This window comes from Actinoallomurus sp. CA-150999, from assembly GCF_050942425.1.
Classification (GTDB): domain Bacteria; phylum Actinomycetota; class Actinomycetes; order Streptosporangiales; family Streptosporangiaceae; genus Actinoallomurus.
On record NZ_CP192063.1, the window covers coordinates 7193863 to 8102276 of the forward strand.

Annotated in this window: 831 protein-coding genes, 7 pseudogenes and 3 riboswitches; of the genes and pseudogenes, 428 read left to right on the forward strand and 410 right to left on the reverse strand. The window is 70.5% G+C overall.

Going from position 1 to position 908414, the window contains the following annotated elements:
- Positions 1 to 135 precede the first annotated feature (135 nt).
- From ACQP2O_RS33280 to ACQP2O_RS33295, 4 genes are all read left to right on the forward strand, one after another.
- Positions 136 to 417 (forward strand): hypothetical protein, encoded by a 282-nt coding sequence (locus ACQP2O_RS33280; protein ID WP_433172014.1) that lies wholly within the window; start codon positions 136 to 138, stop codon positions 415 to 417.
- 62 nt (positions 418 to 479) lie between these two features.
- The gene (locus ACQP2O_RS33285) at positions 480 to 1598 is read left to right on the forward strand and encodes a flavin monoamine oxidase family protein (protein ID WP_433172016.1); all 1119 of its coding nucleotides are present in this window, start codon (positions 480 to 482) and stop codon (positions 1596 to 1598) included.
- Positions 1599 to 1602: 4 nt separating this feature from the next.
- Positions 1603 to 2133 (forward strand): DinB family protein, encoded by a 531-nt coding sequence (locus ACQP2O_RS33290; protein WP_433172018.1) that lies wholly within the window; start codon positions 1603 to 1605, stop codon positions 2131 to 2133.
- Positions 2134 to 2209: 76 nt separating this feature from the next.
- Complete coding sequence (locus ACQP2O_RS33295; protein WP_433172020.1) at positions 2210 to 3478, forward strand: MFS transporter; 1269 nt, start codon at positions 2210 to 2212, stop codon at positions 3476 to 3478.
- Positions 3479 to 3632: 154 nt separating this feature from the next.
- Here the strand turns inward: ACQP2O_RS33295 and ACQP2O_RS33300 are convergent, their stop codons facing one another.
- On the reverse strand, positions 3633 to 4301 hold the full coding sequence (locus tag ACQP2O_RS33300; RefSeq protein ID WP_433172022.1) for a hypothetical protein: 669 nt from the start codon (positions 4299 to 4301) through the stop codon (positions 3633 to 3635).
- 759 nt (positions 4302 to 5060) lie between these two features.
- Here ACQP2O_RS33300 and ACQP2O_RS33305 point away from each other — a divergent pair.
- Positions 5061 to 5213: a hypothetical protein gene (locus tag ACQP2O_RS33305; RefSeq protein WP_433172024.1), complete on the forward strand. Its 153-nt coding sequence runs from the start codon at positions 5061 to 5063 to the stop codon at positions 5211 to 5213.
- A 160-nt stretch (positions 5214 to 5373) separates the two neighbouring features.
- On the opposite strand, the gene ACQP2O_RS33310 is transcribed toward ACQP2O_RS33305, so the two are convergent.
- Positions 5374 to 10851 (reverse strand): biotin carboxylase N-terminal domain-containing protein, encoded by a 5478-nt coding sequence (locus ACQP2O_RS33310; protein ID WP_433172026.1) that lies wholly within the window; start codon positions 10849 to 10851, stop codon positions 5374 to 5376.
- Between the two features lie 374 nt (positions 10852 to 11225).
- Here ACQP2O_RS33310 and ACQP2O_RS33315 point away from each other — a divergent pair, with 374 nt between their 5' ends.
- Positions 11226 to 11795, forward strand: a complete 570-nt coding sequence (locus tag ACQP2O_RS33315; RefSeq protein WP_433172028.1) for a hypothetical protein — start codon at positions 11226 to 11228, stop codon at positions 11793 to 11795.
- Between the two features lies 1 nt (position 11796).
- Here ACQP2O_RS33315 and ACQP2O_RS33320 read toward each other — a convergent pair whose 3' ends face one another.
- Entirely contained in the window at positions 11797 to 12555 is a 759-nt protein-coding gene (locus tag ACQP2O_RS33320) for an SDR family oxidoreductase (protein WP_433172030.1), read from the reverse strand.
- A gap of 86 nt (positions 12556 to 12641) precedes the next feature.
- On the opposite strand from ACQP2O_RS33320, the gene ACQP2O_RS33325 reads away from it, so the two are divergent.
- A complete protein-coding gene (locus ACQP2O_RS33325; RefSeq protein ID WP_433191243.1) occupies positions 12642 to 13505 on the forward strand; it encodes a helix-turn-helix transcriptional regulator in 864 nt (287 codons plus the stop codon).
- A gap of 21 nt (positions 13506 to 13526) precedes the next feature.
- On the opposite strand, the gene ACQP2O_RS33330 is transcribed toward ACQP2O_RS33325, so the two are convergent.
- From ACQP2O_RS33330 to ACQP2O_RS33350, 5 genes are read right to left on the reverse strand one after another with little or no spacing between them, the layout of a single operon-like run.
- Positions 13527 to 14267, reverse strand: a complete 741-nt coding sequence (locus ACQP2O_RS33330) for a GntR family transcriptional regulator (RefSeq protein WP_433172032.1) — start codon at positions 14265 to 14267, stop codon at positions 13527 to 13529.
- On the reverse strand, positions 14264 to 15787 hold the full coding sequence (locus ACQP2O_RS33335; RefSeq protein ID WP_433172034.1) for a beta-N-acetylhexosaminidase: 1524 nt from the start codon (positions 15785 to 15787) through the stop codon (positions 14264 to 14266). Before ACQP2O_RS33335 ends, ACQP2O_RS33330 begins: the two co-directional genes overlap by 4 nt.
- A gap of 21 nt (positions 15788 to 15808) precedes the next feature.
- Positions 15809 to 16654, reverse strand: a complete 846-nt coding sequence (locus ACQP2O_RS33340; protein WP_433172036.1) for a carbohydrate ABC transporter permease — start codon at positions 16652 to 16654, stop codon at positions 15809 to 15811.
- Positions 16651 to 17580, reverse strand: a complete 930-nt coding sequence (locus ACQP2O_RS33345) for a carbohydrate ABC transporter permease (protein WP_433172038.1) — start codon at positions 17578 to 17580, stop codon at positions 16651 to 16653. The genes ACQP2O_RS33340 and ACQP2O_RS33345 overlap by 4 nt, the downstream gene beginning before the upstream one ends.
- Positions 17581 to 17585: 5 nt before the next feature.
- On the reverse strand, positions 17586 to 18902 hold the full coding sequence (locus tag ACQP2O_RS33350) for an extracellular solute-binding protein (RefSeq protein WP_433172040.1): 1317 nt from the start codon (positions 18900 to 18902) through the stop codon (positions 17586 to 17588).
- Positions 18903 to 19294: 392 nt separating this feature from the next.
- Between ACQP2O_RS33350 and ACQP2O_RS33355 the strand changes: the two genes are divergently transcribed.
- Both ACQP2O_RS33355 and ACQP2O_RS33360 read left to right on the forward strand, forming a co-directional pair.
- Positions 19295 to 20695, forward strand: a complete 1401-nt coding sequence (locus ACQP2O_RS33355) for a cellulose binding domain-containing protein (protein ID WP_433172042.1) — start codon at positions 19295 to 19297, stop codon at positions 20693 to 20695.
- 73 nt (positions 20696 to 20768) lie between these two features.
- Positions 20769 to 21515 carry a GntR family transcriptional regulator gene (locus tag ACQP2O_RS33360; RefSeq protein ID WP_433172044.1) on the forward strand — a complete coding sequence of 249 codons (747 nt, stop codon included), beginning with the start codon at positions 20769 to 20771 and terminating at the stop codon, positions 21513 to 21515.
- A gap of 10 nt (positions 21516 to 21525) precedes the next feature.
- Here the strand turns inward: ACQP2O_RS33360 and ACQP2O_RS33365 are convergent, their stop codons facing one another.
- Positions 21526 to 22173 carry a TetR/AcrR family transcriptional regulator gene (locus ACQP2O_RS33365; protein WP_433172046.1) on the reverse strand — a complete coding sequence of 216 codons (648 nt, stop codon included), beginning with the start codon at positions 22171 to 22173 and terminating at the stop codon, positions 21526 to 21528.
- Between the two features lie 103 nt (positions 22174 to 22276).
- Between ACQP2O_RS33365 and ACQP2O_RS33370 the strand changes: the two genes are divergently transcribed.
- The gene (locus ACQP2O_RS33370) at positions 22277 to 24148 is read left to right on the forward strand and encodes a CocE/NonD family hydrolase (protein ID WP_433172048.1); all 1872 of its coding nucleotides are present in this window, start codon (positions 22277 to 22279) and stop codon (positions 24146 to 24148) included.
- Positions 24149 to 24195: 47 nt separating this feature from the next.
- Positions 24196 to 24260: riboswitch (guanidine-III (ykkC-III) riboswitch) on the forward strand.
- A gap of 13 nt (positions 24261 to 24273) precedes the next feature.
- Positions 24274 to 24531: a CBU_0592 family membrane protein gene (locus ACQP2O_RS33375; protein WP_433172050.1), complete on the forward strand. Its 258-nt coding sequence runs from the start codon at positions 24274 to 24276 to the stop codon at positions 24529 to 24531.
- 22 nt (positions 24532 to 24553) lie between these two features.
- On the opposite strand, the gene ACQP2O_RS33380 is transcribed toward ACQP2O_RS33375, so the two are convergent.
- A complete protein-coding gene (locus ACQP2O_RS33380) occupies positions 24554 to 25237 on the reverse strand; it encodes a LysR family substrate-binding domain-containing protein (protein ID WP_433172052.1) in 684 nt (227 codons plus the stop codon).
- Between the two features lie 55 nt (positions 25238 to 25292).
- Here ACQP2O_RS33380 and ACQP2O_RS33385 point away from each other — a divergent pair, with 55 nt between their 5' ends.
- Both ACQP2O_RS33385 and ACQP2O_RS33390 read left to right on the forward strand, forming a co-directional pair.
- A complete protein-coding gene (locus tag ACQP2O_RS33385) occupies positions 25293 to 25676 on the forward strand; it encodes a DUF5997 family protein (protein WP_433172054.1) in 384 nt (127 codons plus the stop codon).
- Positions 25677 to 25848: 172 nt separating this feature from the next.
- Positions 25849 to 26253 (forward strand): PH domain-containing protein, encoded by a 405-nt coding sequence (locus ACQP2O_RS33390; protein ID WP_433172056.1) that lies wholly within the window; start codon positions 25849 to 25851, stop codon positions 26251 to 26253.
- A gap of 79 nt (positions 26254 to 26332) precedes the next feature.
- Here the strand turns inward: ACQP2O_RS33390 and ACQP2O_RS33395 are convergent, their stop codons facing one another.
- Entirely contained in the window at positions 26333 to 27040 is a 708-nt protein-coding gene (locus ACQP2O_RS33395; protein WP_433172058.1) for an alpha/beta fold hydrolase, read from the reverse strand.
- 125 nt (positions 27041 to 27165) lie between these two features.
- Here ACQP2O_RS33395 and ACQP2O_RS33400 point away from each other — a divergent pair, with 125 nt between their 5' ends.
- The 3 genes from ACQP2O_RS33400 (at position 27166) to ACQP2O_RS33410 (ending at position 29108) form a co-directional block, all read left to right on the forward strand.
- Complete coding sequence (locus ACQP2O_RS33400) at positions 27166 to 27735, forward strand: TetR/AcrR family transcriptional regulator (protein WP_433172060.1); 570 nt, start codon at positions 27166 to 27168, stop codon at positions 27733 to 27735.
- A 228-nt stretch (positions 27736 to 27963) separates the two neighbouring features.
- On the forward strand, positions 27964 to 28197 hold the full coding sequence (locus ACQP2O_RS33405; RefSeq protein ID WP_433172062.1) for a hypothetical protein: 234 nt from the start codon (positions 27964 to 27966) through the stop codon (positions 28195 to 28197).
- A 338-nt stretch (positions 28198 to 28535) separates the two neighbouring features.
- On the forward strand, positions 28536 to 29108 hold the full coding sequence (locus tag ACQP2O_RS33410) for a hypothetical protein (RefSeq protein ID WP_433172064.1): 573 nt from the start codon (positions 28536 to 28538) through the stop codon (positions 29106 to 29108).
- 420 nt (positions 29109 to 29528) lie between these two features.
- On the opposite strand, the gene ACQP2O_RS33415 is transcribed toward ACQP2O_RS33410, so the two are convergent.
- The 5 genes from ACQP2O_RS33415 to ACQP2O_RS33435 all read right to left on the reverse strand — a co-directional run bounded on the left by ACQP2O_RS33415 (position 29529) and on the right by ACQP2O_RS33435 (position 33790).
- Entirely contained in the window at positions 29529 to 29768 is a 240-nt protein-coding gene (locus ACQP2O_RS33415) for a hypothetical protein (RefSeq protein ID WP_433172066.1), read from the reverse strand.
- A 65-nt stretch (positions 29769 to 29833) separates the two neighbouring features.
- Positions 29834 to 30313: a hypothetical protein gene (locus ACQP2O_RS33420; RefSeq protein WP_433172068.1), complete on the reverse strand. Its 480-nt coding sequence runs from the start codon at positions 30311 to 30313 to the stop codon at positions 29834 to 29836.
- A gap of 21 nt (positions 30314 to 30334) precedes the next feature.
- A complete protein-coding gene (locus ACQP2O_RS33425; RefSeq protein ID WP_433172069.1) occupies positions 30335 to 30499 on the reverse strand; it encodes a hypothetical protein in 165 nt (54 codons plus the stop codon).
- Positions 30500 to 30563: 64 nt separating this feature from the next.
- Positions 30564 to 30980 (reverse strand): hypothetical protein, encoded by a 417-nt coding sequence (locus ACQP2O_RS33430; RefSeq protein WP_433172071.1) that lies wholly within the window; start codon positions 30978 to 30980, stop codon positions 30564 to 30566.
- Positions 30981 to 32560: 1580 nt separating this feature from the next.
- Positions 32561 to 33790, reverse strand: coding sequence for an acyl-CoA dehydrogenase family protein (locus ACQP2O_RS33435; RefSeq protein WP_433172073.1), 1230 nt, complete (start codon positions 33788 to 33790; stop codon positions 32561 to 32563).
- Positions 33791 to 34039: 249 nt separating this feature from the next.
- Between ACQP2O_RS33435 and ACQP2O_RS33440 the strand changes: the two genes are divergently transcribed.
- Positions 34040 to 35326 (forward strand): MCE family protein, encoded by a 1287-nt coding sequence (locus ACQP2O_RS33440; protein WP_433172075.1) that lies wholly within the window; start codon positions 34040 to 34042, stop codon positions 35324 to 35326.
- 192 nt (positions 35327 to 35518) lie between these two features.
- A complete protein-coding gene (gene lanKC / locus ACQP2O_RS33445) occupies positions 35519 to 38182 on the forward strand; it encodes a class III lanthionine synthetase LanKC (protein WP_433172077.1) in 2664 nt (887 codons plus the stop codon).
- Positions 38183 to 38316: 134 nt separating this feature from the next.
- On the opposite strand, the gene ACQP2O_RS33450 is transcribed toward lanKC, so the two are convergent.
- Both ACQP2O_RS33450 and ACQP2O_RS33455 read right to left on the reverse strand, forming a co-directional pair.
- A complete protein-coding gene (locus ACQP2O_RS33450; protein WP_433172079.1) occupies positions 38317 to 39282 on the reverse strand; it encodes a glucosyl-3-phosphoglycerate synthase in 966 nt (321 codons plus the stop codon).
- A gap of 145 nt (positions 39283 to 39427) precedes the next feature.
- A complete protein-coding gene (locus tag ACQP2O_RS33455) occupies positions 39428 to 40864 on the reverse strand; it encodes a helix-turn-helix domain-containing protein (RefSeq protein WP_433172081.1) in 1437 nt (478 codons plus the stop codon).
- A gap of 151 nt (positions 40865 to 41015) precedes the next feature.
- Between ACQP2O_RS33455 and aceA the strand changes: the two genes are divergently transcribed.
- The 8 genes from aceA to ACQP2O_RS33495 all read left to right on the forward strand — a co-directional run bounded on the left by aceA (position 41016) and on the right by ACQP2O_RS33495 (position 50275).
- Positions 41016 to 42311 carry an isocitrate lyase gene (gene aceA / locus ACQP2O_RS33460; protein ID WP_433172083.1) on the forward strand — a complete coding sequence of 432 codons (1296 nt, stop codon included), beginning with the start codon at positions 41016 to 41018 and terminating at the stop codon, positions 42309 to 42311.
- Positions 42312 to 42506: 195 nt separating this feature from the next.
- A complete protein-coding gene (locus ACQP2O_RS33465) occupies positions 42507 to 43952 on the forward strand; it encodes a M1 family metallopeptidase (protein WP_433172085.1) in 1446 nt (481 codons plus the stop codon).
- Positions 43953 to 44085: 133 nt separating this feature from the next.
- Positions 44086 to 45036, forward strand: a complete 951-nt coding sequence (locus ACQP2O_RS33470; RefSeq protein ID WP_433172087.1) for an alpha/beta hydrolase — start codon at positions 44086 to 44088, stop codon at positions 45034 to 45036.
- Positions 45037 to 45191: 155 nt separating this feature from the next.
- Entirely contained in the window at positions 45192 to 46028 is an 837-nt protein-coding gene (locus ACQP2O_RS33475; protein ID WP_433172091.1) for an ABC transporter permease, read from the forward strand.
- The gene (locus tag ACQP2O_RS33480) at positions 46021 to 46824 is read left to right on the forward strand and encodes an ABC transporter permease (RefSeq protein ID WP_433172093.1); all 804 of its coding nucleotides are present in this window, start codon (positions 46021 to 46023) and stop codon (positions 46822 to 46824) included. The genes ACQP2O_RS33475 and ACQP2O_RS33480 overlap by 8 nt, the downstream gene beginning before the upstream one ends.
- A 4-nt stretch (positions 46825 to 46828) precedes the next feature.
- Positions 46829 to 47809 carry an ABC transporter ATP-binding protein gene (locus tag ACQP2O_RS33485; RefSeq protein WP_433172095.1) on the forward strand — a complete coding sequence of 327 codons (981 nt, stop codon included), beginning with the start codon at positions 46829 to 46831 and terminating at the stop codon, positions 47807 to 47809.
- Between the two features lie 492 nt (positions 47810 to 48301).
- Positions 48302 to 49096: a hypothetical protein gene (locus ACQP2O_RS33490; RefSeq protein ID WP_433172097.1), complete on the forward strand. Its 795-nt coding sequence runs from the start codon at positions 48302 to 48304 to the stop codon at positions 49094 to 49096.
- A 147-nt stretch (positions 49097 to 49243) separates the two neighbouring features.
- Positions 49244 to 50275: an NAD-dependent epimerase/dehydratase family protein gene (locus ACQP2O_RS33495; protein WP_433172099.1), complete on the forward strand. Its 1032-nt coding sequence runs from the start codon at positions 49244 to 49246 to the stop codon at positions 50273 to 50275.
- Here ACQP2O_RS33495 and ACQP2O_RS33500 read toward each other — a convergent pair.
- Positions 50256 to 51530 carry a lipopolysaccharide biosynthesis protein gene (locus tag ACQP2O_RS33500; protein WP_433172101.1) on the reverse strand — a complete coding sequence of 425 codons (1275 nt, stop codon included), beginning with the start codon at positions 51528 to 51530 and terminating at the stop codon, positions 50256 to 50258. The two genes, ACQP2O_RS33495 and ACQP2O_RS33500, sit on opposite strands and share 20 nt — an antisense overlap.
- A 34-nt stretch (positions 51531 to 51564) precedes the next feature.
- Complete coding sequence (gene asnB, locus ACQP2O_RS33505) at positions 51565 to 53559, reverse strand: asparagine synthase (glutamine-hydrolyzing) (RefSeq protein WP_433172103.1); 1995 nt, start codon at positions 53557 to 53559, stop codon at positions 51565 to 51567.
- A 347-nt stretch (positions 53560 to 53906) separates the two neighbouring features.
- On the opposite strand from asnB, the gene ACQP2O_RS33510 reads away from it, so the two are divergent.
- The 7 genes from ACQP2O_RS33510 (at position 53907) to ACQP2O_RS33540 (ending at position 61995) form a co-directional block, all read left to right on the forward strand.
- Complete coding sequence (locus ACQP2O_RS33510) at positions 53907 to 54644, forward strand: sugar transferase (RefSeq protein ID WP_433172105.1); 738 nt, start codon at positions 53907 to 53909, stop codon at positions 54642 to 54644.
- Between the two features lie 43 nt (positions 54645 to 54687).
- Positions 54688 to 55737: a glycosyltransferase family 4 protein gene (locus tag ACQP2O_RS33515; RefSeq protein ID WP_433172107.1), complete on the forward strand. Its 1050-nt coding sequence runs from the start codon at positions 54688 to 54690 to the stop codon at positions 55735 to 55737.
- Positions 55734 to 56870: a glycosyltransferase family 4 protein gene (locus ACQP2O_RS33520; protein WP_433172109.1), complete on the forward strand. Its 1137-nt coding sequence runs from the start codon at positions 55734 to 55736 to the stop codon at positions 56868 to 56870. The genes ACQP2O_RS33515 and ACQP2O_RS33520 overlap by 4 nt, the downstream gene beginning before the upstream one ends.
- Positions 56871 to 56933: 63 nt before the next feature.
- Positions 56934 to 58379 carry a polysaccharide biosynthesis tyrosine autokinase gene (locus tag ACQP2O_RS33525; RefSeq protein ID WP_433172111.1) on the forward strand — a complete coding sequence of 482 codons (1446 nt, stop codon included), beginning with the start codon at positions 56934 to 56936 and terminating at the stop codon, positions 58377 to 58379.
- 166 nt (positions 58380 to 58545) lie between these two features.
- A complete protein-coding gene (locus ACQP2O_RS33530) occupies positions 58546 to 59775 on the forward strand; it encodes an O-antigen polymerase (RefSeq protein WP_433172113.1) in 1230 nt (409 codons plus the stop codon).
- Between the two features lie 2 nt (positions 59776 to 59777).
- Complete coding sequence (locus tag ACQP2O_RS33535; protein WP_433172115.1) at positions 59778 to 61163, forward strand: hypothetical protein; 1386 nt, start codon at positions 59778 to 59780, stop codon at positions 61161 to 61163.
- 13 nt (positions 61164 to 61176) lie between these two features.
- Positions 61177 to 61995, forward strand: a complete 819-nt coding sequence (locus ACQP2O_RS33540; RefSeq protein ID WP_433172117.1) for an FkbM family methyltransferase — start codon at positions 61177 to 61179, stop codon at positions 61993 to 61995.
- Positions 61996 to 62007: 12 nt separating this feature from the next.
- Here the strand turns inward: ACQP2O_RS33540 and ACQP2O_RS33545 are convergent, their stop codons facing one another.
- Positions 62008 to 64149: a hypothetical protein gene (locus tag ACQP2O_RS33545; protein ID WP_433172119.1), complete on the reverse strand. Its 2142-nt coding sequence runs from the start codon at positions 64147 to 64149 to the stop codon at positions 62008 to 62010.
- Positions 64150 to 64592: 443 nt separating this feature from the next.
- Between ACQP2O_RS33545 and ACQP2O_RS33550 the strand changes: the two genes are divergently transcribed.
- Positions 64593 to 65474 (forward strand): glycosyltransferase family 2 protein, encoded by an 882-nt coding sequence (locus ACQP2O_RS33550; RefSeq protein ID WP_433172120.1) that lies wholly within the window; start codon positions 64593 to 64595, stop codon positions 65472 to 65474.
- A gap of 9 nt (positions 65475 to 65483) precedes the next feature.
- Here the strand turns inward: ACQP2O_RS33550 and ACQP2O_RS33555 are convergent, their stop codons facing one another.
- From ACQP2O_RS33555 to ACQP2O_RS33570, 4 genes are read right to left on the reverse strand one after another with little or no spacing between them, the layout of a single operon-like run.
- Complete coding sequence (locus tag ACQP2O_RS33555) at positions 65484 to 66407, reverse strand: sulfotransferase (RefSeq protein ID WP_433172122.1); 924 nt, start codon at positions 66405 to 66407, stop codon at positions 65484 to 65486.
- 38 nt (positions 66408 to 66445) lie between these two features.
- Positions 66446 to 67435, reverse strand: a complete 990-nt coding sequence (gene rfbB, locus ACQP2O_RS33560; protein ID WP_433172124.1) for a dTDP-glucose 4,6-dehydratase — start codon at positions 67433 to 67435, stop codon at positions 66446 to 66448.
- Complete coding sequence (locus ACQP2O_RS33565) at positions 67432 to 68499, reverse strand: glucose-1-phosphate thymidylyltransferase (RefSeq protein WP_433172126.1); 1068 nt, start codon at positions 68497 to 68499, stop codon at positions 67432 to 67434. The genes rfbB and ACQP2O_RS33565 overlap by 4 nt, the downstream gene beginning before the upstream one ends.
- A 52-nt stretch (positions 68500 to 68551) precedes the next feature.
- Positions 68552 to 69019, reverse strand: coding sequence for a GtrA family protein (locus tag ACQP2O_RS33570; protein WP_433172128.1), 468 nt, complete (start codon positions 69017 to 69019; stop codon positions 68552 to 68554).
- Positions 69020 to 69219: 200 nt separating this feature from the next.
- On the opposite strand from ACQP2O_RS33570, the gene ACQP2O_RS33575 reads away from it, so the two are divergent.
- Positions 69220 to 70188, forward strand: a complete 969-nt coding sequence (locus ACQP2O_RS33575) for a glycosyltransferase family 2 protein (RefSeq protein WP_433172130.1) — start codon at positions 69220 to 69222, stop codon at positions 70186 to 70188.
- Here the strand turns inward: ACQP2O_RS33575 and rffA are convergent.
- Complete coding sequence (rffA, locus tag ACQP2O_RS33580) at positions 70182 to 71321, reverse strand: dTDP-4-amino-4,6-dideoxygalactose transaminase (protein WP_433172132.1); 1140 nt, start codon at positions 71319 to 71321, stop codon at positions 70182 to 70184. The two genes, ACQP2O_RS33575 and rffA, sit on opposite strands and share 7 nt — an antisense overlap.
- Positions 71303 to 72235 (reverse strand): hypothetical protein, encoded by a 933-nt coding sequence (locus tag ACQP2O_RS33585; protein WP_433172134.1) that lies wholly within the window; start codon positions 72233 to 72235, stop codon positions 71303 to 71305. Before ACQP2O_RS33585 ends, rffA begins: the two co-directional genes overlap by 19 nt.
- A 135-nt stretch (positions 72236 to 72370) precedes the next feature.
- Here ACQP2O_RS33585 and ACQP2O_RS33590 point away from each other — a divergent pair, with 135 nt between their 5' ends.
- Positions 72371 to 73528, forward strand: coding sequence for a glycosyltransferase (locus ACQP2O_RS33590; RefSeq protein WP_433172136.1), 1158 nt, complete (start codon positions 72371 to 72373; stop codon positions 73526 to 73528).
- On the opposite strand, the gene ACQP2O_RS33595 is transcribed toward ACQP2O_RS33590, so the two are convergent.
- Positions 73516 to 74352 carry a class I SAM-dependent methyltransferase gene (locus ACQP2O_RS33595; RefSeq protein WP_433172138.1) on the reverse strand — a complete coding sequence of 279 codons (837 nt, stop codon included), beginning with the start codon at positions 74350 to 74352 and terminating at the stop codon, positions 73516 to 73518. The genes ACQP2O_RS33590 and ACQP2O_RS33595 overlap by 13 nt on opposite strands.
- Positions 74345 to 75682: an O-antigen ligase family protein gene (locus ACQP2O_RS33600; protein WP_433172140.1), complete on the reverse strand. Its 1338-nt coding sequence runs from the start codon at positions 75680 to 75682 to the stop codon at positions 74345 to 74347. The genes ACQP2O_RS33595 and ACQP2O_RS33600 overlap by 8 nt, the downstream gene beginning before the upstream one ends.
- Positions 75683 to 75818: 136 nt before the next feature.
- On the opposite strand from ACQP2O_RS33600, the gene ACQP2O_RS33605 reads away from it, so the two are divergent.
- From ACQP2O_RS33605 to ACQP2O_RS33625, 5 genes are all read left to right on the forward strand, one after another.
- The gene (locus ACQP2O_RS33605) at positions 75819 to 76781 is read left to right on the forward strand and encodes an LCP family protein (RefSeq protein WP_433172142.1); all 963 of its coding nucleotides are present in this window, start codon (positions 75819 to 75821) and stop codon (positions 76779 to 76781) included.
- Between the two features lie 152 nt (positions 76782 to 76933).
- Positions 76934 to 77887: an endonuclease/exonuclease/phosphatase family protein gene (locus ACQP2O_RS33610; protein WP_433172146.1), complete on the forward strand. Its 954-nt coding sequence runs from the start codon at positions 76934 to 76936 to the stop codon at positions 77885 to 77887.
- 16 nt (positions 77888 to 77903) lie between these two features.
- On the forward strand, positions 77904 to 78488 hold the full coding sequence (locus tag ACQP2O_RS33615; protein ID WP_433172148.1) for a hypothetical protein: 585 nt from the start codon (positions 77904 to 77906) through the stop codon (positions 78486 to 78488).
- Positions 78489 to 78575: 87 nt separating this feature from the next.
- A complete protein-coding gene (locus tag ACQP2O_RS33620; RefSeq protein ID WP_433172150.1) occupies positions 78576 to 79757 on the forward strand; it encodes a glycosyltransferase in 1182 nt (393 codons plus the stop codon).
- A complete protein-coding gene (locus ACQP2O_RS33625; RefSeq protein WP_433172152.1) occupies positions 79754 to 80698 on the forward strand; it encodes an NAD-dependent epimerase/dehydratase family protein in 945 nt (314 codons plus the stop codon). Before ACQP2O_RS33620 ends, ACQP2O_RS33625 begins: the two co-directional genes overlap by 4 nt.
- A 24-nt stretch (positions 80699 to 80722) precedes the next feature.
- Here ACQP2O_RS33625 and ACQP2O_RS33630 read toward each other — a convergent pair whose 3' ends face one another.
- Positions 80723 to 81691: a ribonuclease Z gene (locus ACQP2O_RS33630; protein WP_433172154.1), complete on the reverse strand. Its 969-nt coding sequence runs from the start codon at positions 81689 to 81691 to the stop codon at positions 80723 to 80725.
- Between the two features lie 151 nt (positions 81692 to 81842).
- Here ACQP2O_RS33630 and ACQP2O_RS33635 point away from each other — a divergent pair, with 151 nt between their 5' ends.
- A complete protein-coding gene (locus ACQP2O_RS33635; RefSeq protein WP_433172156.1) occupies positions 81843 to 83129 on the forward strand; it encodes a nucleotide sugar dehydrogenase in 1287 nt (428 codons plus the stop codon).
- A gap of 35 nt (positions 83130 to 83164) precedes the next feature.
- Here the strand turns inward: ACQP2O_RS33635 and ACQP2O_RS33640 are convergent, their stop codons facing one another.
- Positions 83165 to 83824, reverse strand: a complete 660-nt coding sequence (locus ACQP2O_RS33640) for a response regulator (RefSeq protein WP_433172158.1) — start codon at positions 83822 to 83824, stop codon at positions 83165 to 83167.
- Complete coding sequence (locus ACQP2O_RS33645; protein ID WP_433172160.1) at positions 83821 to 85413, reverse strand: sensor histidine kinase; 1593 nt, start codon at positions 85411 to 85413, stop codon at positions 83821 to 83823. The genes ACQP2O_RS33640 and ACQP2O_RS33645 overlap by 4 nt, the downstream gene beginning before the upstream one ends.
- A gap of 156 nt (positions 85414 to 85569) precedes the next feature.
- Here ACQP2O_RS33645 and ACQP2O_RS33650 point away from each other — a divergent pair, with 156 nt between their 5' ends.
- From ACQP2O_RS33650 to ACQP2O_RS33660, 3 genes are all read left to right on the forward strand, one after another.
- A complete protein-coding gene (locus tag ACQP2O_RS33650) occupies positions 85570 to 86415 on the forward strand; it encodes an ABC transporter ATP-binding protein (protein WP_433172162.1) in 846 nt (281 codons plus the stop codon).
- Positions 86405 to 87253, forward strand: a complete 849-nt coding sequence (locus ACQP2O_RS33655) for an ABC transporter permease (protein ID WP_433172164.1) — start codon at positions 86405 to 86407, stop codon at positions 87251 to 87253. Before ACQP2O_RS33650 ends, ACQP2O_RS33655 begins: the two co-directional genes overlap by 11 nt.
- A 62-nt stretch (positions 87254 to 87315) precedes the next feature.
- Positions 87316 to 88371 (forward strand): ABC transporter substrate-binding protein, encoded by a 1056-nt coding sequence (locus tag ACQP2O_RS33660; protein WP_433172166.1) that lies wholly within the window; start codon positions 87316 to 87318, stop codon positions 88369 to 88371.
- 52 nt (positions 88372 to 88423) lie between these two features.
- On the opposite strand, the gene ACQP2O_RS33665 is transcribed toward ACQP2O_RS33660, so the two are convergent.
- Complete coding sequence (locus ACQP2O_RS33665) at positions 88424 to 89845, reverse strand: NAD-dependent succinate-semialdehyde dehydrogenase (RefSeq protein WP_433172168.1); 1422 nt, start codon at positions 89843 to 89845, stop codon at positions 88424 to 88426.
- 229 nt (positions 89846 to 90074) lie between these two features.
- Between ACQP2O_RS33665 and ACQP2O_RS33670 the strand changes: the two genes are divergently transcribed.
- The 3 genes from ACQP2O_RS33670 (at position 90075) to ACQP2O_RS33680 (ending at position 92648) form a co-directional block, all read left to right on the forward strand.
- On the forward strand, positions 90075 to 90974 hold the full coding sequence (locus tag ACQP2O_RS33670; RefSeq protein WP_433172170.1) for a CDP-alcohol phosphatidyltransferase family protein: 900 nt from the start codon (positions 90075 to 90077) through the stop codon (positions 90972 to 90974).
- A gap of 178 nt (positions 90975 to 91152) precedes the next feature.
- A complete protein-coding gene (locus tag ACQP2O_RS33675; RefSeq protein WP_433172172.1) occupies positions 91153 to 91881 on the forward strand; it encodes a hypothetical protein in 729 nt (242 codons plus the stop codon).
- A complete protein-coding gene (locus ACQP2O_RS33680) occupies positions 91878 to 92648 on the forward strand; it encodes a hypothetical protein (protein ID WP_433172174.1) in 771 nt (256 codons plus the stop codon). The genes ACQP2O_RS33675 and ACQP2O_RS33680 overlap by 4 nt, the downstream gene beginning before the upstream one ends.
- Positions 92649 to 92730: 82 nt before the next feature.
- Here the strand turns inward: ACQP2O_RS33680 and ACQP2O_RS33685 are convergent, their stop codons facing one another.
- Positions 92731 to 93801: an alpha/beta hydrolase gene (locus ACQP2O_RS33685; protein ID WP_433172176.1), complete on the reverse strand. Its 1071-nt coding sequence runs from the start codon at positions 93799 to 93801 to the stop codon at positions 92731 to 92733.
- Positions 93802 to 94108: 307 nt separating this feature from the next.
- Complete coding sequence (locus ACQP2O_RS33690; RefSeq protein ID WP_433172178.1) at positions 94109 to 95575, reverse strand: alpha/beta hydrolase; 1467 nt, start codon at positions 95573 to 95575, stop codon at positions 94109 to 94111.
- A 250-nt stretch (positions 95576 to 95825) separates the two neighbouring features.
- Between ACQP2O_RS33690 and ACQP2O_RS33695 the strand changes: the two genes are divergently transcribed.
- From ACQP2O_RS33695 to ACQP2O_RS33705, 3 genes are all read left to right on the forward strand, one after another.
- A complete protein-coding gene (locus ACQP2O_RS33695) occupies positions 95826 to 96629 on the forward strand; it encodes a hypothetical protein (RefSeq protein ID WP_433172180.1) in 804 nt (267 codons plus the stop codon).
- A gap of 69 nt (positions 96630 to 96698) precedes the next feature.
- A complete protein-coding gene (locus ACQP2O_RS33700; RefSeq protein WP_433172182.1) occupies positions 96699 to 98108 on the forward strand; it encodes an aldehyde dehydrogenase family protein in 1410 nt (469 codons plus the stop codon).
- A gap of 98 nt (positions 98109 to 98206) precedes the next feature.
- The gene (locus ACQP2O_RS33705) at positions 98207 to 98929 is read left to right on the forward strand and encodes a LysE family translocator (RefSeq protein ID WP_433172184.1); all 723 of its coding nucleotides are present in this window, start codon (positions 98207 to 98209) and stop codon (positions 98927 to 98929) included.
- Positions 98930 to 98978: 49 nt separating this feature from the next.
- Here the strand turns inward: ACQP2O_RS33705 and ACQP2O_RS33710 are convergent, their stop codons facing one another.
- Positions 98979 to 99722: an SDR family NAD(P)-dependent oxidoreductase gene (locus tag ACQP2O_RS33710; protein WP_433172185.1), complete on the reverse strand. Its 744-nt coding sequence runs from the start codon at positions 99720 to 99722 to the stop codon at positions 98979 to 98981.
- Between the two features lie 415 nt (positions 99723 to 100137).
- On the opposite strand from ACQP2O_RS33710, the gene ACQP2O_RS33715 reads away from it, so the two are divergent.
- Entirely contained in the window at positions 100138 to 100539 is a 402-nt protein-coding gene (locus ACQP2O_RS33715; RefSeq protein ID WP_433172187.1) for a nitroreductase family deazaflavin-dependent oxidoreductase, read from the forward strand.
- Positions 100540 to 100541: 2 nt separating this feature from the next.
- Here the strand turns inward: ACQP2O_RS33715 and ACQP2O_RS33720 are convergent, their stop codons facing one another.
- The 4 genes from ACQP2O_RS33720 to ACQP2O_RS33735 form a co-directional block, all read right to left on the reverse strand.
- On the reverse strand, positions 100542 to 100979 hold the full coding sequence (locus ACQP2O_RS33720) for an HNH endonuclease (protein WP_433172189.1): 438 nt from the start codon (positions 100977 to 100979) through the stop codon (positions 100542 to 100544).
- Positions 100980 to 101046: 67 nt separating this feature from the next.
- Complete coding sequence (locus tag ACQP2O_RS33725) at positions 101047 to 101232, reverse strand: hypothetical protein (protein WP_433172191.1); 186 nt, start codon at positions 101230 to 101232, stop codon at positions 101047 to 101049.
- Between the two features lie 342 nt (positions 101233 to 101574).
- Positions 101575 to 102543, reverse strand: a complete 969-nt coding sequence (locus tag ACQP2O_RS33730; protein ID WP_433172193.1) for an LLM class F420-dependent oxidoreductase — start codon at positions 102541 to 102543, stop codon at positions 101575 to 101577.
- Positions 102544 to 102576: 33 nt separating this feature from the next.
- Positions 102577 to 106659: a S8 family serine peptidase gene (locus ACQP2O_RS33735; protein ID WP_433172195.1), complete on the reverse strand. Its 4083-nt coding sequence runs from the start codon at positions 106657 to 106659 to the stop codon at positions 102577 to 102579.
- Positions 106660 to 106748: 89 nt separating this feature from the next.
- On the opposite strand from ACQP2O_RS33735, the gene ACQP2O_RS33740 reads away from it, so the two are divergent.
- Entirely contained in the window at positions 106749 to 107708 is a 960-nt protein-coding gene (locus ACQP2O_RS33740) for a helix-turn-helix domain-containing protein (protein ID WP_433172197.1), read from the forward strand.
- Between the two features lie 114 nt (positions 107709 to 107822).
- Positions 107823 to 109130 carry a UDP-N-acetylglucosamine 1-carboxyvinyltransferase gene (gene murA / locus ACQP2O_RS33745; RefSeq protein WP_360886142.1) on the forward strand — a complete coding sequence of 436 codons (1308 nt, stop codon included), beginning with the start codon at positions 107823 to 107825 and terminating at the stop codon, positions 109128 to 109130.
- A 54-nt stretch (positions 109131 to 109184) separates the two neighbouring features.
- Here murA and ACQP2O_RS33750 read toward each other — a convergent pair whose 3' ends face one another.
- The 5 genes from ACQP2O_RS33750 to ACQP2O_RS33770 all read right to left on the reverse strand — a co-directional run bounded on the left by ACQP2O_RS33750 (position 109185) and on the right by ACQP2O_RS33770 (position 113705).
- Positions 109185 to 109631: a hypothetical protein gene (locus ACQP2O_RS33750; RefSeq protein WP_433172198.1), complete on the reverse strand. Its 447-nt coding sequence runs from the start codon at positions 109629 to 109631 to the stop codon at positions 109185 to 109187.
- 72 nt (positions 109632 to 109703) lie between these two features.
- Positions 109704 to 111215, reverse strand: a complete 1512-nt coding sequence (locus ACQP2O_RS33755; RefSeq protein WP_433172199.1) for a glycosyltransferase family 2 protein — start codon at positions 111213 to 111215, stop codon at positions 109704 to 109706.
- Positions 111212 to 111586 (reverse strand): NUDIX hydrolase, encoded by a 375-nt coding sequence (locus ACQP2O_RS33760; protein ID WP_433172200.1) that lies wholly within the window; start codon positions 111584 to 111586, stop codon positions 111212 to 111214. The genes ACQP2O_RS33755 and ACQP2O_RS33760 overlap by 4 nt, the downstream gene beginning before the upstream one ends.
- 111 nt (positions 111587 to 111697) lie before the next feature.
- The gene (locus ACQP2O_RS33765; RefSeq protein ID WP_433172201.1) at positions 111698 to 112846 is read right to left on the reverse strand and encodes an Ig-like domain-containing protein; all 1149 of its coding nucleotides are present in this window, start codon (positions 112844 to 112846) and stop codon (positions 111698 to 111700) included.
- A 118-nt stretch (positions 112847 to 112964) separates the two neighbouring features.
- Positions 112965 to 113705, reverse strand: a complete 741-nt coding sequence (locus tag ACQP2O_RS33770) for a VC0807 family protein (RefSeq protein WP_433172203.1) — start codon at positions 113703 to 113705, stop codon at positions 112965 to 112967.
- A 199-nt stretch (positions 113706 to 113904) separates the two neighbouring features.
- On the opposite strand from ACQP2O_RS33770, the gene ACQP2O_RS33775 reads away from it, so the two are divergent.
- The 4 genes from ACQP2O_RS33775 (at position 113905) to ACQP2O_RS33790 (ending at position 119318) form a co-directional block, all read left to right on the forward strand.
- Complete coding sequence (locus ACQP2O_RS33775) at positions 113905 to 114174, forward strand: DUF1876 domain-containing protein (RefSeq protein ID WP_433172205.1); 270 nt, start codon at positions 113905 to 113907, stop codon at positions 114172 to 114174.
- A 143-nt stretch (positions 114175 to 114317) separates the two neighbouring features.
- On the forward strand, positions 114318 to 115694 hold the full coding sequence (locus ACQP2O_RS33780; protein WP_433172207.1) for a tryptophanase: 1377 nt from the start codon (positions 114318 to 114320) through the stop codon (positions 115692 to 115694).
- Between the two features lie 62 nt (positions 115695 to 115756).
- Positions 115757 to 117250: a M1 family metallopeptidase gene (locus ACQP2O_RS33785; protein WP_433172209.1), complete on the forward strand. Its 1494-nt coding sequence runs from the start codon at positions 115757 to 115759 to the stop codon at positions 117248 to 117250.
- Positions 117251 to 117584: 334 nt separating this feature from the next.
- A complete protein-coding gene (locus ACQP2O_RS33790) occupies positions 117585 to 119318 on the forward strand; it encodes a S53 family peptidase (protein ID WP_433172211.1) in 1734 nt (577 codons plus the stop codon).
- A gap of 52 nt (positions 119319 to 119370) precedes the next feature.
- Here ACQP2O_RS33790 and ACQP2O_RS33795 read toward each other — a convergent pair whose 3' ends face one another.
- The gene (locus ACQP2O_RS33795; RefSeq protein ID WP_433172213.1) at positions 119371 to 119994 is read right to left on the reverse strand and encodes a PaaI family thioesterase; all 624 of its coding nucleotides are present in this window, start codon (positions 119992 to 119994) and stop codon (positions 119371 to 119373) included.
- Positions 119995 to 120410: 416 nt separating this feature from the next.
- On the opposite strand from ACQP2O_RS33795, the gene ACQP2O_RS33800 reads away from it, so the two are divergent.
- Positions 120411 to 120965: a hypothetical protein gene (locus ACQP2O_RS33800; protein WP_433172215.1), complete on the forward strand. Its 555-nt coding sequence runs from the start codon at positions 120411 to 120413 to the stop codon at positions 120963 to 120965.
- Positions 120966 to 121161: 196 nt separating this feature from the next.
- Positions 121162 to 121725, forward strand: coding sequence for a CGNR zinc finger domain-containing protein (locus tag ACQP2O_RS33805; protein WP_433172217.1), 564 nt, complete (start codon positions 121162 to 121164; stop codon positions 121723 to 121725).
- 74 nt (positions 121726 to 121799) lie between these two features.
- On the opposite strand, the gene folP is transcribed toward ACQP2O_RS33805, so the two are convergent.
- On the reverse strand, positions 121800 to 122618 hold the full coding sequence (gene folP, locus ACQP2O_RS33810; RefSeq protein ID WP_433191245.1) for a dihydropteroate synthase: 819 nt from the start codon (positions 122616 to 122618) through the stop codon (positions 121800 to 121802).
- Between the two features lie 256 nt (positions 122619 to 122874).
- Between folP and ACQP2O_RS33815 the strand changes: the two genes are divergently transcribed.
- From ACQP2O_RS33815 to ACQP2O_RS33825, 3 genes are read left to right on the forward strand one after another with little or no spacing between them, the layout of a single operon-like run.
- A complete protein-coding gene (locus tag ACQP2O_RS33815) occupies positions 122875 to 123909 on the forward strand; it encodes a GDP-mannose 4,6-dehydratase (RefSeq protein WP_433191247.1) in 1035 nt (344 codons plus the stop codon).
- A 36-nt stretch (positions 123910 to 123945) separates the two neighbouring features.
- A complete protein-coding gene (locus ACQP2O_RS33820) occupies positions 123946 to 124215 on the forward strand; it encodes a ubiquitin carboxyl-terminal hydrolase 14 (RefSeq protein ID WP_433172218.1) in 270 nt (89 codons plus the stop codon).
- A complete protein-coding gene (locus ACQP2O_RS33825; protein WP_433172220.1) occupies positions 124212 to 125708 on the forward strand; it encodes an MFS transporter in 1497 nt (498 codons plus the stop codon). The genes ACQP2O_RS33820 and ACQP2O_RS33825 overlap by 4 nt, the downstream gene beginning before the upstream one ends.
- A 58-nt stretch (positions 125709 to 125766) precedes the next feature.
- Here ACQP2O_RS33825 and ACQP2O_RS33830 read toward each other — a convergent pair whose 3' ends face one another.
- The 4 genes from ACQP2O_RS33830 to ACQP2O_RS33845 form a co-directional block, all read right to left on the reverse strand.
- On the reverse strand, positions 125767 to 129039 hold the full coding sequence (locus ACQP2O_RS33830; RefSeq protein WP_433172222.1) for an RICIN domain-containing protein: 3273 nt from the start codon (positions 129037 to 129039) through the stop codon (positions 125767 to 125769).
- 5 nt (positions 129040 to 129044) lie between these two features.
- Complete coding sequence (locus ACQP2O_RS33835) at positions 129045 to 131585, reverse strand: hypothetical protein (RefSeq protein ID WP_433172224.1); 2541 nt, start codon at positions 131583 to 131585, stop codon at positions 129045 to 129047.
- Between the two features lie 129 nt (positions 131586 to 131714).
- On the reverse strand, positions 131715 to 132584 hold the full coding sequence (locus ACQP2O_RS33840; RefSeq protein ID WP_433172226.1) for a LysR family transcriptional regulator: 870 nt from the start codon (positions 132582 to 132584) through the stop codon (positions 131715 to 131717).
- 171 nt (positions 132585 to 132755) lie between these two features.
- Positions 132756 to 133646 (reverse strand): Lrp/AsnC family transcriptional regulator, encoded by an 891-nt coding sequence (locus ACQP2O_RS33845; RefSeq protein WP_345443377.1) that lies wholly within the window; start codon positions 133644 to 133646, stop codon positions 132756 to 132758.
- An 870-nt stretch (positions 133647 to 134516) separates the two neighbouring features.
- Between ACQP2O_RS33845 and ACQP2O_RS33850 the strand changes: the two genes are divergently transcribed.
- Positions 134517 to 135953 (forward strand): GuaB1 family IMP dehydrogenase-related protein, encoded by a 1437-nt coding sequence (locus tag ACQP2O_RS33850; protein ID WP_433172228.1) that lies wholly within the window; start codon positions 134517 to 134519, stop codon positions 135951 to 135953.
- A 120-nt stretch (positions 135954 to 136073) separates the two neighbouring features.
- Positions 136074 to 137117 carry an enolase C-terminal domain-like protein gene (locus ACQP2O_RS33855; protein ID WP_433172230.1) on the forward strand — a complete coding sequence of 348 codons (1044 nt, stop codon included), beginning with the start codon at positions 136074 to 136076 and terminating at the stop codon, positions 137115 to 137117.
- Positions 137118 to 137424: 307 nt separating this feature from the next.
- Here the strand turns inward: ACQP2O_RS33855 and ACQP2O_RS33860 are convergent, their stop codons facing one another.
- Positions 137425 to 138627, reverse strand: coding sequence for a helix-turn-helix domain-containing protein (locus tag ACQP2O_RS33860; protein ID WP_433172232.1), 1203 nt, complete (start codon positions 138625 to 138627; stop codon positions 137425 to 137427).
- A complete protein-coding gene (locus ACQP2O_RS33865; protein ID WP_433172234.1) occupies positions 138624 to 138932 on the reverse strand; it encodes a putative quinol monooxygenase in 309 nt (102 codons plus the stop codon). Before ACQP2O_RS33865 ends, ACQP2O_RS33860 begins: the two co-directional genes overlap by 4 nt.
- Positions 138933 to 139087: 155 nt before the next feature.
- On the opposite strand from ACQP2O_RS33865, the gene ACQP2O_RS33870 reads away from it, so the two are divergent.
- The 5 genes from ACQP2O_RS33870 to ACQP2O_RS33890 all read left to right on the forward strand — a co-directional run bounded on the left by ACQP2O_RS33870 (position 139088) and on the right by ACQP2O_RS33890 (position 143651).
- Entirely contained in the window at positions 139088 to 139495 is a 408-nt protein-coding gene (locus tag ACQP2O_RS33870; RefSeq protein ID WP_433172236.1) for an ATP-binding protein, read from the forward strand.
- Between the two features lie 26 nt (positions 139496 to 139521).
- Positions 139522 to 139680 (forward strand): hypothetical protein, encoded by a 159-nt coding sequence (locus tag ACQP2O_RS33875; protein ID WP_433172238.1) that lies wholly within the window; start codon positions 139522 to 139524, stop codon positions 139678 to 139680.
- Positions 139681 to 139762: 82 nt separating this feature from the next.
- Positions 139763 to 140497 carry an NUDIX hydrolase gene (locus ACQP2O_RS33880; protein WP_433172240.1) on the forward strand — a complete coding sequence of 245 codons (735 nt, stop codon included), beginning with the start codon at positions 139763 to 139765 and terminating at the stop codon, positions 140495 to 140497.
- Positions 140494 to 141648: a 5'-methylthioadenosine/S-adenosylhomocysteine nucleosidase gene (locus ACQP2O_RS33885; RefSeq protein WP_433172242.1), complete on the forward strand. Its 1155-nt coding sequence runs from the start codon at positions 140494 to 140496 to the stop codon at positions 141646 to 141648. Before ACQP2O_RS33880 ends, ACQP2O_RS33885 begins: the two co-directional genes overlap by 4 nt.
- A complete protein-coding gene (locus ACQP2O_RS33890) occupies positions 141648 to 143651 on the forward strand; it encodes a hypothetical protein (protein ID WP_433172244.1) in 2004 nt (667 codons plus the stop codon). The genes ACQP2O_RS33885 and ACQP2O_RS33890 overlap by 1 nt, the downstream gene beginning before the upstream one ends.
- A 77-nt stretch (positions 143652 to 143728) precedes the next feature.
- Here ACQP2O_RS33890 and ACQP2O_RS33895 read toward each other — a convergent pair whose 3' ends face one another.
- From ACQP2O_RS33895 to ACQP2O_RS33905, 3 genes are read right to left on the reverse strand one after another with little or no spacing between them, the layout of a single operon-like run.
- Positions 143729 to 144496: an amino acid ABC transporter ATP-binding protein gene (locus tag ACQP2O_RS33895; protein ID WP_433172245.1), complete on the reverse strand. Its 768-nt coding sequence runs from the start codon at positions 144494 to 144496 to the stop codon at positions 143729 to 143731.
- Positions 144493 to 145275, reverse strand: coding sequence for an amino acid ABC transporter permease (locus tag ACQP2O_RS33900; RefSeq protein WP_433172247.1), 783 nt, complete (start codon positions 145273 to 145275; stop codon positions 144493 to 144495). Before ACQP2O_RS33900 ends, ACQP2O_RS33895 begins: the two co-directional genes overlap by 4 nt.
- A 45-nt stretch (positions 145276 to 145320) precedes the next feature.
- Positions 145321 to 146190: an ABC transporter substrate-binding protein gene (locus tag ACQP2O_RS33905; RefSeq protein WP_433172249.1), complete on the reverse strand. Its 870-nt coding sequence runs from the start codon at positions 146188 to 146190 to the stop codon at positions 145321 to 145323.
- A gap of 385 nt (positions 146191 to 146575) precedes the next feature.
- Here ACQP2O_RS33905 and ACQP2O_RS33910 point away from each other — a divergent pair, with 385 nt between their 5' ends.
- The 3 genes from ACQP2O_RS33910 to ACQP2O_RS33920 all read left to right on the forward strand — a co-directional run bounded on the left by ACQP2O_RS33910 (position 146576) and on the right by ACQP2O_RS33920 (position 150370).
- Positions 146576 to 148249 carry an AMP-binding protein gene (locus tag ACQP2O_RS33910; RefSeq protein WP_433172251.1) on the forward strand — a complete coding sequence of 558 codons (1674 nt, stop codon included), beginning with the start codon at positions 146576 to 146578 and terminating at the stop codon, positions 148247 to 148249.
- A gap of 67 nt (positions 148250 to 148316) precedes the next feature.
- The gene (locus tag ACQP2O_RS33915; protein WP_433172253.1) at positions 148317 to 148970 is read left to right on the forward strand and encodes a response regulator; all 654 of its coding nucleotides are present in this window, start codon (positions 148317 to 148319) and stop codon (positions 148968 to 148970) included.
- Between the two features lie 131 nt (positions 148971 to 149101).
- Positions 149102 to 150370, forward strand: a complete 1269-nt coding sequence (locus ACQP2O_RS33920) for a sensor histidine kinase (RefSeq protein WP_433172255.1) — start codon at positions 149102 to 149104, stop codon at positions 150368 to 150370.
- Here ACQP2O_RS33920 and ACQP2O_RS33925 read toward each other — a convergent pair.
- The 5 genes from ACQP2O_RS33925 to nac form a co-directional block, all read right to left on the reverse strand.
- Complete coding sequence (locus ACQP2O_RS33925; protein ID WP_433172257.1) at positions 150361 to 150858, reverse strand: hypothetical protein; 498 nt, start codon at positions 150856 to 150858, stop codon at positions 150361 to 150363. The two genes, ACQP2O_RS33920 and ACQP2O_RS33925, sit on opposite strands and share 10 nt — an antisense overlap.
- A gap of 246 nt (positions 150859 to 151104) precedes the next feature.
- Positions 151105 to 152130, reverse strand: coding sequence for an L-idonate 5-dehydrogenase (locus ACQP2O_RS33930; protein ID WP_433172259.1), 1026 nt, complete (start codon positions 152128 to 152130; stop codon positions 151105 to 151107).
- A 20-nt stretch (positions 152131 to 152150) separates the two neighbouring features.
- Positions 152151 to 152918 (reverse strand): glucose 1-dehydrogenase, encoded by a 768-nt coding sequence (locus ACQP2O_RS33935; protein WP_433172261.1) that lies wholly within the window; start codon positions 152916 to 152918, stop codon positions 152151 to 152153.
- Positions 152915 to 153901, reverse strand: a complete 987-nt coding sequence (locus ACQP2O_RS33940) for a 2-hydroxyacid dehydrogenase (protein ID WP_433172263.1) — start codon at positions 153899 to 153901, stop codon at positions 152915 to 152917. Before ACQP2O_RS33940 ends, ACQP2O_RS33935 begins: the two co-directional genes overlap by 4 nt.
- An 89-nt stretch (positions 153902 to 153990) precedes the next feature.
- Positions 153991 to 154908 (reverse strand): nitrogen assimilation transcriptional regulator NAC, encoded by a 918-nt coding sequence (gene nac, locus ACQP2O_RS33945; protein ID WP_433172265.1) that lies wholly within the window; start codon positions 154906 to 154908, stop codon positions 153991 to 153993.
- A 271-nt stretch (positions 154909 to 155179) separates the two neighbouring features.
- Between nac and ACQP2O_RS33950 the strand changes: the two genes are divergently transcribed.
- From ACQP2O_RS33950 to ACQP2O_RS33980, 7 genes are read left to right on the forward strand one after another with little or no spacing between them, the layout of a single operon-like run.
- Complete coding sequence (locus ACQP2O_RS33950; RefSeq protein WP_433172267.1) at positions 155180 to 155965, forward strand: LamB/YcsF family protein; 786 nt, start codon at positions 155180 to 155182, stop codon at positions 155963 to 155965.
- Positions 155958 to 156680 carry a 5-oxoprolinase subunit B family protein gene (locus ACQP2O_RS33955; protein ID WP_433172268.1) on the forward strand — a complete coding sequence of 241 codons (723 nt, stop codon included), beginning with the start codon at positions 155958 to 155960 and terminating at the stop codon, positions 156678 to 156680. Before ACQP2O_RS33950 ends, ACQP2O_RS33955 begins: the two co-directional genes overlap by 8 nt.
- Positions 156673 to 157659, forward strand: a complete 987-nt coding sequence (locus ACQP2O_RS33960; RefSeq protein ID WP_433172270.1) for a biotin-dependent carboxyltransferase family protein — start codon at positions 156673 to 156675, stop codon at positions 157657 to 157659. Before ACQP2O_RS33955 ends, ACQP2O_RS33960 begins: the two co-directional genes overlap by 8 nt.
- Positions 157660 to 157672: 13 nt before the next feature.
- Positions 157673 to 158986 carry an MFS transporter gene (locus ACQP2O_RS33965; RefSeq protein ID WP_433172272.1) on the forward strand — a complete coding sequence of 438 codons (1314 nt, stop codon included), beginning with the start codon at positions 157673 to 157675 and terminating at the stop codon, positions 158984 to 158986.
- Between the two features lie 47 nt (positions 158987 to 159033).
- Positions 159034 to 159777, forward strand: a complete 744-nt coding sequence (locus ACQP2O_RS33970; RefSeq protein ID WP_433172274.1) for an SDR family oxidoreductase — start codon at positions 159034 to 159036, stop codon at positions 159775 to 159777.
- Position 159778: 1 nt separating this feature from the next.
- A complete protein-coding gene (locus ACQP2O_RS33975; RefSeq protein WP_433172276.1) occupies positions 159779 to 160978 on the forward strand; it encodes an aspartate transaminase in 1200 nt (399 codons plus the stop codon).
- A gap of 17 nt (positions 160979 to 160995) precedes the next feature.
- On the forward strand, positions 160996 to 161670 hold the full coding sequence (locus tag ACQP2O_RS33980) for a 4-carboxy-4-hydroxy-2-oxoadipate aldolase/oxaloacetate decarboxylase (RefSeq protein WP_433172278.1): 675 nt from the start codon (positions 160996 to 160998) through the stop codon (positions 161668 to 161670).
- A gap of 45 nt (positions 161671 to 161715) precedes the next feature.
- Here the strand turns inward: ACQP2O_RS33980 and ACQP2O_RS33985 are convergent, their stop codons facing one another.
- Complete coding sequence (locus tag ACQP2O_RS33985) at positions 161716 to 162279, reverse strand: LGFP repeat-containing protein (protein WP_433172280.1); 564 nt, start codon at positions 162277 to 162279, stop codon at positions 161716 to 161718.
- 211 nt (positions 162280 to 162490) lie between these two features.
- On the opposite strand from ACQP2O_RS33985, the gene ACQP2O_RS33990 reads away from it, so the two are divergent.
- The gene (locus tag ACQP2O_RS33990) at positions 162491 to 163312 is read left to right on the forward strand and encodes a helix-turn-helix domain-containing protein (protein WP_433172282.1); all 822 of its coding nucleotides are present in this window, start codon (positions 162491 to 162493) and stop codon (positions 163310 to 163312) included.
- A complete protein-coding gene (locus ACQP2O_RS33995; RefSeq protein WP_433172284.1) occupies positions 163309 to 163416 on the forward strand; it encodes a DUF397 domain-containing protein in 108 nt (35 codons plus the stop codon). Before ACQP2O_RS33990 ends, ACQP2O_RS33995 begins: the two co-directional genes overlap by 4 nt.
- A 129-nt stretch (positions 163417 to 163545) precedes the next feature.
- Here the strand turns inward: ACQP2O_RS33995 and ACQP2O_RS34000 are convergent, their stop codons facing one another.
- A complete protein-coding gene (locus tag ACQP2O_RS34000; protein ID WP_433172286.1) occupies positions 163546 to 164394 on the reverse strand; it encodes an enoyl-CoA hydratase/isomerase family protein in 849 nt (282 codons plus the stop codon).
- Between the two features lie 25 nt (positions 164395 to 164419).
- Here ACQP2O_RS34000 and ACQP2O_RS34005 point away from each other — a divergent pair, with 25 nt between their 5' ends.
- Together ACQP2O_RS34005 and ACQP2O_RS34010 are read left to right on the forward strand one after the other, a co-directional pair.
- Complete coding sequence (locus ACQP2O_RS34005) at positions 164420 to 164653, forward strand: hypothetical protein (protein ID WP_433172288.1); 234 nt, start codon at positions 164420 to 164422, stop codon at positions 164651 to 164653.
- On the forward strand, positions 164641 to 165237 hold the full coding sequence (locus ACQP2O_RS34010; RefSeq protein ID WP_433172290.1) for an AAA family ATPase: 597 nt from the start codon (positions 164641 to 164643) through the stop codon (positions 165235 to 165237). The genes ACQP2O_RS34005 and ACQP2O_RS34010 overlap by 13 nt, the downstream gene beginning before the upstream one ends.
- Here the strand turns inward: ACQP2O_RS34010 and ACQP2O_RS34015 are convergent.
- Complete coding sequence (locus tag ACQP2O_RS34015; protein ID WP_433172292.1) at positions 165209 to 167008, reverse strand: hypothetical protein; 1800 nt, start codon at positions 167006 to 167008, stop codon at positions 165209 to 165211. The two genes, ACQP2O_RS34010 and ACQP2O_RS34015, sit on opposite strands and share 29 nt — an antisense overlap.
- Positions 167009 to 167152: 144 nt before the next feature.
- On the opposite strand from ACQP2O_RS34015, the gene ACQP2O_RS34020 reads away from it, so the two are divergent.
- The gene (locus ACQP2O_RS34020) at positions 167153 to 167887 is read left to right on the forward strand and encodes a hypothetical protein (protein WP_433172294.1); all 735 of its coding nucleotides are present in this window, start codon (positions 167153 to 167155) and stop codon (positions 167885 to 167887) included.
- Positions 167888 to 167933: 46 nt separating this feature from the next.
- On the opposite strand, the gene ACQP2O_RS34025 is transcribed toward ACQP2O_RS34020, so the two are convergent.
- Both ACQP2O_RS34025 and ACQP2O_RS34030 read right to left on the reverse strand, forming a co-directional pair.
- A complete protein-coding gene (locus ACQP2O_RS34025; RefSeq protein ID WP_433172296.1) occupies positions 167934 to 168908 on the reverse strand; it encodes a helix-turn-helix transcriptional regulator in 975 nt (324 codons plus the stop codon).
- Positions 168909 to 169041: 133 nt separating this feature from the next.
- Entirely contained in the window at positions 169042 to 169935 is an 894-nt protein-coding gene (locus ACQP2O_RS34030; protein WP_433172298.1) for an NADP-dependent oxidoreductase, read from the reverse strand.
- A gap of 193 nt (positions 169936 to 170128) precedes the next feature.
- Between ACQP2O_RS34030 and ACQP2O_RS34035 the strand changes: the two genes are divergently transcribed.
- Positions 170129 to 171334: a serine hydrolase domain-containing protein gene (locus ACQP2O_RS34035; protein ID WP_433172300.1), complete on the forward strand. Its 1206-nt coding sequence runs from the start codon at positions 170129 to 170131 to the stop codon at positions 171332 to 171334.
- A 20-nt stretch (positions 171335 to 171354) separates the two neighbouring features.
- Here the strand turns inward: ACQP2O_RS34035 and ACQP2O_RS34040 are convergent, their stop codons facing one another.
- Positions 171355 to 171963 (reverse strand): TetR/AcrR family transcriptional regulator, encoded by a 609-nt coding sequence (locus tag ACQP2O_RS34040; RefSeq protein WP_433172302.1) that lies wholly within the window; start codon positions 171961 to 171963, stop codon positions 171355 to 171357.
- Between the two features lie 99 nt (positions 171964 to 172062).
- On the opposite strand from ACQP2O_RS34040, the gene ACQP2O_RS34045 reads away from it, so the two are divergent.
- The 3 genes from ACQP2O_RS34045 to ACQP2O_RS34055 all read left to right on the forward strand — a co-directional run bounded on the left by ACQP2O_RS34045 (position 172063) and on the right by ACQP2O_RS34055 (position 173844).
- Positions 172063 to 172521, forward strand: a complete 459-nt coding sequence (locus ACQP2O_RS34045; protein ID WP_433172304.1) for a nuclear transport factor 2 family protein — start codon at positions 172063 to 172065, stop codon at positions 172519 to 172521.
- Positions 172518 to 172940 carry a nuclear transport factor 2 family protein gene (locus ACQP2O_RS34050; RefSeq protein ID WP_433172306.1) on the forward strand — a complete coding sequence of 141 codons (423 nt, stop codon included), beginning with the start codon at positions 172518 to 172520 and terminating at the stop codon, positions 172938 to 172940. The genes ACQP2O_RS34045 and ACQP2O_RS34050 overlap by 4 nt, the downstream gene beginning before the upstream one ends.
- A 109-nt stretch (positions 172941 to 173049) precedes the next feature.
- Positions 173050 to 173844 carry an SAM-dependent methyltransferase gene (locus tag ACQP2O_RS34055; RefSeq protein WP_433172308.1) on the forward strand — a complete coding sequence of 265 codons (795 nt, stop codon included), beginning with the start codon at positions 173050 to 173052 and terminating at the stop codon, positions 173842 to 173844.
- A gap of 174 nt (positions 173845 to 174018) precedes the next feature.
- Here the strand turns inward: ACQP2O_RS34055 and ACQP2O_RS34060 are convergent, their stop codons facing one another.
- Together ACQP2O_RS34060 and ACQP2O_RS34065 are read right to left on the reverse strand one after the other, a co-directional pair.
- Positions 174019 to 175170: a glycerate kinase gene (locus ACQP2O_RS34060; RefSeq protein WP_433172310.1), complete on the reverse strand. Its 1152-nt coding sequence runs from the start codon at positions 175168 to 175170 to the stop codon at positions 174019 to 174021.
- Between the two features lie 107 nt (positions 175171 to 175277).
- Entirely contained in the window at positions 175278 to 175775 is a 498-nt protein-coding gene (locus ACQP2O_RS34065; protein WP_433172311.1) for a MarR family winged helix-turn-helix transcriptional regulator, read from the reverse strand.
- A 60-nt stretch (positions 175776 to 175835) separates the two neighbouring features.
- Here ACQP2O_RS34065 and ACQP2O_RS34070 point away from each other — a divergent pair, with 60 nt between their 5' ends.
- The 5 genes from ACQP2O_RS34070 to ACQP2O_RS34090 all read left to right on the forward strand — a co-directional run bounded on the left by ACQP2O_RS34070 (position 175836) and on the right by ACQP2O_RS34090 (position 179644).
- Complete coding sequence (locus tag ACQP2O_RS34070; protein WP_433172313.1) at positions 175836 to 176048, forward strand: hypothetical protein; 213 nt, start codon at positions 175836 to 175838, stop codon at positions 176046 to 176048.
- Positions 176049 to 176133: 85 nt separating this feature from the next.
- Positions 176134 to 176886: an SDR family NAD(P)-dependent oxidoreductase gene (locus tag ACQP2O_RS34075; protein WP_433172315.1), complete on the forward strand. Its 753-nt coding sequence runs from the start codon at positions 176134 to 176136 to the stop codon at positions 176884 to 176886.
- Between the two features lie 122 nt (positions 176887 to 177008).
- Positions 177009 to 177467 (forward strand): MerR family transcriptional regulator, encoded by a 459-nt coding sequence (locus ACQP2O_RS34080; protein ID WP_433172317.1) that lies wholly within the window; start codon positions 177009 to 177011, stop codon positions 177465 to 177467.
- Positions 177468 to 177627: 160 nt separating this feature from the next.
- Positions 177628 to 178974, forward strand: coding sequence for a hypothetical protein (locus ACQP2O_RS34085; RefSeq protein WP_433172319.1), 1347 nt, complete (start codon positions 177628 to 177630; stop codon positions 178972 to 178974).
- Between the two features lie 16 nt (positions 178975 to 178990).
- The gene (locus tag ACQP2O_RS34090; RefSeq protein ID WP_433172321.1) at positions 178991 to 179644 is read left to right on the forward strand and encodes a class I SAM-dependent methyltransferase; all 654 of its coding nucleotides are present in this window, start codon (positions 178991 to 178993) and stop codon (positions 179642 to 179644) included.
- Positions 179645 to 179706: 62 nt separating this feature from the next.
- Here ACQP2O_RS34090 and ACQP2O_RS34095 read toward each other — a convergent pair whose 3' ends face one another.
- Together ACQP2O_RS34095 and ACQP2O_RS34100 are read right to left on the reverse strand one after the other, a co-directional pair.
- Positions 179707 to 179883, reverse strand: coding sequence for a hypothetical protein (locus tag ACQP2O_RS34095; protein ID WP_433172323.1), 177 nt, complete (start codon positions 179881 to 179883; stop codon positions 179707 to 179709).
- A gap of 126 nt (positions 179884 to 180009) precedes the next feature.
- A complete protein-coding gene (locus ACQP2O_RS34100; RefSeq protein ID WP_433172325.1) occupies positions 180010 to 180606 on the reverse strand; it encodes a TIGR03086 family metal-binding protein in 597 nt (198 codons plus the stop codon).
- A gap of 70 nt (positions 180607 to 180676) precedes the next feature.
- On the opposite strand from ACQP2O_RS34100, the gene ACQP2O_RS34105 reads away from it, so the two are divergent.
- Positions 180677 to 182086, forward strand: coding sequence for a PLP-dependent aminotransferase family protein (locus tag ACQP2O_RS34105; RefSeq protein ID WP_433172327.1), 1410 nt, complete (start codon positions 180677 to 180679; stop codon positions 182084 to 182086).
- A 169-nt stretch (positions 182087 to 182255) separates the two neighbouring features.
- On the opposite strand, the gene ACQP2O_RS34110 is transcribed toward ACQP2O_RS34105, so the two are convergent.
- The 6 genes from ACQP2O_RS34110 to ACQP2O_RS34135 all read right to left on the reverse strand — a co-directional run bounded on the left by ACQP2O_RS34110 (position 182256) and on the right by ACQP2O_RS34135 (position 190902).
- Entirely contained in the window at positions 182256 to 183614 is a 1359-nt protein-coding gene (locus ACQP2O_RS34110) for a PQQ-binding-like beta-propeller repeat protein (RefSeq protein WP_433172329.1), read from the reverse strand.
- A 144-nt stretch (positions 183615 to 183758) separates the two neighbouring features.
- The gene (locus ACQP2O_RS34115) at positions 183759 to 184361 is read right to left on the reverse strand and encodes a hypothetical protein (RefSeq protein WP_433172331.1); all 603 of its coding nucleotides are present in this window, start codon (positions 184359 to 184361) and stop codon (positions 183759 to 183761) included.
- Between the two features lie 274 nt (positions 184362 to 184635).
- A complete protein-coding gene (gene sthA / locus ACQP2O_RS34120; RefSeq protein WP_433172333.1) occupies positions 184636 to 186042 on the reverse strand; it encodes a Si-specific NAD(P)(+) transhydrogenase in 1407 nt (468 codons plus the stop codon).
- Between the two features lie 32 nt (positions 186043 to 186074).
- A complete protein-coding gene (locus ACQP2O_RS34125; RefSeq protein ID WP_433172335.1) occupies positions 186075 to 188483 on the reverse strand; it encodes a nitrate- and nitrite sensing domain-containing protein in 2409 nt (802 codons plus the stop codon).
- A 240-nt stretch (positions 188484 to 188723) separates the two neighbouring features.
- Positions 188724 to 189608 carry a terpene synthase family protein gene (locus ACQP2O_RS34130; protein ID WP_433172337.1) on the reverse strand — a complete coding sequence of 295 codons (885 nt, stop codon included), beginning with the start codon at positions 189606 to 189608 and terminating at the stop codon, positions 188724 to 188726.
- Positions 189609 to 189618: 10 nt separating this feature from the next.
- The gene (locus ACQP2O_RS34135) at positions 189619 to 190902 is read right to left on the reverse strand and encodes a cytochrome P450 (protein ID WP_433172339.1); all 1284 of its coding nucleotides are present in this window, start codon (positions 190900 to 190902) and stop codon (positions 189619 to 189621) included.
- Positions 190903 to 191409: 507 nt separating this feature from the next.
- Here ACQP2O_RS34135 and ACQP2O_RS34140 point away from each other — a divergent pair.
- From ACQP2O_RS34140 to ACQP2O_RS34155, 4 genes are all read left to right on the forward strand, one after another.
- On the forward strand, positions 191410 to 193071 hold the full coding sequence (locus tag ACQP2O_RS34140; RefSeq protein ID WP_433172341.1) for a prenyltransferase/squalene oxidase repeat-containing protein: 1662 nt from the start codon (positions 191410 to 191412) through the stop codon (positions 193069 to 193071).
- 502 nt (positions 193072 to 193573) lie between these two features.
- The gene (locus ACQP2O_RS34145; RefSeq protein WP_433172343.1) at positions 193574 to 193987 is read left to right on the forward strand and encodes a roadblock/LC7 domain-containing protein; all 414 of its coding nucleotides are present in this window, start codon (positions 193574 to 193576) and stop codon (positions 193985 to 193987) included.
- Positions 193984 to 194454 (forward strand): DUF742 domain-containing protein, encoded by a 471-nt coding sequence (locus ACQP2O_RS34150; RefSeq protein WP_433172345.1) that lies wholly within the window; start codon positions 193984 to 193986, stop codon positions 194452 to 194454. The genes ACQP2O_RS34145 and ACQP2O_RS34150 overlap by 4 nt, the downstream gene beginning before the upstream one ends.
- Positions 194435 to 195034, forward strand: a complete 600-nt coding sequence (locus ACQP2O_RS34155; protein ID WP_433172347.1) for a GTP-binding protein — start codon at positions 194435 to 194437, stop codon at positions 195032 to 195034. Before ACQP2O_RS34150 ends, ACQP2O_RS34155 begins: the two co-directional genes overlap by 20 nt.
- Positions 195035 to 195054: 20 nt before the next feature.
- Here the strand turns inward: ACQP2O_RS34155 and ACQP2O_RS34160 are convergent, their stop codons facing one another.
- The 4 genes from ACQP2O_RS34160 to ACQP2O_RS34175 form a co-directional block, all read right to left on the reverse strand.
- Positions 195055 to 195828 carry an anti-sigma factor family protein gene (locus ACQP2O_RS34160; protein WP_433172349.1) on the reverse strand — a complete coding sequence of 258 codons (774 nt, stop codon included), beginning with the start codon at positions 195826 to 195828 and terminating at the stop codon, positions 195055 to 195057.
- Positions 195825 to 196403 carry a sigma-70 family RNA polymerase sigma factor gene (locus ACQP2O_RS34165; RefSeq protein WP_433172351.1) on the reverse strand — a complete coding sequence of 193 codons (579 nt, stop codon included), beginning with the start codon at positions 196401 to 196403 and terminating at the stop codon, positions 195825 to 195827. Before ACQP2O_RS34165 ends, ACQP2O_RS34160 begins: the two co-directional genes overlap by 4 nt.
- A 35-nt stretch (positions 196404 to 196438) precedes the next feature.
- Positions 196439 to 196672, reverse strand: a complete 234-nt coding sequence (locus ACQP2O_RS34170) for a hypothetical protein (RefSeq protein ID WP_433172353.1) — start codon at positions 196670 to 196672, stop codon at positions 196439 to 196441.
- Positions 196673 to 196783: 111 nt separating this feature from the next.
- Complete coding sequence (locus ACQP2O_RS34175) at positions 196784 to 197455, reverse strand: FadR/GntR family transcriptional regulator (protein WP_360886013.1); 672 nt, start codon at positions 197453 to 197455, stop codon at positions 196784 to 196786.
- Positions 197456 to 197868: 413 nt separating this feature from the next.
- Between ACQP2O_RS34175 and ACQP2O_RS34180 the strand changes: the two genes are divergently transcribed.
- From ACQP2O_RS34180 to pqqE, 12 genes are all read left to right on the forward strand, one after another.
- The gene (locus ACQP2O_RS34180; protein WP_433172355.1) at positions 197869 to 198879 is read left to right on the forward strand and encodes a chitinase; all 1011 of its coding nucleotides are present in this window, start codon (positions 197869 to 197871) and stop codon (positions 198877 to 198879) included.
- Between the two features lie 235 nt (positions 198880 to 199114).
- Entirely contained in the window at positions 199115 to 201151 is a 2037-nt protein-coding gene (locus ACQP2O_RS34185) for a PQQ-dependent sugar dehydrogenase (RefSeq protein ID WP_433172357.1), read from the forward strand.
- Positions 201152 to 201248: 97 nt separating this feature from the next.
- A complete protein-coding gene (locus ACQP2O_RS34190; RefSeq protein ID WP_433172359.1) occupies positions 201249 to 203009 on the forward strand; it encodes an alpha-L-fucosidase in 1761 nt (586 codons plus the stop codon).
- Positions 203002 to 204210 (forward strand): glycoside hydrolase family 88/105 protein, encoded by a 1209-nt coding sequence (locus tag ACQP2O_RS34195; RefSeq protein WP_433172361.1) that lies wholly within the window; start codon positions 203002 to 203004, stop codon positions 204208 to 204210. The genes ACQP2O_RS34190 and ACQP2O_RS34195 overlap by 8 nt, the downstream gene beginning before the upstream one ends.
- 40 nt (positions 204211 to 204250) lie before the next feature.
- Positions 204251 to 205768 carry a glycoside hydrolase family 28 protein gene (locus ACQP2O_RS34200; protein ID WP_433172363.1) on the forward strand — a complete coding sequence of 506 codons (1518 nt, stop codon included), beginning with the start codon at positions 204251 to 204253 and terminating at the stop codon, positions 205766 to 205768.
- 89 nt (positions 205769 to 205857) lie between these two features.
- Positions 205858 to 207201: a glycoside hydrolase family 27 protein gene (locus tag ACQP2O_RS34205; RefSeq protein ID WP_433172365.1), complete on the forward strand. Its 1344-nt coding sequence runs from the start codon at positions 205858 to 205860 to the stop codon at positions 207199 to 207201.
- Positions 207202 to 207318: 117 nt separating this feature from the next.
- Complete coding sequence (locus ACQP2O_RS34210) at positions 207319 to 209106, forward strand: alpha-L-fucosidase (protein WP_433172366.1); 1788 nt, start codon at positions 207319 to 207321, stop codon at positions 209104 to 209106.
- A 64-nt stretch (positions 209107 to 209170) separates the two neighbouring features.
- The gene (gene pqqA / locus ACQP2O_RS34215) at positions 209171 to 209293 is read left to right on the forward strand and encodes a pyrroloquinoline quinone precursor peptide PqqA (RefSeq protein ID WP_360885999.1); all 123 of its coding nucleotides are present in this window, start codon (positions 209171 to 209173) and stop codon (positions 209291 to 209293) included.
- 5 nt (positions 209294 to 209298) lie between these two features.
- Positions 209299 to 210168, forward strand: a complete 870-nt coding sequence (gene pqqB, locus ACQP2O_RS34220) for a pyrroloquinoline quinone biosynthesis protein PqqB (protein ID WP_433172369.1) — start codon at positions 209299 to 209301, stop codon at positions 210166 to 210168.
- Complete coding sequence (gene pqqC, locus ACQP2O_RS34225; protein WP_433172371.1) at positions 210165 to 210866, forward strand: pyrroloquinoline-quinone synthase PqqC; 702 nt, start codon at positions 210165 to 210167, stop codon at positions 210864 to 210866. The genes pqqB and pqqC overlap by 4 nt, the downstream gene beginning before the upstream one ends.
- Positions 210863 to 211123, forward strand: a complete 261-nt coding sequence (pqqD, locus tag ACQP2O_RS34230) for a pyrroloquinoline quinone biosynthesis peptide chaperone PqqD (RefSeq protein WP_433172373.1) — start codon at positions 210863 to 210865, stop codon at positions 211121 to 211123. Before pqqC ends, pqqD begins: the two co-directional genes overlap by 4 nt.
- Positions 211120 to 212214 carry a pyrroloquinoline quinone biosynthesis protein PqqE gene (gene pqqE, locus ACQP2O_RS34235; RefSeq protein ID WP_433172375.1) on the forward strand — a complete coding sequence of 365 codons (1095 nt, stop codon included), beginning with the start codon at positions 211120 to 211122 and terminating at the stop codon, positions 212212 to 212214. The genes pqqD and pqqE overlap by 4 nt, the downstream gene beginning before the upstream one ends.
- Before the next feature lie 4 nt (positions 212215 to 212218).
- On the opposite strand, the gene ACQP2O_RS34240 is transcribed toward pqqE, so the two are convergent.
- The 4 genes from ACQP2O_RS34240 to ACQP2O_RS34255 all read right to left on the reverse strand — a co-directional run bounded on the left by ACQP2O_RS34240 (position 212219) and on the right by ACQP2O_RS34255 (position 215650).
- Complete coding sequence (locus ACQP2O_RS34240; protein ID WP_433172377.1) at positions 212219 to 212581, reverse strand: DoxX family protein; 363 nt, start codon at positions 212579 to 212581, stop codon at positions 212219 to 212221.
- Between the two features lie 22 nt (positions 212582 to 212603).
- Positions 212604 to 213530 (reverse strand): RNA polymerase sigma factor SigJ, encoded by a 927-nt coding sequence (gene sigJ / locus ACQP2O_RS34245; protein ID WP_433172379.1) that lies wholly within the window; start codon positions 213528 to 213530, stop codon positions 212604 to 212606.
- A 99-nt stretch (positions 213531 to 213629) separates the two neighbouring features.
- Complete coding sequence (locus tag ACQP2O_RS34250; RefSeq protein WP_433172381.1) at positions 213630 to 214985, reverse strand: sensor histidine kinase; 1356 nt, start codon at positions 214983 to 214985, stop codon at positions 213630 to 213632.
- Positions 214982 to 215650, reverse strand: coding sequence for a response regulator transcription factor (locus tag ACQP2O_RS34255; protein ID WP_433172383.1), 669 nt, complete (start codon positions 215648 to 215650; stop codon positions 214982 to 214984). The genes ACQP2O_RS34250 and ACQP2O_RS34255 overlap by 4 nt, the downstream gene beginning before the upstream one ends.
- Positions 215651 to 215777: 127 nt before the next feature.
- Here ACQP2O_RS34255 and ACQP2O_RS34260 point away from each other — a divergent pair, with 127 nt between their 5' ends.
- The 16 genes from ACQP2O_RS34260 to ACQP2O_RS34335 all read left to right on the forward strand — a co-directional run bounded on the left by ACQP2O_RS34260 (position 215778) and on the right by ACQP2O_RS34335 (position 232087).
- Positions 215778 to 216278 (forward strand): DUF2231 domain-containing protein, encoded by a 501-nt coding sequence (locus ACQP2O_RS34260; RefSeq protein WP_433172385.1) that lies wholly within the window; start codon positions 215778 to 215780, stop codon positions 216276 to 216278.
- Between the two features lie 85 nt (positions 216279 to 216363).
- Complete coding sequence (locus tag ACQP2O_RS34265; protein ID WP_433172387.1) at positions 216364 to 216732, forward strand: hypothetical protein; 369 nt, start codon at positions 216364 to 216366, stop codon at positions 216730 to 216732.
- Entirely contained in the window at positions 216732 to 217697 is a 966-nt protein-coding gene (locus tag ACQP2O_RS34270; protein WP_433172389.1) for an FAD:protein FMN transferase, read from the forward strand. The genes ACQP2O_RS34265 and ACQP2O_RS34270 overlap by 1 nt, the downstream gene beginning before the upstream one ends.
- Positions 217694 to 218425 carry a ferric reductase-like transmembrane domain-containing protein gene (locus tag ACQP2O_RS34275; protein WP_433172391.1) on the forward strand — a complete coding sequence of 244 codons (732 nt, stop codon included), beginning with the start codon at positions 217694 to 217696 and terminating at the stop codon, positions 218423 to 218425. The genes ACQP2O_RS34270 and ACQP2O_RS34275 overlap by 4 nt, the downstream gene beginning before the upstream one ends.
- Complete coding sequence (locus ACQP2O_RS34280) at positions 218422 to 219726, forward strand: NADH-ubiquinone oxidoreductase-F iron-sulfur binding region domain-containing protein (RefSeq protein ID WP_433172393.1); 1305 nt, start codon at positions 218422 to 218424, stop codon at positions 219724 to 219726. Before ACQP2O_RS34275 ends, ACQP2O_RS34280 begins: the two co-directional genes overlap by 4 nt.
- Before the next feature lie 2 nt (positions 219727 to 219728).
- Positions 219729 to 219932 (forward strand): ferredoxin, encoded by a 204-nt coding sequence (locus tag ACQP2O_RS34285; RefSeq protein WP_433172395.1) that lies wholly within the window; start codon positions 219729 to 219731, stop codon positions 219930 to 219932.
- Positions 219933 to 220027: 95 nt separating this feature from the next.
- Positions 220028 to 220594 carry a CGNR zinc finger domain-containing protein gene (locus ACQP2O_RS34290; protein ID WP_433172397.1) on the forward strand — a complete coding sequence of 189 codons (567 nt, stop codon included), beginning with the start codon at positions 220028 to 220030 and terminating at the stop codon, positions 220592 to 220594.
- A 128-nt stretch (positions 220595 to 220722) separates the two neighbouring features.
- On the forward strand, positions 220723 to 221880 hold the full coding sequence (locus ACQP2O_RS34295; protein WP_433172399.1) for a hypothetical protein: 1158 nt from the start codon (positions 220723 to 220725) through the stop codon (positions 221878 to 221880).
- A gap of 59 nt (positions 221881 to 221939) precedes the next feature.
- Positions 221940 to 224327 carry a tetratricopeptide repeat protein gene (locus ACQP2O_RS34300; protein ID WP_433172401.1) on the forward strand — a complete coding sequence of 796 codons (2388 nt, stop codon included), beginning with the start codon at positions 221940 to 221942 and terminating at the stop codon, positions 224325 to 224327.
- Positions 224328 to 224329: 2 nt separating this feature from the next.
- Positions 224330 to 225277 carry a protein phosphatase 2C domain-containing protein gene (locus ACQP2O_RS34305; RefSeq protein WP_433172403.1) on the forward strand — a complete coding sequence of 316 codons (948 nt, stop codon included), beginning with the start codon at positions 224330 to 224332 and terminating at the stop codon, positions 225275 to 225277.
- The gene (locus ACQP2O_RS34310; RefSeq protein ID WP_433172405.1) at positions 225274 to 226563 is read left to right on the forward strand and encodes a vWA domain-containing protein; all 1290 of its coding nucleotides are present in this window, start codon (positions 225274 to 225276) and stop codon (positions 226561 to 226563) included. The genes ACQP2O_RS34305 and ACQP2O_RS34310 overlap by 4 nt, the downstream gene beginning before the upstream one ends.
- 2 nt (positions 226564 to 226565) lie before the next feature.
- Positions 226566 to 227312, forward strand: a complete 747-nt coding sequence (locus ACQP2O_RS34315) for an FHA domain-containing protein (RefSeq protein ID WP_433172407.1) — start codon at positions 226566 to 226568, stop codon at positions 227310 to 227312.
- Positions 227309 to 228727 carry a hypothetical protein gene (locus tag ACQP2O_RS34320; RefSeq protein ID WP_433172409.1) on the forward strand — a complete coding sequence of 473 codons (1419 nt, stop codon included), beginning with the start codon at positions 227309 to 227311 and terminating at the stop codon, positions 228725 to 228727. The genes ACQP2O_RS34315 and ACQP2O_RS34320 overlap by 4 nt, the downstream gene beginning before the upstream one ends.
- Before the next feature lie 13 nt (positions 228728 to 228740).
- Entirely contained in the window at positions 228741 to 229553 is an 813-nt protein-coding gene (locus tag ACQP2O_RS34325; RefSeq protein ID WP_433172411.1) for a glutamate ABC transporter substrate-binding protein, read from the forward strand.
- A gap of 129 nt (positions 229554 to 229682) precedes the next feature.
- Complete coding sequence (locus tag ACQP2O_RS34330) at positions 229683 to 230807, forward strand: MerR family transcriptional regulator (RefSeq protein WP_433172413.1); 1125 nt, start codon at positions 229683 to 229685, stop codon at positions 230805 to 230807.
- Entirely contained in the window at positions 230804 to 232087 is a 1284-nt protein-coding gene (locus tag ACQP2O_RS34335) for an MFS transporter (RefSeq protein WP_433172414.1), read from the forward strand. The genes ACQP2O_RS34330 and ACQP2O_RS34335 overlap by 4 nt, the downstream gene beginning before the upstream one ends.
- Before the next feature lie 10 nt (positions 232088 to 232097).
- Here ACQP2O_RS34335 and ACQP2O_RS34340 read toward each other — a convergent pair whose 3' ends face one another.
- A complete protein-coding gene (locus tag ACQP2O_RS34340) occupies positions 232098 to 232343 on the reverse strand; it encodes a hypothetical protein (RefSeq protein WP_433172416.1) in 246 nt (81 codons plus the stop codon).
- A gap of 54 nt (positions 232344 to 232397) precedes the next feature.
- The gene (locus ACQP2O_RS34345; protein WP_433172418.1) at positions 232398 to 234413 is read right to left on the reverse strand and encodes a zinc ribbon domain-containing protein; all 2016 of its coding nucleotides are present in this window, start codon (positions 234411 to 234413) and stop codon (positions 232398 to 232400) included.
- Between the two features lie 223 nt (positions 234414 to 234636).
- Here ACQP2O_RS34345 and ACQP2O_RS34350 point away from each other — a divergent pair, with 223 nt between their 5' ends.
- The 5 genes from ACQP2O_RS34350 to ACQP2O_RS34370 all read left to right on the forward strand — a co-directional run bounded on the left by ACQP2O_RS34350 (position 234637) and on the right by ACQP2O_RS34370 (position 236822).
- Positions 234637 to 235056: a sensor histidine kinase gene (locus tag ACQP2O_RS34350; RefSeq protein ID WP_433172420.1), complete on the forward strand. Its 420-nt coding sequence runs from the start codon at positions 234637 to 234639 to the stop codon at positions 235054 to 235056.
- Complete coding sequence (locus tag ACQP2O_RS34355) at positions 235028 to 235183, forward strand: ATP-binding protein (RefSeq protein ID WP_433191249.1); 156 nt, start codon at positions 235028 to 235030, stop codon at positions 235181 to 235183. Before ACQP2O_RS34350 ends, ACQP2O_RS34355 begins: the two co-directional genes overlap by 29 nt.
- Positions 235184 to 235350: 167 nt before the next feature.
- The gene (locus ACQP2O_RS34360) at positions 235351 to 235692 is read left to right on the forward strand and encodes an ArsR/SmtB family transcription factor (RefSeq protein ID WP_433172422.1); all 342 of its coding nucleotides are present in this window, start codon (positions 235351 to 235353) and stop codon (positions 235690 to 235692) included.
- A gap of 3 nt (positions 235693 to 235695) precedes the next feature.
- Positions 235696 to 236202, forward strand: a complete 507-nt coding sequence (locus tag ACQP2O_RS34365) for an SRPBCC family protein (RefSeq protein WP_433172424.1) — start codon at positions 235696 to 235698, stop codon at positions 236200 to 236202.
- A complete protein-coding gene (locus ACQP2O_RS34370) occupies positions 236202 to 236822 on the forward strand; it encodes a dihydrofolate reductase family protein (RefSeq protein WP_433172426.1) in 621 nt (206 codons plus the stop codon). The genes ACQP2O_RS34365 and ACQP2O_RS34370 overlap by 1 nt, the downstream gene beginning before the upstream one ends.
- Positions 236823 to 236854: 32 nt before the next feature.
- On the opposite strand, the gene ACQP2O_RS34375 is transcribed toward ACQP2O_RS34370, so the two are convergent.
- Positions 236855 to 237745 (reverse strand): AraC family transcriptional regulator, encoded by an 891-nt coding sequence (locus tag ACQP2O_RS34375; protein WP_433172428.1) that lies wholly within the window; start codon positions 237743 to 237745, stop codon positions 236855 to 236857.
- A gap of 150 nt (positions 237746 to 237895) precedes the next feature.
- On the opposite strand from ACQP2O_RS34375, the gene ACQP2O_RS34380 reads away from it, so the two are divergent.
- Complete coding sequence (locus ACQP2O_RS34380; protein WP_433172430.1) at positions 237896 to 238981, forward strand: aldo/keto reductase; 1086 nt, start codon at positions 237896 to 237898, stop codon at positions 238979 to 238981.
- A 68-nt stretch (positions 238982 to 239049) separates the two neighbouring features.
- Here ACQP2O_RS34380 and sigJ (ACQP2O_RS34385) read toward each other — a convergent pair whose 3' ends face one another.
- Positions 239050 to 240021, reverse strand: coding sequence for an RNA polymerase sigma factor SigJ (gene sigJ, locus ACQP2O_RS34385; RefSeq protein ID WP_433172432.1), 972 nt, complete (start codon positions 240019 to 240021; stop codon positions 239050 to 239052).
- A 152-nt stretch (positions 240022 to 240173) separates the two neighbouring features.
- On the opposite strand from sigJ (ACQP2O_RS34385), the gene ACQP2O_RS34390 reads away from it, so the two are divergent.
- Both ACQP2O_RS34390 and ACQP2O_RS34395 read left to right on the forward strand, forming a co-directional pair.
- Positions 240174 to 240692 (forward strand): carboxymuconolactone decarboxylase family protein, encoded by a 519-nt coding sequence (locus ACQP2O_RS34390; protein WP_433172434.1) that lies wholly within the window; start codon positions 240174 to 240176, stop codon positions 240690 to 240692.
- Positions 240693 to 240831: 139 nt separating this feature from the next.
- Positions 240832 to 241515: a maleylpyruvate isomerase family mycothiol-dependent enzyme gene (locus tag ACQP2O_RS34395; protein WP_433172436.1), complete on the forward strand. Its 684-nt coding sequence runs from the start codon at positions 240832 to 240834 to the stop codon at positions 241513 to 241515.
- Positions 241516 to 241537: 22 nt separating this feature from the next.
- Here ACQP2O_RS34395 and ACQP2O_RS34400 read toward each other — a convergent pair whose 3' ends face one another.
- The 3 genes from ACQP2O_RS34400 to ACQP2O_RS34410 form a co-directional block, all read right to left on the reverse strand.
- Positions 241538 to 242002, reverse strand: a complete 465-nt coding sequence (locus ACQP2O_RS34400) for a hypothetical protein (protein ID WP_433172438.1) — start codon at positions 242000 to 242002, stop codon at positions 241538 to 241540.
- Positions 242003 to 242255: 253 nt separating this feature from the next.
- Entirely contained in the window at positions 242256 to 242480 is a 225-nt protein-coding gene (locus ACQP2O_RS34405; protein WP_433172440.1) for a hypothetical protein, read from the reverse strand.
- Positions 242477 to 242890: an ATP-binding protein gene (locus ACQP2O_RS34410; RefSeq protein WP_433172442.1), complete on the reverse strand. Its 414-nt coding sequence runs from the start codon at positions 242888 to 242890 to the stop codon at positions 242477 to 242479. The genes ACQP2O_RS34405 and ACQP2O_RS34410 overlap by 4 nt, the downstream gene beginning before the upstream one ends.
- 303 nt (positions 242891 to 243193) lie before the next feature.
- On the opposite strand from ACQP2O_RS34410, the gene ACQP2O_RS34415 reads away from it, so the two are divergent.
- From ACQP2O_RS34415 to ACQP2O_RS34425, 3 genes are all read left to right on the forward strand, one after another.
- Positions 243194 to 244039: a helix-turn-helix domain-containing protein gene (locus tag ACQP2O_RS34415; RefSeq protein ID WP_433172444.1), complete on the forward strand. Its 846-nt coding sequence runs from the start codon at positions 243194 to 243196 to the stop codon at positions 244037 to 244039.
- Between the two features lie 11 nt (positions 244040 to 244050).
- Entirely contained in the window at positions 244051 to 244152 is a 102-nt protein-coding gene (locus ACQP2O_RS34420; protein WP_433172446.1) for a DUF397 domain-containing protein, read from the forward strand.
- Between the two features lie 84 nt (positions 244153 to 244236).
- Positions 244237 to 244347, forward strand: a complete 111-nt coding sequence (locus ACQP2O_RS34425; RefSeq protein WP_433172448.1) for a DUF397 domain-containing protein — start codon at positions 244237 to 244239, stop codon at positions 244345 to 244347.
- Positions 244348 to 244396: 49 nt separating this feature from the next.
- Here the strand turns inward: ACQP2O_RS34425 and mptB are convergent, their stop codons facing one another.
- Entirely contained in the window at positions 244397 to 245842 is a 1446-nt protein-coding gene (gene mptB / locus ACQP2O_RS34430) for a polyprenol phosphomannose-dependent alpha 1,6 mannosyltransferase MptB (protein ID WP_433172450.1), read from the reverse strand.
- A 90-nt stretch (positions 245843 to 245932) separates the two neighbouring features.
- Positions 245933 to 246289, reverse strand: a pseudogene (locus ACQP2O_RS34435) (IS5/IS1182 family transposase); the annotation flags it as partial.
- 398 nt (positions 246290 to 246687) lie between these two features.
- Here ACQP2O_RS34435 and ACQP2O_RS34440 point away from each other — a divergent pair.
- The gene (locus tag ACQP2O_RS34440; protein WP_433172452.1) at positions 246688 to 247833 is read left to right on the forward strand and encodes a DUF418 domain-containing protein; all 1146 of its coding nucleotides are present in this window, start codon (positions 246688 to 246690) and stop codon (positions 247831 to 247833) included.
- Between the two features lie 100 nt (positions 247834 to 247933).
- On the opposite strand, the gene ACQP2O_RS34445 is transcribed toward ACQP2O_RS34440, so the two are convergent.
- A complete protein-coding gene (locus ACQP2O_RS34445) occupies positions 247934 to 248209 on the reverse strand; it encodes a hypothetical protein (protein WP_433172454.1) in 276 nt (91 codons plus the stop codon).
- Positions 248210 to 248256: 47 nt separating this feature from the next.
- Here ACQP2O_RS34445 and ACQP2O_RS34450 point away from each other — a divergent pair, with 47 nt between their 5' ends.
- Positions 248257 to 249006, forward strand: a complete 750-nt coding sequence (locus tag ACQP2O_RS34450; protein WP_433172456.1) for a MerR family transcriptional regulator — start codon at positions 248257 to 248259, stop codon at positions 249004 to 249006.
- A gap of 55 nt (positions 249007 to 249061) precedes the next feature.
- Here the strand turns inward: ACQP2O_RS34450 and ACQP2O_RS34455 are convergent, their stop codons facing one another.
- Positions 249062 to 249721: an SDR family NAD(P)-dependent oxidoreductase gene (locus ACQP2O_RS34455; protein WP_433172458.1), complete on the reverse strand. Its 660-nt coding sequence runs from the start codon at positions 249719 to 249721 to the stop codon at positions 249062 to 249064.
- Positions 249722 to 249855: 134 nt separating this feature from the next.
- Here ACQP2O_RS34455 and ACQP2O_RS34460 point away from each other — a divergent pair, with 134 nt between their 5' ends.
- A complete protein-coding gene (locus tag ACQP2O_RS34460; protein ID WP_433172460.1) occupies positions 249856 to 250749 on the forward strand; it encodes a helix-turn-helix domain-containing protein in 894 nt (297 codons plus the stop codon).
- 194 nt (positions 250750 to 250943) lie between these two features.
- Here ACQP2O_RS34460 and ACQP2O_RS34465 read toward each other — a convergent pair whose 3' ends face one another.
- Positions 250944 to 252350, reverse strand: a complete 1407-nt coding sequence (locus tag ACQP2O_RS34465) for a DHA2 family efflux MFS transporter permease subunit (protein WP_433172462.1) — start codon at positions 252348 to 252350, stop codon at positions 250944 to 250946.
- Positions 252351 to 252690: 340 nt separating this feature from the next.
- On the opposite strand from ACQP2O_RS34465, the gene ACQP2O_RS34470 reads away from it, so the two are divergent.
- The gene (locus ACQP2O_RS34470) at positions 252691 to 253428 is read left to right on the forward strand and encodes an SDR family oxidoreductase (RefSeq protein WP_433172464.1); all 738 of its coding nucleotides are present in this window, start codon (positions 252691 to 252693) and stop codon (positions 253426 to 253428) included.
- Positions 253429 to 253487: 59 nt separating this feature from the next.
- Here ACQP2O_RS34470 and ACQP2O_RS34475 read toward each other — a convergent pair whose 3' ends face one another.
- From ACQP2O_RS34475 to ACQP2O_RS34490, 4 genes are all read right to left on the reverse strand, one after another.
- Positions 253488 to 254789: a cation:proton antiporter domain-containing protein gene (locus ACQP2O_RS34475; protein ID WP_433172466.1), complete on the reverse strand. Its 1302-nt coding sequence runs from the start codon at positions 254787 to 254789 to the stop codon at positions 253488 to 253490.
- 149 nt (positions 254790 to 254938) lie between these two features.
- Positions 254939 to 255913, reverse strand: a complete 975-nt coding sequence (gene cbbX, locus ACQP2O_RS34480) for a CbbX protein (protein ID WP_433172468.1) — start codon at positions 255911 to 255913, stop codon at positions 254939 to 254941.
- A complete protein-coding gene (locus ACQP2O_RS34485; protein WP_433172470.1) occupies positions 255910 to 256335 on the reverse strand; it encodes a ribulose bisphosphate carboxylase small subunit in 426 nt (141 codons plus the stop codon). The genes cbbX and ACQP2O_RS34485 overlap by 4 nt, the downstream gene beginning before the upstream one ends.
- Positions 256336 to 256343: 8 nt before the next feature.
- Complete coding sequence (locus tag ACQP2O_RS34490) at positions 256344 to 257774, reverse strand: form I ribulose bisphosphate carboxylase large subunit (RefSeq protein ID WP_433172471.1); 1431 nt, start codon at positions 257772 to 257774, stop codon at positions 256344 to 256346.
- 249 nt (positions 257775 to 258023) lie between these two features.
- On the opposite strand from ACQP2O_RS34490, the gene ACQP2O_RS34495 reads away from it, so the two are divergent.
- Positions 258024 to 258920 (forward strand): LysR family transcriptional regulator, encoded by an 897-nt coding sequence (locus ACQP2O_RS34495; RefSeq protein ID WP_433172473.1) that lies wholly within the window; start codon positions 258024 to 258026, stop codon positions 258918 to 258920.
- 197 nt (positions 258921 to 259117) lie between these two features.
- Complete coding sequence (locus ACQP2O_RS34500) at positions 259118 to 260119, forward strand: NADP-dependent oxidoreductase (protein WP_433172475.1); 1002 nt, start codon at positions 259118 to 259120, stop codon at positions 260117 to 260119.
- A 136-nt stretch (positions 260120 to 260255) separates the two neighbouring features.
- On the opposite strand, the gene ACQP2O_RS34505 is transcribed toward ACQP2O_RS34500, so the two are convergent.
- Positions 260256 to 261677 (reverse strand): MFS transporter, encoded by a 1422-nt coding sequence (locus ACQP2O_RS34505; RefSeq protein ID WP_433172477.1) that lies wholly within the window; start codon positions 261675 to 261677, stop codon positions 260256 to 260258.
- 141 nt (positions 261678 to 261818) lie between these two features.
- Here ACQP2O_RS34505 and ACQP2O_RS34510 point away from each other — a divergent pair, with 141 nt between their 5' ends.
- Complete coding sequence (locus tag ACQP2O_RS34510; protein ID WP_433172479.1) at positions 261819 to 262388, forward strand: TetR/AcrR family transcriptional regulator; 570 nt, start codon at positions 261819 to 261821, stop codon at positions 262386 to 262388.
- Positions 262389 to 262450: 62 nt separating this feature from the next.
- Here ACQP2O_RS34510 and ACQP2O_RS34515 read toward each other — a convergent pair whose 3' ends face one another.
- Entirely contained in the window at positions 262451 to 263398 is a 948-nt protein-coding gene (locus tag ACQP2O_RS34515) for an NAD(P)-dependent alcohol dehydrogenase (protein ID WP_433191251.1), read from the reverse strand.
- 168 nt (positions 263399 to 263566) lie between these two features.
- On the opposite strand from ACQP2O_RS34515, the gene ACQP2O_RS34520 reads away from it, so the two are divergent.
- The 6 genes from ACQP2O_RS34520 to ACQP2O_RS34545 all read left to right on the forward strand — a co-directional run bounded on the left by ACQP2O_RS34520 (position 263567) and on the right by ACQP2O_RS34545 (position 269209).
- Positions 263567 to 264211: a TetR/AcrR family transcriptional regulator gene (locus ACQP2O_RS34520; protein WP_433172481.1), complete on the forward strand. Its 645-nt coding sequence runs from the start codon at positions 263567 to 263569 to the stop codon at positions 264209 to 264211.
- 177 nt (positions 264212 to 264388) lie between these two features.
- Positions 264389 to 265618, forward strand: a complete 1230-nt coding sequence (locus ACQP2O_RS34525; protein WP_433172483.1) for a multidrug effflux MFS transporter — start codon at positions 264389 to 264391, stop codon at positions 265616 to 265618.
- A 100-nt stretch (positions 265619 to 265718) separates the two neighbouring features.
- Positions 265719 to 266624: an ABC transporter ATP-binding protein gene (locus ACQP2O_RS34530; RefSeq protein WP_433172485.1), complete on the forward strand. Its 906-nt coding sequence runs from the start codon at positions 265719 to 265721 to the stop codon at positions 266622 to 266624.
- Positions 266625 to 266651: 27 nt separating this feature from the next.
- A complete protein-coding gene (locus ACQP2O_RS34535; RefSeq protein ID WP_433172487.1) occupies positions 266652 to 267386 on the forward strand; it encodes an ABC transporter permease in 735 nt (244 codons plus the stop codon).
- A 6-nt stretch (positions 267387 to 267392) separates the two neighbouring features.
- Positions 267393 to 268598, forward strand: coding sequence for a sensor histidine kinase (locus ACQP2O_RS34540; RefSeq protein ID WP_433172489.1), 1206 nt, complete (start codon positions 267393 to 267395; stop codon positions 268596 to 268598).
- Positions 268595 to 269209, forward strand: a complete 615-nt coding sequence (locus ACQP2O_RS34545; protein WP_433172491.1) for a response regulator — start codon at positions 268595 to 268597, stop codon at positions 269207 to 269209. Before ACQP2O_RS34540 ends, ACQP2O_RS34545 begins: the two co-directional genes overlap by 4 nt.
- 141 nt (positions 269210 to 269350) lie before the next feature.
- Here ACQP2O_RS34545 and ACQP2O_RS34550 read toward each other — a convergent pair whose 3' ends face one another.
- The 3 genes from ACQP2O_RS34550 to ACQP2O_RS34560 all read right to left on the reverse strand — a co-directional run bounded on the left by ACQP2O_RS34550 (position 269351) and on the right by ACQP2O_RS34560 (position 273135).
- Positions 269351 to 271045: a solute symporter family protein gene (locus ACQP2O_RS34550; protein ID WP_433172493.1), complete on the reverse strand. Its 1695-nt coding sequence runs from the start codon at positions 271043 to 271045 to the stop codon at positions 269351 to 269353.
- Complete coding sequence (locus tag ACQP2O_RS34555) at positions 271042 to 271788, reverse strand: DUF485 domain-containing protein (RefSeq protein ID WP_433172495.1); 747 nt, start codon at positions 271786 to 271788, stop codon at positions 271042 to 271044. The genes ACQP2O_RS34550 and ACQP2O_RS34555 overlap by 4 nt, the downstream gene beginning before the upstream one ends.
- Positions 271789 to 271860: 72 nt before the next feature.
- On the reverse strand, positions 271861 to 273135 hold the full coding sequence (locus ACQP2O_RS34560) for an MFS transporter (RefSeq protein WP_433172497.1): 1275 nt from the start codon (positions 273133 to 273135) through the stop codon (positions 271861 to 271863).
- A 279-nt stretch (positions 273136 to 273414) separates the two neighbouring features.
- Here ACQP2O_RS34560 and ACQP2O_RS34565 point away from each other — a divergent pair, with 279 nt between their 5' ends.
- Positions 273415 to 274233, forward strand: coding sequence for an SAM-dependent methyltransferase (locus ACQP2O_RS34565; protein ID WP_433172499.1), 819 nt, complete (start codon positions 273415 to 273417; stop codon positions 274231 to 274233).
- A 34-nt stretch (positions 274234 to 274267) separates the two neighbouring features.
- On the opposite strand, the gene hrpB is transcribed toward ACQP2O_RS34565, so the two are convergent.
- Positions 274268 to 276664 (reverse strand): ATP-dependent helicase HrpB, encoded by a 2397-nt coding sequence (gene hrpB / locus ACQP2O_RS34570; RefSeq protein WP_433172501.1) that lies wholly within the window; start codon positions 276662 to 276664, stop codon positions 274268 to 274270.
- Between the two features lie 155 nt (positions 276665 to 276819).
- Here hrpB and ACQP2O_RS34575 point away from each other — a divergent pair, with 155 nt between their 5' ends.
- Entirely contained in the window at positions 276820 to 277281 is a 462-nt protein-coding gene (locus tag ACQP2O_RS34575; RefSeq protein WP_433172503.1) for a GNAT family N-acetyltransferase, read from the forward strand.
- A 27-nt stretch (positions 277282 to 277308) separates the two neighbouring features.
- Here ACQP2O_RS34575 and ACQP2O_RS34580 read toward each other — a convergent pair whose 3' ends face one another.
- On the reverse strand, positions 277309 to 278037 hold the full coding sequence (locus tag ACQP2O_RS34580; protein WP_433172505.1) for a class I SAM-dependent methyltransferase: 729 nt from the start codon (positions 278035 to 278037) through the stop codon (positions 277309 to 277311).
- 109 nt (positions 278038 to 278146) lie between these two features.
- Positions 278147 to 279247 (reverse strand): DUF5925 domain-containing protein, encoded by a 1101-nt coding sequence (locus ACQP2O_RS34585; RefSeq protein ID WP_433172507.1) that lies wholly within the window; start codon positions 279245 to 279247, stop codon positions 278147 to 278149.
- Positions 279248 to 279354: 107 nt separating this feature from the next.
- Between ACQP2O_RS34585 and ACQP2O_RS34590 the strand changes: the two genes are divergently transcribed.
- Entirely contained in the window at positions 279355 to 279780 is a 426-nt protein-coding gene (locus ACQP2O_RS34590) for an OsmC family protein (protein ID WP_360885892.1), read from the forward strand.
- 66 nt (positions 279781 to 279846) lie between these two features.
- On the opposite strand, the gene ACQP2O_RS34595 is transcribed toward ACQP2O_RS34590, so the two are convergent.
- Together ACQP2O_RS34595 and ACQP2O_RS34600 are read right to left on the reverse strand one after the other, a co-directional pair.
- On the reverse strand, positions 279847 to 280545 hold the full coding sequence (locus tag ACQP2O_RS34595; protein ID WP_433172510.1) for a hypothetical protein: 699 nt from the start codon (positions 280543 to 280545) through the stop codon (positions 279847 to 279849).
- Between the two features lie 42 nt (positions 280546 to 280587).
- Positions 280588 to 283257: an AAA family ATPase gene (locus tag ACQP2O_RS34600; protein WP_433172512.1), complete on the reverse strand. Its 2670-nt coding sequence runs from the start codon at positions 283255 to 283257 to the stop codon at positions 280588 to 280590.
- 100 nt (positions 283258 to 283357) lie between these two features.
- Here ACQP2O_RS34600 and ACQP2O_RS34605 point away from each other — a divergent pair, with 100 nt between their 5' ends.
- The gene (locus ACQP2O_RS34605; RefSeq protein WP_433172513.1) at positions 283358 to 284431 is read left to right on the forward strand and encodes an alkene reductase; all 1074 of its coding nucleotides are present in this window, start codon (positions 283358 to 283360) and stop codon (positions 284429 to 284431) included.
- An 82-nt stretch (positions 284432 to 284513) separates the two neighbouring features.
- Here ACQP2O_RS34605 and ACQP2O_RS34610 read toward each other — a convergent pair whose 3' ends face one another.
- Positions 284514 to 285482: an Lrp/AsnC family transcriptional regulator gene (locus tag ACQP2O_RS34610; protein WP_433172515.1), complete on the reverse strand. Its 969-nt coding sequence runs from the start codon at positions 285480 to 285482 to the stop codon at positions 284514 to 284516.
- 67 nt (positions 285483 to 285549) lie between these two features.
- Here ACQP2O_RS34610 and ACQP2O_RS34615 point away from each other — a divergent pair, with 67 nt between their 5' ends.
- Both ACQP2O_RS34615 and ACQP2O_RS34620 read left to right on the forward strand, forming a co-directional pair.
- Positions 285550 to 287031: an MFS transporter gene (locus ACQP2O_RS34615; RefSeq protein WP_433172517.1), complete on the forward strand. Its 1482-nt coding sequence runs from the start codon at positions 285550 to 285552 to the stop codon at positions 287029 to 287031.
- 77 nt (positions 287032 to 287108) lie between these two features.
- Positions 287109 to 287828, forward strand: a complete 720-nt coding sequence (locus ACQP2O_RS34620) for a hypothetical protein (RefSeq protein WP_433172519.1) — start codon at positions 287109 to 287111, stop codon at positions 287826 to 287828.
- A 49-nt stretch (positions 287829 to 287877) separates the two neighbouring features.
- Here the strand turns inward: ACQP2O_RS34620 and ACQP2O_RS34625 are convergent, their stop codons facing one another.
- From ACQP2O_RS34625 to ACQP2O_RS34635, 3 genes are all read right to left on the reverse strand, one after another.
- On the reverse strand, positions 287878 to 288789 hold the full coding sequence (locus ACQP2O_RS34625; protein ID WP_433172521.1) for an NmrA family NAD(P)-binding protein: 912 nt from the start codon (positions 288787 to 288789) through the stop codon (positions 287878 to 287880).
- Positions 288790 to 289154: 365 nt separating this feature from the next.
- Positions 289155 to 290699, reverse strand: coding sequence for an AMP-binding protein (locus ACQP2O_RS34630; RefSeq protein ID WP_433172523.1), 1545 nt, complete (start codon positions 290697 to 290699; stop codon positions 289155 to 289157).
- Positions 290700 to 290716: 17 nt separating this feature from the next.
- Entirely contained in the window at positions 290717 to 291340 is a 624-nt protein-coding gene (locus ACQP2O_RS34635) for a TetR/AcrR family transcriptional regulator (RefSeq protein ID WP_433172525.1), read from the reverse strand.
- 154 nt (positions 291341 to 291494) lie between these two features.
- Here ACQP2O_RS34635 and ACQP2O_RS34640 point away from each other — a divergent pair, with 154 nt between their 5' ends.
- Entirely contained in the window at positions 291495 to 293024 is a 1530-nt protein-coding gene (locus ACQP2O_RS34640; RefSeq protein ID WP_433172527.1) for an MFS transporter, read from the forward strand.
- A 29-nt stretch (positions 293025 to 293053) separates the two neighbouring features.
- On the opposite strand, the gene ACQP2O_RS34645 is transcribed toward ACQP2O_RS34640, so the two are convergent.
- The 3 genes from ACQP2O_RS34645 to ACQP2O_RS34655 are packed head-to-tail and all read right to left on the reverse strand — an operon-like array spanning position 293054 to position 294983.
- Positions 293054 to 293701, reverse strand: coding sequence for a VOC family protein (locus ACQP2O_RS34645; RefSeq protein WP_433172529.1), 648 nt, complete (start codon positions 293699 to 293701; stop codon positions 293054 to 293056).
- Positions 293698 to 294105 carry a hypothetical protein gene (locus tag ACQP2O_RS34650; protein ID WP_433172531.1) on the reverse strand — a complete coding sequence of 136 codons (408 nt, stop codon included), beginning with the start codon at positions 294103 to 294105 and terminating at the stop codon, positions 293698 to 293700. The genes ACQP2O_RS34645 and ACQP2O_RS34650 overlap by 4 nt, the downstream gene beginning before the upstream one ends.
- Positions 294102 to 294983: an SDR family NAD(P)-dependent oxidoreductase gene (locus ACQP2O_RS34655; protein ID WP_433191253.1), complete on the reverse strand. Its 882-nt coding sequence runs from the start codon at positions 294981 to 294983 to the stop codon at positions 294102 to 294104. The genes ACQP2O_RS34650 and ACQP2O_RS34655 overlap by 4 nt, the downstream gene beginning before the upstream one ends.
- 114 nt (positions 294984 to 295097) lie before the next feature.
- Here ACQP2O_RS34655 and ACQP2O_RS34660 point away from each other — a divergent pair, with 114 nt between their 5' ends.
- From ACQP2O_RS34660 to ACQP2O_RS34670, 3 genes are all read left to right on the forward strand, one after another.
- Positions 295098 to 296009, forward strand: a complete 912-nt coding sequence (locus ACQP2O_RS34660) for a fumarylacetoacetate hydrolase family protein (protein WP_433172532.1) — start codon at positions 295098 to 295100, stop codon at positions 296007 to 296009.
- A 24-nt stretch (positions 296010 to 296033) separates the two neighbouring features.
- Complete coding sequence (locus tag ACQP2O_RS34665) at positions 296034 to 296681, forward strand: TetR/AcrR family transcriptional regulator (RefSeq protein ID WP_433172534.1); 648 nt, start codon at positions 296034 to 296036, stop codon at positions 296679 to 296681.
- A 92-nt stretch (positions 296682 to 296773) separates the two neighbouring features.
- Positions 296774 to 297721 (forward strand): ADP-ribosylglycohydrolase family protein, encoded by a 948-nt coding sequence (locus tag ACQP2O_RS34670; protein WP_433172536.1) that lies wholly within the window; start codon positions 296774 to 296776, stop codon positions 297719 to 297721.
- A 70-nt stretch (positions 297722 to 297791) separates the two neighbouring features.
- On the opposite strand, the gene ACQP2O_RS34675 is transcribed toward ACQP2O_RS34670, so the two are convergent.
- From ACQP2O_RS34675 to ACQP2O_RS34685, 3 genes are all read right to left on the reverse strand, one after another.
- Positions 297792 to 297992 carry a hypothetical protein gene (locus tag ACQP2O_RS34675; protein WP_433172538.1) on the reverse strand — a complete coding sequence of 67 codons (201 nt, stop codon included), beginning with the start codon at positions 297990 to 297992 and terminating at the stop codon, positions 297792 to 297794.
- A gap of 77 nt (positions 297993 to 298069) precedes the next feature.
- The gene (locus ACQP2O_RS34680; RefSeq protein WP_360885874.1) at positions 298070 to 298165 is read right to left on the reverse strand and encodes a DUF397 domain-containing protein; all 96 of its coding nucleotides are present in this window, start codon (positions 298163 to 298165) and stop codon (positions 298070 to 298072) included.
- A complete protein-coding gene (locus ACQP2O_RS34685; protein WP_433172540.1) occupies positions 298165 to 299019 on the reverse strand; it encodes a helix-turn-helix domain-containing protein in 855 nt (284 codons plus the stop codon). Before ACQP2O_RS34685 ends, ACQP2O_RS34680 begins: the two co-directional genes overlap by 1 nt.
- 297 nt (positions 299020 to 299316) lie before the next feature.
- Here ACQP2O_RS34685 and ACQP2O_RS34690 point away from each other — a divergent pair, with 297 nt between their 5' ends.
- The 10 genes from ACQP2O_RS34690 (at position 299317) to ACQP2O_RS34735 (ending at position 310464) form a co-directional block, all read left to right on the forward strand.
- Positions 299317 to 300126 (forward strand): SAM-dependent methyltransferase, encoded by an 810-nt coding sequence (locus ACQP2O_RS34690; protein ID WP_433172542.1) that lies wholly within the window; start codon positions 299317 to 299319, stop codon positions 300124 to 300126.
- A 65-nt stretch (positions 300127 to 300191) separates the two neighbouring features.
- A complete protein-coding gene (locus ACQP2O_RS34695; protein ID WP_433172544.1) occupies positions 300192 to 301871 on the forward strand; it encodes a class I adenylate-forming enzyme family protein in 1680 nt (559 codons plus the stop codon).
- 175 nt (positions 301872 to 302046) lie between these two features.
- Positions 302047 to 302385 carry an ArsR/SmtB family transcription factor gene (locus ACQP2O_RS34700; protein ID WP_360885866.1) on the forward strand — a complete coding sequence of 113 codons (339 nt, stop codon included), beginning with the start codon at positions 302047 to 302049 and terminating at the stop codon, positions 302383 to 302385.
- Positions 302386 to 302625: 240 nt separating this feature from the next.
- On the forward strand, positions 302626 to 303108 hold the full coding sequence (locus ACQP2O_RS34705; RefSeq protein WP_433172546.1) for an NADH-quinone oxidoreductase subunit B family protein: 483 nt from the start codon (positions 302626 to 302628) through the stop codon (positions 303106 to 303108).
- Between the two features lie 43 nt (positions 303109 to 303151).
- Positions 303152 to 305164 carry a proton-conducting transporter transmembrane domain-containing protein gene (locus tag ACQP2O_RS34710; protein WP_433172548.1) on the forward strand — a complete coding sequence of 671 codons (2013 nt, stop codon included), beginning with the start codon at positions 303152 to 303154 and terminating at the stop codon, positions 305162 to 305164.
- The gene (locus ACQP2O_RS34715; protein WP_433172550.1) at positions 305161 to 306102 is read left to right on the forward strand and encodes a respiratory chain complex I subunit 1 family protein; all 942 of its coding nucleotides are present in this window, start codon (positions 305161 to 305163) and stop codon (positions 306100 to 306102) included. The genes ACQP2O_RS34710 and ACQP2O_RS34715 overlap by 4 nt, the downstream gene beginning before the upstream one ends.
- Positions 306103 to 306160: 58 nt before the next feature.
- Positions 306161 to 306817 (forward strand): hypothetical protein, encoded by a 657-nt coding sequence (locus ACQP2O_RS34720; protein ID WP_433172552.1) that lies wholly within the window; start codon positions 306161 to 306163, stop codon positions 306815 to 306817.
- Entirely contained in the window at positions 306817 to 308298 is a 1482-nt protein-coding gene (locus ACQP2O_RS34725; RefSeq protein ID WP_433172554.1) for a proton-conducting transporter transmembrane domain-containing protein, read from the forward strand. Before ACQP2O_RS34720 ends, ACQP2O_RS34725 begins: the two co-directional genes overlap by 1 nt.
- Positions 308299 to 308300: 2 nt before the next feature.
- Positions 308301 to 309914, forward strand: coding sequence for an NADH-quinone oxidoreductase subunit C (locus tag ACQP2O_RS34730; protein WP_433172556.1), 1614 nt, complete (start codon positions 308301 to 308303; stop codon positions 309912 to 309914).
- A 67-nt stretch (positions 309915 to 309981) separates the two neighbouring features.
- Positions 309982 to 310464, forward strand: coding sequence for an NUDIX domain-containing protein (locus ACQP2O_RS34735; RefSeq protein ID WP_433172558.1), 483 nt, complete (start codon positions 309982 to 309984; stop codon positions 310462 to 310464).
- Here the strand turns inward: ACQP2O_RS34735 and ACQP2O_RS34740 are convergent.
- Entirely contained in the window at positions 310430 to 311290 is an 861-nt protein-coding gene (locus ACQP2O_RS34740; protein WP_433172559.1) for an alpha/beta fold hydrolase, read from the reverse strand. The two genes, ACQP2O_RS34735 and ACQP2O_RS34740, sit on opposite strands and share 35 nt — an antisense overlap.
- A gap of 137 nt (positions 311291 to 311427) precedes the next feature.
- On the opposite strand from ACQP2O_RS34740, the gene ACQP2O_RS34745 reads away from it, so the two are divergent.
- Positions 311428 to 311910 carry an FAS1-like dehydratase domain-containing protein gene (locus ACQP2O_RS34745; RefSeq protein WP_433191255.1) on the forward strand — a complete coding sequence of 161 codons (483 nt, stop codon included), beginning with the start codon at positions 311428 to 311430 and terminating at the stop codon, positions 311908 to 311910.
- Positions 311907 to 312518 carry a hypothetical protein gene (locus tag ACQP2O_RS34750; RefSeq protein ID WP_433172561.1) on the forward strand — a complete coding sequence of 204 codons (612 nt, stop codon included), beginning with the start codon at positions 311907 to 311909 and terminating at the stop codon, positions 312516 to 312518. Before ACQP2O_RS34745 ends, ACQP2O_RS34750 begins: the two co-directional genes overlap by 4 nt.
- 114 nt (positions 312519 to 312632) lie before the next feature.
- Here the strand turns inward: ACQP2O_RS34750 and ACQP2O_RS34755 are convergent, their stop codons facing one another.
- Positions 312633 to 313850, reverse strand: coding sequence for an ROK family protein (locus ACQP2O_RS34755; RefSeq protein ID WP_433172563.1), 1218 nt, complete (start codon positions 313848 to 313850; stop codon positions 312633 to 312635).
- Positions 313851 to 313939: 89 nt separating this feature from the next.
- Between ACQP2O_RS34755 and ACQP2O_RS34760 the strand changes: the two genes are divergently transcribed.
- The 8 genes from ACQP2O_RS34760 to ACQP2O_RS34795 all read left to right on the forward strand — a co-directional run bounded on the left by ACQP2O_RS34760 (position 313940) and on the right by ACQP2O_RS34795 (position 324091).
- Positions 313940 to 315112 carry a Gfo/Idh/MocA family protein gene (locus tag ACQP2O_RS34760; RefSeq protein WP_433172565.1) on the forward strand — a complete coding sequence of 391 codons (1173 nt, stop codon included), beginning with the start codon at positions 313940 to 313942 and terminating at the stop codon, positions 315110 to 315112.
- Positions 315109 to 316029 carry a sugar phosphate isomerase/epimerase family protein gene (locus tag ACQP2O_RS34765; protein WP_433172567.1) on the forward strand — a complete coding sequence of 307 codons (921 nt, stop codon included), beginning with the start codon at positions 315109 to 315111 and terminating at the stop codon, positions 316027 to 316029. The genes ACQP2O_RS34760 and ACQP2O_RS34765 overlap by 4 nt, the downstream gene beginning before the upstream one ends.
- 30 nt (positions 316030 to 316059) lie before the next feature.
- Positions 316060 to 317160 carry a Gfo/Idh/MocA family protein gene (locus tag ACQP2O_RS34770; protein ID WP_433172569.1) on the forward strand — a complete coding sequence of 367 codons (1101 nt, stop codon included), beginning with the start codon at positions 316060 to 316062 and terminating at the stop codon, positions 317158 to 317160.
- A gap of 243 nt (positions 317161 to 317403) precedes the next feature.
- The gene (locus ACQP2O_RS34775; protein ID WP_433172571.1) at positions 317404 to 318966 is read left to right on the forward strand and encodes an ABC transporter substrate-binding protein; all 1563 of its coding nucleotides are present in this window, start codon (positions 317404 to 317406) and stop codon (positions 318964 to 318966) included.
- A 33-nt stretch (positions 318967 to 318999) separates the two neighbouring features.
- Positions 319000 to 319947, forward strand: a complete 948-nt coding sequence (locus ACQP2O_RS34780; RefSeq protein ID WP_433172573.1) for an ABC transporter permease — start codon at positions 319000 to 319002, stop codon at positions 319945 to 319947.
- A 2-nt stretch (positions 319948 to 319949) separates the two neighbouring features.
- Positions 319950 to 320831: an ABC transporter permease gene (locus tag ACQP2O_RS34785; RefSeq protein WP_433172575.1), complete on the forward strand. Its 882-nt coding sequence runs from the start codon at positions 319950 to 319952 to the stop codon at positions 320829 to 320831.
- Positions 320832 to 320869: 38 nt separating this feature from the next.
- Positions 320870 to 323158 (forward strand): dipeptide ABC transporter ATP-binding protein, encoded by a 2289-nt coding sequence (locus ACQP2O_RS34790; RefSeq protein WP_433172577.1) that lies wholly within the window; start codon positions 320870 to 320872, stop codon positions 323156 to 323158.
- A 24-nt stretch (positions 323159 to 323182) separates the two neighbouring features.
- Positions 323183 to 324091: a sugar phosphate isomerase/epimerase family protein gene (locus ACQP2O_RS34795; RefSeq protein ID WP_433172579.1), complete on the forward strand. Its 909-nt coding sequence runs from the start codon at positions 323183 to 323185 to the stop codon at positions 324089 to 324091.
- A 67-nt stretch (positions 324092 to 324158) separates the two neighbouring features.
- Here the strand turns inward: ACQP2O_RS34795 and ACQP2O_RS34800 are convergent, their stop codons facing one another.
- From ACQP2O_RS34800 to ACQP2O_RS34815, 4 genes are read right to left on the reverse strand one after another with little or no spacing between them, the layout of a single operon-like run.
- Positions 324159 to 325109, reverse strand: a complete 951-nt coding sequence (locus ACQP2O_RS34800) for a quinone oxidoreductase family protein (protein WP_433172581.1) — start codon at positions 325107 to 325109, stop codon at positions 324159 to 324161.
- Positions 325106 to 325933, reverse strand: coding sequence for an ABC transporter permease (locus tag ACQP2O_RS34805; RefSeq protein WP_433172583.1), 828 nt, complete (start codon positions 325931 to 325933; stop codon positions 325106 to 325108). The genes ACQP2O_RS34800 and ACQP2O_RS34805 overlap by 4 nt, the downstream gene beginning before the upstream one ends.
- Positions 325930 to 326754: an ABC transporter ATP-binding protein gene (locus tag ACQP2O_RS34810; protein WP_433172585.1), complete on the reverse strand. Its 825-nt coding sequence runs from the start codon at positions 326752 to 326754 to the stop codon at positions 325930 to 325932. The genes ACQP2O_RS34805 and ACQP2O_RS34810 overlap by 4 nt, the downstream gene beginning before the upstream one ends.
- Before the next feature lie 7 nt (positions 326755 to 326761).
- On the reverse strand, positions 326762 to 327745 hold the full coding sequence (locus tag ACQP2O_RS34815) for an ABC transporter substrate-binding protein (protein ID WP_433172587.1): 984 nt from the start codon (positions 327743 to 327745) through the stop codon (positions 326762 to 326764).
- Positions 327746 to 327996: 251 nt separating this feature from the next.
- Between ACQP2O_RS34815 and ACQP2O_RS34820 the strand changes: the two genes are divergently transcribed.
- The 12 genes from ACQP2O_RS34820 (at position 327997) to ACQP2O_RS34875 (ending at position 339804) form a co-directional block, all read left to right on the forward strand.
- Positions 327997 to 329196 (forward strand): Rieske 2Fe-2S domain-containing protein, encoded by a 1200-nt coding sequence (locus ACQP2O_RS34820; protein ID WP_433172589.1) that lies wholly within the window; start codon positions 327997 to 327999, stop codon positions 329194 to 329196.
- 130 nt (positions 329197 to 329326) lie between these two features.
- Entirely contained in the window at positions 329327 to 330649 is a 1323-nt protein-coding gene (locus tag ACQP2O_RS34825; protein ID WP_433172590.1) for a M20 family metallopeptidase, read from the forward strand.
- Positions 330650 to 330749: 100 nt separating this feature from the next.
- Positions 330750 to 331700, forward strand: coding sequence for a hypothetical protein (locus ACQP2O_RS34830; protein ID WP_433172592.1), 951 nt, complete (start codon positions 330750 to 330752; stop codon positions 331698 to 331700).
- Positions 331697 to 332554, forward strand: a complete 858-nt coding sequence (locus ACQP2O_RS34835; protein ID WP_433172594.1) for an alpha/beta fold hydrolase — start codon at positions 331697 to 331699, stop codon at positions 332552 to 332554. Before ACQP2O_RS34830 ends, ACQP2O_RS34835 begins: the two co-directional genes overlap by 4 nt.
- Before the next feature lie 113 nt (positions 332555 to 332667).
- The gene (locus ACQP2O_RS34840; RefSeq protein WP_433172596.1) at positions 332668 to 333453 is read left to right on the forward strand and encodes an alpha/beta fold hydrolase; all 786 of its coding nucleotides are present in this window, start codon (positions 332668 to 332670) and stop codon (positions 333451 to 333453) included.
- Positions 333450 to 334253 (forward strand): IclR family transcriptional regulator, encoded by an 804-nt coding sequence (locus ACQP2O_RS34845; protein ID WP_433172598.1) that lies wholly within the window; start codon positions 333450 to 333452, stop codon positions 334251 to 334253. The genes ACQP2O_RS34840 and ACQP2O_RS34845 overlap by 4 nt, the downstream gene beginning before the upstream one ends.
- An 80-nt stretch (positions 334254 to 334333) precedes the next feature.
- Positions 334334 to 334966 carry a hypothetical protein gene (locus tag ACQP2O_RS34850; protein WP_433172600.1) on the forward strand — a complete coding sequence of 211 codons (633 nt, stop codon included), beginning with the start codon at positions 334334 to 334336 and terminating at the stop codon, positions 334964 to 334966.
- Positions 334967 to 335364: 398 nt separating this feature from the next.
- On the forward strand, positions 335365 to 336150 hold the full coding sequence (locus tag ACQP2O_RS34855) for a DUF6424 family protein (RefSeq protein ID WP_433172602.1): 786 nt from the start codon (positions 335365 to 335367) through the stop codon (positions 336148 to 336150).
- A gap of 202 nt (positions 336151 to 336352) precedes the next feature.
- Positions 336353 to 337132, forward strand: a complete 780-nt coding sequence (locus ACQP2O_RS34860) for an alpha/beta hydrolase (protein WP_433172604.1) — start codon at positions 336353 to 336355, stop codon at positions 337130 to 337132.
- Positions 337133 to 337476: 344 nt separating this feature from the next.
- On the forward strand, positions 337477 to 337941 hold the full coding sequence (locus ACQP2O_RS34865) for a hypothetical protein (protein WP_433172606.1): 465 nt from the start codon (positions 337477 to 337479) through the stop codon (positions 337939 to 337941).
- A 397-nt stretch (positions 337942 to 338338) separates the two neighbouring features.
- Positions 338339 to 338821 (forward strand): hypothetical protein, encoded by a 483-nt coding sequence (locus ACQP2O_RS34870; protein ID WP_433172608.1) that lies wholly within the window; start codon positions 338339 to 338341, stop codon positions 338819 to 338821.
- Positions 338776 to 339804: a LuxR C-terminal-related transcriptional regulator gene (locus tag ACQP2O_RS34875; RefSeq protein ID WP_433172610.1), complete on the forward strand. Its 1029-nt coding sequence runs from the start codon at positions 338776 to 338778 to the stop codon at positions 339802 to 339804. The genes ACQP2O_RS34870 and ACQP2O_RS34875 overlap by 46 nt, the downstream gene beginning before the upstream one ends.
- Positions 339805 to 339898: 94 nt before the next feature.
- Here ACQP2O_RS34875 and ACQP2O_RS34880 read toward each other — a convergent pair whose 3' ends face one another.
- A complete protein-coding gene (locus ACQP2O_RS34880) occupies positions 339899 to 340351 on the reverse strand; it encodes an Lrp/AsnC family transcriptional regulator (RefSeq protein ID WP_433172612.1) in 453 nt (150 codons plus the stop codon).
- A gap of 277 nt (positions 340352 to 340628) precedes the next feature.
- Entirely contained in the window at positions 340629 to 341381 is a 753-nt protein-coding gene (locus ACQP2O_RS34885) for an SDR family NAD(P)-dependent oxidoreductase (protein WP_433172613.1), read from the reverse strand.
- A gap of 164 nt (positions 341382 to 341545) precedes the next feature.
- Here ACQP2O_RS34885 and ACQP2O_RS34890 point away from each other — a divergent pair, with 164 nt between their 5' ends.
- Positions 341546 to 344086: a tetratricopeptide repeat protein gene (locus tag ACQP2O_RS34890; RefSeq protein ID WP_433172615.1), complete on the forward strand. Its 2541-nt coding sequence runs from the start codon at positions 341546 to 341548 to the stop codon at positions 344084 to 344086.
- An 8-nt stretch (positions 344087 to 344094) separates the two neighbouring features.
- On the opposite strand, the gene ACQP2O_RS34895 is transcribed toward ACQP2O_RS34890, so the two are convergent.
- The 7 genes from ACQP2O_RS34895 to ACQP2O_RS34925 all read right to left on the reverse strand — a co-directional run bounded on the left by ACQP2O_RS34895 (position 344095) and on the right by ACQP2O_RS34925 (position 350272).
- The gene (locus tag ACQP2O_RS34895; RefSeq protein WP_433172617.1) at positions 344095 to 345339 is read right to left on the reverse strand and encodes an amidohydrolase family protein; all 1245 of its coding nucleotides are present in this window, start codon (positions 345337 to 345339) and stop codon (positions 344095 to 344097) included.
- A gap of 3 nt (positions 345340 to 345342) precedes the next feature.
- A complete protein-coding gene (locus tag ACQP2O_RS34900; RefSeq protein ID WP_433172618.1) occupies positions 345343 to 345771 on the reverse strand; it encodes a hypothetical protein in 429 nt (142 codons plus the stop codon).
- Positions 345761 to 346279 (reverse strand): FAS1-like dehydratase domain-containing protein, encoded by a 519-nt coding sequence (locus ACQP2O_RS34905; protein ID WP_433172620.1) that lies wholly within the window; start codon positions 346277 to 346279, stop codon positions 345761 to 345763. Before ACQP2O_RS34905 ends, ACQP2O_RS34900 begins: the two co-directional genes overlap by 11 nt.
- Positions 346276 to 347256: an ABC transporter substrate-binding protein gene (locus ACQP2O_RS34910; RefSeq protein ID WP_433172622.1), complete on the reverse strand. Its 981-nt coding sequence runs from the start codon at positions 347254 to 347256 to the stop codon at positions 346276 to 346278. The genes ACQP2O_RS34905 and ACQP2O_RS34910 overlap by 4 nt, the downstream gene beginning before the upstream one ends.
- On the reverse strand, positions 347253 to 348278 hold the full coding sequence (dmpG, locus tag ACQP2O_RS34915; protein WP_433172624.1) for a 4-hydroxy-2-oxovalerate aldolase: 1026 nt from the start codon (positions 348276 to 348278) through the stop codon (positions 347253 to 347255). The genes ACQP2O_RS34910 and dmpG overlap by 4 nt, the downstream gene beginning before the upstream one ends.
- Complete coding sequence (locus ACQP2O_RS34920) at positions 348278 to 349171, reverse strand: acetaldehyde dehydrogenase (acetylating) (protein ID WP_433172626.1); 894 nt, start codon at positions 349169 to 349171, stop codon at positions 348278 to 348280. The genes dmpG and ACQP2O_RS34920 overlap by 1 nt, the downstream gene beginning before the upstream one ends.
- Before the next feature lie 492 nt (positions 349172 to 349663).
- Entirely contained in the window at positions 349664 to 350272 is a 609-nt protein-coding gene (locus ACQP2O_RS34925; RefSeq protein ID WP_433172628.1) for a hypothetical protein, read from the reverse strand.
- Positions 350273 to 350455: 183 nt separating this feature from the next.
- Between ACQP2O_RS34925 and ACQP2O_RS34930 the strand changes: the two genes are divergently transcribed.
- Positions 350456 to 351436 carry a hypothetical protein gene (locus tag ACQP2O_RS34930; protein ID WP_433172630.1) on the forward strand — a complete coding sequence of 327 codons (981 nt, stop codon included), beginning with the start codon at positions 350456 to 350458 and terminating at the stop codon, positions 351434 to 351436.
- 83 nt (positions 351437 to 351519) lie between these two features.
- Here the strand turns inward: ACQP2O_RS34930 and ACQP2O_RS34935 are convergent, their stop codons facing one another.
- The 3 genes from ACQP2O_RS34935 to ACQP2O_RS34945 all read right to left on the reverse strand — a co-directional run bounded on the left by ACQP2O_RS34935 (position 351520) and on the right by ACQP2O_RS34945 (position 355233).
- Entirely contained in the window at positions 351520 to 352308 is a 789-nt protein-coding gene (locus ACQP2O_RS34935; protein ID WP_433172632.1) for a 2-keto-4-pentenoate hydratase, read from the reverse strand.
- Positions 352309 to 352394: 86 nt separating this feature from the next.
- Complete coding sequence (locus tag ACQP2O_RS34940) at positions 352395 to 353936, reverse strand: AbgT family transporter (RefSeq protein ID WP_433172634.1); 1542 nt, start codon at positions 353934 to 353936, stop codon at positions 352395 to 352397.
- Positions 353937 to 353988: 52 nt separating this feature from the next.
- Positions 353989 to 355233: an amidohydrolase family protein gene (locus ACQP2O_RS34945; RefSeq protein WP_433172636.1), complete on the reverse strand. Its 1245-nt coding sequence runs from the start codon at positions 355231 to 355233 to the stop codon at positions 353989 to 353991.
- 138 nt (positions 355234 to 355371) lie between these two features.
- Between ACQP2O_RS34945 and ACQP2O_RS34950 the strand changes: the two genes are divergently transcribed.
- From ACQP2O_RS34950 to ACQP2O_RS34970, 5 genes are all read left to right on the forward strand, one after another.
- Complete coding sequence (locus tag ACQP2O_RS34950) at positions 355372 to 356412, forward strand: Lrp/AsnC family transcriptional regulator (RefSeq protein ID WP_433172638.1); 1041 nt, start codon at positions 355372 to 355374, stop codon at positions 356410 to 356412.
- 185 nt (positions 356413 to 356597) lie between these two features.
- Positions 356598 to 357626, forward strand: coding sequence for an NAD(P)/FAD-dependent oxidoreductase (locus tag ACQP2O_RS34955; protein WP_433172640.1), 1029 nt, complete (start codon positions 356598 to 356600; stop codon positions 357624 to 357626).
- A gap of 1 nt (position 357627) precedes the next feature.
- Complete coding sequence (locus tag ACQP2O_RS34960; protein WP_433172642.1) at positions 357628 to 357948, forward strand: indolepyruvate ferredoxin oxidoreductase subunit alpha; 321 nt, start codon at positions 357628 to 357630, stop codon at positions 357946 to 357948.
- 1 nt (position 357949) lies between these two features.
- Positions 357950 to 358873: an LLM class flavin-dependent oxidoreductase gene (locus tag ACQP2O_RS34965; RefSeq protein ID WP_433172644.1), complete on the forward strand. Its 924-nt coding sequence runs from the start codon at positions 357950 to 357952 to the stop codon at positions 358871 to 358873.
- Positions 358870 to 361158, forward strand: coding sequence for a CoA transferase (locus ACQP2O_RS34970; RefSeq protein ID WP_433172646.1), 2289 nt, complete (start codon positions 358870 to 358872; stop codon positions 361156 to 361158). Before ACQP2O_RS34965 ends, ACQP2O_RS34970 begins: the two co-directional genes overlap by 4 nt.
- A gap of 136 nt (positions 361159 to 361294) precedes the next feature.
- Here ACQP2O_RS34970 and ACQP2O_RS34975 read toward each other — a convergent pair whose 3' ends face one another.
- Complete coding sequence (locus tag ACQP2O_RS34975) at positions 361295 to 362737, reverse strand: DHA2 family efflux MFS transporter permease subunit (protein ID WP_433172648.1); 1443 nt, start codon at positions 362735 to 362737, stop codon at positions 361295 to 361297.
- A 131-nt stretch (positions 362738 to 362868) separates the two neighbouring features.
- Here ACQP2O_RS34975 and ACQP2O_RS34980 point away from each other — a divergent pair, with 131 nt between their 5' ends.
- Together ACQP2O_RS34980 and ACQP2O_RS34985 are read left to right on the forward strand one after the other, a co-directional pair.
- Entirely contained in the window at positions 362869 to 363525 is a 657-nt protein-coding gene (locus tag ACQP2O_RS34980; RefSeq protein WP_433172650.1) for a TetR/AcrR family transcriptional regulator, read from the forward strand.
- Between the two features lie 176 nt (positions 363526 to 363701).
- Positions 363702 to 364484 (forward strand): DUF4190 domain-containing protein, encoded by a 783-nt coding sequence (locus ACQP2O_RS34985; RefSeq protein ID WP_433172652.1) that lies wholly within the window; start codon positions 363702 to 363704, stop codon positions 364482 to 364484.
- Between the two features lie 73 nt (positions 364485 to 364557).
- On the opposite strand, the gene ACQP2O_RS34990 is transcribed toward ACQP2O_RS34985, so the two are convergent.
- Positions 364558 to 365127, reverse strand: coding sequence for a helix-turn-helix transcriptional regulator (locus tag ACQP2O_RS34990; protein WP_433172654.1), 570 nt, complete (start codon positions 365125 to 365127; stop codon positions 364558 to 364560).
- Positions 365128 to 365254: 127 nt separating this feature from the next.
- Between ACQP2O_RS34990 and boxC the strand changes: the two genes are divergently transcribed.
- The 3 genes from boxC to ACQP2O_RS35005 are packed head-to-tail and all read left to right on the forward strand — an operon-like array spanning position 365255 to position 369887.
- Entirely contained in the window at positions 365255 to 366868 is a 1614-nt protein-coding gene (gene boxC, locus ACQP2O_RS34995) for a 2,3-epoxybenzoyl-CoA dihydrolase (RefSeq protein ID WP_433172656.1), read from the forward strand.
- A gap of 4 nt (positions 366869 to 366872) precedes the next feature.
- The gene (gene boxB, locus ACQP2O_RS35000; RefSeq protein ID WP_433172658.1) at positions 366873 to 368282 is read left to right on the forward strand and encodes a benzoyl-CoA 2,3-epoxidase subunit BoxB; all 1410 of its coding nucleotides are present in this window, start codon (positions 366873 to 366875) and stop codon (positions 368280 to 368282) included.
- 18 nt (positions 368283 to 368300) lie between these two features.
- Positions 368301 to 369887 carry a benzoate-CoA ligase family protein gene (locus ACQP2O_RS35005; RefSeq protein ID WP_433172660.1) on the forward strand — a complete coding sequence of 529 codons (1587 nt, stop codon included), beginning with the start codon at positions 368301 to 368303 and terminating at the stop codon, positions 369885 to 369887.
- 33 nt (positions 369888 to 369920) lie between these two features.
- Here the strand turns inward: ACQP2O_RS35005 and ACQP2O_RS35010 are convergent, their stop codons facing one another.
- From ACQP2O_RS35010 to ACQP2O_RS35020, 3 genes are all read right to left on the reverse strand, one after another.
- A complete protein-coding gene (locus tag ACQP2O_RS35010) occupies positions 369921 to 370826 on the reverse strand; it encodes a hypothetical protein (protein WP_433172662.1) in 906 nt (301 codons plus the stop codon).
- A gap of 100 nt (positions 370827 to 370926) precedes the next feature.
- Positions 370927 to 372342, reverse strand: a complete 1416-nt coding sequence (locus ACQP2O_RS35015) for a phenylacetate--CoA ligase family protein (protein WP_433172664.1) — start codon at positions 372340 to 372342, stop codon at positions 370927 to 370929.
- A 313-nt stretch (positions 372343 to 372655) separates the two neighbouring features.
- On the reverse strand, positions 372656 to 373495 hold the full coding sequence (locus ACQP2O_RS35020) for a PaaX family transcriptional regulator (protein WP_433172666.1): 840 nt from the start codon (positions 373493 to 373495) through the stop codon (positions 372656 to 372658).
- A gap of 73 nt (positions 373496 to 373568) precedes the next feature.
- Here ACQP2O_RS35020 and ACQP2O_RS35025 point away from each other — a divergent pair, with 73 nt between their 5' ends.
- Positions 373569 to 374429 carry an amidohydrolase family protein gene (locus ACQP2O_RS35025; RefSeq protein WP_433172667.1) on the forward strand — a complete coding sequence of 287 codons (861 nt, stop codon included), beginning with the start codon at positions 373569 to 373571 and terminating at the stop codon, positions 374427 to 374429.
- Positions 374430 to 374453: 24 nt separating this feature from the next.
- Here ACQP2O_RS35025 and ACQP2O_RS35030 read toward each other — a convergent pair whose 3' ends face one another.
- Together ACQP2O_RS35030 and ACQP2O_RS35035 are read right to left on the reverse strand one after the other, a co-directional pair.
- Positions 374454 to 375230 (reverse strand): SAM-dependent methyltransferase, encoded by a 777-nt coding sequence (locus ACQP2O_RS35030; RefSeq protein WP_433172669.1) that lies wholly within the window; start codon positions 375228 to 375230, stop codon positions 374454 to 374456.
- 159 nt (positions 375231 to 375389) lie between these two features.
- Entirely contained in the window at positions 375390 to 376238 is an 849-nt protein-coding gene (locus tag ACQP2O_RS35035; RefSeq protein WP_433172671.1) for a hypothetical protein, read from the reverse strand.
- A gap of 212 nt (positions 376239 to 376450) precedes the next feature.
- Between ACQP2O_RS35035 and ACQP2O_RS35040 the strand changes: the two genes are divergently transcribed.
- Entirely contained in the window at positions 376451 to 377617 is a 1167-nt protein-coding gene (locus ACQP2O_RS35040) for a Fic family protein (protein ID WP_433172673.1), read from the forward strand.
- 102 nt (positions 377618 to 377719) lie between these two features.
- On the opposite strand, the gene ACQP2O_RS35045 is transcribed toward ACQP2O_RS35040, so the two are convergent.
- Entirely contained in the window at positions 377720 to 378838 is a 1119-nt protein-coding gene (locus ACQP2O_RS35045) for an alkaline phosphatase family protein (RefSeq protein ID WP_433172675.1), read from the reverse strand.
- A gap of 328 nt (positions 378839 to 379166) precedes the next feature.
- Between ACQP2O_RS35045 and ACQP2O_RS35050 the strand changes: the two genes are divergently transcribed.
- Positions 379167 to 379619 (forward strand): hypothetical protein, encoded by a 453-nt coding sequence (locus tag ACQP2O_RS35050; RefSeq protein WP_433172677.1) that lies wholly within the window; start codon positions 379167 to 379169, stop codon positions 379617 to 379619.
- Between the two features lie 28 nt (positions 379620 to 379647).
- Here the strand turns inward: ACQP2O_RS35050 and ACQP2O_RS35055 are convergent, their stop codons facing one another.
- A complete protein-coding gene (locus tag ACQP2O_RS35055; RefSeq protein WP_433172679.1) occupies positions 379648 to 380874 on the reverse strand; it encodes an ROK family protein in 1227 nt (408 codons plus the stop codon).
- A 93-nt stretch (positions 380875 to 380967) separates the two neighbouring features.
- On the opposite strand from ACQP2O_RS35055, the gene xylA reads away from it, so the two are divergent.
- From xylA to ACQP2O_RS35070, 3 genes are all read left to right on the forward strand, one after another.
- Positions 380968 to 382110 carry a xylose isomerase gene (gene xylA, locus ACQP2O_RS35060; protein ID WP_433172681.1) on the forward strand — a complete coding sequence of 381 codons (1143 nt, stop codon included), beginning with the start codon at positions 380968 to 380970 and terminating at the stop codon, positions 382108 to 382110.
- Positions 382111 to 382229: 119 nt separating this feature from the next.
- A complete protein-coding gene (xylB, locus tag ACQP2O_RS35065) occupies positions 382230 to 383612 on the forward strand; it encodes a xylulokinase (protein WP_433172683.1) in 1383 nt (460 codons plus the stop codon).
- Positions 383613 to 384023: 411 nt separating this feature from the next.
- Positions 384024 to 384506 carry an N-acetyltransferase family protein gene (locus tag ACQP2O_RS35070; RefSeq protein WP_433172685.1) on the forward strand — a complete coding sequence of 161 codons (483 nt, stop codon included), beginning with the start codon at positions 384024 to 384026 and terminating at the stop codon, positions 384504 to 384506.
- A gap of 34 nt (positions 384507 to 384540) precedes the next feature.
- Here ACQP2O_RS35070 and ACQP2O_RS35075 read toward each other — a convergent pair whose 3' ends face one another.
- The 4 genes from ACQP2O_RS35075 to ACQP2O_RS35090 all read right to left on the reverse strand — a co-directional run bounded on the left by ACQP2O_RS35075 (position 384541) and on the right by ACQP2O_RS35090 (position 387433).
- Positions 384541 to 385089 carry a hypothetical protein gene (locus ACQP2O_RS35075; RefSeq protein ID WP_433172687.1) on the reverse strand — a complete coding sequence of 183 codons (549 nt, stop codon included), beginning with the start codon at positions 385087 to 385089 and terminating at the stop codon, positions 384541 to 384543.
- 26 nt (positions 385090 to 385115) lie between these two features.
- The gene (locus ACQP2O_RS35080) at positions 385116 to 385859 is read right to left on the reverse strand and encodes a class I SAM-dependent methyltransferase (RefSeq protein WP_433172689.1); all 744 of its coding nucleotides are present in this window, start codon (positions 385857 to 385859) and stop codon (positions 385116 to 385118) included.
- Positions 385860 to 385973: 114 nt separating this feature from the next.
- Entirely contained in the window at positions 385974 to 386099 is a 126-nt protein-coding gene (locus ACQP2O_RS35085; RefSeq protein ID WP_433172691.1) for a hypothetical protein, read from the reverse strand.
- Positions 386099 to 387433 (reverse strand): aspartate aminotransferase family protein, encoded by a 1335-nt coding sequence (locus tag ACQP2O_RS35090; protein ID WP_433172693.1) that lies wholly within the window; start codon positions 387431 to 387433, stop codon positions 386099 to 386101. Before ACQP2O_RS35090 ends, ACQP2O_RS35085 begins: the two co-directional genes overlap by 1 nt.
- Positions 387434 to 387520: 87 nt before the next feature.
- On the opposite strand from ACQP2O_RS35090, the gene ACQP2O_RS35095 reads away from it, so the two are divergent.
- From ACQP2O_RS35095 to ACQP2O_RS35105, 3 genes are all read left to right on the forward strand, one after another.
- Positions 387521 to 388516: a LysR family transcriptional regulator gene (locus tag ACQP2O_RS35095; RefSeq protein WP_433191257.1), complete on the forward strand. Its 996-nt coding sequence runs from the start codon at positions 387521 to 387523 to the stop codon at positions 388514 to 388516.
- Complete coding sequence (locus ACQP2O_RS35100; protein ID WP_433172695.1) at positions 388506 to 388919, forward strand: VOC family protein; 414 nt, start codon at positions 388506 to 388508, stop codon at positions 388917 to 388919. Before ACQP2O_RS35095 ends, ACQP2O_RS35100 begins: the two co-directional genes overlap by 11 nt.
- Positions 388920 to 389018: 99 nt before the next feature.
- Positions 389019 to 389159 (forward strand): hypothetical protein, encoded by a 141-nt coding sequence (locus tag ACQP2O_RS35105; RefSeq protein ID WP_433172697.1) that lies wholly within the window; start codon positions 389019 to 389021, stop codon positions 389157 to 389159.
- A gap of 16 nt (positions 389160 to 389175) precedes the next feature.
- Here the strand turns inward: ACQP2O_RS35105 and ACQP2O_RS35110 are convergent, their stop codons facing one another.
- Positions 389176 to 389859, reverse strand: coding sequence for a hypothetical protein (locus tag ACQP2O_RS35110; protein WP_433172699.1), 684 nt, complete (start codon positions 389857 to 389859; stop codon positions 389176 to 389178).
- Positions 389852 to 392707, reverse strand: a complete 2856-nt coding sequence (locus ACQP2O_RS35115) for an SUMF1/EgtB/PvdO family nonheme iron enzyme (RefSeq protein ID WP_433172701.1) — start codon at positions 392705 to 392707, stop codon at positions 389852 to 389854. Before ACQP2O_RS35115 ends, ACQP2O_RS35110 begins: the two co-directional genes overlap by 8 nt.
- Before the next feature lie 130 nt (positions 392708 to 392837).
- On the opposite strand from ACQP2O_RS35115, the gene ACQP2O_RS35120 reads away from it, so the two are divergent.
- Genes ACQP2O_RS35120 through ACQP2O_RS35130 form a run of 3 tightly spaced genes read left to right on the forward strand, consistent with a single transcriptional unit; the run spans position 392838 to position 394982 of the window.
- Complete coding sequence (locus ACQP2O_RS35120; RefSeq protein ID WP_433172703.1) at positions 392838 to 393182, forward strand: transposase; 345 nt, start codon at positions 392838 to 392840, stop codon at positions 393180 to 393182.
- Positions 393179 to 394081: an IS3 family transposase gene (locus ACQP2O_RS35125; protein WP_433172705.1), complete on the forward strand. Its 903-nt coding sequence runs from the start codon at positions 393179 to 393181 to the stop codon at positions 394079 to 394081. The genes ACQP2O_RS35120 and ACQP2O_RS35125 overlap by 4 nt, the downstream gene beginning before the upstream one ends.
- Positions 394082 to 394109: 28 nt before the next feature.
- Positions 394110 to 394982, forward strand: coding sequence for a DMT family transporter (locus tag ACQP2O_RS35130; protein ID WP_433172707.1), 873 nt, complete (start codon positions 394110 to 394112; stop codon positions 394980 to 394982).
- Here ACQP2O_RS35130 and ACQP2O_RS35135 read toward each other — a convergent pair.
- From ACQP2O_RS35135 to ACQP2O_RS35150, 4 genes are read right to left on the reverse strand one after another with little or no spacing between them, the layout of a single operon-like run.
- Positions 394962 to 395744 carry a formyltransferase family protein gene (locus ACQP2O_RS35135; protein WP_433172709.1) on the reverse strand — a complete coding sequence of 261 codons (783 nt, stop codon included), beginning with the start codon at positions 395742 to 395744 and terminating at the stop codon, positions 394962 to 394964. The genes ACQP2O_RS35130 and ACQP2O_RS35135 overlap by 21 nt on opposite strands.
- A 21-nt stretch (positions 395745 to 395765) precedes the next feature.
- A complete protein-coding gene (locus tag ACQP2O_RS35140; protein WP_433172711.1) occupies positions 395766 to 396515 on the reverse strand; it encodes an SDR family NAD(P)-dependent oxidoreductase in 750 nt (249 codons plus the stop codon).
- A complete protein-coding gene (locus ACQP2O_RS35145; protein WP_433172713.1) occupies positions 396512 to 396931 on the reverse strand; it encodes an FKBP-type peptidyl-prolyl cis-trans isomerase in 420 nt (139 codons plus the stop codon). The genes ACQP2O_RS35140 and ACQP2O_RS35145 overlap by 4 nt, the downstream gene beginning before the upstream one ends.
- Positions 396932 to 396944: 13 nt before the next feature.
- A complete protein-coding gene (locus ACQP2O_RS35150) occupies positions 396945 to 397856 on the reverse strand; it encodes a shikimate dehydrogenase family protein (protein WP_433172715.1) in 912 nt (303 codons plus the stop codon).
- 306 nt (positions 397857 to 398162) lie between these two features.
- Between ACQP2O_RS35150 and ACQP2O_RS35155 the strand changes: the two are divergent.
- Positions 398163 to 399024: pseudogene (locus tag ACQP2O_RS35155) on the forward strand (IS5 family transposase); the annotation flags it as partial.
- A 117-nt stretch (positions 399025 to 399141) separates the two neighbouring features.
- Here the strand turns inward: ACQP2O_RS35155 and ACQP2O_RS35160 are convergent.
- The 6 genes and pseudogenes from ACQP2O_RS35160 to ACQP2O_RS35185 form a co-directional block, all read right to left on the reverse strand.
- Entirely contained in the window at positions 399142 to 400203 is a 1062-nt protein-coding gene (locus ACQP2O_RS35160) for a UDP-N-acetylglucosamine 2-epimerase (protein WP_433172717.1), read from the reverse strand.
- A 47-nt stretch (positions 400204 to 400250) separates the two neighbouring features.
- The gene (locus tag ACQP2O_RS35165; RefSeq protein WP_433172719.1) at positions 400251 to 400991 is read right to left on the reverse strand and encodes a hypothetical protein; all 741 of its coding nucleotides are present in this window, start codon (positions 400989 to 400991) and stop codon (positions 400251 to 400253) included.
- Positions 400961 to 402100, reverse strand: coding sequence for a DegT/DnrJ/EryC1/StrS family aminotransferase (locus ACQP2O_RS35170; RefSeq protein ID WP_433172721.1), 1140 nt, complete (start codon positions 402098 to 402100; stop codon positions 400961 to 400963). The genes ACQP2O_RS35165 and ACQP2O_RS35170 overlap by 31 nt, the downstream gene beginning before the upstream one ends.
- On the reverse strand, positions 402087 to 403220 hold the full coding sequence (locus tag ACQP2O_RS35175; protein ID WP_433172723.1) for a Gfo/Idh/MocA family protein: 1134 nt from the start codon (positions 403218 to 403220) through the stop codon (positions 402087 to 402089). The genes ACQP2O_RS35170 and ACQP2O_RS35175 overlap by 14 nt, the downstream gene beginning before the upstream one ends.
- 255 nt (positions 403221 to 403475) lie before the next feature.
- Entirely contained in the window at positions 403476 to 403850 is a 375-nt protein-coding gene (locus ACQP2O_RS35180; RefSeq protein ID WP_433172725.1) for a putative quinol monooxygenase, read from the reverse strand.
- Between the two features lie 466 nt (positions 403851 to 404316).
- A pseudogene (locus ACQP2O_RS35185) lies at positions 404317 to 405198 on the reverse strand (IS5 family transposase).
- A gap of 192 nt (positions 405199 to 405390) precedes the next feature.
- Between ACQP2O_RS35185 and ACQP2O_RS35190 the strand changes: the two are divergent.
- The 3 genes from ACQP2O_RS35190 to ACQP2O_RS35200 all read left to right on the forward strand — a co-directional run bounded on the left by ACQP2O_RS35190 (position 405391) and on the right by ACQP2O_RS35200 (position 407893).
- Entirely contained in the window at positions 405391 to 405720 is a 330-nt protein-coding gene (locus tag ACQP2O_RS35190) for a transposase (RefSeq protein WP_433172727.1), read from the forward strand.
- Between the two features lie 72 nt (positions 405721 to 405792).
- Complete coding sequence (locus tag ACQP2O_RS35195) at positions 405793 to 406833, forward strand: questin oxidase family protein (RefSeq protein WP_433172729.1); 1041 nt, start codon at positions 405793 to 405795, stop codon at positions 406831 to 406833.
- 289 nt (positions 406834 to 407122) lie between these two features.
- Positions 407123 to 407893 carry a dienelactone hydrolase family protein gene (locus tag ACQP2O_RS35200; RefSeq protein WP_433172731.1) on the forward strand — a complete coding sequence of 257 codons (771 nt, stop codon included), beginning with the start codon at positions 407123 to 407125 and terminating at the stop codon, positions 407891 to 407893.
- A 38-nt stretch (positions 407894 to 407931) separates the two neighbouring features.
- On the opposite strand, the gene ACQP2O_RS35205 is transcribed toward ACQP2O_RS35200, so the two are convergent.
- Complete coding sequence (locus tag ACQP2O_RS35205) at positions 407932 to 408396, reverse strand: hypothetical protein (RefSeq protein WP_433172733.1); 465 nt, start codon at positions 408394 to 408396, stop codon at positions 407932 to 407934.
- 154 nt (positions 408397 to 408550) lie between these two features.
- Between ACQP2O_RS35205 and ACQP2O_RS35210 the strand changes: the two genes are divergently transcribed.
- On the forward strand, positions 408551 to 409456 hold the full coding sequence (locus tag ACQP2O_RS35210) for a TIGR03619 family F420-dependent LLM class oxidoreductase (protein ID WP_433172735.1): 906 nt from the start codon (positions 408551 to 408553) through the stop codon (positions 409454 to 409456).
- 25 nt (positions 409457 to 409481) lie between these two features.
- On the opposite strand, the gene ACQP2O_RS35215 is transcribed toward ACQP2O_RS35210, so the two are convergent.
- Positions 409482 to 410522, reverse strand: a complete 1041-nt coding sequence (locus ACQP2O_RS35215) for a hypothetical protein (RefSeq protein ID WP_433172737.1) — start codon at positions 410520 to 410522, stop codon at positions 409482 to 409484.
- Between the two features lie 227 nt (positions 410523 to 410749).
- Between ACQP2O_RS35215 and ACQP2O_RS35220 the strand changes: the two genes are divergently transcribed.
- Entirely contained in the window at positions 410750 to 411832 is a 1083-nt protein-coding gene (locus ACQP2O_RS35220; RefSeq protein ID WP_433172739.1) for a hypothetical protein, read from the forward strand.
- A gap of 9 nt (positions 411833 to 411841) precedes the next feature.
- Here the strand turns inward: ACQP2O_RS35220 and ACQP2O_RS35225 are convergent, their stop codons facing one another.
- The gene (locus ACQP2O_RS35225; protein ID WP_433172741.1) at positions 411842 to 412579 is read right to left on the reverse strand and encodes a class I SAM-dependent methyltransferase; all 738 of its coding nucleotides are present in this window, start codon (positions 412577 to 412579) and stop codon (positions 411842 to 411844) included.
- Positions 412580 to 412657: 78 nt separating this feature from the next.
- On the opposite strand from ACQP2O_RS35225, the gene ACQP2O_RS35230 reads away from it, so the two are divergent.
- Positions 412658 to 413173: a winged helix-turn-helix transcriptional regulator gene (locus ACQP2O_RS35230; protein WP_433172743.1), complete on the forward strand. Its 516-nt coding sequence runs from the start codon at positions 412658 to 412660 to the stop codon at positions 413171 to 413173.
- A gap of 54 nt (positions 413174 to 413227) precedes the next feature.
- On the opposite strand, the gene katG is transcribed toward ACQP2O_RS35230, so the two are convergent.
- From katG to ACQP2O_RS35275, 9 genes are all read right to left on the reverse strand, one after another.
- Complete coding sequence (gene katG / locus ACQP2O_RS35235) at positions 413228 to 415450, reverse strand: catalase/peroxidase HPI (protein ID WP_433172745.1); 2223 nt, start codon at positions 415448 to 415450, stop codon at positions 413228 to 413230.
- A 33-nt stretch (positions 415451 to 415483) separates the two neighbouring features.
- Positions 415484 to 415921, reverse strand: a complete 438-nt coding sequence (locus ACQP2O_RS35240) for a Fur family transcriptional regulator (RefSeq protein ID WP_433172747.1) — start codon at positions 415919 to 415921, stop codon at positions 415484 to 415486.
- 132 nt (positions 415922 to 416053) lie between these two features.
- Positions 416054 to 417430 (reverse strand): sensor histidine kinase, encoded by a 1377-nt coding sequence (locus ACQP2O_RS35245; protein ID WP_433172749.1) that lies wholly within the window; start codon positions 417428 to 417430, stop codon positions 416054 to 416056.
- A gap of 65 nt (positions 417431 to 417495) precedes the next feature.
- Positions 417496 to 418185, reverse strand: a complete 690-nt coding sequence (locus tag ACQP2O_RS35250) for a response regulator transcription factor (protein WP_433172751.1) — start codon at positions 418183 to 418185, stop codon at positions 417496 to 417498.
- 413 nt (positions 418186 to 418598) lie between these two features.
- A complete protein-coding gene (locus tag ACQP2O_RS35255; RefSeq protein WP_433172753.1) occupies positions 418599 to 419603 on the reverse strand; it encodes an ABC transporter ATP-binding protein in 1005 nt (334 codons plus the stop codon).
- Entirely contained in the window at positions 419596 to 420600 is a 1005-nt protein-coding gene (locus ACQP2O_RS35260) for an ABC transporter ATP-binding protein (RefSeq protein ID WP_433172755.1), read from the reverse strand. The genes ACQP2O_RS35255 and ACQP2O_RS35260 overlap by 8 nt, the downstream gene beginning before the upstream one ends.
- Positions 420597 to 421493 carry an ABC transporter permease gene (locus ACQP2O_RS35265; protein ID WP_433172757.1) on the reverse strand — a complete coding sequence of 299 codons (897 nt, stop codon included), beginning with the start codon at positions 421491 to 421493 and terminating at the stop codon, positions 420597 to 420599. The genes ACQP2O_RS35260 and ACQP2O_RS35265 overlap by 4 nt, the downstream gene beginning before the upstream one ends.
- The gene (locus ACQP2O_RS35270) at positions 421490 to 422452 is read right to left on the reverse strand and encodes an ABC transporter permease (protein ID WP_433172759.1); all 963 of its coding nucleotides are present in this window, start codon (positions 422450 to 422452) and stop codon (positions 421490 to 421492) included. The genes ACQP2O_RS35265 and ACQP2O_RS35270 overlap by 4 nt, the downstream gene beginning before the upstream one ends.
- 13 nt (positions 422453 to 422465) lie before the next feature.
- Positions 422466 to 424037, reverse strand: a complete 1572-nt coding sequence (locus ACQP2O_RS35275; protein WP_433172761.1) for an ABC transporter substrate-binding protein — start codon at positions 424035 to 424037, stop codon at positions 422466 to 422468.
- An 87-nt stretch (positions 424038 to 424124) separates the two neighbouring features.
- Here ACQP2O_RS35275 and ACQP2O_RS35280 point away from each other — a divergent pair, with 87 nt between their 5' ends.
- The 5 genes from ACQP2O_RS35280 (at position 424125) to ACQP2O_RS35300 (ending at position 430336) form a co-directional block, all read left to right on the forward strand.
- The gene (locus ACQP2O_RS35280; protein ID WP_433172763.1) at positions 424125 to 425300 is read left to right on the forward strand and encodes a serine hydrolase domain-containing protein; all 1176 of its coding nucleotides are present in this window, start codon (positions 424125 to 424127) and stop codon (positions 425298 to 425300) included.
- The gene (locus tag ACQP2O_RS35285; RefSeq protein WP_433172765.1) at positions 425291 to 426460 is read left to right on the forward strand and encodes an anhydro-N-acetylmuramic acid kinase; all 1170 of its coding nucleotides are present in this window, start codon (positions 425291 to 425293) and stop codon (positions 426458 to 426460) included. The genes ACQP2O_RS35280 and ACQP2O_RS35285 overlap by 10 nt, the downstream gene beginning before the upstream one ends.
- A complete protein-coding gene (locus tag ACQP2O_RS35290) occupies positions 426457 to 426948 on the forward strand; it encodes an N-acetyltransferase family protein (RefSeq protein ID WP_433172767.1) in 492 nt (163 codons plus the stop codon). The genes ACQP2O_RS35285 and ACQP2O_RS35290 overlap by 4 nt, the downstream gene beginning before the upstream one ends.
- An 81-nt stretch (positions 426949 to 427029) precedes the next feature.
- A complete protein-coding gene (locus ACQP2O_RS35295) occupies positions 427030 to 429237 on the forward strand; it encodes a molybdopterin oxidoreductase family protein (protein WP_433172769.1) in 2208 nt (735 codons plus the stop codon).
- Between the two features lie 43 nt (positions 429238 to 429280).
- Positions 429281 to 430336: a DUF2293 domain-containing protein gene (locus ACQP2O_RS35300; RefSeq protein WP_433172771.1), complete on the forward strand. Its 1056-nt coding sequence runs from the start codon at positions 429281 to 429283 to the stop codon at positions 430334 to 430336.
- 15 nt (positions 430337 to 430351) lie between these two features.
- Here ACQP2O_RS35300 and ACQP2O_RS35305 read toward each other — a convergent pair whose 3' ends face one another.
- Positions 430352 to 430912: a GtrA family protein gene (locus ACQP2O_RS35305; RefSeq protein WP_433172773.1), complete on the reverse strand. Its 561-nt coding sequence runs from the start codon at positions 430910 to 430912 to the stop codon at positions 430352 to 430354.
- A 240-nt stretch (positions 430913 to 431152) separates the two neighbouring features.
- On the opposite strand from ACQP2O_RS35305, the gene ACQP2O_RS35310 reads away from it, so the two are divergent.
- Both ACQP2O_RS35310 and ACQP2O_RS35315 read left to right on the forward strand, forming a co-directional pair.
- Complete coding sequence (locus ACQP2O_RS35310) at positions 431153 to 433255, forward strand: RNA ligase family protein (RefSeq protein WP_433172775.1); 2103 nt, start codon at positions 431153 to 431155, stop codon at positions 433253 to 433255.
- Positions 433242 to 436520 carry a poly(A) polymerase gene (locus ACQP2O_RS35315; RefSeq protein ID WP_433172777.1) on the forward strand — a complete coding sequence of 1093 codons (3279 nt, stop codon included), beginning with the start codon at positions 433242 to 433244 and terminating at the stop codon, positions 436518 to 436520. The genes ACQP2O_RS35310 and ACQP2O_RS35315 overlap by 14 nt, the downstream gene beginning before the upstream one ends.
- A 335-nt stretch (positions 436521 to 436855) precedes the next feature.
- Here the strand turns inward: ACQP2O_RS35315 and ACQP2O_RS35320 are convergent, their stop codons facing one another.
- Entirely contained in the window at positions 436856 to 439006 is a 2151-nt protein-coding gene (locus ACQP2O_RS35320; RefSeq protein WP_433172779.1) for an MMPL family transporter, read from the reverse strand.
- A 110-nt stretch (positions 439007 to 439116) separates the two neighbouring features.
- Between ACQP2O_RS35320 and ACQP2O_RS35325 the strand changes: the two genes are divergently transcribed.
- Both ACQP2O_RS35325 and ACQP2O_RS35330 read left to right on the forward strand, forming a co-directional pair.
- Positions 439117 to 439815, forward strand: a complete 699-nt coding sequence (locus tag ACQP2O_RS35325) for a response regulator transcription factor (RefSeq protein ID WP_433172781.1) — start codon at positions 439117 to 439119, stop codon at positions 439813 to 439815.
- Positions 439815 to 441272, forward strand: coding sequence for a sensor histidine kinase (locus tag ACQP2O_RS35330; protein WP_433172783.1), 1458 nt, complete (start codon positions 439815 to 439817; stop codon positions 441270 to 441272). Before ACQP2O_RS35325 ends, ACQP2O_RS35330 begins: the two co-directional genes overlap by 1 nt.
- On the opposite strand, the gene ACQP2O_RS35335 is transcribed toward ACQP2O_RS35330, so the two are convergent.
- Entirely contained in the window at positions 441245 to 441748 is a 504-nt protein-coding gene (locus ACQP2O_RS35335; protein WP_433172785.1) for a MarR family winged helix-turn-helix transcriptional regulator, read from the reverse strand. The genes ACQP2O_RS35330 and ACQP2O_RS35335 overlap by 28 nt on opposite strands.
- A gap of 33 nt (positions 441749 to 441781) precedes the next feature.
- On the opposite strand from ACQP2O_RS35335, the gene ACQP2O_RS35340 reads away from it, so the two are divergent.
- Positions 441782 to 442051, forward strand: a complete 270-nt coding sequence (locus ACQP2O_RS35340) for a cupin domain-containing protein (protein ID WP_433172787.1) — start codon at positions 441782 to 441784, stop codon at positions 442049 to 442051.
- A 40-nt stretch (positions 442052 to 442091) separates the two neighbouring features.
- Here ACQP2O_RS35340 and ACQP2O_RS35345 read toward each other — a convergent pair whose 3' ends face one another.
- The 3 genes from ACQP2O_RS35345 to ACQP2O_RS35355 all read right to left on the reverse strand — a co-directional run bounded on the left by ACQP2O_RS35345 (position 442092) and on the right by ACQP2O_RS35355 (position 444385).
- A complete protein-coding gene (locus ACQP2O_RS35345) occupies positions 442092 to 442469 on the reverse strand; it encodes a YnfA family protein (RefSeq protein WP_433172789.1) in 378 nt (125 codons plus the stop codon).
- 63 nt (positions 442470 to 442532) lie between these two features.
- Positions 442533 to 443021, reverse strand: coding sequence for an N-acetyltransferase family protein (locus ACQP2O_RS35350; protein WP_433172791.1), 489 nt, complete (start codon positions 443019 to 443021; stop codon positions 442533 to 442535).
- An 86-nt stretch (positions 443022 to 443107) separates the two neighbouring features.
- Positions 443108 to 444385, reverse strand: coding sequence for an RNA-guided endonuclease InsQ/TnpB family protein (locus tag ACQP2O_RS35355; RefSeq protein WP_433172793.1), 1278 nt, complete (start codon positions 444383 to 444385; stop codon positions 443108 to 443110).
- Positions 444386 to 444390: 5 nt separating this feature from the next.
- Between ACQP2O_RS35355 and ACQP2O_RS35360 the strand changes: the two genes are divergently transcribed.
- The 5 genes from ACQP2O_RS35360 to ACQP2O_RS35380 all read left to right on the forward strand — a co-directional run bounded on the left by ACQP2O_RS35360 (position 444391) and on the right by ACQP2O_RS35380 (position 451101).
- A complete protein-coding gene (locus ACQP2O_RS35360; RefSeq protein WP_433172795.1) occupies positions 444391 to 444681 on the forward strand; it encodes a transposase in 291 nt (96 codons plus the stop codon).
- Positions 444682 to 444784: 103 nt separating this feature from the next.
- Entirely contained in the window at positions 444785 to 445291 is a 507-nt protein-coding gene (locus ACQP2O_RS35365) for a hypothetical protein (RefSeq protein ID WP_433172797.1), read from the forward strand.
- Positions 445292 to 445443: 152 nt separating this feature from the next.
- Positions 445444 to 446106, forward strand: a complete 663-nt coding sequence (locus ACQP2O_RS35370) for a hypothetical protein (protein ID WP_433172799.1) — start codon at positions 445444 to 445446, stop codon at positions 446104 to 446106.
- Between the two features lie 106 nt (positions 446107 to 446212).
- The gene (locus tag ACQP2O_RS35375; RefSeq protein ID WP_433172801.1) at positions 446213 to 447790 is read left to right on the forward strand and encodes a DNA polymerase Y family protein; all 1578 of its coding nucleotides are present in this window, start codon (positions 446213 to 446215) and stop codon (positions 447788 to 447790) included.
- Positions 447791 to 447858: 68 nt separating this feature from the next.
- On the forward strand, positions 447859 to 451101 hold the full coding sequence (locus tag ACQP2O_RS35380; RefSeq protein WP_433172803.1) for an error-prone DNA polymerase: 3243 nt from the start codon (positions 447859 to 447861) through the stop codon (positions 451099 to 451101).
- A gap of 51 nt (positions 451102 to 451152) precedes the next feature.
- Here ACQP2O_RS35380 and ACQP2O_RS35385 read toward each other — a convergent pair whose 3' ends face one another.
- The gene (locus ACQP2O_RS35385) at positions 451153 to 451470 is read right to left on the reverse strand and encodes a response regulator transcription factor (RefSeq protein ID WP_433172805.1); all 318 of its coding nucleotides are present in this window, start codon (positions 451468 to 451470) and stop codon (positions 451153 to 451155) included.
- A gap of 69 nt (positions 451471 to 451539) precedes the next feature.
- On the opposite strand from ACQP2O_RS35385, the gene ACQP2O_RS35390 reads away from it, so the two are divergent.
- The 3 genes from ACQP2O_RS35390 (at position 451540) to ACQP2O_RS35400 (ending at position 454867) form a co-directional block, all read left to right on the forward strand.
- Entirely contained in the window at positions 451540 to 452544 is a 1005-nt protein-coding gene (locus ACQP2O_RS35390; RefSeq protein WP_433172807.1) for a sugar ABC transporter substrate-binding protein, read from the forward strand.
- A 245-nt stretch (positions 452545 to 452789) separates the two neighbouring features.
- Positions 452790 to 453335, forward strand: a complete 546-nt coding sequence (locus tag ACQP2O_RS35395; RefSeq protein ID WP_433172809.1) for a TetR/AcrR family transcriptional regulator — start codon at positions 452790 to 452792, stop codon at positions 453333 to 453335.
- Between the two features lie 86 nt (positions 453336 to 453421).
- Positions 453422 to 454867, forward strand: coding sequence for an MFS transporter (locus ACQP2O_RS35400; protein ID WP_433172811.1), 1446 nt, complete (start codon positions 453422 to 453424; stop codon positions 454865 to 454867).
- A gap of 99 nt (positions 454868 to 454966) precedes the next feature.
- Here ACQP2O_RS35400 and ACQP2O_RS35405 read toward each other — a convergent pair whose 3' ends face one another.
- Complete coding sequence (locus ACQP2O_RS35405; RefSeq protein ID WP_433172813.1) at positions 454967 to 455260, reverse strand: putative quinol monooxygenase; 294 nt, start codon at positions 455258 to 455260, stop codon at positions 454967 to 454969.
- Between the two features lie 17 nt (positions 455261 to 455277).
- Positions 455278 to 456318, reverse strand: a complete 1041-nt coding sequence (locus tag ACQP2O_RS35410) for a LacI family DNA-binding transcriptional regulator (protein WP_433172815.1) — start codon at positions 456316 to 456318, stop codon at positions 455278 to 455280.
- Positions 456319 to 456493: 175 nt separating this feature from the next.
- Between ACQP2O_RS35410 and ACQP2O_RS35415 the strand changes: the two genes are divergently transcribed.
- The 5 genes from ACQP2O_RS35415 to ACQP2O_RS35435 all read left to right on the forward strand — a co-directional run bounded on the left by ACQP2O_RS35415 (position 456494) and on the right by ACQP2O_RS35435 (position 461099).
- The gene (locus tag ACQP2O_RS35415; RefSeq protein ID WP_433172817.1) at positions 456494 to 457510 is read left to right on the forward strand and encodes a sugar ABC transporter substrate-binding protein; all 1017 of its coding nucleotides are present in this window, start codon (positions 456494 to 456496) and stop codon (positions 457508 to 457510) included.
- A 4-nt stretch (positions 457511 to 457514) separates the two neighbouring features.
- Positions 457515 to 458528, forward strand: coding sequence for an ABC transporter permease (locus tag ACQP2O_RS35420; RefSeq protein WP_433172818.1), 1014 nt, complete (start codon positions 457515 to 457517; stop codon positions 458526 to 458528).
- Positions 458525 to 459337, forward strand: a complete 813-nt coding sequence (locus ACQP2O_RS35425; RefSeq protein ID WP_433172820.1) for an ATP-binding cassette domain-containing protein — start codon at positions 458525 to 458527, stop codon at positions 459335 to 459337. Before ACQP2O_RS35420 ends, ACQP2O_RS35425 begins: the two co-directional genes overlap by 4 nt.
- A gap of 33 nt (positions 459338 to 459370) precedes the next feature.
- Positions 459371 to 460342, forward strand: a complete 972-nt coding sequence (locus ACQP2O_RS35430) for a carbohydrate kinase family protein (RefSeq protein ID WP_433172822.1) — start codon at positions 459371 to 459373, stop codon at positions 460340 to 460342.
- Positions 460343 to 460418: 76 nt separating this feature from the next.
- Positions 460419 to 461099 carry a lytic transglycosylase domain-containing protein gene (locus ACQP2O_RS35435; protein ID WP_433172824.1) on the forward strand — a complete coding sequence of 227 codons (681 nt, stop codon included), beginning with the start codon at positions 460419 to 460421 and terminating at the stop codon, positions 461097 to 461099.
- Between the two features lie 63 nt (positions 461100 to 461162).
- Here the strand turns inward: ACQP2O_RS35435 and glpK (ACQP2O_RS35440) are convergent, their stop codons facing one another.
- Together glpK (ACQP2O_RS35440) and ACQP2O_RS35445 are read right to left on the reverse strand one after the other, a co-directional pair.
- Positions 461163 to 462674, reverse strand: coding sequence for a glycerol kinase GlpK (glpK, locus tag ACQP2O_RS35440; protein WP_433172826.1), 1512 nt, complete (start codon positions 462672 to 462674; stop codon positions 461163 to 461165).
- A gap of 36 nt (positions 462675 to 462710) precedes the next feature.
- Positions 462711 to 463478 (reverse strand): IclR family transcriptional regulator, encoded by a 768-nt coding sequence (locus ACQP2O_RS35445; protein WP_433172828.1) that lies wholly within the window; start codon positions 463476 to 463478, stop codon positions 462711 to 462713.
- A gap of 313 nt (positions 463479 to 463791) precedes the next feature.
- Between ACQP2O_RS35445 and ACQP2O_RS35450 the strand changes: the two genes are divergently transcribed.
- The 3 genes from ACQP2O_RS35450 to ACQP2O_RS35460 all read left to right on the forward strand — a co-directional run bounded on the left by ACQP2O_RS35450 (position 463792) and on the right by ACQP2O_RS35460 (position 468110).
- Positions 463792 to 464619: an MIP/aquaporin family protein gene (locus ACQP2O_RS35450; RefSeq protein WP_433172830.1), complete on the forward strand. Its 828-nt coding sequence runs from the start codon at positions 463792 to 463794 to the stop codon at positions 464617 to 464619.
- 80 nt (positions 464620 to 464699) lie between these two features.
- Positions 464700 to 466217 carry a glycerol kinase GlpK gene (glpK, locus tag ACQP2O_RS35455; RefSeq protein ID WP_433172832.1) on the forward strand — a complete coding sequence of 506 codons (1518 nt, stop codon included), beginning with the start codon at positions 464700 to 464702 and terminating at the stop codon, positions 466215 to 466217.
- A 186-nt stretch (positions 466218 to 466403) separates the two neighbouring features.
- The gene (locus ACQP2O_RS35460) at positions 466404 to 468110 is read left to right on the forward strand and encodes a glycerol-3-phosphate dehydrogenase/oxidase (protein ID WP_433172834.1); all 1707 of its coding nucleotides are present in this window, start codon (positions 466404 to 466406) and stop codon (positions 468108 to 468110) included.
- A gap of 89 nt (positions 468111 to 468199) precedes the next feature.
- Here the strand turns inward: ACQP2O_RS35460 and ACQP2O_RS35465 are convergent, their stop codons facing one another.
- A complete protein-coding gene (locus ACQP2O_RS35465) occupies positions 468200 to 468733 on the reverse strand; it encodes a hypothetical protein (protein WP_433172836.1) in 534 nt (177 codons plus the stop codon).
- 210 nt (positions 468734 to 468943) lie between these two features.
- Between ACQP2O_RS35465 and ACQP2O_RS35470 the strand changes: the two genes are divergently transcribed.
- A complete protein-coding gene (locus ACQP2O_RS35470; RefSeq protein WP_433172838.1) occupies positions 468944 to 469927 on the forward strand; it encodes a peptidase inhibitor family I36 protein in 984 nt (327 codons plus the stop codon).
- Between the two features lie 93 nt (positions 469928 to 470020).
- On the opposite strand, the gene ACQP2O_RS35475 is transcribed toward ACQP2O_RS35470, so the two are convergent.
- The gene (locus tag ACQP2O_RS35475; protein ID WP_433172839.1) at positions 470021 to 471265 is read right to left on the reverse strand and encodes an ABC transporter ATP-binding protein; all 1245 of its coding nucleotides are present in this window, start codon (positions 471263 to 471265) and stop codon (positions 470021 to 470023) included.
- 64 nt (positions 471266 to 471329) lie between these two features.
- Positions 471330 to 471938: pseudogene (locus tag ACQP2O_RS35480) on the reverse strand (ABC transporter transmembrane domain-containing protein); the annotation flags it as partial.
- A gap of 89 nt (positions 471939 to 472027) precedes the next feature.
- Here ACQP2O_RS35480 and ACQP2O_RS35485 point away from each other — a divergent pair.
- Positions 472028 to 472498 (forward strand): MarR family winged helix-turn-helix transcriptional regulator, encoded by a 471-nt coding sequence (locus ACQP2O_RS35485; RefSeq protein ID WP_433172841.1) that lies wholly within the window; start codon positions 472028 to 472030, stop codon positions 472496 to 472498.
- A gap of 25 nt (positions 472499 to 472523) precedes the next feature.
- On the opposite strand, the gene ACQP2O_RS35490 is transcribed toward ACQP2O_RS35485, so the two are convergent.
- Together ACQP2O_RS35490 and ACQP2O_RS35495 are read right to left on the reverse strand one after the other, a co-directional pair.
- Complete coding sequence (locus tag ACQP2O_RS35490) at positions 472524 to 473942, reverse strand: purine-cytosine permease family protein (protein WP_433172843.1); 1419 nt, start codon at positions 473940 to 473942, stop codon at positions 472524 to 472526.
- 181 nt (positions 473943 to 474123) lie between these two features.
- Positions 474124 to 474819: a LuxR C-terminal-related transcriptional regulator gene (locus ACQP2O_RS35495; protein WP_433172845.1), complete on the reverse strand. Its 696-nt coding sequence runs from the start codon at positions 474817 to 474819 to the stop codon at positions 474124 to 474126.
- Between the two features lie 561 nt (positions 474820 to 475380).
- Here ACQP2O_RS35495 and ACQP2O_RS35500 point away from each other — a divergent pair.
- On the forward strand, positions 475381 to 477138 hold the full coding sequence (locus ACQP2O_RS35500; RefSeq protein WP_433172847.1) for a CocE/NonD family hydrolase: 1758 nt from the start codon (positions 475381 to 475383) through the stop codon (positions 477136 to 477138).
- Between the two features lie 59 nt (positions 477139 to 477197).
- On the opposite strand, the gene ACQP2O_RS35505 is transcribed toward ACQP2O_RS35500, so the two are convergent.
- The 9 genes from ACQP2O_RS35505 to ACQP2O_RS35545 all read right to left on the reverse strand — a co-directional run bounded on the left by ACQP2O_RS35505 (position 477198) and on the right by ACQP2O_RS35545 (position 486648).
- Complete coding sequence (locus tag ACQP2O_RS35505; RefSeq protein ID WP_433172850.1) at positions 477198 to 478793, reverse strand: FAD-dependent monooxygenase; 1596 nt, start codon at positions 478791 to 478793, stop codon at positions 477198 to 477200.
- 8 nt (positions 478794 to 478801) lie between these two features.
- On the reverse strand, positions 478802 to 479263 hold the full coding sequence (locus tag ACQP2O_RS35510) for an SRPBCC family protein (protein ID WP_433172852.1): 462 nt from the start codon (positions 479261 to 479263) through the stop codon (positions 478802 to 478804).
- A gap of 147 nt (positions 479264 to 479410) precedes the next feature.
- Positions 479411 to 481093 (reverse strand): NAD(P)/FAD-dependent oxidoreductase, encoded by a 1683-nt coding sequence (locus ACQP2O_RS35515; protein ID WP_433172854.1) that lies wholly within the window; start codon positions 481091 to 481093, stop codon positions 479411 to 479413.
- A 31-nt stretch (positions 481094 to 481124) separates the two neighbouring features.
- Positions 481125 to 482432 (reverse strand): cation:proton antiporter domain-containing protein, encoded by a 1308-nt coding sequence (locus ACQP2O_RS35520; RefSeq protein WP_433172856.1) that lies wholly within the window; start codon positions 482430 to 482432, stop codon positions 481125 to 481127.
- Between the two features lie 119 nt (positions 482433 to 482551).
- On the reverse strand, positions 482552 to 482992 hold the full coding sequence (locus ACQP2O_RS35525; RefSeq protein ID WP_433172858.1) for an ester cyclase: 441 nt from the start codon (positions 482990 to 482992) through the stop codon (positions 482552 to 482554).
- Entirely contained in the window at positions 482992 to 483543 is a 552-nt protein-coding gene (locus ACQP2O_RS35530; protein ID WP_433172860.1) for a cupin domain-containing protein, read from the reverse strand. Before ACQP2O_RS35530 ends, ACQP2O_RS35525 begins: the two co-directional genes overlap by 1 nt.
- Positions 483544 to 483610: 67 nt before the next feature.
- Complete coding sequence (locus ACQP2O_RS35535) at positions 483611 to 484051, reverse strand: ester cyclase (protein WP_433172862.1); 441 nt, start codon at positions 484049 to 484051, stop codon at positions 483611 to 483613.
- 50 nt (positions 484052 to 484101) lie between these two features.
- Complete coding sequence (locus ACQP2O_RS35540) at positions 484102 to 485760, reverse strand: NAD(P)/FAD-dependent oxidoreductase (RefSeq protein ID WP_433172863.1); 1659 nt, start codon at positions 485758 to 485760, stop codon at positions 484102 to 484104.
- A gap of 6 nt (positions 485761 to 485766) precedes the next feature.
- Positions 485767 to 486648: a methyltransferase domain-containing protein gene (locus ACQP2O_RS35545; RefSeq protein WP_433172865.1), complete on the reverse strand. Its 882-nt coding sequence runs from the start codon at positions 486646 to 486648 to the stop codon at positions 485767 to 485769.
- A 121-nt stretch (positions 486649 to 486769) separates the two neighbouring features.
- Between ACQP2O_RS35545 and ACQP2O_RS35550 the strand changes: the two genes are divergently transcribed.
- Together ACQP2O_RS35550 and ACQP2O_RS35555 are read left to right on the forward strand one after the other, a co-directional pair.
- Positions 486770 to 487396 carry a TetR/AcrR family transcriptional regulator gene (locus tag ACQP2O_RS35550; RefSeq protein ID WP_433172867.1) on the forward strand — a complete coding sequence of 209 codons (627 nt, stop codon included), beginning with the start codon at positions 486770 to 486772 and terminating at the stop codon, positions 487394 to 487396.
- A 231-nt stretch (positions 487397 to 487627) separates the two neighbouring features.
- Positions 487628 to 488302, forward strand: a complete 675-nt coding sequence (locus ACQP2O_RS35555; RefSeq protein WP_433172868.1) for a VOC family protein — start codon at positions 487628 to 487630, stop codon at positions 488300 to 488302.
- Positions 488303 to 488489: 187 nt separating this feature from the next.
- Here ACQP2O_RS35555 and ACQP2O_RS35560 read toward each other — a convergent pair whose 3' ends face one another.
- Positions 488490 to 489269: an SDR family NAD(P)-dependent oxidoreductase gene (locus ACQP2O_RS35560; protein WP_433172870.1), complete on the reverse strand. Its 780-nt coding sequence runs from the start codon at positions 489267 to 489269 to the stop codon at positions 488490 to 488492.
- Between the two features lie 15 nt (positions 489270 to 489284).
- The gene (locus ACQP2O_RS35565; RefSeq protein ID WP_433172872.1) at positions 489285 to 490994 is read right to left on the reverse strand and encodes an MFS transporter; all 1710 of its coding nucleotides are present in this window, start codon (positions 490992 to 490994) and stop codon (positions 489285 to 489287) included.
- 140 nt (positions 490995 to 491134) lie between these two features.
- On the opposite strand from ACQP2O_RS35565, the gene ACQP2O_RS35570 reads away from it, so the two are divergent.
- On the forward strand, positions 491135 to 491617 hold the full coding sequence (locus tag ACQP2O_RS35570) for a MarR family winged helix-turn-helix transcriptional regulator (RefSeq protein ID WP_433172874.1): 483 nt from the start codon (positions 491135 to 491137) through the stop codon (positions 491615 to 491617).
- Positions 491618 to 491656: 39 nt separating this feature from the next.
- Here the strand turns inward: ACQP2O_RS35570 and ACQP2O_RS35575 are convergent, their stop codons facing one another.
- From ACQP2O_RS35575 to ACQP2O_RS35635, 13 genes are all read right to left on the reverse strand, one after another.
- Positions 491657 to 493411 carry a biotin carboxylase N-terminal domain-containing protein gene (locus ACQP2O_RS35575; protein WP_433172876.1) on the reverse strand — a complete coding sequence of 585 codons (1755 nt, stop codon included), beginning with the start codon at positions 493409 to 493411 and terminating at the stop codon, positions 491657 to 491659.
- A gap of 245 nt (positions 493412 to 493656) precedes the next feature.
- On the reverse strand, positions 493657 to 494118 hold the full coding sequence (locus ACQP2O_RS35580) for an anthrone oxygenase family protein (protein WP_433172878.1): 462 nt from the start codon (positions 494116 to 494118) through the stop codon (positions 493657 to 493659).
- A gap of 16 nt (positions 494119 to 494134) precedes the next feature.
- Positions 494135 to 495319 carry an FAD-dependent oxidoreductase gene (locus ACQP2O_RS35585; protein ID WP_433172880.1) on the reverse strand — a complete coding sequence of 395 codons (1185 nt, stop codon included), beginning with the start codon at positions 495317 to 495319 and terminating at the stop codon, positions 494135 to 494137.
- Positions 495320 to 495339: 20 nt separating this feature from the next.
- A complete protein-coding gene (locus tag ACQP2O_RS35590) occupies positions 495340 to 495654 on the reverse strand; it encodes an antibiotic biosynthesis monooxygenase family protein (protein WP_433172882.1) in 315 nt (104 codons plus the stop codon).
- Positions 495651 to 495992 carry an antibiotic biosynthesis monooxygenase family protein gene (locus ACQP2O_RS35595; RefSeq protein WP_433172884.1) on the reverse strand — a complete coding sequence of 114 codons (342 nt, stop codon included), beginning with the start codon at positions 495990 to 495992 and terminating at the stop codon, positions 495651 to 495653. Before ACQP2O_RS35595 ends, ACQP2O_RS35590 begins: the two co-directional genes overlap by 4 nt.
- A gap of 13 nt (positions 495993 to 496005) precedes the next feature.
- Positions 496006 to 496743 (reverse strand): SDR family NAD(P)-dependent oxidoreductase, encoded by a 738-nt coding sequence (locus ACQP2O_RS35600; RefSeq protein WP_433172886.1) that lies wholly within the window; start codon positions 496741 to 496743, stop codon positions 496006 to 496008.
- Positions 496744 to 496776: 33 nt separating this feature from the next.
- Positions 496777 to 497133: an acyl-CoA carboxylase epsilon subunit gene (locus ACQP2O_RS35605; RefSeq protein WP_433172888.1), complete on the reverse strand. Its 357-nt coding sequence runs from the start codon at positions 497131 to 497133 to the stop codon at positions 496777 to 496779.
- Positions 497130 to 497861, reverse strand: a complete 732-nt coding sequence (locus ACQP2O_RS35610) for an SRPBCC family protein (protein WP_433172890.1) — start codon at positions 497859 to 497861, stop codon at positions 497130 to 497132. Before ACQP2O_RS35610 ends, ACQP2O_RS35605 begins: the two co-directional genes overlap by 4 nt.
- Positions 497862 to 497899: 38 nt before the next feature.
- A complete protein-coding gene (locus ACQP2O_RS35615) occupies positions 497900 to 499117 on the reverse strand; it encodes a ketosynthase chain-length factor (RefSeq protein WP_433172892.1) in 1218 nt (405 codons plus the stop codon).
- The gene (locus ACQP2O_RS35620; protein ID WP_433172894.1) at positions 499110 to 500387 is read right to left on the reverse strand and encodes a beta-ketoacyl-[acyl-carrier-protein] synthase family protein; all 1278 of its coding nucleotides are present in this window, start codon (positions 500385 to 500387) and stop codon (positions 499110 to 499112) included. The genes ACQP2O_RS35615 and ACQP2O_RS35620 overlap by 8 nt, the downstream gene beginning before the upstream one ends.
- Positions 500384 to 500791 (reverse strand): cupin domain-containing protein, encoded by a 408-nt coding sequence (locus tag ACQP2O_RS35625; protein WP_433172896.1) that lies wholly within the window; start codon positions 500789 to 500791, stop codon positions 500384 to 500386. The genes ACQP2O_RS35620 and ACQP2O_RS35625 overlap by 4 nt, the downstream gene beginning before the upstream one ends.
- A 29-nt stretch (positions 500792 to 500820) precedes the next feature.
- Entirely contained in the window at positions 500821 to 502401 is a 1581-nt protein-coding gene (locus ACQP2O_RS35630; protein ID WP_433191259.1) for an acyl-CoA carboxylase subunit beta, read from the reverse strand.
- A 63-nt stretch (positions 502402 to 502464) separates the two neighbouring features.
- Positions 502465 to 502791 (reverse strand): TcmI family type II polyketide cyclase, encoded by a 327-nt coding sequence (locus tag ACQP2O_RS35635; RefSeq protein ID WP_433172898.1) that lies wholly within the window; start codon positions 502789 to 502791, stop codon positions 502465 to 502467.
- Between the two features lie 203 nt (positions 502792 to 502994).
- Between ACQP2O_RS35635 and ACQP2O_RS35640 the strand changes: the two genes are divergently transcribed.
- From ACQP2O_RS35640 to ACQP2O_RS35650, 3 genes are all read left to right on the forward strand, one after another.
- Complete coding sequence (locus ACQP2O_RS35640; RefSeq protein WP_433172900.1) at positions 502995 to 503630, forward strand: hemerythrin domain-containing protein; 636 nt, start codon at positions 502995 to 502997, stop codon at positions 503628 to 503630.
- Between the two features lie 64 nt (positions 503631 to 503694).
- Positions 503695 to 504567, forward strand: a complete 873-nt coding sequence (locus tag ACQP2O_RS35645) for an alpha/beta fold hydrolase (RefSeq protein ID WP_433172902.1) — start codon at positions 503695 to 503697, stop codon at positions 504565 to 504567.
- 126 nt (positions 504568 to 504693) lie between these two features.
- Positions 504694 to 505428 carry a response regulator transcription factor gene (locus ACQP2O_RS35650; RefSeq protein WP_433172904.1) on the forward strand — a complete coding sequence of 245 codons (735 nt, stop codon included), beginning with the start codon at positions 504694 to 504696 and terminating at the stop codon, positions 505426 to 505428.
- On the opposite strand, the gene ACQP2O_RS35655 is transcribed toward ACQP2O_RS35650, so the two are convergent.
- Positions 505340 to 505570, reverse strand: a complete 231-nt coding sequence (locus ACQP2O_RS35655) for a DUF6059 family protein (protein ID WP_433191261.1) — start codon at positions 505568 to 505570, stop codon at positions 505340 to 505342. The genes ACQP2O_RS35650 and ACQP2O_RS35655 overlap by 89 nt on opposite strands.
- A 262-nt stretch (positions 505571 to 505832) precedes the next feature.
- Between ACQP2O_RS35655 and ACQP2O_RS35660 the strand changes: the two genes are divergently transcribed.
- Complete coding sequence (locus ACQP2O_RS35660; RefSeq protein ID WP_433172906.1) at positions 505833 to 506792, forward strand: hypothetical protein; 960 nt, start codon at positions 505833 to 505835, stop codon at positions 506790 to 506792.
- Between the two features lie 83 nt (positions 506793 to 506875).
- Here ACQP2O_RS35660 and ACQP2O_RS35665 read toward each other — a convergent pair whose 3' ends face one another.
- From ACQP2O_RS35665 to ACQP2O_RS35675, 3 genes are read right to left on the reverse strand one after another with little or no spacing between them, the layout of a single operon-like run.
- Positions 506876 to 507904: a methyltransferase gene (locus ACQP2O_RS35665; RefSeq protein WP_433172907.1), complete on the reverse strand. Its 1029-nt coding sequence runs from the start codon at positions 507902 to 507904 to the stop codon at positions 506876 to 506878.
- Between the two features lie 58 nt (positions 507905 to 507962).
- Positions 507963 to 508751, reverse strand: coding sequence for an AfsR/SARP family transcriptional regulator (locus ACQP2O_RS35670; RefSeq protein ID WP_433172909.1), 789 nt, complete (start codon positions 508749 to 508751; stop codon positions 507963 to 507965).
- Positions 508752 to 508780: 29 nt separating this feature from the next.
- A complete protein-coding gene (locus ACQP2O_RS35675) occupies positions 508781 to 509299 on the reverse strand; it encodes a flavin reductase family protein (protein WP_433172911.1) in 519 nt (172 codons plus the stop codon).
- A gap of 380 nt (positions 509300 to 509679) precedes the next feature.
- On the opposite strand from ACQP2O_RS35675, the gene ACQP2O_RS35680 reads away from it, so the two are divergent.
- From ACQP2O_RS35680 to ACQP2O_RS35710, 7 genes are all read left to right on the forward strand, one after another.
- Complete coding sequence (locus ACQP2O_RS35680; protein ID WP_433172912.1) at positions 509680 to 510231, forward strand: helix-turn-helix domain-containing protein; 552 nt, start codon at positions 509680 to 509682, stop codon at positions 510229 to 510231.
- A 490-nt stretch (positions 510232 to 510721) separates the two neighbouring features.
- On the forward strand, positions 510722 to 511600 hold the full coding sequence (locus ACQP2O_RS35685) for a polysaccharide deacetylase family protein (RefSeq protein ID WP_433172914.1): 879 nt from the start codon (positions 510722 to 510724) through the stop codon (positions 511598 to 511600).
- A 25-nt stretch (positions 511601 to 511625) separates the two neighbouring features.
- Positions 511626 to 512999: an MFS transporter gene (locus ACQP2O_RS35690; RefSeq protein WP_433172916.1), complete on the forward strand. Its 1374-nt coding sequence runs from the start codon at positions 511626 to 511628 to the stop codon at positions 512997 to 512999.
- On the forward strand, positions 512996 to 513823 hold the full coding sequence (locus ACQP2O_RS35695) for an MOSC domain-containing protein (RefSeq protein ID WP_433172918.1): 828 nt from the start codon (positions 512996 to 512998) through the stop codon (positions 513821 to 513823). Before ACQP2O_RS35690 ends, ACQP2O_RS35695 begins: the two co-directional genes overlap by 4 nt.
- Positions 513824 to 513834: 11 nt before the next feature.
- On the forward strand, positions 513835 to 514785 hold the full coding sequence (locus ACQP2O_RS35700; protein WP_433172920.1) for a PDR/VanB family oxidoreductase: 951 nt from the start codon (positions 513835 to 513837) through the stop codon (positions 514783 to 514785).
- On the forward strand, positions 514782 to 515408 hold the full coding sequence (locus ACQP2O_RS35705) for a hypothetical protein (protein ID WP_433172922.1): 627 nt from the start codon (positions 514782 to 514784) through the stop codon (positions 515406 to 515408). Before ACQP2O_RS35700 ends, ACQP2O_RS35705 begins: the two co-directional genes overlap by 4 nt.
- Positions 515409 to 515985: 577 nt before the next feature.
- A complete protein-coding gene (locus ACQP2O_RS35710) occupies positions 515986 to 516732 on the forward strand; it encodes a phosphotransferase (protein WP_433172924.1) in 747 nt (248 codons plus the stop codon).
- A gap of 179 nt (positions 516733 to 516911) precedes the next feature.
- On the opposite strand, the gene ACQP2O_RS35715 is transcribed toward ACQP2O_RS35710, so the two are convergent.
- Positions 516912 to 518060, reverse strand: a complete 1149-nt coding sequence (locus tag ACQP2O_RS35715) for a hypothetical protein (protein WP_433172926.1) — start codon at positions 518058 to 518060, stop codon at positions 516912 to 516914.
- 467 nt (positions 518061 to 518527) lie between these two features.
- On the opposite strand from ACQP2O_RS35715, the gene ACQP2O_RS35720 reads away from it, so the two are divergent.
- Both ACQP2O_RS35720 and ACQP2O_RS35725 read left to right on the forward strand, forming a co-directional pair.
- Positions 518528 to 519256 carry an HAD family hydrolase gene (locus ACQP2O_RS35720; RefSeq protein WP_433172928.1) on the forward strand — a complete coding sequence of 243 codons (729 nt, stop codon included), beginning with the start codon at positions 518528 to 518530 and terminating at the stop codon, positions 519254 to 519256.
- 486 nt (positions 519257 to 519742) lie between these two features.
- Positions 519743 to 520309: a hypothetical protein gene (locus ACQP2O_RS35725; RefSeq protein ID WP_433172930.1), complete on the forward strand. Its 567-nt coding sequence runs from the start codon at positions 519743 to 519745 to the stop codon at positions 520307 to 520309.
- Between the two features lie 118 nt (positions 520310 to 520427).
- On the opposite strand, the gene ACQP2O_RS35730 is transcribed toward ACQP2O_RS35725, so the two are convergent.
- Together ACQP2O_RS35730 and ACQP2O_RS35735 are read right to left on the reverse strand one after the other, a co-directional pair.
- A complete protein-coding gene (locus ACQP2O_RS35730; protein ID WP_433172932.1) occupies positions 520428 to 520643 on the reverse strand; it encodes a hypothetical protein in 216 nt (71 codons plus the stop codon).
- Complete coding sequence (locus tag ACQP2O_RS35735; protein WP_433172934.1) at positions 520640 to 521080, reverse strand: ATP-binding protein; 441 nt, start codon at positions 521078 to 521080, stop codon at positions 520640 to 520642. Before ACQP2O_RS35735 ends, ACQP2O_RS35730 begins: the two co-directional genes overlap by 4 nt.
- A gap of 144 nt (positions 521081 to 521224) precedes the next feature.
- Here ACQP2O_RS35735 and ACQP2O_RS35740 point away from each other — a divergent pair, with 144 nt between their 5' ends.
- From ACQP2O_RS35740 to ACQP2O_RS35775, 8 genes are all read left to right on the forward strand, one after another.
- Positions 521225 to 522001, forward strand: a complete 777-nt coding sequence (locus ACQP2O_RS35740) for a helix-turn-helix domain-containing protein (RefSeq protein WP_433172936.1) — start codon at positions 521225 to 521227, stop codon at positions 521999 to 522001.
- Positions 521992 to 522084, forward strand: a complete 93-nt coding sequence (locus ACQP2O_RS35745) for a DUF397 domain-containing protein (RefSeq protein ID WP_433172938.1) — start codon at positions 521992 to 521994, stop codon at positions 522082 to 522084. Before ACQP2O_RS35740 ends, ACQP2O_RS35745 begins: the two co-directional genes overlap by 10 nt.
- 22 nt (positions 522085 to 522106) lie before the next feature.
- The gene (locus tag ACQP2O_RS35750; protein ID WP_433172940.1) at positions 522107 to 522214 is read left to right on the forward strand and encodes a DUF397 domain-containing protein; all 108 of its coding nucleotides are present in this window, start codon (positions 522107 to 522109) and stop codon (positions 522212 to 522214) included.
- Between the two features lie 4 nt (positions 522215 to 522218).
- The gene (locus ACQP2O_RS35755) at positions 522219 to 523052 is read left to right on the forward strand and encodes a helix-turn-helix domain-containing protein (RefSeq protein ID WP_433172942.1); all 834 of its coding nucleotides are present in this window, start codon (positions 522219 to 522221) and stop codon (positions 523050 to 523052) included.
- Positions 523053 to 523137: 85 nt separating this feature from the next.
- The gene (locus ACQP2O_RS35760) at positions 523138 to 523455 is read left to right on the forward strand and encodes a hypothetical protein (RefSeq protein ID WP_433172944.1); all 318 of its coding nucleotides are present in this window, start codon (positions 523138 to 523140) and stop codon (positions 523453 to 523455) included.
- 367 nt (positions 523456 to 523822) lie between these two features.
- Complete coding sequence (locus ACQP2O_RS35765) at positions 523823 to 524203, forward strand: YbaB/EbfC family nucleoid-associated protein (RefSeq protein ID WP_433172946.1); 381 nt, start codon at positions 523823 to 523825, stop codon at positions 524201 to 524203.
- 3 nt (positions 524204 to 524206) lie between these two features.
- On the forward strand, positions 524207 to 528835 hold the full coding sequence (locus tag ACQP2O_RS35770) for a GH-E family nuclease (RefSeq protein ID WP_433172948.1): 4629 nt from the start codon (positions 524207 to 524209) through the stop codon (positions 528833 to 528835).
- 11 nt (positions 528836 to 528846) lie between these two features.
- On the forward strand, positions 528847 to 529386 hold the full coding sequence (locus ACQP2O_RS35775) for a suppressor of fused domain protein (protein ID WP_433172950.1): 540 nt from the start codon (positions 528847 to 528849) through the stop codon (positions 529384 to 529386).
- A gap of 79 nt (positions 529387 to 529465) precedes the next feature.
- On the opposite strand, the gene ACQP2O_RS35780 is transcribed toward ACQP2O_RS35775, so the two are convergent.
- On the reverse strand, positions 529466 to 531631 hold the full coding sequence (locus ACQP2O_RS35780) for a WD40 repeat domain-containing protein (RefSeq protein WP_433172952.1): 2166 nt from the start codon (positions 531629 to 531631) through the stop codon (positions 529466 to 529468).
- Between the two features lie 318 nt (positions 531632 to 531949).
- On the opposite strand from ACQP2O_RS35780, the gene ACQP2O_RS35785 reads away from it, so the two are divergent.
- Positions 531950 to 532756, forward strand: a complete 807-nt coding sequence (locus ACQP2O_RS35785) for a YhjD/YihY/BrkB family envelope integrity protein (protein ID WP_433172954.1) — start codon at positions 531950 to 531952, stop codon at positions 532754 to 532756.
- A gap of 7 nt (positions 532757 to 532763) precedes the next feature.
- Here the strand turns inward: ACQP2O_RS35785 and ACQP2O_RS35790 are convergent, their stop codons facing one another.
- Positions 532764 to 533651: an RNA polymerase sigma-70 factor gene (locus ACQP2O_RS35790; RefSeq protein WP_433172956.1), complete on the reverse strand. Its 888-nt coding sequence runs from the start codon at positions 533649 to 533651 to the stop codon at positions 532764 to 532766.
- Entirely contained in the window at positions 533651 to 534817 is a 1167-nt protein-coding gene (locus tag ACQP2O_RS35795) for an NAD(P)/FAD-dependent oxidoreductase (RefSeq protein WP_433172958.1), read from the reverse strand. The genes ACQP2O_RS35790 and ACQP2O_RS35795 overlap by 1 nt, the downstream gene beginning before the upstream one ends.
- A 263-nt stretch (positions 534818 to 535080) precedes the next feature.
- Here ACQP2O_RS35795 and ACQP2O_RS35800 point away from each other — a divergent pair, with 263 nt between their 5' ends.
- Both ACQP2O_RS35800 and ACQP2O_RS35805 read left to right on the forward strand, forming a co-directional pair.
- The gene (locus tag ACQP2O_RS35800; protein WP_433172960.1) at positions 535081 to 535560 is read left to right on the forward strand and encodes an RrF2 family transcriptional regulator; all 480 of its coding nucleotides are present in this window, start codon (positions 535081 to 535083) and stop codon (positions 535558 to 535560) included.
- Between the two features lie 49 nt (positions 535561 to 535609).
- Positions 535610 to 536854, forward strand: coding sequence for an MFS transporter (locus ACQP2O_RS35805; protein WP_433172962.1), 1245 nt, complete (start codon positions 535610 to 535612; stop codon positions 536852 to 536854).
- 45 nt (positions 536855 to 536899) lie between these two features.
- Here the strand turns inward: ACQP2O_RS35805 and ACQP2O_RS35810 are convergent, their stop codons facing one another.
- Together ACQP2O_RS35810 and ACQP2O_RS35815 are read right to left on the reverse strand one after the other, a co-directional pair.
- Positions 536900 to 538174 (reverse strand): Dyp-type peroxidase, encoded by a 1275-nt coding sequence (locus ACQP2O_RS35810; RefSeq protein ID WP_433172964.1) that lies wholly within the window; start codon positions 538172 to 538174, stop codon positions 536900 to 536902.
- Positions 538175 to 538255: 81 nt separating this feature from the next.
- Positions 538256 to 539200: a DUF5937 family protein gene (locus ACQP2O_RS35815; protein WP_433172966.1), complete on the reverse strand. Its 945-nt coding sequence runs from the start codon at positions 539198 to 539200 to the stop codon at positions 538256 to 538258.
- A gap of 349 nt (positions 539201 to 539549) precedes the next feature.
- Between ACQP2O_RS35815 and ACQP2O_RS35820 the strand changes: the two genes are divergently transcribed.
- Both ACQP2O_RS35820 and ACQP2O_RS35825 read left to right on the forward strand, forming a co-directional pair.
- Positions 539550 to 541292, forward strand: coding sequence for a GTPase (locus ACQP2O_RS35820; RefSeq protein WP_433172968.1), 1743 nt, complete (start codon positions 539550 to 539552; stop codon positions 541290 to 541292).
- 14 nt (positions 541293 to 541306) lie between these two features.
- Positions 541307 to 543340: a dynamin family protein gene (locus ACQP2O_RS35825; protein WP_433172970.1), complete on the forward strand. Its 2034-nt coding sequence runs from the start codon at positions 541307 to 541309 to the stop codon at positions 543338 to 543340.
- Between the two features lie 51 nt (positions 543341 to 543391).
- Here ACQP2O_RS35825 and larC read toward each other — a convergent pair whose 3' ends face one another.
- Together larC and larB are read right to left on the reverse strand one after the other, a co-directional pair.
- Complete coding sequence (gene larC, locus ACQP2O_RS35830; RefSeq protein WP_433172972.1) at positions 543392 to 544585, reverse strand: nickel pincer cofactor biosynthesis protein LarC; 1194 nt, start codon at positions 544583 to 544585, stop codon at positions 543392 to 543394.
- Between the two features lie 94 nt (positions 544586 to 544679).
- Positions 544680 to 545372, reverse strand: a complete 693-nt coding sequence (gene larB, locus ACQP2O_RS35835) for a nickel pincer cofactor biosynthesis protein LarB (RefSeq protein WP_433172974.1) — start codon at positions 545370 to 545372, stop codon at positions 544680 to 544682.
- A gap of 30 nt (positions 545373 to 545402) precedes the next feature.
- Here larB and larE point away from each other — a divergent pair, with 30 nt between their 5' ends.
- From larE to ACQP2O_RS35865, 6 genes are all read left to right on the forward strand, one after another.
- Positions 545403 to 546230 (forward strand): ATP-dependent sacrificial sulfur transferase LarE, encoded by an 828-nt coding sequence (larE, locus tag ACQP2O_RS35840; RefSeq protein WP_433172976.1) that lies wholly within the window; start codon positions 545403 to 545405, stop codon positions 546228 to 546230.
- A gap of 157 nt (positions 546231 to 546387) precedes the next feature.
- Entirely contained in the window at positions 546388 to 548673 is a 2286-nt protein-coding gene (locus ACQP2O_RS35845) for an HAD-IB family hydrolase (RefSeq protein ID WP_433172978.1), read from the forward strand.
- Positions 548670 to 549866 carry a zinc-dependent alcohol dehydrogenase gene (locus ACQP2O_RS35850; RefSeq protein ID WP_433172980.1) on the forward strand — a complete coding sequence of 399 codons (1197 nt, stop codon included), beginning with the start codon at positions 548670 to 548672 and terminating at the stop codon, positions 549864 to 549866. The genes ACQP2O_RS35845 and ACQP2O_RS35850 overlap by 4 nt, the downstream gene beginning before the upstream one ends.
- 23 nt (positions 549867 to 549889) lie before the next feature.
- A complete protein-coding gene (locus tag ACQP2O_RS35855; RefSeq protein ID WP_433172982.1) occupies positions 549890 to 551467 on the forward strand; it encodes a lactate racemase domain-containing protein in 1578 nt (525 codons plus the stop codon).
- A complete protein-coding gene (locus ACQP2O_RS35860; protein WP_433172983.1) occupies positions 551464 to 552429 on the forward strand; it encodes a lysophospholipid acyltransferase family protein in 966 nt (321 codons plus the stop codon). The genes ACQP2O_RS35855 and ACQP2O_RS35860 overlap by 4 nt, the downstream gene beginning before the upstream one ends.
- A gap of 122 nt (positions 552430 to 552551) precedes the next feature.
- Positions 552552 to 553034, forward strand: a complete 483-nt coding sequence (locus ACQP2O_RS35865; RefSeq protein WP_433172985.1) for a hypothetical protein — start codon at positions 552552 to 552554, stop codon at positions 553032 to 553034.
- A 63-nt stretch (positions 553035 to 553097) separates the two neighbouring features.
- On the opposite strand, the gene ACQP2O_RS35870 is transcribed toward ACQP2O_RS35865, so the two are convergent.
- The 14 genes from ACQP2O_RS35870 to ACQP2O_RS35935 all read right to left on the reverse strand — a co-directional run bounded on the left by ACQP2O_RS35870 (position 553098) and on the right by ACQP2O_RS35935 (position 572000).
- The gene (locus ACQP2O_RS35870; RefSeq protein ID WP_433172987.1) at positions 553098 to 553760 is read right to left on the reverse strand and encodes a GDSL-type esterase/lipase family protein; all 663 of its coding nucleotides are present in this window, start codon (positions 553758 to 553760) and stop codon (positions 553098 to 553100) included.
- Positions 553757 to 555298, reverse strand: coding sequence for an FAD-dependent monooxygenase (locus ACQP2O_RS35875; RefSeq protein WP_433172989.1), 1542 nt, complete (start codon positions 555296 to 555298; stop codon positions 553757 to 553759). Before ACQP2O_RS35875 ends, ACQP2O_RS35870 begins: the two co-directional genes overlap by 4 nt.
- Before the next feature lie 513 nt (positions 555299 to 555811).
- Positions 555812 to 557230, reverse strand: coding sequence for a serine hydrolase (locus ACQP2O_RS35880; RefSeq protein ID WP_433172991.1), 1419 nt, complete (start codon positions 557228 to 557230; stop codon positions 555812 to 555814).
- A gap of 129 nt (positions 557231 to 557359) precedes the next feature.
- The gene (locus ACQP2O_RS35885; RefSeq protein ID WP_433172993.1) at positions 557360 to 558049 is read right to left on the reverse strand and encodes a hypothetical protein; all 690 of its coding nucleotides are present in this window, start codon (positions 558047 to 558049) and stop codon (positions 557360 to 557362) included.
- 101 nt (positions 558050 to 558150) lie between these two features.
- On the reverse strand, positions 558151 to 559110 hold the full coding sequence (locus tag ACQP2O_RS35890) for a hypothetical protein (protein ID WP_433172995.1): 960 nt from the start codon (positions 559108 to 559110) through the stop codon (positions 558151 to 558153).
- Between the two features lie 86 nt (positions 559111 to 559196).
- Complete coding sequence (locus ACQP2O_RS35895; RefSeq protein WP_433172997.1) at positions 559197 to 560180, reverse strand: hypothetical protein; 984 nt, start codon at positions 560178 to 560180, stop codon at positions 559197 to 559199.
- A 192-nt stretch (positions 560181 to 560372) separates the two neighbouring features.
- On the reverse strand, positions 560373 to 561164 hold the full coding sequence (locus tag ACQP2O_RS35900) for an SDR family oxidoreductase (protein ID WP_433172999.1): 792 nt from the start codon (positions 561162 to 561164) through the stop codon (positions 560373 to 560375).
- A 49-nt stretch (positions 561165 to 561213) separates the two neighbouring features.
- Positions 561214 to 563253, reverse strand: a complete 2040-nt coding sequence (locus ACQP2O_RS35905) for a glycogen debranching N-terminal domain-containing protein (RefSeq protein WP_433173001.1) — start codon at positions 563251 to 563253, stop codon at positions 561214 to 561216.
- 59 nt (positions 563254 to 563312) lie between these two features.
- Positions 563313 to 565928 carry a hypothetical protein gene (locus ACQP2O_RS35910; protein ID WP_433173003.1) on the reverse strand — a complete coding sequence of 872 codons (2616 nt, stop codon included), beginning with the start codon at positions 565926 to 565928 and terminating at the stop codon, positions 563313 to 563315.
- 98 nt (positions 565929 to 566026) lie between these two features.
- Positions 566027 to 567661 (reverse strand): glycoside hydrolase family 13 protein, encoded by a 1635-nt coding sequence (locus ACQP2O_RS35915; RefSeq protein ID WP_433173005.1) that lies wholly within the window; start codon positions 567659 to 567661, stop codon positions 566027 to 566029.
- Between the two features lie 60 nt (positions 567662 to 567721).
- Positions 567722 to 568591 carry a carbohydrate ABC transporter permease gene (locus ACQP2O_RS35920; protein WP_433173007.1) on the reverse strand — a complete coding sequence of 290 codons (870 nt, stop codon included), beginning with the start codon at positions 568589 to 568591 and terminating at the stop codon, positions 567722 to 567724.
- Positions 568588 to 569598, reverse strand: coding sequence for a carbohydrate ABC transporter permease (locus tag ACQP2O_RS35925; protein ID WP_433173009.1), 1011 nt, complete (start codon positions 569596 to 569598; stop codon positions 568588 to 568590). The genes ACQP2O_RS35920 and ACQP2O_RS35925 overlap by 4 nt, the downstream gene beginning before the upstream one ends.
- Positions 569599 to 569653: 55 nt before the next feature.
- Complete coding sequence (locus ACQP2O_RS35930) at positions 569654 to 570937, reverse strand: ABC transporter substrate-binding protein (protein WP_433173011.1); 1284 nt, start codon at positions 570935 to 570937, stop codon at positions 569654 to 569656.
- Positions 570858 to 572000, reverse strand: a complete 1143-nt coding sequence (locus tag ACQP2O_RS35935) for a LacI family DNA-binding transcriptional regulator (protein ID WP_433173013.1) — start codon at positions 571998 to 572000, stop codon at positions 570858 to 570860. The genes ACQP2O_RS35930 and ACQP2O_RS35935 overlap by 80 nt, the downstream gene beginning before the upstream one ends.
- 339 nt (positions 572001 to 572339) lie before the next feature.
- Between ACQP2O_RS35935 and ACQP2O_RS35940 the strand changes: the two genes are divergently transcribed.
- Together ACQP2O_RS35940 and ACQP2O_RS35945 are read left to right on the forward strand one after the other, a co-directional pair.
- Entirely contained in the window at positions 572340 to 573704 is a 1365-nt protein-coding gene (locus tag ACQP2O_RS35940; RefSeq protein WP_433173015.1) for a hemolysin family protein, read from the forward strand.
- Positions 573692 to 574708 carry a hemolysin family protein gene (locus ACQP2O_RS35945; RefSeq protein ID WP_433173017.1) on the forward strand — a complete coding sequence of 339 codons (1017 nt, stop codon included), beginning with the start codon at positions 573692 to 573694 and terminating at the stop codon, positions 574706 to 574708. The genes ACQP2O_RS35940 and ACQP2O_RS35945 overlap by 13 nt, the downstream gene beginning before the upstream one ends.
- A gap of 221 nt (positions 574709 to 574929) precedes the next feature.
- On the opposite strand, the gene ACQP2O_RS35950 is transcribed toward ACQP2O_RS35945, so the two are convergent.
- The 3 genes from ACQP2O_RS35950 to ACQP2O_RS35960 are packed head-to-tail and all read right to left on the reverse strand — an operon-like array spanning position 574930 to position 577619.
- Positions 574930 to 575643 carry a PIG-L deacetylase family protein gene (locus ACQP2O_RS35950; protein WP_433173019.1) on the reverse strand — a complete coding sequence of 238 codons (714 nt, stop codon included), beginning with the start codon at positions 575641 to 575643 and terminating at the stop codon, positions 574930 to 574932.
- A gap of 23 nt (positions 575644 to 575666) precedes the next feature.
- Positions 575667 to 576434 carry a class I SAM-dependent methyltransferase gene (locus tag ACQP2O_RS35955; RefSeq protein ID WP_433173021.1) on the reverse strand — a complete coding sequence of 256 codons (768 nt, stop codon included), beginning with the start codon at positions 576432 to 576434 and terminating at the stop codon, positions 575667 to 575669.
- A gap of 45 nt (positions 576435 to 576479) precedes the next feature.
- Positions 576480 to 577619, reverse strand: a complete 1140-nt coding sequence (locus ACQP2O_RS35960; protein WP_433173023.1) for an MraY family glycosyltransferase — start codon at positions 577617 to 577619, stop codon at positions 576480 to 576482.
- A 292-nt stretch (positions 577620 to 577911) separates the two neighbouring features.
- Between ACQP2O_RS35960 and ACQP2O_RS35965 the strand changes: the two genes are divergently transcribed.
- Positions 577912 to 578487, forward strand: a complete 576-nt coding sequence (locus ACQP2O_RS35965) for a hemerythrin domain-containing protein (protein ID WP_433173025.1) — start codon at positions 577912 to 577914, stop codon at positions 578485 to 578487.
- 406 nt (positions 578488 to 578893) lie between these two features.
- On the opposite strand, the gene ACQP2O_RS35970 is transcribed toward ACQP2O_RS35965, so the two are convergent.
- Positions 578894 to 582136 carry a glycoside hydrolase family 2 TIM barrel-domain containing protein gene (locus ACQP2O_RS35970; protein ID WP_433173027.1) on the reverse strand — a complete coding sequence of 1081 codons (3243 nt, stop codon included), beginning with the start codon at positions 582134 to 582136 and terminating at the stop codon, positions 578894 to 578896.
- Between the two features lie 263 nt (positions 582137 to 582399).
- Between ACQP2O_RS35970 and ACQP2O_RS35975 the strand changes: the two genes are divergently transcribed.
- The 4 genes from ACQP2O_RS35975 to ACQP2O_RS35990 all read left to right on the forward strand — a co-directional run bounded on the left by ACQP2O_RS35975 (position 582400) and on the right by ACQP2O_RS35990 (position 584834).
- Positions 582400 to 582780 (forward strand): hypothetical protein, encoded by a 381-nt coding sequence (locus tag ACQP2O_RS35975; RefSeq protein ID WP_433173029.1) that lies wholly within the window; start codon positions 582400 to 582402, stop codon positions 582778 to 582780.
- A gap of 194 nt (positions 582781 to 582974) precedes the next feature.
- Positions 582975 to 583136, forward strand: coding sequence for a hypothetical protein (locus tag ACQP2O_RS35980; protein ID WP_433173031.1), 162 nt, complete (start codon positions 582975 to 582977; stop codon positions 583134 to 583136).
- 6 nt (positions 583137 to 583142) lie between these two features.
- A complete protein-coding gene (locus ACQP2O_RS35985; RefSeq protein ID WP_433173033.1) occupies positions 583143 to 583655 on the forward strand; it encodes a cation:proton antiporter regulatory subunit in 513 nt (170 codons plus the stop codon).
- A 6-nt stretch (positions 583656 to 583661) separates the two neighbouring features.
- Positions 583662 to 584834, forward strand: coding sequence for a cation:proton antiporter (locus ACQP2O_RS35990; protein ID WP_433173035.1), 1173 nt, complete (start codon positions 583662 to 583664; stop codon positions 584832 to 584834).
- A 139-nt stretch (positions 584835 to 584973) separates the two neighbouring features.
- Here the strand turns inward: ACQP2O_RS35990 and ACQP2O_RS35995 are convergent, their stop codons facing one another.
- Positions 584974 to 585735, reverse strand: coding sequence for a pirin family protein (locus ACQP2O_RS35995; RefSeq protein WP_433173037.1), 762 nt, complete (start codon positions 585733 to 585735; stop codon positions 584974 to 584976).
- Between the two features lie 153 nt (positions 585736 to 585888).
- On the opposite strand from ACQP2O_RS35995, the gene pgm reads away from it, so the two are divergent.
- The 3 genes from pgm to ACQP2O_RS36010 are packed head-to-tail and all read left to right on the forward strand — an operon-like array spanning position 585889 to position 591084.
- Positions 585889 to 587526, forward strand: a complete 1638-nt coding sequence (gene pgm, locus ACQP2O_RS36000; protein WP_433173039.1) for a phosphoglucomutase (alpha-D-glucose-1,6-bisphosphate-dependent) — start codon at positions 585889 to 585891, stop codon at positions 587524 to 587526.
- Between the two features lie 54 nt (positions 587527 to 587580).
- The gene (locus ACQP2O_RS36005) at positions 587581 to 588159 is read left to right on the forward strand and encodes an alpha-ketoglutarate-dependent dioxygenase AlkB (protein ID WP_433173041.1); all 579 of its coding nucleotides are present in this window, start codon (positions 587581 to 587583) and stop codon (positions 588157 to 588159) included.
- 54 nt (positions 588160 to 588213) lie between these two features.
- A complete protein-coding gene (locus ACQP2O_RS36010; protein ID WP_433173043.1) occupies positions 588214 to 591084 on the forward strand; it encodes a hypothetical protein in 2871 nt (956 codons plus the stop codon).
- 132 nt (positions 591085 to 591216) lie between these two features.
- On the opposite strand, the gene ACQP2O_RS36015 is transcribed toward ACQP2O_RS36010, so the two are convergent.
- The 3 genes from ACQP2O_RS36015 to ACQP2O_RS36025 all read right to left on the reverse strand — a co-directional run bounded on the left by ACQP2O_RS36015 (position 591217) and on the right by ACQP2O_RS36025 (position 594661).
- Positions 591217 to 591858, reverse strand: coding sequence for a pentapeptide repeat-containing protein (locus ACQP2O_RS36015; protein ID WP_433173045.1), 642 nt, complete (start codon positions 591856 to 591858; stop codon positions 591217 to 591219).
- A 283-nt stretch (positions 591859 to 592141) separates the two neighbouring features.
- Entirely contained in the window at positions 592142 to 594067 is a 1926-nt protein-coding gene (locus ACQP2O_RS36020; protein WP_433173047.1) for an RNA polymerase sigma factor, read from the reverse strand.
- Positions 594068 to 594217: 150 nt separating this feature from the next.
- Complete coding sequence (locus tag ACQP2O_RS36025) at positions 594218 to 594661, reverse strand: winged helix-turn-helix transcriptional regulator (RefSeq protein ID WP_433173049.1); 444 nt, start codon at positions 594659 to 594661, stop codon at positions 594218 to 594220.
- A gap of 148 nt (positions 594662 to 594809) precedes the next feature.
- On the opposite strand from ACQP2O_RS36025, the gene ACQP2O_RS36030 reads away from it, so the two are divergent.
- Positions 594810 to 595664 carry an SDR family oxidoreductase gene (locus tag ACQP2O_RS36030; protein WP_433173051.1) on the forward strand — a complete coding sequence of 285 codons (855 nt, stop codon included), beginning with the start codon at positions 594810 to 594812 and terminating at the stop codon, positions 595662 to 595664.
- 179 nt (positions 595665 to 595843) lie between these two features.
- Here the strand turns inward: ACQP2O_RS36030 and ACQP2O_RS36035 are convergent, their stop codons facing one another.
- Positions 595844 to 597307, reverse strand: coding sequence for a cellulose binding domain-containing protein (locus tag ACQP2O_RS36035; protein ID WP_433173053.1), 1464 nt, complete (start codon positions 597305 to 597307; stop codon positions 595844 to 595846).
- A 403-nt stretch (positions 597308 to 597710) separates the two neighbouring features.
- Between ACQP2O_RS36035 and ACQP2O_RS36040 the strand changes: the two genes are divergently transcribed.
- The 4 genes from ACQP2O_RS36040 to ACQP2O_RS36055 all read left to right on the forward strand — a co-directional run bounded on the left by ACQP2O_RS36040 (position 597711) and on the right by ACQP2O_RS36055 (position 604460).
- Positions 597711 to 600542 (forward strand): glycosyl hydrolase 2 galactose-binding domain-containing protein, encoded by a 2832-nt coding sequence (locus ACQP2O_RS36040; protein ID WP_433173055.1) that lies wholly within the window; start codon positions 597711 to 597713, stop codon positions 600540 to 600542.
- Positions 600543 to 600884: 342 nt separating this feature from the next.
- Entirely contained in the window at positions 600885 to 602096 is a 1212-nt protein-coding gene (locus ACQP2O_RS36045; RefSeq protein WP_433173057.1) for a M23 family metallopeptidase, read from the forward strand.
- Complete coding sequence (locus ACQP2O_RS36050) at positions 602083 to 602988, forward strand: hypothetical protein (protein ID WP_433173059.1); 906 nt, start codon at positions 602083 to 602085, stop codon at positions 602986 to 602988. Before ACQP2O_RS36045 ends, ACQP2O_RS36050 begins: the two co-directional genes overlap by 14 nt.
- Positions 602985 to 604460: an NADH-ubiquinone oxidoreductase-F iron-sulfur binding region domain-containing protein gene (locus tag ACQP2O_RS36055; RefSeq protein WP_433173061.1), complete on the forward strand. Its 1476-nt coding sequence runs from the start codon at positions 602985 to 602987 to the stop codon at positions 604458 to 604460. The genes ACQP2O_RS36050 and ACQP2O_RS36055 overlap by 4 nt, the downstream gene beginning before the upstream one ends.
- A gap of 86 nt (positions 604461 to 604546) precedes the next feature.
- Here the strand turns inward: ACQP2O_RS36055 and ACQP2O_RS36060 are convergent, their stop codons facing one another.
- Entirely contained in the window at positions 604547 to 605386 is an 840-nt protein-coding gene (locus ACQP2O_RS36060; protein ID WP_433173063.1) for an NAD(P)H-binding protein, read from the reverse strand.
- A gap of 131 nt (positions 605387 to 605517) precedes the next feature.
- On the opposite strand from ACQP2O_RS36060, the gene ACQP2O_RS36065 reads away from it, so the two are divergent.
- Positions 605518 to 606513 (forward strand): AraC family transcriptional regulator, encoded by a 996-nt coding sequence (locus ACQP2O_RS36065; protein ID WP_433173065.1) that lies wholly within the window; start codon positions 605518 to 605520, stop codon positions 606511 to 606513.
- A 97-nt stretch (positions 606514 to 606610) separates the two neighbouring features.
- Here the strand turns inward: ACQP2O_RS36065 and ACQP2O_RS36070 are convergent, their stop codons facing one another.
- On the reverse strand, positions 606611 to 607084 hold the full coding sequence (locus ACQP2O_RS36070; protein ID WP_433173067.1) for a MarR family winged helix-turn-helix transcriptional regulator: 474 nt from the start codon (positions 607082 to 607084) through the stop codon (positions 606611 to 606613).
- A gap of 89 nt (positions 607085 to 607173) precedes the next feature.
- On the opposite strand from ACQP2O_RS36070, the gene ACQP2O_RS36075 reads away from it, so the two are divergent.
- Positions 607174 to 607611 (forward strand): DoxX family protein, encoded by a 438-nt coding sequence (locus ACQP2O_RS36075; protein WP_433173069.1) that lies wholly within the window; start codon positions 607174 to 607176, stop codon positions 607609 to 607611.
- A 195-nt stretch (positions 607612 to 607806) separates the two neighbouring features.
- Here ACQP2O_RS36075 and ACQP2O_RS36080 read toward each other — a convergent pair whose 3' ends face one another.
- Complete coding sequence (locus ACQP2O_RS36080) at positions 607807 to 608991, reverse strand: MFS transporter (protein ID WP_433173071.1); 1185 nt, start codon at positions 608989 to 608991, stop codon at positions 607807 to 607809.
- Positions 608992 to 609090: 99 nt separating this feature from the next.
- Between ACQP2O_RS36080 and ACQP2O_RS36085 the strand changes: the two genes are divergently transcribed.
- Positions 609091 to 610176, forward strand: a complete 1086-nt coding sequence (locus tag ACQP2O_RS36085; RefSeq protein ID WP_433173073.1) for a DUF5937 family protein — start codon at positions 609091 to 609093, stop codon at positions 610174 to 610176.
- Positions 610177 to 610378: 202 nt separating this feature from the next.
- Here ACQP2O_RS36085 and ACQP2O_RS36090 read toward each other — a convergent pair whose 3' ends face one another.
- From ACQP2O_RS36090 to ACQP2O_RS36100, 3 genes are all read right to left on the reverse strand, one after another.
- Positions 610379 to 611380, reverse strand: coding sequence for an ROK family protein (locus tag ACQP2O_RS36090; protein ID WP_433173075.1), 1002 nt, complete (start codon positions 611378 to 611380; stop codon positions 610379 to 610381).
- A 111-nt stretch (positions 611381 to 611491) separates the two neighbouring features.
- Positions 611492 to 612376 (reverse strand): SAM-dependent methyltransferase, encoded by an 885-nt coding sequence (locus tag ACQP2O_RS36095; RefSeq protein ID WP_433173077.1) that lies wholly within the window; start codon positions 612374 to 612376, stop codon positions 611492 to 611494.
- Positions 612377 to 612478: 102 nt separating this feature from the next.
- Positions 612479 to 615457 (reverse strand): FHA domain-containing protein, encoded by a 2979-nt coding sequence (locus tag ACQP2O_RS36100; RefSeq protein ID WP_433173078.1) that lies wholly within the window; start codon positions 615455 to 615457, stop codon positions 612479 to 612481.
- A 278-nt stretch (positions 615458 to 615735) separates the two neighbouring features.
- Between ACQP2O_RS36100 and ACQP2O_RS36105 the strand changes: the two genes are divergently transcribed.
- Complete coding sequence (locus ACQP2O_RS36105) at positions 615736 to 617349, forward strand: MFS transporter (RefSeq protein WP_433173080.1); 1614 nt, start codon at positions 615736 to 615738, stop codon at positions 617347 to 617349.
- A 40-nt stretch (positions 617350 to 617389) separates the two neighbouring features.
- Here ACQP2O_RS36105 and ACQP2O_RS36110 read toward each other — a convergent pair whose 3' ends face one another.
- Positions 617390 to 617890 (reverse strand): protein-tyrosine phosphatase family protein, encoded by a 501-nt coding sequence (locus tag ACQP2O_RS36110; protein ID WP_433173082.1) that lies wholly within the window; start codon positions 617888 to 617890, stop codon positions 617390 to 617392.
- Between the two features lie 187 nt (positions 617891 to 618077).
- Between ACQP2O_RS36110 and ACQP2O_RS36115 the strand changes: the two genes are divergently transcribed.
- The 4 genes from ACQP2O_RS36115 (at position 618078) to ACQP2O_RS36130 (ending at position 621988) form a co-directional block, all read left to right on the forward strand.
- Positions 618078 to 618743: a DUF402 domain-containing protein gene (locus ACQP2O_RS36115; protein ID WP_433173084.1), complete on the forward strand. Its 666-nt coding sequence runs from the start codon at positions 618078 to 618080 to the stop codon at positions 618741 to 618743.
- A 112-nt stretch (positions 618744 to 618855) separates the two neighbouring features.
- A complete protein-coding gene (locus ACQP2O_RS36120; protein WP_433173086.1) occupies positions 618856 to 619257 on the forward strand; it encodes a hypothetical protein in 402 nt (133 codons plus the stop codon).
- The gene (locus tag ACQP2O_RS36125) at positions 619254 to 620903 is read left to right on the forward strand and encodes a protein kinase domain-containing protein (protein ID WP_433173088.1); all 1650 of its coding nucleotides are present in this window, start codon (positions 619254 to 619256) and stop codon (positions 620901 to 620903) included. Before ACQP2O_RS36120 ends, ACQP2O_RS36125 begins: the two co-directional genes overlap by 4 nt.
- Before the next feature lie 74 nt (positions 620904 to 620977).
- Positions 620978 to 621988 (forward strand): hypothetical protein, encoded by a 1011-nt coding sequence (locus tag ACQP2O_RS36130; RefSeq protein WP_433173090.1) that lies wholly within the window; start codon positions 620978 to 620980, stop codon positions 621986 to 621988.
- A gap of 117 nt (positions 621989 to 622105) precedes the next feature.
- On the opposite strand, the gene ACQP2O_RS36135 is transcribed toward ACQP2O_RS36130, so the two are convergent.
- Genes ACQP2O_RS36135 through ACQP2O_RS36145 form a run of 3 tightly spaced genes read right to left on the reverse strand, consistent with a single transcriptional unit; the run spans position 622106 to position 624905 of the window.
- Positions 622106 to 623239 (reverse strand): alpha/beta hydrolase, encoded by a 1134-nt coding sequence (locus tag ACQP2O_RS36135; RefSeq protein WP_433173092.1) that lies wholly within the window; start codon positions 623237 to 623239, stop codon positions 622106 to 622108.
- A 5-nt stretch (positions 623240 to 623244) separates the two neighbouring features.
- Positions 623245 to 624321 carry an alpha/beta hydrolase gene (locus ACQP2O_RS36140; protein ID WP_433173094.1) on the reverse strand — a complete coding sequence of 359 codons (1077 nt, stop codon included), beginning with the start codon at positions 624319 to 624321 and terminating at the stop codon, positions 623245 to 623247.
- Entirely contained in the window at positions 624321 to 624905 is a 585-nt protein-coding gene (locus ACQP2O_RS36145; RefSeq protein WP_360877017.1) for a hypothetical protein, read from the reverse strand. Before ACQP2O_RS36145 ends, ACQP2O_RS36140 begins: the two co-directional genes overlap by 1 nt.
- Positions 624906 to 625113: 208 nt before the next feature.
- Between ACQP2O_RS36145 and ACQP2O_RS36150 the strand changes: the two genes are divergently transcribed.
- Both ACQP2O_RS36150 and ACQP2O_RS36155 read left to right on the forward strand, forming a co-directional pair.
- The gene (locus tag ACQP2O_RS36150; RefSeq protein WP_433173097.1) at positions 625114 to 626637 is read left to right on the forward strand and encodes a hypothetical protein; all 1524 of its coding nucleotides are present in this window, start codon (positions 625114 to 625116) and stop codon (positions 626635 to 626637) included.
- A gap of 211 nt (positions 626638 to 626848) precedes the next feature.
- On the forward strand, positions 626849 to 627961 hold the full coding sequence (locus ACQP2O_RS36155) for a lysylphosphatidylglycerol synthase transmembrane domain-containing protein (protein ID WP_433173099.1): 1113 nt from the start codon (positions 626849 to 626851) through the stop codon (positions 627959 to 627961).
- A gap of 101 nt (positions 627962 to 628062) precedes the next feature.
- On the opposite strand, the gene ACQP2O_RS36160 is transcribed toward ACQP2O_RS36155, so the two are convergent.
- On the reverse strand, positions 628063 to 628701 hold the full coding sequence (locus tag ACQP2O_RS36160) for a response regulator (protein ID WP_433173101.1): 639 nt from the start codon (positions 628699 to 628701) through the stop codon (positions 628063 to 628065).
- Between the two features lie 132 nt (positions 628702 to 628833).
- On the reverse strand, positions 628834 to 630069 hold the full coding sequence (locus ACQP2O_RS36165; RefSeq protein WP_433173103.1) for a sensor histidine kinase: 1236 nt from the start codon (positions 630067 to 630069) through the stop codon (positions 628834 to 628836).
- A gap of 131 nt (positions 630070 to 630200) precedes the next feature.
- Between ACQP2O_RS36165 and ACQP2O_RS36170 the strand changes: the two genes are divergently transcribed.
- Positions 630201 to 630629 carry a hypothetical protein gene (locus tag ACQP2O_RS36170; protein ID WP_433173105.1) on the forward strand — a complete coding sequence of 143 codons (429 nt, stop codon included), beginning with the start codon at positions 630201 to 630203 and terminating at the stop codon, positions 630627 to 630629.
- Between the two features lie 10 nt (positions 630630 to 630639).
- On the forward strand, positions 630640 to 630912 hold the full coding sequence (locus ACQP2O_RS36175; RefSeq protein ID WP_433191556.1) for a hypothetical protein: 273 nt from the start codon (positions 630640 to 630642) through the stop codon (positions 630910 to 630912).
- A gap of 7 nt (positions 630913 to 630919) precedes the next feature.
- Here the strand turns inward: ACQP2O_RS36175 and ACQP2O_RS36180 are convergent, their stop codons facing one another.
- Positions 630920 to 631747, reverse strand: a complete 828-nt coding sequence (locus tag ACQP2O_RS36180; RefSeq protein ID WP_433173107.1) for a helix-turn-helix domain-containing protein — start codon at positions 631745 to 631747, stop codon at positions 630920 to 630922.
- A 184-nt stretch (positions 631748 to 631931) separates the two neighbouring features.
- Between ACQP2O_RS36180 and ACQP2O_RS36185 the strand changes: the two are divergent.
- A pseudogene (locus tag ACQP2O_RS36185) lies at positions 631932 to 632681 on the forward strand (NADPH-dependent F420 reductase); the annotation flags it as partial.
- Positions 632682 to 632699: 18 nt separating this feature from the next.
- Here ACQP2O_RS36185 and ACQP2O_RS36190 read toward each other — a convergent pair.
- From ACQP2O_RS36190 to ACQP2O_RS36225, 8 genes are all read right to left on the reverse strand, one after another.
- Complete coding sequence (locus ACQP2O_RS36190; RefSeq protein WP_433173109.1) at positions 632700 to 633131, reverse strand: hypothetical protein; 432 nt, start codon at positions 633129 to 633131, stop codon at positions 632700 to 632702.
- Positions 633124 to 633483 carry a hypothetical protein gene (locus ACQP2O_RS36195; protein WP_433173111.1) on the reverse strand — a complete coding sequence of 120 codons (360 nt, stop codon included), beginning with the start codon at positions 633481 to 633483 and terminating at the stop codon, positions 633124 to 633126. Before ACQP2O_RS36195 ends, ACQP2O_RS36190 begins: the two co-directional genes overlap by 8 nt.
- Positions 633484 to 633701: 218 nt before the next feature.
- A complete protein-coding gene (locus tag ACQP2O_RS36200) occupies positions 633702 to 634511 on the reverse strand; it encodes a YceI family protein (RefSeq protein WP_433173113.1) in 810 nt (269 codons plus the stop codon).
- 13 nt (positions 634512 to 634524) lie between these two features.
- Positions 634525 to 635301: an MSCRAMM family protein gene (locus ACQP2O_RS36205; protein ID WP_433173115.1), complete on the reverse strand. Its 777-nt coding sequence runs from the start codon at positions 635299 to 635301 to the stop codon at positions 634525 to 634527.
- Positions 635294 to 635860 (reverse strand): MarR family winged helix-turn-helix transcriptional regulator, encoded by a 567-nt coding sequence (locus ACQP2O_RS36210; protein ID WP_433173117.1) that lies wholly within the window; start codon positions 635858 to 635860, stop codon positions 635294 to 635296. Before ACQP2O_RS36210 ends, ACQP2O_RS36205 begins: the two co-directional genes overlap by 8 nt.
- Before the next feature lie 2 nt (positions 635861 to 635862).
- Positions 635863 to 638214 carry an MFS transporter gene (locus ACQP2O_RS36215; RefSeq protein WP_433173119.1) on the reverse strand — a complete coding sequence of 784 codons (2352 nt, stop codon included), beginning with the start codon at positions 638212 to 638214 and terminating at the stop codon, positions 635863 to 635865.
- Positions 638215 to 638345: 131 nt separating this feature from the next.
- Positions 638346 to 639245, reverse strand: coding sequence for an SDR family oxidoreductase (locus ACQP2O_RS36220; RefSeq protein ID WP_433173121.1), 900 nt, complete (start codon positions 639243 to 639245; stop codon positions 638346 to 638348).
- Positions 639246 to 639293: 48 nt separating this feature from the next.
- Positions 639294 to 640052: an SDR family oxidoreductase gene (locus ACQP2O_RS36225; protein WP_433173123.1), complete on the reverse strand. Its 759-nt coding sequence runs from the start codon at positions 640050 to 640052 to the stop codon at positions 639294 to 639296.
- A gap of 61 nt (positions 640053 to 640113) precedes the next feature.
- Between ACQP2O_RS36225 and ACQP2O_RS36230 the strand changes: the two genes are divergently transcribed.
- The 6 genes from ACQP2O_RS36230 (at position 640114) to ACQP2O_RS36255 (ending at position 644964) form a co-directional block, all read left to right on the forward strand.
- Complete coding sequence (locus ACQP2O_RS36230) at positions 640114 to 640878, forward strand: enoyl-CoA hydratase family protein (RefSeq protein ID WP_433173125.1); 765 nt, start codon at positions 640114 to 640116, stop codon at positions 640876 to 640878.
- 5 nt (positions 640879 to 640883) lie between these two features.
- Positions 640884 to 641735: a CoA transferase subunit A gene (locus ACQP2O_RS36235; protein WP_433191263.1), complete on the forward strand. Its 852-nt coding sequence runs from the start codon at positions 640884 to 640886 to the stop codon at positions 641733 to 641735.
- 160 nt (positions 641736 to 641895) lie between these two features.
- Complete coding sequence (locus tag ACQP2O_RS36240) at positions 641896 to 642636, forward strand: CoA-transferase subunit beta (RefSeq protein WP_433173127.1); 741 nt, start codon at positions 641896 to 641898, stop codon at positions 642634 to 642636.
- Between the two features lie 330 nt (positions 642637 to 642966).
- Complete coding sequence (locus tag ACQP2O_RS36245) at positions 642967 to 644016, forward strand: NAD(P)H-dependent flavin oxidoreductase (protein ID WP_433173129.1); 1050 nt, start codon at positions 642967 to 642969, stop codon at positions 644014 to 644016.
- An 80-nt stretch (positions 644017 to 644096) separates the two neighbouring features.
- Positions 644097 to 644636: an RNA ligase 1 family protein gene (locus ACQP2O_RS36250; RefSeq protein ID WP_433173130.1), complete on the forward strand. Its 540-nt coding sequence runs from the start codon at positions 644097 to 644099 to the stop codon at positions 644634 to 644636.
- Positions 644637 to 644736: 100 nt separating this feature from the next.
- Positions 644737 to 644964 (forward strand): hypothetical protein, encoded by a 228-nt coding sequence (locus ACQP2O_RS36255; RefSeq protein ID WP_433173132.1) that lies wholly within the window; start codon positions 644737 to 644739, stop codon positions 644962 to 644964.
- A gap of 40 nt (positions 644965 to 645004) precedes the next feature.
- Here ACQP2O_RS36255 and ACQP2O_RS36260 read toward each other — a convergent pair whose 3' ends face one another.
- The 4 genes from ACQP2O_RS36260 to ACQP2O_RS36275 all read right to left on the reverse strand — a co-directional run bounded on the left by ACQP2O_RS36260 (position 645005) and on the right by ACQP2O_RS36275 (position 648249).
- On the reverse strand, positions 645005 to 645337 hold the full coding sequence (locus ACQP2O_RS36260) for a DUF6980 family protein (protein WP_433173134.1): 333 nt from the start codon (positions 645335 to 645337) through the stop codon (positions 645005 to 645007).
- Positions 645334 to 645726, reverse strand: a complete 393-nt coding sequence (locus ACQP2O_RS36265; RefSeq protein WP_433173135.1) for an ACT domain-containing protein — start codon at positions 645724 to 645726, stop codon at positions 645334 to 645336. The genes ACQP2O_RS36260 and ACQP2O_RS36265 overlap by 4 nt, the downstream gene beginning before the upstream one ends.
- Before the next feature lie 113 nt (positions 645727 to 645839).
- Positions 645840 to 646880, reverse strand: coding sequence for an acyl-CoA dehydrogenase family protein (locus tag ACQP2O_RS36270; RefSeq protein ID WP_433173137.1), 1041 nt, complete (start codon positions 646878 to 646880; stop codon positions 645840 to 645842).
- 238 nt (positions 646881 to 647118) lie between these two features.
- Positions 647119 to 648249, reverse strand: coding sequence for an acyl-CoA dehydrogenase family protein (locus tag ACQP2O_RS36275; protein ID WP_433173139.1), 1131 nt, complete (start codon positions 648247 to 648249; stop codon positions 647119 to 647121).
- Positions 648250 to 648313: 64 nt separating this feature from the next.
- Here ACQP2O_RS36275 and ACQP2O_RS36280 point away from each other — a divergent pair, with 64 nt between their 5' ends.
- The 3 genes from ACQP2O_RS36280 (at position 648314) to ACQP2O_RS36290 (ending at position 650986) form a co-directional block, all read left to right on the forward strand.
- Positions 648314 to 649135 carry an SDR family oxidoreductase gene (locus ACQP2O_RS36280; protein ID WP_433191265.1) on the forward strand — a complete coding sequence of 274 codons (822 nt, stop codon included), beginning with the start codon at positions 648314 to 648316 and terminating at the stop codon, positions 649133 to 649135.
- Positions 649136 to 649206: 71 nt separating this feature from the next.
- Complete coding sequence (locus ACQP2O_RS36285; RefSeq protein WP_433173141.1) at positions 649207 to 649824, forward strand: TetR family transcriptional regulator; 618 nt, start codon at positions 649207 to 649209, stop codon at positions 649822 to 649824.
- Positions 649825 to 649834: 10 nt separating this feature from the next.
- Positions 649835 to 650986 carry an acetyl-CoA C-acetyltransferase gene (locus ACQP2O_RS36290; protein WP_433173143.1) on the forward strand — a complete coding sequence of 384 codons (1152 nt, stop codon included), beginning with the start codon at positions 649835 to 649837 and terminating at the stop codon, positions 650984 to 650986.
- 390 nt (positions 650987 to 651376) lie between these two features.
- Here the strand turns inward: ACQP2O_RS36290 and ACQP2O_RS36295 are convergent, their stop codons facing one another.
- Positions 651377 to 652111 carry a hypothetical protein gene (locus tag ACQP2O_RS36295; protein ID WP_433173145.1) on the reverse strand — a complete coding sequence of 245 codons (735 nt, stop codon included), beginning with the start codon at positions 652109 to 652111 and terminating at the stop codon, positions 651377 to 651379.
- Between the two features lie 69 nt (positions 652112 to 652180).
- Between ACQP2O_RS36295 and ACQP2O_RS36300 the strand changes: the two genes are divergently transcribed.
- Entirely contained in the window at positions 652181 to 653026 is an 846-nt protein-coding gene (locus tag ACQP2O_RS36300) for a spermidine synthase (RefSeq protein ID WP_433173147.1), read from the forward strand.
- Positions 653027 to 653030: 4 nt separating this feature from the next.
- On the opposite strand, the gene ACQP2O_RS36305 is transcribed toward ACQP2O_RS36300, so the two are convergent.
- From ACQP2O_RS36305 to ACQP2O_RS36350, 10 genes are all read right to left on the reverse strand, one after another.
- Complete coding sequence (locus ACQP2O_RS36305; RefSeq protein WP_433173149.1) at positions 653031 to 654194, reverse strand: 4-hydroxybenzoate 3-monooxygenase; 1164 nt, start codon at positions 654192 to 654194, stop codon at positions 653031 to 653033.
- A gap of 54 nt (positions 654195 to 654248) precedes the next feature.
- On the reverse strand, positions 654249 to 655031 hold the full coding sequence (locus tag ACQP2O_RS36310; protein ID WP_433173151.1) for an IclR family transcriptional regulator: 783 nt from the start codon (positions 655029 to 655031) through the stop codon (positions 654249 to 654251).
- Between the two features lie 86 nt (positions 655032 to 655117).
- The gene (locus ACQP2O_RS36315; protein ID WP_433173153.1) at positions 655118 to 655474 is read right to left on the reverse strand and encodes a hypothetical protein; all 357 of its coding nucleotides are present in this window, start codon (positions 655472 to 655474) and stop codon (positions 655118 to 655120) included.
- Positions 655475 to 655595: 121 nt separating this feature from the next.
- Positions 655596 to 655973, reverse strand: a complete 378-nt coding sequence (pcaC, locus tag ACQP2O_RS36320) for a 4-carboxymuconolactone decarboxylase (protein WP_345432291.1) — start codon at positions 655971 to 655973, stop codon at positions 655596 to 655598.
- A 67-nt stretch (positions 655974 to 656040) separates the two neighbouring features.
- The gene (locus tag ACQP2O_RS36325) at positions 656041 to 656793 is read right to left on the reverse strand and encodes an alpha/beta fold hydrolase (protein ID WP_433173155.1); all 753 of its coding nucleotides are present in this window, start codon (positions 656791 to 656793) and stop codon (positions 656041 to 656043) included.
- Between the two features lie 298 nt (positions 656794 to 657091).
- A complete protein-coding gene (gene pcaB / locus ACQP2O_RS36330) occupies positions 657092 to 658387 on the reverse strand; it encodes a 3-carboxy-cis,cis-muconate cycloisomerase (protein WP_433173157.1) in 1296 nt (431 codons plus the stop codon).
- A gap of 196 nt (positions 658388 to 658583) precedes the next feature.
- Positions 658584 to 659123, reverse strand: coding sequence for a protocatechuate 3,4-dioxygenase subunit alpha (pcaG, locus tag ACQP2O_RS36335; protein WP_433173159.1), 540 nt, complete (start codon positions 659121 to 659123; stop codon positions 658584 to 658586).
- On the reverse strand, positions 659123 to 659794 hold the full coding sequence (gene pcaH, locus ACQP2O_RS36340; protein ID WP_433173161.1) for a protocatechuate 3,4-dioxygenase subunit beta: 672 nt from the start codon (positions 659792 to 659794) through the stop codon (positions 659123 to 659125). Before pcaH ends, pcaG begins: the two co-directional genes overlap by 1 nt.
- A complete protein-coding gene (locus ACQP2O_RS36345) occupies positions 659791 to 660426 on the reverse strand; it encodes a CoA transferase subunit B (RefSeq protein WP_360876903.1) in 636 nt (211 codons plus the stop codon). The genes pcaH and ACQP2O_RS36345 overlap by 4 nt, the downstream gene beginning before the upstream one ends.
- 122 nt (positions 660427 to 660548) lie before the next feature.
- A complete protein-coding gene (locus ACQP2O_RS36350; protein WP_433173163.1) occupies positions 660549 to 661304 on the reverse strand; it encodes a CoA transferase subunit A in 756 nt (251 codons plus the stop codon).
- Between the two features lie 204 nt (positions 661305 to 661508).
- On the opposite strand from ACQP2O_RS36350, the gene ACQP2O_RS36355 reads away from it, so the two are divergent.
- Positions 661509 to 662540, forward strand: coding sequence for an NAD-dependent epimerase/dehydratase family protein (locus ACQP2O_RS36355; RefSeq protein WP_433173166.1), 1032 nt, complete (start codon positions 661509 to 661511; stop codon positions 662538 to 662540).
- A 24-nt stretch (positions 662541 to 662564) separates the two neighbouring features.
- On the opposite strand, the gene ACQP2O_RS36360 is transcribed toward ACQP2O_RS36355, so the two are convergent.
- From ACQP2O_RS36360 to ACQP2O_RS36375, 4 genes are all read right to left on the reverse strand, one after another.
- Positions 662565 to 663785 carry an alpha/beta hydrolase family protein gene (locus ACQP2O_RS36360; protein ID WP_433173168.1) on the reverse strand — a complete coding sequence of 407 codons (1221 nt, stop codon included), beginning with the start codon at positions 663783 to 663785 and terminating at the stop codon, positions 662565 to 662567.
- A 140-nt stretch (positions 663786 to 663925) separates the two neighbouring features.
- The gene (locus ACQP2O_RS36365) at positions 663926 to 664951 is read right to left on the reverse strand and encodes an ABC transporter permease (RefSeq protein WP_433173170.1); all 1026 of its coding nucleotides are present in this window, start codon (positions 664949 to 664951) and stop codon (positions 663926 to 663928) included.
- A complete protein-coding gene (locus ACQP2O_RS36370) occupies positions 664948 to 665841 on the reverse strand; it encodes an ABC transporter ATP-binding protein (RefSeq protein WP_433173172.1) in 894 nt (297 codons plus the stop codon). Before ACQP2O_RS36370 ends, ACQP2O_RS36365 begins: the two co-directional genes overlap by 4 nt.
- Positions 665838 to 666230 carry a GntR family transcriptional regulator gene (locus ACQP2O_RS36375; RefSeq protein WP_433173174.1) on the reverse strand — a complete coding sequence of 131 codons (393 nt, stop codon included), beginning with the start codon at positions 666228 to 666230 and terminating at the stop codon, positions 665838 to 665840. Before ACQP2O_RS36375 ends, ACQP2O_RS36370 begins: the two co-directional genes overlap by 4 nt.
- A 129-nt stretch (positions 666231 to 666359) precedes the next feature.
- Between ACQP2O_RS36375 and pgeF the strand changes: the two genes are divergently transcribed.
- The gene (pgeF, locus tag ACQP2O_RS36380; RefSeq protein ID WP_433173176.1) at positions 666360 to 667070 is read left to right on the forward strand and encodes a peptidoglycan editing factor PgeF; all 711 of its coding nucleotides are present in this window, start codon (positions 666360 to 666362) and stop codon (positions 667068 to 667070) included.
- Positions 667071 to 667281: 211 nt separating this feature from the next.
- Positions 667282 to 671148, forward strand: a complete 3867-nt coding sequence (hrpA, locus tag ACQP2O_RS36385) for an ATP-dependent RNA helicase HrpA (RefSeq protein WP_433173178.1) — start codon at positions 667282 to 667284, stop codon at positions 671146 to 671148.
- 73 nt (positions 671149 to 671221) lie between these two features.
- Here hrpA and ACQP2O_RS36390 read toward each other — a convergent pair whose 3' ends face one another.
- Positions 671222 to 672397 carry a winged helix DNA-binding domain-containing protein gene (locus tag ACQP2O_RS36390; RefSeq protein ID WP_433173180.1) on the reverse strand — a complete coding sequence of 392 codons (1176 nt, stop codon included), beginning with the start codon at positions 672395 to 672397 and terminating at the stop codon, positions 671222 to 671224.
- 170 nt (positions 672398 to 672567) lie between these two features.
- On the opposite strand from ACQP2O_RS36390, the gene ACQP2O_RS36395 reads away from it, so the two are divergent.
- The 5 genes and pseudogenes from ACQP2O_RS36395 to ACQP2O_RS36415 all read left to right on the forward strand — a co-directional run.
- Positions 672568 to 673923: a cytochrome ubiquinol oxidase subunit I gene (locus ACQP2O_RS36395; RefSeq protein ID WP_433173182.1), complete on the forward strand. Its 1356-nt coding sequence runs from the start codon at positions 672568 to 672570 to the stop codon at positions 673921 to 673923.
- Positions 673920 to 674927 (forward strand): cytochrome d ubiquinol oxidase subunit II, encoded by a 1008-nt coding sequence (locus ACQP2O_RS36400; protein ID WP_433173184.1) that lies wholly within the window; start codon positions 673920 to 673922, stop codon positions 674925 to 674927. Before ACQP2O_RS36395 ends, ACQP2O_RS36400 begins: the two co-directional genes overlap by 4 nt.
- A 199-nt stretch (positions 674928 to 675126) precedes the next feature.
- Positions 675127 to 675690 carry a hypothetical protein gene (locus ACQP2O_RS36405; protein WP_433173186.1) on the forward strand — a complete coding sequence of 188 codons (564 nt, stop codon included), beginning with the start codon at positions 675127 to 675129 and terminating at the stop codon, positions 675688 to 675690.
- A 102-nt stretch (positions 675691 to 675792) separates the two neighbouring features.
- Entirely contained in the window at positions 675793 to 676464 is a 672-nt protein-coding gene (locus ACQP2O_RS36410) for a TrmH family RNA methyltransferase (RefSeq protein ID WP_433173187.1), read from the forward strand.
- 72 nt (positions 676465 to 676536) lie between these two features.
- Positions 676537 to 677244 (forward strand): annotated as a pseudogene (locus tag ACQP2O_RS36415) (nuclear transport factor 2 family protein); the annotation flags it as partial.
- Here the strand turns inward: ACQP2O_RS36415 and ACQP2O_RS36420 are convergent.
- Positions 677188 to 679419, reverse strand: a complete 2232-nt coding sequence (locus ACQP2O_RS36420) for an ABC transporter ATP-binding protein (protein WP_433173189.1) — start codon at positions 679417 to 679419, stop codon at positions 677188 to 677190. The pseudogene ACQP2O_RS36415 and the gene ACQP2O_RS36420 overlap by 57 nt on opposite strands.
- A gap of 112 nt (positions 679420 to 679531) precedes the next feature.
- Between ACQP2O_RS36420 and ACQP2O_RS36425 the strand changes: the two genes are divergently transcribed.
- On the forward strand, positions 679532 to 679963 hold the full coding sequence (locus ACQP2O_RS36425; protein WP_433173191.1) for a nuclear transport factor 2 family protein: 432 nt from the start codon (positions 679532 to 679534) through the stop codon (positions 679961 to 679963).
- A gap of 9 nt (positions 679964 to 679972) precedes the next feature.
- On the opposite strand, the gene ACQP2O_RS36430 is transcribed toward ACQP2O_RS36425, so the two are convergent.
- Positions 679973 to 680548 (reverse strand): Uma2 family endonuclease, encoded by a 576-nt coding sequence (locus tag ACQP2O_RS36430; RefSeq protein ID WP_433173193.1) that lies wholly within the window; start codon positions 680546 to 680548, stop codon positions 679973 to 679975.
- 138 nt (positions 680549 to 680686) lie between these two features.
- A complete protein-coding gene (locus ACQP2O_RS36435; protein ID WP_433173195.1) occupies positions 680687 to 681295 on the reverse strand; it encodes a TetR/AcrR family transcriptional regulator in 609 nt (202 codons plus the stop codon).
- A gap of 95 nt (positions 681296 to 681390) precedes the next feature.
- On the opposite strand from ACQP2O_RS36435, the gene ACQP2O_RS36440 reads away from it, so the two are divergent.
- On the forward strand, positions 681391 to 682842 hold the full coding sequence (locus ACQP2O_RS36440) for a flavin-containing monooxygenase (RefSeq protein ID WP_433173197.1): 1452 nt from the start codon (positions 681391 to 681393) through the stop codon (positions 682840 to 682842).
- A gap of 55 nt (positions 682843 to 682897) precedes the next feature.
- Here the strand turns inward: ACQP2O_RS36440 and ACQP2O_RS36445 are convergent, their stop codons facing one another.
- On the reverse strand, positions 682898 to 684184 hold the full coding sequence (locus ACQP2O_RS36445) for an alkaline phosphatase family protein (protein ID WP_433173199.1): 1287 nt from the start codon (positions 684182 to 684184) through the stop codon (positions 682898 to 682900).
- 412 nt (positions 684185 to 684596) lie between these two features.
- On the opposite strand from ACQP2O_RS36445, the gene ACQP2O_RS36450 reads away from it, so the two are divergent.
- On the forward strand, positions 684597 to 686288 hold the full coding sequence (locus ACQP2O_RS36450; protein ID WP_433173201.1) for a cholesterol oxidase substrate-binding domain-containing protein: 1692 nt from the start codon (positions 684597 to 684599) through the stop codon (positions 686286 to 686288).
- Positions 686289 to 686425: 137 nt separating this feature from the next.
- Here the strand turns inward: ACQP2O_RS36450 and ACQP2O_RS36455 are convergent, their stop codons facing one another.
- From ACQP2O_RS36455 to ACQP2O_RS36470, 4 genes are all read right to left on the reverse strand, one after another.
- A complete protein-coding gene (locus ACQP2O_RS36455) occupies positions 686426 to 687514 on the reverse strand; it encodes a hypothetical protein (RefSeq protein WP_433173203.1) in 1089 nt (362 codons plus the stop codon).
- Positions 687515 to 687767: 253 nt separating this feature from the next.
- Positions 687768 to 688277 carry a DUF1360 domain-containing protein gene (locus ACQP2O_RS36460; protein ID WP_433173205.1) on the reverse strand — a complete coding sequence of 170 codons (510 nt, stop codon included), beginning with the start codon at positions 688275 to 688277 and terminating at the stop codon, positions 687768 to 687770.
- Between the two features lie 94 nt (positions 688278 to 688371).
- Complete coding sequence (locus ACQP2O_RS36465) at positions 688372 to 689739, reverse strand: vWA domain-containing protein (protein ID WP_433173207.1); 1368 nt, start codon at positions 689737 to 689739, stop codon at positions 688372 to 688374.
- Between the two features lie 181 nt (positions 689740 to 689920).
- Positions 689921 to 690790 carry an AAA family ATPase gene (locus ACQP2O_RS36470; RefSeq protein WP_433173209.1) on the reverse strand — a complete coding sequence of 290 codons (870 nt, stop codon included), beginning with the start codon at positions 690788 to 690790 and terminating at the stop codon, positions 689921 to 689923.
- 217 nt (positions 690791 to 691007) lie between these two features.
- Between ACQP2O_RS36470 and ACQP2O_RS36475 the strand changes: the two genes are divergently transcribed.
- From ACQP2O_RS36475 to ACQP2O_RS36485, 3 genes are all read left to right on the forward strand, one after another.
- Positions 691008 to 691919 carry a GNAT family N-acetyltransferase gene (locus ACQP2O_RS36475; protein ID WP_433173211.1) on the forward strand — a complete coding sequence of 304 codons (912 nt, stop codon included), beginning with the start codon at positions 691008 to 691010 and terminating at the stop codon, positions 691917 to 691919.
- A gap of 67 nt (positions 691920 to 691986) precedes the next feature.
- Positions 691987 to 693105 carry a 5-methyltetrahydropteroyltriglutamate--homocysteine S-methyltransferase gene (locus ACQP2O_RS36480; protein ID WP_433173213.1) on the forward strand — a complete coding sequence of 373 codons (1119 nt, stop codon included), beginning with the start codon at positions 691987 to 691989 and terminating at the stop codon, positions 693103 to 693105.
- Between the two features lie 29 nt (positions 693106 to 693134).
- The gene (locus ACQP2O_RS36485; RefSeq protein ID WP_433173215.1) at positions 693135 to 693998 is read left to right on the forward strand and encodes a patatin-like phospholipase family protein; all 864 of its coding nucleotides are present in this window, start codon (positions 693135 to 693137) and stop codon (positions 693996 to 693998) included.
- A gap of 84 nt (positions 693999 to 694082) precedes the next feature.
- Here the strand turns inward: ACQP2O_RS36485 and ACQP2O_RS36490 are convergent, their stop codons facing one another.
- The 4 genes from ACQP2O_RS36490 to ACQP2O_RS36505 all read right to left on the reverse strand — a co-directional run bounded on the left by ACQP2O_RS36490 (position 694083) and on the right by ACQP2O_RS36505 (position 697509).
- On the reverse strand, positions 694083 to 695354 hold the full coding sequence (locus ACQP2O_RS36490; RefSeq protein ID WP_433173216.1) for a DUF222 domain-containing protein: 1272 nt from the start codon (positions 695352 to 695354) through the stop codon (positions 694083 to 694085).
- A 245-nt stretch (positions 695355 to 695599) separates the two neighbouring features.
- Positions 695600 to 696214 (reverse strand): MBL fold metallo-hydrolase, encoded by a 615-nt coding sequence (locus tag ACQP2O_RS36495; protein WP_433173218.1) that lies wholly within the window; start codon positions 696212 to 696214, stop codon positions 695600 to 695602.
- Positions 696215 to 696218: 4 nt separating this feature from the next.
- On the reverse strand, positions 696219 to 696518 hold the full coding sequence (locus ACQP2O_RS36500; protein ID WP_433173220.1) for a DUF6444 domain-containing protein: 300 nt from the start codon (positions 696516 to 696518) through the stop codon (positions 696219 to 696221).
- 70 nt (positions 696519 to 696588) lie between these two features.
- Positions 696589 to 697509 (reverse strand): LysR family transcriptional regulator, encoded by a 921-nt coding sequence (locus ACQP2O_RS36505; RefSeq protein ID WP_433173222.1) that lies wholly within the window; start codon positions 697507 to 697509, stop codon positions 696589 to 696591.
- A 229-nt stretch (positions 697510 to 697738) separates the two neighbouring features.
- Here ACQP2O_RS36505 and ACQP2O_RS36510 point away from each other — a divergent pair, with 229 nt between their 5' ends.
- The 3 genes from ACQP2O_RS36510 (at position 697739) to ACQP2O_RS36520 (ending at position 700416) form a co-directional block, all read left to right on the forward strand.
- A complete protein-coding gene (locus tag ACQP2O_RS36510) occupies positions 697739 to 698599 on the forward strand; it encodes an aldo/keto reductase (protein WP_433173224.1) in 861 nt (286 codons plus the stop codon).
- A gap of 76 nt (positions 698600 to 698675) precedes the next feature.
- On the forward strand, positions 698676 to 699680 hold the full coding sequence (locus ACQP2O_RS36515) for an aldo/keto reductase (protein ID WP_433173226.1): 1005 nt from the start codon (positions 698676 to 698678) through the stop codon (positions 699678 to 699680).
- A gap of 214 nt (positions 699681 to 699894) precedes the next feature.
- Entirely contained in the window at positions 699895 to 700416 is a 522-nt protein-coding gene (locus ACQP2O_RS36520; RefSeq protein WP_433173228.1) for a GNAT family N-acetyltransferase, read from the forward strand.
- A gap of 131 nt (positions 700417 to 700547) precedes the next feature.
- Here the strand turns inward: ACQP2O_RS36520 and ACQP2O_RS36525 are convergent, their stop codons facing one another.
- The 7 genes from ACQP2O_RS36525 to ACQP2O_RS36555 form a co-directional block, all read right to left on the reverse strand.
- Complete coding sequence (locus ACQP2O_RS36525) at positions 700548 to 701978, reverse strand: gamma-aminobutyraldehyde dehydrogenase (protein WP_433173230.1); 1431 nt, start codon at positions 701976 to 701978, stop codon at positions 700548 to 700550.
- A gap of 162 nt (positions 701979 to 702140) precedes the next feature.
- On the reverse strand, positions 702141 to 702947 hold the full coding sequence (locus ACQP2O_RS36530) for an ABC transporter permease (RefSeq protein WP_433173232.1): 807 nt from the start codon (positions 702945 to 702947) through the stop codon (positions 702141 to 702143).
- Positions 702948 to 703012: 65 nt separating this feature from the next.
- Positions 703013 to 703903 (reverse strand): ABC transporter permease, encoded by an 891-nt coding sequence (locus tag ACQP2O_RS36535; RefSeq protein ID WP_433173234.1) that lies wholly within the window; start codon positions 703901 to 703903, stop codon positions 703013 to 703015.
- The gene (locus ACQP2O_RS36540; protein ID WP_433173236.1) at positions 703903 to 705111 is read right to left on the reverse strand and encodes an ABC transporter substrate-binding protein; all 1209 of its coding nucleotides are present in this window, start codon (positions 705109 to 705111) and stop codon (positions 703903 to 703905) included. Before ACQP2O_RS36540 ends, ACQP2O_RS36535 begins: the two co-directional genes overlap by 1 nt.
- Before the next feature lie 90 nt (positions 705112 to 705201).
- On the reverse strand, positions 705202 to 706257 hold the full coding sequence (locus ACQP2O_RS36545; protein WP_433173238.1) for an ABC transporter ATP-binding protein: 1056 nt from the start codon (positions 706255 to 706257) through the stop codon (positions 705202 to 705204).
- A gap of 8 nt (positions 706258 to 706265) precedes the next feature.
- Positions 706266 to 707459 carry an extracellular solute-binding protein gene (locus ACQP2O_RS36550; RefSeq protein WP_433173240.1) on the reverse strand — a complete coding sequence of 398 codons (1194 nt, stop codon included), beginning with the start codon at positions 707457 to 707459 and terminating at the stop codon, positions 706266 to 706268.
- 61 nt (positions 707460 to 707520) lie between these two features.
- Positions 707521 to 708333, reverse strand: coding sequence for a sirohydrochlorin chelatase (locus ACQP2O_RS36555; RefSeq protein WP_433173242.1), 813 nt, complete (start codon positions 708331 to 708333; stop codon positions 707521 to 707523).
- Between the two features lie 394 nt (positions 708334 to 708727).
- Here ACQP2O_RS36555 and ACQP2O_RS36560 point away from each other — a divergent pair, with 394 nt between their 5' ends.
- The 4 genes from ACQP2O_RS36560 (at position 708728) to ACQP2O_RS36575 (ending at position 712978) form a co-directional block, all read left to right on the forward strand.
- A complete protein-coding gene (locus ACQP2O_RS36560; RefSeq protein WP_433173244.1) occupies positions 708728 to 711529 on the forward strand; it encodes a nitrate- and nitrite sensing domain-containing protein in 2802 nt (933 codons plus the stop codon).
- Positions 711529 to 711933: a roadblock/LC7 domain-containing protein gene (locus ACQP2O_RS36565; protein ID WP_360876759.1), complete on the forward strand. Its 405-nt coding sequence runs from the start codon at positions 711529 to 711531 to the stop codon at positions 711931 to 711933. Before ACQP2O_RS36560 ends, ACQP2O_RS36565 begins: the two co-directional genes overlap by 1 nt.
- 84 nt (positions 711934 to 712017) lie before the next feature.
- The gene (locus tag ACQP2O_RS36570; protein ID WP_360876756.1) at positions 712018 to 712380 is read left to right on the forward strand and encodes a DUF742 domain-containing protein; all 363 of its coding nucleotides are present in this window, start codon (positions 712018 to 712020) and stop codon (positions 712378 to 712380) included.
- On the forward strand, positions 712361 to 712978 hold the full coding sequence (locus ACQP2O_RS36575) for a GTP-binding protein (RefSeq protein ID WP_360876753.1): 618 nt from the start codon (positions 712361 to 712363) through the stop codon (positions 712976 to 712978). The genes ACQP2O_RS36570 and ACQP2O_RS36575 overlap by 20 nt, the downstream gene beginning before the upstream one ends.
- 149 nt (positions 712979 to 713127) lie before the next feature.
- Here ACQP2O_RS36575 and ACQP2O_RS36580 read toward each other — a convergent pair whose 3' ends face one another.
- The gene (locus ACQP2O_RS36580; RefSeq protein ID WP_433173247.1) at positions 713128 to 714558 is read right to left on the reverse strand and encodes a WS/DGAT/MGAT family O-acyltransferase; all 1431 of its coding nucleotides are present in this window, start codon (positions 714556 to 714558) and stop codon (positions 713128 to 713130) included.
- 478 nt (positions 714559 to 715036) lie between these two features.
- Here ACQP2O_RS36580 and ACQP2O_RS36585 point away from each other — a divergent pair, with 478 nt between their 5' ends.
- From ACQP2O_RS36585 to ACQP2O_RS36630, 10 genes are all read left to right on the forward strand, one after another.
- Positions 715037 to 715633: a nucleotide exchange factor GrpE gene (locus ACQP2O_RS36585; RefSeq protein ID WP_433173249.1), complete on the forward strand. Its 597-nt coding sequence runs from the start codon at positions 715037 to 715039 to the stop codon at positions 715631 to 715633.
- 1 nt (position 715634) lies between these two features.
- On the forward strand, positions 715635 to 717221 hold the full coding sequence (locus ACQP2O_RS36590) for an Hsp70 family protein (protein ID WP_433173251.1): 1587 nt from the start codon (positions 715635 to 715637) through the stop codon (positions 717219 to 717221).
- Between the two features lie 49 nt (positions 717222 to 717270).
- Positions 717271 to 719760, forward strand: coding sequence for a hypothetical protein (locus ACQP2O_RS36595; RefSeq protein ID WP_433173253.1), 2490 nt, complete (start codon positions 717271 to 717273; stop codon positions 719758 to 719760).
- 336 nt (positions 719761 to 720096) lie between these two features.
- A complete protein-coding gene (locus tag ACQP2O_RS36600; protein ID WP_433173255.1) occupies positions 720097 to 721251 on the forward strand; it encodes a TRAFAC clade GTPase domain-containing protein in 1155 nt (384 codons plus the stop codon).
- Between the two features lie 132 nt (positions 721252 to 721383).
- A complete protein-coding gene (locus ACQP2O_RS36605; protein WP_433173257.1) occupies positions 721384 to 724047 on the forward strand; it encodes a hypothetical protein in 2664 nt (887 codons plus the stop codon).
- A 4-nt stretch (positions 724048 to 724051) separates the two neighbouring features.
- Positions 724052 to 726160 (forward strand): TRAFAC clade GTPase domain-containing protein, encoded by a 2109-nt coding sequence (locus ACQP2O_RS36610; RefSeq protein WP_433173259.1) that lies wholly within the window; start codon positions 724052 to 724054, stop codon positions 726158 to 726160.
- A 110-nt stretch (positions 726161 to 726270) separates the two neighbouring features.
- Entirely contained in the window at positions 726271 to 726831 is a 561-nt protein-coding gene (locus ACQP2O_RS36615; protein ID WP_433173261.1) for an RNA polymerase sigma factor, read from the forward strand.
- A complete protein-coding gene (locus tag ACQP2O_RS36620; protein ID WP_433173263.1) occupies positions 726828 to 727928 on the forward strand; it encodes a CU044_5270 family protein in 1101 nt (366 codons plus the stop codon). Before ACQP2O_RS36615 ends, ACQP2O_RS36620 begins: the two co-directional genes overlap by 4 nt.
- 38 nt (positions 727929 to 727966) lie before the next feature.
- Positions 727967 to 728893, forward strand: coding sequence for an NADP-dependent oxidoreductase (locus ACQP2O_RS36625; RefSeq protein ID WP_433173265.1), 927 nt, complete (start codon positions 727967 to 727969; stop codon positions 728891 to 728893).
- 49 nt (positions 728894 to 728942) lie between these two features.
- Positions 728943 to 729602 (forward strand): SDR family oxidoreductase, encoded by a 660-nt coding sequence (locus ACQP2O_RS36630; protein ID WP_433173267.1) that lies wholly within the window; start codon positions 728943 to 728945, stop codon positions 729600 to 729602.
- Between the two features lie 198 nt (positions 729603 to 729800).
- Here the strand turns inward: ACQP2O_RS36630 and ACQP2O_RS36635 are convergent, their stop codons facing one another.
- The 6 genes from ACQP2O_RS36635 to ACQP2O_RS36660 form a co-directional block, all read right to left on the reverse strand.
- Positions 729801 to 730838 carry a sugar kinase gene (locus ACQP2O_RS36635; RefSeq protein WP_433173269.1) on the reverse strand — a complete coding sequence of 346 codons (1038 nt, stop codon included), beginning with the start codon at positions 730836 to 730838 and terminating at the stop codon, positions 729801 to 729803.
- 341 nt (positions 730839 to 731179) lie between these two features.
- Complete coding sequence (locus tag ACQP2O_RS36640) at positions 731180 to 731836, reverse strand: bifunctional 4-hydroxy-2-oxoglutarate aldolase/2-dehydro-3-deoxy-phosphogluconate aldolase (RefSeq protein ID WP_433173271.1); 657 nt, start codon at positions 731834 to 731836, stop codon at positions 731180 to 731182.
- 248 nt (positions 731837 to 732084) lie between these two features.
- Positions 732085 to 733230 carry a galactonate dehydratase gene (gene dgoD, locus ACQP2O_RS36645; RefSeq protein ID WP_433173273.1) on the reverse strand — a complete coding sequence of 382 codons (1146 nt, stop codon included), beginning with the start codon at positions 733228 to 733230 and terminating at the stop codon, positions 732085 to 732087.
- On the reverse strand, positions 733227 to 733994 hold the full coding sequence (locus ACQP2O_RS36650; protein ID WP_433173275.1) for a FadR/GntR family transcriptional regulator: 768 nt from the start codon (positions 733992 to 733994) through the stop codon (positions 733227 to 733229). Before ACQP2O_RS36650 ends, dgoD begins: the two co-directional genes overlap by 4 nt.
- A 267-nt stretch (positions 733995 to 734261) precedes the next feature.
- Entirely contained in the window at positions 734262 to 735026 is a 765-nt protein-coding gene (locus ACQP2O_RS36655) for an SDR family NAD(P)-dependent oxidoreductase (protein WP_433173277.1), read from the reverse strand.
- Positions 735027 to 735385: 359 nt separating this feature from the next.
- Positions 735386 to 736564, reverse strand: coding sequence for a glycoside hydrolase family 64 protein (locus ACQP2O_RS36660; protein WP_433191267.1), 1179 nt, complete (start codon positions 736562 to 736564; stop codon positions 735386 to 735388).
- Between the two features lie 310 nt (positions 736565 to 736874).
- Between ACQP2O_RS36660 and ACQP2O_RS36665 the strand changes: the two genes are divergently transcribed.
- From ACQP2O_RS36665 to ACQP2O_RS36675, 3 genes are all read left to right on the forward strand, one after another.
- Positions 736875 to 738251 (forward strand): LVIVD repeat-containing protein, encoded by a 1377-nt coding sequence (locus ACQP2O_RS36665; protein ID WP_433173279.1) that lies wholly within the window; start codon positions 736875 to 736877, stop codon positions 738249 to 738251.
- Positions 738252 to 738525: 274 nt separating this feature from the next.
- A riboswitch (cyclic di-AMP (ydaO/yuaA leader) is annotated at positions 738526 to 738675 on the forward strand.
- Positions 738674 to 739675: a CHAP domain-containing protein gene (locus tag ACQP2O_RS36670; RefSeq protein ID WP_433173281.1), complete on the forward strand. Its 1002-nt coding sequence runs from the start codon at positions 738674 to 738676 to the stop codon at positions 739673 to 739675. Its footprint overlaps the riboswitch before it by 2 nt.
- A gap of 216 nt (positions 739676 to 739891) precedes the next feature.
- Positions 739892 to 740070: riboswitch (cyclic di-AMP (ydaO/yuaA leader) on the forward strand.
- Positions 740071 to 740074: 4 nt separating this feature from the next.
- Complete coding sequence (locus ACQP2O_RS36675) at positions 740075 to 741262, forward strand: NlpC/P60 family protein (RefSeq protein WP_433173283.1); 1188 nt, start codon at positions 740075 to 740077, stop codon at positions 741260 to 741262.
- Positions 741263 to 741292: 30 nt separating this feature from the next.
- Here the strand turns inward: ACQP2O_RS36675 and ACQP2O_RS36680 are convergent, their stop codons facing one another.
- Positions 741293 to 742624, reverse strand: coding sequence for a class II 3-deoxy-7-phosphoheptulonate synthase (locus ACQP2O_RS36680; RefSeq protein WP_433173285.1), 1332 nt, complete (start codon positions 742622 to 742624; stop codon positions 741293 to 741295).
- 185 nt (positions 742625 to 742809) lie between these two features.
- Here ACQP2O_RS36680 and ACQP2O_RS36685 point away from each other — a divergent pair, with 185 nt between their 5' ends.
- Positions 742810 to 744138 (forward strand): tetratricopeptide repeat protein, encoded by a 1329-nt coding sequence (locus ACQP2O_RS36685; protein WP_433173287.1) that lies wholly within the window; start codon positions 742810 to 742812, stop codon positions 744136 to 744138.
- Positions 744139 to 744271: 133 nt separating this feature from the next.
- Here the strand turns inward: ACQP2O_RS36685 and tnpA are convergent.
- Positions 744272 to 744506 (reverse strand): annotated as a pseudogene (tnpA, locus tag ACQP2O_RS36690) (IS200/IS605 family transposase); the annotation flags it as partial.
- 225 nt (positions 744507 to 744731) lie between these two features.
- Here tnpA and ACQP2O_RS36695 point away from each other — a divergent pair.
- Both ACQP2O_RS36695 and ACQP2O_RS36700 read left to right on the forward strand, forming a co-directional pair.
- Positions 744732 to 746054: an RNA-guided endonuclease InsQ/TnpB family protein gene (locus ACQP2O_RS36695; protein ID WP_433173289.1), complete on the forward strand. Its 1323-nt coding sequence runs from the start codon at positions 744732 to 744734 to the stop codon at positions 746052 to 746054.
- Positions 745996 to 746622, forward strand: a complete 627-nt coding sequence (locus tag ACQP2O_RS36700) for a substrate-binding domain-containing protein (protein ID WP_433191269.1) — start codon at positions 745996 to 745998, stop codon at positions 746620 to 746622. Before ACQP2O_RS36695 ends, ACQP2O_RS36700 begins: the two co-directional genes overlap by 59 nt.
- Before the next feature lie 29 nt (positions 746623 to 746651).
- Here ACQP2O_RS36700 and ACQP2O_RS36705 read toward each other — a convergent pair whose 3' ends face one another.
- On the reverse strand, positions 746652 to 747776 hold the full coding sequence (locus ACQP2O_RS36705; RefSeq protein WP_433173291.1) for a DegT/DnrJ/EryC1/StrS family aminotransferase: 1125 nt from the start codon (positions 747774 to 747776) through the stop codon (positions 746652 to 746654).
- A gap of 127 nt (positions 747777 to 747903) precedes the next feature.
- Here ACQP2O_RS36705 and ACQP2O_RS36710 point away from each other — a divergent pair, with 127 nt between their 5' ends.
- Positions 747904 to 748641, forward strand: a complete 738-nt coding sequence (locus tag ACQP2O_RS36710) for a M50 family metallopeptidase (RefSeq protein ID WP_433173293.1) — start codon at positions 747904 to 747906, stop codon at positions 748639 to 748641.
- 3 nt (positions 748642 to 748644) lie between these two features.
- Here the strand turns inward: ACQP2O_RS36710 and ACQP2O_RS36715 are convergent, their stop codons facing one another.
- Positions 748645 to 749352 carry a COG4315 family predicted lipoprotein gene (locus ACQP2O_RS36715; RefSeq protein ID WP_433173295.1) on the reverse strand — a complete coding sequence of 236 codons (708 nt, stop codon included), beginning with the start codon at positions 749350 to 749352 and terminating at the stop codon, positions 748645 to 748647.
- A gap of 283 nt (positions 749353 to 749635) precedes the next feature.
- Positions 749636 to 750565, reverse strand: a complete 930-nt coding sequence (locus ACQP2O_RS36720) for a hypothetical protein (protein WP_433173297.1) — start codon at positions 750563 to 750565, stop codon at positions 749636 to 749638.
- A gap of 227 nt (positions 750566 to 750792) precedes the next feature.
- Here ACQP2O_RS36720 and ACQP2O_RS36725 point away from each other — a divergent pair, with 227 nt between their 5' ends.
- The 4 genes from ACQP2O_RS36725 to ACQP2O_RS36740 are packed head-to-tail and all read left to right on the forward strand — an operon-like array spanning position 750793 to position 756221.
- A complete protein-coding gene (locus tag ACQP2O_RS36725; RefSeq protein WP_433173299.1) occupies positions 750793 to 752496 on the forward strand; it encodes an ABC transporter substrate-binding protein in 1704 nt (567 codons plus the stop codon).
- Between the two features lie 31 nt (positions 752497 to 752527).
- Positions 752528 to 753487 (forward strand): ABC transporter permease, encoded by a 960-nt coding sequence (locus ACQP2O_RS36730; RefSeq protein WP_433173301.1) that lies wholly within the window; start codon positions 752528 to 752530, stop codon positions 753485 to 753487.
- The gene (locus ACQP2O_RS36735) at positions 753484 to 754473 is read left to right on the forward strand and encodes an ABC transporter permease (RefSeq protein WP_433173303.1); all 990 of its coding nucleotides are present in this window, start codon (positions 753484 to 753486) and stop codon (positions 754471 to 754473) included. The genes ACQP2O_RS36730 and ACQP2O_RS36735 overlap by 4 nt, the downstream gene beginning before the upstream one ends.
- On the forward strand, positions 754470 to 756221 hold the full coding sequence (locus tag ACQP2O_RS36740; protein ID WP_433173305.1) for an ABC transporter ATP-binding protein: 1752 nt from the start codon (positions 754470 to 754472) through the stop codon (positions 756219 to 756221). Before ACQP2O_RS36735 ends, ACQP2O_RS36740 begins: the two co-directional genes overlap by 4 nt.
- Before the next feature lie 100 nt (positions 756222 to 756321).
- On the opposite strand, the gene ACQP2O_RS36745 is transcribed toward ACQP2O_RS36740, so the two are convergent.
- From ACQP2O_RS36745 to ACQP2O_RS36755, 3 genes are all read right to left on the reverse strand, one after another.
- Entirely contained in the window at positions 756322 to 756690 is a 369-nt protein-coding gene (locus ACQP2O_RS36745; protein WP_433173307.1) for a hypothetical protein, read from the reverse strand.
- A 358-nt stretch (positions 756691 to 757048) separates the two neighbouring features.
- Positions 757049 to 757417 (reverse strand): hypothetical protein, encoded by a 369-nt coding sequence (locus tag ACQP2O_RS36750; RefSeq protein ID WP_433173309.1) that lies wholly within the window; start codon positions 757415 to 757417, stop codon positions 757049 to 757051.
- 287 nt (positions 757418 to 757704) lie between these two features.
- Positions 757705 to 758886 carry a homogentisate 1,2-dioxygenase gene (locus tag ACQP2O_RS36755; protein WP_433173312.1) on the reverse strand — a complete coding sequence of 394 codons (1182 nt, stop codon included), beginning with the start codon at positions 758884 to 758886 and terminating at the stop codon, positions 757705 to 757707.
- A gap of 208 nt (positions 758887 to 759094) precedes the next feature.
- Here ACQP2O_RS36755 and ACQP2O_RS36760 point away from each other — a divergent pair, with 208 nt between their 5' ends.
- The 5 genes from ACQP2O_RS36760 (at position 759095) to ACQP2O_RS36780 (ending at position 762170) form a co-directional block, all read left to right on the forward strand.
- Positions 759095 to 759508, forward strand: a complete 414-nt coding sequence (locus ACQP2O_RS36760; RefSeq protein ID WP_433173314.1) for a hypothetical protein — start codon at positions 759095 to 759097, stop codon at positions 759506 to 759508.
- A 44-nt stretch (positions 759509 to 759552) separates the two neighbouring features.
- On the forward strand, positions 759553 to 760248 hold the full coding sequence (locus tag ACQP2O_RS36765; RefSeq protein WP_433173316.1) for a maleylpyruvate isomerase family mycothiol-dependent enzyme: 696 nt from the start codon (positions 759553 to 759555) through the stop codon (positions 760246 to 760248).
- A 127-nt stretch (positions 760249 to 760375) separates the two neighbouring features.
- Entirely contained in the window at positions 760376 to 760837 is a 462-nt protein-coding gene (locus ACQP2O_RS36770) for a hypothetical protein (protein ID WP_433173318.1), read from the forward strand.
- A 277-nt stretch (positions 760838 to 761114) separates the two neighbouring features.
- Entirely contained in the window at positions 761115 to 761513 is a 399-nt protein-coding gene (locus tag ACQP2O_RS36775) for a hypothetical protein (RefSeq protein WP_433173320.1), read from the forward strand.
- A gap of 258 nt (positions 761514 to 761771) precedes the next feature.
- A complete protein-coding gene (locus ACQP2O_RS36780) occupies positions 761772 to 762170 on the forward strand; it encodes a hypothetical protein (protein WP_433173322.1) in 399 nt (132 codons plus the stop codon).
- A gap of 73 nt (positions 762171 to 762243) precedes the next feature.
- On the opposite strand, the gene ACQP2O_RS36785 is transcribed toward ACQP2O_RS36780, so the two are convergent.
- Positions 762244 to 764871 (reverse strand): fibronectin type III domain-containing protein, encoded by a 2628-nt coding sequence (locus tag ACQP2O_RS36785; RefSeq protein ID WP_433173324.1) that lies wholly within the window; start codon positions 764869 to 764871, stop codon positions 762244 to 762246.
- A 119-nt stretch (positions 764872 to 764990) separates the two neighbouring features.
- Entirely contained in the window at positions 764991 to 767294 is a 2304-nt protein-coding gene (locus tag ACQP2O_RS36790; RefSeq protein WP_433173326.1) for a VPS10 domain-containing protein, read from the reverse strand.
- Positions 767295 to 767464: 170 nt separating this feature from the next.
- Between ACQP2O_RS36790 and ACQP2O_RS36795 the strand changes: the two genes are divergently transcribed.
- The 3 genes from ACQP2O_RS36795 to ACQP2O_RS36805 are packed head-to-tail and all read left to right on the forward strand — an operon-like array spanning position 767465 to position 770388.
- Positions 767465 to 768160, forward strand: coding sequence for a response regulator transcription factor (locus ACQP2O_RS36795; protein WP_433173329.1), 696 nt, complete (start codon positions 767465 to 767467; stop codon positions 768158 to 768160).
- Positions 768157 to 769629 (forward strand): sensor histidine kinase, encoded by a 1473-nt coding sequence (locus ACQP2O_RS36800; protein ID WP_433173331.1) that lies wholly within the window; start codon positions 768157 to 768159, stop codon positions 769627 to 769629. The genes ACQP2O_RS36795 and ACQP2O_RS36800 overlap by 4 nt, the downstream gene beginning before the upstream one ends.
- 24 nt (positions 769630 to 769653) lie before the next feature.
- Complete coding sequence (locus ACQP2O_RS36805) at positions 769654 to 770388, forward strand: SDR family NAD(P)-dependent oxidoreductase (protein WP_433173333.1); 735 nt, start codon at positions 769654 to 769656, stop codon at positions 770386 to 770388.
- A gap of 14 nt (positions 770389 to 770402) precedes the next feature.
- On the opposite strand, the gene ACQP2O_RS36810 is transcribed toward ACQP2O_RS36805, so the two are convergent.
- Positions 770403 to 771197 carry an SDR family oxidoreductase gene (locus ACQP2O_RS36810; RefSeq protein ID WP_433173335.1) on the reverse strand — a complete coding sequence of 265 codons (795 nt, stop codon included), beginning with the start codon at positions 771195 to 771197 and terminating at the stop codon, positions 770403 to 770405.
- Between the two features lie 220 nt (positions 771198 to 771417).
- Between ACQP2O_RS36810 and ACQP2O_RS36815 the strand changes: the two genes are divergently transcribed.
- Complete coding sequence (locus ACQP2O_RS36815; protein ID WP_433173337.1) at positions 771418 to 772302, forward strand: helix-turn-helix transcriptional regulator; 885 nt, start codon at positions 771418 to 771420, stop codon at positions 772300 to 772302.
- 122 nt (positions 772303 to 772424) lie between these two features.
- Complete coding sequence (locus ACQP2O_RS36820) at positions 772425 to 773198, forward strand: S1 family peptidase (RefSeq protein ID WP_433173339.1); 774 nt, start codon at positions 772425 to 772427, stop codon at positions 773196 to 773198.
- 100 nt (positions 773199 to 773298) lie between these two features.
- Here the strand turns inward: ACQP2O_RS36820 and ACQP2O_RS36825 are convergent, their stop codons facing one another.
- Positions 773299 to 773619 carry a GroES family chaperonin gene (locus tag ACQP2O_RS36825; RefSeq protein WP_433173341.1) on the reverse strand — a complete coding sequence of 107 codons (321 nt, stop codon included), beginning with the start codon at positions 773617 to 773619 and terminating at the stop codon, positions 773299 to 773301.
- A 207-nt stretch (positions 773620 to 773826) separates the two neighbouring features.
- On the opposite strand from ACQP2O_RS36825, the gene ACQP2O_RS36830 reads away from it, so the two are divergent.
- The 3 genes from ACQP2O_RS36830 to ACQP2O_RS36840 are packed head-to-tail and all read left to right on the forward strand — an operon-like array spanning position 773827 to position 775982.
- Positions 773827 to 774351 (forward strand): SigE family RNA polymerase sigma factor, encoded by a 525-nt coding sequence (locus ACQP2O_RS36830; RefSeq protein ID WP_433173343.1) that lies wholly within the window; start codon positions 773827 to 773829, stop codon positions 774349 to 774351.
- The gene (locus ACQP2O_RS36835; protein WP_433173345.1) at positions 774348 to 775520 is read left to right on the forward strand and encodes a hypothetical protein; all 1173 of its coding nucleotides are present in this window, start codon (positions 774348 to 774350) and stop codon (positions 775518 to 775520) included. Before ACQP2O_RS36830 ends, ACQP2O_RS36835 begins: the two co-directional genes overlap by 4 nt.
- Positions 775521 to 775538: 18 nt before the next feature.
- Positions 775539 to 775982, forward strand: a complete 444-nt coding sequence (locus ACQP2O_RS36840) for a hypothetical protein (protein WP_433173347.1) — start codon at positions 775539 to 775541, stop codon at positions 775980 to 775982.
- Between the two features lie 338 nt (positions 775983 to 776320).
- Here the strand turns inward: ACQP2O_RS36840 and ACQP2O_RS36845 are convergent, their stop codons facing one another.
- The 5 genes from ACQP2O_RS36845 to ACQP2O_RS36865 all read right to left on the reverse strand — a co-directional run bounded on the left by ACQP2O_RS36845 (position 776321) and on the right by ACQP2O_RS36865 (position 781891).
- Positions 776321 to 778204, reverse strand: coding sequence for a hypothetical protein (locus ACQP2O_RS36845; RefSeq protein ID WP_433173349.1), 1884 nt, complete (start codon positions 778202 to 778204; stop codon positions 776321 to 776323).
- Entirely contained in the window at positions 778201 to 778950 is a 750-nt protein-coding gene (locus ACQP2O_RS36850) for a dolichyl-phosphate beta-glucosyltransferase (protein WP_433173351.1), read from the reverse strand. The genes ACQP2O_RS36845 and ACQP2O_RS36850 overlap by 4 nt, the downstream gene beginning before the upstream one ends.
- A 256-nt stretch (positions 778951 to 779206) precedes the next feature.
- The gene (locus ACQP2O_RS36855; RefSeq protein WP_433173353.1) at positions 779207 to 779440 is read right to left on the reverse strand and encodes a hypothetical protein; all 234 of its coding nucleotides are present in this window, start codon (positions 779438 to 779440) and stop codon (positions 779207 to 779209) included.
- Between the two features lie 293 nt (positions 779441 to 779733).
- Entirely contained in the window at positions 779734 to 780813 is a 1080-nt protein-coding gene (gene pdhA / locus ACQP2O_RS36860; RefSeq protein ID WP_433173355.1) for a pyruvate dehydrogenase (acetyl-transferring) E1 component subunit alpha, read from the reverse strand.
- Between the two features lie 55 nt (positions 780814 to 780868).
- Positions 780869 to 781891, reverse strand: coding sequence for a CHAP domain-containing protein (locus tag ACQP2O_RS36865; RefSeq protein WP_433173357.1), 1023 nt, complete (start codon positions 781889 to 781891; stop codon positions 780869 to 780871).
- A gap of 167 nt (positions 781892 to 782058) precedes the next feature.
- On the opposite strand from ACQP2O_RS36865, the gene ACQP2O_RS36870 reads away from it, so the two are divergent.
- Entirely contained in the window at positions 782059 to 783456 is a 1398-nt protein-coding gene (locus ACQP2O_RS36870) for a selenium-binding family protein (protein ID WP_433173358.1), read from the forward strand.
- Between the two features lie 2 nt (positions 783457 to 783458).
- A complete protein-coding gene (locus ACQP2O_RS36875; protein ID WP_433191271.1) occupies positions 783459 to 784097 on the forward strand; it encodes a hypothetical protein in 639 nt (212 codons plus the stop codon).
- 3 nt (positions 784098 to 784100) lie between these two features.
- Here ACQP2O_RS36875 and mgrA read toward each other — a convergent pair whose 3' ends face one another.
- The gene (gene mgrA / locus ACQP2O_RS36880; protein ID WP_433173361.1) at positions 784101 to 785126 is read right to left on the reverse strand and encodes an L-glyceraldehyde 3-phosphate reductase; all 1026 of its coding nucleotides are present in this window, start codon (positions 785124 to 785126) and stop codon (positions 784101 to 784103) included.
- A gap of 68 nt (positions 785127 to 785194) precedes the next feature.
- On the opposite strand from mgrA, the gene ACQP2O_RS36885 reads away from it, so the two are divergent.
- Positions 785195 to 785815: a Uma2 family endonuclease gene (locus ACQP2O_RS36885; protein ID WP_433173363.1), complete on the forward strand. Its 621-nt coding sequence runs from the start codon at positions 785195 to 785197 to the stop codon at positions 785813 to 785815.
- 114 nt (positions 785816 to 785929) lie between these two features.
- Here the strand turns inward: ACQP2O_RS36885 and ACQP2O_RS36890 are convergent, their stop codons facing one another.
- Entirely contained in the window at positions 785930 to 786910 is a 981-nt protein-coding gene (locus tag ACQP2O_RS36890) for a LacI family DNA-binding transcriptional regulator (RefSeq protein ID WP_433173365.1), read from the reverse strand.
- 77 nt (positions 786911 to 786987) lie between these two features.
- On the opposite strand from ACQP2O_RS36890, the gene ACQP2O_RS36895 reads away from it, so the two are divergent.
- The 4 genes from ACQP2O_RS36895 (at position 786988) to ACQP2O_RS36910 (ending at position 791395) form a co-directional block, all read left to right on the forward strand.
- Positions 786988 to 788202: an MFS transporter gene (locus ACQP2O_RS36895; protein WP_433173367.1), complete on the forward strand. Its 1215-nt coding sequence runs from the start codon at positions 786988 to 786990 to the stop codon at positions 788200 to 788202.
- A 187-nt stretch (positions 788203 to 788389) separates the two neighbouring features.
- Positions 788390 to 789811: a glycoside hydrolase family 47 protein gene (locus tag ACQP2O_RS36900; RefSeq protein ID WP_433173369.1), complete on the forward strand. Its 1422-nt coding sequence runs from the start codon at positions 788390 to 788392 to the stop codon at positions 789809 to 789811.
- 13 nt (positions 789812 to 789824) lie between these two features.
- Positions 789825 to 790358, forward strand: a complete 534-nt coding sequence (locus ACQP2O_RS36905) for a GNAT family N-acetyltransferase (RefSeq protein ID WP_433173371.1) — start codon at positions 789825 to 789827, stop codon at positions 790356 to 790358.
- A 65-nt stretch (positions 790359 to 790423) separates the two neighbouring features.
- A complete protein-coding gene (locus tag ACQP2O_RS36910; RefSeq protein ID WP_433173373.1) occupies positions 790424 to 791395 on the forward strand; it encodes a zinc-binding dehydrogenase in 972 nt (323 codons plus the stop codon).
- A 21-nt stretch (positions 791396 to 791416) separates the two neighbouring features.
- Here ACQP2O_RS36910 and ACQP2O_RS36915 read toward each other — a convergent pair whose 3' ends face one another.
- Positions 791417 to 792088, reverse strand: a complete 672-nt coding sequence (locus ACQP2O_RS36915; RefSeq protein ID WP_433173375.1) for a TetR/AcrR family transcriptional regulator C-terminal domain-containing protein — start codon at positions 792086 to 792088, stop codon at positions 791417 to 791419.
- A 95-nt stretch (positions 792089 to 792183) separates the two neighbouring features.
- Here ACQP2O_RS36915 and ACQP2O_RS36920 point away from each other — a divergent pair, with 95 nt between their 5' ends.
- Complete coding sequence (locus ACQP2O_RS36920; protein WP_433173377.1) at positions 792184 to 793716, forward strand: FAD-dependent monooxygenase; 1533 nt, start codon at positions 792184 to 792186, stop codon at positions 793714 to 793716.
- Between the two features lie 24 nt (positions 793717 to 793740).
- On the opposite strand, the gene ACQP2O_RS36925 is transcribed toward ACQP2O_RS36920, so the two are convergent.
- A complete protein-coding gene (locus ACQP2O_RS36925) occupies positions 793741 to 794613 on the reverse strand; it encodes an SDR family NAD(P)-dependent oxidoreductase (protein ID WP_433173379.1) in 873 nt (290 codons plus the stop codon).
- Positions 794614 to 794709: 96 nt separating this feature from the next.
- Between ACQP2O_RS36925 and ACQP2O_RS36930 the strand changes: the two genes are divergently transcribed.
- On the forward strand, positions 794710 to 795300 hold the full coding sequence (locus tag ACQP2O_RS36930) for a TetR family transcriptional regulator (RefSeq protein ID WP_433173381.1): 591 nt from the start codon (positions 794710 to 794712) through the stop codon (positions 795298 to 795300).
- Positions 795301 to 795435: 135 nt separating this feature from the next.
- Here the strand turns inward: ACQP2O_RS36930 and ACQP2O_RS36935 are convergent, their stop codons facing one another.
- A complete protein-coding gene (locus tag ACQP2O_RS36935; RefSeq protein WP_433173384.1) occupies positions 795436 to 796245 on the reverse strand; it encodes an MBL fold metallo-hydrolase in 810 nt (269 codons plus the stop codon).
- A gap of 105 nt (positions 796246 to 796350) precedes the next feature.
- Complete coding sequence (locus ACQP2O_RS36940) at positions 796351 to 797361, reverse strand: helix-turn-helix transcriptional regulator (RefSeq protein WP_433173386.1); 1011 nt, start codon at positions 797359 to 797361, stop codon at positions 796351 to 796353.
- Between the two features lie 91 nt (positions 797362 to 797452).
- Between ACQP2O_RS36940 and ACQP2O_RS36945 the strand changes: the two genes are divergently transcribed.
- Positions 797453 to 797851: a VOC family protein gene (locus tag ACQP2O_RS36945; RefSeq protein ID WP_433173388.1), complete on the forward strand. Its 399-nt coding sequence runs from the start codon at positions 797453 to 797455 to the stop codon at positions 797849 to 797851.
- Positions 797852 to 797924: 73 nt separating this feature from the next.
- Entirely contained in the window at positions 797925 to 798467 is a 543-nt protein-coding gene (locus ACQP2O_RS36950; protein WP_433173391.1) for a hypothetical protein, read from the forward strand.
- Here the strand turns inward: ACQP2O_RS36950 and ACQP2O_RS36955 are convergent.
- Positions 798464 to 798613: a DUF397 domain-containing protein gene (locus ACQP2O_RS36955; RefSeq protein WP_433173393.1), complete on the reverse strand. Its 150-nt coding sequence runs from the start codon at positions 798611 to 798613 to the stop codon at positions 798464 to 798466. The two genes, ACQP2O_RS36950 and ACQP2O_RS36955, sit on opposite strands and share 4 nt — an antisense overlap.
- The gene (locus ACQP2O_RS36960) at positions 798601 to 799389 is read right to left on the reverse strand and encodes a helix-turn-helix domain-containing protein (RefSeq protein WP_433173395.1); all 789 of its coding nucleotides are present in this window, start codon (positions 799387 to 799389) and stop codon (positions 798601 to 798603) included. The genes ACQP2O_RS36955 and ACQP2O_RS36960 overlap by 13 nt, the downstream gene beginning before the upstream one ends.
- A gap of 162 nt (positions 799390 to 799551) precedes the next feature.
- Between ACQP2O_RS36960 and ACQP2O_RS36965 the strand changes: the two genes are divergently transcribed.
- The 3 genes from ACQP2O_RS36965 to ACQP2O_RS36975 all read left to right on the forward strand — a co-directional run bounded on the left by ACQP2O_RS36965 (position 799552) and on the right by ACQP2O_RS36975 (position 804213).
- Positions 799552 to 799821, forward strand: coding sequence for a hypothetical protein (locus ACQP2O_RS36965; RefSeq protein WP_433173397.1), 270 nt, complete (start codon positions 799552 to 799554; stop codon positions 799819 to 799821).
- 582 nt (positions 799822 to 800403) lie between these two features.
- Positions 800404 to 802383 (forward strand): WD40 repeat domain-containing serine/threonine protein kinase, encoded by a 1980-nt coding sequence (locus ACQP2O_RS36970; protein ID WP_433173399.1) that lies wholly within the window; start codon positions 800404 to 800406, stop codon positions 802381 to 802383.
- A 3-nt stretch (positions 802384 to 802386) separates the two neighbouring features.
- The gene (locus ACQP2O_RS36975; protein WP_433173401.1) at positions 802387 to 804213 is read left to right on the forward strand and encodes a WD40 repeat domain-containing serine/threonine protein kinase; all 1827 of its coding nucleotides are present in this window, start codon (positions 802387 to 802389) and stop codon (positions 804211 to 804213) included.
- A gap of 11 nt (positions 804214 to 804224) precedes the next feature.
- Here the strand turns inward: ACQP2O_RS36975 and ACQP2O_RS36980 are convergent, their stop codons facing one another.
- Genes ACQP2O_RS36980 through ACQP2O_RS36990 form a run of 3 tightly spaced genes read right to left on the reverse strand, consistent with a single transcriptional unit; the run spans position 804225 to position 806124 of the window.
- Entirely contained in the window at positions 804225 to 805061 is an 837-nt protein-coding gene (locus ACQP2O_RS36980; protein ID WP_433173403.1) for an amidohydrolase family protein, read from the reverse strand.
- Entirely contained in the window at positions 805058 to 805810 is a 753-nt protein-coding gene (locus ACQP2O_RS36985) for an SDR family NAD(P)-dependent oxidoreductase (protein ID WP_433173405.1), read from the reverse strand. The genes ACQP2O_RS36980 and ACQP2O_RS36985 overlap by 4 nt, the downstream gene beginning before the upstream one ends.
- Positions 805807 to 806124: a hypothetical protein gene (locus ACQP2O_RS36990; RefSeq protein WP_433173408.1), complete on the reverse strand. Its 318-nt coding sequence runs from the start codon at positions 806122 to 806124 to the stop codon at positions 805807 to 805809. Before ACQP2O_RS36990 ends, ACQP2O_RS36985 begins: the two co-directional genes overlap by 4 nt.
- Before the next feature lie 70 nt (positions 806125 to 806194).
- Between ACQP2O_RS36990 and ACQP2O_RS36995 the strand changes: the two genes are divergently transcribed.
- Positions 806195 to 807058 carry a LysR family transcriptional regulator gene (locus ACQP2O_RS36995; RefSeq protein WP_433173410.1) on the forward strand — a complete coding sequence of 288 codons (864 nt, stop codon included), beginning with the start codon at positions 806195 to 806197 and terminating at the stop codon, positions 807056 to 807058.
- On the opposite strand, the gene ACQP2O_RS37000 is transcribed toward ACQP2O_RS36995, so the two are convergent.
- From ACQP2O_RS37000 to ACQP2O_RS37010, 3 genes are all read right to left on the reverse strand, one after another.
- The gene (locus ACQP2O_RS37000; RefSeq protein WP_433173412.1) at positions 807031 to 807531 is read right to left on the reverse strand and encodes a GNAT family N-acetyltransferase; all 501 of its coding nucleotides are present in this window, start codon (positions 807529 to 807531) and stop codon (positions 807031 to 807033) included. The two genes, ACQP2O_RS36995 and ACQP2O_RS37000, sit on opposite strands and share 28 nt — an antisense overlap.
- 90 nt (positions 807532 to 807621) lie before the next feature.
- Positions 807622 to 808032: a VOC family protein gene (locus tag ACQP2O_RS37005; RefSeq protein WP_433173414.1), complete on the reverse strand. Its 411-nt coding sequence runs from the start codon at positions 808030 to 808032 to the stop codon at positions 807622 to 807624.
- 1 nt (position 808033) lies between these two features.
- Complete coding sequence (locus ACQP2O_RS37010) at positions 808034 to 808351, reverse strand: ArsR/SmtB family transcription factor (RefSeq protein WP_433173416.1); 318 nt, start codon at positions 808349 to 808351, stop codon at positions 808034 to 808036.
- A gap of 190 nt (positions 808352 to 808541) precedes the next feature.
- Here ACQP2O_RS37010 and ACQP2O_RS37015 point away from each other — a divergent pair, with 190 nt between their 5' ends.
- The 3 genes from ACQP2O_RS37015 (at position 808542) to ACQP2O_RS37025 (ending at position 811049) form a co-directional block, all read left to right on the forward strand.
- A complete protein-coding gene (locus ACQP2O_RS37015) occupies positions 808542 to 809135 on the forward strand; it encodes a TetR/AcrR family transcriptional regulator (RefSeq protein ID WP_433173419.1) in 594 nt (197 codons plus the stop codon).
- Positions 809132 to 810340 carry an FAD-dependent monooxygenase gene (locus ACQP2O_RS37020; RefSeq protein WP_433173421.1) on the forward strand — a complete coding sequence of 403 codons (1209 nt, stop codon included), beginning with the start codon at positions 809132 to 809134 and terminating at the stop codon, positions 810338 to 810340. The genes ACQP2O_RS37015 and ACQP2O_RS37020 overlap by 4 nt, the downstream gene beginning before the upstream one ends.
- Positions 810341 to 810485: 145 nt before the next feature.
- Entirely contained in the window at positions 810486 to 811049 is a 564-nt protein-coding gene (locus ACQP2O_RS37025; RefSeq protein WP_433173423.1) for a hypothetical protein, read from the forward strand.
- A gap of 21 nt (positions 811050 to 811070) precedes the next feature.
- Here the strand turns inward: ACQP2O_RS37025 and ACQP2O_RS37030 are convergent, their stop codons facing one another.
- The 5 genes from ACQP2O_RS37030 to ACQP2O_RS37050 form a co-directional block, all read right to left on the reverse strand.
- A complete protein-coding gene (locus ACQP2O_RS37030) occupies positions 811071 to 814046 on the reverse strand; it encodes an AAA family ATPase (protein WP_433173426.1) in 2976 nt (991 codons plus the stop codon).
- A gap of 97 nt (positions 814047 to 814143) precedes the next feature.
- The gene (locus ACQP2O_RS37035; protein ID WP_433173428.1) at positions 814144 to 815277 is read right to left on the reverse strand and encodes an exonuclease SbcCD subunit D; all 1134 of its coding nucleotides are present in this window, start codon (positions 815275 to 815277) and stop codon (positions 814144 to 814146) included.
- A 142-nt stretch (positions 815278 to 815419) separates the two neighbouring features.
- Positions 815420 to 815575, reverse strand: coding sequence for a hypothetical protein (locus ACQP2O_RS37040; protein ID WP_433173430.1), 156 nt, complete (start codon positions 815573 to 815575; stop codon positions 815420 to 815422).
- Between the two features lie 114 nt (positions 815576 to 815689).
- Entirely contained in the window at positions 815690 to 816364 is a 675-nt protein-coding gene (locus ACQP2O_RS37045) for a response regulator (protein ID WP_433173433.1), read from the reverse strand.
- 52 nt (positions 816365 to 816416) lie between these two features.
- Positions 816417 to 817592 carry a sensor histidine kinase gene (locus ACQP2O_RS37050; protein ID WP_433173436.1) on the reverse strand — a complete coding sequence of 392 codons (1176 nt, stop codon included), beginning with the start codon at positions 817590 to 817592 and terminating at the stop codon, positions 816417 to 816419.
- A gap of 111 nt (positions 817593 to 817703) precedes the next feature.
- On the opposite strand from ACQP2O_RS37050, the gene ACQP2O_RS37055 reads away from it, so the two are divergent.
- The 3 genes from ACQP2O_RS37055 (at position 817704) to ACQP2O_RS37065 (ending at position 821026) form a co-directional block, all read left to right on the forward strand.
- Positions 817704 to 818687 carry an ABC transporter ATP-binding protein gene (locus tag ACQP2O_RS37055; RefSeq protein WP_433173438.1) on the forward strand — a complete coding sequence of 328 codons (984 nt, stop codon included), beginning with the start codon at positions 817704 to 817706 and terminating at the stop codon, positions 818685 to 818687.
- Positions 818681 to 819475 (forward strand): ABC transporter permease subunit, encoded by a 795-nt coding sequence (locus tag ACQP2O_RS37060; protein ID WP_433173440.1) that lies wholly within the window; start codon positions 818681 to 818683, stop codon positions 819473 to 819475. Before ACQP2O_RS37055 ends, ACQP2O_RS37060 begins: the two co-directional genes overlap by 7 nt.
- 117 nt (positions 819476 to 819592) lie before the next feature.
- Positions 819593 to 821026, forward strand: coding sequence for an aldehyde dehydrogenase (locus ACQP2O_RS37065; RefSeq protein ID WP_433173442.1), 1434 nt, complete (start codon positions 819593 to 819595; stop codon positions 821024 to 821026).
- A gap of 76 nt (positions 821027 to 821102) precedes the next feature.
- Here the strand turns inward: ACQP2O_RS37065 and ACQP2O_RS37070 are convergent, their stop codons facing one another.
- The 5 genes from ACQP2O_RS37070 to ACQP2O_RS37090 all read right to left on the reverse strand — a co-directional run bounded on the left by ACQP2O_RS37070 (position 821103) and on the right by ACQP2O_RS37090 (position 825166).
- Positions 821103 to 822197, reverse strand: a complete 1095-nt coding sequence (locus ACQP2O_RS37070; protein ID WP_433173444.1) for an alpha/beta hydrolase — start codon at positions 822195 to 822197, stop codon at positions 821103 to 821105.
- Between the two features lie 32 nt (positions 822198 to 822229).
- Positions 822230 to 823330 carry a DUF1648 domain-containing protein gene (locus ACQP2O_RS37075; RefSeq protein ID WP_433173446.1) on the reverse strand — a complete coding sequence of 367 codons (1101 nt, stop codon included), beginning with the start codon at positions 823328 to 823330 and terminating at the stop codon, positions 822230 to 822232.
- 2 nt (positions 823331 to 823332) lie between these two features.
- Positions 823333 to 823746, reverse strand: coding sequence for a GntR family transcriptional regulator (locus tag ACQP2O_RS37080; protein ID WP_433173448.1), 414 nt, complete (start codon positions 823744 to 823746; stop codon positions 823333 to 823335).
- A gap of 121 nt (positions 823747 to 823867) precedes the next feature.
- Positions 823868 to 824446 (reverse strand): hypothetical protein, encoded by a 579-nt coding sequence (locus ACQP2O_RS37085; protein ID WP_433173450.1) that lies wholly within the window; start codon positions 824444 to 824446, stop codon positions 823868 to 823870.
- Positions 824447 to 824521: 75 nt separating this feature from the next.
- Entirely contained in the window at positions 824522 to 825166 is a 645-nt protein-coding gene (locus ACQP2O_RS37090) for a TetR/AcrR family transcriptional regulator (protein ID WP_433173453.1), read from the reverse strand.
- An 11-nt stretch (positions 825167 to 825177) separates the two neighbouring features.
- On the opposite strand from ACQP2O_RS37090, the gene ACQP2O_RS37095 reads away from it, so the two are divergent.
- Positions 825178 to 826287 (forward strand): alpha/beta hydrolase, encoded by a 1110-nt coding sequence (locus ACQP2O_RS37095; RefSeq protein WP_433173455.1) that lies wholly within the window; start codon positions 825178 to 825180, stop codon positions 826285 to 826287.
- 85 nt (positions 826288 to 826372) lie between these two features.
- Here ACQP2O_RS37095 and ACQP2O_RS37100 read toward each other — a convergent pair whose 3' ends face one another.
- Complete coding sequence (locus ACQP2O_RS37100) at positions 826373 to 827077, reverse strand: NAD(P)-dependent oxidoreductase (protein WP_433173457.1); 705 nt, start codon at positions 827075 to 827077, stop codon at positions 826373 to 826375.
- Between the two features lie 89 nt (positions 827078 to 827166).
- On the opposite strand from ACQP2O_RS37100, the gene ACQP2O_RS37105 reads away from it, so the two are divergent.
- The 3 genes from ACQP2O_RS37105 to ACQP2O_RS37115 all read left to right on the forward strand — a co-directional run bounded on the left by ACQP2O_RS37105 (position 827167) and on the right by ACQP2O_RS37115 (position 829732).
- The gene (locus tag ACQP2O_RS37105) at positions 827167 to 827808 is read left to right on the forward strand and encodes a TetR/AcrR family transcriptional regulator (protein ID WP_433173459.1); all 642 of its coding nucleotides are present in this window, start codon (positions 827167 to 827169) and stop codon (positions 827806 to 827808) included.
- 49 nt (positions 827809 to 827857) lie between these two features.
- Positions 827858 to 828817: a Gfo/Idh/MocA family protein gene (locus ACQP2O_RS37110; protein WP_433173461.1), complete on the forward strand. Its 960-nt coding sequence runs from the start codon at positions 827858 to 827860 to the stop codon at positions 828815 to 828817.
- A gap of 309 nt (positions 828818 to 829126) precedes the next feature.
- On the forward strand, positions 829127 to 829732 hold the full coding sequence (locus ACQP2O_RS37115) for a cadmium resistance transporter (RefSeq protein WP_433173463.1): 606 nt from the start codon (positions 829127 to 829129) through the stop codon (positions 829730 to 829732).
- 17 nt (positions 829733 to 829749) lie between these two features.
- Here the strand turns inward: ACQP2O_RS37115 and ACQP2O_RS37120 are convergent, their stop codons facing one another.
- The gene (locus tag ACQP2O_RS37120) at positions 829750 to 831339 is read right to left on the reverse strand and encodes an LCP family protein (RefSeq protein ID WP_433173465.1); all 1590 of its coding nucleotides are present in this window, start codon (positions 831337 to 831339) and stop codon (positions 829750 to 829752) included.
- Between the two features lie 100 nt (positions 831340 to 831439).
- Positions 831440 to 831874: a DUF6542 domain-containing protein gene (locus ACQP2O_RS37125; RefSeq protein WP_433173467.1), complete on the reverse strand. Its 435-nt coding sequence runs from the start codon at positions 831872 to 831874 to the stop codon at positions 831440 to 831442.
- A gap of 563 nt (positions 831875 to 832437) precedes the next feature.
- Between ACQP2O_RS37125 and ACQP2O_RS37130 the strand changes: the two genes are divergently transcribed.
- Positions 832438 to 834252 carry a DUF1003 domain-containing protein gene (locus ACQP2O_RS37130; protein ID WP_433173469.1) on the forward strand — a complete coding sequence of 605 codons (1815 nt, stop codon included), beginning with the start codon at positions 832438 to 832440 and terminating at the stop codon, positions 834250 to 834252.
- Between the two features lie 76 nt (positions 834253 to 834328).
- On the opposite strand, the gene ACQP2O_RS37135 is transcribed toward ACQP2O_RS37130, so the two are convergent.
- The 3 genes from ACQP2O_RS37135 to ACQP2O_RS37145 form a co-directional block, all read right to left on the reverse strand.
- A complete protein-coding gene (locus ACQP2O_RS37135; protein ID WP_433173472.1) occupies positions 834329 to 834655 on the reverse strand; it encodes a sec-independent translocase in 327 nt (108 codons plus the stop codon).
- Between the two features lie 114 nt (positions 834656 to 834769).
- Complete coding sequence (gene tatA / locus ACQP2O_RS37140; RefSeq protein WP_433173473.1) at positions 834770 to 835063, reverse strand: Sec-independent protein translocase subunit TatA; 294 nt, start codon at positions 835061 to 835063, stop codon at positions 834770 to 834772.
- A gap of 392 nt (positions 835064 to 835455) precedes the next feature.
- Positions 835456 to 836424, reverse strand: a complete 969-nt coding sequence (locus ACQP2O_RS37145) for a cytochrome c oxidase assembly protein (RefSeq protein ID WP_433173475.1) — start codon at positions 836422 to 836424, stop codon at positions 835456 to 835458.
- Between the two features lie 345 nt (positions 836425 to 836769).
- Between ACQP2O_RS37145 and ACQP2O_RS37150 the strand changes: the two genes are divergently transcribed.
- Positions 836770 to 838824: a hypothetical protein gene (locus ACQP2O_RS37150; protein ID WP_433173477.1), complete on the forward strand. Its 2055-nt coding sequence runs from the start codon at positions 836770 to 836772 to the stop codon at positions 838822 to 838824.
- Here the strand turns inward: ACQP2O_RS37150 and mgtA are convergent.
- The 7 genes from mgtA to ACQP2O_RS37185 form a co-directional block, all read right to left on the reverse strand.
- The gene (gene mgtA, locus ACQP2O_RS37155; protein WP_433173479.1) at positions 838812 to 841538 is read right to left on the reverse strand and encodes a magnesium-translocating P-type ATPase; all 2727 of its coding nucleotides are present in this window, start codon (positions 841536 to 841538) and stop codon (positions 838812 to 838814) included. The two genes, ACQP2O_RS37150 and mgtA, sit on opposite strands and share 13 nt — an antisense overlap.
- Entirely contained in the window at positions 841522 to 841875 is a 354-nt protein-coding gene (locus tag ACQP2O_RS37160) for an ArsR/SmtB family transcription factor (RefSeq protein ID WP_433173482.1), read from the reverse strand. The genes mgtA and ACQP2O_RS37160 overlap by 17 nt, the downstream gene beginning before the upstream one ends.
- A 243-nt stretch (positions 841876 to 842118) precedes the next feature.
- Complete coding sequence (locus ACQP2O_RS37165) at positions 842119 to 842889, reverse strand: sulfite exporter TauE/SafE family protein (protein WP_433173484.1); 771 nt, start codon at positions 842887 to 842889, stop codon at positions 842119 to 842121.
- A 299-nt stretch (positions 842890 to 843188) separates the two neighbouring features.
- Positions 843189 to 843995 carry an SDR family NAD(P)-dependent oxidoreductase gene (locus tag ACQP2O_RS37170; RefSeq protein ID WP_433173486.1) on the reverse strand — a complete coding sequence of 269 codons (807 nt, stop codon included), beginning with the start codon at positions 843993 to 843995 and terminating at the stop codon, positions 843189 to 843191.
- Positions 843989 to 845218, reverse strand: a complete 1230-nt coding sequence (locus tag ACQP2O_RS37175; RefSeq protein ID WP_433173488.1) for a cytochrome P450 — start codon at positions 845216 to 845218, stop codon at positions 843989 to 843991. Before ACQP2O_RS37175 ends, ACQP2O_RS37170 begins: the two co-directional genes overlap by 7 nt.
- A complete protein-coding gene (locus ACQP2O_RS37180; RefSeq protein ID WP_433173490.1) occupies positions 845215 to 846183 on the reverse strand; it encodes a phosphotriesterase family protein in 969 nt (322 codons plus the stop codon). The genes ACQP2O_RS37175 and ACQP2O_RS37180 overlap by 4 nt, the downstream gene beginning before the upstream one ends.
- Before the next feature lie 62 nt (positions 846184 to 846245).
- A complete protein-coding gene (locus tag ACQP2O_RS37185; RefSeq protein ID WP_433173492.1) occupies positions 846246 to 847019 on the reverse strand; it encodes a phytanoyl-CoA dioxygenase family protein in 774 nt (257 codons plus the stop codon).
- A 155-nt stretch (positions 847020 to 847174) separates the two neighbouring features.
- Here ACQP2O_RS37185 and ACQP2O_RS37190 point away from each other — a divergent pair, with 155 nt between their 5' ends.
- Positions 847175 to 848089, forward strand: coding sequence for a TIGR03621 family F420-dependent LLM class oxidoreductase (locus tag ACQP2O_RS37190; RefSeq protein WP_433173494.1), 915 nt, complete (start codon positions 847175 to 847177; stop codon positions 848087 to 848089).
- Here the strand turns inward: ACQP2O_RS37190 and ACQP2O_RS37195 are convergent.
- On the reverse strand, positions 848086 to 848835 hold the full coding sequence (locus tag ACQP2O_RS37195; protein WP_433173495.1) for a hypothetical protein: 750 nt from the start codon (positions 848833 to 848835) through the stop codon (positions 848086 to 848088). The genes ACQP2O_RS37190 and ACQP2O_RS37195 overlap by 4 nt on opposite strands.
- 151 nt (positions 848836 to 848986) lie before the next feature.
- On the opposite strand from ACQP2O_RS37195, the gene ACQP2O_RS37200 reads away from it, so the two are divergent.
- Complete coding sequence (locus tag ACQP2O_RS37200) at positions 848987 to 850693, forward strand: NAD-binding protein (RefSeq protein WP_433173496.1); 1707 nt, start codon at positions 848987 to 848989, stop codon at positions 850691 to 850693.
- Positions 850694 to 850736: 43 nt separating this feature from the next.
- Here the strand turns inward: ACQP2O_RS37200 and ACQP2O_RS37205 are convergent, their stop codons facing one another.
- The 11 genes from ACQP2O_RS37205 to ectA form a co-directional block, all read right to left on the reverse strand.
- The gene (locus ACQP2O_RS37205) at positions 850737 to 852095 is read right to left on the reverse strand and encodes a hypothetical protein (RefSeq protein ID WP_433173497.1); all 1359 of its coding nucleotides are present in this window, start codon (positions 852093 to 852095) and stop codon (positions 850737 to 850739) included.
- 206 nt (positions 852096 to 852301) lie between these two features.
- On the reverse strand, positions 852302 to 853177 hold the full coding sequence (locus ACQP2O_RS37210) for a TIM barrel protein (protein WP_433173499.1): 876 nt from the start codon (positions 853175 to 853177) through the stop codon (positions 852302 to 852304).
- The gene (locus tag ACQP2O_RS37215) at positions 853174 to 854181 is read right to left on the reverse strand and encodes a Gfo/Idh/MocA family protein (RefSeq protein WP_433173500.1); all 1008 of its coding nucleotides are present in this window, start codon (positions 854179 to 854181) and stop codon (positions 853174 to 853176) included. The genes ACQP2O_RS37210 and ACQP2O_RS37215 overlap by 4 nt, the downstream gene beginning before the upstream one ends.
- 336 nt (positions 854182 to 854517) lie before the next feature.
- On the reverse strand, positions 854518 to 855333 hold the full coding sequence (gene ehuA, locus ACQP2O_RS37220; protein WP_433173501.1) for an ectoine/hydroxyectoine ABC transporter ATP-binding protein EhuA: 816 nt from the start codon (positions 855331 to 855333) through the stop codon (positions 854518 to 854520).
- On the reverse strand, positions 855320 to 855973 hold the full coding sequence (ehuD, locus tag ACQP2O_RS37225) for an ectoine/hydroxyectoine ABC transporter permease subunit EhuD (RefSeq protein ID WP_433173503.1): 654 nt from the start codon (positions 855971 to 855973) through the stop codon (positions 855320 to 855322). The genes ehuA and ehuD overlap by 14 nt, the downstream gene beginning before the upstream one ends.
- On the reverse strand, positions 855970 to 856680 hold the full coding sequence (gene ehuC / locus ACQP2O_RS37230) for an ectoine/hydroxyectoine ABC transporter permease subunit EhuC (protein ID WP_433173504.1): 711 nt from the start codon (positions 856678 to 856680) through the stop codon (positions 855970 to 855972). The genes ehuD and ehuC overlap by 4 nt, the downstream gene beginning before the upstream one ends.
- A gap of 4 nt (positions 856681 to 856684) precedes the next feature.
- On the reverse strand, positions 856685 to 857572 hold the full coding sequence (ehuB, locus tag ACQP2O_RS37235) for an ectoine/hydroxyectoine ABC transporter substrate-binding protein EhuB (RefSeq protein WP_433173506.1): 888 nt from the start codon (positions 857570 to 857572) through the stop codon (positions 856685 to 856687).
- Positions 857573 to 857649: 77 nt separating this feature from the next.
- Entirely contained in the window at positions 857650 to 858558 is a 909-nt protein-coding gene (thpD, locus tag ACQP2O_RS37240) for an ectoine hydroxylase (protein WP_433173508.1), read from the reverse strand.
- A 78-nt stretch (positions 858559 to 858636) separates the two neighbouring features.
- Entirely contained in the window at positions 858637 to 859029 is a 393-nt protein-coding gene (locus ACQP2O_RS37245; protein ID WP_433173509.1) for an ectoine synthase, read from the reverse strand.
- Positions 859030 to 859094: 65 nt separating this feature from the next.
- A complete protein-coding gene (gene ectB, locus ACQP2O_RS37250; protein WP_433173511.1) occupies positions 859095 to 860342 on the reverse strand; it encodes a diaminobutyrate--2-oxoglutarate transaminase in 1248 nt (415 codons plus the stop codon).
- Positions 860343 to 860370: 28 nt separating this feature from the next.
- Complete coding sequence (gene ectA, locus ACQP2O_RS37255) at positions 860371 to 860889, reverse strand: diaminobutyrate acetyltransferase (protein WP_433173512.1); 519 nt, start codon at positions 860887 to 860889, stop codon at positions 860371 to 860373.
- A 366-nt stretch (positions 860890 to 861255) separates the two neighbouring features.
- Here ectA and ACQP2O_RS37260 point away from each other — a divergent pair, with 366 nt between their 5' ends.
- A complete protein-coding gene (locus tag ACQP2O_RS37260; RefSeq protein ID WP_433173513.1) occupies positions 861256 to 862848 on the forward strand; it encodes a nitroreductase family deazaflavin-dependent oxidoreductase in 1593 nt (530 codons plus the stop codon).
- A gap of 182 nt (positions 862849 to 863030) precedes the next feature.
- On the opposite strand, the gene lon is transcribed toward ACQP2O_RS37260, so the two are convergent.
- Complete coding sequence (gene lon / locus ACQP2O_RS37265; protein ID WP_433173515.1) at positions 863031 to 865430, reverse strand: endopeptidase La; 2400 nt, start codon at positions 865428 to 865430, stop codon at positions 863031 to 863033.
- A 157-nt stretch (positions 865431 to 865587) separates the two neighbouring features.
- A complete protein-coding gene (locus ACQP2O_RS37270) occupies positions 865588 to 866718 on the reverse strand; it encodes an FAD-dependent oxidoreductase (protein WP_433173517.1) in 1131 nt (376 codons plus the stop codon).
- A gap of 90 nt (positions 866719 to 866808) precedes the next feature.
- On the opposite strand from ACQP2O_RS37270, the gene ACQP2O_RS37275 reads away from it, so the two are divergent.
- Complete coding sequence (locus tag ACQP2O_RS37275; RefSeq protein WP_433173519.1) at positions 866809 to 867474, forward strand: TetR/AcrR family transcriptional regulator; 666 nt, start codon at positions 866809 to 866811, stop codon at positions 867472 to 867474.
- Between the two features lie 37 nt (positions 867475 to 867511).
- Here the strand turns inward: ACQP2O_RS37275 and ACQP2O_RS37280 are convergent, their stop codons facing one another.
- Positions 867512 to 868099: a TetR family transcriptional regulator gene (locus ACQP2O_RS37280; protein WP_433173521.1), complete on the reverse strand. Its 588-nt coding sequence runs from the start codon at positions 868097 to 868099 to the stop codon at positions 867512 to 867514.
- A 96-nt stretch (positions 868100 to 868195) separates the two neighbouring features.
- On the opposite strand from ACQP2O_RS37280, the gene ACQP2O_RS37285 reads away from it, so the two are divergent.
- Complete coding sequence (locus tag ACQP2O_RS37285) at positions 868196 to 869242, forward strand: NAD(P)-dependent alcohol dehydrogenase (RefSeq protein ID WP_433173523.1); 1047 nt, start codon at positions 868196 to 868198, stop codon at positions 869240 to 869242.
- Between the two features lie 37 nt (positions 869243 to 869279).
- On the opposite strand, the gene ACQP2O_RS37290 is transcribed toward ACQP2O_RS37285, so the two are convergent.
- The 3 genes from ACQP2O_RS37290 to ACQP2O_RS37300 all read right to left on the reverse strand — a co-directional run bounded on the left by ACQP2O_RS37290 (position 869280) and on the right by ACQP2O_RS37300 (position 872030).
- Positions 869280 to 869930: a DUF6461 domain-containing protein gene (locus ACQP2O_RS37290; RefSeq protein ID WP_433173525.1), complete on the reverse strand. Its 651-nt coding sequence runs from the start codon at positions 869928 to 869930 to the stop codon at positions 869280 to 869282.
- A gap of 42 nt (positions 869931 to 869972) precedes the next feature.
- Positions 869973 to 871550 carry a hypothetical protein gene (locus ACQP2O_RS37295; RefSeq protein WP_433173527.1) on the reverse strand — a complete coding sequence of 526 codons (1578 nt, stop codon included), beginning with the start codon at positions 871548 to 871550 and terminating at the stop codon, positions 869973 to 869975.
- A 75-nt stretch (positions 871551 to 871625) separates the two neighbouring features.
- Complete coding sequence (locus ACQP2O_RS37300) at positions 871626 to 872030, reverse strand: helix-turn-helix domain-containing protein (protein WP_433173529.1); 405 nt, start codon at positions 872028 to 872030, stop codon at positions 871626 to 871628.
- Here ACQP2O_RS37300 and ACQP2O_RS37305 point away from each other — a divergent pair.
- A complete protein-coding gene (locus tag ACQP2O_RS37305; RefSeq protein ID WP_433173531.1) occupies positions 872029 to 873063 on the forward strand; it encodes an APC family permease in 1035 nt (344 codons plus the stop codon). The genes ACQP2O_RS37300 and ACQP2O_RS37305 overlap by 2 nt on opposite strands.
- Positions 873064 to 873129: 66 nt before the next feature.
- On the opposite strand, the gene ACQP2O_RS37310 is transcribed toward ACQP2O_RS37305, so the two are convergent.
- Both ACQP2O_RS37310 and ACQP2O_RS37315 read right to left on the reverse strand, forming a co-directional pair.
- Positions 873130 to 873726, reverse strand: a complete 597-nt coding sequence (locus ACQP2O_RS37310; RefSeq protein WP_433173533.1) for a hypothetical protein — start codon at positions 873724 to 873726, stop codon at positions 873130 to 873132.
- A 153-nt stretch (positions 873727 to 873879) separates the two neighbouring features.
- A complete protein-coding gene (locus ACQP2O_RS37315; RefSeq protein ID WP_433173535.1) occupies positions 873880 to 874446 on the reverse strand; it encodes a TetR/AcrR family transcriptional regulator in 567 nt (188 codons plus the stop codon).
- A 98-nt stretch (positions 874447 to 874544) separates the two neighbouring features.
- Here ACQP2O_RS37315 and ACQP2O_RS37320 point away from each other — a divergent pair, with 98 nt between their 5' ends.
- Positions 874545 to 875429, forward strand: a complete 885-nt coding sequence (locus ACQP2O_RS37320) for an SDR family oxidoreductase (protein ID WP_433173537.1) — start codon at positions 874545 to 874547, stop codon at positions 875427 to 875429.
- A gap of 68 nt (positions 875430 to 875497) precedes the next feature.
- Entirely contained in the window at positions 875498 to 876295 is a 798-nt protein-coding gene (locus ACQP2O_RS37325; RefSeq protein WP_433173539.1) for a class I SAM-dependent methyltransferase, read from the forward strand.
- On the opposite strand, the gene ACQP2O_RS37330 is transcribed toward ACQP2O_RS37325, so the two are convergent.
- Positions 876290 to 878692, reverse strand: coding sequence for an NACHT domain-containing protein (locus ACQP2O_RS37330; RefSeq protein WP_433173541.1), 2403 nt, complete (start codon positions 878690 to 878692; stop codon positions 876290 to 876292). The genes ACQP2O_RS37325 and ACQP2O_RS37330 overlap by 6 nt on opposite strands.
- A 278-nt stretch (positions 878693 to 878970) precedes the next feature.
- Positions 878971 to 880455 (reverse strand): nitrilase-related carbon-nitrogen hydrolase, encoded by a 1485-nt coding sequence (locus ACQP2O_RS37335; RefSeq protein ID WP_433173542.1) that lies wholly within the window; start codon positions 880453 to 880455, stop codon positions 878971 to 878973.
- Between the two features lie 238 nt (positions 880456 to 880693).
- Here ACQP2O_RS37335 and ACQP2O_RS37340 point away from each other — a divergent pair, with 238 nt between their 5' ends.
- Positions 880694 to 881890: a sensor histidine kinase gene (locus ACQP2O_RS37340; RefSeq protein WP_433173544.1), complete on the forward strand. Its 1197-nt coding sequence runs from the start codon at positions 880694 to 880696 to the stop codon at positions 881888 to 881890.
- Positions 881887 to 882609 carry a response regulator gene (locus ACQP2O_RS37345; RefSeq protein WP_433173545.1) on the forward strand — a complete coding sequence of 241 codons (723 nt, stop codon included), beginning with the start codon at positions 881887 to 881889 and terminating at the stop codon, positions 882607 to 882609. Before ACQP2O_RS37340 ends, ACQP2O_RS37345 begins: the two co-directional genes overlap by 4 nt.
- A 6-nt stretch (positions 882610 to 882615) precedes the next feature.
- Here ACQP2O_RS37345 and ACQP2O_RS37350 read toward each other — a convergent pair whose 3' ends face one another.
- Complete coding sequence (locus tag ACQP2O_RS37350) at positions 882616 to 883590, reverse strand: helix-turn-helix domain-containing protein (RefSeq protein WP_433173547.1); 975 nt, start codon at positions 883588 to 883590, stop codon at positions 882616 to 882618.
- A gap of 146 nt (positions 883591 to 883736) precedes the next feature.
- Here ACQP2O_RS37350 and ACQP2O_RS37355 point away from each other — a divergent pair, with 146 nt between their 5' ends.
- A complete protein-coding gene (locus ACQP2O_RS37355) occupies positions 883737 to 887522 on the forward strand; it encodes a S8 family serine peptidase (protein WP_433173549.1) in 3786 nt (1261 codons plus the stop codon).
- A gap of 104 nt (positions 887523 to 887626) precedes the next feature.
- Positions 887627 to 888139, forward strand: coding sequence for a GNAT family N-acetyltransferase (locus tag ACQP2O_RS37360; protein WP_433173551.1), 513 nt, complete (start codon positions 887627 to 887629; stop codon positions 888137 to 888139).
- A gap of 3 nt (positions 888140 to 888142) precedes the next feature.
- Here the strand turns inward: ACQP2O_RS37360 and ACQP2O_RS37365 are convergent, their stop codons facing one another.
- The 4 genes from ACQP2O_RS37365 to ACQP2O_RS37380 form a co-directional block, all read right to left on the reverse strand.
- A complete protein-coding gene (locus ACQP2O_RS37365) occupies positions 888143 to 888670 on the reverse strand; it encodes a hypothetical protein (RefSeq protein ID WP_433173553.1) in 528 nt (175 codons plus the stop codon).
- Positions 888667 to 889620 (reverse strand): class I SAM-dependent methyltransferase, encoded by a 954-nt coding sequence (locus ACQP2O_RS37370; protein ID WP_433173555.1) that lies wholly within the window; start codon positions 889618 to 889620, stop codon positions 888667 to 888669. Before ACQP2O_RS37370 ends, ACQP2O_RS37365 begins: the two co-directional genes overlap by 4 nt.
- A gap of 104 nt (positions 889621 to 889724) precedes the next feature.
- Positions 889725 to 890483 carry an SDR family NAD(P)-dependent oxidoreductase gene (locus ACQP2O_RS37375; protein WP_433173557.1) on the reverse strand — a complete coding sequence of 253 codons (759 nt, stop codon included), beginning with the start codon at positions 890481 to 890483 and terminating at the stop codon, positions 889725 to 889727.
- Positions 890484 to 890500: 17 nt separating this feature from the next.
- Positions 890501 to 891751: an MFS transporter gene (locus ACQP2O_RS37380; protein WP_433173559.1), complete on the reverse strand. Its 1251-nt coding sequence runs from the start codon at positions 891749 to 891751 to the stop codon at positions 890501 to 890503.
- A gap of 210 nt (positions 891752 to 891961) precedes the next feature.
- Between ACQP2O_RS37380 and ACQP2O_RS37385 the strand changes: the two genes are divergently transcribed.
- Positions 891962 to 893062, forward strand: a complete 1101-nt coding sequence (locus ACQP2O_RS37385) for a threonine aldolase family protein (protein WP_433173561.1) — start codon at positions 891962 to 891964, stop codon at positions 893060 to 893062.
- A 480-nt stretch (positions 893063 to 893542) separates the two neighbouring features.
- Here ACQP2O_RS37385 and ACQP2O_RS37390 read toward each other — a convergent pair whose 3' ends face one another.
- From ACQP2O_RS37390 to ACQP2O_RS37405, 4 genes are all read right to left on the reverse strand, one after another.
- Entirely contained in the window at positions 893543 to 894466 is a 924-nt protein-coding gene (locus ACQP2O_RS37390) for a bifunctional helix-turn-helix transcriptional regulator/GNAT family N-acetyltransferase (protein WP_433173563.1), read from the reverse strand.
- 79 nt (positions 894467 to 894545) lie between these two features.
- Entirely contained in the window at positions 894546 to 894869 is a 324-nt protein-coding gene (locus ACQP2O_RS37395; RefSeq protein WP_360895117.1) for a DUF3817 domain-containing protein, read from the reverse strand.
- A 40-nt stretch (positions 894870 to 894909) separates the two neighbouring features.
- Positions 894910 to 895260, reverse strand: coding sequence for a hypothetical protein (locus ACQP2O_RS37400; RefSeq protein WP_433173566.1), 351 nt, complete (start codon positions 895258 to 895260; stop codon positions 894910 to 894912).
- Between the two features lie 236 nt (positions 895261 to 895496).
- Entirely contained in the window at positions 895497 to 896921 is a 1425-nt protein-coding gene (locus tag ACQP2O_RS37405) for a citrate/2-methylcitrate synthase (protein ID WP_433173568.1), read from the reverse strand.
- Between the two features lie 122 nt (positions 896922 to 897043).
- On the opposite strand from ACQP2O_RS37405, the gene ACQP2O_RS37410 reads away from it, so the two are divergent.
- A complete protein-coding gene (locus ACQP2O_RS37410) occupies positions 897044 to 897580 on the forward strand; it encodes a methylated-DNA--[protein]-cysteine S-methyltransferase (RefSeq protein WP_433173570.1) in 537 nt (178 codons plus the stop codon).
- A gap of 106 nt (positions 897581 to 897686) precedes the next feature.
- Here ACQP2O_RS37410 and ACQP2O_RS37415 read toward each other — a convergent pair whose 3' ends face one another.
- Entirely contained in the window at positions 897687 to 898628 is a 942-nt protein-coding gene (locus ACQP2O_RS37415; protein ID WP_433173572.1) for an oxidoreductase, read from the reverse strand.
- 99 nt (positions 898629 to 898727) lie between these two features.
- On the opposite strand from ACQP2O_RS37415, the gene ACQP2O_RS37420 reads away from it, so the two are divergent.
- Positions 898728 to 899315, forward strand: coding sequence for a hypothetical protein (locus tag ACQP2O_RS37420; protein WP_433173574.1), 588 nt, complete (start codon positions 898728 to 898730; stop codon positions 899313 to 899315).
- A 10-nt stretch (positions 899316 to 899325) separates the two neighbouring features.
- Here the strand turns inward: ACQP2O_RS37420 and ACQP2O_RS37425 are convergent, their stop codons facing one another.
- Together ACQP2O_RS37425 and ACQP2O_RS37430 are read right to left on the reverse strand one after the other, a co-directional pair.
- The gene (locus tag ACQP2O_RS37425) at positions 899326 to 899775 is read right to left on the reverse strand and encodes an LOG family protein (RefSeq protein ID WP_433173576.1); all 450 of its coding nucleotides are present in this window, start codon (positions 899773 to 899775) and stop codon (positions 899326 to 899328) included.
- Positions 899776 to 899786: 11 nt separating this feature from the next.
- Positions 899787 to 900272: a glutathione peroxidase gene (locus ACQP2O_RS37430; protein ID WP_433173578.1), complete on the reverse strand. Its 486-nt coding sequence runs from the start codon at positions 900270 to 900272 to the stop codon at positions 899787 to 899789.
- Between the two features lie 23 nt (positions 900273 to 900295).
- Between ACQP2O_RS37430 and ACQP2O_RS37435 the strand changes: the two genes are divergently transcribed.
- On the forward strand, positions 900296 to 901174 hold the full coding sequence (locus tag ACQP2O_RS37435; RefSeq protein WP_433173580.1) for a DUF72 domain-containing protein: 879 nt from the start codon (positions 900296 to 900298) through the stop codon (positions 901172 to 901174).
- Between the two features lie 7 nt (positions 901175 to 901181).
- On the opposite strand, the gene ACQP2O_RS37440 is transcribed toward ACQP2O_RS37435, so the two are convergent.
- Entirely contained in the window at positions 901182 to 901340 is a 159-nt protein-coding gene (locus tag ACQP2O_RS37440; protein ID WP_433173582.1) for a hypothetical protein, read from the reverse strand.
- Between the two features lie 168 nt (positions 901341 to 901508).
- Positions 901509 to 902546, reverse strand: coding sequence for an LCP family protein (locus tag ACQP2O_RS37445; protein ID WP_433173584.1), 1038 nt, complete (start codon positions 902544 to 902546; stop codon positions 901509 to 901511).
- Positions 902547 to 902672: 126 nt separating this feature from the next.
- On the opposite strand from ACQP2O_RS37445, the gene ACQP2O_RS37450 reads away from it, so the two are divergent.
- The 4 genes from ACQP2O_RS37450 to ACQP2O_RS37465 all read left to right on the forward strand — a co-directional run bounded on the left by ACQP2O_RS37450 (position 902673) and on the right by ACQP2O_RS37465 (position 908261).
- Positions 902673 to 903185, forward strand: coding sequence for a SigE family RNA polymerase sigma factor (locus ACQP2O_RS37450; RefSeq protein WP_433173586.1), 513 nt, complete (start codon positions 902673 to 902675; stop codon positions 903183 to 903185).
- The gene (locus ACQP2O_RS37455) at positions 903182 to 904555 is read left to right on the forward strand and encodes a hypothetical protein (protein WP_433173588.1); all 1374 of its coding nucleotides are present in this window, start codon (positions 903182 to 903184) and stop codon (positions 904553 to 904555) included. The genes ACQP2O_RS37450 and ACQP2O_RS37455 overlap by 4 nt, the downstream gene beginning before the upstream one ends.
- Positions 904556 to 904628: 73 nt before the next feature.
- Entirely contained in the window at positions 904629 to 904898 is a 270-nt protein-coding gene (locus ACQP2O_RS37460) for a hypothetical protein (RefSeq protein WP_433173590.1), read from the forward strand.
- Between the two features lie 234 nt (positions 904899 to 905132).
- Positions 905133 to 908261 carry an amidohydrolase family protein gene (locus ACQP2O_RS37465; RefSeq protein ID WP_433173592.1) on the forward strand — a complete coding sequence of 1043 codons (3129 nt, stop codon included), beginning with the start codon at positions 905133 to 905135 and terminating at the stop codon, positions 908259 to 908261.
- Positions 908262 to 908414: the final 153 nt, after the last annotated feature.

Below are 908414 nucleotides of genomic sequence, written 5' to 3' on the forward strand. Positions count from 1 at the left end.
CCTAGTCATACATGCTGCTTATACCGTGATTCACCGAGATCCTCTACCAGTCCTCGCATACCGCCCCTAACGTCGCAGGAGCATTGCGGTGCATGTCGTGCCGCTCTTTCCTTCACGAACCTGCGAGGCATAACCATGGCATATCTCGAAATCACGCTGCGGGTGGATCCGGCGGACCGTGCCGCGGCGGCGGGCGTCTACGAGAACTACCGGCAGCCGTTCCTGGACACCGTCCCGGGCGCCACCAGCAAGGAGCTTCTCGTCCGCGACGAGGACGTACAGGTCCTCCACGGCTTCCGGACCACCGCCGACGCGGCGGCATACCTGGAAAGCGAGCTGTTCACCCGGGATGTCGTCGGCGGCCTGTCCCCGCTGCTGAAGGCCGCACCCGACGTGCGGATCTACGACGTCGCCTGACTTCGCGCCCAGTCCGAGCCCGGCAGACACCACCGACCAGAGCCGACGAAGGGAGGCCGTACATGCCGCGCGAGGAGGTTCATGACGTCGTCGTGGTCGGCGCGGGCATCGGCGGCCTTGCCGCTGCCACCGCGCTGGCCGCCGCCGGGCGCGACACCGTGTGCCTGGAGGCCCGCGAGCGCGTCGGCGGACGCGCGCTGAGCACCCCCGCCCCGGGCGGTGCTCTCGACCTGGGCGCCACCTGGTTCTGGGACGGCGAGCGGCGCATCGCGGAACTGGCCGCGCGGCTCGGCGTCGAAACCTTCGACCAGCACCTCGCGGGGGACACGGTGCTGCAGGACGTCACCGGGGTGCACCGGCTTCCCGGCAACCTGATCGACGGCCCGGCCCGCCGCTTCACGGCGGGTGCCGATGCCCTTGCCCACGGTCTCGCGGCGGAACTGCCCGCCCAATCCCTGCGCCTCGGTACGCCGGTCACCGCGATCCGCCGCAGCGACAAGGGCGACGGTGGCGCGCTCGACGTCCACACGCCGGACGCGGTCCTGCACGCCGAACACGTCGTGCTGGCCGTACCGCCCGCGCTCGCCCTCGCACGCATCGACCTCGGCGCGGAACTGCCCGCACAGTTGGTCCGGCTCGCCCGAAAGACGCCGGTGTGGATGGGAGCGGTCGCCAAGGTCGTCGCCCACTACCCCGGCGCCTTCTGGCGTGAGGCGTCCCTCGCCGGAGCGGCGATCAGCAGGACCGGCCCGCTGCGCGAACTGCACGACATCTCAGGGCCGGGCGGGCGCCCCGCCGTCCTGTTCGGCTTCGCCCCGGCCCAGTTCGTCGGCCCCGGCTTCGAGAACGCGGCGCGCTCCCAGCTGGGCCGGCTCTTCGGCCCGGCAGCCGCCGAACCGGAGTCGCTGCGGGTGCAGGACTGGAGCGACGAGCACTGGACCTCCCCGCCCGCCGTACACCGCCTGGCCGACTACTCTCTGTTCGGCCACGACCTGTACCAGCAGCCGGCGCTGGGCGGCAGGCTGCACTGGGCATCGACCGAGACCGCCCCCGACCACACCGGGCACATGGAAGGCGCTCTCGCCGCCGCGGAGCGAGCCGCGCACGCGGTCCTGTCCCCGTCTCCGACCCGCGCCGTGCCCGCCCCATGGCCCCTGCCCACCCGCACCCGAGGAAGGTGACCGCATGCACCGGATCGACGCCCTGCTGCGCGAGTACGACCGCGCCCGCGCCTACACCGACGAACTGTGGAAGGACCTCACTCCGGACGAGGTGACCTGGCGCCCGCACGAGAACTCCAGCGCCATCGGCTGGCACCTGGGCCACCAGGCCCACGTCGCCCACTTCATGGTCCGCAACCTCACCGCGGCCGAGCCCAGCCCCGACCCGGCCCTCGACGCGCTGATGGACTCGGCCAACCCCGAACAGTTCCGCGGCGCCCTGCCCACCGTCGAACGGCTCACCGCGTTCCGTGACACCGTCGCCGAGCGCGTACACGCCCGCATGCGCGCCATCGCGTCCGGAAAGGTCGCAGCACCGGGGCAACTCACCATCGTCGCAAGCCACCTGCTCACCACGCTCGTCAACCACGAGTACCAGCACGACCAGTGGATCGGCGAGGTCCGCGCCGGCGACCTCGGCCACGCGCTCCCGCCCGATCCCGACTGCGACCGCGTACGCCGCCTCGACGGCTACCTCGTCGTCGACGGCCTGTAGCCGGGCCCGGGGCGCCGCCCCGCGCGTCCCCGTCCCGCTCCGCGCCCTGCCTCCCGCGTCTGAGAGAGAACTGCCCGTGACCACGACCGACTCCGCCACCCCGACCGGCACATCCGCCCGCCCCGAAGCCCAGCGCCGCGTCCTGACCGTGCTGGTCACCAGCCAGATCCTCAGCGGGGCCGGGCTCGCGGCCGGCGTGACCGTCGGTGCCCTGCTCGCGCAGGACATGCTCGGCTCCACCGACCTCGCGGGTCTGCCCAGCGCCCTGTTCACCGCCGGCTCGGCCCTCGCCGCCGTCGCGGTGGGCCGCATCTCCCAGATCCGAGGCCGCCGGCCGGGCCTCGCTATGGGGTACCTGACCGGTGCGGTCGGCAGCGCGGGCGTCATCGCCGCCGCCGTCGCCGACAACCCCGTACTGCTCTTCATCGCGCTGTTCGTCTACGGCGCCGGAACGGCCACCAACCTTCAAGCCCGGTACGCCGGGGCCGACCTCGCGGTTCCCGCCCACCGCGCCCGCGCCGTCTCCACCGTCCTGGTCGCCACCACGCTCGGCGGTGTCGTCGGCCCCAACCTCGCCGCGCCCACCGGCACCCTCGCCGGCACGCTCGGCATCCCCACCCTGGCCGGGCCGTTCCTGCTCTCCGGCACCGCCTACGCCCTGGCCGCCCTCGTCCTGGCCGTCTGGCTGCGCCCCGACCCCCTGCTGCTCGCCCGCAGACTCGACCGCGAACAGCGGACCGAAGCACCCCCGGCCGAGGCGGCCGCCGATGCCGGGCCGGACCTGGCACCGGCGCGCCGTCCAAGGCTGATGCTGGGCGCGCTGACGATGATCCTCACCCAGCTCGTCATGGTCGCGATCATGACGATGACTCCCGTGCACATGCACGACCACGGCCACGGCACCGCCGCGTCCGGCCTCGTCATCGCCATCCACGTCGGCGCGATGTACCTGCCCTCGCCCCTGACCGGCTGGCTCGTCGACCGCTACGGCCGTACGGTCATCGCCGTCGCCTCCGGCCTCACCCTCCTGGCCGCGGGAATCACGGCCGCCGTGGCGCCTGCGGAGTCCGTCGGCCTGCTCGCCCTGGCGCTCGCACTGCTGGGGCTGGGCTGGAACCTCGGCCTCGTCTCCGGCACCGCTATGATCACCGACGCGGTGCCGTTGGCCACCCGCGCCAAGACCCAGGGTCTGGTCGACGTGTCCATCGCCATCGCTGGCGCCACGGGCGGCCTCTCCTCCGGCCTCGTCGTGGCCGCCGCCGGCTATCCCGTCCTCGCCCTCACCGGCGGGGTCCTCGCCCTCGCCGTCCTCCCGGCCGTCGCCGCCACCGCGAGCAGCCGGTGAGCCGGCCCGTCCCACCGTCGTCGACGGCGCGGGCCTGATTTGCGTCGCCCTCTGATGGCCTGACGCGGGCGCCGTCGTCCACGTCGTCGCCACCGCACCCCACCCCGAGTCCGAAGCACCAATCCAATGGGATTGGTGCTTCGGAAAGGCGGGTTCAGGGGTTGCTGACGCGCCAGGTGGAGTTGGGGGTGGTGAAGGTGGCGTGCAGGTTGGGGCACCCGAATATGGTGCCGGTGGGGTCAGTGGTGGAATCGGAGCCGGTCAGTGACTTCCAGGTGCCGTTTTCTCTTTGCTGAATGTCGCTGGCGGTGAAAGAGCGGCCAGCGGTGTCGGCGCAGATGTAGGGGCGTCCGGTGGAGGGGTTGGTGGCGGAGTAGACCTCGAAGGCGTCCCAGCCGAAGTCGTAGACGCCGTTGGGTCCGTGGGAGGTAAAGTAGGGATCCCACTGCGATGTTGTGAAGTTGTAGAGCAGCATCTGCCAGGTGTTGGTGGCCGCGTCGGTCTTATCGACCATGACCCGGTAGGCGCCGTTCCGGACGTAGGTGGACTGGAAGGCGGAGTCCATTACCGTGAGCTTGCCGACGGTTTGGCTCTGGCACCAGTCCCAGGCCCAGATCACTGCGCTGTCGTGCAGGTAGGCGGTGGTGTCCTCGATGCAGGCGTTGCCGGAGGGGTACAGCGTGGGCGCGTAGATGACGTCGCTGCTGTTCGAGGCGCGCAGGTTCGGGACGACCGAATGGGTGGCGGTGACGCCGGTGGGGTTGTTGCCGGCCGTCGGGTAGACGGCCCAGAACTGGTGGCCGTCGTCGTCCGCATGGACCATGAACGGAGTGCTGTGCCGAGTAGGAGCGCTGCGCCAGAGGGCGTGGCGGCTGCGGAACCGGGCGCGTTGGGCGGGAGTTAAGAACGTTGCGGCGGCACGGCCGGTGATGCCGGGGACCGGATGCGAAGAGACCGGGGCGGACAGGACCGGGTCGGTCGCGGCAGGATGCGGAGACGGCGTGCCGCTGGAGGCGCCGGCTGTGGGGATGGTGGCGAGGCAGAATGTGAGAGCGCCGACCGCGATCGTCGCAGCCAGCCCTGCCTGTCGCTTCGTCGCACGACGATGTCCGAAGGCCCTCATTTCAGGCCTCGAACGGAATGGAGACGATTGCGCGGGGGGACAATGTAACGACCTCCTGTTCGAAATTTCGTGAGATTGCGTGTGCTGCGAGTGCGGTTCAAACCCGGCAGCGTCAATGAGGCGGGGGGCTTCGCGCATCGTGACGCGATTGCCGACGAGAAAGCCGTTCCGCGGGCGCGGGGACGGGACGCGGCACCATGGCATGGCAGCCACGCATGGTCGCTCTCCTCTGGCGGGGGTGAGGACGGGGCGGGTCGTAAGGTATCGGTCATGTGAAAGGCGTGAGGTGGCTTCCTCAGGCTGGGTGAGGGCGACGGTAATTGGACGGCATCGCCAGTACCAGGCCCAAATCAATGCTCGCTGAACATGCCGTTATCGGTGCCAGGACGATTCGGAAGATGGTGGGGCAGCCGCGCTTGCGATCGGCGGCCGAAGGCGTGTGCGGCGCCAAAGCCGCGGATGGCGTCGCTGACCTGGCCGTCCGCAGCGCGGTCAGGCAATTCCGCGGCACTCGTCGATAAGCCCGGCGACGGTCTTTCGACGGTGGATTTCGCCGGGATCGTGCAGCGGCGGGCGGAGAAGAACGGCCTTGATGAGGGCGATGATGGCTGAAAGATTCATGCCCGCCGTGCGCCTGTCGGGGGCAGGGATCGCGGTGGGCAGCTGCGACGCCGGACGGCCCGAGAGGCGGTGGGACCGGGCCGTCCGGCGTGCGCGACAAGCAGCCGCGAGGGTCGGCGAGTCAGCCTGCTGCTGCCGATCTCGCTGAGCGTCAGGCCATTCCGCGCTCGAGTGCCTCGATGATCCGCGGTCGCAGCTCGGCGCTGCTGATGATCGCGTCTACCGAGCCGACCTCGACCGCGCGCTGGATGCTGTGCACCCGGTCGAACTCGGCGGCGACCTCGCCGAGCTTCTCCGCCCGCACGGCGGACTGCACCTCGGCGAGCCGGGCGCTCAGCGCGGCCCGCTCGGCGCCGCCGGCCGCCGAGACCTGCGTCTGCAGCTCGGTCACCCGCGGGTCGGTCGCGGTGCGGTTGTTCACCTCGCCGGAGAACACCACGGCGGCCGCCGGAGCACCGCCGAGCACCGAGGCGAACGAGCCCTCCAGCGCCAGCACGGTCATGTTCGGATTGAGCGCCTTGGAGAACACCACGAACGCGCCGCCGTGGTAGCGGGAGATCACGCAGAACACGATCGGCCCGTCGAAGTTGACGATCGCCCGGCCGATCTCCGCGCCGTACTCCAGCTGGAGCTTGCGCATCGACTCCGGTGAGCCGTCGAACCCGGACAGGTTCGCCAGCACGACCAGCGGCCGGTTGCCGGACGCCGCGTTGATCGCCCGCGCGGTCTTCTTCGACGACCGTGGGAACAGCGTGCCCGCGGTGTAGGTGTCCGGGCCGTCGGTGGGTGGGAAGCCGCGGCGCGGCACCGACCGCGACTCGATACCGATCAGGCAGACCGGCCGGCCGCCGATGTGCACGTCCTGCACCGCAGAGGTGTCGGCGTCGGCCATGCCCGCCCAGCGCTCCAGCACCGGGTGATCCTGGTCGGACAGGGCGCGCATCACCGTGCGGATGTCGAACGGCTTCTTGCGGTCGCGGTTGTGCTCGGCGGAGAAGATCTGGCCGACGGTGGTGAAGTCGCTGCCGGCGACCGGGTGCGGAAACGCGGAGACGTCGCGGTCGACCGGGTCGGTGGTGCGGGCTCGCCGCGGAGCCGTCTCGCCGGGCACGACGTAGGTGTGGTCGTAGTGCGCCATCAGCACGTCGCGGGCGGCCGGCAGGTTGGGCGCCCAGTACTGCGCCTGGCCGTTCGGCCCCATCACGCGGTCGTAGCCGCCGATGCCGAAGTTGTCCTCGGCCGAGACGCTGCCGGAGAAGTCCAGCGACTGCTTGCCGGTGAGCACCATCGCCGAGTCCGGCGTCATGACCAGGATGCCCTTGGTGTGCATGAGCATCGTCGCTTCGGCGTTCCAGTACGGCTGGGCGCCGACGTTGATCCCGGCGACCACGATGTTGATCTCGCCGCCGTTCTGGGTGAACGTGACGATCCGCTTGAGCGCGGCCGCGACCCAGTCCATGTTCTCGGTGCCCGAGGTCATCGAGATCCGCGCGCCCGCCGACAGCGCGAACCACTCCAAGGGGACCCGCATCCGCTCGGCGAGGTCGAGCGCGGCGATCACCCGCGAGCACTCCGGTTCCGACAGCGCGCCCAGCGCCTTCGTCGGGTCGCCGAGCAGGACCACGCGGGTGACGCCTTCGGGGTGCCGCTCGGTCGGCGTCGTGACGACGCCCGCCACGATCGCTGCGGAGTTCTTCCCCTTCGGCCGGGCCACCGGTACGAGCGCGCCGTGGTCGTCGAGGTCGTGCTCGACGAAGCGGCCCTCCGGCCCGGTGAGCATGCCGGTCAGTTCGTACGGGTAGACGTTCCCGCGCCGAGCGGCGCGCAGCACCTTCTGGCGGTAGTCGTCCAGCGGCTGCACCGGCTCCGTCGACGGCTCGCCGACATGCAGGCTCGCGCCGTGGCCCGGGTCAAGGGTGATCCGCACGGCGACCTCGGCCAGTTCGCCGGCGGCGTTGCGCTGGCGGGCCACGAACTGGACCTCCTCCAGACCCGCGCCCGCCGAAGTCGGCAGGACGCGCTGGACCAGGGCGTTCAGCTCGTCGGTGGACAGCTCGGTCGACGGCCAGACGTACATCATGATCCGGTTGGTGTCGAACCGCTTGTTCTGGGGTCGCTGCGCTTGGATGTTACGGATCGCGTCCAGGCCCGCGGCGATCGCGTCCTCCACCGCGGGCAGCGCGATCAGCCTGCCGTCGGCCTCGCGCAGCGGCGTCAGGTCGCGTACCTGGCCCATCGCGATGAGCCGCTCGTCGGCCGGGTTGCTGCGCGCCACAGCCCTGAAGAGGTAGATCTCCTCGTCGGCGAACGGCAGCCGCGTGAGGTCGAACTCGCGCAGCCGCTGCAGCTGCAGACGCCGCGCCATCTGCGGGTGCAGGCCGCGGATCAGCCGGTCCTCGGCGAATCCCGCGCCGTCGGGCCGGAAGGTGAAGTGATGGTGCATCACCGCGCCGCTGGTGCCGGCGACGGTGGTCGTGATCCGGCGGACGCCCGCGGGCCACGGGTGCTCGGCGAGAAGCTGCCCGAGCCGCGCCGCCATCGCGTCGACGTCCGGCTGGTCCTCCCACGCGACGTACAGGTCGGCGACCAGCCCATGCTCACGGACGTCGGCGGCGAACATGCCGACGGCACTGATGGCGTCGGGCAGGGCGGCGATGTCGACGGCGGTCGTGACCACGCGTGTCACGCCTGCCGGGCCGTTGTGCTCGGCGGTGACGAACCGGCAGCCATCGGTCTCCCGCGCGGTGACCTCGGACAGCCCGCGGTTGCCGTAGTAGCGGCGGGTCAGCACCTCCAGGAGCGGCGCGTGATCCCGTCCGGACCGGCCGAACCGCTGGCCGATCAGCCGGACGAGCGGCTCGGAGCTGGCCACCATGGTCTGGATCCGCTCGGCGCGGTCCGGCGCGTCCGGGTTGCCGTCCAGGTAACGCAGGTCGTCGCGCACCGCGGCGTAGACCTTGGCGCGGTTGCGGCGCAGCAGCGGCTGGGTGAACCAGCGGAACACCACACCGCGGGCCAGGTCGGACACCATGGGGAAGCGCACCTGGGTGGCCTCGACCAGGTGCTCGAGGGTGAGCCCGGCGCGCTCGCCGAGCGGCTCGAGCGGCGGCGCGCCGGCCAGCCACTGGCGCAGCAGCTCCGACACGATCGCGACGCCGGTGCTCATCTGCTGCTGAGCCAGGAAGATCCGGAAGACCGCGGCCTCCAGCTCGGGCGTGCGGTCGAGGTCGGCGACGCCGTAGTGGGCGAGGACCTTGGTGAGCTTGGCCTGGAAGCCCTCGGTGAGGCCGGCGCGCTCGACGTCGAGGCTCTGCAGGTAGCTGTGGAAGAACTCGCGCGGGCTGTGCACCGGGCTGCCCGGCTCGACGTCCAGCTCGCCGCCCGGCTTGTTGCGGCTCAGCTCGGACAGGTCGGCGAACACGGTGAGCAGGTCCAGCTCGCCCTCGATCGCCCTCCCGCCCAGCTCGGCGCGCGCGGTCAGGTAGGCCGGCAGCACCTGGTCACGGTCGTACGGGTCGGCGTCGAAGCCGAGCAGCAGGCCGCGCAGGTCCTGCAGGCCGCGTTCGACACGCTCGGCCGCCGATGCCGCGGGCTCCGCGGGCAGCTCGATCTCGACGGCCTCGGCGGCCGGCTCCGCGTCCTGAACGTCGTCATCGGCCAGCGGCTCCAGCCGCATCAACGGCGCGCCGGTCTCGACCTGGCTGCCCACCGACACCGGGCACTCACGGACGCGGGCGCGGAACGGCGCACGCAGCACCGTCTCCATCTTCATGCTCTCGAGCACCAGGATCGGCGCGCCGGACTCGACCTCGTCACCGACCGACGACGGCGTCGCCACCACCAGCGCGGGCGCCGGGGAACGGACGACACCGCCCTCGTCGCGGCTGATCCGGTGCGTGACGCCGTCGACCTCGACCAGGTGGATCGGCCCGTGCGTGGCCGACACCAGCCGGAAGCGGCGGCCGTTGACCACGATGTGGCCGCTGTACTCATCGAACCGCTCGACCTCGACGTCGACGGGATGCACGTCACCGCCGCCGGAGACGCCGACACGGAACCGCCGCTGCCCGACCCGGGCGACGCTCACCCGGTAGTCGACGCCGCGGAGTTTGAGGTCCAGCGGACGGCCGCTCTCGTGCTGCACCTGCGGGCGCCCGCCGTGGGCGGTGGACAGCAGCCGCTTCCGGCTGACCTCCTCCTCGTCCTCGTACGCCTCGACCGCGGCGGCGGCCAGGGCGATCGCGGAGTGCCGGTGGCCGACCAGGCGGCCCTCGGCGCGTACGCGGTCGATCCAGCCGGTGTCGGCGCTCGCGTCGATCACCTCGGGCTGGTCGAGCAGGTCGAGCACGAAGCTCTTGTTGGTCGCGCCACCCTCGATGATCACTGTGGTGTCGGCCATCGCGCGGCGCAGCCGGCCCAGGGCCTGCTCGCGGTCACGGCCGTAGGCGATGATCTTCGCGATCATCGAGTCGAAGTCGGCCGGGATGCTGTCGCCCTCGCTGACGCCGGTGTCCACGCGGATGCCGGGCCCGGCGGGCAGCACCAGACGCACGATGCGGCCCGGGGCCGGCGCGAAGTCGCGGTCCGGGTCCTCGGCGTTGAGCCGGGCCTCGATGGCGTGGCCGACCTCGCCCGGCTGGGCGCCTTCCAGCTTCCCGCCGTCCGCCACGTGCAGCTGCAGCCGGACCAGGTCGGTGCCGGTGGTGATCTCCGTGATCGGGTGCTCGACCTGCAGCCGAGTGTTAACCTCAAGGAAGGCGAAGAGCTTCTCGCCGGGGTGGTAGAGGAACTCGACGGTGCAGGCGCCGCGGTAACCGACGGCCACGGCGAGCCGCTCGGCCGACGCCTTCAGCTCGGCGGTCTGCTCCGGTTCCAGGACCGGGGAGGCGGACTCCTCGATGATCTTCTGGTTGCGCCGCTGCACCGAGCAGTCCCGGACGCCCAGCGCCCACGCGGTGCCCTGCCCGTCGGCGATGACCTGGACCTCGACGTGGCGGGCGCCGGTGACCAAGCGCTCCAGGAAGACCACGCCGGAGCCGAACGCGCGCAGCGCCTCCTGGCTGGTGCGCTCGTAGGCGTCGGTCAGATCCTCCTTCGAGGCGACCATGCGGATGCCTCGACCGCCTCCGCCCGCGGTCGCCTTGAGCATCAGCGGGTAACCGATCTCGTCGCCGGCGCGCAGCGCGTCCTCGAGAGTCGCGACCTCGCCGCGGCTCCACGGCGCGACCGGAACACCGACCTCCTCGGCGAGGAGCTTCGCGCCGATCTTGTCGCCGAGCCTGCGCATCGCCTCCGCGCTCGGCCCGACGAAGGTGACACCGAGCTTCTCGCACAACTCGGCGAACGCCGGGTCCTCGGCGACGAACCCCCACCCGACCCACGCGGCGTCGGCGCCGGTCTCCACCAGCGCCCGCTCCAGGACGGCGTGGTCGAGGTACGGGCGGGCCGAGGCGGGGCCCAGCGAGTAGGCGACGTCCGCTTCACGGACGAAGGTCGCGTTGCGGTCCGCGTCGGTGTAGAGGGCGACCGTCTCGATCCGTGTCCCGATTTCCGCCGAAAGATCCCGGACAGCGTGGATGAGCCGCATCGCGGCCTCTCCACGATTGACGATCGCGACACGACTGAACACCGACCGAGCCTCCCAAGCACCCAACGCAGAAGGCGACGCCCGGATCTCGAACGTCGCCTGAACCTGTCCATACCCTGCTCGATTACCGCCGGGTATACCAATGTCCCGCATAGCGAATTCCGAGCCCCCGGCTTGTGGGGACCCTACAAACGGCGATCAGGGACACACTGCCCGCCCGCCGTTTCATGCGAGGACTACCACAAAGCACTATCGCACTAGTTGGACCTCCAGGTGGGCAATCAGGCCTGGATCAGCCGCGCGGCGATCGGCAGCCCACCCCGGTGATCTTCAGCCGGTCGCGGTTTGCCCCACGACCTGCGCAGACGCGGCGGTCGCGTTGCCGGAACCAGGCGGTATCCAGTATCGATGCGGTCGTGGAAGGATTCGGGCGGCGTGAGTTCCAGTTGGTCCTGCTACGGCGCATGGCCGACTACCAACCCGATCTCGTCGCCTCCGCGGTCCGCTCGCTGGACGCCTCGCGTACCGAGATGCGTCAGGTGAACGCCAGATGGCAGCGCATCCTCCGGTCATCGAGATTCCCCGGCGGCGAACGCCGACTTCGGCTGGTGCTCGGGCCGCCGGCGAGCGAAGGGGACCTGCGCATGGGTGAAGTGGTCTGCCGTACGGCCCGGTGGACGCTTCCACTGTGGCCGAGCCTGCGGTTCGAAGCACTGCTCGGACCCGAGGGGTCGGTCCTTCAGGAGTGGCTGGTCCGGCCCGAGACGGCCGTGACACCGCGGCTGGATACGGTCGCGGACCTGGCGCCATGGTCATGCGTCGTGAACGACGTGGCCGAGCGGTTCGCGCCGGTCCAGCACCAGGCCGAAACGGTACCCAGCCGCTGGCACGTGGCTTTCTCCACACCCGATGGCGACGGTCGGCGCTCGTACGTCGCCCACTTCGTCTGGGGCCTGCTGCAGACCGTGGAAGAACTTCCCCGCTAGTTCAGATCATCCCGCCGTTCGCGCGGAGTACCTGCCCGTTGATCCAATGCCCCTCGGCGCTGACCAGAAACGCCACCACGTTCGCGATGTCCTGCGGCGTGCCCAGCCGCTCCAGGGCGGGCGCCTTGGTCAACGTCGCCAGCTGCTCCTCGGTCTTGCCGGTGAGGAAGCCCTCGGTCGCGGTCGGGCCGGGTGCCACGGTGTTCACCGTGACATCACGGCCACGCAGCTCCCGGGCCAGGACCAGGGTGACCGCCTCGACCGCGGCTTTGCTCGCCGCGTAGCCGCCGTAGGTGGGGAACTGTGTGCCCACCACCGAGGTGGAGAAGGCGACGAACGAACCACCCGGGCGTAGCCGGCGTGCGGCCTGCTGGGCGACGACGAAGTGGCCCCGGATGTTGGTGCGGTGCATCGCGTCGAGCTCGGCGAGATCCAGGTCGGCGACCGTGGCGAAGGCCGCCCAGCCAGCGCAGTTCACCACCGCGTCGACGCCTCCGAGCCGGCCCTCGGCCCGGTCGAACAACACGGCGACCGCGCGCTCGTCCGCGACGTCGGCCTGCACCGCGATGGCCCGGCCGCCGACCGAGGCGATGTCGGCGACCGTCTCCTCGGCCGCATCCGCACGTCCGGCGTATCCCACGACCACGCCGAAGCCGTCCCGGGCCAGCTGGGCGGCGACCGCACGCCCGATGCCGCGCGATCCTCCGGTCACCACCGCGACCCGTTGGGGGTCTGCGGCAGCACTCTCGATGGTTGTCATGATCGCCAAGTTAGGCGGGACCGATGGAGGCATCCAGGGGACGACATCCCCTGGATGAGCGCCCCGGAACGCGCACACTGGGCACTATGAGATCGACCCGATACGCCGAGCTTGGTGCCTTCCTTCGAGCCCGCCGCGAGCGCATCCGGCCGGCCGAAGCCGGGTTACCGGTCGGTCCTCGGCGCCGAGTGGCCGGCCTGCGCCGCGAGGAGGTCGCGCACCTCGCCGGCGCATCGGTCGACTACTACAACGAACTGGAGCGTGGCGCCGGCTCGCAACCGTCCGAGCAGATGCTGGCCGCCCTGGCGCGGGCCCTGCGGCTGAACGCCGACGAACGCGAGCACCTCTTTCACCTCGCCGATCGTCCGGTGCCGCGCGACGGCGGGCCGGCCTCGCACATCCATCCCGGCATGCTCGACCTGTTGGACCGGCTCGGTGCGACGCCAGCGCAGATCATCACCGACCTGCACGTCACGCTGGTGCAGAACCGGCTGGCGGTCGCGCTCTTCGGTGATCAGCGCCGCTTCCGAGGGCTTGAGGCGAGCCTGGTCTACCGTTGGTTCACCGATCCGGCCACCCGCGCCATCCATCCCGACGAGGACCACGAGGCGCATTCCCGCACGTTCGCCGCGGGACTGAGGGTCGCCGTCGGACGGCGGGACGCCCGGGATCCCGAGGCCACCTCGCTCGTCTCCGCGCTGCTCAACCGTTCTGCCGAGTTCGAGCGCCTTTGGCAGGAGCACACGATCGCGGTTCGCCAGGATGAGCGCAAACGTATCGTCCACCCCCAGCTCGGCGTGCTCGACGTCAACTGCCTCAACCTGCTCAGCGAGAACGGTCGCCAACGGCTGCTCTGGTTCACCCCGGTCCCCGGCACCGACGCCGCCGACCTGCTCGAACTCCTCGCCGTCATCGGCGCCCACGAATTCTCCGACACACCAGGAAAGTGATCTACCGGCGGAGCGCGCAACTTATCCGGAGGTGTGGTCGAAGTGGAGTTTTGTGGTGATGCGGTATCGGTCGCCGCGGTAGGCGGATTGGGCGTATTCGATGGTGCGTCCGGTGTCGTCTTGGGTGGTGCGTTGGATGTGCATGATCGGGAAGTACGGGGGCACGTCGAGGAGGTCGGCTTGTTCGGGGTTGGTGACGCTGGGCTCTAGGGTCTGGACGGCTTGGGTGACGTTGATTCCGTACCGTTGCCGTAGTAGCTGGTAGAAGTTGCCGGTCTCCATGTCTTCTGGGGTGAGTCCGGGAACCAGCGCTGCCGGGAGTTCGAGGCGTTCGATCGCGATCGGTTCTGCGTCGACGAGTCGTACGCGTGTCACGCGCAGTACTTCGTCGTCGGGGTTGATGTTCAGTCGTGATGCTCGTGACCAGCCCGCTGGGGTGGTGGTGAAGTCGATTACGCGGCTGCTCCATGTGCCTTGGGCTGGTGGGGCTGCCAGGCCGGTGTTTCCTGAGAGTTCTTGTGTGATCTTTTGTGGGCTGGTGAAGGTGCCGCGGCCGTGGCGGCGGACCAGGAGGCCTGATTGGACGAGGTCGTCGATGGCGGCGCGGATGGTCGGGCGGGACACGCCCAGTGTCATGGCCAGTTCGCGTTCGGAGGCCAGGCTCGTTCCCGGGCTCGCGTTGTCGATGAAGTCGAGGATGTGGCGCCGAACCCGATCGCGTTTGGCGGTGGGCGGACGGCGAGTCCCGTTGAGTGCGGTCACGCCGCGTCCCGCCCGGAGAGCGCGCCGAGCATCCGCAGACGTTCCCGGTGAACCGTCAGGCGGCCCTGGAACTCCTCGTAGTCGCGCGCGCCCTCGCTCCACGCCGCCTCGGCCAGAGCGCACAGCCTCGGGAACGTCAGGTACCGGACGTGGTCCGGGGTCGGCATGAACTCCGTCCACAGCTGCGCCTGGGTGCCCAGCACGCCGGGGCGGGCCCCATTGCCCGGATCGGCGACCGGCAGGCCGCCCGCGAGCGGGTCGAATCCGTACACGTCGGCGACCGTGGTGACCACGCCGGGCTGGGCCGGTGGCTCGCCGGGCTGGATGCTCTGCGCGTAGTCCAGGTACGTCGACCGGTGCGGCGCCATGATCACCTGGTGGCCGCGTTCGACCGAACGTACGCCGTGACGCGAGTCGCGCCAGGCGGTCAGGGTCATGTCGGCGGGGAGTTCGCCGTTCTGTTCCGCCTCGTCCCAGCAGACGGCGCGGCGGCCGTGCTCGGTCAGCGTCTCCTGCATCTGCCGCAGGAACCAGCCGTGCAACTGGGCCGGCGTCGTGAAGCCCAGCTCCGCAGCACGGCGGCGGGCCACCGGGCTGGCCTCCCACTGCGTGGTCGGGCACTCCTCGCCGCCGATGTGGACGTACCGGGACGGGAAGACCGAGACCGTCTGCGCCAGCACCGTGCGGCAGAACTCCAGCGCCTCGTCGTGCACCCCGAGGATGTCCTCGCTGATCCCCCAGCTCGTCCAGACCGGAAGGGTCACCTCGGGCCGGTTGCCCAGGTGAGGGTAGGCGGCCAGGAGCGCGCGGGCGTGGCCGGGCATCTCGATCTCCGGGACGATGGTCACGCCGCGGCGGGCCGCGTACGCCACCAGGTCGCGCAGCCGGCGCTGGGAGTAGAAGCCGCCGTGCGGGACTCCGTCGAAACGCGTGCTGCCCGACGGGCCGACCATGGACTCCGAACGCCAGGCGCCCACCTCGGTCAGCCGCGGCAGCCCCTCGATCTCGATGCGCCAGCCCTGGTCGTCGGTCAGGTGGAGATGCAGCACGTTGAGCTTGTGCAGCGCGATCCGGTCGATGAGCTCCTCGAGGAACTCCGGCGGCATGTAGTGCCGCGCGACGTCGAGCATCACCCCCCGCCACGGCAGCCGCGGCGCGTCGCGCACGGTCACGCACGGCCACCGCCACGCGTCCGCCGGGGCCGACGCCGGATCCAGCGCGGCCGGGGGCAGGAGCTGGCGCAGCGTCTGGACACCGTGGAAGAGCCCCGCCTCACCGGGCGCGGTCAGGAGGACCTCGTGTGGGGAGATCTCCAAGCGGTACCCCTCGTACGGGAGATCGGCCGGCGCGATCTCCACGCGGACGGCCGGTCCGTACGACGTGCGAGGCCGGTCGCCCAGGTAGCCGGCCAGAAGGTCGGCGGGGCGTGCGGCGCCCGGTCCGGCCGAGAGATGGAGGGCCGCGGGAATGGCGAACTCACCGGGGTGGACGGTGAATTCAGCGGGGCGAGGAATTATCACGACAACCTTTCTCGAAAAGGCTTATCCCTTGACGGCCCCGGCGGTCATTCCGACGACCAGCCGGCGCTGGATGAGCATGAAGAAGACCACGATGGGCAGCGCGAACAACGTCGAGCCTGCGATCAACCCGCCATAATCGGTACCGATGTTGGTGGAGAACGACGCCAGCCATACCGGCAAGGTGTACCGGGACTGGTCCTTCATCATCACGTACGCGTAGATGTAGTCGTTCCAGGCGACGATGGATGAGAATACGCTGGCGGCGATGATGCCCGGCATCACGAGCGGGAGCAGCACCTTGCGGATCACGGTGAACCGGCTCGCCCCGTCGACCATCGCGGCCTCTTCGAGCTCCACCGGTACGCCGTGCAGGAATCCGCGCATCACCCAGATCGTCAGAGGCAGCACGAACGCCGAATAGGTAACGATCAGCCCGATCAGGGTATCGAGCATGTTCAGGCTCTTCATGCTCAGGAACAGCGGAATCAGCAGCGCCGGCCCAGGGATCATCTGGATCACCATGATCCCGATGAGGAATCCACGGCGCCCGAAGAAGCGAAAGCGCGTCAGTGCGGTCGCCGCGAGAAAGGCCACCGCGACGGACAGCGTCACGACCACTCCGGTGACGATGACGCTGTTGACGACGTAGTCGGCGAAATGCGGTTTGCGCAGGGCATCACCGAAATTAGCAAGGCTCAGCGGGAAGGGCAGGAACTTCGGCGTCGGTCTGAGCGTGTCACCGGACGGCTTGAGCGCCGTGTTGACCATCCAATAGACCGGGAACATCCAGACGGCGCAGAAAAGAACGGTTCCGATGTTCAGCGCGATGCGGGCCGGTCGGACTCTTCGCACCCTGTCGTTTTTCACGCGACTTCTCCCGCCCGCACCAATCGGCGCACGTAATACCACGTCAATGCCGTGAGAAGGACGGTCGCGAGGACGGCGATCGCGGCGCCCTGCCCGTACGACTGGCTCGCGAAGGCCCGGCGGAACGACCAGACGACGAGCGTGGTCGTCGCACCGTCCGGGCCGCCGCCGGTCAGCAGCCAAATCTGGTTGAACACGTTGAAGTCCCAGATCACCGACAGGACGGTGACGAGCAGCAGGATCGGCCGCAGGAACGGCACCGTGATCACGCGGAAGCGCGTCCAGTACCCGGCGCCGTCGAGCGCGGCGGCCTCGTAGTAGTCGCCCGGGATCTGCGACAGCCCGGCGTACAGAGTGAGCGCGACGAACGGCACCGACTGCCAGACCACGAGCAGCCAGACCAGCAGGAGCGCGGACACCGTGTGCGCGGTCCAGTCGTACTGCCCGAGCCGGAGCATCCAGTTGACCACGCCGTACGTCGGCTGGAACAGCCAGGTCCACAGCATCGTCGCGGCCACGCTCGGCACCGCCCAGGCCGCGATCAGGCAGAACGTGACCAGCGTCCGCATCCGCCGGCCCAGCGCACGCATCGCCAGGGCGACGCCCGTGCCGATCAGGAGGGTGCCGCCCGCCATCGCGACGCAGACGAGCGCGGTACGGACCAGCATCGGGACGATCTCGTCGCCGTGGAGGACGGCGGTGTAGTTCGCGAACCCGATCCACCGCGTCCGGCCGCTGAACAGCGCCCGCAGCCCGTAGTCCTGGAAGGAGATCAGCACCAGCCGTACGAGCGGGTACCCGATGACCAGGGCGAGGACCAGCGCGGCCGGAGCCAGGAGCACGTACGGCAGCGCGGAGCGGCGGCGCCGGGCCCGGGGCTCGACGGCCTCGGGCGCGACGGTCGCCCGCGTGGCCAAGGTTTCCATGCGTGTCACTGGGATGCGTTCAGCGCCTGGTTCAGGTGCTGATCGAAGGATTTCGCGGCGTCGGCGATCGGCGTCTTGCCGGTGGAGATGTCACCGAAGAAGGTCTGCAGCGACTTGTCGCTCTCGATCGTCGCCCAGCCGGGGCTCGCCGGCGTCGCGACGCTGCGCTTGGCCGCGAACGAGAACGCCTTGAACAGCTCCGGGCGCGACCCGGTGGTCTGGTCGATGAGCTGGGACGAGACCGGGGTCCAGCCGTCGATCCCGTCGATCGCGCCCGTCTGTACGGCGGTACTGGTGGCGGCCTTGAGGTAGGCGAGGGCGAGGGCCTGATTCGGGCTCTTGGCCGCGATCCCCAGGTCCGAGCCGCCGAGGAAGACCGGTTGGCTGCTGCCTGCGCCGGCGCCGGGGAGCGGGAACGTGCCGAGCTGCCCCTTGAGGGACGGCTTGATCTTGAGGATGGAGTTCACGCTGGTGTTGAGGATCGCTGAGGCCTTCTCCTGGGCGAAGATCGCGTTGTAGTCCGGGGTGAGGTTGAACAGGTTGCGCGAGGCGGGCGTGGAGTAGGTGTTCTGGAACTGCTTCCATGCCGCCAGCCCGCGCTGGGCCTGCGGCGATTCCAGCGCCCCGGTCCACTTGTCACCGTTCTTGGTGGCCAGCTCGCCGCCCGCGTCCCAGACGAATTGCACGCCGCCGAACCAGTACTGGCCCGGCATGTAGAACGCGGAGAAGTCCGGCGCCGGGTTGGCCGCCTTGATCTTGTCGAGGTCCGCGGTGAACTCCGCGAACGTGGCCGGCGGCTTGGTGACCCCGGCCTTGGACCAGATCTTCTTGTTGTAGATCACGGCACGCTCGGCCGCGAAGAGCGGCGCGGCGTACAGTCGGCCGCCGATCGTCGCGGGTCCGACCAGACCGGGCAGCCAGGTCTGCCCCTGCGCGAGGGTCTGCTGCACTGCGGAGATGTCCGACAGACCTCCGGCGGCGGCGAACAGCGGGACGTCGGTGTTGCCGATCTCGAGCACGTCCGGCGGATTGTTCTGGGCCAGCGCAGTCGTGATCTTGGTGTTGATGTCGTCCCATTCCTGGGTCTGCACCTTCACCGAGGCGCCGGTGGCCTTGGTGAACTCGGTGTTGATCGCCTTGATCGCGACGTCGGACAGATCGCCGTTCATGTACCAGACGGTGAGCGTCTTTCCGGTGCCGGAATCCGGCCCGGCGATCTTCGCGGCGGACCTGGAGGCGGTGCCGCCGTCTCCGCCGCACGCGGTGGCAGTGCACGTGAGCGCGACGCTCGCCGCCAACGCGGCCGTAACACGTCTGTGCATGTCGATCCCTCCTGGGTGGCCAGAGCTCACCGCTCCGGCGTCGGCCGGTCGCGCCCCCGTCGCTCGGTGCGCCAGATGGTGACACTTGTCCATTGGTCATGTCAATGATGGAAGATCGCCGAGGCTCAAGCCACCTGGGCCACAGCCTCTCTTGCCCCGTAAATTCGGCAAAAGCGCGGTGAACCAAGGGTTGACAAGCCGGTAGACGGGGTTCATCTTGATGGCCATCGGCCACCGCAGAACTGACCGTTGGTCAGGTCTCTGATCGTACGCGGCGTCTTCATTCGTCCGTGGGGGCACGCGCGCGTACGGTGCCGTCCGCCCGCGTCCGGCCGGCGCCCCGGCCGCGGGCGGCGGGGCCGATCGTGTCCGCCCGCCACGCAAGGAGAACCATGCGGCTTCACCCCGCCCTCAGACGCCTCGCATCCGGACGTCGCCGCACCGCCCTGCTGACCGCCCTCGTCCTGTTCGGCGCCACCGTCATGACGGCCGGCCTCCTCACCGGCGGCCCGGCCCAGGCGGCCTCGAGCCTCCAACTGCAGTACCGGACGACCGAGACAGGAGCCACCGCCGGGGACATCGAGCCCTGGTTCCAGGTCGTCAACACCGGCTCGTCGTCCGCGTCGCTGTCCGGCGTCACGATCCGCTACTACTTCAGCGCCGACACGACCGTCCCGTACGTCTTCACCTGCGAATGGGCGGTGATCGGCTGCTCCAACATCTCCGGTACGGTCGGCGCGCTGAGCGGCGGCCCGGCAACGGCCGACCACTACGTGGAGGTGGCCTTCGGGTCGGGCGCCGGCTCGCTGGCGCCCGGCGCCTCAACCGGCGACCTGCAGCTACGGCTCAACCGGCAGGACTGGCAGCAGGTGAACCAGGCCAACGACTACTCGTTCAAGAACCAGACCTCGTACGGCTCGTCCGACACCGTCACCCTGTCGGTGAACGGCACCGTCGTCTCCGGGACCGCCCCGGGCGGGACCTCCACGCCGCCGACGTCACCGCCGCCGAGCGGCAGCGGCGTCCTGTTCGACGACTTCCACTACACCGGCCCCACCGATCCGAACCTCGGCGCGCACGGCTGGTCGATCCGCACGGGCGGGGGCGGCCCGGGCATTCAGGGCACCTGGTCGGCGAACGCCTTCAGCTTCCCGTCGGACTCCACCGCCCAGGGCGGCAACGTCATGAACCTGGCGGCGACCACCGACGGCACGACCAACGGAACCACCCAGGCCGAGATCGACACGGTCCAGCGCAAGTTCTTCGAGGGCACGTACGCGGCTCGTGTGTACTTCAACGACGCCCCGACCACGGGTCCGAACGGCGACCATGTCAACGAGACCTTCTACACGATCACGCCGGACGACTCGCTCTACAGCGAACTCGACAACGAGTACCTGCCGAACGGCGGCTGGGGCGCGCCCGGCCCGACGCTGTACACGACCACCTGGTACAGCGCCGACGCCATGGACCGGCAGACGCACAATGTCATCTCCAGCCTGCAGGGCTGGCACACGCTGCAGATGACCGTGGCGGGCGGCACCGTGACGTACTACGTCGACGGCAACGTCTACTTCTCCACCACGGGCAAGTACTACCCGCGAGAGAAGATGACCATCGACTTCAACGAGTGGTTCATCGACCTCCCGTTCAGCGGTGCGCGCACGTGGAACGAGAAGGTCAACTGGGTGTACTACAACGCGTCCGGCGCACTCACGCCGGCGCAGGTCACCAGCGCCGTGAACGGTTACTACAGCGCGGGCACCCACTTCACCGACACCGTCCCGAACTGAATTCAGGCAGGCCCCGGGCCGTACGACGACTCTCGTACGGCCCGGGCGGCCGTCTTGTTGAGACCATGGGGCCGTGACCGGCACCGAGCAGAGATCCCCCCGTACGCCATCGACCCCTAAACGCGATCGGGTTCGGCGCCACATCCTCGACTTCATCGACAACGCGAGCCCGGGAACGAGCCTGGCCTCCGAACGCGAACTGGCCATGACACTGGGCGTGTCCCGCCCGACCATCCGCGCCGCCATCGACGACCTCGTCCAATCAGGCCTCCTGGTCCGCCGCCACGGCCGCGGCACCTTCACCAGCCCACAAAAGATCACACAGGAGCTGTCGGGAAGCACCGGCCTGGCAGCCCCTCCGGCGCAAGGTACGTGGAGCAGTCGTGTGGTCGACTTCACGATCGCCCCGGCGGGCTGGTCACGAGCGTCGCGGCTGAACATCGACCCCGACGACGAGATACTGCGCGTGACACGCGTACGGCTCGTCGACGGAGAACCGATCGCGATCGAACGCCTCGAGCTTCCGGCAGCGCTGGTTCCGGGGCTTGCTCCAGAGGACATGGAGACCGGGAACTTCTACCAGTTGCTACGGGAGCGGTACGGGATCAACGTCACCGAGGCGGTCCAGACACTCGAGCCGAGCGTCACCAACCCCGAACAGGCCGACCTGCTGGACGTACCTGCCTTCTTCCCGATCATGCACATCCAACGCACCACCCAAGACGACACCGGACGCACCATCGAATACGCCCAATCCGCCTACCGCGGCGACCGATACCGCATCACCACAAAACTCCACTTCGACCACACCTCCGGGTAGGTTCCCCGACTTATCGGCCTGGTGCACGCAGGAGGCCGTTGACCAGATCGTCGAAGAGCGCGGCGAGTTCGTCGTCGGTGATGGCGTCGGGGCGGGTCAGCACCAGACGCCCGAAGTGCTCGGCGGCGGCGACTACGGCGTGGGCCGTCCAGAGGTGATGGCGGGCGGTGGCGGCGTCCAGGTCGCGGCCCCTGCCGATGAAGTCGGCGAGGGCTTTGCGGACGGCCTCGCGACCCTGCTCGATCCGATCGAGGACGGGCGCTGGTGTCTGCGCACCGGTAACCAGGACGGGCGTCCATGTCTGCGGGTTCTCGCGTACGGCCCGTGCCCATGCGCGGGCGATGTCTCCTGCGAGGTGCTTCGAGGTGAGACGACGCGGATCCTGCGGGAAGGCGGCCAGGAGCTGGGTGACGGCATCACTCTGGGTCCGGTCGAGGAGCGCGGTGAGCAGGAGTGGAAGTTTGGCATACGCGCCGTAGACGACCGGCTTGGTGACCCCGGCCTCCTGGGCGATCGCGTCGACGGTGAGGCCGGCGTACCCCTCGCGGACGATGAGCGCGAGTGCCGCGTCGAGCAGCTGCCGGCGGCGCTGCTCGAGGGGCATCCGGGGTGCGTACGCGCGTCGCTGTCGTCGCATGCCCCCCTCTGCCTTCGTCACGCCGGACAGGGTAGCGGCCTTTCGAACGAGTGCCCCTTGACAATTACTACCATGACGTAGCAATTTACTACGGCCCGGTAGTAAATGCACCCACAGGGGACCCATGAAGGTGAACGCTCGCTCGTTGATGTTGCTGCCCGTCCTTGCGCTGGTGCCCGCGTCCGTTGCCGCGGTGCGCACCCAAGCGGACTCGGCACCGCTTGCCGACGGCTGGAAACCGCGACCCGCACAGTGGCACAACACCGTGACGCGCCAGGACCTGGCGATCCGGATGAGTGACGGGAAGATCTTGCGCGGTGACCTCACGCTTCCGGCGACCGCCGACGGCAAGGCCGTGAAGCAGAAGCTGCCCGTGCTGGTGACGATCACGCCGTACAACAAGCGGCTGCCGATCGGCACCAACAGTGGCGCTCTCCTCGGCACCAACGTCCCTGCCGACTACTTCGTCGACCGTGGCTACGCGGAGCTCTGGGTCGACGCGCGTGGCACGGGCAGCTCCGAGGGCCGATGGTCCGCGTTCAGCGAGCGGGAGAACAAGGACGCCGGCGAGGTCGTGACCTGGGCGCACAGGCAGCCGTGGAGCAACGGCAAGGTGGGCATGCAGGGCGGTTCCTACCTCGGCATCGAGCAGCTCTTCGCTGCCGAGCAGCAGCCGCCCGGGCTGAAGGCGATCTTCCCGACGGTGCCGGCCGCCGATCCCTACCGCGACGTTGCCGCCGCGGGCGGGGAGATGGACGCGGGTTTCCTGCCGCAGTGGTTCATGCTCGTCTCCGCGGCCGGCGCGATTCCCCCCGCGTTCAGCCTCAAGGAGCCGAGGTCGGCCCTGACCATGGCGGTCGACCACATCGCCGGCGGCGCCGGCGGCACCCTGCCGGAGGTGCTTTCGGGAGTGTTGGGCGGGGATGTGGCGTACGACGGTCCGTACTGGGCGAAGCGCAAGCCGATCACGCGCATCGACAAGGTGAAGGTCCCGACGTTCATCATCGGCGGTGAGTACGACATCTTCCAGCGCGGCGAGCCCCTGCTCTTCGAGGGAATCCAGCGCAACGGGACACCCGTGAAGTTCATCGACGGGCCGTGGAACCACCTCCAGGCCGGGTCGGGCAGGGGCAACGAGTTCGGTGCCGCCGGCTACGGGTCGCTGGCCGAGCTCGAGCTGCGCTGGTTCGACCACTGGATCAAGGGGCAGGACACCGACCTGGACCAGATCGCGCCGGTGACCTACTACGAGCAGGGCACCGGACGTTGGGTGCGGAAGCAGAAGTGGATCGCGAGCGACCTGTCCGCGAAGACCTTCAAGCTCTCTGGGTCCTCGACCACCACGGTCAAGTCCGGTGGCCTGACCACCGGCACCGCGGCAGCGGGGAGGTCGACACTCCAGCCGCTGCCGGTCAGCGGCCTGTGCACGCGCTCGACCGACCAATGGACCGGCGGCCTGGCGAGCGTGGTGCTCAAAGACCTGCCGTGCTGGACCGACAACCGGCCCAACGATGCCACCGGACTCACCTTCGACTCCGCGCCCGCGACGAAGACGCTGCGCTTCCAGGGGCCGATCAACGCCCACCTGTACGTCTCGACCAGCACCGGCGACGGCATGCTGTCGCTGGCGGTCGAGGACGTCGCGCCCGACGGCAGCGTCCACCGGATCACCGGCGGTTGGGAGAGCATCTCCCAGCGGGCGCTGGACAAGAAGAAGTCACGCTACCTGGACGGCAAGATGATCCAGCCCTGGCACCCGTTCCTGAAGTCGACGAAGAAGGACCTGACGCCGGGCACGATCGCGCCGGTGGACGTGGAGATCTTCCCGACAGGTGCGGCCATCAGGCCCGGGCACCGACTGCGGCTGGCGGTCGAGGGCTTCGACGTACCTCACCTGTCGCCGCAGCTGGACGGCGGCGCCAAGACGCTCGGGCCGATGACCATCTACACCGGCGGCGATCACCCGTCGTCGGTGACGATGCCGGTGCGGAAGTAGCCGTCCGGCTCAGCCGTCGCTCCACGGGCCCGTGATAAATTTGCGACGGTTTAGCGCAGCGGCGCTGCCCCGGACGAGTCGCACCGTACCCGGCCTGACAAGACGATGCGTTCGGGAGCGTCGTCATGGGGCAGTACGTCCAGATTTTCGGTTCGTTGCTCATCCTCGGGCCGTTCATACTGGCGCAGCTGGGACGTCTGGCACCGGCGTCGGTGAGCTACCTCGGCTTCAATCTCGCAGGGTCCGCGCTGCTTGCCGTCGACGCCGGGCTCGGCGGGCAGTGGGGGTTCCTACTCCTGGAGAGCGCATGGGCGTGCGTCTCGGCGTTCTCACTCGCCCGTACGCGCCGACGGCATCGCCGCTCGGCCGGGACCTCCCACTAGTGCCCTGCGCCCAGCCCCCTTTTCACGGCCGGCGGCGTGTCCGGCGGCGAGGCTTGGGAGTGGAGTGTTTTTGCGGGGGCTTCTTACGGGTGGGTTGTTGTTGGGGGGTGCGGCCACGGGAGCTGTTGGGGGTGCGGCCGCGGACGATGCCGATCAGTTCCTCCATGAGGTCGGTCGTCGCGGCCTCGAGCCAGGCCAGGCCGATTTGGGACTGGGGGGCGTCGGTCACAGTGCGGTAGGTGAGGTCCTTGCGGTGGTGGAGGCGGGCCAGAGACTGAGGGAGCAGTAGGACGCCTGCCCCCGACGCCACCAGTTTGATCGCGTCCGCCGTGCTCTCCGGACGGGTGAAGGCGGGCTGCCCGGGACGGTCGACCCAGGCCAAGACCTCGTCGAGCGGCTCGAACACATCCTCGTCGGCGAGATCGGCGAGCTCCACCTCCTCGACCGCGGCCACCGCGTGGTCCTTCGGCACCATCACCACGGTCGTCTCCAGGTACAGCGGGATCACGTGGAGGGCCTCGCGGTCGACGGGCAGGCGCACGAACGCCGCGTCCACGCCGCCGTCCCGCAGCAGGGGGACAGCCTCGGCGGCAGGCATCTGGATCAGCCGAAGCGGCACCTCCCGCACCCGCTCGGCCCACACCCCGGCCCATTTCCCGGGCGTCACCCCCGGCGCATAGGCCAGCCGGAACTCACCCTTGGTCATCTTCTCAGCCTAGCCGCGTCCAGACGGCTGCCTCCCGCTGGCTACGCTTGCTGTCATGAGCACGTCCAAGGCGAAGACCCCGCAGACCATGAAGCCGGTGACCGCGGCCAAGAAGCTGGGGATCCTGCTGTCGGCAGCGCCCGCCGAATTCCAGGAGGGCGTCGTCTCCCGGGACGAGCTGAACGCGCTCCAGGCCGACCCGCCCTCTTGGCTCGCCGACCTGCGCCGCATGGGCCCCCACCCCCGCCAGGTCGTCGCCGCCAAGCTCCGCGTCTCCGCCTCGGGCCTAGCCCGTGCCGGCATCACGGGCCCCCTCACGACCGCCGAGATCGAGACCTTGAAGGCCGAGAACCCCGACTGGCTAGAACGCGAGCGGGCCATCCAAACCGAGGTCCGCCAAGAGGAGCTCCGCCTCAAGCAGCAGCGCGCCAAGGCCTGACCCACCCCGCGTTGCCGCCATAGATCGTCTCTTGGGTCCCAGGGCGCCGGAGGCTCCGTCGATGCGTCGGTCGTCGGGGTCGGGGGGTGATCGGCACGGTCGCGGCCGAGGGGAACCGCGGCGGCCGCCCGGCCTCCTCATGTTCGATCCACTCGTAGCTGATGGGGGTCTCGTGAGGTACAAACTGACCGCGAAACAATGCCGGAATACCCTCGTGGTCTCGGCCGGCTTCCTGGTCGCAGGCCTTCTCCTCGCTCTCCTCACTCCCGCGGCCCTCGTCATATCGCTGGGCGGCCTCCTCGGCTGCGTCCTAGGCCTCCTGCAACTCGGCTCCTACACCGCGACCGACGAATCCGGCATCATCACCAGAAGATTCCTCCTCCGCCGCACCATCCCCTGGACCGACATCACCTCCATCGACACCAACACCGTCCGCAGCCTGACCACTGTCCAGGTGACCCGTGCCAACGGCCGCAAGGTCACTCTTGGAGCCCCCCGAACCGGTGCCGGCTTCGCCGACCCCGACTTCACCCCCGCTCTCAGCCAGCTCACCGCCCACTGGCACCAGTCCCGCTGAAAGGCGTGGGGGTATCTCTCCAGGGGCTCTGTCGCGCGACGCGCTGCTCGCCGACCTGGCCCGGTTCGACACCGATAGGTCAGCGGGTGGCCTTGGCGGCTTCGATGATCAGGTCGGCCACCGTGTCGGGCTGAGAGATGGATGCCGCGTGGGATGCCTCCGCGCGCACGATGTGCGATCCGGCGCGCTCGGCCATGAACTCCTGGGCCTGGGCGGGGATGGCGTTGTCGTGTGTCGCGATCAGCGCCCATGAGGGCAGGGTGCGCCAGGCCGGCTGGCCGGACAGTTCGGCTGTCAGCGCCTGCTGGCGTACCGGGCGCTGGGTGACCGCGAGGACGTCGGTGGTCTCTGCGGGCAGGTCGCCGGCGATGACGTCCTGGTAGTGCTGGGGCAGGATGCGCAGCTCCGGCTCGCCGTCGTACTCGGTCACGGTGGTGGTGTCCGGTCCCATCTTGGCGCCGGGGAAGCGGAAGGCGTTCTCCAGGGCGCTCTCGCCCTCGTCGGGCTGGAAGGCGGCGACGTAGACCAGGGCGTCGACGTTCGATGCCTCGCGGGCGGCGCAGGTGATCACCGCGCCGGCGTAGGAGTGGCCGACCAGGACGACCGGGCCGTCGACGGCCTTGGTGACGGTGGCGACGTACTGCGCGTCGGACTCCAGGCCGCGCAGCGGGTTCGCCGCGGCGACGACGTCGTAGCCCTGCTTCTGGAGCTTGGCGACGACCCCCCTCCACATGGAGGAGTCGCCGAAGGCGCCGTGGACCAGGACGATCGTGGGGGTGGTGCTCATGGGTTCCAAACCTCTCAGAGAGAACGATCAGTCTTTCTGCAAGAAAGACTAGTCGTTCTACCTCAGGGCTGCAACGCGACGGGGGCGACCGCCGAGAACGACTGGTCTTTCTTTATGATGGGCGTATGACGACCACCTCGGAGCTGCACCCCAAGGACCGGCTGCTGCGCACCGCGTCCCGCCTGTTCTACGCCGAGGGCATCCACACCGTGGGCATCGAGCGACTCGTCACCGAGGCCCAGGTCACGCGCGCCACCTTCTACCGGCACTTCCCCAGCAAGGACGACCTGGTCTCCGCCTACCTCACGGCCACCGCTGATGGCATCCGGGAGGCTGTCGCGCGGGCCCGGGAAGGCAAGTCGCCGCGCGAGGCGATCCGCGCGGTCATGGCCGTCCTCGGCGACACGACTCTGGAGGACGGCTTCCGCGGTTGCCAGTTCCTCAACGCCGCCGCGGAGTATCCCGACCGGAACCATGCGGTACGCGCGGTCATCGACGACCAGCGATCATGGCTGTTCGGGATCCTGCGCGACCTCTCGGCCGACATGGGACACCCTGACCCGGAACACGCCGCCCGGGTCCTCGTCCTGCTCCACGACGGCGCGTTCCAGGCCGCCGAACTCGACGACGCCGAGGTCGTCCGCGAAACACTGCGCCGCGCCGTCGACGAAGTGTTCCCCTCCCAGCAGGCCTGACGACGGTCCACGACAGCGCAATGGTGTGCCGCTCGAATATTGGGTCACGTGGCCTGAGCTGCGGCTATGCGGCGTGGTGGTATTCGCTGATCACGCCCGTCACGACAGATCTTCGCCGGATGGTCTGCAGGTCGGTGAGGCTGGCCGCGTCCCGGGTCGGCAGCGTTTCAAGGTCCGGTGGCCGTTGTTGCCGGGATTGGGGCGGTCGGGAAGCGTTGTAATGGACGCATGTACGTGCTGGCGGTGATCGAGCACCGCACCCGCCGGATCCGCATCTTGGGTGCGACCGCCCACCCGACTGCGTCCGGGGTGGCGTGCTCCGCCCGGAACCTGGTCATGGACCTTCAGAACGCCGGGTGCCGAGCCCGGCTCCTGATCCGGGATCGGGACGGCAAGTTACCCGCGCTCTTCGACGCCGTCCTGGCCGATGCGGGGATCGAGGTGCCGAGGGCGATCGTTTAACTCGAGGGCTTAAATGATCGCGCCTCCCCTGGCCGCTGCATATCATGGCGACGCGTATCAGGTCGAGAATAATTGAGAGCGATGAAGTTCACTATCAGGCCTGATGCTTAGGAAATGCGTTTTCAAGACGCGCCCAGCGAATTGGAGCCCGCTCATCGCGGGAGTGCTCGCAGCTGTCGTCGTCGCAGGGCGATGTCGGCCCAGCCAGGAAGGAACATCGGAATGAAGACCGCAGTCTTCCGTACAACTCTCGCCGCCGCAGTAACCGGAGCGATGCCGACTGCCACAGGTGGCATGTCGGCGCATGCCTCGGCAGACCTGCACATCAAGGTCACGACATGATCAAGGCTCGATGGTCGCGACGTCTTGGCACGCTACTCGCTGTCCCGGTACTCGCCTGTGGCTCGCTCGTCGCGATGGCGTTCACCACCGCCTTGCCCGCCCATGCATGCGGCACGATTCCCATTAGCGGCTCGCAGTCCGTCTATACTGATACCCCCTGGGGCGAAGAGAACATGGCTACCGTACAGCTCTGGTATAACGGCTGCACGGCCGGAAATCGGTTCGTCTACGCTACAATGAATTTCGATGATCCGACTGGCCTGCTCTGGGATTCTGCCGATTTCACTCTCACAGTTGGTATCGAGGACGAGCTCGGCAACTTCCCCTTCGGTAAAGCGGTCGTGCATGGCCACCAGGACGGCTTCGACTGCAGCTATGGCTGCCAAGCAATCGCTCACGCGGTCAATATTGACTACTACGCGGCACCCAAAAAGTTCAGAGCGTGGGCCGAGCTTAGCGACTACCCAGGCTGTGACCCCGCGCCTATCGCAACAGATTGGTGGGAGTTCTCCACCGGCACCAACGAACGCAACGGCGTCACCACATACACGAAATGTATAGCCGCATAGTGTGCGATCAGCTCGGCCCTGGCATGCTATGCCGCGTACGGCATAGCGTGCCGCGGCTCGAGCGCAAGCCCGACCGGCGGCCCTCACCTCATACCCGGTGTTCGCCCCCCTAACTTAGTCCGCCACCGTGACGGTCCCGGCCCGGACCGGCTTCGCCCGCCGGCTCTCCGACGTCGGCTACGGCTACCGCATCGAAAACTCGCCCGGCCAGCCAACCTCACTGTTCGGAGGCTTGTCATAACCTCCTGATCACGCCTTATGAATCTTGGGGTGGGTTAGCAGGGAGTGTTACAAGCGAGATCCGGAAGAGCTTGTCGAGTTCGCTGGGCCGGGCGGTAATGGCGATGCCGTCGCCCCTCCAGGCGGACGCATTTTTCGTCACGCGCCTCGGAGTACAGCAGGATCGCCAGGACCTCAGTGTTACGCACTCCCCAGCGGGGCCGAGGCACGTTCGACCGCGCCCTGCTGGAGGTGGCTGAGGGCGTCGGGTTCGCCGGACTTGGGGACGTGGGCGCGTTCGGCGTCGATGCGCAGCACGGCTTGGGCGTACAGGAGGGTGACGGCGGCCAGCGCCTGGTTGATGGAGGCGGGCGAGGCCTTCCTGCCGACCCCGGACATCAGGTGCTTGCGCCAGACTGTGGCTGCGGCCCCCGCGCCCACGATGTCGGCCGATCCAGGCGCAGCGTGCTGAACTGGCTGCGCAGCACGATGCGCCTGAGGGCCGTTCAGAAGCACATGCTGGGGGATTCCACGTCGCCGACCTCGCCGATGCTCGAATCGAGCATCGTGGTCTTGGCGTAGTAGCAGAAGTCGGAGACCGGGGGCACCGGCGACGAATACAGCTGGTTGGTGTAGACGTTGCCTGGATAGGTAAGGAACCAGGTCTTGGTACTGGACTGCCAGTTCACCGCCCCGCACCGCATCAGACACTGCTGGCGGCCGACCTCAGCGGACAGGTCCACATCAGTTGAGCCGTTCCATGCGTCGACATCGGCCCACACCTCAGGCTGCCCGCCGACCGAGCTGTAGTCGTAGTAGTCGATGCACGGCTGTACCGTCCAGGTCACGCCACCCACCGACAGCGTGTACGGGTACCGACAGTGACTCTCGAGCTGAGGGCTGGCCTGGGCGGCCGTCGGCACGGCGACCAGCAGTGCCACCGAGGCGAGCGGCAACGTGAGAAGTGAGACCAGTTTCTTCGGCATGGGTGGCCTTCCTCTAGATCATCAAAGTTGTCCGGTGTCGCGGTCGGTCTCGTCGTACATCTTGCGGGCCCGCTCGATCTGGGTCGCGGTCATCGCGACCGGCCACCCCCTTACGGCCCCGGGCGCGGGAGGCGGCCAGTCGGTGCCCTCCACGATCAGCTCGCGCCGGAACTGTGGACCACTCATCGATCGCGCCCCTGAGGTGGACAGCCAGCCGCCCGAACGGGCTGGTGTCGATCCCCTCCCTTGCTCATCCGGCGGACAGGTTGAGGATGATGGGGGCTCCGCCGGGGCCTGGCGCGCCGTCCACGTTCAGCTCGGCGTGGAAGGCGCAGGCGGGTGAGTACCAGCCGCCCCAGCTCGCCGGGCCGGGCGGGGCGACGGCTGCAACGCTGGAGGTGCCACCTGGGCATTGGACTGTGTAGGAGATGGTCGCGACTGCCGCGCCGGCGTCGGTGTTGCGGGCGGTCCAGGAGAAGGTGTCGGTGGCCTGGTCGTGTGGGGTTTTACAGATCTGCAGATACCAGCCGTGCGCTGGCCCGGAGACGACCGATCCGGACTTGCAGCCGGTTTCGGCGTTGGCCGCCGAGGTGGTGGCGATGGTGAGACCTGCGGCGGCTGTGGCGATGACAGCGGCGGCGATGTGGACTCGTCGCAGAGTGTCCATGACGATTTCCTTCCTGTTGGCTGGTTGTGGCCCATGTCCGAGATCCGTCGACACAGGTAATAGACATCGGCCGCGGCGGAAATGGGCGGTCTCGGCCTGGGCCCACTGGTACAACACCCAGCGGCTTTGTTCCGATGGTGGGTCTGGAGCCCTTGCAGTGGTTCAGGTAGGGCGCGCGGTGGTCCCGTCATGCACGGCGGGACTGTCAGGTTTCAGGGCCCTGAGTTTGCGATGTGTTGCTGGCAGCGGTCCAACCCGTACGCTGATTTTCTTCCTCAGTTTCCACCCTCTTCTCTTGTTGACAGGCCGCCTTTGTTCGGGTTGACATGGCTCGCCTTTCTCATGTGACTCCAGGTTGGGGGCTCAGCTGTAGACCGGACTGCACTCGATCGGCGACATCGTGGTGCGGTCGCTGCACAAAGAGCGAAACGTCAAGTACGGTGCCCCTGTCAGTCGGCCCGTGCCGCGAAGTGGGAGCTGGCACCGGTGTTGGGCGAGTACGCGTCTGAGGGAAATGCCATGAAGTCTCGGTCCTTCCGAATGAGGTCTGGGCCGCCGGATCGCCGCCCTGCAAATGGGTCCGGTTTTCACTGCTGGGGGGACAGGCTGACCACAACAGGCCTGCTGGCGAACTTCATCGCTCCCAATTCTTCTCGGCTCGATACGCGTCGCCATTATGCGCAGCGGCCAAGGGAGGCGCGATCGTTTAAGCCCGCGAGTTAAACGATCGCCCGCGATCCCGTCGCCGACTCGGTTTCATGGCCTGATCTGGCCGGACTTTGATCGCGTTAACTCTGCGCCTTCTACGCTGGAGATCGTTCTGATAGGTCTTCGGGGGCGTGATGTGACGACGAACTCCAGGCCCTGGAGGCGGCATCTCCCGACCTCAACGGCACCCTGGACGCACTGCGGAAACTCTATGACGCATGCCTGGCCGATGACTGGGCGCAGATCTCCCGGGAACTGCACGCCGACCTCGGCGGGCGCGCCGCCACCCTCCTAGCCGAAGGCCCGGCGGCCGCACTAGCCGGCCTCCACGACGGACTGGCCTGGAAAGACGGGCAACTGATCATCCCAGGCCCCGACACCCTCGACTTCGACGCAACAGGCGGACTGGTGACAATGCCCATTGATCGGGACGACATTGACACGGTAGAGGTCACCGACCCCGACGGCCGCCCGAAGCCTCCCAAATCATGCAGGTCAGCGCCCTCTACCCCAGCTAGACGGGCTCCCCTGGCAGTCATTACACCGCTCGTGACGCCTCTGCATCGGTCGACCACTACCCGCCAGTGAGTGGTGGTCAGCGTCCGTAGGTTGTGGTCAGTAAGCGGTTGCCATTCCGTCGCCTGAACCTGGCGCGCACGACCACCGCTGAAGCCCGGACGGCGAGCCACTCCGGACGTGCTGTGCCCCATCCCGCCACAACATGCCTAGCCGTTAGGGGTCAGCACGAAGTCAGCACCGCGTTGGGAACCAACGGGAAACGACGGGGTCTGACAAGCATTCTCTGATCGACGTGCAGTGTGATCAAACCCAACATAGACGACCACACGCGATACGTCTGACCTGTGGAAACGCTAGCGAACCGGCAATCCGGTGACCGTACGGCCGATGACGAGGCGCTGGATCTCCGACGTGCCCTCGAAGATCGTGAAGATCTTGCTGTCGCGGTGCCAGCGCTCGACGGGGTAGTCGCGGGTGTAGCCGTTGCCGCCGAGGATCTGGATGGCGTCCTCGGTGACCCGTACGGCGGTCTCGCCGGCGTGGAGTTTGGCCATCGAGCCTTCGGCGCTGGCGAACTCCTTGCCGTTGCGCGCCATCCAGGCGGCGCGCCAGACGAGGAGGCGGGAGGCGTCGATCTGGGTCTTCATGTCGGCGAGTTTGAAGGCGACGGCCTGGAAGTCACCGATCTTCTTGCCGAACTGCTCGCGCTCGCGGGCGTAGTCGACGGCGTATTCGTACGCCGCGCGGGCGATGCCGACGGCCATGGCGCCGACGGTGGGGCGGGAGGCCTCGAAGGTGCGCAGGGCCGCCTGGCCGGCGGCGCGCTTGCCCTCGCGGACGCGGGCGAGCCGCTCGTCGAGCCGGTCCTTGCCGCCGACGAGGCAGGAGCCGGGCACGCGCACGTTGTCGAGGATGACCTCGGCGGTGTGGGAAGCGCGGATGCCGTGCTTCTTGAACTTCTGGCCCTGGGACAGGCCGGGGCTGCCGGGCGGCACGATGAAGTTGGCCTGACCGCGGGTGCCGAGCTCGGGGTCGACGGAGGCGACGACGACGTGCACGTTGGCGATGCCGCCGTTCGTGGCCCACGTCTTGGTGCCGTTGATCACCCACTCGTCCTTGGCCTCGTCGTACTCCGCCCGGGTGCGGATCGAGCCGACGTCGGAGCCGGCGTCGGGTTCGGAGGCGCAGAACGCGCCGAGTTTGATGTCGTCGGCGGTGCCGAACATCTGCGGGATCCACTCGCCGATCTGCTCGGGCAGGCCGGTGGCGGCGACGGACACGGCCGCCAGGCCGGAGCCGACGAGGGACAGGCCGATGCCGCCGTCTCCCCAGAACAGCTCCTCGAACGCGATGGGGATGCCGAGGCCGGAGGGCTCCATCCACTGCTCGGCGAAGAAGTCGAGGGAGTAGAGCCCGATCTTGGCCGCCTCCTGGAGGATCGGCCAGGGGGTCTCCTCCCGCTCGTCCCACTCCTGGCCGGCGGGCCGGATGACGTCTCTGGCGAACTCGTGGACCCACTCCTGGACCGCCCGCACATCCTCGTTCAGCTCGAGGGAGAAGGCCGGGGCGCCGTCGTCCGACATGTTTCCTCCGTTCACGGCCGGCCCGGGCGGCGGGCACGCTATTGGACCCGATGTCCACCTCACCCTAGCGGCCGGAGTGCTACCGGCGGTAACAGGGTGGCAAGTGTCACATTACGCCCAGAAGGAGATTGACTTCGTGCCATGAGAGTCACGAGGCTGTAACAAGCGGTACCGTCCGTACGAGGTAAGAGATAACTTATTTCGCAATCGCCCCCGTGGCCCTGGTCGCCCGATAGAACGGGAGTCTGAGTGGGTCTGCCCGGTTCCCCCCGCCGTCGGGATGCCCGCCCCACCCGAGTGCTGGCCTTCGGCGCGGCCGTCTTGGCCGTCGTCCTGGTCGCCGCGCTCGCCGCCGTGTTCTGGCCCAGTGGTAAGCAGACGCATGTCACCGCCTACTTCGAGCGCGCCACCGGTGTCTACCGCGGCACCGAGGTCCGCGTGCTCGGCGTGAAGGTCGGCAAGGTCACCAGCGTGACGCCCAAGGGCAACATGGTCGAGATCGGGATGGCGTACGACGCCAAGCGCAAGATCCCCGCGAACGCCCAGGCCGTCATCATCGTTCCGTCGCTGGTCGCCGACCGGTACATCCAGTTCACGCCGGTCTATCGCGGCGGGGCGGCCCTCAAGAACGGCGCCACGCTGTCGCTGTCGAGCACGGCGGTGCCGGTGGAGCTCGATGACGCGAACCAGTCGATCAACGATCTGGCCAAGGCCCTCGGACCGCAGGGCGCCAACGCCAACGGCGCGCTGTCGCGGCTGCTGAAGTCGAGCGCCCAGACGCTGGGCGGGCAGGGCGAGAATTTCAAGCAGACCCTCCAGGACCTCTCCGAGGTCAGCCGGATCCTCGCCGACAACCGCGGCGACGCCAGCCAGACCGTGCGCAACCTCGCGAAGATCACCCAGGCGATGGCCGCGAGCGACCGGCAGATCCGGGCGTTCTCGGAAAACCTCGCGACAGTCTCCGGCACGCTCAACGCGGAACGGACCGAGCTGCGGGCGGCGCTGAAGAGCCTCACAGTGGCGCTGCAGGAGGTCTCCGCGTTCGTCAAGGAGAACAAGACGCAGATCGCCGCGAACGTCCAGGGCCTCGCGCAGGTGACCGGCATCCTCGTCAAGGAGAAGCAGGCCCTGCAGCAGTTCCTGGACAAGGCGCCCGTGGCGGCCACCAACGCGATGCAGGTCTACGACTACCAGGACGGCACGCTGCACTCCCGGCTCAACCTGATGCAGTCGCAGAACATCGCGATGTGGCTCTGCTCGCTGGCGTACTCCCTCGGCGCCCCGCCGAAGCAGTGCGAGACGCTGCTCAAGCCGCTCAACGCGCTCGGCGCCCCACTCAGCAAGATCGGCCTGGATCTGTCGGGGCTGACGGCGGCCACGACCCACTTCGACGTGGTGCCTCCGCCGCCGGACGCCTACGGCAGCGGCTCCGCGCGTACCGCCGCGAAGGGCGGCACGACCAAGAAGTCCGCGCAGACGGGCGCCAACCCGGACCCGACCTTCGGCGGGATCCTGGCACCTCCGTCCCCGGGCTGAGCCCAGGCTCAGGCATGCGGGTTTCCGGCCGCGCGGCCAGAGGCGGACAGATCAAGTCCGTCCAGCCCGCCGGTGGGTGATACTCGGACAGACGCGCATAGATCACCTCTCGTCGACTCGGCCGTGACGGGGGACCCGTGTCCGTCGCCTTGTTCCGCGTGAGCTCGGACTCGACCGGTCAGGAGTGGTTGAGTGGCACTGGACATGTCCTTCCTGGTCGCGGACCCGGACTACTACGCCCCCTGGGACACCGTCGATCCCAGTCCGCGCTACGCCGCAGGCCCCATGCCTGCCGGATGGACGCGGCGGGACTCAGGCGCGTGGACCCACTGGGGCCCTGCCGGTCTCCTCCTCCCCGATCAGGGGTGGAAGGTGCATGTGTCCAGTTCCCTGCCCAACGCGCAGTTCGTGCTGGCGGTGGTGGCGACGGTGTGCGCCGAGTCGGGTGTCCCTTTCAAGCACCTGGCCGGGCGCGAGATGTTCCTGCACGCGCACGGCAAGCACGCGAACAGGGTGCAGAGCGGGAAGTTCTGCACCCTGTACCCGCCGACCGAGGACCGCGCGCTGCAGGTCTTACGGCGGCTGACGGAGGAGCTGTCCGGGATCAGCGGGCCCTTCGTGCTCTCTGATCGCCGTTATGGCCCGAGCGAGTGCGTCTCGTACCGGTACGGAGCGTTCCGCGGCCGCGTGCGGGTCGACGCGGAGGGCGAGCCGATACCCGTCATGCTCGGACCGGACGGCCGGGAGATCGATGACGAGCGCCGGCCGGCGTTCCACCTGCCGCCCGGCGTCGTCGACCCGTTCCGGCAGGCCGCTCCGGACGCCGCGACCGGACCGGTCACACTGCACGGCTACACCTTCGAGGCCGTCGTACGGCACGGCAACGCGGGTGGCGCCTACCGCTTCCGTGCCGCGGACGGCGGCCCCGTCTTCTTGAAAGAGGCGAAGGCGCACAACGGTTACACCCCCGACGGCGCCGACGCGAAGGCGCGGCTGACCGCCGAGTACCTGGTCCTCCGGGCGTTACACGGCCGCGAATCGGGCCTCTGCCCGCGGCCGGTGGAACTGTTCCAGCATTGGGAACACAGCTATCTCGTCACCGAGTTCATCCCCGGCATACCGCTGTACCGATGGATGGTGCTGAACAACCCCGCGGTGCGCATCAAGCCCGACCCCGCCGATTTCGCCCGGTATCACCACCGCTGCCTGGCCCTGCTCGACCAGCTCGACGCGCGGTTGCGCCGCCTGCACGAGCTGGGCTACGTCTTCGTGGACCTCAGCCCGACCAATGTGCTCGTCGACGACGACGATCGGGTCCGCCTCGTCGACTTCGAGGCGACGCAACCCATCGAGGACGTACGGCGGATCATGGGCACTCCCGGCTACCTGCACCCGGACCCGCGCTCCGCGGTCGAGCGCGATCCTCGCGAACTCGACCGCTTCGGGCTGGCCGCCCTGGCGCTGCTGCTCCTGTTCCCCGTGCACGAGGCGGTCGAACGGCATCCTCCGGTCCTCGACCACCTGCACGCCGACCTCACCGAGCTCGCACCGGTCGCCCCGAGGCTGTGGCAGTGGGCCACCCGCTGCCAGGACCGGACCGAGGACTCCCGCCTGCCCACGCCGCAGGTCGTCCGCGAGGACACCGTCGCCGCGCTACGCGGGCTGGCCGACCGGACCGCGGACGCGCTGGAGGCGATGGCCCGACCGGACCACCCGGAGTCGGTCTATCCGACCAGCCCGCTGGGGTATCGGACCGACACCCGCGCGGTCGCCGCAGGCACCGCCGGTGTGCTGTACGCGCTGCGCCGCGCCGGTCGCGAGTGCGACCCGGTCGTCGTCCGCCGACTGCGAGACGACGCGCTGGCCGCGGCGGACACCAGCGCTCCCGGCCTGCTGTACGGCAGCGCCGGCATCGCCTGCGTGCTGGCGGAGCTCGGTGAGCCGGAGGCGGCCGACACCCTGCTCGCCGCCGCGGCGGCTCATCCGCTGAACACCACCTCCGCGGCCCTCGGCGGCGGCGCGGCCGGTACCGCGCTCGGTCTGCTGGCCCACCACCGTCGCACCGGCGAGCGGCGTTGGCTGGACCTGGCTCAGCGGCTGCTCGACCGCGTCCCGGACGGTGACGAGCTCACCGCCCGGCTGAGCCCGGTCAATCGGTCCGGGCTGGTGGGCGGGCGGACCGGCGTGGCGCTGGCGCTGTACGGCCTGTATCGGCGTACCGGGGATCCTCGGCTCTTCGCCCGGGGCATGCGGCTGCTCCAGGAGGAACTGGCCTACGCCGAGCCGCTGCCGGTGGACGGCCTGGGTTTCAAGCTCTCGCACGCCGACCGTCGCGTCTATCCCTACCTGTTCGGCGGCAGCGCGGGATATGCCGCGGTGCTGTCCCGTTACCTCGCGTGCCGCCCGGACGCGGAGTTCGACCTGGCCGCCGACGACGGCCTCGGTGCGGCCGACGCGCTGGAGCGCTGCCTGCGCGCCTGCTCGGCGCGCTTCACCGTGTTCCCCGGGCTGTTCCCCGGGCTGGCCGGTCTCGCCGTGACACTGGCCGACGCGGGTGAGCGGCTGGGCCGGCCCGAACTCATGGAGGCCGCGCTCGCCGGCGCCCGTGGCCTGTTCCGGTATGCGATCCCCCGCGAGGACGGGATCGGCTGGCTCGGTGAGCCCGGACAGCGGCTGTCCGCCGACCTCTGGTCCGGCTCGGCCGGAATCCTGGTCGCCCTGCGGCGCCTGACGGATTCCGCGTCGGCCGCCCTTGACTCCCTCGACGGCCACCCGGCCGAGTCGGGGGATGCCGTAGCGCCCGCATCGTTGGAAAGGAGTGGTCTGCGTGGAAGAAGTTCTGCGGTTGCAAGCTGAGGCGGCGGTCGAGGAGGAACTGGCCTGCAACGTGCTCACCATGAGCAGCAGGGGCAGCATCTGCCTGTGACCCCGTGGCCTGCCGGACGCGGCCACATCCGTGCCCGGCAGGCTCCCGCCTGCCCGAGCGTGTCTCAGGCGGCGGAGTCGCTGTAGGCGCGGGCCTCGATCATCGGCGGGCGTTCGCCGACGGAGACGTCGCGGATCCGCGCCTGGTGGCCGTCGCCCTCGCGGCGGAACTGCGTCAGCACGGTCGACGGCGGCTCGAGCGGGACGATGCGGCCCTGCCGGTCAAGGCGTGACCAGGCGGTCTGCATGATCTGGCCGGCCATGACGCCGAGTGCCTCGGCCGACTGGTGGCTGTGCTCGCGGGTGCCGAGGTCGACCTGGGCCATCGCGTCCAGCCCCGCGACCTCCAGCACGTCGACGAGCAGGCCGAGCTCGACGCCGTACCCGGTGACGAACGGCACGTGTTCGAGGAGCGTGCGCCGTCCGGCGTACTCGCCGCCGAGCGGCTGGACGAATCCGGCGAGGAGCGGCCAGTGCATGTTGATCAGCGGTCGGGCGACCAGCTCGGTCACCCGGCCGCCGCCGCTGGGGACGGAGACGCCGCCGGTGTTCAGCGGGCGGTCGTAGCAGGCCTTGACGTACTCGACGGACGGGTCGGTGAGCAGTGGGCCGAGCAGCCCGGTGACGAACGAGGAGGAGAAGTTGCGTAGATCCGCGTCCACGAACGCCAGGACGTCGCCGCGGGCGACGTGCAGCGACTTCCACAGCGCCTCGCCCTTGCCGGTCAGCGGCGGCAGCTCGGGGAGCACGGCGTCCTGGGCGACGACGCGGGCGCCGGCGGCGGCCGCGACCTGGGCGGTGTCGTCGACGGACCGGGAGTCGATGACGAGGATCTCGTCGACGAGCGGGGCGCGCTCGACGAGGTCCCGCCGTATCGCCGCGACGATCTCGCCGACCGTCTCGCGCTCGTTCCGGGCGGGCAGTACGACGCTCACCGTGGTCTGGCCCTTGGCGGCCAGGAGCCGGTCCACCGGCCAGTCCGCCGCGGAACTCATGCGGTTGCGCAGCCACGCCTGTACCTGGGGCAGCACCTGATCTTCCCCTCTCCTGCGTCAGCACTCCGGCCCATTGACACCTGTCAGGGTTTCACCCTCGTTTCGCCGGCATCACAGCCAGGGGAAACCTAGCGGCGGCGGCCCCTCTGGCCGCCGGCCCCTCTGGCCGCTCACCCTCCTGTCACGTCTCGGCGTGCTGCTCCAGGAAGGAGTACACGTCGGCCTCGTCCACTCCGGGGAACGCGCCGGGCGGCAGGACCGCCAGGACGTGGGAGTGAGCGCGCGCGGACGGCCAGACGTGGCCCTGCCACCGGCGGGCCAGCTCGGCCGGGGGCCGCTGGCAGCAGTCGCCGTCCGGGCAGGCCGACCGGACGCGGCGGTTCGTCTCGCGGCCGCGGAACCATCGGGAGTGCTCGTACGGCACGCCCAGCGTGATCGCGAAGTCGCGATCGTGGCTCGGGTCGATGTGCGACAGGCACCAGTACGTCCCGGTGGGGGTATCGGTGTACTGGTAGTAGACGGAGAAGCGGTCGTCGGCGCCGAAGACCCGGCGCCCGGCCCACTGGCGGCACATCCGCTGGCCCTCGATGGCGCCGTGCTCGTCGGCGGGGAAGATCAGCCCGTCGTTGGCGTACGCCTTGTAGATGGTGCCGCTCTCGTCGTTCTTGGTGAAGTGCACCGGCAGGTCGAGGTGGTGCGTCGCGAGGTTGGTGAACCGGTGTGCGGCCATCTCGTACGAGACGGAGAACACGTCGCACAGGTCCTCGATCGACAGCTCGCGGTCGGCCTTGGCCTCCTGGAGGTAGGGCACGACGGTTCGCTCGGGCAGGAGGGTGGCGGCGGCGTAGTAGTTGGCCTCGACGCGCTGCCGGAGGAAGTCGGCGAAGTCCTTGGGCACCGCGTGCTCGAGGGCGATGTGGCCGAGCGTCTGCAGCAGGATCGTCCGCGGCGTGTGCATGCCGAGTTGCTCGCGCTCGAGGTAGATGCGGCGGTTGCGCAGGTCGGTGACGGACCGGACCGAGCGCGGCAGGTCCTGGACGTACCGCAGGGTGAAGCCGAAGTGGGTGACGAGCGAGAGCAGCATGCCCTGCGAGAGCGCGCCGCCCCGGTAGCCGGCGGCCTCCAGGGACTTGGCGGCGACCCGTTCGATCTCGCCGAAGTAGTTGCCGCGCTCGTGCATCTGGCGGCGCAGCTCGGCGTTGGCCTTGCGGGCGTCCTCCGGGCTGGCGGTCGGCTTCGTCCGGCTCCGCTTGACCTCGTCGTACATCGCGAGGAGGTGTTCGAGGACGTCGTTGGGCACGCGCTTACCGACCTTGAGGTGGGGCAGGCCGAGCGCGCGGTAGGCGGGGTCGCGCTGGGCCTCCTCGAGGGCGATCTCCAGCTGGGCGCGACGGTTGGGCGGCTGTTTGCGGAGAAGCTCCTCGATGGGGACCTCGAGGGCGGCGGCGAGCGCCTGGAGCAGGGACAGCTTCGGCTCGCGCCGGCCGTTCTCCAGCAGCGAGAGCTGGGACGGCGCCCGGCCGACGCGTTCTCCCAGCTCAGAGAGGGTGTAGCCGCGTGCGCGCCGAAGGTGCCGCAGCCGCTGGCCGAACGTCACGAGGTCTAGACCATTCGTCAAGTTCAGCGGTTCTTCTTTTTGAAAGCCCGTCACAGCTTCATAGTAGCGAAAATTCTGCTGTTCTTCTTGTTACCGAGTAGTTCACTTAGCGCTCCAGTGGCCAGAGAGTAGGACACAAGCACCCAGGGGACGACAGAGGAGGGCAGTATCCATGAGCGATCGTCGCCTCAAGGGAGCAGCCGAAGAGCTGCAGCGGCAGTGGAAGACCGACCCGCGGTGGGCCGGCGTCGAGCGGACCTACACCGCCGACGACGTCATCCGCCTGCGCGGCTCGGTGCAGGAGGAGCACACGCTGGCCCGCCTCGGCGCGGAGCGCCTGTGGACGCTGCTGCACGATGAGGAGTACGTCAACGCGCTGGGCGCGCTGTCCGGCAACCAGGCCGTCCAGCAGGTGCGGGCGGGCCTCAAGGCGATCTACCTGTCCGGCTGGCAGGTCGCGGCCGACGCGAACCTCAGCGGGCACACGTACCCGGACCAGAGCCTCTACCCGGCCAACTCGGTCCCCGCCGTCGTGCGCCGCATCAACAACGCGCTGCTGCGGGCCGACCAGATCACCTGGGCCGAGGGCGACACGTCCGCCCCGCACTGGCTGGCGCCGATCGTCGCCGACGCCGAGGCGGGCTTCGGCGGTGTGCTGAACGCCTACGAGCTGATGAAGGCGATGATCGCCGCCGGCGCCGCGGGTGTGCACTGGGAGGACCAGCTCGCGTCGGAGAAGAAGTGCGGTCACCTCGGCGGGAAGGTGCTCATCCCGACCGGCCAGCACATCAAGACGCTGAACGGCGCCCGCCTGGCCGCCGACGTCGCCGGTGTCCCGTCACTGATCATCGCGCGGACCGACGCCCAGGCCGCGACGCTGCTGACCAGCGACGTCGACGAGCGCGACCAGCGGTTCACGACCGGTCAGCGCACCGCCGAGGGCTTCTACCGGGTGCGCAACGGCATCGAGGCGTGCATCGCCCGGGGTCTGGCGTACGCGCCGCACTCCGACCTGCTCTGGATGGAGACCGGCACGCCGGACCTGGACGTGGCGCGGCACTTCGCCGAGGCGATCAAGGCGGAGTACCCGGACCAGATGCTGGCCTACAACTGCTCGCCGTCGTTCAACTGGAAGAAGCACCTGGACGACGCGACGATCGCGAAGTTCCAGCGCGAGCTCGGGCACATGGGGTACACGTTCCAGTTCATCACGCTGGCCGGCTTCCACTCGCTCAACCACTCGATGTTCCACCTCGCCAAGGGCTACGCCGAGAACGGCATGACGTCCTACGTCGAGCTGCAGGAGGCGGAGTTCGCCGCCGAGCGGGACGGCTACACCGCCACCAAGCACCAGCGCGAGGTCGGCACCGGTTACTTCGACCTGGTCAGCACGGCGATCTCGCCGGACTCCTCCACGGTGGCGCTGAAGGGATCCACCGAAGAGGAGCAGTTCGTCCCGGCCGACTGAGAAACACGCCGGCCCTCGGTGCTGCCCACTGACGCGGTGGCCCCCGGATGATTCCGGGGGCCACGTGCGTTTATTCCGGCTGAATCCGGCCAATGCCGCAGCAGGCCACCTCTGGCCCACACTCTGGACAATCCCCGCGCCCATACGCCAGAGTCGCAAGGTCCAGTTGATCTTCTGCACGAGGAAACCCCCCACATGCGCAGAACATCCCGTCTGGTGGCCGCCGGCGCGACCCTCGCCTCCGTGGCGGCCATCGCTCCCGCCGCGTCCGCCGCGGCGCGGCCCCACTTCTCCCCCGGCGCACCGGGCATCGGCGACCCGTACTTCCCCCTCGAGGGCAACGGCGGATACGACGCCCTGCACTACGGGCTCGACCTGAAGTACAACCCCTCGACCAAGCGTCTCGACGGGGTCGTCACGATGACCGCGCGGGCCACGCAGAACCTGTCCCGGTTCGACCTGGACCTGCAGCAGCTCACGGTCGCGAAGGTCGCCGTCAACGGGCACAAGGCCAAGTTCACCCGCAAGGGCCAGGAACTGATCATCACGCCGAAGAGCGGCATCCGGAAGAACCAGCGCTTCACCGCCACGGTGACGTACGGCGGCGTCCCGCAGACCATCGTGGGCTCCCCCATCGTCTTCGGCTCCCCGTACGGGTTCGTCCACACCGATGACGGGGCGTTCATGGGCGACGAGCCGAACGCCGCGTCCACGTGGTTCCCGAGCAACGACCACCCGTCCGACAAGGCCGCCTTCACCTTCAAGGTGACGGTGCCCAAGGACCTCGGCGTGATCGCGAACGGCCGGCTGGTCTCCCACAAGACGAAGGGGACCAAGACCACGTTCGTCTGGGACGAGAAGGCGCCGATGGCGACCTACCTCGCCACCGCCGACATCGGCAAGTGGGAGTTCAAGACCGGCAAGACGCCCGGCGGCATCCCCGAGACGATCGCCGTCGACCCGAAGCTCAAGGGCCGTGACCCCAACCACCCGGACCCGATCAAGTTCTTCTGGGACACCACGGGCGAGGCCACCGACCTGTGGGTCAAGCAGTACGGGAAGTTCCCGTTCGACTCGACCGGCGCGATCGCCGACCTGGCGACGTACAACGGCAAGGCGATCGGCTTCTCCCTGGAGACCCAGACCCGGCCGCTGTACTCCGACGTGCGGAACACGACCACGATCGCGCACGAGCTGGCGCACCAGTGGTTCGGTGACAGCGTCTCGGTGAAGACCTGGCAGAACATCTGGCTGAACGAGAGCTTCGCCACCTTCTCGCACTACTACTGGAACGAGAAGCACGGCGGCATGACGCTGCACGACCAGGCTCGGGCGATCTACAACGGGCACGCCGCGAACGACAGCTGGTGGAACGTCGTGATCGCCGATCCGAAGCGCGACACCATGTTCCACGACCGCGTCTACAGCGGCGGCGCCATGGTGCTGCAGCTCCTGCGGGAAAAGATCGGCGATGACGCCTTCTTCAAGACGCTGCGCACCTGGGCGGCCGAGCACCGGCACAGCAACGCCACCACCCAGCAGTTCACGGCGCTCGCGCAGAAGATTTCCGGGCAGGACCTGAGCGGGTTCTTCAAGACCTGGCTCTGGTCCCCCGGCAAGCCGGCCCTGCCGCAGGGCTGACCCACTCCGGCCGGGGACCCCACGGGGTCCCCGGCCACCGGCCACCGCTCATGGCCCGACGGTTCGAGGACCCGCTCCACACGGGTAGCTCCACAAGGAGACGGACTACTCACCGTGATCAAGGAGCGATGTCATGAGCGATCCGGTTCTCGAGGCGGCGGCGCAGCAGCTCGCGGACGCCACGTCCAAGCCGCCCTTCCTGTACGAACTCGGCGTGGAGGACGCGCGTAAGGTCCTCGACGACATCCAGGCCGCACCGATCGACAAGCCCGGCGTCGACGACAAATGGATCACCGTTCCGGCGGAGGTCGGCGACGTGCGGGTCCGGATCGTCAAGCCGCCCGGGGCCGCTGCTCCATTGCCGGCCGTCCTCTACGTCCACGGCGGCGGCTGGATCCTCGGCAACGCCGGCACCCACGACCGCCTGGTCCGCGAACTCGCCGTCGGCGCCGGCGCCGCCATCGTCTTCGTCGAGTACGACCGGTCGCCCGAGGCGGGGTACCCGGTCGCGCTCGAGCAGGCGTACGCCACCGCGCGGTGGATCACCCGGAACGGCGCCGACGAGGGTCTCGACCCGTCTCGCCTGGCCGTCGCCGGCGACTCGGTCGGTGGCAACATGGCCACCGCACTGGCCATCCTCGCCAAGCGCCGGGGCGATGTGACCTTCGTGCACCAGTCGCTGTACTACCCGGTGACCGACGCCGCGCAGGACACCGGCAGCTACCGGAAGTTCGCGGACGGGCCCTTCCTGACCGCCAACGCCATGGCCTGGTTCTGGGACGCCTACACCACCGATCCCGCGCAGCGGGCGGAGATCACCGCCTCACCGCTCCGTGCGGAGCTCCAGGATCTCGCCGGCCTGCCGCCGGCCCTGGTTATCGTCGATGAGAACGACGTGCTGCGCGACGAGGGCGAGGCCTACGCGCGCCGGCTCACCCAGGCGGGGGTCCCGACCACGAGCGTGCGCTACAACGGCATCATCCACGACTTCATGATGCTCAACCCGGTCCGTACGACCAACGCGGCGACCGCCGCCATCGAGCAGGCCGTCCGCACCCTCCGCAAGGCCCTGGGAACCGGCTGAGGCGGCGGAACCACGGCGCGGGCGCCGAGGCGGCCGTAATCCACTGGCCGATCGGCCGCCCGCGCCGTACGGTGTGAAACCGGCCGCGCGAGCCCGGCGTCCCGGGCGGTTCACGCGCGCCCACAGCGGTCACGGCCGGTGAGGAGGGAGTCGCCTTGCGGAGTCCCGATGTGCGGGCACGGGCGGCACCCTCGCTTCGCGCGCCGCTCCGGTACGTCTGGGTCGCGGCGTACGCGTTCCGGCGCTACAGCACCTACCGGGTGGCGGCCGTCTCCGCGACGTTCACCAACACCGTCTTCGGCTTCCTGCGGGCGTTCGTGCTGATCGCCGTGTGGCGGGCCCGGCCGGCGCTCGGCGGGTACGACGTCGCCGACGCGGTGACGTTCAGCTTCCTCACGCAGGGGCTGATCGAGCCGGTGCGGGTGTTCGGCGGCAGCCTCGACCTGACCGAACGGATCCGCACCGGTGACATCGCGATCGACCTGCACCGGCCGGTGGACCTGCAGGGCTGGTGGCTCGCGGACGACCTGGGGCGCGCGGCGTTCGCGGTGCTGTCACGCTGCGCTCCCCCGCTGATCGTGGGCGGACTGGCGTTCTCGCTGCGATGGCCGTCGTCGCCGGGCCGGTGGGCGGCCTTCGCCGTCGCGGTGCTGCTGGCCGTGCTGGTGAGCTTCGCGTTGCGCTACCTGTACTCCCTGGCGGTCTTCTGGATCCACGACGACCGTGGGGTCACGGCGATCTCGCTGGTGACCACGATGTTCTTCTCCGGCATGATCATCCCACTGGTGATCTTCCCCGGCCCGCTCGCCGCGGTCGCCCGTGTCCTGCCGTGGGCGGCGCTGATCCAGGTGCCCGCGGACGTGTTCCTCGGCAAGCGGGCCGATCCGCTGGGGGCGTACGCCTTCCAGGCGGGATGGGCCGTGGCGCTGCTCGTCGCCGGGCGGCTGCTGACCATGGCGGCCCGGCGGAGGCTGGTGATCCACGGTGGTTGACGCGGTACGGACCTACCTTCTGCTCGCCGGCACGTGGCTGCGGGCCGCCGCGCAGTACCCGGCGTCGATGGTCATGCTGATCGTCGCCCAGGCGGTCGTCACGTCGCTCGACCTCGCCGCCATCCTGATCATCTTCGCGCACACGTCCCGGCTCGGCGGGTTCTCCCTGCCCGAGGTCATGTTCCTGTACGGCACGGCGGGAGTCTCCTTCGCGATCGCCGACCTCACGTTCGGCTCGACCGAGCGGCTCGGCGAGCACGTCCGCCAGGGCACGCTGGACACGCTGCTGGTCCGGCCGGTCGGGCCGCTCCTCCAACTCGCCACCGAGGACTTCTCGCCGCGCCGGCTCGGCAAGCTCGTGCCGACGGGGACGGTGCTCTTCCTCGCTCTCGACCGGCTCGACGTGGCCTGGACACCGGGCCGCGTCGCGACGGTCCCGCTGATGCTCGTCGGCGGCTACTGGATCTACGCCGCGCTGTGGGTGCTCACCGCGACGTGGCAGTTCGCGATCGTCGACGGCAAGCAGGCGACGAACTCGATCACGTACGGCGGCGCCTACCTCGCGCAGTACCCGCTCAGCATCTTCGGCCGGGACGTCCTGCGCGGCCTGACCTGGGTGATTCCGCTGGCCTTCGTCAACTGGGAGCCCAGCCTGTACGTCCTCGGCCGACCCGACCCGCTCGGCCTGCCGGTGTTCTTCCGTTTCGCGTCGCCGCTGGTCGCGGCGGTGCTGTCCGCACTGGCCGCCGTCACCTGGCGTACAGGCCTGCGGCGTTATCAATCGACGGGGAGCTGACCACATGCTGGAGGTCGAGAACGTCCGCAAGACGTTCGCCGTACGGCGGCGCACCGGGCGGCTCCGCCGCACGCGGGTGGACGTCGACGCCGTCGACGGGATCTCGTTCTCGGTCGACGCCGGGGAGTTCGTCGGCTACCTCGGGCCGAACGGCGCCGGGAAGTCGACGACCATCAAGATGCTCACCGGCATCCTCACGCCGTCCTCCGGGCGGGTGCGCGTCGCCGGCCTCGACCCGGCACGGCAGCGCACGGCCCTGGCCCGGCGGATCGGCGTGGTGTTCGGCCAGCGCACCACCCTGTGGTGGGACCTGCCGCTGCGCGACAGCCTCGCCCTCATCCGTCACCTCTACCGCGTCGACCGCGCCGCGCACCGGGCCCGGCTGGCCGAGCTGACCGAGGTGCTCGAGCTCGGCGCGTTCCTCGACACCCCGGTCCGGCAGCTCAGCCTGGGGCAGCGGATGCGCGGCGACCTCGCCGCGGCGCTGGTGCACGACCCGGAGATCCTGGTCCTCGACGAGCCGACCATCGGTCTCGACGTCATCAGCAAGGCCACCGTCCGCGCGTTCCTGTCCCGGCTGGGCACCGAGCGGGGAACGACGATCCTGCTCACCACCCACGACCTGGGCGACATCGAACGCCTCTGCCGCCGCGTCATGGTGATCGACCATGGCCGGCTGGCGTACGACGGCTCGCTGGAGCGCCTGCGGGCCACCGCCGACGCCGACCGGATCCTCGTCGTCGACCTCACCGGACCGCAGGCGCCGATCGAGGTCGACGGCGCCCGCCTCATCCGTACGGACGGTCCCCGGCAGTGGCTGGCGATTCCGCCTGCCGAGAACGCCGCGGCCGTGGTCGCCGCCGTCGCCGCCCGTTACGACGTCGAGGACATCGCCCTGCGCGAACCCGATATCGAGGACGTCGTCACGCGCCTCTACCGCACCGGCGCCGCTGCCGGTTTCGACTGGGAGCCCGGGCGCCTCTGACCGCGCTCGACGGCACGGCCGACAATCCTTCCGTACCGATAGTCGCAGTCGACGCCATTTCTCCGGGCCGGGCAATTGCTTTTGCGACCATGGCTCGGCCGATCCACCATGCACCTCAGGACGCCTGACGCATCATCCGTCATGGTACAGCCGCCTGAGTCACTTCACCGGTCGCAGTCGTCGGCGAACACGTGAAAACACGAGTCAACAATCTTCAAGAATTCCAAAGAACCGGCGTCTACGACAGCGTGATAGCCTCCGCAATGTTTCTCTTCTACTGTCGGCGGTGCCGCTAGGACAATTCATCACCGACAAGAGGAATGTCCATTCTGTTCCGGGGGGAGCCTCATGGGTTCATTCGCTAGAACAGCTGGCAGCGTAGCCGCTGCCACGCTGATCGGGGCGGGGGCGGCGGCATCGCCATCCTCGGCCAATGCCCAGCAGGTCGTGACGGTGCCGTGCAGCGGACCTTCAGGCGGGGCGTCAGGGCTCGTGACGGCGGTCACCAACGCCAACGCGGCCGGTCACGGCACGATCCGACTGGTCCCGAATTGCAATTACGACTTCACCACCGCGGCGGAGACCGGGACGCGCGGCGGGGACGCATTGCCCATCATCACCGGGAACATCACCATCGTCGGCGGGCCGTCCACGCACATTCGGCGCACCGGAGGCGGGCCGTTCCGCCTGATCGAGGTGGCCGCCGGCGCCCGTCTGGACGTCGTGGGCATCTTCATCGAGGGTGGCGACGCCGGGGTCTTCCCCGGCGGGGCGATCCTCAGCGCACGCGGCACCATTGTCCTGAAATCGGTCACGGTGCGAAACAGCACGGCGGACAACGGCGCCGGCATCGCCAGCGACAGCGGTTCGCTCATCCTTATTTTGACCCTGGTCGAAAAGAACACGACGCGTCATCCCAACGGGTTCGGCGGTGGCGGTGCCGGCATCTACAACGACGGCCGGCTCGAGACGGATCAGTCTCGTATCACTCGCAACACCGCCAACACCAGCGGCGGCGGCATCTACAACGAGCAGGGCGGAACCGCCAGGCTGGTCCAGACGACACTCGACGAGAACACCGCCAGATTCGAAGGCGGCGGGTTGTTGAACGGCCCCGGCGGACGAGCCTTGCTCGTGAGGACGCTCGTCAAGCGCAATACCGCCTCCGATGGCGGCGGGATCTTCGACCGTCCCGGACCCGGGACGGTGACGCTCGTCGGGAGCCTGGTGACCGCCAACAATCCCAACAACTGCAGGCCCGTGGGCAGCATTCCCGGCTGCTCCTGACACGAAGGCTCTGCCGTCTTCTGTGGCGGTACCAGAAATCGGCAATGGGCCGGTATGGGTGGCGGGAACGCAATTCCCGCCACCCATACCGCACGCGGAAATCGGCCCCATCCGCAGCAACGACAACGGAATCCCGGGAGGCGCGGCATGCCGGAAGACGGCGGGACGAGATACCTGGTGACGGGCGGAGCCGGCTTCATCGGCTCGCATCTCGTCGAGGCCCTACTCGCACGCGGCGACTCGGTCGTCGTCCTGGACACCCTGTCGACGGGCCGATCGGCGAACCTCGCCACGGTCGCCCGGCACCCCGGCTTCCGCTTCGTGCACGGCTCCGTGCTCGATGAACTCGTGGTCGACGAGCTCGTGCACGAGTGCGACGTAGTGATCCACATGGCCGCCGCGGTCGGCGTGAAACTCGTGGTCGCGCAGCCGTTGAGGTCACTGACCACGAACATCCGCGGATCGGAAATCGTGATCAAGGCCGCTCACCGTTACCGCCGAAAGATCCTCATCACCAGCACCTCGGACATCTACGGGAAGAACTCACAGGACCCCCTGACGGAGACCGCCGACATGATCCTCGGCAGCCCATCCGTCCTGCGCTGGGCGTACAGCACGGCCAAGGCCGTCGACGAGATCCTCGCGACCTGCTACCACCGGGAACGCGGTCTCCCCACGGTCGTGATCCGCCTCTTCAACACGGTCGGCCCCAGGCAGAGCCCGATGTACGGCATGGTCGTCCCGCGCCTGGTCCGGCAGGCCCTGCGTAACGAGCCCCTGACGGTCTTCGGGGACGGACGGCAGACGCGCTGTTTCGCCCATGTCAGGGACGTCGTGGACGCGATCCTTCCGCTCATGAGCGAGCCGGCGGCGATCGGGCAGACGTTCAACGTCGGGTCGTCGCAGGAGATCGGCATTCGTGATCTCGCCGAGATGATCATCGCGCGCTCCGGAAGCACGTCGCCGATCCGGCTGGTTCCCTACGACCAGGCGTACGGGCCCGGATACGAGGACATGCACCGGAAGGTCCCGGACACGGCTAAGCTCCGCGCCCTGACCGGCTGGGCTCCGCGACACACACTCGACGACATCCTCGCCGACGCGATCGAAGACGGGGCGCGCGAGATGTCGGAGAGTCCCGCGTCCGCGTCGCCGTACATCACCGCGCTGCCCCGGTGAGCGCGTAGCGAAGGTCGGAACGCCGGGGAATGAGGTGGCGCGGCGAAGTGCGCGTGACCCGCATGAACCACAGGGTCTGCGCGGCCGCGAGTACGCCGTAACCGAGGCTGGAGGCGAGTGCGCAGCCGACGGCTCCGTACGATGGAATCAGGGCGAGATTCAGCCCTACGTTGACCGTGAGGGCGCCGACCGTCGTCACCGAGCTCAGCAGGGGACGGTCCAGCCGGAGCAGGAAGGCACCGACCGGTCTGGTCGCCCCGATCAGCCACAGGCCCGGCGCCAGCCCGAGAAGCGGGCCGATACTCCCCGTGAACGCCGGCCCGTACACCGCCGGAACGACGAAGGCCGCGGTGGCGCACAGCAGCGCGACGGAGCCGGTGGCCACGAGCGCGGCGATCCTCGTGGAGCTGACGGTGAACGCGGCGGCCGTCCGCTCATCCTCCTCCAGCTGCCGAGGCATGGCGAGGTTCGCGACGATGTCCGGAGGCACCCTGCCGAGTTCCATGAGTGTCACCGCCGCCGCGTACAGCCCGACCTCGACGGTCGTCGTCATCGCGCCCAGCATCAGGATGTCGGCGCGCAGCAGGAGGAACATCGAGACGAGACCGGTGTGGTGGCGCAACCCCAGACGGAGCGCCCGTCGCGCCACGCCGGCATCGCAGTGCCGCAGCCTGGGGCGAGCGGCGGGCAGGAGGACCGCCAGCGGCAGCGCGGCGGACAGGGTCCACAGTGCGACGATCCACCAGAGTGTCAGCTTCGCCATGGCGGCCAGGCCGATCAGCGCCGCGCAGTGCACGGCTACGCTGAGCAGGCCGCTCCAGTTGTTGACCTCGATGCGCGCCCTCAGGACCATCAGGCGAGCGAGCAGCTTCTCGGTCATGGCGCAGGGGATCCAGGCCAGCGCCAGGATCAGCAGGCCGTGATCCCCCACCGGTACGACATCGGGCCCCAGGCCCTCGACCACGATGCCGGCGGCGATCGCGCAGGCACATCCGAGTGCCAGGCCGAAGAGCAGGCAGTTGGCGGTGATGAGTGCGCTGTCGCGGACGCGCGGCCACAGCGCGACGTGTGACTCCTCGACCGACAGGTGACCGAGGTGAAGGGCGACCGTCGCGACGGTCATCAGCACCGCGTACGTACCGCGGCCCTCGGGCCCCAGCGACCGGTTCACGACCACGCTCATGAGCGCGCCGAGAAGGAATCTGGCGGCGTAGATGCCGAGGGTTCCGGCGGCCTGCCGGGCTTCTCGGTTCACCGCACCGGCCCGGGGACCGTGAAGGCGCATCGGTTCACGGCCCGGATCCCGGAGCCGGGTTGCTCGTCCCAGGCGGGTCGAGGAAGGCACGGCACCACAGCTCGAACTGGATGAGCGCCCAGATCCGGTTGGCGTGGTCCTGTCCGTTCTCGTGTCGCGCCAGCATCTCCCGCACCGCCTCGGGCCGGAACAGCCCTCGCGATCTCGCCGTGCCGTCGGTCAGCACGTCCCACGAGAGTTCCGACAGGTCGGTGCGGAGCCACCGCGCGAGCGGCACACCGAACCCCATCTTCGGCCGCGTCACGAGCGCGGGGGGCAGCCAGTCCGCGACCGCCTTCTTCAGCAGGTATTTCGTCGTGCCCGAACGGACCTTCAGCCGGGCCGGCAGCCCGGCCGCCCACTCCATCAGGTGGTGGTCCAGGAACGGGGAACGCGCCTCCAGGGAGTTGGCCATCGTGGCGATGTCCACCTTCACCAGAAGGTCGCCGGGAAGGTACGTGTTGACGTCGACGTCCATGACACGGCAGACGTCGGAGGCGGCGCGGGAGGCGGCGAACGCCTCGTCGAACAGGTCGTAGCTGTCGACCTCCGCCAGCCGCGTACGCAGCGCGTCCGAGTAGAGAGCCGTCTTCTGCTCAGGAGTGAAGTAGGACATGAGCCGTGCGTAGCGCCGCGGCGTCGGGTGACCCAGGAGCTCCACCGCCCGGCCCGCCCGTCGCAGCGCCGAGCGCGGGGCACAACGGGCCGAGAGGGAGGAGCCGACCCGGTCGAGCCGACCTCTCAGGAACGGGAGCGCGGGGATCCGGCCGGCGTGCGACATGAGCAGATAGCGCAGGTAGCCACCGAACAGCTCATCGCCGCCGTCTCCGTTGAGGATCACCGTCACCTGCTCGCTGCTCATCCGTGCGACGTAGAAGGTGGGGATCGCCGAGGAGTCCGCGAACGGCTCGTCATAGTGCCAGGACAGCGTCGGCAGCACGTCGAGCGCGGACGGGGTGACGACCATCTCGTGGTGGTCGGTGGCGTAACGCCGGGCCAGCATGCGCGCGTAGCGTCGTTCGTCGAACTCGTCCTCGTCGAAGCCGACGCTGAACGTCTTGATGCGCTCGCCGCTCTGCCGGGCCATCGCGGCGACGACAGCCGAAGAGTCGAGCCCGCCGGAGAGGAAGGCCCCCAACGGCCGCTCACTCACCATACGGACGCGCGTCGCTTCGAGCAGGTGATCGCGGAGCTGTTCGGCGGCCTGCTCTTCGGACGTGATCTCGCGCGGCGTGCAGTCGAGGCGCCAGTAACGACTCGTCACGGCGACACCGTCCTGCCAGGAGAGCAGGTGGCCCGGCGGCAGTTTGTGAATCCCGCGGAGAATCGACCAAGGGGCGGGCACGTACTGATACGTCAGGTAGTGGTGCAGCGCCACCAGGTCGACCTCAGGACGCGCCGCGACATCCTGCATGAGCGCCTTGAGCTCCGAGCCGAACCACAGCGTCGCACCGTCGGAGCGCCAGAACAGCGGCTTCTTGCCCACCCGGTCGCGGGCGAGGAGAAGCCGCCGCCCGGTCCGGTCCCAGATGGCGAACGCGAACATTCCACGGAGCCGGTGGACCAGATCATCGCCGAATTCCTCATACAGGTGCACAAGGCACTCGGTATCGCCGTCCGTGACGAAACGATGACCACGATGACGCAGTTCACGGCGCAATGCGGCGTAATTGTAGATCTCGCCGTTGAAGACCGCGACGACGGTCCGGTCCTCGTTGTAAACCGGCTGGTCACCACCGGCCACGTCGATGATCGCGAGGCGCCGCATGCCGAGTGTGGCGTGCTCGTCATCGTGGAAGCCCGCACCATCCGGCCCTCGGTGAGCGAGCACCTTGCACATACAGCGGAGAAGACCGGAATCCGGATGACCCATCGACACGATTCCCGCTATCCCGCACATCGGTGCTTTCAACCCCCAACCATGACTTCGCGTGCGCCAGGCACCTTGATTATTTCCGATGCCGATCGCCATCAATTCACACACCAGCATTCAATGTTCCATTCGATCACTACCCACGGCCGTACGAACCTCACGACACGAGACTCTTAGAGGAAACGATTCTCGGCCTGACTTAGGGCGGTTTGGTGCGCGATGCGGCCTTGCCTGGTTTTCCGGGCCGGCGGACGGTATGCGGCCGGGTCGCATGGTTTGTAGCCATGGCGTCCTGTATTTACCGACCAACCCCCGGACACGTACAGCCCCCGAAAGAACCGCAACAGATAATTTCCGGTCAACTGACCAAGTGTTGATCTTGAGCAAGGAGTGGCCATTCGCACGTAGGCGATATACCTGGGGCCAGGGAGCGGAGATTGTTCACCACATGCCGGAGGACGACAGTGTCCATTTCCACACCGAGCGCGCAGTCGGGCCAGAACGCGCCGCCAGACGAGAGTGTCGGCCTCGTCAAGGATGTCGAGGCACATCTGCGTTTGGCGGAGGCGCAGCCCGAGAAACGTCTCCTGAGTGGACCGGCGGCACTTCGCCTGAAACACACCGTCGACCGGCTGATCGCCCTGGTCGCACTGCTCATCCTCGCTCCTGTTTTTGTCGCCCTCGCCATCGCGGTTCGATTGAGCGGCCCGGGACCGGTGTTCTTCGTCCATGAGCGCATCGGGATCGACGGCAAGCCCTTCCGGATGTGGAAGTTCCGCTCGATGAGGGTCGGCGCCGATGACCAGCTCACGGACCTGTTGCGGACACACGGGCGGGCCGACGAACCGTTCTTCAAAGTGCCCGATGACCCCCGTGTGACGCGGATCGGCCATTGGTTGCGCCGATGGTCCCTCGACGAGCTCCCCCAGCTTTGGAACGTGGCACTCGGCCAGATGTCGCTGGTCGGACCCCGTCCTCAGGTCCACGCCGAGGTCGCGCTGTACACGAGCCGAGAGCGCGGACGCCTCGCCGTGCGACCGGGTCTCACCGGCCTGTGGCAGATCAGCGGCCGCTCGACCCTGCCGTGGCAGCACGCAATGGAGCTGGATCTCCGTTACGTAGAGGAATGGTCGCTGAGGCTGGATCTATCGATTCTCTTCAAGACGCTTGGTGCGGTGGTCAATGGTCACGGCGCATTGTGAACCGGAAGGCGTCCGCTCCGCCGACCGCACGCGCCGGTTCACGGTGATCCATGTCGTCGAATGCTGGGGCGGTGGCGTCAGCAGCGCCGTGGCCGGCTATATCCGCGCGACACCCATGTTCGACCACTGGCTACTCACCGCTGCACGCGATGGAGAGGACACCGGCGTGACACTCGCCGGACAGGTGCGAGGCTGGCTGCGGCTGCCCGAGAGCCACCCGGCGCGCATTCGCACGATCCATCACGCCTACAACCTGATCCGGCCCGATATCGTGCACGCCCATTCCTCATACGCCGGCATCTATGTTCGCGGCTGCCCGTCGATCCCGGCGGATCGCATCGTCTATTCGCCACACTGTTATGCGTTCGAACGGGTCGATGTGGCTCCGCCGCTCCGTGGAATGTTCCGTATCGCGGAGTCCATCCTCGCGCGGCGAACGGGCGTGGTGGCAGCGGCGAGTCCGCGGGAGGCCGCGCTCGCCCGGATGCTGCGCGGACGGCAGCAGGTGGTGTGCGTACCGCATGCCGTCCGGGCCCAGCCTCTGATCCCGGCCGCGCGACCGGCCGAGAATGAGGTGGCCGCCGTCGCCGTAGGGCGGATCTGCCGGCAGAAGGACCCGGATTTCCTCGCCGAGGCGAGCAGGGAGGCGGGCAGGCGCGGCTGGCCGATCCGCTGGGAGTGGATCGGCGACGGCGATCTCGCACGTCGTGAACGGCTCGAGTCCGCCGGCGTGCACGTCGCGGGATGGCTGCCGCGGGACGAGGTGTTGCGCAGGCTCGGCCAGGCGCACGTCTACGTGCACACGGCGCTCTGGGAGGTCGCGCCGACCATGGCGATGCTGGAGGCGGCAGCCGCCGGACTGCCCATGGTCGCGCGGTCACTGCCGGATCTGGCCGCGCTCGGGCTTCCCGGACTCGTCCGCACCCCAGAGGCGCTCGCCGCGACGGTGCGTCGCATGACCGATCCCGTGCACCGCGTCGAGCACGCGAACCGGTGCCGCGCGGTGTTGCGCGAGCACACGCCGGAGGTCCAGGCGAGGCGGCTGGCCGCGGCCTATGGAGCTCCGGCCCTACCAATGAAGGAGAGAGCGTGACCGACCGGATTCGGGTCGCGGTGGCGGGAAAGGTACTGCGCCGCAATGTCGGCGGCAACACGACCTACGCGGAAAGCCTCTACGGATGGCTGGGGCGGCTCGGTGTCGAGCACACGCTCCTCGTGCCACCCGGGGATACGCTCCGCGGACCGGCGCGACAGCTCTGCCACGCGGCGGCCGAGGGCTTCGTCTGGCCGCGTACGGTGGATCACCGGCACGCCGATCTGCTGCACTTCCCCGCGGACACCGGAGCGCTGAGCACGGGCCGGTTGCCGATCGTGGCGACGATCCACGGCGTTCCCCAGCACGTTCCGGGCATCCGGCGCACGCTCTGGGAGCGCACCTGGCGGGCACGCGTGACCCGCCTGGCCCGTGCCGCCGATGCCGTGGTCACCGTCTCCGCGAGTTCGGCGGGCGAGATCGAGCGCGCGTTCGGAGTCCCCGAACATCGCCTGCACGTCATCCCGCACGGGGTCGACACCGATCGCTTCCATTCCGACGATTCGGCGGACGCCCGGCTCCTCGCGCGGTTGCGCCTGCCGGAACGGTTCGTGCTCTACCTCGGCAATCTCGACCCCCGCAAGAACATCCCGGCCCTCGTCGACGCGGTCGGCCGGCCGGAGATCGCCAGGCTCGGGGTCCAACTGGTCGTCGCCGGCGGTCCCTTTCTCGGGTCCGAGCCGGTCGAGCGGCTCCTGGCGGCCGCGCCCCACGTGCGATACCTGGGCCAGGTCCGGGCGGAGCTCGTCGCCCCTCTGTTCCGCGCCGCCGCCGTCTTCGCGCTCCCGTCGGGCCACGAGGGGTTCGGGCTGCCCGTCATCGAGGCGATGGCGTGCGGGACACCCGTGATCTGCTCCGACCGCGGCGCCCTGCCGGAAGTGTCCGGTCAGGCGGCCATTCTGCTGCGAGACCTCGATTCCGGGTCGATCGCCGCGGCACTACGAGACGTCCTCACCGATGACGCCCTCGCCGCGGAGCTGCGCACTCACGGCCTCGCCAACGCGGAGCGGTTCACCTGGGCCGAATCGGCCCGGCGTCATTTGGAGGTCTTCACGCGCCTGCTGTCGGGCACGGGCCGCCCGAGTCGCTCGAACGGCGAGGGCACGGCGCCGGCAGCGCTGTCGCGTTCGTAAGGGCACGGTCCACGAGAACGCCGAGAACGTCGCATTTCACGAAGGTCCGACACGGGGGACTGCATGAGTGTAAGGGAACTGATCACCGCGATCCGGCGGCATCTGGCGCTGCTGGTGAGCGTCGTGCTGCTGGGGATCGGTGTCGCGCAGTTGATCACGATGCTGCAACCGACCATGTACGAGTCGAAGGCATCGGTCTTCGTCTCGGTGTCGCAGCAGGCACAGAAGCTGGACCAGGCGTATCAAGGGACGCTCTTCAGCCAGCAGCAGGTCCGGTCGTACGCCGGCCTCGTGACGACACCGAAGGTCACGGTTCCCGTGATCCGTGAACTGCGGCTGCGCATGCGGCCGGACAAGCTCGCGAAACGGCTCAGGGTCGACGTACCGATCGACACCGTGCTGATGAACATCACCGTACGCGATTCCGATCCGGCGATGGCGGCGCGGATCGTGAACAGCGTCACGCGGCACCTCATCACCGCGGTGGCGGAACTGGAGGCGCCGCTGCCGGGACGCCCCCCGACCGTACGGATCCAGGTGGTCAGGCCGGGTTCGCAGCCGGGCGCGCCGAGCAGCCCGAAGCCGGTGTTGAACACCCTCGTCGGCATCGTGCTCGGCGCCCTCGCCGGCGCGCTGGCGGGGATGCTCAAAGAGGCACTGGACACCCGCATCGACGTCACGTCCGACGCGGGCCTGGCGAGTGGTCTGCCCGTACTCGGCGAGATCGTCTACGAGCGCGCGGCGCGGAAACGAGCCCTCGTCCACGACACCGACCCGCTCGGTCTCCGGGCCGAGGGGTTCCGCAAGCTCCGAACGAACCTGCGCTTCATCAATGTCGACCGGCCCCCACGGACGATCGTGGTGTCCAGTCCGCTCGAAGGCGACGGAAAGTCCAGCGTCGCCCTGAACCTCGCGTTCTCGCTCGCCGAGGACGGTGCCCGCGTCGTCATCGTCGACGCCGATCTGCGGCGCCCGACCATCGCGAGCTCGCTCGGTCTCGTCGAGGAGATCGGACTCACCAGCGTGTTGTCCGGTCAGGCCACCATGGCCGACGTCATGCAGCGCGCCGAGCGAAGCTGCACGATCGACGTGCTGGCCAGCGGCCCGGTGCCGCCGAACCCGAGCGAGCTGCTGGGAACCCAGAAGATGCACTTGCTCCTCGAGGAGCTCCAGGCCAACGCGGACTACGTGATCATCGACTCGCCTCCGCTGCTCCCGGTCACGGATGCGGCGGTGATCGTCCCCAGCAGCGACGGCGTCCTTCTCGTCGTGCGTGCCGGCCGGACCAAACGCGATGAGCTGCGCGAGGCCGTCAAGAGCGTGGACGCGGTCAGCGGAATCACCCTGGGAGTGATCGTCAACATGGCCACGAAGGGGAAGCACGACCGTTACCGCTACTACGGCGGCACCGTCGGCTATCGCCGGGATGAGAAGAAGCCGCGCCTCGAGGACATGGACCCGGTTTCGCCGACGAACGTTACGACAGCGCCCAGGACCCGTGTCGGATGACTCCGGCCGTTCGCCGATGAGGCTGGAGACGTCCGTGCCAGTACGCACTCATGCCGCGCTCCACGATCGCCCGACCAGGGCGGCCAGAGCGAAACGCCGTTCGTCCACGCCGAGGCCGCTGCAGCTGCGCCGAGGTGTCTGGTGGCTGCATCCAGGCTGGACCGGCGTGCTGGGGGTCGTCCCTTATCTGGCCGTCACCTGCCTCATCCCCGCGGACGACTTCCGTCTCTGGTGGCGCACGCCGAAATACTTCGGCGTGGCCGATGCGTTTCTCACCGCACTGCTGCTCAGTGCCTTCGTCGTCGGCACGCTGATACCGAGCCTCATCAAACGCCGTCGGGAATCCCGAGAGTCGCGCGTAGTCGTCTCAGCCGGTCAGCAGAAGGTCCTGCTGTGGGCCGGGCGCGTGTTCCTGGTGCTCGCCTTGATCGGGTACGCGTCGTGGGCGGTGGCCGCCGTATCACGTGGCTACGGGAGACAACAGCTGCACGCCGCGCTCACCCTGGAGCAGGGCGCACTGCTGTCCGCCAGAACCGAATACCTCACCACCCTTCCGGGCATCACGACGCTTACCCAAGTCGGCCCGCTCGCCCTCATCTGCCTGCTGCTGGATCGCTGGACCAGCGGCCGACGGCACACGCTCGGACTGGTCGTACTCGTAAGTTTCGGCCTGGCGAGAGGCTTCTTCAACGCCGAGCGCATCGCCCTCATGGAGCTGGCCGTCCCCGTCATCGTGCTCGCCGCGACGATACGACCCAAAAGCCGACGGCGGCAGCACTCAGCCCTATGGGCGACGCTACCGATCGTCGGCCCCCTGATCTTGGCGACCGTCTTCGGGGCCCTTGAGTACACCCGCAGCTGGAACGATTTCTACGCACGCCATAGTGACACGAACTTCGTTGGGTTCGCGCTACGTCGACTCGGCGGATACTACGCCACCGCCGGCAACAATTCGGCCATAGTCCTGACCTATGATTCCACGAATTCGCTGATACCTCGCTACACGGGGCAGTTCCTATGGAACTTCCCCATCGTAAGATCGTTCATGCACATCGACAACAGTGCCACCAATGGTGCCGAGTACTCATCGTATCTGTACGCGAGATACGGAAACCTGGAGTTCAACAATCCCGGGGGAATTCTTCCGGCCATCATCGACTATGGCCTTGCGGGCGCAATCGTCTGGTGGGGCGCCATCGGACTGCTCATCGGAATCTGCTACCGCACCATGCGTTCCGGAGAGCTGCGCGGGCTCGTCCTCTATGCCGTCATCTATGTCGGCGTCCTTGAAATGGGAATGCTCTTCTACTGGGGACTTGGCCGCGCCTTTCCGGTGATCGCCGGTGGGCTGATCACGTGGATGCTGCTCCATCGCGCACGCGCCAGGGAGGACTGATCGTGCTCACTCGTGCCACCCGCCGCGGCGGATGGATCCTCGCCGACCAGATCATCTCGAGTGCGACGAATTTCATGCTGATCATCCTGTCGGCACGACGGATGTCGGCCGCGGCCTTCGGCGAATTCGCCCTGCTCTACGGCTATTACGTGGTCTTTCATCAACTGACCCAGACAACGTTCACCGAGCCACTAATGGTGCGTTTCCCGCGCGACCCCGACTCCGCGCGCCGGGCACTGCGCGACAGCTCGGGAGCCGCGGCGGTGTTCGGACTGATCGGCGCCATCGCGCTGCTCCCGTTGTCCGGCCCGATCCTGGGCGGCATCACCGCTCCGGTCCTGATCCTGGCGGCCTTGCTCCCGGTGCTCCTCATTCAGAGCACTCTGCGGATGGGATTCATCGCCGCCGGCCAGCCCCGCAAGGCCATCGTGAGCGATGCGGCCTGGGGGCTGAGCCAGTGCGTCGCCATGTTCGGCGTGCTGTCGGTGACGACGAAGATGACCTGGGTGTTCCTGTTCTGGGGACTCAGCGGACTGATCGCCACCGTGATCGCGATCGCCCAGGCCCGGGTGCTGCCGCGCGTCGCCTCCGCGCCCGCCTGGCTCCGTGAGTACGGCGATCTCGCACGTCCGTACCTGGTCGAAGGCGTGGTGCTGACGATCTGCTCCTACGGGACGCTGATCGTGGTCGGCCGGATCGCGGGCCTGGCGGCCGTCGGCGCGCTGCGGGCCGCGGATACGGTCTTCGGCCCGGCCGCCGTGGCGATCAACGCGGGCCGAGTGATCGCCATCACCGAACTGTCACGGCTGCTCGCCGGCCGGCCGGACCGGCTCGGCCAGGGAACCCTCCTGGTCACCGTGGGACTCGGAACCGTCGGCGCCGCCTCGGGAGTGCTGGCGATGCTGTTGCCGGCGAGCGTCGGCGCTTCGTTGTTCGGCAGGTCATGGCAGCTCATGGCTCCCCTGCTGCCGGCGCAGACGATCTATCGCATCGCGCAGGGCGCGGTGCTGGGGCCGGCGGGAGCGCTGCGCGCTCTCCAGGCGATACGCCCACTGTTCATATTCAGGCTGGCCACGGCGGTCGCCCTCGTCGGCGCAGCCGCCATGGGCGCCGCTCTCGCGGGGGCTCAGGGAGCCGCGGCGGGTCTCGCCGCCACGATGGCGCTGTCCTGCCTGTACGGGGCGGTGCTGTACGCGAGACATCGGCCGCAGACGACCGCCCGACCACTCGGTCGGCGACACCGGCCGGCCGTGCCCGCCGAAGACCTCGGCACAGTCGACTATCAGGGGGTTGACAAGCATCGTGCGCAGGCAAATCGCTCGCCAGACTCTCAAGGTTTCCCGGAAACTGTTCAGGCGAACGCGCGTTCAGGATCTGACGATCACTAAACGCATCCAGAGGATGGTGTACGAGTTCGGCTGTTCCGCGAATGGTGATGACGTCGCGACGGTATACCGCGGGCTGAACCTGACCGGCCCGGCACGCGACTTCTCGATCATTCACCAGCTGTTCGCCGGTTATTACGAAGAGGTCGAGATCGCCCTTTTCGAGCGCCTGGCGACCCGCAGCAATATGATCATCGACATCGGCGCCAACATCGGCCTCTACTCCTGTGTCGGCGCAGCCAACCTTCCAGAGGGCGGCCATCTGGTCGCGTTCGAACCCGTACCGGAGAACGTCGCCTATCTGCGGGGAAACCTCGCCCGAAACGGCCTCCTGGAGAAGGTCACCGTCAAGGCGGCGGCGGTCGGCGAGAAGCCCGGTTCCGCGACGATGTACCTCGCGCGGGGAATCGGCCATCATTCCATCGGTGCCGGTAACGCGCTGGGATGGTCCAACTCGACGTCGGTCCCCGTGGTCTCACTCGATTCGTATCTGGCGGACTATGAAATCGGTACGCCCGACCTCATCAAGATCGACGCCGAAGGATACGACGGATTCGTACTTCGAGGCGCCCGGAAGACGCTGAGCCTCTCCCCGACACTACTGATCGAATACAGTCCGCACGGCCTGGAGAATTGCGGCTTCTCGCCGTACGAACTCCTCGACGTCATCTTCGCCAATTATCACCACGTGTTCCTCGTTCATGAGATCAGGATGCGCGCCTGCACGAAGCAGGACGTCCTTAGTATCGGCATGAAAGAGGGCCTCGGGGCGAACCTTCTGGCGACCAACAACGATAGCCATCTGGCAGTCGCGAACATGATGCTCGACGCATAGGATGTATACGTCTCACCTCGTGATCTCGTAGACAGCGCACTGACCCGCCACGTAGCGCAGGCGCGCGAATCGCTCGAGCCCGGGAGCGGGCCGGTCAAAGCCTCTGTCGACGAAGAGCCAGCGCACACCGTACGTCCGGCGTAGTCGCCGAACCGTCTCGAGTGAGGGCTGGTGGAAGACGGCTTCGTTGTCCATCAGCCGCCGAGGGTCCCAGAAGGGCACTGACTCGTCGGGAATGTGCCGCCTCACGCCCTCCGCATGCGACCTCGCGCTGAAGCGCCAACTCTCCACCAGGACGCGTCGCTCCGTATACGCCGATACGGCGAAGCGCCGGTCGTCGCAGCCGTTGCCGGCGGCGCAGACCGCGTTCGTGGCGACAAGGTCATCGGGACGCGAATGATCCCGCAGCCAACGCCCGGCCTCGAGCGTCCCCGCGCCCATCGTCGCCGTCGTCGGGTCTCGGGGAGTGCCATGCCAGAGTTGCCGGACGTGGAGCAGCGTCGCGGGCAGGATGAGCCCGGCGACGAAGGCGAGCGCCACCACCGGCGATAGCGACCGCAGGCCTGGACGCCGGCGTCCGGCGAGCACCAGGACCAGCACGCACCCGACGCCGATCACCATCAGCGCGAGGAACGGGCCGAGAATCCGCGGCACTGCGTCGCCCGCGGTCGGCCTGGTGTTGCCCGCCAGTCCGCGGACCGCCAAGACCGCAGCGACCCCACCGGCTGCGGCGCCCAGAAGCAGGATTCCCGATCTACGGCCGAGCCCCTCCGGGATCACGGCCGTGAGCCCGTAGACGGACGCCAGGGACATGCAGGGCATCACGCCGCTGAGGAAGAACAGCTGAGAGTTCCCGGGGAAGCGCAGAATGGTCGCGACGGCGATCCCGGCCGCGCTGATTCCCAGAAGCAGGAGGATCGGCGGGTCACACAACGCCCTTCGCCGGAGGGCCAGGCAGAATGCGCCTCCCCAGACAAAGACCCGGCCGAGAATGCTCACCAGCGCCGCGACCGCCAGCAACGCCTGCGGAGGATCGGACCTCCAGGCGGCCGCCTCGGCCACCGTGCCGAAGATCGACCCGGGGTGGAGGACCACGCCGTCGGAGGTCCCGCCGAACAGCACCAGTTGGGCGATCAGCAGGGCGGGGACCGTGGTCAGGAGCGCCACCAGCGCCGGTCGGTGCAGACGCCGTCGCGCGATGACCGTCCCGGCCAGCACGATGAGAAGGCCCACGATGAGCATCGGGAGGAAGGTCGCCTTCGCCCCCATCACCCCCATGAGCAGGATGACGAACAGGGTCCACGGCCCCGCTCCCGACCTCGGCCGGCGAAGGAGGTCGATGAGCAGCAGAATGACGGGCGCGAAGATCATCGCCCCGAATCCTTGCGTCGGGCTTCGCCATGGAACGTCATCGCGCACCAGGAGGTCGACGCCCAAGGAGGGCCCCCAGGAGTACACGCTCGGCGCCCATGCCAGACAGCTGATCGCCAGCGCGACCATCCCGGGCCACCACCGGTCGGTCAGGCGCCGCGCGGCCGCGAACAGCAGTACGAGCGACGTCGCCAGGATCGGCAGCATGAACAGCCGGTACAGCAGCGTCTGCGGCTCGATGCCGGTGACCCAACTCGTGGCCGCCATGTCCGCGTAGACGAACCAGTGATAGAAGAGCGGCTCACCGGCCACGGACGGCGCTTCCGGCGGCATATGGTGCTTGAGTTCACCGATGAGGCCCAGGTGGTACGGCATGTCGATATAGGGCGTCGCATATCCCGGCCACACCAGCCCGTGCTGACGGCAGAACGCCGACCCGATCGACAGTACGACGAACCCGACCAGTGCCGCGAGAGCCCAGGAACAGACAGCCGGGACCTGCCTGATGGGTCCCGTTCTTCGCCAGTGCCGCCGCAGTGCCGGTACGGCGAGAAAAGCGATGACCGTTGCGACCGGCCACGCGAGCACGAACAAAGGATGCCCCGCCCACCGTGCGGCCGTATAAACGAGCACGGTGATCGCCTGTCCGAGGACCGTCCCGGCCGCCACCTCTTCGGCGACGAATCGCGCACCACCTCGAAAGGCGCGCCACAGCAGCAGCCCCGGCACGGTGGAACCCAGAGCGATAAAGGCGCCGAAGAACGCCGTTTCACGGAGGGGCACGCCATAATGCCGCAAAAGCGCGAAAGCGATCGCGACCACGAGCACCGCGGGGACCCAGCCTGATCGTAGCGCTTTGGCCGTCCATCGTGTCGGCCGTTCGGTCCCGATCGGCATCGTCATCTGAGCTGCCGGCGGCGCCTGCGCCATGACCATCTCCTCGCTGGTTCACCGTAAAAAAAGAAGCGTAGCGACTAGCAAGGTAACAAGATCCGAACGACAGTCACGCAAAAAGTGAGGCAATGGGATTGTCGTTCTCGGTAATATCTGAACGCCGCCGCCACCGCGACAATCCGGAGTGATCGGCACAGCCGACGCGACACTCCCATACCGATGGACCGTCATGCTGCAACCACTACCGCAGAGCAGCTCCATATGATGGGCCGCAAGAAAGAGATGGCTCTTTAGAACTTACCGTTGATCCGGATGAATTGAACAACAGTGACATGGACTCAGAACCGAAATTCGCTGTCGTCGTGACCACGATCGGGCGCCCCAAACTGCTGGACCACCTGCTGGCGTCCATCCACGCGCAGACGCTCAGACCCAGCGAGGTGGTCGTCGTCGACCAGAGCAGCGACGACGGCACACGCACCGTGGTCGCCTCATGGGCGGACCGGCTCCCGGTGCGTCGTCTGACCTCGGCACGAGGCGCATCGGTCGGACGCAACGTAGGTGTCGCGGACCTGGGGGACTACGATTTCGTCGCGTTTCCGGACGACGACACCAGCTATCTACCCGAGACGCTCGCGCAGGCCGCGGCGGTCCTCACGCGTTCTCCATCGGCGGGCGGGGTCTCCGGCCGCTCGGTCGGCACCCCGGGCCGACCGGCTCAGCTCACCTCGTTCGCCGACCGGCAGATGCCGCTGAACCATCGGACGGTGTGGACGAGCGCCATCGAGCACACGGTCTTTCTCAGGCGCGAATTCCTCCGCGCCGTGGGCGGTTTCGACGAAGAACTCGGGGTCGGCGCCGCCTCGCCCTGGCAGTCGGGAGAGGGGACGGACCTGCTTCTTCGTGGTCTGAAGGCCGGCTGGACGATTCTGTTCGACCCCCAGATCATCATCGTCGAGTACAACCCCGAGGCGCCGTCACCGGGTGAACGCGCCTACCACGTCAAGGCCCGGCGCTATGCGCGCGGCACCGGACGCGTGTACCGGGCCCACCACGGCCTCGGCCTCCGGATCAGAGTGGTCTTCCGCCCTGTCGCGGCAGCGGCGTTGAGCGTCGCCGGCGGACGCTGGGCCATGGCCATGTGGTATCTCCAGCGGGCCATCGGCCGCGTCGAAGGATTGACGGGGCTCGTCCTGCGCGGGCCGAGAGAGTAGAACCCCTTCTCAGCCGCGGGAGTAGCGGCGGAGCAATGGGTACGTGAGCGCGGAGACCAGCAGACGGTCGGCCGGGGGAAGCTGAGTGCGCCAGGCATCGTCGAGGCGAAGGGAGACGCGACCGGTCTGCGCACGCATCGGATTCCCGCCGATACTGTGCCCGGTGTCCAGCACAGCGTGATCATCGGACAGGAATCCCATTACCGACTCATCGCCCGACAGACCCGCGAAGGACATCACCTCACGAAGGACCCCGACAGGATCGTCGATGAGGCGTTCATAGGTGAGCATGCGGGTCGATACCCCTTTTCTGCCCAGAATCTCCAAAGCGAGGTTCTGAACGATCCAGTTGATTGAGGTATCCATCGGGGACGCCGTGCCCAGGGTTGCGCCCCGGACGGAATCCACCCGCAGCACGTTCTTCGTGCAAGAATACGCAACGCCACGGCTGTCGCGAATTATGTGAACCAGCTTCATGTCGACGTCGGCATACATGCCGAGACAGCAGGCCAACGGTGCCCGCTTGCTCGAATCGACGACGACCCGCGCTCCACTTACTTCGAGTGCGGCCGTGTAGATCCTGGCGTAGTAAGAGGCGTAGGCGGCGGCCGTCTTCGGGATCACGCCCGAGCGCTTGCCTTTGAGCAACGCCGGAAGAAAGCGGACCCGGTCGATCGCTCCGCGAAGTCGCTGCATTTCATGCAGATCAATCGCGCCCCAGCCGCCGAACGCCCGTTCGCCTATCTCCTTCCAGAAGACACAGGAAGAGATCAGCTCCCCACAGGTGCATAGATCGCCGTTCTTGAGTCCGGAATCCCAGAGGTTGCAGACCTCCCCCAGCGAGACGACATCGGGCAACTGACCGAGGAGGCGATGCAGGAGTGTGGTTCCACTTCGGGAGACGCCACCCACGAAGATGACACGGGGATGCATACCGATCCTTTCGCCGAGCTCGCCCTCACGACTAGGAGTTAACGGACCGCTGGATGTGCCGCCTCAATGAGCGGCCGCCAGAAGTCCTCATTGTCCGCGTACCAGCGCACGACGGCCGCGAGCCCCTCGTCGAAATCGACCTCGGGTCGATAGCCGAGGCCTCGGATCTTCGTCGTGTCGATCGAGTACCGGCGATCGTGCCCCGGACGGTCTGCGACGCACTCGACCATGTCCCAGCCCTCCCCCACCGCCTCGAGCAACCTGCCGACGAGTTCGAGGTTGGTGAGCTCGGTACCACCGCCGATGTTGTACGTCTCGCCCGCCGATCCCTTCTCCAGTACCAGCTGGATGCCACGGCAGTGATCGTCGACGTGCAGCCACTCACGGACGTTTCGACCGTCGCCGTACAATGGGATCTTTCGTCCATCGAGCAGGTTCGCGATGGACAGCGGGATGATCTTTTCGGGATACTGCCGCGGCCCGTAGTTATTCGAGCAGCGAGTAATTCGGACGTCCAGCCCGTAGGTGCGGTTAAAGGCACGACAGAGCAGGTCGGCGCCCGCTTTAGCAGCGGAGTAGGGCGAGTTGGGCAGCAACGGCTCGGTCTCCCGCCAGGCTCCATCATCGATCGATCCGTACACCTCGTCGGTGGAGACCTGCACGAACGTCCGGACCCCGTATTCGAGTGCCGCCTGCAGCAGCCGTCCGGTCCCCAGGACGTTCGTCGTCACGAAGTCGCCGGCGTCGTCGATCGACCGGTCGACGTGCGACTCCGCGGCGAAATTGACGATCACGTCATGGCCGGGAACGACTTCCTTGAGAAGTGAGCGATCGGCGATGTCACCACGGATGAAGGTGAACTGCGGATGGCCCGCCACGGATGCGAGGTTGGCGAGGTTACCGGCGTAGGTGAGCTTGTCCAGCACCGTGACATCCGCGTCCTCCCATCCGGGGTGGCCGCGACGAAGCAATGCGCGAACATAGTGCGATCCGATGAATCCAGCACCGCCGGTGACGAAGAACCTCATATGCGCAGTTGGACCTTACTGTGATCACCGACCATCAGGCGGTGGGCATTGGGCGCGTGAACGGCACGCGTCACCTCGACGTCCCGGCCGATCAGGGAGTACTCGATTCGCGGCACGCCCTGGATCGTCGAGCCGCCGAGGACGATGGAGTACTCGATCTCGGCGTCTTCGATGACGCACTCATCCGCGATGGACGTGAACGGACCGATGTAGGAGCGGAGCACCTTGGTTCCGGCCCCGATGACGATCGGTCCGCGGAGCACCGAATCCTCGACCACCGCTTCCGGGTGGACCACGACCCTGCCGTCGATCTCCGATCGGCCCGCCACCACGCCGGCCAGGTCCGGCTCGACCTTCTCGAGCAGAATACGGTTGCATTCCAGGATGTCCTGGAGCCGGCCGGTGTCCTTCCAGTAACCGGTGACGATGTGCGAGTGGACACGATGTCCCTGGTCGATCAGCCACTGGACCGCGTCCGTGATCTCAAGCTCACCGCGCGCCGAGGGCTCGATCGCGCGCACCGCCTCGTGTATCGCCGCCGTGAACGCGTACACGCCGACGATCGCCAGATCGCTTCTCGGCAGTGCGGGCTTCTCCTGCAGGCTGATGATGCGACCGTCCGGGTCGAGTTCGGCGACGCCGTAGAACTGCGGCTCGGCGACCTTGCTCAGCAACAGTTGCGCCGTGTAACCGCCGGTGCGGAACTCCTGAAGGAGGTTCGAGATGCCGCCGACGAGGAAGTTGTCGCCGAGGTACACGATGAAGTCGTCGTCGCCGAGGAAGTCCTTCGCGATGAGCACGCAGTGTGCGAGCCCGAGTGGCGCCTTCTGCGGGATATAAGTGATGTCCAGCCCGAAGCGCGACCCATCACCGACCGCCGCACGCACCTCGTTCCCGGTGTCACCGATGACGATCCCGACGTCGGTGATACCGGCCTCGCAGATCGCGTCCAGGCCGTAGAAAAGCACTGGCCGGTTGGCGACCGGGACGAGTTGCTTCGCCGACGTATGAGTGAGGGGACGCAGGCGAGTACCGCGTCCCCCGGCGAGCACCAGTGCCTTCATCGTTGTGCTGCTTTCACGAGCCCCCCCGAGTCCGCGCGTCATGCAAATGATCTCATGGGTGGGACCGCGACCCGGCGGACACGGCTTCTTTTTGGGAACGTTTACCGACGGGGTATGAGGTTGATACTCGCGACGCTCGGAATGTCCAGAAACGCTGCACTGGATAAGCCACGACCGGGCTCCAGAGCGCGGTGACGATCTGCGCCACCGGCACCGGGAGCCTCGCGACCTCGACGAGTGACACGAGAGAGACGACCGAGAGGAGCAGAACCGCCGCACAGGCAAGGTAAAACCGGATCAACCCCGCTATCCACGGCCCGGTCGCGTGAAACACCACGACACGATACGCCGGGTAGACGGCGAGCACCGTCAGGGCCTGCGCGCCGATCGCCACCAGTGGATATGGCACGACATGCCGGAGCACCAGCCACCCACCGGAAAATAGTACAAAGTGCAATACCGCAGTGATCGCTCCGGCGATAAGATACTTCACCTGTTGACGGCGGACAATATTGGACATTGACACCATGCGCTCTATCCACCCCCGAAGACACACGCCATACAGCTTTCCCACCTGCCGTGGGGAGCAGGAAAATAGAGAGGTCTATTAACGACATCGATTCGGTCAATTTCTCTACCGCCTGTAGTAGATACGCGCCGAAGCTGGAAATGCTGCACTGAGATTTCTGATCCGGCCTGTGACCAGTCCGTGAGGTGCGCATGTTCGTGTCCGTCGTAGTCCCGTGTTACCGGTCGGCAGAGATGCTGCCGGAGCTGGTCACCCGGCTCTCCGCCGTCCTTCCCGGCGCGGCCATCGAGCATGAGATCGTGCTGGTCGTCGACGGCAGTCCGGACGACACGTGGGACGTCGCCGCCGCTCTGGCGCGCCGTCACCGGGAAGTGCGGGCCATCCAGCTGGCACGCAACTACGGCCAGCACAACGCGCTGATCGCCGGCATACGCGCCGCCCGCCACGACGTCATCGTGACGATGGACGACGATCTGCAGCACCCGCCCGAGGAGGTGCCCCGGCTACTCGCCGCGCTCACCGACGAGGTCGATCTGGTGTACGCACGCCCGCGGGAGGAGGAGCACGGGGTGGCGCGCAGCCTCGCGTCGCAGCTGGTGAAGGTCTCCCTCGCCGGCCCGTTCGGCATCCACGGTGCCCGGCACATCAGTGCCTTCCGGGCGTTCCGCGCGTTCCTCCGCAACGGTTTCGACGGTCTCACCGGCCCCCACGTCTCGATCGACGTGGCGCTCTCCTGGGCGACCACCCGCATCACGTGCGTCGACGTGCGGATGGAGCAGCGCAGGTCCGGCCGCTCCGGCTACACCCTGCGCGCACTGCTGCGCCACGCCGTCAACATGCTCGTCGGGTACAGCACGACACCGCTGCGGTTCGTCACCTACCTCGGCGCTGGAGTCGGCGCGTTCGGGCTGCTCCTCTGCGGCCTGGTGTTGTGCTGCTACTTCACCGGGGAGACCACCGTCGCGGGTTTCACCAGCCTCGCCTCCATGATCGCGCTGTTCTCGAGCGCGCAGTTGCTCGGCATCGGAGTGGTGGGTGAGTATCTCGGCCGGGTGCACGCCGGCGGCATGGGCCGCCCCACGTACGTCGTCCGTACCGAGGTCGGCCCGGCGGCCTCCGACGAGGCCGCCGACCTCCGATCCGACGTCCTCTCTCAGTAGGAGATGACGGCGTCGATGATGCGCCGCAGTTCGTCATCGCTCATCGCGGCGAACAGGGGAAGCCGCACGAGCCGGTCGGCGGCGTCCTCGGTGACCGGACATCCGCCCGGCGCCGCGCGTCCGTACCGCAGTCCCCCGGGCGTGGTGTGCAACGGCTGATAATGGAATGCCGCCCGCACCCCTCGCTCGCCGAGATGGCGCAGGAACGCCTGGCGGTGGGCCAGATCGGGCAGCAGCAGGTAATACAGGTGAGCCGGATGGTCTCGGTCGACGGGTACGGTCGGCCGCCGCACCTCACGCCGCTTGGCCCAGTCGGCCACCCCCTCGTCATAGGCCGCCCAGACCCGGTGCCGCCGGGCCTGGATGTCGTCGATCGCCTCGAGCTGTGCGACGAGGAAGGCGGCCAGCAGATCGGAGGGCAGGTAGCTCGAACCGATGTCGATCCACCGGTATTTGTCCACCATCCCGCGGAAGAACTGGGCGCGGTTGGTGCCCTTCTCCCGGATGATCTCAGCGCGTTCGACGAGCCCGGGGTCGTTCAGGACGAGCGCACCGCCCTCCCCGCACTGAACGTTCTTCGTGGCGTGGAAGCTCTGGGTGGCCATCGCACCGAACGACCCCAGCGGTCGGCCGCGGTAACGGGCACAGAGCCCGTGTGCGTTGTCCTCCACCACGGCCAGGCCGTACCGCTCGGCGATCGCCATGATGGCGTCCATCTCACAGGCCACGCCGGCGTAGTGCATGACCACGATCGCGCGCGTCCGTTCCGTGATCGCCGCCTCGACCCGCCGCTCGTCCAGGTTGAGCGTGTCCGGACGGCAGTCGGCGAAGACCGGGACCGCGCCGCGCAGCGCGAAGGCGGTGGCGGTCGAGGTGAAGGTGAACGACGGCATGACGACCTCGTCACCGGGGGCGATGCCGAGGAGCAGGGCACTCATCTCCAGCGCGTGCGTGCACGAGGTCGTCAGCAGGGCCGAGGAGGCCCCGATGAGCTCGGCGATCAGCGCGTTCGCTCGTCTCGTGAACGGCCCGTCCCCCTCCAGAGCACCACCGGCCATGGCCCGCACCAGATATTCCTGCTCCGCTCCGGCGACGTAGGGGCGATTGAACGGAATCACGGTAGTCTCTGGCAAAGTCCCACCACCTTGTCTCGACCGGCTCTCAGCAGGCCCCGCCGGATAATGTGGACGGTGAAAACGCTGAGCACCGGCTTGAAGCCGTAGTCCGCCCAGCGACGCTGCACTCGGATGTTCCGGCTCTGGGTGGAGATGACGACGCTTTCGATTCCGCGTGACGCCGCTCGATCCTCCATTCCGGCGAGCAGGTGGAGGTAGAGCCCGGCGTTCTGGGCACCCGATACCACTCCGCCGAGCGCGATCTCGGCGACGCCGCCCGCCTCCCCGTAGGTGACGAACCCGAGCATCCCGGATTCGTGGTCTCGGTTCTCGGCGTTTCGGATGGCGACGACGCCGCTCGTGATCTCCCGGCGGGCCCATTCCTGATAGCCCGCGAGCACCAGCGCCGGATCGAACAGTGGATTGGCGAGGTAGTGGTTGCCGTAGTCACGGAAGGCTCCGGCGATCATGGCGTCCATCTCCGCCGCGCTCACGGCGTCGACGATCTCGAGACCGCGCGGCAGCGGAGGAGGGCGTCGTCCCTGGCCAGTGGCCAGTTTCCAGCCGACGAGGTTGTCGGCGACGATGGCCGTCCGGTCGAGTTCCGCCAGGGCCGCGAACCAGCTCATGCGATCGGCCGGATAACGCAGCACCACGACATCCGCCGTGGAGGCATTGATCGCGTCGAGTACGTCCTCGAGCGTCGCCGCCGACGCCACGGATACGGAGATCCGATCGACGGCGATACCGAATCGGGCCGAGTCGTACGGAGACGGCCCGGCGACCACGCCCGGCGCAAAGGCGACATCGTGCCAGCTCATGGGATGCCTCCGCCATATCACCGTCGCGCTAATTCCATCGGCCGGTCTTCCACTTACAACGATATCCAGACCGGATGAACGACATTCAAGTCGCCGTTCGACCATCAGCATCGACTTTTCTAAAATATTCTTTGAGAATCCGACCGTCGCCGTTCATGCCTGATGCAATACCGCCTCGACACGGACAATTGAGTGAGAGGCAGACGGCGAAGGTCGGCGGAAAATCGTCGTCTTATCATCACGACCATGATGGCGCGGGCCGATGCCGGCGGGGCGTCGGCCCCGTTGGAGCGTGTGTGCCTGCTGATCGGCCAACTCGGCCTCGGCGGCACCGAGAAGCAGGTCGCCCTGCTCGCCGAGGGTCTGCGCGCACGGGGCGTCGACACGAGCGTGCTGGTGATGTTCGAGGGAGGTCCCCACGAGGACACCCTGCGCACCGCCGGTGTCCCCGTCGTCCACCTCGGGTTCCAGCGCCGCTCCGCAGGTTGGCGGATGCCGTCGGACAACGCGGCGGCGCTCCTCCGGCTGGTCGGCCGCCTGCGCCGGACACGGCCCGACGTGCTGCACGCGTTCCTCTTCCACAGCCACGTGACGGCCGCCGCGGTCGCACGGCCGGCGGGCGTCCCGGTGCTCGTGGCTGGCCGCCGAAGCCTCGGGGATTTCAAGCGGGGCCGCCCGCTGGTGTCGGCCCTGGACGCTGCGGCAACGCGCGTGACCGACCATCTCATCGCGAATGCGCGGGCCGTCGCCGACGACGCGTTGCGGGACAGGGGCGTCACGACGGAGAAGCTCACGATCGTACGGAACGGTCTGCCCGGCGCCGCCTTCGAGCCGATGCCTCCCGCTCCCCTCGCCGCCCGGCTTCCGGTCGTGCTCTGCGTGGCCAACCTCATCGCGTACAAGGGCCACCGGCACCTCCTCGAGGCCATGGCACGACTGCGGGCGCGCGGGGTCCCCTGCACACTCGCGCTGGCCGGCGACGGGCCCGAGCGGGCGGCGCTGCGGCGTCAGGCGACGCGGCTCGACGTCGACGTCCGCTTCCTCGGTACGCGAACCGACATCGGACGGCTGCTGGCGCGGTGCGACGTCGTGGCTCTCGCCTCACTTCAGGAAGGCATGAGCAACGCCGTCATGGAGGCGATGGCGGCGGGACGCCCGGTCGTCGCGACGGAGGTCGGAGGCACCGGCGAGTTGCTCCGCGGCTGCGGCGTACTGGTGCCGCCGGCCGACCCCCAGGCGCTGGCGGACGGGATCGCACGGGTGATCGGGGATCCGGCGTTCGCCGCCGAGCTCGGGCTGAGGGCACGCGCGTGGAGCGAGGCGCACCTGAGCGACGACGTCATGGTCGACGAGCACGTGCGCGTCTACCGCGAACTGCTCGGCCTGGTCCGTCAACCGTCGTGAGGCCGTTCGAAGACGTACTCGTTGCACCCGAGGCCGCCTCCGCAGGTCGTCATGTGGCGCAGTTCGAAGCCCCGGGAGCGCAGGAACCCGAACACCTGCTCAGGCCTGGCCACGTCGAAGGGGAACCCACCGACCCAATCGACGAGGTCGTGCCAGGCGGACATGCCCCGTGGCCGTACCCGCCGGTCCGGCGCGCCGGCGTCGCAGGAGGCCGCGCGCAGGAGCCGGCGCAGCGGAGCGTTCCGGGCGAGGTAGGCGGCGCTCGCCGCGAGGAGAAGCCGCCGTACCAGCGGACCGGACCTGTTGTAGCGCCGTTTCACCCGCCACCACATCCGGCTCCGTGGCCCTTGGTCGTTGTACACCGAGATGTAGATGAGGCCGCCCGGGACGACCAGGCGGGACGTGGCGTCGATCGCAGCCCACAGGTCGCCCGTATGGTGCAGCACGCCCCAGGCGTAGACGACGTCGAAGGTGCCCAGGCGCTCGACGAACCGGTCGTCGAGGATGGACCCCTGCCCGATGTCCCAGTCGCTGCCCGGCGCGAACCGCCTGCGCAACTCGGCGGCGGCCGCCACCGACTCGGGATCGAAATCGAAGGCGCGGACCCGCGCCCCGAGCCGTTGGGCGGCCAGCGAGAAGAGCCCGCTGCCGCACCCCACGTCGAGAAAGGTACGGCCGGTCAGATCGGCGACCTTCAGGGGATCGCGGACGGCGTGGACGGCGGCGGCGATCCTCGTGTCATCGACGAGTTCGATGAAGGAACGCCAGTTCGCGCCGAATCGGAACCGGTCGTCCCTCCGGGCGTCGGCTCGGACGTCAGGCACGTGGCTCCGCCCCTTCTCGTGGTGATCCGATGATCGAGGTCGCTTCTCGTCTCCGCCCGAGCGCCCGAGCCGCGTCGGCCACCAGCGCCCTCGTGGTGAGCCCCCGGCTGGGCCGGGCGGCCAGGAGGCACCCCATCGAGACCCAGAAGGGCGCGCTGACGACCAGATTCGCCAGCGGGTTGGAGAGCAGGAGAATCACCCCGTACATGAGCACGACGGCGCGCAGCAGCGCCAGGTCGCCGGCCTGTCGCCGCCCCAGGCCGAGCCAGAGCAGGACGACGAACACGACCAACGTGATGACGCCCGCCTCGGCGGCCAGCCGCAGATATTCGTCATGGGTCGCGAGGTAGACGCCGAGGTCTGGGGAGCGCTGGGCATAGCCGGGGAACGTCGAGAGACCGATCCCCCGCACCGGATGCTCGATGGTCACCCGTATGGCGAACTCCGCCACTCTCTTGCGCAGACCGTTGCTGAGGCTCAGATCGGTGATCGACCGGCCACCGGCGCCCAGGTTCTCGATATGCCGTCCCATCGGCCGGAGCATCCCCCCGGCCGCCGCAGCGGTCGTGGCCGTGGCGACGCCGGAGATCAGAATGATCTGGAGGAGCCGCGAGCAGCCCTGGAGCAGGACGATGGCGACGCCGATGACGGCCGCCAGGGACGCGCTCCGTGAGTGCGTCGCGGAGAGCGCGATGCCGCAGACGGCCGCGGGCACGAGCCATCGCGGATTACGGGCGTACCGCACGAGCCCCACGGCGGTGACGAACGGGATGGCGAGGAGAAAGCCGAGGTAGTTCGGGTTGCAGCCGAGCCCTTCGAGACGCACGTTGTCGAAGCCGCCGCGGACGAGGACGTACGCCGCGGCGGCCGCACCCGACAGCGTGATCACGCGCGCGACCTGCCGGGGATGCGGCGAGGTGACGACGCCGACGCCCAGCAGCGCCAGCCCCGCCAGGATTCCCACGAGGTCGAAGAGCCGGGCGAGCTGCGCGTGCGGCATCGCGCTCAACGACCGCAGGAGGTCGACGGCCCGATACCGCTGCCCTGGCGGCGCCGGCACCGCCGCCGACGGAAAGGCGAAGCTCACGACCAGCAGGCCGGCGAGGAGCACCGTCCAGAGGTAGGTGTGCCGCACCGGCACGACGCCGAGAAGGACCGACGCGGCGGCGAGCGCCGCCGACACGGCGATCGCGCCGACGACGGCGAGCCGGCCGTCGGTGGACGTGCCCGCGCCGAGCATGCTCAGCGGGACCAGGAGAAGGACCAGCGTCGCCGGTCGGCAGAGGTCCCGGAGGCCCGCGGCCGAAGCGTGGTCCGTCCGCCCGTGCACTCTCGTTCCCCCCGACGTTCCTGGTGTTTCGCTCGACCGGCTCGCACAGTGCGCACAGATATAACTACGGACAGTAGCAGCAGCTGATCCACCGGACGCTGCACGCGTCGATGACGAGTGGAAGGAACGCCGCACCATGAACCCTGACGCACCGCCGCGGGGGCCGAGGGCGTGGCTCCCCAGGTACGGCGGGCGGCGCTGGCCGTACGCCGTGCTCGACGTCCTCCTGGTGGGCCTGCTGGCGTCATGCCTCATCGCCGAAGCGAGCCTCGGCCGGATCGACGCGACCGCGCCCTATCCCCTCAAACCCACGTGGGGACTCGGCGAGGACTGGCTCCTGGTCACCCACGACGACCTACCGGAACGCCACTCGTTGACCGGCACCGGCGGGCGCCGCATCGACACGGCGATGGAGCTTCACCTCCGCCACGACGGCGGCAGACCGCTGCTCGTCAGCCTGCCGTTGCGCACCACCGCCACGATCGCCGGTTACGGCGCCGCCTCTCTCGGCACGGCCTACGACCGGGGCGGGCCGCGACTGTTGATCCGCGGGGTCGAGAGCATCATCCACGTCAGCGTCGACCACTATGTCGAGATCGGTCTCGGCGGTCTGGTCTCGCTGGCCGACGCGGTCGGTGGGGTGCGAATCTGTGCGGACGAGCCGACCCGGGTCGCCGCGCCACGGGCATCCGCGAACTGCTCCACCATCTCCGGCAACCGGGCGCTGGACTATCTGCGCGACGGCAACCTCCCCCACGCCCACCCGGGCCCGGCCGAACGCCGGCGGAGGCTCCTCGCCGCGGTGATCGAGAAGGCGACGAGTCCCGAAGCGGCGCTCGAGCCGGCGCGGACCATCGCGTTCGTCAGGACGGCCCTCGCCGTCGTCACGGTCGACAGGGGCAACCACCTGTACGACCTCGTCCGCCTCGCGCTGGCACTGTGCGACGGCGCCGTCACCGCGAAGACGATCCCGACGGTGAACGGCGCCTGGCTGCCCGGTGTCGGCCGGATCGTCGGGTGGGACCCCAAGACGATGGCGGAGCTCGTCCCCTCGCTCGTCGTCGACCGCCCAGAGCCCAAAGGCCTGATCCCCGGCTAGCGGCTGCGAGGCACAGCGGCCCATGACTGTTACCCTGAGCGACGGCTCGTCGCGCAGCGTCAGATTTCGACAGTTCCAGCCCAGAGGAGAGACGGGGGTCTCCCATGAACACGACCGCAGTGGGCTCGCCCGAGACAACGGCGCGCTCACGCATGCGTGACCTTCTCCATCGGCCGCTGACCTGGCTGATCGTCATCTGTGCGGGCTGGGCGGTCGCCCGTCTCGTCGGCGTCGACAGGGCGCCGATTCTGGCCGGGCTGCTCGTCCCGATCCTGACCTTCACCCCGTATGTCGCCGTCATCTCGGTCGTCCTCGTCGTCCTCGCTCTGGCGCTCCGTCGCTGGAAGGCCTTCGGTGTCGCGCTGGCGGTGTCGGCGGCGTTCGCCGCCGCCGTGCTTCCCCGCGCCGTCGGTGCTGCCGCGCCCGTGGCCGGAGGCCCGGTGCTGCGGGTTCTCACCGCCAATCTCCGTCTCGGGCAGGCGAACCCCCACGCCCTCGTCGGGCTCGTGCGCCGCACGCACGCGGATCTACTGAGCATGCAGGAGTTCACGGCCCAGGCCGGCGCCGCCTTCGAGCGGGCGGGGTTGGGGCACCTCCTGCCCTACAAGATCACCACACCGCTCGGGAGCGCGCTGGGATCGGCCCTGTACGCACGCTGGCCGCTCCACCCTCGCCCGATGTTCCAGGTACACCTCGTCGGGCTCGCGATACCCCATGCGGAGATGGACGTCCCCCGAGGACCTCGCGTGGAGGTGATGGCCGTGCACCTCGCGCACCCGATGAATCCGTCCGGAGTCGGGCAGTGGAATCGCGCCTTCGGCCTCCTCCCCACGGGACAGCGACAGGGCCCCGTACGGATCCTGGCGGGTGATTTCAACGCCACGCTCGATCACACGTCCATGCGGCGGCTGATCGGCGAGGGGTACGTCGACGCCGCGTACGAGACCGGAAACGGGTTGATCCCGACCTTCCGGCAGTGGTGGGTGCCGCCGATCACCCTCGATCACGTGCTCGCCGACACGCGGTGCGGGGTGCGGCGGGTGAAGGTGTACGACCTGCCCGGCAGCGACCACCGCGCCGTGTTCGCGGAACTCCGGCTGCCGTGATCGCCGAGGACGCCACATGAGACCCGAGCGATTCCACCTGCTGTTCGTCTGCACGGCCAACATCTGCCGGTCTCCCATGGCCGCGGAGCTCACTCGGCTCAGGCTCGGGGCCGCTGCGCGATCCGGGGACATCCTCGTGAGCAGCGCCGGAACCCATGGGCACGATGGAGCCGACATGGATCCGGACGCCGCCGCCGTGCTCCACTCCCTGGGTGGCGAGACGGCCGGCTTCGCCGCGCGGACCGTCACCGTGCCGCTGCTGTCCACGGCCGATCTCGTCCTCACCGCGGAGCGCCGGCACCGCGCGGCCGTGGCGGCCCTCCACCCCTCGGCGCACGGCACGATGTTCACGATCCTGGAGTTCGCCCGGCTCGTCCGCCGGATCAGCCCGGATCGGCTCGTCGGCGAGGACATCGCGACCCGCGCGGAGTCACTCGTCCGGGAGGCGGCTCGCATGCGTGGCATGTCTCCGCCCGGTCCGCCGGACGAGGACATCGCCGATCCGTACCAGGGCCCCGTCGAGGACTACCGTGCCTGCGCGACGGCGATCCAAGGGGCACTCGACCTGCCACTACGGCGCATCCTGACCGGACCGCCGTGACGTGGCGGAATCTTTAGCAACGCCAGATTGTGCGCACGGCGAGTTGCGGCTACGTACTCTCCGTGATCGATTCGGCGCGGGGGGCACATGGTGACTGACAATCGGATCAGAGTGATGCGGGTCATCACCCGGATGAACGTCGGTGGTCCGGCGCTTCAGGCGGTGGAGCTCATGCGGGGTCTCGACGCCGAGCTCTTCGATCAGCGCCTCTACACGGGGGCGGTCGGACCAGGCGAGGCCGACTACCTGGACCTTCGTGCCCCCGACGTCACTCCGTTCCGGAGTCCCGCACTCGGGCGTTCGATCCGGCCGGGAGACGACGCCCGCGCCATCGCCGCGCTCGTCACCGAGATGCGCCGGTTCCGGCCGCACATCGTCCACACCCATACCGCGAAGGCCGGTCTGCTGGGCCGGGCCGCCGCCGTGCTGACGCGCGTGCCCGCACGCGTGCACACGCACCACGGGCACCTGCTGCACGGCTACTTCTCCCCCGCCAAGACACGACTGGTGGTGGCCGCCGAGCGGGCTTCGGCCGCGATGACGGACCGGCTCGTCGCCGTCGGCGCTCGGGTCCGCGACGAGCTGATCGCCGCCGGGGTCGGCCGCCCGGAGCAGTATGTCGTGGTGCCGCCGGGTGCCGCGCTCGGCCCGCTTCCCGGCCGCGCCGCGGCCCGGATGGCGCTGGGGATCCCCCGCGACGGCCTGGTCGTCGCGTACGTGGGCCGGTTGACCCGGGTCAAGCGGCCGGACCGGCTGGTGGGCGTGGCCCGCCAGGTGCGCCGCCTCCAGCCCGATGCCCGGTTCATCGTCTGCGGGGGCGGTGACGCCATGCCGGAGGTCGAGGCCGCCGCCAAGACCTCCCAGGGCAAGTTCACGCTGCTCGGCTGGCGTGCCGACGTCGAGACGGTGTACGCGGCCGCCGACCTGGTGATCCTCACATCCGACAACGAGGGCATGCCGGTCTCTCTCATCGAGGCCGGGCTGGCCGGGCTGCCCTGCGTCGCGACCCACGTGGGAAGCGTCGCCGAGGTGGTACGGCACGAGGAGACCGGGCTGCTCGCGCGCTGCGACACACACGAGCTCACCTGTCACATCGTGCGGCTGCTCCGGGACGAACCGCTGCGCCGCAAGATGGGCGACGAGGCGCGCGCGTGGACGACGCGACGGTTCGGCCCGCAACGGCTGGTGTCCGACATCGGGGAGATCTACGCGTCGATCGCCGAGGCGCGAGGCTGGTGGCCCGCCCGCGCGAAAGAGGTGGTCCGGTGAGGATCGTGGTGACCGGCGGCGCCGGTTTCATCGGCGGCAATCTGTGCCGGGAGCTCACGGCGCGGCCGGGCGTCGACAAGGTCGTCGCCCTCGACGACCTCAGCACCGGCCGTATCGAGAACCTCGAGGGCTCCGGGGCGGAGCTCATCAAGGGCAGCATCCTGGACCAAGGGCTGCTGGCCGAGGTCGTGGCCGACGCGGACACGGTCGTGCATCTCGCCGCCCGCCCGTCGATCCCGCGTTCGCTGGCGGCGCCGGTGGCGAGCCACCACGCCAACGCCACCGGCACGCTCCTCCTCCTCGAGGCGTGCCGCCGGAGTTCGGTGCACGTGGTCGCCGCCTCCTCATCGTCGGTCTACGGGGCGACGCCGGACCTGCCGAAGCACGAGGATCTGCCCACGCGTCCGCTCAACCCCTACGGTGCGAGCAAGCTCGCCGCCGAGGCGTACGTCCTGGCGTACGCCGCCAGCTTCGGGCTGCCCGTCCTGGCTCTGCGTTTCTTCAACGTCTACGGCCCTCTGCAATCGGCCGGACACGCCTACTCGGCGGTGATACCGAGGTTCATCGACGCCGCATTACACGGCGAACCGCTGGTCGTCCACGGGGACGGCCTGCAGACGCGCGACTTCACGTACGTCGGCACGGTCGTGGCGATGCTCGCCGACGCGGCTCTTCACCGGGTGACCAGCGCACGGCCGGTGAACCTCGCGTTCGGTACCCGGGTGTCGATCCTCGAACTCACGGAGCGGCTGTCCGCCCAGCTGGGCCGGCCGGTGGAACTCGTGCACGCCCCGCCACGTCCCGGAGACGTACGCGACTCGCAGGCCGCCGACACGCGGCTCCGCCGTCTCTTCCCCGGCGTCGAAGCGGTCCCGCTGGAGACCGGGCTCGAGCGGACGATCGCGTGGTTCCGCGACCGGACGGCCTCCCCACTCCCCTGACGCCCGGTGCCGTACGTGAGGGCTTCAGACAGAGGCGGTCTCGGAGCCGGAGGTCGGCTCGAGCCGGCGGCGTGGCGGCACAGGCACCCGGTCGAGGTCCTGCGCGAGCACGATGTCGCCGCCGAACGCGGCGGCCGCCTCGTCGGCGAACCGCAGCTGATCCTCGGCGGGGTACCGCTCGGAGAAGTGAGTGAGGACCAGGCGCCGCACCCCGCACTTCGCGGCGATCTCGCCTGCCTGCGCGGCGGTGAGATGCCCGTATTCGGCCGCCAGCCGGGCGTCCGCCCCCAGAAAGGTGGATTCGATGACCAGGAGGTCGACGCCGTCGGCGAGCCGCATGATGGCGTCGCAGATCCGGGTGTCCATGATGAAGGCGGCCTTCTGCCCAGGGCGGGGCACACTGCACTCGGCCCGCGTGACCGTACGGCCGTCCGGAGCGGTCACCCGTCCGACGCGTTGCAGCTCCCCGACCAGTGGGCCGCCGAGCCGGTACTCGGTGAGCTTCTCGGGCAGCATGGTGAAGCCGTCCGGCTCCACGAGGCGGTAACCGTAGGACTCGACAGGGTGCGAGAGCCGGCGCGCGGTCAGGGCGAACGGCGCGTCCGCGGTGTCGATCGACGCCTCGTCACCGGCGATCGGCTGTTCGGTGACGACGTCCGTGTCGGCGAACACCGCCGCGTGGCGAAGCCGCCGCCAATAGACGTCGCCGCTCGCCGGGAACACCGCGCGTACGGGATGTTGGACCCCGTCGCGGGCGATCCGCTGGATCACCCCGGGCACGCCGAGGCAGTGGTCGCCGTGGAAGTGCGTCAGGCAGATCCACCGGATGTCGTGCGCGCTCACGCCGGCGTTCAGCATCTGCCGCTGCGTGCCCTCGCCGGGGTCGAACATGATGCCGTGACCGTCCCAGCGCAGCAGGTAGCCGTTGTGGTTCCGGGCCCGGGTGGGCACGGCGCTGGCGGTGCCGAGGATGACGAGATCGCGCGTTGACATGGTCCCATCATGCTCATCCACGGCCAGGTTGACGGCCGGACCGGCCACCCGGATCCGTCGGCCGGGCGGGAGGCGTGTCGATCAGCAGCACTGCGGATCATCACGATTAGCATGCATACGCTGACCGTAGGTAATGCTCCAGTGAGGCGCGATGAACCAGCCACGGGACGATCGGGCGGTCGAATGGGACCTCGCCGTGATCGGGCTCGGCTACGTCGGGATGCCGATCGTCCGTGAGGTGTCGCGGAGCGGGATGCGCGTGGTCGGGGTCGACGTCGACGAACGCCTCGTCGACCGCCTGAACTCTGGCATCTCCCATGTCGACGACATCTCCGACGGGGAGGTCGCCGGGCTCGTCGCCCAGGGGTTCCGTGCGACGGCCGATCACGAGGTGCTGGCCGGGGCCGGCACCGTGCTCATCTGCGTTCCCACGCCTCTCGACCGCGACCGGCGCCCCGATCTGAGCGCCGTGGTCGGAGCCGCGGAGATGATCGCCGGGCGACTGTCGCCGGGCACGCTCGTCGTCCTGGAATCGACGACCTGGCCGGGCACGACGGAGGAGGTCGTGCGGCCGCTGCTGGAGAAGAGCGGGCTCACCGCGGGCATCGACTTCCACCTGGCCTACTCGCCGGAGCGCATCGACCCGGGCAATCCCATCTTCGGCCTGCGCAACACGCCGAAGATCGTCGGTGGGCTCACGCCCGCCTGCCTCGACCGGGCGGCGTCCTTCTACGGCAAGTTCGTGGAGCAGATCGTGCCGGTCCGCGGCACCCGCGAGGCCGAGATGGCCAAGCTGCTGGAGAACACCTACCGTCAGGTCAACATCGGCCTGGTCAACGAGATCGCGATGTTCTGCGACGAGCTCGGGATCGACGTCTGGGAGACCATCACGGCGGCGGCCACCAAGCCGTTCGGCTACGAGGCGTTCCGGCCCGGTCCCGGCGTCGGGGGGCACTGCATCCCGATCGACCCGAGCTACCTGTCGCATCGCGTGCGGCGGCTCGGCTACCAGTTCCAGTTCGCCGAGCTGGCCCAGCAGATCAACGACCGGATGCCCGGTTACGTCGCCGAGCGCGCCGCGCGGCTGCTGCACCGGCATGGGCGCTGCGTCAGCGAAGCGGGCATCGCGCTGCTCGGCGTGACCTACAAGCCGGACGTCGCCGACGACCGCGAGTCGCCGGCCCGCCCGCTGGCCCGCCGACTGCACGCCTCGGGAGCGAGGATCCGCTACGTCGACCCGCTCGTGGACGAGTGGTCGGTCGACGGGGTGGAGGTGACGCGCTGCGCGGACCTGGACGCCGCGCTGGAGGGCGCGGACCTCGCCATCCTCCTGCAGCCGCACCGGGCCTTCGACCTGGACCTGATCACGGCCCGGGCCCGCCTGCTGCTGGACACCCGCGGGGTGCTGCCGATCTCGGACCACGTCGAACGCCTCTGACCACCGCGGGCAGCGTGCCGCCCTAAGCCGCACGGTCAGCGGGCGCGCCAGTCGTACTGGTGCTCGGGGCGGCCCGTGGTGCCGTACCTCAGGGTGACGTGCGCTCGCCCCGCCTGGGCGAGCGAGGCGAGGTACCGCTGGGCGGTCGCCCGGGAGATGCCGACCTCGTCGGAGATCTCGGCGGCCGACCTCGGCTCCCCGGCCCGCTGCAGGGCCTCGGCGACCAGCCGCGCGGTGACCGAGGACTGTCCCTTGGCGGGCCGCGGCTCGCCGCGGGGGACGGCGTGCAGGGCGCGGATCGCGCGGTCCACGTCGGTCTGGGTGAGCTCCTCGGCCGTCGTGAGGTGTTCGCGATAACGAGCGTAGGCCTGCAATCGGTGGCGCAGCTCCTGGGCGGTGAACGGCTTGATCAGGTAGTGCAGCGCGCCCTTGGAGAATGCGGTGCGGACCGACTCGGGGTCGGTCGCGGCGGTGGCCATGATGACGTCGGCGTCCAGTTCGGGCAGCAGCGAGAGCCCGGACTCGTCGGGCAGGTAGACGTCGAGCAGCACCAGGTCGACCTCTGCCGCGCCGGCCCGGGCGTCGGCGGCGGTGTGCGCCCGCCCGGCCACGCGGAACCCGGGGACCAGCTCGACGAATCCGGCGTGGATCTGCGCCACCCGGAAGTCGTCGTCGACGACCAGCACGTTGATCACTGCAATACCTCCGGGAGGCTCGCGACGAACACGGCGCCGACGCCGTCGGGGCCGGGGTCGGCGATGGTGACGTCGCCGCCGCGGCCCCGCGCGGCCTGGCGGGCGAGGGCCAGGCCCATGCCGCGCGGCCGGCCGGGCTCGGGCTCGCGGGTGGACACGCCGTCGCGGAAGACGGCCTCTCTGAGCTCCTTCGGCACGCCCTCTCCCGAGTCCGCGACGGTGACGTGCAGGTCGGCCCCGTCGCCGAGCAGCTCGACCTCCACGCGCCCCGGGCGGCTGCCGAGCCGCGCCGCCTCGATGGCGTTCTCGACCAGATTGCCGAGGACGGTGGTCACGTCGAGCGGGTCCACGACCCGCCCCGGCACCCAGCTCGTCTCGGCGATCTCCAGGGAGACGCCCTTCTCGGCCGCGACGGCGGCCTTGGCGGCGAGGAAGGCCTGGAGGTACGGATCGGGGACGGAGTCCGGAGGTGCCTCCCGCGCGGCCGGAACCTCGGCGAGCGTCTGGATGTAGCCGGCCGCCTCCTCGTAGTGGCCGAGCTGGAGGAGACCGGACAGGGTGTGCATGCGGTTGGCGTACTCGTGCCGTTGCGCGCGCAGCGCGTCGAACAGGGCGCGCACGGCGTCGAGCTCCCGGGCGAGTGACTCGACGTCCGTACGGTCCCGCAGCGTGATCACCGTGCCGAGCAGGCGCCCGTCGTGCCGGACCTCCCGCCGGTTGACGACGAGGACGCGCTCACCGGCGAGGACGAAGAGGTTGCTCGCGTCCTCCTCGCCGTCGAGCACCGACCTGAGCCGTCCGCGTACGGGCAGGTCGGCGACGGGTTCTCCGCGGTCGGGAGTAACGCCGAGCAGGCGGGCCGCCTCGGCGTTGCAGGCCGTCACCCGGTTGGCGGCGTCGACCGCGAGCACTCCCTCGTTGATGCCGTGCAGCACGGCCGCGCGCTCCTGGACCATCTCGGCCAGCTCGTACGGTTCGAGGCCGAGCGTCTGGCGTTTGAGCCGCCGCCCGATCGCGACCGACCCGGCCACGCCGAGCACGACGGCGGCCGCGGCGACCAGGGCGGCGACGGCCATCGTGCGGTGCACCCGCTGGTCGATCTCGTCCGCGTCGAACCCGACGCTGACCTCGCCGACCAGGGCTCCGGTGTGGTCGCGCAGCGGGACCTTCCCGCGCGCGGACAGGCCGAGGGTGCCGCGCTCGATGACCTTCACCTCCCGGCCGGACAGCGCGGCCGAGGGGTCCGTGCTGACCCGTTTGCCGATCTGCGAGCGGGTGGGGTGGGCGAGGCGGATGCCGTTCCGGTCGGTCACCACGACGAACAGCGCGCCGGTGGCGAGCCGCACGCGTTCGGCCCGGTCCTCGACGACGCCGTTCGGGTCGCTTCCGGTCGCGGCGGTGTCGCCGATCACCGGATCGGCGGCCACCGACCGGGCGAGCGTGAGCGCCCGCGAGGCGTACTGGTTGCGCAGCTCGTCCCGCTGCATCCACGCGGCCAGCCCGTACCCGACCAGCGCGACGAGCACGACCACGCTGATCTGCAAGATCAGCACCTGGTGCGCGAAGCGGATCCGGATCCCGGGCGACATGACGTGCACGGTAGCCGAAACCGCGCCGTCGGCTCCCACCCCGCGTGAGCAAAACGCGGAAAACGCCGCTAAGGCCAATAAGCTCCGGAAACACGGCTTGCGATTACATCGCGAGCAAGGCTTAACGGCGCGGAAACGCACTCGTAACCTCCGTGCATGCCAACGCAAGCAGAGCCTGACGGCCCCGCGATCGAGCTCCGCGACGCGACCAAGCGTTTCCGCTCATCGTCGGGTGGCGTGCACACCGCCGTTCGCAACCTCGACCTGACCGTACGCGCCGGTGAGTTCGTCGCCGTGGTCGGCCCCACCGGATGCGGCAAGTCGACCACCCTGTCTCTCGTCTCCGGTCTCGAGCCCCCCTCGGCGGGCGAGGTCCTGGTGTACGGCAGCCCGGTCGCCGGCATCCCGGACGGGGTCGGGTACATGTTCCAGACCGACGCCGTGCTGCCCTGGCGCACCGTGCTCGACAACGTCGCCACCGGCCCCCGGTACCGCGGCGTCGGCAAGCGGCACGCCCGGGAACAGGCCCGCGACTGGGTACGCCGGGTCGGCCTGGGCGGGTTCGAGTCCTACTACCCGCACCAGCTGTCCGGCGGCATGCGCAAGCGCGTCGCCCTCGCCCAGACGCTCGTCAACGAGCCCTCGATCCTGCTGATGGACGAGCCGTTCTCCGCGCTCGACGTGCAGACCCGCAGCCTGATGCAGGACGAGCTGCTTCGCCTGTGGACCGGTGACGAGGCCGGTGGGCAGGGCGGCGGCGCCGCCGTCGTCTTCGTCACGCACGACCTGGAAGAGGCGATCGTGCTCGCGGACCGGGTCGCCGTCATGACCGCGAGCCCCGCCACCGTCAAGGCCTCCTTCGAGGTGCCGCTGAAGCGCCCGCGCGACGCCGAGGAGATCCGGCTCACCCCCGAATTCCTCGAGATCTACCGCGAGGTGTGGGAGTCGCTCCGTGAAGAGGTCCAGATCACCCGCGAGAGGGGTGCCGGCAATGCTGCTTGAGCTGGACGACCAGGCGACGGCCGTCGCCCAGGCCCGCGCCGTGGGCCGCCGCCGGTCCTTCACCGTCAACGCCGTACGGGTCCTGCTCGTCGTCGCCGTGCTCGGCTCGTGGGAGCTGGCCGCGACGTACTGGATCGACCCCTTCTACTACTCGAAGCCGAGCGCGATCTGGCACCGCCTCGTCGACTGGTTCACCACCGGCACCTCGCAGGGCTCGATCTGGACGCAGATCGCCTACACCCTGGAAGAGGCCGTGATCGGGTTCGCGCTGGGCAGCGTCGGCGGCGTGATCCTCGGCATCATCCTGGGCCGCAGCCGGTTCCTGTCCGACGTGTGCGCGCCGTTCATCAAGGCCGCCAACGCGATCCCCCGGATCATCCTGGCGTCGCTGTTCGTCATCTGGTTCGGCCTGGGCATGTCCTCGAAGGTCGCCACCGCGTTCATCCTGGTGTTCTTCGCGGTCTTCTTCAACGCCTTCCAGGGCGCCCGCGAGGTGGACCGCAACCTGGTGAACAACGCGCGGATCCTGGGCGCGAGCCGTACCGCCGTCCTGCGGACGATCGTCGTGCCCAGCGCCACCTCCTGGATCCTCGCCTCGCTCCACTCGGCGTTCGGGTTCGCCATCATCGGCGCGATCGTCGGTGAGTACAGCGGCGCGGACAAGGGCCTCGGTCTGCTCATCAACCACGCCCAGGGCACGTTCGACTCGGCCGGCATCTACGCCGGAATGATCATCATCACAGTGATCGCACTGCTCGCCGAGTGGCTCCTCACCCTTCTCGAACGCCGCCTGCTGCGCTGGCGCCCGCCGGCCGTCGGCCACGACGCGCAGATCTGACCGACCCCGCACTCCCGGCCCGCCCCGGATCGGCGTCTTCACGTACCCCTAGGAGAGCTCACATGCGCACCACCACCCGTATCGCCGCGGCGGCGCTCGCCGCCACGACCGCCCTGTCCCTGGCCGCCTGCCGCGACTCGCGCGCCTCCTCCTCCGGAGGCGGCGGGGGCAAGGATGGCGGCACCGTCAAGATCATGGTCGGCGGCATCGACAAGGTGATCTACCTGCCCGCCAAGCTCACCGAGCAGCTCGGCTACTTCAAGCAGGAGGGCCTGAACGTCCAGCTGCTGACCGAGCCCGCGGGCGCCCAGGCCGAGAACGTCATGATCTCGGGCGACGTCCAGGGCGTCGTCGGCTTCTACGACCACGCGATCGACCTGCAGACCAAGGGCAAGTGCGTCGAGAGCGTCGTCCAGCTCGCCGACGTGCCGGGCGAGGTCGAGGTCGTCGCCGCGAACAAGGCCGGGCAGATCAAGTCCCCGGCGGACTTCAAGGGCAAGAAGCTCGGCGTCACCAGCCCCGGCTCCTCGACCGACTTCCTCACGCAGTACCTGGCCACCAAGAACGGCGTGCCGACCTCCGGGTACACCACCGTGAAGGCGGGCGCGGGCCAGACCTTCATCGCCACACTGAAGAACGGCGGCATCGACGCGGGCATGACGACCGACCCGACCGTCGCCAAGCTCACCAGCACCGGCCAGGGCAAGGTCCTGCTCGACATGCGGAACGAGGCGGGCACCAAGGCGGCGCTCGGCGGCCTGTACCCGTCCAGCTCGCTGTACATGAACTGCGACTACGTCAAGAACAACGCGGCGACCGTGCAGAAGCTGGCCAACGCGTTCGTCAAGACGCTCGGCTGGATCAAGGCCCACAAGCCCGCGGAGATCGCCGCGAAGATGCCGGCGGACTACGCCGGCGGTGACCCGAAGCTGTACGAGAAGGCGATCACCGACAGCATCGGCATGTTCACCCCGGACGGCGTCATGTCCGCCGACGGCGCGAAGAACGTGCTGAACGTCCTCGCGCAGTTCTCGCCGAACGTCAAGGGCAAGAAGAACGACATCGACCTGTCCAAGACCTACACGACCGAGTACGTCTCCAAGGCGCCCAAGCAGTGACGACCGTCCGTACGGCCCCGGAACCCGCGTTCCGGGGCCGTCCGGCTTTTCGTCACAGGTCGACGGCGAGGTACTTCAGCTCGACGTAGTCGTCGATGCCCTCGAAACCGCCCTCCCGGCCGATGCCGGACTCCTTCACCCCGCCGAACGGCGCCGCCGGGTTGGACACGAGCCCGCGGTTGATCCCGACCATGCCGCTCTCCAGGGCCTCCCCCACCCGCAGCGCCCGCTTCAGGTCCCGCGTGTAGGCGTAGGCGACCAGGCCCGCCTCGGTGTCGTTGGCCGCGGCGATCATGGACTCCTCGTCGGGGAAGGCGGCGATCGGCGCGACCGGGGCGAAGATCTCCTCCCGCATCACGCGGGCGTCCGTCGGCACGTTGCTCAGCACGGTCGGCGGGTAGAACCAGCCCGGCCCCTCCGGCACCTTCCCGCCCGTACGGAGGGTCGCCCCGCGCTCGACGGCGTCGGCCACGAGGCCGGCGACGCGGTCCCGGGCCCGCTCGTCGACCAGCGGGCCGACCTGGGTGTCGGGGTCGAGTCCAGGGCCGAGCCGCAGCGCGCTGAGCCGCTCGGCGAGCCCGGCCGCGAACTCCTCGGCCACCGCCTCGTGGACGATGAACCGGTTGGCGGCCACGCACGACTCGCCGGTGTTGCGCATCTTGGCCAGCACCGCGCCGTCGAGGGCGGCGTCCAGGTCGGCGTCGTCGAAGACGAGGAAGGGCGCGTTGCCGCCCAGCTCCATCGTCGTCTTGATCACCTTGCTCGCCGCCTGCTCCATCAGCTTCCGGCCGACCGGCGTCGAGCCGGTGAACGAGAGCACGCGCAGCCGGCCGTCCGCGATAAGCGCGTCGGTCACCTCGGGGGCGTGGTTCGTCGGCAGCACGCTCAGGACGCCGTCGGGCAGGCCGGCGTAGGTCAGCAGGCGGCCGAGGGCCAGCGCGGACAGGGGCGTCGCCTCCGCCGGCTTGATGATCATCGTGCAGCCCGCGGCGATCGCCGGGCCGACCTTCCGGGTGACCATCGACAGCGGGAAGTTCCAGGGAGTGACGAGATACGCCGGTCCGATCGGCTGCCGCGTGGTGACGATGCGATAGTCGCCGCCCGGCGCGATCCGGTACTCGCCGCCGACACGCACCGCCTCTTCGGAGAACCACCGCAGGAACTCCGCCGCGTAGACGACCTCGCCCTTGGACTCGGCGAGGGGCCGCCCCATCTCCAGCGTCGTGATCCGCGCGAGCTCGTCGGCACGCTCGTGCATCAGCTCGTACGCCCGGCGGAGGATGTCCGACCGCTCCCGGGGAGCCGTCGCGGCCCAGGACGCCTGAGCGGCCGCCGCGGCGTCGAGCGCGCGTACGGCGGCGTCCGCGTCGGCGTCCGCCACCGAGGCGAAGACCTCGCCGGTGGACGGGTCGGTCACGTCGAAGGTCGCCTTCGCCGTCTCCCACACTCCGCCGATGTACAGCCTGTTCTCCATGCTGATCGCCTCCCACTGCGCACGTTACCCGCCCCGTCACACGCGACCTCCCGCAGGTCGGTCCGGTGCGGTCCGTCCGTTACGGCATTCAGGTGTGACTAAAAGGCCAAGTTTTCGTAAACCTGGGGTAAACCAAGCAACCGCTGGGGGCGTCTCACCCAATACCGATCGAAACACCACGGCCCGTGAATTTCGGGCCGTTCCTCATCGTGACCAAGGGGCCAACTGTATGAAGTTCACGCTCGAAGAGGTGAAGTCCCGGACCTTCAAGGCCCGGGACGCCTGGTGGACCGTGTTCCTTGTGGATCCTCTGGCCGGTCGGCTCGTCGTCGGAACCGCGAACAGGACGTCGATCACACCGAACCAGATCACCTGGGGCGCGCTCTTCCTCGGCCTCGGCTCGGCGGGCTGCTTCCTGATGGCGGACTGGAAGTGGCTGGTGGTGGGCGCCCTGCTCTACCACCTGAGCTTCGTGCTGGACTGCATGGACGGCAAGATCGCCCGGCTCAAGGGCAACGGCACCGTCCTCGGCGGCTGGCTCGACTATGTCTTCGACCGCGTCCGCGTGCTGACCTGCACCCTCGCCCTGATGTGGGGGCAGTACCGCGCGACCGACAAGGAGCTCTACCTTCTCCTCGGCGTCGCGGTCGTCTTCCTCGACATGCTCCGCTACGTCGACGCCCTCCAGGTCGCGAAGGTCCGGCGCCAGATGCGCGGTGAGCTCACCAAGGCGATCGAGGAGACCGCCTCCCACACGCCGGTGTTCGCCGAGGACCTCCTGCGCGAGGACCCCGACCTCGACCCGGACGAGATCAAGGCGCGCACCGCCGAGGTCATCGACCTGCAGCAGGAGTTCCGCTCCCGCTTCGCGTGGTACATCCGCGTCCGCGACTGGCTGCGTGACCACCGCGTCCGTACGCACCTGATCAGCGGCATCGAGTTCCAGATGGCGGTCTTCATCATCGGGCCGCTGGTGAACCAGATCGTCCCGGTCACCATCGGCGCGGCCGCCCTCCTGCTCGTCTTCGAGTTCGCGATCATGTACAAGCTCTGGCTGTCCTCCCGGGACTTCACCCGCGCTCTCGCGGAGATCCAGGACACGGAGTCGCAGCCCGCGCCGGCCGTCTGACCGTCCGGGCGCTCTCTCGCGGACCTTTCGCCCGGTAACGCCGAGGCGTAATCGAAAGCCCGGACCCGGCCGCCTCTCTCGGCGGCCGGGTCCGGGCTTTCGCCGTTTATCCCAAGGAGTTTTGACCTCTTTTATACGGGCACGTGGCGTCTATCACAGCCCACCACCGGAGGCAATCATGTCGACCGCCGCAGTGGCCGTCATCGTGATCGTCGCGGTTCTGGTCATCGCGGCCCTGGGTTTCCTCGCCTCACGGCAGCAGCAGCGACGCCGCCTGCGCGAGAGATTCGGGCCGGAATACGACCGTGCCGTCGAGCGTCATGGCAGCGTCCGCGAGGCCGAGCAGGAGCTCCGCGCCCGCGAGCAGCGTCACCGCGAGCTCCAGATCCACCCCCTCGACCCGCCCGTACGCGACCGGTACCGCGCCGACTGGCTGCGGATGCAGGAGCGCTTCGTGGACTCCCCCCGGAGTGCCGTCGCCGAAGCCGACAACCTTCTCGTCCGCGCGATGAAGGACCGCGGCTACCCGACCGAGGACTACGAGCAGCAGGTCGCCGACCTGTCCGTCGAGCATGGCGGCACGATCGGCCGGTACCGGACGGCACATGACATCCGGGGCCGAGCCGACACCGGTCAGGCGACCACCGAGGATCTGCGCCAGGCCATGGTCCACTACCGCGCCCTGTTCGCGGATCTGCTCGGCGACGGCGAGAGGGACATGGGCCGCGCGTCCGCCGGGGACCGCCGGGTGCCCGCGTCCGGCGACGGGCAGCAGGACCGCGAGCACCCCGAAGACCGCGAGGACGCCGCCCGTACGGCGGCCGAGGACCGGCGCACGTCGACGCCGGCCGGTGGCCACGCGGCGCCCCGGCGTGACACCGAGGTCGCGGAGGGGCGGACACGATGAGCGAACGCCAGGATCGACCCGAGGGGCGCCACGCCCTCCCCACCGACCGCCCCGTGGCCGGGATGCCCTCCGACGACGCCGTCGAGGGCCGCGTCGTCGGCTCCTCCTCCGGAGAACGGACCGGCCGACCCGGCGCCGCCACGGCAGGACCGGCGGAGGGGGCCATCGTCCCGCCGCAGCCCGGCCCGGTGACGGACACCGGCGGACCCGCTCCGCTTCCCCGTCGCACCCGCGAGCGCGACGAGGACGGATCTCCGGGCCGTCCGCCGGGCGGCCGGTCCGGAGCGAGCGCGCCCCGCACGGACGTGCCCGGCGCGGGCGGTCCGGGCGAGGCGCGCACGGCCGGGCCTGGCACGGGCGATCCGAACACGACCCGCCCGGACGGGCCGGGCATGGGCGGTCCGGGCGATGCCCATACGGCGGGGCCGGGAACGGGCAGTCCGGGCGAGGCCCGTACGGCGGGGCCGGGCATGGGCGGTTCGGGCGAGGCTCGCACGGCCGCCGAGCGGCTGCTCGGCCGCGGCGACGCGGCCCGGTTCGACAGCCGCTGGCACGAGGTCAAGGCCGGGTTCGTCGACGATCCCCGCGACTCGGTGCGGCAGGCCCGTTCCCTGTGTGAAGAGGCCGTACGCGCGCTGACCGCCGCCCTCGACGAGCAGCGCCGGAGCCTCGAACAGCGGTGGCAGGGCGACGACGCCGACACCGAGCGCCTGCGCCTCGCGCTGCGGGCCTACGGAGATCTCCTGCAGCGTCTCGTCACGCTCTGAGACCCGGGACCGTGCGGCGGCGGGCGCCTCTGGCGCCCGCCGCTTCGTCATTCACCGGGACGGGGAGCGGTCGCGCGGTCGATCAGGACGGGCGCGGCGCGGACAGGCGGCTGCTCAGCCAGGCGTACGCCTTCGGCAGCATCGAGTTCCAGACCGAGGCGTTGTGGCCGCCCTTGGGCAGGACGTACAGGAAGGCCGTCGTCGGTGCCCGGATGAGCGGCATGATCTGGTCGATCGCCTCGTCGGAATGGCGGTCCTGCCGGGTGCCCGCCAGCAGGAGGCTGATCGGCGGGCGGTGCGTGCGAAGCAGGTCGAGCACGGAGTTCTGAGCGTTCAGGGCGTGGTCGTGCTGGACCTCCGGCGTCTGGGGAACGGCGTCCCCCTGCATGGTGACGGCCGCGCCGAACAGGTCGGGCCGGCGGACCGCCATCTTCGCCGCACAGTAGCCACCGGTGGAGAACCCCATGAGACCCCAGGCGCGGCGATCCGGCTCGGCGCGGAACGCCTTCGTGACCGCCTGGCGCACGTCGTCGGTGAGCCAGGTCTCGACGCGCGGCCCCTTGGGGAAGTCGACGCACTCGGTGTCGCGGCCGTGGATGACCGTCGTCACCGGTGCGACGAGGATGAACGGATGGGAGTGTCCCGCCGCCACCTCCTGCTTGAGGGCGCTCGCGCCGTGGACGGCGTGGAACCAGGTCGAGGGGGTGCCGGGATAACCGGGCAGGAGCTCCACCACGGGATAGGTCTGGTGGGCGTTCGCGGGCGAGTTGTAGCCCGGCGGCACCCAGACCAGGATGCGGGAGCGGATATGGGAGCGTTCGCCGGTCACCGTGGCGCTGTAGACGTCCGGATCGAGCTTGGGAGTGCGGTCGAAGCGCACCGGGCCGCTGCCGATCGCGCCGGGGCCGAGCGCCTCGATCGGCGTGTCCCCGCCCTTGCCGCCGCCGAACAGGTCGCTCCAGGAGGCGTAGAACTCGAAGTAGTGGTTGACGCTGACGCCGCCGACGAGCAGGGCGAACGTCTGGCACATGACGATCATGAAGAGCCGGGCGACGACGGCGAGGCGTCCCTTCACACGGTTCCACAGGTACAGACAGGCCACCGGGCCCCCGATGGCGAACAGGACGGCCACGACGATAAGCGGCCAGCCCATTAGTCCCATGTAGTCCCCCGAAGAACCCGTTCAAGTGAGCAGGCCGAGGTTAAGTCGCACATCACAGCATCGGCTCCTGCTTCATCCCGATTTCGGGCGCTGTTCACGACAAGATCTGCTTCATCAACCTTGCCCTAAGCTTCATAAACCTTTCACTAACCTTTTCCAGGCGTCCCGACCTCTCTCGGCCGAAGCGGCCGGGCCACGGCCTTCCGCCGAACGCCTCCGGCGTCCACCATCCTCCCTGAGGGATGTCGAAGGGACCGGTCGAACGAACGATCCGGCCCCTCACGACGTCGCGGGGCGGTCAGCCGCCGAGGAACGCGATCACCGCGTCCCGTCCGGCGTGCCCGCGCTCGCGGTTCTGGATCGAGTGCGAGGCGCCCTTGACGACGACGACCCTGCCGTTCGGCGCGTGCGTCGCCTCCTCGTACGCCCACTCCAGCGGGGTGGACAGGTCGTGGTCGCCGTTCACCAGCAGCACGGGCACGTTCGGCAGCCGGGCCGGCGGCTCCGCGGCCGGGCGCGACCGCCAGCGCAGGCACTCCTGGGTGAAGCCGCTCCCCGCCGAGGTCGCCCGCGTGTACGGCCAGACGCTGCGCGGGTCGGTGTGCCGCAGGAACCGGTCGAGCGCGGTCTGCCGGGTGGCCAGGGGCGCGTCGGACCGGCCCCACGGGAAGACACTGTCGGAGCAGAACGTGTCGATGTGCAGCCCTGAACTGTACGAGGCCACCGGGTCCCCGCCGGGCGCCATGTCGGTGATGATCGCGTCAAGCCGGGCCGGGTCGCCCTGCCGGGCCGCCCGCAGCGCGCCGACCAGGTCGCCGTGGCCGGCGGGCAGACCCGGTGGGTTCGGGTCGCGGTACGTCGGGTCCAGGAACTCGTACGACACGATGGCGTCGAAGATCTTCACGCCGTCCGCGGCCGGGCGGTGCCGAACCACCCACGCCAGGTCCTCGGCCGGGTCCGACGGGCAGGCGGGCGCGGTCGCGCAAGCGTCGCGCAGCACGCGCGCCTGCGCGTGCAGACCGACGAAGTACAGACCGTCGTCGGCCTGCGGGTCGACGTGCGGCAGCACCGAGTCGAGGACGACCTTGCCGACGTGCGACGGGTGGACGGCGGCGTAGCGGGCTGCGGTGAACGACCCGTACGAGACGCCGTCGACGACCATCTTGTCGACACCGAGCGCCCGCCGAAGCGCCTCATAGTCCGCGACGGTCTGCTCGGTGCTGTAGAGGCCGCGCCGGTCGCCGAGGACGTCGGAGCACTCCTTGATCGCGGCGGGGGTGGGCGCGGCGATGTCGGAGCTGCCGACCTGGGCCTGAAGCTGCGGGCAGTTGATCGCGCCGAACTCCCCCGTGCCCCGCTGGTCCAGCAGGACGAACCGGTAGTCGTTGGCCAGCTCGGGCAGGCGTTGCTTGGCGATCCGGGTGGCGAACGGCACGCCGGGCTGGCCGGGGCCGCCGGTGAGGAACAGCAGGACGCCCTTGGGCGCCGTGGCGTTGTCGGCGGTGGCGACCTGAAGGTCGAGCGTGCCGGGCACCCTGCCACGGTGGTCGAGCGGCACCTGGAGGGTGGAGCACGTGAATCCGGGCTGGTCCTTGCACGGGTGCGGATCGGTGAGCCTCGGGCGGGCGGCCACGGCCGAGGCGGCCGCCCCGGCGGGATGTGCGGCGTCGGCGGAGGGTGGGGGCGTGCTGCCGGCGGCGGCCGGGCCGCCGAGGGCGGCCACGGCGGCGGCGCCGACCGCGGTGACGAGTAGTCGTGATCGCATGAGCGGATTCTGACGACCCGGAGCGCAGAGGAACATCCTCCACGCGCCGGTTGACGCTTCTCTGACCTCTCGTGGCCACCGGGTGCGCCGCGCCGCCGTCCCAGGCGTCTCCATCGCGGCAGGTCTCCACCCACCCGTGTCAACCGACCACCGTGACCGCGCCATGACTGGCCCAAGTGGCGCGCGGCCACGAGGCCGGCCCCGGAGCGTACGGCTAGCGTCTGACGCCATCACCATCAGGGGGGACGTCATGCGCTCTTTCGCGATCACCGCACTCTTCGGAACCGGCCTGCTCGGCCTCGCGCCGCAGGCCCTGGCCGCGTCGCACGCCCGGCCGGGGGATCCGCAGCCGCTACCGGCCCAGGCCGCCGACGTACGGCCGGGCGAACCGCCCATCCGGTCGACCGCCCAGAACGCCGTGCACTCGCGACCGGCCGAAACGCAGCCGATCCGGTCGACCGCTCCGAACGCCGTGCACTCGCCGCCGGTGGACGCGCAGACCGGCAAGCCGGATGTGCGGAACATCGTCCACGTCCAGACCGAGGACCAGCAGGCCGGCCGGCCCGGCGCGCAGCACGTCATCCACGTCCGGCCGGTGCACGCGCAGCCCGCCCGGCCCCAGAGCCCCTTCCACGGCCGGCCGGGCGACCCGCAGCCGCCGCAGCAGCAGCCGCAGCCGGACCGCCCGTCGTACGCGATGCACATGACGGGTCAGGCCGAGCATTGGCAGGTCTCGCCGGGTCAGCTGGAGACCGTGCGCTGGACCCTCACCAACAACGGCAACCGGCCGCTGGACCACGTGATGCTGGTCGCCGCGATACCGGAAGGGTGGGGCGTCCGGGAGGGACAGGGCTGCGCGCGTCACGGCGAGTACCTGGGGTGCGACCTCGGGTCGCTGGCGCCGGGACGCAGCGCCGCCATCCTCGTGCCGCTCGTCGCGCAGGGACGGCCGGGCGCCGTGCGGCTGGCCGCCTGGTCGCGGGCGACGGCGGGTTCGCTGAGCATTCCGGGGCCGACGACGTCGTTCCGCGTCGAGGTCGTCGGGCGCAAGTAGGTTCTGGCCAAGACGGACCTCCTGGGGCCAGACTGAACGCTATTCGGTTTGACGTCCCCAGGAGGTACCGTGCCCGACTTCACGATGACCATCGGCGGCACGGCCGTGGAGACCACGGCCACGTTCGACGTGATCGATCCGGCGACCGGATCGCCGCACGCCGCCGCGCCGGACTGCTCGCGGGCCCAGCTCGACGCGGCGTTCGACGCGGCGGCCTCGGCGTACCCGGCGTGGCGGTCCGATGAGGCCGCCCGGCGCACGGCGCTGAAGGCCGCGGCCGACGTCCTGATGGCGGCGGCGGGAGGCGACCTGGCCGCGACCCTGACGGCCGAGCAGGGCAAACCCCTCCAGGACGCCCGGATCGAGCTCATGGGCGCCGCCATCTGGCTCCGGTACTTCGCCGACCTGGAGATCCCGCGCGAGGTCATCCAGGACGACGACCGGGCCAAGGTGGAGGTCGTACGCCGCCCGCTCGGCGTCGTCGCGGCGATCACCCCCTGGAACTTCCCGCTCGTCCTCGCCGCCTGGAAGATCGCCCCGGCGCTCCTGGCCGGGAACACCCTCGTCCTCAAGCCGTCCCCGTACACGCCGCTGGCCACGCTCAAGGTCGGCGAACTGCTCCGTGACGTCCTGCCGCCGGGCGTGCTGAACGTCGTCAGCGGCGGCGACGACCTCGGCGCGTGGATGACCTCCCACCCCGTACCGCGCAAGATCAGCTTCACCGGGTCGATCGAGACGGGCAAGAAGGTCGCCGCCGCCGCGGCCCCCGACCTCAAGCGGACCACCCTCGAACTCGGCGGCAACGACCCCGCCATCGTGCTCGACGACGCCGACCCCGCGACGGTGGCCGCCAAGGTCTTCGACCAGGCCTTCGCCAACAACGGCCAGGTCTGCTCGGCCATCAAGCGGGTGTACGTCCCGGACCGGCTGTACGACGACGTCGTCGAGGCGCTCGCCGCCAAGGCGCGGTCGGTCAAGGTCGGCAACGGCCTCGAGGAGGGCGTGCAGTACGGCCCGATCAACAACCGGCCGCAGTACGAGCGGGTCAGCGCGCTGGTCGCCGACGCGCTCGCCAAGGGGGCGAAGGCGGCCGCCGGCGGCGGCCCGATCGACGGCCCCGGCTACTTCTTCGCGCCGACGATCCTGACGGACGTCGCCGAGGGCGTCCGGATCGTCGACGAGGAGCAGTTCGGACCCGCGCTCCCCGTGCTCCGCTACAGCGACGTCGACGACGCGGTGGCCCGCGCGAACGCCACGAACTTCGGCCTGTCCGGCTCCGTCTGGGGGACCGACGCCGACCGCGCCGCCGAGGTCGCCGAGCGCCTGGAGTGCGGCACCGCGTGGGTGAACACCCACCTCGCGCTCGCGCCGCACCAGCCGTTCGGCGGGTTCAAGTGGAGCGGCATCGGGGTCGAGAACGGCACCTGGGGCCTCACCGGCTTCACCGAGATCCAGGTCGTGCACCGTTCCAAGCGCTAACGCTCCCCGGTGGCCGGGTCATGCGGCGTTCGTCACCCTCACCACGAAGACCGGGAAAGTGCCGAACTGAGCATGACCCGACCACCTACGATGAGCCAGTGCCCGAACTGTTGTTCCCCTTCCTGGGGGTCGTCGCGCTCCTCACCGTGACTCCCGGCCCGGACATGCTCCTGGTCGTCCGCAACGGCCTGAGCGCCGGCAGCCGCGCGGCCTGGCTGACCGGCCTCGGCTGCTGCCTGGGCATCTCGATCCACGCCACGGCCGCGGTGCTCGGGCTGTCGGCGATCCTCGCGGCGTCCGCGACCGCGTACACGGTGGTGAAGCTGGCCGGCGCGGCGTACCTCGCGTACCTGGGCATCCGCATGCTCATCTCGGCCCTCATGTCCATCGACGGCGAAGAGGACGCCGACGCCGTATCCGCGACGGGGGCGCCGTCGATTCCGGTGGCCGCGACGGCGACGCACGGCGACGGGGAGGGCCTGGCCGCGCCGGCGGTCGGCGTGCAGACCGCGTCGCGCACCGCTGCGGCGGTGTTCCGGCAGGGGTTGATCACCAACCTGCTCAACCCGAAGATCGCGCTGCTGTTCCTCACCCTGCTGCCGCAGTTCGTGGCGCACGACGAGCCGCGTCTGCGCACGACCGTCGTCCTCGCGGCCATCTTCCTCTGCGTCGCGGTGGCGTGGTGGCGGACCTTCTCCCTCGCGATCGGGCCGATCTCGCGGGTGCTGCGCGGTGGCCGCGCCCGTCGCCTCCTCGACGGCCTCGCCGGCTCGGCCCTGCTCGCCATCAGCGCCGTGGTCGCCCTCGACGGCGATCGTTAGGGCCCGTCTCTCCCACGACGCCGCGACGGCTCTCTGCCCGCCGCCGACCCTACGGTCTCCCCGGCAGCACCTGGGCTCCGCCGTCCACCACGATGTGCGCGGCGGCGACGGCCTGGAACGCCCCGTCGGTGACCGAGGCGATGACTTTGGCGACGTCCTCGGGGAGGAGCACGCGTCCGAGGACCGATCTGTCGCCCAGCGCCGCTGTGGCCTCGGGTGTCAGGACGTCCCTGGTGGCGTCGGTGCGCACCGCGCCGGGTGCGACGATGTTGACCGCGATCCCGCTGTCACGGGCTTCGGCGGCGACATGGCGGGCGAAGACGTTGAGCGCCGCCTTCGCCGTCGCATGCGCGATGGAGCCCCTCCGGACATGGTCGGCGCTGACACTGGAGACGTACACGATCCGGCCGCCGCCCTGCCCCCGCATGACGTCGAGCGCCGTCTTGGTGACGTGGAAGACGGCGGCGAGCTCAGCCATCACCTTGCCCGAGAACGCATCCCACGACATGCGGCTGAGCGGGGCGAAGGGCGGCTGGATGTTCGCGTTGCACACGAGGACGTCGAGCCGCCCGCGCTCGTCGACCAACCGGGCCGCCTGGGCCGGATCGCATACGTCGGCCTGGACGGCCTGCGCCGTGCCCCCGGCCGCCTCGACGTCCTTCACCACCCGCTGGGCGGCCGCCTCGTCGCTCCGGTAATTGACGATCACGTGATGGCCGCGCGTCCCGAACTCCCGGGCCGTGGCGGCGCCGATGCCCCGGCTCGCACCGGTGATGAGAGCGACCTGTCGCATGTCGGGCCTCCAAGGTGATCCGCGGCCGTCGGGCACGCCTCACCCTAGAGAGGACGGCCATTGATCGATCCGCGCGACGCGCCCGGGGTCAATCGGTCACCGGAGGACGCTGACGCGGGTTGCAATTTACTGTCAGGCCGAACGCCCTTTCCGGTCGGTTCCGTTGGCGCTAGGTTCACTCTGCCCTCGGTCGCACGGCCGGTGTCCTTCCAGTGATCCCCTTGCGATCCGGCTTCGTGGCCGCGGCGCGCCGGGGAGGGACGGCGAGGCAATCGCGTCGCCGTCCCTCCCGACGGCGCGGCAGGGAGCGCCTCGTCGACGGCCCGCCTCCTCACCTCGTACCCCCGGCCCGGAATATCCGCGCCGGCGAGTCGTTCTGCTCGAAGAGGCACACGACCTGAGGGTGTGATTCACGATGCTCTTCGGCGAAGAACACGTACGGCGCTACGTCGAGACCGATGGCGCGGAGGGTCATGACTGGCGGGGCACCGTGACCCTGCTGCTGACCACCACCGGCCGCAAGACCGGCAAGCAGCACACCACGCCGCTGATCTACCAGAAGAACGGCGACGACTACCTCGTCGTCGCGTCGAAGGGCGGTGCGGACGAGCCACCGCTGTGGTACCTCAACCTCGAGGCCCATCCGGAGGTGGGCGTGCAGGTGCACGGTGACAGGTTCACCGCGCGCGCCCGCACGGCCACCCCGGAGGAGAAGCCGGACCTGTGGCGGCGGATGGCCGCCACCTGGCCCGCCTACGACGACTACCAGAAGAAGACCTCACGGGAGATCCCCGTGGTCGTCCTCGAACGCGTCTGAGGTCACGGCAGCAGTTCGTTCCAGTGGGGGATACGCGGCTCGACCAGCAGCCGCATCCCCGCCTCGTCGGGCGTGCGGTCCCGTTTGCGGTTGTTGCAGGGACCGCACGCCAGGACGGTGTTCTCCCACGTCGACCCGCCGCCGCGAGACTGCGGCAGGATGTGGTCGACCGTGCTCCCCCGCCCACCGCAGTAGGCGCACAGCCCGCGGTCGCGGCGCCGGAGCCCCCGTTTGCCCCACGCCGGGCGGTGCCCGTGACGCCACCGCATGGTGACGTAGCGGACCAGCCGCAGCACCCGCGGTAACGGGAAGTGCCCGATCCGCCGGCCTTCGACGGCCTCCTCCACCACCGCGACGCCCCGCACGAGCATCCGCACCGCGTGCCGCACGTCGACGTTCTGGAGGGGCTCGTAGGACGCGTTCAGAACGAGTACGCTCACCGAAATCCCCTATCGAACAAAAAGGCCGCTCCCGGAATCCGGAGGCGGCCGAAGGTGAACCAGGGCGTCATTCGCCCTGGCGGCGGTCTCCGTCCGCAATTCGATCGCGCCCCCGGTGTTCGGCCGGACCGTACTCCACCGGGTCACCGCAGGCCTGCACCTGGGTGGACACGCGTGAGCGCCACTCCGGCGGTGTGAGCGCCGCCGGCGCGTCGCTCGGCGTCTCGTCCGCCGGCTCGATCGGGTGTAGCACTGCCTCCTCCTTTCTTCCCCGAAATCGGGAATAGAATGAATCAACCGTCGCACCGTAGGCAACGCCTTTTTCGGAATATCCCACGGGACGCGGCCCCCGACAATGGCCGGCGCCGGGCCTCGGCGGCCGGAGCCCGCTGACGCCGGCCGCGGCCGCCGACGTCGGGTCGGCCCAGGGCCGTCGCCGTCGGCGCCCGCGACATCGACGAGGTCGCCGTGGAGGGCGACGCCGTCGACACCCTGCCCCGCCGACGGCCGCCCCCAGGCCCGCACGAAGCCGCCGGCATCGCGATCCGCGTCGATCTCGAGCGGCCCGTGCCGTCCGGCCGACGGTTCGGCCGCGTTACCCGACGAGCTCCCGGATCGCCGTGAGCGTGCGCTCGCCCCCGGGGTCGGCGCCCGTCGCGGGCGCCACCGCCACCTCGTCCACGCCTACGTCGGCGTACTCCCGCAGCCGCGACCGCACCTCGTCGGCACCGCCGACCAGGCCGACCCGGCCCGCGACGTCGAACGGCAGCGCGGTCAGCAGTTCCTTCGGCTCGGCTCCCCCTCGTGCGAGGGCGACCGCGTCGCCCAGGCCGGCGCCTTCGAACGCCTCGGCGTAACCCGGCAGCCGGAGATAGGGGACGATGCTCCACATCAGCTGCGCGTACGACTCGGGCGTCGGATCCACCGCGGCGGGCAGCCACGCCACCAGCCGTGGCGCCGGGCGGCCGGCCTTCTTCGCCGCCGCGTCCAGCCTCGCCCGCAGGTCGCCGGCGACGCTCGGCGCGACCATGTCGATCAGCATCCGGTCCGCGTGCTCCGCGGCCGTCCGTACGGCCCGGTCGCCGAAGGCCGCCACGCTGAGCGGCCCCTGGGGCGGCGCCAGCCTGAGCCGGAAGCCGTGGGTGTGCACGGCCTTGCCGTCCAGGTCGACCCGCTCGCCCGCCAGCAGCCCGCGGACCGCCTGGGCGCTCTCGTCAAGGACGGTGGCGGACCGCTCCCGCGAGCGGCCGTGCCACTGCTCGACCACGCGAGGGCTCGACGTACCGAGCGCCACCCCGATCCGCCTGCGGGTGAGCGCGGCGACCGAGGAGGCCCCCATCGCGATCATGACCGGGTCGCGGACGGCGACGGGGAGCGGGCCGACCGTCATCGCGATCTGGTCGGTGGCCAGGCCGATCGCCGACGCCAGGGCGAAGGCGTCCCAGGTGTCGGTCTCGCCGATCCACAGCTCCCGGAACCGCAGCCGGTCCGCGATCGCCGCGGTGTGCAGGGCCTCCTCCGGGGGGCGGTCGGGCCAGTTTCCAATGACGACACTGAAGTCCATGTGGTCATCGAAGCAGACCCGGCCGCGTCCCTCTCACAGTCGCAGGCGATGGACCCCGCCCTGTTCGGTGCCGGCGAAAAGCCACGTGCCGTCCGGGCCGACGGCCAGGCTGAGCACGGAGGTGTTCTGCAGGCCGGCCGAGACGCTGGTCCAGGTCCGTCCGCCGTCGGCCGAGCGGAGCACGCCCCGGCCGCCGAGCCGCAGGCCGTCGGCCCAGTGCGCGGACGTTCCGGCGTAGAGCACGTCGGGGTCGCGCGGCGACGTCACGAGGGCGGAGACCCGCATGGTCAGCGGACCGGCGGCACCCGTACGGAACGTACGGCCGCCGTCGGTGCTGATGCGCAGCGTCACACCGCCGACGACGATCCGCCGGGGGCGGCGGGGGTCGATCGTGATCGCCGACACCGCGCCGTCGGCGACCTTGGTGAGGTGCGCGCCGCCGTCATCGGAACGGTAGAGGGCGTCCGGCGTGCCGATCCAGACGCGGTCCGGGTCACGCGGGTCGCCGGCCAGCGCCTCGACCCGCCCGCTCACGGGGTACCGGCGCCAGGTCCGGCCCTCGTCGCGGGTGACGTACAGCCCGCTGCCGTCGACCGAGGTGAACCCGAGGATGAGCGTCCGGCGATCGGCGGGGTGTGCCAGCAGCGTGGTAGGCGTCTCCGCCTCCTTTGCCACCTCCGACCAGGTGACACCGCCGTCGGCGGAGCGGGACAGGTGGAGCCCGCCGAACGCGTCGGCGCGCGTCTTCCAGACCACCCGCGGGTCCGCCGGCGAGACCGCGAGGCCGCTGACCACCGCCCCGGTGACCCCCTCCGAGCCGTTGGCGCCCCACTCCGGCGCCGGGTCGTTCCCGGTCGGCAGCGCGGTCAGCCGCGTGTCGGTGTCCGTGCCCGCGACGAGTGCCTCGCTGCCGTCGGCCCGCCGGCTCACCCCCAGCGCGTACACGGAGGTGCCCTGCACGCCGATCCGGTCGTAGCGCGCGCCGGCGTCCCTGGTCGAGTACAGGCCGCCGCCGGGCGCCGACACCACCGTGGCGTCCCCGAGCCTGCCGAAGTCGACGTCGACCGGCCCGCGAGCCGGCTTGGGCAGCACGGTCCATGCGGCGCCGTGATCGCGCCCGGCGAAGTCCCGCGTGGTGCCGCCCACGTACACGGTGCCGTCGGCGATCCGCACGGAGACCCCGTAGCCGCTCGGCATGCGGTAGAGCTCCCGCCAGGTGCGCCCGCCGTCGCCCGACCCGTGGACGACACCCTTCGTGGTGACCGTGACCAGCAGCTTCGGGTCGGCCGCGACCCCGATGGGGGCATCTCCGCCGTCCGGCTGGAGCACCCTCGTGGCGGGAGCGAGGTCGTCGCCGGTCACGTCGCGGACCACCCAGACGCCGTCGTAGGCGCTCAGGTAGAGGTCGCCCCCGGCGAGGGTGGCGCCGTTCACGCCCGCGGGAACGGCCGCCGGATGAGTCGTCCAGTGCCGTCCGCCGTCGCCGCTGGTCACGATCCCGCCGTCGGTGACCGCGACCAGGGCGTCGCCGTCGCCGACGAACGCGTTCAGGTGGACGTCGGGGAACGGCAGCGTCCGCCAGGTCAGCCCGGCGTCGTCGCTGGCCAGCACCTTGCCCTCGTACGTCGGGTCGAACGCGACCGGAGAGGAGGCGTAGGGCCTGCCGTTCAGGCCGTACACCATCCGGCGGGCGTCGTGTGAGTCGACGATGACGGTGCCCGTGCCGCCCGCGACGGGGAGTCGCCCGAGCTGACGCCACCGTCGGCCGCGGTCGGTGGTGAGCCAGACGCCCGCCTTGCCGTCCTGGGTCATCACCACCTGGTCCGGCGCGGCCGGTGACGTCGCCAGCAGGCCGGCCTCGGCGTTCGGCCCGGCTGCCTGCCAGCCCCCGCCGGCCGCCGCGGGCGGGACGACCTCGAAGGTGCCGGCGCCCCACAGCGCCCGCCCGCCGCTCGTGGCGGCGCGGGCCTCCACCTGGTAGATCCCGGCCGCGCTTCCGGTCACGGACGCGCGGTACCAGCGGTCGTGGTCGAGCGTCGTGGTCACGTCGGTGCGCCGCCCGCCGGGGGCGGTCACCGTGACGACCGGCGGACCGGATGTGGCGGCCGGGGCGTACACGAAGACCTGGGCGTGCCCGTCGCCCGGGTCCGGGGTCGTGTGCACCAGCAGCGGTCGCAGGGCGAGCAGGTACGGCACCCGCAGCCGGCCGCCGACCGTCAGCCAGCCGCTGACGTCGGCGTCGGCGCGCGGCCGTCCGGCCGTCGCGGTGAGGGTGACGGTCGCCGTGCGGCCGGCCCGTACGGTGACGCGGCTCGGGCTGACCCGGACCCGGCCGGGGCTGCCGGCCGCGGCGGTGACGCCGAGCCGCGCACTGAACGCGGTGCGCCCGTGGTTGGTCAGCCGGACCGTGGTCGCCGCCGTCGTGGTCCGGTCGCGCAGGTCGGCCAGGCCGAAGGAGACCGTGGGCGGCTGTGCGGTGACGGTCGCGTCCGCCGCCGCCGACACGTCGAGCCGGCCCGCGCCCTGCGTCAGCGGACCGGTGCCGGCCAGGCCCCGGGCCGTGCCGACGAGCGTCCCGGCGACGTCCGCGGTGCCGAGCTGGCGCAGCAGCGCGGCCGCCCCGGCCACGTGCGGCGACGCCATGCTCGTGCCGGACATGCGGTACTCACCCGGCTCCCAGAGGCTCTTCGGCACGCTCGACCGGATCTCGACGCCCGGTGCCACGATGTCCGGCTTGAGGGTGTACCGGGCGGTCGGGCCGCGTGAGCTGAAGCCGGCGATCTGGTCGGTGACGTCCTTGCCCGTGATGGTGATCCGTACCTTGCCGCGAGCGGCCTCCGCGCCGAGTGCCGCCCACTGGGTCTGGTCGACGCCCAGCACGACGATCCGGTCCATACGGAAGTCATCGCCGGAGGCGAGAGTCGAGGGGACGGCCGGCTGGACGCCGGCCCGGCCGGTGAACGACACACCGCCGGAGCCGGTCGTGTACAGCAGGGCGCCGATCGCGCCCCGTCTCTCGGCCTCCCGCGCCCGCTGGACGTCGGCCCAGAGGGGATGGTCGGCGGAGCCGTCGTAGGCGACGATCCTGCCGCGCACGTCGCCGGCCTTGTCGAAGTCGGCCGGTTGCCCCTCACCGACGTCGACGAGCGTGCCGGTGAGCGGCTTCGCGGGCGGATTCGCCGAGTAGACGGCACGGGTCGCCTGCAGTTCCTCGCCGGTGCGGGTGAGCCGGGCGACGGGCGTCTTGACGCCGCTGAAGGAGGCGCCGACGGCGATCACGCCGTCGGCGGCGGCCGGGGTGCCGACCGTCATCGCGCCCGGCCCGGCGTTGCCCGCCGCGGCGACCACGACCACCCCGGATCGGGCGGCGCGGGTCGCGGCCTGGCCGAGCGGGTCGGTGCCGTCGCCGGAGGCCCCGAGGCTCAGGTTGACGACGTCGGCGCGGTGCGGGTTGGCCGGATCGACGGCGGCCTCCAGGCCCGCGAGGACGTCGGACTCGTAGCCGTTTCCGTCGGCGTTCAGCACCTTGTACGCGGTGATCGAGGCGCCTGGGGCGGTCCGGGCGATGATGCCGGCGACGTGCGTGCCGTGCGCGTTGTCGTCCGCCGGGTCGTCGTCGTTGTTGACGAAGTCGTGTCCGCCGACGACGCGGCCGGCCAGGTCGGCGTGGCCCGCGTCGACACCGCTGTCGACGACGGCCACGGTGACGCCCGCGCCGGTGACCTTGCGGCCCTGCCGGTCCTTCCGCCGCCATACGTCGGGAGCGCCGATGAGCGCGATGTTCTCGTCGGTCGCGGCCTTCACCGGCAGGTCGGGGTACACGGCCCGTACGCCGGGCAGGGTGCGCAGGCGGCCGACCTGGTCGGCGGGAACGCTCGCGGCCACCGCGTCGACGAGCCGGGAGAAACGTCGCGACGTCCGCAGCGTGACCCCGGCGGCGGCGGCCCGCGCCCGTACGTCCGAGCCGTCGGCGCGTGCGCCCGATGCGGCGGCGAGTTCGACGATGACCCGCTGGTCGGCCCGCTTCGCGGCATGGGCGGTCCCGCCGAGTACGGGAAGGAGCGCGGCCAGCACCGCCGCGGCCGTGGCCGATCGCCACCCTCGAATCTTGATCACCGGCTCAATGTGACGTTTCCGGACAAGAGTCGACAACGTTTTCACTTGGCTCATTGCGGACGTTGGCACATCCTGGACACGATGCGCGCATGATTCAGGACGGCCGGATCCTCGCGCCGCTCGACGTGGCCGCCTTCGACGAGACCGTCTACCGAGAGCTGCTCGCCGGCCCCGAGGCGACAGCCCAGGAACTGGCCGAACGCCTCGGCTGCGGGCCCGACCGGCTGGTCCGCGCGCTCGACCGGCTACGGGCCCGCGGCCTCGTCAGCCGGCTGTCCGGCCGCCCGCGCCGCTACGCCGCGGCCGAGCCGGACATCGCGCTCGACGCCCTCATCCGCGAACGCGAGCAGGACCTGACCCGGCTTCGGACCGCGGCGGCCGAGATGGCCGTGCTGTACCGCCGGGAGCGCGTCGGGCAGGCCGGAGCCGTCGAGCTCGTGACCGGGCGGGACGAGGTGGCCCGCCGATTCCTGCGGTTGCAGCACACCGTCCGGCGGGACATGCGCATGCTCGACCGGCCGCCGTACGCTCTCGCCGCGACCAACCCCGTCGAGCCGGGCGCGCTGCAGCGCGGCGTGCGCTGGCGAGCCGTGTACGCCCCCGAGGCGATCGAAGAGCCCGGGGCGCTCGATGAGATCCACGCGCTCGTCGCGCAGGGCGAGCAGGCGCGGGTGGCGAGCGGTATCCCGGTCAAGCTGGCCATCGCCGACGCCGACGCCGCCCTGGTGTCCGTGCAACTGGAGCAGGCGACCACCGAGGCCGCACTCGTCCACCCGTCCGCGCTGCTGGACGCCCTGGTCCAGTTGTTCGAGTTCATCTGGGCGGCGGCCGCGCCCCTCGCCGCGACGACGCGGACATCACCGCTGACGGAGGACGATCGCCGGCTCCTCGACCTGCTCCTCGCCGGGATGAAGGACGACGCGATCGCCCGCCAGCTCGGGCTGAGCACCCGGACCATGCGCCGCCGGATGAAGACCCTCCTCAACCTGCTCGGCGCGGACAACCGCTTCCAGGCGGGCGCGCAGGCCGTGCGCCGCGGCTGGCTGTGACACTTCGCGAACCGGATCGGGCCCCCGACCTCGGCTTCCGGTGGGAGAGATCACCTCGCCGGGCCACGGCGCGCGCCGTCGATGGTGGCGCGTTCCACACGTACAGTGGTCCGCGTGGCTGAAGAGGTATGGAAGGTAGAACCGTCCGGTCCGCTCCGCGGTGACATTCACGTGCGCGGGTCGAAGAACGGTGTCACGAAGCATATGGTCGCGGCCATGCTCGGCCAGGGCGAGAGCACGATCCGCAACGCCCCCGAGGTGGGCGACGTGGAGATCACCGGCGCGATGCTGGAGGCCCTGGGGCACACGGTCGAACGCAACGGGCCCGACATCACGGTCTCCCCGGGCGCGGTGACCGAGCCCCGCGTCCCCAGGGCGTTCACCGGGCTGAACCGCATTCCGATCCTCATGGTCGGCCCGCTGCTCCACCTCGCCGGCGAGGCGTTCGTCCCCCTCGTGGGCGGTGATCCCATCGGCCGTCGCCCCGTCGACTTCCACGTCGACGCGCTGCGTGCCATGGGCGCGGAGGTGGAGGTCGGTGACACCGGCATCTCCGCCCGCGCGAGCCGTCTGTACGGCGCCCGCATCGACCTCCCCTATCCCAGCGTCGGCGCCACCGAGACGGTGCTGATGACCGCGGTGCTCGCCGAGGGCAAGACGGTGCTGCGCGGCGCCGCCATGGAGCCCGAGGTGGTCGAGCTCGCGCTGTTCCTGCAGCGGATGGGCGCGCACATCGAGCTCAGCCCCGACCGCCGCATCGTCATCGAGGGCGTCGACCGGCTGAAGGGCGCGTCGACGCGGCTCTCCGGGGACCGTCTCGAGGCCTTCTCCTACCTCGTCGCCGGGCTCATCACCCGTGGCGAGGTCCGCGTGCACGGCTGCACGCAGGACCGCCTCGTCACCGCGATCACGACGCTGGCGCGGATGGGCGCCCGCTTCGAGATCACGGACGAGTGGATCACCGCGTCGGCGCCGGACGGGCTGCGCCCGGCCGCCGTGCACACCGACACGCACCCGGGCTACATGACCGACTGGCAGCAGCCGCTCATGGTGCTGTTCACCCAGGCCGAGGGCATGTCGGTGCTGCACGAGACGGTGTTCGAGAACCGCCTGGTGTACGTCCCTGCGCTGAAGAAGATGGGCTGCGAGATCGAGGTGTTCAGCGCGTGCCTCGGCGGTCCGGCCTGCCGCTTCCACGACAGCAACTCGGTGCACTCTGCGGTGGTCCGCGGCGTCTCGAAGCTGACCGGCGCCGACGTCACCATGCCCGACGTACGGGCCGGGTTCTCGGCGGTCCTGGCCGCGTCGGTGGCGGACGGCCCGTCGACGCTGCGCGGCGTGCACCACATCGAGCGGGGCTACCACCACCCGGCCGAGCAGTTCGCCTCGCTCGGCCTGAAGCTGCAGCCCGTCACCGTCTGACCGGACGGCGTCCGGGCGACGCCCGCTGCCGGTCGAACGGCGGCGGGCGTCCGCTCAGGGGTGGTAGACCTCGGCGACCTTGGTGACGGTGCGGCCCTTCATCGTCAGGTAGGCGTCGACCTGGTCGCCGCCCTTGACGGCGGCCTCGAGCTGCTGCAGCGTGCAGGACTTCGTCCCGATACCCGTCTTCTCGTCCACGGTCGCGTCCTCGCCGGAGCAGATGTTCACCGCGCTGAGCACGGTGGCGTCCTTGGCGACGGTGGCGTTCTGAACGGGCCCGGTCGGCTCGATGGCGTCATCGGGTTCCTGGACCTTCTTGGTGCCCTGGTACTGCAGGGCGCCCGACGCGGCGTCGTACGTCTTCAGCACGACGACCTGGGTCGTGCTGACCTTCCCCGATTCGGCCGCGGCACCCTTGGCCTTGTCGCCACTGCAGGCACCGCTCAGCAGCAGGGCGGCCATCGCCCCGGCCGCTCCGAACAAACGCACCGATCTCGTCATGATCACCTCCGGCCCGGAGACGATACAACAGCGCGCCGTGCCGTGTACGCGGAGCGTCGGAATCGCAGCAGATCACGCGCGCAGCCGGCGTACGGCGCGGCGGGCGCCGGGGATCTTCTTGAGCGCCCGCCGCAGCAGCGGTCCCTCCGGCCGGGCCCGCTCGTCCTCGGAGGCGAGGACGCGGACGCTGAGTTTCCCGTTCTCGGTGCGGTACGGCATCAGGCGGCCCCGGCGCGCGATCCTCGCGCCGCCCTCCAGCCGGCGCTCGCAGATCCAGCCGCCGGTGTCCAGCCGGGCGACGAAGTCCCAGACGCCGGGCGCCAGCGCCGGATCGGCGTTGGGATCGATTACGGCCTCGCCGGACATGGCGAACACCTCGGACGCGATGACCGTCACCGGCAGGAGATGGTCGGCCGCGTCCTCCCGGCGCCGGACGTACAGGTCGAGCCGGCGGTGCTCACCCGTCGCGTCGAGCAGGCCGCCGGAGATCGGCAGCGGCACGGGCGGCTCCCACCGGCCGTCCCGGACGACGAAGGGCGTGCCGTCCGCGTCGACGAGGCGCGCGGTGAACCGCACCACGAGCCGGGCGTCGTCCCAGCGCATCCCGTCCAGCGCCGTCTCGATCGCCACGTCGCGCTCGGCCTCGACCAGCCGGAACAGGTCGTCGTACGCGTCGGCGCGCAACAGCGCGGCACGCACGCGCATCCGGAACGGCAGCCGCCGGTCGACGCTCTCGCCGAACCGCTCGACCACCACCCGGCGGGCCTCGTCGTACACGACGCGGCGGTACTCCGGCGGGGCCTCCAGGAAGCTCTTCTCCCCCAGCCGCTTGAGGATCTTCCCGCGGTACCAGTGCACGTAGTAGCGCTCGCGGTCGGGACCGGGCTCGACGTGCTCGTCGACGATGTCGAGGACCTCCCGCAGCGCGCCGTAGTAGTGCGCGGGGTCCGGCCGGCTTCGGGAGTAGCTGCCGGGGCGCCGCACCCAGTGGCAGCACGGGTAGTCGGCGAGCACCGAGATGGTGCGGGCCCGGAAGTACGCCTTGAGGACGAACCGGTGGTCCTCCAGCCGCACCGGCCCTTCGGGGAACCGGATCCGGTGCTCGTCGAGGAAGGATCGGCGGAACAGCTTGTGCGGCGTGAGGATGCCGTACAGCGCGTCCTTCAGCACGTCGGCGCGGTCGCGGGACTTCCGGAACATGGCGCGGGGCACCGCACGGCCGTGCCCGACCATCTTGCCGATCACGATGTCGGCGTCGTTGCGCACCGCCATCGCGTGCATGCGCTCGAGCGCCTCGGGACCGAGCCAGTCGTCATCGTCGAGGAAGTAGACGTAGTCGCCGTGGGCCTCGTCGATCCCGGTGTTGCGCGGCCCGCCGGGGCCGCCGCTGGGCCGCAGGTGGACGACCCGGACGCGGTCGTGCTCGGCGGCCAGCGCGTCGAGGAGCTTCTCGGTGCCGTCGTCCGACCCGTCGTCGGCGAAGATCACCTCATAGTCGTCGAGGGTCTGCCCGAGAACGGACTCGACGCACTTGGCCAGGTGCTCGCCGGTGTTGAACACCGGCACGACCACGCTCACCTTCACCGTCTCAGCTCCAGCGCGGCCCGTACCGCGGGGGCGAGCAGGTGGTGGTCGGCGGGGTCGACGAAGAGCCACTCGTCGACCTCACCGGTCGCCGACAGCTCTCCCTCGTAGTCGGCGGTGTAGCAGGCCATCCGCACCCGGGTGCCCGGCGGCTGGTCGTGCGCCGGCGCCTCGACGACGCCGATCGCCCGGAACGTGCTCCGGTCGAGCCGGACCCCGAGCTCCTCGCGCACCTCGCGGGACAGCGCCGTCCAGTCGTCCTCCCCCGGCTCGCGCTTGCCGCCGGGCAGGTAGAGCCGGTCACGCGCCCGCGCGCGTACGGCCAGCAGCCGGCCCTCCGACACGTGAACCCATCCGACCACATCCAGCACGGGGCCATCCTGCCAGGACGGGCCCGCCGACGCTCGCCTCGGCTCGAGGGAAACGCCGAGTCCACGGCCTCGGGGCCGGACGGTCTCGGGGCCGTGGACTCGGCGGCAGGCTCAGTGGAGGGCGCTGCCCTTCTGCCAGTCGGCCCACGACAGCTGCCAGTAGCCGTAGCCGTTGTCCGGCTCCAGCTCGCGGTCGGTGCCGGTGATCTTGACGATGTCCCCGCGATTCGACAGGTCGTAGAACCACTTGGCGAAGTCCGGGGGCGCGTTGACGCAGCCGTGGCTGACGTTCTCCTTGCCCTGCGAGCCGACGGACCAGGGGGCCGAGTGGACGTACTCGCCGCTGTCGGAGATCTGCACCGCCTGGTAGACGGTGAGGCTGTAGTAGTTCGGGTCGCTCTTGTTCGTGACGCCCATCCAGCCGGACGTCATCGTGACGGGGCTCTGCTTGCCCATGACGGCGTGGACGCCGTTCGTGGTGGTGTACTTCTCCGCTCCGCCCTTGCCCGCGCTGATCGGGGCGGTCTTGGCCGTCCGGCCGTCGACCGTGACCTTCATCTGGTGCTCCTTCACGTCGACGGTGCTGACGTGGGAGGCGCCGATCGTGATGGTCTGGCTGTAGTCCTTGGTCCCGTAGGTGTCCTGGGCACCGCGGACGCCGGTCAGGTGGGCGGTGAGCGTCACGGTCTGGTGCGGCTGCCAGTAGTCCTTGGTGCGGTAGACGGCCTCCTGGTTCCCGTACCACCGCCAGGCGCCCTCGGCCGGCTTGGACGAGGTGACCCGCATGGCCCGCTCGACGTTCGCCTTGTTGTAGACCGGGTCGCTGAACTTGACGATGAGCGGCATCCCGACGCCGACCGTCTCTCCGGGCATCGGCGTGATGTCCGCGATGCCGAACGTCCGTTTCGGAGTGAGCGTCTGGAACGCGCTGTTCGCCGTGGTGGCCTTACCGCTGGAGTTCTTCGCCGTCGCCGTGACGGTGTACTTCGTCGCGGGCTTGAGCGTCCCGCTCGACGTCCACTGGGCGTGGCCCTTGTCGAACGTGCCGGCGACCTGCCCGCCGTCGGTTCGTACGGTGACGTCGCCCAGCCTTCCCTTGGCCGCTTTGACGACGATCGGCTGGTCGGGGCGGCTGTCGGCCGCGCCGTTCGCCGGTGTGATGGTGACCGTGGCCGGCGAGGCCGACGAGCCGAACGGACCGCATCCCGTGGACAGCAGCAGCGTCGCTCCGGTGACCGTGAGCATCGCTCGACGCTTCACGCGAATCTCTCCCTCGACATGCGATGGCGATCAGGGGGTCGAGGGCGAGATGCCCTCATAAGGAGAGATGTCACCTACGGCGTGTTGGTTCGCCGCGATGGGCGAGGTCAGGTCGCCGTCACCGCAGCGCCAGGTCGGCGGACCGGGCCGGGCCCAGGGCGGTGACCTCCGCGGACCGGGCCGATCCGGGCAGCGCGGGGACCTCGGCGGACGGAGCCGGGCCGGGCAGCGCGGGGACCGCAGTGACGCGGCTCACGCAGCGCTTGAACCCCCAGACCGAGATCAGCACCGCGGCCGCCCCCAGGAGCGCGACCGCCGTGGTCCGGACCCACAGGTACGTGCCGATCGACTGGTGGAACAGCAGCCAGAGGCTGAGGGCGGTGTTGAGCGTGAAGGTGAGGGACCACAGCAGCGAGATCCGCAGGAAGAACCGGCGGACGCGATGGTGCGCGAGGAACGCCTCCGGCAGCGGCACCAGGTCGGTGGCGACCTTGGCGGCGAGAGGACGGCCGAGCGGCACCGAGGCGAGGAACGACAGCGCGACCAGCATCGTGCCCAGGGTGGGCTGGAGGAAGTAGACGACGGCGCTTCCCGTGACCGCGGCGAGGGCGGCGCGGGCGGTCACGCCGAGTGCCGCGAGCAGGAGGGTGCCGGGCACAGGACGGCGCCGTACGACGCGGACGAGGATCCCGCCGTAGACCCAGGCGACGGCGGTCACCAGCGCGCCGTTCAGCCCGAGCAGGATGAGTCCCGCGTAGAACACCACCACGGGGGCGATCATGCCTTCGACGACCCGGGGCAGCGCGTGCAGGAGGAGAGCGGTCAGGCGGGGGATCTCGAACCGATGGGGGGACTCCATGGGCCGGGCGACTCCCGATCGATCGACTTCAGGAGGACCCGGCCAACGGTACGCGAAGATCCCCATTACATAGGCCCGCTTCGCGGCATTCGTCCGGTACGCGCGGGCGCACCGCGATGAGGGACCTTCGCCCCTGCCTTCGTCCGCCGACCGGCGGAAGCCTCGTAGTAGTGAGGCCCGGCGTCCAAGGAGGGTGGAGATGAGAATGCAGGATCGCTGGTCCGTCGAGATCTACCTCGACGAACAGGAAGGCCAGACCCACGCCGAGGCGCGGCTCCTCGCCCGGGACAGCGAGAAGGCGCGCGGCCGTGGAAAGGCGCGGTGCAACCCGGCCGACTGGGACGTTCCGGAGATCGGCGCGGAGCTCGCGGCGTCGCGGGCGCTGTCCGACCTGGCGCACCGGCTGCTCGACCTCGCCGCCTCCGACATCGAGGCGGTGACCCACGAACACATCACGCTCCCTCGCTGACCGGAAGGACGTGCACTGACGGAATTGAGGCAGTTCAGTTACGTACGAGTTAAGGGTCCAAGAAACGGGCTAGATGACCGATAGGCTCCTAACCCTCATTACCGGTTGCCCGAAATTAGGCCGGGTCAGCAAGGAGCTAAGGCATGCCCCTCATGGAGCCGTACCGCATCAAGGTCGTCGAACCGATTCCGGTGACCACCCGTGCGGTCCGCGAGAAGGCACTGGACCGCGCGGGACACAACCTGTTCAACCTGAGCGCGGACGAGGTCACGATCGATCTGCTCACCGACTCCGGCACCGGGGCCCTGTCCGCCGCCCAGCAGGCGGCCGCCGCGGTCGGCGACGAGAGCTACGCGGGCGCGCGGTCGTTCCATCGCTTCCGTGAGGTCGTCGACGAACTAACGTCTTATCCGCACATCTTCCCCGTCCACCAAGGGCGGGCCGCGGAACGCATTCTGTTCTCCGCGCTGCTCGAGCCGGGCCAGATCACCATCAGCAACACGCATTTCGACACCACGCGCGCCAACTCCGAGCTGGCCGGTTGCGAGGCGCGCGATCTGCCCTGCCTCGAGATGAAGGACCTCGACAGCGACGAGCCGTTCAAGGGGAACATCGACCTGGTCGCGCTGGAAGCGGCTCTGACCGGCCCGGACGCCGACCGCATCGGCATCGTGATCATGACGATCACCAACAACGGAGGCGGCGGGCAGCCGGTCTCCATGGCCAACCTCGAGGCCGCGTCGCGGCTCTGCCGCCGGCACGCCGTGCCGTTCTTCCTGGACGCCGGGCGGTTCGCCGAGAACGCGTGGCTGGTGACCCAGCGCGAGCCGGGCCATGAGAACTCCTCTCCCCGCGAGGTGGCGAAAGCGGCGTTCCGGCTGGCCGACGGCTGCCTGGCGAGCCTGAAGAAGGACGGGATCGCCAACATCGGGGGCCTGCTCGCACTCCGCGACGACGACCTGGCCAAGCGCTGCGAGCTCATCCTGACCGCGACGGAGGGGTTCCGCACGTACGGCGGCCTGGCCGGCCGGGATCTGGAGATGCTCGCCCAGGGGCTGGTCGAGGTCACCGATCCGCACTACCTGCGCGCCCGGGCCGACGCGACCGCGCACCTCGCCGAACTCGTCAACACGGCCGGCGTCGGCACCGTACGGCCGCCGGGGGTCCACGGGGTCTACCTGAACGCCGGACGCCTGCTGCCGCACATTCCGCCGGAGCGGTTCCCGGGCCACGCACTGGCGTGCGCGCTGTACCTCGAGGGCGGCATCCGCTCGGTGGAGCTGGGCTCGCTCTTCCTCGGCGAGGTCGACGAGGACGGGCGGCTCCGGACGCCCGCCCCGTACGAACTGCTCCGCCTCGCCCTGCCGCGCCGGGTCTACACCCAGAGCCACCTGGAGTACGTCGCCGAGGTGGTCGCCGCCGTGGCCAAGCGGGCCGAGAGCGTCCCCGGCTACCGCCTCGTCACCGTCCCGCCCATCCTCCGTCACTTCAACGCGACGCTGGAGCCCGTCACCCGTTGACCAGGCACCACGGAAACTCCCTATTATCCCAGCGGGTAAACATGGAGAAATCGGGAGAGTAAATGCGCAGCAGACGACTGACCGCCACGGTCGCGGCCGCCGCCGGGGTCCTCCTGGCGGCCACCGCCGCCCATGCGGACGCCGGGCCGGGCGCGCCGGGCATCGGCGACCCGTACTATCCCGACTACGGCAACGGCGGTTACGACGTCGCCCACTACGGCCTCGATCTGAAGTACCAGCCGTCCGACGACCGCCTCGACGGCACGGCGACCATCACCGCGCGGGCGACGCAGGACCTCACCCGCTTCGACCTGGACTTCCTGCTCGACGTCTCCTCGGTGACGGTGAACGGGCGGCCGGCGCGGTTCACGACGTCCGGTGCCCACGAGCTGGTGATCACTCCGGCGGCCGTCCTCCACAAGGGCCGGCCGCTCACCGTCGTCGTCCGCTACTCCGGCGTCCCGTCGACGAAGAAGTACAACGACTACGTCGGCTGGGCCCGGACCCCGGACGGCGCGGTCGCCGCGCAGGAGCCGGAGAGCGCCTGGTGGTGGTTCCCCAGCAACGACCATCCGCTCGACAAGGCGACGTACGACATCCAGGTCACCGTGCCGGCGGGCCTGCAGACGATCAGCAACGGCGAGCCGACCGGCACGCGCACCGCTGGCGGCTGGACGCGGTACGGGTGGCGCGAGACCCGTCAGCAGGCGACGTACCTCGCGACGCTCGCGATCGGTAAGTTCGACGTCCACCGCTCCCGGACGAAGAGCGGCCTCCCGGTCATCACCGCCTACAGCCCCGACCTGCCCGCCGACCGCGCGGCGGCGGCCAAGGCGAGCGTCGAGAAGACCGCCGAGGTCGTCGACTGGGAGAGCCGGATCTTCGGCCCCTACCCGTTCACCTCGACCGGCGGGTACGTGCCGAACGTGACCTCCCACTTCGCGCTGGAGACGCAGACCCGGCCGTTCTACAGCCCGTACGGCTTCCGCAACGGGCCTCGGCCGTACCTCGTCGTGCACGAGAACGCCCATCAGTGGTTCGGCGACAGCGTGTCGCTCGCCCGGTGGAGCGACATCTGGCTGAACGAAGGGTTCGCGACGTACGCCGAGTGGCTGTGGTCGGAGCAGCACGGCGAGGGCACGGCCGCCGAACTCGCCAAGAAGACCTACGACTCCTACCCGGTGAACGACGCGTTCTGGCAGGTGAAGCCGGGCGACCCGGGACCGGGTGAGAACCAGTTCGCCGACGCCGTCTACGACCGCGGCGCGATGGCCCTGCAGGCGCTGCGGGCGAAGGTCGGCGACCGGGCCTTCTTCACGATCCTGCGCACCTGGGCGGCGCAGAAGCGGTACGGCAACGCGACGATCCCGGAGTTCGTCGCGCACGCCGAGCGGGTGTCCGGCCAGCGGCTCGGGGACCTGTTCCAGACCTGGCTGTTCACCCCGGGACGTCCGGCCGCGCCGCCGCAGCCGGTCGCCGCGACGTCTCAGCCGAAGTCGTGGCCGCAGATCCGACAGGCGCACGCCGCCCTGCATACGCCAACGCTTCACCCCTGATTTAAAGGCTGTCCGGAACCGGCCGCGCGCCCTGTGGGTGCGCGGCCGGACTCGTCTCTTCGAGCTTCTTTGAAGTTGTTGCCAGGATCATCACTGGTCTGTCACGGTATGCGAGCACACGTACCATGAGTGGTCATCCGGCTACTGATGTCACATCAGTCCCAGACTGCCTCCGCCGTCCTGGAAGCCGGAAACCAAACCGAACGAGTGGAACCGGCGCTTCGTCGCGCTCGTCTGAGCGCTCACGCACGGTCCGCCCGTGCGTGCTCGAGAAATTTCATAGACGACGAAACGGGGTAGATCCGTGCGTAAGCGCCGGACCGCATGTCTCAGCATGCTGCTCGCACTGACTGTGCTGAGCGGCTGCGGGAGTTCGGGGCACTCCAGCAAGCCGTCGGCCACGCCGACCGCCGCCGTGTCGTGGAAGTTCACGACCCTTGATCTCGGGATCCCGGACAAGGTGCTCAAGGCACCGGTCACCGGCAAGGTCCCGGACAACAAGACGCTGCACGTCGGCGTCACGCTGAAGGTCAGCGACCAGGCCTGGAAGAAGTTCGGGCACGGCAAGAGCCCGGCCCAGCGCGCCGGGGACGTCGGCAAGGACCTCGGCATCAGCGACGAGCAGCTCCAGAAGGTCCAGGCCTACCTCAACCAGGCCCACATCCAGGCCAAGACCAGCAAGACGCGCACCAGCGTGACCTTCGACGTCAAGGCCGGCCAGGCCGGCAAGCTGCTGCGCACCTCGTTCGTCACGCACAAGCTGAACGGCCGCACCTACTTCACGCCCGACCCGAACCACCCGCCGCAGATCCCCGAGCAGATCAAGCCGTACATCCTGGCCGTCACGGGCCTGGAGAGCTACAGCCTCGCTCCCAAGGCCCGCGCGCTGGGCGCCTCGACGCCCGGACGCGCGCTCCCGACTCGCTCGGGGCGCTGCATCCAGCGGTTCCCCCAGAAGTTCGCGTCAAATCAGCGGGTCGCCGCCGCGTACGGGTTCAACCAGCTGTGGGGCCAGGGCTGGCGCGGCGAGAACATGACGGTCAACCTCGTCGAGATGGACGGGTACGACCGGAACGACGTCGCCAACTACGTCGCCTGCACCGGCGCCCACATCCAGCTCAGCAACGTCAACATGGGGGCGACCGAGCCCGCGGTCGGCGCGGAGGCCACCCTCGACATCCAGATGCTGGCGGGCCTGGCCCCGAACCTGCGCATCGTGGACTACCAGGAGGACCCCGAGCTGCTGAACAGCGGCAACGGCGCCGACTCCTGGGCCGCGCTCAACAACGCGCTCCAGCGGATCATCGACGACAACGCCGACAAGTCGCGGCCGGGCAGCATCGTCAGCATCAGCATGGGCGGCCCGGAGGGCTACCTGTCGCAGCCCATCATGCAGGCGATCGACCAGAGCCTCCGCATCCTCACCGCCACCGAGCAGATGTCGGTGTTCATCTCGAGCGGTGACTGCGGCGCGTACGCCGACCGGCAGTACGGCTCGCTCGACGTGTCCTTCCCCGCGAGCTCACCCAACGCCGTCTCGGTGGGCGGCACCCGCCTCGACCTGGCGCCGAACGGGGCTCGTACCGGCGAGGTCGTGTGGTCCGACCGGTCGAACCTGTCCAAGTGCGAGAACCAGTGGGGCAGCGGCGGCGGAGTGAGCAAGGTGTTCCAGCGGCCGCCGTACCAGCAGGCGCCGGGCACGGACAACCGGTACGCCGGCAGTGGCGGCCGGCAGGTGCCGGACATCTCCGCGGCCGCGATCAACCTGCCGATCTACTTCCGGGGCCGCTGGGTGTCATCCGGCGGCACGAGCGCGGCGGCGCCGATCTGGGCGGCCGGAATGGCGCTGGTGAACCAGGGTCTGCTGGCGAAGTCCCACATCTTCTGCTTCGGCCCGGACACCTTCTACCACGCGCTGAGCGCGGGGGGTGCCAACAAGCCGTACACCGACGTGGTCGCGGGCAACAACCTGTACTACCCGGCGACGGCCGGCTTCGACCTGTCGACGGGTCTGGGCAGCCCGAACCTGCCGGCGTTCTTCAACACGCTGGCGGCCAACCCGGGCTGACCCGAGCACCCGGCCCGGCGCGCTGCACTTCGGCGCGCCGGGTCTTCGGCCGTCACAGGTCCGGGTCGGTGTCCTTGGCGGACGCGACCGGCCGCAGCGGCTTGCGCAGCGGCACGATCATCATGCTGAAGTCGGCCGCGGCGATGACGCGGTCCTCCACGTCGGTGACCCGGCACTCCACGACGATGAGCTGGCGGCCGGCCTTGAGCACCTGGGCCCGCGCGTAGACCACGTCGCCGTGCGGGCGACCGAGATACCGGACGTGCAGGTCGGCGGTGACGAGGCTCTGCCGGCCCGGCTCGAACCCGCTCCCCCGCGCCGCCGCCGTGCCGGCCGCCACGTCGATGAGCGTGGCGATGGCGCCGCCGTGCAGGTTGCCGGTGCTGTTGAACGCCTGCGGCCGGATCGGCATGGACAGCACCGCGTGATCCTCGCCGATCTCGACCATCTCCAGACCGAGCAGGTCGTGCAGTGGCGTGTCGTGACGCAGGGCGCTACGCAGCGACTTCTGATCCGACTCCGGCAGGTCGACGATGCGTACGGTGGCACCCGGCCCCTGCGGGCGGCCCGGCACCGGTCCATTCGGCATCGAAGGCCCGGCCGGGTCGGCTCGGCCGATCTTCTGAGGCTCGTCCGTCGTGGCCCGATCCTGCGACATCTCCGCTTGCTCGGACATGTGACTCCTTCGGCTCGCACCTGATCCGCCGTATCACAGTTTACGGACAGCACCTCTCCTCCGCCGTGATCGCCGCCCCGCCCGCCGACTTTATGGGCAATAGGGCGAATCATCCAAAAAGACGGATACCAGAAGATCAATTAAGCCGACACCAGGGGGTCCGCGCGTCCCACCACGCCGCGACCTGGATAATCTCCGGCGGAGGAGGATGTCCGATCTGGGCTATGGACATTCCTCCTAAACCACCCCGTGACCGCATAAGGCGACTGGTACCTTGGCCGGCCCGACCGACGGAAATCCGAACTTCGTCATAGAAGAAGGCCACCGGACCGGGAAGATAGGCGTCTTATGACGTACCGCGAATAGCCCGAAAGAAAGGGACTCGGATGAGACACGCGCGCGATGGCGCGGTAACGGTGACGGATACCGCGAACCAGATTCTCCTGCTCCGCGGCCGGTCGGAGCCGCCCGAAGCGGTCAATCAGGACATCATCTGGGGCCCGCGGGCGCTCGACGGCGTTTCCGTGCCGACCTGGAACAACCAGCGCATCCAGATCGGGCTGCCCGGCCCCGGCGACGACCGAGCGGTCACCGCCATCCGTCCGAGCCTTCGGGTCTTCCCCGGCGTCGACACCGACACCGACCTGATCGCCCAGACCACCACCACGGGCGTACGCCTCATCACGGTGCTGCACGGGCCGGACGCGCCCACGGAGTTCCGCTTCGCCCTGGGACTCGGCGAAGGCCTCTCCCTCGACGCGGCGCCGTCCGGCGGGTACGACGTCGTCCACGACCGGTACGGCGCGACCGTGGGCCGGTTCCACCGGCCGTGGGCGTGCGACGCGCTCTACCGCCCGATCACGGCGGCGTACGACCTCGACGGCTCGGACCTGGTGATGACCGTCGGACACCTGGAGGCCGACGCCCTCTATCCCGTCGTCGCCGACCCGTTCTACGCCACCCCCCGATAAGGCGACGTCGCGACGCCCGATCGCCAAAAGCGACATCGGACTCATCCCGCCCGCTCTTCCCCAAATCACCCGCGCCTCGCGCAAGGGAGTCGTGGGGCAGGTCACAATGTAGAGCGAGAGGTCCGCGGTTCGAAGTAAGCAGCGTTTGCGCGTACGCTACTTACTTCACGACCGTGTCGGCCGGACGGGAGTCGAAGTGCTTTTCAGCCATGACACCGAACACGCACTCCAGATCATCGTCGATCTGGTCAATACCGGGCCACCTGCGACCGCGACCGAGCACCTGCCCGACCTGGCCGCCCTGCAGGAGTTCGTCGACCGCAACCAGCTGAGCGACGCGCACGACCTCGACGCCGGCGACCTTACCGCCACCCGCGGCCTGCGCGACCGGCTCCACGAGGTCTTCCGCGCGGCCGAGGACAAGGAGACCGCCGTACACCGGGTCAACGCGGTCATCGCCGAGGCGCGCACCTCACCGCACCTGACCGACCACGACGAGTACGACTGGCACGTGCACTTCTTCGCGCCGGGCTCACGGCTGGCCGAGCACCTCGCGGCCGAGGGCGGCATCGCGCTCGCGTACGTCATCGCCGCCGACGAGCTGGACCGGCTGCGCGTCTGCGAGGCCCCCGACTGCTCGCGGGTGCTCGTCGACCTGTCCCGCAACCGGTGCCGGCGGTACTGCGACAGCCGCACCTGCGGCAACCGCATGCACGTCGCCGCCTACCGCGCCCGTCAGCGCGAGTCGGCGACGAGCTGACCCGCCGGCCCGGCAGAGGCTGACGCGGTCGGCTCGGCCGACGCCGGGACGCGTCCGTGGCGGGCTGCGTCCCTTCAGGCGTTGGCGGGGTGCGTCCCTTCGGGCGTGGCGGCGGGGCCGCGCCTCAGGGCGATGATCGCGTCCAGCGCCCGCCGGGCGCCCGCGACGTCGTGCACCCGGAAGACCCGGGCGCCGAGCCAGGCCGAGACCCCCAGCACCGCCATCGTCCCCACGCCGCGCTTGTCCACCGGCCGGCCGAGGGTCTCCCCGATGAAGTCCTTGTTCGACACGGCCACGAGGACGGGCCACCCGGTACGGGTCAGCTCGCCGAGGCGACGCGTGATCTCCAGCGAGTGACGGGTGTTCTTGCCGAAGTCGTGTGCCGGGTCGATGAGGATCGCGTCGCGGCGCACCCCCAGCGACACCGCGCGCTCGGCCTCGGCGGTCACGTGCCGGACGACGTCGGCCACCACGTCGTCGTAGGCCACCCGGTGCGGGCGGGTCCTCGGGCGCAGACCGCCGGCGTGCGAGCAGACCAGGCCGATGTCGTACGCCGCCGCCACCTCGGCCAGCCGCGGGTCCGGGCCGCCCCACGTGTCGTTGAGCAGGTCGGCCCCGGCCTCCGCGACCGCCTCGCCGACCTCCGCGCGCCAGGTGTCGACGCTGACGACCACGCCCGGGTGGCGTTCGCGCACCGCCGCGACCAGGTCGACGACCCGCCGGAGCTCCTCGGCGACCCCGACCTCCTCGCCCGGCCCGGCCTTGACGCCGCCGATGTCGACGATGTCGGCGCCGGCCTCCACCGCCGTGTCGACGGCCGCGAGCGCCGCGTCGAAGGCGTACGTCGCGCCCTTGTCGAAGAACGAGTCGGGGGTCCGGTTGACCACGGCCATGACGGCGAAGTCGTCGATGGCACGCCCGCCGAGCCGCAGCCGAGCGGGACCTCGGCCCGGCCTCCCACCGGCGCGATCATTCGCCGCCTCCAGGCCCGGCTCAGCTTCCCCGTCGCGCACCACGACATCCTAGTCCCGGCCCTCGACACGAATCTGATTCGGGTCACGGTGGGGCGCTATCGCCATCGCCCGGCGGGGACGGCTAACCTCTGGGATCACACGAAACGGGCAAAGCCCCGTAAGCATGGAGGTTCCGCTGACCACGCGAGCGCTCATCACCGGGATCACCGGGCAGGACGGCTCGTACCTCGCCGAGCATCTGCTCGAGCAGGGGTACGAGGTGTGGGGCCTGGTCCGCGGCCAGGCGAACCCGCACGTGTCGAGGCTGCGCAAGCACATCGGCGACGTGGGGCTGGTCTACGGCGACCTCCTGGACCAGGGCAGTCTCATCTCCGCCGTGGAGAAGGTGCGGCCCGACGAGGTGTACAACCTCGGCGCCATCTCCTTCGTGCCCATGTCCTGGCAGCAGGCGGAGATCACCGCCGAGGTCACCGGGATGGGCGTGCTGCGGATGCTGGAGGCGATCCGGGTGGTCAGCGGGATCAGCGGCTCCCGCACGCCCGGCGGCGGTCAGATCCGCTTCTACCAGGCGTCGTCGTCGGAGATGTTCGGCCAGGTGCGGGAGACGCCGCAGAACGAGCGGACGCCCTTCCACCCGCGCAGCCCGTACGGCGTCGCCAAGACCTACGGGCACTTCATCACCCAGAACTACCGGGAGTCGTACGGGATGTTCGCCGTCAGCGGCATCCTGTTCAACCACGAGTCACCGCGCCGGGGAGCGGAGTTCGTCACCCGCAAGATCTCCCTCGGCGTGGCGCGGATCAAGCTCGGCCTGGCCACGGAGCTCCGCCTCGGGAACCTCGAGGCTCGGCGCGACTGGGGGTACGCCGGCGACTACGTCCGGGCGATGCGCCTGATGCTCGCGCAGGAGACCCCGGAGGACTACGTCATCGGCACCGGCCGCACCCAGTCGGTGCGCGACCTCGTCGAACTCGCCTTCAGCACCGCCGGTCTGGACTGGCAGGACCATGTGATCGCCGACCCGGGGCTGACCCGCCCCGCCGAGGTCGACCTGCTGTGCGGAGACCCGAAGAAGGCCCGGGACCAGCTCGGCTGGGAGCCCACCGTGTCGTTCGAGGAACTGGTCGCGAGGATGGTGGAGTCCGACCTGGCGCTGCTGTCGCGCTCGGACCGGCCGGAGGACGAGCCGCTGAGTTTCGACCACTGGTAGCAGCGCCGCACACGGCCGCGTGCGAGTATGCCGTGTATGACGACAATCACCTGTGAGCACGTTTCGACGTTGCCGGAGCCCGTGCCCGAGGCGCGCACTCCGGAGGGGTGTGAGGACTGCCTGCGCGTCGGGGGCCGGTGGGTTCACCTGCGGCTGTGCCTGACCTGCGGGCACGTCGGCTGTTGCGACTCCTCACCGGCCAAGCATGCGACGGCGCACCACCACGAGACCTCTCATCCGATCGTGCGGTCCTTCGAGCCTGGTGAGGACTGGCGCTGGTGCTATGCCGATGAAGTGATCGTTTGAACCTGCGACTGGCCGAGGCCCGTGGGCGCTGGGTGCTGGCCGCCACCGTCCTCGGCTCCAGCCTGGCGATGCTCGACGCCACGATCGTCAACGTGGCGCTGCCGCGCATCGGCAAGGAGTTCAACGCCTCCGTCGCCGGCCTGCAGTGGACCATCAACGCCTACACCCTCACGCTGGCCGGGCTGATCCTGCTCGGCGGCTCGCTGGGCGACCGGTTCGGCCGCCGGAAGGTGTTCACGATCGGCGTCGCGTGGTTCGCGATCGCGTCCGCGCTGTGCGGGCTCGCCCCGAACATCGGGGTTCTGGTGATCTCCCGTGCCCTGCAGGGCGTGGGCGGTGCGCTGCTGACGCCCGGATCGCTGGCCATCATCCAGGCGTCGTTCGCGCCGGACGACCGGCCGCGTGCCGTCGGCGCCTGGTCCGGGCTCGGCGGCGTCGCGGGCGCGGTCGGGCCGTTCCTCGGTGGCTGGATCATCGCGGCGGCCGGGTGGCGCTGGGCGTTCCTGCTGAACCTCCCGCTCGCCGCCGTCGTCATCCTCGTCGCCTCCCGGCACGTCCCGGAGAGCCGCGACGAGGGCGAGCACCGGGGCTTCGACATACTGGGCGCGGCGCTCGCCGCCCTCGCGCTCGCCGGCATCACGTACGCCCTCACCGAGGCACCCGAGAAGGGCACGCCGACGGCGGTCGTCGTCGTCACGGCCGTGATCGGCATCGCGGCGGGCGCGGCGTTCGTCGTGATCGAACGGCGCAGGTCCAACGGGCACGGCCCGAGCGCCATGATGCCGGTCGGGATCTTCCAGTCCGGCCAGTTCACGGCCGTCAACATCGTGACGTTCCTCGTGTACGGCGGGATGGGCGTGCAGTTCTTCCTGCTCGTCGTCCACCTGCAGGTCGTGGCCGGCTACTCCCCCATCGTCGCGGGCACGAGCCTCCTTCCGACGACCGTGCTGATGCTGCTGCTGTCCTCTCGCGCGGGCGCCCTGGCCCAGCGCGTCGGCCCCCGCCTGCCCATGACCGTCGGGCTGGTCCTCGCCACCGCCGGGATGCTGCTGACCCTCCGCATCGGCCCGCACGCGTCCTACATCCGGGACGTGCTGCCCGCCACCGTGGTCTTCGGGCTGGGGCTGTCGGCGACCGTGGCGCCGCTCACCGCGACCGTGCTGGCCACGGCCGACGTCCGGCACGCCGGCGTCGCGAGCGGCGTCAACAACGCGGTCGCCCGCGCCGCGAGTCTCCTCGCGGTCGCTGGCGTCCCGCCCGCCGTCGGCCTCACCGGGAACGCCTACGCGAATCCGCACGTCTTCAACGACGGTTTCCACTCCGCCATGCTGTTCGCGGCGGCCCTGCTGGCCGTCGGCGCGGTGCTGACGTTCCTCACCGTCCGCGACGACGCGCTCCGCCCCGAGCAGGCCACCGCCCAACCGGAGTGCCCGTTCAACTGCCCCATCGGCGCCCCACCGCTGGAACCCGGCACCGCCCGGGAACCGGCCTAGGAGGGTGTCCGGCGGATCTCTCCACCGGACACCCTTCAGCACGACCCCCGCGTGATCCTCAGGACACCGGGATCAGCCGCCACTGCTGGCTGGGCCCGCCGCCCGGGGTGTTCTGCTGGACGCCCGCGCCCGGATCCTTGCGCTGCTGCCAGATGTCGACGGCGAGCCCGCTGTGGCCGTTGGTCAGCATGTACCCGCCGCCCGGTGCCGGGGCGAGCTGCCACTGCTGGTTCGAGGCGCCGGTGTCGGTCCACTGGTCCAGGTCGGTCGCCGCCTCGGTGGACGCCCCGGGGACGTCGAGCACCTTGCCGCTGTTGACGTTGACGAGGACGTAACGCGATCCGGCCGGCTTGAGCCGCCACTGCTGGTTGGAACCGCCGTTGTCGGTCCACTGCACGACCTTGCCGCCGTCGTCGCGCGACTGCCCGGCGACGTCCATCACCAGGCCGCTGCCGACGTTCTGCAGCCGGTACGTCGCGCCCGCCGTGGGCACGGGCACCAGTTCCCAGCGCTGGCCCGCCGCGCCCGACGCGGGGTTCTGGACGACCGCGTCGTCCTTGGAACGGACGTCGGCGGTCTTGCCGCTGTCCCGGTTCGTGATCGTGTAGTGGCCGTCGCCGGTCGGGACGAAGCGCCACTGCTCGCGGTCCGCGCGCGTGTCGGCGCGCTGTTCCAGCTGGGCGCCGGCCGCCCCGGACGGCGATGCGAGGACCTCGCCACCCGCTCCGACGATCTCCAGGTATCCGGTGCCGTGGCCCTCCAGCCGCCACTGCTGGGCGGCGGCCCCGGTGTCGGCGGCCTGCACGATCTTCGTACCGTCGGCGGCCAGGGCCTTGCCAGTGGCGGCGTTCACCAGCTTGTAGGCGGTGCCGGCGGTGGCCTGCCGGCCCGGGGTGACCTTGAGGTCGTCGAACTGGGCGTTCAGCCAGCCCGCGCCCGGGATCTGCTTGTAGATCGCCGCGTCGGAGGCCAGCAGGTCGACCGGCCCGTCGCCGGCCGTGCGCACCTGGAACTGCAGCGGCCGGATGTCCCCGCCGGGGATCGTCGTCTTGACCTCCACCGTCTGCGGCGTGTCGCTCAGCTGGACGGCCTGGCCGCCCACGTCGCTCTGGCCGTTGTAGAAGTTGAGGTAGACGTCGCCCTTGCCGCGCAGGGTGACGCTCGCCTTGTAGGAGGTGCCCTGGGCGAGCCCGCTCGGCGTGTACTGGATCCAGGTGTTCTGCTTGGCGTCGTCCATCTTCCAGTGGACGGCGCTCTTGCCGTCCGGCGTGGTCGCCTTCTCGACCGTGCCGCTCACGTCGCCGTCGAGGGAGTACGGGCCGTTCCAGTCCAGGTCGCCCGTCGGGTCGGTGATGAGGTTGCCGCCGATGTTCCCGCCGTCGCCGACGCCGACCGCCAGGCCGGCCGGTCCGGCGGCGTAGGCGGAGTCGTGCGCGGTGCCGAGCTGCTTCCCGTCGATCGCCGCCGTGATCGCGTCACCTTGGAAGGTGAGCGCCAGGCGGTGCCAGCTGACGGGCCCGAGGGCCGCGACCTTTCCGGAGGTGAGCGTCGTCAGCCCGCCGCCGGTGTCGCCGCGCACGATCGACCAGTCACCCGCGTCGGTGACCCGCAGATAGTAGGCGTCGATGTGGCCGACCTCCCAGTAGTCGCGCCCGCCGTACCGGCCCAGCAGCTCCACGGAGCCGGTCTGCTCGAGCATGACGTCGGCGCTGACCGTGTAGTTCGTCCACGTGCCGTCGCCGATCAGGCTGTACGGCGTCGCCGCGTTGTCGTGCCAGACGATCGGCTTGACCTGCGACATCTGGCGGGCGCACTTGCCGGGCCGCCCGGCGCCGCAGGGGACGATCTCGAACGAGCCGTGCTGCGGGGCGAGGTAGTCGGGGATCGCGCCGGTCCGCGAGCCGTCGAACGTGTCGGAGTACGGCAGCCCGAACGCCGCCGACGGCCCCGACGTCGCGGTGCCCTTGCCCTGGCCGGTCGTGGTGGTCAGCGTGTAGACGCGTCCCGGCTTCAAGGTCACCGTGTACGTCCCGCTCGCGGGAGTGACGTCGGCGACGTGGGCGAAGTCGTCCGCCGGGTTCTTCGACGCCAGGTCGGTGGACCAGACGTGCACCGCACCGGTGGACAGCCCGCCCGCGACGTTGAAGGTGACGGTCTGGTCGGCGGTGGCGCGGGTCGTCTCGATCACGGTGCTGTAGTCGTGTCCCTTCGGCGACCTCAGCGTCACGTAGCTCCCGTTGGCGCGGTCGCCGCCGAGCAGGCCGCTCGCGCTGTCGACGTACGTCCAGCCGGGCCGGGTGAACTGGGTCGTGTGGGCGGTCACCCACGCCTGCTTGCCGATCGCGAAGCGGCCCGACCACGGCTGGTCGTCCACGGTCAGCGCGGTGGTCTGGAACGGCAGGCCGGGCGGCAGCGCGGCGACGAGCGGCCAGTTGATGAACGAGGTCATCCGGCCGTCGACGTAGCCGAGGTTGATCGCCCGTGCCATCGCCGGCGCGCCGTTGTCGTAGTCCTGCGAGCCGTTCTCGCTGGCCCAGATCGGCTTGCCGACGTTCTTGGCGGCGTCGGGGGTGTCGCAGGTGTTCGCGCTGCCGCCGTCACCGCCCTCGCACGGGTAGTGCGCGCCGACGATGTCGACGGCGGCGCCGAACTTCGGGTCGGCGGCGATCGCGTCGGCGACGTCCCAGCCGGAGTCGGCGGCCACGACCTTCGTCGGGTAGCCGTTCGCCCGCAGGGCCGCGTGCAGGTTCTCGTACCAGGTCTTGTCGAAGCCGTTCTCGTTCCAGCCGCCGAGGTAGTCGATCGGCAGGTGGTGCGTTGTCGCGCAGCCGAGCCACTTCATCAGGTAGTCGACCATGTCCTGGGTCCAGAAGCTGCCCTTGCCGATCCAGCCGGGCGCACCCCAGGACAGGGCGGCCAGCTTGATGTCCGGGTTGCGCTTCTTGGCCTCCGCCATCAGCCACCACTCGTAGCCGCGGTCGCAGTTCAGGTCGTCGGGCGAGTGCATGTGGCTGGGTTCGGCGCCGTCGGTGGAGTTCATGTCCCCGCCGATCTCGACCTTGAGGATCTGCAGGGAGGCGCCGTAGCCGGGCTTGAACAGGTAGTCGAGGATCCGGCTGCGCTGCGGTTCGGGGTAGTCCATCAGCAGCCGCGAGTTGCCGCCGCCACCGCTGATCGCACCGATCCCGTCGAACGTCCGGCCGCTCTTCGTCCCGTCGACGGTGACGGTCGTGCCGGCGGCCCGCGCCGAGGCGACCGGCGCCACGACGGAGGTGACGGAGACGAAGAGCGCCAGCAGGGCGAGGAGGACACCGCTCCGGTGTTTCAACATGATCATCACCTTGAGAAGGCCGCGACGGCGGCGTTCCAGCCGAAGCCCTGACGGTCGAGACCGCTGGAGCCGAGGGGGTAGGGCCAGGCGGGGTCCGCGCCCGCGATGTCGGCGTTCTGCTGCGTGACCTTGAACTCCTTGGAGAGCGGGGTGACGGCGACCTCCGCCGCGATCGAGTCGCGCATCGCGCCCCGCGCCGCGGACACGCCGTGCCGCGCCGCCGAGTACTCCGCGAGGTACTCCCACAGCAGCCAGCTCGCGCCGTTCTGGTACCAGCCGGCCGGCTCGCCGAGCCCGATCACCTGGCCGGTCTTCGGGTCATTGGTCAGCGTGAGGAACTCGCTCGGCGGGACCGCGGAACCGTCCTGCTTCGCCAGGACCTTCATCCCGTACGGCGTGCGCTCCTGCGCGGCGAACGTCCGCCGCACCATCGTGTCGGTCAGTAGCGGCTTGCCGAACAGGTAGAGCGACAGGGCGTCCCCGACCAGGACGTCCGGGGACTTGAAGTCCTTGGTCGACAGCCACCGCACGTACCCCAGGTGGTCGTCGTAGAGCCTGCGGTACACGCCGGTCGCCGCGTCGATCTCCGCGTCGCTCACGTCCGCGCCGAGGCTCTTGGCGGCGCGCAGCGCCACGACGTAGAGCCCCTGGTCGTACGCGTTGACCGCGCCCGTCGGGAACAGGTACCCGTCCAGCCAGGAGTCCGGCGTGATCTGGAAGCCGGCGTTGTCGACCGGCCCGGCGGTCACGAACGCCCCGCCGCTCACCTGGTGGGCCCGGATGTAGGCCAGGACGAGGTTCGCCGTGGCGGTGTCCTTGGCCGGCAGGCCCCACGTCGTCGCGTCGTGGTACATCCGGATCAGGTAGTACAGGCCGCTCTCGTCGCCGAAGAACGGCCCACCGCCGGTCACGGGCACGTGCCCGGCCTCGCCGCCCGATCGCGGGATCGCCCGGGTGAACTGCGCGAGCAGTTCCTTCTCGGTGTCCTTCGCGTACGGGGTGCCGTCGAGTCCGAGCGTCGTCCAGAAGCTGTCCCGCATGTAGGTCGTCGCCCCGAAGTGGGCGTACTTCTGGTTCGGGGCGAGGGCCTTTACGCCACTCGCGGTCGTCATCCGGGCCCAGTAGGCGGTGGTCTTGGCGATGGCGGCGAACTCGTCCGCGGCGGCGCGGCGCAGCGTCGCGGTGGAGGACGCCTTTCCCCAGGCGGGCATGGACCGTTCCGGGGTGCTCAGTCCGAGCGTCTCGGCGGTCGCGAGCTGGGCGCCGAGCGCGAGCCCGTACGGCCCGGCGGCCGACCGGTAGAACACGCTGTGGAACGACCGCGTCTGCCCGTCGCCGAGCACGATCGGGTCGGCCTCCGTGCCGATCTGCGGGGCGGCCAGGCGGGAGCCGTCGATGACCAGGTGCGGGGCGGAGTAGCCGGGCAGCGGCTCGTCCCACGTCGCGGCGCCGGCGACGCCGTAGGTGTACGTCCCGTCGGACACGCCCAGGGCGGGCACCGGCGAGTCCAGCAGCGCGTTGGAGGGGTTCGGGCTCTCGTACGAGGTCGTCCCCCCGCCGGTCCACAGCGGCTTGCCGACCTTGAAGTCGGTGTACGGCGTGTACCAGTACACGGCCGGACCGCCGCTCGCCGCGGTGCCGACCTGCGCGTCGATCACGTTGGGGGCGACGAACCGGTAGGTCTCCGACCGGGTCACGGTGGTCGAGCCGATCGTGTCCGTGGCGCCGGAGAGGCTCAGCGTCGCCGTCGCCGGGTCGTAGCTCACCGAGGTGTACCGGTTGGCGACGCGATTGGCGTCGGTGACGGGCTGCCGGGTCACCGCGCGCACCGAGGTCTTCCAGGCGAGCAGGTCGACGTCCCCGGCGGCGGAGGTGCGGATCTGGAACTGCGGCGTCCGCGAGTGCTCGGGGATCGGCACGTCCAGGGTGAGCGTCTGCGGCTGCGACGTCAGCGTGACCGGTGTCCCCCCGACGTCGCGGGCGCCGTCGTAGATGTTGAGGTACACGGTGCCGGTGCCCTGCAGGGTCACCGTCCCCCGGTAGGTGGTGCCGACCTTGGCGTCGGCGATCGGGACCTCGATCCAGGTGTTGTTGTCCGCTCCCGGCAGCGTCCAGTGGACGGCCGATCCGCCGTCCGGCGCGGTGGCCTTCGCGACGGCGCCGTCGCCGGAGCCGGGGCCGCCCCAGTCGAGGTCGCCGGTCGGGTGGCCGAGCAGGTCGTCGCCGGTCGGCTGGTTGAGGCTGGTGCCGGGCACGGCGGTCAGGTCGTACTTGCCGGTCATCCCGCGGGTCGTGATGAGCCGGGCGCCGTCGTGGATCTCGGCGCGGTATCCGCTCGACCCGTCGCCGGCGACCGTCACGTGCAGGGCGTCGGCGGGACCGTACGACCGGGGGGCGGGCTGGGGAAGGGGGGTCGTGGGAGAGGCGGCGGGGGAACGGCCGGGACCGCGGACCGCCTGGGCCGCGCTTCCGGTGCCGAGGATGAGGATGGTCCCCATGGCGATGGCCATGGGTGTCGCGCCGAGAAGGCGTGAGGGGCGGGGCATGCAACCCTCCAGGGCCGCAGGTGGTCTGGGGTGAAAAGACCGATGACAACGTTGTCGTGGCTGCCGTGAGTGTCGTGTTCTGTGCGACCCATGTCAAGGTCTGCGCGCTTTTGTGCGAATACGTCGCCGTCAGTGGGACTTGGCGAAGGCCAGGAAGTCGCGGGCGACGGGGGTGAGCGGGCGGCGGGCGTGGACCAGGCCGATCGTCGCGGTGATCGGCGGCATGAGCGACCGCACGACGACGCCCTCGGCGGCCTCCACCTGATTGCGGAACCAGAGGAGGGAGCCACGGCCCGCACGGACCGAGGGGAGCCACGACGCGCGGTCGTCGGACTCGACCGCGGCGACCGGGCGGACGCCGAGGCGGGCCAGCATCGCGTCGAGCTCGGCCCGTCGCGGCCCGCCGCGGGACGGCATGATCAGGCGCATGCCGTCGAGCGCGGAGACCGGGACGGGCTCCCGGACGTGCAGGGCGGGCGGGGAGATCAGCACGATCTCCCGTTGTTCGAGCGGGTGCGCGGCGAGGTCACCGGGGACCGGCAGGTGCGTCAGGGCGAGGTCGGCGCGGCCGTCGCGGACGACCGCGCCGACGGCGTCGCGGCCGTCGCAGCGGAGCACCCGGACGCGTACGGCCTGCTGGTCGCGGGCGAACGCGGGCAGGAGGCGCGCGGTCAGCTCCGGCTCCAGGGTGAGCGTGGAGGCGACCCGCAGCTCCCCCGCCCGCGCGCCCGGCCGGCCGCCGGGCGGCTTGGCGGAGACCGCCGTGATGGCGTCGACCGCGCGCAGCGCGTCGCGGGCGTACCGGACGATCTCCTCACCGGTGTCGGTGAGCGCGACGCCGCGGCCGGCGCGCGCGAACAGCTCGACGCCCAGCTCCCGCTCGAGTTCCCGGATCGCCCGCGACAGCGCGGGTTGCGCGACGAAGAGTGCTTGCGCCGCCGCGGTCATCGTCCCGTGGTCGGCGGTCGCCACGACATAGCGCAGCTGCCGCAGATTCATGCCACGACGGTATGACAACCCACTGGATTGGTCGTTGACATAGCCGGAATTGGCCTGGACATCCTGGGTTGCCGATGTTTTCTCCCGGCAGTCAGATGATCACTAGAAGACCGGGAGGTCGGCCGGGGTGGGTTGGTCGGGAAGGGCCGCAGCCGGACATTCTCGGCTCGGTCACGGCAGCTCCGCGCCGTAGACCCGCTTGACGACGTCGAGATGCTGCCAGGTCTCCCCGACCCACGCCCCGGGAACCGCCCGTACCGCCTCCAGAGTGCTCAGGAGAACGTCGCGGGAGGTCGCGTCGATTCCGGCGAGCAGGTCGTGACGGCCGAAGCCGGTCACCACATAGTTGACGCCGGGCAGCGCCGCGATCCGGGACGCGGCCGTGGCGATGTCGGAGGACACCCGCACGCCCAGCCCGGCGAGCTCGCCGGAGCCGAGGGCCTGCGAGTCGACGATGCCGGTCACGTGGATGATCCCGGAGCGCATCAGGCGCACGGCGCGCGCCCGCGTCGCCGCCTGGGAGAGCCCCACGACCTCGGCCAGTCTCGTGTACGGGGTCCGGCCGTCACGGGTCAGCTCACGGAGCAGCCGCCAGTCGATCTCGTCCAGGGACACGTCGGGCAGCTCGGTGACGACCGAGTGCGCGTCCTTGACGACGGTCGTCACGCGGAACACCTCGATGCCGCGCACTCCGGGCAGCGAGCGGACCGCGTCCACTTCTTCGACAAGGGCCGCGTCGTCGCGTACGCGCAGCTCCGCGACGACGGGGTGCGCACCGGCGGCGAGCGCCGCGAACCAGGCGGCGGCCCTGCGCGCGACGGCGTCGGCGACCTGCTTCGCCGGGCCGTCGACGTCGATCGCCAGGTGACCGATCGCTCCGGTCCCGACCACCGACGCGTGCACGATTCCCACCACACGCACGATCCCCGAATCGAGGAGGTGCTGTACGCGCGTGCGCACGGCCGTGCGGGACAGCCCTACACGGTCGGCGAGCGCCTGGAAGGTGGCCCTCCCATCCCGCTGCAGCTCGCGTACGAGCACGGCGTCGACCGCATCGAGCACTGGGTTCCTCCTCGGATGTATGGTCCTGCAGTTGTTTGCATGATCATTTCATTAGTGGCGTGTTCGCCGCGAAAACGGAGCGTTGTTCGTGTTTCTTCGCTGAACGACCACGAATGTGTCGGTGAAGCGCGACGTCGCTGCCGAAATCGACGCGGAACACGATCCATCGGCATCTCAACGTCCGAGATCACCACGTCAGTACTCGCGTACCAGTTCGACGAGTATTTGGCGACGCTCGTCACATGCAGTCGCTCGAAGAGCGTGCGAGGCCGCCCATTTCCGCCCGTCCGCGCGGACCACGGAGACGCCAACGGAACGGTCAACATCCGGCGGCGCCATCGAGGGGAAGACCCTGAACTGCATGAATGCCTCTCAGCGAGGGGGTGCGGACCCGTGCACCGGCCACCGGCCCGGGGAGGCGCCGGATCCGCAAAGTGCGGTGGGACAGCTCAGACGTCAAGTGTTCCATGGGGAAATCACGGAAGGTCAATGACCCTGGCAGGAAACTTTCCTGCCGGGATCGTCGTGGAACCCGTACCGACACGCCAGACTCGGCGGATGAGACGGGGATCTCTCGTGGTCCTGCTCGTCCCGGCCACCGGCCGCACGTCGAGGGGCGGAGGCGGCGATGCCCGGCCGCCGCGACTCAGGGCGACGACGTGGCGGCGCCTCCCGGCGGCTCGATCATCGGGCGACCGCGGCCTGGCCTGTGCGCCTGAGGAGTGCGCCTCATCGGACCCGTCCGAACTCCGCGCAGCTCATTGGACCGGGCATAGCTCATTGAACCGGGCACATCCGGGTATCCCCGACAATGGAAGGCGGCCTTCCTCGTGCCCGATCACCCCAGAACTCCGGACGGTGTAGACGAACGTGCGCCTGCTGAACGGTGAGCAACCGGCTCACGACCTGACCTACAACGACGTCTTCATGGTGCCCCGCCGCTCCGACGTCGGGTCCCGCCTCGACGTCGACCTGTCGACCGCGGACGGCAGCGGCACCACGATCCCGATCGTCGTCGCCAACATGACGGCCGTCTCCGGCCGCCGCATGGCCGAGACGATCGCGCGGCGCGGCGGTCTCGCGGTCATCCCCCAGGACATCCCCGTCGACGTCGTCGCCGACGTCGTCCGCTGGGTGAAGACACGCCACCTGATCGTCGACACGGCGATCAAACTCGGCCCGACCGACACGATCGGCGCCGCGCTCGGCCTGCTGCACAAGCGGGCGCACGGTGCGGTGATCGTCGTCGAGGACGACCGCCCGACCGGTGTCGTCACCGAGGCCGACTGCATGGGCGTCGACCGGTTCACCCAGCTCCGGGAGGTCATGTCGCGCGACGTCCTCACGCTCCCGGACGACGTCGACCCGCAGAAGGCGTTCGACACGCTGCACGCCCGCGGGCACCGGCTCGCCCCGGTCGTCGACGGAGACGGCCGACTCGTCGGCGTGCTGACCCGTACGGGCGCGCTGCGCGCCACGCTCTACCAACCCGCCCTCGACGCGGACGGCCGGCTGCGCATCGCCGTCGCCATCGGCGTCAACGGCGACGTCGAGGAGAAGGCCAGGGCGCTGCTGGACGCGGGCGCGGACCTGCTCGTCATCGACACGGCGCACGGGCACCAGGAGAAGATGCTGGGCGCGCTCCGGCGCGTGCGAGCCCTGAACCCCGGCGTGCCGCTGGTGGCGGGCAACGTCGTGACCGCCGAGGGCGTACGCGACCTCGTCGACGCGGGCGCCGACATCGTCAAGGTCGGCGTCGGCCCGGGCGCGATGTGCACGACACGGATGATGACCGGCGTGGGCCGCCCGCAGTTCTCCGCGGTGCTGGAGTGCGCCGCCGAGGCCCGCCGGCTCGGCCGCCACATCTGGGCCGACGGCGGCGTACGCCACCCCCGCGACGTGGCACTGGCCCTCGCCGCCGGGGCCGCCAACGTCATGATCGGCTCCTGGTTCGCCGGGACGTACGAGTCGCCGGGCGACGTCCAGCGCGCCGCCGACGGCCGGCTGTACAAGGAGAGCTACGGCATGGCCTCGGCCCGCGCGGTCCGGCTCCGCACCGCCGACGACTCCCCCTTCGAGCGCGCCCGCAAGGCGCTGTTCGAGGAGGGCATCTCGGCGTCGCGGATGTACATCGATCCGCAGTCCCCCGGCGTGGAGGACCTGGTCGACTCGATCATCGCGGGCCTGCGCAGCGCCTGCACATACGCGGGCGCGCGGACGCTGGAGGAACTGCACGAGTTCGCCGTCGTCGGGGTGCAGAGCCCGTCGGGCTACGCGGAGGGCAAGCCGCTGCACGCCAGCTGGTGATCCACGGCTCCGTGGAGCCGCGGGCGGCGCGAGCGGCCCGCGGCTTCGGCGGGGCCGCGGCGCCCGCGTACGCCCGGGATTGGTGGATCATAGAGGTGATGTCGAGACGAGGACGGTGACATGCCCCGCATCGAGGGGTTCGAGGCCTACCGCATGACGATGCCCCACGGCCGGCGGCCGGAGAGCATCCTCGTCCGCGTCTGCGACCAGGACGGCGCGACCGGCTGGGGCGAGGTCGCGGGCTCCGACGCCTGCTGGGCCGACATCGAGGAGCGCGTCGGCCCGGCGCTGCTCGGCCTCGACTGGGAGCTGCCGGAGGAGGTCGTCGGCGTCGGCGGGCTCGGCGGCCACGCGGCCGCCTCCGCCATCGACATCGCCTGCTGGGACCTGTGGTGCCGCAAGCAGGGCACGCCGCTGTCCCACGCCCTCGGCGGCACCCGCACCTCGATCGTGGCCGGCGCGCGGCTGGACACGGAGCCGATGCTGGACGTGCTCCTCACCCGCGTGAACCGCCTCGTCAGCGCCGGGTACGCCCGCGTCACGCTGGCCGTACGGCCCGGCCTGGACGTCGAGCCCGTACGCGCCGTGCGCCAGGCGTTCCCCGCGCTGGCCCTTCAGGCCGACGCGGCCGAGTCCTACACGGAGGAGCCCGCGCACCTGGCCGCGCTCGAGGCGCTCGACGCGTACGGACTGATCGCGATCGAGCGGCCGTTCGCGGGCGCCGAGCTGGCCGCCCACGCCCGCCTGCAGCGCGTGATCGACACCGCCGTGTGCCTGAACCCCGCCGACCTCGACACGGTCGACACGGCGATCGCGATGGGCGCGGGCCGGATGCTCGGCCTGCGGATCGCCCGCCTGGGCGGCCTCACGGCCGCCCGCGGCGCACACGACCGCGCCCTCGCATCCGGCTGGGACAGCTGGTGCGGCGGCGCGGCGGGCTTCGGGATCGGCCAGGCAGCGGCCGTCGCCCTGGCCGGGCTGCCCGGCTGCGACCTGCCCAGCGACGTCAGCGAGACACCGGCCCAGACCGCCGTCGTGTCCCCGCCCGTCCGCGCCAACGGCGGCGTCGTCGCCGTACCGCTCACCCAGCCAGGCCTCGGCCACGACATCGACCACGCCCTCGTGACCCGCCTGTCGCGCCGCACCCTCCGCATCCCCGCCTGAACAACGCCGGGTCCCGGCCGGGACTTCACGCGCGACGACTCGCCGCAGCCTGATCGCGACCGTCAGAGCGTGTCGGAAGGAACCGTCCGCGGCCCAGGCCGTCGGGAGCGTCGCAGATCATCTCGGGCGGCCCGCCCCTGCCTACTGAGCCTCTTTGCCGCCGTGCTCGCCACTTTGGCGTCTCCCTGGACACCTTGACGCCGCCGTGGACGGAATGTCGCCCTGTCCGCACCTTTTGCGACGGCAACACTGGCGAAAAAGAAGACCCTCGGAGGCAGCAACCGCCAGTCGGTCCGTATCGCGACGGCTATGCGCCGGTCCGTTGAGCCAGTTCGCGCAGTTCGGGGCTCGGTGGGTTCTGCATGGTCATCAGGTCGGAGACGAGCTGGCGGACAAGGGGGTGTGCGCGGATCTGTTCGGGGGTGATGTCCTCGGCTTGGCGAAGCACGGCGACGGCTTCGTCGATCTGGCGGCGTTGGGCGTGGGCGCGGGCCACGTCGATGAGCATGCGCCCGCGGCGTTCGGCTGACAGGCCGGAGGTGTCGACCTGGTCGGCGGTTCGCAGGGCGCGGCCGGCGTCGCCGAGTTCCACCGCGACGGCGATCTCGTGCAGGGCGACGTTCGCGGGTCCGAACTCGGTGTTGTAATCGTTGCGTCCCTCGCCGAGCCGTTCGGCCATGGCCTGTGCGCGCTCCAGATGCGTATAGGCGGCCTCACCGTCGTTGGCACGCGAGGCGGTCACCGCGCGCTGCAACGTCAGTCCGCCCCACAACGACATGGCCTCCGGCCGTTCTTCATCGGCCATCGGCCACAGCGCGTCAGCTGCCGTGCGGGCGGTCTCCTCTGCCTGGTCGTAGTGCTTGGCGCTCAGGAAGACGAACCCGAGCCGGAACGCACCGGCCGCGACGAGAAGGGGATCACCCGCGCGTTCGGCGGCCGTCATCGCCCGGTCGGCCGCGATCCAGGCCGCCTCCGGCTCGCCCAACTTGGCCAGTGCCGCCGAACAGGCATGGTAGGCAGTGGCCAGTAGTTCGAACGGCTCGGCCCGTTGCGCCTCCGGTACGGTACGGGCCGCTGTTTCCAGCTGCGGGACCAGGTCCCGCAGGAGATCGGTCAGCTCGGTGTAGCGTCCGGCGTGCGTCAGCTCCCACGCCTTGTCGACCTCGCCGCCCAAAGCTGAGAGATCGGGTGTCACCGGTTTGGTCAGCATTGCCCGCAGCGCATGTGCACCGGACAGCACCAGCCGAAGGTCCGTCGCTTCCGGCGGTTCGTCACTCACCGCGGCAACGACCGGGGCCTCGGCCGCCAGCTCCGACAACGGGATGTCCAGCGCCTCGGCGACGATCTCCAGGACCGACATGCGGTCGACCTTGCGGACCCCGCGCTCGACCTGGGAGACCCAGGCCACCGAGCGGCCGATCAGCCGCGCGAGTTCGGGCTGGGACAGCCCGCGTCGCCTGCGGTGGTCAGCGATCTTGCGACCCAGCGCCTGCTTGTAGTCGGTACTCACCCGGTGGTTCCCTTGCCCGTCAGGAGCGTCAGCCAGTCGACCTCGGTGGCCGACAGGTACTGCTCACGCTCATCGAGGAACTTCTTCGTGTGCTCGTGCGCTTCGTGCGCCTCGAAGGCGCCACGGTCACGGTAGAGCTCGTAGAAGACACGCTGCAGCGGTTCGCTTTCAACCCGGTTCACCGCATAGACCAGCGTTCCCGGTTCGTTGGTGCGGATCTTGTCGACGGTGGCCGCCACGAGCCGATCGAATACCTCGGCACTGGCTTGATCCTTGCACGTGAAGCGGACAACAAGGCCGAACACTCAGTACCTCCGGGGGCAGATCACCTGACCGCACGCACTAATTGTGCGGCACACGTATGCCAAAGCGGTTGTACTCCAAGTACTGTACCCGTACTTTAAGTGCTAGCTCAGCGTGACCATCCCTGTGAGCTGCGTAATCAGAGGCGGGACATGCCATGACGATCTCTACGCTGCCGGAAGAACCAGGCACCTGCATTTACCGGCGCGTCTTCCACGGACACGCCGACCAGATCGGAGAGGTCCGCCAATTCCTCCGCACACACCTCGGCGGACATCCCAGCGCGCCGGACGTGACCCTCGTCGCCAGCGAACTGACGACCAACGCATGGGAGCACACCAACACGGGAAAGCCCGGCGGGACCTTCACCGTCGAGGCCCGGCAGCGCGCCGACAACACGATCCGCCTGGAGGTCCACGACGACGGTGGCCCAACCGGGTTCGGCGAAACCAACATCCACAAGGAAGGCGGCCGTGGGCTCGGCATCGTCGCCGCCCTCACCGTCACCTGGGGCGTGAACGGAGACGCCGTCGGCCGCACAGTATGGGCGGAGTTCAAGCCATGACCGACCCGTACGGTCTCCAACGCGCAGTGGACGACTATTACAGGACGCTGGACTCCCTACGCGTCCAGGGCGTCAGCCAACTGGCCGAGCTCGCACGCCTCAAAATCCTGATCCAGAAGTACCCCAACCACGCCCGCCAGATGATCAACGAGATCAACCAACCACCCACCGGCGACGGTCGATAAACCCTGCAGCCGGTCAGGGGTTCGGTGATTGATACCTCGAAGCCACTTCCTGTCATTGTGACAAAAAGCTAGCTTCTCCCTCATGACCGATGACCAGCGGGCGCACCCGGTCGTCATGCTCGCCGTCGACCTGGTGATCTTGACGTTGCGCGAGTCACGCCTGCACGTCCTACTGGTCGAGCGTGGGCACCAGCCGCACAAGGGCGCCCTGGCGCTGCCGGGCGGCTTCCTCTGGCATGCCGAAGAGGACATCACCGCCGCCGCTCACCGGGAGCTGTCTGAGGAGGCCGACCTTGACGTCGAGACGCTTCGGCTTGAGCAGCTGGGCGTCTATGGCGACCCCGGCCGCGATCCTCGCGGCCGGGTGGTGTCCGTGGCCTACTTGGCGATCGCGCCTCGACTGCCGGACCCGACCGCCGGAACGGATGCGGCCGACGCGAGTTGGCAACGGGCCGAGCAGGTGCTCTCCGGGGAACTGGAGCTCGCGTTCGATCACCGGCAAATCGTCACGGACGGCGTCGACCGCGCACGCGCCAAGCTCGAGCATTCCGCGCTCGCGACGGCCTTCTGCGGGCCGACCTTCACGATCAGCGAGCTCCAAGAGGTGTACGAGGCGGTATGGGGGCTCTCCCTCGACCCCCGGAATTTCTACCGCAAGGTGCAGAAGACCGACGGATTCATCGTCCCGGTCGGGGCGGCACGGAAATCCGCTACCGGACGACCCGCGCGGCTGTTCAAGGCCGGACCGCGTGAGGTCCTGTATCCACCGATGGTCCGGCCAGCCGAGTCGTCGAGCGTGAAAGGAGTGCCGAAGTGAGCCGACGCCCGATCGTGATCCTCACAGCGCTGGACCTGGAGTACCAGGCCGTCCGGGAGAAACTGGTCGACCCGCAGCTGCACCGGCATCCGCAGGGCACCCGCTTTGAAGTCGGCCGACTCGCCGACGGCCGGTGCCAGGTGGCTCTGGCCCTTGTCGGCAAGGGCAACCAGTCCGCGGCGGTGCTAGCCGAACGCGCCATCAACGAATTCACACCTGCCGCCCTGCTCTTCGTCGGTGTGGCGGGCGCTCGGCGCTCCAGCCTCGCGCTCGGAGACGTGGTCGTAGCGACGCATGTCTACGCGTTCCACGGGGGAACGAGCGAGGACGACGGACTCAAAAGCCGTCCCCGCGTCTGGGAGACCTCGCACAGCGCCGACCAGATCGCCCGGCACATCGCCCGCACCGGTTCCTGGGCGCGTGGCCTTCCCGCTCACAGCCGGGCTCCTGCGGTCCACTTCGGCCCGATCGCCGCCGGCGAGGTGGTTCTGAATTCCCGGGTCTCCGGGCACGCTCGCTGGCTCGAGTCGAACTACAACGACGCACTCGCGATCGAGATGGAAGGCGCCGGTGTAGCACAGGCCGGCCATCTCAACGGGAAGCTGCCGGTGGTCGTGATCCGAGGGATCAGCGACGGGGCCGACGGCACCAAGGAGGACACGGATCGCGAGCAGTGGCAGCCACGGGCGGTGGCCAACGCGGCCGCGTTCGCCGCTGCCCTGGCCGAGGATCTTGCCACCGAGGACCAGGACGACGCCCAGTCCACGGCACCCGAAACGGGGAGGAGCCCCACGATGCATACGACCCGGAACGTCGCGAAGGACAACGCGCGCGTGATGGTGCAGGCCGGCACCGTACATGGCGGGATCCGGATCAGCCCCGAGCCAATCCCGCCGACCGATCTCGCACAGGCGCTCGCCGACCTTCGCTCCCGGCTCCAGCGGGCACGGGCGGTCGGCCACCTGGACGAGGACACCTTTACGGCAGCGGAGGCGGAACTCACCGAGGCCGACGCGGCGCTGCAGACGAACACGCCGCAGAGCAGGGGAAGGCTGGTGCTGGCGCTCAAGAAGCTGCGCGGGCTCATCGGCGACGTGGCCGATCTGGCCGCAGAAGTGGCAACCATCATCACCCTGGCCAAGAGCCTCTGATGACGAATCCGGACGCCACCACGACGAACGTCGCCGGGGACTCGGCGTTCATCGGCGTACAGGCGGGCACTGTCCACGGCGACATCAAGACATACGTGATCGCCCCGGACGCCTCGCCTCAGGAAAAGTTCGAGAAGGGCGTCCATTACCTCGACGGCGGCAGGCCGGAAGCAGCACGGGAGCTCATCCACGAGGCCGCCATGACCGAATACGTCAACAACCGAGTGCGGTTTTACTGGCTGCTTGCTCTGGTCAGCGGCAGAACGCTGCATGAGCTGTCGGAGGGTGAGACAACCATGCTGTGCGACCCGAAGAACACATGCCCCATCGCCAAAAGCGATGAATGGGCGGACGGCGTAAAGGCCATCCACCGCCTGTTGAAGGCCGCACAGGACTCCAAGGAAGATCTTGATGTCCCGCTGAAGGAGTTCGACGATCTCGCTGAAACGCAGCGCGCCCTGATCCTCCGGCACATGGCCGTGTTTCTGGACGGGCCGATCGAGGACCGGATGTGGGGCCGTGCTCTGAAGCAGGCCAAACAAGAGCAGCTGGCCGACGATCGAGTCAAACGGGTCTGGAAGTTCTTCGAGCCGAATCCGGCCGGGCCTCGGGAACGCACCGTGCAGCCGACCGCCGCACCCCTCACCATCCAGATACAAGCCGTGGCTGCGACGGCCGTCCTGGGTGTGACAACGATCTATATCGGTTACCTGCTGGCACAGGCAGGGCGGTTTGCTGCGCTCTTCGCATACTTACTGAGCATCAGCGGTGGGTACATCGGCGCCCGCAGCGGCGTCGAATGGCGCTTCCGCACGGTGCGACGCCGCGCAAGGGACCAGGAGTACGCCCCTCAGCATCACGGGACCAACGCACCGCCTGGCGGCTTCGCGAGGAAGGTGGACCAGCGGTTCGACCACTACTTCGCCACATACGTCCCGCGCGGCGTGGAGCGCAGCGTCTGGCTCCATGCGACCTCGGGAATCCGCAGGAGTATCCGCGATGAGGTCGTCGAGACCTACCGGGAACAGAGGACCGGCGTCGAACAGATCGCCTGGCTGATCAGACACCGGGTCGGTGTTATCAAACAACGTTGGGAAAAGGGCACTCTGTGGGACTACCGGGAGGCACTCTCGACGCCCACGCCCACAAAAGCCACGGTGATCTTGGGCGCCGCCGCCCTCGCCGGCGGGGGAATCTGGGCAGTGGGCGACGCGGTACAGGTCAGTCCCCTGAGGGCAACCCTTTCGACGGCCCTCGGCCTCGGGGGCGGGTGGCTCGCCACTCATGCCTGGCTGCACATCATCCTGGAGCGTTGGCGGCACGCCGCCGACACGGCGGAGAGCAAGCATACGTTGGCCGACGACGCTGCGGCCCTCGCCCGGTGGCGAGAGAAACTGGCCGACAAACCCGAAGACCAGGAGATGGCCGCGTGGCTGGACTACGACCGGAAGGTCCTGCTGAATGAGGCCTTGCAGCACTACCGGCTGGCCATGAGCAACGTCATCGCTTACGCCTTCATCGAAGCACCGGCGACCGGATCGACCAGACGCGCACGAGTACGGAGCGGTCCTTGGCGCTACATGGCCTATCGGCTTCTCCTTTTCCTCCTCACCTCGGATGGGGTTCGCCAGTTCACCGTCAGCCTCGACTTCGAGCACGGCACATTTCACGACCAGGAACGGATCAACTACCGCTACGAAGCGGTTGCGGCGGTACGGGCGATCCAGGCTGGCCGCGATGACCGGACTTTCGAACTCACCCTCGTCAACGGGCAGGAGATCAATATCCCGGTGGTGGAACCAGGTACGGAGGAACTCGAGGACGGTGAGACTCCAGGAACGGTTTCACAGGCGACCCTGGATGCCGCAGGTCTGCACCGCACTCTGCACGTCCTAGAGGGGATCGCCGCCGAGGGAAGAACATGGATCGCCCAGTACCAACGCGGTATGCCTCGCGCGAGGAACCTCGAGGCCGCCCTGGAAGACGAACCACCGAACGATTAGACAGCGATCCACTGGTGATTGCCGTCATGGGTCGACAGCAATCGCCAGTGGATCCATCCGGAGTGCTCTGGCCGCCGTCAGAGGACGTCGCTGAGGAACTGGCGGAGCCTCGGGCTGTCCGGGGTGTCGAAGAGCTTCTCGGGCGGGCCGGACTCGACGGCGACGCCCTGGTCGAGGAAGACCACGGTGTCGGAGGCCTCGCGGGCGAAGCCCATCTCGTGGGTGACGACGACCATGGTCATGCCCTGCTTGGACAGGTCGGCCATCAGGCTCAGGACGCCCTTGACGAGTTCGGGGTCGAGGGCGGAGGTGGCCTCGTCGAACAGCATGACCTGCGGCCGCATGGCGAGGGCACGGGCGATCGCCACGCGCTGCTGCTGGCCACCGGACAGGTGGCCCGGCCGGGAGCCGGCCTTGTCGGCCAGTCCGACGAGCTCCAGTTGGTGGCGGGCGACCTGCTCGGCCTCGTCGGCGGACAGCTTGCGGATCCGGCGTAGCGGCAGCATGAGGTTGCGCAGGACGTTCATGTGCGGGAACAGGTTGAACTGCTGGAACACCATGCCGACCTGCTGCCGCAGCCGGTCGGGGTCGCGGTTCAGAACGCTCTCACCGTCGAGGAGGATGTCGCCCTTGTCGGGTTCGATCAGCCGGTTGATGGTCCGCAGGAACGTCGACTTGCCCGAGCCGGACGGGCCGATGACGCACGCGGTCTGGCCCTTGCCGACGTCGAGGTCGACGCCACGCAGCACCCGGTTGTGCCCGAACGCCAGGTGGATGTCGCGGGTGGCCAGGCTGACCGAGGAGAACGTCTCCTCCTGCACGGCCGCACGCTGCTCTTCGGTCATTTCGTGCCCTCACTGGTCGCGGGAAGCGGCGTCTCGCCGGCCACCGTCAGCGGCTCGTCCGGGGGCCCGGTCCTCGTGCGGCGGCCCTGGCGCAGCCGGTGGTCGACGAAGTTCACGAAGTGGGTCAGCGGCACGGTGAGGATCAGGTAGAAGATGCCGGCCAGCAGCAGCGCCGACTCGTTGCCGGTGTTCGCGGCGGCGTCCTGCCCGATCCGGAACAGCTCGCGCTGGCCGGCCGCCAGGCCGAGGAAGTACACGAGGCTGGAGTCCTTGATCAGTGCGATCAGCTGGTTCACCCAGGCGGGCAGCACTCGTCGTATGCCCTGCGGGATGATCACGAGCAGCATGGCGGCCGAGTAGGAGAAGCCGAGCGCCCGGGACCCTTCGAGCTGCCCCGGGTCGACGCTCTGGATGCCCGAGCGGAAGATCTCCCCGATGTAGGCGGTCGCGATGAGCGACAGGGCGAGGATGCCGAGCGGGTACGGGTTGGGCCCCCACACCTTCATCCCGATCTGCGACAGGCCGACGCCGATCAGCAGGATCGTGACCACGGCCGGCAGGCCGCGGAAGATGTCGGTGTAGACGCGCGCGGGCCAGCGCAGCCAGCGGTGCCGGGAGATGCCGGCCATCGCCAGCAGCATCCCGAGCACCGTGCCGATCAACGCGGAGATGATCGACAGGATCAGGGTGTTCGGCAGGCCCGTCTTGAGCATGTCGGGCAGGGCCTGCCGCATCGATTGCCAGTTGAAGAAGGTGTCCCACAAGGTCGTCAGGTCCATCTACCTTCTCCCATCAGCCCGCGCGCGTCCGTCTCGATCGACCGGTCAGGCCGACGGGGACGCGGCCGGCGCCCCCGAGACCTGGACCGGCGGGAAGGTCACCGAGCCGCTGCCGGGCTTGAACTCCTTCGGCACCGGACGGCCGGGGTAGTACTGCTCCTGCAGCTTGGTCCAGGTGCCGTCCTTGATGACCTCGTCGAGGCCCTTGTTCAGCGCCTCGGTCAGCTTGGGGTTGTCCTTGGCGACGGCGAACGCGGTGGGCTCGGAGCTGAGCTGCTTCGCGGCGACGACGACCTTGCCGCCGCTGTCCTTGGCGGTCTTCTCGCCGATCTCGGCGGGAGCGACCCAGGCGTCGGCGGTCTTGGACTTCAGCTGGTTGAGCGCGCCGTTGTAGTCGGGCACGCGGACGGGGTTGAGGCCCTGCTTGGTGGCGTAGTCGTCCTGGACGGTTCCCTGGACGACGACGACGCGCTTGCCCTTGAGCTGGTCGAAGCTCTTGATCTGCGAGCCGGCCGGCACGTCGAGGCCGAAGTAGCCGAAGTCGTAGCCGTTGGTGAAGGCCACGGTCTTCTTGCGGGCGTCGGTGATGGTGATCGACGAGCTGCCGGCGTCGTACTTGTGGTTCGCCACCTGCGACAGCAGGGCCGAGAAGTCGGTGCCCGCGAACTGCACCTTCAGTCCGACCTTGGCGGCGACCGCGGTCAGCAGGTCGTTGTCGAATCCGGTGAACTTACCGTTCTTCAGGAAGACGTTCGGCGGCGCGTCGGTCAGGGTGGCCGTGCGGAGCACACCCGGCTGGAGCAGCTTGTACGGGTTGTCGGCGGACGCCTTCGGGCCGCTTCCGCCGCACGCCGTCATGGCACTGGCGGCGATGACGGTGACGGCGGTGGCCGCGAGGGCTCGCAACGGACGCATGGGAGTTCTCCTCCAGGGTTAAGCGTGTGAGTGCCCGCGCCGATGGCGACGGCATGGCGCGGCGAAAAGACGTCGGCGTCGCAGGACGCCGACGGTCATCTCAGGATGTGTTCAGACCCGTAAAAGCGCCCCGTCACGGGATGACGGGGCGGCCGAAGCACGGCCGACAGCTCATGGACGTGACACGGAGCAGGTCGATGTGCCTGCGCGTCACGAGGTAGCTGTCCATGTCATTAATCCTGCCCATTTCAGTGGGATATCGTCAAATTGACGATCTACTGGTTCAATGCCGGGCCGACCTGCGGTATTCCGTGGAGCGACCGGTTCCGGACGCGACGAAGGTCACTCTTGCCGATCAAAACAACCGCTTGGTAGACACGTCTCGATGGAGACGTTCGCGCGTGTGCTGCTGGACCGCGCCGGCGACGGCGGGACCGGCCTGCTCTTCGAGGAAGAGCGTCACACCTGGGCGGACGTCGTACGGGAGTCCCGGCGCCGCGCCGCGCTCGCCCGGCACCTCCTGACCGCGGGGCGGCCTCCGCACATCGGCGTGCTGCTGGACAACGTCCCCGACTACGTGTTCTGGATCGGCGGTGCGGCGCTGTCCGGCTCGGTGATCGTGGGCATCAACCCGACGCGCCGGGGCCGGGAGCTGGCCCACGACATCCGGCACACCGACTGCCAGGTCATCGTCACCGACACCGCGCACGCCGCGCTGCTCGACGGGCTCGACACCGGTGTGCCGCCCGGACGCGTGCTGCGCGTCGACGACCCCGGCCACGCCGACCTGCTCGCCTCGGCGAAGCACGCCGATCTACTCGCCCCGGCGAGGCACACCGGCCTGTTCGCCTCGGCGGAGCCGGTCCCGGCTGCCGAGCCGCAGCCCCGCGACCCCCTGCTCCTGCTGTTCACGTCCGGATCGACCGGCGCTCCCAAGGCGGTCGTCTGCGGTCAGGGCCGCCTCGCCGCGATCGCCCGGCAGGCCCCCGCCTTCGGCATCACCGCGGGCTCGGTCACGTACGCCGCCATGCCGCTGTTCCACGGCAACGCGGTCATGGCGAACCTCGCGATGGCGACCGGTGCCGGAGCGGCCGTCGCCCTGCGCCGCAGGTTCTCCGCGTCCGGGTTCCTGCCCGACGTCCGGCGCTACGGCGTCACCTACTTCAACTACGTCGGCCGCGCGCTCGCGTACATCCTCGCCACGCCCCGCCGCGACGACGACGCCGACAACCCTCTGGAGGTGGCGTTCGGGACCGAGGCGTCCGCCCGGGACATGGCGGACTTCGCCGGGCGGTTCGGCTGCCGGCTGATCGAGTCGTACGGGTCGAGCGAGGGCGCGATCTCCCTCCGCAAGACGCCGGACAGTCCGCCGGACGCGCTGGGCCTGCCGCCGGGCGGCGCCGACGTCGCCGTCGCCGACCCCGCGACCGGCGAGGAGTGTCCCCCGGCGCGCTTCGGCCCGGACGGCGAACTGCTCAACGGGGACGAGGCCATCGGCGAGATCATCGCCCGTCGCGTCACCTTCGAGGGCTACTACCGCAACCCCGCCGCCGACGCCGAGCGGCTGCGCGACGGCGTCTACTGGAGCGGCGACCTCGGCTACCGCGACGCCGACGGCTTCTTCTACTTCGCGGGCCGGGGCGGCGACCGGCTCCGCGTGGACGGCGAGAACTTCGCCGCCGCGCCGGTCGAGCGCATCCTGTCCCGCTGGCCGCCCGTGGTGATGTGCGCGGTGTATCCGGTGCCCGACCCGCGTACGGGCGACCAGGTGATGGCCGCCCTGGAGCTGGACGGCCTGTTCGCGCCGGAGGCGTTCGCGGAGTTCCTGGCGGGCCGGGCGGACCTGGGCACCAAGTGGGCGCCGAGGTTCGTGCGGATCGTGCCCGCCATGCCGCTCACCGCCACCAACAAGGTCGACAAGGGGCCGCTGCGCCGGGCGGGCTGGCGCGGCGGCGAGGTCTGGTGGCGGCCCGGCCGGGAACTGCGGTACGAGCCGCTGACCGACGACGCCCGGCGATGCCTGGAGGAGGAGGCCGCCGCCCACGGCCGGCGGCTGTAATCGGCTGGCCTCCCCTACGCCGAGAGGCGATAATCGACGCGGTGCGACGGCGACGGACGGAGTGGGCGTGCTCCATATCGCGGTTCTCGATGATCACCCGATCGCCCGCCACGGGCTCAAGTCGATGCTCGCCGCCCTCCCCGACTGCGATGTCGCCGCGTCCGTCGCCTCGCTCGACGAGGCTCGCGCCGCGTTAAGGGACGACCCGCGCATCGACCTGCTGGTGGCCGACCTCTACCTGGACGGCGGCCGGCCCTCGATCTCCGCCATCAGCGAGTTCGCGGAGCGGTTGCCCGTGCTGGTGATGTCGGCGTCCGCGCGGCGGGCCGACGTGATCGGCGCCATCCGTGCCGGCGCCGCCGGGTATCTGACGAAGTCGTCCTCGCCCGAGCTGTTCCGCTCGGCGGTCATGACGGTGGCGGCCGGGGGTTTCTTCCTGGCCGCCGAACTGGCCGACCTGCTCCAGGCGGAGCTGGCCGCCTCCGCGGCGTCGATCGAGGCAGTTCCTCGCCTGTCCGACCGGGAAGAGGAGACGCTGTCGTACATCGCCCGCGGCTTCACCCACGCCCAGATCGCCACGCGCATGAACGTCCGCAAGTCGACCGTCGACACCTATGTGGAGCGGATCCGCACCAAACTCCAGGTCGGTAACAAGGCGGATCTCACGCGCGCCGCCCTGCGCCGAGCCGGTGCCGCGGAGCCAGGCTCGGACACCCTGTGAGCCGATCCGAGGCCGGAAGCCCGGCGAACCGAGCCAACGCCGAAAGCCCCGTGAGCCGAGCCGACGCCGGAGGCCCCGTGAACCGGGCGGACGCCGAAAGCCCGGCGAACCGAGCGGACGCCGGAAGCCCCGTGAGCCGATCCGACGCCGAAAGCCCGGCGAACCGAGCGGACGCCGGACACCCGTCCTCCGGCGCGGGAGCGGAACACGCCGAACGCGTCCTCATGCGCGCGTTCGTCCTGTTCCGGCTGGGCGGCCTGGTGCAGATCGGGGTCGCGGTGGTCACCGCCGGGACTCGTCAGCCGCATTCACTGGCGGTGGTGTCACTCGCGGCTGTGATCACCGCCGAGAGTCTGTGCCTCGTCGCGCTCGCCGTACGCCGGCGTCGTGTCCCTCCCGCCGCACTCATCGCATTAGACGTCTGTCTGTGCGTGGCCGGCCTGTTCGTGGGCGCGGTGCTGGCCCGGCGCCAGGACGCCCACAGCTGGGGCTACTTCATGTACCCCTACTCGCTCCTCACCAGCGTGGGAATCGGGTTGAGGCTGCGCCCGGGTCTCTCGCTGGCCTGCGGGACCGGCCTGCTCATGGGCGGCTACATCGGTTCCGCGCTGACGATGCTCGGCGACCCCGTGTGGAACGTCATCCCGAACTCCCTCACCTACGCCTGCAACATCGCGATCGCCGCCATCGTCGCCCACACGCTCCGCCGCGACGGCCGGAACCTGGACCGGCTGAGCACGCGGCTCGCCCACGAGGAGAGCCGGCGCGCCCGGGAACAGGAGCGGGCCCGGCAGGCGAGGCTCCTCCACGACCGGATCCTCCAGACCCTTGAGACCCTCGTGCGGGATGAGCGGAGACTCGACGGCGTCCTGCGCGATCGGCTGGTCGCCGAGACCGGCTGGCTGCGCGCCTTCGTCCGGGACGGCGAGGCCGAACCCTGCGACGACCTCGAAGAGGCCCTTCGGCTGCTGGTCGAGGAGAAGACCCTCGCCGGGCTTCGGGTGGAACTCCACACCGAGCAGCTCCGTACGGCGGCGCCGGGACTGCCGCCGCCGTCGGTGGCGACGGTCGAAGCGATCGTCGGAGCGGCGCGTGAGGCCCTGACCAACGTGCAGAAGCACGCGGCGGTGGACCGGGCGGTGGTACGGGCGGAGCTGACCGATGGCGAGTACCTCGTCACGGTGCTCGATCACGGCCGCGGGTTCGTCCCGGACGCGTCGGCGGCCGGCACCGGGATCCGTGAGTCGATCGAGGCGAGGATGGCCGAGGCGGGAGGGAGCGGGACCGTGGAGTCCGGCCTCGGGGACGGCACGTACGTCGAGCTACGGCTGCACGCCACCGCCCCGTCCACCGGTGACGGCGGAACGGGGCGGCGGCGCGCCGGTCCGGATCAAAGGTAGTTGTCGCCTTCGAAATCCGTCAGCATTATGCCGAAGTACAAGTTCGGCGGCTCTCCCTGAGCGGGGGGAAGGTTATTGAAGCTGATGTCGTAGGCCTTGAAGATCTCAACGGACCTCGTCAGGCAGTTGTCGTTGATGACGTTGTACGGCCGGCCGTAGACCTGGTTCACCTTGTTCTTGGCCGCGGTCACCGAGCTGTTGCCCGTGTTCCTGCACCGGAAATCGTCGTAGTAGTGCGGTCCGTTGGTGGTGCGGAAGGTGTTCAGCATGGTGGCGTAGTTGCTTTCCTGCTGCCAGTTCCAGCTGTCGTTCTCGGTCGCACCGTAGATCCAGTCGTCCGCCGGACCTACGCGGAAGGCCCAGCCGACGTGACCGAGATTGGCGGCGCCTTCGGAGGCGCGGAACATGCACGCTCTGCCCGCGCCCAAGGCCTGGGCGGGCCGCGCCGTGGCGAGTCCGAGACCCAGCAGAGCGAGCGCCGTGACCATGAGTGCCGTGATCCACCGGCGAGGGGATGCGATTGCCGACATCGAATGCCGCTCCCGTCGATCTGTGGCGGCCACCCCAGGCCGCCGGAGACAAGAGCAAGATTCGCTCGCGGGAGGGCAGTGCGTCTGTCCGGTGAACCGTCATGCGAAAGCACCACAGCGTCGGGTGGAGCGGATTCGTGGTGCCTTCTGGGGACGCTCAGGCCGACTTCTCGGGGCGCTGCGCGGCTGCGCTCGGCGCCCCGGTCAGCCGCCCAGATCCAGCAGGACCTTCGATGCCACGGCGCGGTCCCCGGCCAGGTCGAACGCTTCGACCGCGCGGGTCAGCGGGAACGTGTGGCTGACGACCGGATCGACGTTCAGGCCCGAGGCCAGCAGCGACAGCGCGTCGTCGAATTCGTGGTCGAAGCGGAAGGCCCCCAGCATGGTGATCTCTCGTGTGACGACCACGTTGCCCAGGAACCCGGTCTCGCCGGGTGGGAGCAGGCCGAGGAGGACGACCGTGCCGCCGCGGCGTACCCGCCGTACGCAGGTGCCGAGGCCCGCCCCGGAGCCGGACGCCTCGATGGCGACGTCGACGTCCTCCGGCCACGCCGGGTCGTCGGGACGGTCCGCCCGGACGGTCGCCGTGGCGCCGACGCTCCTGGCGACGCTCAGCGGAGCGTCCAGCAGGTCGCTGACGGTCACCTCGGCGGCTCCCGCGTGGCGCAGTGCGGCGACCACCAGGGAACCGATGGGACCGGCACCGGTGACCAGCACCCGTTTCCCGGCCACCTCCCCGGCGCGCCGCACCGCGTGCAGGGCGACGGACAGCGGCTCGGCGAGTACGGCCCGGCGCGGGTCGAGACCGGCCGGCAGCGCGCGTACCTGGTCGGCGGGTACGGCCAGGCGCTGGGTGAAACCGCCCTGCACGTGCGGCATCCGTGCGGCGCTGCCGAGGTAGCGTGCCCGACCGCAGATGTTCCGCCGGCCCCGTTCGCACTCCGGGCACGCGCCGCACGGGGTGGCCGGATGGACCGCTACCGGTGTGCCGACCGCCGGGCCCTCTGTACCGGCGCCGAGCGCGGCGACCCGGCCGACGACCTCGTGGCCGAGCACCAGGGGCTCGCGGACCTGGAAGTCCCCCACCGAGCCGCGGTGGAAGTAGTGCAGGTCCGAGCCGCAGATGCCGCCGAGGGTGACGGCCACGAGGACCTCCCCCGGGCCGGGAGGGACGGCGTCCAGCTCCTCGACCCGAAGATCGCCCGCCTTGTGGACGACGCACGCGAACATGTGATGCTCCCTCACAGACCTCACAGGACGGACAGCATGCCGCCGTCGACGTACAGGACCTGCCCGTTGACGAAGTCGGACGCGGGCGACGCCAGGAAGATCAGGGCGCCGATCAGGTCGGAGACCCTGCCCCATCGACCGGCCGGCGTGCGCCCCCGCACCCACGCGCTGAACTCTTCGTCCGCGACGAGCGCCTCGGTGAGCTCGGTCGCGAAGTAGCCCGGCCCCAGCCCGTTGACCTGGATGCCCGATGGGCCGAGGTCCGCGCACATGCCCTTGGTCAGCAGCTTCAGCCCGCCCTTGGTGGCCGAGTAGGGGGCGATGCCGGGCCGTACCGTCTCGCTCTGCACCGAGCAGATGTTGATGATCTTTCCGTGGCCGCGAGGCGTCATCCGGCGGGCGACCTCCCGGCCCATGACGAAGGCGCTGGTGAGGTTGGTGTCGATCAGCCGCTGCCAGTCGTCGTCGGTGAAGTCCACCAGCGGCGCGCGGCGCTGCGTCCCGGCGTTGTTGACCAGGATGTCGATCGGCCCGACCTCGGCCTCGATCGCGGCGACGTTGTCGGCCGCGGCGGCGGAGTCGGTCACGTCGAAGGCCCGGGCGAACACGCTGCCGCTGTCGGCCAGTTCGGCATGAGTCCGCGCCAGGACCGCCTCGTCACGGCCGTTGAGGACCACCGTGCAGCCGGCTTCCAGCAGCCCTTGGGCGAGCGCGCGGCCGATGCCCCGGCTGGATCCGGTGATCAGCGCGACGCGCCCCTCGATGTCGAACAGCGGACTGGCCGTCATGCCGGCACCCCCTTCGTGCCGGGCAGCGGCGTACGGGCGGGGCGTCCGTCGAGGACGTCGAGCACGTTGTCCACGGCGAGGTCCACCATCGCGGCGCGGGTGGTCTCGGTGGCCGAGCCGATGTGCGGCAGGGCGAACAGGCCGGGCCGGCCGATCAGATCGGCCACATCCGCGCCGCGCGGCTCGCGTTCGTACACGTCCAGCCCGGCCGAGTGAACGGTGCCGTCGTCGAGGGCGCGTAGCAGCGCGGCTTCGTCCACCACCCCGCCCCGGGAGGTGTTGATCAGCGTCGCGGTCGGTTTCATGGAGCGGAGCTCCGCCGGGCCGATCAGGTGGCGGGTGGCGTCGGTGAGCGGGACGTGCAGCGAGACGACGTCGGACTCGGCGAGCAGTTGTGGCAGCCCGACCGGGGTGGCCGATCCGTCGGCGGCCGGGCCGAACGGATCGTGGTACAGCACCCTCATGCCGAATCCGGTGGCGCGCCGGGCCACCGCCCGGCCGATCTGCCCGTACCCGACCAGCCCGAGGGTCGCGCCGTGCACGTCCAGGCCGAGGTAGTCGTCCATCCGGAACACGTCCCACGCTCCGGCGTGCAGCGCGTCACGGGCGGCGCCGATCCGGCGACGGGCGGCCAGGATCAGCGCGAACGTCAGATCGGCGGTAGTCTCGGCCAGCACCCCCGGCGTGTGGGTGACCACGACCCCGCGCTCGGCGGCGGCCTGCCGGTCCACGCCGTCGAACCCCATGCTGGCCAGGCTGACCACCCGCAGCTCCGGGCCGGCCGCGTCCAGCAGTGGGGCATCGATGCGATCGTTGCCGAGCGCCAGGATGGCGCTGACACCACCCGCGAGCTCGGCCAGTTCGGCCGGCTCCGGTCTGCCCGTGCCCGGCCAGGACACGACGTTCGTGTCCGTGCGGGATGTCAGGCGGGCCAGTCCCCCTCCGGGGAGACGGTCACGAGTACTGAGCACACGCCTTTTCATCCACTGCTCCCATGATGCCTTTTGCTGCCGGAGGGTGGAAACGTTAGTCAGTACTCAGTCGACCCGACCAATATCCGATTCGTGTGACGTCATCGGGCGCCGTTATTCCTGCCGAATTCGAGGATCAGCTCGTGAAAGAGATCGTGTACGGCGAGGGCGGGCTCCGACAGGGGCTGGTGATCGGACGTGCACAGCGAGAGCTTGACCTCGATCGCGGGGTCGACGATCCGCCGCACCACCAGATTCCGCACGTCGAGGATGGCCTGGGCCGCCGACCAGGGCAGCACCGTGGCACCGATCCCCGCGCTGAGGGCGCTCACCAAGGTCAGGACCGACTCGATCTCGCCGACGACCTTCGGCTCGAGTGAGGCCCGGTGGAAGGCGGCGTCCACGACCTGGCGGATGGTGTGGATGCGGCTCGGCAGCAGCAGGCCCACGCCGGCCAGCTCCGTGATGCAGACGTCGTCCCCTTCGGATGCCGGCCGGGTGCCCGGCGCGGCGACCAGGCACAGGTCCTCGGTGCGCATCGGCTCGAACTGGACGCCGCGGATGGGGCCGGCGTCATAGATGAACGCCATGTCCATGCGGCCGGTCATGATCGCCTCGCTGATCACGCCGCCGAAGTTCTCGTTGATGTGCAGGAGGATGTCGGGGTAGCGCTCGCGCACGGCCTGCAACAGCGGCAGTGCCAGTGCCGCGCCCGTGCTGTACGGAGCCAGGCCGACCGAGACGCTCCCGGCGGGGGCCCGCCCGCACACGTCGACCGCCGCCTGGGCGTGTTCGAGTTGCCGCAGGATCAGCTGGGCGTGCTGGTAGAGGGCGCGCCCGGCCTCGGTCGGCGCCACCCCGCGCTTGCTCCGGATCAGCAGCTGCTGCTTGAACTCGGTCTCGAGCATGGAGACCTGATGACTCAGCGCCGGCTGCGCGATGTGCAGGATGTCGGCGGCGCGCGTGATGCTCCCGGCGTCGACGATCTTGACGAACGAGTACAGACGCCTGGTGTCCATCGGCGACCTCCTGCCTGGCCAGAGGGCTCATCGTACGAGGTCGGACACGGACCGTGTCTCCCCAGATCGGCCCCGCTGTCATAGCGAGGCCTTATCACGTCACACGTAACGCGTATTTGATGCGTCGATGCCGCAGCATTACCGTCATCGAAACGCAAATTCCGGCCCTGCGGCGAACCCCCAAAAGAATCATGACGGCCGCGTAAATCACATTACCGGTCGCCGTTCCAAAAGCCGCATCTCCCTTTTCTCCTTTCGAGCGGAGGACGACATGACACCCGCGATCGATCTCGTGGCCGACCTCGGCGAAGGGTTCGGCGCGTACACCATGGGTGACGACGAGGCGCTGCTGGATGTCCTCACCTCGGCCAACATCGCCTGCGGCTTCCACGCGGGCGATCCACGGATCATGGACGCCACCGTCCGCCACTGCGTCGAGCGCGGCGTCGCCGTCGGGGCGCACCCCAGCTTTCCCGACCTCGTCGGATTCGGCCGCCGCGCGATGGACCTGTCGCCGGACGAGGTCCGCACCGATGTCCTCTACCAGGTGGGGGCCCTGCAGGCGTTCGCCGCCGCGCACGGCACCCGCGTACGGCACGTCGCGCCGCACGGCCGTCTCGGCAACCTGGTCGCGACGAGGCGGGACTACGCGGCCGCCGTTGCCGACGCGGTCGCCTCCCTCGACCGGTCGCTGATCGTCCTGGCGCAGGACGGGGAGCTCGCCGACGCCGCCCGAGCCCGTGGCCTGCGGGTCGGCATCGTCGGGATCGCCGACCGGGCCTACCGCGACGACGGCACCCTGGTGCCCAGGAGCGAACCCGGAGCCGTCATCCACGACGAGCGGGAGATCAGCGAGCGGACGGTCCGGATGGTGACCGAAGGGGTGATCCGCAGCGTCGGCGGTCGCGAGATCCCGGTCGCGTGCGACACCGTCCTCCTGCACGGCGACACCCCCGGCGCCATCTCGCTCGCACACCTCATCCGCAAGGAACTGCTCGCGGCGGGCGTGACGATCGCCCCGCTCGTCGACGTCCTTGACCCCCGATCCGATGCCTGAGATGGACCGCGGCATCCTCATCGCGGACTGCGGCGACTCGGCCGTCGTGGTCAAGGCCACCGGCGCCGCCGACCACGCCTGGCAGGTCGTGCACGCCCTGGCCGACGCGATCGAGGCGGCCCGGCCCGACGGGGTCTACGGCATCGTCCCCGCCTACGACTCGCTGCTCGTCGAGTTCGACTGCTCCGCCACGGACCACGGCACGGTGCAGCGCGCCGTGCGCGGCGCGGCCGGACGGCTCGCCGAGAGGCCGGCCTCCTCGCCCAGGCGGTTCACGGTCCCGGTGGTCTACGGCGGCGAGTACGGCCCCGACCTGCCCGTGGTGGCCCGGCAACTGGGGCTGACCGAACGGGAGGTCGTCGAGCTGCACACCGCCCGGGATCTGACGGTGCGGTGTCTCGGCGCGCCGGTGGGGGCCCCGATGATGGACGGCCCCGCGTTCCCGAAACCGGTCCCGCGGCTGGCCTCTCCGCGTACCAGCGTCCCGCCCGGGTCGGTCGCGGTGGCGGGCCGGCAGGCCGTCATCTGCCCGATGCGTTCGCCGGGCGGGTGGCCGCTGCTGGGACGTACCCCGCTGCGCGTCCTCGACCTCGACGCCGAGCCGCCGGCCCCGTACCGGCCCGGTGACGTCTTCCGGTTCGTGCCGATCAGCGCCGAGGAGTGGCACGAGCACGACGGCGCGCTGCTGACCGCCGAGGCGGTGGCCCGTGGCTGACACCCTCACGATCCACCGCGCCGGTCTCTCGGCCGTGCAGGACCTCGGGCGACTGGGACACTCCCGCTACGGTCTGCCGGTCAACGGCGCGCTCGACCAGTACTCCGCCCGCGTCGCCAACGTGCTGGCCGGCAACGACGAACGCGTGCCGCTACTGGAGATCACGGCGTTCGACTTCGGCTGCACGCCCTCGGCCGACGTGCTCATCGCCGTGACCGGCGCCCCCGCCGACCTCACCGTCGACGGCGTCCCGCGCCCGCGGTGGGAGCCCGTCGTCGTCCGGGCGGGCGAGACGATCCGCATCACCGGCATCAGGCTCGGTGTCCGCGTCTACCTCGCCGTGCACGGTTCGGTGGAGTCGCCGTTCCTGCTGGGCAGCTGTGCTCCCGACACGATCCTCGGGTTCGGGCGCACGCTGCGTGACGGCGACGAGCTCGCCGTGCGTACCCCCTTCCCGCCGATCGACCATCCGGTCTTCGGGATCCCCCTGTTCCGGATGCGCGCGTCCGTACCGCGCTTCGGCGAAGCGTGGACGATCGACGCCACCGACGGTCCCGACGTGGCCGAGTTCGGTGATTCGGCGGACCGGCTGTTCCGGTCGGAGTTCACCGTCACTCCGCAGAGCGACCACATCGGCCTGCGGATGCGCGGCGACGTGCCGCGCCGGACCGCGACCGGCGAGGTGCTCTCCCGGGGAGTGCCCGTCGGAGCGGTCGAGGTGCCCGCGGGCGACGAACTGCTCGTCCTGCACCGAGGCCGTGGCGTCACCGCCGGCTATCCCGTCCTCGCGGTCGTCACGTCGACCGGCCTGTCCGCGCTGGGGCAGGCCCGCCCCGGCCAGTCCGTCCGCTTCCGGCGCCGGACGGTCGCCGAGGCCGTGGCCGCGTACCGGTCACAGCGCGCCGACATCGATGACCTGCGGATTCGCGTGCGCAGGGTGTTCGACTCACTCCGTATCCCCGTTACCGTCAGTCATTAAGGAGGCAGCCCCCATGGCCACCGTGGCAGCACAATCGGTACCCAACACGGTCGACTCGAGAACGGCACGAAAGATCACCCTCGCCGGCTGCGTCGGGATCTTCGCCGAGCTCTACGACAACGGCATCTTCGGCTTCATGGCGGGGACGCTGGGCACCGTCTTCTTCGCCTCCGATTCGAAGAACGCCGTCCAGCTCGTCTTCCTGGGCTACGCGGTGTCGTTCTTCTTCCGCCCCCTCGGCGCCGTCATCTGCGGTCACCTCGGTGACCGCATCGGGCGGCAGCGCATGCTCGTCTTCGTCATCCTGCTGATCAGCGCCGCGACCGCGGCGATCGGCATCCTGCCCACGTACGCGAGCATCGGCATCGCCGCACCCGCCCTGCTGATACTCCTGCGCGTGCTGCAGGGCTTCTCCGTGGGCGGCGAGGCATCGGGCGCGATGAGCTTCCTCGCCGAGCACGCCCCCGAGGGCAAACGCGGCCTGTACACCAGCTACGCCCAGATCGCCTCCTTCCTCTCCCTGCTCACCGGAACGCTTCTCGCCGCCGCCCTGACCAGCGGCCTCGGCGCGGACCGCATGGAGTCGTACGGCTGGCGGATCCCGTTCCTGCTGGCCGTTCCCCTGGGGATCACCGGCATCTACATTCGCAAGCGCATCAGCGACACACCGAACTTCCTGCGCCTGCGGGAGCGCGGCGGGGTGTCGAGTAACCCGCTGAAAGAGGCCTTCTCCTCCGCCGAGCACCGCCGCGCGATGCTGCTCGCCCTGTTCATCCCGCTGATGAACGGCTCCGGCTACTACGTGCTGTTCACGTTCATGCCGACCTTCATGAGCGGCTCGCTCCACTTCAGCAAGGTGCAGGGCCTGCTCGTCACCGCGACCAGCCTGGTGGCCATCTCCATCGCCATCCCGTACATGGGCCGGCTGTCCGACCGGGTCGGGCGCAAGAAGGTCATCGCGGGCGCGGCGATCGCCATGGCGATCGCCGGCATCCCCTGCTACCTGCTCATCGGCACCGGCAGCGTCCCGCTCGCCATCCTCGGTGCGTGCGTCATGGCGGTCATCTTCGCGGGCCACACGGGCGTCATTCACATCCTGCTCGTCGAGCTCTTCCCCACCCGGCTGCGCTACTCCGCCTACGGGCTCGGATACAACATCTCCTCGGCCCTCTTCGGCGGCACCGCGCCACTCCTGATGACGTACCTGATCGACAAGACCGGCAGCGTCAACGTGCCCGCCTTCTACGCGGTCCTCACCGCGCTGGGCACGCTCATCGCCGTATCCCGGGTGAAGGACAGGGCCCACCAGCCGCTGCGCGACGCGTAACGACCGGCCGCCTCACCCGTCCACCTTCTTTTTCGGGAGCAATGCACATGCCCTTCTCCGACTACAGGACCGCCCTGGTGACCGGCGCCTCCACCGGGATCGGAGCCGTGGTCGTCGAGCGCCTGGCCAAGCAGGGGCTCGAGGTCCACGCCGTGGCCCGCGACGCCGAGCGGCTCGACGATCTGGCCCGGCGCACGGGATGCACGCCGCACGCCGTCGACATCACCGACACCGCCGCACTGGCGGAACTCGTACGGGGCATCGAGGTCGACGTGCTCGTCAACAACGCGGGGGTCTCCCGCTCGGGGAACATCCTCACCGCCGATGAGTTCGCCGTCGACGAGCAGATCGCGGTCAACATCCAGGCGGTGCTGCATCTCGTACGCCTGATCATGCCGGGGATGGTCGAACGCGACCTCGGGCACATCATCAACATCAGCTCGATCGCCGCCGTCTACAACTTCGGCGGCAACACGATCTACCACGCCACGAAGGCGGCCGTGCACACCCTCTCCCGGCAGCTTCGCGTCGACGGGTACGGTCACCGGATCCGCGTCACGGAGATCTGCCCCGGCCGGGTGGAAACGGAGATCTTCGGCCGGCTGCTCGGCGACATGGAAGAGGCACAGCGCCAGTACTACGACGGGTACGAATCGCTCAAGCCGGAGGACATCGCCGACGCGATCGACTTCGCCATCGCCGCGCCACGCCACGTCAACATCGGGCACCTGGAGATCATGCCGACCTTCCAGGTGCCGGGTGGCCTCAACTTCGAGAGGCGGACCGACTGACATGGCACTGGCGCAGCGGGTCGACCGCATCAAACCGTCGCCGAGCACGGCCGCCGCCCAGCGCGTACGCGAACTCAAGGCGCAGGGCCACGAGATCCTCGACCTCACGGTGGGCGAGCCCGACTTCGACACCCCCGACCACGTCAAGGCCGCCGCGATCGAGGCGATCGGGCGCGGTGAGACCAAGTACACGCCCGTCAACGGGACCCCGCAGCTCAGGGCGGCCATCGCCGACAAGCTCGCCCGACGGCACGGACTGCGCTTCCCCACCGAGCAGATCACCGTGGGCGGCGGGGCGAAGCAGATCATCTTCCTGGCGCTGATGGCCACGTTGAACGCGGGCGACGAGGTCATCGTCCCCGCACCGTACTGGGTCTCCTATCCGGACATGGTGCTGGCCAACGACGGCACACCCGTCGTCGTCCCGTGCCCGGAGGCCGACGGATTCAAGCTGACGGCCCGACGGCTGGAATCCGCGATCACCGACGCGACACGCTGGGTCATCCTCAACGCCCCGAACAACCCCACGGGCGCCGCCTACAGCACGGAAGATCTCCGCGCCCTCGCCGACGTCCTGCTCGCCCACCCCCGCGTCCGGGTACTGACGGACGAGATCTACGACGAAATCTGGTACGGGCGGGAACTCCCCCGCACCATCGTCGCGGTCGAACCCCGGCTGGCCGACCGGGTGTTCCTCACGAACGGCGTTTCCAAGACGTACGCCATGACCGGCTGGCGGATCGGCTACGGCACGGGCCCGGCGGACCTGGTCGGCGCGGTCAACAAGCTGCAGTCGCAGATCTCCTCGTGCCCCTCGTCGATCAGCCAGGCGGCCGCCGCCGCCGCGCTCACCGGCGACCAGGGCTTCATCCGCGACACCGTCGCCGTCTACCGGGCCCGGCGGGACGAGACGGTGAAGATGCTGGCCGACGTCCCCGGCCTGACGTGCACCACGCCGAGCGGCGGCTTCTACGTACTCGTGGGGTGCTCCGGGCTACTCGGCCGGCGCACCCCGGCGGGCGAGGAGATCCGCACCGACGAGGACTTCGCCCGCTACCTGCTGGAGTCGCAGCGGGTGGCGGTGATCCATGGAGCGGCCTACGGAGCACCCGGCTACTTCCGCATCTCCTTCGCGACGTCGAACGCCGTCCTGACCGAGAGCTGCGAGCGCATCGCCCGCGCCTGCGCCGACCTTTCCTGATCTCCGGAGCGAAACCGATGCTGCACGTCAACACCAAGTTCGAACGACCCGACCCCGCGTTGGTCGAGCGGCTGAGCGCGTACTCGTCCGCCACCATCCACGAGGCACAGGGCCGGCTCGGCGCGCTCAGCTCGAAGATCAAGCCGGTCGACGACGCGATGTCGCTGTGCGGTCCCGCGTTCACCGTGCGCTGCGCGCCCCGGGACAACATCATGCTCCAGGTCGCCATCGCCCACGCCAAGCCCGGCGACGTCATCGTGGTGTCCGCCGGCGAGTACGCCGAAGCCGGTAGCTTCGGCGACGTGCTGGCCAACGCCTGCGTGGCCAAGGGCCTCGGCGGACTGATCACCGACACCGGCGTCCGCGACACCCGGGAACTGCGCGAACTCGGGTTCCCGGTGTTCTCCCTCAGCGTCTCCATCAAGGGCACGGTCAAGGAGACCATCGGCCCGATGGCGGAGCCCGTGCTGATCGGCGGCGAGATCGTACGCCCGGGCGACGTGGTGCGCGGCGACGCCGACGGCGTCGTGGTGGTGCGGCGCGAAGACCTCGACGAAGCCGTCCGCAGATCCCAGGAACGCGTCGACGCCGAGGCCGGATACATCGCCGCCTATCGCGCCGGGAAGAGCACAATCGAGGTCAGCGGCCTCGCCGCCGTTCTCGAGGCGAAGGGCCTGGTCGTCGACGATTAGCACCGAGGCGGGGCGCTACCGTGGGCGGCGCCCCGCCCTGATCCCTTACAGGGAGATGTAGACGGGGAGGGTCCAGCTCTGACGGCATTCGTGCGATCCGGCATTCAGGTCGCAGCCTTCGACGCCGATGCGGTACTGACCGGGGCGAAGGCCGGTCCAGAAGACCGATCCGCTCTGCTCGGGGCACATCTGCAGGGTGCCCACGGCACCGCCGCACTCCTGGTCGCCGTTGATGTCCTGGCCGTCTCGGCGGATGTTGACCAGCCAGTCGACGTAATGGAACGGATCACTGCTGCCCCAGTCGAAGTGGACGATGCTGCCCAAAGTCCGGTAGGCGGAGACCACCATGTTGTTGCCCTGGCTCGGCGACCAGGCGATCGCCCCGTTCTCGAACCACTGGTACATGCCGTTGCCGTAGACGGACGCGTCACCGGTCGGGCAGCCGAACGTGGCGCGGTGCTGCTGCCACCGCGGGGTCAACTGCTCGGGAACGGAATGGCCACAGTCCGCCCTGGCGGCGGTGCCCACCGCCGCGAGGGCGGGCACCGCACCGGCCGGCCCGAGGACGAGGGTGAGGGCCACGGCCACGCACTGGATCGCTCGCTTCATCGGCTCTCCTGGGCGATCGAGGTTTGATTACTCTTTGTGCTCATTTGAATACCGAGGGTACTGGATGGCGAGCCGGGATTGCGGCGAGTTCACCGAACCGCATGACCAAGCTCACATGACCGGTTACGCTTTGCTACGAACCGCGTCCCACCGCGGTGTGACCCAGAAGCGGTCAGTGAAACCCAACGCGGCTTACCCCCGGAGGCCGGCCATGGTGGCACAGCGCGACCCGTACGAATCCCCCACGATCCGAGCGTTCGCCGCTGAACTGGAGACGTGGCGCAGCGACGCCGGACTGTCGAAGGTCGAGCTCGCCGAGACGCTCGGGTACACGCCACAGCTGATCAGTCAGCTCGAAGGCGCCAAGAACCTCCCGTCGAAGAAGTTCGCCGAGGACACGGACACGTTCTTCAAGACCAACGGCCTGTTCGTCCGGCTGTGGAAGCTGGTCAACGACACCCGCCACCTCGCCGCCCTGCCGCCGGGATTCTCCGACTTCGTCGAGCGCGAAGCCCAGGCGGACGCGATACGGGTCTTCGGACTCCTGCTGGTCACCGGCCTGCTTCAGACCGAGGAGTACGCCCGCGAGATCCTGCTGACCGTCCAGCAACCGAACGTGCTTGATCGGTTCATCGCTTCGCGCATGGAGCGTCAAGCGATCCTCGCCCGCGACAAGCCGCCACGCCTGTGGGCCACCTTCGACGAGAGAGCCCTGCGTTGCACGGTCGGCGGTCCGGACATCATGCGGTGTCAACTCCAGCATTTGCTGGAGGCATCCGAACGCCCCAACATCATGATCGAGGTCGTGCCGATCAGCGCAGGCGCCTACGCCGGCCTGGAAGGTGACTTGACCTTGCTGAGCTTTGACGGGAGACCCGACCTCGCGTACACCGAAGCCGCTGGTCGCGGGCAAGTCGTGGAAGACACGGCCGGGGTCGCGGACTTCCACGTAAGGTACGACTTGATCAGGGGACATGCCCTGCCCGTGGCGGAGTCCCGAAGGTTGATCAAGTCGATCCTGGAGAGCCTATGAACACGCTCGACCTGTCGGCGGCGGAGTGGCGCAAGAGCAACCGCAGCGGCGGAAGCGGCGGCCAGTGTGTTGAAGTGACCGCGATCACCTCCCCGTCCGCCTGACCCAAATGACCCGGGACTGATCGTCAGCAGCGCCCGTACGAGCCTTCCTCCTGCACCGGGAGGGAGGCTCGTCGTATGCCGGGCACGAGGCCGGGCAGGGTCGGGCCATGCGCGACGTGGTACGCCCAGCTACTCCACACTGGAGCCGGAGTGGTACTGGAATCGCGTCACCCAACGTGGGAGATCGAGTTCGACGTCGCTCCGCTGCTGGAGTCCCGCCTCGAATAGGTGCTGTGCGACGTACTGCTGGGCCGGACGGTTCACTGCGGCCCAGAAGGCATCCATCTGGTCCTTGTACTCGGCCTCCGGTCGCTGCGTGACGAGGTTGACGAAGTGCTTGATGTCCCTGATCGTCTGCACGTCGAAGGAGGCGACGCGGGATGCGAACTCGTCGACGAAGCCGTCGAGCTCCTTGTCAGGCAAGGCCCGATTCACGTACCCGTACTGCTCGGCGAGAGCTCCGTCGTAGTCGAGGCCACCATAGAGGATCTCGAAGGTCCGTCCCCGTCCGACCAGAGCGGGCAGGCGTGAGGCGGGTCCTCCACCCGCGATAGCGCTCATGCCGATCTCGAACTGACCGACGATGGCCTTCTCGCGGCTGGCGAAGCGTATATCGGTAGCGAGCAGGAATTCGCTGCCCGCACCGCGCGCCCTGCCCCTGATCGAGGAGATGGTCGCCAGGGGAAGGGAGCCGAGACGGGCGAGCAATGCCGTCCAAGGGTGGACCTCCTCCGGGTGGGCCAGAACATGCCTCAGCTCGTTCTCGTCGGAGAGGTCGTAGTGGGCCAGATAGAAGTCGGGGTCCGCGCTGTCAAAGATGATGACCGCGAGACTGTCGCTCGCCTCGGCACGCGTGAACAGGGCATTCAGCTGGCTCGTCATCGTCGCGTCGACGAGATTGACAGGAGGATTGTTGAACGTCACTCGCCACAAGGCGGCCGAGTGCTCGGTCAGGATGAACCGTGTCGGTGATTCCATGAATCTGACGCTAACGTCCACCCGAGTGGTGCATAAGAAGGCCATCTCGCGATCTATTAACTATTTAAGCAGCGCTATTGCCTCAGTTATCACATCGACCTCATCAGTGTCGGATACCTGGCCGATCTCTGGCAGGCGTTTCGGTGCCCATTTTGCGGCGCTGCTCGGTGCGCTCGGCGAGCAGGTCGCCGTCGGGCGGGCGGCCCTGGCGGCGGACCGCTGCCCGGGACCGGGCAGGATCGGGCCATGGGCGATGTGAATCCGGCGGAGTTGTGGATCGTGGCGGGGCCGCCCGCGAGCGGGAAGTCGACGGTGGCGCGGCTGCTGCTCGATCGGCTGCGGCCGGTGCCCGCCCTGTTGGACAAGGACACGATGTACGGGCCGTTCGTCGCGGCGACGCTACGGGCCTCCGGGCGTCCGGACGGTGAGCGCGAGGGGCCCTGGTACGACGAGCACGTCAAGGGACACGAGTACGCCGGGATGACGGCGACGGCTCGGGAGATCCGCTCGCACGGCTGCCCGGTGCTGCTGAGCGCCCCTTTCACCGGCCAGATCCACGACGCCGGACGCTGGCGGGACTGGGTCGAGGAGCTGGGCGGGCCGCCCGTCCACCTCATTTGGGTGCGATCCGACGCCGAGACGCTCCGCGCGCGGCTGCTGAGCCGGGGCCTGGAGCGGGACTCCGGAAAACTGGAGCGGTTCGAACGATTCCTCGCCGCCATTCGGGTCGACGAGCCGCCGGTCGTGCCGCACACCGTCCTCGACAACCGGTCGACGGCCCGGCCGCCGACCGAACAGGTCGACGAGGCGTTCTTCAGCGGTGGAACAGCTCGCGGAGGTTGACGACGAGCAGCACCCCCGCGACCACCACCAAGGGAGCCAGCAGGACGTACCGGCCGCCGTAGATCACCGCCAGCCCGAGCCCCACGGCGACGGTCAGACCCCCGGCCAGCATGACCAGTCCGGTCGCGAAGGCGAGCAGTTTGCGCTTGACCCATGCCTCCATCGTGACGAAGAACAGCACGACGGCGGCGAGGAGGATCGTGACGGGCTCGTGTGGGACGACGAAGACGCCGACGAGTGCCAGCAGGAACAGCGGGGTGCTCAGCGCCGCCCACGCGTGCAGGAACCTCGTGCGGGGCCCCCGGAACGGCGTGTACGGCAGGTGGGGTTCGCGCAGATGCGCCTGCGCGGCCTCCGGCGCCGGCGGGCGGGCCAGCGTGGCCTCGTGGGCACTGCGCTCCTCCACCAGCTCGGTACGGTCGCGGACGAGCAGGGCCAGGGCGGCCTCGGCCTTGACCACCTCGGCCGCGCGCCGGCGGGCGAGGTTCCGGGTGTTGCGGTGCCCGGCCAGGGACAGCGCCGTCGTACGGAGCCGGCGCAGCTCCGCACGGCTCTGCTCGATCTCGGCGTCGGCCGCCTTGATCTCCTCGTCCAGGGCGGAGACGCGCGCCCGCAGGTCCCGTCGCTCCTCCGCGGGGCTCGGCGGGATCTTCTGCAACCCCGCCCAGCCCAACGGGTCGGCCCACAGGGCCCGGACGCGCCCGTCGCGCTCGTACCGCGGCCCGGCCGGGGCCCGTTCACCGCCGACCCAGTCCCGGGTGTCCCGCCCCCACAGCCCGCGGAACCCCTGGACCCACGGCGTCTCGTCGGAGATGGGCACCGTCCGCCACGTACGGGCCCGGCCGGGACCGATCCGCTCCCCGTCGCCGAGCGCGTAGTCGATGAAGGGGATGCCGACGCCGTGCTGCGGCTTCTCCCGTGACCAGGGGAACGCCAGCGCCATCAGCCGCTGCACCCAGCGGACGTAGCGTTTCAGGCGTGCCGGGTTCACGGTGACGAGGTACTGGCCGGAGAGGAACGCGCCGGAGTGCGAGCCGGCCCCGACGAAGACCACCGGGTGGTCGCCTTCCTTCCGCAGGTCTGGGTCGTCCCAGCGGCGGCGCAGATCGTCGCCGCGCTCGTCGTGCGCGGAGACCGCGACCCAGGCGGGCCGTGTGCCGTCCTCCGTCTCGGCGAGGTAGACGGTGACCGACTCCCAGTCGCCCTCGTGGTCGTTGACGCCGGCGAACGTCGTCCGCCAGTCGTTCATCGCGTACAGGAACCAGTACTGCAGCACGATGTAGCCGCCCTCGCGGACGACCCGGCCGTAGTAGGTCGCCCGGTCGCGGCTCAGGTGGCGTTCGTCCAGGTCCGCGGCTGCCGCCGCGACCCCGCCGGGCACCGAGCCGCGCAGGAACAGCGAGGCGCGCAGCAGCACGTCGAAGACCCGCCCGATCAGTCCGACGGCGGCCAGGCGGCCCGATCGGGCGATGGGCAGCTTGGCGCGGGCGCGGTGGGCGCGGACCTCACGCCGGCCGAAGGGCCGCTGCACGAGCAGCAGCGACAGCGCGGTGTCCGGGCGTTCGGCGGCCGCGGCGACCAGGCGGTCCGCCGTGAGGTCGCCCGCCTCGACGAGGCGTTGGTCCCCCTGCCACAGGCTGCAGCAGCCGATGTAGTCCTCGGCGTCGACGGGGAAGAACCGCTCGCCTCTGGTGTAGGCGAGGATCGGTTCGTACCGCCGCAGCAGTTCCAGGTCGTGGTCGTGTCGAACGGCCCCGACTTCCTCTGACACCGGTCCCCCCATCGTGACGACGACTCCGCACGTTATACCGGCCCACATCCCCGCAAAGCACAGGCGACGGACGCGCTTGAAAGGTTTCTTGCCGGGTAACCCGTAGGCGCCCGAGAGTTCAGGAGCTGATTTTCCATGACCGGGATGCTTCGAGTACCTCGCAGCAGGGGTGCGCTCAGCGGTGTGATCCTCGTGCTGCTCGGCCTGTGGGGCGGCTTGGCCGCACTGGCGGGTCCGTACTTCCACTTCGCGTTCACGCCGGACAAGGCGTGGTCGTTCACGTCCGGGCGTGTCTGGCTGGAGATCCTGCCGGCCTGCGCCCTCCTGATCGGTGGTTTGATCCTGCTGGTCAGCGCCAACCGGGCCACGGCCGCGGCCGGGGCGTGGATCGCCGCGCTCGGCGGCGCCTGGTACGTCGTCGGTGGGCCGCTCAGCGTGCTGTGGTCCGCCGGCGACCGGCTCGGCGCGCCCGTCGGTGGCACGACGCGGCAGGTCGTCGAGCAGATCGCCCTGCTGTCCGGCCTGGGCGTGGTGGCCGTGTTCTTCGCCGCGGTGGCGCTGGGCCGCCTCGCGGTCGTCGGGGTCAAGGACGCGCGTCTCGCCGAGCGCGATGTGTACGTCGAGGAGGCTCCGGCCGTGGAGGAGCCGCGGCCGGTGCCCGAGGACCGGCCCGGCCCGATCGAGGCGACGCAGCCGTTCCCCCGCCGTACGGGCCGGGTTCCCGTCACCCCGCCCGAGGCGCCCCGGCCGACCGAGCAGGCGGCGCCCCGGCCGGTCGAGCACACCGTGGCCCCGGCCGAGCCGTCGGACCGCAGGGTCGCGGGCGGTCCCACCGAGGACGACACCCGCACCTTCCGCCGGCCGGGCGAAGGCATCTGATCCACTGCGAGGGGATCTGATCCTCGGTCGTCTGCACACAGGCGTGTCAGGCGCCGTAGCGGGCGAGGATGGCGCGTGCCGATCCGATGATGCGGTCGCGCAGCTCCGGGGGCTCGAGGACCTCGGCGTCGGCGCCGAACTTCAGCAGGTCGGTATGGGCGTGGCGTACGGACTCGATGGGGATGACGGTGCGCACCCAGCCGTCCTCGTCCGGCGGCCCGGCGTTGCGCTGGGCGGCGCGGATCACCTCCGGAGTGAGCAGGTGGCGGATGGCCCGCATCCCGTCCGGGGAGAACCGGACCACCGCCTCGCCGGTGAACATCCCGCTGCGGAACCGCTCGAGGTAGGACCGCCAGAACTCGGTGAGGTCGAAGTCCTCGGGCCGCTCGAACTCCTCCTCGAGCATCTGCAGCCCGAGGATCCGGTCGACGCGGTAGGTGCGCTCGCCGCCGTCCGACCGGCCGATGAGGTACCAGCTGCCCGCCTTCAGCACCAGGCCGAGCGGCTCGACCGTGCGGGTGATGTCCGTGGGCGTCTTCCAGCGGCGATAGCGCATGTGCAGCCGGCGCTGTTTCCATACGGCGTCGGCGACCGTGTTGAGGTACGGCGTGGGCTCTGCGCCGTGGAACCAGCCGGGCGCGTCGAGGTGGAAGCGTTCGCGAATCCGCGCCGCGCGCTCGGCCAGCTGCGGGGGCAGCGCCGCCATCAGCTTCAGCTCGGCCGCCGCGAGGACCGTGCCGAGGCCGAGCTCGGCGGCGGGCCCCGGCAGGCCGGTGAGGAACAGCGACTCGGCCTCCTCCGTGGTCAGCCCCGTGAGACGCGTGCGGTAGCCGTCCAGCAGGCGGTATCCGCCCGCCGGGCCGCGGTCGGCGTACACCGGCACGCCCGCCGCCGACAGGGACTCGACGTCGCGGTAGATGGTGCGCAGGGACACCTCCAGCTCGTCGGCCAGCTCCTGGGCGGTCATGCGGCCCCGCGACTGCAGCAGCAGAAGGAGGGAGACCAGGCGGCTCGCACGCATGCGCCCAGTCTGCCGGTACGGGCCACCTCGCCCGACCGTACGGTGTGCCTGGAACGGCGACGCTCGTCCGGCGACCCGATGAGGGGCGGCGGGGCTCGAGGATCCCCCGGCCGAGCGGGCGGCGCGCGGGGGTTCAGATGACGATGACGGTCTTGCCGCGGGCGCGGCCGGTCCTGCTGTGGGCGAGGGCGGCGGGCGCCTGGGGCAGGGTCACGGTGTCGCCGATGAGCACGCGGACGTGGCCGGCGTCGATCTCCTCGGCGAGGCGTTCCAGCCGGTCGGTGCCCGCCTCGCTGAGGAAGTTGGCCGCCTCGACCCCCGGGAACCCCTCATCCGGCACCGCGAAGACCGGGCTGAGCACCGTGCCGCCGGGTCGGACGGCGGGCAGCAGCCGGCGCAGCCCTTCGGTGTCGCTGACCAGGTCGATCACGGCGTCGACCTGTGAGGTGAGCCGGTCGGCGACCGGACCGGCCTGGTAGTCGACGATCTCGGCCGCGCCCAGCGCCCGCATCAGGTCGGCCTTGTCCGCGGACGCGGTGGCGACGACCGTGATCCCGCGCGCGGCGGCGAGTTGCGTGGCGAATGTGCCCACGCCTCCGGTCGCCCCGACGATCAGGAGCCGGTGCGCGTCGCCGATTTGGTCGACGAGGTTCAGCGCCGTCGTCCCGGCGGTCGGCACGGCCGCCGCCTCACTCAGCGCGATCGTCCGTGGCGGGTCGGCGACGGCGCCGACGCGGGCGACGGCCAGTTGGGCGTACGACCCGCGGCCGCGCCGTGGATCGCCGAACTGCCCGAACACCGGGGTGCCGGGCCCGAAGGCGGTGACGCCCGGCCCCGCCCGCTCGACGGTGCCCGCCCCGTCGGTACCGACGACCAGGGGGAACACCGCGTCCGGGACGGCGCCGTCGATGACCTTCCAGTCGAAGGGGTTCAGCCCGGCCGCGGTCATCCGGACGAGGATCTCGCCCTGGCCCGGCTCGGGCACCGGCTGGTCGGTCAGCTCCGGTTCGGCCCCGAAATCGGACACCGTGACAGCTCTCATATGGTCCCCCCGAAAACGGCCGCGCTGCATCGAGCACTACCCTGGGTAATCAAGGCTCATTCGTCGGCGCGCATGTTGGGCGATCTTGCCCTCGGCGGCGGATAGCCTTCAGGGGTCCCATGCCCCTGGTGATCATTGGCAGGTTCGACAAGTGCGACCGACAGGCCGTGGAGTGACCATGGCACGTCTACACATGGCCGGATCCGGCGCCGCCCTGGCTCTCGTCCTCGCGGCGGCGACCGCGTGCAGCAGCGACTCCGGCGGAGGCGCGGCTCACCCGCCGAGCGCGGTCGGCGGCACGACCGCGACGGCGACGAGCCCGAGCCCGAACCCTCTCGCCACGTCGCCCGCGCCCGCCGGCGACCCCACCGCGGCCGCGATGAACTCCTACCTTCAGGGCCTCGCGAAGAAGGGCAAATTCACCGGCGCTGCCGTGGTGGTCCGGCACGGCGAGGTCCTGGCCCGCTTCGCCGCGGGCAAGGCCGACGAGGCCAAGAACATCCCGAACAGCCCGGACACGATCTTCCGGATCGCCTCGGTGAGCAAGCAGTTCACCGCCATGCTCGTGCTGAAGCTGCAGGATCAGGGCAAGGTCAAGCTCGACGACAAGGTCTGCCCGTACCTCGTGCCCACCTACATCAAGGCCTGCCCGACGGCGTGGCGCCCGATCACGGTGCGCCAGATCCTCGTCCACACCTCCGGCATCCCGGATATCTCCGAGATGTCGGATTTCTTCACGAAGCTCGACCAGCCGACCACGACCAAGGAGATCATCGGCCGGTTCGTGAACAAGCCGCTGGATTTCAAGCCCGGCACGGGCTGGAAGTACAGCAACTCGGGATACATCCTCGCCGGAGCGATCATCGAGAAGGTGACCGGCAGGTCGTACGGCGAGGTGCTCCGGCAGCAGATCACGGACCCGCTGCAGCTCCAGCACACCGGCTTCAGCGAAACCGACCCGCCCGACGGCTGGGCCAAGGGCTATTCCACCGTCGGCAAGCCGGCGGGCCACATCAACGGGTCGCAGGCCAACGCCGCGGGCGGCGTCTACACCACGGTCGATGACATGGCCCGCTGGGACCGGTCGTTCGGCGCGAACCTGGTCGCTCCGCCGGCGACGGTGAAGCTGGCCTTCACCTCCCAGGTCGACTGCCCGTCCGGCGGCTGCCTCGACTCGCCCTCCAGCGGCTACGCCTTCGGCTGGCTCGTCGACCGGCTGAACGGGCACCGGTACCTCTACCACCCCGGCCTGCTGGAGGGGTACCACGCCAGCAACGTCTACCTGCCCGACGACGACATCGCCGTCGTCGCGCTCAGCAACGTCCAGGACACCGACGTCAACGGCATCGCCCGCCACCTCGCCGAACTGGCCCTCAAGTCCTGACTCCGGCCGGGGCGCGCTCGCTACTCGGCGTGATCGGGCGCCGCGCGAAGGCCGTCGAAGACGACGGCGAGGGTGCGTGCCCGTACCCCGTCGTCGCCCGCGACGTGCTCGGCGGCCTGTGACGCACCGACGAGGAGGGCCAGGACCTCGGGGAGGCCGATGTCGGGCCGTACGGCACCGGCGTCCTGGGCGCGGCGCAGCAGTGCGCCGAGCGCGCGTCTGAGCTCCCGCCCCGTCTCGGCGGTGGTCTCACGGACGTCGATGCCCGCCTCCGCCAGTGCGGCGGTGACGGCGTTCTTGGTCGCGGCGTGGCCGACGACACGGGCGAAGAAGGAGAAGAAGGCCTCGCCCGGGTCCTCCGCGCCGATGAGCGCGTCGGCCTCGGCGGCGAGCCGGTCGAGCCGGGCGACGAAGACCGCTTCGAGCAGGGCCTCCTTGGTCGGGAAGTGGCGGAACACGGTGCCGATGCCGACGCCCGCCCGCCGGGCCACCTCTTCCGTCGAGACCGAGGTGCCGTGGGCGGCGAAGACGGCCTCGGCGGCCTCCAGGACCCGGGCGCGGTTGCGAAGGGCGTCCGCGCGCAGCGGCCGGTCGCCGCCCGGGCCGGACGCCCGTTTCGGTGGCGTCATCGGATCCCTCCTCATTGACAACCGGAGTAGAAACTCCGGATAATTCCTTACCGGAGACGCTACTCCGTTTATTCTCGTACGATCTCGCAGGAGTCTCGCATGCCCGAACAGCTCACTCCGCGCGCCGTCTTCGAGCGCCTCAACCGCGCCATCGCGGAAGGACGGTGGAACGACCTGGCCGACCTGTACGCCGAGGATGCCGTGGTCCACCAGCCGTTCGCGCCTCCGGCGCCCTCCGAGGGGCCCTCGGCGCCGCCCGTCCTCCGGGGCCGGGAGACCATCCGGGCGCGCTTCGCCATGGCCGACCGCATGGGCCTGAGGTTCGGCGTCCGCAAGGTGGCGGTCCACGAGACCGCGGATCCGGAGGTCGTCATCGCGGAGTTCGACTACGACCTCCCGGCGGGCGACGAGGTGCTCACGGCGGCCAACATCCAGGTGCTGCGGGTCCGCGACGGCCTGGTCGTCGAAACGCGCGACTATCACGACCACCTCACGCTCGCCCGCTCGACCGGCACCCTCCCGGCCCTCGTCGCCGCCCTCACCGGGGAGCCCGCATGACGCCGCGGGAGGTGTTCGAGCGGCTGATCGCCGGGGTCACGGGCGGCGACTGGGACGCACTGCCCGGCCTGTACGCCGAGGACGCGGTCGTCGTCCACCCGATGGCCGCGTCGCGCGAACCGCTGGTCGGGCGGGAGGCCCTGCGACGCCACTTCGCCGCCGGAGCCGAACTCCCCGTGCGCATGAGCGCGCGCGACGTGGTGGTGCACGAGACCGCGGATCCGGAGGTCGTCATCGGCGAGTTCGCGTACGTCGGCGAGGTGACCACCACGGGCCGCCCGTTCACCGTCCGGAACGTCTTCGTGCTGCGGGTCCGCGACGGCCTCATCGTCGAGTCCCGGGACTACGCCGACCATCTCCGGTTCGGCGTCGCGATCGGCCGGCCGCCCGCCGCCGACGCGGCAGGGTCGATGTCCTGAACGATCCGAAAGTTCATCGTTCGTGGCGACTTTTTCGGTCGTGGCCCAAGGTGGCCATGTCTTACCTGGTTCATGACTGGTTGTCGGGCGGCACATAGGCTAGCTGATCATGGAGGAACGGATCCCCGACGTCATCGACGTCCACACCCCGTCCCCCGCCCGCATGTACGACTACTGGCTGGGCGGCAAGGACAACTTCGCCGCCGACCGTGAGGCGGCCGAGAAGGTCATCGAGGCCCACCCCGAACAACGGGAGCTCGTACGGGCCAACCGCGACTTCCTCGTCCGCGCGGTGCGCTTCCTCGCCGAACAGGGGATCGAGCAGTTCCTCGACCTCGGCACCGGCATCCCGACCTCACCGAACGTGCACGAGGTCGCGCGGGAGGTTCAGCCGGCCGCACGGGTCGTCTACGTCGACAACGACCCGATCGTCTTCGCGCACAACCAGGCGTTCCGCGCCACCGACGACCGGGTCGCCACCGTGCAGGCCGACGTCGGCCGCCCGAGCGAGATCCTCGGCGACCCGGCCGTCAAGCGGCTGCTCGACTTCGACCGGCCGGTGGGACTGCTCGCCATCGCCGTCCTGCACTTCGTTCCGGAGGGAGAGGCCGTGATGGCCGCGCTGCGGGAGGCCCTGCCGCCCGGCAGCTTCCTGGCGCTGTCGACCGGCACGTACGAGGGGCTCTCCCCGGAGCAGCGTGAGCGCATCGAGAAGGCCTACGCCAAGGCCAGCGCGCCTGCGGTGATCCGTTCCCGCGTCGAGATCGAGCGGCTGTTCGCCGGGTTCGACCTGGTCGAGCCCGGTCTCGTGCACGTCGCGAAGTGGCGTGCCGACGGCCCGGAGACCCGAGGGCGCCTGCTCGCCGGCGTCGGCTCGCTCCGTACGTCACTCCCGAACGGCTGAGCCGCGCACCCAGGCTGCTCCCCCGCGCCGGCGACTCAGGACGTCGCCCACGAACGACTGAGCGGCTCACCCGAGTTGCTCGGCGTCGGCACACTCAGAGCGGCTCACCGAGCCGCTCCCCTGCGTCGGCACGCTTAGCGCGCACGACCGAACGGCTCGTCGGCGTCGGCCGGCTCACGGCGTCGCCCCAGGGCTGAGCGGCTCACCGAGGCGGGTCCGGGCGATCTCCTCGGCGAGCCGTTCGAGCAGCGGGCCCGCCTCCGCCATGCACCGGGCCGGGTCCGGTTCGAGGTCCGTCAGCGCGTACGAGCCGGCGAACCCCGCGTCGCGGAGCTCCTCGTCGGTCAGCGCCCGCCGCCCGGACACCGCGACGACCGGCACCCCGGCCCGCCCGGCCGCCCGCGCCACGCCGACCGGCGCCTTGCCGCGCAGGCTCTGGGCGTCCAGGGAGCCCTCTCCGGTGACGACGAGGCGCGCGCCTTCGAGGTGCGCGGCGAACCCGAGCAGGTCCAGCAAATAGGCGATGCCCGGCTCGATCCGGGCGGACAGGAACGCCAGCGCACCGAACCCGACCCCGCCGGCCGCCCCCGCCCCGAGGTGCCCGGCCACCACCATGCCGAGGTCCCGGCGGACGATCGCGTCGAGGCGGGCCAGCCCCGCCTCGAGGATCTCGACCTGGTCCGGGTCGGCGCCCTTCTGCGGCGCGAACACCCGTGCCGCACCGTCGCGCCCGAGCAGCGGGCTGTCCACGTCGCTCGCCACGACGACGGTGGCCCCGCGCAGGTGGTCGGCGAGGGCGGAGGTGTCGACGGCGTCCAGGTCGCGCAGTGCCGCGCCGCCCGGAGGCAGATCCCGGCCGTGCGAGTCGAGGAGGCGGACGCCGAGGGCGGCGACCATGCCCGCGCCGCCGTCGGTGCAGGCGCTGCCGCCGAGACCGAGGACGACGCGGCGCGCGCCGTCCGCCACGGCCGCGGCGATCAGCTCGCCCGTGCCACGGCTGGACGCGATGAGCGGCGCGTGGACACCGCGGGGGAGCACCCGCAGTCCGGACGCCTCGGCCAGCTCGACGACGGCCGTCTCGTCGCGCACGGCGTACGACGCCGTCACGGGCTCACCGGTCGGCCCGCTGACGACGGCCTGCCGCCGGGTGAATCCGGCGGCGACGGCGGCGTCCACCGTGCCGTCGCCGCCGTCCGCGACCGGCAGGGCCGTCAGGTGCATCTCCGGATGGACGCGCCGCAGCCCGGCTGCGACGTGCGCGGCCACCTGGGGAGCGGTCAGCGACCCTTTGAACTTGTCGGGCGCGATGACGACGTGGCTGCTCATGGATCCCCTTCTCAGCGGACCAAAATCCGTGGATCGTTCCGCCGATTATCCAGTCTTGTCCGATTCATCCCGCACTTATCGCGTTCGCCACGAAACGCGAAAACGTTTCAGCCGGCGGGCGTCTGCGCGGCGGAGCGGGCGACCGCGGTCTGGGCCGCGCCGATGACCCGGGTCAGGGACTGGTGGAGCTCCATCAACTCGGCGAAATCCATGCCGAGACGCTCGACGATGGCCGGCGGGATCTTCTCCGCCTCCGCGCGCAGGGCGCGGCCTTCGGCGGTCAGGGTGACCGCCAGCACCCGCTCGTCCCGGTCGTCACGGCCGCGCCGGATGTACCCCGTGGCCTCGAGGCGCTTGAGCAACGGCGACAGGGTGCCGGGGTCGAGCTGGAGCAACCGGCTCAGGTCCTTGACGGACATCGGCGCGTGCTGCCAGAGCGCGAGCATCACGAGGTACTGCGGATGGGTGAGGCCGAGGGGCTCGAGCAACGGCCGGTAGACGGCGACCACGCCGCGCGCCGCGACGGACAGGGCGAAGCACACCTGGTGCTCCAGCGCGAGCGGGTCGGCTATGTCAGCTGTGTCGGCTATGTCACGTTCATCCATGGAATCTCCCAGCGTCCACTGTCGCTACCATATTGTGCACCAACGATTGGGGTACCAATGATGACCGAGGAAGAACTCGCCCCCCGTAAGAAGTCCTACGAGGAGAAGTTCGCCGAGCGGATCGCCAAGCGCGAGGCGCGACGCGGTCCCCTCAAGGAGGACAAGGTCTTCGAGCACGGGCCGGCGAAGTTCCTGTTCATGTTCATCATCGGATTCGTGATCCTCACCCACGTCGCCATCCTCATCGTCATGATGGCCAGCGGGATGCGCTGACCGCGCTCCCCGCGGGTTGACCCTGACGCCGGGGTCACGGCATAGCGTCGCGTCCACTCCATCGACATGGTTCGGGAAGGACGCGATGACAGACACGCTGCACGGCCGCGTTGTGATCGTCACCGGTGGCGGCACCGGGATCGGCCGGGAGACGGCCTGGCAGTTCGCCGACCAAGGAGCCGACGTCCTGGTCGTCGGACGCACCGAGGATCGGCTGAAGGAGACCGCCGACGGGAGGCCGGACATCCGCACCTTCGTGGCCGACGTCGCGGCACCCGACGCGCCTGAGGGGATCGTTGCGGCGGCGACGGAGGCGTTCGGCCGTATCGACGTGCTCGTGAACAACGCCGCCATCACCCGGCCCGCCCCACTGGGCGGGATCGCCCGTGAGATCGCTGATCGGCAGCTGGCCACGAATCTTCTCGGGCCGCTGTTCCTCGCCCAGGCGGCGCTGCCGCAGCTGGAGGAGAGCGGAGGCGTCATCGTCAACGTCACCTCCATCCAGGGGCAACGGGGCTGGCCGAACAACTCCGTCTACGGCGCCACCAAGGTCGCCCTGGACTTCCTCACACGTACCTGGTCCGTGGAACTCGCATCGCGGGGCGTCCGGGTCGTCTCGGTCGCGCCCGGCGTGACCGCGACGCCGGTGATGGTCCACGCCGGATTCAGCCCGGAGCAGCTCGCGGCGACACGGGACGAGTTCCTCCAGCGCATCCCGCTCGGGCGTCTCGCCCGACCGGAAGAGATCGCGTGGTGGATCGTGAACACGGCACGGCCCGAGGCCGCCTATCTCACCGGCGCGGTGCTCACCGTGGACGGCGGCATCAACGTCTCCTGATCGACCCGGCGGCATCGACGTCTCCTGATCGGCCCGGCGGCATCAGCGTCTCCTGATTGACCCGGCGGCATCAGCGTCTCCTGATTGACCCCGCCCCGGCGGCAGGGTCTACCGTGCCCGGCATGCGGATCGGAGAGCTGGCACGGGCCGCGGAGACGACGGTGCGGGCACTGCGTTACTACGAGGAGCACGGCCTGCTTCACGCGCGCCGGTCGCCCAACGGCTACCGGGACTATGACGAGTCGGCCGTGCTCCGCGTGCGCAACATCCGGCGGTTGCTCGCGGCCGGATTCACCGCGGACGAGGCACGGGCCTTCTCGTCGTGCCTCGACCAGCCGGGCGCGGGCGACAGAGTCTGCCTGGAGAGCGTCCCGGCCATCACGCGAAAGCTCGCCGCCCTCGACGAGGAGATCACGGCCCTGGTCCGGACGCGCGACCGCCTCGCCGTCCAGCTCCGACGGGCACGCGGGGAGTCCGCCGGATCGGGCGACGACACGACGGACCTGGACGGCCGCTACTTGAACAGGGGTGTCCGCCGGGACCACGTCCAGGAGATCGCCGGCGACATCGCCGCGCGCTGACCACGGCCGCTCGTGGCCGCGTCTCAGAATGATCTTGCCGTCGGAGGTCCGCGCCTCTAAGGTGCGGATTCCGACCGGCGAACGCCTGCCGACGATGGCACGCCGGCCGTCCCCGTGACCGCACCCCACTGGTCACAACGGCTCTGCGAGGAGATCGCCCATGCGCCTTCGCCGGCTCGCCAGCCTCGTCACCGGCGCCGCCGTGGCCCTGTCGCTCGGCACCGCGCCGCCCGCGGGCGCGACGACGGTCCCCGACGACCAGCCACTGCCGCCGTACACCATCAGCAATCCGGCGCTCGCCCCGCTGACGGTCGGCGGCCGGCCGACGACCGTGCGCCAGGGCGTGTTCCACCACGCCGCGTACGACATCGAGGTCCCGCCGAACTGGAACGGCGAGCTGGTCATGTGGGCGCACGGATACCGCGGCCAGACCACGACGCTGACCGTCGACCCGCCCTCGTACGGGCTGCGCGAGAAGCTGGCCGGCGAGGGCTACGCCTGGGCCGCGTCCTCGTACGCCGACAACGGCTACGACGTACGCGCCGGAGTCGTCGGCACGCGCGACCTGGCGGACCTCTTCGCCCGCCTCGGGCACCGGCCCAGCCGCACCTACATCGCGGGCGTGTCCATGGGCGGCCACGTCATCGGCCGGTCGATCGAGCAGTACCCGCACTTCTACTCCGGCGCGCTGCCGATGTGCGGGGTGCTCGGCGACAACCGGCTCTTCGACTTCTTCCTCGACTACAACCTGACGGCCCAGGACCTCGCCGGCGTACGCGCCTATCCCCCGCCCGCCGACTACCTGACGAACGCCGTGCCGAAGATCCAGCAGGCGCTCGGGCTCGGCGGGCTGAAGCCGGGCGGACCGGACACCACCAACGACCTCGGCAAGCAGCTCCGTGCGATCGTCGTGAACCGCTCGGGCGGACCCCGGCCCGGCGCCGAGGCGGCCTTCCCCGTCTGGAAGGACTTCCTGTTCAGTTTGGGCGCCCCCGCGACCGGCACCGGCCTGGCGCAGGACCCCTCGCAGGTCGCCACCAACGCCCGTACGCGCTACACTCCGAACGCTCCGGTGGACGTGAACGCCACCGTGCAGCGGGTACGCCCCGCCGATCCGGCCGACCGCCACTCCGCGCGGCTGTCCGAGATCCCGCGGATCTTCGGGCTGCCGACCGCCAAGGTCGTCACCCTGCACGGCCTGGGCGACATGTTCGTGCCGTTCTCCATGGAGGAGATCTACGGCTCGGAGGTCGCCCGCACCCACCGGTCCGGCCTGGTGGTGCAGCGCGCGATCCGCACCGCGCAGCACTGCGAGTTCTCCCCGGCCGAGGCGGGGCGGGCCTGGGACGACCTGGCCAACTGGGTGCACGGCGGTCCCCGGCCGGCCGGCGACCCGGTCACCGATCCCGCGCAGGTCGCGCGCCCGGACTTCGGATGCCGGTTCACCGACCCGACCGGCTCCCCCGCCGGCACGCGCGGGCTCTTCCCCGCCTGTCCGCGGTCCTGAGGAGACGGTCCCCACGATGAGCGTGGACGAACGGCGCGCGTACGCGCGGCGGCTGGCCGCCGAGTCGATCGCCGAGGGCGACCCCACCGGCTGGTTCGAGCGGCTGTACGTGGCCGCCCAGCGCGGCGAGGCGGTCGTGCCCTGGGCCGACCTGGAGCCCAATCCGCTGCTGCGGGCGTGGGCGCGGCCGGGCTCCGGCCGCGCGCTGGTCGTCGGCTGCGGGCTGGGCGACGACGCCGAGCACCTGGCCGGGCTGGGCTACGACGTGACCGCCTTCGACGTCGCCGAGAGCGCGGTCGCCCGCGCGGGCGACCGTTTCCCGGGCTCCCGCGTGCACTACCGGGCGGCGGACCTGCTCGTCCCGCCGCCGGAGTGGCGGCGGGCGTTCGACCTCGTCGTGGAGAGCTACACGGTCCAGGTGCTACGCGCCGAGGCGCGCGAGCGCGCCATCGCCAACACCGCCGACCTGGTCGCCCCGGGAGGAACACTCCTCGTCATCGCCCGCGCCCGGGACGAGGCCGACGACCCGGGGCGGATGCCCTGGCCGCTGACGCGCACCGAGATCGCGTCGTTCGGCCTGCCCGCCGGACGGATCGAGGACCTGTACGACGACGAGAACCCGCCGGTGCGCCGCTGGCGCGCGGAGTTCCGCAGGCCCGCCGCGTCCTGAGCCCGGTCACGGGCCCGCCGCGGTCTGCGCCCGGTCACGGATCTGCCGCGTCCTGAGCCGGGTCACGGGCCGGACCTGTCGCCCACGACCTCCGACAGGATCGTGCGCGCCTCGTCGGGGTAGCTCTCGATCAGCCGCCGGAGCTCCGCGAGGTCCGCGCTCCGGGAGGACCGCCCCACGGTCGGCAGCGCCAGGACCTTACGGAACTCCTGCAGTGCGCGGGCGAGGTCGTCGTTCATCCGGACGCACCCGGAGCGGTGCGGTCCAACAGCGAAGTGAACACGAAAAGTAGTCAATACACTACTGTTCGTATTCGCAAGCCAGATCCCGATCCGTACCTGACGTGTCCCGATCCGGACACATTTCTAGGCGGGAGGCCGCCATCCGGGCGAGCGTCCGAGTAGCGCGAGCAGGCGGTCCCGGTCCGGAGTCTCCGCGGAGACGTCGACCGCCCGCTCGAAGGCCAGCCCCGGGCCGCGGTCGGCCGGCCCGTCCGGCACCTTGAGCGCGATGGCGAGCGACGCGGTGACGAGCTCCTCGTCGGGCCGCCACGGCACACCGATCGACGCCGCGACGTCCCACGCGTGTACGACCGTGTCGACGAGGTGGAATCCGATGGCGACGGCCGCCGGGAACCCGCCGCCGTCGCGGACCTCCGGCAGGCTGAACTTCCGGTCGAGGACGCCCTCCGCGCCGAACGCCTCGTCGACGAGCGCCGCGGACTTCTCGTAGGCGCCGCGCGGGTCGCCGTCCAGCCGCCCGTCGCGCCACTGGGACAGGCGCGTCTCCGCTCCCCCCGCGGCGGCGGCGAAGCCTTCGTTCTGGCTGACGATGTGGCGGAGCAGGCCGTACAGCGTCCAGTCCGGGCACGGAGTCGGCACGCTGAGCCGCTCCGGGCGGACCTGAGCGATGATCTCTCCGGCGAACGCCTGGGCACGCCGGTCGAGGCGTCGGATGTCCATGACGAACGAGCGTAGGGACCACGAGAGGCTCAGCGCCAGTTCCAAAACCGGCCGATAGCATTGGGCCAATATGGAGTTCCACGTCAGCCTCAGCGGGCGGCAAGACCTGACCGGTCAGATCTACCGGCAGCTCCGGGAGGCGATCCTCGACGGCCGGCTGCGGGTGGGCGAGGCGCTGCCCCCGACCCGGGAGCTGGCCCGGCGGCTCGACGTCGCCCGCAACACGGTGAGCGTCGCCTACGACCGACTGACCGCCGAAGGGTTCCTGGTGAGCCGGGTGGGCGCCGGCACCTTCGTCCACGACGCGGGCCCGGCGTCACGGAGCGCCCCGGCCGAGTCGCCGCTCCGCCCGCGGCCCGTCTGGCGTTCGGTCTCCCCGTGGCCCGGCTGGCTGGACCGGCGGCCGCGGTTCGACTTCCGGGTCGGGCTGCCGGACCATCGGCTGTTCCCGTACGAGGCATGGCGCCGGCTGACCGCCCGCGAGCTGCGCCGCCCGACGGAACCCGTGTACGGCGACCCGGCGGGGCATCCGGACCTGCGCGCGGCCGTCGCCCGGTACATCGGCGTCTCCCGCGCCGTCCGTGCGTCCGCGGGCGACATCGTCGTCACCAGCGGCATCCAGCAGGCACTCGACCTCATCGCGCGGGTGCTCCTCGACCCCGGCGACCGCATCGCCGTGGAGGCGCCCGGTTACGCACCGGCCCGGATGCTGTTCCAGTCCCTGGGCCTGCGCGTCGCCGGCGTTCCGGTCGACGCGGAAGGGCTGCGTGTGGACGCCCTCCCCGACGACGCGCGCGCCGTGTACGTCACGCCGTCGCACCAGTTCCCGCTGGGCATGCCGATGTCCCTCGCCCGGCGTTCCGCGCTGCTGGCCTGGGCGGATCGGCACGACGCCGCCGTGATCGAGGACGACTACGACAGCGAGTTCCGGTTCGGCGGCCGGCCGATCGAACCGCTGCAGAACCTCGACCGCAGGGGACGCGTGCTCTACGTCGGCTCGTTCTCCAAGGTGCTGGTGCCGAGACTCCGGGTGGGGTACCTCGTGGCGCCGGCCTCGCTACACGCGGCGCTGTGCGCGGCCAAGTACGTCACGGACTGGCACGCGCCGGTTCCGACCCAGGCCGCGCTCGCCCGCTTCATCGACGAGGGGCTGCTCGCCCGGCACGTACGCCGGACACGGCAGGAGTACGAGCGGCGGCACGAGCTCGTCACGACGACGCTCCTCCGCGACTTCGCGGACCGGCTGGAGCTCGTACCCTCCGCCGCCGGTCTGCACGTAAGCGCCTTCACGACAGGCGACCCGGCGCCCGTACTCGAACGCGCCCGGTCCGCCGGAGTCGAGGCGCGGACGCTGGCGGAGGTCGCCGACGACCCGTCGACGGCCCCGGGGATCGTGCTGGGCTACGGCGCCATCCCCACGGACCTGATCGGCGAGGGGCTGCGCCGCCTTCGCGTGGCCTGGGATTCGGAGCCGAACTAGGAACTGGACCGCCGGCCGTTCGGTCGGCAGGCCCCTACGCAGCATGACTGCATAGTGAGACGATTTCTCTTGCAATATGAGAGGCCGTCTAAGTCGACCACCGGAAGGGGCGCGCATGGATCCGCCGACGTCGGCGAAGACGGTGAGGATCTGCTGGTAGGCGGGGTTCCTAGTTGAGGTGAAGGGTGTGCAGGTCGGGTCGTTCAGCGAAGAGGAATTCGTGGGTGTCAGTGGAGAGGTCGACCACACCGTCGCTGATCCTGCTGCTACGGATGAGGCTGCCCGGTCGGAAGGATTCCGGCAGCGGCAGTTGGTCGAGTACCCGGCCTGTAGCAAGGTCGAAGACGACCAGTTGATAGTCGTACTCACTGGTGCGGTTAACCACCATGTACACGCGGCCGTCGGCGACCGCGAGGGTTTCATAGTCGCCGATTGCGGCGACGTCGGGAGCCTTGGGGATGTGCGTTCGCCACAACGCCTTGCCGGTCGCCGGGTCGTCCCCGCACAGGTCCTCCGCCTTCAGACCGACCTGGCATTCGCTGACTTGGACGCTGCCGCTGAAGGCGATGGGAGATCGGCCGTCGGTCCAGTGGTGGCGGGCGGTCACGGTGCCGGTTGCCGGGTCCAGGAGGGCGGTCGCGCCTGTGGTTCCGACGGCCAGTGACCCGCCGACCGGCAAGGCGCGGGTGAATAGGGTGTTGTCGTTGTCGAGCTTGATGTTGGGAAACAGGTTCGAGGACTGCACGTCCCATCGCCGGGTTCCGGTCTTCACGTCGAATCCGACCACCGACTTCACAGGGGGGCCGCAGGTCACGGCAACGGTTCCGGCGATGGCCGTGGCCTGGACGACGACGGGGTTGTAGTTGCAGTCCGCGGGCCACTGCTCGGTCCATCGGGTTGTGCCGCTTGCACGGTCAAGTCCAGCGATCCCCCTATCGCCGATGATCGTCATCATCCCCGCACCGGCGTCGGCCACGAGGAGATCTGGGGTTTCGTAGTCGGCTGCGGTGACACGAGGAACATTGCGGGACCAGCGGAGGTGACCCGACCGTATGTCGATCATGGAGATGCGGTCGCCCAGGGCGAACAACTCACCGGTCGCGGAGTCCACGGCCATCCGGTCTACGCGGCGCTGATAACTCCAGAAGAGCTTACCGGTGGCGATGTTCACCGCCTTCACACCGCCGGAGTTGGGCTGTTCGATAGCGACGCCGCCGTAGACGGTTGCCTTTTGTCCAGTGGTTATTACGGCCACCAGCTGCAGCGAGTGCTGCGGCGGCTGCGCTGCGACCGGCGGCGGGAACCGCCCATAGGGGCCGCGCATACCATCGCCGCCGAAGGGGTTGCCGAATAGCTGGACCAATCCCCAGGCCGCCAGGACCACACCGGCCACGCCCACCGCGACCAGGCGTGAACGCCAGAAACGTCCCCGCGGGGCCCCCGGGCCATCGATCACCACCGGCACGACGATCCGTCGCTGCGGGCGCGAGGAGGTGTCGGCCGGGGGCCGCTCGCCGTCATAGGTCATCAGAAAGTCCCAGCAGGTCCATGAAGCGTGAGCGTGGGAGGGCCGTCATGCAGCCCGGTAGAGCTAGAGAGGCGGCGCTGGAGGCCAGGGAGAAGCTCAGAGGCGAGGCAAGGCGCTCGCCGGGGCGAGCGCCTTCACGCGGTGCTACCCGGATCCCAGATTGGTGTAGATGTTCCAGATCTGCCAGCTGTTGGTCTTGGAGCAGTCGCTGGCGTAGAAGCCGTACACGCCCCAGCCGCCATCTAGGCACGTGTGGGTGGCCGGGTTGTAGAACCCGATGAAGTGCTTGAGTCCCGCCGGGTTTCCGACGTTCTGCGGCGGAGCCGCCGTCCACATCGCCCATACCTGGTGAGGGTCCTGCTCGCTGCACTGGACAGTCAGCGTAAACGTCGACATCGGCCCGTTAGGACCCGAGCCGTTGTCACCGGTCGCCAAGCACCTGGTCCAGTCTCCCGTTTCGATCAGGACCTGGGCATACGTGCCATGGGTGCTATCCCACGCCTCCCGCGGGGTGGCAGGGTAGAGGTTGATCCACTCAGTACCTCTAGCCATACAGCCCGGCACGGTAGTACCGCCGACACCGATGGCGCCCGCGTACAGGCACTGCTGGCTTTCCTGGTTGACCATCTGGATGTGGGGCCAGCTGATCGTGGCGCTCGCGGTACCGGCCGTGCCGACCAGCACCGTCATCAAAGCCAAGAGCGACACAACCGGCTTCCAGATGTGGTGGCGCAACAGCTTCCTCACTCTCACACCTTCCGTAGAACGACCCGCTCGGTGTCTGGCTTGCGTGGCACACGCAGCTCATTCGCGGGTGTCACACATCACTGTCCGCGGGATGGGCCGATCGGCAGGCGGGTAGGTGATCGCTGCGGTGATCAGGTGCAGGGCGAGGGCGGAGACCTCGACGTGCTCGCGGTCATCCCCGGTCAGGTCGCCGGCCTTGCCGTAGGAGATGTCTTCGCCGGCGGAGTTGAAGTTCGAGCCCTCCGCCCGCCGGATCGGAGGCTGACGGGCCCGGTCAGTCGGACAGGCGGGCGATCTCGCGCATCTTGTTCATCGTGTCGAGGGCGGCGACCTTGTACGACTCCGCCAGCGTCGGATAGTTGAAGACGGCGTCGACGAGGTAGTCGATGGTGCCGCCGCAGCCCATCACCGTCTGGCCGATGTGCACGAGCTCGGTGGCGCCGGTGCCGAAGACGTGCACGCCCAGCAGTCGCCGGTCCTCGGGCGAGACCAGCAGCTTGAGCATGCCGTACGAGTCCCCGATGATCTGGCCGCGGGCCAGCTCGCGGTACCGCGAGATGCCCACCTCGAACGGGATGCGCTCGGCGGTCAACTGGTCCTCGGTACGGCCGACGAAGCTGATCTCGGGGACGGTGTAGATGCCGATCGGCTGCAGCCGCTGCATTTCGCGGGCCGGCTCGCCACAGGCGTGGTGGCCCGCGAGGCGGCCCTGCTCCATCGACGTCGCGGCCAGAGCCGGGAAGCCGATGACGTCGCCGACCGCGTAGATGTGCGGCACGGTGGTGCGGAAGTACTCGTCGACGGCGATCCGCCCGCGCGGATCGGCCGCGAGCCCTGCGTGGTCCAGGTCGAGCTGGTCGGTCGCGCCCTGGCGACCGGCCGAGTACATGACCGTGTCCGCCGGGATCTTCTTGCCGCTCTCCAGGATGGTCATCGCCCCGCCGTTACGCCGCTCCACCGCGGCGACGCTCTCCCCGAACCGGAACGTCACCGCGAGGTCGCGCAGGTGGTACTTCAGCGCTTCGATGATCTCCAGATCGCAGAACTCCAGCATGCGCTCCCGCCGCTCGACGACGGTCACCTTGGTGCCGAGCGCGGCGAACATCGAGGCGTACTCGATACCGATGACGCCGGCGCCGACGACGACCATCGTCTGGGGCAGCCGGTCGAGGCTGATGATGCCGTCCGAGTCGATGATGGTGCGTTCGTCGAACTCCACGGTGTCCGGGCGCGCCGGGCGGGTGCCGGTGGCAATGATGATCTTTTCGGCGCTGACGCGGCTCTGACGTCCCGTGGTCTCGTCGGTGATCTCGACGGTGTTCGGGTCGGTGAACCGCCCGGTACCGGTGAGCACGGACACGTGGTTGCGGGACAGCTGGCTACGGACGACGTCGATCTCGCGGCCCACCACGTGCTGGGTCCGCGCCGCGAGATCGGCGACGGTGATCTCCTCTTTGACGCGGTAGCTCTGCCCGTACAGCTCACGCTGGTTGAGGCCCGTGAGGTAGAGCACCGCCTCGCGAAGGGTCTTCGACGGGATGGTCCCGGTGTTGATGCACACGCCGCCGACCATGTTCCGGCGTTCGACCACGGCCACGCGGCGGCCGAGCTTGGCCGCCGCGATGGCGGCCTTCTGACCGCCGGGTCCGGTTCCCAGGACGAGTACATCGAAGTCGTGCATCGCCCTAGTCTGACCGGACCCGAGGCAATGATCTAGCTTTTCGCAGAGTCGGATGCCTCGCCGTCCTCCGGCCCGGCGGCGGGGCGGGACCTGGCCGCCTCCGCACGCCCGCGCCGCGTGGCGGTCTGGAGGCCGGTGAGCGAGCGGCGGACGGTCTCCGGGGAGCGGTCGGTTTCGGGCTCGGACTCCTCCGCAGGCGCGGGCGCACCGTCGGTACGCAGAGCCGCGACGAGGCTGGCCTGTGGGTCACGGACCGGCAGGCCGTTGGGGGTGTGCGACGCGCCCTGCGACGGCCGTGGCTCTTCCCCCGAAGCGACCGGCTGCGGCTCCTTCCGGGCGAGCTGCGGTGCCCGGTGCTCCTGTCGCCTTCGCCGGGTGGAGATCCGCTGGACGGTGGGCTTGCCGTCCGGAGTGATCGTCGAGGTGGACGCCGCGGTGATCGCGACGGGGCGCTCGTCGACCGGTGCGCTCGCGATCTCCCGCGGCCGGACCCCGCTGCCGGCACCGACCACGGCGGGCGCCGCGGCCGGACCGGTCGTCTCGGCGCCGGGCGCGACGGCCGGCGCATCGGTGATCAGCTCGCGCGGGATGAGCACGACCGCGGTCGTGCCCAGGTAGGCGGACGGCTTGAGCACCACGTTGATCTGGTGCCGGGCACCGAGGCGGCCGACGACGTAGTGCCCGAGATGCAGCGCGCCGGACGGGTTGAACTCCTGCGGGTTCCTGATCCTCTCGTTCGTCTCCTGGATGAGTTCGTCCGTCATGCCGAGACCGTGGTCCTCGATCTCGATCGCGAAGCCGTGCGCGACGCTGCGGCCGGTCACCTTCACCTCCGTCGTCGGAGGCGAGAACTGCAGCGCGTTCTCGATGAGCTCGGCCAGCAGGTGGGTGGTGTCGGCGACGGCCCGTCCCTCGAGCGCGACGTCGGCGGTGTTGGACTCGACCTTCACCCGGGCGTAGTCCTCGACCTCGGCCACCGCGGAACGTACGACGTCGATCATCGGCACCGGGCGTCGCCAGCCGCGGGCCGGGGTGGCGCCCGAGAGGATGATGAGGTTCTCGGCGTTCCGCCGCATCCGGGTGGCCAGATGGTCGATCCGGAAAAGCTCCTCCAGGACCTTCGCGTCGTCGTTCCGCCGCTCCATCTCGTCCAGCAGGCTCAGCTGCCGGTGCAGCAGGGCCTGCGAACGGCGGGCCAGGCTGAGGAGGATGTCGCGGAAGCCCCGTCGCAGCTCCGCCTGTTCCACCGCGGTACGGATCGCCGTCTGCTGGACGGAGTTGAACGCGCGGCCCACCTGCCCGACCTCGTCGCTGCCGAACGCCAGCGGCGGGGCCTCGATCTCGACGTCCACGGCCTCGCCGTGACCGAGCCGCTCGACCACACTCGGCAGCCGTTTGTCGGCCAGCTCCCGTGCCGCGTTCCGCAGGCGGTGCAACTGCCGCATCAGCCGTCGGGTCGTGGTGATCGACATGACGATCGCGGCGATGACCGCGACGAGGCCGAGGCCGCCCGCGAGCGCGAGCCGGAAGATCACGCCGTAGGCGCCCGGTTTCGCCCGCTCGACGAGTTCGTCACCGGCCGTCAGCACCAGCTTGTCCACGCCCGTCAGAACCGGCTCGACCGCCTGCGCCCATTCGGCCGCGCCCACGGGGAGTTTCTGGGTCCGCGCGCGGGTCACCGGGCGGTTGACCCGGTCCTCCAGCGTGTGGAAGCGGACGAAGGCCGGGCCGTTCACCATCTGGTCGTAGCGGGCGCGATCGACGGGCGGGAGTTCCGCGGCGGCCTCGGCGTGCAGGAAGCGCTCCGTGCCGACGAGCTCGGTGAACTCCAGACGCTCCTGGGCGGTGAACCGCCGGGACGCGAGCGCACCCGCCACCAGCGCGTCCTCGCGGGACAGGACCTCTTTGGCCCGGGTCAGCGCGATCAGGGTCCGGCCGTCCCTGGAGATGTTCCGGTCGTCGAGCTCGGCGTTGTGGTTGTAGATGAGGAACGCGCCGTCGATGATGCGGTCGAACGTCTGGGTGGCCTGCGCTCGGGCGACGTTCTTCGTGTCGATCGCCGCCCGCTCCACGGGCAGCTCGCGCAGCAGTGGGAGGAGCTCCCGGACGCGGCCCTTGACCTCTTTCCGGATCCGGCTGTGCAGCGCGGTGTGGGCGTCGGCGCGGAACGTCGCGTCGGTCTTGTCGGTGCGGCCCCGCTGAGCGTTCAGCGCGGCGCGGTTAGCCGGGGAAGGGTCGCCGAGGTAGACCGCGGACAGCCGGCGTTCCTGCTGCAGGGCCGTGACCAGGTCCACGACCGGCCGCCCGACCTTCTGGTCGATCGTGTTGACGCTCAGCAGGTCCAGCCCCTGCCGGGCAGTGACGTACGCCGCGAAGCCCCACAGACAGGTCACCACCGTCAGCAGGACCGTGACCTTCAACCGGAGCCGCGTGTTCGGCATACGGCTTTTGCCGCGCCTCAGTCGCAAGATCGTCCCCAACCCATCCCGGACAGGCGGCCACCACTCCCGACGTCGGGGGAACGGGTGGCCGGAGCGTCATCGACGGACTCGACATGATCGAGTCCGCACAGGACCCTAGCAACGCCCATGCTCACCAAGCGCCACTTTCCGGCATGGGGCGTGAACTATTCGCAACCGACCTTAATACCCGCCGTACGCGCGGACGTGCGGTGGGTTCCGTCAGCGCCAGTCCCAGTAGTCCGATCCGCCGCCGTAGAAGGCCAGACTGAATTCGAGTTGCCGCCGGAGATAGTCGGCCTGCCGCGGACAGACGGCCTCCAGCGCACGCAGAATCTCGCAACTCTCCCGGTAAAGTGCGCTGATTCGTTCGTGCACGGCCGCACGGTCGACGATCATCAACGCGTTCAGGTCGCCCCAGCTGTGGTCTCGTTCTTCGGTGGCCAGATCGTTGGCCAGGCGCAGTGTCCGCTGTACCGCGTCGCTGGCCTGGCGCAACTCGTCGAGGACGTCCACGGCCCGCGGGCGATCGTCCGGATCGTCGGTGAAGATCCAGTACGAGACGTTGACCCATGTCGAGCCGAAGTTGTGGGCGTTGCTCAGGTAGTCCTCGAGCGTGGGTCCCGTCCCGGGTGCCGTCTTCCACCCCCATTCGCGGGCCATCGCCGCAAGGGCCTGCTCCAGTTCCTCGCGCCACGCCCGACCCGACCGGGCGAATGCCGGCACCGTGGCGAGGTCCCGGCGGATGTCCGCGAGGAACCGGCTCAGAGGAGTGCGGGGCTCCGCACCGTCGGCGGTGGCCAGGCACCCGGCGACGACCTCGTCCACCTGACTCCTCGATGTGGCCATGCGGTCCATGAGCCAGTCGAGGGCGAAGTACCACAGCGCGGCACGGCAGGGAAGCCTCAGTTCGCCGGCCGTATGCCAGGGCGCGCCGAGAGCGACCGCCGTGGCGACCCTGCGGTACAGCCCGGGTGAGCCGAAGCCCGCGTACAGGTCGGGGTACGCTGCCGCGGTCTCCTCCAGGTCTCGTGCGCATTCGGCGGTCAGCCGCGCGACTCGCTCGGAGGAGGCCGGTTCACCGGTGCCCGGGATCGCGGGGTTCATGCCGGCCATCTCAGCGGGGCCGCAACGTGAAGGCGACCGGCCGGGCCGGCCGTACCGTCAGGGACGCCTGCGCCCGTACGGGCACGGCCGTGTCGACCACGGGCCGGAAGCGTCTCAGCACGGCGGCGACGATGAGCGCCGCCTCCACCATGAAGAAGTGCTGGCCGAGACACTCGTGCGTACCCGCCCCGAACGGCAGATGCGCCAGCGGATGGCGTCCCCGGGCGCGCCCGGGGGCGAACCGCTCCGGGTCGAACGTCAGCGGGTCCTCCCAGACGTCGGGCAGGCGATGGGTGAGGTACGGGCTGACCAGGATGGTGGCGCCCGCTGGGATCGGTACTCCGTCGATGACGTCGTCGGCCGCGCTGGTGCGGGGGACCACCCACCCGACCGAGTGGATGCGCAGTGACTCGTTGAGGACCATCGTGGTGTACCGCAGGTGACGCACGTGGTCGCGGCCGAGCGTGTCGGTGCCGACGACGTCGTCGATCTCCCGGTAGACCCGGTCGGCCACCTCGGGATGAGCGGCGAGGGTGACCCAGAGCCAGGTCAGCGCCACCGCGGTCGACTCGGAGCCCGCGACCCACAGGCCGACGATGTCGTCGCGGACCTGCCGATCGCTGAGTGGAGTGCCGTCGGCGCCAGTGCCCTGCAGCAGCAGGGACACGACGTCCCCTCCCCCGGTCGGAGACCTGCGTGCCTCGGCCACGATCGGCCCGAGGATCTCCTCGACCGTCCGACTGGACCGGCGGAACGCGCGGTCGCCCGGCATCGGGACGGCCAGCGGGACGAACGGCATCATCATCCGCCAGAGGAAGGACATCATCGCGGTGCTGACGGCCTTGCCCAGCCGGTCGGCGTCCTCCAGGCGTATCCGGCCGCCGAAGAACACGAGGTTCAGGACGCGCTGCACGACACGCGTCATCTCGAGCCCGAGGTCCAGGGCCGGTTCCCCCGCCGCGCGGCCGGCCAGGTCGGCGACGGCCTCGTCGACCGTTGCCGCCATCTCGTCCAGGAGCGCGGTGATGTTCCGACCGGCGAAGACCGGCTGCAGAGTGGCGCGGCTGGCCGCCCAGGCCGGGCCCTCACCGGCGATGCCGTCGCCGACCAGCCGGGAGAACGGCTCCCACAGCATTCCGCGGCGCGGGTAGTTGGCGGCGTTGTCGCGCACGACGTGCTGGACGTGCTCGGGACGGGTCACCAGGTACGGCCGGAAGGGGCCGAGGTCGAGCCGGGCGATGGAGCCGTCGGCGCGTCTTCCGATGCCCTCGAATGCCGCCAGCGGGTCGCGCAACAGCCGAGGAACGATGCGACGGAAAGGGAAGGTGACGAGCCGGGTTTCGCGAGCGGGGATTTCAGTCGAATCGAGCATCGCAGTGCACGCGGTTCTTCCTGGAGGGGGTCAGGGATCGAGGCGAAACGGAGGTACTAATTCCCACCTGGACGACGATTTCAAACCACCGGGGAGCCGGGAATGCATCACATCACACACGACGCCCGCCGGGCGCGCCGCCCCCGGCACCGCCAGGCATCCGACGCCACAGACGGGCGTTTCCCGAGCGTACGGGCGGGGTGTCGCAACCACCCAACGCACGGTAAGCTAACCCTTACCCAGACGTCACTGGCGCATGGTCGATCCTTTCATGTGATATTTCGCTGAGGTCAGCGAAAGCGAGGACGATAACCGAAGAGCAGGACCCGAGAAACAGGTAGCGGCATCCCGCCACCAATGGACTTCGTCAGCAGTTTCGAGCCCCCGATTGTGACGTCGACCACTTTTCGAAAGGGTCCTGCCCGGCAGATGAGCATTTCCCATGGCCACGCGCCCGCCACGGAAGACCACGCTCCCGCGAACGCCGACGACGGCCGCCCGGCCGCCCGCGACCTCATCGCCGGTTTGGCGGCCCGGCCCTGGGGTCAGGTCTCTCCCTCGGTGTACGAGACAGGACGACTGGTCGCCCTGGCGCCCTGGCTGAAGGGCCACGCCCGGCGGATGGACTTCCTGTCCGCGACCCAGCGGGCGGACGGGGCCTGGGGCGGCCCGGACGGCTATGCGCTGGCGCCGACCCTCAGCGCGACCGACGCGGTCCTGTCCGCCCTGATCCGCGCCGACGCCGGCGTCGGCACCGACGGCGACGGCGACCGGCCCGGCCTGACACGGGTCGCCGATCTCGGAGTGAGCGCGCTGTTCCGGCTCCTCCCCCGCCTCGGCATGGCCTCCATGCCCGACATGCCGGCGATCGAGCTGATCGCGGCGTCACTCGTCGCCTCGATCAACCGGAGCCTGGACGTCCTGAACGACGCGCCGTCCACCGGTCTGGGCCGGTGGTCGGGCGGCGAGCGGCTGCGCCTACCGCGAGGACTGTCCACCGAGCGCTTCTACGCCGTCCGGGCGATGCTCAACGCGGGCGCCGCGCCGCCCGACAAGCTGTTGCACGCGCTGGAGACGGTCGGCGAGCCGGCGCGCGGAGCCCGTACCGTCCGGCCTGCCCCCTCCGGCACGATCGGGGCGTCGCCGGCCGCCACCGCGGCATGGCTCGACCGGGACGGCGTCGCCGACCCGGCCCACCCCGCCCGCCGGTTCCTGGAGACGGTGGCGGATCTGGATGGCGGTCCGGTCCCCTGCGGCATCCCCATCACGGTGTTCGAACGGGCCTGGGTGATCACCAATCTGGTTCGTGCCGGCATCGCGGTCGAGGTGCCCGCGGCGTTGACGGCGAGCCTGCGGGGCGCGTTGAACCCTTCGGGGACGCCGGCCGGCGAAGGACTCCCGCCGGACGCCGACACCACGTCCGTCGCGCTGCACGCCCTCGGCCTGCTCGGCCTGCCGTACCGGCCCGACAGCCTCTGGCCGTACCGGCTGGAAGGGCATTTCTGCACGTGGCAGGGTGAGGACGGGTTCTCGACCAGCACCAACGCCCACGTACTCGAGGCCTTCGGGCAGTACGCCGCCCAGCATCCGGACGCGACGCCCCGCCACGCGGCCGTCGTGACGGAACTCACGTCACTCCTTTTGGGCCACCAACGCGACGACGGCGGTTGGCTCGACCGATGGCACGCCTCGCCGTACTACGCGACGGCGTCCTGCGCACTCGCGCTCGACCGCTTCGGCGGTGATCCCGCGCGGCCCGCGGTCCGCAAGGCCGTGCGCTGGGTGCTCGCCACACAGCGCGCCGACGGCTCCTGGGGCCGGTGGGCGGGCACGCCCGAGGAGACCGCGTACGCACTACAAATACTGCTGCTGACCCATGCCGCGGGTGAGGAGTCACACGCTGCCGTCGCCCGCGGTCACGCCTACCTGATGCGGTCCGCGGGCGGGCCGGCGGGACCGGCGCTGTGGCATGACAAGGACCTGTACCGGCCGGACGCGATCGTCCGGTCCGCCGTCGTGGCCGCTGTGCATCTGGCGCGGCGCGACCCTTCGGTGGCCACCCTCATCGCCGCCGAAAATAATGACAAATAACTTAACATCGGACATATCGCGCGAATGCTGGCAGGGTACGGCAACCTCGGCAATTGCGCCGGGTAAGCAGAGGCTTGCTAAAGTGCGACAGGCGTTGAACGGCGGCATCCTGCCGTGACGCGCTTGGCATCGGATGCTCGGCGACCGTTCACGTTTCACGACGGCGTGCGAGTTCTTCCGCAGGCTCTCGTCGGAACTGGTGGATGCGCTTTTGGACGGCCCGAACCCCCTCGGCGTCGACTCGGATCCCTCGAAGCCGCCGCGTACCCCCTCAGGCCTCCCGGTCCGCGTTCCCCAGACGAGCATCGCCGCACCGCTGCGTGCGGAGGCTCCGCCCGTCGCCCGACCGGCCGAACGCGGCGCACCGCGTGGTGGCCGGTCGCTCGGGGAGGTCCGCAGATCCATCGGCGGCCTGCAGTCCGCCCCCCAACGCCCTGAGGGGCCGGTCGAACGTCAGCACGAAGCCCCACCCGACCGCAGACGAAGCGTAGAAGGACAAGCAGTGGCCCAGAAGACAGACCCTCCCGCCGAACTGGCCTGGTTGCTCGACGACCTGGTCAAGCGCGTCAAGGAGGCGAGGCACGCGATCGTCCTGTCCGCCGACGGCCTGCTCATGGCAGCCTCGTCGGACTTCGACCAGGACGACGCCGAACACCTGTCCGCGGTGGCGGCGGGCATCCAGTCCCTGGCCAAGGGCGTCGGCGAACGATTCGACGGCGGCCCTGTCCTGCAGACCATCGTCGAGATGCGGTCGGCGTACCTCCTCGTGACCGTCGCCGGGCACGGCGCCTGCCTGGCCGTGCTCAGCAACGAGGACGCCGACATCGGGCTCGTCGCCTACGAGATGGAGATGCTCGTCTCCGGCCTCGGCCATCACCTCACAGCCGCGTCGCGCACTGGGGAGCCGGTGCCGTGACCGACCCCAACGAGACCTCCGAAGAGGAGGCACCGACGCCGGACCTCATCGGCACCCCGCCCGGCGGAACGCCGGTCGTCGTCCCCGCGGACGACGAGCCGGAGGAACGCTGGCTGGACGAACAGGCCGGCCCGATGGTCCGCCCGTACGTCATGACGCGGGGCCGCACCGAGCCGATCCGTGGAACGTTCGATCTCATCACCATGGTGGCGGCCACCGGAATCCTCCCGGCGCCCGGGCTCGGCCTGGACCCCGAGCCTCAGGCCGCCCTCCGGCTCTGTGCCGAACCGGTGTCGGTGGCCGAGATCGCCGCGCACCTGAACCTTCCGACCGTCACCGTCCGCGTACTTCTCGGCGACCTCCTCGCCAAGGGCCTCATCACCGTTGAGGACCCGCAGACGGAGGCGGAGCTCGCGGATGACGACAACCTGTACCTGGCGGTGATCGATGGACTCAAGGCGCTCTGATCGACGGGGCCGGAGGCTGCCGAAGGCGATCAAGATCGTGGTCGCGGGCGGCTTCGGCGTGGGCAAGACGACCCTGGTGGGGAGTGTCTCGGAGACCAAACCGCTGCGGACCGAGGAGTTCCTCACCGACAAGAGCGTGGGCGTCGACGATGTCGCCGGCGTCGAGGCGAAGGCCACCACGACGGTCGCGATGGACTTCGGGCGCATCACCATGAAGGACGAGTTCGTCCTCTACCTCTTCGGCACCCCCGGTCAGGAGAGGTTCTGGTTCATGTGGGACGAGATCGCGATCGGGGCGCTCGGCGCGGTCGTGCTCGCCGACACCCGGCGGCTCGCCGACTGCTTCCCCGCGGTCGACTACTTCGAGCGGCGGGGCACGCCGTTCATCGTCGCGGTGAACTGCTTCGAGAACTCGCGGCAGTTCGAGCTGGACGAGGTGGAGATGGCGCTCAACCTCGGGAAGCACGTCCCGGTGATGCTCTGCGACGCTCGCGACCGGGAGTCCTGCAAGGACGTCCTGGTGGCCCTCGTCCAGCACGCGATGAAGGTGCGGAAACAGCCGCGGACCGCCACCGTGTAGGGCCGCGACTCGTCGCGGCCCTACACCGGGATGCTCAGGAGTGTGCCGCCGCCCTCCACCTCCACGTCGAACCTCGCCAGGTTCTCTCGCTGGACGGCGGTGCCTCCGTGGACCTGCAGGTGGTCGGGTGAGCCGAGGACGCCGTAGCCCTTGGGGGGTACGGCCCACTCGGTCACGACGTGCCGCTGCCCCGACCGGGTGACCGCGACGAGCCGGCAGGTCAGCGGGCCCTTGACGTTGCCGAGGTCCAGGGCGACGTGCGTGCCCCAGGCCTTCTTCTCCATCGCCACGATCCCGCTCGCGCCCGTCCGCGGGCTCGTGGCGTCGTGTGTCTCGCCCCACCCGAGAAGGTCCGCCGGCATGTTCTGGTGGCCGTGCGTCATCACCATCCCGTCGCCGTGTCCGACGACGGCGGCGCCGACGGTGACCCCGCCGGCGAGCAGGGCCACACCGGCCGCGGCGCTGAGGATCGCGGTGCCCCGGCGCCGGCGGCGCGCGGCCACCCTGCGGCGGCGGAGCAGGCTCGTGACGTCGGCGGAATGCTCCGGCGGATCCGGCCGCACCCTGCCGGGGTCGGCCTCCCAGCGCGCCGCGCCGAGGTCGGTCTCCTCCGCCTCCGGACGCAGGTCGGTCAGCAGCTCCCGCATGCCGGACAGGTCGGCGACCTCCGCCGAGCAGGCGGGACATCCGGCCAGGTGGGCTTCGAAGGCCCGCCGGTCGTCCTCCTCGAGCAGTCCGAGGGCGTACGCGCCGACGTCGGTGTGCGGGACGGTCTCTTCGCCACGCTCGGTCACGGGGTCACCCCCCTCTCCTCGAGTACGACGCGCAGCGCGCGAAGCGCGTAGTAGACACGCGATTTGACCGTGCCGACCGGGATGCCGAGAACCTCGGCCGCCTCGTTCACCGTGCGGTCGCGCAGGACGGTCTCGGTGAGCACCTCACGGTGCGCGGGACTCAGCGCCTTCAACGCCTCGGATACGACCACGCCGCGCAGCAGATCCTCCATGCCGTCCGGGGTCTGGAGATTCTCCAGAGGTCCCTCGCCCGCCTCTTGGGGCCGCGCTCCCCGGCGGCGCCTCTCGTCGATGACGATACGGCGAGCGACCGTCGCGAGCCAAGGCATCAGGCTACCGGCGTCCGCGTCGAGTTGGTCGAGGCTGCGCCACGCGCGGATCATCGTCTCCTGCACGATGTCCTCGGCCCACTGCCGGTCGCCGCCGGTCTGCCGGATGACGAAGGCGAGCAGGGGATCGTGGTACTCGCGGTACAACCCGGCGATGATCAGTTCGTCGTCGGCGTCGGTCACCGGTCGCAGCGCGCGCAACCAGGTCCGAGCCTTCGTCCTGCCGCGCGCTCCGGGAAATGCCATGGCGGGGGTTCTCCGGACGGTCGGGAGCGCGATGGTCAACGATAGACCCGGCGGCGGCCGGATCGCGGGCAGGTCGCCGCGCGCGGCGGCTCGTCCGTGAGCGCGGGGCCTCCCGTGGCGAGCGCGTGGGCACCCGTCGCCGATGCCTGGGGTTCCGTGGCGAGCTGGGCACCCGTCGCCGGTGCCCGGGCTCCCGTGACGAGCTGGGCACCCGTCGCCAGTGCCTGGGCTCCCGTGGCGCGCACATGCCGGAGCAGTCCCATCGTCATCCCTCCCGTGATCCGGTGCCGGCGGTCCCGGTGACGACAGGGTGTACGCGCCCGGCCGGGTGCGTGGTTCAACGGCCTCTCGATTTTCTTCGCCGGGTCGCCGGCGGCGGCTCACAGGGCCTTGCGCAGCCACTGCTCCACGCCGGCGACGTGCACCGTGGCCAGCGCCCGCGCGACGTCCGTCTGCCGGGTCGCCAGCGCGTCGAGGATGGCGTGGTGCTCGTCGAGGGTGCGCCGCAGCGCGCCCTCCTGGGTGAGCCCGCGCCAGACCCGCGCCCGGATGGTCGGGCCGCACATGGTGTCGACGAGGGAGTACAGCACGGAGTTGCCCGCGGCCTCGGCGATGCGGCGGTGGAACTCCAGGTCGTTCTCGACCAGGTCCTCCACGGCGGACTCGTCGGTGACCTTGGCCAGGTGGTCGCGCAGGGCGTCGATGGTCTCCAAGCTGATCTTCTGGGCGGCCAGTGCCGTGGCCGCCGGCTCGAGGATCCGGCGCACCTCGAAGAACTCCAGCACGGTCTTGTCGTGGTGCAGGTCGACGATGAAGCTGAGGCCGTCCAGCAGCGCCTTCGGCTCCAGGCTCGTGACGTACGTGCCGTCGCCCTGCCGGACGTCGAGGATCCTGACCAGGGACAGGGCCCGTACGGCCTCCCGCAGGGAGTTGCGGGACAGCCCGAGCTGGGCCGCCAGATCCGCCTCCTTGGGAAGACGGTCGCCCGGCCGCAGCTCACCCGACACGATCATTCCCTTGATCTTCTCGATCGCGTCATCCGTGATCGGCATCGTCGCCCCTCCCCTACCGGCTCCTCCCGGTGAACGCCACCGGGCCGTTGCGCGTTCCCAACGTCTCTGATCAGCTTAGAGATCTGTGGTCATGTTGTGTGTCGTGACTGGGCGATCTGCCCACCGTGGCGGGGGTGACGTGGGCGTGCGGGCGGAAGCCCGCGCCCAATACCGCTCCTTCAGGCCGGTGCCGGCCACCGCTACGCAGCGTTAGAGATCCCTGAGCAAACCCGTGAGCCTGCCATGTGGCCCACACCGGCCACACGCGCGGCGGGGGTTGACGGAATAGGTCGGGCGGTGGTGACATCGGCAGTCGTCGGTTAGGAAGGTTTCCTAACCAACACCGCACCCGGACATTGCCGGCCGGGAGCGCGTCGGGGGCCGCGTACCGCGTCGGCGAAAGGAGACCGACCGTGCCCATTGCCCCGCGCACGCTGATCGCCGCGGCCGCCGCCGTGACGGCCGCCCAGGTGGCCCTCGCCGCGCCCGGCCACGCCACTCCGACCGCCCGCGACGCGGGCGTAAAAGCCGCCGCCTCCCCCGGGGTGGCCGTCGCCCCCTACGAGTACCTCGGCTGGGGGAACCCCCAGGCGCCCGCCTCGGTGCTGTCCGCGACCGGCGTCAAGTGGCTCACCCTCGCCTTCGTCCTGTCGGACGGCGGCTGCAACCCGAAGTGGGACGGCAGCCGCTCGCTCACCGGCTCCGACAAGACGGCCATCAACTCCATCCGCTCCGCGGGCGGCGACGTCGTCGTCTCGTTCGGCGGCTGGAGCGGGAACAAGCTCGGCGAACACTGCTCAAGCGCCTCCGCCCTCGCCGGGGCGTACCAGAAGGTGATCGACGCCTACGGCCTGAAGGCCATCGACATCGACATCGAGTCGACCGAGTTCTCCAACGGGACGGTGCAGCAGCGGGTCATCGACGCGCTGAAGACCGTCAAGTCGAAGAACTCCGGGATCAAGGAGTACATCACGTTCGGCACGACGCCGAGCGGCCCGGACTCCACCGGCAAGTCGCTGATCAACCGGGGCGCCAAGGCCGGGCTCGCCGTTGACGGCTGGACCATCATGCCGTTCGACTTCGGCAGCCACAGCGGCTCGATGGGCAGCGTCACGACCGCCGCCGCGGACGGGCTGAAGAACGCCGTCAAGAGCGCGTACGGGTACAGCGACTCGGTCGCCTACTCCCACATCGGCATCTCGTCGATGAACGGCAAGACCGACGAGTCCGACGAGACCGTGAGCACCGGCGACTTCCAGACGATCCTGTCCTACGCGAAGTCCCACCACATCGCGCGGCTCACCTTCTGGGCCGTCAACCGCGACCGCAAGTGCGGCTCCGGCGAGAGCGCCGGCGACTCGTGCAGCGGCGTGTCCCAGTCGGCCTACGCCTACTCCAAGATCTTCGCCCAGTACACCGGCTGACATCCTCGCCCGGCGCGCCTCCGCATGAGGCGCGCCGGGCGACAACCAGGGCGGATACATCCGATGTATCTGCCGGAACAGCCACGCTGGACACGCCCCGGCCCGGCCGCCTGACGGCCAATCGAACACCCGGTGGACCTGCATCTACCAAAATTCAACAAGTCATTGACAGCGGAAAGGTCGCTGTTAGATTTCCAGCAGAGATCCCATCTTTCCGCAGAGCGGCGGCAGGATCATGAAGAAAACCTTTGCCTGGCTCGGCGCGAGTGCGCTCGGCGCCGGGCTGTTGATCGCTACCTCCTCGGCGCACGCGGCCGCGCCCGTGCTGCTGAGCCAGAACAAGTCCACGACGGCGTCCTCGGAAGGCGGATCGGGGTACGCCGCGAAGTACGCCGTCGACGGCGACACCTCCACGCGGTGGGCGAGCGTACGCGACTCCGACCCGCAGTGGATCTACGTCGACCTCGGCGCGACCGCGCAGATCAGCGAGGTCAAGCTGGTCTGGGACGCCTCGTGCGCCACGGCGTACCGCGTGCAGACCTCCGGCGACCACTCGACCTGGACGGACGTCTACTCGACGACCTCCGGCGACGGCGGCACGGACGACCTGACCGGTCTGAAGGCGAGCGGCCGCTACGTCCGCGTGTACGGGACGAAGCGCTGCCGGAACACCAGCAGCTACGGCTACTCCCTGCAGGAGCTGCAGGTCTACGGCTCGACGGGCGGCGACACCCAGGCGCCGACCACCCCGGGCAACGTCCACTCGACCGGAGTGACCAGCGACAGCGTCACCCTCGCCTGGGACGCCTCGACCGACGACGTCGGCGTGGCCGCCTACGACATCTACAACGACGGCAACAAGATCTCCGAGGCCGCCGGCACCGCGACGAGCAAGACCATCACCGGACTGACGCCGAAGACGCAGTACCGGCTGACGGTGTTCGCGCGGGACGCCGCGGGCAACGTGTCGCCCAGCAGCGCCTCGGTCACGGTGACCACCGCGGCGACCGACGACACACAGCCGCCGACCGCGCCGGCGAACCTGCGCTCCACCGGCGTGACGAGCGGCAGCGTCTCCCTGGCCTGGGACGCGTCCACCGACAACGTGGGCGTCACCGGCTACGACGTCTACAGCGGCGGCACGGCCATCGTCACCGGGGTCAAGACGACCTCGACGACGATCAACGGCCTGGCCGCGAACACCTCCTACACGTTCACCGTGAAGGCGAAGGACGCCGGCAACAACGTCTCCGACGCGAGCAACGCGGTGACGGTGAAGACCGGGGCCTCGTCCGGCGGCGGCGTGCCGTCGACCATCACCACCGTCTCGTCCGGCTGGACGATCCCCTGGGGGATGTCCTGGCTGCCGGACGGCTCGGCGCTGATCACCGAACGCGACTCCTTCAAGGTCTTCAAGCTCACCCAGAGCGGCACGAAGACCCAGGTCGGCACCGTGCCGAACGCCATGACGACCGACGGCGAGGGCGGCCTGCTGGGCATCGCGGTCTCGCCGAACTGGAGCAGCGACCACTACGTCTACATCATGCACACGGCGTCGGAGGGCAACCGGATCGTCCGGATGACCTACGACGGCAGCTCGCTGAGCGGCTACACGATCCTCGTCCAGGGCATCAAGAAGAACCGCTACCACAACGGCGGGCGGCTGAAGTTCGGCCCGGACGGCTACCTGTACGCCACCACCGGCGAGGCGCAGACACCCGACCTCGCGCAGGACAAGACCTCCCTCAACGGCAAGATCCTGCGGATGACCACGGACGGCAAGCCGGCCCCCGGCAACCCGTTCGGCACGCTCGTCTACAGCTACGGGCACCGCAACCCGCAGGGCATCACCTGGGACCCGCAGGGCCGTCTGTGGGAGGCGGAGTTCGGCAACAGCAAGTACGACGAGGTCAACCTCATCGAGCCGGGCAAGAACTACGGCTGGCCGACCTGTGAGGGCAAGTGCAGCACCTCCGGGATGACCGACCCGAAGGTGCAGTGGCCGGTGGCCAACGCCTCCCCCAGCGACATCACGTACGCCGACGGCGCTCTGTACGTCGCGGCGCTGCGCGGCCAGCGGCTGTGGCGCATCCCGGTCGACGGCACGACCACCGGCACGCCGGCGGCCTACTACGTGAACACGTACGGCCGGCTGCGGACCGTGGAGACCATCCCCGGCAAGAACGCGCTGTGGCTGTCCACGACCAACTGCGACAACAACGGGAACCAGGCCGACGGCTCGGACAAGGTGTTCCGGATCGACCTGAAGTAGCCCTCCCCCCGAATACGTGACCGCGTCCCCGGTGCGCCAGGGGCCCGGGGGCGCGGTCACCCTCACACCCCTCCCACGCCCAGGAAGAACCCCGCCCATGCGACGACGATCACTGCGCCTGCCGGCCGCCGGTCTGGCGGCGCTCGCCCTCACCCTCACCACCGCCGCCGGCCCCGCCCGGGCCGAGCTGACCAACCCGCGCCAGGACTGGCTTCGCAACTCCACCGCGGGGCTGTTCCTGCACTGGGGGCTGCGCACGAGCCCCGCCCACACGAGCTGCAGCGCCTGGGAGTCCGACGTGACCAACGGCGGCTGGAGCGCGGACTACTGGGTGAGCGAGGCCCAGAAGCTGCACGCGAAGTACCTCGTGCTCGCGTCGTTCCACAGCCGGCTCGGGTACGCGCGGGCCTGGCCGTCCAAGATCCCCGGCAGCTGCACCACCAAGCGCGACTTCCTGGGCGAGCTGATCAGCGCCGCGAAGGCCAAGGGCCTGAAGGTCATCCTCTACATGACCAACGACCCGCAGTGGCACGACGAGGGCGGCCACGAGTGGCTCGACTCCTCCGCGTACTCCAAGTACAAGGGCAAGACCGTCGACCTCACGACCAACGACGGCTTCGGGCAGTTCTCCTACGACAACTTCGTCGAGGTCATGCAGAACTACCCGGACCTGGCCGGGTTCTGGATCGACAACGACAGCCAGTACTGGATCGACCACGGCCTCTACGAGAAGATCCGCCAGGACCGGCCGGACATGCTGCTGTCCAACAACAACGAAGACACGCCGATCATGGACACGGTCAGCAACGAGCAGAAGACCGGCATGACCCCGGCGTACGACTACCCGGCCGCGACCTGGTCGCCCGCGCCCCGCCTCACCGAGGCCTGCTACAAGCTCCCCTCAACCGGCGCCTGGTGGTACGACGGCAGCAACTCCTCGGTCGACAAGGCGCTGAACGTCGGGCGGCTCATCACCAACGCCGGCTCCTCCATCAAGTCGCTGATGGCCGAGACGGCGCAGGTCAACGGCAAGTTCCCGTCGAACCAGACCTCCTACAACGACTTCCTCAACACCTACCTCGGCCCGATCTGGAGCTCGATCAACGGGACCGAGGGCGGCGGCTACATGTACGGCGGCCTGCAGCCCGGCTCGTGGAACGACGGGGCGTACGGCGTCACCACCATCAGCAAGACCGATCCGAACCTGCACTACATCCACGTGCTGACCAAGCCGTCGACGAGCACGCTGAAGGTCCGCGACAACGGCTACAAGGTCACCGGGGTCACGAACCTGCGCACCGGCGCGGCCATGAGCTTCAGCCAGTCCGGCGGCTCCCTGACCATCACCGGCATCAGCGGCTGGGACACCTACGACACCGTCTTCAAGGTCCAGACCTCCGGCCGGACCGGCATCTACTCCGGCGTGACCGCGACCGCGAGCGCGTCCAAGAGCGGCTACCCGGCGGGCGACCTCGTCGACGGCAGCTACCTGAAGTGGTGGGACAACAACGGCACCCTGCCGGTGACCATCACGCTCGACCTGGGCTCCGCCAAGAAGGTCGCCTACCTCGGCGTCAACCAGCGCGAATGGTCGGTGAGCTACAAGCGGTCGGACACCGAGGACTCCGCGCGGATCAAGGCGTACAAGGTCCAGTCCAGCACCGACGGCAAGACCTGGACGTCGGTGAAGTCCGGGACGATGCCCAGCGCCCGCGGCGTGCGGTTCATCGACCTCGGCATCTCCTCCGCGCGGTACGTCCGCCTCGAGGTCGACAGCACGTGGGCCGCGTCCTCGGCGACCAAGTTCTACAAGAAGCTGCTCATCGACGAGATGTGGCTGGGGTCCGACTATGCGTAGGCCGGGAAAGCGCATTCTGAGATCGAGGCGGCCCGGCGTCGCGCTCACGGCGGTGGTCTGCGCGGCGCTGACCGCGCTCACCGTGCCGGCGTCGGCCGCCCGCCCCGGGCGCGCCGCCAAGGCGGCCGCCGACTGGTCGGTGGCGGTGGTCGACTCGACGATCGCGCGGGACACCCCGAGCAAGATCGGCGGCTGGTCGTACCCGGTCGGGCTGTACCTGTACGGCCAGTACCTCGTCTACCAGCGCACCCACAACGCGAAGTACCTGTCGTACATCAAGAGCTGGGCGGACCGCTTCGTCGACGCGAAGGGGAACATCGGCCAGAGCTTCGACAACCTCGACAGCATGCAGGCGGGCCGGATCCTCGTCCTGCTGCACCACGAGACCGGCGAGGCGCGCTACCAGACCGCCGCCGCCAAGATCCGGAACCGGCTCAAGACCTACCCGCGGAACTCCGACGGCGCGTTCTGGCACGGGACGTCCAGCAGCCGGGCGCACCAGCTGTGGGCCGACGGGGCGTACATGGTCAACCCGTTCCTCGTCGAGTACGGCAAGGAGTTCGGCGACACCGCCTACACCGACGACGAGGCGACCAAGCAGCTCGTGGCGTACGGCACGCACCTGCAGGTGTCGAACGGCCTGCTGCGGCACGCCTACGACGAGTCCAAGAAGGCGAGCTGGGCGGACTCCAAGACCGGCCTGGCGCCGGAGCACTGGTGCCGGGCGATCGGCTGGTACGCCATGGCCACGGTCAATGTGCTGGACGCCGTCCCGGCGACCAACGCGCGGAGGCCGCAGCTGCTGACCATCCTGCGCGACCTCGCCGCCGGTATCGAGCGCTACCAGGACCCGGCCACGGGGCGCTGGTTCCAGGTCGTCGACAAGGGCTCGCAGTCCGGCAACTGGACCGAGACGTCCTGCTCGAGCATGTTCGCGTTCGCGCTGTCGCGGGCGGCGGAGCAGGGCTACGTCGACGCGCACTACAAGACGGTCGCCGACCGCGCCTACCAGGGCGTGCTGAAGAAGATCTCGCTGGGGAGCGACGGCCGGACGAACCTGACCGACATCTCGGTCGGCACGAACGTCGGCTCGTACTCCTACTACGTCGGCCGGACCCGCGCGACCAACGACTTCCACGGCCTGGGCGCCTTCCTGATCATGAACGAGCAGTTCATCCGGACCGAAGGCGCGACCCGCTGACCCCTGGTGCCCCTTATCCCGCCTCCTCTCGGAAAGAACCATGAAGATCCCACTGAAACACCTGGTCCAGGCACTCGCGGCCCTCATCGGGCTGGTCGCCGTCCTCGGGCTCGTGCAGCCGCCCGTGCTGGCCGCGGCCCACGCCGCCGCCGGCACGTTCAGCGTCAAGGACTACGGCGCGAAGGGCGACGGCAGCGCCAACGACAGCTCGGCGATCGACAAGGCCATCACCGCGGCCAACAGCGCGGGCGGCGGCACCGTGCGCTTCCCGTCGGGGACGTACAAGTCCTCGAACACCATCCACATGAAGAGCAACGTCACGCTGCAGCTGGACTCCGGTTCGACCATCAAGGGCGCGAGCGGGACCGGCTACGACAAGGCCGAGTCGAACTCCAACGACAAGTACCAGGACTACGGGCACAGCCACTTCCACGACGCGATGATCTACGGTGACAAGCTCACCAACATCGGGTTCACCGGCTCCGGGACCATCGACGGCGGCGGCAACCTGATCACCGGCAACCCGAAGAGCGGCCAGGCCGACAAGATCATCTCGCTGACCCGCTGCACGAACCTCACGCTCAGCGGCATCACGCTGCGCCGCGGCGGCCACTTCGCGGCGCTCATCAACGGCTGCGACCACGTCACGTCCGACCACCTGACCATCGACACGTCGAGCGACCGCGACGGCTGGAACGTCATCAGCACGACCAACGTCGCGATCAGCAACGCGAACATCTCCGCCAACGACGACGCCCTGCCGTTCAAGAGCGACTACGCGCTCGGCTCCAAGCTGCCGAGCGGCCACGTCACCGTCACCGACTCGAAGCTGTCGGCCAAGTGCTGCAACGCGCTGATGTTCGGCTCGGAGACCTGCGGCGACTTCACCGACTACAACTTCTCCCACATCACCATCACCGGCGCGGAGAAGTCCGGGCTGGGCATGGTGTCGATGGACGGCGCGAACATCTCCGACGTCCACTACAGCGACATCACGATGTCCGGCGTGCACTCGCCGATCATGCTGAAGGTCGGCACCCGGAAGCGCTGCGGCAACAGCCCCGGCGTCGGTCACATCTCGGGCATCACGTTCGACAACATCACCGGCACCGGCGTCAGCCCGTCCTTCAGCCCCACCATCTGGGGCCAGTCCGGCGGCAACCAGATCAGCGACGTGACGTTCACGGGCGTCAACCTGACCGTGCCCGGCGGGAACGGCACGATGGGCACCGGAGTCCCCAGCGACAGCGGTGACTACAACCCGAAGAGCATCGGCACCCGCCCCGCGTACGGCTGGTACATCCACAACGCGAACAACATCAAGTTCGTGAACAGCTCCGTCAAGTTCGCCAAGGACGACGGCCGGCCCGCGGTCATCGCCAACGCCGGCAGCGCGATCAGCTTCGACCACTTCACCGCGCAACGCGGCGGCGACAGCCCCTCCGACCTGCTCTTCCAGGGCATCACCGGCTACTGCGCGACGAACAGCGTCAACACCTCCGGCGGGTCGCTGCGCGTCGCCACCAGCGGCGGCTCGACCCAGTCGTGCGGGAGCTGACGATGCGGGCCCGTCGTGAGCGGCGCGCGTCGTCTGGACTGAGGAGCGCCGGGAGCGCAGCGACCAGAGCGACGAGAAAAGACGGGGCGTTGGGCGCCGCGAACCGCGCTCGCGGAGCGAGCGCCATTGGGTGCGCCCTCGCCGTGGCGGCGGCCACGCTGGCCGTACCGGGCGCGGCGCACGCGTCGGACAACGGCCTGTCGGTCCGGCCGGCGATGGGCTGGAGCAGCTGGAGCTTCGTCCGCCGCTGGCCGACCGAGGCGAAGATCAAGGCCCAGGCCGACGCTCTCGCGAGCAGCGGCCTGAAGGACCACGGCTTCGTCTACGTCAACCTCGACGACTTCTGGCAGAAGTGCGACTCGAACGGCTTCACCGTCGACTCGTACGGCCGCTGGGCCGTCGACACGTCCAAGTTCCCGTCCGGCATCAAGGCGCTCGCCGACTACGTGCACGGCAAGGGGCTGAAGTTCGGCTTCTACGTCACGCCCGGCATCGCCAAGAACGCCGTCACCAAGAACACCCCGATCGAGGGCACGTCGTACCACGCGAAGGACATCGCGGACACGTCCAAGACGGAGAAGAACTACAACTGCAAGAACATGTACTACATCGACTACTCCAAGGCGGGCGCCCAGGAGTTCGTGAACTCCTGGGCGAATCAGTTCGCCTCGTGGGGCGTCGACTACCTCAAGATCGACGGAGTGGGCAGCGCCGACGTCGCCGACGTCCAGGCGTGGGACAAGGCGCTGCGCGCCACCGGCCGGCCGATCAACTTCGCGCTGTCCAACAACCTGCCCATCGCGAACGCGACGACGTGGAAGAAGCTGGCCAACAGCTGGCGCACCCAGGGCGACGTCGAGTGTTACTGCGGCTCGGGGTCCAACGGCAGCGGCTACCCGCTGACGGACTGGTCGCACGTGTCCAGCCGGTTCGGGACGGCCGCGTCCTGGCAGCAGTACGCCGGGCCGGGCGGCTGGAACGACCTGGACTCCCTGGAGATCGGCAACGGTGACCAGGCCGGCCTGACCGCCGACCAGCGCCGGTCGATGTTCACGCTGTGGGCGATGGCGGGCTCACCGCTGCTCCTCGGCACCGACCTGACGAGCCTGGACGGCACCGACAAGGCGATGCTGACCAACGACCGGCTGATCGGCGTCGACCAGGACGGCGTCGCCGCGAGCCGGATCGTGAACAGCGGCGTCAAGCAGGTCTGGCGCAAGAAGGAGTCGACCGGCGACTACGTCGTGGCGCTGTTCAACACCGGGACCTCCGGCAACTCCACGGTCAGCGTCACCTGGTCGCAGGTCGGCTTCTCCGGCAGCGCGTCCGTCACCGACCTGTGGTCCGGCAAGACCACCGGAACGGTGGCGGACTCCTACAGCGCGACCCTCCGTCCCGGAGAGACGCGCCTGATCCGCGCCCATCCTCTCTAACCGTCCACCTGCCCGTGGTGGACCGGCCGTCCCAGCCCCTCGCGACGGCCGGTCCACCGCACCTTGGTCCGGAAACCGAGTCCCCATGAAACTGCTCATCCCTGGGAGCGACACACGATGCGTTCGAAAGCGGCGGCGCTGCTCGCCGTCATGGCCCTGGTCCTCACCATGGGCGTGACGACCTCGGCGCGGGCCGAGCTCTTCAACCCCCGCCAGATCTGGCTGCGCAACTCCACCGCCGGGCTGTTCCTGCACTGGGGCATGCGCACCAGCCCCGGCTACACCGACTGCGCCGCGTGGGAGAAGGCGGTCACCGACGGCGGCTGGGATCCGGCCTACTGGGTACGCGAGGCGCGGAAGCTGCACGCGTCGTACCTGGTGCTGGCCAGCTTCCACAGCCGGCTCGGCTACTCCCGGCCCTGGCCGTCGAAGATCCCGGGCAGCTGCAGCACCAAGCGCGACTTCCTCGGCGAACTCATCACGGCGGCCCGCGCGAAGGGCCTGCGGGTCATCCTCTACATGACCGACGATCCGAAGTGGCACGACGAAAGTGGTCACGAATGGCTTGACTCCGCCGCCTATTCCGCCTACAAGGGCAAGAGTGTTGATCTTACGACGCGGCCCGGCTTCGGCGAGTTCAGCTGGGACAACTTCGTGGAGGTCATGCACAACTACCCGGGCCTGTCCGGATTCTGGATCGACAATGACAACGAGTACTGGGAGCAGAACGGTCTGTACGAGCTGATCCGCAAGGAACGCCCGGACATGCTGCTGTCCAACAACAACGAGGACACGCCGATCATGGACACGGTCAGCAACGAGCAGAAGACCGGCATGACCCCGGCGTACGACTATCCCGCCGCCACCTGGACGCCGATGCCGCGCCTGACCGAGGCCGATTTCAAGCTGCCCACGAAGGGCGCCTGGTGGTACGACGGCAGCGACTCCGACATCGACTACCCGCTCAGCGTCGGGCGGTACATCACCAACGCCGGTGCCTCGATCAAGAACCTGATCGCCGAGACCGCGATGGTGAACGGGCGCTTCCCGGACAAGCAAGAGGCCTTCAACAACTTCCTCGACAAATACCTTGACCCGATCTGGGAGTCGATCCACGGCACCGAGGGCGGCGGGTACATGTACGGCGGGCTGCAGCCCGGCGCCTGGAACGACGGCGCGTACGGCACCGTCACGGTCGCCAAGGCCAACCCGCACCGGAACTACCTGCACGTCCTGACCCGGCCGTCCGGTGACACGCTCACCGTCCGCGACAACGGCTACCGCGTCGCCCGCGTGACCGACGTACGGACCGGGCACCGGTTCGCCTTCACCCAGGCGAACGGGCGGGTGACCATCTCCGGCATCACGAACTGGGACCAGTACGACACGGTGTTCCGCGTCGACCTCGCCGGCCGCGAGGGCCTGTACCGGCACGTCACCGCCACCGCGACCGCGTCGGCCGACGGCCACCCGGCCGCGAACCTCACCGACGGCAGCTACCTGAACTACTGGGACGGCAACGCCACCGTGCCGGTCTCGATCACCCTCGACCTGCGGCGGCGCGGCCCGGTCCGCTTCCTGGCGATCAACCAGCGGGAGAACTCCCCGACCCACAACCGGGAGACGTTCGGCCGCAAGGAGGACTCCGCCCGCATCAAGGATTACCGGGTCTACGTCAGCGATGACGGCGCGACCTGGGGCGACCCGGTCAAGACCGGGGTGCTGGAGAGCGCGAAGGCGGTGCGCTTCATCGATCTGCCGACGACCACAAAGGCTCGGTACATCAAGGTGGAGGTCGACAGCACCTGGGCCGCCGAGAGCGTGCCGGCCTTCTTCAAGAAGCTCGCCATCGACGAGATCCACGTGGGCTGGGGATCCCCCACCGGCCGCGGAGGCGCTCGATGAGAGACGTCCGGCGGGCGCCGTCCGCCGGAGGCACGGATGTGCCGCGATCGAAGGGATGGTGACGATGGCAGACATCCACGGTAAGGGCAAGCACCGGGGAAGCGAGCAGACGACCTGGAGGAAGCCCGACTACGAGATCGTCGAGACGTCGATGGAGGCGTCCGCGTACTTCCTGTCCACGCGGTAAGACCCTTGCTCCTGCAGATCCTGGGCACGGCCGCCGGCGGCGGCGTGCCTCAGTGGAACTGCGCGTGCCCGGGGTGTGCCGGTGCCCGCTCCCACCCGGAGCGCCGGCGCCGGCACGCCTCGGCGGCGATCCGAGTCGGCGACCGATGGTTCGTCATCAACGCCACCCCGGACATCGCCGACCAGGTCGAGTTCTGCGGCACGCCGGCACCCGGCTCGCGGGACACCCCCCTCGCCGGCGTGATCCTCACCGACGCGGAACTCGACCACACCCTGGGACTGGCCCGGCTCCGCGAGGCCGCGTCGGTCGACGTCATCGCGACACCGGCGGTGACCGGCGCCCTGTGCGACCGGCTCCGCCTGAACGACGTCATGGCCCCCTACACCCGCCTCACCTGGCACGACCTCCCAGAGGACCGGCCCGTACGGCTCGGCGGCACCGTGTCGGTGCAGGCCGTGCGCGTCTCGGGCAAACGGCCCCGCTACGCCGCCGACGCCGACGCGGACGGGGCGTGGTCGGTGGCCCTCGTGCTCGCCGACGGCGACCGGACCGCCGTCTACGCCCCCTGCCTGGCCGACTGGACGCCGGAGCTCGACAAGGTGCTGTCGGCCGCCGACTGCCTCATCGTCGACGGCACGTTCTGGGACGACGACGAGCCCCGCCGGATGGGGGTCTCCGAGAGGACCGCCACCCAGATGGGGCACCTGCCGATCACATGGACCGCCGGCCCGCTGTCGCGGCTGCTGGCCCACCGGAAGCTGTACACCCACCTCAACAACACCAATCCCCTCGTCGACCCGACCGCCCCGGCGCACGCGTCGCTGGCGGCCCTGGGCATCGAGGTCGCGCCCGACAGGACGGTGATCGAGCTGTGAGCATCGCCGACACGGAGTTGCCCCCCTGGACGACGACGGAGCTGGAGGAACGTCTGCGCGACGTCGTCGCGCGCCGCTACCACCACCGCCATCCGTTCAACCTGCGGATGCACGAGGGCACGCTCACGCCCGACGAGCTGCGGCGCTGGATCCTCAACCGCTTCCACTACCAGCAGCACATCCCGGTCAAGGACGCGCTCATCCTGGCCAAGCTGGGGACGGCCGAGCTGCGGCGCATGTGGATCCACCGCATCCACGACCACGACGGCACCGCGCCCGGCGAGGGCGGCATCGAGCGGTGGCTGCGCCTCGGCGAGGCGGCCGGCCTGGAACGGGACCGGCTGCTGTCGGGCGAAGAGGTGCTGCCGGGCGTACGCCTCGCCGTCGACGGCTACGTCAACTTCTGCCGCCTGCGCCCCCCGCTGGAGGCCGTCGCGTCGTCGCTGACCGAGCTGTTCGCCCCGGACCTCATGCGGGTCCGCATCGAGGCGTTCGAACGCCACTATCCCTGGGTCGACGCGGACGGGCTGCGGTACTTCCGCGGCCGGATCTCCCAGGGCCGCAACGACAGCCAGGAGGCCATCGCGCTCGTCCTCGACCGGGCCCGGAACCGCGCCGACCAGGAGCGCGCGGTCGCCGCCCTGTCCTTCAAGTGCGACGTGCTGTGGAGCCTTCTCGACGCCGTGGAGCGCGGTTGAACGCCGAGTGGCGGCCCACGCTGGCCGCGTCGATCAGGCTGCGCCACGACCGGGTGCGCGACAAGGAGCTGCTGGTGATGCCCGAGCGGGTCGTGGTGCTGAACCCGGAGGCGGGCCGCATCCTGCGGCTGTGCGACGGCAGCCGTACGACGACGCAGATCGTCGAGGAGCTGACGGCGGACTTCCCCGGCGCGCCCCTCGCCGACGACGTCGGCGAGTTCCTGGGCCGGGTGCGCGACGAGGGGTGGGTGAGATGAGCATCGAGGAGACCGCCACTGCCGGGGCGGTCGATCCACCCTGGGCGCTGCTGGCCGAGGTCACCCACGCGTGCCCGCTGCACTGCCCGTACTGCTCCAACCCGGTCGAGCTGGTCCGGCGCTCCACCGAGCTGGACACGGCCACCTGGGTCCGCCTCATGGAGGAGGCGGGCGACCTCGGCATCGTGCACGCCCACATCTCCGGCGGCGAACCGCTCCTGCGGCCCGACCTGACCGAGATCGTGGCCGCCGCCGAGCGCGCCGGGATCTACACCCAGCTCGTCACCAGCGGCGTCGGCCTCGACGCGGCCCGGCTCGGCGAGCTCACCGACGCCGGACTGCACAGTGTCCAGCTCTCCGTCCAGGACGGGACCGCGGCCGGCTCCGACCACATCGCGGGCCGACGGTCGTTCGCCGACAAGGAACGCGCCGCCGAGGTCGTACGGGCCGCGGGCCTGCCACTCGGTCTCAACGTCGTCCTGCACCGGCACAACCTCGCCAACCTCGACGCCATCATCCGGCTGGGCGTCGAGTGGGGCGCCGAACGCATCGAGCTGGCCAACACCCAGTTCTACGGGTGGGCGCTGCGCAACCGGACGGCGCTCCTGCCGGGCCGGGAGCTGCTCGCCACCGCCGAGGAGACCGTACGGCGCTGGCGCGAGCGGTCCTCGATCGAGCTGATCTGGGTGGTGCCGGACTACTACGAGGGCATCGCCAAGCCGTGCATGGGCGGCTGGGGCAACCGCTCCATCACCGTCGCCCCGGACGGACGAGTGCTCCCCTGCCCGGTCGCGTACGCGCTGCCGGACCTGTCGCCGCCGAACGCCCGCGACCACTCCCTCGCCTGGATCTGGGAGCACTCCCCCGCCTTCAACGCCTACCGGGGCACGTCTTGGATGCGCGAGCCGTGCCGCACCTGCCCACAGCGTGAGGTCGACTTCGGTGGCTGCCGCTGCCAGGCGTTCGCGCTGACCGGAGACGCGGCCCGCACGGACCCGGCCTGCCACCTGTCCCCCGACCACCACCTGATCCGGGAGCTCACCGAGGCGCCCGCGACCGCCGAGTTCGTCTACCGCCGCCCCGGCGCGTGACGGATCACCCGGTGGCCGCCAGGTCGAGGGCCAGGGCGGCGACCGCCAGCGCCAGGAAGCCGTTGGCCAGGCCGAACTGGAGCGAATAGTCGCTCGCGCGAATGTGGGTGTAGAGGGCGCAGACGAAGAACAGGACCAGGCCGATGGCGGCGGCCGCTCCGATCAGCGGCACACCGGCGAGGCCGAGCAGCAGCCCCACGGCACCCGCGATCTTCGACGTGCCGATCGGGAATGTCAGCCAGGACTCCGGCACACCGGCCCTGGCCATGGGCGGCAGGATCGGCTTGAAGTGAGCGACGGCGGCGACACCCGAGAAACCGTTCGCGGCGATCGCGATGACGGCGACGACGACATAGGCGGTGAACACTGAATACTCCTAAGGCCGCTGTTCAGCCGAGGTGGGAGAGCTTGTCGGGGTTGGTCACGGTGTAGATGCCGCACACCTGACCGCCGTGGTTCAGGTCGAGGACGACGACCGCGAAGAACGTGTCGCCGGACAGCAGCAGGGCCGACGGTTCGCCGTTGACGTGCTCGTAGCGGACGGCGAGATCGGGGATGGGCCGCCGGACGGCGTCGCCGATGAGCAGGCGGGCGATCTTGTCGCGGCCCTGGACCGGCCGGGGGCCCGCCGCGCGTGCCTTGCCCCCGCCGTCGGCCCACAGGGTCACGTCGGGCGCCAGGACCCGGATGAGGGCCTCGATGTCGCCGCCGACCATGGCCGCGACGAACCGTTCGGTCACCTGACGCCGGACGCGCGGGTCGGCCTCGTACCGGGGACGGCGCGCGTGCACGTGCTCGCGGGCCCGGTGCGCCACCTGCCGGACCGCCGAGGCGCTGCGGCCCAGAACGCCGGCGATCTCAGGGTGCGAGTAGCCGAACACCTCGTGCAGGACGAACACCGCGCGTTCCAGCGGAGAGAGCGTCTCCAGCACCACGAGCAGCGCCATCGACACCGACTCCCCGCGCACGACGCCGTCGGCGACGTCGTCCGGGCTCGGCGGGGTGGCGAGTGGCTCGGGCAGCCACGGCCCGACGTACTCCTCCCGGCGGCGGCTGATGCTCTCCCGCCGGGTCAGGGCCCGGTTGACCGCGACGCGTACGAGGTAGGCGCGAGGGTTCCCGATCGGTTCTCCGCCGGACGCGCGGCAGCGGGCGTCCCAGGCGAGCCAGGCCTCCTGGAGCACGTCCTCGGTGTCGGCGACGCTGCCCAGCATCGTGTAGACGATGGAGAACAGCAGCTCCCGGTGGTCGACGAAGACGCGCGTGGCCGTCTCCGCCGGTGAGTCCGGCACCGGGTCGGGCGGGCGGTGGGACATGGTGGGTTCCTCCTGCCATGAGCACTCAGATCACCACCTGAGAGCGCCCCGGCCCCTCGAAGTGTGACATCCCCGCGTGCCCCCTCCTGGCCGCAGCGGTCACCTCGTCGCCGGAAGGTCCAGGGTGACGGTGAGCCCTCCGCCGGAGGTCTCGGACAGCGTCACGTCTCCGCCGTCGGCGGTGATCAGCCGGTGCACGATGGGCAGCCCCAGGCCGGTGCCGCCCGCGCGGTCGGTGCGGAACCTGCGGAACGCCTCTTTCATCGCCTCGGGCGACATGCCGGGACCGTCGTCGGCGACGGTGACGCGGACCCGATGACCGGTGCGGCCTGTTCCGATCCGTACGTGACCGCCACTGGGCGTCGCGGTGAGCGCGTTGTCGACCAGGTTGTCGATCGCCTGTTCCAGGTGGCCGGGGCCCAGCATCGCGGTCAGGGACTCGCCGGGCTTCAGCGACAGCTCGACGCCTCGTTCGGCCGCGACCGGTTTCCAAGCGTCCACGCGTTCCCGCAGCAGGCCGACGACCGGGATCGCCTGCGGGGGCGCCGTGGTGTTCTCCGCCCGGGCCACGGCGAGGAGCCCGTCGACCATGCGGGCCAGGCGGCCCAACTCCTCCAGCGCGGCCGCGAACTCGGCCGCATCCGCCTCGCGCCCGCCGGACTCGGCCTCCTCGGCGAACAGTTCGATGCGCAACCGCAGCGCCGCCAGCGGCGTACGGAGCTGGTGGGAGACGTCGGCAAGGACGGCGCGGCTGTCGTAGATCAGGTTCTCCAGGCGGGCGGCCATCACGTTGAACCGCTCGGCGAGGCCGCGCACCTCCTGCGGGCGACGCGGCGGATCGGCGCGCACCGCCAATTCGCCGGCGCCGAGGGCCTCGGCGGCCGCGCCCAGCCGACGCAGTGGGCGGCCGACCCACCTGGCCAGGTAGATGGCGAGGACGACGGCGGTGACCACCGCCGCGAACGCGATGACGCCGAGTCGCATCCACAACAGGTCGACCCGGTCCCGCAGCGGGGTGAGCGGCCGGGCCAGCAGCACGGCGCCCCGCACCCGCTCGTCCTGCACCCCGACCGGCACGATCACCAGGAGGCGGTCGCCGAGATCGGAGACGCTGGTCTGCCGGCGTAGGCCGATGGCGGCGCGGGCGGGCGTGTACAGGCCGGTGTCGGCTCCGGCGATGACCCGGCTCTTCCGGTCGACCACGGTGACGACGGCGTGGTCGCCGCCCTCGACCTCGCGGCGCACCGCCGCCAGCCTGCGAGGCAGGCTGGTCGCGCTGTCGCGATCCTCGAGACCCTCCTCGGCCGTGCTCGCGAGCGCGCGGGCGAGCTCGAGCGTGCTGGTCTGGTAGTCGCGTCGATGCTGGTCGGCCATTGCGAACCCCAGCGGCAGCAGCGCGCCGATGATCAGGCCGCCGGTCAGGACGAGGAACGCCGCGAGGATCCGGCTGGTCACCCGAGGTCCCCGAGCCGGAAGCCCCGGGCGTAGACGGTCTGGATGGCCGACGGGTCGCCCAGCTTCCGGCGCAGCGCCGCGATGTGGACGTCCAGGACGCGGGTGGGGCCGTACCAGTGGGTGTTCCACACCCGCTCGAGGATCTCCTGGCGGCTCACCACCCTTCCCGGGTCGGTGGCGAGACACTCGAGGATGTCGAACTCGGTGGGAGTGAGGGAGACCTCGGTGTCCCCGGACGTCACCCGCCGGGCCCGGGTGTCGATGACCAGCGAGCCGTGCCGTAGCAGATACGTCTCGGTCAGCCTGCTGCGGCGCAGCACCGCCCGGATCCGCGCCATCAGCTCCGCGAACCCGAACGGCTTGACGATGTAGTCGTCGGCGCCCGCGTCCAGCGCGGCGACGCGGTCGGGCTCCTCCCCGCGCGCGGTGATCACCAGGATGGCGCTGTCGGACCGCTGCCGGAGCGTGCCGCACAGCTCGGTGCCGTCGGCGTCCGGCAGGCCCAGGTCGAGGAGGATCACGTCGTAGGGCTCGGCGGCCAAGGCGTCCGCGGCCGTGCTCACGGCGCACGCGTCGTATCCGGCGCGGGTCAGGCCGCGCTGGAGGGAGGAGGAGATCCCCGGGTCGTCCTCGACTATCAGGATCCGCACCGGCACGTCGGTCACGCTCTCACGGTACGGCCGGGGGTCCGATCTGAACGACTTCTGAACATTTCCCGTAATCCCTGTTCAGCCATGACCCGGAATAGTGGAGCGGACCCACCCGCCGGCCGAACCTCCCAGAAAGACCCTCATGCCCTCCACCATCATGGGACTCCCCGCTCACCCCCTCATCATCCACGCGGTGGTGGTCCTCATCCCGCTGGCCGCCCTCGGTGCGATCGTGGTCGCCGTCTGGCCCGCCGCCCGCGAGCGGTACGCCTCTCTGGCACTCGGGGTGGCGACGGTGGCCCTTCTCGCGGTCCCGCTCGCCACGCACACCGGCGAACTGCTGGAAGCCCACGTCAAGCGGACCCCGCTCGTCGAACGGCACACCGAGATGGCCGACGGCCTGCTGCCCTTCGCCGCTCTGCTCTGGCTGGGCCTGGCCGTGCTGGTCTTCGTGCGCTGGTACGGGGCCAGGCGGAACGTGCAGTGGGGCCGGTACCTGACCGTCGCCGCCGCGATCGTCGCGGTGGTCGGCGCGGTGGCCAGCGGCGTCCAGGTGGCACGCATCGGCCACAGCGGCGCGGCGGCCGCCTGGCACGGCGTCGACACCTCATCCTCCGGGCAGGCCGCTCACCGGCAACCCTGAGCGACTTCTTCACATTTCAGGCACGGCTTTCGAACATCCCGCCGATGACACTCGAATCTGGGGACATGTCGAGGGAGAACGAACGATGCACCATCCCGAACGTTCACGTCGACGCCGGCGCGACGCCGGCCTGAACCAGGTGACGGCCTGGACCCGCCGGGCGGTCGGCGTCGGCGTCGTCCTGTCCGGCCTGCTGGCCGCCGGCCTGGCGCACATGCTGCCGGGGCAGGCCGCCGACCGGCCGCACGTCGGCCCGGCGGCTCCGACGTCCTCGGGGGAGCCGGCCACGCCGCCGACCGTGAGCCCGTCGCCGTCCGACTCGACCGGCTCCTCCGCCTCCGCGCGGCCGCACCGGACCCACCGCCACCACCTCACTCCGCCCGCGACCGCACCGGCCGCCCCGCCGAGCACCCCGTCACGGCGGCCGACGCACGCGACCTCGGGTGGCTCGTGATGACGGCCGCGGTCAGCTTCCCCATCTGGGGGACGACGGCGCGGCTCCTCGTCACCGACCCGAAGCGACTCGACGCGGCACGGGCCGCCCTGGACGTCGAGCTCACGGCGATGGGGGCGGCGTGCGACCGGTTCCGCGCCGACTCGGAGCTGTCGCGGCTCAACGCCGCGGCCGGCCGGCCGGTCCGGGTGTCCGCCTTGTTCGCCCGAACGCTGAAGCGGGCGCTGGAGGTGGCCGAGGCGACCGATGGCGTGGTGGACCCCACCGTCGGGGCCGCGCTGGTGGCCGCCGGGTACGACCGGGACATCGCGGAGGTCGACCGTGGCGGTCCGGCTCCGCGCCTGGTGCGGCGACGGGTCGCCGGCTGGCGCACGGTACGGCTCGACGGGCAGGTCGTGCGGCTGCCCCGCGGCGTGCGGCTGGACCTGGGCGCGACGGCGAAGGCGCTGGCCGCCGACCAGGCCGCCGCGCGGGCGTTCGCGGACACCGGCTGCGGGGTGCTCATCTCGCTGGGCGGCGACATCGCGGTCAGCGGGCCGCCGCCTGACGGCGGCTGGCGGATCCGCGTGACCGACGACCACCGCGACGACGGGTCGGTCGCCTCCGGCCAGGACGTCGTGATCACCACTGGTGGCCTGGCCACCTCGTCGGTGACCGTACGGTGCTGGCGGCGCGGAGACCAGCGGCTGCACCACATCATCGACCCGGCGACCGGCGTTCCCGCCGCCTCCTGCTGGCGTACGGCCAGCGTCGCGGCGGCCTCCTGCGTCGAGGCCAACGCCGCCGCGACCGCCGCCCTGGTCAAGGGCTGGGTCGCGATCCCCTGGCTGACCGATCTGCGGCTGCCGACGCGCCTGGTCCGTCTCGACGGGCGTCCATTCACCCTGGCCGGCTGGCCCGAGGGGACCGCCGTCGCGATTGAGGGGACGACCGGCCCCGTGTCACCGGGAGGGCGGGCAGGATGAATTTCCTGTGGTATGCCACACGCGCGACCGGAGAGGTCACGCTGCTGTTCCTCACGGTCGTGCTGACGCTCGGCGTGCTGTCGGCTCTTCGCGTCGGCGGGCGGCGCGCGCCCCGTTTCGTGCTCGCCGGGCTGCACCGCAACCTCACCTTGGCCGGCCTGGGCTTCCTCGCCGTGCACATCGCGACCACGGTCGCCGACTCCTACGCGCCGATCTCCCTGACCGACGTCGTCGTGCCGTTCGGCTCGGCGTACCGGCCGATCTGGCTGGGCCTGGGCACCGTCGCGTTCGACGTGATGGTCGTCCTCACGGCGACCAGCCTGCTGCGGACCAGAATGGGCTACCGGAGCTGGAAGGCGCTGCACTGGGCATCGTACGCCTGCTGGCTCGCGGCCGTCGTGCACGCGCTCGGTACCGGTTCGGACGTCCGGTCCTCGCTGTTCCTCGTGCTCGCCGGGGTCTGCGCCGCCGTCACGCTGGCCGCCGTGGCCTGGCGGCTGGCGGCCGCGGGGCCGGGCAATGCGGGGCTACGGATCGGCACCGGGCTGTTGACGCTCGTCACGACCCTGGTCGTCGCCGCCTGGACCGTGTCCGGGCCGCTGGCCGGCGGCTGGGCACGGCGCTCCGGCACGCCCGCCTCGCTGCTCGGGAACGCGAGCACCCCGGGGACGGGGACGACCCCACGGTCGACTCGGGCCACACCATCGGGCAGCGAGGGTGGGCGGTGACCGCCGAAACGGCGGCCCCGCACGCCGTACGCCTGCTCGCCGGATATCACGCGCTGGGCCGACCGGCGGGGCTGGACGACCACCTGGCGCAGTACGGCGCGCCGCCTCTGGCCGCAGCGGGCGCCGCGCTGATCCAGGCCGTCGAGGAGTCCGGGCTGACCGGCCGGGGCGGCGGCGGGTTCCCGACCGGCCGCAAACTTCGCTCGGTGGCCGCCGGACGACGGTCCGCGGTGGTGGTCGTCAACGCCGCCGAAGGCGAGCCGGCCAGCGGCAAGGACCGTGCGCTGCTGACGGTCGCGCCGCACCTTGTGCTGGACGGGGCCGCGCTCGCCGCCGGTGCCGTCGGCGCACGCGAGATCGTCGTATGTGTGCACGCCGGGCGGGACCGGCGGACCGACGCACGGCGAGGCGGCGCCGTCACCCTGGAGGACACGGTCCGGCGGGCGGCCTCCGAGCGCGAGGGGGCGCGGCTGGCGCCGGTGCCGATACGGGTGACCGCCGTACCGCCCCGCTACGTCGCCAGTGAGGAGACCTCTCTGGTCCGCTGGATCGACGCGGGCGATGCCCGGCCGTCCGTCACGCCGCCCCGCCCCTTCGAGCGCGGCGTCGGCGGCCGGCCGACGCTCGTCGGCAATGCCGAGACGTTCGCCCACATCGCGCTGATCGCGCGGTACGGTCCCGGCTGGTTCCGCTCGTGCGGCAGCCAGGAGGCGCCGGGCACGGCTCTGTTCACGGTGTCGGGCGCGGTCGCACGCCCCGGCGTGCTCGAGGTACCGCTCGGCACGCCGGTCGGCGAGGTCCTGCGGCTGGCCGGCGGCCCGTCCGAGCCGCTGCAGGCCGTTCTGACCGGCGGGTACGGCGGCACCTGGCTGGCGCCCGAACTGCTGGACATCCCGACGACACCGTCGGCGTTCAAGGCCGTCGGCCTCGCGTTGGGGCCGGGCATCCTGGTCGCGCTGCCCGAGCAGGCGTGCGGGGTGGCGGAGTCGGCACGAGTCCTGGCATGGCTCGCCGCCGAGACGGCCGGACAGTGCGGACCCTGCCTCCACGGGCTGCCCGCGATCGCCGCGGACTTCGCCGAGCTCGCAGCGTGCCGGATCAGCACGGAGCTGTACCGTCGGCTCGACCGACGGCTGTCGGTCATCGCGGGCCGTGGCGCCTGCCGTCACCCGGACGGCGCCGTGCGATTCGCGGCCAGCGCCCTCCGCGTCTTCGGACGGCACCTCCGGGTCCACACGCGCGCGGAGGGCTGCCTGCTCGCCCAGTGGCCGTCGGTCCTGCCGATCCCCGAGGAGTGGTGAACGTGTCGTGGCGGCTGAGGGTCGACCCGATCGCCTGCACCGGGCACGGCCTGTGCGCGGAGCTTCTCCCGGAGACGATCGACCTGGACGAGTGGGGCTACCCGATCATCGGGACACTGCCCGACCGGCTGCTGCCGCTGGCACGCCGCGCTGTGGCGGACTGTCCCACCCTGGCGTTGCTGCTCGAGCGCGACCGCGCGCACTGACCGGTTCAGCGGTGATGCGCTGAGGGCATGACATCGCGGACCTTGACGGAGCAGTCCCCTATCTAACGCATCATCGCACTGATATACCGTTAGGCGTGAGTGATCTCATCCCGCTGACCGGTGAGCCGCTGGCGCTCGACCTGGTCAACACCCGACCCTACGACGCGGACCTGCTCGGCTCCCCTGCCGAGCTGCGTACGTGGCTGGAGCTGGAGGCCGACCGGCTTCCCGACCCGGCCGCACACGAGACCGCGGGCCTGACCGTCGCCGACGTGGCGGCCGTTCACGCCGTGCGGGACGGCGCCGGCCTCGCGATCGGCCATGCCCGGCGCGGCGAGCGCCCTCCCGCGTCCGCGCTGGAGGCGCTGAACGACGCGCAGCGCGCCGCGCCCGCCATCCGCGAACTCGCCTGGGACGGTTCGTCGATCATCGCCGCCCGCCGCCGTAGCGGTACCGCCGGGGTGCGCCTGGCGGCCTGGCTGGCCGAGGCCGCCGCGGACCTCATCGCCGACCCCCAGGTCACGAAGGTGCGCGAGTGCGAGGCCGAGGACTGCGTGCTGCTGTTCCTGCCCGCCCATCCGCGCCGCCGGTGGTGCTCGGCGGCCCGCTGCGGCAACCGCGCCCGGGTCGCCCGCCACTATCAGCGACACCGACCCGCCTGACAGTGCTTGTGACCGCCCCCGGGTTTGGTGAAAACTAGTCAGCCGACATAGGGCGATAACCGAACAAACTAGCCCGCATGGCGCTCTTTTGGGGCTCGGCGCGTGCGGTGAGGATGAGGCGGGGGCCGTTGAACCGGGACGAGGTGGACCGTGTCCTCGGTCGCCTGCGCGATGAACGGGATCGCATCACGTCCGGGCTGCTCGAACTCGAGGCGCAGCAGGGGTACAAGCTCCTCAAGGGCGCGCCGCTGACCGGGCTCACCGCCGACCGGTGGACCGAGCTGAGCGACCGGATGGCGTCGCTGTGGCGGTTGTTCGAGTCGTACGGACGCGTGCTCGGGCAGGCCGAGGAGATCCGGGCGCGGCGGAAGAAGCCCGACGACGCGGAGCTGGCCGAGCTGGAGCGCCTGCTGCGCGGACCCTCCATCGAGCTCGCGACGGAGATCCCCCTCGAGAAGCGGACGCTGCTCGGCCCGGCCACCGAACGCCTCTCCCTCGACGACGTGGTGACCCGGATGACCGCGCTGTACGAGGAGGCGGCCCGGTCGATCGCCGAGGTCGACACCGCCTGGTCGGCGCTGCTCACCCGGCTGGACCGGGCCGCCGAGGCGGCGCGTGCGGTCGAGGGGCTGCTCGACTCCCTGGGGCCGGATCCGGAGTACGACCGGCTCAAGGGCGACCTGAACGGGCTGCGCGAGACCGTCCGGACCGACCCGCTGTCGATGCGCCCGGCCGCCTTCGACGGCGTCGACGCCGCGCTGGGCGCGCTGCGGTCGCGGCTGGAGGAGGCGGTCCGTGTCCGGGCCGAGTACGACGTGCGGCTGCGGCGCATCGAGGAGACCATCGGGCTGATCCGCACCGCCGAGGACGAGGCGCTGCAGGTGCGCGAGCGGGTCCTCGCGAAGATCGCGTCGCCCATGCTGCCGGACCTGCCGGAGTCGTCGGCGGCGCTGGCCGACCGGCTGGCCGCGCTCGGCACCGTACAGGGCCGGTGGACCGACCTCGCCGAGCGCGTGACGCAGCTCGAGGAGGCGGCGGCGAGCGCCCTCGAGCAGACGCGGACGACCGTGCGGACCATCGCCGGCGTCCTGGAGCGGCGGGACGAGCTGCGCGGCCGGCTCGACGCGTACCGGGCGAAGGCCGGGCGGCTCGGGGGCTCGGAGGACCCCGTGCTGACAGACCTCTACCAGCGGGCCCACGACCTGCTGTGGACCTCCCCCTGCGACCTGCGGCGCGCCACCGCCGCGCTGGCGGAGTACCAGCGTGCGATCGGAGATCGAAATTGAACTGCACCCAGCCTGGCTGTTCCGGAACCGTGGAGGACGGATACTGCGTCGTATGCGGTATGGCACCCAGCTCCGCCGCTCCGGCGAACGACCGGTGCGCACAGCCCGGCTGCACCGGCACCATCCAGGGCGGCTACTGCGACGTCTGCGGCATGGCCGCCGCGGCCCCTGCGCCGACGGTGTCGGCGGCCCCGGCGTCCGCCGCCGTTCCGGCCCCCTCCCCCGCGCCCGATGACCGCTGCGCGCGCCCAGGGTGCGGCGGCACGATCGTGGACGGCTACTGCGACGTGTGCGGGCTGGCGCCGGCGGCCGGTGGCCCTTCGGCGAGCCCGGCCACGGGCCCCGCGTCGAGCCGGGCCTCGGCCCGGTCCGCGCCGGTCACCGCGGGCAGCCGTGGGACGGGCATCAGCGGGCGCACGTCGAGCCGCAGTGTTCGCACCGGGTCGTCGCGGTCGTCGTCGCGGCGGCGCGGCATGCTCGGCGCGGGCCTGGTCGAGGTGCCGCGCGTGCCGTACCGGGACCCCGCGTCGGCGATCATGGCCAACCCCGTCGTCGCGGAGAACAAGCGCTACTGCAGCAACTGCGGCGAGCCGGTGGGGCGGTCCCGCGGCGGCCGGCCGGGCCGTACGGAGGGGTTCTGTCCGAAAGACGGCACCGCGTTCTCGTTCACGCCGAAGCTGAAGGCGGGCGACCTGGTCGGTGGCCAGTACGAGGTGCTCGGCTGCCTCGCGCACGGCGGCCTCGGCTGGATCTACCTGGCCCGCGACGAGAACGTCAGCCACCGGTGGGTGGTGCTCAAGGGCCTGCTCGACACCGGTGACGCCGACGCGCTGGCCGCGGCGACGGCCGAGCGGGCCTTCCTCGCCGAGGTCGAGCACCCCAACATCGTCAAGATCTACAACTTCGTGCAGCACGACGGCTCCGGCTACATCGTCATGGAGTACGTCGGCGGCCGGCCGCTGAAGGACATCCTCAAGGACCGCCGCGAGGCCGCGGGGCCGGACGCGTCGCTGCCGCTCCCCCAGGTGATCGCGTACGGCATCGAGGTGCTGCGCGCGTTCGACTACCTGCACGGCCTCGGCGTCCTGTACTGCGATTTCAAGCCGGACAACGCGATCCAGTCCGAGGAGCAGCTCAAGCTCATCGACCTCGGCGGGGTCCGCCGCATCGACGACGTCGACGGCGCGATCTACGGGACGGTCGGCTACCAGGCGCCCGAGATCGCCGACGAGGGCCCCTCGGTCGGTTCCGACCTGTACACCGTGGGCCGGACGCTCGCCGTGCTGAGCTTCCCGTTCAAGGGCTACACCGGGAAGTGGGCGGCGAGCCTGCCGCCGCGCGAAGAGGTGCCGGTGCTCGCCCGGCACGAGTCGTACAACCGGCTGCTGCGCCGTGCCACCGACCTCGACCCGGCGTTCCGGTTCCAGGACGCCTCCGACATGGCGGACCAGCTCACCGGCGTGCTGCGCGAGGTGCTGTCCGCCGAGGACGGCGAGGCGCGCCCGGCCGCGTCGACGCTGTTCGGGATGGAGCGGTTCACTGCGGGCGACGTGTTCGAGCCGCTCCGCCCAGCGGACGCCGCGGCGACGCTGCCGGCGCCGCTCGTGAACTCGTCCGACGCCGCCGCCGGTTTCCTCGCCGGTTTGACCGCGCTGGAGCCGGAGCGGCTCGCGGACGCGCTGGCGAGCGCGCCCACGCGTACGCCGGAGGTCGACCTGACGCTCGCCCGGGTGCGCATCGACCTGGGCGACACGGCCGGAGCGCACGCGGTACTCGACGCGCTGCCACCGGACGACTGGCGGGTGGGCTGGTACCACGCGGTCGCCGTCCTGGCCGCCGGGAACGTCACGGAGGCGGCGGGCCTCTTCGACGAGCTGTACTCGCTGATGCCCGGTGAGGCGGCGCCCAAGCTCGGCCTCGCGTACTGCCGTGAGCTGCTCGACGACCCGACCGGCGCGGCGGTCCTGCACGAGACCGTGTGGCGCACCGACCACGGGTACGTCACCGCGTGCTACGGACTGGCCCGCGCCCGGCTCGCGCTCGGGGACCGCGCCGGCGCGCTCCAGGCGCTCGACTCGGTCCCCAGGATCTCCAGCCACCACATCGCCGCGCAGATCTCCGCCGTGGCCACGGCCGTCCGCGACCGGGACCCGGGTGAGATCACCGAGGCCGACCTCACCGGGGCGGGCGCGCGGCTGTCCGCGCTGAACCTCGATCCCGGACGCCACGGGCTGCTCGCCCTGGAGGTACTGGAGGCGGCCCTCGGCCGGGTGCGAGCGTCCGGGGACGGCACCGGCACGGTGCTCGGCACGCCGCTCACCGAGACCGGGCTGCGCCGCAAGCTCGAGGAGACCTACCGGACGCTCGCCCGGCTGGCCACCGACCGGGCCCGGCGGCACTTCCTGATCGACCAGGCCAACGCCGTGCGCCCGCTGACGGTGGTCTGACCGTGGACGCACCGGAGAGCTGCCCGGGATGCGGCAGCGAGGTCTTCGCCGACGAGGCGTTCTGTCAGGCGTGCGGCCGGCCCCTGACCGGGGAATCCGCACCGACCGGCCCGGCGTGCGCGGCGTGCGGGTCGACGGCGTTCAGCGCCGACGGCTACTGCGACCAGTGCGGGGTGCTGCGGCCCGGTGACCGCGACCACGTCGAGACGGAGGCGGGCGGCGCCGCGGGCGTCACCGACCGGGGCCTGCGGCACAGCCGCAACGAGGACGCGATGGCCCTGGCCGTGGCGGGTGCGGGCGTCGCCGCGGTGGTCTGCGACGGCGTGTCGACCTCTCCCCTGCCGCAGGCGGCCTCCCAGGCCGCCGCCGACGCGGGCCTGAAGACGCTCACCGAGCGGCTCGCGGCGGGCGACGACCCCGAGACCGCGACGCGTACGGCACTGACCAAGGCCGTCGAGGCGGTCACGGCGCTCGCGGAGTCGCCGCACAACGCGCCCGCCTGCACGTACGTCTCCGCGTACGCCGGACCGGACGGCGCCACGGTCGGCTGGGTCGGGGACAGCCGCGCGTACTGGCTCGCCGGGGACGCCTCCCGGCAGCTCACCGCCGACGACTCGTGGGCCGCCGAGATGGTCGCGCACGGGGCGCTGACCGAGGCCGAGGCGCAGGTCCACCCGAACGCCCACGCCATCGTCGCCTGGCTCGGCGCGGACGCCGGCGAGATCGAGCAGCACGTCACGGCCTTCGTGCCGGAGGGGCCCGGCACGCTGCTGCTGTGCAGCGACGGCCTGTGGAACTACTACCCGGAAGCGACGCGGCTGGCCTCCGTCATGCCTTCCGCGGATCCGCTGACGGCGGCCCGGCATCTCGTACGCCTCGCGGTGGACGCCGGAGGGCGCGACAACATCACCGTCGTGGTGATCCCTTTCACACAGGAGCACGCGCAATGAGTGAACAGCCGGACTTCAGCATCCGGATCGACCAGAACAGGTACCTGCCGCAGGGCGGCCAGGAGGTGCACGCGATCGTCACGGTCGAGTCGACCGGGGGCCCGGTCGCCGTCGGCACCGGGACGTCCGCCTCCGAGGTCATCATCATCGACACCTCCGGGTCGATGGACTATCCGCGGAACAAGATGATCTCGGCGATCAAGGCCGCGCAGGCCGCGGTGGACACGCTGCGCGACGGGGTGAACTTCGCGGTCGTGTCCGGGTCGAGCCGCGCCAAGATGGTGTACCCGCGAGCGGAGGAGCTGGTCCCCGCCAACGCGCAGACCCGCGCCGAGGCCAAGGCGGCACTGAGCCGGTTGACGGCGACGGGCGGCACCGCGATGGGTGCGTGGCTGGGCCTGGCCGGGCGGCTCTTCGCCGGGCATCCGGAGGGCATCCGGCACGCGATCCTGCTGACCGACGGCAAGAACCAGCATGAGACGCCGGAGCAGCTCGACCAGGCGGTGGCCGCTTCCGTCGGCCGGTTCGTCTGCGACTGCCGGGGTGTGGGCACCGACTGGGAGGTCGCCGAGCTGCGGAAGGTCGCGTCCGCGCTGCTGGGCAGCCTGGACATGGTGGCCAGCCCGGAGGCCCTCGAGGCCGACTTCCGCGCGATGACCGAGGCGGCGATGGGCAAGGCCGTCGCGGACGTCGCGCTGCGGGTGTGGACGCCGCAGAACGCCAAGCTGCGGTTCGTCAAGCAGGTGCTGCCGAGCGTGGAGGACCTCACCGGGCGGCGTACCGACGTGGACGAGCGGTCCGGTGACTACCCGCTCGGCGCGTGGGGCGCCGAGAGCCGCGACTACCACATCTGCGTCGAAGTGCCGGCGGGCGACGTGGGCCGGGAGATGCGGGCCGGGTGGGTCAAGCTGATGCTCGGCGACCAGACGGTGGCCAGCGGCAACGTCCTGGCGGAGTGGACCGACGACGAGGCCCAGTCCACCCGGATCAACCCGAAGGTCGCGCACTACACGGGCCAGGCCGAGCTCGCCGAGAACATCCAGGTCGGCCTGCAGGCCCGCAAGGACGGCGACCTCGACACCGCGACCGCGCGGCTCGGCCGGGCCGTCGCGCTGGCGCACGAGTCGGGCAACGAGGCGATCGCCGGTCTGCTCGGGAAGGTCGTCGACGTCGACGATCCGGCGACCGGCCGCGTCCGGCTGAAGAAGGACATCGACAAGGCGGATGAGATGTCGTTGGACACCCGCTCGACCAAGACCGTACGGACGCGCCGGGGCGAGGGCTGAGCATGGCGACCTGTCCGGCCGGGCACAGCTCGACCGCCACCGACTACTGCGACGTGTGCGGCGCCCGCATCGGCGAGGCGCCGGCCCCACCGGCGGCGTCCCCCGCCGCGGCGGCGCCCGCGGGGGAAGGGTGCCCCGACTGCGGCACGCCCCGCACCGGGCGCTTCTGTGAGGACTGCGGCTACGACTACGCGGTCGGCGGCGGGCGACCGACGCCGCGTCCGACGACGGCGCCGTCCGTCCCCACCCGGCGTCCGCAGGCCCCCGTGCCGGCGGCCGGGGACTCGGACGAGGAGGATCCCGTCACGCGGGACTGGGCGCCCGACAAGGCCCCCGCGCCCGAGCCACCCGCGACCGACTGGGCGGCCGTCGTCATCGCCGACCGGGAGTACTACGACCGCGTCGTCACGGAAGGCGAGGACTTCTCCTTCCCGCCGTACTGCCCGTCGCGGCGCATCCCGCTCAGCGGCGAGCAGGTCCGGATCGGGCGGCGGAGCGTGTCACGCGGCCTCACGCCGGAGATCGACCTGAGCGAGGCGCCCGCCGACCCGGGCGTCTCGCACACCCACGCGGTGCTTCTCGCCAAGCCCGACGGCACCTGGACGCTGGTCGACCCGGGGTCCACGAACGGCACGAGCGTCAACGAGGGCGACACGCCCATCCCCGTCAACGTGGAGGTTCCGCTGCGCGACGGCGACCGCGTGCACGTGGGCGTCTGGACCACCATCACGCTGCGGAGGCTGCGGTGACGATCACGACGACTCCCCCGTCCTCCCCAGCCCGGCGGGCACGGGTCCCCGGGCGGCTGCGGATCCGCACGATGCCGGGACGCATCCGCGCCCTGGCGGTCGTCGGCTCCCTGGCCGTGCTCGTCGTGGTCCTGGTCACGACGCTGACCATGCAGGACGCCCGCGACGGGCTGCGGGTGATCGGGCACGACGCCGGCCCGCAGGTGGTCGCCACCGGCGACCTGTACTTCGCGCTCAGCGACATGGACGCCCAGCTCGCCGACGCCCTGCTGATCGGCGGTGACCGCGGCCTGGCCGACCGGCGGGCGGCGGCGCTCCGGACGTACGAGCAGCGCCGCTCCGAGGCGAACCGCGCGCTGCTGCAGGGCTCGCGGCTGGCGGGCGCGGACGCGACGGAGCAGCGCACCGCGCAGGAGATGCTGGACGCGCTCGGCCGCTACGAACGGCTGGCCGGACAGGCGCTGCAGACCGACGAGCAGTCGAACCACGCCGCCGGGCCCCCTCCCGCCGCGGTCACCGCGCTGTACCGTCAGGCGACCGACCTGATGAAGCTGGACGTGCTGCCGAAGGCGTACAACCTGACGCTGGACAACGGCACGAAGGTCCGCCGGACGTACGAGGCGAAGCGGTCGGCGGTGCTGAGCGGGCGCATCTGGGTCGTGCTCACGGGCCTGCTGCTCATCGCCGTCCTCCTCGGCGTGCAGTGGTACTTCGTCCGGCGGTTCCGCCGGCTGGTCAACCCGTTCCTCGCCCTGGCCACCGTCGGCACCCTGGTGCTCGTCGTGGTGAGCGTGGCGCTCCTGTCGAGCGAGGCGGGGCGCCTGCGGACGGCCAAGGAGGACGGCTTCGACTCGGTGCTCGCGCTCTCGCGGGCCAGGGCGATCAGCAACAGCGCCCACGCGGACGAGGCCCGGTACCTGCTCGACCCCGGCCGCGCCGACACGTACGAACAGGTCTACCTGGACAAGTCCCAGACGATCCTCTACGTCCCGGCCGGCAACCTCGACACCTACTACGCCCAGCTCGACCAGAAGATCGGCGGAAGTGACTTCCTCGGCTTCTTCGGCACCGAGGCCCACCACGTCACGCTGCCCGGTCAGCAGGAGGCGCTGCGGAAGGTGCTGGCGAGGTACCAGAAGGTCCAGACGAACGACCGGAGCATCCGGCAGCTGGCGACCAACGGCGACCGCCGCGGGGCCCTGTCCACCAAGCTGAACGCCGGCACCGGCGACTTCGGCGACTACGACACGGCGCTGGTCGCCCTCAAGGACCTGCACGGTCGCGCCTTCGACAAGGCGATCAGCGCCGGCGACCACGGGCTGCGCGGCTGGAACATCATCCTGCCCGGGGCGGCCGTCCTCCTCATCATCCTCATCCTCGCCGGGGTCCGGCCGCGGCTGTCCGAGTACCGGTAAGGGAGCGCAGCACATGCGACTACGTCGAATCGCCCTAGCGCTGACGCTGCTGGCGGCGGCCGGCTGCGGGGTGGCCGGCGGCGCGACGCCGTCGGTCAGCGGAAAGGACCACCTGACCATCGGCGTGGCCAAGGACCAGCCGGGTCTCGGCTTCCGCGAAGGGAACGGCGAGTTCAAGGGCTTCGACATCGACGTCGCCCGCGACATCGCCAAGCGGCTCGGCGCGAAGGACCTGACGTTCAAGCCGCTGGCCAGCGGCGAGCGGGAGCAGGCGCTGCGCGCCGGCGACGTCGACATGGTCGTGGCCAGCTACTCCATCACGCAGCAGCGCAAGACCCGCGTCGTCTTCGGCGGCCCGTACTACGTCGCCCACCAGGACATCCTGGTGCGCGGCACCGACACGACCGTGCGGAACGTCCGCGACCTGCGCGGCAAACGCCTGTGCCAGGTCACCGGCTCGGTCTCCTGGCAGCGCGTCACGCAGGAGCGCAAGATCGATGCCCGCCTGGTCCCGGCGTCCACGTACGGCCAGTGCCTGGACGACCTGACCTCCGGGACGGTCGACGCGATCTCCACCGACGACCTGATCCTGGCCGGCTTCGCGGCGCAGCGGGGAAACCAGGTCCGCTTCGTCAACGCCCCCTTCTCCGACGAGAAGTACGGCGTCGGGCTGCGGCCCGGGGACATCGGCGGCTGCGAGGACGTCAACAAGGCGATCACCGAGATGTACCAGGACGGCACCGCCGCCACCCTGCTCAAACGCTGGTTCGGCTCCACCGGCCTGAACGTCACGACGACCGTCCCCCAGTTCGAGGGCTGCGGCTGATCGCGGGGCCGCCGGGGGCCGTACGGCCTCGGGCGGCCCCGTGGGGCTGCGGTGCCGTGTTGACCTTCCCCTTGGGTGAAGCCGCAGCATCCTTGGCACCGGCCATGGTGGCCGGGACGAGGAGGAACGGTGGCGCGGTTGGTCACGATCGGGGCGTTCGCCCGGGCCGCACGGCTGTCGCCGAAGGCGTTGCGGCTGTACGACGAACTCGGGTTGCTGCGTCCGGCCGCGGTCGACGGTGAGTCGGGGTACCGGTTCTACGATCCGGCCCAGCTGGAGCAGGCCCGGTTGATCGCCTGGCTCCGGCGACTCGGCATGCCGTTGGCGCGTATCAAACGAGTGTGCGAACTGCCCGGGCCCGCCGCGGCAGAAGAGATCGCCGGCTACTGGGAGCAGGTGCTGGCCGAGACCGCCGCCCGTGGGCAACTGGCCACCTTCCTCGTCGACTTCCTGTCAGGAAGGGGCAGTCCAGTGGAGGAGTCCGCGACCATGCTCGGGATCCATTACGCCGCCCGGTCGGAGCAGGGACTGGTGCGCACGAGCAACGAGGACACCGCGTACGCCGGCCCGCGGTTGCTGGCGGTGGCCGATGGACTCGGCGGTTCGGCCGGTGACCTGGCGAGCGCGGCGGCCGTCGAGGCGCTGAAACCGCTGGAGACCCTGGCCGTGCCGGCCGAGGATCTGCTCGGCGCGCTCGCCGACGCGGTCGACGAAGCCGACCGGACGATCGGGGAGATCGTCGCGTCGGCCTCGGCAGGTGAGGCGGGCACCACGTTGACCGCGCTGCTGTGGTCCGGTTCCCGGCTGGCGCTGGTGCACATCGGCGATACCCGGGCGTACCTCGTACGGGACGGGGGCCTGTTCCAGATCACCCATGACCACACGTACGTGCAGTCGCTGATCGACGAGGGCCGGCTGACCGTGGAGGAGGCGGCCTCTCATCCGCAACGCTCGCTGCTGGTACGGGCGCTGACCGGTGCAGGCGAGACCCGGCCGGACCTGTCGATGCATGAGGCCATGGCCGGTGACCGGTATCTGTTGTGCTCCGACGGGCTGTCGACCGTCGTATCGACCGGGTCGCTGCGCGAGGTGCTGACCGGGCCGGGCGGCCCCCAGCAGGTGCTCGAGGAGTTGGTCAGGCTGGCGTACGCCGCCGGCGCCCCGGACAACATCGCCTGCGTCGTCGCCGACGTGGTCGGCCTGGAAACACCGGCCGCCGTGGGTGCCGGTCCGAACGGCGGCGCCGTACGGTGAGCGGGGGCCGGGCGCTGAGCGTCTATGCGGTCGACCGCCGCCCGCTGGCCATCGGAGCGTATCGACGATTGTGGACGGCCTCGGCGATCTGCGCGGTCGGCGGTTCGTTCAGCGTGGTCGCGATACCGGCGCAGCTGTTCACGGTGACCGGGTCGTCGGCGGCCGTGGGCGCTTCCGCCGGAGTGTCGCTCGTCGCGCTGGTCGTGGCGGCGTTGTGGACCGGTGCCATCACCGATGTGCGGGATCGGCGAAGCGTGCTGCTGGCCGCCCACTGCGGCCTCGCGTCGACGTACGCGGCGTTGTGGATCCAAGCGGTGCTGGGTGGGCGCTCGGTCCTTGTCCTGATGACATTGGTGGCCTGCCAGGGGCTGGCCTTCGGAGCGATCATGACCGCGATGGGCGCCGCGGTGCCGCGACTGGTCCCGGCCGAGCTTCTCCCGGCGGCGTACAGTCTCAGCTCGCTGGTCCGTTACGCCGGATCGGTCCTGGGGCCTGTCCTGGCCGGTGTTCTGATCCCGGTCGTCGGGCTCGGCACGTTGTACCTGTTCGACGCCGTCGCGTTGTCGGCCATCGTGTGGGCCGTCGTCACGTTGCCGCCGCTGCCGCCGCACCCTGGATCACCGAACGACCCAGTACCGGACCACCCGCGGCGCTCCGTGATCGACCAGGTGATGGCGGGTTTCCGGTACCTGGCCGCGAGCCGGTTGCTCGTGGCGGTACTGGCGGTGGACCTCGCCGCGATGGTCTTCAGCATGCCGACCGCGCTGTTCCCGGAGCTGGCCCGGCACACCTACGGAGGCCCGGCCGGAGGCGGCCCGGAACTGGGATTGCTCTACGCCGCCTACCCGACCGGCGTCGTCATGGTCGGCCTGTTGTCGGGTACGTTCACCCGCGCCGGTCGCCATGGCGCCCTCATGGCGTCGGCCGCCGCCGCGTGGGGCGTCACCGTCGTGGTCCTCGGACTGGCCGCACGCCTGTGGATCGCGGTGGCGGCGCTCGTCCTCGGCGGTGCGGTGAACTGCGTACTGAGCGCCTTCCGCAACGCCATCTCTCAGGCACTCACCGACGACGCCATGCGCGGCCGGATCCAGGGATCGCTCACCGTCGTACTCATCGGAGGCCCACAGATCGGGAACCTGCTGCACGGGGCCGCCGCATCCATTTTCGGCCCCCGAATGGTGATCTGCGCCGGCGGGCTGCTCACCACCGTGACCGTGGCGGTGATCGCGCGCGTAGTGCCTGAGCTGTGGCACTACTCGGCTCGACGCGACAGCCTCTGACCTGCGCAGGTCACCGGGCGGCGGTCACCAGGTGGTAGAGCAGGAGGAGCTGGGTGATGGCCAGCGGTTCGCTGTGCATGTCGCCGCCCAGGCCGCCCAGGGTCTCCGGTGGGTCGCCGGCGTCCACGCCGAGCCGCGACCAGATGGCCTTGCGCACCATCCGGCTCCCCCCGCCCTGGCGGTGCGTGAGCGGTTCACCGAACAGGTCGCCGCCGGGCAGGAGGCGGAACGCCGCCAACTGGCCGCCAGCCTCCACGACGGCATCACCCAGCGGCTGTGCAGCGTCTCTGATCAGCTTTGGGATCCGTAGTCACATTGAATTGGGTGTTGTGGCTGGGGGATCTGTCCACCGTGGTGGGGTGGCGTGGGCGTGCAGGTGGAAGCCTGCGCCCAGTGCCGCTCCTCGCGGCCGGTGCCGTGTCCGGTTCCGGCTGGTGGGGGTGCTTGAGCTGATCGTGTGCACGGGTGTGCGCGCGCCCTGGTACCGGCAGGCCACCCGAGGCAGCTTGTGGTCCGTGTGAGCGTTTCCCTCCGGACGCCGGCCCGCCGGCCCGTGGGGGCTGGAGGTGGAGGGTGCCCCGCGTCGCCTGGGCACGGGGCGTGAGGATCGGCGCGGGGTCGGTCCGGTCTTGGACCGATCACCCCCGCTGGCCTGGTGTTGCTCGGATGCGGGCGGGGCGACGACCGCACCCGCTTCAAGTTCATCGATCACGCGAGGGATGGCCATCTGGCCGGTGGCGCGCTCGACGACGGTCTTCGTCTGGTGGGTCAGGCCGCGGGCGGCGATGCGCCGCCACGCGCCGTGGTCACGGTCGCCTTGCCAGCCACAGTCGGGGTTGGGGCAGGTCGCCCATTTCCACCCGGGTTCGCCGGGGCGGTCAGGGGCCTTGCAGTGCCGCAAAGGGACCAGACACTGCGGGCAATGCTTGGAGGTGTTCTTCGGTGGGACGGTGACGACGGCGATGCCGGTCTCGGCGGCCAGGTGCCGCATGTTGCGGACGATCTGCCCCCGTACGGTCTGAGACAGGCGGGTGTTGAGGGTGCGGCCCATGCCCTTGGCCTCCATCGACCGCAGATCCTCCACATAAATCACACTCGCACCCGTGGCGATCGCCTGATCCACCACCCACCGCGCTGCTGCCCAGGCCAGTGCGTCGTTCAGGCCGGTGCGGCGGTCGGCCACGTGCTTACTCTCGGCCTGTAGGACGGCGTGTTTGGCGACCAGGTGATGGCCCTCCTGGCCGGCGATGAGGCGGGTGTAGGTGTCGGTTTTGGCGTGCAGGTGTTCACCATGGCGGCGCAGCCTGTGCTGGCGGGACATCACCCCGGCGGCCCGGAACATCGCGCCGGATCCTAGTGCGGTGACGGTGCCGTCTGGACGCAGCCGGCAGGCCCCGGCGCTGAGCAGGGTGTTCAGGCCCCAGTCGACGCCCAGCGCCGTCGTGTGACCCTTGCGTTGGGTTTTGGGGACGGGGTGAGAGAACGCCATGTCGGCGTGCACCCTGCCACCGGCCGGCCCGGTTGTGGGGTGCAGTGTGGGCAGGTGCAGCACCGCGTCCGGCGGGACGGTGGACGACAGCGTGAGTGGGCAGGCTACCCAGGTCCAGTCGGCGTACGAGCGCGGGCCCGGGCGGGTGGGCAGTTGCAGCCGCAGCAGCGCCCTGGCAGGGTCGTCTTCGGTGCGTTCCAGGGTGGCCTGCTGGCGGTCGACGGCGGCCAGCACCAGCATCCGCGTGGCGCGCGGCGCCTCTTCCAGTTCGAACACATCGGCGGGAAGCCGCCCACGAGCGTTGAGAAACACGGTGATCTGCCTGGTGCGCGCTTTGATCACACTGCCCGACAGAGACCGGCCGTCCGGGATCGCTTCACGGACGGCGTCCCACTCGGTCGGCGTGCGCTTATCCGGGTCGGCAGGCCAGGTTGCCAGGATCCCGGCGACCATCTGGGCGCGGTGCTGCGCACCGCGCAGGATCCGCCCGACCTGTTCCTGGGCCATCCGCACGATCCGGTCATTAACCTTGACTCCCTCCGGGGCGGTCACGCCCCAGCCCAGACGACGCAACGCCATCCACGCATTCGACGGCAACACGCGGCCCGCCTCATCCACCCCGCAGGCCAGCCCCGCCACATCACGGGCATTCCAGTGCCCGGCCAGCAGGCCAGCGGTCATCCCAGCGACCAGGTCCGAGCACCAGCCCACCCGCTCGGCCACCACCCGGGCCGTCAAGATCTCTCCGGTCTTCTCATCCACCCCGCCGCGCAGCAACACTTGGGCGGTCGCGGTCCGGGCCATCTGATCAGCGGCCAGCGCAAGCTTGCGGCTCATGCGACACGACCAGATGACATGCGACCAGGCATGTACGCACAGTAGCGACCCATCTCCGCAACCCGCTCGGCGATTCGAAGATTCGAGCGAGATCAGCCCGTCAGAGTATCGACCACCTACCAGCGAAGCGCCATCGAGTGCACCCGCTTTCGCCATCGTGAGCAACCACAGCAACTCGATGCCCCTCCCAGAGACCCAACATCACGGATCCCTAAGGAAACCCGTGAGCCTGCGGTTCCACCTCGACGCCGCGGCGGACGCGCGGGTCGACGCGTCGGAGTTCGCCACCGCGCAACTCGTACACGCCTGTGAGCTCGCCGACCTCACCTTCGACGAGGCGCGGGCGGCCATCAACGACCTGCGTCCTCCGGTGCTGGACGACCTCGGCCTCGCCGACGGGCTGGCGAGCCTGGCGCGGACCATCACCGGGGTCGAGGTCACCGTCGACGCCGACGAATACCGCCTGCCCGAACACGTCGAGATCGCGCTGTACCGCATCGCCCAGGAGGCCCTGCAGAACGTCGTGAAGCACGCACGGGCGGCGAGCGTCCGGGTACGACTGCGGCGCGCCGACGGCGTGGTGACGCTGCGGATCGCGGACGACGGACGGGGGCATCCGCGACGACGTTCCGCCGCCTGGTGACGGACCGGGCGGCGGCTACGGGCTGAGCAGCATGACCGAGCGCGCCGAGCTCATCGGCGGCAGCCTGGAGGTCCGCTCTCCTCCGGGCCGGGGGACGACGGTCGAGGCCCGTATCCCGATCCCATGACCGGCAGCCCGAGGCGGCGCAGCCGCGCGACGCGGGCTGGGACGGCAGGCTAGCCCGGGTCTTTCACGTCAGTCTGAGCTGATCGGCGGGTAGAAGCACGGGAGTGCCCGTCCTGCCTGATTCCTCCCGGGCTTGACGTATGCCGATATGGGCATACGATGACTGTCATGGCACGAGCAGCGACGACGTCGGACGTCTTCAACGCGATCGCCGAGCCGCAGCGCCGGGAGATCCTGGTGCTGCTGCGGGCGGGTGAGCGGCCGGTGACCGAGTTGGCTCAGGAGCTGGGGATGACCCAGCCGGGGGCGTCCAAGCACCTGCGGGTGCTCCGGGAGGTCGGGTTGGTGCGGGACCGCAAGGCGGGCAAGCAGCGCCTGTACGGCCTTGACGCTCGTGGGTTGCGGCCGGTTCACGAGTGGGCCGGCGGGTTCGAGCGGTTCTGGAGCGAGAGCTTCGACCGGCTGGACGCGTACGTGCAGGACCTGAAGCAGGCAAGGCAGGAGGAGTAGCTGATGAGCGCGATGGGACGAGGAGTGCCGGCGCAGTCCGCGACGGCCGACCGCGAGATCGTGATCTCCCGGGTCATCGACGCCCCGCGGGAGCTGGTGTTCGAGGCGTTCACCGAGGTGCGGCACCTGTCGCGGTGGTGGGGGCCGGAGGGGTTCACCACCACCACGCGGGCGTTCGAGTTCCGCGTCGGCGGGGAGTGGGACTTCGTGATGCACGGACCGGACGGGACGGACTACACCGAGTGGATCGCCTGGACCGAGATCGCCCCGCCGGAGCGGATCGAGCTGCTGCACGGTGAGTCCCGCGGCGACCCGAACGCCTTCGAGTCGGTCTTGACGTTCGAGACCGACGGTGCGGCGACCCGGATCGAGATGCGCACGGTGTTCCCCACCAAGGAGCTGCGCGACGAGGTGGTCGAGAAGTACCACGCGATCGAGGGCGGCGAGCAGACGCTGAGCAACCTGGCGGCCTACGTCGCCGAGATCATCCAGGAGAAGGAGGGCCGCTGATGGCCGGGAAAGTGTTCTTCAGTGTGTCGATGTCGCTGGACGGGTTCATCGCGCCCGCGTCCGTCGGGGACTTGATGGGGCAGCAGTGGGCGGAACTGCAGGCGTGGATATTCCCGCAGCGGTTCTTCCGGGAGAACCTGAAGCTCGGCGAGGGCGGTGAGGAAGGGCGCGACAACGACATCGTGCGGGAGACGTTCGAGCGCACGGGCGCGAGCGTGATGGGCAAGCGCATGTTCGACGCCGGCGAGCAGATGTGGCCGGAGGAGGCGCCGTTCCACACGCCGGTCTTCGTCGTGACGCACGAGAAGCGTGACCCCTGGGAGCGGCCGGGTGGGACCACGTTCCACTTCGTCAACGACGGCATCGAGTCCGCGCTCGACCAGGCCCGCGAGGCCGCCGGCGACCGGGACGTCCGCATCGCCGGCGGCGGCGCGACGATCCTGGAGTACGTGAACGCCGGCCTGATCGACGAGTTCACGATCGCGCTCTCACCCGTGCTGTTCGGCTCCGGAATCCGCCTGTTCGAGGGCGTGGACGCGGGCCGCGTGGCCCTGAGGCCGGTCCGCGCGGAGCCGACGCAGCGGGTGACCCACCTGACCTACACCGTCCACGAGCGGTAGGCGCACGGCGTACACGCCTGTGATCTTCGGAGTCACTCGACGACGACGGGATCGCTTTGCAGGCGCAGTGCGTCCTCGCTGGGCGGCATGCCGAACAGGCGACGGTACTCCCGGCTGAACTGGGACGCGCTGGTGTACCCGACGGCGTGTCCGGCACCGGCGATGTCGGTGGGATCGGCCAGCAACCGGAGCCGGGCCCGTTGCAGGCGCAACTGCTTCTGGTACTGCAGCGGGCTCATCGACGTGACCGCACGGAAGTGCCGGTTGAGGGAGGACACGCTCAGTCCGACATCCGCGGCAAGGTCATCGATCCTGATCACCTCGTCGTAGCGACTGTCGATCCAGGCGATCGCGCGAGCCACCAGAGCGAGCCGGCCGTCCGCGGTCCCGATCTGCCGGACGAGTCCGCCCTGCGGGCCGGTCAGCAGCCGCCAGTGGATCTCCATCTTCGCCGCGGGAGCGAGAACCCGTTGGTCGCCGGGAGAGTCGGCCAGGCGCAGCAGGCGCACGACGGCGTCGAGCAGTTCCGGTGTCGCGGTGCTCACCGACAGTGCCGGCCCGTCCGGCACCGGCGCGGCCGGCGGCCTGCCGTGGAGCAGCAGTTGGGCGATGGTCGACGGCTCGAGCGGAAGGCCGAAGGCGAGGAACGGCTCGTCGGCGCTGGCCTGCGTGATCTGCGATGTGAGCGGCAGGTCGACGGTCACGACGAGGAACTGGCCGGCCCGGTAGTCGAAGACCTGGTCGCCGAGCATCGACCGTTTCGCGCCCTGGGCGACGAGCGCGAGGACAGGTTTGGCGACGGTGCCCAGCGGCCGCGTCGTCGTGGCCGTGGCGAAGACGTAGATGTCGTCGATCCACCGCGGCCGGTGGTGGCCCGCCGTCAGCCGGGTGATCCGTGCCCTCAGCTCCGCCAGGTCGGACATTCGCCAAGTCAACCACGACCGGGGCGCGTATCACCATCGGCGCGTAGATGCGCGAATCATGCAAGGACCTGGGTGAATCATTCTAGGACGTCGACCGGGGAGCAGGTGAGATGGAAACGACAGCGACAGCGATTCCGTCCGGAGAGGTCCATGCCACTGACGTCGTACGTCACCCTCGGCCGCAGCGGTCTGCGGATCAGCCCGTTCACCCTGGGCACGATGACATTCGGAGAAGATCACGGCTTCGGCAGCGACCCTGCCGAGTCGCACCGGATCCTGGCCGCCTACCTCGACCGGGGTGGCAACTCCGTCGACACGGCCAACGTCTACACCAACGGCCACTCGGAGGTGATCATCGGCGACTATCTCACCGCGAATCCGGGGGTACGTGATCGGATCGTGCTCGGCACCAAGTTCTTCTGGAACCTCTACCTCGGCGACCCCAACGGCGGCGGCCCGGGCCGCAAGGCGGTCGTCCAGCAACTGGAGAACTCGCTGCGCCGGCTGCGCACCGACTACGTCGACATCTACTGGCTGCACAACTTCGACCCCGTAACGCCGATGGAGGAGACCCTGCGGGCACTCGACGACCTCGTCACCGCCGGGAAGGTCCGGTACATCGGTTTCTCCGATGTACCGGCATGGGCGACCGCGGAAGCGGCCACCATCGCCCGGTTCCGCGGATGGGCCCCCATCGTCGCGCTCCAGCTCGAGTACTCGCTGCTGGAACGCACGGCCGAAGGCGAACTCATCTCGATGGCGCAGGCGATGGGCATGGGCGTTCTACCCTGGGGCCCGCTCAAGAACGGCTTCCTGTCCGGCAAGTACTCCAGCACGGCCGGGGCGGGCACCGTCGACACGACCCGGGCCGCCCTGGTCGGCGCGCCGAGCGAGGATGACTACCGCGTGATCGACGTCGTCAACGAGATCGCAGCCGACCTCGGCGTGAGCGCGGCCACGGTGGCGCTGTCGTGGGTGCTCACCCGCCCCGGCATCACGTCCACCCTGCTCGGAGCCCGTCGCCTCGACCAGTTCGAGACCAACCTCGCGGCCCTTGAGCTCACCTTGAACCCGGACCACCGAAACCGGCTCGACGAGATCTCCGCTCCGCGTTTGAACTTCCCCGCCGAGAACAACGCCACGCTCGCCCCGGTGGCCCAGAACGGCGGCACCACGGTGGACGGGCGGCCAACCCCGCCGTCACCCCTGCTCACCGCACCCGGAACGATCTACTGATCGCCGTCTCCCCGACCGGTGGATCGCCCGGGTGAACCCGGCCCCTAAGGGCGGTCTCGGCTCGGACGTCACATGGTGTGGTGCCGACGGACAGCGGAAATGCTGGGGCCCACCGTCCACCGCCGGAGCTTCTCGGGGTTGCGTACGGCCCAGATGCGCGTGATCCAGTCGCCTGCGATGTCGAACGCGTACACGGTCACGGTGACGCCGTCCTGCTGGGCGACCAGACCGGGCCGACCGTTGACGGTACGCTCCAGGATCGTCAGGTCGGCCAGCCTGCCGACGAGATCGACGAGGCCGCGCGCGATCTGCTCGGGCCCTTCGACCGGGCGGCGCACGGTGGTGGCGAGGCCGCCGCTGTCGCCGGTTGCCGTGACACCCGGGTCGAGGAGGCCGATGAGGGCGTCGATGTCCTTGGCTTCCCATGCCTGCTTGAAGTTCCTGACGATGGCGGCCTGCCGGGCGGTCGGGGGCACGGGTGTCTGCGAAGTGCGGATGCGCCGGCGGGCCGATGAGGCCAGCTGGCGGCAGGCCGCCGGTGTGCGGCCGACGATGTCGGCGACTTCGGCGAAGGGGTAGCGGAAGACGTCGTGGAGGATGAAGGCGACACGTTCGGCCGGGGTCATCGATTCGAGGACGACGAGGAAGGCCATGTTGACCGACTCGTCGAGGGTGACGCGGTCGGCCGGGTCGATGGTGGTGCCGCCCGCCCGACCGCCTGGCCACTCCGCGGGTTCGGGTAGGGGCTCGGGGATCCAGTCGCCGACGTAGTTCTCCCGTCGGGCTCGTGCCGACTTGAGCAGGTTGAGGCAGATGCGGCCGGCGACCTTGGTCAGCCAGGCGCCGGGGGATTCGATGGCTTGCCGCTGCCCTGAGGACAGGGTGTACCAGCGGGCGTAGGTCTCCTGCACGGCATCCTCGGCTTCGGCGAGGGAGCCGAGGAGCCGGTAGGTGAGGTTGACCAGCTGACGCCGCTCGCTCATGATCGCGCTCAGCCTCGGGTCGGGTCGGCCGTCTCCCGGCTCGGATGGGGTGGTCATGGTGTCGCCGGCTCCCTCGGTCGCGTCTGTCCTCACCAGTTCGACAAGACAGCGGTCGTAAACGTGACGTTGGCGCCCCGCCTGACATTCCGAGCGCCCGTGTTGTCGGACCGGTGAAACACCATCCAGCACGCGGAAAGGAAGACCTCGCCATGTCGACGCCAACGACGACCGACACGACGACGGAGCAGGACGGCATCCAGTCGCGTCTGCCCGACCTCACCCAGCTCATCCCCGAGATGGCAAAACTCTCCGGAGCCGTGCGTAACGCCGTCCGGAACGGGCCGGTTCCGCAGACCACCATCAGCCTGATGCTGCTCCGCGCCGCACAGATAATCGGCAGCACCTACCACGCCATCTCGTTGACCGACAACCTCCGCAAAGCCGGGGAAACCGAGAAGCGCATCACCGCCGTGGCGACATGGCAGGACGCCCCCTACTTCACCGACGCCGAACGGGTCGCACTGGAACTCGTGGTGGCCGTCCTCACCCCGAACCCATTCGGGGAGCGCGTCTCCGACGAGCTATTCGCCAGGGCATCCGCGCTCTACGACGACGAGGCGCTCTGGACGCTCACCATGGCGATCGGCCACTTCTGCTTGTTCGCCCCGGTCGCTCTCATCGGCAAGCCGATCCCCGGGCGGCCTATCGGCAAGAACTACAGCAAGTAACGCCACGGTATCGACTGGACCGCCTACCGCTACGAAACATCCTCTGACGGTTCGTACCGACGGCCCCGGCAGGCGCCGGGGCCGTCGCCGCCGGATGGCGGATGACTGGGGCGAGGGCCGGCCGGGTAGCGTTCGGCGAATGCAACGTCATCAAGTGATGGAGGCGTTCAACGCGGAGGCGGAGCGGCTTTCGGCGGCGATGCGCACGCTGGGCGAGGATGAGTGGTCGCGGCCGACGGCGTGCGAACCGTGGACGGTACGGGAGCTACTCGGCCACGTGATGGTCGCCATCGCCTGGCTGCCGGGCATGCTGGACGGAGATGCCCCGCCGCAGGCGACGGTCTCCGCCGTCGACTACTACCGGCACGATGCTCGTTTCTCACCTGAGACCAACGATCGGCGTGTCGAACTGGCCCGCGAGCGCGCGGCGCAGGTGCCCAGTGGGAACGACATCGTTCCGGAGTTCGACGACATCTGGACAACGGCGGCCCGCCTGTGCGAGACGGAGCCTGACGACCGCGTGGTCCGTACGCGTCACGGTGACCCCATGCTGCTGACCGACTTCCTGGTCACGCGCGTGGTCGAACTGGCCGTACACGGCATGGACCTCGCCCTCGCGGTCGGACGTCGGCCCTGGCTGACCGAGCCCGCCGGCGATCTCCTCACCCGCTTGCTCCTTGGGCCTCGCGGGCTCGAAGAAGTACGCCGCCTGGGCTGGGATCAGGTGACGTTCCTGTGCAAGGCCACCGGCCGGGAGCCGATGACCGACGCGGAGACCGCCGAGGCAGAGCGCGCGGGCATCCGCTGGCTGAGCCTCGGCTGAGAGCCTTGGCGCGTGGAGCCGCTCAGCCGGCCGATGACTCACCGGGGCGTCGGCTTGCGGCTTCTGGCCGTGAATCAGCCCTGCCGATCGGGCAGCGCCCATCGCCGTCACGATTCGGGCAGCAGGCCACGGTCAGGTCGACGAAGTTGCCGCCGCGGAGCCACCAGGCCCAGACGACGTCGTTGCCCCGGGTTAATGCGTCCAGGGCGTTGGAGGTCATCGCCTCCAGGGGTGGGGCCTCCCGCTGCTGTTCGAGATGCATCCGGGAGCCGGCGATTTCGGTGTGCTGCTGCGACAGCCAGGTCACCGCGTCGGCGGGGTCGTCCCAGGTTCCCTGGATCATTCGAGCGGGCCTGGCGAGCCAGGCGCTGGTCGCCTCGGGTGGGACGGTGGCGGTCTGGAACTCGGCGGTGCCGGCTCGTCGCGCGTCATCGAACGGTTTGATCGCCTCGCCGGGGCCGCGATACAGGTATCCGTGGAAGTGCACCAGTGATCGTCCTTATCCTCGTGGGGGGCGTCCCCCCGACTCCCTTTCGGGGGGACGCCCTTTCACTCACGGCATGCCGATGACGGCGATCTCGACGCAGGCCTCACCGTCGTCGCCGGTATAATCGCCGCACCGACGCATGGCCTTGCGCCACACCGCTTCGTTCACAAACTCACCTCCCTTCTGTGTCCTCACCGTGACCCTCCGTCGCGTACGGAGGGAGTCCATTCGCAGGCGACGGCCGCGCAGGGTGTTATCGCTGCGGCGGGGTCGGGCGCGGCCAGGTCTCGGCGATGGCCTGCCGGAACTCGACCAGCACCTGGCCGTACAGCACCCAGCGGCGTTCCTCCAGCTCACGCTGGGTGCGACCGCGAATCTTGTACTTTCCGGAAGCGGAGACGGCGACCCACTCCCCCGTCAGCGGGTCCTCCTGCACGGTGAACCCCGGGATCATCGGGACCGCGTCGGGACCGGTCATCGGCCGAACCCCGCGATCTCGGCCGGGGTCAGGGTCACGCCGGGCTTGGCCAGGACGGCGTGGACGACTTTGTCCATGTCGCCGACCTCGACCCAGACGAGGTCGGCCACGGCCTCGCTGATCAGCATGCCTCGCCCGTTCGTGTCGGTGGGATCCGGCTGCTTCTTCGTCGGGAGTACGCCGGGATAGGGGTCGCGGACCCGCAGGCGAGCCCACCGCGCGTGCGCCTCGACGGCGAGCCAGATGCCCGGCTCGACGCTGGACGCTGGCTCCTCCAGTGTCCGGACGCACCGGATGGCATTGGTAACCAGCTCTGAGGTCACCAGCTCGACGTTGTAGACGAAGTCCGGATCAGCAGGGGTCAGCGACCGTCGGGCGGTGCACCGAGCCAGGGCGACGGCTTCGGGCATCGGCTGGATCTCGACCCAGTCCGGGCCTGGAGCGAAGGCGCATGCGACGCGCCCCGATCTTTTCGGTGACGGCAGGTGTTGCGTCATGGAGGGCCCCCGGAGGTGGGAGTGGATCGCTACCCAACGTAGGTCCACGGCTACGGTGCGCTTCACTATGCTCTGCCTATTAGCTAATTCGCAATTAGGTTGATGCGATTAGTCAAGATCTATTAGAGATTCGTGTATTGATGTCCGATTCTGCGACGAACGCTCTACGATCAGTGACCGCCACAAGGAATCTGTGCGCGTGAGAGGGACGACGAGATGGCCGACGCCAGGCACAGCCCGACGGTGCGCCGCCGTCGGCTCGCCAGGGAACTCCGGAAGCTCCGCGAGGAAGCGCGCATGACCGCCGACGAGGTCAACCGTCGGCTCGAGTGGGCGAACGGCAAGGTGAACAAGCTGGAGCGGGCGTTGACCGTCCGGCCTCGCGTCACCGACATCCGGGTGCTCCTGGACACCTATGACGTGACCGACAATGCCCTTCGCGAAGCGCTGTTCGACCTGACCAGGCAGGCTCGCCAGCGCGGCTGGTGGACCGCATACGGCCCGCTTGATGACAACTACGTCGAGTTCGAGGCCGAAGCCTCAAAGATCAGCACGTACGAGCTCGCCGTCATCCCGGGCCTGCTCCAGACGCCGGAGTACGCCCGTGCGATCCAGCACGGCTGGCTGACAACGGACCATGAGGAGATCGAGAGCCTGGTCCGGCTGCGTGTCGAGCGGCAGAAGATTCTGGCCGCTACGAACCCACCGAAGCTCTGGGCAATCATCGACGAGAACGCCCTAACACGCTCCTTCGGATCGTACGAGGCCAAAGTCGAGCAGCTTCAGCGACTCATCGACACCGAGCGTATGGACCACGTCGTCGTCCAGGTTCTACCGACGGACGTACCGCCACATCCGGGACTTCACGGCCCGTTCGTAATCCTGGATTATGAGGAGGATCCAAGCCTGGTCTACCGCGAGGCACGGCCGGGCTCCACCTACGTGGAAGGCGCCGCCGAGGTTGCGGAACGACGGACCATCTTCCAGCAGCTGTGCGAGACGGCGCTCGGGCCAGATGAATCGATCGCCTGGCTCAGGCGGTTGGTGAAGAAGACTGAATGAGGTAGCACAGCGTGTTCCAATCCTCCACCGACTGGCGCAAGAGCAGCCGTTCCGGCAGCGGGTCAGGCAACTGCGTCGAGGTCAGAATCGTCACCAACGCCACAAGCGCCTAGCTGGCTGCGTGCGAACTCGCGATCAGCGAGTCCGTCGACTACCTGAAGCGGATCATCGACCAACAGCTATGAGAGGGCAGAACCTTGTCCCAACCCTCGGCCACCGACTGGCGCAAGTCCTCCCGTTCCCAAGAGGGAGATGGCAACTGCGTGGAAATCGCCATCGTCACCGTCCAGGAGCAGATCAAGCGCTGACCTACGGGAAACCGAACGCCTCAGCGTGCTGTCGCTGGGGCGTTCTGCGTTAGAGGACGTCGCGAGCAGTGCGGCGGAGCGCTGCCTCGCCGACCAGGGCGAGGACGAGGATGAGGAGCGCGACGGGCACCAGGTACGGCAGGGGCCCGTGCATCATCGCGGAGCGCAGCCAGGGGTCGCCGAGCCGGAAGGCGACGCCTGGCAGGCAGCCGAGGGTCGCGACCAGGGCACGGGCGAGCTGGATCCAGTCCAGTCGGGTCGCCGGGTACAGCGCGACGAGCGGGAAGACCAGCGCCTCGTACCAGGGATAGTAAACCGGCGTGGTGACGACCCATGCCGTGCAGATCGCCAGCGCGGTCCCCAGCCAGGCGGCCCCCTTGCCCAGATCGTACGGGCGGGTGCGCAGGAGAAGGGCTGCGACCGCGACGGCGAGCACGAGGGACGCGAGCGACAGCCATGACGGAAGCCGGCCGATGAGCGGGATGAGCAGCTGCCACGGCGTGTTCCACGACGGCGACTCGCTCCGCCGGGTCGTCGCCGTGATCCCGGCGGTGCCGATCACCGCGTACCCGGCGACGAGGATGGTGGTCGCGCCCACGCCGAGAGCGAGCAGGGAGCGCGGCGCGCGTCGTACGGCCCAGGCCGCTCCGGCGCCGAGCAGAAGATAGGGCGCCTTCACCGCGGCGGCGGCGCCGAGTAGCAGGCCGGCGAGGCCGCTTCGGAGGATCGCCGGGCCGGCCACCGCGAGGCCGGCCACCGCGAAGCCGACCGCGAGGCCGTCGACGTGCGCCCCGCCGATCAGCGCCCACAGCATGAGCGGGTTGAGCGTCCACAGCAGGTGTACGCGGACCCGCCGCGACCGGTCCGGGCCCGCGAGCCGGTCGAGCGCGAGCGCCGCCGCGAGGAACGCCAGGGCGTTCCAGATCTTCAGCCAGAACACCGTCGAGGTCGCCGAGCCGCCCGGCATCTCCGATGCCGCCCATTCGGTCGCTGTCGCCAGCGGTCCGTACACCGACGGGATGTCCTGCCACGGTTCCGGCGCGAGCGCGCCCACCGGGTCCCCCTGCGCACGGAACTGCCGGGGCGTCATGACGTGCGGGTTGTAGCCCAGTGCCGCCATCCGGCCGTACACGACGTAGTCCATCGTGTCGGTCGTCCCCATCGGCGGGGCGATCACCAGCACCGCGATCGCGAGCGATCCGACGGCCACGAGCCGGCCCGGGCGTGGCCGCCAGCCCTGGCGTACGGCCAGCAGCCCGGCGGTGAGGCTGATCACCCCGCTGATCATCGCGGTCCACAGGATGCCCGTGACCCAAAGGTCCGAGTCGGGTGTCCAGCGGAGCCGCGGGAAGAGACCGTCGCCGTCGAGCGGCGGAACGGTCGCGGGGAACCGGCACAGGCCGGCCAGCGCCATGAACGCGATGCTGACGCAGAATCCGGTGATCGTGAGAATTGGGAGAACACGCAGGACCCGTGAGGTCTTGGGATCCATCATCAGACGAGGCACGATACGGGCGCCACATGAACCAGGCCCGAGGAAAAGGCGGCCGGGACCGAACGTCTTAAGAGCGCCCGGCAGTAGGCGTCATTTGAGTCTCTTGATGGTGGGGCGGTCGTCCCAGCGGTAGAGCGCGGTCGCACGGCGGATGAGCATGCGGAACGTGACGATGGCCGCGGAGAGGTAGAGGTCGATGACGCGGCTGCGTCTTTCGGCGCAGCGCCGTAGCTTTTCGAAGCCGTTCATCCACGCGTGGCTGCGTTCGACCACCGAGCGTTCGCCGGCCTGGACGGGTGCGGGCACGCCCTTGCGGGTGATCTCGCCGGTGAAGCCCTACTCGGCCGGCGCGGTGCGGGTCTTGCCGCTGTCGTAGCTGCGGTCGAGATTGATGTTGATCTGCTCGGGTAGCTGTCCGACCTGCTCCCTGGCGGCCTGCAGGGTCGGGGTGGCCGAACCTCGAAAAGGGGGCTGGGTACACCCTCTCGCGTAGACCTAACCGGCTGGGTGACGGCTGTTCCGAACCATAGCCTCGTCCGCATGGAGTCACCTACGGGCAAGCGAAACGCCCAAGTCGCGGCGACGTGCGCCGGCGCCGCCCTCACGGCCGCAACCTCCGCATGCCTAGGCGGCCCTCGGCCGTCCAGGCGCTTCAGAACCGCGCTGATGGTATCAACTCGGTGCCGCCGCACCGATTAGCCGGGTACGCATATCAGGCGCCCGAATTGGCGACCCACCGGACGTAAAGACGAAATAATTAGTTAACGTGCAGGATAAGGAAGATGCAAAGATTTGACGTAAGCTCTCGGTCGCCCACTGCGGCGACATCAACACCGTCGCGGATATTGAATGTCGACGCCTTGCGCGGATTTGCCCTATTGGGCATCATGGTCGTCAATATCGCGTACTTTGCTTCAGGGTACCCGATACATGGCGCCGTGGATCCGGCTTATACTTCGGGCGAAGACAAGGCTGTACGCTGGCTAATCGCCTTTGTGTTTGAGATGAAGTTCTATCTGATCTTTTCTTTTCTCTTCGGATACAGCTTCACGCTCCAGATGGATTCGGCGGCCCGTCAGGGAGCGGTATTCACCCCGCGCATCCTGCGTCGTCTTGCGGGGCTTCTGACGCTGGGCTTTGTCCATGCCGTGCTGCTCTTCTACGGCGATATCCTTTCCTGCTACGCGGTGCTTGGGCTGGTCCTCTTCGCCTTGCGGGGCATCAAGCCCCGAACCGCTCTGATTGTGGCCGGCGCGCTCGTCGGGATGGTGGTGGTCACACTCCTGCTCGCCGACGGCGCGGCTGCGAGCGATCCGGTCGCCGCACTCGCGGAGGGCCATCGGACCACGACTGCTATGCGAAACAGCCCCGCGAGCTTCATCACCAGCAATATTCATATTCTGCCCCTTATGGCGGCGACACTGGTGGTGCAGGGTCTCAGCTCCTTCGCCGCGTTTCTTGTTGGTTTTGCTGCGGGCAAGCGCCAAGTGCTGGCCCGCATCAAGGAACACGGCCGAAGTCTGCGGCGCATCCAGTGGGTAGGCTTTCCGGTCGGACTGGCGGGAGCGTTTTACCTGGCCAGCAGCGGCAGCGCTGTAAGTGGCAGCGATCTCACCCCGGTCGCAATGACGATGCTGACCGGCCCTTTCCTGGCAGCCGCGTACATGGCAACAGCGTTGCGCTTCTTTCAGACAGAGCCTGGCAGTCGCGTCATGGCCGCCCTCGCGCCTGCAGGCCGGATGGCACTCACCAACTATCTGAGCCAATCCCTGATCTGCGCTGTTCTGTTCACAGCGTACGGATTCCGCCTAGCCGGCCATGTCTCACCGCTGGGTGCCCTCCTGTTGGCCGTGGCCATCTTCGGCGCGCAATTGTGGCTGAGCAAGAAATGGCTTACCGGTAACATTTACGGTCCTGTCGAGTGGCTCCTACGTGCGATTACACTGGCGAGACTCCCGGCAATGAGGGCAGGCTCCAAGTCTGGGGACTAGGGTGACCGTACGCCTGGAAATCGTTTTTAGGGCACATTGATGGGTGAGACAGCGGCAAGACCCGCACCGCGCTGGCCGATCCTCACCTTCATAATCACGGTCAGTCCTCGGGCCCGATCGGAGTGAACAGGATCCGCTTTAGTTCCTCGCCGGCTTCCTCCGAACCGGCGTCCCACAGCCGCTGCAGCTCGCGCAGGTCTCCAGCCGCGACCGCACGGCGGGTGAGCAGGTGTCCCGCCCGTTCGCAGCCCTCGTCCAGCAGTTCGTTCAGCTCGTCCAGGTCATCGCGGACATCGGCCAGGTCCGCCAGCCGATCCAAGGCCTGCTCGTTGCCCTCGTCGGCCAACGCGCGCAGAGTGTCCCGATCCGGGGTCATGCCTACCATGCCTCCATGCTGGGACCTTGCCCTTAGGGCAAGGTCAAGTGCGGGAGTATGAGCAGGTGATCACCATCGGCCAGCTCGCCCGGTACGCAGGTGTGACGATCAAGACGATCCGGGTCTACCACGCCAAGGGACTGCTGCCCGAGCCCGAACGCGACTCCTCCGGCTACCGGCGCTACACCGCCCGGCACGCCATCGACCTCATCAAGATCCGTACCCTCGCCGAGGCAGGAGTGCCCCTCGCCCGCGTCCGGGAGCTCCGCGCCGCCCCCGACGCGGACCTCCGCCAGGCCCTCCACGACGCCGACGCCGACCTCACGGCCCGCATCCGCAGCCTCCGCCGCACCCAGAAACGGCTGCGACGTCTCGCGGCCGGCGACGCCGACCTGCTGCCCCCTGGAGTCAGCGCCCACCTCGACCGGCTGCGCGAGTTCGGATTCAGCGGCCGCTGGGTGGAGCTCCAGGCCGACCTGTGGGTCCTCGTCTTCGCCGCCCACCCGGAGACGGCGACCGAGTTGCTCCACGACCAGGCACAATCCGTCGCCGACCCCGCCCTACGGCAGATCTTCCTCGACTACGACCGCGCCTACGACCTCGACCCTCACGACCCCTTCATCGAGGAATTGGCAGGTCGCATGGCCGACGCCACCCGAGACCGATATGACCTCGACAGCCTGCCAGGGCAGGACACCGGCTCCGACATCCCCGCCCTGATCCAAGGGACCGTCAATGCCTCATCACCGGCATGGCAGCGGCTCGACATCCTGGTCCGCCAACAGCTCTACCCCTGAGGGCTCCACGTCGACGATATGGAGCCCTTCAGCGCGGAGCCGGCGACAGGAGGGTTCAGTAACGCAGCAGCTCGTGCTGCCATTCGGTCTCGGGCTGGTTGTGCAGTTCGAGGTATGCCTGGGCGAGCACTGCCGGGTCGAAGCGCGCTTCGCCGCCGCCGATCTCCTTCGTGATCGTGACGCTGGTCGCGTGCACGCCCGTTCCCGCCAGTTGGTCGTGAAGTACTTGCACGTACGCGCGCAGCGCGGCCTTACCGACGGACAGGGATGCGAAGTCCTTGGAGGGGGACAGCGCGTAGCCGCCGCCGGTGAACAGGAGGCTCCCGCGACCATCACGCAGCTTGGGCAGGACGGCGTCGGCCGCGACCCTGGCGCCCAGGACATTCATGGCCGTGACGTTGGCCCAGTCCTGGTCGTCACCGCCGATGGGCGAGTCCCGGCGGAGCACCCCGACGTTGTACACGAGCACGTCGGGAGCGCCCAGCTCGGTGATCGCGGAGTCGAGAGCGGCGCGCAGGTTGGCGGGGTCCGCGGCGTCCGCGACGTAGCCGCGGACGTCCTGGCCAGTGGAGGCAAGCTCGGTGGCGTAGGCGTCCAGCCTCGCCTTGTCGCGGGCGAGCATGGCGACCGGGTGTCCAGCATTGGCGAATGTGCGTGCGAGCGCGAGGCCGATGCCAGGTCCGACGCCGACGATTACTGCGGTTCCGAGGGCCATGGCAATCCTTTCTTCGATGGGATGGGAGGTCATGGTTTCAAGGCAACCAGCACTGCCGACGGTGCGGCAGGACGTGTTAAGGGGGTACTGGCAAGTCCTCCTTAACCGTCTCACCTGCGCATACCGTGGAAGGCATGGACCGTCGCCGCCAGATTCAGGAGTTCCTGGTTTCCCGCCGGGCGCGGATCAGCCCCCAGTCGGTCGGGCTGCCCGTGGCGGGACGTAAGCGGCGGGTGCCGGGGCTGCGCCGCGAGGAGGTCGCCGCCCTGGCTGGGCTCAGCGTCGACTACTACATCCGGCTCGAACGCGGCGCGCTCAGCAACGCCTCCGACAGCGTCCTGCACGCCATCGCCCGCGCGCTGCAACTCGACGCCGCCGAGCAGGCCCACCTGATCGACCTGGCTCGCGCCGGCCGGCGGTCCGCCGCGTCCCGGTCCCACCGCACCTCGCCCGCGGCGATCGCCCCGCAGGTGCAGATGGTCCTCGACGCCCTCGTCGGCGTCCCCGCGCTGGTGCGCAGCCCCACCCTCGATGTGATCGCCACCAATTCCCTCGCTCGCGCCCTGTACAGCGTGCTCTACACCGACGTGCGCAAAGCGCCGAGCGTCGCCCGGTTCACCTTCCTCGACCCCCACGCCCGCCAGTTCTGGCGCGACTGGGACCAAGTCGCCGACGACCTCACCGCCCACCTGCGCGCCGCCGCCGGTGCCAACCCCTTCGACCGCGCCCTTACCGACCTCGTCGGCGAGCTGTCCACCCGCAGCGACACCTTCCGCGAGCTGTGGGCCCGCCACGACGTGCGCGCCCACGAACGAGGCATCAAACGATTCCAGCACCCGGTCGTGGGCACGCTCAATCTGCGCTACGACCTCCTCCAACTGGCCGCCGAACCCGGCCTGACGATGATCACCTACACCGCCGAACCGGGAACGACCTCACACGACAACCTGTCCCTCCTCGCATCCTGGGCGGCCAGCCAAGAGAACGACATCGACCAGAACCAGGGCGCGCCCTCACGCCATGTTTGATCCCTTACCTGAGCGAGGCGAGAACACGGTCCGCGTCTCAGAACACCAGGCCCCGGCCGGCCGAGCTCGGCAGGTCGCATGGCGGCCGCCACCCGAGACCGATCAACCTGCTCGGCTCATCGCGGCTCGGTGCGAACGGGCCGGTGTGACGCCCTCGAGGCGGAGGCCCAGGCTCGGAGCCGGGTGGGTTGTGGTCAGTTCGAGTGCGTTCCTCCTGTGGGGGCGGGCCTGAGCAGCCGGCTCGCGGCTGCGGCGGCCAGGGCGGCCGCGGCGGCGATGAGCAGGCTGGTGCGCAGGCCCGGTAGGAAGCCGGCCGGTTGGGCGAGCAGCGCACCGAAGACGGCGACGGCCAGGGCGCCGCCGACCTGCCGGCTGGTGTTGAACACCCCGCTGGCGACCCCGGCACGGTGGTGCGGGACGGCGCCCAGCAGGACGGCGGTCACCGGCGGCATCACCAACGGACCGGCCAGCCCGACCAGGACCATCATGACGGCCAGCGCCCAGACCGGTGTCGAGGCGGGCGCGAGGGCGAGGATCGCCAGGCCCGCCGCCATGAGGACCAGGCCGGCGGTGACGAGGGCCCGCGCGCCGACCCGTTCGGCGATGCGCGCGCTGAACGGGGTCAAGGCGGCGCCGGTGAGCATCATCGGCAGGAACGCCGCGCCGGTGGCCAGGGCGGACAGCCCCCGCAGCTGCTGAAGGTACAGGCTCATCACGAACGGCAGCCCGTAGTAACCGACGACGAACGCGAAGCCGACGGCCACGCTGACCGCCACCGTACGGGAACGGAACAGGTCCAGGGGCATCATCGGGTGGGCGCCGCGCGCCTGGGCGGTGAGGAAGGCGGCGAGCGCCGTGGCCGCCACCGTGAACGCGACGATCACCCGGGGTGCGGCGAAGCCGACGGCGCCGGCTTCGATCGCCCCGTAGGTCAGGCCGCCCATGGCCAGCACCGCGGTGACCTGACCGACCCGGTCGAACGGTACGGGCCGATGCGGCGAGCGCTGCGTACGGGCGAGCAGGATCAGGGCCGCCGCGGCGACGGGCAGGTTGATGAAGAAGATCAGCCGCCAGGTGAGCAGGGTCAGCAGGCCGCCCAGGACAGGGCCGCAGGAGGAGGCGATGGCACCGCCCATCGCCCACACCGCGACCGCCCGCCCCCGCCGGATCGGGTCCGGGTAGGCGTGGCCGATCAGCGCCATCGAGGAGGGCATCATCACGGCCGCCGCCGCGCCCTGGACGAACCGGGCGGCGACCAGCGCACCCAGGTTCGGTGCAAGGCCGCAGGCCGCCGACGCGAGCGCGAAGATCGCCAGCCCGGCGCCGAAGGCGCGGCGCGCGCCGGCGCGATCGGTCAACGAACCGGCGGACAGCAGCAGTGCGGCGAACATCAGCGTGTAGCCGTCGACGACCCACTGCAGCCCGGTGATGCCGCCGCCGACGTCATGCCGGATCGAGGGCAGCGCGACGTTGACGATGACGGCGTCGAGGGTGATGACGAAGAAGCCGAGCACGGCGGCGGCCAGCACGGCGCCCGCGAAGGCACGGGGCCGGGCGGCACCGGCACCGGTGGTCGTGGGGACGGTGGACGGGTTGGACATCAGCGGTGATCTCTTCGAAGGTGAGAATGGGCGAATCGACGGGCTGCTCAGGGCTGCGACAGCACCGTGACGACGCGCCGTACGTTCATGGCGCGGCCGGCCTCGGCGGCCCGGCCGAAGCGCGGGGCCAGGACGGGCGACCGGTCCTCAGCGCCTGAGCATCACCCAGGAAATCCCAAGTGGGCCGGGCGAGGGAGTCCTCGTTGTTCCGTGTACTGACAGAACACCCCACGGCACCGCAGACCGGCCTAACCTCGGAAGACATCGACAACCGCAGTGAGGTCCGCGAGTTCCTGGCCTCGCGGCGGGCCAAGATCACAGGTCTGGTACACGTTGGGTCATGACGGATCTGATCGAACTGACCGGCCGGACGGTGATCGTCACGGGCGCGTCGTCCGGGATCGGCGAGGCCACCGCGCGGCTGTTGCACGCCGCCGGGGCGTATCCGGTGCTGGCCGCGCGCCGGGCCGACCGGCTGGCCGCGTTGAGCGAGGAACTCGACGGGGCGCTGGCGGTGCCCACTGACGTGACCGACCCCGCGCAGGTGCACGACCTGGTCGCGACCGCACTGGACCGGCACGGGCAGATCGACGGCTTGGTGAACAACGCCGGCGCCAGCATCCAGGGACCGATCGCCGACATCGATGTCGCCGAGTACCGCAAGATCCTCGACCTCAACGTGGCCGGCCTGGTCGACGTCACCCAGGCGGTGCTGCCGGCCATGCGGGAGCGGGGCTTCGGGCGGATCGTGAACGTCAGCTCGGGCACCACCCGCCGGGTCGCGACCGGGGTGGGGGCGTACGCGGCGACCAAGTCGGCGGTGAACATGATCAGCTCGGTGCTGCGAGAGGAACTGGCCGCGGACGGGATCGCGGTGTCACTGCTGCTGCCCTCGGTGACCGCGACCGAGTTCGGCAACGGCATCTTCAAGGACGGCGTGCCGCCCCGGCCGGGCATGGTGGTACACCGGCCGGAGTACGTGGCCGGGGTGGTGCTGCGGCTGCTGCGCACCGGCGAGGACACCTTCGACATCCCGCACGGCCCCGAGCAGCCCGACATCATCCGCGTATCTGAATAAGGGGTCACACACGGCGGCCGGCGGAAACGCGTTCCGCCGGCCGCCGTGCTCGGGTCGGGTCATGCCGCTTGCGGCTCTCCTGATCGGGCGTAGCGGCGGTCGGCGAGTTCGTCCGGTGATGCGGGGGCGTTCGGCAGAAGTGGGCCGGCCAGGGCCGTTGTGACCAGCGCCATCAGTACCATCATGGTGAACATTTGGCCGTCGAGGACACCGAGGCTGACACCGACGTTGAGGATGATCAGCTCGGTCAGACCGCGGGTGTTCATCAGCAGGCCGAGGGTGCCCGCTTCACGCCACGACATTCCGGTGAGCTTTCCGGGGGCCGTCGCGCCGATCATCTTGCCGGCGCAGGCGACGAGGATGATCGCGGCCAGTTCGATGACGTTGCGGCCGGAAAGGGCACTGATATCGACGTTCAGGCCGGTCACGATGAAAAAGACCGGCAGGAGCACCATGCTGATTCCATCGAACGGCCGCTTTACGCCTTCGGCGAGGACATCGAACGGCTCGCGCGGCATGATGACGCCGAAGGCGAAGGCGCCGAAAATGGCGTGGATGCCGATCCACGTCGTGGCGTAGGAGGACAGGAAGAGCCCGGCCACGAGCATGATGACGTACAGCGGCGGCACCCGGTCGGTGACCCACTTCCGAGTCATGGAGGCCAGCACCGGGCGTACGAGCAGCGCCATGATCGCCACGTAGACCGCCGACAGGATGCCGATCTGCACCATGTGCCCGGTGGCGCCATTGGCGGTGACGATCGCGGCGGTCAGCGCGAGGAGGCACCACGCGAGCACGTCGTCGATGGCCGCGCTGGCCAACGCGAGAGCGCCCACGCGGGTCCCCATCATGCGGTGCTCGGTCAGCATCCGGGCGAGCACCGGGAACGCGGTGATGGACATCGCCGCGCCCATGAACAGCGCGAACGCCGTGAACGACGTGTGGTGGCCCTTCACGGTCCTGTGGTGGGAGTACAGCAGCATCGCCAGGGCGATGCCGAGACCGAAGGCGAGCGCGATCGAGCTGATCGAGACCGCGCCGGCCGCGCCGCGGCGCCCGTTCAGCAGACGTCTGTCGAACTCCCAGCCGATGCCGAACATGAAGACCAGCAGCCCGACCTGTGCGATCGCCGACAGGTACGGCCGCCCCTCAGCCGGGAAGATGTGGGCGGTGGGGTTGCCCGGAAGCAGCCCGAGCAGGCTGGGTCCGAGCGCGATACCGGCGATGATCTCGCCGATGACCGGTGGCTGTCTCAGATGTCGTACCAGGCGACCGAGGATCGCCCCGACGACCAGGACAATCGCGATGTCGGCCATTACGGCCGCGATCATTAAATCGGAATGCTGCGCAAGGCTCTTCATGGAACGCTCCATTCCAGAGTGAGCAGATCGGAATTACCGGATGGCGCTTGTCATGATCACACGGCACCCGAGATCACGCCATAGGTCGCGGCACCCGGCTTCTGCGTTCTCACGAGTCTTGATCTTTTCCTCAGACCGACTAGGCGCGACTAGTCGGTCGCCAAGTCGGTGAAGACTCGGCTGGCGAGGAAGTCCTCGGGGCGCAGCGTGCTCAGCTCTGCCCGGCCGACCTCGCCTCCCTCGGCGAGCAGGCGGGCGGCGTGCCGGAGGCGGGCGCGTTCGAGGGCGTTGCGGACGCTGCGCGCGTTGGCGAACCGGGGCCGGCGGCGGCGCCGCTCGAGATAGTCGCGGAACACCGGCTCCGTCTGCGCCGCCAGCACGTAGCCGTCGCGGCGCAGCATCAGGGCGCCGATCGCCTCCAGCTCCTCCACGGTGTAGTCGGGGAACTCGATGTGGTGCGCGATCCGGGAGCTCATCCCGGGGTTGGACGTGAAGAAGGAGTCCATCCGGTCCCGGTATCCGGCGAGGACGACGACGAGGTCGTCGCGGTGGTTCTCCATCATCTGCAGCAGGATCTCGATCGACTCCTGGCCGTAGTCGCGCTCGTTCTCGGCGCGGTAGAGGTAATAGGCCTCGTCGATGAACAGCACGCCGCCCATCGCCCGTTTGAGCACCTCCTTGGTCTTCGGGGCGGTGTGTCCGACGTACTGGCCGACGAGGTCGTCGCGCGTCACCGCCACCAGGTGGCCCTGCCGCAGGTAGCCGAGTCGGTGCAGCAGCTCCGCGAGCCGCGTCGCGACGGTGGTCTTGCCGGTGCCCGGGCTGCCGGTGAAGCACATGTGCAGGTTCGGCGGGGCGGTGCCGAGCCCGAACCTCGCGCGCAGCCGATCGATGAGCAGCAGCGCCGCGATCTCCCGGATCCGGGTCTTGACCGGGACCAGCCCGACCAGCTCCGCGTCGAGGGCGTCGAGCACCTGGCCGATCCGCGACTCCGCCTCCGCGCGCGCCAGGTCGACGCGCGCGTCATGCGGCAAGAGCTCCCCCGGAACATCATCGGAACCGTCCGCGTCGTACGAGCCGCCGGCACCCGTCGCGCGCATGTCGAAGCCGAGACGTGCGGTCATCGCGCCCGGTACCTCTCGCCGGCCGGCCGGTCCAGCGCGTACGGGTGCGTGCGGTAGCGCACCCGCCGGTCGGCGGTCTCCGTACGGTCCAGGCGGAAGCCCGGCTCCGCGGTGGGGCGCTGGACGATGAACGACAGCGCGGTCGTCTGGCGTCCGTAGCGGGCGTCGTAGGCGTTCAGCCGTACGTAGTCGTGCGGGTGGGCGCGGCGGCACTCGTTGATCTCGTGCAGCACGCCGGCCGCGTCGCGCAGATCGAACATCGGCAGGCCCCACATCTCCCAGTACGCGTTGCGAGGATGCGGGTCGTCGGTGAACTCCACCGAGCAGGGCCAGCCGTTGCCGAGCGCGTACGCGATCTGCGCGCTGATCTCCCCGTCGGTCAGGTCGGGCAGGTACGAGAAGGTGCCCTGGGCGATGCGCATGGTGATCCTCACGTCAGGGTGGGCGTCGGGGCGACGTCCGGCGTGTCGGTGGACTCGAAGTCGAACGTGACGTCGCCCCAGGTCGACAGGGCGATGTCGAGCTCGCGGCTGCGCTTGGCCGCGGCGCGCAGGATGTCGGGTCCTTCGGCGAGGAAGTGCCGGCCCTCGTTGCGCGCCTTGATCATCGCCTCCAGCGCGACGCGGTTCGCGGTGGCGCCCGCCGCGATGCCCATCGGGTGGCCGATCGTGCCGCCGCCGAACTGCAGGATGACGTCCTCGCCCAGGTGGTGCAGGAGCTGGTGCATCTGCCCGGCGTGGATCCCACCGGACGCGACCGGCATCACGCCCGGCATCGACGCCCATTCCTGATCGAAGTAGAGCCCCCGTACGGGGTCGGCGGTGACGTGATCGAGGCGCAGGGTGTCGTAGAAGCCGGCCACGGCGTTCGGGTCGCCCTCCAGCTTGCCGACGACCGTGCCGGCATGGAGATGGTCGACGCCGGCCAGCCGCATCCACTTGGCGATGACGCGGAAGCTCACGCCGTGGGTCTTCTGCCGGGTGTACGTGGAGTGCCCGGCCCGGTGCAGGTGCAGCAGCATCCCGTTGCGCCGCGCCCACCGGGCCATCGACTGGATCGCGGTGTAGCCGACGGTCAGGTCGATCATGACGATGACGCTGCCGAGGTCCCGGGCGAACTCCGCGCGCTCGTACATGTCCTCCATCGTGGCGGCGGTGACGTTCAGGTAATGGCCCTGGACCTCGCCGGTCGCGGCCTGGGCCTTGGCCACCGCCTCCATGCAGTGCAGGAACCGGTCCCGCCAGCGCATGAACGGCTGGGAGTTGATGTTCTCGTCGTCCTTGGTGAAGTCGAGGCCGCCACGGAGGGCCTCGTACACGACCCGCCCGTAGTTGCGCGCCGACAGGCCGAGCTTCGGCTTGACCGTCGCACCGAGCAGCGGGCGGCCGAACTTGCCGAGATACTCCCGCTCCATCACGATGCCGTGCGCCGGCCCCTGGAAGGTCTTCACGTAGTGCGGCGGGATGCGCATGTCCTCCAGCCGCAGCGCCCGCAGCGCCTTGAACCCGAAGACGTTCCCGATGATGGAGGAGGTGAGGTTCGCGATCGAGCCCTCCTCGAACAGGTCGAGCCTGTACGCGATGTGCGCGATGTACTGGTTCTCGGCGCCGGGCACCGCGTCGACGCGGTAGCACTTCGCCTGGTACTCCTCGTAGCCGGTGAGGCGGTCCGTCCACACGACGGTCCACGTCGCCGTCGACGACTCCCCCGCCACCGCCGCACCCGCCTCCTCCGGCGGGACGCCGGGCTGCGGGGTGATCCGGAACGCCGCCAGGACGTCGCTCGGGCCCGGCTCGTAGTCGGGCTGCCAGTAGCCCATCTCCGCGTACGGGATGACACCCGCCGACCATCGATTCGTCATGCCTTGAGCGTGCGGGACGACACTTGTACTGTCCATCAAGAGTTGCGGCATGACACTGAAGCAATTGCTCAAGCGACGACCGTACGCCTGCGGGGATTCGCCGGGATATGGGGCTGACATGACCGAGGCACATCTGCGGGTGTTCACGGACATGGGTTCGACCTACAGAGGCACGCCAGCCGGTGCTCGCGGACACGGGTTCGACACGACAGGGGCACGACTGCGGGTGTTCACGGACACGGGCTCGACATGACAGAGGCACGACTGCGGGCGCTCGTCGCCCTCGCGGAGACCGGGTCGGTACGCGCGGCCGCGCGGCGGCTCGTCGTGACCGAGTCGGCAGTGTCCGCCGCGGTCACCGCGCTCGCGCGCGACATCGGGGTCGCGTTGGTGGAGCGCGCCGGTCGCGGCGTGGTGCTGACGCCCGCGGGGCGGATCTACACCGACTACGCGCGCCGCGTCCTCGGGCTCCTCGAGGAGGGCCGTGCGGCGGCGCGCGGCGGCGAGGACGCCGGGCGCGGACGGCTGCGGCTCGCGGCCGTGACCACGGCGGCGGACCAGGTGCTGCCCGCGTTGCTGGCGACGTTCCGCGCCCGGTGGCCCGAGGTGGACCTCGCCCTGGAGGTCGGCCCGAGCAGCCTGGTGTGGGATCGCCTGGCGGCGCACGCGGCCGATCTGGTGCTCGGCGGACGGCCGCCGGCGGACCTCCCCGCGACGGTCCTGGCCACCCGCCCGAACGACCTGGTCGGCGTGGCGTCCCCCGGCGTCGCCGCCGCGTTCGCGCTGGACACCACGCCGTGGGTGATGCGCGAACCCGGGTCCGGTACGCGCCGTACGGCCGAGGCCTACCTCTCCGAACGTGACGTCGACCCGCCGCAGCTCGTCCTCGGTTCCAACGGCGCGGTCATCGCCGGCGCCGCGGCGGGGCTCGGCGCCGCCCTGGTCTCGCGCGACGCGGTACGTGACGAGCTCGCCGACGGGAGCCTGGCCGTGGTGGACGCGCCCGGCACTCCCCTGCACCGGCCATGGCACGCCGTGTCGGGCACCGCCCCCACGGCGACGACACGGCTGTTCGTCTCCCACATCCTCGCCGCGGACGGGTGGACGCAGGATGCCGGCACGACGCCCGGGCACGCGACAACCTGAGCGCCTTGCCAGCCGGGGAATCCTCGGCGGGTTCGGTTGCCAGGTCGGCGGCTTCCGGGGCGGACGTTTCCTGCGGCAGCGATCTCGGAACGTTGCACTCTCGGAGCGGCGAACCGGGCCCGCCCCGGCCGCCCGTCATCTACTGGCGAGTAGCGTTGGGTGAATCAGACGCTCATCGATAGAGGAGACATACCGCCATGAAGACGCGTGAGGTGCACCTCGTATCGCGCCCACAGGGCTGGCCGGAGCCGACCGACTTCGCGCTCGTCGAGACCGAGCTGCCCCCTCCCGGTGACGGCGAGGCGCTCGTCCGCAACCTCTTCATGTCCGTCGACCCGTACATGCGCGGGCGGATGAACGACGTGAAGTCCTACGTCCCCCCGTTCGGCCTGAACGAGGTCATGACCGGCGGCGCGATCGGCGAGGTGGTGGAGTCCCGCTCGTCCGACCTGAAGCCGGGCGACGTCGTCCTGCACCAGCTCGGCTGGCGGGAGCACGCGGTGGCCCCCGCGAAGGAGTTCCGCAAGGTGACGCCGGTCGACGGCGTTCCGGCATCGGCCTTCCTCGGCGTGCTGGGCATGCCGGGGCTGACGGCGTACGCGGGGCTGCTCGACGTCGCCGGCATGAAGGAGGGCGACGCCGTCTTCGTCTCCGGAGCGGCCGGGGCCGTCGGCTCGCTCGTCGGCCAGATCGCCCGCCAGCGCGGAGCCTCCCGCGTCATCGGCAGCGCCGGCTCGGACGAGAAGGTCGCCTACCTGACCGACCGGCTCGGCTTCGACACCGCCTTCAACTACAAGTCCGGACCGGTGCACAAGCTGCTCGCCGCGGCGGCCCCCGACGGCATCGACGTGTACTTCGACAACGTCGGCGGCGACCACCTCGAGGCGGCGATCGGGGCGTTCAACAACTACGGCCGGGCCGCGATCTGCGGCGCGATCTCGATGTACAACGTCAAAGAGCCGCAGCCCGGGCCGCGGAACCTGCCCCTCATGATCGGCAAGCGCCTCACGCTGCGCGGCTTCATCGTCACCGACCACTACGCGATGTTCGGCGACTTCGTCCGTGAGGTCGGCGGCTGGCTCGCCGACGGGAAGATCCAGTTCGAGGAGACGGTGTTCGACGGCGTCGACCACGCCGTCGACGCGTTCCTGGCCATGCTGCGCGGACAGAACACCGGCAAGATGGTCGTCCGGCTGTAGGCGCTCGAAGCCGCCAGGCCCGATCGTCCGGTTGTCGGCGCTCCCAGCCGCCGGATCCGATCGCCCGGCTGAAAGCACGCGACGCCGCCGGGCCCGGTCGCCCGGACCCGGCGGCGTCATCGAACGCGCGGCGCGATCAGGCGGCCGCGCGCTGCCGGACGAATACCGCGGTGACCACCAAGGCGACCAGTACGAAGATGGTGCCGACGGTGAACGCGACGCTCACCCCGTGCGTCAGGCCGCCGTGCCGGAGCGCCGTCCCGTACACCGAGACGAGCACCGCCATCCCGAGCGCGCCGCCGACCTGCTGCATGGTCTGCAGCGTGCCGGAGGCGGCGCCGGAGTCCTCCCGCCGCACCCCGGACAGGATGGTGACGGTGATGGGCAGGAACACCAGGCCGGCGCCCAGCCCGAATAGCATCATCGGCCCGAGCACGCCCGAGGCGTACCCGCTGTGCGCGGACAGGCGGGTGAGCCACACCATGCCGGCCGCGATGAGCGGCAGGCCGATCAGCATGAGCCGCCGGGGCCCGACGCGCGGGATCAGCCGCGGCGAGACACGCGCCATCACGAACAGCAGTCCGGACATCGGCAGGAACGCCACACCGGCCTTGAGCGGGCTGAACCCCAGGACGTTCTGCAGGAACTGGACGATGAAGAAGAACATCCCGAACATCGCCGCCGCGAGCAGCAGCATGTTGAGGTAGGAACCGGATCGCGCCCGGTCGGCGAACAGCCGCAGCGGCACGACGGGCCGTTCGACCCGCGTCTCGACGACGAGGAAGGCGGCGAGGAGCAGGACGCCGCCGGCGAACGCCGCCAGGGTGCCTCCGTCGCTCCAGCCCGCGTCGGCCGCGCGGATGAACCCGTACACCAGTGCGACCATGCCGCCCACGACCGCGACCGCACCGGCGATGTCCAGGCGGCCCCGGTGCCGTTCGGTCTCCCGTAGCACCTGCGGCGCGAGGAGCAGGACGACGGCTCCGACCGGGACGTTGATGAACAGGACCCAGCGCCACGACGCCCAGTCGGTGAGCATCCCGCCGAGGACGAGGCCGATCGAGGCGCCGGCCGACGAGGTGGCCGAGAAGACCCCCAGCGCCCGGTTGCGCTCCGGCCCCTCCTCGAAGTTGGTGGCGATGAGGGCGAGCGCGCTGGGCGCGGCGAGGGCGGCGCCGACCCCCTGGACGGCGCGGGAGGTGAGCAGCCAGGCGGCGGAGCCGGAGAATCCGCCGGCCAGCGAGGCGAGGGTGAACACGGCGATGCCGACGATGAACGTCCGCCGCCGTCCGACGATGTCGCCGGTCCGGCCGCCGAGCAGGAGCAGGCCGCCGAACGCCAGGGAGTAGGCGTTGGTCACCCACGACAGGCCGGTCGCGGAGAAGTGCAGGCTGTGCTGGATCTTGGGGAGGGCGACGAACATGACGCTCGCGTCGAGTACCACCATGAGCTGGCACGCGACGATGACGGCGAGCGACAGTCCCGGGTGACGCGTGTGTCGTCGCCGCCGCTCTGCGTCGAGCGGCGGGTCGCCCATCTGTACGGTCTGCTGGGACATGAGTCGTAGACTCCTCGTGCAGGAAGGGTTACGGCCGTCCCCCGAAGTGGCTGTCGGGGAGTGGCCGTCTAACCGGAGGGTGCCTCCGCAAACAATACGGAGGTATCCTCCGATTGCGCAACCGTGTTTTCTGGAGGTGCGATGCCGACGACCGCCGGGCAGCGTCCGATGCGGGCCGACGCGCGCCGCAACTACGAGCGGCTCCTCACCGAGGCCAAGGGCGCGTTCCTCGAGTACGGCGCCGACGCCTCACTGGAGGAGATCGCCCGCCGCGCCGGCGTCGGGATCGGCACGCTCTACCGCCACTTCCCCACCCGTCTGGCCCTGCAGGAGGCCGTCTACCGCGAGGAGATGCAGCAGCTCGCGGACAGGGCGTACGAGCTGGCCGCGACCGCCCCCGCGGACGAAGTCCTGACGGCCTGGATGCTGACCATCGCGGAGTACTCCCGCAACAAACGCGGGCTCGCCCAGACCCTCAAGGCCGTCATCGACCTGCACTCGAACACCTTCGTCCAGTGCCACGACCAGATCGAGACGGCCGCCGGGACCGTCCTCGCCCGCGCGCAACAGGCCGGCACCGCCCACCCCGAGCTCCGGCCGTGTGACCTGCTCCGGCTCGCCCACGCGCTGTCGGTGGCGAGCGAGCGGGCTCCGGAGGACACCGAGCTCCTGCTGTCCTTCATGCTCGACGGCCTGCGCCCACGCTCCTGATCCACGTTCCCGCCTCCGCCGTGCGGCTGCGGGGTGGGGCCCGTCGGCCGCGGCAGCGCCCCTCACGTGATCTGGATGATGTGCTTGCCGCGGACGCCGCCGGCTTCCAGTGCCCGGTGGGCGTCGGTGATCCGGTCGAGAGGGTGGACGGTGTCCACGACGGGGACGATGTCGCCATGCTCCGCGTAGCGGGTGATCTCGGTCAGCAGCTTGGTGTCGGGGTTGCCGCTGAAGAGGCGTATGCGTCTGCTCCCGTGGACGGTCGAGGCGAGGATGGTGGCGAGGCTGGGGAGAAGCCTGTCGAAGTCGGGGGTGACGGCGACCATGCGCCCGCCGGGTGCCAGCAGGCGGCGGAAGCGGGACTGGTGCGTGCCGGCGGTGTCGACGATGACGTCGAAACGGCCCAGCTCGGAGAGGCGAGTCGTACGGTAGTCGAGTGCTTCGTCGGTGCCCAGGCCTCGGACGAAGTCGAGGTTTTTCGCGCTCGCGAGAGCGACGACGTGGGCGCCGAAGAGCTTGCCGATCTGCACCGCGACGCTGCCCACGCCTCCGCTGCCCCCGCGCACCAGGAGTCGCTCACCGGGTTTGATGACGGCCTTCTCGCGCAGGGCGGTCACCGCCGTGGCCCCGCCGGCGAGCAGTGAGATGGCCTGCACCGGGGTGAGGTTCTCCGGAGCGGGGGCGATCTGGCGGGGGCGTACGGCGACGTACTCGGCCATGCTGCCCGTCTTGCGCCCCAGCAGCCCCCACACTCGGTCCCCTTCACGTACTCCGGTGACCGACGAACCGACTTCGGCGACCTCCCCGACGAAGTCGACTCCGCTCGTCTTGGGGAAAGTGCGGCCGGTTACCAGGCGCAATTTCCCGGCCCGATCGAGCAGCTCGCCACCGTTGACGCTGGCGACGTGCACCCGCACCAGCACCTCGCCGGGCGCGGGGGTCGGCGTCGGCCGCTTGCCCACGTAGAGGACCTCCGGGGGGCCGTATCGGTCGAAGAGGGCTGCGCGCATGTCGCTCATATCTCGTCCTGTGTCGCGTTTCGGAGCTGCGGAGGCGCTGTGTGCGCCCGCTGGTACGCTCACGCTAAACCGGTAAGTGGAGGACATCGTCCGTTTAGTTTGAAGTGAGAGACATTGCCTGCTCAGCCATCTCACAAGCCGTCCGGGCACGTCGGCGATGTGCCCGGCGACGCGGACCCGGCGGGCCTGCGCGCCGATGCCCGGCGCAACCGAGAACGCATCCTTGAAGCCGCGCGCGAGGTGTTCGCGGCCCAGGGCCCTGACGCCCCTATGAGCGCCGTCGCCCGCCGCGCCGGCGTCGGCGTGGCCACCCTCTACCGCCGCTTCCCCACCCGCACTGCGCTTGCCACCGCTGCCTTTGCCGAGCAACTCGCCCTGTGCGCGGCAGCATTCGACGAGGCCCTTACCGACCCTGATCCCGGGCACGGCCTGTACACACTCCTGGAGAAGGTGTGCACCACACAGGTGACCGACCGCGGCTTCGCCCCGGTATTCCTGGATCAGTTCCCCGATGCCCTTGATCACGATCACGAACGCGACTGCGCCGAAGAGGGTCTGGCGCGGCTGGTCCAGCGTGCCCGCGAGACCGGACAGCTGCGCGACGACTTCGACCCCGCCGACATCACCCTCCTACTCCTGGCCAACAGCGGCCTCGCCGGACAACCGCGAGAAACCGCCCTCGCTGCCTCCCGGCGCCTGCTCGCCTATCTCTTCCAGGCTTTCCAGGCACCGCACCCCGGCTCTCTCCCACCTCCCGCAGAGATGAGAATGCGCGAAATCCGCCGGCCACCGGGCCGCCCGTGAGCCGGATCATGAGTGCTTAGCGTTATTGGCCGTACCGATGGTCGCCACAGCCGGGGAAAGCTCGGAGGCCGCGCGTACCGCACCGTTCATCCGGGTTGGCGGGAATTCTCCCTGGCCGTAGGCCGGTTACCCCAACGGACGCGCGCCGACCGTGGCGTGGGCAGGAGAAGGGGTGACATGGTCGCGACGGCGAGCGAGACCATCGAGGCGGCGCCGACCCGCGCCGGACGGGTCCGGCTGATCTTCATCCTCGGGGCGCTCACCGCGATCGGGCCCCTGTCGATCGACATGTACCTCCCGGCCCTGCCGAAGCTCACCCACGACCTGTCGGCCGGCGCGTCGCTCGTCCAGCTCACCCTGACGGCCTGCCTCGTCGGCCTGGCGGTCGGCCAGCTGCTCGCCGGGCCGATCAGCGACACGTGGGGACGGCGCCGCCCCCTCCTCATCGGCGTCGCCCTGTACACGGTCGCCTCCCTGCTGTGCGCCGTCGCGCCCACGGTGCCGGCGCTGATCGCCCTGCGCCTGGTCCAGGGCGCGGCGGGCGCGGCCGGCATCGTCATCGCGCGGGCCGTCGTCCGCGACCTGTACGACGGGCCGGCCGCGGCGCGGTTCTTCGCCATGCTCATGCTGGTCAACGGCGTCGCTCCGATCGCGGCACCCGTCATCGGCGGCCAGCTGCTGCGCGTCACGTCGTGGCATGGGGTGTTCGTGCTCATCGCGGTCGTCGGCGCGCTGATGACCGTCGCCGCGTACGCGGGGCTGCGCGAGACCCTGCCACGGTCCGGGCGGCGGCCCGGCGGACTCGGACCCACTCTCCGCACGTTCGCGGGGCTGTGCGCGGATCGCGTCTTCGTCGGCTACGCCCTGGCGGGCGGGCTGGCGTTCGCGGCGATGTTCGCCTACATCTCCGGCTCGCCGTTCGTGATCCAGGACATCTACGGCCTGTCGCCGCAGGCGTACAGTCTGATCTTCGCGGTGAACGCCCTCGGCATCGTGGGCGCCGGCCAGGTCAGCGGATGGCTCGCCGCGCGCGTCCGCCTGCGGGCGCTGCTCGCCGCCGGCCTGGCGGTCTCCCTCATCGGCGGCGTGGCGCTGCCGGTGGCGATCGGGGCCGGCCTCGGGCTGCCGGGAGTGCTGCCCGCGCTGTTCCTGGTCGTGGCCGCGATCGGACTGATCACGCCCAACGCCACCGCGCTCGCCCTCACCGGCCGTCCGCCCGCCGTCGCCGGGAGCGCCTCCGCGCTCCTCGGCCTGGCGCAGTTCGTGATCGGCGGGGCCGCCGCGCCGCTCGTCGGGGTCGCCGGTTCTCACACCGCCGTGCCGATGGGCCTGGTCATCGCCGCCCTGACCGTGGCGGCGTCCCTCGCCTTCGCGACGCTCACCCGGGGGCATCGACCGATCGGTTGATATCCGGGATCCACCGCGGCCGTACCCGACCGGTCGATCCGCGCGCACACCGCCGCGAGCCATCCTCGAATCCGTCACCACGCGAATCGAGGAAGAGGCCATGCCGGTCATCGACGTCAGGAATCTGCACAAGCGGTACGGAACCAAGGTCGCGGTCGAGGACGTGTCCTTCGCGGTCGACGAAGGGGAGATCTTCGGCATCCTGGGCCCGAACGGCGCGGGCAAGACCACCAGCGTCGAGTGCGTCGCGGGGCTGCGCGCCCCCGACCGCGGCACCGTGTCGGTGCTCGGGCTGGACCCCCGCCGCGACCGCGCCGAGCTCACCAAGCGGCTCGGCGTCCAGCTCCAGGCGAGCGAACTGCCGGACCGGATGAAGGTCCGCGAGGCCCTCGAGCTGTACGCCTCGTTCTACTCGCGGCCCGCCGACACCGACCGGCTGATCGAGGAGCTCGGGCTCGCCGACCAGCGTGAGACGCGCTTCCGCAGCCTGTCAGGGGGGCAGAAACAGCGGGTGTCGATCGCCCTCGCCCTCGTCGGCGACCCGAAGGTCGCGATCCTCGACGAGCTCACCACCGGCCTGGACCCGCAGGCGCGGCGCGACACCTGGCAGCTGATCGAGGGCGTACGGGACCGGGGCGTCACGATCGTGCTCGTCACCCACTTCATGGAGGAGGCCGAGCACCTCTGCGACCGCCTCGCCGTCATCGACGCCGGCCGGGTGGTCGCCGTCGACACGCCCGCCGGGCTGGTCTCGCGGGTCGCGCCCGAGCAGCGCGTACGGTTCCGGCCCTCCGTCCCCTTCGACGACCGGCTGCTCAAGGACCTGGCCGAGGTGCTCACCGTGACCAAGACGGGCGGGCAGCTCGTCGTGACCGGCACCGACGGCCTCCTGCAGGCGGTCACCTCGGTCCTGGCCCGCAACCAGATCATCGCCGTCGACCTGCGGGTCGAGCAGAGCAGCCTGGACGACGCGTTCGTCGCCCTGACCGGCCGCCCGATCAACTGACCCCCTTCGCATCGAGGAGACACACCAATGCTCGCCAAGCTCACGTCCATGGAGCTGAAGCTCTTCACCCGCGAGATCATCCTGCCGGCGCTGGTCCTGGTGCTGCCGCTCGCGCTGCTGCTCGGGTTCGGGTACATGCCGGGTGCGAACAAGGCCCAGCACAGCCTGGGCGGCCAGACGACCGCCGAGTACATGGCCGCACTGGGTGTCGGGATCGCGCTGACGATCCTCGGCCTGTCCATCCTGCCCGCCACGCTCGCCTCGTACCGGGAGAAGGGCGTGCTGCGGCGCATGGCCACGACCCCGGTCCGCCCCGCGTACCTGCTGGCCGCCCAGCTCCTCCTCTACGTCGTCATGGCGATCGTCACCGTCGCCATGATGATCGTCGCCTCCCGCGTGCTCTTCGGCACGCACGTCCCCGAGCGGTTCCCCGCCTTCCTCGCGGCGTTCGTCCTCGGCATGGGCGCCCTGTTCGCGATCGGGCTCGTCGTCGCCGCCGTCGCGCCGAGCGCCAAGGCGGGCAACGCGATCGGCATGGTGCTGTTCTTCCCGAGCCTCTTCCTGGGAGGGGTGTACATCCCCCGTGAGCAGATGCCCTCCGCGCTGCGCGCCGTCGGCGACTACACCCCGCTCGGCGCGACGCTGAAGACGATGCGGGACGCCTGGATGGGCACCGAGCCGCGCCTCGCCCAGTTCGCCATAATGGCCGCGTACGCGGTCGTCGCCGGGCTCGCGGCCGCCAAGCTCTTCCGGTGGGAGTAACAGACGATGGGAGTGCGCCCCGACGGCCTCGAACGACGAGACGCGATCCTGCTCAGGGTCGTACCGTACGGGGCACTCGTCGTCTCCACGATCCTCGTCCTGATCGGCGACGCGAAGACGCCGACTCAGGTCTGGACGACGCTGGGCCTGATGGTGACGGCCGCGGCCTGGATGCTGATCGTCGCCCTGCCCGGCGCGTCCACGCCGGGACCGTGGCGGGCCGCGGTCTACTACTCCGGGCTGATCGTGCTGTTCGCCGTGCTGATCCTGCGCAGTCCGCTGTTCGGCCTCTTCGCCTGGACGGGCTATCCGCAGGTGGCCTACCTGCGGGGCCGCTGGAAGCTGGTCGGCATGATGGCGACGGCGACGGTCCTCTCCGTCACCTACGTCGGCGGCTTCGACAACCTCAACGCGTCCACGGCCCCGATCTACCTGATCTTCGTCGCGGCCACGGGTGCCGTCGCCGTGGGGTTCCTGGCCCTCGAGATGAAACGGCGGGCGACCATCGACCAGCTCGCCGAGGCGAACGCCCGGCGGGAGGCGGCGCTCGAGGAGAACGCCGGGCTGCACGCCCAACTGCTGGCCCAGGCACGCGAGGCGGGCGTGCACGACGAACGCCAGCGCATGGCCCGCGAGATCCACGACACCCTGGCGCAGGGCTTCACCGGGATCATCGCCCAGCTGGAGGCCGCACGGCAGAACCCCGCCGAGTGGCGGCGGTATGCCGACCAGGCCCAGTCCCTGGCCCGCGAGAACCTCACGGAGGCGCGCCGATCGGTGGAGGCACTGCAGCCACCGCACCTGGACGAGGCACGGCTGCCGGAGGCCATCACCGGGATGAGCGAACGCTGGTCCCGCACCTCCGGGGTCCCCGTCGGCGTCGAGACGACCGGTGAACCCCTACCGCTGCTCCCCGAACTGGAGGTCGCACTGTTCCGCGTCGCCCAGGAGGCGCTGACGAACGTCGCCAAGCACGCCGGCGCCTCCCGCGTCGGACTCACCCTGACCTACCTGGACGACGTGGTGCTGCTAGACGTCCGTGACGACGGGGCCGGCTTCGACCCGGCCGGGAACGACGGAGGCTTCGGGCTGACCTCGATGCGGCAGCGGCTGCTCCGGGTGGCCGGGAGGCTGGAGATCGAGAGCAGTCCCGGCGAGGGCACCGCGATCAACGCGACCGTCCCCGCCCTGCCCGCCGGAGCGCAACCATGATCCGTCTGCTGATCGTCGACGACCACCCGATCGTCCGGGACGGCCTGCGCGGCGTCTTCGCCGGCGACCCGGACTTCGAGGTGACCGGCGAGGCGGCCAACGGCGCGGAGGCGATCGCGCTGGCCGCCGACGCCGACGTCGTGCTCATGGACCTGCGCATGCCGGAGATGGGCGGGGTGGAGGCGATCGCCCGGCTCCGGGACACCCACCCGGCCGTGCGCGTCCTCGTCCTCACCACCTTCGACACCGACAGCGACGTGCTGCCCGCGATCGAGGCGGGCGCCACCGGCTACCTCCTGAAGGACGCGCCGCGTGACGAACTGGTCCGGGCGGTCCGCGCGGCGTACCGCGGCGAGTCGGTGCTGTCCCCTTCGGTGGCGGGCCGGCTGATGGGCCGGGTCCGCGCCCCCTCCCCCGGCGCGCTCAGCAAGCGGGAGCGCGAGGTGCTCGCCCTCGTCGCCGACGGCACCACCAACCGGGAGGTGGCGCGGCGGCTGTTCGTCAGCGAGGCGACCGTCAAGACGCACCTGCTGCACATCTACGACAAACTCGGCGTCCGCGACCGAGCCGCCGCCGTCGGCGAGGCCTACAAACGCGGCCTCCTCCCCTGACGAGGCCGACGGCAGCGATCGCCCGTACGCAAGGCGACGGCGGCGGTCGCCCGTACGCAAGCCCGACGGCGGCGGTCGCCGTACGCGGGCCCGTACGGCGGCGGGCGCTCGGTGGGTCGTCCGCCGCCGTACGGGATCCGCTCAGTGCGCGCCGGCTCCGGTCAGGGAACGCACGGACAGCGCCGCGAAGCCGTCCGGGTCGGTCTTCTCCCGGCTGAGGAACGTCCCTGCGACGGCGCACAGGAACCCGACCGGGATCGACACCAGACCCGGATTCTCCAGCGGGAACCAGTGGAAGTCGGTGCCCTTGGGGAACAGCGACAGGCTCTGGCCGGTCACCGGGTCGACCTTCCCCGACACCACCGGGGAGAAGATCACGAGCACGATCGCGCTGACCAGCCCGCCGTAGATGCCGGCGACCATCCCGGCGGCGTTGAACCGCCGCCAGAACAGGGCGAACACGATCGCGGGGAGGTTCGCCGAGGCGGCCATGGCGAAGGCGAGTGCCACCAGGAACGCGACGTTGAGGTTCTTGGCGAAGACGGCCAGCAGGATGGCGACCGAGCCGATGAGGAAGGCCGCGAACCGCGCCACCGCCACCTCCTGCTGCTCGCGGGGCCGTCCCAGCATCAGCACGTTGCCGAAGTAGTCGTGGGCGAGTGAGGTGGCCGAGGCCATGACCAGGCCGGCGACCACGGCCAGGATGGTCGCGAACGCCACCGAGGCGACGAACGCCAGCATGACCTCCCCGCCGAGGCGTCCCGCGACGTCCTGGCCGAGTTCGCGGGCGAGCAGCGGCGCCGCCGTGTTGCCCGCCGGGTCGTGCGCGAGGATCCGTTCGCGTCCGACCAGCGCGGTCGCGCCGAACCCCAGCGCGATCGTCATCAGGTAGAACGCCCCGACCAGGCCGATCGCCCAGTTGACCGAGGTACGCGCGGCGCGCCCGTCCGGCACCGTGTAGAAGCGGGTGACGATGTGCGGGAGGCCGGCGGTGCCGAGGACGAGGGCGAGGGCGAGGCTCACGAAGTCGAGCTTGTTGAACAGCGTCTGGGAGGAATGCCCCTCGACCTCCTTGCCGTACTTCAGGCCGGGTTCGAGGAAGGCGTGGCCCTTGCCGCTGGACCGGGCCGCCGCGCCGAGCAGGCGGCTGAGGTCGAAGCCGAAGCGGCCGAGGACCAGGAACGTCATCAGGGTCGCGCCGAACATCAGCAGCGCGGCCTTGACGATCTGGACCCAGGTGGTGCCCTTCATCCCCCCGAACATCACGTAGCAGATCATCAGCGCGCCGACGACGACGATCGTCATGACCTCGGCCGTGCCGGCGGACATGCCGAGGAAGGTCGACCCCTGCTTCACCCCGAGCAGCAGGGCGATGAGCGCCCCGGCCCCGACCATCTGCGCGAGGAGGTAGAACACCGAGACCGTGACGGTCGACACCGACGCGGCGATCCGCACGGAGGTCTGCCGGCGCACCCGCTGGGCCAGGACGTCGGCCATGGTGAAGCGGCCCGTGTTGCGCATCAACTCGACGATCAGCAGGGCCGGCAGCCAGGCGACCAGGAATCCGATGGAGTACAGGAAGCCGTCGTAGCCGGACAGCGAGATGATGCCGGCGATCCCGAGGAACGACGCCGCGGACATGTAGTCGCCCGCGAGCGCCAGGCCGTTCTGCGGGCCGGAGAAGACGCGCCCGCCGGCGTAGAAGTCGACGGCCCCGTCGGTGTGCATCCGCGCCCAGATCGTGATGGCGAGGGTGATGCACACCAGCCCGATGAACAGCGCGAACGTGATGGTCCGACCGCCTCCCGTGAGGGAGCCCGCACTGGCGAGGATCATCGCGCGCCTCCCGTCCACGGCCGGCCGGCCGCCTCCGGCCAGGGCGTGGGCCGGGGCGGGGAGACCGCCCCGGGCGGCGCGGCCGGATCAGGCGGCGGCACGGTCCCGTCCGGGGGCGTCGGCCCGAGGTAAGGCCGCCTGCCGCGGGCGTACGGCGGAGGCGATCCGGCCGGGGGCGCCATCCCGTCCGGGGGCGTCGGCCCCAGGTAGGGCCGCACGCCATCGGTGGCCGGTGCAGGCGATTCGGCCGGGGACACCGTCGGCGCGGGCGAGGCCCCCGTCCGGCGGCGGACCGCCTCGCCGACGCGTTCCTCCGCGTCGGCGACGATCTGGGCGGCCAGCGGATCGAGGACCTGCCGGGCGTACCGGGTGTAGCGCCAGGCGAGCACGAACGCCGAGGCGAACTGGAGCACGCCGAACACGAGGGCGACGTTGACGTTCCCCACGAGCCGGTACGCCATGAGGTCGCGGGCGAACGCCGCCGCGACGACGTACAGGAAATACCACCCGAGGAACACCGAGACGATCAGAACGATTAATCTCCTGGATTTCCCTTTCAATACGGCGAATCTCTCATCTTGCCTTATCGCGACATATCGGGCGCGATCGCGCGGATCCGTTCTGCGACGTGGCGATGGCCGTGACCCGGTGACCACCACACACCCCTCTCCCTGCTCGGCGTGACCCTGAGTGGTCCTCCCATTCCGTAATGAGATCAGACCGGGGCCGTTCGCATTCGCCACTTCGCAGGAATTGCTGCTTGGAAAACGCGGGTTCCCGCGCGAGCACCGCCGAAAGGGGGTGATCGCCCGAGATCACTCCTCTTCCGGGCGAGCCCGCCGGGTCGGGTCCTCGCAGCCCGCCCGACGGACGGGTTCTTCGCCACGAGCCCGCCGGGTCAGGGCGACGAGCGCCAGGATCAGGGGCAGGGCCGCCGCGGCGACGAAGCACCACGCGAGCGGCAGCCGGCCGATCAACCGCCCGGCCGCCGCCATGCCGAACGAGGAGCCCGCGTTGAACGCGGTGTTGACCCACGCGCCGGCCCTCGTACGGGCGCCGGGAGCGGCGGACTCCTCCGCGAGCAGGTACGCCGTGGTCAGCGCCGGGGCGACGAACAGCCCCGCGACGCCGACCACCGCGGCCAGCGCGTACAGGTCCGGCGCCGCCCCGGCGACCGCCAGCGACATGGCGAGCGCGGCGGTCAGCACCGGCAGCCGTACTCGTCCCGGCACCCGCCAGGAGCGCGAGCCGTACACCAGGCCGCCGACCGCGCTGCCGGCGGAGAGCGCGGCCTCGGCCCACGCGGCCGCGGGCGCCTCGTGACGGTGCGCGGCGAACGCGACCAGGAGCAGGCCCAGCGCGCCCAGGCACGTACCGATCCCGGCCGACAGGACGACCGGCCGGCCGAGCCCGCCGAAGGAGCCTCCTCGCGACCGGCGGGGTGTGGGGCCGTTCTCGACCGGATCCGCCGCCCCGGCCGTCCCTGTCTGGGAGCGGGCGACCGGAGAGGAGACGAGAGCGAAGGTGCCGGCCAGGACCAGCCCGGCGCTGACGGCCACGCCCGCGGCCGGGCCGACGAGCGCGGCGATCAGGCCCGCCAGCAGCGGACCGGTGACGAACAGCAGTTCCTCCGCGACGGTGTCCAGACTGTAGGCGCGCTGCAGCAGCCGCCGGTCGGGCACCAGGTCGCTCCAGAGCGTGCGCATGACCGGGCCGAGCGGAGGCGGGAACGCGCCGGCCGCGAGCGCCAGGACCACGAGCGGGGCGGCGGGCACGCCGTGCCGCGCGGTGAGGAGGGCCAGCGCCCCCAGCACCAGCGCGTACGCGAACGCCATCGGCGGCAGGGCGCGACGCGGGCCGTACCGGTCGATCAGCCGGGCGCGCACCGGGGACAGCGCAGAGACGGTCAGCGCGAACCCGGCGACGGCGGTGCCCGCCGTGGCGTACGAGCCGGTCGCGCCGGCCGACGCGAGGGTCAGGGACAGGGGGACGATGCCGTACGAGAGCCGGCCCAGCAACGCGGCACCGAAGGTGCGGCGAGCGTGCGGAGCGCGCAGGACGGCGGCGTATGAGGGGGTGGATGAAGACACGAGATGTTCCTCGGAATGACGGCGCGCGGAAGCCGCGCCGTGAGCGTCAGGGACACCGAAGGACCGCGGCCGGTGAGGCGCGGTCAGCGGCGGTGTCTAGACACAGGGGAGGAACACGTCGGCCACTCTATCGCGCGAGCTCCGCTCCGAGACGTCCGTCCCCTGCGGCCGTCCGGCGACGCGACCGCGACTCGCCGATACGGTCAGGCCGAATGCCGAATTGGCGACGGACGTAACAATCTCGCTCTACGCTTAGTAGGCCATACCGGTCAGGCAGGGATGGAGACCACCTTCGTGGATGAACAGGTCGACCCGTCGTCACTCGGCATCGACACCGGCAAACCTAGCGTCGCCCGGATGTATGACTACTACCTGGACGGTAAGGACAATTACCAGGTGGACCGGGACGCCGTGGACCGGATCGCCCAGGCGATGCCGGAGATCCGGCAGCTCGCCCGGGAGAACCGCGCCTTCCTGCGGCGCGCGGTCCGGTACATGGCCCGGCAGGGGATCCGGCAGTTCATCGACATCGGCTCCGGCCTGCCCACCGCGGGCAACACCCACGAGGTCGCCCAGCAGATCGCGCCCGACTCCCGGGTCGTCTACGTCGACAACGACCCGATCGTGTTGGTGCACGGCCGCGCCCTGCTCGCGCGCGACGACAACACCACCGTGGCGACCGCCGACATGCGCGAGCCCACCTCGGTGCTGGAGCATCCGAACACCACCAAGCTGATCGACTTCAGCAAGCCGGTCGGGGTCCTCCTGATCGCCATGGTGCACTTCCTCACCGAGGAGGAGCGGCCGGACGTCATGGGCGCGCTGCGGGACGCCCTGCCGTCCGGTAGCCACATCACGTTCACCCACGTCACCCGGGACGGTCAGTCGGCCGCCGCGGTCGACCAGATCGAGAGCGTGTACGCGACCACGCCGACGCCCATCTACTTCCGCGAGCACGCGCAGATCGCGCGTTTCTTCGACGGGTACGACCTCGTCGATCCCGGCCTGGTCACTATCGACGCCTGGCACCCCGACCCCGCGGATCCGGCACCGGAGGCCACCCGCTGGCTGTACGGAGGCGTCGGCCGCAAGCCGTGACCCTGGCCGTATCCGGCCATCGGCGGCGATACGGTCAGCGGCGGCGGGCGTTCGTACGGCGGGTCGGCTCGGCGGTGGCCGGGTCCTCCGGCCAGGGGTGGCGCGGGTAGCGTCCGCGCAGCTCCGCACGGACGTTCCGGTAGCCCTCACGCCAGAACGACGCCAGGTCCGCGGTGACGGCGGCGGGCCGCCCGGCGGGCGACAGCAGGTGCACCACGAGGGGAACGCCCGCGACGCGCGGCGTCTCGGTCCACCCGAACAGCTCCTGCAGCTTCGCGGCGAGCACCGGCTGCTCGCCGGAGTAATCGATCCGGATCCGCGACCCGCTCGGCACGGCGATCCGCTCGGGGGCGACCTCGTCGAGCCGGGCGGCGCACTCCCACGGCAGCAGTCCGCGCAGTAGCGCGGTCACGTCCGCGCGTTCGAGGTCGGCCCGCCGCCGCGCGCCACCGGTGGCGAGGCCGAGGGACTCGAGCAGCGCCTCGTCGTCCATCGCCGGCCACGGCGGGCCGAGGACGCGATGGCAGAACGCCAGCCGGGCGCGCAGCGCCTCCGCCTCGCGGGTCCAGGTGAGCAGGCCGAGCCCCTCCCGGCGCAGGCCCTCGCGCAGGGCCGCCCGGACGAGCTCGGGGTCGGGATCCGGCAGCGGCACGGCCGACAGCTCGATCGCGCCGAGGCGCTCGACGCGGCGCGCGACGACGTCGCCCCGCCAGCCGACCTCATCCTCCGCCGTGACGCCCACGGCCGCCCGCGCCACGTCCTCGTCGATCGGGACGGCCTGGCGGATCCGCGCGGCCGGAGCGCCCGCGGGCCGGTCGGCGACGGCGATCGCCAGCCACTCCGCCCCGCCGAGCGCCGAACCCTTGAGCGGCTCGGCCGCGGTGCCGGACGCCATCAGGTATCCGCCGCCGCGGGCCCGGGCGACCCGCTCCGGAAACGCAAGGGCGACGACCACACCCGCCGCCGTCTCATCGTCCGGCCCGGCCTCCGGAGCGTCCGGGATCGCGCGCCGCAGCCGGCGTACCTCGTCACGCCACCGCGGATCGCCTCGCAGGCCGCGCCACTGCCGGACCAGGTCCTCGTCGGTCCGCTGCTGGTCGGCCAGCACCGCCACGACATCGGCCGCACGCGCCCCGACGCGCTCGGCGCCGTCGAGGAGCGCGCGGGCCAGCCGCGGGTGGACGCCGATGCGGGCCATCCTCCGGCCACGCTCGGTGGCACGTCCGCCGTCGTCGACGGCGCCGACCGCCCGCAGGGTCTCGCGGGCGGCGCGCATCGCGGCGGGCGGCGGGGCGTCCAGGAGTGCCAGGCCGGTGGCGTCCGGATCGCCCCAGCAGGCCGCCTCCAGCGCGAACCCGGTCAGGTCGGCCAGTGCGATCTCCGGCCGGGGACGCTCGGGGAGCCGCTGGTGCTCGGCCTCGGTCCAGCACCGGTACACCGTTCCCGGCGCCTCACGCCCGGCACGCCCGGCGCGCTGGTCGGCGGCGGCCCGCGACGCGCGTACGGTGGTCAGCGCACCCAGCCCGCGCGCATGATCGGTGCGCGGCTCCCGCGACAACCCGGCGTCCACGACGACGCGCACACCCGGCACGGTGAGGCTCGACTCGGCGACCGAGGTGGCCAGCACGACGCGCCGCCCACCCTCTGGCCCACGCAGCACCTCCTCCTGCACGGCCGCGGGCGCACGGCCGTGCAGCCGCAGTACATGGAGGTCGCCGAGAGCGCGCGCGACCCGGTCGATCTCGGCCACACCGGGCAGGAAGCACAACACGTCGCCGTCCCGCTCGCCCAGCGCCCGACGGACCGTCGAGGCCACATGGTCGAGCAACGCCGGGTCGACGGCCAGACCATGCGGCGGGCTCACGGGACGGGGCGGCGGCACCCAGACCACCTCGACCGGGTACGCCGCGCCGTCCGCGCTGACGACCGGCGCACCGCCCATGAGCCCCGCCCACGGCCCGGTGTCGGCGGTCGCCGACGCGGCGACCAGCCCCAGGTCGGGGCGCAGCGTCGTACGGACGTCGAGGAGGAAGGCGAACGCGGTGTCGGCGTCCAGGTGACGCTCGTGGCACTCGTCGAGGATGACGACGTCGGCGCGCACATCCGGGTCGTGCTGCAGACGCCGCAACAGCACGCCGGTGGTGACGACCTCGACCGCGCTGCCCGGCCGCCGCTCACCGCGCATGGCATAGCCGACCCGTTCGCCGACGGGCTCGCCGAGCATCCACGCCATCCGGCGCGCGGCAGCGCGCGCCGCGAGCCGCCGCGGCTCGGCCACGATCACCCGCCGCCCGGTCTCGGCGAGGGCGAGCGGCACGAGCGTGGTCTTCCCGGTCCCCGGCGGCGCGGCCAACACGGCGGTCCCGGCAGAGTCGAGCGCGTCACGCAACGCGGGAATCGCGGCGGACACGGGCAGGTCGGACGAACGCACCCCACCAGTCTGACCGCTCCCGCCGGCGCCCGAGGGCAGGGGCGCCACTCCCCGGGCACCGCAGATCAAGATTCTCAGTGTGACCCGGCCGGTGCCCCCTGGCGGGCGAATAAATCGCGTGCTGGAGGCCGAGGAGGGTTGGGATACTCCGCGCCGTGACTACTGAGCACTACTCTGGCCCGACGCTGAGCGTTGGTGAAGGCGACGCCGAGCTCAGCGGACGACTGACCGACGAACTGATCGCCTTCAATACGGCCGCGACAGGTGCGGCCGACCGGGACGCGTTCTCGATCAAGGTCACCGATGAAGCGGGGGGACTGGTCGGTGGGTTGGCCGCCTGGACGTGGGGCGGTCTGTGCGGCATCGAGTTGCTGTGGGTGCGCGAGGACAGCCGCAAGGACGGCTGGGGCAGCAGGATCCTGCTCGCTGCCGAGGCGGAGGCCCGGCGACGCGGTTGCGATCGCATGGCGGTCTCCTCCTTCACGTTCCAAGCCCCCGGCTTCTACCAGCGCCACGGCTATGTCGAGACCGGCCGGACATTGGGCATTCCTGGCGGGAACGCGGACGTGCACTTGTTCAAGGCGTTCACCGGGCAGGTCGACTATGAGCAGCGATGACGCCCCCTCCGTACGGCGAGGGTGGCTTCAGGCTGTGCGCTCGGCGATGAACACGAACTCGCGGCCTGGGCGATCAGGGGCTTCTCGGACGTCCAGCACGCGATAGCCGTTCGCGCCCAGGCTCGTCTCCACCTCGTCGCGGTGACGGAACCGGAGGGTCGAGTCCGAGGTGACGACCGTGCCGTTCGCCAGGAATGTGTAGGTGTAGCGGAAGGAGACCAGCGGAAGGCTCACCTCGGTGACCTCGAAACGCTGCTCCACGGGGCCGAGTCCTGGGACATCGACGGTGACCGGCGCACTGTCGGTCGCCCACTCTTCCCACGCCCGATATTCGGGGCGTCTCGTCTCGAAGACGAGGTGACCCCCAGGGCGAAGTGCGGCGTGGACGCCCTGAAGCGTTCGTGTCCAGTCGGCGTCGGTGAGAAAGACCTGCGCCACGTTGCCCGTCATCACCGCGAGATCGGCGCCGCGCGCGGGGACCGTCGTGGCATCGCCGTGTACCCAGGTGATTCTTCCGGTCGGGTCCTTCGACCTCGCGACGTCGAGCGATGCCTCCGCCGGGTCGACGCCCGTCACCGTACGGCCGCTGTCCGCGAGGAGGACCGCCAGGCATCCGGTGCCACATCCGATATCGAGCACGCGGTCCGCGCCGAGCTCGTCCGCGAGGTCGAGGTAGGCCGTTAGATCGTCGCGGTCTCCGTCGAAGGCGTCGTAGATGGGCGCGAGGCGGGGATCGGCAAAGATCGCGTCAGGCACTCCGCGACGATATCCACGCGCGTCCCCGCCGGCCACGGATTTTCCGCCGCCGCCGGCGCACGCCCGCGCACGCCCAAGCCGCGTCCCCGGCCGCACGCGAATACGGTGCTCAGAGGTAGAAGCCGGTGCCGGACGTCGGGGGCGGCGTCTCCGCGGCGCGGCCGTCGCGGATGGCGTACAGCTCCGCGAGCGTGGCGTTCTCCGGGACGCCGTCCGTCGTGCCCAGCCAGGTGGCGGCCTCGGCGCGGGACAGCGGGCCAATCTCGATCTGGGCCAGGCAGCGGCCGGGGCGTACGACGGCGGGGTGCAGGCCGGACAGGGGCCGGTTGGTGGTGAGGGCGACGAGGACGTCGCGGCCCTGGCCGACGAGGCCGTCGGTGAGGTTGAGCAGGCGGGAGAGCGCCTGTCCGGTGCCGGCCCCGCCCTCGGCGCGGATCAGGTCGTCGCAGTCCTCGAGGACGAGCAGCCGCCAGCGCCGGTCCTCCTCGTCCTCGTCCTCCTCCCCCACGGCGACCTCCATGAGGTACGCCGGATTGCCGAACAGCTCGTCCGGGTCGAGGACGCAGTCGAACTGGCACCACTTCGACCACTCGCGGGCGAGAGCGCGCAGGGCCGTGGTCTTGCCGGTGCCGGGCGGCCCGTGCAGGAGGATGAGCCGGCCGGTCACGTCCGCCGCGCGTACGGCCGCGAGCCGGTCGACGGCCGTCGCGGTGGTGGCCGAGTAGTTGTCGCGGATCTCCGCCCAGGGCGTCGTAGCGATGGACCGCTTGCGGCGCTGCGCCCCATGGGAGCTGGAGTGCCAGAAGCCCATCTCGACGCGGTCCGGTTCCGATGTCGCCTCGACGGCGTCGCGGACGGACTGCTCGACGACGGTGGCGGCCAGTTCGTCGCTGACGGCCGTGACCTCGACGGTGCCGGACCCGCCGCGCCAGCGGACCGCCCGGAGCGTCCAGCCGTCGCCCGCCGCCAGCAGCGCGTCGCGGCTCTCCTCGCGGACGGCGCGCAGCACCCGCGCGCCCGGCGGGCGCAGAGGCGCGTCGGGACGGACCCGGTCCAGCCGCTTGACCCGGGCGTACGGCTGCCGGCCCGTCGTGAAGGGCTGGAGAGCGAGGACGTCGATGACGCCGCCGAGCGTGTCGGTCGTGTCGAGGCGGTAGTCGACAGGCGCTTCGGGCTCGGCCCCTATGATCGGGACGACGGGTTCGGACATGTCCTCGATCATCGGGGCGCCCATGGCCCGCGTCCAGTGAATTTGCACAAAACCGGGCGTACCGCCGCTCGTCGGCGGGCCCCGCGCACGTCCAGAAGGAGCATCACATGGCCACCGTCCGTACCGCGAACGCCCATTGGGAAGGCCCGCTCATGGGCGGGCAGGGCAAGGTGTCGCTGGACTCCTCGAAGGTCGGGGAGTTCGAGGTCAACTGGCCGTCCCGCGCGGAGAAGCCGGAGGGCAAGACCAGCCCGGAGGAGCTCATCGCCGCCGCGCACAGCACCTGCTTCTCGATGGCGCTCTCCCACGGCCTCGCCGGGGCCGGCACGCCCCCGGAGACCGTGGACACCCGCGCCGACGTGACCTTCCAGCCGGGTGAGGGCATCACCGGCATCCACCTGACCGTACGCGCGTCGGTCCCGGGCATCTCCGCCGAGGACTTCGAGAACGCCGCCCAGCAGGCGAAGGCCAACTGCCCGGTGAGCAAGGCGCTGGCCGGCACGAAGATCACGCTCGACGCGTCCCTGGCCTGACCCCGGCGGTGTGGGCGCCCCCGAGACGGGCGGCGCCCGCACCGTCGCCCCGCCGTGCCACCCGGCTCATCGAGCTCTGCGCGCCCGTCCTCCGATGGGCCGGTCGCAGCGGGCCTGGAAGCGTTCCCGCAGGTGGCTGTAGTCGTGATCGGGGAAGAGGTCGGGAAAGCCCTCCAGGGTCTTCTCCAGTTGGCGGACGGTGGCGTGGTACTTCCCGTGGCGGAGGTCGACGTCGGTGAAGAGGTATTGCCAGCCCGGAGTCCCCTTCATGACGAGCAGAGTGTCCACGTAGGACCGGTAGTCGACTTCCAGCGGCACCAGGTTTCGGTGGTTCGTGTCGTAGAACCACAGCCCCTGGCTCGGAGCGTGGCGACGAAGCGCTGTGAGGCGGCCCGATCCTGGGGCCTCTTCGAGCATCATCAGTCCGTCGTTCATCAGCTCTTGTTGTTCCGGAGACAGACTCACGTCCACGTACGGCACGACCCTGCCGGACAGGCAGTTCCGGACGTCCTTCAGGAAGAACTCCCCCTCGAGGGAGTAGTCGTCCATGTGCCAGGCGACATGGATGTGGTCCGTGCTCAGCAGGTACTCGCGAACGCCCTCGACGGCCGCGTCTCCCCAGGCGGAGGCGATCAGCGCGGCGTCGTCGGCCGAGAGCTCCCGGGGCGGCCCTGACCCGATCTCGCAGGCGGTCATGACGATGTCCGGCGTGGCGCGGAGTTCGTTGACGTGCGCGTGGGCACGAGCCTGGAAGTCCGTGGTCATTCGGCCGAGACTACGGCGTGCCACCGACAAGATCACAGTAGGTCAGTGCGCCGGTGTCAGTTCCAGGCGGGCGAGTTCGCGGCGGGAGGAGACGCCGAGCTTTGGATACGCCTTGTACAGGTGGTACTCCACCGTTCGCGGGCTCAGGAAGAGCTGCGCGGCGATGTCCCGGCTGCTGGCCCCCTCCGCCGCGAGCCGGACGACCTGGAGCTCCTGCGGGGTGAGCCGTTCGAGGAGGTCGGCGGCTGCCGGACGGGCGACGGTGGCGGACTCGCCCGTCGCGCGGAGCTCGGTCCGGGCGCGTTCGGCCCACGGCTGCGCGCGGAGCCGCTCGAAGACCTCCAGCGCGGACCGCAGCGGGCCGCGGGCGTCGGAGCGACGACGGGCGCGGCGCAGCCACTCCCCGTACAGCAGCTCGGTACGGGCCCGTTCGAACGGCCGTCCGCCCTTGTCGTGGAGGCGCAGCGCCTCGACGTACCGGGTCTCGTCGTCGTCCAGGAGGGCACGGCAGCGGAGGGCGACCGCCCGGCTCCACGGCAGGTCACCGGCGCGCGCCCACTCCTCGAAGCGGCCGAGCGCCGGCTCGGCGTGCTCGGGCCGTCCGGCTCGGACCGCCGCCTCCACCTCGTCGGGGACGGAGAACGTGACGACGGCGGTGAACCGGCCCGGACCGAGCCGCGCCTTCTCCAGCCGGTCGAGGGCGTCGTCGTAGCGGCCCAGGCCGAGGTCGAGCAGGGCGAGCGCGCAGTCGGCCGCGGCGGCCTCCGCGCCCGCGAGGTCTCCCCCGAGCGGGTCGCCGCCTCCGGTCAGCGCGCGGCAGCGTTCCTCGTCGCCCTGGATCGCGGCGACGCGGGCCAACAGCATCTCCAGCCGGCCCACCCGCTGTGGCCGGCCGGTGTCGCGGGCGATGGTGATGGCCTCGGCGACGTTCGCCTCGGCGTCACGGAACAGTCCGGCCGGGACCTGCGCCTGGGCGAGTCTCTGCAGCGCGCCCGCGAGCTCGCCGACCAGTCCCCGCCGTCGGCAGCGGGCGACCTCGGCGGCCGCCAGCCGGATGGCGGCGTCGTCGTCGCCGAGGATCAGCGCGCAGTGGATCGCCTCCACCAGCGCACCGTCGCCCTCGGTCATCCCGGCACCTGGTTCGCCGAGCGCGCCGGTGAGGACCTCCTGGAGAAGAGGGACGCCGTGGGCGAAGTCGTCGTCGACGAGGTGGGCCATGCCCTGGAGCAGCGGGTCGCGCCGACCGACGGCGGCCGACCGCTCGGCGGCGGCCCGTACCGACTCCTCGTCTCCGGAGAGCCAGGCGTACGAGGCGCCCATGCGCAGCATGGCGGCCGCCCGGTGGTCCTCGGCGGCCTGCTCGACCAGGATGCGGGCCGCCTGTCGGGGATCGCCCCGTTCGAACTCCACGGCGGCGCGGATCCGCGCCAGCCGGATCAGCGCGCCCGGGTCGGCGGTGAGACGCTCGGCCCGTACGGCGAGCTCCGCGGCGTGGTCGGCGCCGCCCGCGAGGAGAGCCGCCCCGGCCGCCTCGACCAGGCGCCGGGCCTGGCCGCCGGACTCGGGCGTGAGCCGGGCGGCCTGCTGGAACAGTGCCGCGGCGACGGCCCCGGCGGCGCGGTCCCGGGCGCGTACGGCGGCCGCTTCGAGGTCGGCCGCGACGTCCTCATCGGGAGCGGTCGCCGCGGCGGCGCGGTGACGCGCCCGGCAGTCGGCGTCGATCGCGGCGTCGGCGAGCGCCCGGTGGACGGTCACGCGGCGGGCGAGCGAGGTGCCCTGGTAGGCGGCGGTACGGATCAGCGGGTGCCGGAAGGCGACGGTCGTCCCGGTCACCTCGACGAGGCGTGCCTGCTCGGCCGGTTCGAGGTCGCCGAGGTCGACGCCGAGCGACGTCGCCGCGCCGAGCAGCGTCGGCAGGTGACCGCGCGCCTCGGCGGCGGCGACGAGCATCATCAGCCGCGTGCGTTCGGGCAGCCGGGCGATCTGGGCGCGGAAGGAGGCGAGCACCCGGTCCGCCACCGGCAGGGGCCCGGGGCCGCCGTCGCCGGGCCGGGCGGCGCCCAGGTGCAGGAGGGCCAGCGGGTTGCCGTCGGCCTCCATGAGGATCCGGTCGCGGCGTTCGGGGTTGAGCTCCCGCTCCGCCAGCACGCGCGCGGCGTCGGCGCGGTCCAGCCGGGCGGGCTCGATCTCGGGCAGGCCGTGCCCGGCGAATCCGTCGTCCCGGGTGGCGAACACCATGACGACGCCTTCCGCCGAGAGCCGCCGGGCCGCGAACAGCAGGGCGTCGGCGCTCGCCCGGTCGATCCACTGGGCGTCGTCGACGAGACAGAGCACGGGCTCGTCCTCGGCCAGGTCGGCCAGCAGCGTGAGCACCGCGAGCCCGGTGAGGAACCGGTCGCCTCCGCCGGAGCCACCGGCGCCGAACGCCGTCCGCAGCGCGTCCGCCTGCGGGTCCGGCAGGGTCTCCAGCCGCGTCTGCACGGGCCACAGCAGCTGGAGGAGCCCGGCGAACGCCAGATCGTGTTCCGCCTCGACGCCGGTCGCGCGCAGGACCCGCAGCCCGGCCGCCGCCTCGGCGGCGCGGTCGAGCAGCATCGACTTGCCGATCCCGGCCTCGCCGCGCACGACGAGGGATCCGCTGCGGCGGCGCCCACGAGCGTCGTCGATCAGTCCTGTCAGCCGTTCGAGTTCGGCGTCGCGCCCGTACAACACCCCACAAACCTACGTGGCGGAGTACCGAAACATTACTGATTCGCCGCCCCGCCTCCGGCCCGTAGCGTCCTGACCAGCTGATTCACGGAGGAAGAGAGCGATGAACGAACTGTTCGAGCCGGTCGCCGTCGGCGAGCTGGAGTTGCCCAACCGCCTCGTCATGGCGCCGATGACGCGCAGCCGCGCGTACGACGGCCTCGTCACCGAGCTGACCGCCGACTACTACGCGCAGCGGGCGGACGCCGGGCTGATCATCACCGAGGGCACGCAGCCGAGCGTGATCGGCCAGGGCTACATCAACACGCCGGGGCTGCACTCCGCCGAGCAGATCGCGGCCTGGCGGAAGGTGACCGACGCGGTCCACGAGAAGGGCGGCCGGATCTTCGCCCAGGTGATGCACTCGGGCCGGGTCGGCCACCCGGTCCTGTACCCGGACGGCGCCCTGCCGGTGGCGCCCTCGGCCGTCTCGTCCGGCGGGAAGCTGTTCACCCCCGAGGGGATGCTCGACCACCCGACACCCCGGGAGATGAGCATCGAGGACATCGCCCAGACGGTCGAGGACTACGTGTCGGCCGCGCGGAACGCCGTCGAGGCGGGCTTCGACGGAGTGGAGCTGCACGGCGCGAACGGCTACCTGATCCATCAGTTCCTCGCCGACGGCAGCAACCGGCGGACGGACGCGTACGGCGGTTCGATCGACGGCCGGATCCGGTTCGCGGTGGAGGTCGCCGGGGCGGTCGCGGACGCGATCGGGCCCGAGCGGGTCGGGATCCGGCTGTCGCCCGGCGCCGCGATCAACGGCATCACCGAGTCCGACACCGCGGAGCTGTACCCGGCGCTGGTCCGCGCGCTGGCGCCGCTCGGCCTGGCCTACGTGCACGTGATGGAGGTCGGTGACCGCGACACGACGCGCGCGATCCGGGCCGCCTGGCCGGGCGCGCTGATCCTGAACCCGAATCCGGAGCAGGGGCAGCTCCCGTCGTCCCCCGAGGCCGGCGTCGACGCGCTGCGGGAGGGGCTGGCCGACGCGATCTCGCACGCCCGGCTGTGGCTCGCCAACCCCGACCTGCCCGCGCGGATCAAGGCGGGCGGCCCGTACAACGAGGCGGACCCGGCCACCTTCTTCGGCGGTGACCACCGCGGCTACACCGACTACCCGGTGCTGGGATCCTGATCCCGCCACTCCTCGGTGACGCGCCCGACTCCTCGGTGACGCGCCTGACTCCTCGGTGACGCGCCTGGCGACCGGCGTCCGTTCAGGTCCTGATCGGTGCTCCGGCCCGTTTGACCTGATGATGTTGCAGGGATACCTCCACCTGCCTGACGGCGCCGAGCGTGCCGATCCTGGTGTTCACGTAGCGGTAGAGGGCCTGGGGCGTACGGCACACGACGAAGGCCGCCAGGTTCGCCGGGCCGGTGATCGCCGCCACCCACGCCGTCTCGGGATGTGCGGCGAGCGCAAGCCCGGTGGTGTCGAACTCGCCCGGCGCCACGGTAAGCCAGAGGTAGGCCGTGGTCTCGAACCCGACCAGGCGCGGTGGGAACTCCACCTCGAAGTACAGGGCTCCGCTGCCGCGGAGCTCGGCGATTCGCCTGGTCACCCTGGCCACGGGCCAGCCGGTCAGGGTGGCCAGGTGGGCGTAGCCGGCGCGCCCGTCCTCGGCCAGCGCGGTCAGGAGCTCGGCGTCGTCCGCACGCGGGGCCGCGTCCGTGGGCGTGGACTCCGCGCCGCCGCTCAGTGCGGCGATCTGGTCCTCGTGGAGGAGATCCGAATAGCCGGACCAGTAGAGCCGTCCGGTGTCGAACCGGTGCAGTACCGCGAAGGCGTTCAGCGCCCGCACCTGAGCCGTGCGCGGCAGCCGCTCCAGCAGGCCGGGAGCCCGGATCGTGCACACGATCTCCGCTCCGCCCGAGGTGAGCCCCACCCACGTGGCCGGTGGATGCCTGGCGATGGCCTCGGCGAGCGCGTGGGCGGCGTTCGGCCGACAGCCGATCCGGACCAGCCACTCCGTGCCGCCGAGCCGGTGCGGGTCCACCATGCCGACCACGCGCAGCGCCCCCTGCCACCGCAACCGCCGATAGCGGCGGGCGACGGTCTGTTCCGACACCCCGAGCACGGCGGCCACCCTGCGGAACGGCACTCGCCCGTCCACCTGAAGCGCATGGATGATTTTCCGATCCAGGCGGTCCAAGGTGAGGGTTTCATCTGCCGATGGCCAGGTCATCGGCGGAATTCTAGCGGTCTAGCTCCATCGATGGCGGGTGGTGGTCGCTGCCGATCACAGTGGGCGCATGCGCAAATGGCTGCCTCTCCTCCCGATATGCCTCGGCACGGTGATGTTCACGGTCGACATCACGATCGTCGGCGTCGCGATGCCCGAGCTCTCGACCGCCCTGCACGCCTCGTACACGGCGCTGCAGTGGTCGATCGACGGCTACGTCCTGGTGCTCGCCGCGCTGGTGATGGCCGTCGGTGCCGCCTCCGACCGCCTCGGGCGCCGGCGGGTCTACCTGGCGGGCACCGCGATCTTCGCACTGGCGTCCCTCGGCTGCGGGGCGGCGTCGACGATCGAACTGCTCATCCTCGGACGCGCCCTGCAAGGCCTGGGCGCGGCGGCGATGATGGTGACGAACACGGCACTGCTCGCCGGCACCTACGACGGCCGCGAGCGGGGGATCGCGTTCGGCGTGTGGAGCGGCGTCACCGCCGTGTCGGCGGCGGGCGGCCCGCTGGTGGGCGGCATCCTCACCGAGCAGTTCGGCTGGCGATCGATCTTCCTGGTCAACGTCCCACTCGCGGCCATCGCGCTGGTGTCCGGACGCAGGTGGCTGTCCCCCTTCCCTGGTACGGCCACGACGCGGATCGACGTCCCCGGCACGCTCGTGTTCGTGTGCGCCGCCACGCTGACGATCTTCGGTCTCACCCGGGCAGGGGGACAGGGCTGGGGAGACGTCGTCGTGCCGGTCTGTTTCGCGGGCGCCGCCGTCGCGCTGGTGGCCTTCTGGCTGATCGAGCGGCGCAGCCCCCATCCGATGATCGACCTGGCCCTGCTGCGGAGGGCCTCGCTGCTCGCGTTGCTCCTCGCCACGCTGGTGTTCAACGCCGCCTCGGTGTCCGACTTCGTCTACCGGTCGATCTGGCTGCAGTCCGTCGTGGGCCTGAAGCCGCTCATGGCGGGGCTCGCGCTGACCCCGATGGGCGCCGCGGCACTCGTGTCGGCCCTCCTGACCGGCCGCTACGCCAACGCCGCCGACCACCGCCGGCCGATCGGATTCGGGCTGCTGCTCATCGCCGCCGGTGCCGTGGCCGGTCGGCTGCTGATGTCCGCCGACGCGAGCTGGACGGCGCTGGTCCCCGGACTGGTGATCAGTGGTGCGGGCGTCGGCATGTGCTCGCCGGTGCTGGCCTCGGCCGTACTCGCGGTCGCTCCGCCACACCGCGCCGGGATGGCCAGCGGCATCGCCAACACCCTCCTCCAGCTCGGCTTCGCGCTCGGTATGCCGGTCGCCGGAACGATCCTGACCGCCTCGATCCGCCATACCCTCACCGACGCCGCCGTCGCCGATCCGGGCGCCGCGACCCTCGCGATCGCCAACGGTCACCCCACGGACCTCTCCGCGCAGACCGTCCACGCCGCCTTCGCCATGGCCCTCGACAAGGTCTTCCTCCTCGATGCCGCCTTGGCTCTCGCCGCCGCGCTGCTCGTCCTCCTCCTGATGCGGCCCACCCGCAGTGCCGAGAGCCCGGAGCCTGCTCTCGCGGGCCACCGATGACGCCTCCGTACGCGGACGGCGCGCAGTACAGTGCGCCGAAGGGATCATTGCCTCGTGGGCGGAGGGGGTTGCGCACGGTGACCACCGAGCCTCCGGCGCCGTACGTCGTGAGGTTCCGGCGGCTCCGGCCGATCCTCATGATCGCGGTCGGCGTCCTGGGTCTCGCGATCTCGGTCCGGATGATCGCCGGAGTGGTACGGGCCGGGCAGCCGAACCGCGTGCCCACGCGCCTCGGCCTGGCGGTCGCGTCCGCCGTCCTGACGGCGGTGGGCGGCGCGCGGCTCGCCCGGGGCCGGCGCACCGGCTGGATCGCCTTCGCCGTCGACGCGGACGGGATCTTCCTCGTGGCATCGCCGGACGGGGCGCGCCGGTTCGGCTGGGACGAGGTGAGCGCGCTGGTGCTGTTCTCCCGGCGTACGGAGTTCGTCGAGGGCACGGTGCGATGCGTCGGGGTCCGGCTGCATCCGATGGCGCCGGGCTCACCCGAACGGCATCTCGCCGAGCTCGAGGAGGCGGTGTCCCGGCACGACCTGCCGCTGGACGTGTGGGAGCGGCTACGCCGGCTCGACCGCGGGCCGTCGGAGGCCGGGCTGGAGCTCGCCGTCAGCTTCCACGCCGAGGCCCGGGGCTGGCAGTACCGCACGTCGTCGCTGACGGAGGCCATGCGCGTCCACGCTCCCGGGGTCCCGGTCGTCCGGGAGCCGTCCGAGCGCTACTACGACCTGGTCGGCTGGCGCGCCGACCAGGAGGAGCTGCGCCAGGCCCTCGAAGACGCCGAGCTCCGCCATTGGTGCTGACATCCGGGAAGGACCGGGCCGCCGCCCGGACGCCTGTCACTCGTTCGGGTCAGGAATCGGTGAGATGGGCGCGGATGGCGGCGGCGCCGGATTCGGTGAGCCAATCGGTGAGGGTGCGCAGTCCGGGGTGGATGACCCGCAGTGCCTCGATGTCGGCGTGCCAGCGGTGACCGGCCTCCCAGCGCTTCTTGGTGTCGGCGATCATCGGGCTGAACGCGGCGGCCTCGCCGTCGGTGAGCTGCTCGTACCGGACCGGAATGCCGGTGGCCTCGCTGATCGCGGCGGCTGCCTCGACCGGGGTCGGTTCGTCACCGGCCAGTTCCAGGGTCCGTCCGGCGAACCGGGCCGGGTCCGCGAACGCGAGCGCGGCGAACTCGGCGATGTCCTCCAGCGCGATGACCTGCATGGGCTCGTGCGGAGTGAAGATGTGCCGGTGTACGCCGTGGACGATGCCGTCGACGCCGATCGCCCCGGTGCTGAGATAGTTGGTCATGAACCGGACCGGGCGTAGCACGGTGGGCAGCGCGATGTGGTCGCGCAGGTACTGCTCGATCAGCACCTTGCCTTCGGCCCACGATGCGGTCGATGTCGAGGCGACGGTGCTGAACACGACCTGCTCGATCCCCGCCGCGGCCGCGGCGTCGATCAGCACCCTGCCGCGGGCCACTTCGAGATCTGTATCGGGTCCGGCCGGCCCGAAGGCCACCGGCGGTATGCCGAACACGGCGGCGGTGCCGTCGAACGCGGGCGGCAGGCTCGCCGGATCGTCGAAGTCGCCGCGCACGAGCTGGGCGCCCGCCGCGGCCAGCGCGGCAGCGGCGGGTGCGGCCAGGTCGCGCACCAGGGCTCGCACCGGCCACCCCCCGGTGAGCAACCGCCGGGCGGTGGCGCCGCCCTGCTTGCCGGTGGCGCCGGTGACGAGGATCGGGGAGTCGGGGTCGGCCGGTGTCGCGGTGGTCATGGTGCCCTTTCCGGAGGTGCGGGATACTGACGTGATCCGGAATGCTCCACCCGCTTCAACGCCTCTGTCCGCGCTGGCCGCTGGCGGGGTCGCACTGCGTGCGGCACACCGGGACCGGGAACGCGGCACACGACTGGTGCGGTTGCTGCTGGACGGATTGCGCACCCCGGCCGTCACGAAATCTGAAACGTTCCGTGACACGCCGTCCCCTCTGGGTCACGAAACCACCGCACCGAGGCACTGCGTGGAATGCGGCGCGCGGCTGCGCGTCCGTGCCACCGGGCGGCCACCCCGCTACTGCGGTCCGACCTGCCGCCAGCGCGCCCACCGGCGCCGCGTCGTTTAGCACCGCACCGGCATTCGCATTAGATCCGCGTGCCGTGGTCGGACCAGTACGGCTCGCGGATGAGGCGCTTGTAGAGCTTCCCGGTCGGGGTGCGCGGCAGGTCGGTGACGAAGTCCACCGAGCGCGGCGCCTTGTAGCCGGCCAGCGACGCGCGGCAGAAGGCGATCAGCTCCTCCGCCAGCTCCGGCGACGCGGTGTGCCCGTCCTCCGGTTGGACCACCGCCTTGACCTGCTCGCCGTACTCCTCGTCGGGCACGCCGAACACCGCGACGTCGCCGACCGCCGGATGGGTGATGAGCACACCTTCGATCTCGGCCGGGTAGATGTTGACGCCGCCACTGATGATCATGTCGATGACGCGGTCGGCGAGGAAGAGGTACCCGTCGGCGTCGAGGTAGCCGATGTCCCCGGTGGTGAAGAGGCCGTTCCGGTGGATCGAGGCGGTCTTGTCCGGGTCTCCCCAGTACTCGACGTCGTCGCCGCTCGCGTAGCGGAACCACAGCTGTCCCGGCTCGCCCGGCTCGGCGGGGCTGCCGTCCTCGCGTAGGACGTGGGTCTCGACCGTGGGCAGCGGCCGCCCGACCGTGCCCGGCCGGCGCAGCCATTCCTCGGCCGTCACGATGGTGTTCACCGACGCCTCGGTCGACCCGTAATACTCGTGGACGACCGGACCCAGCCAGTCGATCATCCGGCGTTTCACCTCTGGGGAACACGGCGCGGCACCGTGCCACACGGCGGTGAGGCTCGACAGGTCATGCGCCGTGCGCGTCGCCTCGTCCAGGCGCAGCATCCGGACGAACTGGGTCGGCACGAGATGCATGTTGGTGATCCGGTACCGCTCGATGAGCCGCAGGGTCTCCTCCGCGTCGAACGCGCGCCGCATCACCAGCGACCGCCCGGCGCACAGCAGGCCGTACGACCACAGCCACTGCGCCGAGTGGTAGACCGGCCCGACCAGCAGCGACCGGCCGCCCTCGGGTATACGGAGGACGTCGGCGTAGCCGGGGGCGGCCACGGCCATCGTCTCGATCGGCGCGCCCGCCTGGGTGAGCTTGCGGCTGACCCCCTTCGGCCGGCCCGTCGTACCCGAGGTGTAGATCATCGGCCAGCCGAGGACCTGGTCCGCGGGCTCGCCGTCCGGCCCGGAGGCGAGGAGGTCCTCGTACGGCCGGAAGCCGGGGACCTCGCCGAACCCGACCCGCGCCACCAGGCCGGCCTCTGACGCCGCCGTCTCGGCGACCTCGGCGAATCGGTCCTCGGAGAACAGGACCCTCGCCCCGGAGTCCCCCAGCACGTACGCGAGCTCGTCCGCGGTCCAGTGCCAGTTGACCAGCACGTACCGCAGGCCGATGTGCGTCGCGGCGGCCATCACCTCGACGTACTCGCGCCGGTTGCCGGAGTGGATCGCGATCGTGTCGCCGGTCCGCAGGCCGAGCCCGCGCAGTGCCCCCGCCAGCCGGTCGACCCGCTCCTCGAGCGCCCGCCAGGTGGTGACGCCGTGCTCGTCGATGAGGGCCGGCTCGTCCGGCCTGGCCTGGGCGAACGGGCGGAGAATTCGGGCCATGGAGACCTCCAGGTCGGTCAGTCGGGCCGGGCACCGGCCATGCGCAGTGCGAGCCCCACGTAACGGTCCCGCAGGTCGGCGGGGCCCAGCGGGCGGTGCTCGTGGAACCACTCGCTGAGGTGCACGCACATGTCGAGGATGGGAATCGCGGTGAGGACGGCCGCGGCCCGGTCGTCACCACCGACCAGGTGGAACTCACCGCGCTTGTGGCCCGCCAGCAGGACGTCCGCCAGGCGATCGCGCAGCCGTCGCCGGATCGCGACGACCTCGTCGTACCAGACACCGGAGAGCAGGTGATACTCCCGGTTGGCGACCCGCGCGGTCTCCTGGTGGTCGGCGTGCCGCGTCACGTACACGCCGACGATCGCTCGCAGCTCGGCCAGGGGATCGCCCGCGACGGCCTCATGCGCCGCGGTCACCTCGTCCTCCAGCCGCAGGTGGATGTCGCGCACGACGACGTACAGCAGTTCGTCCTTTGAACCGAAGTGGTTGTACAGCGCGCCGGGCGTCAGGCCGCACGCCTCGGTGATCTGCCGGACGGAGGTCGCCAGCGCGCCCTGACGGTAGAAGAGGCCGATCGCGGCCGCCGCGAGCCGCCGCTGGATTCGCGATCCGGCGAGCGGAAGCTCCGATTCGGTCACGTGCGCCGCTCCTCGTCTTGACGGCCGACAGACCCGAGCGTACTAATTTCCCTAACGTGAATGAACGCTTATTCACCTGGATCCGGTTCGTCCTTCCTCGGGGGCGGAGCGCCATGACGCTCCGACACGTCGGCCTGTAGGAAACGAGGTGGCCATGGCCCCCGCCGATCCGACCACGACCCCGTCCAACGGCTTCTCCGCGCACCGGCTGTGGGAGCGCGGCCTGGACCGGTACCCCGGCACCGCGGCCCGCTACCGATACCTGGCCGTGGCGGTGTTCGTCACGATCGTCCTGTACTACGAGCTCTACGTCGCGGGCGGCGTCGCCCCGCTGATGCTGGCGCACTTCAAGATGTCGTTCCTCTACTACGTGAACGTGCTCGTGTTCGCCAACCTGGTCGGGGCCTTCGGGTCGCTGGCCGCCGGCATCGCCGACCGGTGGGGCCGCGCCAACCTCGTGACGTACGGTCTGCTGGGCACGGGCCTGTTGACGCTCCTGACGCCGCTCGCCCCGAACAAGGCGACGTTCGCGGTCGTCACCATCCTGACCGGCCTCGTCGAGGGCATGTGCCTGGTGGCCACTCCCGCGCTGGTCCGCGACTTCTCACCGCAGATCGGCCGCGCCTCCGCGATGGGCTTCTGGACGCTCGGACCGGTGATCGGCAGCCTGGTCGTCAGCTTCGTGGCCAACCGCACCCTGCCGCGGTTCGACGACTCCTGGGCCAGCCAGTACTACATCGTCGGCGTCGTCGGGCTGGTGGCGTTCGCCGTCGCGCTGTTCGGGCTGCGGGAGCTGCGGCCCGGGCTGCGCGACCAGGTGATGGTGAGCGTCGCGGACCGCGCGCTGGTCGAGGCCCGGGCGGAGGCGGCGGAGCAAGAGGCCGATCTGCGCCACCCGTGGCGGCAGATGGCACGGCTCGAGATCCTCGCGCCGGCGCTCGGCGTCAGCGTCTTCCTGCTCATCTACTACACCGCCGTCGCGTTCTTCACCATCTACCTGACCTCGAACTTCGGACTCACGACCGCGCGGGCCAACGGGGTCAACAGCTGGTACTGGGCGATGAACGCGGTCGCCCTCGTCATCGTGGGCGTCGTCTCGGACCGCCTTCGGGTGCGCAAGCCCTTCATCGTGGGGGGCACGCTCCTCGCGGCGGTCATGACGTTCCTGTTCATGACCCGGACGACCCATCCGCACACGAGCGCGGGCACCCTCATCTGGATCATCAGCCTGCTCGCCGTCGGCCTGGGCGTGGCGTACACGCCCTGGATGGCGGCGTTCACGGAGACGATCGAGCGGCGGAACCCCGCCCTGACCGCGACCGGCCTGGCCATCTGGGGCTGGATCCTGCGGATCGTCGTGTGCGTCTCCTACTTCGTCCTCCCGTACGTGGTCGGCGCCGTCGACACGCTGACGCGGGCCCCGGAGGTGCTGGCCGCGGCGAAGAAGGTGCCGGCCGGCACCGCTCCGCCGCCCACGCTGCTCCACGAACTGGGCGAGCTCAAGAAGGCGGCGGCCGACGCGCCGCACCAGTGGCAGGCCTGGTGGTGGATCTGCATCGTCGCCGAACTGCTCTTCCTCGTCCTCATGTTGCCGCTGGCCGGCCGGTGGAATCCACGCGCCGCCCGCGCCGACGCCGACGCGCACGCGCGGGAGGTGGAGCGGCTGACCGGAACGCAGGGCTGAGAGGCCGTCGTCTGTTTACTGGAGTGGGTTCAAAGGGTCTTCCAGCGAATGGTGCGCAGACCGGATCGAGAGACGGCGCCCGGGGGTGGTGCGGATCCGCGTTTGACGAGCAGTTCGCGGGCTATGCCTTGCTCAAGCTTGTGAGCTAGGACGTCGGGGTCGAATTCGGTGCCGATCGGGTTGCGGTCGAATTCGCCGCTGTGCATCCACTCTAGAAGCTCACGATTGGTGGCGAAGTTATCGACTTGGAGTTCGAGGCGGTTCCCGTCGGGGTCCTCGTAGTAGAGGGAGGTGGTGGGGCCGTGGTTGACGCACCAGACGGGCTGCACGCCGACCCTGGCCAGCCGCCGGTAGGTGGCCATGAGTTCGGGCAGGTCGTGGTAGGTGAACGCCACGTGATCGAATCCCCAGAACTTGCGGTGCAGACCCCACACGAGGCCGGGGATCTTGAACAAGCTCGGCAGGCGGATGAGGGCGACGCGGTGGTGTTCCTGGTCGTAGGTAAGGAATGCGATCCGCTTGTCCCGGAAGACGACAACGGCGTCCAGAACCAGGCTGTACCAGGTGACCATTTCTTCTAGTCGTGGGGTTTTGAAGACCACGTGGGCGAGTTTGGCCGGCGCGGACGAGCGTGGCTCCTCGAGGTCGTGCGGCGTGGAGAAGTGTTGGTCGGTCATCGCGAACGCCGGAGTTCGTACATTGCGCCGAGGCCGAGGGCCAGGTCACCGGCGACCGTCATCAGGTTGCGGATACCGGCGCGGTCTCCTTTCGCCATGGCGGCTGCCCGGGTGGCGGCCAGCAACAGGGCACTCATTCCCGCCGAGCTGAGGAACGCGCGCTCGGGACGGCCACGAAGTGTCTGGATGACGCCCCAGCCGAGTCCAGCGTTGAACGCCCCTATCTCGCGCTGATACCAGCGGTCCTCGGGCCAACCGAAGTGTGCGGCCATCCGCTCGGGTGCCAGTAGATGCCCGAAGAAGGCCACGCCGGCCATGGTCATGGTTCCGCCGACCAGTATGCGCTGCGAACCTGTGAAGGGCTGGCGGGTGCGTGCTGCGGCGAACGGAGAGTGGTTGGTCATGCGGGCCTCCCTCGGCGGTCTGATTGGTGCTGGTCGTCCTGCGGCTCGGGAAGACAGCCGGCGGCGATCGCGCCGGCGCCGACGGAGTCGGTGTCGAGTCGGCGGGTGACGAGCTTGGCGATGAACCGGCCCAGAGCCGGGATTTCCAGTGGCAGGAGCGACGTCGCCGGATGGACACGGCGATACTCGCCCTGCTCGATGGCCTTCACGATCGCCTTGGCCACCGACTCAGCTGAGACCGGCGGCGGGGTACGCGTCGGTCCGTTCCGCCAGGGCAGCAGGTCGATGTCGCGGGCGGCGGTGTCGGTGGCGCCGGGCACGATCTCCAGCACCGACACGCCGGTGTCCTTCAGTTCGTGTCGCAGCGTGCGGGTCAAATATGCGAACGCGGCCTTGGACGCACCGTAGTAGCCCAACAGCGGGATCGGCACGGCCTGCAGGCTGGAGGTGACGTTCACCACCAGTCCACCGCCGGCGCTCAGGGCCGGGAACAGGTGCCGAGTCAAGGCGAGCGGAGACCACAGGTTCGTCTCGAACAGCGCCCGAGCCTGATCGTCATCACCGACGGCGGATAGTGCAGCCACCATCCCGACGCCGGCGTTGTTGATCAGAATCTGCACCCTCCCCAGCGCGGCGATCACGTTCTGAGCGAGCTCGGCGGCAGCACCAGGACGGGACAGATCGACCTCGATCACGTGTGGCCGGATCAGACCCGTACCTTCGATCTGATCGGCGACCTCTTCCAGATTCGACCGGCGACGAGCGGCGATCGCCAACCGCCCACCCCGCTCAGCCAAAGCGAACGCCACCGCCCGACCGATCCCGCTTGAGGCACCCGTGACCAGGATCGGCACCTCTGCTACAGACCGGCGGCTCACCTGCCCGCTCCCGCTGAAGTGGCGACGCTCATCAAAGCCTCCCCGTATTGACTGATTATCAATCAATTGGGAAGGTAGTCCTGCCGATCCGAGCCGTCAAGCAGGGGAACCCCGATGAAACTGGCAACCTTCCAGGCCTGTGATGGCCCACGCCCGGCCGCTGTCGTCGGCGAGGAACTAGCCGATCTTTCTTCTGTCCCCGACGGCCCCACAGACGTACTGACCCTGCTGAGCGATGGCCACTGCGCTGAGCGTGTCAAGCGGCTGCTGAAAAAAGCGCTCCGGTTCCCGATCGCTGGAGCGCAGCTTCGCGCGCCAGTGCCCCGGCCGGGTAAATTCCTTGCCATCGGGCTGAACGCGCCCGACCACCGCCGCGACGTCAATGTCGGCTGGCTGATGCGCGAGCCTGGCAACATCCGACTTGCGCTTGGCTACCTGATCGCCCATCCCCGGCCGCGGTACCCCTTCTTCTTTGCCAAAGCCACCAGCTCGATCACCGGCCCCTACGATCCGATCTGGATTCCGACCGGCGCCAAGCGCACCGACTGGGAGGGGGAACTGGCCGTCGTCATCGGAAGGCATGCCCATCGCCTCACGCCCGCGACCGCCCGCGACGTGATCGCGGGATACATGATCACCAACGATGTGTCCGTCCGCGACTGGCAGACCGACAACCCCACCGGTCCGCTGCTGGCCAAGGGCTACGACACCCACGGGCCGCTCGGCCCTTGGCTGGTCACCCCCGACGAGTTCGACGTCGCGGATCTCGAACTGCGCACCCTGCTCAACGGTCAGCTGCGACAACGCGGCCGGATCGGCGACCTCATCCATTCCCCCGCCGAGATCGTCAGCATCCTGTCCGGCTTTTGCACCCTGCAACCGGGCGACGTCATCGCCTGCGGAACCTTCGCCGGAACCGGCTGGCCCACCGGACGCTTCCTACGTCCCGGCGACACCGTCCGCATCGAGATCGACGGCCTCGGCCACATCGAAAACCCCGTCGTACCCGAGCCCACGTACCCATAGAACAGCGCACTCTAGGCTTTTTCCATGACCAGCCCGCACCTCGACGACACCAAGACACCGCGCACCGACCGACGCGCCAAACTCATCACGGCCGCCTCCCAGCTGTTCTCAGAACGCGCCTACGACGAAGTGACGACCACCGAAATCGCCAAACGTGCGGGCGTCGCATACGGTCTCATCGCTCACCACTTCACCAACAAACGCGGCCTCTACCTGGCCACCATCCATGCGGCCGCCGAAGAACTCCAAGCCCTTCAGACAACCCCACCCGATGGCGAGACCCCGGCCGAACAGCTCCGTAACGCCATCAGCCGGCACATCACCTACATGGACCGCCACGCCGCGGGCTTCCTCACCCTCATCCGCGGCGGCAACGGCTCGGATCCCGAGGTCCGCGCGATCATCGAAGATCTGCGTTGGCAAGGCGCTCTCCGCATCCTCAACGCCCTCGGCGTCGACCACCCCGTCCACCCCGTACTCCGCGCCTCCATGCGTGGCTGGGTCGGCTACCTCGATGAACTCATCGTCGACCACATCCACCACCACGACATCCCACAAGAACATCTCGTTCAGCTCACGATCGCCGCGCTGACCGCGACATTGCGCACCGCCTACTCCATCACCCCCGACATCGGGATCGCCCCAGCCACCATCGACATACTCGTTGCCTGACCCCTTTCGGGCTTACTTAGTCTGCCCCCGAGGGAGGCCTCGCCCGACCCGATGCTTCGGGAACCACCGCAGCCGAGTGAACGTCGTTACTCATGATGCTCACCAGTGAACAACGAGACCGGGTCGCGGGCGTGCTCCTCGGGGCGGCCTGCGGAGACGCGCTCGGCGTGCCGTACGAGTTCGCCGAGCGGCTGCCCGACACCGCCGTGCCGGAGATGATCGGCGGCGGGCTGGGCCCGTACGCGCCCGGTGAATACAGCGACGACACCCAGATGCAGGTCTGTGTGGCCGAGGTCGCCGCGCTCGGCGGCGACCTGCGGTCCGAGGCCGCGCTCGACGGGATCGCCGAGCGGTTCCTGCGATGGTTCCACGGGGGTGCGAGCGACGTCGGGCTGCAGACGTCCGGCGTGCTGGCCGCCACCGCGCGCGCCGGGGGCCTGTCCCGGGCGATGCGCGAGGCGTCCGCGGACCTGCACCGCAAGACGGGACGCACCGCCGGGAACGGCTCGCTGATGCGAACGGCGGTCATGGCGCTGCCCTACCTCGCCGACCCGGAGGGGCTGGCGGAGGCCGCGCGGCTGGTCAGCTCCCTCACCCACTTCGACGAGCTGGCGGGGGACGCCTGCGTGCTGTGGTGCGCGGGCGTACGGCGGGCGGTGCTGGACGGGACCGTCGACGGCGTCCGCGAGGGCCTGGATCTGCTGCCCGCGGATCGGCGGGACCTGTGGGCGGGGTGGCTGCGGGAGGCCGAGTCCGCTCCCCCGGAGTGGTTCAGCCCGAACGGCTTCGTCGTGCCCGCGCTGCAGGCCGCCTGGTCCGCCGTCACCCGCACCGCGACGCTGCCGGACGGCGCGATCGCCGCCGTGCGTGCGGGCAACGACACCGACACGGTCGCGGCCATCGCCGGCGGCCTCCTGGGTGCGCGGTACGGCGCGTCCGCCGTGCCCGCCGAGTGGCGGGCACAGGTGCACGGCTGGCCGGGCCTGCGCGCCGACGACCTGGTCGACCTGGCCCGGCGCGCCGCCGAACCGGCCGGCTGACCGCTCCTCGGTCCCGGCCGGCCGGAAACGGCGGCGACCGGTCCGCATCCCGAGTCGACCGGACGACGGGCTACTTCGTCCGCTCCGGACCGCCCGGGTAGGCGCGCCGGGGGCCGCCCTGGTGTGACTCGTCGTGGCGGCGGGCGAGGCGCAGCGCGTACTCGCGGGGCGACACCCCCAGCCGCCACGTGCACACCAAGCAGGACAGGTGATCGTTGGTGGTCTGGTCGTCGTGGGCGATGTCGACCACGCCTATCCGCAGGTTCTCCACGGCCCGCACCGTACACGGAGCGTAGCGGGATGCTCCACTTCCGTGCTGCGGCGTGTCAGCCGAGCGAGCGCGCCTCCTCAGCCGAGCGGGCGCGCCTCCGCGACGCGGACCTCGACGCAGTTGCCTTCCGGGGTGCTCTTGGAGCTCTTTCGCCACAGGTCGTCGGTGCGCATCAGATGCCCTCCAGGATCGTGCCGATGATGTCGATTGACTCGTCGGGGGTGGCGCTGATGACGCTGAGACGATCCATGGCGAGGGTGTAGCGGTCGACGTCCTCACGCTTGTCGAGGTAGAGCGCGTTGCCGAGCTGCTCGACGTAGACCACGTCGGGCAGTTGCGGATCGGCGAACCGCATGATGGTGAACCCACCGGGTGCGGCGTGCTTCGCGCTCGCGGCGAACGGCGTGACCTGGAGCGTGAGACCGGGCTGCTTCGCGGCGGCCATGAGGTACTCCAGCTGGCCGCGGAGCACCTCGGGTCCGCCGACGGGCCGGCGCAGCGCGATCTCGTCGATCACGGCCCACAGCCGCAGCGCGCCGTCGCGGAACTTCCGCTGTCGCGTGGCTCGCAGCGCGACCCGGCGCTCCACCTCCTCGGACTGGAAGTCGCCCAGGGAGATGACGGCCGCGGCGTAGTCCTCGGTCTGCAGCAGGCCGGGGACGAACTGCGGCTCGTACGTGCGGATGCGGGACGCCGCCTGTTCCAGGCCGATGTAGGACTGGAACCACGACGGCAGGACGTCGCCGTAGCTGTGCCACCAGCCGGGCTGGTTGGCCCGGCGGGTGAGGGACAGCAGCTGGTCGCGCTCCTCCGCGTCGGTGATCCCGTACACCGACAGGAGGATCGCGACGTCCGCCTCCTTGAAACCGCTGCGGCCGAGCTCCATCCGGCTGATCTTCGACTCGGATCCGCCGATCGCCTTGGCCGCCGCGACCGAGGTGACGCCCGCTTTCTCCCGAAGCCGGCGCAGCTCCGATCCGAGAAGGATGCGCAGCGCCGTCGGCCCGCTCGCTCCAGCGTTCGCCATGACCTCGACCTCCCTTGCGGCTGACCTCAGAGTCTTCCACGGACCGGGAGATCAACCGCCGATGCAATTTCATTCACCCATGGGCTTGCATCGTCAGCGTCGTGGCGCAATGCTATCCCATAGCTGGATGCAATCCCATTGGCAGCCGTGGCCAGGCGCGTGATGGTGATGCGGGCGAGCCGCGAGGCCGCCCGCGCGACGTCCGTACTCGGCGGCGAGTTCTCCGATCCGACCGCCGAGTTCGGGCGTTCGTGGAAAAATCATCGCCTCCGACATAACCGGCGACAAAGGCATCTCGTGACGGACAGCGACGACCGGCAAGATGAGTTCCGGCCCGACATTCCGAGCCCGGCGCGGGTGTACAACTACATCCTCGGCGGCAAGGACCACTATCCCGCCGACCGCGTCGTCGCGGAGAACACCATGGCCGCCCTGCCCAGCGCGCGCGACGCCGCGGTGGAGAACCGCGGCTTCCTGCGCCGCGCCACCCGCTACCTCGCGGCCGAGGCGGGCATGCGTCAGTTCCTCGACATCGGCACCGGGCTGCCCTCCAACGGCCAGGTCCACGAGATCGTGCAGGGCGTCGCGCCGGAGTCCCGGGTCGTGTACGTCGACAACGACCCGGTCGTGCTGGCCCACGGCCGGGACATGCTGCACGGCGTCGACGGGACCACGATCGTGCGGCACGACCTGCGCGACCCGGACGCGATCCTGGGCGACCCGCAGCTGCGCCGGCTGCTGGACCTCGACCGGCCCGTCGCCCTCATGCTGGTGGCGGTCCTGCACTTCGTCGCCGACTCCGAGGACCCGTACGATCTGGTCCGGCGGCTCATGAAGCCGCTGCCGCCGGGCAGCCACCTGGCGATCTCCCACGGCACCGACGACGGCGACGACGAGGTGCAGCAGGCCCTCGACGAGAACTACAAGACCTCCAGCTCGGCCCACGTCCGGCCGCGCTCGCAGGTCGAAACGTTCTTCACGGACCTGGAGCTGATCGAGCCGGGCGTGGTGTGGACCCCCCTCTGGCGCCCGGACGAGGCGTCGAGCCCACTGCGGGACGACCCCGCCCGCTCCGTCTGCTGGGCGGGCGTCGCCCGCAAGGCGTGAGCCGGCGGCGCGGGGACTGGTCCAGAACGACATTCGGATCGTAAGGTTCGGGGGCGGAGGTGCCGATGAAGAGTCAGGACGACGTCAAGGCCGAGCTGACCGCGACAGGGCAGCTATTCGAGATGGACGAGATCGAGATCCGCGGCGTCCGGACTCGCGTCTGGAAGCACGCTCCCCCGTCGCTGCGGTCCGTCCTGGAGATCACCCGGTTCCACGGCGAGGCGCCGTTCATCGTCTACGAGGACGAGCGCCTGACCTTCGAGGAGCACTTCCGGCGCGCCGCGACGTTCGCGCGCCGCCTCGTCGAGCGGTACGGCGTGCGCAAGGGCGACCGGGTCGCGATCGCCATGCGCAACTTCCCCGAATGGTCCGTCGCCTTCTTCGGCGCCGCGGCCGTCGGCGCCGTCGTCGTCCCGCTCAACGCCTGGTGGACGGCGTCGGAGCTGGAGTACGGCCTGCGCGACAGCGGCGCGACACTGCTCGTCGCCGACAAGGAGCGCGCCGACCGGCTCGCCGACGTGCTGCCCGGGCTCGGCATCCCCACGATCGTCGTACGGGCCGAAGTCCCGCCGCCCGGCACGGACGCGTACGAGACGGTGCTCGGCGAGGTCACCGCCGACGTGACACTCCCCGAGGTGGAGATCGAGCCCGAGGACGACGCGACCATCTTCTACACGTCCGGGACGACGGGCCGGCCGAAGGGCGCGCTCGGCACGCAGCGCAACATCACGGGGAACACCTTCTGCCTCGGGTACGCGATGATGGCCGCCGGCCTGCAGGCGGGCAGCTCACTCGAGGAGGTGTCCGCGCCGCAGCGGCGCGTCACCCTGCTGAACGTGCCGCTGTTCCACGCGACCGGCTGCCACGCGATCCTCGTGGCCAGCGCGATCCTCGGCGGCACCGTCGTGCTCATGTACAAGTGGAACGCCGAGCGCGCGCTGCAGCTCATCGAGCGCGAGCGGGTCACGGGGTTCGGCGGCGTGCCGACGATGGCGTGGGAGGTCCTCACGTCGCCGGAGTTCGACAAGTACGACACCTCCAGCCTCGCGACCGTCTCGTACGGTGGCGCGCCGGCGCCGCCCGCGCTCGTCGAGAAGATCAAGGAGCTCCTGCCGGAGCGGGTTCCGAACAACGGGTACGGCCTCACCGAGACGTCGGCGGTGACGGCCTACAACAGCGGGATCAATTACCTGACCCACCCCGACAGCGTCGGGCTGCCGGTGCCGGTGGTGGACGTCAAGGTCGTCGACCCGGTGGGCGAGGAGCTGCCCATCGGCGAGGTCGGCGAGCTGCTGGTGAAGGGCCCGAACGTCATCAAGGGCTACTGGAACCGCCCGGACGACACCGCCCAGGCGTTCCACGACGGCTGGTTCCACACCGGCGACCTGGCCCGCGTCGACGCGGAGGGCTTCATCTACATCGTCGACCGGGCCAAGGACATGCTGATCCGCGGCGGGGAGAACGTCTACTGCGCCGAGGTCGAGGCCGCGATGTACGAGCACCCGGCCGTCGCCGACGCCGCCGTCATCGGGGTGCCCCACGAGGTGCTCGGCGAGGAGGTCGGCGCGGTCGTCCGCCTCCAGTCCGGGATGACCGTCACGTCGGAGGAGCTGCGGGCGTTCCTCGGCGAGCGGATCGCGGCCTTCAAGGTGCCGGCCCACGTCTGGTTCCGCGAGGACGAGCTGCCGCGCAACCCCGCCGGCAAGATCCTCAAGACACGTCTCCGCGCGGAGCTCATCGGCTGAGGCACGCTGCCGTTCCCGGACGTTGCCGCACTCGCTGCTGCCGCGCCACGAACAGACATGGTTGCTAAGGTTGGCAATTGCTGAGGTCGTGATGCCTGGTCGTCCCACTGTGGTGGTGCCAGGTCCGGCCGGCTGACAGGGTGGCGTTGGGGTGTCCACGATAGGGGGTGCCGCGGTGAGCAGACCGCTGTACCAGTTGAAGGCGGAGTTCTTCAAGACGCTGGGGCATCCCGCCCGGATCCGGGTGCTGGAGTTGCTGAGCGAACGCGAGCATTCGGTTTCGGAGATGCTGCCGGAGGTCGGGATCGAGCCGGCGCATCTGTCTCAGCAGCTGGCGGTGTTGCGGCGGGCGAATCTGGTGGTGTCCCGCAAGGAGGGCTCCACGGTGTTCTACTCGTTGACCAGTCCGCACGTGGCCGAACTGCTGGCCGTGGCCCGTCGCATCCTCACGGGTGTGCTCTCGGGGCAGGCCGAGCTACTGGAGGACCTGCGGGCCTCGACGGGTGGCCACTGAACTCGCGGCGCTACGGCCGACCGCGGAGCGATCGACCTTTCTGAACGGCGGCCGGCTTGGCCTCGTTGACCGAACCCGCACCTTGGCCGTGGCTGCACTGTTGCTAAAGTTAGCAACTGCCGATGTGACTATGCGCTGATACGTGGTCGTATCGCCGTGTGGCCTGGTGAATTCGCAGGCAGCGCATGGGTCTTTCCCGGCAGGCGTACAGGCGGTGGTGAGCGAGGTGGGTGAATCCGGATGGGTCTGATCGACAAGATCTGCCGCACGGGGCGAGTCGCTGAGCCGGCGCCGCCGGTGCCGGAACGGGCTGAGGGCGAGGCGGTCGAGCGTGTGTCGGGGTCGGTGCAGGTCCGGCACGTGGACGCCGGGTCGTGCAACGGCTGTGAGATCGAGATCGGACAGGCGTTCTCCCCGGTCTATGACGTCGAGCGGTACGGGGTGCGGCTGGTGGCCTCCCCGCGTCATGCCGATGCGCTGGTGGTGACCGGCCCGGTCACCCGGAACATGGCGGATGCGCTGCGCAAGACCTATGAGGCGGCGCCGCGTCCGTGCCTGGTGGTGGCTCTGGGGGACTGCGCCCGTGACTGCGGCATGTTCGCCGGCGGGCATGGGGTGGCCGGTCCGGTCTCTGAGTTCGTGCCGGTGGATGTGGAGGTACCGGGTTGCCCGCCGCCGCCGGAGGCGATCGTGGCCGCGTTGCGCGGGCTGTCCGGCCGGTGACCACGGGGATCGGGGTCGCCCGCCGCCGGGTGAAGGTGAACCGGTGAATCTGATCGCCTCTGGGCTGGGAGTCACGGTGGCGGCGTCGGGTGCCTCGGGGGTGGCGGCGGCCGTACTGCCGGCCCGGTGGCGTGCCGGAGCGGTCGGGATCGGTACCTCCGTGGCCGGTGTCGCGGGCGTGGTCGCGGGCGCGGCGGCGCTGTCCGGGCGGGTGTGGCGGTCGGTGCTGCCGAACCTGCTGCCGCTGGCCGGAGTGCGGCTCGAGGTGGACGCGCTATCAGGGTGGTTCTTGCTGGTCGTCGGTGGTGTGGCGGCACTGGTCGGCGTCTACACGGCGGGGTACGCCGGCCGGACCGGGACCGGCGCGTCCTCACGTACCGCGCTCGCCGCCCTGCCGTTGTTCGTCGCGGCGATGCTGGTGGTGCCCGTGGCGGGCAGCGTTTCGACGCTGTTGCTCGCCTGGGAGTCAATGGCGCTGTTCTCGCTGCTGCTGGTGATGACCGAGCACGCCCACGGCTCCGAAGTACGGTCGGCCGGCCGGTGGTATTCGGCCATGACCCAGGCCGGCTTCGTGGCGATCCTGTTCGCCTTGGTCTGGGCGGCGGCCGCGTGCGGTGGGGAGTCCTTCACCACCATCCGGCAGGCCGCGCCCGGTCTGCCGAGCGTGGCGCGGGGTGGGGTGTTCGTGCTTGCCGCGGCGGGATTCGCGGCCAAGGCCGGGATGGTGCCGCTGCATCCGTGGTTGCCGCGGGCGCACGCCGAGGCGCCCAGTCACGTCTCGGCGCTGATGAGCGCGGCGATGGTGAGCCTGGGGGTGTACGGGATCGTCCGGCTGGGTTTCGACCTGCTCGGCGGCGGGCCGGCCTGGTGGTGGATCCTGCTGGCGGCCGGCGGCGCGCTGTCCGCGCTGTACGGGATCCTGCAGGCCGCCCTCGCGGTGGATGTGAAGAAGATGCTGGCGTACTCCACTGCGGAGAACACCGGGTTGATCCTGCTCGGCGTCGGGGCGGCCGGGCTGTTCGCCGACGCCGGACAGGCGGGGCTGGCCGGTGTGGCGCTGGCCGCGGCTCTGCTGCACGTCCTCAACCACGCGGGCTTCAAGACCTTGCTGTTCTTCGCCGCCGGCGCGGTGGTGCGCGCGACCGGCACCCGTGACCTGGACCGTCTCGGCGGGCTGGGGCGGCGGATGCCCGCCACCACGGCGGCGTTCGCGCTCGCGGCGTTGTGTGCGGCCGCGTTGCCGCCCGGCAACGGCTTCGTCAGCGAATGGCTGTTGCTGCAGTCCTTGATCCATGCGCTGCCGCCCGCATCGGACCTGAATGCGATCGCCGCTCCGGTCGCCGTCGGCGTGGTCGCGCTCACCGCCGGGCTCGGGGTCGCCGCCTACGTCAAGACGCTCGGAACCGGGTTCCTCGCCCGGCCCCGCAGCTCCGCGGCGGAGGCGGCGCGGGAGGCGGGCCCGATGATGCTGGCCGCCATGGCCGCCGCCGGCCTCGGCTGTGGACTGCTCGCCATCGCGCCGGGGCTGACGGCGTCCGCCCTCACCCGGGCCACCATGATCACGCGCGGTGGTTCGCCGCTGACCGGGACCACGCGGCTGCACCTGCCGGGGGTGGGCGCGCTCTACTCACCGCTGCTGATCGTCGTGGTCTTGGCCGTACTCGTCGCGGGGATCTCGGTCGCCGCGCGGACTCTCGGCAGGCCGCGTCGCCGCGCCGTCGCGTGGGGCTGTGGCGACGGCCCGCAGACCGCCCGGACCCAGTACACCGCCACTTCCTTCGCCGAACCGTTGCAGCGGGTCTTCGACGACGTGCTCCGCCCTGAGCAGGACGTCGAGGTCAGCCACTACGACGAGTCGGCCTACCTGGTGGAGCGAGTGCGGTTCCAGCTCCGGGTGCCCGATCGGATCGAGACCTACCTGTACGTCCCGCTGCTGGCGGCGGGTCGGCGGGTGGGCCGGGCGGCGCGCGTGCTGGCGAACGGGAGCGTGCACCGTTACCTCGCCTACGGCCTCGTGGCGTTGCTGATCGTGCTGGTGGCCGGGGTGAGCCGGTGAACGGCTGGGTGGTGGCGGTCGGCCAGGCGCTGCTGACCGTGGTGGTGGCGCCGTTGCTGATCGGGTGGATGCGGCTCGTGCGCGCCCGGATGGAGGGCCGGGCCGGTGCCGGGATCGGCCAGCCGTGGCGGGATCTGCGGAAACTCGCCCGCAAGGAACCGATCAGTCCGGCCGATGCGGGTTGGCTGTTCGTCGCGGCACCGCCGGTGCTGGTCGCGAGTAGTCTGCTGATCGCCGCCATCGTTCCGCTGGTGTCCACCCGGTCGGTGGTCGGCGGTTCGGTCGACCTGATCGCCGTGGTGGGGCTGTTGCTGTTGGGCACGGTCGCGCTCGCGCTGGCCGCGCTCGACACCGGCACGGCGTTCGGGGGGATGGGCGCCAGCCGGGAGATGGTGATCGCGGCGCTGGTGGAACCCACCGTGCTGCTGGCGGTGTTCGCGCTGTCGGCGCGCGCCGGGTCGACCAGTCTGGCGGCCATCGTGAACGCCGGTGTCCATCACCCGGACCGGCTGGTCTCCCCGGCCGGTCTGCTGGCCGCGGCGGCGCTGGCCGTCGCGATTCTGGCCGAGACCGGGCGGATGCCGGTGGACAATCCCGCCACGCACCTGGAGCTGACCATGGTGCACGAGGCCATGGTGCTGGAGTACGCCGGCCGTGACCTGGCCCTGGTCGAGCTGGCCGCCGCGATGCGGCTGAGCCTGCTGCTCGGGCTGCTGGCCAACCTGTTCGCGCCCTGGGGGGTCGCCACCGGCATCGGCTGGTTCGGCCTCGTCATCGGAGCGACCGCGTTGATCGTCAAGCTGACCGCGCTGGGGGGTGTGCTGGCCGCCGGTGAGGTGCTGCTGGCCAAGGTGCGCCTGTTCCGGATACCCGAGCTGCTCGCAGGGTCGTTCGTGCTCGCCCTGCTGGCCGTCACCGCCTCCTACGTACTCGCCTGACCGCACTCGTGAAGGAAGCCGCCGCCATGACCCACCCGCCCGAGCCGGGCAGACCGTGATGAGCTCCGCCTACACCCAGGTGCTGTACGCGGCGTGCGGTGTGCTGGTGCTGGCCGGCATCGGTGTGGTGTGGCGGCGTGAGCTGTCCGCGCTGCTGCGGCTGCTCGCATTGCAGGGCGCGGCCCTCGCGTTGATCGCCGCCGTTCAGGCCGCCCATGGCCACAGCGTGGAGCTGGCCGTGGTGGCGGTCGTGGTCGCCGTGGTGAAGGCGGTCGTGCTGCCGCGGATCCTGCGCCGGGTCCTGGCCCGCGACGACCAGCCGCGCGAGGCGACGCCGCTGGTGAACGTGGCCGCCGCGCTCCTCGCCGCCGGCATGTTCACCTTGGCCGCATACGCCGCCGCCCGACCGCTGGTCGATCTGAACCCCACTCCCGCCGGCCGGGCCGCCCCCGCCGCACTGGCCGTGGTCCTGATCGCGTTCTTCACGCTGGTCACCCGGCGGCGCGCCCTGTCACAGATCGTCGCCGTGCTGATGATCGACAACGGCATCGCCGCGCTCGCGTTCCTCATCGCCGCCGGCGTCCCGCTCATCGTCGACCTCGGCGTCACCGCCGACGTGCTGCTCGCCGTCCTCGTGCTGCAGGTGCTCACCGCACGCATGCACACCCACCTCGGCGGAACCGATCTGGACGACCTGAGAGAGCTTCGCGACTGATGCCCATCGACCTGCTGCTGTACGTGCCGCTGGCGCTCCCCGCCGGAGCCGCCGGGCTGCACGCGGCCTTCGGATGGCGGACCTGGACCGCCTGGGCGGGTGCGGCCACCGCCGCCGGACAACTCACCGCCGCCATCGCCCTCGCCCCCCACCTGCTTCACCACGTGGCCCGCACCACCGGGGGCGGGCTGCTGCGCGCCGACGCGCTCACCGGCTTCATGCTGATCGTCATCTCCGCGGTCGCGTTGATCGCGACCTGGGCGAGCGTGCACCACATCGACGCCGAACAGGCCGCCGGACGCATGAGCTCCGCCGACGCCCGCCGCTACGGAATCCTCATCCACTCCTTCCTCGCCGCCATGGGCGCCACCGTGCTCGCCGACAACCTCGGCCTGATGTGGGTCGCCCTGGAAGCCACCACCGTCATCACGGCGTTCCTCGTCGGGCACCGCCGGGACCGCGCCGGGCTGGAGGCCGCTTGGAAGTACGTGGTGCTGTGCTCGGTCGGAATCGCCATGGCCTTCCTGGGCACCGTGTGCGTCTACGCAGCCGCGCTGCACACCGGCGGGCACGGCACCGGCGCCCTGGACTGGACCTTCCTCCTCGCGCACGCGGACCGCCTCGATCCCGGGGTGATCCGGCTGGCCGGCGGGCTCGCCGTGCTCGGGTTCGGCACCAAAGCCGGGCTGGCCCCCATGCACGCCTGGCTGCCCGATGCCCACAGCCAGGCCCCCGCCCCGGTGTCGGCGCTGATGTCCGGGGTGCTGCTGTCGGTCGCCTTCACCGCCATCCTGCGCTACAAGATCCTCACCGACGCCGTGCTCGGCCCCGCCTACATGCGGGTCCTGCTCATCACCGCGGCCCTGGCCTCCCTCACCGTCGCCGCGCTGCTGCTCATCGGCCAGCGCGACTACAAGCGCATGCTCGCCTACTCCTCCATCGAACACATGGGCCTGGCCGCGCTCGGCGCCGCCGCCGGCACCCGCCTGGCCGCCGCCGCGCTGCTCCTGCACATCCTCGGCCACGGCCTCGCCAAATCGGTCGCCTTCACCGGCGCCGGGCAGATCCTCCAGCAGGCCAAGACCAGCCGCATCACCGATGTACGGGGGCTGGCCGCCGGCAGACCCGCCCTCGCCGGCGTCTTCGGCCTCGCCGTCGCCGCGCTCGCGGGACTACCGCCGTTCCCGCTGTTCGCCTCTGAGCTCGGCATCGCCCGCTCGGCCGTCTCCGCCGGGCTCGGCTGGGTGCTCGCGATCGCCCTGGCGCTGCTGCTGGTCATCTTCGCGGCGCTCGCCCGCCACACGACCGCCATGCTGCTCGGCCCCGCCCCTGCACAGGACGGCTCCGTGGCCACGGCCAGGGTCCGCGGCGCAGTGACGCCGCTCGTCCTCGGCCTGACCGCCGCCGCCGTCATCGGCACCGTCCTCGGCCCGCTGCAGCCTCTGCTGCGTGCCGCCGCCGCGATCGTGGGAGCACCCTGACCATGCCATCCGACAACAAGCCCTCCGAGAACAGGCCATCCGGCACCACGGCCGGCAGGCACCCCACGCGAGCGAACACCCTGCCGCCCTCACTGAACGACCGCCCCGTCGTCCGCCGTACCCGGACCGAGCTCATCGAGCCGACCCAGCTGCATCAACGCGCCGCCGAACTGCTCAAGCGGGGTTACCGGCTCGCTCTGGTCGCCGCCCACCACGACACCCCCGAGGCCGCCAACGGCGCGGCCATCCGCGTCGTGTACCTGTTCGTCGCCGGCCCGCCCGACTCCCGCGTCGAACTCCACCTGCACCTCGATCCGAACGCCCCCGCCCTGCCCACCCTCGCCGCCCTGTCCTTCCCCGCCGGCCGATTCGAACGCGAGATGCGGGACCTGTACGGCGTGGTACCACTGGGCCACCCGCTGCCGCGCCGTCTACTCCGCCACCCCCATTGGCCCCGAGGCTGGTATCCGATGCGCGCCGACGCCGGGCCCCCTCCGGCGTTCGGCGACCCCGAGACGCCCTACCCGTTCCGCCCGGTCGAGGGCCCGGGAACCTATGAGATCCCCGTCGGGCCGGTCCACGCCGGGCTCATCGAACCCGGCCACTTTCGCTTCACCGTCGTCGGTGAGACCATCCTCAAGCTCAAAGCCCGCCTGTGGTTCACCCACAAAGGCACCGAGAAACTCTTCGAGGGTCACGCTCCCGCCCGTCGCGTCGCCCTCGCCGAACGCATCAGCGGCGACACCGCCGTCGGCCACGCCCTCGCCTACTGCCTCGCCGTCGAAGACGCCGCCGGCGTCGAGGTATTGCCCGAGGCCGCCCGGATGCGGGCGATCCTGCTCGAACTCGAACGTCTCCACAACCACATCACCGACATCGGCGCGCTGTGCAACGACGTCGGCCACGCCATCCTGCACGCCCACGCGCTGCGCATCCGCGAAACGCTGCTCCGCCTCAATCTCGACACCACCGGACACCGGCTGCTGCGCGGCGGCGTCATCCTCGGCGGAGCCAACATCCGCCGCCTGCCCGACCCCACTCAGCTGGAGGCCATCGGCGACGACATCCGCGAACTCGTCGCCCTCGCCCTGTCCCACACCATCATCCGCGACCGCTTCACCGGGACCGCCGTCCTCACCCGCAAACAAGCCTTCGACCTCGGCACGCTCGGCTACGTCGCCCGGGCCAGCGGCCTCAGCGACGACGCCAGGGTCAGTCACCCCTTCAGCGACCTCGGAGACACCCTTACCGTCCCCACCCGCACCAGCGGCGACGTACTGGCCCGTTTCCTCATCCGCGCCGACGAAATCGACGTCTCCCTGGGCCTCATCACCGAACTCATGGGCGGGCTCAACCCCGGCTACATCACCAGCTGGCCACCCCTCGCCTCCACCCGGCACGCCACCGCCGGAACCGGCATCGTCGAAGGCTGGCGCGGCACCATCGCCCACCGCGTCGAACTCGACGGCGAAGGGCGTCTCACTCGCGTCAAAATCGCGGACCCGTCCTTCTTCAACTGGCCCGCGATCCCCGTCGCCCTCAAAGACACCATCGTCCCCGACTTCCCCCTCACCAACAAAAGCTTCAACCTCTCCTACGCCGGCAATGACCTCTGATGGAAACCGAAAAGGCGTCATGATGCGGAGCGGCCTGCGCTGAGCCCGGTTTCACTATCCTCGAGGGATGATCGATCTTCAGGGGCTGGTGGACGACGCCCGGCGCGACGGCGTCGGCAAGTTCGTGGTCGGTGCCGTCGTGCACGACGGCGATCGCGTGCTCATCCTGCGCCGATCCGCCGTGGACGACTTCCTGCCGGGCATCGAGGAACTCCCCTCCGGGGGCGTCGAGGACGGCGAGGACCTGCTCGGTGCGCTCGCCCGCGAGCTCGCCGAGGAGATCGGCCTGGCCGCGATGACCGGGCTCGACCCCGGCTTCGTCGCGTCGTTCGACTACGTGTCCGGCTCGGGCCGCCGGGCGCGGCAGTACACCTTCGCGCTCCCGTACGACGGTGGGCCGATCACTCTCTCGGCCGAGCACGAGGCCCACCGGTGGATCTCCCGGGCCGACCTCGCGAAATCGGACCTCACCGAGGAGTCCGCGCGGACGCTGCGGGAGTTCTTCGAGCACGGCCTCAGCGGTCGTGGTCCTGGTTCAGGAAGCCGGTGACGACGGAGTAGAAGTCGTGCGGCCGCTCCTCCTGCAGGTGGTGGGAGGCGTGGTCCATGACGTACAGGTGGCCGCGCGGCACCATGCGGGCGAGCATCAGCGGATAGTCGGGGGTGAGGAACGCGTCGTACATCCCCCAGGCGAACAGCACGGGGGCCGTGATGCGCCCCAGCTCGTCGGTGAGGTCCTGCCAGTCGCCGCGCGGGTTGTCCGACGCCGCGGCGAGCGCCATCTCCTCCGGGTCGAGGCTCTGCTGGTACCGAAGGTTGACGGTCTCGTCGGGGATGGCGTCGGGGTCGTACCACTCGAGCCGCGCCATGAGCTCGCGCATCTTCTCCCAGGACGGGCCGGTGCCCCCGTAGTAGGCGTCGCGGGCGTTGCGGCCGCGGCGGGCGCCCTCCGGCAACGGCGCGAGCGGGCCGTAGAAGGTCGGCATGCTGCCGGTCACGACCAGCGAGCGCACCCGCTCGGGGTACTTCGCCGCCAGGTTGAGCGCGATCGTGCCGCCCCAGGAGTTGCAGATGAAGTCGGCCCTGGCGACGTCGAGCGCGTCCATGAGCGCGACGGTCTTCGCGGCGTGGAAGTCCCACATCGGCCCGGTGATGACGCACTTCTCCGACCGGCCGTACTGGAGGATGTCGACCAGGTAGCAGTCGCGGTCGTAGGCGAACATCGGGGCCACGGGGGCAAAGTCCGACCAGGCCGTGCAGCCCGGCCCACCGCCGTGCAGGAAGATCGTCGGGCTGCCCGCGCCCATGTGCAGGTAGTGGTACTTCACGCCGTCGGCGTCGGCGTACGCCCCCTCGGGAGCCGGCTGGATGTCCATGGCGGGATCTTCGCGCCGCGACGGCCGCCCACCGAAGCCCGTCGGTCCGCTGAGCGGTCCGCGGACCTTACCGCCGGTGGGCGCCGTGCGTAGCGTGCGGCCCCTGGGAACCACCCGGGAGGTGTCGCTTGGAAGCCGTGCCCGCCGCCGTCGACCTCGCCGAACAGCGCGCCCGCGCCCTCATCGGCCGGGTCGAGCACCGATCGCTCGGGGTCGTACGGGCGACCGAAGCCGCGGAGTTCGCGCGCGCCGCCGGCGAGACCTCGCCGCGCCTGGTCGACCCGGACGACGCCGGCTTCGTCGTCCACCCGATGTACGTCGTCAGCCTGTTTCGCGGCGCGCCGGGCCCCGACGATGAGGAGTTCCGCCCGGATGGGATGTACCGCGACGAGGTTCCGGGCACGGACGGGCTGGACGTCGCCCTGATGGCCGGTGGCCAGGACGTGCGCTGGCTCGCCGACGTACGGCCCGGCGACCGGATCGAGGTGCGGCGCACGCTCACGGCGGTCGAACGCAAGGGGCGCGGCACCGGCTTTCTGCTGCTGACCGTCGAGAAGACGTACGGCACGGCGGAGCGCGGCGCTCTCGCCGAGGTCACGGAAAGGTTCATCGTCCGTTGACAGATCACCAGACTCCAGCACCCGGCGCGGAGATCGCTCCCCTACCGCCGACTCCCGACGCGGAGGTCACGCCCGTACGGTCGGCACCCGGCGCGGAGAACGCTCCCGCACCACCGACGCGCGACGCGGAGGTCACGCCCGTACGGTCGGCACCCGGCGCGGAGAACGCTCCCGCACCACCGACGCCCGGCGGGGAGGTCGCGCCCATAGCGCCGACGCCCGGCGCGGAGATCGTTCCCGTACGGGCGGTGCCCGACGCGGTGCGGCTGTTGCGGTTCGGCGCGGTCACCCGGAACGCGCACCGTATCCACTACGACGCGGAGTTCGCCCGTACCGAGGGACTGGACGGACCTGTCGTGATGGCGCAGCTGCACGGTTGTCTCCTGCACCGGGCCGCGACGGCGTTCGCCGGCGGCGACCCCGGCGCCGTCCGCGCGCTCGGGTGGCAGAACCGCGCGCCCGCCCGTCCCGGTGACCATCTCGTCGTCACCGGCACCGTACGCGCGGTCGACGACGCGACCGGCGAGGTCACGCTCGACCTGGAGGAGCGGCTCGACGACGGCACCGTCTGCTGCCGCGGGCACGCCGTCGTGGCCCTGCCGTTATGAACGCCCGCGTGCCGTCCCCGCCGGCATGAACGCCCGTGTGCCGCCCCTGCCGGCATGAACGCCCGTGTGCCGCCCCTGTCGGCATGAACGCTCCGCCCATCGATCCTGCCGGCGTCACGCCTCGGCGAGCAGCCGCGCCGCGCCTGACCGGCTGAAGATCTCCTGGGACGCCAGTGCGATCGCGCCGACGATCCCCGCGTCGCTGCCGAGCTGACTCGACGTGATGATGAGCTTGCGCGTCGCCAGCGGCAGCGCCTGTTCGTACACGGCGGCGCGGACGCCGGACAGGATCTCGTCCTGCAGTTCGGTCAGCGGGCCGCCCAGCACCAGCATGCGCGGGTTGATCGTGTGAACGAGCATCGCCACGACCTCGCCGATGGTCGCGGCCGCCTGGCGGATGCGGTGCAGCGCCCGGGTGTCGCTGCCGGCGACCAGGCGGGCCAGCTCGCGCGAGGCGTGCAACCGGTCGTCGACCGAGGAGGAGTCGATGCCGAGGTCGGTGAGCACCGCGCGGTAACTCGCCACGGCCTCCAGGCAGCCGGTCTTGCCGCACCGGCAGACGACGTCACTCCGGCTGGACGCGCGGATGTGCCCGATGTCGCCGGCCGCGCCGTCGGCGCCGCGGTGCACCGAGCCGTCCGCCGTCACGATGCCGGCTCCGATGCCGGACGCGACCTTGATGACCAGCAGCGGCGTGTCGGCCATCTCCTGGGTCGCCTCGCCCAGCGCCATCAGGTTCACGTCGTTGTCGACCGTGACCGGGGCGCCGAACTGCTCGCGCAGATGATCCCCGACGGGGTAGCCGTCCCACCCGGGCATGATCGGCGGGCGCACGGCGCACCCCCGGTGGAAGTCGACCGGCGCCGGAAGCCCGGCGACGACGTGGCGCACCGGGACCGAGTCGTGGCCGTGCTCGGTGAGCATCGAACGCAGCCTTCCCGTCACCGCGGCCAGCAGCTCCTCCGGGCCGTTCTCGACGGACATGGTGACGATCTCGCGGGCGATGACGGTGCCGCCGAGGTCGGCGATCGCGAGCTGGGTCGCCGCGACGTCCACGTCCGCGACCGCGATCATGCCGGCGCGCGGGCTGATGGCCAGCGCCCGGGGCGGCCGGCCGCGTACCGACTGGCTCGACTCGGTCTCCTCGACGAGCCCGAGGTCGATCAGGGCGTCGACCTGTTGGCTGACGGTCGACCGGGCGAGGCCGGTGAGCCGCGCGATCGCCGCACGGCTGGTGGCCTCACGGTCGGCGATCATGCAGAGCACTTTGTGCAGCGCGATCGCCACCGGCGCCGGCGCGTCGTCGCCGGAGGCCTTCACCCCTTTTTGCATGCGATCAAACTAAAGACGGCATCTTGTGGCTGTCAATGCACTCAATCATGCTCAAATAACTCAAAAGTCTCCCGCCTGGAGGTCTGAACGTGGCGCATCCGCGCATTCAAGCGGTCGTCGTCGGCGCCGGAATGATCGGTTCGGTCCACGCGACTGCCATCCGCAGCGTCGGCGCCACCGTGCGCGGCGTCGTCGGTTCCACCCCGAGCCGCTCCGCCGCGCTGGCCGACGAATGGGACGTCCCCGTCCGCTACCCGGACCTCGACGCCGTACTCGCCGATGACGCCGTGGACGTGGTGCACATCTGCACGCCGAACTCGTTGCACGCCGACCAGGCGGCGGCGGCGTTGCGGGCCGGCAAGCACGTGATCTGCGAGAAGCCGATCGCGACGTCGCTCGCCGACGCGCAGCGGCTCGCCTCGGCCGCCGCGGAGGCGGATCGGACGCTCGCCGTGCCGTTCGTGTACCGGTACCACCCGCTGGTCCGCGAGATCCGGGCGCGCCGGATGAACGGAGAGTTCGGCGCCTGGCAGCTCCTGCACGGCAGTTACCTGCAGGACTGGATGCTGGACGGCGGCACCGGGAACTGGCGTGTCGACGCCGTGAGCGGCGGGCCGTCCCGCGCCTTCGCCGACATCGGCTCGCACTGGTGCGACCTCGTCGAGTGGGTGGCCGGGGTGCGGTTCCACGAGGTGACGGCGCGGCTCGGCATCACCCGGCCCGAACGCCCCGCGGGCGGCGGCACGACCTTCGGCGCGCGCGGCGAGGCGAACGGAGCGGGCCGTCTGCGGCCGGTCACCACCGAGGACGTCGCCACGATCCTGCTGCGGACCGCGGACGGGATCCTGGGCTCGCTCACGGTGTCGCAGGTCTCCGCCGGCCGCAAGAACCGGCTCTGGTTCGAACTCGACGGCGCGGACGGCAGCGCCGTCTTCGACCAGGAGAACCCGGAGTCGGTGTGGCTCGGCGACGCCGGCGGCGCCCGGCTCGTCGTACGGGACCCCAACCAGGGATCGGCCGAGCAGCGCCGCCTGGCCACCCTGCCGGCGGGACACGCGCAGGGCTACGCCGACTGCTTCCGCGCGTTCGTCGACGACGCCTACGCGGCCATGGCCGGGCGGCGGCCCGAGGGGCTCCCGACCGTCGCGGACGGCGTCCGCTCCGCGCAGCTGGTCGACGCGGTACTGCGGGCCGACGCCGGCCTGACCTGGACCTCGGTGGAACCGTCATCGGTGAAGGACACGAAGGAGCTGAGCGCATGAAACTGGGCATGCTGACCGCCTGTCTCCCCCAGCTGACACTCGAGGAGATCGCCGCCTGGGCCGCCGGCGCCGGGTATGAGGCGCTCGAGGTGGCGTGCTGGCCGGACACCGGCGGACGCGACTTCGAGGCGGCCCATCTCCCCGTGGCGAGCCTCGGTCCCGAGGACGTCGAGAACACCCGTAAGTGCTTCGCCGAGCACCGGCTCACCCTGTCCGCGCTCGCCTACTACGAGAACAACCTGCACCCGGATCCCGTACGGCGCGCGGAGATCCGGACGCACCTCATCCACACGATCGACGCCGCCGCCGCACTCGGCGTGCCGTACGTCGGGACGTTCATCGGCCGCGACTGGACCAGGCCCGTGCGGGAGAACCTCGCCGAGGCCGAGCCGATCTTCCGTGAGCTGGTCGACTACGCGGGCGAGCGCGACGTCAAGATCATCATCGAGAACTGCGTGATGGAGGGGTGGCATCCGGACGGGTACCCGGGCAACCTCGCGTACTCGCCGGAGCTGTGGGAGTGGATGTTCTCGCTCGGGCTGTACCTCAACTGGGATCCGTCGCACCTCGTCTGGATCGGCATCGACCCGGTCACGACGATCGCGCCGTACGCCGAGCGCATCGTGCACGCCCAGGCCAAGGACATCCAGCTCGACGCCGCCGCGGTGAACCGGTACGGGTTCTTCGGCAAGGCGGTGAACCGGCCGAACCCCTGGGACGTCGGCTGGTGGCGGTACCGGGTGCCCGGTCGCGGCCAGGTCGACTGGGGCGCCGTGGTCGACGCCCTCTACGAGCACGGCTTCACCGGGACGCTGTCGGTCGAGCACGAGGACCCCGTCTGGGGCGGCGACGTCACCCGCGTTGAACAGGGCCTCTCGATCGCGCACCGCACCCTGCGCCCGCTCATCGTCGCTTAACCGGCCGACGTCACCAGGAAGGGGAGATACGTGGCGACATCGCCTCAGCATCACCGCATCGGAATCCTCGGGTGCGGCAACATCTTCGACCGCTATGTCACCGGCATGGCCCGGTACCCCGAGCTCGAGATCGTCCGCGTCGCCGACGTCGACGTCGCGAGGGCCGAGCGCGCCGCCGGAGCGCACGGCATTCCGGCGTGGGGGAACGACGACGACCTCTACGCCGACGACTCGGTCGACATCGTGGTGAACCTGACCCCGCCGGCGCACCACGCGACCACCATCATCCGGGCGCTGGACTCCGGCCACCACGTCTACGTCGAGAAGCCGATCGCCACCACCGTCGCCGACGCGAGGAAGGTGCTGGCGGCGGCCGAGGCCAGTGGGCGTCTCCTCGGTTCCGCCCCGGACACCTTCCTCGGCAGCGCGTGCCAGACCGCGCGCCGGGCGCTCGACGACGGGCTGATCGGCGAACCCGTCGGCGCGTCGGCGTTCATCCGGCACAGCAGGGCCGAGAGGTGGCATCCGGACCCGCGGTTCCTCTTTCAGGCGGGTGGCGGTCCGGTGCTGGACATGGGGCCGTACTACGTCGCCGCGCTGGTGAACCTGCTCGGCCCGATCCGATCCGTGGCGGGAGCCTCCCGTATCGGCGCGCCGACGCGTACGGTGACCGCGCCGGACCGGGCCGTGGACCTCATCGACGTCGAGGTGGCGACCCACGCCTCGGCCGTCCTCGGGTTCGACTCCGGGGTCGTCGGCACGACGCTGATGAGCTTCGACGTCTGGGACACCAACCTGCCCGAAATGGAGATCTACGGCACCGAGGGGACGCTCTCACTGCCCACTCCGAACCACTTCGACGGCGACGTCCGGGTGAAGCGGCACGGCGACGCGGACTGGTCCGTCCTGCCGCCGGTCGTGGAGCTGTTCGGAGCCGTCGGCACCAAGGAGCAGGCGCGCCGGGGCCTGGGCGTCCGGGACCTGGCCGACGCGATCGAGGGCGGCCCGCACCGCGCGACCGCCGCGTTCGCCTTCCACGTGCTCGAGGTGCTGTCCGCGATCGGCGGACCGGGGCAGGTCACGCCGATGGAGAGCACGTGCGAGCGCCCGGCCGGTCGTTTCGAGAAATGACCGGATAGGGCCCGGACAACCGCATCGTTTATGACGCGGAAAAAACTAAATCCGGCAGTCTTGCACCTGTCTGCGACACCAATCATGCTCACCAGCTACATAACCAACGTCGAATCGGCCAAAACCGGTCGTCGTTCCGCTCAGTGGACCGGAACGCCATACCACCGGGCCGGTCGGTAGCCACGATCGTTCATCACTCGCCGTTCGCCACCTCGTTCCTTCAGAAGGTCTTGAGGAGTTTCAATGTCACCGACCACCTCAGCCTGGCGGCACCGGATCGCCGCAGGCGTCGCCGGCGCGGCCGTCCTCGTGTCCACCGCATGCAGTGCAGCCCAGCAGGGCGCCGTCGGGAAGTCCACGGCCGCCGGCCCGGTACGCGACGGCGGCACCCTCGTGGTCGGGCAGTCGAGCGACGCCGACCCGGGCTCGTTCCTCAAGACCTCGATCGGCAACATCCTGTCGGAGTACGCGGTCTTCGAGACGCTGACGCTCATCGACCCGCGTACGGGGCAGCCCCACGGTGTCCTGGCCTCGTCGTGGACGCTGGCCAAGGACGCCAAGAGCATGGACCTCAAGCTCCGCGACGACGTGACCTTCCACAGCGGCCGCAAGCTGACCGCGGACGACGTCATCTTCACCATCCAGAAGGCCCAGGACCCGAAAACCGGGGCGGCGAACCAGTCGATCGCCGGTCAGATCTCCCACCTGGAGAAGAAGGGCGACGACGAGCTGACTCTCACGTTCAAGCAGCCGCTGCCGAACATCTTCGACCTGTTCGAGACGATGCCGATCCTGAACAAGGACACCTACGGCGACTACGCGGCGGGCCGGAACGTCGACGGCACCGGACGCTTCGTATGGAAGTCGTGGACCCCGGGCGGCAAGATCATGCTCGGCAAGTACGCGAACTACCGCGACGCCAAGAACACCCATCTCGACGCCATCGAGATCGACATCATCAAGGATCCGACCGCGATGACCGCGGCGGTCCGCAGCGGGCGCGTCCAGTACGGCGCCGGCATGGCGGCGCTGGACTCGAGGAGCCTGAGCGGGCAGGCCGGCTACGCCCTCGTGACGTCCGGCGGCTCGGCGATCCCGCTCGCGTTCGACGTGACCAAGCCGCCGTTCAACAACAAGACCGTACGGCAGGCGATCCAGTACGCCATCGACCGCAACCGCATCGTGCAGCAGGTCGAGGGCGGCCAGGCGACGGCGACCAACCTGCCCTGGAAGCCGACCACCGTCGGCTATGACGCCGCGCAGGCCAAGCAGTACACCTACCAGCCGGACAAGGCCAAGCAGCTGCTCGCGCAGGCGGGCGTGAAGAACACCTCGTTCGACATGGTCACGCTGAACACCCCCGAGGCCACCGGCATCTTCCAGATCGTCAAGAACAACCTGACGGCCATCGGGCTGAACCCCCGGCCGGTGGCCCTCGCCGCGGCCGACTACGACGCGCGGATCGCGAAGAAGGACATGGGCGCTCCCGCCTTCCTGATGCAGGCCAGCAACGGCCTGTCCCCGGCGAGCGCCGTCCTGAACCGGCCGGAGCTCCTCCCGAAGGGCAACCTCTCGCACCTCCAGGACCCGGAGTACGGCCGTCTCGTCGACGCGGTCACGAAGGCCACCGCCGGCACCGACCAGCAGAAGGCCCTGAAGGACTACGACGCGTACTACATCGACCAGGCTTTCGCGGTCCCGCTGATCATCCGCCCCACGCTGACCGTGCGCTCGGCGGCCGTGAACGGCATCACGCCGACGCAGATGGGCTTCCTCGATGTCAGCCGGGCGTGGCTGTCCAAGTGACGGAACGACGGAGCGAACGACGGTAGGCAGGTCATGGTCCGGTTCCTGATACGCAAGGTCCCCTCGGTGGTGTTCGTGCTGTTCACCGGCTCGATCGTCGCGTTCGCCCTGCCTCGCCTGGCACCGGGGAACGTCGCCGTCAGCCTCGCCGGCCCCGACCCCACCGCGGCCAACATCGCCGCGATCCGGCAGCAGCTGGGCCTGGACCGGCCGCTCATGGTCCAGTACTGGAACTGGATCAGCGGGTTGTTCCGCGGCGACCTCGGCCAGTCCTACCTGCTGCACCGGAGCGTCGCGAGCGTCATCGGCGACCGTCTCGAGAGCACCGTCGAACTCGCCGTCCTGTCGACGCTGCTCGTCATCGCGATCGGAACGGTCCTGGGCGTCCTGGCCGGCTCGAGCGGACGCCGCTGGGCCCGGGCCGTCCTCGACCTGACCAACAGCCTCTTCATCGCCGTGCCGTCGTTCCTCATCGGCGTGCTGCTGATCCTCGTGTTCGGCGTGCTGAACCGCTGGTTGCCGGTCAACGGCGAGGTCGGCTTCCTGCACGACCCGGCGGTCGGCATCCAGTTCCTCATCCTGCCGGCGTTCGCGCTGGCGCTGTCCCCGGCCGCGACCGTCGCCCGCCTCCTGCAGACGGAGATGCGCGCGGCCGGGAACGAGGAGTACGTCGACCTCGCGCGGAGCAAAGGGGCGTCCGCCGCGCGGATCACCGTCCGCCATGTGCTGCGGAACAGCGTCGGAACCGCGGTCGTCGCCGTCGGACTCCAGATCGGGAACCTGCTCGCCGGCGCGATCGTGATCGAGGCGATCTTCAACCGGAACGGCCTCGGCCAGCTCGTCGTGTCCAGCGTGCAGACGCGCGACTTCACCGTGCTGCAGGTGCTGATCGTCGGTGCCGTCTTCGTCGCGGTGGCCTGCCAGATCCTCACCGAGATCGTCCTGGCGGCACTGGACCCGCGGATCAAGTTGGGAGACTAGGCATGGCAGATCTGCAGCTCGCACCCCCCGACGTGGCCGCACCGGACGCGCGTCGGCGACTGAACCCCACCCTGGCGCGTTACCTGTCGGCGTTCCGCACGCCGAAGGGCGTGACCGGCCTGGCGATTCTCCTGGTTCTGGGGCTCGCCGCCCTGTTCGCGCCCGTGCTGTTCCCCGGCGGCTACGACCGGCAGGGCCCGAACGCGCTGACCGGCATCTCGGCCGAGCACATCTTCGGCGTCGACGAGTTCGGCCGGGACATCTTCGTCCGCAGCGTCTACGGACTCCGCATCGACCTGAGCCTGATCCTCACCGCGGTGCCCCTCTGCATGGTGATCGGAACGCTGCTCGGCCTGAGCGGCGCGATCTCCGAACGCCTGGGCGCCGCGGTACAGCGTCTCCTCGATGTCATCCTCGGCTTTCCGGGCCTGATCCTGGGGATCTGCCTGGTGGCCGTGCTCCGGCCCGGCTGGATGGCGCTGTTCCTCACGATCCTGATCACCGGCCTCCCCAGCACGGGACGGCTGGCTCGGGGCGCGTGGCTGAGCCAGCAGAACCGGGAGTACGTCCTCGCCGCTCGGGTGCTGGGCGTCTCGCGGCGCCAACTGCTCGTCCGCCACGTCCTGCCGAACGCCATGGACGCGATCGTCGTCAACGGCACCGTCTGGATGGTCGTCGGCGTCTATATCGAGGCCGGGCTGAGCATCGTCGGTCTCGGCGTGCAACCGCCGACGCCCTCGCTCGGCGTCCTGCTCAACAACGGCCTGCGGTTCATCACCCAGTCGTCCACGTACATCGTCGGCCCGGCACTGCTCATCCTGCTGCTCGCGGTCGGCTTCGGCCTGGTGTCGGACGCACTCAACGAGGCGGTGAACCGGCGTTGACCCCTGCCGACGGCCGACTTCAAGGTGGTGAAACCCCTGTGACCTCTCCCACTCGCCCCGCCGCGACCGAACCACCGGTGACGGCCGAGGACGCCCCGCTGCTGCACGTCGAGGGCCTGCGCACCGAGTTCCGGTTGAAAGGCGGCGGCGTCAAGGCCGTCAACGACGTCACCTTCGACATCTGCCCGGGCGAGGTCGTGGGAATCGTCGGCGAATCCGGCTCGGGCAAGTCGGTGACGGCGCGTTCCATCATGCGTATGGTGCGCCCGCCGGGCGAGGTCGTCGCCGGCTCCGTCCGGCTGAACGGCGAGGACCTGCTCACGCTCCCCGAACGGGAGATGAGGAGCCGCCGCGGCAGCACGGTCGCGATGGTCTTCCAGGACCCTCAGGCCGCGCTCAACCCGGTCATGACGGTGGGCGACCAGATCGTCGAGGCGATGACGGTGCACGGCGTCGGCCGGAAGGCCGCGCGCGAGCGCGCCATGCGACTCCTCGAGCAGGTCGGCATCCCCGACGTCCCGACGAAGATCGACCACTATCCGCACCAGTTCTCCGGAGGCATGCGGCAGCGGGTCGTCATCGCGATCGCGCTGGCGAACGACCCCACGCTGCTGATCGCCGACGAGCCGACCACCGCCCTCGACGTCACCATCCAGGCGCAGATCCTGCGCCTGCTCGCGAAGTTGAGCACCGAGCTCGGCATCGCCATCGCGATCATCACCCATGACATGGGCGTCGTGGCCGAACTCTGCGCCAAGGTCGTCGTGATGTACGGCGGCCGCACGGTGGAGAAGGGCAGCGTCGAGGAGGTCTTCGAGCATCCGCGGCACCCGTACACCGCCGCGCTGCTGGCGGCCATGCCCCGCCTCGACGACGACCGGACCGGTGGGCCGCTGCCGGCGATCCCCGGTGCGCCGCCGGATCCGGCGGCGCTGCCCACCGGCTGTCCCTTCGCGCCCCGCTGCCGATTCGCCGAGGAGGCCTGCGAGCAGGCACCGCCGGCGATGCTCCAGATCGGCGAGCCCGGGCACGAAGTGGCCTGCGTCATCGCCCACCGCGACGCCGACGCGCCGGGCCTTCCCGTTCCCACGCCGACGCGCGACGACGCCGGCCAGGCGGCGGCCGCGCCCCCGGCGACGGATCCCGTCGCGCCGACCGCTCCGCCGACGGAGTCCGTCGTCGCGCCGACGACTCCCCCAACGACGGACCCCGTCCCACCGACCGCTCCCCCAACGACGGACTCCGTCTCGCCGACGGCGCCCCCGGCGACGGACCCCGTCGCGCCGAGCGCTCCTCCGGCGGCCGCGAGCGGTCCGTCGGTGGCGGGGACCGCTGTTCTCGAGGTCCGCGACCTGCGGGTCGACGTCGGATCGCGGCGGCGCGGGCTGTTCCATCGTGAGCCGCCCGTGTACGCGGTCGACGGGGTGAGCCTGTCCGTGCACGCGGGCCGTACGCTCGGGCTCGTCGGCGAGAGCGGCTGCGGCAAGTCGACCCTGTCCCGCAGCATCGTCGGGATCAACCGGATCGCGGGCGGGTCGATCCTCATCGACGGCACCGACGTGAGCGCGATGCGCGACCAGGATCTCGCCCGGGTTCGGACCTCCCTGCAGTACCTCTTCCAGGATCCGTACGCGTCGCTGAACCCGCGGCGCACCATCCGGCAGTCGCTGACCGAGGCGCTCGCCTTGACGGGCGTCGCCGGACGGGCCCGCGAGGAGGAGGCGCGCGACCTGATGGCGCAGGTCGGGCTGCGCGCGGCGCACCTCGACCGCTACCCGCACGCGTTCTCGGGCGGCCAGCGCCAGCGGATCGGCATCGCTCGCGCCCTGGCCCGCAGGCCGCGGGCGCTCATCCTCGACGAACCGGTCTCCGCGCTGGACATGTCGATCCAGGCGCAGATCATCAACCTGCTCGAGAAGCTGCAGAACGAACTCGGGCTCGGCTACCTGTTCATCGCGCACGACCTGTCGGTCGTGCGCCACCTCAGCGACACCGTCGCCGTCATGTACCTCGGCCGGATCGTCGAGTACGGCGACGCCGCCGCGGTGTACGACGCCCCGCAGCACCCCTACACCTCCGCTCTGCTGTCCTCGTCGCCCGTTCCGAAGGTCTCGGCGCGTTCCCGCGAACGCATCGTCCTGCCCGGTGATCTGCCGAGCCCGGCGAACCCGCCGTCCGGCTGCCGGTTCCGCACCCGGTGCCCGATCGGGCCCCTGGTGAACCCGGAACGGACGATCTGCGCCGAGGTCGAACCGCAGCTCACCGCCACCGCCGCGGGTCAGCGCGCCGCCTGCCACTTCGCCGGCGAGCTCGCGTCCCGGTCTTGAGAATCCCGATTGAAAGGAAACGACATGTCCGATGGCTCGACCACCGCGAGGATCGCACTCAACCCGATCCAGTGGATGGCCAGCGATGACGGATGGCTGGACCCGTCCAAGGCGCCCGCGCCGGAGGAGCGGCTGGCACTGATCAAGCAGTCCGGATTCGACGCCGTCATGGCCGAGGTGCCCGCCGACTGGGCCGTGGACCGATACAAGGCGCTCCTGGACGAGGTCGGCCTCGCGCTCGCGCCCGGCTACGCCGTCTGCCGGTCCGACGGCCGGGACGGCAAGGAGGCGGACGTCGTCGCCGGCGCCGCCGCGGTCGCCCGGCAGCACGCCGAGCTCGGCATGACCGAGATCGGTCTGGGCCTCGCGATGGGCAAGGAGAAGCCACGCGTCCTGCATCCCGCACAGGCCTTTGACGCGGACGAATCCCGGGTCGAAGCGGTGACGAAGCTGATCGAGCAGATCTCCGACGTCATGCTCGCCGAGGGCGTACGGCCGTCGCTGCACCCGCACGTCGGCACGTGGATCGAGACCGATGACGAGGCGCGGGCGGTCCTCGAGGCCCTGCCGGCGTCCCGGCTGGGCTTCCTCCCCGACACGGGCCACCTGGCCTGGGCGGGCGCCGACGTCGGCGCGCTCATCAAGGACTACGCCGAGCGGATCCCGTTCGTCCACGTGAAGGACTGCCGGCTCAGTGTCGCCGCCGAGGGCCGCGAGAAGGGCTGGGGATACCAGAAGACGGTCCTCGCCGGGCTGTGGGTCGAGCCCGGCCGCGGCGAGCTCGATCTGACCGGCATCCTGAGCAACCTGCCGGACGCCTTCGACGGGTGGCTGATGGTCGAGGTGGACCGCCCCGACATCGCCGACCCGTACGAGAGCGCGCAGGCGTCGGCCCGCTGGATGCGGAGCACGTTCGCGCCGAGCGAGAGCTGACGCGCACCCGCTGAAAACGGTGACGGCGCCGCCCACGGGCGACGCCGTCACCGCGAAGGATGGGTGGTCAGTCCATCGTCAGGGCGACCTTGCCGACCGCCGCGCCGCTGCGCAGGCGTTCGACGGCCTCCTCCAGCCGGTCGAGGCCGTACCGCTCGATGTTCAGGGTGAGCTCTCCGGAGCCGATCTCGGCCAGGAGACGCTCGCCGACCTCGGCGAGGTCGCGGCCACGCGTCATCAGGTTGACCGGCAGCAGCGCGACGTCGGCGAGCAGGAAGTCCGCCAGGTCGACAGTGAACTCGCGTCCGGCCGAGTAACCGATCAGGACGGCCCGGCCGCGCGGCCGGACGAGCCCGAGCGCGGCGGCCAGCACGGGCCCGCCGACGGTGTCGATGAGCGCGTCGACCGGCCCGCCCAGTGCCTCGGCCGACAGGTCGGCGGCCAGGACCGCCTTGGCGCCGGCGGGGACGTGTTCGAGCTTGGCCGGCCGGCCGACGGCACCGATCACCTCGGCCCCCGCCCGTACGGCGAGCTGCACCGCCATGGAGCCGACGGCACCGGCCGCGCCGGTGACCAGGACCCGCTGCCCCTCGCCGACCTCCGCGACGTCGTGCACGGCCGCCCACGCCGTACCGGCCGGAGAGAAGAAGGAGCAGGCCAGGGCGGGATCCGTACCGGCGGGCGTGGGGACGGCGGCCTTGTCCGGGACGACGGCGTGTTCGGTCCAGCCCCCGTCACGGCGCAGCCCCAGACCGGAGCCGTTCAAGCGGACCAGCGAGCCGACCGGGTGGACGTCCGACGCGACGACCGTGCCGCAGGCGTTCGTGCCCGGGACGAACGGCAGCGTGGGCAGGATGCCGAAGCGGCCGTCCACGATGTTCAGGTCGAGATGGCCGACCTGGGCGGCGTGCACGCGGACGAGTGTCTCGCCCGGCGCGCGCGGCGGCACGGGCCGTTCCACCAGTTGCGGCAGCGATCCGAACCGTTCCAGGATCAGGGCTCGGGAGCTTTCGGTCACAGTTTCACCCCATAGCGGCGCAGGACACGTGAGGATACGACGCGCAGCACCCGGTCGAAGACGAACCCGAGGATGCCGAGCGTGATGATGCCGACGAAGACCCAGTCGATACGACCGTAGTTCCGGGACGTCCAGATCAGCGCGCCGAGGCCGACCTGCGCCGCCACGATCTCGGCCGAGACGATGGTCAGGAAGCTGTTGCCCATGGCCAGGCGGGCGCCCGTGACGATGTGCGGCACCGTGGCCGGCAGCACGACGCTCCGCATGACCTGCCAGCGGCTCGCGCCCAGGCTGGTGGCCGCGCGGAGCTTGGACTCGTTGACCGACAGCACGCCGGCGATGGTGTTCAGCGTGACGATGAAGACGGACGTGTAGAAGATCAGCACGACCTTCGACGACTCGCCGATGCCGAGCCACACCACCGCCAGGGTGACGAAGGCGACCGGCGGAATGAACCGGAAGAACTCGATGTACGGGTCGAGCAGCTGCCGGATCACCGTGAGGCGGCCCATGAGCAGGCCGATGGGCACGCCGACGACCAGTCCGAGGCCCCAGCCGATGAGGATGCGGCGGCTGGAGGCGATGACGGAGTTCAGCAGCGTGCCGTCGGACGCGAGTTCCTTCGCCGCCTTGACGGTCTGCGCCGGCGAGGCGACGAGCGCGGAGCCGTACTTCATCGCCACGAGCTGCCAGACCCCGACGCCGATGGCGATGGAGATCAGGTACATGCCGACGGTGCGGATCCCGCCGGACGCCACGCGGGATCGCCGGTCCCGGATCCGGGGGGCGGTGTCCGCCTGCTCGACGGTGTCGGCGGCCGTCACCCGTCCTCCTCTCCGGTGGCCAGCCCCTGCTCGCGCAGGGCCGCGCGGACCTCCTGGCCGATGTCCTGGCGCAGCTTCTGGTGCAGCGCGATCGCCTCCGATGACGTCTCGTCGCGGGGCCGGGGCAGCTCCACCCGGTAGATGTTCTTGATCGTGGCCGCCGGGCCCGCCGTCATGACCGCGATGCGGTCGGCGAGAATGATCGCCTCGTCGATGTCGTGGGTGACGAACACGACGGTGCACCCGGACTCCCGCCAGATGCGGTCCATCTCCTCCTGCATGACCTGTCGGGTCTGGGCGTCCAGCGCGCCGAACGGCTCGTCCATGAGCACGATGCGCGGCCGGTTCGCCAGGACCCGGGCGATCTGCACCCGCTGCCGCATACCGCCCGACAGCTGGCCCGGGAACTTGCCGGCGAACTTACGGAGGCCGACGAGCCCGAGGTACTCGTCGGCCAGGGCGGACTGCTCCGCACGGGACATGCCACGCATGCGCGGGCCGAAGGCGACGTTCTGCCGCACGGTGAGCCAGTCGAAGAGCGCTTCGCTGCTCTGGAAGACCATGCCGCGTTCCGGCGACGGCCCGGTGACGGCTCGTCCGTCCACGGAGACGCTCCCGGCCGTGGCCGGGGTGAACCCGGCCAGCGCGGACAGCAGAGTCGACTTGCCGCACCCGCTCGGGCCGAGCAGGCACACGAACTCCCCGGCGGCGACGTCGAGGGAGATGTCGTTGACGGCGTGGTAGGCGCCGAAGCTGATGCTCACGCCGTCGATGCGCGTGGCCGCGCCGCGCGCGGCCTCTCGATCGATCTCGGTGGTCAACGCGTCCTCACTTCCCCGCGTGCCGGGTGAACCAGTTCTGGATCACGGCGGCGTTCACGTCCGGCTTCGACTTGACCTTGCCGGTCTGCAGGAAGAAGTCGGCGGTCGACTCGTAGCCCTTCAGGTCGGCGGCGGTGATGTCGCGGACCCCGAAGTCGATCTCCTTGATCGCGGCGACGGTCTGCGCGGTCGGCGCCTTCGCGGCCTTCTGTGTCGCCTCTGCCGCCGCCTGCGGATCGCTCTCGGTCAGCTTGGCGGCCTCGTCGATCGCCTGGGCGACCTTGCCGGCCGCGCTCTGGTTGGCGCTCAGCCACTTGTTCCCGGTGATGAGCCACTGGACGTAGGACAGGCCGTAGTCTCCCGTGTTCTCGACGATCTTCCCGCCGAGCTGCGCGCCCTTGGTCGGCCACGGCTCCCACAGGACGTACGCGTCGATGTTCCCCTTCTGCAGTAGTGCGGGGATCTCCGGCGGGTCGGCGGTGACGAATTTGACGGTCTTGGGGTCGATCTTCTTGGACTCGAGGAACCGCGTCGCGGCGAGTTCCGACAGGCCGGGGACGATCGCCATCTTCTTGATCTGTGAGGGGTCGCCGATGTTCTTGCGCTCGACGACCTTCAGGTACTTCCCGGAGGCCTCGTAGACGAGGAGCGCCCGGAGGTCGGGATTCTGCTGGAGCGTGCCGATCGCCGTCGTGTCCGAGCTGCCGGCCAGCTGTACCTGGCCGGAGGCGATCGCGTCGACGGCGTCGCCGCCCTTGCCGAACTGCACGACGTCGACGTTGACCCCGTGCTTCGCGAACAGCCCTTTCTCCTGGGCGAGGAAGATGGGCGCGTACGACGGATCGACGCCGACCGCGAGGCGGATCTTCGGACCGGCGGCGTTTCCGCCGGCGCCCGCGGAGTCGGTCGTACCGGCGCCGCAGGCGGACATGGTCGTGATCAGTGCGATGGCGGCGGCGAGGGCGCGCCAGGGGATGTGCCGTGCTTTCAAAGAGCACCTCGCTGGCAGTGGGCCGGGAACCCCGGTGTGGGTTCGACGTTGGCCGGAGTTCGTCGCACCGTAAGGTCGTCGGCGCTCACGCCGCATGACCGAGGGTCCACTCACCGGAACGTCGCCGGATCGTCATCCGCGACGACGCGCCGGCGGTGCCGGTCTGCTCAGCGAGACGTTTCCGTAGGCAAGTCCTCCACGGCGATCGATCATCTCGTCATCGCTCAGTTGGACATTCTGGAGGACGGCCCATGACCGAGCCCGACTCGCCCGCCTCCCAGGGCGGGGACACCCGCCCGGCGGGACGACGGCCCAAGCGGCCCGGACGACAGGACTGGTCGTCCTGGCCCGAGTACGACGCGGCCGCCGCGGGTTTCCGCGGGTACTGGTACCCGGCCACCTGGTCGAGCCACGTGACCGGCAAGCCCACCGCGGTCACCCTGTGCGGCGAGAAGATCGCGCTGGTCCGCGACGGCGGGCAGGTGCACGCCCTGCACGACCGCTGCCCGCACCGCGGCGTTCCCCTGTCGCTCGGCGACCAGCAGTTCCCCGGCACGCTCAGCTGCCCGTACCACGGGTGGACATTCCGCCTCGGCGACGGCGAGTTGTGCGCGGTCATCACCGACGGACCCCAGTCGCGGATCTGCGGCAAGGTCCGGGTGCAGACCTACCCGGTGGCCGAACGCCTCGGCATGGTGTGGGTGTACGTGCCGCTCGCCGACGAGGAGCCGCACCCGATCGACTCGCAGCTGCCCGAGGAACTGGTCGACAACGCCTTCATGATGGGCGGCCGCATCGAGCCGCGGGCCGGGAACTGGCGGTTCGCGTGCGAGAACGGCTTCGACGAGGGGCACGCGAAGTACCTGCACCGGACGTCGCTGTGGCGGCTGTTCAAGGCCATGCCCACCTGGAACATCACGAGGATCGTCCCCGACGGACGCTGGATCTACCGGGTGCAGGACGAGGTGCACTGGGAGGCCGACTTCCCCGGCGTGGGCCGGTGGACCGGCAAGCGCTGGTGGAAGATCCAGCCGCCTAAGGAGACCTTCAACCTCGGCAACACCGGCAAGCCGAAGAAGGTCGACCCGGTCATCGAGTCCCGGGGATTCCCCGGCTTCGCCTCGCTGTCCATGCCCGGCGTGCTGCGCATCGCGTACCCGAACTTCATCCACTACGAGTTCTACGTGCCGGTCGACGCCGACAACCACACGTACGTCGGCGTGATGGTCAACTTCACCGAGGGCTGGAAGACCCTCGGCTTCTACGCCAAGTACCTCGGCGCGATCCGCTGGCTGTTCCACGGCCAGTTCTCCGGCCAGGACGCGTGGATGGTCGACGTGACGGACGCGCCGCCGGAGAAGCTCTACCGCCCCGACGTGTCGCTCACCGCCTGGCGGACCCTCGCCGAAGAGGAGACCGCCAAGAAGCGGGCCGAGACCGGCGCCAAGTGACCTGTGAGGAGTCTTTCGTGCGACGCACCCTGCTGACCCTGACCATCGGAGCGGCTCTCGCGGTGGCGGCACCGCTGCTATGGCGCTGGATCGCCCGTACGAGCAACACCCAAGTCCACCGGATCAACCAGTGACGGGCCTGGAGGGGCTGGACGACCGGCGCCGGGACCTGGTCGCGGCGGCCTGGAAGCACGTCACCACGGCGCGGCTGCGCGAACTGATCGTCGGCCTCGTGGACGAGCCCAGCCCCACCGGCGGCGAAGGCCCGCTGGCCGAGTACATCGCGGGCACGCTCGGCGCGGCCGGCATCACGGCGGCGACGCAGCCACTCGACGACCGGCAGGCCAACGCGTGGGGGCGGCTGCCCGGCGACGGCACCGGCCCCGACCTGATGCTGTACGCGCCGATCGACACGCTGACCACCGGTGACGCGGCCGAGGACGCGCCGTGGACCGGCCCGGAGCTGCGGCCCGACATGCGGCCCGCCGCCCGCGTCATGGGCGACCTCGTGGTCGGGCTCGGGGCCTCCAACCCGAAGGGCCACGCCGCGTGCGTGCTGATGGCCGCCGAGGCGATCCACCAGGCGGGGCTGCCGCTGACCGGGGACCTGCTGGTGGCGTTCGGCGCCGGCGGCATGCCCACGAACGCGCTCGCCGGCAGTGTCCGGCGCAATACCGGCCAGGGCGCGGGCTGCTCGTTCCTTCTGGAGCAGGGCCACTGGACGGACTTCGCGGTGATCGCCAAGCCCGGGTGGACGGTCTCCTGGGAGGAGGTCGGGCTGGCCTGGTTCGAGGTGACCGTGGGCGGGATCCACACCTATGTCGGGTCGCGACACCGGCTGCCGTACGACAACGCGATCGCCCGCGCGGGCGAGGTCGCCGTACGGCTGGAGCGCTGGTTCGCCGAGTACGCCGAACGGCACACCGAGGGCACGGTCGCCCCGCAGGGCATCGTCGCCGCGATCGAGGCCGGCCGGTCCCGGATGGCGGCGGTCACGCCGGCCTCCTGCCGCCTGCGGGTGGACCTGCGGCTGAGCCCCCGGACGACGCCGATGGAGGCCAAGCGGGAGTTCGCCGCCGCGCTCGAGGGGATCCGCACCGAGCTGCCCGGCGTCGAGCTGTCGTCGGAGATGGTCCTGGCCATCCCGGGCACCGCGTCCGATCCGGACATGTGGGTGTCCCGCAGCGCGATCGCCGCCTGGGAGGCCCTGGAGGGCCGCGAGCACGAGGTGATCCGCGGCAACAGCGGCGCCACCGACGCCAACATCCTGCGCAATCGCGGCATCCCGACCGTACGGATCGGCATGCCGAAGGTGACCGAGGCGCCCTTCGAGATCGACTTCGCCCTCGGCATGAACACCGTCGACGTCCGCGCGATGGAACGCCTCACCCGGCACCTCATCCGTACGGCGGTCGACACCGTCACCCGTTCTCGATCGGAGGTGGGACTGTGAGCGAGCGAAGCGAGAGAGCCATTAAGCACGGCGTCCTGGTCACGAGTCCGACGCCGGGAGGTCGGTCGGGGTGGGTTGGTCGGGCTAAGAAGGAGGGCTCATGACCGAAATCGTGCTGGGAGTCGGTGCGTCGCACAGCACGCTGATGAACACGCACTGGGAGGAGACGGTCCACAAGGACGAGGCCGGGCGCTTCCGCGACGCCCTGTACGCCGCGCGCGACCGGATCGCCGCTGCCCGGCCGGACACCGTCGTCATCGTGGGCTCGAACCACTTCCGCGGGTTCTGGCTCGACCTCATCCCGAGTTTCACGATCGGGGTCGGCGAATGCGTCGCGAGCGGCGAGTCGGGCACGCCGAAGGGACCGCAGCCGGTCGACGAGGAGCTGGCCCGGCACGTCGCGGACACGCTCGTGGACGGCGGCGGCTTCGACGTCGCGTTCTCGGCCCGGCTGCAGATCGACCACGGTCAGTCGCACGCGATCCAGTACCTGCTCGCCGGGCTGGACGTGGAGATCGTCCCGATCGTCGTGAACGTCTTCGCGCCCCCACTGCCCGCCCTCGCCCGCTGCGACGCGCTGGGACGCGCGATCCGGGAGGCCGTCGAGGCGTTCCCCGGGGACCGGCGCGTCGCCGTGATCGGCTCCGGTGGCCTGTCGCACCGGCTCCCCTGGCCCGACTGGCGCAGCCCGGACGGCGAGGACGAGGAGTTCATGGTCCGGGCGTGGCTCGACGGGCGGAACAACTGGCAGGACTACGACGCACGCCGCCGTCAGATCATCAGGGCCGCCCGGGCTGCGATCAATCCGGAGTTCGACGACGAGCTCCTGACCATGGTCGAGAAGGGCGAACTGCACCGCATCACCACGTACACCACCGAACGCCTCGAAGAGGTCGCCGGCAACGGCGCGCAGGAGGTGCGCACCTGGCTGGTCATGGCCGCCGCGCTCGGCCACGCGCCCGGCCGTCGCCTCGCCTACGAGGTCATCCCCGAATGGCTCACCGGCATGGGCGTCGCCGTCATCGATCCCCACGGAAAGGTTTCCTCATGAGCATCTGGAACGCGCTGGCCGACGTCGACTACCGGCACACTTACGTCGACGCGGGCGGGATCCGGACCCGGGCGCTGCAGGCGGGCCCAGAGGACGGCGAGCACGTCGTCTTCCTGCACGGCACGAGCGGCCACCTCGAGGCGTTCGTCCGCAACATCCCCGAGCACGCCCGGCGGTACCGCTGCCACGCGATCGACATGCTGGGCCACGGGTACACCGGCAAGCCGGACGTCCCGCAGGAGATCCCCGCGTACGTCGACCACCTGATCGCCTACCTCGACGCCGTCGGCGCCGAGCGCGCGCACCTGGTCGGCGAGTCGCTCGGCGGCTGGGTATCGGCGTGGGCGGCGAGCGAGCATCCGGAGCGGGTCGCGTCGCTGCAGTTGCTGTGCATGGGCGGCACCAAGGTCAACCCGCAGGTGATGGAACGCCTGAAGAAGACGACGACCGCCGCGTCCCTCGAGGACGACATCGAGCTCACGCGGAACCGGCTGCGGCTGCTGTGGGCCGAATGGGACGAGGAGTTCGGCGACGAGCTCACCGAGACGCGGTACGCCATCTACCACCGGCCGGACTTCCAGAAGAACCTGCCGAACCTGCTGGCCCTGCAGGAGGTGGAGATCCGCGAGCGCAACCTCCTGCGCCCCGACCGGATGGCCCGGATCACCGCCCCCACGCTGGTCGTCTGGGGCAACAAGAACCCGTTCGGCGACGTCCCCGAGGCGCAGGCGATCGCCGACGCCATCCCGGGGTCCCGGCTGGAGATCTTCAACGAGTGCGGGCACTGGCCCCAGCACGAGCAGGCCGGCCGCTACAACCCGCTGAGCCTCGCGTTCCTCGCGGAGGCGCAATGACCGGAATCCGGAAGGGTGCGGGGACGCCGGAAGCGTGCGGAGGCGCGCGATGACGGGAATTCGCAAGGGCGGGGCGGCGCGATGACGGGGATCCGGAAGGGCGGGGCGGCGCGATGACCGAGATCCGGAAGGGCTACGCGGACACGTCCTTCGGGCAGGTCCACTACGCCGAGTGCGGATCCGGCGCGCCCGTGCTGCTCCTGCACCAGACGCCGCGCTCCTGGGACGAGTACCGCGAGGTGCTCCCCCTCCTCGGCCGGACGCACCGCGCGATCGCCATGGACACGATCGGCTTCGGCGCGTCGGCGCCGGTCGCCGAGCACCGCATCGAGACCTACGCCGCCGCCGTCGTGGAGTTCCTCGACGCGCTCGGCCTCGACCGTACGACGCTGGCCGGCCACCACACCGGTGGCGTCGTCGCGATCGAGGTGGCGGCGCGGGCTCCGGACCGTGTCGAGCGCCTGGTGCTGTCGTCCACGCCGTACGTCGACGCCGCCGCCCGCGAGATGCGGCGGCACCGCCCGGCGATCGACCACGTCGAGATCGACCCCGATGGCACGCACCTCACCGAGCTGTGGCGGCGCCGGCGGGCCTTCTATCCCACGGACCGGCCGGACCTGTTCACCCGGCTGGTCCGGGACGCGCTGGTCGTCGGCCCGGACATGGAGAAGGGGCACGAGGCGGTCAGCGCGTACCGGATGGAGGAGCGGACCGGTCTCGTCCGCTGCCCGGTGCTGTGCGTCGGCGCGTCGGCCGATCCGTTCAGCTTCCCCGAGCTGAAGTCGCTGGCGTCACGTTTTACCGGCCCGACCGTTGCGGTGGTCGAAGGCGGCATGGTTCCTTTGATGGAACTTCATCCCTCCGAGGTAGCCGATCTGATCGCGAGGTTCGCTTCATGACCGTGGTTCCGTTCGCTCGCCCCGCCGCCGAATCTCCGATCAGCCCGCAGAACGACGCCGACGCGATGAACTCCGTTCTCGGCAAGGCGCGCCTGATCATCGAGTCCTTCACCGCGGAGGACGACGTCCTGTCGCTCGCCGAGCTGGTACGGCGCTCGGGGGTGGCGAAGGCCAGCGTGCACCGGCTCGCACAGGAGCTCCTCGAGTGGGGGGTGCTGGAGCGGGCCGGCAACCGGTACCGCCTCGGCCTGCGACTCTTCGAGATCGGCCAGCGGGTGCCCCGGCAGCGGACCCTGCGCGAGGCCGCCCTCCCGTACATGGAGGACCTGCTGATCGCCACGCAGGAGACCATTCACTTCGCCATCCACGACGGCCTCGACGTCCTGTACGTCGAGAAGCTCGTCGTGCACCGGGGCCTGAACAAGCAGTCCCGCATCGCCGGCCGGCTCCCTCTGTACTGCACCGCGACGGGCAAGGTGATCCTCGCGTTCGCGTCCCCGTCTCTGTTCCAGGAGGTCGTACGCAACGGCCTGCGGCCGCTCACCCGCAAGACGGTGGTGCAGCCCGGACTGCTGCGCACGCAGTTGGAGAAGGTCCGGGAGGACCGGTTGGCGGTCGAGGTCGAGGAGACCCGGCTCGGCTACATGAGCGTCGCCGTCCCCGTCTTCAGCGCCCCCACCACCCTCGCGGGAGCACTGTCGATCACGGCACCCACCTGCCGCATGAACGTCGGCCGCTTCACCGGTGCCCTCCGCACCGCCAGCCTCGGCATCTCCCGCACCCTCCAGTCCCTGGCCTGACGCCGCTACCGATGATCACTTTGTCGTGGGATGCCGCTACTGTCGCCTGATCTTCTGAACCCGATCAGCGAGGCGGAACCATGGACGAAGAGCGGCTCGCCGAGTTCTCCCGTGAGCGCCTGGACGGCCGGCCGATCCCGGACGACCTGCGCACGATGCTGGTGGCACAGTGGGAGGGCCGTACGGACTTCCGGCTCCTGCTCGACGTCACGTTCCCGGAACCGGGAGAGCTCAGCCCGTTCCTCGACACCGGTTACCTCAGCGCGAAGGAACTCGCCGACCCCGACATGCAGGCCGTCAACGCCGGTTACGCGCAGATGAGCGAGTACGCCAAGTTCGTCGCGAAGCTCGGCGAGGATGGACACTGGGTCGGCTACTGGATGCACCCCGACGAGCCGGCGGACGCCCCTCCGCCCGTCATCGAACTCGACACCGAGTTCTCGTACCGGAGCCTGGCGGGCCGCAACCTGGCCGAAGCGTGCGCGTCCGGACAGGCCCGGTATCAGGATGAGCCGGACGTGCGCATCACCTTCACCCAGCTGGCCGACCGGCTCGCCGCACTCGGCCTACCCCTCAGCACCCGCGACTACGACGCCCTCTACGACGCCGATTACGCGGTGGACCCAGAGGAACTCACCGACGAGCTCATCGACGCCGAGCGCGAGAAACGCGGCATCCGCACCGCACGGACGTCTTCTGGGCCGGCCCTTTGACCCTGTCTCCTTCATCGACTCGACGCGTAATGACATTGCCGATGCAGCCCCTCAAAGGCCACCGTCATCGGGTCGGACCTCATCCTCACCGCTACACGCTGTGGCAGCAGGCGAACGCGGGCAGCGCCGTCTCCTGAGCGGTGTCACGATAGTCCAATCATTCACCCTTCAGGGCACTGCGCTTCACCGGTCGGCTTACCTTAATTTGAGGAACGTTGCCGTATCCAGGAAATGATAGAGCCGGACACTGACATTGTCCGATGCTTAGGCGCAGGGCGACGAGGCTACGCTGCGGGTCAGATAACTGGATCCACCGGAAGCCCACCGTCTCTGCAGAGCACCCGGTTATCTCCAACATCTGCGATACCTGCGTTATCGCCGTTCTCAGGAGGTGTGCCATGACATCGGGATCAAGCTCTACAGGCACGCATGTCGAATCGGAAGACCATCCGTGGAGCGTCTATATATCTGACCATCCTCAGCGGACGGAGTCGCACTGGTTCACGGAGGCCAAGCGCACAGCCCACAAGATACTGGCCGACTCGGGCCAGGACAGGCTCCCCTACGGTCCCGGGCCGTGGGAGATGCATCACGGAGGGAGTCTGTGGGTTCGGACGGCGAACGGCTGGCAGATGTACCTCGCACGGGCCGGCATCGAATGGAGCACGCAATTCTGCGCCGACCCGGTGAAGGTCGACCGGCTGCGCCGAGACGCGTTGACGCTGATCACCGCCTTCCCCACTACCCTCTCTGCCCTCGCCGACCTCGGTTACGACGAGGCGGAGCAGATCCTGAACGAGGAGATCAAAGACGCCGACGGCGTCGCCCGCTACACCGATTCGCTGTTCAACAGTTGCGTCCCGCTCACCAAGGCCGACCACCAAGGCATCCTGCCCAAAGCGGCCGGTGAGCACCACTACCCATGGCCCGTCAAATCTGCCGACTTCTTCCGCCGCGACGACTTTCAGCTGTGGGTCACCCTGCCCGACGGCACCCACGGCGCGGTCACCCCACTGGCACCGCGAGGCTCCGGCGACGGCAGAGTGCGCCTCGTCTTCGCCCGCCATGGCACACCCCAAGGCGACGCGATCGCCACCGCTCAGCGCGAACACAGGGCCATCATCCTGCCCCCAGAACACCCGCTCGCCCGGCAGGCCTTTGCGCGGCAAACCGCCACCCGGTAGCCGCTCGATCAGGTCTCGCGCGTGTGAAATCCTTGCGCCGGCTCCGGCATGGGTGACCGAGCCGGACGAGGATGATCCGACTGGCCTCCTTCAGCGCGACCGGCGGTTCGCCGCTGTTTATGCTCGGTGACATGACCATTCAGCGGATCGTCGCCCTGGCCGAACAGATCGGCTGACGCGAGTCCGCGGGAAGGAACGGCTCATGACACCCGGTCGCGAGTCCTCGACGATCTATGAAGCCGCCGACGGCAGTGAGCTACCCATGCTGCTCTTCGAGCCGGCCGAAGGCACACAGCCCGTGGCAGGGATCGTCATGTTCCACGGTGGCGCGCTGCGCAAAGGATCGGCCGATGGGCTGGCCCCGCACTGCCGGCAGTTGGCGTCGCGCGGCATCTTCGCGGTTTCAGCCGGGTATCGGCTGCTCGATGAGGGTGCTGTGAGCATCGACGACTGCATCGCCGACGTTCGGCGGGCGGTTGAACACTTCTTGAGCTTGGCCGCATTGCGCGGGCTCGATTCGTCACGTCTGGCGTCCGGCGGCAGTTCGGCCGGCGGTCATCTCGCGCTCGTCGCCGCGATGATCGCCCCTGACGGGCCCCGTCCGGCGCCCAAGCCGGGCGTCGCGGCCGTCGTGGCCCTCAACCCCGTGGTCGATTTGCTCGCCTACCCGCCAGAGCAACTACGAACCCTTGAACAGGACGTCGGCATTGCTGCGGGAAGGGCGACCGATTACTCGCCGATCGAGTTCGTACGGCCGGGGAATCCGCCGATGCTGATTCAACACGGGACGCACGACGAGGTCGCGTCCATCGACCAGGTGCGACGGTTCCGGGACGTGATGGTGCAGGCCGGCAATGACTGCACATTGCTTGAGTACGAACGCGCCGAACACGCGTTCCATTACCCCGGCCCCGCCGGACACTTCAACGACGTTATCGACGCGACCGCCGAATTCCTCCTCGACCGGCTCGCGGAAAACTGAGCATCTCCAACCCGAGGCTCCATCGACCAACCCCCGCGCGGCCCCCGCCTGAGTTGAGCATCGGCCCGCGCCTTTTACGGGGTGCCCGCATGTCGTCTTATGGCCATCTGGCCGGAGATTGCCATCGAGGCAGCAAGGATGTCATGGATTAATCCAGATGCCGCACGCGGCGGAAACGCGGCATCCGCAGCTGAGGTGCGACGGCAGGCGGAGATCAACAGTGGCCGATTCCGTCCGCTGGCAGGTTCACCTCTTGGGTCAAGATCATTTATGTCGCAGGCTTCCTTGGGTGTCGAGGCCCGCGTGGCCCTCCACCAACCTTGATCAGACAGGAAATTCCTCGCATGAAGAAACTTCTGATGGCAGGCACGGCGGCTACCGCGTTCACCGTCGCCGGCCTGGGCATGACCGACTCCGCGTCCGCCCGCGACACTTTCGCGGCCGACGCCGCCACGGCGGCTCGGGTCTCAGCCGCCACGCCGGCATCCGCCGCCAAGACACCGTGCTTCACGGTACTCCGCGCGAACCTGCCGTCATACAAGCCCAACAGCAAGTCGACGATGCACGCGGTGACTCAAATAAAACAGCCCAAGGTCTGCGCCGGAAAGATCATCACTGTCTGGATCAGCTACAGCAAGAACAAGAACTGGCATATCGTCAAGGATTCTCGATTCCGCCAGAAGATTAACTCGAAAATTCCTTTCTACGTCAGTCACTACCACTCCTTCAAGTGTGGAACCTCGGTGCGCACCGAGGTTCGCCTCGATGGCGCGACCTGGGCCGGAAAGTCGCGAAAAGTGTGTTCCTGACACAACTCTCGGGCTCGATCGGTCCGCTACGAGTCGACTACGGCGTCGAACGCGCGCAGGGCTCGGCCAGCCGAAATCCCCGCTGGTCGCGCCCCAGCGCACTGGCGTCGGGGCCAACTCTTCTCTGACCCCACCGAGTCTCAATCGCGGGAGACCGCAGGCCGTACGGCCTGCGGTCTCCCGCACAGTCGGCACACCGCCGCCCGTTGTGTCGGACCGGCCAGCGCCTCCAACGCCCGCTGCGAGGTTCAGGCGGTGCCCCGGGATGAGGCGCGCCGGATCACGCTTCCACGACGTCCACACCGCTACGGCCCCCGCCGAGGCCCGCGCATCCTGTACGTCTGTGCTAAATTACGATTTAGTACGGTCGTACGAAAACCCTTCCAGAGGATCCCGCATGATGCCACCGACACATGCCGACGCCGTTACCGCAGGTGCTGGGGCGTCGGCGAAACGGCCGACTCCACTCCGCTGGCTCAGTGCGCTACTCGTTCTGCAGGTCGTCCTGCTCGTCACGCTGACGGTCCTGATGATCGCTGCGCCCGGCATCACTCGTGACGCGGTCCTTCGCGGCGACCCCACGCTCAGCCGTCATGAACTCGACATCGCGGTCAAGGTAACGATCGCTTACGTGGCCGCGATGCACGTCGTCCACCTGGCGATTGCGACGTGGCTGGTTGTGAAGGCGCTGAAGCGGCGCAGGTGGGCGCGCAATGTCTTGACGATCTATCTTCCCCTCGCCACGGTTGGCAGTCTCGTGTCCTGGAGCGACCGGAACTTCGCCTGGGTGGTCATCCTCAGCAATGTGGTCAACGTGGCGATCGTCGGACTTCTTTGGCTACCGCGCTCCGTGCGAGCGCATTTCGCCTCGACGATCTGATGGGCGACCCGGCCGAACTCGTCCACGACCTGCTGTCCGATCTGCTACCCGACCCGGTCACCCAGGAGTACGCCGCACTCCTCGCTTCGGGTGGCCGGCTCCGCCAGCGGGAAAGACCAGTCGATGAGGAACTTGTCTCCCGGGGCCTCGCCTACCTGACGCCGCATGAACGTCCCGCGCGATTGATGGCCGTCGAGCCGCTGGTCGCGCTCGCCAGCACGCTCTCGCTCATGCAGCAAGAACTGGCCACGCGCCACGAGCGGCTGCTCGAGGGATATGCGGCGATGGTGGATTTCCAGCGGCGTTTCGAACAGCAGCGACAGGAGAATTCACCATCGACGCTGGTACGCCTTCTCACCGACCAAGATGAGATCGCCGCGCTGTCGAAGACATTGATCCATGAAGCGAACCACGGCTACGACGCGATCTTCACCATGCACGCCGATGTCCCGCTCGGAGAGGAGAGCGTAGTAACGCCCACACCTCACATGGTCGAGCGAGGAGTCCGGTACCGCGGCCTGTACTCCGCAGAGTACCTCGCACACCTTTCCGGGGAACAACTGATCCGCAAGGGCATGGCGGCGGGTATGCAGGTGCGCGTAATGGCGGATCTACCGCTCAAGCTGCATTTGGTCGATCAGCACGTCGCCCTGATCGCGCTCACCCTCACCGGTACGAACGGTGCACTCCTGGTCAGGTCCACGGTCCTGCTCACGGCGTTTCGGCAGTACTTCGAGATGCTCTGGGCACGCGCCACCCCGCTGGCGAAAATCGGTCACGCCACGACCACAGGTCTATCCCGACGTGAACGAGATGTCCTCATCCTCTTGGCGAACGGCCTGAAGGACGAAACGATCGCCCGCCGGCTCAACGTCAGCCTACGCACTGTACGCAGAAGCGTGACCACCATCATGGACCGCCTCCAGGTCACCACCCGCTTCGCCGCCGGTGTCGCCGCACAACGCCAGGGGCTACTCGATTGAATCAGCACCTCTCCGGAGTGAGAGCCCGTGCGCACGTCAGGAGGAGGGAGGCACGGGCAGCGACGCCGAACAAAAGACTTCCAACGGCGAAATACTAAGCAGGAAGTGGACGATCGCTCACGATCTGCTTCATCACCAATGTGGACTTCAACCGCAACACACCAGGAAGGCTGGTCAGCCGATCGTCGTACAGTCGCTGGAATGCGGCCTGGTCGGTGGTCACGACGCGCAGCAGGTAGTCCGGCTCCCCGAACAAGCGCTGAGCCTGCAAGATGCTCGGAATAGCCTCGGTCGCCTGCTCGAACTCGGCGAGGATCTCCCGGTCGCCCCGCTTCATCGTTGCGAATACCAGCGCCTCAAAGGACAGGCCAATGGCTTCGGGGTCGACGACCGCCCGGTACCGGCGGATGACACCGGACCGTTCGAGCTCGCGCAATCGACGATGGACCGGCGAGACGCTCAGCCCCACCCGGCCGGCGAGATCCGTAACGCTGAGCCGACCGTCATCTTGGAGCACAGCAAGGATCTTCCTATCCAGTCCATCCACATGCGAAATTCTACTCACACACCAACTTATTGGCACAATAATCAGGAACACCTTCCGGTCGAATTACCGTAAATTGCGCTCAAGCCGGGTCCCGCCGAGCGGGATCATCTGTACCGGCTGGCCCACCTCGCCCCGCCTGCGGACGGCGCGGTCTCCGACCACATCCCACCCGGCGTTCACGGCTCGCCGCGGCCGCCGGTCCGCCGGTCACCACGGACAGCTCGCCCACGCGCCGGTAGGCGATCCGCGCCAAAGGCTCAGGCCACCCGGGCCGGCGTCAGTGCGCGAGGTAGCCGCCGTCCACCGGCAGCACGGTGCCGGTCAGGTAGCCGGCGTGTTCGCCGGCGAGGAGCAGGAGCGCGGCGGTCAGCTCGTGGGTCTCGCCCCAGCGGCCCATCGGCACCTCCCGGCGCACCATGGCGAGGGCGACCGGGTCGTCGCGGGACGCCTCGTTCATCTCGGTCAGCACCGGCCCGGGGAGCAGGCAGTTGGCGGTCACCCCCGTACCGGCCAGCTCCAGCGCCAGGGACCTGGTCAGTTGGACGACCGCGCCCTTCGACGCGGCGTAGCCGGCGCGTTCCGGGGCTCCGACCACGCCGAGTACGGATCCCACCGTCACGATGCGCCCGTAGCCCGCGGCGGTCATCCGCTTGCTCGCCTCCCGCACGGTGTACCAGGTGCCGTAGAAGTTGGTCGCCATGCAGGCGTGGAGCGCGTCGGTACCGAGTTCGGCGACGCTGCCCCGGGCCAGGGTGCCGGCGCTGGTCACCACGATGTCGGGGCCGCCGAGCCGCTCGGCCACCTCGTCGACCATGGCGCGTACCTGGTCTTCGGCGGAGACGTCGCAGCGTATTCCGATGGTCCCCGGGCCGATCCGCTCGGCGCACGCCGCGGCCCTGTCCGGATCCCGCGAGGTGATCGCGACGTGGGCCCCGGCGGACGTCATGGCGCGCGCGGCCGCGAGACCGATGCCGGAGGCGCCGCCGGTGATGAGCGCCGTACGGCCGACGAGGGAGAACACGTCCGACATGCGCTGATCGTAGGGACCGGCGCGCGGGCGGGCACCGGATCTGGTCTGGTGAGCGGACCGCTGGTGTCGCATGATGGATGTCCGGCGATCGTCGAAAGGTCTGGCCAGGTGGAGTCATTAGGGCTCGCAGCGGGTGGCCGGGGGTACCGGTCCGGGCGTGAATCATGCGTCGGCGAGCAGTGAAGAGCGCGGCCGAACCGCGCGAGAGCTCGAGCGTGGTGCAACACGCGTCGGTGGGGCCGTTCGGGACGATCCTCCAGGCGGGCCGCGACATGGTCGTGTACGAGGCGGAGGCCCCGTATCGCCTGTCGTGGTGGCCGAAGCCGGCGGGCGTCCCGTCGGCCGAGCAGGCGCGTGCCCAGCCCAGTCGGCTGCTGCGCGCCTCGACCGCCGTGGTGCCGTTCACCGGCCGAGGCGATGAGCTGGCCGAGCTGCGGGCGTGGCGCGACGGGCCGGCGCCGCGGGCCGTACGGCTGGTGCACGGCGTGGGCGGTCAGGGCAAGTCACGGTTGGCCGGGCACGTCGCCGAGACCTGGAAAGGGGACGGCTGGCAGGTTCTCGCCGCGCACCACCGCCGCGATCCGGCGGCACCCGCCACGTTCGAGCCGGAGGGCCTTCGGACGGCGAACCGGCTGTTGGTGATCGTCGACTACGCCGAGCGCTGGGACTCGACCGATCTGCTGAGACTGCTCGCCGATCTCGGCCGTCCGGCCGACGCCACCGTACGGCTGCTGCTGCTGGCCCGGCCGGCCGGGACCTGGTGGCAGACCCTGGCGCACCGGATCGACGCGGATCTGGAATGGCCGAGCGACTCCCGTGCCCTCGGGCCCGTCGAAGAGAGTCCGGCAGGGCGGACGAGGCTGGTCGAGGTCGCACGAGACCGCTTCGCCGCGTTGCTGAACATCCCGGACGGTCACCTCATCGAGGTGCCGGCGGCGACGGCGGCACATGATGAGTACGGTCAGGTGCTGGCGGCGCACATGGCCGCGCTGGCCGCCGTACTGGCCCACGACCAACGCGCTCCGGTCCCGGAGGGCCCGGTGGCGGTCTCGACGTTCCTCCTGAACCGCGAACGCGTCCACTGGCAGGCGTTGCACGACCGGGTCGACGGCCCGCTGGCCACCAATCCCGACGTGATGGGCCAGGCCGTCTACGCGGCCACCCTCACCGGCGGCCTTCCGCACCACGATGCCGTGGCGGCCCTCCAGCGGATCGGCGTGGAGACCTCCCAGCACCCCGGCCAGATCGTCAAGGACCACGCCCTGTGCTATCCGCCCCCAGCCGAGCGCGGAGCCGGCGTCGCGGTGTTGCAACCGCTGTATCCGGATCGCCTGGGCGAGGACTTCATCGCGCTGACGACACCGGGCCACCCCTACGACCACCCCGGCGATCCCTGGGCCGAGGGCGCCGCGGACCGCCTCCTCGCGCCCGAAGGCACCCCAAGGTGGACGCGGCCCGCGCTGACGGTGCTCATCGAGACCGCGCGCCGCTGGCCGCATGTGGCGGACACTCAGCTGTATCCCCTGCTTCGCGCCCATCCCGAGCTGGTGCTGCAGGCGGGCGGTGCCGCCCTGACCTCGCTCGCCACGATGCCCGGTGTCGACCTGTCGCTTCTCGAGACCATCGAGGCGCGCCTGTCGCACGAACGCGATGTCGATCTGGATCCGGCCATCGCCGCCTTGACCGTACGCCTGGCCGAGCACCACCTCGCCCGCGTCAAGAACCCTGTCGAGCGGGCACGCACCTTTGCCAAGCTGGGCACCCGGCTGACCAACGCCGGCCTCTATCACGACGCCGTCGAGGCGGATCGCAGGGCCGTCGACGCCTACCGGCGGCTGGCCGAGCACAACCCCGCCGCACTGGTCGAGCTGTCGGGGGCGTTGGGCAATCTCGGCATCGCGCTGGCCCGGTTGGGACGGCACGCGGAGGCATTGGCGCCCTCTCAGGAAGCGGTTCGGATCGACCGGCGGTCGGCCGCGGGCGGATCCCGGCGAGACCGCGACTACCTCGCGGCGTCGCTGAACAACGTGGGTAATCGGCTGTCAGAGCTGGGGCACCCCGTGGAGGCGCTGAAGGCCGCTCAGGAGTCGGTGCAGATCCGGCGGCGGCTCGCCAAGGCCGAGCCTGACGCCTATCGGGCCGTTTTGGCCAGTTCGCTGGACAATCTGGCGAATCGGCGGTCGGCTCTGGGAGAGCACGAGAAGGCGCTGGAGGCCACCGAGGAAGCGGTCTCCCTGTATCGGCAACTCACCGCCGAAAGCCGCGCCGTTCATCAGGGCGATCTCGGCATCGCGTTGGACAACCTCGGGGTATGCCTCAGCGAGGTCGGACGGCACGCCGAAGCGTTGCCGATCGTCCAGGAGGCGGTTCAGGTCCGCCGCGAGCTCGCCGAATCGAACCCGGCCGTCTTCACCTCCGGCCTCGCCGGATCACTGGACCATCTCGCCGTTGTACTCGGCACGCTGGGGCGGCACGAGGAATGCCGGGTGGCCGCCGCGGAAGCCGTACGGCTGTACCGGGTGGTGGCCGACGCCAATCCTGGAGCCGCGCAGCGCCACCTCGCGGCCGCCCTGTTCAATCTCGGTACCGCACTCCGCAGCGTAGGAAAATCGGACGAGGCGGCGGAGGCGACCGGGGAGGCGCTGCGGCTGTACCCGACGTTGGCCACCGTCGGCCCGGGCATGATTCAGCAGTCCTCGGTCTGAGCCGTTCGCTACCGTACGGCCTCGGTCAGGGTTCGTTTGACCAAACGGCCCTCCTGCATGACCAGGACGACGTTCGCCGGGTCGCCGAGCAGGTCGATGTCGGCGACCGGGTCGCCGTCGCACACCACGAGGTCGGCGGTCTTGCCCGGTTCGACGGTGCCGAGCGTCTCGTCCAGGCCCAGGAGCCGGGCGGCGTTCAGGGTGCCGGCGCGGATGGCCTCCAACGGCGACAGGCCCAGTTTCGTCATGTGGCCGAGCTCTCGCAGGTTCTGGCCATGCGCGAGGACACCCGAATCAGTGCCCAGCGCGACCCGCACACCGCGCCGGACCGCCTCGCTCAGCCGTTCCGTCGCGGACTCGGCCATGCGCATCTTCTTCTCGTACGCCGCGGGCGTGAAGTGCTCACGCGCGACGTGGAACGTCGACAGGGTCGGGACCAGGAACGCACCCGTCTCCAGCATGAGGTCGATGCCCTCATCGTCGATCAGATAGCCGTGTTCGATGCTGGACACACCGCCCCGCAAGGCGTTCTTGATGCCCTCGGCACCCTGTGCGTGCGCGGCGACCGGCCGGCCGCGGTGCCGGTGGGTCTCGTCCACGACCGCCGCGATCTCCTCGACGGACAGGCCTTCGTCCTCGGGCTGGTCGCTCGGGCTGTTCACGCCACCGGTCGCGCAGACCTTGATGACGTCGGCACCGTCGCGGAGGAGCCGCCGCGTCGCCAGGCGGGCCTGCGCCGGATCGTCGACCAGCTCGCTGACCGGACCGACAAGAGGCGACGGGTCGAACCCCGTGGGCAGGCTGAAATCCGCGTGTCCCCCGGTATGGCTCATCAGCCGCAGCGCGACGTGCAGCCGGGGCCCGTCGATCAGGCCGAGCGCCACCGCGTCCCGGTAGCCGGCGTCGATGCCGCCGAGGTCCCGCGCCGTCGTGACGCCGCCGTGCAAGGTCGTTCGCATCTGCTGGGCGCGCTCGAAGACGGTGACCGTCGGACGGTTGGTGAGCAGTCTCCCCGTGAAGTCGGTGTTGCTGTTCATGAGGAAGTGCACGTGGCAGTCGAAGAAGCCCGGCAGCAGCGTGCGGCCACCGAGATCGATGACCGTCGCGCCGTCGATCTGCGGTCTCGAGGCCTCCGGCCCGACGTAGCCGAATCTGCCGTCCTCCACCACCACGGCCACCGACTCGACCGGAGCAGCGCCGGTTCCGTCGATCAGCCGGGCACCGGTGAACACGGTCGGCGATCGATCCGTCATTTCCTACTCCGATTCTGCGCCGGGCGCGCGGTCGGGGATGTGCACCTCGACGGTGCCGGTGGCGCAGACGGTGCCGTCGGCGGCCGTCTCGGTGAGCGCGAGTTCGACGAGGTGCCCGTCGCCCTCCTCCCGTACCGTGCTCACCGTCGCCGTGCAGGTCAGTGGCACGTCGGCGTACGCGGTCGCGCGGTTGCGCCACTCGACGCGGCGCAGCACCGCGCCGGGACCCGCCCAGCGCAGCACCGTGCGGGCGAACATCTCGCCGTGCAGCGTCGACTGCACCACGACGTCGGGGAACCCCTCCGTACGGGCGTGCTCCTGGTCGTAGTGGATCCGATGGGAGTTCCAGCTCACCGCGCTGAAGCGGAACAGCCGTACCCGCGTCGGCGTGAACTCCAGCGGCGGGCACACCGCGCCCGGTTCAAGCTCCATCGCCGTCTCCCAGCACGATCACCGACTCGTCCGACACCACGAGCGGGGTGCCGGAGTCGTCGAAGTACTCGGTGCGCAGCCCGAGGACCACGAAGTCCCCGGCCTTGCCGCGCTTGCGGTCCGCGCCGGTCAGGGAGCGCTCGGCGTGGATCGTCATGCCGGCCCGTACCGGCGCGAGCAGCCGTACGGCCTGCCCGCCGTGGACCTGCCGGACCGGCAGCCCTTCGGTGCACGGTGACTCCTGCGCGCCCAGCCCGTCCGGTCGCAGCTCGTCTTCGGGCGGGCCGTCCTCCCAGCTGAGGATGCCGGTCAGGAACATCGGCGGTGCGATGACCGGACGGCCCGCCGCCTCCGCCGCGCGGGCGGCGACGGCGTACTCGTCGTCGCCGACCGCGATGGCGTACCGGCACAGGTCCCGGACCGTGACCTCGCCGAGGCGGACGCGCTCGGTCCGGCCGCGGAGCCGGGCGGCGCGGACGCTGACCTCTTCCAGAGGATCGCCGGTCATGAGGCGTACTTCTCGTACCAGCCGCGGACCATCACGGTCTTGAGGTCGGGCCGTGTCTTGATCAGCTTCTGCCCGAGGAGGAAGTCCAGCTCCTTACCGGCGGAGGTGTAGTCGGCGTCGGTGAAGCCGCGCCCCGCGAAGTTGATCTCGGGGAGGACCTTGACGGTCGTGTCGGCGGGCAGTTTCACCTGTTTCTGCGTCGCCTCGGCGGCGGCCTTCGGGTCCTTCGTCACGATCTGGTCGGCCTGCGCGACGACCTTGAAGATCTTTCCGGCCGTGTCGTCGTGGCCGCTCAGCCATTTCTGGTCGGCCAGGAGCCACTGGACGTACCCGACGCCGAAGTCGCCGATCCGGCCCGCGAGGTGGCCGCCCTCCTTGACGCCGTTGGCCGCCCACGGCTCGAACAGGATGTACCCGTCGATCGAGCCGCGCCCCAGCAGGCCGGGCATGTCAGGCGGAGACCCGTTGACGATCTTGATGCTGTTGGGGTCGATGCCGTTGTGCCGCAGGTACGCGTGGGTGGCGTACAGGCCGAGGCCCTGGATGGAGCCCATGGTCTTGATCTGCTTCGGCGAGTCGACGCCCTTGCGCAGGACGACCTTGAGGTAGCGGTCGGAGGACTGGAAGACGCCCATCGAGCGCAGGTTCGCGTTATTGGCCATCAGGGACAGCGCGGTGGAGTCGGCGTTCGCGGAGATCTGGGCGGTGCCGGCGACCACGGCCTCGGCGGCGGCCGGTCCGCCCTCGACCTGCATCAGCTGGACGTTCACCCCGGCCTTGGCGAACATGCCGCGTTCCACCGCCAGGTAGAGCGGTGCGTACGACGGGTCGACGCCGACGGCGATGCGGATGACCGGGCCCTTCGCCCCGGCGTTGGCCGCTCCGGCGTCCGTCGAGCCCGACGTGCAGGACGCGGCCAGGACCAGTGCGGCACCGGCGACGACGGCGGCGCGGGCCCGCCGCATCACGGGCTTCATGCCGTCTCCTCGGCGAGTTCGAGGGCGATCTGGGTGATCTGGTCCTCCTGGCCGCCGACCAGCCGGCGTTCGCCACAGCGCAAAAGGATCTGGGCCGGGTCGACGCCGTAGCGCTCGGCGGCGCGGGCCGCGTGCCCCATGAAGGAGGAGTAGACGCCGCCGTACCCCATCGCCAGGGAGAGCTGGTCGACGACGCACTCGCGGTCCATGATGGGCCGGACCACCTCCTCCGCGACTCGCATCATGCCGAACGTGTCGATGCCGGTGCGCAGGCCGAGCCGATCACAGACCGCGACGAGCGCCTCCGTCGGAGTGTTCCCGGCGCCGGCGCCGAGGCCACGCGTGCAGCCGTCGACCTGTACGGCGCCGGCACGGAACGCGAACATCGTGTTCGCGACGGCCAGGGAGAGGTTCTGGTGCCCATGGAAACCGATCTGCGCCTCCCCGCCGATCTCGGCGAGCATCGCCTCGACCCGCTCGGTCACCTCGTCGAGCACGAGCGCGCCCGCCGAGTCGGTGACGTACACGCACTGGCATCCCGCGTCGACCATGGTGCGCGCCTGCTTGGCCAGGTCCTCTGGGCTGAGGCGGTGCGCGAGCATGAGGAAGCCGACCGTCTCCAGGCCCATCTCGCGGGCGAGCCCGAAGTGCTGCTCGGAGATGTCCGCCTCGCTGCAGTGAGTGGCGATGCGGATCACCGAGACGCCCAGGTCGTGCACGGCCCGGATGTCGTCCTTGGTGCCCACGCCGGGCAGCATCAGCGCGGCGATCTTCGCCTGCCGCGCCTCGGCGACCGCCGCCTTGATGAGGACCCGCTCGTCGGTGCCGGACATGCCGTACACGAAGGACGAGCCGCCGAGCCCGTCGCCGTGGGTCACCTCGATCACCGGCACACCGGCCGCGTCGAGTTCGCGCACGACACCGCGGACCTGTTCCTCGGTGAACTGGTGCCGGACGGCGTGGCTGCCGTCCCGCAGGGTCGAGTCCGTGACCCGGATGTCGAGGCCCTCGCCGTACGCCATCACGCACGTCCCTTCGTCAGCAGCTGCTCCGCGAGAACGTCGCCGACGCGCGCGGCGGCGGCCGTCATGATGTCGAGGTTCCCCGCGTACGGCGGCAGGAAGTCACCGGCACCCTCCACTTCCAGGAAGATCGCCACCCGTCTGCCGTTGTAGTCCGCGTCGAACTGCGGGTCCGACAGCAGCCGGTAGCCCGGCACATAACCCGCCACCTCGGCCGCGACCTCCTTCACCGACGCCGTGATCGCCGCCTCGTCGGCGTCGTCGGGGATCGAGCAGTAGACCGTGTCGCGCATCAGCACCGGCGGATCCGCCGGGTTCAGGATGATGATCGCCTTGCCGCGCTTCGCGCCGCCGAGCACCTCGATCGCCCGCGACGTGGTCCGCGTGAACTCGTCGATGTTCTGCCGGGTGCCCGGGCCGGCCGACAGGGAGGCGATCGACGCGACGATCTCCGCGTACGCCACCTCGGTGACCCGGGACACCGCGTACACCATCGGGATCGTGGCCTGCCCGCCGCAGGTGACCATGTTGACGTTGGGCGCGTCCAGATGCTCGCGCAGGTTGGCGGGCGGCACCACGTACGGGCCACGCGCCGCCGGGGTCAGGTCGATCGCGCGGATGCCGGCGGCGGCGTACCTCGGCGCGTTCCGGACATGGACGTACGCGGAGGTCGCCTCGAACACGAGGCCGGGCAGCTCCGACTGCGCGAGCAGCCAGTCGACCCCTTCGGCGGACGTGGTGAGGCCCTCCGTCGCGGCTCTCGCCAGCCCCGCGCTGGCGGGGTCCACCCCGATCATCCAGCGCGGCTCGACCAGGTCCGAGCGGAGCAGCTTGTAGAGCAGGTCGGTACCGATGTTGCCGGATCCGACGATCGCGGCCGAGATCTTCGTCATCTGCGTCTCCCCGTCAGCCGAAGGTCACCGTGAGGGGTCGAACACGTCGGAGTCCCCACGTCTCGGTCGGCGGGATCGCGGTACGGTCCCGCCCGGCTGCGGCCGGCGTCCTCGCCGCCGTGGCCGGCGCCTCACCAGGAACGGTCATGGTTGCTTCCTCCCTGTCACCGGGCGAGAATTCCAGCCGCGTCCGCGCGGGGTAAGCCGATCGTCCTGCTCAGCGGACCGACCGCGTCACTCGGGATCGTGACCGTGGCGTACGGCGGGGCGTTCGACGGATACCTGATGGTGAAGGTCGACCGCCCTGACATCGCCGACCCGTACGAAAGCGCGGCGGCCGGAGCCGCCCGGATTGAGGCTCGCCGACGCCGATCGCGGCGGCGGCCGGCCCCGGCCGCCCCGGGGCCCCGACGCGGTGGGGACGCGCCGCGTTCCCGGCCATCGGCCGGTGACCGGCGGATCGAGCCGCCGGTCACCGGCCGTCGGGAGTCGTCAGCGGATGTCGATGAAGCGGAAGGCGCGGTAGCCGCGCTGGTAGTTCGTCGACCAGACGTGCTGGCGGGCGCCGGACTGGCCGCCGGCCTGCTCGTAGACCACGGCCGGGCCCCCGACTCCGCCCTGCCAGCGGACGAACAGCGCGATGTGCGCGTCGTCGCCCGGACCCTTGTAGTAGGCGAACGCGTCGCCCGGCGCCAGGGCGGACTTGGAGATCTCGCGGGACTTCGAGGCGTGCCCGCCGAGGGGGGTCAGTGCCGGATTCGAGCTGCCGACAGTGAGGTTGCCGACGTTCCAGGCCATGGACACGTACCCGGAGCAGTCCGCCCGGAACGTGCCGGGACGGCAGGACGCCCGCTGCCCGGCGGGCGTGTAGCACGTCGTCTGCGAGTAGGGGATGTTCGTCTTGTCGATCCACCAGCGCGCCCGGCCGAGCACCTGAGCGCGGGTGATGGTCGTCGCGGTGTCGGTGTCCACGGCCGTGTCGTACGACACTGCCGCCGCGGCGCGGCCCTGGACTGCGGTGTGGCCTGGCATCGCGGCGAACGACGCGAGGGCCGGCACGGCCAGAGCGGCGCTCAGCGTGAGCGAGTGAGCTCGTCCCATCGTGGGTGTTCCTTTCGGATCCGGTTGGTGATTGAACGCGGTTCCGATTCGAAGGCACGGACCCGGACGGTCACAAGACGTTCACTGTCCGGAGTCGGCCGGAACGGTCGACGAGTGTCCCGGACGCAGGTCAGGGCGGTGGTGAAGACTGATGCCGGGGACTTTGCCGACGGGGGATCAACGATGGCCGAGCTCACGCCGGGCGATCCGGGCGCCGCCGAGACGATCGAGCAGTACGTCGGTCTGCTGGGCGACCTCTGCCGTCGCTCGGGGCTCAGCCTGCGGCGCCTGGAGCGCCGCGCGCGGGCCCTCGCCCTCCCCCGGTGGCTGCCCACCTCCACGGTGAGCGACGTCTTCCGCAACCCAGTCCGGATCGTCGCCATGACCGACCGGCGGGAGTTCGTCGCGTCGATCCTGCGCTGCTGCGACGTCACCGACCCGGACCCCTGGCTGGCCACGCTCGACCGCCTGGTCCTGGAGAAGCGCACACCGGGCGGGGACGACGAGACCGCGCCGTCGGCCGACGTCGAGCGTGCCGACACCGCAAGCGCCGCCACCTCGACCGACACCACGGGCGCCACCGCCCCGACCGACACCACGAGCGCCACCATCGCGGCCGGCGTCGCCCGTGCCGGTTCCTCGCGGACCGGGGTCGTGGCCCGTCCCCTGGTGTCGAGCATCGGCGTTGTGGTCGCAGGTGCGGTGTCGGCGGGGGTCCTCTGGTCAGCGCTGGGCCGGTCGCAGCGGCGGCCACCTTCGTCCGTGCCCGCCGCGCCCGCCGGGTCCACGTGTGCGACGGGTGCGGACGCCGACGCGACGATCGACTCGTCCATGCTGCGCGGAAGGGACGCGAAGCGGGAGAACCCGACCCTCGACTTCGCCTACCTGCACGGTTCTGCCTGGTACGCGTACCACAACGGCACGACCTACTACTGGGGACGCGGCCGCTCGGACGCCGGCACCGGTGGCGTACGGCTCGACTGGCGGGTCGGGACCGGGCCATGGCACTCGTGCCCCGCGATCATCACCGGCCACAACCCGACCGGCGACTACGTGCGGACGCCGGCCGTGAAGAAGGTGGTCGGCGGTATCGACCTCGTCATGCGGATATGCCTGTGGGCCGACTATCCGCGATACACCGAAAAATGCACCAATGAGCTCTGATCCAGGACGGTCATCTCGGATTCCGTTCGATCGTTCATCGCGCCGGCCGAGTGGTGAGCGATCGAACGGAATCCGGCTCCGCTTCAGCCGAACGTCACCGTGACCGGGCCGAGCACGTCGAAGTCGGCCGTCACGACGTCGCCCGCCACCACATCCACCGCACGCGTGCAGGCGCCGGGGAGCACCACGTGCCCGGGCTCCAGGGACACGCCCCGCTCGCCGAGGGTGTTGGCGAGCCAGGCGACCGCGGCGGCCGGGTTGCCGAGCACGGCCGACCCCGGTCCGCGGTCGACGAGTTCGCCGCCCTTGAGCAGCCGTCCCTCGACGCGTTCCAGGTCCACGTCGCCGACCGGCACCCGGTGCCCGGAGAGCACGACGCCGGCGCTGCTGGCGTTGTCGGCGACGGTGTCGGCGAGCGTGATCCGCCAGTCGGCGACCCGGCTGTCGACGATCTCGATCGCGGCGCGCAGGTGGTCGGTGGCCGCGAGGACGTCGTCGACCGTGACGCCCGGCCCTCGCAGCTCGTCGCGGAGGACGAACGCGATCTCGATCTCGGCCTTCGGGGCGAGGAGGTCCGCCGCCGTGACCTTGCCGCCGTCCTCGGTGAACATCGACGCGAACAGCACGCCGTAGTCCGGCTGGTCGACGCCGAGCATCTGCTGCATGGCGGCGGAGGTGAGCCCGACCTTGTGGCCGCGCACCGTCTCCCCCGCGGCGATCCGCCGCCGCGTGTTGATCAGCTGGATCTCGTACGCGTCGGCCGTGTCCAGGCCGGGCCAGGTCTCGGTCGGCGGTGGGATCGCCGCACGGTCCCGCTCGGCGGCGGCCAGTGCCCGCGCCGCCTCGGCGAGCACCTCACCGGGTACGGTCATGTTCGATTCCCTCCTGTCACGCGGCGAGGATTCCAGCCGCGTTCCGGCCTGGACAGCCGATCGTCCTGCTCAGCGGACCGCCGTTGTCAATGCAGGTGGATGCCGCTGCCCGGGCCGAGGGGAAGGCCCAGGGTGTAGAAGAGGGCGAGCAGCAGGGTCCACACCACGAGGAACGGCAGGGCGAAGATCGCCAGCCGGGAGATCATAGTGCCGAACCGCGCCTCGGGCTCGTACTCGCGCAGCATGGCCAGGGCCAGCAGCAGGTACGGGTTCATGGGCGTGACGATGTGCATGGCGGAGTCGCCGACGCGGAAGGCCGCCTGGCTGAGCGCGGGGCTCATCCCCAGCAGCATGAACGCGGGGACGAACACCGGGGCGAGCAGCGACCACAGCGCCGACCCGGAGACGATGAACAGGCTCAGCACCGCGGTCAGGACGACGAACAGGACGATGACGCCGAGGCCGGTGAGCCCGATCGACTTCAGCAGCGCGGCGCCCTTCACCGCCAGCACGAGTCCGAGGTTGGACCAGTTGAACAGCGCGATGACCTGGGCGGCGACGAAGATGAGGACGACATAGCCCGCCATGCTCTTGACGGCCTCGGTGGACATCGTGACGGCGTCCTGGGCGGAGCGCACGGTCCCGGACGCGATGCCGTAGGTCAGGCCGGCGATGAGGAAGGCGAGGAAGATCAGGGTGACGATCCCGGAGAGCACGGGGGACGGCACCAGCGCGCCGCCCGGTCCACGGAGCGGGCTGCCCGGCCACAGCCAGGCGGTCAGGACGGTCGCGATGTAGGCGGCGAGCACGATGCCGGTGACGCGCAGCCCGCGCCACTGCTCCGCGGAGATGCCGGCCTGCTCGGCCTGCTCGGCCTTCTCCTCGTACGCGCCGAGGCGTGGTTCGAGCACCCGGGAGATCAGGAAGCCGCCGAGCAGGCCGAGGACGATGCTGCTGACGGCGGTGAAGAAGTAGTTGACGAGGAGGTTCACCTCGATGCCGGACGTGCCGGGCAGGACCGCGACCGACTTCTGTGTGATGCCGATGAGGAGGGCGTCGAGCGAGCCGACGGTGAAGCCCGCCGAGTAGCCGGCGCCGACGCAGGCCACGCCGCCGAGCAGCCCGGCGACGGGGTGCCGGCCCGCGGCCTTGAACGCCATCGCGGCGAGCGGCGGGATGACGATGTTCGCGACGTCGCTCATCATGTGCGCCTGGCAGGCCACGATCGCCAGCGCGTACGGCAGGACCGCCCGGGGAACGCGCGCGAGCGTAGCCCGCACCGCGACCTCGAGGAGGCCGCTCCGCTCGGCCAGCCCCACGGCCATGATCAGCATGATGACGGTCGCGAACGGCGGGAAGCCGGCGAAGTTCTGGACCAGGTTCTGCAGGAGCCACACGACGCCGTCGACGGTCAGCAGCCCCTGGACGGTCTTGGTCTGGTGGGTGCCGGGGATCGTGACAGTCGTGCCCAGGCCGCCCAGGACGCTGGACAGGACGGCGACCAGCACGAAGAGGAAGGCGAACAGCAGGACGGGGTGGGGGAGCTTGTTGCCGGCCCATTCGATGCGGCCGAGCGCACGGTCGAGAAGCGCTGATCGCTTCGGGACGGCGGCGACGTTCTGGGTCATGGGGTTCCCTCGCGTGGTGCGGTGGGCGGGCGGACTCCCGGCCGAGGGGTGATCAAGAAGTGGTGGGCGGGGCCTTTCGGACGACGCCCTGCTGGATCACGTAGTGGATGTCGGCGGGCTCCCCCAGCACGCCGATGTCGGTGAGCGGATCCCCCGCGCAGATCACGACGTCGGCGACCTTGCCCGGTGCGAGCGTCCCCAGCCGGTCGTCGACGCCGAGGAGTTCGGCGGCCGTTCGGGTCCCGGCGACGATCGCGTCCATCGGCGTCATGCCGAGGTCGACGAGGTAGCTCAGCTCCATCAGGTTACGGCCGTGCGGGCCGACGGCGGCGTCGGTGCCCATCGCGAACCGGAGGCCGCGTTCGATGGCGCGGGCGATGTTGGTCTTGGTGATGCCCGACCAGCGGACCTTCTTCTGGTAGTGGTAGTCGGGCATCGCGTCCTTGTCGATGCCGGCGTACACCGTCGACAGGGTCGGGACCACGAAGACGCCCTTCTCCCCGGCGAGGTCGCAGGCCCGGTCGTCCAGGCCGTAGCCGTGCTCGATGCTGGTGACGCCCGCGCGCAGCGCGGTGAGGATGCCCGCGGTGCCCTGCGCGTGCGCCGCGACGGCCTTGCCGCCGTGCCGGCGCGCCTCGTCGACGGCGGCGCGGATCTCCTCCTCCAGCAGTTCCTCGTCGTCGGGCTGGTCGTAGGGGCTGCCCATGCCGCCGGTCGCACAGACCTTGATCAGGTCGGCGCCCTCCCGGAGCACCCTCCGGACGCCGAGCCGTACCTCGTCCACCGAGTCGGCGAACTCCGCCATTCCCCTGCTCAGGTCGGTGCCGTCGGGCAGCCGTACGTCGCCGTGGCCGCCGGTGTGGCTGATGACGCGGACGGCGGTGTGGATCCGGGGCCCGTCGATCCGGCCGGTCTCGACGGCGGTGCGATAGCCGGCGGGCAGGCCCGCGAGGTCGCGGGCGGTGGTGACGCCGGCGTCGAGCGTCATCCGCAGCCGCGCCGCCGTGTCGAACACCAGGTGAACCGGGTCCTCCTCGCCGCGCTTGCCCGGCGGTCGCCCGGCGGCGAAACCGAGGTGCACGTGGCAGTCGATGAACCCCGGCAGGACCGTACGGCCGCCGGCGTCGATCACCCGCTCGCCGGGAACGGCGGCGGGAGCGCCCGCGCCGGGACCCGCGTACCCGATGACGCCGGTCTCGTCGACGCACAGGACGGCGTCGTCGACCGGCGCCGCGCCGGTGCCGTCGATGAGGCGGGCGCGCTCGACGCGCAGGCCACTGGTACTGGAGTGGAACATGTGCAGGGTTGCCGCCTTCCGTGTCGTTCGTCCGGGGCCGTCCCGATCGCACGACTGTCCGGCTCATCGGGGGAAGAAGAGGTGACAACGCAGGATTGTGTTGATTTCGGGGTGGAAAACGCAGCATCATGCCTGCTCATGAGGACGCAGGATTCCGCCGCTGAGCTGGACGAACTCGATCGTCAGCTGGTGCACGCGCTGCAGATCCACCCGCGCGCGCCCTGGCGGTTGGTCGGCGAGGTGCTCGGCGTCGACCCGGTGACGGTCTCCCGGCGGTGGCGGCGACTGGAGTCGCGCGGGCTGGCCTGGGTGACCGCCTACCCGCGCCTGACGGACGCCAAGCACGCGGTCACCGCCGTCGTCGAGGTCGAGACCGAAGCGGGAACCGCCGACCGGGTGGCGGCCGAACTGGCGAACGACACGCGGGTGGTCACGATCAAGCACACCACGGGCGCCCGCGACCTCGTCGTGACGGTGCAGGCCGCGAACCTCGACGCGCTGGCGAATCACCTCACCCGCGACGTCTCGACGGTCCTGGGCGTACGGGCGACCCGCACGCACCTGGCGACGCTCGTCCCCGCCGAGGGCAGCCGCTGGCGGCTCCGGAGCCTGGACCGCGATCAGCGCGCGCGGATGGAACAGGCCGCTCCCGACCCCCGGAAGCGGCCGGCCGGCCCCTGGCAGGAGGTGGACGCGCGGCTGCTGTCCCTGCTCGGCACCGACGGCCGCATGTCGATCGGCGATCTGGCGGCTCGCACGGCCACGAGCGCGACGACCGTACGGCGGCGCCTGGACGTCCTCATCGACTCACGCGTCAACCTGCGCTGCGACCTGTCGCGGCCGGTCTCGGGATGGCCGGTCTCGGCGGTCTACTTCGGCTCGGTGCCGGCCGAGCGCGCCGGCGAGGCCACCGAGGCGCTGGCCCGGATGCCGGAGGTCCGCTCCTGCGGCATCTACGCCGGTCCGCACAACCTGATCATCGACGCGTGGTTGCGCGGACTCGCCGACGTGTACACGTTCGAGGCCCATCTGTCCGGGCGGATCTCCCGGCTGGACGTCCACGACCGATGCGTCGTCCTGCGCACGTCCAAGCACATGGGGCGGCTGCTGGACCGCGACGGCCGATGCGTCCGTACGGTGCCGATCGACCTGTGGCCGGCCGAGCAGACGTCGTCGTGAGCCGGGCACTTCGCGGACGGATCCGCCCGTTCCTCGCCGCGCCCGACCGCTCGTGAGCCGGGCGTTCCGTTCACCGGACCGGGTTCGCCGATTCCTCGCCGCGCGGGACCGCGCGTGATCCGGCTGTCCTGCTGACCGGACCGGATCCGTTGGTGAGGCGCGCCGCCGTCCTTACCGTCACCGTCATGAGCACGCTTGCCGAGATCTCGGTGCCAACGGACGAGAGCCCGCCGACCGAGGTCGACATCCTGATCGTCGGCGCCGGCCCGGCCGGTCTGTACGGCGCGTACTACGCGGGTTTCCGCGGGCTGCGGGTGGCGGTCATGGACGTGCTTCCCCAGCCGGGCGGCCAGATCACCGCCATGTACCCGGAGAAGCCCATCTACGACATCGCGGGCCTGCCGTCGGTGCGCGGCCGTGACCTGGTCGACAATCTGCTGGCCCAGGCGGCGCCGTACGGGCCGGAGTACCTGCTCGGGCACCAGGCCGTGGAGCTGAGCTACGACGACGGCCGGCCCGTCGTCCGCAGCGCCCAGGGCGCGACCGTACGCGCCGGGGCGGTCATCGTCACCGGCGGAATCGGGACGTTCACCCCGCGGCCGCTGCCCGCCGCGCGTGAGTTCGACGGGCGGGGGCTCGTCTACTTCGTGCGGCGGCTCGCCGACCACACCGACCAGGACGTCGTGATCGTGGGCGGCGGGGACAGCGCCTTCGACTGGGCCGACAGCCTGGCGCCCCTGGCCCGCTCGGTCACGATCGTCCACCGCCGCGACCGGTTCCGGGCGCACGCCGCGACCGTCGAACGCGTCCGCGAGGCGGGCGTCGAGATCCTCGTCAACAGCGCGGTGACGGCCGCGGCGGGCCCGAACGGTCTGGAGACCGTGCAGGTCACCCACCTGCCCGACGGGACGACACGGGAGCGGAAGGCGCAGACCCTCATCGCCGCACTGGGCTTCACCGCCGATCTCGGGCCGCTGCTCGGCTGGGGCCTCGAACTCCGGTCGCGGCGGATCGCGGTCGGCACCGACATGGCCACGAACCTGCCCCGCGTGTACGCCGCGGGCGACATCACCGACTACCCCGGCAAGGTCCGGCTGATCGCGGTCGGCTTCGGCGAGGTCGCCACGGCGGTCAACAACGCCGCCACCGTCATCGATCCGGAGGCCGAACTGTTCCCGGGGCACTCCACGGACGGCCCCGCAGAGAGGAAATGAGATGGCCTACGTCATCGGCGCGGCGTGCGTCGACGTCATGGACCGGTCGTGCATGGAGGAATGCCCGGTCGACTGCATCTACGAGGGAGCGCGCAAGCTCTACATCCACCCGGTCGAGTGCATCGACTGCGGCGCCTGCGCGGAGGTCTGCCCGGAGGAGGCGATCTCCGCCGACCGGGCCGCGGATCCGGACCACCGGCTGGACAACCGGCGGTTCTTCGAGGAGCCGCTGCCCGGTCGGGAGGAGCCCGTCGGCTCGCCGGGGGGCTCGGCGAAGATCGGCCCGGTCGGTGCGGACACCGCGATGATCAAGGCAGGCTGACATGCGCATCGGAATCCGCCTGCCCCCCTGCCGCCCGGTCGACGAGGTCGCCGAGGCCGCGCGGCGCGCCGAGGACCTCGGCTTCGACGACGTCTGGGTGCCCGACTCCCAGGCCCTGTGGCGGGACGCGTACGCCACGCTGGCCTGCGCTGCGCTGCGCACCGAGCGGGTCCGCCTCGGGACGGCGGTCACCAACCTGGTGACCCGGCATCCGAGCGTCGTCGCCGCCGCCGCGCGCACCGTCGCCGAGCTCGCGCCGGGCCGCTTCGTGCTGGGAGTCGGCGTCGGCAACAGCTCCGTCGAGCCCGTCGGCCTCCGGTCGTCCACCACCGCGGAGCTGCGCGCGGGCGTGACCGGGCTCCGCGAAGCGCTCCCGGGGATCCCCGTCCACGTCGCGGCCAGCGGCCCGCGCAACCTCGCGCTCGGCGGCGAGCTGGGCGACGGGGTGATCCTGCTCGCGGGGGCCTCGGCGGCGCGCGTCGAGGACGCCCTGACCATCGTCGGCCGGCACGGCGCGCCGCCGGAGGTGACGGTCTCCGCCTTCTGCCACGTCACCGACGACCTCGAACGGGACGCCCCCGCGCTGAAGCCGGTGTGCGCCGCGATGGCGCAGAAGGGCGGCGGCACCGCCCTCGCCGCGGCGGGCATCGAGGTGAACGTCCCGCGACAGGTACCCGGTGTCCGGCCCGACCTGTTGCACGCGGAAGACTGGGAGCACGCCGTCGACGTCTGCTCCGCGTGGGTGAGCGACGCCGACGCCGTGCGGTTCGCCGAGGAGTTCTGCCTGTACGGCACCGCGGAGCGGATCGCCGACCGGATGGCCGGGCTGGAACGGCTCGGGGTCACCGGCGTCCTGCTCCAGCACGTCGGCTCCTACACCCTCCCCCATGAGCTGATGGAATCGCTCGGAAAGGTGCTCGCGTGATCCGTGTCCTGGAGATAGGCGACTACGCCGCGCCGGACGCCGGGCGCATGCTCGTCGGCCTCGGCGCGGACGTCACGATCGTCGAGCCGCCCGGCGGCGTCCCGGCCCGCCGTACGGACCCCGTCGGCTTCGCGCACCGGGCGGCCGGAAAGTCCTCCGCCCGGCCGGAGGACGCCCTCGCGCTCGCGCCCCAGTGCGACGTGATCCTCGACGGCACGTGGGGCGGTCCCCTCGCGCGGGTCGCCGCCGACCTGGTGGCGGCCGCCGGGCGCGGCGTCGTCCACGTCGTGCTCACGCCGTACGGGGACGACGGCCCGGCGGCCGAATGGGCGGCGACCGACCTCACCGTCGCCGCCGCGGGCGGCATGCTCGCGCTGATCGGCCGGCCGGACCGCCCGCCGCTGCGCCCGTACGGCGATCAGGCGGACCAGCTCGCCGGGCTGAACGCCGCGATCGCGACCCTGGTCGCCACGCGCGCCGGCGGCGGCCAGCGTGTGATCGTCTCCGGGCAGGCCTCGGTCGCCGCCAGCCTGGAGTTCGGCGCGATCACCTATGTGCATACGGGCCGGGTCCCGGAGCGGACGGGCAGCACGCACCCGATGGCCCCGCACACGCTGTTCGCCACGGCGGACGGCCTCATCGCCGGCGGCCTGGGCGGCAGCCCCCGGATGTGGGACGCCACACTCGCCTGGCTCACCGAGAACGGCACGGCGGGCGACCTGACCGACGAACGCTGGCAGGACCCGGTGTACCGGGTCCGGCACCGGGAGGAGATCTTCGACCGGCTCGCCGGCATCGTCGCCGAGCTGAAGCGCGACCAGCTCTTCCACGAGGGGCAGGCGCGGCGGCTCCCCTGGGCGGCGGTGCTGGGCCCGGAGGAGCTGACGGGCAACGCCCAGCTGGTCGAGCGCGGCTTCTTCGTCGACGTCACGACCCCCTGGGGCCCGGCGCGCGACGCGGGCTTCGCGGCCCGCGTCCACGGAGCGACCCCGCCGACCCGGCTGCGCGTCCCCGAACCCGGCGAGCAGACCGCCCCGGCGTCCGCCGAACGGACCGCCACGCCGGTCGAACCCCGGCGCGGGGCGCTGGAGGGGATCCGGGTCCTCGACCTCACGTGGGTGCTCGCGGGGCCGTACGCCACCAAGACCCTCGCCGACCACGGCGCGGAGGTCATCAAGATCGAATCGCGGCACCGCCCCGACCCGACCCGCTTCTCCCCCGGGTTCCACCTCTCCCGGTCCGACGAGACCGACCCCGACACGAGCGGCTACTTCAACAACGTCAACCGGAACAAGAAGAGCGTCACCGTCAACCTGCGCACGCAGGAGGGCCGCGACCTCGTCCTCCGGCTCGCCGCGCACTGCGACGTCGTGGTGGAGAACTTCGCGGCGGGCGTGCTCGACCGGCTCGGGCTCGGCTACGACCGGCTGCGGGAGGTCCGCGAGGACATCGTCGTCGTGAGCATGTCGGGCATGGGTCACACCGGCCCGTGGCGCGACTACGTCTCCTACGCCGACGCGGTCTCGGCGCTGTCGGGCTGGACGGCGCTCACGGGAGAGCCGGGCGAGCGGCCGGTCGGCGTGGTGTATGGCCTGGCCGACATCATCGCGGGCCACCACGCCGCCTTGGCCGCGCTGGCGGCCCTGGCCGTACGCGACCGCACGGGCGCGGGGCAGCACGTCGACATGGCCCAGCTGGAGACCGCGGCCGCGCACCTGGGCGACGCGATCCTGCGCGCGGACCACGGCGAGACCGTCGAGCCGCTCGGCGACCGCCATCCGCGGATGGCCCCGCACGGGGTGTTCCCCTGCCTCGGCGACGGCACCTGGGTGGCCGTCGCGGTCCGGACCGACGAGGAGTTCGCCCGCCTGGCGGCCGTCGCGGGCCTGCCCGACGAACCGGGCTGGGCGACCCTGGCCGGACGCAAGGCGGACGAGTCCGCGCTGGAGGAGCACGTCGCCGCCTGGACGCGGTCCCGGCCCGCCGAGGCGGTCGCGGAGATCCTGCAGGGCAACGGCGTCCCCGCCTACCCGGTGCGCGACGGCCGTACGCTCGTCGAGCACGACGCCGCGTTGCGCGCCTGGGAGTTCTACGTGCCGCTCACGCACCCGGCGGCGGGCACCTTCCTGCATGAGGGGCTGCCCGCGCGGCTCACCCGCACGCCGGGCAACGTGCACACGCCGGCGCCGCGCCTGGGCGAGCACACCGCCGAGTTGCTCACCGGCCTGCTCGGCCTGGACGAGACCGAGCAGGAGGCGCTCCGGGCGGCCGGCGTACTGGAGTGACGTTGGGGTCAGCGAGCCTCTCCGCCGGCGTCCCCGGCGAGACCCGCGAACGTGTTCGGTCCGCCGGGCAGCAGTCTCGGTGTGAGGTCGTGGAGCCGCCTCGCAGGTGGTGTTCCCGGCCGGGTGTGGTTCCAGATCAGGCGCTTGGAAGGGTGAGCTCGGCCGCCTCCGTTTCGGGGGCGGTGGGCGGTGTTCCGGGTCGTCCGGGAAGCAGGACGGTGCCGGCGAGGATGATCAGGATCGCGGCGCTCATGAACCAGTACACGCCGTGGAGGCCACGGATCACGTCGGTCTTCCCGGCCGTCTGGACGATGAGCGCGACGACCGCGATACCGATCGAGGCGCCGAGCTGGTTCAGCATGTAGAGCACCGAGCTGCCCTGGGGCACCAGCGCCGGCGGCAGAGTGCGGTACAGCGATCCCATCGTGGCCGCCCCGACGAACCCGAGTCCGGCGCCGACCGCGAGGGCGGCGAGCGTCGGCCACAGCTCCTGCGTTCGCGCCCCGATCCAGGCGAAGGCGAGAGCACCGATCACGGCCAGGACCGCACCCGCCCGTACGACGACACGCGCGCCGAACCGGTCGGCGAGCCGGCCCGCCGCTGGTGCGGCGATGGCGGCGCTGACCCCCAGCGGCGCCACCAGCAGCCCGGCCGTCAGCGCGCCGTGCCCGTGTGCCTGCTGGTAGTACAACGGCAGCGCGAACAGGGCGGAGAACATCGTGAGGCCGGTGAGCCCCATGGCGGTCACGCTGGCCGCGAAGTCACCGCGGGTGAACAACCTCAGGTCGAGCAGAGGAGGCGTGCGCCGGGCGGACAGCGCGTGGATCGCGTAGCCGATCAAGAGGACGACACCGACCGCCAGCGGGGTGAGCACCGGCCAGGCCGTGAACGCCGCCCGTTCGCCCGCCTGCGACAGGGCGAGCATCAGGCTCGCGAACCCGGGCGCGATCAGCGCCACGCCGATGACGTCGAGCCGGGACGCCGCCGACTCCCGCTGCGGGTCACGCGGGACCGATCGGAGGGCGCCGAGGAACGCGGCCAGTCCGATCGGCAGGTTGATGAGGAACATCCACCGCCAGCCCAGGCCCTGCAGCACGATCCCGCCCACGACCGGACCGAGCACGGGGCCGAGTGAGAGGACTCCGGCCATCAGCGCCATCACCCGCGCCGCCCTGTGCGGCCCGGCGGCGCGGGCCAGCAGCATCAGGACGAGCGGATCGATGAGGCCCGCCCCGACGCCCTGGACGACGCGGAAGGCGATCAGGCTTGCGACGTTCCAGGCCAGCCCGGACGCCAGCGATCCGCCCAGGAAGACCAGGAGGCCGGCCAGCCACAGCCGCCGTCCGCCGAACCGGTCGACCGCCCACGTGGTGACGGGGATGGTGAGGGTCAGGGCGAGCAGGTATCCGGTGGAGACCCACCCGACCGCGCTCAGCGAGGCGTGGAACGCCGAAGTGAGCGTGTCGATGCCGACGGCGACCATCGTGCCGTCCAGGATGCCCATCATCCCGCCCAGCAGGATCACCACGATCAGCCGTCGCAGCGCTGGATCCAGGCGGTGACCAGGTGTTTCCGTCATAAGTCGCTCCTCAGCAGCAGGTAACTAGACCGGCGAGTACAACTTAGGAGACCGGCCCGTCTTATTCAATCGAGTCTCGAAAATTAGACTCGCAAGTCTGGTTCAGTCGACGACTCGGTAGGATGTCCCGCATGACGGAAGCGGTGACCTTGACAGGGAAGGGCCTGGCGCGCGGGCGAGGGCGCATCGACAAGCGGCGGGCGATCCTGGACGCGGCGTTCGAGGTCTTCGCCCGCGAGGGATACGCGCAGGCCGGGGTGGACGCGATCGCCGCCGAGGCGGGAGTCGCCAAGGCCACCGTGTACAACCACTTCGGCGACAAGGAGACGTTGCTCCGCGAGACGTTCGCCGCCCTGGCCGGCAGCGCGCTGGAGCAGAACCTCGCGGTGGTCGAGCGGCTCGCCGATCAGGGCGGAGACCTGCGGGCGTTGCTGGAGGACGTCGCCTTCCGCCTGCTCGAGTGCTACTGCGACGACCGTTCCCGGGCGCTGCGGCGGCTCCTGTCTGCGGAGATGACCCGGTTCCCGGATCTGCTCGACACCGTCCAGGGCGTGTCGGACCGCGTCACCGGCGCCTTGGCCGACCGGCTGGCGCGTCTCGCGCTGGCCGGCCGGCTCGACATCACGGATCCCCTCATCGCGGCCGAGCAGTTCTCGGCCCTGCTCGGCGGCCCGGCGGACAAGCGCTCCCACCTCGGCACCCGGCCGGTCCCCGACAGCGAGTTGCGCGCGGTGGCACGTGCCGCCGTGGCCACCTTCCTCAAGGCGTTCGCCTCGGTTTCCACGTGATCCGCCCGATCTGACGGTAACCCCCGACGCTGGGCGAGCCGCCCGCGCCACTTGGGCGAACACGCCGCCGAACCGCTCACCTGCCACTGATGTTCTCGAGTGAAGCTGAAAAAATATACGGTCACGTATGGAAAAAAGATCACCAAGAGGGTAAAGATCTGGAAAGCTTTCGCGCCATGTCCTATCCCCCCAATTCCAACCCCGCACCGGATTCCGGTTTCGGAGGACCGGCGTACAGCCCGTACCCTCCGCAGGGATCCGGCCCGGACTCCCCCTACGGCCCACCCGGCCCCGGCCCCGGCTCCGGCCCGGCGTCCCACCGGCCGCCGGGCAGCGACAAGGTCAACGGTCTGGCCATCGCCAGCCTCATCACCGGTCTCATCGGGTGCATCTCCCTCGTCGGGGCGATCCTCGGCGTGATCGCGCTGCGCCAGATCAAGGAGCGCGGCGAGCGCGGCCGCGGGCTGGCGATCGCCGGCATCGTGCTGTTCTGCGTCTGGGTCGTGCTCTCGGTGATCGGCCTCGCGCTCAACCCGGGCTCCGGCGCCTCGAAGACCACCGGGGGCCTGGGCGCGAAGCCCACACCGACCGTGACCACGACGCACGACGTGAAGGTGCAGAAGATGCGCGTCGGCGAGTGCATCAACGACGGCGACGTGTCGGAGGCCTCAAAGGTCAAGGTGGTCCCGTGCAGCCGACCGCACGACAGCGAGGTGCTGGCCGTCTTCACCCTGCACGGGTTGATCCTGCCGAGCACCGAGAAGCTGCACGCACTGGCGAAGAGCGGGTGCGAGAAGCGCGTCCAGCCGCGGCTCGACCGGGACCCGGCGGCCGACAAGCTCGCGATGTCGTACTACTACCCCACGGCGGAGTTGTGGAGAAGCGGCGACCATGGGGTCACCTGCCTCGGCGTCGCCGCCTCGGAGGGCAAGAAGCTGACGCGCCGCATCCACGCCTGACCCCCGGCGAGAAACCCGCGCGGGCCGACGCGGTCGGCGTCTCTCGAAGACGCCGACCACGCCTGCTCGCGCGTTAGCGCGTCCAGAGCGGAGTGACCCGGCTCCGGCCGGGCCCGGCACCCTCCGGCCCGCCGTCCGGACGGGTCCGGGCCGGCCGGGACGAGCGCGGCTGGAAGGGCAGGAAGCGGTCCGCGCGGTGCGGGCGCGCCGGGATGTCGGTGCTCTCGACCGCCAGCATCCGGTCGAAGCGGAACGCGCGGATGTGGCGGCGCAGCCGGCACCAGCCGACGAGGTACCAGTGGTCGCGGTGCACGAGGCACGTGACCGGCTCGACCTCGCGGACCGTGACGTTGCCCTTGGCGTCGACGTAGTGCAGGCGGACGACGAGCCGCGCGGTGATCGCGCTCGCCGCCGTCCGGGCCCGGTGCGCCGTCGCGGGGTCGAGCGGGCGGGCCAGGGTGTCGAGGGTGGTGCCGACGACCTCGGCGGGATCGAGGTCGTCGAAGAGGCGGCGCAGGGCCCGGCGCGCCGTGGCGGACTGCGGACCGGAGCCCAGGTGGGCGAGCGAGAGGGCGAGGGCCGCCACCTCGGGGGCGGGAAGCTGGGGACGGGTACGGCTTGCGAGCGTCGCGTTCTCGGCCATGATTCGATCATACGTTCGAACACTGACATTTTGAGGGCCCAACCTCGGGCACCGCGCCGCATGTTTTTCTACAAAACCTGGACGCTGCGCCAACAAAACTTAGAATGATGAGCCGGGAGGGAAGCCCATGTCCGACTCCGAGCGACCGGTCTCGTTCCAGACCCGGCCCGACCTGTACCGGCACTGGCGCATCGAGCTCGACGGCGAGGTCGCCCGGCTGGTCATGCGGGTCGACGAGCAGGGCGGGCTGCGCCCCGGCTACGACCTCAAGCTGAACTCCTACGACCTCGGGGTCGACATCGAGCTGTACGACGCCGTTCAGCGGCTGCGGTTCGAACACCCGGAGGTGCGCGCCGTGGTGATCACCAGTGCGGACGACCGGGTCTTCTGCGCCGGCGCCAACATCCGTATGCTCGCCGCGTCCGACCACTCGTGGAAGGTGAACTTCTGCAAGTTCACCAACGAGACGCGCTGCGGCATCGAGGACGCCACCGAGAACTCCGGGCAGACCTACCTCGCGGCCGTGAACGGCACCGCGTCCGGCGGAGGGTACGAGATCGCGCTCGCGTGCGACCGCATCCTCCTGATCGACGACCGGTCCGCCGCCGTTTCCCTGCCCGAGGTGCCGCTGCTCGGCGTGCTGCCGGGCACGGGCGGGCTGACCCGGGTCACGGACAAGCGGAAGGTGCGCCGCGACCGGGCCGACGTGTTCGCCGCGAAGGCGGAGGGGCTCAAGGGCCGGACCGCCGTCGAATGGGGCCTGGTCGACGAGGCGATCCCGCGCAGCAGGTTCGAGGAGACCGTCCGCGAGCGCGCGCGGGAGGCGGCGGCGCGGTCCTCGCGCACCGGCGAGCGCGGCGTCCCCCTGCCCATGCTCGAACCGGAGATCACCGCCGACCGCGTCGCGTACCGGCACGTCACCGCCGAACTCGAGGACGACCTGGTCACCATCACGGTGCGCGCCCCGAAAAGCGGCGACGTCCCAGAGGTCGTCGACGCGGACTTCTGGCCCCTCGCCATGACCCGCGAGCTCGACGACCTCATCCTGTGGCTGCGCGTCAACGAGCCCGAGCGCGGCACCTGGGCGATCCGGACCGTGGGCGACGCCGACGCCGTCCTCGCCTACGAGGAGTCGATGACGAGCGACAAGGACTGGCTCGCCCGCGAGATCCGGCACTATTACAAGCGGACGCTGAAGCGGCTGGACGTCACGAGCCGCAGCCTCGTCGCGCTCATCGAGCCGGGCAGTTGCTTCGCCGGTCCCCTGCTCGAACTGGCCCTCGCCTGCGACCGGCAGTACCTCCTCGAACCCGCGGAGATCGTGGTGACCGACGCGAACCTCGGCGCCTACCCCATGGCGAACGGGCTGAGCCGCCTCGCCGCCCGGTTCCACGGGGACGAGGCCGCGCTGGAGCGGATCCGCGCCGCGCGCGGGCGGTGCGTCGAGGCCGGCGAGGCGGAGGACCTCGGCCTGGTCACGCTCGCGCTGGACGACATCGACTGGGAGGAGGAGGTGCGCATCGCCCTGGAGGAGCGGGCGTCGCTCAGCCCCGACGCGCTGACCGGCTTGGAGGCCAACCTCCGGTTCGGCGGACCGGAGACCCTCGAGACCAAGATCTTCGGGCGGCTCTCGGCCTGGCAGAATTGGATCTTCAACCGGCCGGGCGCCTCCGGCCCCGACGGGGCCCTCAGCAGATACGGCACCGGAAAACGAGCGAGCTTCGATCGGAAGCGAGTCTAGGCACATGCACGCCGACTACCAGGAGAAGATCCCGAACAACGTCGGGCTGGCCGACGACCGGCGGCTGCAGCGGGCGCTGGAGTCGTGGCAGCCGAGGTTCCGGCAGTGGTGGGCGGAGATGGGTCCCGAGCTGCCCACCGAGGACGTCTACCTGCGCACCGCCGTGAACGTCGGCCGCGAGGGGTGGGCGCACTTCGGGCACGTGCCCGTGGCCGACTACCGGTGGGGCGTCTTCCTCGCCGAGCCGCGGGCGGACCGGCGCATCGCGTTCGGCGAGCACAAGGGCGATCCGGCCTGGCAGAAGGTCCCCGGGGAGTACCGCGCCGAGCTGCAGCGGCTCATCGTCATCCAGGGCGACACCGAGCCGGCCAGCGTCGAGCAGCAGCGGCGGCTCGGCTATACCGCGCCCAGCCTGTACGACCTGCGCAACCTCTTCCAGGTCAACGTCGAGGAAGGCCGCCACCTGTGGGCCATGGTCTACCTCCTGCACGCCCACTTCGGCCGCGAAGGCCGCGCCGAAGCCGAGGAACTGCTGCGCCGCAACTCCGGCAGCGAGGACTCCCCACGCATCCTCGGCGCGTTCAACGAGGAGACCCCCGACTGGCTGTCCTTCTTCATGTTCACCTACTTCACCGACCGCGACGGCAAGTACCAGCTCGGCACGCTGAAGGAGAGCGGCTTCGACCCGCTGTCACGCACGTGCGAGTTCATGCTGAAGGAAGAGGCCCACCACATGTTCGTGGGCACCACCGGCATCGACCGCGTCGTGGGCCGCACCGCGCGGCTCATGGTCGAGCACGACACCGACGACGCCGGACCGCACGGCGCGATCCCCTTCACCGTCATCCAGAAGTACCTGAACTTCCACTACTCGGTGTCGCTGGACCTGTTCGGCGGGGAGACCTCGACGAACGTCGCGAACTACTTCTCCGCCGGGATCAAGGGCCGCTGGCAGGAGGAGCGGCGCAAGGACGACCACCGGCTCACCGACCGGGGCGCGCACGTCGACGCGGTCGTGGACGGCGAGCTGTCCACGATGGAGGTGGAGGCGCTGACCGCGCTCAACACCGACCTGCGCAACGAGTACATCGCCGACTGCGAGAGCGGCGTGAAGCGCTGGAACCGCATCCTGGCCGATTCCGGCCTCCCCCACCGGCTGCGCCTGCCGCACCGCGGATTCAACCGATACGTCGGCGCGTTCGCGAAGGTCAACGTCTCACCCGACGGCGAGCCGCTGTCGGACGAAGAGTGGGCGGCACGTAAGGACGCCTGGCTTCCGACCGAGACGGACAAGGCGTTCGTCTCTTCTCTCATGCGGCCCGTGTACGAGCCCGGTAAGATCGCCAGCTGGCTCGAGCCGCCACGAAACGGCATCAACGGCAAGCCGTTCGAATACGAGTACGTTCACCTCTGATCGAGGGCGTGAGTCCGGGTGTTCAACGCCAGCACGTATCTCGTCGACCGGCACGTCGAGGCCGGGGACGGCGACCACATCGCGATCACCGGACCGGACGGCACGCTGACCTACGCGCGGTTGCTGAGCCGGATCCTCCGTACCGCCTCCGGCCTGCGCGAGCTCGGCGTACGGCCCGAGGAGCGGGTCATGCTGTCGATGGCCGACGGCCCGGACCTGCTCACGCTGATCCTCGCGACGATGCGCGTCGGCGCGGTGCCGGTTCCGGTCTCCACGATGCTGACCGCCAAGGACCTGGCCGAGCTGCTGCGCGACTCACGAGCGCGGGTCCTGGCCGCGAGCCCGGAGTTCGCCGCGTCCGCCGAGGAGGCCGCGCAGTCCGCGCCGGAGCTCGCCGCGTTCATCCTCAGCGGCCCCGACGCGCCGCGCCCGCCCGCCTGGGCGGCAGGCCACCGGCTCGACGAGATCGCCGGCGACGAGGGCGGCGGCGACCCGTACGACACGCACCCGGACTCCAGCGCGCTGTGGCTCTACACCTCCGGGACGACCGGCCTGCCGAAGGCCGCCGTGCACCGGCACGCCTCCATCCGGTCCGTCGCCGAGACGTACGGCACGCAGGTGCTCGGCATCCGGCCGGAGGACCGGTGCCTGTCGGTGCCGAAGCTCTTCTTCGCGTACGGCATCGGCAACGCCTGCTTCTTCCCCCTCGCCGCCGGGGCGTCCGCCGTGCTGGAGCCGGGCCGCCCGACTCCGGCGCTGATCGCCGAGCTGGTCGAGCGGGAACGCCCGACGCTGTTCTTCGGCGTGCCGACCTTCTACGCCGCGCTACTCGCCGCCGAGCTGCCCGCCGAGACGTTCGCGCCGGTCCGCGCCGCGGTGTCGGCGGGCGAGCCGCTGCCGGCACCGATCTTCCGGCGGTTCGCCGAGCGGTTCGGCGTGGAGATCCTGGACGGCATCGGCGCGACCGAGGCGCTGCACATCTTCATCTCCAACCGCGCGGGCCAGGTCCGGCCGGGCAGCAGCGGCATGCCGGTGCCCGGGTACGACGTGCGCGTCGTCGACGACGCGGGCGCCGACGTCCCGCCCGGAACGCCCGGTCACCTGCTCGTGCGCGGCGACTCGATCGCCACCGGCTACTGGTGCCGTACGGCGGTGACCCGGCAGGTGTTCCAGGGCGAGTGGCTGCGCACCGGCGACACCTACGTCCGCGACGAGGACGGGTCGTACCGGTTCCTCGGCCGGTCCAACGACATGATCAAGGCCGGGGGGATCTGGGTGTCCCCGAGCGAGGTCGAGGCGCGGCTGCTGGAGCATCCCGGCGTCGCCCAGGCGGCGGTGGTCGCGCTGCCGGACGGCGACGGCCTGGACAAGCCCGTCGCCGCCGTCGTCCGCGCGCCCGGCGCCGCCGTCACCACCGAGGAGATCATCGCGTTCTGCCGCGACGGGCTCGCCTCGTTCAAACGGCCCCGCGCGGTGCACTTCGTCGAGTCCCTGCCGACGACGGCGACCGGGAAGATCCAGCGCTACCTCGTCCGCGAGCGGCTCGACGGCCTCGCTCCCCCGGCCGACGCCGGACGCGACCTCCTCGACGAGACCCGATCCTGACCCACGGCCTCTGGCCACGTATCGCGCGAACGGTCAGGCGGCGGGCTCCGCGGCGCCCGCCATGGCGGGCGTGGGCCGGGCCTCGGCAGGGGCGAGGTAGTCCCGCATCCGCCGCTCCGGACCGTGCCGCCGCAGCACGAGGTAGCCGATGAACGCCGCCGGCGCGAAGCACACCTGGGCGGGGATGAGCGAGGGAGTGTGCCCGGTCAGCCAGCCGATGACGGGCGGGGCCACCGCCGGCGCGAGTGCCCCGAAGACGACCACCAACGGCAGCGCCGTACGCAGTCCGGCCGCGCCGTACGCCTTGTACGCCGCCGTGGTGAACAAGGCGTACGCCAGGAGGTCGCCCATGCCGATCACGGCACCGAGGTCGCCGACGCGGAGCCCGGCTGAGGGAGCGAACGGATACCCCTGGATGGCGTCCGCGAGTCGCTGGGTGAGCGGCAGCACCGTGGCGAACGTCAGGTCGTACGCTCCGAGGAGCAGGACGAACCACGCGATGTTCCGCAGCCGCATGCCGCCCTGGACGTTCAGGTTCGTGGCGGAGACGACGATGAGCCCGACGACGCAGCTGTTGGCCAGCCAGTAGACGGGCGAGTTTCCGCCGAGCAGCAGCCGGCTCGTGAAGTCGGTCGCGAGGAGCGCGAGGATCGCGCTCCACCGGAGGAGATTCCGGGCGACGACCGGCTGATAGCCCACCGTGAGCCCACCGGCGAAGACCAGGCACAGTACGACCGGGAGGGCCGCACCCGGGAGCGCGAGGTAGAGGAACGGGAGGGCGAGGACGAAGCCCATCATCACGGCGATGTCTCGGCCGTTGAACGTACCCACCGGCGGGCGCGGCACGCGGACCTTGCGGAAGTACAGCACCGCGCCGAGCGGCACCGCCAGCGCGAACGCGGAGTTGACACCCGCCAGGTAGAGCGTCTGCACGCTCATGCGCCCTCCTTCCTCGCCCGACCAACCCACCCCGGCCGACCTCCCGGCGTCGGAGGAGTGATCAGGGGCGCTGTGCTATTGATTCGCTCGCTCCGCTCGCTCATGCCGCACCCCGCACGAAGGACTTCTCCTCCAGGTCGCAGCGCAGCGGGCACAGCGCGCGGGCCTCGTCGGGCCCGAGGCGTACGACCTCCGCGACGGCGTCGATCCCCCGGGTGCCCAGCCGCTCGGTGACGTCCACCGGGGACGCATGCTCGGAGACGACCGTGACGTGCAGCTTCCCGTCCACGACCTGTGCACGGTGGCGCACCGGCCACTCCGCACCCGGCAGTTCGTCGAGGGCTTCGATGATGTCACGGGGCGTGACCAGGCCCGCCGCCGTGTTGAGCAGCCGGTTCGCCTTGCCGAGGACCTGTGAGACGGCGGGAATACCGGCCAGCTCGCAGTCGAGTCGTTCGGGGAGCGCCCGTACGACGTCGCGGGTGTCGTAGCGGAAGACCGGCATGCACTCGCGGTAGGGGAAATATGGGGTGACGGTGAGCGTGCCGAGCCGACCGGGTTCGGCCGGCTCCCCGGTCTCGAGGTCGAGCACCTCGGTGTACCCCATGTTCGGATCCGGGTGCAGGTGGTGGCGGCGGCAGATCCGGCCGCCGACCGGGAGCGTCTCCGTCATCCCGTAGGCGTCGCCGACCTGGTCCACACCGAACGTCTCGCGCGCCGCCTGTGCGAGCGCGGGCGACAGGACCTCCCCGCCGAGGAACACTCCGCGCAGCCGGAAGTCGGCCGGACCGAGACCGCGACGGCGCGCCGCGGACACCATCTGGGCGATGTAGCTGGGGTAGGCACTGATCAGCGTGGGCGTGACCCCGGCGGTGTCCAGCAGGTGATCAAGGGATTCATCCGGCGGCACCTGACCGACCACCCGGGTCGCCGCGCCGGCCAGCCGGAAGACCTCGATGTCCTCCTGCACCGCGGCCGTCGCCCGGGAACTGATGTTGATCTGCATGCAGTCGCCGGGCCGGGCCTCGCCCCGCAGTACGAGTGACAGGGCTATCAGCGCGGGCCACAGCTCGATCTCGTAGCGGGACAGCCAGACCCGGGCGGGCGCTCCGGTCGTGCCGGTGGTCTGGGTGACGATCTGGGGTTCGCCGCAGATGAAGTCGCGCGGCCGGGTCACCAGATCCGCCTTGCGGGTGACCGGGATGTTCCGCAGCGAGTCCGGGGTCAGCGAGCCCGGCTCGACGCCCGCCGCCTCGAACAGCTCCCGGTAGAAGACGGACCGCCGCGCCAACCGGCGCGCGGTACGTTGCAGCGCGCGGGTCTGCAGGTCCCGGCGTTCGGCCGGGTCGGCGAACGGGCCGTCGATCAGCTGCTCGACGTCGTCACCCGGGGAGCCGAACTCCTCGATCGTCGCGAGCGCGTCCTCGACGAGCCGCTCGACCAGCCGTGGATTGATGGGCCGCCCCAGGACCATGGCCAGCGCCACCCGCACCTGGCGAATCCCGGCCTCGAGCACCTGATCTCCTTAGAGCGTCAGCGAGGGAAAGGAGTGGCGTGCGGAGGGCAGCGGCCCTCCGCACGCCGCTGGATCAGGAGACGCTGCAGGAGCCGAAGAACACGGCGGTCATCGCGCCCATGACGTACCGGACCTGCTTGACACTGCTCTTCACTGCCGCCATCGGGATCCTCTCCCTCGGTTGGTGGAGCATTTCGATGATCACCATAACCCTTGATGATCTTGAATGGAATGCCCGCTTACCTGGGAGAACGCGAACTTCGGTGCTCGACCCCGGAAAAACGGCCGATGAACGGCGAGTTCTCGGACCGTTCTATCCGGCGGCGAGGGAGCGCCAGCGCTGCTGGGCGACCGCGTCCCATTCGCCGTGCCGGGCGTCGAACAGCTCGCGGGCCTGATCGCCGATCCAGCCCGAGGGAAGCAGCGCCGACGGCAGCCGGGGGTCCAGGAACGGGAACCGCCGCCACTCGTGGACGAGCCGCGTCTGCGCCAGCATGATCGACTCCGGGGAGGCGGGACGCAGGCCGCTGAACGTCTCGATGAACGCCTCGTACTGGGCGGCCACACCCTCCAGGTCCCACGCCCGCTCGACCATCGCCCGCTCGCTGCCGACCCCGGCGAACCGCGCGGTGAACGACATGGCGCCGGACTGCAGGCCGAGGCCCTCGATGACCGAACGCGCCTCCGCCTCGCGCACCGACGACGGCGCGATCCACATCCCCGGTCCGGGCGAGCCGAAGCCGGCCCAGCTCAGCTTCGTCCGGAGCTTGTGCCGGAGCCGGCGCTTGGACTCGGGGACAGAGACGTAGACGATGAGCCACACCCCGTCCCAGGGGGTGGTCGAGGCACCGAACGTGAAGATGCGCTCCGCGCCCTCGGCCAGGAGCTGCAGCCCGGGAGGGGTGAGGGACCAGCGGACGCTCCGGCCGACCCGCTCGGAGGAGAGCCATCCGTCGGCCGCCGTACGGGCCAGGGCCTGCCGCGCGGACTTCTCCTCGACGCCGAGCTCGTCGAGAACCTCGACGAGAGTCGCGGTCCATACCGGCTCTGGGTTCCGCTGGACGAACTCCCCCAGTACGGTCAGCAGCAGAGAACGCGCGCTCGTCTCGCCCAGGGCATGCCGTCGGGTCAGCGTGGGTCGCGGAGCGGTCACACTTAATTCTACATAAACCAGGTGCATAATTGACCCTTTGTAGAGCCCGCTGACAAAAAGGCAGGAACACATCGTGCTCGATGGCCGGCCGCTCATCGACGCCCACACGCATCCCGCCCGTCTGCCGACGCTCAAGGCCGCCTGGCGAGGCTGGGCCGCCGAGTTCGGCGACGCGGCCGTCCTCGACCGGGTCTTCGACTCCGACGGCACACCAATCCCGGAGAGGTTCGTCGAACTCCTCGACACCGAAGGCGTCGACATCGCGCTGATGCTCTGCGAGTACAGCCCGAAGACCACCGGAATCCAGCCGATCGAGGATCTGCTGCCGCTCACCGCGCACGCCCCGCGCCGCCTGCGCGCGGTCGCGAACATCAACCCGCACTACCACTTTCCCGTCGCCGAGGAACTCGAGCGCCAACTCGGACTGGGCGCGGTGGCGCTCAAGCTGCACCCCGTGCACGGCGGTTTCGCCGCCGATGACCGCGCGCTGTACCCGGCGTACGAGGTGTGCCGCTCCCGTGGCGTTCCCGTCGTGGTGCACTGCGGCACCAGCAGCTTCCCCGGGTCCACCAATTCCTACGCCGACCCGGCGCTGCTCGACGCGGTGCTGCGCGACTTCCCGACGCTGAACGTCGTCCTCGCCCACGGCGGACGCGGCTGGTGGTACGACGCGGCGGCGTTCCTCGCGCTGTCCCGCGACAACGTCTGGATCGAGCTGTCCGGACTGCCACCGCGCCGGCTGCCCGAGTATTACGGTCGTTACGATTTCGCGCGGCTGTCCCGGCGGTTCATCTTCGGCACCGACTGGCCCGGTGTGCCGGGCATCGCGGCCAACGCCCGCGCCGTCGCCGCACTCTGCCCGGACGAGGGGACCGCCGCCCTCGTGCTGGCCGGCAACGCCATCCGGGTGTACGGCCTCGACGTTCCAGAGTGACCCGCGCGGGCCGGGGAGACGCGGTCAGGGCCTGCGGGCGACGCCGGCGAAACCGTGCGAGCGTGGCGTGTTCGGATCGTCCGGACGCCATTCCGCGATGCGGGTGAGCCCGGGGTCGACCAGCTCGAGGCCGTCGAAGAACCGGCGGATGCCCTCGCGCGAGCGGGGCACGATCGGGGCGGTCGCGTTCTGGTACGCCGCGCGACCGGCCCGCACGTGTTCCTCCGGAACGCCCTCGGTGGTCAGGTGCGAGATCACCACGTGGCTGCCGGAGGGCAGCGCGTCGCGGAACCGCGCGAGGATGTCGTACGGCGCCTCGTCGTCCGTGACGAAGTGCAGCACGGCCACCAGCAGCAGCGCCACGGGCCGGGAGAGGTCAAGGTTCAGGTCGCGGTGGCCGAGGATCGACTCGGGGTCCCGGAGGTCGGCCTGGATGATCGAGACGTCGGACGCGCCTCCGAGGAGGGCCCGCGCGTGGCAGAGCACCATCGGATCGTTGTCGACGTAGGTGACGCGCGCGTCGGCGGCGAGTTCGTGCACGTTGCCCTGCGTCGGCAGTCCCGAGCCGACGTCGAGGAACTGGGAGATCCCGGCGGCGGAGAGGTGCCGCACGGCTCGGCGCATGAAGTCCCGGTTGGCGCGCGCGGCCACCGGGGTGTCGGGGAAGACCTTCAGGATCCGGCTCGCGGCCTCGCGGTCGGCGGCGAAGTTGTCCTTGCCGCCCAGGAAGTAGTCGTACATGCGGGCCACGTTCGGGGTGGCGATGTCGAGGCCGTCCGGGACCATCGCGTCCATCGTCATCGGGCCCCCTTCTCGTTCACTCGCCGGCCGAGGCAATGAGTCTCCCTCACGAATCATGATCAACGTAGCGGACGTCGGGCCACTGCGACACGGGCGCCGCCCGTCCATGGTGGTGGACGGGCGACGCCCGGTCGGCCTCGAGAGGCCCGGTGTCTCCGATCAGTCCCGGCGGGCCGAGAGCAGCGGAGCCGTGGCGGACACCGCCGACGACGAGGACGGCGTCCAGGTCACGACCGGACCGGGAGCTGCCTGCGCCGCGACGGACCCGCCGCCGATGCCGTAGGTCTTCACGTAGGGCGTGTTGTCCGACGAGGTGGCGAACGTGTCCTTGCCACCGGCGAAGAGGACGGCGTAGTAACCGCTGCCGTACGCGTGGACCTTCTGCTTGAAGTAACCCTTGCTGTTCGTCTTGGTCCACTTGAGGTGGTACCAGGTCTTCTGGCCCTTGAACCGGAAAATGATCCGGACTCTGCGGCCGGAGTAACCGCCGTGCTTGTTGATCGTCGTCCAGCGGATCAGCCGGCCGCTCGCCGTCACGTACCCCTTCTTGCGGACCTTCTTCGGCGAGACCTTGAAGGAGTGGATCTCGGTCCGCCAGCGCCAGGCCTTGCGCACCGGGCTGGTCGCCGCCTGGTAGGTCGTGTCACCGGCGAACCGCGCCCGCCAGTAGCCGGACGCCAGGTAGTTGAGAGCGGCGTGGAACGCGTTGGCGCTCGTGTCCGCATTGACGGTCTTCTTGACGGACCAGCCCGTCTTCCCGTTGGGCGAGTACTCGATCGTGAGCGGCAGCGCGTCAGAAATGGCGGAATCGCTGCGCAGAGCTCCGTCGGCCGTAACATTCCCGTACGGGTCGTACGAGACGGTAAAGCGGCTGAAGGAGAGCGGCCTCTGGTCGAGTCGCGCCTGAGAGGCGCCAGGAGCCGCCGTTTCGGCCAGCGCGGGCGGCACGGCTGTGAGCGTGCACATCACCGCCGAAGCGCTGAGGATGCCGAGGGTGATACGTCGCAAAGTAATCACCTGTGGGTCGAATGATGGATTCGCGTGATCTTCACGCGAGAGAGAGGACGAACCTCTTCATCACCCGGTTGTCCCGACAATGATCACGAAACGGAAACAAGCCACCGATCGTCGCTTTCCGTATTCCTGACCGACCCTTATCGTCACCACTTGCCCCGAACACCCCTCGGACGCCCCAGAGGCCGACGGCCGGAGTGTTTGACGTGGTGATTACGTCACCCTATCATGAGCACATGCTGTTTCCGACTCCTGTGCTGGCCACCGCCGACGAACGCGTCCTGGACGCAATCGAGCGCATGCGCCTCGAGTTGCGTCATCAGGTACGGGCGACGCCGACGAAGTGGACGGAGGGGTTGCCGAAGTTCCTCACCGCCGATGCCGTCGCCGCGTCGAACTCGATCGAGGGCTTCCGGGTGGCGACGGTCGATGTCGAAGACCTCATGGAGGGGGAGCGCGACGTCGACGTCTCCGAAGAGGACCGCGAGGAGACGCTCGCCTACCAGCGCATGATGATTTATATCCAGACCCTCCTCGACGCCGAGGACTTCTGCTACAGCAAGGGACTGCTGAACGCGCTGCACTGGATGCTTCAAGGGCACCGTCATACCCCGCGCAAGCCTGCCGGCCAGTGGCGCAAGGGTCCGGTCTACGTCACCGACGCCCGGGACCCGAGCATCGCCGCCTACACGGCACCCGATGCGCGCGAGGTTCCCCGGCTGATGGGTGAACTCATCGACTGGCTGAACACGAAGGACGACGCCCATCCGCTGGTACGGGCCGCCATGGCGCACCTTCACCTGGTGTCGATCCACCCCTGGGCGGACGGAAATGGCCGGATGTCGCGTTCCCTGCAGACACTCATGATCGCGCGCGAGGGCACGCTCGCGCCGGAGTTCTCGTCGATCGAGGCGTGGTTGGGGCGGCCGGGAAACACTTGGGAGTACTACCGAGAGCTCGCCCGGCGCGGCGCGGAGTACCTTCCCGACCAGGACGTGAGCAGCTGGGTGCGATTCAACCTCACGGCGTACCACCAGCAGGCCCAGACCGTTCGCAACCGACTCGAGCGTTCCGGTCGGGTCTGGGGAGTCCTGTCCGACTTCGCCGAGGCCGAGGGAATGGACGAGCGCGTCGTATCCGCGCTCCACGACGTGGCGATGACCGGCAGGGTACGCCGCCTGCGTTACGAACATGCCGAGGGTCTGAGTCTGCAGCAGGCGCAGCGCGACCTGCGCGATCTCGTGGCTTCCGGCGTGCTGACATCCGTTGGGCGGACAAGGGCGCGGTACTACACGGCCGGTGATCGTTTTCCCGAGCAAGCGTTGGATGTGGCGCGCACACCGATGACCCTGGTCGCCCCTTACCCGGAATGATGTTCCCGCGCCGACCCAGTTGATCGCGATCTGATCACAGCCGTTGGAGTGGAGGTTCGGGCGGAATCGGCCCGAACCTCCACTCAACGGTCTGGTGGGTGGTCAGCGCTTGGTGATCCGCCAGGTGAAGGTCGCCGAGCCGGAGGCGTTGGTGGTGTCGGTGGCCGTGACGGTGACCGTGCTCGTGCCGGTCGCGGTGGGCGTGCCGGTGATCAGGCCGGTGGCCGAGTTGATCGACAGGCCGCTCGGGAGGCCGGAGGCCCGGTAGGTGAGGGTCTGGCCGGCGGCCGAGTCGCTCGCCTGGATCTGCAGCGAGGCCGCGGTTCCCTTCCTGGTCGACTGGCTGCCGGGGTTGGTGACCGTGATGGTGTTCTGGCCGCCGCCGCCCCCGAACACGTCGGTGATCGGGCTGACGCCGGCGCTGTTACCGGCGTACGGCAGGTTGTAGAAGTCCTCGACGGTGCGCAGCACGTTGTCGTGCGTGATGTGCTCGCTGTAGGTGCCCGGGGTGACGCCGGCGCCGACCATGACCGTCGGGATCTGGTTGCTCATGCTGCTGTCGTCCTCGTCCCAGGTGAGGATCAGCAGGCTGTTGTGCGTCTTGGCCCACTGGGCGTACCCGTCGACGTTGTTCTTCAGCCAGGTGTCGCCGGTGCCGACGGAGCAGTCGTGCATGTCGTCGCACAGGTTCGGCACGACGAAGGAGACCGTGGGCAGGGTGGTGTAGTCGCTGGGGAACGAGGCGTAGGTGAGGTTGCCGGCGGCCGGCACGTTCGTGAAGTTGACCCAGGGGTTGTGCTTACGCGCGTACGTGCCGCTCGTGCAGCCGGTGTAGCCGTTCGACGGCATGCTCTCGGAGTAGCCGGTGAAGGTGAGCCCGGCGCCGATGAGCTCGGAGCCGAGGTTGGCGGCCGAGAAGGTGTGCGGGCAGCTGTCGTCGGTGACGCCCTGCGTGGAGCCGGAGAACAGCTCCAGATAGTTGGGCTCGCTCGGGTGCGTCACCGCGAAGGACTGGCTGAAGTTCGCTCCCCGGCCCGCCAGGGAGGTGATGTACGGAGCGGACGAGTTACCGATGACCTCGGAGTAGGAGTGGTTCTCCATGACGACGACGACCACATGGTCCGGGCGGGGAAGTCCGGCGGCGGCGTTCGCGGGAGCGGACGCGGCCAAGGGAACGGCGAGAGTGAGGCCGAGCAACGCGGCGATACGGGAACGGAACACGGCGTCTCCAACGGGTGGGGTTATGTCGCCGATGCCGAGGCTCTCCCCGGATCCGAAGCGCGGCAACGCCGGGCCTGCGATGTTCCGGAAGGCTTTGCCTACCGGCGGGTACGTGGCCGTTCAGCGTACGGACTCCGATCTGGCCGGCGGCCAGGGCGCCCGCATGCCGGGCAGGGGTCAACGCGCCCGGCGGCCTGTTCCAGCGCGATCGCGAGCGCACCCGCGGCCTGCTCCGGTGCGATCGCGAGCGCGTCCGGCGGCGGTTTGCGATCCTCGGCGGAAAACCCGGTCTGTTCACGAATGTGCAGGTCACGCTACTCTTCCCCCGATGGCACGACACCGCAGTGACCCCCGCGGCGGCGCGCGCATCACGCTCGCCGTCACGACGGTGGTCGTGGCGCTCGCCCTCCTGGCCGTGGGCGCCTACGCCTTGTTCGACGCGCTGAACACCAAGTCCGGTGCGACCGACGCGGCCTCCGGGGGCGCGTCGTCGTCATCGTCGGCGAACTCATCGCCGTCGGGCCGGCCGCCGGTGCTGATGATCACCGTAACCGGGAAGCAGTGCGACATCTTCGTCAGCACCCCCGGCAACTCCGACATCCTGGTCAACCGGACCTTCCAGCACGGGGAGACGTTCATCGCCGACCAGCCCCGCCTGCAGGTCGGCATCAGCGATGGCGGCGCGGTCGAGATCCGTGTCAACGGCGTACGCCGCCCGGCCGGCAAGCCGGGACAGCAACTGTCCTTCGTCGCGACCAACGACGGCAGCAAACCCACCTGACAGCGGCCTCGCCTGACGTCATCCCGCCTTATCCGGTCGTGATGAGGCCGGCGGGGTCGTCCACGACGCGTTCGACGACCGACGCGGCGGCGCCCAGGGCGGCGGCGTCGCCGCCGAGGCGGGACACGGCCAGGCGGGGCGGAGAGCCTCGCACGACCCCCGTGCCGCCGGACAGCGCCGCCTCGACGGCGGGGCGCGCCCACGGGGCGAGCGCGGAGAAGATGCCGCCGAGAACGATGGTGTCCGGGTCGAGGAGGTTCACGGCCGCGGCGAGCGCCTGCCCCAGTGCCTCCCCCGCGCGGCGTACGGCGGCCAGCGCCTGGGCGTCGCCCGCCTCGAGCAGGCCGACCAGCGCGGACAGCGGGCCGTCCGGGCCGGCCGTGGAGGTCGCCGTCATGTCCGGGAGGCCGGCCGCGCGAAGGATCGCCTCCTGGCCCGCGACCTGTTCGAGGCATCCCTGGCCGCCGCACGCGCAGGGCGGTCCCGCCGGGTCGACGACGATGTGACCGAGCTCGCCGGCGTAGCCGTGCGCGCCGCGGAACACCCGGCCGTCGACGACGATGCCCGCGCCGATCCCGATCTCACCGGAGACGTGGACGTACGAGCCCAGAGCCGGGCCGTCGCCGAACCACAGCTCGCCGAGGGCGGCGAGGTTCGCCTCGTTGTCCTGGTCGGCGGGCAGCGCCAGCGGTGGCAGGCCGGCTTTGAGGAGCTCCTCCGCCGGGACGTCGCGCCAGCCGAGGTTGGGCGCGGTGCGTACCCGGCCGGTCGCCCGGTCGAGCGTGCCGGGTAGCGCCACGACCGCACCGGCCACCGCCAGGTCCTGCTCCCCCGCGGCCGCGATCGCCTGCTCGGCGAGATGGGTCAGCGCGCCGATGGCGCGGCCGGGGTCTCGGTCCCGGTTGTCGGCGGCGACGATGTGCCGGTGCCGGATGCGCCGCCCGAGGTCGAGCACGCAGGCGGCCAGGTAGTCGACGTTGACCTCCAGGCCGAGGCCGGCGACGCGGTCGCCGTTGACCGAGACGGCCGTGGCGGGACGGCCGCGCTCGCCGTCGCGTACGGGGCCGTCCTCCCGGACCAGGCCGGCGTCCTTCAACGCGGCGACGAGACTGGATACGGTGGTCTTGGTGAAGCCGGTCACGTCGGCGAGGCGGGCACGGCTCACCGGCTGCCGACGGGAGATCTCGCCCAGCACGACGGCCAGGTTGCGGGCGCGCATCGTGCCATGCCGGACGGGCGTGATCTCATTCCGCATGTTCCCAGACTAATCATTGAACGTCTCCCCTGTTGACACTTGGCACCTGCGGGTTTTAATTAGTCCAGAGCCTGGACGAATTGAGGAGACGACATGTTCGAACCCACCCCTGAGGACAAGTTCACCTTCGGGCTGTGGACCGTCGGCTGGCAGGCGCGCGACCCGTTCGGCGACGCCACCCGGCCGCCGCTCGACCCGGTCGAGGCGGTGCACCGGCTCGCGGAGCTCGGCGCCTACGGGGTGACGTTCCACGACGACGACCTCCTCGCGGTCGAGCCGGACCGGGACAAGGCGATCGCGGCGTTCCGCACGGCGCTCGACGAGACCGGCCTCAAGGTGCCGATGGCGACCACGAACCTGTTCACCCACCCGGTGTTCAAGGACGGCGCGTTCACGTCCAACGACCGCGACATCCGCCGCTACGCCATCCGCAAGGTCATGCGCAACCTCGACCTGGCCGCCGAGCTGGGCGCGAAGACGTACGTGTTCTGGGGCGGGCGCGAGGGCGCCGAGTCCGACGGGGCCAAGGACGTACGGGTGGCGCTCGACCGGTTCCGGGAGGCCATCGACCTGCTCGCCACGTACGTCACCGACAAGGGCTACGGCATCCGCTTCGCCCTGGAGCCGAAGCCGAACGAGCCGCGCGGCGACATCCTGCTGCCGACCATCGGCCACGCGCTGGCGTTCATCGGCTCGCTGGAGCACTCGGACATGGTGGGCCTCAACCCCGAGGTCGGGCACGAGCAGATGGCCGGGATGAACTTCGTGCACGGCATCGCGCAGGCGCTGTGGCACGGCAAGCTGTTCCACATCGACCTGAACGGCCAGCACGGTCCCAAGTTCGACCAGGACCTCGTGTTCGGCCACGGCGACCTGAAAAGCGCCTTCTTCCTCGTCGACCTGCTGGAGAACGGCGGGTACGAGGGACCGCGCCACTTCGACTACAAGCCGGCCCGTACCGAGGACATCTCCGGCGTCTGGGCGTCCGCCGCCGCGAACATGCGCACCTACCTCATCCTCAAGGAGCGGGCCCGCGCGTTCCGCGCCGACCCGGAGGTGCAGGAGGCGCTCGCCGCGTCCCGCGTCGACCAGCTCGCGGAGCCGACCCTCGCGGCCGGCGAGACGTACGAGAACCTGGCCGAGGACGACTTCGACCTCGAGGCCGCGGCCGAGCGCGGGTACCACTACGAGCGCCTCGACCAGCTGGCCGTCGAGCACCTCCTCGGCGCCCGGTGACCCGGAGGCGCTGATGAGCACGTTCGTGACGGAGGCCGGAGGATGAGCAGGCTCATGGCGAGAGACCACGCTCGTGGCGGGGGTCGGAAGATGAGCACACTCATGGCCGGGGTCAGAAGATGAGCACACTCGTCGCCGGGGTCGACTCGTCGACCCAGTCGTGCAAGGTGGTGGTGGCCGACGCCGCCACCGGCAGGGTCGTGCGCGCCGGTCAGGCCGCGCATCCGGACGGCACCGAGGCCGACCCCACCGCCTGGTGGGACGCGCTGGGGCAGGCCGCCGACGAGGCGGGCGGCCTGGACGACGTCGCGGCGATCGGCGTCGCGGCGCAGCAGCACGGCATGGTGTGCCGGTCGGAGACCGGTGAGGTGGTACGGCCCGCGCTGCTGTGGAACGACACCCGATCGGCCGACGCGGCCCGCGATCTGGTCGACGAGCTCGGCGGTCCGGCCAAGTGGGCCGACGCCGTCGGCAGCGTGCCGGTCGCGTCGTTCACGGTGACCAAGCTGCGCTGGCTGGCCCGGAACGAACCGGACGCCGCCGCCCGTACGGCGTCGGTGTGCCTGCCGCACGACTACCTGACGTGGCGGCTGAGCGGCGAGTTCGTCACCGACCGGGGCGACGTGTCCGGCACCGGCTACTGGTCCCCCGCGACCGGGGAGTACCGGCCCGACCTGCTGGAGATGGCATTCGGGCGGGTCCCGGCGCTGCCGCGCGTCCTGGGCCCGGCCGAGGCCGCGGGCCGGACGCCCGCCGGCGCGCTCGTGTCGGCCGGGACCGGCGACAACATGGGCGCGGCGCTCGGCCTCGGTATCCGGCCGGGCGACGTGGTGGTGTCCCTGGGCACGTCCGGGACGGTGTTCACCGCGGCGGAGCGGTCGTCCGCCGACGCCGCCGGGGACGTCGCCGGGTTCGCCGACGCGACGGGCCGGTTCCTGCCGCTCGTCTGCACGCTGAACGCCGCCCGCGTGCTCGACGCCGCCGCAGCCCTGCTCGGCGTCGACCACCACGAGGTCTCCCGGCTGGCGCTGTCCGCACCGCCCGGCGCGGACGGCCTGGTGCTCGTACCGTACCTGGAGGGCGAGCGCACGCCGAACCGGCCGGACGCCACCGGCTCGGTGCACGGCCTGCGCCTCGCCACGTCCACGCCGGCGCACCTGGCACGGGCGGCGATCGAGGGCATGCTGTGCGGCCTCGCCGACGGGCTCGACGCGCTCCTCGCCCAGGGTGCCCAGGCCGAGCGGGTGCTGCTCATCGGCGGCGCCGCCCGCTCGGAGGCCGTACGCCGCATCGCGCCGACCGTCTTCGGCCGGCCGGTGCTGGTCCCGCCCACCGGCGAGTACGTCGCCGAGGGCGCGGCCGCCCAGGCCGCCTGGGCGCTGTCCGGAGCGGCCGAGCCGCCGCGCTGGGAGCGCGAGGGCCTGGAGACGTACGAGGCCGACGCGGTCCCGGCGATCCGCGAACGCTACGCCGAGGCCCGCGACCACATCCTGTCCCGCTGAGCGCCCTTCCGGCGGCGGCCCCGTCCATCCAACGGGACCGCCGCCGGAACGGTCATCACGCTGCCGGAACGTTCATCACGTCGCCGGAACCGTCATCACGTCGCCGGAACCGTCATCACGTCGCCGGAACCGTCATCACGTCGCCGGAACCGTCATCACGTCGCCGGAACCGTCATCACGTCGCCGGAACGGTCATCGCTACATCGGAGCGGCCATCGCGCCGCCGCAGCGGCCGTCTCCCGGTCGATCGATCGGACGGTCGCGCGGTCGGACGGACGGGCGGACGGACGGGCGGACGGACGGGCGGACGGGCGGACGGGCGGGCGGACGGGCGGGTGGGCGGACGGGCGGGTGGGCCGATGCTGGAGCGGACCGTTCGTCGTTACGCTCGCATCCGGAGGTGGCCGTCGAATGAGCATCGCAACCCGCGTCGCCCGGCCCGGTGATCTCACTGCGGCCCTGGAGGTCTGGCGGCGAGCCAACGCGGCCAGGGGCAAGACGCCTGGCCCGGACCGCGTCGCCCGGGTTCAGGCCAAGCTGGCCGACCCGGCCGCGCTGGTGGTCGTCGCCGAGCGCGCCGGAGAACTCGTGGGCATGGCGGCGGCCGAATCGGGCCGGGAGGAAGACGGCGCGGGCGGCGTCGTACCCGGGTTGTGTCACATCTCCATGGTGTTCGTCCGCCCCGACCACTGGGGGAATCGGATCGGGGAGCTCCTGGTCGACGCGGTGCGCAAGGAGGCGCTCCGTCAGGGCCACACGTCGCTGCAGCTGTGGACCGGGGAGGGCAACCACCGTGCCCTTCGCCTCTACGACCGGACCGGCTTTCGACCCAGCGGTCGTACGGGGCAGCTGAGCACCGGCGAGCGAATCGTCCACCTGACCCGGTCGCTGTAGCGGGCGACCCCGTGCCCGTCGTGCCGATGACCGGTCAGAACAACAGCTCGTACGCGCCGTCCCACTCGTTGAGCAGCACGTAGTCCGGCACGGTCCGCGACCAGGCGGCGTGCAGCCGCCGGATGAGCTCGGGGCGCGGTGCGAGCTCGAGGCCGAGCGCGTCGGCGACCGTCGCGCTGTCGTCGGGGTAGTCCGGGTCGTCCTCCAGCCGCTCCCGGTGGAACCTCTCGGCCTCGGCGGTGGTCGCGTCCAGGCCTCCGGGGCGGGCGAAATGGCAGTCATGCCACGTCGGCAGACCGACGAGGATCGTGAGCGCGCCGCGCAGGTCGTCGGCCAGGAGACCGGCGCTGCCCTCGGAGTCGGCGTACAGCACCGGCCGGTCCTCCCCTGCGCCCTCCCCGCAGAGGAAGTAGGTGCCGCCCGCGCCGCAGCCCGCGACCGGCTCGAGCCGGTCACCCGAGGCCAGTCTCACGAACTCGACATGGTCGGCGCCGCCGAGGTCGAACTCGAGGCACGCCATGAGCGTGGTGAGCGCCTGATCCTCGCGGATCCGGTCCAGCAGCGGGGACACGTGATCGACCATGGCGCGCACCGTACCAAGAGGGTCCGTCAGGAGTCCGCCGGTTTGGCAGCGCTGACGAGCCGGGTGCCCATCCACGGCCCGCCCCACCACATCCGCGGGCCGAGGGGCCGGATCCGGAGGTCGGCCACGCCGAGCTCGGTGAGGTGACGGTGGTATTGGGAAGCGGCGACGATGTCCGCGATCACCAGCCGGCCGCCCGGGCAGAGCACGCGCACCGCCTCGTCGATCGCCCGCACCCGTCCTTCCGCCGACTTGATGTTGTGAATGGCGAGGTTCGAGACGACGACGTCGAACTCCCCGTCGCCGAACGGCAGCGCCATCATGTCGCCGGTCCGCAGCTCGACCCGGTCGCGAACCCCCTCCGCGACGCTGTTGCGCTCGGTGACGTCGATGGCGTTCCCCGACTGGTCGACCGTACGCCAGAGGTCGACGCCGACCGCGCGACCCGTCGTGAGCCGCTCCGCGGCCATGAGCAGCACCGCGCCTCGACCGCAGCCGAGGTCCAGCACCTGCTCGTCCCCGTGCAGCGCGAGCTCGTCGAGGATCTCCGACCACACCTGGAACTTCCCGCGCCGCGTCGCGTTGAGGTACAGCCCGAAGCCCACGGCCATCACGATGGCGAGGAGGAAGAACACCGAGGCGAGAGCGATTCCGGGGCCCATCTCGGCGCCGACGCCGGCGAACACGAACCCCACCGCACCGCACGCCAGGCCGAACAGGACGTATGGAGCGTCCACCCCGTACGAGCCGCGCCGGACCACTGTGGTCATGATCCGCCTCTCCTCACTCTCCCGATGCCGCCCCGACTGTAACCGCTGGTGATCAAGAACGGGTCTCGCTCGTCGTGTCGGGCTTCTCGTCCATGAGGAAGTCCGTCCAGCCGGTCACGGGTCCTGCGGGTCGGGCAGGTGGGCCAGGACGAGGCTTCCCGAGGAGGACGCCCGGTCCCAGGCCGAGCGTCTCGCCGGCGACGTCCTGCCGGTGCTGCGCGCCGCGACCGGCTGAGGCATCAGGTGAGGGTGGTCGCGTCGCCGATGGCCTGGTCGAGGATGGCCAGGCCGAGGGAGATCTCCGCTTCGGTGGCGGTCAGCGGCGGCGCGATCCGGAACACGCCGCCCATGCCCGGCAGCTGCACGATGTTCATGTGCAGGCCGAGCTCCAGGCAGCGCCGGGTGACCAGTCCGCCGAGCTCGTCGGAGCCGCGCTGCGTCTCGGGGTCCGCGCCCAGCTCGAGCCCGGCCAGCAGGCCGCGCCCGCGGACGTCCCCGACCACCCGGTGCCGCCGCGCGATGTCCTCGAGGCCGTCGCGCAGGAGGCCGCCGAGCTCGGCGGCGCGCTCGTCCAGCCGGTCCCGGGTCAGCACGTCGAGGACGGTGTTGCCGACCGCGGCCATCATCGGGTCCGCGACGTGGGTGGTGAAGAACAGGAAGCCGCGGTCGTGGGCCTCCTGCTCGATCTCGGCGCTGGTGAGCACCGCGGCGAGCGGAAGCCCCGCGCCGAGGGTCTTCGACAGCGTGAGGATGTCCGGGACGACGCCGTCGCGCTGGAACGCGTACCAGGCGCCGGTGCGGCACAGGCCGGTCTGGGCCTCGTCGAGGATCAGCAGCATGCCGCGCTCGTGGCATTTCTCCCGTAGCGCGGCGAAGTAACCTTCGGGCGGTTCGATGATCCCGCCCGCACTGAGGATCGGCTCGACGATGCAGGCGGCGAGGCTGCCGACCGACTGGGCGTCGATCAGCTCGAAGCCGAAGTCCAGCTGCCGCCGCCAGTCGAGTTCACCGTCGGCGGTGGTGAAGTCGGGCCGGTAAGCGTTGGGCACGGGGATGGCGAAGTTGCCCGGGGCGGCCGGGCCGTAGCCCTTGCGGCCCGCGCTGTACGTCGCGGACGCCGCGGCCTGCGTCATGCCGTGCCACGAGCGGGCGAAGGACACGATCTCGTGCTTGCCGGTGACGAGCTTGGCCAGCCGGATCGCGGCCTCGTTCGACTCGCCCCCGGTGGTCAGCAGTAGGGCCTTCTCCAGGGGAGGCGGCAGCGTCTCGGCCAGCCGCCGGGCGAGGTCGACGACCGGACGGCTCAGCATGCCGCTGAACAGGTGGTCGAGCCTGGCCACCTGCTCCCGTACGGTGGCCACGATCTCCGGGTGCGAGTGGCCGAGGATCGCGCTCATCTGGCCGGAGGTGAAGTCGAGGATCTTCCGGCCGTCCTCGGTGTACAGGAAGCTCCCGGCGGCACGGTCGATGATCTCGCCGGTGAACTCGCCGGCGCCGGAGTAACGCACGAGATGCCGGTCGGCGTCGACCCAGAAGGCTTCGGCGGACAGCGGGGCGGAGGTCGGAACAGCCATGTCCCCGACCGTAAGAGCCCGCCGAGTGACACGTCCATCTCACGATCCCGGCGGTCCTGTTCGGAAGAACCGCACAATGGGCTTGTGATGTTCAACCCATGGCGGCTGCGGCTGCTGGTTCAGCTGGACACCCTGGGCACCGTACGCGCGGTCGCCCAGGCCGCGAACCTGAGCGCGTCGAGCGTGTCCCAGCAGCTGTCCGTGCTGGAGACGGAGACGCGCACGCGGCTGCTGGAACGCACCGGCCGGCGGGTCCGGCTCACCCCGGCCGGCCTGATCCTGGCGCGGCGAGCCCGGGAGATCCTCGACCACATGACCGTGGTCGGGGCGGAGCTGCGCGGCCTCGGCGAGGAACCGGCAGGGCTCGTCCGGCTGGGCGTGTTCCAGAGCGCGATCCACAGCCTGGCCGTCCCGGCGATCACCCGGCTCGCCGAGGCGTACCCGCATCTCGACGTCGAACTGCTGGAGCTGGAACCACACGAGAGCATGCCCGCCCTGCGCGTGGGCGACGTCGACGTGATCATCACGACCACGGACTTCGTCGAGCAGCCGCTGGGACCCGACCTCGACATCGTGCCGCTGGCCACCGACCCGATCGTGCTGGTGATGCCGCCCGGCCACCCCGCCGCGGGCCGCGGGCCGGCCGACCTGGCCGCCTTCGCGGACGAGCCGTGGGCGTTCGACATGCCCCAGTCCTACATGGCGAACCTGGCCACCCGCCTGTGCCGCGAAGCCGGGTTCGAGCCGCGGGTGGTGTGCCGCTTCAGTAACTACCTGCTGACCATGCAGCACGTCGAGGCCGGCCTCTCCATCGCGCTGCTGCCGGGCCTGGCCGTCGACCCGCGGTACCGGGTCGCCACCCGCGGCCTCGCCGCCCCGGTCACCCGGACCATCACCGCGGCGATCCGCCGCGGCTCACCGCCGCGGGCGGCCGTCAACGTGGTCCTCGACGCCCTACGCCACGACCCAGACCATCCCGAACTGACGCCACCGGCCCATCCTGGAAGTGTTCAGCACCTTCCGGGCGACGCCCACGCAGGGCACCGGAAAATGAGCACTGGGGAGGTATCACATGACGCATGACCAGCACGGCCACTCCGCCACCGCCGTTCAGCTGAACCACACCATCGTCTACGCCAGCGACCGGCGGCGGTCGGCCGAGTTCATCGCCGGGATCCTGGACCTGGAGGTCGGCGCGCCGTTCGGGCCGTTCCTGCCCATCGACCTCGGCAACGGCGTGACGCTCGACTACTTCGAGAGGCGCGACGAGCCGGTCCAGCCGCAGCACTACGCGTTCCTCGTGCCGGAGGGGCGGTTCGCCGAAATGATCGCCCGCTTGGAAGCGGCCGGCGTCACGTACTACGCCGACCCCCGTCACTCCGAACCCGGCCGGACCAACGACCTGTACGGCGGCCACGGCGCGTACTTCGACGACCCGGACGGCCACAACATGGAGATCATGACCCGGCCTTACGCACGCCCCTAGCAGGCGGCCGAGCATCTTGCGCCTTAGGTCCGACGGACGAGGGCGGATCGGTCTCTGGGCCGGTGCACGCGGGCCGACCCGTGGTCGACGATCGGGGACATGGACGGAAACGGCACGCTGGAAGAGGCCTACGAACGGCTCCATCAGACCGGACCGGAGTTCGAGGGCTGGCTCACCAATCACGGGCCCATGGCGGTCGAGGCCATGGTCCGGCACGGGCATTCGCGGCAGGTCCACTAGCGATCGACACAAACTATTACACTTTTGACTGCCGCTCCATGGCGGAGACCGGTTGCGGCAGCTCCGCATCGACCGTCTGGAGTGCCTTCTCTATTGCAGCGGTCGCGTCGTTCGCAGCTTCGACAGCTAGTTGCCTGGCCAAGTGCGGCCCTTCGCCAGGAATTCTATGTGTGCCAAGACTTGTGAGCCAGCTGCTCGCAAGCACATTGACTACCTCAAGCGCCTCGTAGGCTTCGGCAAGATCATCAATAACGGACAGTGTTCGGATCCACTTCAGGTCGCCGCTCGAGGTCAACGCGTTCCACCGGCCCACGTTATAGTGAAACCGCGTAAGGGTGCCGCTGGCCATCTCTTGGAGCCCTGGAAGCGATGACGCGAGTTCCCGCCCTACGACTGTCAATGTCCGAGCCCGCATATCAGCCGCCAGGCGCTCCTCTTGCTGCCTCTGCTTTCGCCGTTCAGCCGCCGATGCCCGATCTGCAAGCCAGGCAGCTATCGGCAGACCAATCACAACCCCCATCACGGTGGCGAGCCAACCGCCCATCAATTGGATCATATAGCTGGACGTAAGCCATGTTTTCTCATTTTTAAAAATTTGGTACACGCCATACCACGCCGCCGGCGCAATACCCGCGATAAGACCGACTAGCATCCAGACTCGAACGTCTTTTAGAAAACGCCATGACCCAGCTTTAGTCATCTTTGCGCTCCCGATAAAGTGACCTGGCTAGCCGAAAGCCCGCCCGCCCGATCTGAGCCGTCGCCTCGTCGCGCCCACGATAGGTGATACGCAACAGGAACGGCGGATTTATATAAGATCCACCCCGGACAACCCTGTACAGACCTGGACGTGAGAGCATCTCATTCTCTCTGCCATCAGGCCGGTAAGGATAGGCGAATTCCTCTCCATTAGCTCCGGTCGCAGCCGTGGACGTCCACTCCCAGATATTGCCACACAGGTCGGTAGGCAGTTCGCTGCGAGGACCGAGATACCCCTCATAACAACCAACTGGCACAGCGTGACCGAAGCCCGATGCCGCCGAGTTACATGCCTGAACATCAAACTCGTCCCCCCACTGAAACCAACCGATGGAGCTGTATCGAGCAGCCGCTTCCCATTCAGCCTCTGTCGGCAGTCGATAGAAAAAACCTGACCGAGCGCTGAGCCAGCGACAGAAAGCATGCGCTTCGTACCAACTGACATGAGTTTGCGGGAGATTACCAATACTATTGGAGCGGAGATGACTCACCTCTCGGCGATCCCTCTTCCACTCAATTCCTGCAGGTAGCCACCATGCGTCGTCACGATAACCGTCCGCCGCGTCGACAAACGCCTTGAATTGCGTCACAGTCACCGGATAGCGAGCGATTTCAAAGTCCCGTAGTTCAAGGGTTCCATCGGGCATCTCCCGTCCAAAGGCCCAGCCGCGAGCCCAGGGCTGTTCGGAGATCTGAGCAGCTAGATCGTCCGTCGCTCCTATGGTGTAGATACCTGCTGGAATCCAGCACATCGTCGGCGTCGGCACACCACTTTCGTCCACGCCGATACCCGGACGGCGGTCTCCGATCGCTCCCAAGCAATATCCGCAGTCAACGCGCTCGGGTGCTTGTAGGTTACGGCTGCTCATGATTCCTGGCAGCTTATGCCTGAGATCGTCGATCAGGGGAGCTTCGCGTATACCCATGCGCCGGTACATACTGCTATCAAAGATTAGACGGCTGGCCAGCCAAAGATTCCAGTCAGCCGATTGCTGGTCGCTCGGCTCAGACGTCTCCCGCCGAACCAGTTCGGCCACCAGGTCCCACGCCTTATCCCGGCCGCCCTGGCCGTTGAGGATTTCACCGAGCATCAGGCAAGGCTCGCGCCAGAGCAAAGGCGAGCTTTCAAAGATGCGCCTTACCTTTCGGGATGCCGTGCAGCTGTCATCCGTGTCATCAGCCTCGTCAAGTAGGGCCGCCATATAACCTGCGGCAAAGTATTCTTGGAAGCCTCGATGCGCGAAACGGAAGTGCTCTGGGTCTTGCGCGATCAAGACGCCGGCATACTCTGAGAGGTACGCCAGCACCTTATGAGGGTCGGTCTGGGCTCCAAGCCGGAATAGCTCTGTGACGAGTACTGAAAACTCAATATCGACTGCACCAACCTCGGCACCGGCCCCTTGGCAATGAGTCTCGTACGCTACTCGGCGTAGTCGATGTTCAATGTCCTGCCGTGTGCAGCCAAGCAACTCTGTCAGTGGCGGCTCGTCCGCGGCGCTGGATGTCCACCGTTCGAGCAGCAGGTCAATGCTTTCCCGGTAGAGGTCCGCACGTGTATTTGGTAGTGCGTTACGGCTTTGCGTCCAATAGAGCGATGCCATAAGCGAGACAAACAGTGGATAGTTCCGCAACGATTCTGGCACCATGTCAAGCGCGTCGCTTAGCGCATTGATCTCAGTGCTCAACTCATTTTGAGCTAAAGCACGGGTTCGGCCGAGATTGGTAAGCAAGCGCCGCACGTCTTGGGCCCGAAGCGGCATGATCGAAACACGCTGAAACCCTTCAATAATCCAGTCTCTATATGCGTAATCTCTGCCAGACATCATGATGGGCGACTTCGGACAAATGACATTTAGGGCGCGAGCCAAGTCACGAATCTGACGTCGACGCTTTGTTAATGATCCTCGGCCCTGCGGAACTGGTATCTCGTCTATGCCATCAAGCATGATAATAGCCTGGCCACGCAGCGCCTCTCGCCTTAAGATCGAGCTTACTGGCGACGGACTCAAACGATCGAACTCGTAACTCAAGTAATTCCAAAGGAGACTCTCGTCGACAACGTCATCGACGTCGATACCGTCGCCGTAGCTAAAAACCTTGCGGAGCTCTACATAGATCGGCACCATCGGCGGCCTGAGCATCCCTAGCATGTGGCCAGCCGGTGGATCATCCGCTCCTAGCAACCGAGAGGCCTCGACCTGCGCTGCATATCGCAAGAAGGTGCTTTTGCCACTACCCGGCGCACCGAGTAGTATCAGGCGACCCCAAAGGTGTGCGGCGTCCTCGGCACAAAGAGGCCAGAAACGCTGACGTGTGCCGTCATACCACGGCGGAGCAGCTATAAGCGGGCGTGTCGCAGGATCCATATAATCAGCATCAACTCCCCGCGATATAGCCTCCGTGATAACAGCGGTAAGTTGAGACATAGCCTTATGGTTCGCGGCGTCGAAAGTAGCAGTACGGGCAGCGCCACGCTCCCGTGCATATGACTGGGGCGAATCCGAAGCCGCTGCGGAATTGTCTTCAAGCCACGCATCCGCCACGACGCCATCCTGTATGGTCACAGACACGGCGACGTCCACCGGAACGGGTACGTACACCTCGTCGAGGGCGACACGATCCCGCCGTCCAGGACCGGTAATAACGTCCGTGTAACCAAGCCGTGCCTTAACCTTGCGCAGATAGGCCGTCAGTGCCTCGTCGAGGTCGCTTTGTTGTCCACCAGCCTGCAGACTTCGCAGCTCGTGGGCGAGTCTGCCGCCTGCGCCAGATGCAGGATCGGAAGCCACTTGACCCTCCTTACGCCGACGAGCTAAGCGCGTTCTTCGGGAAGGCTCAGACACACATTGCCATGATACATTATCACCTATGTGCTTCCCCTCGTAGCGTGGAGACCTGGACCAGAGAGATGGTTGGGTCGTGGGAGATAAGAAACGCCGGTTCGATTCGGAGTTCCGCGCCGGGGTGGTGCGGATCGTTAAGGAGACCGGCAAGCAGGTCGCGCGGGATTTGGGGATCAACCCCCACACGCTTCACAATTGGGTGAAGGCCGACCGCGAACGCGGCGGTGAGGGCGGGGTCGGCGCGCTGAAGGACGCCGAACGCTATGGGCTGACCGAACTGCGCAGGTTCAAGGCCGAGGTTGCTCGTGAGCACGCTCGTCAAAAAGCCGAGCGGGAGAAGGAACGCGCTGAGCTTGAGATAGAGCGTGAGGTGCTCAAGCGATCAGTGGTCCTGCGGGTGAAGGACTCGATGAACGGGTGATCGTCGCGGCATTCATCGCGTCCTGCAGGACCGAGCATGGCATCCAGCACACGATCGCCTGCCGGGCTTCGGAGATGTCTGAGTCCTGGTTCTACAAGCAGATCAACCGCACACCGACCGCCCGCAAGCAACAGCGGGCCCGGTTGGATGCCGAGATCGAGCGGCCGTTCACCGCCTCGGACGGCACCTACGGCTCACCACGAATCACCAGTGACCTGTGGGAGGCGGGCTGGAAGATCTCGGTCAACACCGTCGCTGCGCAGATGGTCGAACTCGGGCTGGCCGGTCGCCCGCCCAAGCGACGCGGATCCTTGACCCGTCAGGGTCGCCGGCCAGCCGCACCTGACCTAGTACGCCGCACCTACACCGCCGTGGCGCCGGATGTGCTGCGGTGCACGGACGTCACCCAGATCGACACCGGCGAGGAAACGTTGTATCTGGCGACGGTGGAGGATTTGTTTTCGAAGCGGATGCTCGGCCACGCAGCGAGCGGGCATCACGATGCGTCCCTGCAGATCGCCGTCGCCACGCGCGACGATGACGTCGATGGGGGGGATCTTCCACAGCTACGGCGGGTCGGGAGTACACCGCGGCCCGCACTGCGACGGCCTGTGGTGCCCTGGGCGTGGTGCAGTCGAGGAGCCGGGCCGGGTACGCACTCGACAATGCCGCCGCCAGGCGTTCAACTCGATGTTGAAGATCGAGTTCGTCCACCGGTAGCACTTCGCCACCTGGGCCGAAGCCCGCATCAAGATCAATACCTGGATCGTCGACTTCTACAACACCTACAGAAGACGCAGTGCCAGGGCCGGCGTTGCCTCGATCACGTTCGAGCATCAGATGACACAAGCGAGGAGGGCATCAACGGTCCAGCTCAGGGCCGAAGTGGCAAAACATAGTCTCCACGCTTTGAAGGGATTGACACCTATGTCGCGGCAGATTCCTATTATCCTGGCATCTGGATCCGCTCTCGCCGGCAGCGCGCCGCCAATAGTCATGAAGGTGCTACCACCGACCGACGTCGCAACGTTACTGATCCTCCGTTTCTCCGGGCAGGGCATTCTACTATTATTGATCATTTGGCTACTAGATAGCCGCAGCATATTTCCGTCAGGTTTCACTTTAGTCGCAGGGCTTTGCTTCGCAACCTACAGCCTCACCTTCTTTGAAGCTATCGCAACTACCTCTTTGTCGCACGCCGTCATCCTGTCGTCCCTCTATCCCCTAGAACTTCTGGTGTTGTCTCTTATAACGAGACGCCAAAGGGTCCACGCCGCTGACGTTCCGGCATTGGTATGTGTAACCGCCGGTTTGTTGGCTCTTTGGGATGGTAGGGAGCTACAGTCCGGCGACCTTCTGGCCGCTCTCAGCAGTCTCGCGTTTGCTGGCTACATTGTCGCCAACAACCGCGCGGTTTTCCATCGATCGTTGAGAGAGGCCATAGCCCATCAAGCTTATGTATCGGTGTCGTGCGCCGGAGCGATCGTTCTGCTGACACCAGCGATACTACACAGCTCGTCCACATTGCGAACGGCGATAACGGGTTCATGGAAACCAGCCGTCTGCATTGCACTAGTAGGAGCACTCAGCAATTCGCTTCTAACGATGGCCCAGACATCACTGTCTCCCCTAACCGCAAGCATCATCGCGGTATCTTCGCCTGTAATCGCAGCCCTCATCGGCGCCTTTGTCTTTGACCCGGGCCAACTCCTGTCGGCCACAATAGGATGCTGCCTGTGCGGACTCGGCTTAGTGATCATCAGCTACCGCCAGCGCCGTCTACCCCTCAACAAGACTTAGCCTCTCTCCGAGGCGCTCAACTAGTCTCGCCTCCTCACGCATCCATTTACCCAAGATATTAGGATATGCGGCGTTGTAGCTCGCTAGCCGATCCATCAGATCAATATCCGACCCATAGTAACGCGAATGATACATCCCAGGATGTTGGATTTCAATTCCTCTACAACTGCCGTCTTCAGCCGCTACCCTATGCAGGGTAGTCATCAGCAGCACGAGTTGAAGTGCATTAATGCACGCGACTATTTTCATGATACAATCGCTTGGCGCAAGGCTCTCTAGTATCGCCATACTCATGATCGGACCCGCGTCCAATCTTGGCGTAATCTGATGAACCGTTACGCCTTGCGGCCAGCCGCGCTGCACGGCCCACGCCACCGCATCCAAACCACGATTTTGCGGTAAAACACCTGGGTGTACATTGAGGATCGGACAGTCGGCACTTTCCAGCACCCGTTCCGGCAATGCGCGTGCACCTAGAATAACTCCGATGTCAGCCCTAAACGCTGACAGGATATCTGTGCATTCGAGGCTATCGTGGGCAGCAGAAATGTACCGAGCGCGGCTCGGTCCGCACGCACTCGACGCGGCACCTGATGGAATATGCCTAGTCTTATGACGATTCGGCGACGCACCCGCTTCAAGGGGCACATATGGAGCCCCTATAGCCAGCAGCTCAGAAAATAATCCGCATGCAATAAGATGCGCGATACCATGCCATGACTTCCAGTGTGGAAAGTCGTATACAAAAGCAACGCAGCGCATATCAATCGCAATCCAAAGATGTCAGCTCATGATTAGCGAAAACCCGCCATCCACTACGATTGTTTGGCCAGTAATGCACGTTGTTGAGGCCAAGAAGACATAACTGTCGGCCAGTTCGCCTGCAGTAATGAAACGCTTCAATGTTGTCGCCTCAACGAACGAATTTCGGAGGTCTACCGGCATCGAAGCATAGTTCGGTGTCCAAACAAAACCTGGCGCTACGGCGTTAACCAAGATATCCGGGCCGGTCGTCTTCGCCAATGTGCTTGTATAGTTGACCAAGGCGGCCTTCGCCATGCTGTAAGCCATAATCGCAGGTCGGCCGCTTGCCCAAAGGCCGCGGACCGAGCTAGTATTGACGATCCATCCCCTGCTGCCGCTCATCACCTTGAGTGCCGCTTGACTGCAGTATACTGCTGAATAGAAGTTCGCTGCGAACGCAGCTTCCCAATCTGTGGCCCCCAGATCGTCAGCGGGGCCGCCGCCGACGGTAGCGCCAGCAATATTTAGCAGTACGTCCACCGTGCCAAACTCACGAACGGCGGCTCTCATAAGTCCCGCTGCGCCATCTTGACTAGAAACGTCTCCATTATGGTGGTAAACTGTTGCGCCTGCTGTTCGAAGCTCATCCACCTGTTCCTCACAGCGTTCGGGTCGCGTATGAGAGTTCAATACAAGCGAATGGCCTTCAGCGGCAAACCGCTTCGCCACGGCAGATCCGATAGCACCCGAGGCACCGGTTATGACGACAGTTTTTCCTGTCTCGGTCATTCCTTAGACCCTCCGAGCTCTTCCGAATCTTCCTTCATCACTATATAGACTTGAACGGTCAGAGTCGAGGCACCTGGTATGATGTCCGACAGTCCGCGCTCCCCGTATGCCCATTCCGGGCTAAGCACGATTCGTCGTTCGCTGGCCACGCGCATACCCACTACCGCAGCATCGACACCTTTGAGGACTTCGCCGGCTCCGATACGGAACCGAAACGGTACTGTTCTTTCCCAAGAACTGTCCGTCCATCGCGGTTCGCCTTCGCGGATATCGCCAAGCGCCACCTGGTAATGGACCCGTACGGTATCACCTACAGCAATAGGCTCGCCATCGCTCTTACGAAGATCGCGATATAGCAGGCCGGCTTCGATCTCAATCCACGGCGCGGCGGCTTGAGGGGCTATCTTGTTACTCATTCTCCCTGTCACTCTAAGACCAGTTCGTCGAAAAGTCGGCTAGCATAAGGCGCTCGAAAACAGATTCGTTCATACTCAGTCCGAGTGTTTCTCTCAGGACAAATTTGGCCTGATGCAGGAACATCTGGTGTCCAGGCGAAACATTTAGACCAAGCCGCGCCGCATCAGTCGTTAGCTGGGTCTCTAGAGGTACGAAAGTCACATCCACGACATAGCTGAATCTACTGAGCAGCGCTTCTGAAAAATGGTAGCTATCCCCGACATTCCACGGAGATCCGATGCTAGTCGCATTAATGAGAATTTCACCTTCGGCGCTAGCAGCCAGCTCCGCAAGTGGCAATACGCTTTCGACTGCTGCAAACTTAGCTGCCAGATTCTCTGCCCGTTCGACTGTCCGATTGAAGATCCGTATCCGCGGACTTTCTGTAGAATCTGTCTGGAGAACTTTAAGGAGCGCATGTACGACCGTTCCTGCGCCGATGATGACGAGTTTCCTCTGGCGAAAATCCGGGCAGATCCGCTCGATCGCGTCACGCAGACCAAAGCCACCTTGGTAGGCGCCCCATAGTTTTTCGTTTTCGAATGCGACCATTCCGACAACGCCGACTTCTTCGGATACCGGGTGGAGTTCGTCGAGAAGCGTCGGAACTGTGGGGTCACTTTCAAACGAGCCAGCCACTACAGCCCCCGGCAAGCCTAAGCTTCGAAGCCCTTGTATAAGCTTCTTTGGATCCGAGTTATGAAATAGTGCATATATTGCGTTTGCATTCGTTTCTCGAAAGTATGGATTGTAGATATTAAGTCCTCGCCCGTTCCGCTGTGGATGCAAGCGTGCCAAAACTCGCGTATCTACATTTATGGCATTCATTTCCGTTTTCCCGAAACCCATTAGCGCCGCCCGGCTGCCTCGGAGCCTGGTCGACACCTACTGGTAACTGATTGTACTATCATTCGGCACGCGTGTGTCTTCATCTGGCGAGTTTGGTCGCCTCAATCCGACTGACCACTCATGCAGAGGGGCCACGGCTAGCGGGGTGGAGTGAGGTGACTACCACACGAGCCTGTTTCTGCAGGTAAGCCGTTGATCGTTTGCGGTGGCGTGTTCTCGTTCGGTGTTTCGTCGAGGATCGTGCGTAGGATTCCAGACCCACGCAGCGGCGGGTTTGGTTCCATAGGTCCTGTTTCCTGGATCTCCTGACGTGATCATGCGTTCGCGTTCAGCCTGGTCGGTGTGGGTGGCCGAGGGGATTTAACGAATGCCGAGTGGGAGCGGTTGCGGCCGTTCCTGCCTCGTGGTGGTGGGCGTGGTGGCCGGTGGAGCGAGCATCGGAAGGTCATCAACGGTGTGCTGTTCCGGGCCCGGACCGGTGTGCCGTGGCGAGATCTGCCAGAACGCTTCGGGCCATGGGAGACGGTCTACAAACGGCATCGTCGCTGGTCGGCCGATGGGACCAGGGCGTTGCTGCTGGCGCAGGCGGCCCAAGACGCCGGGGGCGGGATCGACTGGGATGTGTCAGTGGACTCCACCACGGCGCGGGCCCATCAGCACGCTGCTGGCGCACGGGCCGGCACCCCCGCCGGTGGTTGCTCCTCAAAAGGGGCCCCACGGCGGGACAAAGCGGGGCGATCCGGTACTGCGGAGTCTGTCCGCCCGCCTGGCGGAGGTGGTCCAGCAGGTGAGTGCTTAGGCCGTTCACGCGGTGGCTTCAGCACGAAGATCCGCCTTTCCGCCGACGGCCGGTGCCGCCCTCTCTCTGGTCCTCACCCCTGGGCAGTACGGGGACAGCCCGCGGTTCCAGCCTGTGCTGGAGAAGATCTCGGTGCCCCGGATCGGGCCGGGCCGGCCTCGTACCCGGCCCGGCAGTGTGAGTGCCGACAAGGCGTACAGTTCTCGCGGTAACCGCCGGTACCTGCGGCGACGTAAGATCCGGCATGCCATTCCCGAGCCGAAGGACCAGCGGGCCAATCGCCGCAGGCGCGGCTCGGCCGGTGGCCGTCCGACCGGCTTTGACAAGCAGCGGTACAAGAAGCGCAACGTCGTTGAGCGGGCGATCAACTGCCTCAAGAACTTCCGGGCCGTGGCGACGCGCTACGACAAACGCGCCTACGTCTACCTCGGCACCGTCACCATCGCCGCTCTCGCGATCTGGCTTCGCACATGATCCAGGAAACAGTCCCTAGTTCGGCGACACGGTGCGTGAATCTCGGATTCAGCGAAGACTGAACAAGATGTCGAGTATCTTTGTCCCGGCCATTCCGTCGCCGAAGGCACCATCTCCCGCGCTAAACCGACAAGGGTCCTCGGCCCAAGAGAGACCTGCTTCGAGCTGCTCAAGGTTCTCGCCGACGCAGACCGTCCCACCGACGTCAACCAACTCAGGCCACCAACAAGTGGCACTAGGAACAAGGCATCGACGACCAAGATAGTACGATTCACGTTGCAAACCGCCGGAGTCCGTCACGACGCACCGGGCATCGTTGACGAGCCCAAGCATTTCGGCATGAGTGACGGCTGCTACTACGCGATCCGCACGCTGAACATAGCTCCGATGCTCGGCGGATCTGTACTTCGGATGCTCCACGATGATGGACTCCATACCCCGGCGCCGAACCGCTCTGGTTATACCTTCCACCAGTTGGTGGTACCGCTCGTGGTTCGGAAGGTGGTGCAGCGCTATGACTACCTGTCGACGGGCCCGCGGGGTCGGCGACGGCCTCGTCTTCTGCCAGGCATGAACTAGATCTAAATAGAGATCACCCACGAAGTGCGAACCATTGAGCCGCTCTTTTTGCAGCTGCGCGAACGTTCGCTGGGAGGCCGCAAGACGCAGCGCTGCGACACAGTCGGTCGCTCGTGCTATGACGGCCTCTGGCCCGAAGTCGAGCGGCATCCGCATGCCGGCTTCGATATGACACAGCGGTAGGCCGAGGTTTGACGCGGCTAGTGCCGATGCGAGGGTGGCTTCGGCGTCTCCTATGACAACTACCCAATCAGAGGGCGACGCGTGGCCCCTGAGCCACCGCTGAGCATTTTGATATATCGCCGTGCTAAGGCACGCCGGTTCGCCACCTTGGCCGGTTTCGAGTCGCGCGACGACGTGCTGCCAGTACGAAGCGCCGATGTCTCGAGACAGCGACGCATCGTAGTGTTGGGTAACCTGCAATACCTCGATTTGGGCCTGCAGCGTACTTTTGCGACGTCGGTTGGCGTCAAATAGGGCTTGCAGCTTGACGAAGTTAGGCCTGACGCCAGCAAATGCGAATAGTTTCACAACGGCCTCTAATCTTGAGAAATCAGGGCAACCGTTCCACTAGTTGTTTAAATGTCAATGGAAACAGCGCTTTCGCGCAGTTGTTGCAACGTTGCATTCTCGGCACGGCCGGCAAAGCTGCGCAGTTGTGCTGCTGGCGTCTCTCCCGCTTCTAGCCACCATAGCGGATGTACCAGGATGTGCAGGTTGCGACGTTCATGAAACGCGCTCGAATCAAGCGGCGATCCATTGGCCCATCTCCCGCGCGAATCTGAGAAGTAGAGAAACGCGGTCGTCCAAGGCTCATCGTATGTCGTATGAATGCCGATCCGGCCAGTCCACTTTTGGATCTCCGACAGCGAGCGCCTCGGCCGATGAAGACTCGTCAGAGTGGTCAGGCAACTGGGCACTGCCAGCTGGAGGATGCCGGTCTCTCTGGCTACGTGCACGGGTTCGATAATTTGGTACAACGAAGGGTCGAAGTGCAGGCCAATATCATGACCGCATTCAGCGATAGCGGCGAGTTGCTCGCATGACTGTTGGGCGATGACATTGTAGAGCGGTGAGCGCGCCTGAGCGAAATACGATGTGCGCATGCCGTTCTGCGCCTCCCACGCCGCCATCCGAGCGGCAAGCGCTAACGAGAAATCGATATCATGCCTCAAGATCACATTAGATTCATGCGAGTGCACGGCACTAGATTCGCTGAATGTCCGGAAGGTGTAACCGGCCTCGGCGAGGCAATCGATCAAGGCCTTATAGTCATCAAATTGCATACCTATAACCCGCCACCCACGTTCACCTGCCATTCTGCAATCATCTCAGCGACGCGCGACACAGCAGATCCAGAGAGACCAGGATAGCAGGGCAACGACAAAACCTCACGGCAGGCCTGCTCTGCGATAGGAAAGTCGCCCTGCCGATAGCCTAGCATTGAAAGGGCTGGCTGGAGGTGTAGCGGCCGCGGATAGTGTACTGCGGTTCCGATCCGGGCTTGGCATAGGTAGTCACGCAGCGAATCCCGACCATCCGGTACGCGCACAGTGTACTGGCTGAATGCTCCCTTCGCGCGCTCATCTTCGTCAAGTGGACGGCAGGCTGATCGGGGAATGGCATCGGAGTAAGCATCTGCAATCGCTCGCCTCTGGCGAATCCAGGCGTCAAGGCGAGGCAGCTTCACGTTCAGAATTGCAGCTTGAAGTTCGTCGAGGCGGGAGTTAGTGCCTAGTACTGTATACAGGTACTTTTCTAGCGCACCATGTATTCGTAGTCGGCGAACTTTCTGATCGATATCTGCATCGTTAGTCACTACCGCACCACCGTCACCGGCAGCACCGAGCGTCTTCGTCGGAAAGAACGATATGGCGGCGGCATCCCCGAACGTTCCAGTGCGCTGACCGCGCCACGTGCTACCGAGTGCTTGCGCTGCATCCTCTATGAGGGCAAGCCCGCGGTGCCCGGCCAAGGTTCCGAAGGTATCCATGTCGCAGGGCTGACCAAAGATATGGACCACCAGGACTGCGGCGGTTCGATCAGTTATGACCGACTCAACAAATCTCTCGTCCAGATTTAACGTATGCGGATCAATGTCGGCGAAGACCGGACGTGCGCCGACTCGAGTGATAGCCTGCACGGTCGCGATGAAAGTGAAGGGAGATGTCACTACTTCATCGCCTGGTCCGATACCGTTACCCGCCAACGCTAAATATAGCGCATCGGAGCCGCTGGCGACCCCTATGGCGTGCCCACATTGCAGCCATGCGGCCAGAGCGCGCTCAAATTGTTCGGTCTCATTTCCGAGAATATAATCACCACAACGCAACACATTTGACACTGCGATCATTAGTGGGTCCCAGATCGCATCAAGCTCATGACTATTGTCGAAAAGAGGCACCGCCGGCGCTTCAGGAACGTCCATCAGAGTGCTTCCACGAATCCTGATACGGATCTTCGGGATCCGGCCAGCTATTGGAGGGTGTGAACAGCTTTGGGTCAATGTCGTCGGATGGCCCAATGCGGACCTCGCGATCGGCGACGCACGAAGAATCGGCGGCTTCGAGCAGGCTCATCACTCCGAGGGCTATGGCACGGTCTTGGGGCGGCGTTTTGCCAGTAACTAGGTAGCGACAGAAGAGCTCCACCTGACGATCAAGCGGTCGGACAATAGGTGGAGCAATTACATTGAGCTCGGTACTGTCCATAGCGCTACCGTGATTCTTCTCATTAGACTGCATCATATGCACCATTACGGCGCGCTTGCCCTCTTGGCCACCGTTGAAGCGTGCAGTACCATTTCTCGTATACAGTAATAGCCGATGCTCCCGCTCAGGTCCAACCCAGGACACGTGGATTGCAGCACGGGCTCCTGCGGGGAACTTTAGATCGACCGTCGCCAGGTCAGCTTGTGGAGCACCGCGAAGCCGATACTTCTGCGCGAGAAGCGACTCTGGCATTTGGCCCATGAGCGTCAACACGAGGGAAAAGTCATGGACGGCAAAGCTCCATAGGACGTCTTCTTCCCACCGCACACGCCCAATATCGATTCGAGTTGAGCGCAAGTAGCGAGGCTCGCCGAGTTGCCCAGTCCTAGTTTGCTCCCATAGATAATGCACGCCTTCGTGATGAATAAGGAGATGCCCAGACATTAGCGTTGCGTCATTGCCTGCTGCCGTCCTATAGAGTTTAGCGGCTTGTCGTAGCGTCCGCGCTACTGGTTTCTCAACGAGCACAGCCAGACCATAAGATAAAGCACGGACCGCGATGTCAAAGTGAGTAGATGCCGTCGATGCTACAATTATGCCGTCTATTAATGGACCCTTTGCTAGTAGGTGATCAAGCGTTTTGAATCGGGCGATATTGTTGGACGCTGGTGCGGCACTTAGGACAGCCGGATCGATGTCAACCAGAGCTTCGAGCGCCCCGCGCCGAGCCAAAAGCGGTATATAGTTGACCCCCCAATGGCCCAAACCGATTAGCGCGATACGAGGCATGATCGCGGTGCTGCAGAGAAGGATCCCGACGAGCATGCGCTCAAACACGAGTGGAGGGCGCCTTTGATTTTATAAATTGTACTGTCCATTAGCCCACAATCCTTCGCTTTAGCGATCGTTAACCTCCTACGGGCCTTACTCGGCCTCGAGGTTGGACAGCCTGGATTATTTTGAGTATCGCACGCTCCAATTTCAAGCCACATTGCCAGTGGCGAAGCATGCGCTTGATCGCCCGTCCGGATGCGTGCCCCTTTTGTGGCTGTCGATATCATTCGCCAGGCGCAGCCGATTTGAAAAGCTGAGTCACTCACCCAGAGGGCCTTCCATAAACACGGTAGCGCTCTGCAGAGACTGGTCTCCGACGGGCACCTTGCCATCCGCCAACGCGAGGAAATCGGCTTGCCTGGATTCGAGGAACCGCTCGCGCTCGGCCATGAACCGGCGAGTGTGCGGCTGGACCTGATGATGGTTGAGGGCCTCTCTGTCCCGGTACAACTCGTAAAAGATGCGCTCTCGGGGGGCACCGTCAACGCGATGGACTGTGTAAACGATCGTGCCGGGCTCGTACGCCCGGATGCCAGCCGTGGTTGCTGCGACGAGTTCGTCAAACTCTGCTTCTGCTCCAGGATGCAACGTGAAGCGGACGACGATTGCAATCGGCACGATGTGCTCTGACATGTCATCTCCAAGCCTCGCAAGGCATAATCTACCCTTCGGATGAGGCAGATACGAGCTGCCCGGACAGCCGAAGGTGGCCAACTATGCTGCTCTCGGGATACTGCGAGCTACAGCGTCACCGCTCGGGTCTGCGCGCTTTTCGGCCCCTACGTGTCAACTCTGTGGGTGCCCGTAATTGGGTTAACGCTCTACGACCTGGGCGTATTCGTGGAGGAAGCGACAGAGTCGGTCTCGTCGGGCGATCCGAATATCGGTATCGAAGGCCCGGGAGCGAGCGGCGTGGGCGGGCGCTTTCCAGCGCCTGATGTGTGGGCCGCCTCGGGCAATGGCATCGGCGTAGAGCTTGGCGCCCAGGGGTTGGCGCGGCAGGAGTCGGCGGCGAAGTCGCAGACCCCGTCCAGGAGCTGTTGTGATCGCCCAGCGGAAGGCAACTATCTTGTGTCCGCCAGATTTGCGATGGAGAGTGCTAGGGCGCGTCTCGAAGTGAGTGGAGCCATTCGTTGATGGCGGTGATGTGGATGGTGGCCTCGTATCGGACGGCGAGCTTGTCGTAGCGGGTGGCGACGGCGCGGTTGCGTTTGAGCCGGTTGATGCCGCACTCGACGGCGTGGCGTTGCCGGTAGATGACCGTGTCGAAGGTGGGTGGCCGTCCGCGTTTGGATCCTTTGTGGCGTCGGGCCGTGTCCTGGTCGGCCTTGCTGGGGATCGTGGCTTTAATGCTGCGGCGGCGCAGGTAGCCACGGTTGCCGGGGCCAGGACCCGGTCCGGCCTGGTCCGGGGCTGGCCACTGCCCAGGCGGGGCACGTTGATCGCGGTCAGGACTCCGATGAACTGCGGGCTGTCTGCGCGCTGGCCGCCGGTGACCACGATCGACAGCGGCTTTGGGCCTTGTTCGCAGCTCAGGTGCACCTTGGTCGTCAACCCGCCACGCGAGCGTCCCAACGCGTGATCGTCCGGTTCGGGGGCGGCCCCGCCGGGAGGCTCGGTCTGCTCATCGGGCCGGGTGCGGGCCCCGGCGGCGTGCTGGTGTGCCCGGGCGATGGTGGTGTCCACGCTGACATCCCAGGTGATCAACCCGGCCGCATCAGCTCGCGCCTGCAGGCCGGTGAGGATCCGCTGCCACACCCCAGCGCGTTGCCAGCGGCGGAACACCGAGTACACCGCCTGCCAGGAGCCGTAGTACGCCGGCACGCCCCGCCACGGGGCGCCTACCCGCACCCGTCACCGAATCCCATCGATGAGCTGACGCTTCGTCCACTTCGACGGCCGACCCCGTTTCCTTGGCCACCGGCAACAGTGGTTCCAGCCGCGCCCACTGCTCACCGGTCAGATCGGACCGCTTCCTCACCGCTAGGGTGGCCACGAGGCCTCCGGTCCCAGGTTCAGTTTGGTCGCTGAACCTGGGACCGGAGGCCTCGCTACTTACCGATCACGACACGCCGTAACGGCCACAGCCCACCCACACCCGACTTCGAGACGCGCCCTAACCCGGTGAGGCAGGCGAGCGGTGCGGGGCCGGAGAAGCGGACGCAGCCTGCCGTTGGCGTTCGTGCTCACGCCCGGCAACGTCCACGACTGCACCTGCCTGGTCGAGGTCTTCGAAGCGATCCGCGTCCCGCGCCGCAGTCCCGGCCGCCCCCGGATGCGCCCGGGCCATCTGATCGCCGACAAGGGCTATTCGAGCGACAAGATCCGCACCTACCTGCACTCACGGCGGATCGCCCGCGTCATACCCGAACGGGTCGACCCACTGGCGATCAGGGTCCGGCACGGGCACCGCCGCTGCGGCTTCGACCGGGACATCTACCGGCGTCGAACGCTGCTTCAGTCGGCTCAAACGCTTCCGCGGTGTGCGTCTGACGAGCCTTAGGTCCGACGGACGAGGGCGGATCGGTCTCTGGGCCGGTGCACGCGGGCCGACCCGTGGTCGACGATCGGGGACATGGACGGAAACGGCACGCTGGAAGAGGCCTACGAACGGCTCCATCAGACCGGACCGGAGTTCGAGGGCTGGCTCACCAATCACGGGCCCATGGCGGTCGAGGCCATGGTCCGGCACGGGCATTCGCGGCAGGTCCACCGCTGGCTCGACGTCTACGCACGCCGACTGGACGATCTGCCGCGCGGCTCCTCGCCCATCACCGCCGACGACTGGCGTTCGGCGCTGGGCGACCCACACCGTCTCGGCGACTGGCTCGCGTTCTTCGCACGCGAGGTGACCGAACAGCCCTGGCGTACGGTGCTGGCGACCTGGTGGCCACGGCTGCTCCCGGGCATCGCGGCCGGCGCCACCCACGGAGTGATCCGTACCGGCCACGCGGTCCGTGCCCTGCTCGACCACGAGGACGGCCCCCTCCTGGCCGAGCTCGGCCAGGCCCTCGGCTACTGGGCGGCCCGGTGGCAGCAGGTCGCCGGATTCACCGCGCCCTCCGGCACCGCCGGTCCGGCGGCGGCCCTCGCCGCCGTCCCGCGCGTTCCCGAGCAGGAGGCCGGTATCAACCACCGGCTCGGCCAGCTGACCGACCTCGCCGGATGGCCGGCGGCGCTCTCCGCGCTGCGACCCGCCGTCGACGCCGAGCAGGCCCGGGACCTCCTGGCCGACCTGACCACCGCCGCCACCCTGCGGTACCTTCCCAACGCGCACGGCTCGGCCGTCATGCTGGTCCACGCCGCGACCGCGCCCATGGCCGTACTCCGCGCCCTTCCCGCGCTGCCGCGCACCCAGTGGACCGAGAGCCTGTACGCCGCCTGGGCCGCGAGCGCCGCCGTGACCGCCGCGTACGCCCCCGCCGCACCCGCGCCCGGGCACGGCCTGCCCACCGCACCGGACTCGGCCGAAGAGGTATTCGCCCGTGCCGTCCGGCACGGAGACGAGCACGTCATCAAGCTCGCGGACACCGGCCTCGACGTCCATCGGCGAACGGGAGACCCCGACGCCCTCGCCGCCGTCATCCGCGCGACCGAACTCATCGACGAGCTCTGACGGGAGGCTGGGCGGCGTCCGGTCCGCTCAGGCTCTGACACCGTAGCCGCCCAGGGACGGCTCTAGCAGGTCAAAGGCCCGGTCGGCTGCTGCCGCGAGCACCTGGAAGATCTCGTCGCGCGGCCGGCCGGCCAGGCTGTGCGTGGCGCCTTCGGCGAACAGAACCCGGTGAACGGTGCGGCGCCCTCGGCACCTTCCCGCACGCCTCCGCCGCCGGGCTCATCCTGCACGCCAGGCCATATGCGGACACTGAGGCGCGCTCTCCAGACGCGGTTGGTTCGATGTCCTCATGGACGAGGCGCTGGAGTGGGTCGAACGCCGGGTGGCCGACGGAGGTGTCGTCGAGCGGTCGTTCCGGCTCGTCCGGGCGGCGGGCACCGTTCCGGGCGTCCTGTGGCTACCGCCTTCGGTCTCCGCCCCTCCCCTGGTCCTGCTGGGGCACGGGGGCAGCGGGCACAAACGAAGTGAGCGGATCGTCAGCCGGGCCCGGTGGTTCGCGTCCCAGGCCGGCCTCGCGGCACTGGCGATCGACGGGCCGTACCACGGCGACCGCGTTCCCGCCCCGATGGCCGCCGAGGAGTATCAGCCTCGTATGGCGGCGGAGGGGATCGAGGTCGTCCTCGATCGGATGACCGGCGAATGGCGGGCGACCGTGGACGTCCTCGGGACGCTGGGCATCGTGGACACGTCCCGCCTCGGGTACCTGGGCATGTCCATGGGGACGCGGTTCGGCCTTCCCCTCGCGGCCGCCCTGGGAGACGAGCTTCGCTGTGTGGTCTTCGGGAAGTTCGGTCTTCGGCAGTGCGCGGCCATGGACGAGGGCTTGGCCGTACCGGAACGGGTCGCGGAGGACGCCCGGCGGGTCACCGCCCCCGCCCTCTTCCACCTCCAGTGGGACGACGAGGTCTTCCCTCGGGACGGCCAACTGGACCTGTTCGATCGACTGGGATCACCGGACAAACAACTGGTCGGCTACTCCGGTACGCACAGCGAGACCAGGCCTACCGCGCCCGCCCTCTGGCGTGACTTCATCTCACGCCATCTGGCCGCCGCTACCTGACTCCCATCACGTCACCTGCGCCGCGCGCACTTGCCGGATCAATGCTCGGCCGGGTCACAGATCAACGTCTTCTGCCCGGACGTCATCGTGACCTGCGGGTAACCGGCATGCGGGATCGCCGGGAATTTCAGGTCCTTCACCTGCTGCCCATTGGTCACGGTGAACTGCTGGTGCGCCTCCGGTGGCGGCTCGGACTGGTCCGCCATCGACAGGTCGACGCTGATGTTCGCCGGACCGGGATACTGCACGTGAACCCGTGTACCGGAGCTCGCGGTGGTGTACCACGAATGCAGGCACACGCCGAACGCGTGCGTGACACCGCCGGATGATGCGACCGGCCCGGAGAATCCGGGAACGTTCGCGTTGTTCGCCGGAAGGCCTGCGGAGCCGGCCTTCGGCGACTTGGCCGGCGCCGCGGCAGCCGATGTGGCCGGGTGGGCGTTCGAACCGCAGGCCGACGTCAGCGCGAGTGCGGCGACGGTCATGATCATGAGGGGACGCATGCACGTATCATCGTGCAGACGCTCAGTCCCTCGCCAAACGACCCGCCGAAAGCGACGCCCCGCACGCCCGGCCACTCGATGGACTCGTGCTCTCCCACCACCGCGGGTAGGTTCGTCGTAGGAAGCGATCTCTTCACGGCCGGCTGGAACGCGCATGGATTTCGGGCTCAATCTTCCTTCGTACGGGTCGGTGGCGTCGCCTGGGACGATCGTCCGGTTCGCGGAAGAGGCCGAGCGGATCGGGCTCGGGGCGGTGTGGACGTTCGAGCGGCTGCTGCGCGTCGTGGAGCCGGTCTCGTACGGCGGGTTCGCGCCGTCGGCGCCGCTGCCGAGGGCGTTCGCGACCGTCTATGACCCGCTGGAGACGTTGAGCTACCTCGCGGCGCGGACGAGCGGGATCCGGCTCGGGACCAGCGTGATCCCTGGTCCGTTGCACAGCCCTGTCGTGCTGGCCCGGCGGCTGGCGACCCTCGACGTGCTCAGTGGCGGGCGGCTGGTGGTCGGGCTCGGGCAGGGGTGGATGCGGCAGGAGTTCGCCGCGGCCGGTGTGCCGCCGGAGCGACGGGGTGCGCGGTTCGCGGAGCACGTCGCGGCGATGCGGGCGGTGTGGGGGCCGGACCCGGTGCGGTTCGACGGGGAGTTCTACGAGATCGCGGAGTCCCAGATCGGTCCGAAGCCCGTACGGCCGGGCGGGCCGCCGTTGCTCGCCGGTGCCGTCGCCCCGGCCGCGGTGGCGCGCGCCGCGCGGCTGGGGCTCGGGCTGAACCCGGTCGTCATGTCCTGGGAGCAGCTGGACGAGACGGTCGCCGGATTCCGGCGGGCGGCGGAGCAGGCCGGGCGCGACCCGGCGTCGTTGCCGCTCGTCGTACGGGTCAACGGCTCCGTCACGGCCAAGCCGCTCGACGAGCGGGCGCCGCTGACCGGATCGGTGGATCAGGTTCTGGAGGATCTGCCCCGGGTCCGGTCGCTGGGCGCCGAGCATGTGCTGTGGGCGATGCGGACGCATCCGGACGCGCAGCTCGCGGTGATGGAGGAGCTGCTGGCCCGGGCGCCGTCGTGATCCACGACGCCCGGGCCGTCGGCCGTCAGTGCGGGGCGGCGCCGGCCGCGGCGGCCATCGCCTCGACCGCCTTCTCGGCCTGCTCCACGGTGTGCCGGCCGAGGCCGCAGGCCGTGGCGACCGCGTACGCCTCGCGGTCGGCGGCGGCCTCGAGGAGGCTCAGGCTCTCGACGCCGCCTCCGGGGTCGGTCGCGGCAGCGGTGCCCGCGATGATCCTCCACTCGCGGTCGAGCCGCCGCAGCGGACGGTAGAACTCCTCCGTCCGGGGCGCGGGGTTCGCGCCGTACGCGGCCGGGATGTGGACCGGCGGCAGCGGACGGCCGCGGCCGCGGAGTCCGGCGGCGAGGAGGTTGAGGTATGCGACGGCCGGCCCGAGGTCCCGAGGGGCGAGGAGCTCGGTGTTCCCGAGGTTGCCGTAGCAGAGGTGCAGGATCACCTCCGCGTCCGCCGGGAGGCGGGCGAGCAGGCCGGCGCCCTGGCGGGCCAGCAGCCGCGCGGCGAGGGATCGGCCGCCCGGCATTCGCTTGGCCATGTCCATTCCGACCAGGACGGACGGGGTCTCCAGATGCCACACGACGTCCTGGCCGACGTCGGGGGTCAGCGCGGTGACCTCGTCGACGGTCGCCTGCGCGAACACCGGCAGGTACCGCAGGGACCGCCAGGGCCGGCCCTCGAACACGAAGATCGCCAGGTCGAGCGGGTTCGGCAGGCTGACCTGCAGCCGTACGTCGGCGAGTGCCGGCTGCTCGGCGCGCAGCGCGCGGAACTCCTCCAGGATCTCCCGGAGCCGGTCCTCGCGGTTCATCGACACGTCCGACGGCCGCAGCCGGTGGCCGCGGCGCACGCCGTACGAGCGCATGTCGTCGTAGCCGCTGTACTCTCCGGGGCGCTTCAGCGCGAACGCCGGCCGCTCGGCGAGGTCTCGCAGGTAGGAGACGATCCAGTCGGAGTCGAGGTCGCAGGGCAGGGCGGTCAGCCGGTGGCCGTCGGCCTGGTCGACGATCCACCGCATGGCCTGCCGCGGGGAGCCGCACAGGTCCGGCGGCAGACTACCGACAAAGTGCATGGGGCGTGACATAGCGTTACTTTCGCATGGAACGCCCCATTCTGGCGAAGATCGCCGCCGTGACATCGGGAAGGCCGCACCCCGCCGGGTCGCGGCTGTTCCATTTACGGTCGGCGGAAGCGGGATCATTCGGACCGGCCGTCCTTGCGGCACCGCTCGGTGACAAACGATGATCCAATCTCGGGGGCGAGCGAAGCGTCCGCCGGCGCGGGGAGGCGGAAAGAACGATGACGTCACGTGGCCGGGCCGTACGGCTCTCGGTGTCATCCGTGATCGTCGCGGCGTTCGTGCTCACCGGCTGCAGCGGTGGCCACGCCGAACGGGCGGTACCGCCGGTCCGATCCGGCGAGGCGACAGCGGTGGCGGCACAGAAGCCGCTGGCAGCGCCGAGACTCTCCGTGGATCCGGCCTTGCGGCCCTCGGGAACGCCGAAGTTCATCGTCGCGGCGGCCGCACCGGAAGCGGTGTTCGACCCGCCGAGTGCCAAGGACGCGACGTCCTACATTCCCGCGCATGCCGTCGTCCTCGACGCGGAGACCGGGCGGGTGCTTCACACGATCAAGACGCCGCCGGAGATCTTCTCCTCGTGGTCGGTGGTCGCCGCGGCCCCGGACGATCGGACCTTCGTCATCGCCGGCACGACCGGACCGGGCGCCGGCTTCGCCTTCTACACGGTGCGTCTGGACGACCAGGGCCGGCCGGGGGCCGCCAGCAAGGTTCGCGCGCCGATGCCGGCGGGCGGTCCGCACTCCCCCGACGGCGGACTGATGTGCGCACTGAGCCCGGACGGCCGGCGGCTCGCCTACACCTCGATGGCCACGGGCGGGGTCGTCGTCGTGGACATCGTCACGGGCGTGGGACACACCTGGACCGGGCACGGGGCGCTCGTCACCGGTCTGAGCTGGGCGAAGGACGGGCGTCACCTGTGGCTGTGGACGGGGGCAACGCTCAAGACGCTGGACGCGACGGGATCGGACACCGAACTCGCCCCGGCGGTGCGACCGGTCGCCAACCTGCCCGACGCGTACGACGGAGTGGTCACCCCGGACGACCGAGCGGTGCTCGTCTTCACCGGGTCGCGCCTCGAACGACGGCCGCTGGACGGTGGGGCCGCCCAGACGCTCGCGCACCTGCGGAGCAGCGCGGACGGCCTGGGTGGCCTGACCCTGGATGGTTCCGGCCGGTTCGCGCTGTACACCCAAGGCTGGCGCATCCACCGGGTCGACCTGACCACCGGGCGTACGAGTTCGTTCCGCGTTCCCGTCGGTAAGCGGCAGGGCAAGGGCGACGCACCGGGCGTCGCGTGGTGATCCACCGGCCTACGGTTTGCGGGCGTACCCCAGGTAGGTGACGACCGGGCGGTGGTCCGGGTCGAGGACGAAGGGGCACGCCTCGGCGATGTCGTCGTCGGTGATGCGGCCGCGCCGGCGGGCGAGCACCGCGGTGACGAGGTCGCGCGGGCGGGTCGGTTTGAAACCGCAGACGTCCTCGCCGTGCAGGCCGTGGCGCTCGAGCACGCGGGCCACCTCGGCCGGTGGGCGCAGGCGCGCCGCGGCGTACCGCCCGCGCGGCATGATGCGCGTCTGCGGAACGCCCTGGAAGGCGCCCAGGTAGATGAGCCGGGATACGAGCGTCCGCGCGACCGTGTCGTACATCAGCGCACCGCCGGGTCGCAGGACCCGGGCCGCGTGCCCGACGACACGGTCCAGGTCCGGGGTGATCTCGAACGTGTCGGCGTAATAGGCGAGGTCGAACGATCCGTCCTCGTGGCCGAGGTCCTCGGCCGTGCCCGTCTCGTGGACGATCCGGTCGCCGTGCCGCTGCCGCGCCAGCGCCGTCGCGGAGGGCGACGGGTCGACGGCGGTGACGTCGAAGCCGAGCCCGCTGAGCGCCGCGGCCAGGTCGCCCCGGCCGCTGCCGACGACCAGCGCCCTGCCGTCGCGCCGTTCCAGCACGCGCTGGACGTACTCCACGCGCACCTTCTGAAAGGCGACCGCCCGGATGTGGCGTCCGTCGATCGCGTCGGGTGAGTCCAGTTCGATGTGCGGTGCCGTCATGCCACGCCTCCCGAGTGAGTTCCCTAAAGGAATCTAACAGGGTTCGTTTCCTGAGGGAACTCGGGGTACATTCGGGGCGTGACCCGGACCCGACTCGCCGACGTGGCCTGCTCGATCGCGCGCGCGACCGACCTGTTCGGCGACGCCTGGACGGCGCTGATCATGCGTGACGTCATCACCGGTGTGACGCGTTTCGACGACATCGCCCGCGACCTGGGCATCTCGCGGAAGGTGCTCGCCGCCCGGCTGACCCGCCTCGTCGAGGAGGGCGTCCTCGTCCGCGAGCGTTACCAGGAGCACCCGCCGCGCGACGACTACCGCGCGACGCGCAAGGGCGAAGAGCTGTACCCCGTACTGCTCGCCCTGATGGAGTGGGGCGACCGCTGGTACGCCCAGCCCGCCGGGCCGCCGGCCCTCATCCACCACCTCGACTGCGGCCACGACACGCACGCCGTGGCCGCGTGCGCGCACTGCGGCGAACCGCTCACCGTGCACAACACGACTCAGCTTCCGGGGCCCGGCGGGCGGGTCGGCCCCGGCACCCGCGTGCTCGGCCCGCTCATGGCCGCCCGCGGGGCCGACGCCGGAAAATGAGAACGTCCAGGTCGGCCCGTACGGGGCCGGCCTGGACGTTCTGATCAGAAGCGATCAGACGAGGTCGAACCGGTCGAGGTTCATCACCTTGTCCCACGCCGCGACGAAGTCCGTCACGAACTTCTCCTTGGCGTCATCGCTCGCGTAGACCTCCGCGAGCGCGCGCAGCTCGGAGTTCGACCCGAAGACGAGGTCGGCGCGGGTGCCGGTCCACTTGACCTCGCCCGTGGCGTCGCGACCCTCGAACGTGGTCGCGTCCTCGGACGTCGACTTCCACGTCGTGCCCAGGTCGAGCAGGTTGACGAAGAAGTCGTTGGTCAGGGTGCCGGGGTTCGCGGTGAAGGCACCGAGCTTCGACTGCTGGTGGTTGGCGCCCAGGACGCGGAGGCCACCGACGAGGACCGTCAGCTCGGGGGCGCTCAGGGTCAGCAGGTTGGCCCGGTCGAGCAGCAGGTACTCGGCCGGCAGCCGGTTGCCCTTCCCGACGTAGTTGCGGAACCCGTCGGCGGTCGGCTCGAGCGCGGCGAACGACTCGACGTCGGTCTGCTCCTGCGACGCGTCCGCGCGGCCCGGCGTGAACGGGACCTCGATCTCGAAGCCGGCGTCCTTCGCGGCCTTCTCGACGGCCGCGCCGCCGGCGAGCACGATCAGGTCGGCGAGCGAGATCTGCTTGCCGCCGGCGTTGAAGGTCTCCTGGATGTTCTTCAGGGCGCTCAGCACCGTCGCCAGCTGGTCGGGGTCGTTGACCTCCCACCCGGCCTGCGGCTGGAGGCGGATGCGGGCACCGTTGGCGCCGCCCCGCTTGTCACTGCCGCGGAAGGAGGAGGCCGACGCCCACGCCGTGGACACGAGCTGGGACACCGTCAGGCCCGAGGCGAGGACCTGGCTCTTGAGAGAGGCGATGTCCTCGGCGTCGACGAGCTCGTGCGTCACCGGCGGCAGCGGGTCCTGCCACAGCAGCACCTCGTCCGGGACCTCCGAGCCGAGGTAGCGCACGACCGGGCCCATGTCGCGGTGGGTCAGCTTGAACCACGCCCGGGCGAAGGCGTCCGCGAGCTCGTCGGGGTTCTCCAGGAAGCGCCGCGAGATCGGCTCGTAGACCGGGTCGAAGCGGAGCGCGAGGTCGGTCGTGAGCATCGTCGGCGCGTGGCTCTTCGACGAGTCATGGGCGTCGGGAATGGTGCCCGCGCCCGCGCCGTCCTTCGCCGTCCACTGGTTCGCGCCGGCGGGGCTCTGCGTGAGCTCCCACTCGTACCCGAACAGGGTCTCGAAGAAGGTGTTGTCCCACTTGGTCGGGGTGGGCGTCCACGTCACCTCGAGACCGCTGGTGATCGCGTCGCCGCCCTTGCCGGTGCCGAAGGTGCTCTTCCAGCCGAAGCCCTGCTCCTCGATCGGGGCGGCCTCGGGGTCGGGGCCGACGTTGTCCGCCGGGCCCGCGCCGTGGGTCTTGCCGAAGGTGTGACCGCCCGCGATCAGGGCGACCGTCTCCTCGTCGTTCATCGCCATCCGGCGGAACGTCTCACGGATGTCGCGGGCCGCGGCGAGCGGGTCCGGGGTGCCGTTCGGGCCCTCCGGGTTGACATAGATCAGGCCCATCTGGACCGCGCCCAGAGGGTTCTCCAGCTCACGGTCGCCGGTGTAGCGCTCGTCGCCGAGCCAGGTGGTCTCGGGACCCCAGTAGACGTCCTCCTCGGACTCCCAGACGTCCGCACGGCCACCGCCGAAGCCGAAGGTCTTGAAGCCCATCGACTCCAGGGCGACGTTGCCGGCGAGGATCATCAGGTCGGCCCACGAGATCTTCTGGCCGTACTTCTGCTTGACCGGCCACAGCAGGCGGCGCGCCTTGTCGAGGTTTCCGTTGTCCGGCCAGCTGTTGAGCGGGGCGAAGCGCTGCTGACCGGCCCCGGCGCCGCCGCGGCCGTCGCTGATCCGGTAGGTGCCCGCGCTGTGCCACGCCATCCGGATGATGAGCGGGCCGTAGTGACCGAAGTCGGCCGGCCACCAGTCCTGCGAGGTGGTCAGCACCTCGGCGATGTCCCGCTTCACGGCCGCGAGGTCGAGGCTCTCGAACGCCTCGGCGTAGTCGAACTCCTCGCCGAGGGGGTTGGCCACGGCGGGGTTCTTGGCGAGGATCCTCAGGTTGAGCCGATCCGGCCACCACTGGCGGTTTCCGCCGCCCTGCGTCGGGTGCGCGGCACGCCCGTGCGCGACCGGGCAGCCTCCTCCGGCCTCCTCCGTCTTCGGCTCAGTGCCGATCGCGTCATGGTTCTCGGTCATGGAAACCCCTCCGGACTAGTCGAATCACAATGCTCAGGAACTACGGGCGGTGGAACAGTCGGAGCACAGGCCCCAGTAGATGACCTCGGCCTCGTCGATCGAGAAGCCGTGGTCGTCGGACGCGGTGAGGCACGGCGCGTCGCCGACCGCGCAGTCGACGTCGGCGACGACACTGCACGACCGGCAGACGATGTGGTGATGGTTGTCCCCCACGCGTCCCTCGAACCGGGCCGGGCTGCCGGGTGGTTCGATACGGCGTACGAGTCTCGCGGCGGTGAGCGCGTGGAGGGCCTCGTACACCGCTTGAAGAGAGATATGACCCACGCGGCCGCGCACGCCCGAGGCGAGCGCCTCGACGTCCAGGTGGTCACCGTCCCGGACGGTCTCGAGCAGTGCGACGCGGGCGGCCGTCACCCGCAGGCCGGCACCGCGCAGCTCATCGGCGGTGGTCGGAGTCCGGGGTTCGGTCATGCCGCCCAACCTATCGCCAAAAACACGAATGATTCAAGGGAACGAACCTTCCAAGTTTCGTAACGCGTCAGGCAAAGGGACGGTTCTGCCCGCTCGCGGCCCCCGTCTCCGCCGCGGCGCTCGTGCTGTGGCTCACCGGGATGGAGACCGCCGGGCGGCCACTGGTCGAGGCGGAGACGGACGGACCGGGTCGGCGGCGGGCTCAGCCTGGTTCGCCGACTCGGTACGGGTGGACCGCTCCGTACGGGTGGACGGCTCGGGCGACTGGACGCCGGCGGACCGGGCGGCCGAGGCCGTCCGCTCGGCGGGCAGCCGGACGGTGAAGGCCGCACCCGCGCCGGGGCGGCCGTCCACCTCGATCGTGCCGCCGTGGCCGTCGACGACCTCGCGCACTAGGGCCAGCCCGAGGCCGAACCGGCGGCCCGCCCCGTGCTCCCCGCGGGCGAACCGGGTGAACAGCCGCTCGGCGTCCCGCGGGTCGAGCCCCACGCCGTCGTCGCGGACCTCCAACTCGACCATGGCTCCGTCGCGGGAGAGCGTCATCGTGATGTGGCCGCCGGGCGCGGTGTGGCCGAAGGCGTTGTCGACCAGTGAGGTGACCACCCGCCGCAGCGCCGGTTCGACGCCGCGCACGACGTGCGGGCCCAGGTCCCGGAGCCGTACTTCCAGGGTCACCTCGCGCGCCTCGGCGCGGGCGCTCTCGGCGATGATCAGGCCGTCGGCGAGGGCGCCGAGGTCGACCGGGCCGAACAGCCGGCGCGTCTGCCTCAGCTGCGCGGACAGGAGCAGGTCGTCGATCACCTCGCCGAGCTGGCGGGTCCCGGTGACCATCCGGCTCACCTCGACGGCCAGGGCCGACGGGTCGGCGTCGGGCCGCAGCCGCCGTTCGAGCAGCTGCGCCCGCGTGTGCAGCTGGGTCAGCGGCGTGCGCAGCTCGTGGCTCGCGTCGGCCACGAACCTCCGCTGCCGGGCGAGCGCCTCGCCCAGCGGCGCGATCGCCCGGCGGGCGAGCAGCTGACCCACGAGCAGCGCGGCCACCAGCCCGGCGGCCTCGGCCGCGGCCAGCGCGACGTACAGGCGACGCCGCTCCTCCACCTGGTAACGCAGGTCGATGAGCGCCTGCCGGACCACGCCGGCCCGGAACTCGGTCCGTACGATGTAGGCCCGCGCGCCGACCGTGAACCGGCCGATCCGGGGACGGTGGTCGGCGGCGACCCGCCGCAGGTCGGTGCGCAGGGGCAGGTCGGTGGGCGCCCCGGGCGACGCGGTCAGGGCGTCACCCCGCAGTTCGAACAGCCAGATGCAGGGCGGCGGGTGGGCGATGTCGGCCCGCGCGACCGCGACGGCCAGGTCCCGCCGTGCGGAGGAGACCTGACCGTCGATCGTCACGCAGTAGACCAGCACCCCGACGAGTGCGATGACGAGGGTGACCGCACCGGCGACCTGAGCGGTGATGACCATGCGGGCGCGGACCAGCAGACGGCGCTCGAGGTCCGGTGCTCTGGTCACGGCTCTCCCGTCCGGTGGTCCGGCGATCCGCTCACGGCTCCCCCGCATGTCGCCCCCGATCCGACTCACAGCTCACCTGCCCGGTAGCCCACGCCGCGCACGGTGCGCACGGCCTTCCGGCCGAGCTTGTTGCGCAGGTAGTAGACGTAGGTGTCGACGATGGACTCCGCCTGTGCCGCCTCGAAGACGCGTTCGCGCAGCGCGGCGCGGGTGTGCACCTGGTCGGGGCGCGCCGCCAGCACCCGCAACAGCTCGTACTCCCGGCCCGACAGCGCCACCTGCCCGCCGTCGGGCAGGGTCACGACCCGGGTCGTCAGGTCGAACCGACCGTCGCCCAACGGCAGGACCTGGGCGCTGTCGCGGTTGCGTCGGTGCAGGGCGCGTACCCGCGCGAGCAGCTCGTCGACCTCGAACGGTTTGATCAGGTAGTCCTCGGCGCCCGCGTCGAGCCCGGCGACCCGGTCGGCGAGGGCGCCGAGCGCGGTCAGGACCAGGACGGGGGTGGCGACCGCCCGCCGGCGCAGCCGGATCAGCAGGTCGAGGCCGTCGATCGCGGGCAGCCCCCGGTCAATGATCATCGCGTCGTACGACCGGCTCAGGCCTAGATGCAGGCCGCGCTGACCGTCGCGGGCGACGTCGACGATGTAGCCCTCGTCGGCGAAGAGCCGGGCGAGCATCTCGCTGAGTTCCGCGTCGTCCTCGACGAGCAGAAGGCGGGACCGCGGGACGTCCCGCGGCTCGACTTGGGCGGTCATGACACCACCGTGTCATCCCGCATTCGATCTTGGTCAGAATTTCGGTCAAAACCGTAGATCCTCGGCGCCATCGGCGGCTACGCGGACCGTGGTCCACCGGCGGCCGGTCGGCCGCCTTCCGATCGCGAAGTGCTGGGCACCACTCGGACGGGTCGCCGGCGAGGCGGCTTTCGGCGGCACCCGGGCCACCGGGACCGCCCTTGACGAGCCACTGGCCCGTTCCGGCCAGATGAAAAGCGCACGGGTGTGATACGCGGCAATTTTCACGAACCGCGAAAGACGCCTTCCATGCCTGCACCCGCTGATGCGGCCGCCGGCGAACCCGCCCCCGACGGCGGCCCGGTCATGCCTGGAGATCGACCGGATCAGCGGGCCGTCCTACCGCGCGGTCGAGGAGCGGCCCGTGGCCATGGTCACCGGACCGCCCCGTCGGCCGTCGCTTCGCTGTTCACGACGTGGCAGGCGAGCCGATGCCCGCCGGACTCGGGAAGCATGAGCGGTTCGGCCCCACGGCAGCGATCTTCGGACAGCGGGCATCGCGGGTGGAAACGGCATCCCGGCGGCGGGTCGGCGGCGTCGGGGACCTCCCCGGTGACGACCAGGTCGGCCGGCGGAGCGTCGAGCCCAGGGTCGGCGATCGGCACCGCCGCCTGCAGCGCCCGGGTGTACGGATGCCCCGGGGTGTCGGACACGACGTCCCACGGTCCGTACTCGACGATCTTTCCGAGATACATCACCGCGATCTGGTCGGCGAGATGGCGCACCATGCCGAGGTCATGAGAGATGAACACGAACGTCAGTCCGAGCTCGCCGCGCAGCCGGGCCAGCAGGTTGATGATCTCCGCCCGGACCGACACGTCCAGCGCCGACACGGGTTCGTCCAGCACGAGGATCTGTGGCTGGACGGCGAGCGCCCGGGCGATCCCGATGCGTTGCCGCTGTCCGCCGGAGAGCTGGTGGGGGTACCGGTCGGCGGTCGACGGCGGCAGCCCGACCGTGTCGAGCAGCTCTGCGACACGGCCCGTACCGGCCCCCAGCCGGTGCACCGTCAGGACCTCGGCCAGCGCGGCGCCGATCCGCTGTCGTGGATCGAGGGAGGCGTACGGGTCCTGGAACACGAGTTGTACGACGCGCCGCAGTTCGCGCAGTTCTCGTCGCTTGGCGAGGTCGATCCGCCGGCCCATGATCTCGACGCTGCCGGAGTCCGGCCGTTCGAGTCGTGTCAGCAGTCGCGCAAGTGTCGATTTCCCGCAGCCGCTCTCTCCGACGACGCCGAGCACCTGACCGCGTCCGACGCTCACGCTCACCCGGTCGAGCGCGTGGACCTCGCCGCGCCCCGGCGTGCGGTAATGCTTGACGACGTCGCGGACCTCGATCGCGATCTCGCCCTCTGCAGCGGGCATCGGCCGGTCAGGCACGGGTGGTCACCTCCGCGGACGGCGCGCGCCATTCCCCGCGCGGCACCCAGCATGCGGCTCGTGAGCCGCCACGGTCGATCAAGGGAGGTTCCTCCGTGTCACAGCGATCCTGTCGTTCGGGGCAGCGCGGCGCGAACGGGCAGCCCGGCGGGAGCGCGGACAACGCGACCGGGCTGCCGCCGATCTGCGGCAACGGCGCCTGGTGCGGGTCGGCCGGTGTCGGCAGCGAGCGCAGGAGGCCGTCGGTATAGGGGTGGTTCGGGGTGGCGAACAGCTCGCGCGTACGAGCCACCTCGATGCCCCGGCCGGCGTACACGACGGCGACCCGATCGGCGATCCGCGCCACCACGCCGAGGTCATGGGTGATCCAGACGACGGCGAGCCCGTACTCGTCCCGCAGCCTGGAGACCAGCTGGAGGATCTGCTGCTGGATCGTCACGTCCAGCGCCGTGGTCGGCTCATCGGCGATCAGCACCTTGGGCCGGGGCGCGATCGCGCACGCGATCAGCACCCGCTGCCGCATGCCGCCGGAGAGCTGGTGCGGGTAGAGCCTCATCAGCGCCCGCGGCGACGGCAGGCCGACCTCGCCGAGCACGGTCAGCGCCCGTTCGCGGGCCTCCTCCTTCGACCAGCCGTGCGCCCGCAGCCCCTCGGTCACCTGTCTGCCGACGCGCATCATCGGGTTCAGGGAGGTCATCGGGTCCTGGTAGACCATGCCGATCTCGGCGCCGCGTACGGCACGGCGCTCGGCCTCGCGCAGCGCCACCAGATCCCGGCCCTCCAGGAGGACCTGACCACCGGTGACGGAGGCGCCGATCGGCAGCAGGCCGGCGATGCTCAGCGCGGTGAACGACTTACCCGAACCGGACTCGCCCACCACGGCGAGGGTCTCGCCGCGGTCCACCTCGAGGTCGATCCCCCGCAGGATCTCCAGCGGCCCGGACGGGGTGCGGATCGCGGTGTGCAGGCCGCGTACCGCCAGCATCGGTTCGCTCATGGGCGGGAGTCCCTTCGCGGGTCGAGTGCGCTGCGCAGGCCGTCGCCGAGGAGGTTGAGCGCTATCACCGCGACGACGATCGCGAGCGCCGGGAAGGTCAGCGTCCACCACGCGTCCGCGACGGTGTTGCGGGCCTCGGAGACCATCAGGCCGAGGCTGGGCGTCGGGGGCCGTGTTCCCAGGCCGAGGAACGACAGCGCGGACTCGGTGAGGATCGCCCAGGACAGCGCCAGCGTCACCTGCACGATGATCGGCGCGCTGACGTTCGGCAGTACGTGGCGGAGGAGGATCCGCGGCAGTGGCGTGCCGAGCACCCGCTGCGCCTTCACGTACTCCGAGGCGCCGACGGCGAGTGTCGGTCCCCGCGACACGCGGGCGAAGATCGGCGTGTAGACGACGGCGATCGCGATCGCGGTGTTCTGCCATCCGCTGCCCAGGGCGCTGACGACCGCGAGCGCCAGCAGGATCGCGGGGAACGCGAAGAGAATGTCGACGAAGCGGCTGACGACCTGGTCCACCCAGCCGCGGAAGAAGCCGGCGCTGATGCCCAGGATCGAACCGATCACGGCCGCGGCCGCCACCGAGACGACCGCGACCCGCAGCGACGTCCAGATTCCGACGGCGGCCCGCGCGGCGATGTCCCGGCCGAACTGGTCGGTACCGAACCAGTAGCCGCCGGACGGACCCTGCAGCCGGGCGGCCGGGTGCTGCGCGATCGGGTCGTGCGGCAGCGCCCCGAACGCGCCGAGCACGGCGACGACGGCGAGCACCAGGATGACGGTCAGGCCGATCCGCCCGTTGCGGTCCCGCCAGACCCGGGCGAGCAGCCACGACCGTCCGGGCGCGGCAGGAGCGGAGTCGACGGGCTCGGCCACCGTGATGGGGAGACTCATGCTGCACGCGTCCGTGGGTCGATGATCCGGTAGAGCAGGTCGACGAGCAGGTTGACGAATACGAACAGCACCGCGATGACCAGCACCGTGCCCTGCACCACCGGGTAGTCCCGGTTGGAGATGGCGGTGAACAGCAGGCGTCCCATCCCTGGCAGCGCGAAGATCTGCTCGATGATCACGGTGCCGCCGAGCAGGTAGCCGAACTGGATACCGGTCAGCGTGACGATCGGGATGGTGGCGTTACGCAGGATGTGCGAGGTTCGGACCCGGCCCGGCGACAGCCCCTTGCCACGTGCGGTGCGCACGTAGTCGGCCTCGGCCATCTCGACGTACTCCGATCGGGTCGTGCGCATCACGTTGGCCGCGAACGCGACCGCGAGCACGAGGGACGGGTAGAGGATCTGGCTCATGTTCCCCGCCACCGAGCGGGTCAGCGGCACGAACGTCCCGGTGTCGGGGAAGTAGTGGAACGCCTCGGCGAGGAACGTCACCACGGCGGTGCCGAGCACGAACTCGGGGATCGCCAGGCCGAACAGCGACGCGCCCTGGGTGAGCGAGTCGGAGGCCCGTCCCGGCCGGCTGCCGGCGAGCACACCGAGCAGCACGCCGAAGGCGGTACCGATCGCCGCGGACAGCACGGCGAGTTCGACCGTCACCGGCAGCGCCGAGGCCACCAGGCCGGTGACGGACTGGCCGCTGGTCAGCGACAGCCCCAGGTCGCCGTGCGCGACGCCCGAGATCCACCCCCAGAGCTGAGCGAACCAGGGCTTGTCGATCCCGTAGAAATGCTCGAGCGAGGCCCGCTGCGCGGGGGTCAGCGTTCCGGACTCGACGCCGAGCGACGCGGTGATCGCGTTTCCCGGAATGGCGCGCAGGACGACGAAGACGACCACCGTCACCCCCAGCAGGGTGATCAGCGCGCCCAGGAGCCGGGCCCCCAACCATCGCCAGTTCAGCATCGGCTCACCACTCTCAGGACGCGCCGGCCAGCGAGCTGAGCAACTCGTCCGGCCGAGGCGTGAACCCGTGGACGCCCGAGCGGACCAGGTAGTAGTCGTCCGAGCGGAACATCCAGACCCACGGGGACTCGGCCAGCAGCTCCTTCTGGAGGTCACGGAAGGTCTGCTGCCGCTTGCCGTCGTCGCTGGTGGAGTTGCCCTGATTGAGCAGGCCGGACAGCGTCGAGGAGTCCAGGCCCGCCGGTTTGGCGAGGCTGCCGCCGGAGGCGTAGTAGCGCCCGTACATCAGGTACGGGTCGTACGAGCCACCGTTCAGCGCGACGGCGGCGTCATAGTCCGCCGCGAGCCACGCCGACACGTACGGCCCGGTGGACAGCTGCTTCAGCTGCAGGTTCACGCCGATCTTGGACAGCTGCGACTGGAGGTTCTGGGCCTCGGCACCGGCGGTGGCGTACTCGCCGGTCTCGACGATGGTGCTGAGGGTGAAGCCCTTCGCGTAACCGGCCGCGGCCAGCATCGAGCGCGCCTTGGCCACGTCACCCGGTGTGCAGGGCAGGCCGTCCGTCGCCGAGTACGCGAAGGCCGGGCTGGTGATGGGGCCGGTCACGGTGCCGTCTCCGTAGGCCGCCGTCTGCACCACCTGGTCGCGGTCGATGGCGCAGCTGATGGCCTGCCGCACCTGCTGGGTCCGCAGCGGGCCCTTCCGGCCGTTGAGCATCAGGACGTGGTACGACAGGGCCGGCTGTTTGGCGAGCGAGTACGCGCCGGACTTACCGGCCTGGCGAGCGACGCCGGGGTCGGAGATCAGGCCGAGCTGGAACGCGCCGGCCTTCATCCCGGACAGGATCGACGACTCGTCCGGGATGACCCGGAACTCGAGTTTCTTGATCTTCGGCACGCCGCCGTAGTACTTCGCGTTGCCGGTGAGGACCACCTGCTGGCCGGGGTTCCAGGCGCTCCAGGCGAACGCTCCGGTCCCGTTGGGCTTCTTGCCGACCGTCCCGGCGGAGATGTCCTTGGCGGACTCGATCGAGGAGTTCACCGACGCCAGCGAGTAGAGGAGCGACGCCGACGGCCCCGACAGGTGCAGCACGACCGTGGCGTTGTCAGGGGCGTCGACCTTCTCGATCGCGGTCAGGTTGGAGCGGACGACCGCACCGGTCTTCTGGTCGAGAATCCGCTCGATCGACGCTTTGACGTCGCCCGAGGTGAACGGCGAACCGTCCTGCCAGGTCACGCCCTGGCGAAGGGTGAAGTCGACGGTCCGCCCATCAGGCGAGACCTTCCACTGGGTCGCCAGGTCGGGCTGGATCTGGCCGGTGGGGCTGGTCGTCACCAGCCTGGAGTAGACGAGACCCAGTGTCTGCTGGGTCTGGAACGCCGTCGCCAACTGCGGATCGAGTTTGTCGATGTCGCCCGTACGGGCGACGACGAACGTGGAGGCGCCGGATGAGGACGAGGAATTCTGCGAACCGCTGGGCGAGCAGGCGGCCAGTCCCGCCGCGACGGTCGTGGCGGCGGTGAGGGCGATGGAGGTGGACCAGAACCGGATACCGCTACGGCCGGGCGAAGTGAGGGTCGTCATGGAAGGTCCTCCGAGCAACGGGTTAATTGCAGACGTTAATGGTTGACCTTAATGACAGACAATAGGTTAACCATTAACATCTCCCTCGTGTCCGAAATTACCCGGCTCACCGTTGACCCGCTGGTCACCGCCGTCACCGACCTGCTGGGGGCGTCCCCCGACGGGAGCGCCGCCCCGCCCGGGGCGCTCGTCGCCGTCGCCGAAGGCGGCCGGGTGCGCTACGCCGCCGGAGGGCTCGCACGGCACGGCACGGCCGGAGGGACGGCAGTGACCAGCGGGTCACTCACACGGCACAGCACGGCCGGACGGCCGGTCGAGATGAGCTGGGCCACGAGAACGGACGCCGGGTCGGTGAGCAAGGTCGTCGGTACGACGGCCGCGCTGATGGCGCTGGTGGACGCCGGCGAGGTCACCCTGGACGCACCGATCGCCCGCCACCTGCCGGAACTCGACCGGCACGGCACCGTCCGCGACCTGCTCGAACACCGCGCCGGCCGGTGGGAATGGTGGCCGCTGTACCTGAAGGGCGTCCGCGGCGACGACGCCGTCTCACTCGCCGCCCGCCTGCCGCTCCGCTACCGGCCGGGCGAGCGCCGGCACTACTCGGACCTCGGGTTCATCCTGCTCGGCGCGCTCGTCGCACGCGTCGGCGGCGACCTCGCGGCGGCCGTGGACGAGCTGGTGCTGCGACCTTTCGGGCTGACCGAAACGCGCTACGCCACGCCCGCACCCGGTGGACCTGTCGCCGCGAGCTCCCCCGGCGACACCATCGAACAGGACATGATCCGCACCGGAGTCCCGTACCCGGTCGACGGCGCCGTCACCGACTTCGACGGCTGGCGTGACCATGTGCTGGTCGGTGAGGTGAACGACGGCAATGCCTTCCACGCGTTCGACGGAGTCGCCGGACACGCCGGGCTGTTCACGACGGCCGCCGACCTCCTGCGGTTCGCGACGGGCCTGCTGAGCCGGCTGGACGGTGACGGGCCGATCCGGCGTGACACGGTCGCCGAGTTCCTCACCGCCGGCGCCGACCCTCATCAGGCGCTGGGATTCCGCGTCTGGGACCTTCCCTCCGGTCCCGCCGTCGGGCACACCGGCTTTCCCGGAGTCGCGTTCGCGGTACTGCCCGAGCACCGAGCCGGAGTGGTGATGATCACCAACCGGCTGCACGCGGGCGGCCCGCCCCGGGCGACCGAACGAATGTGGCTGCGGGTACTCGCCGCGGCAGAGGACCACCTGAGGAGACCGCGATGGACCTGACCGTCATCGGCATGATCAGTGGTACGTCCTATGACGCGGTCGACGCCGCCGCCGCCGACTTCTCGCTGATCGGTGAGGAGGTCGTCTGCCGCCCTCGCGGGCTGTACAGCGAGGCCGTCCCGGACGAGCTCCGGGCCCGGATAGCGGCCGCCCTGCCGCCGCACCCCACGACGATGGAAGAGGTGTGCCGGCTCGACACCGAGCTGGGCCGGCTGTTCGGCTCGGTCGCGGCGGCGGCCAACGAGCGCCTCACCGGCGGGAGCGCGGACCTGATCGTCTCCCACGGGCAGACCGTCTTCCACTGGGTCGAGGGCCCGCACGCGCTCGGCACGCTGCAACTGGGGGCCGCGGCCTGGATCGCCGAAGCGACCGGCGTGACCACCGTCTCCGACCTGCGTACGCGCGACGTGACCCGTGGCGGCCACGGCGCGCCGCTCGCCTCGACGCTGGACGCGCTGCTCGTGCTGTCGGACGAGGTACGGCGCGGCTCGCTCAATCTCGGCGGCATCGCCAACATCACGGTGCGCGACGCGCACGGAAACGTGATCGCGTACGACCTCGGGCCCGCGAACGCGCTGATGGACAGCGCCGTCAGCGACGCCACCGCGGGCGCCGAGCGAATGGACGCCGGGGGTGCGCGGGCGGCACGGGGCACGGTGCACGCAGCGCTGCTCGATCGGCTGCTCGCCGAGCCGTACTACCGCGCCGAACCACCCAAGTCCACCGGCAAGGAGCTCTTCCACGCCGACTACGTCCGTGCCGCCGTCGGCGGGCTCGACATCGGAACCGACGACCTGCTCGCGACGCTCACGGAACTGACCGCGAGGCTCGTGGCCGACGCGTGCCGGGCACACGCGCTGGCCGAACTCGTCGTCGCGGGCGGCGGGGTGCGCAACCCGACCATGATGCGGCGGATCGCCGAGCTCTCGGCACCGGTGCGCGTACGGCCGATCGAGGACTTCGGCCTGCCGGCGCAGGCGAAGGAGGCGTACCTGTTCGGGCTCCTGGGCTACCTCTCCGTGCACGGCATCGAGGGCACGATCGCGTCGGCGACCGGCGCGCGTACCGGCTCGGTCCTGGGATCGCTGACCCTTGGCGCGGCCCCGCTGCGGCTGCCGGAGCCCGCGGCCACCCGGCCGTGCCGGATGGCCGTCAAATGATCTCCTGTCGGGAGGCGGTCACCGACGACCTGCGCGCGATGGCCGGCATCTTCGTGGCGGCGTGGCGGGCCGGGTATCGAGGCGTCGTGCCGGATGAGGTGATCGACGCCCTCGACGCCGACACCGTCGCAGCCGACCTGGCCGCGGGGCTGAGCGGCCCCGGCCTCACGACCGTGCTCGCCGTCGACGGCACCGGGCGGCCGGCCGGGTTCGTCCGCTACGGCGACGACGCCGATCACCCCGGCGAGGGTTATCTGGCCGCCCTCTACGTCCATCCGGCCGCCTCGGGGGCGGGCGTGGGGCGTGGCCTGCTCCAGCACGCGATCGACGCGATGCCCGGCGTGGACGTCCGGCTGTGGGTGTTCGAGGACAACGACCGCGCACGCACGCTCTACGAACGAGCCGGATTCCGTCCCGAGGGCGTGCGGCTGGTCGATCCACGCTGGCGGGCACCACAGGTGCGGTACCTCCGCCCGGCCCCTCGGTAAAACCGAAACCCGAATCGGGTTCCATTACGACGTCCTCGGTCCTATCGTTGCGTCGAACAACCCAGTTGCTGTGGAGGGCCGATGCCCGAGACGACGACCGCGTACCGGATCTGCCCCCTGTGCGAGGCCACCTGCGGCCTGGAGCTGACGATCACCGACGGCCGGGTCACCGGCGCCCGGGGCGACCGCGCCGACGTCTTCAGCCACGGCTTCGTCTGCCCCAAGGGCGCGACCATCGACGAGTTGGAGAACGACCCCGACCGGCTGCGCTCCCCCATGGTCCGCGACGGAGACGGCTGGCGTGAGGTCGGCTGGGAGGAGGCCTTCGCGACGGTGCGCCGCGGCCTCGACGGAGTCGTCGGACGCCACGGCCGCCAGGCGCTAGCCCTCTACCTCGGCAACCCCAACGTGCACACCCTGGCGGGCGGCCTGTACGCCGGACCGCTCGCGCGGGCGCTCGGCAGCACGAACGTCTACTCGGCGAGCACCGTCGACCAGATGCCCAAGCACGTCTCCAGCGGGCTGCTGTTCGGCGATCCCCTCGCCATCCCGGTGCCGGATCTGGACCGCACCTCGTACCTGCTGATGCTCGGCGCCAACCCCCTCGAGTCCAACGGCAGCCTGTGCACCGCCGCCGACTTCCCCGGGAAGCTGAAGGCGCTCCGCCGGCGCGGCGGCACCCTGGTCGTCGTCGACCCGCGCCGGACCCGCACCGCCCGCCTCGCCGACCGGCACCTGCCGATCCGGCCGGGCGCCGACGCGTACCTGCTGTTCGGCGTCGTGCAGACCCTGTTCGCCGAGGGGCTCGTCGCCGACACTCCCGGTGTCGACGGCGTGGCGGACGTGGAGCGGCTCAGCCGCGACTTCGCCCCCGAGCGGGTGGCGGAGGTCTGCGGCGTCCCGGCCGAGGACATCCGGCGGCTGGCCCGCGAGCTCGCGGCCGCACCCGGCGCGGCCGTCTACGCCCGCATCGGCACCTGCACCGCCGAGTTCGGCACGCTCACCAACTGGCTGGTCGACGTCGTCAACGTGCTGACCGGCAACCTCGACCGGCCCGGCGGCGCGATGTTCCCCCTGGGCGCGCACCGCCGCCCGGGCAAGGGCACCGGACCCGGCTTCCGGACCGGGCGCTGGCGCAGCCGCGTCCGCGGACTGCCGGAGGTGAAGGGCGAACTGCCCGCCACCACTCTGGCCGACGAGATCCTCGCCCCCGGCGAGGGCCAGGTGCACGCCCTGATCACGGTGGCCGGCAACCCGGTCCTGTCCACGCCCGGAGGCGAACGCCTCGGCGACGCGCTCGACGGCCTGGAGTTCATGGTCAGCGTCGATCCGTACCTGAACGAGACGACGCGGCGCGCCGACGTCATCCTCCCGCCGCCCCCGCCGAGCCGGTCTCCGCACTACGACATCGCGTTCGGGGAGTTCGCCGTGCGCAACAACGCCCGGTACTCCCCACCCGCGCTCCCCCTCCGGGACGGGGAACTTGATGAGTGCACGATCCTGTCCCGCCTCATCGGCATCGTGTCCGGCCAGGACGCCGACGCCGACATCGACGAGTCGGTCATCGCCCATCTCCTCGGCAAGGCGATCGCCGACCCGTCCTCCCCCGTCCACGGCCGGGACCCGGCGGAGCTGCGCCCGCTGCTCACCGGCGACACCCCGGCGCTGCGCCGCCTCGACCTCATGCTGCGCCTCGGAGCGTACGGCGACGGCCTCGGCGCGAACCCCGGCGGCCTGTCCCTCCAGGCGCTGCGGGACGCACCGCACGGTATCGACCTCGGCCCGCTGAAGCCCCGGCTGCCCGAGGTCCTGCGGACCCGATCCGGCCGGATCGAGCTGTGCCCGCCGCCGCTGGCCGAGGACACCGGCCGCCTCCGCGACGGCCTCGCCCGCCGCCGTACGGGCCTGGTCCTCATCGGCCGCCGCCACCTGCGGTCGAACAACAGCTGGATGCACAACCTGCCCGGCCTGGTCCGGGGGTCGAACCGCTGCACGCTCCAGGTCAACCCCGACGACGCCGGCCGGCTGGGGCTCACGGACGCCGGAACGGCCAAGGTGACGAGTACCGGCGGCACGATCGAGGCCGAGGTGGAGGTCACCGCCGAGGTCATGCCCGGCGTCGTCAGCCTTCCCCACGGCTGGGGTCACGGCCTGCCCGGCACCCGGATGACCGTGGCCGCCGCGCACCCCGGGGCGAACGCCAACGCCCTCACCGACCCGCTCGCCCTCGACCCGCTGTCGGGCAACGCCGTCCTCAACGGGGTCCCGGTGGAGGTCCAGCCCGCCTGACGGACGGGGCGCAGGGGTGGCCGGTCCAGTATTTTCGACTGTCATGAACCGGCCAACCGCCTCGGCTCTCGAACGCCGGATCGTCGCCGCGGCCGAGGCCGCCCTCGCCGGCTCCAAGTCGGTGTCCATGATCGACGTCCTGACCGGACTCGGCTGGCTGCCCGGCCGTCGGGTGGACGAGTGGCGTCAGGGGCGCATCGCCGACCTGGAGGAGGCGCTCAGCGTACGCCCCGACAAGCTCACCACCGCGCTGGAGACCCTCCGCGAATGGGCGGAGCGCCAGGGGCTGAGGCCGAGCGAGACCGCGTACGTCGCCGCCGCCCGCGATCGCCGGCCCCTACGGTTCACCTCCGATGGCGACGAGGCCGTCGAACGGGAGTTCCGGACGCATTGGCTGTCCCCCGACCTGACCGAGGCCAGGCGCGAACGGCTGATCGAACGGCAGAATCGCGCTCCGGACCTGATGGTCGTCCTACCGCTCAAGGACTGGAGCTGCGCGGTCTGCCACGGCACCGGCGACCTCATGATCCTGGAGGACGACCAGCCGACCTGCCTGACCTGCGCCGACATGGATCACCTGGTCTTCCTGCCCTCAGGCGACGCCGCACTCACCCGGCGGGCGAAGAAGGCGAGCACCCTGTCCGCCGTCGTCGTCCGATTCAACCGGCGGCGCAAGCGGTACGACCGGCAGGGGCTGCTGGTCGAGGAGCCCGCGCTGGAACTGGCCGAGGAGCAGTGCCTCGCCGACGAGGACGTACGGGCCCGGCGCCGGGAGCGTGACCGGGAACGGCGTGCCGATGAGGACCTGGAGTTCCAGGCGAGGATGGCCGGCGAGATCAGGCGGATGTTCCCCGGGTGCCCGGCCGATCGGGCGGAGGCGATCGCCCGGCATGCCGGGACGCGCGGCAGCGGGCGCGTCGGGCGGTCCGCCGCCGGGCGCGCCCTGGACGAGGGAGCGATCAGAGCCGCGGTCGTCGCGTCGATCCGGCACGAGGACACCGGCTACGACACGCTGCTGATGTCCGGAGTAGCGCGAATGACCGCACGGGAGCGGATCCGAGCCGACGTCGACGCCGTCCTGGAGCGCTGGCAGGGCTGAGCCGCTCCTGGTGGATCAGGCGACGAGCTCGGACTCCTCGTCGGCGGGGGTGGCCAGACGTCCGGCGCTCGCCGCCGTGACGGTGCCGCGGGCCTTCTCGTGCGGGAAGACCCACTTCTTCATCGCCCACCAGCGGAAGGCCATCCCCATCAGGGTGCCGATGATCATGCCGCTGAGGAAGTCGGAGAGCTCCTGGGTGACATGGCTGACGTTCGGGTACTGCAGGTTGAACGCGTAGCGCGCCAGGTAGAGCGGGATGTCGTTGACGGCGACTCCCAGGGCGCTCACGCCGAAGAACAGCACCGCCTCGACGTGCCGGCTGCGGCCCCCGCGGGCGCGGAAGGACCAGCCGCTGTTCATCAGGTACGACGCGATCGTCGCGACGATGATCGCGATCGTGAGCGCCGACACGGGCTTCGTCTTCATGACGGTCAGCTTCAGCCCGTAGTTCACCCCGGCCGTCAGCACGAAGCAGACGCCGCCGGTGAAGGCGAACTTCACCAGCTCACGGTGCTTGACAAGCAACGGGCGCAGTGGCGCGGGGACTCGGGAGAGCGTGATCCGGGTAAGCGACACCCGGGCAGTCTACGGGCCACGGGCCATCGGATGTGCCCGTCCCCCGACATGTCGGGCCGGATCGCGCGGTATCCGCCTATCCAGGGCCGTGCGCCTTACCGATCATTCCCCCGGGCATGGACCGGCGAACGCGCGCGCCGCCGGGAATTCGATGGATTCGCCGACCCGCCCGCCCCTATGGTCGTCGCGGCCCGAAGAATCGCGGCCAGGAGAGTCGTCGGTCGTCGGCAGGAGCGGATCATGCGAGTGCACTATCCCCGCACTCCTCACCTGCCCTGGTCGCCAGGTGTCGGCCCGGACGACGTGCGCGCCGCCGACCTGTCCGGCTTCGCGGGCCGGGACGTCGTCGTCACCGAGAAGCTCGATGGGGAGAACACCACGATGTACCCGGACGGGCTGCACGCCCGTTCGCTGGACAGCGGGCACCATCCGTCCCGCGCGTGGATCAAGGCGCTGCACGGGAGGATCGCCCACCGCATACCGGACGGCACTCGGGTGTGCGGGGAGAACCTCTACGCTCGTCACTCGATCGCCTACCGGGACCTGGAGGGTTGGTTCTACGCCTTCTCCGTGTGGGACGGCGACCACTGCCTGGACTGGGACCGCACCGTACGGTTCGCCCGGCGGCTGGGCCTGCCCGTCCCCGCCGTGCTGTGGCGCGGCGTCTTCGACGAGCGGGCCGTCCGGGCGCTCCGTCTCGACACGGAGCGGCAGGAGGGCTACGTCGTCCGCACCGTCGGCGGCTTCCACCGCGACGAGTTCGCCCGCCGGGTCGCCAAGTGGGTACGGCGCGAGCACGTGCGCACGGACCGGCACTGGATGCTCGGCCCCGTCGTCGAGAACGGCCTGGGCCCCGCCGCCGCGCTGTGGCAGGCGCGTTCGGGAGCGATCCCGGCCCCGGCGGCCCTCCTCGGCGCGGTGGGACTGACGACGGCCGACCTGACCGCCGCCCCCAGGCCTGCCCCCGGCGCGCCCGAAACCGCTCCCAGCGCCTCTGCGATCACCCCCGGCGCGCTCGGAACCAGTGCCGGCGGCCCCACGGTCACCTCCAGCGCGCCCGAAACCACTCCCAGCGCCTCTGCGATCACCCCCAGCACACTCGAAACCAGTGCCGACACCTCCGGCGCTCCCGGCGCCTCCGCGGTCGCGCCCGGCATGTCCGTTACCGGTGCGGGCGCCTCTGCGGTTACCTCCGGCGTCCCCGGTACCCCTGAAGCCGTCGCCGGCGCGTCCGAAGGCTCGCTCGCGGCGTCGGATGCGGCCCTCGAGCGCGCCGAGTCCGTGCTCGCCGACGTGTTCGCCCGCCTCGACCTCTTGGGGCGCTCTGGCGACGAGCGCCTGGCGGGCCTGCTGGCGGCCCTCCTGCACGACGCCGACCGGGCCCGGCTGATGCCGCGGCTTGCCGAGCCGCTCGGCGTACCCCTCGCCCGCCGGGTCGCGGACCTCGTCGGCCTGCACACCGGCCTGCACCATCCGTTCCCCGACGAGGCGCGGCGCACCGGCCTGAGACGCCTGGCGGTCATGGCCGACGTGGGCGTGCTGCACGCGGTCGCCGCCGCGGTGCTGACCGGGCGCGACGGTGCCGAGGCCGCCGAGGCGCACGAGCAGGTCGGCTGGTCCGAACTGCACGCCGACGAGGCCGGGCTCCTCGCCGAGGCACCCCTGGAGCCGCTGCGGGCCGGCCTGCGCCAGGCGCTTGACGACTCCGGCATCGACCAGGACGCGGCGGACCGCTGCTGGGCCGAGGCGCGGGAGGCGTACGCGCTGGGCCGGATCGCCACGCCGGAGGAGGCCCTGGCCCTCACCTGGCGATGGCGGTCCGGCGCCTTCCCTCGGCTAATCGTCATGACGGGGCCGTCGGGCAGTGGGAAGAGCACCTTCGCGGCGGGCCTTCCGGGTGTCGACGCGGTCGTCTCGCTCGACGACCTGCGCCAGGCCCGCGGCTCCCGCGCGGACCAGCGGGCCAACCCGGAGGTTCTCCGGGCCGGGCTGCACCGGCTCGGAGCGCTCCTCACGGAAGGCGCGACCGTCGTCTGGGACGCCACGGCGCTGAACCGGCACCAGCGTTCCCTGGTCCACGCCGTGGCCCGCCGGCACGACGCGCTGACGACGCACGCGGTCATGCTGGTCCCCGGCGACCTGCTGGCCCGGCGGAACGCCGGTCGCGACCATCCGGTGCCCCCGGACGTGCTCTCCGCCCAGCTTCGCCGCTTCTCCCCGCCCTATCCCGGTGAGGCGCACCGCACCTGGTACGTCGGCCCGGACGGCGATGTCGGCGACGTCGCCGGAGCCATCGACGACGAGATCCGCCCGAACACCAGGAGCGACCGTGCGGACCAGTGAGGAGATCTACCACCGGATCCGCTGGGACCCGCGGTTCGACCCCGCGCGGTTCCTGCTGGGGATCAACATCCGTGGGGCCGCGCCCAAGCGCGTCCCGCTGCCCGCGTTCGTGCCGGGCGGCGACGTCCCGTGGCACCGGATCCTCTTCATCGAGGCCGACGGCGAGGTCGTCTGGGACCGTCGCGCGGGAGTGGACCGCGTCGACGCATCGTCGGCCGGCCGGGTGCGGGAGGCCCGCAGACTCCGGGCGCCCTTCTTCACCGCCCGGACACCGGTGGCGTGGGACCCCGTCGCGGGCTGGCGTCCGGCCGAGCCCGTACCGGCCGGCCCGGCGCCGACCAGCCTGCGGGTGCTGACGTGGAACACCCTGTGGGACCGCTACGACGCCGATCGCATCGACACCGCCCGCCGCCGACCGCTGCTGCTGGAGTCCCTAGAACAGGCCGACGCGGACGTCATCGCACTCCAGGAGGTCGAGGCCGGTCTGCTCGACCTGCTGCTGCGGTCCCCCTGGGTCCGCTCCGGCTACACACTGGGCACCGACCCGGCGGGCCCCGACGTCGATGAGACCGGGCTCCTCCTGCTCAGCCGCCTGCCCGTACGCGAGGCGGGTCTGCACGTCCTCGGCCCGCACAAGGGCGTCGCGGCCGTCACCGTGGAGTCCGCCGCCGGGCCGCTCGTCGTGGCGGCGACCCATCTGACCAGCGACCACGCCGAGAACGGCCCCGCCCGGCGCGAGGCGGAACTCGCACGGCTCGCCGAGGTCCTGGCCGGCGTGGACGGGGACGTCGTCCTCCTAGGCGACTTCAACGACGGCGGCACCGGTCCCGCCGGCGTACTCGGCGTGCGGGACGCCTGGACCGAGATCCACGGCCCCGCCGACCCGGCCGTGACCTTCGACCCGGCGACCAATCCACTGGCCGCCGTGTCGTCACTCTCCGGCCGGGCGTCCCGGCTCGACCGCGTGTTCCTGCGCGGCTCCGCCCTTCACGCCACCGCCGCGCGTCTTCGCGGAGACTCCCCGATGACGCCGGACGGCCTGTTCCCGTCGGACCACTACGGCGTCGCCGTCGACGTCGCCGCCGACGGGGCGCAGCCGTCCCCCGGCCTGTCCGACGTACGGCCGACGGCGCGGACGGCGGTGGTGTGGATCCCGCCGGAGGACGTACGGCCGGCGATCCAGGAGATCCGCCGGGACCACGACCCCCGGTTCGACCGGTGGCCGCCGCACGTCACCCTGATGTTCGGCTTCGTGCCGGAGTCGGAGTTCGACCGGGCGGCGCCACAGCTGTCCGCCGCCGCGGCCGCGACCGCCCCGTTCACGGCGCGGCTCGAGGGCGTCCGTGCCTTTCAGCACCGGGACGACGCGACGGTCTGGCTCGATCCGGCCGCAGGCGGGGCGGACCCCTGGACGGATCTACGCGAGGCGCTGGAGCGCGCATTCCCGCGCCACCGGGGCGAAGGCTATATTCCGCACCTGACCCTGGGAAGGACGCGAGACGCGGAACGTCTCATCGCCCGCTGCACCGGCCGGCTCGATGGCGTGTCCGCCCACGTCGGCGAGCTTGTACTGCTGTCACGCCGAGGCGACGAGCCGATGCGCCCCAGAGCGACCATCGCCCTGGGAACGGGCGACATCCACTGGCTCGACGACGAAGCGCCCCTCGTGAACGGCCAGGAGCCGTCGCCCGAGCAGCCCGCCGGGAACGCGCCGGTACTGACGCTCGAGACCGACCCGCACCCCACGCCGACCCGGACCGCCGAGACCGACCCGCGGTACGCGCCAGCCCGGACGATCGAAGCCGATCCGCACCCCGCGTCAGCCCGGACGATCGAAGCCGACCCCCACCACGCCCCGGCCCAGACGACCGAGACCGACCCGCACCCCACGTCGGCCCAGACGACCGAAGCCGACCCGCGCCCCACGCCGACCCAGACGACCGAAGCCGACCCGCACCACGCCCCGGCCCGGCTGCGCGCGGTTGAGCTGGTCTTGGAGCGGCTCCGCGGTGCGCTGGCGGAGGGCGTCGTCGAGGTCGTCGGGTCTAGGCGCATGGAGTGCGCCTTGACCGGCGCGGACCTGGACGTGGTGGCGGTGCTGCCGGGGGTACCCGACCCGGCGGACGTCCGGGCGCGTGTGACGGCGGCGCTGCCGAAGTCGGCCGGGATGCGGCACGTGACCGGCGCCCGGGTACCCGGCCTCCGGTTTCGATACGCGGGGCTGGATGTCGATCTGATGGTGGTCGCCGCGGGAAGTGTCGCCCCGGCCGAAGCCGTGGCACGCCGTGCGGAACTGGACGAGGCGTCCGCGATCGCGCTGAGCGCCGTCAGCGACGCCGACGCCGTCCTGGCTGCTGTCGGCGAGCGCCGGGACCGGTTCAGCGGGCTCGCCCGGCAGGTGAAGGCATGGGCGAAGGCACGCGGCCTGGACTCGGCTCCGTTCGGCGGCCTGCCCGGCCTGGCCTGGACGATCCTGGCGGCGCGTACGGTCCAGGAGGCGGGGGACCTCCCGGAGAGCGACCTGCTCCGCCACTTCTTCGGCACCTGGGCCGCCTGGGACTGGCGGCACCCGATCCTGCTTCGCCCGGACCAGCCCGAGCCGGCTTCAGGGCCGGATCAGCCCACGCCGGGCTCCGGGCCAGGCCGGTCCACGCCGGCATCGGGGCCGGATCAGTCCGCGCCAGGATCCGCGCCAGGCCAGTCCACGCCGCGATCCGGACCGGATCGGTCGGGGCCGGGCTCCGGGCCGGACCGACCTGGGCCGGATCCGGTGGAGCCGGCGGCCGTCCGGATCGTGACTCCGACCGCTCCCGTCCGGTCGTGCACCGACCAGGTCGGCGACGGCGGGCGGGATGTCCTGACGCGGGAGCTCTACCGAGCCTGGGAGATGTTGGAGGAGAGCGGGACTGACCAGGAGCCGCCGACCGGACTCCTGTCGCCCCCGCCGATGCACCGGCGGCACGCCGCGTGGGCCGTCATCACCGTACGAGAGACGCCGGCGGAGGAGTTCGACGTGACGCTCGGCCGCGTACGAGGCCGAGTCCGGGCCCTGCTCGCCGCGCTGGAGGACGCCGGGGTCGAGGACGTGCACGCCTGGCCCCGGCCGTACGAGACGGGACCGGGGTCGGCGCGCTTCGCGGTGGGGCTGGGCCGCAGGCCGCCGGACGCCACCGGGCTCGCCACGATCGCCGGCCCCTGGGCCTCGACGTTGCGCGGCGTCAGCGTCGAGTGGGCCGGATGCGGCGAGGTGCCGACGCTCCCCTGACTCTGCGGGCGTTGTCAGGCGGGGGTCGGCCTTCTCGGCCTCGTAGTGCGCCCCGCTGACCCCGCGCGGGCGGTGTCAGCGGCGACCGGTCAGTATGGGCGCGTGCTCACGGTCCCCGGCGAGCGGTCAGGACGTTTGCACACGCGACCTTCTGCTCAGCCGTCCTCCAGGGCATGTCCGCCCAGGCTCGCGACGGCGCCATAAGGACCGACCTGGAGCGGATCGCCGAGGCCGCCCTCCATACCCGGCCGTCGGCCGGAGGGCCGCCGACGGCGCGGTCGCGGCGCCGGACCAACGACCCGCCGAACCAACGACCCATCCGGTCCACGCCCTGGTCAGGGCCGACCGACCGCCACCGGCTCGCGTGCGGGTTCGGGTGGGAGCGGGGCGGGGCGGACGCGGAGCACGCGGGCCGTCCAGCCGGGCAGCCACCAGTTCCAGCGGCCGAACAGCGACACGAGGGCGGGCACCAGCAACGCGCGGATGACCGTCGCGTCCAGGAGGACGCCGAGGCCGAGGCCGGTCGCGAACACCTTGAGGTCCGTCATCGGCGCGGAGGCCAGCGAGGCGAAGGCGAGGAAGAGGATGAGCGCCGCGCTGGTCACCAGCCGTCCGGTGCGGCCGATGCCCTCGACGACGGCGGTCCGCGTCGACCCGGTCCGGTCGTACTCCTCCCGCATCCGCGCCAGGATGAAGACCTCGTAGTCCATGGACAGCCCGTACAGGAACGCGAAGACCATGACGGGTACGAACTCCGTGATCGAGCCGGTCGCCGCGATCCCCCAGATCGGCTTCGACCCGTAGCCGTCCTGCCAGACCAGGACCATCGTGCCGAGGATCGCGGCCAGCGACAGCAGGTTGAGCAGCACCGCCTTCAGTGGCAGCAGCAGCGACCGGAACGCCCGGGCGAGCAGCACGAACGTCGCCAGCGCGATCAGCGTGAGCATGAGCGGGAACGCCCCGTACACCGCCTCGGCGAAGTCGACGCCGATCGCGGCCGTGCCGCCGACGCCGGTGCCGGCGGGCACCGCGGCGCGGACGCGGCGGGCCGTGTCCTTCCCGGAGGCGGATCCGCCCTCGGCGGCGGGGACCACCGTGACCAGGGCCGTGCCGTCGCGCCGCCAGGCGGGCGTGTCCGGGGCGACCGCCGTGACGACGCCCGGAACCCGGGCGAGCCGCACCGCCGTCGCCTCCGGGTCGCCGCCCCGGGGCACCAGGACGTCGATCGGGGTGAGGACTCCGGTCGGCACTCCGGCACGTACCAGGGCGGCCCGGCCCTCGTACGCGGGCCCGGACGAGGCGAGGGCGTCGCTCTCGGCGTCGCCCAGGTGCAGGCCGAGGGCCGCGAGGGCGAGGACGCCGAGGAAGGCGCCGGAGACCGCGACCGCCGCCCACCGGAACCGGATAACGCCGCGCGCCCAGGCGGTCCAGCCGCGCCCGGCCCCGCCGCCCCGGCGCAGCCGCGGCCGGTCGATCCGCGACCCGAACCTCGCCAGCAGCACCGGCAGCAGCGTGAGGACGGCGACCACGCTCACCACCGGGATGATGATCCCGCCGTACCCGACGCTGCGCAGGAACGGCACCGGGAGGACGACCATCGCGACCAGCCCGATCGCGACCGCTCCGCCGCTGAACACGATGGCGCGCCCGGCCGTCGCCATCGCCCGGCGCACCGCCTCGTCGCCCTGATGCCCGGCGGCCTGTTCCTCCCGCCAGCGCGTCACCAGCAGCAGCGAGTAGTCGATGGCCACGCCCAGGCCGATCAGCGCGACGATGAACTGGACGATCACGCTCACGTCGGTGACCGCCGTGAGCCCGTAGACGACGAGGAACGACGTCAGGATCGAACAGGCGGCGATGAGCAGCGGCACGAGGGCCAGCAGCGAGCCGAAGACGAACGCGAGCACGGCGAGCGCGCCCAGCCCGCCGACGAGTGTCTCGGAAAAGACGCTGACGCCACGACCCGACCCACCGCCGCCGGACTCCAGCGGCCGCATCCCGGTGACGCGAAGGGTGGCGCCGGAAGGCAGTGCCGCGCGCATCGCCGCCGTGACGGGCGCGGTCGGCGCGGTGGCGCGCATCCCGCCGTTCCCGGCCGGCGTGTACACGAAGCCGAAGGTCGTCCGGGCGTCACGCCCCACGAGACGCCGGTCGCCGGTGTCGGCGTAGGAGACCGCGCGCCCGTGCACGGCCGTGGCCGCCGCCGTGAAGGCCCGGCCGACCTGAGCGCGGACGCCGGGCGAGTCGACGGTCCGCCCCGCGGGCAGGACGATCACCGGCACGAGGGGGTCGCCGTTCCCACCGGTGCCGTACGTCCGCGCGATCGCCGCGTTCGTCTCGTACGAGGGCCGGCCCGGCATGGTGTTCTGCTTCGCGAGCCGCCCTCCGATCTGCGTCGTCGCGAGCACGCCCGCGACGGTGAGCGCGAGCCAGGTGAGCGTCACGGCGAGCTTGTGACGCAGCACGAAGCCGGAGAATCTTTCCATGCGGGCCAGGACAGCAGCCCGCTCTTCGGACGCCGTGTGCCCGTTCTGGGAGTTCCCTGTCACAGGATTCTCACAGGATTCTCACAGAACGACGCGCGAGACTGGGCTCCGTGACGGACCCCACCATCCGGGTGCTCGTCGTCGACGACGAGCCCTACCTCGCCGACCTGGTCGCGACGGCGCTGCGGTACGAGGGATTCGAGCCGGCCGTGGCGGGTACGGGCGCCGAGGCCATCGCCCAGGTCACGGCGTTCCGGCCGGACCTCATCGTGCTCGACGTGATGCTGCCGGACGGCTCCGGTATCGACACCTGCCGCAGGCTGCGCCGGGACGGCTGTGACGCCCCGGTGGTGTTCCTGACCGCCCGTGACGCCACCGAGGACAAGATCGCCGGACTGACCGTCGGCGGCGACGACTACGTCACCAAGCCGTTCAGCCTGGAGGAGCTCATCGCCCGGATCCGCGCCGTACTGCGCCGCACGAGCCGCCCCGACGCCGCCTCGGCGCGGCTCGCCTTCGCCGACCTGGAGATCGACGAGGACGCCTACCAGGTCTCCCGGGGCGGCACGCCGCTCGAGCTCACGCCGACCGAGTTCAAGCTGCTGCGGTACCTCGTCATCAACGCCGGGCGGGTGCTGTCGAAGCGGCAGATCCTCGACCACGTCTGGGACTACGACTTCGGCGGCAACGACAGCGTCGTCCAGACCTACATCAGCTACCTGCGCCGCAAGGTCGACGCCGTCGATCCCCCGTTGATCCACACGGTGCCGCGCATCGGGTACGTCCTTCGCCTGCCCCGGGCGTCGTGATGTCCCTGCGGCGACGGCTCATCCTCACCCTGCTCGTCCTGCTCGCGGCCGGCCTCGCGGTCGCCGCGGTGGGCAGCTTCGCGGCTCTGCGGCACGACATCGTCCGCCGGACCGACCGGCAGCTCAACGTGGTCGGTATGGCGATGGAGGCGGCGTTCGGGGTGCGCACCGACCCCGTACGGGTGGGCCCGAACGGCGCGTGGGTGGCCCAGGCACTGGCCGCCAGCGGCACGATCCCGTCCTTCATGCAGATCCGCGCGGCGGACGGCCAGGTCGTCCAGACGCTGGCCGCGGTGGACCGGCCGCCCCTGCCGCCGCACCCCACTCCCGCTGCCGTGACGACGCGGAACCCCGACGGCGCGCGGATCTACAAGGTCGGCGGCCTGCACGCCACGGCCGACTGGCGGATCCGCGTCTCCCGGCTCGCCAACGGCCGGATCCTGCTCATCGGCACCCCCACCAAGGACGCCGACAGTGCGATCAGGCACCTGGCCAGGGTCGAGATCGTCGTCTCGTCCCTCGCCCTGGCCGCGGTGGCCCTCCTCGCGGCCAGGGCCATCCGCCGGGGGCTGCGCCCGCTGGAGGAGATCAGCGTCACGGCGCGCGCGATCGGCGCCGGCGACCTGTCCCGCCGCGTACGGCGCGCCGAGCCGCGCACCGAGGTCGGGCGCCTCGGCGAGGCGCTGAACGACATGCTCGGCCAGATCGAGACGGCGTTCCGGGAGCGTGAGGCGTCCGAGGAACGGCTGCGGCGGTTCATCGCCGACGCCTCCCACGAGTTGCGCACGCCGGTCGCGACCGTCCGGGGATACGCCGAGCTGTTCCGCCGCGGGGCGGCCGAACGCCCCGACGACCTCGCCAAGACGATGGCCCGCATCGAGGCGGAGGCCGAGCGCATGGGGTCGCTCGTCGACGAACTCCTCCTCCTGGCCCGGCTCGACCAGGGACGCCCCCTCGAACGCGAGCCGGTCGACCTGACCCGGCTCGCGGTCGACGCCGTGGCCGGCACCCGCGCCGTCGAACCCGACCGGCCGATCGATCTGGAGACGGCGGACGAGGCCGTGGTGCTCGGCGACGCGATGCGCCTGCGCCAGGTCCTCGACAACCTGCTCGCCAACGTACGGCGGCACACGCCAGCGGGCACCCCGGCCACGGTACGGATCGGCGTCGCCGACGACCAGGTGGAGATCGCCGTGATCGACCACGGCCCCGGCCTCACCGAGGACCAGTGCGAGCGGGTCTTCGAACGCTTCTACCGGACCGACCGGTCCCGCTCCCGCGAACACGGCGGCGCCGGCCTCGGCCTGTCCATCGTCGCGGCCGTCACCGAGGCGCACGGCGGCACTGTCGCCGTCACGTCCGAGCCGGACGAGGGCACGACGTTCACGGTCCGCCTCCCCCGCGCCCCGGGCGATGGTCCGCCGGCGCGTCAGGACCTGTCCGCGACGTCGCCGTAGGACTCCAGGAGCGACGACAGCAGGGCCGTGAGGTGTTCGAGCTCGGCGCCGTCCAGGCCCTGAAGCAGGCGTGCCTCGTTGGCCAGGTGAAGCGGGAGCAGCCCGTCGATCATTTGGAGGCCGTGCTCGGTGAGACGGATCTTGACGACCCGGCGGTCGACGTCGTCTCGGACCCGCTCGACCAGGCCCTTGGCGATCATCCGGTCGGTGCGCAGGGTGATCGCGCCCGAGGTCACCAGGGAGGCCTTGAGGAACGCGCCGGCCGTCAGCTCGTACGGCGGACCGGACCGGCGCAACGTGGAGAGCACGTCGAACTCGCCGGATTCCAGCCCGTGCTCGGCCAGGAAGTCCTTGATCGCCTTGTCCCACAGGCGGGACAGCCGCATGAGCCTGCCGACCGTACCGATCGGGGACACGTCGAGGTCAGGACGCGCCCGACGCCACTGGTCGAGCACGACGGAGACCGAGTCCGCCACGGTGACTCCTCGTCGCACCACTTCCACCGGTCGATGTCCGAGTCGTTCTTCATCCTGTCCGGGACCATGCGGCTGTTCGACGGCGACCACTGGATCGACGCGAACCCCGGCGACTTCCTGTACGTTCCGCCGGGCGGACTGCACGCCTTCCGCAACGAGTCCGGCGCGCCCACCTCGCTACTGATGCTGTTCGCCCCCGGCGCGGACCGCGAGGGCTACTTCGAAGGCATCACCGAACTCGGCGACCTGAACGACGAGGAGCGGGCGCGGTTCTTCCTCGAGCACGACAGCTTCTTCGCCTGAGCCTCGCGCCTGGCCACCGCCCAGGCGCGGCGGCCGGGCTTCAGTGGCCCCTGGGGGCATACATGATGACGGCCATCCCGGCCAGGCAGATCAGCGCGCCGATGATGTCGAAGCGGTCGGGACGGTATCCGTCGGCCACCACGCCCCAGACCAGCGACCCGGCGACGAAGACCCCGCCGTACGCGGCGAGAACGCGCCCGAAGTGCGCGTCGGGCTGGAAGGTGGCCACGAACCCGTACAGGCCCAGCGCGACGACACCCGCGCCGGCCCAGAGCCAGCCGCGGTGCTCGCGCACTCCCTGCCACACCAGCCACGCCCCGCCGATCTCGAACAGCGCAGCGGTGACGAATAGCGCGATGGAACGGGCGACGAGCACGGCGAACAGGTCCTTCCAAGCGGATCCGAGGTGGCGAACCATGTCGATTCTCCCGCACGACCGGCGGCGCTCACCCTGGCCGACGGTCCCAGTCGGCCGGGGCCGTCATAGCGCGCGGTGCATGATGTACAGCCCGACGTATCCCTTCGCCGGATGCCGGAAGCCTCGTGGCACCGTTCCGACGACCTCGAAGCCGAGTGAGCGGTAGAGCGCCACCGCGGGCGTGTTCGTCTCCACGACCGCGTTGAACTGCATCGCGCGAAAGCCCGCCGCACGTGCCCAATCCAGGGTGTACGCGCACAGCGCCCGGCCGACGCCGCGCCCGGAATACGCCGGATCGACCATGTAGCTGGCGCTGGCGACGTGCGAGCCGTTCCCCCACTGGTTGTTGTTCATCTTGGCGGTGCCCAGGACGGTGCCGGCGTCGTCGACGGCGACGACCGTACGGTTCGGCGGCGGCAGGATCCACCACTCGCGGCCCTGCGCTTCGCCCAGGTCGACGGGGTAGGTGAACGTCTCGCCCGCGGCGACGATGTGATGGAAGAACGGCCAGATGGCAGGCCAGTCATCCGCGGAGGCCTCCCTGATCAGCATGCGGTCATGCTGCCGGACGATCCCCATCTCCACGAGCCGATTTTCCTGCGCGGCCACCTGAGCGTCGGCGACGCCGTCGGCAGGAGTCAGCTTCTTGGCCGTGGACGGCCGGGCTTGGGGCTCGGGCGTTCACGCCTTGTCGCGCTCCCCGTCGCGGCTGGCCGTCGTGCCGGGGTCGCATCTCCCTTCCCCTTGGTTTCAGGGTTGGGGACGGGCATGCTGACGAATGCCCACGCCACGCACGCCCGTCTCCGGATGTTGGTGGCGGCGATGACGTCGGCGGGGCCAGCGAGCCCACACCGACGACAACAAAAAGTGTCCCGATCAGGCCGGTTTGCCCGCATAGTGTGCCCACACCACGGCACGGGACACCTTTGGGAGGTGTAGGCCGGATCCACTTCCACGAACGGCACCCCGGCCCGCAGAGCCTTGTACTGAATGAACTCACCGAGTTGCTGGAAGGGCCAGGTAGAGAGCGTGGCCCGCTGGTGCCGCCTGAGCCGTACCCGATCGCGTATCCCACTCAATTCCTCGAGTGCGATACCGCGTCCGGTGCGTTGGGCATCGGCCACGATGCTCTTACTAATCTTATGGTTCTCATTGGCGGCGTGCCGGGCCTCCCGCGCTGACCGGCGGGCCAGACGGCGGGCCGCCGACCGGCTCCCGGCGGCTTTCTTGGCCTGCAGTTCGGCACGCAACCGGGCCTGGCGCCTGCGATACCGCGCCAAGCCCTTGCCCTGGTGGTTGTCCCCGTCGGAGGTGGTGGCCAGGTTCACGATCCCCCGATCCACCCCGATCCAATCGGCCGGTTCGAACTGCGGGGCTTCCTCGACCTCACACGTCGCGATCAGGAACCACATCCCGTCGCGGTGCACCAGATCACTCTCGCCCTTGCGGTGGGCCGCCAGGAACTTCACCTGCCCGGGCTCGCCCGTAAAGGCGAGGCCCTGGACCCGGCCCGAGGCGGTCCAGATCGAGATGGTGCGGGCGTCCATCTGCCACGACAGGCACCGGTCATCGAACGGCTGCGCTCCATCGGCTCGGAAGGTGATGGGCTTGGATTCTGTTTTGCGGCGCCGGGGTGAATGTTCGTCCCCCAGCAGGCCCGCATCGATCTGGGCGTGCAGGGTGGTGTAGGCGTCGGCGACCTTACGGATCACATGCAGTGCGGGCTGCGCCGACAGCCCTCGTGCTTTCAATTCTGCGTAGACGAGTTTTTGCAGCTTCTGCCGGGCGAACACGCCCTGCTTGAACGCGATCGCCGACACCTCATTCGCTGCGGCGTTGCATAGGGGCAGGGTCGCCGCCAGCGCCGCCGCCTGCTCCGGCGATGGCAGCAGCTTCACCTGCACCACCAGCTTCACAATCAGTGACCCTACAAGCACGCACCGACATCGGGTGTGAACTCCACGAATTCAACAGCGAAACCGACCACGCCCACCTGCTCGTGCACTACCCGCCCAAGATCGCCCTGCCCCGCCTGGTCAACAGCCCCAAGGCGTCGGACGTCTGCCACTTCAGGCAGGAATGCCACGCCCACCTGTCGAAGCACCTGTGGGGCGGTCGCCTGTGGTCTCCGTCCCTACTTCGCCGCCTCCTGCGGCGGCGCACCCTGGCGATCATCGCCGAATACATCGAGAGCCAGAAACGACCCGACTGACCAACCAACCCGCAGGCGGCGCTAACGCGCCGCCCACAACAGAAGCAATTCCCCCGGCCCCAAAGGGCCGGGATTCCTCGTTAGAAGCCGGTTGAATACCGCCATGGAGACCTACCGGTGGGCCGAGTTGCCCGCCACGCTGCGCGATCAGGTCGACGCCCTGGTGCTGCGCGATCGCCGGTTCGAGGCCATCGCAGCGATCTTCAACTCCGGACTCGAACCCCGGCCGAGCCTCCTGGACGCACAACTGCTCGTCGCCGATCGATACCGAAGGCTGAGTGACCGCATCGAGTTCTCCCCGGAGCCCGCCCGGGACCTGGCCACGTTGATCGCCAAGGTGGAGGGGATGCCCCAGCCGCCGGTCGCGATCGAGGCGGAATGGGACGGCGACACGCAGGGATGGTTCGTGGTGCTCACCGCGATCACCGCGGAAGCACGGGAGAAGATGGATCTGGCTCAGATCCGCCACGGAGGAGATATACGGATCTTCAATGGGCAGGTGCCGCCGTGGCCCGAGGCGGAAGAGGCCCAGACGACCGGCCGGGCGCTGGCCGATCACTTCGGGGTGCCGTTCCACTTCGCGAGCCCGGACACTCCCGAACTTCCCTGATCGCCTCGCTCGTTCGCCGATCCCGGCACTGACGCATCCGTTGTGACCATGGCGTCTTCGGCCCTGGAACGTTCCGATCAACAGACCACGACCGACATTACGCCACGGCGATCGACTTGCTTTCAGTCGAATGAATGTTCGATGATTGACGAGTGAGCGAGCTATCGTCGCAGGTCACAGAGGGCTTCTCGCCTCTGGCGGGCGTTGACCTGGTCCCTGTGCTGCCGGCGCTGCGCGCGGTGATCCCCGGCGGCGGGCTGCGGCCCGGGACGGTCACCGGCGTGGACGGCTCGACCACTCTGGCCCTCGCGCTGGCAGCCGGGCTCGGGGACCGGTGGTGCGCGGTCGTCGGCCTGCCGGAGGCGTACGTCCCCGCCGCCGCGGCGTTCGGGGGCGAGGACGGCGGGCTCGACCCGATGCGGGTCCTGCTCGTCGACGACCCGGACCGGCGGTGGGCCGACGTGGTCGCCGCGCTGACCGACGGCTGCGCGATGGTCATCGTGCGGCCGCCGGAAGAGCCGCCCGCGCACGTGGCCCGGCGGCTGACCACGCTGGCGCGGCGCAACGGGTGTGCGCTGGTCACGACCGGCCCGTGGGCGGGGGCGGCCCTGCGGCTGCGCGTCGAGGAGAGCCACTGGGCCGGCGTCGGGGACGGCACCGGGCACCTACGTGGGCGCCGGGCGCTCGTGGCCATCTCCGGGCGGGGTTCCGCCGCGCCCGGACGGCAGGTCTGGCTGTGGCTGCCCGGACCGGACGGCATCGTGGCCGTCGCCGAGCACGAGGGACCGGCGCGGCTGGAGGCCGTCGCCGGATGAGGGGAACGCCATGTCCCTCCTCGACGCATCGGGCTCCGGCGGTGAACCGGCGGATGGGAGGCACGCCACGTCCCTCCACGACTCATCGAGCTCCGGCGGTGGACCGGTGACCGCGCCGCGCGTGCTCGTCGTGTGGTGCCCGGACTGGCCGGTCACGGCGGTGGGCCTGGACGCCGGCACCCCCGGCGCGGTGGTCGTCCAGGCCCGGGTCGCGGCGTGCTCGGCGGCGGCGCGCGCCGCGGGCGTCCGCCGGGGGCAGCGGCTGCGCGACGCGCAGCGGCACTGCCCCGATCTGGTGGTCCGCGACCGCGATCCCGACGCCGAGGGGCGGCTCTTCGAGACGGTGGCCGCCGCCGTCGCCACCATCACCCCCTGGGTCGAGGTCGTACGCCCCGGCGTCTGCGCCATCCCGGTGCGGGGCGCGGCCCGCTACCACGGCGGTGCCGACCGTGAGACGGCGGAGGAGTCGCTGCGGATCCACGTCCAGGACACCGTGGTCGAGCACGGATTCGACTGCGGCGTGGGGATCGCCGACGGCCTGTTCGCCGCCGAACTGGCCGCGCGCACCGCGGACGGCGGCATGATCGTGCCGGTAGGCGGGGCCGCGGACTTCCTCGCGCCGTACCCGGTGGCCGTCCTCGACCGGCCGGAGCTCGCCGACCTGCTGCCCCGGCTCGGCATCCGCACGCTCGGCGCGTTCGCGGCCCTGCCGGCCCGGCACGTGGCGGGCCGCTTCGGCGCCGACGAGGTGCGCGCGCACCGGCTGGCCCAGGGGCTGGACGCCCGGCCGCCCGCTCCCCGGCCGCCGCACACGGACCTGAGCGTGACGACGGAGTTCGACCCGCCCGCAGCAGCGGCCGAGCAGGTCGTCTTCGCCGCCAAGGCGCTCGCCGAACGCCTGCACGAGGCGCTCGCCGCCGAGGCCCTGACCTGCGTACGGATCGGCGTCGAGGTGACGGACGCCCACGGGCGTACGCAGTCCCGGCTGTGGCGGCACGACTGGGGGGTGGCGGGGCGTAGCCACGGGGGTGAGAACGCGACGCTGTCGGCCCTCGCCGTCGCCGAGCGGGTCCGCTGGCAGCTGTCCTCCTGGGAGACCTCTCCCGATGAGGAGGGCGTCGGCGGCATCGTCTTCCTGCGGCTCCTGCCCGACCAGCTCGTCCCCGACGAGGGGCGGCAGGAGACACTGTGGGGGCAGGTCACGCTCTCCGACCGCGTCATGCGGGCGACCGCGCGGGTGCAGGCCATGCTCGGCCATCAGGCGATCACCCGGCCGTTCCCCGCGGGCGGTCGCGGACCCGGAGATCGCGTCGTCCGGGTGCCGGTCGGCGACCTCCCGCCCGAACCGGGTTCCTCGGAGGGTCACTGGCCTGGGCGGATCCCCGACCCGGCGCCGGCGGTCGTTCACCCCGACCCGCCGCCCGTCCGCGTGACCGACGCCGACGGCGCACCGGTCACGGTGAGCGCCCGCTGCGCGGTCTCGGCCCCGCCCCACCAGATCGAGATCGCCGGGCGCGTCCTGCCGGTGACCGCGTGGGCGGGCCCGTGGCCGGCCCGGGAGCGCTGGTGGGACCCGGTGCGGTTCCGCCGCCGCGCGCGGTTCCAGGTCGTCACCGCCGACGGCGGCGCGCGCCTGCTCGTCGTCGAAGGCGGCCGCTGGTACATCGAGGCCGACTATGCCTGACCTGCACGTCGTCAGAAGGCGCCCGACACCCGCGGCGCCGGAGCCGGCCATGCCTGACCGGAGCCGATATGGGCTGGGATAACCCGCAGATCCCGTGGCGGGAGTTCGAGCGGCGGCTCTCCTGGGGCTCTCATCCGCCCGCAAGCGACCCCACGCCGGAACCGGCCGCGCCGCCCGCGCGCCTGCCACGCCGTACGAGGGGATGGGCGGAGCTGCACTGCCACTCGTCGTACAGCTTCCTCGACGGCGCCTCCGACCCGGAAGAGCTGGTCGCCGAAGCGGTACGCCTCGGCGTGGAGGCGCTGGCCGTCACTGACCACGACGGCATGTACGGGGCCGTGCGGCTCAAGGAGGCCGCGAAGGGGACGGGCGTGGGCACGATCTTCGGTGCGGAGCTGAGCCTCGACCTGCCCGCCGCCGCTCCGGGCGAGCCCGATCCGGGCGGGCGGCACCTCCTCGTCCTGGCCCGCGACGTCGAAGGGTACGGGCGGCTGAGCGCCGCGATCAGCCGGGCGCAGCTCGCCGGCGGAGAGAAGGGCCGGCCCGTCTACGACCTGGCCGACCTGGCGAGCGCGCACGACGGGCACTGGGTGATCCTCACCGGCTGCCGCAAGGGCGCGGTGCACGCGGGCGAGGACCCGGAGGCGGAGCTGCGGACGCTGATCGAGATGTTCGGGCGGGAGAACGTCTTCGCCGAGCTGATCGACCACGACCAGCCCCTCGACGACGCGCGCAACGACGCCCTGTACGCGCTGGCCCTCCGTACCGGCGTCGGCGTCGTGGCCTCGAACAACGTGCACTACGCCGCGCCGAGGGACGCCCCGCTCGCCCAGGCGCTCGCCGCCGTACGGGCCCGGCGCAGCCTCGACGACATGGACTCCTGGCTACCCGCGACCGGCACCGCGCACCTGCGGTCGCGCGAGGAGATGGCGACGCGGCTCGCCCGGTTCCCCGGCGTGCTGGAGCGGACGGTGGAGCTGGCCCGCTCCTGCGTCTTCGACCTGAACCTCGTGGCGCCGAACCTGCCGGACTGGCTCGTCCCCGGCGGGCACACCGAGGCGACGTGGCTGCGGCACCTCGTCGCCGAAGGGGCGCGTGAGCGGTACGGGACGCGGCGGCAGGCACCGAGGGCGCACCGGCAGATCGCGCGGGAGCTGAACGTCATCGAGCAGCTCGGCTTCCCCGGCTACTTCCTGATCGTGCACGAGATCGTGGAGTTCTGCCGGGACAACGACATCCTGTGCCAGGGCCGCGGGTCGGCGGCGAACTCCGCGGTCTGCTTCGCGCTGGGCATCACCGGCGTCGACGCCGTGAAGCACAACCTGCTGTTCGAGCGATTCCTGTCCCCCGGCCGCGACGGGCCGCCCGACATCGACCTGGACATCGAGCACCGCCGCCGGGAGGAGGTCATCCAGCACGTCTACGAGAAGTACGGACGCGACCGGGCCGCCCAGGTCGCCAACGTGATCACCTATCGGCCACGGATGGCCGTCCGCGACGCCGCCCGCGCGCTCGGCTTCTCCCCCGGACAGCAGGACGCCTGGTCCCGCCAGCTCTCACCCCACGAACCCTTGCCACCGGACGGCATCCCGGAGGCGGTCACCGCGCTGGCCGACCGGATGCAACGGCTCCCCCGCCACCTCGGCATCCACTCCGGCGGCATGGTCATCTGCGACCGGCCGATCGGCGAGGTCTGCCCGGTCGAGTGGGCGCGGATGCCGGGCCGCAGCGTACTGCAGTGGGACAAGGACGACTGCGCCGCCGTCGGCCTGGTCAAGTTCGACCTGCTCGGCCTGGGCATGCTGGCGGCGCTGCACGACACGTTCGACCTCGTGGGCGAGTTCCACGGACGGCGCCACGACCTGCACAACATCCCGCCGGACGACCCGGACGTGTACGCGATGCTGTGCGACGCCGACACGGTCGGGGTGTTCCAGGTCGAGTCCCGCGCGCAGATGGCGACGCTGCCCCGGCTCAAGCCCAAGACGTTCTACGACCTCGTCGTGGAGGTCGCGCTGATCCGGCCGGGCCCGATCCAGGGCGGTTCGGTCCACCCGTACCTGCGCCGCCGCAACGGGCAGGAACCGCCGGACATCCCGCACCCGCTGATGAAGAACGCGCTGGAGCGCACCATGGGCGTGCCGCTGTTCCAGGAGCAGATGATGCAGCTCGCCGTGGACTGCGCCGGGTTCACGCCCGCGGAGTCCGACGCGCTGCGGCAGGCGATGAGCGCCAAGCGCGCGCCCGAACGCGTCGAGCGGCTCCGCGACCGGCTGCTGAGCGGCATGGCCGAGCGCGGCATCCCCGCCGGGATCGCCGAAGATGTGTACGAGAAGATCCTCGGCTTCGCCAGCTTCGGGTTCCCCGAGTCGCACGCGCAGAGCTTCGCGCACCTGGTGTACGCCAGCGCGTACCTGAAGCGGCACTATCCGGCGGCGTTCACCGCCGCGCTGCTGCGCAACCAGCCGATGGGGTTCTACAGCCCGCAGACGCTGCTCGGTGACGCCCGCCGGCACGGCGTACGGGTCCTCGGCGTCGACGTCAACGCCAGTCCCGACCAGGCGACGCTGGAGGCGCCGTACACGCCCGCCGGCGACCGCCCGCACGCGCCCGCCGAGTCGCAGCCCGCGATCCGCCTCGGCCTGTCGGCCGTACGGAACCTCGGCGAGGACGCCGCGAAGCGGATCGCCGCCGGCCGGCCGTACGAGGACCTGGAGGATCTGGTGCGCCGGGTGCCGCTGTCCACGGCGGCGCTGGAAGCGCTCGCGACGGCCGGGGCGTTCGGCTGCTTCGGGCTCGGCCGCCGCGAGGCGCTGTGGGCGGCGGGCGCGCTGTCCCACACCCGCCCGGACCACCTGCCCGGCACCGCGCCGGGCACCGCCGCGCCCGAACTGCCCCCGATGACCGTCATCGAGCAGACCATCGCCGACCTGTGGGCCACCGGAACGTCCCAGACTCACCCGATCGCGCACGTCAGGGCGGCCCTCGACGAGCGCGGCGCCGTCCCGCTGGGAGCGGTGAAGGACGTGCCGGGCGACACGAACATCCTGGTCGCCGGGGTCGTCACGCACCGGCAGCGCCCGGGGACCGCGAACGGCGTGATCTTCTTCAACCTGGAGGACGAGACCGGCATGCTCAACGTCCTGTGCCGCCCGCAGATCTGGGAGCGGTACCGCAACGTCGCCTTCCAGGCCCAGGCCCTGCTCATCCACGGCCGCCTCGAACGCCACGACGGCGCCGCCAACCTCATCGCCACCCGCCTGCAGCGTCTCCCCGTCGCCACCATGGCCCGCAGCCGCGACTTCCGTTGATCACGACGGCCACGGCCTTTACATTGTAGATCAACACCAGACCGAGCCATCTCATCCGGCGGACGTCGGCCGGACGAGCCCGGTGTCGTAGGCGAAGATGACCGCCTGGACGCGGTCACGGACTCCGACCTTGGCGAAGATGCGCCCGATATGGGTCTTGACGGTCGACTCGGCCAGGACGAGCCGTTCGGCGATCTCGGCGTTGGTCCAGCCGGCCCCGATCGCGACCAGGACCTCGCGCTCCCGATCGGTGAGGCGTGCGAGGCGCGGGTCGCCGTCGTTTCCGGGCCGGTCGGGATCCGGCAGGTGACGACCGACGCTATGGACGGAATGGGGCCGGGCCGTCGGACCGCGGGCGGAAAGAAGCACGGGCGCGTAGTACCACGGTCGGACGGTGCCACCTGGGACGCCTACGATCGGTAGTAGGGGGGAAGCGCGATGAAGCATGACATCCCAGCGGCGAACCGCCGCACCGGTGTGATCGTCGCCATCGCGGTCCTGTCCCTCGTGGCGCCCGGTTGCGGCAAGGACTCCGGCGCCGGCGATGAGATCACCGTCGGCCTGATCACCAAGACCGACACCAACCCCTTCTTCGTCAAGATGAAGGAGGGGGCCCAGAAGGAGGCGCGGGCCAAGGGCGTCAAGCTGATGACGGCGGCCGGCCAGTTCGTCGGCGACAACCCGAGTCAGGTCGCGGCGGTCGAGAACATGATCGCGTCCGGGGTCAAGGGCATCCTCATCACCCCGAGCGACACCAAGGCCATCGTGCCCAGCCTCAGGAAGGCGCGGGCGAAGGGTATCGAGGTCATCGCGCTGGACACGCCGCCGGACCCGCAGAGCGCCGTCGACGCGCTGTTCGCCACGAACAACCTCAAGGCCGGCATCCTGATCGGCAAGTACGCCAAGGTCTCCTTCGGCAGCAAGCCCGCGAAGATCGCCATGCTGGACTCGACACGCGGTTCCACCGTCGGGACACTGCGGCACAACGGGTTCCTGCAGGGCTTCGGGCTCAAGCAGGGCGACCCGAGGATCGCGTGCCAGCAGAACACCCTGAGCGACGCCGCCGGTGGGCGGATGGCGATGCAGAACTGCCTGCGGAAGTCCCCCGGCATCAACCTCGTCTACGCGGTCAACGAACCGACCGCGCTCGGCGCGTACACCGCCCTGAAGGCCGCCGGCAAGGAGAAGAACGTCATGATCGTGTCGGTCGACGGCGGATGCACCGGCGTCAAGGCCGTGCAAGCCGGTCAGATCGCCGCGACCGCACAGCAGTATCCGCTGAAGATGGCCTCCAAAGGCGTCGACGCGATCGTCGGCTTCGCCAAGGGCGGCAAGAAGGCCAGCGGCTTCACCGACACCGGCGTCAACCTGATCACCAACAGGCCGCAGCCCGGCGTGGACTCCAAGGACGTCCAGTTCGGCCTCGCCCACTGCTGGGGCTGAGCCTCGCGGAACTGCCCGCCCTGGGCACCGTACCGGGTTCCATCGGCGCGGGCTTGGCGCTGGTCTACCGAGCGGTCGGTTGACAGGTTCATATGCGAGTGGTTAATTACTTCTATCGCGTCTCGCAGAGCGTGACAGCGACGCCCTAGGGAAAGGGGGTCGTTTCACCACCGCACCCCGCGCCTGATGCGGCCAAGCGGTTCGGTGCTTCGGCTCCCGCAGCATGGAAGAGGTTGGTTACTCACGTGGAGACCAGGACACGGCAGCGTTCCACCGCCGAGGAGCGCCGGGCCACGGTGATGCGCACGGCCATCAAGACCTTCGCCGAGCGTGGGTACTACGGGACCTCGACGATGGACGTGGCCAAGGCCGCGGGCATCTCACAGGGCTACCTCTACCGCCTGTTCCCCGACAAGGCGACACTGTTCGCGGCCCTGATCGAGTACTGCTCGGGCCGCATGCGCGAGGCCGCCGCCGCTGCCGCGGCATCGCTGAACAGCACTAATCCTGAAGCGGTGCTGGCAGCACTGGGGTCCTCCTATGACGAGGTCATCGCCGACCGAGACGTGCTGATGATCCTCATGCACGCCAACTGCAGCGCGAGCGAGCCGATCATCGGCGAGGCGGTCCGCGCCTGCTACGCCAAGCAGATCGAATATGTCAGGGCCGTCTCGGGCGCCTCCGACGAGCAGATCCGCCGCTACTTCGCCGACGGCCTGCTCGCCAACGTCGTCCTCGCGATCGGCGCCACCTCCATCGACACCCCCTGGGCGCGCACCCTGCGCTCCTAGGGCCGGCATCCCCGGGCCGCCCAGGCGGCCCTTTCTTTCGCAGTAGATAGTAAGCGGTCAACCGCTTTCATAGAGAGGCTTGTCCCATGACCCATCCCGCACGGCGCCGCGGCACCGGGCTTCTGCTGGCCCTACTGGCGTTCGCGCAGTTCATCAGCGCCATCGACTACAACATCGTTTACGTCGCCCTGCCAGAGATCGGCCGGGAGGTCGGCTTCGACGCGCACAGCCTGCAGTGGATCGTCAGCGGCTACGCGGTCGCCTTCGGTGGTTTCCTGCTGCTGGGCGGCCGGGCCGCCGACCTGCTCGGCCACCGCCGCATGTTCACCAGCGCCCTGGTCCTGTACGGCCTCGCTTCCCTCGTGGGCGGGCTCGTCAGCGAGCCCGGGCTGCTCGTGGCCGCCCGCGCCGTCCAGGGGCTGGGCGGCGCGCTGCTCCTGCCCGCCACGCTGTCCCTGATAGCCACCACCTTCGCCGAGGGCACCGAACGCAACCGGGCTCTTGCGATCTGGGGCGGCGCCGGAGCCGTCGGTCTCGCCCTCGGCTCGCTGCTGGGCGGCATCCTGACCAACTACCTCGGCTGGGAAGCCGTCTTCTACGTCAACGTCCCCCTGGCCCTCGGTGCCGCGGCCGCCGCCCTGTCGATCATCCCCAAGGACGCGCCCCGCGAGCGGGGCCGCAGCTTCGATCTGGCCGGCGCGCTGACCGCCACGATCGGCTTCACCGCCCTCGTCTTCGCCGTCGTGCAGGGCCCCGCGGCCGGCTGGACCTCCACCAAGACCATCGTCGCGCTTCTCGGCGGCGCTCTGTTCGTCGGACTGTTCCTGCTCATCGAGGCCCGCACCGCCCACCCGCTGATGCCGCTGCGCCTGTTCCGCAACCGCAGCCTCGTCGCCGCGATGGGCATCACCTTCGTCTTCATGGGAACCTTCGGCGCCCAGTACTACTTCTTCACCGTCTATCTGCAGGACGTGCACCACTACAGTGCCCTGGCCACCGGCCTGGCCTTCCTGCCCTCGGCGCTGGTGGGCATGGTCGGCACCAAGGTGAGCGAGAAGCTCCTCGGCAAGGTCGGCCCCCGCAACACCATCATCACCGGCCTGCTCGTGGGCGCCGCCGGCATGGCCGTGCTGGCCTCGGCGATGTCCCCCACGGGCGGCTACCCGATCCTGCTGCCCGGCGTCGTCCTGCTCAGTCTCGGCCAGGGAATCGCCTGGACCGCGATGTTCGTCGCCGCCACCAGCGGCATCGACGCCCGCCACCAGGGCATCGCCTCGGCGATGGCCTCCACCACCCAGCAGATCGGCTCCGCCGTCGGCCTCGCGGTCCTTGTCGCCGTCGCCAACTCCGGCGTCCACCTCACCACCGGCCCGGCCCTCGTCCCCGGGCTGCGCACCGCAGGGTTCACCGCAGCCGCCCTCACCGTCCTCGGCGTCGCCATCGCCCTCACCCTGCGCCGGCCCGCGATCACCCCGCCGGCGCCCGCCACGGCGCAGACCACGCATAAGGCGGAAACCGGCATGCCCGCCTGAGCATTCTCGCCGATCGCCCTCGTCTCCCGGCGAGGGCGATCGGCGAAGTCGGCCGTCCGCGTGAGCGACGATGTCGCCGCGGGCGGGGCCCGGCCGGGGTCAGGTCACCGGGTCGAGGAAGGTCAGCACCGAGGCGTCCTCCTCGATCAGCGGGGCGAGCGCGGCGTTGAACGGACCGCCGTACGGGGCCTTCAGGTGCGCCTGGAAGGCGTCCTCGTCCCGGTACACCTCGAAGATCCAGTAGGCGCGCGGGCTGGACGCCTTGGTGTAGACGTCGAAGGCGACGTTGCCCTCTTCCTCGCGCACCTTCCGGGCGTAGTCCAGCAGCAGGCGGGCGACCTCGGCCTCCGCTCCCTCGCGGGCGGTGAACTCTGCGAGCAGGGTCTTGTTCACAGTGGGGTGTCCTCTCGTCAGGGCGGCGGGATCTCGCCCGAGCCGCGGGCGATGTAGCCGGTCGGGACGACGGCGTGCCGCGCGTGCCAGTGATCGCCGCCGTTGATCCGGCCCAGCAGGAGCCGGGCGGCCATGAGGCCGATCTCGGTGGGGTCCTGGGAGACGACCGACACTCCGGGGCGCAGCATGTCCGCCAGCGGGAAGTCGTCGAAGCCGATCAACGCGACCCGGCCGTGCAGGCCCAGGCGCTCCAGGGCCCGGAAGGTGCCGATGGTCAGGAGGTTCTGGGCGGCGAAGACGGCCGTGGGCGGGTCGTCGACGGTCGTGAGGATCTCGCCGATCGCGTGCTCGGCGGCGTCGGCACTGCGGATGTCGAGGCGGACCAGCCGTTCGTCGACCGGCCGCCCGACGCCGGCGTGCGCCTCCAGATAGCCCTCGTACCGCTCCCGCGCGGTCCAGATCGACCGCATGTCCCCCAGGTACGCGATCCGGCGGTGGCCGAGGTCGAGCAGGCGCCGGACGGCGGCGCGGGTGCCCTCCCGGTTGTCGACGGTGACGGTGTCGACGCGGTCGAGTTCGACGAGCCGGTCGACGCAGACGATCGGCGTGCCCTGGCGGCGGACGGTGTCCAGCTGACCGTCGGTGCCGCCCGTGGGGACGACGATCAGGCCGTCGACCCGGCGGAGGGTGAAGTTGTCGATGAGCTCGTGCTCGCGTTCGGGGTGTTCGTCGCTGCTGCCGGTCAGGACGAGGATGTTCTCGGCGCGGGCGGCGTCCTCGACGGCGCGGTGCAGGGCCGAGGAGAACGGGTTGGCGACGTCCTCGAGGACCAGCGCGATCGTCGCGGTCCGGCGGTCGGCCCGTCGCAGGCTGCTGGCGGTGACGTCGTGTCGGTAGCCGAGGGCGTGGGCCGCCTCGTTGACCCGCTCGATGAGGTCGGCCGCCACTCCGGGCTTGCCGTTGATCACCCGCGAGACGGTCGCGAGCCCGACGCCCGCCCGCTGCGCGACGTCGCGCATGGTCACCTTGCCGCGTCGCGGCTCATCACCCGGAATCATCGCACCCCGTCCTCCGCCCCATAGCGATCTCCGGCTGATTGTGCCGGAGCTCTGGACAGACCGTACGCCCAGGTCTTACATTCCTGGAAACGTTTCCGGGAAACGTTTCCGAAACCTCGTGGCAACAGTAGTCACCTGCCGCGGCCCGGTCCACGGCGTGGTTGGAGGAATCAAGATGAAGCGCGACATCTGGACATCGAGCCGTCGCCGCACCGGCGTGGTCGTCGCGATCGCGGCCCTGTCCCTCGTGGCGGCCGGTTGCGGAAAGGGCGCGAAGGGCTCGAGTTCCGGCGGTGAGGTCACCGTCGGCCTCATCACCAAGACCGACACCAACCCCTTCTTCGTCAAGATGAAGGAGGGCGCGCAGAAAGAGGCCCAGGCCAAGGGCGTCAAGCTGATGACCGCGGCCGGCAAGTTCGACGGTGACAACGCCAGCCAGGTCACGGCGGTCGAGAACATGATCGCGGCGGGCGTCAAGGGCATCCTCATCACCCCCAGCGACACCAAGGCGATCGTGCCGAGCCTGGAGAAGGCGAAGGCCAAGGGCATCGAGGTCATCGCCCTGGACACGCCGCCGGACCCGCAGAGCGCCGTCGACGCGCTGTTCGCCACCAACAACCTCAACGCCGGCGTCCTGATCGGCAAGTACGCCAAGGCCTCCTTCGGCAGCAAGCCCGCCAAGATCGCCATGCTGGACCTGGCCCCGGGTATCACCGTCGGCGTGCTGCGCCACAACGGCTTCCTGCAGGGCTTCGGCATCAAGCAGGGCGACCCGAGCGTCGTCTGCCAGCAGGACACCCAGGGCGACCAGGCCAAGGGCCAGACCGCGATGGAGAACTGCCTGCAGAAGTCCCCCGACATCAACCTCGTCTACACGATCAACGAGCCGGCGGCGCTGGGCGCGTACACCGCCCTGAAGTCGGCCGGCAAGGAGAAGAACGTCATGATCGTGTCCGTCGACGGCGGATGCACCGGCGTCAAGGCGGTCCAGTCCGGCCAGATCGCGGCCACCTCGCAGCAGTACCCGCTGAAGATGGCCTCGCAGGGCGTGGACTCGGTGGTCGACTTCGCCAAGGGCGGCAAGAAGGCCAGCGGCTACACCGACACCGGCGTCAACCTGATCACCAACAAGGCACAGCCGGGCGTGGACTCCAAGGACGTCCAGTTCGGTCTGGCGAACTGCTGGGGCTGAGCGAATGTCGACTGCGACCGCCACCGATCGCACCGAGGGACCGCAGCAGCAGAGCCTGCTGTCCCGCACCTCCCACTTCCTGACCCTCCCCGCCGTGGGGCCGCTCCTCGCGCTCCTGCTGGCCTGCGTCTACTTCACCGTCCGCACCGACCGGTTCCTCACCGGCGCCAACCTGTCGCTGATCGTGCAGCAGGTCATGGTCGTCGGAGCCCTGGCCGTCGGCCAGACGCTCGTCATCCTGACCGCGGGCATCGACCTGTCCAACGGGGCGGTGATGGCGCTCGGCTCGATCTTCATGACCAAGCTGGCCGTCAGCAGCGGGGTGCCCGGCATCCTGGCGATCCTCATCGGCATCGCCGTGTGCACGGCGTTCGGCGCGCTCAACGGCGCGCTGGTGACGATGGCGAAGCTGCCGCCGTTCATCGTGACCCTGGGCACCTGGAACATCGCCTTCGCCCTGACCCACGTCTACTCGAAGGACCAGACGGTCACCGGCCTGCCGAAGTCGCTGACCTTCCTGGGCGAGACGTTCCCGATGTACAACACCGACGTCACGTACGGCTCGGTGCTGATGCTGCTGCTGTTCGCGGCGGCCTGGTACGTCCTGCGGCAGACCGGCGCCGGCCGGCACGTCTACGCGGTCGGTGACAACCGCGAGGCCGCCCGCCTCACCGGCATCCCGGACCGCCGCCTGCTGCTCACCGTCTACACGGTCGCCGGTGCGATCTACGGCATCGCCGCGCTGCTGCTGGTCGGCCGCACGTCGGTCGGCGACCCGCAGGCCGGGCAGACCGACAACCTCGACAGCATCACCGCGGTGGTGCTGGGCGGGATCAGCCTCTTCGGCGGGCGGGGCAGCATCGTCGGCGCCCTGTGCGGCGCACTGATCGTCGGCGTGATCCGCAACGGCCTGCAGCTGACCGGCGTTCCGTCGATCTACCAGGTCCTCATCACCGGCATCCTGGTCATCGTCGCGGTGAGCGTGGACCAGCTGGCCCGAAGGAAGGGGCGGGCATGACTCAGGCGGAAGGGACCGAGGTGCGCCCGGTGTTCGAGGCGCAGGGTCTGATCAAGCGGTACGGCCACGTCACGGCCCTGTCCGGCGCCGACTTCGAGCTGCTGCCCGGCGAGATCCTCGCCGTGATCGGCGACAACGGCGCCGGGAAGTCCACGCTGATCAAGGCGCTGTCCGGCGCGATCGTCCCGGACGAGGGACGGATCCTGCTGGACGGTAAGCCGGTGCGGTTCCACAGCCCGGCGGACGCCCGCCGGGCGGGGATCGAGACGGTCTACCAGGACCTGGCGGTGGCCCCGGCCCTCGACATCGCGAGCAACATGTTCCTCGGGCGGGAGGTGCGCCGCAAAGGCGTCCTCGGCTCGGTGTTCCGCATGCTGGATCACAAGAGGATGCAGACCGAGGCCAGTGGCCACATGCAGGACCTCAAGATCGGTATCAAGTCCATCAAACAGTCCGTGGAGACGCTGTCCGGCGGTCAGCGTCAGGGCGTCGCGGTAGCGCGCAGCGCGGCGTTCGCCCGGCACGTCGTCATCATGGACGAGCCGACCGCGGCGCTCGGCGTCAAGGAGTCGGGCATGGTGCTGGAGCTGATCCGGCAGGTTCGCGACCGGGGCCTGCCCGTCATCCTCATCAGCCACGACATGCCCGCCGTCTTCGACGTCGCCGACCGGATCCACATCCAGCGCCTGGGCCGGCGGGTGGCCGTCGTACGCCCTGGCGAGGTCGACATGGCCCAGACGGTTGCGATCATGACAGGAGCGGCACCGGGCAACCTCGGCGTCGCCTCGAACGGCAACGGAGCGTCCTGACCGCGCCCCGCGGCCCCGACCAAGGAGAGTGGTGTGATTCCTGACGCCCGTGTCGTCGCGGTCGCCGGTGAGGCGATCATCGATCTCGTCGCCGACGAGCCCGGTGGCCCGTACCTGGCGCTGCCCGGTGGCAGCCCGGCCAACGTGGCCGTCGGGCTGGCCCGGCTCGGCGTTTCGACCCGGATGATCGCGCGTATCGGCGAGGATCCGTTCGGCCGGACGCTCCGGGCCCACCTCGTGCGGAACGGGGTCGACACGGGCGCGGTCGTGCCCGCCGCGGAACCGTCGTCGGTGGCGCTCGTCCACCACGAGGAGAACGGGGCGCCGTCGTACGACCTGCGGCTCGCGGGGACCGCCGACTGGCAGTGGACCCCGGAGGAACTGACCCGCGTGCCGCTCGGCGACGTCGCCGCCCTCCACGTCGGCTCGCTCGCCATGGTGCTGCCGCCGGGCGCCGAGATGCTCGCCGACCTCGCCCGCCGGGCCCGGGAGACGGCGACGGTCAGCTACGACCCGAACTGCCGCCCGGACGTCATGGAACGCCTGCCGGACGCCCGGTCGCGCATCGAGTCGCTCCTGCGTACGGCGGACATCGTCAAGATCAGCGACGCCGACCTGGAGTGGCTGCAACCCGGCGTCAGCCCCCGGCGCTTCGCCGCCGACCTGGTCGAGGGAACGCCGGGCGTCAGCGTGGTGATCGTGACGCTCGGGGCGGAGGGCGCGCTGGTCACCGCGCCCAACCTCCCGCCGCTCCACCTGCCGGCGTACCCCGTGGAGGTCGTCGACACCGTCGGCGCCGGCGACTCCTACATGAGCACCGTCCTCGCCGGCCTGTACGAGCGCGGGCTGCTCGGGGCCGACCGCCGCCCGGCGCTCCGCTCCGCCCCGGCCTCGGTGATCAGCGAGGTGTGCGCGGAGGCGGCCCGGGCGTCGGCCATCACGTGCGGTCGCCGGGGCGCCGACCCGCCCACCCGCGCGGAACTCGCGGCCTCCCCGGTCACCTGACCTCGTCACAGATGTCACAGCCGAAAATCGGCACAAATGGCGTCACCTACGTTGCGACTGGTGCAAGCTGGGAGCCATGTCTCGGCGGAAGTCCCCCACCCCCGAACGGCCGACGGGTTCGCGCGCCCTGCGGATCCTGCGGCGAACGGCCGGCAGCACCGGCGTGATCCTGACCCTCGTCGTCATCGTCGCGGTCGTCGTCGTCGCCAACATCGACTTCGGCAAGGGGGCCAAGCCGCCCACCGGCGCAGCGGCGGACGTGTCCACGAACGAGCTCGCCCGCGAGCTGGGCGGCTACACGATGGACCCGATGATGGCCAAGGCCCAGGCCACCGCGCGGGAACGCGCCTACCAGGCCCAGCTCGCCGCCGAGCGCGACGCGAAGAAGCGCGCGGCGGCCGAGCGGAAGCGCCGGGAGTGGGAGGCGTTCAAGAAGAAGATGAGCAACAACCCCAGCGCCACGGACAACCAGAAGTACGCCAAGCAGATGAACGCCCTGAAGGGCTGGGGCCGCTGCTGGCCGTCGCTGCTGACCATGTGGAACCACGAGAGCGGCTGGAACGAGCACGCCGAGAACCCCGGCAGCGGGGCGTACGGCATCGCCCAGGCGCTGCCCGGCTCGAAGATGGGCTCGGTCGCGTCCGACTGGCGGAGCAACGCGATCACCCAGATCACCTGGGGCCTGAGCTACATCGGCTCCCGTTACGGCGACCCCTGCCAGGCGTGGTCCTGGTGGCAGGCCCACCACTGGTACTGACCTGCCGTCACCGCCGTAGGGCCACGGCGGCCGCCCACCCCCTCGTGCCGAGAGCCCGCCGGGTCATTTGTACCCGGGCTTGATCCAGTCGAAGGTGCGCTCGACGGCCCGCCGCCAGTAGTCGTACTCGGTCTCCCGGCGGCCCGCGTCCATGCTCGGCAGCCACTGCGCGGCCCGGTGCCAGTTGCGGCGCAGCCCCTCCAGGTCGGCCCAGTAGCCGACGGCGAGCCCGGCGGCGTACGCGGCGCCGAGGGACACCGTCTCGGCCGCCATGGGACGGATGACCGGGACGTCGAGGACGTCCGCGATGAACTGCATGAGGAGGTTGTCGGCGGTCATGCCGCCGTCCACCTTCAGGGCCTTGAGCGCCAGCCCGGAGTCGGCGTTCATCGCGTCGACGACCTCGCGGGTCTGCCAGCCGGTCGCCTCCAGGACCGCGCGGGCCAGGTGCCCCTTGGTGATGTAGGAGGTCAGGCCGACGATGATGCCGCGCGCCTCGCTGCGCCAGTACGGCGCGAACAGGCCGGAGAAGGCGGGCACGATGTAGCAGCCGCCGTTGTCGTCGACGGTGCGGGCCAGCGTCTCGATCTCCGGCGCGCTGGCGATCAGCCCGAGGCCGTCGCGGAACCACTGGACGAGCGCGCCGGTGATGGCGATGGAGCCCTCGAGGGCGTACACCGCCGGCTCCTTGTCGATCTGGTAGCCGACGGTCGTGAGCAGGCCATGGGTGGAGCGGACCGGTTCGGTGCCGGTGTTGAGCAGCAGGAAGCTGCCCGTCCCGTACGTGCACTTGGCCTCGCCGGGGGCGAAACAGGTCTGGCCGAACAGCGCGGCCTGCTGGTCGCCGAGCGCGGCGGCGATGCGCACGCCGGGCAGCACGCGGCTGGCGCGGCCGTACGTCTCGGTGGAGGGGCGGATCTCGGGCAGCATGGCGCGCGGCACGTCGAAGAACGCGAGCAGGTCGTCGTCCCAGGCCAGCGTGGTGAGGTTCATCAGGAGGGTGCGGCTGGCGTTGGTGACGTCGGTGATGTGCACGCCGCCTTCGGGCCCGCCGGTGAGGTTCCAGATGAGCCAGCTCTCCATCGTGCCGAACAGCACGTCACCGTTCTCGGCGCGCTCGCGCAGGCCCGGCGTGTGGTCCAGGAGCCAGCGGACGCGGGTGGCCGAGAAGTACGTCGCCAGGGGCAGTCCGCACCGCTCGCGGACCATGTCGGCGTCCGGGCGGGCGGCGAGCTCGTCGACGAGGTTGTCCGTGCGGGTGTCCTGCCACACGACGGCGCGGCCGATGGGCCGGCCGGTGTGCCGGTCCCACAGCACCGTGGTCTCGCGCTGGTTCGCGATCCCCAGGGCGGCCACCTGCTCGGGGGTGGCGCCGGCGTGGGTGAGGGCCTCGGGCGCGATCCGCTCGAGGTTGCGCCAGATCTCCATGGCGTCGTGTTCGACCCAGCCGGGCTTGGGAAAGTGCTGCTTGTGCTCACGCTGGGTGACCGAGACGAGCCGCCCTCCGTGGTCGAACAGGATGCAGCGCGTCGACGTCGTCCCCTGGTCAACGGACATCACATAGCGCTCTACCATCGTGCCCTCAGTTCCGGGCGCCGCGGGCGGTGGTGGTCACCATCGGGCGGCCCCAAGGTCTCGGGAGACGGCGCGTGCGGCGTCGCGCACGTACGTCACCAGCGTCGGTTTCGGCCGGCCCCTCGGATCGCAGAGGCGTTCGACGGCCCCCGAGATGCCCATCGCGCCGACGACCAGGCCGCCCTGGCCGCGGATCGGCGCCGCCAGGCCCGCCTCGCCGACGGTGAACTCCTCCACCTCGGCGGCCCAGCCCATCTCCCGGATCTCGACCAGCGCCCGGGTCAGTTCGCGGGGATGGGTGATGGTCCGGCGGCAGAAGCGTTCGAGGTCGGTGTCCTGCAGGGCCGCCATGACGTTCGCGTCGTAGGCGAGGAGCACCTTGCCCAGCGCCGTCGCGTGCGCCGGGAGGAGCGCGCCGACGTCGAGCGCCTGCAGGGTGTCGTCCGGCCGGAACACATGGTGCACGACGAGGACCTTGCCGTCCAGTGCGGTGCCGATCCGGACGGCCTCGCCGCTGCGGGCGGCGAGGGCGTCGGCCCAGTTGATCGCGCGGGAGCGGAGCTCGTTGACGTCGAGGTAGCTCGTGCCGAGATGGAGGAGGGCGGCGCCGAGCTGGTACTTGCCGGTCTCCTCGTCCTGCTCGACGAAACCGACGCCCTGGAGGGTCCGCAGGAGGCCGTGGGCGGTGCCGCGGGCCAGCCCGAGGGAGCCCGCGATCTCGCTGACTCCGAGGCGCCCGGAGCCGCGAGCGAGAAGGCGGAGGATCGCTGCCGCTCGCTCGATCGACTGCACGGGACCTGGCACACAGGTCATGCTAGCGAAGTCGGCACCTATTCGACAATGTCGGCACTTTTCAACCGTCACACCGCCCATTCGACGGTGAAACGGGTGTGATTCGACGCGGTTTGTGAAATCCATCACTTCCGCCGACCCTAGCCGCCGTATCCGGAGCAGGCCAGTGTTCGACGACCGTTCGACAATGTCGGCACCTGTCTGTTGACCCGGTCTCACGGGCCGACTTAGCGTCCGGACAGTCGTGAGGGAGCTCACAGCCTCCCTCGCGAACGGTGTCTCTCGGTGCCCCTGAGCCTGGGGCACCGGCCCCCTAGGAGGAGACGTGGCAGAGCGACTCAAGATCCCCGGGCTGGCCGGGGAACTGGCCGCCGAATTCGCGGGAACCTTGATCCTTATCCTGTTCGGCGTCGGCGTCGTGGCGCAGGTCGTGGCCGGCGGGATCGGCAACCATGACAGCATCGCCTGGGCCTGGGGCCTCGGCGTCACGCTCGGCGTGTACGTCGCGGGCCGGATCAGCGGCGCGCACCTGAACCCCGCGGTGACCGTCGCGCTGGCGGTGTTCAAGGGGTTCTCCTGGCGCAAGGTCCTGCCGTACTCGCTGGCCCAGCTGGCCGGCGCGTTCGTGGCGGCGCTGATCGTGCGCTGGAACTACAGCGAGGTCCTGGCCAAGCTCGACCCCGGCCACACCATCAAGACCCAGGGCGTCTTCTCGACCCTGCCCGGCAACGGCGCGGCGCCCGTGCACACCGGCGGCGCCCTCCGCGACCAGATCATCGGTACCGCGATCCTGCTGTTCCTGATCCTCGCGGTGACGGACCTGCGCAACTCCGCCCCCGCGGCCAACCTCGCGCCGTTCATCGTCGGCCTGATCGTCGTCGCCATCGGCATGGCCTGGGGCACCGACGCCGGCTACGCGATCAACCCGGCGCGTGACCTCGGACCGCGTCTCGCCTCCTTCTTCACCGGGTACGGCACGGCGTTCCGCGACCAGTACGGCGGGCTGTACTTCTGGGTGCCCATCGTCGGCCCGCTCATCGGCGGGGTGCTCGGCGCGGGCCTCTACGAGGTGCTCGTCGGCCGCTTCCTGCCCTCCGAGGAGGCCCCGGAGCCCGGCCGCGTCCCGACCGAGGCCGAGCTCGAGAAGGCCTGACCTAGTCGACATGGTCCGGCCGGGCCGCCGGCGGCGGCTCGGCCGGAGGGTAGGAAAGAAACAGAAGGAAGGCGATATCCATGGCCGACTTCGTCGGAGCGGTTGACCAGGGCACCACGAGCACCCGTTTCATGATCTTTGATCACGGCGGGAACGAGGTGGCCAAGCACCAGCTCGAGCACGAGCAGATCATGCCGAACCCGGGGTGGGTGGAGCACAACCCGACCGAGATCTGGGAGCGTACCCGGGCGGTGGTCGACACCGGTCTGCGTCAGGCGAACCTCAGCGCCACCGATCTGGCCGCTCTCGGCATCACCAACCAGCGCGAGACCACGGTCGTGTGGAACCGCGTCACCGGACGTCCGTACTACAACGCCATCGTCTGGCAGGACACCCGCACCGACCGCATCGCGTCGGCGCTGGAGCGCAACGGCCAGGGCGACGTGATCCGGCAGAAGGCCGGCCTGCCGCCCGCGACGTACTTCTCCGGCGGCAAGATCCAGTGGATCCTCGAGAACGTCGAAGGCGTGCGCAAGGCGGCCGAGGAAGGCGAGGCGATCTTCGGCAACACCGACACCTGGCTGCTGTGGAACCTCACCGGCGGTGTCGACGGCGGCGTGCACGTCACCGATCCCACCAACGCCAGCCGCACCATGCTGATGAACCTGGAGACGCTGGACTGGGACGACGAGCTGCTGTCGTTCTTCAACATCCCGCGGCAGATGCTGCCCGCGATCCGCCCGTCGTCCAACCCGGACTACTACGGCGTCACCCGCCTCCGCGGCCCGCTCGGCGGCGAGGTCCCGCTGACCGGCGACCTGGGCGACCAGCAGGCGGCGACCGTCGGGCAGGTCTGTTTCGACCCCGGCGAGGCGAAGAACACCTACGGCACCGGCAACTTCCTGCTGCTCAACACCGGCCACGAGCTCGTACGCTCGAAGAGCGGGCTGCTCACCACCGTGTGCTACCAGTTCGGGAACGACCGGCCGACGTACGCGCTGGAGGGCTCGATCGCGGTCACCGGCTCGGCCGTGCAGTGGCTGCGCGACCAGCTCGGCATCATCTCCGGCGCCGCCGAGAGCGAGGCGCTGGCCCGTCAGGTCGAGGACAACGGCGGCGTCTACTTCGTGCCCGCGTTCTCGGGCCTGTTCGCCCCGTACTGGCGTTCGGACGCTCGCGGCGCGATCGTCGGGCTGTCCCGCTTCAACACCAACGCCCACCTCGCGCGGGCCACGCTCGAGGCGATCTGCTACCAGAGCCGCGACGTGGTCGAGGCGATGCGGCAGGACTCCGGTGTGGCGCTCGACGTGCTGCGGGTGGACGGCGGCGTCACCGCCAACCGCCTGTGCATGGAGCTGCAGGCCGACGTCCTCGGCGTGCCGGTCTCCAAGCCGGTCGTCGCGGAGACCACCGCGCTCGGCGCCGCGTACGCCGCGGGCCTGGCCGTCGGGTTCTGGCGCAACACCGACGAGCTGCGGCAGAACTGGAACGAGGACGAGCGCTGGGAGCCCCGCTGGAGCGAAGAGGAGCGTGAACGCGGCTACGCCGGCTGGAAGAAGGCCGTGACCCGGACCCTCGACTGGGTCGACGTCGACTGACGACTCCCCCACGCGGCGGACGGAGCGGTGCGCCCCCGCACCCCGGTCCCCCGGGCATCGCCCCGTCCGCCGCCCTCCCCCATCGGATCCCCCAGCCCCCTGTGGCCGGGGTGGCGCCCCTCGCGCCGCCTCGGCCGCCGCACCGACTCCCTTCAGACCCCCCTTCTCTCGGAGGAGAACCCGAACGTGAAAGCCGTATCCCTCGGACCGGCCTACCGCGCGCAGGCGCTGCGCGACCTGGCGGAGGACGAGTTCGACGTGCTGATCGTGGGCGGCGGTGTCGTGGGCGCAGGCGCGGCGCTCGACGCCGTCTCGCGCGGCCTGTCCGTCGCGCTCGTCGAGGCCGCGGACTGGGCGGCCGGGACGTCCAGCCGGTCCAGCAAGCTGATCCACGGCGGCCTGCGCTACCTCGAACAGCGCGACTTCGGCCTCGTACGCGAGGCACTGCGCGAACGCGGCCTGCTGCTGAACCGCCTCGCCCCCCACCTCGTCAAGCCGGTGCCGTTCCTGTTCCCGCTCAAGCACCGGATGTGGGAACGCTTCTACGTCGGCGCCGGCGTCGGCCTGTACGACACGCTGGGCGGCGCCCGGTCGATGCCCCGCCACCGGCACCTGAGCCACCGCGCCGCCCTGAAGATCGCCCCGGCGCTGCGCGGCGACACGTTCGTCGGCGCGATCCAGTACTTCGACGCACAGGTCGACGACGCCCGCTTCACGATGACGCTGGCCCGGACGGCCGCCGGCTACGGCGCCTCCGTGCTGACGCGGGCCCGCGCCGTCGGCTTCCTGCGGGAGGCGGACCGCGTCATCGGAGCACGGGTTCACGACCTGGAGAACGACCGGGAACTGACCGTACGGGCCCGGCACGTCATCAACGCCACCGGCGTGTGGACCGACGACGCCGCCCGGTTCGCGGACGCGCGCGGCGGCCCCCGGGTCACCGCGTCCAAGGGTGTGCACCTCCTCGTCCCGCGCGACCGGATCCGGCTCGACACCGGGCTGATCCTGCGCACCGAGAAGAGCGTGCTGTTCGTCATCCCGTGGGGCCGGCACTGGATCATCGGCACCACCGACACGCCCTACGACCTGGAAAAGGACGAGCCCGCCGCCAGCCAGGCCGACGTCGACTACATCCTCGACCACGTCAACGCGGTGCTGCGCACCCCGATCGCCGCGGAGGACATCGAGGGCGTGTACGCCGGGCTGCGTCCCCTGCTGTCCGGCGGGGCGGACGACACGACCAAGCTGTCGCGGGAGCACACCGTCGCGCAGCCCGTGCCCGGCCTCACCGTGATCGCCGGCGGCAAGTTCACCACCTACCGGGTGATGGCCAAGGACGCCGTCGACGCGGCGGCCGAGGACCTGCCCACCACCGTCCCCGCCTCCGTCACCGACCGGGTGCCGCTCACCGGGGCCGTCGGGTACGAGGTGCTGTGGAACGAGCGGCACCGCATCGCCCGGCGCAGCGGCCTGCACGTCGCCCGCGTCGAGCACCTGCTCAACCGGTACGGCGCGTGCGTCGACGAACTGCTGGAGATGATCGAGAAGGACCCGGCCCTCGGCGAGCCGATCGACGCCGCCGCGGACTACCTGAAGGCCGAGGCCGTGTACGCCGCCTCCCACGAAGGCGCGCTGCACATCGAGGACGTCCTGCGCCGTCGCACCCGCGCCGCGATCGAGGAGTGGGACCAGGGCGCCGCAGCGGCGGCCGAGGTCGCCGGCCTCATCGCACCGGTGCTGGGCTGGGACGACGAGAAGGCGAAACGGGAGACGGAGTACTACGTGCGGCAGGTCGAGGCCGAGCGCCAAGCCCGCCGGGAGGCCGACGACTCCGCCGCGGCCGCCGCCCGCGGCCGGGCGCCCGGCCTGTTCACCGAGCGGGCCGCTTCCTGACCCGCTCCCCCCGGCCGTCCGCCACCGGCGGACGGCCGCTTTCGGTCGTGCGGACGGGGTGACCTCGGGGGCCACCCCGCCCGCGCCCATCAGTGGTTGACCTCGAACCAGGGGTTCGCCCAGCCGAGGTAGTGCTGCCCCCACCTGCCGGTGATCTCGTCGATGCTGCTGCGGGTGAAGGTTCCGGGTCCGTGGATGTCGGTGGAGATGATCCCCTGCCCGCCGGTGGAGATGGCCACGTGACCGTGGCTGCCGCCGGAGAAGAACACCAGCGCGCCGCCGGGGACGTCGCGGTCGTCGGCGTGCTTGTACCGGGCGGGAATGGCGCGCCAGTGGGCGATGGCGTCGGCGGATCCACTGTGGTCGAACCCGTACGCCAGCGCCATGACGTGGTCGCAGCGGTTGCGGTAGTCGGGGTTGCCGGCGGTCGACACGTGCTGCTGAGCCCAGGCGAGCGCCCCCTCGCACGAACGCCCGTCGTCCAGGCCCGGCGCGTCGCACGACGGAGTCAGCGCCGCGACGACCGATGCGGCGTACGCGGTCGCCGGGGTGGCCGCCGGCAGTGCCGGGAACGCGAGCGTCCCGGCGGCCATGGCGACCGGGATGGCGAGTTTGAGCTTCACGAGCGTTTCCTCCTCGAGGACAGGCCCCCTTGTCGGCGGGGGCCGTTCGGTTCGTTCGGTTCGCGGTGAACCGGCCCCGATTCAGCCCTGGCCCGTGGGTGTCCGCCGAGTGACCGCTGTTCGGGCGAACGGTGTCCGTCCTTCTCAACGACGCTTTACCCTGTGTTCGGACACTGTCCGAGTCCGAATGACCACGAAGGGTGAGAGTGGATGGGTGAGGCGCAGACCAGGCTCCCGGACCAGCTGCGGCGGCTGCACGAGGCGGCCGGACGGCCGTCCTACCGCCGGCTGGTGGACCTGGCCCGGCAGCAGCGGCCACCGGTCAAGCTGGCCGCGGCGACCTTGTCGGAGTGGATGTCGGGCAAGGCCGTGCCGAGCGACCCCGCCGTGTTCCGGTTCCTGGTCGAGACCCTGGAAGAGCGGGCACTGCGGCGGGGGCCGGTTCCGACGCGCCGCCCCCAGGACTGGCGGGTGTGGGAGCGGTGGCGACAGGAGGCGATGGCCGCGCGCACCGCCGCCCCGGCCGCGGTCACCACCACAACACCCGCCGCCCAGGCCGCGGTCACCACCGCCCCCGTCGCTCCGCCGCCGGTGGCCGAGGTCACCACCCTGCCGGTCGTCCCGCCGCCGGTGGCCGAGACGGCTCCGCGACGGCGGCCGTACTGGGTCGCCGCCGGTGTCACGGCCGGCGCGGCGGCGATCGCCGGCACGGTCCTGCTGATGGGCCGTCTACCGGCCACGGCCCATCAGGCGGCGCCCGTTCCCGACCCCGCCCCCACGGTCATCGCCGCCGACGGCACGGCCCGGGCCGCCGAGCGCCTGCCCGGGCCCGCCACCTGGTACGTCGCCCACGACGTTTCCGGGCCGGACGCCTGCCCCGCGACCTGGGCCTGCTTCTACCAGAACGAGGACTTCAACCGCCGATCAGCGGGCTGGATGATCCTCGCCCAAGACCCCAACGGCAGCGACGGCGACTCCTATGACTTCACCCCGCCCTACGACAAGGCGATGAGCTCCTGGATCAACAACACGCCCCTCGACATCGCCTGGCACGCCGAACACCACCACCACGGCCCGTTCTTCCGCATGGACCCCGGAACCCGCGCCGCCCGCCTCGGCCCGGCCGCCCGCACCGCCTCCTCCGTCCACATCCTCACCGACGACAAGGCCTGGCCACGAGGAACCAAGCCCTGACGGTCAGGCCGATGATCCAGGAGGCGTCGGCACCGCCTTGTCTTGATCTTCGGTTTCCGCCGCGTGGCCGGAGCCGTCGTCAGGCCCACCGCCTCACGCGGAACGGATCACCTGGGCGGCGTCGGCGTCGCGGGTGACGAGGGTGGCGTACCGGCCGCCGAGGGCGAGCAACTCCTCGTGGGTGCCGCGCTCGGCGATCCGGCCGCGGTCGAGGACCACGATCTCGTCGGCGTCCCTGATGGTCGAGAGCCGGTGCGCGATGGTGATCGTGGTGCGCCCGGCCGACAGCGCGTCGATCGCCTGCTGCACGGCCTGCTCGGTCTGGGTGTCGAGGGCGCTGGTGGCCTCGTCGAGGACGAGGATGGGCGGGTCGCGCAGGACGGCGCGTGCGATGGCGAGGCGTTGTTTCTCTCCGCCGGAGAATCGGTATCCCCGCTCCCCGACCAGCGTGTCGTAGCCGTCGGGCAGCGCGGCGATGTGCTCGTGGATCTGTGCGACCTCGGCCGCCGCGACGATCTCCTCATCGGTCGCGTCCGGCTTGGCGAATCGCAGATTCGCCGCCACAGAGGCGTGGAAGAGATAGGTCTCCTGTGAGACGACGCCCACCGCCGCGGTAAGGGTGTCGAAGGACAGGTCGCGCACGTCACGGCCGTCGATGGTCACGCTGCCCGAGGTCACGTCGTACAGGCGCGGGACCAGGTAACCGAGGGTCGTCTTCCCGGACCCCGTCTCGCCGACGATCGCGAGGGTGCTCCCGGCCGGGACGGTGATGTCGATGTCGCGCAGCGTCTCCCGCTCGGCCTCCGCGTAGCGGAAGCCGACGTCGCACAGCCGCACGTCGCCGCGGACCTCGTCCACGCGCACGGGGTGTCGTGGTTCGGCGATGTCGACGGGCAGGTCGAGGTACTCGAAGATGCGGCCGAACAACTCGAGTGAGCTCTGCAGGTCCACGCCGACCTGGAGCAGCTGCACCGTGGGCCGGAACAGACTCTGTTGCAGGGTCGTGAAGGCCACCAGCGTCCCGATGGAGATCAGCATGTGGCCGTTCCGCCCGGTGAGGCCGGCCGCCCAGTAGATGACCGCGGGCATGGAGGACATGACGATCTGAATGATGGACTGCCGCCACCGGCCCGCCATGTTCGCGCGCACCTCGAGATCGGACAGCACGGCGGATTCGGCCGCGAAGGAGTCGCTGAGCGCCCGCGAGCGGCCCATCGTGTGCCCGAGCAGGATGCCGCTGACCGACAGGGACTCCTGGACGATCGAGGCCAGCGTGGCGAGCTGCCGCTGCCGCCGGCCGGTGATGCGGCGGCGCTCCTTGCCCACCCGGCGGCTCACGAACAACGAACACCGGCATCATGACCAGCGAGACGATCGTCAGCCGCCAGTCCAGGACCACCATGGCGATGACGGTCGCGACGACGGTCGTGAGGTTGGACACCAGCGTGGTCGCGGTCGTGGTCACCGTCGCCTGCATGCCGCCGATGTCGTTGGCGATGCGCGACTGGACCTCGCCGGTGCGCGTACGCGTGAAGAAGGCCAGGGACATGCGCTGTAGGTGCGCGTACACACCGGTGCGCAGGTCATGCATGACCCGCTGGCCCACCTTCGTCGACACATACGCCTGCGAGACGCTGAACGAGCTGTTCGCCACCGAAATGACGATCATGCCGATGGCCAGGACGGCCAGCAGCCCGACGCGTTGCCTCGGCAGGGCGACGTCGATCACCTGGCGGATCAGGAACGGGTTGACCAGCGAGACCAGCGACGACGTGAGGACGAGCAGGCCGACGAAGGCCAGGCTCCACCGGTAGGGCCGGAACAGGCGTACGACCCGCCGGAGCGGAACGCGTGCCGGCGGGCCCGTCTCCGCGGTGGGCGGGCTCGGATCCTCGCCGCCGTCCGCCGCAGGCCCTTCGCGCGCCGCCCGGGGCTCAGGGCCGTCGAGGCCGGACGGCTCGGGGAGCGGCAGGCCGTGCTTGCGTACGGGGACATTCACGGGCGCCTCCACGGCACGGTCGAGGGCAATGCCGACCAAAACAGAGTAACACTCACAATGAGCTTAACTCGGTTTGAGTTTGGTCCTGCTACGATCGAGCCATGGATCAAGAGGAGGCGTCGGCGCAGCTGGCCGACCTGCTCCAGCGCCTGACCAAGCGCCTGCGGCGGGCCCAGCTGTCCCGGCTCGCCCCACTCGGCCTCACTCCGGCCCAGGAGCGTGCGCTACGGGTGATCACCCGTAGCGAGGAGCCGCCGCGGATGACGGAGCTGGCCGAGCGGCTCGGCGTCGTTCCCCGCTCGGTCACCACCGTGGTCGACGCGCTCGAGCAGGCCGGGCTGGTCCATCGTGCCGTCGATCCGGAGAACCGGCGTGCCATCCGCCTTCACCTCACCGAGATGGGCCTCGCGGTCCGCGAAGGGATGCGCGAGGCCCGGCGGCAGGCCAGCGAGGACCTGTTCGCGCCGCTCTCCGACAGCGATCGCCGACGCCTGATCGAGCTGCTGTCCGTCGTGGACCAGGCCGCCCCCGCCGCGCCCGCCGGTCAGGCCTCGCCCGCGCTGACCCGATGACGACGCCCCGGCCGGCGACGCGCTGTCAGGTGGCGTCGCCGGTGCGGCGGGCCACCGGGCGCATCCAGACGTAGTAGAGCACCGAGGCCACGACCAGGCCGATGATCCACGAGACGTCCGCGCCGCCGAGGTGCTTGACGAACGGGCCGGTGTAGAAGGTGGAGCTGACGAACGGCACCTCGACCGCGACGCCGATGACGTACGCGCCGATGGTCCGCCAGTTCACCCCGCCGTACACGCCGTCCGGGCGGAAGATCGCGTCGATGTCGTACCGCTCCTTGCGGACGAAGTAGAAATCGACGAGGTTGATCGCCGTCCACGGGATCAGGAAGTACGCCAGGAACAGGATGAAGTTCTCGAAGTTGTGCAGGAAGTCGGCGCTCGCCGCGAGCGCGACGACCGTGCCGACGACGGCGGCCACGACGATGAAGCCGAGCCGCACGCCGCCGTCCATCCGCATCGGGCGCAGCGCCGTCAGGGTCGTCGTCGCGGACATGAACATCCCGTAGAGGTTCAGCACGTTCACGGCGACGATGCCCAGCACGATGATCAGCGAGAACGCCCAGTGCGGATCCGCCAGGCCGACCACGAACGACACCGAACCGCCCTCGAACGACTTGGCCGCCACGGCGGCGCAGACGCTGCCGAACGCCATCATCCACACGGTGCCGATCACGCTTCCGGCGTAGGTCCACCAGAACGCCGCGCGCACCGAGGTCGTCTCCGGAAGGTAGCGGGAGTAGTCGGCGACGTACGGCGCGAACGTGATCTGCCAGGTCGCGGCGATCGCCATGACCAGCAGGAACGTCCCCGCACCGACGTGGCCGGAGTGCCACACCCGGCCCACGTGGTGCCCGGTCAGCAGTCGATAGGTCAGGTACAGGAACCCGACCGCCGCGATCAGACTGATCCACCGCTCGTACTGGTGGATCAGCCGGTACCCGTACGCGGCGAGCACGGTGCAGATCGCCGAGACGACGATCGTGGCCGGGGTCCGGCCGATGCCCCACCAGCCGGCGAGCGCCGAACCGCCGAGCACCGCGCTGGTCGCGAAGAAGCCGACGTACATCAGCACGACGAGCAGCAGAGGCACGATCGCGCCGTAGAACCCGAACTGCGCACGGCTCTGGATCATCTGCGGAATGCCGAGTTTCGGTCCCTGCGCCGAGTGCAGCGCCATGAAGATCGCGCCGAGCAGGTTGCCGAGGGTCAGGGCGACGATCGCCCAGGGCAGCGGCAGCCCCAGGATCACTCCGAGCGCGCCCGTGACCGCGGTGGTCACCTGCATGTTCGCCCCGAACCACACGGTGAACAGGCTCCGCACCGACCCGTGCCGCTCCTCGGGCGGGACGAAGTCGATGGATCGCCGCTCGACCCCGAGCGCACCGCCCTCCGGCGGCCCTCCGGCGGCTCGTGCGCCTCCGCTGACCTCCTGTTTTGCCATGTGCGCACCTTCATGCCCCACGCGGCGCCCCGGCAAGAACCCTTTCGCATGAAACGTCTGACATCCGAGACCCGGGCGGCCCGGCCCATCAGGGGCGCCTCCTGATCGCCGGGCGGGCGGAGTGTGGTCACCCCGCCCGACCATCTCCCCGGCGCTCATTCCCGAACGGGAGAATTCGCGATCAGCCCACCGCCGCGGCGTCGAGGGCGATCAACCCGGCCTGCCGTGGCCGGGCGAGGCCGAGGCGGTAGGCGAGTATCACCAACTGCACGCGGTTGCGCAGCCCGACTTTCGCGAGCGTGCTGCGCACATGGGACTTGACCGTGCTCTCGCTGACCGAGAGCGTTTCGGATATTTCTGAATTGCTGAGGCCACGTGCCACGAGATCGAGCACGTCGCGCTCTCGAGCCGTCAGTCCCGCCAACTTCGCCTTGACCGCCGTGTCGTCCAGGTCGATCATGGTGTTCTGAAAAGCGGTGCAGGACGTTCCGGCCGGGGCCATCAGAACGTATCCCGCCGCGACCATATGTAGCGCGGCGACCAGATCTTCAGAACTTGAATTCTTAAGCAGGAGCGCCCGGACGCCGTTCCGGAATGCCTCGATGAGGCGGATGTCCGGCGTGTCCGCGAGCAGCATGACCCCCGGCACGTCCGCCCCGAATTCGTCGGCCATGGCGGCCGCCAGCTCGACGGCGTCGATCTGGTAGGACAGCGCGTCGATCACCACGACCTCCGGACGCAGGGCCTTCGTAAGCCTGAGCGCCTCCTCAGCCTCGCAAGCCTCACCGACCACTGTGACATCACGCTCTCCCATCAAGATCGATCGCAGGCCGGCCAGCGAGAGCGGCCGGTCGTCCACCAACAAGACCCGCGGCATTATCCCCTCCGACACTCGGGCCCCCGTATTGCCAGCCATGGGACTGGGCCTGATGTCAGAAAACATAGCCACGGAGGCACTGTCAATGGATCGTTACATCCTCGGGCCCGGACTTCACGGCGAGTCAGATCCCTGACGGTGAGTCACCATATGCCCGCCCTCCAGCGGCTTTCGAGATACTACAGAGCGTCGAATAGGCACGGTACGTGCAATTGATGTTACGGCCCGAAGTCCTGTAACACGCACGTCATCCAATCGCCCTGGTAAAAATTACGTGACCGACGTCCGGCGACACGGCGTAGTCGATCATAGTTACGGCGAGTAATGATCGAGACTACTCCGAAAGTACTACCTCTCGCCAAAAAGGATACGGCCTACAATCCGCATTTCGACGGAGGTATTAATTGTTTGATTTACGTAGGCTAATCGCGTTTAAGGTCACCGCGCACGTCCGTCATGCCCCGACCGGCTCCGTACGGGCCGAGACCGGCTCCCTCATGACACGTGGGCGGAGAGCCACCCACGTACAGCGGAAGGGACATCAGAGTGGACGTCCGAAGCATGACGCGGAGAACGCCGACCGACGCCGAGAACGTACGGTTCACGTTCGGGCTGCGGATCCCGACCGAGGACGGCCAGTTCCTCAGCGGGATCGCCTACCTGCCCAAGAAGGCCGAGCCGGTCCCGGCCATCGTGGAGCTCAATCCCTACGTCGGCGACTCCCGGCACGACGACGGTGTGTTCTACGCGGCGCGGGGGTTCGCCTTCGTCGTCGTCGACGCGATGGGGCGCGGCGACTCCGAGGGAGAGTACTTCGGCTTCATCCGCGACGGCCAGGACGGTTTCGACGTCATCGAGTGGGTCGCCCAGCAGGCGTGGTGCGACGGCCAGGTGGGCATGCACGGTTCGTCCTACACCGGCTGGAACCAGTGGCGGGTACTGGGCGAGCTGCCTCCGTCCCTGAAGACGATCGTGCCGGCCGGCGCTCCGATGGGCGCCCTCGACCAGCCCCGAGGCGGGATCCCGTCGCTGTACGGCCTCGTGTACGCCACCGCGACGCTCGGCCGCGCACCGCACTGGTCGGCGTTCCGCGAGACCGGCGCATGGCACGACCTGCTGGCCGACGCCTGGCGCAAGAACGAGTCCGAGGCGGCCATCCGCGAGCAGCTCGGCTTCCCCTCGGACCCCTACGAGGGCATGGAGGACCAGATCTACCCGGGCAACCCGTGGATGGAGTTCCTCATCCCCTCCGAGGAGGCCCTGCGCGGCGCCGACGTGTCCGTACTGTCGATCACCGGCATGTACGACGACTCGCAGCTCGGCGCGCTGTACCACCACCAGCGGCTGCTCGACCACGCGAGTGAGAGCACCAAGGCGCGCTCCCACCTGCTCATCGGGCCGTGGGACCACTACGGCACCGAGACCGGCGAGCCCCGCGTCGGCGAGCTGCGGTTCGGCCCGGAGGCCGCGGTGGACCTGAAGGAGCTGCGCGCCCAGTGGTACGCCTGGGCGATGAAGGGCGGCGAGAAGCCGGCCCTGCTGACCGACCCCGTCGTCTACTTCCAGACCGGTGACGAGGAGTGGCGCGGCGGCGCCTCCCTGGACGACGTCGCGGGGCCGAGCCGGGCGTACTTCCTCGTGCCGGGCACCGGCTCCGGGGAGGTCTTCCACTCGGGAGCGCTGCGCGACGAGCCGGAGGCCGGCCCGGACTACACCTTCACGGCGGACCCGGCGGACGATCACACGATCCGGCTGGAGATGCTGAAGCGGCCGGACGAGCACCGCGACGTCCCGACCGTCCCCCGCACCTTCAACAGCCTGTTCCTCACCTCCTCTGGCCACGACCCGACCAACGCCGTCTTCACCACCGACCTCGGCCACGACGGCGTCGTCTACCACACGGCGCCGCTGACGGAGCGCGTACGGGTAGTCGGGCGGCCGCGGCTGAGCCTGCGGCTCACCCTGAACGTGCCGGACGCCGACCTGATGGTGCTCCTGCACGAGGTACGCGGCGACGGCACCGTGGTGTTCCTGTCCTCGGACCTGCTGCGGCTGCGCTTCCGCGCCCTGCCGGAACAGCCCGTCTTCATCGAGCCCGAAGAGCCCTTCGACCTGGACCTGAACGGCTTCCGCTTCATCACGCGCACGCTGGCCGAAGGGTCGCGGCTGCGCCTGACGGTCCGCAACGCCCACTCCGTGCTGCTCGGCAAGAACCCGCACACGGGCAAACCGGCCGGGCTGGAGGAGCCCCGGGTGGCGCACTACCAGGTGCACCACGACGCCGCGCAGGCGCCGCGCCTGGAGCTCCCCATCGCCTGAGTCCGCACGACGAAGAAGGCCCTTCCCCCTGGGGGGAAGGGCCTCGTTCGTGGGCCGGATCAGGTCCGCTGGAGAACGCGCCGGAGCACGCCGTCCAGCACGGCCTTCGGCTCGGCGACGGCGTCGGCCGAGCGCCAGGCGATGTAGCCGTCCGGGCGCAGCAGCACCGCGCCGCCCGGACGGACGCCGTACCGCTCCTGCCAGCGCCCCTCGACGTCCTGCAGGTCCGCGCCGACGCGGTGGGCGATGAGCGGGGCGGCGAGGTCCCCCGCCGCCTGGGTCCAGGCCGCCCCCTCGGGCCCGGCGAGGAGGACGAAGCCCGCGCCGGACAGGTCGATGGTGGACAGCCGCGCGCCGTCGCGTTCGAGGACGACGTGGGCGCCGCGGGTCCCCGGACGGCCGCTCGGCTCGCGGGGGTTCTCCGTCGGGAGGCCGTCGTCCGGCTCCTCGGCGAGGATGGCGCGCGAGCGGTACCGGTAGCCGATGGTGACGCCGATGTTGTCGGCCTTGACGTCGCGGGGGATGTCGGTCCGGTGCGGGGCCAGGCGTTCGAGGTAGTTGACGACCGTACGGGCGACGGTGACCTCGGCCACGGGCGCGCGCTCCTCCTCGTACGTGTCGAGGAGCCCGGGGCCGGCCTCGTTCTGCAGGACGGCCGCCAGCTTCCAGGCGAGGTCGTAGCCGTCCTGCATGGCGGTCTGGCCGCCGAGCCCGCCGGCCGGCGTCATCTGGTGCGCGGCGTCGCCGATGATGAAGATCCGCCCGTCCCGGAGGCGGTCGGCCACCCGGGAGGCCATCTCCCAGGGCAGGGTCTCCACGATCGTGGCCTCGAGGTTCCAGACGCCGAAGGCGGCGCGCACCCGCTGGAGGCACTTCTGCGCGTCGAATCCGTCCGGCGACTCCTTCACCGGGTCGTAGTCGAAGGAGACGCTCCCGCGCTCGGGGATGTGCGTGCCGATGTAGGAGCCGGTGAACTTGGGGTTGCGCAGGTAGTAGAGGGTCGCCTCCTTGCCCTTCATGAGCCGGGGCAGCGCGTCGGACTCGAAGGTGACGTTGATGTTGTGCGACAGCGTGCCCACGCCGTGGGTGCCGATGCCCAGGCCCTCGCGGATCGTGCTGCGGTGGCCGTCGGCGGCGATCAGGTAGTCCGCGCGGACGGTGGTCTCCGCGCCGGACGTACGGTCGCGGACGACCGCCGAGACGCCCTCCTCGTCCTGCCGGAAGGAGACCAGCTCGGTGCCGAACCGCACGTCCGCGCCGTGCTCCTTGGCGAACTTCAGCAGCACCGGCTCGATCTGGTCCTGTCCGGCGCTGCTCACCCGCACCGGCGTGATGCCGCCGTCGATGACGGCCTCGGCCTCCTCCGCGAGGTTCATCCGGTGGAACTCCGGCCCGGTGACGGTCGCGCCGATCACCATGGCGAAGTCCTCGATCGCCCACGGTCCCGCCTCGACGAGCGCGTCCTCCAGGCCGGGCACCGCGCGCATGAGCTCCATCGTCCGCTCGTTGACCCGGTGCGCGCGCGGGTGGAACGACGGCCCGGGGTGGCGTTCGACCAGGATCGGCTGGATCCCCCGCCAGGCGAGGAACAGCGCGGTCGTCAGACCGGACAGGCCGCCGCCCACGATCAGTACGGGCGCCCGTTCGTCACTCATGTCTCTCCTCAACCTCCATGTGGTCGGGCACGGCCGTTCTCCGCCGCGTCCTTGATCTTTTGAAGCGTCTGCCGCATGCCGTCGAGCCGCGCCTGCCGGCGGTCGCGGCCCAGCAGTCCGGTCGCCTCGACGATCCGGATCGGCAGCGGCGGCCGGCCGACGGGGGTGTTCCATTCGGTGACGCGAGTGCCGCCGTTCTGCGGCTCGAGCCGGTAGCCCCAGCGCATCCGCGACTCGTTCACCTCGAAGGCGAAACGGCTCGGCCGGTCGTACTCGATGACCTCGCAGTGGGTCGACCACCGCATGATCCCCTTGCGGTTCGCGCCGGTGAACCGGGCGCCGTGGCCGGGGTCTCCGGACCAGCGGCCGCCCTGGTTCTCCGGGCTCCACTCGCCGTAGCGGGTGATGTCGGCCACGAGCTCCCAGACGGCCTCCGGGCGCGCGTCGATCCAGATCGTCACCTCGTCCATGTCCCCTCCAGATCAGAGTAGAGATAGTTAGCAAAGTAACGATGTACGACCGCGTCCGGGCCCGTCAACGGGGGCCGCCGAGGATGGGCGTCCTCGCCCTGGACGGCCGGTTCGTCCCTCAGCCGAGTTCGTCCCCGGCCGCCGGTCTCAGCCCGGGATGGCGAGTTCCTCCCTGGCCACGGCTTCCGTCACCGGGCGCCCTCGGTCGTCGACGCCGCGAGTGAGGTAGCGCATCTCCGCCGGCGCGTCGGCCGCGAGCCACCGGGCCATGCCCTTCAGCTCGGGCCCGTCCGGGAACAGGAAGCGCCGCTCGGGCCGCTCGATGCCGATGCCGCGCAGCACCGCGTCGGAGCCGGTGACCCGCTGGAGCAGGTGCCGTCCCGCCTCGGCGGCCTCCCGCTCACCGCGGTCGACGCTCTCGCAGACGTCCACCATCTCGCGCCAGAGCGCGGCGTACCCGTGCAGATCCGGCATGAGCAGGCCCGGGTACGGGACGTCCTCCATCGCCTTCAGGACGTCGTCGTCGCCCGTACGCAGGAACCGCTCGATGTAGCGGTCGAACCTCAGGTTGATCGGCACCTCGGCGGCGCACCACACCCGGTAGACGGCGTTCCACAGCTCGTACCCGGTGAACCCGATGAACGAGCAGTTGACCAGCTCGTCGTTGTGCCGGATGAGCCCCTGCTGGAGCCGCTCGACGTACTCGAAGCGCTCGGCGGAGAAGTCATCGTCCTTCAGCGCCGCGAGCAGCCGCCACGTGAGGGAGTTGATCACCTCCATCGTGTTGGTGAGGCCCCGGGAGAACAACGGGTCGATGAAGCCGGCCGCGTGCGACATCAGGCACCAGCGGTGGCCGACGGTCCGCGTCGAGGTGTACTGCAGCCGGCCGGTGGACACCCAGGGCCGTACGGTCCGGGCGTCGGCGAAGATCCGCTCCACGGCCGGGAAGCGGCTCGCGTGCCGGTAGAAGTCCTCCTCGGGCGACATGTCGTCCGGCTTGGGGTACATCCGCTCGTCGAGGGTGAGACCGACGCTGACGAGGGGGTTCTTCGAGCGCGGGTCGTTGTTGAACGGGATGACCCAGAACCAGCCCCGGTCGAACATGTGGTGCATCGTGCCCTGCACCCACGGGATGGGCGGCATGTCCCGGCCTTCCATTGTCAGGCACTCGTCGGTGGGCCGGACGTCCAGCATGTGGGTGAACAGGGACCGGGAGTGGTGCTTGAGCGCCGACGGGTCGGCCCGCAGCCCCAGCTTCTCCGCGACCGGCGACCGGAAGCCGCTGGCGTCGACGAGATAGCGGCCCGTGTGGCGCTCGCCGCCCGGGCCGGTGATCGTGACCTCGTCCTCGCCCAGGTCGATGTCGGTCACCCGGAACCCCTGCCGCGCGACACAGCCGTACCCGATCGCCGTGTGGAAGAGGTAGGAGTCGCTGTCCTGACGGTGCAGATGGCTCGTCTGAAGGGCCTTCGACGGCGGGCTGAACTGGTTCGTCTCGGCCGGGTCCGGCTCCTCGCCCTCGTGGTGCAGCATGAAGCCGAAGTGCCGTTTCGTGCCGGACGTGGGACCGATCGCGTCGATGCAGTCCTCGTACGATGTGATCGCCTCCAGCTCCGGCACGCCGTACCTCGCGGCCAGCAGCCGCATCGCCTTGAGCGTGTACAGCGTGGTGGACTCCCCCACCGCGAACCTCGGGTGGACCCCGGCGTCGACGAGCAGCACGCTCGCGCCGTTCCGGGCGAGGACGGCTCCCAGCACCGAGCCGGCGATGCCCGACCCGAGGATGATGACGTCGTACGGGCCCCTGTCGCGGCTCCGCGCGTATGGCATGGTCTCCTCCGCAGAATTGGCGTTGATTCGTCTAAGCCCGGGCGCCGCTCCCGGCCATGCGCGACTCCGGCGTCCCGACCGGGACGGGCTCGTCGGCGGGGAGTGGGGCGTTCGGCAGGAGCGGGCCGGCCATCGCGGTGGTCACCAGCGCCATCAGGACCATCATCGTGAACATCCGCGGGTCGAGGACCCTGAGGCTCACCCCGGCGTTGAGGATGACCAGCTCGGTCAGGCCCCGCGTGTTCATCAGCAGGCCCAGGGTGCCGGCGTCGCGCCAGCGCATCCCCGACAGCAGGCCGGGCGTCGCCGCGCCCACCAGCTTGCCCGCGCAGGCCACCAGGACGATGCCCGCGAGCTCGAGGTAGCCGTATCCGGAGATGGCCCCGATGTCGACGCCCAGGCCGGTGACGATGAAGAAGACCGGCAGCAGGACCATGCTGATGTTGTCGAGCGGCTGCTTCACGCCGTCGCGCAGGACCTTCATCGGCTCGCGCGGCATGATGAACCCGAAGGCGAAGGCCCCGAAGATCGGGTGAATGCCGATCCACGTCGTGGCGTACGACGACAGGAACAGCCCGGCGACGATGAGGATGATCAGCCGGCGCGGCACCCGGTCATGGGCCCACCTGCGGACCACGGCGGCGAGCAGCGGGCGCACGACGACGACCATCACGCCCACGTAGAGCGCCGCCAGCAGCCCGATCTGCAGCAGGTCCCCCGGACCGCTCGCGGTGACGATCGCCGCGACCAGGGCGAGGAGGCACCACGCCAGCACGTCGTCCACGGCCGCGCTCGCCAGCGCGAGCGCCCCGACCGACGTCGCCATCATCCGGTGCTCGGCCAGGATCCGGGCCAGCACCGGGAACGCGGTGATCGACATCGCCGCACCCATGAACAGCGCGAACGCGACGAACGAGATGTGGTGACCGCCGAAGCGGGAATGGTGGGGATACAGCAACGTCGCCAGGCCGAAGCCCAGCGCGAAGGCCAGCACGATCGAGGTGAGCGACACCGCCGCGGCGGTGCGGCCGCGCCCCCGCAGCAGCTTCTTGTCGAACTCCCAGCCGATCCCGAACATGAAGACCAGCAGGCCGACCTGGGAGACCGCGGAGAGGAACGGCCGCGCGGCGACCGGGAACAGGCGATGGGTCAGGTCGCCGGGCAGCAGGCCGAGCAGGCTCGGGCCGAGCGCGATCCCGGCGACGATCTCTCCGACCACCGGCGGCTGCCGGAGGTACCGGGCCACCCTGCCGAGCACGCTCCCGGCGATCAGGACGATGGCGATATCGGCCATCACGGCCGCGACGATCAGGTCAGAGTGCTGAGCAAGGCTTTTCATTCAGGACCTCACTAGAGGGACGCCGGCGTGCGTGGCCGGGCCGGACGGGTATCCCTCGACCGGAGCCCGGCACTCCGCCCGTGCGGGCCGGCCGGCCCGCACGGGCCGGGACGAACTGGTCAGTCGGCGCGGGCGTAGGTCAGGGCGGGGTCGATCTGCGAGACGACCGCCCACCGGTCGAAGGCGTTGCGGTCCTCGACCACGCGGCCGTCCCGTACCTTCCAGATCACGATGCCGCTCGCCGTGACGACGCGGCCCGTGGGCGGCACTCCGCAGAACTCGCCGACGTGCCGGGCGTGCGTCGTGAAGTGGGTGACCACCAGATCGCCCTCGGCGACCTGGAGGTCGATGTGAACGCTCATGTCGGCGAAGGCCGCCCGCCGGTGCCGCACGCTGCGCTTCGGGCCGTCCGGCCCGACCCTTCGGCCGCGCAGCAGGAGGTCCGGGGCGAAGATCTGGTCGGCGACGTCCACGTTGCCCCCTTCCCAGCCCTCCCGGAACCAGCGGCGGGCGAGCTCCTTGTTCGCCTCCTGGACGTCCAGGCCGACGGACGCGTCCATCAGCTCGCCGGCCCGCGTACGCCCGGCGCACCCGCACCCGGGCGCCGCGGCATGCCCGCTCCCGGGCCGCCCGGTATGCCGGCGGGTGGGCCGCCCATCGGCCGGAAGCCTCGTACGTTGTGCTTGGTGGCGTGCGCCACCATCTCCTCCCACTCCGGGCGGCGGCCGTCGCGCAGCAGTTCGCTCAGCCCGATGAAGAAGTCCTCGACCCCGCCGGGCGTGACGATGACGAGCATCCGCGAGGGGGCGTCGGAGATGTTGCGGAACTGGTGGGCGACCCCGCGCGGCCCGTACGCGAGGGTGCCGGGCGTCGCGACGTGGAGCTCCCCGTCGACCCGGATCTCGTACTTGCCCTCGGTCACGAAGAAGGCCTCGTCCTCGGTGTCATGGATGTGCAGCGGCGGGCCGCCGTCCGGCGGCGTGGTGATCTCCATGAAGGTGTAGAGGCCGCCGGTGTCCTCCTTGCGGAGCAGGAAACGGCCCTGCTCGCCCATCCAGCGGACGGGGTCGACCTCGTCCCGGATCACCAGCTTCGCGGGCGCCAACGTCATTGGTCTGGCTCCTTGTCTACGTGAGGTCCGGGCGGCGGGACGACGGCCCGCCGCCCGGCCCGGGAGGTCAGGCGGGGTCGGGGATGACGCCCAGCTGGCGCATCATGGTCAGGTCGTCGCGGACGGCCCAGTGGTCGCTGATCCGGCCGTCGACGACGCGGATCATGTGCAGGTGCTTGACCGCGACCTCCTTGCCGGTGGCCGGCAGGCCCATGCCCATGAGCGGCCCCTTGTGCGTGCCGCGCATGACCAGCCGCAGCGACACGAGGTCGTCCTCGGCGATCGCCGCCTCGACCTCGTACCGGAGGTCGGGGAAGGTCTTGAGGACCTGGGCGGCGACCTCCAGGACGCGCTTGCTGCCCTGTGTGGCGCCGGGCGGCGCGTTGTGGTCGCGGTAGTCGGGGTGGAAGAGCTCGTCGAGCTTGTCGGCGTTCTCTCCCGTGAGCAGCGTCATCGCGGTCAGGACGATCTGCTTGTTCTTCTCGCTGAGGGCGGCGTCGACCACCATTCCTCCTTCGGTTGCCGGGAATCGCTGAGGGTCGAAAAGATCGCTGAGGATCAGAGGAGCTTCTTGCGGCGTACGGCGGAGGCGGCGAGTCCGCGCAGGGTGTCGCGGCCGAGCTCTTTGATCTCCGGCGGCGCCGCCGTGGTCGCCCAGCTCATGAAGTGGATCATCTGCCGCGGCGAGGGGAAGATGTACCGCTGGTCGCGGTCCTTCCAGCCGAACGGATGCGGGACGATGTCGGACTCCTGGATCATCGTGAAGATCCGGTCCGCGGCCGCGTCCCCGTCGAGCTCGCCGACCTCGTACTTCTCGCAGGCCTCGACGGTCGTGTCGATGATGCGCTTGAACTTGTCGCTCTCCGGCCACCACAGGCCGGTGTGCGGCGCCTTCTCGAGCTCCTTGAAGTGGTCGTCGTTGTCACCGTCGAGCCGGTAGCGCATCAGCGCGCGGGTGAGCCGCATGGTCGCCGGCGTCGTCGCGAATCCCCAGACCCGGAAGACGGCGTCCCACAGCTTGAAGTGCGAGAAGCCGATGAACGAGCAGTTGACGATGTCGTCGTGGTAGTCGAGCAGCCGCTGCTCGAGGTGCTCGACGAACTCGAACCGCTCGACCGAGAAGTCGTCGTCCTCCAGGGCGTCCAGCAGGCGCCAGGCAAGCGAGTTGATGACCTCGGCGGTGTTCGACAGGCCGCGCGAGAAGAGCGGGTCGATGAATCCCGCGGCATGCGCCATGAGGCACCAGCGGTAGCCGATCGAATTCTTCGAGGAATACTGCAGCCGGGGCGTCGACACCCATTCGCGCACCCGCCGCGCGTTCGTGAACTGACGCTTGACCGCCGGAAACCGGTCGAGCCAGTAATTGAACTCCTCTTCCGGAGTCATGTCTTCGGGCTTGGGATAGAGCCGTTCGTCGAAGGTCAGTCCGACGCTGCACAGCGGATTGCGTGAGAGCTTGTAATTGTCGAACGGGATGATCCAGAACCAGCCGCGCTCGAACATGTGGTGCATCGTGCCCTCGTGCCAGGGCACGGGCGGCCGCTCGGCCCTGGGGTGACCGCTCACGTCGTCGAACGGCGTGACGCCGATCATGTGGGTGAACATCGACCGTGAGTGGTGCTTCAGGCGGGACGGCTTCTCACGCAGGTCGAACTTCTCGGCCAGCGGCGAGCGGAACCCGCTGGCGTCGACGATGTACCGGGCCCGGAACCGCTCCCCGTTCTGGCCGACGACCGTGACGCCGTCGTCGTCGAAGTCGACCTCCATCGCGCGCCACTGCTGCCGCGTGTCGCAGCCGTACTTGGCCGCGATCCGGAACATGTACGCGTCGCTGTCCTGGCGGAACAGGTGGCTGGCCTCGGTCAGCGTCTTGGGGATGACGAACTGGTTCGACTCGCGCGGGTCCGGCTCCTCGCCGGGCCGGTGCACCATGAAGCCGAAGTGACGCTTGACCCCGAACGTGTTGCTGACCTGCTCGTTGATCGTCTTCACGTCGCAGAGCGCCGCGATCTCCGGTACGTCGTAGCGGACCGCGAGGATCTGCAGGAACGCGGCGAACTGCGGGATCATCGACTCGCCGACCGCGAACCTCGGGTGCGTGGCCGCGTCGACGAGGACGACCTTCCACCCCTTCCGGGCCAGGATCGCGCCCAGCATCGAGCCGGCGATGCCCGATCCGAGGATCACGACGTCGCACTCATGGGTCTTGGCGGACACCAGAGCTCATCTCCCTTCTGAGACTGTGTCGGAAATGGGGCGTCCGACCCGGCCGTAGGCGACGAGCATCGCGCCGCACATGAAGAAGAGGCCCTCCTCCTGGCGGCGGCGAAGGTCGTCGTCCCAGGCCTGCGCCTGCTCCGCGGAGATGACCCCTTCGGCCGCGAGCAGCTTGGCCGCGCGGCCGAGCCCCGTCATGGCGTCGGCGGCCTCGAGGGCGGTCATCACCACGGGGAGGACGGTCACCTGGACGTCCTTGACGCCCGCGGACCGGAGGAGCCGGGGTCCCTGCCGGGCGACCCACGGATTGGCGATGTAGTCGAACCAGCGCGCCAGGACGGTACGGGTCGTCTCCCGGTCCTCGGCGTCGGGCGCCCACATGCCGTGGTCGAGGTCCGCGACCAGCACCGTTCCGCCGGGCTTGGTCACGCGGACGAGCTCGGCCACGACGCGGGACGGGTCGGCCACGTGCTGCAGGACCCGCTCCGACCGGGCGCTGTCGAAGGTGTCGTCCGGGAACGCGGGCTCGTGGGCGTCCCCGACGACGAACTCGGCCGGCAGGCCGCGCTCGGCGGCCTGCTTGCGCGCCGCGTCGACCATCACCGTGCTGTTGTCCATCCCGACCACGTAGCCGTCGGGCCCCACGTGCTCGGCGACGGCGAGGACGTCCACGCCGGTGCCGCAGCCCACGTCCAGGATCCGCTGCCCGGGCCGAGGGTCGAGCAGCCGGTGCAGGGCGCGCTTGACGGCGGCCAGATCCGTGGCCATGCGTTCCAGGTATTCCGGAAAGGCGCCGCTGATAGAGGTCTTGTCGACGTCGTCGAATCCCGTTTCACGCCGCTCGAACTGATCGAAAATGGAGGTCATGGGCAGCTCCCGTTTCGGCATTGCCCATATCATGGCGAGCAGCGATTAATTCTTGATTAGGGAAGAAATAGGCGACCCTCGTCGCCGGTCGTCCGGCCAGGGCCGGGTCGCGGCCGGGTGGCCGGGGGGTAAGAATAGGTAGGTGTCGAAAGAGGTCCAGGTCAGCGCTCCGCGCACGCGCAACCGTTGGGGGGAAGGTGAGCGGCTGCGCGGGGAGATCCTCGCCGCGGCCAGCCGGTTGCTGTCCGAGCTCGACGGGGAGGACGGGCTGACCATCCGTGGCGTCGCCCGCGCCGCCGGTATCGCGCCGGCCAGCATCTACCAGCACTTCACCGATCGTGCCGCGCTCGTCGCGGGCCTCACCGACTACGAGTTCGCCCGGCTGCACACCGCGATGGAGGCAGCCGAGGATCGCGTGGACTCCGGCGACGCGGTGGGCCGCGTACGGGCGATGCTCCACGCCTCCTGCCGGTTCGCGATGGAGAACCCAGGGCACTACCGGCTGATGACGGCCAACGGGCCTCCCCCGACCGCGCCCGGCGTTCGGCAGGCCGGGCCACTGGTCGACGTGATCGACCTGCTCGTCGCCGGCTTCGCGCGCTGCGCCGAGGCCGGGGTCGCACTCCGGGTGCCCGCGGAGCGAGCCGCCGTGATCGCGTTCGTCGGCGCGCACGGTCGCGTGGCCCTCTTCCAGAACTCCGCCAAGCACACCGATGCGGACTCGGTGCTGTCGTTCGTCGACGAGTTCGTTTCACTCGTCTTCGCCTGAACCACGGCGCCTGCTCCCGATCGGGACGGTGGACAAGTTGTCCCAAGATTACTAACGTTTGTTCGGTAAGTATCCGAACAATCGTTCGGTGACTCTCCGCAGTCGGTCTGCGATGCCGGAGGTTCAGTCCGACGTGCCCCAGTGCCCGATGGTCCGAGGCCGTTGCCCGTTCGACCCGCCACCCGAGCTCGATCGCAGGCTGCGAGAGGAGCCGGCCCGGAAAGGATCGACATGTTTCATCTTGATCACCTCTGCCTGGGCGTCCGCGAGTTGGGCGACGGCGTCCACCGGGTGCAGGAGGAGACAGGACTCGCCCACTACGACGGTGGCGTCTTCGCCGGCGGCATCGCGAACACGATCTTCCCGCTCGGCGGGGACGTCTACCTGGAGGTCGAGGCGGTGACGGCGGCCCCCGCAGCCGTGCGGGAAGCGGGGGCCGCCTGGTTCAGCCAGGCCGTCGCGGACGGCGACCGGTGGATGTTCTGGAGCCTGCGCGCCGACACCCTTGAGGAGCTGGCCGCGGTCGCGCAGCGGCTCGGCGGCGAGGTGGCGCGGCTTCCGGGGCGTGTCCAGCCCGACGGCACCCAGCGCATCATCACCACCGCGCCCGGCCCCGGCCGCGCGCTCGACACGTGCTGGCGCCGGGGGCTGCCGAACTGGTTCTACCGGGAGGACCCGGCCACCAACCCGGATCGTGGGACGGCGGAGCACGGTGAGCGCGGGGTGGCCGTGACCCGGCTGGAGATCGGCGCTGACGCCGGGGAACTGCGGGAGCACATCGGTGCCGAGACCTTCGACCGGCTGCCGCTGGCGGTCGTGCCCGGTCGGCCGGGCGTGCGCGCGGTCACCGTGCGCACCGCGTCCGGGCGCGAGGTGACGCTGCGCAGGGACCCGGCCGACCTGTAGAGCCGTCGGGGACCGAATACGAAAAGGCCGGGGCGATCACGCCCCGGCCTTTTCGCCCGGTGCCGGCACGGACGACGGTGTCACCCGTCTCGTCCGCCCGCCGGCGTCCGTCCGGACGGCCGACCCCTCCCCCGGGGCCCGCCACCGTGTCGGACCCCGCTCACCTCCGACCGGCCGCCCGGACGCCTCAGATCATCGCGGTGCCTCCGTCGACGAGCATGTACTCGCCGGTCAGGTACGACGCGTGGTCCGACGCCAGGAAGGCGATCACCTCGGCGACGTCCTCGGGGGTGCCGTTGCGCCGCAGTGCGGCACGTTCGGCCGCCGCGCGCCGCGCCGCCTCCGGCATCCGCTCGCCGATCGGGCTGAGGATCAGTCCCGGGCCCACGCCGTTCACCCGGATGCCCCGGGGGCCGACCTCGCGGGCGAGGGTCTTGACCGCCGCCTCGACGCCGGACTTGGCGAGCGCCAGCGCGAGGAAGCCGGCGGCCTGGCGGCGGGCCAGCGCGGCCCCCACCATCACGATGGACCCGCTCCCCCGTTCGAGGAACCCGGGCAGCGTCGCCTTGACCGGATGGAAGATCGCTTTCAGCTGGCGTTCCGCGACGAAGGCGACGTCCTCCCAGGCGAGGTCGACGGTCGGCGCGATCCGTGCCTCGTGGCCGCGGACGCCCGCGGCGTTGAGGACCAGGACGTCGAGCGGACCGAGCCGCACCTCGGTCTCCTCGACCATGGACCTGGTCTGCGCCTCGTCGGTCACGTCCGCCTGGACGGCCATCGCCCGGGCGCCCGCCGACGTGAGCTTCTCGGCGAGTTCCTCGGCGCGGTCCTTGGACCGGTGGTAGTTGACGGCCACGGCGGCACCGCGCTCTGCGAGCAGCCGCGCGGTGGCCGCGCCGATGCCGCTGCTCGCGCCGGTGACCAGCGCGACCTTGCCCGCGAACGGCGGGGCGTACGTCTCGGTCATGGGACGGCCTCCCTCTCAGTGACCGTGCATCTCGCCGCTGGTCCGGCGAGGCAGGAAGAAGACGAGCAGGAACGTCCCGGCGAACACCGCGATCTGGTAGTACAGGCTCGGCACGAGGGAGTCGGAGAAGTCCCGCCGCTGCACCGTCGGCCGTACCTTCGCCACCGACGCCTGTACGGCGCCCATGGCCTGCTGATCGAGCCCGGCGGTCATCTTCCCGCAGCTCGGCGGGGTCTGGGTCGGGTCCTTGGCGTGGGCGATGTCGTGGTAGCAGACCTTGAAGCCGGTCACGACCCCGTCGATCGCCGGCGCGGGCACGCCGGCCGTCCGCAGTTCCTGGCGCAGTTTGGGCACGCCGGCCGCCACGGCCTCGTCCGACCGGTTCGCGAGTTGGCCGAAGAAGATCAGGCCGATCACGGCGACGCCGACGGCGCCCGCCACCTGACCGGCGGTGTTCAGGACACCGGTGGCCGAGCCGGTGTCGTCGTTGCGGACGCCGGTGAGGATGAGGTCGTTGAGGGTCGCGATCAGCAGGCCGAGCCCGACGCCGAACACCACGAACGACGGCGAGAGCCGGCCCGTCGTGAGGTCGGCGGTCTTGTCGTGCACCGTGACGATGAGCCAGACGATCCCCGCGATGCAGATCAGGCAGCCGAGCTGGACGACCATACGGCCGATCTTCGGCGCGAGCCGCACGGCGAGCCCGGAGCCGACGAAGGACGCGCCGGCGAGCGGGAGGAAGGTCAGGCCGGTGTGCAGCGGCGTGTAGTTCCACCCCGCCTGAAGGAAGATCGTCAGGACGAGGAAGACCGACGCGATCGCGGTCCAGAACAGCAGGCTGACGAAGAGTCCCGCGCTGAAGGCGCGCTGCCGGAAGAGCCGCAGCTCGATCAGCGGGCTGCCGCTCCGCCGCTTCCTGGCCTGCTGCCAGAGGACGAAGGCGACGAAGACCGGGATCGAGGCCACCATGGAGATCCACGTCCACGCGGGCCAGCCGGCGTCGCGGCCCTGGATCACCGGGTACACCAGCAGGACGATCGCGGCGGTGACGAGCAGCACGCCGAGCAGGTCGAGCCGGACCCGCTGGGTCGCGCGCGACTCCTTGACGAGCGCCGGCGCGAGCGCCACCGCGATCACGCCGACCGGAAGGTTGATGAGGAAGATCGTGCGCCAGTCCCAGCCGAAGAGATCGGCGTTCACGAGGACGCCGCCGAGCAGCGGACCGGCGATGCCGGAGAGGCCGGCCATCGCGCCGAACGCGCCGAAGACCGCGGCGCGCTTGTCCTCCGGGAAGGAGACGTGCATGATCGCGAGGACCTGCGGGAACATCACGGACGCCGCGAGGCCCTGGACCACCCGGGACGCGATGAGCATCTCCGGGCCGGTCGCCAGCCCGCACAGCAGCGACGCCAGGGTGAACGCCACCACGCCCGTCATGAACATGCGTTTGCGCCCGAAGATGTCACCGAGGCGGCCCCCGGTGATCATCCCGGCCGCGAAGGCGAGCTGATAGCCCGCGAGGGTCCACTGAATCTGGGCGTACGTCGCGTCGATGTCCTTCTGGATCGCGGGGATGGCGACGCTGACGACGCTGACGTCCAGCAGCTCCATGAAGGCGGCCAGGAGGATGACGATGAGGCCGATCCACGCCTTCGCGTCCATCGGCCCCGGCTCTGAGACGTTGCGCGCCGAGTCGGTGCTCAGCGCGGATTCACCGGCTACCACGGCGGTTCTCCCGTCGAGTGAGTTTCTGAGGTAAACTACTTAGCAAGCTAACTAGTTTGTTGTGGCGCGTCAAGGCCGGTACCGAGGGCCGGCGGCGATGGACGAGAATCGACATCGGGCGTTAACGCGGGAGTTGAGAAATGCGAGACGACGAAGACATGGCGACAGGCGCCAGGCACACGCTGGGCCGCCAGCTGAACTTCGCGGCGAAGGCGGCGCGCGGCTACATGGAGCAGCACCTGGCGGCCGCCGGTTCGAGCTTCGCCGTCTGGACGGCGCTGTTCGCACTCAAGGCGAAGGGCCCGCTGATCCAGCGGGAGCTCGCTGACATGCTGGGCGTCGAGGGCCCCACGCTGACCCGGCACCTGGCGCGCATGGAGGCCGAGGGCCTGATCGTTCGCCGCCGCACCAGCTCCGACCGCCGAGCCGCCATCGTCGACCTGACCGACGCGGGCCGACAGACGTTCGAACGGCTGTCCGCCGTGGTCAGCACGAGCGGAGAGCACGTCCTCGACGGCTTCTCCCCCGAGGAGATCGAGCAGTTCGTGGGGTACCTGAGCCGGGTGATCGGCAACGTCGAGACCTTCTCCCCCGCCCGCCGCCACACGCCCGTGCACAGCTGACCGTGGCGATGGCCGGCCGGGCGTCCCGGCCGGCCCGGGTCACTCGTCGGTGATGCGGCAGATGAGGGTTCCGGCGGACAGGGCATCGCCTGCGGCCGCCGCCAGGTCGCGGACGACGCCGGCGCGGTGCGCGGGCACCGGCTGCTCCATCTTCATCGCCTCGATGACCAGCACGAGCCCACCCGCCTCGACCTGGTCGCCCTCGGCCACCGCCACCTTCACGACGGAGCCCTGCATCGGGCTCATCAGGTCGTTCCCGGCCGGCGCCCCGGCCGTGGCGCCGCCGCGGGGGCCCACGCTCCGCAGCGGACGGCGCGCGGCCGCCGGCGCGGTGGCCACGGCGAGCTCGGGGACGACGACCTCGAAGCGGCGTCCGTCCACCTCGACGGTGAGGTGCTCCCGCCCCGATGGCTCGGGCAGGTCCTCGGCCTCCGGCGCGGGCCGGGTCGGGATCCGCCCGGCGAACTCCTCTTCGATCCAGCGGGTGTACACGCGGAACGGCGCGTCGGTGAAGGCCGGCTCTCCGGCGACCGCCCGGTGGAACGGCAGCACCGTCGCCAGCCCGTCCACCTCGAACTCGGCCAGCGCGCGCCGGGCGCGCTCGAGGGCCTGCGCCCGGTCCCGGCCCGAGACGATGAGCTTGGCGAGCATCGAGTCGAACTCGCGCGGGACCGTGCTGCCCTCCGTCGCCCCGGAGTCGACCCGGACACCCGGCCCCGACGGCGGGTCCCAGTGCGTCACGAGGCCGGGCTGGGGAAGGAAGTTCCGGCCCGGGTCCTCGGCGTTGATTCGGAACTCGATCGCGTGCCCGCGTACGGGCGGGTCGTCGTACCCGAGCTCCTCGCCGGCCGCGATGCGCAGCTGCTCCCGTACGAGGTCGAGACCGGTGACCTCCTCGCTGACCGGGTGCTCGACCTGCAGCCGGGTGTTGACCTCCAGGAAGCTGATCGCACCGTCCGCGCCGACGAGGAACTCACAGGTCCCCGCACCCACGTAGCCCGCTTCCCGCAGGATCGCCTTCGAGGCGGCGTACAGGCGCTCGGTCTGCGCGGCGGTGAGGTACGGCGCCGGGGCCTCCTCCACCAGCTTCTGGTGCCGGCGCTGCAGAGTGCAGTCGCGCGTGGACACGACGACGACGTTGCCGTGGACGTCGGCCAGGCACTGGGTCTCGACATGGCGCGGCCGGTCGAGGTACCGCTCGACGAAGCACTCCGCGCGCCCGAACGCCGTCACCGCCTCCCGGGTGGCCGAGGCGAACAGCTCCGGGATCTCCTCGAGCGTCCAGGCGACCTTCAGTCCGCGTCCGCCGCCGCCGAAGGCCGCCTTGATGGCGACCGGCAGGCCGTGCTCGCGGGCGAAGGCCGCCACCGCCTCCGGGTCGGCGAGGGCGTCCGGCGAGCCGGCGACCATGGGCGCGCCGACCCGGCCGGCCAGGGCCCGCGCGGCGAGCTTGTCCCCCACCGCGCGCATCGCGGCGGGCGGCGGCCCGATCCACGTCAGACCGGCGGCGACGACCGCCTCGGCGAACTCTGCGCTCTCCGAGAGGAAGCCGTACCCGGGGTGGACGGCGTCCGCTCCGGAGCGGGCGGCGACCTCCAGGATCCGCTCGATGTTCAGATAGGTGTCGGCGACGGCGGACCCGCCCAGCGCGTACGCCTCGTCGGCGAGGCGCGGGTGGACGGCCTCGCGGTCCTGGTCGGCGTACACCGCGACACTGGCGATCCCGGCGTCGCGGCAGGCGCGCGCCACTCGTACGGCGATCTCTCCCCGGTTCGCGATCAGCACCTTGCGCACGTTCGGCTCCTCATGTCCAGGCGGCCGCTCATGTCCCGGCTCCCCACGTCCCGACGGGCGCCCACATCCGGGCACCCCATGTCCCGACGGACGCTCACATCCAGGCACCCCATGTCCCGACGGACGCTCACATCCAGGCACCCCATGTCCCGACGGACGCTCACATCCAGGCACCTCACGTCCCGACGGACGCCCACATCCAGGCACCCCGTGTCCCGGCGAACCGTTCCCGTCACGGGAACGCCTCAGGTCCGGGCGAACGCCGCGCCGCAGACGGCGGCCGCGAAGCCTGCGGCGGCGAACAGCGTCCGGAGGCGGTTCGCGCGAGCCCAGCGCTCGCGCAGCCGGGGCCAGTCGTCCGGCAGGCCGTCGGCGGCCCAGGCGTCGATCCGGCGGTTCATCGGCACGTTGCGCAGCTCCGAGACCAGGGCGACGCCGACGATCCCGGCGACCGCGAGGCCGAAGGCGACCCGCGCAGGGGCCGGGCCGGCCACCACGATGAGCACGATGCCCAGCGCCAGCACCACGCGGTTCACCCGGGGCATCAGCGGATCGAACCCCGGGTCCAGCAGGCGGTGCACCTCGACCCAGCGGTCGCCGCGCAGCGCGCACAGCATCGGCACCATGGCCATCTCCACGGCGAGCAGGACGCCGGCCAGCGATCCGGTGCCGAGCAGGAACAGCCCGATCAGTACGGCGCGCACCATGCCATCTCCTCCCGGCTCAAAAGTCCGTGTCGAGCATCAGCGAGTAGCTCTGGCGGAAGGCGAACGTGTCGAAGGTCGCGCGCATGAAGGCGTTGCGCAGGCCGCACAGCAGCGCGCCGCGCGGGCGCCCCATCGCGCCGATCCACCAGGAGGTGTTCACCATGTCGGCGGTCCGGGCGCGGCGGCGCTCCTCGTACTCGCGCAGCGCGCGGACCGGGTCGCCCGCGCCCGCCGCGAGCGTCCGGCCGAGGACGACCGCGCTCTCGATGCCCTGTCCGGCGCCCTGGCTGAGGTTGAGGGTCATCGGGTGCGCGGCGTCGCCGACGAGCGTGACCCGGCCGTGGCCCCACGTCTCGCCCGGCGGCCGGTCGAAGATCTCGATGGGCAGGATGGCGTTCTCGTCGGTCGACTCGATGATCTGCGGGATCGGGGCCGGCCAGTCGCGGTACCCCTCGGCGAGGACGGCCCGCCGCCCGGACCGTACGGTGTCGAACCGGTCGCGGAGCCGATCGCTCGTGATGGCGTCCCAGTAGACCTCGTGCTCGTTCAGCCGGCAGTACAGGAAGCGCAGGCCCCGGCCCCACAGGTTGAAGAACGTCCCGGTCGGGACGAGGTCCTCGCCGGGCAGCCGGGTGATGGCCTGCCACGCGGTGTACCCGGCGTGGCGCGGCGGTGCCTCGTGCCAGCGGCGCAGCGCGCCGCGAACGGTGGAGCGCAGCCCGTCCGCGCCGATGAGGACGTCGCCGCGCACGCTGCGGCCGTCATCGAAATAGGCGGTGACCCCGTCGTCGTCCTGCTCGACGGAGGTGAGGCGGGCGCCGAGGTGGACGCCGTCGCCCGCCTCCTCCATCAATATGGTGTTCAGCGCGGAGCGGCGCAGCGCGATGGCCGGGGCCCCGCAGCTCTCGGTCTTCGGGTCGATCCGCCAGCGGGCGAGACGGCGCCCGCCGGCGGACCGGAACTCATGGAATCGGATCGGTTCGCCCGCGTCCGTCACCCGGCCGTCCAGGCCGATCCGGCGCAGCGCGAGGATCGCGTTGTGCCAGAGCATGAAGCCGCCGCCGGTCAGCAGGCGGCTCGGCTCGTCGCGCCGTTCGAACACCTCGGCCTTCACGCCTTCCCGGCGCAACGCGATGGCCGTCGTCAGACCGGCGATCCCGGCGCCCACGACGATCACCCGATCGGCTCCCGCTCCAGGCATCGCTTCCCTCCGGGTACGGATCAGGCCGGCTGGCTGTCGAGCGTCGCGCGGACGTCGAAGATCTTGCGGACGATCCCGCCGTCGGCCCAGTAGGGGTACATCGGCTCCGCCATCCGCCGGTGCATGGGGTCGTCCTCCCAGCGGCGGAAGGCCTCTTCGCTCTCCCACTCGGCCAGCAGGGTGTAGCGAGCCGGGTCGTCGGTGTCCCGCAGCAGCTGGTCGCGCAGGTGCCCCGGGGTGCCGCGGACGGTGGCGGTGACCTGGCGGTAGGCCTCCTCGAAGGCCTGCCGGTGCTCTTCCCTGATGGTCGCGTGGACCATGATGCGGACGGTCATGACTGTCGTTTCCTTCCGTTCTCGCCGACGGTGTCGAGCTCGCGCACGTCGAGTTCGCGCACACCGTCGAGGACCGTCTTCTGAGCGAACTCGCGCAACGGCGTCAGCGCCGCGCTGAGCCTCTGCCGGATCGGGCTGTGCTCGAAGTCGTCGAGGTGGCGGGTGCTCTCCCAGTCCGCCATGATCACGTAGGTCCTCGGCTCGTCCTGCTCACGCATGAGCGACTGGCCGAGCTGACCGGGATACCGGCTGATATCGGACGCGGCCTGCGCCCAGACCTCCTCGAAGGACTGCTCGCAGCCCTCTCGGACCCGCATCTTGAGCACGGTGCGCACCATGCCGATCTCCCTTCTAGATGCCGCCGTCGACGTCGAGGGTCGCGCCGGTGATGTACGACGCCGCGCCGCTCGCCAGGAACAGCACGGTCTGGGCGATCTCCTCGGGCCGTCCGATGCGCCCCAGAGGGATCATTTCGTGGTACTTCGCGCGCCCCTCGTCGCTGACGGCGCCCATCTGGTCCGTCTCGATCAGGCCGGACGCGATCGCGTTGATCCGGACGCCGCGCGGACCGAACTCCTTGCACAGCGCGCGGGTCAGGCCCATCACGGCCGCCTTGGACGCCACGTAGTGGGCGGCGGCCGGCATGCCGTGCCGCGCGACGGCCGAGGTGATGTTCACGACCGACGCCCCCGGCGCGAACCGCGGCAGCGCCTTCCTGATCGTGTGGTACATCCCGGTGAGGTTGGTGTCGACCACCCGCCGCCATTCGTCCGGACCGAGGTGGTCCAGCGGCAGGTGGCTGATGACGCCGGCGTTGTTGACGAGCAGGTCGACGGGGCCGAAGCGCTCGTACGCCTGGTCGACGAGCCGCTCGACCTGCGCCTCTTCGGCGACGTCGCAGCGGACGATGAGGTGGTCGGCGCCCAGTCCGGTGAGCTCGTCGGCGAGGGAGCCGACGTCGTCGCTGTCCCGGACGTGACAGGTGGTGACCGTGACCCCCTGCCGTGCGAGGGCGAGCACCGTCGCCCGCCCGATGCCGCGGCTGCCTCCGGTGAGGATCGCGTGCTTGCCCTTGAGTTCGAAGTCCATGTGCTTCCGTCTCCTCGGTGCGGTGGGGTGCGGCTACGCGACGCCGGCCCAGTCGTCGCGGGGCCGCTGCCAGGAGCACGCGCTTCGCGGAGCCTGGGGCCGCCAGTGGACGGGCCGTACGACATCGGCCCGCTCGGCCCACCTCCGGCGCGTGACGGTCAGCAGCGCGGCCGTCAGCGCGGCCAGTTCCTCGGGGGTGGGCCGCCCGGCGACGACACTGAAAAAGGGCCGCTCCCCGCCGGTCACGGAGCCGCCGTCCGTACGTCGCGGCCCGCCCGTCACCGAAGCTCCACCGGTACGGCGCTCGCCGCCGGTCACGGGACCGCCGTCCGTACGTCGCGGGTCGCCCGTCACCGGAGCTGCACCCGTACGGCGCTCGCCGCCGGTCACGGGACCTCCACCCGGACGTCGCGGGCCGCCTTCTCGACGATCTCCTTGATCCGGGCCATCTGGACGGTGGTGTTGACGTTGATCCGCTCGGTCATCTGCGCGTCGTCGACGGGCGCTTCCGGCTTCATGTGGAAGTCCTGGACCCAGCGCATCTCGACGCCGCCCTCGACGTCGCGGTAGGTCCAGCGGATGTTCATGTAGTCGAACGGCCCGGTCTCCACTCGGCGGGCGGTCACGGCCCGGCCGGCGCGGTCGGGCGTCCGCTCGGAGACCCAGCTCCAGACCGTGCCGTTCTCGTCGGGGTACATCGAGAGGCGGAACCGCAGGGTCTCGCCCCGGCGCTCCAGCACGGTCGCCTCGGCGTACTCGCTGAACAGCGTCGGCCACGACGGCACGTCGTTCGTCATGGCCCACACCAGGTCGAAGGGCGCGTTGATGACGATCGTGTTGTCGGTGTGCCCCGCGGGCTCGGGGGCCGCAGTGGCGACGGCCTCCTCCACCGCCGTCATCAGGGCGGGGAAGGTCGTGCACTGCTCGACGTCGACGCCGAGCGCGACGCCGTACCGTTTCTCGAGCGAGGCGATGACGCTGAGCAGCCCGAGCGAGTCCACGTCGAGTTCCTCGAAGGTGACGGTCGGCCGGCGTTCCACCTCCCCCATGTCGATCTCCACGCCCGTGGAGGAGCGTACGAGTTCACCGAGTTCGGTGAGTGTCGGTGTCGTCGCCATGTGCGGTGTCCCTTCGCGGTGAGTCGGGTCCGGGCCGGTCAGGCGGCCCGGACCACCAGTGCGGCGTTGAATCCGTCGAATCCGCGGGCCACGAGCAGGGCCGTGCGGACCGTTCCGTGCCTGGCCTCGCGCACCAGGTCGAGGTCGCAACCGGGGGCGAGGCGCGTTCCGCCGTACGTCGGCGGGATGACGCCGTCCCGGATCGCCAGCAGAGCGGCGACCACGTCCAGCGGCGGGCCGCCGGCGTAGAGGCGTCCGTAGAGGGTCTTGGGCGCCGTGACCGGCACTCCGCGCGGCCCGAACACCGAGGTGAGGGCCTCGGCCTCGCGCCGGTCCTGGTCGGGGACGCCCGCGCCGTCGGCGAAGACGACGTCGACGTCGGCGGCGCCCACTCCGGCGTCGGCGAGCGCGCCCTCGATCGCGCGGGCGAGTGTGGGCGGCCGGCCGGAGCCGGGCCGCGGGTCGAAGGTCGCGGCGTACCCGGCGACCTCGCCGTACACGCGGGCGCCGCGCGCCCGCGCGTGCTCCTCGTTCTCGACGACGAGGATGGCGCCGCCCTCGCCGGGCACGTGGCCGCACGCGTCGACGTCGAACGGCAGGTACGCGCGGGCCGGGTCGTCGACGGTGCTGAGCAGCCCGGAGGTCAGTTGGCAGGTCAGCGCGTACGGGCCGACAGGTGCCTCGGTGCCCCCGGTGAGGACGACGTCGGCGTCGCGCCGCAGCGCCCGCCTGGCCTGGCCGAGGGCGTCGAGACCGCCCGCCTGCTCGGTGACGAGCACCCCGCACGGGCCCTTCATCCCGTTCTTGATCGACAGCTGGCCCGTGGTGGCCGCGTAGAACCACGCGATGGACTGGAACGGGCCGACCGACCGGGGTCCCTCGCTCCAGAGGGCCTGGATCTCCCGCTGCCCGAACTCGTTCCCGCCCGACGAGCTCGCGGTGATCACCGCCATGTCGTACGCCGGGAGCTCGGCCGGGACGAGGCCGGCGTCGGCGAGCGCCCGGTCGCCGGCGACCAGGGCCAGCTGGGTCCACCGGTCGGTCTGCACGTTCAGCCGCGGTTCGCAGTCCTCGCCGTCCCGCAGTGGGACGAGGCCCGCGATCCGTACGGGGAAGTCCTCGGCGTTGAACCGGCTGATCCGCCGCAGGCCACTCACTCCGGCCAGCGTCGACGCCCAGAACTCCCTCGTGTCGGCACCGTTCGGGGCCACCGCCGCCAGGCCGGTGACGAGGGCGCGGCCGCCCGGCTCACGCACTGGTCGTCACCGCCTCTGGCCGCGCGAGCAGCATGGCCGTCTGGAACCCGCCGAACCCGCTGCCCACGCTGAGCACGACGTCGCTGCGGTGCCGGCGCGCGACGCGGGGCACGTAGTCGAGGTCCAGCTCCGGGTCCGGCTCGCGGAGGTTGGCGGTCGGCGGCACGATGCCGTACTCGATGGCCAGCGCCGACGCCGCGATCTCGATGGCGCCGATGGCACCGAGCGAATGCCCGATCATCGACTTGATCGAGCTCATCGGGATCTCGTGCGCGCGAGGGCCCAGGGCGGCCTTGACCGCGGCGGTCTCGTGCCGGTCGTTCTGCTTGGTGCCGGAGCCGTGCGCGTTGACGTAGTCGACGTCCTCCGGCGCCACGCCGGCCCGGTCCATGGCCACGCGGATGGCCTCGGCCATCTCCGAGCCGTGCCGCGTCAGGCCGGTCATGTGGTAGGCGTTGCTCCGCTGCGCGTACCCGGCGATCTCGCAGTAGACGCGCGCGCCGCGCCGCCGCGCCGCCTCCGCGTCCTCGAGGACGAACACCGCCGCGCCCTCGCCGAGGACGAACCCGTCGCGGTTCGCGTCGAACGGCCGGGAGGCGTGCTCGGGGTCGTCGTTGTTGGGCGAGGTGGCCTTGATGGCGTCGAAGCACGCCACCGTGATCGGGGAGATCGGGGCGTCCGTCGCGCCGGCGATGACGACGTCGGCGGTGCCCTCCTCGATGAGCTGCGCGCCGTGCGCGACGGCGTCCAGGCCGGAGGTGCAGCCGGTCGAGATCACGCTCGCGGGGCCCTCCGCCCCGCACTCCCACGCCACCTCGGTCGCGATCGTGCTGGGGATCAGCGCGCGGTACAGGTGGAGCGAGGCCTTGTCCGGGTCGACCACCCACCGGCGGCCCGAGTCGCTCACCACGACGTACTCCCGCTCGAGAGTGATCGTGTTGCCGACCGCGCTGCCGACGCTGACGCCGATCCGGCCGGGGTCCACCGCCGCCAGGTCGAGTTCGCTGTCCTGGATCGCCTCCCGGGCACACACCACGGCGAACTGCGCGCAGCGGTCGGTCCGCTCGATCTGCTCCGCCGACAGCCCCTCGGCCGCCGGGTCGAAGTCGCACTCCGCGGCGATACGCGAGCGGAAGCCCGCCGGGTCGAACAGCGAGATGGTGCGGGTGGCGGTCATGCCCTCGGTGAGCAGCGCCCAGAACGCCTTCGTCCCGACGCCGCCCGGGGCGACGACCCCGATGCCGGTGATGGCGACCCGCCGCCCGCTCATCGGGCGTCTCCGGCGGGCTCCGGGTACGGCTCGGTGTCGACGTGGCCCAGCTCCGGACGGGGCGCGAGCGGCCCCAGGTGGAAGACGACGAGCGCCGGCCACTCCCCGTCGTTCTCCAGGCGGTGCCGCATGTTCTTCGGGATGAAGACGGCCTCGCCCACGGACACCGGCACCGGGTGGTCGTCGAGCCGGATGGTCAGGTGGCCGCGGGCGAGGTAGACGAACTCCTCCGAGTAGGGGTGGTAGTGCTCGCTGACGCTCTCACCCGGGTCCAGCGTCAGCACTCCCATGAACCCCGAGGTCGACTCGACGGTCGCGGGGCTCAGGAGAGTCCGCAGGTCACCGCCGCGCCGACGGTTCGGCTGCACGTCGCCGGCGGCGATCTTGGCCCATCCCGTGGTCATCACTGATCTTCCCTTCGGTGGTCCGCCGGTCACAGCGGCTGGTTTCCGTGTTTGCGAACGGGCAGGGACTCGCGCTTCGACCGCAGCACCTCGAGTCCCCGGCAGATGACCGTCCGGGTGTCCCGGGGGTCGATCACGTCGTCGATCAGCCCGCGCTCGGCCGAGTAGTACGGGTGCATGAGGCGCTCCTTGTACTCGGCGACCAGGGACGTCCGGAGCGCGTCGGGGTCGGCGGCCTCCGCGATGCGGCGCCGGTGGATGACGTTGGCCGCGCCCTCGGCGCCCATGACGGCGATCTCGTTGGTGGGCCACGCGAACGACAGGTCGCAGCCGATCGATCGGGAGTCCATGACGATGTACGCCCCGCCGTACGCCTTGCGCAGGATCACCTGGATGCGCGGCACCGTCGCCTCGCAGTAGGCGTACAGCAGCTTCGCGCCGTGCCGGATGATCCCGCCGCGCTCCTGTTCGACCCCCGGCAGGAAGCCGGGGACGTCGACGAGGGTGATCAGCGGGATGTTGAAGGCGTCGCAGGTCCGTACGAACCGGGCGGCCTTCTCAGAGGCCTCGATGTCGAGGACGCCGGCGAGCACCGCGGGCTGGTTCGCCACGATGCCGACCGTGCGCCCGCCCATCCGCGCGAGGGCGCAGACGACGTTGCGCGCCCAGTCGGCGTGCAGTTCGAGGAACTCCCCGTCGTCGACGATCTCGGTGATGACCGCGCGGGCGTCGTACGGCTTGGTCGGCTCCCCGGGGACGATCTCGGTGAGCGCGTCGCACCGCCGGTCGATGGGGTCGGCGGGCTGGTGGCTCTGCGGTTCCTCGCGGTTGTTCTGCGGGAGCAGGGACAGCAGGTCGCGGATCCCTTCGAAACAGGAGTCCTCGTCATCGTGGACGAACGTCGCCAGGCCCGACACGGTCGAGTGGACGTCGGCGCCGCCGAGGCCCTCCTGCGTGATCTCCTCCCCGGTGACCTCCTGGATCACGTCCGGCCCGGTGAGGAACATGTACGAGATGCCGCGCACCATGAATACGAAATCGGTCAGCGCCGGTGAATAGGACGCGCCTCCGGCGCACGGCCCGAGCATCACACTGATCTGCGGGATCACTCCGGAGGCCCGGACGTTTCGCCGGAATATGCCGCCGTAACCGGCTAGTGCGGTGACCCCTTCCTGAATCCGCGCCCCGGCTCCGTCGTTGAGTCCGATCAACGGCGCGCCCACGGATTCGGCCAGGTCCATGATCTTGTGGATCTTCTCCGCGTGCGCCTCACCGAGAGAGCCGCCGAAGATACGGAAATCGTGGGCGTAGAGGAATACCTTCCGGCCGTCGATGGTGCCCCATCCGGTGATGACGCCGTCCGTGTGCGGGCGCCGTTTCTCCAGGCCGAATCCGGCGCTCCGGTGCCGGCGGAGCATCTCCAACTCGGTGAACGATCCGGGGTCGCACAGCCGCTCGACGCGCTCACGGGCCGTCAGCTTGCCGCGCCGGTGCTGGCGTTCGGTGGCCCCGGGCTCCGGGCCCAGATAGATCTCCTGCCGGAGCAGGGCCAACGCGTCGACCCGGTCGATCAGCCAGGCGGCCGACGGCCCCGGCGCGCGCCCGTTCATCGGCTCCGTGTCGCGGGTCACTGTCATGACGACTCCTGGTTCCCGTCCTTGCTGCCCGGTCGCTCACCGGGACGCGGACCAGCGGTAGAACTCCTCGGCCATCGCGTCTTTCGGGCTCTTCCAGGTGGGCGGATCGTAGGCGGTCACGAGGGGGGAAAGGCGTTCGTTGATGCCGGTCCACAACGGATTCCCACGCACCTCGGACAACGGCGCGGCGAGCGCCTCGTCACTGTCGATGCAGTGGAAATACAGATCGTGGAATCGGTAGAGACGGCGCTCGGCCACACCGAGAAGATGAGGCAATTCCGTGGCGTCGGATTCCGCGAAGGCCTGCCGTACGGCGTCCGAGTTCTCTCGTTTCATCCGGGCGACGATGAGCGTTCGTGCCATCACGCCCTCCCTTCGGCGAGAAATCTTAACGAGCCCATCGTGCGGGAAATCGATAAAGCCGAAGTTAAGGTCGCATTAGACATCCGGAGGGGGCGTACGGAGGCCGCGACCGCCCTTGACATCCGCCTGCGGACGACTAGCTTGATTACGTAGCTTGCTATCTAGTTGCGGGCAGCGGTCCGCGGCCGAACGGGGAAGAACCCATGAGCTCTGACGACATCGACATGACGATGATGCTGGTCAGCCACAACGCGTTCCGGCGAGACCTGGGACACCTGCGGCGCGCGGTGGAGCAGCACAGCGCCGAGGATCCCGAGCGCCGGCGAGCCGTTCAGAACGGCTGGAGCCTGTTCAAGCTGCAGCTGCACAACCATCACACGAACGAGGACAAGAGCATCTGGCCCCGGATGCGCGCCCGGCTGCGCGACAAGCCGGACGACCTGGGCGTCCTGGACGCCATGGAGGCCGAGCACGACCGGATCGATCCGCTGCTGGCCGCGGTCGACACGGCGCTCGCCGACGGGACCGCCGACCAGGAGCGGTTCGCGCAGGCGATCGCCGAGTTGGACGACGCGCTCAGCGGGCACCTGACCCATGAAGAGCAGGACGCGCTGCCGCTCGTCCCGGTCACGCTGACCTCCGACGAGTGGCAGGAGACCGCCAAGGACATGCGCGATCTGGTCGGCCTCAAGGGCGCCGCGGAGTTCTTCCCGTGGCTCCTGGACGGCGCGCCGGACAAGGACGCCGACGCGATCCTCAAGCTGATGCCCGCCCCCGCGCGGCTGATGTACCGCCGGATGTGGGTCCCCAAGTACGCCAAAGAGCGGCGCTGGGGCTGACCCCGCCTCCCGTGCCGATCCCGCCGCCGGTGCCCCCGGCGGCGGTCCGATGGATGGAGCCAATGTGCGTTCCTGGCTGGTCGACATCGACGGTCCGGTTCACGTGGCCGACTTCGGCGGCACCGGACCGACCGTGATCCTGCTGCACGGGCTGGGTGGTTCTCACGCCAACTGGCTGCGGGTGGGCGCGCGGCTCACCCGCATCGGCCGCGTGCTCTGCCCGGACCTGCCAGGGTTCGGGCGCACCCGCCTGGCGGGCCGCGACTCGTCACTCGAAGCGAACCAGGACGTCGTGAGCCGCCTCATGGACGTGCTGGGAACGCCGCCCGCGCTCCTCGTCGGGAACTCCATGGGCGCCACCATCGCGCTGCGCGTCGCCGCGGCGCGTCCGCGCGCGGTCGCGGGCCTCGCGCTCATCGCCCCGTGGGCACCCCTCGTGGGACCGGCCGACCCGGGGATGCGGACGATCCTGCAGAGCCCGGCCGCCGTCAGCGCGCTGCTGCGCACCCAGCGCACCCGTCCGCCGGCCACCACGCTGCGGCACCTCATCCGGCTCGGCTGCGCCCGTCCGGACCGCATCCCGCCCGAAGTGCTCTCCGCCGCCACCCGCATCGCGCACGAACGGGCGTCACTGTCCCGCGCCGAGGACGGATTCGGCCCGGCGCTGGCCTCCCTCATGGAGTACACCCGGCGGCCGGCGGTCCTGCGGGCGATGGTCGGCGGAATCGAGGTGCCGGCCCTCGTCATGCGGGGCACCCGGGATCGCGTCGTCCCGGCGGGAATCATCGACTCCTTGCGCGGTATCCGCCCCGACTGGACCTACCATCGGCTCGAGGGAGTCGGGCACGTGCCGCAGTTCGAGGCACCTGAGGAAGTGGCCCGGATCATCATAGACTGGGCCCTGACAAAACTCATTACTTTCCTGTCGGCCACATGAGGCCACGCAACGAGCAAAAATCGCGTTATAGCCTACCTTCAGCCTGGAAGTGCACCGTTCGCGTTGATTAACCGGATCGCGTTTTGGTGCGAGTTCGCCAGTGTCGATCAGCAACCTGGGGCAGAAATGTCGGATATTCGCGTTCTCGTTGCGGACGATCGTACCATCACGCGGCACGGCCTCGTCGCAACGCTCCGAGAATATGCGGATTTCGAGGTCGTCGGCGAGGCGGCCGACGTCGCGGACACGGTGCGCAAAACGGAGATGCTGCGGCCGAACGTCATCATCGTCAACGGCGCGGCCGAGAGGACCGAGCCGAACGAGTTGATGCGGGCATTGTCGCGGACGTTCGGCAATGGGCTGCCGGCGGTTCTGATCCTCGTCGACGCGCCCGAAGCGCGTTTCTTCCGGGCACAGCACGAAGGCGCGCGGGGGCTGCTGCTCAAACAGTCCAGCACCGACCACCTGTGCACGGCGATCCGGATGATGGCGGCCGGCTACTCCCTCTTCCTGGCCTCGGCGTTCGGCCCCGCTGCGTCCGGCGCGCAGCCACGGGCGGAGCCGCCCGAGGACCCGGCGAGCCGGCTGTCCGAGCTCACCCCACGAGAGTTCGACGTCCTACGGCAGATCGTCCAGGGATATACGAATGCCGAGATCTCCCGCAGGCTCTCCCTCAGCGAGGGGACCGTCAAATCCCATATTCAGCACATGCTGACCAAGCTGCAGCTGCGGAATCGCGTACACGCCGTGATCTACGCCTTCGAAATCGGGCTCACTCCCGACCCGGAGCCTCGGGACGATCCGTCTCCGAGCCCACAACAGGACCGAATTGAGCCCAGATGTCTCTCTCCTCGGGGCTAGGTGGAATGTCCGGGATAAGCCGCTCCGGATGATGCGGCGCAGGCCCCGTGAGAGGGTCGGCCTGACTCTCACGCGCTTCCCGCTCGGCCGCATACACCGCCGGCACCGCGGTCAGACCGGATCCGGCTCCGAGGAACACCATGCCGTCGCGAAGAAAACGGGCCAGACTTCGCCATCGATCCTTGAGCCAGGACACCGGAAATCCTCTCCGTTCTTCGAGGAAGCCGCCTCACTCAGTGTCCCGGATCCCGTTTAAGCATGGGTGAAATCCCGGTTGGGCGGCACGCTCCTTCCACAGGACTCTGACTGTGGAGCGAACCGCTCCTTACTCTCCCGGTCACGAGTCTTGGCATAAAATTAGTTAGCATGCTAAGTTGTTGGGAGATCAGCCAGGGAGGTCCAAGATGAGCAAGGTCACCTACAACGACGCGGTCAACGACGCGCTCGACCGGCTTCGCGGGGTCGGCTTCGAGTTCGGGCCGGGCTTCGTGAACCACGCGCCCATGGTCGCCGAGACCCTCTCGACGATCGGCTGCGCGGACATCGTGGCCACCTGGATCGAGGACAACAAGCGGCAGCGGGCCTATCTCGACCCCCCGGAGGGCGGCTCCCCCATCGCCGCCGACGACCCGAATGAATGGCATCGCGCGCTGGGCGACTTCCGGCGGGTCCTGGACTGGGTCGACATGTTCGACGCCGAGCTGAGCCGCCGGCCGTGGACCGAGGTCCTCATCGAGTGGTGGCCGCGCCTGATGCCCGGGATGTACGGGATGCTCACGCACGGGTTCATCCGCGCGGCCCACGCCGTACGCAGCCTGGACGCGACGCAGGAGCCGAGCCGCCTTCAGCTGCGCGAGCTCGCCCAGGGACTCGGCTACTGGGCGGCGCGGTACACCCCGGTCCCCAAGGTCGCGCAGGAGAGCCTGCTGCTGATCCCGGCCGCCCAGGAGGACATCGGCGCCTCGATCAGCGCCCTCACCGCCACCACCGCCGGCCGGTACGCCGAGGGGGCGCCACGGCCGTCGATCCCCCTGGTCCACGCGGTGACCGCGCCTTCCGCGCTCCGGCTCTTCCTCCCCCACCTTCCCCACTCGCTCCACCGGGGCGCGTACGACATCGTCCGCCGGGCGTCGGCGGCCATGTGGGAGACCTTCCCGAGCGGCGGGCCGGCCGTTCCGGCGGCCGACCCGGACTACACGCCGCCGTCCGCCGAATGGCTGCTGCACAACGCCGTCGACTTCGGGGACGAGCACACGATCAAGCTCACCGAGGCGTGCCTGCGGGAGAACGTCCTGCGGCCGGACGACCGGTACCGCGCCGCCGCCGACACGCTCCTGTACCGGATGAAGACGGACGGCTTCTGACGGCCGATGGACCGACGAAGGGCCTCCCGGTTTACCCGGGAGGCCCTTCCGCCGTCGGTGACCGACCGCCGCGCGGCGCGGTGTTACGCGGCCTTGTGGCCGATGACGACCGTCTCCTTCGCCGGCAGCGGCTTCGAGGTGATCGACGTGAAGCCGGCCTCCCGCATCCAGTCCGCGCAGGCGTCCGGGGTGTACTCGCAGCCCCCAGGGGACGAGGTCAGCATGTACATGCTGAGCAGGAGGTTGTCCAGGCGCCGCCGCTCGGAGTCGAGCATGGGGTCGTACACCAGCAGCGCGCCGCCCGGCCGTACGGCGTTGAACGCCTTCTTGATCAGCTCCTTCCGCTGCTCCACCGACCAGTCGTGGAGGGCGTTGCCGAAGATGAGGACGTCGGCCTCGGGGAGCGGGTCCACGAAGAAGTCGCCCGGGTGGAAGACGAGCCGGTCGGAAACCTGACGGTCCGCCACGAGCTGCTTGAAGAACGCCTCGACCGGCGGCAGGTCGAAGACGCCGCCGTGCAGGTGGGGGTGCGCCTGCGCGATCGCGGCGGCGAGGTTGCCGCGCGCGCCGCCGCAGTCGACGAACGACTCGTATCGGCTCCAGTCGAACACCTTCGCCAGCTCCGGGCCGATGGTGCCGTTCATCGTGTCCATGCCGGTGAGGAAGAACTGCAGCGCCATCGGGTTCTGCCAGATCTGCGCGAACGGGACCTCTCCGTTCTCGTCCTCGCCGTGCGCCTTGCCCGTACGGAGCGTGTCGACCAGGCCGTCGAAGGCGGGCGACAGGAAGTTCACCGTCATGCCGAGGAAGCTGCCCAGGTAGGTGCGCTGGTCCTGGGCGAGGTACCGCTCGGCGTCGGCCGTCGCGCGGTAGCGGTCGTCCTCGTCCCGCTCCAGGACGTTCATCGCCACGAGGGTGTCGAGGAAGTCGCGGGTGGCGCGCGGGTGCAGGCCGAGCTCGTCACGCAGCTCCGGCTCGGTCAGCGGCCGCCTGGACAGGGGCGTGAACACGTCGAGCTCGATGGCGGCCAGCAGGATCTTGGTCTTCATGAACGACCAGCCGGACAGCATGATGTTCAGCGGGTCGACGTGCGCGTCGGTCGTCACGGGCATTGCGTCTTCCTTCCGGTTCAAAGGTCATTGCCGAGTCGAAGGTCATTGCCGAGTCGGGTCAGAGGGTCCACAGGTCCGCCCGGGCGAGCGCCTCGTTGTCGGCGGCGAGGACGGCCTGCTGGACGAGCTGGAGCTCGTGGCCGGGCTCGATACCGAGCTGCTCGATGAGGGAGTCCCGCAGGGTCCGGTACGCCCGCAGCGCGTCGCCGGTGCGGCCGGACCGGTACATGGCGATCATGAGCCGGGCGCCGAGCCGCTCGTTGAGCGGATGCTCGGTGACCAGCTCGCGCAGCTCCCCGACGAGGTCGAGGTGGCGCCCCTGCTGGAGATCCACGTCGACGCGCCGTTCGAGGGCCGCCAACCACGTCTCCTCCAGCCGGAGCCGCGCGCCCTCCAGCACCGGCCCCATGCGGAGGTCGCCCAGGATCGGCCCGCGCCGCAGCGACAGGGCCTCCTGGTAGTACTTGGCCGCGAGTTCGAGCGAGCCCTCCGCCCACGATTTGCGGCCGGCCGCGCAGAGCTGCTCGAAGTCGATGACGTCGAGACCGTCCTCGTCCACCTCCAGCCGGTATCCGGGCGGCTGGGTGAAGAGCCGGCAGCGCGGCGGTGTGCCGTCGTGCGCGGCGAGGAACTTCCGCAGCTGGGAGACGTACACGCGCAGTGCGCACAGGGCGCTCCGCGGCGGGATCTCCCCCCACAGCTCCTCGATCAGAGTGTCCACGGAGACGACCGTGTTCGCCCGGACGAGAAGGGTGGCCAATATGGTGCGGACCTTGTTGGCACTCGGGCCGTCGACGAGCGACACGCCGTCGTGGACTTCCATGTGTCCGAGAATCGAAAACCGCATCACGGCTCTCCTTCCGCCGGGCTGTCAGGTCATATCTCTAGGCGTAGGTGGCCGCTTCTGAAGAATGTGAGCGGGCCGTCTTCTCGCTGAATACCGAGATCGACGACCCGGCCGATGACGATCAGATGGTCGCCGCCGTCGATGACCCGATGCAGGGCGCATTCGAGGTAGCCGAGAGCCTCATCGAGAATCGGCGTGCCGGTACGGCCGGCGCGGGATCTGACCATGGAGAAGTGCGGGTGCTCCTTGGTGGCGAAGACCCGGCAGACGTCCGCCTGGTCCTCGGCGAGGATGTTGACGCCGAAGGCCTCCGCCTCCTTGACCACGGGCCACAACCGCGACTTGTGGTGAATGCAGAAGAGCACGAGGGGCGGGTCGAGGGAGACCGATGTGAATGAGTTCACGGTCACTCCCACGGGTACACCTCCCGCCTGACTCGTTACGACGGCGACGCCGGTCACGAAGAGCCCGCATACGCCACGGAGTTCCCGTTGGTCGAGAACATTTTCGTCGTGCACTGACCGGTTCCGAGCGGTGACCATGTCCATGTCCAGACGACTCCGTCAAGCAGCGATTTTCTCGGACCGGGATTAAATCCCGGCTAACGATTGATAAGCGTAGGCGAGCAACGCCCGGCCTGACTTCCACACATCTGCTGAAATCCGCATCGCACTTGCGGCCCCGGAATTCGTACTTTCTTTCCGGGTGGACCGCTCCGTTGGTACGGCGTCTCCTCCGTTCGGAGGAGGGCGGCACGTCGGCCCCCGGGCTGAGACGGACCCGGCCCCCACGCGGACGGAGGGTGGGCCGCGGCCTGCTGCGGGCGCTCACCGCCAACAACGGCCTCTGCTTGGCAAGGTATTGCCAAGCGGGCAACGTGATGCCAGACTCTGTAGCCAACAGCACGAGCGCAAGGAGAGCGGCCACGATGCGGAACATCCAGCTCATCCGCCGGCAGCGGGGCATGAGCCTCAGCGCGTTGGCGGAGGCTTCGGGAACTTCCGCGGGCTACCTGTCCCGCATTGAGTCCGGCAAGCGGCATCCGTCGATCGCCGCGCTCTACAACATCGCCGCAGCGCTCGACGTACCCGTTTCCCGGCTGTTGGATGACACCGAGCCCGGCGAGCGATCGATAGTCATCCGCCCCGAGCCGACCGACGTCTACCATCAGGACGGTCTTCGATTTCGGTCGATTTCCTCCTCGCGCCACATGCCCGACCTACAGGTGCTCCACATCGTCGTGGACGCGGACCGCGCGCCTGGCGAGTCGCACACTCATAAGGGAATCGAGTGGATTTACGTATGCCGCGGTGCGGTTCAGATCTCCTTTGATGATCAGACGGTCGACGTCAAGCAATCGGAATCGATCAGCTTCCCGGCATCGGTGCCTCATCGACTCCTGTCAGTCGGTGGGGAGGCAGAGATCTTGCTCATGGTATTCGAGCACGAGACAAACGGAGTGATCTTCACACCTCACTAACAACCAGAATCCGCAAGGCAACCGCGAGCCGGCGAGTGCTCGCTCTGTAATATATCGCCGGGCGCGCAACTCTCCCCCGAGCTTCATTTGCGAGCAATAAAGACGTTCCCGCTGCCGATTTTCCTATCGTCTACCGAAACGTTGCCTGAAACGGCTACGGACAGGATCGGCTTCTGTCGGAACGTGATGATAACGCTGGTCGACCAGCGAATTCCAGCGAGCGGGCTAGAGCCGATCATTCAGTGCGAAGCCGCCTGGACTCATCGTAAAAAGGTTTGAAGCCGAGCCGAACCTTTGCGGCACCGGCCTGAAGACACATTTGTCTTATCGGATCGCCACTCCAACCTGGCCACCGTGATCATATGCATGAGCGCATACGCAATCGTCACGTGCCGGAGATCCGACTGCGCACCGAGCCCTGCGCAGCTCGAGCGGCGCACCCTGCTGTTCTCTGAAAACCCGAAGTAGGAACCGGAAAGGTCATACGTCCATGTCGAAAGAAATTATGGCGGCGTTCGGCGTCGATATTGATGCCGTCGCAGGTTGGCTTGGCACCTTCGGCGGCGAAGACTCGCCCTCCGATATTTCGCGCGGAATGTTCGCCGGCGAGATCGGGGTCCCACGCCTTGTCAATTTCTTCAAGCGGTACGATCTGCGCACCACCTGGTCGATTCCAGGACACTCACTGGAGACCTTCCCTGAGCAGGTTCGGCAGGTCGTCGACGCAGGACACGAGATCGCCCTGCACGGGTACTCGCACGAGAACCCGTTGGCGATGTCGCGTGAGCAGGAGAGCGCAGTGCTCGACCGCAGCATCGAACTCGTCACGAATCTCACCGGCCGACACCCTGTCGGCTACACCGCTCCTTGGTGGGAGTTCTCGGACAACACGCACGATCTGCTGCTCGAGCGCGGCATCAAGTACGACCACTCGATGATGCACAACGACTTCACGCCGTACTACCTCCGGGTCGGCGATACGTGGACCAATATCGACTACGCCCAGCCGGCGGCGGAGTGGATGATGCCACTCGTCCGTGGCAACGAGACCGGCCTCATCGAAATCCCGGCGAATTGGTACCTCGACGACCTACCGCCGATGATGTTCGTCAAGCGCAGCGCCAACAGCCACGGGTTCATGAACCCGCGCGACATCGAACAACTTTGGCGCGACCAGTTCGACTGGGTCTACCGCGAAATGGACTACGCGGTGTTCACGATAACGATCCACCCCGACGTCGCCGGGCGTCCGCAGAATCTCCTCATGCTCGAACGCCTGGTCGAATACATCAATGGCCATGAAGGTGTCACCTGGTCCACCTTTGAGCAGATCGCCGACGACTTCGCAGCCCGGTTCCCTCGCACCTGACCTCAACGGCAAGAAAGAGGACCCGATGCAGCCGACGTACACCGGAGGGGTAAAAGCCTTCCCCAGCATTGACGCCCGCACGACGCGCAAAGCCACGATCATCGCCTTCCTGGCCTGGCTTTTCGCCATCTACGACTACATTCTCTTCGGCACTCTCCTGCCCGATATCGCATCGCACTTCGGGTGGACTAACGAGACCGCGTCGCTCATTTCCACGCTCGTCTCCGTCGTCACCGGCATCGTCGCTCTCGCGGTGGGGCCGGTCGTGGACAAAATCGGCCGACGCCGCGGCATGATCATGACCGTCACCGGGACCGCAGTCGGCTCGGCGCTGAGTGGACTGGCGCCAGGCGCCGGCTACCTGGTCGGCGTTCGATCGCTCGGCGGACTCGGGTTGTCCGAGGCGGCGGTGAACGCGACTTACCTGAACGAGATCTACGATGTCACCGAAGACGAGAAAATCAAGCGGAACCGCGGGCTCGCGTACAGCTTCGTTCAGGGCGGCTGGCCGCTGGGAGTGGTGGTAGCCGCGACCTTCGCCGCCATCTTCCTGCCGCTGGTCGGCTGGCGTGGCTGCTTTCTCTTGGCCTCTTTCCCCGCTGTGATCATCGCACTCCTGCGCCGCGGCCTGAAGGAGAGCCCGCAGTTCGAACTGCAGGTCAAGCTGAGCGGCCTACGCAAGCAGGGAAAGCACCGTGAGGCAGCTGAACTGGCCCAGGAATACGGCGTCGATGAGAGGCCGGCTGCACCACTGCGCGCAATCTTCGCTCGCGGCTCCGCACGCAACACGATCGTGCTCGGGTTCGCATGGGTGGCCAACTGGTTCGGCATCCAGATCTTTGGCGTTCTCGGCACCACCGTCCTGACGGAAGGCAAGGGTGTCAGCTTCACCGGTTCGCTGATCATGCTGATCGTGATCAACGCCGTCGGCTACCTCGGCTACATCTTCCACGGCTGGGCCGGTGACAAGTTCGGCCGCCGTAACGTGATTGCCGTTGGCTGGCTCATTTCCGGCGTGCTGTTCGTGATTATGCTGACTGCGGCGAGCGGCACGTTCGTGGTTGTCACGCTCTATTCGCTTGGCATGTTCTTCCTCATCGGTCCATATGCGGCCTTGCTGTTCTACATGGGAGAGTGCTATCAGACGAACTGCCGGGCGACCGGCACGGCTTTCCTGAACGCACTTTCCCAGCCAGGTGCCATTCTTGCCGGTGTCATCAGCACCGCCATGCTGGCATCGGGCTCCGGATGGAACGAAGCCGCACTGGTGGTCGGCGCTGTGGCCACCGTCGCTTCCGGAATCATCATGTTCGGCGCACGCAAAGTGGACACGCCGAGTGCGCCCCTGGCTGAGCAGCCGGGCAAAGTGAAAACAGATCGAAACGAGGTGAACGGATGACATCGCAGACTGCCACGAGCACTGTGGCCGTCGACCGTGACGGCGTATCAGGACGGTTGACGGCGATATACAAGTATCCGATCAAGGGGCTGTCGCCGCAGAAATTGGATCGCGCCGAAATCGTTGCGGGAAGCGGTATTCCAGGTGACCGTAGGTACGCCCTGGCGCGTCCGCACGGCGCATACCGGCCAGGGCTGCCCCACGCCGTGTCCAAACAGGAATATTTCATGCTGGCTCGCGACGCCCGACTGGCCGGCTTGTCGACCACGCTGGCATCGGACGGGTGTTCGCTCACGGTCAAGGTGCGCGAGCACGTCGTCTTCGAAGCCGATCTAAGTGTGGCCTCCGGTCGGCGCGCAACCGAGCGGTTCTTCGGACGGGTGCTCGGCTGCGATGAGCCGGACATGCCGGTGCTCGCGCAGGAGGAGGGACGACGGTTCACCGACATCTCCGTGGTTTCCTTCGACATGATGGAAGCGGTCTCGCTGATCAACCTGGCCACCGTACGGGCGCTGGAGGAGAAGTGGGGTGCCGCGGTCGACCCGCTCCGTTTCCGCGCGAACCTGTACATCGATCTCGACCGGCCGTTCGTCGAGCGGGACCTGCTCGGTGTGCCCATCCAGGTCGGTCCGGTGCGAATGACCGTGGTCCGCGTCACCAAACGATGCGCCGCCACTGAAGTCAACCCCGCGAACGCCGCACGAGATCTGCCGATTCCACGACTGCTCGTTGAGCACTACGGAGATGCGATCATGGGCGTCTACGCCAAGATCGATGCCGGTGGGACTCTCGAACCCGGACAACTTGTGCGTGTGGGGGAATGACGGAACCCGAAATGCCATCCGAGCTCCCCTTGGAGATCGTCGGCAAAACCATGCTCACGCCGCGGATCTGCCGGTTCGAGTTCGCCGACCCGAGCGGCGCGCCGCTTCCGGCCTACGCCGCTGGTGCACACGTCACCGTGCACACGCCGAGCGGCCTCACGCGCAGCTACTCGCTGAACGAGCCCGGCAGCAATAGCCCCTACCGGTACGTCGTCGCGGTAGCCCGAAACGACGAAACCGGCGGTTCAGCCAGCCTCCACGGCGACACGAAAGTCGGCGACCACATCACGGTCTCCAGACCACGCAACGCCTTCGGCCTGAGCAGTCGGGCGAGGGACCACCTGTTGGTCGCCGGCGGAATCGGCATCACTCCGATCCGCTCCATGCTGCACGAGTTGCGACGGGACCGACCGCAAGACCGTGTTCGGCTCCTGTACCTCACCCGTCGGCCTGAGGACACCGCCTATCTGGAGGAGCTCAGCGCACTGGGGCCGGAAGTGGTACGGATCCACCACAGCGATCTATCCGGACAGCTCGATCTGTGGGAATACCTCGGGGAGCCTGGCAAGGCCCATGTGTACTGTTGCGGCCCGAAACCGTTGATGAACCATGTCCGAGCATTGACGATGCACTGGGATCCGAGGCACGTCCATTTCGAAGACTTCGTCGGCGTGGCTGCCGGTCGACCTGGTGATCGCGCGTTCGCGGTCATCTGGGAGCCGACGAACGCAGTGATCGAAGTGGCGCCCGACCAAACCATCGTGGAGGCTCTCCGCGAAGCGGGAATTCAGGCTGCCAGCTCGTGCAACGCCGGCGCCTGTGGCACGTGCATGCTCCGCGTCCTCGCCGGCACCGTCGAACACCGTGATCTCGTGCTCACCGAAGATGAGCGGGAGACGATGATCAGCGCCTGCGTGTCGCGCGCTGTAACGCCGACTCTGGAGCTCGCCCCGATCGGGTGAGCGCGGTCATCACCTCCGTCAAGGTGACGCCCACGTCCGTCGTCCAGTCGGCGACGAACCGCAAGGCGGTCGCCATCGAGGTCCACACCAACGCCGAGACGGACAGCGTCACCGCGGACCTCACCCCCGTCAAGGGCACTGGTGCCGGGTTCATCGTCCTGAAGAAGGTGGGCGCCGGTCTGTGGACCGGCTCCGAGTACATCTACAACTACGACGCGCCGGGCACCTGGAACGTCGACGTCGAGGCCACGGACAACGAGTCCGACAACCCCGAGGCCAAGAAGACGGTCCAGATCTCCGTCAAGCGGAACATCTCCATCTCGAGGTTCAAGGCCGCCCCGGCGAAGGTGAAGAAGGGCAAGAAGGTCACCGTCTCCGGCGTCCTCAAGCGCTGGAACGGCTCCTACGCCTACGCCGGGTTCAAGGGCCAGAAGGTCACGCTCTACTTCAAGAAGAAGGGCGCGAAGACCTACACCTACGCCGGCTCGGTCACGACCGGTAAGGGCGGCGCGTTCACCAAGAAGTTCACGGCGTCCAAGTCCGGCACCTGGCAGGCGCGGTACGCCGGCAGCACCATCTACGTCGCGGCGGTCTCCGCCACGGCCACCGTAACCGTCCGCTAGCCGGACGGAACGAGCCGGAGTTCTCCCCCGGAACGACCACCGAGAACTCCGGTCCCCGCTCACGCCGTCCCCGCCGGTGGGCTGGTCGAATTTCGCGTGTACTCGTCGGTGTCAGCGGCGCCGTAAAACTGCTGCCTGACTTCCCCGTCGCCGTTGCCACTCTGCCGTCGCCGTAGTCACTTTGCCACCGAGGTTGACGGCGCGCTGCCGGATTCGCTCCGATATGAGCGTCAACAACGACGCCAAAGGTCGGGGCGGTACGGAGCGGGTCCTCCTCAGCGGGCGAGAACCGGGAAGTACGCCGCCCATTCCATCGCCAGATCCGGGCGAATCGCCGGGGGCCGTACGCCGCGCCGCCCGGGATGACCGGTCGTACAGCGGGAGCACCCCGGCGTCGATGGTGAAGTAGCAGCTGAGATCGAAGCCCAACGATGCCTCCTGTCCTCCAAAGCCCTGGCCGGGGCGGCGCACCCACGCTGAGCCATGCTCCCGCAGGTGCCGCCGGGTAGTGGGACGCGGTCAGCCGCGCAGTCGCACGTGATAAACCCGTGGCGACGTAGGCCGTCATCCCACGACAATGGCCGACGTGGAAGAGGTCGAGGTCGTCGTCGCCCATTCCGAGCGCGCGACCCTGCGCGTCGGCGACGTGTTCCTGAAGATCGACGCTGATCAGACGCGCACCGACGTCGAGGTCGGGGCAATGGCTCTGGCGCCGATCCCGAGTCCGCAGGTTCTGTGGCGCAAGCCACCCGTGCTCGCGCTCGCCGCCCTCCCAGGAACGGCACTCGGCCGCTTGGGCGAGCCGTCGACCGCGTCGCCGGCGGCGTGGGCCGCGGCGGGCGCCGCCGCACGCACGCTGCACGACGCGCCGCTGCCGCCCTGGCCCGGTCGGAGCCTCGACGAGATCGCATCGCAGCTCGACGGCGAATGCGAGTGGCTCGTTGCGAACGGCGTCCTCCCCGCCGACCTGGTCACGGTCAACCGCCGGGTCGCCGAGGCCGCGCTCCGGTCTTGGACACCGGTATTCACACATGGCGACCTGCAGATCACCCACGTGTTCGTCGACGGCGACAAGATCACCGGCGTGATCGACTGGTCCGAGGCGGGGCAGGGCGACGCCCTGTACGACCTCGCCACTCTGACGCTCGGACACGAGGAGCACTTGGGCGACGTCGTGGCCGGCTACGGCACCGACGTCGACCTCGACGTGATCCGCGCGTGGTGGTCGTTGCGAAGCCTGCTGGTGGTCCGCTGGCTGGTCGAACACGGCTTCGACCCGTCCGCCCCAGGCTGCGAGGTCGACGTGCTGAGATCCCGGATGTGAGGCTGCCCGAGCCTGGTGGTCCGGGTCGGCCCATTCTGAACGAGCCGAATGGGCCGACCCGGACCACCACAGGCCTTGACGCTGTCAACCGGATCAGCAGCTTTGACCGAGCGAAGCGAGAACACGGTACCTGGGCGTCACGGTCGGGCTGAGGGTGCCACTCCGGGGCGACGGGTCGGTTACGGCGTTATCGCTTTGCCGCCGAAGGTCACGACGAGGTGGCCGTCCGCGGCGAAGGACCATTGCGGGGTGCCGGCGTAGGAGGAGCACCGGGACCCGTTCGAGCCGGACCAGAACTGGTTCGAACTGTTGGCGTCACCGACGACCTTGTCGTTCGATCCGCTGCTGCCACGGCACGAAGTGTTGTTCCGGAACACCGAGGTGCCCTTGTCGAATGAGAAGTTGCGCTCAGTGTTGTCGATGCTGACGTTGTCCGAGATCGTCATCGTGCCGGGGTTGCTGTTGTAGGTGAACCCGTGATGGCCGTTGTGGTAGGCGATATCGCGCTGGACGATGTGATTGACCTTGATGTCGTCGCCGCCGAGCTTGTAGCCGTTGCGGTCACCGTTCTTGTTCTGGGTGCCGTTGGAGAGCGTGCCGTTGTTGTAGGAGTAGGAGTCCTCGATGGTCACCGGGCCGATGGCTCCGGTGTCCTTCTTGGTGTAGAGGTCCCAGCCGTCGTCGATGTTGTTGTGGGACACGTCGTAGCGGAAGACGTTCCCGGGGCCGGCGGTGAGCTTGGCGGCGAAGCCGTCGGCGTTCTCGCCGCCGGAGTCGGCGTTGTCGTGCGACTCCGCGCTCACGACGAGGTTGTTGGAGGGCCATTGGTCCTTGGGGGTGCTGGAGGCCACCCGTGAGATCTGCAGCCCCGTGTCGTGGTTGAACGCCGTCACCGTACGCTCGATGACGTTGTTACTGCCGCCGACAAAGATCCCGTTGTCACCGGCGTGCTCGACGACGATGCCGTAGACGTGCCAGTACGACCCGTTCAGGGCAAGCCCGCGGTTCGCCGGGTCCTCGCTCATGGCCGAGAAGTCCAGCACCGGGGTCTCACCTGGGTAGGCGGACAGTTCCTTGCGGGCGCTCGAGGTGCCGTTGTTGCCCGGCGCGATGGTGACCGTCTGTGAGTAGCCGTAAGTTCCGCCGCGCATGTAGATCTTCCCGCCGGCGGTGACGCGGGTTATCGCCGAGGTGAGCGTCGTCGGGTCCGCCTGAGTTCCAGCCGCGCTGTCTTTGCCGTTCGGCGCCACGTACAGCGTGTCGGACGCCGCGTGCGCGGCGTTCAACGCGACCAGCGTCGCCGCGGCAGGGAGCACCACCGCGGTCAACCCGGCTCCTACCACCGCTCTGACTCTTTTTCGCCGAGGCATGGCCTTCCTCCTTCATGAGGACTTTCCCTATCCGGGTGTCCGAAGTTAGGAAAAGCTTTTCCTGTCGACAAGGTAACTGCGTTCAGTAGTTGAGATCCGCTACTCATATCCGAATCGCGGTTGTGACGGTGTACGTGGCAGAAAGCCCATCCGTGCAGGTGAGAGCCGCGATATCCGGTCCCCCAGGACGCAGGATCCCTGACGACGCGCGAATTCCGCCCCCTACGGCCCCTTGAAAGTTTCACGAATAGCGCCCCTTCGTGACAACTTGTCACCACTGGGTATCGGCGCAGCTAAGCGCGCGTACCGTGGCGCCGCCGTCGCCACTCTGCCGCCGAGGTTGACGGCACGCCGTCGGATTCCTCCCGATACGGGCGTCAACAACGGCGCCGAGGTTGAGGCGCGGTCATGCAATGCTCGTGAACATGGCAGAGCTGGTCTTGTTCGACCTCGACGGGACACTGGTCGATCACCGCAGCGCCGTACTCACGGCGATCAGCGAACTCATCCGCCCCTACACCGACACCGCGCTTCCCGCTGACCGGCTCGTGCGGCAATGGTGGACACTCGAACGACATCACATGGACGAATACCTGGCAGGCCGGTGTTCGTTCACGGAGCAACGCCGCCGCCGACTGCGGTCCTTCCTGCCACTCCTGGGCGAGCCGGTATCCGACGACGCGGCCTTGGACGCCTGGTTCGCAGAGCACTACCAATCGGCTTATGAGGCGGCATGGCGTCTCTACCCCGACGTGCTGCCCTGCCTGGCCAACCTGCACGCTCTCCCGGCAGCACCCCGGAAGGCCGTGCTCACCAATGGTGACCGTCACCAGCAACGGGCCAAGCTTGAACGCTTCGGCTTGATCGACTCCTTTGACGCCGTACTGACCTCCGACGAGCTCAACGTGGCCAAACCCGACCCGACGTGTTTCACCACCGCGTGTCGGCTTCTCGGTTCCCTTCCCCACGACACCATCTACGTCGGAGACTGGCTCGAAGGCGACGCGATCGCGGCGTCACGGGCCGGCCTCAGCGGGATCTGGATCGACCGCGGATTCCACCCCCTCACCGGCGAACCGACCTCGCACGCCGACCTATCCGATCCGACGGTCACACGAATCGAAGACCTGACACATCTCACCGGCGTCCAATGAGCCACCTCCTTCCTGCAATCTCTGCCGCCGGTGTAAACGGGACGCTGCCGGATTCGCCCCGATACGGGCGTCAACGACGACGCCAAGGTTGAGGCGGTGCGGAAGGGTCCTCCCTCAGTAGGCGAGGACCGGGAAGTACGCCGCCCATTCAACAGCCAGGTCCCGGGGAATCGCGAGGAGCCCTCCCACCTCGTACGGTCGCCGTCGGCGGGCTGGCGGCTCGGCCTCGCGCGGGAGGCGGATCGAGCCCACTGCGGACCGTCACTTATGAAGCAGCCACCCGCTCCATAACGCGTCACCGTCAGTAGTCGGAACTACGCAGGGCTCATTTTTCGGTTGGTCGCAAAAACGACTCGGGCCGGTTGCCGCATTGCCTCACTCTCGCGAATGACTTACAGTCACCAATCGGTTGCGAAGAGTGCTCAACTGCTCTACGTGACAGCCACGTCGCCTCACAACCATCGACCCTCCTTAGGAGGTCACATCATGATGATCCGCAGGCTCGTCCGGGTGGCGCCGCCGGTGCTGCTGGCCGTGATGGCCCTGGGCGCCCCGACGGCTGCGTCCGCCTCCCCGGCGCCACCGGAGCGCGCGACCATCACCGCGCTGGACTACAACAGCACCGGCTGGAAATATCGGCAGGTGCCGTCGCCCAGCGTCGTGCCCGGATTCCAGGATCCGGACTTCGACGACAGCGGATGGTCGACCGGGCAGGCGGCCTTCGGCACGACCACCGGCTGCCCGTTCAACGCCTCGGTCAAGACCCCCTGGCAGCCCAACACCGACATCCTGGTGCGGCACTGGCTCCGCATCCCGCGCTTCGCACAGGACGTCCGCATCCAGGGCACCATCGACAACGACGCCCAGGTCTACCTCAACGGCCGGCTCCTGCAGACCGTCCGCAGCGGCTACTGCCGAGCCAACACCATCGACGTCACCGTTCCGCAGAACGTCCTAGAGCGCTGCAATCTGCTCGCCATCCGCGGCCACGACTACGGCGCGTCCACCTTCCTCGACGTCCGGGTCACCTACACCCGGCCCGGCCCGGCCTGACCCGATCCGCCACCCGATGCCTCGGTGCGGGGCGCCGGTCTTCGGCTCCGCACCGGGCTACGGCGATGCGACGGCAGGCTCGCTACTTGCGGCCGGTGACACGGACCTGGGTGGTGGGCTATGTCGGATGCCTGCCCTTCCCGGCGCGGTGGCGGCCTCCCCGGCCGGGCGGGTCGAGGTCGGCGAGGAAGTTACGTGCGTGGTGGGGATACTTGGTGACCAGGATCTGGAGCTGCTGGACCTCCGCGACCTGCGACGTCCCGGTGAACCGCATGGAGTCGAGCATCGCGTGGAACTCCGCGATCGAGTGCTGGAGCCGCTCCTCCGGCGTCATCCCTTCGACGCCTCCCCCACGACGCGCGGCTCCGGGAAAGTCGTCTCGCACCACACGACACGTCCGGCCTCGCTGGTGTACGTGCCCCATCGGCCGCCGGTGAGGATGTCGACCATGCGCAGCCCGCGCCCTCCGGTCGCGTCCGGTCCAGCGTCGGCGATCCGGGGGACCCGATCAACGCTTCCGGCATCCGCCACTTCGACGTGGATCGCGTCGGCGAGGGCGGCGAGCGTGATCGTCACAGTGGCGGAGCCGGAATGGCGGATCGCGTTCGTCACCAATTCGCAGGCGAGGAGGACGACGTCGTCGGCGACCGCCTCGTAGGCCGGGACGAGCATGTCGTACGCCCACCGCCGCATTCGGCCGACCTCCGATGCCGCCGCCGGAATTTCGAGTTCTCCGAGAATTCTCAGCTCGGTCGTTTCGCGGGATGCCATATTCCGTTCTCCCGTCGTCTTCGTTGGGCCTCCACAATGCCGCGCGCCGACTACAATGCGTACGCGACCGAATACGCAGTACGAACACCAGAAGACGAACGAGGGGTTCTCGAAGAAACCTGAACTCCGGCGCGGAGGTACCAAATGGGCAATCCCCCCAGCCCAACACTGATCAAACTGGGCGCGGCGATCCGCCGCTACCGGCAGGCCGACGGGCTCACCCAGGCACAGCTCGCACAACGGGTCAATTACTCCGAAGGCTGGCTGAGCAACCTCGAGACCGGCCAGCTCCGCCCCAAAGGCAAGGCCGTCGGCTCCGTCGAGAAGGCACTCGCCCTGCCCGCCGGGGCCCTCATGGACCTCTACGACCTGCTCACCGAGGAGACCCCACCCGGCTGGTTCCGCCCCTGGCTCGAAGAGGAGCGCGCCGCCACCGTCCTCCGCTCATTTGAGCCCATGGTCGTCCCAGGGCTGCTCCAGCACGAGGAGTACGCGCGCTCGCTGCTGAACGGCGACGAGGCGGCCGTGACCGCGCGGCTGGAGCGCCAAGAGATCCTGTCCCGCGACAATCCTCCGACTCTTCGCTGCGTCCTCGACGAGATGGTCCTCTATCGCCAGGTAGGGGACACCGCCGTCATGCGCGCGCAGCTGGAGCACCTAGTAAGCCGCATATCACCGCTGATAACGATTCAGGTGGTTCCCGCCACCGCGAATCCACACAGAGGGGGCGGGTTCCTTCTCGCCACCGTCGACGGTGGCGAGGTAGCCTACGTCGAAACGGCCGTCCGTGGCATGGTCACCAGCAACCGGGAGGACATCTCCGTCCTGTCGAACACCTGGGAGTCCATCCGGACTTTCACCCTGTCACAGCAGGAGTCGGTCGACCTCATCATGAAGGTGGTGGCGGAAAGATGGACCTGAGCCGCGCCGAATGGCGTAAGTCGACCCGTAGCACCGAGAACGGCGGTAACTGCGTCGAAGTCACCGTCCTCGAGCGCGACTGATCCCCCTTAGGGGCGGCCGAAAATGGACTTTAGCTGCGCCGAATGGCGTAAGTCCGTCCGCAGCGGTGAGAACGGCGGCCCTTGCGTCGAGGTGATCGTCTTCGAGGGCGTTCAGGTGGCGCGGTCTTAGAAGGATGGCCGAGCATCGTCGTTGCGGGCGTACGGTCGTACCGATCGCGTCCGGGGATGGATTTTCGCTCAAGCAGGTAACGATTCGTGCCCGGGCCGAGTCGTGGTCCGAGCCGGAAACGCCGGTCGGGCATCAGCTCATGTTCGTGCGGCGTGGTGTGTTCCGGGCGCGAGTCGGCGGCCACACGCTCCTGGCGGATCCGACGGTCGCCTACCTCGGCGGCCCTGCCCAGGAGCAGAGCATCGCCCATCGGGTGGGGGCAGAGGACACCTGCACCGCCCTGGTGATGTCGGAGTCCTTCATGGTCGAACTCACGGAAGGGACGCCGGTACACCCCTCGGTTCCAGTGACCGGTGACCTCGCCGTCGCGCATCGCCTGCTGTCCGCCAGGGCACGCCGGTCCGCCGATTCCTTCGAACTGGCCGAGATGACCATCCGGCTGGTGGGCCGGCTGCTCGCGACGCCGGCCCCGATGCAGCAGGCGGCCAGGCGAGCGACGACTGCGGCCGCGCAGCGAACGCTGGTGGACGCGGCAAGGGAACTGCTGACCGGCGACCCGAGCACGCTCGGGCTGCGGGAGATCGCCCAGCGCCTTGGGTGCTCTCCGTACCACCTCAGCCGCATCTTCCGCCGCCAGACCGGGATGACCTTGACCGGATACCGGAACCGCATCCGCGTGCACCTCGCCCTGGACGCGATCGAAGCGGGGAAGTCCGATCTGGCAGATCTGGCGGCCGAGCTGGGCTTTGCCGACCACGCGCATCTGACCCGAACGGTTCGCGGCGAATGCGGCCACACCCCGCAAGCGCTGCGACGACTTCTGGCGGCGCCGAACTGAGCAAAGATCTTCAAGCGTCGGCGTTGCGGCCCGGCCGACACTCATCTGGTCCGCACAACCCCGGCAGCGCAGGAGACAGCCCGACATGATCGCTCGAGTGTGGCAAGCCCGGACCAGCGGCCCAGAGACCACCGAGAAGTATCGCCAGGTCTTCGAAGCGGAAGTCCTCGCAAACCTCTGTGGTATTGACGGTTTTCACGGTGCCTACCTGCTTGCCCGGCAAGAGCGCGGATCCGTGCACATCAGGACCCTGACCCTGTTCGAGTCCATCGATGCCATCAAGCGATTCGCCGTCGACGATCACGAACGCGAGCACGTCACGTCGGCGGCCCGCGCCACCTTGCTCGACTCAGATCCCGCCATCCGGCACTTCGACGTGCTCACCGCATTCCCCCAAGCCTGACCACGCTTGCCGGTTTCTCATCCGGGACCGTGACGGCGAGTTCTCCCGCCCGTTCGATGAGGTGTTCGCCGCCAGTGGCGTGCGGGTCATCAGGACGCCGGTCCGGTCGCCGCGGGCGAAGGCGTTCGCGGAGCGGTTCGCAGGAACGCTACCGCGCAGCTCAGCGGCAGCAGACGTCGCATCTCGCGGCCACGTGGCGCAGATATTCGAGAACTCGTTGATCATCGTCGAATAATTCAAAAATCGTTGAAGAATTTAGCCATCGCTGAAGTGATTTCCCTCCCAATCGATCGCCAACTACCCTCACCTGATCACCCGATTCACGCGGTTCTTCCAGCGGATCGGATTAATGGAAGGGGAGGATGGCATGGAAGGGCCCGTCCACGACATGGCGGCGAATTTCAAACAGCGACTGGAGGAGTTGCAGCAACTCCAGCGCAACGTCGCCGACGTGAAGGCAACCGCACGGACGCGAAATGGCGACGTATGGGTGGAGGTCGGATCGCGCGGAAATCTGCGCGACATCCAGTTCTCACCACAGGCGTTGAAACGGATGAGCGCCCAGCAGTTGACCCATACGATTCTGGCCCTGATAGCCGAGGCGAGCGAACAGGCAACAGGCCAGGCGAAAGAAATGACTGCGGCTTTTTTGCCCGAGGAGATGGCCGATCGCCTTCGTGCTGGCGAACAAGATTTGATGGCATTCTTTCCAAAAGCTCCTCGCATCCTCGAATTTTCCCAGGACTAGTCAATGGGTGCGCCGGATCATGAGGTCAGGTTCGACACGTGGACCAAGGCCGGACGGGGGATGGACGGCGCGGCCGATACGTTGGCTTCGACGGTCGATACGTTGTGTCATGAGTTGGCTGGAGCCGGAGCGCCGTGGGGTCAGGACGATATCGGTCAGGCATTCTTTAATGGCTCTGGTGAGGTTTCCGGGTTCGGAGTCGCGCGGGATTCGGTGTTGTCGGCATTGGCCGATATGGTCAATTTGTTGCGGGCGACCGGCGGCAACCTGATTATCAGTGGCAATAACGATCGACTGGCCGAGGACGCCTCCACGATAGGCGCTGCGGTCCCCGAAGGCGCAGAGACGAACGCGCTGGCGCAAAAGGATCCCTACCGGCTGCCGCAGGTGAGTGAGAGTTTGGCGCGTTCGGATCCACCGCCGGGTGTGGTCCAGCAGATCTTGGGGTTCTTGGAGACCCTGGTCGGGGGAATCCAGTGGCCCGATGGAGATATGGACGGGCTAGGGCGGATCAAGAATGCGTTCACCACCGCGGCAACCGCGATCCTGGGGGTGGCCCAGGACGTGGAGGAGCATGCTCGGACGGTGACCGCGAACAACGCGGGCGATGCGGTGGACGCATTCGCCACGTTCGCGGCGGCATTGCACGGTGGCGGCGAAGACGGGGGGTTGTTGTGGCTGGCCGGGATGTGTCAGTGGCTGGCCGACTCCGTCGATTTTTTGATGAGGCAAAAGGACGCTGCTCGGCTTCAGTTCGAGCTTTCGTGTGCCTTCTTGGTGTTGACCTGGGCCATCGCGTGGGCGATCTCGTGGATCACCGGTGGAGGCTCGGTTGCCGCCGCCGAGGCGGCCACCGAGGTCGAAGGGTTCGCCCTCAGATCCTTCCTGAGGTCGATCGCAACGACGGTCGCCAAGGCGGCCGTGGGAGGTGCGTGGTTCGCCGGGGGCATGGATCTGGCCGGGCAGTACGCCCGCATCCACGAAGGCATACAAAAGGACTTCGACGGTGACGAGTTCGCCCACGCCCTGGAGGAAGGTGCGATCGCCGGCGCGGTGATGGGCGGAGCCGGCGGTGCGGTCGCCGCCCGCAGCACGCCCTTCACCACCAAACTGGCCGACTTGATGGCATCATCGGGCCTGGCCCGTGCCGGGTTCGCCGGGGTCACCGGTACCGCGGGCAACATCGCCGCCCAAGGCCTGGTCGAACACAAAGTCGATCTCGGCCAGGCGGCCGCCTTCGGGTTCGGCATGGCAGGCCTCGGGTACGCGGGCGAGGTCGGCAAACACGTCCTTGGCCAAACAGCCGCCCCCGGCAATAGAGCCACGTCGACCGGCGGCGATATCCCCAACAATCGCGGCTATCCCAATTACTCCGCCAAAGGTGTCGGCTACGACATCGAGGGCCAAGTCGTCGGCGATGGAACCGGCGGCCACACCGACTCTCCTGCTCGCGTCGAGTCCGCCGGCCAGACGGACCTCGCCGACCACACCGACGCCGGCCACGGTGGGACCGTCGAAACCACGGACCGTCAACCCCACGCGGACTCCTCCTCTTACGACCCTGTCTCCACGCGAAGCGATTCGGCGGGAGGAACGGAAACCGCCGGTGACGGGGCCACAACGGCCGGATACCAGAACTCGATCGACGGCATCATCAACGAGAACCCCACTCATCCCAGTCCGGAAACCGGCACGGATGTCCACGCCGGACCGAATGGCCAGATGGCCAACTCCCTCGGTGGGCATGGCCCGGACATCGGAGTCGTCGGCGAGAGCCATCACGGCGGTGTCGGCATCACCGATGGCGGCGTCGAGCCCACGGCAGGCAACGGCTCAGGCCCGGTCGTCGTCCATCATCGCGACGGCACCACCGTCGTCGACGGCCAAGGCATCCACCAGCCCGCCGACGGTGCCGGCCCTTCGGGCACCCCAGATCCCGGTCACGGCACCATGTCCGACCTGGCCGGCAACACCGGTCACACGCCGACCGCCCCCCAGGTCGAGCAACCCCCGGCCACCGGATCGGTCGCGGAGCCGGCCGGTTCGGCGCAGAGGGTCGTCCATGAGTCGCCTCCTCGGGATGTGCCGGTCGCGGTGGTGCCTCTTGATCAGGGCGGCCGAGGCTCCGCGCCCCACGAGGGTGGACCGGCGCGCACATCGAGCCGACCGGTCGAGTCGCGTTCACCTCAGACCTCGCGGTCCGAGGCCGGCTACGGGACACATCAGGACGAAAAGCCCGGCAACGCGCACCCAACGCCGGGTTCCGAGCATCAGGCCGGAGCGGTCGCAGCCGACCGATGGTCGGATGTGCCGGGCTTCGACCCGGGCCGTACGGGATCGGGGCCGCGGGAGGCACATCCGATCCGCAGCGCCGATCTGAACCCCGATACGCGGCAGCCACTGATGCCGGCGTACGGCAAGGACACACTCGCCGTGCTTCGGGGAGGGCACGCGTACGCGCTCACCGAGGGCGAGGCCCTGCAGGCATCCCAGTGGACACATCTCCGCGAAGACGCGACCGCGACGCCGGTCACCCGCGAACATCACCCGTTCGAGGACGCCTCGAAGGTCGACGTACGGCGCCTCGGTGTGACCGCCCAGGACGGCGGCGAGCGGTCCGTGACCGAGTTCACGGTCACGGTCCAGTACCACGCGGACCCGACGATGACATCGGAAGATGTCGTACGCGCCCAGTCGAACGTGCTGGATGCCGTGGACATCTACTACAACCACCAGCATCGGCTCGTGGACGGGTCGCAGCTTCACGTGCGCGTGGAGTTCGAGGAGGCCGGGTCGGCGGACGGCGCCGTACGGCTCCGTCCGGGCGATGGCATGGGCGAGGGTGAGCGGCCGGACATGCTCACCTTGTACGCCGACATGGACCCCGTCGCGATCGCGCATGAGGTCGGGCACCACCTCGATCTGCACGACGAGTACGCCGACCCCGGGCGGCCGGGTGCCGAGACGCTCACCGCGCCAGGTGTTACGCGTGAGCCCAACCTGATGGGCGACGGCCTCCGCTCCTGGGCGGATCGGACGCTGATCGTGGATCACAATGGGCACCCGGTTCCCTCCACCGCGGGTCTCCGCGACCGCCATCTGATCGCCATGCAGGGGCTCGCCGATCGCGCCGCGCCCGGCGCGCCGGACGTCCACGGGGTCGCCGGCCCGATGGTGCCGGTCGAGCATGCGGTCCGGGAGAATCGCCCGCTGGACCCACCCGACCATGTGCGGGAGCTGCTCGATCGGGTCGGCGAGGATGGCCGGCCGGTGTTCCCGGCCGAGGGCCGCGATGCTCTCGAACACGCCGTACTGCTCGACCGGATGCACGTGCTGTTCGGCGATGAGGCTCGAACGGCCGGCCATCTCCGGTACACCGAAGCGCTCACCGACGCGGCCGGCCGGCTTTATGAGACGGCGCCGGACTACTCCTTCCGTGAACCCGACCTGCACGGGCTACGCCATCTCGCTGATGTCGTCGGCGCGTCTCCGGAGGGAGCTCTCCCTCATGCCGACCTCCTCCACGAGCTCGCCCATCAGACCCTCGGCCGGAACCCGACGCCGCGGGAGGTCGAGGCCCTGACCAGGCTCGCCGAACACCTGAACGACCGCATGGACGGCCGACGTCCACGCGAAAACCCCTCCGACGCCCTCCATCGCGCCGCGGCCGACCGGCTCGGTACCGCACCCGGCCCTGAGACCACCCGCCGGGCGATCGGCCAACTCGCCGCAGAGCACCCGCACGCACCCGACCCGGGCGGCGAACACCCGGTACCGCGCATGGGCAAATACGAGCGCGATAAGAGGCAGAGAATTGATGCGGCCAATTCCGCAATGCGCGATTTCGAGGAGAGAATAGGCCGCCGCCTGTCCCCGCAGGAGAGACATAGGATGCGCCAGAACATCCACGATGATCTCGACGCAATAGAACGTGAGAAAAGATCGGATAGCAGTTGGCGGCCGGGTTACCGGAACAATACCCGGGCAGGCATCGAACGGCGGTATGATAAGAATGGAAATCTGGTCGACGCAAACACTGGCGAAATCATCCCGAAGGGGAGAGCGGACATTGGCCATAAGCCGGGGTACGAGTGGAAGGATTTTTACAGCCAGGCCAAGAAAATGAAGCTGACCGATGCACAGATTAGGGAGCTGGCACAGTACTCTGACGCCTATCACATGGAATTGGACACAAATAACCGAGGCCACAAATACGAGCAGGGAGGCGGCGCTAGCAAATTTCTCGAGGGTCACAAAAAGCATTCGGATGGAAGTGTTACCGTCAGAGGTCTTAGAATATATCCTGACGGCAGGGTGATTGACGCCGAAACCAAAAAGCCGATCAAGAAGAGCGACGTCCCCAAGAGCTGGAAGAGGGAGCAGAAGAAAGCCGAGGAGGCCGCAAAGAAGGAAATAGCCGAGACGAATAAGTACCTGAATAACGTGGCACAGAAATCCAATCCGACCGCGAAGGAACGAAAGGCGCTAGAGCTGCAGCAGCAGGCGAGCGAGAAGGCAAAGAAAGCCGAGAACGCCGTGTTCTTCAAAGGTTCCGCCCAAAAGGAGGCGATGGAAGCACAGCGGAAAGCCGACGAAGCCATTGAGAAGGCCAAAAAGAAGTGGTGGCAATGAGCACACCTTCCATGAGGCTCTATCTCGACCGTCTTAACGAATGGGCGGGCGACGAGCCGGAAAGTCACCTGGTGACACCCAGTGAGGCTGAACTGCCGGTGTTCACCTTCACCTACCGAGGCCAGTTCGGCGAGAACACGATATCGGGCTTCACCTACGGTCTCTCGCTGGTCCGGCATCCTGACTGGCGGTTGGGCAGCCCAGAACTCTTCATCAGCATGGACTCCGAAAATTTGAACTGGACGCTTGCCGCCGGCTATGTCGCCACCGCATGGAGAGGCGAGAAGCGGTACAGCGCCGGAGATGCCTTCGATCTCGGCGATCCGATCAGCCCGGATGAGTCCGAAATGTCGGTACTACTCCTCTTCCTGGCCACCGACCTGGATCCGGAGTTCACCCGCGTAGAACTTCCGGACCGCGTTATCAATATTGTTCAGCTTTATCCCATGTATGAGTCCGAGATGCCGCTGCTCGAAGAAAAGGGTCCGGCCGAATTTCTTTCTACGGAAGACGTGAACTTCCACGACCCGCGGCGCCGACCACTGAGCTAGGGACCCGGACCATCGTCGTTGACCGCAATACATCCCGCAGAAGCGGTGCGTGTCTCAACGGATCACCGACCGCTCGTCGTCACCACGCGTCGATCGTCGTCAGACCCTGTACGCCCGCGGTCTGGAGGCGGCCGTCGACGAAGGCCACCGCCAGTGGTGTCCGCGGGACCTTGACCTCGCCGATGAGCTCACCCGCCGGCAGGCGCCAGAGCCGGACGGCGCCGTCCTCCGCCGCGACCGCCAGATCGTTCTCCTCGAAGCACAGCGCCCGGATCGGTCCGTCGTTGCCGGGCAGCAGCGCGACCTGCGCACCGCTGGTGGCGTCCCACACCCGCACGCCCCCGTCGTAGCTCGCCGAGGCGAGCAGGCCATCGCCGAACGCCAGCGCGTACACCGGATACATATGGCCATGGATCGCCAACAACGGTCGGCCGGACACGGCGTCCCACGTCCGGACGACCCGGTCATAGCCGCCGGAGGCAATCACGAGGCGCCCGCCCACGCGGCCGGTCGCAACGGCGGCGATACCTCCCGTGTGGCCGAGCAGCCGTGCCCGTGGCGTGCCGGAGAGCGCGTCCCAGGTTCGCACCGTGGCGTCCGCGCTTCCGGAGATCAGAAGGTCTTCGGCGAACGCCAGAGACAGGACCGGCGCGGTATGCGGGGTCGGGACCTGAAGCTCGTCGCCGCTGCCGACGTCGTGGACCCGCACCGTGCCGTTGTCCGTACCGGAGATGAGACCATCCGGCCCGAAAGCGATCGCGCTGATCGCCCCGTCGGACGCGGGCACCGCACGGACGAGCGCTCCGTCGCTCCAGATCCGCAGGGAGCCGTCCTTGTAACCGGCCGCGACGACTCGCGGGCCCGTGGCCACGCAGCTCGGGACGAGCGGTTCGGCGGCCACCGTCGCGATCGGAGCACCGCTGAGAGCAGCCCAGAGCCGCACGCCGTCGTCCATTCCCGCTGTGACGACGGCCGGTCCGTCATCGACTGACAGGGATCCGATGCCAGTGAGCCAGCCGCTGTCCGCCGACCAGTCGGCCAGCGGCTCGCCGGTGGTCGCATCCCACGTGCGGACGGTGCCGTCCAGCGAGCATGAGCCGACCAGCAGGTGGCCACCGGCCGTGGTCAGCACGACGCCGGTAACGCTGTCGGTGTGCCCCGCCAACGTGTGGAGCTCACTCTCCCCGCTCAGGTCCCACAGCCGCACGACACCGTCCGCGCCACCGGACGCCACCAGTGCACGATCGCCGTCGCCGGCCATCGCGACCGCGTTGACCCAGCCGGTGTGACCGCGCAGCGTGCCGACGATGCGGCGGTCGGCGCCATCCCACACACGAACAACGCCGTCATCGGCGCCCGCGCAGATGAGGTCGCGCTCCGCGATCCGGGCGTGGCAGACACTCGTGAGCCCACCCTCACGGACCGAGATGGTGCCGAGATCGGCAGCGGTGTCAGCGGCCCATATCCGGATATCGCCGTCATCGCCCGCCGACAGCGCGACCGGGCGGCCGGCGATCTCGGCCGCCGCCACTCCGCTAACCGGCCCGCGATGGCCGGCCCTGGCGTGCAGCACTCCGCCCGTACGCACGTCGTACACCCTGATCACGCGGTCGTCGCCGGCCGAGGCGAGAAGGTCGCCTTCGCCGGCGGCAAGGGCGGCGGCACGAACCGGCGCTGGTACAGGAATAGCCGGCCCGAGAGGCGTTCGGTCGGGAAGCGAAGAAAGCGTGATGTCGTCCTGAACGACCGCGAATGCGGGACGTCGGCCGATGGTGCCGAACGCCGCCGCACCGGACACGATGCTCGCCGACTCGGAGCGTTCGGTCTCGCTCACCCGCCGGTGAACGACCCTCGGAAGCTCATCGACGGTGGACCGTACGGCCCCGCCACTCACCTGGCGTACGAGCGCGTCGAGAATCCGAAAGACATCGAGAATGGCCGGCTCGGTCGTATCGTTCCAGGCGAACACCGACTCCCCGACGGGCTCGACGATGAGCTCCCGGCGCGCGGCGCCCGGTGGGATCGAGGCAGGTGTGATCGTCGGGAAGCCGGATCGACTCAGCATGTCGAGGATCTGTGGCCACAACGCTCGTTCGAGCCTCGCGGTCCACCTCCGCAGCCCCGTGACGTCGCGATGATCCAGCCGCGCGCTGCCGTCGGGCCGCACGGTCAGTTCGAAGCGCCCCAACGCGTCGGCGGGGGAACCCGAACGGTAGAGGATCAGGGCGACGCCTCCGTCGGCCATACGGTCATCCTTCCCCGGCTCGATCGCGCACCATAATTGCTGCTGAGTATCAGCGTCCGCCGCCGTTAATGAATGTCACACGTATGAGCCATCCCACTGTTCCTTCTTGGGCGCGTTGACGATCAGACGATACGGACGCGACGACGGCTTCGGCCGGCATTTCATCATTCATCGAAGCGTCCGTTTACCTTCCGCGGGGAAGAGATGCGACCCCAGAGGAAAGCCACCAGCCGCGATCAACTTCTCGAACACGCGCTTAGACTGGCCTACATGGCGGGCCGGAGGGGGCCGGTCGGTTCGCGCGGTGGGCGGGGGCGCATGCGCGTGTGGCTGTCTGGCCTGGGGCGACGGGGTCGGGCGGCCGTCCAGCGCCTCAGGGCGGGTGAGCCGGGCAGGCTGTGGAGTCGACTGAACGCGGTCGACTTCTACGGCAACTCGTTCCAGTTGGCCGCGCTCGCGATCTTGTGCTTCTTTCCCTTCCTCATCGTCGTCACCGCCGCGGCCGGTCGGGACGCCGCGGCGGTGGTCGCTGGCTGGCTGGGGTTGAACCGGCAGGCCGCGGAGGACGTGGCGGCCCTCTTCAAGCCCGGCCAGGACTCCGGCTCGCTGACGATCGCGAGCGCCTGCGTGCTGGTCATCGGGGCCTTGGCCGTCGCCGGCACCCTGCAACGGTGGTACGAAAGGGTCTTCGACGTCCGCGGCCGAGGGTGGCGCGGCATCGCCGCCCAGTTCTGCTGGCTCGCGGCGCTGCTCGCGTACGGGGCCGTGCAGGCCACGGCCGGCAGGGCGCTCGGCCCGGCCGGCGGGCCGGTGCTGCAGGGTCTGTTCGGCTTCGCGCTGGCGACGCTCTTCTGGTGGGCGAGCATGAAGGTGCTGCTCATGGGTGCGGTGAGCTGGCGCGTTCTCTTCCCCGCCGCCCTGGCCACCGGCGTGTGCTGGATGGGCCTGGGGGTGTTCTCCGCACAATTCTTCTCCGCGGCGATCGTCGAGAATGAGCAGAGCTACGGCCCCATCGGCGTCATCATGATCATCTTGTCGTGGCTGGTGGCCATGGGGGTGGTCATCCACCTCGGATCGATCGTCGGCCGGATGTACGTCGAGCGACGTTCCCGTCCGCCGGGATGATGCCGGGTCAGGTGGTGTCCGGGGCGATCGCCGGGAGCTTGTCCGGGTTGGCGATCAGGTGGATCCCGCTGATCCCCCGGCCGTCGGGGTCGATCTCGACGGTGGCCACCGTGATGGGAACGCCGGCGAGGTGCACCAGGACCGCCGGCCCGCCGTTCGCCTCGACGAGGCGGAACGCGGATCCCGGCGGCACGTCCTCCGCGACCGCCGCGAAGAATCGGGCGACCTTGTCCGCTCCCTCGATCGGGCGACGCGGCGCGCGTACCTTGCCGCCGCCGTCCGACCAGAGCGTCACGTCGGGGGCGAGGACCTCCATGAGGGCGTTCAGGTCACCGCCGACGGCGGCCTCCAGGAACCGCTCGGTCGCCCTCTTGCGCACCTGACGATCGGATTCGAAGCGCGGGCGGCGCGCCTCGACGTGGCGGCGGGCCCGGTGCGCGAGCTGCCGTACCGATTCCTCCGAACGGTCCAGGATGCGGCCGATCTCCGCGTGGTCGAAGCCGAACGCCTCCCGCAGGACGAACACCGAGCGTTCCAGCGGCGACAGGGTCTCCAGCACGACGAGCATCGCCATGGACACCGAGTCGGCGAGCGCGGCCTCCTCGGCCACGTCCGGGGCGGTGAGCAGGGGCTCGGGCAGCCAGGTGCCGACGTACACCTCGCGGGCGGCCTTCTCGCGGCGCAGCCGGTCGATGGCCGCCCGGGTGGTGAGTGTGACCAGGTAGGCACGGGGCTCGGTGACCGTGGACCGGTCGACGCGGCTCCAGCGGAGCCATGCCTCCTGAAGGGTGTCCTCCGCCGCGGCGACGCTGCCGAGCATGCGGTACGCCACCGAGAACAGCAGCGTCCGATGCCCCTCGAAGACGTCGTCGCCGGACGTCGGACCGTCCGGCATCAGGACACCGGGGCGGGCTCGGCGGGCCGACGGTGCGGCGTGTAGGGACCGGGGTGCCGGAACACCACCTTCGCGGAATCGAGCACGATGTTCTTGTACCAGACCGCGAGGCGGCCCGTCAGGACCCATCGGCTCGGGGTCTGGTCGGCGCGCAGGAACTGGATGAAGGCGTCGCGGCGGCCGAGGCTGACGCACTCGTGGAAGTAGCGGAACCGGAACGAACGCGGCGTCCTTCCGGCCAGGCGGTCGGCGATCGCGTCCGCCGCGCACGGCGCGGTGAAGCTCCCGGTCCGGCAGCCGTACGCCAGCGCCGCGCCCCAGGGGCCGGGTACGGCGGCGGCGTCGCCGATGGCGTACACCTCCGGGTGGGACACGGACCGCAGCGTCTCGTCGACCACGATCCGTCCCTGGTCGTCCACGGCGAGCCCGGCGTCGCGGGCCAGGGACGGCACGGTGAAGCCACCGGCCCAGACGCACAGGTCGTACGGGACTCGCCGGCCGCCGTCCAGCACGAGCGCGTCCTCGGCGACCTCCCGGACCTCGGCGTCGGCGAGGACCTCGACGCCGAGCCGGTCGAAGGCCCGGCGCAGGCGCCGCCGTGCCCTCGGGGCCTGCCACGCCCCGGGCTCGGTCCGGGAGGCGAGGAGCACCCGCAGATCGGGACGGGACTCGGCCAGCTCCGCCGCCATCTCGATGCCGCACAGCCCGCCGCCGCACACCGCGACGGTGGAGCCGGGTGCCGCGGTGGCCAGCGCTCCGCCCAGGCGTTCCGCGGATCCGGCGTCGGAGAGGGTGTGCGCGTGGGCGGCGATGCCCGGCACGGCGTGTACGTCGACGGTGCTGCCGAGTGCGTACACCAGGACGTCGTAGCCGAGCGTGCGCTCGCCGTCCCGCGCCTGGACGCGGACCCGGCGGTCGGCGAGATCGATGTCGCCGATCCGGCCGACGATCAGGCTTCCGCCTCGAGGCCCGCCGACCAGGCCGGTCAGGGGCAGCTCGCGGAGCCGCTGTCCGGTGGCCGTCTGGTGCAGGCGCGGCCGTTCGACGAACGACGGCGACGCGCTCACCACGGTCACGTCGGCGTCGTCGCCGAGCCTGTTGATGAGCCGCCGCGCGGCCGGCAGTCCCGCGTATCCGGCACCGAGTACGACGATCCGGGTTGTCATGGTGGTCCTCCTGACGGTGACGTGACGCCTGGAGAGGCGCCCTCACCGATGTAGGCGGAACGACCCCCGCCGAACGTGACATGCGTTCCGCGGATTTCCGGCCCGGGTCGGATCCGGCCCCTCCGGGCCGCCTCGGCGCCCCGTTGGAACCGGGTGTCGACGCCAGGCGGGAGGCGCCTGCGAAGGAGTGCCGTCGGGGTGGTTTTCGTGGCTTTTACCTAAAGGGCTGGTTGGGGACAATCTGGACGGGTAATGTCCAGGTTATGCGAATGGGGGAAGGCGTCGAGTGGGGTCTGCACTGCTGCCTGGCCCTGGCGTGGATCGGCGGCGAGGAGCCGCTGTCGACGGCGAAGCTGGCGGCGTGGTTCGAGCTGCCGCCCGCGTACCTGAACAAGCGGCTCCAGGCGCTGGTCCGGGCGGGCGTGCTGACCTCGACCGCCGGCGCGCGCGGCGGGTTCCGGCTCGCCCGCCCCCCGGAGAAGATCACGCTGATGGACGTCGTGTCCGCGATCGAGGGTCCGGACGAGGCGTTCCGCTGCGCGGAGATCCGGCAGCGGGGCGCGGGGGCGGAGGCGCCCGCGAGCGACTTCCAGCGCGCGTGCGGTGTCTCCGTCGCGATGCGCCGCGCGGAACTGGCGTGGCGACGGGAGCTCGCCTCCCAGACGCTCGCCGACCTGATGGAGAAGGCGCCTCCGTCGGCCGGCGCCCGTGCCCGGCGCTGGCACGAACGCGTCAACGGCTGACCCGAGTCCCCGGGAGACGATCCCGGGCCGACTTGGAAGGAGAATCTGGATGTTGAATGTCCTGAATCGGCCCCGTACGGCGGAGGTGACGAAGCCGGGCGGCCTGGGCCCGACGCTCGTGCTCGCGCTGGGCACCTTCGCCGTCGGTACGGACGCCTTCATCGTCGCCGGGTTCCTGCCGTCCATGGCCCGTACGCTGCACGTGTCCACCGGAGCGGCGGGCCAGTCGGTCACGGTGTTCGCCGTCGCGTACGCCGTCCTCGCCCCCGTGCTGGCCACCCTGACCGCGCGGCTGCCACGGCGCATGCTGCTGGTCGGGGCGCTCGTCGTGCTGGGCGTCGCCAACCTGGCCTCGGCGCTCGCGCCGAACCTGCCCCTGCTGATCGCGAGCCGGGTGCTGGCGGCGGCCGGGGCCGCCGTCTTCACGCCCGGAGCCGGGGCGGTCAGCGCGGCGCTGGTCCGCGCGGAGCTGCGGGCGCGGGCCCTGGCCGTGGTCGTCGGCGGCCTGACCGTCGCCACCGCGCTCGGGGTGCCGCTCGGCGACCTGGCCGGACACTGGCTGGGCTGGCGTACGGCGCTCGGCCTGGTGGCCGCGCTCTCCCTGGTGGCGGCCGCCGGGGTGTTCTGGATCATGCCGGTGCTGCCGGGCGGACCGCGGGTGCCGTTGCGGACACGTCTCGCCCTGCTCCGCCGGCCCGCGGTGGCGTCGGTGCTGCCGCTGACCGTCCTCGGCATGGCGGCGAGCTACACCGTGTACGCGTACAGCGTCCCGGCGCTGCGGAGCGTCGGGGTGCCCGAGGGCTCGACGGTCCTGATGCTGTTCCTCTACGGCGCGGGCGCCGTGGCCGGCAACCTCGTCTCCGGCTACGCCACCGACCGGTGGGGTCCGCTCCGCGTGCTGAAGGGCGGCTACCTCGCCATGGCCGTCGCCCTGGCGGCCCTGGGGATCAGCGCCGCCACCGGCGTCACGTCGCCGATGATCGCCGGGGTGCTCGTGCTGCTGTGGGGCGCGAGCACGTGGACGCAGACGCCCGCGCAGCAGCACCGCCTCATCGCCGCCGCTCCCCAGGAGGCCCCACTCGTCGTCTCGCTGAACGCCTCATCGATCTACATCGGCATCGGCGCCGGAACCGCCACCGGAGGTGCCGTCCTCGCGGCGGGCCCGTCCGTGATGTACGGGCTGGCCGCCGCGGTCGCGGTGCTCGCCCTGGTGTTCCTGCGCTGGACGACCCGGGCCGGGCGCGGATGGCGCCCCGTCCCCGCGCCGAGGAGTGCCACGGACGCCGCCCGCTGATGGCCGGCGGTACCGGTACGTCGTAGATCGACTCCCTCTCGGGCGTCAGCGCGGCGACAGGCCCGCCGCGGCCATCAGCGAATGTCCGAGATAGTCGCCTCCGCCGGGCAGGACGTAGAAGTAGCCGCCGCCCACCGGCAGGACGTACTTGTCGAGCGCCTCGCCGGCCAGCCTGCGCTGTACGGTCGCGAAGCCGCGTTCGAGGTCCTGCTGGAAGCAGATGAAGACGAGCCCCTCGTCGGCATGGCCCGCGGCGTCACGACCCTGCCGGTAGGAGTACCCCCGGCGCAGGATGCGGTTCTGTTCGGTCTGCGGAGTGCGCGGGTTCGCGCGCCGGATGTGGGAGTCCAGCGGGATCACCTGGCCGTTCGGGTCGCCGCGGTAGTCGAACGCCGCGTCCTCCCGCCCGTGCCCGAGCGGCGCGCCGTCGCTCTTGCGGCGCCCGAAGACCTTCTCCTGCTCGGCGACCGTCTCGGTGTCCCACAGACCCGTCGCGAACCGGATGATCCGCACGACCTGATAGGTGCCGCCGACCGCCCAGTCCGGCTCGCCGCCGCCCGGCTGCACCCACACCAGCCGGTCCATCTCCGCCTGGTCGCGGACGTCCGGGTTGCCGGAGCCCTCGCGGAACCCGAACAGATCCCGGGTGCTCGGCCGCCCGTCCGCCGTGAGGGTGTTCTCGCCGCGGAATCCCTCGACCTGCCACCGCGTCCGCAGCCCGCCCCGCGCCGCCGCCCGCAGGTCCGCCATCACCTTCCGCGCGTTCTCCGCCCGGTCGGCACAGACCTGGATCAGCAGATCCCCATGACATTGGGCAGGGTCCAGCGCGTCATTCGGAAACACGGGCATGGTGGACAGCCGCCGCGGTCTCAGCCGCTCCAACCCGAACCGCCGGTCGAACAGCGACGCGCCGACGCCGACGGTGACCGTATCGGCACCAGACGCCGGGGAGGTCACCGCAGCGGAACATGCCCGGTTCAGCGCCTGCAGCATGGCGACGAGGCCTGCCTGCCTGGACGCTTTCACGTCGAAGGCCGCAACAGACGACGCGGCTGACGGCACCGTTGTGACACCTTGCTGATGCGGGACGGCGCGTGACGCAGGCGAAAGGGATCGTCCGCGATGCGCGGAACAACCGGCCGTCAGTGCCGCGACTCCCAATGCGCCGAACAGCAGCTTTCGTCGATCGTGGGACGCCGGCGGCGAAGTCGGACCTTCGCTCGCTCGGCCACGCCCGGAACCGCTCAGGTCCAACCTGACGCCACCTCCAAGGGCTCGCCGATCGCGGCCGGCAGGGCATCTCACCCGACCATCGCCCACCTCCGAGATCGCGACCGATCAAGGACACGACGTTCGGAGGCGGTAGCGCATCAATTTTCAGTTCGGGCTTAAAATCGCCGGTCAGCCGCGCGAGACAAGGGATTGGCCGACCGGCTCCTGCCGGGTGAGAAGAGCCCACCCCAGCGGCGTCAGGACGTGGATCGTGCGGTTGGCCTGGCGTCGGCTGGTGATCAGACCGGCTTCGCGGAGCGTCGTCGTGTGCTGGCTGGCACCGGCCGGGGAGATGCCGACGTGGTCGGCGAGCTCTCCGGTCGTCGGGCCGACGATCGTCGCCTGGAGCACCGCGGCACGGGTCGGCCCGAGCAGTCGCGCCAGCGCCTCCTCGGCGCGGCCGGGCGAGGCGGCCGGGGTGAGCCACTGGGCCTCGTGTTCGACGGGGTAGACGAGGGTCGGCGGGAGTTCGGTGTCGGCGAGCGTGACCGGATGTCGCCAGCAGAAATACGAGGGGATGAGAAGCAGTCCGCGCCCGTCGAGACTCAACTCCTTATCGACCGGATAGTCCGCCTCGAGCACCGGGGCTCGCCAACGCATGTACGGGGCGAAACTGCTCAAGAGCGCGCCGATTCCCCCTTCTCGGAGCAACCGGGATCGCAGCGCCCGATCGGCGTGGACGCGGGATTGGACGTCGGCCCAGTACGGGCGTAGAGCGGCCTGGTGGTAGGTCCGGAAGCTCTCGCCGAGTTCCGACCGCGTTCGTGTGCCGTGCTCCGCGAGGGCACGCAGCCAGGACGACGGATCGTTCTCGCCGCCCAGCTGTTCCAGCTCCGCGGCGAGACGCCGATTCGGGACGCCGCACATGGCCTCGATCCCGGCCTCGAGACCGAGCAGGCCCTCCGGCGGGGTGAGGAAGTCGGGGAAGTAGCCTGCCGGCGGCGCGACGGAGAACAACCGCTCGCGTACCGTCCCCGCCGCTCCGCGCCGGTACAGGTCACCGCGCACCCGCCGCCGCCACTCACCGAACGCCCCCTGCCCCGCACGCCCCTGCAGAACATGCAGGCTGAGCACGGTCTCCCACATTGGATCCGGGACGTCGACCAAATGGGTCCGAGCGAGGTCCTCAGTGGTGAAGTGGATTCTCAGAATCCCCCGTTGTCGCATCGCGTTCCCCCGTGCGAACGATCAAGGCTTCGCCGGATTCCTTCGCCGAGATCATGTCAAATATACAGAAAACACGATGAAAAGGGCCATGACAGTAGGGTGGCCGGAAAGGGTGGTTACGGACGGGTCGCCCGACCGACACCACGTAGCCCGCAATTGGGTCAAGGGCCATAAATCTTCCCAAGCAGCGATGGCCTCATTACGTTGAGTCCCACCAACAGGTCCGCTCTCCCGCTTCCGAGGTGAAGACACCCCGTTGTCCGATGAACAGGGCCAGAATCGCCGGCCCGCCGAGGAGTTGGATCTCTGGCTCTCGAAGGCGGCCACGCTCGCCGCCGACCACGGGGCCGATCACATCGCCGTCGGTCTCCGTGAGCTCAGGAGACGCAGCGCCGGCTTCACGCGACGCGTCAGCTTCGTCGGACAGTTCTCGGTCGGAAAGTCACACCTGGTGAACCAACTGCTCGGGACGAACCTGGTCGAGGAGTCGGAGGTCCAGCGGGCCCGGCGAGCCCTCACGATCAGAGGTGCCACTCCACGGGACGTCACGGAGCTCCCCACCTTCGACGAGTCCGTCGACCGCACCAGGACGCACCGTGAGGCCGTGGACGTCCTCGAGATCGAACACCCGTGGCTCAGCGGATCCGGCCTCGAACTGTGCGACACCCCCGGTCTGTGGGGCGAGGTCGACGATCAGGACGACCTGGCCGGCACCGTCCGGCGTCTGGCGCTCCAGAGCGACGTCGTCGTCATGGTGGTCATGGCGCGGGGCGGGCTGAACGTCCAGGAGCGCGGACTGCTCAGGGAACTGGCCGCTTCGTCGCGCGTGACGGGGGTGCTCCTCGTCGTGTCGATGCTGGACCACGTGACCGGCGATCCGGACGACATCATGAAACGGGCCCGTGCGATCGCCAAGAGGGTCGACCCCCGAGTCGAGGTTCTCCCCGGTCCGGGAGGCGACGACATCACCCCGGACCGGCCGGACCGGCTGGCGGCGCTCCGTGACCGCCTGACCGTCCTCTCCCGTGACGCGCGACAGCACCGAGCCAAGATGATCCGGCTGGCCTCGGCGGTGGCCGAGGAGTGCGAGACCCTGGCGACCCTGGCGGCGGAGGGACTGGCGGCCGCCCGCGAGGACGAGCACCGCAGGCAGGAGATCCGCCGGTCGGTGGAGAACCAGAAACGCGACGCCGACACGCGATGGGCCGCCGCGCTCCTGGAACTGGACACCCTCCGCACCGGCCTCGTCCGTTCGATCCGCGACCGGTGCGAGGAGGCGCGCGCGAGCCTCTCGACCGACATCGACCGGCGACTGGCCGAGAAGACGGACCTGCGCGCCCTGTGGCATGACGAGCTGACACCGGCGATCGAGAAACGGTTCCGCGACGCCATCACGGACGCCACCAACATGATGATCGGCGGGTTCGACGCTCATGCCGCATGGCTCGGCGGGCAGTTGGCCACCCTGACCCGGCCGCTACCGCCGGAGGACCTGCGGCCGCTCGTCGACGAGATGATCGACGCCGAAAGCCGGGAGATCCCCCGCCCCGGGATGAACGCCGGGTTCCTCGCCGAAGGGAACGTCGAGCCGCTCGCCGCCGCGCTCTTCGAAGGCTCCAGCGTGCTCGCGCGGTGGGCGATCGGTGCGCTCCTGCCGTTCGACGCGCTCACCGAGCTCTCCTCCAGCCTGCTGAACCGAGGCCAGGCCGTCCTGCTCGGACGGTTCCACGAGCGACGGCGAGAGATCCTCCAGGCGGCGGCCGATCGCGCGATCGACGGTTTCTTTCCCGGTCTTCCCGACATCGTCGGCAAGCGCGCGGAGCCCTTCTACGCGGAGCTGATGGATCGCGCGAAAGAACGTTATGACGCGTGGTGGCGGGCCCGCGACGATATCTGGAGCCGCGATTCCCGCAATTACGAACGGCTGCGAGATGAGGCGGACCGTCTCGCCGGAGAAGTGCGGTCCTGGCTGTCTTCCGTGGACGCCGACGGTTCATGATGGAGTGGAGACCTATGACCGACAACAGAGATCCCGCCGGCGCTCGCATGGCCGAGAACGGCTTCGCCTCATGGAACGCTCGGCGTTCCACTCTGGTGCGCCTTTTCCAAGACGCCAAGGAGACCGCCGCCAGCCTCGAGAAGGCCATGAAGGGCGACGGGAAGCGGCCTTCCTCGACGTGGCTCAGCGAGGCCGAGAGGGCGCTGGGACGCGAATCTTTCCGCGTCATGGTGTTCGGGGACTTCAGCAGCGGCAAGAGCACGCTCATCAACGCACTGCTCGGCGAGGACGATCTGCTCCCCACCAAGGAGAACCCGACGACCGCCTTCACCACGGTCCTGCGGTGGGGCGAGGTGAAGCGCGCGGAGCTCTACCGGGATCTGGGCAACGGCGGACCCGAAGAGCCGGAGCAGGTGACGGTCGGGGAGTTCCAGCGCCGCGTCGCACTGCGGATGGACGAAGACGGAGAGCCGCTGCAGAGCCCCTATTCGCGTGGGGTGGTCTATCTTCCCTTCGACCTTCTGCGATCCGGCGTCGAGCTGATCGACTCGGCGGGCACGAACGAGAGCGCGGCCCGGGAGCGGGTCACCCTCTCCTTCCTGCCGCAGGTCGATGCGATCATCTTCGTCACTCCCGCGAAAGGCGCGTTCAAGAAGCACGATCAGGACCACTATCTGGAGATGCTGGGCAAACTCGGCCACCAGGACGTCTTCTTCGTGGTCAACCAGTTCGATCTCATTCGCAAGGAGAGCGACCGAAAGGACGTCCGGCTCCGCTGCCAGAACATCGTCGGAAAGTACACCCGGCGCCAGGACCGCCTGTTCTTCACCAGCGCGTCCGACGCGTTGTCGGCCGCCGATGACAGGCGGCTGCAGGAGTCGGGCGTGCCGGCTCTCATGGCGGCGCTCAGCGACTTCTGCATCAACGACCGCAGCAGGGTGAAGTTGCTACGCCCGACCGAAGTCCTCCGGCTCCAGGTGAGCGGCCTGCGGAAGAAGATCAGCGATCGCCGGAAGATGCTGGAGCGGGACGCCGACGAACTCCAGAGCGAACTCGACGCCCAGCGCGAGACGAGAGAGCGGCTTCAGGTGACCCTCGCCCGGATCGCGTCGACGCTCGCGTCGTGGGTCGACGAGACCGAAAAGCTCCTCGCGGACGCCGTCGAGTTGCACGTCCGGCAGCTCGTCAGCGACGTGCCGAACTGGCCCCTGCCCCCCAAGCTCAAGATCCGGCTCCTTCGCGGCAACCGGTACGAGCGCTGGGAGGAGGCCGTACAGCAGATCGACGATGCCCTGACCCGGCGGCTGCAGCGCGAGATGCATCAGTACACGGTCGACGACGAAGGCCTCGCTGGTTTCCTCCGGGACCGGGAGTCCATGCTCCAGCAGGCCCTCCTGCCCCTGTTCCAGGCCTACGAGGCGAACATGACGGAGCTGCGCAGCGCGCTGACCGGGTCGGTCGTGGACATCGCCGACGACGCCGAGCTTCCCGGGCTCGGCGCGCCGCTGAGCCTGCACCTTCCGGCCGAGGTGCTGTCGAAGACGTCACCGGGCTGGTCCTGGGGCACGGTGAGCATCGGAACCAGCGCGCTGGCGGTGGCGGGTGGTTCGGGACTGACCTTGGCGGGCGGCCTCGGGCTGTTCACCGTCGGCGCCCTCTTCACCGCCATCGCCGCGCCGATCGGTCTCGTCGCCGCCGGCATCGGCGGCCCGCTGGTGATCCGGACCCTGGCCAAGAGGAAGCTCAGGGAGAACGCCGTCGAGGAGTACCGGCAGGCACTGGAACGGAACGCCGAGGAGATCGCCAAGCGCCACGCCGCCCAGTACGCCGCGGTCCTCCGGGCGCTCACCGAGGATCTGAGCGGGCAACTGCGCGACCGCATCGAGGAGACCATCTCCGAGGCCGAGGGCGCGATCGAGAAGCTCCGGTCGAACCGCGTCGAGGTCGATGAGGAACAGCGCCGCCTCAGCCGCTGGGAGGACTCGCTCATCGGGATCGAGGACGGCGCCGCCGAACTCGCGCGCGAGGTGCTGGCCGACATGCGCTGAGCCCGCGGGTCCTCTTACGAGTCCCGAACGCCGTCCCTCGAACGCCTTCTCTCAGCCCGACCGCCACGCGGCGGCACGCGCCTCGGCGAGGACCTCCCCTATCGGGCGGCCGGTCGCCGCCGCGGCGGCGCGGACGTCGTCGTACTCCGGCTGCGCGGTCACGACCTCGCCGTTCAGCAGGCCGCGCTTGACGCCGACCGTCGCGCCCCCGGTCACCGGCACGGTGATCTGGTCGCGATCGAGGGAACGGCGCTCGACCGGCGAGACGCGCACGCCGAGCGTCGTCGTCTGCTCGAAGATCACGCGGCACACGGCGTCGAGCCGCTGCGGGTCCACCAGGACGCTCAGCACCTGGCCGGGACGGCCCTTGCGCATCAGCGCGGGCGAGCACCAGGCGTCGGCGGCCCCGGCCGACCGCAGGGCCTCCAGCACGTCCGGCCACAGCCGGGGATCGAGGTCGTCGACGGTGGTGTCCACGCGGTGCATCTCCGCCGTCGCCCAGCCGGACGCGTCGGCCGCCTCCCCGATCAGCACGCGCAGGACGTTCGGGTGACCGTCGGGGTCGGCGCGGCCGGCGCCGGTGCCGGTGGCGCGCGGGACACAGTCCGGCGCGGGGCCCCAGCCGGTGGCGAGCGTGGCGAGCAGCGCGGCACCCGTCGGGGTGCACAGCTCCATCGCGGCGGGATGCGAGCGCAGCGGCGCGCCGGCCTCGGTGAGCAGTTCGAGGACGGCGGGGACCGGGACGGGCAGCGGCCCGTGGGCCGCGCGGACGACGCCGGAGCCGGCCGCGACCGGCGACACGACGCGGGTCGCGGTGCCGAGCAGGCCGAGGTCGTGGAGCGCGAGCGCGCACCCGGTGACGTCGGCGATGGCGTCGAGCGCCCCGACCTCGTGGAAGTGGATCTCCGAGACGTCCACGCCGTGCACCCGGGCCTCCGCACGGGCGAGCCGCTGGAAGACGGCCAGGGCGAACTCCCTCGCCTCCTCCGGCAGGGCGGCGGCCGTGAGGATCGCGGTGACGTCCGCGAGGTTCCGGGAGACGTGGCTGTGCGGGGCCCGGACGTCGGCGTACCGGGCGCGCAGCCCGTGCCGGCGCACCTGGGTCACCTCGACGTCCACGGGCTCGACGGCAAGGCCGCGCAGGCCCGCCCGTACGGCCTCGAGGTCGGCGCCGGCGTCCACCAGCGCCGCGAGCAGCATGTCGCCCGCCGCCCCGTTGCCCGCGTCGACCCACAGGGTCCTCATCGGACGGCCTTCCCTTCACGCGTGACGCACGACAGCGACCGCCCGACCCGCATCAGACCGCCCTTGCCCACGGCCGTTGGCGGACGTCCGGTCCTCATCCGGCCGCCTTCGCGGTGCGGCGGGCGATGCGGGCGGCGGCGACGCCGGCGCCGAAGCCGTTGTCGACGTTGACCGAGACGACGCCGGGGGCGCAGCTGTTCACCGTGGCCAGCCAGGCGGTGACGCCCTCGAGGTTCCAGCCGTAGCCGACACTGGTCGGCACGGCGATCAAGGGCGCGCCGACGAGCCCGCCGAGCACCGAGGGCAGGGCGGCCTCCATGCCGGCGACCGCGACGACGACGTCGGCCTCGTCGATCCGGTCGCGCTGGGCCAGGAGCCGGTGGATGCCCGCCACGCCGACGTCGACGATCTCGTCGGGCTCGGCCCCGAAGACGCGTACGGTCGCCGCGCACTCGCGGACGACGGGCAGGTCGGAGGTGCCCGCGGCGACCACGGCGACGGTGCCCCGGGTCTCGGTCGTCCCCAGGACCGCCGTGCGGCCGACGGGGTCGATCTCGGCCGCCGGGAGCTGCTCCGTGCACGCGGCGATCGCCTCGTCCGCCAGCCGGGTGGCGAGGACGGCGCGGTCGGGGTGCGCCTCGTGCAGCGCGCGCAGCGCGGTGACGATCTGCTCGGGCGTCTTGCCCTGGCCGAACACCACCTCCGGGTCGCCGGTCCGGGCGGCCCGGTCGACGTCGAGCCGCGCGAAGCCGAGATCGGTTACGCCGTTCGGCTGGGATACCGTCATGAGAGTCGTTCCTCAACGGATCGGGGTTGCATGGTGGACGTGGTGGTCCTCTCCGACGAACTGCTGACCGAGATGGCAGGCTACGGCAGAACGCTGGTCGCGTTCTCCGGCGGCGTGGACTCCAGTGTCGTACTCGCGGCGGCGGCCCGCGCGCTCGGCCCCCAACAGGTGGCGGCCGTCACCGCCGTGTCGCCCTCCCTGCCGTCCGCCGAGCTGGACGCGGCGCGGGAGCTTTGCGCGGATCTGGGCGTGACCCATCACACGCCGGCCACCTCCGAGCTGGAGGTTCCCGGATACCGGGAGAACGGCCCGCAGCGCTGCTACTTCTGCAAGAGCGTCCTGCTCGACACGGCGAACGCCCTCGCCGACCACCTGGGGTACTCCACGATCACGACGGGCACGAACGCCTCGGACGTGGTCGCCGGGTTCCGGCCCGGCATCCGCGCCGCCGCCGAGCGCGGGGCCCGTACGCCACTGGCCGACGCGGGCCTGGACAAGGCGGCGGTGCGGGCCATCGCCCGCCACTGGGACCTGCCGGTGTGGGACAAGCCGGCCGCGGCCTGCATGGCGAGCCGCGTCGCGTATGGCATCGAGGTGACCTCCGCCCGCCTGGCGCGGATCGAGCGGGCCGAGACGGCCGTCCGCGCGCTGTTCGGCGGCACGGCCCGCGACCTGCGCGTCCGCGACCTCGGTGACGCCGTGCGCCTGGAGGTCGACCCGCAGCTCGTCGAGCAGGCGCGCGACGACCAGGCGGTGAGCGCGGCGATCCGCGAGGCCGGGTTCGCCGCCACGCCGATCCGCGTCGAGGTGTTCCGGTCCGGTTCGATGAACGACGCGCTCGCCGCCTCGGATCGCTGAGGCGGACCGCACGGTGAGATGTGCACGGTGAAATGTGCGCGACATGAACGACGGGTGACGCGCCCGGCCGTTTGAGCGGTGCCGGTGAACCGTTAGGGTTTCCCCTGTCAGTTTGCGGCCGGGACGGCTCATGCCCAGGATCGGAGAAGAACAGCGGATGGCGCCAGACCGACCTCACGAGTTCCCGTCCCTCGGTGACTCTCACGTCCTGCTGACCGGCGCCACCGGGTTCCTCGGGCAGGCGACCCTGGAGAAGCTGCTGTCGGCCCATCCGGGCGTGCGCGTGTCGGTGCTGATCCGGCCGCGCGGCGGCACGTCCGCCCAGCGGCGCTTCGACGGGCTGCTGCGCAAGCCGGTCTTCCGCACGCTGCGCGAGCGGATCGGCGAGGACGAGCTGCGCCGCATCGCCGCGGAGCGGGTCAACGTGATCGAGGGCGATCTCGGCGAGGTGACACTGCCCGCCGACATCGACGTGGTGATCCACGGCGCGTCGACGGTGTCCTTCGACCCGCCGATCGACGAGGCGTTCCGCACGAACGTCGCCGGCGTCGTCACCCTGTACGAGGCGCTGCACAAGGCGGGCGCCGACCCGCACGTCGTCCATGTCTCCACCGCCTACGTCGCCGGCGTCCGCAAGGGCGTCGTCCCGGAGGCCCGGCTGGACCACACCGTGGACTGGCGCACCGAGATGGCCGAGGCCCTGGCCGCCCGCGCCGACGTCGAGCGCGACTCGCGGCGGCCCGAGGTGCTGCGCAAGTCGGTGGCGCGGGCGCAGAGCGAGCACCGCAAGGCCGGCCCGCAGTCGGTGGTCGCCGCCGCCGAGGAGGCCCGCCAGGAGTGGGTGACCGACCGGCTCGTCGACTACGGCCGGTCGCGGGCGCAGAGCCTCGGCTGGCCCGACGTCTACACGTTCACCAAGGCCCAGGGCGAGCGCGCCGCCGAGGAGCTGTGGGGCGAGCGGCGGCTGTCGATCGTCCGCCCGGCGATCGTGGAGAGCTCGCTGCGCCACCCGTACCCGGGCTGGATCGACGGCTACAAGATGGCCGACCCGCTGATCATCGCGTACGGGCGAGGCGTCCTGCCGGAGTTCCCCGGCCTGCCCGACAGCGTCGTCGACATCATCCCGGTCGACCTGGTCGTGAACGCCACCATCGCCGTCGCGGCCACGCCGCCCGAGCGCGGCGAGACCGGCTACTTCCACATCGGCTCCGGCTCGCGCAACCCGCTGTCCTTCCGCGGCCTGTACGAGAACGTCCGCGACTACTTCCGGCGGCACCCGATGCCGGCCGGCGAGCGCGGCCACATCCGCGTGCCGCAGTGGCGCTTCCCCGGCAGCCGCCAGGTCGAGATGATGCTGAGCAGCGGCGAGCGCGCCACCTCGGCGGCCGAGCGGGCGCTGCTGCGGCTGCCCGCCTCGGCCAAGACGCGCGACTGGATGACGGCGGTGCACCGGCAGCAGACCAACCTCGACTTCCTGCGCCGCTACTCCGACCTGTACCAGGCCTACACCAAGGCCGAGGTCATCTACGACGACGCCCGCACGCACGCGCTGCACCGGACCGTGCCGCCCGAGCGGGTCGAGGAGTACGGCTTCGACCCGTCGATCATCGACTGGGAGTACTACCTCCAGGAGGTGCACTCCCCCAGCGTCACCGAGCTGATGCGCGGCTTCTCCAAGGGTCGGGGTGGCAGTCGCAAGGGCGCCGAACCGGCGCTGCCGGAGCGCACCGACATCGCGGCGGTGTTCGACCTCGAGGGCACGATCATCGCCTCGAACCTCATCGAGTCGTACCTGTGGGCGCGGCTGTCGTCGACGCCGCGTTCGCAGTGGGGCGGTGAGCTCGCCGACCTGGCCCGCTCGCTCCCCAAGTACCTGCGGGCCGAGCGGCGCGACCGGGGCGACTTCGTCCGGGCCTTCCTGCGCCGCTACCAGGGCGCCGATGTCGCCGAGCTACGCGCGCTGGTCGACGACGTCCTCGGTGAGGCGGTGCTGCAGCGGGTCATGCCGGAGGCGGTCCGCAAGATCCGCGCGCACCGCGCGGCCGGCCACAAGACGATCCTCATCACCGGCACGATCGACGTGTTCGTCGAGCCGCTCGCGACGCTGTTCGACGAGGTCGTCGCCAGCCGCATGCACGAGCGCGACGGCGTGCTGACCGGCTACCTCGACGCGCCGCCGCTCGTCGACGAGGCGCGCGCCGCCTGGTTGCTCCGCCACGCCGAGGAGACCGGCCTGGACCTGTCGCAGTCGTACGCCTACGCGGACAGCTACTCCGACCGGCCGCTGCTGGAGGCCGTGGGCAACCCGGCGGCGGTCAACCCGGACCCGTCGCTGTACCGCCATGCCAAGCGCAAGCACTGGCGCATCCATGAGTGGGGCGCCCATACCCGTGGACGGGGCGACGTGCTGATCGACACCGTGGGAGCGAGGACCGCCCGATGATCCTCGCGCTCGAGTACCACCGCTCGCCGGGCCGGTTCGTGGCCGCCCGGGGGCTGACCTCCACTCGCGTGGGGAGTCGGCTGAGCGGCATGGTCGCCGGGAACCTCGCGCCGCTGCGCCTGGTCAACCGCCAGGCGCCGGAGCTGCCCGGCGAGGGCTGGACCCGCGTGACGCCGATCCTGACCGGCATCTGCGGCTCCGACCTGAGCCTGCTGACCGGCCACTCCTCGCCGTACCTGTCGCCGATGACGTCGATGCCGTTCGTGCCCGGCCACGAGATCGTCGGCCGGACCCTGGACGAGTTGCCCGGCATCCCGAAGGGCAGCCGCGTCGTCCTCGACCCGGTCCTGTCGTGCGCCGTGCGCGGCATGGAGCCCTGCCGCTGGTGCGCCTCCGGGCAGCAGAGCCGCTGCGACCACATCACGGCCGGCCGCATCTCCGCCGGAATCCAGACCGGCACCTGCGCCGACACCGGCGGCGGCTGGAGCCGCCAGATGGTCGCGCACGAGAGTCAGCTGCACGTGGTGCCCGAAGACCTGCCCGACGAGCGGGCGGTCCTCGCCGAGCCCCTCGCCTGCGCGATCCACTCGGTGCGGCGCGTGCCGATCGAGCCGAACTCCACGGCCGTGGTCGTCGGCGCGGGCACCGTCGGGCTGCTCACCCTGCTGGCGCTGCGTGAGCTGACCCAGGTCGGCGCGGTGTACGTCATCGCCAAGCACGGGCACCAGAAGGAGAAGGCCAAGGCGCTCGGCGCGACCGCCGTCATCGAGCCCCGCAAGGCCGTACGCGCGCTGCGGCGCGTCACCACCGCGCGGATGCACACGCCGGAGATGGGCGCGGACTTCCTGCTCGGCGGCGTCGACACCGTCTTCGAGTGCACCGGCGGCGCCAGCGGCCTCGACACCTCGCTGCGGCTGGCCCGCGCCGGGGGTACCGTCGTGATGTCGGGCATGCCGTCCGGTGGCGTCGACCTGACGCCGCTGTGGTTCCGCGAGCTGGAGCTGGTCGGGGCGTACTGCTCCGGTTCCGACGGGGCCGACTTCGCCGACGCGCTCCGGCTGGCCGACTCGGCCCCACTGGACGGCTACGTCGGCACCACCTACCCTCTCGCCCGCTGGCGCGAGGCCCTGAACCACGCGGCCGACTCCGGGCGGCTGGGTACCGTCAAAGTCGCCTTCGACCTCGCCCGCTAGAGTTCGGAAAGGAAAATCAACGAGTGAGCAGACCAGGCTTCGTACTCGATGTGGATGAGCGGACGCCACCGCTCATCATGCACCAGGGCGAGGGCTTCCGGCTGGAGCGGCTGCCGCTCGGGTCCAAGGTCATCTACCCGCCGGACTCCCTGCCGGGCATCCGCGACGTCGACGCCGCGATCCGGAACGCACTGCTGCATCCGCACGGCACCGAGCCGCTACCGGAGCTGCTGCGGTCCGGCATGCGGCTGACGATCGTCTTCGACGACCTGTCGCTGCCGCTGCCGCAGATGCAGACGCCCGACGTTCGGCAGCGCATCATCGAGCAGGTTCTCGAGATGGCGGCGGCCAAGGGCGTCGACGACGTCGAGCTGATCGCGGCCAACGCCCTGCACCGCCGGATGACCCCGGCGGAGCTGCGGCGCACCGTCGGCGACCGGGTGTTCCACGCGTTCTTCCCCGAGCACTTGAAGAACCACGACGCCGAGGACCGCGACAACCTCCTCCACATGGGCAAGACCCGCCACGGGGAGGACGTCGAGATCAACCGGCGCGCCGCCGAGAGCGACCTCATCGTCTACGTCAACATCAATCTCACCGCGATGAGCGGCGGCGCGAAGTCGGTGTCGGTCGGTCTGGCGAGCTACCGCAGCCTGCGGCACCACCACAACGTGCACACGCTGCGGCACTCCAACTCCTTCAACGACCCGCCCAACTCCGCGATGCACCACTCGTACGAGCGGATGAAGGGCGTGATCGACGAGCACGTCAAGGTCTTCACGATCGAGACGACGCTCAACAACGAGACCTTCCCCTCCTCGATGGGCTTCCTGAACAAGCGCGAGTGGGAGTGGAACGTCCGCGACCAGGCCACGTACCTCGCGGTCAAGCGGGCCAACGAGGTGATGCCGAAGAAGACGCGGCGGCGGATCTGGCAGTCGACGGCCGCGCCGTACGGCGTCACGGGCGTGCACGCCGGCCTGCAGTCCGAGGTGCACCCGCTGACGCTGGACAACGTCTACCGCCAGCAGCTCACCGAGGTGAACGGCCAGTCCGACATCGCGATCTGGGGCCTGCCGTACATCTGCCCCTACAACGTCAACTCGGTGATGAACCCGATCCTGGTGATGTCGCTCGGGCTCGGCTACTTCTTCAACCTGTACAAGAACAAGCCGATCGTCCGGCAGGGCGGCGTGGCGATCTTCTACCACCCGGTGCCGAACGAGTTCCACCCGGTGCATCACCCGAGCTACATCGACTTCTTCGAGGAGATCCTCACCGAGAGCACCGACCCGGTGCTCCTGGAGACGAAGTACGAGGAGCAGTTCGCCACCGACCCGTGGTACATCCAGCTGTACCGCAACAGCTACGCCTACCACGGCGTCCACCCCTTCTACATGTGGTACTGGGGGGCGCACGCGATGCAGCACCTCGGTGACGTCATCTTCGTCGGCGGCAACCGCAAGACCACCCAGCGGATGGGCTTCCGGGCGGCCACCACCCTCGCCGACGCGCTGGAGATGGCCAAGGACACCGTCGGCGGCAGCCCGTCGATCTCCTACCTCCACGCCCCGCCGCTCGCATTGGCGGACGTGCGATGAGCATCCGCAGGGAGGTCAGGCTCCTGCGGCATGGCCGGGACTGGCGGGGGCGCTCGACCGTGCCCCGCTCGGCGGAGCCGCACGTCGTCGAGCCCGAGGAGAAGGTCTTCCCGACCGCGTGGGCCCGCACGCCCGTCGCGGTCGCGGCCCGGTCCGTGCTGCGCAAGGGGCTGCTCAAGCCGGTCGCCTGGCGGCAGATCACCCCGGTCATCGAGGGCGCGGAGTACCTCGACGGCGTGCGCGGACCGGTGGTGTTCGTGGCGAACCACTCCAGCCACCTGGACACCCCGCTGATCCTCGGCTCGCTGCCGGAGCGGTTCGCGAACCGCGTCGCCGTCGGCGCCGCCTCGGACTACTTCTTCGACGTACGCTGGCGCGCGACGCTGACGGCGGTGTTCTTCAACGCCTTCCCCGTCGAGCGCTACGGTTCGAAGCGGCTGCGGAGCCTCGCCATCGACCTCGTCGACGACGGGTGGAGCCTGCTGCTCTACCCGGAGGGCACCCGGTCGGAGGACGGCTGGATGAATCCCTTCAAGCTCGGCGCCGCGGTGCTGTGCGTCACGAAGGGCATCCCGTGCGTCCCGATCGCGATCCGGGGCTCGTACGCCGCGATGCCGCGCGGGCGCAACTGGCCGCAGCCGGGCAAGCCGCGCGTCACCGTCCGGTACGGCCGTCCGCTCGTGCCCGAGGAGGGCGAGGAGGTCCGGGCGTTCCGCACTCGGATGGCCAAGGCCGTCAATATGCTGGCGGCCGAGGAGGACCTGGGCTGGTACGACGCGCTGCGCGCCGCGGCCGACGACCGGCTCGAGATCCCGGGCGGTTCCCAGCCGACCCGCCCCGGTGCCGTACGGGACGAGAGCAAGGGCGAGGGCGAGAAGGCGGCCGAGACCGCCGACTGGCGCCGGGTCTGGGCCTCCACGGAGCCCCTCTCCGGCCGGCGCCGCCGCGTCTGGCGCGACTGACCGATACGGGCCCCGGGCGAACCGGGGCCCGTACGCTTCCACGCATCACGGTCCGGTCGGCGCGAGACGATCGTTTTCACCCGGCGGTGTCGCCGCGCGGGGGCGTGATTCACGGAGACCGCATGAGCATGCCGCCCGAGCCTCCTGAGCTGAGGCGTCTGACCGGCCGCCGCCGCCCGTCGCTGTCGGCGGCGCTGTTCGTCCTCGTCATCTTCGTCATCCCGCTCTCCCTGCTCGCATTCGGATCGGTCGCCGAGGCGACACGGACGGTGGACGCCTACCGCGCCACCCACAACGGCATGCGGGGCGTCCTCACGGTCGAGTGGAGCACCCGCCGGCGGAAGGGCGGCTACGCGACCTCGGGATCGTTCGTCTCCGGCGACGGCGCCGTACGACGCTCGGTGACCCTCGACGGCGACAAGCGGCATTCCTATGACCAGACGATTCCAGCGGAGATCTCGGGCGCTCACGGGACGGTGGCCTATCCCCGGAACTCCCACGCGTGGATCAGCGACGTCGTCATCACGCTGATCACGGGTGGGCTCGCTCTCACGGGAGTCGTCCTGCTGCTGTCCGTCGGCCTCAACCGGATGCGCCGCCGCTGACGCTCGACGGTCACACCACCGCGATCCCAGACGGTCATGGCCGCCTGGGATCGCGAGGCAGGGTCACGCGACGAGGCGCAGCCAGGCCGCCGCGAGTGCGGCGTGACCGGCCGGCGTCGGATGCACGCCGTCCTCAGCCCAGTGCTCCGGCTCGGTCGTCGCGGCGAGCTCGGCGAACATGCGGTCGGCGGCGAGCAGGTGCGCGCCGTACTCGCGGGCGAGCGCGCGCACGACCTGGATCTTCGGGTCCAGGTCGGCGCGCCACTCCTTCCGCTCCTTCTCGCCGACGTGCGTGTTGCCGGCCTCGACGCTGCCGCTGATCGGCAGGAGGAACGGCTCGATGAGGATCAGCTCCGTGCCCGCCTCGGCGAGGGGCGCGAGCAGGCGGTCGTATCCTGCCGCGTAGTCCTCCGCGGGGATCACGTGGCCGTCCGGGTCGATGGTGTGCCAGCCCATGTCATTGACGCCGACGAGGATCGACACCACGGCCGGGCGCGCGTCGAGCACGTCCGCCTGCCAACGGGCTTCGAGATCCATCACCTTGTGGCCCGCGATCCCGGTGTTCAGCCAGGTCACCGCCCGGTCCGGATGGCGGAATCCCCACTCGCCCGCGATGCGCAGCGGGTAGCCGAACCCGAGGCCGTCTTCGCTCTCCAGCCGTTGGCAGTCGGTGATCGAATCGCCGGTGAACATCACGGTGCTTCCCGGTCGAAGGGTGATCGTCATGCGCGCTCCTGGAACTCGGTCGTTGCCGGACTACCGAACCAATGGCCGGCGGCCCGCTCGAATGCTTCGCGGTCAGGGTCGCGATCACCTGCCCAGACGACTACGCCGTCGGGCCGGACGAGCACGGCACCCGCTCCGAGGTCGTTCCTCGCCGGCCCGGCCGCATACCGGATCCGGCTCTCCCAGCCCATCGCCGAACCGTGCAGGCGTCGGTCGGTGCTGAAGTCGAGAGCGACGCCTCGTCCGTCCTGCATCAGGTCGCCGAGGCGAGTGCCGTCCTCAAGACGAAGGTCCGGGGCGTTGCGGCCGACCAGCGGTTGCTCGCTGCCAAGGTCGTAGCGGATCGACGATCCCGATATCTTCCCGAACAGGTAGGTCGTTCCGTCACGGGTCCCGAGCAGGTCGCGGATCACTCCTTGGACCGCCTGGCCAAGCGGGTCCGACCTCATGGCCGCCGTCTGGGCGCGCGTCCAGTCGAGCACCGAGGCGCCGATCGGGTGACGCTCGCGGGTGTAGGTGTCGAGGAGCCCGTCCGGCGCGTACCCGTGCACGGTCGCCGCGAGCTTCCATCCCAGGTTCATGGCGTCGCCGATGCCGGTGTTGAGTCCCTGCCCGCCAAGGGGTGAGTGGATGTGCGCGGCGTCGCCCGCGAGCAGGACGCGCCCCTGCCGGTAGGTCGTCGTCTGCATCGCCCGATCGGTGAAGCTCGAGGCGAGCTGGACGTCGCTCAGCGTCACGTCGGTGCCGGACACACGGCGCAGAACCGCCTGGAGATGCTCGCGAGTCGGCTGCTGCGAGCGGTCGAACGCGCCGCCGTCGAAGTCCATCATGCCGATGTGCCCTTGCGTGGGCGTCTGGACGTACATGCCCGTCGGCGTCAGGTTGAACCCAGGGCTCAGCTTCTCGGGATCGGCGATGGTGACGAGCGCGGCGTAGCCGGTGAACTGCGGCTCGGTGCCGACGAACGCGAAGCCCGCGGCCCCACGCACCGCGCTGCGGCCACCGTCGCAGCCGACGAGCCAGCGCGCCGCGTACTCGTGCTCGCCGGCGTGCGCGACCACGGTCTCATCGTCCTGCGCGATGGCCGAGACCGTGACGCCGCGCCTGACCTCCACGCCGAGCTTGGACGCCCGCTCGGACAGCACCGTCTCGACCGCTTCGAGGCTTGCCATCACGCCCTGCAGCGCCGGGCTGGGAAGCCGGAACGGCAGGGCGGCGACGTCGATCTTGGCCGGATCGAGCACCATGCCGGCGAAGTGGCCCGCGGCGCGAGGGGGTGACGGCTCGTCCGCGTCGAGGTTCGCGCCGGGATCCTCGTCGATGCCCGACGCCGTCAGCAGCGGGTGCAGCATCCCGCGGCGATAGAACGCCTCGACCGACGCGGCGGACAGGCCCCGCATCCCGAGCGGCTTCACCTTCCACGGAGAGCGGGGCTCCGGCTCCCGCTCGAGCACCAGGACAGAGCAGCCTGCGAGGCCGAGCTCACAGGCGAGGAACAGACCCACCGGGCCGGCGCCCACGATCACTACGTCATACACGAGAACTCCCTTTCCGACGCTCGCCGTCCTGTTCTCTTCAGACACGCAGAGACTGGCGCGAGCCGGTCACACGGGGCGCACACGCCGCTGACACGGGCGCACACCGCGCTGACATCGGCGCACACGGCGCCGACATGGGGGCCGCACACGGCGCCGGCACTCCCGTCCTGCGACGCGTCGGCACTGCGTTCGAGCACCCGGCAGCAACGGGAAGGCCAGGACCCTGCCGGGATTTGGGGACTCGAGGGTGCGCGCGCGAAGATCGGGAGATGGACGGGGATGCGCGGCTTCGCGTCACGCTGCTCGGCGCCTTTCAGGCGTCTCGCGGTTGACGCCGCCCTGCCCGTTCCGGGTGCGCGGTTGCAGGGCCTGCTCGTACGGCTGGCGCTCGCCAGCGGGCGCGCGGTCGAGCCGGGCGTCCTGGTCGACGCGATCTGGGCCGAGGACCTGCCGGCCGGTCCCAATGACGAAAGGGGCCGGAGAGATCCGGCCCCTTCCTCGTATCCGGGTCGGCTACTTCTGGGCCTCGTACTCGTCCATCGCGCGGCCGATCTTGGCGAACTTCTCGGTGCGGTTCACCGCGGGCTGGACGCCCGGGTTCGGGCGGTTCGCGTCCTGGTAGCGCCAGCCAAGGTTGCTGAACGCGACGATGATGTAGTCGCGCTTCGCCTGGCCGGGCAGGGAGTGCACGATGCCCGCGTCCCCGGCCGCGAACGCCGTGAGCCCCGTCTTGTGGGCGAACGTCACCTGACCGGCGTCCTGGCAGGGCTTCACCGGGTACTGGTACTTGCCGTCGGTCGGGTCGTTGTTGACCGTCACGGTGCCGTCGGGGCCGATCCATCGGTCCGCGATCCGCTGCGGCATGCCCTGGGCCGGGTAGCTGTAGCCACAGTAGTTGGTCGTCGACAGGACGTTGTTCCAGCCCTGGTCGCCGAGTTCCTTCATGAAGTACTCGCGGGAGGACTTACTGAGGATGTCGCTCGTGACCGGCTTGCCGTTCGGAGCGGTCCACGCCTTGCCGGAGACCCCGTTGATGAGCATCAGCAGCTTGGCCGTGTCCAGCGACGACATGGTGATCTGCGGGGACCAGTCGCCGTTGGCCGGGTCGGTGCCCTTCAGCTGGAGCATGTCCAGACCGAGGTCCTGGAACTGCTGGTTGAGCCAGTCGACCCCGCCGTGCTCGTGCATCACCTTGATGAGCGTGCACGCCGAGCCGTTGTCGGAGATGGTGATCATCCGGTCGAAGTACTCGCCGATGGTCCGGGTGGTGGCACCCTCGCAGCGATCGGAGGGCTTCGTCGGGTTGTAGGCGTAGGTGTCGCTCAGCTTGATGGCACCCTTGTCCACCAGCTGCATGATCCCGAAGCCGACCATCAGCTTGACGATCGACGCCGAGTAGGGCTCCATGTAGTCGATGGGCGCGTTCTCGCGGCCCGGGACCGTGTCGGTCGTGCCCTGGCCGTTGTTGGCGTCCCACTGGTCGGTGTCCCACAGGCGGTACCGCACGGCGGTGGTGCGGAGGTTCTTGTCCACCGGGACGACGACGCCGTCCTTGTACTTCGGGCTCATCAGGACCGTTCCCGACGAGGTGGGGCGTCCCTTCTTGTCGAGCTCGATGACGGTCATGTCGACCTGCGGCTGCTGGTGGATCGTCGTGGCCGCGGCGGCGTTGAGTGCGGGAGCGTGCTTCGGCCGGCCCGACTCGGACTCCGGCTGGGCGTCGAGAGCGCGGGCCTGAGCCGATCCGGGCGGAGTCGTGTCCACCAGGTCGCCGAAATTCTGCGCGGCCATGACGGCCTTGAGCCGCTCCGCGAGGTCGCCGGACCCGCGCGTGGCAGCGTGGGCCGGCTGGACCAGAGTGGTCGTCAACACGGCCGCGCTACCGAGCGCGACCAGTGCCTGACCGTGTTTGCGAATTCGAGACAAGATCACCGCGCCACAGTAACCCGAACGTGATCACCAGTTGTTGATCTTCACAAAAACGGCCAAGGACGTTTACTGGACGCTAACTCCAGCGGTTCTCCGCCGCGGAGACGCACGTCGTACGCGCCGCTGCCCGGCTCACCCGATGAGCGCACCTGCCATGGGCGGTGCGGCTTCCGCGCCGACCATGTCCCCGCAGACGGAGCGGAGCTCCCCGGCGAAGCGGGCGACCTCCGCCTCGGCCGTGGTGACCGCCTCGGCGAGCGCTTGACGCCCGGTGCGCGCGATCACCGGGGCGGGCTCGGTCGCGAGGTCGACCGGACCCGCCAGGGTCAGTACGGGTCCGTCTCCGCTGACGGTGAGCATGGGGTGTCCGATCCACAGGCCCGCGGGCACCGGGTCGTCGTGCAGCGTGGCCTCCCGCCAGTCCCGCAGGTTACCGATGTCACCGCAGCAGCCCGGAAGCGCCAGGCACCGGCCGTCGGGCGTCTCGAGCATGAGGCCGCCCGGGAGCGCCACGACCTCGTCCACGGCCTGCTCCCGCGTCGCGGGGTCCCGGATCCGGGCGAGCAGGAGCTCACCGTCCTCATCACCGGTCGCGAACAGCGACGCGCGGACGAGCCGGGTGAGGCCGGGTCCGCGCAGGTCGACGGCCCGGACCAGCCACGGGTGTGCCGCCACCGGCGCGGGAAGGCCCGCCTCGACGATCTTGAAGCGGGAGTACGCGTCCCAGCGGGGTTCGGTGATCGGGCCGAAGTCCTCATCGCCCAGCACACCCGTGTACGCCTCGACGACCGGAACCAGCCGGACGCCGTTCAGAAGCTCCACCGATCCTCCCTCGGCAGCGCGGGGACCCGGTGACCGTACGGGAGCCGGGGCGCCCGGCGCCACAGGGTTTCCCGTGGCGCGGGCATGGTGCCGGAGAGCATTCAGTATGCCGCGTTGTGGGCCGACAGGATCGGCTCAAGGTTCGAGGCGTGCGACAGACCCGGATAGGTGTCCCCCGGACCGCCATTCTGGTTATCGCGGTAAGAATAAACGACATCGGCCGGCGCGCCGGGCAATGCCGCATCCCACGCGTCGATCAGGCTCTGGAGCTGCGATTGCGACGGGATCTTCCAGCCGTCTCCGCCGAAGACCTGGAAGGTCGGAGCGAGCTGAGACTCGGCAAAGTACTTCTTCGCATTGGTCACCGCACTGGTCACCTGGGTCAGGTCGCAGGTCGTGGCGCCATTCTTGTTGCAGGGGTAGGGGTCGAGCGCGAAGATGTCCACATGCGTGAGCGATGAGGCGACGCCGGCGTAATTGTGGCTGTACTCATCCACCAGATAAGCCTTCTGCCGGCTCTTTCGGGCGATCACCTTGCCACTGGCGTCCAGACAGTTTCCACTGTTGTCCACTTTGGGATGCAGCTTCGCGGTGTCCCAGTACGAGCCGCGCCAGCCTTGGCAGTGAATGTAGTCGGCACGGTCCCGCAGCCGGGACGCGATGTTCGCACAGCCTTTGCTGTCGGGCTCATCGAAGATGAAGTAGCCGTAGACCTTGGCGTTGTCGATGTTACGGTCCACCAGGGCACGGAAGTCGGCCCACGACATGATGCCGTCACTGTCGCACACGGCACCACCGGTCCACTCCATGCCTTGCACTCCTGACGGCAGGCTGCTGGATTCGCCCGGCCCGACATCGATGACGTTGTAGCCGAGCGATTTGAGGTGAGCCGCGTCGCCGACGGTGGTGTTCTGAATGAAGTGAATGCGCTTGGCGGCGGCGCGCACCTGACCGGCCTTCTCAGCGGACGCCTGCCCCGGAATGATCGCAGCGGCGGCGGCGGTGGCCGCGGCGACGGCGACGACCCCCAGGCCCCCGCCTAGCATTCGAGCGACTTTCACCGACAGTCCTTTCAAATAGATGAATTCTGCGAATCGGTCACTGCCGGAGCGTCGTGGCCCGGGTCCGGGCCACGACGTCGGGCGCGCTACTCGGCCCTGATCTCCAGGCCGTAATTCAGGGTGGTGGACAGGCCGTTCGCCTTCAGCTGGGCGCGCAGTTGGCTCCATGCCTGCGCGGCGGTGTTGCCGCCGCCGGGGTACTGGTCCATGGCACCGGGAATGCTGAGCGGCTTCTTGTGACGGTTCTTGCCGTACTTGCTGATCAGTGCCCACTGCTTGGCGTTCGCCGGGTAGTAGATCTCCGGCGTGACCGAGGCGCCGCGTACGCCGGTCGACAGGTACCAGAGGGTCTCCTGCGTCCAGCCGTGGTCGCAGGCCCCGCCGCTCGCGCTCGCCTGCGGGCATCCGTCGGCCGAGCCGAAGTTGAGGTAGCCGCTGCCCTTGACCGACGAGTAGCCCTTGGCCCAGGCGACCGCGGCGCTCGCGCCGCCGAAGCCGGGTTCAAGGTCGTTGGCGCCGACGATGGTCGTGTGCGGCGCGTGCTTCGTAGCCCAGGAAGCCGCCGTGGCGACCGTCTTCGCCCAGGTCACGCCGAGGGACCGGGTGACGCTGACCGAGTTGTTGGTACCGACGCCGAGGGTCAGACGGGGCTTGTTCGAGCCGACACCCTTGGAGTAGCCGGCGGCGAACTGCTCGGCGACCGCGGCGATCTGCGCATTGCTCGCATGGGTGCGCCGGCCGATGATCAGTGTGCCCTTGCCGGTGGACAGCTGGCCGCCGAAGTCCAGGATCGCGATCCGGCCGGTGCCGGTCTTGGCGTCGTTCTTGCCGGCGGCCAGGCCACGCGCGTATGCCGTCTTCGTGCTCAGCGTGTTGATGTAATAGCTGTTCTTGCCGACCGGCGCTTTCGCGTTCGCCGACACCGCCGATGACGCCATCCGGGCCGACGGGGACGCCTGGTGTGACGAGCCGAAGGCCGGCGCGGCCCCGCCCGCCGCGGCCGCGAGCGGCAGCGCGATCGCGACACCGATCAGCAGGCGGCGACGGGCCTCGCCATGCTTTCCAAGCATGTGCATCTCCATCCGTGTCGGGTGCGGCGGCCCCACGGGACCGCCGGAGATCGATCACGAACAAAAACGCATTCGGCATTTCTCTTGCAACGTATTCGAATGGAATTAAATAGATCCGCCCGGCACCCCATTTTGACCAGATTAAAAACCAGGAACGATAGCGCCGTTATTCACGCCCGAATGACGGGTGCCCTAGCGAGGATTCGCGCTCAGCACGTCCTGGAGGGAGATCGGTGGGCGGCCGGTCAGCTCGGTGACCTCGCCCGATGCCTTCGCCCACCGGCCCTGCCGCACGGACTCGAGCATGCCGGTGTAGGCGTAGGTCCACCACGGCTCCTCGCCGCGGCGCAACAGCGCGGTGGCGAACTCGGCCGGCGTGGTGGCCGCGTACCCGTATCCCGCCGCAGCGGCGATCGCCTCGACCGTGAGGCTCTGCGCTCCGGTCACGTCGTAGTGCCGGTCGGCGGGTTCGCGCAGCGCCAGGGCGGCCAGGCAGCGCGCCACGTCCTCCCGGGCGACCGGCGACACGCGAGCGGCGTCGGCCGGGAGCGCGACCGTACCGTCCACCGCGACCTGGCGCAGCAGGCCGAGGAAGAACTCGGTGAACAGACCCGCGCGCACGATGGAGTACGGGCGCCCGGACGCGCGCAGCGACCGCTCGGTGCGGCCGTTGGTGAACGCGTAGCAGAACGGCGAGTCGAGGTCCACGTCGAGGCCGCTGAGCAGCACGACGTGGCCGACCCCGCAGCGGACCGCCGCGTCCAGGACGTTCTGGTGGTGGACCACGACCCGGGCGGCTTCGCCGTCGCTGGAGACGAACACGAGCGTGTCGACCCCGTCCAGCGCCTTGCGCAACGCCTCCGGCTCGTCGTAGGGCGCGGTCCGCCGGGACAGCGCGACGATGTCGTGGCGTCCCTCGTCGGCCAGCAGTCGCGCCACGCGACCGCCGATCCGACCGGTCCCCCCGGTGACCGCGATCCTCATCGCCCTCCCCTCGTCTGGCACCCGTACCGCCCGTCAAGACCGCCGCGGCTCAGAGCTCCAGCGTCAGACCCGGCGGCACGCCGATGAGCGACACGGCGCCCTGGGGATCGACGTCGACAGAAAGGGTCGCGTCGCCGACGCGCACGTTGCTCACGGACAGCGCGCCGAAGTCGCGCAGCGGGGACACGGTCAGCCGGCCGGACGGCACGTCGACGTCCAGTCCGAGGAGCGCCGTGACCAGGGCCGGCGAGACTGCGGCGGCCCATGCCTGGGGCCGGCATGCCGCGGCGTACGGCACGGGGCCCACCGACCTGCCGTCGTCCGTCCGGCCGGCCGGGCCGCTGTGCCTGGAATGGGAGACCGTCCGGCGGCCGTGCGCGGAGCCGTGGCCCGGCGGGGCGTCCTGGCCGCCGAACAGCTCGGGCAGCCGGTAGTCGAAGCTCGGCGCGGCGGCGATCAGGCCGCGCGCCAGGCTCGCGGCGACGTCGGGGTGACCCGCCCGGACCAGGCCGAGCACGGCGATCACGGTGTCGTGCGGCCAGACCGAGCCCAGGTGGTACGACAGCGGGTCGAAGCCCGCCGAAGTCGTACCCAGCGTCCGCAGCCCCCAGCCGGAGTCCAGTTCGGCCAGCCGGGGCGCCACCCGGTCCTCCTCGGCCGGGGTGAGCAGGCCGGTGCCGAGAAGGTGCCCCATGTTGGAGGCCGGGCCGTCCACCGGCTCTCCCCTGCCGTCCAGCGCGATCGCCGGATACCCGTCCACCCAGAACCGCGCCCGGAACCGCTCCGCGAGGGCGGCCGCCCACTCCCGGCGGCGTTCGCCGCCCGGCCGGCCGAACGCGTCGAGCAGGTCGGCGCCGAGCATGGCGGCCTGGTAGGCGTACGCCTGCACCTCCGACAGGGCGACCGGAGGCTCGGCCAGACGGCCGTCGGCGTGCTGGACACCGTCGGTGGAGTCCTTCCAGCCCTGGTTGACGAGCCGGTCCGGCGACCCGGTGTAGGACAGGAAGGCGTCGCCGAAGCCTTCGAGCCAGTCCAGCGCCCGCTCGGCGGCGGGCAGCAGCGCCTCGACCTCGGCGGCGGGCATCCCCCACCGCCACGCCTCCGCGAGCGTGGTGACGAACAGCGGCGTGGCGTCGACGGTGCCGTAGTACACCGGCGGCAGCCAGCCCGCGGCGTGCACGGGCCGCAGCTCGTGCGGGATCTTGCCGGGCGCCTCCTCGGTCTCCGGGTCGTGGCGGACGCCCTGGTGCCGGGCCAGGGCCCGCAGCGTCCCGGCGGCCAACTCGTACCCGAGCGGGAGCGCCAGCCGGGCGGTCCACAGCGAGTCCCGGCCGAACAGTGTGAGGTACCACGGGCTGCCGGCCGCGCAGTACAGGTCGTTCTCGTCGGCGAGCAGCAGCGCGCCGAGGTCCGCGATCCCCTGGCCGACCAGCGCGTCCAGGCGCCGGTCCGCGGACCGTACGGTGAGCGGCGCGGCCGACCAGGGCGGCGGCGCACCCGGCGGCAGTGGCCGGAACCCCTCCACCGGCGGAGGCGTCGCCCGTACGGTCAGCGTGGTCGTGAACGCCTCCCCCGGCGCCAGCGTCGGCTCGGCCCGCAGGCGCCCGGTCAGCAGCACCGTGTAGCCGTCCGCTCCGGTGTGCGCGATCCCGTCGCGCAGCGGCGTCGCATCCGGCCGAAGGCCTCCGCCATCGCCCGACCTGCCCGGCTCCCCGGCGCTCCAGGCCTTGACGTCGCTGATCTCGGCCAGGTCGGCGGCCGCCTCGACCGCGACGGCCACCGTGACCGGCTCGGCTCCGGCGTTCCGGACGCGGATCTCCTCGGTGCCGCCGTCGCGGCCGACCGTACGGGTCCGCTCGATCGTCAGGTCACCGAGTTTCGCGGTGAACCGCGCGCCGTCCGCCCCGAGCGGGGTCGCGTCGACCGGCTCGGGCTCGGCCCCGTCGAGGGTGAGCACGAGCCGTGACAGGACCCGGCGGTCGGCGACGTACAGCCCGTCGGCGCCGCCGGTCAGCTGCCCGCCGGGCGGGGAGAGCCAGATGGCGGGCGCGGCCACGCAGGTGAGGTGGTCCTGGAGGGACTGGGACACGGGGAACTCCGGGGGGTGGGAGTCCGTGGGGACGCCCCGAGGGGCGTCCCCACGGGTTTTCATCTAAGGGTCACGGCGAGCACGGCGGTGCCGCTCACGGATCCGGCGTCGGCCACGACCTCGGTGCCGCGCGCGGTCTTCCGGACCTGGTACTTCACCGCGTGCCCGTCGAGGGTCACCGACGCGACCGTCGCACCGCTCGGCAGGACCTGCCCGATCAGCAGGCTCGCCTTGGCGGACCGGCCGGTCACGGTGGTGCGCAGCGACTTGCCGGCGGCCTCGGCGGCCACGTCGACCGCGCCGGCGCCGACCCGGATGTCGCGCCCGGCGACCCGGGGCTGGCCCGGCGGCACCTGCGGGACGACCTCCAGCCGCGCCCGGCCCATGTCCGGGGAGACGCCGAGCTGCTGGTGGACGACCGGCCACAGGTTGCCGTACGCGCCCCACGCCTGCAGGACCATCGAGCGTCCGGTCAGGGGACGGTCGATGTTCGCCGGGTCGAAGTCGGGGCTCGGCGCGATCTCCGGCATGGCGCCCGGCATCTCCCACAGCGACGGGTCGAGCTGGATCCGGGCGTTGTCGGTGGTGTACGTCCGCTGCTGGGCCAGGCGGCCGTAGTTGCCCTCGGCGACGGCCATGATCCCGTTGCCGAGCGAGAAGACCTCGCGGTCGCTCTGCACGGACGAGACGACGCCGTCACAGGACGGTCCCTTGTTCCCGCCGTCGGCCGAGGTCGGGCCGGTGCCCGTGTGGTAGAGCCCGGTCGTGCCGGTGTAGCAGGACTGCTCGCGCCGGGCCAGCGCCGTCTGGGCGTGCTGGTCGTCGGCGAGCGGACGGGTGACCTGACCGGGACGGACCAGTTCGGCGTCCATCGGGGTCACGCCGATCCAGTGCCGCTGGAAGATCTTCGTGTTGTCGTTGGCCGGGTCGTCGGACTTGTCGATGGAGTCGGCGTACTGGGCGGTGTCGCCGCCGTACCACCAGGCTCCCTCGAACTTCTTCTCCAGCGCATCGGCGTGCCCGCCCGCCCAGGCGGCGGTGGCGCCGTCGCCCTCGGCGGTGGCCAGGTCGGCCAGGTCCCGCAGACCACGGATCGTGTACACGGCGTTGTCCAGCTTCTCGACGCCCATGCCGGGACGCTCGACGTTGCCGGAGCCCTCGGGCCAGCCGTCGCCGTCGCTGTCCAGCTTCTCCACGATGTAGTGCATGTTGCGCTTCGTGAAGTCGTACATCGAGTCGAGGAACGCCCGGTCACCGGTCCAGCGCCACAGCAGCGCGACCGCGCTGGGGAACTTCGCGGTCTCGTCGGTGTTGCCGGCCTCGCCGTTCGCGCCGAAGTAGACCGAACCGTCCGAGACGACCTCGTGGATCACCTTGCCGCTGCGGTCGTTGACGATGTCGCTGGTGTCACGGACGGCCCGCAGGTGGTCCTCGATCGAGGAGAACTGCCCGGCCGCCACGGTCGCGTAGGCGGTGTACTCCCCGTCGGTGCCGAACAGCCACGGGTAGTCCGGCCAGCCGGCGCCGAGCCAGCGGGCCTTGGCGACGGTGCCCTTGGGCGCCGGGAAGTCCTTGCCCTCGTGCGTGACCCGCAGCTGCAGGTCGCGGGCCTCCTGCACGGAGTCGGCGAGGTTCTGCTTGCTCCACTCGACGCTCTGCTGCAGGAGCCGGTCGCCGGGCAGGTCGACGACGGTGTTCGCGGCGACCGCGCGCCGTGCGGCGACCTTCCGGGCCAGCAGGCCGGCCGGGTTCTTCAGCGCGGTGCGCAGCGCGCCCTGCGCCTCGGACATGCCGTGGTCCGAGCCGGCGACCGCGAGCCAGACGGTGGACTTGCCGCCCGCCGGGACGGTGACGTCGTACGAGAGCCGCCCGCCGGTGCCCTTGCCGAACGCCGTGTCGTCGCAGCGCTTGGGCTGGTCGCCGCTCGCGGGGCAGACGACGGCCGGGTCCTGCGGTCCCCGGTGGTCGGGACCGAGCTGGTGCGCGACCGGGGTGCGGTCGGCGGAGACCAGCGCGGCGTAGTCGTGCCGGGGCGCGTTCGGGACGTTCGGGGTGCCCTGCTCGCGGAAGACCAGCCCGCCGTTCTCGTACGCGCCGGTGTCCGGCAGGTTGTTCGCCTGCTGGTCGGGCGTTGTCCAGCCCCACGGGTAGGCGGTCATCAGCTCCGAGTGCGCGTCGACGTCGAGCCGCACGGTCTTGCGGGACGCGGAGCTGAGGGTGATGCCGATGAGCCCGGCCCGTACGCCGTCGGGCGCGACGTCCGTGCGCTCGGCCTGCACGCCGTCCGCCGCGCGGTAGGCGATGCGGGTGTAGCCGTGCCCGGCGGTGAACCGCTCGGCCGTGGCCTGCTTACCGAGCCACGCGCCGTCCAGGCCGAACCAGACGCCGTCGAGCAGTTTCAGCGGCGGGGTCCAGAGCCCGCCCATCTCTCCGTTAATGTGCCAGCCCGCCGCCGGGTAGAGCCCGTCCTCGGTGGACACGGAGTAGAACCGGTCCCCGACGACGACGGAGCGCCGGTCCGGCAGGCGGGTGGTCTCCGACAGTTCGGCCGGGACGGCCGACGCGCCACCGCTCGTCGCCGCGCGGACCGGGGCGGTCCGCGCGGCGACGGTCCCGGCGATCAGGACCAGCGCGGCGGCGACAGCGGAGACGGGTCGTAGGACTCGTCTTCTCATCAGCAAACACCTCTCGTGGACGACCCCCGAGATGGATAAAACCAGGGCCTTTCTCGAAGCCCCGCTGTGCTACGAACGGGGACTTCGCGACAGACCGGTCAGTCGGACACCGCGAGCCAGGCGGCGGTGTCCGTGGGCAGCAGGCCGCCGTCGAGCGGACCGCTGGCGAGCAGCACCTCGGTGTCGGCCGACAGCTGGTACGGCTCGCCGGACAGGTTGACGACGCAGGCGAAGCCCGGAGCGCGGGTGAACCGCAGCACACCCTCTGGAGCGTCGTCGTCCCAGGTCAGGCCGCCGTCGCCCAGGGCTGCGCGCTCGTGCCGGAGCCGCAGCGCGGACCGGTAGAGCTCGAGCATGGAGGCCGGATCGCCGGCCTCCGCCTCGGCGGAGTAGCCCTTCCAGGACTCCGGCTGCGGAAGCCACGGCGTGCTCCCGTCGGGGCCGAATCCGTACGGCTCACCGTCACCGGACCACGGAATCGGCACCCGGCAGCCGTCACGGCCACGGGACGTGTGGCCGGAACGTTCCCAAACCGGGTCCTGCAAGGCCGACTCGGGCAGGTCCTCGACTTCGGGAAGGCCGAGCTCCTCGCCCTGGTAGACGTACGCGCCGCCGGGCAGGGCCAGCATGAGCAGCGCGGCGGCGCGCGCCCGGCGGGTGCCGAGCTCCAGGTCGACGGGCTCCTCGACGTCGCCCTGGGGACCGCGCCCGCCGGTGTCGCTCCGGCCGTACCGCGTGACGTGGCGGACCACGTCGTGGTTGGACAGCACCCAGGTGGCCGGCGCGTCCTCCTGGGCCAGGGCGGCCAGGCTCCCGTCGATGACGGAGCGCAGGTTCGCGGCGTCCCAGGAGGCCCGCAGGTAGTCGAAGTTGAAGGCGGTGTGCAGCTCGTCGGGGCGGACGTACCGTGCCAGCCGCTCCGGGCTCCCCACCCACGCCTCCGCCACGAACGTGCGGTCGCCGTCGTAACGGTCGGCCACCCGCCGCCAGCCGCGGTAGATCTCGTGGACCCCGTCGCGGTCCCAGTGCGGGTGGTCGAGGCGCGTGGTCGGCTCGAGGACGTCCTCTTCCTCGCCGCCGAGGTCCGGCAGGCCGTCCTGCTTGATCAGGCCGTGCGCGACGTCGATGCGGAAGCCATCGACGCCGCGGTCGAACCAGAACGCCAGCACCCGCTCGAACTCCGCGCGGACCTCGGGGTTCTCCCAGTTCAGGTCCGGCTGTTCGGGGGCGAACAGGTGGAGGTACCACTCTCCGTCCGGCACCCGGGTCCAGGCCGCGCCGCCGAACGTGCTGCGCCAGTCGTTCGGCGGCAGCTCGCCGTCGGCCCCGCGACCGGTCCGGAAGACGTACCGGTCGCGCTCGGGGCTGCCCGGGCCGGCCGCGAGCGCGGCCTGGAACCACGTGTGCCGGTCGGAGGTGTGGTTGGGAACGATATCGATGATCACTTTGAGACCCTGGTCGTGCGCGTCGCCGATCAGGGCGTCCGCGTCGGCCAGGGTCCCGAACATCGGGTCGATATCGGTGTAGTCCGCCACGTCGTAGCCACCGTCGGCCATCGGCGACGGGTACCACGGCGTGATCCAGACGGCGTCGACGCCAAGGTCGCGCAGGTACGGCAACCGGGACCGAATGCCGGCGATGTCGCCGATCCCGTCACCGTTCGCGTCGGCGAAGCTGCGAATGTAGATCTGGTAGATGACGGCGCTGCGCCACCAGGGGGCGTTGACGTACACGGTTTCCCTTCGGGGGTTAAGGGATGGTTTCCCTTCGGGGGGTGGGGGGACTGCGTCGCGCTACTTCACGCCGCCGGAGGTGAGACCGGCGATGATGCGGCGCTGGAGGACCAGCACGACGATGACGAGCGGCACGGTGACGAGCACGCCGGCCGCCATCTGCGTGCCGAACGGCTGGTCGAACCCGTACGCTCCGGTGAACTTGGAGATCGACACGGTGGCCGTCTGCATCTCCTTCTTGTTCACCATGCTCAGTGCGATCATGAACTCGTTCCACGCGGCGATGAACGCGATGATCGCGGTGGTGAAGACGCCCGGCGCCGCGAGCGGAACGATGATCTTCCGGAATGCCTGGCCGCGTGTGCAGCCGTCGACCATCGCCGCGTATTCCAGCTCGAACGGCATCTGCCGGAAGAACGCGGTGAGGTTCCAGACCGCCAGCGGCAGCGCGAACGACAGGCTCGGCAGGATCATCGCCTGGTAGGTGTTGATCCACTTGATGTCGGTGAACAGGTGCAGCAGCGGGACGAGCAGGGAGATCGTCGGGAACATCGACGTCGCGACGATGATGCCGAGCGTGATGTTCTTGAACCGGAAGTCCAGCCGGGCCAGCGCGTACGCGGTGAAGGTGCCGACGACCAGCGTGAGCACCGTCGTCGCGCCCGCGACGACGAGGCTGTTCAGCAGCGCCCGCCCGAACCCGACGTCGGGCTTGAACACCACCGTGAAGTTCTTGATCGAGAACGGCAGGGGGATCGGCGAGTTGCTGAACTGGTCCTCGGGCCGCCGGAAGGCCGACACGACCATCCAGTAGAACGGCGCCAGACAGTAGAGCGCCACGACGATCATGCCGAGGTACGAGAGCACCTTCCGCAGGTTGACGCCCCCGCGTCCGGTGGACCCCGACTTTGTAGTGGAAATGGCGGTCATGCCGTTACCTCCCGGGCGGCACGCGCCCCCTTCTTGGCTCGCTTGGACGTCGCGGACTTACGCGACCGCGCCTCGCCGATGATGTCGGCACCGAGCAGCTTCACGAAGGCGTACGCGATGACCACGACGTAAACGAACAGGATCGTGGCGAACGCTGCCGCCGGGCCGTACCGCAGGTTGTTCGCCTCGTCGTAGGCGAGCATGGACAGGGTGTTCACCGAGTCCTTGTGCGCGCCGATCAGGACGAACGGCAGGTCGAACATCCGCAGCACGTCGAGCAGCCGGAACAGCACGGCGACGAGCAGGACCGGCTTGATCAGCGGCAGGGTGATCTTACGGAACGTGTGCCACGCGCTCGCCCCGTCGACCTTGGCGGCCTCGTAGACCTCGGCGGGGATCAGCTGGAGGCCGGCGAGGGCGAGCAGGCCGACGAACGGCGCGGTCTTCCACGTGTCGGCGATGATGACGGCGACCTTCGCGTGGAAGCCCTCGGTGGTCCACAGGACCTGGTGGCCGATGATCGCGTTGGCCACGCCGTCGGCCTGGAACACCCAGCGCCACAGCAGCGCGGACACGGCGGTCGGGATCGCCCAGGGCACGAGGATGCTCGCCCGGACGAAGGCCCGGCCGCGGAACGCCCGGTGCATGATCAGCGCCATCGCGATGCCGAGCACGACCTCGATGATCACGCTGGTGACGGTGAAGAACGTGGTGTTCCAGAACGCGTTCCAGAAGGCGTCGGACTTCACGCCGGTGAAGATGTCGGTGTAGTTCTTGAGGCCGACGAACTTGTCGCCGCTGACGACGAAGCCGCTGGCGTCGAGGCCCTGGTTCTTCTGGTAGAGCGACTCGCGAAGCGCCTCGACGATGGGGTAGCCGACGACCAGGGCGAGAACCAGGAAGGTCGGCGAAAGCAGCACGGCGGCCAGGCGACCCGAGCCCTGGACATCGCGCTTGTTCTGCTTTACCGGCGCCGCGGCTGCCGGTTCGGCGGTAGTAGTGGTCATGGAGCCCTCCTCGGGGCCCGTGGCGGGACGGCGGGCGTCCCGCCACGGGGCACGGCTATGGCGTGACGAGCTGTCCGAGCTTGGTCTGCAGGTCGGCCAGTGCCTGGTCGGTGGTCGACTTGCCGGTGAGGGCCGAGTAGGCGGCCTCCTGGATCGCGGCGGTCACGTCGTTGTACCGCACGGCCTGCGGCCGCGGCTTGGCGTTCTGGAGGGACGCCTTGAGCGTCTGCAGGTAGGGGAACTTCTTCTGCAGCTCCGGGTCGTCGTACAGCGACGCCAGCGTCGGGGCCTCGGAGGACGCGATGAGGTTGGCGCGCTCGGTCTGCTCGCTGGTGAGGTACTTGATGAAGTCCAGCGCGGTGGCCTTGTTCGGGGCGAACTCGGAGATCGCCAGGTTGTGGCCGCCGAGGGTCGGCGAGCCGGGGCCGCTCAGGCCCGGCAGCGGGGCGACGGCGAACTTGCCGACGACCTTGGAGTCACCCTTCTTGTTGGACAGGGCGTACTGGTACGGCCAGTTGCGGAGGAAGACCAGGTTGCCCTTCTCGAACGCGCGGCGGGACTCCTCCTCCTTGTAGCTGATGGCCTCCTTGGGGATCATCCCGCTCTTGAAGCCCTGGACGAGGAAGTTCAGGCCCTGCTTGGCCTGCGGGGTGTTGACGTTCGGCTTGCCGTCCTCGCCGACGACCACGCCACCGGCGCTGTTGACGGCCTCGGAGAAGTTGACCGTCAGGCCCTCGTACTTCTCGAACTGGCCGGCGTAGCAGTTGTTGCCCTTGAGCTTGGCGCAGTCCTGCTGCATCTCCGCCCAGGTCTTCGGCGGCGCCGTGATGCCCGCCTTGTCCAGCAGGTCCTTGCGGTAGTACAGCAGACCGGAGTCGGTCTTCCAGGGGGCGGCGTACAGGTTGTTCCGGTACTCGGCGGTCTTGGTCGCCGACGGGAGGAACTTCGTCAGGTCGAACTGCGTCTTCGGCAGCTGCGTGACCCACCGGTTGGCCGCGAACTCCGCCGTCCACACGACGTCCAGGTTCAGGACGCTGTACGCGTTGGACTTGGTCTGGGCGTTCTGCACCATCTGCTGCCGCTGCGCGTCCGCGTCCTCGGGCAGCTCGACGATCCGGGCCTGCTCCTTCGGGTGCTGCTGGTTCCAGGCGTTGACCAGGTTCTGCAGGTTGCCCGACGTGTCCTTACCGGTCGCCAGCGTGATCGGCCCGCGGCCGCTCAGCGCACCGGCGTTCTTGGAGCCCTTGTCGTCGCTCTTGCTACCGCCACACCCTGCGGCCATCACCGCGACGCTCGTCGCGACGACGGTCCAGCGGGCCATCTTCGATATGGATGCCACCTTTACTCCATCCTCGGGGTTGTTCACTACAGGGGTCGGATGTCGGTCTTCGTAACTCCCGTGCCACGAGTTCTGGACGCAACATCACCCCCTCGGGCGGGGAATCACTGCCCTGGACCCGTGCCTTGAGCAGGCCGACGACGCGGTGCGCGACCTCGTCGAGCGGCTGCCGGATGCTCGACATCCGGGGTGAGATCAAGGTCGCGGCCGGTGAGTCGTCGAAGCCCACGACCTCGACCCGCGGGCGGCCGTCCGCGTCCAGGCCTCCGGCGAGCCTGGCCCCGACCGCGTGGGTGTCGCTGCCGCACACGAAGGCGGTCGGCGGCGTGGGCGACCGCATGAGCCGCTCGGCCGCCTCGGCCGCGACGGCGACGCCCTCGGCGCACACGCCGATCAGGCCGTCGACCGGCAGGCCGTGCCGTTCCATGGCCCGCAGCCAGCCCTTCCGCCGCTCGTCGCCGAACCCGGTGCCCTCCGGCCAGCCGAGATAGGCGATCCGCTGGTGCCTGCGCACGACGAGATGGTCGACGGCCTGCTCGATGCCGTACGCCCCGTCGACGTCCACCCAGGTGTACGGCCCGTTCTCCTGTCCCCAGGGCCGGCCGAAGCAGACGAAGGGGATGCGGCGCTCGGCGAACCACGGCAGCCGCCGGTCCTTGGCCGACACGTCCGCCAGCACGAAGCCGTCGACCGTGCCGGTGCGAATCAGGTCCTCGTACACGGCGAGTTCCTCGTCCACGGCCGTCGGGGCGAACAGCAGGAGGTGGTAGCCGGCCGCCCCGGCCGCCGACGTGAGGGCGTAGAGGAAGCGGTCCAGGAAGTTGCTCACGCCGATCGGCGCGGCGATCTTCAGTCCGATGCACCGGCTGGCGCGCTCGCGCAGGTTCTGCGCGGCGCGGTTCGGACGGTAGCCGAGCAGCTCGATGGCCTGCCGCACGCGCTCGGCCGTCTCGGGCGCCACCCGCGCGGGAGCGTTGAGCACGTTCGATACGGTCTGGCGCGAGACACCGGCGGCCGCGGCGACATCGGAGATCGTGACTCCGTTCGCGTTTCGGCCGCTCATGCCTCTCCCTTGCGTCGGATTCGGAAGTTTCCGTCACAACCGTGGCGATTTGATCGTTCAAATTGCCACCGCGCGAGAAGTCATGTCAAGCACATGTCACACACGTTTCCAGCTCGTTACACGGGCGTGTCGGGAGCGAGTCCTGGCTGCTCCGCGTCCCCTGGACAGGACGATGCCACTGCGGAGCGCCTCCGGGAAGAGGTTTGAGGTTCCCTTGAGGTGATCGCTTCGGGGGGGAACATCGGGGCGGAGCCGGGTCGTTGACGTCATGAGGATCGAACCGATGAGGGGGGATGTGGTGTCCGCGGCGTCGGACCCTTCCAGTCCGGGGGCACCACGGTGGTGAGCGCCCTGGCCGGCGTCGTCGCCATCCTGGCGCTGACGGCCGCGACCGGTTACTTCGTGGCCCAGGAGTTCGCCTTCGTCTCCGCCGACCGGGCCGCGCTCAGCACGGAGGCCGAGCACGGCGACAAGCGGGCCGCGCGGGCCCTGACCGTGATGAGCCGGCTCTCGTTCATGTTGTCCGGTGCCCAGCTGGGCATCACGGTCACCGCCCTGATCGTCGGCTTCATCGCCGAACCCGCCATGTCCGCGCTGATCGCCCCGGCACTCGGGCACCTGGGCCTGTCCGGCGGCGGGGCCGACGGCGTCGCGGTCGTCGCGGGGTTCCTGCTGGCGACCGTGATCCAGATGGTGCTCGGCGAACTGCTGCCCAAGAACCTGTCGCTGGCCCGGGCCGAACCGGTCGCCAAGGCCCTGGCCGCCTCGACGCTGGCCTACCTCGCCGTGGCCGGCCCGCTGGTGCGGTTGTTCGACACCACCGCGGCCCGGCTGGTGCGGTTGTTCGGAGTCGAGCCCGTGGAGGAGCTGCACCACGGGGCGACCCTGGAGGAGCTCGGCGACATCATCGGCGAGTCCCGGCGAGCGGGCCACCTGCCGCCGGACCTGTCCGACCTGCTCCAGCGCGCGCTGACCTTCCGGGAGCGCACCGCGGCCGAGGTCATGGTGCCCCGCCCCGACGTCGTCGCCGTCCCGCGGACCACGACCGTGGCGGAGCTGACCGACCTCGTCGCCCGCGCCGGCCACACCGACTATCCGGTCTGGGAAGGCGACATCGACGACGTCGTCGGCGTCGTCGGCGTCCGCGAACTCGCCGCCCTCGACGCCGATGGTGGCGACGACCGGACGGTCGAGACGATGATGCGCCCGGCGCTGCTCGTCCCGGACACGCTCGAGGTCCACGAGGTCACGGCCCGGATGTGGGAGGCCCGCCAGGAGTTCGCCGCCGTCGTCGACGAGTACGGCGGCCTGGCCGGGATCCTCACCTTTGAGGACATCGCCGAAGAGCTCGTGGGCGAGATCGCCGACGAGAACGACGCCGCGGAGGCGGACCCGACGCGCGGCGAGGGGGTCTGGGTGCTGAACGCCGCGACGCGGATCGCGCAGGTCCGCGACCTGACGGGGCTGGCGCTGCCCGCCGACGCCGCCTACGACAGCCTCAGCGGACTGGTCATGACCAACCTCCACCGGCTGCCGCGCGCCGGCGACCGGATCGAGGTGGAGCTCGACCCCGGGTACGGTCCGCCGGGACGCGCCGAGATCGAGGTCCTCGCGGTGCGCCGCCGCGTCGCCCGGACCGTACGGCTGCGGGCCCTTCCGCTCGCCACCGCCGCACCTGACGGGGAGGCGTCGTGGACCCGCTGACCTCCGCGCTGGTCACGCTCCTGCTGCTGGCCGGCAACGCCTTCTTCGTCGCCTCGGAGTTCGCGCTCGTCGCCGCGAAACGCCCCCGGCTCGAGCGGGCAGCCGCGCGCGGCGGTAGGGCGGCACGGGCGGCTGTCGCCGGGATCGACGAGCTGTCGCTCATGCTGGCGGGGGCACAGCTGGGCATCACGATGTGCTCCCTGGGGCTGGGCGTCGTCACCGAGCCGACCTTCGAGTCCGTGCTCGACGCGCCGCTGGCGGCCCTCGGCGTCCCCGAGGCGGCCGGGCACGCGGTGGCGTTCACGCTGGCGCTGGGCGTGGTGACCTTCCTGCACATGGTCGTCGGCGAGATGGCGCCGAAGTCCTGGGCGATCGCGCATCCCGAGCGGTCCGCCCTGGTCCTCGCGGTCCCGTTCCGCGGGTTCGCGCGGCTGTCGCGGCCCCTGCTGGCCGCCCTCAACGGGGTGACCAACGGCCTGCTCCGGCTCGTCGGCGTACGGCCACGGGATGCGGCGGAGGCGCCCGCCGACCCGCAACGGCTGTCCCACCTGATCGGCGAGTCGCGCCGGCTGGGGCTGATCGACCACGCCGAGCACGACCTGCTGGGCCGGGCCATCACCACGCGGAACGCGGGCATCGACCACCTGGTCGTGCCCGCCGAGCAGGTGACGGTGGTCCCCGCCGACGCCGCCCCCGAGGAGATCCGGCGGGCGTCCGCGGCGAGCGGCCACACCCGGCTGCTCGTACGGGACGGCAGGGCCGGGATCCTCGGCCTGCTGCACGTGCGCGACGCCCTCCCCCGCGCGGCCACCGGCCGGGCCGCCGCGGACATGACCTATCCGCTGCCCACGCTGGCGCCGGGCACCACCGTGCTGGCCGCCGTGAGCAGGCTGCGACGGGCGCGGGCCCAGCTCGCCCTCGTCGCGACCTCCGACGACCCGTTCCTCGGCATCGTCAGCCTCGACGATCTGCTCAGCGAGCTACTCGCCGGCAATCCACACTGATCCGGACGCGGCCGAGGCGTACCGGTCGCGACGCGGTCGCCGTCGTGGCTGGGGCTCGCCGGCAATCCGCACCGAGCCGGACGCGGCCGCCGGTCGGCCGACGCGGTCGCCGGTCGCGGCCGGGGCTCGCCGGCGTGGTTCGTGCTTCCGCAGGGTCCGTCCAGGAGGCGAGCGTCCCGCGCCGACGCCTCCATGGACGCGCCGCGACGGGGAGTGGGTCGTCAGCCCTTCCAGCGCAGGCAGTGGAACGCCTCGGCCAGCGGCTCGCCGCACTGCGCTCCGCGGATCGCGGCGAGCGCACGGAGCGCCTCCTCCGACCGTGTGTTCGGGTGCGTGCGCCACTGGCTCGTGTAGCGGCGGAGCCCCTCGATCTTGCGGTCGAGGTCGACCGGCTCGACGACGACGTGGAAGTTCCGGGGCGAGACCGTCTCGCCGCTCCAGCCGTCGGCCACCTCCTCGTACATGAGGATCAGGTCCGGCTGGTGACGGTCGCGCCGGGGGCCCGGTCGCAGTGCGGTGATCGCCGCCGCGGCGACGGCGCGGTGGTCCTGGTTGTAGCTGCTGAGCTCGGGGATCAGGACGACGGACGGACGGATCTGGGAGACGGCGAGCGGGCCGTCGCGCTCGATGAGGTCGATCAGACGCTGCTGGGGCAGCTGGTCGAGCCTGAGGTGGAACTCCTCGCCCGGCAGTGCCAGGTGGTGACCGTCCAGGGTGACGTACTTCGCGACGTCGTCGATCTCGCGTTCGCGTTCGCGGCCGGTCGAGCGGCCGGTCCGCGAGAAGTCACGCGTGTCGCCCACTGTGACGAAGAGGACGAACACCTCGCCCCCGGCGCGTTTCACCCGGCTCATGAGCGCGCCGCAGCCCAGGAGCTCGTCATCGGGATGGGGAGCGACCACGAGGAGCCGCTGGTCCGCCCAGTCAATGGTCATGTGCCACTCGCCTTCCGCCGGGATCATCTCGTCGCCGTCACGGCGACCATTTCCTTCGACACGAGCATCTCGCCGCTCGCCGGGCAGTAGGCCTTGAGCGCGTCGAGCGAGTAACCCTCACGTTCGGCGATCTCCTCGTAGAGAAGGGTCGAACAGAAATAGCGGAGAAACTCCTCCCGATCCGGGAAGGTGAGGACTGAATTGAGGACTTCCGCCCGGACCCGGCCGAATATCTGCAGCGAGCGCGGCAGGAATTCCTTGACGATGCGCTCGGTACGCCGCAGCGTCTTCTCGTCGACCCGGCGACCGGTCACCTTCTCGTTGAACTCGTACAGCTCCATGACGTTGCCCGGGCCGGGACCGACCATCACCAGCTCACCCCCGGGCACCAGCACCCGGTGCAGTTCACGCAGCGTGAAGTCGGCGTCCTGGGCGTTGTAGATCGAGAAGTTCGCCGTGCACAGGTCGAAGGACCCGTCGGCGAACGGCAGCTTGTCGTCCATCGACCCGATGTGCAGGGCGAGGTTGCCGGCGTCCGGATGGCGCCCGCTCGCCCGCTCGATCAGTCCGCCGTCGCGGTCGATCCCGGTCACGGTGCCGTCCTCGCCGACGTGCCGCAGGAAGAGACCGAGGTGGTTGCCGTCCCCGCACCCGAGGTCAAGGACATGGCGCGGCCGGTTCCAGGCGAGAAAGGCATCGATCCAATCACCGATCTCGAAGTTCCCGAAGAGTTTGTGGGCGCGGATGCGGTTCGCGAGACGGTCTTGGGTCTCCTGGTAACTGATGTCCATTCTCTGCGTCACCTCGCTGAGAAAACGGGTCGGTCGGCGTCGATGCTATTCGAGCGCATTTTCCACCTGCTTTTTCGGCGCGTCGTGAACGACGCGGAGCTTCGGCGAGGAGATGGAGCGGTGGTCGGGATGAGCCACCGCCGAGTCCGCCGTCTCGAGGACGGAAGCCGGCTCCGGCACGTGGGCCTTGGCGGCGTACACCGGGACGTTCAGCAGGAACCCGATCAGCGCGGCGGCCCCGACGGCCGCCGCCGCGAGCGTTGCGACCTCGGGCAACCGGGCGGTGGCCACGCCGACCCCGCACAGGCCCGCCGCGACCGCGATGGCGAACAGGGCCAGGCCGACCTGACGGACGGTGAGCCCCATCGCCTGCAACCGGTGGGACGCGTGGTCGGTGCCGGCCGTGAAGCAGGACAGCCCGGCGCGGGGACGCGCGATCACGACCAGGCAGGTGTCGACGGTCGCCACGAACGTGAACAGGAAGAGCTCCGCCGACCTCGCCGTAGATCCGCCGGGCACCCGCACCATGACGGCGGCCGTCGCCAGGAGGAAGCCGATGAACAGCGAGCCGGCGTCGCCCATGAACATCCGGGCGGGCGCCCAGTTGTGCACGAGGAATCCCAGGCACGCCGCGGACAGCGACATCAGCAGCAGGGCCAGGCCGCTCTGGCCCTCCAGGTAGGCCGCCGCGGCGATGGGGCAGGCGCCGCCGACGGCGACCGCCGCCGCCACACCGTCCATGTTGTCCAGGAGGTTGAAGGAGTTGGTGAGCACGACGATCCACGCCGCCGTGACCACGGGGTCCAGCCAGTGCCCGAAGAGGCCGATGCGTCCCCCTGCCAGGACCACCGCCGTGGCGGCGGCGCCCTCCACGACCAGCCGGAACGCCGGGCGGGTCGGCCGCAGATCGTCGTACAGGCCGACGAGCGCGACGACGACGCCGGCGAGGACGACGACCGCGATCCGCCGATCCCAGTCGGAGATCGCGACCGCGGCCGAGGCCAGCGTGCCGGCGGCGATCGCGACGCCGCCGAGGTACGGGGTCGGTCGCGTGTGCGCCTTTCGCACGGCCGGCCAATCGATGAGGCCGTGCCGCAGGGCGTACCGGCCGAGCGCCACGCTCAGCACGTCGGCCAGCACGAGCGCCGCGAGGGCCGCGCCGGCCGCCCTCAGCCACGGCGGCACGGCCACCGCTCTTCTAGGGCCTGTCTCCTGGTGCGGGGCATGGCACGCCTTCCGGGCTCCGACGACGGTCACGCGACGGGACGTCACCGTCCGTGACCATTCTGGAGATCAGGCTAGAGATCGTTGATCAAAACCAGGGTCGTCCCACCGACATGATCGAAGAAAGTGGCCGCCCGGAAAGCCCCCTTTTCCGGGTGGATCGGCACCGATCGGACAAGCGTTTAAGCAGGTCAGCACCGGCAATGTCGCAATAGGCACATACGGGGAGACACCAGGGGGGAAGGAACGCGCGATGACTCAGCGACCTGAGACGATGCCGGAGAAGGACGCGATCGACCTGCTCATCCACCAGCACCAGGAGATCCGCCGCCTCTTCGACGAGGTCGACAAGAGCAGAGGCCATGCCCGCGAGGAGGCGTTCGAGAAGCTCTGCCGCTTCCTGGCCGTGCACGAGACGGCGGAGGAGGAGGTCGTCCACCCATTGGCCCGCCGGGTCATCCCGGACGGCGACCGGATCGTCGACGCCCGACTGCAAGAGGAGAACGAGGGTAAGCGGGTCCTGCAGGCCCTGGAGAAGATGGGCACCTCGACGGCCGGCTTCGAACCGCTGTTCACCGAATTCCGCAAGTCCGTCATCGACCACGCCGAGCACGAGGAACGCGAGGAGTTCACCCGGCTGCGGGAGATGGGCGGCCCGGAGTTGCGCGGCCTCGCCGCGGCGATCAAGGCCGCGGAGGCGGCGGCGCCCACCCACCCGCATCCGGGTGTGGAGTCCGCCGCCAAGAACATCCTGATCGGCACGTTCGCCTCCGCCGCCGACCGGACGCGCGACGTGGTCCGCAAGGTGATCGGCCGCGACAAGAAGTGACGGCGCCGGCGCGGCCGACGCAAGCCGGCCCGAGGCGCTCCACTTCGGCGGGGTGACGTACGTGGAGAGCGTGACCTCGTGGCGATCTTGTCGGTCCGATGGTGGTGCACCCCGGATTCGGCCGAATGGGGGCGCTGAACGATTGTTTACCGTTTGCACTCTTGACGCTACAGTCCGTTACCGCCACAGTTGAAAGAGACCGCGCATTGCGGTCGATTCGGAATGCGATGGCGCATTTATCGTCAGTCGCACGACGCGGTCGTCTCCGGGCGGCCGGGTGCGACCGGCGACCCCGGATCGGGTGATTCCGGGTGGGCGATCGGGAGCCGATCCCGATCGCCCGTCACGGCAGGGCCCGCGCCAGATCGGCGCCAGCCCTTCCGCCCGCCGCGGACCGCCTGGGCGATCACGGGCCGTCCGCCGTGCCGATGACCTGAAGCTCCGCCACCTGGAGGAAACCCGTGGTGGTGCCGGGCGCCGGGCTCGTCAGGTCGAGCCGGACGCTCGGCGCGGTCACCGGGTCGAAGGTGATCGTGGTCGGCTGGTTCGACCCGTCCGCCCAGTCGATCTTCAGGTGGCGCACCGGGACGTCCCGCCCGTCTTGCCGGTAGGTGACGCCGATCGCGGCGGGCCGGGCGCGCCCGGAGCCGGTGGTGAAGTACGCCTTGATCGTCCCGAACCGGTGGGGCTCCGGCCAGGACACCGAGATCCAGTCGGCGGGGCGTGCCCTGCTGACGGACGGCAGCAGGGCCGTCGCCGCTTTGTCGTAGTAGTTCGACCAGCCGCCGGACGTCGTGACGCCGTCCAGCATCGCGGCGGGCACCGTGTCGGGGGCGCCCGAGTAGCTCGCGTCCGCGCTGGGGCTCAGCTCGGGGGCGGTCAGGTTCCGTGGGGCCGTCGTACTCCCCGGCGCCGCGACGCGCGTGGGTCCCGCGGGCGTGGCGCGCGCCGGCGTACTCGCCGCCGGGACGGTGATCGCCTGAGGCACGGCCGCGACCTGGGCGACCTTCGCGGCGGCACGTGCCTGGATCGTCGCCGACGCCGGACGCAGTCCGGGCGACGTCGCGGTGAGCGTCACCGGGCCGGCGCGGTCGCCCGCCCGGACGATCGCCAGCGCCTTTCCGGCCCACGCCCGCCTGGTCGGGGCCTTGTAGTTCTCCGCGCTCTCCTGACGGCCGTTGTCCAGGCCCGCCAGGCTCCCTCCGGTGACGGCGAAGTGGATCGCGTTCTCGGCGCCCGGGACGACGACGCCCCGTGCGTCCACCACCTCGGCGGTGACGTACGACAGGGACCGGCCGTCGGCCGCGAGGTCCTTCCGGTCCGGAGAGAGACGGACCGTGTACGGCGTCCCGGCGGTCCTCAGCTCGTCGGTGGCCACGACCTTGCCGCCGCTCCGCGCCACGGCGGTCAGCCGTCCGGGCGCGAAGGGAACGTCCCAGGTCAGATGGAGTTTGCCCGCGCTGCCGGTGGGGCTGGTGTAGCTGCCCGGGTACGGCCCGGAGGTGACGTTCTTGTCGTCGTGGGTGGCCTCGGTCGTCTCGAGGTACGCCCTCCCGTCCGCCGTCGTCTTGTGGTCGAACCTCCGCGTGCCCAGCGACCTGCCGTTCAGGAACAGCTCGACCGTGTCGGCGTTGGAGTAGGCCCACACCTGCACCCGCTCGCCCGGCTTGTGGTCGGTCCAGTTCATCGGCAGGAGGTGGACCATTGGGGTGTCGGTCCACTGGCTCTTGAACAGGTAGTACATGTCCTTCGGGAAGCCCGCCGTGTCGACGGCCCCGAAGAAGGAGGACTTGACCGGGAACACGTTGTACGGGGTGGGCTCGCCGATGTAGTCCATGCCGGACCACAGGAACTCACCGGCGAAGAAGCGCCGGTCACGGTCCTTCTTCAGCCCGTACTCGCCGCTCATCGTCCAGGACGCGAGGTTGTTGTCGTACGACGAGGTGCCGCGCCGGCCCGGGGTGTAGTTCTCGCCGGTGTTGAGCTGGTCGGGGTCCTGGTAGACGCCGCGCGTCGAGGTCTCCGACGACGACTCGGACTCGAAGAAGAACTTCCCGGGGTACCGCGCGTGCAGCGCGTCCACCGACCCCGCCGTGTTGTAGTTCAGCCCGAGCCCGTCCAGCAGCCCGAGGATCTGGTCCTGCGCCGACCCGGGGGCCGGCACGCTGCGGTACTTGTCGGAGCCCATGACGATCGGGCGGCTGGTGTCGATCGACCGGACGTCCGCGATCAGCCGCTTGGCGATGGGCACGCCGGCCGGCGACGTCGAGTCGGGGATCTCGTTGCCGATCGACCACAGGACGACGGACGGGGAGTTCTTGGCGGCGTTCACCATCTCCGTGATGTCCGCGTCGCTGTCGGCGTCGAAGAAACGCCCGTAGTCGTACTTGACCTTGGGCGTGCGCCAGGTGTCGAACGCCTCGACCATCATGACGATCCCGAGTTCCTCGCAGACCTGCACCATCTCCGGCGACGGCGGGTTGTGCGAGGTGCGGAACGCGTTGACGCCCATGCTCTTCATAAGCTTCATCTGGCGGTACAGCGTGTCCTTCGTGACGGCGGCGCCGAGCGCCCCGCCGTCGTGGTGCAGGTCGACGCCCTTCAGCTTGGTGTACCGGCCGTTGAGCGAGAAGCCCTTGTCCGGGTCGAAGCGGAACCACCGGATCCCGAAGCGGGTCGTCGTCGTGTCGACCGTGCGACCGGCGACGACCAGGTCGGTGCGCAGGGAGTACAGGTAGGGACGGTCGGTCGACCAGAGCTCGGGGTGCGCGACCCGGAGGTCCGCGGTGGCGGTCTCCGGCCGGTCTCCCACGGTGAGGTTCGAGGTCGCCCGCGCCACCGTACGGCCCCGGGCGTCCTGGACATGGGACACGACCGCGACCTGGGCGGTTCCCGCGCCCTCGTCGGCGACGTCCGTCCGGACGTGCACGTTCGCGTAGCCGGACCCGATGGTGTGCTCCAGGTCCGGCGTGGTGACGAAGACGCCGTGCCGCTGGACGTGCACCGGGTCGGTCACGGTGAGGTGGACGTCCCGGTATATCCCGCTGCCGGAGTACCACCGGCTGCTCGGCAGCTGGTTCTGGACCTTCACCGCGACGACGTTCGGGGTCCTGCCGTCCGTGTGCACCGAACCGGTCAGGTCGGCGGCGAACCCGGTGTAGCCGTAGTGGTGGTTCGCGATCTGCCGGCCGTTCAGGTAGACGGTGGAGTCCATGTAGACGCCGTCGAAGTCGATGGAGATCCGCTTGCCGGCCATCGACGGCGGCAGGGTGAACGTCTTGCGGTACCAGCCGAGGCCGCCCTGCAGGAACCCGGTGCCGGCGTCGGTGCCGCCGGTCGGTGTCGGGTCGCGTTCGATGCTCCAGTCATGGGGAAGGTCGACCTGACGCCACGAGGAGTCGTCGTACCCGGGGTCGGCGGCGTGGGCGTACGCGCCCGTCGGGTCGGTGATGCCCTCGGGGTTGGCCAGGGCGAACCTCCAGCCGGCGTCGAAGTCCAGGCTCCTGTCGCCGCCGGTCGCGCTCGCCGCCGCGGGCCCCGAGGGGGTGACGCCGGACGCCGTGGCGAGCGGCACGCCGGCCGTCGCGGCGAAGGTGGCGACGGCGATCAGCAGTCGAAGGGCGGCCCTTGCAGAGAGCTTCCTGGACATCCGGCTCCTCGAGGCTCGATCCCGGGCGGAGACGGCCCCCGGGATCACCTGTCCGAGATATCGAACAGCTTTCGGAATACGGCTGCTTGAGGATCCTCAGTCGGCACGACCACGTCAATGGCGGCGGGATGTCCGGTTTCGGACAGCCCCCTTCGCAGACGAAGGCGGGCGGCGCGCGTAGGGGTGATCTTCGCCCCGGGCGGCGGGGTGCCGGTAGGGTCGGAGTGAGGTGTGTCGTCGCGACGGATGGGGGGAGGGCGGCCGTGTCCGGTGAGCGGATGCGCCGGTGGGTTCCGGCGATCTTCGTCTCACTGCTGCTGTTGCTCGGTTCCGGCCACGTCTTCGACGCCACCTCCGCTTCCTCTTCGGGCGCCGCTCCCCTGACCTCCACGGTGGTGGCCGCGCCCGCCACGGGTGCCGCCGGCGCCGCCGAGCACGGTCGGCACCAGCCTCGGCTCGGCGAGCACCGGCAGGCCGGCAAGGCGCCGCTCAGGGCGGCCGACCCGAAGGGCACGTCGATCTCGGCGGGGCGTCCCGTCTGGTGGCGAGGGCCGCACCGGGCCTCTTCCCGTACGCCGGCGGGTGACCGGCCGGCGCGGGGCGGCCGGGCTCCCCCGGTCACCGCTCCCTCCACGTCGGCGTAACCGGGCGGCCGCGAGAGCCGGTCGCCGGTCGTCGGCGCGTATCCGGGTGTCCGCTCCCCGGAACACGGGCGCTCTCGCCGCGTGACGGCGCGCCCGTCTCCCGACCATGCCCCGTCCGCGGACTTCGGCGCGCCATGCCGCCGGTCCGCGGGCCGCCGGTGCCTCACACCGGCGTCCTACGTGGAGAAACGACAGTGACCTACCTTCTCGTCGCCATCGCCGTCCTCGTCGCCGGCGGTGCGCTGCTGTTCGGTGTGATGTTCCGCCGTGACAACGCGCGTCTCGGCCTGCCGGCGCTGGCGGTACTGATCACCGCGAACGTTCTGGCGATGGTCCACGCGGCCTACAACCAGTGAGATCCCGTGACGCACGACGAGCCTGAGAGGATTCTCGTGGAGATCGAACGCACCTCCCTGCCGGGGATCGGCCTGCAACACGTGTTCACGACGACCCGCGGCCGGCGCGTCGGGGTCGTGTCCCACCACAGCGGCCGCCGCGACGTGGTCGTCTTCGACCGGGACGACCCCGACTGCGCCGCCACGACGATCGCGCTGACCGCGGAGGAGGCCGGCGCGGTCGCCGAGCTCCTCGGCACCGCGCGCGTCGTCGAACGCCTGACCGAGCTGCACCGCCACGTCGAGGGCCTGGTCAGTGAGCAGGTGCCGATCACCGCCGGTTCGCCCTATGACGGGCGGCCGCTCGGCGACACTCGGGCCCGTACCCGGACCGGCGCGTCGATCGTGGCGGTCGTCCGCGGCGGCGACGTGCTCGCCAGCCCGCGCCCGGACTTCGTCTTCCGGGCGGGTGACATCGTCCTGGTGGTCGGCACCGCCGACGGCACCGCGGCCGTCGCCGCGCTGCTGGGCACGGGGTAGCCGCCCATGCACTCGACCACCCAACTGATCGAGCTGGGCGCCATCATCCTGGGCCTCGGGCTGCTCGGCGCGGTCGCGGTCCGGTTCTCCATCTCACCGATCCCGTTGTACCTGCTGGCCGGGCTCGCGTTCGGATCCGGTGGCGTGCTCCCGCTGACCACCAGCGAGGAGTTCGTCTCGGTCGGCGCCGAGGTCGGCGTGATCCTCCTGCTGTTCACCCTCGGCCTGGAGTACACGGCCGACGAACTGGTGACGACGCTACGGACCTCCGCCCCTGTGGGGCTGTCCGACCTGGTGCTCAACGCCACACCCGGCGTCGCAGCCGCGCTCCTGCTGGGCTGGGGTCCGGTGGCGGCGGTGGCGCTGGGCGGCATCACGTACGTCACGTCCTCCGGGATCACCGCGAAGGTGATGGGCGACCTGGGCCGGCTCGGGAACCGCGAGACTCCCAGCGTGCTGTCGGTGCTGGTCTTCGAGGATTTGGCGATGGCCGCGTACCTGCCGATCCTCACCGCGCTGCTCGCGGGGGCGGGGCTGCTCGGCGGCGGGCTCGCGCTGCTGGCAGCCGGGGTGACGATCAGCGCGATCCTGTTCGTCGCGCTGCGGCACGGCGAGATCGTGCAGCGTTTCGTCGCGAGCCCCAGCCGTGAGGTGCTCCTGCTGAAGGTGCTCGGGCTGACCGTCCTGGTCGCCGGGCTCGCCCAGCAACTGCAGGTGTCGGCCGCCGTGGGGGCGTTCCTCGTCGGCATCGCGCTGTCCGGACCGCTCGCCCATGACGCCCGGCAGCTGCTCAGTCCGCTCCGGGACCTGTTCGCGGCGGTGTTCTTCGTGTTCTTCGGCCTGCACACCGATCCGGCGGACCTGCCGCCGGTCGCCGGAATCGCCGCGGCGCTGGCAATCGCCGGTGTGGCCACGAAGCTCGCGACCGGGTGGCTGGCGGCCCGGCGGGCGGGAGTGGGTCCGGCCGGCCGCCTGCGCGCCGGAACGGCGCTGGTCCCTCGCGGAGAGTTCAGCATCGTCGTCGCGGGCCTGGCGGTCGGCGCGGGGACGAATCCGCGCCTCGGGCCGCTCGCCGCGGCGTACGTGTTGATCCTCGCGATCGCCGGGCCGCTGCTGGCCCGGAGCGCGGACTCCCTCTCCCGTGTCGTCCTGGCCCGTGTCGGCGAGCGGCGGGTCTGACCCCTGATGTCGGCGGGCAGCGCCCCCCAGGCGCTCGCCCGCCGACTGCGGCGACGCGGCACCCGGTCACGCGCTCACAGACCGGGCCATCCGGTCACGCCGGTCACGCCCGTCACGCCCGTCACGCCCGTCACGCCCGTCACGCGGCGATCGTGGCGTGCATCTCCCAGACGAGGATCTCCGCCGGTTCGGCGGCGGTCACCCGCTGCCCGCCCGTCGCGGTGAACCGCACCGCGTCGCCCTCGTTCAGCGCGCCCGCGCCTTCGAGGGTGACGTTGCCGCGCGGCACGAACAGGTGCAGGAACGGGGCGTCCGGCAGCTCCACGCTGTCCCCGGCTCCCAGCCGCGCGACATGCAGGGCCGCGTACTTGTTCTTGATGCGGATGGCCGTCTCGCCCTCGTGGCGCTCCATCCCGGAGGCCACGGTCACGAGGCCGCCCCGCAGCAGCTCGTCGTCGATCTCCAGCTGCTCGTAGCCGGGGCGGATCCCGGCCTCGTCGGGCACCACCCACATCTGGACGAAGTGCACGGGCTCGGTCGGCTCGTCGCCGCCCACCGGTCCGCGGTGGTCGTTCTTCTCCGAGTGCAGGATCCCGGTGCCGGCGCTCATGCGCTGCGCCAGGCCCGGGTAGATCACGCCGTTGTGCCCCTCGGAGTCCTGGTGGACCAGCGAGCCGCGGAGCACCCAGGTGACGATCTCCATGTCCCGGTGCGGATGCGTCTCGAAGCCGGTGCCGGGCTTGACCACGTCGTCGTTGTTGACGAGCAGGAGCCCGTGGTGGGTGTTGTCCGGGTCCTGGTGGTGCCCGAAGGAGAACGAGTGCTTTGAATCGAGCCACGAGATCTTCGTGGCCATGCGCTCGCCGGCCCGGCGGATGTCGACCGTGGGTCGCAGGTTCATGACGCCCTTCCCTAGTTGGTTGAAGCTTCAACCAACCCTCTTCAACGATTGTTCCCGCCGGTCATCGCCAGGCCGCCTCGATTATGACACCGGCACTGGGACAGACTGGCGGCGTAGGAGTCGTCGACGGCCCGCGGGGTCAAGGAGTATCCGATGGTGCATGAGCGTGCGGGGCAGCCCGCGCAGCCCGAAGACCTGGTGGACGTCGCGCGCCTGGTGACGGCGTACTACGCCCTCCGGCCCGACCCCTCCCGGGTGGAGCAACGCGTGGCCTTCGGCACGTCAGGGCATCGCGGATCCGCATTGAACACCGCCTTCAACGAGGCGCACATCCTCGCCACCAGCCAGGCGATCTGCGAATACCGGACGCGTCAAGGGGTCGACGGGCCGCTGTTCCTGGGGATCGACACGCACGCCCTGTCGGAGCCCGCGCGCGTGTCGGCGCTGGAGGTGTTCGCCGCCAACGACGTACACGTGCTGATCGACAGCCGGGACGGCTACACGCCGACGCCCGCCGTCTCGCACGCCATCCTGACCTACAACCGGGGCCGGACGACCGGTCTCGCGGACGGCGTCGTCGTGACGCCCTCGCACAACCCTCCGGCGGACGGCGGTTTCAAGTACAACCCGCCCAGCGGCGGCCCGGCCGACACCGACGCGACCTCCTGGATCCAGGACCGGGCGAACGCCCTCATCGCCGCCGACCTCAAGGAGGTCCGGCGCATCCCGTACGCGCGAGCGCTCGCGGCGGACACCACCGGCCGGTACGACTTCCTCGGCGCGTACGTGGACGACCTGCCCTCCGTCCTCGACCTCGACGCGATCCGGGCGGCCGGCGTCCGGATCGGCGCGGACCCGCTCGGCGGCGCGAGTGTGGCGTACTGGGGTGAGATCGCCGAACGTCATCGGCTCGACCTGACCGTCGTCAACCCGCACACCGACCCGACCTGGCGGTTCATGACGCTGGACTGGGACGGCAAGATCCGGATGGACTGCTCGTCGCCGTACGCGATGGCCTCGCTCATCGCCCGCAAGGACGAGTTCGCGGTCTCGACGGGCAACGACGCGGACGCCGACCGGCACGGCATCGTCACGCCGGACCGCGGGCTGATGAACCCCAACCACTTCCTCGCGGTGGCGATCTCCTACCTGTACGCCAACCGGCCGGAGTGGCCGGGCGACGCGGGGGTCGGCAAGACCCTCGTCAGCAGCAGCATGATCGACAGGGTGGCGGCCGGGCTGGGCCGTCGCCTGGTCGAGGTCCCGGTCGGGTTCAAGTGGTTCGTCCCCGGCCTGCTGGACGGCTCGCTCGGCTTCGGCGGCGAGGAGAGCGCGGGCGCCTCGTTCCTGCGGCGCGACGGCTCGGTGTGGACGACCGACAAGGACGGCATCATCCTGGCCCTGCTCGCGTCGGAGATCACCGCCGTCACCGGCCGCTCCCCCAGCGAGAACTACGCCGAACTCGTCGCGCGGTACGGCGACCCCGCCTACGCGCGCGTCGACGCGCCCGCGTCCCGGGAGGAGAAGGCGGTCCTCAAGAAGCTGTCCGCCGAGCAGATCACCGCCGACGCCCTCGCCGGCGAGCCGATCACCACGGTGCTCACCGACGCCCCCGGCAACGGCGCCCCGCTCGGCGGCGTGAAGGTCTGCACCGAGAACGCCTGGTTCGCCGCCCGCCCGTCCGGCACCGAGGACGTCTACAAGATCTACGCCGAGTCCTTCAAGGGACCGGACCACCTGGCCCGCGTCCAGGAGGAGGCCCGCGCCGTCGTCGACTCCGCCCTCTCCTGACTTCGGCACGAGGATAACCCGGCGAGGAGTGACGGAATCGAATAGATTGTCGAAATGATCTCCGTTCCCGGCCTCCAGTACGTCCCCGACTGGCTGGACGCGGCAGAGCAGAGCCGCCTGGCCGCCCGGATCGACGCGGCCGCGTGGTCCGGCGAGCTGCGGCGCCGCGTCCAGCACTACGGCCATCGCTACGACTACGGCCGCCGGGGCGTGTCCTCCGACGGCCGGTCGGAGCCCACTCCGCCGATCCCGGAGTGGGCCCTGCCCCTGGTGGCGCGTCTCCACGGGGAGGGTCACATGGAGACGTCGGCCGATCAGATGATCGTCAATGAGTACCTGCCGGGGCAGGGCATCAGCGCTCACGTCGACTGTGTGCCGTGTTTCGGCCCGGTCGTCGTCTCGGTGAGCCTGCTGTCGGCCGTCACGATGGAGTTCACCGACCCCGATCGGGCGACGCGGATCCCCGTACGGCTGGAGTCGGGCAGCCTGTGCGTGATGACCGGGCCGGCCCGGTACGCGTGGCGGCATGCGATCGCGGCGCGCAAGAGCGACCCGGGACCGCACGGCCGGCTCCCCCGCTCCCGGCGAGTCTCGCTCACGCTCCGGACCGTGCTGCCCTCAGGCGGATCCTGACTGCCCGAAAAACCGCGTTGGCCCGGTTAGGCGACGTCGGCCATGATTGCTCCGATGAAGATCCGGCTTGCGGGTGGCGTGGTGGCCTCGGACCTGTGCGTCTGGGTTCCGCGGTCGTCGGGCCCGGCCAGGGTGGTGGACGAGTCCGCGATGCCGCCCGGCGCGGCCGTCGCGCTGGGACCGGCCGCGGCCACCGGTGAAGAGGTCCGGTGCGCGGTCGCCGAGCTGACCCGCCTGGTGAAGGCCGGCGGTGTCGTCGCGGCGGGCGCGGGGGTCGACCTCGGGTCGGGGTTCCGTTCGGCGCGCCTGGCCGGTGCGCGCGGAGATCAGCGGGACGCGGTCCTGGCCGCGCTGCGGGTGCTGGGCGTGGAGGACGCCCACAGGCTGGGTGACCGGGCGGGGTTCCTGGTGGCGCTGTTCGGGCCCGCGGTGACCAAACGGGTCGGGGCCGCGGCGGTGGGGGCGATCCGTGAGGGCCGATGGGCCGCCGTGCACCTCGCGTCGGCCGCCAGCGACGTCCTCGGCCCGGAGCAGGTGGAACAGGTCCTCGAGCTGCGGGCACCGGAAGGTGTCGATCTCACCCCGGCGGGCCCGCCCTCCGCGCTCGCGCAGCACCTCCGGCAGGTCCTCGAGCCGGTGGCCCGGCCGCGCAGGCCGGCGCTGATCCTGGACCTGTGGGCGCGCGTGCTCGAGCATCACGCCGGGCTGGCGCGCCGGGAACGGCGGCTGGCCACCCAGAGCCGCCGCGACCGCGTCGACGACCTTCGCGCACGCCGCCGGCATGACGACGACGAGCTGATCCTGCGGCGGCTCACGGCCTGGCTGGGTGTTCGGGAACCGTCCCTGGCCGACGCGGCGCGGTGGGTGCCGCCCGACGACTACTGGTACGGCCTGTTCGGCCGGCTTCTCCAGGACGCGATCGCGGCGACGGCCCTGCTCCGTACGGCGGTGGCCGTCGCCGACCACGGCTTCGACGAGGGCCTGGCGCGCTCGGCGCCGGTCATCCGCGCGGCCCACGCCCAGCCCTACCGGGTCGAGGGCCGCACGCGTCCGGTGCCGGGACTGGCCGGCCTGCCGGCCCGGCCCGGCGCGTACGTCCGCGACATCGACCGTAGGCTGACCGGCGACCGGCCCCGCGACGCGACGTTCGAGGCGTACGTCAGGGCTCGGCTGGCGCGTGCCCGCGACTACGCCCTAGTGATCATCGAGACGGCCGAACGCCTCTTCGCCGAGTCCACGGCCTTCCGCCGCGAGATACTGCGTCCCTGGGCCGGGGCGGACCTACGGAGCTGGCGTGAGGGCGCCGGCTACGGCTCCGCCCGGCCGCCGGACGAATGGGGTGGCATCCCACCCTGGACGGGTCCCCTGCTGGGCGACGAGGAGCAGCTGTTCCGGAGGCTCGCCGCCGCACCGGGAGCATCCCCCGCCGACGTGGAGGTGGTCGGCGACCTGCTGTGGTACGCCGAGCTGATCGACGCTCTGGCCGCGCTGTACGGGCACGACGCGGCGCGGGCCACGCCCGGCACCGGCGCTCCGTGGTTCGACCATGACCCGCCTCCGCCGGAGCCCGAGCCGTTGTCACCGCGGCTGGACTCCATCCGGCTGGCCGTCTCCAGTGCCGCGCAGCTCGTCGCCCTCGGCGGCACGCCGCCCAAAGGCGTCCGGACCTGGGTCGACTTCACCGCGGGCCTGATGGCCGCCACCGCGATCACGGAGGCTCTCACCGGCGAGTTCACCGTCCCGGCGGCGCTGACGGCCCTGGACGGGACGGTCGTGCCGGGCACCGGAGCCCGGTTCCGGGTGGCGAGGAACGCCCGGACCCTGGCCGAGTGGTCGGACTACATGGGGAACTGCATCGCCGGGCCGTACTACCGCGACAACGCGCAGGCCGGCCGGTGCGTCCTCGCGGGCCTGTACGACAAGGACGGGATCCTGCTGCTCAACGCCGAGCTGAGCCCGCGCCGGCCCGCCGTACGAGGGTGGCAGGTCACGGAGATCGCGGCGAGGTTCAATGCGACGCCGGAGTGGACCCTGGAACGGCGATTCCGCGACTGGGTCGCCACGCTCCCCGGTGTGACCGCGGCGGCCGAGGAGCCGCAGGAGGAGGGTCCGCCCGAGCCGGCCGGCCGGGGACGCCGCCGGCCCCGCCTGGTCGAGGAGGTCGGACCGGTCCTCGAGACGCTCGCCGAACGGGCCTGGCAGGACGGAGTCGACGCGGAGGTGATCGGGGTGTTCGCCGCCCTCGCCCGGACCCCGCCGGACGCCGCCCTCGTCCGGCTGCGGCGGATGGGCCCGGATCAGCTGGCCGACGCCTGCCGGCGCGCGCTGGACGACGGCGCCGTCGACCTCGATCGCCTGTGGGCGGCCACCGGGGTTCGCCCGCTCAGAACCGCGGTCGAGTCCCCGGATCCGGCCTTGCGGCAGCACGTCGAACGGCTCGCGCCGCTGCTCGGTGACCCGCCCTTCCCCAAGGCGCTACACAGGCTGGTCAAGCGGCCGGCGATCGCCGACGCCCACGCGCTCGACCTGATGGCCCGCCGTACGCGCCGGGCGGTAGCGCTCCTGGCGAGCCGGAACGACGCGGTGATCGCCCGCGCCGTCTCCCGCCGGGCGACCGAGCCACTGCTCTGCGCCCTCACGGTCACGATCACCTGCCGCGCACCGGCGATCGCGCTCACCCCCGTCACGCCGCCGCGTACCGTCACCGTGCCCGGTCACCCCGCCACCGACCTGTCCGACGAGAACGGCCCGTGGCAGCATGCCCTGCCCGTCGCCCGCGAACTGGGCGCCGACACCGAGGTGTTCTGGGACCGGATCGCCGAACACGGCCTGCGCGTGCCCACCTCCTGGCTCGGCCCGGGCGGCTGGACGGCTCTTTGGTCGCGCGCGCGCCGACCTGCCCCTCGGCGCAGAATGGGGGAATGAGCGAGTCATCGCCCGCCCACGGGGACAGGACGGTGCCAGCGCTTCCGCGACTACCGGATCGTGCCCGCGATCATCCGGCCGGACGCGGGCGACGGCTGAGGCTCCCCATGATGCCGCGCCTTCGGTTGCGGACTACTTCACGGTGATGCCGAGGGACTCGGCGAGAGCGGGCGCGAGGTCGATGAGCTGTGCGGTGCTGATCGTGGCGCCACGCAGGCACTCCGCGCCGCCGGACAGGCCGAGCTCGGCGCCGCGCAGGTCGACCTTCTCCAGCGTGACGCGCGAGAAGTCCACGCCGGTGAGCCGCGAGCCGGGGAAGGTGACGCGGCGGAGCGTGGCGCCGCCGAAGTCGACGTCGCGCAGGAGACAGTCGTCGAACCGCACGTCGGTCAGCCGGGCGTCGCGGAAGTTCAACGAGTCGAGCTTGCAGCCCTGGAACACTACGCGCGACAGCTCGGCGCCGAACAGCGCGGGCCCGGCGAGCACGCCGCCGAGGAAGCTCACGTCCTGCCAACTGCTCTCGGCGAAGTCGGCGCCGACGATCCGGGTCTCCTGGAACCACGTATCGATGAGCCTCGCCCGCCGGAACCGGCCGCCTTCGAAGGTCGTCCGGGTGACCGCGCACTCGATGAAGCGGGCGCCAGAAACGTCGGCCTCCGGCACCGTCAGCCCGTCGACGTGGACGGTGTCGTACTCGTCCTCGTGCCAGGACCCGTCGTAAGCGGACAGGGCCTCGGCGTACGGCAGGTCGGCGAGCTCCTGAGGCGGCGTCATCCGCACCACACTAGGGCCTGCCGTCGTCGATGACGTCCAGGAGGGCGGGGTCGAGGCCGCGCAGCGCGGCGAGGATGAAGCGGGTGGCGAGCTCGCCGGCGGTGAGCGGGTCGGCGCTGACGCCCGGCCGCCGATCGTGGCGGTCGAGGTAGCGGCGGATCTGGTCGGCGACGCGCAGCGTGATGGTCTCGACCAGGCCGGCGCGGACGAGGGCGGCGTCGCCGGAGAGATACGAGCCGGGCGGTTCAGGATCGCTCGGGCGGCGGAATCCGAGCCGGGAGGCTCAGGTCAGGCGGGAGCGCTGCGGCACGTCGGGGCCGAGGATGTCCTCTCGGGTGGCGTACTGCGGGACCGGCGCGTCGTCGCGGCCGGTGTCGCGGACGAGCCCGAAGCGTACGATGCCGTGCGCCGGGTCGGGCGCGCGGCCGATGTCGGCTGCCACGTCCGCCCTGCTCACGGGCGTGATCCCCAGGTTGTAGTCCGCCCCGCGCTCATGCTGGCGAAGGGTGACCTCGCCGTCGATGTAGTAGAACTCGTTCTGCCACATCTGCTGGGCGCCCTGCGGCAGGGTGATGTAGCCCTTGTCCGGGCGGCCCATCCAGGTATGGGGCCGGTCCGTGGCGCCGGGCACGGCGTCGTCCATTCGGCGGCCGCCTCCCGACGCGACATGGAAGATCTTGCCCTTGAGGCCGGTCCAAGTGGGCATGACGAGCACGCCCGGCCGGTTGAAGTAGGCGATCTCCCAGCGGACCTGGAAGTATCCGCGCCCCCGGATCGTCAGATGATCGTCGCGGTAGAACATGAGGTACCGGCCGCCCAGCGAGCCGCGGAAGGGCTGCTCCCACTTGCCGGAGAAGACCAGCGGCCGCCCTTCGGCACGGACTGGCAGCCGGCCCGGGGACGCGTTCTTCGCCGGGGCACGGTCCACGGCGTCGACGTTGCTGCCGTACACCGGCCGGGGCTTCGCGCGCCGCGTGGGCCGTGCGCTCCGCGTGTGCGCGGGCGTGCTGCGCACGGCGGACGGAATCGGCTGCGGTCCGGCCGTGAGCGGGCGTTCAGCGGTTGGCGGGCGCTCGGCGGTGGTCGGGGCGTTCCCGGTGTAGGCGGCCGCGGTGATGGCGGTCCCCCCGGCGACCACCGCCGCCCCCGCCGCCACAGCGACCTGCTTGGCCGTGAGGTGATCCACCGCACGGCCGAGCCGCCCGGCCCGGGCCACGGCACCGTGAACGCCGGTGCCGCCCTGTCCCCCCGCCGACATCGAGCCCGACGCCGACCCGCCTGCCGAGTGTCCCCCGGACCCAGCCTGCCCGCCCGCAGGCGGGACCTGGCCTCCGGCCGTCGCGGGATGCCCCGCACCCGACCCGGCGTGCCCTCCAGTAGACCCGGCCTGGCTCCCGCCCGGCGCGGCGTGGCCGCCGGGGAACGCCGCTCCGTACAGGGCGAAGCCGGCCGGCAGGGGCACGAGGGCCAGGCCGGTCAGCAGCCGCTCCGCCGGGACCAGGCCCGACCAGCCCGCTCCGCAGGCGGTGCAGTCGCGGGAGTGCCGGGCCAGCCGCTTGCGCCAGACCGGATCCGGCACGCCGTCCCAGCTCGCGGTGAGCTCGGCGAGGCCTGGGCAGCGCGGCACCGCGTGCAGCGCGCGCACGACGGCGCGGGCCGTCTCCAGCTGTGCCTTCATCCGCTGTACGCGGACGGCCGCGTGCGCGGGCGGCAGGTCGAGCGCCGCGGCGAGCTCAGCCCTCGTGAGCTCGCCGGCGGCTTCGAGCCACCACAGCGACAGGAGTTCCCGGTCGTCCGGGCCGAGCCAGCGGGTGGCCTCGGCGACCTCCCGGCGCTGCCCCGACAGGCCGAGCCGCAGGATGGTCAGGTCCGCGAAGTCGGCGCCCGGGTCGGCGACGTCGTCCATTCCGTCCAGGCCGCCGGTGGGCGCGGTCCGGCCCTGGCGCCAGTGGTCGCGGACCTGACGCATCGCGATCGCGACGAGCCAGGAGCGGAAGCTGTCCGGATCCCGGAGCCCTTCCAGGCCGTGGACGACGCGCAACATCGTCTCCTGGACGACGTCGTCCACGTCCGCGTGCCCGTCCAGCGCGCGCCCGACGATGTTGTAGACCAGCGGCAGGTAACCGGCGATCAGCCGGTCCAGTGCGGCCTGGTCCCCGTGCCGCGCCGCCACGACCGTCTCGGGGCCCGGCCGTACGTCCCCATCCATCTCGCTCCTCATCTCGCCTCGTCCATGAAGGCACGCTCTGTACGGGAGACGTGGATCAGACTCCGCGATAACGGAAAAGACGAGTGCGGGGTGAGACCGTCACCGGGGGCCGTACCGGGCCCGAGCCGCCATGACCATGGAACGGGACCGTCACCGGGCGGACTTCGCCTGGTCGTAGCGGGCCTGGGCGGCCATGACCTCGGGCATGTTGGCCTCGAGCCACTCGATGACGTTCAGGAGGCGCTCGGCGGCCTCGCGGCCGAGCGGGGTGAGGCTGTACTCGACTCTGGGCGGGATGGTGGGCTCGGCCTTGCGGAGGACGAAGCCGTCGCGTTCGAGCGCCTGGAGGGTCTGCGCGAGCATCTTCTCGCTCACTCCGTCCACGCGGCGGCGCAGCGCGTTGAAGCGGTACGTCCCCTCGCTGAGGGCGCCCAGCGCGAGGACCCCCCACCGTCCGGTGATGTGCCCCAGCGCCTCCCGGGAGGTGCACCGGCCCGCGAACACGTCGAAGAGGACGCCGGCGAAGCCGTCGTCGGATCCCGGCCCGCCGGTGTCACCGTCGGTCGGCGGGGTATCGGTCGCGTGGCTGCCCATGGCGCACAGCATACTTCTCGACTGCACTGAGCTAATCGACAGTGCTGTTCCATCGGATTGCACTTTCGAAAAGTTAGCACTAGCGTATCGCGCGTACTTTGAACTGGGCGGCAACGTCCACCCGATCGGTGAAGCGAGTGAGATTCGTATGATCATCGTTACCGGTGCCACCGGACAGCTCGGCCAGTTGGTGATCGACGGCCTGCTGGAGAAGGTGCCCGCGGACCAGGTGGTGGCCGCCGTGCGCAGCCCGGAGAAGGCCGCCGACTTCGCGGCGCGCGGCGTGCACGTCCGGGAGGCCGACTACGACCGTCCCGAGACTCTGCGCCCGGCCTTCGAGGGAGGCACCCGGCTCCTGCTGATCTCCGGCAGCGAGGTCGGTCGCCGCGTTCCGCAGCACGCCGCCGCCGTGCAGGCCGCCCAGGGCGCGGGCATCGGGCACATCGTCTACACGAGCGCGCCGCACGCGGACACGACCGTCCTCGGCCTGGCCGCCGAGCACAAGGCGACCGAGGAGATCATCCGCGAGACGGGGCTGACCTACACGCTCCTGCGCAACAACTGGTACAGCGAGATCTACGTCCCGTCGATCGCCCAGGCCGTCGAGACCGGCGCCGTCATCGGCAGCGCCGGCGAGGGGCGGGTCGCCAGCGCCACCCGCGCGGACTACGCGGCCGCCGCGGTGGCCGTGCTCACCGGGACCGGCCACGACAACCGGGTGTACGAGCTGGCCGGCGACGTCTCCTGGACCCTCGACGATCTCGCCGGCGAGATCTCCCGGGTCTCGGGCAAGCAGGTCGCCTACCGGAACCTCTCCTCCGAAGAGCACCGTGCCGCGCTGATCGGGGCGGGCATGCCCGACGCGGTCGCCGACCTGCTCGTCGGCATCGACCGCGGCATCGCGGCGGGCGCCCTGGCCGACACCCCGGGCGACCTGAAGGCGCTCATCGGCCGCCCGACCACGCCGATCTCCGAGACCATCACCGCCACGCTCGGCGCCTGATGTCGCGGATCCCGGAAACGCGGCCTCAAGGGCGCGCGGGGCCGGCCGCCGACACCGCGAATGACACTCGTCCGACGCGGACCGGTCCGGTCCTCGCGAGGGCTCGTTCCGTCTCATGACACTCCTCCGGGGCGCGCGGGCCGGTCCCTCCTGACCGTCACCGGCCCGCGCGGGTCCTCTCACGATGTGGACCGCAGGTGGTCCCGGAGACCGGCGCCGTACGCGGTGGCGGTGCCGTCATAGGAGCTGATCAGCGAGGGACCGCTGCTGCAGTCCCAGGTGTTCCAGGTCCAGCCGAGGTAGCCGACGGCGTGCGCGTCCGCCCAGTTCATCAGGGTGTCGACGAAACCGTGACCGCAGTCGTTCTCGCCGATCTCGCTCAGCGTCAGCGGAACCTGCGCGGCGACGGGCGCCAGCTGGCTGTCGTAGCAGGACGTGCTCGCGCAGGTGTTGAAGTTGTAGACGTGCGCGAACGCCGCGAGGTTGTTCTTCGGATCCGTCGGCCGGTACTGGAGCCACTGCGTCAGGTCGTTGGAGTACGCCAGCCCACCGACGAGGATGACGTTCGTCGCGCCGGCCCCGCGGACGGCGTTCACGAGGCTCTGGAAGCCGGCCACCTGGTAGGGGATCCCCGAGCAGGTCCCGCCGTCCCGCCAGCAGGTCCAGCCGGAGGTCTCGCTGCCGGTGGCGCGCTCCGGGTACGGCTCGTTGAACAGGTCGAACACCACGGCGTCGTCGCCCTTGAAGGCGCCTCCGACACCGCTCCAGAAGGACGGGGCGTACTGCGCGTCCGGCATCGGCTTCTGGCAGGTGGCGTGGACGTCCGAGCACCCTGACGACGGGCCGGTGTAGGTGCCGTAGTTCCAGTGCATCTCGACGATCGGCGTGATGCCGTGCTTCTCGAGCCGCGACACGAACGCCTTCACCTCGTTCTGGTACGCCGTGCCGCCGTACCGGGTGTCGATGTTGCTCAGGCCGAGCCAGCACTCCTCGTTGAGCGGGATGCGAACCGCCGTGATCTTCCAGGCGGCCATGGCGTCGATCGCGGCGTCGTCGACCGGTCCGTCCCAGATGCCGCGCCCCTGGACGCACATGAACTCACCGCCGGAGCGGTTCGCGCCGCGGAGCCGTACGGTGGCGCCGCTCGCGTTGACGAGTTTGTTGCCGGACACGTGCAGGGCGGGCGCCGGGCCGGTCGACCCGCCCCCGCCGCCACCACCGCCGCCTCCGCCGCCGGAGCCCGTGCACGTCGTCCCGTTGATCGCGAAGGACGCGGGGTCGGTGTTCGCGCCGCTGTAGGTGAAGTTCGCGCCGATCTGGGCGGTCGCGCCGCCGGCCAGCGCGCCGTTCCAGCTCGCGTTGGTGACCGTGACGTTCTTACCGCTCTGGGACCAGGTGCCGTTCCAGCCCTGGGAGAGCTTCTGGTCACCGGCGTACGCGTAGGTCAGCGTCCATCCGCTCAGGGCGTCGCCGAGGTTGTGGATCGTGATGGTGACGCTGAAGCCCGCGCCCCAGTCGTTCTTCGCGTAGTCGACACCGCAGCCGACCGCGGCGTACGCGGTGCCCGTGCCGGTGACGAGGCCGATTCCGCAGACGCCGAGCAGCAGGGCGAGCAGAGAGGAGAGCACGCGTCGAGGTCGCATTGACGGCTCCATGAACGGGTTACCGGGAGAATCCGCGTATGGGAGCGCTCCCATACGCCGCCACCCGACCGTAAACCCGGAGCCGGTGCACGGAAAAGACGCTTTCATCGCCGTTCACGCGTCGCGGCCCTCGTCCCGCGCCCGCGCCGCCCGATCGCCGGCTCGTCCGGCGTGGTGCACCCGGCGGGTACGCTGGCAGGACATCGAACGGCACCACCGGACCGCGCCCACGGCGCAGGCGGTGACCACGCGGCCGGAGCGCCCACTCGGGGGCCGGACCGCCCGGAACGACATCCGCGGATTCCAGGCCGCTGTCCGTTTCCGGCCATTGTTAATGAGATTGACGATCACCCCTCACCGGGGACTTAACCGGATGCGATTCAAAAGATCTTCAGGAGGCGCCGTGTCCAGGCTGAGCTCGCAGCCGATCGTCCTGGCGGTATGCGCGATGCTCGCCGCGGCGACGCCGGCCTCGGCGGCCGCCCGTACCGGGACCGCGCCGCCCCCGTCCGTCACCGTGGCGCAGAGCGCGACGTCGGCGGCGCCTTCGTCCGACGGCGAGCTGAACTCCGGCTGGAAGATCCAGTCCTCCGCCGTCGCGGGGGGCTCCGGGGCGACGATCTCCCGACCCGACTACGCGGTCGGCGGCTGGCTGCCGATCAGCCACCCGCAGACGGTGATGGCCGGGCTGCTCGAGAACGGGCGCTACCCGAACATCTTCTACTCCGACAACCTGGCGAAGGTCCCCGCCGACCAGTTCAACGCGAACTGGTGGTACCGCGAGCAGCTGACCGTCCACCCGCGACGCGACGGCCGCACGTTCCTCATCATGAACGGCGTCCTCGGCACGGCGGACCTGTGGGTCAACGGCACCAAGGTCGCCGACCGGTCGCAGCTCCAGGGCGCCTACTCCCGGCTGGAGTACGACATCACCCCGTACGTCCGGGACGGCCAGAACGCCATCGCGCTCGACGTCGCCAAGAACGACAAGAAGACGTACCTGACCGACAGCCAGCTCGACTGGAACCCGGCCGCGCCGGACCAGAACACGGGTCTGCGCTTCGCGCCGCGGCTCGCCCAGGCCGGCCCGGTCTCCCTGCGGAACGTCCACGTCGTCCAGCACAACGCCGCGAACCTCAGCAGCTCCGACCTCACGGTAAAGGCCGACCTGCGCAACGACACCGACGCGGAGCGGAAGACGCGGCTGGATGCGACGATCAGCCACGGCGCGACGCGCGTCGCCGTGTCGGCGGACGTCACGGTGCCCGCCAAGTCGACCCGGACGGTGACGCTGACGCCGGCGGACCACCGGTCGCTGCACCTGGCGCACCCCGCCGTCTGGTGGCCGTACCAGCTCGGCGCGCAGCCGCTGTACCACCTGACGGCGCGCGCGAGCGTCGACGGGCGGGCCTCGGACCGTACCGACGAGGACTTCGGCATCCGTACCGTCACGTCGTCGCTGACGCCGGTGACCGCCGGCACGCACGCGTCGCACGGCTCGCGGCGGTTCGTCGTCAACGGCGTCCCGCTGGTGATCCGCGGTGGCGGCTGGTCGCCGGACATGTTCATGCGGTACGACCCGCGGAACATCCACGACCAGCTCTCCTACGTCAAGAACCTCGGGCTGAACACCCTGCGCTTCGAGGGGAACCTGCCGCCGGACGACATGTTCGCCCAGATGGACCGCGAGGGCATCCTGGCCATGCCCGGCTGGCAGTGCTGCGACCGGTGGGAGGACCCCTCCTCCAAGTGGCCGGACGCGCTCAAGGCCAACGCCGGCAACCAGGCCACGCACGTCGCGCAGTGGCTGCGCGACCACCCGAGCGTCTTCACGTTCTTCCAGGGCAGCGACGAGGCGCCCGACGCGGCCAAGGAGGCGATCTACCTGGCGGCGTTCGCGGCAGCGGACTGGTCGACGCCTCAGGTGTCGGCGGCGGAGTACAAGTCGTCGCCGAAGCTCGGCTCCTCGGGCTCGAAGGAGGGCCCGTACAACTACGTCCCGCCGGGCTACTGGTGGGCGAACGGTCCTGAGACGGCGAACCAGAAGGACCCGACCTACACCAACGCGGGCAGCGCCTGGGCGTACGACACCGAGACCAGCGCCGGCAACACCGTGCCGACCCAGGACTCGCTCAACCGGTTCCTGACGGCGGCGGACCAGCAGAAGGTGTGGGATCCGAGCACGGCGGGCGGGCCGGGCTCCGGCCCGGACATCTACCACGTCTTTCCGAAGTACAACGCCTATACGAAGACCGCCCGGATGGGGCAGTACAACACTCCGTTGTGGAATCGCTACGGACATTGGTCCGACATGGCGTCGTATCAGAAGATCGCCCAGATGGGCGGGTACGAGGTCACGCGGGCGCAGTTCGAGGCATACCTCGGGCATTCGAAGGACGCGGTCAATCCCAGCACCGGCGTCATCTACTGGATGCTCAACAAGGCCTGGCCGTCGCTGCACTGGAACCTGTACAACTACGACTTCGACCAGCCGGGCGTGTATTTCGGCGCCAAGAAGGCCGGCGAACCGGTGCACGTAATGTACGACTACGCGGGCAAGTCGATCAAGGTGGCGAACCTGACCAACACCGCGCAGTCCGGCCTGACCGCGACCGCGCGGTTCATCGACCTCGACGGCACCGTACGGGCGACGGCCCGGCAGGCCGTTCCGAGCCTCGCGAGCCAGGACGTGCGGACCGTACTGGCTCCGAAGGTCCCGGCGGGGATCTCCAAGACGTACTTCCTGGAGCTGACGCTGACCCGACCGGGCGCGACGGTGAGCCGGAACGTCTACTGGCTGTCGACGAAGACGGACGAGATCGACTGGTCCAAGACGCTCGGCGAGGGCAGTGGAGCGGTGTTCGCTCCGGGCGGCTACGCGGACCTGACGGGGCTGCGGAGCCTGCCCGCCGCGAAGATCCAGGCGTCCGCGTCGACCCGGCGGAACGGCGGAGAGGCGACCACCACGGTCACGATCCGCAACGTGGGGAGCAAGCCGGTGCCCACGGTGTTCACGCGTGCCGACGTGCGCCGGGGCAGGTCCGACGGCCACGCGCTGGGCGGTGACGACCAGGTCCTGCCGATCCAGTGGAGCGACAATGACGTCACCCTCTGGCCGGGCCAGAGCGCTACCCTGACCGCGCGGTACCGCGTCGCGGACCTCCGGGGCGCGACGCCCGTCGTCGGGCTCACCGGCTGGAACCTCGCCGACCAGACCGTCCCCGCACGAGGCTGAACACGGTCCGCAACGTATTTCCTACTGCCCGGAAAGCTGGCCGGATCCGGACATAGGCACCGCCCGGCGCGACCTTACGAGTGAATGGACGGCTCTCTCAGCCGCCCATCGGCTCGAATGGCAGCACCGGGCGGTTCGCGGTCCACTTCCGGGAAATGGCCCGATGCCGGAAACGAGGCTGATTCGGGAGCGCGGTGTGACGATCTCATTCCGCTCCGCAAAGCCGACCTTCGCTGTGATGATTTTTCACGTTTTCCGCGCTCGAAAAGGTCACAGAAGCCCTACACTCCTCTCGCAATCCGGTTTCGATCACTAACGATCGTCCTCTGGAGAGGCAGGTCGATGCCGAGGACTCACCGAAGGCACGGACGGCTCGGCCCCCCACGGCGCCGGAGGCCGGCGGCGTCGCTGGGCGACCGGGTCTCCGCCCTGGGCAGCGTGGTCGTCATCGCGGTGGGACTGATGCTCGCCGCGATCGTCGAGCAGGTCGTCATGCCGCCGTCCGCCCGGCACCCGGTCGCCGAACGACGCCGCGTCCACGCGACGCCCACGCGCACGCACCGTCCGGCCTCCGCCCATCCCTCACCGTCCCGGATCCCGGTCAGCCCGGCGACTCAGCTGAGCCGGAAGGTGGAGAAGGTGGCACTCGCCGAGCGCAGCCCCATGGTCCGGCGCAACTACGGCGTCGGGACCCTGAACACCCCCATCGTGCGGCTGAGCAGGATGGACAGCCGTGACGACTGGGCGTTCGGTACCGCGACGATCCCCCCGCCATCGGATATGACGGTCATGCCGGAGTCATCCGTCTTTCTCGCGCAGATGACGGGGACCGGCTGGGACGTCGCCCTCGCCGGGACCCCGGAGTTCGCCGCCCTGCTGAAGAAGGCGCCGGCCTCCGTCGTGTCGGACGGCGAGCGGCCGGTGCTGGCGAAGTTCAGCGCGGCGGCCGACACGCCGCTCGACACGGGCCTCATGCTGCCGTGGGGCATCGGGCAGTCCTGGTCCCTCCTCGCCTCGGACAAGGGCGTGTCGGGCTTCGACGGCGGAGACGGGCGCGTCCTCGCCCCCGGCGACGGCCGGATCTACCGGCTGTGCTCCTCCGCGCCCGGCCACGGACTCGTGCTCCTGATCCACCCGAACGGGCTGGCGAGCGAGTACTACCAGCTCAGCGACGTCACGCGGGTGCGCGACGGCAGCCTCGTGAAGCGCGGCGACTACCTCGGCCGCACCGGCACCGAGCAGCCGTGCGGAGGCGGGGAGGCACCGCAGCGGATGGTCCGGTTCGCGCTCAGCGACGCGGACGGCCCGATGCGCCTGGACCGGCTCCAGCTCGGCGGCTGGACCCTGCGGGAGACGCCGGCGGCGACCTTCGCCGAGCGCGCCGGTGTCCGCGTCGACGCGGACAACCCGCTGCTCAACTTCGGCGTGATGCCGACCTCACCGGCCGTACCGTCCGGGAGCCCCTCCCCCTCCGGCACGCCGAAGTCCGGTTCGCCGAGCGTGCGGGTCCCGAACCTCCCCCTCCCCGGTGAGAGCCCCAATGGCAGCCTCTGAGCGGGTCTCCGGCCCGCGGCACGCCCCCCGGGAGACCGGGGCGCGGCGCCGCCGGGCGCGGGACCGTCCCCCCCGAAGACCCGGCCGCGCCCGGGCGACGCTGGTCACGCTGCTGCTCCTCGCCTTCGTGCTGGTGGTCGGCCGGACGTCGCAGGGCGCCGCCCTGGTCGTGCGGCTCCGGGCGTTCCTGGAGTTCTACGTCGGCGTGTTCGCGCTCCTGGCGGCGACCGCCGCGGTCGTCGCCGGCGTGGCCGCCGCGCAGCGGACCCTGCCGATCGGCCTGCGCATCCTCGCCCAGGGCGCCCACCGCGCGACCGCGGTGATGGCCGTCGGCTTCCTCGCCACGCACATCGTCTTGAAGGTCATGGAGGCGCACGCGAGCGTGCTGGACGCGTTCCTGCCCTTCACCGGCCACGGGCGCCGCGCCGTCCTGGTCGGCCTGGGCACCATCGCGGGCGACCTGCTGGTCGTCATCCTCGGCACCGGGGTGCTGCGCGGCCGTTTCGTCGGCATCACCCGGCCGTGGATGTGGCGCACCGTGCACGCGCTCGCGTACGTGATGTGGCCCCTGGCGATCGTCCACGGTCTGATGGCGGGCCGTCCACCGAAGGCCTGGGTCACGTGGAGCTACATCGTCTGCGCCGTCCTGGTACTGATCGCGGCGACGGGCCGGCTGCCGCGCCTGGCCCGGGACCGGCGCATGCTCCGCGCCCGCAAGGTCCGGGGCGACGGCCGGGTGACGGGCGGCGACGATGGACCGCGCCACGGCGGCGCCGACCCCCGCGTCGACGCGAGCACCAGGAGCTCCGCGGACAACGGCGAACTGCCCGACGAGGAGTTCTGGGCGGCGCTGCGCGCGGAGACCGCGCCGTGGCTCGGTGACCGCAAATGATGGACTACCGGTACGTGGGGCCGCCGCGCCTCGGCCGCGGACTCCACCGTCACCAGCGGATCGACCAGACCGCACACCGGGAGATCCACGGGGAGTTCCGGCGGCGGAGCGTGCGCGAGCTGATCGCGCTGGCGGAGAAGGTCGACCTGCGCGGCCGAGGCGGCGCCGCCTTCCCCTTCGCCCGCAAGGTCAAGGCGGTGGTCTCGGCCGCCCGCCGCCAGGACGCCCAGACCGTGGTCCTCGTCAACGCCACCGAGGGTGAGCCCGCCAGCGCCAAGGACAAGCTGCTGATGGCCCGCACCCCGCACCTCATCCTGGACGGCGCGATGCTCGCCGCCCTCGCGCTCGGCGCCCGCGAGGTCGTCATCGGCGTGACCGACGGCGGCCGGGCCGGCCGGTCCATCCGCAGCGCGGTCGTGGAGAGCAACCTCGGCGGGTTCATCCGCGTCGTCCGGCTGCCGGAACGCTTCGTCACCGGTGAGGGCGGCGCGCTCGTCAACGGCGTCAACGGCAATCCCGCGCTCCCGCCGGGCCGCAAGGTACGGGCCGCGGAGCGTGGCGTGGACGGACTGCCCACCCTGCTGTCCAACGCCGAGACGTTCGCCCAGCTCGCGCTGCTCTCCCAGCTCGGGCCGGACCTGTACGCGGCGATCGGGACCGCCGAAGAGCCCGGGACCGTCCTCATGACCGTCTGGGGATCCAGCGGACGGCCGGTCGTCGTCGAGGCCCCCGCCGGCACCCCGCTGTTCCAGGTGCTCGACCTGTGCCGGGCGGACGTCGGCCAAGGTGTCCTGATGGGCGGCTACCACGGCGCGTGGCTCCCGCCCGCCGCCGCCAACCGGGCGCTGGTGTCGCGGGAGGACATCGCCAAGGCCGGCGCGAGCCTGGGTGCGGGCATCATCCTGCCGCTCGCCCCGGACGTGTGCCCGCTCGGCGAGGTCGCCCGGGTCGCCGCCTACATGGGCCTGGAAACCGCCGGGCAGTGCGGCCCCTGCCGCCTCGGGCTGCCCGCCCTCGCTCGGTCGCTGCGCGCGCTGGCGGAGGGCGACTCGCGGTCCGACGCCCTGTCGGCCGTACGGCAGGGCATGCAGGTCGTGAAGGGACGCGGGGCCTGCCATCACCCGGACGGCACGTCCCGCTTCATCGCCTCGGCCCTCGAGGTGTTCGCAGAGGACGTCACGGTCCACCTGGCCGACGGGACCTGCGGCCGGCCGGTACGCGGCCTGCTGCCGATCGACGGCGAAGAGGCGGCCGCGGAAGAGGTCGAGGACACCGGGCTGCGGCTGACGGTGGACTGGGCCCGCTGCGCCGGGCACGGCCTGTGCGGGCACCTCGTCCCCGACCTCGTGAGCCTGGACGAGTTCGGCTTCCCGGTCGTCGAGAGCAAGACGGTGCCGCAGCGGCTGCTCCGGCAGGCCCACCAGGCGATCGACATGTGCCCCGCCCTCGCCCTGCGCCTCAAGAACCCGTGACGGTCCGCTGACGGGCAGGCGCGTAAGCCGGGCGGCCACCGCACAGGCGACCGATCAGCGGGTAAGTCAGGGGCACCCCGAACGGGTCACCGGGCCCATACCTCCTTGGCGTACGCTTCCAACCCGCGAGGCGGGTTCCCGGTGAGCCGGTGAAGGTCGTCGGTGACGGTCGCGTACACGCCGGTCCTGACCTCCTCGAACAGGTGCAGCATGTGATCGATCCAGGCATCGGGACGGCCTGACCTGGCGAAGTAGGCACGGTGTTGTGGCACCGTGGCCGGGACGTGACGGATCAGGCGGCCGGAGGCCGTGGCCAGCACCTCGGCGACGCGGCCGAACGTGATCGCCTCCGGGCCGGTGATGGTGTAGCACCGCCCGTCGTGGCCGTCCTCCGTCAGCACGGCGACGGCTGCGGCGGCGACGTCCCGGGCGTCGACGAAACCGACCAGGCCGTCACCACTGGAGGCGTACAGTTCGCAGTCCTCGCGGAGCGCCCGAGCGAACACCCATTCGTCCTCGTCGAAGTTCTGCAGCAGCCAGCTCGGCCGCAGGATCGTCCATGCCCTTCCGGAGTGCTGCACCGCCAGCTCCACGGCGCGCCGCGGCGTATCGGCCGGAGTGCGTCCGACGGCGGCTACGGACATGAACACCACGCGGCGCGCCCGCGGAGCCGATGCGATCAATCGGGCGAAGAGCCGATCGGCGTGGGGATCGCTGTCCAGGCCCTTGAGGAACAGAGTGTCGGCGTCGCCCAGCGCCGGCTCCCAGGTGGTCTGATCGTGCCAGTCGAACAGCACCGGCGTCACTCCGGGCGACGGCTCGCCAGGATGGCGGCCTGCCGCGCGTACCGGCACTCCGGCGGCCGCCAGTGCCTCGACCACGCGCCGTCCGGCCTTGCCCGTGGCGCCTTCGACCCATACCGTCATCGCGTTCTCCTCCTCGGATGTCGATCACCCGTACGGACGCCACGATAGGCACGGCAGGCGAGACGCATAATGGCTCAGAATCTCTATTCATTGTCTGTGCGTCTCATCGGCGCTGACGTTACCGTCACACCGTGGACGTACTCGCGGACATCCTGACCGCCATCCGCGTCGGGCGGCCGGTCGCGGCGCACACTCAGGCGGACGCACCCTGGGGACTGCGCTTCGACCACGTCACCGGCGCCGCCTTCCACGTCGTTCTCGAGGGCACGTGCCGGCTGACCCCGCTGCCCGACCGGCGGGACCGGCAAGGGCCCGGCGAAGACACGGGATTCGAACCCGTCGCCCTCGGCCCTGGGGACGTGGTGCTGCTGTGCCGCGGTCTGCCGCACACGCTGGCATCCTCGCCCGGGGCGCCCCTCACCGGCTTCTCGCCGCAACGGGAGTTCGCCTCCGCGCCGTACGGTCGGATGACCGTGCCCGGCCACGGCCCGCGCTCGACGATCGTGTGCGGCGCCTATCGGCTGGAGCGGAGGCAGCCGCATCCGTTGCTGCGCGACCTGCCCGAGGTTCTGCATCTGCCCGCACTACCGGGCCGTCACACCGGCCTACGGGCGATGGTCGAGTTGCTCAGCGAGGAACTGCGGACAGGGCCGTCCGGCGCGGCGGCGGTGGTCCCGTCGCTGGTGGACGCTCTCCTGGTGTACATGCTCCGCGCCTGGCTGCGTGAGTCCGACGGTGCCTCCGGCTGGTCCGCGGCGCTCGCCGACCCGGTGACCTCCCGGGCGCTCGCCGCCATGCACACCGAACCCGCGTACCCGTGGACCGTCGAGCGGCTCGGCGCCGTGGCAGGCCTGTCTCGTGCCGCGTTCGCCCGCCGGTTCACCACCCTCGCCGGGGAGGCGCCGCTGACGTACCTCACCCGCTGGCGGATGACCGTCGCCGCCCGGCTGCTGCGCGACACCGACCACACCCTCGCGCAGATCGCCAAGGACGTCGGGTACGGTTCCGCGTTCGCCTTCGCAAAAGCCTTCCGTCGCGAATACGCCACCACACCGGGCGGCTTCCGCACCTCGATCCGGACCGGCACGGAACGAAGCGCTCCTGATCACTCCGGTCGACCGGAGTGAGGTGTTCGAGCGCGTGACCTTCCCGTGGGGACCTCGGGTCGTCGTATCGGGCGCTGGCCGGATCCAGCCCGAGCCGTGTCTCGCACCGAGAGCCGGATCAGCCGGTCCGGCCTTCCCGTTCGGCGAGGTGGTCGGCGAGGGTCCGGCTGATGGTGCCGAGCCATTGGACCTGCTCGGGGTCGAGCGCGTCGAACAGCGCGCCCCGTACGGCCTCGACATGTCCCGGCGCGGCGGTGGCCAGGGCGGCGAAGCCCTCGTCGGTGAGGACGGCGAGCTGACCGCGCTTGTCGGTCGGGCAGTCCTCGCGGCGCACCCAGCCGCGCTCCTCGAGCCGCGCGATCGCGTGCGACAGCCGGCTCGCGGAGACGCGGAGACCGTCGGCGAGAACGGACATGCGCAACGCCCGGTCGGGGGTGTCCGAGAGCCGGACCAGGATCTCGTAGTAGGCGTGCGGCATTCCGGAGTCACGACGGAGCTGCGCGTCGACCGCGTCGAGCAGCAGCCGGTGCGCGTTCAGGTAGGCCCGCCAGGTGCGCTGCTCGTCGGGGCTCAGCCATCGTGGTTCGCTCATCAGCACGATTCTAGCCGGGTTGTTGAGCGTTCAAATAGCTGCTAGGTTCCTTGAACGTTCAAGAAACCGGCACTCAGGAGGACCCGCTCATGTCCCGCCGTATCCCGCCGCCCGTGGTCGATGTGGCCCTGCTCGTCGCCCGTGTCGCGATCGGCGTCGTCTTCGTCGCCCACGGCTGGCAGAAGTTCCACACCAACGGCCTGACCGCGACCGGGCACGCGTTCAAGGCGATGGGCGTCCCGGCCCCGACCCTCTCCGCGTACTACGCCACGTTCGTCGAGCTCGGCGGCGGGATCCTGCTGATCCTCGGGCTGCTCACGCCCATCGCCGGAGCGCTGCTCTTCCTCGACATGGTCGGCGCGTTCCTCACCGTGCACGTCGACAAGGGCCTGTTCGTCGACAAGGGCGGCTACGAGCTCGTCCTCACCCTCGCGGCCGTCACCCTGGCCCTCGCGGTCGTCGGGGCGGGCCGCGTCAGCGCCGACGGCCTGTTCTTCGGCAGGCGCGCCTCGACGAACGCCACCTGATCGATCTTCCCGGCCGCCTACCGCTTCGGCGCGGTGGGCGGCCGCGTGCTATGTGGTGACCTAGTCGGGATTGAGGAACATCCATGTCAGATCGTGCGCTAAGCCGTCGTCGCGGGATCGTGCCCGCGGTCGTGCATCTGCCCGCCGGAAAGGTGTGGTAGCGGCCGTTCCGTAGTGCCTCGTGATCGAGCCCGCTCAGCGGGCGACGGCGGAGGCGGAGAGGAGCGTCGCGGCGGCGAGGCTGCCCCAGAGGGCAGCCGGGCCGTGGGGTGCGAGAGCGGTGATGACCGCTGGGGAGACGGCGAGGCCGAACCCCGTGGAGAGCTGGAAGCGGGAGAGAGCGCGTCCCAGGACATGGGCCGGGGCGAGGGCGGTGACGAGCGCGGTGGCGCTGCCGGCATAGATGATCTCGCCGAGGGTGCAGAACACGGACACTGCGGCGACGGCCGGGGCACCCCAGCCGTGTCCCAGGGAGGTGGCCGCGAGGAAGCCGAGGTAGGACGCGGTGGCCACCACGCCGGCGATTGCCAGCACGGACCGGCGGGGGAAGCGGGACGTCAGGACGGTGACCGGGATCTGCAGGGTGACCACCATCACCGTGTTGGTCACGAAGATGGCCGCCGGCCACATCGGGGAGGCGTGCATCTGCGTCACCAGGACCAGAGGGAGCGCGACTTCGGTGACGTTGAGGCAGAAGGCGTAGATCACGTTGGCGGCCAGCAGCGCGCGCATCCGGGGTGCGGGCTCGTCGTCGTTGTCCTTGGCCGGGGTAGCGGCCGGGTGAGCGTTCACGTGGACCGACCATGCCAAGGCCGCCGCGGCGAGGTAGGCGAGCCCGGTGACGGCTGCCAGCGCCTGCAATGCGGTGGTGCCGCCTGCCAGGCATGCGGTGGCGAGGAGTCCACCGGCGCCCAGGCCGGCGTTGCGCAGGGCACGGCCCCCTGCGAGGGCGGCGTCGCGTTCCCGGCCGTGGGCGACCGTGGCCACGAGAGCCGCGTGGGCGGCCGGCCATGCCTGGTTGCCGATGCCGAGGAAGAGTGCCGCCGTCGCGAACAGCCAGAGGTGCCCCGCCGGGGTGGCCAGCAGCAGCGCCACGCCCAGCACCCGCACCAGCATCGACGCCGCCACGACCGTGCTGCGTGCGCCGCGGTCCAGCCATCGACCCACCGCGGGCATGCACACCAGACCCGCGACGGCGCCTGCCGTCATGGCGGTGCCGGTGGCCGGCGCGGACAGCCTCAGCACCGTCACGCCGTAGAGCAGCAGAAAGGGCCGCAGCAGGCCGGTGCCGAGCGCGTCCACGGCCAGGGCGACGGCGTAACGGGGGCCTCCGGAGGCACGGAGAAGGGCGCGGGGCCGGATTCTGGTGGTGGTTGCCATGGCGCCAACGGTTGTGTGGGGCGCCGGATGCGGCACGCCGGTTGACGGACATCGTCAACCGGCGCCGCCGCCAGCCGTCCGACCAGCGATGATGGGGGGATGACGCTGCGCATCGACATCACCGGGCTACCGGCCGAGCGGCTGCGGTTCGCCGCCTCCCCGCTGGCCGAGCTGACCGCGATGTTGCACGTCCTGGCCGAACCCGGGCATCACCCGCGGCTCGCCGGCTGGGCCGGGGACGTCTGGGCCGGGCTGCCGCCGGAGCTGGCCGAGCGGTTGCGGGAGGCGGAGTTCCTCTGGCGTTCCTCACGAGCCGATTTCCTGGTCCCCGCCCGGCCTCGGCAGACCCTCGCCGAGGAGTTGGACGATGTGGACCGGATCGACGACGAGACCTATGTGACCGCCGCGCTCACCACCACGTGCGGCAGCAACCGGGTCCACTTCGCCGCGCCGTCGCCGCTCGCCGACGCAACCGCGCGCGAGCGGGCCCTGGATCTGGCCCAGGCCCGCGGCGCACTCCAAGAGGCATTCGCGGAACGGCTGCTCGCGGACCCGGCCGCGGTGCGGGCGCGGGTGCGTCACACCCTCGAACAGTGCGCCGAGGCCTTCTTCGACGCCGCCTGGACGGGCGTCGCCGTGCAACTGGCCACCGACCTGCGTCTGAAGAACGACCTGTTGAAGCGCCAGGGCATCAGGGCGGCACTCGCGTCGGTCTCCGGCGCGGTCACCCTGGCACCGGACGGCGACCGCATCATCGTGGACAAACTGCAGGACAAGACGACCGCCGCCCACGGCACCGGGGTCACCTTCATCCCTAGTGACTTCGGCCGCCCGCACCTGGTGGTGGTCCACGCCCCCGGGTGGCAGCCGGTGGTGCAGTACCCCGTGGCCAAGCCGAGTCCGTCAGAGCCGGTGTCGCTGGAAACGGTCACCCTCCGGCTGGAGGCACTCGCACATCCGGCACGACTGCGGCTGCTGCGCACCCTGGCCCGCGGCCCGCACACCACTGGCGAGCTGGCCCACGCCTGGGAACTCTCGCCCCCGGAGGTCTCCCGCCACCTCGCCGTCCTGCGCCGCGCGGGCCTGCTCACAACCCGGCGGCACGGGCGCTACGTCCACTACACCCTCAACCTGCCCGAGATGACGACGCTGGGCACCGACCTGCTGGCGGCCGTCCTGCGCTGAGCAGCTGCGGTATGCCAGAACGCGGGCGACTGCCGCCTTCGCACCATCGTCCGACTCGGCAGGTCACCGGGCAGTACCAGCGCGACTGTCCGGCTGCCCGAGAGCAGCCGGACAGCGGACTGGCTGCACCCGATCCTCCTGTCCGGCCGTGCGGACCAGGGCCTGTCACTCCTCGTCGGCGGCGTGCGGGTCCCTCAACCCCCTAGCCCGGCAGGGTGTCGCGGGCGGCGATGGCGGCGCCGCGGGCGCCGGCCATGTCGAGGTCGGGGACGAGCGCGAACTGCGCGACGCGCTCCTGTTCCTCCCGCAGCACCGTGTGCTCGCGGACCTTGTCCAGGAACCACTGGCGGAACCTCGGCCCGGTCTCGACCACGCCCCCGCCGACGAAGTACGCGCTCGGGTCGGTGAAGTTGGCCGCGATCGTGAACAGCCGGCCGAGCGCGATGGCCTGCTGCTCGAAGATCTTGAGGGCGAGGGGGTCGTCCTTCTCGCCGTATCCGCGCACGAGCTTCGCCGCCTTGCCGAGCGGCTCGGCGCTCAGCGGGTGGTCCGGGAACCGGCTCAGCCAGTACGGCAGCAGGTTGTTGGTGATCCCGGTAAGCGAGGCGACGCTCTCGGCGTCGGCGGAGAAGCCGCAGTTGCAGGCGGGCAGCGGCTGGGCGTCCTGCAGGAGCCCCTCCATCGGGATGTTCACGTGCCCGAGCTCGCCGGCCATCCCGGCGGTGCCCTTGACGACCTTCCCCGCCTCGATCACACCGCCGCCCAGGCCGGTGCCCACGATCGCCGAGATGGACGAGTGCCCGAACGCGTCGGCGCCGAAGTGGGCGTGGTGGGCGTACAGCGCCGCCGCGTTGCCGTCGTTGTTGTAGACGACGGGCAGGCCCAGGTGCTCCTCGAGGGCGGCGCGGATGTCGAAGCCCCACCACTCCGGCTGCGGGAAGTTGGTGGCGCCCTTGCTGGAGATCACCCCGGTCGCGCTCGCCGGTCCGGGGGTGTCCAGGCCGACCGCGCGCACCTGCGCCCGATCGAGACCCGTCACCTTGAGGACTCCGGTCAGGGCCGCAGCGAGGGCCTCGACGGCCACTTCCGGCCCTTCGAGCACCTGGCTGGGTGTTTCCACGAGCCGGTCGACGAGGAACTTCCCAGCGGCGTCCAGCACTGTTGCGTTGTTGCTGGTCCCGCCGTTGTCCAAACCGACAACCACCCACGTCTCCGACATTCCACATCCCCTTTCGGCCCCACGATGGTACGGCTCCGCGGACGGCTCGCACACCATCGCGTTCCGGCAGCGGACCGCGGGCGGCTCCCGGCCAGGTCAGCGACCGGCGCCCTCGCCCGGTCCGGTGGGCGGTTTCACGGCGACGGCACCGTATCCCCAGATGTTCTTGATGCTCTGCTCCAGGATCTCGGGGGGCTCGTCGTCGGGATTCCACCGCCCGGTCAGGCCCGGCTCGACGAATTCGAGCCCGTCGAAGAAACGCTGGATCTCGTCGAAGGTCCGCATGTTCATCGTGGACGAGGCGTTGGCCCAGCCCGCCGAGGCACTCAGGCCGGTCTCCGGATCCGGATCCATCGTCGCGTGCGTCAGCATGAGCATGCTGCCGGGCGCCAGCGCGTCGCACAGCCGCTTCACCAGGCTGTACGGGTCCTCGTCGTCGCGGATGAAGTGCAGGACGGCCACCAGCATCAGGCCGACCGGCCGGTCGAAGTCGATGATCTCCCGCACCTCGGGATGCGCGAGGATCGTCTCCGGCTCGCGCAGGTCGCCCAGGACGATGGTGGTCCGTCCCTGCTGCTCGTCGGACAGCAGTGCCCGGGCGTGGTTCAGCACGATCGGGTCGTGGTCGACGTACGCGACGCGGGCCTCGGGCGACATCTCCTGGGCGACCTCGTGCACGTTGCCGGCGGTCGGGATACCCGTGCCGACGTCGAGGAACTGGGTGATGCCGCGCCGCGCCGCGTAGCGGACCGCACGGCGCAGGAACAGCCGGCTGAGCTTGATGCTCTGCGGCATGTCCGGCATGACGGCGAGCACCTTCTCCACGGCCGCCCGGTCGACGGCGAAGTTGTCCTTGCCGCCCAGCAGATAGTCGTACATGCGGGCCGTGTGCGGCACGGACGTATCGAGCGTCAGGGGCCGGTGGGCCTGCGCGTCGTCGTCGGGCGACGACGCCCAGGGTTCCCTCGATTCGGACGCCATGGCACCTCCAGGTTCGAGCCGCCGGCGGGCGTGGTGATCAACGATACCGAGAGGGGAACACCTGCTGAACCAGCCGGTGTTCCCCCTCTCGCGCGGTACGCGCTACTTGCGCATGACCTCGGGCTCCTGGCGGCGGAGCATCCGCGTGACCAGGAACGTCAGGACCACCGCCTGGACGACCATGATCGCCATGTCGTACGCCCACGTGCCGGTGTCCTGTTTCCACAGCGGGTCCGGTGCCTCGCCCCGGCTGGGGATCAGCACACCGGCGTTGATCGTGCCGGCCATCGCGGCGAGCGCCCACCGGGCCGGAACCAGCCAGGAGACCTGCTCCAGCCCCACCTTGCCGTCGAGGTGCACGAGGGCACCACAGAACACGACCTGGACCAGCGTGGTCATCACCAGGAGCGGCATCGTCATCTCGCTGGTCTTGACCATCGCAGAGATCAGCAGGCCCATGGTCATCGCGGTGAAGGACAGCAGGGCGATCGCGAGCACCAGCTCGATCAGCGGAGTCGTGATCACGCCCTTGTCGTGCGTCTTGACGCCGAGCATGGCCACCAGGGTCAGCACGACGCCCTGCGCGATGGTGACCAGGCCGAGCACGAGCAGTTTCGAGGCGAGATACGCGGATCTGGACAGCCCGACCGCGCGTTCTCGCTGATAGATGGCTCTTTCCTTGACGAGCTCACGCACCGCGTTGGCGGCGCCGGTGAGGCATCCGCCGATGCACAGGATGAGCAGGAGGTTCGCCGCCTGACTGTCATTGCCGGGAGGCGCCAGCAGGTTGCCGGTGGGCACCGCGCGGGCCAGCAGGCCCATGATGATCGGTAGCAGCACGGTGATGCCGAGGAACATCGGGTCGGCCGCGATGCTGCGGCAGTAGCGGCGGATCAGCGTGCTCAGCTGCTCCGGCCAGCTCTGCGCCTTGGGCGGCTGCTCGAAGTTGCCGGCGACCGGGCCGGTCTGCGCGACCGGCTGGACCAGCTCCGCCTGGACGTACCGCTGGTGCTCCTGAGACTGCAGGTAGCGGCCGCCCCAGTCGATGGACGGGTCGTCGAACGCCTGGAACACGTCCGCCCAGTCGTCGAACCCGAGGAACGGCAGCGCCTCCTTCGGCGGGCCGAAGTACGCGATCCGTCCGCCCGGCGCCATGACGAGCAGCCGGTCGCAGATGTCGAGGTTGGCGACGCTGTGGGTGACGACGGCGACCGTACGGCCGTCGTCGGCCAGGCCGCGCAGCATCTGCATGACCGACTTGTCCAGACCCGGGTCGAGGCCGGAGGTGGGCTCGTCGAGGAACAGCAGCGACGGCTTGGTGAGCAGCTCGAGGGCGACGCTGACGCGCTTGCGCTGACCGCCGGACAGCGACGAGACCTTGTTGTCCCGGCGGTGGTCCAGGCCCAGCTCCTTGAGCACCTCGTCGACGCGCGCCTTGCGCTCGCTCTGCCGGGTGTCGTCGGGGAACCGCAGCTCGGCGGCGTAGATGAGCGCCCGGCGTACGGTGAGCTGCGTGTGCAGGATGTCGTCCTGCGGCACGAGCCCGATACGGGAGCGCAGCTCGGCGTAGTCGCGGTACAGGTCGCGTCCGTCGTACGAGACGACGCCCTGGTCGGCCGGGCGCAGGCCGGTGAGCGCGCGCAGCAGCGTCGACTTGCCCGAACCACTCGGGCCGATGACCGCGACCAGGCACTTCTCCCCGAGCGGGAAGGTCACGTGGTCGAGCAGCACCTTGCCCTTGTCGACGGTGACGGTGAGGTCGTGGGCGCTGAGCCGGACCGCACCGGCGTCGACGTACTCCATGAGGACGTCGTCCACCAGGTGGAACGTCGACGGCCCGATGCCGATGATGTCCTGCGGGCCGATCGGCGCGCGCTCGACCCGCCGGCCGTTGACGTAGGTGCCGCTTCGGCTGCCCAGGTCGACGATCTCGTACGTGCCGCCGGCGGAACGCAGTTCGGCGTGCTGGCGGGAGACGCGGAGGTCGGCGACGACCATGTCGTTCTCGGGGCCGCGGCCGATGCGCACCACGTTCGAACCGCCGAGGTTCCGGACGTGCGCGGGCTCGCGGTACTGACCGCTCATCGTCTGCACGATCGGCGACCGCGGGCGCGGACCCTGTGCGGGGTGATGCGTCGGGGCGCTCTGCCAGGCGGGGACGCCGCCGGGACCGGGCGGAGCCGCGTACGGGCCGCTGCCGGGTCCGGAGGGAGCCTGGTACGGGCCGCTGCCGGAGCCCGGCGGAACCTGGGTCGGGACGCCGCCGTATCCGGGCGCCTGCTGCGGCGCGGTCCCGTGCGGGGAGGGCTGCTGCTGGGGCGGCACGGGCGTCCCGGGAGCCATGGTCGGCTGACCCTGACCGGGGTACGCCGCAGGCGGCGGGTACCCGTGCGGCGCCGTGCCGCCCGGCGCGGGCTGCTGAGGAACGTCCGGAGCGGGCGGGTACCCGTGCGGCCCGGTGCCGGCCGCGGGCTGCTGCGGGCCCTCCGGCGCCGGCGGGTAGCCGTACGGCGCGGTGCCACCGGGCGCGGGCTGCTGGGGAACCTCCGGCGCGGGCGGGTAGCCGTGCGGGCCGGTGCCGCTCGCCGCCGCGGGCCGCTGAGGCGTCGGCGGGGGGTACTGTCCGGGACCGCCCGGCTGCGACGGCCCGGCGGGCGCCGAGCCCCAGGGCGAATCCTGCTGGTACGGCGCCCGGGAGCCGGGCGAATCGGCCGGCGGCTGCGGCCGCCCCGGAGCCGCGGCGGGCGCGCCCGCCGCGGGCGTCTGTCCGGGGCCGGGCGGCGCCGCTTGGCCCGCCCGGAAGGTCAGCGGAACGCCCTGCTCGGGATGGCCGAGCCGAATCTCGCTGCCGGGCGCGACCGCGACCCGCTGGATCCGGCGACCGCCCTCGAACGAGCCGTTCGCGCTGCCGTTGTCCTCCAGCACCCACTGACCGGATTCGAATCGAAGGGTCGCGTGCGACCGGGAGACGCCGTCGACGGCGACGACGATCTCCGACCCAGGGTCCCGGCCAACGCGGTAGGTACGTCGTGGATCGAGAGCCACCGACGTGCCGTTGCCCTCCACGACAAGCTGAGTCACGAAACAACCTTCCCGTCACTGCCCCGAAGGCCTGCTGGGTGGCGCGTCGGAGGCGCACATCCGCTGGTCCGACGGTAAACACTAGGGCTTGGTTCCCAGGCGCTGCAATGTTTCGGAAATTCGGTAAGCATCCCCCACGACCGTTATGTCGGATGCGAGAGGTTCATGCCCCTCGGCGCGCCGGATTTGCCCCTGGCCCGCCCATCCTCAATCATTGACCGAATGTCCCCCGAGCCTCAGGAGCCTCACCAGGCGCATCCGGGGAGTGCGGTCGGGCGATGACCACCACTCTGCAGCCGGCACCTACCGCCGACGCTCCACGCACCCGACGGCCCGCCCACCGGCGATGGCTGCTGCATCCGATCGTGCTCGCGACCGCCGCCGCCGCCATTCTCCACCTGCTGTGGGCCAAGTACGCCGCGACCGACGGCGGAGACCTCGCCGCACAGTATGCCTGGACCAGGTTCGCGTTCCGCCATCCCGGCTCCGCGTACGACTTCGCGTGGTACGGCGGCATGCACCCGGCGTCCTACAGCGTTCTCGCGCCGTACCTCATGGCACTGATCGGCGTGCGCACGGCCGCGGTGATCGCCGGCACTCTCTCGGCCGCCCTGGTCGCCCTGATACTCGTCCGCTCGGGGATCCGACGCCCCCTCGCCCCGGCGCTGTGGGGCGCGTTCTCCCTGTCCTGCAACGCCGTGTCCGGCCGCGTCACCTTCGCACTGGGCCTGCTGTTCGGGCTGGCCGCCGTGACCGTGGTGTTCGTCCCCCGGGGCCCCCGGCCGCTCCGCGCCGGCGCCGTCGTCGCCCTCGGGCTACTCGCCACCCTCGCCAGCCCCGTCGCCGGACTGTTCCTGGAGGTCGTCGCCGCCGCGCTGTTCCTCACGCGACGCCGCCAGGCGGCCTACGCCGTCGCCGCCGGCCCGCCCGTGGTCGTCGCGGGGTCCGCGCTGTTCTTCCCCTTCAGCGGCGTCCAGCCGTTCGCCTGGTACCTCGTCGTCGCACCGATCATCGCCTCCCTGGCGCTCGCGAAGTACGCGCCCCGCGAGTGGCGGACCGTACGCATGGGCGCGGTGGTGTACGCGATCGGGACCGTGCTCACCTTCATCATCCCGTCGCAGGTGGGCAGCAACGTCGACCGGATGGCCCTCATCTTCGCGGGCCCGGTCCTGCTGGCCGCCGCGATGCGGCGGCGCATGGCGGTCCTCTACATCGCGTTCGCGGCCACGGTCATCTCGCAGATCGTCCGGCCGGTCTTCGACCTCGTCAACACGGCCGCGAACGTCGGGCACACGGCGAGCCTGGTGAACGAGCTGCGCCGGGTACGCGCCGACCGCGGACGGATCGAGGTCGTCCCGGAGCGCACCCACCTGGAGGCCTCGGCACTGGCCTCGGAGGTCAACCTCGCCCGCGGCTGGAACCGTCAGGCCGACGTGCAGCGCAACGCCGTGTTCTACGACGGCACGCTCACCCCGGACACCTACCACGCGTGGCTACGCCGATGGGCGGTGGGTTATGTCGTGCTGCCATCGGCCCAGCCCGACTGGCAGGCCGAAGAGGAGGCCCGCATCGTCGGCGCGGGCCAGCCCTGGCTGAAGCCGGTATGGAAGAACCGGTACTGGCGCCTGTACCAGGTCACCGACGCCGTCCCCCTCGCCGACCCACCGGCGACCGTGGACCGCGCGCTGGACAACGAACTCGACGTCACCGTCGCGACGAAGGGCTCGGTGCTGATCCGCGTCCCCTGGTCACCCTGGCTGAAGGTCCTCGACGGCCGCCCGGGCTGCCTGGCCAAGTCAGGCGACTGGATCCGCCTGTACGCCCCCGAACCCGGCAAGTACCGCATCGCCGCCCCATACCGCCTCCCCCGCGGCTCCTCCTGCCCCCGCTGACTCCACCGCGCGTCAGCCGCGGATCCGTGGCCGGCCTTGCTCAGGCTTCCAGGCCGGTCAGCAATCTCGCTACGTCGAGTCCGGTGTTCAGGTAGTCGACGAAGAGGGGGTTGTTCAGCGCCCACCTGGATCGGCGGTAGCGGATCAAGAAGATCGCATCATCGGTGGAGTAGCCCATGTTGATGAGGGTTTGGGCGACGACCAGTCCGGAGCGGTTGTATCCGGAGTGGCAGCGTACGAGGACGCGGCGGCCTTCGCTCAGTGCCTCGGTGGCGAGATCTGCCATCCGGCAGATCCAATCGATATGGTCCGGATGCAGCGGCCCGTCGGGCGTCTCAGCGTAGTGATGTTCCACTCCAGCGGCCGGGCCGTGGCCGTCGCGCCGGTAGAGGCTGATCACCAGTTCGAACTCGGTTCCGGCGACGGCAGGTTGTCGAGTGCCTGCCTGGCCCCGATAGTGATGACCGCCCATCCACAGCCGGGTGACGATCTCATCCCATGGAGAGTTCGCGTCGGGCGCTCCACGACCCTTGGTACGCACGGTGTCGCTCCTGCCGGTGCCGCCCGACCGCGTCCAAGGCCGGGAAAGATCAGATGATCACGACATCACCGTACATCCGGCATCCTCGGCTCGTGGATCGACTTCGCCGATCTGCGGGCGGGTGACCCGCTTGTCGGAGCCGCGTGGTGGACGCCGCCGCCGGTATGGCCGTGACAAGATCAAGAGCGTGGCAGTCGATGGAGTTGGAGTCTCGGCGTTCCCCCAGGGATCCACGGTGGTCCACCGGGACGTGCTGCGGGGCAAAGTGTGGTCTGCGGCCCCCTTTCGGGTGATCGAGGACACCGGCACCGTGCTGATGCTCGCCTGCTGGCCGGGCGTCGAGATGCTCGCGCCGACCACCTGGATCCAGTGGCTGCGCACCGGTGACGATGCCGTGCGCAAACAGGCCATCCCGAACCTGGCCTCCGGCCGCTGGGAACTGGACCGGTGGGTCTGGCGGGACACCACCTTGCTCGCGCGATACGAGGCCGGTCAGTACTTCAGCGTCAGCCGATTCTTCGACGCCGGGGGCCACTGCGGCGGCTGGTACGTCGACTTCGTCCGTCCCGTCGAGCGGACTGCCATCGGCATCGACACCTTCGACCTGCTGGTGGACCTGGTCGTGACGGCGGACCTGTCGACCTACCGCTGGAAGGACGAGGACGAATACGCCCAAGGCCGCCGCCTCGGACTGATCGACGACGCACTCCACCAGCGCGTCGAGACCGCACGCCGGCAGGTCGTCTCCCTGGTCGAATCCCGCCAAGGCCCCTTCTCCGACGACTGGTCAGCATGGAAGCGCGACCCGGCCTGGCCCGCGCCGGCACTCCCCCTCGACACGCCCGCCGGCTAGAAGCCGAGGACGCGCGGCCGTGCCACGCATCCAACACACGCGGTGAACTGTTCGGGGTCCGTCGGCGTCTGAATGACGTAGGTCTCGCGATACGGCCCTCCACGGAGTCGGCATGAACGCACTGGATGGCGCAGCGGCGCTCGTCACCATCTGCTCGTTCCTCCTCGCGCTGTGGCAGTTCCTGGAAGCCCGGCATACGAGGCAGACCGAACGAGAGCGGATCGCCCAACAGAGTGAACGGATCCGGAACGCAGTCGCCGCCGCGATCGGGGGCGCAGAGGCCGCGGACCTCATTGTGCAGCGTGCCAAGCAGGAAGGCGCGACCGTCACGGAACTGCAGAACATCGCCCGCACCATGCGGATGCACATGGGCCTGCTGGCTCGCCAGCTCGAACAGGAACACTCGCTGCTCGAAGCCTGGCAACAGGGCAAGCTGTCGAGCAGTTCGAGTCCCCGCGCCGTCCGGAAGGATCACGACCAGCAGCCCGCAGCCACGACGCCGGACCCATCATGAGCATCGCACCTCCGGCGCCCGACGCCGCGGAAGAGTGGCCGGAGAACAACCCGCCCATGCGGCTGGGCTTCTGTAAGCCGATCAGGGTTCGGCGGGGAGGCATGGGACTCGTCTACCTCTGCGAACGCGAGGAGATGAACGACCAGGTCGCGGTCAAGCGCCTCAACGCCGAGCTGAGCTCCATCCCAGGCGTCGCTGAAACATTCCTGCACGAGTGCTATCTCTGGCTGCAACTCGGCCGCCACCCCAACGTCACGACCGCCCTGTCCGCGCACCGGGTTCCGCAGGAGCCGCCTCATCTCGTCTTGGAGTACGTGCCGCGTTCTCTGCGGGACATCATCACCGATCGTCGAATCGGTCTGGCGGAGGCCGTCCGCGTCCTGATCGGCGTCACAGACGGGCTCGCCCACGCCCGGGAGCGTCTCCCCGGGTTCGTCCACGCCGACCTCAAACCGGAGAACATCCTCGTCGGGGCCGACGAAACCGCCAAGATCACAGATCTGGGCCTCGCGCGGACGCTACGAGCAGCCGCCCATACGAACCCGGCGTACAGCTACGAGGGCGGAGGAGGCACTCCGTTGTACATGGCACCCGAGCAGATTCTTCAGGGTGCCCCCACCGAGGCCGGCGACATCTACGCCATCGGATGCGTGGCCCACGAACTGGTCGCGGGCGAGCCGACCTACGGACGCCCGCAGGGCGTCGAGGACTATCTGCTGCGGCACCTGCACCGTGACGCGGTCCCGCTTGACCGCCTACGAAAGGACACACCGGCCGAACTCGCCAGGCTCGTGACGGAGATGCTCGCCAAGAACGCGAACGCCCGGCCCGGCCTCGATCACGTACGGACGACCCTGCGCGCCATCGCCGAGATGCTCGGCTGCCCCGTCCCCATCCCCGATGGCGAGGACGCGGTCACGGGCGATCGTCTTATGGCGGCCCAGGGCCTGCTGAACCTGGGGTACTACGACGAAGCCCTGCAGATGGCGCGCCGCCTGATCGCGGAAAGCGGGGGAGACGCAGAGATCCATGGCCGCATCCTCATCGCCCGGGCACAGGTCGAGCACGAGGAGTACGAGGAGGCGACGAGCGAACTCAACCGGGTCGCCGAACTGCTCGACGATGGAACCTCGGACACATTACGAGCGATGTACTGGACCGAACGGATGCGCGTTGCGGGCAACGGCGAAGACCCGGCCGTGGCCCTGGAGTACGCAGTGGAGGCAATGCATTCAGCCCCGCGGTCATCGGTGGTCTACGCGAACGCCGCAGTGCTGTTCGCAAGGCTGGGCAAACTCGATGAGGCCATCCAAGCCAACTACGCGGCCCTGTCGATCGCCGGGAACCTGGGCTACTTCACCGGCTTGGCGAACCTGTTGCATGAGGCCGGCAGGCCGGAGGAGGGCCTTGAGGTCTGCGACCGCCTGGTCGCCTACCACTCCGCCCTTGGGGTGTCTTACGCGTTTCGCGGCCTCTTCCGCATCATGATCGCCCACGGGGCCATCGACGCCGAGCAGATACGGCTCATCGCGTCGGACCTCAAAACCGCCCTCCACCTCGGTCCACCCGACCTGGAACAGATACAAGTACTCCGCACACTCGTCGAAAGCATGCTGGGTCCGGACTGGCGTAGCCACACCGGATAACAGAGCCCATCGTCGGAGCGGTCGCGTTGCGCGAAGCGCGTACAGACGTGGATCTTGGACGGTACCTTCGCGACATGCGTGCGCGATCGGCGATGTTGAGCAGCGAAGTGCCCTCGGGGTCCCGGATCACGGACTTCACGGTGGTCGAGACCGCGGCTGGACCGCTCGTCGTCTGCGCCGACCTTCGGTACGGGGGAGTGTGGTCCTGGGATCCCCTGCGCGATGTCTGGCAGGACCGGCCGCTGACCTTCGCCGGCGCCGGGGATCCGCTGACGCATCCCGATGCCGAGAACGACATCAACTCGGTGGCCGCCGTCGTGTCCGGCGGGCGCGTGGTCCTTGCGGCGGGAGGCGACGAACAGGGCATCGCCCTCTGGGATCTCGAGAGCGGCGAGCTGATCCGGGGAGCGAGCTCCAACGCCGACTACACCGCGGCCATCACCGAAGTGCGAGGCGAGGGACCGCCGCTGTTCGTGACCGCCACGCAGTACGCGGACGAGATCCTGGTGTGGAGGCCGTCCGCCGAGGAGCCTCCCACGGAACTCCCGAACGACGACATCGCGGGCATCACCGACGTCACGGCCGCATATGGCCACGGCCTCTCGATGGCAGCAGCGGGCGGGGGTGACGGGTCGGTCACGGTGTGGGATCTCACGCGCGGCGAAAGCTTGGCGTCGTTCTACACCGAGGCGGGGGATGCGCCGGCCATCTCCGTCTCCCTGTCTCGCCTCGCGGCCGGCCCGGTCGTGGCGGCGGCGGTCGAACACGACATCCACGTCTGGGACCTGACCCGGGATCCCGAAGACGATCCGATCGATGACCCCTTGACGGGGCACGAGGAGACCATCCGTTCCTTGGACACCGTCACGTTCGACGACCGCTGCCTCGCGGTCACCGGGAGCGACGATGAGACGGTACGGATCTGGGATCTGGGGACCGGGACGCGGGTCGGCGATCCGCTGTCCGGCCACAAGGGCAGCGTCGAGACGGTCCGGACCGCCGTTCTCGACGGACGTCACGTCGCGCTGAGCGCGGGCCGGGACGGCAGGATCAACGTCTGGGACCTCCAGGCCATGGCGCGGTAGCCGGTCGGCCGACCGCGAGTTCGGCCCTCCGCCTCCGAGGTCCACGTTCAGTCACGGCTCAAAGGTACGCATCCCCCAGCAGGACCGTCGGCTCATCCGCGTTGCCGGACGAAAGCCTCACACACCGAGGCGGCCGCTGAGCCAGCGCAGGGCGGGGGTGAGTTCGCGGCGCCAGACGCTGAAGTGGTGGCCGCCCGTGGGAAGGGTGATCGAGGAGACCCGCATCGGGGCGTGGACGAGCGCGACGAAGTGGCGTGTCGCGGCGTAGTCCTTCTCCCCCACCTTGCTGGTCGTGACCAGGACGTCGATGGGCGGGGCGGGGCGGTGCTGGAGGCGCCAGGCCAGGTCGTTCTCGTTCCGGTAGGCGGGGCTCCCGCCGTACAGGTCGCCGGTGGTGATGTCGCGCAGCGCCTTGTAGTAGCCCGACAGGGAGATCGCCGCGGCGAACCGGTCGGAGTGGCGCATGGCGAGCTTCAGCGCACAATATCCGCCGGTCGAGTCTCCCATCGCGCTCCAGCCGGTCGGACCGGGGACGGTGCGGTACGCGCCCTGGATCGCGGCGGGCAGGTCGCGTGCGAAGAACGTCTCGGCGAGCGGGCCTTTCGGGACGTCGGTGCACTCGGTGTCGCGGGACGGGGTGACCATGGGCCGCATCATGACGAAGATCATGGGCTTGAGGCGGCGGGTGGCGATCTCGTGGGCGGCGGTCTGCGGGAGTTGCAGGCGCGTGATGAGGTTCTGGGCGTTGCCGGGGTAGCCGGTGAGCGCGAGCGTCACCGGGAAGCGCCGGGTCTTGTCGTGGAAGTACTGCGGCGGCAGGTAGACGTAGGCCGGGGAGGTGATCCCCGACCGGCTGCCGTGGATCGTCACCGCCTCCAGCCGGCCGTCCTTGGCGGGCAGCCGGTGGCCGTCGATGAACGCGTCGTGCGTCGGGACGAGCGCCGGGTCCTGGCCGGCGGGCCCGCCGGCTCCCCCCGTCACGTGGCCGTGGTGGCTGCTGGGGTCGGCGGCGCCGCCTCCCCCTGGCCCGCTGGGCATGCCGAGCAGGTCGCCCCAGGATCCGTAAAAGGCGAAGTAGGCGTTGGACACGGTGAGGAGCGCGGCGATGAGGAGGACCTGGGGGACGAGCAGCAGGCCGACGCGCGCCGGGACCCGGCGCGCCGCGCGCGGGGCGACCCAGACGACGCCGACCAGCGCCGCCAGGGCGAGGAGGCAGAGGAGCAGGATGAAGGGAGTGCCCGTGAGGCCCATCGACGTTAATTCTCCGGGCTCAGCTGGCCGCTGAGCCATTTCAGTACGGCAGGAAGGTCCCGCTGCCAGGTCGGGAGCGCGCCACCGCCGGTGACGGTGAGGGAGTCGGCCCGTACGGGCGGCTTCGCCAGCGCGGTGAGCTGCTGCGCCGATGCGGTGGCGCCGCCTGCGGTGACGACGAGGAGGTGCGCCGGCGGCGGCGGGCGGTGGCTCAGTCTCCAGAGCAGGTCGTTCTCGGACCGGATCGCCGCGCTGCGGCCGTACAGCTCTCCGGGCGGGGCGCCGTACGAAGCGGCGGCGCTGGCCGCCGCCGTGAACCGGTCGCCGGCCTCCAGGGCGAGCTTGGCCGCGCAGTAGCCGCCGTCCGCGTCGCCGAGCACCCCCCATCCGGGGCCGTCGTGGGCGACGCGGTAGGACGCCGCGACCGCCATCGGCACGTCCTCGGCGAAGAACGTGTCGGCCTGCTGCCCGCCGGGCGCGTCGACGCAGGCGCCGACCGGGCGCATCAGGACGTACACCGTCGGCTGCACGGTGTGGCCGGCGATCTGACCGGCCGCGACGGACGGCAGGCGCAGGTGGGTGATCGCGGCGTGCACGTCGGCCGTCAGGACCAGCACGACGGGCAGGCGCCGATGCTTGTAGGCGTGCTCGGAGTACTGCGGAGGCAGGTACACGTAGGCCGGGGCGGTGACGCCGGAGCGGGGGCCGTGGAAGACGACCGCGTCCAGGCGCCCCTCCTTCGGGGGCAGGCTCCGCGACAACGGGTCGGACGAGGGCCGCAGGGACGGCTGCGACGCCGCGGCGGGCGACGAGCTCGGGTCCGCGCCGCTGACGACCTTCACCTTGCTCTTGTCGGTGCCCAGCATGTCGGCCCACGAGCCGAAGAAGCCGAACGAGGAGTTCACCGCCACGAGGATCGCGAAGACGACGAGGAGCTGGGCGCCCACGACGAGGCCCGCCCGCGACGCCACCTGGCGCGGGCCGCCACCCGCGACGCGGGGCAGCAGGATGACGCATGCCACGAACGCGGCCAGCCCGAGGATGCCGAGCAGTACGACGAAGGGGCCGTCGGTCAGGCCCATCAAGACGCCTTTCCTGTTCGGACGCCTGTTGTGACGCCCGGTCTGACGCCTGTTGTGACGCCTGGTCCGATGAGGGGACGCAGCCATGTCCGGCGGATCCGTGCGACGAGGCGCCGCACCGGTCCCTCGAACAGCACGAAGCCGATCAGCGTGACCGTCACTCCGACGACGCCGCCCCCGGCGAGGTCCTCCAGTGGAACTCCCCCGATCGCGAAGGCCAGTGCCATGAGCACCGCGGCCCCGCCGGCCACCAGCCCGAGCCACCGGCTGACGAGCAGCAGGCCGACGGCGGTCGCGAACGCGACCGCCATGTGGTCGCTCGGCTCGGGAAGGGCCGCGGTGCGCGCCGCCCCGTAGATCGGCAGTCGTACGGTCGGTGTCTGCTCGAGCGGCTGGTTGACCAGCACAGCGGCGATGACACCGACCGGCGCCCAGATCGCGGCGGCCATGGCCGCGGCGCGCCGGTGACGCGCCATCCACCATCCGGTTCCGAGCAGGGCGGCGAACAGAATCGGCCCGAACGTCACCCAGCCGGCCAGCGCCACATGCGACCAGTGACCGCCGACCAGTTGAGCATCGAGCATGTGTATGTTTTTCCGCGGGTGCACGGATCCCCTCAGTATGCGAAATCGCTGGCCGCCAGCGTAGGAACCCCCGGGTCAGCAACGGTTCAACGCATGGTTAGCGCCGCGCTCACCTTTCCCCCTCCCGGGGGATCCGGCCGCCCACATGTCGTGGTCTCCCGGCGCGGTTCAGAGGATTCCCACAGCCTCGGTGTCTACCCTGACCTGCGTGATCAGGTCTTGGCGGGCGCCGATGCCCGCCGTGCGTCCCGCCGTTCCGCTGATGATCGTCGCTGTCGCGTACGGTATCGCCCAACTCGCCGGCGCGGCCGCGCACATGCGGCTCGGCTGGGACGAGACCGTCTACGTCAGCCAGGTCAGCCCGCACGTTCCCGCCGCGTACTTCAGCGCGCCTCGGGCCCGCGGGATCACCCTGCTGGCCGCTCCGGTCGTGGCGGTGACGTCGTCGCTCACCGCGCTGCGGTGGTACATGACCGTGGTGTCGTCCGTCGGTCTGGTCGTCGCGTACTGGCCGTGGACCCGGCTCCTGCGCCCGGTCACGGTCGGGATCGCCGCGCTGCTCCTGACGAGCCTGTGGATGGTCCGGTTCTACGGCAACGAGGTCATGCCGAACCTGTACGTGGCGTACGGGGCGGTCGCGGCGGCCGGCTGGTTCACGCACGTGGCCGCGCCGCGCGGGGAGATCGCAGCGGCCCACGGCGGCGTGCCGGATCCGGGGAACGCCGCGCCCCGGCGGGCGTACGCGTGGCTCGCCGTCGCCGTGGGGTGCACCGCGCTGCTGCGGCCGGGTGACGCGGTGTGGCTCGTGCTCCCGCTGGCGGCGGCGGCCGTCGTCATGGGCTGGCACCGGATCGGTCTCCTGGCCGGCATCGCCCTGGGCATGGTCGGGGGCCTCCTGCCGTGGGTGGTGGAGGCCTACGTCCGGTTCGGCGATCCGCTGCGGCGGCTGCGCGACTCCAGCAGGGTGGAGGGCGGCCTGGGCTGGCATCCCGACGGCGTCCTGATGAATCTGCGGGCCCTGAACGAGTTCGTCCTGTGCCGGCCGTGCGGCACCACGATCTCCCATGTCCCGACGCTGGCGCTGTGGTGGCCGGCGATCCCCCCGCTCATCGCGACGGGGCTGGTCCTGGCCGCCCGGCAGGGCCGGCTGCGCCTCCTCGCGCCCGCCGCCGCCTGCGGAACCGTGCTGGCGGCCGTGTACCTGCTGTTCGTCGGGTACGCCGCGCCGCGCTTCCTCATCCCCGCCTACGCGCTGCTGGCCCTGCCGGTCGCCGAACTCGCCGTCGGCCTGGTGGTCCTGACCCGGGGGCGGTGGCGCGGGGCGGTCGCCGGCGCCGTCGCGACCGGGCTGGTCCTCCTCGCCGCCGGCCAGCAGGTCGTGCTCAGGCGCATGAGCGGGTTCGAGGCCGGGTCGCGCCGGGACTACTCCTGGCTCGCGGCGAGCCTGCGCGGCCTCGGTCTCCACCGGCCGTGCGCGCTCTCCGGGGAACAGGCGCAGCCGCTGGCCTTCTACGCGGGCTGCCGATCCGTGGAGGTCAACGGGAACAACGCCTCCACCACGACGGCCGGCCTCGTGCGCGAGGCGCGGACGACGCGGTTCGCCGACCTGGAGCTCACCGGGGCCCGCCCACGGTACACGCGCGGCTGGCGCCGGTATGTCCTCACCACCCCGGCCGGGGACCACTGGCGCGTCTACGTCCCGCCCGGCACGGCGTACGCCCCACGGGGCTAGTCTCTGCCCGTGAGCCCCTCTGGCACCGGGCTTACGAGACGCATGATCACCCACAGGGTCCCCGCTGTACTATTCAGGTAGTGAGACGCCCACGGCGACCCCATGGTCGGTGACGGCACCGCCCGCCGGCGGACCTGGAGGAACCCATCACGTCAGCCGCCCCTCATCCCGTGTTTCACCATTGCTCCATCCGGCGGGGAAGGTTGAGGCCATGAGCCGACGCATCCTCACTCGCAGGCGGGTGTCCGAGTCTCTCGTCGAGCGGCAGCCTCTCGTGGACGTGGAGCGGATCGACGGGTCGGCCGTGGCCCGGTTCCCGGCGCGCAACTGGATGGTCGCCGGATTCCTCGCCGCCGCGCTCTGCGGGGTGGCCGTCGGCGCCCACCTGGCCGACGTCGACGTCGTCGACGACGTCGACGTGGGCGGCTGGGCGGGTGCGGTGTCCTCCGGCGCGAGCCGGGTCCAATGGGGGTTCGTGCCGGCGATCGCCGCGCTGACCACACTGCACTACCTCGCGTCGGCGCTCGGCGTACGCGCCGCCGCCGACGGCGTGTCCGGCCGGCGGCTCGGGCTGTGGGAGGTCACGGCGGCACAGTTCGCGGGTGCGGCGGCGAACCGGCTCGCCCCGAGCGGGCTCGGCTCGGCGGCCGTCAACTGCCGGTACCTCACCCGGCGCGGCCTGCCGATGTGCGAGGCGACGGCGGCGATGGCCGCGGCCAGTCTGGTACGCGGCGTGACGAAGCTCGGTCTCGTCGCCGTGGCCGTCGGCGTGTGGAACGGTCTCGGCGACCCGGCGGCACCGACCATCCGCCTCGACCGGATCGTCGCCCGGCACTCCGGGGTGATCGTGCCGGTCCTGGCCTCTGTCGGGGGCGCGGTGCTCCTGGCGGCCCTGATCGTGCTCTGCTGGCCACGTGGCCGGGCCTGGACGCGCGCCGCGATCACCGATGTCGGCCGGTCGCTGCGGCACCTCCTGCACCGGCCCCGCTGCCTGCTGGCGACGGTCATCGCATCGACCGGCGCGCACGCGGCGCTCGCGCTCGCGTTCGCGGCCAGCCTGCTCGCCATCCCCGGGACGGACGGCCGGGACTTCGGCATGTTCCTCGCCGTCTACCTGATCGGCGCCACGGCCGGCGCCGCGATCCCGACACCGGCGGGCGTCGGGTCGACCGAGGCGGCGCTGATCGCCGCGCTGGCGGCCGCGCACGTCCCGACCGGTCAGGCGGCCGAAGGCGTGCTGCTGTTCCGCGCCATGACCTTCTGGGCCCCTGTGCCGGTCGGCGTCATCAGCACCCGACGCCTCCGCCGCACCCACGGCCTCTAGGAGCCTGTCCGACAAATCCGCTGTCCGGCCGCGCGGCGTCCGGACGGCGCTCGCTACGACGGGATTCGTCGGACACGCTCCAGCCCGACGCGCGGGCGCCGTCAGGTCAGGCCGTTGCGGGCGGCGAAGACCGCCAGGCGTACGCGGTTCGGGCAGCCGGTCTTGGTCATGAGGCCGGCCACGTGCGTCTTGACCGTGGTGACGCCGATGTGCAGCCGGTCGGCGATCTCCGCGTTGGACAGTCCCTCGGCGACCAGGGTCAAGACGGTGCGCTCCCGGCCGGTCAGGTCCAGGTCGGGAACGGCGGGCTCCTCTTGGCGGGCGCCGACCGCCTGGGCGACGAGCCGCCGCAGCACCGGCGTGCTGAACGGGCTGTCCCCGTCCGCGGCGCGCCGGATCGCGTCGACGAGCGTCTCGGGTGCGACATCCTTGGCGAGGAAGCCGCAGGCGCCCGCCGCGAGCGCCGGGTAGAGATGATCGTCGTCGTCGAACGTCGTGAGGACGACGACGCGCGTCGCGGGCCGCTCACCGAGGATCCGCGTCGTCGCGGCGATGCCGTCCATTCCCGGCATGCGCAGGTCCATGATGACCACGTCCGGCGCGAGACGCGCCGCGAGGCGTACGGCCTCGGCCCCGCCGGTGGCCTCGCCCGCCACCTCGATGTCGTCGGTCGACTCGCACAGCATCCGCAGGCCCGCGCGCACCAGATGCTGGTCGTCCACGATCAGCACCCGGATCACGCCGCGACTCCCACCGGCTCGGCGAGACGCCGACCACCCACGATCAGCACCTGGCTCACGCGGCCCCTCCCCTGCGCATGAGACGCCGGCCCTCGCCGATCAGGGCCCCGAATCACGCCGCCCTCCCCGTCCTCACGACCGCTCCTGTGGCAGCAGGGCGGACAGCCGCCAGCCGTCGGTGGTGGGGCCGACCTGGAGGCTACCGCCGACCAGGTCCACGCGTTCGCGCATGCCGAGCAGGCCGTGCCCGGTGCCGCCGATGGCCGGGGATCCGCCGGCCGCGTCATTGCTGATCTCCAGGCTGACCGCGCCGTCCCCCGTCATCGCCGCGTCGATCCGTACGGACGCCTGGCGTCCGGCGTGCTTGACGACGTTCGTGAGCCCTTCCTGGACGAGGCGCAGCAGCGTCAGGCCGCGTACGGCGTCGAGCCCGGCGAGTTCCGGGGCGATCGAGGAGTCGACGCTCAGGCCGGCCTGCCGTGCCCGGTCCACGAGGCCGTCGAGGGCGACCGGCAGGTCCGTCGGCTCGGTGAGCAGGCGGCCCGGGTCGTCCGGGTCGCGGAGCGCGGTGAGCAGGCGGCGCAGGTCGGCGAGGGCGCTGGACGCGCTGGCGTGCACGTCGTCCAGGACCTCCGTCACCCTCGGGTCGGTACGCGGGATGACGTGGCGGGCGACGCCGACGCGGAGCGCCATCGAGGCCATGTGGTGGGCGACCATGTCGTGCAGTTCGCGGGCGATGGCGGTCCGCTCGCTCATGCGGGCGGCCCGTTCGGCCTCGGCCGCCCGCGCCTGGGCGCTGCGCGCGACCTCCTCCAGGGAGCGGACGTACGCCGCCAGCAGGACGGGGCCGCCCACGACGGCGGCCACCTTGTACAGCAGCGCGGGGACGTCACCCGGCAGGCTTATCGCGGCATAGACCGCGGTGAGCGCCGTCGCCACGAGCACGGCCGGAACGCCCCACCGGCGGAGCGCGACCTCGAACAGCGCGACACTCGCCATGATCTTGATGCCGATCGGCGGCGCGTCGCCGAACGCCTCGGCCAGGGCGAGCAGAACCGGCTGGCCGAGCGCCACGGTGAGCGGGAACCGCCCGCCTGCGGCCCCCAAGGCGAGAGAGCACAGCGCGAACGCCCAGTCGGTCCGGGTGGCGGGAGCGCCGGACCGGTGCAGGAGAAGGTAGCCGAGCGCGCAGGCGAGCAGGACGGCCCGCGTCGGGCCGAACCCGCGCCCGAGCAGCGCGGCCCGGATCTGGCCGAACCCACTTCCGAGCAGCACGGCCCGCATCTGGCCGAACCCGCGCCCGAGCAGCACGGCCCGGATCTGGCCGCGTCCTCGCCCGGCCAGGCGACGGAACCAGAGGATCTCCACGGCGCCGAGCGTACGGCCTGACATCGCTCGTCCCCGTCCTCCTCCGGGAGGAGGAGACCTCCTACGACCGGCCGCCGGGTCGGGCCGTCCGGCCGAGGCGGGCGGCGGTGCCGCGGCGAAAGGTTGGCGGCATGACGACACACATGGCCCACCGACGGCCGCGCCGCCGTCTCCCTCTTCCCCTGGATGGTTCCGCCCATCGGGACGGCGCCGCCGCGGCGTTCGTCTTCCTCGGCGGGGCCCTCGCCGTCGGGGTGTGGACCGTGCTGCTCGGCTTCTACGCCTCCGCCGACGTCCGTCCGCTCTGGATCGGTTTCGACCTGCTGCTCACCGTCGGCATGGCGCTCACCGGGTGGCTGGCCTGGCGGCGGGACGGGCGGGCCGCCCTGACCGCCGCCGGACTGGCCGCGCTGATGCTCGCCGATGTCTGGTTCGACGTCATGACGGCCCGGCCCGGCTACCGGCCGACCTCCATCGTGATGGGCCTCACGCTTGAGCTCCCGTTCGCCGCCGCCTGCGCCGTCTTCGCACTGCGCGTGCGGGCCCGCGGATGGAGGTGAGCATGCCTTCATGAAGATGGTCGGCATGGGGTGGCCTTCCCCAAGGGCCCGGCCGACGTCGCCGCGGCGGTCCGGGCCTGCGGAACCGCCGGCGTGGGCCTGGTCATCGCGATCGTCGCCGACGGACCTGCCGGTCGCCCTGGACGGCCTCGTGGACCGGGCACGGCAGGCCGGCCTGAGCATCGTCGACGCGACCGTCGTACGCGGGCTGCTCGTCCCCGCCACGATGCGCCTGCTCGGCGCGCGCGCCTGGTGGGCGCCCCGGCCGCTCGCCCGCTGGTGACGTCGGCTCACCGGCTCCCGAGCTTCCGCAGTGCCTGCTCGGACGCCGAGCCCGGCTCGGCGGCGAACAGGTCCAGCCCGCAGCACGACGGCTCGTCGGGCAGCGCGATGAGCTCGCCGTGCAGGGTCAGCTCGCCCACGACCGGGTGGTGCAGCACGCACGTCCGGGACCGGACCCGCGCGACCGGGTGCTCGGCCCACATCCGTGCGAAGTCCGCGCTCAGGTCCCGCATGTGGTCGATGTGCGCCGCGAGTCCGGAGTCCCCGCGATACCGTCCGAGCAGGACGCGCAGATGACCCACGTGCTCGTGCGCCGCCCGTTCCCAACCGGTGCGGTACAGCTCGCGCAGGTACGGCTCGGTGAACAGCAGGTGCGAGAGCGTGCGGCGGTTCTGCGGCAGCGCGGGGAAGTCACCGAACACCGCCACGGCGAGCCGGTTCCAGCCGACGATCTGGGTGTGCCGGCCGACCACGAGCGCCGGCGTCAGCACGAACGACTCCAGCAGGTGGCGGAAGCTCGCAGGCACTTCCGAGGCCGTGGCCCCCGTGCACGGCGGGGGGCGCCGTGCGATCCGGTGCAGGTAGGCCAGTTCGTCGGCGTCCAGGCGCAGCGCCACGCCGACGGCGTCCAGGACCTCGTCCGAGACGCTGTCGCCCTTGCCCTGTTCCAGACGCGTGTAGTGGGCGATGCTCACACCCGCCAGCCGGGCCAGTTCCTCACGCCTCAGGCCTTCGACCCGGCGCACTCCGCCGTAGTCGCGCAGCCCGACGTCCTCCGGGCGCAGCCGGGCACGGCGTGACTTGAGGAACTCGCTCAGCTCGGCCCGGTCGTCCACGCGACAACCCTACGTCTGCGCGCGCGGAAGGTGATCATGCCGTGAGTACGCAGAGCACGGGCCTGGTCGGGCGGTCGCGGCGGTTCCACGCTGTCAGGCGAGCCACTCGCGCGACGGGGGCGGCCCTTGCCGCGCCGGTCGCCGCCGACGGCTCTCCACGACATCCACCCGCACGAACGGAGAAAGCGTGTCCCGAACACTCGGACTCATCGGCAGCGGAATGATCGGTTCTGCCATTGCCCGCCTGGCCGTCGCGGCCGGCCTTGAGGTCGTCCTCAGTAATTCGCGGGGGCCTGAGACACTCGCCGGCCTTGTCGCCGGGCTGGGCGGACGTGCCCGGGCGGCCACACCGGCGGAAGCGGCACGCGCCGCGGACCTGGTGGTGGCGGCCATCCCGCTGAAGGCCTACGAACACCTCCCCGCCGAAGCCCTGGCCGGCAAGACGGTGCTCGACACGGCGAATTACTACCCCGAGCGGGACGGCCGGCTGGCCGAACTGGACGCCGGCGAACTGACGTCCAGTGCCCTGATGCAGCGCCACCTCGCGGCCTCCCAGGTGGTCAAGGCGTTCAACACCATCACCCCGCACCAGCTGTTCACTCTCGCCCGGCCCACGGGCGCGCCGGACCGCAGCGCCCTGCCCATCGCCGGCGACGACGCGGAGGCCAAGGCAGAGGCCGCCCGGCTGTTGGACGTCCTCGGTTATGACGCGGTGGACATCGGCACGCTCGCCGACAGCTGGCGCAGTGAACCGGACACACCGGTGTACATCAGGCCCTATCTCGGCGAGATCCCCGCCATGAGCGTCGAGGCCTTCCTCCGCTGGACTCTCCAGACTCCCGGAGTCGTCGTTCCCGCAGCGCAGGTCGGCAAGCTCGTCGAGACCGCGGTCCGCCGGCCGGCGGGCGAGGCCAGGCTCCCCAGCGACGACTGACCCCGGAACCCCGCCGATTCAGCGCGGGGCGGTGCGGCGGAGCCACAGCAGCCCGAGCACCGGGAGCACGAGCGGCACGAAGCCGTACCCGCTGCCGAAGCCGGACCACACGGTCGCGTCGGGGAAGGCTGCGCGGTCGGTGAGGCTGTAGGTGCCGACCGCGAGCACGCCGATCAGCTCGATCGTGCAGGAGGTGACGGCGACGCGATGCGACGTACGGCCCGAGCGGGCGATCGTCACGGTGGCCAGGATGTACACGACGGCGGCGAACGCCGACAGCAGGTAGGCGACCGGCGCCTCATGGAACCGCGTGGCGATCTGCACGCCGGCCCGCGACGTGGCGGCGAGGGCGAACACGCCGTACACGGCGATCAGTACTCGTCCCGGCCCGGACCGGCGCGCGGGCTGCTCGGCGTCTGCCACGGGACGGCCGTCCTCACGCTCAGCCATGCCACACCTGCTGCATTCGGACGATCAGGACGGCGGTCACCAGGAAGCCGGCGGCCACCACGACCGGACCCCAGCGGCTGCGCTCCCCCAGCCCCCAGAGGGCGGCGATGGGCAGGATCACCAGCGACCCGGCGAGGTAGCCGATGAAGACCGCCATTCCCCCGGTCGGCCGCGCACCGCCGGCGAGCCGGACGATCGCCCAGACCACCTGGACGAGCAGCCCGGCCTCTCCCACGGCGGCCGCGCCGAGCAGCAGCACGCCGACCCGGCGGTTCAGGGCGGCGGTCACGAGCGCGAGACCGGCGAGCACGAGCGCGCCGATGATCAGTGACACCGCCAGGGCGTGGACCACGCGTCAGCCTTTCTCCTTCTGCCTTCGGACGAAGACAGTACTACGCCCTGTAGTACAAGCGGTCGGCGGCCGGTCGGCACTCGGCCGTCGCGAGGCCGAGCTCGATCCGCGACACCACACGACCGTCGCGAGACCGAGCTCGACCCGTGACACCGTCGACCGCTCGGCACACGACCGTCACGAGGCCGAGCTCGGCCCGTGGGACAAGCCCCGCCGGGTCAGCGCTGGACGATCTCGATGTCGAGCTCGACCTGCAGGGTGCCGCCGACCGCGGCGATCCCGACCCGTACCGCCTGGTTCCAGTCGACGGCGAACTCGTCGCGGTTGAGCTCCGTCACCGCGTGGAAGCCGCAGCGTACGCCGCCCCACTGGTCCGGCCCCATGCCGAGGTACGTGGTGTCCAGCGTGATCGGGCGGGTGACACCGCGGATGGTCAGCTCGCCGTCCATCGCCCACCGGTCGTCGGCCAGCTGCCGCAGCCCCTTGCTCCGGAAGACGATGTCGGGGAACGCCTCGGCGTACAGGAAGTCCTTGCTGCGCAGGTGCGTGTCACGGTCGGCGTTGCCGGTGTCGACGCTGGCGGCCCGCAGGGTGACCTCCACGGTGGAGTTCTCCACGGGGTCGGTGACGACCGCGTGACCGCTGAACTCGGCGATCCGCCCGCGGACGCTGGCCAGGCCGAGGTGGCGGGCGCGCACCTGAACGGACGAGTGCACGGGGTCGATGTCCCAGACGCCCGGGTCGGGGAGCCGGCGCCCGCCCGCCCCGGTGAGCTCGATGTCACCGAGGTCGAGGCCGTTCGGGCCGACGACCGCGGTGCGGGCCTCCGGCTGGTGGCCCGCAGCCGAGACGATCAGCGTGTAGGCGCCCGGCGCGACGCCCTCGAGGACGGCGCGGCCGGTCGTCTCGACCGCGGTGCGGGCCGCCTGCCGGCCGGTGGCGTCGGTCAGGGTGAGGATCGCGTGCTCGACCGGCCAGCCTCCGGGGGCGACGATCCGGGCCGTGACGGTGACGTTCGCGGGATTCACGGAGCAGCCCCTTTCAGGCGGTCAGTGTGACGTCGGACTCGACGGACCGGCCGCCGGTGATCTGGACGGGGACGGCGGCGGGGCCGTGGCCCGCGGCGACGAGCGTGTACGTCCCCGGGTCGAGGTCGCCGAAGGAGAACTCGCCGTTCACGCCGCTCACGGCCGTTCCCACGATGCTCCCCGCCTCGTCCATCAGGGTGAGGCGCGCCCCGTCGTACGGCCGGTCGTGCAGCCACACCTCGCCGTTCAGCGTGCCCCGTGCCAGCAGTTCGAGGTCGCGCCGGGTCTGCGTGCCCTGCCGGACCGTCACGGCGGCGGCCACCGGCCGCTGCCCGCGGGCCGAGGCGACGAGGGTGTAGCTGCCTTCGGGGAGGCTGATGAAGGAGAAGCCGCCGCCGTCGGTGCTGCGCGCCGTTCCGACCACGTCTCCCTGGACGTCGGTGACGGTGATCGTGGCGTCGGCGACCGGCTCGCGGGTGCCGGAGATCCGGACGATGCCGATGAGCCCGCCGACGCCGGCGATCGTCATGTCGTGGCGGACGGTGCCCTCCCCGACCGCGACCAGCGAGGCGATCGGCTCGTGACCGGGCGCCGAGGCGATGATCAGGTACGTGCCGCCCTTGGTGACGTTGAGGCGGTACTCCCCGTCCATCCCGGTGTACGCGGAACCGATCTTGCGACCGGCCATGTCGGCGAGGGTGACCACCGCGTCGGCCACCGGTGGTCCCTCCGTCCGCCGCACCGTGCCGAAGACGGTGAGCGTCTCGCTGAGCGCCGTGTTCTCAGTCATCCCTGTCTTCTTTCGTGGGTCGCTCGGACCGGTCGTGGGGTGCCGGCACCCAGGGGTGCCGGGTGTGACTGGCCGTTCCTTCGCTGCGCGGCCGGTCGGGCGCGGCGGCCAAGGTCTCCAGGGCGGGCAGCGCCGCGGCGAGGTTCACCCGCTGGTCGGTCGGCAGCCGCCGGATCCGATCGGCGAGGAACCCGGTGCTGCGCCGGCCGAGTTCGTCGAGCAGTTCGTCGCCTGCGTCGCTGACGGCCAGCCGACACACCCGGCGATCCCGCGGATCGGACCGGCGGGTGATCAGCTGGAGCTTCACCAGCGCGTCGACGATGTGCGAGACGGTGGGCGTGCTGACCGACATCCGCCGGGCGAGCTCCCCCACGGGGAGCGGGCCGCTCGTGGCGATGGTGGTGAGCGCGGACAGGCGGCTCGGGGTGAGCTGGGCCGGCCAGTCCTTGCGCAGCCCGCGGTTGAGGTCGACGAGGGCGACGCGGAGCCGCCCCGCCATCGCGGCGGACTCGTCCACGATGTCGTCCCCCTCCCCTCGTTCCGTCTCTGCGGCGTCCATGGTCAGTCGCCCAACGTCACACGCACGGTGATCGGGGCGCCCGGCGCGACCTCGACCGTGTGCGTCACCGGCCGGTGGCCGGCCGCGACCAGCGTGTAGTTCCCGTCGACCAGGCCGGTGATCCGGTATGCCCCGTTCTCGTCGGTGACCGTGGTCGCCACCACCTCGCCGTTCTCATCGGTGACGGTGGTGGTGATCCCGCTGATGGGGAAGCCGTGCGGGGATCGTACGACGCCGGCCATCTCCCCGGACGGGGGGACCGTGTCGGGGACGAGCGGGAAGTCCCGGACCACCGATGCCTCGCCCACCAGGACGGTCGCGGCCTGCGGGATACGACCGGTCGCGGTGACGATGACGAGGTGGTCGCCGGCGGTGACCGCGATGGCGTACCGGCCGTCCGGCCCGGTGGCGGCCCGGCCCAGCTGGTGCCCGTCGGGGCCGGTGACCGTGACGGCGGCACCCTCGACGGGTGCGCCGGCCCCGTCGTGGACGAGTCCCGCGACGACCGGCCCGGTCCGGCCGTTCAACACGGCCCGCTCGGCGGCGGGCTGCGCGTGCGCCGACCGGACCATCTGCGGGACCGTGGGCTCGCTGAGCGCCAGGCCGGCCTCCCCGGTCACCCCGGCCAGCTCCGAGCCGAGCGACTCGTGCTCGGCCGCCTTCCGGGCGCGCCTGCTCCGCTGGGTCAGCAGGGACGCGATCGCGGCGACGACACAGGCCGCGATGGCGAACCAGAAGGCGATCGTCAGGCCGTCATGGAACGGCTGGGTGATCAGGTGCGGGAAGAAGCTGCGGCCCGTGAGGTAGGACGCGTGGTCGGCGGGCAGCCGGTTCAGCTCGGGGCCGAGCAACTGCCGCATCGGGTTGTAGCCGAGGAACGCCGCGAACAGCACCGCGATCGGCGGCAGGTGCGAGATGGCCTGGGCCGACTGGTCCGGAACGCCCTGCGCGGTCAGGCCGCTCTGCAGCGCGGACGGCAGGCTGTGGGACAGCCCGGCGACCATGAGGCTGAAGAAGATGCCGATGGACAGCACGGACGCGGCGTTCTGGAAGGTCGCGATCATGCCCGCCCCGACGCCCCGCTGGTCGGCCGGGACGGCGTTCATGATCTCGGCGCGGTTCGGGGAGGCGAACATGCCGGAGCCGATGCCGTTGACCACCAGCAGGACGGCGAACACCCAGTACGAGAAGTTCACCGGGATCGTGAGCAGCAGCAGGAAGCTCACCCCCGTGACGAGGGCGCCGCCCGCGGTGAACGCCCGGACGCCGACCCGGTCCGACAGCAGTCCGGACAGCGGCGCCGACACCAGGAAGCCGACGGTCAGCGGGATCATGTAGATGCCCGCCCACAGCGGCGTGTCCTCGAAGCTGTAGCCGTGCTGGGGCAGCCAGATGCCCTGCAGCCAGATGATCAGCATGAACTGCAGGCCGCCGCGGCCGAGCGCGGTGAGCAGGCTCGCCAGGTTGCCCGCCAAGAACGTGCGGTTCCGGAAGAGCGACAGGTTGAACAGCGGCTCGGAGATCTTCGTCTCGATGAAGACGAAGACGCACAGCACGAGCGCGCCGCCGATCAGTGCGGTGAGAACCCACGGGTTGGTCCATCCCATGGTGTGATCTTTGTACGGCTGGATGCCGTATGTGATGCCAACGAGAACAGAAATCAAGCCGATCGCGAAAGTCAGGTTGCCCCACCAGTCGATCCGGGCCTTCTTGCGCACCCCCGCGTCATGCAGCTTGATGTAAGCCCAGAAGGTCCCGAAGACGCCGAACGGCACCGACACCAGGAAGATGTAGTGCCAGTTCACCGGCCCGAGGACGCCGCCGAGGACGAGTCCGATGAACGATCCGGCGATGGCCGCGATCGCGTTGATGCCGAGGGCCATGCCGCGCCGGGTGGCCGGGAAGGCGTCGGTGATGATGGCGGTGGAGTTGGCGAACAGCAATGCGCCGCCGATGCCCTGGACGATCCGCCAGCCGATGAGCCACAGCGCCGCGGCGGACCCGTGCAGCCAGGTGACCGACAGCAGGATCGAGCAGAAGGTGAAGACCGCGAAGCCGAGGTTGTACATCCGGACCCGGCCGTACATGTCGCCGAGCCGGCCGAAGGACACCACCAGCACCGCGGTGACGACCATGAACCCCATCATCATCCACAGCAGGTAGCTGGTGTTTCCGGGGTCGAGGGGGTTGAGGCCGATGCCGTCGAAGATGTTCGGCAGCGCGATGAGCACGATCGACTGATTGATCATGACCATCAGCACGCCGAGCGTGGTGTTCGACAGCGCGATCCACTTGTACCCGGACCCGAGGGCGCGGTGCTCTGCCCGGCCCGTCGCGTGGGCGCCCGTTGTCATCGGGAGTGCGCTCCTAATGCTTCGTCAGCATAAATGTTGCTTAGTGCTAACTAACTATAGGACAGCCACGTTTCGCCCCGGTGACGTACAGGCTGTGAAAAACCCCTCACTCTCGCGGAAAATCCGTTGAATCAGGCACCGTACACGGGCTCCGGCGGTGCGGCGTCGGCCAGCAGGCCGTGGACGACGGGCCCGACCTCAGCGGGGTCCCAGCGAGCTCCCTTGTCGGCGGCGGGGCCGTGCCGGAAGCCCTCCATCACGCAGACGCGACCGCCCTCGACCTCGAACACCCGGCCGGTCACGTCGCAGCCCGCCGACCCGAGCCAGGCGACGAGCGGCGAGACGTTCTCCGGCGCCATCACGTCGAAGCCGCCGTCCTCCGGAGCGGCCATCGTCGCGGCGAACACCTGCTCGGTCATGCGCGTACGGGCCGCGGGCGCGATGGCGTTGACCAGTACGCCATAGCGTCCCAACTCGGCCGCGGCCACCAGCGTCAGCCCGACGATGCCCGCCTTCGCCGCCGCGTAGTTGCCCTGGCCGACGCTGCCGAGCAGCCCGGCGCCCGAGGAGGTCGTGACGACCCGGCCGGTCCCCGGACGGCCTGCCTTGGCCTCGGCCCGCCAGTGCAGGCCCGCGTGCTTCAGCGGGAGGAAGTGCCCTTTGAGGTGCACCCGCGCGACGGCGTCCCACTCCTCCTCCGACAGGTTGACGAGCATGCGGTCGCGCAGGAACCCGGCGTTGCAGACGAGCGTGTCCAGCCGGCCGAACGTGTCGAGGGCGGTCCGCACCAGCGCCTCCGCGCCACCGGACGTCGCGATGTCGTACGGCGCGGCGACCGCCTTCCCGCCCAGCGCCCGGATCTCGGCGACGACCTCGTCCGCCGGCCCCGAGGAGCCACCCGACCCGTCGAGGCCGACCCCGATGTCGTTCACCACCACCGCGGCCCCCTGCCGGGCGAACTCCAGGGCGTGGGCACGGCCGAGCCCGCGCCCGGCGCCGGTGACGATGACGACACGGTCCTTACAGATCATCTGTTCTCCCGGTTCGTGTTGGCCGAGTCGACGACGACGGAACGCGGATCATCTGTTCTCGTGGTTCGCGTTGGCCGCGTCGAGGAAGGCGGGGCGCTCTCCCCCGCCGTGCACCAGCAGGCCGGCACCGCTCACGTAGCCCGCCAGGTCCGAGGCGAGGAAGACGCACGCCGCCCCGGCGTCGTACGGGTCGGCCAGCCGGCCGAGGGGCACGGTCCGCTCGACGGCGGCGATCCCCGCCTCATCGCCGTAGTGCAGCTCGGATCGCTCGGTGCGGACCATCCCGAGGGTCACCGCGTTGACGCGCACCTTCGGCGCCCACTCGACGGCCAGGCTGCGGGTGAGGTTGTCCAGGCCCGCCTTCGCCGCGCCGTACGCCGCCGTGCCCGGCGACGGGCGCACGCCGCTGACGCTGCCGATCATGATGATCGATCCGCCGTCGCCGCGCTGCATGACCGCGTTGGCCGCGCGGGCGACGAGGAGCGGCGCGATCAGGTTGAGTTCGATGATCTTGGCGTGGGTGCGGGGGTCGCCGTCGGCGGCGGGCAGGTGGGGCGTGCCGCCCGCGTTGTTGACGACGACGTCGAGCCGGTCGAGGCCCTCGACGAAGTCCCGTACGGCGGCGGCGTCGCGCACGTCGAGGGAGGTGAAGCCCAGGCCCGGCGGCAGCTCGTCCGGCCTGCGGCGCGCGACGGCGACGACCTCGGCGCCCGCGTCGAGGAACGCCCGGCTGACGCCCAGGCCGACCCCGCGCACTCCCCCGGTGACGACGGCGACCTTGCCACTGAGATCGAGTGTGTGCGGCATCGCGCCCCCTTCCTCGCTCTGCTACGTTACTTCTAACAAATGTTTGGTGGAAAGGTAGCGCATGGGCATCTCCACCACGGTTCACGACCCGGGCGTCGCCGAGATCGTCATGGACGCTCCGCCCGTCAACGCGCTGACCGTCCAGGGCTGGCACGACCTCGCCGACGCGGTCCTGGCCGCCGGCCGCGACCCGGACGTCCGCGCCGTCGTGCTCCGCGCCGAAGGACGAGGGTTCAACGCGGGCGTCGACATCAAGGAGATGCAGGCCACCGAGGGGCACACCGCGCTGCTCGGCGCCAACCGCGGCTGCTACGCGGCGTTCGCCGCCGTGTACGAGTGCGCGGTGCCCGTCATCGCGGCCGTGCACGGCTTCTGCCTCGGCGGCGGCATCGGCCTGGCCGGCAACGCCGACATCGTCGTGGCCTCCGAGGACGCCTACTTCGGCCTCCCCGAGGTCGACCGCGGCGCGCTCGGCGCGGCCACCCACCTGGCCCGGCTGGTGCCGCAGCACCTCGTGCGGGCGATGGTCTACACATGCCGTACGGTCACGGCCGACGAACTGCACCGGCACGGGTCGGTGCTCGAGGTCGTGCCCGTGACCGGGCTGCGTGAGAGGGCCCTGGAGGTCGCCGGCGACATCGCCGCCAAGGACCCGTACGTCATCCGCCGGGCCAAGGAGTCGCTCAACGGCATCGACCCGGTGGACCCGAAGCGCAGCTACCGGTTCGAGCAGGGCTTCACCTTCGAACTCAACCTGGCGGGCGCCGGTGACCGGCACCGCGCCGCCTTCGTCTCGGCCTCGGACGAGAAGGGACGGCGATCGTGAAGGAGATGACGGTCGACGACGTCGTCGGCGCCCTCGAACCGGGCATGACCGTCGGCATCGGCGGATGGGGGTCGCGGCGCAAGCCGATGGCGCTGGTCCGCGCGATCTGCCGGTCGGACCTCACCGACCTGACCGTCGTCTCGTACGCCGGCCCCGACGTCGGCCTGCTCTGCGCGTACGGCAAGGTCCGCCGCGTCATCGCCCCGTTCGCGACCCTCGACTCGATCCCCCTCGAACCGCACTTCCGGCAGGCCCGCCAGCGCGGCGCCATCGCGTTCACCGAGTACGACGAGGGAATGTTCATGTTCGGCCTGTACGCCGCCGCGCACCGGCTGCCGTTCCTGCCCACCCGCGCGGGGCTCGGGTCCGACGTCATGCGGGTGAACCCGGAGCTGAAGACGGTCCGCTCCCCGTACGAGGACGGCGAGGAGCTCATCGCGGTGCCCGCGCTCACCATGGACGTCGCCCTGGTCCACCTGAACCGCGCCGACCGCCGCGGCAACGGGCAGTACCTCGGCCCCGACCCGTACTTCGACGACCTGTACGCCAAGGCGGCGACCCGGACGTACATCTCCTGCGAACGCCTCGTCGAGACCGCCGACCTGCTCAAGGAGGGCCCGGTGCAGAGCCTGCTGATCAGCCGGTCCCACGTGACCGGCGTCGTCGAGACCCCGAACGGCGCGCACTTCACCGCCTGCGAACCCGACCACGCACGCGACGAGACGTTCCAGAAGGCGTACGTCGCGGCGGCCGGCGACCCGGCCGCCTGGACGGCGTTCCGCGAACGGTTCCTGGCCGGCGACGAGGCCGCCTACCAGGCCGCCGTCCGCACCTGGCGCGAGGAGGAGGGCCGGTGACGGAGCCGACGAGAGCGGACGTGACGGCCGTACGCGGAGAGCCGGCGACGGGAGGCGGAGAAGGCACCCGTGGCGGCGTGCATGGGGAGCCTCTGACAGGCGGCGGAGAAGGCGTGCGCGGACGGTTCGTGATGGCGATGAGGACGGAGGTACCCGCCCGATGAGCGCGACCAGGGCGGAGGTATGCGTGACGGCGTGCGCGGAGGCGTTCCGCGGCGACGGAGAGATCCTCGCGGCCGGCATCGGGGGCGCCATCACGGTCCTGGGCGCCCGGCTGGCGCGGCTGACGTTCGAGCCCGGCCTGCTCACCCACGACGGGGTGTGCCTGCTGACCGGCGACGTCCCCGCGCTCGGCGAGACGCCGCAGGAGATCGAGGGCTGGCTGCCGTTCCGCGAGCACCTGTGGCTGGTGCTGAACGGCCGCCGCCACGTCATGCTGGGCGCGAGCCAGATCGACCGGTTCGGCAACACCAACATCTCCTGCATCGGCGACTGGGCGCGCCCGAAGGCACAGCTGCTCGGGGTGCGCGGCGCGCCGGGCAACACCCGCTGCGACACGACGAGCTACTGGATCCCTCGGCACTCCCCCCGGGTGTTCGTCGAGACGGTCGACATGGTCAGCGGCATCGGGTACGACCGGGGCGCCCACGAGATCCGCGTCGTCGTCACCGACCTGGCCGTCCTCGACTTCGCGACGCCGGACCGCCGGCTGCGGCTGCGGTCGGTCCACCCCGGCGTGACCGTCGACCAGGTGACCGCGGCCACCGGGTTCGAGCTCGTCGTCCCGCCGTACGTCGGCACGACCCGGGCACCGGACGCCGAGCAGCTGCGGATCATCCGCGAGGTCCTGGACCCGAACGGCCTGCGCGAGCGGGAGGTCCCCGAGGGCGCTCGGCGGTGAGGGCGAGCGGAAGAGACCTGTCAGCGTCCGGACGGGAGGTCTTGGAAGTCGTCCGCCCGTGACGGCGGGAGGAATCAGCGTGGGAGCTTCCAGACGGGAAGTCTCAGGAGCCGCCCGACCGTGATGCCGGGGGGAGTCGGCGTGGCAGCTTCCAGACGGGAAGTCTCAGGAGCCGCCCGACCGCGATGGCGTGAGGAGTCGGCGTGGCAGCTTCCAGACGGGAGGTCTCGGGAGGCGTCCGGCCGTCACGGCGGGGCAGCGTCCGGAAGGGAGGCGCCCCGTGATGAGACCGGCTCAGGTGGGTGTGACAGGCGGAAGGGGCGTGGGAACGTGCGGACGGCGCTGACCGAGCTGACCGGTGTCCGGCACCCGGTCGTACAGACCGGCATGGGCTGGGTGGCCGGCCCCCGCCTGGTGTCGGCGGTCGCGGACGCCGGCGGCCTGGGCATCCTCGCCTCGGCCACGATGACACTGGACGGGCTCGCGACCGCGATCCGCGAAGTGAAGGAGCGCACCGAGGCCCCCTTCGGGGTGAACCTCCGAGCCGACGCCACCGACGCCCTCGATCGGATCGACCTGATCGTCAGGGAAGGCGTACGGGTCGCGTCCTTCGCGCTCGCTCCTAAACCGGAGCTGATCGCCCGGCTGAAGGACGCCGGCGTCGTGGTCATCCCGTCCGTGGGGGCGCGCCGGCACGCCGAGAAGGTCGCCGCGTGGGGCGCCGACGCGGTCCTCGTCCAGGGCGGCGAGGGCGGCGGGCACACCGGGCCGGTCGCCACCACCCTGCTGCTCCCCCAGGTCGTCGACGCCGTCGACATCCCGGTGATCGCGGCGGGCGGGTTCTTCGACGGCCGGGGCCTGGCCGCGGCGCTCGCGTACGGTGCGGCCGGTGTGGCGATGGGCACCCGGTTCCTGCTGACCTCCGACAGCTCGGTGCCGGAAGCCGTGAAGCGGGTCTACCTCGGCATGGCCGAGACCGTCGTCACCCGGCAGGTCGACGGCCTGCCGCACCGCGTCCTGCGCACCGACCTGGTCGACGCCCTGGAGCACTCCGGCCGCGTCACCGGCCTGGTCCGGGCCCTGCGCAACGCCGCCCGGTTCAAGCGGGTGTCCGGGATGTCATGGCGGGCGATGGTCCGCGACGGCCTGGCGATGCGGCACGGCAAGGACCTGTCCTGGTCCCAGGTGCTGATGGCCGCCAACACCCCGATGCTGCTGAAGGCCGCCATGGTCGACGGCCGCCCCGACCTCGGCGTGATGGCCTCCGGTCAGGCCGTCGCCGTCATCGACGACCTCCCGTCCTGCCGGGAGCTCATCGACGGCATCGTCGCCCAGGCCACCGAGGCCATGACCCGCCTCGGCGGTCTCGCGGCCGGCTGAGCCCGTCGATAACCGTTCGACCGGCCCGGTACCGTTCGGGCAAGATCGGCTCCGGACCCCGAGCGGAAGGGAGCAGGGCCATGAAGAAGATGCCGACGATCTTCCTTCGTGACTGGGACGGGGATCGGCGGTACGTGACCCGCACTCCGCACCCGGACTGCGGCTGGGTGTTCGCCGGGGAGGGCCGGCCGACACGCAAGTACGACGGCACCTGCGTCCAGTACGACGGCGAGCGCTGGTGGGCGCGCCGCGAGATCAAGGCGGGCCGGAAAGAGCCGGCCGGCTATCTCGCGATCATGCGGGACGAGCGGACGGGCACGGCCGTCGGCTGGGAGCCCGCCGAGCAGTCCGGCTACCACCGGTACCTCGAGGAGGCCGTCGGCACCGGCCACTGGGAGCCCGGCACGTACGAGCTGATCGGCCCACGGATCAACGGCAACCCGGAGGACGTCGACCGGCACACGCTGGTGCGCCACGGCGCCGAGGAACTGCCCGGCGTGCCGCGCGACTACGCGGGCCTGGCCGGGTGGCTGCGCGCCTGCCCCTGGGAGGGCATCGTGTGGCACCACCCGGACGGCCGGATGGCCAAACTCAAGCGCCGCGACTTCCCGGCGGCCTGAAGCCCTGACCGCCGAGGATCACGGAGCCGAGCCGCACCGACGCTCCTCGGCGGGAAAGGCGGCGGTGCCGGATGGAACCAGGCCGCGATCATGACCATCTATGGGTGGGATGAGATCGCCCGAGGCGATCGCGGAGGCGCGGAGGTACGGCATGGTCATCGCTGTCATCGTGGGACTCGTCGTGGCGGCCGTCGGCCTCCTGGTGCTCCGCGCCCGGATCGGGACGACGTCGTCGCTCGCCACGGACCCGGGTACGCGTTCCCGCGACAACGCCGACCCGGCCCGCGCGATCGACCAGCTGCGCAGCCAGGGGAACGGCGCGCTGTAGCAGCGTCGCGGCACGCCGCCGGCGCCCAGGCGACTCGACCTCAGCCCGCGAGCCAGCGGCCGTCCTCGTACTCGGGCGGCACCTCGTCCTCCCAGGGATCGATGCCCTTGCGTTCGAGTTCGTCGAACCAGCGGTCCCGCTGCGACTCCGGAAGCGGGGACCCGCACCACGGGCAGTAGCCGATCCCGATGTACGAGCTGCCGCCGTCATGGATGATCAGCCCGTACTCGCGGAACTTCGCGACGTACACGATGACGGCGTCCGCGCAGTCGTACGGGTCCGTGTGCCGATGACAGCGCCAGTCCAGCTGTCGCCGCATGGTGTCACAGCAGTGCTCGACGGCGCCCGCCGGTCCGGGTTCCGGCGCGTTCATCCGGCCAGGCTTCGGAGCACGGCGACCGCGTCCCGCCCGCGGTCGAACGGGACGAAGAGGTGGTCGTGGTAGAACGCCGAGACGGCGTTGCAGCTGATGCCGGCCTCCGTCAGGGCGGTGGTGATGGCCGCCATCATCCCGACCGCCTCCAGCGACGAATGGATGCGCAGGGTGATCCACGCGCTGGGGAACACGCCCTCGAGTCCGGCCTCCCCGGCCTCGGCCCGGGGCAGCACGAGGGTGCGGCCTTCGTCCTCCTCGAAGACGAACACCGGCCGAACCCCCGGCGGTGTTTCACGGTCGGGCAGCGTCACGAACAGGTACTCGCCGTCGTGCAGCACCGGATCGAGGCCGGCTAGCAGCCGCCCCAGGTCTGTCTCCCCCGCCATCCTGATCTCCTTCACGCGGCCGGCCGACCCGCATGCTCTGGCCACTCGGTCGATGAGAAATCGTCTCCCGGCCGGCCTGACGACCGCAATCGGATTCCCTCCCGACCGGCAGCTCAGGGCAGGGCGGCCAGGACGCGGGCGCGGTGGCCGGCCGGGGTACCCCACGCCGAGTGCAGCGCGCGGACCTTGCGGATCCACAGGGACGGATCGTACTCATCGGTGTACCCGATCGCGCCGTGGACCTGCAGCGCGGCCCGGGCCGCGGCGTACGCGGCTTCCGAGGTCGCGACCTTGGCCGCCGACACGTCGCGCGCGAAGTCCGGCGATCCGAAGGACAGAGCGGCGCCGTACACGAGCGGGCGGGCGAACTCCAGCCCGGTCAGGGCGTCGGCCAGGTGATGCTTGACCGCCTGGAACTCCCCGATCGGACGGCCGAACTGCCGCCGCGTCCGCGCGTACTCCACGGTCGTGTCGAGCAGCGCCCGCCCGAGGCCGAGCAGCTGCGCGGAGCACGCCAGCACGCCGAGGTCGTACGCTGCCGCGGCGGCACGGCGCACGTCCGGTCCGGCGGCCAGGCGCTCACGCCCGACGACCGGGGACAGCCGCCGCGCGGGATCGTGGGACCGCAGGACCGCTCCGTCGGGGGCGGCGGACCACAGTTCCTCGTCGTCGGTCAGCAGGATCAGGTCGGCGGCGTCCGCGTCGAGGGCCCGGAGGGGTCCCGGCGCGAGCGGGGCAAGGGTCCGGAGGGGTTCCGGTGCAAGCGGGGCAAGGGCCCGGAGGGGTCCCGGTGCGAGCGAGACGACCGCTTCTCCGGCGGCGATCCTCGGCAGCCATTCCGCGCTCAGCGCCTCGTCACCGGCCGTGTCGAGGAGCGCGGCGGCGGCGAGCGTCTCGACGATCGGGCCGGGGACCGCGTGGCGGCCGAGTTCGTGCACCGCGACGACGAGTTCGACCGGGAGCGGTCCGGCGCCGTCGTGGCGGTCGGGCACCGCCAGGGCGAACACCCCGGCCTCCGCGAGCGCGGACCAGAGCGTACGGTCCGCGTCGCCGGCCGCCCACCGGCGGACCAGCGCCGGCGTGCCGGCCTCGGTGAGGAGCTTGTGCAGAGTCTCGCCGAACAGCCGCTGCTCGGCGTCGAGGACGAATTTCATCCTGATCCTTTCTTCGCTCCGGGCCCGGCCTGCCGCCACCGTCGCCTCATCCGACCGCTCCGGACCCAGACTGCCGCCACCGTCGCCTCATCCGACCGCTCCGGACCCAGACTGTCGCCACCGGTGCCTCATCCGACCGCTCCGGGCACGGACTGCCGCCACCGTCGCCTCATCGGAGCGCTCCGAGCACCGCGCCGTCCGTACGGCCGCCCGCGCAGGCGCCGCCGCGCGCCGAGGCTCATCCGCCTCCCCGCCCTTCCCGGGGCAGGCCGAGGACGCGCTCGGCGATGACGTTGCGCTGGATCTCGTTGGTGCCGGCGTAGATCGGGCCGGCGAGGGAGAAGACGTAGCCCTCCAGCCAGTCGCCCTCCAGCTCGCCATCCGCGCCGAGAATGTCCAGTGCGGTCTCGTGGAGCGCGACGTCGAGCTCGGACCAGAAGACCTTGTTGACGCTGGCCTCGGCGCCGACGTCGTCGGCGCGGGAGATGGTCTCGAAGCCCTTCAGCCGGTAGGCGCGGGCCTTGATCCAGACGTCCGCGACGCGGTCGCGCAACAGCGGGTCGGCGCCGTGCTCCCGCCAGAGGGCGACGAGGCGGTCGGCGGCGGCGAGGAACCGGCCGGGGCTGCGCAGGGTCAGGCCGCGCTCGTTGCCGGCCGTGCTCATCGCCACCGCCCAGCCCCGACCGGGCTCGCCGATGACGTCCCGGTCGGGCACGAACACGTCGTCGAGGAACAGTTCGGCGAAGGCCGGTTTGCCGTCCAGCCGCCCGATCGGGCGTACGGTCACGCCGTCGGCGTCGAGGGGGAACATCAGGTACGTCAGGCCGCGGTGGCGTTCGGCCGCCGGGTCGGAGCGGAACAGCCCGAACGCCCGGTCGGCGAAGGCGGCGCGCGAGCTCCACGTCTTCTGCCCGTTCAGCCGCCAGCCGCCGTCGACGCGGGTGGCGGTCGCCCACAGCGCGGCCAGGTCGCTGCCGGCGCCGGGCTCCGACCACGCCTGGGCCCAGATCACCTCGCCGGCGGCCATGGGCGGCAGGACGCGTTCGAGCTGCTCGGGCGTGCCGTGTGCGAAGAGGGTGGGGGCGAGCAGGTTGATGCCGTTCTGGCTCACCCGGCCGGGGGCGCCGGCCGCGTAGTACTCCTCTTCGAAGACCAGCCATTCGAGCGGTGAGGCGCTCCGTCCGCCGTACGCCTCGGGCCAGGACACCACCGACAGCCGGGCCGCGGCCAGTGTCCCCTCCCATGCGCGGTGGGCGGCGAAGCCCTCCTCGGTCTCCAGTGACGGCAGCGGCGCCGCCGGAACGTTGCGGCGCAGCCAGTCGCGCACCTCGGCCCGGAAGGGCTCCACCGCCGACAGATCAAGGTCCATGGCACCCGCCCCGCATTCTTTCTAACAACTGTTTGGTAGAGTAGCGCAGGTGAGCGAGAGCGGCATTCCCTCCCCCCGGCCCTTCCCCCAGCCCTCTCCCCCGCCCTCCACCCGGGCGACGCCCGTCCCCGGTCACGGGCTCCTGCGTGACCGCGTCGTCGTCGTGACGGCCGCGGCCGGCGCGGGCATCGGCGGGGCGACCGCCCGGCGCTGTCTGGAGGAGGGGGCGCGGGTGATGATCAGCGACGCTCACGAACGACGGCTCGGACAGTCGCTGACCGAGCTGGCCGAGGAGTTCGGCGACGCGGCGGTGACCGCCTTGCCGTGCGACGTCACCTCCGAAGACCAGGTACGGGGGCTGTTCACCGCCACCACCGAGCGCTTCGGCCGGATCGACGTTGCGGTCAACAACGCGGGCCTCGGCGGCACGGCCGATCTCGTGGACATGACCGACGACCAGTGGTCGCGAGTGCTCGACGTCACGCTGAACGGCACCATGCGCTGCACGCGGGCGGCCCTGCGGATCATGCGCGCCCAGGGACACGGCGTGATCGTGAACAACGCGTCGGTGATCGGCTGGCGGGCGCAACGCGGGCAGTCCCACTACGCGGCGGCCAAGGCCGGGGTGATGGCGCTGACCCGGTGCACCGCGCTGGAGGCCGCGGAGTACGGCGTGCGGGTCAACGCGGTGGCGCCCAGCCTCGCCATGCACCCGCACCTGGTCAAGGTGACGAGCGAGGAGCTGCTGACGGAGCTGACGCGCCGGGAGGCGTACGGCCGGTACGCGGAGCCGTGGGAGGTGGCCAACGTTATCGTCTTCCTGGCCTCCGGCTACTCGTCGTACCTGACGGGCGAGGTCGTCTCCGTTTCCAGTCAGCATCCCTGAGGTGGGCATGTCCGCGCAGACACGACGCGGAGGACACCGCCTCCGGCCGACACCCCTGAGGAACACGATCCATGAGTCCACGACGGCGCGACGCCGAGGGCACCGCCGCCGCCCGAGCCGAGCGGCGGGCGGAGCTGCTCGCCACCGCCGCGGAGGTCTTCGCCACCCGCGGCTACGCCGCCACCACCGTCCGGGAGGTCGCGGACGCGGCCGGCATCCTCGGCGGCAGCCTCTACTACCACTTCGATTCCAAGGAGTCGATGGCCGACGAGATCCTGTCGACCTTCCTGAACGAGATGTGGGCGGCGTACGAGCGGGTGCTCGACGCGCGGCTCGGGGCGCGCGAGACCCTGACGGCCCTCATCGCCGAGTCGTTCGGCTGCATCGACCGGCACCGGCCGGCCGTCGTGATGTACCAGAACGAGTCCCGGCACCTGGCGACGAGCCCCCGCTTCGCGTACCTGATCGAGTCGCGGCGGCGGTTCGAGGAGATGTGGATGTCCCTGCTGGAGCGCGGCGCCCGCGAGGGCGCGTTCCGCTCCGACCTCGACACCGGACTCGTCTACCGATTCATCCGCGACACCGTGTGGGTGGCGGCGACCTGGTACCAGCGCGGCGGGCGACTCACCGCCGACCAGATCGCCGAGCAGTACCTCGCCATGGTCCTCGAAGGGATCCAGCACGACTAGGAGGCACGTGATGACGGAGGCCTACATCGTCGAGGCGGTCCGTACGCCCGTCGGGCGGCGGAACGGCGGGCTGGCCGAGGTCCACCCGGCCGACCTCGGCGCGCACGTCCTGACGGCGCTGGTCGAACGGTCCGGCGTCGACCCGGCGGCGGTCGAGGACGTGATCTTCGGCTGCGTGGACACGGTCGGGCCGCAGGCCGGCGACGTCGCCCGTACGTGCTGGCTGGCGGCCGGACTGCCCGAGGAGGTGCCGGGCGTCACCGTCGACCGTCAGTGCGGATCGTCGCAGCAGGCCGTGCACTTCGCGGCCCAGGCCGTGCTCAGCGGCACCGCCGACCTCGTCGTCGCGGGCGGCGTGCAGAACATGTCGAAGATCCCGATCGCCTACGCCATGATCGCCGGGGTGCAGCTCGGCTTCGCCGGGCCGTTCGCCGGCTCGCGGGGCTGGGAGGCGCGCTACGGCGACCGGGAGGTCTCGCAGTTCCGGGGCGCCGAGATGATCGCCGAGCAGTGGGACATCACCCGGGAGCAGATGGAGGCGTTCGCCCTGGAGTCCCACCGGCGCGCGATCCGCGCCATCGACGAGGGCCGGTTCAACCGCGAGATCGCCCCGTACGGCGACGTCACGGCCGACGAGGGGCCCCGCCGCGACACGTCGCTGGAGAAGATGGCGGGGCTGAAGACCCTCGTCGACGGCGGCCGGCTCACCGCCGCCCTGTCGTCGCAGATCTCCGACGGGTCCGCCGCCATGCTCATCGCCTCCGAGCGCGCCGTACGCGACCACGGCCTCACCCCGCGCGCCCGGATCCATCACCTGTCCGTACGCGGCGAGGATCCGATCCGCATGCTGTCCGCCCCGATCCCCGCCACGGCGTACGCGCTGAAGAAGGCCGGGATGACCATCGGCGACATCGACGTCGTCGAGATCAACGAGGCGTTCGCGCCCGTCGTGCTGGCCTGGCTGAAGGAGACCGGCGCCGACCCGGCCATCACCAACCCCAACGGCGGCGCGATCGCGCTCGGCCACCCGCTCGGCGCCACCGGCGCCCGGCTGATGACGACTCTGCTGCACGAGCTGGAGCGGACCGGCGGCCGGTACGGGCTGCAGACCATGTGCGAGGGCGGCGGGCAGGCCAACGTCACCATCGTCGAACGCCTGTAGAAATTCGGTGGGGTCCGGGAGTTTTGTCCATCTCCCGGACCCCGGCTTGCCGCCCAATTGCACACGCCAGCGGCGTTTAAGAGAACGGATCAGTCCTAAGATCGCCGTACTCTACCTATTGAGCTAACGCGCCACGGAGAGGCGCATGCCGGGCTCGAACCGGCACCCCGACGAGTTTCGTCCGTTCTCGGTCGATCTGGCGTTCGGCGGCGAATGCTGAATCTGGAGCGAGAGTCTGAGCTTGAGCGGCCGCCTCTACCTTTGGGCCATCCCGGCGCGAGTGCCGGGAGAGGGACTCGAACCCCCAACTGTCACCGCGATCAGACTGAACTTCAGTTTCAGCTTGCGCTCCTTGCGCTTCCCCCGCGCGAGGCGGGGGAGTCTGTGACGCTACCCGAACAGGTAGCGGAACACCACGTCGCCGATCCGGCGATCGGTGACCTCGGCGCCGTTGGCCTCCTCGCGGGCGAACTTCACCGCCTGCTGGAGCTTCTCCACCCGCTCGAGCAGCTCGTTGACCCGCCTGGCGGGCAGCGCACCGGAGAATTTCACGGTGGTCCAGTAGCCGACGGCGATGTCCTCGTAGTAGACCTCGACCTGCGCCGGGTGCTTCTCCGTCGCCTCGGCCTTGACGTGGTTGCGCGGCACCTTCTTGGTACGGATGGTGCGCACCGGCTCGGTCCGCCACGCGTCCGCCGACTCGTCGAGCGCCCACGTCTCGGCGGCGTCCAGCACCGGTAGCTTCTTGACGAAGGTGTGCAGGTCGGTGAGCTGCTTCTCCAGGAAGAGCAGGTACGTGACCGGGACGTCCCGCAGGAGGGTCTGGCCGTCGACCGTGACGTCGGCCTTGGCCTCGCAGTTCGCCCAGTCCTTGGTGGCGGTCACGTCGAACAGCCGCGTCATGATCTCGGCCGTCCGGCGGAGAACCTCATCGGCCTGCACCTGCACGCGGGTCGACTCGGGCGGAAGCTGCTCGCCCTCCTCGTCCTTCGGCTGGTAGGTACGCGAGATGCCGGACAGCAGCGCGGGCTTCTGCAGTCCGTGGTGGGCGTCCGTGAGATCGCGCAGCGTCCCGCTCTTGATGCCCTTCTCGACGGCGATGATCTGGTTGAGTTTCGCCACCATGCCCCCTTTCTGGCAGCACGCACCGTATCGCGATCTTCGGTGGAGGCGCAGGTCGATTAATGTGGGCCGATGGCACACCGGCAGCGCGCCCACCGGGTGGAGGAGAAGGTCGACTCCGGCATCGCGGAGCTGGTCCGCGACCCGGACCGCCCGCGCGCCTGGACGCTGCTGCTCGACGGCGCGCCACAGTCCCACGTGGACCTCGACGACCCCGCCTACCTCGACTTCGAGTACGTGCGGCGGCTCGGTCACATCGTCGACCTGGCGGCCCCGCCCGGGCGGCCGCTGCGGGTGCTGCACCTGGGCGGCGGGGCGCTGACCCTGCCGCGCTACATCGCCGCGACCCGGCCGCGCTCGACCCAGCAGGTGGTCGAGGTCGACGCGGCGCTCATCGAGCTCGTCCGCCGCGAACTGCCGCTCGAGCGCGGCCCGCGGATCCGCATCCGGCACGGCGACGCCCGGGACGTCCTGGCGCGGGTGCCGGAGGGCTCCTTCGACCTGGTGATCGGCGACGCGTACGCGGGGAGCCGGTCGCCCGCGCACCTGACGACCGTGGAGTTCGCGGCGACGGTGGCGCGGGCGCTGCGCCCGGGCGGCTGGTACGCCGCGAACGTGGCCGACGGCGCGCCGCTCTCCTTCGCCCGGGGCCAGGTCGCGACGCTGCGGTCGGTGCTGCCGGAGCTCTGTCTCATCGCCGACCCGGCCGTGCTGCGCGGCCGCCGGTTCGGCAACCTCGTCGTGGTCGCCGGCACCGCGCCGCCATCCGTCGCGGAGCTGACGAGGAAGGCGGCCGGCGATCCCTTCCCCGCACGGGTACTGGACGGCGACGAGGTCACCAGGTTCACGGCCGGAGCGGCACCGGTCACCGACGCGACCGCCCGCCCGTCGCCGCCTCCGCCCAAGGGCATCTTCTGATCGATCAGAGCGTGGGCGCGGCTCCGACGTAGTTCTCGGCGAGCGTGGTCGCGGCGGCCTTCGACGCCGCCACGTACTCCAGATGCGACAGCTGCAGCCGGTGGCCGAAGGCGTCCTGGCGGGGGTCCTTGTGCAGCAGGGTCGTCATCCAGTACGAGAAGTGCTCCGCCCGCCAGATCCGCCGGAGACAGGTGGCGGAGTAGGCGTCGAAGAGCTCGGTCGTGCCGGAGTCGTACCAGGCGCCCAGCGCCTCGGCGAGGACGGTGACGTCGGAGATCGCGAGGTTCAGGCCCTTCGCGCCGGTGGGCGGGACGATGTGCGCGGCGTCCCCGGCGAGGAACAGACGGTCGTGGCGCATCGGCTCGGTCACGAAACTGCGCATCGGGGTGATCGCCTTCTCGAGGATCCGCCCGTCCCGCAGCTCCCAGCCGTCGCGGGTGGCGAATCGCGCCCGCAGCTCGGCCCAGATCCGTTCGTCGGGCCACGCGGCGGCGTCGTCCGACGGATCCACCTGGAGGTACAGCCTGCTGAGCTTCGGCGAGCGCAGGCTGTGCAGGGCGAACCCGCGCTCGCTGTACGCGTAGATGAGCTCGTCGGTGGAGGGCGGGACGTCGGCGAGGATGCCGAGCCACGCGAAGGGATACTCCCGCTCGTAGACCGTGCTGTCGGGCACGGCCGCGCGGCAGACGCCGTGGAAGCCGTCGCACCCGGCGATGACGTCGCACTCCAGCGTCTGGACCCGGCCCTCCTGCCGGTAGGTCACGGACGGCGCGCCCGGGTCGACCGACAGGACCTCGGCCTCGAAGCGGATATCGCCGCCGGCCGCCAGCCGCGCGGCGATCAGATCCTTGACGATCTCGGTCTGCGCGTAGATCGTGACCGTCCGCCCGCCCGTCAGGTCGGACAGTCGAATCCGGTGACCGGCTCCGCCGAAGCGCAGTTCGAGACCGTGGTGGGTGAGTCCTTCCCGGTCGAGCCGCTCCCCCACGCCGCTGCCGCGCAGGACGTCCACGGTGCCCTGCTCCAGCATCCCCGCCCGCTGCCGCTTCTCCACGTACGCGCGGTCGCGGCTCTCCAGCACGACCGAGTCGATGCCGCGCAGGCGCAGCAGGTGGGAGAGCAGCAGGCCGGCCGGTCCGGCCCCGGCGATCGCCACTTGGGTACGCATGGATGACTCTCTTTCGACGTCCTCAGCACGATCCTCCTGCCGATGACGCGGCCGTCAGGCCCAGTCCTTCCACTCAGCGGAACCGCCGTGGGCGTCGACGTCTCGGGACAGGGCGTTCGCCGCGGTGAGGACCGCGGGCACGACCCGCCGCAGATCCACACCGCTCCGCCGGGTGACGAGCGACAGCGCCGCGAACACGTCCCCGTCGGCATCCCGGACGGGCGCCGCCACCGAACACGTGCCGAGGGACATCTCCTCCCGGGTCACGGCGTACCCGGACCGCCGGACGTCGGCGAGGCAGGCTCTCAGCCGGTCGGCGTCGGTGACCGTGTGCCGGGTGTACGCCCGAAGCCCCCGCGCGATGACCTTCTCGGCGAGGTCGTCGCCGGCGAACGCGAGCAGAACCTTGCCCACCCCGGTCGCGTGCAGCGGCAGCTCGGCCGCGACCCGCGTCACGATCGGCACCGACCGCGGCCCGCGCAGGCGTTCGAGGTACAGCGCCTGGTCGCCGCTGAGCACCGCGAGCTGGACGTTCTCGTGGGTGGCGGCGTACAGCTCCTCCATGTGGGGGAGGGCGAGCTCGCGCAGGGTCGTCGCCGCCGAGGCCTGTGCGCCAATGCGCCACAGGCGCGTGCCGATGCGGTACGAACCGTCGGGCAGGCGCTCGAGAAAGCCGCCGTCGGTGAGCTCACGGACGAGCCGGTGCCCCGTGGCGAGCGGCAGGCCCGCGCGGCCGCAGATCTCGGTGAGGGTCAGCCGCACGCCGCCGGGCGCGAACGACTCGAGGATCGCCATCACCTTGCCCGCCACGGTAGGCGGGCGCTCGACACCCGGCATCGCTCCCGCCTCCTCGATCCGCACCCTTCACGATAGGCAACGCCCCGCGACCCGGCATCGGGTCACGGGGCGCCGAGAGCCCGATCTCAGTTGGGGCGGATGTTCAGCGCCTCGATGATCAGGTCGAGCTTCCGCCCCTGCTCGTCGAGCTTCGCGTCGTGCTCGTCGAACCGCTCGTCCATCTTCGCGAGCCGCCCGTCGATCTGCCCGAAGCGCTCGTCGTACCCGTCGACCTTCTCGGTCAGCACCGCGAGGGAGCTGTCGAGGTGGTTCAGCCGCTCGCCGTGCTCCTGCTGCGTGGTCCAGATGCGGCTGACCGTGTTGCCGAGCGACGTCAGCTGATGGCTGTGCGTGCGCTGTGTCACCTGAACGGCGGTCAGCTTTTCGTAGAGCGCGTAGACGTCGTTGCTCACCTGGTTGATCCGTCGCTCGGTCTCGGCCACGTCCATGACCCTACCTCCCATACTTCGCGTTCCCTGGGGGGATCGAGGAACTCGATCGCGCGCCGCCGATGCGGAGCGTGGGCGACAGATTACGCTCTGCGCGAACACGAAGTGAAATCGATCACTCACGTTCCGCGATCAGACCGTCCTCCGCGAGAACCCGTTGAGCCACGGCGAAGGCCGCGTTGGCCGCGGGGACTCCACAATATACCGCGGTCTGCAGCAGTACTTCCTTGATCTCATCGGTGGTGAGACCGTTGCGTACGGCGGCGCGCACGTGCATGGCGAGCTCGTCCAAGTGCCCTCGGGCGACCAGGGCGGTCAGCGTGACGCAGCTGCGCGTGCGCCGGTCGAGGCCGGGCCGGGTCCAGATCTCCCCCCACGCGTACCGCGTGATGAAGTCCTGGAAGTCGGCGGTGAACTCTGTCGTACGCGCCTGGGCGCGGTCGACGTGCGCATCGCCGAGGACCTCCCGGCGGACCCTCATCCCATCGCTCATGTCGTCCTCACCTTTCGTGGCATGGAGGTTCCCGGTCGTTCGCAGGATCGGGGACGCCGCGCGGCTTTCACGCCTTCGCCGTGTCCAGGTGGCGGACCAACGCCTCGGTGACCGGCCGTGGGCACTCGAGGTTGGCCAGGTGGGCGCCGGGCACCACGACGAGTTCGGCGCCGAGGATGCCCCCGGCGAGGGCCTCGGCGTGATCGAGCGGGGTGGCCACGTCCTCGGCGCCCGCGACGACGAGGGCCGGCGCGCGTACGTCGCCGAGCAGGTCCCGGACGTCGAAGCGGGCGAGCGCGTCGCAGCACGCGGCGTACCCTTCGGGGTCGACCCGCTTCAGCATGTCCCGTACGGCGTCGACGCCGGGCCCGGCGTAGCCCGCGGTGAACCAGCGGCCCAGGAACAGCCCGGTGAGCGGCTCGAGGCCCTCGGCGCGGACGCGCGCGGCCCGGTCGAGCCAGGGACCAGGGTCGCCGAACCGGGCCGAGGTGCAGCACAGCCCCAGGCTCGTCAGCCGGTCGGGGTGGCGCAGCGCGAGAACGGTGCCGACGGCCCCGCCCAGCGAGACCCCGGCGTAGGCGACGCGGCCGACGCCGAGCCCGTCGAGCAGGTCGACCACCGCGTCCGCGAAGTCCGCGACCGTGCCGTGGATCGCCGGCGATCCGCCGTGGCCCGGCAGGTCGAACCGGAGAGTGCGCCAGGACGCGGTGAGGGCGGGAAGCTGCGGCTCCCACAGGTCGAGCGTCGTGCCGAGGGAGGGCCCCAGGACGAGGACCGGCGCGTCGTCCGGGCCGTCGAAGCGATGACTCAGGCCACTCACCGGACGTCGCCCCCTCTGGCGGAGGTGCGGTTCGTTCATCGCGTTCGCGGCGTAGAAACTCCGGCCTTGAGGCCGGAGTGGAAGCGCCGCCCCCTCCCTTCTCCTACGGTGCGTGAGCCCGCGATAACCAAGCGGATTCGCGGCCGGGCGGGCCGTGACATGCCTGTCCCGACCAACCGACCCCGACCGACCTCCCGTGCGGGGAGCCCTCCAGCCGTTGGGCGGGGCTGTGAACCGCGAACCACCGGCTTCTCCTTCGTGAGAGGTCGGAATCTCTCGCCTTCAAGCGGGGAGGACGTCAATCCGGCTCCTTTCCGGCGTACGCCGCGAGGGCGCGGTCCACCAGCCGGGGCGCGGGGCCGACGGCCTTCGTCAGATCGATGCCGAAGGCCGCTCCGGGATCGTCCGCGCGCTCCGCGCGGTCGTCGTCCGGGAGCAGGTCGGCCAGTGGGCGCCCCTCGCGGACCGCCTCCGCAACCGCGTCCTTCGCGGCCGCGCGGCCGTCGCGTTCGGCGAGCCGGGCGGCGACGTACTCGGCGAGGAGTTCCTCTCGCAGGTTGGCGCGCATCCGTTCGGGGAAGACCTCCAGCCCGGCGGTGAGCTCGGCGGTGGTCTCCGCCGCGCCGCCGACCAGCCGCAGGCAGTCGTTCAGCGGCTGCCATTCCGCGTGCCACTCCCCCGTCGGCCGGTCGAGACCGGCGGTCTGCGCGGCGAACAGGATCTGCGCGTACGCCGGAACGCGCAACCCGGCCGACCGGATCATCGTCGCGAGCACCGGGTTGCGCTTGTGCGGCATCGCCGAGGAGCCGCCGCGGCCGGGCGCGGCGGGTTCGGCGACCTCTCCGATCTCCGTCTGGGCGAGCAGCACGACGTCGGTGGCGATCTTGCCGAGGGCACCGGCGACGAGGGCGAGGGACGCTCCGAGTTCGGCGACGGGCCCGCGCAGCGTGTGCCAGGGCAGCACCGGTTCGGCCAGCCCGGTCTCCTCGGCGAACAGCGGCAGCAGCTCGGTGGTGCCGAGCGCCGCGAGGGTCCCGGCGGCCCCGCCGAGCTGGGCGGGCAGCCGTACGGCCGCGAGCCGGTCCCGTGCCTCGGCCACCGCGGCCAGCCACCCGGCGGCCCGCAGCCCGAAGGTGGTGGGCACGGCCTGCTGCCCGAGGGTGCGCCCGGCCATCGGAGTGTCCCGGTGCCGCCGGGCCAGGTCGGCGACGGCGCCGACCGTACGGTCGAGGTCCCCTAGGAGCGTCTCGCGGACGCGCGACGCCACGAGCATGGCGGCCGTGTCCATGATGTCCTGGCTGGTCGCACCGGCGTGGACGTGATCGCCCGCCACCTTCCGCAGCGCCGCCACCAGCGGCACCACCGGATTCCCCGCGCCGCGCGCCCGTACCGCCAGCTCGCCGGGGTCGACCCGGGCGCCGGCGAGGGCCCGTGCGACGTCATCCGGGATCAGCCCGAGGCGCGCCTGCGCACGGGCCAGCGCCGCCTCCGCGTCGATCAGGGCGCGCACCCACGCCTCATCGGACGTCGCGGCCTCCGCCGCCGTGCCTGCGGCGACCGGCGACAGCAACTCGGCGGACGAGGACCCGCTCAACGAAGACGCCTCCTGGTTCTGCTCACCGGTGCACATCGGGTCGGCCGAGGAAGGCCCCTGGGAAGCCTCCCCTTCCCCCGCTCACAGGTACGCACCGGATCGGCCAAGGAAGGACCTCTGGGAGGCCTCCCCCGCTCACGGGTGCGTGTCGGATCGGTCGGTGAAGAACCGCGCGGACCGTCTCCCCTTCCGCTGATCAACCGCCGAAGTACCGCTCGAAGAAGACCGTCTCCCGTTCCCCGCGCAGGTGCACGTCGAAACGGTAGGACCGGTCGCCCTCCCGTACCGCGACCAGCGTGTCACGGCGGTCCGGCGGCACCACGGACAGGACCGGATCCGTGGCGTTGCCCGGCTCGTCGGGGAAGTAGACGCGGGTCGCCACCGGTTTGAGCAGGCCCCGGGCGAAGATCAGCATCGCGATGTGCGGGGCCGGGCCGCCCGGCTTCACCGTGGAGAACCAGTAGTTCCCGGCCGCGTCGGTCCCGCAGCGGCCGAACCCGGAGAAGTCGTTGCCGGCCCGCCGCAGCGCGCCGGCATTGCGCGGCACATGGCCCTCGGCGTCGGCCTGCCAGATCTCCACCAGCGCGTCCGGCAGCGGCTCGCCGGCGCCGTCCAGGATCCGGCCGCGGATCCGGATCGCGTCCGGATGCCACTCCGGGACGACGTACGGGCCGTCGGCGTACGGGAGGGCGTAGCCGAAGAACGGGCCGACGGTCTGCGACGGGGTGGTGGTCATCAGGCCTCCATCGGGGTCGCGCCGAGGACGATGTCCCACTGGTAGCCCAGGGCCCACTCCGGCACGGTCGTGTCCATGTCGAGCCGGGAGATCAGGCGCTCCCGGTCCTTCTCGTCGGGGATCGACTGGAAGATCGGGTCGTAGGCGAAGAGCGGGTCGCCGGGGAAGTACATCTGGGTGATCAGCCGCTGGGTGAACGCCGTGCCGAACACCGAGAAGTGGATGTGCGCGGGTCGCCAGGCGTTGTGGTGGTTCCGCCACGGGTAGGCACCCGGCTTGATCGTGACGAAGCGGTACCGGCCGTCGGCGTCGGTGAGGCAGCGGCCCGCGCCGGTGAAGTTCGGGTCGAGCGGCGCCGGATGCTGGTCGCGGAGGTGGACGTACCGGCCGGCGGCGTTGGTCTGCCAGACCTCCACCAGCGCACCCGGCACCGGACGGCCGCCGGAGTCGAGGACCCGGCCGGTCACGATGATCCGCTCGCCCAGCGGCTCGCCGGAGTGCTGCTCGGTCAGGTCGTCGTCGAGCAGACCGAGCTCCTCATGGCCGAAGACCGGGCTGGACAGCTCGATGGCGTCGGGTCCGTACTTCGGCATCACCAGTGGCTGTGCCGGCGCCCGCAGCGGTGTGCTCCCGTACGGCGGGTAGAGGTACGGCGGGTTCGGGTCGGTCATCGAGGTGCTCCGATCGGTGGTTCGGTCCGGGCGCGGATCTCCTGCTCGCTCACGCCCGGTGCGGTCTCGACCAGGACCAGTCCTTCGGGGGTGACGTCCAGGACACCGAGGTCGGTGATGATCCGTTGCACGCACGCCGCGCCCGTCAGCGGCAGCGAGCACTCCTTGACGACCTTGGGGCTGCCGTCCTTGGCGGTGTGCTCCATCACCACGATCACCCGGCGGGCGCCGTGGACCAGGTCCATCGCACCGCCCATCCCCTTGATCATTTTTCCGGGGACGGCCCAGTTCGCCAGGTCGCCGCGCGCGGACACCTGCATGGCGCCGAGCACGGCCACGTCCACGTGCCCGCCGCGGATCATCCCGAACGACAACGCCGAGTCGAAGAAGGAGGCTCCGGGCCGGACCGTCACGGTCTCCTTGCCCGCGTTGATCAGGTCAGGGTCGACCGCGTCCTCGGCCGGGTACGGCCCGACCCCCAGGACGCCGTTCTCCGAGTGGACGACGACGTCGATGCCCGCGGGCAGATGCCCGGGGATGAGCGTCGGCAGCCCGATGCCCAGGTTGACGTACATCCCGTCGGTCAGCTCCGCCGCCGCCCGAACGGCGATCTCATCCCTGCTCCAGCTCAACGTCCGCTCCTGCTCAATGGTCGCTCGGCCTTCTCACTCACTCCGCGGCCGGACTCGTCCCTCACCCGACCACTCCGCTCGCTGCGGCGGCCTCACTCCTGCTCAATGGTCGCTCGGCCTTCTCACTCACTCCGGGTCACCGTGCGCTTCTCGATCGGTTTGTCGGCGGCCTGTTCGGGGGTCAGCGCGACGACGCGCCGGACGAAGATGCCCGGCAGGTGCACCTCGTCCGGGTCGAGGAAGTCGACCAACTCCTCGACCTCGGCGATCGCGGTCGTGGCGGCCATGGCGCACAGCGGATTGAAGTTGCGGGCGGCCTTGTCGAACACCAGGTTGCCGTGGCGATCCCCGCGGGCGGCACGGACGAGGGCGAAGTCGGTGCGGACGCTCTCCTCCAGGACGTACTCGCGACCGCCGAACTCACGGACCTCCTTCGGCGGGGAGGCCACCACGACCTCGCCCTCCGATCCGTACCGCCACGGCAGTCCGCCTTCCGCGACGAGCGTGCCCACGCCCGCCGGGGTGTAGAACGCCGGGATCCCGCACCCGCCCGCGCGCAGCCGCTCGGACAGCGTGCCCTGCGGCACCAGTTCGAGTTCGATCTGCCCGGTCAGGTACCGGCGGGCCAGTTCCTTGTTCTCTCCGACGTACGAGCCCATCGCCCGCGTGATCCGGCCGGCGTCCAGCAGACGCCCCAGACCGCGCCCGATCGTGCCGCAGTTGTTCGAGACGATCGACAGCCCCGAACTCCCCCGCTCGAGCAGCGCGTCGATCAAGACGAGCGGAACGCCGCACAGTCCGAACCCGCCGACCGCGATCGACGCGCCGTCGCCGATGTCCGCCACCGCCTCCGCCGCCGTGGGAAGCACCTTGTCCATGTCCCCTACCCTGCCAATCGCCACCGGCACGGCCGCGACCGGCCTTCCACTCAGCGGAAGCCCGAGATCCCCGGGCGTCGTCCGCTCGCGGAAGGCGCCGTCTCGGAGAACGAGGCCCGTGGGTCCCTTTCGCTCGCAGAGAACGCCTTCCGCCCCGGGAGAACATCGCGCCGACGCGCCGTCGACGGCCGACAGGATGCGATCATGCGACTTCTCGTACTCGGCGGTTCGGTGTTCCTGGGGCACGCGTTCGTTTCGGAGGCGCTCCGGCAAGGAGACCTGGTGACCACCTTCAACCGAGGGCGGAGCGGTACGGACGTGCCGGGCGTGGAGATCGTCCGGGGCGACCGGGAGAACGACGACGACCTGCGCCGGCTGGTCGAGGGGCGGCGCTGGGACGCCGTCGTCGACACCTGCGGGTACGTCCCCCAGGTCGTCGGACGATCGGCGCGAGCACTGTCGGGCCACGCGGACGCCTACCTGTTCGTCTCGTCCATCCACGCCTACGCCGACTGGCCGGAGCACCGGGTGGACGAGGGCTCCGCGCTGCACCCCTGTCCGTCCGACGCCGGTCCGGACTCCGACGTCCCGTACAACGCGCTCAAGGCCGGCTGCGAACGCGCCGTCGAGGCCGGCTTCGACGGCCGGGTCCTCATCCTCAACCCCGGCCTGATCACGGGGCCGCGTGAACAGGTGCCGCGGCTGACCTGGTGGCTGACGCGGATCGCGTCCGGAGGCCCCGTCCTCGCGCCGGGCGACCCCGGCCGGGCGATGCAGCTGGTCGACGCCCGCGACATCGCGGCGTTCGGCCTGGACCGGCTGACGGCCGGAACGACGGGCCGTTTCCTGGTGAGCGGGGTCCCGGGCAACACCGCCTTCGGCACGCTGCTGGAGGAGTGCGTCCGCGCCACCGGCTCGGACGCCGCACCGGTCTGGGTGGACGACGCGTTCCTGCTCGAGCGGGGCGTGGCGGAATGGACCGAACTGCCGATGTGGGCGCCGCATGGCCCCGAGATGGCGGGCGTCTGGCTGCCGTCCTCGGACAAGGCGCTCCGGGCCGGACTGCGCTGCCGTCCGGTCGCCGAGACCGTCCGCGACACGTGGGCCTGGATCCGGGACGAGAACGTCGCCGCCGACCGGGCCGCCGAGCGCGGTCAGGGCATCGACCACGAGAAGGAGCGCCGGATCCTCGCCGCCTGGGCGGCGGCACACGGATCCGGCGCGGGCGCCGGCTGAGGCACCACCTCGACCTGTGGGCCGCTACCCGCAGGTCTTCGTGTCCGGAACGCAGATCCTGACCTCGGGGAAGCGCGGCGACGGCCTGTCCAGCAGGGGTTGCGATCGGTGGCGCAGGTGCAGGTCGAAGAAGGCGCCGACGTAGGTGCGGGTGATCTGCAGGGCACGGGCTCCTGGCAGCTCGGCGTTGCGGTAGACGCCGAGCTGCTCCACCAGCAGCGAATCGTCGGTGAAGGACGCGTGCTCGGCGCCGGCCACCACGAGCCAGCGCCGCCAGCCGGTGAGGAGTCTCCAGTCACGGTCCCACGTGGTGTCCACGCCTCCGGGACTGTGCTTCGCCTGAGTGCCCAGGAACAGGAACGGACGTGACAGCCCGGTCTGCGGAATCGTGGTCAACATGGTTCCGTCCATGTCGATCCCGGCGCGCACCCGGCGGTCCTTCAGCATCGCGGCGATGGCGCTCGCGCCTCCCGCCGAGTGGCCCGCCATCGCGATCCGGGACGGGTCGATGAGCGAAGCGCCCTTCCACTCGGGGTGTGGCCCGGTCAGCTCGTCGAGGACGAAGGAGACGTCGGCCGCCCGGCTCGTCGCCAGCTTCTCGTCGAACGCCGGGCCCTTGCGGACGTCGCACGCCACGCACGTCGTGACCCGCCCGTCGGGGAACGTCGTGGCGAGGCTCTCGTACGTGTGGTCGATGCCAACGGCCACGTAACCCCTGCTCGCCAGGTCCTCGCCGAGGGCCGCGAGAGAGCTGCGGGGCTCGCTCAGGCCCGGGGAGAGCACCACGAGGGGCATGCTCCGATCGCGTCCCGCCGGTTTCGCGTCGCTGAACGCGTTGGTCCGTGTCTTGCTCAGCGCGTCGGACGGCACACTGGTGATCTCCGCCCCTTTCAGGATGAGCTCCGACTCCTTCGCCGTCACGTACGGTGCCCGCCGTCCGGTCCGGGACTTCGCCGGATACCACAGGGAGACCATGAGCTCCCGGGCCTTGGCCGTGGGGACCCAGGGATCGGGACGAGAGGTGTCCTTCAGATAGAGGGACGTCATGCCGACGGGGTGGGGGCCGGTGGGCTTCGGCAGGGACGGTGTGCCGCCCGGCGACGCCGAAGCGGCGACGGAGGCGGATGCGGCCGTGGGCGCGGAAGTGGCAGGCGCGGAGCAGGCGGAGGTCACGAGGGCCAGAAACCCGACGGCGACCAGGCCCGGGAGCGGATGACGCGGCACGAGCTTGAAGGCAGAGGCCATGAGATATCGGTCCTTTCGGGATGACGGAATGGTGGGCAGGCTGGAGCACCCAGCGAGCCGTCGTACGACGGGATGGAGGGCACGACGGAGCGCCCAGGGAGCCGTCGTCGGCACCCGGGTCGATCCGTTGCGGGCGTCTGTCAGGTCAGGCGGCGGATCCGCCAGAAGCAGAGCCCGGTCAGGGCCAAGGCGGCCGTGAGGAACGTCGCGGTCTCGGCCCATTGGAGGGCCCAGTAATGATCGGCGGGCTGGTAGGTCACGAGCTGCCGGTAGCCGAGGTCGGAGAGCTTGGCGAAGCACTCCCGCTGTGCCGTCGTGCCCGGCTGTCCGGGTGGTGGCGCGCAGTTCGTCGCCCATGCGGGCAGGGCGTCGATGACGCGGCCGGCGGGGTCGAGGGTCTGGTTGGAGATGATCCATGCGCCCGGCTTGCCGATGGACACGGTCACGTGGGCCGGCGCGCCGGGCCCGGAGGCCATGAATCCGCGCAGGTTGGCCGTTGTGATCTCGGTGGTGAGACGCGCGGGCGTGATGAGGTGCGGCCGGATCCAGAAGGGCACGGCGACCTGTACGGCGACGAAGAGGGCGAGCGTTGCCGCGATGGCCGGCAGCGTACGGCGGACGACGGCTCCGACGGTGACGCCGAGGGTGAAGGCGAACGCCGCGTAGCCGATCGGGACGACGCCGTGGGCTGCGAACGAGACGGGCGAGAACCGCTCGCTCGCAAAACCAGGGAGCCCGGAGGAGCTCGGCACGTGCCCGCCGGTGGCGGCTCGGGTGATCGGTGCGGACCACCAGGTGGTCATGAGGCTGAGCGCCCCTGTGGCGGTCACGGCCGCCAGGCCGACGACCGCCAGCTTGCTCGCCAGCCAGCCGGTGCGGGTGACGCTCTGGTTCCACACCAGCCGGTGGGTGCCGGAGTCCAGTTCCCGGGTGATCAGCGGTGCGCCCCAGAAGACGCCGATGACGGCCGGTGCCGCGAGAACGGCCGCCAGACCGAGCAGGTACACCGCCTGGTAGGTGCCGCCGCCGCTGAACCGGTCAAGGACGGCGCCGGAACCGGAGTGCAGTCGTAGGCCGGTGACCAGCAGGAGGACGCCGAGCGCGGCGAGAGCGGCGTACAGCACCGCGGCCTGCGCACGGAACTGACGCCAGGTCAGCCAGATCACCGGACCACCTCCAGGGCGGGACGCTCGTCGTGGCCGATGCCGGGTCGGCTCATGTAGGCCAGGACGAGGTCTTCCAGACCGACCTGGCTCGCCGTCCAGGAGGGGTCGTGGATCGGGCCGTCGGTGCGCACGAGCAGGGTGGTCTGCCGTTCGGTGTGGTCGGCGGTGACGACGTGCTGATCCGCGGGGAGGGTGGCGGGGTCGCGACGTGGCCCGGTGAGGCGGTGGTGGGCGGCCAGCAGCTCGTCGACCTCGCCGGCCACCTGGACGCGCGATGCGCTGAGCACGACGAGGTGGTCGCAGACGCGTTCGAGGTCGGCGACCACGTGCGAGGACAGCACGACGCTGAGCTCGTGCTCGGCGACGGCCTCCATCAGGTCCTGCAGGAACTCACGCCGGGCGAGCGGGTCGAGGGCCGCGACCGGCTCATCGAGGAGAAGGAGTTCGGGACGCTTGGCGATGCCGAGAGTGAGGGCGAGCTGGGCGCGCTGACCGCCCGACAGCCTGCCCGCTCGCTGCGCGGGGTCCAGTCCCAGCCGCTCGATGCGCGTACGCGCCACGGCGTCGTCCCACCGCGGGTTGAGCCGGGCGCCGAGCCGGAGGTGATCGGCGACGCTCAACGCGCCGTAGGTCGGGGTGTCCTGGGCCACGAAGCCGACCTTGGCCAGTTGCTCCGCTCCCCCACCGGGCCGGCCTCCGCATACCTCGATGGTTCCGGCCGTCGGCGCCAGCATGCCCGCGGCGAGGTTGAGCAGCGTGCTCTTCCCGGCGCCGTTCGGGCCGACCAGCCCGGTCACGTGCCCGGCCGGGATCTCCACCGTGCAGTCGGACAGCGCCCAGCGCCGGCCGTACCGCTTGCCCAGTCCCCGGGCCCGGAGGACGGCGGTCACGCGATGTCCTCCTGCTCGGCGGCCCGGAAAGTGGCCATGAAGAGGGCTTCGATGCTCTCGTCGTCGAGCCCGGCGAGCCGCGCCTTGGCCAGCCAGCGACGGAGATCCTTACGGAGCGGGCCGTGGGCGGCCAGCGTGGAGTCGACCAGCGTGCGGGTCACGAAGGTCCCGATGCCCGGGCGCGGGGCGACCAGGCCCTCGTGTTCGAGCTCCCGGTAGGCCTTGAGCACGGTATTGGGGTTGATGGCCAGGTTGGCCACGACGTCCTTGACGGTCGGGAGCCGGTCGCCCTCCCGCAGCAGGCCCAGCCGCAGGGCGTGGCGCACCTGCTGGACCAGCTGCTGGTACGGCGAGAGCCCGGACCGAGCGTCCAGATGGAACTGGATCACTAGCACTCCATTCATCTAGGAGACTAGTACTTTAGATCCCCGACATGATCACTTGTCAACAGCGCCTGAGCCGGGCGGAGCCGGTGACGCACTTGGTAACGTCGGACCGGCAGTGAGGAGGAGCGCCTGATGCAGCTGGCCGACGGTGTGGGTGCCGTCATCACCGACCGGTCCGGCGGGACGAGTTCCGCGCCGTACGACTCGCGCAACCTGGGCGGCGCGGCCGGGGACGATCCCGCCGCGGTCCGGGAGAACCGCGCCAAGACCGCCGCCGAGCTCGGCGTCGAGCAGGTCGTCTACATGCGCCAGGTGCACAGCCCCGACGTCCGGTACGTCACCGGGCCGTTCGGGGACGATCCGCCCGGTCTCGACGGCGTCTGCACGGACGTGCCGGGCCTGGCGCTGGCGGTGCTCGTCGCGGACTGCGCGCCGGTGGTCGTGGCCGATCCGGAGGCGCGGCTGGTCGGCGGCGCCCACGCGGGGCGTGCCGGCACGGCCGCCGGGGTCGTTCCCGCGCTGGTCGAGGCGATGGCGGAGCGGGGCGCCGATCCGGCCCGGATGGTGGCACTGATCGGCCCGAACGCCTGCGGTGCCTGCTATGAGGTGTCCGCCGAGCTGCGCGACGAGGTCGCCGCCGTACTGCCCGCCGCCTGGTCGACGACCCGCCAGGGCACCCCCGCGCTCGACATCAGGGCGGGCATCACCGCCCAGCTCACCACGGCCGGCGTGACCGACGTGCGCCACGACGACCGGTGCACCATCGAGAGCCCCGAGCTGTACTCCTACCGTCGCGAGGGCCGCACCGGCCGGTTCGCCGCCTTCGTCTGGCTGGAAGCGTGATCCCCGATTCGCCGGGCTTCGTCCGGTCGGAGGCCTGAGGCCGCGTCCCGCCCGGCGAACCGGAACAGATCATGACGAGCCGGCGTTGGAACCATGGCGCTCGTCCGCCGGCCTGAGGCCATGGAAATCGAGTGGCGCCGGGCCCGCGGATCGGGCACGGTGGACGCCGGTGGGTGGCCTGTCCGACCGCCTGCCTATCCTTCCGCTTGCGATGGGATCTTCGATTACCGACCTGCATACCCGCCTGCCCGAGCTGATGCTGCGCGACCGGCATCGGCTGCGTCGTCGTCTCGACGGGCTGCGCAAGGTGCGCGCCGCCGAGGCCCGGGAGAAGATCCTCACGGAGGTCGCCGCGGAGATCGAGGCCGCCGAGCGGCGCGTCGCGCGGCGCCGAGCGGCGCTGCCGCAGGTGACCTATCCCGAGGCGCTGCCGGTCAGCCGGAAGAAGGACGAGATCCTCAAGGCGATCGGGGACCACCAGGTGGTCATCGTCGCCGGCGAGACCGGGTCGGGCAAGACGACCCAGCTGCCGAAGATCTGCCTGGAGCTCGGCCGGGGCGTCAAGGGCCTGATCGGGCACACCCAGCCGCGCCGGCTGGCCGCCCGTACGGTGGCCGACCGGATCGCCGAGGAGCTGGGCACGGAGCTGGGCGAGACCGTCGGCTACCAGGTGCGCTTCAGCGACCACTCCGGTGAGGACACTCTGGTCAAGCTGATGACCGACGGCATCCTGCTGGCGGAGCTCGCCCGGGACCGGATGCTGCGCCGCTACGACACGCTGATCATCGACGAGGCGCACGAGCGCAGCCTGAACATCGACTTCATCCTGGGCTACCTCAAGCACCTGCTGCCCAAGCGCCCCGACCTCAAGGTGATCATCACCTCGGCGACGATCGACCCGGAGCGCTTCTCGAAGCACTTCGACGACGCTCCGATCATCGAGGTGTCCGGCCGCACCTTCCCGGTCGAGGTGCGCTACCGCCCGATGGAGGAGGACGACGACCAGGTCCAGGCGATCCTCGAGGCCGTGGACGAGCTGGCTCTCGAGCCGCCGGGTGACGTCCTGGTGTTCCTGTCGGGCGAGCGGGAGATCCGCGACACCGCCGACGCTCTGGAGAAGCGGAAGCTGAAGAACACCGAGGTGCTGCCGTTGTTCGCCCGGTTGTCGACGGCCGAGCAGCACCGGGTCTTCCAGTCGCACCGCGGCCGGCGCATCGTCCTGGCCACCAACGTCGCGGAGACGTCGCTGACCGTCCCGGGCATCAAGTACGTCATCGACCCGGGCACGGCCCGCATCTCCCGCTACAGCCACCGTACGAAGGTCCAGCGCCTACCGATCGAGCCGGTCTCGCAGGCGTCGGCCAACCAGCGCAAGGGCCGCTGCGGGCGCGTCTCCGAGGGCATCTGCATCCGCCTCTACTCGGAGGAGGACTTCCTCGCGCGGCCGGAGTTCACCGACGCGGAGATCCTGCGCACCAACCTCGCCTCGGTCATCCTGCAGATGACCGACCTCGGCCTCGGCGACATCCAGGAATTCCCCTTCATCGACCCGCCGGACCGCCGCAACGTCAAGGACGGCGTGAACCTCCTGCAGGAGCTCGGCGCGCTGGACGGCGACCGGCTGACGCAGATGGGCCGCAAACTGGCACAGCTCCCGGTCGACCCGCGGCTGGCCCGCATGGTCCTGGAGGCCGACCGGAACGGCTGTGCGCACGAGGTCATGGTGATCGCGGCCGCCCTGTCCATCCAGGACCCGCGTGAGCGCCCCGCGGAGAACCGCGCCGCCGCCGACCAGCAGCACGCCCGGTTCGCCGACAAGGAGTCGGACTTCCTGGCGTACGTCAACCTCTGGAACTACCTGCGGGACCGGCAGAAGGAGCTGTCCGGCAACCAGTTCCGCAGGCTGTGCAAGCAGGAGTACCTCCACTACCTGCGCATCCGTGAGTGGCAGGACATCCACGGCCAGCTGCGGCAGGTCGGCAAGGACCTCGGCGTCACGCCGAACACCACGCCCGCCGATCCGCAGCGTGTGCACATCTCGCTGCTGGCGGGTCTGCTGTCGCACATCGGCCTGCTCGACACCGAGAAGAAGGCCGGCGGCAAGGACGACGCCCGGCGCGGTCCCCGCGAATACCTCGGCGCCCGCAATGCCCGGTTCGCCGTCTTCCCCGGTTCGGCGCTGGCCAAGCGGCCGCCCCGCTGGGTGATGGCCGCGGAGCTGGTCGAGACCTCCCGGCTGTGGGCGCGCATCGCCGCCAAGATCGAGCCGGAGTGGGTCGAGCCGCTCGCCGGCCACCTCGTCAAGCACACGCACAGCGAGCCGCACTGGGAGAAGAACCAGGGCGCCGTGATGGCGTACGAGAAGGTGACGCTGTACGGCGTGCCGATCGTGGCGCAGCGGAAGGTGAACTACGCGAAGATCGACCCGGAGCTGTGCCGGGAGCTGTTCATCCGCCACGCCCTGGTCGAGGGCGACTGGGACACCCACCACCGGTTCCTGCGCGACAACCGCCGGCTGCTGGACGAGGTCGAGGAGCTCGAGCACCGGGCACGGCGCCGGGACATCGTCGTGGACGACGAGACGCTGTTCGAGTTCTACGACGAGCGCGTCCCGGCCGACGTGGTCTCGGCCCGGCACTTCGACGGCTGGTGGAAGAAGGCCCACCGCGACGATCCCGAACTGCTGAACTTCTCCACCTCGATGCTGGTCAACGACGCGGCCGGCGAGGTGACCCAGGAGGACTACCCCGACGCCTGGCAGGCCGACGGGCACCGGTTCCGGCTGTCGTACCAGTTCGAGCCGGGCACGGACGCCGACGGCGTGACCGTGCACATCCCGCTGCCGGTGCTCAACCAGGTCGGCGGCGAGGAGTTCGCCTGGCAGATCCCCGGGCTGCGGCAGGACCTGGTGACCGAGCTGATCCGGTCACTGCCCAAGCAGCTGCGCGTCAACTTCGTCCCCGCGCCGAACGTCGCCCGCGAGGTCCTCGCCCGGATCACGCCGGGGTCGGGCCCGATGCTCGACGCGCTGGAGCGCGAGCTGCGCGCGATGACCGGCGTGGACGTCCCCCGCGAGGCGTGGGACCTGTCCCGCGTCCCGGACCACCTGAAGATCACCTACCGGGTGACGGACCGGAAACGCACCCTGGCGGAGGGCAAGGACCTCACCGAGCTGAAACGCCGGCTCGCGCCGAAGGTGTCGGCGACGCTGTCCGAGGCCGCCGACGACCTCGAGCGCACGGGGCTGCGGACCTGGGACGTCGGCACGCTCCCGCGCGTGTACGAGCAGGGCCGCGTCAAGGCGTATCCGGCGCTGACGGACGAGGGCGACAGCGTGGCCGTGCGCACGTACGCCACCGAGGCCGAGCAGCAGCGGGCGATGTGGCGCGGCACCCGGCGGCTGGTCCTGCTGAACAGCCCCTCACCGGTGAAGTACCTGCAGAGCAAACTGAACAACCAGGCCAAACTGGTGCTCAGCCACAACCCCCACGGCAGCGTCGCGGCCCTGCTGGACGACTGCGTCGCCTGCGCCGCCGACCACCTGATCACCGACGGCGGCGGACCGGCCTGGGACGAGGCGGGCTTCCGGCGGCTCACCGACCACGTACGGACCGACCTCACCGACACCGCCGCCGACGTGCTCGCCCACGTCCAGCGCATCCTGGCCACCGCACACGAGATCGAACGCCGGCTGAAGAGCACGAACAGCCCCACGCTGATCCCCGCGCTGACCGACGTACGGGCGCAGCTGGGCCGACTGGTCTTCCCCGGCTTCGTCACCGCCACCGGCCGCCGGCGGCTGCCCGACGTCCTCCGCTACCTGCGGGCCGTCGAACGCCGCCTCGACAAGCTGCCCGACGACCCGTACGGCGACCGCCAGCGGATGCAGCGGATGCAGCAGGTCGAGGCCGCCTACATCCGGGCCCGCGACGCCCGGCCGGGCAACGCCGAGATCCGGCAGGTCCGCTGGATGCTGGAGGAGCTCCGGGTGAGCCTCTTCGCCCAGCAGCTCGGCACCGCCTACCCCGTCTCGGAGAAGCGCATCCTCAAGGCCCTGGACCAGGCCGCCGGCGCATAACCGGCTCGTGTGTCGGCGGCACGTATCCTCAAGGCCTTGGACCAGGCCGCCTCCTAATCGATCTGCCGCCCGGTCAGGCGACCAGCTCGGTCTCCACCGGGGAGCGGCCCCGGGCGCGCGGCGCGATGCGGACCGGTCCCAGCCAGGCGGTGAGCCGGGCGGCCTCGGTCGCCACGGCGGAGGCCGCCTCCGTGCCGGTGTCCTCCAGGAGCCGGTAGACGACCTCGCCGTCCGCGCGCTGCGCCCAGCCGCCGACGACCCGCCCGTCGGACCAGACCGTGGGGCCGGCGTTGCCGGTGCGGTCGAACAGCAGCGGGCCGTGCTCCCCGAGGTACCAGTCGCGCCCGGACCAGCCCATGACCGTCGGGTCGAGGGCGGGCAGCAGGGCGACCCACGGCCCGGGGTCGCCGACCGGGTCCACGTCGTCGGCCAGGACGTATCCGTCCTCGCCGCCGAGGTCGACCTTCTCGACGTCGATCCCTCCCAGGGCCTTCCTGACCTGGGTGAGGGTGAGGCCGGTCCACCACTTGAGGTCGGCCGCGGTGCCCGGCCCGTACGCGGCGAGCCACCGGCGGATCAGCTCCGCCCGCGCCTCGTCCACAGGAATGTCCGGCAGGCCGTCGGGCAGCCACGCCTCGATCGGCGACCAGCTGAACTGGCTGCTCGTCCAGGACCCGCGCGGCCGGCCCCGGATGACCCGGCCCTCGGCGGCCAGGCCGAGCAGGACCCGGTTGGCGATGGTCGGCCGGGCCTCGTACGCCTTGCCCTCCCCGAGCAGGATCCGTTCCTTGAGCCGCGGGACGTCGGCGGACAGGTCGGCGGTGAACGCCTCGCCGCGGGCCCGCAGCGCCGCGACGGTGGCCTCCTCCACCTCGCGGAACCAGGCGTCGTCCCCCAGCCCCGCCTGCTCGATGAACTGCACCGTCTTCCTGCGCTCGCGCCGGGCCACGTCGTTGGAGCACGCCGCCTGGACGACCGGGGCCAGCTCGTCCTCAACGGTGAAGACGGTCCGCCGCATGCCGAGCATCCGCAGCAGCAGGCGATCGTCGTACAGCGCCTTCTCGACGGGGCCGACGTCGGGGACGCGCATCCGGGCCGCCGCCGCGAGGTACACCGACGCCGGGTCGGTGCCGTGCAGGGCCACCAGCGCACGGGTGACGTCGACGACGGTGTCCGCCGGATCCGCCAGGTGGTGCCGTGCCCCGAGGCGCACCCGGCGCTCCTCGTCCTTGATCGCCCGTACGGTCATCCGTCGATTATGGCCGAATCCGGAATCCACCGGGAACCCGCGAGAACGCGCGTGGGACCCCTCTGCCTGGGTAAACGAAGCCGATGTCGTGTTCGTACGCGCCGACCCCGGCCCGCTGGACGCCGGTCCGTAGCCGGCGATGAGCCCTGACACCAGGTGAGGAGCCGCTCATGCTCGCACTGCCGGCGGTCGCGGCGGCCCCGGGCGATCTGATGGCGGCCCGGGAGCAGATGGCGTTCTCCCTCGGCTGGCACATCATCCTCGCCTGCTTCGGGGTGGGTATGCCCGCGTTCACCGTGTTCGCCGAGTGGCGGGGGCACCGTACGGGCGACGAGGACTACGTCCGGCTCGCGCACCGCTGGGCGAAGGTCATGGGCGTGCTGTTCGCCGTCGGCGCCGTCTCCGGGACGATCCTCTCCTTCGAGATGGGCCTGCTGTGGCCCGGCCTGATGAGCAGGTACGGCCAGGTGCTGGGCCTGCCGTTCGCCCTGGAGGGGTTCGCGTTCTTCATCGAGGCGATCTTCGTCGGCATCTACCTGTACGCGTGGGACCGGCTGCCGCCGCGCGCGCACGTGCTGACCGGCCTGCCCGTCTGCGTGGCAGGGGTGTTGTCGGCGGTCTTCGTCGTCTCGGCGAACGCCTGGATGAACCAGCCGCGCGGCTTCGACCTGGTGGACGGAAAGGTCACCCACGTACGGCCCTGGGCGGCGATGTTCAATCCCGCCATGCCGCGGCAGGTCCTCCACATGGTCCTGGCCGCGTTCATGGTCGCCGGCTTCGGCATCGCGAGCGTGTACGCCGCGGGGATGCTGCGCGGCCGACGGGACCGCTATCACCGCATCGGTCTCCTGCTGCCGTTCACCGCCGCCGCGATCGTCGCGCCCGTGCAGGTGGTGGTCGGCGACTCGATGGCGAGGTTCCTGGCGACCAACCAGAAGCCCAAGCTCGCCGCGATCGAGGGCCTCAACCACACCGGATCGCACGTCCCCCTGTCGATCGGCGGCGCGTACGTCGGCGGGCGGATGCGGTACGCCGTCCGTATCCCGGACGCGCTGTCCCTGCTCGTCGGCTACCGGCCCGGCACGGTCGTCCAGGGCCTGGACAAGGTGCCGGTCACCGACCGGCCGCCGGTCAACCCGGTCCACCTCGGCTTCCAGGCGATGGTGGCGATCGGGTTCGGGCTGGTCCTGCTCGGCGCCTGGCTCGCGCTCGCCTGGTGGCGGCACCGGGACCTGCCGCGTTCCCGCTGGTTCCTGCGGCTGGCGGCGATCTCGGGAGTGGCTGCGGTCGTCGCGCTGGAGGCCGGCTGGGTCACCACCGAGGTGGGCCGGCAGCCCTGGATCGTCTGGCAGCACCAGCGCACCGCGGACGCCGTCAACCCGGCGCCGGGGCTCTGGGTCGGGCTGGTCGCGGTGCTCGCCGTCTACGCCGTGCTGACGGTGGCGGCCGTCTACGTCCTGAACCGGCTGCGGGTGCAGCCGGTCACCGCGCCCCAGGAGGGCTGGGCCGAGGAGTACACCCCATGACCGCCGCGCAGGCCCTGCTCATCCTGGCCTGGGCGGGGATCACGATGTACGCGCTGCTGGGCGGCGCCGACTTCGGCGGGGGCTTCTGGGACGCCCTGGCGGGCGGGCCGCGACACGGCTTCGCCCAGCGCCGCCTCATCGAGCACGCGATCGGACCGGTCTGGGAGGCCAACCACGTATGGCTGGTCTTCGTCATCGTGATGTTCTGGACCTGCTTCCCGACGGTCTTCGCGTCGGTGGCCTCCACGCTGTACATCCCGCTGACCCTGATCGCGTTCGGCATCATCGCGCGGGGATCGGCGTTCGCGTTCCGCAAGGCCAGCACGGAGCTGTGGCAGCTGCGGCTGTTCGGCGGTGCCTTCGCGCTGTCCTCCGTGCTGACGCCCTTCTTCCTCGGAACGGTCGCGGGCGCGGTGGCGTCCGGGCGCGTCCCGGTCGGCCTGGCCCGGGGAGACCTGATCGGCAGCTGGTGGAACCCGACCTCGATCCTCGGCGGCGTGCTGGCCGTCGGCGCCACGGCGTACCTCGCGGCGGTCTACCTCACCGGCGACGCCCGCCGGCACCGTGAGGAGGAACTCGCGGACGCCTTCCGCCGACGCGGGATCGTCACGGCGGTGGTCACCGGCTGCATCGCGATCGGCGGCATCTTCGTCCTCCGCCATGACGCACCCGGCCTGTACGACGGCCTGACCGGCCGGGCCCTCCCGGTGGTCGTCCTGTCCGCGGTCGCCGGCGTCGCCTCGCTGGCGCTGCTCGTCGCCCGGCGGTTCGCCGTCGCCCGCGTCACCGCCGCCACCGCCGTCGCCGCCGTGATCTGGGGCTGGCCGGTCGCGCAGTACCCCATCCTCCTGCCGCCGCACGTCACCATCGCCGACGCCGCCGCCCAGCCCACCGTCCTGCACGCCACGCTGGCCTCCGTCCTCGTCGGTCTGGTGCTCCTGGTGCCGTCGCTGATCTGGCTGTTCGTCCTCTTCCAGCGAGGCCGGCAGACCGAAGAGGGCTGAACCCACGCTGGAGCGACGGCGGCTCTTGACCGCCCCGTCCAGCCCGCGCTCATGGACCACGGCGACGAGAAGATCATTTATTGACACCGTACGGTACCGCATGTAAACAATACGGGACCGTACGGAGGCTGGCATTCAGAGGACTCACCGAGGGATCCGGCCGCCGACCTCAATCCCCCACCCGAAAGGGCAGGAAACGATGAAGACACGCTCGTTGCCGACGGGCCGCGCGGCGGTGACCTCGTCCGCGATCATCGGAGTGGCGCTCGCCGGAATCCTCGCGACAGGCTCCACCGCCGTCGCCCAGCCGGTGAGCACGGCCGGAACGCCGGTCGCCGCGTCGGCCGGCGGCCCGGCGTACACCCCCGCCAACGCCGGCCGGCCGATCCACGTGCTGAAGTACAAGCACATCAAGACCCTCGGCAAGCAGTGCGGCAAGAAGGTCATAGCCGAGGCGCGCGGGCGCGGACCCATCACTCTGACCCTGATGCAGTCCCGCACCGTCAGTAACACCTACAGTTCGACGTTCGGCGTCGATGTCGACGGCCTGTCGGCCGCCGTCGGGTTCGACGTGACCAAGTCGCGAACCATTACCGTGTCCGGCTCGTACGTGGTCCCCCGGCACAAGTACGGCACGTTGAAGGCCCATCCTCTCTACAAGAGGAAGTCGTTCAAGATTTACAACAAGATCACCGGCGCGTACTACGGCCACGGCACGGCTTACCAGGTGGTCGGCGACTGCTTCACGCATACGGCGAAGTAGCACCCGCTGCCGCCCCGTCCTGGGCCGCTCCCCTGGAGCGGGGCGGCGGTCCGGACCCGGCACCTGGTCATGCCACCGCGTACACCTTCTATGCTCGGCCGCATGACGTCTGAGGTCGTGACGCAGCCCGGTGCGGGCGGGCAGCCCGGGGAGGAGACGGAGGCCGGCACGGCTCCCGAGCCCGGGGTCGGGCCGCACCCGCAGCCCTGGCCCGAGGACCCGCGGCTCGACCCGTCGCTGCTCGCGGGCGGCGACCGCCGCAACGTCGTCGACGAGTACCGCTATTGGAGCAACGAGGCGATCGTCGCCGACCTCGACGCCCGCCGGCACCCCTTCCACGTGGCGATCGAGAACTGGCAGCACGACTTCAACATCGGCGCGGTCGTCCGGAACGCCAACGCGTTCCTCGCCGCGGAGGTGCACATCGTCGGCCGCCGGCGCTGGAACCGCCGCGGCGCCATGGTCACCGACCGGTACCAGCACGTACGTCACCATCCGACGACGAGCGAGCTGGTGACGTGGTGCCGGGAGCGCGATCTCCCGATCATCGGGATCGACAACCTGCCCGGGTCCCGGCCGATCCAGACCGCCGAGGTGCCCCGCGCGTGCCTCATGCTGTTCGGCCAGGAGGGCCCCGGCCTGTCCGAGGAGGCGCGCGAGGCCGCCGACGTGGTCCTGCACATCCCCCAGTTCGGCTCGACGCGCTCCATCAACGCGGGTGTGGCCAGCGGCGTCGCGATGTACGAGTGGATCCGGCGGCACGCCACGCTCTGACGATCGCCTCGGCACTCTCACGAGAGGGAGACGACGCTGGACAGGGATCAGGCCGTCGCACTCCTGCACCGCCTGCACGCGGCGCAGAACGCGTTCTACGGCGGAGGTGACGCCGCGGCGCTGCGGGAGATCCTCACGGAGGACATCGCCTGGCACGTGCCCGGGAACAACGCGATCGCCGGCGACCACCACGGCGTCGAAGCGGTGCTCACCTACTTTCGCAGGCGCCGGGAGCTCGCCGATCGGAGCTTTCGGATGCACACCCGCGACGTGCTCAGCGGCGACGGCGAATGGATCACCGCGCTCACCGACGGCACCGCCACGATCGCCGGGGAGGAGCACACCTGGTCGACCGTAGGCCTGTACCGCGTACGGGACGGCCGGATCGCCGGCTGCCGGATGCTCCCGCACGACCAGGCCGCCTTCGACGCGATCTGGACGCACCGGAGCCCGCCCGCGGACGCCGGCGCGGTGTCGGTGTACCGCGCCCGGATCCGTCCGCGGCACTGCGACGCCCAGGGAGTACTCCACGCCGCCCGGTACTACGAGTACTTCGAGGACGCGTTCCTCGGCTGGCTCGACGACCACATCGGTGGTTACCAGGCGCTTCGCGCGGCAGGCGCCGACCTCGTCGTGGTCGCCAGCGGCTGCGAGCACCGCCGTGGCCCCCGGCTGGACGACCTCGTCTCGATCGAGGTCCGCCCGACCGGCGCCGGGCGGAGCTCATTGGCCATGTCGTTCGTTCTCCGGCGCGATGACGACGTGTCGGCGAGCGGCCACGTCACCTACGTCGCCGTCTCCGGTGGCGCCTCGGTGCCGCTGCCCGCCGGGCTCCGCGCGATCGTACGGGCCGTGCCGCCCATCCGGCGGCGCCAGGAGCCCTGACGGGGGCTCCGCCGCCGGCGTGGGCGCCTGGACCGGGCCGTCCTGCAGCCGGTAGGCCTGGGCCTGCAGGTCGTACAGCTCGCTGAAGACGCCGCCCGCCGCGAGGAGCTCCGCGGGCGGCCCCTCCTCGACGACCCGGCCGCGGTCGAGCACGTAGACCTCGTCGGCGTGGCGGACGCTGGCGAGCCGGTGGGTGATGAGCAGCACCGTACGGCCGTCGGCATGGCCGCGGATCCGGTCGAACAGGGCGTGTTCGGCGCGGGCGTCGAGGGCGGCGGTGGGCTCGTCGCAGATGAGGAGGGGAGCGTCCCGGTAGAACCCGCGCGCGACGGCGATGCGCTGCCACTGCCCGCCCGACAGCTCGTGGCCGTCCTTGAAGCGCCGGTCGAGCAGCGTCCGGTATCCGTGGGGAAGCGGCTCGATGACCTCGTCCGCGCCGGCGGCCCGCGCCGCCTCGACGATGAGAGAGTCGTCGGGAACGCGGCCCATCGCGATGTTGTGCCGCGCCGTCATCGGCCAGTGCGTGTAGTCCTGCGGGATCATCGCGATGCTCTCGCGCAGGCGTTCGAGGTCGACCTCGGACAGACGGGTCGCGTCCCAGCGCACCTCGCCGTCGTCCGGCCGGTACAGGCCCGCGAGGATCTTCGCGAGCGTGGTCTTGCCCGAGCCGTTCTCGCCGACGAGCGCGACGACCTGGCCCGCGCGGATCCGCACCGAGATCCCGCGCAGGCTCGGCTCGTCGGCACCCGGATAGGTGAACCAGACGTCCTCCGCGGTGATGACGTCGAAGGTCACCGGTGCCGCCACGTGGCGTTCTTCGGGGACGCGGCGCTCGGCCTCGGCGCAGAAGTCGAGATAGTCGGCGAAGTACAGGCCCGACTCGTAGCACTGGTTGACCGCGTACAGCAGCGAGGCGAGGGAGGTCTTGCCGGTGCGGATCGCCAGGACCGCGGTGCCGGCGACGGCGAGGGGCACGGCTCCGGTGGCGAGCAGCGCGCCGAGGGCGACGTAGACCCCGCCGCTCGCGACACCGCCGACGATCTCACCGAGCACCAGCGCGACCGTCTGGCGGCGGGCGAGCGCGACGTGCACCTCGCACTCGTCGGCGGCGAGGTGAGCGTGTTCCCGGCCGAGGAAGCCGCGCATCGTGAAGGCCCGGATCTCCGCCGCGGAGTCCCGGTCGGCCATCAGGTCCGCGAGCACCCACTTGCGGCGGCGGACCGGGGACAGGGTGAAGATGGTCAGATAGCGCATGCGGGCCACACGCGCCGCGGCCCAGCCGTCGGGCACCGCCGTGAGCAGCAGCAATGGCAGGAGCACCGGGTGAAGGACGCCGAGCGCGCCGGCCGCCGCCGTCAGCCCGACGACGCCGGTGAGGATGTCGATCGCCTCCTGGACCACCGCCGACGCCTCGTACAGGCCCCGCTGACGGGCCCGGTGCATCGCGTCATGGAAGTCCGTGTCGTCGAACGCCGGCAGGTCCACCCGCGTGGTGAGCTCGAACAGTCGGGTCTCGACGATGCGGTTGACCTTCGGCTTCAGCCGGGCCTGCGCCCATCCGGCCCCCGCCTGCAGCCCCGAGCGCAGCGCCGCCGCACCGGCGACGAGCGCCAGCGATGGCAGGGCCGCCCGCACCCGGTCGGGTGTCGCACCGCCGGCGAACAGAGCCGTCAGCACACCGGCCGTCGCCAGCAGACCGTACGCGGTGAAGACCCCGGCGGCGAGGTTGAGCAGGACCGTCGCGACCGTGTCGAACCGGCTCGCCCGCCAGGCGAGGCGGACCGCCGCACCGACCAGCGTGGGCAGGCGGCGGCTCATGCCCGCCAGGCTCGTGGCGGCCAGCTCTCCGATGTGCGCCTGCCAGGGCATCGCGGCCATCTCCCCGACGACGGCCCCTTCTCCAGAGCTCCCCTCCTCCCCGACGCCGGACCCTCCTTCCGGGCTCCCCTTCTCCTCGACGCCGGCCCCTTCCTCCGGGCTCCCCTCCTCCCCGGCGGTCGGGTCCTGCGGCTCGTCCGGGCCCCTTCCGGCGGGCTCACGGCCGATCGTCTTCGTCGAACGACGTCGCATCGCGCCTCCCCCAGTGAACGCCGAGGGCAGTGTCCCTCCACACACAGGTGATCACGGATCGTAGGGCAGTTCCGGTATTGATCGTCCGTTTGGCGAGATGGATGATCCGGGGGTGGACGTTCAGGAGATCGCCGACCGGCTGGAGATCGGCGAGTTGCTCGCCCGCTATGTGCGCGCGGTGGACGGCGGCGAGTGGGCACTACTCGACTCGGTCTTCACCGAGGACGCGACCATCGACTTCTCCGCGTCGGGCGGCGCCCGCGGCGACCGGGAAGCGATCAAGCGCTGGCTCGCCGAGGTCCTCGCCGCCTGGCCGGGCCGTCAGCACCTGATCGGGGCGGTGACGATGTCGGTCGACGGCGATGAGGCGCGGGTCAGCGCGTCGTTCGCCGACACCCTGGCCCCGTCACGGTCGATGATCGCCGCGACCGAGCCCGGATTCATCCGTGGCGGAGGCTGGTACCACCACCGGCTGATCCGCACACCCGACGGCTGGCGCAGCCGCGAACTCGTCCAGGAACAGTCCTGGCGCACGTTCGCCTGAACGTCTCAGTCAGTCTGTGAAGACCGCGGTGTCGAGGGTCAACTTCCAGGGCTCGGGCAGATCAAGCAGACCGCCGAGAACGATATCGGTCTCGTGCCGATATCCCGCTTGCCCCGGATCGGACAGCAGGCGGACCTTTCCGGTAAGCGTGTCGATCACCAGGCAGAGCGGCACTCCTGCGGAGGCGTAGTGCCGTGGCTTCACCTCGTGATCATCGACCACGCTACTGGGAGACACAACCTCCGCCACGAGAAGTGTCTGGTCGCCGTAGATGTGGTCGGCTCCCCACATGCGCGGCTTAGGCCGAACGACGATCAGATCCGGCCGATAGCGATCCTGTTGAGGTCCCAGAAATACCGACATCTCGGTGAGGATCTCCCACCCGCGTTCCTTGGCCAGTCCGACGAGTTGGAGGAGCAGCTGAAAGACGATGCGCGCGTGATCGTAGGTCGGCACAGGATTCACCACGATCCGGCCATTGATGATCTCGACGCGATGGTCGGGGAGTTGCTCGCAGAACTCCCGGTAGTGCTTCTCCAACTCGACGCGGGGATCCACCGGTGCCTCAACAGTATCGACGGCCATGGAGGCATCATTCCCTCCGGAGGGCAAGGACACAAGGTGACAAGGACGGGACTTACCGTAGTCGAAAATCTCGTCGATTCAACTTTGAGTAATCACTCGTTCACGCAACACACTCACGGGTAGGACGACCGCGCATGGTCAGTCCGCCCCGGCGAGGCCGGTCCAGGTGAGGTCCATCAGGTGGTCGGCGGCCTCTTCGGGGGTGACCTCGGGGTTGCGGGCCTGCCAGAGGGCCATGCGCTCGCAGGCGCCGATCATGCTCTCGGCGTACGCCTCGAGGGCCCGGCGGGGGCGGTCCGGGAGGTGGGCGGCCAGGAGCCCGACCATCATCTCGCTCTGCTGGCGGCGTATCGCCTCGATCTCCTCGGCCGCACTCCTCATGAGGACCGGCTCCTGCAGGAGGACGAGCCACGCCCGGCGATGGGCCGCGTTGAACCGGAAGTAAGCGACGTAGCCGCGCCGCATCACCTCCTCCGGCGAGCCTGCGGCGCCGACGGCCTGCTCGGTCGTCTCCCGAAGCTCGCCGCGCGCCCGCCGGATCACGCCGAGCAGCAGACCCTCCTTGGAACCGAAGTACTCGTACAGCATCGGCTTGGACAGTCCGACGCGCTCGGCGATCTCCTCCATCGAGACGGCGCCGTAGCCCCGCTCGGCGAACACCTCCTCGGCGACGTCGAGCATCTGCTGCTCACGGTCGGCGCGGGACATCCTCGGGCGACGCGTCCTCACGGAGTCGTTGGAGATCACGTGTGAACTCTATCTCACGACCTACCGCCGGTAACTTACCGCTGGTAACTTACTACCAGTAACAACGGCCGGCGGGCGGCGCTCCGGGAGGATCAGTGAAGATCGCGATCATCGGCTCCGGGTTCGGCGGCCTCGGCATGGCCATCCAGCTCAAGCGGGCGGGCTTCCACGACTTCGTCATCCTGGAGAAGGCCGACGATCTCGGGGGCACCTGGCGCGACAACCAGTACCCGGGGTGCGCGTGCGACGTGCCGTCGCACATGTACTCCTTCTCCTTCGAGCTGAACCCCGACTGGTCGCGGATGTTCGCCCCGCAGGACGAGATCTGGGACTACCTGCGCCACTGCGTCGACAAGTACGACCTGGCCCCGCACCTGCGGTTCGGCTGCGCCGTCGAGGCCCTGGAGTGGGAGGAGGCGGCCGGGCACTGGAGGGTCACGCTGGCCTCGGGCGAGGTCCTGACGCCGAAAGCCGTCGTCTCGGCGATCGGCGCCCTGCACGTGCCGTCCCTCCCGGAGATCCCCGGGGCGGAGCGGTTCCGGGGCACGGCGTTCCACTCCGCGCAGTGGGACCCGTCGGCCGGCCTGACCGGCAAACGGGTCGCCGTGATCGGCACCGGCGCGTCGGCGATCCAGTTCGTTCCCCGGGTGGCCGACGAGGCGAGCCGGCTGCACGTGTTCCAGCGCACTCCCCCGTGGATCCAACCCAAGCCCGACTTCGTGCTGTCCGACCGCGTACGGCGCGTCTTCCGGCACGTGCCGGGGACGCAGCGCGCCTTCCGCAACGGCATCTACTGGGCGCTGGAGACCAGGGCCGTCGGTTTCACCCTCGACCCGAGGCTGATGGGCCCGATGGAGCGGATGGCCCGCAGCCACATCGAGCGTCAGATCGACGACCCCGAGCTGCGCGCGAAGGTCACCCCCGACTACACGATCGGATGCAAGCGCATCCTGCTGTCCTCGGACTACTACCCGGCGCTGACCCGCCCGCATGTCGACCTGGTCACCGAACGGATCACGGAGATCACCGAGACGGGCGTCGTGACCGCCGACGGCACGAGCCGCGATGTCGACGTGATCATCTACGGCACCGGTTTCAAGGTCACCGAGGCGCTCACCGAGCAGCACATCGTCGGGCGGGACGGGTTGAAGATCCAGGACGCCTGGGCGGACGGCATCGAGGCCCACCACGGCGTGACGGTCGCGGGTTTCCCCAACTTCTTCATGCTCCTCGGGCCCAACACCGGCCTGGGCCACAACTCCGTCGTCTTCATGATCGAGTCACAGGTGAAGCACGTGCTGAGCTGCCTGCGCCTGCTCGCGGCGGAGAAGGCGGACGTGATCGAGGTCCGCGCCGACGCCCAGCGGCGGTTCAACGACCGCCTCCAGCGGAGGCTGCGCCGCGCGGTGTGGAACGAAGGCGGCTGCGTGAGCTGGTACCTCGATGAGCACGGGGTGAACCGCACGATCTGGCCCGGCTTCACGTTCGAGTACTGGGCGCGGACCCGCGCCGCCCGCCGGGACGACTACGACCTGTCGCGCGCCTGAGCTCAGCGCGCCTTACCCGCCCGCGAGCCCGCCCTGGCCTGTGCCCAGGCCCCTGTCAGCGCGTGGCGAAGCCGCGGTGGCGGGCCAGGGAGGCGAGGTCGGGCCAGTCCTCTCCGGCGTGGGCGTGATCGGGCAGGATGCAGCCGAAGGTGAGCGGGCGCGGGACGTCGTACCGCGGGACCTTCAGCCGCGGCCGCTGCTCGAAGTCCAGGACCTCGGCCAGGTTGCGCGCCGCAGCGTCGCGTACGGTCAAGGGCTCCAGGCCGAACCGCCACTCGATCATCTTCAGGATCGACGTGTGGTCGTAGAGCCGGTGCGCCACGTGGCCGCGCCGGGCCCGCGGCGAGACGACCACACAGGGCACCCGGAAGCCGCGCAGTCCCGCGCCGAGATCCGGGTTGGGATCGGGGCCCGCGGGCGGGGCGACGTGGTCGAAGAAGCCGCCCCACTCGTCGTACGTGACGACCAGCACCGTCCTGGCCCAGTTCGGGCTGCTCACGACCGCGTCATGCACCTTGCCGAGGAAATGCTGGCCGAGGCGGATGTCCGCGAGGGGGTGCTCGTCCTCGGACAGGCCGGGCACCGCCTCGCCGAGGAAGCCGGGCTCGACGAACGAGACCGGCGGGAGCGTGCCGGTCGCGGCCGCCGCGTAGAACTCCGCGATCGGGTGGCTGATGCCGAGATACCGCGTGCCCCACAGGGCGGTGTACGGCACGTCGCTGTAGTAGTAGCGGCCCTTGAGGCCCTTGGCGGCGAGCCGGTCCCAGATCGTCGGCATGGTGGCGAGCTTCTCGACGGACGTCGTACGCCGGTCGGTCTGCGCGGCGTGCAGGAAGAACCGGTTGGGGAACGTCGGGGCCATCATGGCGGCGAAGTAGCGGTCGCAGACGGTCCAGTCGCGCGCCGCGCGGCCATAGAACGCCAGGTCCTCGGCGTGGTAGTAGCCGATGGAGAGCAGGTCGTTCTGGCCGGCCCGCAGCCAGCCGTCGCACGCGCCGTCGTTGAACTCGACCCGCCCGCCCTCGTACGAGTGGTCCGGGTCGTGGAAACCGCAGCCGTGCGGCACGGTGAGGTGATGGGTCGGGTGCGCCGCGCCGTCGCGGTCGGTGTAGGTCAGCTCGCCCTGCCGGCCGTCCGCGCCCGGCAGCCAGCCGAGATAGTGATCGAAGGAGCGGTTCTCCATCATCACCACGACGATGTGGTCGATGCCGGACCGCTCCGGCGCGGGCAGCCGTACGGCCGCGTCCGCCCGGCCCTCGGTGAGGGACTCGCCCGCGACGACGCCCGCCGCCACCGCGCCCGCAGTCCCGGCGATGAATCCCCGTCGGCTGACCTCGCCCACCGCCGCCTCCCAGCGTCGCGATCGGATGCCGAGCCGAGTATGACGGCTTCATCCGGCCGCGAACCGCCCACTGGAAGGCCGATTCCGGACGTAACGACGGGGACGAGGCCTGATCTGCGCCCTCGACATGACGGGCACACCCTCTTTCGTCACTTGCGGTCGTCTCTGCCAGACGCGTACCCGATGACCCTCGCCGAATCATCGGCCCGGTGCACGAGCACCAAGCAAGTGCTTGACCAAATAGCGCGAAGCGCCGTATAACCAGCGCAAGCGTTGACGCTCGTGCGCACTGACGGCTCCGGCCGCGACCGCGGCCAGTCACCACGGCGGGAGGCATTCGGCCGGCCCCCGCCGTACTCGCCCTGCCACCGGCGGTCCCCCGACCGGACCGCCGCTCCCCCTGGGAGCACCCATGGATTCCTCCTCCCACCTGTCCCGTCGCGGCCTCCTCGCGGCCGCCGGGGCGGCCGCCCTCACCTGGGTCCCCGCCTTCCGGATCCCCGCTCGCGCCGACACCCTGCCCGGCTTCCCGCTGCCCCTCTACCGGCAGGCGTACCAGAACTGGTCCGAAGAGATCACCATCGAGAACGCCCTGACCTGCGCGCCGAACACCCCCGCCGAGGTGGTGTCCGTCGCGAACTGGGCCCAGCAGAACGGCTACCGCGTCCGTCCCAAGGGGATGGGGCACAACTGGTCCCCGATCCTCGTGCCGAACGGCGCCGACGTCAGCAAGGTCATCCTCGTCGACACGACCCAGCACCTGACGTCCGTCAGCATCGGCTCGTCGACGGTCACCGCGCAGACCGGGATCACGATGGACGCCCTGCTCGCCAAGCTCGAGGCCGCCGGCCTGGGGTTCGCCGCGATCCCCGCCCCCGGTGACATCACGCTCGGCGGCGTACTGGCGATCAACGCCCACGGTTCGGCGATCCCCGCCCAGGGCGAGAGCCGCCTCGCCGGGACCAGCTACGGCTCGCTGAGCAACCTCATCCGGTCCCTGACCGCCGTGGTCTGGAACGGAAGCGCGTTCACGCTGCAGACGTTCGGCCGGACCGACGCCCCGATGAAGGCGTTCCTGGCCCACCTCGGCCGGGCGTTCGTCACCGAGGTGACCCTCGAAGTGGGCGCCAACCAGCGCCTGAGGTGCCAGAGCCGGTACGACATCCAGGTGACGGACGTCTTCGCCGCCCCGTCCTCCGCCGGATCGAACTCCTTCGCGAGCCTGCTGAACGCGTGCGGGCGGATGGAGGTGATCTGGTTCCCGTTCACGACCGTCCCGTGGATCAAGCTGTGGTCGCTGAGCCCGACCAAGCCCGTCCTCTCGAAACAGGTGGACAGCCCGTACAACTACACGTTCGCGAACTTCATCAACCAGCAGCAGTCCGACTACATCAAGCAGATCGTGGGCGGCGACGTCTCGGTCACCCCCTCGTTCGAGAACCTCGAGATGGCGATCGTCGGCTCGGGACTGATCACCACCGGCACGTGGGACATCTGGGGCTGGACGAAGAACACCCTGCTGTACGTGCAGCCGACCACGCTGCGGATCGTCGAGGCCGGCTACGCCGTCCTCACCGCCCGGTCCAACATCCAGCGCGTGGTCAGCGAGTTCTACAACCAGTACGTATCGCGGATCAACGCCTACCAGGCGCAGGGTCAGTACCCGATGAACGGCCCGATCGAGATCCGCGTGACGGGCCTGGACCAGCCGTCCGAGTCCGGGGTGAGCGGCGCCGTCACCCCGCAGCTGTCGTCCGTACGCCCCCGTCCCGACCACCCCGAGTGGGACGTGTGCGTCTGGCTCGACATGGGCACCATTCCCGGCACTCCGCAGTGCAACGCGTTCTACCGCGAGATGGAGCAGTGGATCTTCTCCAACTACACCGGTTCGTACGCGACCGTACGGCCCGAGTGGTCCAAGGCCTGGGCGGTCACGACCGGCGGGGCCTGGACCGACACGACGATGCTGACCTCCACCATCCGCAACGCCGTCAACGCGGGCCAGGCCGCCGGCGACGGCTTCGACGCCGCGCGGGCCACGCTCAACGGCTACGACCCGCACCGGGTGTTCAGTAACACGTTCCTGGACACGCTCCTGCCGTGAGGCGCCGACGCCGCCCGGCCCGCCCGTCGGCGAGCCGGGCGGCGCGGAGCAGACCGCTCCGAGATGCCTTCGCGCTCCTCACAGAGGCACCGTCCTTCTCGCAGGTATCCCGCCCCGGGAGTGGTCCCCTCTGCCACTCAGTCCGCGTACCGCAGCAGGGCTCCCGCACCGGACTTGGCGCGCAGCGACTCCGGTGGCAGGAGCACCAGCTCCCCATCGGTGCCCACGAGCGCCCGGATGAGAGCGGCGTCGGCGAGGTCCACGACGGGGTCGGCGACGCCGAGCTCCCGTAGGCGGTCGGCGGACGTCGCCACGTCGGTCGCCTGCGGCCCCGTCCACAGGGTGATCGACGAGTCCGGCCGGTCCTCCAGGAACAGGCAGGCGACCTGTCCCTTGCGCAGCGCGTCGGTCACGCGCTTCATGCCCTCGACCGCGCGACCGTGCTTGGTGAGCTGTTCGTCGAACCGGCTCACGAGGGACGTGAGGTGTTCGGCCCGCTTGAGCTCGACGGCGCGGGTGATCTCCTCGTCCAGCGTCGGCCCGGCCCCGCCCGCGTCGACGACGCGCGACAGGACGGGTTCCGACAGTTCCTCCTGGACGGCCGTACGGGCGCGGACGTCGCCGGCGAGGACCACGATGTCGGCACCGCAGTCGTCGGCCGCACCGACCATCGCGTGGGCGACCTTCTTGGCGTTGATCCGCCAGACCTCCTCGGCGGCCCGCTGCTGCTTGTCCTGCCGGAACATGTCGCCGGCCTTGGTCTTGCGCACCGGGAAGTCCTCGTCGGGCTTGACCGCGATCGTACGGCGGTCGCCGCCCCGCGCCACGCAGGTGATCTCCCCGCCGAGCCGGTCCACCGTGGCGACCAGGTAGGCGATCGGCTGCCCGCGCTGCGCCAGGAGCGGCTTGACGTGCGGCAACGGGGCGTACCTGGCCAGTTCGGCGCGCGGCGCCCCGGGCAGTACCTCGGAGTGGACGGCCTCGCCGTCCGCCGCGAACACCGCGAGAGTGCCGGATTCGCGCTGGATGTTCTCCTCGGCCACAACCCGCTCGATCGCCTCGACGGTCGCGGCCGGCGTCCCCTGCTCGGCCAGTTCGCGGTGCAGGGCCCGCCACCGCAGCTCGATGACCTTCGGAGCGTCCTCGGTGGCCCGTCGCATGTCGAGGTAGACGGAGGCGAACGGGCCGGGAATGTCGTACAGCGACTTGAGGAAGGTAACGTCCATGCTGCCCGCCTACCCGCCGAGGGCATCCCAAACCCCCCGATTCGGCCTACCGAACCAGGTCAGCGCCCCGATGCGGCTCCCAGTCCCCGGCCGACCGCTGCAGCCCGCCGAACCAGGTCAGCGCCCCAACCCGGCTCCCGGCCCTCGGCCGATCGTTGCAGCCCGCCGAACCAGGTCAGCGCCCCAACCCGGCTCCCGGCCCTCGGCCGATCGTTGCAGCCCGCCGAACCAGGTCAGCGCCCCAACGCAGCTCTCAGCCCTCGGCCGATCGTTGCAGCCGGGCATAGACGAGCTGGAGCCAGTCGGCCCCCGCGACGGCGGTCATCGTCGCCCCGGCCAGCCGCGTCGCGTCGGGCGCGAAGGTCATCCCCACCGCGTACGCCGTACCTACCCACTGGGCCATGCAGAACGGGCAGGTGATCAGCTCACCGATGGCATGCTTGACGCCTCTGCCGCGCACCTCTTCGGCGAGTTCGGCCGGTCCGGCGGTGCCCTTGTACCGGGTGAACGGCGCTCGCAAGGGGCTCGTCACCGGGTCCTTGGACAGGGTCCGGGACAGCTTGTGGGTGGTCACGGTCATCAGCGCGACGTCCCAGAGGCCGAGCCGGGGCGCCCGCCGCCCGGTCAGCCGCGCGATCATGGTGGCCGCACCCACGGCCACGCCATAGGTCACGAGCGTGCCCGCGTACGACTTCAGCGGCCGCTCCTCGCCCTGGCTGTACTCCCGTTCCTGCCCTCTCACCGTGTCGATCACGGAATCCATCAGAACTCCCTGGAAGGGTCGATGTCCGCGGCAGCCAAAGGAGTTACCCGGTGAGAATGCGGCGAACCCTCCGCGACCAACCCGGTAGCACCCATTAGGCGAGCATCTCGACGAACTCCGCCAGCTGGGTGAGGTTGCGGCACTCGTGCATCGGCACGACCGCGCCGTACGCCGAGGCGGCCGAGTCGCCGGAGTCCCAGTCCGCGGCCGGTTCTGGGTTGAGCCAGTACGCGTGCCGCGCCCGCCCCGCCAGTCGCCGGACCGTCTCCAGGTTCAGCGCCCCGTAGTTGCTGCGGGCGTCGCCGAGGATCAGCAGCGAGGTCTTCGGCGTGATCGCGTCGCCGTACCGGTCCTCGAAGACGCCGAAGGCGCGCCCGTAGTCGCTGTGCCCGCTCACCCAGACCAGGCGCGCCTCGCGGGTCATCGTCGTCATCGCCTCGACCACGTCGGCGCCCGGAGCGAAGAACCGGGTGATCTCGTCGAGGTCGTCGATGAACGCGAACGCCCGTACCCGGGCGAACTGCTCGCGCAGCGCATAGGTCAGCAGCAGGGTGAAGTGCGCGAAGGAGGAGACGGAGTCGCTGGCGTCGCACAAAACGACGAGTTCCGGTTTGTGGGGGCGGGGCGGCCGGTGGTGCGTGGTCAGGGGGACGCCGCCCGTCGACAGCGACGCGCGTACCGTCCTGCGGAAGTCCAGCCGTCCGCGCCTGCCGTGCCGCCGCCGGTGGGCGAGCCGGGCGGCCAGTCTCCGGGCGAGCGGCTGAACCTCCCGCCGGATCGCGGCCAGGTCCGCGCGGGTCGCGCGGAGGAAGTCGACCTTCTCCAGCGGCGGCCGGGCGGCGCTGCGCGCGACCTTCTCCGGGCCGTTCTCCTCGGCGAGCCGCCGCCGTACGTCCTCGGCGACAAACCTCTCGAAGCGTTCGATGCGGCGGGTGAACGTCCGGCGGGCGACCTTCTCGTCCAGGCCGCCGCGTTCGGTCAGCACGGCGGCGAGCAGCCCGGCCATCAGCGTCTCCGGGGACAGGACCCGCAGCGCCTGATAGGAGAACCACTGCCCGGAGCCGCGACCGTTCCCGCCCGGCGCGCCGGAGCCGCGGCCGTACGCGCCGACGGCCTTGCGGGCGAAGTCGCGCAGGGCGGCGTCGTCGCCCTCCAGGAGGAGGCGGCTCAGTTCGTCGCGCAGCCGCCGCAGTTCGGGATCGTCGTACGCGGGGCGCTCCCGGGCCGTCTCGGGACTGCCGGTCACCGGCGGGAACCACAGGTCGAAGAGCGTGTCGAACGCCGCCCGATGCGCCTGCCGCTTGACGACCGTGGCCGCGTACGCCGCGCGCAGGGACTCGCGATCGGCGAGGTCGATGGCGACCAGGGCGTGCACGGCGTCCAGCCCTTCGGCGAGCGACACCGGCAGGCTCGCCTCGCGCAGTGCCGTGAGGAAGCCGAGATGCCGGTCCAGGAGACCCATTTATGCCTGCGGTGTTCTATCGGGCGGCGCCATCGCCGTGGACGACGTCGTCAAGGAGCACAGGTGCCTGTTCAGGAGACCCGATGTCCTATCGAGCGGCAGCATCGCCGTGGACGACGTCGTGAGGAGGCACAGGTGCCTGTTCCGGAAACCTGGTGTTCCATCGGGCAGGCGCATCGTTCTATCGAGCAGCAGCATCGCCGTGGACGACCTCCTTGAGCGCGCGGTCCTGGTCGGAGCGGTGCTTGAGGACGACGCCGAGGGTCGCGGCGATCGCGTCCCCGTCGAGCCGGTCGAGGCCGAGTGCGAGGAGCGTGTGAGCCCAGTCGATGGTCTCGGCGATGGACGGTGCCTTCTTGAGCTCGAGTTCGCGCAGGGCCGCCACGACCTGGGCGAGCCGGCCGGCGAGGGCCTCGTCGATGCCGGGGACCCGGGCCCGGACGATGTCGCGCTCGCGCTCCGGGGACGGGTAGTCGAGGTGCAGGTAGAGGCAGCGCCGCTTGAGCGCCTCGGACAGCTCCCGGGTCGCGTTGGAGGTGAGGAGGACGAAGGGCCGGCGCGCCGCCGTGATCGTGCCCAGCTCGGGGATGGTCACCTGGAAGTCCGACAGCACCTCGAGCAGCAGGCCCTCGACCTCGACGTCCGCCTTGTCCGTCTCGTCGATCAGCAGGACGGTGGGGTCGGTGCGCCGGATGGCGGCCAGCAGTGGGCGCTCGAGCAGGAACTCCTCGGTGAAGATGTCGTCGTGGGTGGCGCTCCACGACTGGTCACCGGCGGCCTGGATGCGCAGCAGCTGTTTCTTGTAGTTCCACTCGTACAGGGCGCGCGGCTCGTCCAGGCCCTCGTAGCACTGGAGCCGTACGAGCCGGGCGTCGGTGATCGCGGCGACGGCCTTGGCCAGTTCCGTCTTGCCCACCCCGGCCGGGCCCTCGACCAGCAGGGGCTTGCCCAGCGCGGCGGCGAGGTAGACGGTCGTCGCGATCGCGTCGTCGGCCAGGTAGTCCACGGCCGCGAGACGTTCGCGGACGTCGGCGGGCGAGGTGAAGGTCATCTGTGCTCCAGGAAACGAACCGAATCGCGTTCGAACCTATCCCATGCACCGCGGAAAACGGATCGACGACCGGACGCGGCACCGGTATGGTGCTGGAACGCCCTGGAGCGGGAGGAGGTGAGAGCGATGGACCGTACGACGTTCATGCGCTCCCGCCCCGTCCGGGCGTTTTCGCGGGTCTGACCGGGAGCGCACCGCATCTTCCGGAAGGACCCTCATGACCGATCTGGTCATCCGCCCGCTCGCCCCCGGCGAGGAGCATCTCTTCGAGCAACCGTCCGAGCCCGCCCTGGTGGGCGTCGCCGCGTTCGGCCGGTCGTACCGTACGACGGCCGCGGCGGGCGAATACCGTCCCGAATGGACCTGGGTCGCCCTGCGCGGCGACACGGTCCTCGCGCGCGCCGCCTGGTGGGGCACAGCGGGCGACGACGAGCCGGTCGCACTCGACTGGTTCGACTTCACCGACGCCGACGCGGGCGTCGCCCTCCTGCGGGCCGCCCGTGCGGAATCACTGAAAGCCGAGTACTGCCTGCTCGTCCCGCCGCACGGGCGAGAGCGACCCGAGGTGCGCGCCGCCGTACGGGCCCGCGCCGACGCGGCCGTCGCCGCCGGGATGACCTGGCTCGTGGACCGCTACCGGTACGAGTGGACGACCGCGTGCGGGCTGCCCGAACGTCCCGACCGCCTCACGTACCGGCCCGAACCCGACGACTCGGTGATCCTCGACGTGCTGCGCCGGATCGAGCACGGCACCCTCGACGCCCACGCCCGCCGCGCCATCGCCGAGCGGGATCTGGACGCCGCCGCGCGCGAGGACCTGGACCACCTACGGCGGTCCCCCTCTCCCCGCGAATGGTGGCGGCTGGCGTACACGCCCGGCGGCGACCTCGCCGGGTTCGTCGCCCCGGCCCGCAACCACACCGCACCGGTCATCGGCCTCGTCGGGGTCGTGCCCGAACAGCGCGGCCACGGATACGCCTACGACCTCCTCGCCGAGGGCACTCATTTCCTGGTCGAACAGGGCGCCGACCGCATCCTGGCCGACACCGACATGACGAACACGCCGATGGCCGCCGCCTTCACCCGGGCCCGTTATCCCGTCACCCAGGAGCGGATCTTCTTCGCTTGACCCTCCGCCGGGCGGTGCGCGAACGTGAGGATTCGTGCACCGCCCGGCGAACTCCCTGGAGGATGCGATGCCCGCTCGCATGACGCCACCGTTCCGCGCCGACCACGTCGGAAGCCTGCTACGCCCACCGGAGCTGCTCCGGGCCCGCGACGACTTCGCCGACGGCCGGATCTCCGCCGAGCGGTTGCGGTCGGCCGAGGACGAGGCGATCCGCGCGGTGGTGAAGATGCAGGAGGACGTGGGCCTGCAGAGCGCCACCGACGGAGAGTTCCGCCGCGCCTCCTGGCACATGGATTACATCTACCGGCTCGGCGGCATCGACCCGGCTCCGGAGAAGCTGAAGGTCCACTTCCGCAGCGAGTCCGGTGACCTGGAGTTCATGTCCGCGGCGCTGCGCGTGCACGACAGGGTCCGGCTCGATGAGACGATCTTCGCCGACGACTTCCGCGCCCTGCGCGGCTTCGTCTCCACGAACACGCCCAAGCTCACGATCCCCTCACCGAGCATGGTCCACTACCGCGGCGGGCCGGCGTCGATCGATCGCGCGGTGTACCCGGACACCGAGGAGTTCTGGCGCGACCTGAGCGCCGCCTACGCCGAGGAGGTCCGCCGACTCGGCGAACTCGGCTGCACCTACCTCCAGTTCGACGACACCAGCCTGGCCTACCTCAACGACCCGGCGCAGCGCGCCGAGATCGCCGCACGCGGCGACGACGCCGAGCACATGCACCTGCGCTACATCAAGCAGATCAACGCGGCGCTCGCCGGCCGCCCCGAGGGCATGACGATCACCACACACATGTGCCGCGGCAACTTCCGCTCCTCCTGGGCGGCCGAGGGCGGGTACGACTTCGTCGCCGAGGCGCTCTTCGGCGAACTGGGCGTCGACGGCTTCTTCCTGGAATACGACGACGCCCGCTCGGGCGGCTTCGAGCCGCTCCGCTTCGTCCCGAAGGGCAAGATGGTCGTCCTGGGCCTGGTGACCACCAAGCGCGGCGAGCTGGAGTCGAAGGACGCCCTCAAGCGGCGCATCGAGGAGGCGTCCAATTACGTCGACGGCGACCAGCTCTGCCTGTCGCCGCAGTGCGGTTTCTCCTCCACCGTCGAGGGCAACGCGCTCACGTACGACGAGCAGGTCGCCAAGCTCCGCCTCATCGTCGAGACCGCCCACGAGGTCTGGGGCTAGTCACCGGAGCGAAGCGCCAAGATGGGGACATGACGATACGACGGGCGCTGGTCCTCGGTGGTGGCGGTGTGGCAGGGATCGCCTGGGAGACAGGTGTCCTGGCGGGGCTGGCCGACGCGGGTGCCGACGTGCTCGACGCCGACCTGATCGTGGGCACGTCCGCCGGGTCCGCCGTCACCGCCCAGGTGAGCAGCGGCCTGCCGCTGGAGGACCTGTTCCGGCGACAGGTCGACCCCGCGCTGCAGGCCAGGGAGATCCACGCAGAGCTGGATCTGACCACCTACGCCGCGACGTTCGGGGACATCATGGGCGGCGCGAAGGACGTCCTCGAGATCCGTCGCCGCATCGGCGCCTGGGCGTTGGAGGCATCCACGGTTCCGGAGAAGGACCGCCGGGAGGCCGTCGCTTCCCGATTGCCGTCGCTCGCGTGGACGGACCGGCCCATCGCCGTGGTCGCGGTCGACGCGGAGACCGGTCAGAGACGGATCTTCACCCCTGACTCCGGGGTCGACCTGGTGGACGCCGTGTCGGCCAGCTGCGCCGTCCCCGGGATCTGGCCGCCGGTCCGTATCGACGGCCGCCGCTACGTTGACGGCGGCGTCCACTCCAGCGAGAACGCCGACCTGGTCGTGGGCTACGACCGCATCCTGATCCTGTCCCCCACGCCGGCCGACGCACCGAGCCCACCCTGGGGTGGGCTCAAGGAAGAGGTCGATGGGCTACGGCGCCGTGGCTCCACCGTGTTGGTCGTCCACCCGGACGAGCCGTCCCGGACCGCCATGGGCCCCAACCCCCTCGACCCGTCCATCCGGGAGGCGACGGCACACGCAGGCCGCGAACAGGGCCGCGGCGAAGCGCACGGCGTCGCCGACCTGTGGACATCAGAGACCTGACCCGAGATCCGGCGAGGACCGCCCGCCTCGCCGACGTGACGCGAGGTCCCGGCCCGGCCCACATACTGACGGGCCGTCCGCCGCTCACTCTCGGTCAGCGGGGGCGGTGATGCGCCAGTGCCCGGTCGGGCCGATCCACAGGACGACCCCCGGCCACACGTGGTCGATCCGCCAGCCCCTCGTCTGTTTCAGTCTGTGATGGCGTCGGCAGAGCATCGCGACGTTGCAGGGGCAGGTCGGGCCGCCCTGGTGGAACGGGACGGAATGGTCGGCGTCGCAGCTCCGGACCGGTCTTCGGCAGCCCGGGAAGCAGCAGCGGCGATCGCGGTGCTCGATCAGGCGTCGCATCGCGGCCGACGGCCGGTAGGAGCCGTCGTGGCCGGGAACGCACCAGCGGGCCTTCAGACCCGCCAGCGAAGCGGTGATCCGCTCCCCCGCCTGGGCGATGAGCATGCGGACGTTGTGGTGCCGCTCCGGCAGGTCGCCGGTCAACGCGGTGAGCTCCGCACGAGTCAGGTCGGCCACGGCGTCGGCGATCCGGTCGTCGGCGTCCGTCCAGTCAGGGACGGTCGAGGACTCGCCGATGGGCCGATCCGTGAACTCCGCCGGCGGACATGTCGTCGTCAGGGTGCCCCGCAGCAGGGACAGGAAGACGTCCGCGCGGAGCTGCTCGATCGTACGCGCGTCACCGTCACGCCGGAGACCGGCCGCGATGGCGTTGATCCTGCCGTACGCGGCAGCGGCCTCCTCCGCGGGAAGGTCGACGCCACTGAGATATGTGGTGCCCGCGTCGGTCTCGATGAGCCGCACGCCGCGCTGCCGCTCGGCCTCCGCGCGTCTGCGGGCGACGGCGTCCGAATCCCATCGCCTGATCAGTCGGCGGGTCTTCGCTCTGATCTGGCCGGTGGTCTGGACCGAGGCGCGCTCGAGAACGGCGCGCTCGATCCTCGCGATGAGCCCACCGCCGACCTGGTCGGTGCCGTGCCAGAGAGTGCGGGCCTTGGCGTAGTCGATATCACCGGCCGCGAGCGCGGCGAACGTGGCGGGCAGACGCTCGGTGAGCTCGGTGGCGAACCGGATCAGATCACCCGCCGACCATCTGGTGAGGGTCAGCGCCTCGGCGACCTCGTCATGGACGTAATCGCGAGGAGAGATCGCATCCACGGCGTCCGCCTCAGCGGCCTCGGCGAACCGGCGTCGCGCGAGCTCGGCCACTGCCGCCAGCTCGGCCGCCTGCGCCTGAGACGCCCGCCGCCGTGCTCCGATCATGGCTTCGATCAGCTCATGGTCGGAAAGGTCGCCGATGTCCGGACCGGTGAACCCGCCCCCGGGCGGAGGCCCCTCAGAAGCCGGCACGAGCGCGAGCATTCCGAAAGCACCTCCCCCGACAATCCACGACCAGCTCGAACACACTATCTATCGAAACCGCCAATAGCAACGCACATACCAGACAATCCATGTGCCGAAAACAATGAATTCACGTCGGCAGTGGATACAGCGTCGATGCGCGACCCGAGCGGTCATTACGATGGAGTGGAATTTCCGGAATTACCGCCCCGGAACGCATACCCGCAGCTCACCTAACGAAATGCGCTGCCGTACTAGAGATCGGCTGAATCGCCCACCGGAATGCGGGCGTAGTCGGTCTCCTCCTCGAGCCACTCGTCGAAGTACTCGAGACCGATCGTGCTGAGCTGGATGTCGTGGATCGGGAACGCCCGGGCCGGCCGGACGCCGCGGACGAAGGTGATGGCATCGCCGATCTTCACCCAGGGGCCGGATGCCGGTACCAGTAGGGTGTCGACCTCGTCGGTGGGGACGAAGAGGGAGTCTCCCGGGTGGTAGAGGCCGTCCACGATGAACCCGAGGTTCGGGCAGCCGGGCAGTCCGTCGATGACCTCGGCGTGAACGCCGCCCACGGCCTTCACGGTGAAGCCGGCGGCGGTGAAGGTCTCGCCGGCGACAACCGTGACCGCTCCCGGGCCGAGCTCGGCAGCCAGCGCCGCATGGGTGTGGATGGTCAGTGTTGGGTTGCCCGCACGGGCGGCCTTGAGTGCCTCGACGTCGATGTGGTCGGGGTGCTCGTGGGAGACGAGCACGGCTGTGGCTTCGGACAGCGCCGCCTCCGCGTCGGAGAAGGTACCCGGATCGATCACCAGCACCCGGTCGCCGTCCTGGACGCGCACACAGGCGTGCCCGAAATTCGTCAATTTCACCGGATCACCATATCGGCCGGCCCGAGAAGAATCGCTTTCCCGAGGGGAAATCGGTCTTCCGGTCAGGCCGCCACCGCGAACCTCCCGCCCCGGATTCGTGGCCTGCGCGGAGCGGCCTGGGCGAGCGGAATTTCAGACGGCCGGGGGCAGCCAGGGACGCCGGTTGGTGAGGCGGGTGAGGCGGCTTGTCCAGCCCGTCCGACGACGGCGGCCCGGAGGAGTTCCGACTGTTCTTACCCAGCTGCGCCTCAAGCTCGGCGATCCGCACGGTCGCCCGCTCCAGCTGCTTTCTCATCTCGCCCATCTGCGCCCATGGCGGTTCCAGCCGACCGATTCTCGCGCACCGGGCCGTGCGTCCGAACCGTCCGGCGGCGTCACGCCGGGGCGGGGACCAGCGGTGTGACGTCGGGAGCGGTCAGGGAGTCGCCGACGATGCCGAGGAGGGCCTGAGAGGCAGGGTTGTTCGTGGGGCCGTCCGTGGGCACGGCGACCGACACCCGCCAGGACGGCGGTGTCTCGCGGAGCGGCACGATATGGACGTTCTTCTTGCGCTTGTGGGCGATCGGCCGGGGCACCAGGGCCACGCCGAGGTCGTGTTGGACGAAGTCGAGCAGGCTGTGCACGTCGTTGACTTCCAAGGCGACGTGTCGGTGCAGGCCGGCCGTCTCGAACGCCCGGTCGCTGATCTGGCGCGCTCCCCAGTCGGCATGGAAGTCGACGAACACCTCGCCCGCCAGCTGCGCCAGGTCGACCGCGTCGAACGCCGCGAGCCGGTGGCCGGGATGGCAGACGAGCATCATCGGCTCGGTCGTCAGCGACGTCAGGGTGACGCCGGGAGGCGGGTCTCCCGAGACGGCCACGAAGGCCAGGTCCAGGCGCGCGGCGCGGACCTCTTCGACCAGGTGCGAGGAGCCCGCCTGGCGCAGCCGGATCTCCACGCCGGGGTGCACGGATCGGAAACGCGCGAGGATCCCGGCGACGTCGACCACTCCCAGGCACTGCTCGGCGCCGACGGACAGCGTGCCGCGCAGGAGACCCTGGACGGCGGCGACGGCGTTGCGGGCCGCGGCGACGCTCGCGAGCGTACGCCGGGCCTCGGTCAGGAGGGCCCGGCCCGCTTCGGTCAGCTCGACGCGGCGGGTGCTGCGGACGAAGAGCGGGGCTCCGAGCTCGCGTTCCAGCGCGCGGATCGACGCCGACAGGCCCGACTGGGCGAGGTGCAGGCGCTCGGCGGCGCGAGTGAAGTGCGCCTCCTCCGCCACGGCCACGAAGTACTCGAGATGCCGGAGTTCCACAATTGAGCACTCTAACTGCTTGATCTCATCGGTTTCTTCTGTTGGACACCTGGTCGCTCACCGAGCAGGCTGGAGACCGGTCAGCGGCCCGGCACGATCCCGCCGATCGCGGGTATGGGGACCGGGCCGTCGTCGCGCCGTGCCCTCGACGCCGCCGGGTGGTGCCGAGGGTGTCCGCGGCGCGCCGACCGTTCCGTTCGTTCTTCGCAGGATTTCTCGGAGGTCCTTCATGCTTACTCGCCGGATCGGCGATGTCCAGGTCGGTGCGATCGGGCTGGGAGCCATGCCCATGTCGATCGAGGGACGGCCCGACGAGAGCCGTTCCGTCGCCACCGTCCACGCGGCCCTCGACGCGGGCGTGACGCTGATCGACACGGCCGACGCCTACCACATCGGCGCCGACGACGTGGGCCACAACGAGTCCCTCGTCGCCAAGGCCCTGGCCTCGTACGGCGGCGACACGTCCGACGTGCTGGTCGCGACCAAGGGCGGTCACGTACGTCCCGGCGACGGCTCGTGGACGCTCGACGGGTCCGCCGAGCACCTGAAGCGGGCGTGCGATGCGTCGCTCAAGCGGCTCGGCGTCGAGGCGATCGGCCTGTACCAGTTCCACCGGCCGGACCCCGCCGTCCCGTACGCCGAGTCCGTGGGCGCGATCCGTGACCTCCTGGACGCGGGGAAGATCCGGCTGGCCGGCATCTCCAACGCGAACCCGGACCAGATCCGCCAGGCGCAGGAGATCCTCGGCGGTCGGCTCGTGTCGGTGCAGAACCAGTTCTCCCCCGCGTTCCGCAGCAGCGAGCCGGAGCTGCGGCTGTGCGACGAGCTGGGCATCGCCTTCCTGCCGTGGAGCCCGCTCGGCGGCATCTCCAAGGCCGGTGACCTGGGCTCCGCCCACAATGCGTTCGCGCGGATCGCGGAGGCGCACGGCGTGAGCCCGCAACGGGTCTGCCTCGCCTGGATGCTGGCCAAGTCGCCCGTCGTGATCCCGATCCCCGGGTCGAGCCGGCCGGAGACGATCCGCGACTCCGTCGCGGCGGCCGAGCTGGAGCTCACTCCTGAGGAGATCGCGGAGCTGGACGCCGCCTGACGGCCGGAGACGCCCGGAGGGGCAAGAACCCCCGTACGAGATGCCGGCGACGAACAGACGACGAGAGGGAACAGACGTGGCGCTTTCCACCCAACCGCTCGGTACGACCGGGATGGACATCAGCAGAGTCGGCTTCGGCGCGTGGGCGATCGGCGGCTCCGGCTGGAAGTTCGCGTGGGGGCCGCAGGACGACGCCGAGTCGGTCGCGGCGATCCGGTACGCCGTCGAGCAGGGCGTCAACTGGATCGACACCGCGGCGATCTACGGCCTGGGCCACTCGGAGGAGGTCGTCGGACGAGCCCTGAAGGAGATCCCCGAGGGCGACCGGCCGTACGTCTTCACCAAGTGCGGCAACGTTTGGGACCCGGCCGACCCGGGTGCCCAGGCCCGGAGGATCGGAGCGGCGGACAGCATCCGCCGCGAGGTCGACGACTCGCTGCGCCGGCTGGGCGTCGAACGCATCGACCTGTACCAGGTGCACTGGCCGGCGCAGGACGGAACTCCTCTCGAGGAGTACTGGCAGACCATGCTCGAGCTGAAGGCGGCGGGCAAGGTACGCGCCGTCGGACTGTCCAACCACGACGTCGGACAGCTGGAGACCGCCGAGAAGCTCGGGCACGTGGACTCGCTCCAGCCGCCGTTCTCGGCGATCCGCCGCTCCGCCGTCTCGGAGATCGAGTGGTGCGCCGCGCACGGCACCGGAGTGATCGTGTACTCGCCGATGCAGTCAGGCCTGCTGACCGGGGCGTTCTCCCGGGAACGCGCGGCCGGCCTCCCCGACGACGACTGGCGTAAGCGTCACCCGGACTTCACGACGAACCTGGACGCCAACCTCGCGCTCGCCGACGCGTTGGCGGCGGTCGCGGGGCGGCGCGGCGTGCCGATCGCCTCGGTCGCGGTGGCGTGGACCCTCGCCTGGCGCGGGGTGACCGGCGCGATCGTCGGGGCCCGGCGCCCGGACCAGATCGACGGCTGGCTGCCGGCCGCGTCCCTGGAACTGACCGCTGAGGAACTCGACGAGATCGCGATGGCGATCGAGAGCACCGGCGCCGGAGACGGGCCGCGGAGCCCCCGCCGCTGACCAGAGCGGCGGAATGGTGCTGTCCGGGCGGAAGTGTCTTCTCCGCGCGGACAGCACCATTCGCCCCGCGCAGGGGAACGGTGCCGTTCAGGCGGAAGGGCCTTCTCCGCGCCATTCGCCCCGCGCAGTGGTCGGTGCTGTTCAAGGCGAAGGGTCTTCTCCGTGGAAACGGCACCATTGTTGCCGCTCGGTCGCGAGCTTAAGCTCTGCGGGCATGGGCGATGGCGAGCTGCGCTTGAGGCCTGCGGGCCGCGACGATCTGGCGGTGATCGAGAGGCTCACGGGTGATCCCGAGGCCACCGGCGAGCACGGCTGGCACGGCTGGCTCGAACAGTGGCACTTCCGGAGGCGCTGGGAGGAGAACGGCCTGCTGGAGGACGACCGCGGACTCCTCATCGCGCTGCGCGGCGACGAGCGGCTCGGGTTCGTCTCGTGGCGCAAGCAGGTCACGTCGCCCCGGTCGTACTGCTGGAACATCGGCGTCGCCATGCGGCCGGAGGCGCGCGGCCTCGGCTACGGCACCGAGGCACAGCGGCTGCTCGTGCGGTACCTGTTCGCGCACACCACGGTGAACCGCATCGAGGCGATCACCGAGACCACGAACGCCGCCGAGCAGTGGGCGCTGCAGAAGGCCGGGTTCACCCGCGAGGGCGTGCTGCGCGGGTACACGTTCCGCGGCGGCGTCTGGCGTGACGTGTTCGTCTACAGCATGCTGCGGCACGAGCTCAAGGACTGAGGCCGCCGCCTTTACAATGTAGATCACTACCTGGACCGTACGGGCGGAGCGGCGTCATGCCCACAAACCACGTTGACCGGCTCCGGCGGTGACGTCGGATTCACGCCACCGCCGGAGCCCGGTCCCGGCTCTCAGACCTCGATGTTGGACATCACGTGCTTGACGCGGGTGTAGTCCTCGAAGCCGTACATCGACAGGTCCTTGCCGTACCCGGAGTGCTTGAACCCGCCGTGCGGCATCTCGGCGACCAGCGGGATGTGCGTGTTGATCCAGACGCAGCCGAAGTCGAGCCGCCGCGACACGCGCATCGCCCGACCGTGGTCCTTGGTCCAGACGGAGGAGGCCAGGCCGTACTTGACGCCGTTGGCCCAGCGGACGGCCTCGTCCTCGTCGGAGAAACGCTGGACGGTGATGACCGGTCCGAAGATCTCGCTCTGCACGGCCTCGTCGTCCTGGCCGAGTCCGGACACGACGGTGGGCTGGTAGAAGAAGCCCTGCTCGCGGGCGCGGGACCCGCCGGTGGTCACGGACGCGTGGTCGGGCAGCCGGTCGATGAAGCCGGCGACCCGGTCGAGCTGGACGGCGTTGTTGAGCGGGCCGTACAGGACGTCCTCGTCGTCGGGCAGGCCGGTGCGGGTCTGCGCGGCCTGCTCGGTCAGCGCCGCGACGAAGTCGTCGTGGACGCCGGGGGCGGCCAGCACGCGGGTGGCGGCCGTGCAGTCCTGGCCGGCGTTGAAGTACCCGGCCTCGGCGATCGCCTGGGCCGCGGCCTCGACGTCCGCGTCGTCGAACACGATGACCGGCGCCTTGCCGCCCAGCTCCAGGTGGACCCGCTTGAGGTCGGCGGCGGCCGACTGGGCGACCTCGCTGCCGGCCCGCACCGACCCGGTGATCGACACCATCTGCGGAACAGGGTGCTCGACGAGCAGGCGCCCGGTGTCGCGGTCGCCGCAGACGACGTTGAACACGCCCGGCGGCAGGAACTCGGCGGCGATCTCGGCCATCAGCGCCGTCGTCACCGGGGTCGTGTCGGACGGCTTGAGCACCACCGTGTTGCCCGCGGCAATGGCCGGCGCGAACTTCCAGACCGCCATCATCATCGGGTAGTTCCACGGCGTGACCTGCGCGCACACGCCGATCGGCTCCCGCCGGATCCAGGAGGTGTGCCCGGCCATGTACTCCCCTGCCGAGCGGCCCTCCAGGATCCGCGCGGCGCCGGCGAAGAACCGGATCTGGTCGACCATCGGCGGGATCTCCTCCGACGCCGTCAGGCCGATCGGCTTCCCGGTGTTCTCCGACTCGAGCGCGACGAGTTCGTCGGCGCGGGCCTCGATGGCGTCGGCGATGCGCAGCAGCGCGAGCTGCCGTTCGGAGGGAGTGGTGTCGCGCCAGGTCTCGAACGCGCGGGCCGCGGCGTCGAACGCCGCGTCGACCTCGGCCTGTCCGGAGACCGGGGCCGTGCCGAACGCCTCGCCGGTGACGGGGCTGATCAGGTCCGCCGTACGGCCGTCGGCCGCGTCGGCCGGCGAGCCGTTCACGAAGTTACGGACGGTGCGCTTCACTGCGGTCGGTCCTTCCTGGTGTTCTGTGCTTGCCGGGGTGCCGCCTACAGACCGTGCGCTTCACTGCGGCGGCTCTTCCTGGTGTTCTGCTTGCCGGGGTGCCGCCTACAGACGGTGCGCTTCACTGCGGCGGTCCCTCCTGGTTCTCTGCTCTGGTGTCGCCTACAGGCCCCGGGTGTCCCCGGAGATGCGCTGGGCGAGGTACACCGGCACGACGGACAGCACGATCAGGGCCGCGGCCACGACGTTGACGATCGGCGCCTGGGTCGGCCGGAAGAGGTTGTTGAAGATCCAGATCGGCAGGGTCTGGACGCCCGCGCCGGCCGTGAACGTCGTCACGATGATCTCGTCGAACGACAGCGCGAACGACAGCAGCCCGCCGGCGAACAGCGCCGAGCGCAGCAGCGGGAACGTGACGTACCGGAACGTCTGGAACGTGTCGGCGCCCAGGTCGGCCGAGGCCTCCTCGACGCGGGTGCCGAGGCGGCGCAGCCGGGCCAGGACGTTGTTGTAGACGGTGACGACGCAGAACGTCGCGTGCCCGATGACGACGGTGAACAGCCCGAGCTGGATGCCCAGCGGGGACAGCACCGTGCGGAACGCGTTGTTCAGCGCGATGCCGGTGACGATGCCGGGCAGCGCGATCGGCAGGATGACCAGCAGCGAAATCGTGTCGCGGCCGAAGAACCGGTAGCGCTGCACGGCGAACGCCGCCATGGTGCCCAGCACCAGGGCCACCACCGTGGCGCCCAGGCCGGCCTTGACCGACGTCCACAGTGCCGAACGCACGCCGCCGTTGCCCCACGCCGCCGACCACCACTGGCCGGTGAAGTGCGCCGGCGGCCAGGCGAACGCCCGGTCGGCGTTGAACGAGTTGATGAGCACGACGAGCAGCGGCACGTAGATCACACCGAGCCCGAGGATCATCGCCACGCGCAGGCCGATGCGGGCTCCCCGCGAAAGCGTCATCCGGCTCGCGATGCCGCGAGGCCGGCGTTCGGCCCGGAGCGGAACATCGCTTCCCCCAATCTGAATTACAGGTTGTCGAGGGCCCCGGTGCGGCGCACGGCGATCAGGTAGATCACCATGATGACCACCGGGACGGTCGCGACGGCGGCGGCGAACGGCAGGTTATCCGCCGCGCCGATGTTGTCGTAGACGACGTTGCCGATGAGCTGGCTCTTGCCGCCCACGATCTTCACCGTGATGTAGTCGCCGAGCGACAGCGAGAAGGTGAAGATCGATCCGGCGATCACCGCCGGGAACGCCACCGGCCACATCACCGTACGGAACGTCCGGAAGGTCCGGGCTCCGAGGTCACCGGCGGCGTCCAGCAGGGAGTTCGGCAGCCGCTCCAGTCCCGCGTAGATCGGCAGGATCATGTACGGCAGCCAGAGGTACGCCAGGGTGACGATGGTCGCCGGCAGGCCGTACCCGGGGCCGTGGATCCCGAACGGGTCGAGGATCCAGCTCAGCACTCCGGAGCCGGAGAACATGATCCGCCAGGCGTACGCCTTGACGAGGTAGCTCGCCCACAGCGGTGTCAGCACTGCGATGACGAGCCAACGCTGGGCGCGCGGCGAGGCGATCTTGGCCATGTAGAGGGCCATCGGGAAGGCGACCACGCCGTCGATGACGGTGACCGCCGCTGCCACGCCCACGCTGCGCAGCGTGATCGTCCGGTAGACGCCCTGGCTCCACAGCTCGTGGAAGTTGTCCAGGTTGAACTGCTTGACCACCTGGCCGGTGAAGTCGTCGGTGGTCCAGAACGCGGCGGCGAACAGCGCCGCCAGCGACCCGAGGTAGGCCACGACGAGCCACAGCAGTGGCGCGGACAGCAGTCCGGCCAGGCGAAGGTACGGCCGGCGGTGAAGCAGCCCGGCGAGCCGGCGAACCGGCCCACCGGGCGTCGCGATGGTGCTCATCAGCCCTTGATCTGCGTCCAGGCCTGGGTCCACTTCGCGTAGTCCACGCACTTGACGTCCTTACGGCCGTCGAGGCACTGCGTGATCGGCGTGTTCCAGTAGTGAACCTTCGTCCAGTACGGCGCGTCCGCGGCGTGGAAGGTGTTGCAGAAACTCTTGTCGGTCGTCAGGGCGCACGCCTTGCTGTTGGACGGCGCCTCGCCCCAGCTCTCGGCGATCTGGGCGTTCACCTTCGGGGAGACCACCCAGTCGAGCCACTTGTAGGCGCAGTTCGGGTTCTTCGCCTTGGCCGACACCATCCACGTGTCGGACCAGCCGGTCGCGCCCTCCTTGGGCAGCACGGTCGCGACCGGGGCCTTCTCCGCCGTCAGGCCGTTGGCGATCACCTGCCAGCTGGTGCCGAGGAGCGTGTCGCCGCTCTTGAACGACTGCTGGGTCTTCGTGGCGTCCGACCAGTACTCACCGACGATCTTCTTCTGCTCCTTGAGCAGGTTCACTGCGGCGTCGAACTGCTTCTGGTCGAGCGCGTACGGGTCCTTGATGCCGAGCGCCGGCTGGGTGGCGCTCAGGTAGAGCGCCGCGTCGGCGATGTAGATCGGCGAGTCGTAGGCGGTGATGTGGCCCTTGTACGGGGAGTTCGGGTCGAAGACCACGCTCCAGGAGTCGGGAGCCGGATTCACCTTGTCCGTCCGGTACATCAGCATGTTGGCGCCCCGGCCGTGGGGGATGCCGTACATCTTGCCGTTGACGGAGTTCCACGGCTTGTTCTTCAGGTCCGGGAAGATGTCGGCGTAGTTCGGCACGAGGCCCGTGTTGACGGGGGCGACCGTGCCGGCGGCGATGAGCCGCAGCGAGGCGTCGCCCGAGGCGGACACCGCGTCGTACTGGCCGGTCTTCATCAGGCTGACCATCTCGTCCGACGTGCCGGCCACCTTGTTGTTGACCTTGCAGCCGGTCTGCTGCTCGAACGGGTGGACCCAGTCGAGGGCCTTGTTGTTCGAGCCGTCCTCGACGTAGCCGGCCCAGGAGACCAGGTTGACCTGACCCTCGCCCTGGCCGAGCGACGAGAGCGCGTTGATCTTGGGGGGCGTGAACCCTGCGGCATCGGTCCCGCCGTGGTGCGAGCCGCCGCTCTTACCGCCGCACCCGGCGGCGAGGAGGGAGACGGCGGCCACCGCGACGAGCGCGAGGCGCGTTGGGCGCAGCATGGAGACTCCGATCAGATGGAATTTTCTCGGGGGAAGACCGCGGCGCACGCGCCGCGGCGAGACGGCCGGTCGGGCGGTGACCGGCCGGCATCACGTCGGACCGGGGATGGCGAACTCGTGCTCACGGCGCCACGCGAGCCTGACCCGGGCTTCGCGCAGCTTGAGCACGTCCATCGAGGAGGACTGCAGGTTCTGCTGCAGCGCCACCAGCCGGCCACCGGCGTCGAGGTCCACGACGAACCGGGTGGCCGCCCCCGCGTAGACGACCTCCGCCACCGTGCCGGTCGCGGAGTGCTCGTCTTCGGGCAGCTTCGCGTCGAGGTCCGTTTCGACGCGGAGCTTCTCCGGCCGGACGCTGTAGACGCCCGGCCGGCCGAGTATGGACTGGGCCGCCTCACCTTCGATGAGGTTGGAGGTGCCGACGAACCCGGCGACGAACGCCGAGGCCGGCTGCTCGTACACCTCCGCGGGAGTCCCCACCTGCTCGATCCGGCCCGCGTCGAACACCGCGATCCGGTCGGCCATGGTCAGTGCCTCTTCCTGGTCGTGCGTGACGAACAGGAAGGTGATGCCGACCTCCCGCTGGATGGCCTTGAGCTCGACCTGCATCTCCTCGCGGAGCTTCAGGTCCAGGGCGCCGAGCGGCTCGTCGAGCAGCAGGACCTTCGGGCGGTTGACCAGCGCGCGGGCCAGCGCCACGCGCTGGCGCTGGCCGCCGGACAGCTGGCCGGGCTTGCGCTTGTCGAAGCCTTCGAGACGGACGGAGGCCAGGGCCTGCAGGGCGCGCTCGCGGCGCTCCGCCTTGCCGACCTTCTTGACCTTCAGGCCGTACTCGACGTTGGCCAGGACGTTCATGTGGGGGAACAGCGCGTAGTCCTGGAAGACGGTGTTGACGTCCCGGTCGAAGGGCGCGAGCTTCGTGACGTCGCGGCCACCGAGGAGGACCTGACCGTAGGTCGGCGTCTCGAAGCCCGCGATCATCCGCAGCACCGTCGTCTTACCCGATCCGGACGGCCCGAGCATCGCGAAGAACTCACCGTCGCGGATGTCCAGGTCAACGCCGTCCACGGCGGTGACCTCGCCGAAGGTCTTGCGTATCGCGCGGAGGGTGACCGCGGCGGAAACGCCGGGCTCTTCGGTGTTCATCTGTTCATCTATCCCTTGATCTGCGTCCAGATCTGCGTCCACTTGGAGTAGTCGACGCAATTCGCTCCGCGAGAATCACCACAGTCTGCGACGGGAGTCTTCCAGAACGCAAGGCGCTTGTAGAAGTCGACGTCGCCCACGCGGAACTGCCCGCAGAAGCCCTTCGCCGCGTATTTGCAGGCCTTGGGGTTGGCCGGAGCCTCACCGAAGTACTGCGCCACCGCCGACTGCACCTTGGGAGATGTGATCCAGTTCATCCACTTGTACATGCAGTTCGGGTGCTGGGCCCGGGCGGCGACCATCCAGGTGTCCGACCACCCGGTGGCGCCCTCCATCGGGATGGTGGTCGCGATCTTCGCCTTCTCGGTCTTGGCCGTGTTGGCGGTCACCTGCCACGCGGTCCCGGCGTAGTTGTCGCCCACCTTGAACGCCTCGACCTCGTCGAGGTAGTTCGACCAGTACTGGTTGACGTTGGAGCGCTGCTGCTTCAGCAGGTCGACGGCGGCGTCGAACTGCGTCTGCGTCAGCTCGTACACGTCGGAGATCTTCAGGTCGGGCCGGTGGGCCTTGAGGTAGAGCGCCGCGTCGGCGATGTAGATCGGCGAGTCGTACGCGACGACGTGGTCGGCCGCCGCGCTGTTCTTGTCCCACACGATGCTCCAGGACGCGGGCGTGCCCGGGATCTTGTCCGTGCGGTACATGAGGTAGTTGGCGCCATAGCCGTGCGGCGTGCCGTACATCTGGCCCTTGACCGAGTTGTACGGCTGGTTCTTCAGGTACGACGGGATGTCGCGGTAGTACGTGAGAAGGTTCGTGTTGACGGGCGCGACCAGGCCGCCGTACACGAGCCGCAGCGACGCGTCACCGGAGGCCGAGACGCCGTCGTACTGCCCGGTCTTCATCAGCGCGACCATCGAGTCGGAGGTGTCGGCGACCTTCGCGTTGACCCGGCACCCGGTCTTCTTCTCGAAGGGGTGCACCCAGTCGATGGTCTTGTCGGTGGAACCGTTCTCGGCGTACCCGGCCCAGATGACCAGGTTCAGCCGGCCCTCGGTGGCGCCGATCTCCTGCTGGGCGCTCAGCCGCGGCACCTGCTGGGCGGCCTGCCCTCCGCTGGAGTCGCCGCTGCATCCCGCGGCGGCGAGAACGAACGCCGCGGCGGCGCAGGCGAGTCCGAGGAGACGCTTGCGGGGGGACCTCATGTCAGCTCCTCGTCGAGTGCGGCCGTGCCGCACGGGGCGATCGGGCGTACGGGGCGGGCGCTCACGTCATCGCCTCGTCGAGTGCGACTTCGTATCGCAGGTTCACCAGCCGTACGACGGAGGTGTGCGCGCCGAGGGGGTCGGCGCAGCCCAGGCCGGCGTCGGTGGCGAGTTTGGCGAGACGCTCGAAGTCGATCTCGGGCCCGATGACGTACGGGGCGATGGCGATGCGCTGCCCGCCCGAGTCGCGCAGTCGTCCCACCGCCTCGGCCACCGTCGGGCGGCCGTCGATCGACGCGGCGACCACGGGCACGGCGAGCCGCGCCGCCAGGAGCACCGCGGTCATGTCGGCCTCCACGGCGGCCTCGTCGCCGCCGACCGTGGCGACGATGACGCCGTCGACGGACGCGCCGATGCTGAACTGCCGGATGCGGTCGGCGCGCGCCAGGCCGCTGTCCGCGAGGCGCACGTGCAGCGCCTCGGCCAGCAGCGGGTGGGGACCGAGCGGGTCGGTGACGGTCGCCCGGGTGCCGGCCGCCGCGACGGCGGCGTTGATGTCGTGGTACGTCCGCGGGTGCGGGCCGGTGACCAGCGGTACCACGACGGCCGAGCGGCCTTCGGGCACTCCCCTCAGGACGTCCGTCAGCTCGGTGCCGGCGATGGGCGCGACCCGGATGTCGATGTCGGTCCGGGACGTGCGAATGAACGCCGCGATCTCGTTGCCGACATCCGGGACCGCGCCGGGTACCGCCAGAAGCAGGACCGGTGCGTCGGGGGGAAGATCGCCGCTGCCCGGCCGGCGGTGCCGGCCGCCGGGTAGCTGCGAGCGTCCACGTACGGGGAGCGTCTCCGGGGGCTGGTCGTCATGGATCACGATCGCGGATTCTATGGGTGGTCGGGGAGGATGCGGAGCCCTTGTCACCGATCGTCCGAAATTCGGTTCTCGGCCGGACCAGAGGTCGGTGCCCGGAAAACCCGGCTTCTACCTGCGACTATTCGCCCTATAGCCGGCACCGTTCACCTTGAAGTTCCAGGGTGTTTGATGCCCGATATTTACAGACACAGCCAGTGTCCGCCTGGATGTCTAGTAGAGTCTCGCGCGTTCACACGGTGTTTCCCCCGCCTCACTGAAAGTCGAGCCTGTCGCGGTGCAATCAAAGGACCGACGAGTGGGATCAGATGTCAGCCGGCGGCCGTCCCGGTCCAGGGTCGGCCGCATCTTCCGGTCAGTCCGCTTCAAGATCAGCTTGCTGCTCATCGTCCCCCTGGTGTCACTGAGCACACTGTGGGCGTTCGCTGCCAGCATCACCCTGGGCGATGGCCTGAACCTGCGGCACGTCAACACGATCCAGGACCACCTGGGCTATCCGTCCGGCGCCCTGGGCAGTGCCCTGCAGCAGGAACGCCGCCTGTCGATGGTCTTCCTCGGCAGCAAGTCGGACGGCGACCGCGCGTCGATGGAGTCCGGCCGGCTGGTCACCGACCGGCAGGCCGACCTGTTCCGGCGCGAGGCCTCCGACCCCAGCGTGCAGAAGGTCGCCAGTGCCCAGGCCAAGCAGTGGACCCGCGAGGTGCTCCAGCACCTGGACGCCCTGCAGGCCAAGCGGCGGGCGATCGACAGCGGCTCCCTGAAACGCACCCAGGTCTTCACCGACTTCAGCGACGCGCTCGCCGACATCAACGCCCTCCAGTCCTCGCTGTCGACGCTGAGCTCTCCGGACATCACCAAGGACAACGAGAACCAGGTCGCCCTGGGCCGCGCGCGGGAGGTGCTGTCGCAGGAGGACGCCCTGCTGTCCGGCGCGCTCGCAGCCGGGCGCCTGACGTTCCCCGAGCACGTGGAGTTCACCAAGCTCGTCGGCACGCAGCGCAGCCTCTACCAGGAGATCCTCCCCAACCTGCGTCCCAGCGACCGCGCCTACTACCAGCGGATCGTCGCGACGCCCGAGTACTCCCGGTTGCAGCAGCTGGAGAACCGGTTCACCGACCACATGCCGCAGCAGCCCAAGACGGCCATGCCCGGGATGCCCGCCAAGCCGGCCCCGAACCCGCTGGCCGGTATGGACGTGACCTGGAAGACCACCGTCTCCTCCATCGTCACCCGGATGCGCGGCCTGGAGCTCTCGTCGACGGCGGCCGCTTCCAAGCGCGCCAAGCCGATCTCCGACGGGATCATCCTGCGGGTCGCGCTGGCCGGTGCCCTCGGTCTGGTCGCGGTCATCGCCTCGCTCGTTCTGTCCCTGTGGGTCGGCCGCTCGGTCATCCGTGAACTGACCGGGCTGCGGCGCGCCGCCCTCGACCTGGCCAACGAGCGGCTGCCCAGCGTCATCCGCCGCCTGCGGCGCGGCGAGGACGTCGACGTCGCCGCCGAGGCGCCGCCGCTGCAGTTCGGCACCCAGGAGATCGACCAGGTCGGCCAGGCGTTCAACGCCGCCCGCCGGACCGCGATCCAGGGCGCGGTCGAGGAGGCCGGCCTGCGGCGCAGCATCAGCGAGGTCTTCCTCAACCTGGCGCGCCGCAACCAAGCGCTGCTGCACCGCCAGCTCAGCCTGCTGGACTCGATGGAGCGGCGGGTCACCGAGCCCGACGAGCTGGACGACCTGTTCCGCCTCGACCACCTGGCGACCCGCATGCGTCGTCACGCGGAAGGCCTGATCATTCTGTCCGGGCAGGCGCCCGGCCGTGGCTGGCGCAACCCGGTCCCGGCCGTCGACGTCGCCCGCGCCGCGGCCGCCGAGGTGGAGGACTACGCCCGCGTCACCGTCGCCACCATGCCGCGCGTGGCCATCGCCGGCCCCGCCGTCGCGGACCTCATCCACCTGCTCGCCGAGCTCATCGAGAACGCCACGCTGTTCTCCCCGCCGGACACCGCGGTCCAGGTGACCGGCCAGCTCGTGGCGCACGGCTTCGCCTTCGAGGTGGAGGACCGCGGGCTGAGCATGGACCAGCCCAGCATCGACCGCGCCAACGAGCGGCTGGCGAACCCGCCCGAGTTCGACCTGTCCAACAGCGCCCAGCTCGGCCTGTTCGTCGTCGGCCGGCTGGCCCAGCGGCACCGGGTGCAGGTCACGCTCCGCACCTCCCCGTACGGCGGGACGACCGCGATCGTGCTGCTGCCCGACGCGATCGTCGCCCGCGGGGACGAGCGGCCCGAGCTGGAGTCGGGCCCGATCGCGGCCACCCGGCGCGGCGAGGACGCGCTCGTCCCGATCGGCGCCATCGGCGCGCCCCGCCCGGGCGGCCCGTCCGACTCCGGGCCGATCACGGGCCCCATCACCGGGCCGATGCAGGCGGTGCCGAGCGACCGGCCACCGCTGCCGCAGCGCCGCTCCGACACCGGCGGGCAGCCGACCTATCCGACCGGCCCGTACGACGCGAAGCCGTACGGCGCCAACGGGTCCCGCGGCTCCGACGGGCCGTCGCAGACCTCCGCGGGCCAGGCCGGCGACGTGTCGGGGCCCGACACCGGATCGTTCCCCGCCGCCGCCTACGGCACGGGACCGTCCACGTACGCGGCGGGTCTCGGCGGCCACGACGCAGCGCCGGGCTCCGCCTACGGGCCGCGCGGGGAAACGGACTCCTACGAGTCCGGGGCGAGCGACTACGCGGGAATGAGCGACTACGGCACTCAGTGGTCGCCGCCCCCCACCGAAGGCAACGGCGACGACCGCCCGCCCCTTCCGACCCGCTTCGGCGGCACGACCGACGACCGCCCGCCGCTACCGACCCGCAACTCCGGGGGTTCCGCGGCTCCGCCGCCGCCGAGCCGGTCGCTGTTCGAGCCGGTCGAGGAGCCCGCGGAACCCGCGCTGCCCGAGACCGCCGCGGCGCCCGAGACGACGGCCGAATCCGCAGCGCCGGGCGGCAGACCGTCGCTGCCGCGCCGGGTCCGGCAGGCTAACCTGGCCCCCCAGCTGCGCGAAGACGTCGAACCGCTGGACAATGCCCCGAGTAATGAGCGTTCGCCCGAGGAGCTCCGCACCATGCTGAGCTCCATTCAGAAGGGATGGCTGCGCGGCCGCTCGGACGCCGAGCAGACCGCCACCCATCACGAAGAGGAGGACATCTGATGTCAGCGGGTTCTGCGGGGGAACTCAACTGGCTGCTGGACAGCCTCGTCACTCGCGTCGCCCAGGTGCGTCAGGCGGTGGTGTTGTCCAGCGACGGACTGCTGGTCGGCGCGTCCAACGGCCTCACGCGGGAGGACGCCGAGCATCTGTCGGCGGTCGCTGCGAGCTTCCAGAGTCTCGCCCGCAGCGCCGGACGCCAGTTCGGCGGCGGCGGTGTGCGCCAGACGATCGTCGAGATGGACCACGCGTTCCTGTTCGTCACGGCGGCCGGGTCCGGGGCCTGTCTCGCGGTGCTCGCGGGCGCCGACGCGGACGTCGGCATGATCGCCTACGAGATGGCGATGCTGGTCAAGCGCGTGGGTCAGCACATGTCGACTCTCCCCCGCTCGGCCGTGGAATCGTGAGGCCGCGTGACCGTGCGAGGAGAACGCGACGGGCACCCGATGGTGTCGCCCTCCCGGCGATGGCCCACGAGGCGGGACGGCTGAATGAGCGAATGGCTCGACGACGAGGCCGGGCCGGTGGTCCGGCCGTACGCACTGACGCGCGGTCGTACGAGGTCCTCCCGGGAGGGCTTCGACCTGATCGCGATCATCGCGACGGCGGCGACGTCGACGTTCGCTCCACCGAGCGCCGGGCCGGAGCACGTGGCCATTCTCGACCTCTGCGTGCGCCCGCTCTCGGTGGCTGAGATCTCGGCGAAGCTCAAGCTCCCCCTGGGAGTCGTCCGGGTCCTTCTCGGGGACCTGCTGGACCTTGGGCTGATCGCCGTACGCCGGCCTGAAACAGAGAACCGTCTTCCCAATGAACGGGTTTTGAAGGAAGTGCTCAATGGACTCCAGGCGCTCTGACCCCTCGCGGGGCGCTGCTCCCATGCCGCTCGCCGTGAAGATCCTTGTCGCGGGCGGATTCGGGGTGGGCAAGACGACCCTGGTGGGTGCGGTCAGCGAGATCAAGCCGCTGCGGACCGAGGAACAGCTGACGGACCGCAGCGTCGGCATCGACGACACCTCCGGTGTTGAGCGCAAGACCACGACGACGGTTGCGATGGACTTCGGTCGCATCACCATCCGCGACGGGCTCGTCCTGTACCTGTTCGGCACGCCCGGCCAGGACCGGTTCTGGTTCATGTGGGACGAGCTCGCGCTCGGCGCGCTGGGCGCGGTCGTGCTGGCCGACACCCGGCGGCTCGCCGACTCCTTCCCCTCCATCGACTATTTCGAACGGCGGCGGCTGCCCTTCATCGTGGGGGTCAACTGCTTCGACGGCGCGCTCCGGTACGACTCCGAGGAGATCCGTGGGGCTCTCGACCTGGACCCACGCGTCCCGGTGATCCTCTGTGACGTGCGTCGGCGCGAGTCCGGCAAGCAGGTGCTGATCGCCCTCGTCGAGCACGTGCTCGCCGTGATGTCCGAGCGGCAGCGCCAGGCCGGCGCGGCGATCCGATAGAGGCCGCGGACGGCGAGCACGTGCTCGCCGTGATGTCCGAGCGGCGGGTCGGCGCGGCGATCCGATAGAGGGCGCGGACGTCGATCGCCTTCGCGGGCACGCGCCGCCCGCGGTGGCCGTTCGCCGACGTGTGATCGGGCCTACCGGGACTACAGGTCCTTCAGTTCCTCGAGCGCGTCGGCGAAGTAGCCGATCAGGCTCCACACGTCCGGGACCATCTCACGGCAGGCGGTGAGGCCGATGTCGAGGTTGCCGTTGTAGGAGAAGACGGTGATGTTCAGGCCACCGCTCAGGTCGCTGACCACCGACAGCGGGTGGTAGGCGAGGACCTCGGCCCGGCACAGGTACAGCGGGAACTGCGGCCCGGCGACGTTGGAGATCACCAGGTTGATCGGCGGCATGGCGGACGGCGCGAGCCGGAACAGCGCCCAGGCCGTCAGGCCGCCGAACGCCGCGGGCACCACGGCGGTCAGTTCCTGCAGCCAGCGCTCCGGCGTGGCGACGAGGCGCTGCTTGGCCGTCGTCATCGTGTCGCGCATCGCCTCGACCCGGGCACGGGGATCGGCGAGGTGCGTGGGCAGCGGCGTGAACATCGCCGACACCTGGTTGCCGTGGGTGTCGTCGTCGAGGGCCCGGGTGGAGACGGGGACGGCGGCGACGAGCGGCCGGTCGGGCAGGGCGTCATGGTCGATCAGCCATCGCCGGAGGGCGGTCGCGCACAGGGCCATGACGACGTCGTTGACGCTGGCGTCGAGAGCGTGGCGGACCTTCTTCACCTCATTCAGCGGCAGGGAGCCGAACGCGACCCGCCGGTGCCGCGTGATCGGCCCGTTGAACGGCGTCCGCGGCGCGTTCAGGTCCATCTGAGGAGGGACCTGTCCCGTACGGGCGGCCGTGCGCAGCGCGCCGGTCACGGCGCCGATGCCGGGCACGCGCCCGACCACCGGGAAGGTGTCGAGGTACGGGACCGCCCGCAGCAGCCCGCCGGTGGTCCGCAGGGGGTGCACGGCGGCGCGGGCGGCAGCGCCGGCCAGCAGGCTCCAGGCGTTCGGCGGCCGCTCCGGGCGCCAGTCGTCGACGACCCCTGTTTCGCGGGGTTCGGGCTCCAGGTCCAGCAGGGCCGCGACGATCTGCGCGGCGGCGACCCCGTCGATGAGGGCGTGGTGGATCTTGGCGTAGAGCGCGATCCGGCCGCCTTCGAGGCCCTGGACGAGGTACATCTCCCACAGGGGCCTGGCACGGTCCAGCGGCCGCTGGTGCAGCCGGGCCATCTGGTCGGCGAGCTGCCGGTCGTCGCCCGGCCGCGGCAGGGCGATCTCGCGGACGTGGTACTCCAGGTCGAAGTCCGGGTCCTCGATCCAGTACGGATGGTCGAGCCCGAGGGGCACCTCGGCCAGCCGCCAGCGGAACTGCCGGATCATGGGGATGCGTCGGCGCATGAGTTCCATGAGGTCGTCCAGGGTGAGGCGGCCGCCCGGCGTTCCGGTCGGATCGAGGATCGCCAGGCCCGCGATGTGCGCGACCGTCCCCCGCGACTCGACGTTGAGGAACTGCGCGTCAAGAGCACTGAGCTGGCGCATCGACCGGCCTCTCTCCGTGTTCTTCGACTCCGTCACCGTGAAGGTTCGCGACAACGACGTCGTGGCCAACAAGCCTCGTTCTATCCCCTGTCGTATTGCGGACGACAGAGGACGTCAAACCCTCCCGAGTGTCGGCAGGCCCGTCATACCGCTGGGCGCCGAGCACCGAGCCGGCCGAGCCGCCCCAAGCCGCTGAGCCGCCCGAGCCGCTGAGCCGCCCGAGCCGCTGAGCCGCCCGAGCCGCTGAGCCGTCCGAGGCGTCCGAGCCGCCTCCGCTGCGCTTTCACACGATATATCGCCTGTTGGCGTAAATATCACGCTCCGTGACGAAAGCAAGGTTGGACCAAAAATGCCAGGTCCGGGATAGGGGAAAAGTGACGGGCGGAAACAACGAACTCCCCGGAAGGGTGGTGCCCGCTTCCGGTGATGGAGACAATGGGCTGACGTCCTTGCTCACTCAGAGTTATGGTTCCCGACCATGCCCGTTGACCCCGATCCCCCCACCGACGGGACCGGATCCCCGCCGCCCGGCGCCGAGCCCGGCTCCCGGTCGGCCGATGAGTCCTGCCCGCAGGCCGCGGCGTCCCTCGAGGACGTCCGCTCTCTGCTGGCCGGGCTGACCGAGACGGTCGGGCGGGAGCACGAGCGGGCGGCGCACCGCGAGCGGGTCATCGACCGGCTGCACGAGGACAACCAGCGGCTGCGCCACGGCGAGCTGCAGGCGGCGCTCGAGCCGGTGCGCGCGGCGCTGTTCCGCCTGTACGACCTGGTCCGGCGGGAGGCCGAGCGCGAGACGGTGGACGCCGCGCACACGCCCCGGCTGCTGGCGGCGATCGCCGACGAGCTGGCCGAGGTGCTGGCCCGTACCGGGGTGGAGCCCATGCCCGTCGAGGCCGGTGAGGCGTTCGACCCGGCACGGCACCGCCCGGCGGGCACCCAGGACGTGGACGACGCCGAGCTCGACGGCACCATCGCGAAGGTGCAGCGGGCCGGCTTCGTCCGTGGTGACCGGATCGCACGACGTGCCGAGGTGATCGTCGCCCGGGTGGCGGCCGACCCCGTCGGAGGAGATTGAGATGGCTGTCTACGGTATCGACCTGGGCACGACCCACTCGTGCATCGCGCGCGTCGACGACGTCGGGCGTCCGGCCGTGCTGCGCAACATGGAGGGCACCGACACCACGCCGTCGGTCGTCTACTTCGAGACCCCCGACAACGTCGTGGTGGGCGCCCCCGCGAAGGACACCGCGGTGCTGTTCCCCGATCTGGTGGTGAGCCTGGTCAAGCGGGACATGGGCCACGAGGTGCCGCGCGAGCTGCACGGCCGCGACCACTCCCCGGAGGAGATCTCCGCCTTCGTCCTGCGCAAGCTGGCCGCCGACGCGGCGGCGACGACGGGCGAGGAGGTCCGCGACGTCGTCATCACGGTGCCGGCCTACTTCGGGGCCGCCGAGCGCGACGCCACCCGCAAGGCGGGCCACATCGCCGGGCTCAACGTCATCGACATCATCTCCGAGCCGATCGCCGCCGCCATCACGTACGGCGTGCTGGGCGGCGACGCCGAGGACCGCACGATCCTCGTGTACGACCTCGGCGGCGGCACCTTCGATACCACGGTGATCACCTTGCGCGGCGGTGACATCGCCGTGGTCTGCACCGACGGCGACCACGAGCTCGGCGGCGCCGACTGGGACGCGCGGCTCGTGGAGTACCTCGCCGAGCGGTTCGCCGAGGAGCATCCCGACGTCGGCGACCCCCTCGACGACAAGCACACCGAGCAGCAGCTGCGGCACGACGCGGAGGAGGCCAAGAAGGCCCTGTCGCTGCGCACCCGGCACGTCGTGCGCGTCATGCACGAGGGCCGGGTGGCGACGGTCGAGCTCACCCGCGAGAAGTTCGAGGAGATCACCAAGGACCTGCTCGACCGGACCATCGAGATCACCGGCCGCACGCTCGCCACCGCGGCAGGGAAGGGCGTGTCCGACTACGACGACCTCGTCCTCGTCGGCGGCTCCACGAAGATGCCCGCCGTGCAGCAGCGGCTGGCCGGCGAGCTGGCCCTGAGCCCCCGCCTGCAGGATCCCGACCTGGCGGTCGCCAAGGGCGCCGCGCTGTACGCCTTCGAGGAGACCTACCGGCAGCTGCTCGCCAAGGGCGAGACGGACCAGGCCCTGGACCTGGCGTCCCGCGCCGGCCTATCGGAGGCCGAGCAGGAGGCGATGGCCGCCCGGCAGATCACGACGGTGGCCTCCCGCGCGTTCGGCGTGATCGCGCTGGACCCGGACACGACCCAGGAGCACGTCGTCCACCTCGTCCACGCCAACGATCCGCTCCCGCGCGGCAAGATGCGGGAGTTCGGCACCGTGGACGAGGACCAGACGGTCGTCAAGATCATCGTGGTCGAGCAGGCGGGCAGCGCCGAGTCGACGGAGGTCGCCCACAACACCCCCATCGCCGACGGTGAGCTGAAGATCCCGCCGGGCAAGCCCGCCGGCTGGCCCATCGAGGTGACGTTCGCCCTCGACACCTCCGGACTGCTGCACGTCACGGCGGTGGAGAAGGAGACCGCCGAGGAGCTGACGCTCGACGTGCGGGTCGGCGGCATGTCCGAGGAAGAGGTGCACCAGTCGCGCACCGACCTGGCCCACATCCGCGTCGACTGACGGCCTTCGACGAGCAGTGGTCTTTGACGAACGCCGGTATGTCCGGGAAGTGCTGGAGCCCGCGCGGGCGGCCGGTGACCAGCCGCCCGACGACCTGCGCCTGCGGTACGCCCTGCCGGACCCGATCGTCGCCCGCGAGGTGGCCGACCGGGTCAAACAGGTGCGCACCTGCTGGCGCAAGGCCCGCGGCCAGCTGCGATTCCGGCGGCTGGTCGACCGCATGGAGGGCGACCATCTGCGCCTCGCGCCGCTGTTCGAGCGGGCCGCGGTGGGCGACCTGGCACCGTTGCGCGCCGAGATCGCCGCGGCGGGCGACCGGGCCGGCCGCCGCCGGGCGGAGCTTCGCGACCGGCTGCTCGACGCCGCCGGGGAGCTGCGGATGCTCTCCCCCGCCGACCTGCGGGAGATCGGCGGCGAGGCCGCGGACGTCGCCCGCGAAACCGGCATCGAGGTCCGGGAGCCCGACCCGCTGCCGGAGGCGCCGCCGTACGCCGGCTACGCCCGCGCCCGTGAAGCGCTCGACGCGCTCGGCCTGCGGCACCTGCCCGAGTTCCTGACCGGCGAGCCGAAGGCCGGGCGCGTCCTCTGGGAGGTTCCCGACCTGCGGCCTTCGGCGCGATGGGTCGGTGACCAGTGGAGCCGGCGGCCGCACGACGGCAACCGCACCAACGCCGACACCGTCCTGGTCGCGGTCCGGCAGGTCGGCGACCGGCTCGCGGAGCTGGTCCGCTATGACGTGGTGGCCCGGCTGCGCGAACGCCATCAGCAGCGGGCCTCGGAGGGGGCGCTGCTGCGGTTCGCGGTCGAGGACCTCGGCGTCGACCCCGACGACGCGCGCCGCCTGGTGTTCGCGGTGCGGCAGGAGAGCGCCCCGGCGGGCGGGCTCGCCGCGCGGCTGCGGGACCTCATGGACGCCGGTGAGGTGCAGGCCGCCGCCGAGCTGGCCGCGATCGCCGGGGAGCAGTCCGGCGACGCGCAGATCCTCGCGGACGAGGCACGACGGCGGGTCGCGGCGGCGACGGCACTGCGCCAGGAGGCGGCCTCGCTCCTGCTGTCCGATCCCGACGGGGCCTGGCTGCGGCTCGCCGACGCGCTCCGGCTGGTCGGCGACCTGCCGGGAGCGGCCGAGCTGCAGGCCGGGCTGCCGCCCCAGGCGCCGAGCCGGCTCGAGGCGGCCGTCGACGGCGTCGCCGTCGCGCTGTCCTGGTCGCCCTCACCGTCCCGCGTCGGGCAGATCGGGCACGTGGTCGTGCGCTGCCTCGGCCGGGTCCCGCGGCACCCCGGTGACGGCGAGCGGCTGCCTTCCGAGGCGACGCATGCCGGCGACCCCTCGCCCCCGCTGAACGCCCCGGTCTACTACGCGGTCTTCGCCGCACGGGGATCGGCCGCGTCGGCGCCCGCCGTCGCCGGGCCGGTGCTCGTACGGCCGGAGCCCGCCGACGTCACCGTGACCGCCGCGGACGGTGTCGTCGCGGGACGCTGGTCCTGCCCGCCGGAGGCCGTGCGCGTCCTCGTCACCCGCGACGGCACGCCCGTCCCGGCGGCGCGCACCGGCTTCCGCGACGAGACGGCGCGCAACGGGACGACCTACCACTACCGGATCGCCGCCGTGTACCTCAGCGCCGACGGCCGGGAGGCCGTCACCGCGGGCGTGCACGCCGCCGCCACTCCCGCGGCCCGGCCGGATCCCGTCGATGAGCTCGGCGTCGAACACGACGCGGCCGGACGCCTCGTCGTCACGTTCGACCCGCCGGCCGACAGCGAGGTCGAGCTCGTCGCGATGGACGGACCGCCGCCCTGGCCGCCCGGCACGACACTTCCGCTGGACGAGGTGCGCCGCGCGGGGCGGATCCTGCGCGCCGAACCCGCCCCGGGCGGCCTCGCGGTCCAGACGGGCCCGGGCGTGCTGCTGGCCGTCTCGGTCGCCGGCGACGTCGCCACGGTCGGGGCCTACCGCGAACACGTGAGCCTGACGCCCCCGCGCGAACTCATCGCCGAACGCCGCGGCGAGGTCATCATGCTGGGGTTCGACTGGCCGCCGGACGTCACCGAGGTCGAGGTGGTCTGGCGGACCGGCGCCGACGAGCGGCGGCTGCCCGTCGGCCGGGCCGGCTACGACGCCCACGGCGGCGTCCGCCTCCCGGCTCCCCCGGACGAGACGGTCACCATCGAGGTCGCCGCCGCGGCGACCGCCCACGGACGGCGCGTCACCGGCACTCCCATGACCACCGTGGTGCCCGGCCGTACCACCGTCGCCTACGAGGTACGCCGCCCCCGCCTGCGGGGTCCCCTCACCGTCACGCTGACCGCCGCGGCCCCCGTACGCCTGCGGCGGCTCCTCCTCGTCACCCGATCCGGGCCCATGCCGCAGCGGCCCGCCGACGGACGGACCGTGATGTCCTGGGAGGACCTGGACGTGCCCGCGCGCCTGGAGGTGACGCTGCCTCGGCTGCCCCGGCCGTTCTGGCTGCGCTGCTTCGCCGAAGACGACACAATCGACCTGCGCGACCCCCCGGTCCGCCACCTGAAGGTGGACTGATGGGAGACCCGCGACGCGACACCGGAAGGGGATGCCTGATGCGAAGCGCGACCCGACCGGAGCGCGAGAGCTGATGGCGTCCGTCACCCGTCCGCGCCGCCTCGTACGGAGGGCACCCCGGCCAGAGCACGCGAGCCGGATGGGGTCCCGCAGCTGTCCGCGCCGCCTCGTACGGAGGGCACCCCGGCCAGAGCACACGCGCCGGACGGCGTCCGTCACCTGTCCGCGCCGCCTCGTACGGAGGGCACCTCGGCCGGAGCACGCGAGCCGGACAGCGTCCCGCAGCTGTCCATGCCGCCTCCCGCAGCGGGTGGCCCGAGTGGAGCGCGAAGACTGATGGCGTCCGTCACCTGTCCCTACTGCTTCGCGCGGGTGGCGCGGGAGCGCATCGCGTTCCGCTGTGCGGGCAGTCCCGGCCGAGGGCCGGGCTGCGCGCCACGGCTCGACGAGAGGCTGGCCGCCTACACCGGGTCCACGGCGACCGCGTCGCTGCCCCCGGTGTTCGCGCCGCCGGAGCCGGGCCGCCTGCGGATCGGCCGGGCGCCGGCGCGGCGCGCCGTCTGTCCCGAATGCGGCCAGACGACGGCCCGGCGCGCGTGCCCCGAGTGCCACAACCCGCTGCCCGCGGCGTACTGCGAGACGCCGGGCAAGATCGTGGCGCTGGTGGGTGCGAAGAACTCCGGCAAGAGCACCTACATCGCGGTGCTGCTGCACGAGCTGTCCCACCGGATCGGCGCGGAGCTCGGCACCTCGCTCGTCGCCTGCGACGACCGGACGATCGAGCGCTACAAGCGCGACTTCCACCGCCCGCTGTTCGGGGAGCGGCGGCTGCTGGCCGCGACCGCCAGCGCCGTGACCGCGCCGCGCGACCCGCTGGTGTACCTCCTGACCCGCACCCGTCGCCGGCACCTGCGGCAGCGCGACATGTCCCTGACGCTCGTGCTGTTCGACACGGCGGGCGAGGACCTGCGCAGCCGTGACGTCACCGACCTGCACCTGCGGTACCTCGCCGCGGCGGACGCCATCATCTTCCTCGTCGACCCGCTCGAACTGAAGAGCGGGGAGGGCGACCCGGACGGCGATCCCGTCAACGTCATCGCCCGGGTCACCGAGCTGCTGCGCGCCGGGCGCGACGTTCCGCACGGCAGGCGGCTGCCGGTGCCCGCCGCCGTGGCCCTCACCAAGATCGACGCGCTGCCGCTGGACGGGGCGCTGGAGCGGCAGCGCGACCGGTCCGACGTGCTCGACCTGGACGACCGGGAGGCTGTGCACGAGCAGGTCCGGGCGCTGCTGCACGACTGGCAGGCCGGCGAACTGGACCGCTACCTCGGCCACGAATACGCCGAGTACGGCCTGTTCGGCGTGTCCGCGCTCGGCGGCGTGCCACGCGACGGGGCCGTCGGTACGGGCGGCATCCGGCCGCACCGCGTCGAGGACCCGCTGCTGTGGCTGCTGTACCGGTTCGGGATGCTCGACGGAGCGCGCGGATGATCCGGCGGCTGGCGAGTGGTCGACTGTGGGCGGGCGCGGTCGAGACGCTCGACCGGGGGCGCAGATGATCCGGCAGCTGACGTGTCGTCGCCGATGGGCAGGCGCGGTCGAGACGCTCGACCGGGGGCGCAGATGATCTGGCGGCTGACCTACACGTCGGCCGCCCGGGGTCCGACCGGACGGTCCGGGTTCCAGTTCGTCGCGATGAGTCCGGGCACGCCGCCGGACGTCGCCCGCGCCGTCACGCCGTACATGACGTACCACCCGCCGCCGGGGGCCTCGTCCGCTCCCGGCCCCGACGAGCTGGCGGGCTTTCCCACCGCGCTCGTCTACGGGCGGGAGGGCACGTACGCCGTGCTGGCCCGCTGCCGCTACACCGGCCGAGACTACTCCGGCCGGTACGGCAACTTTCTCGGGCAGGCCGTCGTCGCGACCCCGGAGGAGATGGCGGGTCTGCGGCCGATCGAATTCTGGGACTCCCCGTTGTGGGACTCTGCCTTGCGAGACTCCTCGCTGGAGGACTCGTCGTTGCGCGGTGCCGCGCCGAGGGATTCCCTCTCGCGCGACACCGCGACAGGGGACTCGTCCCTGTGGGACGTCTCTCTGCGGGACTCCCCGAACGGGGAGTCCCCTTTGCGCGACGCCCCTTTGCGCGACGCCCCTTTGCGCGACGCCCCTTTGCGCGACGCCCCTTTGCGCGACGCCACTCTGCGCGACGCCACTCTGCGCGACGCCTCGCCTGGCGGCCCGTCTCCTGAGGAGTCGGAAGGGGACGGCGCGTCGTCTTGGGATCCGTCGGCCGGGCTGCCGCCCGGCGCGGCGTTCGACCCGGAGTCACTGGTCGCGTGGCTGGACGGCGAACGCGCCCACGACCGCCTCGCCTCCGTCCTCGACGCCGTGACGACCGTGCTGGTCGCGGGGCATGGACGGGTGGTCCTCGTCGCCGAGGACGCCGAGCTGATCGCCCGCTGGATCGCGGTGGTGTCGTACTCACTGCCCGCCGGTATGGCGGCCGGCCTGTCCTTCATCACCTACACCGCCGATCCGGAGGCCGCGCCGTACCTCGTCGTCGGCACCGTCCCGGCCGCCTGCCCGGAGGGCGGCTTCCGCTTCGACGAACCCTTCGTGCGCCCCGGCACGCCGCCGGGCCGGTTCGCGCAGGTGATCGCGGACTGCTGGCGAACCGGCGACCTGGACGGCATCGACGCCGTCGGCGAAGTCATCGGCGAGGAGGGTGGCTCGGATCCGGCCTTCCCTGGGGAGGGTGCGGCGGCGCGGGTCACCAGCGGCGCATCCGAGGGAGACCACTCCGGCGAGTCGGGGCCGGTCTCTCCGCCGGGCGGCTCGGCGGCGGGTGGGAGTGATGGCGCGCGCCGGGTCTCGCCGGCCGACGGCGCGGCGCCAGGGACTCCCGACCGGTCAGGTGGTGTCTCCCGACTGGACGGTGCGGCGGCGCTGTTGGCGTTGTGCCGGGGGGACACGTCCGTGTCGGCCGCGGAGCAGCAGGTGGCCGCGCGGCTCGTCCGTGATCAGGGGGTGCCGGGCTGGGTGCGGTCGGCCGTGCCGCCCGTGCTGCCCGCGTTCGGCTTCGACCTGACGGCGGCCCTCGCGGACGCCGTACCGGAGGCCGCCGAGCACTGCGTGCGGCTGGCGCTGGCCGAGCCGGGTGCGCGGCGGCGGCTGCCCGCGGTACGGCTGCGCGGCGGGCTTCCGAAGGAGTTCCGGACGGCGATCGCCGAGGCGGCCGACCTGGGGATGCTCGCCGGGGTCGTCGGTCTGGCGGACCGGGTCGGGGGCGCGATCGACGCCGACGGGGTGGTCGCGGCCGCGGCCGCCTGCGCGCGCCGAGGCGACGGCGAGGTGGCCGCCGCGATTCGGGCCACTCCCGGTGCCTGGCGAGAGGCGATGGTCGCCGGAGTCGTGACCGGGGCGGAGTCCGCTCCTGCGGCGGTGCGGCGGGCGATGCTGACGCCGGAGGCGTGTGCCGCCCTGGGCGATCGGGACTGGACCCGCGCTCCGCGCACCGGCGGGCTCGTCCTCTCCGCGTGCGCGGACCGCCTGACGGCCACCGCGGGGCTGATCGCGCTCGAGGTCCACGGCCTGCCGGACCTCGAAGAACTGCTCGGCGTGCTGTGGAGCGAGCCGCCGACGGTGCCCGAGTGCCGGTGGCTGGTCGAACGGCTCGCGCCGGTGTTGCCGCGGTTCGCCGTCCTGCGCGGCCTGCCGCGCAGGGTGTTCGACGTCGTACCGCTCGAGGCCGAGGAGACGGTGCGGCTCGCGCGGCTGATCGATGAGCGGCTGCCCGACCTTGCCGACGCCGCGCGGACCGTCCTGGCCTACGGCGACGTGTTGCGGGCGGGCCCGGAGGAGGACGTCGCCCGGTTCCTCGCGGCCATGCGGCCCGGCGAACCACCAGCGGGCCGGGACGGAGGCGACGAGACCGAAGGTGGCGTCGGGGCCGGCGCCGCTCTCGCCGAGCGCGCGCTGGCCGGTGTCGCACGGGTCCTCGCCGGTCGCACGCCCCTGGCACGCGCGCGGGTGCTGATCGCGGCGCCGGGCGCCGTACGCGACGCTCTGATCCGGCACTGGCTCGCCGCCGGCCTGGACCGGCGTGCCCGCGCTGATCTGGCGGAGATCGGCGTACGCCTCGCGGACGCGAACGTCACCGCCGCGCCGCTGGAGAGGTGGGCGGACGGGCTCGGGCGGTTCGGCCGGCGGCAGATCGAGTCGGCGCTCGCCGACCGCGACCCTGGGCTGGCCGCGGCGTGGCGGGGGTCACGGCGGCGGGGAGCGTGAGGTCATGCCCGTCGTCTACGCCGTGGCGTTCCTGCTGTGGGTGGGTCTGGTCTGGGCCGAGTTCGTGTTCGTCGTGCCGTTCGCGGCCCCCGCGGCGCTGGTCGCGGCGACGTGTGCCGGTATCGGCCGGTTCTTCCTCATCGCGTGGCGGGCCCTGACGGCCACCGCCGTCGACGGGCCCTCTCCGCTCCCTCGTCCGGCCGCCGGGCCTCGGGATCCGGCTTATCCGCAGTATCTGCTCGGTCAGGTGTGGCGGGACGCCCGGGCGGTGACGCTCGGCACGGTCCCGTGGTGCCTCGAGCGGGCGCGCTGGGGCGTCACCACGCTGACCGCGCGGATGCTCGCCCTCCCCCAAGGGCTCGCGCTGTTCCCGCTCTGGCTGGCGCTGTGCGCGGGCGTCCTAGTGGCGGCACTGCCGCTCGCGGTCGCCGGCCTGGTGTTCGCGGTGGTGACCGTCCTGGTGGCGGGCGCCGGCCTCGTGGGCTGGTCGGTCTGCGTCGTCGTGCTCGGCGCGGTCGAACGCGTCTGGGCGGCCTACCGCCGGATTCTGCTGGCCTGCCCCCATCCGGGCTGCTACCAGCGGCTGGCGCTGCCCGCGTACGCCTGCCCGCGCTGCGACGCACGGCACTTCCGGCTCATCCCGAACCGCTTGGGCGCGCTGCACCACGTGTGCCGCTGTGGCGCCCGGCTGCCCACGATGATCCTGCTCGGCCGGTTCCGGCTCAGCGCGTACTGCCCGCACTGTGAACGCCGGCTGCCCGGCCGGATCGGGCGGGCCCGCGTCGAGCCGCTGCCGTTCGTCGGCGGGCCGGCCGCGGGCAAGACCACGCTGATGTTCCTGGCCGTGCGCGCCCTGCGAGCCGGTGCCGCCGGAGCGGGTGGGCGCGCGGAGTTCGCCGAGGCCCGCGACGCCCGCGCCTACGCCGACGCCCTGGCCGAGCTCGACGGCGGCGGGCGACCGGCCAAGACCGGGCCCGAACTGCCCGCTGCGACCATGCTGGACCTGGCCCTGCCCGCCGGGCACCGGATCCTCTACCTGTTCGACCCGGCCGGTGAGCTGCACACCGGCGCGACGCGGGTCGAACGGCTGCGTTACCTCGACCACGGCGAGGCGCTGCTGTTCGTCATCGACCCGTTCGCCCTGCCCGAACTGCGCCCGGCGCTGTCCTGGGAGGAACGCCTGCTCGTGGAGGCGTCGACCGCGACCTCCGAGGAGGACCCCGCCGACACGCTGCAACGCCTGCTGACCGACCTGCGCTCCCGCGACGACCAGGGCCGGCAGCGCCGCATCGCCGTGGTCGTCACCAAGGCCGACGTCCTGCGCAGGACGTCGGTCGGGCAGGGCGTCGATCAGGACGTACGCGGCTGGCTGGAGGGCGTCGGACTGGGCAACACGATCCGCACGCTCGAACACACGGCGGGCGAGGTCCGGTACCTCGCCTCCGGCCTCGACACTTCGCCGGCCGCGCTGGCCGACCTGTTCGGCTGGGCGGCCGGGCTTCCGATCGGCGGGCAGCCTCAGGAGCAGGGGGGCCCGGTGCCCGCCGGTTCGACGTCCCCGGTGACGGACGGCACGGACGAGCACCTCGCCGGAAGGACCCCGACAGGTCCGGAGGGGGGCGGAAGCCGGACCTGCGGAGACCGGCATGCCGGCGACCAGAGCGGGCACGCCGGGCCTGCCGGGAATCCGCCTGCGGGCGTCCGGTCCGCCGGTGACGGACACGCGGCCGGCCGACCTGCCGACGGAGGCCGGTCCGCCGATAACGAGCCCGCGGCCGGCCGACCTGCCGACGGAGGCCGGTCCGCCGATAACGAGCCCGCGGCCGGCCGACCTGCCGACGGAGGCCGGTCCACAGACGGCCAATCTGCCGATAACGAGGGCGCGGGGGATCGGCTTGCCGACGGCCGGTCTGCCGCCACCGAGCGTCGTGCGACGACCGAGCGTCCCGTCGCTGCCGAACCGGGTGGTCCCTGGCGCGCCGCCGGACGGCCGGAACGTCTCATCCCCCTCGGATATCAGCTCGGCCGCGGTGCCCTGCTCACCGCGCTGCTGGTGCTGGGCCCGGCGGCACTGATCCTCCTGGGGCTGGCCGGATACGCCCGGTTCCACTGATCGTCCGCCGGGCCCCGTCCTCTCGTCGAAAAGATCGGCCGTAACCACCTCCGGTGCGCCGGACCTAACAGAGGGATGGCAACGGCGGATGCGAGGCGGAGATCTCATAGATGAGCGATGAAGACGAGGCGGATCGGTTCACGGCGCTGTTCCGGCGATATCACGCCCGGATCCTGGCGTACGCCCTACGCCGAACCGAGGAGGGCCACGCGGAGGACGTCGTCGCCGAGACGTTCACCGCCGCGTGGCGGCACATCGGCCGGCTGCCGGACGACCCGCTGCCCTGGCTGTACCGGACGGCCCACAACTGCCTGGCCAACCAGCGGCGATCGGTTCGGCGGCAGGTGCGCCTCGCCGGCCGCGTCGCGGGTCATCTCGCCGCGGGCCACCTGGAGGTACCGGATCACGCCACCGGCGTCGTCGAGGACGTGCAGCTGCGCGCCGCGCTGGCCGAGCTGGCGCCGAGGGACCGGGAGACGCTGCTGCTGTTGAGCTGGGAGGGCCTCGACCATCGCAGCGCCGCGTACGTGACCGGGTGCTCGGTGACCGCGTTCAAGGTCCGGGCCCACCGCGCCCGCAAACGCCTGGCCGCCCTGCTCGACGGCCCGCCGGTGAGGGGTTCCGCCGCTCCGGCCGCCGTACGGACCCAGCGCTCGGAGGAGTCTCGATGAAGGACCTGCACGACCGGCTGACGGCGGCCAACCCGATTCCGGAGAACGACCTCGGTGACACGGCCGCCTCGCCGCGGGCCGAAGCCCTGCTGCGGCGCATCCTCGAAGAACCGGCACCGCCGCACTCACGCCCCCGGGCGCCGCGGGCCCGTACGAGCCGGTGGGCGATCCCGGTGGTCGCACTCGCGGTGGCCGCCGTGGTGCTGTGGGACCTCCTGGTCCCCGACTCCATTCCCAAGCAGCGGTACGTCACGTCCGGACCGGCGAATGCCGTGCTGATGGCGGCCGCGCAGGAGGCGGAGGCGACGAACACCGGACGGTTCTGGCACACACAAGGGGAGGTCGGGCAGACCCTCTACCGCGACCATCGCGGTCACCGGTACACACTGTTCGCCAGCTATCCCACGGAGAGCTGGTATCCGACGGACCGGCGGGACGGTGAAGGCGTCGTCTCCTATGACACGGGCGGGACCAGGCTCCAGCCGGTCTCCGCCGCCGACGCGGCCGCGTACCGGGCGGACGGATCTCCCCAGCCCAACGAGAACACCGACCCGGACTACGGCATCAACGTCCCCGACATGCCGGACGGGCCGGAACTCGCGGGAAACACGATCTACGAGGGCGATCCGGCGCGGCTGCCCACCGACCCGGCCCGGCTGCGCATGGCGATGCTGGAATGGATGCGCGACCACGACGCCATGCCGGCGCATCCGGACGTGTGGCTGTTCCGCGAGGGCGCCAAGCTGCTGAACGCCGACAGCCGTCCGCTCGCGCCACCGGTGCGGGCGGCGGTCTACCGGATGCTCGCCGGTCTGCCGGGAGTGCGCAGCCTCGGCCAGGTGCGCGACCCGCTGGGCCGGCCCGCGCTCGGCGTCGCGATGACCGAGCACACCTCCGCGCTCGGCACCCTGGAGTGGCAGCTCCTCATCCGCCCGTCGAGCGACTTCCTCATGGCGACCCGCGTCGTGGTGATCCGGCACGGTGCGATGAACCCGAAGGCGACCCCGGGGACCATCCAGTACCTCGATCTGAAGCGGACCGCCGGCTGGACCGACACGCCCCCGGAACATCCGCTGCCGGGCGCGACACGGCACTGAGGAGGTGTGAGCGACGGGGCTCGGGTAACGCTGAGTGTGTGAAAGCGATAACGATGCAGCGATACGGCGGGCCCGAGGTGCTCGAACTCACCGACGTGCCCGAGCCCAAGGTCGGTCCGGACTCCGTGCTCGTACGGGCGAAGGCGGCCGGAGTGAACCCGGTGGACTGGAAGATCCGGGAGGGGTACCTCGACGCCCTGTTCCCGACCCACTTCCCGATCATCCCCGGATGGGATCTGGCGGGGGTGGTCGAGCGGGTCGGGCCGGCCGTCAGCGAGTTCTCACCCGGCGACGAGGTCATCGGCTACGTCCGTGAGGACCACCTCGAGCGCGGGACGTACGCCGAGCTGGTCTCGGCGCCGGTGCGCACGCTGGGCCGCAAGCCGAGGGGCCTGTCGTGGGCGGAGGCGGCCGGGCTGCCGCTCGCGGGGCTCACCGCGTACCAGGCGCTCACGAAGGCCCTGACGATCACGCCGGAGGACACGGTGCTCGTTCACGCCGCGTCCGGTGGCGTCGGCTCGTTCGCCGTGCAGATCGCCCGGGCCAAGGGCGCCCGCGTCATCGGCACGGCGAGCCCGCGCAACCATGATCACCTGCGCGAGCTCGGGGCCGAGCCGGTCGCGTACGGGCCGGGCCTGGCCGACGAGGTGCGCCGCCTCGCGCCGGGCGGGGTGAGCGCCGCCCTGGACCTGGTCGGCGGCGCGGCGATCGAGGTCACCCCCGATCTGCTGACCGACAAGGGCCGCTGGGCGTCGATCATCGACCCGTCCGTCATCGACCGCGGAGGGCGGTACGTCTTCGTACGGCCGGACCCCACGGATCTCTCCGCGCTCGCGGGCCTCGTCGACGACGGACGGCTGACCGTCACCGTCGCGAAGACCTTCCCGCTCGTCGAGGCGGGCGAGGCCCAGCGCCTGAACGCCGAGGGCCACACCCGAGGCAAGATCGTGCTGGAGATCGCGTGAGCGGCCGTTCGAGGGAAGATCGTCACCACCTGAGGGCGTTGTGAGGCGCATGAGAATCGTCATCGCAGGAGGGCACGGGAAGATCGCCCTCCGTCTCGAAAGGCTGCTCGCCGCGCGTGGCGACGGCGTCGTCGGGCTGATCCGCAACCCGGACCACGCCGCCGACGTCACCGCCACCGGAGCGGCCCCCGTCGTCTGTGACCTGGAGTCCGCGAGCCTGGAGGACGTCGCGGTCCACCTGGACCAGGCCGACGCGGTGGTGTTCGCGGCGGGCGCCGGGCCCGGCAGCGGCGCCGCCCGGAAGGACACCGTCGACCGGGCCGCGTCGGCGCTGATGGCCGACGCGGCGCAGCGGGCCGGGGTCCGGAGGTTCGTGCAGATCTCCTCCATGGGCGCCGGCAAGCCCCCGGTGCCGGGCCGCGACGATGTCTGGGCCGCCTACATCAACGCCAAGACGGCCGCCGAAGAGGACCTGCGCGAGCGTGACCTCGACTGGACGATCCTGCGCCCCGGCCGGCTGACCGACGACCCGGCCACCGGCCGCGTGCTGCTGGCAGAGTCCGTGCCGCGCGGCGCGGTGACCCGCGCCGACGTGGCGGCGGTGATCGTCGCGCTGCTCGACAGCCCCGGCACGACCAGGCAGACCCTCGAACTCGTCGGCGGCGACACGCCGATCGAGGACGCCGTCCGCGCCCACGCACGCGCCTGAGCGGGCGAGGCCGCGTCCCTCAGGCTCGCCGGTCGGATCAGCAGGTAGCGATCCGGTAGCGAACTGTCACGCACACGCGCGGCGCCCAGGCGACGTCGGGCACCCTCCTCGGTCGGGTCAGGAGACCTCACCGAGCCGCACCGGGCGGGCCGGAAGCACCGGCTCGCCCGGGGAGCCGGCGCCGTCTCGACGCCTCGGTCAGCGAAGGGTGGTGCCGTCCGGGGCGGCCAGGAGCGCGAGTTCGTCCCGGGTGGGCAAGCCCTCCCAGTCGCCGGCGGCGGCCACGGCGAAGGCCCCCACGGTGACGGCGCGGTCGAGCCGGTCCTCGATCGGCAGGCCGTCGAGCGTGCCGGACAGGTAACCGGCGGTGAATGCGTCACCGGCACCGACCGTGCCGGTCACCGGAACGGTGCGCGCCGGCAGCCGTACGGAACCCGCGGCCGACCAGGCCCGCGCGCCCGCGCCGCCGTGCTTGACGACGACCTCGTCGATCCCGAGGGCGAGGAGCTGACCGACCGCGCGCTCCTCGCCCGTCTCCCCGCCCGCCACCAGAGGGAGCTCGTCGTCGGAGGCGATGAGGATGTCGACGTACGGCAGGAGCTCGCCGAGCACCCGGGCGGCGAGGTCGGGCGCCCACAGGCGGGAGCGGTAGTTCACGTCGAGACACACCCGGGTGCCGGCCTCGCGGGCACGGCGTACGGCGCGTTCGACGGTGACCCGGGGGTCCGGGCCGAGGGCGGGCGTGATGCCGGTGACGTGCAGGACGCGGGGCGGCTCGCCGCCGGTGAGCGCCGCTTCCGCGTCGTCGGCCCGCAAGGCCGATCCGGCCGATCCCGAGCGGTAGTAGTGCACGCGGGTGATGTGGGCGACCCGATGCTCCTGCAGCAGCAGGCCGGTCGGTGCCGTGGGATCGGACCGGACCGTCGTCACGTCGACGCCCTCGGCCCGGAGCGTGCGCAGGACCAGCTCACCGAGCTCGTCGGCGCCCACCACACCGGCCCAGCGGACACGGTGCCCGAGACGCGCCAGGCCGATCGCGACATTCGTCTCCGCGCCGGCCATCGAGAGGGTGAGCGGACCGCCCAGCCGGAGCGGGCCGTCGCCGCGCAAGGCGGCCATCGTCTCGCCGATCGTGACGACCTCGATCCTCCGGTCGTCGCCCATCCGGGTGCCTCCCCTGTCCTCGTCACCGCCGGTCGCCCGCCGGCGCCCGCCCACGGACCGTCGTCGCGTCACGCCGGCACTCCTTCCCTGCGTCCACCGCCGCCGGTCACCGGACCATCACCCCGGCCAGGGACACACGTCGCATCACGCCGACGCCCCTCCCCTGCATTCACCGCCGCCGGTCACCGGACCATCACCCCGGCCAGGGACACACGTCGCATCACGCCGACATCCCTTCCCTGCATTCACCGCCGCCGCCCACCGGACCATCACCCCGGCCAGGGACACACGTCGCATCACGCCGACGCCCCTCCCCTGCTCTCACCATGGTCGATCGGCCGACCGCGGCCTCCGGCAGCGGGCCGTCATCGCGGCGATCCGTTGTGCCTTCCCTCGCGACGCGTCGCGGCACTTCACGTGGTCCAGGTTGCCACGGCGTCGCGGAAGCGGCGGGCGCGTTCGCGCAGGGCGGCGAGGTCGCCGCCGTGCGGCGCGTCACCGGCGAGCGGGGAGGCGACACCGATCGCGACGGCGCCGGCCGCGAGGTACTCCTCCGCGTGCTCGGCGTCCACACCCCCCACGGGGATGAGAGGGACGTCCGGGAACGGGTCCCGCAGCGCACGGAGGTAGCCCGGTCCGTACTGAGCTGCCGGAAAGATCTTCACCGCCGTGGCCCCGAGCAGGTGCGCCTGCCACAGCTCCGTGGGCGTGAGCGCCCCAGCCAGGACCGGCATCCCCCGTTCGATCGCCCGGGTGACGCCCTCCCCCATCGCCGGGGTCACCGCGAACGACGCGCCTGCGCCGACTGCGGCGTCGGCGTCCTCCGCGTGCAGCACGGTGCCCGCCCCGAGCCGGAAGTCCGGCCCCAGCTCCGCGCGGATCCGCGTGATCACGGCCAGGGCGTCCGCGCCGGTGAGCGACACCTCCAGCAGGTCGACGCCCTCCTCGGCCAGGGCGACGGCGGCCCGTACGGACGCGTCCGGGTCACGGCCTCGGATGATTCCGAGGATCCGCCGGGCGCGCAACGCCGCGAGCAGTTCCGTCCCGTCGAGTCTCGTCGGCTCGGTCATGGAGATCACCGTCCTTCTGTCGCTGCCGGGTCACCGGCCCGTCGCACGTCCGTCAAGCCGGTCGCCCTTCCCAACACCACCGGCTGGCACCGCCCCAGGTCCGCACTGCCGGTCACGACCGTCCCCGGCACCACCGGGAACACCGCACGGGCCCGTCCGGGGCTCCGCGCTGCCGGTCACGGCCCCTGCCCGACGCTGTCGGGTCACGGGTCGGGCCGGTGCCGTCGCGTCGATCACGGTCTCCGTGGTCACCACTCGGCCAGGGATCCGTCGTCGTGCCGCCATACCGGGTTGCGCCAGGCATGGGGGCGCCGGTCGGCCTCGCGGACCGCGGCCTCGTCCACGGAGACGCCGAGGCCGGGCAGGTCGCTCCGCGCGGCGTACCCGTCGGTGAACGTGAACGGCGCCCGGTCGAGAACGTAGTCGAGCAGTTCGGCGTCCGTGTTGTAGTGGATGCCCGCGCTCTGTTCCTGGATCAGGAAGTTCGGCGTCGCGAACGCGACCTGCAGGCTGGCGGCCAGCGCGATCGGCCCCAGGGGGCAGTGCGGCGCGAGTTGCACGTCGAACGTCTCGGCCAGTACGGCGATGCGCCGGGTCTCGGAGATGCCGCCGGCGTGCGAGAGGTCGGGCTGGGCGATCGACAGGCCCGCCTGGAGGGCGGGCAGGAAGTCGGCGCGGGAGTACAGGCGTTCGCCGAGCGCGAGCGGAACGGTGGTGCCGCTCGCCAGCTCACCGAGCCGGGAGAGGTACTCGGGGGCGACCGGTTCCTCCACGAACATGGGGTGCAGGGGCGCGACGGCGGCGATGATCCGCCGGGCGGCGGGCACCGTGGCGCGGCCGTGCGCGTCGAGGGCGAAGTCGCGTGAGGGGCCCAGCACGTCGCGGGCGATCTCGGCGCGTTCGACGATCTCGCCGATCTCCGCCGCGGTGGGCACGCGGGACAGGCGGCCGGAGACGTTCATCTTCACGGCGGTGAAGCCGGCCTCCACCTGCTCGGCGAGCGCGTCGCGGAGGCGCGTGGGCTCGTCGCCGCCGACCCAGGCGTAGACGCGGACCCGGTCGCGGACCGGCCCGCCCAGCAGGGCGTGCACCGGTGCCCCGTAGTACCGGCCCGCGAGGTCCCACAGCGCCTGGTCGAGTCCGGCGACCGCGCTCGACAGTACGGGGCCGCCACGGTAGAAGCCGCCCTTGGTCAGCACCTGCCAGTGGTCCTCGATCCGCAGTGGGTCCTGGCCGATGAGGTACTCGGCGAGCACGTCGACGGCGGTGCGCACCACCTCGGCGCGGCCCTCGACGACGGGTTCGCCCCAGCCGACGAGGCCGTCGTCGGTCTCGACACGGCAGAACATCCAGCGCGGCGGGACGAGGAACGTCTCGATCCTGGCGATCTTCATTCCTGTTCTCTGCCCCGATCTTCCCGTTCCGTACGCGTGTTCACGCGGTGTTCGTCGTGGACCCGATGTTCGCCGCGGACCCGGTCCAGGTCGCGCCAGGACTGCAGGAGGAGTGCGCGCATGGCCTCCTCGGCGGCGCCGGCGTCTCCGGCGCGGATGGCCTCCAGCACCGCGCGGTGGCTCGGCACCGCGTCGGCGGTGCCGGCCGCGCTGTGCACGAGCGCGTCGCGGCTCGCCAGGCCGGCGCCCATCATGACGTCCATCCTGATCAGCAGTTCGTTGCCGCTGGCGACGAGGAGCGCCCGGTGGAACTCCAGGTCGGCGGCTGTCGTGGCGTCGACGTTCCCGCGCGCCCGGTCCATCCGCTCCAGTGCCTTCTGCAGGGCCGCGAGCTGCGCGGCGTCGCGCCGTCGCGCCGCGAGCCCGGCGACGCTCGGCTCGATGATGCACCGGATCTCGTGGAGGTCGTGGAGGAAGGCGTCGTCCGGTCCGGCGGCGAACTTCCACCGGATGACGTCGCCGTCCAGGAGGTTCCAGTCCGCCCGGGGCCGGACGAACGTGCCGCGCTTGGGCCGGGCGGAGATCAGCCCCTTGGCCGCGAGGACCTTCAGCGCCTCGCGCAGCGCCGTGGAGCTCACCCCGAGCCTGTCCTGCAGCCCGGCGATGTCGATGCAGTCCTCGTCGGAGAACTCCCCGGTGAAGATCATGTTGGCGACGGCCTCGACGGTCTGTCCGTGCAGCCCACGGCCGCTGTAGGACGCCACGACGTCAGCCCCCGTCCCGTTCGGCGCGACGCGTCCCGCCGAGGGCCCTGTCGCGCCCCGGCCGCCACCCACCGCGCCCGCCCCGCCCGAAACCACGCATCACGCCGCCATCCCCCGACCGCCACCCACCGCGCCCGAAACCACGCGTCACACCGCCGCCATCCCCCGACCGGCATCCACGGCGCCCGGCCCGCCCGGAACCACGCGTCATGCCGCCGCCATCCCCCGGCCGCGATCCACTGCCTCGGAGCCGCCCTGCGCCACGCGTCACGCCGAGTCCTTTGTAACGCTCCAGCCGCCGTCCACCGTCAGGGCGGTGCCGGTGACGTAGGAGGCGTCCGGCGAGGCGAGGTACGCGATCGCCGCGGCCACCTCGTCCGGCTCGCCGAACCGCTGGAGCACGGTGGCCTGGACGCTCTTCGCCCGGTCGGTCTCGGCCACGCGGTCCCAGGCGGCGGTCATGATCGGGCCGGGGATGACGCAGTTGACGCGCGCAGCCGGGCCGTACTCCACCGCGAGCTGCCGGGTCAGCGCGACGAGGCCGCCCTTGGCCGCCGCGTACGCCGGGTGGCCGGGCAGCCCGACGAGGGCGTGCACCGACGAGGTGATCACCATGGCGCCGCGGCGCTCGGCGATGCCGGGCAGGAGCCGTCGCGCGCCCAGGAACGCGGCCGTCAGGCACACGTCGATCTGGCGGCGCCAGGAGTCGGGCGACATGGCGTGCGCGGGCGCGACCTCGACGACGTACGCGTTGCTGACCAGGACGTCGACGGCGCCGAACGACTCCTCGGCCGTACGGGCGGCGCGCTCCCAGGTCTCTTCCCGGCTGACGTCGCCGGCGAGGAACACCGCCCGGCCGCCGGAGTCCCGGACGCGGCTCGCGACGGCCTCGCCGTCGGGCGACACGTCGACGATCAGCACCGCCGCGCCCTCCGCCGCCAGGCGGAGGGCGGTCGCGGCGCCGATGCCCGACGCTCCTCCGGTCACCAGGCCGACCCGGCCGGCGTACCGCCCGGACGTCGTCTCGCTCATGCCCGTCGCCCCTCCCTCACCGGCCCGCTCGTCCCCCGTGATTCAACAGGAAGACGAACGGCCACTCGTCCGGGCTGACAGGTACCCGATACGTCGGACCGGGGAGCGGTGAGGCGGGACCGGGCACCCCTCGGACGAGCGAGCGCCGGGGCCGGGCGGACGCCGGGGCGGGCGGTGGGGCCTGCGCCGACGTCCTGGCCCGTCGCCGTCGGTGGTCCGGGGCGCGGGCCGCCTCGGCGGCGGCTCCGCTCCCGGGCGCCCGCGCGGAGGATGGATCGGTCCACAGGGCGCTGCTGACCGATTCCGGCCATAAAGTCCCAACAACTAACCATATTTTATTATTAATACCATGGCGTGGCTCAGAACGGCGTCAGCGTGACGGTCGCCGAGGTGGGCGCGTTGTCCTGGATGTAGGAGGCGTGGCCGGCGACGTCGTCGAACGCGAAGCCGTACGCCGCGCCGTCCCGGGACGCCGCGTGCATCGCCTGCGCGTAGTGGTTGGTGGCCGATGCCCGGTAGAACCGGGCGGCGTCCGTGACCGGCTGGCTCGCGTCCGACAGCAGCGTCGACCGGTTGAACGCCGCGCCGAGGATCGCGGCGACCGGGCCGGTGACCCCGTCGTTGGGTGCCGCGAGCGCTCCGTCGCAGAAGAGGACGTCGCGGGTCGAGGGCCGGGCGATGGACGCGGGCGTCCGGCTTCCGCCGGTGAAGGACAGGCGGTCCCCGGCGACCTTCCCGGTGAACGTGCCCGCGTCGGTCCGGACCGTCAGCGGCGTCCCCCCGTACTTGGACCACACCTCGTTGATGTACGCGTCGTAGTAGTCCGCCGGGAACAGCCCGGCCTCGATGCCATGACCGGGCGCGATGACGCGCATCCGGTCCCCGACGACCAGCCGGGCGAACTCCGGCTGCTTCGCCACCGCGGCGAAGATCTGGTCGCGGCCGCCGTCGACGAGGGTGCCGGTGGTCTGTGTGCGCGTCCCGGCGAGCCGGATGGCGAGCGGGACGCTGAACATGTCGACCATCGTGGTGTTGCAGAACATGCCGGCGTCGTTGTAGGTGAACTCGATCCAGTCGTGCAGGATCCCGTAGTTCGGGTCGGTCTTCACCCAGCCCGCCGGATACTGCAGGGCCGGTTTGCCGTTGCCGTCGGTGACAACCCGCAGCCGCAGGCGGTCGCCGAGCGAGAAGTAGACCCGGCCGGACATCTTCGGGAGGGCGACCGTCGTGTCTCCCGAGCCCTGCAGCGGGATCGCGTAGTCGGTGTTGCCGCCGGACCCGTTGTCCGACGACGCGCACGGCACGAACCTGCCGTCCGCCGTCACGTGCCCCTGGGTCCCGGTCGCCGGGTCGACGCCGACGATGTACATGAAGATCGACCCGCCGGCGTACCGCCCCGTCCGGTTCACGACGGTCAGCGGCAGGCCGCCCGCCGTCGCCGAGGTCCGCCGGGCCCGGGTGGCGGGGGCGCACCCCGTGGCAAGCGCCGCGGCGCCGAGGACTGCGCCGGACGCGAGGAACGACCTTCTGCCGATCATCCTGCTGTTCACGAATTCCCCTTCTTCGGTGACGACTTCTTCGGTGACGACCGCGTCAGGTGTCCAGCGAAGCGGCCGGGGAACCGCGGCGACAGGCGCTTAAGGCCCGCTTCAGGATCGGTTAATGATGCGATGAACGACCGCGCTCCGAGCGCGACGCGGATCGCCGTACGGCGACGATGAGCGGGACGTCCTCCCGGCCGCGCACCTCACCGCCGAGCCCGGTGGCCGCGCCGAGCCCTTGATCCTCTTGACCGCGCTGTATAGCGTCCGGTCAGATCATGCTCCTTCGCCAGACCCGAGGAGAGATGTGACAGCCCTGCGCACCCTGTCCCTGTCCGTCCTGGCCGCGGCCACCGCCGTGGTGACGATGGCCGGTCCCGCCCTCGCCTGCCCGCCCGGCGGCGACGACGATGACCAGGCGACCAAGCCCGCCGTCCAGCAGGACGTCATCGCACATCAGATCCACGCCGCCCCGCTGCCGCCCTCCAGCGCCGTGAAGGGAGTGCGACTCGCGGCCACCCTCCCCGACGCCAAGGGCGCGATCTCCCTCGGCTTCCTGACGTACGGGCACCGGAAGGTGATGTACGTCTCCGGGGAGTTCGGCCTGAAGACCTATGACGTCACCGACCCGGCCGCGCCGAAGGCGCTCGGGACGCTGTCCATGCCGGGCATGTGGGAGACGGAGGACACCGAGGCCGACCCGCACCGCAAGCTGGTCTTCATGGCGCGCGACCCGCGCGCCTTCAACGGCAACACGCACACCGGCGAGTCCGGCGTCTACATCGTGAGCCTGGCCGACCCTGCCAAGCCGGTGCAGCTCGCGTACGAGAAGATCCCCGCCGGGCACACGACGAGCTGCGTCGACGACTGCCGGTACCTCTGGACGGGCGGCCCGGCCAAGGCCGACTGGATGCCCGCCGACTGGGGCGGCCGCCCGGTCTGGGTCACCGACGTACGGGACCCGAGGCATCCGCGCACGTTCGCCCAGCCGATCGAGCTGGGCCGCAACGACGGGACCACGGACTACGTCCACGACATCCAGGTGGACGCGGCCGGGGTGACGTGGGCGTCCGGACGCGGCGGCATCCGCGGCTACTGGACCCAGGGACGACACTGGGACCCCGTCCAGCGGACCGTACGCGTGGCCCGCGCCTGGGACCCGATCCCGTACGCGGGCGGCGGCATCAGCGAGACCGCGGCGCCGTCCAAGTTCATGCACAACTCGTTCCGGCCCGTCGGCTCGACCGCCCACGAGGCGCCGGGCGGCGGCGACCTCGTCTACGGCACCGAGGAGGCGTTCAACCCCGGCTGCGCCGACGACGGCCGGCTGGTGATCGCCTCGCTGCACGGCTCGTACGGGGGTGAGGGCTGGCGGTCGACTCCGGACAAGCCCTTCCGCCTGCGTACGGTCGGCACCTGGAGCGTGGCGGGCCAGGAGGGCAGCCGGACGGACACCGACGACTGCTCGGCCCACTACTTCTCCGTGCACCACGACGTCCTCGTGCAGTCCTTCTACTCGCAGGGCACCCGCTTCCTCGACGTGCGGGACCCGGCGCATCCGAAGCAGGTGGCCTACTTCCGGCCCGCGGACGCCATGTCGTGGGCGCCGTACTGGCACGACGGATACGTCTACGTCGCGGACAACACCCGCGGGATCGACATCCTGCGACCCGACTTCCACTGAGGAAGCGTCGGCCCGAGTGCCGTGTTCGTCACTTTTTTCGGGTGGCGGGCACGGCACTCGGCTTTTCTCGGCGCCGCCGCAGGACGTCCTCGAATGGCTGCGCCGCACGTGAGAGCACCTTTTCGGGCGTTGCCCGGTCGGCGGGCGGCACACGCAGCTACGCTCGGTGAGCAAGTGATGCCAGACTTTCGTTTCCGAACGCGTTGCCGTTGTTGCGAGAGTTCGGCTAGATTTCGCCGAGATCGGGCTGTGACCAACCTCCAACCAGGGGGTTGCAGGCCGACCGCCTAATCCCGACGGCGCAGCCAGCGGCGCGGGAGCCGGGGACCCATCTGTCCCTTGGGGTGAATCCGTCACGCACGGTAGGGCTCCTCTCTGGCCCGAACCCGTCAGCTAACCCGGTAGGCGGCCTAAGGGGAGATATGGATTCAATAGGTCAGAAACTGCTAGAGGTCGCCAAGAGCCAGCTCGGCTACCACGAGAAAGCCGACGGTTACACGAAATTCGGCGACTGGTACGGCAAGCATGTCGACAAGGACTCCTCCTACACGGACGCTCCCTGGTGTGACATGTTCCTCGCGTGGGCGGCCAACAAGGCCGGCGTCGAGGACTGGACCGGGCAGTTCGCCTCCACTCCCGACCACGCCCAGTGGTTCAAGAAGCACCACGCCTGGGGCCACAAGGCCGAGCCCGGCGCGATCGTCTTCTTCTCCTGGTCGGGCGGCAAGAGCATCGGGGACATCGAGCACGTCGGCATCGTCGAGCGCGTCGACGGCCACACGCTGCACACGATCGAGGCCAACCACAACAACGCGCTGCTGCGCGCCACCCGGGACATCAGCCAGGTCGTCGGGTTCGGCTACCCCTCCAAGGTGAAGGTGAAGGCCGCCCCCGTAACCGCCCAGCAGACGGCGCAGAACGACCAGAAGTACGCTCCTAAGCACGCCGCCCCCACGCCCGCGGTCAAGGAGATCGGCCAGGACGCCCCGGCGCTGGGCGACACGCGCACGATCGCGTCGCACGACCCGGCGCCCGCGCCGACCTCCCTGCCGGACCAGCAGGCCGCCCTCACCGGGCTGCTCGCCGTCGTCCTGTTCGGCACGGTGGCCCTGGCCGTCGGCAAGTCGAAGGTGAAGGTGCCCGTCGCGGCGCCGAACGTCCGGGTCCGCAAGCGCGGCAAGCACCACCGCACGCCGGTCGAGCTGCCCGCCGAGGTCAGCGTGGCCGATCTGGACGCCGCCGACGCCGGCACCATGGTCATGCCCATCCTGTCCGCCGAGGCCGCCGCGCTGGCCGAGGACAAGGAGTTCTGGGGCAAGATCTCGGAGCTGGAGGAGGACGTCGAGCTGGCGTTCTGGAACACCCTGCACGCGGCGGTGGTCCAGAACAGCTCCGAGGCCGAGGCCGAGTCCGTCCTCTCCTGAGCGAGCACGTCCGAACGTCACGCCGGTCCCCGTTTCCTCCCGATCCGGAGGGGCGGGGACCGCGTGCGTCTAGGCGCAAAGGACCAGCCCCCGCATCACCCAGAGTGACCATCCTCCGATCCCCCGGGCCATCTCCGCATGTTCTCGTTGGTCGCCCCGTCACTATCCGTTAATCTCCAGCGAGTCGTCACCGGCCGAGAGACGGCCGGACCGCCGAATCGCCCGTCGCGTCAGCCGACGCAACGGGGAACCGGGGACCCACTCGCGAAGCCACGGGGCACCTCCCGCCTTCGCATCCGGGGTGAATCCGCGCCCGTCGCCGACGGTGCGCGGTAGGGCTTCTCTTCCGTCCGAACCCGTCAGCTAACCCGGTAGGCGGCCTGAGGAGAGGAGCACTGGATGGCGTCATCGCACCCTGCGGACAGCCGCGATCCCCATCATCCCGGGAAGGGCACGGCCCGCCGTACGGCCGTCGTGACCCTCACACACGACCCGCAGAGGGCCGCCGGCCGTCACACGGCCGCAGTGGCCTCCACGCAGGACCCGCGCCGCCCCTCGAAGGCCACGGCCCGCCGTACGGCCGCAGTGGCCTTCGCACCGGACCCGCGCCGCCTCCCGAAGGGCGCGGGCTGCCGTACGGCCGCTGCGGCCTTGGCCCTCGTCGTCGCCGGGTTCGCGTCGCCCGCGATGGCGGACACCGCCCGGCCCGGCTCCCGCATCGACGCGCTCCGCCAGCGCGCCGACCAGCTGAACAACCAGCTGGAGCAGCTGACCGAGCAGTACAACGGCCTCAAGGTACGCCTGGAGCAGGCCCAGCGGGCGGCCGTCGTCGCCGGCCAGACCTCGGCCCGGGCCGCGCAGGCGCTCAAGGCCATCCAGCACAAGGTCGGCCGGTTCGTCGCGATGCGCTACATGAGCGGCAGCAACGACGACACCCCCGCCCTTCTCGCCGCCTCCGACCCGCGCGCCGTCCTCGACCGGGCCGCGACCCTGCACTACTTCACGCAGCAGGACGACACCCAGATCCGGCAGCTGACCCAGGCCATCCAGAACGCCCAGTGGACCGGCCAGGACGCCCGGGAGCGCGCCGCGCAGGCGGCCCGGCTCAGGGTCCAGCTCGCCCAGCAGCGCGCGGCCATCAAGCACGACCTGGAGAAGGTCCGCAAGCCGCTGCTGCGCGACGCCGTCGAGCGCGCCGGCAAGGGCGAGAAGGTGCCCCCCATCCCCGGCGGCCCCGGCAAGGCGGTCGGTGCCGTACGGGCCGCGCTGTCGCAGCTCGGCGTGCCGTACGTCTGGGGCGGCGCGGCACCCGGCCGGGGATTCGACTGCTCCGGCCTGACCATGTGGGCCTACAAGCAGGTCGGCGTCAACCTGCCGCACTACGGCGGCGACCAGTGGAACGCCGGCGTCCACGTCTCCCGGGACCAGCTCGAGCCCGGCGACCTGGTGTTCTTCTACTCCGATATCCACCACATGGGGATGTACATCGGCGACGGGAAATTCATCCACGCGCCGCACACCGGCGACCACGTCCGCGTCGCGGACCTGTCGACCCGCCCGTTCGCCGGCGCCGTCCGCGTCGTGTGACGGCCGCCGGCCCCGGACGGGTCGCTCGCGCTACTTTCCGGTGCGGTACATCTCGGCGACCATGAACGCGAGGTCGAGCGCCTGGCCGCGGTTGAGCCGGGGGTCGCAGGCGGTCTCGTACCGCTGGTGGAGGTCGTCCTCGACGATGTCGTGGCCGCCGCCGACGCACTCGGTGACGTCGTCGCCGGTGAACTCGATGTGCACGCCGCCCGGGTGGGTGCCGAGCGCCCGGTGCACCTCGAAGAAGCCGGCGACCTCATCCATCACGTCGTCGAACCGGCGGGTCTTGTACCCGCTCTCCGCCTCGAAGGTGTTGCCGTGCATCGGGTCGCAGATCCAGGCGACCTGGGCGCCGCTCGCCGTGACCTTCTCCACCAGGGCGGGGAGGTGGTCGCGGATCCGCCCGGCGCCCATGCGGGTGACGAACGTGAGCCGTCCGGGCTCCCGGTCGGGGTCGAGCAGGTCGATGAGCGCGAGGGCGTCCTCGGCGGTCGTGGTCGGCCCGAGCTTCACGCCGATGGGGTTGCGGATGTGGCGCATGAAGTCCACGTGCGCGCCGTCGAGCTGCCGGGTGCGCTCGCCGATCCACAGGAAGTGCGCGGAGACGTCGTACGGCAGGCCGGACCGTGAGTCGATGCGGGTCAGGGCGCGCTCGTAGTCCAGCAGGAGCGCCTCGTGGCTGGAGTAGACCTCGACCCGGTGGAACTCCTCCGGGTCCGCTCCGCAGGCGTGCATGAACGCCAGGGCCCGGTCGATCTCCCCGGCCAGTCGTTCGTACCGCTGGCCGGCCGGGCTCTCGGCGACGAAGTCGTGGTTCCAGGCGTGGACCTGGCGCAGGTCGGCGTAGCCGCCCTGGGTGAAGGCGCGGGTGAGGTTCAGCGTCACGGCCGCGGCGTGGTAGGCGCGCAGGAGGCGCTCCGGGTTCGGCACCCGGGCCTCCGGGGTGAAGTCGAACCCGTTGACCATGTCGCCCCGGTAGGCGGGCAGCTCGACGCCGTCGCGCACCTCGGACGGCTTCGACCGCGGCTTGGCGAACTGGCCCGCCATCCGGCCGATCTTGACGACCGGGACGCTCCCGGCGTAGGTCAGCACGACGGCCATCTGCAGCAGGGTCTTCAGCTTGTTGCGCACGTCGTCGGCGGTCGCGCCGGAGAACGTCTCGGCGCAGTCGCCGCCCTGCAGCACGAACGCCTCACCGCGTGCCACGGCGGCCAGGTGCGCCTTGAGCTGGTCACACTCGCCCGCGAACACCAGCGGCGGGAGCTTGGACAGCTGGCCCGCGACGTCGCGGACGCGGGCGGGGTCGGGCCAGTCGGGCTGCTGCGCGGCCGGAAGATCGCGCCATGAATCGAGGAGGTCCACGAGACCCAAGGGTATCGAGCGGGCGACAAGCCCGGGTCATACAACCTGCGTATTCCCCCCTGCTTCGTCCATCTCTCCCCCACTTTGACGAGCTCGGTGTCCCGCGACCGCCGCGTCGGCCGGCACGAAACTCTGCGATGATGGGCCGATCCCGCAGATCGCCGACGACGCATGAGGTTCTGACAATGAGCACGAACAGCCGCGCCTATGACATCTGGCTCCGCAAGCCGGAGGAGGCCCAGCAGCTCCTCGAGCAGAAGCGAGCGGATCTCGACGGTGACGGTCTGTCCCTGCTGTCCTGGCTTGTCCTCACCAACGAGCGTGACGACCGGAAGGCCGAGCAGATCGCCGGCCAGGCCGTCGCGGCCGGCGGCGACACGCGGTTCGCGACGGCGGCGCTGGCCGAGGTCTACAAGTGGCGTGGCGACTACGGCCGGGCCGCGCAGATCGTCCGGCAGGCGCGTGAGAAGTACCCGACGATCCCGTGGTACGCCCTGACGCTGGCCGACGTCCTCAAGGACGGCGGGTGGATCGACGACGCCGAGACGATCCTCGAGTCGGTGGTCAACGACTCCCAGTTGCGGCGGCACGCGCTCAAGCGCCTGTCGAAGTGGGCGGTCGACCGCGGTGACAAGCCGCGTGCGCTGAAGTACCAGACGGAGCTGATCGCGCTCGCCCCCGACTACCTGGTGTACGCCTCGGACTACACCCTTCTCGCGTCGCTCCGGCTGGAGGCCGGCGACCCGGCGGGCGCCCGCGACATCCTGCAGCGCGGCGCGTCGATCTACGCGCGCAACCAGCAGATCCGGCAGATGCTGCATCAGCACTTCGGCGAGATGCCGCCCGAGAAGGCGCCGAACATCCCGCCGGTCGACGAGCGCGCGGTCGGCGCCCGCCGCGTCCCGATCAAGACGAAGATGATCACGCTGCGCACCGGCATCCTCCCGATCATCCAGGAGGCCACGCAGGGCATGCTGCAGCCGGACGACATCCTCGCGCTGTCGGAGAGCCCGGCGTCGGCCGGCCAGGGCCGCATGATCCCGCTGGAGCTGATCACGCCGGAGGGCATGGCCAAGCAGCTGAGCAAGTTCGTCGGCAAGATCGGCCCGCTGCACAGCCCGGCCGGCATGCAGGGCGCGATCCTCGAGGCGGGCCGGACGAAGGTCATCCTCGGCGCCGCCGCGGGTGCGGCCGGCAAGCTCGTGGGCAAGCGCGGCTGGTTCTACCGCGTCGCGGGCCCCGGCGCGGCGATGATCGACGACGTGGCGGCGGCGCTTCCGCCGCACGACCACCACCTGCTGTTCGGCCCGGGCCGCCCGGACAAGCTGTCGGAGGACCTGTCCGCGGCGCTCGGCTGCCACGTCTGCGTCGTCGACGCCAACCACCTCACCGGCGCATGGGTCGTCGGGGCGTCCAAGGGCGTCGACCGCAAGTGGGTCGAGAACGTCCTGTCCGACAACCCGGCCGGCAACGAGGACGAGCAGACCCCGATCGTCCTCATCCGCAAGGGCTAGGTCAGAGATAGCAGGAATTGATGTACGGCCCCAGCACCTGCTGGGGCCTAAGCTCATCCGCAAGATGTCAACGACTCGGCCCTGAAGGAACCGGGGCTAGGGCGCGAGCGTGCTTTCCCCGCACGTGACCGCCTCAGGTGGGTCGCTGCTGGTTTTCGATGTATTGGCGGATGGCGGTGAGGGGTGCTCCTCCACAGCTGCCTGTGAAGTAGGAGCCGGGCCAGAAGTGGCCGTCCCACAGGTAGCAGCGGCGGTGCTGTATTCCTTGCGGAGCAGTCGGACGGAGACGCCTTGAGGGAGTTGACCGGTTTGGACGGCTGGACTTTCGGGGGGTCGTGTACGAGCAGGTGAACGTGGTCGCCTTCGCCGCTTCTTCCGGAAGATGTCCCCCACATGATGGTCTCCGGTCGGCAGATCGTCCGCGACGGCCGCCACCTCCTCATCGACGACGCCCCCGAGCCTTGACGGCCGCGATCAGCGGCCTGACCGACTGATCTCGCTCGGATTTTCGAATCATCGGGCGGAGTGTCGGCATGGATCGATACGCTCAGTGCATGGCTCGTCACGTAGCGACGCCCAGGGTGAGCGATCCCGTGGAGGAGCTGGAGAAGTGTCAGTTCGGGCATCGGGCCCGGCTGGCTCCTTCTCCTGCGCAGGAGCGTCTGCTCGATGATCAGGGGCATGCGGCCAGGGCGTTGTGGAATCTTTTGCATAATTGGTGGACGATGCTGCCCAAGCATCGGCGCACCCTGGCTGCTGCCGATGCCGCGATCCGTCAGGCGCGCACCGACCCGGAGGAGGGTTTGGAGTGGCTGGCGGTTCTGCCTGCGCAGGCAGCCCAGGCGGTGCTGAAGACGTATTTCCAGGCGTGGCGGAACTGCTGGGAGGGTCGCTGCGGACCGCCGAACTTCAAGGCCCGGTTCCGTACGTTGATGTGCGTGGACGTTCCCCAGGGCCGGGATTTGCAGGTGGCACGGGTGCATCGCCGGTGGGGGATGGTGAACATTCCCAAGGTCGGCCGGGTCCGGTTCCGGTGGACCAAAGACCTCCCGGTCGGTAAGCGGGCCGATGCTGGCAACCGGATCACGGGGGCGCGGCTGGTCAAGAACGCGCTGGGCTGGCACATCGCTTTCCGTGTCCAGACCCTGGAACCCGTGCCCGCACCCCACTGCGGGCCACACGTGGGGATCGATGCCGGGGTGAAGATTCCGCTGGCCCTGTCCGACGGCGACCACCAAGATCACGGACGGCCCCGCACCAGCGGCGGCAAGGCCGACCGGGACAAGTGGCTCACGCCCGCGGAGAAGGCCAAGCTGGTTCGGCTGGAACGCCGGGCCGCGCACCGCAAGTCGTTCCGTAAGCCGGGTGAGCGGTCCTCGCGCCGGTTGCAGCGGACCTATGACCAGATCCGGGCGCTCCGCGCGACAGCCAAGCGCCGTTCCCTGGACTGGCAGCACCAGACCACCACCCGCCTCGCCGACCGGTACGGGACGATCGTGGTGGAAGACCTCAACATCGTCGGCATGGTCAAATCCGCCAAGGGCACGGTCGAGGCACCGGGCAAGAATGTCGCGCAAAAGTCCGGGCTGAACCGCGCCATCCACCAGGAGGCGTGGGGACGAACGGTCCAGATGCTGACGTATAAGACCGCCCGCCGTGGCGGGGCCCTGCACAAGGTCCCCGCCGCTGGCACCTCCAGAGAGTGTCACTCCTGCCACACCACCACACCCGGCAGCCGCGAAGACCAGGCCACATTCGTGTGCAAGAACCCCGAGTGCGGGTGGACCGGCAACGCCGACCTGAACGCCGCATGCAACATCCTGCATAGGTACCGGACGGGCCACGCGCTCGTCCCGGCTGCCGGAAGGGCAGTCGTCAGACGCGCACGCCGCGTCAAACCCACCACCGCAAGGTAGGCGGGAATCTCCCACCCTCAGATGGGAGAGAACTTCAACGGGGCCGGTACCACCGGAGAGCGAGCTCGGCGGCAAGGACGTCCCGATCCGGATCGTCGGCCGCGACGGCGAGTCCGGCAGCCGCCAGATCTTCCAGACGAAGCTGCTCGGACGCTCGGAGGGCGCGGCGTCCTCCACCGAGTGCCAGGAGAGCAGCCCGCCGCTCCACGCGCCGACGATCCGGTGCGAGCTGAGCACCACCCAGGAGCTGATCGACAAGGTCGCCGAGACGCCGGGCGCGATCGGGTACGCCGACGCGCCGACGGCCAAGACCGAGGCCGCCCGGCTGCAGAAGTTCCACGTGGTGACGCTCGACGGAAAGCTTCCCGACGCCACGAGCATCGCGCAGGGCTATCCGTTCTGGACCGTGGAGTACCTCTACACGGCGGGCGCTCCGGAGTCCTCGTCGCTGCTGAAGAACTTCATCGCCTTCCTGGGCAGCGCCAACGCGCGCGCCGAGCTCAGCATCCGGGGCTATCCCCCCTGCATCGACCGGAACGGCAACCGCAACGCGCTGTGCATCCAGTAAGTGTGCATCCCGGTGCCGATACCCCTGGCCTACCGGTGGGCGGCGGCGACGGCCTCGCTGGCGGCGTGCGCGACCTGTTCCATGTGCCAGGTCGACAGGCCCTGGTGGACCGGGAGCGCGAGCATCTCGTGGCGCAGCGGCTCCAGCTCGGCGAACCGGTGGCGGTCCAGGAGCGGGTGCGGCACCGGCCAGATCTCGATGGAGCGCACACCGCGCTTCTGCAGCTCGGCGATGGTCCGGTCGCGCTGCGGGACGCGTACGGGATAGTAGAGGGGCGCGACGCCGTCGGGCAGGCCGCGGAACCGCGGCGGGCAGACCTCGGGCAGGGCGTTCAGCAGGGTCAGGTAGTTGCGGCGCCGGTGCTCCCGGATCTTCTCGCCGTCCGCGCCGTGCACGGCCCACTCGGTCATGCGGGTGGACTTGGAGGCGGCGACCTCCAGGTCGGCGACCTCGAGGTTCCACTCGCCGATGACCGTCTCGGTGAGGGTGCCCTCCTCCACCGCCTGCTCGGCCTTGCTGACCTTGCGGAACACCTTCGTGGCGGGGGCCCGCAGCACGCCGGCGCGGGACTGGGCCGCCCATCCCATGCCCTGGGAGGCGACCGAGCGGGCCATGCGCTTCCACGGCGGCCGGCCCTCGGCGTCGATGTGGCCACCCCGGATGAGCACCGCACCGCCGTCCGGGACGCCCAGGGACTTGCGCGGGCAGAAGATGGCCGCGTCGCCGCGCGAGCCGATGGCGGCGCCGCCGTCGTAGGAGAACAGCGCGTGCGCGGCGTCCTCGATGACGCGCGTGCCCTGCGGCATCGGCGGCATCGGGAAGCCGTAGTAGGAGATCAGGTAGGTGGCGTGGCACTGCTGCGCCACCTTGAACAGGTCCTCCACGTCCACTTCGAGCGTGGGCAGCACCCGGTAGAACACGACCTCGATGCCCGCCAGCCGGGCCGCCTCGACCTCCGAGCCGCAGTGGTAGGCGGGCATCGCCATCCGGTGGCCCGGCCCGAGGCCGAGGGCCTTCAGCGCCAGCCAGATCGCGCCGCGCCCGAGGTGGGTCAGCGTCAGCCCGGGCGAGTCGAACGGGAACTGCATGGACCGCCGGGTGACCAGCGCGGCCGGCTCCATCGGGGGATAAACGCTCATCAACGGGTCGCTCATAGATCCCCTACCCTACTGGCCACCCAGGTGGAGAATACGGGTTCGCCCGATTCGGAAACTCGGCCGCGGTGCGGCGCGTCGTACCCGGTACGGGCGGGTGAGCAGCCCATTGAGGAGAGGTGACGCATTGGACACGGCAACGATCGGTGGCGTGTGGCACGAGGTCGTCGGCACGCAGCCGCACCCGCCGTGGTGGCTGGTCGCCGTCACCGGCGTGGCGGCGCTCGTGGCGGTGTCCATCCGCTCGGTCTGGCACCTCCTCCGTAACGTCGTGACGATCGCGCACGAGGGCGGGCACGCGTTCGCCGCGCTGGTCACGGGCCGGCAGCTGCAGGGCATCCGGCTGCACTCCGACACCTCGGGCGTGACGGTGTCCCGCGGCAAGCCGCATGGACCGGGCATGATCGTCACCGCGTTCGCCGGGTACGTCACGCCGCCGCTGCTCGGCCTGGGCGCGGCCGCCCTGCTGGCCGTGGGGCACATCACGGCCCTGCTGTGGGCGAGCATCGTCCTGCTCGCCGCGATCCTCGTCATGGTCCGCAACGCGTACGGCGTGGTGTCCGTCGTCACGACCGGCGCGGTCGTCTTCGCCGTGTCGTGGTTCGGCACGGCCACCGTGCAGGCGGCGTTCGCCTACGCGTTCACCTGGTTCCTGCTACTCGCGGGGGCGCGGCCCGTCGTGGAGCTGCAGAGCAAGCGCTCCCGGGGCCGCGCGCCCGACTCGGACGCCGACCAGTTGGCCCGCCTGACCGGGATGCCCGGCCTGTTGTGGGTGTTCGGCTTCGGCGTGGTGGCCGTGGCCGCGCTCCTGGCCGGCGGGTCCTGGCTGCTGCCGGACACGATGCCGCAGCTGCCGAGCTGGTGACGGTTACTTCCGGGTGATGGGAGCGCCGGTCGTGGCGTCGACGACGTACCACGGCGCGCCGTACGACGTGACGCCCTGGCCCTTCATGTCGCCCGGTGCCTTGTCCTGGTCGTAGTAGTACAGCGGCCAGCCGTTGTAGACGAGCTGCTTGGAACCGTCGGGCCGGGTCGCCGTCGACAGCTTGGACGCGTCGACGCCGGGTCCCGCGCTGGGCGACGCGCCGGGTGATCCGCCGGGTGACGCGGCCGGTGATCCGGTCGGCGATTCACCGGGCGACGCGCCCGGTGACCCGCCGGGTGACGCCCCAGGCGATCCACCGGGCGATGCGGCCGCGCCGCCGGCGACGAACGGCGGCCATTCTTTGGCACAGGCGCCCGTGCACGCGGACTTGCCGCCCTGGCCCTTGTCCTTCTCGAACATGTAGAGCGTCTTGCCCGTACCGTCGACCAGGATCGTGCCCAGGCTGGTCTTCTTGGCGTTCACCACCGCGGCGCCGGCAGGGGCAGACGGCATCGCCGAAGGCGACTCGGTCGGGGACGCCGCCGGGGACTCCGTTGGGGACGCCCCAGGGGGAGAGGCCCCCGGGCTGGTCGGCTGGGCGTACGGTCCCCCTCCGCCCTGCGATTCCGGCGTGGTCTTGCTGCCTTCGCCACAGGCCGAGCCGAGCAGGCCCAAGGCCAGCACTCCGGCGGCAATGACTCCGTTACGCATTGTCCGTTCCTTTCCCCCGGTAACGTAGGAGGGCACGTACGGACGCACGCGTGGTTCGCCGTCATGCCCCGCGTCCGCGAGCCGGGAACGTCTTCTCCCGAGGCCGCCCAATGTGCCCCGGCAATTCGGTTACCCGTCGCGACGGCCCGTGAAGTGGAAGCGGCGGTTTTCTTTAACCGGCAAAGCGGATGCTTGACCGGACATGCCGATGTCCGGACGCGATGATGACGCGCTCCAGGGACTTACGGGGCCGACGCCTCGAACCCGGACAAACACCAGCGGGTCAGTCCGCCAGCGCGTCGAGTCCCTGACGGAAGAAGCCGAGCGCCGCGGCGCGCTGGTCGTCGGCGGCCAGGAGCGCGGTGTACGGAAGGGACGCGCCGCCGAACGCGTCGTCGTTCCAGAACGCGCCCGTCCGCTTCGCCCAGGGGGCGACGTACAGGTACGGCTCGGGATGCTCCCCGTCGCCGGGGGACGCGCCGCACGAGGCCCGCCGTCCGGCGGCCTCGTCGCCGGCGTCGAGGGCGGCGTCGAAGTGCTCTGGCCACAGCTGCACGCGGCTCGGGTCGAGCGGGCGGACGTCGAGGCGCAGCTGCTCCAGCACCGACCAGGCGAAGCCGAACCACGCGCCGAGCGCGCCGGCGGCGGGCGGGCTCACCGTGAGCGGCAGGTCGGGGTCGGCCGGCGTCTGGGGCGTGTAGACGTCCGCGGGCATCCCCAGCGGGATCCCGGCCAGGCCGGCGGCCTCGCCGAGGGTCTTCGGGGCGTGCGAGGCGTCGTCGACGACCAGCCGGCCGGCCTCCACGCGGACCTGCCGGTCGGCACCGAAGAACGGGGTGCCGAAGCCGCCCCGGGTGAACCGCAGGCCGATCTTGCCGTTGGCGGCGTACCGGGCCGCGGCGACGACGTGCTCGCCGAGGGCGTGCAGCGTCCGGCGGGTCGCGGCGAACTCCCGGGGCAGCGGGGCCAGCCGGCGCCAGGCGCCCAGCCAGCGGTCCGCGCAGAAGCCCGCCAGCTCGGGGCGCTCCCGGGCCAGGTCGTCCCAGGTGCGGCCGAGCCCGGACACGGGGGTGACCAACTTGGCGCCGTACGGGCCTTCGAGGGGATCGTCGGCGTACCAGGGCGGTGTCGCCACGGCGGGCGGGGACGGCTCCAGCACGCGGACGTCGTACTCACCGTCCAGCAGGTCCCAGGCCTCCCACCGCGGATTCATCGCGCTCCATTCGCCGACGTCACCCTGGTCGCCGGGTGCGCGTGTGCCGGTCGCGCTCGAGGCGATCCGGCACGCCCCTAGTTGACCATGGATCGGACGGCGACGGAACATGGTTGTCAGGCTTCACCACGGCAAGGATCTTCTTATTTCCTACCAAGAAAGTATATATTGCTCCAGGCCCGCCACCGCAGGCGGTGTCGCCGCTCCCCCGGAATGAGAAACCCCCGATGATGCGAAAAGTCCCCGTCCTGCTCACCGCCGCCGCCGTCCTGGCCGCCGCGTCGGCGTGCTCGTCCAGCGGCTCGGCCTCGTCCTCCGGCAGCGCGGCGTTCGACCCGAAGAACTGCCAGGGCGGGACGCTGTACATCCTCGACCAGGACTCGGCGACGGACGAGCACTTCGACCCGGCGCGGATCTACACCTCCGGCGGCGGCGCCGTCCCCTCCCTCGTCTTCCGCACGCTGACCACCCGCAAGCGGGTGCCCGGCCAGGCGGGCACCACCGTGGCCCCCGACCTCGCCACCGACACCGGCAAGCCCGGCGACGACGCCAAGACCTGGACCTACCACCTCCGGGACGGCCTGAAGTTCGAGGACGGGACGCCCATCACCTCGAAGGACGTCAAGTGGGGCGTGGAGCGCTCCTTCGCGCCCGAGCTGACGGGCGGCATCCCGTACCTGCGCGACTGGCTGGTCGGTGGCGCCGACTACCAGGGCCCGTACAAGGGCAAGGAGCTCGACTCGATCCAGACGCCCGACGACAAGACGATCATCTTCAAGCTGCGCAAGCCCGAGGGCGACTTCCCCTACGTCGCGACGGCCACGCAGTTCGCCCCGGTCCCGAAGGCCAAGGACGGCGGCACCACGTTCGAGAAGCACCCGATCTCCAGCGGTCCGTACAAGGTGCAGACCCACGTGCAGGACAAGAACCTGACGCTCGTTCGCAACCCCAACTGGTCGCGGACCGTCGACGACCAGCGGCTCGCCTGCCCCGACCGGATCGAGGCGACGTACGGTCTCAGCTCGGCGGTGATCAACCAGCGGCTCAGCACGAGCGCCGGCAAGGACTCGAACGCGATCACCACGGACACCGACCTGAGCCCGGCCGAGCTGGCCCGCATCTCCGGTGACCCGAACCTGAAGAAGCGCACCGTGCGCGGTCAGTTCGGCTACACGAACTACATCGCGTTCAACACGAAGATCAAACCGTTCGACGACGCCCGCGTACGGCAGGCGATCTCCTACGCCGTCAACCGGCAGGCGGCCGTCAACGCGGTCGGCGGCAGCTCGCTCGCCGCGCCGGCGACGACGTTCCTGCCCGACCAGGCGGCCTTCGGCTACCAACCGTACGACGCCTTCCCCGCCGGGCCCGCGGGTAACCCGGCGAAGGCGAAGGAGCTGCTGGCCCAGGCGGGGCAGTCGAACCTCACGATCACGCTGGGGCACCGCAACAGCGACTCCCACCAGGACGGGCCCGCCGTGGCCACGGCGGTGCAGGAGGCCCTCAAGCAGGCGGGCATCACGGTCAAGCTGAAGGCGTACGACCAGGCGAGCTACCGCTCCATCGAGACCAAGCCGGCCACCGAGCCGGGCATCTTCCTGACCGGCTGGGGCGCGGACTGGCCGACCGGCGGGCCGTTCCTCGCCCCGATCTTCGACGGGCGGCAGATCCTCAAGGACGGCGGCAACTACAACTTCGCGCAGTACGACGACCCGAAGGTGAACGCCGAGTTCGACGCGATCAACAAGATCTCCGACCCGGTCCAGGCCCGGCCCCGCTGGGGCGCCCTCGACGCCGAGCTGGGTCAGCAGGCGCTCACGGTGCCGCTGTTCCACCCGATCTACCTGCGGCTCTACGGCAAGAACGTCAAGAACACCTACCTCGACCAGTGGCGCGGCTCGTACGACCCGGCCATGGTGTCCGTCAAATGACGGGCCACGCCTTGACTCGCTGGGCGTCGGCGTGACCGAGCTCGTCACGGACATCGGCGGTCCGGACGTCACCGCGTCCGGGCCGCCGACGCGCGCCCGTCAGGTGCTGCGGCGGCTGCGGTCGGACCGGCCCGCCATGGCCGGCCTCGTCGTCACGGTCGTCCTCATCCTGGCCGCCGTCTTCGCCCCGCTGCTGGTCGCGCTGGAGGGCCAGGACACGACGACGTTCCATCCCCAGCTGCTGGACTCCGCGCGCGGCGGCGTGCCGCACGGCGCCCTGGGCGGCGTCAGCGCGGACCACTGGCTGGGCGTGGAGCCGACCACCGGCCGCGACCTGTTCGCGCGCGCTCTGTACGGCGCCCGGATCTCCTTCACCGTCGCGTTCGGGACGCTGGTCGTGCAGCTGCTGCTCGGCGTGACGATCGGGCTGGCCGCGGGGTTCGGCGGCCGGATCGCCGACGCCACGCTGGGCCGGCTGATCGACCTGTCCATCTCGTTCCCGCAGCTGATGTTCGCGATCGCGCTACTGGCGATCGTGCCGCAGTCGTTCCCCCGGCCGGTCCTGCTGATGCTCGTCATCGGCCTGTTCAACTGGGGCGGCACGGCCCGGCTGACCCGCGGGCAGGTGCTGTCCCTCAAGACCCGCGACTACGTCGCCGCCGCGCGGTTGTCGGGCGCGTCGCCGGCGCGGATCGCCCGGCGCGAGATCCTGCCCGGCGCGCTGCCGCAGGTCCTCACGTACGCGGCGATCGTGCTGCCGGGGAACATGGTCTCCGAGGCGGGGCTGTCCTTCCTCGGCGTGGGCGTGCACCCGCCGACCTCCTCGTGGGGGCAGATGCTGTCGACCGCCACGACCTGGTTCCGGGCCGATCCGATGTACGTGCTGGTGCCGGGCCTGTCGCTGCTGACGGCCGTGCTGGCGTTCACGCTGCTCGCCGACGGGATACGCGCCGCCCTGGATCCGAAGGCGTCGCTGCGAGGCCGCCGATGACCATCTACCTGCTGCGCCGCCTCGGCAGCCTCCTGGTGCTGCTCGTCGTGATGACGGCGGTCGTCTACGGCATCTTCTACGCCATCCCCGCCGATCCGGCGGTCCTCGTCTGCGGGAAGGGCTGCGACGGCGCCCAGCTCGCCGTCATCCACCACAAGCTCGGCCTCGACCAGCCGATCACCACCCAGTACTGGCACTTCCTCGAGGGCCTGGTCGTCGGCCGGGACTACAGCTCCGGGCCGGACGTCACCCACTGCGCGGCGCCCTGCCTGGGGTACTCCTTCCAGACCGACCTGCCCGTCCTGTCGCTGATCGCCCAGCGGCTCCCGGTCTCGCTGTCGCTGACCGCGGGCGCCATCGTGCTCTGGACGATCGCCGGGGTGTCCCTCGGGCTGGTGTCGGCCCTGCGCGAGAAGCGGCTCACCGACCGGCTGATCACCGTCTTCGTGCTCGGCGGCCTCGGCACACCGGTGTTCGTGAGCGGCCTGCTGCTGCTCATGGTGTTCTGCGGCTGGCTGCAGTGGCTGGACTTCCCGGTGTACGTGCCACTGACCGACGACCCGATCGCCTGGGCGCAGAACCTGATCCTGCCCTGGCTGACGCTCACCATCCTGCAGTCCGCGATCTTCACGCGGCTGACGCGTACCGGCATGCTCGAGACCCTGTCGGAGGACCACATCCGCACCTTCCGCGCGTACGGGCTGCCCGAGCGCCGCGTCGTCGGGCGGCACGCGCTGCGCGGCGCGCTGACCCCGCTGATCTCGATCAACGCGGTGGAGTTCGGCGTCGTCCTGGTGAACGCCATGCTCACGGAGACGCTGTTCGGGCTGCCCGGCATCGGCCAGCTGATCGTCCAGTCGTCGAACAACGTCGACCTGCCGGTCGTGGCGGGCCTGACGCTGACCGCCGGCCTGGCCGTCGTCCTGGCCAACACCGTCGCCGACCTGCTGTACGCGGCGGTCGACCGAAGGGTGGTCCTGGCATGACCGGCGACGGGCGCGGGGACGTACGGCGGGGTCAACGGCAGGACGGCCCTGTCGTGACCGGCGAGGGCGGTGGGGACGTCGACCCTGCTGTACGCCGGGGTCAACGGCAGGACGGTGCCGTCGTAGCCGGCGAGGGCGGTGGGGACGTCGTCCTGTCGGTGCGCGATCTGACCGTCGAGTTCCCCTCCGGCGACGGCGTGCTCCGCGCCGTCGACGAGGTGTCCTTCGACCTGGCCGCCGGCGGCGCGCTGGGCGTCGTCGGAGAGTCCGGGTCCGGCAAGAGCACGACGGCGCTCGCCCTCCTGGGCCTGCACCGGCGCACCGAGGCGCGGGTCACCGGCCGGATCCTCCTGGGCGGAGACGGTCCGGAGCCCGCGGACGTGAACGCGCTCGACGACGAGGAGATCCGACGGGTGCGGGGGCGCCGCATCGCGATGATCTTCCAGGATCCGATGTCGGCGCTGGACCCGTACTACCGGATCGGCGACCAGATCGCCGAGGTGTACCGCGCCCACTCCGGCGCCGGCCGGAAGGCCGCGTGGGCGCGGGCGGTGGAGGTGCTCGACCGGGTCGGCATCCCGGACGCCGCGCGGCGGGCCCGGGCGCGCCCGCACGAGTTCTCCGGCGGCATGCGGCAGCGGGCCCTCATCGCGATGGCACTCGCCTGCGAACCGGAGATCCTGGTCGCCGACGAGCCGACCAGCGCGCTGGACGTCACCGTGCAGGCGCAGATCCTCGACCTGCTCGACGAGCTGCGCGCCGACATGGGCATGGCGCTGCTGCTCGTCACGCACGACCTCGGCGTCGTGTCACGGTCGGCCGACGAGGTGCTGGTCATGCACCAAGGGCGGACGGTCGAGCGCGGCCCGGTGCACGAGGTGCTGCGCGCCCCGGCGCAGCCGTACACCCGTGGCCTGCTGGAGGCCGTCCCCCGCCTCGACGCGCCCCGGGCCGCCCGCCGTGAGCCCGGCGAGCCCCTGCTGACGGTCACGGACCTCACGCGGGAGTTCCGCCGGCCGGGCCGGGGGCTGCGCCGCGACGTCGCGCGCGCCGTGGACGGGGTGTCCCTGGACGTACGGCGCGGCGAGACGCTCGGCGTCGTCGGGGAGAGCGGCAGCGGCAAGACGACGCTCGTGCGGATGATGGTCGGGCTGCTCGCCCCGACCTCGGGCCGGATCGTGTTCGACAGCCGGGAGATCACCGGGCTGCCCGAGAAACGGCTGCGCCCCATCCGGCGCGACCTGCAGATGGTGTTCCAGGACCCGATGTCCTCGCTGAACCCCCGGCACACGGTCGCCGACAGCATCGCCGACCCGCTCCGGGTACGGGGCGTCCCCGACGGGGAGGCCCGCCGGACGGCGCGGGAGCTGATGGAGCGCGTCGGCCTGGATCCCGCGCGGCACGACCGGTACCCGCACGAGTTCTCCGGCGGGCAGCGCCAGCGGATGGGGATCGCGCGGGCGCTGTCCCTGCGGCCCACGCTGCTGGTCTGTGACGAACCCGTCTCCGCGCTCGACGTCTCGACGCAGGCGCAGATCCTCGAACTGCTCCGCGACGTGCAGGAGGACTACGGCCTGACCATCGTCTTCGTGTCCCACGACCTCGCGGTGATCCGCCAGGTGAGCGACCGGGTCGCGGTGCTGCGCGACGGCACGCTGGTCGAGCTGGCCGACGTGGACGAGCTGTACGAGTCGCCGCAGCACGAGTACACCCGGACGCTGCTCGCGGCGGTGCCCGTCCTGGCCTGAGGGGTTCGTCGAACGGAAGCGCCGGCCGCCCCGGGAACGGGCGGCCGGCGCCGGACGTCACGCGGATCGTGGGCTCCCCACCGGGGACCCCACGAGCGAATCAGTCCGCGCAGATGGCGAAGACGCTGATGCCGACGTCGTTGTAGCCGATCTGGCGGCCGAGGACGATCCAGCCTCGGGCGTCGTCGGTCGGGAAGCTGCCGACCAGGATGGCGCCGTTGCCCCGGGCTTCGCCGCCGCCACCCAGGACGTGCTTACCGCTCGGGCAGTAGAGCGTGCGCCGCTGGAAGTTGGGGACGTTCGCGTTGGCGAGCGTGACGAGCTGGTAGCCGGACGGCAGGGCCGCCATCCTGCCGTGGGCGGCCGGCCGCGCGGCGACGTTCGCCTTGTCGGCGTAGGCGGCGAGACCGGTGGCGGCCACCAGCGCGAGAGCCGTGACGCCCGTTCCGATCACGTACGTTCTCCGCATGCAGATCTCCGTTCGGGGGGTAGCAGGAACTGCATTGCCCGGATCCGCAGGGCTGCCTTATCGGCGGCCATTCAGATCCATCGCCTCTCCTACCCGAGCGGTTTTTCGATAACACGCGGTATCTCAATTCTCGCACGCCCGCCGGCGAATGGCTCCTATTTTTCGCGAGATTTCCGATAGCCGCTACTAGCGCCACTGTTCGCTAATGACGAGAAGGTCATGAATGGCCGATTTGAGGCTGACGCGGGACCCGGAGCCTACGGACGCCGGCCGCCCGGGGACCGGGCGGCCGGCGCCGTGCCTCACGCGGACCCCGGCCGTTCACCGCGTCTTGAACGGCCGGAGATCCGCGGCGAACTCAGGAGGCGCAGATCGCGTAGACGCTGATCCCGACCGTCGAATAGCCGTTCTGCCGGCCGAGGGCGATCCAGGCGCGGCCGTCGTCGGCCGGGAAGCTGCCGACGAGGATCGCGTCGTTGCCCCGCGCCTCGGCGCCGCCGCCGAGGACGTGCTTGCCGGCCGGGCAGTAGAGCACACGCCGCTGGAAGTTCGGGACGTTCGCGTTGGGAAGGGCGACGATCTGGTACCCGGCGGGCAGGGCCGCCGTCTTGCTGTGGGCGGCGGGCGCCGGAGCGGGAGCGCCCTTGTCCGCGTGGGCTGCGAGGCCGGTGGCGACCACTGCCGCGAGAGCCATCGTTCCCGTTCCGAGCGCGTACATCTTCCGCATGCAGATCTCCGTTTTTCGAGGTAGCAGGAACTGCGTCGCTCGAATCCTTGGAAGCGCCTTTATCGGCGGCCCGTCGGATCCATTGCGTCTACTACCCGGAAGATCTGCGGTCACACTCGGTAATTAAATGATCACCACGCGAGGTCGGGTAACTCCAGCCGTTACTCCCGAGATATTCGGTAAACAGTTTTAGCGACGGCGACCGGAAATGCCGAGAAAGCCGCCAATGGCCGGTTCGGGCCGCGACCGCCTCGGCATCTCCGGCGATCCTCCAGGGACCGGGCGGATCAGCGGGCCCAGGTCCAGGCGTAATCGGACGCCTCGACGGACAGGGCCTCACCGCCGATGTTCAGCGGCCGGAACGTGTCGATCATCACGGCCGTTTCGGTGGTGGTCTTATGGCCTTTTCGGACCGCCTCGATTACCCCTTCGACGGAGCCCGGCGCCGGCCCGTGCGTGAACCCGGACGGGTGCAGGCTTATCGACCCGATGTCGATTCCCGAGCCACGGCGCGCCGTGTAATCCCCGGCCACGTAGAACATCATCTCGTCGGAGTCGACGTTGTGATGGTTATACGGAATGGGGATGGCCGCGTCGTCGAAATCGAGCGGTCGCGGGCAGAACGAGCAGATGACGAAGTTCGGGCCCTCGAACGTCTGGTGCACCGGCGGCGGAGCGTGCGTGCGCTTCACGATCGGCTCGAAGTCGGCGATGTTGAAGACGAACGGGTAGAGGCAGCCGTCCCAGCCCACGACGTCGAGCGGATGGTGCCGGTAGGTCAGGCGCGACAGACCGGCGCGGGTACGGACGAGCACGGGCACGTCCTCGCCCTCCAGGACCAGTGGCTCGCTCGGCCCCCGCAGGTCGCGCTCGCTGTACGGCGCGTGCTCCAGGAACTGGCCGTACTGCGACAGGTAGCGCTTCGGCGGCCGGATGTGCCCCGACGCCTCGAAGACCATCAGGCGCAGCGGCTCGGCCGGCTCGGTGCGCACGAAGCGGTGGATCGTCCCGGTCGGGATGACGACGTAGTCGCCGGGTCCGACGTCGAGGGCCCCGTACGTCGACTCGAGCCGCGCCCGGCCCGCCTCGACGTACACGCACTCGTCGCCGACCGAGTTGCGGTACAGCTCGCCGTCCGTGTCGGCGGCCACGTACGAGATGCGGACGTCGTCGTTGCCCACCAGCAGCCGCCGCCCGAGCACCGGATCGCCACCGGTCTTGATCTCGTGCGCCTTGAAATGCCGTGGCAGCAGCGGATGGTTCGGACGCACGCCCGTGGCGTGGGCCGGAACGTCCACGCCCTCGCTCTTGACGATGGCCGTGGGCGGATGCACGTGATAGAGCAGCGAGGAGTCCGAGGAGAACCCCTCCTCCCCCATCAACTCCTCGGCGTACAGCCCGCCGTCGGGTCTGCGGAACTGGATGTGCCGTTTACGGGGGATCTCCCCGACGGCTCGGTAGTAGGGCATCTCCACTCCGGATCTCGGAAAAGCGTCGATCACCTTCACTGCCGACTGTAGGCGGTGGCCCGTACCGCCGCCAGACGTCTCCGCGCTGGTCGCGGGCGGGTACGGACGGAACGCTCCCCCGCACCGGCCGCGGGCGGGCACGGGCGGACGGTCCACGGGACCCTCCGGCGGCGACTAAGGTTTTGCCGTCGTTCAACGAGGAGGAAGAATGCGCGGAGGCGTACGCCTTCCGGCTCTGATCGTCGCGGTCGGTCTGCTGGCGGGCTGCAGCGACCCGGCCGGCGCGGCGCGGCGTGAACAGGCCGCCGCCCGGAAGAAGTCTCCGTCCCCGCACGCCACCGCGTCTCAGAAGGCCACCAAGCGGCACGCCAAGGCGGCGGCGTGGTGGCAGGCGGTCGGCACGTCCAAGACGGCGGGCGGCCTTCGCGTGAAGATCGGCGCGCTCAAGGCCGGGCGGGCGAAGGTGATCGTGACCGATGTCACCGGCCACGCCGAGCACAGGTTCACGGCGTCGGAGACCCCGCAGACCGTCACGGTCGGCGGCTTCACCCTCACCGCCGTCAAGGTGAGCAAGTCCACCAAGGTTGGAAAGTACGGCGTCGGCTTCCACTACCGCCACTGAGGCACCGTGGAATGTTCCGCCGTGGCCGGGGCAGGAGGACGGGCGTGACCACACTCGATGATCTCGACCCGTTCGCCATCTTCGACGCCGAGGCCGAGCGCCTCGACCGCTTCTTCAGCGGTCTGGGCGGCGAGGACTGGATGCGGCCGTCGCGCTGCGAGGGATGGACGGTCCGCGACGTCCTCGCCCACCTGGCGGGCGAGGAGGACTACAACCACGCCTGCCTCGACGACGGCCTCGACGGGCTCTGGTCCCGCCTGGAGAAGAACGGGGTCACCGGGCTGGCGGACTTCAACGACTGGACGGTCCGCACCCGGCGCGGTCTCCCCGTCGCCGAGGTGCTGGACGAGTGGCGCACCCGGAACGGCGACACCCGCCGGCGGATGCGCGCGCTGGGGCGCGACGCGACGCTGGCCACGATGGCCGGGCCGTACCCCGTCGGCCTGCAGGCCTTCCACTACTCATCCGAGTACGCCACGCACGGCGACGACGCCGGCGTGCCGGTCGACGACGCCCGAGAGCGCACGGCCTGGCGCGTCGCGGTCGGCCGGTTCGCCCTGGAGGAGCAGGAGGCCGACGTCGAGGTCGAGAAGGACGACGACGGCGACCTCGTCGTGCGCACGCCCCGCGGCCTGGGCCGGCTGACCCCGGCCGAGTTCGTCGAGGCCACCGTGGGACGCCTCCCCGACGGCCACCCGCTCGACGCGGACCTCCGCGAAGCCATGCGTTGCCTGGCCTGACAGGGTCTCAGCGGCATCACGAATAGGTCTCGGGACCTAATCATAGGTTGAGCCTGCAGACTCTGTATCGCGACCTTTCACATCCCTAGGGTGATCTCGTCCCGCAAGATCATCTCTAGGGGGAAATATGCGCAAACTCTCCATGACCCTCGTCGGCGCCATCGCGGTGGGCGGTCTGGCACTCACCAGCGGTACGGCGAACGCGAGCACGATGCAAACGGTGAGTGCCACGAGCACGGGCACGGTGACCGCTGCGGGCACGGTGCACACGGAGAATGCCTGGCCGAAGGGCAGCAAGTTCGCCGCCTACGTCAAGGGGAAGGGCCTGAAGGTCGACTCCGTGACCGTCTGGGACAAGAGGATTAAGAACGGGAAGCCGACGGTCTCCGGCTGGGCCTACCTCGAGGTGTCCGAGCCGCACAAGAAGTTCTACATCCTCTATGCAACGAAGAAGTTCAAGAACGTGGTGTCGATCCAGTTGAAGGTCAACCGGAAGTTCGCCAACAACACTCTGCTCTGCGCCGGCGTCGCGCCGAAGAAGCAGTACATCAACCACGTGGGCACCGCCTGCGCCAAGGTGCACAAGTAATCTGCGGTTGCGCCTGATCCGTACACCAGCGGCCGAGCTACGCGCCGCCGCGGTGATCGTCGAGTAGGGCAGCCTCGCGCCTTACGAAGGCCGTCCCCTTTCCCCGAGGGGGCGGCCTTCGCGGCTTGTGGTCGCGCCGCCTGGCCTGACAGCGTCTCAGTGACATCACGAGTAGGTCTCGGGTCCTAATCCTCCGTTGAGCCCGCAGACTCTGTAACGCGACCTTTCGCGCCCCTAGGGTGATCTCGTCCATGAAAGATCGTCTCTAGGGGGAATCGTGCGCAAACTTTCCCTGGTCCTCGCGGGCGCCGCCGCGGCGGCCGGTCTGGCACTCACCAGTGGCACGGCGGGCGCGAGCACGGTGCACACGGACAACGCCACCAAGTGCGGCAAAAACTGGTGCGCCCAGGTGAAAGGGAAGGGACTGAAGGTCGATTATGTGAGAGTCTACCGACCTTCCGGCAAAAAGTTCAGTGGCTATGGCTACGTCGAGGTGTCCCCGCCGCACAAGAAGACCTATTTCCTTTGGTGGCAGAAGTCCAAGAACGCAACCGCGATACGCCTGAAGCTTCACAACAAGAAATTCCCCAACAACACCACGCTCTGCTCCGGCGTCGCGCCGAGCATGAAGAACCAGGATTACGCGGGCGACGCCTGCGCCGTCGTGCACGGCTAGATTCCACCTGCGCCTGATCCGTGCACCAGCTGGGCTGCCCATCAGCTGGGCCATGCGAGGGCCGCCCCTGTCGTCAGGGGCGGCCCTCGTGTTGTCACCGGTGGCGGTCGGCGGGGTCCGCCGCAGCGCGACCGGGTCCCAGCGGCATCACGAATAGTCCTCAGGCCCTAATCTTTCGTTGGGCCCGCAGACTCTATAACGCGACCTTTCGCATCCCTAGGGTGATCCCGTCACGCAAGATCATCTCTAGGAGAAAATATGCGCAAACTCTCCATGGTCCTCGTCGGCGCGTCCGCGGCGGCCGGTCTGGCACTCACCACTGGGACGGCCGGCGCGAGCACGGTGCACACGGAGAGCGCCAACCCATGCGGCACCAAGTGGTGCGCCAACGTGGACGCGAGGGGAGTGCACGTCGCCAAAGAGAGGATCTTCCTCCGCTCCCGCAAGCAGTTCACGGGATATCCCTACGTCGAGGTGCTCGCGCCGCACCACAAGCCCACTTTTATCTGGAAGGCCAAGATCACTAAAAAGGTGGGTTCGAAGGTCATACAGATCAACAAGACGTTCGCCAACAAAACCGAGCTCTGCTTCGGTGTCGCACCGAAGAAGTCGAACATCGACCACGTGGGCGACGCCTGCATGATCGTGCGCAAGTAGACGGCTGCCTCACGCCGTCCGAGGGCCGCCCCTGTCCGCAGGGGCGGCCCTCGTGTCTTGTCGCCTCTCCGACTCAGCCGGTCGGCGTCGTGGCGGTGACCGACGCCGCGGTGCCGGTGCCGGTGGCCGTGACGGCGGCGATGGTGAAGGTGTACTTCGTGCCCGGCTGCAGGCCGTTCACCACCCGGAGCAGGGCCTTGGCCGTCGGCTGGCTGATCAGCGTGTCCCGTCCGTTCACGGTGACCGTACGGCCGTCGGAGACGGTCACCGCGTAGCCGATCACCGGGGTGTCGCCGGTGACGGTCGGCGGGGTCCACTGCAGCGCGACCGCGTCCGCGCTCGCCCGCGCCTTGAGACTCGTCGGAGCGGCGGCGAGCGCACCGCCACCCGTGCCCGGCGTGACCGCTGCGGACGGCAGCGAGGGCACGCTGACGCCCGAGGCGCCCCGGGCGGTGACGGTCACCGTGTACGGCGTGCCGTTCGTCAGGCCGTCGATGACGGCGTAGCCGGTGCGCCGGAAGTCGGCGGCGCCGATCGTGACGCTCTTCCCGCCTGTCGCCGTCGCGGTGTACGACGTGGGCGCGGCGCCGTCGGAGGCGGGGTTCCAGGCGACGTAGACCTTGCCGTCGGCGGCGAAGGTGGCGACGCGGCCCGGAGCCTCCGGCGTGGTGGGCACGCGGACGCCGAGGAGCCCCCGGTACTTCGGCTCCAGGCCCGCGTTGCTCACGATGTCGGCCGGGGCCTTCGAGGGGTCGGACAGGATGTGGTTGCCCTGGGTGACCAGGCCCTTGTTGTCGCTGTCCGGGTCGCCCTGCTGCCAGTAGTTGCCCTTGACGAGCGTCGGGTCGTTGTTGCCGAGGGCGTCGCGGTAGTCGGTGTGGCGGCTGGCGACGTTGGCATACGCCGCGTTGTACAGGACGTTGCCCTCGATCGTCTCGTACGTGCAGCCGTTGTCGGTGTAGACGTTCTTGCCGAGGCCCCACTGGTCGTGGATGACGTTGCCGGTGACCTTCTCGCCGTCCGCGATGGACGTGCCCGTGATGCCCTGGGTGTAGATGCCGCCGCCGTCGTCGAGCAGCTGCATGTAATTGAAGATGAGGTTGTCGCGCACGGCGTTGTCGTGGGAGATGTTGGGCGTCGCCGGCTTGCTGATCTTGTCGGGCCAGCCGCCCCAGCCCATCGAGATCGCGCTGTACGCGACGTCGTCGATCTGGTTGTGCGCGATCGTGTCGTGCTGGCTGTAGCCGTTGATGATGGCCACGCCGCCGTGGAACTCACGCGGCAGCCCGTACAGGTGGTTGTCCTCCACCGTGTTGCCGCGGGTGGTGCCGGCGTCGTCGGCCTGCGGCTTGTCGACCCCGCCGATCTCGACGCCGTTGCCGGAGATGTCGGTGAAGACGTTCCCGCGGACGACCGCGTCCTTGGTGCCGGTGCCGAACTCCAGCCCGGCCGCGCCGAGGTGGGTGAACACGCTGTCGCTGAACTCCACGCGCTCACCGGTGACGGAGACGTTGCCCGGCTCCTTGGTCCAGGAGCCGTACGGGCAGGTGCCGCCGGCGATGAACTGGCACAGGCCCTGCGTGGCGTACCCGGTCTTGCCGGTGATGGTGTAGCCGGCCTGGATCTCGGAGAAGCCCTCCGGGCTCGACGGCGTCAGCCAGGTCGCGTACGAGAACTGCAGCCCGCGGAAGGCGACGTCGTGGACGCCGTTCGCGTCTACCAGCTTCTCGATCGCCGGGGCCTCGACGTCCGCGCGGCGCAGGTCCTGCCCGGCCCGGGGCTTGTAGTAGACGCGGTGCCGGGTGCGGTCGAGGTACCACTCCCCCGGCTGGTCGAGCAGTTCGAGGGCGTTCTCGGCGTACGCGGGCAGGCTGCCGTTGGTGAGCGTGCCGGGCCCGACCATGTTGACCGTACGGCCCGGGATGTCGGGGAAGATGACCCGCTTCATGGAGTTGTCCCAGCAGGGCTGGGCCATCGTGATCGTGGTGCCGGAGACGGAGGCGACCGGGCAGCGCGGCTCGGTCCACTGGCCGAGGCCGTAGCGCTCGGCGTTCCAGAGCTTCTCGCCGGCGGTGTAGACGAACTCGACGTCTCCGGGGTTCCGCCACTTGGCGAGCGTGTCGGCCGACGCCGTGTATCCGGTGGCGGTCGCGGTGAGGGTGACCGGGACCTTTCCGCCGGCGCGCTGCGCGCGGACGCCGTCGACGTACAGCTGCCGGGTGTTGCCGAGCCCGCCCGGGGCGGGCGCGGACCAGACGCCGTTCGGTCCGGGCCGCCAGCCGGTGACCCGGCGCCCGCCGCTGATCACGGTGCCGGGCGAGCCCTGCCAGATGATCCGGTGGCCGTCCCGGCCGGAGTCGCGGGCGTCGAGTTCGAGGGGCCGGTACAGCCGCTGGACGCCGGACGCGACGTGCACGGTCAGGTCCCCGGCCAGGTGCCGGGACCGGACCAGGTCACGTGCGTGTTCGAGGGTCCGGACGGGGCGCACGGCCGTGCCCGGCGCGTGGTCGGAGCCCGCCGGGGAGACGTACACGTCCTGGGACGCCGCCTGTGCTGCGGGCACCCCGGCCTGCAGCGCTCCGGCGGTCGCGAGGGCGGTCAGCGCGGCGGTGAGGAACAGTACGCCCGGGGCCCGGGATCGCGGCGGCTCGACGGCGACGACCCGGGACCCGGGCGTACGAAGGCGGAAGAAACGGGGCATCGGCCCTCCAGGGGTCAAGAGACGCCCTAAAGGTAGGACCAATCACCCGACCGATCAATACTTCTGCCCCAGAATGGCGGGTTCTCGAGGTATTGATCGGATCACTTATCTCCTTCCGATCAGCCGACCTGGCGGAGCAGCGCCGGAGTGAGCTTCATGCTGTAGACACCGCGGCCGAACGTCGCCGCGTACAGCCTTCCGGCCTTGAACTCGAGGTCGGTGACCGCGGCCAGCGGCAGGCTGCCGAGCCGGATCCAGCGCTTCCCGAGGCCCGCGAACACGCCGGCGTCCGTGGCGACGACCAGCACGCCGCGCGGACCGATGATCACGTCGTTGACCGGAGCCGTCGGCAGGTTGCCGGTGATGTCGCTCCACGTACGGCCGCCGTCGGACGACGTGAGCACGTTGCCGCCGCCGGTCCCGGTGCGGTAGCCGGACAGGGTGACGACGACGCGCGCCCCGTCGAACCGCACACGGGTCACCCACTGCTTCCCGGTCAGCAGCGGCGTCCACGTCCGCCCGGCGTCCTGGGTCAACTGCACGCGGCCGTCATCGGTGCCGGCCAGGATCCGGTCGCCGGTGGCCTGCACGGAGGTCAGCGTCCCGAACGGGTAGACCGGGTCGTCGCCGGGCCCGCCGGTCAGGTCGGGGCTGATCGGCGTGAAGTGCAGCCCGTCCGCCGAGCGGAAGAGCCGGTTGCCGCCGAGGTAGGTGACGTCGGGGTCGTCGGTGGCGAACTCCAGCGGGCTGAACCAATTGAACCGGTCGTCGTCGGCCGCCGCGACCGTGAGGTCGGTGGTGTGGTCGCCGCCGTCGAGGGAACGGGCGCAGTTGCCGTACTGGTAGCAGGCGTAGACGCGGTTCTGGTTCCGCGGATCGATGAGGTTCTGCTCGCCGTCGCCGTCGTACCAGGAGTTCCAGCGCTCGCCGCCCCACGTGCGGTTCGATCCGTTGTCCTGGGCGCCGCCGGTGATGCGCGTCGGGTCCTGCGCGCTCACCGCGACGCTGTAGAACTGCGTCCACGGCTCGTACGCCGCGTGCGTCCAGCTGCCAGCCGCCGCGTTCGCGTCCGAGCGGTAGACGCCGCCGTCGTTGCCTTCATAGACCCGGCCCGGTTTGGTGGGGTCCCAGGCGATCGCGTGGTGGTCGACGTGCGTACCGGTGTCGTTGGTCCACGTCTTGCCGCCGTCCTTGGACTCCCGGAGGAACTCCCCGGGGACGAGGACGTGGTCCCGGTTCGCCGGGTCGGCCCAGACCTCGCCGCCCCACCAGCCGAGCGCGGCCTCGGGCGCGCCGCCCGTGGTGAAGGAGTTCCCGCCGTCGTCGGAGACGTAGAAGCCCTTCTCGTCGCCGTACGCGCCCCACGTCGCCGTGCGGACGTACACCCGTCCGCCGGGCGCGGCGGCCACCCCGGAGCGGCTGAAGCTCGGGTCGGGTTTCAGGCCGGTGGTGTCGCCGGGGGTGAGCTTCGTGACGTTCTCCAGCCGCGTCCAGTGCGCGCCGCCGTCGGTGGAGCGGTACAGCCCGGAGCCCGGCCCGCCGTACCGGCGCAGGCTCGGCGTACGCTGCCGGTCCCAGAGGGTCGCGTACACGGTGTCCGGCCGGTCCGGCGCGATCGCCAGGTCGACCGCGCCGGTCCAGGCGTTCGCCCCGGCCAGCACGCGCTGCCACGTACGACCGCCGTCGGTGGTCCGGTAGACGCCGCGCTCCCCGCCCGAACGGAACAGCGACCCGGTGGCCGCCACGAAGATCCGCTTCGGGTTCGCCGGGTCGACGGCGATCCGCCCGATCGTGGCCGAGTGACGCAGGCCGAGGTTCTTCCAGGTGCGGCCGCCGTCCGTGGTCCGGTAGATCCCGTCGCCCTCGTAGGTGAGCGAACCGCCGCCGGGGTTCGCCTCGCCGGTGCCGACGTAGACGGACCCGTCCGGTGCGGCGACCGTGGCGCCGGTGGCCTGCGGGTAGTCGTCCGGCCACACCGACCGGAACCTCGTGGCCTGGTCGGTGCTCTTCCAGACGCCGCCGCTGGCTGCCGTGATGAAGACCGCCCCCGTACGGTCGACGGAGACACCCGTGACCCGCCCGCCGATGTTCGCCGGCCCCTCGGAGGTCCAGTGCCCGACGGACCGGATCCGGCGCGCCTGGCCGGCCGCCGTGAGCAGGGCCTGCTCCGGCAGCCCGCCGCCGCCGGACAGGTCCTGGCGCGCCTTCCACTCGCCCGGTGCGAGCGGTCCGCACTCCTCCGGTTCCTCATCCTTCAGAACCCGGGTCGTCGCGGCCTTCGCCGCCTTGACCTCGGGCTCCTCACAGTCCTTGCCGGTCGCCTTCGCCGTCGGCGCCGCATGCGCCGGGGCGGTGAGGCCGGCGACGAGGGCGAACGCCGGGACCACCGCCCACCGGGCCCATGGCCGGATCCTGTCGCGCACGGTCATCTCCCATCTCAGGAGTTGTCAGAACGCGCGCACTGTCACACCGGCCGATCATCCGATCAAGGTGATGGGCCGGTTCCGGCCAGGGGCGCGACCCCGTACGGGATCTCAGGCGGGTCTCATGTTCGCTTCATGGGCGGATCACGGCGATTGCCCAGGCTGTCCGCATGGTGGCTTCCGCACGGATCCTGGTGGCCGACGACGACCCCGCGGTGCGCTCCGCTCTGGAGCGGGTACTGCGGTTCAACGGCTGTGAGGTCGATCTCGCCGAGGACGGCATCGGCGCCCTCGAGGCGGTCGACGCCGCCCGGCCCGACGTCCTGATCCTCGACGTGAGGATGCCGAACCTCGACGGGCTGGGCGCCTGCCGGATGCTGCGGCGGCGCGGAGACGACATCCCGATCCTGATGCTCACCGCCCGCGTCGACCTCGACGCCCGCGTGACCGGCCTGGACGCGGGCGCCGACGACTACCTCACCAAGCCCTTCGAACTGGAGGAGCTCCTGGCCCGCCTGCGCGCGCTGCTGCGGCGGTCGCGCGGATTCGACGACGGCGACGGACCCCGCGAGGAGGTCCTGCGCTTCGGCGACCTCACCATGAACCTGACCACCCGGGAGACCCGCCGCGGCGAGCGGCCGCTCGAACTCACGCGGACGGAGTTCGACCTCCTCGAACTGATGATGCGCAACCCGCGGCACGTGCTCGAACGCTCCCGGATCCTGGAGGAGGTCTGGGGGTACGACTTCGGGCGTTCGTCGAACTCCCTCGACGTCTACATCGGCTATCTACGGCGCAAGACCGAAGAGCACGGCGAGCCCCGGGTGATCCACACCGTCCGGGGAGTCGGGTACGCCCTCCGATGAGAGTCCCGTCCCCGCGCCGACTGTCGCTGCGGTCCCGCGTGGCCCTGCTGGCGGCCGGCGCCGTCATCCTGGCGATCGTCATCGTGGCGTTCGCCGCCGACACGCTGCTGCAGAACGAACTGCGCAACCAGATCGACCAGAACCTCATCAGCCAGGCCAAGTCGTTCGCCCACTCTCCGGACGACCGGCCGGGCGACCGGCACGACGCCCACCTGCTCGCCCCGCTGGGCATCAGCGTCGCGATCGTCCAACCCGACGGCTCGATCACCACGCCGCCGGGCACGACGCTCCGCGTGCCGGTCGACTCCGCCGACGTACGCGCGGTGTCGGCGGGCCCCGCGCCTCAGGTCCGGCTGCGCAGCGCCTACTCCGGCGACGTCCACGTACGGGTCGTGACGACGCGGGCCCCGGACGGCAACGTCATCGTGCTGGCCCGGTCCCTGGCCGACGTCGACCGCACCGTCCTACGGCTCCAGCTCGGGACCGTCATCTTCGGGCTCGGCGCGGTGACCCTCGCCGCCACCGCCGGCTTCGCCGTCGCCGGAGCCGGGCTGCGGCCCATCCGCAACCTCACCCGGGCCGCCGCGCGGATCGCCCGGACGCAGGACCTGGACCCCACGCCGATCGAGGTGACCGGCGGCGGCGAGATCGCCGAACTCGCGCACAGTTTCAACGCCATGCTCGCCGCGCTCAACCGGTCCCGCGAGCGGCAGCGGCAGCTGGTCTCCGACGCCGGCCACGAGCTGCGCACCCCGCTCACGAGCCTGCGCACCAACATCGACCTGCTGATCCAGATCCAGCGGCACCCGGAGCGGCCACTGCCCCAGGGCACCCACGACCGGCTGCTCGCCGACGTCAAGGCCCAGCTCATGGAGCTGACCACCCTGGTCGGGGACCTGGTCGAGCTGGCGCGGGACGACGAGACGCCGCGCCGGCGCGAGCCCGTACGGCTCGACGAGGTCGTCCACCATGCCGTCGAGCGGGTGCGCCTGCGCGCCGCCGCGACGGTGTTCTCGGTGAACCTGGAACCGTGGGTCGTGGAGGGGGCTGAGCCGGAGCTGGCGCGGGCGGTCACGAACCTCCTCGACAACGCGGTGAAGTTCGGCCCGCCGGACGGCACGGTGTGGGTCGTGCTCCGTGACGGCGAACTCGTCGTCGCCGACGAGGGGCCCGGCATCGAGCCCGGCGACCTGCCGTACGTCTTCGAGCGCTTCTACCGGTCGGCTGCGGCGCGCGCGGTCAGCGGGTCCGGCCTGGGCCTGGCGATCGTCCGGAACGCCGCCGACCACCATGCCGGCGAGGTACTCGCGGAGAACCGGCCCGGAGGCGGCGCGCTGATGCGTCTCCGCCTGCCCGGCGTCCCTGGCCCCGGCGGCGGGCCCCTGCCGGAGGCCGGTTCCGCGGTCCCGACCGGGCTGCGGCCCCGATCCCGCGGGCGACGCTCAGCGGACGCGGACCAGCCGATCTGACGGAGCAGAAGTTAGCCTAAGATCATGTCTACGGCCCTCATCACCGGCGCCACCGCGGGGATCGGCGCGGCGTTCGCCCGCCGGCTCGCCGCCGACGGCTTCCACCTGATCCTGCTGGCCCGCGACGCCGAGCGGCTGGCCGGCGCCGCCGAGGAGTACGGCGACGCCGAGGTCGTCGTCGCCGACCTGGCCACCGACGAGGGCCTCGCCAAGGGCGAGGAGGCCGCCCGCCGCGCCGACCTTGTCGTCAACAACGCCGGGTTCGGGAGCAGGGGACGGTTCCTCCAGGTGCCCCTCGAGGAGGAGCTGACGATGCTGCGGGTCCACTGCGAGGCGGTGCTGCGCCTGACGTATGCCGCTCTGCCGGGGATGCGCGAGCGCGGTCGCGGCGGCGTCATCAACGTCGCGTCGGTGGCGGCGTTCTTGTCGCGCGGCACGTACGGGGCGTCGAAGGCGTGGGTGGTCGCGTTCAGCGAGGGCGCCGCGCAGGACGTCCCGGGCGTGCACATCATGGCCCTGTGCCCGGGCTTCGTGCACACCGAGTTCCACGAGCGGGCCGGCATCGACATGTCCGGCATCCCCGAGGCGTTCTGGCTGGACGCCGACCGGGTCGTCGCCGACGCGCTGCGCGACTTCCGGCGCGGCAGGACCGTCAGCGTCCCCGGCGCGCAGTACAAGACCCTCGTCGGGCTCGGCAAGCTCGTCCCGCGCAGTGTCTCGGGACGCATCTCCTCGCGCACCAGCCGCAGGTACGACTAGCCAAGCCAGGCGGCCTACGCGGTTGTGGCGATGCCGCCGTCGACGGGGATCACGGCGCCCGTTAGGTATGCGCCTGCCCGGCTGGCGAGGAACACGGCGACACCCGCCATGTCGTCGTCGCGGCCGATCCGGCGTAGTGGGGCCGCCGCCGCGATCGCCTCGCCGAGCTCATCGAGTGTTGCAGCCATCATCGCCGACGGGAACGGTCCCGGCGCCACGGCGTTCACGGTGACGTGCTGCGGTCCTAGTTCCTTGGCGAGCACTCTGGTGAGTTGATGCAGTGCGGCCTTGCTGCTGGAGTACGAGTAGTTGGGCCGCTGGGGGATGTGGATGGCGGCGATGCTGCCGATGTTGATGATCCGCGCGGGATCGTCGGCGGTGCCCGCCCTGCCAAGTGCGGGCAGCAACGCCTGGACCAGCCAGAACGGCGACTTCAGGTTGAGGTCGACGACCGTGTCCCAGGCCGCGTCTGGGAACGTCGCCAGCGGCTCGTCCCACATGGCGCCCGCGTTGTTGACGAGGATGTCGAGACGCTCCGAGTCGGCGGTGACGAGGTCGGACAGTCGCCGACACTCGTCGTGGCGGGACAGGTCGGCGGGGATGGCCCGCACCTCACCGAATTTGGACAGCTGCTCCTGCGCCTGAGCGCACGCTTCTGCGTTGCGTGAGCTGATGACCACGCGGCCGCCCGCCTGGAGAAGGCCACGCGCGATCATCATTCCGATGCCTCTGGTGCCACCGGTGACGAGCGCGCGCTTTCCACTCAGATCGAAAAGTTCTGCATGCGTTGTGAATTGGTTGTCTACCACTTGCGGTCCTTCTAGGTGTACGGGAGGGCTTGGCGGAGGATCAGCAGGTCGATGTGTTCGACGCCGAACTTGCCGGCTGACTTCTCGAAGCCGTGCAGGGTCTCTCCGCCTTGCTGGGTCCCTCCCAAGAAACCCGTATTCGTGCGCGGGTGGGAGTTACCGCTCTTCCGGGTAACGGCAGTACCTCCCAGCACACCGCCGCACGACCTACGGTGGTGATGTGACCGACAGCGAGAGGCATGAGCAGGCCGACAAGGTGCGGGAGTTCCTCAGTACTCGTCGCGCCCGCATTACGCCGCAGCAGGCAGGGCTGCCCGTCTTCGGTGTCAATCGACGTGTGACCGGGTTGCGCCGGGAGGAGGTGGCACTGCTGGCCGGGATGAGCATTGACTACTACATCCGCCTCGAGCGCGGGAACCTGAGCGGCGCCTCGGACTCGGTGCTGGACTCCTTGTCCCACGCACTTCAGCTCGACGATGCCGAGCGGGCCTACCTCTACGACCTGGCCCGCGCGGCCACGGCGTCCGAGCGCCGACCACCCGCTGCGCCTGGGCGGATCCGACCGGTGATTCTGCGGATGCTCGACGCGATGACCGACCTGCCGGCCTACCTCCGCAACGGACGGTTCGACATCCTCGCCGCCAACTCGCTCGGCCGGGCTCTGTATACCCCGGTCTACGATTCCCCGTTGTTCGCGCAGCGTGGTCCGGTCAACACCGCGCGGTTCCTGTTCCTCGATCCTGGTTCCGCCGATTTCTGGTCCGAGTGGGAGAAAGCCGCCAACGACTCGGTCGCCTTCCTGCGCACCGAGACCGGCCGCTCGCCGCGAGACAAGGGCCTGACGGACCTGATCGGCGAGCTCTCCACAAAGAGCGACGAGTTCGCCCAGCGTTGGGCTAGGCACGACGTGAAGTTCCCCCGCTCCGGCGTGAAGCAACTCCACCACCCGCTCGTCGGGGACCTAGCCCTGCCCTACGAAGCCCTCGATCTGCCCGCTGACCCCGGGCTCTGTATCACCATCTACTCGCCCGAGCCCGACTCACCCGAACGCCAGGCACTCGATCTTCTGGCCAGCTGGACCGGCTCGACCGCACTTCAGCGCTGACAATCGTCACCCCGCTATCACGCCGTGCCGGTCCGGGCCGCGCGCCCGATCACCCGACCCCCCTCGCGCGGTGGGACCCGATGCCGTTAGGTTTTACGGCACCGGACGGAGGTGTTCCCCCCATGCCCCTGTTCCCGCGCCGCTTGGCGGCGGTGGTCCTGTCGGCGCTCGCCCTGTGCGCCGGCCTGGTGACCCCCTCGGCGAACGCGATCGTCGGCGGCTCGCTCGCCACCCCGCCGTCGTGGCTGGCGGCGATCGGCACGCCGGCCTTCCTCATCCGGCCCTCCGGGCAGTTCTGCGGCGGCGTGCTCGTGGCGTCCGACAAGGTCGTAACGGCGGCGCACTGCGTGAGCTTCCTGCGCCAGGTCCCGGGCCTGCTGAGCGCCGTGTTCGGCCGCGCCGACCTGTCGAAGAAGGACGGCGAGACGGTGAAGATCACGAAGATCTGGGTGCACCCCGACTTCCGTGAGACGTCCTTCCAGAGCGAGACGGTCGAGCACAACGACGTGGCCGTGCTCACGCTCGCCCGGCCGGTGAACCGCCTGCCGCTGCCGCTCATCGGCCGGTACGGCACCTATCCGCCCGGCGCGGACGCGCGGGTCCTCGGCTGGGGCACGACCTCGGAGCGGGACCTGTTCAACGTACGGCTCCGCGACGCCACCATCCCCATCGCCCCGGACAAGCGGTGCACGACGGCGTACGGCCGCGACACGTTCAGCGCGAAGGACATGGTGTGCGCGGGTTCGCCGAAGGCCGACACCTGTGAGTTCGACAGCGGCGGACCGCTCATCCTCCAGGGCCGGCTCGCCGGGCTGACCTCCTGGGCGTACGGCTGCGCCCGCCCGGGCTACCCGGGCGTCTACACCCGCCTGTCGGCGTTCACCCTGCCGCTGTGAGTCCGGCCTCAGGGCCCAGGGAGGGTCACAGGTAGAGGCCGGTGCTGTGTCCTCCCGGCCGCTGCCACGCCGAGCACGGACGATCAGGGCTCAGGGAGGGTCACAGGTAGAGGCCGGTGCCGTACTCGGGGCGTTCGTTGGCGACGGCGTGCACGTCGCGCTCGCGCATCACGAGGTACAGCTCGCCCTGCACCTCGACCTGGAACTGGTCCTCGTCGTGATACAGGACCATGTCGCCGACCTTGACGGTGCGGACGTTGTGGCCGACGCCGCAGACCTCGCCCCAGACGAGGCGGTTGCTCTGCTCCGCGGTCGCCGGGATCACGATGCCCCCGCTGCTGCGGCGCTCTCCCGAGTCCTTCTCCGGGCGCACCATCACGCGGTCATGCAGCATCTGTATCTCGAACTTCGGCTCGGCCACAGTCGGGATTCTACCGAGATCACACCGTGTGCTCCGGCCGGACGACGGTAACGCCTCCCAGCACACCGGCCACGCCCGGCGGTGGAGCGCCGTCCGGAATCCCCTCACGAACCCGTCCCCGGCGTCCGGGGACGGCCATTTCCGAAACGCGTGCAACCTTTCCCGGACCCGCGCCGGTCTCATGGGCGAAGCCAACGAGGAGGATCGGTGCGCGCGGCCGACGAAGAGGCCTATGTGGAGTACGTGACGGCCAGGCTGCCCGAACTGCACCGCATCGCCTACTTACTGTGCAAGGACGCACACCGCGCCGATGACGTGCTGCAGACGGCGATCACCCGGCTCTACGTCCATTGGCACCGCGCCCGCGAGGCCGATGACCTGGACCGATATGTCCGGACGATACTGATCCGGTCCTTCCTCAACGAGCAGCGTCTGCGGTGGGCGCGCGTCCGGCTCACCGGAGCACCGCACGAGACCCCGAGCCTGCCCGCAGCGGCGGGGCCCGACGTCGAGACGCGCACCGTCGTACACGCCGCGCTGGAGCGCGTGCCGCCACGACAGCGCGCCGTACTCGTCCTGCGATTCCTCTGCGACCTGCCGGTGGCGGAGGTCGCCGAGATCCTCGGCTGTTCGCAGGGAAACGTCAAGAGCCAGACGGCCCGCGGCCTGGAGCGGCTGCGCGGGCTGCTCGGCGAACCGATCACCGCCGACCTTGGAGGGAGAGACCGATGACGCGGCCAGAGCAGGACGGCGCTCACCTCCTCGCCCCGTTGCGTACCGCACGGCCCGAGGCGCCTCCCGGCGTGGACGTGCGAAAGGCACTGTGCGAGGGACGCCGCCGCGCCCGGATCCGGCACGCGGCGATCGGGGCCGGGGCCACGGGGGCCGTCGTCGCCGCGGTGGCGTCCGTGGGCGTGCTCCTCCAGGTCCTGGCCCCCACGGACCCACGTCCCGTGGCGCCCGGCCGGGACGGCTTCGACGTCCTGCATCGCGCCTTCAGGGTCGGTTCCGCGGGCGGCTTCACCCCCGACACGTACGAGACGGGCCGTTACCGCCAGCGGATCGTGCTCCGGGCCGCGAACCCCGGCGACGACACGGGCACGGACGCGGTGGTCGTGATGTACGCCAAGGGCCGGACGCCCCAGGAGGCCGGTGCGGCCTGGCGGCCCTCCGGCCGTCCGGCCACGCCGGTCGACGGGCATCGCGCCCTGCTCCTGACGGCCCCGGTGATCCGTCCGGACGCGACCGAGCTGGCCTGGGAATGGCGGCCCGGCGCTTGGGGATTCGTCTCGCTCAAGGGACCGGGGGCCGACGCCGACCGCGCCGAGAAGATCGCCCTGAGCGTACGCGCCGGCGCGAACGACCCGGTCACGCGGCCGGTCGCGGTGCCCGCTCACGCGCTCGGCGCGCAGGACCGGCTGGTCGGTGTCGTCTCCTCGATCGGCCCGGCCCGCTTCGGCCGCGTGCTGACGCTCCGTTTCGCCACCGACGACGCGGCGGCCGACACCACGACGCGGATCGACGTCGGTGTCCGGATGCCGGTTTTCGCACACCACGCCACCGCCGCCACCATCGGCGGACGACCTGCCGCGGTGTCCCGGACGACGGTCGTCTTCCTGGACGGCAGCGGCCTCATCGTCGAGGCCGGCGACTCCATCGCGCTGGCGCGGCTCGGCGGCGACGCGAGACTGCGTGACCTGGCCGCGTCGGTACGGTTCACGGCCCAGCCGACCTGGTCGTCCGTCCCCGAGGCCCGCTGTGATCCGCCCGGAACGTCGACGGCCTCACCCGCGTCCGCGTCACCGGCGTGCGTGACGGGCACGCCATCCGCAGGCCCGAGCGCCACCGGGACGGCGACCCCTGGACAAGGACGCGGCGCTCCGTCGCCCACCCCGGGATGACTGAGACAGAATGCGCGGATGGAGTTGCGTCCTGAACTGCTGCCCCCGCCGGTCAGCCCCCAGCGCATCGAGGAGCTGGGTCGTGAGATCGACAGGATCGCCGAGCTGAGAGGCGACGTCGCCCAAGAGGCGGTGGCCAGGTTCGAAGAGACGACCGGCCACGATTATTCGGAGTTCCGCGACTATTCGGCGGCGGATTCCCGCGACGAGGCCGCCGTGCGCGCGGCGCGGCCCGGGCATCCGCGAGTTCCGGACGTCACGCGGGATGAGCTTGTGGAGATCGTCCGCAGGATCCGGGCGTGCCTGCCGCCGGACCAGGACTGGTACCTGCGGGTGCTGGAGACCAACACGTCGCATCCGGCGGTGAGCGATCTGATCTTCTGGCCACCGCCTGAACTGGAGTCGGCATCCGCCCAGGAGATCGTCGACGCGATCCTGAGGTACCGGGCGATCGCACTCTGATCCTGAGCCGATCGCATCCGGCGCTCGCGCGGCCTCCCGGCCCGGGGCAGCGCTCACCCGCCCGTCTTCGGCCACGCGACCGGGCGGCCAGTACTCGCTCTCCACGGAGCCGGCGCTCAGCCACTCGCCTTCGGCCGCGTGACCGGGCGTACAGCACTCGTTGGCGGCCTTTCCGCCGCGGGACCGACGCTCAGCCGCCCGCCTCCGGCCACGTGACCAGGCGAACAGCACTCGTTGGCGGCCTTTCCGGCACGGGACCGACGCTCAGCCGCCCGCCTCCGGCCACGTGACCAGGCGAACAGCACTCGTTGGCGGCCTTTCCGGCACGGGACCGGCGCTCAGCCGCTCGCCTTCGGCCGCGTGACCGGGCGTACGTTCCAGACCCAGACGCCGCCGACGTACGCTCCCGGGCCGAGCAGCCTGCCCAGCGTGACGCGCAGCGGCTGCTGCTGGTCGCCCGGGCCGAGGACGACTGCGTCCGCCTGCCAGAAGACCAGGTCGTCCCGGGCCGTCTGGATGTCGGCAGGGGTCACCCTGGCGGCGACGTGGTCGTCGCGGACGCGAGCGAGCAGACTCGAGGTCGGACGCGGGACGGCGCCGTAGCCGCCCTGCCGGTCCGGGCCCCATGGTCCCAGGAAGTAGCCCTCCGCGAGCGAGAACCGCAGACCGGCCATGACCTGCCAGTGCATGGCCGTGGCCTCGCCGGAGTCCGGCAGCGGGACGGTGACGATGGTGCGGCCCGGTGCGGCGTACTGACGCCAGAGCCCGCGTGAGAAGAACGCCGGCGTCGCCGGCCGGTCGGCGGCGAGCAGTGGCTTCGGGGCGATGGGCAGCAGGGCCTCGGCCAGCGCGACGCCCCAGACGAGCCGCAGCGGCGCGCCTCGCCAGGGGGCCAGGGCGCCCAGCGTGAACACCTGCTCGGTGGCGAACGCCAGGAGGACGGCGATGGCGGGCACGCACACCATGGTGAAGCGGGTCTCCAGCACCGACTCGTAAAGCGGAAGCCACGAGACGAGTCTCCAGGGGCCGATGAGCCCGGTCTTCGCACCGTGGAAGACGATCTCGGGGCCGAGGGAGAAGGCCATGGCCACGACGATGACGAGGGCGAGCGCCCGTACGAGTGCGACCCGCCAGAGCCACACCGTGAGGACGGCGAGGAGGATGAGCAGCGGCCAGCCGAAGAAGGCGTTCTCCTCCGTCGGGTTGAGCGAGAGCGGGCCCGCGGTGGCCCGGTCTCCCGCCAGGGACCGGCTCGCGAACCCCGTCAGCGCCAGGACGTCATTGCCGGCCGGTCCGTGCAGGAGGCTCCGGTAGCTCTGCGGGCCGGTGAACTGCCACCACAGCGGATACGCCACCAGCGGCACGCTCACCGCGGCCGCGACGGCGCGCCCTTTCGCCAGGGGCACGACGACGCTTCGGACCCGATCCGGCCGCGCCAGGCCGTAGCCGACGGCGAAGACGGCCAGTCCGGTCGCGGCGAGCAGGAGCGGTTCCTCGCCGAGGAGGATCTGGAACGTCACGAGCAGGCCGAGGATCACGCCGTCGCGGGCCACCGCGTCGCCGGTGGTGAGCCGGATGAGCCGATCGATGATCAACGGGATCACGAACAGCACGGCGAGGTTGGGATGCGCGTTCGCGTGCGAGATGACCGGCGGGGCGAACGCGGCGAAGCCGCCGCCGAGGGCGGCGGGCGGCCAGGAGCCGACGACGTGGCGGCGGAGCAGCCCGTACCAGGCCGTGGCGGTCGCCGCCAGGCCCAGGGTGAGGATCAGCACCCAGGTGACCGTGGGGCCGAAGAGCAGGGTCACCGGGGTCAGCGGGACGCTCAGGCCGAGCATCGCGGTGTTGGCCATGAGGTTCACGCCGAGCGGATGGTTCAGCAGCGTGGTGAAGAACGGGTTGTGCAGGTGCACGACGTTGTGCGCGGTGGCGGCGAAGAACCACTCCCACTGGGTCTGGTCCTGTCCGCTGTCGGTGAGGTACCGATGGCCGAGGCCCGGCCAGAACCGCCCGTAGACCCAGAACGCGCCGATCAGATAGCCGACCGCGACGCCCCACCCCGGCCGCCACCCCGGTCCCCACTCCGGCCGCCATACCGGTCCCCATCCCGGCCGCCATACCGGTCCCCATACCGGCCGCCATGCCGGTCGCGGCCACCTGCGGCCGCCCGTCGGCTCGGCATCCGCCGCGGCCGGCGCGGCGACGTCGCCGCCCACGATCATGGCGTCTCATCCGAGGTCTTGATCCTCGCGTGTCTCCATCGCACGCGGATCACGTCGGCGAGCGTTCTGAGGTAGTCGGCGGATCGCAGCTTGGATCCGTTCTGGTGCGCCCACCTCACCGGCACTTCGGCGATCGGCCAGCCCAGGCGGCGGAAGAGGTAGAGGATCTCCACGTCGAATCCCCAGCCGTCGATGCGGGCCAGCGCGAACGCGCGCCGCGCCTTGTCCCCGTCGAACAGCTTGAAACCGCACTGCGTGTCGCGGATACCCGGGGTGGCCACCGTCCGGATCACCCCGTTGCCGAGCCGGGCGAGGATCTCGCGAGCGGGCGGCCGCCGGACCTCTATCCGGGAACCGGCCACCGCCCGCGACCCGATCGCGGCGGCCGCCCCGCCCCGCAGACGTGAGCGCAACCGGTCGAGCTCATCGATGGGCGTCGGCAGATCCGCGTCGCAGAAGAACACCTGCGCGCCCCGTGAGGCCGCGACGCCGAGGCGTACGGCGTGGCCCTTGCCGCGGTTGTCCGGGGATCGGATCAGGCGGATCCGCGGATCGGCACGCGCCGCCGAGCCGACGACACGGTCCGTTCCGTCCTGGGACCCGTCGTCGATGACGATCAGCTCCCAGCGCAGGTTCGAGGCGCGGAGATACCCGCTGATCGCCTCGAGCGTGGCCCGGAGGCGGAACCGCTCGTTGTAGGCGGGGACGATGACGGACAGGTCGACGACCGCGGGGACCGGCACCACGGAGGCACGGCCTGGGACATGCCCGAGGGCCGTTCGCGTTGCGCTCACACCTCGGTGACCGCACCGGGCGCGCGTCCGGTTGCGTGACGTGGGTCACACGCCGGCCGCGCACCGGTCAGCGGCGGCCGGTGCCGGGCCGCTCCCCCGCGGCCGCGCGATCGGCTACGAGCCGCTCGTCGTACGGCCGCGTTCGCCCTGGCCGCGTACCGGATGGCCGGACCACGAGTGCGGCCGCGGCACCCGGGTCACATGCGGGTCAGTGGTGGCCTGCCGCGAGCTGGTCCAGGAGCTCGATCGCCGCACGCCGTACGTCCTCGGGCACGAGACCGCCCAGGACGGTGCGGGCCTGCTCGAAGTCACGAGTGGTCGCGCAGGTCACGGCGACGGACCCGGCGGCGGCCTTCTCGAGCGACCCGGCCGGCGCCCGGTCGGCCAGATCCCGCGCGCTCTCGGCGAGATCCAGGTTGTCTTTGGTACTCGGGCTGCTCAACGATTCTCCTTGGAGTGCCGGTGGTGCGGGCCGCTGTCGGCCTGATTCACCACCGCGGATGCCGAGACCCTGAAATCGTAGACGAACGTCGGCCGTGAGTCGGCGTCGCCCCTCCCGAAGTCGCCACGTCGATCGGTGCGGCGGCCTCCGGCCTGAGGTCGGCGCTCCCCCTGCCGGAGCCGCCACGTCGTTCGATGAAGCGCCTCCGGCCTAGGTCGGCGCCGCCCCCACCAGAACCGCCACGTCCATCGATGAAGCGCCTCCGGCCTGGGTCGTCCTCCCCATCATGGCGGTCAGTCGGCGAACGTGTCGAGGTAGGCCAGGAACGCGTCCCGTTCCTCGGCCAGTTGCTCGTGCGCGCCCGCGTAGACGTGGTCGAACATCGAGCGCGGGTCCGGGTCGGGCAGGGCCCGGCATTCGTCGCGGATGCGGCGGCCGAGCTCGTCGGCCTCGGCGTCCAGGGCCTCGAAGAAGGCGTCGTCGGCCAGTTCGTTCTTGGTGAGGTACGCCCGGAGCCGCTCGATCGGGTCCTTCAGCCGCCACTCCTCCAGCTCCGCGTCGGCTCGATAGCGCCGCGGGTCGTCGGAGCTCGTGTGGGCGCTCATCCGGTAGGTGTAGGCCTCGATGAGGGTCGGCCCCTCGCCGTTCCGCGCCCGCTCCAGGGCCGTACGGGCCACGGCCAGGCTGGCGAACACGTCGTTGCCGTCCACGCGTACGCCGGGGAACCCGAAGCCGGCCGCGCGGCGGTAGAGGGGCACGCGGGCCTGCGTCTCCAACGGCGCGGAGATCGCCCACTGGTTGTTCTGGCAGAGGAACACCACGGGGGCGTTCTGCGCGCCCGCCCACACGAACGCCTCGTTGACGTCGCCCTGGCTGGTCGCACCGTCGCCGAAGCAGGCCAGCACGGCCTCCGACGCCCCGTCGCGCTGCACGCCCATGGCGTAGCCGACGGCCTGGAGCGTCTGCGCGCCGATCACCAGCGCGTACCCGGCCATCCGGTGGTCTTCGGCGTTCCAGCCTCCGTAGGAGACGCATCGCCACAGCTCCAGAAGGTTCGCCGGCGGCACGCCGCGGACGTACGCGATGCCGTGCTCGCGGTAGCTGGGGAAGACGAAGTCCTCCGGGTGCAGCGCGCGGGCCGTGCCGATCTGCGCGGCCTCCTGCCCGAGCAGCGGCGCCCACAGGCCGAGCTCGCCCTGCCGCTGCAGCGCCATCGCCTCGGTGTCGAACCGGCGGACGAGCGTCATGTCACGGAAGAGCCCCCGGGCCTCCTCCCCGCTGATCTCGAAGGGATACCGGGGATGGTCGATCCGCTCCCCCTCCGGGGTGAGCAGCTGCACGAGGTCGGTCACGCGAGTTGATTGTGCCAGCATCGGAGGTACGGGTCCGTCACCCGGGTGCCCCCTCACCTCATCGGCCTCATGCGGTCTAGTACTTCAAGAACGCCACTTTGGCCAGCACGGAGGCGACGGTGACCGGGTAGGCGTTGTGGTTGTAGACGCGCAGCCGCAGGCGGGTGTCCTTGTCGAAACCGACCTGGCCGCCGAGCTGCGCCCGCAGGCTCCCGTCCGGCGCGGCGCGGAACGGCGTGCGCCAGGCGTCGTCCAGCACGGTCCAGGCGTCGCCGGCCTTGGCGGGCGGCTTCATCCGGGACCAGGCGAGGTCGACCGCGTCGTTCGCCCGCAGGCCGGTCACCTGGACGATCGCGTCGCAGACCGCCCACATCGTCGCGCCGGCGGTGATCGAGAAGCCGTCCGGGGAGTGGTGACCGTGGCTGTCGGAGTACTCCTTGTGGAACTGGATCGAGATGTCCTTGGACGCCGGCACCTGCTGCTGCGCGCCGGCGCCGAGGCTGACCACCTCGGCCATGTCGTCCTCCAGGGATCGGTAGTCAGGGGAGCCGTAACCGACGACGATGCCCGCGGGGGTGCGGACGCGCCGCCGCACGGCGTCGCTCGTGTTGAACTCGATCGTCACGATCCGCCCGTCGCTCCGTACCGACTCGACGAGGCCGATGTGGTCGATGCCGGAGATCGAGTGGCCGCCGTCCCAGTCGTAGAAGACCAGGTCGCCGACGTGCGGCCGGGTGCCCCAGTGCTTGTGGTCCGCGAACCACTGGGCGTGCCAGGGGGTGTAGGCGTACTCGCCGACGACGGAACCCGCGCCGATCTGCGCCGCGCACCAGGACAGGCCCATGTCGCACCAGTTGGCGTCGGCGAATGAGGGGTCGTGGTGCCGGTCGGCGTACCACTGGCCGTACTTCGTGTGGCCGTTGGCGGCCTCGTGGTAACCGAGCTGGGAACGGGCCTCCTCGATCATCTTCTTCGCGGCCGGGGAGACGCTCGCATCGATGGAGACCGAGCCGGGATCCTGCGACACGTCCTGCGGCCCGTCTTCGGGCCGCGGTCCGGCGCCGCCGGGAACCTGGGGCGGGAGAGGTTCCGATGCCATGGGGTTCACGGTTGCACACTTACGGAATAGTTGTCCGAGAGTCAGGACAAATCGTGGTTTATGACAGCACCGGATTCCCCATTGAGTAGATAGGGATTTTCGGGCAGGATGGCGGGTAAGGACGCCTGCACGGTGCGTGACGACTTCGTCGTCCGAAGGAGCGTGGAATGGCTCTGTGGAGACCGGATCCGACCTTCTACCCGTCCCCCCGCGAAGCGGTGAACGCTCCGCCCGAGACGCTGGCCTACATCGCCGCGTTCGACCGGTCCGCCGAGAGGCCCGACGCCCTCGCCGTGGTCGACGTCGACCCGGACTCCACTTCGTACGGCTCCGTGGTCGGCTGGCAGGACCTGCCCTACACCGGTGACGAGCTGCACCACTTCGGGTGGAACGCCTGCAGCAGCGCCCTGTGCCCGAACGCCCCGCACCCCCACGTCGAGCGCCGCTACCTCATCGTTCCCGGCCTCCGCTCCTCCCGGCTCTACGTCATCGACGTCAAGGACGACCCGCTCAAGCCGTCGATCGTCAAGGTCATCGAGCCGGAGGAGCTGGCCGAGCGCGCCGGCTACTCCCGGCCGCACACCGTCCACTGCGGCCCCGAGGGGCTGTACGTCTCCGCGCTCGGCGGCGCGAATGGCGCAGATGGACCGGGCGGCGTCGCGGTGCTCGACCACACCTCCTTCGAGGTACTCGGGGCCTGGGAGGCCGACCGCGGGCCGCAGCACCTCGCGTACGACTTCTGGTGGCACATCGCGCACGACGTCATGATCACCTCCGAGTGGGGCACGCCCTCGATGATCGAGGACGGCGTGAACGCCGAGCTGCTGCTCGGCCGCAAGTACGGCCATGCCCTGCACTTCTGGGACCTGCGCAAACGCCGTCACGTCCAGACCGTCGACCTCGGCGACGAGCACCAGATGGTCCTCGAGCTGCGGCCCGCCCACGACCCGACCAAGACGTACGGCTTCGCCGGCGTCGTCGTCAGCGTCGAGGACCTGTCCGCCTCGGTCTGGCTCTGGTACCGCGAGGACGGCGAGTTCAAGGCCCGCAAGGTCATCACGATCCCGGCCGAGCCCGCTGATTCAGGCGACCTGCCGCCGGTGATCGCGCCGTTCGGGGCGGTGCCACCGCTCGTCACCGACATCGACCTGTCGGTGGACGACCGCCACCTGTACGTCTCGTGCTGGGGCACCGGCGAACTCAAGCGCTACGACGTGTCCGACCCGTTCAACCCGGTGGAGGCCGGGTCGGTGCGCATCGGCGGGATCACGCGCCGCACCCCGCACCCGGCGGCACCGGACCTGCCGCTCGCCGGCGGCCCGCAGATGGTCGAGGTCAGCCGCGACGGCAGGCGCGTGTACGTCACGAACTCGCTGTACGGCTCGTGGGACGACCAGTTCTACCCCGACGGCGTCGGCGCGTGGGCGGCCAAGCTCGACTCGGGCACGGAGTTCACCTTCGACGAGCGGTTCTTCCCGCACGGCGACGACTTCCGCGGGCTGCGCCCGCACCAGGTCCGGCTCCAGGGCGGCGACGCGTCCTCCGACTCTTACTGCTACCCATGACGATGAAGGAAGGATCGCTCGTGGCACTGGTCGCCCTGGGCGCCTTCCACGGGCTGAACCCCGGCATGGGCTGGCTGTTCGCCGTCGCCCGGGGCCTACAGGAGCGGTCCCGAGCGCTCGTGCTGCAGTCGCTGCCCGCGATCGCCGCCGGGCACGCCGCGTCGGTGTTCCTGGTCGCGGCCGTCGTCGAACTCACCGGATCGGTGGTGACCTCCCGGATCCTGTCGATCGGCGGCGGCGTGCTGCTGGTCGGGTTCGGCCTGTGGCGCCTGCTGTCCAGCCGCCACTTCCGCTGGGTGGGCATGCGGCTGACGCTCTGGCAGCTGGCCTGCTGGTCCTTCCTCATGTCCTCGGCCCACGGGGCCGGGCTCATGCTGCTGCCCGTGCTGACCCACGGCGCGGTGACCGTACCCGGGCACTCCCACGGCATGACCTCCGGCGCGGGCAGCGCGGTCATGGCGGCGATCTTCGTGACGGGGGTGCACACGCTCGCCATGTTCGTCGTCGCGGGCACCATCGCCGTCATCGTGTACGAGGTCGTGGGGCTGGCCATCCTGCGCCGCGCCTGGTTCAACCTCGACCGGGTGTGGGCGGCCGCGCTCATCGGCGCGGGCGCGGCCACCCTGCTCATCACCGCATAGGGTTCAGTGGGCGCTGGAGGCGGCCCAGATGTTGATGCCCGCCTCGACCGCGTAGCGGTCGATGGTGGCCAGTTCGTCGTCGCTGAAGTCGAGCCGCTGCAGGGCGCCCAGGCTGTCCTCCAGCTGCGCCACGCTGCTCGCCCCGATCAGCGCCGACGTGACCCGCTGATCGCGCAACGTCCAGGCGATGGCCATCTGCGCCAGCGACTGGCCGCGCTTCTCGGCCATCTCGTTGAGCGAACGAATGTGGCCGAGGGCCTCGCCGGTGAGCAGGTCCGGGGACAGCGACTTGCCCTGCCCGGCCCGTGAACCCTCCGGGATGCCGTTCAGGTACTTGTCGGTCAGCATGCCCTGCGCCAGCGGCGAGAACGCGATGCAGCCGACCCCCTCCTGATCCAGGGTGTCCAGGAGAGGGCCCTCGATCCAGCGGTTGAGCATGGAGTACGACGGCTGGTGGATGAGCAGCGGCGTGCCCATGTCACGCAGGATCGCGGCGGCCTCGGCGGTGCGCTCCGCCGAATACGACGAGATGCCGGCGTACAGCGCCTTACCCGACCGCACCGCATGGTCCAGCGCGCCCATCGTCTCTTCGAGGGGCGTCTCCGGGTCGAACCGGTGGCTGTAGAAGATGTCGACGTACTCCACGCCCATCCGCTTCAGCGACTGGTCGAGGCTGGCCAGCAGGTACTTCCGCGACCCCCACTCACCGTACGGTCCGGGCCACATGTCGTAGCCGGCCTTGGTCGACAGCACGATCTCATCGCGGTACGGCCGGAAGTCCTCCCGGAAGATCCGCCCGAAGTTGGTCTCCGCCGAGCCGTACGGCGGGCCGTAGTTGTTGGCGAGGTCGAAGTGGGTCACGCCCAGGTCGAACGCCCGGCGCAGGATGGCCCGCTGGGTGTCGAGGGGCTTGTCGTCCCCGAAGTTGTGCCACAGCCCCAGCGACACGGCGGGCAGCTTCAACCCGCTGCGCCCCGTCCGGCGGTAGGGGATGCTCTCGTACCTGTTCTCGGCGGCCTCATACGTCATGCCCGCCAGTCTGCCCCGCCGCCCCGATCCACCTGACGACAACCCCTCCCATCACGGAGGATATTCACATGAACACGGAAGGTCGCAGTCGTATCTGTGACGCGCTCGATCACTGGCCGTCTCCGCCGCCGTGGGGATGGACCGCCGATGACATGGACCGGCTGCCCTCCGACGGCCCGAATGGCGAACCCGGTTTCTTCGAGCAGCTTGAGCTCATCGATGGAGCCCTCGTCTTCGCGGCGCCCCAGAGCCGGTTCCACGAGCGAACACTTCGTGCGCTGGTGACCGAACTCAGCGGTCAGGCACCGGCCGACACGCGCGCCGTAGGGCGGATGGACGTCAAGCTCGGGCACCGGATGCGTCCATGCCCGGACGTGCTCGTCATCGACTCCACGGCGGCGGATGACCTTGACCGGACCTACTACACGCCCGACGAGGTGCATCTGGCCGTCGAGGTGGTCTCACCCGAGTCGGAGGAGCGTGACCGGAAGCTGAAGCCGCCGCGATACGCGGAGGCGGGGATCGCGCACTTCTGGCGCGTGGAGGAGAACGACGGGCGCCCGGTCGTCTACGTGTACGAGCTGGACCCGGCGACCAAGGCGTACGCGCTGACCGGCATCCACCACGGCAAGCTCAGCGTGCCCGTCCCGTTCCCGATCGACATCGACCTCGAGAATCTGCCTCGTTAGTCGCCGGCGCGCGCGGAGGCTCGCGGGGTGATCGCGCGGATGCCGCCGACGACGCCCCACATCGCGGCGGCGACTACGGGCTCTGCCGGAGACGCCGTCTACACCGATCTGCTGCTACTTCGGGTGCGTATGCGCGGGCGGGCCCGTCGAGGCGCGGACGATGAGTTCGCCGGGCAGGGAGGCGTCGGGCGGGCGACGACCGTCGAGGAGTTCGAGGAGGGCGGTCATGGCGGTCGCGCCGAGTCGCTCGGCGGGCAGCCGGACCGTGGTCAGCTCGGGTTCGAGGGCGGTGGCGAGGAGGACGTCGTCGAAGCCGGTGACGGACAGGTCGCCGGGGATGTCCAGGCCCAGGGCACGGGCCGCCTTGTACGCGCCGGCGGCGATGACGTCGTCGTCGCAGACGACGGCGGACGGACGGTCGGGTCGGTCGAGCATCTCCAGGGCGGTCTGACGCGCGGCGGCCACGTCGATGGGCGTGCTGTGACGGACCCGTGAGCCGGGGAAGGCGTCCGCGAGCGCCGCGCCCCGTTCGTGGAAGGTCCACGCGTCGACGGCGGCGGCGAGGTGGCCGATCCGGCGGTGCCCGAGCTCGGCCAGGTGCCCGGCGATGGCGCGCATGCCGCCCGCGACGTCGAAGTTGATGGTCGGCGCCGGGTCGGCGGGGTCGCTGTCCATCACGACGACGGGCAGGTCGTCGAAGTCGGTGAGGCCGCCGACGATGGAGGAGGCGAGGACGCCCTCGATGGCCTGCGTGTCGACCTGGCTGCGCGCCGGGCCGGCGTCGTCGGGCCAGGGGTGGACGACCAGGCCGAAGCCGCGCGCGGCGGCGATCTCGGCCGCGCCGGCGTAGATGGGGCCGAACACGGGGCCGGTCAGCGTGGGGACGACGAGCAGCACCGTACGGGTGCGGCCGAGGCGCAGGTTGCGGGCGGCGAGGTTGGGGCGGTAGCCGAGCCGCCGCGCGGCCTCGTGCACCGCCTGCCGGGTCTCGGGCTTGACCCGGCCCTCGGCCTTTCCGGCCAGCACGATCGAGACGGTGGACTGGGAGACTCCGGCGGCCCGGGCCACGTCTCGGCTGGTCGGTCTCTTGGGCACGACAAAAGATTAGACCTGCGCGCGGATCGGTGATACGTATGACCGGACGGGTTAGTAATACGTATGACGAGGGTTCGATGCGCTCCTATCTCGACTTCCTGCGGAAGCCGTACGCGGCTCGCCTGCTGGGCGGCACCCTCCTCGGCCGGCTGCCGAACGGCATGGGGCCGCTGGCGATCGTGCTGTTCGCCCGCGCCCACGGCGGCGGGTACACGCTGGCCGGCGTGCTGTCGGCGGTGTACGGCCTGGCCATGGCGGCGGGTCAGCCCGTGCTCGGGCGCGCGATGGACCGGTACGGCCAGCCGCGCATCCTCGCCTCCGCGGCCATGGCCGCCGCGGCGGGCTTCGCGCTGCTCACGGTGTTCGGCGTACGGTCGCCGGCGGTCGCGACGGCCGCGGTCGTCCTGGCCGGCTTCGCCACGCCGCCCCTCGAGGCCGGACTCCGGGCGCTGTGGCCGTCCGTCCTGAACGGCCCCGCCGAGGTCCAGGCCGCGTACGCGCTGGACGCGGCGGCGCAGGAGCTGCTGTTCACGGCCGGCCCCCTGCTCGTGATCGCCGCCACCGCCGTCTCGACCGGGGCGGCGCTGCTGCTGACCGGCGCGCTCGGGGTGGCGGGCACGCTCGTCGTCACCACGTCCCGGCCCTCGCGGGCGTGGACAGGCGAGCCGGGCGGCGGGCACTGGGCCGGGCCGCTGCGCTCCTCCGGGATGCGGGTCCTGATCATCGCGCTGACGTGCGTCGGCGTGTCGCTGGGGGTGATCAGCGTGGCGGCGGTCGCCTACGCCGACGCGCGCCACGTCTCGTACGCCTCCGGGCTCCTGCTCACGCTCATGTCCGCCGGGGCACTGATCGGCGGGATCCTGTACGGGCTGCGGCCCCGGACCGGCCCGGCGTACCGGCGGCTGGTCCTGCTGATGGCGGGGCTCGCGGCCGGTTACCTGCCTCTGGCATGGGCGCCCGGGCTGCTGGTGATGCCGCTGCTGGCGGTGGCCAGCGGCGTGTTCCTCGCCCCGGTACTGGCCTGCTCGTTCACGCTGGTGGACGACCTCGCGCCGCGCGGCACGGTGACGGAGGCGTTCGCGTGGCTCGTGACGGCGTTCGGGGTCGGCAGCTCGGCGGGCGCGGCGCTGGCCGGGCTGGCGAGCGACGCGGGCGGCGTCCACGCGGCGTTCGCGGTGGCGGGCGCGGGCGGCGTCCTCGCCCTCCTCGTCATCCTCGTCGCCGGGTCGTTGGGCGCCTCTTCCGGGGCCGCCGTCGGGTCCCCGGGAGTCGCCGATCCGGTCACTCGCTGAGCGGCCGCCGTCGGATCCCCGGGAGTCGCCGATCCGGTCACCCGCTGAGCGGCCGCGGTCGGAGAGCCGACCGCCGCCGAGTCAGCGCCGCCCGTACACCTCAGCGGCCGACATCGGTCACAGAGGTCGTCACACGCCTCACGGAATGATAGGACGACAACGTTGTCATCCCCCAAGGCGGTGAACGATGAGAGCCCCCAGCCCCCTCTCCCGCAGAGCCTTCCTCGGCACCCTCACCCTCGGCGGTCTGGCCGCGACGGCCCTTCCCGGCGGTGTCGCGAGCGCCGCCGCGCCCGCACGCCCCTCCCGGAACTGGCACCCCGTCGCGGACGACGTCCGCAGCGAGCTCCGGCACGCCTGGCAGTCCTACCGGCGCTACGCCTGGGGCCATGACCAGCTGCTGCCCGTCAGCGGCGGGTACAGCGAGTTCTTCGACAAGAACCACCCGGTCGGCCTCTCGATCGTCGAGGCCCTCGGCACCCTCTACCTCATGGGCCTGGACGACGAGCTCGCCGACGGCATCGGCTGGATCAGGGACAACCTCGACTTCGCGGGCGTCAACGCGGACGTCCAGGTCTTCGAGACCAACATCCGCATGGTCGGCGGCCTGCTGTCGGGATACCTGGCCACCGGCGAGAAGACCCTCCTCGACAACGCCAAGAAGATCGCCGACGTCCTGCTCCCCTGCTTCACGACGTCGCCCACCGGCATGCCGTACCGGCTGGTCAACCCGCACACCGGCAAGATCAGCGGCAACGTCAACGTGCTCGCCGAGATCGGCACGATCATCGCCGAGTTCGGCACCCTCTCCCGCCTCGTCCACGACGACCGCTACTACAACGCCGCGAAGAAGGCGCTGAAGGCGGTGTACGACCGGCGTTCGCCGCTGGACCTGGTCGGCAGCGGCCTCAACATCGAGACGGGCGCCTGGACCGACACCTCCTCCCGGGTCGATCCGCCGGTCGACTCGTTCTTCGAGTACCTGTGGGACGGCTGGGACCTGTTCCGCGACCGCGATCTCAAGCACTGGTACGACACGCTCACCGCCGCGATCCTGCGCAACGAGAAGGAGCAGTACGGCGGTCACCTGTGGTTCCACAAGGCGGACATGGCGACCGGCGCGTCCCTCGGCCGCGAGACCTCCGAGCTCACCGCCTTCTACGCCGGCCTGCTGGGCCAGAGCGGCCACCTGCGCGACGGCGAGGCGTACTTCGACGCGTGGACGTCGGCGCTGAAGACCTATCCGCTGCTGCCCGAGGGCTACGACTACGGCACTGGTATGGCCACGGACAAGGGCAACCAGCTACGCCCGGAGTACGTCGACTCGGCGTTCAACCTCTGGCTGATCACCGGCAAGGAGGTGTACCGGGAGCGCGCCTACGACTACTACCTCACCCAGAAGCGCTACTCCCGCGTCGCCAACGGCTGGACCATCGTCGCGGATGTCACGACGACGCCCCCGAAGCTCGGCGACCTGACCTCCGGCTACTGGTGGTCGGAAAATATGAAGTACTGGTACCTGATGTTCTCCGACTGCCCGCGCTTCAACTACCGCGACAACTACCTGTCCACGGAGGGCGACGTCTTCAAGGGATTCATCCGCCACTGATCGATCGGAGACCATGACCGAACTTCCCGAGCCGCCGCGCCTGCTCTGGCCGACGACGGCCGTACGTGAGTCGTTCCTGGCGGGTGAACGAGCCGACTGCTCGGTGGAAGGAAGATCCACCGAGTGGCTCGACCCTGCCGTCGACGATTTCAACGCCTTCGTCGACCAGCGGCGCGGCGTACAGGTCCGCTGGGGCGTCCCGTGCACGACCTTCTGGTACGTCTCCGGAGAGCACTACCTCGGCACGCTCATCGTCCGGCATCGGCTGACACCGGAACTGACCGAGGTCGGCGGCCACGTCGGCTATCACGTCGTCACGCCGTGGCGTCGGCGGGGACACGCGACCCGAATGCTCGCGGCCGGGCTGACGGAGTGCGGAAGACTCGGCCTCAACCTAGTCCTCCTCACCTGCGCTCGGGACAACGAGGCATCGCGCCGGGTGATTCTCGCCAACGGCGGAGTACCCGACCGTCCATGCCACGACGAAGATCGCTTCTGGATCACCCTCGATGGCGAGCGGCGGCCTCCGGGTCAGCACCCTGGTTGACCTAAATAATGGTTGAGGTTGCATGCTCTGAGTGTCCGCGTTGGCAACACTCAGGAGCGAGCGGTATGCGGGTGGTTCGGGTGACACGGTTCGGGGGTCCCGAGGTTCTGGTGCCGGGTCAGGCGCCGGATCCGGTGGCCGGGCCAGGCCAGGTCGTGGTCGAGGTGGCGGTCGCTGGCGTGACGTTCGTCGAGACGCAGATCCGGCGAGGCACCGACAAATGGCATGCCCGGCCAGAGGTGCCCTACGTGCCGGGCGGTCTGGTGGCGGGCCGGGTGGGCTCGGTCGGATCCCAGGTGGATCCGGCGTGGTCGGGACGGCGTGTCATCGCGAGCACGGGTGAGACCGGTGGTTTCGCCGAACGAGCGGTGGCCGCGGTCGAGGACCTGTTTCCGGTGCCGGACGGGCTCGGCCTGCCGGAGGCCATCGCGCTGCACAGCGATGGCAGCACCGCGCAGGGGCTGACCGAGAGGGCCGACGTCCGTCCCGGCGAATGGGTGCTGGTCGAAGCGGCGGCCGGTGGCGTCGGCAGCCTGCTGGTGCAGCTGGCCCTTACGGCAGGCGCGCGGGTCGTCGGAGCCGCCCGCGGATCGCGCAAGCTCGACCTGGTCCGGGATCTGGGCGCCGACGCCGTGGTCGACTACTCCGAACCAGGCTGGACCAAGCGTGTACTCGAAGCGACCGGTGGTGCGGGACCGGACGTGGTGTTCGACGGCGTCGGAGGGGAGATCGGGCGGGCCGCGTTCGAGGTGACGGCCCATGGCGGCCGTTTCTCAGTGCACGGCGCTTCCAGCGGCGAGGCCACGATCATCGATCCCGCCGTGGCACGCCAGAAGAACGTGGAAGTGATAGGCATCGAGCAGCTCTTCGATTTTGGACCTCATGTGGTGGGGTGGGCTGAGCGGATGATGTCGAAAGCGGCTGCGGGGCTCATCCGGCCGATCATCGGGCAGACCTTCCCTCTGGAACGCGCCGCCGACGCACACGCCGCGATCGAAGACCGCACTGCCGTGGGAAAGACCCTCCTGCTGGTCTGAGAGCAACGGTCCGTACGGGCGTCACGCCGGTGATTTCGGGGCGCCGCCGGGTGCCGCCGCGACGAGGCCCGTGATGAGGACGTCCAGGGCGCGCTCGAAGTCCACCTGGGGGTCGGCGGCCGGCAGGGTCGTCAGCAGGCGGCTGAAGTGGGGAAGGCGGGCCGGGTCGATCCGCCGGGCGAACAGGTCGACCTGCATGCCACCGGCCTCGGCGCAGTCGTCGACCGTGAACCCGGCGGTGGACAGCAGGAGCGACCCGAAGATCACGCTGTTGACGGCGGTGAGCATGCGGCGGACGTCGTCGTCGGGAAAGCCGGCCTCGATCAGGGCGCCGACCAGGGCGTCGAGCGGCCGCAGCGCCGTCTCGGACGTCGGGTTGGCCTGGTCGGTGGCCAGCGCGAGGGGGATGACGGGGTGGCGGCTGAACGCGCGGTACATGCTCAGCGCGAGGGCGCGCACCCTGTCCGGCCACGGTAGGGCGGGGTCGGGGCAGTCGATCTCACCGAACACCCGCTCGGCGATGCCGTCGAGGATGTCGGCCTTGTTGGAGACGTGGTTGTAGAGCGACATCGCCTCGACGCCCAGGGACTTGGCCAGCTTCCGCATGGACAGCCCGTCCAGGCCCTCCTCGGCGGCCAGGGCCAGGGCGGCGTCCAGGATCTTCTCGCGGTTCAGCGGCTCGCGTCGTGCCATCCGGTTCCTGGTCCTCCTCGTTCGGCTTGACAGAACTTACACCGTACGTGCTCTACTTACGCCGTAAGCATACGCCGTAAGTAAGGAGCGTTCTCATGACCGATGTCATCGTGGTCGGTGGCGGACCGACGGGCCTGTTGCTGGCCGCGGAACTGAAACTGGGGGGTGTCGATCCGCTCGTCCTCGAGGCGGCGGACGGCGCCGAACGCCGGACCCGCAGCCTCGGACTGCGGTCGATCAACACCCGCAGCAGCCAGACGCTGGCGCTGCGCGGGCTGACCGAACCGCTGCTCGCGGCCCAATGGGCGATGTTCGACCGGCTGGCGGCCGACAGCCGGCCGGACCACGCCGACCTCGTCGCCCTCCTGGTAAGCGCCGTCCGGCAAGGTCTCACGCGGGGGCACTTCAGCGGTCTGCCGTTGCTGGAGGACACGACGGGAGACCCGGCCGACTACGTCATGCTCCGGCAGCATGTGCTCGAGCAGATCCTCGCCGACCACGCCACCGCGCTCGGCGTACGGATCCGGACCGGCCAGGAGGTCGTCGACGTCACCGACGACGGCGCCGGTGTGCGCGCCGTGCTGGCCGACGGCACGACCCTCAGCGCGGCGTACCTGGTCGGGTGCGACGGCGGCCGCAGCACGGTGCGCAAGCGGTCCGGCATCGCGTTCCCCGGCACGCCTCCGACGATGACCGGGCGCACCGCGGTCGCCGAAGTCGCCGACCCCGACGCCCTCACCTCGTCCTTCCGTAGCCCCGGCGGACTGCTGAACCTGTCACTGGTGCCCGGCGAGATCGCCACCATCGAGTTCGACGGCGGCCCCGGCGACCGGGACACGCCGATGACCGCGGAAGAAATGCAGGCCAGCATCTGCCGGGTGAGCGGCGAAGAGGCGACCGTCACTCGGCTCGACGCCGGAATCCGGTACAGCGACAACACCCGCCACGCGGAGACCTACCGGCGCGGCCGCATCCTGCTCGCCGGCGACGCCGGACACGTCCACTCCCCCATCGGCGGCCAGGGCCTCAACCTCGGCCTGCAGGACGCGGTCAACCTCGGCTGGAAGCTCGCACTGGTCGTCCGCGGCCACGCGCCGGAACGACTGCTCGACACCTACACCGCCGAACGGCACCCCGTCGCGGCGCGCGTACTGCGCAACACCCGCGCCCAGGTGGCCCTGATGCGCCCCGGCCCGCAGACGGGTGCCCTGCGCGAGGTGATGTCCGAGGCGCTGGCGGTCCCGGAAGCCAAGCGGCACTTCGTCGAGATGGCCAACGGCCTGGACATCGACCACGCCCCGGAGTCGGCGCATCCCCTGGTCGGCCGCTTCATGCCCGCCGTGGACCCGGACGACGCGGGCCGCGCCCTCCTGCGGGAGGGCCGAGGAGTGCTGCTCGACCTGACCGACTCGACCTGGACGCATTCGGCCGCCGACGGATACGTCGATCGGGTACGGGTCGTCCGCGCACGTGGCGGCTCGTCCCATGACCCGGCCGCAATGCTCGTACGCCCCGACGGATACGTCGCCTGGGCGGCGTCGCACGACGGCCCAGCCGACCGTACGGGTCTCGCGGACGCGCTCGCGGCCTGGTTCGGGTCGCCGGCCGGCGTCACGACCATCGCCTGACCGGCGGCACGTGGCTCCTGGGTCTCACGCCGGGCTCAGCCCGCTGAGGCGTTCGCACAGCGCCCACACCGCCTCCTGCCCTCGCGCGTCGAGCGCACCCGTCGGCCAGGACGCTCGGCGCGTACGGGCGTCGACGTACGCACCGGTGACGCCCTCCACCTCGGGACTGGACGCCAGATGGATGCTGGAGCGCGCGGCCCTGGTCAGGTCCGACAGCAGCAGCGGCCCCAGCAGCCTGACCAGCGGGGCGACGGGCCGGTAGAGATAGGGGAACGCCCGCATCGGGATCGCCCTGTTGCCGGGCGTGGAGGCGTGCCCCGGGTAGGCGACGTTGACGGTCACCTCCTCCCCCAGCAGGGAGGCGAACCGGTGACTCATCGCCATCAGCGCCGTCTTGGTGTGGTTGTACTGCGTGAACGTCCAGCCGAGGAACGTCTTCTCGCCCTGCAGGTTGTCCGGGTCGATCGCCCCGTCGGGCAGGCCGCCGGTCAGGTTGACCACCCGCGCCCTGTCCGCCGACCGCAGCAGCGGCAGCAGCAGGCACGTGAGGGCGTACGGGGCGAGGACGTTGACCGCGAACGTGGCCTCGACGCCGTCCCGGGTGAGCCGCCGCTCGGGGTACACGCCGCCGGCGTTGTTGACCAGGACGTCGAGGCGGTCGTACCGCCCGGCGACCTGCTCGGCGAGACGCCGCAGCCCGGCCAGGTCCGAAAGGTCCGCGGGGAGCGCCATGACCTCGCCGGCCGCCTCCCGCGAGAGCTCGTCGGCGGCGTTCTTCGCTCGATCGGGGTCTCGTCCGACGAGGATCACGTCGGCGCCGAGGCGGGCCAGGCCCCGTGCGGTCTCCTTGCCGATCCCCGCTGTGCCGCCGGTCACCAGGACGGTCTTGCCGTGCATGGGTCCTCTCCTCACATCCGTGATCACGTCGACGGCGACAGAATACGTCACTCAGTGCCAAAATCATCCCCCCGTGCCACAAACTATCCTCAGTGCATGACACGTGCGGAGACGACGGGGTTGCGGGAACGGACACGACGCGCGGTACGGGCCGAGCTGGCCGAGCTGGCGCTGGGGCTGTTCGTCGAACGCGGCTATGAGCGGACCACGGTGGAGGACATCGCCGCCGCCGCGGGCCTGTCCAGGCGCAGCTTCTTCCGCTACTTCCCCACCAAGGAGGACGTGCTGTTCGGTGACGTCGACGAGCTGGCCGAACAGATCGCCGAGGACATCCGCGCGCGGCCCGGCGACGAGGACGCGTGGGCGTGCCTGCACGCCGTGCTGCGCGACTGGGAGCCGCGCATCCACGCCGCCCAGCGGGAGCTGACCGGCCTGCGCCTCATCGAGACGACCCCGGCACTGCGCGCCCGCCTGCACCAGAAACGCGACGAACTACGCGACCGGATCTCCGCCGCGCTGCGCGAACGCCCCGCCGCGCCCCTCGACGCCTTCACCGCCGACCTGCTCACCGCCGCCGGCGGCGCCGCCTTGGACGCGGTCGCCCGCGAGTGGCTGCGCTCAGACGGCACCGCCGACCGCGCCGCCCTCATCGACCAGGCCTTCACGCTCCTGACCCCGCGCCCCTGAGACGGCGATCCCGCCGGGTCACGACCGGGCGGTCAGCCGAGGCGGGCGGTGCCGTCGCACCCGGCGCAGTCCCCGCGCCGTTCCGTGAAGGGCATGCTCAACGGCTGCGGCGCAGCCGCCGATCTCACCGATCCGTCAGCCGCGGCGCAAGGGCGTCCAAGAGCCGTGCTCGGTGGCGTTGAGCAGGGCGGACAGGCCTGCCTCGCGGAAGGCCAGTTCGAGGTCGTCGCGCCCTTCGGAGAAGTGAGTCCAGCCGTCGTAGTGGGCGGGGACGACCACGTCGACGCCGAGGACGGCTGCGGCGGCCGCGACGCGGCGGCCGTCCATCGACAGGGGTCGCCCGCCGAACTTCGCGGCCACCCGAGCGGCTCCGGCGTGCAACACGGCGGCGTCGACGGCCGGTACGCGGCGGGAGATCTCGGCCACGGTACGGATCGAGGCGTTGTCGCCGCTGATGTAGACGGTGGGCAGGCCTTGTCCCGACAGGACGAAGCCGATGACCTCGCAGTTGACGTTGCCGTCGGCGTCGCGTTCGCCGTCCTCGGGGCCGTGGACGGCCGGGACCGCGAGCACGGTCAACTCGCCGCCGCCGTCCGGGCGAGGCAGGGAGCGGCTCGTCCAGGGGGCCAGGCCGACGGCCGGGGAGCCGAGTGCGTCGGCGGAGCGGGGACCGGTCAGGACCAGCGGGGCGGACAGCGCGAAGGTACGACCGCGGTCGTCGAGGTTGTCCGGGTGGGCCTCGTGGCTGACCAGGACGAGGTCGACGGCACCGACCTGCTCCTCCGTCGCGACCGGCCCGGCGGTCTTGGTGAGGTATCCGTGCGGACCGGGCGGGTCGAACGTGGGGTCGCTGACGATCCGCAAGCCGCCGAGGTCGATGACGACGGTCGGGCCGCCGAGGACGGTCGCAGCGCACTCCTGCCGGATCAGCGGGTTGGTCGTCATCGCGGTCGTGGCTCCTTGGTCGCGCTCCGCACGGAGCGATCGGACGCCCTCGTGGGTACGGAATCGATGCTAGTCGTGCCATCTCATGACATTGGTTCCTCGCTGTCAGGCTTGGCGGGCGAAGGACGCGAGGCGATCAGCGAGCGCGATGACGAGATCGCGCAGTTCATCGGGGCGCTCGATGACGAACGGCCGGTCGAGTGCGGCGAGTACCGGAGGCAACCAGTCGAGCCGCTCCACCCGCAGCTCGACGCGCAGCCAGCGCTCGGCCGCGCGGTCCTGGCCTGCCGCGGGCTCGCGGTCCTGGCCTGCCGCGGGTTCGTGCTCCTCCAGGATCGCGACGCCGGCGGGAAGACGGGCGCGGATCTGCTCGACCGTCCCGTGGATCCGCAAGGTCACCTCATGCCGGTACTCGGCCGTGGCGAATCCCGACAACACGCGCTGTGCCGGACCGGGACCGACGGGCGCTTCGAATGAGCCGGGCAGAGTCCTCGCGTCCGCGATGCGATCGAGCCGGAAGGTTCGGTCCTCGCCGTTTCGAGCGTCCTTGCCCGTGACGTACCACCGGCCCGAGTGGGCGACGATCCCGTACGCGTGCAGTGTGCGTTCGCTGCGCCGGCCGTCGCGGTCGGTGTAGCGGATCGAGACCGGTCGGCGGTGGCTCACCGCATCGGTGATGGTGAGCAGGACCCCGGTGTCCGGGGTGTCGAGCTCACCGGCCTGGTCCGTGAAGGCGAGCGATTCCAGGAGTGTGTCGAGCCGTTGGGCGGTGTGCTTGGGCAGCACCCGCCGGATCTTGGCCGATGCCGTCTCGCTTGCCGTGTACTCCGTCGTCAAGCCCGCTCGGCGGCCGGCGATCAGGCCGAGCAGCACGGCCAGCGCCTCGTCGTCGCTGAGCATGAGCGGAGGCAGTCGATACCCGGCGGCGAGCCGGTACCCGCCGTAGCGGCCACGCACCGATTCCACCGGCACGTCGAGGTCGATCAGCTGGTCCACGTACCGCCGCACGGTGCGCCCTTCGACGCCGAGCCGATCGGCGAGTTCCGCCATCGTCCGGGTGCCGCCCGACTGCAGCAGCTCCAGGAGTGTCAGCACGCGGCCGGCGGGTCGAGACATGTCCACAACCTACGCGAATACAAGACCGATTCTGTCCACTATTTCGCCTAGCCTGCGGAGCGCAGTGATTCCAGCAGCCAAGGAGATCCCCATGGAATTCGTCTCGATCCGCATCATCACCAGCGACGTCGCGCGCCTCGTCGAGTTCTACGAGCGAGCTACAGGGGTGCAGGCGATCTGGGCCACCGAGGACTTCGCCGAACTCAAGACCCCGGGCGCCACCCTCGCGGTCGCCGGCACCCGCACCGTTCCGCTGTTCGCCCCTGGCTCCGCCCGCCCCGCGGACAACCACAGCGTGATCACCGAATTCCTCGTCGACGACGTGGACCGCGTGCACCAGAACCTGACCGGCTTCGTCACCGACTTCGTCACCGAGCCCACCACGATGCCCTGGGGCAATCGGTCGCTGCTGTTCCGCGACCCCGACGGCAATCTTGTCAACTTCTTCACGCCCGTCACCCCGGCGGCCATCGAGAAGTTCGCACGTTGACGCCACGCACGGCCGATCGCGCACGTCGCTGCGGAAGTCGGAGGCGGTCCTCGAGATCGATATGGTCGGCGGCGTGACCGAATCGCCTGTGCCCGCGAAGTCCCGGTACCTCGTCCTCCATGACTATGGGATGGGCGGACTCTGGTGGTGGATCCGGGCCTCGTCGGCGCAGCAGATCGTGGACACGTTCGCCGAGGTCGAGGTGGTCGGCGACCCCGACGCCGTGTCACGGGCGGAGACGTGGTCCCTCGACGAGGTCGACATCGACGCGCCGTCGCTCGATTCGGCGCTCACCGCGCTACGGGACCAGCGGAACGGCTACCGGGACCAGCCCGGTTACGGAGCCCTCATCGGCCGGGACCGCGTCTACCTCGACATGCCTGATGAAGAGGACGAAGACGGCAGATACCTGGTGGAGTTCGGCCCCGACGGCCGATGGCTCCGACAGGTGGCCCTCACCGGCGACGGCCCCGGCACCAAGACGGAGTCCGGCGACTGGCCGATCAACCCACCCCTCGACCTCTACGACCCGAAGTACTCCGCAATGGAGATCGACGCGTCCGCCTTCGAGGACGCCTGGAGCCGAGCGCTGTCCGACCCCGAAGGCCTGCGTTAACTCGTCGCCACGGCGACCTCTACGCACATTCCTCCAGTGTCGTCGCTACGACGGGACGTACGCCACTCGGCCACCTCGACGCACATTCCTCCCGTGTCGTTACTGCGAGTGGACTTGCGCCATTCCAGATCGCTCACGTCGTCCACAGCTCCTCGACTATTCGGCGGATCAGCTCTTTCGACATATCCGCGGGCAGCGCTTCGGTCCGGATCGCTTCCCAAGACGTAACCACCGTAGCGAGATCTTCCGGTCGTGTGGAGACCGCTCCGCCGAAGGCATTCTCTGCATGCGCGACCTCACTCCCATCTTCCGAGGTAGCCACGGCGAAGGGCCCGCGAAGGCCCCGGTGAGCTCGGCTGGGAACGATTTGAATGTTGATGTTGTCGCGATCGCCGAGGAGTAGGAGGTGCTGGAGTTGCTCGTACATCACTTTCGCGCCGCCGACGTTTCGTCGTAGCGCGCTCTCGTCGAGGACGCAATACAGCGCCGGTGGAGGTGGGTCCTCTCTGGTGAGGATGCTCTGACGTAGTAGACGCGCCTCGACGGCCGCTTCGTCTCCGCCCAGGAGTGCGCGGGCGTAGTCGGGCGTCTGGAGTAGTCCGTGTACGAGGTCGATCTCGAAGACGCGGAGTTGGACGGCCCCGTCTTCGACCGGGATCCAGTCGACGAACCACGCCGGGTAGGCCGGGGCGCCCTTGCGCCAATCGAGGGTGCGGGACAGCGCGCCGCCGGTGTCCAGGGCCTCGTCGGCGTCTTTGGCGAACTCGGGCCTGGCGGGTGCTTGGCCGGTCTCGATGGAGCTGATCAGGGACTCCGAGCAGAAGATCTTCGTTGCGAGCTGGGCCTGAGTGAGGGAGGCGGCCTTGCGGTAGTGGCGTAGTTCGCGGCCCCATATGGCTTGTGGGGTGTAGTACTGGTTCATTCGAGTTATCTCCTTTGCCCGAATTCAGGGTCGCTTCAGCGCGGCCCCAGGGATCATCGCGCCGTCTTCGGATTCCGGAATGGTGACCGGAACGCTTCCACAGCGTAAACGGCACGCGTCAATCTGGATGGGAAATTCCGGCAACGCGAAATGGTGATCATGATGGCGGCAAAGGGTCAGGAAGACGTCCACGAGTTGTGCCGGCGCCTCTCAATGGCGTGCGGCGCGGCAGGCCTCACGGCGGAGGAGATGGCCCCGACGCGGATCCGCGTCGGCTTTCCGGGCGCCGGGATGCTCGCCGAGATCATCCGGTGCATGCCGGACGCGTCGGAGCAACTGCACTGGTGGTGGTCGTGGGGCGATCCCATCTGCCCTGCCGAGGAGATCGACAAGGCCGTCACGATGATCGTCCATGTCGTCAGGCCGGAGTGAACGATGTCCGACGACGCCACACCGGACGCCATTACCCGACTGATGCGTTCGGTCGAGGAGTTCTACGCCGCCTTGCGCTCATCACCGTACGGCGGCGTGTCGTACATCGCCGAGTTGGCGCGGCTCAACGTACTGATTAAAAAGTATCCCGACGAGGCACGCCGAATGATCGACGACACGAGCCGAAAAGCCGACCCAGCGAATCCGGCGAATCAGACTCCCCAGGGGTGCCCACTATTTAAGGTCCGTCTACTCAGGCGAAAATTTTCTTACCTGAGTAGACGACCCAAAACACTTGGTGGCGGCGTCGCCATCGTGACCAGTGGATCCGATGAGCGATGGGGCGCCGGGGGTGACGAACAAGCCGATCCGCCGGGATCGGGGGAGGCTGCTGTGCGAAGTCCCGGCCGAGCCGGGGAGGCGGAACGCTGCGGTGCTGGACGGGTTGGTCGCCGCGGGCCTGCCGGTCTGTGCTCGGTCGCGTCCATGCACTGCATCACACCGCGCCCAGGGCGCTGTCGAAAGAACATACATGTCTGCTAGAAAATCCACGACGTCTCCGAGCCCAACGACGGGTGATAGATGGAACCCCTCCACCCTGGCGATCCCCGGCGGATCGGCCCCTACCGACTAGAAGCCCGGCTAGGCACGGGCGGCATGGGTCAGGTGTTCCTGGGGATCTCGCCCGGTGCCCGCCGCGTCGCCGTCAAGGTCATCCACGCCGAGCACGCCGAGGACGATCGGTTCCGGCGGCGGTTCGCCCGCGAGGTCGAGGCCGCGCGCCGGGTCGGCGGGTTCCATACCGCGCAGGTCGTCGACGCCGACCCCGAGGCCGTATCACCGTGGTTGGTCACCGCGTTCATCCCCGGGCCGTCCCTTCAGCAGTCTGTCGTCGAGCGTGGGCCGCTCGATTCCGAGGCGGTCCGGGCGCTCTCTGCGGGGCTGGCCGAGGGACTGGCCGCGATCCACGCCTGCGGGCTGGTCCACCGCGACCTCAAGCCCGGCAACGTCATCATGGCGGCGGACGGGCCGAGGATCATCGACTTCGGTGTCGCCCGTGCGACCGACGCGACCGTGTTGACCTCTCACAATGTGGTCGTCGGCACCTACGCCTACATGTCGCCGGAGCAAGTGCTGGGCGAGGCGCCCGGGCCGCCCGGCGACGTGTTCTCGCTCGGCTGCGTGCTCGCCTACGCCGCAACCGGCCACGGTCCCTTCGACGCCACCTCCATCCCGGCGATCGTGCACCGCGTCCTGCATGAGGAGCCGGACCTGTCACGGCTCCCCGACGACCTGCGCAACCTCATTGCCGCGTGCCTCGCCAAGGACCCCGTGCGGCGGCCCACTGTGGACACGCTCACGACCAGGCCGCAGCGCATCGTCGCCCCCGCTCCGGGACCGGCGCGGATGCTCCCGCCGGATGACGCCGTCGACACGCGCGCCAACGCGACGCTCGTCGCGAACCGGCGGCAGGATGCCTCGGGCGTCGCGCCGACCGGCCCGGTCCCCGTCGGCCGCCGGGCGCTGCTCATCGGAGCCGGGGCCGTCGCGGCGGTCGCCGCCGTGGGCGTCCCGGCCGGGTTCCTCCTGATCCGGGGGGACGGGGAGCAGAAGGCCGCCGCGCCGCCCGCGGCCCCACCTCACCCGAACGGTCTGATCTCCCCGAGCGGTTCACTCACCGCCGAAGGCGTCAAGAACCTCAGCGAGGTCGCCATCACCCCCGACGGCCGGACCCTCGCCGCCGGCGGCTCGGACGCCACGATCACGCTGTGGGACCTCACCACCAGGCGCGCCCTGCGCACGATCGACAAGACAGGCTGGGTGAGCGCGCTGGCGTTCAGCCCCAACGGCAGGTTCGTGGCCAGTTCCGCCAGCAACGCCGGCGTCCTGCTCATCTGGGACGCCGCCACGGGCCGTATCAACGTGAACGTGCGGACCGGCCAATTCGGGTTGAACTCGGTGGCCTACAGCCCGGACGGCCGCACGATCGTGGGCGTCAACCCCGGCGCCCGGCTCTTCGACGCCGCCGGCGGCCGTACTCTGGCGACGTTCGACCTTGGCCACAGCGGCGTCAACGCGGTCTCCTACAGCCCGAACGGCAAGATCGTCGCGGTCGCGGTGGACGGCTTCTACTCGAAGCCTCCTGGAAGCACCGTCCAGCTTCTCGACGGCCGGACGCTGCGCAAGCTCGGCCAACTCGTCGGCCACACCAACAGCGTCACCGGGGTGGCGTTCAGCCCCGACGGCAAGCGGGTGGCCAGTAGCGGCGCGGACCAGACCGTCCGGATCTGGGACGTCGCCACCCGCCGCACCGTGCGCGTCATCAAGGCGGGCGAGGCGTCAGTGAAGGACGCGAAGTTCTCACCGGACGGCTCGACCGTTCTCGGCGCCTGCTCCGACCGGACCGTCCGGATGTGGAACGCCGCCACCGGCGCGCTCACCGCAACGCTCGTCGGCCACTCCCAAGCCGTCGAGAGGATCGTCCTCACCCCGGACGGCCGGACCGTGGCGGGTGTGGGCGGCGCCAAGGCCGACGGCACCGTGACGCTCTGGAAGGTCTGATCAGTGGATCCGCTGCGCAGTGACGATCCCCGGCAGGTCGGCCCGTACCGGCTGGAGGGCCGGTTGGGCGCGGGTGGCATGGGCGAGGTGTTCCTCGGGGCCTCGCCGAGCGGACGCAAGGTCGCGGTGAAGGTCGTCCGCGCCCAGTACGCCGCCGACCCGGAGTTCCGCCGGCGGTTCGCCCGCGAGATCGAGGCCGCCCGCAGAGTCGGCGGGTTCCATACCGCGCAGGTCGTCGACGCCGACCCCGACGCCGCGTCGCCCTGGATGGTGACCGCGTTCGTCCCCGGCCCCTCCCTGCGGCAGGTCGTGCTGCGCCAGGGGCCGCTCGCGCCGCACGCGGTACGCGGACTGGGGACGGGGCTGGCCGAGGGACTGGCCGCGATCCACGCGTGCGGGCTGGTCCACCGCGACCTCAAACCCGGCAACGTCATCATGGCCCCGGACGGCCCCCGGATCATCGACTTCGGCATCGCCCGCGCGGCCGACGCGACCGCGCTGACCTCGGCGGGGGTGGTCGTCGGCACATTCTCGTTCATGTCCCCCGAGCAGGTGCGCGCCGACGCCACCGGCCCGGCGAGCGATGTGTTCTCACTCGGCTGCGTGCTCGCCTACGCCGCGCTCGGACGCGGCCCGTTCGACGCGACGACCATCCCGGCGATCGTCCGCAAGATCGTCGGTGCGCCGCCCGACCTGGCCGGCCTCACCGCCGATCCGCACCTGCGCGACCTGATCGTCCGCTGCCTGGACAAGGACGCCGCGCGGCGGCCGGACGTCCAGGCCGTCCTGGCCGGGCTCGCCGCCGAACCGCCGCGCCGGCTCAACCGCCGGGCCGTTCTGCTCGGCGGGGCGGCCGTCGCGGCGACCGCCGCCGTCACCGCACCGGCGGTCCTGCTGTGGCCCTCGGACGCACCCGCCGACAGGCGGCGGAACGTCCCGAAGACCCCGATCGGCGTGCCCACGGCCGTCATCCTGCCGAGTTCGGAGGTCGCCGTGTCGGACCTGGCGTTCTCTCCCGATGGCAGGCTCCTTCAGGGCGCGGGATTCTCGTCGATCGTGCGCTGGGACCTGTCCACCGCACAGGCCACGTCACGTGAGATCGAGGACACCAAGACCTTTCGGCGGCCCATGGTCCTCAGCCCGGATGGGAAGACCCTCGCCACCGGCGGTGAGGACGGAGCCGTCCACCTCCGGGACGTGGCGTCCGGGCGGGTCCGCAAGTCCTTCACCAAGGTGCGGAGCGTTCAGGCGCTCGAGTTCAGTCCGGATGGCCGGTCCCTCGCCGTCAGCGACGGAAACGGATCGCCATACGTCCAGAGCTGGGACACCGTCACCGACAAGGCCGTCCCGATGAACATCGACTACTACGCCAACGCGCTGGCGTTCTCGCCGGACGGGAAGACACTCGCCGGTGTACGGAACCTGTCCGGGCGCTTCACCCTCTGGGACGTCTCGGACGGCAAGGGTGTCGAGGTCTCGTCCAGCGGCAGCGAGATCCCCTGCCTCGCCTTCAGCCCGGATGGGAAGACCATCGCGATCTCCAATGGCAGCTACTGGGGGATCGAGCTCCGAAGCGCGACCGACGGCCGGCTCCACACCACCCTCAAGGTGCAGGGCGAGGTCCGGGCCCTGGCGTTCAGCCCGGACGGCGACACCCTGGTCAGCGCCGACGAGAAGAACATCCGGCTCTGGCACGTCCCGACGCGGCGCAACACCGCGACGTTTCCCGGTGACTCCGACCGGGACCAAACCGTGACGTTCGCCCACGACGGGCAGAGCTTCGCCACGACGGGCGGGTCTGGGACGACCCGGTTCTGGACGTTCCGCTGATCGGCCCCGGCTCAGTAGCGTCGGGGACCGGCTCGGTGGCTGCCGCTCGTGGTGATCACGAAGTTGCGCCGGAAGTACTCGCTCGGCGTGAGCGACAGGCGCGGCATCGGCGTGGCCGCCCCGACCGTCCGCGTCGCGAACGCGTGCCGGTTGTCGATCCGCCGCAGCCAGTACGGGATGCCTTCGCCGAGGTGGCCGAGCACGACGGTCAGCCCCGGGTGGCGGTCCAGCGTGCCGCTGAGGATGAGCCGCATGGCGTGCAGCCCGGCCTCGGCCTGGTAACCCCAGATCGCCCCGGGCAGCCCGTAGTCGCGGTAGGCGGCGAGCATGCTCGGCGCCCGCGGGTGCAGGTAGATCGGCGCCCGGTTCGCCTCGGCCGCCTCCAGCAGCGGCGCGAACTCCGGCTCGTCCAGGTACCGCCCGCCGGTGTGCGAGTAGATCATGATGCCGTTGAGCCCGAGCGGACCCATGGCCCGCTCGATCTCGGCGGCCGTGGCGACCGGATCCTGCGGCGCCACCGCGGCCAGCCCGCCGAACCGGCCCGGGTGCCGCCGCACGATCGCGGCCAGCGCGTCGTTGAACTCCCGGGCCAGCGGCACCGCGTCGGCCGCCTGATAGGGCTGGACCCCGGGCGGATTGAGGCTGAGCACCGCCATGTCCTGTCCGAGCGTGTCCATCTCCCGCAGCCGGGCATCGAGATCGACGAGCCGAGCGCGGAGACCACGAGGGTTCTCCACCGTACGCATCAGATCCATCTCGGTCTCGTCGCCCGGCACGACGTCCAGGCCGTGCGCGACGCGCAGGAACGCCTCGGTGGCCATGTGCTCCTCGACCGCGATGACCCTCATGCCCGCCGTCCGCCGTCGACCGACATCGCGATCCCGGTGACGAAGGACGCGGCGTCCGAGCAGAGCCAGACCGCGGCCGCCGCGGCCTCCTCCGGCGTGGCCAGCCGGCCGAGCGGCGTGATCGCCGCCTGCCGCGTGATCATGTCGGTGCCGGCCGCCACCCTCTCGAACCCGGGAGTGAGGGTCGGGCCGGGGCAGACGGCGTTGACCCGGATGTCGTCCGGTGCGTAGTCGACCGCGGCGACCTTGGTGAGCCCGACGATGCCGTGTTTGGCGGCCACGTAGGCGGGGGCGGTGGGGATCGCGTACAGGCCTCCGTTGGAGGCGATGTTGACGATCGCGCCGCCGCCGCGCTGCCGCAGGACGGGCAGTTCGTACTTCATGCACAGGAAGGTCCCGGCCAGGTTGACGTGGACCACGCGCTCGAACTCGTCCAGGGTCATCTGGTCGAGCTGCCGGTGGTGCGAGTCCAGGCCGGCGTTGTTCACGGCGAAATCGAGGCCACCGTACGCCGTGACCGTACGCTCGACGGCCGCCTCCACGGAGCGTTCGTCGGCGATGTCGGCGGTGACGGTCAGCGCTTCCCCGCCGTCTTTCCTGATCATCTCGGTGGTCTCGGTCGCCGCGCTCTCGTCGATGTCGAGCACGGCGACCGCGGCGCCGCTCCGGGCGAACTCCAGCGCCGCCGCGCGGCCGATCCCGCTGCCGGCGCCGGTGACCAGTCCCACCTTTCGGGAAGCGTCGCTCATACCAGTGCCTCGTGGTTCGCCCAGGCGACCTTGTACGGGTGCCGCGACTGCCAGCGGTCGATGACCTCGTGCACGCCGGGCGCGCTGAACCCCTTCGCCAGCGCGTCGATGTCGGCCACGGTGACCTGCACGATCGCGGTCGCGATCAGCGCCGGAATGGCCTCCTCGCCGGGGATGGGGATGTGCCGCCGGGCCACGACCGACTGCACGAAACCGGCGTCGAGCATGACCCGTTCGATATCCGCGAGGTATTGGTCGAGCTCGGTTTCGGGCAGCGGCCGATCGAAGGAAACGATCATCGTGTGATTGATCATGCATCGATTCTTGATGGCGAACGCCGCTGACGTCCAAGACCGGTTGGATCTTCAGCGATAACCTGGAGGCATGGTTGAACTGCAGACCCGGGAGCTCGAGTACTTCATCGCGGTCGCCGACGAGCTGCACTTCGGCCGGGCCGCCGTCCGGCTCTCGATCGCCCAGCCGGCGCTCTCGAAGGCGATCCGGCGGATCGAGACCCGGCTCGGCGTCCCGCTGTTCATCCGCTCAAGCCGACACGTCGAGCTCACCCCGGCCGGGGAGGCGTTGCAGGAGCACGGGCGGCACGCGCTCAACGCGGTCAGCGCCGCCGTCCGGAACGCCCGGCGCGCCGGCGACACCCAGGCCCCTCTCCGGCTCGTACTCAAGCCCGGCGGCGACGCCGGGCTGCTGTCCGGGCTCCTGGCCGAGTACGCCCACCAGCCCGACGCCCGCCAGGTGGACATCCTGTTCAGCGGCCCCACCGACCGCACCGACTTCCTGCGCGACGGCCGGGCCGACGTCGGCCTGCTCTACGCACCGTTCGACGATCTGGGCGGCCTGGCCCACGAGACGCTGGTCACCGAGGACCGCGTGGTCATCGTCCCGTCCGACCACCGCCTGGCCAGGCAGGCTCTGGTGCGAATGTCCGATCTGGAGGGTGAGACGCTGCCGCGTTGGAAAGGGATCCCCGGGGGCGACGGCACTGGTCCCGAGGTCACCGACGTGATCCAGCTGTTCCACATGATCACGACGAGCCGGATGATCGGGGTGCTGCCCCGCTCCCTGGTCGAACTGGCCCCGGACGGCCTGGTCCTCATCCCGGTTGCCGACGCGCCACCCAGCCGCCTCGTGCTCGCCTGGAACGAGCAGGACCGCCGACCGCTGGTCGCGTCGTTCGTGGCCGCCGCGCTCAGGCTATTCCGTTATGCGCGAGAAGAGAGGTCGCGCTGATACCAGGTGCCTTGCTTCCCGCCGAGATGCGCCGGGTCGGCCGGGCCGACCGGGACGAACCCGGCCTTGGTCAGCACCTTCTGGGACGCGGCGTTCTGGTGGGAGGTCGCCGCCCTGAGCGTACGCAGCCCGTGCCGCGCCACCGCCAGCCGGCACATCTCCTGGACGGTCGCGGTCGCCACGCCACGGCCGGCGACGTGCTGCGCGACCCGGTAGCCGAGTTCGGCGGTGCCGTCCTCGACGAAGCGCAGATTGAACCGGCCCAGGACCGAGCCGTCCTCGGCGACGAGCACGTAGAAGGCACCGACGCCGGCCTCCTGCTCAGCCAGCAAGGCATTGTGCCGGTCGGTGAACTGGTCGTAGAACTCGTCGCCGCGGTCGGAGATCGAGGCGGCGAAGTAGGCGCGGTTCGTCAGCTCGAAGGCCAGGACCGCCGGGCCATGGCCGGCGCGCAGCCGCTGCAGCTCGGGCACTGGCCGACTCTACGCAGATGGTGCGCTGAGGTCATCTGAGTTTCCGCCGGCGGCCGACAACCCACGACATCGCGGTGTACGACTGGCGTACTAACCCGGGTAAACGGTGCCTTCCTCGACGAAGCAGAGCGGGTTGCCCCACGGGTCCTGGGCATAGAACGAGCGCTCGCCCCACGGGCGTACGGCGATCGCACCGGCGGGGGCGTCGTGCACCAGCTCGGTCGAGAGGCACCCCAGCGTCTCCGCTCGCCCGAAGACGGCTTCCAGGTCGCCGACGGTGAAGTAGAGCGCCTTCGCCGCGGGGTGCGGCGTCTGCTGGGGCACCTCCTGCACGGAGATGGTGACGGGCCCGCACTCGAAGTACGCGCGCGCCCCGGCCTGCCTGCGCCCCTCGATGCCGAACAGCCGGCCGTAGAAGTCGACCGCCTCGTCGAGGTCGCCGACCTCCACGCTGAGCCGGAAGAAACGCGGAACGTCCCCGGATGCTCCGATCGATGCCATGTCAGTTGCCCTCCTGATGGTCAGGTCGCCGGGAGAAGTGGGCAAGCCACTCACTCACGAGGTCGAGCCGCTTGCGTTCCAGCCGGTAGATCCGCGAGCGACCCTGACGCTCGCTGCTGACCAGGCCGGCCGCCTCCAACACCTGGAGATGCTTCGTCGTCGTCTGCCAGGCATGCGAGAACACCGCCGCGATCTCACCGGCGGTCATCGACCCGCCGTTGAAGTAGATCGTGAGCAGGACGCGTCGCCGCGCCGGATGCGCCAACGCACTGAAGACGGCCTCAAAGGCGTCCCGGTGCTCCGCTGGTTCGCCGGACATCATTCACCCGTCCCGCTGATTGTTGTCTTCGCAATATTCAGCCTACAGGGTGATTATTGCTTCCGGTGACCCCGGTGAGCGAAAGCGGCTCTCGCGGTCACCCGCATCGGGCGGGCGGCGGGGCTGTGTTATCTTTTGGTCGATCGTCCAGAACGAACGCTCAGGGCGTTCGACCAAGGAGTGCGATGCGATGGGTACGACAGCGGATCGAGGCCGTGAGGTGCGTCAGCGGCTGCTGAAGGCGGCGGCCGAGTTGATCGCCGAGCGGGGCTGGACCGCGGTCAGTACCCGCGTGCTGGCCGAGCGGGCCGGCGTGGCCTCTGGCGTGGTGCATTACCACTTCTCATCGGTCCAGGCGCTGCTGGCCGAGGCGGCCCTCACGGTGATGCGCGGTCTGCTCGAGCAGGCGGGCGCGGGCCTGGAAGGGGCGCGGACGCCGGACGAGGCGCTCGGCATGATGGTGGGCTTCCTCGAGGACTACGACGGCCGGGATCCGACGTCACTGCTGTTCGCCGAGACGTACCTTGCCGCCGGCCGCGACGAGGAGCTGCGCCGATCGCTGGGCGAGATCGTCATCGAGTTCCGTCGGCAGTTCGCCGGCCGGTTGGCCGAGCACAAGGTGGCCTCGCCCGAGGCGACCGCCGCGGTGCTGGCCGCCGCGATCGACGGCATCATGCTGCACCGCGCACTCCTCCCAGGCCCGGACGCCGCGGACCTGACGGCCGTGCTGCGCCGCCTCGTCGCGCCCACCGAGTTCGCACGAGAGGACAGGGAGATCTCATGAAGGTGGTCATCTGCGGAGCCGGTATCGCCGGGCTGGCCCTCGCCCAGCGTCTCGATGCGTCCGGGGCGGAGGTCGTGGTCGTGGAGAAGGCTCCCGGCCCTCGCCCCCAGGGCTACATGATCGACTTCTTCGGGCCCGGCTACGACGCCGCCGAGGCCATGGGCGTGCTGCCCCGCATCCGCGAGCTGGGACACCACGTCGATGAAATGACCTACCGGGACGAACACGGACGTCCGCGCTCCCGGATGCGCTTCGCGCAGTTCGCCAAGATCGTGAACGGCCGGCTGGTCAGCATCATGCGCCCCGACCTGGAACGCGCGCTGCGCGAACACGTCCCCGACCGGGTCGAGGTGCGCTACGGCACCACGCTCACCCACGTCGGCAACCGCGCCGACGGCGTCACGGTCACCCTCACCGACGGCGGCACGATCGAAGCAGACCTGCTGGTGGGCGCCGACGGCATCCACTCCACCGTCCGCCGCCAGGTCTTCGGAGCCGAACGGGACTTCCTGCGGTACCTGGGGTTCCACACGGCCGCGTACTCCTTCGACGACGCGGACATCCACGACCAGGTGACCGGGCAGCTCTGCCTGACCGACACCGTCGACCGGCAGATGGGCTTCTACGGGCTGCAGGACCGGCGCGTGGCGGTGTTCGCCGTGCATCGCACCGCCGACCCGGCGCTGCCGGCCGATCCACGCGCGGCGATCCGCCACGAGTACGGCACGCTCGGCTGGATGGTGCCGCGTGCCCTGGCCGCCTGCCCGGCGCCGGAAGAGGTGTACTACGACCAGGTCGCCCAGATCGAGATGCCGACCTGGAGCCGGGACCGTGTCGTGCTGATCGGCGACGCCGCGTATGCGGTGTCCCTGCTGGCCGGTCAGGGAGCTTCTCTGGGCATCACCGGCGCGTACGTCCTCGCCGAGCACCTGTCCCGCGCCGATGCGGTCGAGACCGCCCTGGAGCGCTACGAACAGATGCTGCGGCCGGTGGTGACCGACAAGCAGCGGGTGGCCCGGAAGGGGACGCGCTGGTTCATCCCCGCCACGACCCGGCAGCTGCATATCCGGCGGGCGGCCCTCGGGCTGTCGCGGCTTCCGGTCGTCGACCGGTACGTCGCCGCCGCTCTCTCCGGCAAGTCCACCGCGATCATCACCAACCTGCGCGCGACCGCCCCGCGATCCACCCTCTCCAACGCCACCTGATTCCCCACGGCGGCCGTGCGGACGGTCTCCTCCCCCGCAACCTGCTCGGCGATCCGCTCCTGTGGAAGAACGAAGTGCCCGCGGGGCCCGCCGGCGTACCGTCTGGAGCTTTGTCGTCCCGACTCCGGTCATCGATCATGAGGGGGTGACATGGATGCCGGAGCTCGCCGACGCCGAAACGCTGGCACGGCGTGCCGAACTGGCCAGGGCCGTAATGGACGATCTGGCCGCCGCGGGGGTGCCCGTCATCCCGGCGGACGCCGATCCGTCGGTGACCGCGGGTGCGCGCGTGTACGTCGACCGGCTCGACGACGAGAGCGACGGTGGCGTCTTCGTCCAGTGGCAGGTGCACTTCACGCTGAGCTCCGCCGCCATGGACGCCCTGAGCGAGGGCCGGCAGGCCGACGACCCCTCCATCAGGCTCTCGGGCACGGCATCGCGCGCGATGCATGACGCGATCGCCGAGATCCTGACCGTGGCCGGCTACGACGTGCTGAAGGACGCCAACGACATGACACCGTTCCAGCTCAAGGTGCTGGAACGACACCCCCGGGACTCGTGGCGGGACCGGCTGGACGCGCAGACGGCGCGACGTCAGGAGGTCCTCATGACGACGGCCCGCGAGCGCGAGGCCCGCGGGCGAGCGGCCTGCGAGTGTGCTGCCTGCGAGGTCGAGACCCGAGACAGATCCGGCGCACCTGAGGCGTGACCAGCAGAACGAACACCCGGGTCAGGCGACCCCGATCACGGCGAGGGCCGAGCCCGTACGGGCCTTGCGGACGCGGAGCTGGGCGGGGATGCGGGTGCGCAGCTCGGCGACGTGGCTGACGATGCCCACCGCGCGGCCGCCGTCGCGCAGGCCGTCGAGGACGTCCATCACCTCGTCGAGGGTCTCCTCGTCGAGCGTGCCGAACCCCTCGTCGACGAACAGTGTGCCGATCTCCGCGCCGCCCGCCTCGACGGTCACGACGTCGGCCAGGCCGAGGGCGAGGGCGAGGGAGGCGATGAAGGTCTCCCCGCCGGACAGGGTGGCGGGGTCGCGGCGCTGGCCGGTCCAGGTGTCGATGACGCGCAGGCCGAGACCGCCGGTGCCGTGGCGGCCCTTCTCGCCCGCCACGCGCTCGACGGTGTGCTCGAGGATGTAGCGCGCCGCGGACATGCGGGCGAGCCGTTCGTTGGCGGCGGCCACGACCTGCTCCAGCCGGGCGGCCAGGACGTACGCCGACAGTCGCATCCGCGCGGTGTTCACCGCCGGGTCGCCGGAGGCGACGGCGGCGAGCCGGGCCACGACCTCGTGATGGCCGGCGACCGGACGCCAGGCCGCGGACTGCTCCCGCAGCTCGGCGGCGAGCGCGGTGAGCCGGTCGCGGCGGTGCCGGGCGCGGTCGCGCGCCGACGAGACCGCCTGGTGCGCCTGCTCGGCGTCGGCCAGCGTCGACTCGAGGGCGTCGAGGTCGGGCGGTGGCTCGGCGGCGGCCGCGGCGAGCTCGGCGTCGTTCAGCAGCGCGGCGACCCTGGCCTCTTCGTCGTCGTAGGCCTTCGCCTGCCGGGTCAGCTCGTCGCGCATGGCGTCGTCGACGACGGCGGAGCGTACGGCGTCGACCGTGGGGAAGCCCTCGGCCTCGGCGGCGTCGGCGGCCTCCCGCCACGCGGTGTCGGCGTCGTCCGCGGCGGCCTTCAGATGTTCGATCGCGGTGGCGGTGCCGCGGAGCAGGTCGGCCTCGTCACCGAGACGGCGGATGCGGGCCTCCAGGGTCGGATCGTCACCGCGGGCCGCGTCGAGCCCGGTGCGGAGACGGAGCGCGTCGGCGGTCAGGGCGACGCGGCGCGCGCGGTTCTCCGCGAGCGTGGTCACGACCTCCTCCTGCCGGTCCCGCGCCTCCTCGTACTCGGCGTCGACCTGCCGAAGCTCCTCTTCGAGGCGTTCGGCGTCGGCCTCGGCGGCGGTGAGCGCGGTCAGCTCGCCCTGCACGGCGGCGAGAGCGGTGCGCAGGTCGTCGGCGGCCTCGTCCCCGGCGTCCTTGGCCGCCGCGGACTGCTCGGCCCGCAGCTCGGCGAGGCGCGCGGCGATCTCCTCGCGGCCCTCGCGGACCCGCTCGTACGCGGCTTCGGCGGCCGACTCGGCGTCGTCGTCCGGGATCTCCCCGCCGGCGGTGGCGGGAACCGGATGCTCGGGTGAGCCGCAGACCCCGCAGGGCTCGCCGGGCCGCAGCTCGTGCGCGAGCCGGGCGGCCATGCCCTCCAGCCTCGCCTGGCGGATCTCCTGGAAGGCGTCGCGGGCCGCCTGGGCGGCGTCGGTCGCGGCACGGTGCTCCTCGTCGGCCTCCGCGAGCGCCACCACCAGCGCGTCGCGCCGCTGCGCGGCCTCCAGCCGCCGGTCGGCGGCCTCGACCGCGGCCTCCGCCACGGGGCGGGCGGCGAGCCGGGCGCGGGTCTGCTCCAGTCGCGCGGACAGGGTCTCGCGGTAGCGCGGGGAGTCGGTGAGGAACAGCGTCAGCTCGGCCTCGCGCGCGTCGAGGTCCTGGCCCTCCGAATCCGCGTCCTTCAGCTCCCGGCCGATCGCGGCCAGCCGGTGCTCGTCGCCGCGCCGCTGCTCGAGGACCGCGACCTCCTCGCGGCGGGTCCGCTCCTCCTTGCGCAGGACGTCGGCGTCGGCGGTGTCGGAGACCAGCCGGGCGACGACCTCCCGCCGCCGGACGGCCATGGTCTCGGCTTCGGTACGGCGGGCGGCGCGGGCCTCGGCGCCGTGCAGCAGCGGCAGGACGCGGCGGGCGCGCTCGGCCGCGCGGAGCGCGTCGGCCACGGCGGCCCGGGCGACGGCCCCGTCGGCCAGCGCCGCCGCGCGGGCGTGGGCGTCGGCGTGGCGCCGCCTCCGGTCGGCGACGGCGCGCCCGTGCTCGGCCGCGGTCCGTGCCGCCGCCAGGATGCTCGCCGCGGCGGCCACCCGGTCCTCGGCGGCCGTACGGATGTCGTTCATGTGCGCCGACAGCTCGGCCGCCCACGCCGCGAGGGCGTCGGGGTCCAGCTCGGGGCGCTCGGCGCCGGCCGCCTCGGCGGCGCGGTCGGCGACGGACCCGGCGGTGGCGCGCAGCACGTCGGCCTCCCGGCCGGTCTCCTGCCGCTTGTCGCGGAGCCACCGCTCGACCTCGGTGAAGGCCTCGGTCGCGAAGAGCCGCTCGAGCACACCGCGCCGCTTCTCGGCGTCGGCGCGCAGAAACGCCGCGAAGTCGCCCTGCGGCAGCAACACCACCTGACAGAACTGCTCCGCCGACATGCCGAGCAGATCACCGATCTTCTGCCCCGCCTCCTCGAACCGGGTCGACAGGGCCTCCCACTCACCGCCGCGCCGCTCCTGGAGCAGAACCTTGGCCTTCTCCTCCGTCGTACCCGTGCCACGCAGCTTCGGCCGGTCCCAGCGCGGCGACCGGGTGATGCGGAACCGCCGCCCCCGGATCGTCACCTCGCAGACGACCTCCGGCGAGCGGTCGGGCGGAGCGTGGTGGCTGCGGAGGTTCTTCGCGTCGTTGCGGACGCTCGGCACCCGGCCGTACAGCGCGAAGCAGACGGCGTCGAGCACACTCGTCTTCCCGGCGCCGGTGGGACCGTTGATGAGGAACAGCCCGGCCTCGGACAGCGCGTCGAAGTCGATCCGCTCGGTCCCGGGAAACGGCCCGAAGGCCGTGATCGTGAGGTGGTGAAGTCTCACCGGGCCGCCCCTTCGTGCGGTCGCTCCGGGCCGTTCTCGTGGACTCTCAGCCGGGCCGCCTCCTCGTACGGTCGCGCCGGGTCTTGCCGGCGGCGGCTCACCGGGCCGCCTCCGCGCGCCGGTGATGCTCGAACGCCTCGTCCAGCAGCGCGCGCTCGGCCTCGTCCGGCGGCGCGCCGCGCACCTCCGCGACGAAGTCGGAGGCGATCTCGGTGTCGGCGCGGCCCTGGACGCGCTCCGCCCAGGTCCGCTCGCCGGTGTCCGTCGTCTCCTCCGGCTCGAAGGCCAGGGCGAGGACGTGCGGGAAGCGGCGCCGCAGGCGGTCCATCGCGCCCGTGGGGCGCTCCGCGTCGGTGAGCGTCACCTGCAGCCAGTGATCCTCGTACGCGACGAGGTGCTCGCCGGTGAGCAGGTCGTCGATGCGGCCTTTGATGCGCTTGATCCGGCGGGGCACCGGCGCGTCGACGAACTCGGCGTGGACGGTCTCACCGAGATCGACCAGCCAGCTGCCCTTGACATGCGCGTCCTCGGAGAACGAGTAGGCCAGCGGGGAGCCGGCGTAGCGCACCCTCGCGGAGAGGGGCTGTGCGCGGTGCAGGTGGCCGAGGGCGGCGTAGTCGACGCCGTCGAACACGCTCATCGGCACGCTGGCGATCCCGCCGATCGCGATGTCGCGCTCGCTGTCGCTCGCCTCTCCCCCGGTGACGAAGGCGTGCGCGAGCACCACCGACCGGCCGCCGCGCTCCGCCAGGTCGGCGCGGATCCGGCGCATCGCCTCGGTCAGCGCGGCGCCGTGGCCGCGCTCGGGCAGCTCCCACCGGCCGCGGACCACCTCGGGCTCGAGGTAGGGGATGCCGTAGATCGCGGTGCCGTCGTCGAGGAGCACCGGCCGGCCGACCGCCTCCGGGTCGGTGCGCAGGTGCACGCCGGCGGCGTCCATCAGGTCGGCGCCGAAGCCCAGCCGCCGCGCGGAGTCGTGGTTGCCGCTGATCACGACGACGCGGACCTTCTCGGCCGTCAGCCGCCCCAGCGCCTCGTTGCACAGCGCGACCGCGTCGACGGGCGGCAGCGCCCGGTCGTAGAGATCGCCGGAGACCAGCACGCAGTCGACCCGCTCGGACCGGACCGTCTCGACGAGGTGGTCGACGAACGCCGCCTGCGCGCCGAGCATGTCCTCGCGGTGAAAGAACCGGCCGAGGTGCCAGTCGGACGTGTGCAGCAGCCGGGGCATGGTCGGCAAGCTAACAGGCCCCACCGACAACATCCGGCTCACACACCGCAGTGCGTCGCATTCGTGAGATTAATCCCCTAGAAACGACGGACCCCCGGCGAGCATCTCGCCGGGGGCGGGTCATTCAGAGGGCACTGCCTTGTCAGGCCGCTTTCCTCATGTCGGACTTGGCGAGCAGCTGGGCTCGCTCCTCGGAGGTGGCGAGCCGCTCCCACTTCTCCGAGTTCTCCACGAGTCGGTGGGTCGGGACGATGGGGCGATGGACGAGGCGGTGTACGACTCGACGGAACTTAGGCATGGGGGTATCCACTGGCACATCAGAATTTGACCGAAGGTGCCCCCATTATCGCACGTCACACGGGTCTTAGCCGTCACCGGGGGCCGCGTGTTCGGACGGTCTTCGGCGAAGTGGTCAGCGCGGGTTCGGCGTGACCAGCCCGGTCTCGTAGGCGACCATCACGAGCTGGGCGCGGTCGCGGGCGGCGAGCTTGGCGAGCAGGTTCCCGACGTGCGTCTTCACCGTCGCCGGGCTGAGGTGCAGATGCTCGGCGATCTCGCCGTTGGACAGGCCGCGGGCGATCAGCGCGAGCACCTCGCGCTCCCGGCCGGTCAGGCCCTCCAGTTCGCGGGCGGGTTGGCGGGCGGGCAGCGGCCGCCGGGCGAACTCCGCGATGAGCCGCCGCGTCACGGCGGGCGCGAGCAGCGCGTCGCCGGAGGCGATGACCCGGATGCCCGCGAGCAGGTCGGCGGGAGGGGTGTTCTTCAGCAGAAAGCCGCTGGCCCCCGCGCGAAGCGCGGAGTGGACGTACTCGTCCAGGTCGAACGTCGTGAGGATGAGCACCCGGACGCCGGGCGGTCCGTCCGGGCCGCAGATCCGCCGGGTCGCCTCGATACCGTCCATCTCCGGCATGCGGACGTCCATCAGCACCACGTCCGGCCGCTCACGGAAGGCGAACTCGACGGCCTCCGTGCCGGTCCCCACCTCCCCGACCGCCGTCAGGTCCGCGGCGGTGTCGACGAGGACGCGGAAGCTGCCGCGCAGCAGGGCCTGGTCGTCGGCGACCAGGACGCGTACGGGCTCGGTCACGAATCCTCCGGGGCATGGCGGGACCGGTCGTCACCGACCGGGACAGGAGCGATCACGAATCCTCCGGGGCGCGGCGGGGCAGGCGGGCCGACACCTCGAACCCGCCTTCGGGGCGCGGCCCGGCCGTCAGCGTGCCGCCGTGCATGTGGGCGCGTTCCCGCATCCCGATGATGCCGTGTCCGGGCGTCCCGGGGAGCAGGCGGCCCCCCGGCCCGTCATCGGTCACCCGGATCCGTACCTCGTCCTTGTCGCCCTCCACCACGATCCGGCAGCGGGCCGGGGCCGCGTGCCGGACGACATTGGTCACCGCCTCCTGCACGATCCGGTACACCGAGCGGCCCATCCCCTCGGGCAGGCCGTCCACGCCGCGGACGGTCAGGTCGACGCGGACGCCGGCCGTCGCGGCGCGTTCGCGGAGCTCGGGCAGGCCGGCGAAGCCGGGAGCGGGCCGCAGGTCGGGGGACGCCTCGTCGGAGCGGAGCATGCCGAGCATGTGGCGCATCTCGACGAGCGCGTCGCGGCTCGTGGTCTCGATGACGTCCAGGGCGTCGCGTACCTCCGCGTCCTCGTCCCCGGGCGTACGGGACCGCAGGACGTAGCCGGCGACCCCGGCCTTGACGCCGATCAGGCTGAGGGTGTGGGACACGACATCGTGCAGTTCCCGCGCGATCCGCAGGCGCTCCTCGGTGACGGCGCGTTCGGCGAGTTGCTCGGCCGCCCGTGCGGCGTACGCGCGGCGTTCGCGTACGGCCCGGCCGATCGTCCACGCCCCGCCCAGCACCGGTGGGCCGGTGAGGATCAGGTCCGTCGCGATCCCGGCGCCGCCGCGGGGCCCGGCCATCGTCCCCACGAGCAGCCCGAACGCGCTGATCCCCGCGATGACCAGGGTGGGCTCCCTCGGATGCCGGGGCGCGGTCAGCGCGACCATGTACAGCGCGTACGCGGGGAGGAACAGGGCGTTCCACCCGATCCCGAAGAACATCGCCGCCAGGGACGCCGCGAACACGATCCCGAAGACGGGCAGCGGCCACAGGCGCCGTACCGCGACCGGCAGCCCGAGCGCTCCGACGAGCAGCCAGGTCGCCCACGTCGGCAGGTCCAGCGGTCGCGCGAAGGCGATGACGAGCAGGACCAGCGTCGATCCGGCCGCGGCCGCGGCGTCGAGGACGATCAGCCGGCGGCGGCTGAGCCGCCGTGGGAAGACCGGCGGTGGATCGAGGTCGGGCACGGCCCGAACCGTACCGGGCCGTGCCCGCGCCCGCCTCCGACCGGGGTCCCTCATCCCCCGGTCGGAGGCGGGCGCGCGCCGGGACACGGCCTACGCGCCGCGGAGGAGGTCATGATTCGGCCCCTGCTCCGAAGCGCCGGAGGGCCGCCGTACGGCAGCGTCGAGACCGTGATCGAAGTGCAGAACCTCACCAAGAGATATGGCGACACGGTCGCGGTCGACCGGCTGTCCTTCACGGTCCGCCCGGGTCAGGTGACCGGCTTCCTCGGACCGAACGGCGCCGGGAAGTCCACCACGATGCGGATGATGCTGGGCCTCGATCGCCCGGCCACGGGCCGGGTTCTCATCGACGGGCGGCCCTACGATCGGCTGACCGAGCCGCTGCGGCGGGTCGGGGCGTTGCTCGAGGCCACGGCCGTGCACCGCGGCCGCCGGGCACAGGACCACCTGTGGTGGCTGGCGCGCAGCAACCGGATCCCGAAGACACGGGTCCGGGAGGTACTGGCGTTGGTCGGGCTGGAGAGCGTCGCCCGGAAACGGTCCAAGGGATTCTCCCTCGGCATGTCCCAGCGACTCGGCATCGCCGCGACTCTCCTCGGCGACCCGCCGGTGCTCCTCTTCGACGAACCGCTGAACGGGCTGGACCCCGAGGGCATCGTGTGGATCCGGAACCTGATGAAGAAGCTGGCCGCCGAGGGCAGAACGGTCTTCGTCTCGAGTCATCTCATGAACGAGATGGCGCTGACCGCCGACCACCTGGTCGTGATCGGCCGCGGCCGGTTGCTCGCCGACACCACCGTGACCCAATTCGTCGCCGCCCACACTCGTTCGTTCGTACGGGTCCGGACACCCGAGCCGGAGCGAATGTGGAATGCGCTCGCCGCGGCCGGCGTCACCGTGACCCAGGCCGCGGACGGCACGCTCGAGGCGGACGGCACCGAGGCCGCGACGATCGGTGAGATCGCCGCCGCCAGCGGATTGATCGTGCACGAGGTCGCGACGCAGACCGCCTCGCTGGAAGAGGCGTTCATGCGGCTCACCGGGGACGTCGTCGACTACCGCGCTGGACACCAGGCTGGAGGTCCGCAGTGGTGAACACCGTTTCCGCGCGAGCGGCCCTCGGTGCCGAATTCATCAAGATCCGCACCGTTCGGTCCACGGCGTGGACCCTCGCGCTGGCCCTCATCCTCAGCGTGGGACTCGGCATCCTCCTCTGTCTGTCCCTGCGCCACGGCTTCGACAACCGGATGGACCCGCGGGCACGCGCCAACTTCGACCCCGTCACGACCGGCTTCTACAGCCTGACGCTCGGCCAGATCTCGCTGGTCGTCTTCGGCGTACTGTGCGTCGGCACCGAGTACACGAGCGGCACGATCCGTGCCTCCCTCGCGGCGGTGCCGCACCGGGGCATGTTCTACGCCGCCAAGGTGCTGGCCGCGACGATGGTGACCTTGGTGTTCTCCCTGTTCACCGTCTTGCTGACGTTCTTCACGGCACAAGCCGCGCTCGGCCCGCACGGCACCACTCTCAGCGAACCGGGAGTGCTGCGCGCGGTCGTGTTCGCGTGCGTCTACCTGACGCTGCTCTGCGCCTTCGCGATCGGCGTGGCGACCATGCTGCGCAGTACGGCGCTCTCGCTGGGGATCATGATCCCGTTGCTCTTCCTCGATTCCCAGGGGCTCGGCAACGTCCCGAAGGTCCGGACGGTCGCACAGTTCCTTCCCGATCAGGTGGGGCAGGTGATGATGCAGGTGGTGAAGCCGGAGAAGTCGTTCATCTCGCATCGCCCCTTCGGGCCGTGGACCGCGCTGGGCATCCTCGTGATCTGGGCCACGGCCGCCTGCGTCGGTGGCTACCTTCTCGTACGCCGCCGCGACGCCTGACTTCAGCGAGGGGCGGGACGTACCGTGACCGAGGCCACGGTGGACAGGAACGGAACGGATGGAGAAGATACCAAGCAAGCACTCGGTCAAGGCTCCTCCCGCCTCCGGAGGTACGGCATGCGTGAACACGATCGGCTCTACATCGGCGGCGAGTGGGTCGCGCCCGCCGGCACCGGCACCATCGACGTCGTCTCCCCCCACACCGAAGAGGTGATCGGCCGGGTCCCGGACGCGACCCCGGCGGACGTGGACCGCGCCGTCGCGGCGGCGCGGGAGGCGTTCGACCACGGCCCCTGGCCGCGCATGGCGCCGGCCGAGCGCGCCGCCGTCGTCGCGCACCTGACCGAGCTGTACGCCGAGCGCCTCGGCGACCTCTCCGAGCTGATCACCGCCGAGATGGGCTCCCCCATCACGTTCTCCCAGCTCGGCCAGACCGGGCAGGCCCACGCCGTCTACGGCTTCTTCGCCGAGTTCGGCAAGGGCTTCGCCTGGGAGGAGGAGCGGGCGGGCATGATGGGGCCGGTCACGGTCCGCCGCGAGCCGGTCGGGGTGGTCGCCGCGATCGTGCCGTGGAACGTCCCGCAGTTCATCATCGCGCTCAAACTCGCTCCCGCGCTGATCGCCGGCTGCACCATCGTGATCAAGCCGGCGCCCGAGACGCCGCTGGACGGGTACGTCCTCGGCGAGCTGCTGAACGAGGCGGGCGTGCCCAAGGGCGTGGTCAGCATCGTCGCCGCCGGGCGGGAGACCGGAGAGCACCTCGTCCGCCACCCCGGCGTCGACAAGGTCGCCTTCACCGGGTCGACGGCGGCCGGGCGCCGAATCGGCGCGATCTGCGGCGAACAGCTGAAGCGCTGCACGCTCGAGCTCGGCGGCAAGTCGGCGGCGATCATCCTCGACGACGCCGACCTCGCCGGGACGATGGGCTGGCTCAAGATGGCGTCGCTGATGAACAACGGTCAGGCGTGCGTCGCCCAGACCCGCATCCTCGCGTCCCGCACCCGCTACGACGAGGTCGTCGACGCGCTCGCCGAGACCGTACGCGGAATGAAGGTGGGCGACCCGGCCGACCCGGCGACCGAGATCGGCCCGCTCGTCGCCAAGCGCCAGCAGGAACGCGTCGAGGGCTACATCCGGACCGGCCAGGAGGAGGGCGCCAAGGTCGCGCTCGGCGGTTCCGGGCGGCCGTACGACCGCGGCTGGTACGTCACGCCCACCGTCTTCGCGGGCGTCACCAACGACATGCGGATCGCTCGCGAGGAGATCTTCGGGCCCGTCCTGACGGTCATCCCGTACGAGGACGAGGCGGACGCGGTACGGATCGCCAACGACAGCGAGTACGGCCTGGCGGGCACGGTCTGGACGGCCGACAACGACCGCGGGCTGGAGATCGCCCGGCAGGTCCGCACCGGCACGTACGGGGTCAACATGTACATGATCGAGGCGTCGTCCCCGTTCGGCGGCTACAAGGGCAGCGGCGTCGGCCGCGAGCTCGGCCCCGAGGGCCTCGCCGCCTACCTGGAGTACAAGTCCATCGCCCGCATGGGTTGACCGGCCGACGGCCGCGGTCCTTGCCCGGAACACCCGGGCAAGGACCGCGCTCACCGGTCGCGGCCGGGGCTCACGTTCAGCCGAACGTGCCGCGGAGGAACGTCGTCAGCCGCGGGGCGACCTGCGGCGCGAAGGGCCGGTTGGGGTCCGGATAGTCGGTGGCGGGGTTCGGCGTGCCGGTCACGACCTTGAACACGTGGTCGGCGTCGGGGATCTCGGCCCGCTCCGCCCTATGGTCGCCGGCGAGACCGTTCATGAGGCGGCGGACCTCGGAGGCGTCGACCTGGACGTCCTTCGTCCCCCGCAGCACGAGGACCGGGAGGCCAGGTGCCAGGCGGCGTGCCAGGACGAATGGATCCTGCCGGTCGGCCTGGGCCAGGAAGGCCACGTTCACCGGGGTGAACAGCGACGCCACCGCCGGATCCGCGAAATGGGCGGGCGGCTTTCCGGTGGTCCTGATGGTACCGACCACGGTCCGCAGATCACGGATGTAGGCCGCCGCGGTCGCGGCCGGCAACCGCCCCGCCGACTGTGCCGCGCGGTACTGCTCGGTGAGCTGCCGCGACAGCACGTCAAGGTAGCGATGGCCGGGCGACGCGGCGAGGATGAGTCCCCGAGGCGCCTCCGGCGTGCCTCTGAGCCGGTCGGCGAGCCAGAGGGCGAAGAGCGCCCCCTCGCTGTGGCCCACCACGATGAGGCGACGCGGGTCCACCTCCCGTCGGTGGGCGAGGGTCCGGTAGGCGTCCAGCGCCTCCTGCGCGTAGAGGTCGAAGTCGATGCCCTTCCCTCCTGTGTGGGAACCGAGCCCGGCGGCCCCGGATCCGATCTTGTCGTAACGGAGCGATGCGACGCCCGCGCCCTCGAGCGCCTCTGCGAAGTTGCGGTTCGTGTCCAGGTGACGGTACTGAGGGTCGTTGCCGTCGCGGTCCGTCGGACCGCTACCGGAGATGATCAATGCACCGGGGACCGGCCCGCCCGCGCCGGCGGGCGACAGGAGCGTCGCGGGCAGCGTGTCGGGCCCGCTGCGGAACATGAGGTCACGTGTGCCGGTCTCAGTGGCATGGGCCGCGGCATCTACGGCTCGGTGTGCGGCGCTCTGGCCGCCGCACGAGGAACAGGCCAGGACTGCGGTGAACACGACGGCGCCCAGACGGGTGGCGGTCGACGGCATGGAGGTCTCCTTCGATGAGCGGGTCAAGCGGGTCAATGGGTGGATGCGCCGAGGACCGGAGCGATGACGGCGACCGCGACCGTGGCTGCGAGGAGCATCCAGGCGCTGGGCCGGGCCATGTTCAACGTCCACCCGATCCCGAAGCGCTTCGGCACGAACAGCGCCGGATCGTCGCGGTTGTAGTAAACGAGTCCCCACCGGTAAAAGCGGTCGTCGTCCTGGTTGACCGGCGCGGGACGACGGCCCCGACCTGCGTACTCGTTCCGGGCGGAGCCGAGACGAAGACGGCTGCCGCCCTGTCCCGTACGGAGGACGACGATCAGTAGCACCGCCACGCCGAGCGCCGTCGTCACCGGAACCGCCGCCGCGGCGACCGGTCCGGTCCCGATCAGGTCCCAGATCTGCAGGGCGGCGAAGAGGAAGGTCAGGTCGAGACAGGCGGCCAGGGCCAGCAGCGCGCGGGCCATCGCGGAGACGAACCCGCGGTGGCGGGCGGCCGCCTGCGGGTCCTCGGCGTCGAGGCGGGCACGGCTCCGCAGCACCACCCACGCCAAGGTCACCATGAGCGCGGTCGTCAGGACCTCGATGATCACAGGACCGAACACCGTGCCGATCGACTTGTCGGCGAAGCGCTCCGCGTGCCCCGACGGCGTCAGGTGCCTCGGCAGCCGCTGCGGCATCCGCGGATACTCGACGATCCCGATCACTATCGTGGCGGCGGTGAGCAGGAGTGAGGGGACGGCCCAGCGCCACGGGTAGCGTTCGGGGTCGGTCCGCAGCGACGTGTCGACGACGGTGACCTGCCGTCGGCCGGCGAACCAGCCTTCAGAGGTCTTGGTCTCCCTGATCGCGCGGTGTGCCGCCAGATAGAGGATCACTCCCGCCGCGAGGAGCGCGCCGACGGCGATCGGCCCGGCCGCCGGGCTGCGCAGCAGGACGACGGCCACCGCCGCGGCGGCGGTGGCGCCCGCCGTACCGACCCGGTAGCGGCGCCGCCAGGCGTCGATGACCGGCGCGTGCGCGTGGTCGAGCGGCACGCGGACCCCGAAGGGCAGGGTGGGCGGGACGAGCGACGGGATCAGCCAGTGCGCGACCCCGATGAGGAGGACGGGAAAGAGCGTGACGCCGGTCATCGCTACCTTTCAGTGGTCGGCCGGACGGACGATCCGGCGGGGAATCCGTCGAGAATCCGCTGCACGCGGTGTGTGACGTCGCTCGGGTCGAGCCCCTTGGCGACCGCCTCGGCGAGGAGGGTGCGGGCCCGCTCCTCCCATTCGTCCGCCACGCCGGCCGGGGGCGGGCCGGTGAAGGCGTCGCGGATGACGACCGCACCGGTGCGCCGGGCGAGGCGGATCAGCCCCTCGCGGCGCAGCAGGTCGTACGCCTTGTTGACGGTGTGCATGTTGATGCCCAGGTCCGCCGCGAGCTGCCGCGTCGCGGGCAGTGAGTCCCCGACGTGGAGGCGCCCGTCCGCGATCGCCTCCACGATGCGGTCGCGTAGCTGCTGGTAGAGCGGCACATCGCCGTCCACCTCGAGCGTCAAGATCACCGTGTCTCCACCCCCAGACTCTTTGTTATAGAAAAACTATAACAAAGAGCCGACGGAGCCGGCCACCGTTCCGATCGTGAGCCCGGCCCGCGGCCCTCAGGGACCCGCGCGCCCGGTCCGGCTACAGCACGTGCGGGCCCATCGGCCGGGCCGCGAACCGCGTGCGGTAACGGTTCCGTCGCACGGCGACGACGATGACCGTGGCCACCCCGCCGAAGATGCCGACCATGAAGAACCCGATCGCCGACAGGATCCCGATGACGAACCGGGACGGCCGCGGGGCCTGGCCGACCGCGTACAGCCCGCCGACCCCGTCGCACGTCACCCGGTACTCACCGGCGGTCGGGACGTGGACGAGCCTCACCACCCGCCAGCTCTCGCCGTTGCTCGACGTCGTGAACCGGTAATCCGGACTGGTGACGGACACGGCCTGGCCCGAGGCGGAGGCCACCCGGCAGTTCACCCCGCCGTACGACTCTTCGGGCACGTAGATGGCGGCGTCCGGCTTCAGGGACACGGTGACGGTCTCACCGGCACCGAACCTCTTGTCGCGGGATCCCGCGCCGGTGGTGATGCCGAACACCAGCATCACCGCGCCGAGCGCGACGCCGAGGACGATGCAGAGCGCCGCGACGACGAACCACACCCGCCGTGGCCGCACCTCGGCCGGATCGATGGCATTCGGGGTCCCGGGGTACATGGGCTCGCTCCGATCGAGTCGACGGACCGCCATTACACCTGACGGTGGCGGAACATCACAGGTTCCGGAAAACCGTCACCGAAGGGCGCGAAGGCACAGGACGACGATCGCCTCCACGCACTCCCCCGGCGTACGCCCGGCGGGTGGGTCCAGCACCGCTCCGTGCACCTGCGCGTCGATGGCCTGCACGAGCAGCAACGCGGTCAGGGCCTCGTCCGGTCCGCCCACGCCCAGCCGGCGCAGGTGGACCTCCACCTCCGCGGCGAGCGTGAGCTGCAGTTCGCGGAGCCGGCGGGCGGCCTCCGGCGGCCGGGGCGCCTGGTCGTACAGCAGCCGGTGCGTGTGCGGGTCGATCTCGTGCAGGTCGGCGAGCGCGCCGACCATCGTGCGCACCGTCTCCTCCAGCGGCGGAGCGGTCTCCCGGAGGCGGGCGAACACGGTCAGCAGGTGGTCGGCGAGCTGGTGGACGTGCCGCTCGCCGAGGGCGTACAGGAGGGCGTCCTTGTTCGGGAAGTACTGGTACAGCGAGCCGATGGACACGCCGGCCCGCTCGGCGATCTTGTTCGTGGTCGCCCCGGAGTAGCCGAGGCGCTCGAAAACCTGAGCAGCGGCGTCGAGGATCGCCGTGTAGGTCTCCTGGGACCGCAGCTGGCGCGGTCTTTTCCGTGGCGTCTGGATGAGGGGTCCAATGCGAGTTGTCAGATACTGAGGATTGCTCACATTCTAGAGGCATGTTCACCTTTCCCGCCGACCCTCAGGCGACCTTCGACGAGCGCGCCCCGCAGTTCGCCGCGTGGGGCATCCCCCGCGACCTGATTGCGCGGGCACGCGCCGACATCCACGACATGTGGGGCACCGGGCCCGGCGGCTGGGTGCCCGTGTGGGCCTCCCACGCCGAGCGCGCCGAACGCGACGGCGCGTGGCTGCGCGCCGCGCTGCTCTGGGGCGCCGCGCGGTTCCCCACGCTCGCCACCGAGGAGCGGCAGGCGGCGCTGGAGCGCCAGATCGCGGCGTACCGCCGGGTGCGGTTCCCGGTCCGGTTCGAGCGGCGGGCCCTCGAGGTCCCGTACGGTGACGGCACCACCCCGGTGCCCGTCCACCTCTTCGAACGCAACCACGGCAGGCGGCGCGGCGTTCTGGTGCTGTCCGGCGGCGTCGACACGTGGAAGGTCGAACTGCACCGGCTGGCCGTCACGACCGCCCGCGCGACGGGACTGCTCGTCGCCGCGCTCGACATTCCCGGCACCGGAGAGTCCCGCCTCCCCCTCGACCGGGACGGCGACCGCGTCCTCGCCGGGGTGATCGCGGCGCTCCGCGAGACGTACGCGGTGCCGGTCGGCTACCTCGGCCTGAGCTTCGGCGGGCACTGGGCCGCCAAGCTGGCCATGCTCGGCGACGTCGACGCCGCGGTCGACATCGGCGGCCCGACCGGACTCGCCGACGATCCCGTCGACGTTCTGAACCTCCCGTACGGCATGGCGGGCATCGTCGGGAACGCCATGGGCCTCGACGCGCCGCCCGCCCCGGACGAGGTGCCGAAGCTGTTGGAGCGCTTCTCCCTGCGCCACCTCGCCGAGCGGCCCGGCACCACCCCGCTGCTCGCCGTCAACGGCGCCCACGACCAGTACATCCCGCGCGGCGACACCACCGGCCTCGCCCGCCGGCCCCGTACGACGGTGTGGATCGTCCGCGACGCCACGCACTGCGCGCCCGAGCGCCTCCGGCCGCTGGTCGTCGGCGCCTGGGGCTGGCTGCTCGCCCGGCTGGCGCCGGAACGCCCGGCCGTACGGCTCGCCGAGCCCCTCCTCACGGCCCCGGTGCGCCGGCTGCTGGCGGCCTAGACCTCGTGCGCGTGCCGAGCACGCCGGTCGGTCATCGCGACGAGATCAAGGCCGCCACCCGGCGCGCCGGGTGGGTGCGCGCGCCTCACGCTCCGCTGCCGCCGATGTGGAGCGCCTCCTTCAAGAACACGCGGTAGAGGCTCGGGGTCCCCTCGGTGGTGATGACCTCGACGACGGAGCGGACGTTGCGATCGTCGACGGCCTCGCGGATGAGCGCGTCCGCCAGGTCACGACGCGAGGTGAACCGGCCGACCATCTGCGGCGGGCCGACGGTGTAGCCGCTGGTCGCGGGGCCGTCGAACAGTCCCGACGGGCGGACGATGGTCCAGTCGAGGTCCGCACGGACCACGACCCCCTCCATTCGGCCGGCGTCCTCGTACAGCGGACGCCCCATCTTGAGGAGCATTGGAAAGAACACCCTGCGATAGATGAGGGTCTCGCCGGGCGGGGGTTTCATCGGCACGCCGGTGGAGGTCACACAGACCAGGCGCCGGAGGCCGTGCGCGGTCATGGCTTCGATGATGTTCTTGATGGACACGGAGAACGTGGTGGTGGCCTCGGAGCCGTAGTGGACGCCGAGCGTCGAGATCACCGCGTCGTGCCCGGCCACCGCGCGGTCCACCGCCTCGGGGTCCAGGGCGTCCGCCTTGACGACGTCCAGCGCGGCCTCGCGCAGGGGAAACGCCTCCGGGTGCCGGGTGACCGCGGTGACGGTGTGGCCCTCGGCGAGCGCTTGGGCCGTGGCGAGTCGGCCGGTCGGGCCGTTGGCCCCGAAGATCACGAGCTTCACGTGCTTGTCTCCCCTGCCTTGGGTGTACGACGTCCTTTGACGCAGCTTATATTAATTATAAGTAGCGTTAAGTGGATAGGGTGCACAGCATGGGAGTAGAGGCGGGGGGCCGGCGTCGTTACGACTCGCTGCGCCGTACGACGCAGGCGTTGGAGACGCGAGCCGAGATCGCCCGCGCCGCACGGCGGCTCTTCGTCGATCAGGGCTGGGCCGCGACGACCGTACGCGACGTGGCGCGCGAGGCCGGGGTCTCCGTGCCGACGGTCTACTCGGTGTACGGCAACAAGGCGGGACTGACCCGGGCCCTCGCGGACGCCGCCGACCTGTCGGCGGACCCGTCCCGGCAACTGACGGAGCTGGAGGCGGACGAGACGAGTCCCGGACGGCAGCTGGCGGCGATGGCGGCCTTCGACCGGCGGCTGTACGAGCGCGCGGGAGACGTCATCGCGCTGCTGCGCGAGGCCGGCCGTACCGAACCGGAGCTGGCGACGGTCTACCGCGACGGCCGCGGGCGGGCCGACGAGACCCGCAGGGCGGTGTTCTCCTCCTGGCCGGAGGGCACCCTGCGCGACGGCCTGGACGTGCCGGCGGCGGTCGACATCTACGCGGGTCTGTGCAGCATCGACGTCTACACCACCCTCACCGTCGAACGAGGCTGGTCGCCCGACCGCGTCGAGCGGTGGTGGAGCGAGGCGCTGGTCCGGGAGCTACTCAACGGCCCGGGTCGGTGACGTTTCGCGGGATTCTCGTCTCGGCCCGCCGACCCGTACGATCCCGGTCATGACGATTCGGTGGGGAATTCTCGGGACCGGTGGCATCGCGCGGACGTTCACCGAGGACCTGCTCCTGCTCGGCCACAAGGTGACGGCGGTCGGCTCGCGCGCCCCGCACACCGCCGAGGCGTTCGCCGAGCGCCACGGCATCGCGAACGCGTACGGGTCGTACGCCGAGCTCGCGGCCGACGAGCAGGTCGACGTCGTGTACGTCGCGACGCCGCACAACGGCCACTTCGACGCGGCCCGGGTCTGCCTGGAGGCCGGACGCGGGGTGCTGGTGGAGAAGCCGTTCACCACGAATGCGGCGGACGCGGAGGCACTCGTCGCCCTCGCACGCGACCGCGGCCTGTTCGCCATGGAGGCGATGTGGACGCGGTTCAACCCGGTCGTCACCCGGCTGCGCGAGCTGGTCGCCGACGGCGCCATCGGCGAGTTGAAGGCGGTGTACGCCGACTTCTCCTTCGCCGCGGAATACGACCCGGAGCACCGCCTCTGGGCACCCGAGCTCGCCGGCGGCGCACTGCTCGACCTGGGCATCTACCCCGTGTCCTTCGCGTGGATGCTGCTCGGCGAGCCCGACAGCGTGCAGGCGGTCACGACGAGCGCCCCGACCGGCGTCGACGCCAACACCGGCATCCTGCTCGGCTACACCTCGGGCGCGTTGGCGCTGCTGCACTGCGGCCTGCTCACCGACTCACCCCAGACCGCGACGGTCGTCGGCACGACCGGCCGCGTCGAGGTCGCCGCACCGTTCTGGGCGACGTCGGCCATGACCCTGCACCGGCCCGGCGCGGAGCCCGAGACCTTCACCGTCGACCGGCCGGGCCACGGTTACGGCTACCAGGCCGAAGAGGTCGCCCGCTGCCTCGAGGCCGGCCTCACCGAGTCACCCGTCATGCCCCTCGACGAGACCGTCGCCATCGTCCGCACCCTCGACCAGATCGCCGCCAGCTTCACGCGCTGAACAACTCGCCGCCCTCGCCCTCGGCCTGTTCCTCATCACCGACAGGCTCCTCGCTGAACCGGACAACCCAAAGCGCCGCTGTCGGAAGAAGATCACGAGCAATGCGGGGAACGCACGGCCGGGCGGGCACGTCTAAGAGGGCCACAGCCCAGGCAGCGCGTCCGCGCCCCTTGAGAAACGCCGACCCGGAGGACAGTGCAGCATGCACCGGCCGAGCCCCACGCGCATGACGGCCGCACTGTCCATCCTCGACCCCGGCAGCCCCGGCCTTCGCCGGGCCGGCCGGTCACGCCGCTAGGTCCGCCTGCCGTGGACGGCATCGCGCAGACCATCGCCGCGGCGGCAGGGCTGTTCGCCGGGACCAACATCGACGACATCATCGTGCTCGCGGTGCTGTTCCTGTCCGGCCGCGTGAGTGGGACACCCCGGCCATGGCAGATCTGGGCCGGGCAGACTGCCGGGTTCACCGTCTTGGTGGCCGTCTCGGTGCTCGCCGCGCTCGGCCTGACCGTCGTCCCCGGCGCGTGGGTGGGCCTGCTCGGCCTGCTCCCGCTGGCCTTGGGCGTGTGGGGCCTGACCAAGGCCGCGCGCGCCCACCAGTCCGGCGCGCAGGTCTCGGCGGCCCCGGCCGGCGGCCTGGTGTCGGTTGCGATTCTCACCATCGTCAACGGCGCCGACAACCTGGCCGTCTACCCGCCGGTCTTCCGCGCCATCGGCACCGGCCCCTCCGCCGTCACGATCGTCGTGTTCTTCGCCGGCGTCGCCGCCTATTGCCTGATCGGCTCGGGACTCGGCTCCCACAAGAAGGCCATCGAGATGATCGAGCGGTGGGGACACTGGATCGTCCCCGCCGTGTTCGTCGTCATCGGCGCCATCATCCTGCTCGGATCCGGCGCTCTCACCGAGATCTTCTGAGCGCGCCCCCTCTGTTGTCAGTTGACGCAAGGGATGCCGCCTCCGGCGACAGCGCCGCCTTGGGCTCCTTCGGTGGGGATGGCCGCCGGCCGGGTGGGGGCTGGATGGTTGTTGCCGGCCGGCACGCTGGGCATCGTTGCGTCTTTGCCGAGGTCGATCTCGATATGGCCGGCAGCGACCGTGGTGCCTGGGGCGGCCGTCACGCCGAAATAGCGGGCGATCTTGGTGGCTGCGGCTCGGGCACCGGTTCCGTAACGGACGATGGTGTGGTTACGGGCGTTGATGCTGCGGACGTCGCCTTTGGTGTAGCCCAAGCCGGACAGGCGGTCGGCGATGCGGGCGGCCAGGCCCGTCTTACCGCCCCCGTTGTGTACGTCCACGGTGAGGGGCGCGGTGGGGGTCCCGGGAGTGCCGGTGCTCGCCGGTTTGGGCCTGTCGGAGGAGAACGCCGACCGTACGATCGTCTTGACCTTGACCGGGTCGATGATGTTGACGTCCTGGCCGTGGACGAGTCCGTAACGTTCGATCGGCAGGGTGTGGAACTCGACGTTCCCACCGGTCAGGTTCTGCGCCTGCTGGGCGAAGCCGACGACGTCCCAGCCGGCGTCGAGGACGACGTCCTTCTTGGCGACGTTCAGGAGACCACCCATCTTCCCCAGGTCGCCGAACACGCCCTCCTTGCGGAGCTGGTGGGTCGCCGATGACAGGAACGCCTGCTGGCGATGGGTGCGGTCCAGGTCGCCGTTGGTCAATCCGTGGCGCTGGCGGACGAATGCCAGAGCCTGGGATCCGTTCAGGTGCTGACGTCCGGCGGGGAAGTCCGCACCGGAGAAGGAATCGTTCACCGGGTGTTTCAGACAGACCTCCACGCCGCCGAGCGCGGTGGCCAGATCGTAGAAGCCCGCCAGGTTGATCTCGGCGAAGTGGTCGATCGGCACGCCGGTGAGCTTGCGTACCGTCGCGATGGTGGCCTTGCGGCCGGCCTCGCGTCCCTGGTGCTCCAGTGCGCTGCCGTGTACGCCCTGCTTGGACAGTGCGACCTCCCGGAAGTACTTGGTGACACCGTAGGCTTCCTTGATCTTGCCTTGCTGCTGTGTGCCGATCGCGTCGGTGTAGGTGACGTAGTCATCTCGTGGGATGGAGAACGCGGTGGCGCGGCTGCCGTCGTTCGGGACGTGGAGCAGGATCAGCGTGTTGGTGTTGTATCCGCCGACGCCGTTGTCAACGCCCCGTTTGCTCCCCGCGTGCAGCTGACTCAGGATGGCCTCGGGTAGATCGTTGCCGTTCTGGTCCTTGCGGCTGTCCAGCCCGATCAGCAGGATGTTGACCGCGCCGCCCTTGGACTTCGGGCCCTGGATCGCGTGGGAGGTCCCCAGGCCGTGCAGACGGCCGAGAACGAAATACCCCACCCCGCTGGCCACCAGCACGAGCACCGAGGCAATGCACGTCAAGGCGTAGCAGACGATCCCCACCGGGCCGAGACGGCGCCGGACCGGCCGCCGCCTGACCTCTCCATCGCGATACCCCTCGCCCGCCCGGGCACGGGCGGGCGACCGCCGTCGCGCCCGGGCGGCCGAGCGCGAGAGCCCCTTCTGGCCGTAACTCACGTTCCCTCCCCGAAACACCTGCAGATCACGAGCAACCCGTTTCCCCGCCCTACGCCGATTCCTTGGGCCGGGACAGCCCGGGATGGGGTCGGCGGTCGTGTCACAACCGGCGATTCACCGAACGAACAATGACGATCACGATCACCAGCAGGGTCGCCGCCGCCATCGCCACGAAGCCCTTGGCGACCCAGGCCGCAGCAACGCCCGCCAGCCGTGACGCGGAGCCGGCCGCGCCGTGATCGGCGATGACACCCGCGGCCACCGCCATGACGGCGAACACCAACGGCGGCATCGGGATGACCAGCCACACCAGCCGGGAACTGATCAACATTCCGGCCAGCACAGCACCGACGACCACGCTGACGTCCAGGATCAGACCTGGACCGCCGCGGGCCAGGCCATCGACGAGAGCTCCGATGGCCGCAACCGCGACCAGGACGCCGATGCCGCCCAGACCCGTCAACTGAATGCGGCCTGCCGGCGATCGCCCGCCCTGACGATCCGCGACCGAACGCCGCCCCGCTTCATCCGCCAACGCCGGCCGCCGTGTCGCCGTAGGGGCGGGACGGCGCGGCAGGCCGCCAAGTCGCGAAAGTGCGATCTACGCCGGCGGTCCGCAGGGCCGACGTGGTCCCATGGCGTTCGACATGCCACGAAACGAACCCGCCGCACCCGTGCGCACCGATCTGCACATGGCGAACAGGTAGATAGCCGCTCATGCCGACAGCGTCCTTCCTAAGGCCGCGGGCTCGATCCTCCCCGTGTTGGACGGCGCTCGCCCGCTGAGTGTTCTGTCTATGCCGACACTTGTACAAGTCAGCAACTGTTGGGAGCATACGGCACGAGCCCGCAGACTCGGCTCATCATCGGCCGACGAGTGTGAGCGCACCCGCACCGCGATCACGCAACGACGACCGGCGGACGGGTGCGGGCTCCCCGGGTCCCTCAGCGCCCGGGATCCGGCAGGCACTGAACGGCAGCACGAAGACCAGGGCGATGATGCGACTTTCGCACACTCAAGCAATCATGCAAACTTTCCCCGGTGTTTCGTCGTCCCACGTTTCAGGGTGCGGCCAACGACCCGGTCCAGGGGGACATGTGAGTACTGCCAGTCAGGCGACCGATGTACCGCAACACCCGGTCACGATCTCCGATGAGAAGGTCGGGTTCAACAGTGCCATCGCGGCCGCGCTGACATGGTGTGTGGGTTCGATGCCCGCCCTGTACGTCGTGCTGATCATCGTCACCGGGTGGATGGCCCTGGCGACCTGGGGCCCGCTACACCGGGTCGATCCCTACCCGTTCGGGTTCCTGCTGTTCCTGAACAACGTCGTACAGCTCGTCCTCTGCTCGGTGATCTTGGTTGGTCAGCGTGTGCTGGGTATGGCCGCCGACCGCCGGGCGGTACAGACGTATGAGAACGCCGAAGCGATCTTCGAGAGGGTCGCGGACCTGCAGGCGCACCTGGACCGGCAGGACCGCGCGCTCAGCCGTGGGGTCAGCCTGCTGGAGTCGAGTCCGCATCCGTGGATCGACCGGCACCGAGTGCAGCCGCCGCCCCAGGCCATCGACCAGGCCGTGGGCGTCAATGGCCGAATCGCCGCCTGGCTGACGCAGCGGCTGGGCAGTATGTGGGCCTTCTACATTTCCGTCGGAACACAGGTGATCTGGATCGCTCTGGACGTGCTCGGCGTTCAGCGCTTCGATCCGTACCCGTTCGCCTTCATGGCGTTCTTGTCCACCCTGGCCCAGCTCATCTTCATGGTCGTCATCATGGTCGGCCAAGACGTCCTGAGCCGGGCCGCCGACCGCCGTTCCGAGCAGACCTTCCTCGACGCGGAAGCCATCCTGCACGAATGCCGCCGGATGAAGGCGCGCCTGACGGCCCAAGACCGCGTCATCGACAGCCTCGCCGACTACACCACCGCCCAGGTCACCGAGCACCTGGCGCAGACCATCCATAAGAGCCGGCTGCAGTCCGCCGCCGACACTGGTGAGGCGCCGGCCGGCCGGCCCGCGTTGCATCCCTGGAACGAATTGCTGGAGGAGATCAAGGAGGCCAACCGGCTCCAGGCACGGCAGATCGGTGAGCGGCTGGCCGCGATCGGTTACCTGATGGTCCCGGCCGCCGACCCGGCGCTGGCCATCGCCTTCGACGAGGAAGAGGCGCAGTCGCTGGCCCGGCTGGAGCACCAGCAATGGCTGGGCGAGCAAAGGAGGCAGAGGCCGGCGGACCCGCCCGGCGGGCCCGACGATGGCACGCGTCCCGACCTGGTGCCCTGGGAACGGCTTTCGGACGAGGCGCGGGCACAGGCCGTGGATGAGGCACGGCGCATTCCGGTCCTGCTGGCCGACGTGGGCTTCCAGGTCCTCCGGAACGGCAGGGGCACTTCCGACGGCCCGGGCGAACTGGACTTCACCCCCGAGGAATGGGCCACCCTGGATCAGGCGCTCATGGCCTCAGGTGTGCTGGTGTCGCTCGCCGAAGGCGTCGTCGACTCCGAGGAGATCTTCGCGCTGGTCACGATGCTGCGGGAGGCCAGCATCACTCATCCGAGGCGATTCATCCGCGAGTTGGCCGCAGCGTCCGACTTCGACACCAGGCTACAAGCGGGCACCGAGTATGCCGACTACGAGGGGCCTGCGTTGCAGGCCATACGCTCGGCCAGCACCATCCTCGCCCGGACGGCGCCCGAGGAACTGGACGACTTCCGTGCGTTCCTGGTGGAGATCGCCACTACGGTCGCCGACGCGAACAACGAAGGTGGCTTCTTCGGCCTGGGCGCTCGGCCCCGCACGCCCAACGAGGCCGCAGCGATCGAAACCGTCAAAGAGGCGACAGAACTCGATCCTTCGGGTCAGGGCCGGCCCGGATCCGCGTGGACCTCGGCGTCCTGTGAGAGTTCTTCGTAGCGGACGCGATTGCCGTTATCCGTTCCCGGCGACGCCGAGGGCCGTTGAGCCTTCGCCTCGCGCCCTGACCGGGACCTCAGGTGGCTTCGGGGTCATAGGGCGGACGTTCGCCGTAGGGAAGAAGAGGCTCGGCGCTGGGTGGATCATCTCCAAGAGCATCGTCAAGGTCGTCAAGCAGATGCTTTTGGACGAAACGGCGCGGGTGGAGATCGGAAAGGTTCAGGTCGGCGTATTCGGATCCGAGCTCGGCCTTGATCTCGCTCGTCGCGTCACTGGCCATCCGGCGGAGTTGCCGCAGGGTCTGCGCGGCTTGGCGGGCGACGCGTGGCAGCTGGTCCGGGCCGAAGATGACTATTGCCAACACCAGAAGCAGTGCGATTTTCTCGAACCCGAGGTCGAACACGGTCGAGACCCTTTCTCCGTGAACCAACGCCTCGACACTGACCACATCGGCGCCGCGTGGTGGCGCGAGCAGCCGACCGGATTGCGGCTACCAGGACAGTCCGTGGTCGGCGTGTCAGTCTCCTTGACGCGCCGCGTCGGGGGCCTTCAGTTCCTGCGGCCTCGGGGCCTGCTGCTCCAGGCCGGCGGCCTCCTGCCGAAGGCGCGCGGCCTCCTCACGCATCTGCTGGACGGACATCGTCACTTCAGCCGAGTCGCCGTCATCGGTCATCAAGCCTTTTGTCTCGGATTTGAAGATTCGCATCGATCGCCCGAGCGAGCGCGCAGCCTGTGGCAGCTTGGCTGACCCGAACAAGACGACGAATACCCCGATGACGATCAACCAATGCCATACCGAGAATTCACCCATCGCCCTCTCCTAGCCGATAATTCAGATCGCTTTGGGTCATATCGCGGCCTCGGCGGCGATGGCCGTCGCTGACGCCGGGCGTGCTCAACCTGCGCCGCGATGAAGGGCGCGCGGTTCCGGAGACGACCACGATCAACACCTGGGCATCACCGCCTTGGTGGGCGCGACGTTGACCACCCGACCTCCATCGGCGCCGACTCCTCGTCATCCGCGAGCCCACCAACCATCTTTATCTTATAGTTGTGCAACCGTACAAGCATAATCCAAGATGACTCAGAACCGTCCCCTTCAAGTGGCGGGCGTACAGCCTGGCAACGTTCGTACTGGTCACGTGAACAAGTGATCGTCTCCGCACGGGCGTCAAAGGCCCAGGAGCGCTTCCCCGAACCCGCTCAGCCGCGGGGGCCACGGCCGTACCGCTTGGACAGAATGGGATCGGTCTCCCACCAGGGCCGCATCATCTCCGGGCCCGGATCCGGCTCACCGGCCGGTCGAGCGGCATGTTGCGCGGCGAGTTCGGCGTCGAGGCGCCGGTCGATCTCGGCTTGTTCCCGCCGGTCCTGGCGGAACATCCGCACGCCGAGCGCCGCGAGGAAGGGCAGACCGGCGATGTCGCCCAGCACCCACAACGCGCCGCCGCCCCAGATCTGGTCCTGCCGAAGCGACGGTCCCCATGCACGGTGCAGACCGGCATAGTACGACTCTGCGATCAACCGGTGCCCGAACATCAAGATGATCCCAAGCGCGCCGTCGAAGATCACCTCGGCGAACGTGATGAACATGCTGACGAGATGGGGGTACTCCCGGCCGACGGGGTCGAGTTGCAGGCGCGGCCAGAAGTACAGCAGCCCGAAGGCGACCAACGTGACGGGGAGGAGCGTGTTGAGCACGCCGCTGCGGAGGGTCGACTCGTACCAGGGCGTGAAGTAGAGCAGCCAGGGCGGGGCGATGAGCATCACGGTTGAGACGGCCGGGAACATCAACGCCCGGGACACACGGCCGCGCAGCGCCGTGCGCAGCCGTTCCCCCCGCCGTGGCGGCAGCGCCTCGACCAACAGTGTCACCGGCGCACCCAGCGCGAGGAAGAGCGGTACCACGGTGAGTTCCAGCGCCACCTGCGCCGCGCGGGCGGTGAAAAGGACCCGCTCGTACGCACCGATGAACGAGCAGACGCAGATCGCCCACACGGCCAGGCCGCCCAGGAACCACATCGTCCGGCCGATGGGCCATTCGCCGACACGACGCACACGCCGTACCCCCATCAGGTACGCCGCTGCGGCCACAAGGATCACGGTCACGCTCAGTGGCGCGAAGACCCACGTCGTGAACACACGAGCCCAGGTCAGAGGCTCAACGGCCATCTCCTTCTCCATTGCCGAGGCGCGCTGGGCCGACCCAGGTCGAGATTGGGCGCGATACGGCGGCGCGAAAGTTGTAGATTTGCGCAAGCGTACAGCCATCTGGTCGGCGCACCGTCGCCGGGTGAGGGTTTCGGCGACGATGTGTACTGTACAGTTGCGCAAGTCTTCAAGTATCGCGATTCAAATGCGATAACGCATCCCCCGAGCCGCATCCTCCAGCGTCGATGACCAGGAAGGCCCCGTCGCTTGCCCCGGAGAATCCTTGCCGTCGCCGCAATACTGATCTCGGCGCTCATGCTCGTGCCCTCGGCCGAGGCGGACACCACCAGACCATCGAATGTCGTCATGATCGGCGTTCCAGGGCTGCGGTGGGCCGACCTGTCACCGACCGGGAGCCCGGTGCTGTGGAGGATGGCCCACGAGGGCTCGATAGCGTCGCTGTCGGTCCGTACGGTCGGAGCGTGGACCTGCCCGATCGATGGCTGGCTGACGCTGTCGGCCGGAACACGCGCGGCCTATCCGCGGATCCCTTGTGGGCAGAACCCTGGCGATCCGGTACGCCGGGGTGACATCTTTTACGCGCCGATGGCCGCCAATGCCCGGCAGATCAACCTGAAGTCGTATTTCCGCGCGGCCGCCGGCTCGCTGGGTGACGCGGTGCACCGAGCCGGGGCCGGCATCGCCGCGATCGGCCCGGGCGGCGCGCTGGCTGCCGCCGACTCGACCGGCGGGCTCGACGCGTACGCGCCCGCTCCGGAGACCTTCCACGATTGGGACCGTTACCGGGTCACCATCGTCGACCTGGAAAATGTGGTGCGGCCCTACCTTGGAGCCGGGGTGAGCCCGCACCGGCCCGCCCGTGTCACCGTGGCGCAGCGGGCCGCGGCGGTCCGCCAAGCGGACGCCGAGATCGGCCGGGTGCTCGCGGCCGTTCCTCCGGGCGGCAACGTGGTCGTCGCCGGTCTGTCCGATGAGTCCGATGCCCCGCACCTGCGCGCCGTTATCGCGCGTGGACCCGCGTTCGCTCCGGGGCATTACCTCCGGTCGGCCTCGACCCGGCGCGATGGTTTGACGATCCTGCCCGACCTCACCGCCACGGTGTTGACGGCGGCGGGGCTGAGTGTCCCGGCTCAGGTGGTGGGTGATCCGTGGAGCCACGGCGGGGCCTATGGCGAGGTGAGCGGTGCGGCCGAGGCGATGCGCGGATACGACCGTGCGGCGCAGGTCGTACGAGGGACGGTGTCCGGATTCTTCGTCGCGTTCGTGGTCTGCCAGTTGCTGGTGTACGCGCTGGCCGCGGTCGGGCTTCGCGGGTCGGGCGGCGCCCGGCGGCGCCGGGTGCTGACTTTCGCCCGTACGCTGGCGCTCGCCGGCGCGGCGATCCCGGCCTCGACCTATCTCGTCAACCTGGTGCCCTGGTGGAAGGCGCCCCGGCCGGAGCCGTTGCTGTTCGCCGGCGTCCTCGCCGGTGCCGCGGCGCTGACGGCCATCGCGCTCGGCGGGCCGTGGCGCCGTGAGGTCATGACGCCCGGCACGATCGTGGCCGGGATCACCGCCCTGGTCGCCGGGGTCGATCTGCTGCGGGGCAGCCCGCTGCAGATGAACAGCCTGATGGGGTACTCGCCGCTGGTCGGTGGGCGCTACTACGGGCTCGGCAACATCGCGTTCGCGACATTCGCCACCGGCACCCTGTTCTTCGCCGCGGGGATCGCGCATCTGCTGTTGCGCCGCGATCGGCGCGGCTGGGCGACGGTGGCGGTCATCGCACTCGGCGCCGCCGCGGACGTGCTGTCCGGGTCCCCAGGCCTTGGCGCCAAATTCGGCGGCACGGTCGCGCTGGTGCCCGGTACGGCGGTGACCGCGCTCATCGTGGCCGGAAAGCGGGTCACGCCGCTGCGGGTGCTCGGCTTCGCACTCCTCGGCGTGGCCACCATCGCCACCATCTGCTGGCTGGACTATCTGCGACCGGTCGGGCAGCGCACCCATCTCGGCAGGTTCGCGGGGCAGGTCATGGCCGGCGACGCCCTGCCCGTGATCGCCCGTAAGCTGCACGCGATGCTCCACACCGTGGGCAACATCCCGCTGACCTTGCTGACCGCCGGCGGGGTGCTGTTCCTCTTCGTTGTGCTCCTGCGTACGAACGGCCGTGGAGGAGGCGGGCCGCTGACGGCCGCCTACGAACGCGCGCCGGCGCTGCGGGCAGGACTCACCGGCACTCTGGTCACCTCGATGAGCGGCTTTGCGATCGAGGACTCCGGGATCGCCGTGCCGGCGATCGCGCTCACTCTGGCCGTGCCGCTCGCGTTCGCCGCCAGCGCCCGTGCCCTGGCCGACAGCCCCGCCGACAGTCCGGGGACCGGAGCAGGCGACAAGACCGATGACGCGATTCAGCTGCTGTGAGCTTTTGCGACGTCGTGCGACCTGAGTGACGTGGCCTTGTTCCATCGGGCCTTGGCCGCGCTGATCAGCACGCAGTAGAGCACCAAGACCAGGAGCAGCAGCAGGACGCAGGCCGCGGGCAGGGCGGCCATCTGCAGCACGGGTGCGAGGGGAGAGTACGGAAGCGCCACGGCGATCGCCGTGAGGGCGAGAGTACCCAGCAGTACGGGAAGCGCGGCGTGGTCGCGGAGCGACGGCAGCCGGGGGCTGCGCAGCAGGTGGACCGCCGCGGCCTGGGTGAGCAGGTTCTCGACGAACCAACCAGTGTGGAACAGCGCCTGGGCAGCCGGTGTGGGATGGCTGCCGGTGGTGTGCAGCAGGATCGCGAAGGCGGTCAGGTCGGCGAGCGTGTTCATCGGCCCGAGCAGCAGGACGAACCGGGTGAGCCGGGCCGGCTCGAAGCGGCGCGGGCGCCGCAGCGTACGCGGGTCGACATGGTCGAAGGCGAGTGGAAGCAGGCACAGGTCGAAGCAGAGGTTCTGCACCAGGATCTGCATCGGCAGCATCGGCAGGAACGGCAGGATGACACTGGCCGCCAGCATCGACAGCACGTTGCCGAAGTTCGAGGAGATGGCGATCTCCAGATACTTCGTGATGTTCGCGAACGTGCGCCGCCCGTCGGTGACCGCCTCCGCCACGGCATCGAGGTTCTCCCTCAGCAGCACGACGTCAGCGGATTCACGCGCGATGTCGACGGCGCTCTCGACGGTGATCCCGACGTCCGCGTCGCGTAGTGCCATCGCGTCGTTGACGCCGTCGCCGAGGAACCCCACGGTGTGGCCGGCTGCCCGCAGCGCACGGACGATATGGGCCTTCTGCTCCGGGTCGACGCGCGCGAACACCGTGGTCTGCCCGACGAGCTCGCGCAACTCGGCGTCATCGCAGCCGGCGATGTCCTCGCCGAGCACGATGCGGCCCGGATCGATACCCGCGTCGCGGCAGATCCGCGCCGCGACCAGCGGGTGGTCTCCGGTGAGAACCTTCACGGTGACGCCGCGGTCGGCCAACGCCGCGATGGCCGCCGCAGCGGAAGGGCGTGGCTGGTCGCGGAAGCCGACGAACCCCACCAGAGTCAGGTCCTGCTCATCCGAGGGGCGGTAACCACCGATTCGTACCGGCTGGTCGGCCACGGCCACGGCGAGCACCCGGACACCGTCAGCGGCGTGCCGGTCGGTGAGCTCACGCAGCCGGTCGCGGTTCGCATCGGTCAGCGGCGTGTCGCCGTGCCGGGTCCGCAACCGGGTACAGCACTCCAGGACCTGCTCGAGCCCGCCCTTGGTGATCAGTGTCTCGGTGCCCAGCCCGGTCCGTACGACGACGCTGCCGCGCCGACGGGCGGGATCGAAGGGGATCACATCGACCCCGGTCCAGCCGTCGAGGGGGACATCCCGTTGCTCGGCGTGGGTCAGCAGTGCCTCGTCGAGTTCGTTGACGAGGATCGCTTCGTCGTCCTGAGCCGCCCACGCGCTGTTGATGGCCGCCCAGCGCAGCACCTCCGGATCCGGGTGGCCCTCGGGGTCGAGATGGCAGTCGACCGTGATCCGGTCGTGGGTGAGGGTGCCGGTCTTGTCCACGCACAGCACGTCGACCGCACCGAGGTTGTGCAGCGCCGGCAGCCGTTTGATGATCACCTTCCGACGGGCGCTCACCTTGGCGCCCCTCGCCAGCGCCGTACTGACCATCACCGGCAGCATCTCCGGCGTCATACCGACCGCGACGGAGATCGCGAACCACAGCGCCGCGAACCGCAGACCGTGCACGGCCGAATTCACCACGAACACCAGCGGCGCGCACACGAGCATCAAACCGATCAGCGCGCGTGACACGCCCTTCACACCGCGGTCGAACGCGGTCTCGGCGCGCCGCGCCGGCAGCCGGGCATGCATCACGCCGAAGTAGGTCGACGCGCCGGTCGCGACCACGACAGCCGTGCCGGTGCCGGTGGCGACCGTGCTGCCCATGAAACACAGCCAGGGGCAGTCGAAGGCGCCCAGATCACCTGCCGGCCCGGGACCTGACGTGGCCGCCTGGTCAGTGGCGGTGTGCTTGGCGGCCGGCAGGGATTCGCCGGTCAGCACGGCCTGGTCCACCGACAGCCCCGTCGATCGCAGCAGTCGAATGTCGGCCGGGACCATGTCGCCGGGCGCCAGGTTCACGACGTCACCGGGGACAAGCTGGTCGATCGGGATTTCCCGCACCATCGGTGACGCCTGTGCCCGGGCACGGCGGACCACGGTGGCCGTGGTGCTCACCATCGCCCGCAGGGTGGCCGCGACCCGGTCGAAGCGATGTTCCTGACGGACCTGCAACCAGCAGCTGACCAGCACCATCACGCTGATCACCGCCGTCGCGCCGAACGCGCCCAAGACGGCGGACACGCCGCCGAGGGCCAGCAGGATCAGCACGAACGGATTCGTCGCCGCACGCAGCAACCGCGCAGCCCGCCCCGGTGCGCCGGAACCGGTGATGACGTTCTCGCCGTGGCGTACCAGGCGGGCCTGGGCCTGCTCCTCCGTCAGGCCCCGCGGCCCGCTCTCCAGCCGGCGGAGTACCTGCAACACCGGCATCGAGGCGTATTCCGCCAGCCGGCCGCGCACCTGCGGCAGGCGCGGCCGGTCCGCCCCGCCAGGCGCGGGTGCGCCGGCGGCGGTGAACGGATCAGGCGCCCACGCCACGACGGCGCCTTGAAACCGCGGACTCATCCCGCATCCGGTCGACCATCTGCCGCACGATCGTCACGATGTGCGGATCATCGACCAGGTAGACCTGGTGACGCCCTTCCCGGCGTGACCGGACCAACCCGGCGAGCTTCAATTTCGCCAGATGATGGCTGACCGTCGGGACGGTACCGCCCACCTGCGCGGCGATGGTGCCGACATCGCGGTCGCCCTGCGCAAGCACCCACACGATGTGCAGCCGCATGGTCGCGGACAGCAACCCGAACGTGCCTGCCATGTCCTGAAGCAACTCAGGTGACAGGCACGTCGGCGCCCCGGCACTGGTGTCCGCCACCGCTCACCTCCACACGTTGTCGGCATTACCGATCCGTTGCGGCCGGCCCGCGGAGGAGACCAACGCAAGGAACGCCCAGGCTGGGAAGGCGTGTCCTTCCACGCCCCAGGCGAACAGTTGTCGCACTGTACAAGTATGAAATGTTACAGCGGATGCCGGTCGGCGCGTTGGGCCGAGGGCACGAAGGAATCGGCCGACCAGATCGCCGCCAGCTTCACGCCCGCGTGCCGCCCTTGGAGGTGATCAGCCGTTCGGTTTGAGCCATAGTTGCAACGCCAGGCCGAGGCCGATCAGGACCACCAGCCAGCGCAGCAGAGTGGCCGGTAGGCGGCGTGCGATGCGGGGGCCGAGCGTGGAGCCGACGAACATGCCCAGTCCTAGCGGTGCCACGGCCGTCCAGTCGACGGGACCGAGAACCGCGAAGGCCGCGGCGGAGATGAGCGCTGCCCCGCCGATGAGCATGTTCTTCAGGGCGTTGGCGGTGGCCAGACGGGGCTCGGAGGTGATCAGGAGGAGGGCGAGGATCATCACGCCGGACCCGGCGCCGAAGTAGCCGCTGTACACCGACATCGCGATCAGTCCCAGCGGAAGGACCACACCGCTCGCCTCTGAAGGATGGCCGCTCCGGTTCCGCTGGTGGCGGGCGGCGAGCCGAGGCTGGGCGAGCAGGGCCAGCGAGCCGATGGCCACCAGGAACGGTACGACGCGGGCGAAGACGCCCGGTGGGGTGAACAGCAGCAGCAGAGAACCCGCCGCCCCGCCCAGGGCCGACAGCGGCACCCACCGGCGCAGCCATGGTCCATGGCCGACCAGCTCAGGCCGGGAGGCGAGGGCCGAGCCCGGCCAGCAGGCGACGACCGCGACGATGTTGGCCACGTTCGCCGACAGGGCGGGAAGACCCGCCGCGAGAAGGGCGGGATAGGAGATCAACGAGGTGATGCCGCCCGCGGTGCCGACCACCCCGGCGAGCAGCCCTGCGGCACCCAGCAGTGCGACGCCACCGAGGCCGGTCATGACCGGACCGCCTGGACTGTGGATGTGTGATTGACGGCCGTGGCAGAGTTCACGGAAGGGCCTCCCTGCGGTCCGGCCCACCGAGAGGTGGGCAGGCGGATGGAAGCCCCTCAGGGTTTTTATCCCGTCAGGTGTAGGCCGAGAGCCTCGGCCCTGGCGCCGCTCGGTCCAGTCCGACGGCACCCTGATTGTCATTGCTGAGGCGGGGCCGTCGCGGAACCCTAGACGCAACCGCGAGCTATCTGGATCTTATCAGCGGCAGAGCGGCTCAGTAAGTGTGTGATCACCCACGTCGCCCCCTATGGCCGTCGCGCCTGGCGGATGGCGTGTTCGGGGCGGTGGGTGGTGGTGCCGCCGTCGATGACGATGGTCTGGCCGGTGATGCGGCGGGCCTCGTCGGAGGCGAGGAAGGCGACCAGGGCCGCGACGTCCGCGGGTTCGGCGGCGTGGGGCAGGACGCGCTCGGCGGCCTTCTCCGCGAGGCGTTCGGGCGTCATCACGGCGCGGGCGACGTCGGTCAGGACGAGGCCGGGGGCGACGGCGTTGCAGCGGATGCCACGCGCCCCGTACATCGTGGCGACGTAGCGGGTGAGTGAGGTCAGGGCGGCCTTGGCGGAGCCGTACGCCGCGTGGTCGGTGTCGCCGAGCAGGCCCGACACCGACGACGTGTTGACGATCGCGCCGCCGTCGCGCATCGCCGGCACGGCGTACTTGCAGCCCAGCATGGCCCCGCGCAGGCTGACCGCGAGCGTGCGGTCCCACACCTCGATGTCCATGTGGGTGAGGTCGAGGTCGCGGCCGTAGACCTCGCGGCCGAGGGCCGCGGCGTTGTTGTGCAGCACGTCCAGGCGCCCGAACTCCCGTACGGTGCCGGCGACCATCCGCCGTACGGCCTCCTCGTCGCTGACGTCGGCGGCCAGCGGCAGGGCCGTGGCGCCCGCCTGCCGCAGGAGCTCCGCCGTCTCTCGCGCGGTGTCGTACCGGATGTCGGCGACCGCGACGCATGCGCCCTCGGCCGCGAGGCGTACGGCGACGGCGCGGCCGATGCCCGACCCGCCGCCCGTGATGAGCGCGACGCGGCCGGTGAACCTCGCCGCGTTCACCACTCGACGAGGAGACGCGGCAGCCCGCGGCCGACCAGGCTCTTGCGGTAGCCGATCTCCTGGTCGGGGGCGAGGCGCAGGCCGGGCAGCCGGGCGGTGAGGCGTTCGAGGGCGATGTGGAGTTCGAGGCGGGCGAGGGCCGCGCCGACGCAGTGGTGGATGCCGTAGCCGAACACCATGTGGTCGCGGGCGTTGGCGCGGTGGACGTCGAACCGCTCGGGGTCGGGGAACACCGTCTCGTCGTGGCTCGCGGAGTCGGCGTGCAGGAACACCTCCGCATCGGCCGGGATCGTGACGCCGTGCAGGGTGACGTCCTCGGTGGTGCGGCGGAAGCTGCCGAGGCTGGCGCCGTCGATGCGGAGCGTCTCCTCGATCATGTTGGGGATGAGCTCCGGGCCGGCGACGACCGCCTCCCAGGACTCGCGGTCCCGTTGCATCCGGTGGACGGCGTTGCAGAAGCCGTTCGGCACCGTGTCGTTGCCGCCGAGCAGCAGCGCGCTGATGGTCTCGACGACCTCGCGGTGTGACAGGCCGTCCGGGCCGGTGTCGATGAGGCCCGCCATGAGCCCGGCGAAGTCGTCGCGGGGCTCCGCGCGGCGTTCGGTGACGAGCCGGTCGACGTAGTCGAGGTACTTGAGGAAGTCCTGGGCCAGCTCCCGCTGGCGGGCGGGCGGCTGCGGGGAGAGGAACAGCTGGAACCAGGAGTACACCCACTGCTTGACCTGGTCCTCGTCCTCGGGCGGCACGCCGATGAACGCCGCCGTCAGCCGGGCCGACGGCGGATGCGCGAGGTCGGCGACCAGGTCGGCGTGCCCCCGCGGCTCGACGGCGTCCAGGACCGCGTCGACCTGCGTCGCGAACGCGTCGCCGAGGCGGGCGACGGCGCGCGGGGTGAACGCCCGGGAGATCGCCCGGCGGATCCGGGTGTGCTGCGGCGGGTCGACGTTCGCGGCGAAGTTGTCGAGGAAGGACCGGTGCTCGCCGAGCGACTCCTTGACCTGGTCGGTGAGCGTACGGGAGATGGTGAGCGAGCCGATGGAGGAGAACCTCCGGTGGTCGCGGTACGCGTCGCGCACGTCGTCGTACCGGGTGATGACCCACATGCGCAGGTGCTCGCTCCAGAACACCGGCCGCTCGTGTCGCAGGCGGGTCAGGAACGGGTACGGGTCGGCGACGTGCCAGTCGGCGGTGACGTCGAAGTCCGTCGCCGTCTCGGGCGTGCTCATGAACCGCCTCCCAGGATGCGCCGGGGGTTGTCGACCAGCATCTGGTGGATCTGCTCCTCGGTGACGCCGCGCTCGTGCAGGGCGGGCAGCACGTCCCGGGAGATGTGCAGCAGGTGGTAGTTCGGGTGCCGCCGCCGTACGACGTCGGGGTCGAAGCGGTCGTTGAAGCAGTACGAGTCGTGCGACAGCACCATCCGCCCCGCGTGCCCGCGCTCGCACAGCGCGGCGACCGTCGCGACGCGGTCCTCGAACGAGGTGAACTCGATGCCGAACCGGTCCATGCCGAGGTACGAGCCGTTCGCGATGAGCTCCTCGAGGTAGGCCAGATCCGTGGAGTCGCCGGCGTGGCCGATGACCACGCGGTCCAGGTCCACGCCCTCGGCGGCGAGGAGCTTCTGCTGGTCGAGCCCGTTGCGGGTGGCCGACTCGCTGTGCGTGGTGATCGGCGCGCCCGTCGCGCGGTGCGCCTCGGCGACCGCGCGCATGACCCGCTCCACGCCGGGCGTGATGCCCGGCCGCCCGGTGGCGCACTTGAGCATGCCCGCCCGCACGCCCGTACGGCCGATGCCGTCGGTGATGTCGCGCACGAAGAACTCGGCCAGCCGGTCCGGCCCGCCGAACAGCGTGCCCGGCCCGCGGTTGCCGAAGTACGGCGGCAGGGCGTCGTAGGTGTACAGGCCGGTCGCGGCGACGATGTGGACGTCGGTCTGCTCGGCCACGCGCTGCACGGCCGGGACGTACCGGCCGAGGCCGACCACGGTGAGGTCGACGATCGTGTCGATGCCGGCGGCCTTCAGCTCGTTCAGTTTTCCGGCGGCCTCGCGGGCGCGCTCTTCCAGGTCCCAGCCTTCGGGGACGTCAGGCCAGTTCCAGAGGATCTCCGGGCTCAGCCCGAAGATGTGCTCGTGCATGAGCGTCGCCCCGGGGTCGCCGACCGGGCCGCGCACCGTCTGCACCGGGCTCATGTCACTCCACGGGGACGAGGGGGAACTTCGGATGATCGAGCGGCCGGTTGACCCTGCTCATGTCACTCCACCGGGACCAGAGGGAACTTCGGATGATCGAACGGCCGGTTGACCTCCAGGCCGAGCCCGTCGGTCTGGCCGTACGGCGTGCCGGTGTACAGGGCGGCGGCGTCGAAGTAGGTCGCGGTGAACGACAGGCGGGGAGCGTCGCGGCGGTTCTGCGGCGCGCCGTGGATGGTCAGCGCGCTGTGCACGGTGGCGTCGCCGGGCGCGAGGTCCAGCGGCGGCGACAGCTCCAGGTCCCGTAGCCAGGGGTGCCGGGTGAGCGCGTCGTCGCCCTCCCGGACGAAGCTGCGTCCCAGGGTGCCGTACCGGTGCGACCCGGTGAAGAACCGCAGGGACCCCATGTCGGCGGGCACGTCGGCCAGCGCCAGCCACACCGTGAGCATCGCGGACGTGTCCATCGGCATCCAGGGGAAGTCCTGGTGGTAGACGGTCTGCCCGTGCTCCCCCGGCTCCTTGACGAGAAGGTTGGTGACCTGGAGGCGGACCCGTTCCACGCCGGTCAGCAGGCGCACCGCGCCGCGGGCGAGGGCCGGTGCGGTCGCCAGCGCGCCGAAGTGCTCGTCGTGCTCGGCGATGTCGCGGTCCTGGCCGAACGCCTGGTCGACGAAGCCGGTGCCCGATGTCCCGCGGCGGGCCGCGAGCCGGTCGAGCGCCCGGCGCCGAAGCCGTTCGACGAAGTCCCGGGCGACCAGGCCGGGCAGCCGCACCCAGCCGTTCTCGCGGAAGAAGCGGGCCTCTTCCTCGGTCACATCCCGTACGGGTGCAGCCATCGCCACCGCCTCGAGTCGCCACCGCCACCGGGCACCGTCCTCCCGAGTGGCCGCCGGACGGCGACCGCTCGGGCCGACAGGCGCCGGAACGTCGTCCTGCGGCGACCATAGACGCTCTCGCTATGGCGAGCAAGCGCTTGGTATAACCTGCAGTGGTGAAGCGACCTTTCCGTTTCGGCGCCGTCATCCGCGACGCGGACTCGGCCGCCGCATGGGCCGCCAAGGCCCGCAGGCTGGAGGACTCCGGCTTCGACGTCCTGCTCGTCCCCGACCACCTCGTCGGCCCCAGGTTCGCGCCGATCGCCGCGCTGACCGCCGCCGCGTGCGCGACCACCCGGCTGCGGGTCGGCACGATGGTGTTCGCCAATGACTTCCGGCACCCGGCCGTCCTGGCCAAGGAGGCGGCAACGCTCGACCTGCTGTCCGACGGCCGGCTCGAGCTCGGCCTGGGCACCGGGTGGATGGCCCGGGACTACGAGAGCGCCGGCCTGCCGCTCGACCCTCCCGGCGCCCGCATCACGCGCCTGGCCGAGGCGATCCACGTGCTGAAGGGCCTCTGGCAGGGCGGCCCGTTCTCGTTCGGCGGCGAGCACTACACGATCGGCGGGCTCGAGCAGCTGCCGCTCCCCGTCCAGCGCCCGCATCCCCCGCTGGTCCTCGGCGGCGGCGGACCCCGGATGCTGCGCCTGGCCGCCCGCGAGGCCGACGTCGTCAACCTCACCATGCGCGTACGGGCGGACGGCTCCGGCCCCGACACCGCCGACGGCGGCCCGGAGGCCTTCCGCCGGAAGGTCGACATCGTCCGGGACGCCGCGGGTTCGCGGTTCGACGCGATCGAGCTCGGGACGTCCGTGCTGCGGATCGGCCTGGGGCGGAAGCCCGAAGCGTGGAGCGCCGCGAACCCCTCCGCCCAGGCCGGAACCCCCCAGGTGCTCGCCGGGGAGCTCACCGCCGTCTGCGACGCCCTCCACCGGTGGCGCGACGACCTCGGCCTCTCCTACTACGTCCTGCACAACGAGGCGGACCTCGACGCGTTCACCCCCGTCGTGAACCGCCTGGCCGGTGTCTAGAGCGCGAGGCGGGAGCCGGGGTACGGGGACAGGAGGGTCTCGCGCCAGGTGCCGTCGAGGAACTCGCGGGCGCGCTTGCGCCAGGCGAGCAGGCGTTCGTCGGCGTCGATCTCGTCGTCCAGGCCGAGCGCGGCGTCGTACGAGCGCTGCAGCGCGAGGTGGGAGTCGAGGTCGGTCGCCCAGACGGTGACGACCTCCGTGTCGCAGAGCAGCACCTCGTACAGGCCGACGGGGCGGTGGCCGTGGTCGGCGAGCAGGGGGACGCGCTCCTCCCGGACCGCCGCCAGGTAGTCGAGGGCCGCGCCGGGGCGGACGCGGGCGCTCTCCAGGACGAAGAACTCCGCTCCCGTCGCGTCGGCGAGCGCGGGGCCGCCGGGCGCGGCGCCCAGCGGCCGGGAGAACGCGGTAAAGCGTAGGTCGTCGATGGTGGACAGGAAGAGGTTCTCCTTGACGCCGGTGTAGATCTCCAGCATCTGCCGCCAGCCGCCGTCCCAGCCACCGTGGCAGTCCCACAGGGTGACGACCTTGAACTGCGGGTGCCCGGTGATGCCGACCGCGTAGAAGGCGCCGACCAGGTCGATGTCGTGGGAGCGGATCGACTCGCCCTTGGTGAGCACGTGCCGCCCGGGTTCGAGCGCCTCGTCCTCCTTCTTGTAGGCGGTGAGCCACTTGAGGTACTCCAGCGGCCTCCGCGAGTTCATCGGGTGGAACTCGACCTCTTCGAGCAGACAGATGCCTCGCCGCACGCGCCGCTCCCATCATCATCACAAGCGCTTGCTTGGGACCCTAGAGAACGAACCCGAGACGGGCAACCCCGCCGCCCCGCCGGATCCGCTCGCGCCGCACTGCGTGCGCCCGGACACACAGCGTCGGAGTCTGGAACGTTACGATCACCGCGTGCCGACCGTCGTCCCCCGCCTTCGGAGCCCCCTCCGCGGCCGCCTCATCATCTGTGGTGACACGCCGCTCGCCTACCGGCTCGCCGACGAGCTGTCGACGCGTTATCTCCAGGACGTCACCGTCATCGTGCCGTCCAAGAGACGCAACCACGGACCCAAGATCACGGGACTGCCGCGCGTGCGGGTGCACGAGGCGGCGGAGCTGGACGACGAGACGTTCCGGGCCGTGCACGTCGAGTCGGCGCGCGCCGTCGCCCTCGTCAGCAACAGCGAGGTCGGCAACATCCACGCCGCGCTGCGCGTTCAGGAGCTCAATCCCGACATCCGGCTGGTCATCCGGATGTCCAACACCGGGCTGGGCAACCGCATCCGCACACTGTTCAGCGACTGCGCCGTGCTGTCGGACGGCGCGGTCGCCGCGCCGTCGTTCGTGGCCGCCGCCCTCGGCGACCTGCCGCCCAGCCACGTCCGCGTAGCGGGCCGCACCCTCTACGTCGCCCACCGCAGCGACCGGGTCCGCAACCTCATCTGCGGGCTCGCCGACACCCGCCGCCCGGACGGGCTCCCCCGCCTGCTGCCGGTGGACCAGGACCGGGCCAACCTGGTGCTCGCGGTCGCCGACGGCACGTCGCGGACGTCCCTCGCCGGCCCTCCCGTCGACTACCGGCCGGAGACGACGTTCGCCCGGACCATGCGGTTGATCTTCAACCGCCGGCTCCTCCAGGTGGTCGTGGCGCTCCTCGCGCTGATCGTCGTGGGCAGCGCCGCGCTCAGCCTCGGAGACGGGCACGGCTTCACCTACTCGCTGTACCTCGTCCTGCTCGACATCGCCGGAGCGGCCAACCCCGATCCGACGCTCAGCGCGCCCGCCAAGGTGACCCAGGTGATCGTCACGCTCGCCAGCCTCGCGCTGGTGCCCGCGATCACCGCCGCGGTCGTCGACGCGCTGGTCCGGGCCCGGCTCGCCGGGCCGCTCGAACGGCTACGCGATCCGATCACCGGGCACGTCGTGGTGGTCGGCCTCGGCGAGGTCGGTCTCCGGGTGGTCTCACAGCTCCACGACCTCGGTGTCCAGGTGGTCTGCGTCGAATGGAACGAGGACGCCGTCGGAGTGCCGCTCGCCCGCCGCCTGGGGCTGCCGATCATCTTCGGCGACGCCACCCGGGAGGAGACCCTGCGGACGGCGTGGGTCGGCACCTGTCGTTCCGTCGTCACCGTCACGAGCGACGACATCACCAACCTCGAGGCCGGGCTGAGCTCCCGGGCGCTGCGCGACAACGTCCGGGTGGTGCTCCGGCTGTTCGACGACGATCTGGCGGGTCGCGTCCACCGCAACTTCAAGATCCCGGTGTCGCGCAGCGTGTCCTTCCTCGCCGCCCCGGCCTTCGCCGCGGCCATGATGGAACGCCAGGTCATCGGGACGATCCCGGTCGGCCGCAGCGTGATGCTGATCGCCGACATGCCGATCGGCGCGGGCTCCGAGCTCGACGGACGGCCGCTGCGTGAGGCGAATCTCCCCGGAGAGGCCCGGGTGCTGGCGCTCGGGCGCCGTGGCCGGCCCCGCTTCGACTGGGACCTGCAAGACGGCTACCTGCTGATCCCGGGCGACCGGCTGGTCGTGCTGGCCACCCGGTCCGGCATCGGCCACATCCGCACCCGGACGACCGGCACGTCCGATTCACACTCGCCCCCACCGCCGCGCTGACCGTCCGGCCGCAGCGGTCAGCGGGCAGGCGAAGCCGCGGCGGTCAGCGGGCGACGTACTCCTCACGACCGCCCGTCCGGCGGGCCGCGACCTGCGAGGATCCGGTCAGGGTCCCGCTGCTCAGCTGGACGCGGTTCGACGCCACCGTGCTCTTCACACCGGCCCCGCCGATGGGAACGATCAGGTACGGATGGCCGCCGATCAGGCCCGCGAGCACGGACGCCTCCTTCGCCTCGATCGTGCCGCTGGAGAGCCGGAAGGTCCCGTTGAGCCGGGCCAGGATCGCGTACGGGACGCCGTGGGCGACGTAGTACCCACCGGCGTCCAGGTCGCCTTCGGACGCGCTCATCGGGATGAGCAGCAGCGGGCGCGCCTTGTCGCGGTAGGCGCTGACCAGCGGGTTCAGCCGTGGGATCAGGTCGGTGTTCAACTTACTGAGGATGTCCTGGATGGACCGGCGAAGCGGATCCGACGGCGACTCGGCCTGCGGGGTGACGCCCGCGAGCAGCAGGTCGACGGGCGTCTGGCGGGACCGGGTGATCTCCGGCTTCCAGCCCTTGCGCGTCTCGTCCAGGAGCAGGCCGGCGATCCCGCCGAGCGAGGTGCTCTCCCCGTCGAGGGTCACCTGCCCGGGATCGATCGCCTGGTCCAGCGGCCGGAACTGGGACCTCTTGCGGATCTCCGCCTGGTCGCCCCGCTTGGCGCCCGACGCCATCGCCGTGGCGACCGCGTCGAAGTAGCCGGCCGCCCCCTCGCCGATGTCGAGCGCGGTGGCGCGCTTGGCCTCGTCCGGGAACTCCTTCTGCCACTTCGACCGCCAGTACGCCGCCCCGGCGAGCCACCGGTTCCGCTGCCTGGGATCGCGGTAGGCCGCGACCAGGTCGTTGTAGAGCATGGCGCGGTACAGCCGGGGCGTGACGGCGAGCGGGTACTCCGTGCCGCGCTGCTCGCTGCCCTTCTTCAGGACCTTCCACTTCTGCTCCGTGGCGTGGTACAGCTCGTCCGTCGCGGCGGAGAAGAGCGTGGTGGACAGACTCTGTCCCGCCATCTCGGCGTCCGATTTGTACGACGGGTCGGCGACGTTCATGACGACGGCCGGGTGCCCGTCCCAGGTGACATAGGACGAGCCGCTGTGCGGAATGGCGATCTTCTTCTTCGCCAGCTCCGCCGGGCTCAGGTCCGACACGCCGTCCACGCTGATCAGCCGCGCCCGGCCGCGGTCGCCGAGGATGATCCGCCGGTCCTTGAGCACGGTCCCGGGCCAGATCTGCTGGGCGTCCGGCCACACCCGGGCGACGGCCTCCTGCACCTCGACCGCGACGGGTTTCAGGGCCGTCTGGGAGGAGGTCGCCCCGCGATGCGCGGGGGAGTCGTCGGAGCAGCCGGCGGCGCCGAGCGCCACCACCGCGACGACACCCGCCCAGCGGCACCCGGGAGACGGCCGGCGTGACCGGCCTGGAGGCGAGCCCCTACGGCCTGAACGCCCGGACCCAGAACCGACGAACCCAGTGAACACCGCACGTACCCCCGCGACCGATCTCGGACATGGGCCGGGGGGAGAGGCTTGCCCATCCTGACGCGGGCGATCATTCCCCGTAGATCGGCGGCTTAACGTTGCACGTCGGCAACGCTTTTCAGCCCGTTGAGGAAGGCGACGCTCCGTCGGACGTCGTCGACCGGGCCGCCGCCCGCGGCCGGCTCGGCACGCAGGATCGTGTCCTGCTCGAGGACGTACCAGCCGTCGTACCCGGCCCGGTCGAGCGCCGCCACGATCCCGGCCGTGTCGACGTCGCCCGCGCCGAGCGGACGGTAGAGCCCGTCGCGTACGGCCTCGGTGTAGGTGGTCTCCCCCGCGCGGACGCGGTCGGCGGCGCTCGCGTCGACGTCCTTGAGGTGCACGTGCGCGATGCGCGCCGCCGCCGTACGCGCCAGTTCGAGGGGATCGGTGCCGCCGATGAGCAGGTGGCCGGTGTCCAGGCAGAGCGGGACCTCCGAGCCGGCCAGGACCCGGTCGACCTCGTCCAGCCGTTCGACGATCGTGCCGACGTGCGGGTGCAGGACGGTACGGCGCCCGCCGTCGGCGGCGTACGCGGCGATCCGGTCGAGGTTGGCCAGCAGCGTCGTCCAGTTCTCGGCGGTCAGCACGGGGCGTTCGTCGTACCCGTCCTGGCCGGTCGCGGCCGCCAGGACGAGCATCCGCGCGTCGCCGAACCCGCGCAGCGCCCGCTCGACCTCCGGCAGCGGGTCGTACGCGGGCTCGTGCAGGACCACGGGCACGAAGCCGCCGACCGACGCCAGCCCGTACGACGCCAGCAGCGCCTCGCGCTCGGCGGGATCGGTCGGCAGGAACCCGTCCGGGCCGAACTCGGTGGCGACCAGGCCCGTGTCGCGCATCTCGGCCAGCACCCGGTCCGGGGCCATCTGGTGGCCCCATCCCGGTACCTCGCACACGCCCCAGGAGATGGGCGCACCCGCGATCCTCACTGCCGGACCTCCTCGATCGTCACGGTGCGCCGCTCCCGGCGGGACCGGTCGCACGCCTCAGCGACGTAGAACCCCTCCAGTGCCTCCTCCGGCGGGCACGGGCTGTCGGCCTGTCCCGCGACGACCCGGGCGAAGGCCGCGAGTTCGGCCTCGTACGCCGGCCCGAAGCGCTCCAGGAAGCCCTGGCACGGCAGGGCGCCGAGCGCTCCGGCCGCCGACCCGCCGTCCACCGCGGTCAGCGGCGTCTGCTCACCGAAGCCCGCGGCGAGGCTGTCCTTGGACCCCAGCGCTTCGAAGCGGACGTCGTACCCGGCCCCGTTGTAGCGGGTCTCGGAGATGATGGCGAGGGTGCCGTCGTCGAGGGTGAGGAGGGCGGCGCAGGTGTCCACGTCGCCGCTCTCCGCGAAGTAGTCCTCCCCCTTGTTCGCTCCGGACGCCGTCACCTCGACGACCTGCCGCCCGGTGACGAACCGGACGGCGTCGATGTCGTGCACCGCGCAGTCGCGGAAGATTCCGCCGGAGACCCGGACGTAGGCGGCGGGCGGCGGGGCGGGGTCGAGCGTGCAGGACCGTACGGTGTGGAGTCGGCCGAGGCGGCCCGCGGCGATGGCCTCCCGGAGCGCGACGTGGCCGGCGTCGAACCGCCGCTGGAAGCCGACGTGGACGGGGGTTCCGGTGGCGCGAACCGCCTGAACGACTTGGAGCGTTCCAATGTTGTCGTTGGCAAGGGGCTTCTCGCAGAAGGTCGGCAGGCCCGCCCGCGCGGCGCGGGTCACGAGCTCGGCGTGCGCGTCCGTCGCGGCGGCGACCACCAGGCCGTCCAGCCCGGCGTCGAAGAGCGCGTCGACCGAGTCGGCGACGAGCCCTCCGTACTCCTCGGCGATCCGGTGCGCCCGACCGGCGTCCGGATCGGCCACCACGAAGGATTCGACGGAGGGCAGCGCGCGAAGGGTCTCAGCATGCCGGGAACCGATGCGGCCTGCCCCGGCGAGCCCGATTCTCATAGAGTCCTCCCGGTGGGCGGATGTCGTGTTGGACGCTCGCGAAGCCGACGAAGCGGTACGGCATCCAATGCCTCGAGGGCCTGGTAGTGCCGTTGGAACGCTCCATAATCAGGACGCGGTTGTCATGACATTAAGAGGTAATACCAACCTAGGCCGCACCGCAAGACCCGTCCATCACGTGACCGGTCTCGGGCATACGCGCCCCACCGGTGGCGGCCGCGAACGACCGCCGCTACGCGGTGACACGCCGACGCGCCGCACCGCCCTGCGGTGCGGCGCGAGGATCACCTCGCCCTCCGGGTCCGCCGCGCCGGTGCACGGCGGCGCCGCGGACTCCTACTGGTCGATGACCGCGCGCAGGAACTCCTGTGTACGGGGATGATCCGGATCGGTGAAGATCTTCTCGGGGGTCCCCTCCTCGACGATCTGCCCCTTGTCGAACACGAGCACCCGGTTGGAGACGTCACGGGCGAACCGCATCTCGTGCGTGACGCAGAGCATCGTGATGTCCGTCGTCTCGGCGATCTGCCGCAGGACGTCGAGGACCTCGCCGACCAGCTCCGGGTCCAGCGCCGAGGTCACCTCGTCGAGCAGCAGCACCTTCGGCCGCATGGCGAGCGCGCGGGCGATGGCGACGCGCTGTTGCTGCCCGCCCGACAGCTGCGACGGATGGGCGTCGGCCTTGTCCGCCAGGCCGACCATCTCCAGCAGCTCGCCGGCCCGCTCGGTGGCCTCGCTTTTCGACATCCGGAGAACGTGCATCGGCGCCTCGGTCACGTTGCGCAGCACCGACATGTTCGGGAACAGGTTGAACTGCTGGAACACCATGCCGATCTCGGAACGGAGGCGGCGCAGGTGCTTCTCGTCGGCGGGCACCAGCCGGCCGCCGCGCTCCATGTGCGACAGCGAGTCGCCATTGAGCCAGATGACGCCGTCGTCGACCCGCTCCAGGGTCATGAGCAGGCGCAGGATCGTCGTCTTGCCCGACCCGCTCGGGCCGATGAGCGTGACCCGCTCGCCGGGGTCGACGGCGAAGTTCAGCTCGCGGAGGACGACGTTGTCGCCGAACCGCTTCACGACCTTCTCGAAGCGGATGCCGCGCGCGTCGTTCTGCGGCAGCGCGGCGTCGGGAGTGGAGTCAGTTGTTGCCATAGCGCCTCTCCAGGCGTCGGGTGAGGATGGATGCCAGGACGCTGACGATCACGAAGAGCAGCCCCGCGATCGTGATCGGCTCCAGGTAGCGAAAGTAGTGGGTCCCGACGGAGTACGCCGCGCCGAGCATCTCCGGCACCGTGATCGCCAGCAGCAGCGGCGAGTCCTTGAACATGGCGATCACATAGTTGCCCAGGGTCGGGATGACCCTGCGGATCGCCTGGGGCAGCACGACGCCGAACCACACGCGGTGGCGCGGCAGGTTCAGCGCGGTGGCCGCCTCCCACTGGCCACGGGGCACGTCGTCGATCCCCGCGCGGTACACCTCGGAGGTGTACGTCGAGTAGTGCAACCCCAGGCCGATGACGCCGGTGACGAACGCGCTGAACTTCACTCCGGCGCCCGGCAGCACGTAGAAGAGGAAGAACAGCTGCACGAGCAGCGGCGTGCTGCGCACGAACTCTACGATCCACCGGACGATCTGGCCCACGACCGGGCCGCCCGAACGCCGCAGCACCGCCCAGACCAGGCCGAGGACCAGCGCGAGCACGTAGGCCAGAAGCGTGGCCTCGACGGTGACCCGCAGCCCTTTCAGCAGGTCGGGCAGGATCTTGCCGGCGAAGTTCCAGTCCCAGATCATTGGGCCGCCCCCGTTCCGGTCACGACCGGAACCGCCGCCACGGCCTTCCGCGGCGGCCGGCGGCCGAGCATCCGGGCGGTACGCCGCTCCAGGTAGCGGACGAGCAGCTGGAGGATCTGCGCCATCACGAAGTACAGCACCAGGACGGCCGCGAACGCCCATGCCGTCTGGCCGGTGGCCGCGCGCAGCTGCTGCGCCCGGAAGGTGAGGTCCGCGATCGAGATCAGCGAAACCACGGCCGTCGCCTTGAGCAGCTCGATCAGCAGGTTCCCGAACGGCGGCAGCATCAGCGCGACCGCCTGCGGCAGGATGACCCGGCGGATCCGCTGGTACGTCGGCATGTTCAGCGCGACCGTCGCCTCGTACTGCGCGGTGGGCACCGCCCTGACGGCGCCGCGCACGACCTCCGCACCGTACGCGCCGTAGTTGAGCGACAGGGCGATCACGCCCGCGACCATTGGCTGGAACCGGAACCCGACCAGGGGCAGCGCGTAGAACAGCCAGAACATCAGGACGAGCGTGGCCGAGCCGCGGAAGAACTCGACGTACACCCGGGCGATCGCCCTGGCCACCCGGCCGCCCACGGCACCGGTGACCCCGAAGACCATGGCGAGCACGAGCGCGACCACCGCGCTGTACACGGTGAGCTGCACCGTGATCCAGGCACCCCTGAGCAGGAGCGGGTAGGCGTGCAGAATCTGCGACACCAGATCAGCCCTTGCACAGTTCGGCGGCGGTGTGCGACCCCGGCAGCTCGGCCTTGCTGAACCCGAACGGCTGGATGATGCCCAGCAGTCGGCCGTTCTGCTTCAGTTCGGTGAGCTTGCCGTTGAACGCGGAGAGCAGGTCGCTGTCCGCCTTGCGGAACGCGAACGCGCCGGCGCCGTACTGCGGCTTGCCGCCGATCTGCGGAATGAACGACGGAGTGACCTCGTACGGCGCGCCGCTGTGCTTCTTCAGCGTGTCGACGAGGGAGATCCGGGTGAGGGCGATCGCGTCGATCCGGCCGGCCTTGAGCCCTTCGAAGGCGCTCGGCTGGTCGGCGAACGTCTTGACGTTGTCCTTCTTCACCCCGAGCTTCGTGGCGTAGTCGCCCTCGACGGCGCCGGTGAGCACGCCGAGCTTGACGTTCTTCTTCGCGGCGTCCTCGAACTTCAGGATCCCCTTGGGGTTGCCCTTGGGCACCATGAACCCGGTCGTCGCGATGTAGTCCGGGTCGGCGAAGGCGACCTGCGCGCACCGCTCCGGCGTGACGAACATCCCCGCGGCGATGACGTCGAAGCGGCGGGCCTGCAGCCCGCCGATGAGGCCGGCGAAGTCGAGCTGGACGCCCTTGACCTCGTTGATGCCGAGCTCCTTGAAGACGACCCGGGCCAGCTCGGGGGCCTCCCCGGTCAGTTTGCCGCTCGTGTCGGTGTAGCCGTAGGGCGACTCGTTCGCGAAGCCGACCTGGATGTAGCCCTGCTGCTTGGCACGTGCCAGGGTGCCGCCGCCCGAGCGCTCCTTGGTCGGGTCGGTGGTGGAGCAGGCGGCCGCGAGGGGGACGGCGCCCGCGAGCAGCGCGGCACTGCGGATGAAGTCGCGTCGTGATGAGGTCATGGGGGGCATCTCCAGTATTTGGGGCTGCAGCGGCCGCCGGGCGTCGCCGGCGGCCGCTGTGGGGGGAGGATTTCCGGTTATGCGCCGACCGGTGTGAAGTCGCGGGCGGCGATGAACTCGGGACGTCGCGACGGAGCCGCGAACGGCTCCTCGCAGGTGTTCTCCACGCTGTTGAACACGATGAAGACGTTCGAGCGGGGGAATGGGGTGATGTTGCCGTTCGACCCGTGCATGCAGTTGCAGTCGAACATCGTCGCGGAACCGGCGGGCCCGGTGAACAGCTCGATGCCGTGCTTGTCAGCGAGGATCGACAGGCTGTCGGGGTCGGGGGTGCCGATCTCCTGGCCGCGCAGCGACTCCTTGTAGTGGTCCGCGGGGGTCTCCCCCAGGCAGGACACGAAGGTCTTGTGCGAGCCCGGCATGATCATCAAGCCGCCGTTGTGGACGAAGTTCTCCGTCAGCGCGATCGAGATGCTGACGGCGCGCATCCGCGGCATGCCGTCCTCGGCGTGCCAGGTCTCGAAGTCCGAGTGCCAGTAGAAGTCCTTGCCTTTGAACCCGGGCTTGTAGTTCACCCGGCTCTGGTGCACGTACACGTCCGACCCGAGGATCTGCCGGGCGCGGCCGACCACGCGGGGGTCCGTGACGAGCTCGGCGAACACGTCGCTGACCTTGTGCACCTCGAAGATCGACCGGATCTCGTCGGACCCGCGCTCGGTGACCGTCCGGTCGTCGCGCAGGACGGCCTCATCGTCGGCGAGCCGCCGCAGTTCCGCGCGGTAGCGCTCGACCTCCTCCGGGGCGAGGAGCTCGTCGACGGTCAGGAAGCCGTCGGCCTCGTACGCGACCAGGGTCTCCTGGTCGATCGGGCCGTCGGCGTTCCCGTGGACGACCGGGTCGGTGCGGTAGAGCAGGGCCGGCTCGCTGGCGCGGCGGGTGGGGTACTGGTCGTTCGGGCCGGGAGTGGGGCAGGCATGCTCTGTCATCGCTTGCATTCCAATCGTGGCGTGGTCCGAGGGTCTGGATGGAAGAGGGCTGCTCCGTCGTTCCGGATCAACGACGGCTCACGTCTCTTCGGTGATCAGCGGATAGACGCCGTTCTCGTCGTGCACCTCTCTGCCCGTCACCGGAGGGTTGAAGACACAGACGGTGCGCAGATCCGTGTGGGCGCGGACGACGTGGTGCTCATGCCCGTCGAGGAGGTACATGGTCCCGGGCTCGAGACGGTACTTGTCACCGGTCTCCTCGTTGATGAGCTCGCCCTCACCGCCGATGCAGTAGACCGCCTCGATGTGGTTCGCGTACCACATCCGGGTCTCGGTGCCGGCGTACAGGACGGTCTCGTGCAGCGAGAATCCGACCTTCTCCTTCGCCAGGACGAGCCGCCGGCTACGCCAGGTCGGCGCCTCGACGTCGCGCTCGGTTCCGGTGATCTCCTCGAGCGTGCGCACGATCATTGGACCGCTCCTTCCGGTGGGCTTACGGGTGGATCGGGGTGGCTCAGCGGGTGGATCGAGGTGGCTCAGACGAGGACCGCGTCGACCGAGTCGGCCAGGATCTCCAGGCCTTCGGAGAGTTCGGCGGTGGTCGTCGTGAGGGGCGGCAGCAGCTTGGCGACCTCGTCCTCCGGGCCGGAGGTCTCCATCAGCAGGCCGCGGTCGAACGCCGCGCGGCACACGGCCGGGGCCTTCTCCGGTTCGGTGAAGGCGATCCCCTGGGCCATGCCACGCCCGCGGGTGCCGGTGATCCGCTCCGGGTGGGCCGCCGCGATGCCCTGGAGCGCCCCTTCGATCTGGTCGCGCTTGGCGAGGGTGTCCTTCTCCATGCCCTCGTCGGTCCAGAAGTCCATCGCCGCGGCGGCGGTGACGAAGGCCGGGCCCGGCCCGCGGAAGGTGCCGTTGTGCTCGCCCGGCTCCCACACGTCGAGTTCCGGCCGGAGCAGGGTGACGGCGAACGGCAGGCCGTACCCGCTGAGCGACTTCGACAGGCACACGATGTCCGGGACGATGCCGGCGTCCTCGAAACTGAAGAACGGCCCGGTCCGGCCGCAACCCATCTGAATGTCGTCGACGATGAGCAGGATGTCCTGCCGCTTGCACAGGTCCGCGAGTCCGCGGAGCCATTCCGGGCTGGCCGCGTTGAGCCCGCCCTCGCCCTGCACGGTCTCCACGATGACGGCCGCGGGCGTGTCCAGGCCGCTTCCGCTGTCGCCCAGCAGACGCTCGAAGAAAAGGAAGTCGGGAGTCCGCCCGTCGAGATAGTTGTCGAACGGCATGCGAACGGCGTGGTTCAAGGGGATGCCGGCCCCGCTGCGCTTCATCGAGTTGCCGGTGACCGCGAGCGCCCCGAGCGACATGCCGTGGAAGGCGTTGGTGAAGCTGACGATCGTCTCCCTGCCGGTGTACTTACGGGCCAGTTTCAGCGCCGCCTCGACGGCGTTGGTGCCCGCCGGCCCGGGAAACTGGACCTTGTAGTCGAGGCCGCGCGGCGCGAGGATCACCTCCTGGAACGTCTCCAGGAAGTCGCGTTTGGCGACCGTGTGCATGTCCAGGCTGTGCACGAGGTTGTCATCGGCCAGATAGGAGATGAGCCGTTCTTTGAGCAGCGGGTTGTTGTGGCCGTAATTGAGGGTTCCGGCACCTGCGAAGAAATCGAGGAAGGCGCGGCCGTTCTCGTCGTACAAGTGGCTGCCGGAGGCTTTCTGGAAGACCGTCGGCCATCCCCGGCAGTAGCTACGGACCTCTGACTCGAGGGACTCGAACACGTTCATGCGGTTTCTCACCCGTCTCCTGGTGGATTCAGCTGTTGAGCGGCCCGATTCGGTACAACACCTCGGGGTCGTGATCGCCGGGGAACAGGTCCGCGTTCAAGAGAGGCGTCCGCCGCAGCGCGACACCGCGTGCACGGGCGAACGACGCGAACAGCCGGTCCGACGCCGTGTTGTCCGGCGTCACCGTCGCCTCGACGAACCGTGGCCCGCCGTCGGCCAGGTGGTCGAGCATCCGGCGCGCCAGCCCGCGTCCCCGCCATTCGGCGTCCACCGCGACCTGCCAGACGAACAGGGTCCCGGGGTCCTCGGGCCGGGAGAACCCGGTGATGAACCCGCAGACCTCGTCCTCGGCACGTGCCACGACCGAGGTCGCGGCGAAGTCCCGGCACCAGAGCACGTAGCTGTAGGGGGAATTGAGGTCGAGGGTTCCGGAGTCCCGGGCGACACGCCACAGGTGCCGACCGTCCTCCAGACGCGGCGGACCGAATCCGATGTCGACGACGGGGGCGCGAGGCGGCGGCCGCCTGCGAACTTGTTCTGACGACATGGGTTACGAACCTAGCGAAGCGGTGACCGTGGGTTGTTCCGAGATCACGAGGCGCATGTTTGGCGGCGTGGAAGCCGGGTACAAATGGCCTTTTCCTGATCTCCGATATCGGGCCGACCGGCCGATCCGCCCGGAGCCAGGCCCGATATCAGGGGTCTGACCAGTGAGGACACGCGGCCTCCGAGCGGGGCCCGCAATCACACCCAGCCGAACAGGCCATCACTCCAAGTGATCACCCCATCGCGACGAAGGACGACCCGATCGGCGTCTGCTATGTGATGTACTTCACACATTTATCGGCCATCCGAGTAGTCTCACCGAACGTCAGCGTGACCGAAGTCTCCCACCAAGCGCTAGTTTGACATCATGCGCGTCCTCGTCACAGGTGGGTCGGGATTCGTCGGCTCGTACGCCATCCGTGCTCTGCTCGCGGCCGGTCATCAGGTACGGGCGATGGTGCGCGATCCCGGCCGGGCGGCCAAGGTCCTCGGCGCGATCGGGGTGGAGGCCGAGGCGGTGGAGATGTACCCCGGCGACATGCTCGACGAGGAAGCCGTCGCCCACGCCCTCGACGGGTGCGACGCCGTCGTGCACGCCGCCGCCGCGCTCGGCGTCACCGACGCCCGTACGGACGTCATGGAGGTCAACGTCGCCGGCACGCGGACCGTGGTCGGCGGCGCGGTCGCCCGAGACCTCGATCCGGTGATCCACGTGTCCACCATCGCGGTGTTCGTGCCGCCCGCGGGACCGGTCATCCGGTCGGACGACCCGCTGGCACGCCCACGGACGGACTACGGCCGGTCGAAGGTCGCGGCCGAACGCTACGTGCGCGGCCTGCAGGACGACGGCGCGCCCGTCACGATCTTCTACCCGGGCGGCGTGATCGGCCCCCGGCAGCCGCGTCTCGACGCGATGATGGAGGGACTGGCCGGCGCCCTCGACCTGGTCTGGCCGGTGCCGCGCGGCGGCGTGTCGCTCATCGACGTCCGCGACCTCGCGGAGGCGCTGACCCGCGCGGTCGCCCCCGGGCACGGGCCGCGGCGGTACACCCTGGGCGGGCACTACCTGACCTGGTCGGAGCTGGCCGACCGATGCGACGCCCTCACCGGCGTGCGCTGCCGCCGGATCGCCGTCCCCTCCGGGCTCATGCTCGCGCTCGGTTCGCTGCTCGACGCCGCCAAGCGCGTACGCCCCTTCGACTACCCGCTGACCCGGGACGCCGCGGAGTTCATGGTCACGCTCGTGCCCTCCGACGACGCCCCGGCCGTCGACGCGCTCGGGCTCACCCTCCGGCCGGTGGAGGAGAGCCTGGCGGACGCCCTGCGCTGGCTCACCGCGGCCGGGCACCTCTCCCCCGCCCGGGCCGGCCGCCTGGCCACCGGCGTGGATCATGAACCCCCGGCCGGCACTTCGAGTGCCTCGGACAGAAAGGCAGGACCCGTCATGCCACGAAGCAGGCTGCAGGCCATGGTCACCGCGCCGGTCGCGCGGATGGCCGGATCCGCGTGGTTCGCGAGGGTCGGGCCGAAGGTGGTCCCGCCACTGGACCGCGCGGTGCACCGTCTGACCGGCGGCCGCTTCCTCATGGGGCAGTACGTCGTACCGACCCTCCTTCTGACGGCCGTCGGGCACCGCAGCGGCCTGCCCCGCGAGACGCCGCTGGCCTGCCTGCCCGAAGCGGACGGCTCCTTCCTGGTGGTGGGCAGCAACTTCGGGCGTGAGAACCACCCCGCGTGGACGACCAACCTCCTGAACCAGCCCAACGGGGAGGTCAGCTACCGGGGCCGTACGGTCCCGGTCACCGCGCGGCTGCTGGAGGGCGCCGAGCGCGCCGAGGTCTGGCCACGACTGCTCAAGACATGGCCGACGTACGACAGGTACGTCGAGCGGTCAGGGCGAGAGCTGCGGGTCTTCCGCCTCAGCCCGCGGGGCGCCGAAACCCGCGAGACGCGGGACTGAGACCCGGGAGCCGCAGGGCTGAAATCCGCGAGACGCGGGACTGAGACCCGCTAGACGCAGGGCCGAGACCCGCGAGACGCGGGGCTGAAACCCGGGAGCCGCGGGGCTGAGACCCGCTAGACGAACGGCGCCCCTCCGGAGGTCCGGAGGGGCGCCGTTCGCGTTCTTTCGGTCCGGGTCGGTCAGGCGGCCACGGTGTCGCGGGTCGTGGCCGGTTCCAGCGCCAGGTTCAGGACGTCCCGGACGTCGCTGACCGGGTGGACGGTCAGCTGCTCCAGGACCTCGGCCGGCACGTCGTCCAGATCCGGCTCGTTGCGCTTCGGGATGATCACCGTGGTGATCCCCGCCCGGTGCGCGGCGAGCAGCTTCTGCTTGACCCCACCGATGGGCAGGACCCGCCCGGTCAGCGACACCTCACCGGTCATCGCCACGTCCGTGCGGACCAGCCGCCCGGACAGCAGCGAGGCGAGCGCCGTCGTCATCGTGATGCCCGCGCTGGGCCCGTCCTTGGGAACAGCCCCGGCCGGGACGTGGACGTGCACGCCGCGGTCTTTCAGGTCGCCGACGGGCAGCTCCAGCTCCGCGCCGCGCGACCGCAGGTACGACAGCGCGATCCGCGCCGACTCCTTCATGACGTCGCCCAGCTGGCCGGTCAGGGTGACGCCGGTCTCGCCGGTCTCCTTGTCGGCCAGCGACGCCTCGATGTAGAGCACGTCGCCGCCCGCTCCGGTGACCGCCAGCCCGGTCGCCACGCCCGGCACCGCCGTACGCCGCTCGGACTCGTTCAGCGACGTCTCCGGCGTGAAGCGCGGACGGCCGAGGTAGTCGCGCAGGTCGTCGGCGCCGACCGTCACCGGCAGCGTCCGCTCCTCCAGCGCGACCTTCGCCGCGACCTTGCGCAGGACCCGGGCGATCCCCCGCTCCAGGCTCCGTACGCCCGCCTCCCGCGTGTACTCGGCGGCGAGCAGCCGCAGCGCGTCGTCACCGATCGTCACCTCGTCGGCGGTCAGGCCCGCCTTGTCGAGCTGACGCCGCAGCAGGTGGTCACGCGCGATCGCGACCTTCTCATCCTCGGTGTAGCCGTCGAGGGAGACGAGCTCCATGCGGTCCAGCAGCGGTTCGGGGATGGTCTCCAGCGCGTTCGCCGTGGCGAGGAACACCACGTCCGACAGGTCGAGCTCGACCTCCAGGTAGTGGTCCCGGAACGTGTGGTTCTGCGCCGGGTCCAGCACCTCCAGCAGCGCCGCCGTCGGGTCGCCGCGGTAGTCCGCGCCGACCTTGTCGATCTCGTCGAGCAGCACGACCGGGTTCATCGTGCCCGCCTCGCGGATCGCCCGGACGATGCGGCCGGGCAGCGCGCCGACGTACGTCCGCCGGTGACCGCGGATCTCCGCCTCGTCCCGGACGCCGCCGAGCGCGACGCGGACGAACTTCCGGTCCATCGCCCGCGCCACCGACTCGCCCAGGGACGTCTTGCCGACGCCGGGCGGGCCGACGAGCGCCAGGACCGCACCGGACCGCCGGCCGCCGATCACGCCGAGACCGCGGTCCTCGCGCCGCTTGCGCACGGCGAGGTACTCCACGATCCGCTCCTTGACGTCGTCGAGGCCCGTGTGGTCCTCGTCGAGGATCTGCCGGGCGCCCGCGATGTCGTAGGCGTCCTCGGTCCGCTCATTCCAGGGAATGTCCAGGACCGTGTCCAGCCAGGTACGGATCCAGCCGCCCTCCGGCGACTGGTCGGAGGTCCGCTCGAGCTTGTCGACCTCCTTCAGGGCCGCCTCGCGGACCTTCTCCGGCAGGTCGGCCGCCTCGACGCGGGCCCGGTAGTCCTCCTCCTCGGAGGACGGGTCGCCGTTGAGCTCGTTCAGCTCCTTGCGGATCGCGGCGAGCTGCTGGCGGAGCAGGAACTCCTTCTGCTGCTTCTCCACGCCCTCCTCGACGTCCTTGCGGATCGTCTCGGCGACGTCCAGCTCCGCGAGGTGCTCCCGGGTCCAGCCGATCGCGAGCTCGAGACGCTCGGTCACGTCGGCGGTCTCCAGGATGCGCACCTTCTGCTCGGCGCTGAGGTACGAGGCGTAGCCCGCCCGGTCGGCCATCACCGACGGGTCCTCGATCTGCTGGATCATGTCGACGACCTGCCAGGCGCCGCGCTTCTCCAGCACCCCGACGACGAGCGCCTTGTACTCCTTGGCCAGTTCCTCGGCCCGGGTGCCGAGACCGGTGTCCTCGACCTCGGTCCCCTCGACCCACAGGGCCGCGCCGGGACCGGTCGTCCCGGAACCGATGCGGACGCGCGCGACACCACGGACGACGGCGCCGGGTCCACCGCCGGGCAGCGTGCCGATCTGCTCGACGACGCCGAGCGTGCCGACGGCCGCGTACTTGCCGTTCAGCCGGGGCACCAGCAGCACCCGCGGCTTGTCCTCCGACCGGATGCCAGGGCCCCGGGAGACGGCGGTCGCGCGCGCGGCGTCGATCGCCGCCCGCACGTCGCTCTCCGACAGGTCGAGCGGCACGACCATCGCGGGCAGTACGACCTCGTCGTCGAGCGGCAGCACCGGCAGGGTGACGATCTTGCTCATCAGTCCTCCAAAGCTTGAGTCACCCACACTCAAGAAAGAAGAGTCCCGATAAATTTCCGCAGGCCCGTTCGCTGTCAGCGATCACGCTCATCCGGGAGACGCGCGAAAGGGACGACCGGCGAGCGTGAGCGGTTGAGCCGTCCCGAAGTCTCGCGGGTCAGGACGCCTGCTCGGCCTCGGTCAGCATGGCGACCATGCTGTGGGGTGCGTCATCGCCGAACATGATCTTGTAGATGTCGTCGTCCGCGGCTTCGGCGGCTGCGCGCGTGAACATGGCCTGCTCGAATTCGGCGAGGGCGGCCTCTGTGTCGTCCGGGTGTGCGGCGATGGCCTGGCCGAGTTCGGCGCCGTCCAGCATGGCCAGGTTGGCGCCTTCGCCGTTCGGCGGCATGAGGTGGGCGGCGTCGCCGAGCAGGGTCACCCCCGGCACACGGTCCCAGCGGTGCCTGACGGGCAGGGTGAAGAGGCGGCGCAGGACCGGAGGGGTGTCGCTTTCGGTGATGAGGGCGGTGAGCTCGGGGGCCCAGCCGCCGAATTCCCCGACGACCCGCGCGGTCACGGTCGCGGCATCGGTGACATCGGTGTCGGCGAGCCAGTCCTGTGGCTTCAGCAGTTGTGTGTAGGTGTGCAGGGTTCCGCCGCTCTCCCGGTGGGCCAGGATGCCCTTGCCCGGTGCGAGCGCGAACAGCGATCCGGCGCCGACCGCTTCCGCGACGGCGGGATGGCGGGTGTCACCGTCGAACAGGAACGTCTCGACGACCGATACGCCGACGTACTGGGGGGTGGCGTCGGAGAGCAGCGGGCGAACTCGTGACCACGCGCCGTCCGCACCGACGAGCAGGCTCGTGACGACGGCTGTGCCGTCGGCCAGTCTCGCCTCGTAGCGGCCCTCCTCCAGCGCGCGCACGCCGGTGACCTTGCGGCCCCATCGGACGGTGCCGTGCGGGAGTGAATCGAGCAGCAGCTGTCGCAGCGCGCCGCGCTGCACCTCGGGACGCACTCCCGTGCCGTCGTCGGGTAGGTCGAGCAGCATCGTCCCCTTCCGGTCGAGGACCCGATAGGACTCGCGGCCCTCCAGGATGAGCCCGCGGAACCCCTCGATCAGGCCGGCCGCCTCGAGTGCCGGTTGGCCGTTCCAGGGGTGGATGTCGAGCAATCCGCCCTGGCGGCGTGCGGCCGGCGAGGGCTCCGCCTCGTAGACCGTGACCGGGATGCCGTGCAGGTGCAGGACGCGGGCCAGCACAAGACCGCCGAGACCTGCTCCGATGATCGTGACAGGCGTGGTCATGGTGTTCCTCTCACCAGCTTCATTGGATCGTCGATCCAAAACGCTAGCACGACTTTGGATCGACGATCCAAACGTGCCATGATGGGACCCATGGCGAAGAGGACCCCGCGGCGCACGGATGGACTGTCCAGGGAGCTGATCGTCAAGGCCGCGACCGACCTTCTCGACACCGGCGGCGAGGCCGCGCTGACTCTGCGGGCGATCACCGGCCGCCTGAGCACCGGCTACGGGGCGGTCTACCACCACGTGGCGAGCAAGAGCGACCTGCTCGCGGCGGCCACCGACGACATCATCGCCGGTGTGATGACCGGCGTGGTCGTCGATGCGGAGCCGCGGGAGGCTCTGCGTACCGTGGCGCTGGGCCTGTTCGACGCGATCGACGCACACCCGTGGGTCGGTGCTCAACTCTCCCGGGAGCCGTGGCGTCCCGCCCTGCTGGAGATTTACGAGTGCATCGGCAGCCTGCTCGACGCACTCGGCGTTCCCGAGCAGGCGCTCTTCGACGCCGCGGGCGCGCTCGTGAACTACGTCCTCGGTGTCGCCGGGCAGAACGCCGCGAACGCCCGGATCCTTGCCTCCAGCGAGACCGACCGGACGGCCTTCCTGTCCGCCGTCGCCGCGCAATGGGAGCAGCTCGACCCCGGCAAGTACCCGTTCGTGCACAAGGCGGCGGCGCAGCTGAGCGAACACGACGACCGCGAGCAATTCCTCTCCGGCGTCGACATCTTCCTGGCCGGTATCGCAACACTTCGGTAGGCGACCACCACCCCAGGGAAAGGGAGTCGGGGCGTCGTCAGCCGGGCGTCACGGCTCGTCTGACGCTCTCGTGGAGCAGGGCGCGACGCCGATCGTGCACTTCTGGGGGCTCCTGGGCGGTCGCGGCGTAGACGTTGCTGACCGGCGACCATGCCATGGACATCGCGATGACCATGGCCATCACGTCGAACGGGTCACCCGGTCGCACGATGCCCGCGGCCTGCGCGTCGGCGATGGCGCGCAGCTTGCGGTCGTCGAGACGCTCGGCATCGTCGACGAGGTGACCGGCCGGACGTCGCTCCAGACGTGCCCACGTGGCCAGCCGGATGAGGTCGGGGCGGCGGAGGTATTCGTCGTAGAGGCGCACGGCCCAGTCCGCGAGGTCGGTGGCGTCGATCGGAACGACGTTCACGATGCGCTCCAGCGAGCCGAAGAAGATGGCGTCGAACAGCCCCTCCTTGCTGCCGAAGTAGGCGTAGAGCTGCGCCTTGTTGGTGCGTGCCGCGGCCACGATCCGCTCGATGCGCGCCCCGGCGATCCCGTGCTCGGCGAACTCCCGGGTCGCCACGTCGAGGATGCGCCCGCGGGTCGCGGCGCCACGTGCGGTGAGTTGCTGATCGGCCATAACCGCCACCGTATCCAACAGAACAGTCGGTTTGCTTCGCGACGGCGCATGTGCCTAGCATGAAATAAACCGAACAGTCTGTTTAAGGAGTCGGATGTGAGGACCACGATGGGTTGGCGCGCGGACGGTCCCGGGACGACGACGCTGCGGCGGGTGTCCCTCGAACGGCGAGAGCTGCGTCCCGACGACATCGCAGTACGCGTGGATTACTGCGGCGTCTGCCACACCGATCTGCACGCCGTCCGCGCCCATTCCGGCACGGGAGATGTTCTCCTCGTGCCGGGCCACGAGTTCACGGGTCTGGTGACCGAGGTCGGGCGGGAGGTCACTCGATTCAGCGTCGGCGATCCGGTCGCCGTCGGCAACATCGTCGACTCGTGTGGCGCGTGCGCCATGTGCCGGGCCGGTCAGGAGAACTTCTGTCACGAGTTTCCGACCCTGACCTACGGCGGCACCGACCGCCACGACGGATCGACGACCTTGGGGGCCTACTCCCGCGAGTACGTGGTCCGCGACCGTTTCGCCTACCTCCTCCCCGCCGGTCTCGATCCCGCCGCCGCGGCCCCCTTGCTCTGCGCCGGAATCACCGTGTGGGAGCCCCTGCACACCCTCGGCGTGGGGCCTGGCACTCGCGTCGCCGTGTGCGGGCTGGGCGGCCTGGGTCATCTCGCGGTCAAGCTCGCCGTGGCGCTCGGCGCCAGCGCCTCGGTCATCAGCCGATCAGCGGACAAAGCCGACGACGCCCGTCGGCTCGGCGCCCACGATCTCATCGTCTCCACGGACCCGGAGCAGATGGCCGGCGCCCGGGACCGGTTCGATGTCGTCATCGACACCATCTCCGTCCCCCACGACCTCGGCCCCTATCTGCGGCTGGTCGCCATGGACGGGACACTCAGCCATGTCGGGCACCTCGGACCGGTCACCGTACAGACCACCGACCTGCTCATCGGACGCAAGAACCTCAGCTCCGCGGGCAGCGGCGGCCGACCCGCGACCGCCGCCATGCTGGACTTCTGCGCCGAGCACGGCGTCACCGCCGACATCGAACTTCTCCCCTCGGCGCGCGTGAACGAAGCTCTCGACCGCCTCCAGCGCAACGACGTCCGCTACCGCTTCGTACTTGATATGTCCGACCTGTCCTGATTGAGGCGATCCCCTTGGCCGCTGGTGATGTCGGCCTTCAGCCGTCGGCGGCCGTGCCGCACAAGAAGACCGCGTCGTCGAGCATGGCCGGGGTCACGCGGACTCCGGTGAGCCGCTCGGCCAGCGCGAAGGCGGCCGTCGTGGTCGGACCGATGTCCTCGCGGTCCTCTTCCAGGTCGAAACCGATCTGCTTCATGTCCTCGAGGAGGGCGTCCGGGGTGCTGCCCTCCCGGTGGTGGGCGAACAGGGGCTCGAACTCCAGCCGGATGTCGCCGTCCTCGATCCAGTAGAAGCTGCCGAAGGCGTTGCCACCGTTGTAGCGGTGCGAGACCAGCCGAGTCCCCGCCGAGACCGGGACCACGACGGAGGGAGTCACGCCCAGATGCCCGTTCACCTCCAGCGCCAGGGTCCAGTCCCCGCCGTCCCCGGCCACCGTCATGGCGCCGATGAACTGAACGTCGCCGTAGTGCGGCTCGTCCCAGTATTGAAAGGAGAGATCGGTGAACTCCTCGGCCAGCTCCAGAGCGTCGAACATTATCCGCGCACCGAGCCGGTCCATGAACTCCCGCGGTGTGACTCCGCGTACGAGGGTCAGGCAGGACGCCGAGAACAGACCGCCGCCCCCGTCGTCTCCGATCCACGCGTAGTCGGCTGCGACGGCCGCGGGCCGCCCGAGGTTCGATGACACGGGATCAAGGTTAGAAGCGTGCCTCGCCCCGCCGTGACTCGCTCATGCACGAAGGAGGGTCACGCGGCGTCCCGTCGGAGTGCGGGCGGTGCCGAGGGCGGTGCGGTCCGGGAGGGGTGGGGCGTCCGGCCGGCGGTCGAAGATTACGAGGGTGCCGGTGTCCAGGCCCAGGCGATCGAGGTAGCCGTCCAGCTGGGCCAGGCCATCGGGCAGCGGGTCGGCGCGGCCGGGGTGACGGACCTTCAGTTCGACGGCCTCCCACTGCGATGTGGGTTCGCCGTTCGCGTCTGTGCAGGGCCAGCGGACGACGACGTCGATACGGCCGCGTCCGACGCCGTACTCGCGGTCGATGCAGCCGCCGCCGTTCACGACGCGGTGGAGGAAGCCCAGGAAGACCAGTTGGCAGGCGGCCTCGTGGTAGGTCTCCCGGCTGGACAGGATTTCTCCGTGCAGCTTCCAGAAGACCACGAACTCGTCCAGGAGCCTGCCGAAGTCCAGACGGCCCTCGCCGGTGACGAAGCTGCGCGGTTCGGCCGTGACGACCGATTCGGTGTCCCCGGCCAGGACCCGGAGGATCACCTCCTGGTAGATGGGATTGGCCACCTGTACGGGTTGAGCCCGGGAGATGAGGCCGAGATCTCGTACGTAGGACAGGTCCTCGTGGTACGTGGCGTCCAGGTCGGGCAGCTCGCCCGCGATGAGAGGCTCGATGAGGCGCTGGACGCGCGGCTCGTGGAGCCGGGCCACCAGTGAGTCCAGGTGCGTGGCCCTGGTGACGATCAGTCGCTCGACCGCCTCGGCCATGTGCGCATCGGTGATCGGCGCCGGCGACGGGATCATCCGTGTCGTCTCGTAGGCCAGCGCGTTCACCAGCCACGGCTGGCCCTGGCTGGCCTCGAACGCGCGCTGCGTCGCGGACGGGGTGAACTTCTGTCCGGTGGCCGCCGTGTGCTGTTCGTAGAGCTCGGTCACTTCGTCGATGGTGAAGTCGTCGAGGCGCAGGGAGGCCGCCGTGATGTTGAACGGGCTCGAGGTGCCCAGTCGCTCCGGATCTCCGCCCGGGGCCGCCTTGTAGTCGCGTACGTCCCGCAACCCGCACAGCACCACCGAATGCGGGAAGGGAGCGGGCCGGGTGGTGTAGCCGTCGCGCAGCTGGCTCAGGACACTGATCAAGCTGTTGCCCTGAAGCGCGTCGATCTCGTCGAAGAACAGCACCAGTGGCAGCGGGCACCGCCTGTCCCAGGCGGTCAGGCCGGACCGCAGCATCGATCCCGGGGAGGTCTCCGGCCACGGATCCGGAGGCATCTGGTCCGCCGGCACGTTGCCGGCGATCACCCCTTCCCGGATCGCCTGCAGCACCATCCGCTCGGCCGCCGCGTAGTCGTCGCCCGCCGCCCTGGCCCCCTCGCACGAGAAGCGCACCGCGAGGTGGCGACCCTCACGGGTGAGCTGATCGGCCAGCGCCGCGAGAGTGGTCGTCTTCCCCGTCTGACGGGGCGCGCGCACCACGAAGAACCGGCCCTGGTCGATGAGCGTCCGAGCCCGCGGCAGTCGCGGCTGCGGCGGCAGCAGGTAGTGCCGGTCGGCCAGACACGGCCCCGCGGTGTTGAAATACTTCACGTTCCGTAGTCTATCGACCACTCTACGACAGTGGGCTCTGGTTCGCCCATTCGAGCTTCCGCGGGCCCGCGCCGATCAGCCGACGCGTTCGTTGAGGTTGAACGTCGCTCGGTACGCCGAGGGCGACGTGCCGATGTGCCGCTGGAACTGGGCGCGCAATGTGGCGGCGGTCCCGAATCCGGACCGACCGGCGATGCTGTCGATCGGCAGGTCCGTGGTCTCCAGGAACTCCTGCGCGAGGAAGATCCGTTCGCGGGCGAGCCATTGCTGTGGGGTCATCCGCGTGCGTGCGCGGAACTGCCGGATCAGGCTGCGATGGCTCACCCGGGCATGCCGGGCGAGGTCGTTGACGGTGATGTCGCGTCCGAGGTTGCGCCGCGCCCACTCCTGGACGTCGGCGACCGGGTCGTCGAGTGACTGCGTGGCGACCGGTCGCGTGTACTGCGCCTGGCCACCGCTGCGATGGGGCGGAGTGACCATGCGCCGCGCGACCTCGTTCGCGACCGCCGCGCCGAGGTCCTGCGTGACCGGCTGGTGGTACTTCGTCGCCGGCTCCGTCGGGCAGACCATCGTGCCGCTCACCGGCGGCTACTACCTGGCCGACGCCACCGGAAGCAGCGCGCGGTGGGCGTACCTGTACGCCGCGGGCATCCTCGCCGTGGCCGTCACGGCGAACCTCGCCGGTGCCCGTGTCGGGCGCACCCTGCAACTGGCGCTCGCCGGCGGAGTGGCCGCCGTGCTGCTGCTCGCGAGCGTCGCCTCGGTCCCGCAGGTGAGCGCATCGCGGCTGCACCCGCTCGCGCCGCACGGTCTGCACGGCGTCGGGTCGGCGATCGTGGTGCTGTTCTTCGCCTTCGCCGGCTGGGAGGCGGTGGTCCACCTGGCGGGCGAGTTCCGGAACCCGGCGCGCGACGTCATGCGAGCGACGTGGGCGACGCTCGTGATCGTCACGGTGCTCTATCTCGCGGTCGCCACCGCGGTGGTGGCCACCGGCACGTACGGCAGCACCGCCACCGACCATCTGGCGATCGGCACTCTGCTGCAGGGCGGATTCGGTGTCAGCGCGCGGGTCGCGGCGGCCGTCGCCGCGCTCGTGATCAGTCTTGAGACCACGAACGCCTTCGTCGCCGCGGTCTCCCGGCTCTGCTACGCGCTGGCCCGCGATCGCTGGCTCCCGGCGCCCTTGGCGGCGGTGAACCGGCACAACGTTCCCGTGGGCGGCGTCTGCGCCGTCGGCACCGTCGGCGGCGCCGGACTAGCCCTCGCGTGGCTGTGCGACTGGGGGACGCGGCAGATCGTCTTCGTGCCGTCCACGCTCGTCATCGCCGTCTATCTGTCCGGCACCGCGGCGGCGGTCAAGCTCCTGCGCGGCCGGGCGCGGTGGATCGCCGCGGTCGGGATGCTGTTGACCGCCTGCGCGCTGCCCTTCGCGCTGGTGCACATGCTGGTGCCGGTGGTCGTCACCGCTCTCGCGCTCACCTGTCGCCTGCTCTGCCGGACCTCGCTGCGATGACGAACGCGGTGCGGGGCGCGCGATCTCAGGGGCTCCGGAAGTCTCGGGCTGGAACTCGTCCGCATCTTATCCGGTGGTATCACCGAAACCCACATGCGGTAGACGCAGGTGAATCGCCAGAAGGTACATGTCCAGGATAAAGGGTGGCGCAAGAAGTACACATACCCCTGAACGCCAAGCCAGCCAGCACACAACCGCCAGCAGAGGCGTCGGCAATATCAGACAGACCACATAGAGCAGAGAAAGGATGATGTCGGGATGGTCCAGGCATGGCGCGGCGGCACCCGTGCCACAATCATTTGTAGTCATCATCGCGCCAATAGCGAATATTCCGCCAACGAGCCATATGAACGCACTCAGCAGCACACTCGCCACATAGCCGATAGCCTGCACAGGTTCGGACCTTGAGCTGTTAACACTCGAGACGGCATCGGCCACGGCCACCGCGGCCATTCCTCCGATCACAGCCGCCATGCCCAGAGTTGCAATGGCCCACGCCCACCCATTTCCTCCGGATTCAGATCCACCGAACTCATCGGTCAGAGAAAGCCGATGAGACTGCCCCACAAAAGCAAGAAACATCATGCCCGGAATTGCGGCCCAACCGACAAAGGCGATTGCGCCGAGGAAAAATCTCCTCTTAATTCCATGGTTGATCAACATGTCGAGACGCTATCAGAGCACCCCTTCCGTCGCAGGCGGTCCGCACTTCCGGCTGTCCCACGGCGACGCGTCCGACGCGTTATTCGGCCATCACGCGCAAAGGCCGGCGACCGACGGCTGCAGCGCCGGCTTCGAGTCGCGGCCGGAATGCCATCAGGTGGCCATCAGCCCGCCCATCGTCAGGTCCACGAGCCGGTCGGCCTGCTCCCGGGACATCTGCTCACCGATCCAGGCGGCGGCGTTCATCAGCGCGAAGATGTCGGCGCCCGTCACGTCCTGACGGAGGACACCGGCCGCCCGGGCGCCTGCGATCAGCCGGTCCGCGATGTCGGTCATCCGGACGCACGACTCGTGCAGCTCGGAGGCCTGATCGTCCAAGCCGTCGGCCAGCATGGTGGCGAGCCCCTGGTACGCGGCGGCGTGCTCGACGACCGCCCGGACCCACTCGATGAGCGCCTGTGCCGCCGAGGGGTGGGTGAGCAGTTCCTCGCCCCGCTCGAACAGGGCGTCGTTGCGTTCGCGCAGCAACCCGCCGATCAGGGCGCGGCGGCTGGGGAAGTGGCCGTAGAGCGTGCCGATCGCGACGCCGGCCCGCCGGGCGATGCCCTCCAGGGACGCATCCGTCCCCTTCTCGCGGAAGGCCGCGTCGGCCTCGGTCAGAAGGCGGTCGTAGTTCCGCCGGGCGTCGGCGCGCGGCCGGCGCCGCCGGGGGTCGGTCATTTCTCCCCTTGCTAATTCGAGGCACCCTCGACTTAACTATGTCGAGGCCACCTCAGGTTATCGCCCCGGGTGGCATCGCACACCCTCAGGAGGAACGAATGATCTTGGTAACCGGCGCCACCGGCTCCATCGGCAGGCCCCTCGTGCGCCGACTTCGTCAGGACGGGGTCGCGTTCCGGGCACTGGTCCGGGACGAGGCCAAGGGCCGCGCGCTGGGCTGCGACTTCGCCGTCGGCGACTTCGACGACCCCGGCTCGATCGCCGCCGCCCTCGACGGTGTCGACCGCTTGTTCCTCAACGGCGCCGGCGCCCAGCCGGTCGACGGGGAACAGCCGATGATCCGCCAGCAGAAGACCGCCATCGACGCGGCGAAGAAGGCCGGGGTCTCACGGGTCGTGAAGGTGTCGGTCTGGCACGCCCACGAAGGCGGACGACTCGCCGAAGGCGCGCACTGGGAGATCGAGGAGTACCTGAAGGCCTCAGGACTCGGCTGGTCGCTGCTGCAGCCGAGCGGCTTCATGCAGAACTTCATCACCGGGGCGGGTTCGTTCACCGCCGACGGGAACCTGGTCGGCGCGTACGGGGAGGCCCCGGTCTCCTACATCGACTGCGAGGACATCGCCGCCTGCGCGGCCACCCTGCTGACCGGCCCGTACGGCAAGGGCGAGACCTTCGTCCTCACCGGTCCGGAGGCCCTCACCCACGCCGAGATCGCCGCGAAGCTCTCCGCCGCCCTGGGACGGACCGTCCGCTACGTCGACCTCCACCCGGACGACCTGGCCGCCACCCTGAAGTCCCAGGGTCTCCCGCCTGGGTTCGCCGAGGATGTCGCCACCCTCCTGAAGGAGGTGGCGACCGGCTCCCTGGCCACGCTGACGTCGGCGGTCCAGGACCTCACGGGTCGCGCCCCGTCCGCGTTCGACGACTTCCTCGCCGCCAACGAGGAGGCCCTGTGGGCCATCCCGGCATCACCGGCCACCTGACGAGCGCGTGCCCGACCAGCCGAGCGGTAGGCGTTCGGACTCGGGCGCGGAACTGCCAGGATCGGCGTATGCCCGCCGACCGCCGACTGCGCGCCACCTTCGACAGCGTGGCCTCCCTGTACGAACAGGCACGGCCGGACTACCCGGCCGAGCTGTACTCCGACCTGCTCGCTCTCACCGGTATCGAGCCGCCCGCACGGCTGCTCGAGGTCGGGTGCGGCCCGGGGAAGGCCACGCCGCCGCTGGCGCGCAGGGGTTTCCAGATCACCGCGATCGAGCTCGGCGACGCGCTGGCGGCGGAGGCGCGGCGCCGGCTCGCCGAGTTCCCCGGCGTCTCCGTGATCACTTCACCGTTCGAGGACTGGAGTCCGCCCGCGGGTGCCCGCTTCGACCTCGTCTACGCGGCCACCGCCTGGAAGTGGGTGGATCCGGAGGTCAGGTACGCGCAGGCCGCCGCGATCCTCCCTCAAGGCGGCCACCTGGCCGTATGGAATGCCGAGCACGCCTTCCCCGCCGACTTCGACCCGTTCTTCACCGAGATCCAGCAGGTCTACGACGAGCTCGGCGAAGGCGACGGCTCCCCCTGGCCACCGCCACGGCCCGAGGAGTGGCCCGACCCCTTCGCCGCCGAGTTCGAGGCGTCCGGGCACTTCACCGTCGCCGGGACGCGGCGGTATCTGTGGGCCCGGCGCTACACCGTGGAGCAGTACATCGCCCTGCTGGACACCTTCTCCGGCCACATCGCCATGGCGCCGGCCACCCGCGACCACCTCTACCGCGAGATCCGCCGCCGGCTCGCCGACCGCCCGGACGGACGACTCACCCGCCACTGGTCGTCCGTGCTCACCGTCGGCCGACGCCTATGACCCGCCGTCGTCCTCTTCCGAATCCTCGTGAGCGCTGAGGAGCCGGGGCATCTCCTCGAGGTCGGCGGACATGTGTTCGCGGGCCTCGAGCGCTCTTCGCGACGCGCGGCGCATCCCGAAATAGGAGCTCTCGATGCCGCTCGCGCCTGTGTGCCGCCCGTTGCCGAGGTCGACGGCTCGCTGCCGATGCACCTCGGCGAGCGCGTCGTCCGCCGCGAGTCTCCGCAGCGCCTCCGGCCCTCGGGGGTCGTCCAGGGTGGCCAGAACCCGTGCCGCGAGAACCCGGCTGCCACCGTAGAGGCCGACGTCGTCCGCGAGGTCCAGCAGGAGCTCAGGCCCGCGAGGGTCGCCCAGACCGGCGAGGTCATGAGCGGCGCTGATCGCCATGAACCCACTCGTCAGCGGGTCGAGGGCGATGGCGAAGAGGATCGCAGGGCCCTCCGGGTCACCGGTCTCCCCCAGGATCCGTGCCGCGGTGATCCGGTGATGCTGCTGCAGTCCAGGCTCTGTGGCCAGGGCGAACAGCGCATTCCCCAGACGGGCGTCACCGATGCCCGCGAGGGTCCGCGCGGCCCGGATCCGCTCCTCCGGCTTGAGGGAGGTGTCCATGATGAGCTCGATGAGGGCCGGACCGCCGCTCTCGTCGTGCGATAAGGCCAGGGTCCGCGCCGCCGGAATCCGCGTGGCCACCGGGAGGTCATGGTCGGTGGCGATGGCGGCGAGTGCCTCGGCCGCTCGCGGATGGCGCATCGTGGCCAGCGCCCGCGCCGCGGTGAGCCGGTAGGACTCTCGACGGTGTCCCATCGCCCGCCGGTAGAGGGTCCGGGCGGCGGTCTCGACGGTCTCCGGGTCGAGTGGTGTTCCGTCCGCGTCGAGCTGCGCGATGAAGCAGGCGCCCCACACGGACGACGCGCCCCTGCGCAGGGCGGCCCGCACCTTCTCGTCGCCATCCGGCCGTACGAGACATTCGGCGACGAGGAACCGGGCCATGAGGCTCATGGGCGGTGCGATCCCCCGGACCAGCCCGAGACGGTTGAGACGGAGGACGGTCCGGTGGGCTCGGGCACGGCGGGCGGGATCGTTCGCGATGCACCGCGCGGCGAGGTATTCGCCGATCGTCGGATGGAGAAAGTCGAAGTCGTCGCCGCGTTGAACGAGCAGACCCGTCTCACGGAAGATCTCCCGCAGAATCGCGGACCAGGCCTCGGGCCTGTCGTCCAGCTCCGGCGGCCGCCGATCCGAGGTCAGGTCGGTCAGGACCTCGACGGCGGAACGGGTGTCGCCGTCGAGCCAGGCCAGCGCCAGCCGGCCGAGCAGCCCGAGACTCGTGGCGACGACCCGGGTCGCCGCCTGAGCCGTGCGGTCTCCGTAGGTTCGCTGGACGGCCTGCATCTGGATGGTGCCTCGTGGCTCGTCGGGCGCTCCCGCATAGTGGCGTCGGCCTGACATGTCGACGAACGCGCGGTAGACGGCATGGCGTCCCGGAGGCAGCGGCCGGTCGCCGCTGAACACGTCGCCGATGAACAGCCGACAGAGCATGGTCGCCATGAGCGGGCTGCGAGCCAGGTCGGTGAGCCGCCCCTGCTCGAGCAGGGTGCGGAACCGATCGGTCTTCTCCTCGGGCAGCGGCAGATTCACCGCGTCGAACCAGCCTCTGGCGAGGGCGGACAGTTGGTCCTCGTCCAGGGGGAGCAGGTCGAACCGCCGGAGGTGCCATCCTTTCGCCGGGCCGAACTCCTGCCGGGCCGGCGGCCGGGTCGCCACGATGATGCGGTAGCGCGAGCCCTGCGGATCCCAGAGCCGCAGGTCGGCCAGCTTCGCCAGAACGCCGGCCCGGGTCCGGGACTCGACGATCTCGTCCAGGCCGTCGACGAGAATGAGCCAGCGACTGCCCGCAGCGGGCGGGTTCGTGAAGAAACTCGCCGTCCAGGTGTCCTCGGCGGCGGTGCCGAGCCGGGAGCGGACGCCCTGGGCGATCACTTCCGGCCACGAACCCCGCGCGGTGAGATCGGAGGCGTGCAGGAGGACGGGGACCCAGGCCGGAGGATCGCCCGTCCGCCGGCGTCCGGTGAGCGCCACCACGCCGGTCCGCAGCAGGCTGGTCTTCCCCGAGCCGGGGGCACCGACGAGCAGCACGTCGTCGGGCAGGGCGAAGATCTCGTCGGCGGCGACCCGGCCGCCGAGAGCGCTCTCCGCGTCGGACAGGCCGCCGGTGAACTCCGGCTCGGCGCCGTCGTCCCACGCCCGTACATGGAGCCGCGACAGGCTCGGCCGCCCATCGATCGGGTGTCCCATCGCCATGGGGTAGAGGGCGATCTCCGCCGCCCGCTCGGCGGCCTCGAGATACGCGGTCAGCGAGCCGGTGGTACGGGACCCGGCCGGGTCGGGTACCGTCACGGGTTCGCCTGCGGTGCGGACGACTCCCGGACGATCTGCTCCGGCCGTGCTAACGGCGTTGGCGTCGCGTCCCGCCCGGCCCGGTCCTCGGCCGGCCACGGCATCAGCCCGTCCCCGTCACCGTCCACCCTGATCAGCACTCGCATGCTCAGCACCGCCCTGCCAGCCGATCCGTCCCCGAACGCGCGCCCTTCGGCACGACGTTCAACGAACGGTACCCCGCCCCGTTTCCCCGGCAACGTGTCGATTCGGCAGCTTCCTGGGATGACGTTTCGTCGTTACCGTGTCTCGTCCACGCTCGGCCTTCGGTACGGGCGTACAAGACCGACGATCACAAGGGCGCCGACGGTGATGAGACAGAGCCAGGCGAAGGTGTCGCCGATCAGGTCGTAGATCGTCGTGCCGCCGCGCGTCGGCACGTACGCCACGGTCGTCTGCTGATCGGTGGCGAAGTAATCCGTGGTGGCCAGGACGCGTCCCTGCCGGTCGAAGGTGGCGGACACGCCCTCCGAGTCCTGGCGCACGAGCGCGTACCCGCCTTCGATGGCCCGCAGCGCGGCCTTCTCGGTGTGGGCGCGTCCGTACTCCCGCCAGTCGTGCGAGGGCACGAGCATGATGTCCGCGCGGACCCGCATCAGGTCGGGAAAGTCGGCGTCGTAGCAGATGACGTTCGCGATCCGGCCGTACGGCGTGTCGACGACCGGCACGCGCCCGTCTCCGGGGGTGAACGTCTCCGAGCCGGGGATCGGGTGGGCCTTCTGGTAGGTCCACAGGACCTTTCCGTCGGGGCCGATGAAGACCGTCTCGTCGCGCCCGTAGGCGGGCGCGGTCGTGCTGTAGACGCCCAGGCCGATCTCGAGATAGATCCTCGACCTTCGGGCCTCGTCCTGCGCCGCCGCGATGCCGGCGTGCTCATCGGCCTCGAGCGTCTTGACCCCCTCTTCGGGCCACACCACGATCTTGGCTCCGGCCTGGGCCTCCCGCCGGGTGGCGGCGAGCAGGTCGTCCTCCACCGCCTTCATGGCGGGCTCGACCGCCGAGGGAGGCGCGGCGGCGACGTCGCGACGGCTGCCGGGGATCCGCCCGATCGCCGCCTGCTGGGCCTCGGTCACCTCCCGGCCGGGGCTGACGCCGGCGATCCGGACCGTCGCGTCATCCTCCGGAGAGAAGGCGAGCCGGGCGCCGCCGCCGAGAATGACGACGGCGAGCGCGGTCCCGTACACGATGCCGCTGCGGGCCGACCGCCACGACGGGCTCTCCCAGAAGCGGTTGACGACGCTCGCGAACCAGGCGATCAGGAATCCGATCCCGTACGACCCGATGATCGAGGTGACTTGGAGCAGTGGCAGGTCGCCGTACTGGGTGACGGTCAGGGAGCCGTAGGCGGTGCCGAACGGCGACAGCAGCGTGATGAGGAATTCCGATCCGGCGATCGCCGCCGGAAATGTCAGCACCGACATCCAAGGGCGCAACCGGCCCACGAGCAGCCGGTCGAGAAGGAACGGCAGCATCTGCAATACGCCGAGTCCGACCGCTCCCGCGATGATGACGGGATTGAAGCCCATATCCGATTCGAATATCCAGAAGACCGCCGCGACGACGTTGACCAGCAGGATCCATATCGCGCCCGACCACGCCCGGCCGGTGCGGACGAACCGCAGCAGCAGCACGGGGAAGATCCAGGCGGCAAGGGGGATGTCCCAGCGGCCACCGACCGCGAACAGCATCGCCACGGCGCCGAGCGCAAGCAGCGAATATCGCATCCATATCGGCGTCGGGCGCCGGTCGTCGTTCATTTCTTCATCGGCCCTTTCAGGCGAGAATCATCCGCGTGGGATGACGTACGTTCGGAGGGTTCGTGGGACGCGATTCGAACGTAGGAGAGCCGATGGGCACCCGGCATCGTCCGCTGCGCCGATCTCTCGCCGGTCCGCGCAACTTTCGATGCGGCCCCGGGAACGAGCCCGTGAGCGCGCGGATCGCCTACCGTTGCCGTCGGACATGACGACTCACGTGACGGCCGGCCTGCGCGGTGCGCGCACCTGGATCACCGGCAGACCATGGCTGACCGACATCGCGCTCGGCGGCGGGCTCACCGTGTTCGACGTGGTGACCCTGCTGGGCAGGACACCGACGCCGAGCGCGGCCGGGCTGGCGCTCTGGGGACTGCAGACGGTTCCGCTGTTCTGGCGGCGGCACCACCCCCGCCTGGTGCTGGCGGCGGTGACCGTGGGCTTCGTCCTCTTCGAGGTGATCGACGCGGTGCCGGGGAAGACGCCGGGGCCCTACTTCCTGATCTTCGCGGTGTTCGCGCTGGCCCGGTGGGCCCCGGCGACGGTGAGCGCGCCGGGGACGCTGCTGTCCCTCGCCACCGCGGTGACGACAGAGCTGCTCAGCGGTCGATCCGGGCCACTCCGGCTCGACTCCCTCGAACCGGACACCGTGATGGCCTTCGTCGCGTTCCTGTCCGTCGCCTGGCTCCTCGGGTACGGGGCACGGCGGATCGACCTCGGCACCCGCCGGCTCCGGGACCTCAACGACCGGCTCCGCGCGCAGCAGGAGATCAACGCACGTCAGGCCGTCGTCACCGAACGGGCCCGCATCGCCCGCGACCTCCACGACGTCGTCGCGCACCACGTCAGCGCGATCGCCGTTCAGGCGCGCTCCGCCGAGGACGTACTGGAGGATGATCCGCGGCTCGCCCTGCAGGGTGTGACGCGCATCGCCGAGACCGCCGACGTCGCCCTCGTGGAGATGCGCCGCATCCTCGGCCTGCTCGCCGCCCAGCGGGAGGATCCCGACCCCGAGCCCTCCCTTCGCCACGTCGACCGGCTCTTCGCGGCGGCGGAGGCGACCGGCTGCCGCGTGGCGGCGACGCTCGGCCCGTCGATCGACGCGGTTCCGTCCGCGGTCCAGGTCTCGGCCTACCGGATCCTGCAGGAGGCGCTGACCAACGTGATCAAGCACGCCGCGCCCGCCGACGTCCGGGTCGCCCTGCGCGCCGCCGACGCCGCACTGACCGTCGAGGTGGAGAACGGGCCGGCCGCCGCGGTCCACCGTCCCGTACCCGGCTCCGGTCGAGGGCTGATGGGCGTCCGCGAACGCGTCCGGGCCTTCGACGGCGCCCTGGAGGCCGGTCCGCGGCCGGACGGCGGGTGGCGGGTCCACGCCACGCTCCCTTTCCAGGGGGTCCGATGACGATCCGGGTGCTCCTCGCCGACGATCAGGAGATGGTCCGGGCGGCGCTCCGTGCCGTCATCGACCGCCGCGAGGACCTGTGCGTCGTCGGTGAGGCGGCCGACGGCGAGCAGGCCGTCGACGCGGCGTTCCGCCTACGGCCCGACGTCGTGGTCATGGACGTCCGCATGCCCGGCATGACCGGGGTCGAGGCCACCCGCCGGATCCTCACCGGATGGCCGCCTCCCGACCCGCCGCCGCGCGTGCTGGTGCTCACCACCTTCGACCTGGACGAGTACGTGCACTCCGCGCTGCGCGCCGGCGCCTACGGCTTCCTGCTGAAGAACAGCCCGCCCGACCAGCTCGCGCACGCGATCCGCGTCGTCGCCGGCGGCGAGGCCATGCTCGCCCCGAGCGTCACCCAGCGGCTCATCACGACGTTCGCCGGGTTGCCCCTCGGCCTCCTCCCCGGCGCGCCCGCGTCGGGGCACCACGGGCTCATCGACTCGCTCACCGAGCGCGAGCTGCAGGTTCTCATCCTGGTCGCACGGGGGCTGTCCAACCTGCAGATCGCCGATGCGCTCGGGCTGACGCAGGCCAACGTGAAGAGCCGCGTCAACCGCATCCTCACCCGCCTCGGCCTGGACAACCGCGTCCAGGCCGCGATCCTCGCGTACGAGGCCGGCCTGCTCACCGCGCCTCCGCACGAGGAGACGCGTCCGATCGCGACCGAGGAATAGCGGCGATCAAGCCGGGCCCAGCCACCCGTACCGGTGGGCGTGCCAGCCCAGCTGGATGCGGGTGCCGACCTCGGCCAGGTCCATGAGGCGCCGGACCGTGCGCTGGACCGAGCGGTGGCCGACGCCGAGATGCACGGCGATCGCCTGGTCGGTCATTCCGGTCAGGAGCAGGGAGAGGACCAGGCGTTCCTCATCGGACAGCGGGGAGTCGGCAGGCGTGACGGCCAGGCCGAGCGACAACGGCACCGACTGCGACCAGATCAACTCGTAGAAGCCGAGCAGCGCCTCCAGCAGGGTGCTGCGGTGCACCAGCATGGTGCCCGGTGGTCCGGTCTCGGCGTACACGGTGGACAGCACGGCCAGTTCCCGGTCGACGATGATGAGCTTCATCGGAACCCGGTCGTGCACGCGCCACTCGTCCTCGGCGTGCGCGTAGGTGCGCGCGGACTCCAACGCGCCCGGTGTCTCGAAGATCCTGCGGTCATAGACGGTGCGGTTCGCACCGGACACCCGCACCGGGATCTGCGCGTCCTCGTCGTCCACGGTGATGGCCAAGAACGGTGGTGCGACGAGCGCGAGCATTTCCCGCCGGGCACCCCGCAGCATGCCGGTCACCCGTTGCCGCACCGCGTCCGGCTCCTTGATCACCTCCACCACCTCGGTCACGGCGCGCAGCGCGGAACCCTGCCGGTACGCCTTGACGAGTTCGGCCAGCCCGGCCTCGGCCCGGACCAGGGCCTCGCGCTGCTGGTTCAGCAGCACCTGCCCGGCGATGGTGGGCGGAGCCGCGACATGGCGGACGGGATCGGCGCCGGCAGAGGTCACCAGGCCCCGGCGTGCCAGCGCGGCCAGCGCGACGGTCACCGCCGGGACGGGGCGATCCAACTCCGTCGCGATCGTGGCCGCGGTCGCCGACGGAACGGTGATCAGGTAGCGGTAGGCGGCGTCCTCGTCGGGGGTACCGCCAAGATCGGTCAACACACGTCAACCCACCCGTCACCAGTGCGAAAGGTCCAGCCGTGGCGCGTTTGCGCCTCGGCGCAAACATCCGCACGACACGCCGATCATGCTACCGACCCCGGTGTAACGCTGGCGCTTGCTTGAACCCCCCTCATCGGAGGTCCCCAGTGCGACGGAAACTCCTGAGCGCCGCAACCGCCACCGCGGTCGCCGCGGCGCTGCTCGGTATCCCACCCATCGGCCCGGCGTCCGCGGCGCCGGCCACGTCGGACGCCGTGGGCAAAGCCGCTCACGGCCCCACGATCACATTGCTGACCGGCGACACCGTACGGCTGGACAAGGCCCCGGACGGCACCCAGACCGGCACCGTGGTCACGGATGTCGGCCCGCAGGGCGACATCGTCTTCCAGCAGATGAACGGTGACCTGTACGCGCTGAACGGCCAGGTCGTCCGGCTCATCGGCCAGGGCAGGCTCGACCGTGAGCTGTTCGACCTGACCCGCCTGGCGGCGGACGGGTACGACGACGCGCACACCGATCAACTGCCCGTCATCACGACCTACCGGCCGGGCCACGTCACGGCCAAGGCGGCACCGCGCTGGATGGCGAAACAGCGTGCGCTACCGAGCGTACGAGCGCAGGCCCAGGCGGTCCGCAAGGCCGATGCCGCCTCGGCGCTGGCCGAGCTGACCCGGTCGGGCAGCGATGTGCAGAAGGTCTGGCTGGACGGCAAGGCCCGTGCCTCGCTGGACGTCAGCGTCCCGGCCGTCGGTGCCCCCGCCGCCTGGGCCGCCGGCTACACCGGCAGGGGTGTGAAGGTCGCCGTCCTGGACACGGGCATCGACGCCGCGCATCCGGACTTCGCCGGCCGGATCGTGGCCCGGCACAACTTCGTCCCCGGTGACGCCGACGACGTGCACGACAAGTTCGGTCACGGCACCCACGTGGCGTCGATTCTGGCCGGCACGGGCGCGGCGTCCGGCGGCAAGTACCGCGGCGTGGCGCCGGACGCGGACCTGGTGATCGGCAAGGTCCTCGACGACAGCGGGAACGGCACCGACTCGGAGATCATCGCGGGTATGGAATGGGCGGCCGGTCAGGGCGCCAAGGTCGTCAACATGAGCATCGGCAGCATGCCCACCGACGGCACCGACCCGCTGGCTCAGGCGGTGAACCGGATCTCCGACGCAAACGGGACGCTGTTCGTGGTCGCCGCCGGCAACAACGGCCATTCCGGAGCGACGCTGGTCGAATCACCGGGCAGCGCCGACCGGGCGCTGACCGTCGGGTCGGTGGACAAGAGCGGCACGCATGACGTGTCCTCCTTCAGCAGCGCCGGACCCCGGATCGGCGACAACGCCGTCAAACCGGAGATCACCGCACCGGGCTCCGACATCGTCGCCGCCCGGGCCACCGGCGGCATCGTCGGCGATCCGGTCGACGCGCACTACACGCAGATGTCCGGTACCTCGATGGCGACCCCGCACGTGGCCGGTGGCGCCGTGCTGCTGGCCCAGGAGCACCCGGACTGGACCCGTGACCAGTTGAAGGACGCGCTGGTCAGCGCGGCGGACCCGGGCAACCTCCCGAACACCCCGGTGACCTGGCAGGGCGGCGGCATGCTCGACCTCAAGCAGGCCACCGCGGGCGGTCTGGTCGCCACCGGCACGCTCGACATCGGCATGATCGCGCCGCCGTATCCGGCGACGGCCACCGGCACGGTCACCTTCCGCAATCCGGGCGGCAAGGCGGTGCACGCCGACCTCGGGCTCGACCTGTTCAGCATGGACAAGAAGCTGATGAAGGCCACGGCCTTCGATCCAGGTGACAAGGTGACCGTTTCGCCGTCCGCCGTGGACGTGCCGGCGGGCGGCACCGCGACCGCCACCGTCACCGTGCACCTCGCCGACCTCGCCGTCGGCGCGTACTACGGCTACCTGCGAGCCGGGGTCGAGGGTGCCGACACGGTGCGCACCACGATCGGCTTCACCAAGGACCCGCAGCGGGCCAAGCTGACCGTGCGCGGCATCGACCGTAACGGCGTGCCCGAGACCACCACCCAGTACTCCTGGGTCAACCTGATGGACCTGGAGAACGGGCGGGTCTGGCCCGGCTGGTTCGAGAACGGCGTGGCCAACTTCGACCTGCTCGGCCCCGACCCCCGGATCCCGGTCGGCAGGTACGCGGTGCTGGGCAACATCGCCGGATTCCCCGTCGATCCTCCGTACTGGAACACGTCGGAGACCATCGGCGGCGACCCGGAGCTGAACCTCACCAAGGACACCACGATCAACATCGACGCGCGCCTCGGCAAGCCGGTCCGGTTCAAGACCCACCTGCCGGCCGAGGAGGCGGGCGACCAGGCGTTGACGATGGAGTGGAAACGGGTGGTCGGACCCGCCGGCCACCAACTGGGCATGTTGCGCCAGTCCATCGGCGCCAGGGCGGATCTGTACGTGATCCCCGGTGGCGGCGACACGACGACGGGGACGTTCACCATGGACGTCCGGGCCACACTCGTGGCGCCGACGCTGACCATGGCCGCGCACGGTCACGGCGCACCCCGCGTCCTCCATGCCCGGTACGCCCACGACGGGGACCTCTGCGGTGGCTACGTGCCGTGCGTGGCGCCGTTCCGCTCGCCCGGCGCTTATTCCGTGGTCGACGCCGGCAACGGAACACCCGACGAACTGGCCGCCGCGAAGGTGAAGGGCCGGGTCGCGCTCGTGCACGAGGTGGCACCGGACCCCAACCGCCTGTCGACCGTCGACAAGGTCACCGCGGACGCCGCCGCCGGCGGCGCGGCCGGAGTACTGATCGCGATCGGCGACGCCGGCCCGGCCTGGCGTTACACGAACGACCACACGACGATCCCGGTGGCAGTGCTCACCCGCACCGAGGGCGAGCAGCTCACCAAGGCCGTCAAGACCGGTCCGGTCACCATCACCACCGGCGGTCAGGCGGTCAGCCCGTACTTGTACAACCTGACCGAGCACCTGACGGGGCGGTTGCCGAACGACCTGACGTTCACGGCCGACCCCAGGAACCTGGCCACCGTCACCGCCCGGTACCACGGTGACTCCCCCGGCTGGATCTACAGCGTCCTCGGACGCATCGGGGGTATCGCCACAAAGGTCAAGGCACCGTACGTCCGTACCGAGTACGTCTCACCGGGCGATCAGGGTTGGTATCCCTGGCTCAGCCACTTCCGCGATTTCTGGACCAACGAGAGCAACCTCTCCGCTGTCACCCTTACGGCCGGGCAGCACGTCACCGCCGACTACGGGACGGGCCCGGTCGGCCCCGGCCGGGGCAGCCAGATGAACGTGTCGTGGAGTGGCCCGGAGTGGGGCGGCTACATCGGTTTCAGCTACCTGAGCCTCTTCGCGATCGGAACGGGGCAGCGGTATCTGCACCAGTTCGGGGACGAGCCGGTCCACTTCCGCATCCTGCACAACGGCCAGGTGCTGTGCGACAAGACGAATGCCACGCCCTGTCCCGTGTCCACCGCCGACCCCGGCCGCTACCGGCTGGAGCTGGACGCCACCAACCGTCAGCGCGACACCTCCACGTCCACGCATACCGCCTGGGAGGTCGACGCCGCGTTCGACAAGGCGAGCGCACCGCTGCCCATGCTGTCCTTCGGGTACGACGTCCCGCTGGATCTGCTGAACTCGGTGGCCGGCGGTTCGAAGTACACCGCGAGGATCAACACCGCCTATCAGACCGCGTACAAGGGCAGTGGGCCGTTCACCGTGGACGCCTGGGTCAGCCATGACGGCGGCAAGACCTGGACCGGCCTGGGCAGCCGTACCACCGACGAGGCCGGCGACGCCAGGTTCGCCATCAGGAGCCCGAAGGGGGCCAAAGCAGTGACGCTGCGGGTCAAGGCCACCGACGCCCACGGCGACTCGGTGGACCAGACGATCAACGACGCCTGGCACGTGCACTGAACCGACGGAACGCCTGACCGACCTGAGGGGGGCCGCAGGCCCCCCTCAGCCCTGAGTACGAATACTCGCTATGACAAAGGGTCGAGCGCGGCGAGGATGGCGCCATGACATCTCTCGATCACGCGGAGCGGCACCGGCCGAGCGTACGGCCGCTGACCGCCGACGACGTCACGTGGGTACGGGAGGTGTTCACCGAGCGCTGGGGCGGGGTGACCTCGGTGAGCCGGGGCGTCGCCCATAACACGACCGCGATCCCCGGCTTCGTGGCCCATCTCGACGCGGACCGGGCGGGAGTGGCCACCTACCGGGTCGGGGGTCGGGAGTGCGAACTCGTCACACTCGACTCCGTACGGGAAGGCGTCGGCGTCGGCACCGCGCTCGTCGACGCGGTGGCCGGGGCCGCACGCGCGGCCGGGGTGGGCCGGCTGTGGCTGGTGACGACCAACGACAACCTGCGGGCGCTGCGCTTCTACCAGCGGTACGGCTTCGACCTCGTAGCCGTGCACCGGGACGCCGTCGCCCGGTCGCGCGCGCTGAAGCCGTCGATTCCCGAGGTCGGCCTGGACGGCATCCCGATCCGTCATGAGCTGGAGCTCGAACTCCCGCTCCACCGGTGAGCCTTAGAGAGGTTCGCGGTACCAGCGGCGGTGCACCCACGGCTCCACCACGAGGACACCGACGGCCGCCGTGACGGCCGCCGCCCAGATGAGCCAGCCCCCGGAGCCGAGGCCGGCGGCCGCCACCGCCACCGCGACCACGGCGGGGCGGACGAGGGTGAGCGGTCCGAGCCCGACCAGGATCACGAACGTGCTCTCGCGCATGGGCAGCAGCCGGTACGCGGCGAGGGAGAGGACCACGACGGCGGCATAGGGCGCGACCACGGCGAGCATCCTCGTCCCCGCGTCGACCAGATCCCGATACTGGTGGCCCTCCCCCGCCGCTCCGGTCAGCGACACGACTGCGGTGGCGGCGAGGCCCGGCGCCGACACGGCCGCGCCCCGCCGGGCCGCCGCAAGGGCGTAGGCCCGTTTGCGGATCCGGGCGTTACGTCCCGTCGCCGCGCGGAATCCGGCGAAGGCCCCGTCGACGACGGCCAGGCCGCCCAGGAGCACGGGCACCGTGACGGCCGGGATCGGCAGCCACGTCACCGGCCGGCCCCTTCCGGACCATCGTCGTGGCCATCCCGAACGCCGCCGGCCCTGACGAGGCCGCGTGCTCGCCGGCCGAGCGCGCGGCGCGCCTCTTCGACCAGCTCGGGTCGCATTCCGACGACGGGCCGCATCGAGGCGCAGAAGGGATTCGTATGGCGGATCGGCTCGAAGAGGAAGACACGCATCCCGGTCGCCCGCGACGCGGCGTCCAGGAGCACTCGGTCGCCGTGCGCCCGCTTCGCCGAGGCGACCCCGTCGTGCCGGCCCAGCGGCTCGCGCATCCGGGCACGATGGAACACCCGTGCCCCGAGCGGAGCCAGGCGGGTCGCCGCGATGTCGTAGTGCACGAACCCGGCGGTGCCCGGCCGATCCTGGGCCTGGAAGAACCCGGCCAGCGACTCGGCGGGGAAGTGGTGCAGGACTCCGCTGGAGATGTAGAGCGTCGCCGGCTCGGTGAGACCGAAGGCGTCGCCGCGGACGAACCGGCAGGTCAGCCCCTCGTCCTTGGCGAGTCTGGCGGCCTCGGCGACGAGGACGGGATTGAAGTCGACCCCGACCAGTTCGACGTCGCCGCCGAGTGCGCCCGACGCGGCCAGCGCCCTGGTCACGTACCCGATGCCGCACCCCACGTCGACGATCCGCGGCGGCCCGGTTCCGGCCCGGCGCGCGGCGGCGACCAGCGGCGCCAGCAGTTCGGCGAACCGCCGCGCCATGTGCAGCTCCTCGCCGAGCCGCTGCAGTTCGGTGTGGACCCGCACGAACAACCGATCCACCGCGGCGGGCTCCAGGAGCTCCCCCGAGGCGGGCATCCGCTCGACGATCCGCACGGCACGCCGGTGCCCCGCCTCGCGCAGCCGCGCGATGACCTCGCGCTTGACGATCGGCGCGCGTTCCCCGGTCACCGGGTCCCATGCGCCGATCAGGTCGGAGATCTCCAGGACCGGCATGGTCAGACCATAAGGGGTGTGTCCGGTGGGTCTTGTTCGCAGCGCGCTCTGGGCGCCGCGCAGCCGGACACAGACCCACCGGACACCGCGGAAGTCCCTTCGGGTCAGGCGCTGGCGCCTCCGTCGACGACGAGGTCGTGGCCGACGGTGAAGCCCGCTTCCGGCGAGGCGAGCCAGAGCACCGCGGCGGCGGCCTCGTCGAGGGTCCCGGCCCTGCCGATCGGGAGTGCGCTCTTGAGGCGTTCGGCGCGGTCGGCCTCGGTCTCGCCGGGCCGCAGGGACATGGACGTCTCGATCGGGCCGGGGCTGATGGCGTTGATGCGGATGCCCTCCCCGATGTACTCCATGGCGGCCGCGCGGGTCAGCGTGCTCACCGCCGCCTTGGACGCGGCGTACGCGCCGAGGAACGGCAGCCGCATGTGCGCTCCGAGGTTGGAGGCGGTGTTGACGATGACGCCGCCGCCGTTGGCGCGCATGTGGGCGATCTCGTGCCGCATGCAGAGGAAGACGCCGGTCACGTTGATGGAGAGCTGGCGGTCCCAGGCGGACTCGTCCAGGTCGGCGAGCGGGCCGGCCTCGAGGACGCCCGCGTTGTTGAACGCGATGTGCAGGCCGCCGTGGCGTTCGACGGTGGTCGTGACGAGCCGGGCGACGTCCTCGGAGGAGGACACGTCGGCCGGCATCGCGCTCGCCCGGCCGCCTTCGGCCTCGATCAGCGTCACGGTCTCGTCGAGCGGCTCGGCCTGGCGCCCGGCGACCACCACGGTCGCGCCCTCCCGGGCGAACGCGAGCGCGGTCGCACGGCCGATGCCGGACCCTCCGCCGGTGATGAGGGCCACCTTGCCGGTGAAACGAACGGACATTCCGTGTTCTCCTTTGCTTACTCGGCACGGCGCGGGAGCGCCGCGTAGACCGCGGTGGTCAGCAGGGCGACGGCGGCGACGCGCAGCGCGTACGCGTAGCCGCTCGCCGGGTCGGGCGAGTGGGCCGTGGCGACGGAGACGAGCACCGTCAGGCCGATGGGCGGGCCGATCTCCATCGCCGTGTTCACCAGGCCGCCCGCCAGGCCGGTCTGGTCGTCGCGCACGTCGTGCATCGCGGCGAGCAGGGCGGCGGAGAACGTCGTCCCGGCCCCGAAGGGGAAGACGATCAGCCCGGCGTACGGCACGTCGAGGAGGCTGAGCAGGACGAGACCGGCGGCGGCCGTGGCGAGTCCCAGCGCCAGGGTGCGGCGGGCGCCGAGGGAGGCGACGAGCCGTCCGGCGACGGGACCGGAGGCGAGGAGGGCCGGGGCGGGCAGCAGGAAGACGGCCGACGTCCGCAGCGGCGACAGGCCGCGTACCTGCTGCAGGTGGAGGGAGAGCATGAAGAACGCCGTGGCCATGGACGCCGCGCAGAGCGTGACGGCGAGCACCGGCAGCAGGCGCCCGCGCAGGAACGGCAAGGGCATCAGCGGTGCCGGTGACCGCCGCTCGGCCAGCGCGAACAGCGCGAGGAGCACGACGCCCGCCAGGACCGACCTGCCGGAGCGCTCCAGCCCGTAGATCATCGCGCCGAGACCGGCGGTCACCAATATGGCGCCGGGCCAGTCGATTCGCCGCTCGGCCGGCGCACGATCGGCCGGGAACAGGCTCCAGGCCGCGCCCACCGCGACGGCCGAGACCGCGACCGGGACGGCGAACACCCACCGCCAGGGCACCCAGGTGATCACCACGCCGGACAGCACGGTCCCGGCGGTGGCGCCGGCGCTGCTCAGCACACCCCAGACCGCCATGGCCCGCGTTCGGTGCCGGGGCTCGGGGAAGACCGTACCGACCAGGGCCAGCGCCGCCGGCGCCGTCAGCGCCGCGCCGATCCCCTGGGCGAACCGGGCGAGGAGCAGCAGGCCCGTCCAGGGGGCCAGGCCGGCGGCGGCCGAGGCGAGGCCGAACATCGCCGTTCCCATGACGAAGACCCTTCGGCGTCCCCAGACGTCCGCGAGTCGCCCGCCCAGGAGCAACAGGCCTCCGAACGCCAGGCCGTAGGAGGACATGACCAGCACCATCGCCGCGTCGTCCAGGCGCAGGTCCCGCCGGATGGCGGGCAACGCCACGGTGATCACAGTGATCGTCGCGATCAGCGTGACCTGCACGGCCCCGAGCATCGTGAAGGCAAGCGTTGATCTTTTCAGATCGTTCGTTCTGTTTTCGGGGCGGATGTTCAGCAACTGCTGAGCTCTCGACACTCTGCGGACCCTAGCGATATCTAGATCGATCGGTCAAATATCGCGCGATATCCGTCGTCCGACGCCCCGAGGGAAATCGGATGGCGCACGCTCTGGGCGTCATGGGACGATCCGCCGATGCCCGAGAACACGCGCGAACGCCGCATGGCCGCGTTGCGAGCCTGCGACCGGATCCTCTCCGGTACGCGCCCCGCGACCATGCGGGAGCGGCTCGCCGACATGGAGACGGCCGGGGATCTGGACGCTCTGCCCGACTTCTACGGCGGCGGCCCGGTGGCCACGCTGGAAGAGCGCGTCGCCGAGCTCCTGGGCACCGAGGCCTCCGTCTTCTTCCCCACCGGAACGATGGCCCAGCAGGTGGCGCTGCGGTACGGCGCGGACCGCAGCGGGAACCCGACGGTCGCCCTCCATCCGCTCGGCCATCAGGAGATGTACGAACGGCACGCGTACTCGTGGTTGAGCGGGTTGCGCGGCGTCTGGCCGACGACCGAGCACCGCAACCCCACGGCCGAGGAGATCACCGCGCTCGCCGAGCCCGTGAGCACCGTCGTGTTCGAGCTCCCGCTCCGCGACGCCGGGTTCGTCCTCCCCACCTGGGACGAGCTGACGGCCGCGGCGGCGTCCGCGCGCGGCGCCGGCGCGCGGGTGCACTTCGACGGCGCCCGGATCTGGGAGTCCGCACCGTACCTCGGGCACTCCATCGCGGAGATCGCCGGTCTCGCCGACAGCACGTACGTCTCCTTCTACAAGACGCTCGGCGGCATCAGCGGGGCGGCGCTCGCGGGAGTCCGGGACCTCGCCTCGTACGCCCAGGTCTGGCGGCACCGCCACGGCGGTCAGGTCTTCCAGCAGTGGCCCGCCGCCCTCACCGCGCTCGCCGGCCTCGACCGCGAGCTGCCGCGCATCCCGGAGTACGTGCGGCACGCGCGGACGGTGGCCGCCGCCCTCGCCGCACTGCCCGGCGCGCGGGTGTTCCCGGAGCCGCCGCACACACACCGGTTCCGTCTGTGGCTGCCCCATCCGGCCCAGGCGTTGAACGACGCGGCGCTGGCGCTCGCCGAGGAGGACAAGGTCTGGTTCGCCGCCGGGTGGCAGGACACGGAGGTCCCCGGGCTGGCCATGACCGAGATCACCGTGGCGGCGCCCGCTCTCGACTGGACGGCCGCGGACGTCGCCGACGTCGGCGCGCGCTTCATCGAACGCGCCACCGGCCGCTGAACCCCTCGCCACCGAGGGTGACGGGCTGACGTGATCTTTGCCGGTGGGCCCCGGCGCAGATTTCTCGCTTGACCTCGGTTTACGGTCGCATGGATGACGGGTACTCACAGTAACGAGATCGCAACGCCACGTGATGGGAACTCTGGGGAACTCCGGGCCCCACCCATCGTCTGCGATTCGAGGAGGGCCGGCATGACCGTACGACACCGGCGGGTGATTTCCCCCCACCCGTTCAGTGCGAGAGCGTGCGGCGCCCGGCCCTCCAAGTCCTCCGGCGCGGGTGCCGTACGCCCCCACGGCATCGGCGTCGAACCGGCCGGGCCGGCGGTGTTCCCGAGTTTCACCGTCGGCCCGGCACCCCATCGCCCGGCACGGCACGCGCGAAAGGAGCATGGATGACCTGACGCCTGAAACCCTCTCGACTTGAAACGGTCCCACTGGCCCGCGGCGAACCATACGACGCCGCGGGCCAGTGCCGTGTCAGAGTTTCATCCGCCAGGTCTGCTCTTTCGCATCGGGCCCGAAGCCGTCGTACGGCTCCTCCTCGGCCAGTTCGAAACCGGCGCGCTCATAGACGCGGCGGGCGTCCGTCAGGATGTCGTGGGTCCACAGGACCATCTCGTCGTACCCCGACCGGCGGGCGAACCTGACGCACTCCTCGACGAGCCGGCGGCCCACACCATGACCGCGCGCGGACGGCTCGACCAGGAGGAGGCGCAGGCGCGCGACCCGCTCGCTCTCCCGCACGCAGAAGATCGATCCGACCGGCTCGCCGTCGATCTCCGCGATCCACGCGTCGTCGCCGGGCCCGTGATGCTCGGCGTACTCGGCGACGACGCGGGCGACGAGCGTCTCGAAGGACGCGTTGAAGCCGTACTCCGCGGCGTACAGGGCGCCGTGGCGCTGGATCACCCAGCCGAGGTCGCCGGGGCCGAGCGGCCTCAGCACGAACGACGCGGACCGCGGGTGCTCCCCCAGCAGTCCCTCGATCACGCCCATCGCGCCCACCAGCCGGCGCTGGTCCTCTTCGGTGAGCCCGGACAGGATCCGCTCGATCTGGGCCGTCGACCGGGCGTCCAGGTCCTGGAACACGTCGCGGCCGCGCTCGGTCAGCCGGGCCAGCTGCCGCCGTGAGTCGCCCTCGGCGCGCCCGCGGACGATCAGCCCGTCGGCCTCGAAGCGGGAGAGCATGCGGCTGAGGTAGCCGGCGTCCAGGTCGAGGGACCGGCGCAGGTCGGCGACCTCGCAGGCGTCACGACGGGCGAGTTCGAAGATGACCCTCCCCTCGGTGAGCGAGTACGACGTCTCGAGCAGCCACTCGTTCAGCACGCCGATGACGGAGGTGTAGAAGCGATTGAACGCGCGGACGGCGGTGACGCGATCCGACGGCACTGCGGTTTTCATTGACCACCTCAACGTTTAAGTTGACGCAGTCAAAGATAGTCCCGCGGACCCGCCCGGTCCAGACAGTGATCGAAAAAGCTCAGACCCCGGCGGCGTCCGCGCGCCGCGCCGGGGCGGTCTGCTCACGCAGCTCGGCCACGACCCGCCGCTCGACGTAGAAGGCCAGGAAGGGGATGATCCCGGCCAGCACGATCACCACCATCTTGCTCAAGGGCCAGCGGACCCGGCGGTAGAGGTCGAAGGTGGCCAGCAGGTAGAGCGGGTAGCACACCATCCCGTGCGGGATGCCGACGGCGGTCGACAGGACCCCGTTGTGCGCGAAGAACTTCAGCGGCACCGCGATGAAGCACAGCACGATCAGCAGTACGCCGGTCACGTACGCCATGACGCGATAGCGGGTCACCGCTCCTTGCACGGGTCGTCCCTCCGTGAAGCCCGCGCCGTCAGCGCGGCGCCTCGTCGTTCAGCCGGGCGAGGCGGCGGTTGTAGGCCGCCAGCTCCTCGTCATCCCCATAGTCGATGTCATCGATCCGGCGCGACGGCGCGGCCCCCGGCGGGGTGACCGTGCCCGGGTCGGCGTTCGTCTCGCCGCGCAGCTCGTCCCGCACCATGCGCACCCACATCGCGACCACGAAGATCGCGAACATCGGCCACTCGATGACGTACGCCCAGCTCTGCAGGTTGCCGCCCTGGGCACGCGTCAGCTGCCACCAGCCGGCCAGCATGAAAACCCCGATCAGCACGATGGCGATCAGGTGGAGTCCGAGCCAGCCGGGCCGAAAGAACTGTCGCACGCATTGAGCGTACCCGCCCCCGCGGCGAGGCCCTCCCCGGGTCCGCCTTGGCTCCGCCGCGGCGGGGTCACCCGGCACAAGGCCGACCCCGTACGTGCGGAGACGCATGGCCACCCGGGGCGGTGTGGTCGCACCCGTGACGGGCCGAGGCGCGAGATCATGGCCACCCGGGGCGGAGTCACCCGTCATGAGGCCGCACCCGTGACGAGCGGAGACGCGAGATCGTCGGCGGGGCGTCACATGGCGCGGGGTCGGCCCGTGTAGATGGCGCGCGGGCGCAGCGGCGTGCCCCGGGCGTACTCCTCCAGAGCGTGCGCGAGCCAACCGGCCGTACGGGCGACCGCGAAGATCGCCTCTCCCGCTCCGCGCCCCATCCCGGTCACGGCGCCGAGCGTCGCGAGCGCGAAGTCGACGTTCACCCCGGGGAGCCCGCGACCGCGCGCCTCCGCCAGCACCGCCTCGGCGGCCGCGAGCCGCTCGTGGCCCGGCGCGGCGTCCCGGACCAGGCCGAACAGGCATCCGGCGCGGCCGTCCCGGAGCCGGTAGACGCGATGCCCGAATCCCGGGACGCCCTCGCCTCGGCGCAGCCGCTCGCCGATGACCCGCGCCGCCCGCTCGGGTGTGGAGATCTCGGCGAGGAGCGCCTCCGCCCCGAGCGAGGCGCCACCGTGCAGGCCTCCTCCCGCCGCCCCGAGCCCGGCGGTCACGACGGCGTACGGGTCGGCGCGCACCGACGCGGCGACGCGGGCCGCGAGCGCGGACGCGGCCAGTTCGTGGTCGGCGAGCAGCACGAGGGCGGCGTTCAGCGCGCGCACCGCCGCGGGCCGCGGCTCCTGAGGAGTGAGGCGCGTCCACAGGCGCGCCGCGATCGACGCCCCGTCCGGCGGATCGGCCTCGCCACGGGCGGCGGGCAGGGACTCCACCATTCCGGCGATGAGCCGCCGGCCCAGGGCGACGACGGCGGGAGCGTCGAAGACGAGGCGCACCGGATCGGCAGCCGCCAGCGCCGTCGTGATCACCTGCAGCCGGTCCAGCGGCAGGGTCTCTCCCGGCAGACCGGACTGGGCCGCCCGCGCGACCGCGACCGCCTGCGGACTCGCCCGCCACGCGTCGCCACCCACCTGCGAGCTCGGCTGCCAGGCGTCGCCGCCTGCCTGCGGACTCGGCTGCCAGGCATCGCGGCCCGCCTGCGGACCCGACAGCGAGGCGTCGCCACCCGCCTGCGGACCCGACTGCCAGGCGTCGCCGCCCGCCTGCGGACCCGACAGCGAGGCGTCGCCACCCGCCTGCGGACTTGGCCGACTCGCGTCATCGCGCGCCGACGAGGGCTCAGCGGCCCACAGCCACTCGGCGACGGCCTCGAAGTCGTCCGAACCGGCGAGGGTGAGAGCGTCGCGCCCCCGGTAGTACGGGCGGTCGTCGCCCAGCGCGGTGACGCGCGACTCGATGACCAGCTCGCTCGCGCCGGGCGGCCGCCGTGGCCGTCCTCTGCGGGCCAGTTCCTCTATCTCGGCCGGGTCGAAGAGACTGCGCCGCCCGTCCGGCGCGCGCCGCCGCCTCAGCACTCCACGGCTGACATAGGCGTACAAGGTGGCCGGCTTGACCCCCAGCCGTTCCGCCGCCCGGGCCGCGTCGATCCACTCACCCGCCGTCTCCTCCACGACCGCCACCGTAGTTGACGAAGCATCAACATTGATCGAACGCGGCGCCGGGCGGCGCTCCGAACGACCACGATGTCGGATTCTCGCGAGCGTCGGCCCCTGGCGATTGGTAAGAAGGAGGGGTGGATGTCGCGATCGGAACTCTGGAGACGCCGCTGGGACGGCTGGCCTTCGCCTGCACCGCCGAAGGTCTGAGCGGGCTGTCCTTCCGGGACACGCCCCGCGCCCGGGCCCGGCTGAGGGCCGGGCTCCCCCTGGTCGACGCACCGGCGCGCACCGAACCGGTGCGCGACCAGCTGGCCGCCTACTTCACGGGCGAGCTCCGGGCCTTCGACCTGCCGATCGACTGGCGCCACACGTCCGGCGCCCAGCGCGAGGTCCTGGAGAAGCTGTACGCCGGCGTGCTGTACGGGGAGACGGTGACGTACGGCGGGCTGGCCGACCTCAGCGGCACGGGCGTGCCCGCGCGGGCCATCGGCTCGATCATGGGATCCAACCCGATCCCGATCGTCGTTCCCTGCCACCGGGTGGTGGCCACCGACGGCCTCGGCGGATACAGCGGCGGCTCCGGCGTCGAGGTCAAGCGCTGGCTCCTCACCATGGAAGGCGCCATCCCCGCCACCTTGGACTGGGATCCCACCGCCGGACCGCTGTCCTAGACGACGAAGAGTCGCGTCTCGATTACGTTGAGCTGAGATTCGCGTGCACGACCTCACCCTGTGGTTGGAGCGGGCGGTCGGCTGATCGGTCCGTGCCGCCCTGGAGCTATCGCTCCTGCCGCAGCGTGTCGTAGATGACGCCGGTGCGTTGCTCGGAGACCTCCCAGAGACGGCGGCCGAGTTCGGGATCGTCGGCCTTGCGCCGCGTCGGTACGCGGCGCGGGGCTCCCCTGCTCTGACCCGGCCCGCGGGGGCCGTAGCACTGTCCGCCGCGCACCTCCGGAGCGGTCGCCGCGTACAGGATGGGCTGGGCGCCCGCGGCGTCGGACTGGGCGACGACCGTGTTGGCCAGACCGTTGAGGACCTCTCCTATCCGGCTGCCGCTCATGCGGGGCCCGGCCTGCTGCAGGTTGGTCGCGGCGTATCCGGGGTGGGCCGCGACGCTGGTCAGGCGCCCCTGGGCGCGGCGGTCGAGCTCCTTGGCGAAGACCAGGTTGGCGAGCTTGGACTGGCAGTAGGCCGCCCACTTCCCGTACCGGCTCTCGCCGTCGAGGTTGTCGAAGTCGAGGCTTCCGAGCCAGTGCATCATGCTCGTGACCGTGACGACCCGCGCGCCGGGGCGGTCGAGCAGGGCGGGCAGCAGCAGGCCGGTGAGGGCGAAGTGGCCCAGATGGTTGGTGCCGAACTGCAACTCGAACCCGTCGGCGGTGGTCCGGCGCGGCAGCGCCATCACCCCGGCGTTGTTGACGAGCAGGTCGAGCCCGGTCGTACCGTGCTCCGCGGCGAAGGCCCCCACCGAGGCCAGGTCCGCCAGGTCGAGGGAGCCGAGGGCCACGTCGCACCCGGGTGCGGCCGCCCGGATCCGGTCCAGAGCCGCGCGACCGCGTTCGGCGCTTCGGCAGGCGAGCACCACGGTGGCGCCGTGGCGGGCCAGCTCGAGCGCGGTGCACAGGCCGAGGCCGCTGTTGGCGCCGGTGACGACGGCTCGTTTCCCGGCGAGGTCGGGGATCTCACCGGTCGTCCACTTGGCCATGTCCGCCACCTCCATTGGCGGACCATACTAGAACGCGTTTCGGTTTCGGGGATCTTCCGGGGATGCTGAACCGACGTCCGTTTGACGGGGGCCGACCCGGTCGATAATCGGATCATGTCGTCGCAGGTCATCGTCCCGCATCGGCCCGGCCCGCTCGTCGACGCGCCGGCGGTGGAGGACCGCCGTCTACCGGCCGAAGAAGCGGAGACGGGGATGGGGGTCCCCGAGGTGGTACTCGCCGCAGGCGGTGCCGCGCTACTCGCCGCGGTCGTCGTCGCCCACCTGCCCGTCTGGCTGACCGTCGTGGCGGTCGCCTGTCTCGCGCTCGGACTGGTGCTGCCCACGCAGGCGGCGGTGCTGCGCGTGATGCGCCGTCGCGCTCTCCGGCGGCACGCCAAGGCGCTTCACCGCGGTGAGCCGCTCGAGGTGTCCCATCCCGCGGTGCGCCGTCTCGTCACCGCGTACGAGCGGCTGCGCCGCACCACCGGACCCGGGATCGCGCTGGACGCCGGTCACCTCGCGCTGGTGGAGGTGGCCACTCTCCTGCACGGCCGCCCACCGCGAGACGAGGAGGTCGACTACGTCGCCCGCCGCGCCGAGGCGGTCTCCGCGCTGGCCGATCGCCTCGCCGACGGGCCGGTGCCGCCCGTGGAGCTCGCCGGCCCGGACTCGGTCGCGCGGATCGAAGCACTCCTGGCCTGACACGGCCCGCCTACCGGACCGCCAGGTGGACGGCCTCCTCCGGGGTCGCGGCACGCCGGATCCCGGGCAGCGGCTCGCCGCGTTCGTCGAGCACCTGCCAGCCGCCGAGCTGCACGACGGGAACGTCGCCGCGCCGCTTGGCCAGGGCCAGCTCCGAGAGGGTCCCCCACGAACCGCCGATGACGATGACGGCGTCGGCGGAGGCGATGAGGACGGCGTTGCGCGCCTCGCCCATGCCGGTGGCGATGGCCGCGCTCAGCCCCGGAGCGGCGCCCTCACGGTCGGCGCGGGACAGGACGCCGACCGCCATGCCACCGGCGGAACGGGCGCCCTCGGCGACCGCCGCCATGACGCCGGAGTATCCGCCGCACAGCACGACCGCGGCGCGCGCGGCCAGCAGCCTGCCGACCTCATGCGCCGCGTCGCGCTCCGCGTCGGTGCAGTCGCTGGGACCGCACACCGCCACCTGGATCAGGGCAGGTTTCTCTCGATCGCCTCGACGAGCTCGTCGGTGTCCGGCTCGGTGCGCGGGTCGAACCGCGCCACGACCGTGCCGTCCCGACCGATCAGGAACTTCTCGAAGTTCCACCGGATGTCGCCGGTGTAGCCGGTGGCGTCCGGGACGCCGACCAGCTGGGCGTACAGCGGATGCCGGTCGTCGCCGTTGACGTCGACCTTCTCGGTGAGCGGGAAGTCGACGCCGTACGTCGTCGAGCAGAACTCGGCGATCTCCTCCGACGTGCCGGGCTCTTGGCCGGCGAACTGGTTGCAGGGCACGCCCAGCACGGTGAACTCGCGGTCGGCGTAGGTCTCCTGGAGCTTCTGCAGTCCCTCGTACTGTGGGGTGAGACCGCACTTGGAGGCGACGTTCACGAGGAGCACGGTCTTGCCGCGGTACTGGCCGAGGTCGGCGGGCCCGCCCTGAAGGCGCTGGATGTCCACATCATAGATCGACACAATGGGAATCCTAGTCTGGGTGCATGGGCGACATCCTGGTCGGCACCGCGTCGTGGACGGACAAGACCCTGCTCGAGACCGACTGGTACCCGCCGGACGTCAAGACCGCCGAGGAACGCCTGAAGTTCTACGCGTCGCGATTTCCGCTGGTCGAGGTCGACTCGACGTACTACTCCCCGCCCGCCGAGCGGACCGTCGGCTACTGGCGTGACCGCACCCGACCGGGCTTCACGTTCAACGTCAAGGCGTTCTCCCTGCTCACCCAGCACCCCACCCGGCCGGCCGCGCTGTACAAGGAGCTGCGGGAGCGGGTGCCGGACAAGAAGACGCTGTACCTGCGGGACGTCCCCGACGACGTCGCGGAGGAGGTCTGGCAGCGGTTCCTCGAGTCGCTGTGGCCGTTGCACGAGGCGGGCCGGCTCGGCGCCCTGCTGTTCCAGTTCCCGCAGTGGTTCCCGATCGGGCGGGCGAACAAGGAGTACATCCTGCGGGCCAAACGGCGGTGCGAGCCGATGCGCGTCTGCGTGGAGTTCCGGAACCACACCTGGATGAGCGAGGACAACCGCGAGGAGACCCTCGACTTCCTGCGCAGGTACGACGTGCCGTACGTCAGCGTGGATATGCCGCAGGGGCACGCGAGTTCGATCCCGCCGGTGCTGGCCGCGACGTCCGGCCTGGCGGTCGTGCGGTTCCACGGCCACTCCGACAAGTGGACCAGCAAGAACATCTATGAGCGGTTCGGCTACCTGTACGAGGAGCGGGAGCTGAAGGAGTGGGCGCCCCGGCTGCGGAGGCTCGCCGAGGACGCCGACACGACGCACGTGCTTCTCAATAATTGCTATCGGGACTACGCGCAGCGCAACGCGGCCCGGTTGGCCGCGCTGCTCGCCCCGTCCGTGTGAGCGTGCGCTACCTGTTCGGCAGGTCGCTGACGAAGGTCGACAGCGAGTTCGCCGCGCCGCTGACGCCGGTCAGTGCTCCGTGTACGACGTTCGCCGCGTTGTGCGGGCGGCTGATCAGGTAGAACGCCAGGAACGCCAGGCCCCCCCATTTGAAGGTCTTCTTCATCGCGAGTCACTCCCCGTATCGCGTGAGATACATGGAGTAACTTCCCAGTTATGGCGGCGACCAGCAGGGACTCCCCGCAAAGCGGTGACCTGAAACGGCAAAAGTTTCCGAAGGGGCTGCCGCGCCGGGAGGTGAACCGGGAGCCCGGCTTCCGGGCTCCCGGCGGGCTCACCGGGTGCCGAAGCTCCGCGGGACCGGCTGGTCCTCGCGCAGGTCGCGGAAGAGCGTCCCGGCGCGCTGGGTGTCCCAGGTGATGTACTCCCCGGCGCTGGGCGACGAGCCGGTGCCGCCGACCGGGACCGTCGTGGTCAGGCCGTCGCCGCCGGTGATGCCGCGCATCGCCCAGGCGAAGCCCACCAGGTTGTACAAATGGTCGTCCTGGTCGACCGCGAAGTTGTCGGTGGAGCGCAGCGCGAACGGGATGATGCGGAAGGGGTTCAGCAGCACGCCGGGGCTGGTGGACTTGTGCACCAGGGCGGAGAGGAACTTCCGCTGGTTCTCGACCCGCTGCAGGTCGGCGCGGGCGAAGGCGCGGCTGCGGACGAAGCCGAGGGCCTGCCCGCCCTTGAGCGTCTGGCAGCCCGGTTTGAGGTCGATGCCGGCCTTGTGGTCCTTCATCTCCTCGGGGATGCACATCTTCACGCCGCCGACCGCGTCGGTCATGCCGACGAACCCGGCGAAGCCGATCTCCGCGTAGTGGTCGATGTGAATCTTCGTCGCCTGCTCGACGGTGCGGACGAGCAGCTTCGGGCCGCCGAAGGCGAAGGCCGCGTTCAGCTTGTTCGACCCGTGGCCGGGGATCGGGAGGTACGAGTCGCGGGGCAGGCTGACCAGCGTCGGGCCGTGGTCGCCGATGTGCAGCAGCATCATCGTGTCGGTCCGCCGGCCCGCGGCCTTGCCGGTCTTGAACTCGCTGCGTTGCGACGCCGACAGGCCCTCGCGGCTGTCGGAACCGACGATCAGCCAGTTGGTCCCCGGCGTGTCCCCCGGCCGCCCGGCGTAGTCCTCGAAGACGTCGATGCGGTGCAGCCGCGAGTCCAGGTAGAAGTAGACGCCCACGAGCAGCAGCAGGAGGACGAGGAAAGCGATCAGCAGGCGCCGTCCCCAGCGGCGCCGCCGCCGCGGCGCCACGTCATGGTCGTACGATCCCGGCGTGTCGGCGTACGCTGGCGCGCCGACCCGTCCGTGCTCCGGCCGATTACTCATGGTCACCTACCGTAGGGGTAAGAAACCGGTGCTCGCGTCACCTTTGCGGATGATTCACCCGATCCGGATCATCATTCTCCGGAGTGCGGTTCAACCTTTTCGCGTCCTCACGCTGTCTGAGGTCGTGTGAACGCGGAAGCCGAAGAGCAGTTCCGGGAGTTCGTCACCGCGCGGTGGCACGCCCTCCTGCGGACGGCGTACCTACTGACGGGCGACCACGGGCAGGCCGAGGATCTGGTGCAGACGGCCCTGGTCCGGACGCACCGGCACTGGACGCGCATCCGGCGGTCGGACGCCCCCGAGGTCTACGTGCGGCGCATCCTGGTCAACCTCAACAACAGCCGATGGCGCCGGAAGAGAGTCGCCGAACACCTGACGGACGTCCTGCCCGAGCCACCCTCACCCGACCCGCACGCCGCCTACGACGTGCGGGACGAGCTGTGGTCGGCGGTCCTGACCCTGCCGCCGCGGATGCGCTCCATCCTCGTCCTGCGCTACTTCGAGGACCTGCCCGAGGCGGAGGTGGCCCGCGTCCTGGACTGCTCGCTCGGCACCGTGAAGAGCCAGACCTCGCGCGGCCTGGACCGGCTGCGCGTCGCGTTGAAGCCCGAACCCGAGACCGCCCGGAGGGACCGATGAGCCCGAACCTCGAAGACGAACTGCGGGCGACCTTCTCGGCCCGGGCCGAGAGCGTCCCCACCGGCCCCGCCCCCTATCCGGCCACCGCGCGTCGCATCGTCCGCGACCGGCGGCGCCGCCGGGCCGTCGTCGCCGGAGCACTGATGGTGAGCGCGCTCCTGGCGGTCGGCGTGCCCGCGGGGCTGAACCACCTGGGCGACCGCGTCGGCGCGATGTCGCCACGGCACGCCGACGCCCTGCGCTGGCCACTGCGCGGTTCGCTCGCCGGCGACAAGGCGTTCCTGGGAGCGCTGCGCGAGGACGCGCTGCGCCGTCACCCCCACAGCGACATGGTGCACGTTCTCTATGCGCACGACGACGGGCGGCGCCGTGTCGCGGTGGTCGTCACCGTACGCGGGCGGTCGGCGCGGGGCGACGTGCTGTACGGCCCCTCCGGAGCAGCGCCACGCGCATTGAAGGAGGACAACCTCTTCGCCGACGACAGCGTCCCCTTGGACCCGGAACCGATCATCTGGTTCGCGGGCGGCACCGGCCCGCTCCTGCTCCTCGGCCCGCCGACCATGACGGAGGTCAAGGTGTCCCCGGCCATCGCCCACCGCAAGGACGGCACCCCGTACCGCGTCGTGCGCACGATCCCGGCCGACCAGGGCGCCGTGCTCACCGACGTCCCCGGCGCGCAGCCCGCACAGGTCAGCGTCAAGTTCCGCATCGACGGCCGGTACGGCGACGCGCAGGACGTGCCGTACACCATGACCGCGGAGAACGCCCCGGGCTACTGGCCCGCGGTCGGCAAGGCCGCCGCGCAGGCGGCCGGTCACGTCGACGCGGAGCAGGCCCGCGGGCTGCTGGACGGCACGGCCGGCTACTTCGGGCTGCCCGGCGACCGGCTCGGCTACCGGTTGTGGTGGGGAGCCCGGCTGCCCGGCGGCGTCGACGTCCTCGTCGCGACCATCCGGCTCCCGTCCGGACCGGAGATCCGCGTCGTCCAGGACACCTACACCTACAAGGACGGCAGCGTCAGCCAGGATCGGAGCGCGGTACAGGTGCGCGACGCCGCCGACGCCCAGCGCCCGATCGGCTGGACCGTGGCCGCGGACCCGACCTTCCCGGAGGACCAGCAGCGGGCGCTCGGCGCGGTGTACGTACCAGGCAGGTCGGGGGCACGCGTGGAGCTGTGGAGCGACGGCACGATGCTGACGGCGGGGCGGACCGACGCCACCGGGCTCGCGACGTTCCAGGTGGGGATCGCGGCGGACCGGCTGCGCACCTGCGAGTACCACGTGCTCGACGACAAGGGGAAGATCGTCGCCCGTGGCGGCCTCGGCCTTCCGCCCCTGGAGACCGCGCTCGGCCGCGACGCGAAATGGTGACCGCCGCCCGCCCCACCGGCTGCCTCCGGAGACCGGCGGGGCGGGCGGCGGCGGGGCGTGGTCGAATAGGGGCATGGTGGAGGACCTGGAGACGCTGTCGTCCAAGGAGCTGCACGACCGGGCCGTCGAGCGCGCGGTGCGCCATGTCGACGTCGGGTTCCTGTGGCGGCTGCTGAGGGCGATCCCCGCCGCCGAGGCGGCCTCCGGGCACCCGGACCAGGCGGAGGCCGACATCTCCCATCTGTCGGCGATGCTCAACGAGCTGGTCCACGCGGGTGAGAGCGACGTCGCCGAGGCGCTGCGCCCCCTCTATCTCGACTATCTCCGTCGATCCGACGCCTAAGAGCCCGCGTGGAATGGACTGCCGGGCTCGCCGCGCCCATTCCACGCGGGCTCTAAGCCGCGCCCTCTGGCCGAATCCGGACACACCGGCTGCGCGTGATCGTCCGCGCGATTAGCGTCCTTGACGAACCTGAGTGACGCGACGGCGGAAGAGTGACCCCAGCGGCCGGTGCGCGTGATGCGGCGCGCCCGGACGGCGGCGTTCGGGCAGGCGGCTGCCCGGGATGGGAGCCCCATGGCGGGCATCGGACGGCGGGATCTCCTGACGGGCGCGGCCGGTGCCGCGGCGATCGCGGGCATCGGGGTGAACGTCGCGGCCCCGGCGGAGGGCGCCACCGCGCCCCGGGCGCCCGGAGCGGAGCCGACGGGCCGTGCGCTGCGGCTGCGAGAGGGCACGGATCTGGCCGCCCAGGTGTCGCCCGACGGACGGACCGTCGCGATCGACCTCGTCGGCGTGCTGTGGACCGTTCCGGTGGCGGGCGGCCCCGCGCGCCGGCTGACCGACGACCTGATGGACATCGCGCAGCCGGAGTGGTCGCCGGACGGGCGGCGGCTCACCTTCCAGTCCTACCGCAACGGCGTCTTCGAGATCTGGGTGATCGACGCCGACGGATCGAACCCGCGCCGGCTGACCGAGGGGCCGTACGACCACCGTGAGCCGCGGTTCTCCCCCGACGGCACCCGCATCGCCTTCTCGTCGGATCTGTCCGGCAGTTACGGCATCCACACGCTGCGGCTGGACACCGGGGCCGTCAGCCTCGTGGCCGACTCGGCGGACGAGGAGTACGAGCCGGCGTGGTCGCCGGACGGCGCCCGCATCGCGTTCGTCGTCGCGAACACCCGCGTCGACGTCGTCGAGGTGGCGACCGGCGCGCGCCGTACGGCCGTGACGGTGCCGGCGGGACAGGTGATCCACAGCCCGGCCTGGACGCCCGATGGCGCGGACATCGTGTACACGCTCATCGCGGACGGCCGCAGCGAGCTGTGGCGATCGGGCCATGCGCTGGTGACCGGCGAGGAGGTCTTCCCCTTCCGGGTGTCGTGGACCTCGGCGAAGGAGTTCGTCTACACGGCGGACGGCCGGATCCGCCGCCGGTCCCTCGACGGCGGGCGGTCGCGCGACATCGGCTTCACCGCGCCGGTCACGGTCGCCGGCCCGTCGTACCGCAGGCGCCGGCGCGACTTCGACTCCACCGCGCCGAAGCCCGTCGTGGGCATCGGCAGCCCGGTGCTGTCGCCCGACGGCGGGCAGATCGCGTTCCGGGCGCTGAACGACATCTACACGATGAAGATCGGGCAGGCGCCGCGGCCGCTCACCCGCGACCACTGGTGGAAGGGCGACCCCGCCTGGTCGCCCGACGGCCGTTACCTGTCCTACTCGACGGACCGCGGCGGCAAACTCGACATCTGGATCCGGGACCTGCACACCGGGCAGGACCGCCGGCTCACGAACCTGCCGGGCGCGGCGGCGGTCTCCGGAACGTGGTCCCGCGACGGGTCGCACCTGGCGTTCCTCGACCAGACCGGGGCGCTGTACACCGTCGCGGTGGCGTCCGGGGACGTCCAACGCGTCTACTCGGCGACGTTCGAGCCCGGCCGCCCGACCTGGTCCGCCGACGGGAACGTCATCGCCCTGGCGGCGATCAAGCCGTACTCGGCGCGGTACCGCGAGGGCCTGAGCAAGATCCTCCTCGTCGACCGCCGTACGGGGGCCGGCACGTACGTCGACCCGCTGCCCGCGCGCTCGATCCAGACACGCGGCGACGACGGACCGGTGTGGTCGCCGGACGGCACCAAGATGGCGTTCGTCGTGGCCAGCGTGCTGTGGGTGGTCGACGTCCACGCCGACGGCACTCCGTCGGGGAAGCCGCGTCAGGTGACCGACGAGGTCACCGACGCGGTCAGCTGGAGCGGCGACTCCTCCGAGCTGCTGTACCTGAACAACGGCCGCCTGCGCATCGTGTCCACCGACGGCCGCCGCACCCGTACGGTCCCGGCCCCGCTGACCTGGATGAACACCCAGCCACGAGGCCGCACGGTCGTACGCGCGCGGCGGATGTGGGACGGCAGTGCGCGGCGGCTGCGCGACGACGTGGACATCGTGGTCGAGGGCCACCGCATCGTCGCCGTCGAGTCACGCGGACACGGCCAGGGCGACCGGATCCTCGACGCCGGGGACTCCGTGGTCATCCCCGGGCTGGTCGACATGCACAACCACCGGGAGATGCAGGGCTACGCCTACGGCGACCGCCAGGGCCGGCTCTGGCTCTCGCTGGGCGTCACGACGACCCGGTCGCCGGGCAGCCCGGCGTACCACATGGTCGAGGCCCGCGAGTCGTTCCAGTCCGGCGTACGCGTCGCACCCCGGTACTACGCCACCGGGGAGGCGGTCGACGGGCCGCGCATCTTCTACAACTTCATGCGCCCGACGTTCGACGCCCACCAGCTCGCCCTCGAGCTCGAACGCGCCGGCGCGCTCGACTACGACCTCATGAAGGCGTACGTGCGGCTGCCCACCGAATGGCAGCGGACGGTCATCGAGTGGGCGCACCGGCACGGCGTCCCCGCCACCTCGCACTACCACTATCCGGCGTTCGCCTTCGGCGGCGACGGCATGGAGCACATCGGCGCCACGAACCGGCTGGGGTACTCCCGCACGGTGACCGCGCTCGGCACCGGATACGCCGACGTCATCGACATCTTCAACGCCGCCGGCGCGGCCCGGACGCCGACGCTGTTCGGAGCCGCGGCGCTCTTCCGGGACGACACCTCGCTCGTCACCGACCGGCGGGTGACGACGCTCTACCCGGCGTGGGAGTACGCCGCCCTGCAGGCGGCGGTGACGACGGCCAAGACCACCGACCAGACCGTCAACCTGCAGAACCTCGCCCGTCAGGTCGCGCAGGTCGCCGCCATGATCCGGGGCGGTGGGCGGGTCATCACCGGCACGGACTCCCCCATCGCCAACATGGCGGTCAGCACCCACATGAACCTCCGCGCCATGGTGAAGTACGGCCTCACCCCGTACGAGGCGCTGGCCACCGCGACGCGGGTGCCCGGCGAGGTCCTCGGCGAACCCCTCGGGCAGATCAAACCGGGGATGTACGCCGACCTCGCCTTCCTGGGCGGCGACCCCCTGACGGACATCACGCAGGCCGCCGACGTCCGGCAGGTGATGGTCAACGGGGAGACGCACACCGTGGACGAGCTGCTCGCCCCGTTCGTCACCGCGCAGCGCGCCGCCGCGACGCCCGTCAGCCGGATGCTGCCGCCCGTCCCGGAGCATCCGTCCGACCGGCGCTACTGGTGGCACGACCCGCACTACCTGGAGGAGAGCAAGCGGTCCTGCTGCGTGGACTCCTGACTCACCGGCAGTGCCCCAGGCGCTCGTAGCGACAGGACCGAGATCCCAGCCCTGTCGCTACGACCGAGGCGCTTGTCGCGGTCGGCGGGCGGCCCCGCTACGCCGAGATCCTGGTCACGGGCAGTGCCCGAGACGCTCGCGCTCGGCGCTGCC

What these genes read in the sequence shown, in the direction of transcription:
- ACQP2O_RS33750 (WP_433172198.1), bottom strand. Translation starts at nt 109,631, where the DNA reads ATGACGAGATCGGTGCGTTTGTTCGGAGCGGCCGGGGCGATGGCCGCC.
- ACQP2O_RS33405 (WP_433172062.1), top strand. Translation starts at nt 27,964, where the DNA reads ATGTACGTGCTGGCGGTGATCGAGCACCGCACCCGCCGGATCCGCATC.
- ACQP2O_RS33355 (WP_433172042.1), top strand. Translation starts at nt 19,295, where the DNA reads ATGCGGCTTCACCCCGCCCTCAGACGCCTCGCATCCGGACGTCGCCGC.
- ACQP2O_RS35850 (WP_433172980.1), top strand. Translation starts at nt 548,670, where the DNA reads ATGATCCTCGCGCTCGAGTACCACCGCTCGCCGGGCCGGTTCGTGGCC.
- ACQP2O_RS34725 (WP_433172554.1), top strand. Translation starts at nt 306,817, where the DNA reads ATGCCCATCGACCTGCTGCTGTACGTGCCGCTGGCGCTCCCCGCCGGA.
- ACQP2O_RS36190 (WP_433173109.1), bottom strand. Translation starts at nt 633,131, where the DNA reads ATGGCTGAGCGTGAGGACGGCCGTCCCGTGGCAGACGCCGAGCAGCCC.
- ACQP2O_RS33870 (WP_433172236.1), top strand. Translation starts at nt 139,088, where the DNA reads ATGACGATCTCTACGCTGCCGGAAGAACCAGGCACCTGCATTTACCGG.
- ACQP2O_RS34735 (WP_433172558.1), top strand. Translation starts at nt 309,982, where the DNA reads ATGATCGATCTTCAGGGGCTGGTGGACGACGCCCGGCGCGACGGCGTC.
- ACQP2O_RS34680 (WP_360885874.1), bottom strand. Translation starts at nt 298,165, where the DNA reads ATGCGCACCGACGACCTGTGGCGAAAGAGCTCCAAGAGCACCCCGGAA.
- nac (WP_433172265.1), bottom strand. Translation starts at nt 154,908, where the DNA reads ATGGACACCAGGCGTCTGTACTCGTTCGTCAAGATCGTCGACGCCGGG.
- ACQP2O_RS35300 (WP_433172771.1), top strand. Translation starts at nt 429,281, where the DNA reads ATGAACCGGCCAACCGCCTCGGCTCTCGAACGCCGGATCGTCGCCGCG.
- ACQP2O_RS37035 (WP_433173428.1), bottom strand. Translation starts at nt 815,277, where the DNA reads ATGCCCCGGCTGCTGCACACGTCCGACTGGCACCTCGGCCGGTTCTTT.
- ACQP2O_RS34910 (WP_433172622.1), bottom strand. Translation starts at nt 347,256, where the DNA reads ATGAAGCCCGTGATGCGGCGGGCCCGCGCCGCCGTCGTCGCCGGTGCC.
- ACQP2O_RS35415 (WP_433172817.1), top strand. Translation starts at nt 456,494, where the DNA reads ATGAAGCGCGACATCTGGACATCGAGCCGTCGCCGCACCGGCGTGGTC.
- ACQP2O_RS36215 (WP_433173119.1), bottom strand. Translation starts at nt 638,214, where the DNA reads ATGACAACGGGCGCCCACGCGACGGGCCGGGCAGAGCACCGCGCCCTC.
- ACQP2O_RS35860 (WP_433172983.1), top strand. Translation starts at nt 551,464, where the DNA reads ATGAGCATCCGCAGGGAGGTCAGGCTCCTGCGGCATGGCCGGGACTGG.
- ACQP2O_RS34125 (WP_433172335.1), bottom strand. Translation starts at nt 188,483, where the DNA reads ATGCCGAACACGCGGCTCCGGTTGAAGGTCACGGTCCTGCTGACGGTG.
- ACQP2O_RS34020 (WP_433172294.1), top strand. Translation starts at nt 167,153, where the DNA reads ATGCTTCGAGTACCTCGCAGCAGGGGTGCGCTCAGCGGTGTGATCCTC.
- xylA (WP_433172681.1), top strand. Translation starts at nt 380,968, where the DNA reads ATGTTCGAACCCACCCCTGAGGACAAGTTCACCTTCGGGCTGTGGACC.
- thpD (WP_433173508.1), bottom strand. Translation starts at nt 858,558, where the DNA reads ATGACAGAGCATGCCTGCCCCACTCCCGGCCCGAACGACCAGTACCCC.
- ehuD (WP_433173503.1), bottom strand. Translation starts at nt 855,973, where the DNA reads ATGATCTGGGACTGGAACTTCGCCGGCAAGATCCTGCCCGACCTGCTG.
- ACQP2O_RS33670 (WP_433172170.1), top strand. Translation starts at nt 90,075, where the DNA reads ATGAAGTTCACGCTCGAAGAGGTGAAGTCCCGGACCTTCAAGGCCCGG.
- ACQP2O_RS33955 (WP_433172268.1), top strand. Translation starts at nt 155,958, where the DNA reads ATGCCTGAGATGGACCGCGGCATCCTCATCGCGGACTGCGGCGACTCG.
- ACQP2O_RS37300 (WP_433173529.1), bottom strand. Translation starts at nt 872,030, where the DNA reads ATGGTCACTCCGCCCCATCGCAGCGGTGGCCAGGCGCAGTACACGCGA.
- ACQP2O_RS35105 (WP_433172697.1), top strand. Translation starts at nt 389,019, where the DNA reads ATGGACGGAAACGGCACGCTGGAAGAGGCCTACGAACGGCTCCATCAG.
- ACQP2O_RS33485 (WP_433172095.1), top strand. Translation starts at nt 46,829, where the DNA reads ATGCTGGAGGTCGAGAACGTCCGCAAGACGTTCGCCGTACGGCGGCGC.
- ACQP2O_RS34590 (WP_360885892.1), top strand. Translation starts at nt 279,355, where the DNA reads ATGGCCACCGTCCGTACCGCGAACGCCCATTGGGAAGGCCCGCTCATG.
- ACQP2O_RS36535 (WP_433173234.1), bottom strand. Translation starts at nt 703,903, where the DNA reads ATGAGCACCATCGCGACGCCCGGTGGGCCGGTTCGCCGGCTCGCCGGG.
- ACQP2O_RS36175 (WP_433191556.1), top strand. Translation starts at nt 630,640, where the DNA reads ATGAAGATGGTCGGCATGGGGTGGCCTTCCCCAAGGGCCCGGCCGACG.
- pqqA (WP_360885999.1), top strand. Translation starts at nt 209,171, where the DNA reads ATGGCAGACATCCACGGTAAGGGCAAGCACCGGGGAAGCGAGCAGACG.
- ACQP2O_RS34990 (WP_433172654.1), bottom strand. Translation starts at nt 365,127, where the DNA reads ATGGCCGAGAACGCGACGCTCGCAAGCCGTACCCGTCCCCAGCTTCCC.
- ACQP2O_RS36220 (WP_433173121.1), bottom strand. Translation starts at nt 639,245, where the DNA reads ATGATCTGTAAGGACCGTGTCGTCATCGTCACCGGCGCCGGGCGCGGG.
- ACQP2O_RS34375 (WP_433172428.1), bottom strand. Translation starts at nt 237,745, where the DNA reads ATGTCCGACCTGGCGGAGCTGAGGGCACGGATCACCCGGCTGACGGCG.
- aceA (WP_433172083.1), top strand. Translation starts at nt 41,016, where the DNA reads ATGAGCGATCGTCGCCTCAAGGGAGCAGCCGAAGAGCTGCAGCGGCAG.
- ACQP2O_RS36820 (WP_433173339.1), top strand. Translation starts at nt 772,425, where the DNA reads ATGCCCCTGTTCCCGCGCCGCTTGGCGGCGGTGGTCCTGTCGGCGCTC.
- ACQP2O_RS35750 (WP_433172940.1), top strand. Translation starts at nt 522,107, where the DNA reads ATGGACTTTAGCTGCGCCGAATGGCGTAAGTCCGTCCGCAGCGGTGAG.
- ACQP2O_RS34980 (WP_433172650.1), top strand. Translation starts at nt 362,869, where the DNA reads ATGACGGAAGCGGTGACCTTGACAGGGAAGGGCCTGGCGCGCGGGCGA.
- ACQP2O_RS35785 (WP_433172954.1), top strand. Translation starts at nt 531,950, where the DNA reads ATGCGCGTGTGGCTGTCTGGCCTGGGGCGACGGGGTCGGGCGGCCGTC.
- ACQP2O_RS34310 (WP_433172405.1), top strand. Translation starts at nt 225,274, where the DNA reads ATGAGTGAACAGCCGGACTTCAGCATCCGGATCGACCAGAACAGGTAC.
- ACQP2O_RS36225 (WP_433173123.1), bottom strand. Translation starts at nt 640,052, where the DNA reads ATGCCGCACACACTCGATCTCAGTGGCAAGGTCGCCGTCGTCACCGGG.
- ACQP2O_RS36310 (WP_433173151.1), bottom strand. Translation starts at nt 655,031, where the DNA reads ATGCCGGGTGTCGAGCGCCCGCCTACCGTGGCGGGCAAGGTGATGGCG.
- ACQP2O_RS35790 (WP_433172956.1), bottom strand. Translation starts at nt 533,651, where the DNA reads ATGCCGGACGGTCCGACGTCCGGCGACGACGTCTTCGAGGGGCATCGG.
- ACQP2O_RS35720 (WP_433172928.1), top strand. Translation starts at nt 518,528, where the DNA reads ATGGCAGAGCTGGTCTTGTTCGACCTCGACGGGACACTGGTCGATCAC.
- ACQP2O_RS36895 (WP_433173367.1), top strand. Translation starts at nt 786,988, where the DNA reads ATGCGCTCCTATCTCGACTTCCTGCGGAAGCCGTACGCGGCTCGCCTG.
- ACQP2O_RS36030 (WP_433173051.1), top strand. Translation starts at nt 594,810, where the DNA reads ATGATCATCGTTACCGGTGCCACCGGACAGCTCGGCCAGTTGGTGATC.
- ACQP2O_RS34070 (WP_433172313.1), top strand. Translation starts at nt 175,836, where the DNA reads ATGACCGAGGAAGAACTCGCCCCCCGTAAGAAGTCCTACGAGGAGAAG.
- ACQP2O_RS33420 (WP_433172068.1), bottom strand. Translation starts at nt 30,313, where the DNA reads ATGCCGAAGAAACTGGTCTCACTTCTCACGTTGCCGCTCGCCTCGGTG.
- ACQP2O_RS34370 (WP_433172426.1), top strand. Translation starts at nt 236,202, where the DNA reads ATGGCCGGGAAAGTGTTCTTCAGTGTGTCGATGTCGCTGGACGGGTTC.
- ACQP2O_RS37245 (WP_433173509.1), bottom strand. Translation starts at nt 859,029, where the DNA reads ATGATCGTGCGCACGCTCGAGGAGATCACCGGAACCGAGCGCGACGTC.
- ACQP2O_RS33610 (WP_433172146.1), top strand. Translation starts at nt 76,934, where the DNA reads ATGCGTGACCTTCTCCATCGGCCGCTGACCTGGCTGATCGTCATCTGT.
- ACQP2O_RS34050 (WP_433172306.1), top strand. Translation starts at nt 172,518, where the DNA reads ATGACGCCGCGGGAGGTGTTCGAGCGGCTGATCGCCGGGGTCACGGGC.
- sigJ (WP_433172379.1), bottom strand. Translation starts at nt 213,530, where the DNA reads ATGTCCCACCGCCCGCCCGACCCGGTGCCGGACTCACCGGCGGAGACG.
- ACQP2O_RS36205 (WP_433173115.1), bottom strand. Translation starts at nt 635,301, where the DNA reads ATGACTGAGAACACGGCGCTCAGCGAGACGCTCACCGTCTTCGGCACG.
- ACQP2O_RS34565 (WP_433172499.1), top strand. Translation starts at nt 273,415, where the DNA reads ATGGAGACCACCTTCGTGGATGAACAGGTCGACCCGTCGTCACTCGGC.
- ACQP2O_RS33465 (WP_433172085.1), top strand. Translation starts at nt 42,507, where the DNA reads ATGCGCAGAACATCCCGTCTGGTGGCCGCCGGCGCGACCCTCGCCTCC.
- ACQP2O_RS34155 (WP_433172347.1), top strand. Translation starts at nt 194,435, where the DNA reads ATGGACTCAAGGCGCTCTGATCGACGGGGCCGGAGGCTGCCGAAGGCG.
- ACQP2O_RS35295 (WP_433172769.1), top strand. Translation starts at nt 427,030, where the DNA reads ATGCCCGAGACGACGACCGCGTACCGGATCTGCCCCCTGTGCGAGGCC.
- pgm (WP_433173039.1), top strand. Translation starts at nt 585,889, where the DNA reads ATGGTGCATGAGCGTGCGGGGCAGCCCGCGCAGCCCGAAGACCTGGTG.
- ACQP2O_RS34855 (WP_433172602.1), top strand. Translation starts at nt 335,365, where the DNA reads ATGACATCGGGATCAAGCTCTACAGGCACGCATGTCGAATCGGAAGAC.
- ACQP2O_RS35595 (WP_433172884.1), bottom strand. Translation starts at nt 495,992, where the DNA reads ATGGTGCGCACCGTGCTCAAGATGCGGGTCCGAGAGGGCTGCGAGCAG.
- ACQP2O_RS36450 (WP_433173201.1), top strand. Translation starts at nt 684,597, where the DNA reads ATGGATTCCTCCTCCCACCTGTCCCGTCGCGGCCTCCTCGCGGCCGCC.
- ACQP2O_RS36785 (WP_433173324.1), bottom strand. Translation starts at nt 764,871, where the DNA reads ATGCCCCGTTTCTTCCGCCTTCGTACGCCCGGGTCCCGGGTCGTCGCC.
- ACQP2O_RS33325 (WP_433191243.1), top strand. Translation starts at nt 12,642, where the DNA reads ATGAGATCGACCCGATACGCCGAGCTTGGTGCCTTCCTTCGAGCCCGC.
- ACQP2O_RS34105 (WP_433172327.1), top strand. Translation starts at nt 180,677, where the DNA reads ATGGAGTTCCACGTCAGCCTCAGCGGGCGGCAAGACCTGACCGGTCAG.
- ACQP2O_RS36255 (WP_433173132.1), top strand. Translation starts at nt 644,737, where the DNA reads ATGGGTGGGATGAGATCGCCCGAGGCGATCGCGGAGGCGCGGAGGTAC.
- ACQP2O_RS37305 (WP_433173531.1), top strand. Translation starts at nt 872,029, where the DNA reads ATGCGCCGCGCGACCTCGTTCGCGACCGCCGCGCCGAGGTCCTGCGTG.
- ACQP2O_RS36620 (WP_433173263.1), top strand. Translation starts at nt 726,828, where the DNA reads ATGAAGGACCTGCACGACCGGCTGACGGCGGCCAACCCGATTCCGGAG.
- folP (WP_433191245.1), bottom strand. Translation starts at nt 122,618, where the DNA reads ATGGCCGTGGTCAACCGGACCCCCGACTCGTTCTTCGACAAGGGCGCG.
- ACQP2O_RS36010 (WP_433173043.1), top strand. Translation starts at nt 588,214, where the DNA reads ATGAAGATCCGGCTTGCGGGTGGCGTGGTGGCCTCGGACCTGTGCGTC.
- ACQP2O_RS35560 (WP_433172870.1), bottom strand. Translation starts at nt 489,269, where the DNA reads ATGACCGAGACGTACGCCCCGCCGTTCGCGGGCAAGGTCGCGCTGGTC.
- ACQP2O_RS35145 (WP_433172713.1), bottom strand. Translation starts at nt 396,931, where the DNA reads ATGAGTAACAAGATAGCCCCTCAAGCCGCCGCGCCGTGGATTGAGATC.
- ACQP2O_RS34940 (WP_433172634.1), bottom strand. Translation starts at nt 353,936, where the DNA reads ATGACCCAGAACGTCGCCGCCGTCCCGAAGCGATCAGCGCTTCTCGAC.
- ACQP2O_RS33425 (WP_433172069.1), bottom strand. Translation starts at nt 30,499, where the DNA reads ATGAGTGGTCCACAGTTCCGGCGCGAGCTGATCGTGGAGGGCACCGAC.
- ACQP2O_RS34110 (WP_433172329.1), bottom strand. Translation starts at nt 183,614, where the DNA reads ATGACCTATGACGGCGAGCGGCCCCCGGCCGACACCTCCTCGCGCCCG.
- ACQP2O_RS37075 (WP_433173446.1), bottom strand. Translation starts at nt 823,330, where the DNA reads ATGACCGGCGTCACGCTCTTTCCCGTCCTCCTCATCGGGGTCGCGCAC.
- rfbB (WP_433172124.1), bottom strand. Translation starts at nt 67,435, where the DNA reads ATGAGGTTCTTCGTCACCGGCGGTGCTGGATTCATCGGATCGCACTAT.
- ACQP2O_RS35755 (WP_433172942.1), top strand. Translation starts at nt 522,219, where the DNA reads ATGGCCGAGCATCGTCGTTGCGGGCGTACGGTCGTACCGATCGCGTCC.
- ACQP2O_RS33320 (WP_433172030.1), bottom strand. Translation starts at nt 12,555, where the DNA reads ATGACAACCATCGAGAGTGCTGCCGCAGACCCCCAACGGGTCGCGGTG.
- ACQP2O_RS37275 (WP_433173519.1), top strand. Translation starts at nt 866,809, where the DNA reads ATGGCGAAGAGGACCCCGCGGCGCACGGATGGACTGTCCAGGGAGCTG.
- ACQP2O_RS34965 (WP_433172644.1), top strand. Translation starts at nt 357,950, where the DNA reads ATGCGCATCGGAATCCGCCTGCCCCCCTGCCGCCCGGTCGACGAGGTC.
- ACQP2O_RS33575 (WP_433172130.1), top strand. Translation starts at nt 69,220, where the DNA reads ATGTTCGTGTCCGTCGTAGTCCCGTGTTACCGGTCGGCAGAGATGCTG.
- ACQP2O_RS37340 (WP_433173544.1), top strand. Translation starts at nt 880,694, where the DNA reads ATGACGACTCACGTGACGGCCGGCCTGCGCGGTGCGCGCACCTGGATC.
- ACQP2O_RS37310 (WP_433173533.1), bottom strand. Translation starts at nt 873,726, where the DNA reads ATGTTGATCAACCATGGAATTAAGAGGAGATTTTTCCTCGGCGCAATC.
- ACQP2O_RS36145 (WP_360877017.1), bottom strand. Translation starts at nt 624,905, where the DNA reads ATGCTCGATGCTCAACTGGTCGGCGGTCACTGGTCGCATGTGGCGCTG.
- ACQP2O_RS35935 (WP_433173013.1), bottom strand. Translation starts at nt 572,000, where the DNA reads ATGAGCGGCCGAAACGCGAACGGAGTCACGATCTCCGATGTCGCCGCG.
- ACQP2O_RS34730 (WP_433172556.1), top strand. Translation starts at nt 308,301, where the DNA reads ATGCCATCCGACAACAAGCCCTCCGAGAACAGGCCATCCGGCACCACG.
- mptB (WP_433172450.1), bottom strand. Translation starts at nt 245,842, where the DNA reads ATGATGGATCCCAAGACCTCACGGGTCCTGCGTGTTCTCCCAATTCTC.
- ACQP2O_RS36135 (WP_433173092.1), bottom strand. Translation starts at nt 623,239, where the DNA reads ATGGGCCTCACGGGCACTCCCTTCATCCTGCTCCTCTGCCTCCTCGCC.
- ACQP2O_RS36905 (WP_433173371.1), top strand. Translation starts at nt 789,825, where the DNA reads ATGACCGAACTTCCCGAGCCGCCGCGCCTGCTCTGGCCGACGACGGCC.
- ACQP2O_RS34740 (WP_433172559.1), bottom strand. Translation starts at nt 311,290, where the DNA reads ATGGACATCCAGCCGGCTCCCGAGGGGGCGTACGCCGACGCCGACGGC.
- ACQP2O_RS33775 (WP_433172205.1), top strand. Translation starts at nt 113,905, where the DNA reads ATGAGAATGCAGGATCGCTGGTCCGTCGAGATCTACCTCGACGAACAG.
- ACQP2O_RS33660 (WP_433172166.1), top strand. Translation starts at nt 87,316, where the DNA reads ATGCGCACCACCACCCGTATCGCCGCGGCGGCGCTCGCCGCCACGACC.
- ACQP2O_RS33350 (WP_433172040.1), bottom strand. Translation starts at nt 18,902, where the DNA reads ATGCACAGACGTGTTACGGCCGCGTTGGCGGCGAGCGTCGCGCTCACG.
- ACQP2O_RS36035 (WP_433173053.1), bottom strand. Translation starts at nt 597,307, where the DNA reads ATGCGACCTCGACGCGTGCTCTCCTCTCTGCTCGCCCTGCTGCTCGGC.
- ACQP2O_RS36795 (WP_433173329.1), top strand. Translation starts at nt 767,465, where the DNA reads ATGGTGGCTTCCGCACGGATCCTGGTGGCCGACGACGACCCCGCGGTG.
- ACQP2O_RS37185 (WP_433173492.1), bottom strand. Translation starts at nt 847,019, where the DNA reads ATGGCTGCACCCGTACGGGATGTGACCGAGGAAGAGGCCCGCTTCTTC.
- ACQP2O_RS33710 (WP_433172185.1), bottom strand. Translation starts at nt 99,722, where the DNA reads ATGCGACAGGTCGCTCTCATCACCGGTGCGAGCCGGGGCATCGGCGCC.
- ACQP2O_RS37420 (WP_433173574.1), top strand. Translation starts at nt 898,728, where the DNA reads ATGTCGTCGCAGGTCATCGTCCCGCATCGGCCCGGCCCGCTCGTCGAC.
- ACQP2O_RS35665 (WP_433172907.1), bottom strand. Translation starts at nt 507,904, where the DNA reads ATGCCCGTGACGACCGACGCGCACGTCGACCCGCTGAACATCATGCTG.
- ACQP2O_RS34830 (WP_433172592.1), top strand. Translation starts at nt 330,750, where the DNA reads ATGACCGAAATCGTGCTGGGAGTCGGTGCGTCGCACAGCACGCTGATG.
- ACQP2O_RS35410 (WP_433172815.1), bottom strand. Translation starts at nt 456,318, where the DNA reads ATGATTCCGGGTGATGAGCCGCGACGCGGCAAGGTGACCATGCGCGAC.
- ACQP2O_RS35030 (WP_433172669.1), bottom strand. Translation starts at nt 375,230, where the DNA reads ATGACGATGGACGCGATGGTCCCGGACGGCCTCGACATCGCCACCCCG.
- ACQP2O_RS35080 (WP_433172689.1), bottom strand. Translation starts at nt 385,859, where the DNA reads ATGACCACAGTGGTCCGGCGCGGCTCGTACGGGGTGGACGCTCCATAC.
- ACQP2O_RS35745 (WP_433172938.1), top strand. Translation starts at nt 521,992, where the DNA reads ATGGACCTGAGCCGCGCCGAATGGCGTAAGTCGACCCGTAGCACCGAG.
- ACQP2O_RS37325 (WP_433173539.1), top strand. Translation starts at nt 875,498, where the DNA reads ATGCCCGCCGACCGCCGACTGCGCGCCACCTTCGACAGCGTGGCCTCC.
- ACQP2O_RS34035 (WP_433172300.1), top strand. Translation starts at nt 170,129, where the DNA reads ATGGCACGTCTACACATGGCCGGATCCGGCGCCGCCCTGGCTCTCGTC.
- ACQP2O_RS35730 (WP_433172932.1), bottom strand. Translation starts at nt 520,643, where the DNA reads ATGACGCCGGAGGAGCGGCTCCAGCACTCGATCGCGGAGTTCCACGCG.
- ACQP2O_RS33650 (WP_433172162.1), top strand. Translation starts at nt 85,570, where the DNA reads ATGCCAACGCAAGCAGAGCCTGACGGCCCCGCGATCGAGCTCCGCGAC.
- ACQP2O_RS35200 (WP_433172731.1), top strand. Translation starts at nt 407,123, where the DNA reads ATGGACGAGGCGCTGGAGTGGGTCGAACGCCGGGTGGCCGACGGAGGT.
- ACQP2O_RS36670 (WP_433173281.1), top strand. Translation starts at nt 738,674, where the DNA reads ATGGATTCAATAGGTCAGAAACTGCTAGAGGTCGCCAAGAGCCAGCTC.
- ACQP2O_RS34860 (WP_433172604.1), top strand. Translation starts at nt 336,353, where the DNA reads ATGACACCCGGTCGCGAGTCCTCGACGATCTATGAAGCCGCCGACGGC.
- ACQP2O_RS34360 (WP_433172422.1), top strand. Translation starts at nt 235,351, where the DNA reads ATGGCACGAGCAGCGACGACGTCGGACGTCTTCAACGCGATCGCCGAG.
- ACQP2O_RS33370 (WP_433172048.1), top strand. Translation starts at nt 22,277, where the DNA reads ATGAAGGTGAACGCTCGCTCGTTGATGTTGCTGCCCGTCCTTGCGCTG.
- ACQP2O_RS36305 (WP_433173149.1), bottom strand. Translation starts at nt 654,194, where the DNA reads ATGCGTACCCAAGTGGCGATCGCCGGGGCCGGACCGGCCGGCCTGCTG.
- ACQP2O_RS36900 (WP_433173369.1), top strand. Translation starts at nt 788,390, where the DNA reads ATGAGAGCCCCCAGCCCCCTCTCCCGCAGAGCCTTCCTCGGCACCCTC.
- ACQP2O_RS35240 (WP_433172747.1), bottom strand. Translation starts at nt 415,921, where the DNA reads ATGACCGAACCCCGGACTCCGACCACCGCCGATGAGCTGCGCGGTGCC.
- ACQP2O_RS33550 (WP_433172120.1), top strand. Translation starts at nt 64,593, where the DNA reads ATGGACTCAGAACCGAAATTCGCTGTCGTCGTGACCACGATCGGGCGC.
- ACQP2O_RS34270 (WP_433172389.1), top strand. Translation starts at nt 216,732, where the DNA reads ATGACGGCCGCGGTCAGCTTCCCCATCTGGGGGACGACGGCGCGGCTC.
- ACQP2O_RS37020 (WP_433173421.1), top strand. Translation starts at nt 809,132, where the DNA reads ATGAAGGTGGTCATCTGCGGAGCCGGTATCGCCGGGCTGGCCCTCGCC.
- ACQP2O_RS35170 (WP_433172721.1), bottom strand. Translation starts at nt 402,100, where the DNA reads ATGGACGTTCCTGAAGCGCCGGCGGTGCCTCTTTTCGACAATAGTCAT.
- ACQP2O_RS33565 (WP_433172126.1), bottom strand. Translation starts at nt 68,499, where the DNA reads ATGAAGGCACTGGTGCTCGCCGGGGGACGCGGTACTCGCCTGCGTCCC.
- ACQP2O_RS34515 (WP_433191251.1), bottom strand. Translation starts at nt 263,398, where the DNA reads ATGCGCGCAGCCCTCTTCGACCGATACGGCCCCCCGGAGGTCCTCTAC.
- ACQP2O_RS33615 (WP_433172148.1), top strand. Translation starts at nt 77,904, where the DNA reads ATGAGACCCGAGCGATTCCACCTGCTGTTCGTCTGCACGGCCAACATC.
- ACQP2O_RS33665 (WP_433172168.1), bottom strand. Translation starts at nt 89,845, where the DNA reads ATGGAGAACAGGCTGTACATCGGCGGAGTGTGGGAGACGGCGAAGGCG.
- ACQP2O_RS35215 (WP_433172737.1), bottom strand. Translation starts at nt 410,522, where the DNA reads ATGCACTTTGTCGGTAGTCTGCCGCCGGACCTGTGCGGCTCCCCGCGG.
- ACQP2O_RS33820 (WP_433172218.1), top strand. Translation starts at nt 123,946, where the DNA reads ATGACGACAATCACCTGTGAGCACGTTTCGACGTTGCCGGAGCCCGTG.
- lon (WP_433173515.1), bottom strand. Translation starts at nt 865,430, where the DNA reads ATGAGCAAGATCGTCACCCTGCCGGTGCTGCCGCTCGACGACGAGGTC.
- ACQP2O_RS37335 (WP_433173542.1), bottom strand. Translation starts at nt 880,455, where the DNA reads ATGCGATATTCGCTGCTTGCGCTCGGCGCCGTGGCGATGCTGTTCGCG.
- ACQP2O_RS36630 (WP_433173267.1), top strand. Translation starts at nt 728,943, where the DNA reads ATGAGAATCGTCATCGCAGGAGGGCACGGGAAGATCGCCCTCCGTCTC.
- ACQP2O_RS35700 (WP_433172920.1), top strand. Translation starts at nt 513,835, where the DNA reads ATGCCATCCGAGCTCCCCTTGGAGATCGTCGGCAAAACCATGCTCACG.
- ACQP2O_RS34510 (WP_433172479.1), top strand. Translation starts at nt 261,819, where the DNA reads ATGCCGACGACCGCCGGGCAGCGTCCGATGCGGGCCGACGCGCGCCGC.
- ACQP2O_RS35500 (WP_433172847.1), top strand. Translation starts at nt 475,381, where the DNA reads ATGACGCGGAGAACGCCGACCGACGCCGAGAACGTACGGTTCACGTTC.
- ACQP2O_RS33895 (WP_433172245.1), bottom strand. Translation starts at nt 144,496, where the DNA reads ATGACCGAAGAGCAGCGTGCGGCCGTGCAGGAGGAGACGTTCTCCTCG.
- ACQP2O_RS37145 (WP_433173475.1), bottom strand. Translation starts at nt 836,424, where the DNA reads ATGGCCGTTGAGCCTCTGACCTGGGCTCGTGTGTTCACGACGTGGGTC.
- ACQP2O_RS36020 (WP_433173047.1), bottom strand. Translation starts at nt 594,067, where the DNA reads ATGGATGGGGACGTACGGCCGGGCCCCGAGACGGTCGTGGCGGCGCGG.
- ACQP2O_RS34100 (WP_433172325.1), bottom strand. Translation starts at nt 180,606, where the DNA reads ATGGACATCCGACGCCTCGACCGGCGTGCCCAGGCGTTCGCCGGAGAG.
- ACQP2O_RS35130 (WP_433172707.1), top strand. Translation starts at nt 394,110, where the DNA reads ATGTCGCGGCAGATTCCTATTATCCTGGCATCTGGATCCGCTCTCGCC.
- ACQP2O_RS35825 (WP_433172970.1), top strand. Translation starts at nt 541,307, where the DNA reads ATGACCGACAACAGAGATCCCGCCGGCGCTCGCATGGCCGAGAACGGC.
- ACQP2O_RS34540 (WP_433172489.1), top strand. Translation starts at nt 267,393, where the DNA reads ATGGGAGTGCGCCCCGACGGCCTCGAACGACGAGACGCGATCCTGCTC.
- ACQP2O_RS34460 (WP_433172460.1), top strand. Translation starts at nt 249,856, where the DNA reads ATGGACCGTCGCCGCCAGATTCAGGAGTTCCTGGTTTCCCGCCGGGCG.
- ACQP2O_RS36295 (WP_433173145.1), bottom strand. Translation starts at nt 652,111, where the DNA reads ATGGTGGCGAAACTCAACCAGATCATCGCCGTCGAGAAGGGCATCAAG.
- ACQP2O_RS36430 (WP_433173193.1), bottom strand. Translation starts at nt 680,548, where the DNA reads ATGGCCGTCGATACTGTTGAGGCACCGGTGGATCCCCGCGTCGAGTTG.
- ACQP2O_RS34535 (WP_433172487.1), top strand. Translation starts at nt 266,652, where the DNA reads ATGCTCGCCAAGCTCACGTCCATGGAGCTGAAGCTCTTCACCCGCGAG.
- ACQP2O_RS35055 (WP_433172679.1), bottom strand. Translation starts at nt 380,874, where the DNA reads ATGCGGAATGAGATCACGCCCGTCCGGCATGGCACGATGCGCGCCCGC.
- ACQP2O_RS37260 (WP_433173513.1), top strand. Translation starts at nt 861,256, where the DNA reads ATGCGCGTCCTCGTCACAGGTGGGTCGGGATTCGTCGGCTCGTACGCC.
- ACQP2O_RS37440 (WP_433173582.1), bottom strand. Translation starts at nt 901,340, where the DNA reads ATGAAGAAGACCTTCAAATGGGGGGGCCTGGCGTTCCTGGCGTTCTAC.
- ACQP2O_RS34650 (WP_433172531.1), bottom strand. Translation starts at nt 294,105, where the DNA reads ATGACCAACCACTCTCCGTTCGCCGCAGCACGCACCCGCCAGCCCTTC.
- ACQP2O_RS35135 (WP_433172709.1), bottom strand. Translation starts at nt 395,744, where the DNA reads ATGCGCTGCGTTGCTTTTGTATACGACTTTCCACACTGGAAGTCATGG.
- ACQP2O_RS35845 (WP_433172978.1), top strand. Translation starts at nt 546,388, where the DNA reads ATGGCGCCAGACCGACCTCACGAGTTCCCGTCCCTCGGTGACTCTCAC.
- ACQP2O_RS33910 (WP_433172251.1), top strand. Translation starts at nt 146,576, where the DNA reads ATGGAGACGTTCGCGCGTGTGCTGCTGGACCGCGCCGGCGACGGCGGG.
- ACQP2O_RS33435 (WP_433172073.1), bottom strand. Translation starts at nt 33,790, where the DNA reads ATGTCGGACGACGGCGCCCCGGCCTTCTCCCTCGAGCTGAACGAGGAT.
- ACQP2O_RS35970 (WP_433173027.1), bottom strand. Translation starts at nt 582,136, where the DNA reads ATGTCCAGGAAGCTCTCTGCAAGGGCCGCCCTTCGACTGCTGATCGCC.
- ACQP2O_RS34670 (WP_433172536.1), top strand. Translation starts at nt 296,774, where the DNA reads ATGATGCTCACCAGTGAACAACGAGACCGGGTCGCGGGCGTGCTCCTC.
- ACQP2O_RS34685 (WP_433172540.1), bottom strand. Translation starts at nt 299,019, where the DNA reads ATGGCGAACGCTGGAGCGAGCGGGCCGACGGCGCTGCGCATCCTTCTC.
- ACQP2O_RS36395 (WP_433173182.1), top strand. Translation starts at nt 672,568, where the DNA reads ATGCTCGCACTGCCGGCGGTCGCGGCGGCCCCGGGCGATCTGATGGCG.
- ACQP2O_RS36530 (WP_433173232.1), bottom strand. Translation starts at nt 702,947, where the DNA reads ATGACGCTTTCGCGGGGAGCCCGCATCGGCCTGCGCGTGGCGATGATC.
- ACQP2O_RS37455 (WP_433173588.1), top strand. Translation starts at nt 903,182, where the DNA reads ATGAGCCCGAACCTCGAAGACGAACTGCGGGCGACCTTCTCGGCCCGG.
- ACQP2O_RS37465 (WP_433173592.1), top strand. Translation starts at nt 905,133, where the DNA reads ATGGCGGGCATCGGACGGCGGGATCTCCTGACGGGCGCGGCCGGTGCC.
- ACQP2O_RS36155 (WP_433173099.1), top strand. Translation starts at nt 626,849, where the DNA reads ATGAGCCGACGCATCCTCACTCGCAGGCGGGTGTCCGAGTCTCTCGTC.
- ACQP2O_RS35435 (WP_433172824.1), top strand. Translation starts at nt 460,419, where the DNA reads ATGTCTCGGCGGAAGTCCCCCACCCCCGAACGGCCGACGGGTTCGCGC.
- ACQP2O_RS35670 (WP_433172909.1), bottom strand. Translation starts at nt 508,751, where the DNA reads ATGCGGTTTTCGATTCTCGGACACATGGAAGTCCACGACGGCGTGTCG.
- ACQP2O_RS34410 (WP_433172442.1), bottom strand. Translation starts at nt 242,890, where the DNA reads ATGCCCGAAGCCGTCGCCCTGGCTCGGTGCACCGCCCGACGGTCGCTG.
- ACQP2O_RS34065 (WP_433172311.1), bottom strand. Translation starts at nt 175,775, where the DNA reads ATGGATGAACGTGACATAGCCGACACAGCTGACATAGCCGACCCGCTC.
- ACQP2O_RS36605 (WP_433173257.1), top strand. Translation starts at nt 721,384, where the DNA reads ATGATCTGGCGGCTGACCTACACGTCGGCCGCCCGGGGTCCGACCGGA.
- ACQP2O_RS36965 (WP_433173397.1), top strand. Translation starts at nt 799,552, where the DNA reads ATGGCGGCAAAGGGTCAGGAAGACGTCCACGAGTTGTGCCGGCGCCTC.
- ACQP2O_RS34055 (WP_433172308.1), top strand. Translation starts at nt 173,050, where the DNA reads ATGGAGGAACGGATCCCCGACGTCATCGACGTCCACACCCCGTCCCCC.
- ACQP2O_RS33400 (WP_433172060.1), top strand. Translation starts at nt 27,166, where the DNA reads ATGACGACCACCTCGGAGCTGCACCCCAAGGACCGGCTGCTGCGCACC.
- ACQP2O_RS33785 (WP_433172209.1), top strand. Translation starts at nt 115,757, where the DNA reads ATGCGCAGCAGACGACTGACCGCCACGGTCGCGGCCGCCGCCGGGGTC.
- ACQP2O_RS33555 (WP_433172122.1), bottom strand. Translation starts at nt 66,407, where the DNA reads ATGCATCCCCGTGTCATCTTCGTGGGTGGCGTCTCCCGAAGTGGAACC.
- ACQP2O_RS34415 (WP_433172444.1), top strand. Translation starts at nt 243,194, where the DNA reads ATGGCCGACGCCAGGCACAGCCCGACGGTGCGCCGCCGTCGGCTCGCC.
- ACQP2O_RS36405 (WP_433173186.1), top strand. Translation starts at nt 675,127, where the DNA reads ATGAAGACACGCTCGTTGCCGACGGGCCGCGCGGCGGTGACCTCGTCC.
- ACQP2O_RS36400 (WP_433173184.1), top strand. Translation starts at nt 673,920, where the DNA reads ATGACCGCCGCGCAGGCCCTGCTCATCCTGGCCTGGGCGGGGATCACG.
- ACQP2O_RS34640 (WP_433172527.1), top strand. Translation starts at nt 291,495, where the DNA reads ATGGCCCCCGCCGATCCGACCACGACCCCGTCCAACGGCTTCTCCGCG.
- pqqE (WP_433172375.1), top strand. Translation starts at nt 211,120, where the DNA reads ATGAGCATCGAGGAGACCGCCACTGCCGGGGCGGTCGATCCACCCTGG.
- ACQP2O_RS35270 (WP_433172759.1), bottom strand. Translation starts at nt 422,452, where the DNA reads ATGCTGAACTGGCGATGGTTGGGGGCCCGGCTCCTGGGCGCGCTGATC.
- ACQP2O_RS34470 (WP_433172464.1), top strand. Translation starts at nt 252,691, where the DNA reads ATGACGGATCTGATCGAACTGACCGGCCGGACGGTGATCGTCACGGGC.
- ACQP2O_RS33715 (WP_433172187.1), top strand. Translation starts at nt 100,138, where the DNA reads ATGCTCTTCGGCGAAGAACACGTACGGCGCTACGTCGAGACCGATGGC.
- ACQP2O_RS35165 (WP_433172719.1), bottom strand. Translation starts at nt 400,991, where the DNA reads ATGGCAGGTGAACGTGGGTGGCGGGTTATAGGTATGCAATTTGATGAC.
- ACQP2O_RS35340 (WP_433172787.1), top strand. Translation starts at nt 441,782, where the DNA reads ATGTCCGAGTCGTTCTTCATCCTGTCCGGGACCATGCGGCTGTTCGAC.
- ACQP2O_RS35525 (WP_433172858.1), bottom strand. Translation starts at nt 482,992, where the DNA reads ATGGACGCGTCCGTCGGCCTGGACGTCCAGGAGGCGAACAAGGAGCTC.
- ACQP2O_RS35675 (WP_433172911.1), bottom strand. Translation starts at nt 509,299, where the DNA reads ATGGACATGGTCACCGCTCGGAACCGGTCAGTGCACGACGAAAATGTT.
- ACQP2O_RS34000 (WP_433172286.1), bottom strand. Translation starts at nt 164,394, where the DNA reads ATGGAATCACCGACACGGTTCATCCTGACCGAGCACTCGGCCGCCTTG.
- ACQP2O_RS35710 (WP_433172924.1), top strand. Translation starts at nt 515,986, where the DNA reads ATGGCCGACGTGGAAGAGGTCGAGGTCGTCGTCGCCCATTCCGAGCGC.
- sthA (WP_433172333.1), bottom strand. Translation starts at nt 186,042, where the DNA reads ATGCACGACTTCGATGTACTCGTCCTGGGAACCGGACCCGGCGGTCAG.
- ACQP2O_RS37385 (WP_433173561.1), top strand. Translation starts at nt 891,962, where the DNA reads ATGCCCGAGAACACGCGCGAACGCCGCATGGCCGCGTTGCGAGCCTGC.
- ACQP2O_RS36545 (WP_433173238.1), bottom strand. Translation starts at nt 706,257, where the DNA reads ATGAACACCGAAGAGCCCGGCGTTTCCGCCGCGGTCACCCTCCGCGCG.
- ACQP2O_RS34260 (WP_433172385.1), top strand. Translation starts at nt 215,778, where the DNA reads ATGCCCTCCACCATCATGGGACTCCCCGCTCACCCCCTCATCATCCAC.
- ACQP2O_RS34890 (WP_433172615.1), top strand. Translation starts at nt 341,546, where the DNA reads ATGCGTCGGCGAGCAGTGAAGAGCGCGGCCGAACCGCGCGAGAGCTCG.
- ACQP2O_RS35650 (WP_433172904.1), top strand. Translation starts at nt 504,694, where the DNA reads ATGTCGGATATTCGCGTTCTCGTTGCGGACGATCGTACCATCACGCGG.
- ACQP2O_RS36780 (WP_433173322.1), top strand. Translation starts at nt 761,772, where the DNA reads ATGCGCAAACTCTCCATGGTCCTCGTCGGCGCGTCCGCGGCGGCCGGT.
- ACQP2O_RS36285 (WP_433173141.1), top strand. Translation starts at nt 649,207, where the DNA reads ATGAGTCCACGACGGCGCGACGCCGAGGGCACCGCCGCCGCCCGAGCC.
- ACQP2O_RS36875 (WP_433191271.1), top strand. Translation starts at nt 783,459, where the DNA reads ATGAAGGAAGGATCGCTCGTGGCACTGGTCGCCCTGGGCGCCTTCCAC.
- ACQP2O_RS35585 (WP_433172880.1), bottom strand. Translation starts at nt 495,319, where the DNA reads ATGCCTGGAGCGGGAGCCGATCGGGTGATCGTCGTGGGCGCCGGGATC.
- ACQP2O_RS34465 (WP_433172462.1), bottom strand. Translation starts at nt 252,350, where the DNA reads ATGTCCAACCCGTCCACCGTCCCCACGACCACCGGTGCCGGTGCCGCC.
- ACQP2O_RS35285 (WP_433172765.1), top strand. Translation starts at nt 425,291, where the DNA reads ATGGACCTGACCGTCATCGGCATGATCAGTGGTACGTCCTATGACGCG.
- ACQP2O_RS36075 (WP_433173069.1), top strand. Translation starts at nt 607,174, where the DNA reads ATGTCCCGCCGTATCCCGCCGCCCGTGGTCGATGTGGCCCTGCTCGTC.
- larB (WP_433172974.1), bottom strand. Translation starts at nt 545,372, where the DNA reads ATGACGGTATCCCAGCCGAACGGCGTAACCGATCTCGGCTTCGCGCGG.
- ACQP2O_RS36080 (WP_433173071.1), bottom strand. Translation starts at nt 608,991, where the DNA reads ATGGCAACCACCACCAGAATCCGGCCCCGCGCCCTTCTCCGTGCCTCC.
- ACQP2O_RS34130 (WP_433172337.1), bottom strand. Translation starts at nt 189,608, where the DNA reads ATGAACCCCGCGATCCCGGGCACCGGTGAACCGGCCTCCTCCGAGCGA.
- ACQP2O_RS35275 (WP_433172761.1), bottom strand. Translation starts at nt 424,037, where the DNA reads ATGACGACCCTCACTTCGCCCGGCCGTAGCGGTATCCGGTTCTGGTCC.
- ACQP2O_RS35535 (WP_433172862.1), bottom strand. Translation starts at nt 484,051, where the DNA reads ATGGTGGTCGACGCCGCCCTCAGCGAGAAGAACAAGCAGATCGTCCTG.
- ACQP2O_RS34925 (WP_433172628.1), bottom strand. Translation starts at nt 350,272, where the DNA reads ATGGGACGAGCTCACTCGCTCACGCTGAGCGCCGCTCTGGCCGTGCCG.
- ACQP2O_RS33385 (WP_433172054.1), top strand. Translation starts at nt 25,293, where the DNA reads ATGAGCACGTCCAAGGCGAAGACCCCGCAGACCATGAAGCCGGTGACC.
- ACQP2O_RS35505 (WP_433172850.1), bottom strand. Translation starts at nt 478,793, where the DNA reads ATGAGTGACGAACGGGCGCCCGTACTGATCGTGGGCGGCGGCCTGTCC.
- ACQP2O_RS33395 (WP_433172058.1), bottom strand. Translation starts at nt 27,040, where the DNA reads ATGAGCACCACCCCCACGATCGTCCTGGTCCACGGCGCCTTCGGCGAC.
- ACQP2O_RS35180 (WP_433172725.1), bottom strand. Translation starts at nt 403,850, where the DNA reads ATGTCAGAGCACATCGTGCCGATTGCAATCGTCGTCCGCTTCACGTTG.
- ACQP2O_RS36660 (WP_433191267.1), bottom strand. Translation starts at nt 736,564, where the DNA reads ATGATCGGCAGAAGGTCGTTCCTCGCGTCCGGCGCAGTCCTCGGCGCC.
- ACQP2O_RS35365 (WP_433172797.1), top strand. Translation starts at nt 444,785, where the DNA reads ATGGAGACCTACCGGTGGGCCGAGTTGCCCGCCACGCTGCGCGATCAG.
- ACQP2O_RS36685 (WP_433173287.1), top strand. Translation starts at nt 742,810, where the DNA reads ATGAGCACGAACAGCCGCGCCTATGACATCTGGCTCCGCAAGCCGGAG.
- ACQP2O_RS35100 (WP_433172695.1), top strand. Translation starts at nt 388,506, where the DNA reads ATGACGCATGACCAGCACGGCCACTCCGCCACCGCCGTTCAGCTGAAC.
- ACQP2O_RS36260 (WP_433173134.1), bottom strand. Translation starts at nt 645,337, where the DNA reads ATGAACGCGCCGGAACCCGGACCGGCGGGCGCCGTCGAGCACTGCTGT.
- ACQP2O_RS37180 (WP_433173490.1), bottom strand. Translation starts at nt 846,183, where the DNA reads ATGAGCCCGGTGCAGACGGTGCGCGGCCCGGTCGGCGACCCCGGGGCG.
- ACQP2O_RS37005 (WP_433173414.1), bottom strand. Translation starts at nt 808,032, where the DNA reads ATGGCATCGATCGGAGCATCCGGGGACGTTCCGCGTTTCTTCCGGCTC.
- ACQP2O_RS34315 (WP_433172407.1), top strand. Translation starts at nt 226,566, where the DNA reads ATGGCGACCTGTCCGGCCGGGCACAGCTCGACCGCCACCGACTACTGC.
- ACQP2O_RS34175 (WP_360886013.1), bottom strand. Translation starts at nt 197,455, where the DNA reads ATGCCGATCACGGATGACGCGATCGAGAAGATCAAGGGAATGATCGTG.
- ACQP2O_RS33690 (WP_433172178.1), bottom strand. Translation starts at nt 95,575, where the DNA reads ATGCGATCACGACTACTCGTCACCGCGGTCGGCGCCGCCGCCGTGGCC.
- ACQP2O_RS34845 (WP_433172598.1), top strand. Translation starts at nt 333,450, where the DNA reads ATGACCGTGGTTCCGTTCGCTCGCCCCGCCGCCGAATCTCCGATCAGC.
- ACQP2O_RS35380 (WP_433172803.1), top strand. Translation starts at nt 447,859, where the DNA reads ATGGGCTGGGATAACCCGCAGATCCCGTGGCGGGAGTTCGAGCGGCGG.
- ACQP2O_RS36350 (WP_433173163.1), bottom strand. Translation starts at nt 661,304, where the DNA reads ATGGACAAGGTGCTTCCCACGGCGGCGGAGGCGGTGGCGGACATCGGC.
- ACQP2O_RS33285 (WP_433172016.1), top strand. Translation starts at nt 480, where the DNA reads ATGCCGCGCGAGGAGGTTCATGACGTCGTCGTGGTCGGCGCGGGCATC.
- tatA (WP_433173473.1), bottom strand. Translation starts at nt 835,063, where the DNA reads ATGGGTGAATTCTCGGTATGGCATTGGTTGATCGTCATCGGGGTATTC.
- ACQP2O_RS34525 (WP_433172483.1), top strand. Translation starts at nt 264,389, where the DNA reads ATGGTCGCGACGGCGAGCGAGACCATCGAGGCGGCGCCGACCCGCGCC.
- ACQP2O_RS34190 (WP_433172359.1), top strand. Translation starts at nt 201,249, where the DNA reads ATGCGACGACGATCACTGCGCCTGCCGGCCGCCGGTCTGGCGGCGCTC.
- ACQP2O_RS34060 (WP_433172310.1), bottom strand. Translation starts at nt 175,170, where the DNA reads ATGAGCAGCCACGTCGTCATCGCGCCCGACAAGTTCAAAGGGTCGCTG.
- ACQP2O_RS35345 (WP_433172789.1), bottom strand. Translation starts at nt 442,469, where the DNA reads ATGGTTCGCCACCTCGGATCCGCTTGGAAGGACCTGTTCGCCGTGCTC.
- ACQP2O_RS35220 (WP_433172739.1), top strand. Translation starts at nt 410,750, where the DNA reads ATGACGTCACGTGGCCGGGCCGTACGGCTCTCGGTGTCATCCGTGATC.
- ACQP2O_RS33965 (WP_433172272.1), top strand. Translation starts at nt 157,673, where the DNA reads ATGGCCACCGTGGCAGCACAATCGGTACCCAACACGGTCGACTCGAGA.
- ACQP2O_RS33940 (WP_433172263.1), bottom strand. Translation starts at nt 153,901, where the DNA reads ATGAAAAGGCGTGTGCTCAGTACTCGTGACCGTCTCCCCGGAGGGGGA.
- ACQP2O_RS34795 (WP_433172579.1), top strand. Translation starts at nt 323,183, where the DNA reads ATGTCCGATGGCTCGACCACCGCGAGGATCGCACTCAACCCGATCCAG.
- ACQP2O_RS35955 (WP_433173021.1), bottom strand. Translation starts at nt 576,434, where the DNA reads ATGGACATCAGTTACCAGGAGACCCAAGACCGTCTCGCGAACCGCATC.
- ACQP2O_RS34040 (WP_433172302.1), bottom strand. Translation starts at nt 171,963, where the DNA reads ATGACGCCACCGAAACGGGCGTCCGGCCCGGGCGGCGACCGGCCGCTG.
- ACQP2O_RS36230 (WP_433173125.1), top strand. Translation starts at nt 640,114, where the DNA reads ATGGGCATCTCCACCACGGTTCACGACCCGGGCGTCGCCGAGATCGTC.
- ACQP2O_RS35920 (WP_433173007.1), bottom strand. Translation starts at nt 568,591, where the DNA reads ATGACCGCCATTTCCACTACAAAGTCGGGGTCCACCGGACGCGGGGGC.
- ACQP2O_RS37070 (WP_433173444.1), bottom strand. Translation starts at nt 822,197, where the DNA reads ATGCCGTCGACCGCCACCCGTCTGGGCGCCGTCGTGTTCACCGCAGTC.
- pdhA (WP_433173355.1), bottom strand. Translation starts at nt 780,813, where the DNA reads ATGCTGGCACAATCAACTCGCGTGACCGACCTCGTGCAGCTGCTCACC.
- ACQP2O_RS36995 (WP_433173410.1), top strand. Translation starts at nt 806,195, where the DNA reads ATGGTTGAACTGCAGACCCGGGAGCTCGAGTACTTCATCGCGGTCGCC.
- ACQP2O_RS36570 (WP_360876756.1), top strand. Translation starts at nt 712,018, where the DNA reads ATGAGCGAATGGCTCGACGACGAGGCCGGGCCGGTGGTCCGGCCGTAC.
- ACQP2O_RS36610 (WP_433173259.1), top strand. Translation starts at nt 724,052, where the DNA reads ATGCCCGTCGTCTACGCCGTGGCGTTCCTGCTGTGGGTGGGTCTGGTC.
- ACQP2O_RS34630 (WP_433172523.1), bottom strand. Translation starts at nt 290,699, where the DNA reads ATGGCCCGAATTCTCCGCCCGTTCGCCCAGGCCAGGCCGGACGAGCCG.
- ACQP2O_RS36420 (WP_433173189.1), bottom strand. Translation starts at nt 679,419, where the DNA reads ATGCGACGTCGTTCGACGAAGACGATCGGCCGTGAGCCCGCCGGAAGG.
- ACQP2O_RS37150 (WP_433173477.1), top strand. Translation starts at nt 836,770, where the DNA reads ATGATCGGCGTTCCAGGGCTGCGGTGGGCCGACCTGTCACCGACCGGG.
- ACQP2O_RS35290 (WP_433172767.1), top strand. Translation starts at nt 426,457, where the DNA reads ATGATCTCCTGTCGGGAGGCGGTCACCGACGACCTGCGCGCGATGGCC.
- ACQP2O_RS36125 (WP_433173088.1), top strand. Translation starts at nt 619,254, where the DNA reads ATGAGCATCGCACCTCCGGCGCCCGACGCCGCGGAAGAGTGGCCGGAG.
- ACQP2O_RS35910 (WP_433173003.1), bottom strand. Translation starts at nt 565,928, where the DNA reads ATGAGAAGACGAGTCCTACGACCCGTCTCCGCTGTCGCCGCCGCGCTG.
- ACQP2O_RS35610 (WP_433172890.1), bottom strand. Translation starts at nt 497,861, where the DNA reads ATGGCGACGACACCGACACTCACCGAACTCGGTGAACTCGTACGCTCC.
- ACQP2O_RS35680 (WP_433172912.1), top strand. Translation starts at nt 509,680, where the DNA reads ATGCGGAACATCCAGCTCATCCGCCGGCAGCGGGGCATGAGCCTCAGC.
- ACQP2O_RS37095 (WP_433173455.1), top strand. Translation starts at nt 825,178, where the DNA reads ATGTTCACCTTTCCCGCCGACCCTCAGGCGACCTTCGACGAGCGCGCC.
- ACQP2O_RS34695 (WP_433172544.1), top strand. Translation starts at nt 300,192, where the DNA reads ATGAAGAGTCAGGACGACGTCAAGGCCGAGCTGACCGCGACAGGGCAG.
- ACQP2O_RS35210 (WP_433172735.1), top strand. Translation starts at nt 408,551, where the DNA reads ATGGATTTCGGGCTCAATCTTCCTTCGTACGGGTCGGTGGCGTCGCCT.
- ACQP2O_RS36140 (WP_433173094.1), bottom strand. Translation starts at nt 624,321, where the DNA reads ATGGGCCTGACCGACGGCCCCTTCGTCGTACTGCTCGGCATCCTCGGG.
- ACQP2O_RS34755 (WP_433172563.1), bottom strand. Translation starts at nt 313,850, where the DNA reads ATGCAAAAAGGGGTGAAGGCCTCCGGCGACGACGCGCCGGCGCCGGTG.
- ACQP2O_RS34405 (WP_433172440.1), bottom strand. Translation starts at nt 242,480, where the DNA reads ATGACCGGTCCCGACGCGGTCCCGATGATCCCGGGGTTCACCGTGCAG.
- ACQP2O_RS33470 (WP_433172087.1), top strand. Translation starts at nt 44,086, where the DNA reads ATGAGCGATCCGGTTCTCGAGGCGGCGGCGCAGCAGCTCGCGGACGCC.
- ACQP2O_RS36540 (WP_433173236.1), bottom strand. Translation starts at nt 705,111, where the DNA reads ATGCTGCGCCCAACGCGCCTCGCGCTCGTCGCGGTGGCCGCCGTCTCC.
- ACQP2O_RS35640 (WP_433172900.1), top strand. Translation starts at nt 502,995, where the DNA reads ATGAGCTCTGACGACATCGACATGACGATGATGCTGGTCAGCCACAAC.
- ectB (WP_433173511.1), bottom strand. Translation starts at nt 860,342, where the DNA reads ATGAACGTGTTCGAGTCCCTCGAGTCAGAGGTCCGTAGCTACTGCCGG.
- ACQP2O_RS37370 (WP_433173555.1), bottom strand. Translation starts at nt 889,620, where the DNA reads ATGCCGGTCCTGGAGATCTCCGACCTGATCGGCGCATGGGACCCGGTG.
- ACQP2O_RS36705 (WP_433173291.1), bottom strand. Translation starts at nt 747,776, where the DNA reads ATGAGCGACCCGTTGATGAGCGTTTATCCCCCGATGGAGCCGGCCGCG.
- ACQP2O_RS37085 (WP_433173450.1), bottom strand. Translation starts at nt 824,446, where the DNA reads ATGTACCCCGGGACCCCGAATGCCATCGATCCGGCCGAGGTGCGGCCA.
- ACQP2O_RS36025 (WP_433173049.1), bottom strand. Translation starts at nt 594,661, where the DNA reads ATGGGCAGCCACGCGACCGATACCCCGCCGACCGACGGTGACACCGGC.
- ACQP2O_RS36170 (WP_433173105.1), top strand. Translation starts at nt 630,201, where the DNA reads ATGACGACACACATGGCCCACCGACGGCCGCGCCGCCGTCTCCCTCTT.
- ACQP2O_RS36470 (WP_433173209.1), bottom strand. Translation starts at nt 690,790, where the DNA reads ATGACCTTCACCTCGCCCGCCGACGTCCGCGAACGTCTCGCGGCCGTG.
- ACQP2O_RS35925 (WP_433173009.1), bottom strand. Translation starts at nt 569,598, where the DNA reads ATGACCACTACTACCGCCGAACCGGCAGCCGCGGCGCCGGTAAAGCAG.
- ACQP2O_RS34530 (WP_433172485.1), top strand. Translation starts at nt 265,719, where the DNA reads ATGCCGGTCATCGACGTCAGGAATCTGCACAAGCGGTACGGAACCAAG.
- ACQP2O_RS34170 (WP_433172353.1), bottom strand. Translation starts at nt 196,672, where the DNA reads ATGACGATGGGACTGCTCCGGCATGTGCGCGCCACGGGAGCCCAGGCA.
- ACQP2O_RS33675 (WP_433172172.1), top strand. Translation starts at nt 91,153, where the DNA reads ATGTCGACCGCCGCAGTGGCCGTCATCGTGATCGTCGCGGTTCTGGTC.
- ACQP2O_RS34895 (WP_433172617.1), bottom strand. Translation starts at nt 345,339, where the DNA reads ATGACGGATCGATCGCCGACCGTGTTCACCGGTGCCCGGCTGATCGAC.
- ACQP2O_RS35695 (WP_433172918.1), top strand. Translation starts at nt 512,996, where the DNA reads ATGACATCGCAGACTGCCACGAGCACTGTGGCCGTCGACCGTGACGGC.
- ACQP2O_RS36755 (WP_433173312.1), bottom strand. Translation starts at nt 758,886, where the DNA reads ATGCCCTACTACCGAGCCGTCGGGGAGATCCCCCGTAAACGGCACATC.
- ACQP2O_RS34930 (WP_433172630.1), top strand. Translation starts at nt 350,456, where the DNA reads ATGGCCGAGCTCACGCCGGGCGATCCGGGCGCCGCCGAGACGATCGAG.
- ACQP2O_RS35765 (WP_433172946.1), top strand. Translation starts at nt 523,823, where the DNA reads ATGGAAGGGCCCGTCCACGACATGGCGGCGAATTTCAAACAGCGACTG.
- ACQP2O_RS36390 (WP_433173180.1), bottom strand. Translation starts at nt 672,397, where the DNA reads ATGACCGTACGGGCGATCAAGGACGAGGAGCGCCGGGTGCGCCTCGGG.
- ACQP2O_RS35090 (WP_433172693.1), bottom strand. Translation starts at nt 387,433, where the DNA reads ATGGCTGTTCCGACCTCCGCCCCGCTGTCCGCCGAAGCCTTCTGGGTC.
- ACQP2O_RS36675 (WP_433173283.1), top strand. Translation starts at nt 740,075, where the DNA reads ATGGCGTCATCGCACCCTGCGGACAGCCGCGATCCCCATCATCCCGGG.
- ACQP2O_RS36360 (WP_433173168.1), bottom strand. Translation starts at nt 663,785, where the DNA reads ATGGCCTCTGCCTTCAAGCTCGTGCCGCGTCATCCGCTCCCGGGCCTG.
- ACQP2O_RS35140 (WP_433172711.1), bottom strand. Translation starts at nt 396,515, where the DNA reads ATGACCGAGACAGGAAAAACTGTCGTCATAACCGGTGCCTCGGGTGCT.
- ACQP2O_RS36520 (WP_433173228.1), top strand. Translation starts at nt 699,895, where the DNA reads ATGGGCGATGGCGAGCTGCGCTTGAGGCCTGCGGGCCGCGACGATCTG.
- ACQP2O_RS35735 (WP_433172934.1), bottom strand. Translation starts at nt 521,080, where the DNA reads ATGGCATCCCGCGAAACGACCGAGCTGAGAATTCTCGGAGAACTCGAA.
- ACQP2O_RS36655 (WP_433173277.1), bottom strand. Translation starts at nt 735,026, where the DNA reads ATGAGCGAGACGACGTCCGGGCGGTACGCCGGCCGGGTCGGCCTGGTG.
- ACQP2O_RS36935 (WP_433173384.1), bottom strand. Translation starts at nt 796,245, where the DNA reads ATGACGACCAACCCGCTGATCCGGCAGGAGTGCGCTGCGACCGTCCTC.
- ACQP2O_RS33685 (WP_433172176.1), bottom strand. Translation starts at nt 93,801, where the DNA reads ATGGGCTGGCCGCTTATCGTCGTGGCCGTCCTGTTCGCCATCGGGGGC.
- ACQP2O_RS33835 (WP_433172224.1), bottom strand. Translation starts at nt 131,585, where the DNA reads ATGCCCCGCCCCTCACGCCTTCTCGGCGCGACACCCATGGCCATCGCC.
- ACQP2O_RS34485 (WP_433172470.1), bottom strand. Translation starts at nt 256,335, where the DNA reads ATGCGCATCGCCCAGGGCACCTTCTCGTACCTGCCCGACCTGACCGAC.
- mgrA (WP_433173361.1), bottom strand. Translation starts at nt 785,126, where the DNA reads ATGACGTATGAGGCCGCCGAGAACAGGTACGAGAGCATCCCCTACCGC.
- ACQP2O_RS34720 (WP_433172552.1), top strand. Translation starts at nt 306,161, where the DNA reads ATGAGCTCCGCCTACACCCAGGTGCTGTACGCGGCGTGCGGTGTGCTG.
- ACQP2O_RS37055 (WP_433173438.1), top strand. Translation starts at nt 817,704, where the DNA reads ATGATTCGGCCCCTGCTCCGAAGCGCCGGAGGGCCGCCGTACGGCAGC.
- ACQP2O_RS33880 (WP_433172240.1), top strand. Translation starts at nt 139,763, where the DNA reads ATGACCGATGACCAGCGGGCGCACCCGGTCGTCATGCTCGCCGTCGAC.
- ACQP2O_RS33635 (WP_433172156.1), top strand. Translation starts at nt 81,843, where the DNA reads ATGAACCAGCCACGGGACGATCGGGCGGTCGAATGGGACCTCGCCGTG.
- ACQP2O_RS36745 (WP_433173307.1), bottom strand. Translation starts at nt 756,690, where the DNA reads ATGCGGAGAACGTACGTGATCGGAACGGGCGTCACGGCTCTCGCGCTG.
- ACQP2O_RS34850 (WP_433172600.1), top strand. Translation starts at nt 334,334, where the DNA reads ATGGACGAAGAGCGGCTCGCCGAGTTCTCCCGTGAGCGCCTGGACGGC.
- ACQP2O_RS35865 (WP_433172985.1), top strand. Translation starts at nt 552,552, where the DNA reads ATGAGCATGCCGCCCGAGCCTCCTGAGCTGAGGCGTCTGACCGGCCGC.
- ACQP2O_RS36290 (WP_433173143.1), top strand. Translation starts at nt 649,835, where the DNA reads ATGACGGAGGCCTACATCGTCGAGGCGGTCCGTACGCCCGTCGGGCGG.
- boxB (WP_433172658.1), top strand. Translation starts at nt 366,873, where the DNA reads ATGCACGCCGACTACCAGGAGAAGATCCCGAACAACGTCGGGCTGGCC.
- ACQP2O_RS36580 (WP_433173247.1), bottom strand. Translation starts at nt 714,558, where the DNA reads ATGCGCCAGCTCAGTGCTCTTGACGCGCAGTTCCTCAACGTCGAGTCG.
- ACQP2O_RS33570 (WP_433172128.1), bottom strand. Translation starts at nt 69,019, where the DNA reads ATGTCCAATATTGTCCGCCGTCAACAGGTGAAGTATCTTATCGCCGGA.
- ACQP2O_RS34780 (WP_433172573.1), top strand. Translation starts at nt 319,000, where the DNA reads ATGGTCCGGTTCCTGATACGCAAGGTCCCCTCGGTGGTGTTCGTGCTG.
- ACQP2O_RS34820 (WP_433172589.1), top strand. Translation starts at nt 327,997, where the DNA reads ATGACCGAGCCCGACTCGCCCGCCTCCCAGGGCGGGGACACCCGCCCG.
- ACQP2O_RS36865 (WP_433173357.1), bottom strand. Translation starts at nt 781,891, where the DNA reads ATGGCATCGGAACCTCTCCCGCCCCAGGTTCCCGGCGGCGCCGGACCG.
- ACQP2O_RS34985 (WP_433172652.1), top strand. Translation starts at nt 363,702, where the DNA reads ATGTCCTATCCCCCCAATTCCAACCCCGCACCGGATTCCGGTTTCGGA.
- ACQP2O_RS35320 (WP_433172779.1), bottom strand. Translation starts at nt 439,006, where the DNA reads ATGGAAAGATTCTCCGGCTTCGTGCTGCGTCACAAGCTCGCCGTGACG.
- ACQP2O_RS33300 (WP_433172022.1), bottom strand. Translation starts at nt 4,301, where the DNA reads ATGGTCCATGCGGACGACGACGGCCACCAGTTCTGGGCCGTCTACCCG.
- ACQP2O_RS34390 (WP_433172434.1), top strand. Translation starts at nt 240,174, where the DNA reads ATGTCGACGCCAACGACGACCGACACGACGACGGAGCAGGACGGCATC.
- ACQP2O_RS34265 (WP_433172387.1), top strand. Translation starts at nt 216,364, where the DNA reads ATGCACCATCCCGAACGTTCACGTCGACGCCGGCGCGACGCCGGCCTG.
- ACQP2O_RS36460 (WP_433173205.1), bottom strand. Translation starts at nt 688,277, where the DNA reads ATGGATTCCGTGATCGACACGGTGAGAGGGCAGGAACGGGAGTACAGC.
- ACQP2O_RS36045 (WP_433173057.1), top strand. Translation starts at nt 600,885, where the DNA reads ATGCCGAGGACTCACCGAAGGCACGGACGGCTCGGCCCCCCACGGCGC.
- cbbX (WP_433172468.1), bottom strand. Translation starts at nt 255,913, where the DNA reads ATGACCGCACGTCTCGGCTTCGACATGCGCGCGACGGGTGCCGGCGGC.
- ACQP2O_RS35545 (WP_433172865.1), bottom strand. Translation starts at nt 486,648, where the DNA reads ATGCCGAAACGGGAGCTGCCCATGACCTCCATTTTCGATCAGTTCGAG.
- ACQP2O_RS36050 (WP_433173059.1), top strand. Translation starts at nt 602,083, where the DNA reads ATGGCAGCCTCTGAGCGGGTCTCCGGCCCGCGGCACGCCCCCCGGGAG.
- ACQP2O_RS34605 (WP_433172513.1), top strand. Translation starts at nt 283,358, where the DNA reads ATGAACGAACTGTTCGAGCCGGTCGCCGTCGGCGAGCTGGAGTTGCCC.
- ACQP2O_RS33970 (WP_433172274.1), top strand. Translation starts at nt 159,034, where the DNA reads ATGCCCTTCTCCGACTACAGGACCGCCCTGGTGACCGGCGCCTCCACC.
- ACQP2O_RS36355 (WP_433173166.1), top strand. Translation starts at nt 661,509, where the DNA reads ATGCGACTTCTCGTACTCGGCGGTTCGGTGTTCCTGGGGCACGCGTTC.
- ACQP2O_RS33925 (WP_433172257.1), bottom strand. Translation starts at nt 150,858, where the DNA reads ATGGTCACGGCGCTCGCTCTGCTGGGTCTCGGACTCGCCACGGCGCGG.
- ACQP2O_RS33525 (WP_433172111.1), top strand. Translation starts at nt 56,934, where the DNA reads ATGAGTGTAAGGGAACTGATCACCGCGATCCGGCGGCATCTGGCGCTG.
- ACQP2O_RS37390 (WP_433173563.1), bottom strand. Translation starts at nt 894,466, where the DNA reads ATGAAAACCGCAGTGCCGTCGGATCGCGTCACCGCCGTCCGCGCGTTC.
- ACQP2O_RS33830 (WP_433172222.1), bottom strand. Translation starts at nt 129,039, where the DNA reads ATGTTGAAACACCGGAGCGGTGTCCTCCTCGCCCTGCTGGCGCTCTTC.
- ACQP2O_RS35485 (WP_433172841.1), top strand. Translation starts at nt 472,028, where the DNA reads ATGGATCAAGAGGAGGCGTCGGCGCAGCTGGCCGACCTGCTCCAGCGC.
- ACQP2O_RS35010 (WP_433172662.1), bottom strand. Translation starts at nt 370,826, where the DNA reads ATGAGCGTGCAGACGCTCTACCTGGCGGGTGTCAACTCCGCGTTCGCG.
- ACQP2O_RS35620 (WP_433172894.1), bottom strand. Translation starts at nt 500,387, where the DNA reads ATGAGCGGGCGGCGGGTCGCCATCACCGGCATCGGGGTCGTCGCCCCG.
- ACQP2O_RS35250 (WP_433172751.1), bottom strand. Translation starts at nt 418,185, where the DNA reads ATGACCGCCCAAGTCGAGCCGCGGGACGTCCCGCGGTCCCGCCTTCTG.
- larC (WP_433172972.1), bottom strand. Translation starts at nt 544,585, where the DNA reads ATGAGGACCCTGTGGGTCGACGCGGGCAACGGGGCGGCGGGCGACATG.
- ACQP2O_RS35205 (WP_433172733.1), bottom strand. Translation starts at nt 408,396, where the DNA reads ATGCGTCCCCTCATGATCATGACCGTCGCCGCACTCGCGCTGACGTCG.
- ACQP2O_RS36235 (WP_433191263.1), top strand. Translation starts at nt 640,884, where the DNA reads ATGACGGTCGACGACGTCGTCGGCGCCCTCGAACCGGGCATGACCGTC.
- ACQP2O_RS35195 (WP_433172729.1), top strand. Translation starts at nt 405,793, where the DNA reads ATGGACGGAAACGGCACGCTGGAAGAGGCCTACGAACGGCTCCATCAG.
- ACQP2O_RS35265 (WP_433172757.1), bottom strand. Translation starts at nt 421,493, where the DNA reads ATGAGTCTCCCCATCACGGTGGCCGAGCCCGTCGACTCCGCTCCTGCC.
- ACQP2O_RS33585 (WP_433172134.1), bottom strand. Translation starts at nt 72,235, where the DNA reads ATGCTGATGGTCGAACGGCGACTTGAATGTCGTTCATCCGGTCTGGAT.
- ACQP2O_RS36930 (WP_433173381.1), top strand. Translation starts at nt 794,710, where the DNA reads ATGACACGTGCGGAGACGACGGGGTTGCGGGAACGGACACGACGCGCG.
- ACQP2O_RS35770 (WP_433172948.1), top strand. Translation starts at nt 524,207, where the DNA reads ATGGGTGCGCCGGATCATGAGGTCAGGTTCGACACGTGGACCAAGGCC.
- ACQP2O_RS34365 (WP_433172424.1), top strand. Translation starts at nt 235,696, where the DNA reads ATGAGCGCGATGGGACGAGGAGTGCCGGCGCAGTCCGCGACGGCCGAC.
- glpK (WP_433172826.1), bottom strand. Translation starts at nt 462,674, where the DNA reads ATGGTAGAGCGCTATGTGATGTCCGTTGACCAGGGGACGACGTCGACG.
- ACQP2O_RS35795 (WP_433172958.1), bottom strand. Translation starts at nt 534,817, where the DNA reads ATGACAACCCGGATCGTCGTACTCGGTGCCGGATACGCGGGACTGCCG.
- ACQP2O_RS36480 (WP_433173213.1), top strand. Translation starts at nt 691,987, where the DNA reads ATGCCCGCTCGCATGACGCCACCGTTCCGCGCCGACCACGTCGGAAGC.
- ACQP2O_RS34025 (WP_433172296.1), bottom strand. Translation starts at nt 168,908, where the DNA reads ATGCGTGCGAGCCGCCTGGTCTCCCTCCTTCTGCTGCTGCAGTCGCGG.
- ACQP2O_RS36940 (WP_433173386.1), bottom strand. Translation starts at nt 797,361, where the DNA reads ATGTCTCGACCCGCCGGCCGCGTGCTGACACTCCTGGAGCTGCTGCAG.
- ACQP2O_RS36800 (WP_433173331.1), top strand. Translation starts at nt 768,157, where the DNA reads ATGAGAGTCCCGTCCCCGCGCCGACTGTCGCTGCGGTCCCGCGTGGCC.
- ACQP2O_RS35530 (WP_433172860.1), bottom strand. Translation starts at nt 483,543, where the DNA reads ATGACGTTGGCGCCCGCGAAGCTGGTGATCCGGGACGAGGTCGACCCC.
- ACQP2O_RS35050 (WP_433172677.1), top strand. Translation starts at nt 379,167, where the DNA reads ATGGCACGACACCGCAGTGACCCCCGCGGCGGCGCGCGCATCACGCTC.
- ACQP2O_RS35805 (WP_433172962.1), top strand. Translation starts at nt 535,610, where the DNA reads ATGTTGAATGTCCTGAATCGGCCCCGTACGGCGGAGGTGACGAAGCCG.
- ACQP2O_RS33630 (WP_433172154.1), bottom strand. Translation starts at nt 81,691, where the DNA reads ATGTCAACGCGCGATCTCGTCATCCTCGGCACCGCCAGCGCCGTGCCC.
- ACQP2O_RS36835 (WP_433173345.1), top strand. Translation starts at nt 774,348, where the DNA reads ATGACGCGGCCAGAGCAGGACGGCGCTCACCTCCTCGCCCCGTTGCGT.
- ACQP2O_RS33950 (WP_433172267.1), top strand. Translation starts at nt 155,180, where the DNA reads ATGACACCCGCGATCGATCTCGTGGCCGACCTCGGCGAAGGGTTCGGC.
- ACQP2O_RS36085 (WP_433173073.1), top strand. Translation starts at nt 609,091, where the DNA reads ATGACGCTGCGCATCGACATCACCGGGCTACCGGCCGAGCGGCTGCGG.
- ACQP2O_RS36565 (WP_360876759.1), top strand. Translation starts at nt 711,529, where the DNA reads ATGTCAGCGGGTTCTGCGGGGGAACTCAACTGGCTGCTGGACAGCCTC.
- ACQP2O_RS34455 (WP_433172458.1), bottom strand. Translation starts at nt 249,721, where the DNA reads ATGGCCCTCGGAACCGCAGTAATCGTCGGCGTCGGACCTGGCATCGGC.
- ACQP2O_RS35400 (WP_433172811.1), top strand. Translation starts at nt 453,422, where the DNA reads ATGACCCATCCCGCACGGCGCCGCGGCACCGGGCTTCTGCTGGCCCTA.
- ACQP2O_RS35760 (WP_433172944.1), top strand. Translation starts at nt 523,138, where the DNA reads ATGATCGCTCGAGTGTGGCAAGCCCGGACCAGCGGCCCAGAGACCACC.
- larE (WP_433172976.1), top strand. Translation starts at nt 545,403, where the DNA reads ATGGTGGACGTGGTGGTCCTCTCCGACGAACTGCTGACCGAGATGGCA.
- ACQP2O_RS33980 (WP_433172278.1), top strand. Translation starts at nt 160,996, where the DNA reads ATGCTGCACGTCAACACCAAGTTCGAACGACCCGACCCCGCGTTGGTC.
- ACQP2O_RS34900 (WP_433172618.1), bottom strand. Translation starts at nt 345,771, where the DNA reads ATGGAGCTTGAACCGGGCGCGGTGTGCCCGCCGCTGGAGTTCACGCCG.
- ACQP2O_RS36925 (WP_433173379.1), bottom strand. Translation starts at nt 794,613, where the DNA reads ATGCACGGCAAGACCGTCCTGGTGACCGGCGGCACAGCGGGGATCGGC.
- ACQP2O_RS36510 (WP_433173224.1), top strand. Translation starts at nt 697,739, where the DNA reads ATGCTTACTCGCCGGATCGGCGATGTCCAGGTCGGTGCGATCGGGCTG.
- ACQP2O_RS36870 (WP_433173358.1), top strand. Translation starts at nt 782,059, where the DNA reads ATGGCTCTGTGGAGACCGGATCCGACCTTCTACCCGTCCCCCCGCGAA.
- ACQP2O_RS37110 (WP_433173461.1), top strand. Translation starts at nt 827,858, where the DNA reads ATGACGATTCGGTGGGGAATTCTCGGGACCGGTGGCATCGCGCGGACG.
- ACQP2O_RS36105 (WP_433173080.1), top strand. Translation starts at nt 615,736, where the DNA reads ATGACCACCACTCTGCAGCCGGCACCTACCGCCGACGCTCCACGCACC.
- ACQP2O_RS34920 (WP_433172626.1), bottom strand. Translation starts at nt 349,171, where the DNA reads ATGACGAAGATCTCGGCCGCGATCGTCGGATCCGGCAACATCGGTACC.
- dgoD (WP_433173273.1), bottom strand. Translation starts at nt 733,230, where the DNA reads ATGAAGATCGCCAGGATCGAGACGTTCCTCGTCCCGCCGCGCTGGATG.
- ACQP2O_RS33645 (WP_433172160.1), bottom strand. Translation starts at nt 85,413, where the DNA reads ATGTCGCCCGGGATCCGGATCCGCTTCGCGCACCAGGTGCTGATCTTG.
- ACQP2O_RS35225 (WP_433172741.1), bottom strand. Translation starts at nt 412,579, where the DNA reads ATGACGGCACCGCACATCGAACTGGACTCACCCGACGCGATCGACGGA.
- ACQP2O_RS34955 (WP_433172640.1), top strand. Translation starts at nt 356,598, where the DNA reads ATGAGCACGCTTGCCGAGATCTCGGTGCCAACGGACGAGAGCCCGCCG.
- ACQP2O_RS34495 (WP_433172473.1), top strand. Translation starts at nt 258,024, where the DNA reads ATGACAGAGGCACGACTGCGGGCGCTCGTCGCCCTCGCGGAGACCGGG.
- ACQP2O_RS35685 (WP_433172914.1), top strand. Translation starts at nt 510,722, where the DNA reads ATGTCGAAAGAAATTATGGCGGCGTTCGGCGTCGATATTGATGCCGTC.
- ehuB (WP_433173506.1), bottom strand. Translation starts at nt 857,572, where the DNA reads ATGACCTCATCACGACGCGACTTCATCCGCAGTGCCGCGCTGCTCGCG.
- ACQP2O_RS34085 (WP_433172319.1), top strand. Translation starts at nt 177,628, where the DNA reads ATGCGCCTTCGCCGGCTCGCCAGCCTCGTCACCGGCGCCGCCGTGGCC.
- ACQP2O_RS35420 (WP_433172818.1), top strand. Translation starts at nt 457,515, where the DNA reads ATGTCGACTGCGACCGCCACCGATCGCACCGAGGGACCGCAGCAGCAG.
- ACQP2O_RS33655 (WP_433172164.1), top strand. Translation starts at nt 86,405, where the DNA reads ATGCTGCTTGAGCTGGACGACCAGGCGACGGCCGTCGCCCAGGCCCGC.
- ACQP2O_RS33410 (WP_433172064.1), top strand. Translation starts at nt 28,536, where the DNA reads ATGATCAAGGCTCGATGGTCGCGACGTCTTGGCACGCTACTCGCTGTC.
- ACQP2O_RS36750 (WP_433173309.1), bottom strand. Translation starts at nt 757,417, where the DNA reads ATGCGGAAGATGTACGCGCTCGGAACGGGAACGATGGCTCTCGCGGCA.
- ACQP2O_RS36840 (WP_433173347.1), top strand. Translation starts at nt 775,539, where the DNA reads ATGGAGTTGCGTCCTGAACTGCTGCCCCCGCCGGTCAGCCCCCAGCGC.
- ACQP2O_RS35075 (WP_433172687.1), bottom strand. Translation starts at nt 385,089, where the DNA reads ATGGTCGATCACGTGTCCCCGCTGCTGGACCGGATCCGCGAGGATCAG.
- ACQP2O_RS35630 (WP_433191259.1), bottom strand. Translation starts at nt 502,401, where the DNA reads ATGAACGGGCGCGCGCCGGGGCCGTCGGCCGCCTGGCTGATCGACCGG.
- ACQP2O_RS34275 (WP_433172391.1), top strand. Translation starts at nt 217,694, where the DNA reads ATGAATTTCCTGTGGTATGCCACACGCGCGACCGGAGAGGTCACGCTG.
- ACQP2O_RS34835 (WP_433172594.1), top strand. Translation starts at nt 331,697, where the DNA reads ATGAGCATCTGGAACGCGCTGGCCGACGTCGACTACCGGCACACTTAC.
- ACQP2O_RS33790 (WP_433172211.1), top strand. Translation starts at nt 117,585, where the DNA reads ATGCTGCTCGCACTGACTGTGCTGAGCGGCTGCGGGAGTTCGGGGCAC.
- ACQP2O_RS33495 (WP_433172099.1), top strand. Translation starts at nt 49,244, where the DNA reads ATGCCGGAAGACGGCGGGACGAGATACCTGGTGACGGGCGGAGCCGGC.
- ectA (WP_433173512.1), bottom strand. Translation starts at nt 860,889, where the DNA reads ATGTCGTCAGAACAAGTTCGCAGGCGGCCGCCGCCTCGCGCCCCCGTC.
- hrpA (WP_433173178.1), top strand. Translation starts at nt 667,282, where the DNA reads ATGGGATCTTCGATTACCGACCTGCATACCCGCCTGCCCGAGCTGATG.
- ACQP2O_RS36715 (WP_433173295.1), bottom strand. Translation starts at nt 749,352, where the DNA reads ATGCGTAACGGAGTCATTGCCGCCGGAGTGCTGGCCTTGGGCCTGCTC.
- ACQP2O_RS34585 (WP_433172507.1), bottom strand. Translation starts at nt 279,247, where the DNA reads ATGTCCGAACCCGTCGTCCCGATCATAGGGGCCGAGCCCGAAGCGCCT.
- ACQP2O_RS34165 (WP_433172351.1), bottom strand. Translation starts at nt 196,403, where the DNA reads ATGGCATTTCCCGGAGCGCGCGGCAGGACGAAGGCTCGGACCTGGTTG.
- ACQP2O_RS35085 (WP_433172691.1), bottom strand. Translation starts at nt 386,099, where the DNA reads ATGCCTCAGCCGGTCGCGGCGCGCAGCACCGGCAGGACGTCGCCGGCG.
- ACQP2O_RS36120 (WP_433173086.1), top strand. Translation starts at nt 618,856, where the DNA reads ATGAACGCACTGGATGGCGCAGCGGCGCTCGTCACCATCTGCTCGTTC.
- ACQP2O_RS37435 (WP_433173580.1), top strand. Translation starts at nt 900,296, where the DNA reads ATGGGCGACATCCTGGTCGGCACCGCGTCGTGGACGGACAAGACCCTG.
- ACQP2O_RS34595 (WP_433172510.1), bottom strand. Translation starts at nt 280,545, where the DNA reads ATGACCACGGACTTCCAGGCTCGTGCCCACGCGCACGTCAACGAACTC.
- ACQP2O_RS33605 (WP_433172142.1), top strand. Translation starts at nt 75,819, where the DNA reads ATGAACCCTGACGCACCGCCGCGGGGGCCGAGGGCGTGGCTCCCCAGG.
- ACQP2O_RS33305 (WP_433172024.1), top strand. Translation starts at nt 5,061, where the DNA reads ATGGCGTCGCTGACCTGGCCGTCCGCAGCGCGGTCAGGCAATTCCGCG.
- ACQP2O_RS33740 (WP_433172197.1), top strand. Translation starts at nt 106,749, where the DNA reads ATGATTCAGGACGGCCGGATCCTCGCGCCGCTCGACGTGGCCGCCTTC.
- ACQP2O_RS34545 (WP_433172491.1), top strand. Translation starts at nt 268,595, where the DNA reads ATGATCCGTCTGCTGATCGTCGACGACCACCCGATCGTCCGGGACGGC.
- ACQP2O_RS33770 (WP_433172203.1), bottom strand. Translation starts at nt 113,705, where the DNA reads ATGGAGTCCCCCCATCGGTTCGAGATCCCCCGCCTGACCGCTCTCCTC.
- ACQP2O_RS33935 (WP_433172261.1), bottom strand. Translation starts at nt 152,918, where the DNA reads ATGACGGCCAGTCCGCTGTTCGACATCGAGGGGCGCGTCGCGCTGATC.
- ACQP2O_RS33975 (WP_433172276.1), top strand. Translation starts at nt 159,779, where the DNA reads ATGGCACTGGCGCAGCGGGTCGACCGCATCAAACCGTCGCCGAGCACG.
- ACQP2O_RS37315 (WP_433173535.1), bottom strand. Translation starts at nt 874,446, where the DNA reads ATGACCGACCCCCGGCGGCGCCGGCCGCGCGCCGACGCCCGGCGGAAC.
- ACQP2O_RS36575 (WP_360876753.1), top strand. Translation starts at nt 712,361, where the DNA reads ATGGACTCCAGGCGCTCTGACCCCTCGCGGGGCGCTGCTCCCATGCCG.
- sigJ (WP_433172432.1), bottom strand. Translation starts at nt 240,021, where the DNA reads ATGACCACCCCATCCGAGCCGGGAGACGGCCGACCCGACCCGAGGCTG.
- ACQP2O_RS36455 (WP_433173203.1), bottom strand. Translation starts at nt 687,514, where the DNA reads ATGGACGTTACCTTCCTCAAGTCGCTGTACGACATTCCCGGCCCGTTC.
- ACQP2O_RS36055 (WP_433173061.1), top strand. Translation starts at nt 602,985, where the DNA reads ATGATGGACTACCGGTACGTGGGGCCGCCGCGCCTCGGCCGCGGACTC.
- ACQP2O_RS37360 (WP_433173551.1), top strand. Translation starts at nt 887,627, where the DNA reads ATGACATCTCTCGATCACGCGGAGCGGCACCGGCCGAGCGTACGGCCG.
- ACQP2O_RS35780 (WP_433172952.1), bottom strand. Translation starts at nt 531,631, where the DNA reads ATGGCCGACGGAGGCGTCGCCCTGATCCTCTACCGTTCGGGTTCCCCC.
- ACQP2O_RS36130 (WP_433173090.1), top strand. Translation starts at nt 620,978, where the DNA reads ATGCGTGCGCGATCGGCGATGTTGAGCAGCGAAGTGCCCTCGGGGTCC.
- ACQP2O_RS37415 (WP_433173572.1), bottom strand. Translation starts at nt 898,628, where the DNA reads ATGGAGGTGGCGGACATGGCCAAGTGGACGACCGGTGAGATCCCCGAC.
- ACQP2O_RS36210 (WP_433173117.1), bottom strand. Translation starts at nt 635,860, where the DNA reads ATGGACGCCGCAGAGACGGAACGAGGGGAGGGGGACGACATCGTGGAC.
- ACQP2O_RS35635 (WP_433172898.1), bottom strand. Translation starts at nt 502,791, where the DNA reads ATGGCACGAACGCTCATCGTCGCCCGGATGAAACGAGAGAACTCGGAC.
- ACQP2O_RS34865 (WP_433172606.1), top strand. Translation starts at nt 337,477, where the DNA reads ATGAAGAAACTTCTGATGGCAGGCACGGCGGCTACCGCGTTCACCGTC.
- pcaC (WP_345432291.1), bottom strand. Translation starts at nt 655,973, where the DNA reads ATGAGCGATGGGATGAGGGTCCGCCGGGAGGTCCTCGGCGATGCGCAC.
- ACQP2O_RS36915 (WP_433173375.1), bottom strand. Translation starts at nt 792,088, where the DNA reads ATGGCACGACGCGAGCCGCTGAACCGCGAGAAGATCCTGGACGCCGCC.
- ACQP2O_RS33905 (WP_433172249.1), bottom strand. Translation starts at nt 146,190, where the DNA reads ATGCGTCCGTTGCGAGCCCTCGCGGCCACCGCCGTCACCGTCATCGCC.
- ACQP2O_RS34935 (WP_433172632.1), bottom strand. Translation starts at nt 352,308, where the DNA reads ATGACCGTACCCGGTGAGGTGCTCGCCGAGGCGGCGCGGGCACTGGCC.
- ACQP2O_RS37270 (WP_433173517.1), bottom strand. Translation starts at nt 866,718, where the DNA reads ATGACCACGCCTGTCACGATCATCGGAGCAGGTCTCGGCGGTCTTGTG.
- ACQP2O_RS33840 (WP_433172226.1), bottom strand. Translation starts at nt 132,584, where the DNA reads ATGAATCTGCGGCAGCTGCGCTATGTCGTGGCGACCGCCGACCACGGG.
- ACQP2O_RS33930 (WP_433172259.1), bottom strand. Translation starts at nt 152,130, where the DNA reads ATGTTCGCGTGCGTCGTCCACAAGGCGGGCGATCTTCGGGTCGAGGAG.
- ACQP2O_RS36735 (WP_433173303.1), top strand. Translation starts at nt 753,484, where the DNA reads ATGACCATCTACCTGCTGCGCCGCCTCGGCAGCCTCCTGGTGCTGCTC.
- ACQP2O_RS34395 (WP_433172436.1), top strand. Translation starts at nt 240,832, where the DNA reads ATGCAACGTCATCAAGTGATGGAGGCGTTCAACGCGGAGGCGGAGCGG.
- ACQP2O_RS35775 (WP_433172950.1), top strand. Translation starts at nt 528,847, where the DNA reads ATGAGGCTCTATCTCGACCGTCTTAACGAATGGGCGGGCGACGAGCCG.
- ACQP2O_RS35070 (WP_433172685.1), top strand. Translation starts at nt 384,024, where the DNA reads ATGAGCATCGCAACCCGCGTCGCCCGGCCCGGTGATCTCACTGCGGCC.
- ACQP2O_RS37375 (WP_433173557.1), bottom strand. Translation starts at nt 890,483, where the DNA reads ATGTCCGTTCGTTTCACCGGCAAGGTGGCCCTCATCACCGGCGGAGGG.
- ACQP2O_RS34010 (WP_433172290.1), top strand. Translation starts at nt 164,641, where the DNA reads ATGGGCGATGTGAATCCGGCGGAGTTGTGGATCGTGGCGGGGCCGCCC.
- ACQP2O_RS35965 (WP_433173025.1), top strand. Translation starts at nt 577,912, where the DNA reads ATGACTCAGCGACCTGAGACGATGCCGGAGAAGGACGCGATCGACCTG.
- ACQP2O_RS33590 (WP_433172136.1), top strand. Translation starts at nt 72,371, where the DNA reads ATGATGGCGCGGGCCGATGCCGGCGGGGCGTCGGCCCCGTTGGAGCGT.
- ACQP2O_RS35110 (WP_433172699.1), bottom strand. Translation starts at nt 389,859, where the DNA reads ATGACTAAAGCTGGGTCATGGCGTTTTCTAAAAGACGTTCGAGTCTGG.
- ACQP2O_RS34660 (WP_433172532.1), top strand. Translation starts at nt 295,098, where the DNA reads ATGAAACTGGCAACCTTCCAGGCCTGTGATGGCCCACGCCCGGCCGCT.
- dmpG (WP_433172624.1), bottom strand. Translation starts at nt 348,278, where the DNA reads ATGGCGTACGGCGAGGGCCTCGACATCCGGGTCACGGACTCGACCCTG.
- ACQP2O_RS35900 (WP_433172999.1), bottom strand. Translation starts at nt 561,164, where the DNA reads ATGAGGATCGCGGTCACCGGGGGGACCGGTCGGATCGGCGGTCGCGTG.
- ACQP2O_RS37320 (WP_433173537.1), top strand. Translation starts at nt 874,545, where the DNA reads ATGATCTTGGTAACCGGCGCCACCGGCTCCATCGGCAGGCCCCTCGTG.
- ACQP2O_RS35390 (WP_433172807.1), top strand. Translation starts at nt 451,540, where the DNA reads ATGAAGCATGACATCCCAGCGGCGAACCGCCGCACCGGTGTGATCGTC.
- ACQP2O_RS35990 (WP_433173035.1), top strand. Translation starts at nt 583,662, where the DNA reads ATGCACTCGACCACCCAACTGATCGAGCTGGGCGCCATCATCCTGGGC.
- ACQP2O_RS37345 (WP_433173545.1), top strand. Translation starts at nt 881,887, where the DNA reads ATGACGATCCGGGTGCTCCTCGCCGACGATCAGGAGATGGTCCGGGCG.
- ACQP2O_RS34185 (WP_433172357.1), top strand. Translation starts at nt 199,115, where the DNA reads ATGAAGAAAACCTTTGCCTGGCTCGGCGCGAGTGCGCTCGGCGCCGGG.
- pgeF (WP_433173176.1), top strand. Translation starts at nt 666,360, where the DNA reads ATGCAGCTGGCCGACGGTGTGGGTGCCGTCATCACCGACCGGTCCGGC.
- ACQP2O_RS33795 (WP_433172213.1), bottom strand. Translation starts at nt 119,994, where the DNA reads ATGTCCGAGCAAGCGGAGATGTCGCAGGATCGGGCCACGACGGACGAG.
- ACQP2O_RS36250 (WP_433173130.1), top strand. Translation starts at nt 644,097, where the DNA reads ATGAAGAAGATGCCGACGATCTTCCTTCGTGACTGGGACGGGGATCGG.
- ACQP2O_RS36060 (WP_433173063.1), bottom strand. Translation starts at nt 605,386, where the DNA reads ATGACGGTATGGGTCGAAGGCGCCACGGGCAAGGCCGGACGGCGCGTG.
- ACQP2O_RS34885 (WP_433172613.1), bottom strand. Translation starts at nt 341,381, where the DNA reads ATGTCGGACGTGTTCTCCCTCGTCGGCCGTACGGCGCTCATCACCGGC.
- ACQP2O_RS37165 (WP_433173484.1), bottom strand. Translation starts at nt 842,889, where the DNA reads ATGACCGGCCTCGGTGGCGTCGCACTGCTGGGTGCCGCAGGGCTGCTC.
- ACQP2O_RS36265 (WP_433173135.1), bottom strand. Translation starts at nt 645,726, where the DNA reads ATGGCGGGGGAGACAGACCTGGGGCGGCTGCTAGCCGGCCTCGATCCG.
- ACQP2O_RS36960 (WP_433173395.1), bottom strand. Translation starts at nt 799,389, where the DNA reads ATGAACCAGTACTACACCCCACAAGCCATATGGGGCCGCGAACTACGC.
- ACQP2O_RS35260 (WP_433172755.1), bottom strand. Translation starts at nt 420,600, where the DNA reads ATGAGCGAACCGATGCTGGCGGTACGCGGCCTGCACACCGCGATCCGC.
- ACQP2O_RS35350 (WP_433172791.1), bottom strand. Translation starts at nt 443,021, where the DNA reads ATGCTGATCAGGGAGGCCTCCGCGGATGACTGGCCTGCCATCTGGCCG.
- ACQP2O_RS33280 (WP_433172014.1), top strand. Translation starts at nt 136, where the DNA reads ATGGCATATCTCGAAATCACGCTGCGGGTGGATCCGGCGGACCGTGCC.
- ACQP2O_RS33540 (WP_433172117.1), top strand. Translation starts at nt 61,177, where the DNA reads ATGGTGTACGAGTTCGGCTGTTCCGCGAATGGTGATGACGTCGCGACG.
- ACQP2O_RS34140 (WP_433172341.1), top strand. Translation starts at nt 191,410, where the DNA reads ATGAGCATTTCCCATGGCCACGCGCCCGCCACGGAAGACCACGCTCCC.
- ACQP2O_RS34200 (WP_433172363.1), top strand. Translation starts at nt 204,251, where the DNA reads ATGAAGATCCCACTGAAACACCTGGTCCAGGCACTCGCGGCCCTCATC.
- ACQP2O_RS37105 (WP_433173459.1), top strand. Translation starts at nt 827,167, where the DNA reads ATGGGAGTAGAGGCGGGGGGCCGGCGTCGTTACGACTCGCTGCGCCGT.
- ACQP2O_RS34195 (WP_433172361.1), top strand. Translation starts at nt 203,002, where the DNA reads ATGCGTAGGCCGGGAAAGCGCATTCTGAGATCGAGGCGGCCCGGCGTC.
- ACQP2O_RS36615 (WP_433173261.1), top strand. Translation starts at nt 726,271, where the DNA reads ATGAGCGATGAAGACGAGGCGGATCGGTTCACGGCGCTGTTCCGGCGA.
- ACQP2O_RS34500 (WP_433172475.1), top strand. Translation starts at nt 259,118, where the DNA reads ATGAAGACGCGTGAGGTGCACCTCGTATCGCGCCCACAGGGCTGGCCG.
- ACQP2O_RS33990 (WP_433172282.1), top strand. Translation starts at nt 162,491, where the DNA reads ATGGTGGCACAGCGCGACCCGTACGAATCCCCCACGATCCGAGCGTTC.
- ACQP2O_RS33995 (WP_433172284.1), top strand. Translation starts at nt 163,309, where the DNA reads ATGAACACGCTCGACCTGTCGGCGGCGGAGTGGCGCAAGAGCAACCGC.
- ACQP2O_RS33780 (WP_433172207.1), top strand. Translation starts at nt 114,318, where the DNA reads ATGCCCCTCATGGAGCCGTACCGCATCAAGGTCGTCGAACCGATTCCG.
- ACQP2O_RS35490 (WP_433172843.1), bottom strand. Translation starts at nt 473,942, where the DNA reads ATGGCAAAACAGGAGGTCAGCGGAGGCGCACGAGCCGCCGGAGGGCCG.
- ACQP2O_RS36585 (WP_433173249.1), top strand. Translation starts at nt 715,037, where the DNA reads ATGCCCGTTGACCCCGATCCCCCCACCGACGGGACCGGATCCCCGCCG.
- ACQP2O_RS35740 (WP_433172936.1), top strand. Translation starts at nt 521,225, where the DNA reads ATGGGCAATCCCCCCAGCCCAACACTGATCAAACTGGGCGCGGCGATC.
- ACQP2O_RS35625 (WP_433172896.1), bottom strand. Translation starts at nt 500,791, where the DNA reads ATGACCACGGGATGGGCCAAGATCGCCGCCGGCGACGTGCAGCCGAAC.
- ACQP2O_RS35600 (WP_433172886.1), bottom strand. Translation starts at nt 496,743, where the DNA reads ATGGACTTCGAACTCAAGGGCAAGCACGCGATCCTCACCGGAGGCAGC.
- ACQP2O_RS33620 (WP_433172150.1), top strand. Translation starts at nt 78,576, where the DNA reads ATGGTGACTGACAATCGGATCAGAGTGATGCGGGTCATCACCCGGATG.
- ACQP2O_RS35690 (WP_433172916.1), top strand. Translation starts at nt 511,626, where the DNA reads ATGCAGCCGACGTACACCGGAGGGGTAAAAGCCTTCCCCAGCATTGAC.
- ACQP2O_RS36885 (WP_433173363.1), top strand. Translation starts at nt 785,195, where the DNA reads ATGAACACGGAAGGTCGCAGTCGTATCTGTGACGCGCTCGATCACTGG.
- ACQP2O_RS36980 (WP_433173403.1), bottom strand. Translation starts at nt 805,061, where the DNA reads ATGAGGGTCATCGCGGTCGAGGAGCACATGGCCACCGAGGCGTTCCTG.
- ACQP2O_RS34945 (WP_433172636.1), bottom strand. Translation starts at nt 355,233, where the DNA reads ATGTTCCACTCCAGTACCAGTGGCCTGCGCGTCGAGCGCGCCCGCCTC.
- ACQP2O_RS36985 (WP_433173405.1), bottom strand. Translation starts at nt 805,810, where the DNA reads ATGAGCGACGCTTCCCGAAAGGTGGGACTGGTCACCGGCGCCGGCAGC.
- ACQP2O_RS34045 (WP_433172304.1), top strand. Translation starts at nt 172,063, where the DNA reads ATGCCCGAACAGCTCACTCCGCGCGCCGTCTTCGAGCGCCTCAACCGC.
- katG (WP_433172745.1), bottom strand. Translation starts at nt 415,450, where the DNA reads ATGACCGAGAACCATGACGCGATCGGCACTGAGCCGAAGACGGAGGAG.
- ACQP2O_RS36725 (WP_433173299.1), top strand. Translation starts at nt 750,793, where the DNA reads ATGATGCGAAAAGTCCCCGTCCTGCTCACCGCCGCCGCCGTCCTGGCC.
- ACQP2O_RS37010 (WP_433173416.1), bottom strand. Translation starts at nt 808,351, where the DNA reads ATGTCCGGCGAACCAGCGGAGCACCGGGACGCCTTTGAGGCCGTCTTC.
- ACQP2O_RS34095 (WP_433172323.1), bottom strand. Translation starts at nt 179,883, where the DNA reads ATGAACGACGACCTCGCCCGCGCACTGCAGGAGTTCCGTAAGGTCCTG.
- ACQP2O_RS35590 (WP_433172882.1), bottom strand. Translation starts at nt 495,654, where the DNA reads ATGACCGTCCGCATCATGGTCCACGCGACCATCAGGGAAGAGCACCGG.
- ACQP2O_RS33290 (WP_433172018.1), top strand. Translation starts at nt 1,603, where the DNA reads ATGCACCGGATCGACGCCCTGCTGCGCGAGTACGACCGCGCCCGCGCC.
- ACQP2O_RS35570 (WP_433172874.1), top strand. Translation starts at nt 491,135, where the DNA reads ATGCGAGACGACGAAGACATGGCGACAGGCGCCAGGCACACGCTGGGC.
- ACQP2O_RS36945 (WP_433173388.1), top strand. Translation starts at nt 797,453, where the DNA reads ATGGAATTCGTCTCGATCCGCATCATCACCAGCGACGTCGCGCGCCTC.
- ACQP2O_RS35515 (WP_433172854.1), bottom strand. Translation starts at nt 481,093, where the DNA reads ATGCCATACGCGCGGAGCCGCGACAGGGGCCCGTACGACGTCATCATC.
- ACQP2O_RS34975 (WP_433172648.1), bottom strand. Translation starts at nt 362,737, where the DNA reads ATGACGGAAACACCTGGTCACCGCCTGGATCCAGCGCTGCGACGGCTG.
- ACQP2O_RS36465 (WP_433173207.1), bottom strand. Translation starts at nt 689,739, where the DNA reads ATGGGTCTCCTGGACCGGCATCTCGGCTTCCTCACGGCACTGCGCGAG.
- ACQP2O_RS35660 (WP_433172906.1), top strand. Translation starts at nt 505,833, where the DNA reads ATGAGCAAGGTCACCTACAACGACGCGGTCAACGACGCGCTCGACCGG.
- ACQP2O_RS36720 (WP_433173297.1), bottom strand. Translation starts at nt 750,565, where the DNA reads ATGAATCCGCGGTGGGAGGCCTGGGACCTGCTGGACGGTGAGTACGAC.
- ACQP2O_RS36475 (WP_433173211.1), top strand. Translation starts at nt 691,008, where the DNA reads ATGACCGATCTGGTCATCCGCCCGCTCGCCCCCGGCGAGGAGCATCTC.
- ACQP2O_RS34325 (WP_433172411.1), top strand. Translation starts at nt 228,741, where the DNA reads ATGCGACTACGTCGAATCGCCCTAGCGCTGACGCTGCTGGCGGCGGCC.
- ACQP2O_RS34665 (WP_433172534.1), top strand. Translation starts at nt 296,034, where the DNA reads ATGACCAGCCCGCACCTCGACGACACCAAGACACCGCGCACCGACCGA.
- ehuA (WP_433173501.1), bottom strand. Translation starts at nt 855,333, where the DNA reads ATGGCAACAACTGACTCCACTCCCGACGCCGCGCTGCCGCAGAACGAC.
- ACQP2O_RS36770 (WP_433173318.1), top strand. Translation starts at nt 760,376, where the DNA reads ATGCGCAAACTCTCCATGACCCTCGTCGGCGCCATCGCGGTGGGCGGT.
- ACQP2O_RS37065 (WP_433173442.1), top strand. Translation starts at nt 819,593, where the DNA reads ATGCGTGAACACGATCGGCTCTACATCGGCGGCGAGTGGGTCGCGCCC.
- ACQP2O_RS33380 (WP_433172052.1), bottom strand. Translation starts at nt 25,237, where the DNA reads ATGACCAAGGGTGAGTTCCGGCTGGCCTATGCGCCGGGGGTGACGCCC.
- ACQP2O_RS36740 (WP_433173305.1), top strand. Translation starts at nt 754,470, where the DNA reads ATGACCGGCGACGGGCGCGGGGACGTACGGCGGGGTCAACGGCAGGAC.
- ACQP2O_RS36970 (WP_433173399.1), top strand. Translation starts at nt 800,404, where the DNA reads ATGGAACCCCTCCACCCTGGCGATCCCCGGCGGATCGGCCCCTACCGA.
- ACQP2O_RS35095 (WP_433191257.1), top strand. Translation starts at nt 387,521, where the DNA reads ATGTTCAACCCATGGCGGCTGCGGCTGCTGGTTCAGCTGGACACCCTG.
- ACQP2O_RS36300 (WP_433173147.1), top strand. Translation starts at nt 652,181, where the DNA reads ATGGCACACCGGCAGCGCGCCCACCGGGTGGAGGAGAAGGTCGACTCC.
- ACQP2O_RS36910 (WP_433173373.1), top strand. Translation starts at nt 790,424, where the DNA reads ATGCGGGTGGTTCGGGTGACACGGTTCGGGGGTCCCGAGGTTCTGGTG.
- ACQP2O_RS34705 (WP_433172546.1), top strand. Translation starts at nt 302,626, where the DNA reads ATGGGTCTGATCGACAAGATCTGCCGCACGGGGCGAGTCGCTGAGCCG.
- ACQP2O_RS33985 (WP_433172280.1), bottom strand. Translation starts at nt 162,279, where the DNA reads ATGAAGCGAGCGATCCAGTGCGTGGCCGTGGCCCTCACCCTCGTCCTC.
- ACQP2O_RS35995 (WP_433173037.1), bottom strand. Translation starts at nt 585,735, where the DNA reads ATGAACCTGCGACCCACGGTCGACATCCGCCGGGCCGGCGAGCGCATG.
- ACQP2O_RS36270 (WP_433173137.1), bottom strand. Translation starts at nt 646,880, where the DNA reads ATGAAATTCGTCCTCGACGCCGAGCAGCGGCTGTTCGGCGAGACTCTG.
- asnB (WP_433172103.1), bottom strand. Translation starts at nt 53,559, where the DNA reads ATGCTGGTGTGTGAATTGATGGCGATCGGCATCGGAAATAATCAAGGT.
- ACQP2O_RS36640 (WP_433173271.1), bottom strand. Translation starts at nt 731,836, where the DNA reads ATGACCGAGCCGACGAGACTCGACGGGACGGAACTGCTCGCGGCGTTG.
- ACQP2O_RS37280 (WP_433173521.1), bottom strand. Translation starts at nt 868,099, where the DNA reads ATGGCCGATCAGCAACTCACCGCACGTGGCGCCGCGACCCGCGGGCGC.
- ACQP2O_RS37445 (WP_433173584.1), bottom strand. Translation starts at nt 902,546, where the DNA reads ATGAGTAATCGGCCGGAGCACGGACGGGTCGGCGCGCCAGCGTACGCC.
- ACQP2O_RS36600 (WP_433173255.1), top strand. Translation starts at nt 720,097, where the DNA reads ATGGCGTCCGTCACCTGTCCCTACTGCTTCGCGCGGGTGGCGCGGGAG.
- ACQP2O_RS37460 (WP_433173590.1), top strand. Translation starts at nt 904,629, where the DNA reads ATGGTGGAGGACCTGGAGACGCTGTCGTCCAAGGAGCTGCACGACCGG.
- ACQP2O_RS36805 (WP_433173333.1), top strand. Translation starts at nt 769,654, where the DNA reads ATGTCTACGGCCCTCATCACCGGCGCCACCGCGGGGATCGGCGCGGCG.
- ACQP2O_RS36410 (WP_433173187.1), top strand. Translation starts at nt 675,793, where the DNA reads ATGACGTCTGAGGTCGTGACGCAGCCCGGTGCGGGCGGGCAGCCCGGG.
- ACQP2O_RS33375 (WP_433172050.1), top strand. Translation starts at nt 24,274, where the DNA reads ATGGGGCAGTACGTCCAGATTTTCGGTTCGTTGCTCATCCTCGGGCCG.
- ACQP2O_RS35470 (WP_433172838.1), top strand. Translation starts at nt 468,944, where the DNA reads ATGGGTGAGGCGCAGACCAGGCTCCCGGACCAGCTGCGGCGGCTGCAC.
- glpK (WP_433172832.1), top strand. Translation starts at nt 464,700, where the DNA reads ATGGCCGACTTCGTCGGAGCGGTTGACCAGGGCACCACGAGCACCCGT.
- ACQP2O_RS36275 (WP_433173139.1), bottom strand. Translation starts at nt 648,249, where the DNA reads ATGGACCTTGATCTGTCGGCGGTGGAGCCCTTCCGGGCCGAGGTGCGC.
- ACQP2O_RS35330 (WP_433172783.1), top strand. Translation starts at nt 439,815, where the DNA reads ATGTCCCTGCGGCGACGGCTCATCCTCACCCTGCTCGTCCTGCTCGCG.
- ACQP2O_RS35950 (WP_433173019.1), bottom strand. Translation starts at nt 575,643, where the DNA reads ATGACCATTGACTGGGCGGACCAGCGGCTCCTCGTGGTCGCTCCCCAT.
- ACQP2O_RS34905 (WP_433172620.1), bottom strand. Translation starts at nt 346,279, where the DNA reads ATGACCGGCGATCCTCTGGAAGAGGTCAGCGTCCGCGCCGCCCGGCTC.
- ACQP2O_RS36015 (WP_433173045.1), bottom strand. Translation starts at nt 591,858, where the DNA reads ATGACGCCGCCTCAGGAGCTCGCCGACCTGCCGTACGCCGAGGCCCTG.
- ACQP2O_RS33900 (WP_433172247.1), bottom strand. Translation starts at nt 145,275, where the DNA reads ATGGACCTGACGACCTTGTGGGACACCTTCTTCAACTGGCAATCGATG.
- ACQP2O_RS34075 (WP_433172315.1), top strand. Translation starts at nt 176,134, where the DNA reads ATGACAGACACGCTGCACGGCCGCGTTGTGATCGTCACCGGTGGCGGC.
- ACQP2O_RS34490 (WP_433172471.1), bottom strand. Translation starts at nt 257,774, where the DNA reads ATGACGAATCGATGGTCGGCGGGTGTCATCCCGTACGCGGAGATGGGC.
- ACQP2O_RS35870 (WP_433172987.1), bottom strand. Translation starts at nt 553,760, where the DNA reads ATGACGATCACCCTTCGACCGGGAAGCACCGTGATGTTCACCGGCGAT.
- ACQP2O_RS36070 (WP_433173067.1), bottom strand. Translation starts at nt 607,084, where the DNA reads ATGAGCGAACCACGATGGCTGAGCCCCGACGAGCAGCGCACCTGGCGG.
- ACQP2O_RS35495 (WP_433172845.1), bottom strand. Translation starts at nt 474,819, where the DNA reads ATGCCGCGGGTCTTGTTGGTGGACGACCGGCCGCTCTCGCTGGCCGGC.
- ACQP2O_RS36760 (WP_433173314.1), top strand. Translation starts at nt 759,095, where the DNA reads ATGCGCGGAGGCGTACGCCTTCCGGCTCTGATCGTCGCGGTCGGTCTG.
- ACQP2O_RS34300 (WP_433172401.1), top strand. Translation starts at nt 221,940, where the DNA reads ATGGCACCCAGCTCCGCCGCTCCGGCGAACGACCGGTGCGCACAGCCC.
- ACQP2O_RS34615 (WP_433172517.1), top strand. Translation starts at nt 285,550, where the DNA reads ATGCGCAAATGGCTGCCTCTCCTCCCGATATGCCTCGGCACGGTGATG.
- ACQP2O_RS33430 (WP_433172071.1), bottom strand. Translation starts at nt 30,980, where the DNA reads ATGGACACTCTGCGACGAGTCCACATCGCCGCCGCTGTCATCGCCACA.
- ACQP2O_RS34090 (WP_433172321.1), top strand. Translation starts at nt 178,991, where the DNA reads ATGAGCGTGGACGAACGGCGCGCGTACGCGCGGCGGCTGGCCGCCGAG.
- boxC (WP_433172656.1), top strand. Translation starts at nt 365,255, where the DNA reads ATGTCCGACTCCGAGCGACCGGTCTCGTTCCAGACCCGGCCCGACCTG.
- ACQP2O_RS35580 (WP_433172878.1), bottom strand. Translation starts at nt 494,118, where the DNA reads ATGGTGCGCGCCGTACTGATCGGGCTGTTCCTGCTCGGCACCGGATCG.
- ACQP2O_RS36500 (WP_433173220.1), bottom strand. Translation starts at nt 696,518, where the DNA reads ATGGGCGAGATGAGAAAGCAGCTGGAGCGGGCGACCGTGCGGATCGCC.
- ACQP2O_RS35520 (WP_433172856.1), bottom strand. Translation starts at nt 482,432, where the DNA reads ATGAAAAGCCTTGCTCAGCACTCTGACCTGATCGTCGCGGCCGTGATG.
- xylB (WP_433172683.1), top strand. Translation starts at nt 382,230, where the DNA reads ATGAGCACACTCGTCGCCGGGGTCGACTCGTCGACCCAGTCGTGCAAG.
- ACQP2O_RS34765 (WP_433172567.1), top strand. Translation starts at nt 315,109, where the DNA reads ATGAAACTGGGCATGCTGACCGCCTGTCTCCCCCAGCTGACACTCGAG.
- ACQP2O_RS33855 (WP_433172230.1), top strand. Translation starts at nt 136,074, where the DNA reads ATGCCCCGCATCGAGGGGTTCGAGGCCTACCGCATGACGATGCCCCAC.
- ACQP2O_RS35425 (WP_433172820.1), top strand. Translation starts at nt 458,525, where the DNA reads ATGACTCAGGCGGAAGGGACCGAGGTGCGCCCGGTGTTCGAGGCGCAG.
- ACQP2O_RS35655 (WP_433191261.1), bottom strand. Translation starts at nt 505,570, where the DNA reads ATGGTGTTCCTCGGAGCCGGATCCGGTCTGACCGCGGTGCCGGCGGTG.
- ACQP2O_RS37015 (WP_433173419.1), top strand. Translation starts at nt 808,542, where the DNA reads ATGGGTACGACAGCGGATCGAGGCCGTGAGGTGCGTCAGCGGCTGCTG.
- pcaH (WP_433173161.1), bottom strand. Translation starts at nt 659,794, where the DNA reads ATGACCGACCCGAACCCGCCGTACCTCTACCCGCCGTACGGGAGCACA.
- ACQP2O_RS34785 (WP_433172575.1), top strand. Translation starts at nt 319,950, where the DNA reads ATGGCAGATCTGCAGCTCGCACCCCCCGACGTGGCCGCACCGGACGCG.
- ACQP2O_RS34505 (WP_433172477.1), bottom strand. Translation starts at nt 261,677, where the DNA reads ATGTCCCAGCAGACCGTACAGATGGGCGACCCGCCGCTCGACGCAGAG.
- ACQP2O_RS34380 (WP_433172430.1), top strand. Translation starts at nt 237,896, where the DNA reads ATGCCACTGACGTCGTACGTCACCCTCGGCCGCAGCGGTCTGCGGATC.
- ACQP2O_RS36240 (WP_433173127.1), top strand. Translation starts at nt 641,896, where the DNA reads ATGAGCGCGACCAGGGCGGAGGTATGCGTGACGGCGTGCGCGGAGGCG.
- ACQP2O_RS35725 (WP_433172930.1), top strand. Translation starts at nt 519,743, where the DNA reads ATGATGATCCGCAGGCTCGTCCGGGTGGCGCCGCCGGTGCTGCTGGCC.
- ACQP2O_RS34645 (WP_433172529.1), bottom strand. Translation starts at nt 293,701, where the DNA reads ATGACCGACCAACACTTCTCCACGCCGCACGACCTCGAGGAGCCACGC.
- ACQP2O_RS36590 (WP_433173251.1), top strand. Translation starts at nt 715,635, where the DNA reads ATGGCTGTCTACGGTATCGACCTGGGCACGACCCACTCGTGCATCGCG.
- ACQP2O_RS34870 (WP_433172608.1), top strand. Translation starts at nt 338,339, where the DNA reads ATGATGCCACCGACACATGCCGACGCCGTTACCGCAGGTGCTGGGGCG.
- ACQP2O_RS34080 (WP_433172317.1), top strand. Translation starts at nt 177,009, where the DNA reads ATGCGGATCGGAGAGCTGGCACGGGCCGCGGAGACGACGGTGCGGGCA.
- ACQP2O_RS33890 (WP_433172244.1), top strand. Translation starts at nt 141,648, where the DNA reads ATGACGAATCCGGACGCCACCACGACGAACGTCGCCGGGGACTCGGCG.
- ACQP2O_RS34625 (WP_433172521.1), bottom strand. Translation starts at nt 288,789, where the DNA reads ATGACCACCGCGACACCGGCCGACCCCGACTCCCCGATCCTCGTCACC.
- ACQP2O_RS34840 (WP_433172596.1), top strand. Translation starts at nt 332,668, where the DNA reads ATGACCGAGATCCGGAAGGGCTACGCGGACACGTCCTTCGGGCAGGTC.
- ACQP2O_RS34950 (WP_433172638.1), top strand. Translation starts at nt 355,372, where the DNA reads ATGAGGACGCAGGATTCCGCCGCTGAGCTGGACGAACTCGATCGTCAG.
- pcaG (WP_433173159.1), bottom strand. Translation starts at nt 659,123, where the DNA reads ATGACCACCACCCCGTCGCAGACCGTCGGCCCGTTCTTCGGCTACGCC.
- ACQP2O_RS34550 (WP_433172493.1), bottom strand. Translation starts at nt 271,045, where the DNA reads ATGATCCTCGCCAGTGCGGGCTCCCTCACGGGAGGCGGTCGGACCATC.
- ACQP2O_RS34475 (WP_433172466.1), bottom strand. Translation starts at nt 254,789, where the DNA reads ATGAAGAGCCTTGCGCAGCATTCCGATTTAATGATCGCGGCCGTAATG.
- ACQP2O_RS34775 (WP_433172571.1), top strand. Translation starts at nt 317,404, where the DNA reads ATGTCACCGACCACCTCAGCCTGGCGGCACCGGATCGCCGCAGGCGTC.
- ACQP2O_RS34210 (WP_433172366.1), top strand. Translation starts at nt 207,319, where the DNA reads ATGCGTTCGAAAGCGGCGGCGCTGCTCGCCGTCATGGCCCTGGTCCTC.
- ACQP2O_RS37175 (WP_433173488.1), bottom strand. Translation starts at nt 845,218, where the DNA reads ATGAGCACGCCCGAGACGGCGACGGACTTCGACGTCACCGCCGACTGG.
- ACQP2O_RS35310 (WP_433172775.1), top strand. Translation starts at nt 431,153, where the DNA reads ATGCGAGTGCACTATCCCCGCACTCCTCACCTGCCCTGGTCGCCAGGT.
- ACQP2O_RS36005 (WP_433173041.1), top strand. Translation starts at nt 587,581, where the DNA reads ATGATCTCCGTTCCCGGCCTCCAGTACGTCCCCGACTGGCTGGACGCG.
- ACQP2O_RS36990 (WP_433173408.1), bottom strand. Translation starts at nt 806,124, where the DNA reads ATGATCAATCACACGATGATCGTTTCCTTCGATCGGCCGCTGCCCGAA.
- ACQP2O_RS36920 (WP_433173377.1), top strand. Translation starts at nt 792,184, where the DNA reads ATGACCGATGTCATCGTGGTCGGTGGCGGACCGACGGGCCTGTTGCTG.
- ACQP2O_RS34610 (WP_433172515.1), bottom strand. Translation starts at nt 285,482, where the DNA reads ATGACCTGGCCATCGGCAGATGAAACCCTCACCTTGGACCGCCTGGAT.
- ACQP2O_RS36485 (WP_433173215.1), top strand. Translation starts at nt 693,135, where the DNA reads ATGACGATACGACGGGCGCTGGTCCTCGGTGGTGGCGGTGTGGCAGGG.
- ACQP2O_RS34960 (WP_433172642.1), top strand. Translation starts at nt 357,628, where the DNA reads ATGGCCTACGTCATCGGCGCGGCGTGCGTCGACGTCATGGACCGGTCG.
- ACQP2O_RS36550 (WP_433173240.1), bottom strand. Translation starts at nt 707,459, where the DNA reads ATGAGGTCCCCCCGCAAGCGTCTCCTCGGACTCGCCTGCGCCGCCGCG.
- ACQP2O_RS35555 (WP_433172868.1), top strand. Translation starts at nt 487,628, where the DNA reads ATGTTTCATCTTGATCACCTCTGCCTGGGCGTCCGCGAGTTGGGCGAC.
- ACQP2O_RS34345 (WP_433172418.1), bottom strand. Translation starts at nt 234,413, where the DNA reads ATGAGCCGCAAGCTTGCGCTGGCCGCTGATCAGATGGCCCGGACCGCG.
- ACQP2O_RS36095 (WP_433173077.1), bottom strand. Translation starts at nt 612,376, where the DNA reads ATGGCGTCCGAATCGAGGGAACCCTGGGCGTCGTCGCCCGACGACGAC.
- ACQP2O_RS37215 (WP_433173500.1), bottom strand. Translation starts at nt 854,181, where the DNA reads ATGAGAATCGGGCTCGCCGGGGCAGGCCGCATCGGTTCCCGGCATGCT.
- ACQP2O_RS33695 (WP_433172180.1), top strand. Translation starts at nt 95,826, where the DNA reads ATGCGCTCTTTCGCGATCACCGCACTCTTCGGAACCGGCCTGCTCGGC.
- ACQP2O_RS37040 (WP_433173430.1), bottom strand. Translation starts at nt 815,575, where the DNA reads ATGCCTAAGTTCCGTCGAGTCGTACACCGCCTCGTCCATCGCCCCATC.
- ACQP2O_RS35895 (WP_433172997.1), bottom strand. Translation starts at nt 560,180, where the DNA reads ATGCTTGGAAAGCATGGCGAGGCCCGTCGCCGCCTGCTGATCGGTGTC.
- ACQP2O_RS36845 (WP_433173349.1), bottom strand. Translation starts at nt 778,204, where the DNA reads ATGATCGTGGGCGGCGACGTCGCCGCGCCGGCCGCGGCGGATGCCGAG.
- ACQP2O_RS35510 (WP_433172852.1), bottom strand. Translation starts at nt 479,263, where the DNA reads ATGGACGAGGTGACGATCTGGATCGACGCGCGCCCGGAGGCCGTCTGG.
- ACQP2O_RS35800 (WP_433172960.1), top strand. Translation starts at nt 535,081, where the DNA reads ATGCGAATGGGGGAAGGCGTCGAGTGGGGTCTGCACTGCTGCCTGGCC.
- ACQP2O_RS33680 (WP_433172174.1), top strand. Translation starts at nt 91,878, where the DNA reads ATGAGCGAACGCCAGGATCGACCCGAGGGGCGCCACGCCCTCCCCACC.
- ACQP2O_RS33345 (WP_433172038.1), bottom strand. Translation starts at nt 17,580, where the DNA reads ATGGAAACCTTGGCCACGCGGGCGACCGTCGCGCCCGAGGCCGTCGAG.
- ACQP2O_RS34445 (WP_433172454.1), bottom strand. Translation starts at nt 248,209, where the DNA reads ATGACCCCGGATCGGGACACTCTGCGCGCGTTGGCCGACGAGGGCAAC.
- ACQP2O_RS33730 (WP_433172193.1), bottom strand. Translation starts at nt 102,543, where the DNA reads ATGGACTTCAGTGTCGTCATTGGAAACTGGCCCGACCGCCCCCCGGAG.